The organism is Streptomyces sp. NBC_00289, assembly GCF_041435115.1.
GTDB lineage: Bacteria > Actinomycetota > Actinomycetes > Streptomycetales > Streptomycetaceae > Streptomyces.
This window is the reverse complement of the sequence record NZ_CP108046.1, coordinates 1,091,741-2,014,486: the sequence shown is the minus strand read 5'-3', so window position 1 is coordinate 2,014,486 and position 922,746 is coordinate 1,091,741. Positions and strand designations below refer to the sequence as shown.

The 922,746-nt window shown below is 71.4% G+C and carries 772 protein-coding genes, 1 tRNA gene, 19 pseudogenes and 2 riboswitches (2 of these 794 only partly in view); of the genes and pseudogenes, 401 read left to right on the top strand and 391 right to left on the bottom strand.

The features are described from left to right. The 3 genes from OG985_RS09590 to OG985_RS09580 form a co-directional block, all read left to right on the top strand. A protein-coding gene (locus tag OG985_RS09590; protein WP_371667838.1) for a succinate dehydrogenase/fumarate reductase iron-sulfur subunit crosses the window boundary here: on the top strand, positions 1–59 show its final stretch. Its footprint begins 691 nt before the window's first position; the window shows 59 of its 750 coding nt (coding positions 692–750); its start codon lies beyond the left edge, outside the window; its stop codon occupies positions 57–59. Between the two features lie 220 nt (positions 60–279). After that, positions 280–1,050 (top strand): GNAT family N-acetyltransferase, encoded by a 771-nt coding sequence (locus OG985_RS09585; RefSeq protein ID WP_371667837.1) that lies wholly within the window; start codon positions 280–282, stop codon positions 1,048–1,050. After that, a complete protein-coding gene (locus OG985_RS09580; RefSeq protein WP_371667836.1) occupies positions 1,050–1,859 on the top strand; it encodes a lysophospholipid acyltransferase family protein in 810 nt (269 codons plus the stop codon). Before OG985_RS09585 ends, OG985_RS09580 begins: the two co-directional genes overlap by 1 nt. 84 nt (positions 1,860–1,943) lie before the next feature. Here the strand turns inward: OG985_RS09580 and OG985_RS09575 are convergent, their stop codons facing one another. Further along, positions 1,944–2,942 carry an LLM class flavin-dependent oxidoreductase gene (locus tag OG985_RS09575; protein WP_371667835.1) on the bottom strand — a complete coding sequence of 333 codons (999 nt, stop codon included), beginning with the start codon at positions 2,940–2,942 and terminating at the stop codon, positions 1,944–1,946. A gap of 167 nt (positions 2,943–3,109) precedes the next feature. On the opposite strand from OG985_RS09575, the gene OG985_RS09570 reads away from it, so the two are divergent. Beyond that, on the top strand, positions 3,110–3,796 hold the full coding sequence (locus tag OG985_RS09570; protein WP_371667834.1) for a DNA polymerase beta superfamily protein: 687 nt from the start codon (positions 3,110–3,112) through the stop codon (positions 3,794–3,796). A 97-nt stretch (positions 3,797–3,893) separates the two neighbouring features. Here the strand turns inward: OG985_RS09570 and OG985_RS09565 are convergent, their stop codons facing one another. After that, positions 3,894–5,099, bottom strand: coding sequence for a right-handed parallel beta-helix repeat-containing protein (locus OG985_RS09565; RefSeq protein WP_371667833.1), 1,206 nt, complete (start codon positions 5,097–5,099; stop codon positions 3,894–3,896). A 174-nt stretch (positions 5,100–5,273) separates the two neighbouring features. Between OG985_RS09565 and OG985_RS09560 the strand changes: the two genes are divergently transcribed. Then, on the top strand, positions 5,274–5,768 hold the full coding sequence (locus OG985_RS09560) for a hypothetical protein (protein ID WP_371667832.1): 495 nt from the start codon (positions 5,274–5,276) through the stop codon (positions 5,766–5,768). 252 nt (positions 5,769–6,020) lie between these two features. Here the strand turns inward: OG985_RS09560 and OG985_RS09555 are convergent, their stop codons facing one another. From OG985_RS09555 to egtA, 5 genes are all read right to left on the bottom strand, one after another. Beyond that, complete coding sequence (locus tag OG985_RS09555) at positions 6,021–6,236, bottom strand: dodecin (protein WP_371674317.1); 216 nt, start codon at positions 6,234–6,236, stop codon at positions 6,021–6,023. Positions 6,237–6,396: 160 nt separating this feature from the next. After that, positions 6,397–7,359 carry an L-histidine N(alpha)-methyltransferase gene (gene egtD, locus OG985_RS09550; protein ID WP_371667831.1) on the bottom strand — a complete coding sequence of 321 codons (963 nt, stop codon included), beginning with the start codon at positions 7,357–7,359 and terminating at the stop codon, positions 6,397–6,399. Next, entirely contained in the window at positions 7,356–8,156 is an 801-nt protein-coding gene (gene egtC / locus OG985_RS09545; protein ID WP_371667830.1) for an ergothioneine biosynthesis protein EgtC, read from the bottom strand. Before egtC ends, egtD begins: the two co-directional genes overlap by 4 nt. Then, entirely contained in the window at positions 8,156–9,472 is a 1,317-nt protein-coding gene (gene egtB / locus OG985_RS09540; RefSeq protein ID WP_371667829.1) for an ergothioneine biosynthesis protein EgtB, read from the bottom strand. Before egtB ends, egtC begins: the two co-directional genes overlap by 1 nt. Further along, positions 9,469–10,785: an ergothioneine biosynthesis glutamate--cysteine ligase EgtA gene (egtA, locus tag OG985_RS09535; protein ID WP_371667828.1), complete on the bottom strand. Its 1,317-nt coding sequence runs from the start codon at positions 10,783–10,785 to the stop codon at positions 9,469–9,471. The genes egtB and egtA overlap by 4 nt, the downstream gene beginning before the upstream one ends. A gap of 335 nt (positions 10,786–11,120) precedes the next feature. On the opposite strand from egtA, the gene OG985_RS09530 reads away from it, so the two are divergent. Beyond that, on the top strand, positions 11,121–11,951 hold the full coding sequence (locus tag OG985_RS09530; RefSeq protein ID WP_371667827.1) for a TIGR02452 family protein: 831 nt from the start codon (positions 11,121–11,123) through the stop codon (positions 11,949–11,951). A 201-nt stretch (positions 11,952–12,152) separates the two neighbouring features. Here OG985_RS09530 and OG985_RS09525 read toward each other — a convergent pair whose 3' ends face one another. The 4 genes from OG985_RS09525 to OG985_RS09510 form a co-directional block, all read right to left on the bottom strand. Next, positions 12,153–12,599 carry a type II toxin-antitoxin system PemK/MazF family toxin gene (locus tag OG985_RS09525; protein WP_371667826.1) on the bottom strand — a complete coding sequence of 149 codons (447 nt, stop codon included), beginning with the start codon at positions 12,597–12,599 and terminating at the stop codon, positions 12,153–12,155. Positions 12,600–12,637: 38 nt separating this feature from the next. Continuing rightward, entirely contained in the window at positions 12,638–14,125 is a 1,488-nt protein-coding gene (locus tag OG985_RS09520; protein WP_371667825.1) for a flotillin family protein, read from the bottom strand. Between the two features lie 132 nt (positions 14,126–14,257). After that, the gene (locus OG985_RS09515) at positions 14,258–14,476 is read right to left on the bottom strand and encodes a hypothetical protein (RefSeq protein ID WP_371667824.1); all 219 of its coding nucleotides are present in this window, start codon (positions 14,474–14,476) and stop codon (positions 14,258–14,260) included. A 26-nt stretch (positions 14,477–14,502) separates the two neighbouring features. Next, positions 14,503–15,927, bottom strand: a complete 1,425-nt coding sequence (locus tag OG985_RS09510) for an amidase (RefSeq protein ID WP_371667823.1) — start codon at positions 15,925–15,927, stop codon at positions 14,503–14,505. Positions 15,928–16,171: 244 nt separating this feature from the next. Here OG985_RS09510 and OG985_RS09505 point away from each other — a divergent pair, with 244 nt between their 5' ends. Then, positions 16,172–17,560 (top strand): AbfB domain-containing protein, encoded by a 1,389-nt coding sequence (locus tag OG985_RS09505; protein WP_371667822.1) that lies wholly within the window; start codon positions 16,172–16,174, stop codon positions 17,558–17,560. Positions 17,561–17,608: 48 nt separating this feature from the next. Here OG985_RS09505 and OG985_RS09500 read toward each other — a convergent pair. Then, a pseudogene (locus tag OG985_RS09500) lies at positions 17,609–17,752 on the bottom strand (DNA-binding response regulator); the annotation flags it as partial. A 474-nt stretch (positions 17,753–18,226) separates the two neighbouring features. Here OG985_RS09500 and OG985_RS09495 point away from each other — a divergent pair. The 4 genes and pseudogenes from OG985_RS09495 (at position 18,227) to OG985_RS09480 (ending at position 23,604) form a co-directional block, all read left to right on the top strand. After that, positions 18,227–20,014, top strand: coding sequence for an alpha-L-fucosidase (locus OG985_RS09495; protein WP_371667821.1), 1,788 nt, complete (start codon positions 18,227–18,229; stop codon positions 20,012–20,014). A 288-nt stretch (positions 20,015–20,302) separates the two neighbouring features. Beyond that, positions 20,303–21,963 (top strand): annotated as a pseudogene (locus OG985_RS09490) (cellulase family glycosylhydrolase). Positions 21,964–21,991: 28 nt separating this feature from the next. Then, entirely contained in the window at positions 21,992–22,840 is an 849-nt protein-coding gene (locus tag OG985_RS09485) for a hypothetical protein (RefSeq protein ID WP_371667820.1), read from the top strand. A 41-nt stretch (positions 22,841–22,881) separates the two neighbouring features. Further along, positions 22,882–23,604: a formylglycine-generating enzyme family protein gene (locus OG985_RS09480; protein ID WP_371667819.1), complete on the top strand. Its 723-nt coding sequence runs from the start codon at positions 22,882–22,884 to the stop codon at positions 23,602–23,604. Here the strand turns inward: OG985_RS09480 and OG985_RS09475 are convergent. Further along, positions 23,591–23,803, bottom strand: coding sequence for a hypothetical protein (locus tag OG985_RS09475; RefSeq protein WP_371667818.1), 213 nt, complete (start codon positions 23,801–23,803; stop codon positions 23,591–23,593). The two genes, OG985_RS09480 and OG985_RS09475, sit on opposite strands and share 14 nt — an antisense overlap. Positions 23,804–24,054: 251 nt before the next feature. On the opposite strand from OG985_RS09475, the pseudogene OG985_RS09470 reads away from it, so the two are divergent. Further along, positions 24,055–24,212, top strand: a pseudogene (locus OG985_RS09470) (short-chain dehydrogenase); the annotation flags it as partial. An 87-nt stretch (positions 24,213–24,299) separates the two neighbouring features. On the opposite strand, the gene OG985_RS09465 reads toward OG985_RS09470, so the two are convergent. The 3 genes from OG985_RS09465 to OG985_RS09455 all read right to left on the bottom strand — a co-directional run bounded on the left by OG985_RS09465 (position 24,300) and on the right by OG985_RS09455 (position 27,017). After that, the gene (locus OG985_RS09465; RefSeq protein WP_371667817.1) at positions 24,300–25,490 is read right to left on the bottom strand and encodes a CaiB/BaiF CoA transferase family protein; all 1,191 of its coding nucleotides are present in this window, start codon (positions 25,488–25,490) and stop codon (positions 24,300–24,302) included. A gap of 34 nt (positions 25,491–25,524) precedes the next feature. Continuing rightward, positions 25,525–25,845 (bottom strand): hypothetical protein, encoded by a 321-nt coding sequence (locus tag OG985_RS09460; protein ID WP_371667816.1) that lies wholly within the window; start codon positions 25,843–25,845, stop codon positions 25,525–25,527. Between the two features lie 608 nt (positions 25,846–26,453). Beyond that, the gene (locus tag OG985_RS09455) at positions 26,454–27,017 is read right to left on the bottom strand and encodes an NAD(P)H-dependent oxidoreductase (RefSeq protein ID WP_371667815.1); all 564 of its coding nucleotides are present in this window, start codon (positions 27,015–27,017) and stop codon (positions 26,454–26,456) included. Positions 27,018–27,134: 117 nt separating this feature from the next. Here OG985_RS09455 and OG985_RS09450 point away from each other — a divergent pair, with 117 nt between their 5' ends. The 3 genes from OG985_RS09450 (at position 27,135) to OG985_RS09440 (ending at position 30,770) form a co-directional block, all read left to right on the top strand. Then, positions 27,135–27,782 carry a TetR/AcrR family transcriptional regulator gene (locus OG985_RS09450; protein WP_371667814.1) on the top strand — a complete coding sequence of 216 codons (648 nt, stop codon included), beginning with the start codon at positions 27,135–27,137 and terminating at the stop codon, positions 27,780–27,782. Positions 27,783–27,880: 98 nt separating this feature from the next. Further along, positions 27,881–28,915: a LacI family DNA-binding transcriptional regulator gene (locus OG985_RS09445; RefSeq protein WP_371667813.1), complete on the top strand. Its 1,035-nt coding sequence runs from the start codon at positions 27,881–27,883 to the stop codon at positions 28,913–28,915. Positions 28,916–29,333: 418 nt separating this feature from the next. Further along, positions 29,334–30,770 (top strand): aldehyde dehydrogenase family protein, encoded by a 1,437-nt coding sequence (locus OG985_RS09440; RefSeq protein WP_371667812.1) that lies wholly within the window; start codon positions 29,334–29,336, stop codon positions 30,768–30,770. A gap of 68 nt (positions 30,771–30,838) precedes the next feature. On the opposite strand, the gene trxA is transcribed toward OG985_RS09440, so the two are convergent. After that, positions 30,839–31,225, bottom strand: a complete 387-nt coding sequence (gene trxA / locus OG985_RS09435) for a thioredoxin (RefSeq protein WP_371667811.1) — start codon at positions 31,223–31,225, stop codon at positions 30,839–30,841. Between the two features lie 131 nt (positions 31,226–31,356). Here trxA and OG985_RS09430 point away from each other — a divergent pair, with 131 nt between their 5' ends. Next, positions 31,357–32,790 carry an NAD(P)/FAD-dependent oxidoreductase gene (locus tag OG985_RS09430; RefSeq protein ID WP_371667810.1) on the top strand — a complete coding sequence of 478 codons (1,434 nt, stop codon included), beginning with the start codon at positions 31,357–31,359 and terminating at the stop codon, positions 32,788–32,790. 31 nt (positions 32,791–32,821) lie between these two features. Here OG985_RS09430 and OG985_RS09425 read toward each other — a convergent pair whose 3' ends face one another. Continuing rightward, the gene (locus OG985_RS09425) at positions 32,822–33,469 is read right to left on the bottom strand and encodes a peptide deformylase (protein ID WP_371667809.1); all 648 of its coding nucleotides are present in this window, start codon (positions 33,467–33,469) and stop codon (positions 32,822–32,824) included. 209 nt (positions 33,470–33,678) lie between these two features. On the opposite strand from OG985_RS09425, the gene OG985_RS09420 reads away from it, so the two are divergent. Further along, positions 33,679–35,076 carry a PepSY-associated TM helix domain-containing protein gene (locus OG985_RS09420; protein ID WP_371667808.1) on the top strand — a complete coding sequence of 466 codons (1,398 nt, stop codon included), beginning with the start codon at positions 33,679–33,681 and terminating at the stop codon, positions 35,074–35,076. A gap of 244 nt (positions 35,077–35,320) precedes the next feature. Here OG985_RS09420 and OG985_RS09415 read toward each other — a convergent pair whose 3' ends face one another. Then, the gene (locus tag OG985_RS09415; protein ID WP_371667807.1) at positions 35,321–35,668 is read right to left on the bottom strand and encodes a tetratricopeptide repeat protein; all 348 of its coding nucleotides are present in this window, start codon (positions 35,666–35,668) and stop codon (positions 35,321–35,323) included. 137 nt (positions 35,669–35,805) lie between these two features. On the opposite strand from OG985_RS09415, the gene OG985_RS09410 reads away from it, so the two are divergent. Beyond that, entirely contained in the window at positions 35,806–36,771 is a 966-nt protein-coding gene (locus tag OG985_RS09410; RefSeq protein ID WP_371667806.1) for a pirin family protein, read from the top strand. Positions 36,772–36,801: 30 nt separating this feature from the next. On the opposite strand, the gene OG985_RS09405 is transcribed toward OG985_RS09410, so the two are convergent. Continuing rightward, on the bottom strand, positions 36,802–38,064 hold the full coding sequence (locus OG985_RS09405) for a YhgE/Pip domain-containing protein (protein WP_371667805.1): 1,263 nt from the start codon (positions 38,062–38,064) through the stop codon (positions 36,802–36,804). 208 nt (positions 38,065–38,272) lie between these two features. Between OG985_RS09405 and OG985_RS09400 the strand changes: the two genes are divergently transcribed. Both OG985_RS09400 and OG985_RS09395 read left to right on the top strand, forming a co-directional pair. Continuing rightward, the gene (locus tag OG985_RS09400; RefSeq protein ID WP_371674316.1) at positions 38,273–40,357 is read left to right on the top strand and encodes a molybdopterin cofactor-binding domain-containing protein; all 2,085 of its coding nucleotides are present in this window, start codon (positions 38,273–38,275) and stop codon (positions 40,355–40,357) included. A gap of 21 nt (positions 40,358–40,378) precedes the next feature. Then, complete coding sequence (locus OG985_RS09395) at positions 40,379–40,834, top strand: (2Fe-2S)-binding protein (RefSeq protein ID WP_371667804.1); 456 nt, start codon at positions 40,379–40,381, stop codon at positions 40,832–40,834. Positions 40,835–40,983: 149 nt separating this feature from the next. Here the strand turns inward: OG985_RS09395 and OG985_RS09390 are convergent, their stop codons facing one another. From OG985_RS09390 to OG985_RS09370, 5 genes are all read right to left on the bottom strand, one after another. Then, entirely contained in the window at positions 40,984–42,054 is a 1,071-nt protein-coding gene (locus OG985_RS09390) for a LacI family DNA-binding transcriptional regulator (RefSeq protein WP_371667803.1), read from the bottom strand. 201 nt (positions 42,055–42,255) lie between these two features. Further along, positions 42,256–43,350, bottom strand: a complete 1,095-nt coding sequence (locus OG985_RS09385; RefSeq protein WP_371667802.1) for a LacI family DNA-binding transcriptional regulator — start codon at positions 43,348–43,350, stop codon at positions 42,256–42,258. Between the two features lie 133 nt (positions 43,351–43,483). Further along, entirely contained in the window at positions 43,484–45,877 is a 2,394-nt protein-coding gene (locus OG985_RS09380; protein ID WP_371667801.1) for a beta-galactosidase, read from the bottom strand. After that, positions 45,877–47,640 carry a beta-galactosidase gene (locus OG985_RS09375; RefSeq protein WP_371667800.1) on the bottom strand — a complete coding sequence of 588 codons (1,764 nt, stop codon included), beginning with the start codon at positions 47,638–47,640 and terminating at the stop codon, positions 45,877–45,879. The genes OG985_RS09380 and OG985_RS09375 overlap by 1 nt, the downstream gene beginning before the upstream one ends. Positions 47,641–47,979: 339 nt before the next feature. Then, positions 47,980–49,146 (bottom strand): sugar MFS transporter, encoded by a 1,167-nt coding sequence (locus tag OG985_RS09370; RefSeq protein ID WP_371674315.1) that lies wholly within the window; start codon positions 49,144–49,146, stop codon positions 47,980–47,982. A 335-nt stretch (positions 49,147–49,481) separates the two neighbouring features. Here OG985_RS09370 and OG985_RS09365 point away from each other — a divergent pair, with 335 nt between their 5' ends. From OG985_RS09365 to OG985_RS09355, 3 genes are all read left to right on the top strand, one after another. Further along, the gene (locus OG985_RS09365; protein ID WP_371667799.1) at positions 49,482–50,195 is read left to right on the top strand and encodes a transcriptional regulator; all 714 of its coding nucleotides are present in this window, start codon (positions 49,482–49,484) and stop codon (positions 50,193–50,195) included. Next, on the top strand, positions 50,192–51,220 hold the full coding sequence (locus OG985_RS09360; RefSeq protein WP_371667798.1) for a pyridoxal-phosphate dependent enzyme: 1,029 nt from the start codon (positions 50,192–50,194) through the stop codon (positions 51,218–51,220). The genes OG985_RS09365 and OG985_RS09360 overlap by 4 nt, the downstream gene beginning before the upstream one ends. A 222-nt stretch (positions 51,221–51,442) precedes the next feature. Further along, positions 51,443–51,808 (top strand): cupin domain-containing protein, encoded by a 366-nt coding sequence (locus tag OG985_RS09355; protein WP_371667797.1) that lies wholly within the window; start codon positions 51,443–51,445, stop codon positions 51,806–51,808. An 84-nt stretch (positions 51,809–51,892) separates the two neighbouring features. On the opposite strand, the gene OG985_RS09350 is transcribed toward OG985_RS09355, so the two are convergent. Next, complete coding sequence (locus OG985_RS09350) at positions 51,893–53,263, bottom strand: VWA domain-containing protein (RefSeq protein ID WP_371667796.1); 1,371 nt, start codon at positions 53,261–53,263, stop codon at positions 51,893–51,895. After that, positions 53,260–54,117 carry an AAA family ATPase gene (locus OG985_RS09345; protein WP_371674314.1) on the bottom strand — a complete coding sequence of 286 codons (858 nt, stop codon included), beginning with the start codon at positions 54,115–54,117 and terminating at the stop codon, positions 53,260–53,262. Before OG985_RS09345 ends, OG985_RS09350 begins: the two co-directional genes overlap by 4 nt. Before the next feature lie 253 nt (positions 54,118–54,370). Between OG985_RS09345 and OG985_RS09340 the strand changes: the two genes are divergently transcribed. From OG985_RS09340 to OG985_RS09330, 3 genes are read left to right on the top strand one after another with little or no spacing between them, the layout of a single operon-like run. Then, positions 54,371–54,652 carry a hypothetical protein gene (locus OG985_RS09340; RefSeq protein WP_371667795.1) on the top strand — a complete coding sequence of 94 codons (282 nt, stop codon included), beginning with the start codon at positions 54,371–54,373 and terminating at the stop codon, positions 54,650–54,652. Beyond that, a complete protein-coding gene (locus OG985_RS09335) occupies positions 54,652–55,266 on the top strand; it encodes a DUF4232 domain-containing protein (protein ID WP_371667794.1) in 615 nt (204 codons plus the stop codon). Before OG985_RS09340 ends, OG985_RS09335 begins: the two co-directional genes overlap by 1 nt. Before the next feature lie 8 nt (positions 55,267–55,274). Further along, on the top strand, positions 55,275–55,658 hold the full coding sequence (locus OG985_RS09330) for a hypothetical protein (protein WP_371667793.1): 384 nt from the start codon (positions 55,275–55,277) through the stop codon (positions 55,656–55,658). A gap of 268 nt (positions 55,659–55,926) precedes the next feature. On the opposite strand, the gene OG985_RS09325 is transcribed toward OG985_RS09330, so the two are convergent. The 6 genes from OG985_RS09325 to rhaI all read right to left on the bottom strand — a co-directional run bounded on the left by OG985_RS09325 (position 55,927) and on the right by rhaI (position 63,697). Continuing rightward, complete coding sequence (locus OG985_RS09325; RefSeq protein ID WP_371667792.1) at positions 55,927–56,595, bottom strand: lactate utilization protein C; 669 nt, start codon at positions 56,593–56,595, stop codon at positions 55,927–55,929. Then, positions 56,592–58,070, bottom strand: coding sequence for a LutB/LldF family L-lactate oxidation iron-sulfur protein (locus OG985_RS09320; protein ID WP_371667791.1), 1,479 nt, complete (start codon positions 58,068–58,070; stop codon positions 56,592–56,594). The genes OG985_RS09325 and OG985_RS09320 overlap by 4 nt, the downstream gene beginning before the upstream one ends. Then, entirely contained in the window at positions 58,067–58,822 is a 756-nt protein-coding gene (locus OG985_RS09315; protein WP_371667790.1) for a (Fe-S)-binding protein, read from the bottom strand. Before OG985_RS09315 ends, OG985_RS09320 begins: the two co-directional genes overlap by 4 nt. Positions 58,823–58,905: 83 nt before the next feature. Next, positions 58,906–60,381 carry a rhamnulokinase family protein gene (locus OG985_RS09310; RefSeq protein ID WP_371667789.1) on the bottom strand — a complete coding sequence of 492 codons (1,476 nt, stop codon included), beginning with the start codon at positions 60,379–60,381 and terminating at the stop codon, positions 58,906–58,908. Then, on the bottom strand, positions 60,378–62,417 hold the full coding sequence (locus OG985_RS09305) for a bifunctional aldolase/short-chain dehydrogenase (RefSeq protein WP_371667788.1): 2,040 nt from the start codon (positions 62,415–62,417) through the stop codon (positions 60,378–60,380). Before OG985_RS09305 ends, OG985_RS09310 begins: the two co-directional genes overlap by 4 nt. 119 nt (positions 62,418–62,536) lie before the next feature. Next, positions 62,537–63,697 carry an L-rhamnose isomerase gene (gene rhaI, locus OG985_RS09300; RefSeq protein ID WP_371667787.1) on the bottom strand — a complete coding sequence of 387 codons (1,161 nt, stop codon included), beginning with the start codon at positions 63,695–63,697 and terminating at the stop codon, positions 62,537–62,539. A gap of 273 nt (positions 63,698–63,970) precedes the next feature. Between rhaI and OG985_RS09295 the strand changes: the two genes are divergently transcribed. From OG985_RS09295 to OG985_RS09250, 10 genes are all read left to right on the top strand, one after another. Continuing rightward, positions 63,971–65,488 carry a sugar ABC transporter ATP-binding protein gene (locus OG985_RS09295; protein WP_371667786.1) on the top strand — a complete coding sequence of 506 codons (1,518 nt, stop codon included), beginning with the start codon at positions 63,971–63,973 and terminating at the stop codon, positions 65,486–65,488. Then, the gene (locus OG985_RS09290; RefSeq protein WP_371667785.1) at positions 65,485–66,525 is read left to right on the top strand and encodes an ABC transporter permease; all 1,041 of its coding nucleotides are present in this window, start codon (positions 65,485–65,487) and stop codon (positions 66,523–66,525) included. Before OG985_RS09295 ends, OG985_RS09290 begins: the two co-directional genes overlap by 4 nt. After that, positions 66,518–67,549, top strand: coding sequence for an ABC transporter permease (locus OG985_RS09285; protein WP_371667784.1), 1,032 nt, complete (start codon positions 66,518–66,520; stop codon positions 67,547–67,549). The genes OG985_RS09290 and OG985_RS09285 overlap by 8 nt, the downstream gene beginning before the upstream one ends. Positions 67,550–67,583: 34 nt before the next feature. Then, a complete protein-coding gene (gene rhaS / locus OG985_RS09280; protein WP_371667783.1) occupies positions 67,584–68,666 on the top strand; it encodes a rhamnose ABC transporter substrate-binding protein in 1,083 nt (360 codons plus the stop codon). A 196-nt stretch (positions 68,667–68,862) separates the two neighbouring features. Next, positions 68,863–69,183 (top strand): L-rhamnose mutarotase, encoded by a 321-nt coding sequence (locus OG985_RS09275; protein ID WP_371667782.1) that lies wholly within the window; start codon positions 68,863–68,865, stop codon positions 69,181–69,183. An 83-nt stretch (positions 69,184–69,266) separates the two neighbouring features. Beyond that, a complete protein-coding gene (locus tag OG985_RS09270) occupies positions 69,267–70,691 on the top strand; it encodes a BNR repeat-containing protein (RefSeq protein WP_371667781.1) in 1,425 nt (474 codons plus the stop codon). 79 nt (positions 70,692–70,770) lie between these two features. Continuing rightward, on the top strand, positions 70,771–71,802 hold the full coding sequence (locus OG985_RS09265; RefSeq protein ID WP_371667780.1) for a LacI family DNA-binding transcriptional regulator: 1,032 nt from the start codon (positions 70,771–70,773) through the stop codon (positions 71,800–71,802). Between the two features lie 101 nt (positions 71,803–71,903). Next, positions 71,904–73,217, top strand: coding sequence for an alpha/beta fold hydrolase (locus OG985_RS09260; protein WP_371667779.1), 1,314 nt, complete (start codon positions 71,904–71,906; stop codon positions 73,215–73,217). Positions 73,218–73,326: 109 nt separating this feature from the next. Continuing rightward, on the top strand, positions 73,327–73,965 hold the full coding sequence (locus tag OG985_RS09255) for an FxLYD domain-containing protein (protein ID WP_371667778.1): 639 nt from the start codon (positions 73,327–73,329) through the stop codon (positions 73,963–73,965). A 96-nt stretch (positions 73,966–74,061) separates the two neighbouring features. Then, positions 74,062–74,886 (top strand): pentapeptide repeat-containing protein, encoded by an 825-nt coding sequence (locus tag OG985_RS09250; RefSeq protein ID WP_371667777.1) that lies wholly within the window; start codon positions 74,062–74,064, stop codon positions 74,884–74,886. Here the strand turns inward: OG985_RS09250 and OG985_RS09245 are convergent. Further along, positions 74,854–76,368 carry a cytochrome P450 gene (locus OG985_RS09245; RefSeq protein WP_371667776.1) on the bottom strand — a complete coding sequence of 505 codons (1,515 nt, stop codon included), beginning with the start codon at positions 76,366–76,368 and terminating at the stop codon, positions 74,854–74,856. The two genes, OG985_RS09250 and OG985_RS09245, sit on opposite strands and share 33 nt — an antisense overlap. A 150-nt stretch (positions 76,369–76,518) precedes the next feature. Between OG985_RS09245 and OG985_RS09240 the strand changes: the two genes are divergently transcribed. Next, positions 76,519–77,127, top strand: a complete 609-nt coding sequence (locus OG985_RS09240) for a TetR/AcrR family transcriptional regulator (RefSeq protein ID WP_371667775.1) — start codon at positions 76,519–76,521, stop codon at positions 77,125–77,127. A gap of 87 nt (positions 77,128–77,214) precedes the next feature. Beyond that, entirely contained in the window at positions 77,215–77,940 is a 726-nt protein-coding gene (locus tag OG985_RS09235; RefSeq protein ID WP_371667774.1) for a DUF2470 domain-containing protein, read from the top strand. On the opposite strand, the gene OG985_RS09230 is transcribed toward OG985_RS09235, so the two are convergent. The 4 genes from OG985_RS09230 to OG985_RS09215 form a co-directional block, all read right to left on the bottom strand. Then, positions 77,908–79,155: a lactonase family protein gene (locus OG985_RS09230; protein WP_371674313.1), complete on the bottom strand. Its 1,248-nt coding sequence runs from the start codon at positions 79,153–79,155 to the stop codon at positions 77,908–77,910. The two genes, OG985_RS09235 and OG985_RS09230, sit on opposite strands and share 33 nt — an antisense overlap. A gap of 820 nt (positions 79,156–79,975) precedes the next feature. After that, positions 79,976–81,037 (bottom strand): hypothetical protein, encoded by a 1,062-nt coding sequence (locus OG985_RS09225; RefSeq protein WP_371667773.1) that lies wholly within the window; start codon positions 81,035–81,037, stop codon positions 79,976–79,978. Positions 81,038–81,069: 32 nt separating this feature from the next. Further along, positions 81,070–82,323, bottom strand: coding sequence for an aromatic acid exporter family protein (locus OG985_RS09220; protein WP_371667772.1), 1,254 nt, complete (start codon positions 82,321–82,323; stop codon positions 81,070–81,072). Between the two features lie 409 nt (positions 82,324–82,732). Then, positions 82,733–83,227 carry an FBP domain-containing protein gene (locus tag OG985_RS09215; protein WP_371667771.1) on the bottom strand — a complete coding sequence of 165 codons (495 nt, stop codon included), beginning with the start codon at positions 83,225–83,227 and terminating at the stop codon, positions 82,733–82,735. 112 nt (positions 83,228–83,339) lie between these two features. On the opposite strand from OG985_RS09215, the gene OG985_RS09210 reads away from it, so the two are divergent. From OG985_RS09210 to nrfD, 7 genes are all read left to right on the top strand, one after another. Next, positions 83,340–83,588 (top strand): hypothetical protein, encoded by a 249-nt coding sequence (locus tag OG985_RS09210; protein ID WP_371667770.1) that lies wholly within the window; start codon positions 83,340–83,342, stop codon positions 83,586–83,588. Positions 83,589–83,666: 78 nt separating this feature from the next. Beyond that, complete coding sequence (locus OG985_RS09205) at positions 83,667–84,635, top strand: phosphotransferase family protein (RefSeq protein WP_371667769.1); 969 nt, start codon at positions 83,667–83,669, stop codon at positions 84,633–84,635. Between the two features lie 140 nt (positions 84,636–84,775). Then, complete coding sequence (locus OG985_RS09200) at positions 84,776–86,065, top strand: ROK family protein (protein ID WP_371667768.1); 1,290 nt, start codon at positions 84,776–84,778, stop codon at positions 86,063–86,065. A gap of 61 nt (positions 86,066–86,126) precedes the next feature. Continuing rightward, on the top strand, positions 86,127–86,450 hold the full coding sequence (locus tag OG985_RS09195) for a hypothetical protein (protein ID WP_371667767.1): 324 nt from the start codon (positions 86,127–86,129) through the stop codon (positions 86,448–86,450). 29 nt (positions 86,451–86,479) lie between these two features. Beyond that, entirely contained in the window at positions 86,480–89,725 is a 3,246-nt protein-coding gene (fdh, locus tag OG985_RS09190; protein WP_371667766.1) for a formate dehydrogenase, read from the top strand. Further along, on the top strand, positions 89,722–90,594 hold the full coding sequence (locus OG985_RS09185) for a 4Fe-4S dicluster domain-containing protein (RefSeq protein WP_371667765.1): 873 nt from the start codon (positions 89,722–89,724) through the stop codon (positions 90,592–90,594). Before fdh ends, OG985_RS09185 begins: the two co-directional genes overlap by 4 nt. Beyond that, a complete protein-coding gene (gene nrfD, locus OG985_RS09180) occupies positions 90,591–91,562 on the top strand; it encodes an NrfD/PsrC family molybdoenzyme membrane anchor subunit (protein ID WP_371667764.1) in 972 nt (323 codons plus the stop codon). Before OG985_RS09185 ends, nrfD begins: the two co-directional genes overlap by 4 nt. 111 nt (positions 91,563–91,673) lie before the next feature. On the opposite strand, the gene OG985_RS09175 is transcribed toward nrfD, so the two are convergent. From OG985_RS09175 to OG985_RS09155, 5 genes are all read right to left on the bottom strand, one after another. Next, a complete protein-coding gene (locus OG985_RS09175; protein WP_371667763.1) occupies positions 91,674–92,702 on the bottom strand; it encodes an SDR family oxidoreductase in 1,029 nt (342 codons plus the stop codon). 153 nt (positions 92,703–92,855) lie between these two features. Beyond that, on the bottom strand, positions 92,856–93,824 hold the full coding sequence (locus OG985_RS09170) for an SDR family NAD(P)-dependent oxidoreductase (RefSeq protein ID WP_371667762.1): 969 nt from the start codon (positions 93,822–93,824) through the stop codon (positions 92,856–92,858). 291 nt (positions 93,825–94,115) lie between these two features. Next, complete coding sequence (locus tag OG985_RS09165; RefSeq protein ID WP_371667761.1) at positions 94,116–95,309, bottom strand: aromatic acid exporter family protein; 1,194 nt, start codon at positions 95,307–95,309, stop codon at positions 94,116–94,118. Between the two features lie 31 nt (positions 95,310–95,340). Then, the gene (locus OG985_RS09160) at positions 95,341–95,997 is read right to left on the bottom strand and encodes an HAD family hydrolase (RefSeq protein ID WP_371667760.1); all 657 of its coding nucleotides are present in this window, start codon (positions 95,995–95,997) and stop codon (positions 95,341–95,343) included. A 41-nt stretch (positions 95,998–96,038) separates the two neighbouring features. Further along, complete coding sequence (locus tag OG985_RS09155; protein ID WP_371667759.1) at positions 96,039–97,076, bottom strand: PHP domain-containing protein; 1,038 nt, start codon at positions 97,074–97,076, stop codon at positions 96,039–96,041. A 125-nt stretch (positions 97,077–97,201) separates the two neighbouring features. Between OG985_RS09155 and OG985_RS09150 the strand changes: the two genes are divergently transcribed. From OG985_RS09150 to OG985_RS09140, 3 genes are read left to right on the top strand one after another with little or no spacing between them, the layout of a single operon-like run. Continuing rightward, positions 97,202–98,011: an SDR family oxidoreductase gene (locus OG985_RS09150; RefSeq protein WP_371667758.1), complete on the top strand. Its 810-nt coding sequence runs from the start codon at positions 97,202–97,204 to the stop codon at positions 98,009–98,011. Positions 98,012–98,021: 10 nt separating this feature from the next. Next, positions 98,022–99,038 carry a DNA topoisomerase IB gene (locus OG985_RS09145; RefSeq protein WP_371667757.1) on the top strand — a complete coding sequence of 339 codons (1,017 nt, stop codon included), beginning with the start codon at positions 98,022–98,024 and terminating at the stop codon, positions 99,036–99,038. A gap of 42 nt (positions 99,039–99,080) precedes the next feature. Further along, the gene (locus OG985_RS09140; RefSeq protein ID WP_371667756.1) at positions 99,081–99,317 is read left to right on the top strand and encodes a hypothetical protein; all 237 of its coding nucleotides are present in this window, start codon (positions 99,081–99,083) and stop codon (positions 99,315–99,317) included. Between the two features lie 63 nt (positions 99,318–99,380). On the opposite strand, the gene OG985_RS09135 is transcribed toward OG985_RS09140, so the two are convergent. Together OG985_RS09135 and OG985_RS09130 are read right to left on the bottom strand one after the other, a co-directional pair. Further along, positions 99,381–100,619 (bottom strand): RICIN domain-containing protein, encoded by a 1,239-nt coding sequence (locus OG985_RS09135; protein ID WP_371667755.1) that lies wholly within the window; start codon positions 100,617–100,619, stop codon positions 99,381–99,383. Positions 100,620–100,751: 132 nt separating this feature from the next. Further along, positions 100,752–101,300, bottom strand: a complete 549-nt coding sequence (locus OG985_RS09130; protein ID WP_371667754.1) for a VanZ family protein — start codon at positions 101,298–101,300, stop codon at positions 100,752–100,754. A 247-nt stretch (positions 101,301–101,547) separates the two neighbouring features. On the opposite strand from OG985_RS09130, the gene OG985_RS09125 reads away from it, so the two are divergent. The 6 genes and pseudogenes from OG985_RS09125 to OG985_RS09100 all read left to right on the top strand — a co-directional run bounded on the left by OG985_RS09125 (position 101,548) and on the right by OG985_RS09100 (position 105,358). Beyond that, the gene (locus tag OG985_RS09125; RefSeq protein ID WP_371667753.1) at positions 101,548–101,730 is read left to right on the top strand and encodes a hypothetical protein; all 183 of its coding nucleotides are present in this window, start codon (positions 101,548–101,550) and stop codon (positions 101,728–101,730) included. After that, a pseudogene (locus tag OG985_RS09120) lies at positions 101,727–102,158 on the top strand (monovalent cation/H+ antiporter complex subunit F); the annotation flags it as partial. The gene OG985_RS09125 and the pseudogene OG985_RS09120, both read left to right, overlap by 4 nt. A 12-nt stretch (positions 102,159–102,170) precedes the next feature. Beyond that, positions 102,171–102,452, top strand: coding sequence for a Na(+)/H(+) antiporter subunit B (locus tag OG985_RS09115; RefSeq protein WP_371674311.1), 282 nt, complete (start codon positions 102,171–102,173; stop codon positions 102,450–102,452). Continuing rightward, positions 102,449–103,231, top strand: coding sequence for a hydrogen gas-evolving membrane-bound hydrogenase subunit E (mbhE, locus tag OG985_RS09110; RefSeq protein WP_371667752.1), 783 nt, complete (start codon positions 102,449–102,451; stop codon positions 103,229–103,231). The genes OG985_RS09115 and mbhE overlap by 4 nt, the downstream gene beginning before the upstream one ends. A gap of 16 nt (positions 103,232–103,247) precedes the next feature. After that, positions 103,248–103,598: a sodium:proton antiporter gene (locus OG985_RS09105; protein ID WP_371674310.1), complete on the top strand. Its 351-nt coding sequence runs from the start codon at positions 103,248–103,250 to the stop codon at positions 103,596–103,598. Continuing rightward, complete coding sequence (locus OG985_RS09100) at positions 103,598–105,358, top strand: complex I subunit 5 family protein (protein ID WP_371667751.1); 1,761 nt, start codon at positions 103,598–103,600, stop codon at positions 105,356–105,358. The genes OG985_RS09105 and OG985_RS09100 overlap by 1 nt, the downstream gene beginning before the upstream one ends. Positions 105,359–105,612: 254 nt before the next feature. Here OG985_RS09100 and OG985_RS09095 read toward each other — a convergent pair whose 3' ends face one another. Continuing rightward, the gene (locus tag OG985_RS09095) at positions 105,613–106,275 is read right to left on the bottom strand and encodes a DUF4230 domain-containing protein (RefSeq protein ID WP_371667750.1); all 663 of its coding nucleotides are present in this window, start codon (positions 106,273–106,275) and stop codon (positions 105,613–105,615) included. Between the two features lie 198 nt (positions 106,276–106,473). Here OG985_RS09095 and OG985_RS09090 point away from each other — a divergent pair, with 198 nt between their 5' ends. Continuing rightward, complete coding sequence (locus OG985_RS09090) at positions 106,474–107,424, top strand: ribose-phosphate diphosphokinase (RefSeq protein ID WP_371667749.1); 951 nt, start codon at positions 106,474–106,476, stop codon at positions 107,422–107,424. A gap of 61 nt (positions 107,425–107,485) precedes the next feature. On the opposite strand, the gene OG985_RS09085 is transcribed toward OG985_RS09090, so the two are convergent. Both OG985_RS09085 and OG985_RS09080 read right to left on the bottom strand, forming a co-directional pair. Further along, positions 107,486–107,866: an anti-sigma factor antagonist gene (locus OG985_RS09085; RefSeq protein ID WP_371667748.1), complete on the bottom strand. Its 381-nt coding sequence runs from the start codon at positions 107,864–107,866 to the stop codon at positions 107,486–107,488. Positions 107,867–108,075: 209 nt separating this feature from the next. Continuing rightward, positions 108,076–108,513: a MarR family winged helix-turn-helix transcriptional regulator gene (locus OG985_RS09080; protein ID WP_371667747.1), complete on the bottom strand. Its 438-nt coding sequence runs from the start codon at positions 108,511–108,513 to the stop codon at positions 108,076–108,078. 115 nt (positions 108,514–108,628) lie between these two features. Here OG985_RS09080 and OG985_RS09075 point away from each other — a divergent pair, with 115 nt between their 5' ends. Together OG985_RS09075 and OG985_RS09070 are read left to right on the top strand one after the other, a co-directional pair. Beyond that, the gene (locus OG985_RS09075) at positions 108,629–110,083 is read left to right on the top strand and encodes an aldehyde dehydrogenase (RefSeq protein ID WP_371667746.1); all 1,455 of its coding nucleotides are present in this window, start codon (positions 108,629–108,631) and stop codon (positions 110,081–110,083) included. Positions 110,084–110,115: 32 nt separating this feature from the next. Next, complete coding sequence (locus tag OG985_RS09070) at positions 110,116–111,222, top strand: NAD(P)-dependent alcohol dehydrogenase (RefSeq protein WP_371667745.1); 1,107 nt, start codon at positions 110,116–110,118, stop codon at positions 111,220–111,222. Positions 111,223–111,231: 9 nt separating this feature from the next. On the opposite strand, the gene OG985_RS09065 is transcribed toward OG985_RS09070, so the two are convergent. Next, positions 111,232–112,182, bottom strand: coding sequence for an NADP-dependent oxidoreductase (locus OG985_RS09065; protein ID WP_371667744.1), 951 nt, complete (start codon positions 112,180–112,182; stop codon positions 111,232–111,234). A 71-nt stretch (positions 112,183–112,253) separates the two neighbouring features. On the opposite strand from OG985_RS09065, the gene OG985_RS09060 reads away from it, so the two are divergent. Beyond that, on the top strand, positions 112,254–113,204 hold the full coding sequence (locus OG985_RS09060) for a GlxA family transcriptional regulator (RefSeq protein WP_371667743.1): 951 nt from the start codon (positions 112,254–112,256) through the stop codon (positions 113,202–113,204). Positions 113,205–113,271: 67 nt separating this feature from the next. Beyond that, the gene (locus tag OG985_RS09055; RefSeq protein ID WP_371667742.1) at positions 113,272–114,126 is read left to right on the top strand and encodes a hypothetical protein; all 855 of its coding nucleotides are present in this window, start codon (positions 113,272–113,274) and stop codon (positions 114,124–114,126) included. Between the two features lie 24 nt (positions 114,127–114,150). Here the strand turns inward: OG985_RS09055 and OG985_RS09050 are convergent, their stop codons facing one another. Together OG985_RS09050 and OG985_RS09045 are read right to left on the bottom strand one after the other, a co-directional pair. Then, entirely contained in the window at positions 114,151–114,714 is a 564-nt protein-coding gene (locus OG985_RS09050) for a TetR/AcrR family transcriptional regulator (RefSeq protein WP_371667741.1), read from the bottom strand. Beyond that, positions 114,711–115,073, bottom strand: a complete 363-nt coding sequence (locus tag OG985_RS09045) for a DUF1304 domain-containing protein (protein WP_371667740.1) — start codon at positions 115,071–115,073, stop codon at positions 114,711–114,713. The genes OG985_RS09050 and OG985_RS09045 overlap by 4 nt, the downstream gene beginning before the upstream one ends. A 184-nt stretch (positions 115,074–115,257) precedes the next feature. Between OG985_RS09045 and OG985_RS09040 the strand changes: the two genes are divergently transcribed. Further along, positions 115,258–115,650: a VOC family protein gene (locus tag OG985_RS09040; RefSeq protein ID WP_371667739.1), complete on the top strand. Its 393-nt coding sequence runs from the start codon at positions 115,258–115,260 to the stop codon at positions 115,648–115,650. 1 nt (position 115,651) lies between these two features. Here OG985_RS09040 and OG985_RS09035 read toward each other — a convergent pair whose 3' ends face one another. Further along, the gene (locus OG985_RS09035; protein ID WP_371667738.1) at positions 115,652–115,954 is read right to left on the bottom strand and encodes a DUF4235 domain-containing protein; all 303 of its coding nucleotides are present in this window, start codon (positions 115,952–115,954) and stop codon (positions 115,652–115,654) included. Positions 115,955–116,007: 53 nt separating this feature from the next. Continuing rightward, the gene (locus OG985_RS09030) at positions 116,008–117,027 is read right to left on the bottom strand and encodes a glutathione S-transferase family protein (protein ID WP_371667737.1); all 1,020 of its coding nucleotides are present in this window, start codon (positions 117,025–117,027) and stop codon (positions 116,008–116,010) included. A gap of 116 nt (positions 117,028–117,143) precedes the next feature. Between OG985_RS09030 and OG985_RS09025 the strand changes: the two genes are divergently transcribed. Next, the gene (locus OG985_RS09025) at positions 117,144–118,112 is read left to right on the top strand and encodes a cation diffusion facilitator family transporter (protein WP_371667736.1); all 969 of its coding nucleotides are present in this window, start codon (positions 117,144–117,146) and stop codon (positions 118,110–118,112) included. A gap of 91 nt (positions 118,113–118,203) precedes the next feature. On the opposite strand, the gene OG985_RS09020 is transcribed toward OG985_RS09025, so the two are convergent. Both OG985_RS09020 and OG985_RS09015 read right to left on the bottom strand, forming a co-directional pair. After that, positions 118,204–118,653 (bottom strand): nitroreductase family deazaflavin-dependent oxidoreductase, encoded by a 450-nt coding sequence (locus OG985_RS09020; RefSeq protein ID WP_371667735.1) that lies wholly within the window; start codon positions 118,651–118,653, stop codon positions 118,204–118,206. Between the two features lie 377 nt (positions 118,654–119,030). Beyond that, positions 119,031–119,666, bottom strand: coding sequence for a LysE/ArgO family amino acid transporter (locus tag OG985_RS09015; protein ID WP_371674309.1), 636 nt, complete (start codon positions 119,664–119,666; stop codon positions 119,031–119,033). 277 nt (positions 119,667–119,943) lie between these two features. On the opposite strand from OG985_RS09015, the gene OG985_RS09010 reads away from it, so the two are divergent. Both OG985_RS09010 and OG985_RS09005 read left to right on the top strand, forming a co-directional pair. After that, on the top strand, positions 119,944–121,143 hold the full coding sequence (locus OG985_RS09010; RefSeq protein WP_371667734.1) for a cytochrome P450: 1,200 nt from the start codon (positions 119,944–119,946) through the stop codon (positions 121,141–121,143). 11 nt (positions 121,144–121,154) lie between these two features. After that, positions 121,155–121,346: a ferredoxin gene (locus OG985_RS09005; RefSeq protein ID WP_371667733.1), complete on the top strand. Its 192-nt coding sequence runs from the start codon at positions 121,155–121,157 to the stop codon at positions 121,344–121,346. A 116-nt stretch (positions 121,347–121,462) separates the two neighbouring features. Here OG985_RS09005 and OG985_RS09000 read toward each other — a convergent pair whose 3' ends face one another. After that, complete coding sequence (locus OG985_RS09000) at positions 121,463–122,014, bottom strand: TetR/AcrR family transcriptional regulator (RefSeq protein ID WP_371667732.1); 552 nt, start codon at positions 122,012–122,014, stop codon at positions 121,463–121,465. A 96-nt stretch (positions 122,015–122,110) separates the two neighbouring features. On the opposite strand from OG985_RS09000, the gene OG985_RS08995 reads away from it, so the two are divergent. The 4 genes from OG985_RS08995 (at position 122,111) to OG985_RS08980 (ending at position 126,515) form a co-directional block, all read left to right on the top strand. After that, positions 122,111–122,569, top strand: a complete 459-nt coding sequence (locus tag OG985_RS08995; protein ID WP_371667731.1) for a nuclear transport factor 2 family protein — start codon at positions 122,111–122,113, stop codon at positions 122,567–122,569. Positions 122,570–122,578: 9 nt separating this feature from the next. Then, complete coding sequence (locus OG985_RS08990) at positions 122,579–123,109, top strand: flavoprotein (RefSeq protein ID WP_371667730.1); 531 nt, start codon at positions 122,579–122,581, stop codon at positions 123,107–123,109. Between the two features lie 62 nt (positions 123,110–123,171). Then, the gene (locus OG985_RS08985; protein WP_371667729.1) at positions 123,172–124,140 is read left to right on the top strand and encodes an aldo/keto reductase; all 969 of its coding nucleotides are present in this window, start codon (positions 123,172–123,174) and stop codon (positions 124,138–124,140) included. A 554-nt stretch (positions 124,141–124,694) separates the two neighbouring features. Further along, the gene (locus OG985_RS08980) at positions 124,695–126,515 is read left to right on the top strand and encodes a ricin-type beta-trefoil lectin domain protein (RefSeq protein WP_371667728.1); all 1,821 of its coding nucleotides are present in this window, start codon (positions 124,695–124,697) and stop codon (positions 126,513–126,515) included. A gap of 14 nt (positions 126,516–126,529) precedes the next feature. Here OG985_RS08980 and OG985_RS08975 read toward each other — a convergent pair whose 3' ends face one another. Together OG985_RS08975 and OG985_RS08970 are read right to left on the bottom strand one after the other, a co-directional pair. Further along, positions 126,530–127,786: an SLC13 family permease gene (locus OG985_RS08975; protein ID WP_371674308.1), complete on the bottom strand. Its 1,257-nt coding sequence runs from the start codon at positions 127,784–127,786 to the stop codon at positions 126,530–126,532. A gap of 166 nt (positions 127,787–127,952) precedes the next feature. After that, positions 127,953–130,343 (bottom strand): SpoIIE family protein phosphatase, encoded by a 2,391-nt coding sequence (locus OG985_RS08970; RefSeq protein WP_371667727.1) that lies wholly within the window; start codon positions 130,341–130,343, stop codon positions 127,953–127,955. Between the two features lie 265 nt (positions 130,344–130,608). Between OG985_RS08970 and OG985_RS08965 the strand changes: the two genes are divergently transcribed. From OG985_RS08965 to OG985_RS08945, 5 genes are all read left to right on the top strand, one after another. Then, positions 130,609–133,707: a glycoside hydrolase family 2 TIM barrel-domain containing protein gene (locus OG985_RS08965; RefSeq protein ID WP_371667726.1), complete on the top strand. Its 3,099-nt coding sequence runs from the start codon at positions 130,609–130,611 to the stop codon at positions 133,705–133,707. 145 nt (positions 133,708–133,852) lie between these two features. Then, the gene (locus tag OG985_RS08960) at positions 133,853–136,096 is read left to right on the top strand and encodes a glycoside hydrolase family 9 protein (RefSeq protein ID WP_371667725.1); all 2,244 of its coding nucleotides are present in this window, start codon (positions 133,853–133,855) and stop codon (positions 136,094–136,096) included. A gap of 138 nt (positions 136,097–136,234) precedes the next feature. Further along, on the top strand, positions 136,235–136,480 hold the full coding sequence (locus OG985_RS08955) for a hypothetical protein (protein WP_371667724.1): 246 nt from the start codon (positions 136,235–136,237) through the stop codon (positions 136,478–136,480). Positions 136,481–136,483: 3 nt separating this feature from the next. Continuing rightward, the gene (locus tag OG985_RS08950; protein WP_371667723.1) at positions 136,484–136,861 is read left to right on the top strand and encodes a toxin Doc; all 378 of its coding nucleotides are present in this window, start codon (positions 136,484–136,486) and stop codon (positions 136,859–136,861) included. Between the two features lie 469 nt (positions 136,862–137,330). Then, positions 137,331–138,941 carry an RICIN domain-containing protein gene (locus OG985_RS08945; protein WP_371667722.1) on the top strand — a complete coding sequence of 537 codons (1,611 nt, stop codon included), beginning with the start codon at positions 137,331–137,333 and terminating at the stop codon, positions 138,939–138,941. A gap of 30 nt (positions 138,942–138,971) precedes the next feature. On the opposite strand, the gene OG985_RS08940 is transcribed toward OG985_RS08945, so the two are convergent. The 3 genes from OG985_RS08940 to OG985_RS08930 form a co-directional block, all read right to left on the bottom strand. Then, positions 138,972–140,141 (bottom strand): lactate 2-monooxygenase, encoded by a 1,170-nt coding sequence (locus OG985_RS08940; protein WP_371667721.1) that lies wholly within the window; start codon positions 140,139–140,141, stop codon positions 138,972–138,974. A gap of 70 nt (positions 140,142–140,211) precedes the next feature. After that, positions 140,212–140,910, bottom strand: a complete 699-nt coding sequence (locus tag OG985_RS08935) for an alpha/beta fold hydrolase (RefSeq protein ID WP_371667720.1) — start codon at positions 140,908–140,910, stop codon at positions 140,212–140,214. Between the two features lie 134 nt (positions 140,911–141,044). Continuing rightward, on the bottom strand, positions 141,045–141,617 hold the full coding sequence (locus tag OG985_RS08930; protein ID WP_371667719.1) for a hypothetical protein: 573 nt from the start codon (positions 141,615–141,617) through the stop codon (positions 141,045–141,047). A 323-nt stretch (positions 141,618–141,940) separates the two neighbouring features. Here OG985_RS08930 and OG985_RS08925 point away from each other — a divergent pair, with 323 nt between their 5' ends. After that, complete coding sequence (locus tag OG985_RS08925) at positions 141,941–142,375, top strand: protease inhibitor (protein WP_371667718.1); 435 nt, start codon at positions 141,941–141,943, stop codon at positions 142,373–142,375. Between the two features lie 145 nt (positions 142,376–142,520). Here the strand turns inward: OG985_RS08925 and OG985_RS08920 are convergent, their stop codons facing one another. The 3 genes from OG985_RS08920 to OG985_RS08910 are packed head-to-tail and all read right to left on the bottom strand — an operon-like array spanning position 142,521 to position 144,432. Continuing rightward, the gene (locus tag OG985_RS08920; RefSeq protein ID WP_371667717.1) at positions 142,521–142,736 is read right to left on the bottom strand and encodes a CDGSH iron-sulfur domain-containing protein; all 216 of its coding nucleotides are present in this window, start codon (positions 142,734–142,736) and stop codon (positions 142,521–142,523) included. Next, positions 142,717–143,406: a HemK2/MTQ2 family protein methyltransferase gene (locus OG985_RS08915; RefSeq protein ID WP_371667716.1), complete on the bottom strand. Its 690-nt coding sequence runs from the start codon at positions 143,404–143,406 to the stop codon at positions 142,717–142,719. The genes OG985_RS08920 and OG985_RS08915 overlap by 20 nt, the downstream gene beginning before the upstream one ends. After that, the gene (locus OG985_RS08910; protein ID WP_371667715.1) at positions 143,407–144,432 is read right to left on the bottom strand and encodes an iron-containing redox enzyme family protein; all 1,026 of its coding nucleotides are present in this window, start codon (positions 144,430–144,432) and stop codon (positions 143,407–143,409) included. Positions 144,433–144,518: 86 nt separating this feature from the next. Between OG985_RS08910 and OG985_RS08905 the strand changes: the two genes are divergently transcribed. Continuing rightward, positions 144,519–144,746, top strand: a complete 228-nt coding sequence (locus OG985_RS08905; protein ID WP_371667714.1) for a hypothetical protein — start codon at positions 144,519–144,521, stop codon at positions 144,744–144,746. Between the two features lie 226 nt (positions 144,747–144,972). Here the strand turns inward: OG985_RS08905 and OG985_RS08900 are convergent, their stop codons facing one another. From OG985_RS08900 to OG985_RS08875, 6 genes are all read right to left on the bottom strand, one after another. Then, positions 144,973–145,155, bottom strand: coding sequence for a hypothetical protein (locus OG985_RS08900; protein ID WP_371667713.1), 183 nt, complete (start codon positions 145,153–145,155; stop codon positions 144,973–144,975). A gap of 52 nt (positions 145,156–145,207) precedes the next feature. Continuing rightward, positions 145,208–146,215, bottom strand: a complete 1,008-nt coding sequence (locus tag OG985_RS08895) for a Ppx/GppA family phosphatase (RefSeq protein ID WP_371667712.1) — start codon at positions 146,213–146,215, stop codon at positions 145,208–145,210. A gap of 108 nt (positions 146,216–146,323) precedes the next feature. Next, positions 146,324–149,140, bottom strand: coding sequence for an NHLP bacteriocin export ABC transporter permease/ATPase subunit (locus OG985_RS08890; RefSeq protein ID WP_371667711.1), 2,817 nt, complete (start codon positions 149,138–149,140; stop codon positions 146,324–146,326). A 1-nt stretch (position 149,141) separates the two neighbouring features. Then, positions 149,142–151,367 (bottom strand): NHLP family bacteriocin export ABC transporter peptidase/permease/ATPase subunit, encoded by a 2,226-nt coding sequence (locus OG985_RS08885; protein ID WP_371667710.1) that lies wholly within the window; start codon positions 151,365–151,367, stop codon positions 149,142–149,144. Next, a complete protein-coding gene (locus tag OG985_RS08880; protein ID WP_371667709.1) occupies positions 151,364–152,170 on the bottom strand; it encodes an HlyD family efflux transporter periplasmic adaptor subunit in 807 nt (268 codons plus the stop codon). The genes OG985_RS08885 and OG985_RS08880 overlap by 4 nt, the downstream gene beginning before the upstream one ends. Before the next feature lie 93 nt (positions 152,171–152,263). Continuing rightward, a complete protein-coding gene (locus OG985_RS08875) occupies positions 152,264–152,479 on the bottom strand; it encodes a type A2 lantipeptide (protein ID WP_356043133.1) in 216 nt (71 codons plus the stop codon). A gap of 1,109 nt (positions 152,480–153,588) precedes the next feature. Between OG985_RS08875 and OG985_RS08870 the strand changes: the two genes are divergently transcribed. Continuing rightward, complete coding sequence (locus OG985_RS08870) at positions 153,589–154,983, top strand: S1 family peptidase (RefSeq protein WP_371667708.1); 1,395 nt, start codon at positions 153,589–153,591, stop codon at positions 154,981–154,983. A 153-nt stretch (positions 154,984–155,136) separates the two neighbouring features. Here the strand turns inward: OG985_RS08870 and OG985_RS08865 are convergent, their stop codons facing one another. Further along, positions 155,137–157,290, bottom strand: a complete 2,154-nt coding sequence (locus OG985_RS08865) for a SpoIIE family protein phosphatase (RefSeq protein ID WP_371667707.1) — start codon at positions 157,288–157,290, stop codon at positions 155,137–155,139. 200 nt (positions 157,291–157,490) lie between these two features. Here OG985_RS08865 and OG985_RS08860 point away from each other — a divergent pair. Further along, positions 157,491–158,159: pseudogene (locus OG985_RS08860) on the top strand (LuxR C-terminal-related transcriptional regulator); the annotation flags it as partial. On the opposite strand, the gene OG985_RS08855 reads toward OG985_RS08860, so the two are convergent. The 4 genes from OG985_RS08855 to lanKC form a co-directional block, all read right to left on the bottom strand. Further along, complete coding sequence (locus OG985_RS08855) at positions 158,082–160,424, bottom strand: ATP-binding cassette domain-containing protein (protein WP_371667706.1); 2,343 nt, start codon at positions 160,422–160,424, stop codon at positions 158,082–158,084. The pseudogene OG985_RS08860 and the gene OG985_RS08855 sit on opposite strands and share 78 nt — an antisense overlap. Next, positions 160,421–162,229, bottom strand: coding sequence for an ATP-binding cassette domain-containing protein (locus OG985_RS08850; protein WP_371667705.1), 1,809 nt, complete (start codon positions 162,227–162,229; stop codon positions 160,421–160,423). Before OG985_RS08850 ends, OG985_RS08855 begins: the two co-directional genes overlap by 4 nt. Before the next feature lie 115 nt (positions 162,230–162,344). Beyond that, positions 162,345–162,458, bottom strand: coding sequence for a SapB/AmfS family lanthipeptide (locus tag OG985_RS08845; RefSeq protein ID WP_101402521.1), 114 nt, complete (start codon positions 162,456–162,458; stop codon positions 162,345–162,347). A 60-nt stretch (positions 162,459–162,518) separates the two neighbouring features. After that, on the bottom strand, positions 162,519–165,140 hold the full coding sequence (gene lanKC, locus OG985_RS08840; RefSeq protein ID WP_371667704.1) for a class III lanthionine synthetase LanKC: 2,622 nt from the start codon (positions 165,138–165,140) through the stop codon (positions 162,519–162,521). Positions 165,141–165,328: 188 nt separating this feature from the next. Here lanKC and OG985_RS08835 point away from each other — a divergent pair, with 188 nt between their 5' ends. The 7 genes from OG985_RS08835 to OG985_RS08805 all read left to right on the top strand — a co-directional run bounded on the left by OG985_RS08835 (position 165,329) and on the right by OG985_RS08805 (position 172,457). Beyond that, positions 165,329–167,785 carry a SpoIIE family protein phosphatase gene (locus OG985_RS08835; RefSeq protein WP_371667703.1) on the top strand — a complete coding sequence of 819 codons (2,457 nt, stop codon included), beginning with the start codon at positions 165,329–165,331 and terminating at the stop codon, positions 167,783–167,785. Between the two features lie 77 nt (positions 167,786–167,862). Continuing rightward, a complete protein-coding gene (locus OG985_RS08830) occupies positions 167,863–168,282 on the top strand; it encodes a CBS domain-containing protein (RefSeq protein WP_371667702.1) in 420 nt (139 codons plus the stop codon). A 157-nt stretch (positions 168,283–168,439) separates the two neighbouring features. Further along, positions 168,440–168,619, top strand: a complete 180-nt coding sequence (locus tag OG985_RS08825; RefSeq protein ID WP_371667701.1) for a hypothetical protein — start codon at positions 168,440–168,442, stop codon at positions 168,617–168,619. 115 nt (positions 168,620–168,734) lie between these two features. Beyond that, positions 168,735–169,802 carry a glucose-1-phosphate thymidylyltransferase gene (locus OG985_RS08820; RefSeq protein ID WP_371667700.1) on the top strand — a complete coding sequence of 356 codons (1,068 nt, stop codon included), beginning with the start codon at positions 168,735–168,737 and terminating at the stop codon, positions 169,800–169,802. After that, entirely contained in the window at positions 169,799–170,779 is a 981-nt protein-coding gene (gene rfbB, locus OG985_RS08815; protein ID WP_371667699.1) for a dTDP-glucose 4,6-dehydratase, read from the top strand. The genes OG985_RS08820 and rfbB overlap by 4 nt, the downstream gene beginning before the upstream one ends. Beyond that, positions 170,776–171,657 carry a dTDP-4-dehydrorhamnose reductase gene (gene rfbD, locus OG985_RS08810; protein WP_371667698.1) on the top strand — a complete coding sequence of 294 codons (882 nt, stop codon included), beginning with the start codon at positions 170,776–170,778 and terminating at the stop codon, positions 171,655–171,657. The genes rfbB and rfbD overlap by 4 nt, the downstream gene beginning before the upstream one ends. Continuing rightward, a complete protein-coding gene (locus OG985_RS08805; RefSeq protein ID WP_371667697.1) occupies positions 171,654–172,457 on the top strand; it encodes a class I SAM-dependent methyltransferase in 804 nt (267 codons plus the stop codon). The genes rfbD and OG985_RS08805 overlap by 4 nt, the downstream gene beginning before the upstream one ends. Here the strand turns inward: OG985_RS08805 and rfbC are convergent. Together rfbC and OG985_RS08795 are read right to left on the bottom strand one after the other, a co-directional pair. Beyond that, positions 172,447–173,055: a dTDP-4-dehydrorhamnose 3,5-epimerase gene (rfbC, locus tag OG985_RS08800; protein ID WP_371667696.1), complete on the bottom strand. Its 609-nt coding sequence runs from the start codon at positions 173,053–173,055 to the stop codon at positions 172,447–172,449. The genes OG985_RS08805 and rfbC overlap by 11 nt on opposite strands. Positions 173,056–173,059: 4 nt before the next feature. Further along, on the bottom strand, positions 173,060–175,018 hold the full coding sequence (locus OG985_RS08795) for a glycosyltransferase family 2 protein (protein ID WP_371667695.1): 1,959 nt from the start codon (positions 175,016–175,018) through the stop codon (positions 173,060–173,062). 170 nt (positions 175,019–175,188) lie between these two features. Here OG985_RS08795 and OG985_RS08790 point away from each other — a divergent pair, with 170 nt between their 5' ends. Next, positions 175,189–175,689 (top strand): metallophosphoesterase, encoded by a 501-nt coding sequence (locus OG985_RS08790; RefSeq protein ID WP_371667694.1) that lies wholly within the window; start codon positions 175,189–175,191, stop codon positions 175,687–175,689. Between the two features lie 9 nt (positions 175,690–175,698). Here the strand turns inward: OG985_RS08790 and OG985_RS08785 are convergent, their stop codons facing one another. After that, the gene (locus OG985_RS08785; RefSeq protein ID WP_371667693.1) at positions 175,699–176,814 is read right to left on the bottom strand and encodes an XdhC family protein; all 1,116 of its coding nucleotides are present in this window, start codon (positions 176,812–176,814) and stop codon (positions 175,699–175,701) included. Between the two features lie 297 nt (positions 176,815–177,111). Between OG985_RS08785 and OG985_RS08780 the strand changes: the two genes are divergently transcribed. Together OG985_RS08780 and OG985_RS08775 are read left to right on the top strand one after the other, a co-directional pair. Continuing rightward, complete coding sequence (locus OG985_RS08780) at positions 177,112–179,313, top strand: GTP-binding protein (protein ID WP_371667692.1); 2,202 nt, start codon at positions 177,112–177,114, stop codon at positions 179,311–179,313. Between the two features lie 74 nt (positions 179,314–179,387). Continuing rightward, positions 179,388–181,253, top strand: a complete 1,866-nt coding sequence (locus tag OG985_RS08775; RefSeq protein WP_371667691.1) for a cellulase family glycosylhydrolase — start codon at positions 179,388–179,390, stop codon at positions 181,251–181,253. Positions 181,254–181,333: 80 nt separating this feature from the next. Here OG985_RS08775 and OG985_RS08770 read toward each other — a convergent pair whose 3' ends face one another. Beyond that, the gene (locus tag OG985_RS08770; protein ID WP_371667690.1) at positions 181,334–182,596 is read right to left on the bottom strand and encodes a YncE family protein; all 1,263 of its coding nucleotides are present in this window, start codon (positions 182,594–182,596) and stop codon (positions 181,334–181,336) included. Between the two features lie 184 nt (positions 182,597–182,780). Here OG985_RS08770 and OG985_RS08765 point away from each other — a divergent pair, with 184 nt between their 5' ends. Beyond that, on the top strand, positions 182,781–183,443 hold the full coding sequence (locus OG985_RS08765; protein WP_371667689.1) for a TetR/AcrR family transcriptional regulator: 663 nt from the start codon (positions 182,781–182,783) through the stop codon (positions 183,441–183,443). An 88-nt stretch (positions 183,444–183,531) separates the two neighbouring features. Here OG985_RS08765 and OG985_RS08760 read toward each other — a convergent pair whose 3' ends face one another. Then, a complete protein-coding gene (locus tag OG985_RS08760) occupies positions 183,532–184,779 on the bottom strand; it encodes a glycosyltransferase (protein ID WP_371674307.1) in 1,248 nt (415 codons plus the stop codon). Positions 184,780–184,995: 216 nt separating this feature from the next. Between OG985_RS08760 and OG985_RS08755 the strand changes: the two genes are divergently transcribed. Beyond that, positions 184,996–186,975 carry an RICIN domain-containing protein gene (locus tag OG985_RS08755; RefSeq protein ID WP_371667688.1) on the top strand — a complete coding sequence of 660 codons (1,980 nt, stop codon included), beginning with the start codon at positions 184,996–184,998 and terminating at the stop codon, positions 186,973–186,975. Between the two features lie 18 nt (positions 186,976–186,993). Here the strand turns inward: OG985_RS08755 and OG985_RS08750 are convergent, their stop codons facing one another. Beyond that, complete coding sequence (locus OG985_RS08750; protein WP_371667687.1) at positions 186,994–187,323, bottom strand: hypothetical protein; 330 nt, start codon at positions 187,321–187,323, stop codon at positions 186,994–186,996. Next, positions 187,320–188,942 carry a cytochrome c oxidase subunit I gene (ctaD, locus tag OG985_RS08745; RefSeq protein ID WP_371667686.1) on the bottom strand — a complete coding sequence of 541 codons (1,623 nt, stop codon included), beginning with the start codon at positions 188,940–188,942 and terminating at the stop codon, positions 187,320–187,322. The genes OG985_RS08750 and ctaD overlap by 4 nt, the downstream gene beginning before the upstream one ends. A gap of 106 nt (positions 188,943–189,048) precedes the next feature. Between ctaD and OG985_RS08740 the strand changes: the two genes are divergently transcribed. Continuing rightward, positions 189,049–189,597, top strand: coding sequence for an RNA polymerase sigma factor (locus OG985_RS08740; protein ID WP_371667685.1), 549 nt, complete (start codon positions 189,049–189,051; stop codon positions 189,595–189,597). Further along, the gene (locus OG985_RS08735) at positions 189,590–190,621 is read left to right on the top strand and encodes a CU044_5270 family protein (protein WP_371667684.1); all 1,032 of its coding nucleotides are present in this window, start codon (positions 189,590–189,592) and stop codon (positions 190,619–190,621) included. The genes OG985_RS08740 and OG985_RS08735 overlap by 8 nt, the downstream gene beginning before the upstream one ends. A gap of 84 nt (positions 190,622–190,705) precedes the next feature. On the opposite strand, the gene OG985_RS08730 is transcribed toward OG985_RS08735, so the two are convergent. Both OG985_RS08730 and OG985_RS08725 read right to left on the bottom strand, forming a co-directional pair. Beyond that, positions 190,706–191,572 carry a bifunctional 5,10-methylenetetrahydrofolate dehydrogenase/5,10-methenyltetrahydrofolate cyclohydrolase gene (locus OG985_RS08730; protein WP_371667683.1) on the bottom strand — a complete coding sequence of 289 codons (867 nt, stop codon included), beginning with the start codon at positions 191,570–191,572 and terminating at the stop codon, positions 190,706–190,708. 20 nt (positions 191,573–191,592) lie between these two features. Then, positions 191,593–191,677: riboswitch (ZMP/ZTP riboswitch) on the bottom strand. Between the two features lie 860 nt (positions 191,678–192,537). Beyond that, positions 192,538–192,903, bottom strand: a complete 366-nt coding sequence (locus OG985_RS08725; protein ID WP_371667682.1) for a nuclear transport factor 2 family protein — start codon at positions 192,901–192,903, stop codon at positions 192,538–192,540. 173 nt (positions 192,904–193,076) lie between these two features. Between OG985_RS08725 and OG985_RS08720 the strand changes: the two genes are divergently transcribed. Next, positions 193,077–193,373 carry a hypothetical protein gene (locus tag OG985_RS08720; protein WP_371667681.1) on the top strand — a complete coding sequence of 99 codons (297 nt, stop codon included), beginning with the start codon at positions 193,077–193,079 and terminating at the stop codon, positions 193,371–193,373. A gap of 79 nt (positions 193,374–193,452) precedes the next feature. On the opposite strand, the gene OG985_RS08715 is transcribed toward OG985_RS08720, so the two are convergent. Then, on the bottom strand, positions 193,453–195,207 hold the full coding sequence (locus OG985_RS08715) for an ABC transporter ATP-binding protein (protein WP_371667680.1): 1,755 nt from the start codon (positions 195,205–195,207) through the stop codon (positions 193,453–193,455). A gap of 229 nt (positions 195,208–195,436) precedes the next feature. Here OG985_RS08715 and OG985_RS08710 point away from each other — a divergent pair, with 229 nt between their 5' ends. The 4 genes from OG985_RS08710 to OG985_RS08695 all read left to right on the top strand — a co-directional run bounded on the left by OG985_RS08710 (position 195,437) and on the right by OG985_RS08695 (position 199,180). Then, entirely contained in the window at positions 195,437–196,522 is a 1,086-nt protein-coding gene (locus OG985_RS08710; protein WP_371667679.1) for an S-(hydroxymethyl)mycothiol dehydrogenase, read from the top strand. Then, positions 196,522–197,151, top strand: coding sequence for an MBL fold metallo-hydrolase (locus tag OG985_RS08705; protein WP_371667678.1), 630 nt, complete (start codon positions 196,522–196,524; stop codon positions 197,149–197,151). Before OG985_RS08710 ends, OG985_RS08705 begins: the two co-directional genes overlap by 1 nt. 173 nt (positions 197,152–197,324) lie before the next feature. Continuing rightward, complete coding sequence (locus OG985_RS08700; RefSeq protein WP_371667677.1) at positions 197,325–198,239, top strand: SDR family oxidoreductase; 915 nt, start codon at positions 197,325–197,327, stop codon at positions 198,237–198,239. 245 nt (positions 198,240–198,484) lie between these two features. Further along, positions 198,485–199,180, top strand: a complete 696-nt coding sequence (locus OG985_RS08695; protein WP_371667676.1) for a L,D-transpeptidase family protein — start codon at positions 198,485–198,487, stop codon at positions 199,178–199,180. Positions 199,181–199,209: 29 nt separating this feature from the next. Here the strand turns inward: OG985_RS08695 and OG985_RS08690 are convergent, their stop codons facing one another. Continuing rightward, on the bottom strand, positions 199,210–200,412 hold the full coding sequence (locus OG985_RS08690; RefSeq protein WP_371667675.1) for a Gfo/Idh/MocA family protein: 1,203 nt from the start codon (positions 200,410–200,412) through the stop codon (positions 199,210–199,212). Positions 200,413–200,657: 245 nt separating this feature from the next. On the opposite strand from OG985_RS08690, the gene OG985_RS08685 reads away from it, so the two are divergent. From OG985_RS08685 to OG985_RS08675, 3 genes are all read left to right on the top strand, one after another. Next, positions 200,658–201,821 carry an ROK family protein gene (locus OG985_RS08685; RefSeq protein ID WP_371667674.1) on the top strand — a complete coding sequence of 388 codons (1,164 nt, stop codon included), beginning with the start codon at positions 200,658–200,660 and terminating at the stop codon, positions 201,819–201,821. Between the two features lie 99 nt (positions 201,822–201,920). Next, on the top strand, positions 201,921–202,106 hold the full coding sequence (locus OG985_RS08680) for a hypothetical protein (protein WP_371674306.1): 186 nt from the start codon (positions 201,921–201,923) through the stop codon (positions 202,104–202,106). Continuing rightward, the gene (locus tag OG985_RS08675) at positions 202,039–202,476 is read left to right on the top strand and encodes a hypothetical protein (protein WP_371667673.1); all 438 of its coding nucleotides are present in this window, start codon (positions 202,039–202,041) and stop codon (positions 202,474–202,476) included. The genes OG985_RS08680 and OG985_RS08675 overlap by 68 nt, the downstream gene beginning before the upstream one ends. A 94-nt stretch (positions 202,477–202,570) precedes the next feature. Here OG985_RS08675 and OG985_RS08670 read toward each other — a convergent pair whose 3' ends face one another. Further along, entirely contained in the window at positions 202,571–203,947 is a 1,377-nt protein-coding gene (locus tag OG985_RS08670; protein ID WP_371667672.1) for a S1 family peptidase, read from the bottom strand. A gap of 218 nt (positions 203,948–204,165) precedes the next feature. On the opposite strand from OG985_RS08670, the gene OG985_RS08665 reads away from it, so the two are divergent. Continuing rightward, entirely contained in the window at positions 204,166–204,552 is a 387-nt protein-coding gene (locus OG985_RS08665) for a PPOX class F420-dependent oxidoreductase (protein ID WP_371667671.1), read from the top strand. A gap of 39 nt (positions 204,553–204,591) precedes the next feature. On the opposite strand, the gene OG985_RS08660 is transcribed toward OG985_RS08665, so the two are convergent. Further along, positions 204,592–205,005: a Zn-ribbon domain-containing OB-fold protein gene (locus OG985_RS08660; RefSeq protein WP_371674305.1), complete on the bottom strand. Its 414-nt coding sequence runs from the start codon at positions 205,003–205,005 to the stop codon at positions 204,592–204,594. Between the two features lie 167 nt (positions 205,006–205,172). Continuing rightward, positions 205,173–205,907, bottom strand: coding sequence for a TetR family transcriptional regulator (locus OG985_RS08655; protein WP_371667670.1), 735 nt, complete (start codon positions 205,905–205,907; stop codon positions 205,173–205,175). 157 nt (positions 205,908–206,064) lie between these two features. On the opposite strand from OG985_RS08655, the gene OG985_RS08650 reads away from it, so the two are divergent. Together OG985_RS08650 and OG985_RS08645 are read left to right on the top strand one after the other, a co-directional pair. Further along, complete coding sequence (locus tag OG985_RS08650; protein ID WP_371667669.1) at positions 206,065–206,904, top strand: hypothetical protein; 840 nt, start codon at positions 206,065–206,067, stop codon at positions 206,902–206,904. 77 nt (positions 206,905–206,981) lie between these two features. After that, entirely contained in the window at positions 206,982–207,713 is a 732-nt protein-coding gene (locus OG985_RS08645) for a peptidoglycan-binding protein (RefSeq protein ID WP_371667668.1), read from the top strand. A gap of 344 nt (positions 207,714–208,057) precedes the next feature. Here the strand turns inward: OG985_RS08645 and OG985_RS08640 are convergent, their stop codons facing one another. The 4 genes from OG985_RS08640 to OG985_RS08625 all read right to left on the bottom strand — a co-directional run bounded on the left by OG985_RS08640 (position 208,058) and on the right by OG985_RS08625 (position 213,017). Continuing rightward, a complete protein-coding gene (locus tag OG985_RS08640; protein WP_371674304.1) occupies positions 208,058–210,415 on the bottom strand; it encodes a SpoIIE family protein phosphatase in 2,358 nt (785 codons plus the stop codon). A 272-nt stretch (positions 210,416–210,687) separates the two neighbouring features. Beyond that, positions 210,688–211,254 carry an antibiotic biosynthesis monooxygenase gene (locus OG985_RS08635; protein ID WP_371667667.1) on the bottom strand — a complete coding sequence of 189 codons (567 nt, stop codon included), beginning with the start codon at positions 211,252–211,254 and terminating at the stop codon, positions 210,688–210,690. Between the two features lie 52 nt (positions 211,255–211,306). Further along, positions 211,307–211,681, bottom strand: coding sequence for a hypothetical protein (locus OG985_RS08630; RefSeq protein ID WP_371667666.1), 375 nt, complete (start codon positions 211,679–211,681; stop codon positions 211,307–211,309). 412 nt (positions 211,682–212,093) lie between these two features. Then, entirely contained in the window at positions 212,094–213,017 is a 924-nt protein-coding gene (locus tag OG985_RS08625) for a MurR/RpiR family transcriptional regulator (RefSeq protein ID WP_371667665.1), read from the bottom strand. Between the two features lie 200 nt (positions 213,018–213,217). Between OG985_RS08625 and OG985_RS08620 the strand changes: the two genes are divergently transcribed. Then, a complete protein-coding gene (locus OG985_RS08620) occupies positions 213,218–213,619 on the top strand; it encodes a DUF3662 domain-containing protein (protein WP_371667664.1) in 402 nt (133 codons plus the stop codon). Between the two features lie 29 nt (positions 213,620–213,648). Here the strand turns inward: OG985_RS08620 and OG985_RS08615 are convergent, their stop codons facing one another. The 3 genes from OG985_RS08615 to OG985_RS08605 all read right to left on the bottom strand — a co-directional run bounded on the left by OG985_RS08615 (position 213,649) and on the right by OG985_RS08605 (position 218,793). Further along, on the bottom strand, positions 213,649–215,343 hold the full coding sequence (locus OG985_RS08615) for a phospholipid carrier-dependent glycosyltransferase (protein WP_371674303.1): 1,695 nt from the start codon (positions 215,341–215,343) through the stop codon (positions 213,649–213,651). 92 nt (positions 215,344–215,435) lie between these two features. Further along, positions 215,436–217,370, bottom strand: coding sequence for a phosphatase PAP2 family protein (locus OG985_RS08610; protein WP_371667663.1), 1,935 nt, complete (start codon positions 217,368–217,370; stop codon positions 215,436–215,438). 514 nt (positions 217,371–217,884) lie between these two features. Further along, positions 217,885–218,793, bottom strand: coding sequence for a BadF/BadG/BcrA/BcrD ATPase family protein (locus OG985_RS08605; protein ID WP_371667662.1), 909 nt, complete (start codon positions 218,791–218,793; stop codon positions 217,885–217,887). Between the two features lie 318 nt (positions 218,794–219,111). Between OG985_RS08605 and OG985_RS08600 the strand changes: the two genes are divergently transcribed. The 5 genes from OG985_RS08600 to OG985_RS08580 all read left to right on the top strand — a co-directional run bounded on the left by OG985_RS08600 (position 219,112) and on the right by OG985_RS08580 (position 225,495). Next, a complete protein-coding gene (locus OG985_RS08600) occupies positions 219,112–220,242 on the top strand; it encodes an ROK family transcriptional regulator (RefSeq protein WP_371667661.1) in 1,131 nt (376 codons plus the stop codon). Between the two features lie 273 nt (positions 220,243–220,515). Further along, the gene (locus OG985_RS08595) at positions 220,516–221,838 is read left to right on the top strand and encodes an ABC transporter substrate-binding protein (RefSeq protein ID WP_371667660.1); all 1,323 of its coding nucleotides are present in this window, start codon (positions 220,516–220,518) and stop codon (positions 221,836–221,838) included. 125 nt (positions 221,839–221,963) lie between these two features. Beyond that, complete coding sequence (locus OG985_RS08590) at positions 221,964–222,875, top strand: carbohydrate ABC transporter permease (RefSeq protein WP_371667659.1); 912 nt, start codon at positions 221,964–221,966, stop codon at positions 222,873–222,875. Then, a complete protein-coding gene (locus tag OG985_RS08585; RefSeq protein ID WP_371667658.1) occupies positions 222,872–223,774 on the top strand; it encodes a carbohydrate ABC transporter permease in 903 nt (300 codons plus the stop codon). The genes OG985_RS08590 and OG985_RS08585 overlap by 4 nt, the downstream gene beginning before the upstream one ends. Before the next feature lie 2 nt (positions 223,775–223,776). Then, complete coding sequence (locus tag OG985_RS08580; RefSeq protein WP_371667657.1) at positions 223,777–225,495, top strand: hypothetical protein; 1,719 nt, start codon at positions 223,777–223,779, stop codon at positions 225,493–225,495. A 210-nt stretch (positions 225,496–225,705) separates the two neighbouring features. On the opposite strand, the gene OG985_RS08575 is transcribed toward OG985_RS08580, so the two are convergent. Continuing rightward, positions 225,706–226,374, bottom strand: a complete 669-nt coding sequence (locus tag OG985_RS08575) for a nucleoside/nucleotide kinase family protein (protein ID WP_371667656.1) — start codon at positions 226,372–226,374, stop codon at positions 225,706–225,708. Positions 226,375–226,501: 127 nt separating this feature from the next. On the opposite strand from OG985_RS08575, the gene OG985_RS08570 reads away from it, so the two are divergent. After that, positions 226,502–227,239: an HAD family hydrolase gene (locus OG985_RS08570; protein ID WP_371667655.1), complete on the top strand. Its 738-nt coding sequence runs from the start codon at positions 226,502–226,504 to the stop codon at positions 227,237–227,239. Next, complete coding sequence (locus OG985_RS08565) at positions 227,236–229,590, top strand: glycoside hydrolase family 65 protein (RefSeq protein WP_371667654.1); 2,355 nt, start codon at positions 227,236–227,238, stop codon at positions 229,588–229,590. The genes OG985_RS08570 and OG985_RS08565 overlap by 4 nt, the downstream gene beginning before the upstream one ends. Before the next feature lie 267 nt (positions 229,591–229,857). Here OG985_RS08565 and OG985_RS08560 read toward each other — a convergent pair whose 3' ends face one another. Further along, on the bottom strand, positions 229,858–230,817 hold the full coding sequence (locus OG985_RS08560) for a hypothetical protein (RefSeq protein WP_371667653.1): 960 nt from the start codon (positions 230,815–230,817) through the stop codon (positions 229,858–229,860). 11 nt (positions 230,818–230,828) lie between these two features. Beyond that, entirely contained in the window at positions 230,829–232,301 is a 1,473-nt protein-coding gene (locus OG985_RS08555; RefSeq protein ID WP_371667652.1) for an APC family permease, read from the bottom strand. Positions 232,302–232,682: 381 nt separating this feature from the next. Between OG985_RS08555 and OG985_RS08550 the strand changes: the two genes are divergently transcribed. Next, positions 232,683–233,171 carry a DUF5709 domain-containing protein gene (locus OG985_RS08550; protein ID WP_371667651.1) on the top strand — a complete coding sequence of 163 codons (489 nt, stop codon included), beginning with the start codon at positions 232,683–232,685 and terminating at the stop codon, positions 233,169–233,171. 52 nt (positions 233,172–233,223) lie between these two features. Here OG985_RS08550 and sthA read toward each other — a convergent pair whose 3' ends face one another. Beyond that, positions 233,224–234,627 (bottom strand): Si-specific NAD(P)(+) transhydrogenase, encoded by a 1,404-nt coding sequence (gene sthA / locus OG985_RS08545; RefSeq protein ID WP_371667650.1) that lies wholly within the window; start codon positions 234,625–234,627, stop codon positions 233,224–233,226. Between the two features lie 190 nt (positions 234,628–234,817). Between sthA and OG985_RS08540 the strand changes: the two genes are divergently transcribed. Then, positions 234,818–235,945: a sulfite oxidase gene (locus OG985_RS08540; RefSeq protein ID WP_371667649.1), complete on the top strand. Its 1,128-nt coding sequence runs from the start codon at positions 234,818–234,820 to the stop codon at positions 235,943–235,945. Between the two features lie 91 nt (positions 235,946–236,036). Here OG985_RS08540 and OG985_RS08535 read toward each other — a convergent pair whose 3' ends face one another. Next, a complete protein-coding gene (locus OG985_RS08535) occupies positions 236,037–236,243 on the bottom strand; it encodes a hypothetical protein (protein WP_371667648.1) in 207 nt (68 codons plus the stop codon). Positions 236,244–236,503: 260 nt separating this feature from the next. Here OG985_RS08535 and OG985_RS08530 point away from each other — a divergent pair, with 260 nt between their 5' ends. Then, positions 236,504–238,795: an MMPL family transporter gene (locus OG985_RS08530; protein ID WP_371667647.1), complete on the top strand. Its 2,292-nt coding sequence runs from the start codon at positions 236,504–236,506 to the stop codon at positions 238,793–238,795. Here OG985_RS08530 and OG985_RS08525 read toward each other — a convergent pair. After that, a complete protein-coding gene (locus OG985_RS08525; RefSeq protein ID WP_371667646.1) occupies positions 238,752–239,861 on the bottom strand; it encodes a PP2C family protein-serine/threonine phosphatase in 1,110 nt (369 codons plus the stop codon). The two genes, OG985_RS08530 and OG985_RS08525, sit on opposite strands and share 44 nt — an antisense overlap. A gap of 162 nt (positions 239,862–240,023) precedes the next feature. Here OG985_RS08525 and OG985_RS08520 point away from each other — a divergent pair, with 162 nt between their 5' ends. Both OG985_RS08520 and OG985_RS08515 read left to right on the top strand, forming a co-directional pair. Beyond that, the gene (locus tag OG985_RS08520; protein ID WP_371667645.1) at positions 240,024–240,596 is read left to right on the top strand and encodes a TetR/AcrR family transcriptional regulator; all 573 of its coding nucleotides are present in this window, start codon (positions 240,024–240,026) and stop codon (positions 240,594–240,596) included. Positions 240,597–240,695: 99 nt separating this feature from the next. After that, on the top strand, positions 240,696–241,877 hold the full coding sequence (locus OG985_RS08515) for a GDSL-type esterase/lipase family protein (protein WP_371667644.1): 1,182 nt from the start codon (positions 240,696–240,698) through the stop codon (positions 241,875–241,877). A gap of 34 nt (positions 241,878–241,911) precedes the next feature. Here the strand turns inward: OG985_RS08515 and OG985_RS08510 are convergent, their stop codons facing one another. Beyond that, positions 241,912–243,117 (bottom strand): glycoside hydrolase family 64 protein, encoded by a 1,206-nt coding sequence (locus OG985_RS08510; protein ID WP_371667643.1) that lies wholly within the window; start codon positions 243,115–243,117, stop codon positions 241,912–241,914. 402 nt (positions 243,118–243,519) lie between these two features. On the opposite strand from OG985_RS08510, the gene OG985_RS08505 reads away from it, so the two are divergent. Together OG985_RS08505 and OG985_RS08500 are read left to right on the top strand one after the other, a co-directional pair. Then, positions 243,520–244,431 carry a GNAT family N-acetyltransferase gene (locus OG985_RS08505; RefSeq protein WP_371667642.1) on the top strand — a complete coding sequence of 304 codons (912 nt, stop codon included), beginning with the start codon at positions 243,520–243,522 and terminating at the stop codon, positions 244,429–244,431. A 152-nt stretch (positions 244,432–244,583) separates the two neighbouring features. Next, on the top strand, positions 244,584–244,862 hold the full coding sequence (locus tag OG985_RS08500; protein WP_371674302.1) for a GlsB/YeaQ/YmgE family stress response membrane protein: 279 nt from the start codon (positions 244,584–244,586) through the stop codon (positions 244,860–244,862). A 10-nt stretch (positions 244,863–244,872) separates the two neighbouring features. Here the strand turns inward: OG985_RS08500 and OG985_RS08495 are convergent, their stop codons facing one another. Together OG985_RS08495 and OG985_RS08490 are read right to left on the bottom strand one after the other, a co-directional pair. Further along, positions 244,873–245,763, bottom strand: coding sequence for a Gfo/Idh/MocA family protein (locus tag OG985_RS08495; RefSeq protein WP_371667641.1), 891 nt, complete (start codon positions 245,761–245,763; stop codon positions 244,873–244,875). 322 nt (positions 245,764–246,085) lie between these two features. Beyond that, entirely contained in the window at positions 246,086–246,370 is a 285-nt protein-coding gene (locus tag OG985_RS08490) for a hypothetical protein (protein ID WP_371667640.1), read from the bottom strand. 383 nt (positions 246,371–246,753) lie between these two features. Between OG985_RS08490 and OG985_RS08485 the strand changes: the two genes are divergently transcribed. The 10 genes from OG985_RS08485 to OG985_RS08440 all read left to right on the top strand — a co-directional run bounded on the left by OG985_RS08485 (position 246,754) and on the right by OG985_RS08440 (position 260,144). Next, positions 246,754–247,704 carry an alpha/beta hydrolase gene (locus OG985_RS08485; RefSeq protein WP_371667639.1) on the top strand — a complete coding sequence of 317 codons (951 nt, stop codon included), beginning with the start codon at positions 246,754–246,756 and terminating at the stop codon, positions 247,702–247,704. Positions 247,705–247,919: 215 nt separating this feature from the next. After that, positions 247,920–250,904 carry a LuxR C-terminal-related transcriptional regulator gene (locus OG985_RS08480; RefSeq protein ID WP_371667638.1) on the top strand — a complete coding sequence of 995 codons (2,985 nt, stop codon included), beginning with the start codon at positions 247,920–247,922 and terminating at the stop codon, positions 250,902–250,904. A gap of 142 nt (positions 250,905–251,046) precedes the next feature. Then, entirely contained in the window at positions 251,047–252,318 is a 1,272-nt protein-coding gene (locus OG985_RS08475) for a helix-turn-helix domain-containing protein (protein ID WP_371667637.1), read from the top strand. 879 nt (positions 252,319–253,197) lie between these two features. Continuing rightward, on the top strand, positions 253,198–254,001 hold the full coding sequence (locus OG985_RS08470; RefSeq protein ID WP_371667636.1) for an ABC transporter ATP-binding protein: 804 nt from the start codon (positions 253,198–253,200) through the stop codon (positions 253,999–254,001). Continuing rightward, complete coding sequence (locus OG985_RS08465; RefSeq protein ID WP_371667635.1) at positions 253,998–254,822, top strand: ABC transporter ATP-binding protein; 825 nt, start codon at positions 253,998–254,000, stop codon at positions 254,820–254,822. Before OG985_RS08470 ends, OG985_RS08465 begins: the two co-directional genes overlap by 4 nt. Next, positions 254,819–255,715 carry a branched-chain amino acid ABC transporter permease gene (locus tag OG985_RS08460; RefSeq protein ID WP_371667634.1) on the top strand — a complete coding sequence of 299 codons (897 nt, stop codon included), beginning with the start codon at positions 254,819–254,821 and terminating at the stop codon, positions 255,713–255,715. Before OG985_RS08465 ends, OG985_RS08460 begins: the two co-directional genes overlap by 4 nt. A 4-nt stretch (positions 255,716–255,719) precedes the next feature. After that, on the top strand, positions 255,720–256,850 hold the full coding sequence (locus OG985_RS08455; protein WP_371674301.1) for a branched-chain amino acid ABC transporter permease: 1,131 nt from the start codon (positions 255,720–255,722) through the stop codon (positions 256,848–256,850). Then, positions 256,847–258,124, top strand: a complete 1,278-nt coding sequence (locus OG985_RS08450) for an ABC transporter substrate-binding protein (RefSeq protein ID WP_371667633.1) — start codon at positions 256,847–256,849, stop codon at positions 258,122–258,124. The genes OG985_RS08455 and OG985_RS08450 overlap by 4 nt, the downstream gene beginning before the upstream one ends. Positions 258,125–258,302: 178 nt before the next feature. Next, positions 258,303–259,160, top strand: a complete 858-nt coding sequence (locus tag OG985_RS08445) for an aldo/keto reductase (RefSeq protein ID WP_371667632.1) — start codon at positions 258,303–258,305, stop codon at positions 259,158–259,160. 165 nt (positions 259,161–259,325) lie between these two features. Continuing rightward, positions 259,326–260,144 (top strand): SAM-dependent methyltransferase, encoded by an 819-nt coding sequence (locus tag OG985_RS08440; RefSeq protein WP_371667631.1) that lies wholly within the window; start codon positions 259,326–259,328, stop codon positions 260,142–260,144. A gap of 67 nt (positions 260,145–260,211) precedes the next feature. Here the strand turns inward: OG985_RS08440 and OG985_RS08435 are convergent, their stop codons facing one another. Both OG985_RS08435 and OG985_RS08430 read right to left on the bottom strand, forming a co-directional pair. Further along, the gene (locus OG985_RS08435) at positions 260,212–261,132 is read right to left on the bottom strand and encodes a helix-turn-helix domain-containing protein (RefSeq protein WP_371667630.1); all 921 of its coding nucleotides are present in this window, start codon (positions 261,130–261,132) and stop codon (positions 260,212–260,214) included. Between the two features lie 123 nt (positions 261,133–261,255). Next, the gene (locus OG985_RS08430) at positions 261,256–261,486 is read right to left on the bottom strand and encodes a DUF397 domain-containing protein (protein WP_371667629.1); all 231 of its coding nucleotides are present in this window, start codon (positions 261,484–261,486) and stop codon (positions 261,256–261,258) included. Between the two features lie 208 nt (positions 261,487–261,694). Here OG985_RS08430 and OG985_RS08425 point away from each other — a divergent pair, with 208 nt between their 5' ends. The 5 genes and pseudogenes from OG985_RS08425 (at position 261,695) to OG985_RS08405 (ending at position 264,616) form a co-directional block, all read left to right on the top strand. Further along, positions 261,695–262,258 carry an ATP-binding protein gene (locus OG985_RS08425; RefSeq protein WP_371667628.1) on the top strand — a complete coding sequence of 188 codons (564 nt, stop codon included), beginning with the start codon at positions 261,695–261,697 and terminating at the stop codon, positions 262,256–262,258. A 28-nt stretch (positions 262,259–262,286) separates the two neighbouring features. Beyond that, positions 262,287–262,832: a hypothetical protein gene (locus OG985_RS08420; protein WP_371667627.1), complete on the top strand. Its 546-nt coding sequence runs from the start codon at positions 262,287–262,289 to the stop codon at positions 262,830–262,832. A gap of 38 nt (positions 262,833–262,870) precedes the next feature. Then, positions 262,871–263,803, top strand: a pseudogene (locus OG985_RS08415) (ABC transporter ATP-binding protein); the annotation flags it as partial. A gap of 149 nt (positions 263,804–263,952) precedes the next feature. Then, positions 263,953–264,243, top strand: a complete 291-nt coding sequence (locus tag OG985_RS08410; protein ID WP_371667626.1) for a DUF5133 domain-containing protein — start codon at positions 263,953–263,955, stop codon at positions 264,241–264,243. Positions 264,244–264,394: 151 nt separating this feature from the next. After that, a complete protein-coding gene (locus OG985_RS08405; RefSeq protein ID WP_371667625.1) occupies positions 264,395–264,616 on the top strand; it encodes a hypothetical protein in 222 nt (73 codons plus the stop codon). A 7-nt stretch (positions 264,617–264,623) separates the two neighbouring features. On the opposite strand, the gene tgmB is transcribed toward OG985_RS08405, so the two are convergent. The 3 genes from tgmB to OG985_RS08390 all read right to left on the bottom strand — a co-directional run bounded on the left by tgmB (position 264,624) and on the right by OG985_RS08390 (position 266,242). Beyond that, positions 264,624–265,607 carry an ATP-grasp ribosomal peptide maturase gene (tgmB, locus tag OG985_RS08400; protein ID WP_371667624.1) on the bottom strand — a complete coding sequence of 328 codons (984 nt, stop codon included), beginning with the start codon at positions 265,605–265,607 and terminating at the stop codon, positions 264,624–264,626. A gap of 17 nt (positions 265,608–265,624) precedes the next feature. Further along, positions 265,625–265,816 (bottom strand): putative ATP-grasp-modified RiPP, encoded by a 192-nt coding sequence (gene tgmA, locus OG985_RS08395; protein ID WP_371667623.1) that lies wholly within the window; start codon positions 265,814–265,816, stop codon positions 265,625–265,627. Positions 265,817–265,948: 132 nt separating this feature from the next. After that, on the bottom strand, positions 265,949–266,242 hold the full coding sequence (locus OG985_RS08390) for a DUF1232 domain-containing protein (RefSeq protein WP_371667622.1): 294 nt from the start codon (positions 266,240–266,242) through the stop codon (positions 265,949–265,951). 199 nt (positions 266,243–266,441) lie between these two features. Here OG985_RS08390 and OG985_RS08385 point away from each other — a divergent pair, with 199 nt between their 5' ends. Then, entirely contained in the window at positions 266,442–268,355 is a 1,914-nt protein-coding gene (locus OG985_RS08385) for a hypothetical protein (RefSeq protein WP_371667621.1), read from the top strand. 27 nt (positions 268,356–268,382) lie between these two features. On the opposite strand, the gene OG985_RS08380 is transcribed toward OG985_RS08385, so the two are convergent. The 4 genes from OG985_RS08380 to OG985_RS08365 all read right to left on the bottom strand — a co-directional run bounded on the left by OG985_RS08380 (position 268,383) and on the right by OG985_RS08365 (position 273,917). Further along, entirely contained in the window at positions 268,383–270,503 is a 2,121-nt protein-coding gene (locus tag OG985_RS08380) for a xanthine dehydrogenase family protein molybdopterin-binding subunit (protein WP_371667620.1), read from the bottom strand. 23 nt (positions 270,504–270,526) lie between these two features. After that, positions 270,527–271,519: a xanthine dehydrogenase family protein subunit M gene (locus OG985_RS08375; RefSeq protein ID WP_371667619.1), complete on the bottom strand. Its 993-nt coding sequence runs from the start codon at positions 271,517–271,519 to the stop codon at positions 270,527–270,529. Beyond that, positions 271,516–272,079, bottom strand: a complete 564-nt coding sequence (locus OG985_RS08370) for a (2Fe-2S)-binding protein (protein WP_371667618.1) — start codon at positions 272,077–272,079, stop codon at positions 271,516–271,518. The genes OG985_RS08375 and OG985_RS08370 overlap by 4 nt, the downstream gene beginning before the upstream one ends. Before the next feature lie 680 nt (positions 272,080–272,759). Then, positions 272,760–273,917 (bottom strand): hypothetical protein, encoded by a 1,158-nt coding sequence (locus OG985_RS08365; RefSeq protein WP_371667617.1) that lies wholly within the window; start codon positions 273,915–273,917, stop codon positions 272,760–272,762. A 163-nt stretch (positions 273,918–274,080) separates the two neighbouring features. Here OG985_RS08365 and OG985_RS08360 point away from each other — a divergent pair, with 163 nt between their 5' ends. The 3 genes from OG985_RS08360 to OG985_RS08350 all read left to right on the top strand — a co-directional run bounded on the left by OG985_RS08360 (position 274,081) and on the right by OG985_RS08350 (position 277,741). After that, positions 274,081–274,875 carry an SDR family NAD(P)-dependent oxidoreductase gene (locus OG985_RS08360; protein WP_371667616.1) on the top strand — a complete coding sequence of 265 codons (795 nt, stop codon included), beginning with the start codon at positions 274,081–274,083 and terminating at the stop codon, positions 274,873–274,875. 373 nt (positions 274,876–275,248) lie between these two features. After that, positions 275,249–276,022, top strand: a complete 774-nt coding sequence (locus tag OG985_RS08355) for a hypothetical protein (protein WP_371667615.1) — start codon at positions 275,249–275,251, stop codon at positions 276,020–276,022. Between the two features lie 138 nt (positions 276,023–276,160). Next, positions 276,161–277,741: an IS1182 family transposase gene (locus OG985_RS08350; RefSeq protein ID WP_371666829.1), complete on the top strand. Its 1,581-nt coding sequence runs from the start codon at positions 276,161–276,163 to the stop codon at positions 277,739–277,741. 60 nt (positions 277,742–277,801) lie between these two features. On the opposite strand, the gene OG985_RS08345 is transcribed toward OG985_RS08350, so the two are convergent. From OG985_RS08345 to OG985_RS08335, 3 genes are all read right to left on the bottom strand, one after another. Continuing rightward, positions 277,802–279,166, bottom strand: a complete 1,365-nt coding sequence (locus OG985_RS08345; protein WP_371667614.1) for an FAD-dependent oxidoreductase — start codon at positions 279,164–279,166, stop codon at positions 277,802–277,804. 105 nt (positions 279,167–279,271) lie between these two features. Further along, entirely contained in the window at positions 279,272–282,100 is a 2,829-nt protein-coding gene (locus tag OG985_RS08340) for a SpoIIE family protein phosphatase (RefSeq protein ID WP_371667613.1), read from the bottom strand. Positions 282,101–282,272: 172 nt separating this feature from the next. Continuing rightward, the gene (locus tag OG985_RS08335; RefSeq protein WP_371667612.1) at positions 282,273–284,834 is read right to left on the bottom strand and encodes a SpoIIE family protein phosphatase; all 2,562 of its coding nucleotides are present in this window, start codon (positions 284,832–284,834) and stop codon (positions 282,273–282,275) included. 415 nt (positions 284,835–285,249) lie between these two features. Between OG985_RS08335 and OG985_RS08330 the strand changes: the two genes are divergently transcribed. Then, positions 285,250–285,777, top strand: a complete 528-nt coding sequence (locus OG985_RS08330; protein WP_371667611.1) for a hypothetical protein — start codon at positions 285,250–285,252, stop codon at positions 285,775–285,777. 108 nt (positions 285,778–285,885) lie between these two features. On the opposite strand, the gene OG985_RS08325 is transcribed toward OG985_RS08330, so the two are convergent. The 4 genes from OG985_RS08325 to OG985_RS08310 form a co-directional block, all read right to left on the bottom strand. After that, a complete protein-coding gene (locus OG985_RS08325; RefSeq protein WP_371667610.1) occupies positions 285,886–286,449 on the bottom strand; it encodes a hemerythrin domain-containing protein in 564 nt (187 codons plus the stop codon). Positions 286,450–286,611: 162 nt separating this feature from the next. Beyond that, entirely contained in the window at positions 286,612–287,337 is a 726-nt protein-coding gene (locus OG985_RS08320) for a metallophosphoesterase (RefSeq protein WP_371667609.1), read from the bottom strand. After that, positions 287,334–287,621, bottom strand: a complete 288-nt coding sequence (locus tag OG985_RS08315; protein ID WP_371667608.1) for a BON domain-containing protein — start codon at positions 287,619–287,621, stop codon at positions 287,334–287,336. Before OG985_RS08315 ends, OG985_RS08320 begins: the two co-directional genes overlap by 4 nt. Further along, entirely contained in the window at positions 287,618–288,304 is a 687-nt protein-coding gene (locus OG985_RS08310) for a nucleotidyltransferase family protein (protein ID WP_371667607.1), read from the bottom strand. Before OG985_RS08310 ends, OG985_RS08315 begins: the two co-directional genes overlap by 4 nt. A gap of 178 nt (positions 288,305–288,482) precedes the next feature. On the opposite strand from OG985_RS08310, the gene OG985_RS08305 reads away from it, so the two are divergent. After that, a complete protein-coding gene (locus OG985_RS08305) occupies positions 288,483–289,028 on the top strand; it encodes a cysteine hydrolase family protein (RefSeq protein ID WP_371667606.1) in 546 nt (181 codons plus the stop codon). 97 nt (positions 289,029–289,125) lie between these two features. Here OG985_RS08305 and OG985_RS08300 read toward each other — a convergent pair whose 3' ends face one another. Further along, a complete protein-coding gene (locus OG985_RS08300; RefSeq protein WP_371667605.1) occupies positions 289,126–289,617 on the bottom strand; it encodes a DUF1360 domain-containing protein in 492 nt (163 codons plus the stop codon). 345 nt (positions 289,618–289,962) lie between these two features. On the opposite strand from OG985_RS08300, the gene OG985_RS08295 reads away from it, so the two are divergent. Next, positions 289,963–291,621 (top strand): catalase, encoded by a 1,659-nt coding sequence (locus tag OG985_RS08295; RefSeq protein ID WP_371667604.1) that lies wholly within the window; start codon positions 289,963–289,965, stop codon positions 291,619–291,621. Between the two features lie 101 nt (positions 291,622–291,722). On the opposite strand, the gene OG985_RS08290 is transcribed toward OG985_RS08295, so the two are convergent. After that, on the bottom strand, positions 291,723–292,085 hold the full coding sequence (locus OG985_RS08290; protein WP_371667603.1) for a hypothetical protein: 363 nt from the start codon (positions 292,083–292,085) through the stop codon (positions 291,723–291,725). A 164-nt stretch (positions 292,086–292,249) separates the two neighbouring features. On the opposite strand from OG985_RS08290, the gene OG985_RS08285 reads away from it, so the two are divergent. Next, on the top strand, positions 292,250–292,555 hold the full coding sequence (locus tag OG985_RS08285; RefSeq protein ID WP_371667602.1) for a hypothetical protein: 306 nt from the start codon (positions 292,250–292,252) through the stop codon (positions 292,553–292,555). Between the two features lie 169 nt (positions 292,556–292,724). Continuing rightward, positions 292,725–293,363: a class I SAM-dependent methyltransferase gene (locus tag OG985_RS08280; RefSeq protein WP_371667601.1), complete on the top strand. Its 639-nt coding sequence runs from the start codon at positions 292,725–292,727 to the stop codon at positions 293,361–293,363. Between the two features lie 28 nt (positions 293,364–293,391). On the opposite strand, the gene OG985_RS08275 is transcribed toward OG985_RS08280, so the two are convergent. Continuing rightward, positions 293,392–294,990, bottom strand: a complete 1,599-nt coding sequence (locus OG985_RS08275) for a glycerol-3-phosphate dehydrogenase/oxidase (RefSeq protein WP_371667600.1) — start codon at positions 294,988–294,990, stop codon at positions 293,392–293,394. Continuing rightward, complete coding sequence (locus OG985_RS08270; RefSeq protein WP_371667599.1) at positions 294,987–295,586, bottom strand: TetR/AcrR family transcriptional regulator; 600 nt, start codon at positions 295,584–295,586, stop codon at positions 294,987–294,989. The genes OG985_RS08275 and OG985_RS08270 overlap by 4 nt, the downstream gene beginning before the upstream one ends. A gap of 72 nt (positions 295,587–295,658) precedes the next feature. On the opposite strand from OG985_RS08270, the gene OG985_RS08265 reads away from it, so the two are divergent. After that, a complete protein-coding gene (locus OG985_RS08265) occupies positions 295,659–297,257 on the top strand; it encodes an FAD-binding oxidoreductase (RefSeq protein WP_371674300.1) in 1,599 nt (532 codons plus the stop codon). 401 nt (positions 297,258–297,658) lie between these two features. Next, positions 297,659–298,540 carry a YegS/Rv2252/BmrU family lipid kinase gene (locus tag OG985_RS08260; RefSeq protein WP_371667598.1) on the top strand — a complete coding sequence of 294 codons (882 nt, stop codon included), beginning with the start codon at positions 297,659–297,661 and terminating at the stop codon, positions 298,538–298,540. 22 nt (positions 298,541–298,562) lie between these two features. On the opposite strand, the gene OG985_RS08255 is transcribed toward OG985_RS08260, so the two are convergent. From OG985_RS08255 to OG985_RS08230, 6 genes are all read right to left on the bottom strand, one after another. Continuing rightward, positions 298,563–299,036, bottom strand: coding sequence for an MSMEG_6728 family protein (locus OG985_RS08255; RefSeq protein WP_371667597.1), 474 nt, complete (start codon positions 299,034–299,036; stop codon positions 298,563–298,565). Between the two features lie 163 nt (positions 299,037–299,199). Further along, the gene (locus tag OG985_RS08250; protein ID WP_371667596.1) at positions 299,200–301,473 is read right to left on the bottom strand and encodes a catalase; all 2,274 of its coding nucleotides are present in this window, start codon (positions 301,471–301,473) and stop codon (positions 299,200–299,202) included. A gap of 227 nt (positions 301,474–301,700) precedes the next feature. After that, positions 301,701–302,561, bottom strand: coding sequence for an alpha/beta fold hydrolase (locus OG985_RS08245; RefSeq protein ID WP_371667595.1), 861 nt, complete (start codon positions 302,559–302,561; stop codon positions 301,701–301,703). A gap of 293 nt (positions 302,562–302,854) precedes the next feature. After that, complete coding sequence (locus tag OG985_RS08240; protein ID WP_371667594.1) at positions 302,855–303,700, bottom strand: RNA polymerase sigma factor SigF; 846 nt, start codon at positions 303,698–303,700, stop codon at positions 302,855–302,857. Positions 303,701–303,839: 139 nt separating this feature from the next. Next, the gene (locus OG985_RS08235; RefSeq protein ID WP_371667593.1) at positions 303,840–306,290 is read right to left on the bottom strand and encodes a SpoIIE family protein phosphatase; all 2,451 of its coding nucleotides are present in this window, start codon (positions 306,288–306,290) and stop codon (positions 303,840–303,842) included. A gap of 168 nt (positions 306,291–306,458) precedes the next feature. Further along, positions 306,459–306,962 carry an STAS domain-containing protein gene (locus OG985_RS08230; RefSeq protein WP_371667592.1) on the bottom strand — a complete coding sequence of 168 codons (504 nt, stop codon included), beginning with the start codon at positions 306,960–306,962 and terminating at the stop codon, positions 306,459–306,461. 115 nt (positions 306,963–307,077) lie between these two features. Here OG985_RS08230 and OG985_RS08225 point away from each other — a divergent pair, with 115 nt between their 5' ends. From OG985_RS08225 to OG985_RS08215, 3 genes are all read left to right on the top strand, one after another. Further along, positions 307,078–307,506, top strand: a complete 429-nt coding sequence (locus OG985_RS08225; RefSeq protein WP_371667591.1) for an ATP-binding protein — start codon at positions 307,078–307,080, stop codon at positions 307,504–307,506. 92 nt (positions 307,507–307,598) lie between these two features. After that, positions 307,599–307,772, top strand: coding sequence for a CsbD family protein (locus OG985_RS08220; protein ID WP_371667590.1), 174 nt, complete (start codon positions 307,599–307,601; stop codon positions 307,770–307,772). A gap of 143 nt (positions 307,773–307,915) precedes the next feature. Continuing rightward, positions 307,916–309,637, top strand: coding sequence for a hypothetical protein (locus OG985_RS08215; RefSeq protein ID WP_371667589.1), 1,722 nt, complete (start codon positions 307,916–307,918; stop codon positions 309,635–309,637). 91 nt (positions 309,638–309,728) lie between these two features. On the opposite strand, the gene OG985_RS08210 is transcribed toward OG985_RS08215, so the two are convergent. The 7 genes from OG985_RS08210 to OG985_RS08180 form a co-directional block, all read right to left on the bottom strand. Beyond that, entirely contained in the window at positions 309,729–310,370 is a 642-nt protein-coding gene (locus OG985_RS08210) for a cutinase family protein (RefSeq protein WP_371667588.1), read from the bottom strand. Positions 310,371–310,524: 154 nt separating this feature from the next. Next, the gene (locus tag OG985_RS08205) at positions 310,525–311,526 is read right to left on the bottom strand and encodes a helix-turn-helix domain-containing protein (protein ID WP_371667587.1); all 1,002 of its coding nucleotides are present in this window, start codon (positions 311,524–311,526) and stop codon (positions 310,525–310,527) included. Between the two features lie 122 nt (positions 311,527–311,648). Then, positions 311,649–312,593 (bottom strand): alpha/beta hydrolase, encoded by a 945-nt coding sequence (locus tag OG985_RS08200; protein WP_371667586.1) that lies wholly within the window; start codon positions 312,591–312,593, stop codon positions 311,649–311,651. 20 nt (positions 312,594–312,613) lie between these two features. Continuing rightward, a complete protein-coding gene (locus tag OG985_RS08195; protein WP_371667585.1) occupies positions 312,614–316,648 on the bottom strand; it encodes an acyltransferase domain-containing protein in 4,035 nt (1,344 codons plus the stop codon). Continuing rightward, positions 316,645–318,414 carry a fatty acyl-AMP ligase gene (locus tag OG985_RS08190; protein WP_371667584.1) on the bottom strand — a complete coding sequence of 590 codons (1,770 nt, stop codon included), beginning with the start codon at positions 318,412–318,414 and terminating at the stop codon, positions 316,645–316,647. Before OG985_RS08190 ends, OG985_RS08195 begins: the two co-directional genes overlap by 4 nt. 19 nt (positions 318,415–318,433) lie before the next feature. After that, complete coding sequence (locus OG985_RS08185; RefSeq protein WP_371667583.1) at positions 318,434–320,032, bottom strand: acyl-CoA carboxylase subunit beta; 1,599 nt, start codon at positions 320,030–320,032, stop codon at positions 318,434–318,436. 164 nt (positions 320,033–320,196) lie between these two features. Continuing rightward, a complete protein-coding gene (locus OG985_RS08180; protein ID WP_371667582.1) occupies positions 320,197–321,051 on the bottom strand; it encodes an ANTAR domain-containing protein in 855 nt (284 codons plus the stop codon). Positions 321,052–321,163: 112 nt separating this feature from the next. Between OG985_RS08180 and OG985_RS08175 the strand changes: the two genes are divergently transcribed. Further along, positions 321,164–321,478 carry a helix-turn-helix transcriptional regulator gene (locus OG985_RS08175; protein WP_371667581.1) on the top strand — a complete coding sequence of 105 codons (315 nt, stop codon included), beginning with the start codon at positions 321,164–321,166 and terminating at the stop codon, positions 321,476–321,478. Between the two features lie 419 nt (positions 321,479–321,897). Then, complete coding sequence (locus OG985_RS08170; protein WP_371667580.1) at positions 321,898–323,280, top strand: endo-1,4-beta-xylanase; 1,383 nt, start codon at positions 321,898–321,900, stop codon at positions 323,278–323,280. A gap of 94 nt (positions 323,281–323,374) precedes the next feature. On the opposite strand, the gene OG985_RS08165 is transcribed toward OG985_RS08170, so the two are convergent. After that, on the bottom strand, positions 323,375–324,913 hold the full coding sequence (locus OG985_RS08165; protein ID WP_371667579.1) for a CHAD domain-containing protein: 1,539 nt from the start codon (positions 324,911–324,913) through the stop codon (positions 323,375–323,377). 152 nt (positions 324,914–325,065) lie between these two features. Between OG985_RS08165 and OG985_RS08160 the strand changes: the two genes are divergently transcribed. The 4 genes from OG985_RS08160 to OG985_RS08145 all read left to right on the top strand — a co-directional run bounded on the left by OG985_RS08160 (position 325,066) and on the right by OG985_RS08145 (position 328,514). Further along, positions 325,066–325,869, top strand: a complete 804-nt coding sequence (locus tag OG985_RS08160) for an alpha/beta fold hydrolase (protein ID WP_371667578.1) — start codon at positions 325,066–325,068, stop codon at positions 325,867–325,869. Continuing rightward, complete coding sequence (locus tag OG985_RS08155) at positions 325,869–327,167, top strand: PP2C family protein-serine/threonine phosphatase (protein ID WP_371667577.1); 1,299 nt, start codon at positions 325,869–325,871, stop codon at positions 327,165–327,167. The genes OG985_RS08160 and OG985_RS08155 overlap by 1 nt, the downstream gene beginning before the upstream one ends. After that, positions 327,164–327,505 (top strand): STAS domain-containing protein, encoded by a 342-nt coding sequence (locus OG985_RS08150; RefSeq protein ID WP_371667576.1) that lies wholly within the window; start codon positions 327,164–327,166, stop codon positions 327,503–327,505. Before OG985_RS08155 ends, OG985_RS08150 begins: the two co-directional genes overlap by 4 nt. A gap of 181 nt (positions 327,506–327,686) precedes the next feature. Next, the gene (locus OG985_RS08145; protein WP_371674299.1) at positions 327,687–328,514 is read left to right on the top strand and encodes a restriction endonuclease; all 828 of its coding nucleotides are present in this window, start codon (positions 327,687–327,689) and stop codon (positions 328,512–328,514) included. A 28-nt stretch (positions 328,515–328,542) separates the two neighbouring features. On the opposite strand, the gene OG985_RS08140 is transcribed toward OG985_RS08145, so the two are convergent. Then, a complete protein-coding gene (locus tag OG985_RS08140) occupies positions 328,543–329,508 on the bottom strand; it encodes a YihY/virulence factor BrkB family protein (protein WP_371667575.1) in 966 nt (321 codons plus the stop codon). A gap of 170 nt (positions 329,509–329,678) precedes the next feature. Between OG985_RS08140 and OG985_RS08135 the strand changes: the two genes are divergently transcribed. Continuing rightward, positions 329,679–330,182, top strand: a complete 504-nt coding sequence (locus OG985_RS08135; protein ID WP_371667574.1) for a universal stress protein — start codon at positions 329,679–329,681, stop codon at positions 330,180–330,182. A gap of 157 nt (positions 330,183–330,339) precedes the next feature. Then, complete coding sequence (locus OG985_RS08130; protein ID WP_371667573.1) at positions 330,340–331,587, top strand: PP2C family protein-serine/threonine phosphatase; 1,248 nt, start codon at positions 330,340–330,342, stop codon at positions 331,585–331,587. On the opposite strand, the gene OG985_RS08125 is transcribed toward OG985_RS08130, so the two are convergent. After that, positions 331,580–332,278: a class F sortase gene (locus tag OG985_RS08125; protein ID WP_371667572.1), complete on the bottom strand. Its 699-nt coding sequence runs from the start codon at positions 332,276–332,278 to the stop codon at positions 331,580–331,582. The two genes, OG985_RS08130 and OG985_RS08125, sit on opposite strands and share 8 nt — an antisense overlap. 116 nt (positions 332,279–332,394) lie before the next feature. Further along, positions 332,395–332,901 (bottom strand): hypothetical protein, encoded by a 507-nt coding sequence (locus OG985_RS08120; protein ID WP_371667571.1) that lies wholly within the window; start codon positions 332,899–332,901, stop codon positions 332,395–332,397. 309 nt (positions 332,902–333,210) lie between these two features. Here OG985_RS08120 and OG985_RS08115 point away from each other — a divergent pair, with 309 nt between their 5' ends. From OG985_RS08115 to OG985_RS08105, 3 genes are all read left to right on the top strand, one after another. Continuing rightward, positions 333,211–333,870, top strand: coding sequence for a beta-glucanase (locus OG985_RS08115; RefSeq protein WP_371667570.1), 660 nt, complete (start codon positions 333,211–333,213; stop codon positions 333,868–333,870). 112 nt (positions 333,871–333,982) lie between these two features. Further along, a complete protein-coding gene (locus tag OG985_RS08110; RefSeq protein WP_371667569.1) occupies positions 333,983–334,495 on the top strand; it encodes an SRPBCC family protein in 513 nt (170 codons plus the stop codon). Further along, the gene (locus OG985_RS08105) at positions 334,488–336,122 is read left to right on the top strand and encodes a phytoene desaturase family protein (RefSeq protein WP_371667568.1); all 1,635 of its coding nucleotides are present in this window, start codon (positions 334,488–334,490) and stop codon (positions 336,120–336,122) included. Before OG985_RS08110 ends, OG985_RS08105 begins: the two co-directional genes overlap by 8 nt. A 35-nt stretch (positions 336,123–336,157) precedes the next feature. On the opposite strand, the gene OG985_RS08100 is transcribed toward OG985_RS08105, so the two are convergent. Further along, complete coding sequence (locus OG985_RS08100) at positions 336,158–336,622, bottom strand: hypothetical protein (protein WP_371667567.1); 465 nt, start codon at positions 336,620–336,622, stop codon at positions 336,158–336,160. A gap of 343 nt (positions 336,623–336,965) precedes the next feature. Between OG985_RS08100 and OG985_RS08095 the strand changes: the two genes are divergently transcribed. After that, positions 336,966–338,351 (top strand): diacylglycerol kinase family protein, encoded by a 1,386-nt coding sequence (locus OG985_RS08095; protein ID WP_371667566.1) that lies wholly within the window; start codon positions 336,966–336,968, stop codon positions 338,349–338,351. Then, positions 338,344–338,922, top strand: a complete 579-nt coding sequence (locus OG985_RS08090; protein WP_371667565.1) for a phosphatase PAP2 family protein — start codon at positions 338,344–338,346, stop codon at positions 338,920–338,922. The genes OG985_RS08095 and OG985_RS08090 overlap by 8 nt, the downstream gene beginning before the upstream one ends. Positions 338,923–338,970: 48 nt before the next feature. On the opposite strand, the gene OG985_RS08085 is transcribed toward OG985_RS08090, so the two are convergent. Further along, on the bottom strand, positions 338,971–339,891 hold the full coding sequence (locus OG985_RS08085; RefSeq protein ID WP_371667564.1) for a YihY/virulence factor BrkB family protein: 921 nt from the start codon (positions 339,889–339,891) through the stop codon (positions 338,971–338,973). Between the two features lie 190 nt (positions 339,892–340,081). On the opposite strand from OG985_RS08085, the gene OG985_RS08080 reads away from it, so the two are divergent. Both OG985_RS08080 and OG985_RS08075 read left to right on the top strand, forming a co-directional pair. Then, positions 340,082–340,912: a PP2C family protein-serine/threonine phosphatase gene (locus tag OG985_RS08080; RefSeq protein WP_371667563.1), complete on the top strand. Its 831-nt coding sequence runs from the start codon at positions 340,082–340,084 to the stop codon at positions 340,910–340,912. 106 nt (positions 340,913–341,018) lie between these two features. Then, positions 341,019–342,041 (top strand): MASE1 domain-containing protein, encoded by a 1,023-nt coding sequence (locus OG985_RS08075; RefSeq protein ID WP_371667562.1) that lies wholly within the window; start codon positions 341,019–341,021, stop codon positions 342,039–342,041. A gap of 99 nt (positions 342,042–342,140) precedes the next feature. Here OG985_RS08075 and OG985_RS08070 read toward each other — a convergent pair whose 3' ends face one another. Then, on the bottom strand, positions 342,141–342,986 hold the full coding sequence (locus OG985_RS08070) for a chitosanase (protein WP_371667561.1): 846 nt from the start codon (positions 342,984–342,986) through the stop codon (positions 342,141–342,143). Between the two features lie 321 nt (positions 342,987–343,307). Between OG985_RS08070 and OG985_RS08065 the strand changes: the two genes are divergently transcribed. Then, on the top strand, positions 343,308–345,179 hold the full coding sequence (locus OG985_RS08065) for a protein kinase (RefSeq protein ID WP_371667560.1): 1,872 nt from the start codon (positions 343,308–343,310) through the stop codon (positions 345,177–345,179). A gap of 128 nt (positions 345,180–345,307) precedes the next feature. On the opposite strand, the gene OG985_RS08060 is transcribed toward OG985_RS08065, so the two are convergent. Continuing rightward, positions 345,308–345,934, bottom strand: a complete 627-nt coding sequence (locus tag OG985_RS08060) for a hypothetical protein (protein WP_371667559.1) — start codon at positions 345,932–345,934, stop codon at positions 345,308–345,310. A gap of 301 nt (positions 345,935–346,235) precedes the next feature. On the opposite strand from OG985_RS08060, the gene OG985_RS08055 reads away from it, so the two are divergent. Both OG985_RS08055 and OG985_RS08050 read left to right on the top strand, forming a co-directional pair. Then, positions 346,236–346,382, top strand: coding sequence for a hypothetical protein (locus OG985_RS08055; RefSeq protein ID WP_371667558.1), 147 nt, complete (start codon positions 346,236–346,238; stop codon positions 346,380–346,382). Positions 346,383–346,694: 312 nt separating this feature from the next. After that, entirely contained in the window at positions 346,695–348,386 is a 1,692-nt protein-coding gene (locus OG985_RS08050; RefSeq protein WP_371667557.1) for an MFS transporter, read from the top strand. 235 nt (positions 348,387–348,621) lie between these two features. On the opposite strand, the gene OG985_RS08045 is transcribed toward OG985_RS08050, so the two are convergent. Together OG985_RS08045 and OG985_RS08040 are read right to left on the bottom strand one after the other, a co-directional pair. Further along, positions 348,622–349,803: a phosphatidylserine/phosphatidylglycerophosphate/cardiolipin synthase family protein gene (locus OG985_RS08045; protein ID WP_371674298.1), complete on the bottom strand. Its 1,182-nt coding sequence runs from the start codon at positions 349,801–349,803 to the stop codon at positions 348,622–348,624. Positions 349,804–350,011: 208 nt separating this feature from the next. Next, entirely contained in the window at positions 350,012–351,049 is a 1,038-nt protein-coding gene (locus tag OG985_RS08040; protein WP_371667556.1) for a YihY/virulence factor BrkB family protein, read from the bottom strand. An 88-nt stretch (positions 351,050–351,137) separates the two neighbouring features. Here OG985_RS08040 and OG985_RS08035 point away from each other — a divergent pair, with 88 nt between their 5' ends. Next, complete coding sequence (locus tag OG985_RS08035) at positions 351,138–351,605, top strand: SRPBCC domain-containing protein (RefSeq protein ID WP_371667555.1); 468 nt, start codon at positions 351,138–351,140, stop codon at positions 351,603–351,605. Between the two features lie 21 nt (positions 351,606–351,626). On the opposite strand, the gene OG985_RS08030 is transcribed toward OG985_RS08035, so the two are convergent. From OG985_RS08030 to ligA, 9 genes are all read right to left on the bottom strand, one after another. Beyond that, positions 351,627–352,223 (bottom strand): exonuclease domain-containing protein, encoded by a 597-nt coding sequence (locus tag OG985_RS08030; protein ID WP_371667554.1) that lies wholly within the window; start codon positions 352,221–352,223, stop codon positions 351,627–351,629. A 50-nt stretch (positions 352,224–352,273) separates the two neighbouring features. After that, positions 352,274–352,984: a lipoprotein gene (locus tag OG985_RS08025; RefSeq protein WP_371667553.1), complete on the bottom strand. Its 711-nt coding sequence runs from the start codon at positions 352,982–352,984 to the stop codon at positions 352,274–352,276. A 192-nt stretch (positions 352,985–353,176) separates the two neighbouring features. Next, positions 353,177–353,572, bottom strand: coding sequence for a peptidase M23 (locus OG985_RS08020; protein ID WP_371667552.1), 396 nt, complete (start codon positions 353,570–353,572; stop codon positions 353,177–353,179). A 53-nt stretch (positions 353,573–353,625) separates the two neighbouring features. Continuing rightward, the gene (locus OG985_RS08015; RefSeq protein ID WP_371667551.1) at positions 353,626–354,012 is read right to left on the bottom strand and encodes a hypothetical protein; all 387 of its coding nucleotides are present in this window, start codon (positions 354,010–354,012) and stop codon (positions 353,626–353,628) included. Between the two features lie 29 nt (positions 354,013–354,041). Beyond that, positions 354,042–354,443, bottom strand: coding sequence for an SH3 domain-containing protein (locus OG985_RS08010; RefSeq protein WP_371667550.1), 402 nt, complete (start codon positions 354,441–354,443; stop codon positions 354,042–354,044). Between the two features lie 113 nt (positions 354,444–354,556). Further along, positions 354,557–355,357: a serine/threonine protein kinase gene (locus tag OG985_RS08005; RefSeq protein ID WP_371667549.1), complete on the bottom strand. Its 801-nt coding sequence runs from the start codon at positions 355,355–355,357 to the stop codon at positions 354,557–354,559. A gap of 148 nt (positions 355,358–355,505) precedes the next feature. Then, a complete protein-coding gene (locus OG985_RS08000) occupies positions 355,506–356,513 on the bottom strand; it encodes a cytochrome d ubiquinol oxidase subunit II (protein WP_371667548.1) in 1,008 nt (335 codons plus the stop codon). A 66-nt stretch (positions 356,514–356,579) separates the two neighbouring features. Next, on the bottom strand, positions 356,580–357,977 hold the full coding sequence (locus OG985_RS07995) for a cytochrome ubiquinol oxidase subunit I (protein WP_371667547.1): 1,398 nt from the start codon (positions 357,975–357,977) through the stop codon (positions 356,580–356,582). 398 nt (positions 357,978–358,375) lie between these two features. Then, positions 358,376–360,493: an NAD-dependent DNA ligase LigA gene (ligA, locus tag OG985_RS07990; RefSeq protein ID WP_371667546.1), complete on the bottom strand. Its 2,118-nt coding sequence runs from the start codon at positions 360,491–360,493 to the stop codon at positions 358,376–358,378. 166 nt (positions 360,494–360,659) lie between these two features. Here ligA and OG985_RS07985 point away from each other — a divergent pair, with 166 nt between their 5' ends. Continuing rightward, positions 360,660–360,926, top strand: a complete 267-nt coding sequence (locus OG985_RS07985; RefSeq protein WP_371674297.1) for a hypothetical protein — start codon at positions 360,660–360,662, stop codon at positions 360,924–360,926. Between the two features lie 143 nt (positions 360,927–361,069). Here the strand turns inward: OG985_RS07985 and OG985_RS07980 are convergent, their stop codons facing one another. Continuing rightward, a complete protein-coding gene (locus OG985_RS07980; RefSeq protein ID WP_371667545.1) occupies positions 361,070–361,828 on the bottom strand; it encodes a hypothetical protein in 759 nt (252 codons plus the stop codon). Positions 361,829–362,201: 373 nt separating this feature from the next. On the opposite strand from OG985_RS07980, the gene OG985_RS07975 reads away from it, so the two are divergent. The 7 genes and pseudogenes from OG985_RS07975 to proP all read left to right on the top strand — a co-directional run bounded on the left by OG985_RS07975 (position 362,202) and on the right by proP (position 369,172). After that, complete coding sequence (locus tag OG985_RS07975) at positions 362,202–362,621, top strand: ATP-binding protein (protein ID WP_371667544.1); 420 nt, start codon at positions 362,202–362,204, stop codon at positions 362,619–362,621. A gap of 56 nt (positions 362,622–362,677) precedes the next feature. Beyond that, on the top strand, positions 362,678–362,869 hold the full coding sequence (locus OG985_RS07970) for a hypothetical protein (protein WP_371667543.1): 192 nt from the start codon (positions 362,678–362,680) through the stop codon (positions 362,867–362,869). A gap of 51 nt (positions 362,870–362,920) precedes the next feature. Then, entirely contained in the window at positions 362,921–363,679 is a 759-nt protein-coding gene (locus tag OG985_RS07965) for an IclR family transcriptional regulator (RefSeq protein ID WP_371667542.1), read from the top strand. 92 nt (positions 363,680–363,771) lie between these two features. Continuing rightward, positions 363,772–364,911: pseudogene (locus OG985_RS07960) on the top strand (PP2C family protein-serine/threonine phosphatase); the annotation flags it as partial. A gap of 422 nt (positions 364,912–365,333) precedes the next feature. Continuing rightward, the gene (locus OG985_RS07955) at positions 365,334–366,536 is read left to right on the top strand and encodes a cysteine desulfurase-like protein (RefSeq protein WP_371667541.1); all 1,203 of its coding nucleotides are present in this window, start codon (positions 365,334–365,336) and stop codon (positions 366,534–366,536) included. 173 nt (positions 366,537–366,709) lie between these two features. Next, positions 366,710–367,438: an FAD binding domain-containing protein gene (locus OG985_RS07950; protein WP_371667540.1), complete on the top strand. Its 729-nt coding sequence runs from the start codon at positions 366,710–366,712 to the stop codon at positions 367,436–367,438. A gap of 225 nt (positions 367,439–367,663) precedes the next feature. Continuing rightward, entirely contained in the window at positions 367,664–369,172 is a 1,509-nt protein-coding gene (proP, locus tag OG985_RS07945; protein ID WP_371667539.1) for a glycine betaine/L-proline transporter ProP, read from the top strand. A gap of 64 nt (positions 369,173–369,236) precedes the next feature. On the opposite strand, the gene OG985_RS07940 is transcribed toward proP, so the two are convergent. The 4 genes from OG985_RS07940 to OG985_RS07925 all read right to left on the bottom strand — a co-directional run bounded on the left by OG985_RS07940 (position 369,237) and on the right by OG985_RS07925 (position 371,463). After that, the gene (locus tag OG985_RS07940) at positions 369,237–369,611 is read right to left on the bottom strand and encodes a hypothetical protein (protein WP_371667538.1); all 375 of its coding nucleotides are present in this window, start codon (positions 369,609–369,611) and stop codon (positions 369,237–369,239) included. 126 nt (positions 369,612–369,737) lie between these two features. Next, on the bottom strand, positions 369,738–370,256 hold the full coding sequence (locus tag OG985_RS07935; protein ID WP_371667537.1) for a roadblock/LC7 domain-containing protein: 519 nt from the start codon (positions 370,254–370,256) through the stop codon (positions 369,738–369,740). Positions 370,257–370,291: 35 nt separating this feature from the next. Then, positions 370,292–371,065 carry a hypothetical protein gene (locus OG985_RS07930; protein ID WP_371667536.1) on the bottom strand — a complete coding sequence of 258 codons (774 nt, stop codon included), beginning with the start codon at positions 371,063–371,065 and terminating at the stop codon, positions 370,292–370,294. Beyond that, a complete protein-coding gene (locus OG985_RS07925; RefSeq protein ID WP_371667535.1) occupies positions 371,062–371,463 on the bottom strand; it encodes a hypothetical protein in 402 nt (133 codons plus the stop codon). Before OG985_RS07925 ends, OG985_RS07930 begins: the two co-directional genes overlap by 4 nt. A gap of 219 nt (positions 371,464–371,682) precedes the next feature. On the opposite strand from OG985_RS07925, the gene OG985_RS07920 reads away from it, so the two are divergent. After that, positions 371,683–371,913 (top strand): hypothetical protein, encoded by a 231-nt coding sequence (locus tag OG985_RS07920; protein WP_371667534.1) that lies wholly within the window; start codon positions 371,683–371,685, stop codon positions 371,911–371,913. Between the two features lie 101 nt (positions 371,914–372,014). Here OG985_RS07920 and katG read toward each other — a convergent pair whose 3' ends face one another. Together katG and OG985_RS07910 are read right to left on the bottom strand one after the other, a co-directional pair. After that, a complete protein-coding gene (gene katG, locus OG985_RS07915) occupies positions 372,015–374,237 on the bottom strand; it encodes a catalase/peroxidase HPI (RefSeq protein WP_371667533.1) in 2,223 nt (740 codons plus the stop codon). Positions 374,238–374,261: 24 nt separating this feature from the next. Continuing rightward, positions 374,262–374,705, bottom strand: coding sequence for a Fur family transcriptional regulator (locus OG985_RS07910; RefSeq protein WP_371667532.1), 444 nt, complete (start codon positions 374,703–374,705; stop codon positions 374,262–374,264). 483 nt (positions 374,706–375,188) lie between these two features. Between OG985_RS07910 and OG985_RS07905 the strand changes: the two genes are divergently transcribed. Further along, the gene (locus tag OG985_RS07905) at positions 375,189–376,034 is read left to right on the top strand and encodes an MIP/aquaporin family protein (RefSeq protein WP_371667531.1); all 846 of its coding nucleotides are present in this window, start codon (positions 375,189–375,191) and stop codon (positions 376,032–376,034) included. Positions 376,035–376,064: 30 nt separating this feature from the next. After that, complete coding sequence (gene glpK / locus OG985_RS07900; RefSeq protein WP_371667530.1) at positions 376,065–377,582, top strand: glycerol kinase GlpK; 1,518 nt, start codon at positions 376,065–376,067, stop codon at positions 377,580–377,582. A gap of 234 nt (positions 377,583–377,816) precedes the next feature. Here glpK and OG985_RS07895 read toward each other — a convergent pair whose 3' ends face one another. Beyond that, positions 377,817–378,188: a hypothetical protein gene (locus tag OG985_RS07895; protein ID WP_371667529.1), complete on the bottom strand. Its 372-nt coding sequence runs from the start codon at positions 378,186–378,188 to the stop codon at positions 377,817–377,819. Between the two features lie 368 nt (positions 378,189–378,556). On the opposite strand from OG985_RS07895, the gene sigK reads away from it, so the two are divergent. The 3 genes from sigK (at position 378,557) to OG985_RS07880 (ending at position 380,411) form a co-directional block, all read left to right on the top strand. Beyond that, the gene (gene sigK / locus OG985_RS07890) at positions 378,557–379,153 is read left to right on the top strand and encodes an ECF RNA polymerase sigma factor SigK (protein WP_371667527.1); all 597 of its coding nucleotides are present in this window, start codon (positions 378,557–378,559) and stop codon (positions 379,151–379,153) included. Next, positions 379,150–379,884, top strand: coding sequence for an anti-sigma factor domain-containing protein (locus tag OG985_RS07885; protein WP_371667525.1), 735 nt, complete (start codon positions 379,150–379,152; stop codon positions 379,882–379,884). The genes sigK and OG985_RS07885 overlap by 4 nt, the downstream gene beginning before the upstream one ends. Before the next feature lie 107 nt (positions 379,885–379,991). Continuing rightward, complete coding sequence (locus OG985_RS07880; protein ID WP_371667523.1) at positions 379,992–380,411, top strand: ATP-binding protein; 420 nt, start codon at positions 379,992–379,994, stop codon at positions 380,409–380,411. 61 nt (positions 380,412–380,472) lie between these two features. Here OG985_RS07880 and OG985_RS07875 read toward each other — a convergent pair whose 3' ends face one another. Further along, a complete protein-coding gene (locus tag OG985_RS07875; RefSeq protein ID WP_371667522.1) occupies positions 380,473–381,264 on the bottom strand; it encodes a trypsin-like serine protease in 792 nt (263 codons plus the stop codon). Between the two features lie 166 nt (positions 381,265–381,430). Between OG985_RS07875 and OG985_RS07870 the strand changes: the two genes are divergently transcribed. Together OG985_RS07870 and OG985_RS07865 are read left to right on the top strand one after the other, a co-directional pair. Further along, positions 381,431–382,696, top strand: coding sequence for a glycosyltransferase family 4 protein (locus OG985_RS07870; protein ID WP_371667520.1), 1,266 nt, complete (start codon positions 381,431–381,433; stop codon positions 382,694–382,696). Then, positions 382,693–383,505, top strand: a complete 813-nt coding sequence (locus OG985_RS07865) for a transferase (RefSeq protein WP_371667519.1) — start codon at positions 382,693–382,695, stop codon at positions 383,503–383,505. The genes OG985_RS07870 and OG985_RS07865 overlap by 4 nt, the downstream gene beginning before the upstream one ends. Before the next feature lie 121 nt (positions 383,506–383,626). Here the strand turns inward: OG985_RS07865 and OG985_RS07860 are convergent, their stop codons facing one another. From OG985_RS07860 to OG985_RS07850, 3 genes are all read right to left on the bottom strand, one after another. Further along, the gene (locus OG985_RS07860; protein WP_371667518.1) at positions 383,627–384,847 is read right to left on the bottom strand and encodes a VWA-like domain-containing protein; all 1,221 of its coding nucleotides are present in this window, start codon (positions 384,845–384,847) and stop codon (positions 383,627–383,629) included. After that, positions 384,844–386,106, bottom strand: a complete 1,263-nt coding sequence (locus tag OG985_RS07855; RefSeq protein ID WP_371667516.1) for an AAA family ATPase — start codon at positions 386,104–386,106, stop codon at positions 384,844–384,846. The genes OG985_RS07860 and OG985_RS07855 overlap by 4 nt, the downstream gene beginning before the upstream one ends. Positions 386,107–386,217: 111 nt before the next feature. Beyond that, entirely contained in the window at positions 386,218–387,615 is a 1,398-nt protein-coding gene (locus OG985_RS07850; RefSeq protein WP_371667515.1) for a hypothetical protein, read from the bottom strand. A gap of 236 nt (positions 387,616–387,851) precedes the next feature. Between OG985_RS07850 and OG985_RS07845 the strand changes: the two genes are divergently transcribed. From OG985_RS07845 to OG985_RS07815, 7 genes are all read left to right on the top strand, one after another. Continuing rightward, positions 387,852–388,304, top strand: a complete 453-nt coding sequence (locus OG985_RS07845) for a hypothetical protein (RefSeq protein ID WP_371667514.1) — start codon at positions 387,852–387,854, stop codon at positions 388,302–388,304. Positions 388,305–388,503: 199 nt separating this feature from the next. Then, positions 388,504–390,090 (top strand): ATP-binding protein, encoded by a 1,587-nt coding sequence (locus OG985_RS07840; RefSeq protein ID WP_371667512.1) that lies wholly within the window; start codon positions 388,504–388,506, stop codon positions 390,088–390,090. Continuing rightward, entirely contained in the window at positions 390,087–390,494 is a 408-nt protein-coding gene (locus OG985_RS07835; protein ID WP_371667511.1) for a roadblock/LC7 domain-containing protein, read from the top strand. Before OG985_RS07840 ends, OG985_RS07835 begins: the two co-directional genes overlap by 4 nt. Further along, entirely contained in the window at positions 390,491–390,838 is a 348-nt protein-coding gene (locus tag OG985_RS07830; RefSeq protein ID WP_371667510.1) for a DUF742 domain-containing protein, read from the top strand. Before OG985_RS07835 ends, OG985_RS07830 begins: the two co-directional genes overlap by 4 nt. Next, a complete protein-coding gene (locus tag OG985_RS07825; RefSeq protein WP_371667508.1) occupies positions 390,819–391,445 on the top strand; it encodes an ATP/GTP-binding protein in 627 nt (208 codons plus the stop codon). The genes OG985_RS07830 and OG985_RS07825 overlap by 20 nt, the downstream gene beginning before the upstream one ends. Continuing rightward, the gene (locus OG985_RS07820) at positions 391,442–392,665 is read left to right on the top strand and encodes a cytochrome P450 (RefSeq protein WP_371667507.1); all 1,224 of its coding nucleotides are present in this window, start codon (positions 391,442–391,444) and stop codon (positions 392,663–392,665) included. Before OG985_RS07825 ends, OG985_RS07820 begins: the two co-directional genes overlap by 4 nt. After that, positions 392,662–393,885 (top strand): cytochrome P450, encoded by a 1,224-nt coding sequence (locus OG985_RS07815; RefSeq protein WP_371667506.1) that lies wholly within the window; start codon positions 392,662–392,664, stop codon positions 393,883–393,885. The genes OG985_RS07820 and OG985_RS07815 overlap by 4 nt, the downstream gene beginning before the upstream one ends. Before the next feature lie 88 nt (positions 393,886–393,973). On the opposite strand, the gene OG985_RS07810 is transcribed toward OG985_RS07815, so the two are convergent. The 4 genes from OG985_RS07810 to OG985_RS07795 form a co-directional block, all read right to left on the bottom strand. Next, positions 393,974–396,115, bottom strand: coding sequence for a hypothetical protein (locus OG985_RS07810; protein WP_371674296.1), 2,142 nt, complete (start codon positions 396,113–396,115; stop codon positions 393,974–393,976). A gap of 215 nt (positions 396,116–396,330) precedes the next feature. Further along, positions 396,331–397,944: a cation acetate symporter gene (locus tag OG985_RS07805; RefSeq protein ID WP_371667505.1), complete on the bottom strand. Its 1,614-nt coding sequence runs from the start codon at positions 397,942–397,944 to the stop codon at positions 396,331–396,333. Then, positions 397,941–398,411, bottom strand: a complete 471-nt coding sequence (locus OG985_RS07800; RefSeq protein WP_371667503.1) for a DUF485 domain-containing protein — start codon at positions 398,409–398,411, stop codon at positions 397,941–397,943. The genes OG985_RS07805 and OG985_RS07800 overlap by 4 nt, the downstream gene beginning before the upstream one ends. Before the next feature lie 253 nt (positions 398,412–398,664). Continuing rightward, positions 398,665–399,300 carry a DUF6629 family protein gene (locus OG985_RS07795; protein WP_371667502.1) on the bottom strand — a complete coding sequence of 212 codons (636 nt, stop codon included), beginning with the start codon at positions 399,298–399,300 and terminating at the stop codon, positions 398,665–398,667. Between the two features lie 234 nt (positions 399,301–399,534). Between OG985_RS07795 and OG985_RS07790 the strand changes: the two genes are divergently transcribed. Further along, positions 399,535–399,750, top strand: a complete 216-nt coding sequence (locus OG985_RS07790; RefSeq protein WP_371667500.1) for a DUF4177 domain-containing protein — start codon at positions 399,535–399,537, stop codon at positions 399,748–399,750. Between the two features lie 104 nt (positions 399,751–399,854). On the opposite strand, the gene OG985_RS07785 is transcribed toward OG985_RS07790, so the two are convergent. After that, a complete protein-coding gene (locus tag OG985_RS07785; protein ID WP_371667499.1) occupies positions 399,855–400,670 on the bottom strand; it encodes an SAM-dependent methyltransferase in 816 nt (271 codons plus the stop codon). Positions 400,671–400,930: 260 nt separating this feature from the next. Between OG985_RS07785 and OG985_RS07780 the strand changes: the two genes are divergently transcribed. Together OG985_RS07780 and argG are read left to right on the top strand one after the other, a co-directional pair. Continuing rightward, positions 400,931–401,845 (top strand): SGNH/GDSL hydrolase family protein, encoded by a 915-nt coding sequence (locus OG985_RS07780; RefSeq protein WP_371667498.1) that lies wholly within the window; start codon positions 400,931–400,933, stop codon positions 401,843–401,845. A gap of 113 nt (positions 401,846–401,958) precedes the next feature. Further along, positions 401,959–403,407 (top strand): argininosuccinate synthase, encoded by a 1,449-nt coding sequence (gene argG / locus OG985_RS07775; protein WP_371667497.1) that lies wholly within the window; start codon positions 401,959–401,961, stop codon positions 403,405–403,407. Between the two features lie 126 nt (positions 403,408–403,533). Here argG and OG985_RS07770 read toward each other — a convergent pair whose 3' ends face one another. The 4 genes from OG985_RS07770 to OG985_RS07755 form a co-directional block, all read right to left on the bottom strand. Continuing rightward, positions 403,534–405,831 (bottom strand): Tat pathway signal sequence domain protein, encoded by a 2,298-nt coding sequence (locus OG985_RS07770; protein WP_371667495.1) that lies wholly within the window; start codon positions 405,829–405,831, stop codon positions 403,534–403,536. Positions 405,832–405,898: 67 nt separating this feature from the next. After that, positions 405,899–406,648 (bottom strand): heparin lyase I family protein, encoded by a 750-nt coding sequence (locus OG985_RS07765; protein ID WP_371667494.1) that lies wholly within the window; start codon positions 406,646–406,648, stop codon positions 405,899–405,901. 3 nt (positions 406,649–406,651) lie between these two features. Further along, a complete protein-coding gene (locus tag OG985_RS07760; protein ID WP_371667492.1) occupies positions 406,652–407,323 on the bottom strand; it encodes a polysaccharide lyase family 7 protein in 672 nt (223 codons plus the stop codon). A gap of 248 nt (positions 407,324–407,571) precedes the next feature. Next, a complete protein-coding gene (locus OG985_RS07755; protein WP_371667491.1) occupies positions 407,572–408,729 on the bottom strand; it encodes a ferritin-like protein in 1,158 nt (385 codons plus the stop codon). A gap of 316 nt (positions 408,730–409,045) precedes the next feature. Between OG985_RS07755 and OG985_RS07750 the strand changes: the two genes are divergently transcribed. Then, the gene (locus tag OG985_RS07750; protein ID WP_371667489.1) at positions 409,046–411,967 is read left to right on the top strand and encodes a BTAD domain-containing putative transcriptional regulator; all 2,922 of its coding nucleotides are present in this window, start codon (positions 409,046–409,048) and stop codon (positions 411,965–411,967) included. A gap of 63 nt (positions 411,968–412,030) precedes the next feature. Here OG985_RS07750 and OG985_RS07745 read toward each other — a convergent pair whose 3' ends face one another. The 3 genes from OG985_RS07745 to OG985_RS07735 all read right to left on the bottom strand — a co-directional run bounded on the left by OG985_RS07745 (position 412,031) and on the right by OG985_RS07735 (position 414,237). After that, positions 412,031–412,765, bottom strand: a complete 735-nt coding sequence (locus tag OG985_RS07745) for a GAF and ANTAR domain-containing protein (RefSeq protein ID WP_371667487.1) — start codon at positions 412,763–412,765, stop codon at positions 412,031–412,033. A gap of 42 nt (positions 412,766–412,807) precedes the next feature. After that, positions 412,808–413,605: a GAF and ANTAR domain-containing protein gene (locus OG985_RS07740; protein WP_371667486.1), complete on the bottom strand. Its 798-nt coding sequence runs from the start codon at positions 413,603–413,605 to the stop codon at positions 412,808–412,810. 209 nt (positions 413,606–413,814) lie between these two features. Beyond that, entirely contained in the window at positions 413,815–414,237 is a 423-nt protein-coding gene (locus OG985_RS07735; protein WP_371667485.1) for a DUF3500 domain-containing protein, read from the bottom strand. A 253-nt stretch (positions 414,238–414,490) separates the two neighbouring features. Between OG985_RS07735 and OG985_RS07730 the strand changes: the two genes are divergently transcribed. After that, a complete protein-coding gene (locus tag OG985_RS07730; RefSeq protein WP_371667484.1) occupies positions 414,491–415,504 on the top strand; it encodes a hydroxyacid dehydrogenase in 1,014 nt (337 codons plus the stop codon). Between the two features lie 156 nt (positions 415,505–415,660). Here OG985_RS07730 and OG985_RS07725 read toward each other — a convergent pair whose 3' ends face one another. Next, a complete protein-coding gene (locus OG985_RS07725) occupies positions 415,661–416,659 on the bottom strand; it encodes a helix-turn-helix transcriptional regulator (protein WP_371667483.1) in 999 nt (332 codons plus the stop codon). 101 nt (positions 416,660–416,760) lie between these two features. Between OG985_RS07725 and OG985_RS07720 the strand changes: the two genes are divergently transcribed. Further along, on the top strand, positions 416,761–417,339 hold the full coding sequence (locus tag OG985_RS07720) for a DinB family protein (RefSeq protein ID WP_371674295.1): 579 nt from the start codon (positions 416,761–416,763) through the stop codon (positions 417,337–417,339). A gap of 85 nt (positions 417,340–417,424) precedes the next feature. Here the strand turns inward: OG985_RS07720 and OG985_RS07715 are convergent, their stop codons facing one another. The 12 genes from OG985_RS07715 to eccD all read right to left on the bottom strand — a co-directional run bounded on the left by OG985_RS07715 (position 417,425) and on the right by eccD (position 444,315). Continuing rightward, positions 417,425–418,741 (bottom strand): alpha-amylase family protein, encoded by a 1,317-nt coding sequence (locus OG985_RS07715; RefSeq protein WP_371667482.1) that lies wholly within the window; start codon positions 418,739–418,741, stop codon positions 417,425–417,427. Positions 418,742–418,935: 194 nt separating this feature from the next. Then, a complete protein-coding gene (locus tag OG985_RS07710; protein ID WP_371667480.1) occupies positions 418,936–419,484 on the bottom strand; it encodes a DUF1062 domain-containing protein in 549 nt (182 codons plus the stop codon). A 276-nt stretch (positions 419,485–419,760) separates the two neighbouring features. Continuing rightward, on the bottom strand, positions 419,761–421,131 hold the full coding sequence (locus tag OG985_RS07705) for a ricin-type beta-trefoil lectin domain protein (protein ID WP_371667479.1): 1,371 nt from the start codon (positions 421,129–421,131) through the stop codon (positions 419,761–419,763). Positions 421,132–421,211: 80 nt separating this feature from the next. Beyond that, positions 421,212–436,271 (bottom strand): hypothetical protein, encoded by a 15,060-nt coding sequence (locus OG985_RS07700; RefSeq protein WP_371667477.1) that lies wholly within the window; start codon positions 436,269–436,271, stop codon positions 421,212–421,214. A 7-nt stretch (positions 436,272–436,278) separates the two neighbouring features. Continuing rightward, a complete protein-coding gene (locus OG985_RS07695; protein WP_371667476.1) occupies positions 436,279–436,620 on the bottom strand; it encodes a hypothetical protein in 342 nt (113 codons plus the stop codon). A gap of 6 nt (positions 436,621–436,626) precedes the next feature. Next, complete coding sequence (locus OG985_RS07690) at positions 436,627–437,085, bottom strand: YbaB/EbfC family nucleoid-associated protein (protein ID WP_371667475.1); 459 nt, start codon at positions 437,083–437,085, stop codon at positions 436,627–436,629. 34 nt (positions 437,086–437,119) lie between these two features. Continuing rightward, positions 437,120–439,756, bottom strand: coding sequence for an AAWKG family protein (locus OG985_RS07685; protein ID WP_371667474.1), 2,637 nt, complete (start codon positions 439,754–439,756; stop codon positions 437,120–437,122). 60 nt (positions 439,757–439,816) lie between these two features. Continuing rightward, on the bottom strand, positions 439,817–440,260 hold the full coding sequence (locus OG985_RS07680; RefSeq protein WP_371667473.1) for a type VII secretion system-associated protein: 444 nt from the start codon (positions 440,258–440,260) through the stop codon (positions 439,817–439,819). Between the two features lie 109 nt (positions 440,261–440,369). Further along, positions 440,370–440,693: a WXG100 family type VII secretion target gene (locus OG985_RS07675; RefSeq protein WP_371667472.1), complete on the bottom strand. Its 324-nt coding sequence runs from the start codon at positions 440,691–440,693 to the stop codon at positions 440,370–440,372. A 70-nt stretch (positions 440,694–440,763) separates the two neighbouring features. Next, positions 440,764–441,102, bottom strand: a complete 339-nt coding sequence (locus OG985_RS07670; RefSeq protein WP_371667471.1) for a hypothetical protein — start codon at positions 441,100–441,102, stop codon at positions 440,764–440,766. Between the two features lie 112 nt (positions 441,103–441,214). Next, positions 441,215–442,852, bottom strand: a complete 1,638-nt coding sequence (eccB, locus tag OG985_RS07665) for a type VII secretion protein EccB (RefSeq protein ID WP_371667470.1) — start codon at positions 442,850–442,852, stop codon at positions 441,215–441,217. A gap of 62 nt (positions 442,853–442,914) precedes the next feature. Beyond that, complete coding sequence (eccD, locus tag OG985_RS07660; protein ID WP_371674294.1) at positions 442,915–444,315, bottom strand: type VII secretion integral membrane protein EccD; 1,401 nt, start codon at positions 444,313–444,315, stop codon at positions 442,915–442,917. A 303-nt stretch (positions 444,316–444,618) separates the two neighbouring features. Between eccD and eccCa the strand changes: the two genes are divergently transcribed. Next, positions 444,619–448,560 (top strand): type VII secretion protein EccCa, encoded by a 3,942-nt coding sequence (eccCa, locus tag OG985_RS07655; protein ID WP_371674293.1) that lies wholly within the window; start codon positions 444,619–444,621, stop codon positions 448,558–448,560. Positions 448,561–448,618: 58 nt separating this feature from the next. On the opposite strand, the gene OG985_RS07650 is transcribed toward eccCa, so the two are convergent. Both OG985_RS07650 and OG985_RS07645 read right to left on the bottom strand, forming a co-directional pair. Then, complete coding sequence (locus OG985_RS07650) at positions 448,619–449,794, bottom strand: S8 family serine peptidase (RefSeq protein ID WP_371667469.1); 1,176 nt, start codon at positions 449,792–449,794, stop codon at positions 448,619–448,621. 200 nt (positions 449,795–449,994) lie between these two features. Beyond that, positions 449,995–453,321 (bottom strand): right-handed parallel beta-helix repeat-containing protein, encoded by a 3,327-nt coding sequence (locus tag OG985_RS07645; RefSeq protein WP_371667468.1) that lies wholly within the window; start codon positions 453,319–453,321, stop codon positions 449,995–449,997. Positions 453,322–453,597: 276 nt separating this feature from the next. On the opposite strand from OG985_RS07645, the gene OG985_RS07640 reads away from it, so the two are divergent. Beyond that, the gene (locus OG985_RS07640; protein WP_371674292.1) at positions 453,598–455,139 is read left to right on the top strand and encodes a sulfite oxidase; all 1,542 of its coding nucleotides are present in this window, start codon (positions 453,598–453,600) and stop codon (positions 455,137–455,139) included. A 61-nt stretch (positions 455,140–455,200) separates the two neighbouring features. Here OG985_RS07640 and OG985_RS07635 read toward each other — a convergent pair whose 3' ends face one another. The 8 genes from OG985_RS07635 to OG985_RS07600 all read right to left on the bottom strand — a co-directional run bounded on the left by OG985_RS07635 (position 455,201) and on the right by OG985_RS07600 (position 464,117). After that, entirely contained in the window at positions 455,201–456,163 is a 963-nt protein-coding gene (locus tag OG985_RS07635; protein WP_371667467.1) for a sugar phosphate isomerase/epimerase family protein, read from the bottom strand. Then, positions 456,160–456,768 carry a nucleoside deaminase gene (locus OG985_RS07630; RefSeq protein ID WP_371667466.1) on the bottom strand — a complete coding sequence of 203 codons (609 nt, stop codon included), beginning with the start codon at positions 456,766–456,768 and terminating at the stop codon, positions 456,160–456,162. The genes OG985_RS07635 and OG985_RS07630 overlap by 4 nt, the downstream gene beginning before the upstream one ends. A gap of 29 nt (positions 456,769–456,797) precedes the next feature. Further along, positions 456,798–458,324 carry a GMC oxidoreductase gene (locus OG985_RS07625; RefSeq protein WP_371667465.1) on the bottom strand — a complete coding sequence of 509 codons (1,527 nt, stop codon included), beginning with the start codon at positions 458,322–458,324 and terminating at the stop codon, positions 456,798–456,800. Positions 458,325–458,428: 104 nt separating this feature from the next. Beyond that, positions 458,429–459,559 (bottom strand): ROK family protein, encoded by a 1,131-nt coding sequence (locus tag OG985_RS07620; protein ID WP_371667464.1) that lies wholly within the window; start codon positions 459,557–459,559, stop codon positions 458,429–458,431. An 8-nt stretch (positions 459,560–459,567) separates the two neighbouring features. Beyond that, on the bottom strand, positions 459,568–461,007 hold the full coding sequence (locus OG985_RS07615; protein WP_371667463.1) for a carboxylesterase family protein: 1,440 nt from the start codon (positions 461,005–461,007) through the stop codon (positions 459,568–459,570). A gap of 5 nt (positions 461,008–461,012) precedes the next feature. Then, the gene (locus OG985_RS07610; RefSeq protein WP_371667462.1) at positions 461,013–461,897 is read right to left on the bottom strand and encodes a carbohydrate ABC transporter permease; all 885 of its coding nucleotides are present in this window, start codon (positions 461,895–461,897) and stop codon (positions 461,013–461,015) included. Further along, entirely contained in the window at positions 461,894–462,811 is a 918-nt protein-coding gene (locus OG985_RS07605) for a carbohydrate ABC transporter permease (RefSeq protein ID WP_371667461.1), read from the bottom strand. The genes OG985_RS07610 and OG985_RS07605 overlap by 4 nt, the downstream gene beginning before the upstream one ends. 7 nt (positions 462,812–462,818) lie before the next feature. After that, positions 462,819–464,117: an extracellular solute-binding protein gene (locus tag OG985_RS07600; RefSeq protein ID WP_371667460.1), complete on the bottom strand. Its 1,299-nt coding sequence runs from the start codon at positions 464,115–464,117 to the stop codon at positions 462,819–462,821. Positions 464,118–464,446: 329 nt separating this feature from the next. Here OG985_RS07600 and OG985_RS07595 point away from each other — a divergent pair, with 329 nt between their 5' ends. Next, positions 464,447–465,565: a substrate-binding domain-containing protein gene (locus tag OG985_RS07595; protein ID WP_371667459.1), complete on the top strand. Its 1,119-nt coding sequence runs from the start codon at positions 464,447–464,449 to the stop codon at positions 465,563–465,565. Here the strand turns inward: OG985_RS07595 and OG985_RS07590 are convergent. Next, the gene (locus tag OG985_RS07590; RefSeq protein ID WP_371667458.1) at positions 465,522–466,013 is read right to left on the bottom strand and encodes a MarR family winged helix-turn-helix transcriptional regulator; all 492 of its coding nucleotides are present in this window, start codon (positions 466,011–466,013) and stop codon (positions 465,522–465,524) included. The genes OG985_RS07595 and OG985_RS07590 overlap by 44 nt on opposite strands. A 406-nt stretch (positions 466,014–466,419) precedes the next feature. Between OG985_RS07590 and urtA the strand changes: the two genes are divergently transcribed. The 7 genes from urtA to OG985_RS07555 all read left to right on the top strand — a co-directional run bounded on the left by urtA (position 466,420) and on the right by OG985_RS07555 (position 473,113). After that, positions 466,420–467,673: an urea ABC transporter substrate-binding protein gene (gene urtA / locus OG985_RS07585; protein WP_371667457.1), complete on the top strand. Its 1,254-nt coding sequence runs from the start codon at positions 466,420–466,422 to the stop codon at positions 467,671–467,673. A 92-nt stretch (positions 467,674–467,765) separates the two neighbouring features. Beyond that, on the top strand, positions 467,766–468,653 hold the full coding sequence (gene urtB / locus OG985_RS07580; RefSeq protein WP_371667456.1) for an urea ABC transporter permease subunit UrtB: 888 nt from the start codon (positions 467,766–467,768) through the stop codon (positions 468,651–468,653). Further along, complete coding sequence (gene urtC / locus OG985_RS07575) at positions 468,650–469,894, top strand: urea ABC transporter permease subunit UrtC (protein WP_371667455.1); 1,245 nt, start codon at positions 468,650–468,652, stop codon at positions 469,892–469,894. Before urtB ends, urtC begins: the two co-directional genes overlap by 4 nt. Before the next feature lie 11 nt (positions 469,895–469,905). After that, a complete protein-coding gene (gene urtD, locus OG985_RS07570; RefSeq protein WP_371674291.1) occupies positions 469,906–470,727 on the top strand; it encodes an urea ABC transporter ATP-binding protein UrtD in 822 nt (273 codons plus the stop codon). A 5-nt stretch (positions 470,728–470,732) separates the two neighbouring features. Further along, positions 470,733–471,425, top strand: coding sequence for an urea ABC transporter ATP-binding subunit UrtE (gene urtE, locus OG985_RS07565; protein ID WP_371667454.1), 693 nt, complete (start codon positions 470,733–470,735; stop codon positions 471,423–471,425). A 183-nt stretch (positions 471,426–471,608) separates the two neighbouring features. After that, positions 471,609–472,064, top strand: coding sequence for a GNAT family N-acetyltransferase (locus OG985_RS07560; RefSeq protein WP_371667453.1), 456 nt, complete (start codon positions 471,609–471,611; stop codon positions 472,062–472,064). 185 nt (positions 472,065–472,249) lie between these two features. Then, positions 472,250–473,113: an MBL fold metallo-hydrolase gene (locus tag OG985_RS07555; protein WP_371667452.1), complete on the top strand. Its 864-nt coding sequence runs from the start codon at positions 472,250–472,252 to the stop codon at positions 473,111–473,113. A gap of 240 nt (positions 473,114–473,353) precedes the next feature. Here OG985_RS07555 and OG985_RS07550 read toward each other — a convergent pair whose 3' ends face one another. The 4 genes from OG985_RS07550 to OG985_RS07535 form a co-directional block, all read right to left on the bottom strand. Further along, positions 473,354–474,343: a hypothetical protein gene (locus OG985_RS07550; protein WP_371667451.1), complete on the bottom strand. Its 990-nt coding sequence runs from the start codon at positions 474,341–474,343 to the stop codon at positions 473,354–473,356. Next, positions 474,340–474,966 (bottom strand): helix-turn-helix transcriptional regulator, encoded by a 627-nt coding sequence (locus OG985_RS07545; RefSeq protein ID WP_371667450.1) that lies wholly within the window; start codon positions 474,964–474,966, stop codon positions 474,340–474,342. The genes OG985_RS07550 and OG985_RS07545 overlap by 4 nt, the downstream gene beginning before the upstream one ends. A gap of 272 nt (positions 474,967–475,238) precedes the next feature. Beyond that, positions 475,239–476,807, bottom strand: a complete 1,569-nt coding sequence (locus OG985_RS07540; RefSeq protein WP_371667449.1) for a hypothetical protein — start codon at positions 476,805–476,807, stop codon at positions 475,239–475,241. Positions 476,808–477,015: 208 nt separating this feature from the next. Then, positions 477,016–478,347, bottom strand: a complete 1,332-nt coding sequence (locus tag OG985_RS07535; protein WP_371667448.1) for a PP2C family protein-serine/threonine phosphatase — start codon at positions 478,345–478,347, stop codon at positions 477,016–477,018. Between the two features lie 166 nt (positions 478,348–478,513). Here OG985_RS07535 and OG985_RS07530 point away from each other — a divergent pair, with 166 nt between their 5' ends. Next, positions 478,514–479,326, top strand: a complete 813-nt coding sequence (locus tag OG985_RS07530; RefSeq protein WP_371667447.1) for an SAM-dependent methyltransferase — start codon at positions 478,514–478,516, stop codon at positions 479,324–479,326. 180 nt (positions 479,327–479,506) lie between these two features. On the opposite strand, the gene OG985_RS07525 is transcribed toward OG985_RS07530, so the two are convergent. After that, on the bottom strand, positions 479,507–479,953 hold the full coding sequence (locus OG985_RS07525) for an SRPBCC family protein (RefSeq protein ID WP_371667446.1): 447 nt from the start codon (positions 479,951–479,953) through the stop codon (positions 479,507–479,509). 431 nt (positions 479,954–480,384) lie between these two features. On the opposite strand from OG985_RS07525, the gene OG985_RS07520 reads away from it, so the two are divergent. Beyond that, positions 480,385–481,566, top strand: a complete 1,182-nt coding sequence (locus OG985_RS07520) for a PP2C family protein-serine/threonine phosphatase (RefSeq protein ID WP_371667445.1) — start codon at positions 480,385–480,387, stop codon at positions 481,564–481,566. 69 nt (positions 481,567–481,635) lie between these two features. After that, positions 481,636–481,709: transfer RNA gene (locus OG985_RS07515), tRNA-Met, on the top strand. 102 nt (positions 481,710–481,811) lie between these two features. Here the strand turns inward: OG985_RS07515 and OG985_RS07510 are convergent. Then, the gene (locus OG985_RS07510; protein WP_371667444.1) at positions 481,812–483,095 is read right to left on the bottom strand and encodes an alginate lyase family protein; all 1,284 of its coding nucleotides are present in this window, start codon (positions 483,093–483,095) and stop codon (positions 481,812–481,814) included. Between the two features lie 98 nt (positions 483,096–483,193). Beyond that, the gene (locus tag OG985_RS07505) at positions 483,194–484,909 is read right to left on the bottom strand and encodes a glycosyl hydrolase family 28-related protein (RefSeq protein WP_371667443.1); all 1,716 of its coding nucleotides are present in this window, start codon (positions 484,907–484,909) and stop codon (positions 483,194–483,196) included. 910 nt (positions 484,910–485,819) lie between these two features. Here OG985_RS07505 and OG985_RS07500 point away from each other — a divergent pair. Next, complete coding sequence (locus OG985_RS07500) at positions 485,820–487,256, top strand: aminotransferase class I/II-fold pyridoxal phosphate-dependent enzyme (protein WP_371674289.1); 1,437 nt, start codon at positions 485,820–485,822, stop codon at positions 487,254–487,256. Between the two features lie 208 nt (positions 487,257–487,464). On the opposite strand, the gene OG985_RS07495 is transcribed toward OG985_RS07500, so the two are convergent. From OG985_RS07495 to OG985_RS07465, 7 genes are all read right to left on the bottom strand, one after another. Next, the gene (locus OG985_RS07495; protein ID WP_371667442.1) at positions 487,465–488,661 is read right to left on the bottom strand and encodes an amidohydrolase; all 1,197 of its coding nucleotides are present in this window, start codon (positions 488,659–488,661) and stop codon (positions 487,465–487,467) included. Between the two features lie 415 nt (positions 488,662–489,076). Beyond that, on the bottom strand, positions 489,077–489,355 hold the full coding sequence (locus OG985_RS07490; RefSeq protein ID WP_371667441.1) for a DUF6355 family natural product biosynthesis protein: 279 nt from the start codon (positions 489,353–489,355) through the stop codon (positions 489,077–489,079). A gap of 73 nt (positions 489,356–489,428) precedes the next feature. After that, positions 489,429–490,427, bottom strand: a complete 999-nt coding sequence (gap, locus tag OG985_RS07485) for a type I glyceraldehyde-3-phosphate dehydrogenase (protein WP_371667440.1) — start codon at positions 490,425–490,427, stop codon at positions 489,429–489,431. A 138-nt stretch (positions 490,428–490,565) separates the two neighbouring features. Next, positions 490,566–491,522, bottom strand: coding sequence for a GlxA family transcriptional regulator (locus OG985_RS07480; RefSeq protein ID WP_371667439.1), 957 nt, complete (start codon positions 491,520–491,522; stop codon positions 490,566–490,568). Between the two features lie 126 nt (positions 491,523–491,648). Continuing rightward, positions 491,649–492,839 carry an MFS transporter gene (locus tag OG985_RS07475; protein WP_371667438.1) on the bottom strand — a complete coding sequence of 397 codons (1,191 nt, stop codon included), beginning with the start codon at positions 492,837–492,839 and terminating at the stop codon, positions 491,649–491,651. A gap of 93 nt (positions 492,840–492,932) precedes the next feature. Next, positions 492,933–493,190, bottom strand: coding sequence for a hypothetical protein (locus OG985_RS07470; RefSeq protein ID WP_371667437.1), 258 nt, complete (start codon positions 493,188–493,190; stop codon positions 492,933–492,935). Continuing rightward, positions 493,177–493,488: a DUF6400 family protein gene (locus OG985_RS07465; RefSeq protein ID WP_371667436.1), complete on the bottom strand. Its 312-nt coding sequence runs from the start codon at positions 493,486–493,488 to the stop codon at positions 493,177–493,179. Before OG985_RS07465 ends, OG985_RS07470 begins: the two co-directional genes overlap by 14 nt. 397 nt (positions 493,489–493,885) lie before the next feature. Between OG985_RS07465 and OG985_RS07460 the strand changes: the two genes are divergently transcribed. The 4 genes from OG985_RS07460 to OG985_RS07445 all read left to right on the top strand — a co-directional run bounded on the left by OG985_RS07460 (position 493,886) and on the right by OG985_RS07445 (position 497,579). Further along, complete coding sequence (locus OG985_RS07460; protein WP_371667435.1) at positions 493,886–494,323, top strand: VOC family protein; 438 nt, start codon at positions 493,886–493,888, stop codon at positions 494,321–494,323. Positions 494,324–494,428: 105 nt separating this feature from the next. Next, entirely contained in the window at positions 494,429–494,623 is a 195-nt protein-coding gene (locus OG985_RS07455) for a hypothetical protein (RefSeq protein WP_371667434.1), read from the top strand. Beyond that, positions 494,620–495,072 carry a pyridoxamine 5'-phosphate oxidase family protein gene (locus OG985_RS07450; RefSeq protein WP_371667433.1) on the top strand — a complete coding sequence of 151 codons (453 nt, stop codon included), beginning with the start codon at positions 494,620–494,622 and terminating at the stop codon, positions 495,070–495,072. The genes OG985_RS07455 and OG985_RS07450 overlap by 4 nt, the downstream gene beginning before the upstream one ends. 119 nt (positions 495,073–495,191) lie before the next feature. Beyond that, entirely contained in the window at positions 495,192–497,579 is a 2,388-nt protein-coding gene (locus OG985_RS07445) for an ATP-binding cassette domain-containing protein (protein ID WP_371667432.1), read from the top strand. Positions 497,580–497,836: 257 nt separating this feature from the next. Here OG985_RS07445 and OG985_RS07440 read toward each other — a convergent pair whose 3' ends face one another. From OG985_RS07440 to OG985_RS07430, 3 genes are all read right to left on the bottom strand, one after another. After that, complete coding sequence (locus OG985_RS07440; protein ID WP_371667431.1) at positions 497,837–499,180, bottom strand: acyltransferase family protein; 1,344 nt, start codon at positions 499,178–499,180, stop codon at positions 497,837–497,839. A gap of 207 nt (positions 499,181–499,387) precedes the next feature. After that, positions 499,388–500,626 (bottom strand): PP2C family protein-serine/threonine phosphatase, encoded by a 1,239-nt coding sequence (locus OG985_RS07435; protein WP_371667430.1) that lies wholly within the window; start codon positions 500,624–500,626, stop codon positions 499,388–499,390. 267 nt (positions 500,627–500,893) lie between these two features. Beyond that, positions 500,894–501,361, bottom strand: coding sequence for a winged helix-turn-helix transcriptional regulator (locus tag OG985_RS07430; RefSeq protein WP_371667429.1), 468 nt, complete (start codon positions 501,359–501,361; stop codon positions 500,894–500,896). A 93-nt stretch (positions 501,362–501,454) separates the two neighbouring features. Here OG985_RS07430 and OG985_RS07425 point away from each other — a divergent pair, with 93 nt between their 5' ends. From OG985_RS07425 to OG985_RS07415, 3 genes are all read left to right on the top strand, one after another. Continuing rightward, positions 501,455–501,949 (top strand): PaaI family thioesterase, encoded by a 495-nt coding sequence (locus OG985_RS07425; protein WP_371667427.1) that lies wholly within the window; start codon positions 501,455–501,457, stop codon positions 501,947–501,949. A 178-nt stretch (positions 501,950–502,127) separates the two neighbouring features. Further along, the gene (nhaA, locus tag OG985_RS07420; RefSeq protein ID WP_371667426.1) at positions 502,128–504,011 is read left to right on the top strand and encodes a Na+/H+ antiporter NhaA; all 1,884 of its coding nucleotides are present in this window, start codon (positions 502,128–502,130) and stop codon (positions 504,009–504,011) included. Between the two features lie 114 nt (positions 504,012–504,125). After that, on the top strand, positions 504,126–504,869 hold the full coding sequence (locus tag OG985_RS07415) for a class I SAM-dependent methyltransferase (RefSeq protein ID WP_371667425.1): 744 nt from the start codon (positions 504,126–504,128) through the stop codon (positions 504,867–504,869). Between the two features lie 74 nt (positions 504,870–504,943). Here the strand turns inward: OG985_RS07415 and OG985_RS07410 are convergent, their stop codons facing one another. From OG985_RS07410 to OG985_RS07400, 3 genes are all read right to left on the bottom strand, one after another. Beyond that, on the bottom strand, positions 504,944–506,131 hold the full coding sequence (locus OG985_RS07410) for a pyridoxal phosphate-dependent aminotransferase (RefSeq protein WP_371667424.1): 1,188 nt from the start codon (positions 506,129–506,131) through the stop codon (positions 504,944–504,946). 152 nt (positions 506,132–506,283) lie between these two features. Next, positions 506,284–506,703 (bottom strand): VOC family protein, encoded by a 420-nt coding sequence (locus tag OG985_RS07405; RefSeq protein ID WP_371667423.1) that lies wholly within the window; start codon positions 506,701–506,703, stop codon positions 506,284–506,286. Between the two features lie 110 nt (positions 506,704–506,813). After that, a complete protein-coding gene (locus OG985_RS07400) occupies positions 506,814–507,809 on the bottom strand; it encodes a LuxR C-terminal-related transcriptional regulator (RefSeq protein WP_371667422.1) in 996 nt (331 codons plus the stop codon). A 167-nt stretch (positions 507,810–507,976) separates the two neighbouring features. Here OG985_RS07400 and OG985_RS07395 point away from each other — a divergent pair, with 167 nt between their 5' ends. The 3 genes from OG985_RS07395 (at position 507,977) to OG985_RS07385 (ending at position 509,992) form a co-directional block, all read left to right on the top strand. Further along, positions 507,977–508,285, top strand: coding sequence for a hypothetical protein (locus OG985_RS07395; protein ID WP_371667421.1), 309 nt, complete (start codon positions 507,977–507,979; stop codon positions 508,283–508,285). Between the two features lie 189 nt (positions 508,286–508,474). Next, a complete protein-coding gene (locus tag OG985_RS07390) occupies positions 508,475–508,672 on the top strand; it encodes a hypothetical protein (protein ID WP_371667419.1) in 198 nt (65 codons plus the stop codon). A 132-nt stretch (positions 508,673–508,804) separates the two neighbouring features. Then, positions 508,805–509,992 carry a tachylectin-related carbohydrate-binding protein gene (locus tag OG985_RS07385; RefSeq protein ID WP_371667418.1) on the top strand — a complete coding sequence of 396 codons (1,188 nt, stop codon included), beginning with the start codon at positions 508,805–508,807 and terminating at the stop codon, positions 509,990–509,992. Between the two features lie 76 nt (positions 509,993–510,068). Here OG985_RS07385 and OG985_RS07380 read toward each other — a convergent pair whose 3' ends face one another. Both OG985_RS07380 and OG985_RS07375 read right to left on the bottom strand, forming a co-directional pair. After that, positions 510,069–510,554: a hypothetical protein gene (locus tag OG985_RS07380; RefSeq protein ID WP_371667417.1), complete on the bottom strand. Its 486-nt coding sequence runs from the start codon at positions 510,552–510,554 to the stop codon at positions 510,069–510,071. A 177-nt stretch (positions 510,555–510,731) separates the two neighbouring features. After that, a complete protein-coding gene (locus OG985_RS07375) occupies positions 510,732–512,021 on the bottom strand; it encodes a hypothetical protein (protein WP_371667416.1) in 1,290 nt (429 codons plus the stop codon). A 265-nt stretch (positions 512,022–512,286) separates the two neighbouring features. On the opposite strand from OG985_RS07375, the gene OG985_RS07370 reads away from it, so the two are divergent. Further along, on the top strand, positions 512,287–513,021 hold the full coding sequence (locus OG985_RS07370; protein WP_371667415.1) for a phosphoribosylanthranilate isomerase: 735 nt from the start codon (positions 512,287–512,289) through the stop codon (positions 513,019–513,021). A gap of 225 nt (positions 513,022–513,246) precedes the next feature. Next, positions 513,247–514,092, top strand: a complete 846-nt coding sequence (locus OG985_RS07365; RefSeq protein ID WP_371667414.1) for an LLM class flavin-dependent oxidoreductase — start codon at positions 513,247–513,249, stop codon at positions 514,090–514,092. A gap of 51 nt (positions 514,093–514,143) precedes the next feature. On the opposite strand, the gene OG985_RS07360 is transcribed toward OG985_RS07365, so the two are convergent. Next, a complete protein-coding gene (locus tag OG985_RS07360) occupies positions 514,144–514,746 on the bottom strand; it encodes a TetR/AcrR family transcriptional regulator (protein WP_371667413.1) in 603 nt (200 codons plus the stop codon). A 155-nt stretch (positions 514,747–514,901) separates the two neighbouring features. On the opposite strand from OG985_RS07360, the gene OG985_RS07355 reads away from it, so the two are divergent. The 4 genes from OG985_RS07355 (at position 514,902) to OG985_RS07340 (ending at position 520,150) form a co-directional block, all read left to right on the top strand. After that, positions 514,902–515,921 carry an aldo/keto reductase gene (locus OG985_RS07355; protein ID WP_371667412.1) on the top strand — a complete coding sequence of 340 codons (1,020 nt, stop codon included), beginning with the start codon at positions 514,902–514,904 and terminating at the stop codon, positions 515,919–515,921. Positions 515,922–516,196: 275 nt separating this feature from the next. After that, positions 516,197–516,736: a GNAT family N-acetyltransferase gene (locus OG985_RS07350; protein ID WP_371667411.1), complete on the top strand. Its 540-nt coding sequence runs from the start codon at positions 516,197–516,199 to the stop codon at positions 516,734–516,736. Positions 516,737–517,033: 297 nt separating this feature from the next. Continuing rightward, positions 517,034–519,214, top strand: a complete 2,181-nt coding sequence (locus OG985_RS07345; protein WP_371667410.1) for an MMPL family transporter — start codon at positions 517,034–517,036, stop codon at positions 519,212–519,214. 390 nt (positions 519,215–519,604) lie between these two features. Next, positions 519,605–520,150, top strand: coding sequence for an EF-Tu/IF-2/RF-3 family GTPase (locus OG985_RS07340; protein ID WP_371667409.1), 546 nt, complete (start codon positions 519,605–519,607; stop codon positions 520,148–520,150). A gap of 154 nt (positions 520,151–520,304) precedes the next feature. Here the strand turns inward: OG985_RS07340 and OG985_RS07335 are convergent, their stop codons facing one another. The 3 genes and pseudogenes from OG985_RS07335 to OG985_RS07325 all read right to left on the bottom strand — a co-directional run bounded on the left by OG985_RS07335 (position 520,305) and on the right by OG985_RS07325 (position 521,974). Continuing rightward, positions 520,305–520,646, bottom strand: a complete 342-nt coding sequence (locus OG985_RS07335; protein ID WP_371667408.1) for a DUF3140 domain-containing protein — start codon at positions 520,644–520,646, stop codon at positions 520,305–520,307. Positions 520,647–520,651: 5 nt separating this feature from the next. After that, positions 520,652–520,882, bottom strand: coding sequence for a DUF2945 domain-containing protein (locus tag OG985_RS07330; protein ID WP_371667407.1), 231 nt, complete (start codon positions 520,880–520,882; stop codon positions 520,652–520,654). Positions 520,883–521,051: 169 nt separating this feature from the next. After that, a pseudogene (locus OG985_RS07325) lies at positions 521,052–521,974 on the bottom strand (SDR family oxidoreductase). 85 nt (positions 521,975–522,059) lie between these two features. Between OG985_RS07325 and OG985_RS07320 the strand changes: the two are divergent. Then, positions 522,060–522,632, top strand: a complete 573-nt coding sequence (locus tag OG985_RS07320) for a TetR family transcriptional regulator (RefSeq protein WP_371667406.1) — start codon at positions 522,060–522,062, stop codon at positions 522,630–522,632. On the opposite strand, the gene OG985_RS07315 is transcribed toward OG985_RS07320, so the two are convergent. The 4 genes from OG985_RS07315 to OG985_RS07300 form a co-directional block, all read right to left on the bottom strand. Further along, entirely contained in the window at positions 522,607–522,840 is a 234-nt protein-coding gene (locus OG985_RS07315) for a hypothetical protein (protein ID WP_371667405.1), read from the bottom strand. The genes OG985_RS07320 and OG985_RS07315 overlap by 26 nt on opposite strands. 106 nt (positions 522,841–522,946) lie before the next feature. Continuing rightward, the gene (locus OG985_RS07310) at positions 522,947–523,552 is read right to left on the bottom strand and encodes a DinB family protein (protein ID WP_371667404.1); all 606 of its coding nucleotides are present in this window, start codon (positions 523,550–523,552) and stop codon (positions 522,947–522,949) included. A 216-nt stretch (positions 523,553–523,768) separates the two neighbouring features. Then, on the bottom strand, positions 523,769–524,758 hold the full coding sequence (locus OG985_RS07305) for an ornithine cyclodeaminase family protein (protein WP_371667403.1): 990 nt from the start codon (positions 524,756–524,758) through the stop codon (positions 523,769–523,771). 133 nt (positions 524,759–524,891) lie between these two features. After that, complete coding sequence (locus OG985_RS07300; RefSeq protein ID WP_371667402.1) at positions 524,892–525,722, bottom strand: M55 family metallopeptidase; 831 nt, start codon at positions 525,720–525,722, stop codon at positions 524,892–524,894. Positions 525,723–526,181: 459 nt separating this feature from the next. Between OG985_RS07300 and OG985_RS07295 the strand changes: the two genes are divergently transcribed. From OG985_RS07295 to OG985_RS07280, 4 genes are all read left to right on the top strand, one after another. Next, a complete protein-coding gene (locus OG985_RS07295; protein ID WP_371674288.1) occupies positions 526,182–528,806 on the top strand; it encodes a YfhO family protein in 2,625 nt (874 codons plus the stop codon). A 209-nt stretch (positions 528,807–529,015) separates the two neighbouring features. Further along, the gene (gene galE / locus OG985_RS07290) at positions 529,016–530,071 is read left to right on the top strand and encodes a UDP-glucose 4-epimerase GalE (protein WP_371667401.1); all 1,056 of its coding nucleotides are present in this window, start codon (positions 529,016–529,018) and stop codon (positions 530,069–530,071) included. Between the two features lie 142 nt (positions 530,072–530,213). Then, on the top strand, positions 530,214–534,623 hold the full coding sequence (locus tag OG985_RS07285; protein ID WP_371674287.1) for an aminotransferase class I/II-fold pyridoxal phosphate-dependent enzyme: 4,410 nt from the start codon (positions 530,214–530,216) through the stop codon (positions 534,621–534,623). Continuing rightward, the gene (locus tag OG985_RS07280; RefSeq protein WP_371667400.1) at positions 534,620–535,396 is read left to right on the top strand and encodes a class I SAM-dependent methyltransferase; all 777 of its coding nucleotides are present in this window, start codon (positions 534,620–534,622) and stop codon (positions 535,394–535,396) included. The genes OG985_RS07285 and OG985_RS07280 overlap by 4 nt, the downstream gene beginning before the upstream one ends. Here the strand turns inward: OG985_RS07280 and OG985_RS07275 are convergent. From OG985_RS07275 to OG985_RS07260, 4 genes are all read right to left on the bottom strand, one after another. Then, the gene (locus OG985_RS07275; protein ID WP_371667399.1) at positions 535,305–537,143 is read right to left on the bottom strand and encodes a glycoside hydrolase family 15 protein; all 1,839 of its coding nucleotides are present in this window, start codon (positions 537,141–537,143) and stop codon (positions 535,305–535,307) included. The genes OG985_RS07280 and OG985_RS07275 overlap by 92 nt on opposite strands. A 91-nt stretch (positions 537,144–537,234) precedes the next feature. Further along, positions 537,235–538,203, bottom strand: a complete 969-nt coding sequence (locus tag OG985_RS07270) for a UDP-glucuronic acid decarboxylase family protein (protein ID WP_371667398.1) — start codon at positions 538,201–538,203, stop codon at positions 537,235–537,237. Between the two features lie 15 nt (positions 538,204–538,218). Beyond that, positions 538,219–539,544 carry a UDP-glucose/GDP-mannose dehydrogenase family protein gene (locus OG985_RS07265; RefSeq protein WP_371667397.1) on the bottom strand — a complete coding sequence of 442 codons (1,326 nt, stop codon included), beginning with the start codon at positions 539,542–539,544 and terminating at the stop codon, positions 538,219–538,221. Between the two features lie 56 nt (positions 539,545–539,600). Next, entirely contained in the window at positions 539,601–540,881 is a 1,281-nt protein-coding gene (locus OG985_RS07260) for a glycosyltransferase (RefSeq protein ID WP_371667396.1), read from the bottom strand. A 131-nt stretch (positions 540,882–541,012) separates the two neighbouring features. Between OG985_RS07260 and OG985_RS07255 the strand changes: the two genes are divergently transcribed. After that, positions 541,013–541,963, top strand: a complete 951-nt coding sequence (locus tag OG985_RS07255) for a class I SAM-dependent methyltransferase (protein ID WP_371667395.1) — start codon at positions 541,013–541,015, stop codon at positions 541,961–541,963. Positions 541,964–542,016: 53 nt separating this feature from the next. Here OG985_RS07255 and OG985_RS07250 read toward each other — a convergent pair whose 3' ends face one another. Genes OG985_RS07250 through OG985_RS07235 form a run of 4 tightly spaced genes read right to left on the bottom strand, consistent with a single transcriptional unit; the run spans position 542,017 to position 545,798 of the window. Further along, entirely contained in the window at positions 542,017–543,012 is a 996-nt protein-coding gene (locus tag OG985_RS07250; protein WP_371667394.1) for an NAD-dependent epimerase/dehydratase family protein, read from the bottom strand. Further along, on the bottom strand, positions 543,012–543,644 hold the full coding sequence (locus OG985_RS07245; RefSeq protein WP_371667393.1) for a sugar transferase: 633 nt from the start codon (positions 543,642–543,644) through the stop codon (positions 543,012–543,014). Before OG985_RS07245 ends, OG985_RS07250 begins: the two co-directional genes overlap by 1 nt. Positions 543,645–543,672: 28 nt before the next feature. Further along, a complete protein-coding gene (locus OG985_RS07240) occupies positions 543,673–544,737 on the bottom strand; it encodes a glycosyltransferase family 2 protein (protein WP_371667392.1) in 1,065 nt (354 codons plus the stop codon). After that, on the bottom strand, positions 544,737–545,798 hold the full coding sequence (locus OG985_RS07235; protein WP_371667391.1) for a glycosyltransferase: 1,062 nt from the start codon (positions 545,796–545,798) through the stop codon (positions 544,737–544,739). Before OG985_RS07235 ends, OG985_RS07240 begins: the two co-directional genes overlap by 1 nt. Positions 545,799–545,916: 118 nt before the next feature. On the opposite strand from OG985_RS07235, the gene OG985_RS07230 reads away from it, so the two are divergent. Both OG985_RS07230 and OG985_RS07225 read left to right on the top strand, forming a co-directional pair. Next, the gene (locus OG985_RS07230; RefSeq protein ID WP_371667390.1) at positions 545,917–547,335 is read left to right on the top strand and encodes a polysaccharide biosynthesis tyrosine autokinase; all 1,419 of its coding nucleotides are present in this window, start codon (positions 545,917–545,919) and stop codon (positions 547,333–547,335) included. A gap of 17 nt (positions 547,336–547,352) precedes the next feature. Further along, positions 547,353–548,750 carry an O-antigen ligase family protein gene (locus OG985_RS07225; protein ID WP_371667389.1) on the top strand — a complete coding sequence of 466 codons (1,398 nt, stop codon included), beginning with the start codon at positions 547,353–547,355 and terminating at the stop codon, positions 548,748–548,750. 1,032 nt (positions 548,751–549,782) lie between these two features. Here the strand turns inward: OG985_RS07225 and OG985_RS07220 are convergent. From OG985_RS07220 to OG985_RS07210, 3 genes are read right to left on the bottom strand one after another with little or no spacing between them, the layout of a single operon-like run. Continuing rightward, positions 549,783–551,384 (bottom strand): lipopolysaccharide biosynthesis protein, encoded by a 1,602-nt coding sequence (locus OG985_RS07220; RefSeq protein ID WP_371667388.1) that lies wholly within the window; start codon positions 551,382–551,384, stop codon positions 549,783–549,785. Positions 551,385–551,392: 8 nt separating this feature from the next. Further along, entirely contained in the window at positions 551,393–552,442 is a 1,050-nt protein-coding gene (locus OG985_RS07215) for an LCP family protein (protein ID WP_371667387.1), read from the bottom strand. Then, a complete protein-coding gene (locus tag OG985_RS07210) occupies positions 552,442–555,255 on the bottom strand; it encodes a DegT/DnrJ/EryC1/StrS family aminotransferase (protein ID WP_371667386.1) in 2,814 nt (937 codons plus the stop codon). Before OG985_RS07210 ends, OG985_RS07215 begins: the two co-directional genes overlap by 1 nt. 158 nt (positions 555,256–555,413) lie before the next feature. On the opposite strand from OG985_RS07210, the gene OG985_RS07205 reads away from it, so the two are divergent. The 4 genes from OG985_RS07205 to OG985_RS07190 all read left to right on the top strand — a co-directional run bounded on the left by OG985_RS07205 (position 555,414) and on the right by OG985_RS07190 (position 558,965). Next, the gene (locus OG985_RS07205) at positions 555,414–556,157 is read left to right on the top strand and encodes a TetR/AcrR family transcriptional regulator (protein ID WP_371667385.1); all 744 of its coding nucleotides are present in this window, start codon (positions 555,414–555,416) and stop codon (positions 556,155–556,157) included. Positions 556,158–556,292: 135 nt separating this feature from the next. Next, on the top strand, positions 556,293–557,414 hold the full coding sequence (locus OG985_RS07200; RefSeq protein ID WP_371667384.1) for a hypothetical protein: 1,122 nt from the start codon (positions 556,293–556,295) through the stop codon (positions 557,412–557,414). A 100-nt stretch (positions 557,415–557,514) separates the two neighbouring features. Continuing rightward, the gene (locus OG985_RS07195; protein ID WP_371667383.1) at positions 557,515–558,198 is read left to right on the top strand and encodes a LysE family translocator; all 684 of its coding nucleotides are present in this window, start codon (positions 557,515–557,517) and stop codon (positions 558,196–558,198) included. A 113-nt stretch (positions 558,199–558,311) separates the two neighbouring features. After that, positions 558,312–558,965 (top strand): hypothetical protein, encoded by a 654-nt coding sequence (locus tag OG985_RS07190; protein WP_371667382.1) that lies wholly within the window; start codon positions 558,312–558,314, stop codon positions 558,963–558,965. A 57-nt stretch (positions 558,966–559,022) separates the two neighbouring features. On the opposite strand, the gene OG985_RS07185 is transcribed toward OG985_RS07190, so the two are convergent. The 5 genes from OG985_RS07185 to OG985_RS07165 are packed head-to-tail and all read right to left on the bottom strand — an operon-like array spanning position 559,023 to position 566,572. Beyond that, a complete protein-coding gene (locus OG985_RS07185) occupies positions 559,023–561,680 on the bottom strand; it encodes a discoidin domain-containing protein (protein ID WP_371667381.1) in 2,658 nt (885 codons plus the stop codon). Further along, entirely contained in the window at positions 561,677–563,437 is a 1,761-nt protein-coding gene (locus OG985_RS07180) for a DUF2264 domain-containing protein (RefSeq protein WP_371667380.1), read from the bottom strand. The genes OG985_RS07185 and OG985_RS07180 overlap by 4 nt, the downstream gene beginning before the upstream one ends. A 17-nt stretch (positions 563,438–563,454) precedes the next feature. Beyond that, complete coding sequence (locus OG985_RS07175; protein WP_371667379.1) at positions 563,455–564,321, bottom strand: carbohydrate ABC transporter permease; 867 nt, start codon at positions 564,319–564,321, stop codon at positions 563,455–563,457. 8 nt (positions 564,322–564,329) lie between these two features. Further along, positions 564,330–565,274 (bottom strand): carbohydrate ABC transporter permease, encoded by a 945-nt coding sequence (locus OG985_RS07170; RefSeq protein WP_371667378.1) that lies wholly within the window; start codon positions 565,272–565,274, stop codon positions 564,330–564,332. After that, positions 565,271–566,572 (bottom strand): extracellular solute-binding protein, encoded by a 1,302-nt coding sequence (locus OG985_RS07165; RefSeq protein WP_371667377.1) that lies wholly within the window; start codon positions 566,570–566,572, stop codon positions 565,271–565,273. Before OG985_RS07165 ends, OG985_RS07170 begins: the two co-directional genes overlap by 4 nt. Positions 566,573–566,669: 97 nt before the next feature. On the opposite strand from OG985_RS07165, the gene OG985_RS07160 reads away from it, so the two are divergent. Next, positions 566,670–567,719, top strand: a complete 1,050-nt coding sequence (locus OG985_RS07160) for a LacI family DNA-binding transcriptional regulator (RefSeq protein ID WP_371667376.1) — start codon at positions 566,670–566,672, stop codon at positions 567,717–567,719. 91 nt (positions 567,720–567,810) lie between these two features. On the opposite strand, the gene OG985_RS07155 is transcribed toward OG985_RS07160, so the two are convergent. Further along, complete coding sequence (locus tag OG985_RS07155) at positions 567,811–569,358, bottom strand: hypothetical protein (protein ID WP_371667375.1); 1,548 nt, start codon at positions 569,356–569,358, stop codon at positions 567,811–567,813. Positions 569,359–569,601: 243 nt separating this feature from the next. Between OG985_RS07155 and OG985_RS07150 the strand changes: the two genes are divergently transcribed. Both OG985_RS07150 and helR read left to right on the top strand, forming a co-directional pair. Then, positions 569,602–570,843: a glycosyltransferase gene (locus OG985_RS07150; RefSeq protein WP_371667374.1), complete on the top strand. Its 1,242-nt coding sequence runs from the start codon at positions 569,602–569,604 to the stop codon at positions 570,841–570,843. A gap of 215 nt (positions 570,844–571,058) precedes the next feature. Beyond that, positions 571,059–573,212 (top strand): RNA polymerase recycling motor ATPase HelR, encoded by a 2,154-nt coding sequence (gene helR, locus OG985_RS07145; RefSeq protein ID WP_371667373.1) that lies wholly within the window; start codon positions 571,059–571,061, stop codon positions 573,210–573,212. Between the two features lie 201 nt (positions 573,213–573,413). Here the strand turns inward: helR and OG985_RS07140 are convergent, their stop codons facing one another. The 4 genes from OG985_RS07140 to OG985_RS07125 all read right to left on the bottom strand — a co-directional run bounded on the left by OG985_RS07140 (position 573,414) and on the right by OG985_RS07125 (position 576,685). Then, positions 573,414–573,779, bottom strand: a complete 366-nt coding sequence (locus tag OG985_RS07140; RefSeq protein WP_371667372.1) for an amphi-Trp domain-containing protein — start codon at positions 573,777–573,779, stop codon at positions 573,414–573,416. A gap of 460 nt (positions 573,780–574,239) precedes the next feature. After that, positions 574,240–574,542 (bottom strand): hypothetical protein, encoded by a 303-nt coding sequence (locus OG985_RS07135; RefSeq protein ID WP_371667371.1) that lies wholly within the window; start codon positions 574,540–574,542, stop codon positions 574,240–574,242. After that, entirely contained in the window at positions 574,539–575,126 is a 588-nt protein-coding gene (locus OG985_RS07130) for a SigE family RNA polymerase sigma factor (RefSeq protein WP_371667370.1), read from the bottom strand. The genes OG985_RS07135 and OG985_RS07130 overlap by 4 nt, the downstream gene beginning before the upstream one ends. Continuing rightward, a complete protein-coding gene (locus OG985_RS07125; protein ID WP_371667369.1) occupies positions 575,123–576,685 on the bottom strand; it encodes a sodium:solute symporter in 1,563 nt (520 codons plus the stop codon). The genes OG985_RS07130 and OG985_RS07125 overlap by 4 nt, the downstream gene beginning before the upstream one ends. Positions 576,686–576,853: 168 nt before the next feature. Here OG985_RS07125 and OG985_RS07120 point away from each other — a divergent pair, with 168 nt between their 5' ends. The 5 genes from OG985_RS07120 to OG985_RS07100 all read left to right on the top strand — a co-directional run bounded on the left by OG985_RS07120 (position 576,854) and on the right by OG985_RS07100 (position 581,731). Beyond that, positions 576,854–577,075 (top strand): DUF3311 domain-containing protein, encoded by a 222-nt coding sequence (locus tag OG985_RS07120; protein WP_371667368.1) that lies wholly within the window; start codon positions 576,854–576,856, stop codon positions 577,073–577,075. Between the two features lie 60 nt (positions 577,076–577,135). After that, positions 577,136–579,304, top strand: a complete 2,169-nt coding sequence (locus OG985_RS07115; RefSeq protein ID WP_371667367.1) for a carbon starvation CstA family protein — start codon at positions 577,136–577,138, stop codon at positions 579,302–579,304. Then, complete coding sequence (locus tag OG985_RS07110) at positions 579,301–579,489, top strand: YbdD/YjiX family protein (RefSeq protein ID WP_371667366.1); 189 nt, start codon at positions 579,301–579,303, stop codon at positions 579,487–579,489. The genes OG985_RS07115 and OG985_RS07110 overlap by 4 nt, the downstream gene beginning before the upstream one ends. 256 nt (positions 579,490–579,745) lie before the next feature. Then, the gene (locus OG985_RS07105; protein ID WP_371667365.1) at positions 579,746–580,696 is read left to right on the top strand and encodes a hypothetical protein; all 951 of its coding nucleotides are present in this window, start codon (positions 579,746–579,748) and stop codon (positions 580,694–580,696) included. 192 nt (positions 580,697–580,888) lie between these two features. Further along, a complete protein-coding gene (locus OG985_RS07100; protein ID WP_371667364.1) occupies positions 580,889–581,731 on the top strand; it encodes a hypothetical protein in 843 nt (280 codons plus the stop codon). A gap of 67 nt (positions 581,732–581,798) precedes the next feature. Here the strand turns inward: OG985_RS07100 and OG985_RS07095 are convergent, their stop codons facing one another. The 4 genes from OG985_RS07095 to OG985_RS07080 all read right to left on the bottom strand — a co-directional run bounded on the left by OG985_RS07095 (position 581,799) and on the right by OG985_RS07080 (position 585,328). Next, complete coding sequence (locus OG985_RS07095) at positions 581,799–582,524, bottom strand: hypothetical protein (protein ID WP_371667363.1); 726 nt, start codon at positions 582,522–582,524, stop codon at positions 581,799–581,801. 181 nt (positions 582,525–582,705) lie between these two features. Next, a complete protein-coding gene (locus tag OG985_RS07090) occupies positions 582,706–583,182 on the bottom strand; it encodes a hypothetical protein (RefSeq protein WP_371667362.1) in 477 nt (158 codons plus the stop codon). A gap of 231 nt (positions 583,183–583,413) precedes the next feature. Then, complete coding sequence (locus tag OG985_RS07085) at positions 583,414–584,562, bottom strand: FAD-dependent oxidoreductase (RefSeq protein ID WP_371667361.1); 1,149 nt, start codon at positions 584,560–584,562, stop codon at positions 583,414–583,416. 61 nt (positions 584,563–584,623) lie between these two features. Then, the gene (locus tag OG985_RS07080; protein WP_371667360.1) at positions 584,624–585,328 is read right to left on the bottom strand and encodes a TetR/AcrR family transcriptional regulator; all 705 of its coding nucleotides are present in this window, start codon (positions 585,326–585,328) and stop codon (positions 584,624–584,626) included. A gap of 313 nt (positions 585,329–585,641) precedes the next feature. Between OG985_RS07080 and OG985_RS07075 the strand changes: the two genes are divergently transcribed. The 3 genes from OG985_RS07075 (at position 585,642) to OG985_RS07065 (ending at position 588,849) form a co-directional block, all read left to right on the top strand. Continuing rightward, positions 585,642–586,529: a helix-turn-helix domain-containing protein gene (locus tag OG985_RS07075; RefSeq protein ID WP_371667359.1), complete on the top strand. Its 888-nt coding sequence runs from the start codon at positions 585,642–585,644 to the stop codon at positions 586,527–586,529. A 383-nt stretch (positions 586,530–586,912) separates the two neighbouring features. After that, on the top strand, positions 586,913–587,878 hold the full coding sequence (locus tag OG985_RS07070) for a hypothetical protein (RefSeq protein ID WP_371674286.1): 966 nt from the start codon (positions 586,913–586,915) through the stop codon (positions 587,876–587,878). Between the two features lie 233 nt (positions 587,879–588,111). Then, the gene (locus tag OG985_RS07065) at positions 588,112–588,849 is read left to right on the top strand and encodes a flavodoxin family protein (protein ID WP_371667358.1); all 738 of its coding nucleotides are present in this window, start codon (positions 588,112–588,114) and stop codon (positions 588,847–588,849) included. A 60-nt stretch (positions 588,850–588,909) separates the two neighbouring features. Here the strand turns inward: OG985_RS07065 and OG985_RS07060 are convergent, their stop codons facing one another. Further along, the gene (locus OG985_RS07060) at positions 588,910–589,191 is read right to left on the bottom strand and encodes an SHOCT domain-containing protein (protein ID WP_371667357.1); all 282 of its coding nucleotides are present in this window, start codon (positions 589,189–589,191) and stop codon (positions 588,910–588,912) included. Between the two features lie 50 nt (positions 589,192–589,241). Next, a complete protein-coding gene (locus OG985_RS07055) occupies positions 589,242–589,685 on the bottom strand; it encodes a DUF6325 family protein (RefSeq protein ID WP_371667356.1) in 444 nt (147 codons plus the stop codon). A 189-nt stretch (positions 589,686–589,874) separates the two neighbouring features. Here OG985_RS07055 and OG985_RS07050 point away from each other — a divergent pair, with 189 nt between their 5' ends. Beyond that, the gene (locus tag OG985_RS07050) at positions 589,875–590,810 is read left to right on the top strand and encodes a Ku protein (protein WP_371667355.1); all 936 of its coding nucleotides are present in this window, start codon (positions 589,875–589,877) and stop codon (positions 590,808–590,810) included. Positions 590,811–590,848: 38 nt separating this feature from the next. Here OG985_RS07050 and OG985_RS07045 read toward each other — a convergent pair whose 3' ends face one another. Further along, positions 590,849–591,310, bottom strand: a complete 462-nt coding sequence (locus OG985_RS07045; protein ID WP_371667354.1) for a DUF6233 domain-containing protein — start codon at positions 591,308–591,310, stop codon at positions 590,849–590,851. A gap of 647 nt (positions 591,311–591,957) precedes the next feature. Here OG985_RS07045 and OG985_RS07040 point away from each other — a divergent pair. The 8 genes and pseudogenes from OG985_RS07040 to OG985_RS07005 all read left to right on the top strand — a co-directional run bounded on the left by OG985_RS07040 (position 591,958) and on the right by OG985_RS07005 (position 602,223). Beyond that, positions 591,958–593,184, top strand: a complete 1,227-nt coding sequence (locus OG985_RS07040) for an IS110 family transposase (RefSeq protein WP_371667353.1) — start codon at positions 591,958–591,960, stop codon at positions 593,182–593,184. Positions 593,185–593,533: 349 nt separating this feature from the next. Next, positions 593,534–593,734 (top strand): annotated as a pseudogene (locus OG985_RS07035) (DUF4287 domain-containing protein); the annotation flags it as partial. Between the two features lie 370 nt (positions 593,735–594,104). Continuing rightward, positions 594,105–595,019 (top strand): cyclase family protein, encoded by a 915-nt coding sequence (locus OG985_RS07030; protein WP_371667352.1) that lies wholly within the window; start codon positions 594,105–594,107, stop codon positions 595,017–595,019. Between the two features lie 118 nt (positions 595,020–595,137). Further along, on the top strand, positions 595,138–596,715 hold the full coding sequence (locus tag OG985_RS07025) for a GMC oxidoreductase (RefSeq protein WP_371667351.1): 1,578 nt from the start codon (positions 595,138–595,140) through the stop codon (positions 596,713–596,715). 310 nt (positions 596,716–597,025) lie between these two features. After that, a complete protein-coding gene (locus OG985_RS07020) occupies positions 597,026–597,865 on the top strand; it encodes an SDR family oxidoreductase (protein ID WP_371667350.1) in 840 nt (279 codons plus the stop codon). A 36-nt stretch (positions 597,866–597,901) separates the two neighbouring features. Further along, positions 597,902–599,380, top strand: coding sequence for a cytochrome ubiquinol oxidase subunit I (locus OG985_RS07015; protein WP_371667349.1), 1,479 nt, complete (start codon positions 597,902–597,904; stop codon positions 599,378–599,380). Beyond that, entirely contained in the window at positions 599,380–600,417 is a 1,038-nt protein-coding gene (locus tag OG985_RS07010; protein ID WP_371667348.1) for a cytochrome d ubiquinol oxidase subunit II, read from the top strand. Before OG985_RS07015 ends, OG985_RS07010 begins: the two co-directional genes overlap by 1 nt. Before the next feature lie 24 nt (positions 600,418–600,441). After that, positions 600,442–602,223: a cation:proton antiporter gene (locus OG985_RS07005; protein WP_371667347.1), complete on the top strand. Its 1,782-nt coding sequence runs from the start codon at positions 600,442–600,444 to the stop codon at positions 602,221–602,223. Positions 602,224–602,470: 247 nt separating this feature from the next. Here the strand turns inward: OG985_RS07005 and OG985_RS07000 are convergent, their stop codons facing one another. Continuing rightward, positions 602,471–603,049, bottom strand: a complete 579-nt coding sequence (locus OG985_RS07000) for a histidine phosphatase family protein (protein ID WP_371667346.1) — start codon at positions 603,047–603,049, stop codon at positions 602,471–602,473. 110 nt (positions 603,050–603,159) lie between these two features. Then, positions 603,160–603,307: riboswitch (cobalamin riboswitch) on the top strand. A gap of 38 nt (positions 603,308–603,345) precedes the next feature. Between OG985_RS07000 and OG985_RS06995 the strand changes: the two genes are divergently transcribed. From OG985_RS06995 to OG985_RS06985, 3 genes are all read left to right on the top strand, one after another. Next, positions 603,346–603,567, top strand: coding sequence for a CbtB-domain containing protein (locus tag OG985_RS06995; protein WP_371667345.1), 222 nt, complete (start codon positions 603,346–603,348; stop codon positions 603,565–603,567). Positions 603,568–603,592: 25 nt separating this feature from the next. Next, the gene (locus tag OG985_RS06990) at positions 603,593–604,357 is read left to right on the top strand and encodes a CbtA family protein (protein WP_371667344.1); all 765 of its coding nucleotides are present in this window, start codon (positions 603,593–603,595) and stop codon (positions 604,355–604,357) included. A gap of 510 nt (positions 604,358–604,867) precedes the next feature. Next, a complete protein-coding gene (locus OG985_RS06985) occupies positions 604,868–606,031 on the top strand; it encodes an acyltransferase family protein (RefSeq protein WP_371667343.1) in 1,164 nt (387 codons plus the stop codon). 236 nt (positions 606,032–606,267) lie between these two features. Here the strand turns inward: OG985_RS06985 and OG985_RS06980 are convergent, their stop codons facing one another. Both OG985_RS06980 and OG985_RS06975 read right to left on the bottom strand, forming a co-directional pair. Beyond that, entirely contained in the window at positions 606,268–606,981 is a 714-nt protein-coding gene (locus OG985_RS06980) for a DUF1775 domain-containing protein (protein ID WP_371667342.1), read from the bottom strand. A 55-nt stretch (positions 606,982–607,036) separates the two neighbouring features. After that, positions 607,037–607,705, bottom strand: coding sequence for a hypothetical protein (locus OG985_RS06975; protein WP_371667341.1), 669 nt, complete (start codon positions 607,703–607,705; stop codon positions 607,037–607,039). A gap of 130 nt (positions 607,706–607,835) precedes the next feature. Between OG985_RS06975 and OG985_RS06970 the strand changes: the two are divergent. Both OG985_RS06970 and OG985_RS06965 read left to right on the top strand, forming a co-directional pair. Continuing rightward, positions 607,836–608,015 (top strand): annotated as a pseudogene (locus OG985_RS06970) (deferrochelatase/peroxidase EfeB); the annotation flags it as partial. A 134-nt stretch (positions 608,016–608,149) separates the two neighbouring features. After that, positions 608,150–609,196, top strand: coding sequence for a LacI family DNA-binding transcriptional regulator (locus OG985_RS06965; RefSeq protein WP_371667340.1), 1,047 nt, complete (start codon positions 608,150–608,152; stop codon positions 609,194–609,196). Positions 609,197–609,323: 127 nt separating this feature from the next. On the opposite strand, the gene OG985_RS06960 is transcribed toward OG985_RS06965, so the two are convergent. The 6 genes from OG985_RS06960 to OG985_RS06935 all read right to left on the bottom strand — a co-directional run bounded on the left by OG985_RS06960 (position 609,324) and on the right by OG985_RS06935 (position 614,746). Beyond that, positions 609,324–609,746: a nuclear transport factor 2 family protein gene (locus OG985_RS06960; RefSeq protein ID WP_371667339.1), complete on the bottom strand. Its 423-nt coding sequence runs from the start codon at positions 609,744–609,746 to the stop codon at positions 609,324–609,326. Between the two features lie 5 nt (positions 609,747–609,751). Further along, complete coding sequence (locus OG985_RS06955) at positions 609,752–610,558, bottom strand: MBL fold metallo-hydrolase (protein WP_371667338.1); 807 nt, start codon at positions 610,556–610,558, stop codon at positions 609,752–609,754. A gap of 283 nt (positions 610,559–610,841) precedes the next feature. Further along, positions 610,842–611,336: a MarR family winged helix-turn-helix transcriptional regulator gene (locus tag OG985_RS06950; protein ID WP_371667337.1), complete on the bottom strand. Its 495-nt coding sequence runs from the start codon at positions 611,334–611,336 to the stop codon at positions 610,842–610,844. 229 nt (positions 611,337–611,565) lie between these two features. Beyond that, on the bottom strand, positions 611,566–612,216 hold the full coding sequence (locus OG985_RS06945) for a response regulator (RefSeq protein WP_371667336.1): 651 nt from the start codon (positions 612,214–612,216) through the stop codon (positions 611,566–611,568). Then, positions 612,213–613,469, bottom strand: a complete 1,257-nt coding sequence (locus tag OG985_RS06940) for a sensor histidine kinase (RefSeq protein ID WP_371667335.1) — start codon at positions 613,467–613,469, stop codon at positions 612,213–612,215. The genes OG985_RS06945 and OG985_RS06940 overlap by 4 nt, the downstream gene beginning before the upstream one ends. Before the next feature lie 131 nt (positions 613,470–613,600). Beyond that, complete coding sequence (locus tag OG985_RS06935; protein ID WP_371667334.1) at positions 613,601–614,746, bottom strand: ABC transporter substrate-binding protein; 1,146 nt, start codon at positions 614,744–614,746, stop codon at positions 613,601–613,603. Positions 614,747–614,992: 246 nt separating this feature from the next. Between OG985_RS06935 and OG985_RS06930 the strand changes: the two are divergent. Continuing rightward, positions 614,993–615,253, top strand: a pseudogene (locus OG985_RS06930) (alpha-L-rhamnosidase C-terminal domain-containing protein); the annotation flags it as partial. A 96-nt stretch (positions 615,254–615,349) separates the two neighbouring features. Here OG985_RS06930 and OG985_RS06925 read toward each other — a convergent pair. Further along, a complete protein-coding gene (locus OG985_RS06925; RefSeq protein WP_371667333.1) occupies positions 615,350–616,636 on the bottom strand; it encodes a cellulase-like family protein in 1,287 nt (428 codons plus the stop codon). A gap of 167 nt (positions 616,637–616,803) precedes the next feature. Between OG985_RS06925 and OG985_RS06920 the strand changes: the two genes are divergently transcribed. Beyond that, positions 616,804–618,852 (top strand): glycoside hydrolase family 2 protein, encoded by a 2,049-nt coding sequence (locus tag OG985_RS06920; RefSeq protein WP_371667332.1) that lies wholly within the window; start codon positions 616,804–616,806, stop codon positions 618,850–618,852. A 98-nt stretch (positions 618,853–618,950) separates the two neighbouring features. Next, complete coding sequence (locus OG985_RS06915) at positions 618,951–619,451, top strand: GNAT family N-acetyltransferase (protein ID WP_371667331.1); 501 nt, start codon at positions 618,951–618,953, stop codon at positions 619,449–619,451. A 111-nt stretch (positions 619,452–619,562) separates the two neighbouring features. Here the strand turns inward: OG985_RS06915 and OG985_RS06910 are convergent, their stop codons facing one another. The 4 genes from OG985_RS06910 to OG985_RS06895 form a co-directional block, all read right to left on the bottom strand. Then, complete coding sequence (locus tag OG985_RS06910) at positions 619,563–620,396, bottom strand: carbohydrate ABC transporter permease (RefSeq protein ID WP_371674285.1); 834 nt, start codon at positions 620,394–620,396, stop codon at positions 619,563–619,565. A 95-nt stretch (positions 620,397–620,491) separates the two neighbouring features. Next, positions 620,492–621,421: a carbohydrate ABC transporter permease gene (locus OG985_RS06905; RefSeq protein ID WP_371667330.1), complete on the bottom strand. Its 930-nt coding sequence runs from the start codon at positions 621,419–621,421 to the stop codon at positions 620,492–620,494. Continuing rightward, positions 621,418–622,770 carry an ABC transporter substrate-binding protein gene (locus tag OG985_RS06900; RefSeq protein ID WP_371667329.1) on the bottom strand — a complete coding sequence of 451 codons (1,353 nt, stop codon included), beginning with the start codon at positions 622,768–622,770 and terminating at the stop codon, positions 621,418–621,420. The genes OG985_RS06905 and OG985_RS06900 overlap by 4 nt, the downstream gene beginning before the upstream one ends. Beyond that, a complete protein-coding gene (locus tag OG985_RS06895; RefSeq protein ID WP_371667328.1) occupies positions 622,767–624,833 on the bottom strand; it encodes a beta-galactosidase in 2,067 nt (688 codons plus the stop codon). Before OG985_RS06895 ends, OG985_RS06900 begins: the two co-directional genes overlap by 4 nt. Before the next feature lie 99 nt (positions 624,834–624,932). Here OG985_RS06895 and OG985_RS06890 point away from each other — a divergent pair, with 99 nt between their 5' ends. The 6 genes from OG985_RS06890 (at position 624,933) to OG985_RS06865 (ending at position 630,364) form a co-directional block, all read left to right on the top strand. After that, positions 624,933–625,694 (top strand): SDR family NAD(P)-dependent oxidoreductase, encoded by a 762-nt coding sequence (locus OG985_RS06890; protein WP_371667326.1) that lies wholly within the window; start codon positions 624,933–624,935, stop codon positions 625,692–625,694. Positions 625,695–625,764: 70 nt separating this feature from the next. Beyond that, positions 625,765–626,508, top strand: coding sequence for a FadR/GntR family transcriptional regulator (locus tag OG985_RS06885; RefSeq protein WP_371667325.1), 744 nt, complete (start codon positions 625,765–625,767; stop codon positions 626,506–626,508). Beyond that, positions 626,505–627,650: a galactonate dehydratase gene (gene dgoD / locus OG985_RS06880; protein ID WP_371667324.1), complete on the top strand. Its 1,146-nt coding sequence runs from the start codon at positions 626,505–626,507 to the stop codon at positions 627,648–627,650. The genes OG985_RS06885 and dgoD overlap by 4 nt, the downstream gene beginning before the upstream one ends. A gap of 65 nt (positions 627,651–627,715) precedes the next feature. Further along, on the top strand, positions 627,716–628,348 hold the full coding sequence (locus OG985_RS06875; protein ID WP_371667323.1) for a bifunctional 4-hydroxy-2-oxoglutarate aldolase/2-dehydro-3-deoxy-phosphogluconate aldolase: 633 nt from the start codon (positions 627,716–627,718) through the stop codon (positions 628,346–628,348). A 50-nt stretch (positions 628,349–628,398) separates the two neighbouring features. Continuing rightward, the gene (locus OG985_RS06870) at positions 628,399–629,319 is read left to right on the top strand and encodes a sugar kinase (RefSeq protein WP_371674284.1); all 921 of its coding nucleotides are present in this window, start codon (positions 628,399–628,401) and stop codon (positions 629,317–629,319) included. A 160-nt stretch (positions 629,320–629,479) separates the two neighbouring features. Continuing rightward, on the top strand, positions 629,480–630,364 hold the full coding sequence (locus OG985_RS06865; protein WP_371667322.1) for an SMP-30/gluconolactonase/LRE family protein: 885 nt from the start codon (positions 629,480–629,482) through the stop codon (positions 630,362–630,364). 51 nt (positions 630,365–630,415) lie between these two features. Here OG985_RS06865 and OG985_RS06860 read toward each other — a convergent pair whose 3' ends face one another. Next, positions 630,416–630,817, bottom strand: coding sequence for a cupin domain-containing protein (locus OG985_RS06860; RefSeq protein ID WP_371667321.1), 402 nt, complete (start codon positions 630,815–630,817; stop codon positions 630,416–630,418). A 109-nt stretch (positions 630,818–630,926) separates the two neighbouring features. Beyond that, a complete protein-coding gene (locus tag OG985_RS06855; protein WP_371667320.1) occupies positions 630,927–631,256 on the bottom strand; it encodes a carboxymuconolactone decarboxylase family protein in 330 nt (109 codons plus the stop codon). 296 nt (positions 631,257–631,552) lie between these two features. On the opposite strand from OG985_RS06855, the gene OG985_RS06850 reads away from it, so the two are divergent. The 4 genes from OG985_RS06850 (at position 631,553) to OG985_RS06835 (ending at position 635,127) form a co-directional block, all read left to right on the top strand. Next, positions 631,553–632,452 carry a helix-turn-helix transcriptional regulator gene (locus OG985_RS06850; protein WP_371667318.1) on the top strand — a complete coding sequence of 300 codons (900 nt, stop codon included), beginning with the start codon at positions 631,553–631,555 and terminating at the stop codon, positions 632,450–632,452. A gap of 227 nt (positions 632,453–632,679) precedes the next feature. Then, positions 632,680–633,717, top strand: a complete 1,038-nt coding sequence (locus OG985_RS06845) for a zinc-dependent alcohol dehydrogenase family protein (RefSeq protein WP_371667317.1) — start codon at positions 632,680–632,682, stop codon at positions 633,715–633,717. 406 nt (positions 633,718–634,123) lie between these two features. Further along, positions 634,124–634,276 carry a hypothetical protein gene (locus tag OG985_RS06840; RefSeq protein WP_371667316.1) on the top strand — a complete coding sequence of 51 codons (153 nt, stop codon included), beginning with the start codon at positions 634,124–634,126 and terminating at the stop codon, positions 634,274–634,276. 242 nt (positions 634,277–634,518) lie between these two features. Next, positions 634,519–635,127 (top strand): DJ-1/PfpI family protein, encoded by a 609-nt coding sequence (locus OG985_RS06835; protein ID WP_371667315.1) that lies wholly within the window; start codon positions 634,519–634,521, stop codon positions 635,125–635,127. Between the two features lie 79 nt (positions 635,128–635,206). On the opposite strand, the gene OG985_RS06830 is transcribed toward OG985_RS06835, so the two are convergent. Further along, a complete protein-coding gene (locus OG985_RS06830) occupies positions 635,207–636,544 on the bottom strand; it encodes a jacalin-like lectin (protein WP_371667314.1) in 1,338 nt (445 codons plus the stop codon). An 817-nt stretch (positions 636,545–637,361) separates the two neighbouring features. Between OG985_RS06830 and OG985_RS06825 the strand changes: the two genes are divergently transcribed. Genes OG985_RS06825 through OG985_RS06795 form a run of 7 tightly spaced genes read left to right on the top strand, consistent with a single transcriptional unit; the run spans position 637,362 to position 643,831 of the window. After that, a complete protein-coding gene (locus OG985_RS06825; protein ID WP_371667313.1) occupies positions 637,362–638,546 on the top strand; it encodes an ATP-binding protein in 1,185 nt (394 codons plus the stop codon). Next, the gene (locus OG985_RS06820) at positions 638,543–639,391 is read left to right on the top strand and encodes a roadblock/LC7 domain-containing protein (RefSeq protein ID WP_371667312.1); all 849 of its coding nucleotides are present in this window, start codon (positions 638,543–638,545) and stop codon (positions 639,389–639,391) included. The genes OG985_RS06825 and OG985_RS06820 overlap by 4 nt, the downstream gene beginning before the upstream one ends. Further along, a complete protein-coding gene (locus OG985_RS06815) occupies positions 639,384–639,767 on the top strand; it encodes a DUF742 domain-containing protein (protein ID WP_371667311.1) in 384 nt (127 codons plus the stop codon). The genes OG985_RS06820 and OG985_RS06815 overlap by 8 nt, the downstream gene beginning before the upstream one ends. A gap of 3 nt (positions 639,768–639,770) precedes the next feature. After that, a complete protein-coding gene (locus tag OG985_RS06810; protein ID WP_371667310.1) occupies positions 639,771–640,331 on the top strand; it encodes an ATP/GTP-binding protein in 561 nt (186 codons plus the stop codon). 10 nt (positions 640,332–640,341) lie between these two features. Next, entirely contained in the window at positions 640,342–641,712 is a 1,371-nt protein-coding gene (locus tag OG985_RS06805; RefSeq protein ID WP_371667309.1) for a cytochrome P450, read from the top strand. Positions 641,713–641,771: 59 nt separating this feature from the next. Further along, entirely contained in the window at positions 641,772–643,052 is a 1,281-nt protein-coding gene (locus tag OG985_RS06800; protein ID WP_371667308.1) for a cytochrome P450, read from the top strand. After that, positions 643,049–643,831 (top strand): enoyl-CoA hydratase/isomerase family protein, encoded by a 783-nt coding sequence (locus tag OG985_RS06795; RefSeq protein WP_371667307.1) that lies wholly within the window; start codon positions 643,049–643,051, stop codon positions 643,829–643,831. The genes OG985_RS06800 and OG985_RS06795 overlap by 4 nt, the downstream gene beginning before the upstream one ends. 74 nt (positions 643,832–643,905) lie before the next feature. On the opposite strand, the gene rox is transcribed toward OG985_RS06795, so the two are convergent. Continuing rightward, complete coding sequence (gene rox / locus OG985_RS06790) at positions 643,906–645,333, bottom strand: rifampin monooxygenase (RefSeq protein ID WP_371667306.1); 1,428 nt, start codon at positions 645,331–645,333, stop codon at positions 643,906–643,908. A gap of 367 nt (positions 645,334–645,700) precedes the next feature. On the opposite strand from rox, the gene OG985_RS06785 reads away from it, so the two are divergent. Continuing rightward, positions 645,701–646,558 (top strand): DMT family transporter, encoded by an 858-nt coding sequence (locus tag OG985_RS06785; protein WP_371667305.1) that lies wholly within the window; start codon positions 645,701–645,703, stop codon positions 646,556–646,558. A gap of 261 nt (positions 646,559–646,819) precedes the next feature. On the opposite strand, the gene OG985_RS06780 is transcribed toward OG985_RS06785, so the two are convergent. Together OG985_RS06780 and OG985_RS06775 are read right to left on the bottom strand one after the other, a co-directional pair. Further along, positions 646,820–647,305, bottom strand: a complete 486-nt coding sequence (locus OG985_RS06780; RefSeq protein WP_371667304.1) for a DUF3618 domain-containing protein — start codon at positions 647,303–647,305, stop codon at positions 646,820–646,822. Next, positions 647,302–647,730, bottom strand: a complete 429-nt coding sequence (locus OG985_RS06775) for a phage holin family protein (protein ID WP_371674283.1) — start codon at positions 647,728–647,730, stop codon at positions 647,302–647,304. The genes OG985_RS06780 and OG985_RS06775 overlap by 4 nt, the downstream gene beginning before the upstream one ends. Before the next feature lie 176 nt (positions 647,731–647,906). Here OG985_RS06775 and OG985_RS06770 point away from each other — a divergent pair, with 176 nt between their 5' ends. The 5 genes from OG985_RS06770 (at position 647,907) to OG985_RS06750 (ending at position 652,092) form a co-directional block, all read left to right on the top strand. After that, positions 647,907–649,004, top strand: a complete 1,098-nt coding sequence (locus OG985_RS06770; protein WP_371667303.1) for a YihY/virulence factor BrkB family protein — start codon at positions 647,907–647,909, stop codon at positions 649,002–649,004. Positions 649,005–649,172: 168 nt separating this feature from the next. After that, positions 649,173–649,772: a TlpA family protein disulfide reductase gene (locus OG985_RS06765; RefSeq protein WP_371667302.1), complete on the top strand. Its 600-nt coding sequence runs from the start codon at positions 649,173–649,175 to the stop codon at positions 649,770–649,772. A gap of 10 nt (positions 649,773–649,782) precedes the next feature. Then, positions 649,783–650,448, top strand: coding sequence for an HAD family hydrolase (locus tag OG985_RS06760; protein WP_371667301.1), 666 nt, complete (start codon positions 649,783–649,785; stop codon positions 650,446–650,448). Positions 650,449–650,528: 80 nt separating this feature from the next. After that, on the top strand, positions 650,529–651,386 hold the full coding sequence (locus OG985_RS06755; RefSeq protein ID WP_371667300.1) for an alpha/beta fold hydrolase: 858 nt from the start codon (positions 650,529–650,531) through the stop codon (positions 651,384–651,386). Between the two features lie 235 nt (positions 651,387–651,621). Then, on the top strand, positions 651,622–652,092 hold the full coding sequence (locus OG985_RS06750) for a hypothetical protein (protein WP_371667299.1): 471 nt from the start codon (positions 651,622–651,624) through the stop codon (positions 652,090–652,092). A 60-nt stretch (positions 652,093–652,152) separates the two neighbouring features. Here OG985_RS06750 and OG985_RS06745 read toward each other — a convergent pair whose 3' ends face one another. After that, positions 652,153–653,733, bottom strand: coding sequence for an IS1182 family transposase (locus OG985_RS06745; protein ID WP_371666829.1), 1,581 nt, complete (start codon positions 653,731–653,733; stop codon positions 652,153–652,155). Positions 653,734–654,255: 522 nt separating this feature from the next. Here OG985_RS06745 and OG985_RS06740 point away from each other — a divergent pair. Both OG985_RS06740 and OG985_RS06735 read left to right on the top strand, forming a co-directional pair. Continuing rightward, a complete protein-coding gene (locus OG985_RS06740) occupies positions 654,256–654,825 on the top strand; it encodes an SLATT domain-containing protein (RefSeq protein WP_371667298.1) in 570 nt (189 codons plus the stop codon). 595 nt (positions 654,826–655,420) lie between these two features. Then, positions 655,421–655,927, top strand: coding sequence for a hypothetical protein (locus tag OG985_RS06735; RefSeq protein WP_371667297.1), 507 nt, complete (start codon positions 655,421–655,423; stop codon positions 655,925–655,927). 49 nt (positions 655,928–655,976) lie between these two features. Here the strand turns inward: OG985_RS06735 and OG985_RS06730 are convergent. The 3 genes and pseudogenes from OG985_RS06730 to OG985_RS06720 all read right to left on the bottom strand — a co-directional run. After that, positions 655,977–656,243: pseudogene (locus OG985_RS06730) on the bottom strand (hypothetical protein); the annotation flags it as partial. A gap of 226 nt (positions 656,244–656,469) precedes the next feature. Continuing rightward, entirely contained in the window at positions 656,470–658,137 is a 1,668-nt protein-coding gene (locus OG985_RS06725) for an amidohydrolase (protein WP_371667296.1), read from the bottom strand. Positions 658,138–658,194: 57 nt separating this feature from the next. Beyond that, on the bottom strand, positions 658,195–659,718 hold the full coding sequence (locus tag OG985_RS06720; protein ID WP_371667295.1) for an APC family permease: 1,524 nt from the start codon (positions 659,716–659,718) through the stop codon (positions 658,195–658,197). Positions 659,719–659,878: 160 nt separating this feature from the next. On the opposite strand from OG985_RS06720, the gene OG985_RS06715 reads away from it, so the two are divergent. Further along, positions 659,879–660,586: a TetR/AcrR family transcriptional regulator gene (locus OG985_RS06715; protein ID WP_371667294.1), complete on the top strand. Its 708-nt coding sequence runs from the start codon at positions 659,879–659,881 to the stop codon at positions 660,584–660,586. Positions 660,587–661,061: 475 nt separating this feature from the next. Here OG985_RS06715 and OG985_RS06710 read toward each other — a convergent pair whose 3' ends face one another. The 4 genes from OG985_RS06710 to OG985_RS06695 are packed head-to-tail and all read right to left on the bottom strand — an operon-like array spanning position 661,062 to position 666,047. After that, positions 661,062–662,084 carry a DUF5914 domain-containing protein gene (locus OG985_RS06710; protein ID WP_371667293.1) on the bottom strand — a complete coding sequence of 341 codons (1,023 nt, stop codon included), beginning with the start codon at positions 662,082–662,084 and terminating at the stop codon, positions 661,062–661,064. Beyond that, entirely contained in the window at positions 662,081–663,109 is a 1,029-nt protein-coding gene (locus OG985_RS06705) for a phytoene/squalene synthase family protein (protein ID WP_371667292.1), read from the bottom strand. Before OG985_RS06705 ends, OG985_RS06710 begins: the two co-directional genes overlap by 4 nt. After that, positions 663,106–664,647 (bottom strand): phytoene desaturase, encoded by a 1,542-nt coding sequence (locus tag OG985_RS06700; RefSeq protein WP_371667291.1) that lies wholly within the window; start codon positions 664,645–664,647, stop codon positions 663,106–663,108. The genes OG985_RS06705 and OG985_RS06700 overlap by 4 nt, the downstream gene beginning before the upstream one ends. Next, positions 664,644–666,047: a polyprenyl synthetase family protein gene (locus OG985_RS06695; RefSeq protein WP_371667290.1), complete on the bottom strand. Its 1,404-nt coding sequence runs from the start codon at positions 666,045–666,047 to the stop codon at positions 664,644–664,646. Before OG985_RS06695 ends, OG985_RS06700 begins: the two co-directional genes overlap by 4 nt. A 359-nt stretch (positions 666,048–666,406) precedes the next feature. On the opposite strand from OG985_RS06695, the gene OG985_RS06690 reads away from it, so the two are divergent. From OG985_RS06690 to OG985_RS06670, 5 genes are all read left to right on the top strand, one after another. Further along, positions 666,407–667,033 carry a sigma-70 family RNA polymerase sigma factor gene (locus OG985_RS06690; RefSeq protein ID WP_371667289.1) on the top strand — a complete coding sequence of 209 codons (627 nt, stop codon included), beginning with the start codon at positions 666,407–666,409 and terminating at the stop codon, positions 667,031–667,033. 256 nt (positions 667,034–667,289) lie between these two features. Next, a complete protein-coding gene (locus OG985_RS06685; RefSeq protein WP_371667288.1) occupies positions 667,290–667,742 on the top strand; it encodes a hypothetical protein in 453 nt (150 codons plus the stop codon). Between the two features lie 440 nt (positions 667,743–668,182). After that, a complete protein-coding gene (locus tag OG985_RS06680) occupies positions 668,183–669,376 on the top strand; it encodes a lycopene cyclase family protein (RefSeq protein ID WP_371667287.1) in 1,194 nt (397 codons plus the stop codon). A 43-nt stretch (positions 669,377–669,419) separates the two neighbouring features. Continuing rightward, positions 669,420–670,151 (top strand): methyltransferase domain-containing protein, encoded by a 732-nt coding sequence (locus tag OG985_RS06675; protein ID WP_371667286.1) that lies wholly within the window; start codon positions 669,420–669,422, stop codon positions 670,149–670,151. Positions 670,152–670,204: 53 nt separating this feature from the next. Beyond that, entirely contained in the window at positions 670,205–671,707 is a 1,503-nt protein-coding gene (locus OG985_RS06670; protein WP_371674282.1) for an FAD-dependent oxidoreductase, read from the top strand. Between the two features lie 78 nt (positions 671,708–671,785). Here OG985_RS06670 and OG985_RS06665 read toward each other — a convergent pair whose 3' ends face one another. The 4 genes from OG985_RS06665 to OG985_RS06650 all read right to left on the bottom strand — a co-directional run bounded on the left by OG985_RS06665 (position 671,786) and on the right by OG985_RS06650 (position 675,515). Further along, entirely contained in the window at positions 671,786–672,079 is a 294-nt protein-coding gene (locus OG985_RS06665; RefSeq protein ID WP_371667285.1) for a DUF1905 domain-containing protein, read from the bottom strand. A 60-nt stretch (positions 672,080–672,139) separates the two neighbouring features. After that, positions 672,140–672,859, bottom strand: coding sequence for a DinB family protein (locus OG985_RS06660; RefSeq protein WP_371667284.1), 720 nt, complete (start codon positions 672,857–672,859; stop codon positions 672,140–672,142). 350 nt (positions 672,860–673,209) lie between these two features. Beyond that, on the bottom strand, positions 673,210–674,007 hold the full coding sequence (locus OG985_RS06655; protein WP_371667283.1) for a VOC family protein: 798 nt from the start codon (positions 674,005–674,007) through the stop codon (positions 673,210–673,212). A gap of 332 nt (positions 674,008–674,339) precedes the next feature. Continuing rightward, entirely contained in the window at positions 674,340–675,515 is a 1,176-nt protein-coding gene (locus OG985_RS06650; RefSeq protein WP_371667282.1) for a cytochrome P450, read from the bottom strand. 302 nt (positions 675,516–675,817) lie between these two features. On the opposite strand from OG985_RS06650, the gene OG985_RS06645 reads away from it, so the two are divergent. From OG985_RS06645 to OG985_RS06620, 6 genes are all read left to right on the top strand, one after another. Beyond that, positions 675,818–676,954, top strand: coding sequence for a LacI family DNA-binding transcriptional regulator (locus OG985_RS06645; protein WP_371667281.1), 1,137 nt, complete (start codon positions 675,818–675,820; stop codon positions 676,952–676,954). A 372-nt stretch (positions 676,955–677,326) separates the two neighbouring features. Then, positions 677,327–678,712 carry an ABC transporter substrate-binding protein gene (locus OG985_RS06640; protein ID WP_371667280.1) on the top strand — a complete coding sequence of 462 codons (1,386 nt, stop codon included), beginning with the start codon at positions 677,327–677,329 and terminating at the stop codon, positions 678,710–678,712. Between the two features lie 78 nt (positions 678,713–678,790). Next, positions 678,791–679,732 (top strand): carbohydrate ABC transporter permease, encoded by a 942-nt coding sequence (locus tag OG985_RS06635; protein WP_371674280.1) that lies wholly within the window; start codon positions 678,791–678,793, stop codon positions 679,730–679,732. Between the two features lie 92 nt (positions 679,733–679,824). Further along, positions 679,825–680,700: a carbohydrate ABC transporter permease gene (locus tag OG985_RS06630; protein WP_371674279.1), complete on the top strand. Its 876-nt coding sequence runs from the start codon at positions 679,825–679,827 to the stop codon at positions 680,698–680,700. Between the two features lie 47 nt (positions 680,701–680,747). Further along, positions 680,748–682,931 carry a beta-galactosidase gene (locus OG985_RS06625; RefSeq protein ID WP_371667279.1) on the top strand — a complete coding sequence of 728 codons (2,184 nt, stop codon included), beginning with the start codon at positions 680,748–680,750 and terminating at the stop codon, positions 682,929–682,931. A 21-nt stretch (positions 682,932–682,952) separates the two neighbouring features. Further along, positions 682,953–684,758: an RICIN domain-containing protein gene (locus OG985_RS06620; protein WP_371667278.1), complete on the top strand. Its 1,806-nt coding sequence runs from the start codon at positions 682,953–682,955 to the stop codon at positions 684,756–684,758. 70 nt (positions 684,759–684,828) lie between these two features. Here OG985_RS06620 and OG985_RS06615 read toward each other — a convergent pair whose 3' ends face one another. From OG985_RS06615 to OG985_RS06605, 3 genes are all read right to left on the bottom strand, one after another. Further along, on the bottom strand, positions 684,829–685,530 hold the full coding sequence (locus tag OG985_RS06615; RefSeq protein WP_371667276.1) for a response regulator: 702 nt from the start codon (positions 685,528–685,530) through the stop codon (positions 684,829–684,831). 159 nt (positions 685,531–685,689) lie between these two features. Further along, on the bottom strand, positions 685,690–686,394 hold the full coding sequence (locus tag OG985_RS06610; protein WP_371667275.1) for a CBS domain-containing protein: 705 nt from the start codon (positions 686,392–686,394) through the stop codon (positions 685,690–685,692). 32 nt (positions 686,395–686,426) lie between these two features. Next, complete coding sequence (locus OG985_RS06605; protein ID WP_371667274.1) at positions 686,427–686,897, bottom strand: cyclic nucleotide-binding domain-containing protein; 471 nt, start codon at positions 686,895–686,897, stop codon at positions 686,427–686,429. Positions 686,898–687,276: 379 nt separating this feature from the next. On the opposite strand from OG985_RS06605, the gene pflB reads away from it, so the two are divergent. Continuing rightward, positions 687,277–689,535 (top strand): formate C-acetyltransferase, encoded by a 2,259-nt coding sequence (gene pflB / locus OG985_RS06600; RefSeq protein WP_371667273.1) that lies wholly within the window; start codon positions 687,277–687,279, stop codon positions 689,533–689,535. Between the two features lie 5 nt (positions 689,536–689,540). Next, entirely contained in the window at positions 689,541–690,269 is a 729-nt protein-coding gene (gene pflA, locus OG985_RS06595) for a pyruvate formate-lyase-activating protein (RefSeq protein ID WP_371667272.1), read from the top strand. Here pflA and OG985_RS06590 read toward each other — a convergent pair. Further along, positions 690,263–691,972: a SulP family inorganic anion transporter gene (locus OG985_RS06590; protein ID WP_371674278.1), complete on the bottom strand. Its 1,710-nt coding sequence runs from the start codon at positions 691,970–691,972 to the stop codon at positions 690,263–690,265. The two genes, pflA and OG985_RS06590, sit on opposite strands and share 7 nt — an antisense overlap. Before the next feature lie 229 nt (positions 691,973–692,201). On the opposite strand from OG985_RS06590, the gene OG985_RS06585 reads away from it, so the two are divergent. The 4 genes from OG985_RS06585 (at position 692,202) to OG985_RS06570 (ending at position 695,814) form a co-directional block, all read left to right on the top strand. After that, positions 692,202–692,831 (top strand): hypothetical protein, encoded by a 630-nt coding sequence (locus OG985_RS06585; protein WP_371667271.1) that lies wholly within the window; start codon positions 692,202–692,204, stop codon positions 692,829–692,831. 152 nt (positions 692,832–692,983) lie between these two features. Then, a complete protein-coding gene (locus OG985_RS06580) occupies positions 692,984–693,889 on the top strand; it encodes a universal stress protein (protein WP_371667270.1) in 906 nt (301 codons plus the stop codon). A 24-nt stretch (positions 693,890–693,913) separates the two neighbouring features. Next, positions 693,914–694,936, top strand: a complete 1,023-nt coding sequence (locus OG985_RS06575; RefSeq protein ID WP_371667269.1) for a zinc-dependent alcohol dehydrogenase — start codon at positions 693,914–693,916, stop codon at positions 694,934–694,936. A 5-nt stretch (positions 694,937–694,941) separates the two neighbouring features. Further along, positions 694,942–695,814, top strand: coding sequence for a universal stress protein (locus OG985_RS06570; RefSeq protein ID WP_371667268.1), 873 nt, complete (start codon positions 694,942–694,944; stop codon positions 695,812–695,814). A gap of 17 nt (positions 695,815–695,831) precedes the next feature. Here OG985_RS06570 and ppk2 read toward each other — a convergent pair whose 3' ends face one another. Further along, positions 695,832–696,635 carry a polyphosphate kinase 2 gene (gene ppk2 / locus OG985_RS06565; protein WP_371667267.1) on the bottom strand — a complete coding sequence of 268 codons (804 nt, stop codon included), beginning with the start codon at positions 696,633–696,635 and terminating at the stop codon, positions 695,832–695,834. Positions 696,636–696,688: 53 nt separating this feature from the next. Between ppk2 and OG985_RS06560 the strand changes: the two genes are divergently transcribed. The 5 genes from OG985_RS06560 (at position 696,689) to OG985_RS06540 (ending at position 704,217) form a co-directional block, all read left to right on the top strand. Further along, on the top strand, positions 696,689–699,070 hold the full coding sequence (locus OG985_RS06560) for a phosphoketolase (protein ID WP_371667266.1): 2,382 nt from the start codon (positions 696,689–696,691) through the stop codon (positions 699,068–699,070). A 32-nt stretch (positions 699,071–699,102) separates the two neighbouring features. Beyond that, positions 699,103–700,116, top strand: coding sequence for a type I glyceraldehyde-3-phosphate dehydrogenase (gene gap / locus OG985_RS06555; RefSeq protein WP_371667265.1), 1,014 nt, complete (start codon positions 699,103–699,105; stop codon positions 700,114–700,116). Between the two features lie 142 nt (positions 700,117–700,258). Next, the gene (locus OG985_RS06550; protein WP_371667264.1) at positions 700,259–702,952 is read left to right on the top strand and encodes a GNAT family N-acetyltransferase; all 2,694 of its coding nucleotides are present in this window, start codon (positions 700,259–700,261) and stop codon (positions 702,950–702,952) included. A 13-nt stretch (positions 702,953–702,965) separates the two neighbouring features. Continuing rightward, positions 702,966–703,703 carry a CBS domain-containing protein gene (locus tag OG985_RS06545; RefSeq protein ID WP_371667263.1) on the top strand — a complete coding sequence of 246 codons (738 nt, stop codon included), beginning with the start codon at positions 702,966–702,968 and terminating at the stop codon, positions 703,701–703,703. Positions 703,704–703,719: 16 nt separating this feature from the next. Beyond that, entirely contained in the window at positions 703,720–704,217 is a 498-nt protein-coding gene (locus OG985_RS06540) for a flavodoxin domain-containing protein (RefSeq protein ID WP_371667262.1), read from the top strand. Positions 704,218–704,317: 100 nt separating this feature from the next. Here the strand turns inward: OG985_RS06540 and OG985_RS06535 are convergent, their stop codons facing one another. Continuing rightward, a complete protein-coding gene (locus OG985_RS06535) occupies positions 704,318–705,004 on the bottom strand; it encodes a universal stress protein (protein ID WP_371667261.1) in 687 nt (228 codons plus the stop codon). A gap of 361 nt (positions 705,005–705,365) precedes the next feature. Here OG985_RS06535 and OG985_RS06530 point away from each other — a divergent pair, with 361 nt between their 5' ends. Both OG985_RS06530 and OG985_RS06525 read left to right on the top strand, forming a co-directional pair. Continuing rightward, positions 705,366–706,436, top strand: a complete 1,071-nt coding sequence (locus OG985_RS06530; RefSeq protein ID WP_371667260.1) for a zinc-dependent alcohol dehydrogenase family protein — start codon at positions 705,366–705,368, stop codon at positions 706,434–706,436. A 69-nt stretch (positions 706,437–706,505) separates the two neighbouring features. After that, positions 706,506–706,946 (top strand): pyridoxamine 5'-phosphate oxidase family protein, encoded by a 441-nt coding sequence (locus OG985_RS06525; protein ID WP_371667259.1) that lies wholly within the window; start codon positions 706,506–706,508, stop codon positions 706,944–706,946. 31 nt (positions 706,947–706,977) lie between these two features. On the opposite strand, the gene OG985_RS06520 is transcribed toward OG985_RS06525, so the two are convergent. From OG985_RS06520 to ppdK, 6 genes and pseudogenes are all read right to left on the bottom strand, one after another. Next, a complete protein-coding gene (locus OG985_RS06520) occupies positions 706,978–707,439 on the bottom strand; it encodes a pyridoxamine 5'-phosphate oxidase family protein (protein WP_371667258.1) in 462 nt (153 codons plus the stop codon). A gap of 287 nt (positions 707,440–707,726) precedes the next feature. Next, positions 707,727–709,297: pseudogene (locus OG985_RS06515) on the bottom strand (oleate hydratase). 198 nt (positions 709,298–709,495) lie between these two features. Continuing rightward, positions 709,496–709,924 carry a hypothetical protein gene (locus OG985_RS06510; RefSeq protein ID WP_371667257.1) on the bottom strand — a complete coding sequence of 143 codons (429 nt, stop codon included), beginning with the start codon at positions 709,922–709,924 and terminating at the stop codon, positions 709,496–709,498. A 119-nt stretch (positions 709,925–710,043) separates the two neighbouring features. Beyond that, positions 710,044–712,730, bottom strand: a pseudogene (adhE, locus tag OG985_RS06505) (bifunctional acetaldehyde-CoA/alcohol dehydrogenase). A gap of 202 nt (positions 712,731–712,932) precedes the next feature. Then, positions 712,933–713,640 carry a CBS domain-containing protein gene (locus OG985_RS06500; RefSeq protein WP_371667256.1) on the bottom strand — a complete coding sequence of 236 codons (708 nt, stop codon included), beginning with the start codon at positions 713,638–713,640 and terminating at the stop codon, positions 712,933–712,935. 157 nt (positions 713,641–713,797) lie between these two features. Continuing rightward, complete coding sequence (ppdK, locus tag OG985_RS06495) at positions 713,798–716,482, bottom strand: pyruvate, phosphate dikinase (protein WP_371667255.1); 2,685 nt, start codon at positions 716,480–716,482, stop codon at positions 713,798–713,800. Positions 716,483–716,843: 361 nt separating this feature from the next. Here ppdK and OG985_RS06490 point away from each other — a divergent pair, with 361 nt between their 5' ends. The 7 genes from OG985_RS06490 (at position 716,844) to OG985_RS06460 (ending at position 725,375) form a co-directional block, all read left to right on the top strand. Then, entirely contained in the window at positions 716,844–718,562 is a 1,719-nt protein-coding gene (locus OG985_RS06490; RefSeq protein WP_371667254.1) for a GAF domain-containing protein, read from the top strand. A 221-nt stretch (positions 718,563–718,783) separates the two neighbouring features. Beyond that, positions 718,784–719,698: a universal stress protein gene (locus OG985_RS06485; RefSeq protein ID WP_371667253.1), complete on the top strand. Its 915-nt coding sequence runs from the start codon at positions 718,784–718,786 to the stop codon at positions 719,696–719,698. Between the two features lie 3 nt (positions 719,699–719,701). Continuing rightward, a complete protein-coding gene (locus OG985_RS06480) occupies positions 719,702–719,941 on the top strand; it encodes an Hsp20/alpha crystallin family protein (RefSeq protein ID WP_371667252.1) in 240 nt (79 codons plus the stop codon). 303 nt (positions 719,942–720,244) lie between these two features. Continuing rightward, on the top strand, positions 720,245–721,117 hold the full coding sequence (locus tag OG985_RS06475; protein WP_371667251.1) for a universal stress protein: 873 nt from the start codon (positions 720,245–720,247) through the stop codon (positions 721,115–721,117). A 32-nt stretch (positions 721,118–721,149) separates the two neighbouring features. Continuing rightward, on the top strand, positions 721,150–721,911 hold the full coding sequence (locus OG985_RS06470) for an HAD family hydrolase (protein WP_371667250.1): 762 nt from the start codon (positions 721,150–721,152) through the stop codon (positions 721,909–721,911). Further along, entirely contained in the window at positions 721,908–724,277 is a 2,370-nt protein-coding gene (locus tag OG985_RS06465; RefSeq protein ID WP_371667249.1) for a glycoside hydrolase family 65 protein, read from the top strand. Before OG985_RS06470 ends, OG985_RS06465 begins: the two co-directional genes overlap by 4 nt. 261 nt (positions 724,278–724,538) lie before the next feature. Further along, on the top strand, positions 724,539–725,375 hold the full coding sequence (locus OG985_RS06460) for a universal stress protein (protein ID WP_371667248.1): 837 nt from the start codon (positions 724,539–724,541) through the stop codon (positions 725,373–725,375). Between the two features lie 9 nt (positions 725,376–725,384). Here OG985_RS06460 and OG985_RS06455 read toward each other — a convergent pair whose 3' ends face one another. Further along, a complete protein-coding gene (locus OG985_RS06455) occupies positions 725,385–725,669 on the bottom strand; it encodes an SHOCT domain-containing protein (RefSeq protein ID WP_371667247.1) in 285 nt (94 codons plus the stop codon). Between the two features lie 290 nt (positions 725,670–725,959). On the opposite strand from OG985_RS06455, the gene OG985_RS06450 reads away from it, so the two are divergent. The 4 genes from OG985_RS06450 (at position 725,960) to OG985_RS06435 (ending at position 729,385) form a co-directional block, all read left to right on the top strand. Continuing rightward, on the top strand, positions 725,960–726,370 hold the full coding sequence (locus tag OG985_RS06450) for a hypothetical protein (RefSeq protein WP_371667246.1): 411 nt from the start codon (positions 725,960–725,962) through the stop codon (positions 726,368–726,370). Between the two features lie 155 nt (positions 726,371–726,525). Then, positions 726,526–728,142, top strand: coding sequence for an MFS transporter (locus OG985_RS06445; protein WP_371667245.1), 1,617 nt, complete (start codon positions 726,526–726,528; stop codon positions 728,140–728,142). A 357-nt stretch (positions 728,143–728,499) separates the two neighbouring features. Next, positions 728,500–728,874 (top strand): hypothetical protein, encoded by a 375-nt coding sequence (locus tag OG985_RS06440; protein WP_371667244.1) that lies wholly within the window; start codon positions 728,500–728,502, stop codon positions 728,872–728,874. A 154-nt stretch (positions 728,875–729,028) separates the two neighbouring features. Beyond that, on the top strand, positions 729,029–729,385 hold the full coding sequence (locus OG985_RS06435) for an ArsR/SmtB family transcription factor (protein ID WP_371667243.1): 357 nt from the start codon (positions 729,029–729,031) through the stop codon (positions 729,383–729,385). Positions 729,386–729,509: 124 nt separating this feature from the next. Here the strand turns inward: OG985_RS06435 and OG985_RS06430 are convergent, their stop codons facing one another. Next, a complete protein-coding gene (locus tag OG985_RS06430) occupies positions 729,510–731,480 on the bottom strand; it encodes a SpoIIE family protein phosphatase (protein ID WP_371667242.1) in 1,971 nt (656 codons plus the stop codon). Between the two features lie 226 nt (positions 731,481–731,706). After that, the gene (locus OG985_RS06425; protein WP_371667241.1) at positions 731,707–732,891 is read right to left on the bottom strand and encodes an ANTAR domain-containing protein; all 1,185 of its coding nucleotides are present in this window, start codon (positions 732,889–732,891) and stop codon (positions 731,707–731,709) included. An 868-nt stretch (positions 732,892–733,759) separates the two neighbouring features. Here OG985_RS06425 and OG985_RS06420 point away from each other — a divergent pair. Then, a complete protein-coding gene (locus OG985_RS06420) occupies positions 733,760–735,568 on the top strand; it encodes an N-acetylmuramoyl-L-alanine amidase (RefSeq protein ID WP_371674277.1) in 1,809 nt (602 codons plus the stop codon). Positions 735,569–735,782: 214 nt separating this feature from the next. On the opposite strand, the gene OG985_RS06415 is transcribed toward OG985_RS06420, so the two are convergent. Next, positions 735,783–736,700: an NAD-dependent protein deacetylase gene (locus OG985_RS06415; protein WP_371667240.1), complete on the bottom strand. Its 918-nt coding sequence runs from the start codon at positions 736,698–736,700 to the stop codon at positions 735,783–735,785. A gap of 284 nt (positions 736,701–736,984) precedes the next feature. Here OG985_RS06415 and OG985_RS06410 point away from each other — a divergent pair, with 284 nt between their 5' ends. Further along, entirely contained in the window at positions 736,985–737,455 is a 471-nt protein-coding gene (locus OG985_RS06410) for a cytidine deaminase (RefSeq protein WP_371667239.1), read from the top strand. A 144-nt stretch (positions 737,456–737,599) separates the two neighbouring features. On the opposite strand, the gene OG985_RS06405 is transcribed toward OG985_RS06410, so the two are convergent. Continuing rightward, positions 737,600–738,199 (bottom strand): DUF4328 domain-containing protein, encoded by a 600-nt coding sequence (locus tag OG985_RS06405; RefSeq protein WP_371667238.1) that lies wholly within the window; start codon positions 738,197–738,199, stop codon positions 737,600–737,602. Positions 738,200–738,471: 272 nt separating this feature from the next. Between OG985_RS06405 and OG985_RS06400 the strand changes: the two genes are divergently transcribed. Further along, positions 738,472–738,942, top strand: a complete 471-nt coding sequence (locus OG985_RS06400; RefSeq protein WP_371667237.1) for a DUF6215 domain-containing protein — start codon at positions 738,472–738,474, stop codon at positions 738,940–738,942. Here OG985_RS06400 and tnpA (OG985_RS06395) read toward each other — a convergent pair. Then, positions 738,912–739,340 carry an IS200/IS605 family transposase gene (gene tnpA, locus OG985_RS06395; protein ID WP_371667236.1) on the bottom strand — a complete coding sequence of 143 codons (429 nt, stop codon included), beginning with the start codon at positions 739,338–739,340 and terminating at the stop codon, positions 738,912–738,914. The two genes, OG985_RS06400 and tnpA (OG985_RS06395), sit on opposite strands and share 31 nt — an antisense overlap. Before the next feature lie 50 nt (positions 739,341–739,390). Between tnpA (OG985_RS06395) and OG985_RS06390 the strand changes: the two genes are divergently transcribed. The 4 genes and pseudogenes from OG985_RS06390 to OG985_RS06375 form a co-directional block, all read left to right on the top strand. After that, entirely contained in the window at positions 739,391–740,401 is a 1,011-nt protein-coding gene (locus tag OG985_RS06390; RefSeq protein WP_371667235.1) for an RNA-guided endonuclease InsQ/TnpB family protein, read from the top strand. Then, entirely contained in the window at positions 740,304–741,461 is a 1,158-nt protein-coding gene (locus tag OG985_RS06385; protein ID WP_371674276.1) for an IS4 family transposase, read from the top strand. The genes OG985_RS06390 and OG985_RS06385 overlap by 98 nt, the downstream gene beginning before the upstream one ends. Before the next feature lie 85 nt (positions 741,462–741,546). Further along, the gene (locus OG985_RS06380) at positions 741,547–741,699 is read left to right on the top strand and encodes a hypothetical protein (protein WP_371667234.1); all 153 of its coding nucleotides are present in this window, start codon (positions 741,547–741,549) and stop codon (positions 741,697–741,699) included. A gap of 21 nt (positions 741,700–741,720) precedes the next feature. After that, positions 741,721–742,131, top strand: a pseudogene (locus OG985_RS06375) (RNA-guided endonuclease InsQ/TnpB family protein); the annotation flags it as partial. Between the two features lie 44 nt (positions 742,132–742,175). Here the strand turns inward: OG985_RS06375 and OG985_RS06370 are convergent. Next, complete coding sequence (locus OG985_RS06370; protein WP_371667058.1) at positions 742,176–743,831, bottom strand: IS1182 family transposase; 1,656 nt, start codon at positions 743,829–743,831, stop codon at positions 742,176–742,178. On the opposite strand from OG985_RS06370, the gene OG985_RS06365 reads away from it, so the two are divergent. Beyond that, complete coding sequence (locus tag OG985_RS06365; protein WP_371667233.1) at positions 743,743–744,324, top strand: DUF6215 domain-containing protein; 582 nt, start codon at positions 743,743–743,745, stop codon at positions 744,322–744,324. The genes OG985_RS06370 and OG985_RS06365 overlap by 89 nt on opposite strands. A 388-nt stretch (positions 744,325–744,712) precedes the next feature. Here the strand turns inward: OG985_RS06365 and OG985_RS06360 are convergent, their stop codons facing one another. Further along, complete coding sequence (locus OG985_RS06360) at positions 744,713–746,122, bottom strand: glycoside hydrolase family 125 protein (protein ID WP_371667232.1); 1,410 nt, start codon at positions 746,120–746,122, stop codon at positions 744,713–744,715. A 182-nt stretch (positions 746,123–746,304) separates the two neighbouring features. Between OG985_RS06360 and OG985_RS06355 the strand changes: the two genes are divergently transcribed. The 4 genes from OG985_RS06355 to OG985_RS06340 all read left to right on the top strand — a co-directional run bounded on the left by OG985_RS06355 (position 746,305) and on the right by OG985_RS06340 (position 750,712). Further along, positions 746,305–747,291, top strand: a complete 987-nt coding sequence (locus OG985_RS06355) for a carbohydrate ABC transporter permease (protein WP_371667231.1) — start codon at positions 746,305–746,307, stop codon at positions 747,289–747,291. Continuing rightward, a complete protein-coding gene (locus tag OG985_RS06350; RefSeq protein ID WP_371667230.1) occupies positions 747,281–748,201 on the top strand; it encodes a carbohydrate ABC transporter permease in 921 nt (306 codons plus the stop codon). The genes OG985_RS06355 and OG985_RS06350 overlap by 11 nt, the downstream gene beginning before the upstream one ends. Before the next feature lie 46 nt (positions 748,202–748,247). After that, positions 748,248–749,543, top strand: a complete 1,296-nt coding sequence (locus OG985_RS06345; protein ID WP_371667229.1) for an ABC transporter substrate-binding protein — start codon at positions 748,248–748,250, stop codon at positions 749,541–749,543. Positions 749,544–749,710: 167 nt separating this feature from the next. Continuing rightward, positions 749,711–750,712 carry a LacI family DNA-binding transcriptional regulator gene (locus OG985_RS06340; protein WP_371667228.1) on the top strand — a complete coding sequence of 334 codons (1,002 nt, stop codon included), beginning with the start codon at positions 749,711–749,713 and terminating at the stop codon, positions 750,710–750,712. Here OG985_RS06340 and OG985_RS06335 read toward each other — a convergent pair. From OG985_RS06335 to OG985_RS06325, 3 genes are all read right to left on the bottom strand, one after another. Beyond that, positions 750,706–751,911 (bottom strand): glycoside hydrolase family 76 protein, encoded by a 1,206-nt coding sequence (locus tag OG985_RS06335; RefSeq protein ID WP_371667227.1) that lies wholly within the window; start codon positions 751,909–751,911, stop codon positions 750,706–750,708. The two genes, OG985_RS06340 and OG985_RS06335, sit on opposite strands and share 7 nt — an antisense overlap. Positions 751,912–752,082: 171 nt before the next feature. Beyond that, positions 752,083–753,165: a sugar ABC transporter substrate-binding protein gene (locus tag OG985_RS06330; protein ID WP_371667226.1), complete on the bottom strand. Its 1,083-nt coding sequence runs from the start codon at positions 753,163–753,165 to the stop codon at positions 752,083–752,085. Further along, entirely contained in the window at positions 753,162–755,696 is a 2,535-nt protein-coding gene (locus tag OG985_RS06325) for a SpoIIE family protein phosphatase (protein WP_371667225.1), read from the bottom strand. The genes OG985_RS06330 and OG985_RS06325 overlap by 4 nt, the downstream gene beginning before the upstream one ends. A gap of 515 nt (positions 755,697–756,211) precedes the next feature. On the opposite strand from OG985_RS06325, the gene OG985_RS06320 reads away from it, so the two are divergent. The 4 genes from OG985_RS06320 to OG985_RS06305 all read left to right on the top strand — a co-directional run bounded on the left by OG985_RS06320 (position 756,212) and on the right by OG985_RS06305 (position 761,086). Continuing rightward, complete coding sequence (locus OG985_RS06320) at positions 756,212–757,300, top strand: substrate-binding domain-containing protein (RefSeq protein ID WP_371667224.1); 1,089 nt, start codon at positions 756,212–756,214, stop codon at positions 757,298–757,300. Between the two features lie 38 nt (positions 757,301–757,338). Continuing rightward, the gene (locus OG985_RS06315) at positions 757,339–758,121 is read left to right on the top strand and encodes an ATP-binding cassette domain-containing protein (protein WP_371667223.1); all 783 of its coding nucleotides are present in this window, start codon (positions 757,339–757,341) and stop codon (positions 758,119–758,121) included. Between the two features lie 5 nt (positions 758,122–758,126). Further along, positions 758,127–759,398, top strand: a complete 1,272-nt coding sequence (locus OG985_RS06310) for a sugar ABC transporter permease (RefSeq protein ID WP_371667222.1) — start codon at positions 758,127–758,129, stop codon at positions 759,396–759,398. A 257-nt stretch (positions 759,399–759,655) separates the two neighbouring features. Next, complete coding sequence (locus OG985_RS06305; protein ID WP_371667221.1) at positions 759,656–761,086, top strand: hypothetical protein; 1,431 nt, start codon at positions 759,656–759,658, stop codon at positions 761,084–761,086. Between the two features lie 13 nt (positions 761,087–761,099). Here OG985_RS06305 and OG985_RS06300 read toward each other — a convergent pair whose 3' ends face one another. Further along, complete coding sequence (locus OG985_RS06300) at positions 761,100–761,318, bottom strand: hypothetical protein (RefSeq protein WP_371667220.1); 219 nt, start codon at positions 761,316–761,318, stop codon at positions 761,100–761,102. 110 nt (positions 761,319–761,428) lie between these two features. Then, a complete protein-coding gene (locus OG985_RS06295; RefSeq protein ID WP_371667219.1) occupies positions 761,429–762,088 on the bottom strand; it encodes an HAD family hydrolase in 660 nt (219 codons plus the stop codon). 277 nt (positions 762,089–762,365) lie between these two features. Between OG985_RS06295 and OG985_RS06290 the strand changes: the two genes are divergently transcribed. The 5 genes from OG985_RS06290 to OG985_RS06270 all read left to right on the top strand — a co-directional run bounded on the left by OG985_RS06290 (position 762,366) and on the right by OG985_RS06270 (position 767,672). Continuing rightward, positions 762,366–762,704, top strand: a complete 339-nt coding sequence (locus OG985_RS06290; protein WP_371667218.1) for a hypothetical protein — start codon at positions 762,366–762,368, stop codon at positions 762,702–762,704. Further along, positions 762,701–764,527 (top strand): caspase domain-containing protein, encoded by a 1,827-nt coding sequence (locus tag OG985_RS06285; RefSeq protein WP_371667217.1) that lies wholly within the window; start codon positions 762,701–762,703, stop codon positions 764,525–764,527. The genes OG985_RS06290 and OG985_RS06285 overlap by 4 nt, the downstream gene beginning before the upstream one ends. Before the next feature lie 132 nt (positions 764,528–764,659). Further along, positions 764,660–766,213: a S8 family serine peptidase gene (locus OG985_RS06280; RefSeq protein WP_371667216.1), complete on the top strand. Its 1,554-nt coding sequence runs from the start codon at positions 764,660–764,662 to the stop codon at positions 766,211–766,213. Beyond that, positions 766,210–766,530, top strand: coding sequence for a hypothetical protein (locus OG985_RS06275; RefSeq protein ID WP_371667215.1), 321 nt, complete (start codon positions 766,210–766,212; stop codon positions 766,528–766,530). Before OG985_RS06280 ends, OG985_RS06275 begins: the two co-directional genes overlap by 4 nt. Positions 766,531–766,532: 2 nt before the next feature. Beyond that, positions 766,533–767,672 carry a M14 family metallopeptidase gene (locus OG985_RS06270; RefSeq protein ID WP_371667214.1) on the top strand — a complete coding sequence of 380 codons (1,140 nt, stop codon included), beginning with the start codon at positions 766,533–766,535 and terminating at the stop codon, positions 767,670–767,672. On the opposite strand, the gene OG985_RS06265 is transcribed toward OG985_RS06270, so the two are convergent. Together OG985_RS06265 and OG985_RS06260 are read right to left on the bottom strand one after the other, a co-directional pair. After that, a complete protein-coding gene (locus tag OG985_RS06265; protein WP_371667213.1) occupies positions 767,673–768,221 on the bottom strand; it encodes a carboxymuconolactone decarboxylase family protein in 549 nt (182 codons plus the stop codon). It lies immediately after the preceding gene. A gap of 324 nt (positions 768,222–768,545) precedes the next feature. Beyond that, positions 768,546–769,451: a MerR family transcriptional regulator gene (locus OG985_RS06260; RefSeq protein WP_371667212.1), complete on the bottom strand. Its 906-nt coding sequence runs from the start codon at positions 769,449–769,451 to the stop codon at positions 768,546–768,548. Between the two features lie 66 nt (positions 769,452–769,517). Between OG985_RS06260 and OG985_RS06255 the strand changes: the two genes are divergently transcribed. Next, positions 769,518–771,011, top strand: coding sequence for an alpha/beta hydrolase (locus OG985_RS06255; protein ID WP_371667211.1), 1,494 nt, complete (start codon positions 769,518–769,520; stop codon positions 771,009–771,011). 206 nt (positions 771,012–771,217) lie between these two features. Here OG985_RS06255 and OG985_RS06250 read toward each other — a convergent pair whose 3' ends face one another. Together OG985_RS06250 and OG985_RS06245 are read right to left on the bottom strand one after the other, a co-directional pair. Continuing rightward, on the bottom strand, positions 771,218–771,655 hold the full coding sequence (locus tag OG985_RS06250) for a glutaredoxin domain-containing protein (protein WP_371667210.1): 438 nt from the start codon (positions 771,653–771,655) through the stop codon (positions 771,218–771,220). A gap of 301 nt (positions 771,656–771,956) precedes the next feature. Then, positions 771,957–772,679 carry a TetR/AcrR family transcriptional regulator gene (locus OG985_RS06245; protein ID WP_371667209.1) on the bottom strand — a complete coding sequence of 241 codons (723 nt, stop codon included), beginning with the start codon at positions 772,677–772,679 and terminating at the stop codon, positions 771,957–771,959. A 56-nt stretch (positions 772,680–772,735) separates the two neighbouring features. Between OG985_RS06245 and OG985_RS06240 the strand changes: the two genes are divergently transcribed. Further along, a complete protein-coding gene (locus OG985_RS06240; RefSeq protein WP_371674275.1) occupies positions 772,736–774,346 on the top strand; it encodes an FAD-dependent oxidoreductase in 1,611 nt (536 codons plus the stop codon). Between the two features lie 209 nt (positions 774,347–774,555). Here OG985_RS06240 and OG985_RS06235 read toward each other — a convergent pair whose 3' ends face one another. Further along, positions 774,556–775,842: an MFS transporter gene (locus tag OG985_RS06235; RefSeq protein ID WP_371667208.1), complete on the bottom strand. Its 1,287-nt coding sequence runs from the start codon at positions 775,840–775,842 to the stop codon at positions 774,556–774,558. Between the two features lie 134 nt (positions 775,843–775,976). On the opposite strand from OG985_RS06235, the gene OG985_RS06230 reads away from it, so the two are divergent. After that, positions 775,977–776,912, top strand: a complete 936-nt coding sequence (locus OG985_RS06230; RefSeq protein ID WP_371667207.1) for a LysR family transcriptional regulator — start codon at positions 775,977–775,979, stop codon at positions 776,910–776,912. 172 nt (positions 776,913–777,084) lie between these two features. Continuing rightward, a pseudogene (locus OG985_RS06225) lies at positions 777,085–777,351 on the top strand (dihydrofolate reductase family protein); the annotation flags it as partial. 205 nt (positions 777,352–777,556) lie between these two features. Here the strand turns inward: OG985_RS06225 and OG985_RS06220 are convergent. Then, positions 777,557–779,068 carry an MFS transporter gene (locus OG985_RS06220; protein WP_371667206.1) on the bottom strand — a complete coding sequence of 504 codons (1,512 nt, stop codon included), beginning with the start codon at positions 779,066–779,068 and terminating at the stop codon, positions 777,557–777,559. Positions 779,069–779,545: 477 nt separating this feature from the next. Between OG985_RS06220 and OG985_RS06215 the strand changes: the two genes are divergently transcribed. Both OG985_RS06215 and OG985_RS06210 read left to right on the top strand, forming a co-directional pair. Then, positions 779,546–783,280, top strand: a complete 3,735-nt coding sequence (locus tag OG985_RS06215) for a S8 family serine peptidase (protein ID WP_371667205.1) — start codon at positions 779,546–779,548, stop codon at positions 783,278–783,280. A gap of 137 nt (positions 783,281–783,417) precedes the next feature. Further along, positions 783,418–784,425: a TrmB family transcriptional regulator gene (locus OG985_RS06210; protein WP_371667204.1), complete on the top strand. Its 1,008-nt coding sequence runs from the start codon at positions 783,418–783,420 to the stop codon at positions 784,423–784,425. A gap of 231 nt (positions 784,426–784,656) precedes the next feature. On the opposite strand, the gene OG985_RS06205 is transcribed toward OG985_RS06210, so the two are convergent. After that, complete coding sequence (locus tag OG985_RS06205) at positions 784,657–786,087, bottom strand: DUF2252 domain-containing protein (protein WP_371667203.1); 1,431 nt, start codon at positions 786,085–786,087, stop codon at positions 784,657–784,659. A 328-nt stretch (positions 786,088–786,415) separates the two neighbouring features. Between OG985_RS06205 and OG985_RS06200 the strand changes: the two genes are divergently transcribed. Together OG985_RS06200 and OG985_RS06195 are read left to right on the top strand one after the other, a co-directional pair. Further along, on the top strand, positions 786,416–788,173 hold the full coding sequence (locus OG985_RS06200) for a cation:proton antiporter (protein WP_371667202.1): 1,758 nt from the start codon (positions 786,416–786,418) through the stop codon (positions 788,171–788,173). Beyond that, positions 788,170–789,483, top strand: a complete 1,314-nt coding sequence (locus OG985_RS06195) for a DUF2254 domain-containing protein (protein ID WP_371667201.1) — start codon at positions 788,170–788,172, stop codon at positions 789,481–789,483. Before OG985_RS06200 ends, OG985_RS06195 begins: the two co-directional genes overlap by 4 nt. 77 nt (positions 789,484–789,560) lie before the next feature. Here OG985_RS06195 and OG985_RS06190 read toward each other — a convergent pair whose 3' ends face one another. Continuing rightward, positions 789,561–791,429, bottom strand: a complete 1,869-nt coding sequence (locus OG985_RS06190) for a glycoside hydrolase family 15 protein (protein ID WP_371674274.1) — start codon at positions 791,427–791,429, stop codon at positions 789,561–789,563. Positions 791,430–791,794: 365 nt separating this feature from the next. On the opposite strand from OG985_RS06190, the gene OG985_RS06185 reads away from it, so the two are divergent. The 3 genes from OG985_RS06185 (at position 791,795) to OG985_RS06175 (ending at position 795,301) form a co-directional block, all read left to right on the top strand. Then, positions 791,795–792,133 carry a MerR family transcriptional regulator gene (locus OG985_RS06185; RefSeq protein WP_371667200.1) on the top strand — a complete coding sequence of 113 codons (339 nt, stop codon included), beginning with the start codon at positions 791,795–791,797 and terminating at the stop codon, positions 792,131–792,133. 271 nt (positions 792,134–792,404) lie between these two features. Then, complete coding sequence (locus tag OG985_RS06180; RefSeq protein WP_371667199.1) at positions 792,405–793,232, top strand: class I SAM-dependent methyltransferase; 828 nt, start codon at positions 792,405–792,407, stop codon at positions 793,230–793,232. Between the two features lie 296 nt (positions 793,233–793,528). Beyond that, entirely contained in the window at positions 793,529–795,301 is a 1,773-nt protein-coding gene (locus OG985_RS06175) for an MOSC domain-containing protein (protein WP_371667198.1), read from the top strand. A 92-nt stretch (positions 795,302–795,393) separates the two neighbouring features. Here OG985_RS06175 and OG985_RS06170 read toward each other — a convergent pair whose 3' ends face one another. The 7 genes from OG985_RS06170 to OG985_RS06140 form a co-directional block, all read right to left on the bottom strand. After that, positions 795,394–797,538, bottom strand: a complete 2,145-nt coding sequence (locus OG985_RS06170) for a glycoside hydrolase family 95-like protein (RefSeq protein ID WP_371667197.1) — start codon at positions 797,536–797,538, stop codon at positions 795,394–795,396. A 548-nt stretch (positions 797,539–798,086) separates the two neighbouring features. Beyond that, positions 798,087–801,278, bottom strand: a complete 3,192-nt coding sequence (locus OG985_RS06165) for an RICIN domain-containing protein (protein WP_371667195.1) — start codon at positions 801,276–801,278, stop codon at positions 798,087–798,089. 82 nt (positions 801,279–801,360) lie between these two features. Further along, positions 801,361–803,118 carry an amylo-alpha-1,6-glucosidase gene (locus OG985_RS06160; protein WP_371667194.1) on the bottom strand — a complete coding sequence of 586 codons (1,758 nt, stop codon included), beginning with the start codon at positions 803,116–803,118 and terminating at the stop codon, positions 801,361–801,363. A 106-nt stretch (positions 803,119–803,224) separates the two neighbouring features. Then, entirely contained in the window at positions 803,225–804,067 is an 843-nt protein-coding gene (locus tag OG985_RS06155; RefSeq protein ID WP_371667193.1) for a carbohydrate ABC transporter permease, read from the bottom strand. Next, positions 804,064–805,047 (bottom strand): carbohydrate ABC transporter permease, encoded by a 984-nt coding sequence (locus tag OG985_RS06150; RefSeq protein WP_371667192.1) that lies wholly within the window; start codon positions 805,045–805,047, stop codon positions 804,064–804,066. Before OG985_RS06150 ends, OG985_RS06155 begins: the two co-directional genes overlap by 4 nt. Positions 805,048–805,066: 19 nt before the next feature. After that, positions 805,067–806,308 (bottom strand): extracellular solute-binding protein, encoded by a 1,242-nt coding sequence (locus tag OG985_RS06145; RefSeq protein ID WP_371667191.1) that lies wholly within the window; start codon positions 806,306–806,308, stop codon positions 805,067–805,069. 286 nt (positions 806,309–806,594) lie between these two features. Next, a complete protein-coding gene (locus OG985_RS06140) occupies positions 806,595–807,665 on the bottom strand; it encodes a LacI family DNA-binding transcriptional regulator (protein WP_371667190.1) in 1,071 nt (356 codons plus the stop codon). A 608-nt stretch (positions 807,666–808,273) separates the two neighbouring features. On the opposite strand from OG985_RS06140, the gene OG985_RS06135 reads away from it, so the two are divergent. Then, entirely contained in the window at positions 808,274–809,704 is a 1,431-nt protein-coding gene (locus OG985_RS06135; protein WP_371667189.1) for a vanadium-dependent haloperoxidase, read from the top strand. A 144-nt stretch (positions 809,705–809,848) separates the two neighbouring features. Here OG985_RS06135 and OG985_RS06130 read toward each other — a convergent pair whose 3' ends face one another. From OG985_RS06130 to OG985_RS06120, 3 genes are all read right to left on the bottom strand, one after another. Then, positions 809,849–810,289 (bottom strand): SRPBCC family protein, encoded by a 441-nt coding sequence (locus OG985_RS06130; protein WP_371667188.1) that lies wholly within the window; start codon positions 810,287–810,289, stop codon positions 809,849–809,851. An 85-nt stretch (positions 810,290–810,374) separates the two neighbouring features. Continuing rightward, positions 810,375–811,718 (bottom strand): carotenoid oxygenase family protein, encoded by a 1,344-nt coding sequence (locus tag OG985_RS06125; protein WP_371667187.1) that lies wholly within the window; start codon positions 811,716–811,718, stop codon positions 810,375–810,377. Beyond that, positions 811,715–812,995, bottom strand: a complete 1,281-nt coding sequence (locus OG985_RS06120; RefSeq protein WP_371667186.1) for an MFS transporter — start codon at positions 812,993–812,995, stop codon at positions 811,715–811,717. Before OG985_RS06120 ends, OG985_RS06125 begins: the two co-directional genes overlap by 4 nt. Positions 812,996–813,369: 374 nt before the next feature. On the opposite strand from OG985_RS06120, the gene OG985_RS06115 reads away from it, so the two are divergent. The 5 genes from OG985_RS06115 to OG985_RS06095 all read left to right on the top strand — a co-directional run bounded on the left by OG985_RS06115 (position 813,370) and on the right by OG985_RS06095 (position 819,506). Continuing rightward, positions 813,370–814,827, top strand: a complete 1,458-nt coding sequence (locus OG985_RS06115) for an FG-GAP-like repeat-containing protein (protein WP_371667185.1) — start codon at positions 813,370–813,372, stop codon at positions 814,825–814,827. A 176-nt stretch (positions 814,828–815,003) separates the two neighbouring features. After that, positions 815,004–817,667, top strand: a complete 2,664-nt coding sequence (locus OG985_RS06110; RefSeq protein ID WP_371667184.1) for an AAA family ATPase — start codon at positions 815,004–815,006, stop codon at positions 817,665–817,667. A gap of 298 nt (positions 817,668–817,965) precedes the next feature. Beyond that, entirely contained in the window at positions 817,966–818,901 is a 936-nt protein-coding gene (locus OG985_RS06105; protein ID WP_371674273.1) for an Ig-like domain-containing protein, read from the top strand. 111 nt (positions 818,902–819,012) lie between these two features. Continuing rightward, a complete protein-coding gene (locus OG985_RS06100; RefSeq protein WP_371667183.1) occupies positions 819,013–819,198 on the top strand; it encodes a hypothetical protein in 186 nt (61 codons plus the stop codon). Then, entirely contained in the window at positions 819,195–819,506 is a 312-nt protein-coding gene (locus OG985_RS06095) for a hypothetical protein (protein WP_371667182.1), read from the top strand. Before OG985_RS06100 ends, OG985_RS06095 begins: the two co-directional genes overlap by 4 nt. A 73-nt stretch (positions 819,507–819,579) precedes the next feature. On the opposite strand, the gene OG985_RS06090 is transcribed toward OG985_RS06095, so the two are convergent. The 6 genes from OG985_RS06090 to OG985_RS06065 all read right to left on the bottom strand — a co-directional run bounded on the left by OG985_RS06090 (position 819,580) and on the right by OG985_RS06065 (position 829,372). Next, complete coding sequence (locus OG985_RS06090; RefSeq protein ID WP_371667181.1) at positions 819,580–820,107, bottom strand: TerD family protein; 528 nt, start codon at positions 820,105–820,107, stop codon at positions 819,580–819,582. A gap of 190 nt (positions 820,108–820,297) precedes the next feature. Continuing rightward, entirely contained in the window at positions 820,298–822,331 is a 2,034-nt protein-coding gene (locus OG985_RS06085) for a serine protease (protein WP_371667180.1), read from the bottom strand. Between the two features lies 1 nt (position 822,332). Then, entirely contained in the window at positions 822,333–824,186 is a 1,854-nt protein-coding gene (locus OG985_RS06080) for a peroxidase family protein (RefSeq protein ID WP_371667179.1), read from the bottom strand. 103 nt (positions 824,187–824,289) lie between these two features. After that, positions 824,290–828,009 (bottom strand): AAA family ATPase, encoded by a 3,720-nt coding sequence (locus OG985_RS06075; RefSeq protein ID WP_371667178.1) that lies wholly within the window; start codon positions 828,007–828,009, stop codon positions 824,290–824,292. After that, positions 828,006–828,308 carry a trypco2 family protein gene (locus tag OG985_RS06070; protein ID WP_371667177.1) on the bottom strand — a complete coding sequence of 101 codons (303 nt, stop codon included), beginning with the start codon at positions 828,306–828,308 and terminating at the stop codon, positions 828,006–828,008. Before OG985_RS06070 ends, OG985_RS06075 begins: the two co-directional genes overlap by 4 nt. Before the next feature lie 113 nt (positions 828,309–828,421). Next, positions 828,422–829,372, bottom strand: coding sequence for a hypothetical protein (locus tag OG985_RS06065; protein ID WP_371667176.1), 951 nt, complete (start codon positions 829,370–829,372; stop codon positions 828,422–828,424). A gap of 674 nt (positions 829,373–830,046) precedes the next feature. Between OG985_RS06065 and OG985_RS06060 the strand changes: the two genes are divergently transcribed. After that, on the top strand, positions 830,047–830,694 hold the full coding sequence (locus OG985_RS06060; RefSeq protein WP_371674272.1) for a class I SAM-dependent methyltransferase: 648 nt from the start codon (positions 830,047–830,049) through the stop codon (positions 830,692–830,694). A gap of 168 nt (positions 830,695–830,862) precedes the next feature. Here the strand turns inward: OG985_RS06060 and OG985_RS06055 are convergent, their stop codons facing one another. After that, positions 830,863–832,596 carry a cellulase family glycosylhydrolase gene (locus OG985_RS06055; protein ID WP_371667175.1) on the bottom strand — a complete coding sequence of 578 codons (1,734 nt, stop codon included), beginning with the start codon at positions 832,594–832,596 and terminating at the stop codon, positions 830,863–830,865. A gap of 611 nt (positions 832,597–833,207) precedes the next feature. On the opposite strand from OG985_RS06055, the gene OG985_RS06050 reads away from it, so the two are divergent. The 3 genes from OG985_RS06050 to OG985_RS06040 all read left to right on the top strand — a co-directional run bounded on the left by OG985_RS06050 (position 833,208) and on the right by OG985_RS06040 (position 838,897). Then, entirely contained in the window at positions 833,208–834,710 is a 1,503-nt protein-coding gene (locus OG985_RS06050; protein WP_371667173.1) for a glycoside hydrolase family 43 protein, read from the top strand. 412 nt (positions 834,711–835,122) lie between these two features. Further along, a complete protein-coding gene (locus tag OG985_RS06045; RefSeq protein WP_371667172.1) occupies positions 835,123–835,920 on the top strand; it encodes a hypothetical protein in 798 nt (265 codons plus the stop codon). Between the two features lie 76 nt (positions 835,921–835,996). Further along, entirely contained in the window at positions 835,997–838,897 is a 2,901-nt protein-coding gene (locus tag OG985_RS06040) for an AAA family ATPase (RefSeq protein WP_371667171.1), read from the top strand. 11 nt (positions 838,898–838,908) lie between these two features. On the opposite strand, the gene OG985_RS06035 is transcribed toward OG985_RS06040, so the two are convergent. The 3 genes from OG985_RS06035 to OG985_RS06025 are packed head-to-tail and all read right to left on the bottom strand — an operon-like array spanning position 838,909 to position 844,023. Continuing rightward, positions 838,909–841,077 carry a bifunctional serine/threonine-protein kinase/ABC transporter substrate-binding protein gene (locus OG985_RS06035; protein ID WP_371667170.1) on the bottom strand — a complete coding sequence of 723 codons (2,169 nt, stop codon included), beginning with the start codon at positions 841,075–841,077 and terminating at the stop codon, positions 838,909–838,911. Between the two features lie 40 nt (positions 841,078–841,117). Next, positions 841,118–843,388, bottom strand: a complete 2,271-nt coding sequence (locus OG985_RS06030; protein WP_371667169.1) for a bifunctional serine/threonine-protein kinase/ABC transporter substrate-binding protein — start codon at positions 843,386–843,388, stop codon at positions 841,118–841,120. Beyond that, positions 843,388–844,023, bottom strand: a complete 636-nt coding sequence (locus OG985_RS06025) for a hypothetical protein (RefSeq protein WP_371667168.1) — start codon at positions 844,021–844,023, stop codon at positions 843,388–843,390. Before OG985_RS06025 ends, OG985_RS06030 begins: the two co-directional genes overlap by 1 nt. 572 nt (positions 844,024–844,595) lie before the next feature. On the opposite strand from OG985_RS06025, the gene OG985_RS06020 reads away from it, so the two are divergent. Then, positions 844,596–845,543, top strand: coding sequence for an NADP-dependent oxidoreductase (locus OG985_RS06020; protein WP_371667167.1), 948 nt, complete (start codon positions 844,596–844,598; stop codon positions 845,541–845,543). Positions 845,544–845,618: 75 nt separating this feature from the next. Here OG985_RS06020 and OG985_RS06015 read toward each other — a convergent pair whose 3' ends face one another. Next, complete coding sequence (locus OG985_RS06015; protein WP_371667166.1) at positions 845,619–846,296, bottom strand: SDR family NAD(P)-dependent oxidoreductase; 678 nt, start codon at positions 846,294–846,296, stop codon at positions 845,619–845,621. Positions 846,297–846,446: 150 nt separating this feature from the next. On the opposite strand from OG985_RS06015, the gene OG985_RS06010 reads away from it, so the two are divergent. After that, positions 846,447–847,145 carry a TetR/AcrR family transcriptional regulator gene (locus OG985_RS06010; protein ID WP_371667165.1) on the top strand — a complete coding sequence of 233 codons (699 nt, stop codon included), beginning with the start codon at positions 846,447–846,449 and terminating at the stop codon, positions 847,143–847,145. A gap of 119 nt (positions 847,146–847,264) precedes the next feature. On the opposite strand, the gene OG985_RS06005 is transcribed toward OG985_RS06010, so the two are convergent. The 5 genes from OG985_RS06005 to OG985_RS05985 form a co-directional block, all read right to left on the bottom strand. Continuing rightward, entirely contained in the window at positions 847,265–848,131 is an 867-nt protein-coding gene (locus OG985_RS06005) for an alpha/beta fold hydrolase (protein WP_371667164.1), read from the bottom strand. 410 nt (positions 848,132–848,541) lie between these two features. Then, on the bottom strand, positions 848,542–850,431 hold the full coding sequence (locus OG985_RS06000; RefSeq protein WP_371667163.1) for a propionyl-CoA synthetase: 1,890 nt from the start codon (positions 850,429–850,431) through the stop codon (positions 848,542–848,544). A gap of 139 nt (positions 850,432–850,570) precedes the next feature. Continuing rightward, positions 850,571–851,161 (bottom strand): TetR family transcriptional regulator, encoded by a 591-nt coding sequence (locus tag OG985_RS05995; RefSeq protein ID WP_371667162.1) that lies wholly within the window; start codon positions 851,159–851,161, stop codon positions 850,571–850,573. Between the two features lie 47 nt (positions 851,162–851,208). Further along, on the bottom strand, positions 851,209–852,684 hold the full coding sequence (locus tag OG985_RS05990; protein ID WP_371667161.1) for an MFS transporter: 1,476 nt from the start codon (positions 852,682–852,684) through the stop codon (positions 851,209–851,211). 99 nt (positions 852,685–852,783) lie between these two features. After that, entirely contained in the window at positions 852,784–853,482 is a 699-nt protein-coding gene (locus tag OG985_RS05985; RefSeq protein ID WP_371667160.1) for an SDR family oxidoreductase, read from the bottom strand. Positions 853,483–854,037: 555 nt separating this feature from the next. Here OG985_RS05985 and OG985_RS05980 point away from each other — a divergent pair. The 4 genes from OG985_RS05980 to lpdA all read left to right on the top strand — a co-directional run bounded on the left by OG985_RS05980 (position 854,038) and on the right by lpdA (position 858,103). After that, the gene (locus OG985_RS05980; protein WP_371667159.1) at positions 854,038–854,535 is read left to right on the top strand and encodes a winged helix-turn-helix transcriptional regulator; all 498 of its coding nucleotides are present in this window, start codon (positions 854,038–854,040) and stop codon (positions 854,533–854,535) included. Positions 854,536–854,661: 126 nt separating this feature from the next. Then, entirely contained in the window at positions 854,662–855,195 is a 534-nt protein-coding gene (locus OG985_RS05975; RefSeq protein WP_371667158.1) for an SRPBCC family protein, read from the top strand. After that, positions 855,195–856,256 carry an LLM class flavin-dependent oxidoreductase gene (locus OG985_RS05970; RefSeq protein ID WP_371667157.1) on the top strand — a complete coding sequence of 354 codons (1,062 nt, stop codon included), beginning with the start codon at positions 855,195–855,197 and terminating at the stop codon, positions 856,254–856,256. Before OG985_RS05975 ends, OG985_RS05970 begins: the two co-directional genes overlap by 1 nt. A gap of 434 nt (positions 856,257–856,690) precedes the next feature. Next, the gene (gene lpdA, locus OG985_RS05965; protein ID WP_371667156.1) at positions 856,691–858,103 is read left to right on the top strand and encodes a dihydrolipoyl dehydrogenase; all 1,413 of its coding nucleotides are present in this window, start codon (positions 856,691–856,693) and stop codon (positions 858,101–858,103) included. A gap of 374 nt (positions 858,104–858,477) precedes the next feature. Here lpdA and OG985_RS05960 read toward each other — a convergent pair whose 3' ends face one another. Next, complete coding sequence (locus tag OG985_RS05960) at positions 858,478–859,494, bottom strand: NADP-dependent oxidoreductase (RefSeq protein WP_371667155.1); 1,017 nt, start codon at positions 859,492–859,494, stop codon at positions 858,478–858,480. A gap of 88 nt (positions 859,495–859,582) precedes the next feature. Next, positions 859,583–860,269, bottom strand: coding sequence for an SDR family oxidoreductase (locus OG985_RS05955; protein ID WP_371667154.1), 687 nt, complete (start codon positions 860,267–860,269; stop codon positions 859,583–859,585). A gap of 112 nt (positions 860,270–860,381) precedes the next feature. Between OG985_RS05955 and OG985_RS05950 the strand changes: the two genes are divergently transcribed. Continuing rightward, a complete protein-coding gene (locus OG985_RS05950) occupies positions 860,382–860,942 on the top strand; it encodes a TetR/AcrR family transcriptional regulator (protein ID WP_371667153.1) in 561 nt (186 codons plus the stop codon). A 283-nt stretch (positions 860,943–861,225) separates the two neighbouring features. Here OG985_RS05950 and OG985_RS05945 read toward each other — a convergent pair whose 3' ends face one another. The 8 genes from OG985_RS05945 to OG985_RS05910 all read right to left on the bottom strand — a co-directional run bounded on the left by OG985_RS05945 (position 861,226) and on the right by OG985_RS05910 (position 867,668). Then, a complete protein-coding gene (locus tag OG985_RS05945; protein WP_371674271.1) occupies positions 861,226–861,552 on the bottom strand; it encodes a winged helix-turn-helix transcriptional regulator in 327 nt (108 codons plus the stop codon). Between the two features lie 165 nt (positions 861,553–861,717). Further along, positions 861,718–862,395: an SDR family NAD(P)-dependent oxidoreductase gene (locus OG985_RS05940; RefSeq protein ID WP_371667152.1), complete on the bottom strand. Its 678-nt coding sequence runs from the start codon at positions 862,393–862,395 to the stop codon at positions 861,718–861,720. A gap of 197 nt (positions 862,396–862,592) precedes the next feature. After that, positions 862,593–863,333 carry a VOC family protein gene (locus OG985_RS05935; RefSeq protein WP_371667151.1) on the bottom strand — a complete coding sequence of 247 codons (741 nt, stop codon included), beginning with the start codon at positions 863,331–863,333 and terminating at the stop codon, positions 862,593–862,595. 148 nt (positions 863,334–863,481) lie between these two features. Continuing rightward, positions 863,482–864,081, bottom strand: coding sequence for a hypothetical protein (locus tag OG985_RS05930; RefSeq protein ID WP_371667150.1), 600 nt, complete (start codon positions 864,079–864,081; stop codon positions 863,482–863,484). Continuing rightward, complete coding sequence (locus tag OG985_RS05925; protein WP_371667149.1) at positions 864,078–865,472, bottom strand: hypothetical protein; 1,395 nt, start codon at positions 865,470–865,472, stop codon at positions 864,078–864,080. The genes OG985_RS05930 and OG985_RS05925 overlap by 4 nt, the downstream gene beginning before the upstream one ends. After that, complete coding sequence (locus tag OG985_RS05920) at positions 865,469–866,305, bottom strand: ABC transporter ATP-binding protein (RefSeq protein ID WP_371667148.1); 837 nt, start codon at positions 866,303–866,305, stop codon at positions 865,469–865,471. Before OG985_RS05920 ends, OG985_RS05925 begins: the two co-directional genes overlap by 4 nt. Then, positions 866,302–867,120 (bottom strand): zf-HC2 domain-containing protein, encoded by an 819-nt coding sequence (locus tag OG985_RS05915; RefSeq protein ID WP_371667147.1) that lies wholly within the window; start codon positions 867,118–867,120, stop codon positions 866,302–866,304. The genes OG985_RS05920 and OG985_RS05915 overlap by 4 nt, the downstream gene beginning before the upstream one ends. Then, positions 867,117–867,668, bottom strand: a complete 552-nt coding sequence (locus tag OG985_RS05910; protein WP_371674270.1) for an RNA polymerase sigma factor — start codon at positions 867,666–867,668, stop codon at positions 867,117–867,119. Before OG985_RS05910 ends, OG985_RS05915 begins: the two co-directional genes overlap by 4 nt. A gap of 313 nt (positions 867,669–867,981) precedes the next feature. Between OG985_RS05910 and OG985_RS05905 the strand changes: the two genes are divergently transcribed. Together OG985_RS05905 and OG985_RS05900 are read left to right on the top strand one after the other, a co-directional pair. Further along, entirely contained in the window at positions 867,982–868,503 is a 522-nt protein-coding gene (locus tag OG985_RS05905) for an ATP-binding protein (protein WP_371667146.1), read from the top strand. 288 nt (positions 868,504–868,791) lie between these two features. Continuing rightward, positions 868,792–869,367 (top strand): dihydrofolate reductase family protein, encoded by a 576-nt coding sequence (locus OG985_RS05900; RefSeq protein WP_371667144.1) that lies wholly within the window; start codon positions 868,792–868,794, stop codon positions 869,365–869,367. A gap of 188 nt (positions 869,368–869,555) precedes the next feature. On the opposite strand, the gene OG985_RS05895 is transcribed toward OG985_RS05900, so the two are convergent. Next, positions 869,556–869,936, bottom strand: a complete 381-nt coding sequence (locus OG985_RS05895; protein WP_371667143.1) for a VOC family protein — start codon at positions 869,934–869,936, stop codon at positions 869,556–869,558. A gap of 406 nt (positions 869,937–870,342) precedes the next feature. Between OG985_RS05895 and OG985_RS05890 the strand changes: the two genes are divergently transcribed. The 3 genes from OG985_RS05890 to OG985_RS05880 all read left to right on the top strand — a co-directional run bounded on the left by OG985_RS05890 (position 870,343) and on the right by OG985_RS05880 (position 875,759). After that, positions 870,343–871,434: an NlpC/P60 family protein gene (locus OG985_RS05890; RefSeq protein WP_371667142.1), complete on the top strand. Its 1,092-nt coding sequence runs from the start codon at positions 870,343–870,345 to the stop codon at positions 871,432–871,434. 4 nt (positions 871,435–871,438) lie between these two features. Then, a complete protein-coding gene (locus OG985_RS05885) occupies positions 871,439–872,353 on the top strand; it encodes a hypothetical protein (protein ID WP_371667140.1) in 915 nt (304 codons plus the stop codon). Between the two features lie 244 nt (positions 872,354–872,597). After that, a complete protein-coding gene (locus OG985_RS05880) occupies positions 872,598–875,759 on the top strand; it encodes a BTAD domain-containing putative transcriptional regulator (RefSeq protein WP_371667139.1) in 3,162 nt (1,053 codons plus the stop codon). A gap of 339 nt (positions 875,760–876,098) precedes the next feature. Here the strand turns inward: OG985_RS05880 and OG985_RS05875 are convergent, their stop codons facing one another. From OG985_RS05875 to map, 6 genes are all read right to left on the bottom strand, one after another. Continuing rightward, complete coding sequence (locus OG985_RS05875) at positions 876,099–876,914, bottom strand: ABC transporter permease (RefSeq protein WP_371667138.1); 816 nt, start codon at positions 876,912–876,914, stop codon at positions 876,099–876,101. A 46-nt stretch (positions 876,915–876,960) separates the two neighbouring features. Continuing rightward, positions 876,961–877,920: an ATP-binding cassette domain-containing protein gene (locus OG985_RS05870; protein WP_371667137.1), complete on the bottom strand. Its 960-nt coding sequence runs from the start codon at positions 877,918–877,920 to the stop codon at positions 876,961–876,963. Between the two features lie 323 nt (positions 877,921–878,243). Next, positions 878,244–878,381 carry a hypothetical protein gene (locus tag OG985_RS05865; RefSeq protein WP_371667136.1) on the bottom strand — a complete coding sequence of 46 codons (138 nt, stop codon included), beginning with the start codon at positions 878,379–878,381 and terminating at the stop codon, positions 878,244–878,246. Positions 878,382–878,557: 176 nt separating this feature from the next. Beyond that, a complete protein-coding gene (locus OG985_RS05860; RefSeq protein ID WP_371667135.1) occupies positions 878,558–880,522 on the bottom strand; it encodes a PAS domain S-box protein in 1,965 nt (654 codons plus the stop codon). Between the two features lie 514 nt (positions 880,523–881,036). Further along, positions 881,037–881,420, bottom strand: coding sequence for a VOC family protein (locus tag OG985_RS05855; protein WP_371667134.1), 384 nt, complete (start codon positions 881,418–881,420; stop codon positions 881,037–881,039). A 214-nt stretch (positions 881,421–881,634) separates the two neighbouring features. Further along, complete coding sequence (gene map / locus OG985_RS05850; RefSeq protein ID WP_371667133.1) at positions 881,635–882,417, bottom strand: type I methionyl aminopeptidase; 783 nt, start codon at positions 882,415–882,417, stop codon at positions 881,635–881,637. Between the two features lie 66 nt (positions 882,418–882,483). Between map and OG985_RS05845 the strand changes: the two genes are divergently transcribed. The 3 genes from OG985_RS05845 (at position 882,484) to OG985_RS05835 (ending at position 885,161) form a co-directional block, all read left to right on the top strand. Further along, on the top strand, positions 882,484–882,786 hold the full coding sequence (locus tag OG985_RS05845) for a helix-turn-helix domain-containing protein (RefSeq protein WP_371667132.1): 303 nt from the start codon (positions 882,484–882,486) through the stop codon (positions 882,784–882,786). 373 nt (positions 882,787–883,159) lie between these two features. After that, the gene (locus OG985_RS05840) at positions 883,160–883,897 is read left to right on the top strand and encodes a VWA domain-containing protein (RefSeq protein WP_371667131.1); all 738 of its coding nucleotides are present in this window, start codon (positions 883,160–883,162) and stop codon (positions 883,895–883,897) included. Between the two features lie 277 nt (positions 883,898–884,174). Then, on the top strand, positions 884,175–885,161 hold the full coding sequence (locus tag OG985_RS05835; protein WP_371667130.1) for a helix-turn-helix domain-containing protein: 987 nt from the start codon (positions 884,175–884,177) through the stop codon (positions 885,159–885,161). 121 nt (positions 885,162–885,282) lie between these two features. Here the strand turns inward: OG985_RS05835 and OG985_RS05830 are convergent, their stop codons facing one another. From OG985_RS05830 to OG985_RS05820, 3 genes are all read right to left on the bottom strand, one after another. Continuing rightward, complete coding sequence (locus tag OG985_RS05830; RefSeq protein ID WP_371674269.1) at positions 885,283–885,963, bottom strand: 2-phosphosulfolactate phosphatase; 681 nt, start codon at positions 885,961–885,963, stop codon at positions 885,283–885,285. 82 nt (positions 885,964–886,045) lie between these two features. Further along, the gene (locus OG985_RS05825; protein ID WP_371667129.1) at positions 886,046–887,368 is read right to left on the bottom strand and encodes an MFS transporter; all 1,323 of its coding nucleotides are present in this window, start codon (positions 887,366–887,368) and stop codon (positions 886,046–886,048) included. A 658-nt stretch (positions 887,369–888,026) separates the two neighbouring features. Further along, positions 888,027–888,659 (bottom strand): TetR/AcrR family transcriptional regulator, encoded by a 633-nt coding sequence (locus OG985_RS05820; protein WP_371667128.1) that lies wholly within the window; start codon positions 888,657–888,659, stop codon positions 888,027–888,029. A gap of 95 nt (positions 888,660–888,754) precedes the next feature. Between OG985_RS05820 and OG985_RS05815 the strand changes: the two genes are divergently transcribed. The 3 genes from OG985_RS05815 (at position 888,755) to OG985_RS05805 (ending at position 890,979) form a co-directional block, all read left to right on the top strand. After that, positions 888,755–889,450 (top strand): alpha/beta fold hydrolase, encoded by a 696-nt coding sequence (locus OG985_RS05815; protein ID WP_371667127.1) that lies wholly within the window; start codon positions 888,755–888,757, stop codon positions 889,448–889,450. Positions 889,451–889,555: 105 nt separating this feature from the next. Beyond that, positions 889,556–889,930: a hypothetical protein gene (locus OG985_RS05810; protein ID WP_371667126.1), complete on the top strand. Its 375-nt coding sequence runs from the start codon at positions 889,556–889,558 to the stop codon at positions 889,928–889,930. A gap of 344 nt (positions 889,931–890,274) precedes the next feature. Further along, positions 890,275–890,979, top strand: coding sequence for a VanZ family protein (locus OG985_RS05805; protein WP_371667125.1), 705 nt, complete (start codon positions 890,275–890,277; stop codon positions 890,977–890,979). 90 nt (positions 890,980–891,069) lie between these two features. Here OG985_RS05805 and OG985_RS05800 read toward each other — a convergent pair whose 3' ends face one another. Then, a complete protein-coding gene (locus OG985_RS05800; RefSeq protein ID WP_371666640.1) occupies positions 891,070–892,245 on the bottom strand; it encodes an IS630 family transposase in 1,176 nt (391 codons plus the stop codon). A gap of 78 nt (positions 892,246–892,323) precedes the next feature. On the opposite strand from OG985_RS05800, the gene OG985_RS05795 reads away from it, so the two are divergent. From OG985_RS05795 to OG985_RS05780, 4 genes are all read left to right on the top strand, one after another. Beyond that, entirely contained in the window at positions 892,324–892,650 is a 327-nt protein-coding gene (locus OG985_RS05795; RefSeq protein ID WP_371666639.1) for a hypothetical protein, read from the top strand. Positions 892,651–892,723: 73 nt separating this feature from the next. Then, on the top strand, positions 892,724–893,440 hold the full coding sequence (locus tag OG985_RS05790) for a response regulator transcription factor (RefSeq protein WP_371667124.1): 717 nt from the start codon (positions 892,724–892,726) through the stop codon (positions 893,438–893,440). Continuing rightward, the gene (locus OG985_RS05785) at positions 893,433–894,512 is read left to right on the top strand and encodes a sensor histidine kinase (protein ID WP_371667123.1); all 1,080 of its coding nucleotides are present in this window, start codon (positions 893,433–893,435) and stop codon (positions 894,510–894,512) included. Before OG985_RS05790 ends, OG985_RS05785 begins: the two co-directional genes overlap by 8 nt. Before the next feature lie 705 nt (positions 894,513–895,217). Then, positions 895,218–895,646, top strand: a complete 429-nt coding sequence (locus tag OG985_RS05780; RefSeq protein WP_371667122.1) for a VOC family protein — start codon at positions 895,218–895,220, stop codon at positions 895,644–895,646. A 282-nt stretch (positions 895,647–895,928) separates the two neighbouring features. Here the strand turns inward: OG985_RS05780 and OG985_RS05775 are convergent, their stop codons facing one another. Next, positions 895,929–897,131, bottom strand: a complete 1,203-nt coding sequence (locus OG985_RS05775) for a cytochrome P450 (RefSeq protein WP_371667121.1) — start codon at positions 897,129–897,131, stop codon at positions 895,929–895,931. A gap of 418 nt (positions 897,132–897,549) precedes the next feature. On the opposite strand from OG985_RS05775, the gene OG985_RS05770 reads away from it, so the two are divergent. Continuing rightward, the gene (locus OG985_RS05770; protein WP_371667120.1) at positions 897,550–897,993 is read left to right on the top strand and encodes an RICIN domain-containing protein; all 444 of its coding nucleotides are present in this window, start codon (positions 897,550–897,552) and stop codon (positions 897,991–897,993) included. A gap of 217 nt (positions 897,994–898,210) precedes the next feature. Beyond that, entirely contained in the window at positions 898,211–898,405 is a 195-nt protein-coding gene (locus OG985_RS05765; RefSeq protein ID WP_371667119.1) for a hypothetical protein, read from the top strand. A gap of 216 nt (positions 898,406–898,621) precedes the next feature. Here OG985_RS05765 and OG985_RS05760 read toward each other — a convergent pair whose 3' ends face one another. Together OG985_RS05760 and OG985_RS05755 are read right to left on the bottom strand one after the other, a co-directional pair. Further along, positions 898,622–899,359 (bottom strand): spermidine synthase, encoded by a 738-nt coding sequence (locus tag OG985_RS05760; protein ID WP_371667118.1) that lies wholly within the window; start codon positions 899,357–899,359, stop codon positions 898,622–898,624. A 105-nt stretch (positions 899,360–899,464) separates the two neighbouring features. After that, positions 899,465–901,150 carry a ribonuclease J gene (locus OG985_RS05755; RefSeq protein ID WP_371667117.1) on the bottom strand — a complete coding sequence of 562 codons (1,686 nt, stop codon included), beginning with the start codon at positions 901,148–901,150 and terminating at the stop codon, positions 899,465–899,467. A 370-nt stretch (positions 901,151–901,520) separates the two neighbouring features. Here OG985_RS05755 and OG985_RS05750 point away from each other — a divergent pair, with 370 nt between their 5' ends. The 3 genes from OG985_RS05750 to OG985_RS05740 all read left to right on the top strand — a co-directional run bounded on the left by OG985_RS05750 (position 901,521) and on the right by OG985_RS05740 (position 904,183). After that, positions 901,521–901,742, top strand: coding sequence for a hypothetical protein (locus OG985_RS05750; RefSeq protein ID WP_371667116.1), 222 nt, complete (start codon positions 901,521–901,523; stop codon positions 901,740–901,742). A 204-nt stretch (positions 901,743–901,946) separates the two neighbouring features. Beyond that, entirely contained in the window at positions 901,947–902,612 is a 666-nt protein-coding gene (locus tag OG985_RS05745; protein ID WP_371667115.1) for a hypothetical protein, read from the top strand. A gap of 386 nt (positions 902,613–902,998) precedes the next feature. After that, positions 902,999–904,183: a type III polyketide synthase gene (locus OG985_RS05740; protein ID WP_371667114.1), complete on the top strand. Its 1,185-nt coding sequence runs from the start codon at positions 902,999–903,001 to the stop codon at positions 904,181–904,183. A gap of 176 nt (positions 904,184–904,359) precedes the next feature. Here OG985_RS05740 and OG985_RS05735 read toward each other — a convergent pair whose 3' ends face one another. Together OG985_RS05735 and OG985_RS05730 are read right to left on the bottom strand one after the other, a co-directional pair. Next, complete coding sequence (locus OG985_RS05735) at positions 904,360–906,522, bottom strand: SpoIIE family protein phosphatase (protein WP_371667113.1); 2,163 nt, start codon at positions 906,520–906,522, stop codon at positions 904,360–904,362. A 361-nt stretch (positions 906,523–906,883) separates the two neighbouring features. Next, positions 906,884–907,426: a GNAT family N-acetyltransferase gene (locus tag OG985_RS05730; RefSeq protein WP_371667112.1), complete on the bottom strand. Its 543-nt coding sequence runs from the start codon at positions 907,424–907,426 to the stop codon at positions 906,884–906,886. Between the two features lie 420 nt (positions 907,427–907,846). On the opposite strand from OG985_RS05730, the gene OG985_RS05725 reads away from it, so the two are divergent. After that, on the top strand, positions 907,847–908,239 hold the full coding sequence (locus tag OG985_RS05725) for a hypothetical protein (RefSeq protein WP_371667111.1): 393 nt from the start codon (positions 907,847–907,849) through the stop codon (positions 908,237–908,239). Positions 908,240–908,659: 420 nt separating this feature from the next. On the opposite strand, the gene OG985_RS05720 is transcribed toward OG985_RS05725, so the two are convergent. Beyond that, complete coding sequence (locus OG985_RS05720; RefSeq protein ID WP_371667110.1) at positions 908,660–909,304, bottom strand: GAP family protein; 645 nt, start codon at positions 909,302–909,304, stop codon at positions 908,660–908,662. 298 nt (positions 909,305–909,602) lie between these two features. On the opposite strand from OG985_RS05720, the gene OG985_RS05715 reads away from it, so the two are divergent. After that, positions 909,603–910,166, top strand: coding sequence for a dihydrofolate reductase family protein (locus OG985_RS05715; RefSeq protein ID WP_371667109.1), 564 nt, complete (start codon positions 909,603–909,605; stop codon positions 910,164–910,166). Positions 910,167–910,390: 224 nt separating this feature from the next. On the opposite strand, the gene OG985_RS05710 is transcribed toward OG985_RS05715, so the two are convergent. Together OG985_RS05710 and OG985_RS05705 are read right to left on the bottom strand one after the other, a co-directional pair. Next, a complete protein-coding gene (locus OG985_RS05710; RefSeq protein WP_371667108.1) occupies positions 910,391–911,077 on the bottom strand; it encodes an SDR family NAD(P)-dependent oxidoreductase in 687 nt (228 codons plus the stop codon). A gap of 80 nt (positions 911,078–911,157) precedes the next feature. Then, positions 911,158–911,550, bottom strand: coding sequence for an ester cyclase (locus OG985_RS05705; RefSeq protein WP_371667107.1), 393 nt, complete (start codon positions 911,548–911,550; stop codon positions 911,158–911,160). A gap of 239 nt (positions 911,551–911,789) precedes the next feature. On the opposite strand from OG985_RS05705, the gene OG985_RS05700 reads away from it, so the two are divergent. After that, a complete protein-coding gene (locus OG985_RS05700; RefSeq protein WP_371667106.1) occupies positions 911,790–912,374 on the top strand; it encodes a TetR/AcrR family transcriptional regulator in 585 nt (194 codons plus the stop codon). Here the strand turns inward: OG985_RS05700 and OG985_RS05695 are convergent. Beyond that, positions 912,268–912,666: a transposase gene (locus OG985_RS05695; RefSeq protein ID WP_371667105.1), complete on the bottom strand. Its 399-nt coding sequence runs from the start codon at positions 912,664–912,666 to the stop codon at positions 912,268–912,270. The two genes, OG985_RS05700 and OG985_RS05695, sit on opposite strands and share 107 nt — an antisense overlap. Here OG985_RS05695 and OG985_RS05690 point away from each other — a divergent pair. After that, positions 912,629–912,775 (top strand): hypothetical protein, encoded by a 147-nt coding sequence (locus OG985_RS05690; protein ID WP_371667104.1) that lies wholly within the window; start codon positions 912,629–912,631, stop codon positions 912,773–912,775. The genes OG985_RS05695 and OG985_RS05690 overlap by 38 nt on opposite strands. Positions 912,776–912,809: 34 nt before the next feature. Here the strand turns inward: OG985_RS05690 and OG985_RS05685 are convergent, their stop codons facing one another. Continuing rightward, on the bottom strand, positions 912,810–913,226 hold the full coding sequence (locus tag OG985_RS05685) for a hypothetical protein (RefSeq protein ID WP_371667103.1): 417 nt from the start codon (positions 913,224–913,226) through the stop codon (positions 912,810–912,812). Between the two features lie 617 nt (positions 913,227–913,843). Between OG985_RS05685 and OG985_RS05680 the strand changes: the two genes are divergently transcribed. After that, the gene (locus OG985_RS05680) at positions 913,844–914,752 is read left to right on the top strand and encodes a S8 family peptidase (protein ID WP_371667102.1); all 909 of its coding nucleotides are present in this window, start codon (positions 913,844–913,846) and stop codon (positions 914,750–914,752) included. 570 nt (positions 914,753–915,322) lie between these two features. Further along, positions 915,323–915,748, top strand: a complete 426-nt coding sequence (locus OG985_RS05675) for a hypothetical protein (protein ID WP_371667101.1) — start codon at positions 915,323–915,325, stop codon at positions 915,746–915,748. Positions 915,749–915,901: 153 nt separating this feature from the next. On the opposite strand, the pseudogene OG985_RS05670 reads toward OG985_RS05675, so the two are convergent. Continuing rightward, positions 915,902–917,053, bottom strand: a pseudogene (locus OG985_RS05670) (SMI1/KNR4 family protein); the annotation flags it as partial. A gap of 112 nt (positions 917,054–917,165) precedes the next feature. Here OG985_RS05670 and tnpA (OG985_RS05665) point away from each other — a divergent pair. Further along, positions 917,166–917,643 (top strand): annotated as a pseudogene (gene tnpA, locus OG985_RS05665) (IS200/IS605 family transposase). After that, positions 917,627–918,838: an RNA-guided endonuclease InsQ/TnpB family protein gene (locus tag OG985_RS05660; RefSeq protein WP_371667100.1), complete on the top strand. Its 1,212-nt coding sequence runs from the start codon at positions 917,627–917,629 to the stop codon at positions 918,836–918,838. Before tnpA (OG985_RS05665) ends, OG985_RS05660 begins: the two are co-directional and overlap by 17 nt. Before the next feature lie 43 nt (positions 918,839–918,881). Here the strand turns inward: OG985_RS05660 and OG985_RS05655 are convergent. The 5 genes and pseudogenes from OG985_RS05655 to OG985_RS05635 form a co-directional block, all read right to left on the bottom strand. After that, positions 918,882–919,214: pseudogene (locus tag OG985_RS05655) on the bottom strand (SMI1/KNR4 family protein); the annotation flags it as partial. 126 nt (positions 919,215–919,340) lie between these two features. Further along, entirely contained in the window at positions 919,341–920,165 is an 825-nt protein-coding gene (locus OG985_RS05650) for a polysaccharide deacetylase family protein (RefSeq protein ID WP_371667099.1), read from the bottom strand. Further along, positions 920,162–921,157, bottom strand: coding sequence for a glycosyltransferase family 2 protein (locus tag OG985_RS05645; RefSeq protein ID WP_371667098.1), 996 nt, complete (start codon positions 921,155–921,157; stop codon positions 920,162–920,164). The genes OG985_RS05650 and OG985_RS05645 overlap by 4 nt, the downstream gene beginning before the upstream one ends. A gap of 92 nt (positions 921,158–921,249) precedes the next feature. Continuing rightward, on the bottom strand, positions 921,250–922,542 hold the full coding sequence (locus OG985_RS05640) for a glycosyltransferase family 2 protein (RefSeq protein WP_371667097.1): 1,293 nt from the start codon (positions 922,540–922,542) through the stop codon (positions 921,250–921,252). Continuing rightward, positions 922,539–922,746: the 3' end of a glycosyltransferase family 2 protein gene (locus OG985_RS05635; RefSeq protein ID WP_371667096.1), read on the bottom strand. The gene runs 575 nt beyond the window's last position; the window shows 208 of its 783 coding nt (coding positions 576–783); its start codon lies off the right edge, out of view; the stop codon is at positions 922,539–922,541. The genes OG985_RS05640 and OG985_RS05635 overlap by 4 nt, the downstream gene beginning before the upstream one ends.

Here is a 922,746-nt window from a genome sequence, read left to right as displayed (position 1 = left end):
CCATCACCGGCATGAACAAGGAATGGCTGCGGGCCACGCGGAAGGTGGCCAAGCGGTAGGTCCGTCCAGGACACGAGAGAACGTTCGCCGAGCAGGCGGACGGGCGGGACCGGGAGTGGTGCTCATCCCCGGTCCCGTCTGGCTTTCCGGGGCGCCCCAGGCATTCAGCGTTCCCACATCCGCTCTCCCGGCGCACGTCACGTACACGCCAACCGGTTTCGGAAGAAACAGGGGGTACGGCCGTCGTCCCCGAACCCGGCCCGTGACCAGGAGAGTGCTATGACCGGCGTTACGACCCTCGACCGCCCCTCGCAGCCCGAGGCACCCGTCCGCTACACCGTCGCCCTCGCCCGCGACGAGGCCGACGTACGCGCCGCGCAGCGGCTGCGGCACGACGTGTTCGCCGGAGAGATGGGTGCCCTGCTGCCCACCCCGCAGCCCGGCCTGGACGCCGACGCCTTCGACGCGTACTGCGACCACCTGCTCGTCCGGGACACCGGCACCGGGCAGGTGGTCGGCACCTACCGGCTGCTGCCGCCGGAACGGGCCGCGATCGCCGGACGCCTCTACTCGGAGAGCGAGTTCGACCTCACCCCGCTCGACCCGATCCGTCCCGGACTCGTCGAGGTCGGCCGCTCCTGCGTGCACCCCGACCACCGCGACGGCGCGGTCATCGGGCTCATCTGGGCCGGTATCGCCCGCTACATGACCGGCCGCGGCCACGAGTGGCTCGCCGGCTGCTGTTCCATCCCGCTCGCCGACGGGGGCGCCCTGGCCGCCGCCAGCTGGGACCGGGTCCGCGCCAAGCACCTCGCCCCGCCGGAGTTCCGGGTCAGGCCGCTGCTGCCCTGGAACGCCGAGGGCCTGTCCCGTCCCGCCCGCACCGAACTGCCCCCGCTGCTGCGCGGCTACCTGCGCCTGGGTGCATGGGTCTGCGCCGAACCCGCCCACGACACGGCCTTCGGCGTCGCCGACCTGTACGTGCTGCTGTCGATGCGCCGGGTGGACCCGCGCTATCTGCGGCACTTCCTCTCGCTCGTCCCGGCCTGATGAGCGGCTGGCTGCCCACCGCGCCCTGCACCCCGCGGGCGTGCCTGGAACCGAGGGGGCCGGTCACGGCCGTACCGCGTGCCGTGCTGCGGCTGGCGGCGGTCACGGCCCTGGTGGCCGTCGGGGCCGCGCTGTCGCCGTTCGGCGGGTGGATGCCCGCCGGGCCGGTGAGGTGGTGGGCCCGGACGATCGTCCGGGCCGCCGGGGTGCGGGTCCGCGTCACCGGCGCCGCGGCGTCCGACGGCGGTCTGCTCCTGGTCGCCAACCACATCTCCTGGCTGGACATCCCGCTGCTGGCCGCCGTACGCCCGGCCCGGATGGTGGCGAAGGCCGAGATCCGGCGGTGGCCCGTGGCGGGGCCGATCGCCGCCCGCGCCACCCTGTTCATCGACCGCGACCGGCTGCGCGCGCTCCCGGACACGGTCGGCCGGATCGCGGCGGTACTGCGCGGCGGCGGCGCGGTCGTGGCCTTCCCCGAGGGAAGCACCTGGTGCGGCCGCGCCCACGGCAGCTTCCGCCGGGCCGTGTTCCAGGCCGCCCTCGACGCGGGCGTCCCGGTGCAGCCGGTGCGTCTGGGCTACCGCGTCGCCGGGGGAGGGGCCAGCACGGCGCCCGCCTTCGTCGGCGAGGACACCCTGCTCGCCTCGGTGTGGCGGGTGGTGTCGGCCCGCGGCCTGGTGGCCGACGTGGAGATACGCCCCGCCATCCCCCCGAACACCCACCCGAACCGCCGGACACTGGCCCTGGCGGCCCAACAACCCACGACCACCCCCGAACTCGACCGGATCCACGCGTCGTTGGTCGCCTGAGAAACGGGGCACCGCCGGCGTGGGCCGGGCCCGCTCGACGGCATGACCAGGCCGGCAGACGTGCCCCCGCCGGGCGCCGGGTGGCTAGTCGGTGATGACGTGGGCGAGGCGGCGGTAGGAGTTCAGCAGGGCCTCGCGGTCGTATGTGCTGGTGGTGACGAGGAGTTCCTGGGCGCCCGTCTCCTTGAGCAGCGTCTCCAGTTCGTGGGCGACCTGTTCCTCGGTGCCGGCGATGTGTCCGGCGAGGCCGGAGTCGTAGAAGCCGCGTTCCCTGGCGCTCATGGTGAGCGCCTCGACGCGCTCGGCGGGCGGCAGCGGCGGGAAGGTGCCGTGGGTGCGCGAGTACGCCATCGACCAGGCCTCCGGGATCAGCAGCCGTCGCGCCTCGGCGGGCGTGGCGGCCACCGCGATCGTGCCGGAGATCACGACGTACGGCTCCCGCGCCCACGGCGAGGGCCGGAACGCCGCTCGATAGCGATCGATGCCGCGCCGCATCCTCTCGCGGTCGCGCAGATCGCCGATCACCATCGGCAGGCCCGCCCGGGCCGCGACGGCGGCACCCTCGCCCATGGCCAGGACGAACGGCGGCACGGTCAGCCCCTCGGCGGGCCGTGCGTGCACTCCGGTCGCGGACGTGCCCCGGAACCAGCCGAGCAGTTCGTCGAGCTGTCCGGCGAAGTCCTCGGCGTCACCCTTGTCGCGCCCCAGGGCTTTGCGGACCCCGTCCGTGAAGCCGACGGACCGTCCCAGCCCCATGTCGATCCGTCCGGGGAAGAGGGACTCCAGCACCCCGAACTGCTCGGCCACGACGAGCGGTTGGTGGTTGGGCAGCATCACGCCGCCGGTGCCGACCCGGATCGTCCGGGTCGCGGCGGCCACGGCGGCGGCCAGCACGGTCGGCGCGGAACCGGCGACCCCGGGCACGCCATGGTGCTCGGACACCCAGAACCGGTGATAGCCGAGCCCCTCCAGCTCCCGTGCCAGCCGTACGGTGTCGCGCAGCGCCTCGGCGTTCGTGTGCCCCTCGCGGGTGCGGGAGCGGTCGAGGACGGAGAAACGGGCGGCGGCGATCACGGAACTCACACCGGGTTCAACGCGTGGCGGGCCGGGGCATTCCCAGCGCGTCCCCGGCGAAAACCAGGTGACCGCGATTCCCGCAGGTCATCACAATGGGGCACGCCCGCGGGCCGGCCACGCGCGGCCCGTCACCCACGTCACCCTCGTCACCCAGTTCAGGAAGGCGGCCCACCGTGACCGTCCCCAACGTCCTGCTGTCCGGCATCGTCGGTTCGACCGCGTACGGGCTCGCCCACGAGGGTTCCGACATCGACCGGCTCGGTGTGTTCGCCGCGCCCACCGAGGCCCTGCACGGCCTGCACACGCCGAAGGAGTCCCACGTCGGCACGGCGCCCGACACCACCCTGCACGAGGCCGCCAAGTGGTGCCGGCTCGCGCTGGGGGGCAACCCGACCGCCATGGAACTGGTGTGGCTGCCGGACGAGCTGTACGAGGTGCGCACGCCGCTCGGCGACGAGCTGATCGGCATCCGCACCTCGCTGCTCGGCGCCCAGCGGGTCCGGGCCGCCTATCTCGGTTACGCCACCCAGCAGTTCCGCCGGCTGGAGGCCCGCGGTGACGGCTCCCGCCCGGCCGGACGGACCGCGAAGCACGCCCGGCACCTGAAGCGGCTGTGCCACCAGGGCCTGGAGCTGTACACCACGGGGCGGCTCACGATCCGCGTGGAGGACCCCGAGGAGTACCACGCGTTCGGAGAGCGTGTCGCCGCCGACGCCTCCGCCGCGCGGCCCCTGCTCAGCCACTACGAGGCCGCCTTCGGCGAGCGGCGCAGCGCGCTGCCGGAGCGGCCCGAGGAAGCGGCGGCCGAAGCGTGGCTGCGCCGGGTCCGCGAGCACTTCTACCGGCCCGAAGGCCGCTGAACGGCCCGGCCGGGGTCGGCGCGCCGACCCCGGCCGGGCAAGGCCTGCACGAGCACACTCAGGAGAGCGCGAGGTCAACACCCCCGCCGGAGCGCCGTCAGAACCGTGCGCCGACGTTCGCGCCGTTGCGCGGGACCAGGAACACCGCTGCCGCCGGCAGGGAGCCGTCCGCCGCGCGCGGCCCGGTGAGCGGAGCCGGGTCCGTGCTCAGCACCGAGGCGGCGTTCCATGTCCCGCCCAGGTTCCAGGAGTTGCCGCTGGACGTGGTGGCCGAGCCCAGCGCCACGGCCCTGAAGTCGGCGACCGAGAGGTTGCCGGTGAGGACGGCTTTCCCGCCCGAGGTGTCGACGTCGAAGCCCGTGCCCCCGTTCGCGTACGTGCTGTCCCGGGTCAGCGCGAGCGCGCCCGGATTGCCGTTGTCGGTGAATCCGTGCGCCGCGTTCCCGAAGGCGAGGCTGTTGCGCAGGGTGTGCGCGACGGCGGGTGCCGGGCTGCCCCCGCCCAGCTTGAAGCCGTTGCCGTCACCGGCGAAGTCCGGGAAGTTCCACCGGTTGACACCGTTGCCGTACGCGACCGTGTTCTCGACGAGGACCGGCGAGGCGAACTTCCAGGCGTCGAAGCCGTCGTCGACGTTGTTCCACAGCCGCGCGCCCCGCACCACGTTGCCGTTGCCGCTGCCCTCCTTGACGGCCAGACCGTCGGCGCTCTCGCCGTTCTTGCGCGGGTCGCGGTTGGCGTAACTGTCCAGGTTCAGGATCTGGTTGCCGCTGGAGGAACCCTGGAGCTGGAAACCGGACTCGTAGTTGTCGTGCGTGGACAGGCGCGTGAACACGTTGCCGTTGCAGCCGTCGCAGTACACGCCGTACGGGCCGTTGACGATCTCCAGGTCGGAGATCCGCCAGTACGACGCCTCCTGGTGGACCGCCCCGCGCTCCGCGCGCGGGATGCTGCCGCCGACCGGCGTGTGGCTCGCGGCCAGCCGCTCGCCGTCGACGACCACGCGCTCGCCCTGGTAGGCGCCGAGGGTGATGGGCTGGGACGCCGTGCCCGAGGTGGTGATGGTGATGTTTTCGGTGAGGGCGTACGTGCCGCCGCGTACGGCGATGACGTCACCGGCCCTCGCCAGGTCCACCGCCCGCTGAATGGTCCGCAGGGGCTGGGCGAGGGTGCCGGCGGCGGAGTCGTTCCCGCCCACCGCCACCACCAGGGTCGTGGGCGCCGCGGCTGCCCCGTTCGCCGGGCCCAGCACCGACATCAGTGCCGCTCCCGTGACCGCCGCCGTCCAGATCGCCGTGTTGCGCATGGGGCCTCCCGCCTCCGACTGACTGCCATGTCGCATCACAGTGGCCGCCCGCGGCGCGGAGGTTGCCGGGGTGCGAGGTCTGCCGGGAAGCTCCCGGGTCCTGTCGTCACCTTCCCGTCCGCCTCGCCCTCCGGGCGACGACGGGAAGGTGACGACAGGCCTAGGCTGAGTCGTGTGACCGACAGCAGCAGTGCGCTCCCGCTCGCCGTGTTCGACCTCGACAACACCCTCGCCGACACGGCGCACCGGCAGCCGTTCCTGGAGCGCTCGCCAAGGGACTGGGACGCCTTCTTCGCCGCCGCGCCGCAGGACCCGCCGATCCCGGAGGGTGTCCAGCTGGTGCGGGAGAGCGCGCGGGAGTGCGAGATCGTCTACCTCACCGGGCGGCCGGAGCGCTGCCGGCGCGACACGCTGGACTGGCTCGCCGCGCACGGGCTCCCCGAGGGCCGCGTCCACATGCGCCGCAACGACGACCGCAGGCCCGCCCGGCGCACCAAGCTGGAGATCCTCGGCCGGCTCGCCCGCACCCGGGAGATCCGCGTGCTCGTCGACGACGACGAACTGGTGTGCGCGGACGCGGAACGTGCGGGCCATCGCGTCGTACGGGCCCGCTGGACCGCCCCGTCCGGCGCCCTCAAGGCGGCGCAGGAGCGGGAGGGCCGCACCTGACGGCCGCGGTGTCCGACCCGTCCCGCCGGGCGGGCGTCGGCCGGCACGGCGCCTCGGCCCGCCACCGGATCACTCGGGTACGCCCAGCGCGCTTGTGCGTCCCGTGCGCGGGAGATCCCGCGCCTTGCGGCGCACCGCACCCCACCGGGTGCCGCCCGCTGATCCGACGCGCGGGCTCGGACACGGCCCGGCAGGGACCCTACGGCGGGGTCCCTGCCGGGCCGGGGCGGCCGGCTTCGGTCACCGAGGGCGTCAGTCCGAGTCCTCGATGCGGAATCCGACCTTGAGGCCGACCTGGTAGTGCTCGATCTGCCCGTTCTCGATCTGGCCCCTGACCTGGGTCACCTCGAACCAGTCCAGGTTGCGCAGGGTCTGTGAGGCACGGGCGACCGCGTTGCGGATGGCCTGGTCGATGCCCTCGTGCGAGGTGCCGACGATCTCCGTGACCCGGTAGGTGTGGTCCGACATGCGGGTGCTCCTCTCCGCCGTGACGGGGAACGTCAGGCGTTCGGCGGCGGCCCGGTGCCGGACCGCGACGGCGGTCGTCACCGACTCGACGACTCATTCCACCGTGCCCCACGCCACGGCGGAGCGCGAGACGGCCCGGGGCACCCGCTGCCGGACCCCGTTACCGCGCCACGCTCAGCGACAGCGCGAACCGGCCCTCCCGGTCCGTCCACCAGTGACTCAACTCGAGCCCCGCCACCGACAGTTCGGAGCGGACGCCCTCCCTGCGGAACTTCGCCGAGATCTCGGTGCGCAGTTCCTCGCCCGCCCCGAAGTCGACGGCGAGGTCGAGTGCCGGGATCTTCACGGTCTGCTCCGTACGGGAGCGCAGCCGCATCTCGATCCACTCGTTCGCGGTGTCCCACAGTGCCACGTGGTCGAACGCGTCCGGTGCGAAGTCGGCGCCCAGTTCCCGGTTGACGACGCTCAGCACGTTCTTGTTGAACGCGGCCGTCACCCCGGCCGCGTCGTCGTAGGCCCTGACCAGAACCTCTTCGTCCTTGACCAGGTCCGTGCCCAGCAGCACCGTGTCGCCCGGTGAGAGCAGCCCGCGGACCAGGGCCAGGAACGTGGCCCGTTCGGCCGGCAGCAGGTTGCCGATCGTGCCGCCGAGGAACGCCACCAGCCGGGGACCCGGTGTGTCCGGCAGCGTCAGCGCGGCGGTGAAGTCGGCGATCAGCGCGTGCACGTTCAGGTCCGGGCGCTCCGCGACGAGCGCCTGCCCCGCCTGGGTGAGCGCGCTCTCGCTGACGTCGACCGGAACGTAGGTGTGCAGGCCGGTGAGCGCGTCGATCAGGTACCGCGTCTTCTCCGAGGAGCCGGAGCCCAGCTCGACGAGGGTGCGGGCGCCCGTCGCGGCGGCGGCCTCGCCGGCCCGGGCGATCAGGATCTCCCGTTCGGCGCGCGTCGGGTAGTACTCGGGCAGTGCGGTGATCTGCTCGAACAGCTCGCTGCCGTGTGCGTCGTAGAACCACTTCGGCGGCAGCGTCTTGGGGGTGCGGGTCAGGCCCTGGTGGACGTCGGCGCGCAGCGCGGCCTCCGTGGCGTCCTCGGGCAGGGTGCGGGTGAGAAGGAACGGGCTCACGTACGGGGCTCCTTCGCGGATGCGGGCGGTGCGGGCGTCAGGATGTCGTCGGGCTCCTTGAGCGGGGTGAGCAGCACGTCCGTGCGGCTCGCCGCGAGCAGGGTGCGGTCGGGGACCTCCTGCCAGTGCGGGTCGTCGTCGTAGGGCTCGGAGGCCACGACGGTGCCGCCGCCGGGCCGGGACAGGTACCAGAGGGTGTCGCCCCAGGCGGTCGCGGCGATCGCCTCGCCGTTGGTGAGCAGCAGGTTGAGCCGGGAGGCGGGGGCCGCCGCGGCGACCTCCAGGACCGTGTCCGCCAGCGCCTGGCCCTCCTGGTCACCGCCGCGCAACCGCGCGAGGACCAGTGCCCACACCAGGGCCGAGTCGTTGCGGGCCTCCAGCGACAGCATGTCCACCGCGGGCAGACCCTGGACGAGGGGCGCGAGTGAGTCCGGCCAGCCCCTGACGGCCCCGTTGTGGCTGAACAGCCAGGGACCGGCGGCGAACGGCGCCGCCGCGGCCTCGGCGTCCGCGCCCGACAGGGTGGCGTCCCGCACGGCGGCGAGCACGGCCCCCGAGCGCACGACACGCGCCAGGTCGGTGAGGGACTGGTCGGCCCAGATGGGGCCGGCCCGCCGGTACCGGGCCGGCACCGGATCTCCCTCCGCGTACCAGCCGACGCCGAAACCGTCGGCGTTGACCGTCCCGTGGCGCTGCCGCCGGGGCGCCCACGACTGCTGGTACAGGCTGTGCGGTGGCTGGAGGAGGAGTCGCCCGAGCGGCTCCTCGGGCCCCAGATACGCCAGGTGACGGCACATCAGGCAGCCGCCGAACGGGCCGTGCGGAACCCGGAGAAGATCTGCCGCCGGATCGGCAGGTCCCAGTTGCGGAAGGTGCCGCGGCAGGCGACCGCGTCCACCGCGAACGAACCGCCGCGCAGCACCTTGTGCTCCGGCCCGAAGAACACCTCCGAGTACTCCTTGTACGGGAACGCGTTGAATCCCGGGTAGGGCGTGAGGTCGCTCGCGGTCCACTCCCACACGTCACCGATCAACTGCCGTACGCCGAGCGGCGACTCGCCCGCCGGGTAGCTGCCGGCCGGAGCGGGACGAAGGTGCCGCTGGCCGAGGTTGGCGTGCTCGGGGCCCGGGTCGGCGTCGCCCCACGGGTAGCGCAGGGAACGGTCGCCCGCCGGGTCGTACCGGGCCGCCTTCTCCCACTCGGGCTCGGTGGGCAGCCGGCGCCCGGCCCAGCGGGCGTAGGCGTCGGCCTCGTACCAGCACACGTGCAGCACGGGCTCGTCGGGCGGCACCACCTCGGTCACGCCGAACCTGCGGCGCAGCCACTGCCGTCCGTCGCGGCGCCAGAACAGTGGGGCGCCGATGGAGTTGCGGCGGATGTGGGACCAGCCGTCCGCCGTCCACCACCGCTCGTCGGCATAGCCGCCGTCCTCGATGAACGCCTGGTACGCGGCGTTGGTCACCGGCGTCGTGTCGATGTGGAACGCGGCCACCTCACGCCGGTGCGCGGGACGTTCGTTGTCCAGGGACCACGGCTCCGTCGACGTGCCCATGGTGAACGGGCCGCCCGGTACGAGGACTTCGGCCGGGCCGGTGAACAGGGGGACGGGTTCCGGGTCCGGTGCGGTCAGGGCCTGGGGGCCCTTTCGGAGCTGATGGGTGATCAGCATCGTCTCGTCGTGCTGCTGTTCGTGCTGCGCGATCATCCCGAAGGCGAAACCCGCCTCGGTCAGCCGCGTCCCGTGGAACGCGGTGCGCTCCAGCACGTCCATCACCCGTCCGCGTACGTCCGCCGCGTACCGGCGGGCCTCGGCCGGCGGCAGCAGGGGCAGGGAGGGGCGTTCGGACCGGGGGTGCTCGAAGGCGTCGTAGAGGCCGTCGATCTCCGGGCGTATCGCCTCCTGGCCGGCGACGGCCCGCAGCAGCCACTGCTCCTCCTGGTTGCCGATGTGCGCCAGGTCCCACACGAGTGGCGACATCAGCGGCGAGTGCTGCGCGGTGAGGTCGGGCTCCTCCACGCAACTGGTCAGCAGCGTCGTACGGTCCCGGGCCGTGACGAGCGTGGTCAGCGCCCGTTCCCGGAACGTCTCCGCGTCGAGGGCGGGGTCGGTCATGTGCGGATGTCCTTCCCGTGCGGACGACGGCTCGCGCCGTGCATCCGGTCCAGAAGATCGTCGGCGGGGCAGCGGCCGCGGCTGACATAGCGGTCGAGGTAGGCCCGTACGGCGTCGATGACCTCGGCGGTGGCTCCGAGCCGCGGCAGGGCGTCGAGGGCCGCTGTGAAGCAGGTGACGGCCACCTCCTGGAGCTCGGGGTCGCCCAGGCCGTGCCGCGCCGCGTCGATCCACAGCGGGTTGTGCGGCGCGGGCAGCGACAGCGCCCGCTCGACCAGCGGCTTCACCGTCCGGTAGGCGGTCTCGGCGGCCTGCGGATCGTCGAACAGCGCCATGGTGACGGCGAGCGGCACGATCCACCCGTCGTCGCCGGGCTGTGCGTCGATCATCCGGAACTCGAGGTGGCCGCGCGGCCGGACCGGCGGGAACAGGGTCGTGAGGTGGTAGTCGAGATCCGCCCGGGTCGGCGGCCTCGGCGACTTCGACCTGGTCCACTCCCGGAAGGTCAGCCCATCCGGGACGTCCCAGGGCCCGCCGTCCTGCCGTATGCACATCACTGGTGCGTCCAGCACGTGCCGGGCCCAGCTCTCACGCGGGTCCGCGTCCAGCGCGGGCCCGCCCGCGCGGCCGGGGCCGATCTCCGTCCACACCAGCTGGCGGGTGGAGAGCCAGCCGGTGGGCTCGTGGGCGGCGACGGGGGAGTTGGCGAAGGCGGCCACCAGGACCGCGCCCAGCTGGTGCGCCAGCCACCAGCGCCGCCCGTGCCCGAGGGGCCCCGGTTCCTCGTACCCGGCGTCCAGGCACACCTGGACCGAGGCCGAGGTGCACATCATGGCGCGGCCGGCCGGACCGGTGCGGTCCAGGCAGGCCTCCATGGCGTCGTAGCGGGGTTCCCGCAGGAACCGGCTGGGTGAGTGCCAGGGATCCTGGCCCATACCGACCAGACGGAGATCGTCCTCGGCCAGGACCGCGCGGACGGCGGCGAGGTCGGCGGAGACGGTACCGATGCACTCCATCAGGGAAGCGGCGGGCGGCGAGCTCAGTTCCAGCTGGCCGCCGGGCTCAACAGTGAGCGCCGACTTCAGGGGCACGGTCCGCAGTGCGGCGTAGGCCGCTTCGAGTCGTTCGCGGGACACGGGGAGCTGTGGTGTGCGCAGCTCGTGAACGAGCCATTCCACTTCCACCCCGACCGTGCGGGGTGGACCGGTCTTGAAACAGATGCCCCGGACCAGTGCCTCCACCTCTGCTGCGGTGAGGGCGGTACGGGGCTCCGTACAGTCGCGCGCCTGACAGGCGCTTGGTATGTCGGACATGTCGGAATCCTCCTGAGAATCCACCATGCCACCGGCCCGAGGCCGGATGGGCCGGGTCGACGGCACTCGTCCCACCCAAGCCTCTCGCGCCGCTCGGCACAAGGGGGCAAATCACCGTAATCAGGGCCGACGATCTCTCTTTCCGAGGTGTTTCCGGACCTGTCCCGGACCGAATCCCGCGACGGCGCGGGCTGGACTCGGGACGGGGCCGGGGGCTGGGCTCGGCACCGGGAAACTCTGTTGCACCGCATGACCAGCATCGCTCACGATGCGTTCATGAGCACGACGGGGGAGGGCGCGCGGCGCGTGCTCATGGCGCCCACGGGGGTGGCGCCATGAGCACGCGGCTGCGCGCGACAGCGCGGGAAACGGAACAGATCGTGGCCGAGGGTGCCTACGACGCCCCCGGCGGGCGCCGGGTGTCCGTCGCGGCGGCGGTGAAGGCGGCCCGGCACGGCACCCGCATGCACGGGCCCGGGCCCGTGCCGACGCCGGCGGTCGTGCCGGTGGACACGGCGTTCGAGGTCACCGGCGAGAGCAGCCTGGAGGCGGCACGCCGGCTCGCGGCCGCGGGTCCGGTGGCCGTCCTGAACTTCTCCTCGGCCCGCAACCCCGGTGGCGGCTACCTCAACGGCGCCCAGGCCCAGGAGGAGGCCCTGTGCCGGGCCTCCGCGCTGTACACGTGCCTGGTCGGGGTCCGGGAGTTCTACGACCATCACCGCGCCCACCGCGACCCGTTCTACACCGACCGTGTCATCCACTCACCCGGCGTACCCGTCTTCCGGGACGACCGCGGCAGACTGCTGGACGAGCCGTACGAGGCCTCGTTCCTGACGGCGGCCGCACCGAACGCGGGAGTCGTCCTGCGTGCCGCGCCGGAGCGCCGGGCGGAACTGCCGCGGGCCCTCGCCGAACGGGCCGAGCGGGTCCTCGAGACAGCCGCGGCCCACGGCCACCGGCGCATGGTCCTCGGCGCCTGGGGTTGCGGGGTCTTCCAGAACGACCCAGCCCAGGTCGCGGGCGCGTTCAGGACGCTGCTCGGCCCCGGCGGACGCTTCGCCGGGACCTTCGACCACGTGGTGTTCGGCATCCTGGACCGCACCCGGGGCAGCACGGTCCGCGAGGCGTTCGTACAGACGTTCCCGGAGGGCCGGGCGCAGCGGTGAACCGGTGGTGGTGCGGTCGGGCGGGTGCGTGAGCCGGTGATCGTGCGGCTGGGGGTGTCCGTGACCCGGTGGCGTGCGGCTCGGGCCGGCTGTGCCGGCCTCACCTCCGGCGGCCGGGTCTCGGTTCCGGTCGTGCCGGCCTCGGTTCCGGCCGCCCGGCCTCGGCACCGGTCACGCCGGCTCACCTCCGGCCGTCCTCTCTCACCTCCAGCCGTAGCGTTCCGCCAGGCGGTGTCGGACCAGGTTGAACCTCATCCGGTCGAGAGCACAGGCCTCCCTGCGCATGCCCTCTTCGTGGAGTCGCAGCACGCGGTCCACGTCCACCCATGAGTCGCGCCCCGTCCGGTCCCACGGGCCGCTGCCGATCGGCACCCATTCCCGGTCGCCGTCGTGCCGCTTGCTCGACAGCTGAACCGCGAGCAGGGTGCCGCCGGCCTCGCGGGCGACGACGAGAACGGGGCGGTCCTTGCCGCGGCCGTCGTTCTCCTCGAAGGGCACCCAGGTCCAGACGATCTCACCGGGATCCGGGTCCCCGTCGTGCGCGGGCGAGTACTCCGTGCGCACCCGGCCCACCTCGCGAGGGTCGGCCTGGACGGTCGCGGTGGGACCCGAGCGGCCCGGAACGTTCTCATCGATAGACGCAGTCACGGGGGTCACGTTAGAGCGTGACCCCCGTGACCGCTCGATCACCCCTCGTCCTTCTCCACCGGCACCCGCTGCGCCGGCGGCGTCCTGGACCCGTTCAGCGACGAAGTCCCGGGCGGTGTCTGCCCGTTCTGGTTCATCGAGGCCAGGAGCTGCCGGGCCACGCCGAGTCCGGTGCCGCCCATGGTGAGGGCCTTGGCGAACATGTCGGCCATGCCGTCGGCCCCGTTGAGGAGGACCATGTTGTCGACGTTGCCGAAGGCGGACGCGCCGGCCCGCACGATCTCGGGCCAGTTCTCGGCGAGTTGTTGGGCGACGACGGCCTCCTGGTTCTCCGCCAGGGCGGCGGCGCGCGCCTTGATGGCCGAGGCCTCCGCGAGCCCCTGTGCCTTGGTCGCCTCGGCCGCTGCCAGCCCCCTGGCCTGCGCGGCGGCCGCCTCGGCCTCACCGGTGGCCCGGGTCGCCGTGGCGGCCGCGGCGCCCCGCGCCCTGGTCGCCTCGGCCTCGGCGCCCGCGGCCGTCTTCACCCGGGTCGCCTCCGAGGCGGCCGCGAGTTCCGTCTCCTTGGCCTTGGCCTGCGCCGCCGAGATCCGCACGTCCCGCTCCGCCTCGGCCAGCGTGCGCTTCTCGTAGGCCTTGGCGTCCGCCGGCTTGCGGACGTCGGCCTGGAGCTGCTGCTCCCGCCGGTTGGCCTCGAGTTCGGCGACCCGCGTCTCCTGGACGACGACCTCCTGCCGGGCGGCGGCATCGGCGAGCGGACCCGCCTGCCGGGCCTTCGCGCCGGCCTTGTCGCGTTCGGCCTGGTAGCCGGCCTGGAGGATCTCGCTGTCCCGGGTGGCCTGCGCCATCCGGGCGAAGGACTGCTGCTCGGCCTCGGTGGCCAGCCGGTTTGCCTCGGCCTGCGCGATCCGCGCGTCCCGCTGCACGGCCGCCGCGTGCGGCATGGCGAGGTTCTGGATGTACCCGGTCGGGTCCTCGATCTCGTGGATCTGCAGCGAGTCGACGATGAGCCCGAGCTTCTCCATCTCCGTGCCGCAGGCCGCCCGGGTCTGCCCGGTGAGCTTCTCCCGGTCGCGGATCATGTCCTCGACCGTCAGCCCGCCGACGATGGACCGCAGATGGCCGGCGAAGACGTTGTGCACCCGCTCCGACATCAGCTTCTGCTGGTCGAGGAAACGCCGCCCCGCGTTGGCGATCGACACGAAGTCGTCGCCCACCTTGAAGATGACCACGCCCCGCACCTTGAGCGGAATGCCCTGGTGGGTCACGCAGTCCACGTGCAACTCGGTCTCGTTCAGGTCGAGCGAGAGTTTGCGCACCGCCTGCACGCCGGGCAGCACCAGCGTGCCGCGCCCCGTGACGATGCGGAACCCCATGCCCTCCCCGAGGCCCTCCGTCTTGTGTGTGGAGCCGGAGATGATGAGCGCCTCGTTGGGTTCCGCGACCCGCCACATCATTTTGAACAGACCGATGAGTACGAGGACGGCGACAAGCGCCACCCCCGCAACGACGCCGACAACCATCGGCATACGCCCCCTTTGGATGGTGCCCTTTCGGCACCGAACGAAGGGAGTGTGCTCCTGCGCGTCACCGGGGTACAGCCACCGGCCCATCCTTGTCGAAACCTTGATACATACGCCTTCACCTGCGCCCCGGCGCGCTCAACTGTCGTATGCGGCGGTGACGTAGACCGTCCTCGGCGGAAGGTACTCCACCACCATCACCACCGTGCCGGACTCGATGCGGCCGGTGCCGGGAGCGGCGTAGGCGAGGAAGTGCTCCGCGCCGCCGCGCACGCGGACGATCACCTCACCGACGAGTCCGGGCCCGATCGTTCCGGTGACCCGCCCCACGAGTCCGACCATCGACGCATCGCCCATGGTCACAGCGTACGGGCCGAACGCGACTACACCGCCGGGGAATCCGCGGCGAACTGTCGCGGTGGCCACGCCTCGTGCCAGCGCAGCTCCGCCTCCAGCTGCGCGGCGAGCGAGACCAGCAGCGGCTCGCTGTTCGCCGGGCCGAGCAGCTGGGCGCCGACGGGCAGACCGCCCGCGACGAAACCGGCGGGGACGTTGACCCCGGGCCAGCCGAGCACGTTCCACGGCCACGCGTACGGGCAGGCGGCGATCATGGCGCGGTCGGTGGCCGGACCGCTGAGTTCCAGCATCGCGCCGATGCGCGGCGGGGGAGCGGCCGTCGTCGGCGCGAGGATCACGTCGTACGACGTGAAGAACCCGCCGATCCGGCGGTGCAGGACCGCCTCCGCGCGCCGGGCCGCGCGCAGCGGGATGCCGCCCAGCACCCGGCCCAGCCTGGCGGCGCCATGGGTGCGGCGGTCCAGGAGCGCGGGGAAGGGTGCCTCGCGGACGTGTTCGGCGAGGCCGACGGTGGCGCGGGGCAGGAAGGTGAGGCCGATCTGGCCGTACGGCGGGTCGGCCTCCTCGACCACGTGCCCCAGCGCGGCCAACTTCTCGGCGAGTTCGACGACTTGGGCACGTACTTCCGGGAGAAGCCGGGCGGGCAGGGCGGTGAACGGCGGTTTCAGGGAGAGCGCGACGCGCAGCCGGCCGGGGTCGCGGCCCACGGAGTCGGACACCGTGAGGGCCGGCGGCCGGTGCGGGTCCCGCTCGTGGTTGCCGCTCGCCGCGTCCAGCAGGAGGGCCGCGTCGGCGACCGTACGGGCGAGTGTGCCGTTGACGGTGATGCCCTGGAAGGACTCGCCGCGCGGCCAGGTGGAGATGCGGCCGCGCTGCGGCTTGATGCCGATCAGGTGCGTCCAGGAGGCCGGGATGCGTACCGAACCGGCGCCGTCCGAACCGAGCGCGGCGGGCACCAGGCCGGCGGCGACGGCGGCGGCCGAGCCGCCGGAGGAGCCGCCCGGCGTGTGGTCGGGGCTCCAGGGATTGCGGGTCGCGCCGAAGGCGGGCCCTTCGGTGAACGGCCACTGCCCCAGTTCGCAGGTGTTGGTCTTGCCGACGATCACCGCCCCGGCCGCGCGCAGCCGCCGCACCGCCTCGCCGTCCTCGGCGACGGGCGGGTACTCACCACGGCAGCCGAACGCGGTCGGTTCGCCGGCCACGTCCATGTCGTCCTTCACGGCCACGGGCACCCCGAGCAGCGGCCGGCGTGCCCCGGCGGCCAGTTCCGCGTCCGCCGCGTCCGCCTCGGCGAGCGCGGCCTCGGCGCGCACGATCCGGAAGGCGTTGAGGGACCCCTGGCTGGCGTCGATCCTGGCGAGCGCCTCGGCCACGAGCGTCCGGGAGGTCGTCTCCCCGGCGGAGAGTGCGCGGGCGGTCTCCAGCAGGCCGGCGGAACGGTCGAGCGTCATGCGGGACACCTCCGGGAGCGTGGTCTACCGAACAGTAACGTCCGGTGGAGGTGCAGGGTACGGAATGTCGAACATCCCCGTGCGCGCCGGAGTGGGACCGCTCGGCACAGTGTTCACGCAGCCGTCGCCGCGTCGCGCGCAAAGCATTGACGCGCCTGGGCCTCACCTCTACCTTCTGACCGACTTTCCGAACCGTGTTCGGTATTCCGGACGTCGGTCTTTCGGTTGGACCAAGGAGCCGCACGTGAGCACACGTCCCCCCACGCCGTCCCGCCGCGCTCTGCTGCGCGCCCTCGCCGCCCTCCCCGCCTCGGCCCTGCTGCTGGGCGAGATGCCCGGACTGCTCGGCACGGCCCTGGCCGCCGCCCCGCCGAGCGGCTCGGCCACGCGGTACACGATCGTGCCGTTCCTCAACAGCAACGACGGCACGGTCAACGTCTACCAGTCCGACGACGCCACCGACTTCCGGCTGACCAAGGCCTCCGCGTACACGCCGCCGAGCAACAGGATCCGCGACGCCGGCGTCCTCAAGCACACCAACGGCTACTACTACCTGACGTACACCACCCACACCTGGCAGGACGTCAGCACCACCATCGGGTTCGCCCGCAGCTCCGACCGCGTCAACTGGACCTTCCTGTACGACTACACGGTGCCGCTCGCCAACCTGTCCCGGGCATGGGCGCCGGAGTGGTTCGTCGACAGCGACGGCAGCGTGTACGTCATCGTGTCCTGCTCCCTCACCAGCGACGAGTGGATCTTCACGCCCTACCTGCTGAAGGCCGCCAACTCGGCCCTGACCGCGTGGGGTTCGCCCGTCGCGCTGTCGGGTATCGGCAGCAACCACATCGACACCTTCCTCGTGCGCAACGGCTCGACGTACCACGCGTTCACGAAGAACGAGACGACCAAGTACATCGAGTACGCGACGGCCTCGAACCTCACCGGCCCCTACACGATCAGCAGGACCGGCGACTGGGCCGGCTGGGGCAGCTACCGCGAGGGCCCGGCGCTGGTGCAGCTCGACAACGGCGGCTGGCGGATCTTCTTCGACGGTTACGGCGACGGCACCTACTACTCCAGCGACAGCTACGACACCTTCGCGACCTGGTCGGCCCCGGCCGCGCTGCCCGTCGTCTCCGGTACGGCACGGCACTTCACGGTGGTGAAGGAGACGGTGTCCGGCGGCCCGAGCCTGGCGAAGGGCGTCACGCGTTCCTTCCGGTCGGCCAACTTCTCCACCCGGTACTGGCAGTCGCAGTCCGCCCTGCTCAACCTCCCCGTGGTGAGCGCCTCCAGCACCGCCGCCGAGAAGCAGGCGTCCACCTTCACGGTCGTGGCCGGTCTGGCCGACGCGAACGGCTACTCCTTCCGCGACACGTCCGGCAACTACCTGCGCCACTGGGACTTCCGCGGCCGCTTCGACGCGAACGACGGCACCTCGACCTTCGCCAAGGACGCCACCTTCATCGCCCGCACGGGCACGAGCAGCGGTTCGCTCCGCTTCGAGTCGTACAACTACCCCGGCTACTACCTGCGGCACTACAACTACCAGCTCCGCGTGGACCGAACGGACGGCACGGACCTGTTCCGGCAGGACAGTTCGTACGTGCCGGTGACCGCCTGGGCCTGAGCTCCGGCAACGACGGCCCGCCGCCCGCACGGCCGCGACCGGCCAACCGCGCGGGCGGACGAGTCCGGCGTCGTACGCGCGGATGACGGCCTGGATCCGGTCGCGGGCGCCGATCCCGGCCAGGGCGCGGCCGACGTGCTTCTCGACGGTGGACTCGGTCGGTACGAGGCGCTCGGCGATCTCGGTGTCGGTGTCGGTGCAGCCTCAGCCGATGACCTCCTCGGGGCGGGCGTCCTCGAGGAGGAACCCGCTGGCGCCCGCCCGGGGTCGAGCACCGCCATCGCGACGGACGACTGATCGGGCACCACGAATCCGAGCACAGCGTCTTGACAGCTCCGATGTATCGAAGCATTTTGTTCGAGCACACGGACTGAGAAAGCGCTGCCTCGTCGCCGGTCCCCACCCCGGCCGAACGCCCGCAGGAGCCATCGTGCCCCGCACTCGGCGCTGTTCAGGCCTTCGCCGACCAGGCCATGCCCCGGCTCGCCTGTCCGGTCCCGCGACGCGTTGCCGCTGCCGCCACCTCGGCGGGACCAGGCATCGAGTCATCCGATGACAATCGGTTCTCGCCGGGGCTCCCGCCGAGCCCGAGCCGAACGCCAACCAGTCCGCACCGGACCTCGTGCTGAGGAAAGTCGTCGTCAACGGAACAGAGGTCACGCATCCATGAGACCCGCACGGCACACCGCCCACCTGCTGTGGGTGGCCGTACTCGCCCTCCTCTGCGGCCTGTTCACCGCGCCCGCGTCCCAGGCCGCCGCAGCCCACCAGCCGGCGTACCCACCCCGTCAGGCCACGCTCCGCAACGCCACCGCCGGCCTGTTCCTGCACTGGGGCATGTTCACCGCCCCCAAGCACCTCGACTGCGCCTCCTGGGAGAAGGACGTCACCGACGGCGGCTGGAGCCCCGAGTACTGGGTCGACCAGGCCCGCAAGATCCGCGCGGGCTACATCGTGCTCGCCACCTTCCACTCCCGCCTCGGCTACGCCCGCCCCTGGCCGTCGAAGATCCCCGGCTCGTGCTCGACGCGGCGCGACCTTCTGGGTGAACTCGTCGACGCGGCCGCCAAGAAGGGCCTCAAGGTCATCCTCTACATGACGGACGACCCCCAGTGGCACAACGAGCAGGGTGTCGAGACCCTCGACTCGGCGGCCTACTCGGCCTCCAAGGGCCACGACGTCGATCTCACCACCCGCCAGGGCTTCGGGGAGTTCTCCTACGACAACTTCTTCGAGGTCATGAGGAACTACCCGAAGCTCGCGGGGTTCTGGATCGACAACGACAACGAGTACTGGGAACAACATCAACTCTACGAGCAGGTGCGGCAGTTGCGCCCGGACATGACCCTGAGCAACAACAACGAGGACACGCCGGTCATGGACATGGTGTCCCATGAGCAGAAGGTCGGCATGACCCCGCCGTACGACCAGCCGTCGGCGACCTGGACCCCCATGCCCCGCCTCACCGAGTCCTGCTACAAGGTCCCCGACACGGGCAGTTGGTGGTACGACGGTCAGGACCGCCCGGTGTCGACCGGCCTGAACGTCGACCGTTACGTCGCCAATGCCGGCAACTCCATCAAGTCCCTCATGGACTTCACCGCCATGGTCGACGGCCGCTTCCCGCCGCAGCAGGAGAAGTTCCTCGACCTGATGGAGGACTACCTCCCGCCCATCTGGCAGTCCCTGCACGGCGTCGACGCCGGCGGCTTCATGTACGGCGGCATGCAGCCCGGCGCCTGGAACGACGGGTCCTATGGCTACATCACACTCCGCCGCGGTGACCGCACGACGCAGTACGTCCACGTGACCACGAAGCCGGCCTCCGGCGACCGGGTCCGCATCCGCGACAACGGCTACCGGATCGAGCGGATCACCGACCTGCGCACCGGGAAGCGCTTCCGCTTCGACCAGCGCGACGGCACCCTCACCGTCAAAGGGATCACCGACTGGGACCCGTACGACACCGTCCTCGAGGTCCGCACGGCACCGCACCGGGAAGGCGTCCACCCGGCCGGCCTGGTCAAGGCGAGCGAACCCGCCCTCACGGACGGCGACTTCTCCACGTACTCCGACAACAGGGGTGTCCTGCCCCTGAGTCACGTCCTCGACCTCGGCCGGATCCGCAAGGCGTCCTTCCTCGGGATCAACCAGCGCGAGTGGTCGCCGACGTACAACAGGGAGACCTTCGGGCGGAAGGAGGACTCCGCGCGGATCAAGGACTACACGGTCTCCGTGAGTGACGACGGGGCCTCGTGGAGCCAGGTGAGGGCCGGGGTGCTGGAGAGCGCCCGCGGTGTCCGCTTCATCGATCTGGGCGATCGCCTCCGCACCCGCTACATCCGGCTCGACGTGCCCACCACCTGGGCCGCCGCCACCGTCCCGAACGTCTACCGGCAGCTGAGGATCGACGAGATACAGGTCGGCTACGGCCATCCCCGCGGCCACGGCTGACGCGTTCACCGTGGCTCTCCGGCCTGCCCGTCATGCCGGAGCCCGACCGTCCGAGGCCGGCCCCCGCGTGCTCCGTCGACGCGGGGGCCGCGCCGCGCCCCGGAGTGCCGTGGGCCGCGCGACGGCAGCCCCGGAAGGTCGTCCGTCTCGCAACGGAGCGTGCGCGGTCTCTTGACGTGTACTTGGCAGAGTGGGTTCATGGGAGCGCTCCCACAGCCCCATACCCCTCCCGGGCTCCCTGGCCCGCCCGATGCCTGAGTTTCCTGGCGCTCACTTTCTGGAGTCGCAGTGAGAACAACGAGAAGCACGACGCGAAAGAGCTCCCCGGCCGGCTTACTGACCGCACTCACCGCCTTCGTCGCGCTCGCCGTCCTCGGCCTCATGTGCCCGGCCGTCGCCCTGGCGCAGTCGGCCGGCGCCCTCGCCACCGGCCTGCACATCAGCGACGGCCGCCTGACCGAGGGCAACGGCAACGACTTCGTCATGCGGGGCGTCAACCACGCCCACACCTGGTATCCGGGCGAGACGCAGTCGCTGGCCGACATCAAGGCGCTGGGCGCCAACACCGTGCGGGTCGTCCTGTCCAACGGCCACCGCTGGACCGCGAACAGCCCCGCCGACGTCGCCGCCGTCGTCGCCCAGTGCAAGGCCAACCGGCTCATCTGCGTCCTGGAGGTGCACGACACCACCGGATACGGCGAGGAGGCCGCCGCCGCGACCCTCGACCAGGCGGCCGACTACTGGATCGGCCTGAAGGACGTGCTCGCCGGCGAAGAGAGCCACATCGTCATCAACATCGGCAACGAGCCCTGGGGCAACACCGACCCCGCCGGCTGGACCGCGCCCACGACCTCGGCCGTCAAGAAGCTGCGCGCCGCCGGCCTCGCCCACACGATCATGGTGGACGCGCCCAACTGGGGCCAGGACTGGCAGGGCGTGATGCGCGCCAACGCCCAGGCCGTGTACGACGCCGACCCCACCGGCGATTTGATCTTCTCGATCCACATGTACAGCGTCTACGACACCGCCGCCGAGATCACCGACTACCTGAACGCCTTCGTCAACGCCGGACTGCCCATCCTCATCGGTGAGTTCGGGGGCCCCGCCGACCAGTACGGCGATCCGGACGAGGACACCATGATGGCCGCCGCCGTACAACTGCGGCTCGGCTACCTCGCCTGGTCCTGGAGCGGCAACACCGACCCGGTCCTCGACCTCGCGACCGACTTCGACCCCAGCCGGCTCAGCGCCTGGGGTCAGCGTGTCTTCAACGGTGTCAACGGCATCGCCCAGACCGCGAAGGAAGCCACGGTCTACGGTGGCGGCACACCGGGCGACACCCAGTCCCCGACCATCCCCGGCACCCCGGCCGCCTCCGCGACGACAGCCACCTCCACCGCCCTCACCTGGGCCGCCGCCACCGCAACGTCGGCGTCACCGGCTACGACGTGGTCCGGGTCGGCGGCGGCTCCGAGACGAAGGTCGCCGCCTCCACCACCAACTCCGTGACGGTGACCGGCCTCACGCCCGACACGGCGTACACCTTCGCCGTCTACGCCCACGACGCGGCCGGCAACCGCTCGGCCCGCTCCGCCACGGTGAACGTCACCACCGGCAGCGCACCGGCCGTGAGCTGCTCGGTCGGCTACCGGGTCGTGGGTGAGTGGCCGGGCGGCTTCCAGGGCGAGATCGCCCTGCGCAACACCGGCACGACCGCCATCAGCGGCTGGACGCTGGGCTTCAGCTTCGCGGGTGGCCAGACCGTCACCAACATGTGGGGCGGCACCCCCACCCAGACCGGCGGCAAGGTGAGCGTCGCGCCCGCCTCCTACACCTCCACCATCGCCGCCGGAGGCTCGGTCACGGTCGGCTTCATCGGTGCCAAGGGCACCACGAACCCGGCCCCGACCGCCTTCACCCTCAACGGCAGCACCTGCGCGACCACGTGAACCGGCGGCGAGAAGAAGGGAGTTCGGCATGAGCACGCACCTCTCGCGGCTGGTCGCCGTCCTCGCCACCCTGGTCGCCCTGATCGCCGCGCCCGCGCTGACGGCCCCGGCGCAGGCGGCCGACGAGTGGAGGCCGCCGGCGAATCTGGTCCAGCCGCTGGGCGAGGTCTGGAACCACGTCGAGTCGACGTACCCGGACCTGTACGGCTTCCGCAACTACGGCTGGGACCAGGTCATGGCCAACCGGGGAAGCATCAACTACTGCGTCCGCTGGGAGTCGGACACGCCGGTCAGCGTGAGCCTGCGGGACCGGATCCACACCGCGCTGAAGAAGCAGTTCGCCAAGTGGGCGGCGGCCATGGTCGACAACGGCAAGGGAACCAACGCCTGGCCGTACACCACCGTGCCGGTCAACATCGTCGGTTGGGCGGTGAAGAACCGCTCGACCCTCCAGTGGACCGACAACTCGGTCGACGTCCACGCCGGCAACCTCGACGGCGGCGGCGCCCCGCAGTGCGCTCCCGACTGTGGCCGCTTCTTCCACCAGGACGGCACCTACCCGAAGTGCCCGGGCGGCGCCGCCCACCACTACGACCAGTCCCTCTGGCTCACCAAGGGGTTCCAGGGCGGCGCCGGCGGCGACTGGGGCCAGCGCGTCGGCCAGGAGTACTTCACCGGCGCCCTCGACCAGGAGGACATCCACATCTACCTGCACGAAGTCGGCCACACCTTCGGCCTCGACGACTTCTACGACTGGACCCCCGCCGGCCAGTGCTGCTTCCTCATGAACGCGGGCACAGCCACCCGGATCACCGAGTTCGACACGTGGATGCTCCGGGACTTCTGGCGCCATCTGAAGAGCCGCTACGGCCACTGACGACCCGTCGGGACGGCGGTCCGGGGTGAGATCATGCGCGCATGGATGCGAGTGCCCTGCTCACGATGATCGCCGTCCCACCGGGCCGGGTCACGCTGTCGGACCGGCGGACCCGGCGCAGCTGGGAGGTCGAGCTCGCACCCTGTGACATCGCTGCGCACCCGGTCACCCAGGAGCTCTACGCACGGGTGACCGGTCTGCGGCCGAGCACCGCCGAGGGGGACCGCCTGCCCGTCGAGGGAGTCTCCTGGTGGGACGCCGTCCGGTTCTGCAACGCCCTGTCCGCGCAGGAGGGCCGCACGCCCGCCTACCGCTTCGCGGACGACGGCGAGGAGGTCGAGTGGGTCGCGGCCGCCGACGGGTACCGGCTGCCCGGCGAGGCGGAGTGGGAACACGCCTGCCGCGCCGGTACCTCCGGACCGCGCTACGGGCCGCTCGACGAGATCGCCTGGTACCGGGGCAACTCCGGGGAGCGGATCCACGAGGTGGGCGGCCGCCGGCCCAACGCCTGGGGCTTCGGCGACACCCTGGGCAACGTCTGGGAGTGGTGCTGGGACGTCTACGACGCGGAGGTCTACGGCTCCTACCGGGTGCTGCGCGGCGGCGGCTGGTTCGACGAGCACTGGAGCTGCCGGGCCTCCGTACGGCGCCGTAGCCATCCCACCTTCCGGGTGGACGACGTGGGCTTCCGGGTCGCGCGCTCCCGGTCGGCCGGGGCCACGGTGCCCGGCGGGCACGATGACCCACGGCTCAAGGCCCGGTGAGCGTCCGGGTGCCCAGGACACCCAGCAGGGCCGGCCGTTCGCTGTCCGCCGTGGCGGGCTCGGCCGTGCGGACCAGGACGCGCAGGTCGCTGCCCGCCACGCCGAGCACGTCGCAGTCCAGCGTCAGCGGACCGACCTGTGGGTGTTCGACGGTCTTGCGCGAGCCCTCTCCTGCCGGCCGACGACTCCCGCGTCCCACGGCTCCGCGAAGCGTGCGCTGTTCGTGCGCAGTTCCGGCACCGGCCGCCGCGGCTGCCGGTCGACGGGATACCGGGCGGCCGTCGCGCGCAGATCGGCGGCCATGACGACTTCGAACGCGCGCGGCGCTACTCGGGCGTGTGCCGTACCCGGCTGCCCGAGCCGAGGAGGTTGCGCCACACGCCGTCGCGCTCGAAGTCGCGCAGGCCGGAGATGTCGCCCATCGGCGCCGCGTACAGCGGGTTGACCCTCAACGGGGTCGAACCCGGCTTCACCGCGACCGACCTGAACGGCCGCACGGGGACCAGACCGTCGAGCAGGGCGCCGAGATCATCGTCCGCCTGGCGCAGGCCGGCCCCGACGGGCCGACCGGCGGCTACGTCGACGCGGAGGGGCCGCTGCCCTGGTGAACCGGGGTGCTGGAGACCGCGACGGCCAGGGCGCACGGGCCGTGGGGGCCGAGCCTCGCGCGCGTTCGGCGGGCCCGGGCCGATGGCTCAGACGACGGCGTCGGCGCGCAGCGCGTCGATGTCGGCGCGGCTGCGGCCGAGTTCCCCGAGGATGGCCTCGGTGTGCTCGCCCACGGACGGCACGGGGTCCATGCGCGCCGACAGGCCCGCGAGGTCGGCCGGGGGGAGCAGGGCCTGGACCGTCGCCCCGGGTACGGCCACCTCGCGCCAGCGGTCGCGGGCGGCCAGCACCGGATGGTCGAGGAAGGCGGCGACGTCGTTGACTCCCGCGCAGGCGATGCCGATGTCCTCCAGCTCCTTGAGGACCTCCTCGGCGTCGGAGCGGGCGATGCGCTCGGCCACGAGGGCGTTGAGTTCCTCGCGGTGGGCGACCCGGTCGGAGCCGGTGGCGAAGCGCGGATCGGAGGTCAGCTCCGGCCGGCCGAGGAAGCGCTCGCACAGCGCGGCCCACTCCCGCTCGTTCTGGATGGAGAACAGGACGTCCTTGCCGTCGGCCGTGGAGAAGGCCCCGTACGGCGCGATCGTGGCGTGCTGGGTACCCAGGCGCGGGGGCTGGCTGCCGCCGTAGCGGGTGTAGTTGGCGGGCTGCCCCATCCACTCCGCCAGCGCCTCGAACAGGGACACCTCCACCGGGTGGGCCCGGCCGGTGGTGGCGCGGGTGTACAGCGCGGTGAGGACGCCGCTGTAGGCGTACATCCCGGCGGCGATGTCGGCGACCGAGATCCCGACCCGGGCCGTTTCCTCGGCGGTGCCGGTCAGGGACACCAGGCCGGTCTGGCACTGCACCAGCAGGTCGTACGACTTGCGGTCGGCCCACGGGCCCGAGGTGCCGTAGCCGGAGATGGTGCACGGGACGAGCCGGGGGTAGCGGCGGGTGAGGGTTTCGGTGCCGAGGCCCAGGCGGTTGGTGGCCCCCGGGGCGAGGTTCTGCACGAACACGTCGGCTCCGTCGAGGAGTTGGTGGAGGATCTCGAGCCCCCGCGGGTCCTTGAGGTCCAGCGTCAGCGACTCCTTGGACCGGTTGAGCCAGACGAAATAGCTGGAGTGGCCGTGCACGGTCGTGTCGTAGCGGCGGGCGAAGTCGCCGTCGCCCGGCCGCTCCACCTTGATCACACGCGCGCCGAGATCGGCCAGCTGCCGGGTGGCATAGGGCGCGGCCACGGCCTGTTCCAGGCTGACCACCGTGATGCCGGACAGGGGGCGCTGCGGCAGGCTCATGCGGCCCATTAGTACGGCGGCGGCCGAAGGCCTGTCAACGCCGGGCCCGCCCGCCACCTGCGTCTTCCCGGTCCGCGGACCGGTGGTCGGGGTGGCACAGCACCATCACCGCGCGGGCGACGAGTTCACCGGCGCCGCCGAGTTCCTCGCGGTAGCGGTCCGTGATCCCCCGGACGGATTCCACGAAGTCGGGGTCGACGGCGCGGGCGAGGGCCGGGGGAGGCAGCTCCCGCGCCATCGCACGGCGCCGGGCCAGGAGTGCGATGATCACGTCGTCGAGCCGCTCTATCTGCTCGGGCGACGTCCGTGCCGTGGGGGCGGCCTGCGCCGTGGGGGCCACGTGGTTCGTCGTCACGAAGGGTCTCCGTTCTCCGGCGGGCAGCGTGACACGCCTGTCGTGACGCGTCCCCCAGGACATTGCCCCTCCCGGCCCGCGGCGACGCATCCCGGAACTCCACGATCGGGACGCCCCGGGAACGGCCGCTTCGGGCATCGTCGCAAAGGTGCGGAAAGGTGCGGAAAGATCCGGCAGGAGTCCCACATCGGCAGGAGATCCGGGTGGCGCGCGCGTCGCGGCGACAGCCTTACGTGCGGGCCAGACGCCATGATCGGCGCGCCGGTGGCCGGCCCGGGCGCCGCCGTCCGGCGGAACCTGCCCGCCGTCCGGCGGGTGACACCGGCCGGCCGGGCCGGCCGTGGCGCGGAGAGCCACCCGGGCCGGCCGCCGGGACGTGGCGGTGGGCGGGCGGGCTCACCCGGGCACGGCGAAGGGGGCCGGAGCCCATCGGCGCCCCGGCCCCCTTACGGGACCTCGGATGAGACGGTGGCTCCGGCCCCCCTACGGGACCTCGGTGAGACGGTGGCTCCGGCCCCCTTACCGGGGAGCGACGGTGGCTCCGCCCCCTCACGGGACCCGGGTGAGACCGCGGCTCCAGCCCCGTTACGGGACCTCGGGCGTGACGGTCAGGCGGCGACGGTCTCGCCGGCGTGGCCGTGCAGGCGGGCGACCACCTCGGTCAGCTGCGCGGCGACCTCGGAGTCGTCGGCCGGGTGCGTCTCGGCGAAGCGGGTCACGGAACCGGGGATGGAGAGCTTGATGTCCTCGATCACCTTGCCGCCCGCGATGCCCACGGCCTTGCGGGCCTCGTCCTGCGCCCAGACGCCGCCGAACTGGCCGAAGGCCGTGCCGACCACGGCGACGGGCTTGCCGCCGAAGCCGCTGGCGCCGTACGGGCGGGACAGCCAGTCGATGGCGTTCTTCAGGACGGCCGGGATGGTGCCGTTGTACTCGGGCGAGAAGAAGAGGAACGCGTCGGCCTCGCCGGCTGCCTGGCGCAGCTTGGCCGCGGCGGCCGGCACGCTGCCCTCGACGTCGATGTCCTCGTTGTAGAAGGGGATGTCGGCCAGGCCCTCGAAGAGCACCACGTCGGCACCCTCGGGAGCGTGCTTGACGGCCGCCTCGGCGAGCTGGCGGTTGTGCGAACCGGCGCGAAGGCTGCCGACGAGCGCGAGGATGCGAACAGACATGGGAACTCCAATGGGCTGAAACACTGCCGTAACGAACCGGACCGAGGTCCGTTTAATGTTCTAGCACCCTAACCGGACCGCGGTCCAGTTTTGTTCCCGATGCTTTACGCTGTCTTCATGTCCGCCGCCCTGCCCCCTTTCCCGGCACCTCAGGAGCCCTTCGAACGGTCAGAGTTGCTGCAGCTGGGCTCCGGCGACGACGATCCGTGCCTGCGCGCCGACGCGGCGCGCAACCGGGCCCGGCTCCTGGAGGCCGCCGGTCGGCTGGTGGCGGAACACGGGGCGGCCGGCCTGACCATGGAAGCGGTGGCAGCGGCGGCCTCGGTGGGCAAGGGCACGGTGTTCCGCCGCTTCGGCGACCGCAACGGGCTGCTGATGGCGCTGCTCGACCACTCCGAGAAGAAGTTCCAGGCCGCGTTCGTCAGCGGCCCCCCGCCGCTGGGCCCGGGGGCGTCTCCCGTGGAGCGCCTGGACGCCTTCGGCCGGGCGCTGCTGCGCAGGATGGTGGACGAGCTGGAGCTGCAACTGGCCGCCGAGCCGAGCGGGGGCCGCCGCTTCTCCAACGCTCCCCGGCGACTGCTCCGCGGCCATGTCGCCCTGCTGCTGCGGCAGGCGGTACCGGACGCGGACTGCGAACTCCTCGCCATGACGCTGATGGCCTATGTCGATCCGGCCGCCATCCACTACCTGACCACTCAGTGCGGGATGCCGATGGAGCGGCTGGAGGCGGGCTGGACGGACCTGGTCAGGCGGGTGACGCGCTGAGGCGCTGACGCGGGCGGCCGTGACGGCGCTCCGGTACGGGCTTGTCATGTCCCCCGGCCGATTCCCGGGCCACGGCTTCTGCCAAGATGCCGTACGTCATGGTGCAGATACCCAGAACGCCCGCGCCCGCGTCGCCCGCGGCGCGCTCCGTGCCCACGAGCGCCGATGTGGCCCGCCTGGCCGGCGTCTCGCGCGCGACCGTCTCCTACGTCCTCAACAACACCAGCGCCGTCCGGATCAGCGAGCCCACCCGCCACCGGGTGCACGCGGCCGCGAAGGAACTCGGATACGTTCCGCACGCCGCCGCCCGCAGCCTGCGGGCCGGACACAGCCGTATGGTCCTGATGCCGGCGCCGTCGATCCCGGTCGGCCCGCTGTACGGCCAGTTCATCAACGAACTCCAGTGGGCGCTGGGCCGCCTCGACTACACCGTCGTGCAGTACGGCACCGTCGGTCTGCACGGTGACGAGGCCGCCCGTGCCTGGGCCGAACTCCGGCCGGTGGCCGTGCTGGTGCCCGGCTCGGGACTGGGTCCGCAGGGCGTGGCGGTACTCAAGCGCTCCGGGGCTCGCGCCGTGGTCACCCTCGGCCCCGAGTCGGTCGAGGGCGCCCACGCCCTGCTCATGAACCACGAGGGCGTCGGCCACTGCGCGGGCAGTCACCTCTACGCCCGCGGCCGCCGCCGGATCGGCGTCCTCGTGCCCGCGGAAGCCGGCCTGGAGGCGTTCTCGCTGCCCCGGCTCCAAGGGGTGCGCAACGCGCTGCGCGGAACGGACGCCGTCCTCACCGAACTGCCCCTCGCGCACGACGAGGAGGCCGCCGCGCGGCTCGCCGCCCGCTGGCGGTCCCTCGGCCTGGACGCGGTGTTCGCGTACAACGACGAGTACGCGATGCTCCTGATGCGAGCCCTGCAGGACGAGGGCATCTCCGTCCCGCGGGACACGGCCGTCATCGGCGCCGACGACCTGATGCTCGGCCGACTGCTGCGGCCCCGGCTCAGCACCGTCCACATCGAACTGCCGTCCGGCCGCGACCTCGCCGAGCTGGTGGACCGGGCGGTACGCAACCCGGACGCCGCGCCGGAGACGCACAAGGTGCTGGACGCGTCGGTGGTCCACCGCGACTCCACCTGACCGGGTCACGGGTCCGGCCGTCACGGGTCCGGCCGTCACTGGTCCGGCCGTTACCGGTCCGACCGTCACCGGTCCGACCGTCATCGCCCGGAGCCGGCCGATCCGGGCCACCGGTCGCCCTCGCGTCGCGCCACACACCCGCTCTGCTCGACCGACCCGACCCGACCCGACCCGACCCGACCCGACCCGACCCGACGGGACCCGACCCGACCCAACCCCGTGCCGACCGGCGCCTTCCGCGTGGCTCGTGATTAGGATGTTGCACGCTCAACCAAACCGGGATGCGGTGGAGAGCCCGAGGCAGCTCGGACGGCTGCGCCGGATCGCCGTATCCCGCTCGCGGTCGCCGAACAGGCCGCGAGAGTACGGGACTTCCGTACCCCGTGGAGTCCCGCCGGTGACCGAACGGAGAGCCCCCATGCCGTTGCTCGACCCGAAGACCTGGCAGTCCCGCCCCTTGTCCGGACCCCGGTACGCCGTCACCGAGCCCGCCACCGGCGACACGCTCGGCACCGTCACCGTGGCCACCGCCAGGGACGTCGAAGCGGCCGCCGAAGCCGCCTCGGGCGCCCAGGCCGAATGGGCCCGCCTGCCGCACTTCGTCCGCGCCGGCGTACTGCGCAAGGCCGGTGACCTGTTCGCCGCGCACGCCGGTGAACTGCGCGAATGGCTCGTGCGCGAGTCCGGCTCCATCCCGGGCAAGGCCGACTTCGAGCTGCACGTCGCCGCGCAGGAGTGCTACGAGGCCGCCGCGCTCGCCTCCCGCCCGGCCGGACAGGTCCTGCCCAGCGAGGCGCCCCGGCTGTCCTACACACGGCGCGTCCCGGTCGGCGTCGTCGGCGTGATCTCCCCCTTCAACGCCCCGCTGATCCTCTCCATCCGCTCCGTCGCCCCGGCCCTCGCCCTCGGCAACGGGGTCGTCCTGAAGCCGGACCCGCGTACGGCGGTCTGCGGCGGCCTCGCCCTCGCCGCCGTCCTCGCGGAGGCGGGTCTGCCCGAGGGTCTGCTGCACATCCTGCCCGGCGGTCCGGAGGCTGGTCAGGCACTGGTCGCCGATCCCCGCGTGCCCGTCATCTCCTTCACCGGGTCGACCGCGGCGGGCCGTGCCGTCGGTGAGGCGGCCGGGCGTCACCTCAAGCGCGCGCATCTGGAGCTCGGCGGCAACTCCGCCCTGATCGTGCTGGAGGACGCCGATCTCGACGCGGTGATCTCCACGGCGGCCTGGGGTTCCTTCTTCCACCAGGGCCAGATCTGCATGACGACCGGCCGCCACCTCGTCCACGAGTCCCTGTACGCGGAGTACGTCGAGCGCCTCGCCGCGAAGGCCGACGCCCTCGCCGTCGGAGACCCGCACCGCGAGCAGGTCCACCTCGGCCCGATCATCGACTCCGCCCAACTGGCCAAGATCCACGGCCTGGTGGAGGCGAGCACCGCCCAGGGCGCCAAGCTGGCGGCGGGCGGCACGCACGAGGACCTCTTCTACCGGCCGACGGTGCTCGCCGGCGTCGACGACCACACCCCCGCCTACGCGGAGGAGGTCTTCGGTCCGGTCGCGCCCGTCCGCGCCTTCAGCACGCCCGAGGAGGCGGCGGCGCTGGCGGCGGGCGGCCCGTACGGGCTCTCCCTGGGCATCGTCACCCGCGACGCCGCGCGCGGCCTCGACCTGGCCGAACGCATCCCCACGGGGATCGTCCACATCAACGACCAGACGGTGAACGACGAGGCCGTGGCGCCGTTCGGCGGCATCGCCGCGTCCGGCACCGGGGCCCGCTTCGGCGGCGAGGCCAACCTGGAGGCCTTCACCGACGTGCGCTGGACCACCGTGCGCTCGGACGTGGCGCCGTACCCGTTCTAGAACGTCCGGGACCGTCCCAGGGCGCTGTCCCGGAACCACGCCGTCCCGCCCGGCCGAGCGGTGCCGGGTCAGGCGCCGTTCTGCTCGGCCTGTCCCTGCTGCTCCTCGACCGACTTGCGGACCTCGTCCATGTCGAGCTTCCGGGCCTGTCCGATGACGTCCGTCAGGGCGGCCTCGGGCAGGGCGCCCGGCTGCGCGAACACGGCGACGCGGTCACGGACGATCATCAGCGTGGGGATGGACTGGATACCGAAGGCCGCCGCCAGCTCGGGCTGCGCCTCGGTGTCCACCTTGCCGAACACGAGGTCCGGGTTGTCCTCCGCCGCCTTCTCGTAGACGGGGGCGAACTGACGGCACGGCCCGCACCAGGACGCCCAGAAGTCGATCAGGACGAAGTCGTTGTCCGTGACCGTCTCGTCGAAGTTCTCCTTGGTCAGCTCCACGGTGCTGCTCATGGGTGATTCCCTCTTCCTGGTGTGGGGGCGAAGCCGTCGGCACAACACGACGACCGGGCCCGGTATTCCGCTCGGTATCCGGCGCACGTACCCATGTGGCCTCCGCGCACACCACCCAGCAGACTGGGCCCATGACGGAAACGGAAACCATCCAGTACGACGTCGTGGTGCTCGGTGCCGGGCCCGTGGGGGAGAACGTGGCCGACCGCACCCGTGCGGCCGGTCTCTCCACCGCGGTCGTGGAGAGCGAGCTCGTCGGCGGCGAATGCTCGTACTGGGCCTGCATGCCCAGCAAGGCTCTGCTGCGCCCGGTCATCGCCCGCGCCGACGCCCGCCGCGTACCCGGCCTGCGCCGGTCGGTGCAGGGCCCCCTCGACGCGGCCGAGGTCCTCGCCCACCGGGACGAATACACCTCCCACTGGAAGGACGACGGCCAGATCCAGTGGCTCGATGGCATCGGGGCCGACCTGTATCGCGGACACGGCCGCCTCACCGGGGAGCGCACGGTCACCGTGACCGGCCCCGGCGGCGAACGGCACGTCCTGACCGCCCGGCACGCCGTCGCCGTGTGCACCGGCACCAGTGCCGTCCTGCCCGACCTGCCCGGACTCGCCGACGTCCGTCCGTGGACCAGCAGGGAGGCCACCAGCGCGCAGGCGGTGCCGGGCCGGCTGGTCGTGGTCGGCGGCGGAGTCGTCGCCACCGAGATGGCCACGGCCTGGGGGGCCCTCGGCTCCGAGGTCACGCTGCTCGTCCGCGGCAAGGGCCTGCTGAACCGGATGGAGCCCTTCGCCGGCGAACTGGTCGCCGAGGCTCTCGGGGAGGCGGGCATCGACGTGCGCACCGGCACCTCGGTCGAGTCCGTGACCCGCGAGGCCGGCACGGTCGTCGTCGTCACCGACGCGGGCGACCGGATCGAGGCCGACGAGATCCTCTTCGCCACCGGCCGCGCCCCGCGGACCGACGACATCGGTCTGGACACGGTCGGACTGGAACCGGGCTCCTGGCTGACGGTCGACGACAGCCTGCGCGTGACCGGAAACGAATGGCTGTACGCGGTCGGCGACGTCAACCACCGTGCCCTGCTCACCCACCAGGGCAAGTATCAGGCCCGTATCGCCGGCGCGGCCATCGCCGCCCGCGCCTCCGGCGCCTCGCACCTGGAGTCCGACCCCTGGGGCGCCCACGCGGCCACCGCCGACCACGCCGCCGTCCCCCAGGTCGTCTTCACCGACCCGGAGGCCGCCGCCGTGGGGCTCTCCCTGGCGGAGGCGGAACAGGCCGGACACCGCGTCCGGGCCGTCGACCAGGACATCTCCGCGGTCGCCGGTGCCGGTCTGTACGGCGACGGCTACCGGGGCCGTGCCCGCATGGTCGTCGACCTGGAGCGGGAGATCCTGCTCGGCGTCACCTTCGTCGGTCCCGGTGTCGGCGAGCTGATCCACTCGGCGACCGTCGCCGTCGCCGGACAGGTGCCGATCAGCAGGCTGTGGCACGCGGTGCCGGCCTATCCGACGATCAGCGAGGTGTGGCTGCGGTTGCTGGAGGCCTACCGGGACAACTGAGCCGGCACCGGCGGGCGGTGGCGCCGGACGGTCAGCGGGGCAGCTCGAAGCCGAGCGATTCCGCGGCCTGTTCCGGCGTCGCCTGCGTCCACCGCTCCGCCATCGCCCGGTTCGAGGAGAGCGAGCGCAACTCCGCGCGGTCGAGGTACAGCGTGCCGTCGAGGTGGTCCGTCTCGTGCTGCACGATGCGCGCGGGCCAGCCGGTGAACACCTCGTCGACCGCGCGGCCGTTCTCGTCCAGGCCCGTCAGCCGCACCTCGGCCGGCCGGGCCACCACCGCCTGCCAGCCCGGCACGCTCAGACAGCCCTCGAAGAACGCGGCACGTCCGCCGCCGACGGGCTCGTACGACGGATTGACCAGCACCCGGAACGGCTGCGGCACCCGCCCGCGCGCCAGCCGTACCTCCTCCGGCACCGGCGCCGGATCCTCGACGACCGCGATCCGCAGCGCCACGCCCACCTGCGGTGCGGCGAGGCCCACGCCCGGCGCCGCGTGCATCGTGACGCGCAGGGCCTCGACGAAGCGGGCCAGCAGCGCGTCGTCCAGCTGGCCGTCGAAGGGTTCGGCCCGGCGCCGCAGGACCGGCTCACCGGCCGCGACGATGGGCAACGGGCCGTCGACGGCGAGGAGTTCCTCCACCTGCTCGGTCAGGGACGCGTGATCACGTGCGGATGCCATCGCGCCAGGATGCCACGGCCCCCACGGCGCCCGGGATCGGCGCCCGGGACCGTGCCGTGTGACGCACGCCACTCATGCCTCCGGGAACTCGGCGCCCCCTTCGTCCGACTACTGGACCACTACCGCCCCACGTCGTTCGGTCCCGTGTCGAGCCCACAGCCCGACCGCGGTCCCGGCGCCCCCGTTCCCGTCCCCCGGAGAAGCCGCCGATGTCCACCGCTCCCCCGACCACCACGGACGAGGCCCCGCCGGCCGCCGGCCCGGCGCCGTCCCCCGGCCGCTGGGCGCCACTGCGCCCGCTCGTGCTGCGTCTGCACTTCTACGCCGGTGTGTTCGTCGCGCCGTTCCTGTTGATCGCGGCCGTCACCGGCTTCCTGTACGCGGGCGCCTTCCAGGCCGAGAAGCTCGTGTACGCGCACGAGATGACGGTGCCCGTCGGCGACACCGAACTGCGCCTGTCCGAGCAGGTCGCCGCCGCCCGCAAGGCCCACCCCGAGGGCGCCGTGTCGGCCGTTCGGCCCTCCCCGGAGGCCGACGCGACCACCAGGGTGATGCTCTCCGGGGTCGAGGGCGTCGACCCCGGCCACACCCTCGCGGTCTTCGTCGACCCGTACACCGGCACGGTGCGCGGGGATCTCGAACAGTACGGCTCCACCGGGGCGTTGCCGCTGCGCACCTGGATCGACGAGTTCCACCGCGACCTGCACCTCGGTGACACCGGCCGCCTCTACAGCGAGCTCGCCGCGAGCTGGTTGTGGGTGATCGCGGGCGGCGGCCTGGTGCTGTGGTTCTCGCGCCGCCGTGCGCTGCGCAAGGTCCGGGGCACCAGCGGCCGCCGCCGCACCCTCGGTCTGCACGGCAGTGTCGGCGTCTGGGCCGCGGCCGGCTTCGTCTTCCTGTCGGCGACCGGTCTGACCTGGTCGACGTACGCCGGGGCCAACATCGACGAGCTGCGGACCTCGCTCGGCCAGGCCACCCCGTCGGTGACGGCGACGACCGGCGGCGATCACGCGGGTCACGGCGCGTCCGCCTCCGCCGGGGACGCCGAACACGGCGTCGGCCTCGACAAGGTCCTGGCCGCCGCCCGCGCCGAGGGACTCGGCGACCCGGTCGAGATCGTCCCGCCCGCCGACGAGTCGTCCGCGTACGTCGTGCGGCAGGTGCAGCGCGGCTGGCCCGAGAAGCAGGACTCCGTCGCGGTCGACCCGACCACCGGCGAGGTCACCGACGTGCTGCGGTTCGCGGACTACCCGCTGCTCGCCAAGCTGACCCGCTGGGGCATCGACCTGCACACCGGAGTGCTGTTCGGTCTGGTCAACCAGCTCGCCCTGATGCTCCTCGCGCTGTCGCTGATCCTGCTCATCGTGTGGGGCTACCGCATGTGGTGGCAGCGCGGGCGCGGCTCCTCCTTCGGCCGGCCCGTCCCGCGCGGAGCGTGGCGGCAGGTGCCCCCGTACATCGTCCTGCCGGGTGTGGTGGTCGTCGTCGTCCTCGGCTACTTCGTGCCGCTGCTCGGCATCCCGCTGGCCGCCTTCTTCGTCGCCGACGTGGCCCTCGGGGAGGTCGCCCACCGGCGGGCCCGGGGGAGCGGTGCCGGGGCGAAGTGACCCGGCGGAAGCGGTGACCTCGTGAAGTAGCGTGGTCCGACACCGCTCGCCCGGCTCGCGCCTGGCCGCCCGGACGGTCGCCCCGCTCGCCGAACCGTGTCTGCGTCCGCGCGCGGCGGCCCCGCCGGAGCGGGCGGCCGCCCGCCGAAACGGGCCCGTGGCCTTGGCGGACAGGCGTTCGCCCCGTCACGCATCGGGCGCGTGACGGGGCGAGGACGGGTGTACGGGCTCCGGAGCCGCGGCTCTAGAGCCGCTCGAAGTCACCCGCGAGTGCGGAGGCGATGCGCAGGTGCGATTCGGCCTCCTCGGGCCGGCCCTGCCGCTCGAGGGTGCGGCCGAGCATCAGCCGGGCGTAGTGCTCCACCGGGTCGCGCTCGACGAGGATGCGCAACTCGGCTTCCGCGCGGCGCAGTTGGGCCGAGTGGTAGTAGGAGCGCGCCAGCAGCAGCCGTGGTCCGGTCTGCTCCGGCACCTCCTCGACCAGCCCGTCCAGCACGCGCGCGGCGGCGGCGTAGTCCTTGGCCTCGAAGAACATCCGCCCGCGCTCCCAGCGCTCGGCCGGCGTTCCGTGGTCGTAGTACGTCATGTCCACTGCTGACCTCCTTCGACGGCCTACAACCCCACGAGGTCGTTTAACATTCCACTACGTGGGCGTGCGGCCCGCACCGGAGGACGGACGACGTGGGGTTGGACTGACGCGAAGCCCCTGGCGGGGCTAGGTTGGGCCGCATGAGCAATCTTGATCGCGAGGCGGTTCCCGCCCTGTGCGGCGGACGCGGCTTCGTGGTGGCGGAACCCGTACGTGAACTCCTCAGCCCGCGCCGCGTCAAACTGGGCGAGTCCAGCGAGGTCCGCCGCCTGCTGCCCAACCTGGGCCGCCGCATGGTGGGCGCCTGGTGCTTCGTCGACCACTACGGCCCCGACGACATCGCCGACGAGCCCGGGATGCAGGTGCCCCCGCACCCCCACATGGGGCTGCAGACGGTGAGCTGGCTGCACGAGGGCGAGGTGCTGCACCGCGACTCCACCGGCAGCCTCCAGACCATCCGCCCGCGCGAACTGGGCCTGATGACCTCCGGCCGGGCGATCAGCCACTCCGAGGAGAGCCCCGCGCCGCACGCCCGCTTCCTGCACGGCGCCCAGCTGTGGGTCGCCCTCCCGGACGGCCACCGGCACACCGACCCGCGCTTCGAACACCACGCGGACCTGCCGTCGGTCACGGCACCGGGCCTGACGGCCACGGTGATCCTCGGCGACCTCGACGGAGCGACCTCGCCCGGCACGGCGTACACCCCGATCGTCGGCGCCGACCTGACCCTCGCCCACGGCACGGACGTACGCCTGCCGCTGGAACCGGACTTCGAGTACGCCGTGCTGTCCATGTCCGGTGAGGCCCACGTCGACGGTGTGCCGCTGCTGCCCGGCTCGATGCTCTATCTCGGCTGCGGCCGCACCGAACTCCCGCTGCGCGCCGAGTCGGACGCGGGTCTGATGCTGCTGGGCGGTGAGCCGTTCGACGAGGAACTGATCATGTTCTGGAACTGGATCGGCCGCACCCGGCAGGAGATCGAACAGGCCCGTGAGGACTGGATGACGGGATCACGCTTCGGCGAGGTGAAGGGGTACGACGGTGCTCCGCTGCCCGCCCCGCGGCTTCCCGAGGGGGCGTTGAAACCGCGGGGACGGGTGCGCTGACCGCCGTCGTACCGGGGGACGGGGAGCCGCTCAGGCGGGCTGCGGGGTCAGGCGTCTGTGGCCCCTGCGGTCGTAGTACGCGGCCATCCCGAAGCCGAAGAGGAGGGCGAGGGCGGCGCCGACCCCGATCATGGTCCAGGCGCGGGTGAGACCGGCGTCGCCGCGCGCGTCGAAGTAGAGGATGGCGCGCACGCCGTCACTGAGCTGGCGCATCGGCTCGAAGTGGGACAGGAAGCGGTAGAAGCCGGGGACCGCCTGGAGCGGGACGGTGGCTCCCGAGGACGGCAGTCCCAGCACGATGAACACGAACATGGACACCAGTTGGCCGATGCCGCCGAAGGCCGCGTTGATGGCCTGCACGCCGAGGCCCACCGCGAGGGACGCGCAGTAGGAGTAGATCCACAGCAGGGGCAGACGGGTCGCGTCCATCCCGAGCAGGGTGACGCAGGCGAACATGATCAGGGAGGCGCTGAGCAGGGTGATGCCCGCGGTCATCGCCATCTTCAGCAGCAGCGTCTGCCTCCGGTCGATCGGCACGGTGGGCAGGCGGGTGTGCCAGGGACCGATCTCGTTGTCGGCGTAACCGAGGGACGTGTCCACGGCGTTGCTGATGACGTTGCCGCCGAGGAAGCCGGCCAGCACGAGCAGCAGGGTGTAGTAGAAGGCGGTAAGACCCAGGCCGCTGTGGTCGCCGAGCGGGTGGCCGGGCCGGGTGGTGAGGGCCACCGGGTCGGCGAGCAGCAGCTTCGTGGTGGAGTCTGCCTCGGTGGCCGCCGCGGTGAGCTGTCGGCCGATGTCCTGGGAGGACTGGCGTGCCACCTGCGTGACGATCTGACTGGCGAGGGACGAACCGAGGCTGCCCTTGCCGGGGTTGGTGAGCAGGGTGAGGGTCGGGCGTTCGGTCGCCCCGGTCGTGGTGAGCGCGGTGACGGACGCGGTGAAGTCCGGGGGGATGACCAGGGCGCCGTAGACCTTGCCGGAGTCCAGTTCGTCCTGCGCCCGCGCCAGGGTGAGGGTGCGCCATTCGGCCTTGCCGCCGGAGGTGTCGGCGGTGACGGCCCGCGTGATCTGGGTACCGAGGTTCTGTTTCTGGCCCGCCGGCGGGCTGCCCGTGTCGCCGTTGACGAGCGCGATCGGCAGATCGTGCAGATCCTGTTGCGGGTTGACGATGCCGCCCATGTAGAGCACGGACAGCAGCAGGGCGAGCAGCCCGGTCAGGATCGTGGGCAGCAGCCACAGCTTGGGGCGCCGCAGCAGTACGACGGCTCTGGCCTGGGGCGTGGCGTCGGCCATGGTTCTCCGTAGGTCGGGTGGGGGTTCGGCGGGCGGTTGTCGGCCGATCATCCGCGTGCCGTACGGCGGCGCAGGGGAACGACACGACCATGGACGCGCGAGCACGCGAAGGCAACCCCGAGCGGTGTCGGCCCCTCCTAACAGTCGAATCGACCGCGTGTTCGCGAAGGAGTGTCCGTTGGCACCTCAGCTGTCCCGCCGGAAGTTCGTGGTCTACTCGCTCGCCGCGACCACCCTCACCGTCGCGGCGCCGCTCGGCTGCGACACGTCGTCGGCGGCGGGCGCCGAGGCGACGCCGGACCGGGCCGCGAGAGCGTCCGACGTCCTGGTGACCGGCACCGACGAGGAGATGCTGGTCCTCGAGGTCACCGCCGCCAACAGGATCGTCGTACGGCTGCCGCGCGTCGAGGTCGGCCAGGGAGTCACCACCGCCGTCGCCATGATGATCGCCGAGGAGCTCGACGCCCGGCTCGCCGACGTGGACATGCCGCTCGCCGAGGCCCGCACCAAGGGCAACCAGTTCACCGGCGGTTCCAGCTCGGTGAGCTCGCTCTACGGCCCGGCCCGTCAACTGGCCGCCACCGCCCGCGCCCGGCTGGTCACCGCGGCCGCCCGGCGGTGGCACCTGCCCGCGCGGACCCTGCGCACCTGGAACACCCGGGTCGTCGCACCGGACGGACGTACGGCCACCTTCGGGTCCCTGACCGCGAGCGCCGCCGGAATCCGCCGGACGGCCGTGTCGAGCAAACCCAAGCCGGCCTCCCGGCACCGCGTGATCGGGCGGCCGACGACCCGGATCGACGCCCGGGACATCGTCACCGGCACGGCGCGCTACACCGGAGACCTGACGGTCGCCGGTGCCAGGCCCACGGTGGTGGCCAGGCCGCCGACGCTCGGCGGGAAGGTCGTCTCGGTCGACGACCGGGCTGCCCGTGCGATGCCGGGCGTCCACGCCGTCGTCAGGATCCCCGGCGGGGTCGCCGTGGTCGCGGAGACCTTCCACCACGCCTTTCAGGCGAGGGACGCGCTGCGCGTCACCTGGGCCCCGGGCCCGCTGGCCGGGCTGTCCGACGCGGCCATCCGGTACCGGCTGATCGCCGCCGTCCCCCGGCTCGGCCCGCCGCCGAGCGGATCGGCCCAGGTCGGGGGCGAGTTCGCGTTCGCGTTCGTCAGCCACGCCCCGATGGAGGTGCTGACCGCGGTGGCGGACGTACGCCCGCACAGCGCCGAGATCTGGTTCTCCTCGCAGTCACCGATGGGCGCCCGCGACAGCATCGCCTCGGCCATCGGACTGCCGGAGTCGAAGGTGCGGGTCCATGTCGTGCGGGGCGGCGGGTCGTTCGGGCGGCGCCTCGACCACGACGCCGCGCTCGAGGCGGCGCTGATCTCCAAGGCGGCGCGGCAACCGGTCAAGCTGATGTGGAGCCGCGCCGACGACATCCGGCACGGCCGGATGCGGCCCGCCTCCCACCACCGCGTCCGGGCCAGTCACGCCCGCGGCAGAGTGGTGGCCTTCGCCCACGCCACGGCCTCGGTGAGCGAGTCGTACGAGGAGCAGGGCGCCTCCGCCCAGGGCGGTGTACGCGCCGCCGCGCGACCGCTGCCCAGCGACAGCGGTCTGTACAACTTCGGCCGCCTCTCCGGCGATTCGGGCTCGGTCGAACTGGCGATGCCCCTCGGCGCGTGGCGGTCGGTGGACTCCGGCACGACGCGCACCGCCGAGGAGATCGTCGTGGACGAGGTCGCCGCGAGCCTGGGCAAGGACCCCGTCGCCTTCCGGCGCGCCACGCTCCGGAGCAAAACCGTCAAGGCCGTGCTCGACAAGGTCGCCGCCGCCGGACACTGGGGCCGGACCATGCCGGACGGCCACGCACAGGGCGTCGCCGTCCACGAGGAGTACGACTCCTGCGTGGCCTGTCTGGTCGAGATCGACGCCGGGGACCCCAAGAATCCCCGGGTCACGCGGGTGGTGATGGCGGCCGACGTCGGCACGGCCGTCAACCCGCGCGGACTCGAGGCCCAGCTCATGGGCACCGCCGTCGACGGCATCTCCACCGTGCTGCGGGCCGGCCTGCACATCGACCGGGGCGCGGTGCGCGAGGGCAGCTTCGCCGACTTCCGCTACGCCCGCCAACGGCACGCCCCGCTGCACTTCGAGGCGCACATCATGCCCTCGCGGCGGGACCCGGGCGGGGCCGGCGAACTCGGTGTCCCGGCCGCGGCCGGCGCCGTCGCCAACGCCTACGCCCGTGCCACCGGCACCACCCCCCGCCGCTTCCCGATCGACTACTGATCACCGTCCGAGAAGGTACCGATGCCCTCCTACTCCTTCGTCCTCAACGGGAAGTCCGTGACCGTCGAGGCGCCGGCCGACATGCCGCTGCTGTGGGTGCTGCGCGACCTGCTGCACGTCACCGGCCCCAAGTACGGCTGCGGGGTGGGCGTGTGCCGCGCCTGCACCAGCCATCTCGACGGCGCGGAGATCCAGCCGTGCGTCGTGCCGGTCGCCGACTGCGCCGACCGGGCGGTGACCACCATCGAGGGCCTGGCCGACGGCGACACCCTCCACCCCGTGCAACAGGCCTGGCTCGACTGCGACGTCTCCCAATGCGGCTTCTGCCAGCCGGGCCAGATCATGGCCGCGGCGGCCCTGCTCGACAGGACGTCCAGCCCCACGGACGACGACATCGACCGCATCGAGAACGTCTGCCGCTGCGGCACCTACTCCCGCATCCGCGAGGCCATCAAGAAGGCGGCGGCGCCGGACTGACCGCCGCCCAAGGACGGCCCGCGCGAACGCGCAGCCCGGTTCGCCCCGCGATCGCCGGCCGGCCGCGGGCCAGGTCAGCGACGCCGGCCGGTCGTGGTGGGCGGAACCCGGTCCGGGGCCGTCGGGTCGCGACGAGCGGTGCGGGCGGATCAGCCGGCGCCGCGCCCACCGCCGGGGCCGGTCCGGGGCGGCGGCGCGGTCGAGGCGCGGACGACGAGATCGACCGTCGGATCGGTCGGCGGCAGGGGGTCCGCCCGCGGGTTCTCGATGGAGTGCAGGAGACGCCTGAGTCCGTCCCGCGCCACGACGTCGAACAGTTGCCGCACCGTGGTCAGGGGAGGGGTGACATAGGCGGCGACCGGGATGTCGTCGAAACCGACGACGCTCACGTCCTGCGGCACCCGCCGGCCGGCTTCCGTCAGGGCCCGCATCAGACCGATGGCCATGTCGTCGTTGGCGGAGAACACCGCGGTCACCCCGGGGTCGGCGGCGAGCGCGCGCCCCGCCGCGTACCCGGACGCGGCCGACCAGTCGCCCTCGACGACGGGCGGCTCGTGTCTGCCGTGCGCGCTGAGCGCCGCCCGCCATCCCTCGAGCCGGTCCCGGGCCGCGTACCAGCGCTGCGGCCCTGCGAGGTGATGGACGGTGGCGTGCCCGAGGTCCAGCAGGTGTTCGGTGGCCGCCCGTGCCATCAGGTCGACGCCGCCGCCCGCGGCCAGCACCGTGGGGGCGGCGAAGGGCGGTGGCGCGCTGAGGACCAGGACCGGTACGGCGACGGACCGTTCGCCCTGGTCTCCCGCCTCGTCGATCGGCTCGGAGATGACGATGCCGTCGACGCCCTGCTCCAGCAGCGCGTCCACGGCGCCGGAGACACCGCCGGGGTCCCCCTCCACCGTGTTGACCACGCGCAGCGCGTACCCCGTGTCGCGGACGGCCCGCTCGACCCCCATGAGCAGCGAGGCGGGCCCGTACAGGGCCGTTCCCAGGGTGACCACGCCGATGGAGCGAGTGCGTCCCGAGGCCAGCGCCCGGGCCGCGTTGTTGCGGCGGTAACCGAGCTGTTCGGCGGCGTCGAGCACCCGGCGGCGCACGTCGGCGGACACGTACGGCTCGTCGTTGAAGACCCTGGAGACGGTCTTCTGCGAGACCTCGGCCAGCTGGGCGACGTCCACGCTGCGCGGTGCGGCGGAGCCTCCGCGCCGTCCTGTCCCTCGCGTCACGGTGCCTCCCCGGGCCGGTCGTGTGTCCGAGCCCGATGATGTCAGACGCCGTCCTGCCGGGGCTCCCGGGCTGCGCCGCCATGTCTGCGGAGTCAGGTCGGTGGAGCACGCGTGCTCGCATGCGGGCGGACGAGCCCCGTCGAGAGTCCGGACCGTGCCCCGGCACGAGCACGGGCACGCACGGTCGCGGTTCCTGCCGGGTCAGGGCACGGCGGGCGGCGTGCAGCCGGGGGCCGGTCCGCTGCTGCCCCGCACGACGAGCTCCACGGGAATCAGCGACTCGGCCCGCGGTGCCTCGGCCGGACCGTCGATCCGGTCGAGCAGGAGGCGCAGCGAGCGGGTGCCGATCTCGGCGAAGTCGGTGCGCACGGTGGTCAGCGGGGGCAGCAGATGGGCGGCTTCCGGGATGTCGTCGTAGCCGACCACGCTGACGTCACCGGGGACCGAACGGCCCGCCTCGTGCAGGGCGTGCAGGACGCCGAGGGCCATCTGGTCGTTGGACGCGAACACCGCGGTGACCTCCGGGTTCCGGGCCAGCCGACGACCGAGTTCGTAGCCCGAGTCGGCGCTCCAGTCGCCGACGAGCGGCTCGTGCACCTGCGCCCCGGCCGCCTCCAGCGTCGAGCGCCAGCTGGTCAGCCGCTGGTCGGCCGAGGTCCAGCCGGTCGGTCCGGCGAGGTGCCGTACGGTCCGGTGGCCGAGGGCCAGGAGGTGCTCGGTGGCCTTGCGGGCGCCGATCCGGGAGTCGCCGGTGACCAGCGCGGCCAGCGCCGCGCTGTCGTCGAGTCCGTTCTCCAGCACCACCAGCGGGGTGTCGAGCCGGGTGTCCGCCAGGGCCCTGCCCACCCAGAGCTGCGGGGCGATGGCGATCACCCCGTCCGCGCCCTCGGCCGACAGCCGGTCGACGGCCGCCACGACCGTGTCGTGGTCGGCCGTGTCGAGGGCGATGGAGCTGACCAGGTAACCGGCCTCCTGCGCCGCGGTGTTGATCGCGGTGAGGATGGCGGCCGGCCCGTAGCGGGCGGCGTCGAAGGAGATGACGCCGAGCATCCGGGTCCGGCCGCTGGCCAGCGACCGGGCGCTGCGGCTGGGGCGGTAGCCGAGCGAGCTCATCGCCTCCAGGACCGCCGCGCGTGTCTCGGCGCGGACGGAAGGGTGGTCGTTGAGCACGCGCGAGACGGTCTGCTTGGAGACACCGGCCAGCCGGGCCACGTCGTCCATCACCGGACGCGAGCCCGCGAAGTTCCGTCTGCTGCGCCCCTTCGGGACGGCTCCGCCGGCGGCGCTTGCGGTCATGGTGGCTGATCCCTCGGGGTTCCTCGACGTCGATACGGTCCGTGACGGCCGGCCTGTGGTCCGGCACGGCAGGACCACAGCATAGGCGGGCGGGCCCGGGATTCCGGGGCCGCCGGTCAGCCCGCCCGCCCGGTCAGCCCGCCCGCACCGACCAGGTGCGCGCGGTGATCCATTCGGCGTGCGTGACGGCGGCCGTCCGCGCTCCGCCGGCCGCGTCCGACGGCAGGTGGACGGGGGCCTCGGCGGGCAGTGGCAGCACGCTGAGCCGCAGTCCGTCGGTGCGCGGCAGGTCGGCGGGGAGGCGGTCGACGCCGATGTCCCACGCGCGGCCCGCGAAGAACTGGTCGGCGACCAGGGTGTCCCCCAGGTGGGCCCGGCCCACGTCTCCCGTCCAGTGGACGCGCAGCAGGGTGCCCGCCGGCAGGTCGTCCGGCAGGTCGACGCGGTACTCGGCGGCCACGGTGTCGAAGTGCTTGTCCGCCGGCGTGCTCGCCCGGCCCAGCACGCCCGTCACGGTGTCGGGCGCGGGACCGGCGGGCCTGACGGGGGTGATCCGCGCGGCCGTTGGACCGCCCACGTCGTCGGTGGCTGCCGTGTACCGGGTGAACACCCCGTCCGCCGCCGCGCTCACCGTCGTACCGTCCACCAGCGGTGCCCGTCCGGGAGCGGGCAGCACCGCGAAGGACGGGCGTGCGCCTCCGCCGTGCAGCCGCACCTCGTCCGCCCGTTCGTCGAAGACGACGCCGTCCCGGCTCAGGATCAGCCGCTCGGCACCCCAGGCGACACCCCGGTAGGCGGTCCGTGCCGTGGCCGCGTCCAGGACCAGCAGGCCGACCCGTCCGCCGTCCACCGTCTCCACCTCGACCAGGGCGTCGGTCCCGGGGCGCAGCCCGGTCACCAGGACGCGGCCGTCGACGGGGGTGAGGTCACCGGTCGGCGCGCTGACCGACGTCACCGTCGCGGCGTCCAGGGCGAGTTCGGGGACGATGCCGTCGGCGGCGGCCAGCACCAGGACCGTACGTCCGTCGGCGTCGACCGTGCACACGGGCTGGGCGGTGGCCCACTCCAGCCGCAGCCCGGCGACGTCCAGCCGCAGCGGCCAGCAGAAGGAGGCGCCGGTGGGGACCGTGACGGGACTGCTCGGCAGCGTCAACGAACCGCCTGCGGCGGGCAGTTCGACCGTGAAGACCGTCTCCGGGTGGTCCGGCAGCGGCTCGTGCGGCTGGTGGTTGTTGACGAACAGGAAGCCCGAGGCGCCGTCACCGCGCACGGCCCATCGCAGGGTGTCCCGGTCGTCCTGCGCCGTCGGCCGCCGTTCGGGCAGCACGGACGCCATCGGCGCGATGAGATGGCCGAAGTCCGCCAGCAGCAGGTGCTGCAGGCGCAGTTCGTGGTACGAGGGCCGGTACTGGCCGTACTCGCCGAGCGGGGCCTGGAAGTCGTACGTCAGCAGCGGCAGGTCGTTGGGATAGCCCGTGGCGTGGGACTCCTGGAGCGTGGTCAGCTCGCCGGGCGGGTTCGTGCCGCCGTGGAACATGTAGTAGCCCTGCCAGACCGAGCCGCAGCCGATCTTCGTGAGCCCCAGCGCGCCGATGTCGTCGGCGTCGACACGCGGCCGCCGGTGGTAGGCCACCGCCATGCCGCCGCCCAGCTCGCAGGTGGCCCAGGGGAACCGGTCCGCGAACGCGTCCGGTGCGCCGCCGCGCACGGTGGCCGGCCGCAGGTCGGCGCCGATCCCCTCGTCGTCACGCTGGTGGGTGAAGAAGAAGTGCTTGCGGCAGGTGTCGGGCCAGCCGCCGTCCGCCTCGGTCCAGAACGCCTCCGGATAGCCGCCGTACAGCGGCAGCAGTTCGTCCGGCGGCAGTTGCACCCCGCCCCAGGCCGTCGACGTCCACAGGGGTGCGTCGAGTCCGGCCTCCTGCGCCATCCGCTTCAGGGTGAGCAGGTGGCCGGGCTGGTCGTAGAGCTCGTTCTCGATCTGGATCGCCACGATCGGGCCGCCGTGCGCCCGGTCGAGGCCGGCCAACTGCCCGGCGACCGTCGCGAACCAGTCGCGTACGGGTTCCAGGTAGGCGGGGTCGTCGGTGCGCGGTGTGCAGTCACGGGCCAGCAGCCAGTCGGGCAGGCCCCCGTTGCGCACCTCCGCGTGGGACCAGGGGCCGATGCGGGGGATGAAGTCCAGGCCGTGCCGGGCGCACAGCTCGGCGAAACGCCGCAGGTCACGGTCGCCGTCGAAGCGGACGCGGCCCTCGATCTCCTCGTGGTGGATCCAGATGAGGTAGCTGGCGACCGCGGTCACCCCGCCCGCCTTCATCTTCAGCAGTTCCTCCGACCACTGTGCCGCGGGGTGGCGGGAGTAGTGGAACTCGCCGGAGACCGGGAACCAGGGGCGGCCGCCGCGTACCAGCCACCGGCTGGTGACCTCGATGGGATCGGAGACCCCGGGAGCGTCGGTGAAGGGCAGGTGTCCGGTCAGCGGGGGTGCCGCGGCGGCGGGGACGCGCAGGTGGTGCGGGGGCGTCGGCATCAGACGTTCTCCGGTCCGAGGTCGGGGGTGTCGGTGAACAGCGCACGCGTGCCGGTCGTGGCGTGCAGCTCCAGCAGGACGAGGTCGTTGGCGCCGGGGCGCAGGACCGGGCCGGGCACGTAGAGCGTGTGCTGCGGCCCGCGATTCCAGTAGCGGCCGAGGTGGAAGCCGTTGACCCACGCCTGGCCCTTGGTCCAGCCGGGCAGCGACAGGAACGTGTCGGCGGGGGACTCGACCTCGAACGTCCCGCGATGGAAGGCGGGTTCGGCGTCCGTGGCGGCGGAGGAAGGAGCGAACGGTACGGCCGCCAGGTCGTCCAGGGGCACCGGACGGCACTCCCAGTCGCGCAGCGCGGCGCCCTGGAAGGACACCGGGCCGAGCAGCCCCTTGGGCGCCCCGGTGCGCGGTCCGTAGTTGACCCCGCCCAGGTTCTCCACGAGCACCTCCAGCACGGCACCCGCGCGCGGCACCCGGACGGGGAGGGTCTCGTCGTGGCGTTCCCGTTCCAGCACGCCGGCCGGGGCACCGTCCACGAACACCTGGGCGCGGTCGCCCACCCCGCCCGCGAAGTGCAGCAGGCCGTCCCCGGCGGCCGGCACGGTGGTCCGGTAGAGCAGGTGGCCGCTGTGCACGCCGAGTTCGGCCATCGTCGCCGGACCGTCGCCGCGCACGGCCCCCGGCAGGCCGCGGACATACGGCAGCAGTGGCGCCCGCCGGTCCAACTCCACTGTCGTGAGCGGGAGTTTGGTGCCCGGCATGGGGGCGGGCTCCTCGGGCACGGGCGCGTGGCGGGCGATGACCTCGCGGAAGGCGTGGTACTTGGGGCCGGGGTCGCCGCACTCGGTGAGTGCCGCGTCGTAGTCGTACGACGTGACCGTGGGGGAGTAGGCGTGGTGGTGGTTGGCGCCGTTGGTGAGGCCGAAGTTGGTGCCGCCGTGGAACATGTAGATGTTGACGGACGCGCCGGCCGACAGCAGCCGGTCGAGGTCCGCCGCCGCGTCACCCGCCTCCCGCGTGTGGTGGGGTCCGCCCCAGTGGTCGAACCAGCCGATCCAGAACTCGGAGCACATCAGCGGCCCCTCGGGCCGGTGCGCCCGCAGCGCGCCGAGATGCTCCTCGACCCGGCTGCCGAAGGTCGCGGTGGCGAGGACGCCGGGCAGGCTGCCGGCGGACAGATCCCGGGAGTTGGCCTGGTCGCAGGTGAACAGCAGCTCCTCGACGCCCCGCCCGCGCAGGGCCTGCTCGACGTGTTTGAGGTACGCGGTGTCGTCGCCGTACGCCCCGTACTCGTTCTCCAGCTGTACGGCGATCACCGGGCCGCCGGACGCGGCCCACTGCGGCCGCAGCGCGGGCAGCAGCAGATCGAGGTAGCCGTCGAAGGCCTCGGCGAAGCGGGGATCGCTGCTGCGCAACCGGATGCCGGGGACGGAGAGGAGCCAGGCGGGCAGCCCGCCGTCGTTCCACTCGGCGCAGATGAACGGCCCGGGGCGCAGCAGGACGTGCAGATCCTCCGCCTGTGCCAGCCGCAGGAAGCGGGGCAGGTCGAGGAAGCCGTCGAGCATGAGCGGGCCGTCGGGCGCCGGCTGGTGGAGGTTCCAGGGCACGTACGTCTCCACCGTGTTGAGCCCCATCAGCCGGGCCTTGCGCAGCCGGTCCGCCCATTGGTCGGGGTGGACGCGGAAGTAGTGCATGGCCCCGGAGATGATCCGGAACGGTTCGCCGTGCAGGAGGAATCCGTCGGACGTCGTCGTCAGAGCGGGCATGCGGGGCTTCCCTTCGGATGGCGGGAGGTGCTCGGCGGGTGGTGCGGGTGGTGCGGGTGGTGCGGGTGGTGAGGGGGTGCGGGTGATGCCGCAATGCCGCAATGCCGCAATGCCGCGGTGCGGGTGGTGCAGGTGGTGCGAGTGATGCCACGGTGCCGCGATGCCGCGGTGCGGGTGGCGTCAGCGGTGTCGTGGTGCCGTTGGTGCGGGTGATGTCAGAGGTGCGAGTGGTGCCGGCGGTGCGGGCGTCGAGTGGCTTGTGGGGCTTCACGGGTCTGATGGGCCGGGTTTCTCGGCTGGCATCGGGTGTCGCGCGCGGTCAGTGGTGGGGACCCCATGTCACAGCGGCCGGTGCGGCCGGGTGTTGCGGATCAGCCAGAGCGTGGCGGCCAGACACAGCGCGGAGACGCCGCACAGCAGCAGCGGGACCGCGCGGACCCCGGCGCCCTCGATCGCCCTGCCGAGCAGCGGTCCCGCGGCCACACCCCCGACCATGGACGCGGCGATCACCAGGGCTCCGGCCCGCCGGGCCCGCGGGGCGGCCCTGTTGAGCCACGGCAGGCCGGTGGGGAAGATCGGCGCGATGAACAGACCGACGCCCGCGTAGGCGTAGGGGGCCAGCTCGCGCACCGATGCCAGCAACAGGCAGACCGTCATGCCGGCGCAGGACACGGTGATGATGGCCTGCGCGGAGAAGCGCAGCGCGATCGGAGCGACCAGGAAGCGGCCCGCGGTCATCATCAGCCAGTAGACGGAGGTGGCCGTCGCGGCGACCCCGGAGCCGTATCCCACGGTCTCCAGATGGGTCGGCTCCCAGCCGCCGACGCCCGCCTCGATGCCCACGTGCAGGACGTAGAGGGCGACGAACACGGCGAGCACCGAGCCCAGACTGCGGCCGAGCACCTGCCCGCCCCCGGCAGCGGGCGCCGGGAGTTCCCCGGCCTGCGTGGGCGGCCGGTCGCGCACGCCTCGCAGACACAGCAGCAGGGGCAGGTTGGCGACCGCGAAGGCGAGGAACACCGCCGGGTAGTGCTCGGCACCGACCACGCCGATCAGCACCGGGCCGAGGATCGCGCCCACGCCGAAGTGCGCGTTCAGGATGTTCAGCATCGCCGCCGAACGGTCGCCGAAGCCGGTCGCGAACAGCTGGTTGAGGCCGTAGTCGATGCCGCCGAAGCCGAGCCCGGCCAGCAGCGCCGTCGCCAGCGCCGTGGGCCAGTTCGGCGCCAGCGCGAAGCCCGCCGCGCCGACGGCCATGAGCAGGTACGAGGCGCCGAGGATCCGCCGGTTGCCGATCCGGCCGTAGAGCCGGTCGAAGAGCAGCACTCCGGCCACCCCGCCGACGAAGTGGGCGCTCAGACCCAGCCCCGCGGCCGAGGGGGTCAGCCCGAACTCCTCGCGGAGGGCGGGGATCGCCGGACCGTACAGGGCCTGGAGCGCGCCGATGAGGACGAAGCCCACGCAGGACGCGAGTACGGCGGCCGGACTGAAGACGGAGACGGGGATGTGCGGGTCGGGCGGTGGAGCGGTTCGCCCGGAAGGCGCGACCGCTGCGGACGATGCGGATGACACAGGTCGGCCGCTGTCGACAGCCCGTCTTTCCGTTGCCACGCGGACACCCCTTCGCTCACTCCGACGCCAGCGATGTTACCGGTAACATCACGCCCGTCAAGAGGTCCGTGGCGATGCGGGGGCGGGGCCGGAGCGCGCCAGGATCCGCGGTGCGCGGCCGCCGCGACGGGCCGACGCGCGCGCAAGGGCCGGCATGCGGATTGGACTGTCAGTCCAATCATTGGATGTGTAGTCTGGAACTCCTGGTGGAGACCGGAGGGAGCCGTCCCGTGGTGGTCGAAGTGAACGCGGGCACGAGCGCGGAGGCGTGTGCGGACGCGGAGCGGGATGCGATCCTCGCCGCGCTGGCCCCCGCCGTCGCGGGTATCGCGGCGACGTTCGGCCCGGTGTGCGAGGTGGTCCTCCACGACTACCGGCGGCCGGAGAGTTCGGTGGTCGCCGTCGCCGGCACGGTGACCGGGCGGGCGGTGGGCGGGGCGATGAGCGAGATCGGCCTGCGCGTCCTCGCCCGCGGCGACGACGCGGCCGACGAGCTCAACTACCTGACCCGCACCGACTCGGGCAAGCTGGTCAAGTCGTCCACGATGGTGCTGCGGGACTCGACGGGCACCGTCTTCGGTGCGCTCTGCGTGAACCTCGACGTCACCGCGGTCACCGAGGCCCACACCCTGCTCGGCGCGCTGGCCGGCCTCACCCCCGGCCCCGCCGAGCCGCCGGTCACCACCTTCGGAAACGACATCGACTCCGTAGTCGACGCCATCCTCGACGCCCACCGGCTCCGGCAGAACCTCACCTGGGCGGCACTCGACCGCACACGGCGCCTCGACCTCTTCCGCAGCCTGGACGAGCACGGCGTGTTCGCCGTCCGCCGCGCGGTCGAACAGGTCGCCGCCCGGCTCGGCATCTCCCGCGCCTCCGCCTACAGCTACCTCGCACAGTCCCGCGCCACCGACCACCCGACACCCGACGGAGGACACGCGTGACGACCACGACCCCACCGGTCACCCTCGACGACGTCCGTGCGGCCGCGGCCCGCATCGAAGGCGTCGCACACCGCACTCCGGTGCTGCGCTCACGGACCCTCGACGCCCTCGTCGGCGCGGAGGTCCATCTCAAGTGCGAGAACTTCCAGCGCGTGGGAGCCTTCAAGTTCCGCGGCGCCTACCACGCGGCGGCGCGCCTGACGCCGGAGCAGCTCGCCCGGGGCATCGCCGCCTACTCCTCGGGGAACCACGCCCAGGCCGTCGCCCTCGCCGCCCGGGAACTCGGCACCACCGCGGTGATCGTCATGCCGGAGGACGCCCCGCGCTCCAAGCGGGAGGCCACCGCCGGTTACGGGGCCGAGATCGTGACGTACGACCGCTACACCGAGGACCGCGTCGCCGTCGCCGAGGCCCTGGCCGCCGAGCGGGGCCTCGCCCTCATCCCGCCCTACGAGCATCCGCACGTCATCGCGGGACAGGGCACCGCCGCGCTCGAACTCCTCGAAGAATCAGGGGAGTTGGATGCTCTGGTCGTACCGGTCGGCGGCGGTGGGCTGATCGCCGGCAGTGCCACGGCGGCCAAGGGACTGCACCCCGGGATCCGGGTGATCGGGGTCGAGCCGGAGGCCGGGGACGACACCAAGCGGTCCCTCGCGGCCGGGCGGCGCGTCAGCGTCCCGGTACCGCGCACCATCGCCGACGGACAGGCCCTCGACACGCCGGGGGAGCTGACCTTCTCCGTGAACCGGCGGCTCGTCGACGACATCGCGCTGGTGTCCGACGACGAGATCCGGGACGCGATGCGGTTCGCCTTCGAACGGCTGAAGATCGTCGTGGAGCCCAGTGGTGCCACCCCGCTCGCGGCCCTGCTGACCGGCCGGACGGGCCCCCTCCCGCGACGGATCGGCGCGATCCTCTCCGGTGGCAACATCGACGCCGAGCGCTTCGCCCTCCTCTGCGGAGGCGGAGGCGTAGGCGGAAGCACGGGGGACGGGGAGGGCGGAGGCGGAGGCAACGCCGGCTGACCCAGCCGCCCCTGCCACCGGCCACCGGCTCCCGCCCCACCCCTCCTTCCCCTCAACGCCACCCCTCTCCCGCCTCCCCTCTCCCTCACCCGAATGGCCGTCCCGGATGGACAGGCGGACGATGGAGGGGTGGGGCCCGGCCCCCGCCGGTGCCGCGTGGGGCGGCCGGGTGACGGAGACCGGCCCCGGCCGTGTCGGACACGGCCGGAAGGGAGAGCGGTCATGTTTGAGGTGAAGACGCTCGACAAGCCGGACGAGCGACGAGATTTCCCCCGGGGCCACCTCGAAGCGGTCCACATGAGCGGACTGGACTTCGCCGTGGCCACCTTCGAGCCCGGCTGGCGCTGGACGGAGTCCGTGGGCCCCATCGCGGGCACCGAGACCTGCGAGGTCCACCACAACGGCTATGTGGTCCAAGGGCGCATGCACATCCGCATGAACGACGGCGGAGAGGGCGAACTCGGCCCCGGCGACGTCTTCGTGGTCGCGCCCGGACACGACGCCTGGGTCGTCGGCGACGAGCAGTGCGTGGTGTACGACTTCGCGGGAGGCATGGCGCAGGAGTACGCGAAGGCGGGCAACGACTAGGCCCGACCAACCATCGGCTGCCGTATCCGACGATTCCGTCGGTTGCGGCAGTTCGCGCCCCCGCGCCCGGTGTTGGAGGCCGGGTCACACCGGCAGCAGGCGCGTGACGAGTTCGCCCAGCTGGCGTGCGTTGCGGCACTCGTGCATCTCGACCAGCTCGGCGTACTCGGGAGCGGCGGAGTCGCCGGTGCCCCACTGGGAGCGCTGCTCGGGGTTCAACCAGTAGACGCGGCGGGCCCGTTCCCCGATGTGGCGCAGGGCCGGAAGGTTCGGGTCGCTCATGTTCGTACGGGCGTCACCGAGCACGAACACGGTGGTGCGCGGGCCCACCGCCTCGTCGTAGCGCTCCGCGAACTCGCCCAGCGCGAGCCCGTAGTCGCTGCTGCCGTGCCAGCCCGTGAGCGTCGCCTCCGCCCGGATGCGCGCTCCCAGCCCCTCGGGGTCCGCCGCACCGTGTACGAGCAGCCGGGTCACCTCGTCGATCCGGTTGACGAAGGCGAACACGCGCACCTTGCTGAACTGGTCGTGCAGCGCCTGCACCAGCAGCATCGTGAAGTCGGAGAAACCCGACACGGAGCCCGAGACATCGCACAGCAGCACCAGTTCGGGGCGGACGGGGCGCCGCCTGCGCAGCACGGGCCGCATCGGCACGCCTCCCGTCGACAGGGAACCCCGGAGCGTCCGCCGCAGGTCGATGCTGCCGCGGGCGGCCCGGCGACGGCGGGCCGCGAGCCGGGTGGCGAGCTTGCGCGCCAGCGGCTGCACGGTCCGGCGCAACTCGGCCAGCTGGGCCTTGCCCGCGAACAGGAAGTCGACCCGGTCGGCGGTCGGTGCCACCGCCCGCCGGGCGATCTCCTCCCGGCCACGCCGTTCCGCGACCCGGCGCCGGGCCTCCGCGGCGACCATCGCGCGGAACGCCTCGATGCGCCGCCGGATCTCGTCGTCGAGCAGCCGGTCGGCGAACGCCCCTCCGCCGCTCCCCGCCCGGACGCCGTCACGCACGCGCGCCAGCAGTGTCTGTGGCCGCAGCCGGTCGAGTGTCTGGTACGACGACCAGCCGTCCGACCCCGGCGAGGAGCCGTATCCGCCGAAGCCGTCGACCGCCTCGACGGCCAGCCGGCCCAGCAGGGCGGGGTCGTTGGCCGCGAGCGCAGCCGCGAGCCGGTCCCGCAGGTCGTCGCGGTCTTGGGGCTCCCCTTCGCGTTCCGCCGCGGGGGCGCCGACGCGTTGCGGGAAGTAGAGGTCGAAGACCGGGTCGAAGACCTGCCGCTGGCCCGTTCCGTGCAGGAGCGTCGCCGCCAGCCCCTCGCGCAGCCGCTCGCGGTCGGCGAACCCGAGGGCCGCCACCGCCCGCGCCGCGTCCACGGTCTCGCCGGTGCCGATGCGGATGCCGTGCGAGCGGAGCGCGGCGGCGAAGCCGGTCAGCCGGGTGGTGATCTCGGAGGGCGCGGTCACAGGGCGTCCAGGTCGAGCTTCGCGGCCGCCTTGAGGATGTCCTCCTGGTGCTTGAGCAGGACGCCGAGACTGTCGCGTACGACGGTCTCGCCGAGCGTGTCGGCGCCGAGCGCGATCAGGGTCCGCGCCCAGTCGACGGTCTCGGCGACCGACGGCACCTTCCGCAGGTCCAGGGCGCGCAGCGCGCCGACCACCCGGACCACCGACTCGGCCAGCGCCGCGTCGAGGCCCGGCACCTTCAGCCGTACGATCCGGCGCTCCAGCTCCTCGTCGGGGAAGCCGATGTGGAGGAAGAGGCAGCGGCGGCGCAGGGCCTCGGACAGCTCGCGGCTCGCGTTGGAGGTTAGGACGACGAAGGGGCGGCGGGTCGCGGTGATCGTGCCCAGTTCGGGGACCGTGACCTGGAAGTCGCTGAGTACTTCCAGGAGCAGGCCCTCGACCTCGACGTCCGCCTTGTCGGTCTCGTCGATGAGCAGCACCTTGGGCTCGTCCCCGCGAATGGCGGTGAGCAGTGGGCGGGGAAGCAGGAACTCCTCGCTGAAGATGTCGGTGCGTGCCTCGTCCCAGGTCTCGTCGCGGCCCGCGCTGATGCGCAGGAGCTGCTTGGCGTGGTTCCACTCGTACAGCGCCCGCGACTCGTCGACGCCCTCGTAGCACTGGAGGCGGACCAGTCGGGCTCCCGCGACCTCGGCGACGGCCTTGGCCAGCTCCGTCTTGCCGACCCCGGCGGGGCCCTCCACCAGGAGCGGCTTGCCGAGGCGGTCGGCGAGGAAGACGGTGGTGGCGACGGCGGGCGAGGCGAGGTAGCCGGTCTCGGCGAGCCGGGCGGAGACGTCGTCGACGGATGTGAACAGCAACGGGGGCCTCCAGCTCGGCGCGGACGGGGTCCGACCCATGGCGACGTCACCTGCTGCGACGTCACGCACTTCGATGTCACGTGCTTTGTTGTCGCCTACCGCGACGTCACTATCTAAGCGCTTGTTCAGCGCCCCTGTCACGGGTTCCCTTGCCGGGAGTGTGGTGCTCGGGAGGAGCTGTGACAGGGCTGTGACCGGAGGTGTGGCCTCCGTCACAGCCGTGCGGGGACGGGCTTGATCGACTCGGGGGATGCGCAGAACCACTGTTCGTCGGGCGCCCGCGCCCGCTCTCGCCCTCGTGGGCGTTCTCGGCCTGGCCGGCTGCGGCAGGGTGGACACCGCGCTCGCCCGGCTCGGCTACGGCGACAGGGAGGTCGAGCGGCTCGCCCCCCACGGCGAGGGCGTCCGGTTCACGCTCGGCCTCGGCGGTGTGTGCGTCGAGGGCACGCTGCTGCCCGGCCACGACAGCGCGATCGAGGCCCACGGCCCCTACCTCGAGGGCGGCTGCGTCGAGCCCGCCTACGGTCACTGATGGCGACCCGGCTGCGGGACGCGGCCCTGTGCGTCGTGGCGGGCATCGCCGCCACCTCCCTCATCTGGACCGTGGGAGACCTGACGTACGACGACCCGTCCGCCCGGAACACCGGCGAGGGCGCGTCACGGGAGTCGCCGGGGCCGGGGCCGGGGCCGGAGCCGTCCGAGGCCTGCTCGACCGGCATCCGCGTCACCGCCGGCCCGGTGGACGCCGCGATGGGCCTGCGCGCCATGGACGTCACGCTGCTGAACTGCGGCACGGACACCTACCGCGTCAAGGGCTACCCCGGGCTCCGCCTGCTCGACGACGACCAACAGACCGTCACCGGGGTGTCGATGATCCACGGAAGCGGTGGCATCACCGGACTGCCGGGATTCGACGACCCCCCGCGGGCCGTGTCGCTGCGCCCCGGCGAGACCGCGACAGCCGGGCTGGTGTGGCGCAACACCGTCACCGATGTGGGGGGCCCGGTCGACGTGCCGTATCTGACTGTGGAGGCGAGGCCCGGCGCTCTTCCGCTCCTCGTGACACCGGACGGCGGCCTCGATCTCGGCACCACGGGCAGGCTCGGTGTCAGCGCATGGCGGGCCACCGCTCCCGACGCCTCATGAGGAGTTCCGTGAAGACCGAGGACACGTCCGTCGCGGGCGGCCCGCCGCCGGGACTGCTCCGGCGCCTCCTGCGCAGGTCCTGGCGCCATCGGCAGGCGGACGGCGCGCTCACCGCGGTGTTCGTCATCGCCGACCTCCTCCTCGTCGGGGCGATCCTGCTCCTGGGCACCGAGGGCGTCTTCACCGAGGACTGGCTGGGTTACCCCGGGATGATGGACCCGAACGGCGCCACCTACCAGCCGGGTTGCGTGCGGTTCCTCTGGAGGGTCGAGGCCGTCACCGTCGGAATGGCGGTGGCCTGGCGTCTCTGGACCGCCGCCGCCACCCAGCTCGTCCTGCTCACCGCCGGGGCGGCCTTCATCGGATCCCTCTCCACCTACTGGAATCCCTGAGTGACAACCGTGGCGACGAGGTGGGCGCGCAAGGGCTGCCGATCGTGGCAGCATCGGCACCGACGCGCCCCGCGGAAGCGGCCCACCCCTCGTGTGCGGCACGCCGGGAACGCGTGCCGGGCCCGGGCGGTGGTCGGTTCCGCCGCGCAGCGGTACGCCCCTGCGGCCGCCCGCCGCCGCTCCGGAATGCGTTCACGAGGGCGGCCGCAGGGCGTCGGGCCCCGGACTTCGCGGACGGCGTCGCCTCCTGCCGGCTCCCGTCCGGCCGCTACGAGGTGCCCTCCGTGCCCGCCGGACTCTCGACCAGCACCACTTCCAGGGTGCGCGGGCCGTGCACTCCCTCGACGCGGTCCAGTTCGATGTCGCTGGTCGCCGACGGACCGGAGATCCAGGTCAACGGGCGGGCGGGGTCGAGGCGTTCGAGGGCCTGCGGGACGGAGGAGACGACCTGGTCCGGGACCCGCACGACACAGATGTGGTGGTCCGGGATCAGGGTGATGCGGCGGCGTCCCTGGTCGGGGCCGCCGTCCAGCACGATCGTGCCGGTCTCGGCGATCGCCACCGCGCAGGCGGTGACCACGCTGTCGAGGCGGTCCAGTTCGTGCGGGGTGCTCTCGGCGCGGTCGGGGACCTGCTCGGCGTCGGCCGACGTGAGCCAGCCGGGATCGAGGCCCGGCGGGACGATCACCGTCCGCGCGCCGCGCGCGGCCAGCATGCCGGCGAGCGTGGCCGGCAGGTCGGCGGCCGTGCAGCGGTGCACGATCGCGCGGTAGTCGGCGAGGTTCTCGGCGAGCAGGTCCACGGTCTGCCCGACGCTCCGGTCGCCGTGCTCGCGCGCGTAGCCGCGCTCGACGGCCTGCTCGTACGGTGTGTCGTCGGCCGGTACGTCCGCGAGTGCACGCCGCACCCGGCCCAGAATCCGTTCCCTGCTGCTCACTTCGCGCCGTCCTTTCCGCCGTTGGTGCGTTGCCACCAGTCGCGGAACGGCTCGGCGGGCACCGGCGGCAGGTCCCGGGTGGCGCTCCAGGCCCGGCCGGGCCCGGGCAGCGAGCGGGGGTGCAGCCGGCGGGTGCGGGAGGCGAGCCGCTGGCCGGTGCGCAGGGCGCCGGGGTGACTGAACGCCCAGCGCGCCGCCCGCATGGCCGCCCGCTCGGCGGCGTGTCCCTTCGCCGGCCGCAACACCACCTTGTTGCCCTCCCGGGTGACCTGGCCGCCCTCGACGACCCGCTCCCGCAGATGCACCAGCACCTCGGGGATGTCGATGGCGACCGGGCACACCTCGTAGCAGGCCCCGCACAGCGAGGAGGCGTACGGGAGTGAGGCGTCGATCTCGCTCTGGGTGCCCCGGAGTTGGGGACTCAGGATGGCGCCGATCGGCCCCGGGTAGACGGAGCCGTAGGCGTGGCCGCCCGCCCGCTCGTACACCGGGCAGACGTTGAGGCACGCCGAGCATCGGATGCAGCGCAGGGCCTGGCGGCCGACCTCGTCGGCGAGGGTGTCGGTGCGGCCGTTGTCGAGGAGGACCAGGTGGAAGGCCCGGGGACCGTCCTCGTCGGTGGTGCCGGTCCAGGTGGAGGTGTACGGGTTCATGCGCTCGGCGGTCGAGGAGCGGGGGAGGGTCTGCAGGAAGACCTCCAGGTCCTGCCAGGTCGGCAGGATCTTCTCGATGCCGACGACCGAGATCAGCGTCTCGGGCAGGGTCAGGCACATCCGACCGTTGCCCTCGGACTCGACGACGACCAGCGTGCCGGTCTCGGCGATCACGAAGTTGGCGCCGGAGACGCCGACCTTGGCGCGCAGGAACTTCTCCCGCAGGTGCAGGCGGGCGGCCTCGGCGAGTTCGGCGGGCGTGTCGGTGAGGCCCTCCGGTGCCGGGCGGCCCCACTCGCTCATCTCGCGCGCGAAGATGTCACGGATCTCGCCGCGGTTGCGGTGGATGGCCGGGACCAGGATGTGCGAGGGCCGGTCCTTGCCCAACTGGACGATCAGCTCGGCGAGATCGGTCTCGTAGGCGCGGATGCCCTCCGCCTCGAGGGCTTCGTTGAGCCCGATCTCCTGCGTGGCCATGGACTTGACCTTCACGACCTCGGTCTCACCGGTGGCCTTGACCAGGTCGGTCACGATCCGGTTGGCCTCGTCGGCGTCGGCGGCCCAGTGGACGGTGCCGCCCGCCGCGGTGACCGCCTCCTCCACCTGCACGAGATACCGGTCGAGATGCCGGAGCGTGTGGTCCTTGATCTGTTTCCCGGCCTCCCGCAGGGCGGCCCAGTCGGACACCTCCGCCACGGCCTTGGCCCGCTTGCCGCGGATCGTGTGGGTGGCGTGGCGCAGATTGCCGCGCAGGGTCTGGTTGTTGACGGCTTCGTGCGCGGCCTTGGGGAAGGCCGGCATGCCGACGAAGGTTCCGCTCATGCCGTCGGCTCCTCCTCCGTGCTCGCCAGGATCTCCGCGATGTGCACCGGCCGCATCCCCGTGCGGAGCCGTGTCATGGTGCCGCCGATGTGCATGAGGCACGAGTTGTCGGCCGCGCACAGCACCTCGGCGCCCGTCGACTCGGCGTTGCGCACCTTGTCCGCGCCCATCGCCGCCGAGACGTCGGCGTTCTTCAGCGCGAACGTGCCGCCGAAGCCGCAGCACTCGTCGGCGCCGGGCAGCTCGGCCAGCTCCAGTCCCTTCACGGCCCGGAGCAGCCGCAGCGGACGCTCGCCGAGGCCGAGGCCGCGCAGCCCGTGGCAGGTCGGGTGGTAGGTCACCTTGTGCGGGTAGTAGGCGCCGACGTCCGTCACCCCGAGCACGTCCACCAGGAACTCCGTCAGCTCGTACGTCTTGGGGACCACGGGTGCCAGGGTGGCCGCGAGGGTGTCCCCGCGCCCCTCCGCCCGGGCCCGCTCACCCATCCGCGGATACAGCTCGCGGACCATCGCCCCGCACGAGCCGGACGGCGTCACGATCGCCTCGTACTCCCCGAAGACATCGGAGAAATGCCGGGCGAGCGGCTCCGCCTCGTGCCGGTAGCCGGTGTTGTAGTGCGCCTGCCCGCAGCAGGTCTGGGCCATCGGAAAATCGACCTCGACGCCCAGCCTGGTCAGCAGTTTCACCACGGCGCGCCCGGTATCCGGATACAGCGTGTCGTTGACGCAGGTCAGGAACAGGGCGACACGCATCGCGGCTCCTTGTGGTCGGTCATCGGATGAGTGACAGCGTAGTCGGGGGAGGGGGCCTGGAGTGAGGTCCGGGGCAGACCTCGTCACGCCGGGTCTAGCCGGGCCTGCGCGGCGCGCCACCGTGCCGTGTCACCGCGGGGCTCGTACCGGGTCAACGGCTGGGTCCGGACGAGCAGTTCGCGCATGTCCGCACGGTCGCCGACCAGCCCGTGGGCGCGGGACTGTACGAGGACGTTGCCCAGGGCCGCCGCCTCCGTCGGGCCCGCCACCACCGGCAGCCCGCAGGCGTCGGCGGTCAGCTGGCACAGCAGCGCGTTGCGGGTACCCCCGCCGACCACGTGCACGACGTCGACCGGATGGCCGGCGAGCCGCTGCGCGTCCTCGACCGCCCTGCGGTGGGCGAGGGCCAGGGAGTCGAGGATGCAGCGCGTGACCTCGGCGGGGGACCGTGGCACCGGCTGCCCCGAGGCCCGGCATGCCCCGGCGATCCGCTCCGGCATCCGGCCCGGCGCGAGGAACGCCGCGTCGCCCGCGTCCACCACCGACCGCAGCGCCGGCACCTTGGCCGCGTCGAGCAGCAGCCCGCCGAGGTCGGGGTCACCCCAGGTACGCAGGCACTCCTGGAGCAGCCACAGGCCCATGATGTTGCGCAGATACCGGACGGTGCCGTCCAGCCCCAGTTCGTTGGTGAAGTTCGCGGCCCGGCTCTCCTCGGTGAGCACGGGCGCGTCCAGCTCCAGACCGGCCAGGGACCAGGTGCCGGTGCAGATGTACGCGAACCGCTCGCCCGTCGCCGGGACGGCCGCCACCGCGGACGCCGTGTCGTGCGAGCCGACCGCCGTCACCGGCACCGGCCCGTCGAGCCCGGTCTCCTCCAGCACCTCGGGCCGCAGCGCGCCCGCCCGGTCGCCGGGCCGGCGCAGCGGCGCGAACAGGCCGAGGTCGATGCCGAGCCGGGCCGCGGTGTCGTAGGACCAGTCGCGGGTGCGGGGGTCGATGAGCTGGGTGGTGGAGGCGTTGGTCAGCTCGGTGCCCTGCTCGCCGGTGAGCCAGTAGGCCAGCAGGTCCGGGATGAGCAACAGGCGTTCGGCGTGCTCCAGTTGGGCGGAGCCGCGGGCCGAGGTCAGCTGGTACAGCGTGTTGAAGGGGGCGTACTGGAGTCCGGTCGCCGCGTAGAGCTCGTCGGCCGGCACGGTCGCCCAGACCTTCTCCGCGACGCCGTCCGTGCGGGCGTCGCGGTAGTGCACGGGGTTGCCGAGCAGACTCCCGTCGGCGTCGAGCAGGCCGTAGTCGACCGCCCAGCTGTCGATGCCGACGGAGTCCAGTCGTCCACCGCGGAGGGCACCCGCCGCCCGCAGTCCGTCCAGGACGCCCGCGTACAGCGCGAGGACGTCCCAGCGCAGCCCTTCGGGCACCCGGACCGGCCGGTTGGGGAAGCGGTGCGCCTCGGTCAGCTCCAGCGCGTCGGCGCCGACCCGGCCGACCATGACGCGTCCGCTGGACGCGCCGAGGTCGACCGCGGCGTACGACCGCACACCCGGGTTCGGGGCAGTGCTCATCGCAGGAAGGCGGCCGCGACGCCGGCGTCGACCGGGACGTGCAGCCCGGTGGTGTGCGTCAGCTCTCCGCCGGTCAGCGCGAAGACGGCGTTCGCGACGTGCTCGGGCAGCACCTCCCGCTTGAGGATGGTGCGCTGGGCGTAGAACTCGCCGAGCTTGTCCTCCGCCACGCCGTACACCGCGGCCCGCTGCGCGCCCCAGCCGCCCGCGAAGATGCCGGAGCCGCGTACGACACCGTCCGGGTTGACCCCGTTGACGCGGATGCTGTGCTCGCCGAGTTCGGCGGCCAGCAACCGCACCTGGTGGGCCTGGTCGGCCTTGGTGGCGGAGTAGGCGATGTTGTTGGGGCCGGCGAACACGGCGTTCTTCGACGCGATGTAGACGATGTCGCCGCCCAGCTTCTGGGCGACCATCACCCGGGCCGCCTCGCGCGAGACGAGGAAGGAGCCGCGGGCCATGATGTCGTGCTGGAGGTCCCAGTCCCTCGCGGAGGTCTCCAGCAGCGGCTTGGAGATGGAGATGCCGGCGTTGTTGACCACCAGGTCCACCCCGCCGAAGGCGAGCGCCGCCGTCCTGAACGCCTCGGCGATCTGTTCCTCGGACGTCACGTCGACGATCGCGGCGACGGCCTTGTCGGGCCCGCCCAGCTCCTCGGCGACCTGCTCAGCGTTCCCGGCGTCGAGGTCGGCGACGACGACGCACGCGCCCTCGGCGACCAGCCGGTGCGCGATCGCCTTGCCGATCCCGCTGCCGGCGCCCGTCACCAGCGCCACCCGGGTGGCCAGCGCCTTGGGCTTCGGCATCCGCTGGAGCTTGGCCTCCTCCAGGGCCCAGTACTCGATGCGGAACTTCTCCGACTCCTCGATCGGCGCGTACGCGGAGACCGCCTCGGCCCCGCGCATCACGTTGATCGCGTTGACGTAGAACTCGCCGGCCACCCGCGCGGTCTGCTTGTCCTTGCCGAAGCTGAACATGCCCACACCCGGGACGAGGACGATCGCCGGGTCGGCGCCGCGCATCGCGGGGGAGTCGGGCGTGGCGTGTCGCCGGTAGTAGGCGGCGTACTCCTCGCGGTACGCGGCGTGCAGCTCCTCCAGCCGGCCGACGGCCTCCTCCAGGGGAGCGGTCGGCGGCACGTCGAGAACCAGCGGCCGTACCTTCGTCCGGAGGAAGTGGTCGGGGCAGGAGGTGCCGAGCGCGGCGAGCCGGGGGTGCCCCTCGCGGGCCAGGAAGTCGAGGACCACGTCGGAGTCGGTGAAGTGCCCGACCTGGGCCCGGTCGAGGGAGGCGATGCCGCGGACGTACGGCGCGAGGGCGGCCGCCCGCCCCCGCCGCTCGGCCTCGGGCAGCGCCTCGTAGCCCTCGATCACCGGCCCGAAGGGCTCCGGCCTGCCCCTGTCGGCGAGGAAGGCCTCAGCCGTGCGGATGATGTGCAGCGAGTTGCGCTCGCACTCCTCGGACGTGTCACCCCACGCCGTGATGCCGTGCCCGCCGAGGACACAGCCGACGGCCTGCGGGTTGGCCTCCTTGACGGCGGCGATGTCCAGCCCGAGCTGGAAGCCGGGCCGACGCCACGGCACCCACACCACGGTGTCGCCGAAACACTCGGCGGTCAGCTTCTCCCCGTCGGCCGCGCAGGCGAGCGCGATCCCGGAGTCGGGGTGCAGATGGTCGACGTGGGCGGCGTCCACGAGCCCGTGCATGGCCGTGTCGATGGACGGGGCCGCGCCGCCCTTGCCGTGCAGGCAGTAGTCGAAGGCGGCGACCATCTCGTCCTCGCGGTCGAGGCCCGGATAGACGCCGGCGAGCGCCCGCAGCCGGTCCAGCCGCAGGGCGGCGAGTCCCGCCTCGGTCAGCGTGCCCAGGTCGCCACCGGAGCCCTTGACCCACATCAGCTCGACGTCACCACCGGTGACGGGGTCGGTGTCGGTGCCCTTCGCGGAGGTGTTGCCGCCGGCGTAGTTGGTGTTGCGGGGGTCGGAGCCCAGCCGATGGGAGCGGGCCAGCAGAGCGGCGGCTTCGGGGTGCGGTGCCATGACGTGTCTTTCCTAACTTCTCGAACACGGGTGAGGGGGCCCCGGGAAAGGGGCGCGGGGAACTGCGCGACCAGTCACAACCGGCCCGCAGCCCGCGTACGACGCGAAGGGGCGGACGCTTACGCCCCCCACCCCGCCTGCTCCCCGCCGACGCGCTCGGCGACGATCTTCTCCGCCCACCCGGACGCCCGGTACGCGGCTGTGGGGTCGGAGTCCAGCCCCATCTCCTCGCGCACCTCGCGCAGCAGCGGACGTACGTCCGTGTTGTAGGCGTCCATGATCACCGCATTGGCCGCCAGCACGTCCCCGTCCCGCTGCGCGGCGCTCAGCGCGTCCTTGTCGACGAGCAGCGCCTTCGCCGTCGCCTCCTGCACGTTCATCACCGAGCGGATGATCGCCGGGATCTTGGCCTCGATGTTGTGGCACTGGTCGAGCATGAACGCGACCTCGGGCGTGAACCCCCCGCCCCGGATGACCTCGTACATGATCCGGAACAGCTGGAAGGGGTCCGCCGCGCCCACCATCAGGTCGTCGTCGGCGTAGAACCGCGAGTTGAAGTCGAACGCGCCGAGCTTCCCCTCGCGCAGCAGCGTGGCCACGATGAACTCGATGTTGGTGCCGGGCGCGTGGTGCCCCGTGTCGACCACGACCTGCGCCTTCGGGCCCAGCTTGAGGCAGTGCGCGTAGGCCGTTCCCCAGTCCGGCACGTCGGTCGCGTAGAAGGCCGGCTCGAAGAACTTGTACTCAAGGAGCATCCGCTGGTCCTCGCCGAGCCGTTCGTACACCGCGGCCAGGGCCTCGGCCAGCCGGTCCTGCCGGTCGCGGAGGTCGTCCTGCCCGGGATAGTTCGTTCCGTCCGCGAACCACAGCTTCAGGTCCCGCGAGCCCGTCGCGTCCATGATGTCGACGCACTCCAGCAGGTGGCCGACCGCCTTGCGCCGCACCGCCGCGTCCGGGTGGCAGACGCTGCCCAGCTTGTAGTCGTCGTCCTGGAAGGTGTTGGAGTTGATCGCGCCCAGCTTCACGCCGCGTTCCTCGGCGTGCTTGGCCAGGGCGGCGTAGTCCTCCACCTTGTCCCAGGGGATGTGCAGCGCCACGGTCGGCGCGACGCCGGTGAACGCGTGCACCTGGGCGGCGTCGTCCAGCTTCTCCTGCGGTGTGCGCGGAACACCGGGCTGCGCGAACACCTTGAAGCGGGTCCCCGAGTTCCCGTACGCCCATGACGGCGTCTCGACTGCCTGGGTCTTGAGTGCGGTCTTCACCGCGGCGAGCTCGGTCACTTCGGGGCTCCTGTGACGTCGGGTCGTAAGACGGGGCGAACACGTTCTGTGTGAAACGATTCAAGACGGGAAGCTATGAGCCTCCCGAAGGGGTGTCAAGCCCTGGGGCCCAAGCTGTTGCTCGTGACCCCGCTGTGACCTTAGTGCTTCGAAAGTTTTTCGATACGAACCCATTGACGTGACATGGGGCGCATGTCTAACGTCCCGGCAACCAAGTTGAAACCTTTCACGACGCCGTGAGGCCCGCCTGACGGGCGTCGTCGAGGAGCCCCCATGACCCACCCGTCCGACACGGGTCCGGCCCCCGTGCTGTCGCTCGAGGACGTTTCCAAGTCCTTCGGCGCGGTCCGCGCTCTGCGGGACGTCTCCCTGGAGCTGTTCCCCGGCGAGGTGCACGCCCTCGCCGGTGAGAACGGCGCGGGCAAGTCGACCCTCATCAAGACTCTCGCGGGAGTGCACCGACCTGATGCCGGTCGGGTGCTGCTCGACGGTGAGCCCGTCGTCTTCCACGGTCCCGGCGACGCCCGGGACGCCGGCATCGCCGTGATCTACCAGGAGCCCACGCTCTTCCCCGACCTGTCGATCGCCGAGAACATCTTCATGGGCCGGCAGCCCAGGCGCGCGGCGGGCCGGATCGACCACAGGGCCACCCACGCGGCCACCGCCGCCCTGATGCTGCGCCTCGGTGTCGAACTCGACCCCGACCGCCCGGCCCGCGGCCTGTCGATCGCCGACCAGCAGATCGTCGAGATCGCCAAGGCCCTCTCCTTCGACGCCCGCGTCCTGATCATGGACGAGCCCACCGCCGCCCTCACCGGCAGCGAGGTGGCCCGCCTCTTCGGCGTCGTCCGCACCCTGCGCGACCAGGGCGCCGCCGTCCTGTTCATCTCCCACCGGCTCGAGGAGATCTTCCAGATCTGCCGGCGCGTAACGACCCTGCGCGACGGTGCCTGGATCGCCAGCGAGGAACTGGACGGCATGACCGAGGACGACCTCGTCCGCCGCATGGTGGGCCGCGACCTCGACGACCTCTACCCCAAGCAGGACGTCGAGCCCGGCGCGGTCGCGCTGAGCGTCCGGCGGCTGACCCGCGAGGGCGTCTTCACCGACGTGTCCTTCGACGTGCGGCACGGCGAGATCGTCGGACTCGCCGGACTCGTCGGCGCCGGCCGCACCGAGGTGGCCCGGGCCGTCTTCGGCATCGACCGCTGGGACGCTGGCGAGGTGGAGGTCGAGGGCCGCGGCCTGACCAACGGCGCCCCGTCCACCGCGATGGCCGCCGGGCTCGCCCTCGTCCCCGAGGACCGCCGCGCCCAGGGCCTGGTGATGGACATGTCCATCGAGCGCAACATCGGGCTGACCGGCCTGCGGACGACCGTGCGGGCCGGCCTCGTCGACCGCGGCGCGGAACGCAGCCGCGCCCTCGACTGGGCGATGAAGCTCCAGGTCAAGTACGCCCGCATCGCCGACACCGTCAACACGCTGTCCGGCGGCAACCAGCAGAAGGTCGTCCTCGCCAAGTGGCTGGCGACCGGCCCGAAGGTGCTGATCGTGGACGAGCCCACCCGTGGCATCGACGTCGGCACCAAGGCCGAAGTGCACCGCCTTCTCAGCGAGTTGGCCGCCGAAGGTGTCGCCGTACTGATGATCTCCTCCGACCTGCCCGAAATTCTCGGCATGGCCGACCGGGTGCTCGTGATGCACGAGGGGCGCCTGACCGCCGAACTCCCGCGCTCCGTGGCCACCGAGGAGACCGTGATGGCCGCAGCCACGGGGAGGGCCGCCGCATGACGGTGACCGCACCCAACCCCGCCCCCGCCGCCGAGGTGCCCAAGTCCAGTGGCACCCGGCTGGTGGACCGCGTCTTCAAGATGCGCGAACTCGCCATCCTGGTCGTCTTCCTGGTGATGATCGGCATCACCCAGGCGGGCAACAGCGAGTTCCTGTCCGAACAGGGCATCAAGGACCTGCTGCTCAACGCGACCATCCTGGTGCTGGTCGCCACCGGCCAGTCGCTGGTCGTCATCACCCGCAACGTCGACCTGTCGGTCGGCTCCATCCTCGGCATCACCGCCTTCGCGGCCGGCGACTACCTCCAGAGCGGCGGCAACCCCGTCGTGGCGATCCTGCTGGCGATCCTGCTCGGCATCGGCTGCGGACTGGTCAACGGACTGCTCGTCAGCCTCGGCCAGGTGCCCGCGCTCGTCGTCACCCTCGGCACCCTCTACATCATCCGGGGCATCGACTCCATCTGGGTCGGCTCCCGCCAGATCACCGCGGCGGGCCTCCCCGACGGCTTCATCGACTTCGGCTCCGGCGGCCTCTCGGCGGTGCCGTGGCTGGCGATGATCGCGCTGGTGGTGCTGGTCGCCACCGCGTACTACCTCAAGCACTACGGCAGCGGGCGCGAACTGTACGCGCTCGGCTCCAACCCGGAGGCCGCCCGCCTCGCGGGAATCCCGGTCCGCAAGCGGATCCTGGCCGCGTACACCTTCTGCGGCGCCCTCGCCGGTCTCGCGGGCGCCCTCTACCTGGCCCGGTTCGGCAACGTCGACTCGGGCACCGGCAACGGCTACGAACTCACCGTCGTCAGCGCGGTCGTGGTCGGCGGCGTCGTCTTCACCGGCGGCTCCGGCAGCGTCTACGGCGCCGCCCTCGGCGCCCTGCTCCTGACCTCCATCAACAGCGTGCTGCCCGCCCTCGGCGTCAGCTCCGTCTGGGTGCTCGCCATCAACGGCATCCTGCTCATCCTCGCCATCGCGGTCGACCGGATCGTCGCGCTGCGCGTGGCCTCCGCCCTGAAGAAGAGGAACGCCCGCCATGGCTGACTCCGCTCTCGCGCGCGCCGTCCGCTGGTCCGGCTTGAAAAGGTGGGATTCCGCCGTCGGCGCCCTCCTCCTCGTCGTCCTGCTGCTGTCCTTCGGGTTCGTGGACGGCTTCGGCAACGCCCTCAACCTGTCCTTCCTCATCGGCAACACCCTGCCGATCGCCATGATCGCCCTGCCGATGACCCTGCTCGTGGTGGCCGGCGAGATCGACCTGTCGGTCGCCTCCACGGCCGGCCTTTCGGGGGCGGTCATGGGCGCCCTGTGGAACCAGGGCATGACGATCGAGACGATCATCCCGATCTGCCTGCTCCTCGGGGTGGTGTGCGGGCTGGTCAACGGCCTGCTGGTGACCCGGCTCGGACTGCCGTCCCTCGCCGTCACCATCGGCACGCTCGCCGCCTACCGGGGCATCGCCCAGATCATCCTCGGCTCGGACGCGGTCACCGACTTCCCCACCCAGTACCTGGACTTCGCGGCCGGCCGCGTCGGGGACACCTTCGTCCCCCAGGCGTTCCTGCCCTTCCTCGTCCTGCTCACGATCGCCGTGGTCGTCCTGCACCTCACCCCGTTCGGGCGCTCGGCGTTCGCGATCGGCGCCAGTGAGGAGGCCGCGCGGTTCGCCGGGATCCGGGTCAAGCGGCAGAAGCTGATCCTGTTCGTCGCCACCGGCTTCATGGCCTCCCTGACCGGCGTCTTCTGGGCGCTGCACTACGCCAGCGCCCGCTACGACAACGCCACCGGACTCGAACTCTCCGTCGTCGCGGCCGTCCTGCTCGGCGGCATCGACTTCGACGGCGGCAAGGGCACGCTGGGCGGCGCGATCGCGGGAGTCTTCCTCCTCGGCGCGCTGCAGAACGTGATGAGCCTCCAGGATGTCTCCGCCCAGTCGCAGATCGTCGTCACCGGCGTTCTGCTCGTCCTCTCCGTGCTCGGCCCCCGGGTGGCACGGCAGGTCGCCATCGCGAGGGCGGGGCGCAGAGCCGCCTCGGCGCCGGTCTCGAAAGCGCCCGCCCCGACCTCGTAACCGCTCCGCTCATCTTCGTAAAGGAATCCTCGCCATGCGCAAGTCATCCGTTCGCCGTGCCTGTGCGGCCCTCGTGGCCGTCACCTCCTTCGCCCTGGCCGCCACGGCCTGCGGCGGCACCACCAAGAACGACGTCAAGGACGACAGCGGCTCGGCCGCCACGGCCGGCAAGGCGGACCCGAACGCGGCCCTCAAGAAGGGCCTGACCGTCGGCTTCCTGCCCAAGGCGGTCAACAACCCGTACTTCACCTCCGCCGACAAGGGCGGCGAGAAGGCCCTGACGGAGCTGGGTTCGACGTACAAGGAGGTCGGCACCAGCAACGCCACGGACACCTCGGGCCAGGTGAGCTACGTCAACACGCTCACCCAGCAGCAGGTCGACGCGATGGCCGTCTCCGCGCAGGACCCGGGCGCCCTGTGCACCGCGCTCAAGCAGGCCATGACGAACAAGATCAAGGTCGTCACCTACGACTCCGACACCAAGCCCGAGTGCCGCAACGCCTTCGTCTCGCAGGCCAGCGCGGAGGACCTGGGCCGTACCGAGGTGCAGCTGCTCGCCGAACAGATCGGCTACAAGGGCGAGATCGCGATCCTGTCCGCCGCGCAGACCGCGACGAACCAGAACACCTGGATCGACTTCATGAAGGACGAGCTGACCGACCCCAAGTACAAGGACATGAAGCTGGTCAAGGTCGCCTACGGCAACGACGACGCCCAGCAGTCCTTCCAGCAGACCCAGGGCCTGCTCCAGGAGCACCCGAACCTGAAGGGGATCATCTCCCCGACCACCGTCGGCATCAAGGCCGCCGCCCAGTACCTGTCGGGCTCCAAGTACAAGGGCAAGGTCAAGTTGACCGGCCTCGGCACCCCCAACGACATGCGCAAGTACGTCAAGAACGGCACCGTCGAGGGCTTCGAGCTGTGGGACCCGGCGAAGCTCGGCGAGCTGGCCGCGCGTACGGCCGTGGCGATGGCCTCCGGGCAGATCACCGGCAAGGAGGGCGAGACCTTCAAGGCCGGTGCCATGGGTTCGTACACCATCGGCAAGGACGGTGTGATCAGCCTCGGCAAGCCGACCGTCTTCAACGCCAAGAACATCGACCAGTTCAACTTCTAGTGCCGCGGCAGGCAACGTTTGCCCGTCAAGGAGCGGCGTCCGGTGCGTGCTCTCGGTGTGCCGGCCGGAAGTCCTCGTACTGGATGTACTGGGGCTTTCGGCCGGTGCGGCGAGAGTGCGTGCTGGGCGTCGCGACGGGGCGAACGTTGCCTGTTGGGGCACTAGTCACCACGTCATTCCGGAGGAGCGGTACTTCATGCAGCGCGTCTGTTTCCTGCTCAAGGTCCGCCAGAGCCGGCTCGCCGAGTACCGCGAACGCCATGCCGCCGTGTGGCCCGAGATGCTCGCAGCGCTCTCGGCCACCGGCTGGCACAACTACTCCCTCTTCCTGCGCGACGACGGCCTGCTCGTCGGCTATCTGGAGACCGAGGACTTCCAGGCCGCCCTGGCCGGCATGGAGGCCACCGAGGTCAACGCCCGCTGGCAGGCCGACATGGCCCCCTTCTTCGAGTCCCTCGACGGCACCCGCCCCGACGAGGCGATGAAACCGCTCACCGAGGTCTTCCACCTCGCCTGACGTACGGCCCCTCCCCGGGGCCGGCCCCCCTCGGCCCGAACCACCTCGCCCGATCCGCCTCGCCCGACAATGGAGTCCCCGAGATGAGACGACGCACGCTGCTGGCCGCCACCCTCGTCGGTGCCGTGGGCGCCCCCGCCCTCGCCGCCGGCACCGCACGGGCGGCCGACCCCGGCCCGTCCGTCACCCAGACCGGCAGCACGCGACTCGACGCCCAGGCCGTCTTCTTCGTCTCCTACGACGGCCTGGTCAACAACAACGCGTTCCAGAAGAACGGGCTGCTGACCTACAAGGGCTACCAGTACGCCGTCTGGTACACCGCCGACAAGAACGCCGTCGTCGGCCGCCGGGCGCTCGGTGGAAGCAGCTGGTCCACCGTCCAGGTGGGCCACACCCTGAAGTCGAGCGACTCCCACAACGTCATCTCCATGGGTGTGTCGAAGACCGACGGCCGGCTGCACCTCAACATGGACTCCCACAGCGACGGCTTCACCTACGTCAAGTCGGTCGCCGGCCTCCTCGACAACCCCGCCGGACTGAGCTGGACCGCGAGCCGTTTCGGCGCCCCGCAGTCCACCCTGGACGGCCTGGCGCTCACCTCGCAGTTCACCTACCCCCAGTTCGTCTCCACGCCCGAGGGGAAGCTCCAGCTCAGCTACCGCGTCGGCATCTCCGGGAACGGACGCAACGCCCTCGCCGAGTACGACGGCACCTCGTGGACGAACCTCGGCGAGTGGAGCAGCTCCACCGGCACCTACGCCGGCTCGCACGGCTCCAGCACGGCCCGCAACATGTACCTGCACGGCATCGACTACGACAGGAACGGCCGGCTGCACTCCTTCTTCACCTGGCGCGAGCAGAACGGCGCCGTGATGTGCAACAGCGGCGGCATCACCAACCACGACACCGGCTACGTCTACTCCGACGACCGCGGCCGCACCTGGCGCAACAACGCCGGCACCGCGGTCGGCACCACCGGCGGGTCGGACAGGGTCGCGGTCACCGACGGCGGACTCGTGGTGGACGCGCTCAACCCCGACCACTCGCTGATGAACCAGGAGAGCCAGTTCACCGACTCCGCCGGCCTCCCGCACGCGATCATCAGTTACGTGCCCGGCCGGTTCGGCCAGTGCACCACGAACTACGTCACCGACCGCACCGCGAACGGCCGCGCCTTCCACCTGCGCAAGACCTCCGCGGGCAGCTGGCAGAAGACCGAGATACCGATCGCGCTCGGTTCCAGCCAGCGCACCAAGCTGGTCCTGGACAGGTACGACAACGCCTACGCGGTTCTGCCGTTCGGCCGTATCGCGGGCGCCTCGAAGTCCTCGGGACACACGGACTGGAAGCTGCTGTACGACGGCAGTGGCCTGAACGCCTTCGGTGAGGTCGTGATCGACGAGACGCGGATCGCCCAGGACGGCGTGCTGTCCGTGATGTACCAGGAGAAGTCCAGCGGGACGACTCCCTCCGCCCTGCACGTCGTCGACTTCAGGCTGCCCGCGTGAGGGGGGCCGGAGCGGGACGGCATGCCGGTAGTGTGAACGCCTGCCTGCCCCCCTCACCAGCCTCGGAGGTTTCTGCCTGATGGCTCAGTCGGTGGGTATCAAGGACGTCGCCCGCGTCGCCGGAGTCTCCGTCGGCACGGTCTCGAACGTGATCAACCGTCCGGACGCGGTCGCCACCGAGACCCGGGCGCGGGTGCTGTCCGCGATAGACCGCCTCGGCTACGTCCGCAGCGAGTCCGCGCGCCAACTGCGCGCGGGCCGCAGCCGGATCATGGGGCTGCTCGTCCTCGACATGGGCAACCCCTTCTTCGTGGACGTGGCGCGCGGTGCCGAGCGGGCCGCGCGCGACGCGGGCCTCGGTGTGATGGTCTGCAACAGCGCGCAGAGCCCGGGCGAGGAGGCCGAGTACCTGTCGCTCTTCGCCGAGCAGCGGGTCCGCGGTGTGCTGCTCACCCCCGCCGACGCCACCGGCCGCAACATCGAGTCGTTCCGGCGCCACAACATCCCCTTCGTCCTCGTCGACCGGGTCGCCGAGGGCACCACCGAGTGCTCGGTGTCCGTCGACGACGTGGCGGGCGGCGCCCTCGCCGTACGGCATCTGATCGATGCCGGGCACCGCTCGATCGCGTACGTCAGCGGACCGCCCGGCTTCAACCAGGTGCGCGACCGGCGTACCGGCGCCCTGAACGCGCTCGCCGAGGCCGGCCTCGGCCCCGACGCCCTGCGCGAACTGCCCACCGAGCGGCTCGACGTGGCCGCCGGCCGGGACGCCGGAGCCCGGCTGCTGGGCCTCGCCGCCCGTCCGACCGCCGTGTTCTGCGCCAACGACCTGCTCGCCCTCGGCGTCCTGCAGGCCATGTACGCGGCCGGGATCAAGGTTCCCGACGACCTCGCGATCGTGGGCTACGACGACATCGAGTTCGCGGCCGCCGCGGCCGTCCCCCTCACCTCGGTCCGGCAGCCCGCCGTCACCATGGGCGCCCTGGCCGCGGAACTCCTGCTGGAGGAGACGGAGACGGAGGCGGAGAGCGGGCCGCGCGCGCACGAGCACCGCCGGGTGGTGCTCCAGCCCGAACTCGTGGTGCGCCGTTCCAGCCTGTCGGCGCGCTGACCGCAGGTTCAGTAAGATTTCATGATCCCGGGGGTCGGCCACCGGACGAACATGTGCTGAACTGGGCTGCGGCCAGCAATCCGTCCGTCCCAGGAGCCCTGTTGAGTCTCACCTATCGCCAGCCCGGCGTCGTCCTCACCGACCGCCGCTTCACCGTCCCCCTCGACCACGACGACCCGGCGGGCGAGACGATCGAGCTCTACGGCCGTGAGGTCGTCGCGAGCGACAAGGCACGCCAGGGCCGCGGCCCGGACCTCCCGTGGCTGGTGTACCTCCAGGGCGGCCCCGGCTTCGGCGCCAACCGCTTCGTCGGCAGGCAGTCCTGGCTCGACCGCGCCCTCGACGAGTACCGCGTCCTGCTCCTGGACCAGCGCGGCACCGGTCACTCCACGCCCGCCAACCGGCAGACCCTCCCGCTGCGCGGCGGCCCCGCCGAACAGGCCGACTACCTGGCCCACTTCCGCGCCGACGCGATCGTCCGGGACTGCGAGACGATCCGCGCCCAGGTCACCGGCGGTGCGCCCTGGACCGTCCTCGGCCAGAGCTTCGGCGGCTTCTGCACGGTGCACTACCTGTCCGCCGCCCCGGAGGGCCTCGCCGCCGCCGTCGTCACCGGCGGCCTGCCCTCGCTCGACGCGCATGCCGACGACGTCTACCGGGCCGCCTTCCCGCGCATCGAACGCAAGGTCGCCGCGCACTACGCGCGGTACCCGCAGGACGTCGAACGCGCGCGGCGGATCGCCGAGCACCTGCTGCACCACGAGCCGGTGCTGCCGAACGGCTACCGCCTCACCGCCGAGGCCTTCCAGTCCCTGGGCATCCTCCTGGGCGGCGGCGAGGGCAGCCACCGCCTGCACCACCTGCTGGAACACGCCTTCGTCCGCACCCCGGGGGGATCCGCGCTGTCCGACGCGTTCCAGGAAGAGGTCCAGGGCCTCCTGTCGTACGCGGGCCACCCGCTGTACGCCCTCGTGCACGAGGCGGTCTACGGCCAGGACGAGCGTCCCACCGCCTGGTCGGCCGAACGCGTCCGCGCCGAGTTCCCGCAGTTCGACGCGGCCAAGGCCCTCGCGGGCGACGGACCGCTGCTGTTCACCGGCGAGTCGGTCCACCCGTGGATGTTCGACTGCGATCCGGCCCTGCGCCCGCTGCGGGAGACCGCGGAGCTGCTCGCCGCCCGCACCGACTGGCGGCCCCTCTACGACCGCGAGCGCCTGGCCGCCAACGAGGTGCCGGTCGCGGCGGCCGTCTACCACGACGACATGTACGTCGACGCCGGGCACTCCCTGGAGACCGCCCGAGCGGTCCGCGGTCTGCGCACCTGGGTGACGGACGAGTTCGAACACGACGGCGTACGGGCCGGCGGCCCCCGTGTCCTCGACCGGCTGCTGGCCCTGACCCGCGACGAGGCCTGAGACCGCCCCCCGGCCGGCCCCGCGACCCGGGCCGACATGCCCTGCCCCCTTTCCCGGCATATGGTTCATTTCGTCTATATGCCGGTGCAGGAGACAGGGGACGTCACCGATGAACCAGCCGTCACCCCACCCGACGGGACGCGCGGGCCGGCCCCGGGTCGTCGCCGCGGCACTGGCCATGGCCGCCGTGGCGGGCTCGCTGGCGCTGGTGTCGTGCAGCACGGACGACGGCGGCGGCGGCACGCCGACCACCACGCGGCCGTCCGCTCCCGACACGGCCTCCTTCTCCGGTTCGCCGCCCACGCCCCTGAAGTCGCTGGCGTCCTCGGCCGTCGCGTCGGCGCGTGCCTCGGCCTCGGCGGCCGCCTCCTCCGCCTCGGCCGCCGCGTCCTCCTTCGAGGCATCGGTGTCGGCCGAGGCGGCCCGCGCCAACAAGGCGGCCGAGACCGAGCTCAAGAAGGTCGACGGGCAGGGCAACGCGATGTCCGAGGTCGCCATGACCGGCAAACCGCGGTCCGGGACCGGCGGACTGCTCGCGGTTCTCGTCACCATCACCAACAAGACCGACAAGACGGCGTCGTACGCCGTGCAGGTCGACTTCCTCGACTCGTCCGGCAAGGTGGTGGAGACCCGGTACGTCGGCGCCGAGGACCTCGCGCCCGGCGACCAGGCCCAGCCGCTCGCCATCAGCCGCAAGCCCGCCGAGCCGGTGCTGACCCCGAAACTGGCCAAGGCACAGCGGTACTGACCTCCGGGACCGGGCCGCCCCACCCCGGTCCCGGAGGCGAACGCGCGCACGCGGCGGCGGGATCTCCGCCGCGTGCAGGTCAGTAGGCTGAGCGTCATGCGAGACGACACGACCGACCGGACCGCTCTGCGCGGCGACTGCGAGCAGTGCTTCGGCCTGTGCTGTGTCGCCCTGCCCTTCGCCGCCTCGGCCGACTTCGCGATCGGCAAACCGGCCGGCACGCCCTGCCGGAACCTCCAGGGCGACCACCGGTGCGGCATCCACACGAAGCTGCGGCAGAAGGGCTTCGGCGGTTGCACGGTCTACGACTGCTTCGGTGCCGGACAGAAGGTCTCGCAGGTCACCTTCGGCGGGCAGGACTGGCGCACGGGCCCGCCCGGACAGGTCCGCCGCATGTCCGAGGTGTTCCCGGCCGTCCGCCATCTGCACGAGCTGCTCTGGTACCTCACCGAGGCGCTCACCCTGTCCGCGGCCCGCCCGGTCCACGCCGATCTGCGGCGGGCCCTGGAGAAGACGGAGCGGCTCACCCGCGGAACCCCGGAGGAACTGGTCGCGCTGGACATCGGCGCACACCGGCAGGAGGTCAACGAGCTGCTGCTGAGGACCAGCGAGCTGGCCCGGGCCGGAACGCGCGGCCGCCGCAAGGACCGCCGGGGCGCCGATCTGATGGGAGCCCGGCTCGAAGGCGCCGACCTGCGCGGTGCGAGCCTGCGCGGCGCCTACCTCATCGCCGCCGATCTGCGGGGCGCGGACCTGCGGGGAGCGGACCTGATCGGCGCCGACCTGCGCGACGCCGACCTCACGGACGCCGACCTGACCGGCGCCCTCTTCCTGACCCAGCCTCAGGTGAACGCGGCCCGGGGCGGCGCCGGCACCCGGCTGCCCGAGTCAGTCACCCGCCCCGCGCACTGGACACCGTAGCTCCGGGGCGGGCAGCTCGGCCCCGGGCACCGGGACCGTGGCCGCGGGCCTGCGCTCCAGGTGCAGCCGCAGTCCCTCGGGCATCAGCGTGAGCCGCTCGGCCACGCGCAGCCGGTAGCCGGGGTCGGGACGCAGCTCATAGCGGCGCAGCAGCAGACCGAGGACCAGCGTGGCCTCGTGCAGCGCGAACTGGCGCCCGATGCACGCCCGCGCCCCGGTGCCGAACGGCTTGAAGGTGTGCGGGGGCCGGGACCGTACGGCCGCCGGGTCGAACCGGTCCGGGTCGAAACGTTCGGCGTCGGCGCCCCAGACGGCGGGGTCGCGGTGCAGCATCGGCGTGAGGACCAGTGCCCACGCGCCCCGGCGCATCGGGTGGTCCCCGGCCAGTACGGTGTCGTGCCGGGCCTCCCGGGCGAAGGCCGGTGCCGTCGGCCACAGCCGCAGCGACTCGTCGAGGATCCGGCGCAGGTAGCGCAGCCGGGCCACCTGGTCGTAGCCGGGCGCGGGCGTGTCGCCCCAGACCCGATCCACCTCGGCACGGGCGCGGGCCGCGACGTCGGGGTGCCGGGAGAGGTGGTGCAGAGCGAAGGACAGCGCACCCGAGGTGGTCTCGTGGCCGGCCACCAGGAAGGTGATGACCTGACGGCGTACGTTCTCCGGCGACAGCCGCTCCCCGGTCTCCGGGTGGGCCGTCTCCAGCATCCGGTCCAGCAGGTCACCGCCCCGGCCCGCCCCGCCGGCCGCACGGCGGGCTCGCACCAGGTCGTCGACCGTGCGGTCGAGGTGGGCGATGTCGGCCTCGTTGCGGCGGGCGGCCCCGCGCAACAGCAGCGGCGAGGGCACGGTGTTCAGCCGCTGGGCGTAGCCGAGCGTGCCCACCATCGCGGTCACGAAGGGATGCGGCCGGTCGCGTTCGAAGGAGCCGAAGTCGTGCCCGAAGCCGGTCCGCGCGATCGTCTCCAGGGTCAGTTTGGTCATGTCGCCGGGCACGTCCACCGGGCGGCCCGCCGTCAGCGCGCGGTCCCAGTGGCCGGTGAGCCGCTCCGCCACGGCGAGCATCATCGGGTGGTAGCCCTCCATCGCCTCGCGGCTGAAGCCCGGCGCCAGGACGTCGTGCGCCAGTTGCCAGTTGGGCTCGTGGTTGTACGCCGTGAACAGGCCGTCCCCGGCGACCGGCCGGAGGTTGGCGACCCCGAGCCCGACGTGCTTGGCGAAGCGCGCCTCGTCCGCCAGGTCCGCCACGAGATCCGCGCCCCACACGAACACGAACTCCCGGCCGAAGGCCCGGCGCCGGAATATCGGCCCCAGCCTGCGGGCGAACCGGAGGGAGTCCTGCAGGGGAGTGCGCCGGCTCGCGCCCAGCACGTCGCCGAGCAGCGGCACCCGGTACGGCGGACGCGGGATGCGGTGCAGTTCGGGCCAGCCCTGTTCCGCGCCGCGGAACCCGCTCGGCAGTCCGGCTCCGGTCGTCGTCTCCGCCATGACGCGATCTCCCTTGATCCGGCGACTGACCAGGCGACTCGTCCGGCGACCGATCCGGCGGTACGTCGCGCGCAGCGCGTGTTGTACGTGGGTTCAATAGCGTGTCCAGTCTCGTCCCCTTGTTGAACCGGCGTCAAGTAAGGTGCGGGGATGGCCGCGAACGAGGGCGGGCGCACGCGCCGCCGGCTCAGCACCGAGGAGCGCAGGGAGCAGCTTCTGACGGTCGGGGCGCGGCTGTTCTCGGAGAGCCCCTACGACGAGGTCCGGATCGAACGGGTCGCCGAGATCGCCGGAGTCTCGCGGGGGCTGCTCTACCACTACTTCCCGACCAAGCGGGACTTCTTCGCGGCCGTGGTCGAGCGCGAGAGCGAGCGGATGCTGCGCATGACGGCGGCGGTGCCCGGCGTCCCGGTGCGCGAACAGCTCGCCGCGGGGCTCGACACGTATCTGGAGTACGTCCAGGAGCACGCCCACGGGTACCGCGCCTTCCATCGTGCGGACGCGGCGGGGGACCAGGCCGTGCGCAGGGTCTATCAGCGGGCGCTGGCCGCGCAGGAGCGGCAGATCCTGGCGGCCCTCGGCGCCGACCCCGAGTTCGGCCCGGCCTTCGAGGGACGGGCCGACGTACGGCTGGCCGTGCGGGGCTGGCTGGCCTTCACCACCGCGGTCTGCCTGGAGTGGCTCCGGGGCGGAGGCCCGGACCGGGAGCAGGTGCGCGACCTGTGCGCGCGGGCGCTGCTGGGTGTCATCGCGGGCTGAGCACCACCACACCGGTTCGCCTCTGCCGGTTGGCGTGGACGCCGATCTTCGATAGGTTAGGCAAGCCTTACCTAATGGAGGACCGGAATGGGTGACAGTCAAGTCTGGACGGCCGCGCCTGCCGCGGCGGAACAGGTCCGCTCCGTGCTCGGCGCCGCGTGGTCCTGCGCGGTGACGGCGGACGGCGGGCGTGAGGAGTTCGTCGGCGCGCACAGTGTCGACGAGGACGGCCGGGTGTCCCTGCACGTGCCCGAGGACAGCGCCCTGCTCGCGGCCGCGATCTGCGCACCCCGCGGCGAGCCGTCCGCCGTCCTGGAGTTCGCCGACGTCGCGCCCGTCCCCGTACGCGACCGGGTCCGCGCCCGCGTCTGGCTCGCCGGCTGGTTCACCGCCGAGGACGGCCACCTGACGTTCCGGGCCACCCGCGTCGTGCTGCGCCGGCCGTCCGGCGCCGTGGTCGTCGGCGTCGAGGAGTACACCGCCGCGCGGCCCGACCCGCTGGCCCTGGCCGAGGCCCACCTGCTGACCCATCTCGCCGACTGCCACGGCGACGCCGTCGAACGCCTCACGCGTCTCGTCGACTCCGACAGCCTGCACGGCGCGGTGCGCGTCCAGCCCCTCGCCGTCGACCGCCACGGACTGACCCTGCGGATCGAGCGGGCCCGCACGCACGGCGACGTACGGCTGCCGTTCCACACGCCCGCCGACGACGTCTCGCAGCTCACCGAACGGATGCACGTCCTGCTCGCCCAGGCCGGTACGGCCTCCTGCCCGCGCCCCCTACAGCGGCAGCGCACAGACCGCGACCGGTGACGCGAACGGCTCGCCCGCGAGCCGCAGTCCGCCACTCGACCCGTCCACGTGGAACACGCTCACGGTGCCGGACTTCTGGTTCGCCGCGAACAGCAGCCGACCGTCCGGCGAGAAGGCGATCTGCCGCGGGAAGTCACCGGCCACCGGAACCGTGTCCAGCAGCCTGAGCCGGGCGCCGTCGGCCTCCACCGCGTACCGCGTCAGCGTGTTGTCGCCCCGGTTGGCGAGGTAGGCGTACGAGCCGTCCGAGGTCACCAGGAACTGCGCCGGGTAACTGGTGCCCGGCCCCGTTCCCGTGGACCGCGGCGCGCCGATGGACAGACGGCCGGTGGCCGGGTCGTAGGCGCAGACCGCGACCGTGTCGTCGACCTCGTTGGCCAGATAGGCGTACCGGCCGCCGGGATGGAAGGTGAGGTGGCGCGGACCGGCGCCCGGCCGGGTGTGCGCCCGGGAGGTCTCGGTCAGCGTGCCCTCGCGTTCGTCGAGGCGGTAGGTGTACACGGTGTCGGTGCCCAGATCGACGGCCAGCAGATGACCGCCGTCGGGACTCGTGACGAACTGGTGGGCGTGCGGGCCCTGTTGGCCCGGCCCGGGCGGCGGGCTGGAATGCGTGACCAGGTCGGTCCGCTCGCCGAGCGCGCCCGAGGCGTCGATGGGATGCACGGCCACGCTGCCGGAGCCGTAGTCGGCGCTGAGCAGCCAGCGCCCGCCCGGATGCACGGACACGTGACAGGGGCCCGAGCCGCCGGTGCCGCGGGTGCCGAGGATCGCGCGGTCGGCCAGCCGGACGGCGGTCACGGCGCCGGCCTCGCGCTCGTTCACCGCGTACAGCGTCCGGCCGCTGGGATGCCGTGCCAGAAACGACGGGTTCTCGATACCCGGGAGCGTTCCGTTCCCGGTGATCCGACCCGTCTCGGAGTCGTAGCCGGCGAAGCCGACGCCCTTGCCGCCGCCCTCGACCGAGGTGTAGGTCCCGAGGAGGAGCGGGCGCGTGCGGGCCGGCTTCCCCGTCGGTGGCGGCGGTGCGGCGGAGGTCTCGGCGCCCGCGGGGGTACGGCCGGATGCGGAACCGGGCGTGCCGGCGTCGGTACGGCCGGGCGCGGAACCGGGCGGCGCGGGCGCCGGCAGTGCCGTCACGGCGGCGGCTCCCGCGACGGCGCCGAGGAAACGGCGCCTGCTCCATACGCCGCGCGACGCCCGTGCCTCACTGCCCATGTCCCGCACGCGAATGCCCACCTGCCCCGTCCGTCGCCTGCTCGCGAACAGCCACCTTGACGCGGACGACCCGCGTCATGCAAGAAAGCCCCTCCCTGTTGCGCGGCACGCAACGATTGCCGGCGCCGGCAACCGTTGCGCGCCGCGAGGTCCGCCGACCGCGTCGGCGACGGTCCGCCGACCGCGCCGACACCGTCTGCAGCGTGCACCGTCGACGCCGACGGGCCCTGCCGCCGACGCCTGCCGCGCCGACGTCGCTGGTCTGCGGCTGCGCCGACGCCGACGGGCCGCGCGGCCGACGCCGGCCGCGCCGCCGCTGGTCTGCGGCTGCGCCGGCGCCGTATGGCGGGCGTGCCGCCGGGGTCTGCCGGTCGCGCTGCTGCCGCTGGCGCCCGGGCGTGCCGACGACGTCAGTGTGCGCCGAGGTGTGTCGGGTGGCCGCGTTGGCGACGTGTGACGAACGAGTCGAGACGTGTGCCGCCGCCAACAGGCGCCGCCGCTGGTTTCCAGCCGCGTCGGCGCCGTGCTGCGGGCGTGCCGCCGGTGTGTCGGGTGGCCGCGTTGGCGACGTGTGACGAACGAGTCGAGACGTGTGCCGCCGCCAACAGGCGCCGCCGCTGGTTTCCAGCCGCGTCGGCGCCGTGCTGCGGGCGTGCCGCCGGGGTCTGCCGGTCGCGCTGCTGCCGCTGGCGCCCGGGCGTGCTGCCGACAGCTGTCGTGCGCGCCGTCCGGCGGGCCGCCCGCGTCGCCGACCCCTGCCGACCGCGTCGGCGGCTGTCGGCCGCGTCTGCTGGCCCCCGTCGGGCGTCGTGTTCCGGGGCTACCAGTCGCCGTCCTCGATCGGCTTGCCCGGGGTGTCCTTCAGGGGTTTCACCTGGTGCGGTGTGGGCTCCTGCCAGGGATCGTGGTCGTCGCCGAGCCAGTCGCCCACCGGCTGTACGGCCCCGAGTGCGTCGGTGGGGGCGAGGTCCTCGGAGTCCTGGTCGTAGTAGTCGTACCAGGGCAGTCCGGCGCGCGTGTAGGCCGCGCGGTCCACCGGGGACGGCGGGGGAGCCTCCCCGGTGATGCGGCGCCACTCCGGGGGCGTCACCAGATGCACGAAGACCCGCCCGGCCGGTTTCCGGGCCCAGTCCCGCACGGACCGGTCGTCCCGGTACACCTCCTGGCGCATCGAACCGCCGACGCCGAGCCCCATCGCCGCGGCGGCCCGCGGCCGGGCGGCGCCGGCAGCCGCGGCGGGAGCCGGTGCCGCGCCGGGGGCGGGCGGTGCCGCCATGGGCATCGCGGCGCCGTAGGCCCCGGCCGTCTTCACCGAGCGGACGACCTGCTCCGCCCGGCGCCGCTCCTCCTCCCGCCAGCGGGCGAGCTCCGCGTCCTTCAGCGGGAACGACTGCAGCTGTACGCCGCCCCACACCTCCTCGCCCGTGACCTGTCCCTCGACGGTCGCGCCCAGTCCCAGAGGCACCGCCACGAACTGGCGGACGGTGCCCTTCCCCGAGTTGATGCCGTCCAGCCACGGCTGGCGCGGCAGTACGACGTAGTTCTGCGGCTCGCGGGACAGCCGGTCGCTCCACGGCCGCCCCGAGACCGCGCACACCTTGCCCACCCCGACCTGCAGCGCGGCCGGCTCCGTGGTGCCGGCGAAGCTCAGCCACATCGCCTCGCGCAGGTACACCGGCAGCATCACGCCGCCGCGCGCCCGCCAGGCCTCCGGCACGGTGTCGGGGTAGTCCGCGACACGGCGGACGGGGAACTCGCCGAGGCCGGGCGGCAACGCGTGCGTGCCCGTCTCGGGCAGGCGCAGTGTGCGCACGAACCGGACGGCCACACCGCCCGGCAGCCGCAGTGTGTTCCCGTCGATCCGCACGGTGGTGTCGGCCATCCGCCCGCCCCTCGTCGCTCCCGATGACTTCGTCACCTAGAACGACCGGCGGCCGTCCCCCGGTTCCGGCGCAACCGCTCCGGAACCCGCACGCTCTCGCGCAGCCGGGTGAGCCGGGGCCTCCGCCGGCGCTGCTCCTGGCTGACCCGGTCCAGTTCCTCGAAGAGCCGACGGGAGCGGTGCTCGGTGTCGAGCTCGTCGATGATGCGGTTGACCTCCGTCAGCAGAGCGCCGTGCAGTTGCCAGTGCCGGGTGTCGCGCTGTACCTCGTCGAGGAGGAGCTGGGCCAGTTTGTCGCGGGAGGTCGCGGCCTGCCGCAACTCGGCGCTGAGCCGTTCCTCCGCCGACTCCGCACTGTGGCTGACGTCCGTGGTGACCAGCACCGAGAAGCTCACCACCGCGTCGGCGATCTCGGACAGCAGCCGTTCCACGGCCGTACCCGTCCCCGGCGGGAACAGCGGCTGGGAATGACGCTCCTTCGCGAGGTCGGTGAAGGTGCGGGCGAGGACCCGCAGAACGACCGTGCAGATCTCCAGCGTGTCCAGACCGGTGCGCAGCACCACCCGGTGGAGCAGTCCCTCGCGGACCCGGGGATTGAGCCGCAGGCTGTCCTCCGCCTGCCGCAGGTCGGCGTCCACCTGCACGATGTCGTGGTCCAGCCGGCGTGCCTCATGCAGCTGGGCCGCCGCCTGCTCGACGGGCGTACGGCCCGCGGCCTGCTCGCCCAGGCGCAGCATCAGCTGCCGCACGCGCCGGGCCAGCTCCTCGATCGACTCGCCCGCCTCGTCCACCCACACCGGTGGGGCGAGCAGCAGGTTGCAGCCCATTCCGACGACCGCGCCGATCAGCGTCTCCAGGATGCGCGCCCACGCGGTGTCCCCGACGGTGGTGACCCCGAGCACCAGCATCGCGCTGATCGCCACTTCGGGCACGTACTCGTCGACCCGCACCAGATGCCCGACGCCCAGCGACGCCACGATCAGCAGCGCGAGGCTCCACCAGGTCAGTCCCACCAGCATGCTGAAGGCGATGGCGACCAGGACCCCGGCCACCACGGCGTTCACCCGGCGGATGCCGTTGGTGAGGGTGGCGTACAGGGTGACCTGGACGACCAGCAGCGCGGTCAGCGGCGCGGTGAGCGGCGCCGCCTCGGGACTCAGTCGCAGGGCGACGACGTACGCGAGTGACGCCGCGACCGCCGACCGCAGCGTCTGCACGACCACGGGGTCCCGGTGCCGCTTCACCAGCCGCACAGGCGACGCCGTCAACTCACGTACATCTCGCATCCTTGCGCTGACCCCTTCCACAGATGTACCGACGCTACTCATCGCGGACCGAAACTGTCCGCGACGCACCAGGACCCGTACCCGTCCGACCGCGAACATCCCGGACCGGCAGGTGAGGGAAACGCGACCAGGTCAGGGCCGACGCTCACGTACCCCCGGCCCAGGCTGTCGCGCGGGAAGGCACCCTGCATCTCGTCGATCTCCGCTCGGTCGGATCACCGGCCCGCTCGTGGCTGGAAAGGGGCCGGCCGACCGCAGCACCGGCACCGACTGTCCGGACGGTCCCTACGACATCGCCCTCGGTCCACCTTCACCGGGTGGAGGCGGCAGGGCTGCGAGACCGTTGACGGGTGACCGGCGACCTTCGTGAGGTTGCCGCAGGGGAGGCACGGCGCCGGCGGCTCGGACGTCAGACATAGAGCCTGTCGAGGAAGGCGGCCAGGTTGCCCGTGGTGCGGGCGATCTGTTCCTCCAGCGTGAGGCTCTCCTCGAAGCGGCTCCCGCTCTCCGGGACCTTCCTGCCCCGGACGTAGAGGGAGCAGGCCAGGTCGGTACACATGTACAGGCCGACCGAGTTGCCTTCGCGGCCCGCGGTTCCCGCCTTGCGGGCCGTCATCAGGGAGACGCCCCCGCCCGGATGCGTCGTCAGGCACAGCGAGCACATGCTTCGGTGCAGAAAGCCACGTGTGGCGGGCGGGAAGCGCAGTGTGACGCCGACGGGCCGGCCCTCCCGCTCGGTGACCAGATAGCTCCGGTCGGGCGCCCCCGGGTCGCGCCAGCCGAGGAAGTCGAGGTCGTCCCAGGGGCGTTCGTCGAGATTCCGGGGCACGGCGAGACGCTTGGCCTCTCCCTTCGAGCAGTTGACGAAGGAGTCACGGATGCGCTGCTCGGTGAGTGCTTTCATGGGGGAGGTCTCCTGGGTCGGTGGTCTCTGGAGCCCTGACTACTGCGGGCCCAACACAACCTAGGGTTACTAGGTTTACACCTAGGCTAGGCAGCCATATGCGGGGGAGCCAGTGAATTTCCGGGATGCCGTTTCGGCGCGGGCGCGTGCGGCGCTGCGCCATGTCGCCGCCTTCTCCGCGGGGCCGGCGGTCGACCAGGACCTGCGCATCACCATGAACCTGCACCCGGACCGACCGGCCGGTGACATGCCCCTCCTGGAGGGCGCGTTCCGTACGCTGTCGTCCCGAGCGTCGGCCCGACACCGGCCGACCGGCGGCCGGCATCGCCCACGCGGCGGCGTCATGGCGTCGCGGTGGTGACTCGCCGGCTCGGGACGGGCCGGGCGTCACGTCGAGGGCGTGCCGGGACCGGCCGGTCGAGGGAGGGGTGGGGGAGCTGTGGTGGATTCCTGGGAGCGGGCGCGGGGGGCTCTGGTCGCGGCGGGACTTCCGCCCGGCCGTCTCGTGGGCCTGCGCGCGATGACCGGCGGCACCTACAACACCGTCGAGGAACTCCTCCTCACCGACGGCGGTCGCTATGTGCTGAAGGTGCCGCCCGCGGAGACCGTCCCGGGCCTGCGGCACGAGCGGCGCCTTCTCGTCTCCGAAGCGGAGTTCTATCGGGCCGCCGAGCGGGCCGGCGTCACGGCGCCGAAGGTCGTGGGCAGCGGTGAACGCCACCTGTTGATGACCGCCTGCCCCGGTGATCCCTGGGACGACTCGCTCACGCCCGCCGAACGGGCTTCTCTGCGCGAGGAGTTGGGTCGTCAGGTGGCCCGCCTGCACCGCGTGACCGGGACGGGCTTCGGTTACCCGTCCGGGGCCCTCGGCCCGCCGGCCGCCGACTGGCGCACCGCGTTCACCGCCATGACCGACGCGGTCCTCGACGACGCCCGCCGCTACCGGGCCCGGCTGCCCCGCCCCGCCGACGAGGTGGCCCGCACACTGGGCACCGCCCACCACGTCCTCGACGAGATCACGGTCCCGCGCCTGGTCCACTTCGACCTGTGGCGGGGCAACATCCTGGTCGACCACTCGGCAGGGGTGCCGCGCGTCGGCGGGCTCATCGACGGGGAGCGCATGTTCTGGGGCGATCCGGTGGCCGACTTCGTGTCCCTCGCCCTGCTCGGCGACATCGAGAAGGACGAGGCGTTTCTGGCCGGCTACCGGGAAGCGGGCGGCCGGGCCGCGTTCGACGCCTCCGGCAGGCTCCGCCTCGCCCTCTACCGCAGCTACCTCTACCTGATCATGCTCACGGAGTCGGTGCCGCGGGAGATCGGCGCGGAGCAGAACCGGTGGCTCCAGGACACCGTGGCCCCGGAACTCGACGCCGCGCTGCGCGAGATCGAGGAGTCCGCCACCGTATGAGAGGTGTCTCCGGGGCGCATGTGGCCCGCGGTGCCGCGCACGGCTTCGTTCAGATCGTGAATTAAGGGGTGGACGAAACTCGCGCCCGGCGCCCCCGCAGGGGTATCTTGCAGGTCGGCGCGGTTCGGAGAAGGAGCCACATGGCGGGGCGGAACGGGCGCACGGTACGCGACCTCAGGCGGGCCAACCGCACGGCCGTACTACAACGGCTCTACTTCGACGGACCCCTCAGCCGCTTCGAGCTCGGCCCGGTGACCGGGCTCAGCTCCGGTTCCGTGAGCAACGTCGTCGCCGATCTCGTCGCCGACGGCCTGGTCGAGGAGGCCGGCAGTGTCGACTCCGACGGCGGCCGCCCCCGCACCCTGCTGCGCGCGGCACCCGACAGCGGTTACATGATCGGCGTCGACGTCGGCGAGACCCGGGTGCGGATCGAGCTGTTCGACCTGGCCCTGACCGAACTCGCCCGGGTGCAGCACCCGTTGGCGCGACAGCGGTACGAGGTCGAGGGCATCGTCGGTCACATCCGCGACGGCATCGCCGAGGTGCTCGCCGCCGCCCGCATCGCCCCCGAGCGGCTCCTCGGTGTCGGCATCGGCGTGCCCGGCATCGTCGAACGCACCCCGGACCGGGGCGCCGTCGTGCACGGGCAGACGATCGGCTGGGACGCGGTCCCGCTGGAAGAGCTGCTCCGCGCCGGATCCCAACTCCCGGACGCCGTCCCCTACTTCATCGACAACGGGGCCAAGACCCTCGGCCAGGCCGAGATGTGGTTCGGCGGTGGCCGCGGCGCCCGCAACGCGGTCGTCGTCCTCTTCGGTTCCGGTGTCGGTGCCTGCCTGGTGACGCCCGAGGTGGAGCACGGCCGGGCCGTCGAGTGGGGTCATCTGACGGTACGGGTCAGGGGGCGCCGCTGCCGCTGCGGAGCCCTCGGCTGCCTCGAGGCGTACGCGGGCGCCGAGTCGCTGCTCGAACGCTGGCGTGAGGAGGGCGGGCACCCGGTGGAGGGCGTCGACGAGGAGACCGCGCTGACCGCCATGCTGGCCGCCGCCTACCCGCCCGAGGGCACCGCGGCCGACCCGGTGGCGCTCGCCGTCCTGGAGGAGACCGCCGAGTACCTGGGGGCCGGCCTGTCCGACCTGATCAACCTCTTCCAGCCGGAGCGCATCCTCATCGGCGGCTGGGCCGGCCTCCAGCTGGGCGCGCGGTTCCTGCCCGCCGTACGCCGGCACGCGGTGTCGTACGCCCTGCGCCACCCGGCCGAGAAGGTCACCGTCGAGATGGGCCTGCTCGGCCCCGACGCGGTCACCGTCGGCGCCGCGATCCTGCCGCTGGCCGACTTCTTCGCCCGCGGCGGCAGGCGCGCCGAGCCCGAGCCGCAGGGGCCCCTCCCGGCCTGGCGCGCGGCCCTGGAGGAGCGGGCACCGCACTGAGGTTTCGCTGGTCGTCGCGGGGTACTCGCCTGTCGCCCAGCCGCGGTGAAGGGAGTACGTCGTGGCCGAACACCGCCACGAAGGACCAGGTGAGAACGGCAGCCCCATTCCGCGGGACCTGCCGGACCAGCAGGCGCACGCGGGGGAGGACCCCTGGGAGGTGGTGCCCTCGCGCGAACGCGGCGACACCGACGACGTGAACGAACCGGAAGGATCGGGCGAGCCGGGCCGGTCGGACGACGCGCGGGCTTCCGAGGTGCCGGACACCGACGTGCCGGACACCGACGTACCGGACACCGACGAGGCGGGCACGGGCCGACAGGGCGCCCCGAAGTCGGCGTCCGTACACCCGGAGCACCCCGTGCCCGACGAGTCCTCCGCCTGACCGCGAACCGATCGCGACTGGGAGCCAGCATGGGCATCTCCGACCGGGTCCGCTCCTGGCCCGTCTACCGCCAGCTCACCGGCACCGACCGCACGGGCCGGGGCAGCGCCGCGAAGTCCGCGCACACCGAACGGCTGCGCCCGCGCACCGACACCGCCGACCGGGTCGTGAAGTCCATCTGCCCGTACTGCGCCGTCGGGTGCGGCCAACAGGTCTACGTCAAGGACGAGCAGGTCGTCCAGATCGAGGGCGATCCCGACTCCCCGGTGAGCCGTGGCCGGCTGTGTCCCAAGGGCTCGGCCACCCTCCAGCTCACCACCGGGCCCGCGCGCCGCCACCAGGTCCTCCACCGTCGCCCGCACGCCACCGACTGGGAACCCCTCGACCTGGACACCGCGATGGACATGGTCGCCGAGCGGGTGATCCGCACCCGGCGCGAGACCTGGCAGTGGGAGCAGGACGGCAAACGCACCGCCCGCACCATGGGCATCGCCAGTCTCGGCGGCGCGACGCTCGACAACGAGGAGAACTACCTGATCAAGAAGCTGCTGACCGGTCTCGGCGTGGTGCAGGTGGAGAACCAGGCCCGGGTCTGTCACAGCGCCACCGTGGCCGGTCTCGGCACCTCCTTCGGGCGCGGCGGCGCCACCACCTTCATGCAGGACCTCCAGCACTCCGACTGCATCGTCATCCAGGGCTCCAACTACGCCGAGGCCCACCCGGTCGGCTTCCAGTGGGTCATGGAGGCCAAGAAGCGCGGCGCCCGGATCATCCACGTCGACCCGCGCTTCTCCCGCACCAGCGCCCTGGCCGACCTGCACGTCCCCATCCGCGCGGGCACCGACATCGCCTTCCTCGGCGGCATCATCAACCACGTGCTCACCGAGGAGAAGGACTTCCGCGAGTACGTCCTCAACTACACCAACGCCGCCACACTGGTCCGCGAGGACTTCCGCGACACCGAGGACCTCGACGGTGTCTTCTCCGGCCTCGACGAGGAGAAGCGGCACTACGACCCGCACAGCTGGCAGTACGAGGGCGTCGACGTCCAGCAGCCCACCGGCGAGGTCGACGAACAGTACGAGGAGCGGACCAAGTCGTTCGGCGGCGCGGAGACCCACGGCTCGGGCGGCGCCCGCACCAGCCCGAAGGCCCCCGCCGACCCGACGCTCCAGCACCCGCGCTGCGTCTACCAGGTCCTCAAGCGCCACTACGCCCGCTACACCCCCGAGGTGGTCGAGGAGATCTGCGGTGTGCCGCGCGCGACCTTTCTGCGCGTCTGCGCGGACCTGACCGCCAACTCCGGCCCGGATCGGACCAGTTCCTTCTGCTATGCCGTCGGCTGGACCCAGCACACGGTGGGCTCCCAGTACATCCGCGCGGCCGGCATCCTGCAGTTGCTGCTCGGCAACATCGGCCGCCCCGGCGGCGGCATCCAGGCCCTGCGCGGCCACGCCTCCATCCAGGGGTCGAGCGACATCCCGACCCTGTACAACCTGCTGCCCGGCTACCTGCCGATGCCGCACGCCCACACCCACATCGACCTCGACACCTTCGTGGAGGCCAGCCGCACGGAGAAGGGCTTCTGGGGCGACATGCGGGCGTACTTCGTGAGCCTGCTGAAGTCGTACTACGGCGACGCGGCCACGCCCGACAACGACTTCTGCTTCGACCACCTGCCACGGCTCACCGGCGACCACTCCACCTACCAGACGGTCGCCGCGCAGCTCGACGGCACCTGCAAGGGCTACTTCCTGATGGGGGAGAACCCGGCCGTCGGCTCCGCCAACACCCGCCTGCAACGTCTCGGCATGGCGAACCTCGAGTGGCTGGTCGTGCGCGACTTCTCCCTCATCGAGTCGGCGACCTGGTGGCAGGACGGCCCCGAGATCGAGACCGGGGAACTGCGCACCGAGGACATCGGCACCGAGGTGTTCTTCTTCCCGGCCGCCTCCCACACCGAGAAGTCCGGCTCCTTCACCAACACCAACCGCTGGGTGCAGTGGCACCACACGGCCGTGGAACCCGAGGGCGACGCGCGCAGCGACCTGTGGTTCACGTACCACCTCGGCCGGCGCATCCGGGAGAAGCTGGCCGGCTCCACCGACCCCATGGACCGCGCCATCCTCGACCTGGCCTGGGACTACCCCGTGAACGGCCCGCTCGAGGAACCCGTCGCCGACGCCGTACTCGCCGAGATCAACGGCCACGGCCCGGACGGCGCCCCGCTCAGCGCGTACACGCAGCTCAAGGACGACGGTTCCACCCGGTGCGGCTGCTGGATCTACTGCGGTGTGTACGCCGACGGCGTCAACCAGGCCGCCCGCCGCAAACCCGGCAGCGAACAGGACTGGGTGGCCGCCGAATGGGCCTGGGCGTGGCCCGCCAACCGGCGGATCCTCTACAACCGTGCCTCGGCGGCCCCCGACGGCAGCCCGTGGAGCGAACGCAAGAAGTACGTGTGGTGGGACGCGGACGCGGGCCGGTGGACCGGGCGGGACGTCCCCGACTTCATCCCCGACCGGGCGCCCGACCACGTACCCGACGACGACGCCAAGGGGCCCGACGCGCTGCGCGGCGACGACCCGTTCATCATGCAGGCCGACGGCAAGGGCTGGCTGTTCACCCCGGCCGGCCTGGAGGATGGACCGCTGCCCACCCACTACGAGCCCCAGGACTCGCCCTTCACCAACGCCCTGTACCCGTCGACCCCGCGCTCGCCGGTACGGCAGCTGCTGGCACGGGAGGGCAACCGCTACCACCCGAGCGGCGACGAGAAGGGCGCCGGCGTCTTCCCGTACATCGTCACCACGCACCGGCTGACCGAACACTTCACTGCGGGCGGAATGAGCCGTTGGTCGGGGTATCTCTCCGAGCTGCAACCGGAGTTCTTCTGCGAGATCTCGCCCGCGCTGGCACGGGAACGCGGCCTGGAACACGGCGGCTGGGCCACCATCGTCACCGCGCGCAACGCCGTCGAGGCGCGCGTGATGGTCACCGAACGGATCCGTCCGCTGAGGGTGCAGGGCCGCACGGTCCACCAGATCGGACTGCCTTTCCACTGGGGGCCCAACGGCGTCGCCACCGGGGACGCGGCCAACGAACTCGTCGCCATCGCCCTCGATCCCAACGCCCACATCCAGGAGGACAAGGCCCTGACCGCTGACATCCGTCCCGGCCGCCGCCCCCGCGGACCGGACCTGCCGAAGCTGGTCGCCGAATACCGCAGGCGGGCCCACATCAGCGACAAGACCGGGACGGAGCCCAGGAAATGAGCGAAGTACCCACGGACGGCGCGGAGCGGGTCGGCTTCTTCACCGACACCTCCGTCTGCATCGGCTGCAAGGCGTGCGAGGTGGCCTGCAAGGAGTGGAACGCGATCCCCGAGGACGGGCTGTCGCTGACCGGCATGTCGTACGACAACACGGAGGCGCTCGGCGCGTCCACATGGCGGCACGTCGCCTTCATCGAACAGCCCCGGCCCGACGGCCGCACCGAACTGCCCCTGGCCGCGCAGCAGTCGACACCGTCGCCGTCGCCGTCGTCGTCCCCGGAGGACGAGGGCGGCGAGATGCGCTGGCTGATGTCCTCCGACGTGTGCAAGCACTGCACCCACGCGGCGTGCCTGGACGTCTGCCCCACCGGCTCCCTGTTCCGCACCGAGTTCGGCACGGTCGTCGTGCAGGAGGACATCTGCAACGGCTGCGGCTACTGCGTACCCGCCTGCCCGTACGGCGTCATCGAGCAACGGCCCGCCGACGGACGGGCGTTCAAGTGCACGATGTGCTACGACCGCCTCGGTGCCGGTCAGGAACCCGCCTGCGCCAAGGCCTGTCCGACGGAGTCCATCCAGTTCGGCCCGCTGGACGAACTGCGGGAGCGGGCCGCGCTGCGCGTGGACGAACTCCACGAGGCGGGCGTCCCGGAGGCCCGGCTGTACGGCCACGACCCCGAGGACGGGGTCGGCGGCGACGGCGCGTTCTTCCTGCTGCTCGACGAACCGGAGGTGTACGGCCTGCCGCCGCACCCCGTCGTCACCACCCGCGATCTGCCGGCGATGTGGAAGCACGCCGGAGCGGCGGCCGTGTCGCTGCTGGGCGGCGTCGCGCTGTCCTTCGCGCTGTCCGGAAGGGGACGCCGATGACCAGCGCCCCGGGCACCCGTCGCCGGCGCGGGGGCGAGCGCTCCGTCGTACCGCGGGCCGAGTTCCAGTCGTACTACGGGCGGCCGGTCATCAAGGCGCCCTCCTGGGCGGCACCCGACATCGCCGGGTACTTCTTCCTCGGCGGGCTCGCGGGAGCCGGGTCGGTGCTGGCCGCGGGCGCCCAGCTCACCGGGCGTACCACCACCGCGACGGCGCTCAAGATCTCCTCGCTCACCGCGATCTCGCTGTCCACCGTCGCCCTCGTCCACGACCTGGGACGGCCCGGCCGTTTCGCGAACATGCTCCGCGTGTTCAAGCCGACCTCGCCGATGAACGTGGGCTCCTGGCTGCTGTCCGCCTACGCACCCGCGGCGGGGGTCGCCGCCGCGAGCGCGGTGAGCGGCCGGCTGCCCAGGACCGGAGCGGCGGCCACCACGGCGGCCGCCCTGCTGGGGCCCGCGGTCGCGACCTACACCGGAGTGCTGGCGGCGGACACGGCCGTGCCCGCCTGGCACGGCGTCCACCGTGAACTGCCCTACCTGTTCGCCGCCTCCGCGACGGCCGCCGCGGCCGGCATGGCGCTCGTCGCCGGGACGACGGCGGAGAACGCGCCCGCGCGCTGCGCCGCCGGGCTGGCCGCGGTCGCCGACACGGTGGTGTCGAAGGCGGCCGAGCAGCGGCTCGGCATCGTCGCCGAGACCTGGCAGGAGGGCCGGGCGGGCACCCTGCTGCGCACGGCGCGCCTGCTGACCGTCGCGGGCGCGGCGGGAGCCGTCCTGCTCGGCGACCGTCGCGGACCCGCCGTCGCCTCGGGTCTGGCCCTGCTCGCCGGGTCGGCGTGCACCCGGTTCGGGGTGTTCGCGGCGGGCGTCGCGTCGGCCCGCGACCCGAAGTACACGGTGGGCCCCCAGCGCGAACAGCTCGACCGGGAGCGGGCAGCGGGGGAAGCGCCCCGGCCCGAGGGGTGACCGGCGGGCATCATCCGGCCGGCGGGCCGTGCCCCCTCGCATGCCCGGCGCCGGGGGTCCTCCGTAGGGAGGCCACCCGGTCGCTCGTCCCGCCGCACGGGCGGCAACCGGTCAGCCGATCTTGCGGCCCCGCATCGGCTCGGTGTCCGCGCCCTCGCCGCGCTGGAGTCCCTGGAGGAACTCCGCCAGGACCTCCGTCGCCGTGTACCGCGGCTCCCAGCCCAGTTCGGCGCGTGCGCGCGTGGAGTCCATCAGGGGCAGCCTGAGGACCGCGTCGAACAGGTGGGGGGAGGCGGGCAGCAGATGCAGCCCCCACGCGGCGGCGATCGCCGAGCGGGCCGCGGTGCGTGGCAGCCGTACCGGACGGACGCCGAGCATCTCGCCCAGCAGTTCCGCGTCGACCGGCGGATCGGCCGCCAGGTTGAAGGCGCCGCGGACCTCGGAACGCACCGCCAGCCGGTACGCCTCGGCCGCGTCGTCGGTGTGCAGTGCCTGTACCCGCAGTCCCGGGATGTCGGGGAGGAAGGGGAGCAGCTCGGGTCGCGCCAGCGGGCCCGGCAGGAAGCGGCCGCCGAAGATGCGGCGCTGCTCGCTCGCCGACGCCCGCTTGAAGAGGAACGCGGGCCGCATCCGTACCACCCGGACGCGGGGGTGCTCGTGTTCGAAGGTGTCCAGGGCCCGCTCCAGGTAGGCCTTCTCCCGGCAGTACGCGGCGTCCGGCCAGCCGTGGGTCGGCCACGACTCGTCCACCGTGTGGTCCTTCGGCCCCGGCGAGTACGCGCCGACCGACGACGCGTGCACCAGCGTCGGCACCCCGGCCGCCGCCACCGCCTCGAACACCCGGATGGAGCCCAGCACGTTGGTGCGCCAGGTCGCCGCCGGATCGTGCGTCGGCTGGAACGCCCAGGCCAGGTGGATCACGGCGTCGGCGCCGGTGAACTCCTTGACGAGGTCGGCCTGTTCGGACGCCAGGTCGACCGCGGACCAGTCCGTCTTCCGGGGCGACCAGTCCGGCAGCCGGCGGGCGAGACCCCGCACGGACCCCACCTCCGGGTCCTCGGAGAGGAGGCGCACCACGCTGGTGCCGACATTGCCGGTGGCGCCCGTGACGACGATCCTGCTGCCCGTTGCGCTGTTCACCTTCGGCTCCTCTCGGCCACGTGGTCCCGGGGCGGCCGAGTACCCGGGCGCACCGCATGCACGCGCCGGGGCGGACCCGGCGCGTGGGCGACGGCCGTAGAGGTGTCGGCCCGGCGGCGAGGTGCCGGCCCGGCGGCAGGGCCGTCCCCGGCGTCAGGTTCCGGCGGTGAAGGCGTTCACGCCCGTCCGCTCGGCCGACAGGTCCCACAGGCGGGCCGCCTGCTCGGGGTCGGTCGCCCAGTCCTTGACGCCGGTCCGCTCGCCGTCGGCGGGGGCGGGCTCGGCGATGTCGCAGTCCTCCAGGTACACGCCGCCCAGTCCGGCCAGCTGCGGCGAGGTCGCGGCCCAGACCTGGGTGGCGGCGCCCTGCTGCGGGGTCTTCAGGCCCTCCTGCGGGATCGGGTTGCCTTCCTCGTCGATCCAGCCGTTCGCCACCATCTCCTCCTTGGGCAGGTGGCGTTGCAGCGGGGTGAGGATCCCGCCGGGGTGCAGCGCGAAGGCCCGGACGCCGTGATCGCGGCCGAGTCGGTCGAGGTGGACGGCGAACAGGACGTTCGCCGTCTTCGCCTGCCCGTACGCGGCCCACTTGTCGTAGCCCTCGCGCCAGTCGACGTCGTCCCAGCGGATACCGGAGAAGTGGTGGCCGCGCGAGGAGACGGACACCACCCGGGCGCCGCCGGGCTCGATCGCCGGCCACAGCCGGTTGACGAGCGCGAAGTGGCCGAGGTGGTTCGTCGCGAACTGCGCCTCCCAGCCGGGCCCGACGCGGGTTTCCGGGCAGGCCATGATGCCGGCGTTGTCGATCACGAGGTCGACCGGGCGGCCCGAGGCGAGGAACCGGTCGGCGAAGCCGCGGACGCTGTCCAGGTCACCGAGGTCCAGTTCGTCCACCTCGACCTCGTCGAGCCCGGCCAGGGCCTCCCGGGCCACGGCGGGACGGCGGGCCGGGACGACGACCCGGGCGCCCGCCGAGGTGAGCGCGCGCGTGGTCTCCAGGCCGATGCCCGAGTAGCCGCCGGTCACGATCGCGAGTTGCCCGCTCAGGTCGACGCCGGCGAGGACGTCGTCGGCGGTGCTGCGGGCGCCGAAGCCCGATCCGATCTTGTGCTGTGCAGTGCTCATACCGGGCACGCTACGGATTGGAGTGCTCTCGAAGTCAAGGACGCCGTGGCGGCGGGGCCGGGAAAGGGAAAGCCCCGACCGGACGGGGGAATCACGGTCGGGGCGGTACTGAGGTGGGCGCGGATGGCGGTCGCCTCTCGGCGAGACGCTCCACAGGGCTTCAGCCGAACGATCGTCCCTGTGGGCAGAAGGTGAGGCCCGGGGACACTGTCCCATCCGCACCCACGACTTGTTTAACTGACAACCACCCTTGGGTGTTCCGCGCTCTGTCGCGATATGGGGTGATCCGGGTCACTCCCTGTCGGAGAGGCGCGCCTTCTCCCGCGTCTCCCGCATGTGCCTCTTCCGGGTCTCGGGGACCACCTCGGCCCAGAGGCTCTCCGCCTGGAGGAGAAGGGTGCCGAGCGCCACCGCCTGCGAGGCGTCCTGTCCGGCGTGCTCGCGCAGTCCCTCCCGCAACCGCCGGTGCGTCTCCCGCGCGGTGTCCTCGCTCCGGCCGTCCGGTCCGGTCCCGTCGGCGCATCCGTCCAGGCGGCGGCCCTCCGCGTGACAGGCGTCGCCGATCAGCTCCAGCAGCCGCGCGTACGAGCGCTGCAGCGGCCCGTCGGGCGGGGCGGGGTTGCGCCCCTCGTCGGCTGTCACGGCCAGTGCTCTGGTCAGCGCCCTGATGTGGCCGGTGATCCGGCTCCAGCGCTCGTCCTCCTCCTCCGGCGGGGCCGACAGAGGCGCCCGTGCGAGGGCGCGGAGCGGCCCCGAGGTGAGGCGCAGGCCCTCCCTGCTCCAGCCGCGAGCCGAGCGCAGTGCGTCGAGGCGGTCCTCAAGGCGTCCCGAGGCGTGCGACCAGTCGGCGGCGGTCTGCGCGTCCCACTCGTCGTCCCGCAGGCCGGCGGCGACGGTGTGCAGGACGTCCCCCGCCTCCCGGGCGAGCGCCGCGAGGTTCTCCCGTACGTCCCGCAGATGGACCGGAGGCAGCACGAGCGCGTTGACGGCGATCCCGATCGCCGCGCCCAGCGCCGCCTGCCCCACCCGGTGCTCCACCGCGGAGGCGCTGACCGTGCCGGTGGCGAGGGTGAACACGGCGGTGGTGGCCGCGTAGATGCCCTGGTCCCCGAAATGGCGCCAGTTGGCGAGCAGCATCAGCACGGGCACGGACAGTGCCAGCGCGCCCAGCGTCTCGCCGGTGATCGCCTGGGCCGCCGACGCCAGCAGGGTCCCGGCGCAGATGGCCGTGACCTGCTGCGCGGCCTGCCGCAGCGAGCTGTAGACAGTGGCCTGGACCAGAACCAGGGCCGCCCAGGGTGCCATCAGGGCCATCGGGTCGCCGAGCCAGTCGCTCGCCACGAACCAGGCGAGCAGCGCGGCGGCCGCCGCCTTCAGCGACTGCACGACCAGGTCGCGCTCCCGGCCCGGGCCACGCAGTACGGCCAGCGCGGCCCGGCCGACGGCATGTGTCTCCCGGCGTACCGCATCCGTCACACGAGTCATCCGCTGTGGGTATCCCGCAGGACCCGCTGTCTCACCCGAACGGGCTACTCGCGAGGGAGGACAGCAGGTGCGCCGGGTCGTCGTAGATCGCCTGGGCGCCCGCTTCGGTCAGGTCGGCGCGGGGGATGCCCCCGCACAACAGGCCCACGCACCGCACTCCGGCCCGGGTGCCGGCCTCCATGTCCCACACGGTGTCGCCGACGAACACCGCCCGCTCGGCGGGCACCCCAGCGAGTTCCAGGGCGTGTTCGACCGGCTCGGGCGCGGGCTTGCCCGCGTCGACGTCGTCGGCGCTCGCGGTGCCGCGGATCGCGTCGTCCGCGTCGATCGCCCGGAGCAGCGCGGACAGTTCGGCGCCGCCGGCGGAGGTGGCGAGCACCACCGCCCAGCCCCTGCCGTCGAGCTGTCGCAGCAGCCGCCCTGCGTCCCGCAGGGCGGGCAGCCGGTCGAAGTACTGCCCGTAGAGGGTCTTGTGCGCGGCGCTGAGTTCCGCGTCCTGATCCTTGTCCCGGTCGTCGCCGAGCAGATGGGCGACGAGGTCGGTGGAGCCGAGCCCCACGGCCCGGTGGATGGCGTGTGTGGGAACCCGGTGGCCCGCCTGCCGAAAGGCCTCCCACCAGGTCACCACGTGGAGGTGGTTGGTGTCGACAAGGGTTCCGTCGACGTCGAACACGGCCGCCCGTTCCATACGCTGGTCCTTCCTTCCTGTTGCGCCGCGCGGGTACCACGTCAGGGGCCGGTCACGCCGGCCGGCGTGCGGCCCTCCCGGGTCCAGGCCAGCAGTTCGTCCCGCGACCACGTGGTGACCACCCGTTCGGCGGGCACCCCGCACTCCTCGGCCCGGGCGCAGCCGTAGATCTGCCAGTCCAACTGGCCGGGGGCGTGCGCGTCGGTGTCGACGGAGAACAGCACGCCCGCCTCGACGGCCCGGCGCAGCAGACGGCGCGGCGGGTCGAGCCGCTCGGGCCGGCTGTTGATCTCCACGGCCGTGCCCGACTCCGCGCAGGCCGCGAACACCTCGTCGGCGTCGAACTCCGACTCCGGCCGCCCCCGCCCGGTCACCAGCCGCCCGGTGCAGTGTCCGAGCACGTCTGCGTGCGGATCGCGTACGGCGGTCACCATGCGCCGCGTCATGGCGCGGGCTTCCATGCGCAGCTTGGAGTGCACGGACACCACCACCACGTCGAGCCGTTCGAGCAGTTCCGGTTCCTGGTCGAGCGAGCCGTCTTCGAGGATGTCGCACTCGATGCCGGTGAGCAGGCGGAAGGGCGCCCAGGTCCGGTTGAGCTCCGCCACGAGGTCCAGTTGCTCGCGCAGCCGCTCGGGCGAGAGTCCGCGCGCGACGGTCAGCCGCGGCGAGTGGTCGGTCAGCGCCGCCCACTCGTGGCCGAGGTCCGCCGCCGCCCGGCCCATCTCCTCGATCGGGCTGCCGCCGTCCGACCAGTCGGAGTGCAGATGGCAGTCGCCGCGCAGCAGCGCCCGCAGCCGCTCGCCACCCTGCGCGAGCGGCGCGTCGGACTCGCCCTCCAGCTTCTCCAGATAGCCGGGAATCCCGCCGTCCAGCGCCTCGCGCACCACCTGAGCGGTCTTCGGCCCGATGCCCTTGAGCGACTCCAGCGTTCCCTCGCGGGCTCGTTCGCGTACCTGGTCCGCGGGCAGCGCGGCCAGCGTCCGGGCCGCCGTACGGAAGGCGCGGACGCGGTAGGTCGGCGCCAGGGACCGCTCGAGCAGAAAGGCGATCCGGTCCAGGGCCTCGACAGGGTCCATCGCCACCTCCTCCTCCAGGGTTCCCCAGCTCTCCGGACGCCGCACGCCATGCGGCCGGTTTGTCCGCGAGCCGGGCCGGGTACTGCGATGCCCCGTCACCGGCGCCGGTCCACGAGGAGGCCCGCATGTCCGATCCCGCCGTACCAGGAAGCAAGGTGGCCGTGATCACCGGCGCCGACTCCGGCATCGGCCGGGCCACCGCCGTCCGGCTGGCCCGGGCGGGCATGGACGTCGGTGTCACCTGGCACAGCGACCTCGAGGGCGCCGAGGAGACCGCCGAGGAGGTCCGCGCACACGGGCGGCGCGCCGTCGTGGCGCAGATGGACCTCACGCGCCTGCCCGAGGCCGCCGACACCGTGGACGAACTCCACGAGCGGCTCGGCCGCCTCGACGTCCTGGTCAACAACGCCGGTACGGGCACCATGACGCCGTTTCTCGACCTGGAACCCGCCGATGTCCGCGCGGTCCTCGACGTCGACCTGCTCGGGCCCTTCCTGTGCGGGCAGCGGGCGGCTCGGCACATGATCGCGCGGGGCGAGGGCGGGCGGATCGTCAACGTGACTTCGGTCCACGAACACCAGCCGCGGGTGGGAGCGGCGCCGTACTGCGCGGCCAAGGGAGGCCTCGGCCTGCTCACCCAGGTGATGGCCCTGGAGCTCGCCGAGCACGGCATCACCGTCAACGCGGTGGCGCCCGGTGAGATCGCCACGCCGATGACCGGCCAGGAGGACACGGACGTGCACACCGAGAGCCGGCCCGGCATCCCGCTCGGGCGGCCCGGGGACGCCCGCGAGGTCGCCGCCGTCATCGCCTTCCTGGCCGGCCCGGACGCCTCGTACGTCACCGGTGCCTCCTGGACCGTGGACGGCGGCATGCTGCGGATGGGGCCGCAGGCCGGCTCGCACCTGACCAGTGACGACTGGCGGAGGCCGTGAGGCGACGCCCGTGAGACTGCGCACCAGTTCCTGCGACGGGCCCGGCTTCAGCCGGGTCCGCAGTGGCCGTGGCTTCCGCTACCGGGACGAGCGGGGCCAGCCGCTCACCGACCCGGGGCAGCTCGCCCGGATCCGGGACCTGACCATCCCGCCCGCCTGGCGCGACGTGTGGATCTGCCCGTGGCCCAACGGCCATCTCCAGGCCGTCGGCACCGACGCCGCCGGGCGCCGCCAGTACCTGTACCACGAGCGGTTCCGCGTCCAGCAGGAGCAGGCCAAGCACGAGCACGTCCGCGAGGTCGCGCGGGTCCCGCCGGAGCTGCGCGCCCAGGTCGCCCGCGACCTCGACGGGCGCGGACTGAGCCGGACACGGGTCACGGCCTGTGCCGTGCGCCTGCTCGACCTGGGCTTCTTCCGCATCGGCAGCGACCGGCACACCCGCGCGAACGAGACGTACGGTCTGACCACGATGCAGCGCGAGCACGTCACCTGCGGCCGGGGCGAGATCACCTTCAGCTACCCGGCCAAGGGCGGCGTCGAGGTCGTACGGGCGCTCGCGGACGAGCAGGCACTCGCCGTGGTCCGCGCCCTGCGCCGGCGGCCCCGCGGCGGGGAGCGGCTGTTCTCCCACTGGGACCGGGGTGCCTGGCACGACCTGCACGGCGGTGACCTCAACGAGGCGCTGCGCCGGCTGTCCGGCACCGAGATCACGGCGAAGGACTTCCGGACCTGGCACGCCACCGTCCTGGCCGCCGTCGCGCTCGCGGTCACCACCGAGGAGGCCCGCGCCACCGCGGCCGCCCGGCGCCGCCAGGCGAGCCGGGCCGTGCGCGAGGTCAGCCACTACCTCGGCAACACTCCCGCGGTGTGCCGCGCCTCCTACATCGCCCCGCGTGTCTTCGAGCTGTTCGAGCAGGGGCAGACCATCGCGCCCGTGCTCACCCGGCTGGGTGAGCACGGGCACTTCGGGCGCCCGGCCACGCAAGGAGCCGTCGAGGCGGCGGTTCTGGACCTGCTGGGCGGCTGACGAGCCCGCCCGTCTTCGCTCCTCCAGCTCTACGCTCTAGGCATGACCGAAGTCACGAGCCCGCACATCGCCCATCCGCGGATCACGGTGCTCGGGGTGCAGCCGAGCACGCCGCCGTTCCGGATCGTGGAAATCGACGGCCAGGTGGTCGGTGAGGCGAGGGACGTCACCGACGTGCTGGAGGCCGCCGCCGCGTTCGGCATCACGGTCCACGACCTGGACGACCCGGAGGTGGTCCGCTGGGTGGGCGGGGACAAGTTCACCTGGCGGCGGCACTAGCTGTTGCCTGTCGGGATACCAGGTTCGACGGACCTGGTACCGCGTCGGCGAGCAGGGCCCGGGCTAGCCGACCGTCCACTTCTGGTTGGCGCCGCCCCCGCAGGTCCACAGCTGCAACCGGGTGCCGTTGGCCGGGTTGTTGCCGGTCACGTCGAGGCACTTGTCGGCCTGCGGGTTGACGATGTCGTGCGCGGCGCTGACGGCCCATTTCTGGTTCGGGCCGCCGGTGCAGTCCCACAGCTGGACGGTCGTGCCGTCCGCGGTGCCGCCGCCGGTGACGTCCAGACACTTGCCGAGCGCGCGGAGCGTGCCGTCCGAGGCGGCGGTCCACTGCTGTGCGGGGGTGCCGTTGCAGTCGTAGAGCTGGACCGGGGTGCCGTTGGCGGGGTTCGCGCCGGCGATGTCCACGCACTTGCCGGACAGCCCCTTGATCGCCGTGCCGGTGGCCGTGTCACCGGTGGTGACCGACACCGAGTCGACGACGAGCTGTTGCGGGAAGGCGGTGGAGCCGTCCGGGTCGCCGGGCCAGTAGCCGCCCACCGCGAGGTTCATGATCAGGAAGAACGGCTTGTCGAACACCCAGGTCCGGCCGCCCAGGTCGGCCGGTGTGCGCCGCTGGTAGACGGTGCCGTCCACCGTCCAGGTGATCGAGCCGGGCGCCCAGTCGACGGCGAAGGTGTGGAAGGCGTCGGCGAAGGCCTGGCCGCCGGGCAGGGAGTAGGCCGCGCCGATGCCGCCGGAGCCCGAGTAGCCGGGGCCGTGGAGGGTGCCGTGGACCGTCCCGGGCTCGAAGCCGACGTTCTCCATGACGTCGATCTCGCCCGAGTTGGGCCAGCCGACCTGGCCGATGTCGTCGCCCAGCATCCAGAACGCGGGCCACATGCCCTGTCCGCGCGGGATCTTCATCCGCGCCTCGACGTGGCCGTACCGCGCCGAGAACTTCCCGGATGTGTTCAGCCGGGCCGAGGTGTACTGACACGTTCCGTACCAGCACTGGTAGTTGGCCGGGTTCTCGCGCCGGGCGGTGATCACCAGATGGCCCTGGCCGTCCAGGGCGGCGTTGCGGTTGTCGGCCGTGTAGTACTGCCGTTCGTGGTTGTTGACGTTGTCGCCGGTCTCGATCTGCCACTTCGAGGCGTCCGCGGCGGCGCCGGCGGGTCCGTCGAAGGTGTCGGAGAAGGCCACCGCGGCGGCGACGGTGGGGGGCGGGTCCGCGTGGGCCGGCCCGGTGGTGACCGAACCGACCAGCGCGGCGGACAGAGCGGCGAAGAGGCAACTGCGGAGCAGGCGTGGGCGGGCCACGGCTCTCCCTTCCGGACGGCGCGGCGTTGCGTCGCCCGAGGTGGGGGGTGGGTGTGCCTCTTGATTTAAGGAGTGAGATAAGGGGGAGTCAATACCTTGGTACGGACCAGTGATTCACGTCGGCCGAGGCGGTCACACCTTCCGTTCGCGCGCGTGCACCGCCCGGCTCAGCCGACGGCCCAGCAGGAGGTAGCCGATCAGCGCGCCGCTGGTGTTGAGGATGACGTCGTCGACGTCGAAGGCACGCCCGGTGATCAGCGCTCCCTGCGCGAACTCCACCAGGAGCATCACCGTCGCGGTCAGCAGCAGCACCTTCAGGATTCCGCGGGTCCGCGGGGCCACGATCGGCACCAGGACGCCGAACGGAACGCCCAGCAGCAGGTTCCCGCCGATCTGCTTCACCGCGTCACGCAACGCCGGCTGGTCCAGATAGGCCCGCAGGGAGCGGCCCGGATGCATGTTGGTGTGCGTCAGCGCCTCCGACGCGGGGGAGGGCTCCAGCGTCAGCCGGGCCAGCACCACGGCGAACGCCACCATCACGGCGAACGCGCAGAGCATCGCCAGCAGACGCAGCGGCCAGGGCAGCGGGCGCCGCTCCCGTTCCGGCTTCCGGGGCGGAGGCTCGGTCTTGACGGCGCGTCTGCGCAACGCCGTTCGGGTGCGTGAGGCTGCCCAGGCCATGTGTCCTCCAGTCGCCAACTTCCCTGCGTCTCACGCCGCTTACCCCCGAACAGGCCGACGATGCCGCCGTCCTGCCCCCCGCGTGGCGGGCGCGGACGGTTTCCCTTCGTACCGCCGGGGCACTCCGGGCTGAGACCCGCGCGCGCCGCCCCGTCCCGCACCGGGAGCGGTGTGTGGATGGCGCGGAACACCGAAACGGACATCTCGCCGCACCGGCGAACCGGCAGTGCCCGAGGAGGTACGGCGCATGACCCCCCGTACGACACTCCTCGCCCTGGCCGAGATCCTGGTCTGGTGGGCCGTTCTCGCCGCGCTCTGGCTGGTCCTCGTCAGCACGGTGGACACCCTGGAACTCGCGGTGGGGGCGGGCGCCGCCGGGGTGGCGGCGGTCGCGGCGCGGGCCGCCCGACGGGCGGTTGCGAGCCGGTGAACGGCTGGACGCTCGCCGCGACCGTCACCCTCGGCGCGGGCATGGGAGCGGCTCTGTGGGGCGTCGCCACTGGGCCGCTGCGACGGCGGGTCGTGGCACAGAACCTCTCGACCGCGCTCGCCTGCCCCGTCCTGCTCCTGCTCTCCGAGGGCTACGACCGCCCGTCCTACGTCGATCTCGCCCTGGTCCTGGCCCTGCTGGGCCCGGTCGGCACCCTCGTCTTCGCCCGGCTGCTCGCCGACGAACTGGCCGCCGACCCACCCCGCGCCCGCGGTCTGACCGGCGCGGCCGCGGGCCTCGGCGCGACGGTCGTCGTGGCGCTGTGCGGCAGCACCGGACCGAGCCGTGCCATGGCCAAACTCCTGTTCGTCGGCGCACTGCTGATCGGCGGAAACCTCGTCGCCTCACGTGCGCTGTCCGGCGCGTTCCGGGAGGCCCCCGTGACTGACGCGTTGATCATCGTCGCGCTGCTGTTGGTCGCCGGTGCGGCGACCGCGGCGGTGGCCGTCCGCGACCCCGCGCGCCAGGCCCTCGTGCTGGCCGTGCTCGGCGTCGTGCTCGCCCTCCTGTTCACCGTCCTGCAGGCACCCGACGTCGCGCTGTCGCAGCTGGCCGTGGGCTCCGCGCTCACCCCGCTGTTGCTGCTGCTCGCCGTCCGCAAGGTCGGACGGCGGGGCGTGAAGAAGGACGAAGGCGACCGCGGGAAGGGAGGCGGACGGTGAGCCGGCGCACCAGGCTCCGCCTCCTCGCGGTCGGCGGCGCGGGCCTGGCCGCCCTCCTCGTCGCGGCCTGCCTGAAGCTGCCGGCCTTCGGCGGCGACCGGCACCCCTACGGCGACCGGGCGGTCCGCGAGACCCTCGCCCGGCACACCGCCAACACCGTGGCCTCCGTCAACTTCGACCAGCGCGCCTACGACACCCTCGGCGAGATGACCATCCTGTTCGCCGCCGTCCTGGGCTGCGTGGTCCTGTTGCGGCAGACCCGCGGCGAACACCGGGCGCGGCCCGAACCCGAGGAGGTGGCCCGCCCCGTACGCCGCTACGCCCTCCTCGCCCTGCCGGTCGCCCTGCTCACCGGGCTGTACGTCGTCGCACACGGCCAACTCAGCCCGGGCGGCGGCTTCCAGGGCGGCATCGTCGCCGCCACCGCCCTGCACCTGCTGTACCTGGGTGTCGACTACCGCGCCCTGGAACGCGTCCGGCCGCTGGGCCCGTACGAGGTGGGGGACGCGGTCGCGGTCTGCGCCTTCCTCGTCACCGGACTCGCCGGCCTCATCGGCGGCACCGCCTTCCTGGCCAACACGCTGCTGCCGTACGGCACGTTCAACACGCTGTCCTCCGGCGGCTCGGTGCCCCTGCTGAACGCGGCCGTCGGCATGGAGGTCGCCTGCGCGGTCGTCGTCCTGCTCGCCCACTTCCTGGACCAGGCCGTCGAGATCGAGGACGCGGACGCGAAGGCCGGGAAGGGCAGCGGAGAGAAAAAGGAAGAGGGCGGAAGGTGAGAGCGCTGTGAGTGCCGTGACGCACGTCCTGCCGTACCTGGTGGCCGTGTGGGTCTTCCTGGCGGGCTGCTACGGCCTGGCCACCAGCCGCAACCTGATCCACGCCGTCGGCTGTCTGTCCGTGTGCCAGGCCGCCACCTACGTCCTGCTGCTCGCCGTCGGCTACCGCGACGACGCCACCGCGCCCGTCTTCTCCGACCTCGAACCCGGCGCCCGGCCGGTCGTCGACCCGGTCGTGCAGGCGCTGACCCTGACCGACGTCGTCGTCGGCGCCACCGTCACCGCGCTGCTGCTCGCGCTCGTCGTGCAGATCTCCAAGCGGCACGGCACGGTCGACCCCGACGAACTGTCGGAGCTGCGCGGCTGATGAGCCAGCTGCTGCCGCTCCTGGTCGCCGTACCCCTGCTCGGGGCCGCCCTGCTGGTCGCCGGCGGCCGCCTCCTGCCCAGGGTCGCCGCCGAGTCGGTGGGCTGCGCCGTCTGCGCCGGGACGGCCGGGCTCGCGCTGGTGCTGTTGCTGGACTCCTCGCCACCCGGGGTGGTGTGGGCCGGCGGTCACGTTCCGGTGAACGGCGAGAGCGTGGGAATCGTCCTCGTCGGGGACGGCCCCGGGCTCGGCATGGCCGCGCTCGCCTCGCTGCTGACCCTGGCGGCCCTGGCGTACTCCTGGCGCTACTTCGACGCGCCGCCGCGCCGGCACGCCGGTTCCTTCCCCGCGCTCATGCTGCTCTTCCAGGCGGGTATGTGCGGCTTCGCGATCGCGGGCGACCTCTTCAACGCGTTCGTGTGGTTCGAGCTGATGAGCGTCGTCGCGTACGCCCTGACCGGTTACCGCGTCGAGGACGCCAAGGCCGTGCAGGGCGCGCTGACCTTCGGCGTCGTCAACTCCCTGGGCGCGTACGCCATGCTGATGGGCATCGCCCTGCTCTACGCCCGCACCGGCGAACTCGCCATGACCCAGATCGGCCGCGGCCTCGACGCGCACGGCCGCCCCGACGCCCTCGTGCTCGCCGCCTTCGTCCTGGTCGTGACCGGCCTGCTGGTCAAGTCCGCCGCCGTGCCGTTCCACTTCTGGCTTCCGGACGCGCACGCCGTCGCGCCCACCCCGGTGTGCATGCTGCTGTCCGGCGTCATGGTCGAACTCGGTGTCTACGGCGTCTGGCGCGTGTACGGGACCGTGTTCTCCGGGCCCGGCGGCGTCCCGGCCGACGACTTCGAACGGGCCATGGTGGTGCTCGGCGTCCTGACGGCGGCCGTCGGCGCGGTGATGTGCTGGTACCAGCGGCACATCAAACGCCTGCTGGCGTACTCGACGGTCGCCCACACCGGGCTCTTCCTGATCGGCATCGGCGTCCTCAAGCCGGAGGCCGACGACGGGGTCGCGCTGTACATCCTCGGCCACGCCGGGGTGAAGGCGGCCCTGTTCGCCTGCGCCGGCATCCTCCTGGACCGGTACGGCAACGTCGACGAGCACGCGCTGCACGGCAGGGCCCGGGCCTCGCGCGGGGTCGCCGTGCTGTTCGGTGCCGGCGCGCTCGGTCTCGCCGGCCTGCCGCCGTTCGGCACCGCGCTCGGCAAGGCCGTCACGGAGGAGGCCGTGGGCGGCCCGCTGACCGTGCTGTACGTCGTGACATCAGCGGTGACCGCCGGTGCGGTCCTGCGGGTGGGCGCCCGGGTGTTCCTCGGGCTCGGCCCCGCACCGAAGGACGGCGCCGCCTACGAGACCACCGGCGTCGGCGAACGGCCCGAGACCCGGCAGCGGCTCGGCCGGGTCCCCGACACCATGACGGCGGTCCCCGCGGTCCTGCTCGCCGGGGCCCTCGCCGTCGGAGTGGCCCCCGGCCTCGCCGAGGTGGTGGCGCGGTCGGTGAACGAGGCCGGGTCCGGCGGCGTGTTCGTCTCCGTGCACTGGACCACGGCCGGCGTCCTGCTGGGTCTCGCCTCGACCCTGCTGGCCGTGGGCCTCGCGGCGGTCGCCGTCACCCGCCCGAGACTGCTCGCCGCGCCGGACCGGGCGCTGCCACTCAGGCGCCTGCAGTCCGGGCACGTGGGCGACTACGTGGCCTGGATGCTGGTGGGCACGACCGTGCTCGGCGCGCTGGCCGCGCCGGGCCTGCTCGGCACGTGAACAGGAACAGGCACCGAGCGGACCCGGCGTCCGGTCAGGTGTTGAGCGGACCCGGCGTCCAGTCAGGCACCGAGCAGGCCCGGCGTGCGGTCTGGCGCCGAGCGCTTCCGGCGTCGGATCAGGTGCCGAGTCGGCCCGGCGTCGGCCCGGGCATCGGGGGGACCGGCGGTTGCCGGCACCGAGCGGACCGGCCTCCGGTCAGGCACCGAGCTTGCCCGGCGTCCGGTCAGGCGCCGAGCGGACCCGGCATCCGGTCACGTGCCGAAGGCGACATGTACCTCCTTGAAGCCGAGGGAGCGCAGCAAGCCCTCGAGCATGCCCGTGGTGTTCTTCTCGGCGCGCGTGGTCAGCCCGCTCTCCTTGGCCGCGTCGCCGATGTGCCGCACCGCGAGCTTCTGCACGGCCTGTTCGCCGTTCGGGTTGTCCGAGAAGAGGTCGCCGAGCCGGTCCAGCAGGCCGCGCTGCTTGGAGACCGCGTAGGAGCGGTCGGGGTCGAGCGCCGGCTTGCCGAGTGCCGCGTGCGGCAGCCGCAGCGTGGCCGAGGTGCGGTCGTCGTTGACCGTCACGTCGTTCTTGCCGACCTTTCCGAGGTCGACGTAGGCGTCGACGGTGCCCGCCCCGACGTACAGGGTGCGGGAGCCGCGGATCGCGTCGGGCAGGTACTTGGTGTCCTTCTCCAGGTCCACCACGACCTGGAAGTTGCCGGAGGCGGCGTCGTAACGGCTGATGTCCTGGATGGACTGGAGCAGTGCCGGACCCGAACGGTCGTGGGTCTCGGTGCCGAACAGGTCCTTGAGACCAGGGAGCACGCTCAGCCGGATACCGGCGAAGAACACGACGAGCACCAGTACGACGGCACTCACCGCCTTCGCCCAGCCGGGCATGCGCCTGGACACGCGCCTGATGGGAGCAGTCATGGCGACGGCCCTCCTTCCTACAGTCCAGATGCCCCTCAAATCCCCCCTCAGACCGTGGCGTTGGCCGAACGCCGCTCCCGCCGGACGCGTAAGGGCGCACGAGGGGAGGTTCGGGGCGCTCACCCGGGGCGGGCCGCGGCGGATGCCGGGCCGTAGCATGAGCCAGGCAGCCGGAAATGATCACGCGAGGAGCGGATCGTGCGAGACATCGCCGTGTTCAGCGGAAGCGCCCACCCCGAACTCGCCCGGGAGGTCTGCGCGCATCTCGGAGTGCCGCTCAGCCCCACCCGGGTCAGCCGGTTCGCCAACGACTGCCTGGAGGTACAGCTCCAGGCCAACTGCCGCGAACGGGATGTCTTCCTCGTCCAGCCGCTGGTCAGGCCCGTCCAGGAGCATCTCGTCGAGCTGCTGCTGATGTGCGACGCGGCGCGCGGGGCGTCGGCGGGCCGGATCTCCGTGGTGATGCCGCACTACTCGTACGCCCGCTCCGACAAGAAGGACGAGCCCCGCATCTCCCTCGGCGGCCGGCTCGTCGCCGACCTGCTGGTGGCGGCCGGCGCGAGCCGTGTCCTCGCCATGACCCTGCACTCTCCGCAGGTGCACGGCTTCTTCTCGGTACCGGTAGACCACCTGCACGCGCTGCGCGAGCTGGCCGCGCACTTCCGCCGCTACGACCTGTCCCGCACGACCGTCGTCTCGCCGGACCTCGGCAACGCCAAGGAGGCCGCCGCGTTCGCCCGGATGATCGGCGCCCAGGTGGCCGCCGGCGCCAAGCAGCGGTTCGCGGACGACCGGGTGAGCATCAACGCGGTCATCGGCGAGGTCACGGGCCGGGACGTGATCGTGCTGGACGACGAGATCGCCAAGGGCAGTACCGTCCTGGAGTTGCTGGACCGGCTCCGGGAGCTCGGGCCGCGTTCGATCCGGGTGGCGTGCACGCACGGGCTGTTCGCGGCCGGCGCCCTCAAGCGGATCGGCGAGCAGCCCGACGTGCTGGAGATCGTGTGCACCAACACCGTGCCGGTTGCCGAGGAGGAGCGGACCGACAAGCTCCGCGTCCTCTCCATCGCCCCGGCCCTGGCCGAGGCGGTCCGGCGCATCCACAACGGTGAGTCGGTCAGCGCCCTGTTCGACGCGCGCAGCGACTAGGTTCCGCAGGTTGGTTCACACGGAGTTCGACGCGCGCAGCGACAAGATCCCGCAGGTTGGTTCACACGGAGCCGGACGCCGCCTCGGGCCGGCCAAGGGCCGCGTCCATCGTCGGGTGCGGTGGCAACAGCCGGGCCAGGCCGGTGGCGCGCATGACCCGCAGGGTGAGCGGGTGGGTGCAGACCACGTACAGCTGCCCGTCGCGGTCGAGCACCCGACTGCGGGCGCGGTAGAGCAGACGAAGGCCGGAGCAGTCGAAGAACTCGACCTGCCGGAGGTCGATCACGATCCGGGATTCCGGGCGGGCGGTCACCCGGTCCAGGTGGGGGATGATCTCCACCGCCGCGGCGATGTCGATCTCGCCGCGTAACTCCAGGACGGTGTGCCCACGGTCCTGGCGCACGCGCAGATGCCGACCGAGTGCCGCGGGTTCCTGCTGCACGACGACATCCCCCTCCAACCGGCTCATCCAGCGGTGGGGCCGCGGCTCACCGGGGCCCGGGTGACAGCGAGCGGCGAGCGTGAGAACGCAGACGTGTCACGGGGCCCCCGCGCGAGCGCAAAACCGTTCCCCGCCCAGCAAGTTACCCTCGATAGACCGAATTTGAGCATGTTCGATTGACATATGTCTGTGAATTGCGGCTGACGGATCTACGACAGGGCGTGCCACGCCTTGGAGAGCGCCTGGCGCAGCTGCTCGGTCTGGTGTGCGGTGAGCTCGCGGACCATCCGTTCCTCCAGTTCCCGGACCGGCCCGGCGTGGCGGGCCAGCAGCTCGCGGCCCGTCTCGGTCAGCAGGATCAGCAGTTCGCGCCGGTTGCGGGGGTTGCGTTCCCGGCGGATCAGCCCGCGACCCTCCAGGGAGCGGACGAGATCGGCGATGGACTGGGCGGTGACGAACGAGTCGCGGGCCAGCTGGGCGGCCGACAGCCCGTCGTGCCGTTCCAGGACGGTGAGCGCGGTGTACTGCAGGGCGGTGATGCCCGAGGGCTTGACCAGCTCGTCCAGGTGGGACCGCACGACCAGCTCCACCTGCTTCACCATGTAGAGAAGCGACGGGTGCGTCTTCGTTGCCTGGGTGCCGACCATGAGTTCATCCTAGGGCATTGACAGGAAACCTGTCCTTAATGAGACTGCGAGCGAGACGAGAGACCAGCAGGAATCCTGTTGGTTGAAAACTTGGCAATGACGCTGAGGAGTGGTGATGACCGCCTTCGAGATCCAACCCGGACGGCTGTTCGTCGGGGGGCAGTGGCGCGAGGCCGCCGACGGAGCCCGCACCGAGGTGGTCGACCCGTCCCGGGGCACGGTCCTCACCACGGTCGCGGAGGCCGGGGCCGCCGACGTGGACGCGGCCGTACGTGCCGCCCGCGAGGCCTTCGACGGGGGCGCGTGGTCCGGCCTCAGCGGCCGCGAGCGCGGCCGGGTGCTGCACCGCGTCGCCGAGCTGATCCGCGAGAACGCCGACGAACTCGCCGAGTTGGAGAGCCTGGACGTCGGCAAGCCGATCTCGCTGTGCCGTGCCGTCGACATCACCAACGCCGCCAACGACTACGAGCACTTCGCCGCGCTCGCCCACTCCCTGCACGGAGCGAACCGCGACACCCCCCTCAACGCCCTCGCCTACACCCGGCGTGAGCCCCTCGGTGTGGTGGCCGCGATCACCCCGTTCAACTTCCCGCTGATCCTGGCCGGCTCCAAGCTCGCCCCGGCGCTCGCCGCGGGCAACACGGTCGTCCACAAGCCCGCCGACGAGACCCCCCTCAGCGCGCTCTACATGGCGAGCCTGCTCCAGCGGGCCGGCGTCCCCGACGGTGTCGTCAACGTCGTCACCGGCGCCGGTCCGGTGGCCGGCGAGGCCCTGCTGCGGCACCCCGGCGTGGACAAGATCGCTTTCACCGGTTCCACCGCGGTCGGCCGGCACGCCGCGAGCGTCGCCGGGGAGGCCCTCAAGCCCGTCACCATGGAGCTCGGAGGCAACGCGGCCCACCTCGTCTTCGAGGACGCCGACCTGGAGAAGGCGGTCGGCGCGGTCATCAAGGGCTTCGTGTTCAACACCGGCCAGTTCTGCATGGGCGGCCCGCGACTGCTGGTGGCCCGCCCGGTCTACAGCACCCTGCTCGGCATCCTCGCCGACGCCGTCCCCGGCGTGCCGGTCGGCGATCCCCGGCTGCCCGAGACCGTCGTAGGACCGATGGCGGGGGAGCGGCACCTGCGGAAGGTCGAGGAGTACGTCGAGCTGGCCCGTAAGGAGGGCGGCCGGATCGTCTGCGGCGGTGAGCGGCTCGACCTCGACGGCGGCTACTACTACCGGCCCACCGTGATCGCCGACCTGCCCAACGACTCCCGGGTCATCCAGGAGGAGGTCTTCGGGCCCGTCCTCACCGTGCAGCCCTTCGACTCCGAGGACGAGGCCGTCGCGCTCGCCAACTCCACGCCGTACGGCCTTGCTTCGGGTGTCCAGACGACCAACCTCGCCCGCGCCCACCGCATCGCCGACCGGCTCCGGGCGGGCATCGTCTGGATCAACGACTGGGCGATGCTCGACCCCGCCGTCCCCTTCGGCGGAGTCAAGGACTCCGGCTTCGGGAGGGAGTACGGGCCCGAGGCGCTCGCCGGCTACACCAAGGTCAAGTCCGTCGTCGTCTCGCTCGACTGAGCGCGCCCGTCCCCGTCCAAGGGAGTTCTGCGATGTCCCTCACCACCCGCGCCGCCGTCGTCGAGTCAGGCGGAGCGCCCTTCACCCTCTCCGACGTGCAACTGGAGGCGCCCGGACCGCACGAGGCGCTGGTCCGCATGGTCGCGACCGGCCTGTGTCACACCGACCTGGGCGTGGCGAGCGGCGGGCTGCCCTTCCCGCTGCCCGGAGTCCTGGGCCACGAGGGGGCGGGCGTCGTCGAGGCGGTCGGGCCCGCCGTCACCGGCGTGGCACCCGGCGACCACGTCGTGCTGTCCTTCACCTCGTGCGGGGAGTGCCGCAACTGCCGCGGCGGTCACCCCGCCTACTGCGCGACCTGGCTGCCCCTGAACCTCATCGGCGGCCGCCGTGCGGACGGCAGCAGCACGATCAGCCGGGACGGCGAGCCGCTCGGCGGCCACTTCTTCGGCCAGTCCTCGTTCGCCGAACGGGCCCTGGTGGACGAGCGCAGCCTCGTCAAGGTCGACCGGGACGTGCCGCTGGAGTCGATCGCCCCGCTGGGCTGCGGCGTACAGACCGGGGTCGGCGCCGTGTGGAACGTGCTGGAGCCCACCACCGGCAGCACCGTCGTCGTCCTCGGCGCCGGAGCGGTCGGCCTCTCCGCGGTGATGGCCGCCGCCCTCACCCCGGCCACGCGGATCATCGCCGTGGACCGGGTGGCGGAGCGGCTCACGCTGGCCAGGGAACTGGGCGCCACCCACACGGTCGACGCCGGTGAGGCCGACCTCGGCGAGGCGATCGCCCTGCTGACGGACGGGCAGGGCGCGGACGGCGTCGTGGAGACCACGGGCAGCGTCGCCGTGCTGCGCCAGGGCGTCGACGCGCTCGCCGCCCGCGGCACCCTGGTCGTCGTGGGCGCCCCGCCCTTCGGCACCGAGGTCGCCCTGGACGTCAACGGGCTGCTCGGCGGCAAGCGGATCGTCGGCCTCACCCTCGGCGACAGCGAGACGCAGACCGTGATCCCCGCCCTGGTCCGGATGGTCAAGGAGGGGCGGCTGCCGCTGCACCGCCTGATCAGCCACTATCCGTTCGCGGACATCGACCGGGCGGTGCGGGACATGAGCGCGGGCAAGACCATCAAGCCCGTGCTCACCTTCTGATCACCCCGGTCAGTCGACCACGAGCACCAGCTTGCCCGTGGTCCGGCCGGTGTCGCCCAGCGCGTGCGCCTCGGCGGCATCGGCCAGCGGGAACGTGCCGGCGATCGTGGCGCGCAGCTTCCCCGCCTCGACGAGCTCCGCGATCGCCCGCAGCCCGGTGCGGGAGGCGTCGACCAGCATCCGCACCGCCCGTACGCCCAGCCGCTCCGCCTCCCGCGGGAAGTCGTCCGAGCCGACCGGCAGGATCGAGACGACGATCCCGCCGGGGCGCAGCACCCGCAGCGAGCGCGTGGAGTACTCGCCGCCGAGCGTGTCCAGAACGACGTCCACGTCCTTCACGGCCTCGGTGAAGTCGGTCTCCCGGTAGTCGATCGTCTCGTCCACGCCGAGCTCCCGCAGGAAGTCGTGCTTGCCGGCGCTCGCGGTGCCGATCACGTACGCGCCCCGCGCCTTGGCGATCTGCACGGCCACGTGCCCGACCCCGCCGGCCGCCGCGTGGACCAGCACCCGCTGTCCCGGTTGCACGTCGGCCGTCTCGACCAGGGCCTGCCACGCGGTCAGCGAGACCAGCGGCAGTGCGCCCGCCTGCGTGTGGTCGATCACGGCCGGCTTCGGCGCGAGGGCGCGGGCGGGCGCGATGACGTACTCGGCGTGCGAGCCGTGCCCGAACGGGTACGGCAGCAGGCCGAAGACCTCGTCGCCGGGCGCGAACCGGGCGACCCCGATGCCCACGGCCTCGACCACGCCGGAGACGTCCCAGCCGAGGACGAAGGGCGGCTCTCCGAGGAAGCCGCCGTTGGCCCGGTGCTTCCAGTCGGTGGGGTTGAGGCCGGCCGCGCGGACCCGGACCAGCACCTCGTTCGGCCGCGGCGACGGGCGCTCCACTTCTTTGACGCCGAGGACCTCGGGGCCGCCGAGGGTGTCCTGGCTGATGACTCGCATGGTGTTCACAGTGCTCATGGTGGATCAGCCTGCCGGTGGCGGCCCCACATGAAAATGGCAGAATTGCCAACCTTCGATAAGATCGTGCCATGCAGCATGTGGAACGCATCGTGGTCCTGGCGCTGGACGGCGTCTATCCCTTCGAACTGGGCATCCCCAGCCGGATCTTCGGCGCCGCCGACGGCCGGTACGAGGTGCTCACGTGCAGCGTCGACGGACTTCCGGTGCGCAGCAACGCGGACTTCGGCATCACCGTCGAGCACGGGCCCGAGGCGCTCGCCACGGCCGACACGGTGGTGATCGCGCCGGTCTCGCCCTCGAAGGTGATGGCCGAGCTGCCGGACGAGGTCGGCTCCGCCCTCGCGCACATCCGCCCCGACGCGCGCATCGTCTCCATCTGCACCGGCGCCTTCGTGCTGGCCGCCGCGGGGCTGCTCGACGGCCACCGGGCCACCACCCACTGGCAGGTCGCCGACCTCTTCCGCGACAGGTACCCGCACATCGCGCTCGACCCCGACGTCCTCTTCGTCGACGACGACCGGATCCTGACCTCGGCCGGGGCCGCCTCCGGCGTCGACGTCTGCCTGCACCTGGTGCGCAAGGACCACGGCAGCGAACTGGCCAACAAGGTCGCCCGCCGCTGTGTCGTCCCGCCGTTCCGGGACGGCGGCCAGGCGCAGTACATCGAACAGCCGGTGCCCGAGCAGGGCGCCGCCGGCACCGCCGCGACCCGCGCCTGGGCCCTCGCCCGCCTCGGAGAACCCCTGACGCTGACCGACCTGGCCGCCCACGCCCGGATGAGCCTGCGTACCTTCGCCCGCCGCTTCCACGACGAGGTCGGCCTCAGTCCGGGCCGCTGGCTGATCCAGCAGCGGGTCGCCCGGGCCCGCCATCTGCTGGAGTCCAGCGACCTGTCCGTGGACCAGATCGCCGGCCGGGTCGGCTTCGCGACGGGTGCCTCCCTGCGCCAGCACCTGCACGCGGCGATCGGGGTGTCGCCGCAGGCGTACCGGCGTACGTTCCAGGCGGCGGCCCACTGACCGGCGAACGTATCCCCGCCCCGCCGCGTCGGAGTACCGGGAGTCAGACGGGCGAACAGGGGTGGGTATGCGCAGAGGACTGGTGGCGGCAGCGGCGGCGATGACGGCGATGACGGCGGCGGGGTGTGCCGCCGGGGAGAGCGACCCCGTCGTGGAGGGGACGCCCCCCGCCACGCCGTACAGCGGTCCGCTGTACGTGGCCGCCCGGAACCTCGACGAGGACAGCGCGCGTGCCGTCCGGCTGTCGGCGGGTGCCGCGGGCCGGGCCCTGGAGTGCGACGGGGAGATCACCTCCGGTGAGGCGGGCGGCGAATGGGGCTCGGGCGACGGCGGTGCGACGCCGGAGGAGGGGCTGACGGCGTACTTCGACATGGATGGGCCGAACGTTCCGCGCCACGGCTATCGCGTGGAGCGCAGGGAGGCGGAGCGGGTCCTGTTCTCCTACGACGTCGACGGCAGCACCAAGGTCGCCGTCGTCGTGGCCAAGGACCGGAAGAACGCGCCCGGTTGGGGACCGGAGAGCAGCGCCTCCTGCGATCCGGCGGAGCTGCCGGCACGCTTCACCGACGGCCTGGACCTGGAGATCTGGACCGACGCGGACGGGCACCGGGTTGCCAGCACGACACTGAGCAGCTACGCGGGCGCGGAGCACTGCGGCTGGCGGAGCGCCCACTTCCTGGGCACGGGGCGGGGCAAGGACGTCAGACAGTACGTCCGTGATCCCGAGGGAGTGCTCGAGAGCGACAGCCTGACCGCCGCGTACGACGGGAAGGCACAGCTTCCCGACGACGCCCGCGACACCGGATACCGCCTCGGCGACCGGGAGTTGTGGCTCACGGACGACCGGTCCACGGCGTACGTCCGCACGTCCGACGGTGTGGAGGCCTGGCCGCGGGCGAGGCAGTTCATCGCCTGCAGATAGAGACCCCCGGTGGGGGAGTGACCGTCACCGGCTCGCGTGCAGGGCGACCAGCAACTGCCAGACCTGGTCGGCGATCTCCCCGGCGGTCGCCTCCAGCAGCCCGTGCAGCCAGTCGGCCAGCACTCCGGCGAAGGTGGCGGCGACCGCCGAGGCGACCAGCGGGGCGTCCGCCGCTCCCGCCAGCTCCCGTTCGCGCAGGCTGTAGGCCCGCAGGTCCCGGTGCAGCACCCGGCCGAGCGGGCCGCCGCCCCCCGGGCTCAGCAGCGCGCGGTACAGCCCGGCGTGCGGAGTGAGCGAGGCGAAGAACTCCGGTAGGGCGGGCGGCGCGTGCACCGGGTCGGGCCGCCCGCGCCAGGCGTGCAGGGCGTCCACCGCCTCACGTACGACGTCCGCGCAGGCGTCCACGGCGAGCGCCTCCAGGTCGGGGTAGTGCACGTAGAACGTGGCCCGGCCGACCCCGGCGCGCCGCACCAGCGCGGCGACACCGACCTCGTCCAGGGGCCGCTCGGCGCACTCGTCCAGGAGGGCCTGGCGGAGCCTGTCCCGGGTGCGCGCGGCCCGCGGGTCCTGCGGCGCGCCGCGGTTCACCGGGCGGCGAGGACCGCGGCCAGGGCGAGCGCGCCGGGCAGTGCCTGGGCGAACAGGATGCGCCGGTTCGCCGTGACGGCGCCGAAGACGCCCGCGACCACGACGCAGCACAGGAAGAACACCTGGACACGGAAGCCCGTCGGGTCGGCGGCGATCAGGCCCCACACCAGTCCGGCCGCGAGAAAGCCGTTGTAGAGCCCCTGGTTCGCGGCCATCGGGGCGGTGGCTCGCGCCATCTCCGGGTCGAAGCCGTGCAGCCCCCTGCCGGGCTTCTTCTGCCACAGGAACATCTCCATCACCAGGATGTAGGCGTGCAGGAGGGCCACCAGGCCGACCAGGACGTTCGCGACGGTTTCCATATCGGGCCGGCTCCTCAGCAATCACATGGACAGGTGTCCAGCATACATGGACACCTGTCTATGAAGTAGCCGTGTGTCGGAGCGGGCCGCGCCCGCCGCCCGCCGACTGAATCGGCGCAGCCGGGATATCCGAAGGGACAGGGCCCGGGGCACGAACGCCCCGGGCCGAACCTTCGGAGGAGACATGGCACTGGTGAAAGCGGGGGTGGTCGTGCTCGACTGTTCCGAGCCCGAGAAGCTCGCCGTGTTCTACAGGCAGCTGCTGGACGCCGAGCAGACGCACGAGAGTGCCAACCGCGTGGAGATCAGGGGAGCGGACGGGACCCGGCTGGCGTTCCGCCGCGACGTGAACGCGACGCCGCCGAGCTGGCCCCGCCCGGAGAACTCCCTGCAGGCTCATCTGGACTTCGTGGTCGAGGACCTGGACGAGGCGGAACGCCGGGTGATCGGGCTCGGCGGCCGCCCGCTGGACACGAAGGACGCGTCGGGGCCCTTCGAGGAGCGCGGTTACGCCGACCCGGCGGGCCACTCCTTCACCCTGCGCCTCGTCCCGTCGACCGCCCCGAAACAGGGCTGAGTCAGTCCCGGCCGCCCTTCTCGGCGGTCGGCCAGACACCGGTGGACCGCTCGATGGCCTTCGCGCCCGTGCGGTCCACCGCACTGCGCACCATGGCGAACAGGGCGCCCTGGACGGCGGCGGCCAGCAGGATCTCCCCCCAGCCGCGGTCCCGGTCCAGCGCGTCGGGCGCGTTGTCCTCGTGGCGGATCGCCTTCCACGTCTTCTGGAACGCCAGGCCCGCGAGCGTGCCGCTGGTCCAGCCCAGCAGGAATCCGACGGGCTTGTACGCGAGGGGAAGCTTCTTCTTCTTGTTCTTGGCCACGTGAGTCTCCTTGTCTCGGTGTGTGCTGTGTGCTGTGTGCGGCGGGCCGCGTGTCAGGGCCTGCCCTCCGAGGAGACCTTCTCCCCGGCGCGGACCGGCCCGGGCGGCGTCCCGTCGCCGAAGGGACGACCGCCGAGCTCCGCACGGTGATGCGGGGTCAGCCAGCCGGCGAGATCCGGCCCGAGGGGCACGATGCCGGTCGGGTTGATGCCGGTGTGCACCTCGTAGTAGTGCCGTTTGATGTGGTCGAAGTCGACCGTGTCGCCGAAGCCCGGCGTCTGGTAGAGGTCGCGGACATAAGCCCACAGCACCGGGTTCTCCGTCAGTTTCCAGCGGTTGCACTTGAAGTGACCGTGATAGACGGCGTCGAAACGGACCAGGGTGGTGAACAGCCTGATGTCGGCCTCGGTGATCGTGTCGCCGACGAGGTAGCGCTGCCGGGCCAGCCGGGGCGTCAGCAGCTCCAGCCGCCGGAAGACGCCCGCGCACGCGCTCTCGTACTCCTTCTGGTCCGCGGCGAAGCCCGCCCGGTACACGCCGTTGTTGACGTCCTCGTAGACGTCCGCCATCACCTCGTCGATCTCGTCCCGCAGCGCCCGCGGATACAGGTCCGGTGCTCCTTCCCGGTGCAGGTCCGTCCACTCGGTGGCGAGGTCCAGGGTGATCCGCTGGTAGTCGTTGGTGACCAGCTGCCCGCTGGGCACGTCCACGATCGCGGGCACGCTCACGCCGCCGGGGTAGTGGCTCTCCCTCCGGTCGTACGCCTCGCTGAGGTACCGGATGCCGAGGACGGGGTCGCGGCCGTCCGGATCGAGGGTGAAGCGCCAGCTGCGGTCGTCCTGGATGGGGTCGGCGACGGCCACCGGCAGGGCGTCCTCCAGGCCCAGAAGCCGCCGGGACACCAGGCTCCGGCTCGCCCAGGGGCAGGCACGGCTGACCACCAGGCGGTAGCGCCCCGCCGCCACCGGCCAGCCGTCCCGGCCGTCCTCGGTGATCCGGTCCGCGAAGTGGCTGCCGGACCGCTTGAAGGGCTTCCTGCCGTAGGCGTCGTTGCCGCCCTCGCCGCCGCTCATGATTCCTCCCTGTCCTCCGTCTGTCCCTGGTGGGCGCGTCCGTCCTTGGTGGACGCGTTCCCCGAAATCCGCCGACGGCACGGTGTGACTCACGACGGCGGGGGCATTCGGCGGGAGTGACTGGGACAGCGACGGATCATCAGGCAGACCGCAGGACACGCGTCACCGTGCTGGTGGCGCTCGTGGCCAATCTCGTGATCGCTCTCGCCAAGGCGGTCGGCGGTCTCTTCGCGGGCTCACCCGCGCTGTTGTCGGAGGCGGCGCACTCCGTGGCCGACAGCCTCAACGAGGTCTTCCTCCTGGCCGCGCTGCGCCGCAGCCGCCGCCCCGCCGACGAGAAGCACCCGTTCGGCTACGGCAAGGAGCGCTTCTTCTGGTCGCTCATCGCGGCCGTCGGGATCTTCGTCATGGGCGGCTGCTTCTCCTTCTTCCAGGGCGTCGAGGCCCTGCGCAACGGCGCCGAGGAGAAGCTCAGCGGATACGTGGCCGGTCTGATCGTGCTCGGGGTCGCCTTCGTGGCGGAAGGGATCTCGTTGCTGCGGGCCCTGCACCAGGTGCGCCGGCAGGGCGGTTCGGCCGGCCTGCGCGACCCGGCCCTGCGCACGGTCGTCGCCGAGGACGGCACGGCGGTCCTGGGCGTGACCCTCGCCATGATCGGCATGGCCCTGCACATGGTCACCGGGCAGGTCGTGTGGGAGGCCTCCGCCTCCCTCGCCATCGGCGTGCTCCTCGTGTACGTGGCCTACCGGCTGGGCCGCGACGCCCGCGACCAGCTGATCGGCGAGGCCATGGACCCGGAGACCACCGGCCGGATCCGCGCCCTGCTCCAGGCACAGCCCGAGATCGACAGCGTGGAGGCGCTGCTGACGATGAAGGTGGGACTCGACTCGACTCTGGTGGCCGCACGGGTGGACCTGGTGCCCGGACTGGACAGCGAGCAGGTCGAGGAGGTCGCCGTCCGCATCAAGCGGTCCATCGCCAGCCTGGTGCCCGAGGCGGGCGAGATCTTTCTCGACGTGACCGACCGGGCGGCGGCCCGGGAACGGGAAAGCCCCGCCGCGACGGGGGAGCGCGGCGGGGCCTGAGACACGCGTGCCCGGCGTTCACCGGTTCATGCACAGCGAGCCGGACTTCTTTCGGCCGGGTCGGTACGGGGCCGTTCGGGGGTCAGTTAGGTCAGTTCTCGTCGGCCGGCTCGAGCACGAAGACCGGGATCTCGCGGTCCGTCTTCGTCTGGTACTCGGCGTAGTCCGGGTACGCCGCGACGGCACGCTCCCACCACTCGTCCTTCTCCGCCCCGGTGACCTCACGGGCCCTCATGTCCCGCTTGACCGGGCCGTCCTGCAGTTCCACCCGGGGATCCGACAGCACGTTGAAGTACCAGACGGGGTGCTTGGGTGCCCCGCCCAGCGAGGCGACGGCGGCGTAACGCCCGTCGTGCTCCACGCGCATCAGCGGCGTCTTGCGGATCTTGCCGCTCTTGGCGCCCAGGGTCGTCAGCAGGATCACGGGCAGTCCCGTGTCCATGAGGGTCGTTCCCTTGGTGCCGCCTGAGCTCTCGTACAGCTCCACCTGCTCACGCACCCACGGCGTCGGACTGGGTTCGTACTCGCCCTCGAGAGGCATGGCATCCGTCCCATCGTCATCTGTCTCGGTCGGCTTGCACCGGTGCCAACACCGGTGCTTCCAGGATTCATCCGTACCGCCCCGCGGCCCGGTCACACACGACGACCCGGCGGATGCTCGCACCGACCACACTTCCGGCGCGGTCCGGTCACCCTCCCTTCACCTTCCGTGTCATCACCGGCGGAGGCGGCCACCGGGAGCGGACACTTCAGGCCGGTGAGGCCGGCGGCGTGGTGTCCGCCGGCCGGCGCCACCAGCCGGACGGCGGCCGGAACCGGGCGGCCGTATTCCGCCAGCCCCGTCGGCGGCCGTGGTGGACCGCAACAGCCTCCAGTCGCCGGACTCGCGGGCAGCGGGCCGGTTCGGCGCCGTCGCGGTCAGGACGAGGGTGCCACCACCATCCGTACGGCCAGTGCCGCGATCACCCCGCTCGACACCAGCGCCGTCACCAGCCGGCCCCGGCGGCCCGTGAGCACCCGGCCCAGCAGGGCGCCGCCCCCGGCGAGCGACACCTGCCAGCTCGCCGACGCGGTGAAGGCCGCCAGGACGAACACCCCCTGTTCCAGCGGCCGTACGGCCTCCTCGGCGCGGGTGCCGAGGACCAGGGCCGCGAAGTAGATCACGGTCGTGGGGTTGAGCAGGGTGACGCCGAGCAGCGCCCCGTACGCTCGCGCGGGGCTCGGGGGAGGCGGATCGGTCCGGGTGGCGAGCCGGTGGTCGTGGTACCGGCGCAGGGCTGTCACGGCGCCCAGGACCGCCAGCGCGAGCAGCACGACGGCGGAGGTCCAGCGCAATGGCGCCAGGAACGGCCGGAGCACGGCGGCCAGGGCGGAGCCCCCGACGGTGGCCCCCAGGGCGTACAGCCCGTCGGCGGTCGCCACACCGAGGGCGGCGCAGGTGCCGATGCGCAGAGACGTACGGGCCGTGAGGGACACGAGGTAGGTCCCGACCGCGCCGACGGGCATGGCGATGCCGTAGCCCGCGAGCAGTCCCGCGACCAGCGCGGCGGTCATGACCGCGGCGGCGTCGGCCTCCGGGGACGGCCGGTCTGCTGTCGGCCGCACACCGGACCAACGGCGGTGGCGGTCGACGGCAGCGGGGCGCATTTCGTGGGCATGGCCAGATCCTGCGGCCGGAGGGGGTACGGCGACAACCGGATTTCGACGGTGCCGGTGTCCCCCGGCCAGATCGGCCGCGCAACCGATCTGGCCGAACATCGCGTGGCCCTATAGATGCCCTGGGCATCTAATGGTGATCGGCACGACGCACCCTTCGTCTGCGAGGTCTTCCATGACGGAAACGGAACCCGTCGCCTACCCCCAGGACCGGACCTGCCCCTACCACCCGCCCGCCGCCTACGACCCGTTGCGCGACGCCCGCCCGCTGACCCGGATCAGGCTCTACGACGGCCGTCCGGCATGGCTGGTCAGCGGACACGCCGTAGCCCGCGCCCTGCTGGCCGACCAGCGCCTGTCCACCGACCGGACCCGTCCCGGCTTCCCGGTGCCCACCGAGCGACTGGCCGCGGTCCGTAACCGGAGCATCGCGCTGCTCGGCGTCGACGACCCCGTGCACCGCACCCAGCGCCGGATGATGATCCCGAGCTTCACCCTCAAGAGCGCCACCGCGCTGCGCCCGGAGATCCAGCGGATCGTGGACGAGCGGCTCGACGCGATGATCGGACAGGGACCGCCGGCGGAGCTGGTGACGGCCTTCGCGCTGCCCGTGCCCTCGATGGTGATCTGCGCCCTGCTCGGCGTCCCCTACGCCGATCACGACTTCTTCGAAGGACAGTCCCGACGGCTGCTGCGCGGCCCGACGGCCGCCGACATCCAGGACGCGCGCGACCGACTGGACGCCTACTTCGAGGAGTTGATCGACCGCAAGCTGAAGCAGTCGGAGCCGGGCGACGGCATCCTGGACGAACTGGTCCACCAGCGGCTGCGGGACGGCACGCTGGAGCGCGGCGAGCTCGTCTCGCTGGCGACCATCCTGCTGGTCGCCGGACACGAGACGACCGCCAACATGATCTCCCTCGGCACCTACGCCCTGCTGCAACACCCCGAGCGGCTCGGCGAGTTGCGTGCGGACCCCACGCTGCTGCCCGACGCCGTCGAGGAGCTGATGCGGATGCTGTCGATCGCGGACGGGCTCCTGCGGACGGCCACCGAGGACATCGAGGTGGGCGGGGCGACGATCCGGGCCGGCGACGGAGTGGTCTTCGCCACCTCGGTGATCAACCGCGACGAGGACGCCTACCCCGACCCGGACTCCCTGGACTGGCACCGGCCGGCCCGTCATCACGTGGCCTTCGGCTTCGGCATCCACCAGTGCCTCGGCCAGAACCTGGCCCGCGCCGAACTGGAGATCGCCCTGCGCTCCCTCTTCGGCCGACTGCCCACCCTCCGCCTCGCCGTCCCGGCGGACGAGATCCCCTTCAAGCCCGGCGACACGATCCAGGGGATGCTGGAACTCCCCGTGACCTGGTAAGAGGCTCGGTCATGCGCATCGACATCGACAGGGACGCCTGCATCGGCGCGGGCCAGTGCGCGCTGGCCGCCCCGGGCGTCTTCACACAGGACGACGACGGCTTCAGCACCGTCCTGCCCGGCGGTCAGGACAGGCTCCGCGACCCGATGCTGCGGGAGGCCGCCAGGGCCTGCCCGGTCAGTGCCATCGCCGTGACCGAGTAGGTCCGGCGTACTCGGCGAGGCCGGTCCGGTGCAGCCGGACCGGCCGGGCGCCGCCGCCCCGGCAGGAGCGGGCAGTCGGGCTGTCCCCCGGCGGCACCTCATGGTCCGGTGGCGGGTCAGCCCGCTTCCACCAGCAGTCGGGCCGCCTCGCGCGCCTCGGCGGCCGGCCGGGCGCGGCCCGTGACGCCCGCGGTGACCATCGCCCCCTCGGCCAGCAGGAACAGGGGTCCGGTCAGCGCGTCGGGCAGCCCGGCGTCGGCCACGAGGGAGGCGAGGTAGGCGCGGAACGCCTCTTTGTGCGCCCGTACCTGGCCGGCCACGCGTTCGGAGGTCGCTCCCAGTTCGCCGTACGCGTTGATCCAGGCGCAGCCGCGGAAACCGTCCTCGGTGAACCACTCCTCCAGCCAGTCGAACACGGCCGGGATACGCCGCAGGGGATCCTCGTGGCGTTCCACGGACGCGGCGAGCCGCTCGCGCCAGCGCACGTCGCGCCGTTCGAGGTACGCCTCGACCAGGTGCTCCTTCGCGGGGAAGAGCTGATAGAGCCGCTTGAGCGAGACGCCGGACGTGCCGCGGATGTCGTCCATGCCGACGGACCGGATGCCCCGCCCGTAGAACAGCGCCTCCGCTGCGTCCAGTGCCTGGTCCCGGGCGACAGCGCTGTCCAAAACCACCACTCCTTGACCGAGAACGTGCGTTCTCCTACGGTAGCAGCGAAACCGGAGAACGCTCGTTCTCAGCCGCTGTCGCAGCAGGAGAAGACCATGAACGACCGCCCGCCCCTGCCCCCCTTCACCCGCGAGACCGCCGCCCGGAAGGTGCAGGCCGCCGAGGACGCCTGGAACACCCGCGATCCGCACAAGGTGTCGCTCGCGTACTCGCCGGACTCGGTCTGGCGCAACCGGGACACCTTCGTCACCGGGCGCGCGGAGATCGTCGCCTTCCTCACCGCGAAGTGGGAGCGCGAGCGGGAGTACGCCCTGCGCAAGGACCTGTGGGCCTTCGACGGCAACCGCATCGCGGTCCGCTTCCAGTACGAGTGCCGTGACGCCGACGGGCAGTGCTGGCGGTCGTACGGCAACGAACTCTGGGAGTTCGACGAGCACGGGCTGATGACCCGGCGGGAGGCGAGCATCAACGACGTGGCCATCCAGGACGCACAGCGGCGCATCCGCGGACCGCGACCCGAGACGGAACGAGGGCTGTCCTTCCCGGTCGCATAGGGTTCGCGCGTGACCGAACCGGACGGGAAGCCCTTCCTCTACGTCGTCGTCTGCGCCGCCGGAATCGCCGCGGACGTCGGCCACCTGATCACCGCGGCGCGGGAGCGGGGCTGGGAGGTCGGCGCCTTCGCTACGCCGGTCGCCGTGGCCGGCGGCTTCCTCGACGCCGCCGCCGTCCAGGAGCTCACGGGCCGGCCCGTCCGCTCCGCGTGGCGCGCGCCCGGCGATCCGCGCCCCTTCCCGCCGCCGGACGCCGTCGTGGTCGCACCGGCCACCTTCAACACGGTCAACAAGTGGGCGGCCGGGCTGGCCGACACCCTCGCCGTGGCCACCCTGTGCGAGGCGTACGGCCTCGGCGTGCCCGTCGCCGTCCTGCCGTGCGTGTCCGAGGCGCTGGCCGCCCATCCCGCCTACCGGGACAGCCTGACACGGCTGCGCGGGATGGGCGTGCGGTTCGGCGACCCGTACTCGGGTGAGGCCCAAGCGGACGGCGGGCGGCCGGAGTTCGGCTGGGAACGGGCACTGGATCTGCTCGGGTGACCCGGCCCGCCCCGCGTCGTACGCTCCTTCCACACCCCATCCCGAAGGCAGGAGCAGCAACGATGCAGTACGTGAAGCTCGGTTCGACGGGCCTGGACGTGTCGCGGATCTGTCTGGGCTGCATGTCCTACGGCCTGCCCGACCGCGGTACGCACGAGTGGACCCTCGACGAGGAGGCCTCGCGTCCGCTGATCCGGCAGGCGCTGGAGGCCGGTGTCACCTTCTTCGACACGGCGAACGTCTACTCCGACGGCACCAGCGAGGAGATCGTCGGCAAGGCGCTCGCCGACTTCGCCGACCGGGACGAGATCGTGCTCGCGACCAAGGTGCACGGCCGGACGCGCCCCGGGCCCAACGGCGGCGGCCTGTCCCGCAAGGCGATCATGTCCGAGATCGACCACAGCCTCCGCCGGCTCGGCACCGACTACGTCGACCTCTACCAGATCCACCGCTACGACCCGCACACGCCGGTCGAGGAGACGATGGAGGCGCTGCACGACCTCGTCAAGGCGGGCAAGGTGCGCTACATCGGGGCCAGTTCGATGTACGCCTGGCAGTTCTCCAAGGCCCAGTACACCGCGGAGCGGCACGGCTGGACCAGGTTCGTCTCCATGCAGAACCACTACAACCTCCTCTACCGCGAGGAGGAGCGGGAGATGCTGCCCCTGTGCGCGGACCAGGGCGTCGGCGTGCTGCCCTGGAGCCCGCTCGCCCGCGGTCGCCTCACCCGGGACTGGAACACCGTCACCGAGCGCAGCGCGAGCGACGGCTTCGGCAGCCGTCTCTACCAGGAGGGCGACCGGACCGTCGTCGAGGCCGTCACCCGCATCGCGGACGACAGGGGCGTCCCGCGCGCCCAGGTCGCCCTCGCCTGGTTGCTGCACCAGGACACGGTGGCGGCACCGATCGTCGGCGCCGGCAGGCCGGGGCACATCGAGGACGCGGTGGCCGCCGTCGAACTCGAACTCAGCGACAAGGAGATCGAGGAGCTGGAGCGGCCCTACTCCCCGCACCCCGTCGTCGGTCACTGATCAGGTGGGGCGGTGATCGTGGTCACCGCTGTCGACGCCGTCCGTGCGGCGCGCACCGCGCGCCGCACGGACGGCGTCCGCGTTTCCCGGTGGCGTGGCGCGGAGGCCGGACCTGGACCCCAATGGTTGGGGCGAGGCCCGGTGAACCGGCCGGACATGAGGTGGGGTGCCCGTTCAATGGTTGGGGTGGAGCGGGCGCGGGCCCAGGTGAATGTCGTTCCCGATTACCGGTCCGATACGGAGGCAATCGCTTAACGGTCCGTATTGACGTTTCGTCAAACATCTTTGGCCCGCGGGCATTGCGTAAAACCGGGAGATCGCTTGTTCCATCCCGCTGACCTGTGCAAAGGTGTGCGTTGTCGGCGCACGGGTCATCGCTTTTCCGCTGTGCGCGCGAGGCTCCTCCCGTTCGCCCCCCACGCTTCAAAAGAGCCGCCCCAGGCGGGCGTTCGAGATGCCGAATCCTGTACGCAAGGACTCCGTCGCATCATCGACGGGTCCGCATACCTATTGGTATGGACTTTATGCCGCATGCCCTCGGGAGGAATGCCGCCGTGAATGACGCAGGCCTGTCGAATTCCCCGACTCCCGCTCGTCCGTCCGACGCCACGGACGAAGAACTGAGCGCGGAGCTCAAGAAGTGGACGGGGACGACGCCCGCGCTGCAACCGGTCGGCGAACTCCTCGACCGGCACTGGGAAGCGGCCTTCGCCTACGCCCGGCTGTGCACCGACGGCGCCCGTCCCGCCGGAATGCTCACCACCGCGGCATTCACGAGGCTTTTCGGTGAATCACTGCGCCAGAACGGGCCGACGGCCGCATGGCGGCCCCAACTGCTCGTCACCGTGCGCCGTATCGCCGCGGAATGGGACGGCGACCACAGACGCGAAGGACTTCACCCGACGCTGCGCGCGGCAGGCGGCGGCGACGACCGCCTCGCGGCCCGGCTGCTGCCGCCGGCCGGCCGGCGACTGCTGTCCGGGGCGTTCCAGCGGCTGCCCCAGTCGGCGCGCTGCCTGCTGTGGCACACCGAGGTGGAGGCCGAACCGCTCTCCGTGCCGGCCGCCCTGCTCGGCCTCGGCGAGGAGGACGCGGGCGTCGAACTGCGCCGGGCCCGCGAGCGGCTTCGCGAGGAGTGCCTCCAGGTCCACCGCGAACTCGCCCCCGAGCAGGAGTGCCGGCACTATCTGCGGCTGCTGGACGTGACCTACCGGCGCGGCGGCATCGACCTCGACCCCGACCTGCGCGCCCACCTCGACCGGTGCAGACACTGCCGGCACACGGCCGACCAGCTGAACCAGTTCAACGGCGACCTCGGCGGCGCACTGGCCGAAGCGGTGCTCGGCTGGGGCGCGCGGGCCTATGTCGAGGCCAGGGCCGGCAGTCCGGAGGACAACGCGGCCGAGGCGGGCCCCATGCCGCGCGCCTTCGCGGGCGAGGCGTTCTCCACCACGTCCGCCCCGCGCCACGGCTCCCGCCGCACGGCCCACAAGGCCGCCCGCCGTGCCGCCGCCCGCCGCCGCAACGTCGCCGCGGCCGCCCTGACCGTCAGCGCGCTGATCGTCCTGCCCCTGGTCCTGTGGTCCGCCCTCGCCCCCTCGGACGGCACCTCGCCGGCCGGTGGCACGAACCCCTCGGACGCCCCCGGCTCCGAGGCGGCCACCTCCAGCGGCAAACCGTCCTGGGCCGGCGCCGCCGAAGCCGCGCAGGGGGACCTCCAGGGCCGGCTGCACAACGTCGCGTCCGGGCTCTGTGTCGGCATCGTCGGCAAGAAGGCCGTCAAGGGAGCGGAGACCGAACTCGCCGACTGTTCCTCGGCGGCCGGCCAGCAGTGGTCGTACGAGACCGACGGACTGCTGCGCAGCGTCGCGGACCCCGGCCTCTGCCTGGACTCGCACCTCGGCTACTCGGTGCGCCTCGCCCCGTGCACGGGAGGCAAGGCGGCCACCAAGAGCATCCGCTACGACTTCACCCTGCAGGGCACGCTGGTGCCGCGCTGGGACCAGGACCTGGCCCTGACCCCCGCCGCCACCGACGGGGGCGGCGCGCTGGTCCTGAAGAACCGCGACGACAACACCGAACAGCACTGGGTGTTCGACACCTCGAAGACCGACCTCCAGATGAAGGTGGTCAACTGGGACGCGAACAGCGCCACCTCGTCGACACCGGTGCCCTCGCCCACTCCCAGGTCCGCGAAGACGTCCGCACCGGAGCCCTCCGCGACCCCGACGACCGAGCAGCCCGCACCGACCGCGACGCCCTCCTACCCCACCGGCGCCCCCTGCTACGGGTTCGCCTGCTCGCCCAACGGCCGGCCCGGCTACGGGTACGGCGGCGGCTACGGCTATGGGGGCGGGTACGGCGGAGGCCGCTGACCGAGGACGGCCGCTCAGGTCCCGAGGACCTGGAGCGACGCCCACAGCGCGACCACGGCGGCGACGAGCGAGGCCGGTACGGCGAGCAGGCCCAGCCCGGTGAACTCCTTCAGGTCGACGCCGTGTCCGTGGCCGTGCACGATGCGCCGCCACAGCAGCGTGGCCAGCGATCCGGCGTAGGTCAGGTTCGGGCCGAGGTTCACCCCGAGCAGCACCGCGAGGACCGCGCCGGGGCCGGCCGCGGCGGTCAGCGGAAGCAGGACCAGCACCGCGGGCAGGTTGTTGATCAGGTTCGCCAGTACGGCGGCCAGCGCGGCGATGCCGAGCAGCGCGGCCAGTCCCGTCCCCTCCGGCAGCACGTGCCGCAGCGCGTCGGCGAGCCCGTTGTCGACCACCGCCCGCACCACGATGCCGAGCGCGAGCACGAACGCCAGGAACGAGGGTGACGCCGCTCGCGCCACGGTGAGCGGGGTGGCCTGCCGCCGCACCAGGGCGCGGCCGGCCAGCACCAGCGCCCCCGCCGCAGCGGCCCAGGCCGGATCGACGCCCACCGCCGAGGCCACCACGAACCCGGCGAGCGTGCAGCCCACCGTGACCAGCGCGAACAGGGGCAGTTCGGGTGTGTCGACGGGTCCGGGCGCGTGGGTGGACGCCGTCAGGTCTCGCTGGAAGAAACGCCGGAAGACGGCGTACTCGGCCCCGATCGCGACCAGCCAGGGCAGCACCATCAGCGCCGCGAACCGGGTGAAGCTCAGCCCGCTCGCCGCGAACGCCAGCAGGTTGGTGAGGTTCGAGACGGGCAGCAGCAGCGAGGCCGTGTTCGACAGGTGCGCGCACGCGTAGACGTGCGGCCTGGCCCGCACGCCCATCCGGGTGGCGGTGGCGAACACCACCGGTGTCAGCAGCACCACCGTGGCGTCCAGGCTCAGCACCGCGGTGATCGCCGAGGCCAGTACGAACACCGAGGTCAGCAGCCGGGTCGGCGAACCGGCAGCCCGGCGGGCCATCCACGCGCCGCACGCCTGGAAGAGCCCCTCGACATCGCAGAAGTGGGCCAGTACCAGGACGGCGGCGAGGAAACCGATGACCGGCCCGAGCTGCTCGGCCTCCGCGCGGGCGTGCTCCAGGGAGATCACCCCGGAAGCCACCGCCACCCCCGCCGCCGGGACCGCCACCACCGCCTCGGGCCAGCCGAAGGGCCGCAGCACGGCCCAGGCGAGTACGGCGACGAGCAGTGCCACGGACAGGGATTCGGCGAGCGGGGTGTTCAGGGCGGGGTCCTTCGTCCGTGGATCAGGTCGTGCCCGGCCATCAAAGCAGGCGGCGGTAAGAAGTCCGTGGGGCGTCCGTGACGTGTTCGCGTGGGATCAGGCGCCGGTCCACGACGACTGGTGCCCCGCGGGGCGTGTGTGATGCCGGCGCTTCCCGCGCCGCCGCTCACTCCTCGTCGGAGGGGAGGGCGATCTCGGCCCATATCGTCTTGCCGTCGGGCGTGTGCCGGCTGCCCCAGCGCTCGGTGAGCTGGGCGACCAGCAGCAGACCGCGGCCGCCCTCGTCCCAGGTCTTGGCCCGGCGCAGGTGCGGAGCCGTGTGGCTGGTGTCGGACACCTCGCAGATCAGCGTGTCCGCGTCGTGGATGAGGCGCAGCCGGATCGGGTGGGAGCCGTAGCGGATGGCGTTGGTGACCAGCTCGCTGACCACCAGCTCGGCCGTGAAGGACGCCGCGCTCAGTGACCATCTGCCGAGCTGCTCGACGACCTGCCTGCGGATGGGGGAGACCAGCGCCGGGTCGGCCGGGATGTCCCAGGTCGCCACCTGGGACGGCGGCAGCCCCCGGGTGCGGGCGAGCAGCAGGGCCACGTCGTCGGCGGACCCGCCGGGCGGCAGCAGGGCGTGCAGCACCCGGTCGCAGGTCTCGTCCAGGGAGTCGGAGGGGGGTGCCAGAGCGGCGCGCAGCAGATCGTGGCCGGCGTCGACGTCCCGCTCCCGGCTCTCGACCAGCCCGTCGGTGAACAGGGCCAGCACGGTGCCCTCGGGCAGCTCGAACTCGGTCGACTCGAACGGCAGCCCGCCCAGGCCCAGCGCCGGTCCGGCGGGCAGCTCGATCTGTTCCGGCCGGCTTCCGGGTCTGGTCATCAGGGGCGCGGGATGCCCGGCCCCGGCCAGCGTGCAGCGCCGCGAGATGGGGTCGTACACCGCGTACAGACAGGTGGCGCCGACCTCGCCGGGGCTGCCCTCGTTGCCGGCCTCCTCGGACAGCCGTACGACCAGGTCGTCGAGGTGGGTGAGCAGCTCGTCCGGGGCCAGGTCGATGTCGGCGAGGGTGCGTACGGCGGTGCGCAGCCGTCCCATGGTCGCCGAGGCCTGGATGCCCTGCCCGATGACGTCCCCGACGACCATGGCGACCCGCATCCCCGACAGCGGGATCACGTCGAACCAGTCGCCGCCCACTCCGGCCCGCGCGGCCGGGAGATAGCGTGAGGCCGCCTCCACGGCGGCCGTGCGCGGCAGTGAACGGGGTAGCAGGCTGCGTTGCAGGGCCAGGGCGGTCTCCCGCTCGCGGGAGTAGCGGCGGGCGTTGTCGATACAGACGGCCGCGCGGGCGGTGACCTCCTCCGCGAGCAGCACGTCGTCGGGTGTGAACGTGTCGAGTCGCCGGAAGCGGGTGAGGACGGCGACCCCGAGGGTGAGACCGCGGGCCCGGATCGGCACGGACATCGTCGAGTGGATGCCGTACTCCTTGATCCGCTGGGCGCGGGCCTTGTCCCAGGAAAGCCACTCCGAGAGGTCGTCGGTGTCCGTGGACGCCACGATGGTGTGCCCCACCAGCAGCGAGTCGGCCTGGGGCGAGGAGGCGGGATAGAGGTCCACCTGTCCGGGCTTGGCCACGGCCTCGGGGCTGCCCGGGTTGATCGACCGGTGGGCGGCCCGCCGCAGGTGGACCGGGAGGGTGGGCGGACCGTTGAAGGGGTCGCCGCCGGGCTCCGCGGGGTCCAGCAGGTCGACGCTGACGAAGTCGGCGAGCGCGGGCACGCAGACGTCCGCCAGCTCCTGGGCCGTCCGGGTGACCTCGAGGGTGGTGCCGATGCGGACGCTCGCCTCGTTCACGAGCTGGAGCCGCTCGCGCGCCAGGTGCTGCTCGGTGAAGTCGTGGACGGTGACGCTCACGCCCAGTACCCGTCCCGTCTCGTCGCGGACCGGCGCCATGCGGGCCAGCCAGGCGGCGACCCCGCCGTCGCCGCCCACCTCGAGATATGTCCGCACGTCATGTCCCCGGCCGGTGGTGAGGACGCGGTGCAGGTGCCGTTCGCTGTCCGCGGTCTGGGGTCTGCCGCTCATCTCGGGCAGGCGCAGCCCCCGCACCCGCTCCTCCGGCAGACCGATGATCTCCTCCATGGCCGCGTTGATCCGGCGCAGCCGCAGCCGGTCGTCGTAGATCGCGAGGGCGCAGGGGGACTGGACGAGCGCGGCCGTGTCCAGCGGGTCGTCGGGCGAGCGCGGGGCGTCGCCCTCCAGGGGGGTGAGCAGGATCCAGCTGCCGGGGGTGCCGTTCTCGGGCGGTCTGCGGTGGGCGAGCAGCCATACGGACACGGTGCCGCCGTTGTGGTGACGCAAGGTGAGGACGCCGTCCCAGCGGAGCCCCTCGGGGGCGTCGTGCCCGCCGTGGTCCCCGCCGGCCAGGAGTTCCGCGGCGGGGCGGCCCACGACCTCGGCGGCGGGCCAGCCGAGCAGGCGCCGGGCACCCGCGTTCCACTCGACGAGTACGCCGTCGTCGTCGACGACGGCACGAGCCGTCGCGCCTTCATCGAATGGATACTCCGGGCTCATCCTCGCCACTCCATCGCGCACTCACAGTGAACAGGCGCGTCACCTGGGTTCCAGCCTAGTGGCTCGCGCACCTGCGCGGACGGTGAACCCTGTGTGTGCGGTGTGCGGCGGGCCATACACGGTCAAGGGGGAATTTCGGCCGTTGTGGCGTCCGGAACAGAAGCAGCTCACCGCACCCTTGACGGTTGCGCGTGGCGCACCGTCAGAATCTGTTTGTTCACGATCAGTTGTGAGTACTTCTGGTCCCTGATGAGGGAGAGTCGCCATGACGGTCACTCGCAGATCGGTTTTGATCGCCTCCACGGCCGCGCCGGCGACCGGGGTGCTCCTGAACGCCCCGGCTGCCTCGGCCACGGACGCGGCGGCCACGGGCGCGGCCGGCCGCAGTACGGTCGCCCTGCGCGACGGCTGGCGTTTCGCGCTGGTCGACCCGGCCGGGATCACCGACCCGACCGGTGCGTACGCCGACGCCGCGAGCCCCGGCCACGACGACTCGGGATGGCGCGAGGTCGCCGTACCGCACGACTGGAGCATCGAGCAGACCCCGACCACCGAGCACGGCACCACCAGCGGCACCGGGTTCTTCCCCGGCGGCCTCGGCTGGTACCGCATCGCCTTCACCCTGCCGCCCGCCCTCGCCGGCCGGCGGATCTCGGTGGAGTTCGACGGCGTCTACATGGACTCCACCGTCTACTGCAACGGCACCGAGGTGGGCCGTCATCCCTACGGCTACACCGGCTTCGCCTTCGACCTCACCGGCCTGCTGCACGCCGACGGCACCGCCCGGAACGTGATCGCGGTCAGGGTGCAGAACCGTCTGCCCAGCAGCCGCTGGTACTCGGGCAGCGGCATCTACCGCGAGGCCCGCCTGGTCGTGACCGACCCGGTGCACGTGGAGCGCTGGGGCACCCGGGTCAGCACGCCGGAGGTCACCGGGGAGCGGGCCGTCGTCCGGGTGCGGACCTCCGTGGCGAACGAGTCCGGCGCGCCGGGCCCGGTCGAGATCAGGTCGCGGATCAAGGGCCCGCACGGTCGCACCGTGGCCCGCGCCGCCACCACGGTGACCGTCGGCGACAGGGCGAGCGAGACACACGAACTCGTCGTCGGGCGGCCCCGGTTGTGGGACTTCGCCGACCCGTTCCGCTACACCCTGGAAACCGAACTGCGCGTCGGCGGCCGCACCGTGGACACCTACCGCACCCCCTTCGGCATACGAACCTTCCGCTTCGACCCGGACGAGGGCTTCCACCTCAACGGCGCCCACACCAAGATCCGGGGTGTCGACCTGCACCACGACCTGGGCGCGCTCGGCGCGGCGGTCAGCGCCGACGCCGTCCGCAGACAGATGACCCTCATGAAGTCCATGGGGGTCAACGCCTTCCGCACCTCGCACAACCCGCCCTCGCCGGAGATGATCCAGGTCTGCGAGGAGCTCGGCATCGTGATGATGGTGGAGGCGTTCGACTGCTGGCGCACCGCCAAGACGCGGTACGACTACGGCCGGTTCTTCGACGAGTGGTGCGAGCGGGACGCGACCGAGATGGTGCTCGCGGCCCGCAACTCGCCCGCCGTCGTCCTGTGGTCCATCGGCAACGAGATCCCGGACTCCACCTCCACCGCCGGGCTCGCCATGGCCGACCGGATCATCGCCGCCGTGCGGGCCGCCGACGACACCCGCCCGCTCGTCATCGGCTCCGACAAGTACCGCAGGCTGCCCGCGAAGGGCTCGGCCGCAGACCTCATGCTGGCCAAGCTGGACGGCCTCGGCCTCAACTACAACACCGCCAAGTCCGTGGACGCCCTGCACGAGGCCTACCCCCACCTCTTCCTCTTCGAGTCGGAGTCGTCGTCGGAGACCTCGACGCGGGGCGCCTACCAGGAGCCGGAACACCTGAACACCGGCGAGAACCACACCCCCGGCCGGCGCGCCACGTCGTCCTACGACAACAACCTCGCCTCCTGGACCATGAGCGGCGAGTACGGGCACAAGAAGGACCGGGACCGGAAGTGGTTCGCCGGGCAGTTCCTGTGGTCGGGCATCGACTACATCGGCGAGCCCACGCCGTACGACGTGTTCCCGGTGAAGGCGTCCTTCTTCGGCGCGGTGGACACGGCCGGGTTCCCCAAGGACATGTACCACCTGTTCCGGAGCCAGTGGACCGGCGAGCCCATGGTCCATCTGGTGCCCATGACCTGGAACCACGCGGCGGGCGACACGGTCGAGGTGTGGGCGTACAGCAACGTCGACACCGTCGAACTGTTCCTCGACGGCACCTCCCTCGGCACCCGCACCTTCGACACGAAGAAGACCGTCGACGGCCGTACGTACCTGGAGACCACCGAGGCCACGGGCGACGACAAGACCTTCACCGACGGCCCCCACCCCGGCAGCTACACCAGCCCGAACGGCAGCGCGGGCAAGCTCCACCTCACCTGGCAAGTGCCCTACAAAAAGGGAGAGTTGAAGGCCGTGGCGCGCCGGGGTGGCAAGGTGGTGGCCACCGACGTGCTGCGTACCGCCGGGGCGCCGCACGCCGTACGGCTCACCGCGGATCGCACGTCCCTCGCCGCGGACGGGCGTTCGCTGCTCTTCGTGACGGCGGAGGTCGTCGACGCCCACGGCGTGCTGGTGCCCGACGCCGAGGACCTGATCTCCTTCGCGGTGACGGGCGGCTCCCTCGCCGGACTCGACAACGGCCGCCAGGAGAGCGCCGAGCGGTACCAGGCGAGCACGCGCACCGCCTTCCACGGCAAGGCGCTCGCCATCGTCCGGTCCGGCAGCGCGCCGGGTCGCCTGAGGGTGACGGCCCGCGCGGCGGGACTGAGGGCCGGCACCGCGACCGTACGCACCACGCCCGTCCGGTCGGCCGCCACCACCCCGGCCGTCGCGTTCGAGCCGGACCACCCCGCGCCGAGGGACCACCCCTCCGCGGACGCCGGTTACTCCGGCCGCCCCGACACCCTGCCCGCCGCGATGCTGGACGGCGACCCGGCCACCGGCTGGTCCAACGCCTTCGCCAAGTCGGCGACCGCTCTGCTGCCCGCCTTCGCCGGGGCGCGGCCCGAGGACTGGGTGTCCGTCGACTGGGGGCGGTCCAGGACCTTCGACCGGGCGGAGATCTCCTTCACCGTCGACAGCACGCACAGCCTGCCCGCCTCGGTCGAGGCCGCGGTGTGGGACGGCCGCCGGTACGTCCCGGTCACCGGCGCGGCCGTCGACTGGGCCACCGTCTCGGACGCCCCGACGGTACTGACCTTCGACGGCGTGCGCGGCTCACGGTTGCGGCTGACACTCACCAGCGCCCATCCGGGCGGGGTCCGAGGGGCGGTGCGCATCAGCCGGCTGGAGATCCCGGCGGGCTGAGCGGGCCTCGATCCGGTCCGGACGGGAAAAGAGTCTCGTCCGGACCGTTGACGGGGTGTCATGCCTGCAACAAACATGGCCTGCGTCCGCCTCTGGGAGCGCTCCCACGGGAGCGTCACCCGCACCTCCCCCGAGGAGCCCAGACGTGAAACGACGCAGAACCACCGCGCTGACCCTGGCGGCCCTGCTGGGAGCGGCCCTCACCGCGCTGCCGGCCGGACCGGCCGCCGCCGACGAGGTCGAGCAGATCAGGAACGGAACCTTCGACACCACCACCGCCCCCTGGTGGACGACCGCCAACGTCACCGCGGGCCTGTCCGGCGGGCAGCTCTGCGCGGAAGTGCCCGGCGGCACCGCCAACCGCTGGGACGCCGCCGTCGGCCAGAACGACATCACCCTGGTCAAGGGGGAGTCCTACCGGTTCACGTTCACCGCGAACGGTTCGCCCGCGGGTCACGTGGTGCGGGCGATCGTGGGCCTGTCGGTGTCGCCGTACGACACCTACTTCGAGGTGAGCCCGCAGCTGAGCGTGTCCGGCGACGCGTACACCTACACCTTCACCTCGCCCGTCGACACCACCGAGGGCCAGGTCGCCCTCCAGGCCGGCGGCAGCGCGGACGCCTGGCGCCTGTGCATGGACGACGTGTCCCTGCTCGGCGGCGTACCGCCCGAGGTGTACGAGCCCGACACCGGACCGCGGGTGCGCGTCAACCAGGTGGCCTACCTGCCCTCCGGTCCGAAGAACGCCACCCTGGTCACCGGCGCGACCGGGAAGCTGCCCTGGCAGCTGAAGAACGCCCGCGGCGGGGTGGTCGCCCACGGCCGGACCGTGCCGCGCGGCGTCGACGCCTCCTCCGGGCAGAACGTCCACTCGATCGACTTCGGCGGCTACCGCGGGCGCGGCGACGGCTTCACCCTGGTCGCGGACGGGGAGGCGAGCCGCCCGTTCGACATCGGCACGAGCGCGTACGAGCGGCTGCGCCTGGACGCCCTGAAGTACTACTACACACAGCGCAGCGGCATCGCGATCCGCGACGACCTGCGCCCCGGCTACGCCCGCCCCGCCGGCCACCTCGGCGTGGCGCCCAACCGGGGCGACCTGGACGTGCCGTGCCAGGCGGGCGGCTGCGACTACCGCCTCGACGTCTCCGGCGGCTGGTACGACGCCGGCGACCACGGCAAGTACGTGGTCAACGGCGGCATCGCCACCTGGGAACTGCTCAGCACCTACGAACGCTCACAGCTGGCCCGCACCGGCCGCCCGGCGAAGCTCGGCGACGGCACCCTCGCCGTCCCCGAGAGCGGCAACAAGGTGCCGGACATCCTCGACGAGGCCCGCTGGGAGCTGGAGTTCCTGCTGAGCATGCAGGTGCCCGCCGGCCGGCTGCTGGCCGGCATGGCCCACCACAAGGTCCACGACGAGCAGTGGACCGGCCTTCCGCTGCTGCCGAGCGACGACCCGCAGCAGCGCGAGCTGCACCCGCCGTCCACCGCGGCCACCCTGAACCTCGCGGCGACGGCCGCGCAGGCCGCCCGCCTGTACCGGCCCTACGACCGGCGGTTCGCCGCGAAGGCGCTGACGGCGGCCCGCACGGCCTGGTCGGCGGCGCTCGCCCACCCCGAGGTGTACGCCTCGGAGAGCGACGCGACCGGAGGCGGCGCCTACGCGGACGCCGACGCGACCGACGAGTTCTACTGGGCGGCCGCGGAGCTGTACCTCACCACGGGTGAGAAGCAGTTCGCGGACCACGTCACCGGCTCCCCGGTCCACACCGCCGACATCTTCGGCCCCCTCGGCCTCGACTGGAGCCGGACGGCCGCGGCGGGACGACTGGACCTCGCCACGGTGCCGAGCAAGCTGCCCGGCCGGGACAGGGTGCGCCGGTCGGTCGTCCAGGCCGCGGGCCGCTACCTGGACACCCTCGAGGCACAGCCGTACGGCATGCCCTACGCCCCCGAGGGCAACCGCTACGACTGGGGCTCCAGTCACCAGGTCCTCAACAACGCGGTCGTCCTCGCCACCGCCTACGACCTCACCGGTGCCGCGAAGTACCGTGACGGCGCGCTCCAGAGCATGGACTACGTCCTGGGCCGCAACGCGCTGAACATCTCCTACGTGACCGGCTACGGGGAGGTCAACTCACACCGCCAGCACAGCCGTTGGTACGCCCGTGAACTCGACCCCGAGCTGCCCGATCCGCCGCCCGGCACCCTCGCCGGCGGCCCCAACTCCGCCATTCAGGACCCCTACGCGCAGAGCAAACTCCAGGGCTGCGTCGGCCAGTTCTGCTACATCGACGACATCCAGTCCTGGTCGACGAACGAGACGGCGATCAACTGGAACGCGGCGCTGGCCAGGATGGCGTCCTTCGTGGCGGACCAGGGATAGCCCGACAGGCGGGGAGCGGCCCCGGCGCCTCGCCGGGACCGCTCCCCACCTGTCCCGGCGGGTTCCGTCGGTACCGTCTGGAGGCGTGTCCGACCTGGTCTTATTTACGGGCGAGTACCCGCGCTGTACCGTGCGGACATGCCAGCTCTCAACGTGGAGTTCAGCGAACGCGAGCTTGAGGATCTGCGGCAGATCGCCAAGGAGCGGGGTACCTCGATGAAGGCCCTGGTGCGCGCGGCGGCCGCGGCCGACATCGCCCGGCACCGGGCGCTCCAGGAAGGCGCGGAGGCTTTCCGCCGCTTCTTCGCGTCCCACGCCGAGGAGTTCGCGGCCGCCTTCCCCGACGACGAACCGCCCGCCAAGGGCGAGGGACGGGCCGCCTGAGCGATGGCCCCCGTCATCCACATCGACGTGCCCTGGCTGCTCCAGCGCCATGAGGAAGTGCTGCCGGGCCGGCCCACGGTCAACGACTTGTCGGCGCTGGTGGCCGCCGTCGCCCGCCACCGCGTCGACCCGCCCCGGCCGGGCACCGACTCCGACCCCGCCTGGCGTGCCGCGGCGCTGCTGCACACGCTCGCGGTGCTCAAGCCCCTGCCGTCGGCCAACGCCCGCTTCGCCTGCTCCGTGGCGGTGGCGTACATGGTCGTCAGCGGCGCCGGCGTCGACCCGCCGTACGGCGCTCTCGTGGATCTCGCCCGTGACCTGATCTCCGGCAAGGCCGACGTCCACGCGGCCGCGGACCGGCTGCGCTCCTGGCAGCTCTGAGGTCCGCCGGCGGGCAGCGGTCCTGCCTTCTCGGGGCCGCCGACCGAGGGCGGGAGGAACGGGGTCGGCGGCCCGTTTCGCGCGGGAGAGCCGCCGTCCCGCGCGGGGCCTTCGAGAAGGGCCGCCTCCAGTGGACTACGCCGTCCCGAGCGCCGGGAGCGTGCGCGGCGCCCCTGCGTGTGCGCGCGATTCACACGGGGCTCGGCCTGTGCGCGCCTTTCACACCGGACTCATGGAATGTCGAAAGTCCTTACGAAAAAAGCCAGTTGCCCCCTCGCCTGACTTTCCTTCAATGGGGTGGAAGTTGCCCGGGTGCCTTGTTGGCCGTGAGTGACGTGTGCGAGGGTGAACCACCCGTGCGGGGGGTAAGGCCCGGGTCGCATTCGTCTCGTGGGGAACCGGGTCGGACGGACGTTCGTGAATTCATGCTCCCTGCGTATCCCGTGCGTGTGGGAAAGGAATCCGTTCAGTGCCCACCCCCCACCCCTCTCGCCCGCCTTACCCTCCGCCCGGCGGTGTTCCCGGAGAATCCGACGAGAACCTGGCCGCCCGGCTGAGAGGCCGCTCCGAGGGAGAGGCGGCCCATTCCGTCGCGCTGCTGATGGCCCGCCACTGGCAACCCGCACACTCCTACGCCGTCGGCTGTCTCGCCGCCCCGGCGGACACCGCCGCCCTGGTCACCGCGGCCGCCTTCCACCAGGTCCTCGACCGTCTCACGCTCGGCGAGCCGGCCCTCGCGCTGCGACCTCGCCTCCTGGTGGCGGTACGCGACACGGTCCTCCAGTGGTCGGCCGAGGAGCGCATATCAGGGGTTCTGCCGGGTCTGGGAAGAAATTCCGGGGGCGGCGGTAAGCGTTCGAGCATGTCCGTGACGCTCGAACACCGCAAGCTGGCGGAGCGCTCATTCCAGTCCCTTCCCGGACTCGCCCGGTGTCTGCTGTGGCACACCGAGGTCGAGGCGGAGCCGGTAAGTGTCCCGGCCGCTCTTCTGGGCATGGACACCGACATCGCGTCGGCCGCACTCGAACAGGCGCGGGAGAAATTCCGCGAAGGTTGTGTACACGCCCATCGGGAACTCGCGCCGACGAAGGACTGCCGCTTCTACAACCGTCTCCTCGACGTCCCGATTCGCCGGGGCGGAGCGCTGCTGCCGGATGTGCGGCAGCATCTGGACGGGTGTTCCCACTGCCGTCATGCCGCCGAACAACTGAGCCATTTCGACAGCGGGCTGGGCCTGCTCATCGCCGAGGCCGTACTCGGCCGGGGCGCCGGCCGCTATGTCGACTCCCGCCGGGAACGGCCGCGGGAGGAACCGCGGGCGCGCAGCGCCGCCCGGCACGGCCGCGGCCGCCGGCGCGTCCCGCCGAGGATCCCCGTGCCGGGCCGGCGCGTCCAGCCCGCCCTGCGGTCCTCGCGGGCGCTGCTCACCGGGGTCGCCCTGGTCTCCGTCGCGCTGCTCGCGAGCGTGCTCATGGCCGGACTGTGGTCGCCGGACGACGGCGCCGGCCCGGTCGCGTCCACCAGCGCGACCGGCGGCCGCGGCTCCCAGCTCCCGCCCGCGGCCTCCTCCGCCTCCCCGGGCACCGCCCAGCACCCCACCGGGTCCGGCCGCACCAGGCTCCGCAACGTCGGCGCCGACCTGTGCCTCGACATCCGCGGCGAGGTGAAGGCCGGGGCCGGGGCCCAGCTCGCAACCTGCTCCGCCGCCGGGACCCAGCAGTGGTCGTACGGGACCGACGGGCTGCTGCGCAGCGCTGCCGACCCCGACCTGTGCCTGGACTCGCACGTCGACGCCGGTGTGGTCGTCCTCGGCACCTGCGCCGGCCAGAAGTCGAAGCGCGCCGACGACGTCCGCTACGACCTCACCGTGCGGGGCGAGTTGCTGCCGCGCCGGCAGGAACAGCTCGCCCTCGCCGCCACCACCAGTGGCCCGGGCGCCGACATCGTCGTCAAGGTCCGCGACGGCTCCGACGACCAGCGCTGGCTGACCGAATCCGTTACGGCGAGCCCGAGTTCACTGTCGATCGAGGGGACGGACACCCCGTCCGCACGAGCGGTCGAGCTCGCCAGGCGGACCTGAGGGCGACGGCGGGGACGCCTGACGGAGGGCTCAGCCGGACTGTTCGACGAGGTCGGCGGGGCCGACGGTGGCCGGGGTGGCGTGTCCGGACAGCGCGAGCGTGAGGTCGAGCTCGGCGAGGAGGCAGCGGATCACGTGCTCGACGCCGGACCGGCCGTCGAGGCCGAGGCCGTACACGTAGGGCCGGCCGAGGAGGACCGCCCGTGCCCCCAGCGCGAGCGCCTTGAAAACGTCGTCCCCCGTGCGTACGCCGCTGTCGAACAGGACGGTCAGCCGGTCGCCCACCGCCTCGGCGACCCGGGGGAGCGCGTCCGCCGCCGCCACCGAACCGGCCACCTGGCGGCCGCCGTGGTTGGAGACCACCACGCCGTCCATCCCGGCGTCGGCGGCGAGCCGGGCGTCGTCCGGGTGCAGGACGCCCTTCAGCACGATCGGGCCGTCCCAGTTCTCCCGCAGGAGCGCCAGGTCCGGCCAGGTCTTGGCGGGGTCGGCGAACATGCCGACGAAGTGCATGACGGCCGCGTTCGGGTCCTCGTGCACCGGCTTCGCCAGGCCCGCCAGGAAGGCCGGGTCGGAGAAGTAGTTGGCGGTGCCCACGCCGTGCAGGAACGGCAGGTACGCCTGGTCGAGATCGCGCGGACGCCAGGACAGCAGCGGCGTGTCCAGCGTGACGAACAGAGCGGTGAACCCGGCCGCCTTCGCCCGGCGCAGGAAGCTCCGGGCGACTTCCGGGTCCTTCGGCCAGTACAGCTGGAACCAGCGCTCAGCGTCCCCCATCGCCTCGGCCACCTGCTCCATCGGCGTGCTGGACGCGGACGACAGGATGTAGGGCACGCCCTGCGCGGCCGCGGCCCGGGCGGCGGCCGGCTCGGCGTCCGGATGCATGATCGACAGGACGCCCACCGGTGCCAGCGCCAGCGGGGCGGGCAGGGCGCGGCCCAGCACCTCGACCGACAGATCGCGTTCGTGCACGTCCCTCAGCATCCGCGGGACGATCCGACGGCGTTCCAGGGCCGCCCGGTTGGCGCGCGCCGTGCTCCCGTCACCGGCGCTGCCCGCCACATAGCCGACCGGGCCGGGGCCGAGCCGCTGCTCGGTGAGCTCTTCCAGCCGGGTCAGGTCGGTGGGCAGCCGGGGGACCGCGCCCGTCATCCCGTTCAGGTAGATCTCGTACTGGAAGTCCGCCCAGTGCTTGGCCATGCGTACGTTCCGCCTCTCGTCGTCGAGCACGCGCTGCCCGCACGATACCGGGCGGTATGCCGGCCCTGGATCAGTCCGTGGCCGCCGACTCGCGCAGTACACGGGCCAGTTCGCGCGGCTGGGAGAACATCGGCCAGTGGCCGGTGGCCAGCCGCACCAACTGCCAGCCCTGGTCCCGCACGAGAGCGGACACGAGCGGATCGGGCTCCCCGCCGCCGTCGAGCGAGCACAGGACGTACGTGGCCGGGAGCTCACCGAGAGGCCGCTTCAGGACGGCCGGCTCGGTGAGGGTGGCGCCGGGATGGGGAGTGCCGCCGCCCACGAGCCGGGCGATCTGCTCGTCCGTCAGCCCCTCGCCGGCGTAGTCGTCCGTGCCGAACGGCGGCCAGAAGCCGGCGTTGTCCGCGATCGACTGCCGCACATGGTCGCTCGGCCAGCCCGAGAGGAACGACTCGCCGTCCACCGGCACGTTCGAGTCGACGAACACCACGCGCCGCAGCCGGTCGCCGATCCGCTCGGCCGCCTGGCCGACCGGCACGCCGGCGTAGCTGTGCCCGACCAGGACCACCTCCCGCAGGTCGAGCCGCTCGATCTCGTCGACGATGTCCTGGACGTGGGTCTGCTGTCCGGCGGGAACACCCTGCCGCTCGGCGAGGCCCGACAGCGTCAGGGGATGCGCGTCGTGCCCGGCCGCTCTCAGCTCGGCCGCCACCTCGTCCCACGCCCACGCCCCGAGCCACGACCCCGCCACCAATACGTAGTTGGTCATGCGGGCAACCTAGCCGAGGGGTCTGACAGTGCGGGCCGACGCGGAACCGCCCGGGGACTCGTTCCCGGTCGCTGTCGCCGCTGTCGCCGCTGTCGCCGCTGTCGTCCGTTCTCCGTCGTCCCGGGCGTTCGTGCTCAGTCGTTCCGGTCGTCGTCCGCGCGAGGCTCGGCCGGGGTGTCCTCCGCCTCGGCGTCGGGCCCCTGGGCGCGCACCCGCTGCACGTGTTCCAGGGAATCGCGCAGTTCCGTGAGCCAGTCGTCGGTGTGGCGCTGGACCAGGCGGACGCACCAGGCGAGGGCGTCGCTGCGGCTGCGGGCGACCCCGCCGGCGATCAGGGTGTCGAGGACCTGACGCTCGGGCTGGCGCAGCCGGGTCATGACGGGGGCCGCCACGTGGGTGAACAGGGCACGCCGGTCCCCGCACTCCACGCCCCAGGAGACCTTCCGGCCGAACCGGTGCTCGGCCTCGCGGGCCACCGCGATCCGGTCCTCCCGGCTGCGCTCCCGGAACTCCTGGATACGGGCCTGCAGGGCCGCGTCCCGCTCGGCGGCCGGGGCGTCCTCGGCCAGCCGGGGTTCGGGGATGCGGCCGACCACGGTGATCTCCTCCCGGTCCACCGTCACCTCGGCGGGGGACTCGAAGAGGTCGTCGGGCAGCCGGCCGGCGAACCAGCCGCGCAGCTTCTCTTGTTGCTCTGTCGTAATCATGTAATCACGATTACTCCGATCGAACGTGAACGCAAGGGATCGCGGCGGAGTGCGCTCAGGGCTGAAGCGGAATGTTTCAGGACTATTAACGAGCAGGGGGAATCCGGCCAACCGGCGGCATGAAGTGATCAAGAACCGCTTGGTTTCGGCGTTGAAACGTTCGACTTCCGTGACTTCACGCCACTGATTCAATACGCAAGGTTACTGAAACCCATGGGGTCGATGTGAGATTCGGCGGCGGACTCGGCAGACTCGCGCTCGCCGCTCCGGGCACAACCCGGCCGGAGACGGCACACCTCGAATCAAGCGGAAGGATGCACACAATGCGGAACACCGCGCGTTGGGCAGCGACCCTCGGCCTGACGGCCACCGCCGTCTGCGGGCCTCTCACCGGCGCCGCCCTCGCCGCCCCGCCCGCCGCCCCGGCCGGGCTCTACGCCCCGTCGGCCCTGGTGCTCACCATGGGACACGGCGAGGACGCGGCCACCGTGACCCCCGAACGGGCGGTCACCCTCAACTGCGCTCCGACGGCCTCCGGCACCCACCCGGCCCCGGCCCTCGCCTGCGCCGAACTTCGTGCCGCCGACGGGGACTTCGACGTCCTGACGGCCAGGGACGACGTGACGTGCACCAAGCAGTACGCCCCCGTGGTCGTCACGGTGGACGGCGTCTGGCGCGGCAAGCGCGTCTCCTACGAGCGCACCTTCGCCAACGAGTGCGTGAAGAGCTCCCTCGGGGTGAGCGTCTTCGCGTTCTGAGAGACCGGGATCGCGCGGTCCTCGTGAACGCCGAAGGGGTCCGCCTATGGGGAGTGCGGGCCCCTGTCGCGGGGACGTGCGATCTCGCACCGGGGGCCGGCGGGCGGAGTGGGGCCACCCGCCGGCACCTCGGCTCATGACCGTGTCAGCGACGGTTCCGGTCCTGTTCGCGGTCCCTGTGGCTGGTGTCGCACCACGGATAGCGGCGGCTGCGGCGACAGGTGCACAGGGCCACCCGGAAGCGGTCGGAGGACACCGTGGTCCCGTCCTCCAGTTCCACTTCCACCGGGCCCTCCACCAGCAACGGGCCCCGGCGCTGCACCTTGATCCGGCGGGGCGGGTCAGACGGGGAGTTCGGCACGGACGACCACCAGCTCTTCCTTCATCTCGGCGGGCGACAACAGCCCGCGTTCCCGCAGCCAGCCCGTTCTCGCGCGCAGCACCGGACCGAAGTCGATGCGGCTGCGCCGTGTCACGGCGGCCTTCAGACCCGCCGAGCGCAGGTCTCCCACCGTCAGTTCCGGGTCGCTGAGTGCCGAGTGCACCATCAACAGCACTCCTCCGGGGCACAGCAGCCCGGGTGCCTCCCCGCAGATCCGGTCCAGGACGAGCCGCCCGTCGTGGCCCGCGTCCCAGGCCCGGGCCCGGCCGCGCGGCGGCCGCACCGCCGTCGTGGGCGCCGGCACGTACGGCGGATTGCTGAGGATGAGGTCGTAGGACCGATCCCGTACGACGTCGAAGAGGTTCCCGTGGCGGACGCGCACCGGCACGCCGGCCAGCCAGGCGTTCAGTCGTGCCGTGCACACCGCGCGCCAGGAGACGTCCACCGCCGTCACCCGTGCCCCGCGGCGTGCGGCCGCCAGCGCCAGCGCGCCGGAACCGGTTCCCACGTCGAGGACGTCGGCACCCGGCGCGAGCGGTTCTTCGGACAGAGCTCCGGCCAGCAGGGCCGTGTCCTCCTGGGGTGCGTAGACGCCCGGGAGTGACAGGTGGGGTCGCAGTGAGTTCACCTCGGCCAAGTACCCCGACATTCAGGAAATATGGGAGGTTTGCGAAGTCCCGCCCGACGGCAGGGGCGTACGCAGCGAGGACCGGCCCGCATGCCAGTCGGAGAGCAGGCGCGCGGCGAGACGGTCCTCGACATGTCCGGTGGCGTCGAGGCCGAAGGCGACGTCGGCGGCGAGGTGCGGCTCCTCGGCCAGCAGGCCGCCGATGACCTCGTGCCGTACGACCTGCTCGTGGACCGCGTCGGCCTCGACGTGCTCGTCGTAGAAGTGCTCGGCGGCCGGGCCGGCCTGCGTCCGGCGCATCGCCTCCGCCAGCCGCCGCGAACCGGGCGAGGAGGTGATCTCGACCGCCGCGAAGTGGCCCACGAGTGCGCCCCTGAGGGACCGGTGCAGGCCGAAGAGGGACATGAGGTTCACCGTGGCGAGGACCTCCGCGCAGGCCGCGTCGAGGTAGTGCCCGTAAGTGGTGTCCAGGTCCAGGTCCGTCATCAGGTCGGCGAACAGCCGGGCGTGCACCCGGTCGGGGCGGCCGCCGCCGTACTCGTCGAACTCGATCGCCGCCATCCCGGCCTTGGCCCTGCCCCACAGCCTCGGCAGCACCCAGGCGTGCGGGTCGGCCTCCTTCAGGTGGTAGAGGGAACGCTGGGCCGCGTACTCGCGCACCTGCCACAGCTCGCCCTTGTCGCGCAGGAAGTGGGAGACACCCGTGCCGTCGACCGGTTCGACGAGCAGGTCCGCGAGGGCGTCCTCGACACTGTCGTGCGCCGGGGTGTCCGCGCGCAGGGCGGACAGGAAGCGGTGCTCGAGGGCCGCGCGGGTGCGCAGCAGCTCCGGATCCCACTCGCGGTCCGGGGACACGCCCGCGAAACCGCGGTAGTGCAGCTCATAGCAGAGGTACAGGGCCAGCTGGAGATCGTCGCCGTACACGTCCGCGCCCGCGGCGTCCTCGTGGCGCGGCAGCGGGCCGTTGTCCAGCAGGTACGCCATCACCGCGGCGGAGACGGGACCCCGCGCGGACGGCAGCCGTGGTTCAGGACCTTCGTGCGTCATGCGCCCCGGGTACCCGGGTGCGGGCGGGGCATCCGTGGGCGTGGAGCGGGGCAGTACGGGTACTTCGAGCCGGTATGAAGGCATTGGTGATCAGCTGCAGGCCGTCCTCCGTCGCCCAGCGGGTCCTGGAACGGATGGACGCGATGCTGTCCGAGACCGACGACGACGGCAGGCCCGTCGCCTTCAACCGGGTCGCGGGCGTGGTCGTCACCGGCAACGAGGACGGTGCGCACCACGTGTGGGTCGGCGGGGCCGGTGCGTCGGCTGCGGGTGCGTCGTGGCTGGTTGCGCAGTTCCCCGCGCTCCTTTTTTAGGCCGGTGCGTCGGCTGCGGGTGCGTCGTGGCCGGTCGCGCAGTTCCCCGCGCCCCTTCTTTAGGCCGGTGCGTCGGCTGCGGGTGCGTCGTGGCTGGTTGCGCAGTTCCCCGCGCCCCTTTTTTAGGCCCGTGCGTTGTCTGCGGGTGCGTCGTGGCCGGTCGCGCAGTTCCCCGCGCCCCTTTGGGGCGCGGGACTGTGGTGGTGTTCGCTTGCCTCGCGTTTCGTCACTCGCCTCGGGAATTCTCCTGGGCGGTCGGGTTCGGGGTGATGGTCTCTCCGGCCTCGCCGGTGTGGTGGCGTTGCTCTGTGGAGTCGCGGGTGCGGTTCTCCTGGTCCTCGACCTCCTTGAGGACTTCCTGGAGAGCTGTCTCGGGTCGCTCTCCGGAGCGGTTCTCGTCGGCTGACATGGGGATGGTCCTTTCCGTGTTCGACGGTGCTCGGCGGTGCGTTCCGCGCTGGTCAGCTGGTCGTGGTGGCGATGCGCAGGGGGACCGGTTCGCGGGTGGCGGCCTCCTCCTCGCGGCGGGAGATCTCCGCCCACCAGGAGGCGCCGTCCTCGATGTGGCGCAGCAGGATGCCCTCGCGTATCGCCCAGGGGCAGATGGTCACCGTCTCGATGCCGGTCAGCTTCATCGCGGTGTGGCCCACCACGGCGCCGGCCAGACTCTGCCCGGCGCGCGGTGCGGAGATGCCGGGCAGCAGGGCGCGCTCGGCGGTGGGCAGGGCGGCCAGCCGGTCGATCGCCAGGCCGAGGTCCGTGCGGTGCAACTGTCGTTCCACGAACGGACCGTGACGCCCGGGCTGGGCCCCGCAGAGCCGACCCAGTTGCTGGAAGGTGCGGGAGGTGGCGACCGCGATGCGCGGGCCCTCCCACCGGATGCGCGCCGCCGCGTCCCGCAGCTGGTGCCGGACCTTGCGGCGCAGCGCCCGCACCAGGTCGGGCGTCGGCGGGTCCTGGTCCGCGAAGAACTCGTGGGTGAGCCGGTTCGCGCCGAGTGGCAGCGACGCCGCGAAGTCCGGCAACCGGCCGCGCCCGAAGGCCACTTCCAACGAACCGCCGCCGATGTCCAGCAGGGCGAGAGGTCCCGACCGCCAGCCCATCCAGCGGCGGGCCGCCAGGAAGGTGAGCTCGGCCTCGACCTCGCCCGGCAGCGTGCACAGACCGACTCCGGTCCGGTCCCGTACGGCGTGCAGCACCTCCAGCCGGTTCGGCGCGCTGCGCACCACGGCGGTGGCGAAGGCCAGGGGGCCGGCAGCACCCCACCGGGTCGCGGTCCTGCTCGCCTCCGTGACCGCGGCGACGAGCCGCTCGACGGCGTGCTCGGGGACCGGCTGCCCGGGCTTGACGTCCTCGGACAGCCGCAGACGCCACTTGGCGGTGTGCACCGGCAGGGGCACCCCGTCCGCCGTGTCCGCCACCACGAGTCTGACCGTGTTCGACCCGACATCCACCACGCTGATTCGCATGAACCCGTGAGTACCCGATTACGGGACGACCCAACAGTGTGACCGGGGGAGTCGTGACTCACACTCCGGCGACGGGCGGCGCATTCCGTCCGGCCGCCGGACGGCGCCTCAGGCGAGCTGGCGCCGTACCAACTCGTGCAGTCGGCCGCCGGTGTCCGCGAGCAGCAGCGCGGGCGGCCCCTCCTGGGCGACCTTGCCGTCCTCCATCACAATGACGCGGTCGGCGTCCAGCACCGTCGACAGGCGGTGCGCGATGACGATCCGGGTGGCGTTGAGAGCCTTGGTGCTTTCGATCACAATGCGCTGCGTCTCGTTGTCGAGGGCGCTGGTCGCCTCGTCGAAGAAGAGGATGCGCGGGCGCCGGATCAACGCCTGGGCGATCATGAGGCGCTGGCGCTGGCCGCCGGAGATCGCGGCGCTGCCGGACACGATCGTGTGGAGGCCCATCGGCATCCGCCTGATGTCCTCGGCGAGCCCCGCCATCTCGGCGGCCGCCATCGCCTCCTCCGGCGTGTAGGGCTCGGTACCGCAGATGACGTCCAGCAGGGAACCGGTGAAGGGCTGCGCGTGCTGGAGCACCACCCCGCACTGCCGGCGTACGGCCGACTGGTCCAGTGCCGCCAGGTCCTGACCGTCGTAGAGCACAGTGCCCGAGACCGGTTTGTCGAAGCCGATCAGCAGCCTCAGCAGGGTCGACTTGCCGCAGCCGCTGGGGCCGACGACGGCCACGAACTCGCCCGGCCGGATGCGGAACGACACGTCGTCCAGGACCAGCGGACCGTCGTCCGCGTACCGGAACGACAGTCTGCGTGTCTCGATCGCCCCGGACAGCGGTCCGGGCCGGGTGCTCGCCGTGCGCACCTCGGGCGTCGCGTCGAGGACCGGCCGGATCTCCTCGAACAGCGGCAGCGCGGCCACCGCCGAGACGAAGGCGCCGGTCAGCTGGGTGACCGAGGTCAGCAGCATCGTCACCGAGGTGTTGAAGGTGAGGAACGCGGCAGCCGACATCGCCCCCCGCGCCGGGCCGGCCAGCAGCATGAACATCAGCAGGGTGCACAGGGGCAGGTACACCGCGCCCATCACCGTCGTGAGGTTCTTGATGCGCCCCACCTTCTGCTGGAGTTCGCGGCTGCGCGCGAACTGGGAGGCCCAGGCCGCGTACGCGTAGTTCTCGGCGGCCGCAACCCGCAGCTTCGGCAGACCGCGCAGCGTCTGGAACGCCTGGTTGTTCAGCTTGTTGCCGAGCACGACCAGCCGCCGCTGCCAGCGCACCTGCCACAGCCCGAGGCCGAGGAACCCGGCGGCGATGACGACGAGCATCCCGATCGCGGCCAGCGCCATGGGCGCGCTGAACCAGAACAGCAGCCCGAGGTTCATCGCGCCCACGGTCACCGACTGGGCGACCACCGGCCCGACTCCCGCCAGCAGCCTGCGGATCGCGCTGATGCCCATGGCGGCGCTCGCCAGCTCGCCCGTCGAGCGCTGTGTGAAGAACTTCGTCGGAAGCCGGAGCAGCCGGTCCCACACGGCCGGCTGGAGGGTGGCCTCGATGCGGCCCTCGAGCCGCAGCATCGTCAGGTTCTCCAGCAGCATGAACGCCGCCGCCACCACACTGCTGATCATCACCGCCAGACAGACCTGGACGATCAGTCCCTGCTGCGCCTTCGGCACGTACTCGCCGAGCACCTTGCCGGTGGCGATCGGCACCAGCGCCCCGATCGCCACCGTGACCAGGCCGGCGAACAGGAGGTTCGTCAGGTCGCCGCGCACGCCCCGCATGCTGAACCGCAGCAGGCCGAGCGGACCGAGCCGCCGCTCGGGCAGCGGACGGTAGAACATCACCGCGCGCGGCTCGAACTCCTCCGCGTTGGCCTTCTCGACCGGTGTCTCCCGGCCGGACGCCGGATGCACGGCCACGTATCCGCCGCGCCGCCACAGCAGTGCGACCGGCGCACCGGACAGGGCCCGGTGGCCCACCAGCGGGCCGACGTCGTCCCGCCACCAGCGGCCGTCCAGACGTACGGATCTGACGCGGACCCGGGAGGCGAGGGCGATCCGCTCCACCGGGTCGAGGCGGTCGCTCTCGGTCCCGCTGTGCGCGGGCTCGGCGAGCGTGATCCCGGCCGCTCGGGCGACCAGCCGGCAGGCCGCGTAGGAGGCGTCCGCGTCCGCGGCCGTGGTGCGGTTCGCGGACTGCCGGCCGATGGACGCGAGCAGCGTCCGGTCGGCCTGGGCGCGGACCGCCTCACCGGCCCTGATGCCCGCGGCCGTCCGTGTCTCGTGGGTGCGCTCCAGTTGTTCGATCCACCGGTCGAGCGTGGTCAGCAGCCGGTACTGCTGATCGACCATGCTCTGCCAGACCGCCGGGTCCATCAGCAGGTCGCCCGCCGCCTCCGCGCCGTACAGCGATCCGTACTGCACACTCCCCGGCGGCACCTGCATCCAGAACACGTCGTCGTCCGTGGGCGCGGTGGCCGGTTCGGTGGCCATCGGGGCCTGGAAGAGGATCGACAGGCCGCGGCCGACGCCCAGCGCGAGCGCGTACTCCAGCGGGCTCGACGTCGGCGGTACGTACTGGGGGTTGCCGTACTCGTCGTACGACCAGGTCTGGGTGTGCGGGGGCTGGTACAGCTCGCGCAGGCCGACGCGGTGCACGACGCAGTCCCGCAGCGGGCGCGCCACCAGCGTGTGCTGCGGCCCCGCGACCGGACCGAGCAGCAGCGAGCCCGCCTCCAGACGGCCGAGGTGGTGCCAGTGCCCCTGCTCCTCCGCGTCGACCGCGAACAGGTCCACGGCACCGGCCGCGACCAGCCACAGCACCTGCGGCCCCTCCAGGTCGAGCCGGTTGAGGCCCGAGCAGTCGACGGGAGTGCCCATCGAGCCCAACGCACCGAGAACCAGATCGCCTTCACCGACGGTCGTCATCTCACCGCTCCCTGACCAGCGCGGCGTACGCGCCACCGTGTGCCACCAGCTCGCCGTGCCGCCCGCGCTCGACGACCGTGCCGTGCTCCAGTACGACGATCTCGTCGCTGTCGCGCACGGTGCTGAGCCGGTGCGCGATCACCACGCACGCGCAGCCGCGCCTGCGCAGGTTGTCCATCACGACCTGCTCGGTCTCCGCGTCCAGCGCGCTCGTCACCTCGTCCAGCACCAGGATGCTGGGCCTGCGCACCAACGCCCGGGCGATCTCCAGGCGTTGCCGCTGCCCGCCGGAGAAGTTGCGGCCGTCCTGCTCGACCCGGCTGTGGATGCCGCCGGGGCGGCGCATGACCATGTCGTACAGGGCCGCGTCCCGCAGCGCCTCCACGACCGCGTCGTCCGGGATCGACGGATCCCACAGCGCCACGTTGTCGCGGACCGAGCCCTCGAAGAGGAACACGTCCTGGTCGACGAAGGAGACGGAGGCCGCCAGCGCGCCGCGCGGGATGTCCTCCAGCCGCCGGCCGTCGATCCGGATCACGCCCTCCCACGGTGTGTACAGGCCCGAGATCAGCCGGGAGACGGTCGACTTGCCGCTGCCCGAGCCGCCGACCAGCGCGACCTGCCGCCCCGGGCCGACCGTCAGGTCGAAGCCCGTCAACAGGGGCTTGTCCAGCGGGTTGTAGCCGAAGCTGATGTTCTCCAGCTCGACGTGCCCGTGCAGGCGACGGGTGGAGTCGCCGGCGCCCGGACGGCCGTAGAGCGGGTCGGTCCGGAAGTTCTCGACGTCCTTCAGCCGGGCCACGTCGGCCGCGAAGTCCTGGATGCGGCCCGCGACGCCGTTCAGCCGGGTGATCGGCGCGGTGAAGCGGGTGACGAGCGCCTGGAAGGCGACCAGCAGGCCGACCGAGATGCCGCCCTCCACCGCCCGCATCCCGCCGATCCACAGGATCAGCCCGCTGTTGAGGGACGCCAGTGTCGGCGCGACCACGCCCAGCCAGGCGCTCGGCACACCGAGCCGCTGCTGCTCCTCCAGGGTGGTGGCGTGCTGCCCGGCCCACTTGCGGAAGTAGCCGTCCTCGCCGCCGGTCGCCTTCATCGTCTCGATCAACTGCAGGCCGGTGTACGAGGTGTTGGTGAGCCGGGCGCTGTCGGCGCGCAGCTTCGCCGTCCGGGTGGCGCGCAGCCGGATGACGATCCGCATGGCCGCCACGTTCAGCAGCGCCACGGCGACGCCGACGAAGGTCAGCTGCGGGTCGTAGGTGTACAGCAGCACCGCGTAGAGGACGACGACGACGGCGTCCACGCCCGCCGCCGCGAGGTCGCGGGCCAGCGTCTCGGCCACGGCGTCGTTCGACTGGAGGCGCTGCACCAGGTCGGCCGGGCTGCGCTGGGAGAAGAAGGTGACGGGCAGCCGCAGCAGATGACGCAGGAAGCGGGCGCTGGAGAGCGTCGAGGAGATGATGCGGCCGTGCAGCAGGTTCGCCTGCTGGAGCCAGGTCAGCACGAGCGTGAGCAGCACGCACGCCCCCATCGACGCGAACAGCACGCCGAGCAGGGAGGTCTGGCCCCCGATCAGGAACATGTCGATATAGGTACGGCTGAGCGCGGGCACCGCCGCGCCGACCGCCACCAGCAGCAGGCTGGCCAGCACCGCGGCGGGCATCGTGCCCGCGGTGCCGCGCAGCCGGGCCGGCATCGCGCCGAGCACTCCCGGCTTGCGCCCGCCCCGCTCGAAGTCCTCACCCGGCTCCAGGACCAGCACGACACCGGTGAAGCTGCCGTCGAAGTCCTCCATCGGCACGAAACGCCGGCCCTTGCCCGGGTCGTTGACGTACACCCCGCGACGGCCGAAGCGCCGGCCCATCCCGTCGTAGACGACGTAGTGGTTGAACTCCCAGAAGAGGATGGCGGGCGTGCGCACCTCGGCGAGGGCCGCCGTGTCCATCTGCATGCCCTTGGCCGTCAGGCCGTAACTGCGGGCCGCCTTCAGGAGGTTGCTGGCACGCGAGCCGTCCCGGGAGACGCCGCAGGCGATGCGCAGTTCCTCCAGCGGGACATGCCGGCCGTAGTGGCCGAGCACCATCGCGAGGGAGGCGGCCCCGCACTCCACGGCCTCCATCTGGAGCACGGTGGGAGTGCGGACGGTCCTCACACGGCCCGTGGGGACCGGGCGCTTGGGCGGCGGGGCGGCGCGGCGCCTGCCCCGGGTGTCCGGCGCGGCACTCACGGCAGCAGCCAGTCGACGGGGCGCTGATCGGCCAGCCTGATCGAACCGGTGGCCATGGTCATGGAGGTGAGGGCGAACGGCGGGCCGTCCGCGGACGACCACCGGTAGCCGCTCTTCGTGCCGGCCGACCTCTCCAGCCGGACCAGTACCGCCACGGGCCTGCCGTCCTTGGTGAACTGCTCGCCGAGCTGGCTGTCGCCGAGGAACGCGGAGATCTGCTGCGCGGACTGGACGGCACGGTCCACCGACTTCACCCGGCCGCGCAGCACGCCGTACTCCTCGGTGGGCACCGACTGGACGGTCAGGTCCACGGCCGCGTTCGCCGGAATGGAGGCCGCGTTCTCGGCGGGCACGTACACCGTGGCGTACAGCGGGTCGGAGGCGCGGGTGATTTTCTCCACCGCGGCGACGTTCGCGCCGGTCTGGATGATCTGTCCGATGGTCGCGGCGAGCGCGGTGACGCGCCCCGCGGCGACGGTGCGTACGACGGTGTCGCCCTTCGCCGTCCGGACCTTGAGGACGGGTGCGCCGGCGGGCAGGCGCGCGCCCTGCTCGGCGAGGACCGCGGTGACCTGGCCGGCCGCGGGACTCTGCAGGATGTAGCTGCCCTCCCCGTGGGTGAGGACGGCGGGCGCGCCGACGGTGGAGGCGACGGAACCGGTGACCGCCCAGACGGACGCGGCCGCGACGACGACCACCGTCACCGTGAGGGCCAGCCAGCCCTGGGGGCGGGCGAAGCGCACCGGAAGGTCGAGCTCTTCGGGCGACTGGAGCTTGGCGAGGGCCTGTTGGCGGAACTGCAAGGGACTTCCCTCACCTGTGGGAGAGATCTTTTACGGCATCCAAGAGTCCCGGAGCCGGGTGACGGCTCCGGGACTCGAAGGAACGAGGTGCGGTCAGAGACCGGCGACCAGGCCCGTGACCGGGGCGGTGTTAAGGCCGGTGACACCCTCGACGGTGCCGACGACCGTGTTGACCAGGCCGGAGACCGGGGCAACGCCGTCCACCAGGCCGGTGACGGTGCCGACGGCGTTCAGGGACAGACCGCCGGAGACGTTGTCGAGCTCCGCGTCGGAGATCTCGACGGTCTCAACCTGGGGGGTGGAGTTCATGGGGGAACTTCCCTTCATATGGATATTCACAAGGGGGGAGCGGCCCCCTCTGGGGACAGATGACGGCCGCGACCGCAGGCGCCGGGCGTCCATTGTCCTGAAGCCCTTGGCGGCCCCCGCGGTGCGATGGATCAAAGCACGCGGCGGGTCGGCGCTTCCAATCAACCAAACGTCTCACCAGCGCACTTGTGCCTCGGGAGCACCGAACGGTGCAGGCGTGCGCACGGCTCGGCGGCGAGTTCTTCACACGCGGCACGTCATTCCCGCGTACGAACGCTTGCCGGGGCGGAGGGGAATCCGACACACCTCGCCAATGACGTGCGGGGCACCGGCTGCTTGTGCAGATCCTTCGTCCGCGGTGACTTGGTTGCGTATGAGGTGTGCAGATTCACTGAAGCCGGGATTCCGGTCCCTGTTCGCGACGGAGCGTCGCCTCCCGGTCGCCCACCGTGCCCGACCGTAGGGTCCCGCCCGGCCGGGAAGCGCGCACCCGGCACGGAGGCCTCCTCTCGGCCCGGAAGCGCGGGCACCGTGGCGGCCCGCGCCGCGAGTGAACCCGACACTTCGGCGGTTGCTTGCGGGGTCCGCGAGCGCCGTACGGCGGCACGGCTCGGTGATCACCGCTCGGATCCGGACATCCGAACCGGCCACCGTGCGGGGCCAAGGACGGTGACCGCCGCACCGTCGTCGTCGCCCGTGGCCGCCGCGGGCGGCCGACGCGGCGCTCGAGGTCGCCGCGTCCGCGGCGGCTGTCAGCGCCTGCCCCGACAGTGCAACGTCCTCCCGGGCCGGCCCTGTTGACCAGGGTGGTCGCGGGGTCGCGCGATCGTCTCCCAAGGACTCGACCGCCAGGCCCGGTTCGCCCACCCACGGGGCGAAGTCGACGGAGAGGATCTTGTCGGCTTCGGCGGTGGTCATCGTCATATGAGGGGTTGTTCCAGGCCTCCACCTGCCGGACGCGGTCCGTGGCCGATTCGCATCTGCACAAAGGTCGTTGGCGAACGGCGTTGAACGCGCCACGGGTCCCGTGCGTACCAACAGCCATCCAGGCGCCCCACACAGCTGCCGAACGGCGGCACAGACTCCGGTCCCTCAGGAGGTCGAGAAGTTTGAGTCACAAGCGAATTCCGAAGCGCAAGGCCATCATCGCGGTGGGCGGCGTGGCCGCACTCGGAGCGGCCGCGCTCCTGCTGCCGAACGCCAACGCGTCCCAGGACGGCGCCTCGAACGACGCCGCCGCCAAGACCCTGAAGGCGGACGACGCCTCGGATCTCGCCTCGCAGCTGCAGAACCTGCTCGGTGACGCCTTCGCGGGCTCCTACTACGACACCGACAGCAAGCAGCTCGTCGTCAACGTCGTATCCGGCGACGACAACAACGTGATCGTGCAGGCCAAGAAGGCCGGCGCGGCCGTCCGTGAGGTCGACAACAGCCTCGCCGAACTCGCCGCCGGCGCCAAGACGCTGAAGACCGAGGCGACCATCCCGGGCACCGCCTGGGCCCTCGACCCCAAGACGAACAAGATCCTCGTCACCGCGGACAGCACGGTGACCGGCGCCAAGTGGGACACGCTGGAGTCGACCGTCCAGAGCCTCGGCTCGAACATGGCGACCATCAAGAAGTCCGCCGGCACCTTCAAGACGTTCGTCTCGGGCGGTGACGCCATCTTCGGCGGCGGCGCGCGCTGCTCGCTCGGCTTCAACGTCACCGCGGGCGACGGCAGTCCCGCGTTCCTCACCGCGGGCCACTGCGGTGTCGCCGCCGAGCAGTGGTCGGACGCGCAGGACGGTCAGCCGATCGCCACCGTCGACCAGGCCACCTTCCCCGGCGACGGCGACTTCGCGCTCGTGAAGTACGACGACCCGGCGACCGTGGCCCCCAGCGAGGTCAACGTCGGCGACGGACAGACCGTCCAGATCGCCCAGGCCGAAGAGGCCACGGTCGGCACGCAGGTCTTCCGGATGGGCAGCACCACCGGTCTCAACGACGGAACCGTCCTCGGACTCGACGCCACGGTGAACTACCCGGAGGGCACGGTCACCGGTCTCATCCAGACCGACGTCTGCGCCGAACCCGGCGACAGTGGCGGCTCGTTGTTCACACAGGCGGGCGGCGCGGTCGGTCTGACCTCGGGCGGCAGCGGCGACTGCACGGCCGGTGGCGAGACCTTCTTCCAGCCGGTCACCACCGCCCTCACGGCGGTCGGCGCCACGCTCGGCGCGGGTGACGCGGCCGGCGGCGCCGGTGACGCGGCCGGCGGTGCGGACGAGCAGGCCGGCGGTGACGCGGTCGGCGGCGCGGACGAGCAGGCCGGCGGTGACGCGGCCGGTGGTGCGGACGAGCAGGCCGGCGGTGACGCGGTCGGCGGCGCGGATGAGCAGGCCGGTGGCGACGCGGTCGGCGGCGATGACACCGGCACCGGCACCGGCACCGGCGACGACACGGGTACCGGCGACGAGACGGGCACCGGCACCGGAGACGACTCCGGGGTGACGCAGCACTGACGCCGCACTGACCCACTCAGCTCCACCGTTCCGGACCGCCCGCGGTTCCGGTCGGCGGTGGATCGGTCCGGCCCTCCGGCGGGAGGGCCGGACCGCTGCGTGTGCGGGGTGCGGCGCACAGGGCGCGGGACGCTTGCCCCCAGGAGGTGCTGGTCAGTCCTCCGTCCGGGCTCTGAGCAGCAGCAGCGCGACATCGTCGATCCGTTCCTGGGTGGCCACGCTGTTCCGGACGAGGTGGTCGGCCAGCTCGTCCAGCGGCCGCTCCCCGGCCTCGGCGAGCCGCTGCCCGAGATCGGCGAGCGCGTCCTCCAGGTCCACTCCCGGCGCCTCGATCAGCCCGTCGGTGTAGAGGACGAGCACCGAGCCGGGGGCCAGCTCGACCTCCGTCGTCGGGTACGTGGCCGAGTCGTCGATGCCGAGCAGCGGACCACCGGCGAGGTCGAGCACCCGTACCCGGCCGTCCGGCCGTCTCAGCAGCGGTGGCGGATGACCCGCCCGCGCCATCACGGCCCGCCCCCTGGCCGGATCGAGCCGCAGGTACAGGCAGCTGGCGAACAGGTCGGAACCGAGGTCGAGCAGCAGCCGGTTGGTGCTGCGCATGACGTCCTGGGGGGCCTGGCCGACGGTCGTGTAGGCACGTACGGCGGTACGGATCTGGCCCATCAGCCCGGCCGCGGTCACGTTGTGGCCCTGCACGTCCCCGATCACCGCGGCCGCCACCCCCTGCGTAGGCACCAGGTCGTAGAAGTCGCCGCCGATGTCCATCCCCTGTGTCGCCGGAAGATAGCGGGCGGCCGCCTCGATGCCGGGCAGCGGCGGCAGCGAGTGGGGCAGCAGGGCCTCCTGAAGACCGTGCGCGAGCTGGTGCTTGGCGTCGTAGAGCTGGGCGCGTTCCAGAGCCTGCGCGATCAGCCCGCCCAGACTGGTGAGCACCGCCCGCTCGTCGGCGGGGAAGGGGTGCGGGTCGGCGTAGGCGAGCACACAGGTGCCCACCGGGCGCCCGGAGGCGATCAGCGGCAGGTAGGCCCAGGCGGCGAAGTCGTCCGGGGCCGCGTACCGGGCCGGGTAGAGGCGCTCCAGCTGCTGCCGGGACTCGAAGAACGCGGGCACTCCTGTCTTCAGGACCTGTGTGCCGGGCGTCTGCTCGGCCAGCGGCAGCCCGTCGAACCGCTGCACGACGCGCGCGTCCGGATAGCCCCGGTGGCCCAGCACGTGCATCCTGCCGGTCCGGGAGCCGAGGATCACCAGCGCCTGACCGCCCACAGCCGGGGCGATCTCGTCCGCGACCAGTTGCACCACGTCCTGGACGCCGACCGCCTCGGTCAGCGCACCGGCCAGCGACAGCACCTGGGAGATGGTGACCAGCCGGGACGGCGCGTCGCCGGGCTGCGGTCCGCGCCGGTTCATCTCCGCCACGGCCCGGGCCCGGCTGATGCGTACGCTCAGCCCGGTCGTACTCGGATAGAGACGGAACGACAGCCACTCGCCGGGCGGCCGCAGCGCGACGAACGACGTGGTGTCCTGGCTGAGCAGCGCGGCCCGGTAACGGTCCTCGTACACCGGGTCGTTGAGCCAGGGGACCGACGCCCACAGCTGGGCGCCGAGCAGTCGGCTCACCGGCACGCCCATCAGCTCGGCCGCAGCCCCGTTGGCGAAGCTCACCCGGCCGTGCAGGTCGAGCGAGCACAACCCGTACGGAAGCCGCGCCACCATCCGGGCCGCCTCGATCGTGCCGAGCGTTCCGGCCGGGCCCGCGAGCGGCGACCCGGCGAGCAGGTCCGGCTCGGGGTGCAGCGGGTTGTTCTGCGCGATGGCGCGCTCCAGCCGGACCGCGAGCCGGTCGCAGGCCGCCGTCAGATGCCCGCGCTCCCGCTCGGACAGCTCGGGGGGATGCGAGCCGGGCCAGGTCACGAAGATCGCGCCGTACGCGGTGGACTCGGTCGCCACCGGCAGGGCGGCCAGTGCGAAGGGGTAGGGCAGCACCACGGCGATCCGCGGGTAGCGGCTCGCCATGTCCTCCTCGCCGCCGACCCACACCAGGCGCCGTTCGCGCACCGCCTGGGCCACCGGGATCGGCGCGCTGAGGCCCACCCGCTCCCAGGGCGCGGCGAATGCCCGGGGCATCCCGGCCATCACCGCCATCTCCAGCACCGGCTCGTCGGCCGCCAGCAGGTACACCGCGCCCGAGTGCGCGTCGACCTCGTCCATCATCGACGCCAGCGCGAGGGACAGCAGCGGCCGGCCGACCCGCGTCCTGGCGGTCGTCGGTGCCTGCGCGGACGACTGTCCGTCGGACACGCCGACCACCTCCTCGGCACAGGGTCCGGCGCCCCGGATGCCACCGACACCGCTGTCGCGCGACGGGTCCCGGGAACAAATCTGCCTCCTGGCGGCCCGTCGCGCGCGGTGGGAGGCGCCGACGCCCGGGTGGCGGGACATGGGAATGCCCGGGACCCGATGTGCCGGCCCGTGTACCCCGACGGGCCCGGCTCATTCCCCCTTCGTCGATGCGCGCGGTGGAGGGCGGGCGCCGCGTGTGCGCCCCCGCGCCCCCTGTTGGCCGGATCCTCGCGCCCCTGAACGGTCACGGACGCGAACAATGGGGCACGCGTTCAGGACCGAGAACCGGCGGGCAAACTGAAGGGGCGGCAGTGATCCGGGTGCTTCTGGTGCAAGACGCGTGTCTGGTGAGATCGGCTCTGGCGGAGTGGTTACGCCGCGAACCCGACCTGGGGGTCTACGACACGCCATGGCGCGGTGCCTCCGTCGGTGTGCGGTCCGTGCGGCCGGACGTCTGCGCGGCCGACCTGGAGTGCGCGGAGACGTACGGCGTCCCGCCCCTGGGCGAGCTGTGCGCGCGGAGCCCGGAACCGGTCCCGCCGAGGCTGCTGGTGCTCGCCGACGCGAACCGGCCGGGCCTGCTGAAACGGGCCGCGGAGGCGGGCGCTCTCGGGTTCGTGGACAAGGGCGGCTCGCCGCAACACCTGGTCGACGGGATCCGCCTCGTCGCGAAGGGGAAACGTTTCGTTGACGACTCGCTGGGCTTCGGCTTCCTCAAGGCGGCAGAGATGCCGCTGACCCGGCGTGAGCTGAGCGTGTTATCCCTTGCCGCCGCGGGCGCCTCCATCGCCGAGATCGCCGGGAACCTGCACCTGTCCCACGGGACCGTGCGCAACTACATGGCGGCCATCACCCGCAAGACCGGGGCCCGCAACCGCATCGACGCGATCCGGATCTCGCAGGGCGAGGGCTGGCTGTGACAGCCCGGCGGTCACGGGGGCCCAGCCGCCGACCAGGTCGCGGTAGAGCGGCGAGCACCGTACGAGCTCGTCATGGGTCCCGTACGCCGTCTCCCGGCCGTCCATCACCAGCGTCCGGTCCGCCCGGCGGGCCGAGCTGATCCGGTGCGCGACCACGACCAGGGTGCCGCCGGGCCGGTTCGCGAACGCGGACTCCGCGCGCTCCTCCGCCCGCGGGTCCAGGTGGCAGGTCGCCTCGTCGAGCAGCACCAGGGGGGCATACGACAGGTAGGCCCGGGTCAGCGCGATCAGCTGCCGCTCACCTGCGGACAGGGCGCCCGGCTCCACCCGGGCTTCGGGACCGCCGAGCGCCTCGAGCAGCGGGGTGAGCCCGACCGCCTCGGCCGCGGCGAGCAGTTCCCTCTCCGGCACCGGGTCCGGCCGGAGATGGCCGAGGTTCTCGGCGAGGGCGCCCGTGAAGACGTACGCCTCCTGCGGGATGAGCACCCGGCGGGCGGCCGCCTCCCGGCCCGGCACCGGCCACCCGCACACCCGGACAGCCCCGCACCGCGGCCGCAGCACCCCCGCCACCAGCGCCGCCAGCGTCGACTTGCCGACACCGCTCGGACCGACGACAGCCAGATGGGCCCCGGCCGGGAGGACCAGGTCCAGATCCTCGATGACCGGGGCCGCGCCGGGACCGTAGGCGAAGGTGACGGAGGAGAAGGAGAGGGCGGGGGAGTCGGCGGGCGGCGTGGCCGGGGGGCAGCTGTGGGCGACGTGCGCGGAGGCGTGAGCGGTGTTTCGCTCGGGCGCGGGGCGCTTGCCGTCCTGTTGCGGGGCGGTGTGAGAGGCGTTTCGCCCGGGCGCGGTGTGCCTGCCGGACCGGTCGGGAGTGACGTGCTTGCCCAACAGCTCGGGTGCCGTGAGGTCGCCGTGTCGCCCGGGCACGGTGTGTGCGTCGCTCCGTGCCGGCACGGCGTGCTCATCGCCCGGCTCGGGTGGGATGTGCGCACCGCGCTGCACCGGCGGCGCGGCGTGGTCACCGTTTCGATCCAGTGGCACCAGGCGCGGGGTCGCATGCGTGCCGCCAGGTGGGGATCCTCCGGAGTCACGCGGTGGCGGGACCGCCGGAGCGCCGCCACCCCTCCGCCGCGGGTCCCCGGGCCCGGCCTGGGCGTCGCCCGGTGACCGGTGGGGGACGAGCCGCCGTAGCCCCACCGAGAAGCCCGGCGTCGACCGACGCCGTCCGGATCCGTCCTCGGTGTCGCCCCGCGACGGCTCCGGCACGAGTCGTCGTACCACCACCGCGAGGCGTGAGCCGCTTGTGCCCAGGCCGTGGACCAGGTTGTGCAGGGCGGGCAGCAGGGACTGGGTGACGTAGGCGAGGGCGCCGACCAGGGCGCCCGCGGTGACGCCCTGGGCGAGGAGCCAGGGCGCGGTGGCGAGCAGCAGCACGATCGGCAGTTGTCCGCCGAGCGCGAGGGCGATCACACGCAGCACGCCCTGGCGGGCGAGGGAGCGGGCGGCCCGCAGCTCCGCGTCCACCAGGCCCCCCGTGTCCGCGGCGATCTGCCGCTCCGCGCCGGCCGCCGTGACGTCCCGCAGCCCCGGACCGACGGCGCCCAGCCGGTCCGCCAGGGCCTCGTCGGCCCGGAGGAACGCCTCCTGTCTCCGGGCCAGTGGCCGCAGCGTCGCCGCGAACAGGCCCACCCCGGCGACGAGCGGCGGACCGACGACGAGCAGCAGCAGCGGGGCGAGCGAGAGCAGCCCGGCCAGGGCGCCGGCCGCGGTGAACACGAACGACCGGGAGACCATCACCAGCCCGGCGAAGGTGTCCCGGGCGATCTCCACCTGCTGGGTGAGCCCGGACAGCGCGCCCCGGTCCGCCTCTCGCACCCCGCGCTCGACCACCCGCGTCACGAGCCGGTCCCGCAGTGGCTCGACGAGCGCGGCGACGGCCGTGTAGACGCGCGCGGTGCCGTACGCACCGACCACGACCCCGAGGGCCGCCACTCCGAGCCAGCCGAGTCCGACCTCGCTCCGGCCCCGCAGGAAGCCGTCGTCCAGGGCGCGGGCCGGCGCGTAGCCGAGGAGGAATGTCTGCCCGGTTTCGAGCACGGACCAGGCGGCGAGCCGAAGCACAACCGGCCACCGCGCCCGCAGGAAGCCCAGCCCGCGCCGGTAGATCGCGGCACTCATGGCCTGTCTCCGGACGCCCTGTGCGCGAACGCGGTGTCTCCGCACGCCGTGTGGCCGGACGCCCTGTCTCCGGGCGCGCTCGGGAACTCCCCGCTCCCGAACTCCCCGCCCCCCAACCCCCCGTCCCCGAACGCCGACCGGTACTCCGGGTTCTGCCACAGCTGCTCGTGGGGGCCCACCGCCCGCACCCGGCCCCCGTCCAGCCATGCCACCGCGTCGGCCCGGGCCGCTGTCGCCGCCCGGTGGGCGACCAGGAGGCGGGTGGTGTCCGCGCCGCCGCTCAGCAGGGACTCGGTGATGTGCGCCTCCGTCACCGTGTCGAGGCTGGAGAGGGCGTCGTCGAGGATCAGCAGGCGGCCGCCGTGGGCGAACGCCCGGGCCAGGCCGAGGCGTTGGGCCTCTCCGCCGGAGCAGGGGGCGGCGCCGCAGGCGGTGGCGTAACCCTCGGGCAGGCGGCGGACGAAGTCGTCCGCGCGGGCGGTGCGGGCCGCTTCCCGGATACGGGCGGGGGAGGGGGACGCCAGGCCGAGACCGATCGTGTCCGCGACGGTGGCGCCCAGCAGGGCGGGGCGTTCGAAGGCGTAGCCGACCGCCCGGCGCAGCTCGCCGTGGGCCAGTGCGCGCAGCGGGACCCCGTCCAGCAGCACCTCCCCGGCGTCCGGGTCGGTCAGGCGGCCGGCGAGTGCGGCCAGCAGCGACTTGCCGGTGCCCGACCGGCCGACCACGGCGAGCGCCGTCCCGCCCGGTACGACGAGGTCGACCCCGTCGAGGACGGTCCGCCCGCCGCGCCGGACGCGCACGCCGCGCAGTTCCAGCCGGCCGGGACCGGCAGGCAGCACGCGTTCGCCGTACGCGGGGGCCGGCTCGGCCATGACCTCGTCGAGGCGTGCGGCCCCCGCCCGGGCGCGGGCCAGCGCGGCGAGCCGGCCGACCAGCATGCCGACGCCGCTCGCGAGGACCGCGTACCGGGAGGCCGCCAGCACCTCGCCCAGCGACAGCCGGTGCCGGGTGAGCAGGACACCGGCCACGGCGAGGACTCCGAGCTGGAGCAGCGGTGCCACGGTGACGGCCTGGCCCGCGGCCCGGCCCTGCACCCGCCACATGCGGTGGCCCGCGCGGGACAGGTCGGGCAACGGCCGCAGGATCCGCGCCGTCTCCCGGTCCGCCGTACCGGCGGCCGCGATGGTGCGGTGCCCGTCGACGGCCTCGGCCAGCGCGCTCGCGATCAGCCCCTGCGCCTGCTGGTAGTGCGCCGCGCAGCGCGAGGTGTCGCGGGCGAAGGCGCGCAGCAGCAGCGTCAGCACCGGTGCGCCGGCGAGGAAGACGGCCGCCAGCCACGGATCGAGCAGACCGAGCGCCACCGTCGCCCCGAGCGGCCCGGCGAGGGCGGCGAGCAGCGCGGCGCGGGCGGCCGGCGCCGTTCCGGCCTGGGCGGCGTTCCCGACCAGCCGTGCCACCAGGTCCCCCGCCCCGAAGCGGGCGGTCGCCCGCGGACCCACGGCCAGTACGTGTCCGGTCAGCCGGCGGCGCAGCCAGGCGGTGGTGCGGGCGTCGAGGGTGGCGCCGAGCACGGTCTCGCACGCGTCGAACAGGGCGAGCAGCAGCACGAGTCCCGCGCAGTACAACACCCACCGGGTCGCCGGGGCCTGCGCCAGCAGGAGGTCCAGGGTGCGGCCCAGCGCGGCCGGCAACAGCAGGGCGGCCCCGGTCCCCGCGACGCTCAGCAGGCACAGCGCCAGGCAGCGGGTGCCGCTGTGGCGGGTGGCGGGGCCGAGCAGGGTGGGGGTGGGCGCACGGGTCGTCATACGGCTGCGGCCCTCGCATCCTGGATCGAGGTGTCGGTGTAGCTGGGTGAAGGACCCCGGGCGGCCCGTCCCTCGCGGGAGCGGGCCGCCTGGAGCCCTGGATGCGCGGCGTCCGTCAGAGACAGAGCAGAACGCTCGCCGCGCTGATGCAGGAGAGCAGGCTGACGGTGCTGTTGCCGCCTCCCGTGTGCTCGTCGGACTCCATCGTCTGCAGGTCGAGAAGTGCCATTTCTTTTCCTTCCTTCGTGTGTGTTGTCCACCCGTGGGGACGGGTCGCGTCACGACTCCGTCAGATCGCGGAGCCGCGTGGTGTGGGCCGCCCGAGCGGCGGCAGGAACGGCAGGTGGGCGGTGGTCCCCGGGTCGAGGGCCGCGCCGAGCGCGAGCAGGCACCCTGCCGTTCCGGTGCCCAGGTCCATCGACAGACGCATCATCTGGTGACCGGGGAAGGCCAGTTGGCCCTGGTAGGACATGGCGAACCAGCCGAGGCCGGAGACCTGGCGCGCGAGCCGCTCCGCGGTGGCGCCGGGCGTGCTGGTGCGGGCGAGGTGCAGGATCATTCCCGCGCGGCCCTGGAAGAGGCCGGGCTGCGCGTAGAACCGGGAGCCGGCCGCGGTCAGGACGCCGGAGCGGGCCCGCTCGAACTCCCCGTCCCCGTCCGCGTCGTCGGCCTCGGCGTGGGTGAGGCAGTCGTCGAGAACCATGCCCAGCCCCACGCTGCCGTCGCCGAGATAGGGGAGGGTCCGCCAGCCCTCGTCGACCTCCAGCGCGCCGTCCTCGCGGAACGCGCAGCACTCCAGGTCGCGGCGTAGCGCCAGCCGGGCCGCCGACAGCAGTTCCGGCTCGCCGGTCGCCTCGTACTGGCGCAGCAGGAACAGGGCGGGCCCGCTCGCTCCCCGCATCAGCCCGGCCCGCGGCCTCGGCTTCGCGGGGCGCGGCTCGGCCAGCCGGCGGACCAGGATGTGCGCGGCCTCGGCGGCCCGCTCGCGCAGTTCCGCCTCGCCGGTCGTGCGCGCCAGTCCGCCCAGGACGAGGCCGAGGCCGGCGAGCCCGCCGTGCAGGTCGGAGGAGAGGTTCTGCCAGCGCTCCCGGAGGATCCCCTCGACCAGGTCCAGGGCCCGCTGCCGGTGTCCGAGCCGGTCGAGGACGTGGGCGACGCCCGCGAGACCGTCGTACAGACCGAGCGGGGTGCCCACGGGCGGCGGGGCGGTTCGGGCGAGGAGCCAGCGCTCGCCCTCCTCGTACCGTTCGGCGCCGGTCTCGGCCAGCGCGTGCAGCACCCCGGCCGCGCCGTGCGCGAGGCCGAGGCCGCCGCCGTCGGAGAACTGGGCGATGTCCCCGGGGAAGAGCCGGTCGTCGCGTTCGGGGGTGGCCGAGGCGAGGATCGCCTTGACCATGGAGTCGCGGCTGTAGGGCCAGTCGCCGGGCTCCACGAAGGAGGGCGGTGCGGGCGGGCGGGTACCCGCGGCGACGTCCCGCGTGATCTCCGCGACGGCCTCGTCCAGGAACTCCCTCGGTACGTCCGGGAACTGCTCCTTGACGACCTCGGCCAGATGGCCGGCCTTGCCCCGGTCGACCACGAAGAGCGTGGTGACGGGCAGGAACAGGGCGAGCCTGAGGCAGGCCAGCGCATAGCGGTCGACGTCGATGCCCCGGCGGTCGGGCGGGGCGAAGAACCCCGGGTGGGCGACCACCTGGCGGCCCTGTTCGGACACGGGGGCCGCCGCCTCGAAGTCGACCAGGTACACCGACTCCTCGTCCGGCGCCACCATGATGTTGAAGACGTGCAGGTCGTTGAAGACGATCCCGCGCGCGTGCACCGCCTCCACCGCCCGCTCCACCGCCCGGTGGATGCGCACCGCCCAGGCGGAGTAGGCGGCGACGGCGCCCGGATCGGGATCGGTCGCCAGCAGCGGGTGCCGCTCGGCGAAGAACGCGTTGAGCGGACGCCCCTCCAGGAAGTCCATCACCAGGAAACGGTGGTCGCCGAGCGTGAACCAGTCCCGCACCTCGGGCACCACACCGGTGCCCGCCACCCGCTCCAGGGCCTGCTTCTCGCGTTCCAGACGGGAGATCGCGTCCGCGCCGTCCGAGGCCAGCCCCGCGTGCGGCCGGCCCTCCTTGAGCACGACCCGGCGCCCGTCCCGGGTGTCGGTGCCGGCGTAGACCCCGCCGCCGTTGGAGAAGTGCAGCGCCTTCTCGATGCGGTACGGCAACTCGCCGACCGTCGTGGTGTTGCGGGCCGCCAGCTGCGGCCGGAGGAAGGCCGGCAGCGTTACCCACTCCGGCACCTGGAAGGACGGCGCCCGCCGGTCCGGCACCAGCCGCCCGTCGCCGTCCCGCACCGCCGGCACCAGCGAACCCCGCTCGTCGACCACGAACATGCGCGCGAAAGCGCCGTGGCGGACGTAGAGCGGACCGTCGTTCCAGCGCAGGTCGGTAAGGATGTACGGCCCCTCGAAGCCCTCCAGCAGGCCGCCCAGCTCGCGCAGCACGAGGTGCAGCCGCTCCTCGTCGGCCGGGTAGACGGTGACGAACTTGCCGCTGCCGTCGCGGGCCGCGTACTTGGTGTTGCGCAGATGCAGCAGATGCGGGCCCGGCACGAACTTGAACGGGATGCTACGCGGCACGCAGTAGTCCCACACGATCGCGGCGATCTCCTCGGCGTTGCGCCGGGTGGCCGAGGCGTGGATCTTCCAGCCCTGGGCCGGGCCGGGCGCCGGCGTGCCGTCCGGGCCGAGCGGTGTCAGCGTCAGCCAGTCCCCGACCCGGGCCGCGGACCACCCCTCGGGGACCTCGCGCCGAGCCGTCTCGTACAGCGGCGCGGCGTCCGGTCCGCCCGCCGACAGCCGGTCCGGCGTCTCGTAGAAGTGTCTGTCGGCGAGCGCGTACACCTCGTAGCGCTTGTCCATGCGTCCCCCTCTCGGGCCCGACACCGAGACTCCCAGGCGTGCGGCGGCCACGGACAGTCACGTCTGTCACGAGCTCACCGTGCGGAACGCATGCGTCAAGACATGTTCGGGCGGTTTCGAACGCGGTCGCGCCGGGGGCCTCCACGGAACGGTCACAGGGGCTGCGCGGGTGCCCGATACGCGCTGTAATGGCGGACGTGGTCAGAGAGGGCGCTACGGGACGCAGAAAGGGAACTCTGCGAGCCGAAGTTGCCCTCACATCGCTGTCGGACGGTCCGGACTCACCCCAACGGCTGCGCCGGGTGCTGGAACTGGCGCTCGTCTTCGCCGGGGCGACGTTCGCCGCCGTGTACGCACCCGGCGAGGACGGCGGCCAACTGGGCTTGGTCGAGTCGGCCGGGGTGCCGAGGACGCTGTACGGGCTGCGCGACAGCTATCCCGCGGCCGGCCGCTCCCCGGTGGCCGAGGCCCAGCGCACCGGACGGCCGGTGTGGCGGGACCCCGAGGAACTGGCCGCCTGCGCGGACGCCCGGCGCGCGCCCGCGAGGGACTTCTTCCTGGCGGCACTGCCCGCGCTCGGGGACGGCGACCGGGCCTGTCTGGCCGCCGTGAGCGAGGACCCCGGCGGCTTCGACGACGACGAGCGCGACTGCCTCGCACTGATCGCCGACGCGGTCGTCTGCCCCCCGACGGCCGCCGCGGCCGAGGGCGAGGAGCTGCGCTCCAACGCCTTCAGCCTGGCCATGGACACAGGCCGCGTCGAGGTCGGCGACGACATCCTGGAACTGTTCGGCCTCGGCCGGCCCGAGTTCGACGGCAAGGTCGAGACCCTGCTCGGCCGGACCGTGCCGGAGGACCTGCCCTCGCTGATGTCCGTGGTGGAGGCCGACCACATGTCCATCGGCGACCGCGAGCTGGAGTTCCGCATCCTCCAGCCCTCCGGCCCGCCGAAGTGGCTCCGGCTGCGCGGACGCCTGGTGCCGGGCGGCGAGGGACACCCGGCCCGGCTGGTGGGCACCGTCGCCGACGCCTCCACACTGCGTTCCGAGGTCACCGACGTGGCCCGCGTACAGCGGCTGGCCGCGGCCCTCGCCACCGCCGGCACGGTCCGCGACGTCAGCCAGGCCGTTGTCTCCGCCCTGCGCAGGCCGCTCCAGGCGGACCGGATCGCCCTCGCCGAGCTGGAGAACGACCGGCTCGTCGTCACCGTCCTCGACCCGCCGGAGCCCGAGGCGTGGCCGGAGCTGTGGCGCCTGGAGTGGCGCAGCGAGTGGCCCGACGCGCCGGTCCGTGCCATGCCCACCCTGGGCGCCGCCCTGCGCGAGGGCCGCGCCCAGATCTGGCCCGCCGGCACCGCCCTGGAACCCGCCCTCGCCGAGGTCGGGCCCGGCGGACTCGCCGTGCTGCCGCTGGCCGCCGCGGGCCACATGGCCGGCGCCTGTCTGATCGGCTGGGACACCCCGCACGACTTCGGCCCCGACGAACGCGCCCTGCTCACCGCCTCCGCCGGTCTCGCCGGACAGGCCCTGATGCGCGCCCACGCCTTCGACGCCGAACACGAGCTGGTCGGCATGCTCCAGCGCCAGCTGCTGCCCCGCCGGCTGCCCAAGCTGCCCGGCGCGGTGGCCGTCGCCCGCTATCTGCCGAGCACGGCCGGGCTCGAGCTCGGCGGCGACTGGTACGACGTCATCCCGCTGCCCGACAACCACGTCGCCCTCGTCATCGGCGACGTCCAGGGCCACAGCGCGGGCGCCGCCACCCTCATGGGCCAGATGCGCACCGCGCTGCGCGCGTACGCCATCGAGGGACACCCGCCGGACGTCGTGGTCTCGCGCGCGAACCGCCTCCTCGTGGACCTGGAGACCGACCTCTTCGCCACCTGCTGCTACGTCGACGTCGACCTGGAGCAGGGTTCCGCCTGGTACGTGCGGGCCGGACACCTGCCACCGGTGCTGCGTCACCCGGACGGCGTAACGGAGATCGCCGAGGCGGACGGCGGGCCGCCGCTGGGTGTGGTGCTGCGCGCCGACTTCCCGATGAGCCCGCTCCGGCTCCAGCCCGGCACCGTCATCGCGCTGACCACGGACGGCCTGGTCGAGACCCACGAGGCCGACATCGACGAGGGCATGGACCGCTTCGCCCACGGTTTGGCCGGCGCCGACCCCGGCCACCTCGGCCTCGTCGCCGACGTCCTGCTCGGCAACGCCCGCCGCAGCGACGACGTCGCCCTGCTCCTGATGCGCTACGACGGCATGGCCACCCGCCCGCAGCGCGAGGGCTGGACGGTGTGGCGGGTTCCCGAGGCGGTCCGGCACGCGCGCCGCTTCACCCGCCGCACCCTGCGCGCCTGGGGCGTGCCCGACGAGTCCATGGACGGCGGGCTGCTCGTGGTGTCCGAACTCGTCACCAACGCCCTCGTGCACACCGACGGCAGGGTCCGTCTCGACCTCACCCTCGTCAACCACCGGCTGCGCGTCGCCGTCACCGACGCCTCGCCCCGCACCCCCGTCAAGCCCACCAGCATCGGCTGGGAGGCCACGGGCGGCCGGGGCATCCTCCTCGTCGAGGCCATGTCGGCGACATGGGGGACCATGCCCGTCAGCGGGGGCAAGCAGGTGTGGAGCGAGATTGCGCTGGACGGATGACACACACCCGTTCGCGGGTACCCGGCGGCCGAGCGGCGGGGACCGTCGCCGCCGGACCCGAAGGCGAGGTATCCGCCATGACCCAGCACGTCAGCGACATCATGACCGGCGCACCCGTGACCGTGGAGCCGCAGGCCTCCGTCGGCGCGGTCGCCCGGATCATGCGGGACCAGGACCTGGGTGCCGTCCTGGTGACGGACGACGGCCGGCTACGCGGCCTGGTCACCGACCGCGACCTCGTGGTGCGGTCGCTCGCGGAGGGCAGCGACCCCGAGCGGACCACCGTGGCCGACGCGATCAGCGGCGACCTGGTCACCGTCAGCCCCGAGGACGACCTCGACCTCGCCATCGGGCTGATGCGCGAACACGCCGTACGCCGGATCCCGGTCGTCGAGGACGGTCGCGCCGTGGGCATCGTCGCCATCGGGGACCTGGCCATGGAACGCGACCCGGAGTCGGCCCTCGGCGACATCAGTGCGGCCAGGCCCAACACCTGAGCAGCGGGGGCCGGTCCGGAGACGGGCCGGGCGGGCGAGGCGGCCGGGGCGTTTGCCGGACATGTCTCCGGGGACCCGGCGGAGATCGAACAAAGATCCTGCTTCCGGCCTCGATCGAGTCGGAAGCCGACCGGACGCAGAAAGAAGATGAGGAGTCGTGACCTCGCAGACCACCGAGAAGCCAGTCGCCCGTCGTGCCGAGACGGGCTGGTCCCGAGCCCGCCGCCTGCGCGGCCACGCCGCGATGCGGACCTGTCAGCCGGCCGTCGAGGACGAGAGCGCACCGCCCACGGCGCACACGAACCCCGAATGGAACATCGTGCGGGGCGAGGACTGACCGCCCGCACGCCGCCTTTCCCCCGGCCGCGAGCCCTGCGTCCCACCGACTGCCTGTCGGGTAAGCCGTTCATGTGAACCCCCGGTTCCGGCGGATACGGGCTAAGGTGACGCAGATGAAGGCTCTCGTGCTGTCCGGAGGCGCCGGTACACGACTGCGGCCGATCACTCACACCTCGGCCAAACAGCTCGTGCCCGTGGCGAACAAAGCCGTACTTTTCTACGGCCTGGAGTCCATCGCCGCGGCCGGCATCACCGAGGTCGGGGTGGTCGTCGGAGACACCGCCGCCGAGATCGAGGAGGCGGTGGGCGACGGGTCGAAGTTCGGTCTGCGCATCACCTACATCCCCCAGGAGAAGCCCCTGGGCCTCGCCCACGCGGTGCTCATCGCCCGCGACTGGCTGGGCGACGACGACTTCGTGATGTACCTCGGCGACAACTTCATCGTCGGCGGCATCGCGGGCCTCGTCCAGGAGTTCCGCACCAACCGGCCCGACGCCCAGATCCTGCTGACCCGCGTGCCCGACCCCCGCTCGTTCGGCGTCGCCGAACTCGACGAGAGCGGGCAGGTCGTCTCCCTGGAGGAGAAACCCGAACACCCCAAGAGCGACCTCGCCCTGGTCGGGGTGTACCTGTTCACCCCCGCCATCCACGACGCGGTGCGCGCCATCGAGCCGTCCTGGCGGGGCGAGCTGGAGATCACCCACGCCATCCAGCACCTGATCGACGTCGACGCGGACGTCCGTTCGACGGTCATCAAGGGCTACTGGAAGGACACCGGGAACGTCGTCGACATGCTCGAGGTCAACCGGACCGTCCTGGAGACCCTCGAACCGCGCGTCGACGGCGAGGTGGACGAGGCCTCCGAGACCATCGGCCGGGTCGTGGTGGAGGAGGGCGCCCGCATCGTGCGCTCCCGCATCGTCGGCCCCGTCGTCATCGGCGCCGGAACCCTCGTCAGCGACTCCTACGTCGGCCCCTTCACCTCCGTCGCGGAGAACTGCCGTATCACCGACAGCGAGGTGGAGTTCTCCATCGTGCTGCGCGACTCCTCGATCCACGGGGTGGGCCGGATCGAGTCCTCACTGATCGGCCGGCACGTCGAGGTGACCCCGGCGCCCAGCGTGCCCAGTGCCCACCGCCTCGTACTCGGAGACCACAGCAAGGTGCAGATCCATACATGAACCTCCTCGTCACCGGCGCCGCCGGGTTCATCGGCTCGGCCTACGTCCGTGCGCTGCTCGCCACCGATCCGCCGGACGCGCCGCGGATCACCGTGCTCGACAAGCTCACCTACGCGGGCACCCTGGACAACCTCGAACTCGACCATCCCCGGCTGGAGTTCGTGCAGGGTGACATCTGCGACGCCGAGCTGGTCGACAAGCTGACGGCCGAGGCGGACCAGGTCGTGCACTTCGCGGCGGAGTCCCACGTGGACCGCTCGATCACCGGCGCGGCGGACTTCGTGCGCACCAACGTCCTCGGTACGCAGACCCTGTTGGACGCGGCCCTGCGCTACGGCGTCGGCACGTTCGTGCACGTCTCCACCGACGAGGTCTACGGCTCCATCGAGACGGGGTCGTGGCCGGAGACGCACCCGCTGCAGCCCAACTCCCCGTACTCCGCCTCCAAGGCGTCGTCCGACCTGCTCGCCCTGGCCTACCACCGCACCCACGGCCTGGACGTCCGGGTGACCCGCTGCTCCAACAACTACGGCCCGCACCAGTTCCCCGAGAAGGTCGTGCCGCTGTTCGTCACCAACCTCCTCGACGGCAAGAAGGTCCCGCTCTACGGGGAGGGCCTCAACGTCCGCGACTGGCTGCACGTCGAGGACCACTGCCACGGCATCGACCTCGTACGGACCAAGGGCCGTGCCGGCGAGGTGTACAACATCGGCGGCGGCACGGAGCTGAGCAACCGCGAACTCACCGGCCTGCTCCTGGAGGCCTGCGGAGCGGACTGGGACCGGGTGGAGCACGTCGAGGACCGCAAGGGCCACGACCTGCGCTACTCCGTCGACTGGTCCAAGGCCCGTGACGAGCTGGGCTACCAGCCGCGCCACGACTTCCGGACCGGCCTCGCGGACACCGTCGCCTGGTACCGGGACAACCGCGACTGGTGGGAGCCCCTCAAGCGACGTGTCAGCGGGGAGCGTGCATGAAGTGGCTGGTCACCGGCGCGGGCGGGATGCTCGGCCGGGACGTGGTCGAGGAACTGCTCCGGCGCGGTGAACAGGTGGCGGGAGCCGATCGCGCCGCCCTCGACATCACCCTGCCGGACAGCGTCGCCGCCGCCTTCGCCGAGCACCGTCCGGACGTGGTGGTCAACTGCGCCGCGTACACCGCCGTCGACGACGCCGAGCAGGACGAGAAGCGGGCGCTGCTGATCAACGGCGAGGGCCCGCGGCTGCTCGCCCGCGCGTGCGCCGCCCACGGCGCGCGGCTGGTGCACGTCTCCACCGACTACGTCTTCTCCGGCGAGGCCCGCGCCACCCCCTACCCGGAGGACCACCCCACAGCGCCGCGCACCGCGTACGGCCGCACCAAGCTGGCGGGGGAGCGGGCCGTCGCCGAGGAACTGCCCGGGGCGAGCGCCGTCGTGCGCACCGCCTGGCTCTACGGCGTCCACGGCGGGAACTTCGTCCGGACGATGCTCGACCTGGAGACCCGCCGGGACACCCTCGACGTCGTCGACGACCAGCGCGGCCAACCGACCTGGAGCGCCGACGTCGCCGAACGGATCGCCGAGCTCGGCACGCGGCTCGGCCGCGACGAGGGCGGGCTCGGCGTCTTCCACGCCACCGCCGCCGGCGAGGCCACCTGGCGTGACCTCGCCCAGGAGGTGTTCCGGCTCGTCGGCGCCGACCCCGAGCGGGTGCGCCCCACCGACAGCGCGGCCTTCGCCCGGCCGGCACCCCGTCCCGCGTACAGCGTCCTCGGACACGACCGCTGGCGTGAGATCGACCTGGCACCGCCGCGGGACTGGCGGGCCGCCCTGCAGGAAGCACTGCCTCTCATCCGCAAGGAGATTTCCCAGTGAAACGTCATGAGTTCCTTCGGGGGCTCCACAAGGCCAGCGCGAACCGCAACTACCTGGAGATCGGCGTCAACGACGGCCGAAGCCTGACGCTGTCCCGGGTTCCCAGTGTCGCCGTCGACCCCGCGTTCAAGGTGGTCACGGAGATCCGTTGCGACGTCCACCTGGCCAAGGCCACCAGCGACGACTTCTTCGCCCGCGAGAACCCGCTGGCGCACCTCAGGGGCGGCCGTCACCCGCTGCGCAACCTGGCCCGCAACCGCAGCCCGCTCGCCTACTGGCGGCGCACGACCCTGGACCTGTCGTTCATCGACGGCATGCACCTGTTCGAGTACGCGCTGCGCGACTTCATCAACATCGAGAAGCACTCGGACTGGGCCAGCGTGATCGTCTTCGACGACATGCTGCCGCGCAGTGTGGACGAGGCGGCCCGCGACCGGCACACCAACGCCTGGACCGGTGACGTCTACAAGGTCATCGAGATCCTGAACCGGTACCGCCCCGACCTGGTGACGGTCCTGGTCGACACCGCGCCCACCGGCCAGCTGGTGATCTTCGGTGCCGATCCCGGCAACACCGTGCTGACGGACAAGTACGACGAGATCATCGCGGAGTACGAGGTTCCCGACCCGCAGAAGGTGCCCGAGACGATTCTGGAGCGGGCGTCGGCCGTGAAGCCGGAGCAGCTGCTCGAGGCCGGGTTCTGGGCGCCGCTGGTGCGGGCCCGCAACCGCGGGACCAAGCGGTCCCGCGGCTGGGAGCCGCTGCGTCGTTCGCTGGAGCAGCTGAGCGTCAGCCGCTGAGCCGCTGGGCGCGCAGTCGCTCGTAGTGGGCGGAGCAGGTCTCGTACGACGGAAGTAGTCCGGACCGCTCCGCCTCGGCCAGTGAGGGCGCCTCGGCGTCCTTCGGCGACAACAGGGGCTCGATGCCCTCGGGCCAGGGCAGCGCGAGCTGCGGGTCCAGGGGGTTCACCCCGTGCTCGCGGCCCGGCGCGTATCCGGTGGAGCACAGGTACACCACCGTCGCGTCGTCGGTCAGCGCCATGAAGGCGTGCCCGAGCCCCTCCGCGATGAACACCGCGTGCCGGCTGTCGTCGTCGAGCCGTACGGCCTCCCACTGACCGAACGTGGGCGACCCCACCCGCAGGTCGACCACCACGTCGAGGACCGCGCCGCGCACGCAGGTGACGTACTTGGCCTGGCCGGGCGGCACGTCCGCGAAGTGCACGCCGCGCAGGACGCCCCGGCGGGACACCGAGCAGTTGGCCTGCGCGAGGTCGAGGTCGTACCCGGTGGCCTCGCGGAACTCCTCCCCGCGAAACCACTCGTGGAAGTTGCCCCGCTCGTCCGGGAAGACCTTGGGCTCCAGTACCCAGGCCCCCGTGATCCCCAGTGATCGCACTCCGTCACGCCTTCCGTGCGGTGAATCCGGATGTCCACTTGCCCAGCATCGTGCCGAGCGTGCGCCGCGTTCTGCGCGCCAGTCGCCGTGCGAGGCTCGCTCCGGCGGCCCGCCGCGCCAGGATGCGGCCGGCCCGGACGCGCAGGACGAGCGGCAGCGTCAGGAAGCGCGGCTCGTCGGCGCCGGGCGCCACGCTGAGCTGGACCCGCCATGCGGAGCCCCGCACGTCGGCGGCCGGCAGCTCGGCCTCCAGCACCGCTCCGGAACCGTCGGGAGCGGGGGAGAGGAGGCCGGGCACGTCGATGACCGAGCCGGCGGTGAGACGCACCAGCACCTTGGTCTCGGCCGGGACGTGCAGCGGCAGCGGGGCGCGCAGCAGCCCGCCGGACACGGTGACGTCGGCGGCGGTGAGGCGGGTCAGGCCGAGCCGCTTGGTCGCGCGGTCGACGTCCAGGGCGAGGTTGCCGGGCGGTTTCGTCCAGTACGGCAGGACCACGCGACCGCCGGCGACCGCGGGCGACGTGGCCGTCTGCCCTGCCCGGGGGACCGGGCCCAGCCGGCACTCCTTGGTCCAGCCGCCCAGCTTGACGCGGATGAAGACGTCCCACAGGCCACCGCCCAGCGGGGCGCCGCCGGCCGCGGTGGCCGGGTCGACGGTGGCGGTCGCGTGCAGCACCAGGCGGACCCGTCCGTCGGCGCCGGCCGCGACACTCTCCCGGGTGAACTTCACGGGCTGGAAGTACTGCGCGGCGCTGGACCGCTCCCGCAGCAGCAGGTCCACCGTGGCCTTCTCGAACGCGGCCACGGTGTCGGCCACCACCCAGGCGGCGGCGGCTGCGGCGTCCCTGGGCGGGTTCTCCAGCGGGGTGGCGCGACCGTCGGCGGGGAACGTCATCGGCTCGCCGCCGGAGGCGTACTCGGCCGACAGGGCGATCCGCAGCGCGTCGCCGTGCCACTGCACGTCCAGCGGCGCCGCGGTGGGCGCGATGCCTGCCTCCCAGGTGGCGAAGGCCACCAGGTCGTCGAAGCGGTCCGCGGCGATCAGCGCGGCGATCACCTGCTGGGTCGGCGGAAGGCCGCCCGCGACGCCGGGCCCGAAGCGCTCCACGACGACCCCACGGATCTCCTCGAACAGCTGCCGGCGGTAGCCGTCGTCGGGCAGGGCGAGAAGGCGCCGGCCGCGCATCCGCTCGACCATCTCGTTGCGCAGCCAGCGTCGGAACAGCCGGTCGCGCAGCGGCCCCGGCTCGGTGTACTGCTCGACGACGTCCAGGGCCTCGCGGAGGTTCTTGAAGTAGCCGACCGGGTCGAAGCGCTGGAACCCGGCGTTGCCGGCGTCGTCCCGCTTGACGTGGTAGTAGCAGACGTAGTCGCTGAGCACGGAGACGCCGTCGGCGCGCAGATACGCCTCGGTGACGAAGACGTGGTCCTCCAGCCGCCGCCTGCCCTCGGGGAAGCGCAGCTCGATCTTGTCGAGGAACTCCCGGCGGAACATCTTGTGCGGGGTGAGGCTGTCGATGAGCGGCGCGTTCTCGACGGTGGCGTGCGGGTGGTTCTGGCGGAACAGCTCCACGGGCACGGGGCGGCCCCGGCCGGCCATCTTGCCCACGACCACGTCTGCACCGTTGGCCACCGCGTAGTCGTACATCCGCTCGAGGGCTTCGTCCCCCAGGTAGTCGTCGTTGTCGACGAACATGACGTACTCCCCCACGGCGGCGGCGATGCCGACGTTGCGGGGCTTGCCCGACCAGCCCGAGTTCTCCTGATGCACCACCGTCACCCGGGAGTTCTCGGCGGCGAGGGCGTCCAGCCGGGCCGGCGATCCGTCGGTGGAACCGTCGTCGACGAAGATCACTTCGTACTCGTCGGGAGGCAGCGACTGCCTCAGCAGCGAGGAGACGCAGTCCTCGATGTATGTCCCCGGGTTGTAGACGGGAACGATGACGCTGACCTTGACCGGCATTGGGCTCCGGGCTTCCGTGGGTTACGTGCTGTGGGTGGTGCGACTACTGCGGGTGGCCAGATATTATCCCCATCGGGCGGGTTGTCCCCTGCGCCCCCACCGACGGAGACGTCCGCGGTGACGTGAAGGTTGTGCACACCAGGGTAAGAGCTTGCTCCTACGCTGGTGGCGTGCGCCTCCTCCTCATCTCCGACACACATCTCCCCAAGCGTGCCAAAGTGCTGCCGCCGGGGCTGCTCGACGAACTCCCGCGGGCCGATGTGGTGTTCCACGCCGGGGACTGGGTCGACACCGACACCCTCGATCTGCTGGAGAGCCGCAGCCGCCGGCTCGTCGCCGTGTACGGCAACAACGACGGGCCGGGGCTGCGCGCCCGGCTTCCCGAAGTGGCGTACGCGGAACTCGGCGGGCTGCGCTTCGGCGTCGTGCACGAGACGGGTCCGGCCCAGGGCCGGGAGGCACGCTGCGCGGCCCGCTTCCCCGACCTGGACGTCCTGGTCTTCGGGCACAGCCACATTCCCTGGGACACCACCGCCGCCACCGGTCTGCGCCTGCTCAATCCGGGATCCCCGACCGACCGCCGCCGCCAGCCCCACTGCACCTACCTCACGGCGACCGTGGCGGAGGGCCGGCTGACGGACCTGCGGCTGCACCGGCTGCCTCCGCGGTGACCGCCCCCGTCACGCTCCCGGCGAGGGGCCGGCCGGGTGGATCGTTCCCGCGGTGACCGTCAGCGGGGCGCCGCTGCCTCCCCAGCGCAGGGCGACGATCTCGGCGGCGACCGAAACGGCGACCTCCTCGGGCGTACGAGCCCCGAGGTCGAGCCCGACCGGAGAGCGCAGCCGGGACAGTTCGGCCTCCGGCACCCCGGCCTCCAGCAGCCGACCCATCCGGTCGTCGTGCGTACGGCGGCTGCCCATCGCCCCGATGTACGCGGCCGGCCGGCGCAGCGCCACCTCCAGCAGCGGGACGTCGAACTTCGGGTCGTGGGTGAGCACGCAGATCACGGTGCGTTCGTCGGTGTCGGTGCCCCGCAGGTAGCGGTGCGGCCAGTCCACGACCACCTCCACGCCCTCCGGGAAGCGCTTGGGTGTCGCGAAGACCGGGCGGGCGTCGCACACCGTGACCCGGTAGCCGAGGAAGGCGCCGATCCGGGCGACCGCGGCCGCGTAGTCGATCGCGCCGAACACCAGCAGGCGGGGCGGCGGCGCGTAGGAGTGCAGGAACACGGTGACCGCGTCCTCGCGCCGCTCGCCGTGCGGCCCGTAGTGCCTGAGTCCCGTGGCACCGAGGGCGAGTTCACCGCGGGCGTCGGCGGTCACCGCCACGTCCAGGCCGGGCGTGCCCAGGGTGCCGGAGGCCGTCTCCGGCCAGACGGCGAGCGTGGCCCCGCGCGGTGCGGGCCCGTCGGTCACGGTGGCCACGGTCACCGGACGGCCCGCGCCGACGGACTCGGCGACCGCGCCGAAGGACGGATCGGCCGACGCCGTGACGGGGCGTACCAGCAGGGTGATCTCCCCGCCACAGGTCAGCCCCACCGCGAACGCGTCCGTGTCGCTGTACCCGAAGGTCTCCAGGCGGGGCTCCCCGCTCGCCACCACCTCCCGGGCGAGTTCGAAGACCGCCGCCTCGACGCAGCCGCCGGACACGCTGCCCACGACCTCGTCGCCGGGGCCCACGGCCATGGCCGCGCCGGGGTCGCGCGGGGCGGAGCGGCTCACGGCGACGACCGTGGCCAGGCCGAAGGGTTCACCGGCCGCGTACCAGCCGCTCAGCACCGGAAGGATGTCCCGCACGATCCGCTCCTTTCACCGGCCGCCAGGGCCTGTCACCAGGATGCGCCGGGCGCGCTCCGGCCGGTGCAAGCCTCGCACCGGCGCCGCGAGCCGCCGCGGAGCGCCACGCGCCCGGCATCGACGTGTGCCGGTGCGACGGCGGAGCGGTCGTGGCCGAGCGTTAATCCGTTGCGGCGGCGCTCGGGGGACTGCTGCACTGAAGGGGATCCGTCGCCGCAGAACCAGGAGCAGCAATGCGCACACCGTTCATGTCCCGCCCGGAAGGAACACCCCACTCTTCAAAGGACATGACACTTCGTGCACTTGCTCAACCTCGGCATTCTCGCGCACGTCGACGCAGGTAAGACCAGCCTGACCGAGCGGCTGCTGCACGCGGTCGGAGTGATCGACGAGATCGGTCGCGTCGACGACGGCAACACCGTGACCGACACCCTCGCGCTGGAGCGCCGGCGCGGCATCACCATCAAGTCCGCCGTCGTGTCCTTCGCGGTCGACGACGTGACGGTCAACCTCATCGACACCCCAGGACACCCGGACTTCATCGCCGAGGTGGAGCGGGTGCTGGGCGTCCTCGACGGCGCCGTCCTGGTCGTCTCCGCCGTCGAGGGCGTACAGGCGCAGACCCGCGTCCTGATGCGGACCCTGCGACGACTGCGCATCCCCACGCTCGTCTTCGTCAACAAGATCGACCGGCGCGGGGCGCGGTACGAGGGCGTCCTGCGGGCGATCAGCGAGCGGCTCACTGCCGCGGTCGTGCCGATGGGGACGACCGCGGGACTCGGCACGCCCGGCGCCCGCTTCGTCCCCGGGCTCGGCCCGGCCGCGCTCGACGTCCTCGCCGACCGGGACGAGGACCTGCTGGCCGCGTACGTCGAGGGTGTCCTGTCCGGCGACCGGATCGGCGCGGCCCTCGCCGCCCAGACCGGGCAGGCACTGGTGCACCCCGTGTACTTCGGCTCCGCCGCTACCGGAGCGGGCGTGGACGACCTGGTCACGGGCGTCAGGAAGCTGCTCCCGGCCGCCGACGGCGACCCCGCCGGGCCCCTGTCGGGGACCGTGTTCAAGGTCGAGCGGGGTCCGGCGGGGGAGAAGGTGGCGTACGCCCGGGTCTTCTCCGGGACACTGCGCGTCCGCGACCGGATCCCCTTCGGTGAGGAGGCCGGGCGGGAACGGGGCGGCGCACGGGCGGAGGGCGTGGGCGCGGCCGCGTCCGAGCGGCCTCAGGACAGGGCCGCGGCGGGGAGAGCGGAGCCGAAGGGCGTGGGTTCGGCGGGCTCCGTACGGGCGGAGGGCGACGCGGCGGGATCCCCGGGCACTCGGGACCCTCGGGACCGGGGCGCGGCCGGGGGGAGTGCGAAGCCGGCGGGCGCGCTCGCGGCAGGCTCCGCACGGCCGGAAGGCCGGGTCACCGGGATCACCGTCTTCGACCAGGGAGAGGACGTCCGGGCCGAGGCGGTGGCCGCCGGCCGGATCGCCAGGCTGTGGGGCCTGACCGGCATCAGGATCGGCGACGCCATCGGCGAACCCCGCAAGCGGGAGGCGCGCTTCTTCGCCCCGCCGACCCTGGAGACGGTCGTCGTCACAGGCCCCGGCACGGACCGGCGGGCTCTGCACCTCGCGCTCACCCGGCTCGCCGAGCAGGACCCGCTGATCGACCTGCGGCACGACGAGGTGCGCCGGGAGATCTCCGTGTCCCTCTACGGCGAGGTGCAGAAGGAGGTCATCCAGGCCACCCTCGCCGAGGAGTTCGGACTCGAGGTCGCCTTCCGCGAGACCACGCCCCTGTGCATCGAGCGGCCGGCCGGGACAGGAGCCGCGGTCGAGTTCAACAAGAAGGACCCGAATCCGTTCCTGGCGACGGTCGGTCTGCGGGTCGACCCGGCGCCGGCCGGCTCCGGGGTGGACTTCCGGCTGGAGGTGGAGCTCGGCTCCATGCCGTACGCCTTCTTCAAGGCCGTCGAGGACACCGTGCGGGAGACCCTCGGACAGGGTCTGCACGGCTGGCGGGTGACCGACTGCACGGTCACCATGACCCACTGCGGCTACTCGCCCCGGCAGAGCCACGCCCACCAGGGTTTCGACAAGAGCATGTCCAGCACGGGCGCGGACTTCCGCGGCGTGACCCCGCTGGTCCTGGTCGAGGCGCTGCGGCGGGCGGGCACCCGGGTGTACGAGCCGATGCACCACTTCCGCGTCGAGGCCCCGGCGGACACGCTGGGCGCCCTGCTGCCGGTGCTGGCCGCGTCGCGGGCCGTACCGCGGGCGACGGACACGCGGGACGGCCTCGGCCTGCTGGAGGGAGCGGTTCCGGCAGCTCTGGTGCACGGTCTCGAGCAGCGGCTGCCGGGACTGACCCGCGGGGAGGGCGAGTGGGAGAGCGCCTTCGACCACTACGCGCCCGTCGTCCGGGGGACCGTCCCCGAGCGGCCGCGCACCGACCAGAATCCGCTCAACCGCAAGGAGTACTTGCTGAACGTGACGGGCAGGACGGGCAACTGAGCTGGTGGGTAGTCAACTTACTTGTGAGTCAGAAGGTATTGACGGTGTCGTGAAATCACCGGACTGTAGTGGACATGCCGAATATCCGGGCACGTCTGCTCGTTGTTCTGGTTGTCCTCTGCGGACTCTGCGGTTTCCTCACGGTGGCGGGCTCCCCGTCCGCCACGGCCGCCACCCTCCCCGACTCCCTCCCGTTCGACGGCACGGCGCTCACCGTGTCGAACGGCCGCTTCGTCGACGGCAACGGCCGCGAGGTCGTCCTGCGCGGCTACAACGTCTCCGGTGAGACCAAACTCGCGGAGAACAACGGCCTGCCCTTCGCGTCCGTCGCCGACGCCAGGAAGTCGGCGACGGCCCTGCGCACCCTCGGCGGCGGCAACTCCGTCCGGTTCCTGCTCTCCTGGGCCTACGCCGAACCGGTCCGCGGCCAGGTCGACACCGCCTACCTGGCCGCCGCGACGGACCAGATGCGCGTCTTCCTCGACGCCGGTATCCGCGTCTACCCCGACTTCCACCAGGACCTCTACTCCCGCTGGCTGTTCGACGACGACAGCTGGTACACCGGCGACGGCGCCCCCAAATGGGCGGTGGACGCCGCGAGTTACCCGGACGAGTCCTGCGGGATCTGCCTCTTCTGGGGGCAGAACATCACCCAGAACGGCGCGGTGAAGGCGGCCCAGTACGACTTCTGGCACAACGCCTACGGCCTCCAGGACGCCTTCCTGGCCACCGCCCAGCAGACCATGGCGTACGTCAGACAGCACCTGAGCGCCGAGGAGTTCGCGGGGGTCGTCGGTTTCGACCCGTACAACGAGCCGTACGCGGGCACCTACACCTCGGGGCAGACCAGCCGTACCTGGGAGCGCGACCTGCTCTGGCCCTTCTACGTGAAGTTCCGGGCCCGGATGGACGCGGCGGGCTGGCAGGACAAGCCGGCCATGGTCGAGGCGAACCTGTTCTGGAACGCCAACATCGACTCCCAGAAGCAGGAGGGCGGACTGCTCGACGCGGGCACGCTCGGCTCCCGCTACGTCTTCAACACCCACTTCTACGACCAGAAGGCCATCTCGGGCATCCTGATGTGGGGCAAGGCGGCCGACGGACAGTACGTCACCGACTTCGGGGCGATCCGCGACCGGGCCGCGGCGGCCGGCACGGCGGCCGTGGTCAGCGAGTTCGGCCACCCGCTGGCGGGCACCGTCGCCGACAAGGCCCCGACGGTCCTCAAGGCGATGTACCAGTCCCTCGACTCCCGACTGAAGGGTGCGAGTTGGTGGTCGTCCCCGGCCACCTCCGGTCCGGTCCTGTCCGGCAGCCAGTGGCAGTGGGACATCTACAACGGACGTCACCACGAGCTGATGAACGGCAACGCCGGCAAGGTGCTGACCTCCGGCGACGCCTGGAACGACGAGGACCTCTCGGCCGTGCGTCTCGACGACTCCGGCACGGCGGTACTGCGGCAGGACGCCCGGCTCCTCGATCGCGTCTACCCGAGCGCCACCTCCGGCTCGACCGTGGCCTTCAGCTACGAGGACCGCTCCCGGGACGGCTCCACGACCCTGACCTGGAATCCGGTGCCCGGTTCACTGCCGAACGTGGCGAACCTCGTCGGCTCCGGACAGTACGGGCTCCTGCTGTGGCGCTCCGGGGGCGGCTCCGCGCCCACCGAGCTGCACCTCCCGGCGAGCTTCCCGACCTCGTCGACGACGGTGGTCTCCGACCTGGGCACAGCCCATGCCCCGCCGGCGTACACGAGTACGACACCGATCGCGGCGGCCCCCGAGCCCGGTGGCACGGGCAGCCGTCGCCTCCTGCTCACCGACCAGGACTCCGGAGTCCTGCACTACGCGCTGGTGACCAACGGGGCGACGTCGCCGTCCTCGGCCGTGCTGAGCGCGGCGCGCTCCGAACTCGCCGCGTGGGCGGCCTCGCACACCTGACGCAGAACGGCTCCGGCACCGGTCCAGGACATGGACCGGTGCCGGAGCCGGTGTCGGCGTGGGTGCCGGTGGCGGGGCTGTCAACGAGCCGACGCACCGGTCCAGTTGGACAGCACGTGACCCAGTCGTACGCGCTGCGGGTGGTCGCCGACCGGGACCGACAGCGTCTTCTTGCCGGTGGCGAAGTCGATCGCCGTGACCTGGTCGGCGCCGCTCTCGGACACCACGCAGTCCTTGCCGTCCCCGCTGACGGTGGCCCAGTACGGCTTGGAGACGGTGTTCAGCGGGCCTTCCTGGAGGGTGGCCCGGTCGACGACCGTCGCGTAGTCGTCCATCGTGCCGGCGACGCACAGCTTGCTGCCGTCGGGGCTCATCGAAAGGCCGTGGTGACGCGAGTCGTTGACCCAGGTCGTACGGTCCTCACTGGTCGCCGGGTTCTTCGGCAGCGTCTTCACCCGGGTGATCTTGTCGGTGGCGACGTCGTACTCCATGAAGCCGTTGAAGAACGACACCTGGAAGTAGAGCTTCGACTCGTCCGGCGAGAACACGGCGGGCCGCACCGCGTCGGAGAAGTCCTTCAGGCCGATCGCGTCCAGGCGCGCGCGCATGTCGATGACCTTGACCTGCTTGTACGTCGTCGCGTCCACGACCGTGATGTAGCGGTTGCCCTTGGTCCAGTCCCAACCCGGGTCGTCCAGGTCGGTGTTGACGTCACCGATGGCCATGTTCCAGATGTACTTGCCGTCCTTGGTGAAGATGTTCTCGTGCGGCTTGTCCCCGGTGGCGAACGAACCCACCTGCTTGCCGCTGGTGATGTCGAGGACGTGCACGGTGTTCGCGGTCGAGGCCGACACCGCGACCCGGGTGCCGTCGGGGGAGACGGCCATGTGGTCCGAGCGGTAACCCGACACGGCGAAGCGCCAGTTGATGGCGCCGGTGCCAAGGTCGATCGAGACGACGTCGGCGAAACTCGGCCGGGAGACGACCACCGACTTGCCGTCGGGCGTGGAGTACATGTCGTCGACGAACTGGTCGTGTCCCTCCCCGACGCCGTTGCGGATCGCCATGAAGTAGATCCACTTGATCGGGTCGGCGTTGATCGCCGCCATCCGCGCGTCCTTGTCGGGGATCACGTTGATGCGGCCGACCTTCGCGAAGTCGCCGGACGACTTGATCACGTCGGCCGTGCCGTCCCAGTTGTTGCCGACGAACAGCACCTCGCGCAGGGCGGCGGCGGAGACCTCCGCGGGGGTGGCGGCGGTCGCGGCGCTCGCGGAGGCGGTGAGGGTCAGGACGAGGGCGGCGGCTACGGAGCAAAGGTGCCTGGGTCTGATAGCAGGCATGAGTGCTCTCTCCTCTGGAGTGGGGCGTCATGAGTGGAACATGCCAAGACGGCCTACGAGTCTGAACACGAACGCATTCAGAGTTAACTTACTGCAAAGTAAGGAAGGGGGTGCCTTCTCCACAAGACTGCGGACACGACAAAATCGACTGCGTGGCGATCGACGACGAGAGAGGGAGGCGCGGGTGACGGGCAGGCTCAAGGCGGCGACCGGCCGCTACGGCGGCAAGTCCGCCGAGGAGCGCCAGGCGGAGCGGCGCCGGCGGTTCCTGGACGCCGCCCTCCAGCTGTTCGGAGACGTCCCCGGCTACCGCTCCACCACCGTCGCCGCGCTCAGCGAGGCCGCCGGACTGTCCACCCGCCAGTTCTACGAGGAGTTCCGCACCCTCGAGGACGTCCTTGCCGCGCTGCACCTCCAGGTAAACGGCTGGGCCGAGGAGGCCGTCCTGGCCGCGATCACCGGCATCGGGCCCGTTCCGCTGGCCGAACGCGCCGCCGCGATCTTCCGGGCGTACGCCGCGAACGTCACCTCGGACCCGCGCCGGGTCCGCATCACCTTCGTCGAGATCATCGGCGTCAGCCCCCGGCTGGAGGAACAGCGGCTGGCCCGCCGTTCCCGTTGGGTGAACCTGGTGTGCGCCGAGGCGGCGGCGGCCGTCGCCCGGGGGGAGGCGGCGCCCCGGGACTTCCGGCTGGCGGCCACCGGATTCATCGGCAGCGTCAACGGCCTGCTGCACGACTGGAACGCGGGCTGGGTGGACGCGACACTCGACGAGGTCGTCGACGAACTGGTCCGGCAGCTGCTGTCCATCCTGCGGCCCCCGGGATGGCAACCCCCCGAGTCCTGACCAGCGGAAGCTGGACGTGGCGCGAGGTCGGCGCGTCCGCCGTCAGGCGGCGCAGTGGTACGGCGCGTGCCGGTGACCCGGGCCGCGTTCAGTCGGCCAGCCGGTTCACCGCGGCCACGACGGCGCCCACGCCGTCCTCGCTCCGGATGCGGGCACCGAGGGCTCGGGCGCGCTCGGCGTACGCGGGGTCGCGGACGGCCCGGACGAGCGCCGGGGCCAGCGCTTCGGCGGTCAGGCGGCGCAGTGGTACGGCGCGTGGGGCCACGCCGAGGCCGACCAGCCGGGCGGCCCAGAAACCCTCGTCGAACTGGACCGGGACGGGTACGGCGGGAACTCCGGCGCGCAGGCCGGCCGCGGTGGTGCCGGCGCCCGCGTGGTGGACCACCGCGGCCACGCGGGGGAAGAGCGCGGAGTGCGGGACCTCGTCGATGGTTAGCATGTCCTCGCCCTCGCCCGAGCCGTCGGCCGTGAGCCCGCCCCAGCCGCGCTGGATCACCCCGCGCAGCCCGGCCAGGCGCAGGGCACGTACGACCTCGGCGCTCAGGCGCCGGGCGTCGGGCACGGTCGCACTGCCCAGCCCCACGAAGACGGGCGCGGGGCCCGCGTCCAGGAAGTCCCGCAGCCGGGACGGGAGCGGGGCGGTTCCGTCGTACGGCCACCAGTAGCCGGTCACGTCGAGTCCGGCCCGCCAGTCGCGCGGCCGGGGTACCACCAGCGGGCTGAAGCCGTGCAGCACCGGCATGGCGCGGCGTTCCCGGTCCCGGCCGCGCAGCGCGGCCGTGGCCCGGGCGCGGGGCAGTCCGAGCCGGGCCCGCACGGCCGGCACGGCTTCGGCGAAGACCCGCTCCACGGCCAGGTTCACCCCGTGTCCGGCGATTCGGTTGGGGACGGCTCCCCATGAGCGGACGCCCAGTATCGGAGGCGCGAACTCCCGTGTGGGTGCGAGTGGTTGGAGGTGGACGCCGATGCTCGGCAGGGACAGCCCCTCGGCGATGGCGTGGCCCAGGGGGCCGAGGGAGGCGGCCGGCAGGAGCACGTCGCTCGTCCGGGCGGCCGCCACGAGATCGTCGGTCATCCGTCCGGCCAGCGCCCGCGCCATCGTGACGACCCGCACCAGTTTTCCCACGCCGGTCGTGCTGCGGTGCAGCCCGCGCCCCCGCGACGACTCCAGCTCCGCCCGGGGGTCCACCGGCAGGGGACGGAACCCGACTCCGGACCCCGCCACGAGCCGCTCGAAGCAGCCGTGGGTGACCAGGGTGACCTCGTGCCCGGCACGGACCAGGCCGTACGCCAGACCGGTGTACGGGGCGACGTCGCCCCTGGATCCCGCTGTCATGATCGCTACGCGCACGCCGGAAGTATGACGGTGCCAACCGCCGGACGGGGACAACGACCCGCTGACGACAGCGAGTTCACGCCGGACATCACCCCTGTCGCAGCCGTTGACTTTGCCCTCTCGCGGTTCTACGTTCGCCCCGCGATGCGTTCGGTTCATCGATCTGTGTCCGAAATACCGCACAACATGGGTTCTCCCCCCATCTGAAGGAGCCGCATGTCCCCCCGCACGTCCGCCCCGCCGCGCCCGCCCGTCAGAGGTCTCCTCCGCCGTTCCAGAGCCTCCACCGTACGCGTCCTGGTCCTCGTCCTGACCGTGGCCACCGCACTGCTCTTCGCCGGCCCCGGGCCGGCCCAGGCGGCCACGACCCGCCAGATACCGGTGTCCGCCGCCCCCATGGGCTGGGCCTCCTGGAACAGTTTCGCCGCCAAGATCGACTACAACGTCATCAAGAAGCAGGTCGACGCGTTCGTCGCGGCGGGCCTGCCGGCGGCCGGGTACACGTACATCAACATCGACGAGGGCTGGTGGCAGGGCACCCGCGACAGCGCCGGGAACATCACCGTCGACACCGCCGAGTGGCCCGGTGGCATGAGTGCCATCGCCGACTACATCCACAGCAAGGGCCTCAAGGCCGGCATCTACACCGACGCCGGCAAGGACGGCTGCGGCTACTACTTCCCGACCGGCCGCCCCGCCGCGCCCGGTTCGGGCAGCGAGGGCCACTACGACCAGGACATGCTGCAGTTCTCCACCTGGGGCTTCGACTTCGTCAAGGTCGACTGGTGCGGCGGCGACGCCGAGAAACTCGACGCGAAGACCACCTACCGGGCCATCAGCGACTCCGTCACCAGGGCCACGGCGGCCACCGGCCGTCCGCTGACGCTCTCGATCTGCAACTGGGGCTACCAGAACCCCTGGAACTGGGCACCGGGCCAGGCCCCCATGTGGCGGACCAGCACCGACATCATCTACTACGGCAACAAGCCGTCGATGAGCAGCCTGCTGTCCAACTTCGACCAGACGCTGCACCCCACGGCCCAGCACACCGGCTACTACAACGACCCGGACATGCTGATGGTCGGCATGGACGGCTTCACCGCCGCCCAGAACCGCACCCACATGAACCTGTGGGCGATCTCCGGCGCCCCGCTGCTGGCCGGCAACGACCTGACGACGATCACGTCGGAGACCGCGGCCGTCCTCAAGAACCCCGAGGTCATCGCCGTCGACCAGGACGCGCGCGGACTCCAGGGCGTCAAGGTCGCCGAGGACACCACCGGGGCACAGGTCTACGGCAGGGTGCTGTCGGGTACCGGCAAGCGCGCGGTCGTGCTGCTCAACCGGACGTCCGCCGCCAGGAACATCACCGTACGCTGGTCCGACCTCGGCCTGACCAACGCCTCCGCGACCGTCCGGGACCTGTGGACCCGTTCCGACGTGGGCAGTTACGGCACCGGCTACACCACTAGCGTCCCGGCCGGCGGCTCCGTCCTGCTCACGGTGACCGGCGGCACCGAGGCGGCCAGCAGCACGTACACCGGCGGCTCGGCCTTCACCGGCGTGGTCGCGGGCAGCACCGGGGTGAAGACCGTCGACGTCTCCTACACCAACACCGCCGCCACCGCCCGTACGGCCACCCTCCAGGTCAACGGCCAGAACGCCACCACGGTCTCCTTCCCGCCGACCGGGTCGAGCGCGGGCACGGTCTCCGTGGCCGTCGCCCTGTCCAAGGGTTCCGCCAACAGGCTCACCTTCTCGGGCGCCCCGACGCTCGACTCCATCACGGTCAGACCGCTGCCCGGAGCCAACGGCACCCTCGCCGTCGGCAAGCAGTCCGGCCGCTGCCTCGACATCTACGACAACACCATCGGCAACGGCACCCAGGCCGAGCTGTGGGACTGCAACGGCGGCCAGAACCAGTCCTGGACGTACACCTCCCGCAAGGAACTCGTGCTGTACGGCAACAAGTGCCTGGACGCCTACAACCTCGGCACGAGCAACGGGACCAAGGCCGTCATCTGGGACTGCAACGGCCAGGCCAACCAGCAGTGGAACGTGAACAGTGACGGCACGATCGTCAATGTCAACGCCGGTCTCTGCCTGGACGTGTACAACAACGCCACCGCCAACGGGAGCCCGCTGGACCTGTGGACCTGCGACGGCGGCGACAACCAGAAGTGGACCCTGACGTAGGGCGGAGCGGAACAGGTCCTACCCGAGGGTCAGCACCACGGCGGCGGCGGCCACGGCGCACACCAGCAGCCAGCCGGCCAGCAGGCGGCGCCGCAGGCCGCGGTACGTCTCCTCGTACTCGCCCCGCACCTCGCGGGCACGCTCCGCCGTGCGCTGCCAGGAGGTGCGGGCGAGGACGAGGTACTCCGCCTCGAACCGGCGCTCCACCTCCTCCCGCTGACCGTCCGTCAGCCAGAGGAGCGGGGCGCTGAAGTGCGCGGCCGCCCTGCGGCCCTCCTCGTGGGCGGCGGCGATCAGCAGATGGCCCTCGATCTCGTTGAGCAGCGCCCGGCTGTCCAAGGTGCTCACGCGCGGGTCAACTCCTTCTCCTGCGGCAGGATTTCGGGGTGGTGCAGGTCGAACGCCGGGGACTCGCTGCGGATCTGCGGCAGCCTGAGGAAGTTGTGCCGCGGCGGCGGGCAGGAGGTCGCCCACTCGAGTGAGCGGCCGTAGCCCCACGGGTCGTCCACCTCGACCGGCTTGCCGTACTTGGCCGTCTTCCACACGTTGTAGAGGAACGGCAGGAAGGAGAGGCCGAGCAGGAACGAGAAGATCGTCGACACCGTGTTGAGCGTGGTCAGGCCCTCCACGGCCAGATAGTCCGGAACCCGGCGCAGCATGCCGTTCACGCCCAGCCAGTGCTGGACCAGGAAGGTGCCGTGGAAGCCGATGAACAGCGTCCAGAAGGTGATCTTGCCGAGGCGCTCGTCGAGCATCTTGCCGGTGAACTTCGGCCACCAGAAATGGAAGCCGGAGAACATCGCGAAGACGACGGTGCCGAAGACGACGTAGTGGAAGTGCGCCACCACGAAGTAGGTGTCGGAGGTCGCGAAGTCTAGGGGTGGTGATGCCAGGATCACGCCCGTCAGGCCGCCGAAGACGAAGGTGAGCAGGAAACCCGTGGCCCACAGCATGGGCGTCTCGAAGGACAGGCTGCCCCTCCACATCGTGCCGATCCAGTTGAAGAACTTCACGCCCGTCGGTACGGCGATGAGGAACGTCATGAAGGAGAAGAACGGCAGCAGCACTCCGCCGGTGACGTACATGTGGTGGGCCCACACGGTCACGGACAGGCCGGCGATGGAGATGGTCGCGGCGATCAGGCCCATGTAGCCGAACATCGGCTTGCGGGAGAACACCGGGATCACTTCGGAGATGATGCCGAAGAACGGCAGCGCGATGATGTACACCTCTGGATGGCCGAAGAACCAGAAGAGGTGTTGCCACAGCAGCGCTCCGCCGTTGGCCGAGTCGAAGACGTGAGCGCCGAACTTCCGATCCGCCTCAAGGGCGAACAGCGCAGCCGCGAGTACCGGGAAGGCGAGCAGGACCAGGACCGCCGTCAGCAGCACGTTCCACACGAAGATCGGCATGCGGAACATCGTCATGCCGGGAGCGCGCATGCAGATGATCGTGGTGATGAAGTTGACCGCGCCGAGGATGGTGCCGAAGCCGGAGAAGGCCAGACCCATGATCCACAGGTCGGCGCCGATGCCCGGCGAGCGGACCGCGTCCGACAGCGGGGAGTAGGCGAACCAGCCGAAGTCGGCCGCGCCCTGCGGGGTCAGGAAGCCGCCCACCGCGATCGTCGAGCCGAACAGGTACAGCCAGTAGGCGAACATGTTCAGCCGCGGGAACGCCACGTCGGGCGCACCGATCTGCAGCGGCATGATCCAGTTCGTGAAGCCGGCGAACAGCGGCGTCGCGAACATCAGCAGCATGATCGTGCCGTGCATCGTGAACGCCTGGTTGAACTGCTCGCTCGACATGATCTGCAGACCCGGCCGGGCCAGCTCGGCGCGCATGAACAGCGCCATCACGCCGCCTATGCAGAAGAACGCGAACGACGTGATCAGGTACAGCGTTCCGATCGTCTTGTGGTCGGTGGTCGTCAGCCACTTGATGCTCTTGACGTTGAGATCTCTCACGCCCCGCCTGTGTCCGCGCCCGGCGGGGACGTCACACTTCGGGGATGCGAGGTGAATCACGGCGGACGGCTGTGACGATCGGACGGGTGCCGGACACGAACGGAACATGAGCAACGACGAGATCTTCGCCGCTGCCTATCGCGAGCACTACTGGGCGGTCAGCCGCTACGTCGCGCGACGGCTGGGCGGACGGACGAGCGAGGTCGAGGAGGTGGTGGCGGAGGTGTTCACGGTCGCCTGGCGCCGCCGGGCCGACCTGCCGCCGTCCCCGCTGCCCTGGCTGTACGGCGTGGCACGCAACTGCCTGTCCAACGCCGTACGCGGCCACGGTCGCCTGCGCCGGCTCGTCGACCGGCTGGGCAACGACGACACCGCGCACGGCCGGCACATCGCGGCGGGCCCGGACGCCGACACACCGGGCGGCTGGGTGCACGACGCTCTCGCCCGGCTCTCCCCGGCCGACCAGGAGGTGCTGCGCCTGACGGCCTGGGAGGAACTCGGGATCGAGGAGATCGCCGTCGCCCTCGGCTGCGGACAGCGGGCGGCGTCGATGCGGCTGCACCGGGCCAGGGGCCGGCTGAGAGCCGAGATAGACCGTATGCGCCCCGCAGCCGCCACCAGTGGGACAGCCACGAAGGAGCACGACCATGGCTGACGAACTCGAACTCGAACTCCTGCGCCGCGCCGACCCGGTGCCGGCCGACGGCCCCCACTTCGGTGACGGACCGCTGAATCACCGGGCCGAGCGGCACCTCGACGAACTGTTGCACAGGCGCCCCTCGCCCCGCACGGCGTGGCGGAGCGTCCCGCGTGTCCGGCCCCCGCACCTCGCCGCCCGTGGTCACAGGGCACGGCTGGCCTGGGGACTCGTGGCCGCGGCGGTCGTCTCCACCGTCACGCTGACCCTCGTCGTCAGCGGCCCCGGCACCCCGCCCGCCGTCGCCGCACCCCGCCCCCTGGTCGTCCAGGCCGATTCCACCTCCGTGCCCCTGAAGCTGCTGGCCGACCGGGCGGAGGCGGCCGCGGCCGACGGCTCGCCGAGCCTGAGCAAGGGCACGCACGTGCAGTCCTGGAGCATGGGCATGAGCGAGGACAAGCCCCCGATCACCCTCCCCGAGGAGCGCGTCGTGCGCTGGCACGCCGACGACAGCCACACGGAGGTCGTCGTCGCGACCGACCCCCGGCACCCCGGCCGCCCCGTCCTCAGCGACGCGGACGACTCCCCGCACCTGGTAGAGGACGGCCACGTCATCAGCCGGCAGACCTACCCCCCGAGCTGGAGCGACGCACCCCCCGAGTCACCGCCGCCGCACGACGTCGCCCAGCTGCGCGCCTATCTTCAGGAGGCCGCGTACCGCCACACCAGGCCGTCCACCAACGAACTCCTCGACGCCGTCGGCCTCCTGCTCGACAACTGGACCCTCGGCGCCCGCGAGTCCGCGACGCTCGCGCGGCTGCTCGCGGACACCGAGGGGCTGCGCCCGGTCGGCCGGGTGACCGACCGGCTCGGGCGCGGCGGGCAGGCGTACGTGTACAAGGGCGCCGGTTTCCGACGCATGCTGATCATGGACCCGGCCACCGGTGCCGTCCTCGGCCTGGAATCCACCGCGACAGTGGCCGAGCCCGAGTTCGGCCTCGAAGCCGGTGACGTGATGGAGTACAGCGCCTGGATGCGCTGATCACACCCGTCTGATCACACCCGTCTGATCATGCCGGTACGACCATGCCGGTACGACCACGCCTGTCTGATCACCCCCCGGTGATCAGACCCCGCCCGTCACTGTCACCCCGAGCTGCCGGCCCGCGGCCTCGACCGTCTGCTCCAGGAGCGTCGCGATCGTCATCGGACCGACACCGCCCGGCACCGGGGTGATCAGGGAAGCCCGCTCCACGGCCGAGTCGAAGTCGACGTCGCCGACGTTCCCGGGGTTGTAGCCCGCGTCCACCACGACCGCGCCGGGCTTCACGTCCTGGCCACGGATCAGCCGCGGCCGACCCACCGCGGCGACCACGATGTCCGCCTCGCGCACCACCGCGGAGAGGTCACGGGTTCGGGAGTGGCAGTACGTCACGGTCGCGTCGCGGGCCAGCAGCAGCATCCCGGCCGGCTTGCCGAGAATCGCGCTGCGGCCCACCACCACGGCCCGCTTACCGGCCGGGTCGACCTCGTACGCGTCGAGCAGCCGCATGATGCCGCCGGGTGTGCAGGAGACGAAGCCCGGCAGACCGAAGCTCATCGTCGCGAACGAGGCGAACGTGACGCCGTCGACGTCCTTCTCGGGCGCGATCGCCTCGAACGCGGCCCGCTCGTCGATGTGCGGGCCCATCGGGTGCTGCAGCAGGATGCCGTGCACCTCGGGGTCCTGCGACAGGGACCGCAAGGTGCCGACCAGTTCCGCGGTGGTCGTTGCGGCGGGCAGTTTCACGTGCCGCGACTCGATGCCCGCCTTGCGGGAACGGTTCTGCTTCATGCGGACGTACGTGACCGACGCGGGGTCCTCGCCGACCAGCACCGTGGCGAGGCAGGGCGCCGTGCCCGTCCGCCGGGTGAGGCCGGCCGCCCGCTCGGCGGTGTCCGCCACGATGCGGCGGGCGAGCGCGGTGCCGTCCATGAGCCGGGCCTGGGACATGATCCACTCCTGAGCTGGTTACGGATCGCCCAGGCGCACGGCATCGACTCTGCGTGGGCCGCTCCCCGGTGGTGCTCCACCTCAGCGCCAGTCACGGCCTCAGTCCAGCCTAAGCGCTACGGCACCTGCGGGTGGCTGCCGCGGCTGGTCGCGGCCTTCGCGGGCCGTACCGGCCCCGTCCTGCTCATCGGCAGGCACCCCGCAGGGCGTACGACCGGGGCGGGCGGTCTCGAACGGCCGAGGACCCCGCGCATAGTCCGGAGCCGTCGGACCGCTCCGGACCCCGTGAGCTCGCTCGGAGTGTGCCGACCGTGAGGCGACGACGGTCGCCGTGGCGATGTCAGGCCGCCAGGCGACCGGTTCCTGTGCGGCGGGACTGCTGTACGGGGCGGTGAGACCGGTCGGCCGCGCGGCCGACCGGTACGTGTGGTGCTTCGCCTGCTCCGTCGTCGCGATGCGCGTGCCCGCAGTGCTCGCCGGGGCCGAAACAGCCCCGGTTCAGGGCGACTTCGGCCGCGGCCAGGGCCGGACGGGTGCGCGTGCGGGTGTCCGGGGCTTGGCGTCGGGGCGCTCTCCGCTCGGACGGCGCCGCTGCGCCTGCTCGGCCGTGCCGGGCGGGCCGGCGGCGAGTGCGCGGAGCTCCTGTCGGCGGGGCTCGACCCCAGGACGGAGCCGGACTGGTTCGGCGTGTGCGCGAGCGGGCCGGTCGGCGGTGGGTGACCGTCAGGCTCGGCGGTGACGGTGACGGCGGGGGTGCCGGGGGCGGACCGGACGTGGTGGTGGAGGGAGGGGGCGGGAGCGTGCTCCCCGGACCAGCGAGCGCAACAGGAAGACGGACACCGGCAGACCCGCGCGAAGCGGTCGTGGCCGCGGGAAGGGGGTCGGACGAGCCCTCCCCAGCTGGGCCCGCGCCGAGAAGGTCCAGGTCAACCGGGACGTGATCTGGACCCTCGGCAGTATCCTCCCTACTCGTCCCATGCCTGGATCATGGTCTGCTGGACGATCTTGCCGTCGCGCAGCGACATCATCGACTCGGCGAGGACACGGACCCCGTCCGGGTACAGACAGGACTCGGTGAAGGCGACGCTGTCGCCCTGCACGACGCAGTTCTCCATCTTGTGCGTCATGTCGCGCTTGTAGACGTCCTCGAGCATCTTGCCGATCTCGTCACGGCCCTGCAGGACCATGGGTTTGCTCGGCTGGGTGTTGCGGTCCACGACCCGGATCTCCGCGTCGTCCGCGTAGAGCGACAGAAGAGTCGCCGCAGTGTGTCCTTCGATGCCCCGGCGCAGGGCTTCGGTGTCGAAGCCGGGGCCTGCCGCGGTGCCCATGATGACCTCCTTCGAGGGGCCGCGCCCCGCTGGGGAGCGGGCCGCGAAAGACCCCTCCTCCGAGACTCCTCCGCCCCGGCGGGCTCGGCAAGCGCAGCCGGTCCGCTCCGCCTGACGGGTGAGCGGTACGGGGTGCCCGTGTCCGCGGCGGACCCGCCGGCGTTGCGCAGTGCATGATCTCAACTCGACGTATCGTCGCAGCCGTCGGTCTCGCCGTCGGTGTCACCGGCCTCGCCGCGCCGCTCGCGAACGCCGCCGCTCCGGCCCCCGCCACGGGACAGCTGAACCCGATCGCCACCCTCGACTCGCTTGCCGCGAGCGGCATGCCGGCCGAGCACCAGGCCGCGACCCCGCGGGTCTCCCAGCAGCTGGCCCAGCTGAACAAGGTCGACGACCTCCGCGAGTTCGGCCACCTGCGCCAGCTCACGGACCTGGTCGCACCGGTCAGCGGGCTCCTCACCCTCGGGTGACGACGGCCGGTTCGCAGCACATCGAGGGCCGCCCCGAAACGGGCGGCCCTCGAACGCGTCCGGGGTGCGCTGGGGCCGGTCAGCCGGCCGTGGCCAGGAACTGGGTCGCCGCGAGCTCGGCGTACAGCGGGTCGGCGGCCACCAGTTCGCGATGGGTGCCGACCGCGCGTACCCGCCCCGCGTCCATCACCACGATCCGGTCGGCCATGGTCACCGTGGACAGCCGGTGGGCGACGACGAGGACGGTCGTCGTCCGGGCCACGTCGGCGACCGTGTCGCGCAGCGCCGCCTCGTTCACCGCGTCCAGCTGCGAGGTGGCCTCGTCGAGCAGCAGCAGCCGCGGGCGGCGCAGCAGGGCGCGGGCGATGGCGACCCGCTGGCGCTCACCGCCCGACAGCTTGGTGCCGCGGTGCCCGACCAGGGTGCCCAGGCCGCCCGGCAGCCGGGCCACCAGGCCGTCGAGACGGGTCGTCCTCAGTACCCCGGCGACCGCGTCCTCGTCCGCGTCCGGGTTGCCCAGCAGCAGGTTGTCGCGCAGCGAGCCCGACAGGACCGGCGCGTCCTGCTCCACGTATCCGATCGCGGAACGCAGCCCGGGCAGGTCCCAGTCCACGACGTCGCGCCCGTCGAGTGTGATCGCCCCGGATTCCGGGTCGTAGAACCGCTCGATGAGGGAGAAGACCGTCGTCTTGCCCGCGCCGGACGGTCCGACGAAGGCCGTCATGCCCCGCGCGGGCACGTCGAAGGTCACCCCGTGATGGACGTACGGCAGGTCGTCGGCGTACCGGAAGCGGACGTCGGTGAAGGCCACGGCGGCGGGCTCCGCGCCGGTGCCGGGCAACGGCGCGGACTCGCCCGCCGGTTCGGCGGGCAGGTGCAGCGCCTCCTGGATGCGGGAGAGGGCCGCGGCGCCCGTCTGGTACTGCGTGATCGCGCCGACGACCTGCTGGATCGGCGACATGAGATAGAAGACGTACAGCAGGAAGGCGACCAGCGTGCCCACCTCGATCGCGCCGGTCGCGACCCGCGCCCCGCCCACCGCGAGCACCGTGATGAACGCGATCTGCATCGCCAGTCCCGCGGTGTTGCCCGCCGCCGCCGACCACTTGGCGGCGCTCACGCTCTGCCGCCACGACTCCTCGGCGGCCGCGTGCAGCGTGCGCTCCTCCCGGTGCTCGGCGCCGGAGGCCTTCACGGTGCGCAACGCGCCGAGGATCCGCTCCAGCGAGGCGCCCATCACACCGACCGCGTCCTGCGCCCGCCGGCTCGCCCGGTTGATGCGCGGCACGATCACGCCGAGTACCGTCCCCGCGCCCAGGATCACCGCCAGCGTGACCCCCAGCAGCACCGGGTCCACCAGCCCCATCATGACCACCGTCGCCACGAGCGTGAGGCCGCCGGTGCCGAGGCCGACGAGCGAGTCGGTGGTGACCTCGCGCAGCAGGGTGGTGTCCGAGGTGATGCGCGCCATGAGGTCGCCCGGTTCGCTGCGGTCCACGGCCGGGATGCGCAGCCGCAGCAGGTACGACGACAGCGCGCGCCGTGCGCCGAGCACCACCGACTCGGCGGTGCGCCGCAGCACGTACGAACCGACCCCGCCCAGCGCCGCGTTGGTCACCACCAGACACGACATGACGACCAACGCGCCGGTGATGGCCCGGTCGTGCGACAGGTCGTCGATCAACTCCCGTGCCACCAGCGGCAGCAGCAGCCCGGTGGCTCCCGTGACGAGCGAGAGCAGGGCGCCGGTCAGCAGGGCCCACCGGTGCGGACGTACGTAGCCGAGGAGCAGCCGCCAGGCGGGTGGTCCGGTCTCCGTCTGTGCGATGCTCACGACGCTCCTTCGGACCGTGGGTCGGGCGAAGCCCTCAGGCTACGTCGGCGCGCTCCCGCCGGGTCCGCCGGTACGGTGTCCCGCCCCGGGGCGAGTGCCGGCCCGTCGTGCTCCGCGTGAACCGGGTGGCAGGTCGGGGGCGGGCCGCCGCGTGCGTTCCGTGCCCTTACCGATCAGTCACGCGTAGGGTCGCCAAGGGGGACTTCGGCCGACGAAAGGGTTCAGCACGATGGCGCAGGAAGTACGCGGCGTGATCGCACCGGGTAAGGACGAACCGGTGCGGATCGAGACGATCGTCGTGCCCGATCCGGGGCCCGGTGAGGCCGTGGTGAAGGTGCAGGCCTGCGGGGTCTGTCATACCGACCTGCACTACAAGCAGGGCGGCATCAACGACGAGTTCCCCTTCCTGCTGGGCCATGAGGCGGCGGGTGTGGTGGAGTCGGTCGGCGAGGGCGTCACCGACGTGGCGCCCGGTGACTTCGTGGTCCTCAACTGGCGTGCGGTGTGCGGACAGTGCCGGGCCTGTCTGCGCGGACGCCCCTGGTACTGCTTCGACACCCACAACGCCACGCAGCGGATGACCCTCACCGACGGCACCGAGCTCTCCCCGGCCCTCGGCATCGGGGCGTTCGCGGAGAAGACGCTGGTCGCGGTCGGGCAGTGCACGAAGGTCGACCCGTCCGTGGCCCCGCAGGTGGCGGGCCTGCTGGGGTGCGGCGTGATGGCGGGTATCGGGGCGGCCATCAACACCGGCAACGTCGGCCGGGGCGACTCGGTCGCGGTGATCGGCTGCGGCGGCGTGGGGGACGCGGCGATCGCCGGGTCGCGCCTGGCCGGCGCCGCGAGGATCATCGCCGTCGACATCGACGACCGTAAACTCGCCACCGCCCGCACCATGGGCGCCACCCACACCGTCAACTCGCGGGAGACCGACGCGGTGGCGGCGATCCAGGAACTGACCGGCGGGTTCGGCGCGGACGTGGTGATCGAGGCGGTCGGACGCCCGGAGACGTACCGGCAGGCGTTCTACGCCCGTGACCTGGCCGGCACGGTCGTCCTGGTCGGTGTGCCCACGCCGGAGATGAAGCTGGAGCTTCCGCTGCTGGACGTGTTCGGGCGCGGCGGGGCGCTGAAGTCCTCCTGGTACGGCGACTGTCTGCCCAGCCGGGACTTCCCGATGCTGATCGACCTGCACCTCCAGGGCCGGCTGGACCTCGGGGCGTTCGTCACCGAGACGATCCGGCTCGACGAGGTGGAGAAGGCGTTCGAGCGGATGCACCACGGTGACGTGCTGCGCTCGGTGGTGGTGCTGTGATGGCCGCCCGCATCGAACGCCTCGTCACCTCCGGGCAGTTCACGCTCGACGGCGGCAGCTGGGACGTCGACAACAACGTCTGGCTCGTCGGCGACGACCACGAGGTGGTGGTCATCGACGCCGCCCACGACGCCGACGCCATCGCCGCGGCCGTGGGGGACCGCCGGCTGACGGCCATCGTGTGCACCCACGCCCACAACGACCACATCGACGCGGCACCCGCCCTCGCCGAGCGCACCGGAGCCACCATCTGGCTGCACCACGACGATCTGCCGCTGTGGAAGCAGACCCACCCGGACCGTGAACCCGACGCCTGGCTGGTCGACGGCCAGGTCATCGAGGCCGCCGGCGCCGACCTGAGGGTGCTGCACACTCCCGGACACGCGCCCGGCGCGGTCTGCCTGTACGACCCGGGCCTGGCGACGGTCTTCACCGGGGACACCCTCTTCCAGGGCGGCCCGGGCGCCACCGGCCGCTCCTACTCCCACTTCCCTACGATCGTCGAGTCGATCCGTGCGCGGCTGCTGGGTCTGCCGGCCGAGACGAAGGTGCTCACCGGCCACGGCGAGTCGACCACCATCGGGGCCGAGGCGCCGCACCTGGAGGAGTGGATCGCCCGCGGCCACTGACACCCGGGCGCGCGCGACCGCCCCTACCCCCGCCCCGGACGGGCCGCCGCGTCCCGCGTACTGCGCCCGGCCGGGTGGTCCTTCGCGAGCGGCGCGGTAAAAGGCGACAGGAGATGTCCGGCTTCCCCGTCACCCTCGTAGGGACAGCGCAGTCGAGGGCCGGGAGGTCGGACATGTCACATCCGTTGGACGGCAGGGTCGCACTGGTGGCGGGGGCCACCCGGGGAGCCGGCCGGGGCATCGCCGTGGAGTTGGGCGCGGCCGGAGCCACCGTCTACGTCACCGGACGCAGCACCCGCGCCCGGCGCTCGGAGTACGACCGTCCCGAGACCATCGAGGACACCGCCGACCTGGTCACCGAAGCGGGCGGTCACGGCATCGCCGTACCCACCGACCACCTCGACCCGGCGCAGGTCCGCACCCTCGTGGACCGCATCGCCGAGGAGCGCGGCCGCCTGGACGTCCTCGTCAACGACGTCTGGGGCGGGGAGACCCTCTTCGAGTGGGACAGCACGGTGTGGGAGCACGACCTCGACAAGGGGCTCCGGCTGTTGCGGCTCGCGGTCGAGACGCACGCGATCACCAGCCACCACGCCCTGCCTCTGCTGCTGCGCCGGCCCGGCGGCCTGGTCGTCGAGATGACCGACGGCACCGCCGAGTACAACCGCGACACCTACCGCGTCTCCTTCTTCTACGACATCGCCAAGGCGTCCGTGCTGCGCATGGCCTTCGCCCTGGGCCACGAGCTGGGACCGCGCGGCGCCACCGCGGTGGCGCTGACCCCGGGCTGGCTGCGCTCGGAGATGATGCTCGACGCCTTCGAGGTGCGCGAGGACAACTGGCGCGACGCGCTGGAACGTTTCCCCCACTTCGCGATCTCCGAGACACCGCGCTACGTCGGCCGGGCCGTCGCCGCGCTCGCCGCGGACCCGGACCGGGCCCGCTGGAACGGCGGGTCCCTCTCCAGCGGTTCACTGGCCCAGGTGTACGGCTTCACCGATGTCGACGGCAGCCGTCCGGACGCCTGGCGCTACATGGTCGAGGTCCAGGACGCGGACAAGCCGGCGGACACGACCGGGTACCGGTGAGGCGGAGGGGCGCGGCGGGGGCCGGAGGACCCCGTCGGGGTGATGGCGTGGATCACACCTGCCCTCCCGGGGCCGAGGTCATGGTGCGGCAGTGCGTACTGTGGCTGGCGGTGCCCGTGGGGCAACGAATGTCACCGTTTGGTCGCAGCGCGAACGGTGCTACAACCGCGTGGGCCGGTGACCGGTCTAGGTGACTGAGGTCGCAGACCGGACGAGCAGCATCGTATGAAGGGGAATGGCCCACCATGGGGGACATACGCAGGCGGGGAGCCGTCGTACTGGGGATCACCGGACTGGTGGCACCGCTCACTCTCGCGCTCGGCGCCGCTCCGGCGCAGGCCGCGAGCTGTACCACGGCGGCGGGGCCGTACCAGAAGAAGGTGGAGAAGTTCCTCGGCCGTCCGGTCGACGGAAGGCAGTCCTCCGCCGACTGCAAGGCCATCCAGTCGTTCCAGAACAAGCACGGCATCACACCGAACATCGGCTACGCGGGTCCCGTCACCTGGGGCGTGATGGACCTGATGAACAAGCAGAAGGCCGTCGGGAACAACCCGAACAGGGACGGCAGGTGCCCGGTCAACAAGGGCCGGATCGCCTGCGTGAACCTGACGCTCCAGCTCAGCTGGATCCAGGACGGCAGCCGGCTCGTCTACGGCCCGGTGCCGGTCCGCACCGGCCGCGACGGCTACGAGACCCGCACCGGCCTGAAGAAGATCTACTGGCGCGACATCGACCACGTCTCGAGCATCTACGACGTGCCCATGCCCTACAGCCAGTTCTTCGACGGCGGCCAGGCCTTCCACTCGGTCGGCCTCAGCATGTGGAACCCGCCGGGCTCGCACGGCTGCGTCAACATGACCACGACCACCGCCAAGAAGTACTGGTCGCTTCTGAAGAAGGGCGACGACGTCTTCGTGTACGGCCGCAAGCCGGGCACCTGAGACGGCACGGGCGCCCGGTCCGCCGGGTGTCACAGCTCGGGGGCGTCCCCGAAGTCCGGGATCTCCAGCCTCGCCCCGCCCTGGCGTGCCGAGTCGTGCGCGACGATGCCCGGCAGGGTGTAGCGGGCGGCGACCCACGCGTTCACGGACGGCAGCGTCCGTGTGTTGACGGCGGTCACGAAGTCGTCCACCAGGAAGTGGTGGCTGCCCTCGTGGCCGTTGTGCAGCTCGTCGAACTCCCGCGGCAGCCGCGCCCGGTCGTGCACCGGTGCCGAGCCGGATGTGAAGGCCGCCCGCAGTTCCGGCGCGATGTGCTGGAGGGAGGGGTCGGACGGCGACATGGTCGGCTTGGGCTCGAGGAGTTCGCTGATGTCCTTGACCCCCTTCTTGTCCTGCCACAGCGCCACGGTGGCGAGCTGCTCCATGCTGGCCTCCGTGCCGAAGAAGCGGAAGCGTGACTCCCGTATGTGGGAGGGGTAGCCGACCCGCCGGAACTCGTTCGTACGGAACGAACCGCCGCCGGCGACCTCGAACAGCGCGCTCGCGTTGGAGAAGTCGTTGCCGAACTGGCTGACGTCCTTGTCGAAGACGCCGTCCCCCCGCTCGTCGACCACCCCGATCGCCGACACACTCACCGCGTGGGTCTGCCAGGCGCCGAGCACCCCGCCCACCGAGTGCGTCGGGTAGAGCAGCGGGGGATAGCTGGCGGTCGCCTTCCAGTTCTCGCCGCCGCTGTACTGGTAGGCGTCGTAGAACCCCAGGTCCATGTCGTGGACGTAGTCGCCCTCGGCGTAGAAGAGCCGCCCGAAGGCGCCCTCGGCGATCTGGTTGCGGGCGTGCACGGTCGCCGGGTTGTACTGGCTGGTCTCGCCCATCATGTACGTCAGTCCGGTCGCCCGGACCGTGTTGATGATCGCCGCGATTTCCTCCGTGGTGATCGCCATGGGGACCGCCGAGTACACGTGCTTGCCGGCGTTGAGGCCCTGCAGCACCAACGGCCCGTGCGTCCAGCGCTGGGTGAAGATCGCGACCGCGTCGACCGCCTCCGACTCCAGCATGGCCTGGTACGAGGAAAACGTTCCTGCCAGCCCCTGGTTGGCGGCGAGTCGCTCGGCCCGCTCCGGCAGCAGGTCGGTGACGTAGACATCGCCCACGCCGGGATGGGCCTGGAACAGGGTGGCGAACTGGCCGGAGAACTGGCCGGCGCCGACGATGCCGAGCGTGAATGTCATGGAACGCGCGTCCTTCGCTGATCGGGGAATCGGGTTGGTCTGGCTGTCAGATCGGGCTGTCAGATCGGGCTGTCAGATCGGGCGTCGGTCTCGTCGAGGCTGCTCGACCTCGGCCTACTTACTTTCGTCGCGAAATAATCCAACCGTCAAGAGGTGAGTACGCATCGTTTGTCCGAGCCATCCGGGGCCTTAGAGTGGCCTGGTTGCTTTTACGGTGAAAGAAATCCTGTGGGAGTCCGACCTCCATGACCGCAGCCGCCACCAGCTGGCCTCCGCTGAGCCGCCAGGAGCGCTCCGTGGCGATCGAGGTGCTCGTCCACGGGCCGCTGTCGCGCACCGACCTCGCCCGCCGGCTGCTCCTCTCGCCGGGCAGCCTCACCCGGCTGACCAAACCACTGATCGAGTCCGGCCTGCTGGTCGAGGTACCGGAAACGGACGCCGCCCCGGCGGAGTCGCGCCAGGGACGCCCCTCGCAGCCGCTGGACGTCGTCGCCGAATCCCGACTTTTCGTCGGCTTCAAGATCACCGGCGACATGGTCTACGGCGTCGTCACCACCCTCAGAAGCGACATCGTCGCCCGCCACGACCGCCCGCTCGCCGACCACGACCCGGTCCGGGTCGCCGACCTGCTCGCGGAGATGACCGAGGAGTTCGCCGGCGCCCACCCGCGCCTGGCCGGCATCGGCATCGGGGTCGGCGGCCTGGTCGAGGACCGTGCCGTGGTCGGGGAGTCGCCGTTCCTGCTGTGGCGTGACGTGCCGCTGGCCGAACTCGTCCAGCAGCGCACCGGCCTGCCCGTGGTCGTCGAGAACGATGTCGCGGCCCTCGTCGAGGCCGAGACCTGGTTCGGTGCCGGCCGCGGACTCGACCGCTTCGTCGTCCTCACCATCGGCGCCGGCCTCGGCTACGGACTGGTACTGGGCGGCCGGCGGGTGCCCTGCGCCGAGGAGGACCGCGGGTTCGGCCGCCACTGGATCCTCGACCCCAACGGCCCGCTCACCCCGGACGGTGAACGCGGCAGCGCCGTCTCGCTGCTGACCATCCCCAGCATCCGCTACCAGCTCCGGGCCGCCACCGGCCGCGACCTGACGTACGAGGAGATCCTCGCCGGTGCCGCCGCCGGTGAACCCATGGCCTCCCGCGTCGTCGACGAGGCGGCCCGCGCCCTGGGCACCCTGGTCGCCCACATCGCCAACTTCGCCATGCCGCAGAAGATCCTGCTCGCCGGAGAAGGCGTCGGTCTGATGGACGTCGCCGGCGGGACGGTGGCCGAGACCCTGCGTTCCCACCGGCACCCGATGGCGGCCCCGGTCGACCTGGAGACCAAGGTCTCCGACTTCCACGACTGGGCGCGCGGCGCCGCCGTGCCGGCCATCCGGGAACTGGTGCTGGGTAGTGCGGAGGTGTGAACTGCGTTACAGGTCTTGACAGATGACGTGATCAGCAACACGGTCTCAAATGTCCGGATCGCTCATACTTACTCACATCGCCTTCACCTGCCGCGCCGTATGCTTCACAGCATGTCCACCACCGTTGAACCCGCCTCCGATCGCTCGGCTGACGAGGTCAACGAGGAGATCAGGGCCCTGTGGCGCCGGTCGGGCGGGACACTGAGCGGCGAGCAGCGTGAGGAATACCGGCGCCTCGTCCTCGAGTGGGCCGCCGCCGTTCCCCAGCCGGTTCACGCGGCCTGAGGCACGTCCCCGAAGCCCACCGGGCATCGGAACGCCGTCCCGGGGCACTCCCCACCGGACGGGCCCCCTCCTCGCACTGGCCTCGGCCGTCTGCTACGGCATCGTCGTCCCCCACCTCTCGGCTTCGCTCGAGCCGAGGGATGCCCCCATCGCCGGCGGCCTGCTGTCCCGGCGCATCCACCACACCACCGTCACCTTCCTCGGCCAACTCGGCGGGCTGCTGCTCGCCGTCGCCGTGGTCCTCGCGTCCCTCAACCCGGCGCTCCCGGTCGTCCTCGGTCTGGCGCTCCTGCACGCGCGGGTGACCCGGCGCCAGGCGGCGGGGCTGCTCGGTGCGGCGGCGGCCACGGTGCTGCTGACCCTGGGCTGACGGGCCGGGGCCGCTCGTCGGGATCACGCCGGGCTCCCCGACCGGGACTGATCGCCACCGCGGACCCCGGTCGCGGCGAGCGCGTCCCGACGGCTCATCCCCACGTGGCCGAGTAGTGCCGGCGGAACGCCTTGCGGTCCTGCTCCGCGCGGATGAACCGGGTCGCCACCAGGGCGACCATACTGCCCGCCAGGACCAGCAGGCCGGGGCCGATGTTCCGCGGATCCGTGATCCGGGACAGCAGCGTCGACGCCTCGGCGCCGCCGGTGACCGTCGCCGAGGATCCGGGCGAGGCGGCGCCGGGGGCGATGGCGCTGTGCGTCGCGGACGCGGACGGCGCCGGTGCGGGGCTCTGGCCTGCCCCGGACCCGGCCTGCGTCGACACGATCATGCGGACGTTGAGCGCGGACAGCGCCTTCGTCACCGGCTGGAAGAACGTCGTACCGCCCGTGGTGCAGTCGCCGCTGCCGCCGGAGGTGACGCCGAGGGCGATGCCCTCGGAGAACATGGGGCCGCCGCTGTCGCCGGGTTCGGCGCACACGTTCGTCTCGATCAGCCCGGTGACGGTGCCCTCGGGGTAGTTCACCGTCGCGTTCAGACCCGTCACCTGGCCGTCGCGCAGACCGCTCGTGCTGCCGCTGCGGAACACCCGCTGCCCGACCGCCGGATCGGCCACGCCCGTGATCTGTACGCCCTTGCCGCCGCCGACCGCGACCACGTCGGCGCCGTCGCCCGCCTTGCCGCTCGCGTACTGCACCAGGGACCAGTCGTCGCCGGGGAAGCTCTGGTCGACCGTCCTGCCGATCTGCTGGGTGCCCTGGTTGTCCGCGAACCAGATCGAACCGGAGGGCCCGCAGTGTCCGGCCGTGAGGATGAAGTCGGTCTGCCCGTTGGTCACGTTGAACCCCGCCGAGCAGCGCCCGCCGGTCGACAGGATCGGCTGCGCGCCGTTCACCCGGGTGGTGAAGGAGCCCTGGACGCGCTCCATGCGGACGAAGCCGCCGATGCCGTCCGCGACCCGGGTCATGCCGGACCAGTCGGAGGCGGAGACGGAGCTGTCCGCCTGGACCACCACCTGGTTGGTCTTGTAGTCCATGACCCACGCCGTGCCGGCCACCCGGGGTGCGGAACGCAGCGTGGTGGTCGCCGACTTGAGTTCGTTCATGCTGTGGGAGACGACCTTCGCCTCGGCGCCGGCCCGCCGGACCTCGGCGGCCGCGGCAGCGTCGGTGACCGCCACGACCGGTCGCCCGTCCGCGCCGAGCCAGGTGCCCGCCGTACGGGAGGTGCCGAGCCGTGAGACGAGACCGGTGCCCATGTCCGCGGACGACTGGGCGTAGGTCCGGGGAACGGCGGCGCCGGACGGTTCGGCGGCCACGGCCCGTGTGACCATCGCCCCTCCCAGAAGGAGTCCGCCGACTGCCGCCAGCCGTGTCACTCGCCGGACGACCCGTCGTCGTGCGTGCCTCATGCATGGCTCCCGAACCCGAACGCGCGGTGTCAACACCGCGGGGCCCTCCGGTCGTTGAGCGCCCTCCTCCCATACGCGGTCCAGGACGCCCGCGTTCAGCGTGGAGGCGATCTGCTCACTTCCGGCCGGGTGCTCCGCCGTACCGGACGGCCGGACCGCACGGTCGCCGCTGTGGCGCACAGGGCCGGGAACCGTTGCGAAAGCCTAGACTTGCGGACATGGACGACACCCTGCTGGAGCGGCTCGGCGCCGGGAAATACCTGCTGGTCACCAGCTACCGGAAGAACGGCACCCCGGTCTCCACCCCGGTGTGGGTGGTGCGCGACGGTGACAGGCTCGGCGTGTGGACCGTCGCGGACTCGGGCAAGGTCAAGCGGATCCGAGCACGCGGCGAGATTCTCGTCGGCCCCTGCGACCTGCGCGGGAACCCGACCGGCGACCAGGTGCCGGCCACCGCCGAGATCGGCGACGCGGCCACCGCCGACCGCTACCGCCGGCTCCTCGCCGACAAGTACGGCATCGTCGGCCGTCTGACGCTGTTCGGCAGTCGGCTGCGCCGGGGAGCGAAGGGGACCGTGGCCATCCGGGTGGCGCTCACGCCGTGAAAGGCGGGCACCCGGGCCGACGGCACCTCCGGGGGTCGGTCAGGTCCAGGCCCGGTACGGCTCGTCGAGGAGCTGGAAGACCGGCTCGCCGCGGACCGGGTCCTTGGCGGTGGACAGGCGGACCCGGTCCCCGCTGTGGATGCCGATGGGCGGACCGATGACCCGGCCGCGCACGACGAAGCCCTCGGCCATCTCGATCAGCGACACGTTGCGGGCCGCGGGGGTGTTGCGGTGCACCACGGTCGAGTGCCGGACCGTACCCGTGCCCTCGCTGTGCTCGGTGCGCAGCTCACTGCCCTGACAGACCGGGCACAACAGCCGCTGGTACATCGCGGTGCCGCACCAGGCGCAGCGCTGGAAGAGCATCGCGTCCGATTCCGTGATCTTCGGATCCAGCAGGCTCGTGGCGAAGCCGACCGTCTCCCGGACAACGCTTCCTGAGTGGTGGTACACGCTGGTCAACTCCCTGCGCTCGGCCGGAATCCCGTGTGCGCGGTCACCCGTGCACGCACGTGCCCGGCTCACCGTGCCACCGTGCACGCCCACAGGGTATGGCACTCAGTGTCACGCGTAAAGGCACTCCGTACCCCCAAAATATCCGGCAGTCGCCTCGGCGTGGATCAGTCGCGGCCGAGCGTGGACTCGATCTCCTGGACGACCCTCCACAGCGGAGCTCCGCGCCGGGAGACGACGACCACGACGTCCTCGGGCCGTTCGGGGAGGGGCGGCGCGGACGGGGCGCCGAAGGCGGACTGCACGTACCCCAGTGCGTGGTCCACCGTGAGGCTCGCGTCGTCCTGTCCGTCCGAGCGCAGCCAGGACCGCAGCGCGTTGTTGTGCGCAGCGACCACGGCCGCGGCGATCACGTCGGCCTGCAGGGTGCCGTCGCGCCGGCCGGCGAAGCGGCCTCGCAGATAGTGGGCGAGGGCACGCTCGTAGCGCCACACCACGGACAGCTCGTACGCCCGCAGGCCCGGCACCTTCTTGGTCAGGCGGTAGCGCTGCACGGAGAAGGTCGGGTTCTCGGCGTACATGCCGAGGACCAGCCGGGCCGCGTCGCAGACCCGCCGCACCGGTTCGTGGGTGTCGTCGCCGGTGGCGAGGAAGGCCGTCATGTCGGCCAGACAGCGTTCGTGGTCGGGGAAGACCACGTCCTCCTTCGAGGGGAAGTAGCGGAAGAACGACCGCCGTCCCACCCCGGCGAGCGCCACGATGTCGTCGACCGTGGTCTCCTCGTAGCCGCGCTCCAGGAACAACCGGAAGGCCGCCGCCACCAGGGCGTCCCGCATGGGCGGCTTGGTGACCGCCGCCCGTGCCTTCTGGCCGCGCCGGGGGGTCGCACTGCTGGAGCTCATGCCCGGGAACGTAGCACTCGGCCGGGGTCGATGGCACTCAGTGCGCACCCAGGGGGGAACTGAGTGCGCTCGTCCCCTGCCGCAGGGCGCCCCACCAGGCGTTTGTTCGAGGCGGGCCCGCCGCATACGATCGGCTGCCGCCGCAAAGGGAGCCCACATGCCGTCCGTACGACCCCGCGTCCTCTACGTCACCGACCTCGCCTACCCGGCACGCGGACGCCGCTATTGCGACGAGGACATCTTCCTGTCCGCCCGGCTCCGGGAGGACTTCGACCTCGCCCTGTGTCATCCGCGGGACGCGGCTGCGCTCATGGACGGCTTCGACGGCGTCGTGGTCCGCAACAGCGGCCCCGTCCTCGGATACCAGGCCGCCCACGACGCGTTCCGTGCGCGCGCCGTCGAGCACGGGACACGCGTCTACAACCCGCTGACCGGCCGGGCCGACATGGCCGGCAAGCAGTACCTGGTGGAGCTCGGCGCCGCGGGACATCCGGTCATCCCGACCGTGGACCGCCCGGAGGATCTGCGCTTTCTGCCCGAGGCGGACGAGTACGTCGTCAAGCCGAAGACCGGTGCCGACTCGGTGGGCCTGCGGATCGTGTCCGCCGACCGGGCGCGCGAGCTGGCCGACGGAACCGTCCTGGTGCAGCCCCGCGTCGACTTCGCCTACGAGGTCTCCTTCTACTACGTCGACGACGACTTCCAGTACGCCCTGTACGCCCCGCGGCCCGACCGGCGCTGGCAGCTCGAGCCGTACGAACCGACCGGCTCCGACCTGGAGTTCGCCCGGCGGTTCATCGACTGGAACGGCCTCGGCCACGGCATCCAGCGCGTCGACGCCTGCCGGGCCCCGGGCGGAGAGCTCCTGCTGGTCGAACTCGAGGACCTCAATCCGTACCTGTCGCTGGACGCGGTGGACGCTCAGCGTCGGGACGCCTTCGTCGACGCGATGAAGGCGTCACTGCGCCGGTTCCTGACGGGCCCCGCCGTGGGCTGAACCCCGGTGGCGTCGGCCACGTATCACTCCCCGGGGGATCACGCAGACCCTGCGCACGGGGTCGGAAGGAGTCCAGCGTGCCGACACGTCCCGACCGGGAGCAGCCACAGGACGGCCCCGTGCTCGAACCGATCCATGTGCTGCGCCCGCGCCGCACCGACGCCCTCGCGGAGCTGTTCCGGGAGTTCGAGCAGGACGGCCTCGCCGCCTACGAGTCGGTGCAGCTGGACCGGCCGTCGCCGGGGGCGGAGGACGCCACCCAGGAACTGCCGCCGGTCACCGCCGAGCTCCGGTACCGCGGGCAGGCGGGCCGCACCGCCGGCCGGGTCCGTGGACGGCGTCGCACCGTCGCCGTGACCGTGGTGGCCGCGGCGGCCCTGATCGGCTTCGGCTGCGCGCTCCTGCTGCCCGGCCGCGACGACGCCTCCGCCGCACGGTCTCCGGCGGCGACCGCCTCCGCGGAACCCACCCCGACCACCCCGGCCGGCTCGGCCGCGGCCGACCCCGACGGGGCCGGCACCCTCCGGGAAGGGGACAGCGGTCCCGAGGTGACCGACCTCCAGGAACGTCTGCTGCGCATCCCCGACGTCTACCCGAACGGCCCCACCGGCGGCAGTTACGACACCGTCCTGACCGAGGCGGTGGCCCGGTTCCAGCTCTGGTACGGCATCCGGGGCGACGAGGACGGCGTGTACGGCGACGACACCCGGCTCGCGCTGGAATCCCGCACGGCACAGGGCAACACGGCACAGGGCAACACGGCACAGGGCAACACGGCACAGGGCAACGCGGCACAGGGCAACGGCTGATCCGCTGACGGGCGGGACGGCGACTCGAACGCCGGGCAACGGAGCGGGAAAGAACGGCCGGCGACGATCAATGGCGCGTCGGCGTGGGCAGTCATGCCGGGAGGCGGTCTCCGCGCCGCCCCCGGGTTTTCCGGCTCTCCCCGACGCCGTCCCCACCGCCGTCCCGAACCCAAAGGCCACGCCGATGAGCGGCTCCCGTGTCCCGGGCCTGGTGCTGCCCGCCGTCTTCCTGCTGGCCCTCGTCGTGTGCGCGTACTGGTTCTGGAGGCACCGCGGGGACGACTGACGCGATCTCCTCGCCCGTTCACCCGCGCCGTGGGCCCGGCACCGCACGGGTCGCGCCGTCACTCGGGGTTGACGGGCACCCGGATGTCGACGACACAGACGTCGTCGCGCCGCTCGCCCTCCAGGACCGCGGAGAGCAGGGGGTCCAGGGAGCCCGGCGAGTCCGTGTGGAGGGTCATGGCGGCCTCGGCGAAGCGATCCAGGCCTCGGTCGATGCCCTCCAGGGGGCGCTCGACCAGCCCGTCCGTGTACATGATCAACCGGTCTCCCGGCTCGAGGTGGCACTCCGCCTCCTCGTAGACCGGTGAGGTGTTCGCCCCGAGGAGCATCCCGCGCGGGCGGTCGAGATAGATCACCTTCCCGCCCCGCAGCAGCAGTGGCGGCGGATGGCCCGCCTGTGCCCAGATCAGCCGGCGCTCCGCGGCGTCGTAGCGGGCCAGGACCATGGTCGCGGTGCCGTAGGAGTCACGGGAGTGCAGCAGCAGTGCGTTGAGCCGGTGCAGGGCGCCGGTCAGCGACGAGCCCGTGATGACCATGCCCTTGGCGGTGAAGCGGAGCTGGGCCATCGTGGCGACGGCGCCGATGCCGTGACCGGCGACGTCACCGACGACGAACAGGGCGTCCCCGTCGGGGAGTTCCATGACGCTGAACCAGTCGCCGCCGACATGCAGCCCCGACTGGGCGGGCAGATAGGCGACCTCGACGCGCAGCCCGGCCACGAGCACGGGCCGGGTCGGCAGCGGAAGCAGCGCGTGCTGCAGCCGGGCGGCCATGCTCCGCTCGGCGGTCAGCACACCGTGCTGGGTGAGAATCGCCTGCTCGCTCCTGCGCAGGGCGAGTTCGGCGCTGCGCTGCGCGGTGAGGTCCTGCACGAAGCCGTGCACCTCGGCCGGTGTGCCGTGGACGTCCGTGACCGACTCGGCGACCACCCGCAGATGCCGTATGCCGCCGCTCGCCGCGACCCGGAACGGCACGTCGAACGGCCGCCCCCGGAGCATGAGTTCCCCTACCGCCCGGGACAGCGCGGGCATGTCCTCCGCCACGGCGAGACGGGGCAGGTCGGCGAGGGCGACCGGTCCGCTCTCCGGGGAACGGGCGAGGATGGTGAAGACCTGGGACGACCAGCTGACCTCCTCGCTGAGGAGATTCCAGTTCGCCCAGCCGAGGTTGCCCAGCCGCTGCACGTCGGCCAGCCGCTGCTCCTGCCGGTCCGAGGAGTCGTGCCGGATCCAGGTGATCACCAGGCCGTCGGCCAGCCGGGCCACCCGCACCGAGTAGGTGAGCAGTTGCGCGGTCCCGGCCACCACTTCCTGGGAGGCGAACGGCTCGCCCTCGTACGGTTCCCCGGTGGCCAGCGTGTGCAGGCTGCCCTGCCACAGGGCCTCGCCCGCCATGCTGGGGAAGCACTCCAGGATCCGCCGCCCGACCAGCTCCCGCCCGGTACGGCCGACGACGTCGACCGCCTCCGTGGTCGCCGCGTCGATACGGTAGTCCTCGATGTCTCCCGTGGGGGAGCGCAGCGGGGTGAGGAGCATCGCCGCGCTCGGCAGCGAGTCGAACACGGTCTGGACGGCACCGGCGGTGTCGTCCTCGGCCTGGTCCTGGCGGGCGGTGAGCGCGCGCAGCCGGCCTGCGCACAGCCGGGTGACGCCCCGCAGGAGTTGCCGGGCGTGCGGCCCGAACGACCCGCCGCGACCGCGCATGACGCCGATGCAGACGTCGGCCGCGTCGCCCGTGAGTACGGGCAGCCAGGCCCGGGACAGCCAGCGGTCGGGTGGATCCCCGATGAGCAGGTACTGTCTCCGGTCCGCGTCGATGTCCTCCAGCCAGCACGGCTCGCCCGTACGCAGCGCGTCGAGTGCGGGGATTCCGCTCAGCGGCGGCACCCGTTGCCACTGCTCGGCCAGTGTCTCGTCGATGCCGGCGTGACCGATCAGCGCCAGTCCTCCGACCGGCAGCCGTGAGTAGATCATGACCGCGTCCGCCCCCGTCTCGGGCGCGAGATGCTCCAGCAGGCACACGGCGAGCTCCTGCGGTGTGCCGACGTGGACCAGCGCCCTGCCGAGCCCGCCGAGCGCGGCGGAGCCGGTGGCCTGGTCCGCGTCGGCCGTCTCCCCGTCGGCCGTCTCCCCGTCGGCCGTCTCCGCGTCGGCCGTGTCGCCGTGCGGCGAGGGGTCGGACGGGACGGCGTCCGAGGCGGCGACGGGCCGCGGCTCCTTGCCCGGTCTGCGCAGCGGGGGGATCAGGCCGCCGAGCGTGATCCAGCACTCCTCCAGCAGCGTGCGGTTCGCGGCCCTGGCGCGTCGCAGCAGTTCCTCGCCGGCCGCGTCCGGGGCACACCCGGTCAGCGCCATCACCACGCCCTTGGCCCGCTCCAGGACGGCCGAGGTCGCCACCAGTTCCCGTAGTCGGTCCATTTCGGCGCGCTGACGGGCGACGACTCGGGCCAGCGCGGTCACGTCCGGTGCCGTACCGGACTCCGCCGGGATGGTTGGATCGCTCGTCACATCACCGAGCATTGCACACGGTGCGCCCGCGATCGCGGGTCCGTGCGCGGTCGATCCGGGGGCGGGCCGCTCTCGGTCGGCGGTCCGCGGCGGACCGTCGGTGGCTCGTGGTCGGTGGTCGGTGGTTCGGTGGCCGGTACCGACCCCGGCCGCCCCGGGCGGACCTGGTCCCCGTTCGGTGGTCAGTGGTTCGGTGGCCGGTACAGCCACAGCCGGAGCAGACGGCTGAGCCGCGGCATGACCAGGTAGGTCAGGGTCGGCAGCAGCAGCACCGGGAACACCGCGGCGCGCAGGAGCAGGGGCCAGGCGGCGGTGCGGGGCGTGAGCTGCCACTGGATGAGCAGGGTGAAGGGGTAGGCCGCGAGGAAGGTGGTCAGCACCATCTTCCAGCGGGGCGGCGCCTGCACGGTGGTGCCAGGCAGACCGAACCAGGTCTCCATTCCGGTCGTCGACTGCCGCTCACTGCCGATCTCGGTGGCGATGCCCTCGATCCGTGCGTGCCAGTCGGCCCGCTCCGGCGACTCCAGCCAGGCGGTGAGGCGGTGCGGATCGGAGAAGCGCAGCACCGCGTGGAAGCGGTGGCCGTCCTCGGGGCGCAGCCAGGAGACGCCCTCACTGCCGGGGAACCGTCTGACGCAGCGGGTGATCCCGTGCGTCCACTCCTCGAACTCCTGCTCCCGGCCGGGGCGCACCCGCCAGGTCAGCACCGTGGTGACGGGCTCGCCCCGCCGCAACTGAGTGGTACTCATGCTCATCACGTGTGCCACGGGCGGCGCGGGTCATGCCTTCCGTGGCGCGGGCTCAGCGCCCCAGGTTGTGATAGGCCAGCGCCTGGTTGACCGCGCGCACGCTCCGGGCGATGTGCTGCAACTGCAGCACCTCCGCCGCGTACAGCTTGATGGTGTGCTCGATCACCGACTCGGGCAGACCGAGCCCGGGCAGATCGGCGCGCGCCGTCTGCAGGGCGGTGCGCGCGATCCGGATCTCCTGCTGCACCTGGATCTGCGCATGGCGGGCGAGCAGAACGGGGTGGCGGATCAGGGCCGGGTAACTGGCGTAGCGGGCCGGCACCAGCTCGCGCAGCCACTTGGCCGCCGAGCGCTCCCAGTCGTAGCTGCCGGGGATCTTGACCTGGCACGGCCAGTCCGGGCTGATGCGCGTGGTCGTCAGAGTCATGGTCGTCGCTTCCGGGTCTACGGCGTCGAGAGGGGTGGTCCGACGGGCTTGGGCGGCCCCGGTCTAGGGGATGACCGGGGCCGCCGTGGGCGCTCGCGCAGGCGAGGCCCGACCGAACACCCTGGACGCCGACGCGGGTAGGAGACGGCGGTTTCGGGTGCTCGTGCAGGAGCCCGGGTGAGCGGACGGGGCCCGCGCGGCGGATGGAGCTGCGTGCGCATGGGCGGACCGTCGGCTTTCTGCGGGCGGATGCGGGGTGTGAGGACGGGGGTGCGGAACGTGTCCCGGAGCGGCCGGGGCGTGATCCGTGAGCAGTATTTATATATGCCGTGCCGTTTGCAAGACGTATGAAAACATTCATGCGTGATTTATGGTGGCTGGCCCGGTAGTAGCCGCATATGACCGGAGTCGGTCAGTCGCGCAGGAAGAACTGGTGCTGCTCGGAGATCTGCTCGTAGTCCTCGAGCCGCGCCTGGGTCCGCTCCGGGTCGGCGTCGGTCATGGCCTGGAGCAGCGCGGCTGCCATGACTCCGGGCGCGGCATAGGAGTCGAAGACCAGCCGGGAGCCGGTGCCGGTGGCGAAGACGACGTCGGCCTCGTCGGCGACCGCACCCAGCGCGAGGTCGGTGATCAGGACGACGCGCAGCCCGGCGCCGCGCGCGACGCGCAGCGCGGTGAGGGTCTCCTGCGCGTGCCGGGGCATGGAGAACGCCAGCACCCAGGTGCCGCCGGCCTCACGCGACTGGAGCAGCGCGTCGTAGGCGACACTGCCGCCCCGGGTCACCAGCCGTACGTCCGGGTGGATACGGCGGGCCGCGTAGGCGAAGTACTCGGCGAGGGAGACGGAGATGCGCAGCCCGAGGACGGTCAGCGGGGTCGACAGGGACAGCCGGCGGCCGATGTCGATCACCTGGTCGGGATTGGCGAAGTCCCGCCGGAGGTTCTCCAGGTTCTCCATCTCGGCGTCCACCGCCGCCTGGAGCTCGTTGCTCCCGTTCTCTTCCGTCGCTCCGGGGCCGCCCGCGAGGGTGCCGAGCGCGATGGACTGGAGCTTCTCCCGCAGCGCGGGGTAACCGCTGAAGCCGACGGCCGCGGCGAACCGGGTCACCGAGGGCTGGCTCACGCCGACCCGCTCCGCGAGATCGGTGATCGACAGGAACGCCGCTTCGGTGATGTGCTCGATCAGGTACTGCGCGATGCGGCGCTGGCCCGGGGACAGCCGCGGCCTGTCGAAGAGCGTCCTGAGCTGGGAGGCAGGGGCGGCCTCCGCCTCAGGGGCGGTCTTTCCCGAGGTGATCGATGATGCCTGTGCGCGTGCCTGTTGCGACGATGGCACCGGCGCGCTCCCTTTGTCTCCCACGGAGAGTCAACATAGCCCACACGACAGCCGTGACCAGGGCTTGTAGAGGATCATCCGACGACCCGCCCGAGGTGCGGATATCCGCCCGCCGATCGGGAACCCGCCCTGCGGCGACGACGTCGTCGCCCGAAGGCGTCCCGGCACACGAAACCAGATCTTTCGGCAGGTGAGACGGAATGAGCGCACTGAGCGCGCTGGAACAGGCCCTGGAACAGCGGTGGGAGTCGCTGTGGGCGAGGATCTTCGACAAGGAACCCGTCGAACTCCTCGACGCCCTGCGACGCGAGTGCGACAGCCACGCCGTCGTGTGCAGCGAGAATCTGGTCGTGGTCCCCAACGCCTACGACGTCGAGCTCGCCGACTCCGTGCACGACGAACTCACGCGCCGCGACAGCAGGGTGGGCCAGGCCCTCACCGACAGCCTGGCCAGGCACGCCGAACACCACGGCTACGCGTGGGCCGGCCCGCTCACGGTGCACATCACCAGGTCCGCACACGTGCCCAACGGCCGCTACCGCGTGGCCAGCAGCGTGATGGCGCACGTCAGCGCCGAGGGGTTCCAGCAGGCGGCGCGGTAGCGGTCGCAGTCCGCTCACCGGGGACCGGGTCACCGGCGGTAGATCGTGATCGAGTGACCGACCTCGTCGACCGGCCGGCTGCCGGCGATCAGCGCCTTCAGCCGCCCCTGCGCCTTGGCCACCGCCGAGTCGGACACGACCAGCAGTCCGCGCACGTCGGCGGCGGGCACCTCGCGCGGATCGGACGCCTCGATGCCGTAGGAGGACGCCACACCGCTGCCCTTGTACACGAGCCACACCCGTTCGCCCGGATACCGCTCGCGCAGCCGGTCGGCGAGCCGGCCCAGATCCTGGCCCCAGTCGACGTTGGAGTCGTGCAACCGCAGGTGCGTCTGCTCCGGGCCGCCGAACGCCTCGTTGGAGTACGGCAGATAGTAGGGATACGCCAGTAGGGAGCTGACCGCGACGAACAGGGCCAGTGCCCCCGTCACGACCGGCGCCCACCGCCGTCGTACCGTCACCACGCAGCCCGCCGCCACCGCGAGGAACATCGGCAGGAAGACGACGTAGCGGGTGCCGAAGTCGCGTGAGCCGTCCATGGCCGCGGCCAGCAGGACACCGGACGGGACCAGCAGATACGGCGCCGCGGGCCGCAGCCGCCGCAGCGCCACCACGACGACGGCACCGGCCGTCCACAGCGCGAGCAGACCGAGGGGGGTCTTCACCAGCAGCGCCGCCGGCAGGTAGTACCACAGCGACCCGGTGTAGAGCCGGCCGAAGAGGAAGCCCTGCCACGGGTAGTTCTCCAGTCCGAACTGGATGCGCATCCCGTCCCGGTACGCCTCGGGGAACGGCATGAGGTCCACCAGCAGCCCGCGCAGCCCGTGGACCGTGGGCACCTGCTGTTGCGGCGCCCACCGCAGCCGCGGATCCACCACCAGATACGTCATCCATACGACGGTGACGGCGGCCAGCGCCACCAGGCCCGCGCCCGCTGCCGCCCGCAGCAGCCGTCCGCGCCGGTCCCGTGAACCCGCGCGACCCGAGCACCACACGGACACCACGGCCAGCGCCATCAGGACCGGCAGCGCGGGCAGCGCGCTCATCTTCGTGGCCAGCGCCGCCCCCAGGGCCGCTCCGGCGAGCGGTACGTACAGTCGGGGCCGTCGCCGCGCCCGCCACAACAGCCACACCGACGTCAGCAGGAACCCGGCGGCCGGCACGTCGAGCGTGGCGAGGGATCCGTGGGCGATCAGGTCGGGGGAGAAGGCGTACAGCGCGAGGGCGGCCACCGCGCCGACCGGTCCGGCCAGATCACGGGCGAAGGCGAAGACGACAAGACCGAACAGCAGCGTCAGCGCGATCACCGGCAGGCGGGCCCACAGCATCAGCCGCCACGGATCGTTGCCCGACTCGTACAGCAGATGCCGGCCCAGTGCTCCCTGGTCGCCGGTGAACGACGGGTCCACGCGCGGATCGGCCAGGGCCACCCCGGCGGCGATCACCAGTTTGCCCAGCGGCGGATGTTCGGGGTTGTACCGCACCTCGTGCTCGTGCAGGTAGTCCGCGGCCGTGCCCACGTAGACGGGCTCGTCGATGGTCGGCGTCTGCCGTACGGCCGTGCTCACCATCGCGAAGGCCATCTGTGCGAGCAGCAGGAACACCAGCACCGGCACCGACCACCGCGCGGCGAGGCGACGCCTCGGCCCGGGGGCAGCCCTCTGCGGCGGGGCACCGTCTCGCGCCGCGGGGTCGAGGACCGATTGCTGTTCGCGCGTCATCATCCGCACCACGATGACACCGGCCGCGTCGCGGCGGGAGTGGCGCGGGGACACCCCGGGGGGTTCCTCCGCGCCGCTTCCCGCCGCTCGGGGCGTCACCGCTTCAGGAGTCGTACCGACAGACCTTCCGCCGTATAGACGGGTACGGCCCGCAGCCGGTCGGAGTTCAGCTCGACGCGGTCGAACTGGCCGCGCAGCACCAGCGCGCCCACCACGCGTACCGTGTGGCCCGCCGCCGGGGGCCTGTCGGCGTCCAGCCGCAGCGACAGCACACTGCCCTGCCCGAGGACCGCCCGCCGCGTGACCTCGAGCGCCGGCTCGTGGCCCGAACGCAGCGTCAGCTCCAGACCGGCGGACTGCTGGGTGTACGTACCGTGCACCTGGACCGGCCCGTCCAGCCGCAGTGTGCCGCCCGTCACCCGCACGTCGCCGTGCCCCAGGGCGTGGGCCGAACCGGCGACGAGCACGCCCTCCGCCAGCACGGTGCCGCCCGTGTACCGGTTGTGGCCGGTGAGGGTCAGGGTGCCGGTGCCTCGCTTGGTCAGGCCGCCGTCGCCGTCGATGTCGTTGCGCCAGCTGTCGGCGGCACCGAAGCCGCCGGCCGCCGCGTCGAGGGTGACCGTCACTCCGGAGTCGAAGGCGCCGTACCCGTCCGCCGCGGCGAACAGGTTCAGCCGTCCCCACTGCTCGAAGCCGTCCAGCAGGACGTATCCGGAGGGCAGCGCCGTCGTCCGCAGTACCTCGCGCCGCTGCGCCGCGTCCAGGTACGGCAGCCGCGTCTCCAGCAACACCTCCGCGCCCTTCGGCACGGTCAGGGGCTCGCTGCGGCCGTGCCGGGTCAGCACGTACGTCAGCCGGGGCCGCACCGCACGGGCGTTGGCCGCACGGTCGGCGTACGGGTCGGCGCCGGCGCCGGCCGCGTGGGCGTAGGCGTACAGCGTGTCGGCCGTCGTGCCGGTCCGCTGCTGGAAGTAGGCGAGGGCCTGGGCGCGCGCGGCGGCCTTGAGGGCGGCGTTCGCGGGGTCGGCCAGGGTGGCGGCGGCCAGTGCGGTGGCCATGATCCGTCCTCCGAGGACGTCGACCGTGGAGTGCATGCCGGCCATGATCCGGGTGTGGCTCAGCTCGAGGGCACGCGTCACCAGTTCCTGGAAGCGCTCGGGCACCGCGTACGCGTAGGCCAGGGACGCGAGATGGAAGGCGTTCGTGTGACCGCTGGGGAAGCCTCCGTCGTCCACCGGCGCCGTGCTGCGCTGGCGCAGCAGCTGAGGCGCGACGACCACCCGCGAGTCGTACACCGGGTAGCCGAGCGCGTCGGTCTTCCCGGTGTCGACGACCTCGCTGTCCTCGTTCATCCGCCACGGGCGCGGGTACTGGAAGGCGTACTTGCCGGGATTGCCTGAGGCGTACGGGCCGCGCACGGTGTCGACCAGCCTGGCGACCTGGCCGAGCTCCGAGTCGTAGGAGCCCGCGCCGAGTGCGGAGCCGGCGGGCGCGTCGGCCGGGACGGCGTCGCTGATCGTGGTGGCCGGGGTCCCCTCGGGCGCGGTGGTGATCGACGTGACCGCCTTGGCACCCGACCGGTACAGGTCGGCCAGCGGGCCCAGGCCGGCGATCATCGCGTAGCTCTGGTGCTGGCGGTCGTAGACGAACGCCTCCTTGGCCTGCGCGTCCGTCCGCGCGGACGTGATGCGGGCGCAGTAGCGCATGTTGGCGCGCAGCACGTCGGGGCGCAGGGGCGTACCGGTGTTCCAGGCGTCGCCGGTCCGCCACACCTGGGCCATGCCGCCGAGGGCGCGGACCACGGCGTTGGTCTCGGGCGTCAGGTTCGCCAGGACGTTGGACTTGTAGTCGTCGACGAACGCGGCGAGGCCGGTGGCGGCCTTCGCGTCCGCGGCGGCCAGCCATGTCACGAAGGTGGGCGCGGCCAGCACACCGGCCGAGGCGGCCAGGGACGTCTTGAGGAACCCCCTTCTGTCGACGGCGCGTTCACGGACTGACGCGGGGGAGTGGTGCCCGGCTGGTGACGGCATGCGTCTGCCTTCCTTGAGTGCTGCGGCTGAGTTCCCCGGCCCTGTGGCCGCGGGAGATCGTGCGATCGACGATGCGGTAGGCCGCACGTCGCATACGTGCCAGGTGGGGACCGTGGTCCGTGGTGCGTACGGGTGAAGATCTACGGCCGGTTCGTGTCCCGTCGACGCAGGTCCGGCGACCCGGACGTGTCCCGCGGGTGAACGGGGCCCGCCCGGCTCACAGGAATCCTCGGGCCGGCGTGACTCACGGGATCCCACCGCTCGGAGGGGTCCGCGGAAGCCCGCGGTCCGGCGCGGTTCGCGGAAGCCCGCTCTGCGACCGGCTGACGGATGCCGACCGCCGGGGTGGGCCACAGGAGCCCCCGCCTTACCGGCTCACGGGAACCAACCGCCCGACCGGCGCGGGAGCCGCCGGTGCACCGGCGCACGGCAACCCTTGACCGCCGTCGTTCACGGGTGCGGTCGAGGGTGACCGCGAGCGGTACGAAGGGCGCGGGAGTGATCGGACGAGGCTTCACAGGAGCGACCGGGCCAGTGCCGCCGCGCCCTCGACCGGTGCTACGCGCAACGGTCTCGGTCGGGCGCCGGGCACCGCTTCGGCGAGCGAGGACACGAAGGCGTCGTAGAGCGCGGGCTGGGCGAGGACGGTGCTGCCCGCGACCACCACGTCGTCCACCGCCACGCCGCGTGCGGCGAGCCGTTCGACGAGCGCGGACAGGGCGCGGCCGGCCTCGGCGATCACCGTGCGGGCGAGCGCCGAGCCTGCCTCGGCTGCCGCGAACACGGCCGGCGCGTGCCGGCCCCACTCCGCCGAGATGTCGGTGGCGCCCTCCAGCGCCGCGCCGAGCGCCGGAACCTCGCTGACGTGGAACGCGGCGAGGAGCCCTTCGGCGAGTGGGTCGGGGTCCGCTCCGCGGTCGTGGGCCGCCCACACGGCGCGGGCGGCCTCGCGGACGAGACCGGCCGAGCCGCCTTCGTCGCCGAGGACCGCGCCCCAGCCGCCGACCTGGACGGGGTTGCCGTCCGCGAGCCGGCCGACCGCCACCGAGCCGGTGCCGGCCACCAGGCCGACTCCCTTGTCCAGTCCCGCGGCGGGGACGAGCAGTTCGGCGTCGCCCACGACCAGCGCGGGCGCGTCGAAGTGCGGTCGGAGCGCGGAGCGGATGCCGGAGCACTGGCGAGGGGTCTCGCAGGCGTGTCCGCCCACGGCCACGGCCGCGGGGCGGGCGCCCGTCGGCAGGGCGTCGGCGGCCAGGGCGGCCAGCCAGGCCGCGGCGGCCACGGGGTCGTGCGGCCGCCAGCCGCTGCTCGTGCGGACGTGGTCGGCGACGACGTCGTCGCCCGCGAAGGCGCGCAGATGTGTCTTGGTGCCGCCCACGTCGATGCCCACCACAAGAGGGCACGAGGGGGAAGGGTCCTGCACGGATCCTCTTTCGTCGTTGCGCGGGGCTGCGACGGTGGGCGAACCGTGTATGGGGGAAAGGGAGTTGAAGAACTAGGGAAGCCCCGGGACGGGCCTCTTACCGAGCACGGCAGACGAGTACCGTGACCTTCGTTAGGAAGTTAACTAACGAAGTAGAGTGCGTGTCAAGAGGCATCGCGCACTCGACCACCGCGGGCGGCCCAGCCGGACCGCCGGGCGGGAACCGCGACGCCAGGGCATCCCATCGCCGCCTCCCCCGGAGCCGACCGACTCGGGAGCGCGGCCCTCGACCTGTGTGGGAGAACTGTGGAACACGACGTGGCGAACGCCCCCCGCCTGACCGAGAGCGCGAGCGCGGTGTTCGCCGTGCTGGCCCGGGCGGGCACGGCGACTCGGCCGCAGCTCGCGAGTCTGGCGGGCCTGTCGAAACCGACGGTGTCCTCCGCCGTGGCGGAGCTGGAGAGCGCCCGCCTGGCCGCCTGCTCCGGCACCGCCTCCAGCGGCACCGGCCGTTCCGCCGCCGTATACGGTCTCGGACAGGCGGCCGGGGCGGTACTCGCCGTCGACCTGGGCCCCGCCCTCACCCGGGTCCGTGGCTGTGCCCTGGACGGCACCCTGCTCGCCCAGGCCACCGGCCCCCGGGGCGACGCCGCCGACGTGGTGCGCGAGGCGCTGGTCGCGCTGCCCGCCGACGCCCCGCTGCGCACCATCGTGGTCGCCGTCGGTGACGTCACCGCGCGGGCGGAGGGTTCCGCCGTGCGCCCCGCGACGGCCAAGGCCGGCCCCGTCTTCGACGCCATGGCCGTCGCGCTGCCGCCGGGTGTTCCCGTGCACCTCGAGAACAACGTGAACTGTGCCGCGCTCGCCGAACTGCACGAGGGCGCGGCCCGCGGCCGGCACACCTTCGGCTATCTGCGGATCGGCGTGGGCATCGGCCTCGGCATCGTGGTCGGCGGGCAGGTGCTGCGGGGAGCCAACGGCGCCGCCGGTGAGCTGGCCCGGCTGCCCTACCCCTGGGACGACGACAGCGAGCCGCGCCACGAGGCGCTGGAGGAGTACATCGGCGCCCGCTCGCTGCTGCGGCGCGCGGCGGAGGCCTGGCCGGACGCCGAAGGGCCGCGTCCCGACACCGCCGAGCGGCTCTTCGCGCTCGCCCGCGAGGGCCGGTCCACGGCCCGCGCGCTGGTGGGCCGCCATGCCACGGACATCGGCCGCCTCGCCGCCGCCGTGACCGCCGTGCTGGACCCCGGACTGCTCGTGCTGGGCGGCAGTACCGGCGCGGACCCGCAGGTCCTGCCCGGTGTGCGGGCCGAACTGGCACGGCTCAGCTGGCCCACCGAAGTGGTCAGCAGCACGGTCGGAGATCTCGGCACGGCGGTGGGTGCCGCCCGGCTGGCGGTCGCCCGGGGAGTCCAAACCGTGACCGAGGCCGCGCGGACGAAGGATTGACGGCCTCCGACTCGGTCTGCCAATGTCCGGACAAGCGCTTTCTAAGTCGGTCGGGACACCGGCTTGGGGTGAGCGTCCCGCCCGTACTCGACGTACGGCAACCGCACCAGGGCGTGCTTGTGCGGTGACGGCCAGGAGGCCGGGGATCCTCGCCCGTCAGGATGACGCGGCCGGGCGAGGCCGCGCCCTCGGAAAGCAAAACTCTTCTGCACAATGCACCCGTGCCGCTCGGTCGGCGCCGTGCTCCGTCCCCGCGAGGAAAAGGGATCGAAGATGACCACTGTAGGTGTGCGGCGCTCCCGCCGACTCGGCCGCGGCGGCATGCGCCGCCTGGTTCCCCTCGCTGCCGTAGCCACGGCAGGTGTCATGCTGCTCTCCGCCTGCGGGTCGGGGTCCGACTCGGGCGGGACCGCCAAGTCGCTGACGTTCTGGATCTCCACGGTTCCGGGGCAGGACGCGGGCTGGAAGAAGATGGTGGCGCAGTACAAGAAGGAAACCGGCGTCAACGTCAAGCTCGTCAACATCCCCTACGACGGCTACACGACGAAGCTCCACAACGCCGCGCAGGCGAACTCCCTGCCCGACGTGGCGGCCGTGCCGGCGCTGGACCCGATCTGGTCGAGCAAGCTGATCGACCTCAGCTCCATCGCCAACAACAAGAGCAACAAGATCAACGCCAACTTCCTCGCCAAGGACTCGTCCGGGAAGGTGCTGTCCATCCCCTCGGACGTCACCGCGTCCGGCCTGTTCATCAACGAGACGCTGTTCAAGAAGGCCGGCGTCGCCTTCCCGGCCTCGCCCCAGAAGACCTGGACCTGGACCGACTTCATCGCCGCCGCGAACAAGGTCCGCGAGAAGACCGGCGCCAAGTACTCCCTGACGTTCGACCAGTCGCCGTCCCGGCTCCGCGCCATGGTGTACGAGATGGGCGGGAAGTACGTCCACGCGGACTCCTCCGGCAAGTTCTCGGTGGACGCGGCGACCAAGAAGGCCGTGAACTACTTCGTCGGACTGAACGACGACAAGACCATGCCGAAGTCGGTGTGGACCAGCGGCGCCGACCCGTCGGCCATGTTCCAGAGCGGTGACGTCGTCGCCTACTGGTCCGGCGTATGGCAGGTTCCCGCCTTCGCGGACAGCATCAAGAAGTTCGACTGGGCGAGCGTCCCGACTCCCGCCCAGCCGGTGCAGGCCAGTGACGTCAACAGCGGCGGCATGACGGTGGGCTTCAACAACAACGGCGACGCGGCGGGCGCAGCGACGAAGTTCCTGTCCTGGCTGTACGAGCCGGCCCACTACCAGGCGCTGTGCGAGGCGTCCGGGTTCCTGCCGGTCGAGAGCGGTCTGAGCCCGAAGTACCCCTTCAAGTCCGAGGCGGCGCAGGCGGCGTTCAAGCTGTACAACGAGGAGATCCCGCTCTACGACCCGATCTCCGGCTACTTCAACGGCGCGCAGACGAACTGGGTGCTGAAGGGCAAGAGCCTCACCGAGGACCCGACCAAGACGGAGCTCGGCAAGGCGATCAACGGCCAGCAGACGGCCGACAAGGCCCTGGAGAACATCGTGTCCGGCTACAACCAGCAGGTCGGCGGCTGATCGTGGGCCACAGGACCGGGCGGCGGGGCCGACACACCGCCGCCCGGCCTGGAAAACGCCCACGTGATGCCGGGCTCACGGCGTGAGCCCACAGCAATCCCATCCACCAGCACGGAGTCAGGAAGATGACAAAACGCGCCTCGGACGTGTCCGTGAGCCCGCCCAGGAGGCGCAGCAGCTACACCATTGCGCCGCTCGTCCTCATCACGGCCAATGTTGTGCTCTTCTCGCTGTTCTTCGTCTGGCCGGCGGTGATCGGGCTCGTCTACTCCTTCACGAACTACACGGGCGTAGGGGCGTTCCAGTTCGTCGGACTGGACAACTATCAGAACCTGTTCGGCGACTCCATCTTCTACGACGCGCTGGCCCGGACGCTGCTGTACGCCGTGCTCGTCGTTCCGCTGAACTTCGCGCTCTCGCTGCTCATCGCCAACCTGGTGGTGAGCAGGCAGGCCAAGGGCGCGTCGCTCGCCCGTGTCGTCTTCTTCATCCCGTGGCTCATCTCGCCCATCGTCGTGGGTGTCCTGTGGCGCTGGCTGTTCGGCGAGAACTTCGGACTGATCAACTACGTCATCGAGAAGCTCGGCGGGGACGCGATCCCCTGGCAGTCGAACGCGGACCTGTCCCTGGGCGTGGTGGTGATGGCGGGCGCCTGGTGGGGGACGGCGTTCTCGATGCTGTTGTTCATCGCGGCGATCAAGAACGTGCCCACCTCGTACTACGAGGCGGCCTCGCTCGACGGCGCGGGCCCCTGGCGCCAGTTCATCAGCATCACACTGCCGAGCATCGCGCCCACCTCCTTCATCGTCATCCTGCTCAACACGATCAACGCGATGAAGGAATACCCGCTGTTCCTCGCCCTCAACAACGGCGGACCGGGAACGTCGAACAACCTGCTTGTCCAGTACATCTACCAGACCGGCTTCAAAACGGGCCAGATCGGCTACGCGAGCGCCGCGTCGTTCGTGCTCATGCTCATCCTGATGGCCGTCGCGATCATCCAGCTGATCGTCAACCGGCGGATGGAGAACCGATGACAACCACAGACACGCCGCGTCCGGTCAAGGCCGATTCCGTACGGGCCCTTGCCAAGAGGCGGCCCCGCGGCGGGGGCGGCGGTGGGCTTCGGCGCGCGGTACCCGCGACGACACTGCTGTGGATCCTGGCGTGCCTCTACGGGCTGCCGGTGCTGTGGTTCGTCCTCAGCTCCTTCAAACCGGCCGGAGACCTGTTCTCCCTTCCGCTGACGGTGCTTCCGCACAACCCCACCCTGTCGGGCTACAAGGCAGCCTGGGACAGCGCCAACTTCTCCCAGTACTTCATCAACACGGCCATCGTGTGCGTGATCACGACGATCCTCACGGTGGGAGCCAGCTGCTGCACCGGGTACGCGCTGGCCAAGTACGACAACAAGTGGCTCAAGGTCTTCTTCCTCTGCATCCTGGCCACCACGATGCTGCCGTCCGAGGTCATGCTCGCCCCGGAGTTCCTGGTGGTCCGCGACCTCGGCCTCTACAACTCGTTCGGCGGCATCATCCTCCCGGCGGTGCTCACCGCGACCGGATGCTTCATGTTCCGCCAGTTCTTCCTGACGGTCCCCGACGAGCTCGTCGAGGCCGCCCGCATCGACGGGGCGCGTGAGCTGTCGATCTTCCTGAGGATCATGGTGCCGATCTCCCGGCCCATCATGCTGACGCTCGCCATCCTGTCGTTCCAGTGGCGGTGGAACGACTACATCTGGCCGCTTCTGATGCTCAACGACCCCGACAAGTTCACCGTGCAGATCGGCATCCAGAGCCTGGTCGGGGCGCAGAACATCAACTGGTCCGTGCTGCTCGGGGGATCGGTCATCTCCATGATCCCGCTGGTCCTCGTCTTCCTGGTCTTCCAGCGCTACGTCATGAGCGCCGACATCAATGCCGGACTGAAGGACTGACCGTGCCCACTGTGCTCGACCACGAGTTCGTCCGCGCGGTGGCCGGCGCCGCCGACCGGTCGGCCGTCCCGCTGGCGGCCTGCCCCGACCAGGAACCCGCCGGTGTGCCGCACCGTGGTCTGGCGCGCCGGGTGAAGACCCTGGTCGCGGCGTACCGTTCCCCGGACTCGGCACTGCACGGCAGCAGGCAGGCCGTCGCCGCCGCGATGACCCACCTCCGCGCCTTGCGGGCCGTGCAGACCACCACCGGCCTCTTCGCCGGCGGCGACAACGTGCAGTCACCGCCGGACTCCGCTTTCACCGTCAACGACGTGTGCGACGCGCACGTCCTCGCCGCGGGCGCGGGGCCGGAACTGCACGACGTCACGGCCGCGCTCGCCGAGATCGCCGGCGCCGCCTCCGGCAGTCTCCTGACCGGTGGGGTGCACACCCCGAACCACCGCTGGGAGCTGTGCGCGGCGCTGGCCCGGCTGCACCGGTCGTTCCCGGACGACCGGCTGCTCGACCGCGTGGCGGAATGGCTCGCCGAGGGCGTCGACATCGACGCGGAGGGCCTGTACTCGGAACGGAGCGCCAACTACGCGGCCCACGTGTCCAACCCGTCGCTGCTGCTGCTTGCCGACGTCCTCGGACGTGCCGACCTGCTCGACGCCGTCGAACGCAATCTCGCCACGACCCTGGACCTCATCAGGCCGGACGGCACGGTGGAGACCGTCCACTCGCGACGGCAGGACCAGAACCACCCGTTCCCGCTGGCGCCCTACCTGCCGCACTACCGGCTGCTCGCGATCCGCACGGGCCGGGGCGACTTCGGCCGGGCGGCGCGGCTGGCGGCCGCCGGCGGCATCGACGACCCCGACCTGCTCGCCCAGACCCTCCTCGCCCCGGACCTGTGCCGCGCCCTGCCGGACCCGGCCGCGGAGACACTTCCGCGCGACCGGTACATCACCACCGCACGCCTCGCCGCACGCGCCTCGGCCACCGCGCACACGGTGGTGTACGGCGGCTCCGACGTGCCCGAGCACCGGCGCATCCGCTCGGGCCTCGCCTGCAATCCCACCTTCCTGCGTCTGTTCGCCGGCGACGCCGTCCTCGACGCGGTCCGTCTCACGCGGGGGTTCTTCGACCTGGGCCCGTTCCGCGCCGCCGGCATGCAACGGCCCGCCGACAACCGGTACCGGCTCACCGAAACCCTCACGGCCGCCTACTACCAGCCGCTCCCGCCGGGTGGGCGACGGGACGACGGCGTCTACCGGCTGGCGGACGAGGGTCGCTTCGCGGCCGCGATGGCCTTCCCGGACCGGCCTCGGGACGAGGTCTCGCACACGACCCGCGTCGAGGTGGACCTGAGGGACGACGGTGCCGACCTGCGGATCGACATCAGCGGACCACGGGTGCCCTGGGCGCTCGAACTGACCTTCCGGCCGGGCGGCGTGCTGGAGGGTGCCGTACCGATCGGCGACGGACGCTGGTGCCTGACGACCGGGCCGATGACCTACCGGGTCGGCGACGACGAGATCCGGGTCGAGGCCGGCGTCGAGGCAGGCGAACTGCTCGCCGGGCCGGACCGGAGCGACGTACTACGGTACGACCCGGGTCAGGACTACACCGTGGCGGGCGGCACCGATGCGACGACCGGGAACCGCGTCTACATCGGTGGATCCGGCCCGCACACACTGACCGTGGCACTGCACGCCCGCCGGCCCGCACCTGTCGTGTGAGGAACCGGAACTCACCCGGCGCGACTGAGGACCGGAGGCCGGCGGCCCCGGTGGTGAACGTGACGGTGCCGCCCGGTTGTTGAGAGGAGTTGCCGGCCGCGTGGCGGGCGACGACGTCCGGCGTGTACGGGCTGTCGCGACCCCGCCCGCCACCGGAGTGACCGGCCGGGGAGGACCGGGTTCGCGGACGGCCCGGCCCCCCCGGAGTCCTCACGTCGCCGGGTCCACCCGCGGCATCGCCGTCACCGGTACGACGAGGTCGGCCCGGTCCCGCGTCGCCGCGACCAGCTCCGCGTTGGGCCGGTCGCTGCGGTGGACCCACGTCACCGCCTCCTCGTGTCCCTTGCCGAACTCCTCGTGCCGGGCCACCAGTCGGCGGACGCGTTCCTCCTCGTCCAGCTCGCAGAACCACACCTCGTCCAGCTGCGCCCGGACCCGCGCCCACGCGCCCGTGCCCAGCAGCAGGTAGTTGCCCTCCGTGACGATCAGCCGGGCGTCCGGCGGCACGGGCACCGCTCCGGCGAGGGGTTGTTCCAGCGTCCGTTCGAAGCCGGGGGCGTACACGATGCCCTGCTCACCGCCCTCCTCCTCGCGCAGGCGCCGTAGCAGTGCCGCGTACCCCGCCGCGTCGAAGGTGTCCGGCGCGCCCTTGCGGTCGCGGCGGCCGAGGCGGTCCAGTTCGACGTCGGCGAGGTGGAAGCCGTCCATGGGGACGTGCGCGACCCGGGGTGCTCCCGCCTCGTCGAGCGCGCGCACCAGGTGCTCGGCGAGGGTCGTCTTGCCCGAGCCGGGGCTGCCGGCGATGCCCAGGACGGCTCGCCGCCCGTCGCGGGTGAGCGCCCGGGCACGGATCAGCAGGTCGTCGAAGGTCAGCGGCACAGAGCAGAGTGTGTCACCCGGCGACTCGGACGCTTCGGCTGCCCTCGGCCGACCCGGAAAAGTCACGGAATCCCCGTTGTGGCGTGCGCCACTCACTGGACTCGCCTTCTCGGGGAACCGTCTCCTTATGACGCAGCTCGGTCTCCCCGAAGAAATTGTCGCCTGCCTCTTCGACCTCGACGGGGTCGTCACCAGGACGGCCGTGGTGCACGCGGCCGCCTGGAAGGAGACGTTCGACGCGTTCCTGCGCGAGCGGGAGGGCGACCGGTTCCGGCCGTTCGAACAGGCCGACTACGACGAGTACGTCGACGGACTCCCGCGCGCCGACGGCGTCCGCAGCTTCCTGGCCTCCCGCGGCGTCGAACTGCCCGAGGGCGATCCGGGCGACCCACCCGACGCGCCAACGGTCAACGGACTCGGCAACCGCAAGAACGACCTGGTCCTGGCGAAGATCCGGGCCGGCGGCGTCGAGGCCTACGACGGCACCCTGCGCTACATCGAGGCGGTCCGCGAGCAGGGACTGCGCACCGCGATCGTCTCCTCCAGCGCCAACTGCCGGGACGTGCTGCGCGCGATCGGCGCCGAAGACCTCTTCGACGTACGCATCGACGGCGTGGTGGCCGCCGAACGGCACCTGCCGGGCAAGCCGCACCCCGACACGTTCCTGGCCGCCGCCCAGGACCTCGGCACCGACGCGGCGCACTCCGCCGTCTTCGAGGACGCGCTGGCCGGCATGGACGCGGGACGCGCCGGGCGCTTCGGGTACGTCGTCGGCGTCGACCGGGTGGGGCAGGCCGAGGCGCTGTCCGCACACGGCGCGGACCGGGTCGTCAAGGACCTCGCCGACCTGGGAGGCAGGGCGTGATCACCCAGAGGTCGTACAGCGTCGAACCGTGGGCCGTGCGCGAGACCGAGCTGAACCTCGACGTCCTGGCGCAGAGCGAGTCCGTGTTCGCGCTCTCCAACGGCCATGTCGGCTGGCGCGGCAACCTCGACGAGGGCGAACCGCACGGACTGCCCGGTTCCTACCTGAACGGGGTGTACGAGCTGCATCCGCTGCCCTACGCCGAGGCCGGCTACGGCTACCCGGAGTCGGGCCAGACCGTCATCAACGTCACCAACGGCAAGGTGCTGCGGCTGCTGGTGGACGACGAGCCCTTCGACCTGCGCTACGGCCGCCTCGTCGCGCACGAGCGGACACTCGACCTGCGCCGCGGGACACTGGAGCGGGTCTGCGAGTGGGTCTCCCCGGCCGGCACGCGCATCCGGGTGCGCTCCACCCGGCTCGTCTCCCTCACCCAGCGGGCGATCGCCGCCGTGGCCTACGAGGTGGAGGCCGTCGACAGCGACATCCGCGTGGTGATCCAGTCGGAGCTCGTCGCCAACGAGACCCTTCCGGGAGCGAACGGCGACCCGCGGGCGGCCGTGGCGCTCAAGTCGCCGCTGGAACCCGAGGACGACTTCGCCGTCGGTCGCCGGCTGCGCCTGGTGCACCGCACCCGGCGCAGCGGCCTGCGGGTGGCCGTGGCCGCGGACCACGTGGTCGAGGGGCCGGAGGGGACCACCACCGGCGCCGAGAGCAACGTGGACGTCGCCCGGCTGACCGTCACCTCGGTCCTGGCGCCCGGTCAGCGGCTGAAGGTGGAGAAGCTGGTCGCCCACGGCTGGTCCGGCGCGCGGTCCCTGCCCGCGATGTGCGACCAGGTCGACGCGGCGCTGGCGGCGGCCGCGATGGGCGGCTGGCAGGGTCTCGTGGACGAACAGCGCACCGAACTCGACGACTTCTGGGCGCGCGCGGACGTCGAGATCGACGGCGACGAGGAAATCCAGCAGGCCGTCCGCTTCGCCCTCTTCCATGTGCTGCAGGCCGGCGCCCGGGCGGAACAGCGCGCGATCCCCGCGAAGGGACTGACCGGCTCCGGCTACGACGGCCACGCCTTCTGGGACACCGAGACCTTCGTGCTGCCGCTGCTGACCTACACCGCGCCCGACGCCGTGGCCGAAGCCCTGCGCTGGCGCCAGCGCACCCTGCCCGAGGCCAAGGAGCGCGCGGCCCAACTGGGCCTGAACGGAGCCGCGTTCCCGTGGCGGACCATCGCGGGCTCCGAGGGGTCCGCGTACTGGCCCGCCGGCACGGCCGCCTTCCACGTGAACGCCGCCGTCGCGGACGCGGTGGTGCGCTACACGGCGGCCACCGGCGACGAACGCTTCGCCCGCGACACCGGGATCGAACTGCTGGTGGAGACGGCCCGTCTGTGGCGCTCGCTGGGCCACCACGACCACCACGGCGTCTTCCACATCGACGGCGTCACCGGGCCCGACGAGTACAGCGCGGTCGCCGACGACAACGTGTACACCAACCTGATGGCCCGGGCGAACCTGCTGGCCGCCGCCGACGCCTGCGAACGCCACCCGGACCGGGCCGCCGGGCTCGGCGTCGACGAGGAGGAGAGTGCCGCCTGGCGGGACGCGGCCACCGCCGTGCACGTCCCCTACAACCACGAACTCGGCGTGCACGAACAGCACGCGGGCTTCACCCGCTACCAGCGCTGGGACTTCACCGACACTCGCGCCGACCAGTACCCGTTGCTGCTGCACTTCCCGTACTTCGACCTGTATCGCAAACAGGTCGTCAAGCAGGCTGACCTGGTGCTGGCGATGTACATGTGCAGCGGCTGGTTCGACGAGTTCTGCGACGAGGAGCAGATCGCCCGCAACTTCGCCTACTACGAGCCGCTGACCGTGCGGGACTCCTCCCTCTCGGCGTGCTGCCAGGCCGTCGTCGCCGCCCAGTCGGGCCATCTGGACCTCGCCTACGACTACGCGGCCGAGGCCGCGCTGATGGATCTGGCGGACCTGGAGCACAACACCCGCGACGGACTGCACATCGCCTCCCTCGCCGGTACCTGGACGGCGCTGGTGGCCGGCTTCGGCGGACTGCGCCGTGACGGCGACACCCTCCGGTTCGCTCCCCGCCTGCCCGAGCGGTTCAGCCGCCTGGCCTTCACGCTCCAGATCCTCGGCCGCCGCCTGCGCGTGGAGATCGGCCCGGACAAGGCGACGTACACGCTGCAGACCGGAGGGCCCCTGACGATCCGCCACCACGGCGCCCCGCTGACCCTCCGCGACGACGGCCCCGTCGTCCGCACGGTTCCCTGGCCGGCCGCACGCCCCGCGCCGGACCAGCCGCCGCACCGCAGGCCCAACGCCCACTGACCGGGCGGGCGGCCACGGCGGAAGCCCGGGGCCGCCCGGGGCCCGCACCGTCCGCCGGCGTTTCCCGCCCGTCCGACCAAGGTGGCGGGCTCGACCCGAACGCCGTCGGCTTCCTGATCGTCGGCCTCTTCCTCGCCACCCGGATCGTCGCCCTGCCGGTGTGGAAGTTCGGCCGGATCGAGGCGAAGCGGACGGCCGGGCTCGCCGCGGCCGACGAACTCCCGTGACGAGAAACCCGCCGCCGCGCCGGGGCCGGCGTCTTCGCCGTCACACCCGCAGCCGCAGTTCCCTGCGCCACTTGACCAGCTGCTGCTCCGGATCTCCCGTGTACGACCAGGGAGCCCGCGTGCCCCGGGGGCCGAGCAGCCGCAGCATCGAGACGGCGACGTCCGAGATGCCCGCCTGACAGGCCGCGTGGGCCAGGTAGTTGAGGTCACGCAGCTCGCCGGGCCGGATGTCGTCCCGCTCCCGGCTCATGATCCAGCGCTGCCAGGTACGGCGTGCGTCGCTGACGGCGCCGTCGTGCCGGAAGTGCTGGCCCAGTCCCACCGTCGCCCGACCGCCTTCGGTGGAGTCCACGGCGTACCGGTACTCCTCGACGCGGGCGTACTGCACCAGCACCGGCAGCGCGCAGCCAGGCGGCGCGACTCCGGCCGCGTCGCGCGCGAAGTCGTACATGAGACCGTGCGAGCCGTGCCAGCGGGAGGAGTAGTAGTGGAGCACCTGCAGGTGGCCCTCGACGTTGTAGGCGTCGCGCCCCTGCAACTCGTCCCACCAGCGCGCCAGTTCCTGCCGGCGCACCCCCGTCGGATACAGCCGGGCCACGGAGATCAGGGAGGTCCACGGCGTCGGGTCGTCCGGATACGACTCGGCGGCCTGCAGGCACGACATCACCGCGGTGTCGATGCGGTGCCGGTCGATGGGCGCGCCCCGGCCGGCGGCGATGGCCAGGTTGAAGGCCCGGGCCGTCTCCGTCGCCGCGCGCAGCACCAGCGCGTCGCCGCTGTTCGGTTCGGCGGCCAGCCAGGACTCCGCCGTGGAACTGCCCGCGCAGGCCTGTGCCAGAAGTCTGACCCGGTGGCCGCGCGAGACCCAGTCGGGCCCGGTGGAGCGCAGCAGTGCGCGCAGTCCCTGCCAGCGGCCGATGACGATGTCCTGGCGGGCGGAACTGAGCGGTGAGTCCCCGCAGTCGGGGTCGAAGTCGGGAGCGAAGCGGTCTCGCGCCATCGGGTGCCCCCTCAGAAGTCGGTGGAGAGACCCTCGTGGACGGGGGAGTCGGGGAGTGTCGCCCCGGTGGGGACGTAGTCCGCCGCCACGGTACGTGTCGCGTCCAGTCTGGCGGGCCGGTAGTAGTCGCTGCCCTGGCGCCAGTACCAGAGCATGGGGATCAGGCCGACGGCGAGCCCGCCGATGCCGATGACGATCGCCGTGGTGCTCAGCTGGCCCAGCGACTCGAAGAAGATCCAGAACATGAACAGGGCGCCGAACAGCGGCCACAGTCCGCCGAGGATGAAGTTGGACGCCGACTTCAGCAGCATCTTGCGGTAGGCGACGACCACCGCGAGACCGGCCAGGCCGTAGTAGACGGCGATCTGCAGACCGATCGCCGAGATGGCGTCGGCCAGGATGTCGCCCACCGAGCCCAGGGCGTTGGAGGCGATGAACATCCCCAGGGCCACGACGCCGACCACCACGATCGCCACCCACGGGGTGTTCCACCGGCGGTGCACCCGGCCCAGGGCGGACGGCATCGTACGGTCGCGTCCCATCGCGAACAGGGAGCGGGTGACCTGGATGAGCGTGGTCTCCAGGGTGGCGATGGTGGACAGCATCACGGACACGATGAGCAGCTTGCCGCCCCAGCCCGGCCAGATCTCCTCGCCCAGCACCGACAGCACGTTGGCGTTGTTGTCCTCGATCTGCTGCGCGGACAGGATGACGTTCGCGGTGATGGTGAACACCTCGAACAGCAGGAAGACGATGCCCACCCCGATGAGCCCCGCGAGCCCTGTCGTACGACGGCTGTCGCGGGTCTCCTCGCTCAGGTTGCTGGTGACGTCCCAGCCCCAGTAGTAGAACGCGGCGATGAGCGCGCCGGACGCGAAGCCGGCCGTCCCGTCGAAGTGGGAGAAGCCGAGCCAGGACCATTCGAAGGTGCGGGCGTTGCCCGTGTGGAAGAGGGCGAGGACCGCGAAGAGCGCCAGGACGGTGAGCTCGATGCCCGACATGACGAGCTGCGCGCGCACCGTCAGCCGGGCGCCGCCGAGCACCACCAGCAGCATGAGCACGAACCAGGCCGCTCCGACGACGGTGGACAGGGCGGTGTTGTCGGCGAGGTTCTCGTCGAAGAGGGCGAGCGTCATCGACCCGGCCGGCAGCGAACCCGCCACCATGAAGATGGTCGCCGAGATCACCAGGGCCCAGCCGCTCATGAAGCCGAGGAAGGGGTGGAGGGTCCGCCCCACCCAGGAGTAGCTGGCGCCCGCGTTCACGTCGATGCGGCTGAGATAGCTGAACGCGAGGGCGATGCCCAGCATGGGTATCGCGCAGTACAGCAGTGCCGCCGGGCTCGCCAGGCCCACCGCTCCGACGAGGACCGCGGTGGTCGCGGCCAGCGAGTAGGCCGGAGCGCTGCCGGCGACGGCCATCACCACGGTGTCGAAGGTACTGAGGGCATTGGCCTGGAGCCCTCTGCCCCTGCTGTTGCTCATGGTTGCGCTGCTTTCGTCGTGCACGACGCGGGGGCGACCGGCCCGGGCGGCGTAGGAGGGGCGGGGGGTGAACCGCCAGGGGTGGGTGAACCGGCGGGGGTGAACCCGTCCACAGCCGGAGAGGGATCGCCTCGGGCAGGGGGCGGTGCGAGACAGCAGGTGGTGGATACCGTTGTGCCTCGCCGTTGGCATACGGTCACACCGTGTGTGCGAGTGATGATAGCCGTACTCATTGAGCTTTCAAGATTGACCGGAGAGTAATCTTCCGGACAGCGCTATGCCCTTCGCCACCCGTCTCGTGAGGTTGGAGGGCGCGGATGGGGAAACGCGGATCAGGACACCGGAGACAAACGATCCGACGCACCGCGAGGGAGGCAGCCCATGGGCACCGAGCCGATGGCCGACGACGCGTACCAGCCCACCGGCGGCAACGAGGAGCAGGAGGACGCGGCGCCGCTCGACCTGCAGGACGCCGTCGACGAGCGGAACTACGACGACATCCTCGACGAGGGCTACTCGCCGCCGGAGAAACCCCTGGGCGCCACGAAGTACGGCACCACGGCCGCCGAGCAGCACGACGGCGAGAGCCTTGACCAACGGCTCGCCCAGGAGGTGCCCGACGCTCAGGCGCCGGCCGGGGACGGCATCGGTGACCTGCCCCAGGGGGAGGGCGAAGCCGTCGATCCGGAGGCGGGCACGGACCGGGCGGGCCGCCTGGTCGCCCCGGACGAGGGCGCGCACCCCGACACCACGAAGGAGGTCGTCGCCTCCGACGTGGGCATCGACGGGGGCGCCGCGGGGGCCGAGGAGGCCGCCGTGCACGTCGTCGAGGACGACACGGAGCTGCCCGAGGACGACCGGAGCGCCTGACCACTCCGCCCGGCCGGCCGGGTCGGAGTGACAGGAGGCCCGGTCGGTCCGCTCAGTCCGCGATCCGGTCGATCTGGCGGAGCTTGTTCGTGGCGTCCAGGGCCGCGATCTTGTAGGACTCCGCGAGCGTCGGGTAGTTGAACACGGCGTCGACCAGGTAGTCGACCGTGCCGCCGCAGCCCATCACGGACTGCCCGATGTGGATGAGTTCGGTGGCCCCGGTGCCGAAGCAGTGCACGCCGAGCAGCGTGCGGTCCACGGGCGAGACCAACAGCTTCAGCATGCCGTGCGAGTCGCCGATGATCTGCCCGCGGGCCAGCTCCCGGTAGCGCGAGATGCCCACCTCGAACGGCACCCGGTCGTCGGTGAGCTGGTCCTCGGTCCGGCCCACGAAGGAGATCTCCGGGATGGTGTAGATGCCGATGGGCTGGAGGTTGTGCATCCGGCCGACGGGTTCCCCGCAGGCGTGGTACGCCGCCGAACGCCCCTGCTCCATCGACGTCGCCGCCAGTGCCGGGAAGCCGATGACGTCGCCGACGGCGTAGATGTGCGGCACCTGCGTGCGGTAGTGCTCGTCGACCGTGATGCGGCCGCGCCGGTCCGCGGACAGCCCGGCCTTGTCGAGGTCGAGGTCGTCGGTCAGGCCCTGCCGGCCGGCGGAGTACATCACCGCGTCGGCCGGTATCTTCTTGCCGCTCTCCAGAACGGTGAGCGTGCCGCGGGCATGCCGCTCGACCGCGGCGACCGTCTCGCCGAAACGGAACGTCACGGCGAGGTCCCGCAGGTGGTACTTGAGCGACTCGATGACCTCGACGTCGCACATGTCGAGCATCCCGGCACGCTTCTCGACCACGGTGACCTTGCTGCCGAGGGCGGCGAACATGGACGCGTACTCCATGCCGATCACGCCGGCACCGACGATGACCATGGAACGCGGCACCCGTTCGAGAGCCAGGACGTTGTCCGAGTCCATGATCGTGCGGTCGTCGAACTCGACGCTGTCGGGCCGCGCCGGCCGGGTACCGGTCGCGATGACGATGTGCTCGGCGCTCAGCACCCGTTCCTGGCCGGTGATCTCGCGCAGGGCCACGGTGTGGTCGTCGACGAACCGTCCCGTACCGCCGTACAGCGACACGTGGTTGCGGGACAACTGGCTGCGGATGACGTCCACCTCGCGGCCGACCACGTGCTGGGTGCGGGCGGTCAGGTCGGCGACGGTGATGTCCTCCTTGAGCCGGTAACTCTGGCCGTAGAGGTCGCGTTGGGTGAGGCCGGTGAGGTAGAGCACCGCCTCCCGCAGGGTCTTGGAGGGGATGGTGCCGGTGTGGATGGAGACCCCGCCGACCATGTCGGGGCGGTCGATGACGGCCACCCGGCGGCCCAGTTTGGCCGCGGCGATGGCGGCCTTCTGGCCACCCGGACCGGATCCGAGGACGAGCATGTCGAAGTCGGGCACTTCAGGAGTCTGTCAGTCGTGGGGCCTTCACCGGAAGAGTGAACGAGCGACCACCGGCCCCGGTGTGCCGCCCGGCCGGACCGAAGACGCTCGGGTGAACATCGCAGGAAGCGGCGAAAGTTGGCTCCGGGGGCGCCGTGGTGGCGCCCGCCGACTGACGTGACAGGGGCCGCGGCGCGATACTGAGGGCATGGGCCATCACCTCGGCGACACCAGCACACCCGCCCGACTGGCCGCCCCCGGCGAGGGCATCGGCCGGGACGAACTGGCACTCGCCACCCGCAACCACGGCCTGCCGCTGGAAGCGCTGCGCCACGACCTCACTCCGCCGGGCCTGCACTACGTCCTGACGCACTACGACATCCCGTACGTCCCCGAGGGCTCGCCCTGGCCGCTGACCGTCACCGGCCGGGTGCGCCGCCCGCTGCGCCTGGAGGCGGCCGACCTGCGGGCGTTTCCCCGGGTCACCACGCGGGTGACGATGGAGTGCGCGGGCAACGGGCGGGCGCTGCTGAGCCCCCGCCCGGTGAGCCAGCCCTGGCTGGTGGAGGCCGTCGGCACCGCCGAGTGGACCGGTGTTCCGCTGCGGCTGCTGCTCGCCGAGGCCGGGATGGAGCCGGACGCCGTCGACGTGGTGTTCACCGGCGCCGACCACGGCGTGGAGCGCGGCGTCGAGCAGGACTACCAGCGCTCACTGCCCGTACGGGTGGCCACGGGCGGTGAACCCGAGGTACTGGTGGCGGACGAGATGAACGGCGCCCCGCTGCCCCCGCAGCACGGCAGCCCGCTGCGCCTGGTCGTCCCCGGCTGGTACGGGATGGCGCACGTGAAGTGGCTGCGCACGGTCACCGTCACGGACGAGCCCTTCACCGGCTTCCAGCAGACCGTCGCCTACCGGCTGCGGCAGCACCCCGGCGACGAGGGCGAGCCGGTCACCCGGATCGCGCCGCGCGCCCTGCTGGTCCCGCCCGGATTCCCGGACTTCATGTCCCGGACCCGGATCGTGCGGCCGGGCCCGCTGACCCTGGAGGGACGCGCCTGGTCGGGCACGGCACCGGTGCTGCGGGCCGAGGTCAGCACCGACGGCGGCCGCACCTGGCACGAGGCCGAGGTGGAGCCGGACGCCGGCCACCGCTGGGCGTGGCGGCGCTGGCGGTTCGCGTGGACGGCGACACCCGGCGAGCACGTGCTCTGCGCGCGGGCCACCGACGCCGACGGGCACCGCCAGCCGCTGGAACAGCCCTGGAACCGGGGCGGTTTCGCCAACAACCTCGTCCAACAGGTCCCGGTCGTCTGCCTGGAGGCCGAGGACTCCTAGGACCCCGAGGACCTCAGGACGCATGAGCGGCCGCGCGGCACCGGCCCGTGCAGAGGGCGTCGGCGGCCGCGCGGACGGGCTGGCGGGCGGGTCAGGGCAGCAGCTTCTCCATGGCGGCGGGCCCCTCCTCCGCCAGCTTGCGCCTGGCCCATTCCAGGCTCTTCGGGGTGAGGTCCTTGCCCGAGGCGAGCACCAGGTCCTCCGGTGACACATCGGTGCCGGTACGGGTGTGGAGCAGGGCGTCCGGGGTGGCACGGTCCTCGGACGGCCCGGACGCGTCGGGCTGTGACGTCGGCATGATCTGCTCCTCGGATCCGGATCAGTCTTCGGTCCCGGTGCTGTCATCGGGTCCGCTATCACCATTCAACGCGCGAGCGCACCGTGCATCCCGAGGCACCGGTCGCTTCCGGCTCGGCGGCTCCCGCACAGGACCGGAGTACCGCCCAGGACGGTACCCAACCCTCCACGGGGCGCGGCCTCGCGCCGGGATGCCCGGACCTGCGGGCGGGCGTCTAATGGTGATATCGAACGACTCGGCCGACAGGGAAAACGAGGGCCATGTCACCCACCCAAAGCAGCAGCGCAGGGGGCGGGAAGACCGAGACTCGAGGGGGTCTGCGACGGCTGGGGGAGTGGTGCGCCCGGCACTTCGTGATCGTCATCGTGGCCTGGCTCGTCGCGCTGGTCGCCCTCCAGGTCGTCAACCGCACCTTCAGCGGCACGTATTCAGACAACTTCTCGCTGCCCGGATCGCAGTCCCAGCAGGGCCTCGACATCCTGCAGAAGCACGACCCGGCCGCCGGTGGCTACAGCAGCCAGATCGTCCTGCACGACGGCCAGAAGCAGCTGTCCTCGCTGAGCTCGCAGATGTCCACCACGGTCGGGGACCTGCAGAAACTCCCGCACGTCCTGTCCGCGCAGAACCCGCTGACGGCGTCCTCGTCGCAGTCGCAGTCCTCGCCGAACGTCGGCCCCCTGTCCACCGACGGCAAGACGGCCTACATCACGGTCCGTTTCGACGTACAGCCCTCGACCCTGGGCGACGGCTATCTGCACGGCGTGGACGACTCCGTCCAGCCACTGAGGGCGGCCGGCGCCGACGTCGAGTACGGCGGACCGCTCGGTGAACTGGCGCGGCCGGCCGCCGACGACCGGGTCAGCGAACTGATCGGCTTCGCGGTGGCGATCGTCGTCCTGCTGATCGGCTTCGGCAGTGTCATCGCCGCCGGCCTGCCCCTGGTGACCGCCCTGATCAGCGTCATCTGCGGACTGGCCGGGCTCGGGCTGCTCGCCGCCGCGTTCACCTTCGCGACCGTGTCGCCGACCCTGGCCACGATGATCGGACTCGGCGTCGGCATCGACTACGCGCTGTTCCTGGTCACCCGTCACCGACAGAACCTCATCAACGGCGTCGGTCCGGTGCGCTCGGCAGGCCAGGCCACCGCCACCAGCGGCCGCGCGGTGCTCGTCTCCGGCTGCACGGTGATCATCGCCCTGGCCGGCCTGTACGCCTCCGGTGTGTCCTTCATCGGCAAACTCGGTCTCGCCGCCGCCGTGACGGTCGTCTCCGCCGTCCTGGGGGCGCTGACCCTGGTGCCCGCCCTGCTGGGCCTGATCGGCCGCCGCATCGACCGCCTCCGGGTGCGCCGCCCGGTCGCCGAGACGGACGCGGGGGAGGGCGAGACGCCTCACGGGACCTGGCACCGCTACGCGCAGCGGGTCGAGCGGCGGCCGTGGCAGTACCTGGCCGCGGGCGTGACGACGGTCGTGATCCTCGCCATTCCGCTCTTCTCCATCCAGCTCGGTCACATCGGTGACGGCGCCGATCCCACCTCCTTCACCGACCGGCGGGCCTACGACCTGATGACGAACGCCTTCGGCCCCGGCTCCAACGGTCCGCTCACCGTCGTCATCGACCAGACGTCGGTGTCGTCCTCGCAGCGCTCCGACCTCTCCTCGCAGGCCCAGAAGACGCTGAACGCGGTGGCGGGCGCCGCCAAGGTCACCCCGCTGACAGCCACCCAGGACGGGGACGTCCTGATCTCCACGGTCTACTCGAAGCAGTCCCCGCAGGACGCCGGCACCACGGACCTGACAAACCGTCTGGTCGACGACACGCTGCCCGCCGCGGTCTCCGGCACGGACGCCAAGGGGTACGTCACCGGGACCACGGCCGCACAGGTCGACTTCCGTGACATCGTCGCGAGCCGGCTGCCCCTGATCATCGGCGTGGTGGTCGCCCTGGCCTTCCTGATCATCCTCGCCGTCTTCCGCGGCCTGCTCGTCGCGCTCAAGGCCGCCGTCCTCAACGTGCTGTCGATCGCGGCCTCGTACGGCGTCGTCGTCGCCGTCTTCCAGTGGGGCTGGGGCGGCCCCGCGCTCGGCGTCAACGGCAAGGTGCCCATCGAGAGCTACGTCCCGATGATGATGTTCGCGATCATCTTCGGGCTGAGCATGGACTACGAGATCTTCCTGCTCACCCGTGTGCACGAGGCCTGGCTGCGCACCGGGGACGCCAAGGCGTCGGTCGCCCACGCGCTGGAGATCACGGCGCGGGTCATCACCTGCGCGGCACTGATCATGGTCAGTGTCTTCGCGGCCTTCATCGTGAGCGACAACATCGTGATCAAGATGATGGGACTGGGGCTGGCCGTGAGCGTGCTCATCGACGCCACCGTCGTACGCCTGCTGATGGTCCCCGCGGTGATGACCCTGCTCGGGCCGCGTGCCTGGTGGACACCCCGCTGGCTCGACAAGGTTTTGCCGCACATCGACGCGGAGGGCGGGGGCGAGGAGCCGGCCGGCGTCAGTGACTCTCCGGCGGCCCGGGCTTCAGGACGAGCATCGTGACGTCGTCGTCGATGCTCGTGCTGTAGCGGAGCAGGTCCGCCCACACCCGCTCGGCGAGCCCGTCCGGTCCGCCGTCGGCGAGGCTCACGAGCCGCTCGGTGAGGGGATAGAACGCGCCACTGTCGTCGCGGGCCTCCCAGACGCCGTCCGACGCGAGGAAGAGCCGGTCCCCGGGCAGCAGCCGCACCGTGAGCCCGGCGGGCGGCCGGACGTCGGCCAGCCCGAGACCCAGCGGGGCGCCCGGCGGGACCTCGAGCGCGACGGCCTTGCCGTGGCGCAGCAGAACCGGCGCCGGGTGGCCGCAGGCGACGATCCGTACCGCGTCCGCGGCGGGGGAGAAGTCGAGCAGTACGGCCGTGGCGAACAGTTCGGAGTGCCGTACGCCCGACGAGTCGACCACCAGCCTGCGGTCGAGCCGCTCGGCCACCGACTCCGGGTCCGGCTGGTCGAGGGCCGCCTCGCGGAACGCACCCAGCAGCGCGGCGACCGTCGAGACAGCGGCCAGACCGTGTCCCTGCACGTCGCCCATGACCGCCCGTGTGCCGAGCGGCCCCTCGCGTACGTCGAAGAAGTCCCCGCCCACCAGCGTGCCGCGCTGCGCCGCCCGGTACAGGCCCGCGCATCGCACCGGGCCGACCCGCTCCGGCAGTGGCGGTACGACCGCCCGCTGCGCGGCCTCCGCGACGGCGCGTTCGGTGACCAGTTGTGCGTCGCGACGGCTGCGGACGAAGGACACCACCACGCTCAGCGCCGCGACGAAGCAGACGGTGAGCAGGTCGGCGCTGCCGGGATCGTCGAGGTGGAAGACGGGAACGCTCAGCACGACGACCACCAGGCCGCCGAGGACGGCGGTTCCCGCGGGCCCGTACGACAGGACGGCCAGCGGCGGGATGGCGCCCAGCAGGAAACCGATGTCGAGCCGGTGTCCGTAGGCCAGTGTCGCGGCGCACACGCCCAGCAGGAGGGCGACGGGCAGGGCCCGGATCCAGCCCGGCGGCGGCGCGCCGCGCAGCCAGCTCCGCCGGTCCCGCTCGCCCGCCGCCGCCCCACCGCGCTCTCTGCTCACCCCTCCACGCTGCTACGCCGGAGTGGGCGCCGCACGCGGGGGCAGACCGTCTTCGCGTGCTCCACGGCGGAAACGGCAGCATGGATGACCTAAAGAGAAGGGCCATTTGCCTAAAGGCTTTAGGTAGCCGCATACTCGAATTCGCCGCACGAGGGGACGACGATGGCACGCGCAGGACTGACCACACAGCGCCTGGTCCAGGCGGGGGCGGAGCTGTCCGACGAGGTCGGCTTCGAGCAGGTGACCGTCTCGGCGCTGGCCCGGCGGTTCGACGTCAAGGTCGCGAGCCTGTACTCGCACGTGAGGAACTCCCAGGACCTCAAGACCGGGATCGCCCTGCTCGCCCTGGAGGAGCTCGCCGACCGGGGCGCCGCCGCGCTGGCCGGACGGGCGGGCAAGGACGCCCTGGCCGCCCTGGGCAACGTCTACCGGGACTACGCGCGCGAGCACCCCGGCCGTTATGCCGCGACCCGGCTGAGGCTGGACCCGGCGGCGGCCGCCGCCAGTGCCGGCGGCAGGCACGCCCAGATGACACGGGCGATCCTGCGCGGCTACGACCTGACCGAGCCGGACCAGACCCACGCGGTCCGGCTGCTGGGCAGCGTCTTCCACGGCTACGTCAGCCTCGAACTGGCCGGCGGGTTCAGCCACAGCGTCCCCGACTCGCAGGAGAGCTGGTCGAGGATCCTCGACGCCGTCGACGCCCTGCTGCGCAACTGGCCGCCCGCGGCCTGACGGGGCCGCCCGGCCGCCGTACGGCCGCGTTCCCGCCGGCCCGCGCGGCGGCGGACCCGAAGCCAAGCCCCCGAACACTTCGATCAACAGGTTGAGGCCATGCACAACGACGACTGGATCCACACGCCCGTCACCGCCGGCCTGCTGCGCGGCGCACTCGACGTGGAGCACACCGAGCACGGCATACTGCCGCACCGGCTGCCCGCCCGGGCCCGCGCCCAGTGCGCCGACGGACAGCTGGCCATGGCGGAGTCCCAGCCCTCCGGCGTACGGCTGGTCTTCCGCACCCGGGCCACCGCCGTCGAACTGGACACGATCCCCACCAAACGGGTCTACGTCGGCGCCCCGCCCCGCCCGGACGGCGTGTACGACCTGCTCGTCGACGGCCGCCTGACCGGTCGGGCCGGCGTGCCGGGCGGCAACACCCTGACCATCGACATGACCACCGGGACCACGGAGCGCCGGCCGGGCCCGCCCGGGACCCTCCGCTTCACCGACCTGCCGGAGGGCGTCAAGGACGTCGAGATCTGGCTCCCGCACAACGAGACCACCGAACTCCTCGCCCTGCGCACCGACGCCCCCGTCGAACCCGCCCGGGACCCGGGCCGCAGGGTGTGGCTGCACCACGGCAGTTCGATCAGCCACGGCTCCGACGCCGCCGGCCCCACCGCCACCTGGCCCGCGCTCGCCGCGGCCCTCGGCGGAGTGGAACTGATCAACCTGGGCCTGGGCGGTAGCGCCCTGCTGGACCCGTTCACCGCCCGCGCCCTCCGGGACACCTCCGCGGACCTGATCAGTGTCAAGATCGGCATCAACCTGGTCAACGCCGACCTGATGCGTCTGCGCGCCTTCGGCCCCGCGGTCCATGGATTCCTCGACACCATTCGCGAAGGCCACCCCGACACGCCCCTGTTGGTCGTCTCGCCGATCCTGTGCCCCATCCACGAGGACACGCCCGGCCCGAGCGCCCCGGACCTCGGGAACCTCAGCGACGGGCGACTGCGGTTCGTGGCCATGGGCGACCCCGCGGAGCGGGCGGGCGGGAAACTGACCCTGCGCGTCATCCGGGACGAGCTGGCCCGGATCGTGGCACAGCGGGCGGCCGAGGACCCGAACCTGCACCACCTCGACGGGCGCGACCTGTACGGCGAGGAGGATTTCGCCGAACTGCCGTTGCCCGACCAGCTCCACCCGGACGCCGCCGCCCACCGCCGCATCGGCGAACGCTTCGCCGCGCTCGCCTTCGACGGCCAGGGCGCCTTCACGGACCGCGACGTCTGAAACCGGACCGGCCGCCCCCCTCGGCGCGACCCCCCTAGAACGGCGTGAGCGTCAGCCGGATCCCGGTGGGTGCCGTGTCCTGGACGTAGGAGGCGAGGTCGGCCACGTCGTCGAAGGCGAAGCCGTACGCCCTGCCGTCCTCGGTGGCCGCGTGCATCGCCTTGGCGTAGTGGTTGGTGAGCGCCGTCCGGTAGAAGGCCGAGGCGTCGGTCGTCGGCTGCGCGGACGCGCCGAGCAGCGTCGAGCGGTTGAACCCGGCGCCGAGGACGGCGGCGACGGGGCCGGTCGTGCCGTCGTTGGGCGCGGCGAGACCGCCGTCGCAGAACAGCACGTCCCGGGTGGAGGGCTTGGCGAAGGAGACCTGGGCGGGCCCGTCGAAGGTGAGCCGCCCGCCGCGCACCCGCCCGGTGAAGGTACCGGCGTCGGTGGCGACGGTGAGGTCCCGGCCGGTGTACGTGCTCCACACCTCGTCGATGTACGGGGCGAAGTAGTCGGCCGGGAACAGACCGGCGTCCAGACCGTGGCCGGGGGCGAGGACGCGTGTGTCGTCCACCACCAGCGGCGCGAACTCCTCGACCTGCCGTACGGCGGTGAAGGCGGCCGCCCGTCCGCCGTCGCGCAGGGTTCCCGTCGTCTGGTCCTTGGCGCCGGTGAGCCGGATGCCGAGCGGCACACTGAACATGTCCACCATGGTCGTGTTGCAGAACATCCCGGCGGAGTTGTACGTGAACTCGCAACAGTCGTGCAGCACCGCGTAGTTGGGGTCCGAGGCCACCCAGCCGGCGGGGTACTGCAGGGCGGCGTCGCCGTTGCCGTCCGTCACGGCCCTGAACTTGAGCTTCCGGCCCAGCGCGACATAGACGCGGCCCGACATGTACGGCAGGGACAGCCGCGTCTCGCCGCTGCCGGAGAGGCTGATCGCGTAGTCGGTGAAGCCGTCGGCGCCGTTGTCCGCCAGGGCGACGGGCGCGAGGGTGCCGTCCGGAGTGACCCGCACCTGCCTGCCGTCCTGGTTCCCCACGATGTAGAGGTGGACGCTCGCATTGTCGAACGACCCGCTCGCGTTGACGATCGTCAGCGGAAGGCCGCCGGCGGCGGGCTCGGCCGCGTCGTCGCCCGCTGCCGGGCCCGCGAGAGCGTGCGGGGCCAGCGCGGCGACCGCGGGAACGGCCACCGCGGCACCGCCGAGGGCGGCGAGGAGCTTACGTCGGCTGAGGCCGCGTTGGTGACGTGCTGTCATGTGGGGGCTCTCCCGGTGTACTTGTGCGGGTGCGGGGCCCGGCAGGGCGAACAGGTGGTGAGAGCGCTCTCTCGATGTGCGTGGGCGCCCTTGCCGGGCCCCGATGCTACGGACGGACGCCGGTCCGGCCAAGCCGTCCGGATTGGCCTCAAATCCCGTTGACCTGCGGTTACTTGAGAAGGATGTAGAGCACCACGATCGCTTAACCCCGTTTTAAGGATCAGTTAAGCGGTGGACGCGGCCCATGTGGGCCCTCTAGCGTGTGAACCCGCGCCCCGAGACCGACGGAAGGAGGCGAGTGCCGTGCCGTTCACATCGTTCCAGCGCTCCCTTCCCGTCGACCCGGCGTGCACTGTCACCTGACCGGGAGCGCCACAGGCAGTACGCATCCCGGAGGAACCCATGACCGATCTGGTCATCCGTGCGCTCGACGCGAGCGACGCACAGCTTTTCGACACCATGCAGGACCCGCTCGACGTCGGTGCGGCGCACCGCACCACCCGCCACCGCCCCGACTGGAAGCGGGTGGCGCTGCGAGACGGCCGGGTCGTCGCACGCGGCGCCTGGTGGGGCGGCCCCGACGACACCGAGCCGGTCGTCCTCAACTGGTTCGACGTGGCCGAGGGGGAGCAGGAGGCGGGGGTCGAACTCCTGCGCACCGCGCCCTGGCAGGTGGAAGCCGAACTGAACCTGCCCGGCGGCTGGCGCGAGGACCCGTCGCTGCGCGCCGCCGCCGACACACGCTTCACCGCTCTGCGCGCCGCCGGCTACGAACTCCTCGTGGAGCGCTTCCTGTACCGGTGGACCCCCGAGTGCGGCCTGCCCGAGCGACCCGGACGCCTGGTGTTCGCCCCCGAGCCGGACGACGCCGTGTTCCTCGAGGCGCTGCGCCGCATCCACTCCGCCACACTGGACGCCCACGCGCTCATCGCCATCGAGCAGGGCGGTGTCGACCAGGCCGCCCGGGAGGAACTCGACTTCTTCAACTGGTGCCCCTCGCCCCGGGAGTGGTGGCAGGTCGCCCACACCCCGGCCGGAGAGCCGGTCGGGATCCACATCCCCGCGCACAATCCTTCGGGCCCCTGCGTCGGGTTCATCGGTGTGCTGCCGCAGCAGCGCGGCCACGGCTACGCCTTCGACCTCCTCGCGGAGTGCACCCACTTCCTCGTGGAACACGGGGCGGAGTTCGTCGCCGCCGCCACCGACCAGGGCAACCACCCGATGGCCGCCCAGTTCGCCCGGGCCGGGTACCCGGTGGTGCGGGAACGCGTCAACTTCCAGTTCCGCAAGGCCGCCGGCGAGGACAGGTCCTAGGCGCACACGCGGGTCCGGCCCGTGGCCGGGCGCCCGCCGCGCGTGGGTGCACCCCGTCTCTGACCCGCGGTTTTCCTTATTCCATGTTTACCTTCGCCATCTGCGTGCATTCGGCAGAGGAACGCAGTTTCGGATTGTTCGAGGAGGATGACGTGGGCATCATTGCCTGGATTCTGATCGGCCTGCTGGCCGGTGCCATCGCCAAGCTGCTGCTGCCCGGCAAGGACCCGGGCGGAATCATCATCACCATGCTGATCGGTATCGTGGGCGGCCTGCTCGGAGGCTGGCTGGGCAAGGTGATTTTCGGAGTCGACTCGATCGACGGTTTCTTCGACCTGTCGACCTGGGTGGCCGCGATCGTCGGTTCGCTGATCCTGCTCGTGCTCTACCGGGCGGTCACCGGGAACCGGCGTTCACACCGCCACGCCTGAGGCACCCGCCTCAGCCGGCGTCGCCGTTCAGCGCGAGGTCGGCCGAGGCGAGTATCTCCGTGACGCGTAGACCGAACGCGGCGTCACACGAGTGCGGCCGTCCACTGCGGGCGGCCGCACTCAGTGCGTCCGCGGCCCGCATCAGGGCCGGGACGACCCCCTGCGCGCTGTCCGGAAGCAGCGCCACTCCCGCCTCGCCCCGCAGTTCGACGGCGGTCCCCGCCGCCGCCGGCGGCGCCGTCAGGCTGAGCGTGAGGGTGCTGGAGGCACCACCGGTGTGATCGAGGACGAGATGGACGGTGTCCCGCGGCCCACGAGCGGCGGCCGCCACCCGTCGTACGTCGCCCAGCACCGGCAGGAGCACGGACAGGGCGTGCGGGCCCACGTCCCACAGCGCGCCGCTCTCCTGCCGCCAGGGTGAGGCGGCGAAGGGGCTGTCGCCGCCGGAGAAAACGGAACCCAGCCACTGTGCCCGGGCGGTGAACCAGCCCGCCCGGCCCGCCTGTTCGGCGATCCACGCCTCGGCCTCCGGCTGGAAGCGCGTCGTGAAGAACACCACGGAGGCCACCCCGGCCTCCCGTACCGCCTCGACCACCGCCCGGCCCTGCTGAACGGTCGGCGCGAGGGGCTTGTCCAGCAGCAGATGGCAGCCCGCCCGTGCGGCGCGCGGGGCGAGTTCGGCCTGGATCGCCGGAGGCAGCGCGACGGCGACGGCGTCGACGTCGGCGAACAGCGCGTCGACGTCGTCGTAGGACCGTGTGCCGTGACGCTCGGCCAGTTCCTTGGCGGCCTCCGGGCGGCGGCCCCACACACCGGCGAAGTCCAGCGCCGGGTGCTCGCTGAGAGCGGGCGCGTGAGCCATCTGGGCCCAGGGCCCGGTGCCGAGCAGTCCGATGCGCATACCGCCGCCTTCCACGCTGCCGAGTCCGGTGGACGGCCGACACCGTCCGGCCGCACGTGGGGCAGCGTTTCACAGGCACCGGGCCCGATGTCACCCCGGGCGGGGAGAACGGGCGGAGGCCGGACGCCGGGGTTGCTCGGCGGTGGTCGAGAGCCGGCGGCGGAATGGTGGTGGTCGGGCACCGGTGGCCGGGGGGCGGCAGAGGGAAGCCGGTGGTCGGGCGTTGGTGCCGGGAAGCCTGTGGTGGGGGCCGGAACTCGGATGCCGGTGCCGGGAAGGCGGTGGTGGCGGGGCCGGTGGTCGGATGCCGCCGGTCGGTGGCTCAGGCCGCGCGGTGCCGCGGGGCGTCGTGTTCCGCAGGGGCGTCCGGGACCGCGTGGACCCCTGCGCCCGCCTCCCTCGGCTCCGGAGCCGTCCCCGGCTCCGACCCGGGTTCCGCCGCTGAGTCCGCGTTCGCGCGGCCGCCTCGGATCAGGCGCAGATGCCTTCTCTGCGAGGCATGCCTGCGCCGCTGCGGCACGGGAGCGAGGAGACGGTCCTCCAGGCGGTCCGTGACCATCAGCAGGGTGGCCAGCAGGGGAAGCAGCAGAACGGCTACGAGGACCACGACGTACCTCTCGACCGGGTCATGGGGTGTGTCGGGTACTCCGCTCGCGGGGATTCATGGGTGCCCGGCAGGTGAAGAACCGGTGACGATCCATGGACTTGGCGTGGAGCGGCCTGGCGCGGCACCGCGCTGTGCCGGCGCACAGCGTCACGGCACGGCGTGAGTGACGGCCTCGCAGCCGTCGCCGCGGGCCGGGTCCGCCCGGGCCCGCCGTGCTCCCGGAGACCGGTGAGATTGCCGGTCCCAAGGGGCCGCACGGGCGCCGACAGTGGCATCGCCAGCCCAACGGCGACGGCGATCGGCCGAGTTCACGAACGCGTACCGCGTCCCCGTGCCCCGACTCCGGCCAGGCCGCTCCGCCACGACAGAGAGGACGACTCGTCGTGCAGCAACCCCCACACCCCATCGTTGCCGCCAGCCCCTCCAGCCCCACAGGTTCCGCACCCGCGTCCGTCCGCCGTCGGACGGGCCGGTTCGCGGCCCTCGTGACGGCGCTGGCCGCGGTCGCCGGACTCGGCACACTGGCGAGCCCGGGAGCCCACGCGGCGGACAACCCGTACGAGCGTGGCCCGGCGCCGACCAATGCGAGCATCGAGGCACAGCGCGGCCCGTACGCCGTGTCCCAGACCACCGTCTCCTCCCTCGCCGTCACCGGGTTCGGCGGCGGGACCGTCTACTACCCGACCAGCACGAGCGACGGAACCTTCGGCGCGATCGCCGTTTCGCCCGGCTACACCGGGACCCAGTCCTCCATCTCCTGGCTGGGACCGCGCCTGGCGTCCCAGGGCTTCGTCGTCTTCACCATCGACACGCTCACCACGCTGGACCAGCCGGACTCGCGCGGCCGCCAACTCCTGGCGGCCCTGGACTACCTCACCCAGCGCAGTGCGGTGCGCGGCCGGATCGACAGCGCCCGGCTCGGCGTCATGGGCCACTCCATGGGCGGCGGCGGCAGCCTCGAGGCCGCGAAGTCCCGTCCGTCCCTCCAGGCCGCGATTCCCCTCACTCCGTGGAACACGGACAAGACCTGGCCCGAGGTCACCACACCCACCCTGGTCGTCGGGGCGGACGGCGACACGATCGCCCCTGTCGCCACCCACGCCGAGCCCTTCTACGGCAGCCTTCCCAGCTCTCTCGACCGCGCCTACCTGGAGCTGAACGGCGCCACCCACTTCACCCCCAACTCGTCGAACACGACGATCGCGAAGTACAGCGTGTCCTGGCTCAAGCGGTTCATCGACAACGACACCCGCTACGAGCAGTTCCTGTGCCCGTTGCCGCAGCCGAGTCTGACGATCGAGGAGTACCGGGGCAACTGCCCGCACACGTCCTGACTCCGCCGGCGAAGGCGGTGGTGCGGCGGTCGCGCGCGGTGCGCGACCGCCGTCGTCGGTGTGCCGGTGCCCGCTTCCGCTCCGCGGTCACTGGGCGGTGGCACAAGCCGCGCCCTCACCCCGCCCGGGAAGGCGCTGGTGACACGGCTGATGGGCGTTCGGGCCTCGTGGACGTACCGCTTCCGGCTCGCGTTACGCGCGCGTAACTTCGCGGGATGACCGCACACACCGAGGCGACGGCGGCACCGCGGCTCCAGGGCGGTGAAACGGCACGACGAGCGGTGACCGCCGTGCTGGACCGGCTGAGGACCACAAGCGCGGTGCTCGTGATCGCCGGGGAGCCGGGCCTCGGCCGTACGACACTGCTGGACGAGGCCGTGCGTCGCTTCACGGCCGGACCCGTGCTTCATGTCCGGTGCGAGGAGCCGGAGTCACGCCTGCCGTACGGCGGGATGCGCGCGCTGATCCGAGCGGTGGCCGCCCTCACCGCCGCCCCGTCCGCCGCCGCCCCGTCCGCCGCCGCCCCGTCCGCCGCCGCCCCGGAGTCAGGGGTGGGGGCGGAGGAACTGCTCGCGGCCCTGGGGGCGGTGGCCGTCGATGTCCCGCTGCTGGTCTGCGTCGACGACGTGCACCGGTGGGGGGCGTCCTCGCGTGCCGTGCTGAGGCATGCGGCCGGCCGCCTCCACCCGGACGGACGGGTGGGCCTGATCGTCTCGGTCGCCCAACACCGCGGGACGGACCAGGAGTTCATCGGTCTGCCCATGGTGGAACTGGAGCCGCTCGACCCGTCCCGGGCCGCTGCCCTGCTCGACGAGGTGACGGACGCGACCATCGACCCCTGTGTGCGGGACGCGCTGGTGGAGGAGGCCGAGGGCAATCCGGCGCTGCTCCTGGCCCTGACCCGCCGGATGTCGTCGGCGCAGCTGCGCGGACGCCGGGCGTTACCGTCCCCGCCGGCCGACGCCGAGATGCTGGCGAGAGTGCTGGGGGAGCCCCCGAACGCGTTCGTGTCCGGCCGGGACGACCTGCTGCTGACCGCGGCGGCCGCCCTGCGCGAGGCGGAGGACGCCGACGTCGAACTTCTGGCGACGGCGGCGGGTCGCCCGGCCTCCGCCGCGATGATCACGACGGTCCCGGTGACGGCGGGATCCGGGACACTGCCCGACGGACTGGTCCTGGCAGACGGCCGCTTCCGATTCACGAGCCGGCTCCTGCGCAAGGCCGTCTACGCGGGGGCGTCCGCCGACCGACGCCATCGCGCGCACCTCGCGCTCGCCGGCCGGCTGGAGGCCCGGGGAGAACTCCTGCCCGCACTCCTGCACCGGTCCTGGTCCCTGTCTGACCGCGCGCCACAGATGGCGGCCGAACTGGCGGCCGCCGGTGCCGACATGACGGCCCCGGTCTCCCACCGGCTGCGCTCGGTGGCGTACGCCCGTGCCGCGGAACTGACCGTGAACGGCGCGGACCGGGCCGAGCGCTACACGGCCGCGGCCGAGCAGGCCCTGCTCGCTGGGCGGCCGCACCGGGCACTGCGGCTGCTCTCGGCGAGCCGCGCCTGTGCCGCCCCGGCCGCGGTGCACGGCCGCGCCGAACTGGTGCGGGGCAGAACGGAACTGCGCGACGGACCCGTCGCCGACGCGCACGCCTCCCTCCTGCTCGCCGCGACCCTGCTCGACACCGACGCCCCCGACCAGGCCGCCCTGGCCAGACTCGCGGCCGGAGACGCGGCCTGGTCGGCGGGTGACCGTGAGGCATGCCTCGCCGCGCTGGCGGACGGATGGACCGTGGGGGAGGAGACCGGCGTGACCCCGGGAGCCGGCGCCGACCTGTCGGCCCTCTCGGCCGGGACGAGCACGCCCACGGACGCGCCGTGTCCCGCCTCCGCGCCGCTCCCGACTGGGGCTGGTTCCCGCCCCGGGGTCGGTGCCGGCCCCGGTTCGGCCCGGTTCGAACCGGGACCCGCTCGTCCCCGTCCGGGGCGGAGCGAACCCGATGCCGTGCGTGACTACCGCCTCGGTATGCGGGCGGTACTGGAAGGGCGGCTGGACCGGGCGGCCCGGCCGCTCGGGCGGGTCGTGGGGTCGGCCGAAAGCGAGGACGACCCCGAGCGGCTCCTTCGGTCGGCGTCCGCGGCGCTGCTGCTCGGGCGGATCGGCGCCGCCCGCCGGGCCGGGGCGCGGGCACTGGCGGCGGCCCGTGCCAGGGGATCGGCCGTCCTCGTACCGCAGGCTCTGGAGTACCTGGCGTACGCGGAGTTGCGTGCCGGCCGGCACGCGCAGGCCCGCACACACGCGGAGGAGGGGCTGCGTGCCGCGTACGGTGCCGGCCAGCGGAACACCGCCGCCCATCACCACGCCGTGCTGGCTCTGGCCGCGTCCATCGAGGGGCACCCGGCCGTCGTCGGCGGACAGGTGACGGCCGCCCTGGCGACGGCCCGACGGCACGGACTGGCCCAGGTCGCCACCCTCGCCGAGTGGGCGGCGGCCCGTGCCGACCTGGGCCGCGGCCGCCCCGTCGACGCCGCCGACCGGCTCGGGCCCGTCGTGCGCCCGGGCTCCGGTCGCGGCCACTTCGCGGTGTGGATGCTCGCGGCGCCCTGCTTCGTGGAGGCCGCGGTGCTCGCCGGCCGGCCCGCGGACGCCCTGACGGTCGTGGCGGACTTCGCGGTGTGGGCGGACTTCGGCGCCGACCCGCAGGCTCCCGCCCAGCTGGTTCGCTGCCGGGCCCTGCTGGCCGAGCCGGACCGGGCCGACGCCCTGTACGGGCGGGCCCTGGCGCTGCACGAGGTGGCGGGCGGCGACTTCGAGCGGGCCCGGACCGCGCTGCTCTACGGCAGGTGGCTGCGGCGCCGCCGCCGGCTGCGCGAGGCCCGCGGCCACCTCGGGGCGGCGCTCGTGGGCTTCGAACGGTGCGGGGCGGCCGTATGGGCGGAGCAGGCCCGCGGAGAGCTCCGGGCGAACGGAACCGCTCCGCTCCCGGCGGGCGCGGGCACGCTGCGCCGGCTGACGCCGCAGCAACTGCGGATCGCGGGGTACGTCGCCCAGGGCGCCACCAACCGAGAGGTGGCCCTGAGCCTGGCCGTGAGCACCCGCACGGTCGACTACCACCTCCGGAACATCTTCGCCGTCCTCGGTGTGAGGTCCCGCATGGAACTGGCTCGCATGGTCGAGCAGGCGGAAAAGACCGCTGCACAACCCTAGGGACCGACCGGACGGTATGCCATCCTTCGGGGCAGGACGAGTCAGGTGGCAGGCACCGCACGGGCAGACGCGGCCGACCGGGCGCCGCGCGCGGCCCGCGCCGGCGGCACACCACCGCGAAGCCGACCTTGGGAGGACCGCGATGCACCCCGCCGTACGGTCACGAACAGCGATCCGCCTGGAAGCGGCGCCCGCACCACAGCCGCGGACACGGCGCGTGCGGTCGCTGATCGACGCGGACGCCCTACGGGTACTGCACCGGGCCGCCCGCGTCCTGCTGGACGACCTGCCCGAGCTGACCGACCGGCTGCTGGCCGTCCTCCAGGAACAGGAACCCGCCTACCGCACCGCGGTGGAGAACGACACCGTCGGCACCTGGCAGGAGGTGCACCGGTCGCTGCGGCACAGCGTGACCTCGCTGCTCGACCCTCGCGGCGCCCGGGACGCGGCCCGCCGCTGCTCGTGGAAGATCGGCGCCACGCGAGCCGAACAGGGCCTGCCGCTGGACGCCCTGCTGCACGCGTTCCGGCTGGGCGGGTCCCTGGTGTGGCAGGGACTGGTCGAGGAGATCTCCCGGACGGCACCCGAGGACGTACGCCTCCTCGTCCACGTGGCCGCCGACGTGTGGAACTTCGTCGACGAGCACTGCACCCTCGTCGCGGACGCCTACCGGCAGGTCGAACGGCAGCTGGCCTGGCGACGCGAGAACCGGGTGCGGCTGCTGACCGCCGCGCTGCTCGACGGCACCAGCCGCATCGTCGACCTGACCGAGGCGGCCGAGGTGCTGGACCTGCCCGAACAGGGGCGGTACGTCGTCGTCGCGATCGCCGGCGGACATCCCACGGGCGGCGCCGGCGCCCGGGCCGCGGCCGTGCCGGACGGCGGCCGCGTCCACTGGCACACCGGGGGCGAGGTGGACTACGGGATCGTCCTGGTCGGCGACGGTGACCTGCCGCGGCCGGAGTCCGGCCCGGCCGGCCCCGCCGCGGGCACGCGAATCGGCGTCGGCACCGTCGTGGAGGGGCTGGCCGCGGTGGGCGACGCGCGCCGGCTCGCGGACACGGCGCTGAGCATCTGCCCCGAGGACGGCGGCACCGTCGTGCTCACGGAGCACCTGCCCGCGGCCCTGGTGGTCTCACGCCCGGAACTCGGCAATGCCCTCGCCGTCCGGGTGCTCGGCCCGCTGCTGGCCCTGGAGCCCGCCGACCGGGAGGTGTTGCTCGACACCCTGGCCATGTGGCTGACCTGCGACGGTTCGGCGCAGCGGGCCGGAGAGCGGCTCTACTGCCACCGCAACACGGTCCTGAACCGGCTGCGCCGCTGCGAGCAGCTGACCGGACGCTCGCTGGCCCGCCCCACGGACGTCGTCGAGATCAGCCTCGCCCTGACGGCCCGCAGACTGCTCCCCGGCTGACCCACCCACCTCCCCCCTCTACCCTCGCCGCGCCGTCGCCGGACGACCCACCGCCGCCGCGCCCGCCGGCCCGCCGCGGGCACCGCCCGGCTGTCCGGTCGGCCGGGCCTGTCGCCCGTCGGCCGCGCTCCGCCCGCGCGATCGCGCGCTGGTTCGCCGCCCGCGCCGCCCTGGCGTCCGGTCGGCCCTGACTGCCGCGCGCCGACCGCTCTCCCTCTGCGTCGTCGCGGACGGCCCTGACTGCCGCGCGCCGGCCGTTCTCCACCCCCGCCTTTGCCGCTGGTTCGCCCCCAGCCGCCCGGCGGTGCGGTCGGCCTCGCCTGCCGCCCGCCGCCCGCACCCCCTTCGCCCGCTGGTTCGCCTCCGGGCTCACTCCACCCGCGCCGTCCCGCCGTGTGGTCGGCCTCGCCTGTCGCCCGCCGGACGGCCCGCCGCCCGCACCGCTTTCGCCCGCCGGTTCGCCTCCGGGCCCCTCTCCACCCGCACCGTCCCGCCGTCCGGTAGGCCCCGTCTGTCGCCCGCCGGACGGCCCGCTGTCTGGTCGGCCCCGCCGGCCCGCCGCCCGCACCGCCCCGTCGTCCGGTAGGCCCCATCTGCCGCCCGTCGGCCGCTCTCTACCCGCGCCGTCGCCAGACGGCGCGGGTACCGCGTCGTCCGAGCGTCCGCCGGGCTCGTCGTCCCGCGCCCTGCCCGCACCGCTCGCCCAGGCCGCCCGCTCCCACCAGGCGCTTGGGCATCCGCACAGACCCCTCGGGTTCGGACTGGGACGGCGCAGCGAGGCCGTTCGAAGCGCTGTACCGGTGGCCGATGTCCGTGTTGTCGTGAGCTCCCCTTCCACCCGAAGTGCCGTGCCCGCCGGTACGGCCCCGAGGAGCCGCGATGCCCGTAAGACCACCGGACGAGGAGTCCGCCCTGCACGTCGAGGGCCTCGACGTGACCTATGGCCGCGCCCTGTCCGCGCTCCGGTCCGTGTCGCTGACCGTCCCGCACGGCGGGGTCGTCACCCTGCTCGGCGCCAACGGCGCCGGCAAGACGACCCTTCTGCGGGCGGTCTCCGGCACACTGCGTCTGCACCGCGGCAGCGTCACGGCCGGTCACGTCCGGTACGGCGACACGGTGCTCGACGGCCGCGACCCGGTCGCCGCCGTACGCGCCGGAGTGGTCCAGGTCCCCGAGGGCAGGCGCGTGTTCGCCGGGCTCACGGTCGACGAGAACCTGCGCAGCGGCGGGCTCGGACTCGGGCGGCGCAGTCCCGCCCTGGTCCGTGAGTCCCGGGACCGGGTGTTCGCGCTGTTCCCCAGGCTCGCCGAACGCACCCGCCAGGCGGCCGGCCTGCTGTCGGGCGGGGAACAGCAGATGCTGGCCATCGGCCGGGCCCTGATGGCGGCCCCGCGCCTGCTCCTGCTGGACGAACCCTCGCTGGGCCTCGCCCCGCAGATGGTGTACCGGATCGCCGAGGTGATCCGCGAGATCAACACCCAGGGCACCGCCGTCCTGCTCGTCGAACAGAACGCCGGCATGGCGCTCTCCCTCGCCGACCACGCCTATGTCCTGGAGGTCGGCGAGGTCCGTCTGTCCGGCCCCGCGGACGAACTCGCCCGGACCGACGCGGTACGGCGCCTCTACCTCGGCGAGGAAACCGGCACCGACCACCCGTCCGTTCCCGGACAGGGGGTCGCGTGAACAGCGCGCGTCCCCGCGACGGTGGCCCCCGGACCGGCCCTCCTCCCGAGCTGCGGGTCGAGGACGTCACCGTGCGCTTCGCCGGCCTCACCGCGCTCGACGAGGTGTCGTTCACCGTCGCCCCGGGCTCGGTGCACGCCCTCATCGGACCCAACGGAGCCGGCAAGTCGACCTGCTTCAACGTCCTGTCGGGCCTGTGCCGGCCCGACGGCGGCACGGTACGGCTCGGCGACGAGGAGCTGACCCGGCTCGCCCCGCACCGGATCGCCGCCCTCGGCGTGGCCCGGACGTTCCAGAACATCGTCACCACCGGCGGCACGGTCGCCGACAACCTCATGCTGGGCAGGCACGCCCTGTCCCGGGCCGGCTTCGCCGCCAGCGCGCTGCGTCTGCCGAGGGCCGTCCGGGAACAGCGGGAGCACCTCGACCGGGCCCGCGAGATCGCCGAACTCACCGGTCTGGAGCGGCACTTCGAAAGGCCGGTGGCCCTCCTGTCGTACGGCGACCGCAAGCGCGTGGAACTCGCCCGCGCCCTGTGTCTGGAGCCCAGCGTGCTGCTCCTGGACGAACCGGTGGCGGGCATGAACGCGGCCGAACGCGCCCGCACCGTCGAGGTCGTCCAGGACGTCCGCGCCCGGCTCGGCCTGTCCGTGCTCCTGGTGGAACACGACATGGGCCTCGTCATGCGGCTCGCCGACGAGGTCACCGTGCTCGACTTCGGCCGGTCCATCGCCCACGGCACCCCCGACGAGGTCCGCCAGGACCCGGAGGTGCTCCGCGCCTACCTCGGCACCGAGACCCCACGAAAGGACGTGGCATGACCGGCGTCCTCGACAATCTCCTCAACGGCCTGGCCCTCGGCTCCGTCTACGCACTGGTCGCCCTCGGCTTCGTCGTCATCTTCAAGGCCTCGGGTGTACTGAACTTTGCCCACGGCTCGCTGCTCCTGCTCGGCGGCTACCTCACCGCAGTCCTCCACGACGACCTGGGCTTCGCCGCGGCGCTCGCCGTGGCCGTCCTGGCGACCGCGGTCGTGGCCGGCGCCCTGGACCGGCTGCTGCTCCAGCGCGGCGAACAGGACGCGCACGCCGCCCACGTGCAGACCATCGTGACCATCGGCGTCGACATCGTCCTGCTCACCGACCTGTCCCGGCGCATCGGCGGCGACCTGCTCTCCCTCGGCGACCCGTGGGGGGACTCGGTGAGCCGTGTCGGCCCGCTGACCGTCGCCGACAGCCGGCTCGCCGCCATCGTGGTGTCGGCCGTGGTCATCGGCGCGGTCTTCGCCCTCTTCCGGTTCACCGGCTGGGGCCTGTCCCTGAGGGCGTCGGCGGAGGACCCGGAGGCGGCCGCCCTCATGGGCATACGGCAGGCCCGCGTGCGGACCCTCGCCTGGTGCCTGGCCGGCGCGCTCGCCGCGCTGGCAGCGGTCTTCCTCGCCGCGTTCCCGGCTCCCGGCCTGGAGCGGGCCACCGGACAGATCGCCCTGAAGGCGTTCCCGGCGGCGATCCTCGGCGGGATGGCCTCACCGGCCGGCGCCCTCGCGGGCAGTCTGCTGATCGGCCTGACCGAGGCACTCGTCGCCGGGTACCAGACCGAACTGCACGTCCTGGGCGAGGGGTTCGGCGACGTCGCGCCGTACGCCGTGATGGTGCTCGTGCTCCTGGTGCGGCCCGCCGGGCTGTTCGGCGGCAAGGGAGCGGTCCGTGTCTGACCTCATGACCGGCGGGCCGGCGGTGCGCCGGGCCACGGTGATCCTGACCGTCCTCGTCCTGGGCGCCCTGCCCTTCTACCTCGACGCGTTCTGGCTGCGGATCGGCCTGTTCTCCCTGGCGGCGGCCATCGGCGCCGTCGGTCTGGGCCTGCTGACCGGTAGCGCCGGCCAGCTCTCCCTCGGCCACGCCTTCTTCCTCGCGGTCGGCGCGTACGGCTACGTATGGCTGGCGGGCGAGCCGGGACCGGCGCTGCCGCCCGCGCTCGCCGCCGTCCTCGCGGTGCTCCTCGCCGGCGCGGCGGGCGGCCTGTTCAGCCCGGTCGCGGGCCGGGTGCGCGGCGTCTACCTGGGCGTCGCGACCCTCGCACTGGTCTTCCTCGGCCACCACGTCCTGCTGACCGCGGACTCCGTCACCGGCGGATTCAACGGCCGTTCGGTCCCGCCCCTCACCCTCGGCGGCTTCGGCTTCACGGCCGACGACCCCGAACTCGTCCTGCTCGGCGTGCCGTTCGGCGCCGAGGAGCGGCTCTGGTACCTCGGCCTCGCCCTCTTCGCCCTCACCTGGTTCACCGCCCGCGGTCTGCTGCGCGGACGTCCGGGCCGGGCCCTGACGGCACTGCGCGACAGCGAGACCGCGGCGGCCGTGATGGGCGTGCACGTGGCCCGCTACCGCTCGGCCGCCTTCGTCACGTCCTCGATGTACGCCGGTCTCGCCGGCGTGCTCCTCGCGCTGGCCTTCCGCCGTGTCGTGCCCGACTACTTCGGGCTGGCCCTGTCGGTCGACTACCTCGCCATGATCGTGCTCGGTGGCCTCGGGTCCGTGGCCGGAGCCGCCGCGGGTGCCGTCTTCGTGACCGCGCTGCCCCTGCTGATGACCCGCTACGCCGACCAGTTGCCGCTGGTGACGGCACCCGGCTCCGCGGACGGCTCGGTCGGCCCGACCGAGGCGGCCCGCTACCTCTACGGCGCGGCGATCGTCCTGGTCCTGCTGTTCGCGCCCGACGGCCTGCACGGACTCACCCGGCGCGCCCGCGACCGCGTACGGCGCCGAAGCCCTCGTACCACCTCCCCCGACACCCCGACCTCAGCTCTGCCACCCGCCGAAGCCGTACGACCCAGGGAGCACACCCCGTGAACACCACGCACCACAGACACCGCACCTCCGGGATCGTCGCAGCCACGGCTCTGGCGCTGCTCCTCGCGGGCACCGGCTGCAGTTCCAAGGCCGACGGAAAGAACACCGGAAGCGGCGCCGACGGCGTCAAGACCGGCCCCGGCGTCACCGACAAGACCATCAGGCTCGGCGCGCTCACCGACCTCACCGGCCCCTACGCCACCCTCGGCAAGAGCATCGTGCAGGCCCAGAAGATGTGGGCCGACGAGACCAACGCCAAGGGCGGCGTCTGCGGCCGCCAGATCGAGATCGTCGTCAAGGACCACGGCTACGACGTACAGAAGGCGGTGACGACGTACGCCGACATCGCCCCCGACGTGGTGGCGCTGCCCCAGGTCATCGGATCGCCGGTGGTCGCGGCGCTGCTCGACGACATCGAGCGCGACCACATGCTCACCTTCCCGCAGGCCTGGGCCGCCTCCCTCCTCGGCAAGGACTCCGTCCAGGTCCTGGGCACCACGTACGACGTCGACATGCTCGCCGCGGTCGACTTCCTCACCCGCACCAAGGGCCTGGCCAAGGGCGACACGATCGGACACGTGTACTTCGAGGGCGACTACGGCGCCAACGCCCTGGAGGGATCGACCTGGGCGGCCGACAAGGCCGGTATGAAGGTGGTCGCCCAGAAGATCAAGGCGACGGACACCGACCTGTCCGCCCAGGTGTCCGCGCTGCGCAAGGCGAAGGTCAAGGCGATCCTGATCAGCGCCGGCCCCGCCCAGACCGCCTCGCTGGCCGGCGTCGCGGCCTCCCGGGGACTGCGTGTGCCGATCGTCAGCAACGCCCCGGGCTTCGCACCCCAGCTCATGAAGACGCCCGCGGCGGCCGCCCTCGAGGGCATGCTCAGCGTGGTGAGCGCGGCGCCGGCCGTCAGCTCCGACCTGCCGGGCGTACGGCGCATGGTCTCCGCCTACGAGAAGAAGTTCCCGGGCTCGCCGGTGGACTCCGGTGTCCTGTCCGGGTACAACGCGGCCCAGCTGATCGGCGCGGACCTGAAGAAGGCCTGCGCGGCGGGCAGCCTCGCCCGGGAGGACGTGGTCGCCGCCCACCGCGCGCAGAAGAACGCCGACACCGGGCTGGGCAGCCCGCTGGACTTCTCCGACGTCTCCCGGCCGGCCAGCCTGGAGACCTATGTGCTGAAGCCGGACCCGAAGGCGGCCGGCGCTCTGGTGAAGGTGGAGGACGCGCACAGCGCCCCCGGCGTGGAGGAGTACCTGAACTCGCGTACCTCGTGAGGCCCCGGCCCGGCCGGCCGGCCTGATTCAGTCGCACCGGTGCTGAATGCGTTCTCGTTCTCCTGTTGGACCTCGGGCGACCGGTCGGCCAGGCTGGAGTGCGTCCGGCGCGCCGCCCGCGCGGGGGTGCGCCGGACGCCATCGCTTCCGCGCGACAGCCGAAAGAGGTCACGAGCACATGCACACTCGCCGCATCGGTGACGTCGACGTCAGTGCCATCGGCCTGGGCGCCATGCCCATGTCCATCGAGGGGCGGCCGGACGAGGCGCGCTCCCTCGCCACCGTCCACGCCGCACTGGAGGCCGGCGTGACGCTCATCGACACCGCCGACGCCTACCACCTCGGCGCCGACGACCTGGGTCACAACGAGACCCTGATCGCCAAGGCGCTCGCCTCCCACGACCTGGGCCGGGACGTCCTGGTCGCCACCAAGGGCGGCCATCTGCGTCCCGGGGGCGGGAGTTGGACGCTCGACGGCAGCCCCGAGCACCTCAAGCGGGCCTGCGAGGACTCCCTGCGCCGGCTCGGCGTGGAGGCCATCGGCCTCTACCAGTTCCACCGCCCCGACCCGAGGGTGCCGTACGCCGAGTCCGTCGGCGCGCTGCGGGACCTCCTGGACGAGGGGAAGATCCGCATGGCGGGCATCTCCAACGCCGACCCGGACCAGATCAGGCAGGCCGGCGAGATCCTCGGCGGCAGGCTGGTCTCGGTGCAGAACCAGTTCTCCCCGGCCTTCCGCTCCAGCGAGCCGGAACTGCGCCTGTGCGACGAACTCGGCATCGCCTTCCTGCCCTGGAGCCCGCTCGGCGGCATCTCCCGGGCGAGCGAACTGGGCTCCTCGTACGCCCCGTTCGCACGGATCGCCGAGGCCCACGGGGTGAGTCCGCAGCGGGTGTGCCTGGCCTGGATGCTCGCCAGGTCGCCGGTGGTCGTGCCCATCCCGGGCGCGAGCCGGCCGGAGACCATCCGTGACTCGGTCGCGGCCGCCGAACTCGTGCTCGACGCCGGCGAACTCGCCGAACTGGACGCCGTCTGACGGACGGCGGCGGACACCGTCCGGCGCGCGGGGGCCGTCCCGCGCGTCGGATTCGTTCGGTCGTGGCCGGGATCGTCCATGGACTGGCACCGGCCGAGGGCGGTTCCCTAGGATGGACTCCCTGTCATGCCAGTCCAGTTGGCGCGGCGCGTATCTGGGGGAACGATGCACACCGGCAAGCAGCTGTCCACGTCGATCGACGCCACCGTGCCAACGGCCGCGCGGATGTACGACCACTACCTGGGCGGCAAGGACAACTACGCCGCGGACCGGGCAGCGTGCGAGGAACTCGACAAGGTCGTGCCCAGCACGCGTCGTCTGGCGGTCAACAACAGGCGCTTCCTCCAGCGGGCGGTGCGGACGCTGGCGGCGGAGTACGGAATCCGCCAGTTCCTCGACCACGGATCCGGCCTGCCCACGCAGGACAACGTGCACCAGGTCGCCCAGGGCATCAATCCCGACACCCACGTCGTCTACGTCGACAACGACCCGATGGTGCTCGTCCACGGCCGGGCACTGCTCGAACAGGACCAGCGCACCGCCGTCATCCACGCGGACATGCGGGAGACGGACGCGATCTTCTCGCACCCCGAGACGCAGCGCCTGATCGACTTCTCCCAGCCCGTCGCCGTGCTCTTCAACTCGGTGATGCACTGCATCCCCGACAGCGAGACGGACGGCCCCCTCGCCCTGGCCCGCCGGGTCGCCGACCGGCTGGCCCCGGGCAGCTTCATGCTGATGTGCCAGCTGGTCAGCGAGGACCCCGAGGTCCGCAGGTTCGTCACCGACTTCATGGGCCAGGTCACGCAGGGGCACTGGGGCCGGGTCCGCCAGGAGAAGGACGTCGCCGAGCTGTTCGAGGGACTGGAGATCCTCGACCCGGGCCTGGTGGAGGTGTCGACCTGGCGACCCGACTCCGAGGTGGCTCCCCGTCAGCTCACCCAGGAATGGATCGAGTTCGGCGGAGTGGGCCGCATTCGCTGACCGGCCGTCCGACCTGTCCCGGCGTATCCGCCGGGACAGGTTCCGGGCGGTCGCCGTCTGCCGGTGATCACGGGCCCGGGTAGCGCCGCTCCATCGTCTCGCGCAGCAGGTCCAGGGACTCGCGCGGGGTGAGGGCCTCGTCGGCGAGCCGGTCCAGTGCCACCCGGTACTCCTCGGTCTCGTCCTGGTCCTCGAGGAAGTTGGCGCTTCTGATGTGCTCCAGGTAGACGACGTCGGGCAGGTCGAGGCCCCCGAAACGCAGATAGGTCACCGGGATGGCCGGTGCCGACGCGTTCGTCACGTCCAACGGCACGATCTGCACGGTCACATGCGAGCGTTCGGCCATCATGACGAGGTGCTCGAGCTGCTCCCGCATGACCTCGCGGCTGCCCAGGACGCGCAACAGCACCGATTCGTCGATGACCGCCCACAGCTGCGGGGCGTCCGCCCGGTGCAGCAACTGCGCTCTGCGGGTGCGCAGTTCGACCCGGCGCCGGACCTCGCTCGCCGGTGCGGACGGCAGACCGCGCTGTACCACCGCCTCGGTGTAGGCGGGGGTCTGCAACAGGCCGGGCACGTACTGGATCTCGAAGGTACGGATCGCGGCGGCCGCTTCCTGGAGGCCGACCAGCCGGTCGAACCACTCCGGCATCAGCCGCTTGTCGTAGCGCTGCCACCAGCCCGGCTCGCCGGCGCGCTGCAACAGCTTGAGGAGCACCGACGCCTCGTAGTCCTCGGTGCCGTAGAGCTCCAGCAGCGCCCGGACGTCGGTTTCCGCCGGGGGCCTGCGCCCCTTGCCCGACTCGATGCGGGACAATTTCGCCGCACTGAATCCGAGGGTTCGAGCCGCCTGGTCCTGGGCGAACCCGGCATCCTCGCGGAAGCCCGCCAGCTGCACGCCGACCAGCATCTTCAGCAGGGTCGGCGCCGGCTCGGGGCGCTCCAGATAGGGTTCCAGGCGGGAGACGCGGGGCGATTCGGCGGACATCCTGACTCCCAGCGGACCGACACAGAGACCATTCACCCTAGCGCACCCCGCCGGACCGGCCCCATCCCCTGTGAGAAACAGGGGAGTTGGCCTCCGCTTCAGCCGGAGCGGCCGCAGCCGGCGTCACAGCAGATGATCGAACTCGCCGTCCTTCGCGCCCGCGAGGAACGCCGCGACCTCGGCCGGTGTGTAGACCAGTGCCGGCCCGTCGGGATCGCGGGAGTTGCGCAGGGCGACACCTCCGTTCGCCAGAGTGGCCACTTCGACACAGTTCCCCTCGGCGTTGCTGCGCCGGCTCTTGATCCATCGGGCGTCCAACGAGCTTGCCCGCACTCCGTTCCGCACTTGCGGCACTCCTGTCTCCTTGCTGTTCACGTTCCTCGCCGGACACCGGGCCCGGCTCCCCGAGGGGAGTCAGGCGGCTTCGCGGGTCCCTCCCGCATCACCCGTCCGACGCGCAATTTCTCGTGCAATTGCACACGAGCGCTCTCAGCGTGGATAATAGCTGTGGCGTCAACCCCCGTGGTGGCGCTTCGTCTTGACGTCGCATCAGGGAGATGCCGTGTCAGCACCTGTGGACCACACACACCGGCCGCTGGGCCGGACCGTGTCCGGGGCAGGTGGAGCGGCCTGGACCGATGGGTCCGCGCGACCGCCCCGCCCGGCCGCGCCGGGCGAGCAGCCGTTCGCGAAGCCACCGTGGGCAAGCGGTACCGTCCAGCCCGTCGCCCTGCGGATCGCCTGCAGCGGCGAGGGGTTCGCCCGGGCCCGTGCCTTCACCCATGAAACGCTGCACCGCTGGTCGCTCGGCCACCGCAGCGACGACGCCGCCCTCGTGATCACCGAACTCGCGGCCAACGCCGTGGAGCACGGGGTACCGCGCGCACCCAGGGCCGACCCGGAGGTGTGGCTGCGGCTCGTGCTCGACCCCGCCCATGTGCTGCTCGCCGTCTCCGATCCGGGCGACAATCCGCTCCCGTGCCACCCCGTCGACGACCTGCAACTGCGGGAGAACGGCCGGGGTCTGTGCATCGTCGACGCGCTGGCCGAGGAATGGGGCTGGACCCCCGATCCCCCGGCCGGCAAGACCGTGTGGGCCAGGTTGTCGACCCTCCCTCCCCCCTGACATGACCGCCGCGGAAAGGCCTCTCGCCATGCGCACCGCTCCGACGCACGCACCGAGCACCGAGCGCACCGACCACGCCACGCCCCAGAAGGGAGTGGCGAGGCCCACGCCCCTGATGGATCTCGCCCAGGTGCCCTGGTGCGAGATCCGGGACTCCACCGGTTGCGCGGCCGCCATCCCGCTGCTGCTGAACGGCGTCGCCTGGGGTGACGCCGCCACCGCCCGGGCCGCCGTCGGCGATCTGCGCAAACGCATCTGCCAGTACGGCTTCGTCGTGGAGCAGGCCACGGCCGCCACGGTGCCCTTCCTGTGGGAGCTCGCCCAGCTTCCCCACGTGACCTGCCGGGCGGAGATCATCCAGTTGCTGAAGAGCATCGCCGACGCCCGGCAGTGGGAGAGCACGGCCGCCGTCTACCCCAAACTCCTCAACCACCGTGAGAACCCCGTGGTGTGGGAGCGGGCCGCCAGGAAGGCGGTCCACGCCCGGCGCGGTGTCCTGCGCGGGCTGATGGACGACGAGGACACCGCGATCGCGCAGGCCACCACGGAACTCGCCCGCACGCTGGGGGAGTAGGGCGCCGCCGGCGTGTGTAGCCCGCGCCGCGGCAGGGGTCGTACTACGGCGTCTGGGGTGTCACGCCCGGCGACGTGGTGATGCTCAGCGCCTTTCTGACCACGCTCACCAACTCGACGACCACCCTCGCGGGGCTCGCCCCCGTCATCACCAAGGGGCTGGAGTCCGTCCGTTCGGTCGGCGAGGTGCTGCAGGCGCCCGAACTGGAGGACAACGAGGGCAAGGCGGAACTCACCTCGCTGCGTGGCGCGGTCACCTTCGAAGGGGTCGGCCACGCGTACGAGGACGGCGGCCGGTCCGCCGTACGCGACTTCACGCTCTCCGTCGCACCGGGAGAGACCGTCGCCCTGGTGGGGGCCTCCGGCGCGGGGAAGTCCACCGTGCTCAACCTCGTCATCGGGTTCATCCGCCCGACGGCGGGCCGGCTGCTGCTCGACGGCACCGACATGAACACCCTCGACCTGCGCACCTACCGCCGGTTCGTGTCCGTGGTGCCGCAGGAGTCGATCCTCTTCGACGGCACGATCCGCGAGAACGTCGCCTACGGCATGGACGACGCCGACGAGGAGACGGTGCGCGCGGCACTGCGCGACGCCAACGCGCTGGAGTTCGTCGAACAGCTCCCGCAGGGCCTCGACACCCTGGTCGGCGATCGCGGAGCCAGACTCTCCGGCGGACAGCGTCAACGGCTCGCCATCGCCCGCGCGCTGATACGCGACCCCCGGGTGCTGGTCCTGGACGAGGCGACCTCGGCGCTGGACACCCGCTCGGAGGCCCTCGTCCAGCAGGCGCTGGCCCGGCTGGTGCGCGGCCGGACCACGTTCGTGGTGGCCCACCGGCTGTCCACCGTGCGCGGCGCGGACCGGATCGTGGTGATGGACGAGGGACGGATCGATGAGATCGGGACGCACGACGAACTCCTGCGCCGGAACGGGGCGTACACCGCCCTGCACGGCGGACAGGTCGCGTGAGGAGCGGCGGACGGGCGGACGGCCGGCGCCCGGGGGAGCCGGTGGAGGCCGACGACTGAATTGCGCCATTCATGTACCGGTGTGCGGTGATGGCGAATGATTCGGCCCCATCCGGGCACACGAAGCGAAACACGAGAGAGGGGCGCTTCGTGCTCGTTCCGGACCCGAAGGTCGTCAGGGAACTACTGACGCGTTACGCATCGCTGCGGATCGCTCAGGCGCAGACGGAGAACGCGGCTGCGGCACGTGAACTGGAAGACGTCAGTTACACACTGTGTGTGACGATGGGCACCACGAGTCTCCACGAGGCGGTGGCCCGGGCGGACGCCGTACTCGTCGCCTCGGGGCGGACACCCGTCACCGCGACGGACCCCGCCGGCCGGACGGACTCCGTCACCACGGCGGACGCGGACGGGGAGAACGACCTGCTGGCGGTGTGACGCACGCGTGGGCGGCCGCGGTGCCGGCCGCCCACGGACCCGCTGTCCTCGTCAAGTCCCCCAGGGAATTCGCACCCCGGTGTACGGGGGCCCCTACACTTGACAGTCGTGCCCATGCGCGTGGGCCACGACTCGAAAGGCGCGTGCACGGGTGTTCCAGGATTCCCCCATCTACGACCGGCTCGTCGCGGAGCGCGGCGACATCCCCACTCAGACCCGCAGGGAGGCCGAGCGCGTGACCAGGGAACTGGAGTACGTGATGCGCCCCCTGCAGTCATTCGGCGCCCCCGCGCCCGCTCCCGAACGCCAGGCGTCCCCGGGCGCCGGATGGCAGCGGGCGGCGCTGCCGCCGCCGGGCCACCGGCCGTACTGATCCCGCGTCACGAGACCGCCGAGTTCGCGCCGTTGACACGGGCACCCCGCCCCGGCCCGGGATCGGCCAGCCACTCGGCGATGGCGCGTGCGATCGGCTGCCCCGTCTCCACCTCGACGAAGCCGAACTGACCCGACTGGTTGCACTCCAGGAACCACCAGGTTCCGTCGGCGTCCTCCGCGAAGTCGAAAGCGCCGTAGGCCAGTTCCGCCTCGCTCAGATATGCCCGCACGGCCGAGGCGATGCGCGGCGGCACGTCCGTGGCGCGCCAGGGTGAGGCGTTCGCGGCGAAACGGACGTCGACCTCGTCGGGATCCGCGTCCGGGGGGACCGCCTTGCGGGCGGCCAGCAACCGCTCGCCCACCGCGGTGAGCCGGATGTCGGCCCGTTTGGCGACCCGGCGCTGCAGCAGGGTGGGGCCGAACGCGACGGCCGAGAAGTCCGCGTCGGGGTTGACGCGGCTGGTCGGGACGGCCCTCGGCGGATCCTGCGGGTGGGCGCCGGAGACCGGCTTGACCACCAGGTCCGGGTAGCGCGCCGCGAACTCCCGGGCGGCCTGCGGGAACGTCGTGATGAGCGTGGCCGGCACGGGCAGGCCGCAGCGCTGGGCGAGCCGGAGCTGCCAGGGCTTGTGGCGGGCCCGGCGGGACGCGTCGGGATGGTTCATCCAACGGGCCTGCGATCCGCGGAGCATGCCGTAGAGCGCCTGGCCGGACTCCTCGGTCAGCCACTCGGAGCGCTCGGCCGCCCGTGAGGCGGCGGGGCCCGGCCTGCGCACCCAGATGGAACGCAGGCCGCTGATGCTCACCAGGCGCCCCGAGGCGGAGAGATGGCCTCGGAACGCGCCGTGGACGAACTCGCCGGACAGGGCGACACCGCCGGTCAGGTCGGCGGGATCGAGACGGACCACCGGGACGGCGGACGCGTTCAGGTGCACGATCACCATGTCCGCGGTCACGTCCTCTTCGCAGGTCAGAATCAACACGGTCATTTCGGCTGGTTCCGTGTTCAGTCGTCGAAGTGCGTCTTGGAGCCCGCCGTGGAGGTTGTCGTCCCCAGTTCTCTCAGCAGGGCTTTGTCGCAGGCGGCCACCCGCCCGTCGAAGAGCACGTTCAACTGCAGCCCGGAGTCGTAGACATAGGGCACAACGGCTTCGAACTCCGCTGCCGGACGTGCGTAGTTGAGCGTGAACGGTTGCATCGTTTTCCCCTCGCCGGTGCTGCTTCGGTCAGGCGGCCGTCACCCTTCGACCCCGCCCGGTCCGCCGACTTCCCTCGGCTTCCTGAGACTTATACGAATCGAACGGGTGATTGGTTTCCTTACTCTCCGTAGTCAGGGTCGGTCGAGCTCCTCGCGAGCCCGTTCTCCGGCCGGGCCGCGCACGGAGCGCAGGGCGAGGAGCAGGACGCCGATGTCGTCCAGATACACGGGGTCGGGCAGCAGATCGGTCGGCAGCACGAAGTAGAGAAGAGCGCCCCAGAAAACCCAGCGCGGACCGGTCGGAAGACCCGCCCGCCGCAACCCGCGCCGGGCCCGCACCAGCCGTACCAGCAGGCCGATCGCCACGGCCAGCACGAGTGCCGCGACGATCGCGACGCCGACGATCAGCGCTGTGGTCGAATCCATGGCGGCCCTCCCTCTGCTCGGTGCGCCGCGCGGCGGGCGCTGTTACTCGGATTCCCGCTGGGGGCGCCGGCAGGCACTCATCCGCCCGGATCACCCGAGTGGCGCGCGGGAACAGGGGGCCCTAGTAATGGTGATCGTGACGTCGCGGTCGCGCGTCGGGGGGCTAGAGAGCATCCGCACCCTTCCCCTGGAGCAGAGCATGACCACCGGGTCCTCACCAGCCCAGTCCCACCAAGCCGACACGTCCCCCACACAATCGATCGCCGCCGACGGGCCGATCGGCCCCGAGGGCCCGTCCGCCCCCGGCCGTCCTGTCGCCGCCGCCTCCACCGACTCGGACGCCGCCACCGGTGCGGTTGCCGGCTCCACGGACTCGGGCGTCGCCAACGGTCCGGTTGCCGGCTCCTCGGACTCGGGCGTCGCCAACGGTCCGGTCGACGCCCCCACCGATGGCCCGGCCGTCCACGCCGGCCCCGTCGCCGCCTCGACCGGCCACGTCACCGCCTCCACCGGTCAAGTCGCCGCCCACGCCGGTCAGGTCGCGGCCGACGAAGCCCGGTACGCAGCGAGCGGCCCGGCCGCGGCAGACCACTCATTCGCCCCTACGGCTCCGGTCGCCGCCGACGATTCCCTGTTCGCCCCCGGCGGGCAGGCACCCTCGGACCGTCCGTTCGCCGCTACGGGGCCGGTCGGCAGGGAGGATTCCGGGTTCGCGGCCGGCGGGGCGGCTTCCGTGGACCGTCCGATTGCGGCTACGGGTCCGGTCTCCGCCGACGATTCCGGGTTCGTGCCCGGCGGGCAGGCTCTCGGGGACCGTCCGTTCGCCGCTACGGGGCCGGTCGGCAGGGAGGATTCCGGGTTCGCGGCCGGCGAGTCGGTTCCCGCGGGCCGTCCGATTGCCGCTGCGGGTCCGGTCGCCGCCGACGAGCCTGCGTTCGCGGCCGGCGGGGCGGCTTCCGTGGACCGTCCGTTCGCCCCCACCGGTTCGGCCCGCGGGGAGGGTTGGATCGGACCCGGTGGGGTGATCGGTGCCATCCCTGCCGTCGGGCAGGCCCGCCCCACCGGTCCGGTCCGCGCCGACGGTCCCGCCGTATCGCCGTCCGTATCGCCGTCCGTATCGCCGTCCGTAGCGTCGTCCCCGGGGTCGTCCGTAGCGCCGTCCGGGGACGCGTTCGGTGATCCGGTCGGCGAGCTGGTGCGTGCTGTCGTGGTGGACCGGCCGCTGGAGGACGTCGTCCGGCTCGTCACGCTGTTGGAGCAGTCGCCCGCGTACGCGCGGGCCACGGTCGCCGCACTGCGGGCGGCCGGTGTGGATCGGTCCGTGGAGGACGTCGCCCGGCTGGTCGACCTGCTGACCCGGCCCCCGCGTGACGGGGGCAGTGCCGACGAGGCGATACGCGCCGCGGCCGAACACCGGCCGGTGGCGGACGTGACACGGCTGCTGGAGCTGCTGCACCGCACGCCGCTGGACGCGCGCTGCGGGCAGGAAGCGGTGCGGGCGGCCGCCGCGGGCCGGCCCGTCGAGGACCTCGTCGAGCTGATCGGCCGGCTGGCCGAGGAACGGCGAGAACAGGCGGACCCGCCGGAGCCGGAGCCGGCGACACCGCCGGAATCCGCCCGAGGAGCGGAATCGGACCCCGTGTCGGAGACGACCGGTGCGCCACCGCGCTCGGCCCGCGCGGCACCCGCCACCAGGCCCGCGCCCTGGCCGTCCCGTCTCGCCGCGCTGGCGCTGATCGGCTGCGCGCTGCTCTGCTTCCCGCACCGGGACGGCGCGTCCCTGCGCGTCTACGGCTTCGCCCTCGGCGTGTCGGCGCTGTGCGTGCTCCTGGCGGTGCTGCTGGCCGTACGTCCCGTACTGCCCGTGCTCATGCCGGCGATCTGGGTGCCGGCCGGCCTGGCCGTCGCCCAACTGTCGCGGAGCAGATTCCACTCGTCGGGCTTCTCCCGGGCCCTGGAGCTCACCCTCGCGCCGGGCTGGATCATCGGTACGGCCGCCGCGTTCGCCTCCCTGGCCGCGCTGACGGCTCTGTTCGCCCGCCTGGCGGCGCAGCCGGCGAGCCGCGCCACCTCGGCACGGCCCCTGGCGGAGGGCGACCGCGGCGCGGACTGATCCGTATCGGTACCGCCTGCCCTTCGCCTACCGTTCGCGCCGTTGGCCGGCGTGGCTCGCCAGGCCGGCCAGGACGCGGTCGGGCGTGAGGGGCAGTTCGCGGAAGCGGACGCCGGTGGCGTGGTGCACGGCGTTGCCGATCGCGGCGGCGGAGCCCACGATGCCGATCTCGCCGATTCCCTTGCTGCCCATGGGGTTGAGGTGGGGGTCGTCCTCGTCGATCCAGTGCGCTTCGATGTCGGGCACGTCGGCGTGCGCCGGCACGTGGTAGGACGCCAGGTCGGATTCCGCGAAGTCGCCGAAGGCCGCGTCCATCGTGCTGCCCTCGGTCAGTGCCATGCCCAGGCCCATGATCATGCCGCCGACGAACTGGGAGCGTCCGGTACGGGCGTTGAGGATGTGCCCGGCCGCGAAGACCCCCAGCAGGCGGCGGACCCGGGTCTCGCCGGTCACCGTGTCGACGGTGACCTCGGCGAAGTGCGCTCCGAAGGCGTGACGCGCCCAGGGACTGTCGGCGTCGGCCCGACCGGCCGTGTCGGCCCGCGCGGTGACGCCCTCCTCGGGCAGCGGCCCGGGGCGCTCGGCCAGCCGGGCCGCGAGTTCGGCGCACGCGTCGTGCACGGCCCAGCCCCAGGAGGCGGTGCCGGAGGAGCCGCCGGCCAGCGAAGCCCGCGGCAGGTCGGTGCTGCCGACCTCGGTCCTGACCCGTTCCAGGGCCACACCGAGGGCGTCGGCGGCGATCTGGGCGAGCACGGTGCGGGAGCCCGTCCCGATGTCGGCGGCGTTGACGCGGATCACGAACGAGCCGTCGGGCAGCGCCTGCGCCGCCGCGGCGGAGTCATGCACCAACACGGGATAGGTCGCGGCGGCCACCCCGGAGCCGACGAGCAGGGGCCCGGCCTCGCGGGAGCGCGGTCGGGGGTCGCGTCCGGACCATTCGAAGCGACGGGCACCCTCGCGCAGGCACTCCACGAGATGCCTGCTGCTGAAGGGCTTGCCGCTGTCGGGTTCGGCGTCGGGCTCGTTGACGATCCGCAACTCGACCGGATCCATGCCGAGTTCGTCGGCCAGCTCGTCCATGGCCGACTCCAGGGCGTACATGCCGGGCGCCTCGCCGGGGGCGCGCATCCAGGACGGTGTGGGCACGTCCAGTGGCGCGACGCGGTGCAGGGTACGGAGGTGGGGCGCGGCGTACATGACCCGGGCGGGTACCGCCGCCTGCTCCACGAACTCCTTGACGCGGGAGGTGTGGGTGACCACCTCGTGGACGACGCTGGTGAGACGGCCGTCGGCGGCCGCTCCGAGCCGCAGCCGGTGCAGGGTCGGCGCCCGGTGTCCGACGGTGGCGGGCAGGAAACGGCGGGGCAGGGCGACGGTGACCGGCCGCCCGGTCAGCCGTGCCGCCAGCGCGGCGAGTACGACGTCGGGGCGGGGCGTGCCCTTGGACCCGAAACCGCCGCCGACGTGCTCGGCCCGCACCCTGATCCGGTCGGCCGGCAGTTCGAACAGCCCGGCGAGCACGGCCTGTACCGCGGAGGAGCCCTGGCTGGAGGTGTCCACGGTGAGCCGGTCGCCGTCCCAGCGGGCGGTGGAGGTGTGCGGCTCCATGGGGTGGTTGTGCAGCGGCGGCACCCGGTAGCCGACGTCGATCCGGGCGGCCGAGGAGCCGAACGCCCCCTCGGGGTCACCGTGTTCGCTACGGGCCGGATAGCCGTCGTTGGCCTTGTCGGGGACGTACGCCGCCGGGTGGGTGTCGGTGAGCGTCACGTCGTGTGCCTCCACGTCGTACGCGACGTGCACCGCGGCGGCGCCGGCCCGGGCGGCCTCCAGGCTCTCGCCCACCACCAGCGCCACGAACCAACCGCGGTGCGGCACCGACGGGTTCTGCAGTACGGCGAGGGTGGGATCGTCCGCCTCGGCCAGTCGCGGCGCGTTCTCGTGGGTCAGCACGGCCAGGACGCCGGGCAACGCGAGGGCGTCCGCGGAGTCGACCCGGGTGACACGGCCCCGGGCGATCGTCGCCGGGACCGGCCAGGCGTGGACCCGACCCGCCGGCGCGTGCTCGGCGGCGTAGCGGGCGGTGCCGGTGACCTTGGCCCGTCCTTCCCTGCGCTCGACGGGAGCGCCGACGGCGGTTGTGCCGGCCATGAAGTCCTCCTCGGTGTGGCGGTTCAGGTCCTGGCGGCCGCGGTGAGCCGGGTCAGGACGTCCAGGGCCAGACCGCGGGCCAGCGGCACCTTGTAGGCGTTGTCCCGCAGGGGCCGGGCCTCGGCGAGTTCGAGGTCGACGGCGTGGGCGAAGGCGGCCGCGGTGGGAGCGGCGCCCACCAGTGCCTCTTCCGCCCGCCGGGCCCGCCAGGGCCGGTGCGCCAGCGCGCCGAACGCGATCCCGGCCTGTGCCACGACACCGTCCCGCACCTGCACCACGGCCGCCACGGACGCGAGGGCGAAGGCGTACGAGGCCCGGTCGCGGGCCTTGCGGTACAGCGACGGCAGCCCGCCGGTCGTCGCGGGGAGCAGCACCCCGGTGACGAGTTCGCCGGGCCGGATCTCGGTGTCCTGCTCCGGCCGGTCCCCGGGCAGCCGGTGGAAGTCGGCCGCGGCGACGCTCCGGGCGCCCTCGTCGCCGTACAGCTCGATCCGCGCGTCGAGGGCGGCCAGGGCGACGGCCATGTCGGAGGGGTGGGTGGCGATGCAGTGCGCGGAGTGTCCGAGGACCGCGTGGTCGCGGTGCACGCCGTCCAGGGCGCCGCAGCCGCTGCCCGGCTCGCGTTTGTTGCAGGGCTTGGAGACGTCCTGGAAGTAGGGGCAACGGGTGCGCTGCAGAAGGTTGCCGCCCGTGGTCGCCGCGTTGCGCAGTTGCCCGGAGGCGCCCGCCAGGAGGGACTGGGACAGCGCGGGGTAGCGGTCGCGGACGCGTGGCTGGGCCGCGAGGTCGCTGTTGCGGACCATGGAGCCGACGCGCAGCGAGCCGTCGGGCAGTTCCTCCACCTGGTCCAGCGGGAGTCGGCTGACGTCGATGAGGGCGGCCGGCCGCTCGACCCCGAGCTTCATCAGGTCGACGAGATTGGTGCCGCCGCCGAGATAGCGGGCGCCGGGGCGGGCGGAGAAGGCGTCGGCGGCCTCGGCCACGGTCCCGGCCCGTACGTAGTCGAAGGCCTTCACGGGATCACGTCCTCGACGGCATCGGCGATGCGCGGGTAGGCGCCGCACCGGCAGATGTTCCCGCTGAGCCGCTCGCGGATCTCCTCCCGGCCCAGCGGCACCGGCCGGCCGGAGGGCGCGGCCGGGTCGGTGACGTGCGAGGGGTGACCGGCGGCGGCCTCGGCGAGCGCGCCGATCGCGGAGCAGATCTGCCCCGGGGTGCAGTACCCGCACTGGAAGGCGTCGCGGTCCAGGAATGCCTGCTGGAGCGGATGCAGCGACTCCCCGTCGGCGGCGAGCCCCTCCACGGTCGTGATGTCGCAGCCGTCAAGGGCGACCGCGAGCAGCAGACAGCTGTTGACCCGCCGGCCGTCCACCAGGACGGTGCAGGCGCCGCACTGACCGTGGTCGCAGCCCTTCTTGGCGCCGCTGAGGCCGAGGTCCTCGCGCAGGAGGTCCAGCAGGACCCGCCGGTTGTCGACGGTCAGCATGTGCGGTTTGCCGTTGACCCGCAGCGCCGTCTCGGACTGCTGACGGGCGACGGCGCCCCCCGGGCCGTCGTCGTGGTGATCGGTGCCCATGTCGTGGATAGCCTTCCGGGACGCGGGGCGGCCGTGATGCCGTGCACACCGCGTATCCACACAGCGGCGGCTGACACGTCCGGACCGGTGCGGCGCGGAGTCCGGACCGCGTGGGGCGGACCGGTGCGGCGCGCGGAGTCCGGCCCTCGTGGGCATGCCACAGGCCCGGTGCGCCGCGCCGGGACTGCGGGCGCGACCACCGGTCCTCCGGGCCGGGTGCCGGATACGCCGGCCGGGGCCGACTCCGGGGTCGTACCGTCCCGCTCGACCGGAGCGGGAGCGGTACGGCGGTATCGCCACCGGCTGGAACCAGCCCACCCGCCTACCCCGCGAAACCCGCCGGCCGGGCCGGAACGGGTGCACTTGTGGCGGCGCGGGCCGGACCCGGTTCGCCCGGCCGGAACGCGTCCGCCCCTCCAGTCACCGGCTGGAACCAGCCCACCCGCCTACTCCGCGAAACCCGCCGGCCCGTCCGGGAACGCGTCCGCTTGTGGCGACGCGGGCCGGACCAGGCTCGCCCGGCCGGAACGCGTCCACTTTTGGCAACGTCGGCCGGACCCCGCTCGCCCGGCCGGAACGCCTCCGACCGTCCAGTCACCGGCCGGAACCCGCTGACCCGTCCGGGGCGCCTTCGCCGGGCATCGGACGGGGATGTTTCTTGCCGTCCGGATGGTCGAGGGTCAGGGGCCGGGGGTTTCGCGGGTGGCGTCGGAGCCGTTCTCCTCCGGCGTGGGACGGAACGTTCTGGCGGTGCTCCTGAGGCGTTCGAAGGTCCGGGTCAGCTGCTGGAGGGGAGATCCGGCCTGCGGACCGGGCGGGCTCGGCTTCTCCTCGGCGGGGGCGGGCGCGAGGGCAGGGGCCGATTCGCGGTAGACGGCCAGTGCCTCGCCGGCGCGCTCGGCGGCCTCCCGGTACAGGTCGCGGGACTTGGTCATCGCCTCGAGAGCCTCGGCGTACATCGCCACGAGTGCGCGCTGACGGGCGAGTTCCTCCTCGAGGCTCAGCAGGTGCCAGTTGTTCCGCAACGCGGTGAGGGCCTTGGCGGCACCGTCGGGCAGCGGTGTGGGCAAGGCCGCGAAGCGGGTCACCGCGTCGATGAGTTCGACGGGTTGCGAGCCGTCCAGGAAGACGCTGCGCACGGAGAAGCCGTGCTCGTCGGAGCCGGAGGGACGCGCCTTCGTCGGCAGGACCACCGCACCACCGCGCGGCACCTGCACGCCCACGTCCCGCAGGGCCCAGTTCACCACCCGGAACTGGTGCGGTGCCGCGCGGTGCTCCACCACCCGGTGGCGCAGACTCGGCGGCAGCAGCCGGGCCAGCGGCCGACGGCCCGCCTGGTCGGGGGTCATGGCCTCGTGCACCACGACATGGATGCTCCAGCTGTCCCGCACGGCGCTCTTGAGCAGACGCCGTACCTCTTTGTCGTCCTCGGGCAGGAGATTGAGGTCCCGCAGGCGCATCCCGGTCACCGGCTCGTGGTCCCAGGGGACGTCGGCCGCATCGGGCCAGAACATCGTGGCGGGGGAGGGCCAGCGCTGGTCCCACGGCTGCTCCGCCTCCGCCGCCAGCACCCACTCCCGCCCCTCGCCCGAGTCGGGCCCCGTCGCAAGCCGGGCCCGCACGGTCACCCCCTCGGGAGCGAGCCAACGGGCTTCGACGACCCGTTCGCCGGCCGTCTCCTCCTCGGGCAGTTCGAGGAAGTCGAGGACGACCCCGCTGTCCTTGAGCTCCTGGAGCCGGAGCCGGGAGACCTCTTCGGCGGCGGGCCCGGTGTGACGGCCGCGGGCGGTCCAGACGGTGGGGGGAACGGTGGCGGGGGTGCTGGAGGAACTTGGCATGAGTCCATCTGTGAGCAGGGGCGCGGGCGAGTGCCAGTATCGTCGCCGCGCCGCGGATCCGCCGCACCGGGGTTCGGCCTGCGGCGACGTTGCGTGTCGGCGATGGTGGGCAGGTGACCGGGAGGACACCCGTGGACCGTACGCCGAGACAAGGAGTGACCCCATGCATCTCGACCTCGCCGGGCGAACCGCCCTGGTGACAGGCTCTTCCCAAGGTATCGGTGCCGAGATCGCCGCGGGCCTGGCCCGTGCCGGAGCCCGCGTGGGTGTCAACGGACGCCATGCCGACCGGCTGGCGAAGAGCGTCGACGCGCTGCGCGCCGAGGTGCCCGACGGGCGATTCGTACCCGTCGCGGCGGACCTGGGCACGGAGGAGGGCGCCGCCCGGGCCGTCGAGGAGCTGCCCGACGTCGACATCCTGGTCAACAACCTGGGCATCTTCGGGTCCCGGCCCGCTCTGGAGATCAGCGACGAGGAGTGGCGCCGCTACTTCGAGATCAACGTTCTGGCGGGCGTGCGGCTGACCCGTGCGTACCTTCCCCGGATGACGGCGCGGGGCTGGGGACGGGTGCTGTACATCGCGAGCGACTCGGCCGTGGTGATCCCGGCCGAGATGATCCACTACGGAATGTCCAAGACGGCGTTGCTGGCGGTCAGCCGCGGCTTCGCCAAGGAGGCGGCCGGCAGCGGTGTCACGGTGAACTCCGTGATCGCCGGTCCCACCCACACGGAAGGCGTCGAGGACTTCGTGTACCAGCTCGTGGACCGCGACCTGCCCTGGGACGAGGCGCAACGGGCCTTCATGCGCGATCACCGGCCGCAGTCCCTGCTGGGCCGACTCATCGAGCCCGAGGAGATCGCGAACCTCGTGGTGTACCTGAGCTCCTCGCAGGCCTCCGCCACCACCGGCGCGGCCGTGCGTGTTGACGGGGGTTACGTCGACTCGATCCTGCCCTGACCTGCGCCACGTCGGCCGGCCGGACGCGGAGCGGTCAGGCTGCCGTACGCCCGCCGCCCGGGCCGTCCACACGGGAGGCGCGGCCCACGCGCGGGGTGTGCGGGGCGCGCTCCTGCCGGCTGCCGCGCACGCGTACCGCGGGCGAAGTGGGCCCGCCACAATGGCCGCTCGAACAGGGCCCGCCCACCATCCGCACAGGGGCGGGTCCTGTTCGCCGTCCGGGGCCGGTGCCGTGACAGGCGGCATCCGCCCCGCCGCGACGCCCGGCACGCCCGAACCGGACACCGTTCCGGCGGACGGTGGACGTCGCCTGCCGTGGCGCGGTCGCCGCAACGGCCGTGTCACGACGGCGGGCGGGGGAAACCGCCCTCTTATGGAGACGGTGGCGAAGACGACAACGTACGTACGGCGCCTGGCCGTTGTGCTGGTGATCCTCCCGCTGGTGGGCGCCTGCGGTGGAGGGAACCACACGGGGACGGGCGGTGACCGGCCGGTCGGCCGGCCGGGAACGCGGCTGGTGATCACCACCGACAACGGACTGCGGCTGCGGCCCGCGGACGGCGACCGGGTCGACGTCGACGGGAACGTCGGGCACCACTGGACGCACGACGGTGACACCTGGGTGATGGATCTGTCCTGCGCGCGGGAGAAGGACGCTGACGACCGGTGCCCGCGGATGCCCGAGGTCGACGTCCCGTCGGGGGTGGGTGTCACGGTCACCGCCCGCAACGCGGGCATCGACGCGGCGGGGGTGTCGGGGGCGCTGGACCTGACGACGGTCAACGGCGACGTGACCGTGACCCGGGCCGGGGACGGCGACGCCACGGTACGGCTGTCGACCCGCAACGGATCGGTGCGCGCGGTGGCCGTGCGGGCGGGTGCGCTGCACGCCGGCACGGTCAACGGTGACGTGGTGCTGACCTGCGCCACCTCGCCGACCGGTGTCAGCGCCGTCACCACCAACGGCTCGGTCGGTGTCCTCGTGCCGCACGACGCGCCCGCCTACCGGGTCACGGCGAGGACCGACAACGGCCGTCCGTCCGTCACCGTGCCCACGGACGCGGCCCGGGACGACCGCACGATGACGCTCACCACCGTGAACGGTGACGTCGGCGCCGGCCTGATGAGCGCCGAGGCGTCCTCCTGACAGCGACGCGGGCGGGCCCGGGACGGATCCCGTGGCCCGCCCGCGTCGGTGCGGTCGGCCGGCGCCCTAGAAGGCTCATGAAGATCTTGGGTTCTGGCCCTGCCGCGTCAGCGGCAGGGCCAGACTCGCCATGTGGCGATGGGTGAGTGGGTCGGCGAGATGGTCGGGCCGGACGTGTGGGAGACCTGCCGGGAGTTGATCCCGGCAGGGAGTGTGTTCGCGTTCCTGGCCGAGCACCGCGGCGAGCTGTTCCCGGCTGAGATGTTCGTGGACATGTACCCGTCGGCGAACGGACGGCCGAGCATGCCGCCGCAGATTCTGGCCGCCGCGATCACCTTGCAGGCCCTTAACGGGCTGTCGGACTTCGAGACGGTCCAGGAGCTGCGGTGCGACCTGCGGTGGAAGGCCGCCTGCGGGCTGGGCCTGCACGACATGGCCTTCGACCCGTCGCTGCTGGCCTACTTCCGCCGCCGGCTGGCCCGTTCCGCCCGCCCCAACCGCATCTTCGAGGCCGTGCGCGAGGTCGTGAAGGCCACCGGAGTCCTCAAGGGCAAGCACCGCCGGGCGCTGGACTCCACCGTGCTGGACGACGCGGTCGCCACCCAGGACACCGTCACCCAGCTCATCGCCGCCGTCCGCGCGGTGATCCGCGAGGTCCCCGGCGCCGACGCGGTCGTCGCTGCGCAGTGCACCGCCCACGACTACACCGACCCGGGCAAGCCCCGCATCGCCTGGAACGACGAGCAGGCCCGCGCCGAGCTGGTCGACGCGCTGGTCACCGATGCCCTGCGACTGCTGGGCCACCTGCCAGACCAGCAACTCGGCGACAAAGCCGCGAACGTGGTGGGCATCCTGGCCCTGGTCGCCGGCCAGGACGTCGAGCCCGCCGAGGACTCCGACGGCCGCGACGGACGCTGGCGCATCACCCAAGGCACCGCTCCCAGCCGGATGCTCTCCACCGTCGATCCCGAAGCCCGGCACATCCACAAGACCCGCAGCCACCAGCAGGACGGCTTCAAGGCCCACCTGGCCATCGAGCCCGAGACCGGCTTATACACCGCCGTCGCCCTGCGGCCCGGCGCCGGAGCCGAACACCACGAGGCCGCCGTCGGCCTGGACCTGCTCGCCGACGAGGACGACCCGCTGGACGTCTTCGGCGACACCGCCTACTCCGCCGCCGACGCCCGCCAGACCCTCCACGAGGCCGGCCACCGGCTGTTCCTCAAACCCGCCCCACTGCGACCCGCCATCCCCGGCGGTTTCATCCTCGACGACTTCGCCATCGACACCACAGCCGCCATCGTGACCTGCCCGGCCGGACACGCCGTGGCCCTGTCCGACCCCGGCGGGCAGCACCACCAACGCAAAGCCTCTTTCGGGGACTTATGCACCGCATGCCACCTGCGCGAGCGGTGCACCAAAGCCAAGGCCGGACGCATCCTGACCATCCGACCGCACCACGACCTCCAGACAGCCGCCCGCCACCAGGCCGCCACCGACCCTGGCTGGCAGGCCGACTACCGCCGCTGGAGACCACCGGTCGAACGCGCCGTCGCCTGGCTCGTCCACCACGGCAACCGGCGCCTGCGCTACCGCGGCACCATCAAGAACAACACCTGGCTCCACACCCGGGCCGCCGCCCTCAACCTCCGCCGACTGATCAACCTCGGACTCACCCACACCAGTGGCACCTGGCACCTCGCACCAGCCACTACATGACCGGAGGGGCTGTCCGGCCTGACGGCCGGACAGCCCCTCACCAAGATCTTCATCAGCCTTCTAGGCGCCGCTTCCCCTGAGCATGTCCTCACGCTCGACGATCTTCACGCGCTCGCGTCCCTGCGGCTCACCCAGCGCCTTCTCGGCGGCGTCCAGGCGGTACCAGCCGTCCCAGGTGGTGAACCGGACGTTCCGCTCGGCGAGGAACGCGTCCACGGCCTCGGGTGCGGGGGACGCGGGGGTCTGCAGCCGTCCGTTGGCGTGGTCGTCCAGCAGGTTGGCGACCGTCTCGTTGGCGTCGCCCTTGGTGTGGCCGATCAGGCCGACGGGTCCGCGCCGGATCCAGCCGGTGACGTACGTGGACTGCAGGTGCTCGCCGCTCTCCTGGATGACCCGGCCGCCCTCGTCCGGGACGGTGCCCGAGTCGAGGTCCCAGGGCAGCTTGGGCAGCTTGTCGGACAGGTAGCCGACGGCGCGGTAGACCGCGCTGACGTCCCAGTCCTTGAACTCGCCGGTGCCCTTCACGTTGCCGGTGCCGTCGAGGGCGGTGCGCTCGGTGCGCAGGCCGACCACCCTGCCGTCCTCGCCGAGGATCTCGTCCGGCGACTCGAAGAAGTGGAGGAACAGTTTGTGCGGCCGGTCGCCGACGTCGCGGATGGCCCACTTCTCCAGGGTCTTGGCGACCATGTCGGCCTGCTTGTTGCCGCGCCGGGTCTCGATCGAGCCCTCGTCGTAGTCGATGTCCTCGGGGTCGACGACGACCTCGATGGTGGGGGAGTGGTCGAGTTCCCGCAGCTCCATCGGGCTGAACTTCGCCTGGGCCGGGCCACGGCGGCCGAACACGTGGACCTCCAGGGCCTTGTTGGCCTTGAGACCCTCGTGGACGTTCGGCGGGATCTCCGTCGGCAGCAGTTCGTCCGCGGTCTTCGCCAGGATGCGGGCCACGTCCAGGGCGACGTTGCCGACGCCGAGGACGGCGACCTTCTCGGCTTCCAGCGGCCAGCTGCGGGGCACGTCCGGGTGGCCGTCGTACCAGGAGACGAAGTCGGCCGCGCCGTAGGAGCCGTCGAGCTCGATGCCGGGTATGGACAGTGCCCGGTCGGCCGTCGCGCCCGTGGAGAAGATCACGGCGTCGTAGAACGCGCGCAGGTCGTCGAGGCTGATGTCGCTCGGGTAGTCGACGTTGCCGAAGAGGCGGATCTGCGGCTTGTCGAGCACCTGGTGGAGGGCGTTGACGATGCCCTTGATCCGCGGGTGGTCGGGGGCGACGCCGTAGCGGATGAGCCCGAACGGGGCTGGCATGCGCTCGAAGAGGTCGATGGACACACCGGGTTCGGCGGCCACGTCGGACTTGAGCAGGGCGTCGGCGGCGTAGATCCCGGCGGGGCCGGCTCCGACGATGGCTACCCGCAGGGGGCGGGGCATGATCAGGTTCCCTTCGAGCGGTGACAACACGTCTCGTCGGGAAGCCTAAACTAAGGCAATCCTAAGTTGGTACGCGGGTCCGGTCTATGGGCTCATAAGTCCAGTTTATGAGTGACTCGTGGGGGATGCTCCGGGCAGCGGCTGTTCCGCCCAGATGACCTTGCCCGCGGGCGTGTACCGGGTGCCCCAGCGTTCGGAGAGCTGCGCCACGAGGAACAGTCCCCGGCCGCCCTCGTCCGTCATCGCGGCGTAGCGCAGGTGCGGTGAGGTGCTGCTGCTGTCGAACACCTCGCAGACCAGGCTGCGGTCGAAGAGCACGCGCACCTCGACGGAGTCACCGCCGTAGCGGATCGCGTTGGTGACGAGCTCGCTGAGGATCAGCTCCGTCGTGAACGTCAGCTCGTCCAGCCCCCACCCGGCCAGCTGCCGGCTGACCAGGGCCCGGACCTCGCCGACGGCCGCCGGGTCGGACGGTACCCGCCACTCGGCGACACGGTCGGCGGGAAGCGCCCGGGTGCGCGCCACGATCAGCGCGACGTCGTCACTGGGCCGGGCCGGCAGCCGGGAGTCGAGTACGGCCCGGCAGGTGTCCTCGGGTGACTGCCCCGCCCGCTCCAGGGCGCCGCGCAGCAGGTCGAGCCCCACGTCGATGTCCCGTTCCCGGTCCTCGACGAGGCCGTCCGTGTACAGGACGAGCCTGCTGCCCTCGGCGAGTTCGAGGTCGACCGTCTCGAAGGGCAGGCCCCCGAGACCCAGCGGCGGGCCGACCGGCACCTCGGGGAAGCCGACGCTGCCGTCCGGCTGGATCACCGCGGGGGGCGGGTGGCCGGCGCGGGCGACCGTGCACAGCCGCGAGACCGGATCGTAGATCGCGTACAGGCAGGTCGCGCCGGTGACCGGGGCGTTGCCGCCGTCCACCGTCTCGTCCTGGTCGATGCGCGCGACCAACTCGTCGAGCAGGGCGAGCAGTTCGTCGGGCGGGAGGTCCAGGGCCGAGAAGTTGTGCACCGCCGTACGCAGCCGTCCCATCGTCGCCGCGGCGTGCAGACCGTGCCCGACCACGTCACCCACCACCAGCGCGACCCGCGCCCCGGACAGCGGCAGCACGTCGAACCAGTCGCCGCCCACACCCTCCTGGGCCGGCAGATAGCGGTAGGCGATCTCCAGGGCGTCCTGGTCGGGCAGCCTGCGCGGCAGCAGGCTGCGCTGGAGCGTCACCGCCATGGTGTGCTCGCGGGTGTAGCGGCGCGCGTTGTCGATGGAGACCGCGGCCCGGGTGACCAGTTCCTCGGCGAGAGCCCGCTCCTCCGCGTCGAACGGCTCCGGCTTCTCGGAGCGCCAGAAGCTGACCACGCCCAGCATCTGGCTGCCCGCCCGCAGCGGCACCGCGATCAGCGAGTGGATGCCGTACGCCACGACCTGCGCGGACCGGTCCAGGTCCTGGGCACGCCAGCCGGGCGCCCTGCCCAGCCGCGGCTCCACGACGGGCCGGCCCGTCTCCAGGCTGCGGGCCTGCGGGGACGAGTCGACGAGCGTGATGTGCTGGCCCACCGGGTACAGCGGGGCGTCCTTGCGGATCCCGCTCACCGCCGTACGCAGCACAGCGGACGTCACCTCCGGCTGCCCGCCGTTGAGCACGGCGTCGAACAGGTCCACGGTGGCGAAGTCCGCGAACCGGGGGACCGCCAGTTCGGCCAGTTCCTCGGCGGTGCGGGTCACGTCCAGACTGGTGCCGATGGCCACCCCGGCGTCGTACAGCATGTTGAGGCGCTCCCGTGCCGCCTCGGCCCGGCCGGACAGGGCCCGCAGCTCCGTGGAGTCGCGCAGGGTGGCGACGCTTCCGGGCGGGCCGCCCTGGCTGTCGGTGGTGCGCTGGTTGACCGCCAGCAGCCGGTCCTTGACCAGGTGCACCTCGTCCGTGGCGACCCGGCCGGAGGTGAGCAGGGCGGTCATGTCGGGCGTGAGGCCGAGCTCCAGGACGTGGCGCCCCTCGGCGTCGTCGGGCAGGTCGAGCAGACGGTGCGCCTCGTCGTTGGCGAGCAGCAGCCGTCCCTCGTCGCCGACGATGAGCACTCCCTCGCGGACGGCGTGCAGCACCGCGTCGTGGTGCTCGTACATGCGCGTCATCTCGTGCGGGCCCAGACCGTGCGTCTGGCGCAGCAGCCGCCTGCTCACCAGGAAGGTGCCGGCGAGGGCCAGGGCGAGCGCCGCCGCGGCGGCGCCGAGGAGCAGCGGCAGCTGCCGGTTGGCGGCACCGCCCACGTTCTCCAGCGTCACCCCGGCCGACACCAGACCGACCACCGAACCGTCGGGCGCCTTGACGGGGACCACCGCCTGCACCAGCGGGCCGATGGTCCCCGTGATCTGCTCGGTCACGACGCCCCCGGCCAGCGCCGGTGCGATGTTCCCGACGAACTTCTTGCCGATCCGGTCCGGCTTGGGGTGGCTGTAGCGGATCCCGTCGGTGTTCATGACGACGATGAAGTCCACGTTCGTCGCCTTGCGGGCCGCCTCGGCACGCGGTTGCAGCACCGCGCTCGGGTCCGGCGATGCCAGCGCCGCGCGGGTGCCCGGAGCGTTGGCGAACGCCTCGGCCACGGCGACCGAGCGGTTGCGGGCCTCCTGGGTGCTGTCGTGGCGACTCTGCAGCACCAGTGCCACCACCGCCGCGACGACCAGCAGCAGCACGATCACCAACTGGAGCAGGAACACCTGTCCGGCGAGGCTGCGCCCGCCCAGCGCGGACCGTACGCTCGCAGCCGGTCCTCCGGGTGCCTCCGACGTGGTCTCCTGCGACCGGACGGACAGACCGCGCGGTATGTGCCCGGCCTGCCGTGCACGCGCTCCCCGGGCGTGCTCGGGCGCGCCGTCGGGGCGCGAAGCGCTGGGACGACGGGTCGACCGGGCCCCGGATCGACCGCCTAGTCGGACCATGTGCCCATGTCTACACTGCCCGGCCCCGCGAGGCGAGGGGTGTCACCGGGTGTGACGGGGGGAGCCCCCGCGGACCGCGGCGTCGGGTCCGGACGGGGACGGCGGCCGGGGGCGCGGCGGACGACGCCGCTCCGGGTGGGGCGCGGGCGCCGGAATCCGGTTCTGCTCCGGTTCATCGCCGGCGCGGCCGCGTCTCGGTACGGCGGGCGGCGAGCAGGAGAGCGATGTCGTCGGGGCGGTCGGCGGTGTGCCGGGCGGTCCCGGTGAGCCGGTCGGCCACCCCGCCCAGCGAACGCCCGACGGGCCGGGCGCCGGGACCGCCGGCCCGGGCGAGGGCGACCCGCAGTGAGGTGATGCCGTCGTCGATGTCCTCACCGGGGCGCTCGACCAGCCCGTCCGTGTAGAGCGCCAGGATGGCGCCGGGCTCCATCGTGAACTCCGTCACCGGGTAGTGGGCGTGCGCGTCGACGCCCAGCACGACCCCGCCGGGCAGGTCCAGGACGTGGGTGCGGCCTTCCGGGAAACGCAGCAGCGGCGGTGGGTGTCCGGCGCGGGCCGCGCGGGCGAGACCGGTGGCCGGGTCCAGCCGGATGTAGCAGCAGCTCGCGAACAGTCCCGGGTCGAGGTCGATGAGCAGGTGGTTGGTGCTGCTCATCACCTCGTCGGGCGGCCGGTCCCCCAGCGCGAACGCCCTCACCGCGCTGCGGAGCTGCCCCATGGTGGCGGCGGCCTGCACGCCGTGGCCCTGGACGTCGCCGATGACCAGGGCCAGGCCGTCCCCGGCCTCGATGACGTCGTACCAGTCCCCTCCCACGTCCATGCCCTGGGTGCCGGGCAGATAGCGGCCGGCGGTCTCCACCCGCGGGTGCGCCGACAGCCGCTGGGGCAGGAGGGCCTGCTGCAGCCCCCGGGCCAGCGCGGTCTCGGTCTCGTAGCGCTGGGCCTTCTCCATGGCGTGGGCGATCAGCCCGGCGAGGGCGGTGAGCACCGTGCGTTCCTGGGAGCTGAAGCTGCGGGGGCGGTCGAAGCCCAGGATGCAGGAGCCGACCGGGCGGCCGGAGGCGATCAGTGGCAGGAAGGCACGGGAACCGTCGGTCGCGTCCAGGGCGATGCCCGGGTAGGCGGCCGTGAGCTGGTCCATCGAATCGAAGAACAGCGGACGGCCACCGGTCAGCGTCTCCACCCCCGGCAGGTGCTGGTCCAGGCTCACTCCCTCGAACCTGGTGAGGAATCCCGGGGGGAAGCCGGTCTCCCACGCCAGGTACAGATGCTGGTCCTGCAACAGGTAGATGGCGAGCTGACGGCCGCCGAAGGCCGGCAGCAGTTCCCGCATGACCACGGCCGACACCTGGCGCGCGGTGACCGCCTCCGTCAGCGCGATGGCGAGCACGATCGGGCGGTACAGAGGAGCCAGCGAACCGGCACCGTCACCGTCACCGTCACCGAACAGCGCCGCCTCGCCGGGGACGCCGGAGAGTTCCGCGGCGGCGTCCACGATGTGGCTGGTCGGGCGGACCGTGCAGGTCAGGATGTCCGGCCCGGGGTGCACCGAGAAGGTCAGCCAGTCACCTTCCGACGGCTGCGGCGCGGGCTCGCGCCCTTCCTCCGGGGGCCGCCGGGCATCGAAGTGCACCGGATCGGGTGCCAGCAGGGCCCCGCGCAGGTGGTCGTCGTTGTCGGGCCGCTTCAGCCACGGCACCGCCTCCCACAGCGGCAGGCCGAGCAGAGCGGTCCGTGACCGGTTCAGCAACTGGGCGGCGCGCGGATTCGCGTAGGTGATCAGCCCCAGCCGGTCGAGGCACAGGACCCCCTCCGGCAGCAGGTCCGCCGCGGCGTCGCCCGCCGGGCCGGAGCCCGGCGCGAGGACGATGCCCCGCACCGGAAGGTTGCCGGAGGGTCCGACCGGATCTGCGGAGGTCTCGTCGTACGGGGTCCAGAGGTCCATCAGCCGCAGTCCGCCGTCGGCGGCACGCAGATACAGGGGCAGGAGCGGCGGTCTTCCCGCGGAGGTCTCCCGCAGCGCGGCCAGAACGCGCGGCGCGTCGCCCGGAGCGACCGCGTCCGCGAACCCGTCCGCGATCCCGGTGAGGGCCTCGGGCGCCACGCCGAGCAGGGCCGGGAGGCGGTCGTCCACGGTCACCACCGCTGTCACCGGATCCCAGGAGAAGCGCCCGAGGTGCCCCGAGTCCCGCTGCGTGGCAGGGGGCCGGACGGACAGGGGCTCGTCGTCCCACGTGACGGAGGACCCGGGGGAGTCCGCCAGCTTCCGCAGCGAGGAACCCAGGTCCTCGGCCACTCGCGTCAGCCGGTCCCGCTCGGTCAGCAACTCGGTGGTGTCCGACACGGCGGGACGCAGGACGGTCAGAACGCCGTAGGCCGTCGACCCGCCCACGACCGGCACGTACAGGGACCCGAACTGGAACGGCAGGCCGGCCGCGAACTGCGGGTAGCGGCGCATCGTCTCCGTGGCGTTCGGCAGGATCACCTGGACGCCGAGCCGGTGGGCGTCGGCGACGGGGAACGGACGGTCGGCGTGCAGCCGCCACCAGGGCCGGAACAGCGGTCCGGGCAGGCCCGCCAGCACGGCCAGGCGCAGCAGTCCGGGCGTGCGGGAGCGCAGATAGACCCCTCCCGCGAGGCCACCGGCCGAGCTGATCGCCTCCGACGAGGCATCGATCAGCAGCGCCGCCAGCCGCCCGGTCGTGGCGTGTCCGTCCTCGGCGCTCCCAGTCATCGGCCCTACCTCGTCCGTGCGCCGTCCTGCGGACGACACAGCAAGAATGCGCCACAACAGCCCCAGCACGCACCTGGGCGGCACGGATCCGAGGCTTTTCGGGTGGGATCGGCGCCCCGGTGCGGCACCGGCGACCGTGCGTCCGGCCCCTGCGGACCGGGTGTCGGGTCCACCCGCTCATGTACGTCCGATTTCGGCCAGGGCGGCTGTCGACGGCCGCCGGTGGCCGCCGGCGCGCACCCCGGCCGGCCTCCGCGATGTGGCCGAAGCCACGCCCGCGCCCGGTCTCGGGGCATGTCGCGCGGGACGACCGGAGGCTACGGTTCTGTGCAGTCTCCCCGAGCCCCGCTCTCCTGTTGCCCCTCTGTGTGTTGTTCTCGCCAGCCCCTCACCCCTGGATTCGGACGGCCCGGCAGTGCTCTCAGATCTCTCCCCGCTCATCGCGGCCACCGCCCAGTGGCTGACGCGCGCCTACCCGTCGGGCGGCGGCGCGCTGGCTTCCGCCCTGTGCGAGGTGCAGGCGCGGCAGGCCGTCACCGTCGCCGCCCGGCTGCGGTACCCGACGCCGACGGATGCCGCCCTGGTCGCCATCGCGGGCTCCGGAGGGTCGGCCCGGCTCGACTGGATCACGGGCGCCGACGGGGCCGGAGCCGACGACGCCGACGAGTACGCCTGGCGCACCTGGGTGGACGAGGTCGTGGCGAGTTGGGCCGCCTGTCTGCTCGCCGATCCCGATCTGGCCCGCCTCGCGGTGACCGCGGTCGCCGACGGCGGCCACCCGGCCGACGTGCCGACCGCGTTCCGGCGCCTGGTCGCGCCCGACGAGACCGACCGGCGGGCGTCGGCGCTGCTGCGCCACCCCGACCTCGTCGGCCCCGTGGCCGACCTGCACCACGCGCGGCTCCTCGACCGGCTGGGACCGGACCAGGCACTCATCGCCTGAACCCGCGCCACGAGGCGACCCCCGGAGACCGCGCGCGCCCGCCCGCCGCGCGGGGGCGCTGCGGGCGGGCGGGACGCAGAGGAACGGAGCGGCAGGGGCCGGGGCCGGTCAGCCGTGCTTGCCGCGGCCCGTCAGCGCGTCGCGCAGCCGGTCGACCAGCCCGGCGCCCGGAGCCAGCAGCTTGTTCGCCGGGGGCGTGTCCGGTGCCGAGGGGTGCGGCCGGGTCGGCGCCAACTTCTTGGCCGTACGCACCTTGTCCCCGAGCTTGTCGAGGGCCTCGGGCGAGCACGCCACACGCAGCTGCGGGAAGAGGTTCTGCTCCTCGTCGGCGATGTGTGAGCGGATCTCGCTCATCAGCGTGGTGATGAGCTGGTCGAACTCGGGGTCGGACGCGTCGCGGCTCTCCAGATCCTTCATGAGCTGCTCGGCCTTGGCGTGGTCCTCGATCTCCCGGTCCGCCATGGCGTTGCCGTTCACCAGGTGTTCGCGCACCGCCGGATACAGGTACTCCTCCTCCGCCACCGAGTGCCGCACCAGCTCCTGCGTGGCCTGGTCGGCGTACACCTTGCGGTCCTTGTCACCGGACGGCAGTGCCTCGATCCTGCCGAAGATCTCCTCGACCTCCCGGTGATCGGTCATGAGCTCGTCGATGACGTTTCCACCATGTCCCATGTTCTGCACCTCCAGCCAGGGTGGCGGCTCCGGGCCGGGGCCGCCACGACCACCGAGTGCCCCGGCCTCCGGCGGAGTAACTCGCTCGGGCCGCAGGCCCGGGACGCGTCGGTGTTCGTGCGGGCCGAGTGCCGGCCGGCGGCCCGCACCGCGCTCGGTGCGTCAGTCCGTGCCGAGCTGGTAGACGTTGAACGCCCGCCGGATGACCGGCTGGGCCACGTTGCGCACCCGGACACCGCCGGCCGTCATGCCGTGCTCCGTGCCCATGTGGGCGTGGCCGTGCACGGCGAGTTCGGCGCCGGCCGTGTCGATCGCCTCGGCCAGCAGGTAGCTGCCGAGGAACGGGTGGATCTCCGGCGGTTCGCCGGCGAGGGTGTCGGCCACCGGGGAGAAGTGGGTGAGGGCCACCCGCACCGCGCAGCCCTGCCCGTCCAGCTCCTCCAGCGCGCCCCGCAGGCTGTCCGCGCAGCGCCGGCTGTAGCGGACGAACTCCTTCATCAGCGGCTCGCCGAACTCCCCGGCGCTGCGCCCCACGAACCCACCGCCGAACCCCTTGGTACCGGCGATGCCGACGCGCGTTCCGCCGCACTCCACGATCGTGCTCTCGCCCTCGAGTACGGTCACCTCGGCGTCCTGGAGGATCGCGGTGACCTTCTCGGGCTGCTCGTCGTGGTGGTCGTGGTTGCCGAGGACCGCCACGACCGGCACCGGCAGGGCCCGCACCTCCTGGGCCACGACCCGGGCCTCCTCGGGTGTGCCGTGGCGGGTGAGGTCCCCGGCCAGGAGCAGCAGGTCGGCGCATTCGCCCAGGGTGTCGAAGGCGGGCCGCAGCAGGCCCTGGCTGTCGGCCCCCATGTGGATGTCCCCCACGGCGGCGACCCGGATCATGACAGGTCCTCGGCGTGGTCGGGACGGGCGGTCTCGGCCACCACGATGTCGTCGTGCAGCGGGATGCCTTCCAGGTTCTGCCGGGCCGTGCGCAGCAGGGTGTCGCGGCAGTGGGCGGAGGGGACGGTGCCGGTGATCACGACCGATCCGGCCCTGACCTCGACCTGCACTCCCAGTTCGGCGAGTTCCCCGGCTGCCAGGTGTTCGCGCAGGTGGGCGATGCGGTACTCGACGTTTCCGGCGGCGTCCCCGGCGCCGCCGACATTCGCGACGGGATCGTTCACGAGGGGTCCTCCTTGGGTGCGATGACCTCCAGCCGTTCCAGGAGGTACAGGAAGGCGTCGGGCATCGGGGCGTCCTGGCAGGTGCGGCGCACCCGGTCCCAGTCGACCTTCTCGCGCAGGGTGCGGGCGATGGGGAGTACCGCCCCGAAGTCGCAGTGGTGCTCGGAGAAGGCGGCCAGCAGGCTGCTCAGCAGGTCGGTCGGCGACAGGACGGGCATGAACACCGAGTCGACCGACAGTTCCTCGGCCCGCGACAGCAGCTCGGACGAGACGGGTTCGTGCGCCAGCACGAAGATGATGTCGACCTGTTGTCCGAGACAGCCGGCCTTCAGCAGCCAGTCCTCGGGAGGCGTGTGGACCGAAAGACCGGCCTCGCGCAGGGACGCGGCCACGGCGTCCGCGTCCTCGGGCCTGATGCAGAAGTCGACGTCGTGCTGGAGGTTCTGGGTGCCCCCGTGGGCGTACACGGCGACACTGCCCGCGAGGGCGAACGGGTGCCCCTGCCGTTTGAGGATCGAGCCGACCTGTTTGGCGGCCTGGAGGATCGCCTGGTTGCGGTCGAGCGGAAGGCTGTCGGTGAGTACGGCGTTCTGGGGTACGAGTGCGGGGTCCCCCGTGGCCAGACGCAGTTCGGCAACGCCGGCGTGCTGGTCGAGAGCATCGTCGTCGGCATGCTGCGTCATTGCTGCCCCTTTCTTTGCCGGAGCCTCCTCCGGCCGCTGCGAGTCGCCGTGGTCGACGTGGCGTGACGGTGGGTGTCCCAAGTACCCGGCGGGCGGCCTTCGACACGAGGCCCGGGCGCGGACGGGGGGCCCGGAGTTCCCAGGAGCGTGTTCTCGACCCAGCGGGCACTCTGAGGGGGTGAGCAAGACCGCGCTGATCGTCATCGACATGATCAACACCTACGATCACGACGATGCCGAGCTGCTGCTGCCGTCGGTGGAGAGTGTGGTGCCCGTGGTCGCCGAGCTGCTGGAGCGGGCGAGGCGCAGCGACGTACCCGTGGTCTACGTCAACGACAACTTCGGCGAGTGGCGGTCCCATCACGGCGAGCTCGTCGGCAAGGCGCTGGCCGGACCGCACGCCCGTCTGGTCGAACCGGTGCGGCCCGACGACGAGTCGCTCTTCGTCCTCAAGGCCCGTCACTCGATCTTCTTCGAGACGCCCCTGAACTACCTGCTCGGCCGGCTGGACGTCGACCGTCTCGTGCTGTGCGGGCAGGTCACCGAGCAGTGCGTGCTGTACTCGGCGCTCGACGCCCACATCCGCCACCTCCAGGTGAGCGTCCCCCGTGACGCCGTGGCCCACATCCATGCCGACCTCGCGGACGCGGCCCTGCGGATGATGGAGCGCAACATGGGGGCGCACCTGTGCGACAGCGCCGACCTCTGGCCCCGCGCACGCTGAGCGGGGCCGGGGGCGGGAGGGCGCGCGGAACCGGGTGACCGGCCAGACCCACTCGGGGCCGGCCGGCGTACCGGGGTTCCCGCGGAGCGCGCGGCCCTCAGCCCTCGACCTTCTGATCGGTCCAGGTCCAGGCGTACTGGAGCCAGTCCGCGAGGGTGACGGCGCTCAGGCCCGCACAGAGCAGACGGGCGCCCCGAGGCGCGCAGACGTAACAGGCGACCAGGCCGCCGGCCACCCAGGCGGCGGTGCAGAACGGACAGGACAGCAGCTCGCCGACGGCTCGGCGGGCACCGCCGCCACGCGGCGCGTCGTTCACCTCACCGGCCGCCCCCTCCTCCTCGCGCCGGGTGAACGGCGCCCGCAGGAAGCTGGTGATCTTGTCCTTGGTCAGCAGCCGGGACGCTTTGAAGGTCGCGGTGCCGAGCAGCGCCACGTCCCAGGGCGGGACCTGCTGGGGCAGCCGTACGCCCCGCATGCGGGACAGGACGGCGACCACGGTGCCGCCGGCGGCGAACGTCGAGGCGAGCGCCGCGTAGCCGGCGAGAGGTATCTCGCCCTGATCGTCGTAACGGAGTTCGTCGGTGGTCATGGCATCCTCCCTCGGCACCGGCTCCCGGATGATCGGGAGCGGCACGGGTGCCCGGTCCGCCGCGCCGCACACGCGGAGGACGGCGGGCGGCGTCGGCGGGCAGCGTGACCACGGCGGCCCGGGAGCAGTCCGGAAGGACGGCCGAAGCACAGCCAGGAGCACGGCTGGCACATATCGATACGTCGACTGTGCCGCCCCGGGGTGACGAGATCGCCGCCGGGTGACTGACCCGGTGCGGCCGGGTACCCGGCACGTTCGTGTGCGACCGCTCGGAAGCGTACGCGCGGTCCGCACCACGTTTCCGCAGCCGACAGCCACCGCCCCAGCCCGAAGGAGCTCACGACGATGACGGACGTATCCAGCAGCGGACCCGCTCCGGACGACGACCGGGAGGTACTGACCAACCGGCAGGGCCATCCCGTCTACGACAACCAGAACCAGCGCACGGTCGGCGCCCGCGGCCCGGCGACCCTGGAGAACTACCAGTTCCTGGAGAAGATCAGCCACTTCGACCGGGAACGGATCCCCGAGCGGGTCGTGCACGCCCGAGGCGTGACCGCCTACGGCTACTTCGAGGCCTACGGCGCCTGGGGCGACGAGCCCATCGACCGCTACACCCGCGCCAAGCTGTTCCAGGAGCGCGGCAAGCGCACCGACCTGGCCGTCCGGTTCTCCACCGTGATCGGCGGCCGCGACTCCTCCGAGGCCGCCCGCGACCCCCGGGGCTTCGCGGTGAAGTTCTACACGGAGGACGGCAACTGGGACCTCGTGGGCAACAACCTCGGCGTGTTCTTCATCCGGGACGCGATCAAGTTCCCGGACGTCATCCACGCCCTCAAGCCGGACCCCGTCACCTTCGAGCAGCAGCCCCGGCGGATCTTCGACTTCATGTCGCAGACGCCCGAGTCCATGCACATGCTGGTCAACCTGTTCAGCCCGCGCGGCATCCCGGCGGACTACCGCCACATGCAGGGTTTCGGCGTCAACACCTACAAGTGGGTCAACGCCGAGGGCAGGACCGTCCTGGTCAAGTACCACTGGATGCCCAAGCAGGGCGTGCGCAGCATGACCGAGGAGGACGCGGCGAACGTCCAGGCCGAGGGCCTCGGGCACGCCACCAAGGACCTGTACGAGGCGGTGGCGCGGGGCGACTTCCCGGAGTGGGAGCTCCTGGTGCAGGTGATGGACGACCACGACCACCCGGAGCTCGACTTCGACCCGCTGGACGACACCAAGACGTGGCCGGAGCAGGACTTCCCGCCGAAGCCGGTCGGCCGGATGGTGCTCGACCGGATGCCGGACAACTACTTCGCCGAGAACGAGCAGATCTCCTTCGGCACCGGCGTCCTCGTCGACGGGCTCGACTTCTCCGACGACAAGATGCTCGTCGGCCGCACCTTCTCCTACAGCGACACCCAGCGCTACCGGGTCGGCCCCAACTACCTCCAGCTGCCGGTGAACCAGGCGAAGCACGCGGAGGTGCGCACCAACCAGCGGGACGGCCTGATGACGTACCACGTCGACGGCGACGGCGAGAACCCGCAGGTCAACTACGAACCCTCGATCACAGGAGGGCTGCGGGAGGCCCAGTACCCGACCCACGACGAGCAGGGCCCGGAGATCCGGGGGCGGCTGACCCGCAAGCGGATTCCCCGCACCAACGACTACCAGCAGGCGGGGCAGCGGTACCTGCTGATGGAACAGTGGGAGCGCGACGACCTCGTGAAGAACTTCGCCGGCCTGCTGGCCCAGTGCGACCGGCCGGTGCAGGAGCGCATGGTCTGGCACTTCCTGCTGGTCGAGAACGAACTCGGCCTGAAGGTCGGCGAGCAGCTGGGCATCGGCCCCGAGGACGTCGTCGGCCTCGAGCCGCTCGCCTCGCAGGACCTCACCGAACAGGACCGTGAGCGGCTGGCTCACCTCGGCAAGAACCAGCCGCGCGATGTCGAGGGCCTCACCATGACGCACTGTGTTCCCGACGAGCGGCACGTCGTGAACCGGTGACCGGACAGAACCGGTGACCGGACAGCCGACCGGGCGCGGCCTCCAAGGCCGCGCCCGGCGGGTGTCGTCGCTTAAGCCGGCCCCGGCGGGGGCCGCCGGGGTCAGCCCAGCAGCTCTCCGGCCGCGGACTCATGGGCGGGGGAGTAGGCGTCGGTGTCCAGATCCCGGTGTCCGCCCCGCAGTTCGTAGCGCGTCCGCAGGGCCGACGCGGCCCGCTCGCGCGGGACCGCCGTGAGACCGAAGTGCTGCCGCGCGTACTCGAGTACGTCGTCGACGTCCACGCGGCCGCGCAGCACCCGTTCCCCGCCGGTCCCCGGATCGGACCGCAGCCGGTCGGCCAGTGCCCGGCGCCGTGCCGTGACGGCGATGTCGGCCGCGACTCCCAGCTGCGCGCGGAGGTGGCGTGCCTGACGTGCGGACAACTCCCGCGCCGAGCGGCCGCGCCGTCGGACCATGCGCTTCATTCCCAACCCCTTTGATGGCTCGGCGCCGCCCGGGCTCGGCGGACGGCGCGTGCGAAAACGTGTCCCGTCCGGTTACCCGAAGTGGCGGGGTTCAGACGGACCGGTTCGGGGTTCACGGCCGCTCGGCGCGCGCGACGGTGGCTTGGTCCCTACGATCGGTTGACGTGGGACACGTATTCGAAGAGCTCGTGGAGAAGCGGCGCGCGGCCGACCAGGCGCACAGCCGGGTCGACGAGCTGCGCCAGTCGTTCGGACCGCCTACCGAGCACAAGTGGACCAGGCAGCAGACCGCCACCTACGAGACCGCGTGGCGGGCCTGGCGCGACCTCGACCGTGATCTCCGCTCCGCGATGGCCGAGTACGCCAAGGAGCAGGGGCGACCGCGGCAGGAGGTCGAGAAGGAGGTGCAGACGACCGTACGGCGTACGGACGCGCGCGGACGGGCGGAGCCGAAACGGGAGCGGGAGTAGGGCCAGGACAGCCGTCGCGGCGGCGGGTTTGCCGTTACGGCAATTCCGTTTGCCCGTCGGCCTGGTGGAGGCGGAAGCTGCCTCGCGAGGGTGTTCGGGAGCGCGAGGGCTCGCAGGAGTTCGCGCCCGGCGAGCCCCGACGACCAGCCCGTCCCGTCCAGGAGGCGCCATGACCCACACCCCCGTCACGCAGGCCGCGGAGTTCTGGGAGGGCCGCTACCGGGACAGCGACCGCATCTGGAGCGGCCGCCCCAACCAGCTGCTCGTGCGGGAGGTGAGCGGCCTCGAGCCGGGCCGGGCGCTCGACCTGGGCTGCGGCGAGGGCGCGGACGCGGTGTGGCTGGCCTCGCGCGGATGGCAGGTCACCGGCGTCGACATCTCGCAGACGGCCCTGCGCCGCGCCGCCGCGCACGCCGCCGACGCCGGGACGGCCGACCGCGTCGGATGGGAGCGGCACGAACTGGGTGTGACATTCCCCGACGGCTCCTTCGACCTGGTGAACGCCCAGTACCTCCAGTCGCCGGTGCACATGGACCAGGACGCCGTGCTCCGGCAGGCCGCGCACGCCGTCGCGGAGGGCGGCACACTCCTGCTCGTCATGCACGCGGGATGGCCGTCCTGGCAGGAGCGGCCGCCCTTCGAGGCCGAGTTCCCCACGCTGGAGGGGACGCTCGCCGCGCTCGCGCTGCCCGAGGACGTCTGGAGCGTCGAGACGCTGGAGACGGTGCGCAGGCAGAACGTCTCCCCCGAGGGCGTCGAGGGCTTCCGCGAGGACAACGTGTGGCGTCTGCGCCGTACCGGGGCCTGACGGCCGACGCCGGCCGGCCCGGGACCCGTCAGTCCCGCCCGGCCGGCGACTCGCTGAGCGCCTCGTGCGCCGCCCCCAGCGCCGCGACCCGGTCCTCGGGCACCAGTCCGATGCGGGTACGGCGGTCCAGCAGATCCGCCTCGTCGAGCGCGCCCTCGTGGCGGACCGCCCACAGCAGTTCCGCGCGGGTGACGGGATGGCCCGGCAGCACGGGTTCACTCAGGCGGGGGTCCCGGGTGCCGAGCGCGTGCACGGCCGGGGCCTCGGTGCCGTAGCGACGGACCAGGCGGCGCGGTGCCCGAAGCGCGGCGAGGGCCCGTGGCGGGGCGGCGCCCACGAGGGGGAGCGAGGCGGTGGGAGAGCGGCCGGCGGGGAGGCGACAGGCCTCGACGGCGGCGTCCACGGCGTCCTCCGCCATGCGCCGGTAGGTGGTGAGCTTCCCCCCGACCACGGTGATCACGCCGTCCCGCGACGGGAGCACCGCGTGCCGGCGGGAGATGTCGGCGGTCCTGGCCGCGGTGCCGGTGTGCGCCGACGAGGTGTCCAGGAGCGGTCGCAGTCCGGCGAAGGCTCCTACGACGTCGTCGCGGTGGAGGGGGACGTCGAGGACGGAGCCGAGGACGTCGAGCAGGAAGCCGACGTCCGTCTCGGGCACCTCGGGCACGTCCGGGATGCCGCCTTCGACGGGTTCGTCGGTGAGTCCGACGTAGACGCGGCCGTCGCCCTGGGGCAGGACGAGGACGAAGCGGTTGGTCTCCCCGGGGACCGGCACGTGCAGACCCGCGGGCAGCGGCCCGAGCCGGTCCGAGCGCAGGACGAGGTGGGTGCCGCGGGAGGGGCGGATCCGGACGCCGTCCACCAGGTCGCCCGCCCACACGCCGGCCGCGTTCACCACCGCGCGGGCACGGATCAGTCCCTCCTCGCCGGTGAGTTCGTCGCGGACGCGGGCGCCGGAACCGGTGAGTTCCAGAGCCCGGACCCGGGTCAGGACACGGGCGCCGTGCGCGGCGGCGGTCCGGGCCAGCGCAGTCACCAGGCGGGCGTCGTCGGTGAGCCGGCCGTCCCAGGACAGCAGGCCGCCGCGCAGACCGTCGGGGCGCAGCGCCGGGGCCAGGTGCCGGGTCTCGACCACGGACAGGCGGCGCGGTGCGGGCAGGGTCGCCCGGGCCGTGCGAGCCGCCAGCCGTAGGGCGTCACCGGCCCGGAAACCGGCTTGGGCCAGCGCGGCCTGGCCGCCGGAGACCAGGGGAGTGAGGGGCAGTACGAACGGCTGGGCGTGCACCAGGTGGGGTGCGGTGCGCTCCATCAGCACGCCGCGCTCGACCGCGCTCTCGTGGGCCACGTCGAACTGGGCGGAGGCGAGATAGCGCAGCCCGCCGTGGATGAGTTTGGAGCTCCAGCGGGAGGTGCCGAACGCCAGATCGTGGGCGTCGACGGCGACGACGCTCAGGCCCCGGGCGGCGGCGTCGAGGGCGGCCCCGGCCCCGGTGGCGCCGAGTCCGACGACCAGGACGTCCACGACGGGTCCGTCGACGCTCTCGGTGAGTTCCCGCCCGCGCCGGGCGGCGGACAGGGACGCCCCGGGGGCGAGCGGGGCGGCGGGGGTGCGGCCGGCGGTGGGGCTCATGGCGTGAGAGTCCTCTCCAGGACGGTCCGCAGCTCCGCGAGGAAGGCCGCGGAGCTCAACTCGGTGTCGTCCTCGTCGGTCATGGTCCGCAGGGACAGGGTGAAGGACTGCACGACCAACAGCAGGGAACGGGCCTGCCGTTCGGTGTGGCCCGGCCGTACCGATCCGTCGGCGTGGCCCTCCCGCAGAGCGTCGGCCAGCAGCCCCAGCAGGGCTTCCTGGCTCGCCCCCCGCCGGTCCAGGACGTAGGGGAGGAGGAGCTCGGGGTCGACGTCGACGATCTTGCGGAAGAGGGGATGGGCGCGGAAGGCGTCCACCCCGGCCACGAGCCCTTCGACGATCAGGGTGCGCGCGTCCGTGCCGGGACGGGCCTCGGGCATGGCCCCGGTGGCCACCGCGACCCACTCCCGGGTCATGAGGTCGCCGACCAGGGACCGGACGTCGGGCCAGCGCCGGTAGAGCGTCATCCGGGAGACGCCCGCGCGGCGGGCCACGTCGGTGAGGGTGGTGCGGCGGACCCCGACGGCGAGGACGCAGTCGCGGACCGCGTCGAGCACCGCGTCGCCGTCCGAGTCATTGTGACGAATAGGCGTCATGTGTCACAGTGTAACTTCCCTGGGCCGCCCAGGGAACGGCAGCTCTCGAATCGACCGGTGAGGACGACAGTCATGGACATGCTGTGGAGCGGCTGGGGCGACCCGGCCCGAGCGACGCCGCTGCCCGACACGGTGACCGGGCTGCTGCACGAGCTGCTAGGAGTCGAGCCGCGCGGGACGGGGCCGGTCGCGCTGGAGAAGATCGACGTCCCCGAGCCGCCGCTGTCCCCGGCCGCGCGTCTCGGCCTGCTCACCGCCGTGGGCGGCGACGAGGACCACGTACGCACCGACGCGCAGAGCCGGATCCGGCACACCCGCGGCAAGTCCACTCCCGACCTGATGCGGATGCGCGCCGGCGACGTCGACGACCTGCCGGCGGCCGTCGTCCTGCCCGCGAGCCACGACGAGGTGAGCGCCGTCCTGCGGGTGTGCGCCGAACACGGCCTGACCGTCGTGCCGTTCGGCGGCGGCACCTCCGTGGTCGGCGGACTCGTCCCCGGCCGACGGCTCGCCTTCGTCGCCCTGGACCTGCGCCGCATGGACCGCATGGTCGCCCTCGACCCGGTGTCCCGGACCGCCACCCTGCAAGCCGGGCTGCGCGCCCCGCGGGCCGAGGCGCTGCTGGCCGAGCACGGCTTCACCCTCGGCCACTTCCCCCAGTCCTTCGAGTGGGCCACCATCGGCGGCTTCGCCGCCACCCGCTCCAGCGGGCAGGCCTCCGCGGGCTACGGCCGCTTCGACGACATGGTCCTCGGCCTCACCCTCGCCACCCCCGAAGGCACCCTCGACACGGGCCGCGCCCCGCGCTCGGCGGCCGGACCCGACCTGCGCCAGCTCGTCCTCGGCTCCGAGGGGGCGTTCGGAGTCATCACGTCCGTGACGGTGCGCGTCCGCCCCGTCCCGCGGGTCCGCCGCTACGAGGGCTGGCGCTTCGCCTCCTTCGACGAGGGGGCCGCCGCACTGCGCACACTCGCCCAGGACGGGCCGCTGCCGACGGTCCTGCGGCTGTCCGACGAGACCGAGACACTCGTCGGCCTCGCCCAGCCCGACGCCATCGGATCCGCCGGAGCGCGGGAAGCCGCCGGATGCACGGCGATCGCCGGCTTCGAGGGGACCGAGGAGGACACCGCGCATCGCCGGGAGCGGGCCGCGGCCGTCCTGCGCGCGTGCGGCGGAACCCTCCTCGGCGAGGAGCCGGGACAGCGCTGGGCCGACGGCCGCTACTCGGCCCCCTACCTGCGCGACTCCCTCCTCGACGCCGGGGCCTTCGCGGAAACACTGGAGACTGCGGCCTTCTGGTCCCGCGTCCCGGGGCTGTACGCCGCCGTCCGCGAGGCGCTGACCGCCACGCTCACCGAGGCCGGCACCCCGCCCCTGGTCATGTGCCACATCTCCCACGTCTACGAGAACGGGGCCTCGCTGTACTTCACCGTCGTCTCGGCCCAGGGCGAGGACCCGCTCGCCCACTGGACGCGCGCCAAGCACGCCGCCAACGAGGCGATCCTCGCCGCCGGCGGCACCATCACCCACCACCACGGGGTCGGCACCGACCACCGCGACTGGTACGTCCGTGAGGCCGGGCCCCTCGGGGTCGAGGCCCTGCGAGCCGTCAAACAGCGGCTGGACCCGTCCGGGCTGCTCAACCCGGGCGTGCTCCTTCCCGCAGACTGAACCGCCGGCCGGCGGCCGCACCCGCCGGCCCTACCCGCGGCGCGCAGACCGCATTTCGCACTCGGACCGCTCGTCCCGCGGCCCGCACCTCTCACTCAGCAGACCGCACTTCGCACCCGGACCATTCATTGCGCCCCGCACCTCCGACTCCGCAGGCCGCACCCCGCACCCGCACCGCTCATCCCGCGCCCCGCACTCCCACCCCGCAGACCGCACCCCGCACCCGCACCGCTCATCCCGCGCCCCGCACTCCCACCCCGCAGACCGCACCCCGCACCTCCCCGCCAGGCCCGCCGAGCTCCGTCAGAGCCCGTCCGGCACGGGGCTGTCCGCCCCCGTCCGTCCGCCCCCGTCCGTCCGTCCCGTCCCCTCCCGACCCCGTCAGCCCCGGAGGCACACCGATGCGACAGTTCACCGCCGTCGTCAACCCCACCGCGGGCGGATCCGCCGGAGCCGCCGCGCTGCTCGCGGTGGCCCGTCCGCTCCGGGAGGCGGGGGCCGAGCTGGAGACGGAGTACAGCCGCAGCCTCGCCCACGCCCAGGAGCTCGCACGGCAGGCCGGGGAGCGGGGCCGAGTGGTGCTCGCCGTCGGCGGGGACGGCATCGCCGGAGGGATCGGCGGGGCCCTCAGCGGAACCGGTGCGCTCCTCGGCCTCGTTCCGGCCGGCCGGGGCAACGACTTCGCCCGCGCCCTGGGACTGCCCTCCGACCCCGACGCCCTGGCCCGCGTCCTGCTGCGTGGCGAGCCCCGGCTCGTCGACACGATCGAGGTGCGCTCGGCCTTCCACGACCGCACCGTCGTCCTCGGCAGCGTGTACGCGGGCGTCGACGCGGTCGCCAACCGCCATGCCAACCACGCGCGACTGCTGCGCGGCACCGCCTCCTACTACGCGGGTGGGCTGCGGGCCGTCACCACCTGGCGCGCGGCGCACTACCGGGTCACGGTCGACGGCGAGGAGCACACGCACTCCGGCTACACGGTGGTGGCCGCCAACTCCGGCTACTACGGCTCGGGCCGCATCATCGCCCCCGACGCCCGCGTCGACGACGGTGTGCTGGACGTCGTGCTGATCAGCGCGGCGCCACGGCGGCTGTTCTTCGCCCTCATGAACGAACTCAAGTCCGGTGCCCACGTCCACCGCCCCCAGGTGCGGATCCTGCGGGGGCGGGAGATCCGCATCGAGGCCGACCGCGAGGTGCCCTACGGCGCCGACGGCGAGGTCGAGGCCGTACTCCCCGTGACCGCCAGAGTGCTGCCGGGAGCGCTGAGCGTCCTGTGCTGAACGCGCCGGACCGGCCGGGTCCTCACACCGCGTGCCGGGAGGTCCGGTCCGAGGCCGGCCAGACGTAGGGCAGGTCGTCGGGGACGTCCGGGAAGCGGGGCAGGTAGAACTCCGGGTCCTTGCGGACGAGCGCGGACCGGTGACTGAGATGGAACGCGGCATCGCCGAGCCACGGCGGGAGTTCGCCCGCCTCGGCGAGCCGCTCCTGGGTACGGATGCCGTCGCCCTGTCCGGCGAAGTCGGTCATCAGCGAGGCGGCGCAGGTGTCGGCGCGCCCGCCCGCCGTCCACACGCCGCACATCTCCAGGCCGTAGCGCACCAGGGCCTCCTCGTATCCGGCCCACATACGCACCGCCGGGTGGTGCCGCCAGCCGTAGCCGGCGACCGTCAGGCCACGCAGCACCTGGAGGGTCTCGACCCGCTGTTTGCCCAGCCGGCGCGGGTCCAGGGCATCGGCGGAGGCGCCGAAGTCGGGGTAGGGCAGGAAGGTCTGCATCGTCCGTCCCCTGTCATGGGCCCTGTCATGTCGCGTGTCGTGTCGCGATGGAGCGGCACGCTGTGCACAGCGTGCCGCCCCCGGCCGACGTCCCGACTGCCGTTCCGGCCGCCCCTGACCGTGACGGGGCTCGAAGGCGACGGCACGGGTCAGCGTGGTCCGGTCAGGCGCCGGTGAAGCGCTCCCAGGCCCGGTGCTTGCCCAGGAGACCGGTGAGCTGTTCCAGGGCGGCGCTCCCGGACTCCGCGACGACCACGCCCGGCGCGTCGACGGGCACCCCGGCCGCTTCGAGGGCGGCCTCGCCGCCCGCCCAGGCCCCGATGGCCTTGCCGTGCCGGAAGGCCTCGGACAGCAGCAGTGCGACCCGGGGATCGGCCGTCGCCGTGGGCGCGGCGGCGGGGAGCGCCTTGGCGTCGCGGGCGCCGTACGCGTCGCCGCCCACACCGGGGACGCCGGCCAGCAGCACCGCGTCGAACTCGACGGACCGTGCGGTGGCGTACGTGCGCTGCACGGTCACGGCACCCTCGCCCGAGCCGAGGACGCCGCCGACCGGGGCGACGACCAGGGGAACCATGCCCGCCTCCAGGACCGCCTCACGTACGGCCCGTACGCCGTCCAGGTCGCCGTCCTTGCCCACGAGGACGCCGATGAGGCGGCCGGCCGTCGGCCAGGTGTGCCCGACCTGGGACAGGGCGGGGCTGGGCTCGACGTCGGCCAGCGGCACGGTGGGCCCGGGTGCCGGCAGGCCGAGCCCCTCGGCGACCTCGGCGCACAGCTCCGGGTCGATGTTGGCGAGCACCTGCAGGGCCCGCTCCTTGATCGCCTGTTCGTAGCACTTGCCGAGCTCGAAGGTGTAGGCCCCGATGATGTGCTCACGCTCCACCGGGGACATGCTCAGCCAGAACCGCCGGGGCTGGCTGAAGTGGTCCGCGAACGACTCGGGAGCGTCGCGGACCTTGGCCGCCTCCGGTACCCGTACGGGCGTCTCGATGTACGCCCCGGTGTCCGCGCCGGCGGTGAAGGGGCAACCGCCGTCCAGTGAGTTGGGCCGGTAGGGGGCCACTCCCCGGTGTACCGCCGTCTGGTGCATGCCGTCGCGCAGCATGTCGTTGACCGGTGCGTGCGGGCGGTTGATCGGCAGCTGGGCGAAGTTCGGGCCGCCCAGGCGGGTGATCTGCGTGTCCAGGTAGGAGAACAGGCGCCCCGCGAGAAGCGGGTCGTCGGTGATGTCGACGCCGGGGACGAGGTGGCCGACGTGGAAGGCGACCTGCTCGGTCTCCGCGAAGTAGTTCGACGGGTTGCGGTCGAGGGTCAGCAGCCCGACCGGCTGCACCGGGGCGAGCTCCTCCGGGACGAGGTTCGTCGGGTCCAGCAGGTCGATGCCCTCGAAGGTCTGCTCGGGCGTGTCCGGGAAGGTCTGGATGCCCAGCTCCCACTGCGGGTACGCGCCCGCCTCGATGGCGTCCGCGAGGTCGCGCCGGTGGAAGTCCGGGTCGACACCGTTCGCGATCTGCGCCTCCTCCCACACCAGGGAGTGCACGCCCAGCTTCGGCTTCCAGTGGAACTTCACCAGCGTCGTGGCGCCCTCGGCGTTGACCAGGCGGAAGGTGTGGACGCCGAAGCCCTCCATCGTCCGGTACGAACGCGGGATGCCCCGGTCGGACATGTTCCACAGGGTGTGGTGGGTGGCCTCGGTGTGCAGGGTGACGAAGTCCCAGAAGGTGTCGTGCGCGCTCTGCGCCTGCGGGATCTCCCGGTCCGGATGTGGCTTGCCGGCGTGGATGACGTCCGGGAACTTGATCGCGTCCTGGATGAAGAAGACCGGGATGTTGTTGCCGACCAGGTCGAAGACACCTTCGCTGGTGTAGAACTTGGTCGCGAAGCCCCGGGTGTCCCGGACGGTGTCGGACGAGCCCCGGGAGCCCAGCACCGTGGAGAAGCGGACGAACACCGGGGTTTCCTCGTCCTCGGAGAGGAACGCGGCCTTGGTGACGGGCGCCGCCGTGCCGTAGCTCCGGAACGTTCCGTGCGCCGCCGCGCCCCGGGCGTGGACCACGCGCTCCGGGATGCGCTCGTGGTCGAAGTGCATGACCTTCTCGCGCAGATGGTGGTCCTGCAGCAGCACGGGTCCGCGGGGCCCTGCCTTGAGCGAGTGGTCGGTGTCGTACAGCCGCGTGCCCTGCGCCGTCGTGAGGTGGCTCCCGGACTGGGCCGCCCGCGCCTGGTCGGCTCCCGTCGGCTGGCCCGTCGGCGACACGGTGTCGGGACCGCTCTGGTCGGGCTTCGGCGGCAGCGGCTCCCTGGGCTCGGTCGGCTCCGCGACGGACGGGGACTGGACGTTGGGCTTGCCCGGGATCCCCTCCTCCGGCACGCCGTCGCCCTGCAGGCTGTCGGTGATCTTCCGGGCTGCCCGCTTGAGGGGATTGGCCTCGCTCATCAGGGATGTCCCTCCACTAGGACCGGCCACGGGCCGCGTGACCTGGTGTTCACTTGCCGATTGGGGGCGACCGGCGGGCAGTTCGCCCTGAATGGGCACTCGCTTCGTCAACGTCTCATGACGGCCAGAGCCGTGCACCGGGTGCGGGTCGAGGGGGTGAACCGGCCGCCTCCGCGGTCGCCACGACGGTGTACCCCCGTCCCGGGAGTCAAGGCATGCGATCCCGCTCAGCCTGCGAAGAAGGCGGCCAGCGAGGCCGCCAGCGGTTCCGGTGCCTCCTCGGCCATGTGGTGTCCGGAGTCGATCCCGTGACCGTGTACGTCGGCGGCCCAGTTCCGCCAGATGGCGACCGGATCGCCGTAGAGGTCCTCCAGGTCGTCCCGCAGGGACCACAGGATCAGCGCGGGGCAGCGGATCCTGACGCCCGAGGCACGGTCGGCGTCCTCGTGCCGGGCGTCGATCGTGAGGCCGGCCCGGTAGTCCTCCAGCATGGCGCGGACCACGTCGGGGTTCCGGGTGGCCTGGCGCATCTCGTCGTGGTTCTCCTGCCCCATCCTCACCGGGTCGCCCCGGTACCAGCTGTCGGGGTCGGCGGTGATGACCCGCTCCGGGATGTCCGGCTGGGCGAAGAAGAACCAGTGCCACCATTGGGTCGCGAACCGCGCGTCGACGCGTGCCAGGTGCTCGGTGAGCGGCAGGCCGTCCAGCAGGGCCACGCGGGACACCGCCTCGGGGTGGTCCAGGGTGAGGCGGAAGGCGACGGGGGCGCCGCGGTCGTGGCCGGCCACACCGAAACGGTCGTGGCCCAGCGACCGCATCACCTGCACCATGTCCTTCGCGACGGCGCGCTTGGCGTGGGCGGAGTGGTCCGCGGTGGGCGCCGGCCCCCGGGAGCGGCCGTAACCGCGCAGGTCGGGACAGACGACGGTGAAGCCGCGGGCGACCAGCAGGGGTGCCACGCGGTGCCAGGTCGCCGAGGTGCGGGGGTGGCCGTGCAGCAGGAGGAGGGGCGGGCCCTCGCCGCCGTGTCGGACGAAGACGGACGCCTCGTCCACCTCGATCGTCTCGGCATGGAAGTCGTCGAACATCGCCCCGTCGCCTCTCCCCGGTCGCTGGAACTGGGCGGGTCGCCTTCCGTGCCGGTCGGGAACAGGAAGAGCGGCCCGCGGGCAGCAGGTGCCCCGCGAGGCCGGGCGCACACCCGACGGCACCGATCCCGGTGTGCGGCCCCCGCGGCGGCGGGCCGCCCGGCGGTGGGCCGGAACACGAACGGGCCGGGCGCCGCGTACCTCCCCAGGACTACGGCGTCCGGCCCATCCATGTCATGCGCGCTCCGTGTACCCGCAGGTGGCCGGAGCAATCCTCCGGTGCGGAGTCCGGATCACCGGGTGGTCTGCAGCCCCTGCCGCAGCCGGGTCAGGACACGGTTGAGCAGGCGGGAGACGTGCATCTGGGAGATGCCGAGCCGCTCCCCGATCTGTGCCTGGGTGAGCTCTTCCACGAAGCGCAGGTGGATGATCTCCCGGTCGCGCGGGTCGAGCTCGGCGAGCAGCGGGGCGAGGCAGTGGAGGTCCTCCACCAGCTCCAGTCCGGCGTCCTCGGCACCGATGAAGTCGGCGAGGACGCTCTCGCCGTCCTCGCTGCTGCTGACGGCCGCGTCGAGGGAGGCCGACCGGTAGCCGTTCGACGCCACCTTCGCGTCGCGGACCTCCTGCTCCGGGAGGTTCATCAGCTCCGACAGTTCCCTGGTCGTGGGTGTGCGCCCCAGCCGGCTGGACAGTTCCTCCGTCGCCTTGGCCAGCTCCACGCGGGCCTCCTGCAGGCGCCGGGGCACGTGCACGGCCCAGGAGGTGTCCCGGAAGAACCGCTTGATCTCGCCGACGATGTAGGGCACGGCGAAGGAGGTGAACTCCACCTCGCGGGAGATGTCGAAGCGGTCGATCGCCTTGATGAGACCGATCATGCCGACCTGGACGATGTCCTCGAGCTCCTGCGGACCCCGGCTGCGGAAGCGGCCCGCGGCGTACCGCACCAGGGTCATGTTCATCTCGATCAGCGTGTTGCGCGCGTACTGGTATTCGGGTGTGCCCTCCTCCAGCGTCGCCAGCCGGTCGAAGAACAGCTTCGACAGCCCTCGTGCGTCGTTCGGCGGGACCTTCGAGGGGTCGGTCACCCTGGGCAGCTCGGTCGGAGCGTGAGGTGCCCTAACCTCCGTGGTCACGGCCATCGCGGGGGCCTCCGTCTCTGAGGATGTCTCTCGTGGGAACAATGCCCGCTCCTTGATCCGGAGCGGATGCCGCAGCGTCTACCCCCCTTCTCACCCTTCACACCCACCATTCGGCCGGCGCGCGCGGATGTGGCCGTCGTCACGCCGGGGGAGTGCCGCCGCCCGGCGGAAGGTGGATGTGGACGGCGCAGACGTCGTCCTGGCGCTCCTGCTCGACCAGCGCCGCGTGCAGGGCGGACAGGCTGTCCGGTCGGCCGGTCGCGAGCAGGGGCGAGGCCGCGGTGACGAGTCGGTCCAGACCGGTGAGCAGGTCCTGACCGGGGCGCTCGATCAGGCCGTCCGTGAACAGCAGGACGTGGTCGGCCTCCTGGAGCTGGAGGGTCGCCTCCTCGAAGACGGGTGTGCCGGTGGCGCCGAGGATGATTCCCGCCGGGCGCGCGAGGGGCTCGGCCCTGCCGTCGCGGACGAGCACCGGCGGCAGATGACCGGCCTGCGCCCAGGTGAGCGTGCGGTCGGACGGCCGGTAGCGCGCCACGATCATGGTCGCGGTGGTGTGCCCGCCGGTCGACGAGGTCAGGTGCATGAGCAGGGTGTTGAGCCGGGTGAGCGCGTCCGTCAGGCTCGAACCCGTGATGATCATGCCCTTGGCGGTGAAGCGCAGCTGGGCCATCGTGGCGACCGCGCTGATGCCGTGCCCCATGACGTCACCGATGACGAACAGGGCCTCCCCGTTGGGCAGTTCGATGGCGCTGTACCAGTCCCCGCCCACGCTGATGCCGCGCTCCGCGGGCAGGTAGAGGGCGTGGGTCCACAGACCGGCCAGGGTGACGGGGCCGGCGGGCAGCGGGAGCAGTGCCTGTTGCAGACGGGCGGCCACCCTGCGCTCGGCCTGGAGCAGGCCGCGCTGGGTGGAGACCGCCCGCTCGCTGTCGAGCAGGGCGAGTTCCGCGTCCCGCTGTCCCGAGAGGTCCTGGAAGAAGCCGTGCACGTCCAGCGGGGTGCCGGCCGCGTCGGTGGTGGCTTCGGCGACGATGCGCAGGTGCCGTACGCCGTCACGGGTCCTGACCCGGAAGGGCTGGTCGATCGGGGCGCCCTCGCTCAGCAGCTCCTGGGCGGCGGCGGTCAGCCCCGGCAGGTCCTCGGGCAGCACGTGGTCCGGCAGTTCCTCCAGGCGCATCGGACCGCGCCCCGGGTCGCGGTCGAAGATCGTGAAGACGTGGGGCGACCAGGTGACGGTGTCGGTGACCAGGTCCCAGTCGGCCCAGCCGAGGTTGCCGAGCCGCTGGAGCGCGGAGAGCCGTTCCTCCTGCCGGGTCGTGACGTCGTGCCGCACCCACGAGACGACGAGGTGCCCGCCCAGCCGGGAGGCGCGCAGCGAGTAGCTGGAGTGCTGCGGAACCCCGGCGACCACCTCCTCGTACGCGAACGGTTCGCCGGTGAAGGGCCGGCCGGTGGTCAGCGCCTCCAGGTAGCCGTCCCACAGCTCCGTGCCGACGATCGTGGGGTAGCACTCCAGCACCCTGAGGCCGATGAGCTGCCTGCCCCTGCGGTTCGCGATGTCGACGGAGTCCGGTGCGGCGGCCTCGATTCGGTAGTCCTCGACGGTGCCGTCGGCCGAGCGCAGCGGGGCGACGAGGATCACCGAGCCGGGCAGGGTGTCCAGGATCTGCTGCACGCTGTCGACGGACGGCTTCCGGGGCGGTGCGGTCGCGTCGAGACTGGCCATCCGGCCCGCGGACAGCTGGACGGCCGCCTCCAGCAGCTCCCGTTCGCCCGATGTGAAGACCCGCTCGGCCGTCCGCAGCACGAGGACGATCTCGTGCGCCTCTCCGCCGGCGACGACCGGCAGCCAGGCCTGTGACGCCCAGCGGTGTCCGTCGCGGTCCGGCACGGTGTACGGCTCGTCGGACTCGGGCTTCTCCGACCAGTACGGCTCCCGCGTCCTGAGCGGATCCCGCGCGCCGCCGCCGATCACTCGCGGCAGGTGCCTCCACCGGGCGGTGTCCACGTCGTCCAGTCCGGCCTGGCCGGACAGGCGCAGTGCCTCTCCCTCCCGGTCGTAGACCAGGACGGCGTCGGCCCCGGCCTCGGCCGAGAGATGGTCGAGCAGGCAGCGGGCGAGCTCCCGCGGATCGCGTACGGCGGCCAGGGCCATGCCCAGTCTGCCGAGCAGCAGGGCCGTACCGCTGCCCGTCGTACCGGTGCCGGGCCGGCTCGCTCTCGGGTGGTCGGGCCGGGTGGGGACCAGATACTGCTCGGAGGTGAACACCGATCCCGTGTCCCCTGCCTCGACGGCAGTCGCCGCGTGGCCGCGGTCCCGTACCGGACGGATACCGCCGAGCGTCAGCCAGCACTCCTCGACGAGGGTGCGTTCGCCGGCCCGGGACCGCTCGAGCAGGATCTCGTAGGCCTCCTGGGCGGAGCATCCCTCCTGGACCATGACGGCGCCCTTGGCGCGTTCGAGGACCGGCAACAGGGCGGCGACGCGCTGCAGTTCGGTGATCTCGTCACGCTGACGCACCACGACCCTCGCCAGGGCCAGGTAGTCGGAAGCCGCACCCGTTCGGGGCAGCTGTTCCTCTGCTGTCACGTCCCGAGCATGGCACAGTCGCAGGCCGCCGGTCAGCTCGCAACCGTGCCGTGACCAGCGGACGTCGGGGCGTGGCCACAAGGGGGCCCGGCGGCTTCGTTCAGGACGCGCGGACGTCCGGAAGTGGCCGCCGCCCGGCCGCCGGCGCACGACTCCCCCTCCCCGCGCTCAGGCGCTGTGGGCGAGGGCCTCGTCGAGACTCGGATGGTGCGGAATGAGCTCGTCGACCCCGACGATCCGCAGAGGTCTCAGGACGGCGGGGCCGGCGGCGGCCAGCCTGACGAACCCCCCGCCTTCGGCGGCGGTGAGGTGGGCGTGGATGAGGACGTCGATGCCGCTGGAGTCCAGGAAGGTGACCGCCGTCAGATCCAGCACCTGGCGCGGAACGGCCACCCGCGGGTCCTGAAGGGCCTCGCCGAGGTGCGGAGCGGTGGTGTGGTCGATCTCGCCGACCAGGATCAGTACGGCGGTGCTGTCGGTGGACTGCCGCCGTGAGATGGTCAGCGCGGAATGCCGCATCCGGTGGATCCCCTCGAAGGTCGTCGGGTGGGAGGTCCGGGACGAGCCGGTCCGGCTCCCAAGCAACCGTAGGAGCGCCAGGAACGTCAACCGGAGCACGGAGCGGTTGACCGGAACCCGGCCGGGCCGCACGCGACGGCTACGCGCGTACACGTGCCTCGTCCCTCTCGGCAAAAGTGAGGGCGGGGAGGGGTTCGATGCGTATCGTGGGGGACCGGACGCCCTTCGGCACCCTGGACCGGGCCCGGAACGGACAGTGAGGCGGTTGATGACTTCGGCTTACAGGCCCGACTCCGCCACCTCGTCCGCCGCCTCCGTGATGCGGGACTTCACCGGTGGGTCGGAGATGATCCCCGCGTCGAGGGACGTCGTCCAGGACTTCGTGGACCTCCTGCTCGAAGCACGGGTCGACATGGCCGACACCTTCGGGGACTCGGCGCGGCTGGTGGTCAGCGAACTGGTGACGAACGTCGTCCGGCACGCGCCGGGCCCGTCCCGGCTGCGGCTGACCCTGACGGACGACAGCGTGGAGATCGCGGTCACGGACACGGGCGAGGGCTGGCCCACGTTCCTGCCGCGCGACCCGCTGCGGATCGGGCAGCACGGTCTGGAGATCGTCACCCGGTTGTGCGGCGAAGTGATCACCAAGCCGGGCGAGACGGGCAAGACGGTCTCCGTGCGCCTGCCCCTGTGCTGAGCGACGGCGAGGCGGGCCGGGTTTGGCCGCCTCGACGCGGGTTACCCGGTGTGGTGACATCAAAGGTCAAGTGCGACTTGGAGTGATTCAAGGTGGCCGGAGAGCAGAAGGCCAAGGCGAAGACGGAACAGGCCAAGGGCAAGGCCAAGGAGACGGTCGGCCGGGCGCTGGGCAACGAGCGCATGACGGCCGAAGGCCGGGCCGAGCAGTCGAAGGGCGACGCGCGTCAGTCCAAGGAGAAGGCGAAGGACGCGTTCCGGCACTGACGAGCACCACCCCGAGCGGGGTCCCCGTCCGAACGGACGGGGACCCCGCTCGGTCCTGTCTGAGGTGACAAAGGCGCGGCCCCGGGCTGCGTTCTTGTGAGCACGGCCTGAGGACGCCGTGGGCACCGCCCTACGGTCCGGCCATGGACATGAGCCGCAGCAGAGGAAGAACCTGGTCCGGCGCCGCGCTGGCGGCGCTGTTGACGGCAGGCGCGCTCACCGCCGCCGCCCCGGACGCCCGAGGCCAGAACGCGCGCAGCGAGACGCCCGTCGTCTCGGCGTCCCCGGTCACCGGGGTGAGCGAGTCCGTGGTCCGGGTGCGGGTGCCCCTGCCGGCCTCGGCCGGAGCCCGGCCGGCGGCCTGCGACTGGCTGTCGTATCTGCGCTACCGCTCCACCGACGGGCCGGCCTCCTCGGCCGACGCCGACCGCGTCCTGGTCGCCCAGCCGGGCATCCTGGAGGGCGCCGGCGCGTTCGACAGCGTCGCCCGCAACACGGTCGCGCTCGCCGCCGGTCAGGGCCGCCACATCGAGTTCTGGGCCCTGGACCGGCGGTCCAACTGCCTGGAGGACCGCACCGGGATCGCCTCCGGCGACCAGCACACGGCCGTCGACTACTACTACCGGGGCAAGCAGGCGGGCGGCCGGACCTTCGGCGGCTTCCTCGGCAACGAACGGCTGGGATGGCTGGCGAAGCTCGGCATCGGGCAGACCGTGCGCGACCAGTACGACCTGCTGACCGCCGAGTTGCCCGACCAGGGTCTGCGCAAGCGCAAGGTGCTCTGCGGCGGGCACTCGCTCGGCGGGGTCATCACCGGATACTTCGCGGCCGCCGACTTCGACGGCGACCCCGGCACCACGGCCGACGCCGGCTACCAGCAGTGCGCCGGCTACTTCGCCCTCGACACCACCGTCTCCACCTCGCTCGCCGACCTGAGCGGCAGCATCCCGGACGACACCAACCTGCCCGACGTCGGTCTCGGCCACGCCGCCGTGCAGGCGGGCCTCGACTCCGGGGTACTGCCGCGCTCCCTGTCGGCGCCGGTGCTGCTGAACCCCGAGACCATGACACTGCTGGCCATCGCCGGTCTGGGCGCCACGCGGGATCCCCACGGCGAGGCCGACCTGCCCCGCTACCTGCCCGCCGGCCTCAACATCGAGGCCACGAACCGGTTCCTGTTCTCCAGGGACACCGCCACGTTCCTCTCCGGCTCACCCGCCGTGAAGGACTTCCGGCTCACCAACGAGGCGGTACTCGGCGCGCTGATGGACGACCACTCGGTTCCGTTGGCCTTCCTGCAGAGCAGCGTGGGCTTCTTCGACGGCGGCCCGGTCGTCGACAAGAACTTCCCCGCCGCCAACGGCAGTTCACAGCCGACCGGGCTGTACGGCACCGAGTACAAGGCCATCCCGGAGCAGCCGCACGGGCCGTTGTACACCTGGCGCGACTACGACCGGGTGGGCGACGCCGACGACCCCGGGCACCGGTCCGCCGACGGTACGCCGTTCACGAACGCGGGCAAGGAGGTCACCGGCATCCAGGAGCTGGCCCGCAGCCTGGCCGAGCAGCCGCTGGACTTCACCGAGCAGTATTTCCCCACCAGGCTGGTCACGGACCTCGAACTGGCCACCTCACCGCAGGTGAAGAAGCTGCTCGTGCACCCCGAGGGGCTGACGGCCAACCCGACGCTCACGGTGCTCGCGGGAGACGGCCTGCTGGCCGGACGCATCCCCGCCGACCTGCACCCCGTGGTCGCCGACGGCTACCAGCACCTCGACGTGCTGACCGCGGCGGCGGCGCAGAACGACGGCCGGCCGGAGCCCGTCTCCACCCACCTGGCCCTCTTCGCCCGCTCTCCGCGGTAGGGGCGCCGGGTTCCGCGCACGGGTCCGGGGCCCGGGAGGACGTCCTCCCGGGCCCCGGACCCGTGCGGTTGTGCGGCTGTGCAGGTCCGGCTCAGACCCGGCCCGCGGCGAAGGCGGCCGCCGCGTCGGCGTCGGCCGTGTAGCCGAGGTGCGCCAGCACGTCACCGCCACCGTTCTCACAGATGGGGTCGCCCTTCGCGCAGAAGTCGAGGGTGCGGCCCTGGTAGGTGCCGGTGACGCTCTTGCCGAGAGCCCGGATCGGGTTGCCGAACAGCAGCACCGCGGCGACCCTCGGTTCGAGGGCGGCGGGCAGGGTGGCCACGATGGGGCTGCCGACCACCGCGCCGGCGCTGCTGATGCCGATGGAGTTGTCGACGACGTTCGCGCCCTGCGAATAGCCCACGAGAACGAAACGCTGATTCGGGCACGATGCCGCCTGCCCGCGCACGTGATTCACCAGGTCCGTGTTTCCCTGGGCGGCCGAGGTGAGGGACAGGTCCGCGGGATAGTTCACCTTGTAGCTGGACAGGCTTTTGCCCGGCAGTTTCTTCTGTAGCGCGGAGAACACCGGATCGCCGACGATGGCGCCGAGCGTGCCCGGCTCGAAGGTGCCGCGGGCCGCCACCACGTCGATGTCCGTGCAGGCGACGGCGGTTGCGGTGGGCGTGGAGAGGGCGGCCAGTCCGGCTCCGCCGGCCAGGGAGAGCGCGGCGAGGCATAAACGGATACGCATGGGGGATCCTTTGCGGGTGGGGCGCTTTCTGCGCCTGCGAAAAAGGACGGTCCCGAACGTATTCGTGTTTCCCGGCCGAGCGTTATGGACGGAAATTCAGAATTCCAGTGTGTTTTTGTTCCGTGGTGAGTGGGGGGTGACTTCGGAGATTTTCCTACGGTGTGATCCCGCCCTGCTCCCGTAATGCCGCGGCGCGCAGGGAGAGGATGAGGTCCAGACGGGTGCCGGGGTCGTGCAGGGCGTCGCCGAAGAGCTTCTCGAGCTGGCGCAGGCGGTAACGGACCGTCTGTGGATGGACATGCAGCCGGGCGGCGACGTCGGGGACGTTGCTGCCGCTGAGCAGCCAGGCCAGCAGCGTCTCGGCCAGCCGCGGACGCTGCCCTTCGGAGGCCGCGTCGAGCGGCGCGAGGGCACGCGCCTCCAGCTGGGCGAGCAGCGGCTCGTCACTGTGCAGCACCAGGACCGACAGATGGTCGGCACACCGCACCACACCCTGGCGGGGCAGGATCCCGCGGCCCATCAGCCCGAGGGCCCGCGTCGCCCAGCGCAGCGACCGCGCGGCCTCGGTGTGGGCGAGGTCCTGCACGGCCTCGGGGGAGACCGGGCCGTCGCCGAGCAGCAGGTCCAGCAGGCGCCTGCGCCGTCGCTCCAGCTCGTCCGAGTCACGCAGCCGGGCCTCCGCGTACCCGGCCGCGGCCGCCTCCGCGACCTCGTGCACGGTCTGGAAGGCGAGCTCACCGAGCGCGGACACCACCGCGGAGTCCAGCCCGAGATCCTCCGCCGTGCGGCCCAGCAGCCGCCAGGCGTGCAGCCCGCCGACGCGCAGCGCCGACTGCAGCGCGTCCAGGCTGCGGCCCTCCAGGGCCTCACCGCGCCCGAGTTCGTGATACGTCGCGGCGATCGCCTCACCCCGCCCGCGCGGATCGGCGATGTGGTCGACGAAGAGGGTCAGCGCCTGCACCACTCCGGACCTGAGGTGCCGGCCGTAGGCGTCGTCGCCCAGCCTGCCGTACTCGGGCACCTGTCTGCGGACCTCCTCCTCCACCTCGTCGGCGACGGCCTCGAGCCGGGTGCGCAGCGGGCCGGCCAGCTCGGGCGGGACCACCGGTGCGGGTCCGGTACCGTCCGGCCGGCCCTGCGGGGTGGGGACAGCCATCGCGGACACTCCTTTCACCCGGAGGCGGCTCACCCGCGGAGTGTTTCCCGTGGGGCGAGGGACATGTCCTGGGTTGGACGCACGCCCCTTGCGCTCCGTTCCGTGCCCCGGCGGCACCGCCGTCACTCCGGCAGGCCCAGCGCACCGGCGAGCATCGGCCACGACGCGGTGAACTCCCGCTTCCAGTAGGCCCAGCTGTGTCCTCCTCCGGGGTAGAAGTGCGTGGTGACCGGGACGCGCAGCAGCGCGAGCGTGTCGGCGAAGCTGTGGGCGGAGAGCCACAGGGCGCTCTCCAGGGCCTCGGGGAGCCAGTCGCCGCTGCCGCCAACGACACCGCTGCCGCCGGAGACGTACAGGGGCGTGCCGCGCAGACCCCCGGCGCGGGCGCGCGGGTTGAAGTCGCGCCAGGTGAGGAGGTCGAGCAGCGGACTGCCCCAGAGGGAACGGGGCGAGAGGTTCTCGCGGGCCACGATGGCGTCCATGAGCGGGGGCACGCCGGGTGCGGTGGTGTCGAGGATGCCGCTGTAGGAGGCGGCGGCGGTGAACAGGCCGGGGTGGCGGGCGGCGTGTGCCATCGCTCCGTAGCCGCCGGTGGACACCCCGGCGACGGCCCGCACGCCGGAGGCCCGGAAGTCGCGGGCGAGCAGCGCCGGGACCTCGGTCAGCTGGAAGGTCTCGTAGTCGGGGCCGCCGCGCCAGGCGGTGGGAATGCCGGTGGGCCCGGCGTCCGGCATCGCCACGATCAGTTCGCGGCCCTCGGTGAAGGACTCGATGTCCGTCTCCCGGGTCCAGGAGGTGTAGTCGTCGTGGGCGCCGTGCAGCAGGTACAGGACGGGGTAGGTCCGCGTCGGCCGGGCGTCGAAGTCCGACGGCAGGATCAGCCGCAGTGGCGCGCCGCGGCCCAGCGCCGCGGAGGGCACGGACACGTCCAGGGTGCGTGGACCGATCCGGGTCGCGGCCCGCGCGCGGCCGGCCGCGGCCGGGACGCCGAAGGCGGAGGCCAGGCCCGCGGCGGCGGCCGCCCTGGTGACGGTACGTCGTGACACTCCGGCGGTTCGGTGGGACATGGCGGCTCCTCGGGTCCGGTTCAGCGGGTCTGCTCGGCGAGCACCCGCCGCAGATGGGCGGCGATCTCGTCGACGTGCGGCGGGTCGAGCAGCGACAGATGGTGGCCCGCCACCGGTACGACCTCCAGACGCGGGCACACCTCGTCCCAGCCGAGCGTCTCGTCGTCGCGCTCGTACGCCGGGTCGCGCACGGTGTGCGGAGCGGCCTCGGTGGCCCGGTACAGGACCACCGGGCCGTCGTGGCGCCCCGGCCGGTGGTCCTCGCCGGTCATCAGGTCCAGGTAGGAGGCGCGCTGGTGCGCGAGTGCGGCGGGCGGCACGTCAGCGGCCTCGCGCAGGGCCCGCAGCACGGCGTCGACGCGCTCCCGGTCGTCGTCCAGCGCGAGGAGGTCGGCGTAGGGCAGCTCCAGCCGTACTCCGTAGCTTTCGGCGACGTGGCGGGCGAAGCCCGTGAGGTGGGAGCGGATCCGGTCGGCGCGCGTCCGGCCGGCCAGGGGGAGGGGCCGTACGGAGTCGATGAGCACCACCAGCTCCACGGCCCGTCCGGCGGCGGTGAGCTGCCGCGCGGTCTCCTGGGCGACGAAGCCGCCGAAGGACCAACCGCCCAGCAGACAGGGGCCGTCGGGGTGGGCAGCGGCCACCGCGTCGGCGTATCGGCGTGCCTTGTCCGGCACCGTCCGGGCCTCTTCCAGCCGGTCCAGTCCGTAGACCGGCCGGTCGTCCCCGAGCCGTTCGGCGAGCCCTCGGTAGACGTCGGTCGTGCCGCCCGCCGCGTGGATGAGGAACAGCGGGGCGCCGGAGCCGGTGGCCCGCAGCGTCCGCAGGGCCGTCGGGGTCCCTCCGGCGAAGTTCTCGACCGCCGGGCCGTTCGCAACGGCCTGTTCGATACGGGTGGCCGCGGCCCCGACGCTGTCGGCGCCGAGCAGCTCGCGCAGGGGCAGCCCGATGCCGAACTCGCGCTCCACGGCCGTACGGACACGGACGGCCATCAGGGAGTCGAGGCCGAGGTCGGCCAGTGCGGTGGCGGAGGTGACCCGGGCCGGCGGGTGCCCGGTGACGGCCGAGATGTGGTGGCTCAGGCGGCCGAGGACCGAGGCGGGGCCGCCGGTGGCCGGCTCCGGCTCACGCTCCCGCTCGACGCCGCGGGGAGTCGGGGCCGCCGGATGGGCCGCGGCGGTGGTCCGGCCGTCCGTCCACCAGTGCCGTACGTGCCGCCAGCGCGGCGCGGGCAGGTCGATGACCCGGCCTGGCGGCAGCGGCAGCCGTCCGCCGGCGGCGTACAGGGCGCCCAGTCGGGTGCCGAACTCGGCGACGCCGTCCGAGTCGCGGCGCAGCGTGCCGACGAGGAGCGCGTCGGGCACGGTGTCGGTGACGGCCCGCGACAGGACCGGATGGGGCGAGATCTCGACGAACACGGTGTGGCCGTCGGCCGCGGCCGACGCGAGGGCCCGGTCCAGGCGCACGGGCCGGCGCAGGTTGGCGGCCCAGTGGGCGGCGTCGAACGCGCAGTCGCCGCGCGGGTCGTCGAGGACGGTGGAGTAGACGGGCACGCGAGGGCGTCCGCCCCGGACGTCGGACAGCGCGCCGGTCAGTTCCGGCAACAGCGCGTCGACCTGGGGGGAGTGCCCGGCGCCGACCACGCGCATGGCCCGGGCCGCCCGCCCCCGCTCCGTCAGCCGGGCGACCAACCGGGTCACCGCCGATTCCTCACCGGTGACGACCTTCTGCCGGGGCGAGGAGTGCACGGCGACGTGCACGTCGGGGAACTCCCGTCGCAGGGCGTCCAGTTCGTCGTCGTCCAGGTCGACGACCGCCATCGAGCCGCCGCGCAGCCCACTCAGCAGCCGGGCGCGTACGGTGATGACCCGGGCCGCGTCCGACACGTCGAGGGCGCCCGCGCACACGGCGGCGGCCACCTCACCCATGGAGTGGCCGATCACGGCGGCCGGTTCGACGCCGTGGGAGCGCCACAGTTCGGCGAGGGCGACCTGGAGGCCGAACAGGACGGGCTGGGCCACCTCCAGACGGTCGAGGGCGCCACCCGACGCCAGGTGGTCGTACAGGGACAGGCCGCACTCCGGGGCGAGTTGCGCGTCGAGCTTCTCCACGGCGGCGGCGAACACGGGCTCCTCGGCAAGCAGCCGGCGCCCCATGCCGCGCCACTGGCTGCCGTACCCGGAGAAGATCCACACCGGCGCCCGGCCGACGCGGTCACGATCGCCGGTCACGACCCGCGGGTGGGACCGCCCGGCCGCGAACGCGCCCAGGGCGTCGGAGAGTTCCTCCCGGTCGCGGGCGGTGACGGCGACGCGCACGGGTCCGCGGCCGGCGCGCCCGGCGAGGGTGCGCGCCACGTCGGCGCAGGACGCGGCACGCCCCTCGGGGGTGCGCAGCCAGTCGGCGAGCCGGGCCGCGGTGTCGCGGACGCGTTCGGTGTCGGCGTCGGACAGGAGGTGGAGGTGGGCGGCGGAACCGCCCTGCGGGGCGGGAAGGAGCGCGTCGGGACGCCATTCCTCCAGCACCGCATGGGCGTTGGTGCCGCCGAAGCCGAAACCGGAGACCCCCGCGGTGGCGGTCCCCCCGTAGCGGGGCCAGGGTTCGGGCTCGGTCGCCACCCGCAGCGGCGCGTCGCCGAGGACGCTGCCGTCGGTGCAGTGCAGGGAGGGCGGGATGCGGTCGTGGTGCAGCGCGAGCACCGTCTTGACCAGGCCCGCGATGCCCGCGGCGGCCTCCAGATGGCCGAGGTTGCCCTTCGCGGAGCCGAGCAGCAGCGGCTGGTCCGGGTCGCGCCCCTGGCCGAGGACCGCGCCGAGCGCGCCCGCCTCGATCGGGTCGCCGAGCGGGGTGCCGGTGCCGTGCGCCTCCACGTAGTCGATGTGTGCCGGGGTGAGTCCGGCGCGCGCGTACACGGTGTCCAGGAGCGCCCGTTGCGCGGCGGGGTTGGGCGCCAGGAGGCCGCCCGAACGGCCGTCGGAGTTGACGGCGGTGGCGCGGACGACCGCGAGGACGCGGTCGCCGTCCCGTTCGGCGTCGGAGAGCCGTTTCAGGATGACGGCCGCGCACCCCTCGCCGCGGCCGATGCCGTCGGCCGCGGCCGAGAACGGCTTGCACCGCCCGTCCGGGGCGAGGGCGCCGGCCCGGCGGAACGCGACCGAGACGACCGGCGACAGCAGCAGGTTGACGCCGGCGGCGATCGCCGTGTCGCTCTCGCCCGTGCGCAGGCTGACACAGGCGTGGTGCACGGCGACCAGCGAGGAGGAGCAGGCGGTGTCGACGGCCATGCTCGGGCCGCGGGTGTCCAGGACGTACGACAGCCGGCCCGCGGCGACGCTCAGGGCCGCTCCGGCCGGCGCCCACGGGTCGACCGCGGCCGGGTCGGCGCCGGTGAGCTGCCCGTACTCGGCGGCGGAGATGCCGACGAAGACGCCGGTGGCCGTGCCGGCGAGGGAATCGGCCGGGACGGCGGCGTGCGCGAGGGCCTCGTGGACGACCTCGAGGAGGATCCGCTGCTGGGGGTCCAGCACCGCGGCCTCACGCGGCGGGACGCGGAAGAAGTCCGCGTCGAATCCGGCGATGTCGTCGAGGTAGCCGCCGTGGGAGGGGGCGTCGGCGGGCGGGAAGGCGGTGAAGTCGCGCCAGCGGTCCTCGGGGACGCGCCGGATCGCGTCGACGCCCTCGCTCAGCAACCGCCAGTAGGCGTCCGGACCGTGCACACCGCCGGGCAGCCGGCAGCCGGTCCCGACGACCGCGACGGGCTCACCGGACGGTCCCGGTGCCGCCGGAGGTGCCGCCACCGGGGGAGCGCCCGCCTCCGGTCTGCGGCACAGGCGGATCACCAGGGCCTCGCAGGTGGGCGACTCCCACAGCAGTGTCGAGGGCAGCTCGCGGCCGGTCACCTCGGAGAGCTCCCCGGCCAGGGCGACCGCGTCCCGCGACGACATGCCGAGGTCCGCCAGCGGACGGTCCATCGGGATGTCCTCGGCCGCGGTGCCGCTCCAGACGGCCACCCGCTCGGCGATCAGTCGGCGCAGCGCGCCCTCGTCGGCGGGCCTCACCCGACGCTCCCCGGCGCGCTGTCGGCCGTGGGCGTGTAGGCGCCCTCCAGGTACCTCGTCCGTGTCAGGGCCCGTGACACCTTGCCGCTGGACGTGCGGGGCACGGTGCCCGGCGGGACGAGGACGACGTCCGCCAGCCGCAGCCCGTGCCGCACGGAGACGGCCGCGCGCACGGCCCGTACGAGAGCGGGGACGTCGATCCCGTCGAGGCGCGCGGTCCGCGCGTGTTCCGCCACGAGGACCACCCGTTCGCCCGCCTCGCCGGCCACCGCGAAGGCGGCCAGCCGGTCGCGGCGCACCGCCGGGTGCGCGTCCTGGGCCGTGCCCTCGACGTCCTGCGGATAGTGGTTGCGGCCGTCGACGACGATCAGGTCCTTGAGCCGGCCGGTGACGACCAGCTGTCCGTCCAGGACGGTGCCCAGGTCGCCGGTGCGCAGCCAGCGGTCCCGGACGGCCGTGCCGTCGGCCGGTCCGGCGCCGAAGACCTCCCGGGTGGTGCGCTCCTGGTTCCAATAACCCCGGCCGACGTTGGGGCCCTGCACCCGGATCTCGCCCACCTCGCCCTCGGGCAGTTCGGCGCCGGTCGCCGGGTCGGCGACACGGACCCGCTGGCCGGCCGGGGAGCCGCAGCCCGCCAGCAGGACGGCCCGGGGATCGTCCGGCCTGGCGGGCAGGGCCTTCCCGGCGGCGAGGGCGTCGCGGTCCAGTGCGAAGCGGCGTAATGGCTCGCCGGGCCGGGCGGCGCTGACGAAGACGGTCGCCTCGGCGAGCCCGTACGACGGGCAGTGGGTGTCCGGGGCGAGCCCCTGGGCGGCGAACGCCGTGTGGAAGCGGTCGGCCGTGCCGGGGCGGACCGGCTCGCTGCCGTTGATCAGCGCGGCGACGCCGTCCAGTCGCAGTTCGGCCCGCTGGGCGTCGGTGACGGCCGAGGCGCAGTAGTCGTAGGCGAAGTTGGGCGCGGCACTCAGCGCGTGCGGATGCGCGGCGAGCAGCCGGAGCCAGCGCGCGGGTTCGTGCAGGAACGCGGCGGGGTCCATGAGCACCGACAGCAGGCCGCGTACGACGGGGGCCGCCACGCTCAGGACGAGACCCATGTCGTGGTACAGGGGCAGCCAGCCCACGAAGGTCACGGGGCGGGTGTCGGCACCGTAGGCGGCGAGCGCCTGGCGGGCGTTGGCGACGACGTTGGCGTGGGTGATCTCCACGCCCGCCGGGGTGCGGGTCGAGCCGGAGGTGTACTGGAGGTAGGCGGTGCCGCCGGCGTCCGCCGCGGCCGGCGGCCGCCGGTCCCGGGCGGCGGCGTCCGGCACCAGGTCGGCGGCGACGACCCGCACCGGCTCCCGCGCGCACAGGGCCCGCACCCCGTCCAGGTCACGGCTCGTGGTCACGACGGCCGCCGGACGCGCGTCGGCGAGGACCGTGCCGAGCCGGTCGCCGTGCCCGGGCAGTCCCGGCGGATACAGCGGTACCGCGACCAGGCCGGCGGTGAGCGCCGCCAGGAAGGCGGTGACGTACTCCGTTCCCTGGGGACACAGCAGCGCGACGCGCGCCCCGGGCTCGGCCTCCTTCGCCAGTTCGGCGGCGAGCGCCCGCACCCGCAGGTCCAGGCGCCGCCAGGTCAGGGTGCGGTGGACGCCCCGCGAGTGCGGGGCGGGATGGTCGACGAACGTGAACGCCCGTCGGTCGGGGGCGGTTTCGGCCCAGTGCCGCACGTACTCCGGCAGGGTCCGGCACGCGGGCGCGAGCGGTGGGCGGCGGCTGTCCATCGGGCGTGGCTCCTTCGGGTCAGAGCGGGATGTTGCCGTGCCGGCGCTGCGGCATGGGCGCGCGCTTGCCGCGCAGCGCGCGCAGCGCACGGCAGACACGGGCGCGGGTCTCACGCGGGGCGATCACGTCGTCGACGTACCCGCGCTCGGCGGCGAGATAGGGAGTGCCGTGGGTGCTCTCGTACGCGGCGACGAGGCGGGCGCGCAGCGCCTCGGGGTCGTCGGCGGCGGCCAGTTCACGCCGGTGCAGCACGCCGACGGCACCCTCGGCGCCCATGACGGCGATGCGGGCGCTGGGCCAGGCGAGGTTGATGTCGGCGCCGAGGTGCTTGGAGCCCATCACCGCGTACCCGCCGCCGTACGCCTTGCGCACCACCACGGTGACCTTGGGGACGGTCGCCTCGGCGTAGGCGTACAGCAGTTTGGCGCCGCGCCGGATGATGCCGGCCTGCTCCTGGCGGATCCCGGAGAGATAGCCCGGCACGTCGGCGAAGGTCAGCAGCGGGATGCCGAAGGCGTCGCAGAACCGTACGAAGCGCGCGGCCTTCTCGGAGGCGTCGATGTCGAGAACACCGGCGGCGTGCAGCGGCTGGTTGGCCACGACACCCACCGAGCAGCCCTCGACCCGGGCCAGGGCGCAGATGATGTTCGGCGCGAACAGCTCCTGCACGTACAGCAGTTCACCGTCGTCGACGACCGCGCGCAGGATGTGGCGCATGTCGTAGCCCTCACCGGGCCGGTCCGGCACGATCCGGTCGAGCGGGTCCCCGGCGGGCACACCCGCGGGGGCGTACTCGGGCGGCCGCTCGAGGTTGTTGGCGGGCAGGTACGACAGCAGTTCGCGTACGGCGTCCAGGGCGTCCTCCTCGTCGGCGGCGAGGAAGTGGGCGTTGCCGTTGACCGTGTTGCTGACGCGGGCACCGCCCAGTTCCTCGGCGGTCGTCCGCTCGCCGGTGACCGCCTCGATGACGTCGGGGCCGGTGACGAACATGTGCGAGGCGCCGTCCACCATCACCGTGAAGTCGGTGATGGCCGGCGAGTAGGCGGCCCCGCCGGCGCACGGTCCGAGGACGACCGAGATCTGCGGGATCACCCCGGACGCCTGCACGTTGCGGCGCACCAGTTCGGCGTAGAGCGCGAGTGAGGCGACGCCCTCCTGGATGCGGGCACCGCCGGAGTCGTTGAGTCCGACGACGGGACAGCCGGTCTTCAGCGCCAGGTCCATGAGGGCGATCGTCTTCTCGCCGAAGGCCTCGCCCATGCTGCCGCCGAAGATGGTGGAGTCCTGGGCGAACACGCAGACGGGGCGGCCGTCGACGGTGCCGTGCCCGGTCACCACTCCGTCGCCGTAGGGTCGGTGGGCGCCGTCCGCGCCGGGCCGGGCCCGCACGAACATCCCGGTCTCGGTGAACGAGCCCTCGTCCAGCAGCCGTTCGATCCGCTCCCGGGCCCCGAACATCCCGCGTCTCGCGGGCCGGCCCGGTGTCACCGCCTGTGCCCGGCGGAGTTCGAGGTCGGCGATGCGGTCCTCGGTGCGATCGGCCGGGCGGTTCGTGATGCGGTCGGGCCCGTGTGCGGTCGGCCGCCTTGCCCCGGATGTTGTCGCCTCTGTCGTCACAGCCACCTCCGAAGGGGCCTTCGAATATGGCAGTGGCGGAGGGGCGCGAGGGTGGATCGCCGTTCTGTGTGCGTGAGATGAGTCCCGTGGGGCGGGCGTTCGTCCTGGCGTGACAAGGGATGCGGAGGCGGCGGCGCGCCGCGGGGCCGCGCCGCCTCCCCGCGTCACTCCTCGCGGGTGCGTTGTCCCTGGTCGGGCTCGGGTTCCGCCGTGACGTCCGCCGTGACGGCGTCCTTGGCGGCCTGGTGCTCGGCCGCGTGGAGGCCGCTCACCCTGGCGACCGCGGCGGAGAGCTGCCGCTGTACCGACTGCGGCAGTGGTGGGCCCTTCACCGTGTCCACCAGGTCCTGGGCGAGGTGGTGCAGCTTGGTGTTGGTGTTCTGGGAGGCCATGACGAGCGCGGTGAGGGCTTCGTCGGGGCTGAGCCCGAAGCCGGCCATGAGGAGGCCACGGGCCAGGTCGATCGTGGGCCGGGTCTGCATCGCCCGCCGGAGCTGAACCACCTCGATGCGCAGGTCCTCCTCCGTCGCGTCCGGTTCCGCCGGAGCGTGGTCGGTGGACGGCGCGTCGGGCTCCCGGTCCGGCCCGTCCTCGTCGTGGGAGGTGAACAGGGGTAGGACGTCGGTGAGTTCGAGTACCCGCGCGACGGCCGGGCCGACGGCTCGGATGGTCACCGTCTTGGACTCGGCCAGGGCCTGCCGGCGGACGGTCAGCAGGACGTTGAGGGCGGAGCAGTCGCAGAATCCGACGTCGTACAGGTCCAGGTCGATGCCCCGGACCGAACGGGCGAGGGCGGAGCGCAGGCACTGGCGCAGCCTCTGGTCGACCCCGAGGTCCAGTTCGCCCCGGATGGTGACGACCACGCGGTCCCCCTCGGCATGCGTGTCGATGACCGGCTCCTGGAGCGCCGAGGGGTCGGGGCCGACCATCGCATCGGTTGTCACCGCGCACGTGATCGCGTCCCCGGCCTCGGGCTGTTCTGAGTACGCCGACTCGGGCATGGCGGTCTCTCCCGGCATTGTTCGTCCTCTCCCTCCCAGACTCACTCCGGGGCACCGAACACGTCAACAGATACATGAAATAAATTTCGTGTTTTTGTCAACGTGAACGCTGGAGCGTATGATTCGGGCTATGGATGGAGTGCTCGAGCCGCACAACGGATGGACGTTCGTCACCAACCACGCCCGCGTGCTGGCTGCCATCGCGGACGACCAGTCCGCGCGTATCCGTGACATCGCCGCACGCTGCCGGCTGACGGAACGCGCGGTCCAGAAGATCATCTCCGACCTGGAGCAGGGCGGTTACCTCTCGCACACCCGGGAAGGGCGCGGCAACACCTACCGGATCGAAGCGGGCAAGGTGCTGCGCCATCCCGCCGAGGCCGGACTCAGCGTGGCCGCCCTGCTCTCCCTGCTCGTCCATGACGAGGCCCATCGCGCCGAGTGACCCGAGCGGCGGAGCCGAGCTGCCCGCCGCCGGTCCACCGCGCCGGACCGGCGGCAAGCTGTCCGTCGCCGGTCCGCCGCGCCGCCTGGCTCGCGCACCGTCGCTGAGACCTGTGCCTCGCTGGCGCGTGCCTCGCTGAGACGTGTCCCGCCCTCGCCGAAAGTTTCGGTCGCTGTGGCGACAGTTGGGGGAAAAGTAGGGGCGTCTCCTCGGCAAGGCAAGAGGCGGGGTGCCAACACCGTGTCCGTGCGGCCTTCTTGAGCCATCTGTGGCAGACCGTTGTCCACACCGTTGACGCTGACGGGGGCCGGTCGTAGGGTCTGCCGCGCAATTCCGGAATCTCATCGAAAGTTTCGGAGCATCCGTCCTGTCCGGATGCCCGTACCGCCCTGCTCCACTCACCGGAAGAAGGGGACGAGATGGTCACCCGCACGTCCATCGGACCGGCCTCGGCGAGCCCACGCCGCCACTCCCGCACCCACCCGGCCCTGGTGTTCGGCCTCACCGCCCTGCTCGCCGGGGCCGGCGTCACCGCCCTGTCGGGGACGGCCGACGCCGCGAGCACCCTGGGGTCGGCCGCGGCCGGCAAGGGCCGCTACTTCGGCACCGCGGTCGCCGCGAACCATCTGGGCGAAACCCCGTATGTCTCGACGCTCGACACCGAGTTCGGCTCGGTGACGCCCGAGAACGAGATGAAGTGGGACGCCGTCGAAAGCACCCGCAACTCGTTCACCTTCGGTGCCGCCGACCAGATCGTCGGCCACGCCCAGGGCAAGGGCATGAAGATCCGCGGGCACACGCTCGTGTGGCACTCCCAACTGCCCGGCTGGGTCTCGGGCCTGGCCGCCGGCGACCTCAGAACGGCGATGAACAACCACATCACCCAGGTCATGCAGCACTACAAGGGCCAGATCCACTCCTGGGACGTCGTCAACGAGGCGTTCCAGGACGGCAGCAGCGGCGCCCGGCGCAGCTCGCCCTTCCAGGACAAGCTCGGCAACGGCTTCATCGAGGAGGCGTTCCGCACCGCACGCGCGGCGGACCCCGCCGCCAAGCTCTGCTACAACGACTACAACACCGACGGCGTCAACGCGAAGAGCAATGCCGTCTACGCCATGGTCAAGGACTTCAAGGCACGCGGCGTACCCATCGACTGCGTGGGCTTCCAGTCCCACTTCAACTCCGCCTCACCCGTGCCCGGCGACTACCAGACGAACCTGCAGCGTTTCGCCGACCTCGGCGTCGACGTGCAGATCACCGAGCTGGACATCGAGGGCTCCGGCACCTCCCAGGCCACCAGCTACGGCAACGTGGTGAAGGCCTGTCTGGCCGTCTCGCGGTGTACCGGCATCACCGTGTGGGGCGTCACCGACAAGTACTCCTGGCGCAGCAGCGGAACACCGCTGCTGTTCGACGGCAACTACACCAAGAAGCCCGCCTACGACGCCGTCCTCACCGCCCTGGGCGGTTCGGGCTCCGGGTCCGGCGGCGGAACGGCCGCCTGCTCCGTCTCCTACAGCAAGGCGACGGAGTGGAGCGACCGCTTCAACGGCACGGTGACCGTCACCGCCGGCGGGTCCGCGATCAGCGGCTGGTCGACGACGGTCACCGTGACCCCGCCCCAGAAGATCAGCGCGACCTGGAACGGAACGCCCACCTGGGACAGCGGCGGCAACGTGATGACCATGAAGCCGAACGGCAACGGCACCCTCGCCGCGGGAGCGTCGACGAGCTTCGGCTTCACCGTCATGAAGAACGGCAGCGGCGCGGCCCCCACCCTCGGCGCCTGCACGGCCTCCTGACCGCACCCGCGCCGGCCGCGGTCATCGCGCCGGTCCGGTGGCCGCCGCACGAGCGGCCACCGGACCGGCGCACATCGCGGAAGAGGCGGCCGCGTCAGGGCTTGAGCGCCTTGCGCGGGCCGGGCTCGGAGGCGGCGGCCCACACCATCGGCAGTTCCCGTTCGCGTTCCCGGGCCACGGCCTGTTCCCGGCCGTACAGCAGACCCCAGGTGAAGCCCGGCTCGCCCGCCGCCTGGGCCGCCAGCGCGAGACCGCGCAGGGTGTCCCGTGCCACGACGCTGTCCTGGTGGTCGCCGAGCACCTGCTGTACGGCCTTGATCCGCTTGCCGAACCGCTTGGCGGGTTTGCCGAGCGAGGCCCGCGCCGGTTCGGTGGCGTAGCGCGTCTTCTTGGCCGCCTTGCGCGCCTGGTGCAGGGCCGCGTCGGCGTCCTTGCCCGGACGGAGCGCCAGCGCGCGGGCCATCCGGCCGGCCAGGCGGTCGTACTCCTTGGTGATCGCCTTCGTCATCACCTTCCGGGGTTTGCGGGCAGCCTTGCGACGCAGCGGGGGCTGCGCCGTGAGCGCGGCCAGAGAGTCCAGAAGGGTCAGGTAGCGCGGTGAGTTGAGAGCGTCGAGGCTCCGTTGGCGCGCGGCGGAGCTCTCCGTGACGTGCCACACCCGCAGCCGGGCCCTGACGGGTCCGAGGACGAGTTCGCGCGGCAGGGCCCCGATGCCCGAGTCGAGCCGCTCCAGCAGGACCTCGTGGTCGCGTTCCGCGCCCAGCTCGCCGCCCAGCCACTGCAGCTCCGCACGGACCGGATCCGTGACCTCGCGATCCAGCACCGACCGGTAGGACCGCAGCACACTGCGCAGCCGGCGGCAGGCCACGCGCATCCTGTGCACCGAGTCGGGCACACCGCGCCGTACGGCGGGATCGAGGTCCACGAGGGCGTGCACCTGCTTGTCCACATACGCGAGGACCTGCTCGCCGGCCGAACCGGGCTTGACCCGCTCCACGCGCGCGTCCGGCAGACGGGGCGCACCCGCGGCCGTCTCCTCCAGCGCCCGGGCCAGCTTGGACGGGTGGCGTGCCCGGTCGATGCCCTGCTTGCGCAGCGCCTTGTCCACGGCGTCCAGGACCGAGGGGTCGGCGCCTTCGGCGAGCTCCACCTCCATCTCCGTCCAGGCGGCCCGCGCGGTGCCGGCGAGCGGGGAGTCGGCCCGGACGGCGTCGACGGTGAGCTCGGCGAGGGGGGTGCCCTCGGCGTCGAGGAGCAGTCGGGTGTCGCGCCTGGACCGGATGCGGACGACCGGCCTCAGTTCCGCGCCCCGGGTGCGGGAGAGGGTCAAGTCGCGCAGCTCGTCCGGAAGTTCGTCGCTCGGCGGGGCCTGCACCTCCTCCCGGGTGTCGCCGGACCCGGGCAGCTTGAGGTGCCAGCCGGCGTCGCTCCCGCCACTCCTGCGCCGCAGCGTGGCCGAGCCGGCGGCGAGGCGCAGGTCGTCCGTGTCGAAGTAGACGGCGTCCAGGTCCTGGACGCCCTGCTTCACTACGGACCTGATGCCGTCCACGCCCGTGAGGTCGGGCAACCACGAGGTGTCGTCGGCCGAAGGTGCTTCGTACTTCCGCTCTGTCTCTCGCGTCGACTTGGCCATACCCTCCGCGTACTCCTCCCGGCGCGACTCAAACCCCGACGCGTCCTCGACCTGGCACCGCCGGCCGGTGCCTATGGGGCGCCCCGGGTGTCATGACAGTCGGGCGCCGGGGGAGGCCCCGGACCCGGCGGGGCGGTGAGAGGATCGTTGCCATGGACATCCATCGGAGGAACAACGTCACCGTCACGGGCAACCCCGCCGGACCGGCGGTGGTGCTCGCCCACGGGTTCGGCTGCGACCAGAACATGTGGCGCCTGACCGTGCCGGCCCTCGCCGACACCCACCGAGTGGTGTTGTTCGACTACGTCGGCGCCGGGCGCTCCGACCTCTCCGCCTTCCGGGAGGAGCGGTACTCCTCCCTGGACGGGTACGCCCAGGACGTCGTGGAGGTGTGCGAGGCGCTCGACCTCAGGGACGCGGTGTTCGTGGGGCACTCGGTCAGCGCCATGATCGGGGTGCTGGCCGCCCGGCGGGCGCCGGAGCGCATCGGTGCCCTGGTCATGGTCGCGCCCTCACCCCGGTACATCGACGACGTCGGCTACCACGGCGGCTTCGGCCGCGAGGACATCGAGGAGCTCCTGGCCTCCCTGGAGGCCAACTACCTGGGCTGGTCGGCCGCCATGGCTCCGATGATCATGGGCAACCCGGAGCGGCCGGAGCTCGGCGAGGAGCTGACCGCGAGCTTCTGCGCCACCGATCCGGCCATGGCGCTCGTCTTCGCGCGCACCACGTTCCTGTCCGACTCCCGGGACGACCTCAAGACGGTCGGCGTGCCGAGGCTGGTGCTGGAATGCACGCAGGACCTCATCGCGCCCCGGGCGGTCGGTGCCTTCGTGCACGCTGCCGTCCCGGGCTCGAAGCTGGTTACCCTGGAGGCCACGGGCCACTGTCCGCACATGTCCGCACCCGAGGCCACCAACGAGGCGATCGCCGGATTCCTGGCGGACCTGCGCTGATGGCCCGCCTCGGCCACACACCCGGGCCCCACGACGCCGACGACGGCGCCACGGAGACGGTGTTCGCCTCACTCCTGGAGGACAGCGCGGAAGAGCTCTACGAGACCGCACCCTGCGGCTATCTGTCGACGCTGATGGACGGAACCGTCGCGAAGATCAACGCGACGCTCCTCGGCTGGCTCGGCCTGCCCAGGGAGGCGGTGGTGGGGCGCATGCGCTTCCCCGACCTGCTCACCGTGGGCGGCAAGATCTACTACGAGACGCACTACGCCCCGCTGCTGCGCATGAAGGGCGAGGCGAGCGGGATCGCACTGGAACTCAGGGCGTCCGACGGCAGCAGGAGGCCGGTACTGGTGTCCTCGGCCGTGAAACACGGCAGCGGGGGTGAGCCGCAGCTGATCCGCACCTCCCTCTTCGACGCACGGGACCGGCGCGCCTACGAGCAGGAGCTCCTCAGCGGCAGGAAGGAGGCCGAGGCGGCACGCCGGCAGGCCGAGGCCGACCGGGCCCGGCTGCAGGAGGCGCTCGCCGTCCTCCAGCGGAGCCTGCTGCCCGACGCCCTGCCCGTCATACCCGGGCTCGAGGCCGCCGCGCACTACCACACGGCCTCACCCGACCGGCTCGGCGGCGACTTCTACGACGTCTTCGCCGTCGACGGCAGACGCTGGGCGTTCTTCCTGGGCGACGTGTGCGGCAAGGGCCCCGAAGCGGCGGCCGTCACCTCCCTGACCCGCTACACCCTCAGAGCCGCGGCCCTGCACGACCCCGATCCGGTCGCCGCCCTCTCCACGCTGAACACCGTGCTGCGCGAGCGGTACACCGGCAGCGACCCGCGCTACTGCACCGCCATATTCGGCACGCTCGAACCGGAACAGGACAGCGGCCGGGTCACCGTCCGCCTGGCCTCCGGCGGCCACCCCCCGGCCCTCGTCCTGCGTGCCGACGGCGGCTGCGACTTCCTGCCCACCCCCGGCGGCCTGCTGGTCGGCGTCCTGCCCGACGCGCACTTCACTCCCGTCACCACCACGCTGTCGCCCGGGGACAGCCTGCTGCTGTACACCGACGGCCTCACCGAGGCCCGCACCGGACCGGACCGCACCGAGTTGTACGGGGACCGGGCACTGCGGGACTTCGCCGCCCACCATGCCGGCGGCCCGCCGAAGGCGGTGATCAGCGCGCTGACCGAACTGCTGCGCACCTTCGGGGAGGGCCTGGACGACGACACGGCCCTGCTCGCTCTCGGCGTCCCCGCCGACACCCGGTCCCAGCCCGACACCACGACGAAGAACACATCATGAGCAGCCCGCTGAACATAGCCTCCCGCGACGCCGCCGCCGGTCCCGTACTGGAGATCGCCGGCCCTCTCGACTACGCCCACGCCACGGCACTGCGCGAGCACGTCTCCCGGTGCGCCCTCGATCCCGGCCAGTGCCTGACCCTCGACCTCGCCGGGATGGACTTCTGCGACTCCACCGGGATCACGGCGCTCATCGCCGCACGCAACCACGCCCTGGCCGCCGGCGCCGACATCGCGCTCACGGCCGTACCGCCGAACACCCTGCGGGTGTTGCGCATCGTGGGCCTGGACCAGATCTTCACGATCCGTCCGGGAACCGACGTGGCCGGCCCTTCGTGACCGCGCGCTGACCTCGGCGCCCACCGCGGACCCGGGGCAGGGTGAAGTCGTGGATCTTGGGAACACGCGTAAACGATCTTCGTGTCGGTCCCAAGAGGGGGGAATCACCACCGTGGCCACACCCGCGCGCCGCATACGCCGAGTGAACCGTCGGCGTGTGTTCGATCTCCGCGCCACAGCGATGTTCTTCACGTTTCTCGCCGTCCTGTTGAGTGTCGTGGGATTCGCCGCGCGCACCGCTGCGGGCGTTCTCGAGCGACGCCCCGGCTGGGCGCTGGTCCTGCTCGTCGTCGCAGCGGCCGGCTGCCTGATCCTGCGACACCGCCGGCGCCGGTTCTCGCCGGCCCGAGCGGCGCGCCGGGCCGCGGCCGCGCTCGATGAGGCGTCCAGAGCGGCCGCCGACCTCCTCGAACCGTCCCCGACCACGACTCCGACGCACGCCTGGACCGGCGTCGCCGGGGCGGAAACCGAAGCCCGGCCCGTCACGATCGAGGACGCGCGACCGGGCGTACCGGAGGAAGAGGGCGCCGTGGCGGACGCGACGCGCGTTCTCGTCCCCGAGACGCCCGTCGACGAAGCCGGCACCGCCCTCGCGGACGACGATCTCGACCCCTACGCGTTCGAGGAGACGGTCGCCGCCCTCTGCGAGCGGGACGGTTGCACCGAGGTCGAGGTGGTCGGCGGAGCCGGGGACCTCGGCGCCGACGTTGTCGCCGTGGCCCCCGACGGGCGGCGTCTCGTCATCCAGTGCAAGCGCTACGGCGACGGCAACAGAGTGGGCTCCCAGGACCTCCAGCGCTTCGGCGGCACCTGCTTCACCGTCCACGAGGCGGACGTGGCCGTCCTGGTCACCACGAGCGAGTTCACCGCGCCGGCGGTCGAGTACGCCGAGCAGTGCGGGATCGTGTGCTGGGACGGGCCCGCCGTGCGGGCGTGGAGCGACGGCACCGGGCCACGGCCCTGGGAGCAGCCCGAGGAGAGCGGCTGTACCGACGGGACGCCGTACTGACACGGCCGCCCGCGCCTGATCCGCCCGCTCAGGCTCCCGACCCCGGATCAGGCCGTACGGCCGCATGGATGCCGGCCCTGGCCGCCTCGAGCTGGGCGGCGAACGCGATGCCCAGAAACAGTGCGACGCCGGTGAGGTTGGCCCACAGCAGGAGCGCGACGAAGGCGGTGAGAGGCCCGTAGACGGCGCCGAACGTCCCGCTCTTCTCGACGTAGAGCGCCAGCAGCCAGGTGGCAGACACCCATACGAGGAGGTGGACGGCGGAGCCGAAGGCCAGCCAGGTGTAGCCGGGCTGGACGCGGCGCGGCGACCACCGGAAGATCACGGCCGAGGCCACCCAGGCGAGGAGCAGACCCACCACGAGTTCGAGCGGCTTCCACCACGAGGCGTCCTCGCCGGGGCGGCCGACGGACTCCACGACCGCGCTGCCGACGGCCTCACCTGCGACGAGCACCACGAACCCGAGCACCATCGGCATTCCGGCCGCGAGCGCGAGCAGCAGCGCCCGCCCGTATTTCCGCGGGAACGGCCGGTCGCGTTCGATGCCGTAGATGCGGTTGGCGCCCCGCTCGATCTGTCCCATCGCCGAAGCGAGGTTGAGCAGGGCGAACACCAGCCCCGTCCACAGGGCGAGGGTGCTCCACACGTCGCCGTCCGCACTGCGCCGCGTCCCGTTCAGCGCGTCCTCGACGACGTCGGCGCTGGCGCCGGGCACGATCCGGCCGAGCGTGTGCTCGATGATCCGGCCCACCCCCTCGGTGTGCACCGAAGTGGCCAGCCCCACCAAGGCGACGGTGAAGGGCACCAGACCCAGCACCACCTGGAACCCGAGGGCCCGCGCGTTCGTGAACCCGTCCGCGTAACGGAACCGGGCGAAGGAGTCGACCAGCAGGCGCACACCTCCGTAGTGGCGCAGCGCGGTCAGCGCCTCGTCGCCGGAGAGCTCGTCTCCGATCATGTCCCGGGTCTGCGGGACGTGGACGGCGGTACCCATTGGCTCGGTGTCTCCTCGGCTCGCGCGACCGGTCTGTTCCCCGGATGCCCCGTGACAGCACCTTTCAGCGGATCGGACGCGGAGGCGTACAGCGGTGCCGGATCGCGCGACGCGTCGGCCGTGGACGTGGGACGGTGGACATGGCTCCGGGTACAGGGAGGCTGACGCCCGTGCGTGTGATCGTGTGGATCGCCGAAGGTACATGGCCCGCCTGCGTGGACGCCGCTCGCGCGCACACCTCCGACGACAGCGGCGTCGTCCTCCTGCACGTCAGCAGTCCCGACGTCCCCGGCATCGCGCACGGCGCCTACGCCGGCCTCCTGGGCCGCGGCCACAACGAACGCGACCCGGGCACCCGGCTGGAGGAACTGGGCGTCACCTCGGCCGCGCTGCTCCTGGACGCCGCGGCGGAGCGTCTGCGCCGCCCGTGCGTACGGATGGAACGGACGGGACGCCCCGAACAGGAAGTGATCGCCGCCGTCGAAGGCGCCGACCTGCTGGTCCTGGCCCGCGACGGGGACCGCAGCCGTCTGGGACCCCGCAGTCTCGGGCACGCCTCCCGCTTCGTGCTCGACCACGCCCCCTGCCCGGTCCTGCTCGTCTGGCCGGAACCCGCTCCGGACACCCGCACCCTGCCGCCGCCACCACCGCCCCCTCCGCCGCATCACCGGTAGCGCCCGGCCCCAGGCGGGCAGCGCGCCGTCCGGACGACGGAGACCCGACGGTGTGGGTGTGGTGCGCACGGCGCCCACGGCTCGCGACGCGACACGGGTCGCTACCGGCTGTCCGGGCCTTCCGGTGTTGGGATGGGTGCGGCGGAAAGGGGCGGTGATGAAAAGCGACCGGGTGCTGGAGCCGGCGGTTCCGGCTGATCCCTTCGTCCTGGCCCAGCGGGCCGTCGCCGCGATCGGCTCGACACCCGACGACCGCAGGACCGCGGTGGAGTGCGCGCGTTTCCTGGTCGGGGAGTTGTGCGAGGCGGCCGCTGTCGACCTGTTCGCCCAGGACGAGGTGCGGCGCGCGCACCGCGGCCCGCTGCGCCCGGCGGCGGCCGAGGGCCGGCGTGAACTGCTGGCGGGCCTGCACGGCGTTCCCCGGACCGAGATCCTGGTCCGGGCCCTGGACGCGGGCCGTCCGATCACGGCGTCCCTGGCCGCCCACAGCAGCGGAACCGTGGCCGCGCTGTCCGTGCCGCTCCTGGCCCGGGGAAGGGTCTACGGAGCGGTGCTCGCCGTACGCGCCGATCGCCCCTTCGGCGACGAGGAAGCCGCGGCGGTGCACTACGTGGCCCGGCTCACCGCCGCGCATCTGCACGACAGCGCGCGGTACCCGCAACGGGTCCCGCTCGCCGAAGCGGGCCGCCCCCACCCCACCGTGGAGACGGCCACGCGCTACCTCCCGGCCGGCCGCGGCGCGCCGGTGGGCGGGGACTGGTTCGAGGCCGTACGCCTGCACCACGGCCGTACGCTCCTGGTCGTCGGCGACGTCATGGGGCACGGCCTGGACGCGGCCGTCGACATGAACGCCTACCGCTCGATGCTGCGATACGCCGCCGCCACGGATGCTGCTCCGCACCGGATCCTGAGCCGGACGGACACGGTCATGTCCGAGGAGAGCAACCGCCGGCCCGCGACCTGCCTGCTGGCCCTGCTGGATCCCGCCCGCGGCACGGTCGCCCTCAGCGGCGCGGGCCACCTTCCTCCGGCGCTCTTCCACCGCGACGGCACCGGGGAACTTGTCGTCGTGCCCGTCGGCCCTCCGCTCGGCACGGGTCTGGCCGCGTACGACATGACCACACTGAGCGTCCGCCCCGACGACACCCTGGTGATGTTCACCGACGGACTGGTCGAACGGCGGGGCGAGGACATCGACACCTCGCTCGCCCGCCTGGCCCACCTGCACCTGTCACCCGGCGGGAGCGTCACCGGCGTCCTCGACGAGATCCTGCTGCGTCTCGACGCCGGGGCGGCGGACGACGACGTCGCCGTCGTCACCGCCCGGCTGCGCCGCCGGCCCGGACGAGTGCGGCCCGGCGGCCCGGATGAGTGCGGCCCGGCACCCGCGGGGCCGGTCACATGAGGTGGGCGAAGACCACCAGGTTGTCCGTGTAGTCCCTGACCGAGCGGTCGTAGTCACCCGCGCAGGTGATGAGCCGGACCTGCGCCTCGGGGGTGTCGGCGTAGACCCGCCGGCTGGGGAAGCGGTCCTTCTCGAACGTCTCCACGCTGTCGACCACGAAGGACGCCCTGCGCCGGTCGGCTCGTACGACGGAGAAGACGTCGCCCTTCTCCAGCTCGCTGAGACCGGCGAACACCGCCGCTGACGTCGCCGTGTCGACATGCCCGGCGATGATCGACGTACCGGTCTCGCCGGGGGAGGCGCCCTTGGCGTGCCAGCCGACGAGGTTGACGTCGTCGGCGGGCGGGGGTTCGAGCTGCCCGTTGGGGGCGATGGCGAGGTCCGTGAACGGGGCGTCGACCGAGATCTTCGGGATCAGCAGGCGCAGCGGCTTCGAACGCGGCAGATGCCTTCCGACCGGTCGGACGGACGGCGAGACGTTCGTGGCGGACCCGGGGCGCGGCGGCGGAGCGCCGGTGGCGGTGCCGGAGGAAGCACCGACGGCGGTGTCGGACGACGTGTCCCGGCCGCCGAACAGGCTCGCGGCCAAGAGCAGGAGGACGACGGCGCCGAGCACCATCCAGCTGGTGCGCGGTCCTTGTTCGGGCGGCTCCGGATCGGTGCCTGTGGGGGGAGCGGGACGGGCTGCCATCGGACATCACCTCTATCTGGGCACGGCAGCAGAGACGGGCGGAGCGGGCGCACAGCAGGCCGGGCCGCCACAATGCGCACGGGTGGCGGCCCGACTGCTATCGCGTCCGGCATGGGTCAGGCCACGTTTCCGGCCGTCTTGTTGCGGCGCATCGCGACCACGCCGGCACCGGCGACCGCCAGGACGGCCAGGCCACCCGCGGTCACGCCCGGAGCGGCGAGCCCGCCCCCACCGGTGTGCATTCCGCCGCGCGGCTCCTCGTGGTCGCCGCCGCTCCACGAGTCCTTGTCGTGGCCGCCGGCCGAGGAGTCCTTGCCGTGCTCACTGCTGCCGGAGTCCTTGTGGGGCGCCTCGGTCCGGTACGTCTCCGGGTCGTGCTTGGGGTCCCGTGCGGTGGCCCAGTCGTCGCCCGTGGTGGCGGCGGTCAGCGCGCCCCCACCGGTGTGCACGCCGCCGTGCGGCGATTCGTGGCTGCTGTCCTTGTCGTGCTCCTTGCTGTAAGAGGAGGTGGAGGAGGAGTCCTCGTGGTCCCAGCCGTCGCCTGCCGCGTAGGCGCCGGGTGCGGTGAACGCGAGGACGGCAGAAGCCGCCGCAGTCGCCATGAACATGCGGGTAGAGCGCATCTGAAAGTCCTTCCGTCACAGCCGGGCAGCTGGTGCTTCGTCAGCTGTCGTGACCCGGCTCCGACGTGATCCACCGTCAGTCACGGCTGACGGTCCCACCAGTCGGGGCGCTCACTCGGGTTACGGACTAGGCCGTCCGGTTCCGGTACGGCGGCCCGGCCCCGCTCCCACGGGGGAGGGGGCCGAGCGTGTGCCGTGTTCACTCCGTCGGGTGACAGGGCGGCCTGACACCCCGTCGGCCGGCATGACGCGGGACGGCACGGGCAGAACCGGAGCGCCCCACCGACCCGGACAGACGGGAGCCCGACTGTGACAGAGGCCCTTTTCACGGCCGACTTCGGCTCCGAACGACAATGGGTCGCGGGCCGCTCGTGGGCGTATCCGGACGGCGGTCCCGTCAACCCGGACGACAACAAGCTGGACCACCTGGTCGTGGACCCCGGGTACAGCCGCTCCGGCACCTTCCGCGCCACGCGTCGCCCCGACGGCCTGTGGGACACCGGGCTGTTGACCACCGAGGGCAGCGAGGAGGACTTCGTCGTCCGGACCGGCGACCTGCTGCGCACGCGGGTCCGGCTGCCCACCGTGACGGGTGCGTGGCCGGCCGTCTGGACCTGGCGTGACGGCGGTCAGGAGATCGACGTCTTCGAGTACCACCCGGACAACCCCGACCTGCTGGAGTTCTCCAACCACGTGCGGGGCGGCCACCGTTACCACCGTGACGAGGCCGTCGGCCCCGGCGCCTGGATCGACCTGGCCGTGAGGTTCGGCAGCGACTCCGTCGTGTGGACGCTCAACGGCACCCGGGTCTTCGCCGACCGCCGAGGTGTGGGGCACGACTGGTACGCCCACCTCATCGTCAACCTCTCCGTGTGCGCCGGCCGGTACCACCCCGCACCCTCCGAGGCCGACACGGAGATGTCGTTCGAGGTCGAGAGCCTGAGCGTGCACCGCCCGCCGCACCACTGACCGGACGCCCGCAAGACGCGCCGTCTCGTGCAGCGGTGCCCGATTCGCCGGTTGACCGACCCGAGTGTGGGCACTTGGCGGTGAAACAGGGGGAACCGGTGTGGAGGTGGCTGTGGCGGTTCGGCATCGTCTGATCAAGGTCAGCCCGAGGACGGTATGGACCGTCCTCGCGGACGGCAGCCGGTACGCGGAGTGGGTGGTGGGCACGTCGGCGTCGAAGCCGGTACGGGGTCAGTGGCCCCAGGTCGACGCGGCGATCGCCTACGAGATCCGCCTCGGGCCGCTGAGCCTCACGAACGAGACCGTCGTACGGCGCTGCGACGAGGGAACCGCGCTGGAGCTCGAAGCACGCGCGGGCGCGCTGGGTACGGCGCGAATCGCCCTGGAACTGCGACCGTGGGGCAGCGACTGCCTGGTGATCGTGGACGAGCATCCGCTGCAGGGCGCGGGCGGGCTGCTGCACAACGCGGGCGTGGAAGCGCTGATCCAGGTCCGGCACCGCGCGATGCTCTCCCGCCTCGACAAGGTGTGCCGGGCCGAGAGCCGTGCCGACCCCGCCCGCGGCGACGACGAGCGGGCGCGGGAACCGGCGGCGCGGCACGCGACGGGAGGCGGCGATGCCTGACGCGGTGGTGATCGGGGCCGGACCCAACGGGATGGTCGCGGCGAACCTGCTGGCCGACGCCGGCTGGAGCGTGGCGGTCGTCGAGGAGCAGCCCGAACCCGGCGGCGGGGTGCGCCACGACAGGGGTGTCGACCCGGACTTCGTCAACGATCTCTTCAGCTCCTTCTACCCGCTGGCCGCCGCCTCCCCGGTCGTCGCCGGCCTGCGGCTGGAGGACCACGGGCTGCGCTGGAGTCACGCGCCGCACGTCCTGGCCCACCCCCTGAGCGACGGCCGGTGCGCGGTCCTCGACCGCAGGGTCGACGTCACCGCCGACTCCCTCGAGGCATTCCACCCGGGGGACGGCGCCGCCTGGCGCGGCCTCCACGAGGTGTGGGAACGCCTGCGCCCGGACCTCCTGGACGCCCTGTTCACGCCCTTCCCCCCGCTGAAGGCGACTGCCCGGCTGGCGGTCCGACTGCGGGGAGCGGGCGGGCTGCGCATGGCCCGCACGATGATCCTGCCGGTACGGCGGATGGGGGAGGAGGAGTTCCGGGGCGAGGGCGGCCGGCTCCTGCTGGCCGGCAACGCGCTGCACGCCGATCTGGCCCCCGAGGCCGCGGGCAGCGGCGGTTTCGGCTGGCTGATGTCCATGCTCGGACAGACCTACGGCTTCCCCGTGCCCGTCGGCGGCTCCGGCGCCCTCATCGAGGCCCTGACGCGCCGGCTGCGGTCGCGTGGCGGCACCGTGCGCTGCGGGCAGCGCGTCAACCGCGTCCTGGTCCGCGAGGGGCGCGCCGTGGGCGTGCGGACGGCCGACGGCGACACCGTCGCAGCGCGCCGTGCAGTGCTGGCCGACGTGTCCGTGCCCGCGCTGTACGGCGAACTCGTCGACTCCGAGCACCTCCCGTCCCAGCTGCTGTCCGACCTCGAACGCTTCCAGTGGGACTTCGCGACCTTCAAAGTGGACTGGGCACTCGACGGACCGGTGCCCTGGCAGGCCGAGCGGGCGGCGGGGGCAGGCACGGTCCACCTGGCCGACGGCGTCGACGAGCTCACCCGGTTCGCGGCCCAGGTGGCCATGCACCAGGTGCCCGACCGGCCCTTCGCGTTGTTCGGCCAGATGACCACGGCCGACCCCTCCCGCTCACCCCGCGGCACCGAGTCCGCGTGGGCCTACACCCACGTCCCGCAGCTCATCAAGTCCGACGCCGGGGACGAGGGTCTGACGGGAACCTGGGACACCAAGGAGCAGGAGCTGATGGCGGACCGGGTCGAGCGGCAGGTCGAGCGGTTCGCACCGGGATTCCGCTCCCTGATCCGCGCCCGCCGCATCCTGGCTCCACCCACCCTGCAGGCCCTCGACGGCAACCTGCACGGGGGCGCCATCAACGGCGGCACCGCGGCCATGCACCAGCAACTCGTCTTCCGCCCGGTCCCCGGCGCCGGGCGCCCGGAGACCCCGGTGCGCGGCCTGTTCCTCGCGTCCGCGTCCGCCCACCCCGGCGGTGGCGTACACGGTGCGCCGGGCGCCAACGCGGCCCGGGCCGCGCTGCGCCGCAACCAGCCGCCGGGACTCACCCGCCTGCAACGCGCCCTGGCGCACCGCGACCGGCGCGGTGAGGTCCGGCCGTCGTCACCGCGCTGACCGTCACCTCACCGACCGGGGCGGCCGACGGCGAGTCAGTTCCACAGCGGATAGGTCACGACGGGCGGGAACCCCTCCGGACGGGCCTCGGGGTACGTCAGGATCATCCGCGTGTAGTGCCGCAGCCGCGGATGCTTCTTCCAGGTCTCCGGACGGTCCAGGCTCACGACGACCGGGTAGTCGTGGAACGCCCCGGCCGCGCAGTACGGCTTGCAGTCGTTGACCGCGTTGACGCCCGTGGCCACGGCCGCGTCTCCCTTCCACTGCGACCAGTGCAGGGAGGACAGGCGGCTATTGCCGTCACCGCAGGCGAGGATGAACTCGGTGGGACGCACCTTGGGATGCCACAGGCAGTCGACGAGCACGGTCCGCGTCACCTGCTTCACGACCGGCGCGGCCGACGACGAGGCCGGCGCGACGGCGGAGGCCGGTTGCACGGCGGCCGCCAACAGCGCCGCCGCACCGAGAGCGAGAGCTGATCTTGCTGTGTGTCCGCGCATGTTCGCTCCCAGCCGCGTGTCTGCGGGCGCCCGGCCCCATGTCATGCCACCAACGATGTGGCCTGCTTCCGACGCTAAGGCCGCGTCGGGCACCGCACCACTCGAACGGCGTAACCGCAGGGCGTCCGCGGGCATGTCGGCCGCGTACCGGCAGGGCCGCCGGAGGAGGGGGACGCGTCTCGGGGCGCGCTCCCGGCCGCGGGCCTCCTCATGAGACGGTTGGCTCTCCACACGGCAGTCATCACCATGGAGGGGGAGGCGGGCAGGGACCCGAAGAGCACAGGGAGACCGATGACGCCGTGCACACGGATCACGGGCAACCCCGGGGACCACCCGGCGCATCATGAACGCGACGCGGACGAAGACCGAGGCGGAGCCGGACCGCTCCGACCGTGGCGTTGGGTGGGCGCGAGCGCTCGCCCGGCTGGCCCTGCTGTGCGTTGCCGGTGCCGTCGCGGCGGTGATCGCCGGTGCCGGCTCCGGCGAGTGGCTGATCCTGCTGGTCGGTCTGGCCGGCCTCGCCCTGGCCGGCGCGGGCCTGTGGTGGGCGTTGGCGCACCGGGGTGTGGCCCGCCTGTGCGGCGCCCTGCTGGCCCTGGCCGCTCCCGTGGGTGTCCTGGTGCTGTACGCCGTGTCCGGCCTGTGGCTGGTGGCGGTGACCGCCCTCGCCCTGTGGGTCGCGGCGCTGGCCTGCGCCCGCAGCGCCCTGCGCCGACTGCGTAAACCGCACGGCATGCGGCACCGTTCGAGCCGGCCGCCCCGCAGACCCGTACTGATCATGAATCCGCGGTCCGGGGGCGGGAAGGTCGGCGAGTACGGGCTCGTGGAGCGGGCCGAGGCGCTGGGCGCCCGCGTGCTGCTGCTCGACCTCGACGGCGATCCGGACCCGGTGGCGCTGGCCCGGCGGGCGGTGGCCGAGGGCGCGGACCTGCTCGGCGTCGCCGGCGGTGACGGCACCCAGGCCCTGGTGGCGGGTGTGGCCGCCGAACACGGGCTGCCGTTCCTCGTGCTGTCCGCCGGTACCCGCAACCACTTCGCCATGGACCTGGGCCTGGACCGCGACGATCCGGCGAGCGGTCTCGACGCCCTCTCGGACGGCGTGGAGCTCCGCATCGACCTGGGCGACGTGGCCGGGCGGCCCTTCGTCAACACGGTCTCCTTCGGGGCGTACGCGGAGATCGTGCAGAGTCCCGACTACCGGGAGGCCAAGACGGCGACCGTGCTCGACCAGTTGCCGGATCTGCTGGTCGGCGACGCCGTCACCCCGCTGGAGGTGCAGACGGACGACACCCGGATCGACGCCCCGCAGACCCTGCTGGTGAGCAACAACCCCTACGCGCGCGCCGACCCCCTCGGCGGCGGGCGCAGACCCCGGCTGGACGGAGGCGTGCTCGGAGTGATCGCGGTCCGGGTGGAGGGCGCGGCACAGGCCGCCGAGCTGGCCCTGCGCGGTGAACGGGCGAGCAGCGTCACGACGCTGACATCGCGGCGCGTGGTCGTCGACGCCGACGTGGAGCTCATCCCGGTGGCCGTCGACGGCGAGGCGCTCTCCCTGCCCACGCCGGTCGTCTGCCGGGTGCGCCACGGCGTGCTGCGGGTACGGGTACCGAGGCATCGCCCCGGCGCACCCTACGTGGCACCGTCCGTCGACTGGCGGCGCGTGGTCCGTCTCGCGCTGGGCAGGTCCCCCATCCGTCCCAGGACGAAGCAGGAGAAGAGCCATGCTTGACCGCCCCGCGCAGGAACACCGCGAGCAGCGAGGCCTGATGCGCGATCTCGCCACCCTCGACCAGGCGCTCTACGAGGCCGTGACGGTCACCAGCACTCCCACGCTGGACTCCGCGCTGCGCCGGCTGTCCGCGGCGGCGGACCACTCCAAGATCTCCTTCGCCGCGGCCGGGCTCCTGGCCCTGTTCCCCGGCCGGCCGCGCCGCGCGGCCGTGCTGGGTGTGGCCGCCATCGGCGTCGCCTCGACGACCGCCAACCTGCTCGGCAAGCGTCTCGTACGCCGCGCACGTCCGCACCGCGACGCGGACTCGCCGTTCCCGGGGCGGCACGTACCCATGCCGGAGTCCGCCTCCTTCCCCTCGGGCCACACGGCCTCGGCCGTGGCCTTCGCCGCGGCGGTCGGGCCCACCTTCCCGGCCGCCACGGTTCCGCTCGGCCTGCTGGCCTGCGCCGTGGGCTACTCGCGGATCCACACCGGTGTGCACTACCCGGGTGACGTCCTCGCGGGTGCCGTGCTGGGCACCGGTGCGGCGGCGGTGGCCCTCGCGGCTGCCGCCCGCTGGGAGAGGTGAACGGGGCCGGCCGCCGTCCGGTGCTTCCCGGGCCCGGCCGTACCGGCCTCATGCGCGGTCGGCCGGAGCGCCGCTGAGTTCGGCGGCGAACTGCGCGCCGGCCAGCAGGGCGAGGTTGGACAGCCACAGCCAGATGAGAAAGACGACCAGGCCGGCGAGGGAGCCGTACAGCCTGCTGTAGGCGCTCAGCGCCGACGCGTACAGCGCGAAGGCGGCGGAGACGGCCAGCCACAGTGTGGCGGCGAGGACGCCGCCCGGCAGGCTGTGCGCCCGGCGGCGGGCGGAGGCCGGGCCGGTGTGGAAGACGATGACGACCAGGACCGCCACCAGACACAGCAGGAGCGGCCAGCGCAGCAGGCTCCAGGCCATCGCGGCCGTGGCGTCGACCCCGAAGAAGCGTCCGGCGCTCTCGGCGACCGGGCCGCTCAGCAGCAGGACGAGGGCGCTGACGACGAGGAGCCCGAGCAGGGCGAGCGCGGTCAATACGATCCGGTGGGCCTTGCGCCAGGGGGACCGGTGGTCCTCCACGCGGTGCATCCGGTGCAGGGCGCGCCGGAACACGGCCAGGTAGCTGGAGGCGGACCACAGGGCGCTCACGGTGCCGGTGACCAGCAGGGTCCAGGCCGCGGAGCCGCCGCGCAGCATGCGGGACAGCGCGTCGTGCAGCGGACCCGCGGACTCCGCGGGGGCGTAGGCGGTGACGTGCGCGATGAAGCTCTCGGCCGTCTCGGGACTGATGAGGGCGAACCCGACGACGGTGGCAAGGAGCGCGGGCAGCACGGCAAGGACCGTGTAGTAGGTGAGAGCCGCCGCGTGGTCGGAGATGTCGTCGCGCCACATCGACACGGGAGTACGGCGCAGCGCGGGCCACCAGGTGGCGGGCACCCGGAAGCCGGGGTGCGGCAGGGCGAGGACGCGTGCCGGGTGCCCGGCCTTCGTCGTGCGGCCGGCCTGTGGTTCAGCGGACATGGGGCGCGCTCCCTCAGGGCGGGCCGTGCTCCCGGCCTCGGTCGTGAACTGATTCCCCCTGGACGCGGGATCAGTCGTGTGTGCGGCCTGCTCGCCGGTGCGGCCCTGATCCCGTCGCCGAGCCGTCGTCACCCCAAAGGATCACAATGGGTTCTGGACTCGGAGAGGTACTCATCTTCCGGAGTGTTCCATGTTCCGCAGGCGGCCTACGGACGACGGTGACGAACTGCTGGCCAGACTCGGGGCCCTGACCGCCCAGGCGCGCGAACGGGCGGAGCTGCAGCGCTCCCTGGTCGAGCTGGCCGTCGCCCTGCAACGCGGCATGCTGCCCGGGGACATGCCGGTCGCCCCCGGCTTCCACCTCGCCGTCCGGTACGCACCCGCCTTTCACGGCCTCAACGTGGGGGGTGACTGGTACGACGCCTTCACGCTGCCCGACGGCCGTATCGGGCTGTCCATCGGCGACGTCCAGGGCCACAACATCGAGGCGGCCGCGTTCATGGGCCAGGTGCGGGTGGGGCTGCGGGCGCTCGCCTCGGTCACCAGCGAGCCGGGCGAGCTCCTCTCCCGGACGAACGACCTCCTCCTGTCCCTCGGCAACGACCTCTTCGCGACCTGCACCTTCATGCGGCTCGACCCCTCGACGGGAGACCTGGAGAGCGCTCGGGCCGGGCACATCCCGTGCGTCTGGGCCACCGCGGACGGTAAGTCCGGTGTCGCCGAGGACGAGGGCGGGCCCCCGCTGGGCATCCAGACGGGGCAGGACTACCCGGTGACCCGGTACCGGCTCAACACCGGCGGAGTGTTCGTGCTGCTCACGGACGGCGTGGTGGAGGGGCCCTCGCTGAGCGTCGACGAGGGGCTCGAGCAGGTGGTCCGGCTGGCCGGCATCGCGGCCGTCGCGGGCATGGAAGCGGGGTCGCTCGCCGCCGCCGTGATCAAGGGTGCCGAGCGGGTGGGACACGAGGACGACGCGGCCGTGCTGGTGGTCGGCCACGACGCGTCCGCCGTACGGCCGTAGGACCGGCCGCCCCGACCCGGGCGCCCCGACCCGGCCGGCCCGTGCCGGGCGGCCCGAGGGCCGCACCGGGTCGTTCGCCTCGCCGACCGGGCGGTGTCGGTATCTGATGGCTGCTGTGGTGGCTATCCAGGATCTGCGTCGACCGGGGGACTACGTCCTCCAGACGCTCGCGGTCGCCACCTGCTACTACGCGGCCGGACGGCTGGGTCTGCTGCGCCGGCTCGTGGTGGAGGGGGCGGTCTTCACACCCATCTGGCCCCCCACCGGCGTCGCGGTGGCCTGCCTGCTGGTCTTCGGGCTGCGCTGCTGGCCGGGTATCACCCTCGGGGCCCTGCTCGTGGTCCTGTCCCTCACCACGCTGCGGCCCGCCGTGATCGGCAACCTGGCGGGCAACACCGCGGCTCCCGTCTGCGCGTACCTGATGCTGCGCAAGGTGGGGTTCCGCACCGACCTCAGTCGCCTGCGGGACGGTCTCGCGCTGGTGTTCCTGGGGGCGCTGACCGGCATGCTGATCAGTGCGACCGTCGGCGTCGGGCTTCTCGTCCTCACGGACAGACTCGCCGCGCAGGGCTTCTGGCCGGTGTGGCTGGCGTGGTGGGTGGGTGACGCGATGGGCGTCCTGCTCGTCACCCCGCTCCTGCTGCTGCTCCGCGCGGCACGGTGGCCACCGCTCTGGTCCCGGTGGAAGGAGGCCGCGGGCATGACGGTCGTCGCCTGCGCCCTCGTACCACTGGCCTCGTTCAGCACCGTCAGCCTCTTGTTTCTGGTCTACCCGCTCCTGATCTGGGTCGCGCTGCGTTTCCAGTTGCCGGGCAGCATCCTGTGCGCCCTGTTCGCCTCCACCATGGCCACCGTCGCGGCGACGGACGGGAGCGGCCCGTTCGAGCGGCTGACCGATGTCGAGGTCATGGCCAAACTGCAGGCCTTCAACGGGTCCATGGCCCTGACGGCGCTGCTGCTGTCCGCCCTCATCACGGAGCAGCGCAACACCCGGCGCTCGGTGGAACAGGCCTGCCTGGACCTGGCCGAAGTCCTGGAACACCTCACCGCCGGCGACGCCCCGCGCGGCCGCCCGCCCCGACCGCCGAAAGCCACCGACAGTCCGCCGGGGCGGCCGGGAGGGCAGTGAGGGGTTCCCTGCGGGCCCCGCCCCTGCCGCGTGCGACGGTCCTTGCCGCCGTGACCGTCGCACGCGTTCCCGGGCGGGCCGACCGGGGCGGTCGTGGGGTCAGCCGATGTGGAAGCTGTCCCCGTACACCTTCCAGTCGAGCGGCGGGTTCAGGTCGAGGTTCCCCTTGCGGACGAAGACCCGCTGCGCGGTGTCCACCCGGCTGGTGTCGCTGTGCGCCTCCTCCTGCTTCATCGCCCACACCCGCGCGTCGAGGAACGCGTTGAGGTACGTCACCTCGTCACCGCCCTGGGCCGGCGGCTTGGCCTTCGCGAGGGCGCGCTTGCGTATGTTGCGGAAGGAGGTCGGGTCGCTGCCGTCGCCGTGCATGACGATGGCGTCGTAGTACGTGAACTGGCCCAGGGCACGCAGTCCGTCGGTCTTGCCCTGCTTGACGGCGGGATTGAAGTACACCCGGTCGCGTTCGTCGTTCTGGGCCTGCTGGAACGCGGTGTCCTGCGCCGCCTTGCGCCAGTCCCCGGGGAACGACGGGTCGAGGCCGTCGTGCGAGTCGGAGTTGTTCACCCGCCGCAGGGCCGGGAGGTACTTGGCGAGGACGTTGCCGGGTTTGCGGGTGGCGTAGAGCTCCACGAGGTCGAGCATGTCGCCGGTGCCGGAGCAGAACCCGATGATGCCGGCGGTGTAGCCGCGGCCGTCACCTATGTCCTCGATGTACTTGTACTGGGCCTTCCAGTCGAGTGAGGAGTTCTCCGCGCTCGAGACCAGCTTCATGGCGATCTCCTTCTTCGCCGGGTCGTCGAGCCCCGCCGCCGCCCGTGCGACGGGGGAGGCCGAGGCGTGCTCGGGGCGCAGCAGCGGGACCGCCGCGAGGGATGCGCCGATCAGGAGGAGGGTGCGGCGGGAGGGGCTCGCGGCGGAGTTTGTTTCGCTGTTGGCGTGTTCCATGGTGGCTCCAATTGGCTTGTGGGGGGTGGCAGTTGTTGGTGTCCCTGCACTGATAGGAAGGTTTACTATCAGAACTTGGACCGGCTGGACACCTGTGCGAGCCAGGTTCGTAGATACGAACAAGAGGTGCGGGTGGGGCCGGCGCGCCCGCCGGTGGTCGCTGCGGGCCACGCCACGGCCGTCCCCAAGGCCGGGCGGGAACGACGGCGGGCTCGGCGCCGGGCCGGGCGGGGACGACGGCGGGCTCGGCGCCGGGCCGGGCGGGGACGACGGTCGGCCTCGGCTCCCGACCGGCCGGCACCGTCCCCTAAGCTCCCTGCCATGAACGACGGGGACAGCGGCAGACGGGTCGTCGACGGCCGCTTCGAGCTGGTCGCCCGGCTCGGCGGCGGTGGCATGGGCACGGTGTGGCGGGCCCACGATCTGGCGCTGCGGCGCGATGTGGCCGTCAAGGAGGTGAGGCCGCCCGACGCGGACCACTTCGACCGCGACCCGGACGCGGCGCGGATGCTGCGGGAGCGGGTCCTTCGCGAAGCCCGGGCGCTCGCCAGGATCGAACACCCCAACGTCGTGACGATCCATCACATCGTCGACGGCGGTGACGGCACCTACCCGTGGATCGTCATGGAACTGGTCGACGGCGGTTCGCTCGCCGACCGGCTCGCCCGGGGACCGATGACGCCCGAGGCGGCGGCCCGTCTCGGTGCCGAGGTGCTGGAGGCGCTGCGCGCGGCGCACCGCGCGGGTGTCCAGCACCGCGACGTGAAGCCCGCCAACGTCCTGCTGCGCGCCGACGGCCGGCCCGTGCTCACCGACTTCGGTATCGCCGCGATCCGCGAGTCCACGGCCCTCACCGCGACCGGATCGATCATCGGAACCCCCGACTACATGGCCCCCGAGCGCATCTCCGGTGACGGCGGCCCCGCCGGTGACGGGGCCGCGGCGGACCTGTGGTCGCTGGCGATGATGCTGTACGTGGCCGTCGAGAACCACCATCCCCTGCGCCGGGCGACCACCCTGGCCACGCTGGCCGCCGTACTCCACGACGACGTGCCGCCTCCCTCCCGGGCCGGGGCCCTGACCCCGGTGCTCAACCGGGTCCTGGTGCGCGACCCCGCGGAGCGGCCGGACGCCGAGGCGCTGGCGCGAATGCTGGAGAGGGCCGCGCGGGAAGGCGTGGACCCCCGGCCCACCTCCTACTCCCTGCCCCCACCCGCAGGGGCTCCCGCAACCGGCCCGTCGCTGCCGACAACCCGGCCCGCCGCGACGCCGTCGCCCGCACCGAACGACGCCGCGCCCTCGGGGTCGTACCCGTACGCGGCTGGATCGTCCGAGTCACGTGACGGCGTGCCGTCCGGGCCGTACTCGTACGCGACGCCGTCGCCCGCACCGAACGACGCCGCGCCCTCCGGGCCGTACCCGTACGCCGCCCCGTCGCCCGGACCGAGCGACGCCGTGCCCTTCGTACCGCACCCCTATGCGGCGCCGTCGCCCGGTTCGGGGCGGCCCACGCGGCCTGTGTCCGCCCCTCCCCGTCGGCCCGGGCCGCGGCGCGTGGCGGTCCTCGCCGCCGTCCTCGGTGCGGTGCTGGCGGGTGGTGGGATCTGGAAGGCGCTGCCCGGAAGCGGCCAGGACGACGCGGCCGGGTCCCCCGGAACCTCACTGGAGACGCACCGGGCCGCGACCACGCCGGCGGCGGACAACGACACACCGTCGGCGGCTGGGGAGGCCTCGACCGCCGGTGACCTGCTGACGCCCGCCGGGGTCCGGGAAGCCCTCCGGGCCATCGAGAAGGAGACCGGGAGGAGCAGTTTCGGCGCCTTCCTGGTCTATCCCGACTACGTCTCGGCCTCGGTGATGGTCAAGGGCAGTCAGACCCGGTACGACTCCTACACGTACCGGGTCGGCCAGGGCGTCGAGAAGGGCATCATCAAGGGCTCGTTGGCGGGCGGCCAGAGGCCCGTGCGCCTGGACGACTTCCGGTGGGACGCCCTGCCCGGGCTGCTGAAGCGGGCCGAGAAGGAACTGAAAGTCGACAAACCGACCACCCGCTACCTACTGGTGCGGCAGCCGAACGACATCTTCGACACGGCCGCGGGCATGGCGGTCTACATCAGTGACGAGTACGGCGAGGGCGGGTACATGGAGGCCGACCGGCAAGGCAGGGTGACCAGAACCGTGTCCTCCGGCTGAGCGCCGTCCCGCCGTGGTCGTCCGGGTGCGTCGAGGCGCTCTCGGTGTGCCCCCGTGCCGGACACTCCGGCGTGGCGTGCGGTCCGGGCTTCGGCTGCCGGGCACCCGGGTGTGACCCGCAACTACCCTCAGGACGTGGGCGGTTGGTGGGTCGGCGGACCGCTGAGTTGCTGGAGGGGTGTGCCGTCGCCCCAGCGCCGAAGACGCGGCGCGTCGATGAGGTGAACGTGGCCCTGGCGTCGGGCCCACTGGACATCCCGCCGAGTGAAGCTGCCCCGGTGCACGACAAGCCGTAATCGGCGGCCGGCCTGCGCGACCACGGGGCCATGGTTCGCCTCCTCGTCGGGCAGCGGCTCGGCCACGGGACGGAACGCCACGTCGAGCAGCCGGCCGCGGGCGTCCCGGGCGGTGAGCCGGGGGCGGTCGCGCTCGGGAACCGGCAGCACGTACCAGCCGTCGCGGCGCAGCATCCGGGCCACGGCGACCATCAGGCCGGACGTGTCCAACTCGGCCAGTTCCTCCGGGGTGTAGTAGCCGCGGCGCCGTCGGCCCAGCGGTCTGCGGTGCCGGCGTACGGCGGTGGCGGCGAACGTCAGGAGCGTGACGCCCAGCAGCGGAGCGCCGACGCCGAAGACGCGGTAGGCCGCCGCGAGCGCCGCGACCACGGCGCAGACGATGCTCACGCATCCGGCGAGGGCGGGCAGTACGTCCCGCAGGCGGGGGCCGTAGCGCCCCGTGGCCCTCAGTTCGCGCACGACGCGACGGCGCCGGGCACGACGTGATCCCTCCATGACCGCCCGTCGCCCCCTCCGAGCCATCAGGGTCGGCTTCCCCGCCCCGCACACGTCGGTGTGCAACGAGGTGATACCCGGTCACGGACCCGCTGATGGCCCGGCTCCGGCGGTGGCCCGCGGAGGGGACGGTATCCGGCCACCGGCCGACGGCCCCGTGCCCACCTCCGGTGCGGTCGTTGTGCGGCGGGGTGCCTGAACGGTCCGTCACCGGGTAGCAGGGGCGGAGAGGAAGCGACGACTGCCGAACGGTGGAGGGAGATCCATGCCGACTGTGATGCAGCGCATCAAGGAGTTCACCCGGAGCCCCCAGGGGCGACGGACGATGGAACAGGCGCGGCGGGCCGCTGCCGACCCGCGCCGCCGTGCCCAGGCGCAGCGCCTGCTGAGCAGGTTCCGCACGCGCCGGTGACGGACCACGCGCCCGGCCCGCACGCCGGTACGCGTTCGTCCGAGGAGCGAAGACCCCGAGTCCGGTTTCGGGGTCTTCGGTATGTCCGAAAGCTGTGCCAACGATGTCCGAGGCGCGTTCGAAGCCTGTTCGAGGACTTCGTGGGTGGTCGGTGCCCGTTCGCTCGGAGGCCGGCGCAGGCGTAGGTCGGTGGAGCGGGATACCCGTAGGGGGACGGTGGTGACCCCGGTGCCGAGGTGGGGCCCGCGCTGATCGGGTGATCGGCCCACGCGGGGCTTTTCCGGGCGCCGGGCGGTGGCGGAGAGGAGCCCGATGGGCGTGCGGACACAGGCGGGCGAACGCGGAGGAAGCCCGGCCGACGCGGCCGAAGGAGCCGACCCCAGGCGCTGGAAAGCGCTGTGGGTGACGCTGGTGGCCGGCTTCATGAGCCTGCTCGACGTGACGATCGTCGCGGTGGCGCTGCCCTCCATGCAACAGGACCTGCACGCCTCGGCGCCCGCCATCCAGTGGGTCGTCTCCGGGTACGCGCTGGCGTTCGCCCTCGTCCTCGTGACCGCGGGACGGGTGGGCGACGCGATCGGCAGACGCCGCATCTTCCTGCTGGCGCTCACGGCCTTCGTGCTGTGCAGCGCGGCGGCGGGTGCGGCACCCACGATCACGCTGCTGGTCGTGGCCCGACTGGCGCAGGGGGCCGCGGCGGGTTGTCTCGCCCCGCAGAACTCCGCCCTGATCCAGCAGATGTTCCGGGGAGCCGAGCGCGGCCGGGCGTTCGGCCTGTTCGGGGCCACCGTCGGCATCTCCAGCGCGGTCGGCCCCGTCGTCGGCGGACTCGTGCTCGCGCTGGCGGGCGGGCCGCAGGGATGGCGCTGGATCTTCTACGTCAACGTACCGGTCGGCGTGATCGCGCTCGTGCTCGGTCGGCGCCTGCTGCCCCACATCGCGCCCGGCCGCAGGGAACGGCTCGACGTGCCCGGTGTCGTCCTGCTCGGCTTCGGAGTCCTGGCCCTGATGCTGCCCCTGGTCCTGGCGGAGTCCGACGGTGTCCGGCGACTGTGGTGGCTGTTCCTCGTGGGAGCGGCGCTTCTGACGGCCTTCGCATGGTGGGAACGGCGGGTCGCCGCGCGGGACGGGCAACCCCTGCTCGACCCCCGACTCGTCACCGCCACCCGGGGATACGCCGCCGGGGCCGTCATCGCGACCCTGTACTTCATCGGCTTCAGCGGTGTGTGGCTGGTGTTCGCCCTCTTCTTCCAGAACGGTGAGGGGTATTCACCGCTGAGGTCGGGGCTCGCGGTGACACCCTTCGCCGTGGGGTCGGCCGTCGCCGCGGTGGTGGCGGGGCGCCTGGTCGAGCGGCTGGGCCGGCTGCTCACCGTGTGCGGCCTCGCCGCCGTGGCTCTCGGCCTGGGCGGCGCGGTGCTGATCCTCGGCCACGTCTCGGGCGACAACGCGGTGTGGCTCGCGGCGCCCGCTCTCTTCGCCGGCGGCCTGGGCAGCGGCTGCGTCATCTCGCCCAACGTCACCATGACCCTGCGGGACGTCCCGGTGCGGATGGCGGGGGCGGCCGGCGGAGCCCTGCAGACGGGACAGAGGCTGGGCGGGGCCATCGGTACGGCCGCCCTGCCCGGCCTGTTCTACCTGGTGCTCGGCCACGGCGGTCACGACTACCGTGCCGCGGTGACGATCGCGGTGGGCGCGGGCCTCGTGCCCGTGCTGTGTTCGCTCGCGGTGGCGGTGTACGACTGGCAGCGGGACCGCAGGGCGCGGCGGCGGCCCACCGGTCCCGAGGTGTCGCACAGCCACACGCACGCGAGCCGGAGCGCGGGCCCTCGGGCCTGGCGTTGGGCGCCCGAGATGGAGGAGATCGCCGAGGCCTCGCGGGGGAGCGGCCTGTCGGGAGCCCTCGCGGACGCGGCGGCGCACACCTTCGAGCGGTGGCAGGCCCACAAGGACGACGGGACCATGACCAGCGACCGGCTGATCGCCGACCTCAGGGGCGAGTGACCCGCCGACCTCGGGGGCGAGTGACCCGCCGACCTCGGGGGCGAGTGACCCGCCGACCTCGGGGGCGAGTGACCCGCCGACCTCGGGGGCGAGTGACCCGCCGACCTCGGGGGCGAGTGTCCGCCGGCCTCGGGGGCGAGTGATCCGGCGGGCAGAGCACGTTCGTCCGAGCGGGCCGGCGACGCGGGCCGCCCGAGGTTCGGAACAGTCCCTCCGGCGGTCGTCGCAAGGGCGGTCAGAGGAAACGCCGGATCGGTGTGACCGCCGCCTCGCGCAGACGCTGGGGCAGAGGGCGGCGCCGCCAGCGCACGGGGTCGATGGACTCGCCCGCCTTCCAGTCGTCCTCGAAGTCACCGTCGAGGGTGGCGGTGAAGTGCTCGTCGAGCACGGCGAGCATGACCTCCTCGTCGTGCTCCATCGACCGCCGGTTGAAGTTGGTCGAGCCGATCAGTGAGGCCACGCCGTCCACCGTCATGATCTTCGTGTGCAGCATCGTCGGCTGGTACTCGCGTATCTCGACGCCCGCGTCGAGCAGCGTCTGGTAGTGCTGCTGCCCGGCCAGACGGCAGGCCCGCTGGTCGGTGTGCGGGCCGGGCAGCAGGATCTCCACCCGTACCCCGCGCCGGGCGGTCTCCGCGAGCAGGCCGACGAAGTACGGGTCCGGGGCGAAGTAGGCGGTGGACAACCGGAATCGTTCCTCCACGGAGGACAGCACGACCCGGACGAGTGTCTGCATGTCCTGCCAGCCGAAGCTGGCCGACCCCCGCACGACCTGAACGGTGGCCCGCCCCGGCTGCTCGTGCTCCGTGAACCGGTCGCGCTCGTCGTAGAGCGTGTCGTGGCACTCGGCCCAGTTCTGCGCGAAGGCGGCGGCGATGCCGTCGACGGCGGGGCCGCGTACCTGTACGTGGGTGTCGCGCCACTCGTCCGGGTTGCGGGCGTCGCCGCACCACTCCTCGGCGATGCCGACCCCGCCCGTGAACGCCGTCGTCTCGTCGACGACGAGAGCCTTGCGATGGCAGCGGTGGTTCTGCTTCAGCGGCGACAGACGCGCGGGCTTGCGGAACCAGGCGACCTGGACTCCGGCGCTGTCCATCGCGTCGAGCAGGTCCTGCTCGATCTCCATGGCGCCGAAACCGTCGAGCAGCAGACGCACCCGCACGCCCGCCCGGGCGCGTTCGGCCAGCGCGTCCGCGAACTCGCGGGCGACCTCGCCCCGCCAGTAGACGAAGGTCATCAGGTCCACGGTGTGCCGGGCGGACCGGATGGCCGCGAGCATGGCCGGGAAGATCGCGTCGCCGTTGCGCAGCGGTATGAGCTCGTTGCCCTCCGTGGCGGCGATGCCGATGAGTCGCTCCAGGCGTCTTCGCAGACGCTGCTTGCGAAGGTCGGCGGTGCCCGACTCGCTCCCGCCCATGCCCACTTCGGCCACTTCCGTCGTTCGCTGCAGCACGCTCGCCTCCATGTCTCCGGCCTGTCCACCCCACCAGTGCCGGCCCGGCACTGCCCGGCTCGGCGGCGTACGTATACCCAGCCCATGCCATCTGTCCCACGGCAGGGCGGACGAAGGCGCGGAGCCGGAGGGCGGCCCGGGGAAGCCCACCACCGAAGCGGGATCCGGGGCCTCACGTCATGCGGCGCCGGTCCTCCTCGCTCCAGGCACGGGTGTCGCGCGGCGGGACGTACGGCTCCTCGTCCGCGGGGTGCCCGCCGGCGACCGCGCGCTGCCGGGCCATCTCCGCGTCGAACTCCAGGCCCAGCAGGATCGCGATGTTGCTGATCCAGAGCCACACGAGGAACACGATCACGCCGGCGAGTGTGCCGTAGGTCTTGTTGTACGAGGCGAAGTTCGCCACGTAGAAGGCGAACCCGGCGGACGCGAGCAGCCAGATCAGCAGGGCCAGCACGCTGCCCGGGGTGATCCACTTGAGGCCGCGGCCCTTCACGTTGGGGGACGCCCAGTACAGCAGCGCGATCATGATGGTGACCAGGACGACCAGCACCGGCCACTTCGCGATCGACCACGCGGTCAGCGCGGTGTCGCCGATCCCCAGCGCCGCGCCGGCCTGCCGGGCGATGCCACCGGTGAACACGACGATCAGGGCGCTGATCACGGCCAGCACCAGCAGCACCACCGTGACGCCGACCCGGATGGGCAGCACCTTCCACACCGGGCGGCCCTCGGGCATGTCGTAGATGGCGTTCGCGGTGCGGATGAACCCCGCGACGTAGCCGGACGCCGACCACACGGCCAGAACGATGCCGACGACCGCCATGAGCGATCCGATGCCGCCCCGGCCCTGGAGCTGCCGCACCGCGTCACTGATGATGTCGCGGGCGGAGCCGGGGGCGAGTTTGTTGACGTTGTCCAGGACCTGCTGGGTTGCCGACTGCCCGGAGATGCCCAGCAGCGAGACCAGGACCAGCAGGGCCGGGAAGAGGGAGAGCACCCCGTAGTACGTCAGGGCCGCCGCCCGGTCGGCGAGTTCGTCGTTCTGGAACTCTTTCGCAGTGCCCTTGAGGACGGCCAACCAGGACCGTCTCGACAACTGGGTGGGTCCGTCCGGCGCCTGTCGCTCCGCCTGTTCCTCCGGCCCTGGTGCCTGAGCCTCGGACGCTGACGCCGCACCACTGCCCTGATCGGATTTCGAAGTCCTTGCCATGAGGACCGGAGTAACCCCACGCGCCCGGCCCATGCCCCACGGGACAGAGTCGGAGCCGGGAGGACAGGCCCGGGCCTATGTTGGACCCATGTACTCGACGCGGGTCTCGTGGCATGTGAACGCCCCACGCGCGGCTGTGTACCGGGCGCTGGTGGACGCCGAGGCGATCGCGAAGTGGCGGGTGCCGGACGGCATGAGCAGCCACATCCATGTGTTCGACGCCCGCGAAGGCGGCGAGTTCCGTGTGTCGCTGACCTACGGGACGGCGGTCGGTGCCGGGAAGTCGGACTCCCGCACGGACACCTACGGCGGGCGTTTCGCCGAGCTCGTCCCGGACGAGAAGGTGGTCGAGGTGTTCGCGTTCGAGAGCGACGACCCGGCACTGCGGGGCACGATGACGATGACCACCACGCTCACCGACGCGAACGGTGGCACCGATGTGCTCGTCGTCCACGAGGGCATCCCCGAAGCGGTACCCGCCGCGGACAACGAGACGGGTACGCGCATGGCCTTGTCCAAGCTCGCGGGCCTCGTCGAGGCCGGGCGCCGCGGGTGAGTCGTCGCCGCCCGGGCGCGGTCAGGGGTGTTCGGTCTCGCGCCGCTCCGACGGGTGCGGCCATGTGCCGTCCGCGGCCAGTCGCAGGACCAGGGCCGCGATGTTCCAGGCGTCGTCCTCACCCCGGTGATGGCGCCCTTCGAGCGGCAGTCCGGCCAACCGCAGGGCCTGGGCCATCCCGGGCCGCTTGCGCAGCCCGTGCGCCTCGGTGAAGGCGGCCTTGGCGTTGGTGTGGAACCGGCCGAAGGGATAGGGCGTCCCGGTCGCCCGGCACTGGCGGGTGAACTGGTGGCGGTCGTAGTCGCCCCAACTGGTCCACGGCCGGATCCCGGCGTCGTGCCCGGCCGCGAGCAGCCGGCACGCCTCGGTGAAGGACAGACCCTGCTCGACCTCGTGCTGAGTGAGGCCGGTCAGCTCGGTGCAGAACGCGCTGACCCGGGAGCGCGCGGGCCGTACCAGGATCCGGTGGCGGGCGACTCGCTCACGGGCGGCCAGGTCGACGACGGTCATACCGATCTCGATGATCTCGCTGGTCTGGCCCGGCGGTGGAGAACCGGGCCAGCAGGTCGCCTCGACGTCCACGACGTTCAGCAGACGTTCGGTCCCTGTGCTGTCCATGACGGGAAGCGTAGGGACGACACCGGCGCACGGCACCTCGTTTTCGGTGCTCAGCTCACCCGCAGGGTCCGCTTCGCCAGTTCGAGGGCCGGGAGCATCGCCTCGTGCTCCTCGGTGTCCATGCCGCCCAGGTGCAGTACGACAGGACCATCGGGCGTCGTGACGGCGAGGGCGCGCTCCTTCTTCGTCTCCTCGAGGATCGCGCTGGTGTAGAGGTACTCCACCTCGGCGCCGACCACGTCACCGGCCTTGAACGAGTGGTACTTGGCCTTGCTCGCCTGCTCCTCGGCGCCGACGAAGGCCTCCAGGACGCTGCGCGCGCTGGCGCTGCCGGCCTTGCCGGTCCAGACCCGGAGGTAGCCGATGTTGCCCGCCGGCTTGGCGTCGACCTCGCAGGCCGCGGTGACCGGGCCCTGGCGCAGGAGCGAGTCGGCGACCTCCTCGGCGAGCTCGTCCTCGAGGTCACCGGAGCCGCTCGTGGCGCTGTCGGAGGCCGTACCGGACTCGACGGCTTCCGCCGTCCACCCCTTGGCGATGTCGAAGGTGACGGGCAGTTCGCAGGCCGATCCCTCGGCGCCGATCGTGCCGCCGCTCCGGGCAACCGTCCCGTCGTCACCGGACACGGCCGCCGAAGCGCCCGCGGACGTCTTCGCCGGCGCCTTCCCGTCCTCGTCCGTGGCCTCCGCGCAGCCCGCCAACACCCCCGCCAGCAAAGCCACATGGGCCATCCGACGCCATCGCTTCCCCACCCCGACCAGCATGCCCGTCTCCCCTCATGATCCAGACGGGACACAGTAGCCGAGGGCTCTGACAGGACGTCGATGCGGTCCGTCCGCGACGGTGGGTGCGGGCCCTGTGCCCGGCGGTCGGCCGACGGCCGGTGGGGCGCCCCCGTCCCCCGGGTGCGCCCCACCGCCTCACTCCGTCCCGGTGTGCCCGGGGTCCGCCGGGCTTCAGCAGTCCGGAACTCCGGCGATCTTCTCGCCGCCGCGGAGATACAGGTTGCTGACGTAGGCGACGTCGCTGCCGGAGAACTCCATCACCGCGGTCCACCAGTTGTTGGTGCCGACGGCGGGATCGCTGACGGTCTGGCCCTGCGTCTGGCACACGGCGTCCAGCCAGTACTGCGAACGGACCGCGAGGCGGTTCGACGCGCTGGTCGGCTGCTGGCGGAGGTTCACGTCGGTCGCCCAGATGTAGACGTCGGTGAGGGCCGGGTCACCGCTGTTCGCGGCGGCCGCGGCGGAGGTGTGCACCGTCGGCGCGGCCTCCGCCGTGGTGGCGAGGGCCCCGGCGGTGAGTGCGGCCACGGCCAGTGCGGTGGCCGAGCGGCGGATCAGTGTCTTCATGTCTTCCCCCATGGTTCGGTCGTGCGGATGTCGGTGTCGAGCGGTGGCGGTGGTCAGCCGCCGGACCACACGCAGTTGGTGGGTACGCCGTCGATCCAGTTGCTCTGGTTGTCGATGTAGTAGCTGGCCATCACGCCGTAGTGGGTCCACCCGGGAACCTCGACGACCACCCAGTACGGGTTTCCGCCGACCGGCTGGCCGGGGAACTGGCAGCGCACGAAGACCTGGGTCGGTGCGCTGACCTGCCCGAGCACCTCGGGGCAGTTGCCCGGGGACGGGTAGTCCCAGCAGGCGTCGGGATAGACCTCGCGGATGTTGACGTTGCTCGCCCACACCCCGTAGTAGCCCTGGCCGTGTCCGTCGGCGGCGGCCGTGGGCGCGGTGGCGCCCACCAGGGCGAGGGCCCCGGCGGCCGCGAGCAGTCCGGTCCTTTTACGCATGACTCCTGGCTCCTTCCGAGTGGTCCGGATCAGCAGGTCGCGGAGGCGGGCAGGTCGCCGTACTCGTTGCCCTTGAGGTAGACGGCGCTGACATAGCCCTCGACGAGCTGCACCCAGACGTCGTTGGTGTAGCCGTGGTCGCTGATGGTCTCGCCGTGGGTCCAGCAGTAGGCGCCACGCGGTTGGTTCGCCACCACGCTGCCGACCTTGTCGTACGAACGGGCGGGTCCCTTGCGGATGTTGACGGTCTCGTACGGCTCGACCGCGTACGGTGCCGCCAGGACGTGCGCGGAGCCCTGGCCGGCTGTCGACGCCACGACGGCCGTACCCGCGGTCGGGGAACCGGCGGTCGCGGTGGCGGTGAGCGAGCCGAGCAGGGTGAGGGCGCCGGCGCCGACGAGTGCGGCCCTGGCGAGAGTGCGAGTGGGCATGACGTGTTTCCCCCTGTACCGATGTGTGACTGCGCGGCACTTGGCCGGCACTCAGCACTCTAGGGAGAGGCGGGGTGAGAGGGTCCCTGACAGCTGTCAGGGACCCGGTGGCCTCAGCGGGGGCAGGGCAGCGGGCTGCGCTGCGGCAGCAGGGTGAGGTGTTCCTCGCGCACCAGGTCGAACCGCAGGGCGAGCGTGACCAGGTCCTCGCGCTTGGCACCCACCCGCGCCCCGTCCTTGGAGGCGCGCGGGGACGGGTCCTCCGTCCGGTCCGTCCGCAACCGCAGCTTCGTGGCCGTCAGGTAGTCGATGTGGTAGTTCACCGCCGAGCGGGTCAGGTCCCGGCACGACTCGAGGGGACTCAGGCGCTCGACGATCTCCCCGGCGCCGGGCAGCGCCGCACCGGTGGAGCTGCGGAGTCTGGGTTCGCACAGAGCGACGAGCACGAGGAAGTACTTGGACGTCGGGTCGAGGGAGAAAGGACTGACGGTTTGTTCCCCGTGGTCGGGCCCGGTGCCGTCCTGCGCGTAGGCGTGCTGTGGTGCGAAGACCTTGAAGGTCGCGGTGCCGTTCAGGGCGGGCAGCACCACTCTGGAGAATTCGAACGGTACGGGCGCGCCGAGCCGACCCGGCGCGACTTTGATGTGCTCGCCCGCACCTTCGAGGTTCTCCACGACATAGGTGGACGAGGTGCTGAAGTTCGACAACCGCCAGAAGTCCCCGGCGGCCTCGATGCGCCCGGCGCGACGCGAAACCCCCGGATCGGTTAACACGATGGGCAGCGCGGTGTCCGGACTTCCCCTGCCGAAGTCACGGGTTTCACCGGGGCCCATGTGTAAAAGCCGTGGTTTGCGGCGAATCGCTTCGGAGTGAGAATCTGTTTCCTCGGGCAACTGCACGATAACTGTGTCCATAACCCACTTCCCCCGTGTGTCGGGAGAATTCTAAAAGGCCCGCGCTCCTTTCTGAACACCGAAACAGGTCGCATACGGCCGACGCCGAACCGCCGTGGGAACGCGCCCGGAAGCGGGGCACCCCGAAGGCCACGCCGTGCGGGCCGGCTCAGCGGTGCGGCTGCTCCGGTGTCGCCCGCTGGAAGGTGGTGTACAGCAGCCACAGGGACGGGATCAGGACGACCGCGCCGAAGCCCAGCGAGACGAGGATCGCCGAGAGGACGGCCGGCGTCGCCGCCGCCTCGCTGACGGTGGTGCCGCCGACCAGCATGGCTGGGTACTGGGCGGCGCCCCAGGCCCACAGGATCGCGGCGACGGCGAGCGCGGCGGCCGCGCGGGCCACCACGAACCGGTGTTTCGCGAGGAGACCGAGGACCGCCAGACCGGCGACCGCGCTCAGGATCACGAGCGGCAGGGCCCGGTGGGTGAGGCCGTGGAACAGTTCCGGGGCATCGGCGTGCAGTACCGCGACACCGGCGCAGGCGACGGCACCCGCCGCCAGGCCGCTCAGCACGGCGTTGCGGGCGAAGCCCCGGGCCAGTTCGGGGCGGCCCTCGCGGTCGGCGTCCGCACACAGATAGACCGCGGCCAGATGGGCGCAGGTCAGCACCGCCAGGACGCCGCCCAGCGCTGACGTCGGGTTCAGCCAACTGGTGACGACGTCGCCCTCGGCGAGGCCCGGCGGAACACGGCCGGAAGCGACACCGCCGGCCACCGCACCGAGGAAGAACGGGGTGACCAGTGAGGACAGGGCGAAGCACGCGCCGAACAGTCGCTGCTGCCACAACTCGGTGCTGGCCTTGCGGAAGGCGAAGGCGGCACCGCGCGCGATGATGCCCAGGGCCGCGAGCGTCAACGGGATGTACAGGGTCGACATGACCGCGGCGAACACGGTGGAGAACGCCGACCACAGGGTCACCACCACGAAGATCAGCCACACGTGGTTGGCCTCCCACACGGGGCCGATGCTGTGTTCGATGAGTCCGCGCCGCGCCCGCCCGCGCTCCGCACCGCCGGACAGCAGGTCCCACACGCCCGCGCCGAAGTCGGCGCCGCCGAACAGGGCGTAGCAGGTCAGGCCCACCCACATCACAGCGAGCGCGGTGTTGGCGAGCACGGTCACCTCCAGGCGTTTCGAGGACGGGCGGACGGGCTGGGTGACAACACGTGCGTCCGGACGGTCTCAGACGACGGGATACCGGCTGACGTCCTCCTCCTGCGGGGCCTGCGGCACCGGCGTCCCACGGGTCATCCGGCGCAGTACGTACACGGTGGCGACCGTCATGGCCGCGTACACGACGAGCACCAGCCACAGGCCGGCCATCAGCCCCGGCGCGGGGTTGACGGCGTCGCGCACACTCATCACGCCCCACACGATCCACGGCTGCCGGCCCAGCTCGGTCACGCACCAGCCGCTCTCCAGCGCCACCACCGCGGCCGGGCCGCTCACCGCGGCCAGCATCAGGAAGAGACGGTTGAAGGGCAGTTCACCGCCCATGCGACGGCGGCGCCACCACGCCCACAGCAGCCACAGGCCCATCGCCAGCAGGAAGAACCCGATCGAGACCATCAGGTCGAAGGCCCAGTGCACGCCGGTGACCGCGGGCCACTGGCCGCGTGGGACACGGTCGAGGCCCTTGACGACGGTGTCGGGGCTGTAGCCGACCAGCAGGGACAGTCCGTTGGGGACCTCCAGGCCGTACTTCAGGCCGTCGTCGCCCGCGATGCCGCCGATGGTCAGCGGGACGTGCGAACCGGTGGTGTAGACCCCCTCGATCGCGGCCAGTTTCGCCGGCTGGTAGTCGGCGAGGAAGCGGGCCGCCCAGTCGCCCACCAGAATCTGGAAGGGGGTCACCGCGGCACCGAGCGTGAAGGGGATGACGAATCCCGCCCGATGGTAGGTGTCGCGGCGCCCGCGCAGGAGCGCCACCGCGTAGACGGACGCCGTCAGGAAGGACGCCACCATGAACGCGGCGAGGATCATGTGCACGGTCTGCGGCCAGCTCGCGGGGTTCAGCATCGCGGCCCACGGGTCGACGTCCACGACCTTGCCGTCGCGCAGGGTGAAGCCGCGCGGCTGGTTCATCCAGGCGTTGGCGCAGACGACGAAGAACGCGGAGGCGGTGCCCGCGATGACGATCGGGATGCCGGTCAGCAGGTGCCGTCGGGGCGGCAGGCGGTCCCAGGCGTAGAGATAGATGCCCAGGAAGATCGCCTCGATGAAGAAGGCGATGCCTTCCAGCGCGAAGGGCAGTCCGATGACCTGCCCGAACCGGCCCATCAGACCGGGCCACAGCAGTCCCATCTCGAAGCTCAGGATGGTGCCGGAGACGGCTCCGACCGCGAACAGGACGCCCATGGCGCGCGCCCACCGCCGGGCCAGCAGTTGGTGGGAGGGACTGCCGGTACGGATGCCCCACCACTCGGCGAGCAGGGTGAGCGCCGGCAGTCCCACTCCCAGACAGGCGATCACGATGTGCCAGGCCAGCGAGAACCCCATCTGGGCCCGCGCTGCCGACAGGTCGCCCGCCGACACCCGGTTCGCCGCGAGGGCGATGCCGGGCACCGAAGCGGAGAGCACACCGCGCATCATGAGTCCGGCCAGTACCCCTGAGGCAGGTGGTCAATCCGCTCCGCACGGGCGATCTGAGGTCCTTGTGCGGCGCCCGGGGTGTCGCGAGTGCCTGGCGGGCAGCGCGTCGCCGTGCGTGCGGCGGAGGGGGTCCGGACACCACGAAGCCCCGACTGGACGGGGGGACCAGCCGGGGCCGTACGTGGTGGTGTGCGGAGGGCGGTCGCCTCTCGGCGAAAGGCTCCACAGGGCTTCAGCCGAACGATCGTCCCTGTGGGCTATAGGTGAGGCCCGGGGACACTGTCCCCTCCGCAGCCACACACAGTCGAACGGTCGACTGACGGCGGTTGTTCCCCGCTCCGCCGTGGCAGCCGCTGTGAGGTGGCCCACCCGGCCGCCTGCGGGAGTCAGCCGAGGAAGTCGGCGACGAGGGCCGCGAACTCCTCGGGAGCGGCGAGGCGCACTCCCAGGGTCTCGGCCTTGGCGCGTTTGGATCCGGCGCCTTCTCCGGCGACGACCAGGGTGGTCTTCTTGGAGACGCTGGAGGAGGAGCGGCCACCGGCGCGCTCGATGAGTTCGTTCATCTGGTTGCGGCTGAGGGCCTCCAGCGCCCCGGTCATCGCGCCGGTGACGACCACGGTCATTCCGGCCAGTGGCCCGCCTGCCGCCGCCTCCGGCCCGGCCGCCGAGCCCGCGTCGACCGCCTGCTCCTCGGCGTCGCTGCCTGCCGGGGGAGGAGGAGTGGCGCCGGGTTCGGTCATGTTCACCCCGGCCGCCACGAGTCTGTCGATCAGCGGGGCGAGTTCGGCGAGTTCCGCGACGATCGACGGGGCCTTCTCCGTGCCGATGCCGTCGACCCGCTGCATCGCCTCGGCGTCGGCCGCGCGGATGGTGTCCATGGTCGCGAAGTGCCGGGCGATACGGCGGGACATGGAGCGGCCGGTGCCCCGCACGCCGAGCGCGCACAGCACCCGCGACAGGGGCCGGCCCTTGGCCGAGGCGATCGCCGCGAGGAGGTTGTCGGTGCTGGTCTCGCCCATCCGTTCCAGTCCCAGGAGCTGGTCGCGGGTGAGGGAGAACAGGTCCGCGAGGTCGGCGACCAGACCTGCCTCGACCAACTGCACGACACGGCTGTGGCCGAGGCCCTCGACGTCGAGCTGGTCGCGGCCGGCGGCGTAGGAGAGGGCGGCCACGAGATGGCAGTTGCGGCCGTTCTCACAGCGCCAGCGCTGCTCACTGGTGTCGATGCCGGAGCCGCAGTGCGGACACACCTCGGGGAAGGCGATCGGCCGTTCGTCACCGGTGCGCAGATGTGCCACCGGTGCCTCGATGCGGGGGATGACGTCTCCGGCGCGATATACCATGACGTGGTCGCCCAGGCGCAGGTCGCGGCGGGTGATGTCGGCCGGGTTGTGCAGGGTGGCGTAGGTGATCGTGGAGCCGTCGATCTCGACCGGTGCCAACACGGCACGCGGGGCGATGATGCCGGTACGGCCCACGTTCCACTCCACCTCGAGCAGCCGGGTGATCTTCTCCACGGCGGGCAGCTTGTAGGCGATCGCCCAGCGCGGGGCACGTGTCCCGGATCCGGCGGCCTGCTGGTCGGCCGCCAGGTCGGCCTTGACGACGATCCCGTCGATCCCGAACGGCAACTCCGCCCTCAGCGCGGCGATCTCCGCCACCCGGGCCAGCACCTGCTCTGCCGTGTCCGCGGTGCTGCCCGGAACGGCGGTGCCCGCGGTGGTGTTCACCCCGAGCGCGGCCGCCTCACGCATGAGGTCACTGTGCGCGAGGCCGCCCAGGCGTGCGGCGAGGTCCGCCTCGGTGTCGGGCAGCGGCAGCAGGCCGTAGCCGAAGAAGGTCATCGGCACGGTGTAGGCACGATCCTTGGCACGCAGGGTCCCCGCCGCGGCGTTGCGCGGGTTGGCGAACGGCTGTCCGCCGTGCCCGGTGCGCACCTCGTTGGCGTGCTCGAACTGGGCGGTGGTCATCAGGACTTCACCACGCACCTCCACCGTGACCGGCTCACCCAGTTCGTCCGGCAGGCCCTCGACGGTGCCGATGGCGTGTGAGACGTCCTCCCCGGCCGTCCCGTCGCCGCGGGTGATCAGCCGCGTCAGGCGGCCTCGGTCGTAGCGCGCGGCGATCGCCAGACCGTCGAGCTTGGGCTCGACGCTGAACCTCTCCGCCTCATGACCGATCCGCCGGGCCAACGAGGCGGCCCAGGCCGTGAACTCCTCGGCCGAGAAGACGTTGTCCAGGCTCAGCATCGCCACCGTGTGCGGGACGTCGCCCTCCACGGCACCGCCGGCGACCTTGCCGGTGGGTGAGCCGGGCAGTACCTGTTCGGGATGCTCGGCCTCCCACGCGGCGATGCCGCGCACCAGCAGGTCGTAGGTCTCGTCGTCCAACCCCGAGGTGCCGCCCGTGTAGTAGGCGGCCGAAGCCTTCACGGCGTCCTCGACGGCCTGTGCGTAGGCGGCGCCATCCACGATCACTGCTGCAGCTGTTGTCATGACTGCCATCCTGCCTGCCACCACTGACAACGTCGCCGCACCGCCGTGGGGCGCGGTGGACCGGCACACGGCCCTGCACGACGCCGGTGAGGGGACGCTGGACGCGGTCGGGTTCCGGGCTGCGGTCGCGCACCGCGGCGGCCGGTTGTCAGTGCCGGGTGCGAGGCTTCATGGCATGGATGAGCTCGAGTTCATGCGTGGGCGGGTCTACGGGGCCGACCACGACGACGCCGGCCCACAGCCCGGACGCGCGTACGTGGAGCTGGTCGGGGGGCCACTGGACGGCCTGCTGCTGGATGTCACCGGTCTGTCCGACCATGAGGTGCGCGCGGGTGTGGCACTGCCGACGGAGATAGGCAGCCACGGGCCAGGCGGCCGCGCCCTGTACGCCCCCCGAGCCACGGACAGCCGCCGCTTCGAATGGCGCGGAGACACACCCTGACCACATCCCGGCCCGGTGCTTCGGTGGCGCGCGCGGCGGGAGCGCGGGTTCGGTTGGATGCGCTGCCCGGGCGCGGCCCGCGATCGCCTGATGCTGACCCACGACAGCACCTGGCAATCCGGGCCGCGGCACGTCCCGGTGGGTCAGGCGTTCGCCGGCGCGGGCTGCTCGTCGGCCTGCTGCGGTGCGGTCTCCTGCGTCGCGTCGGGCGAGGTGTAGAAGACGGAGGAACCCTGCTTGGAGCGCTGCGCCAGGCTCTTGGCCACCAGTCCTTCGAGGGTGGTGCGCACGACGGTCACCTTGACGTTGCGCTCGGGGTGGGTCTGGCCGAGGGTCGTGGCGACCTCAGCCGCCGAGCGCGGTTCGCTCTGCTCGGTGAGGTGCTGACGCACCAGGTCGACCAGGGTCGGCTGCGGGGACTTCGTGGCCGACGCCTTGGTGGCAGGCTTGGCCGAAGCCTTGGGCGAAGCCTTGGGCGAGGACTTGACCGACGACTTGGCGGAGGGCTTGGCGGCAGGCTTGGCCGTGGACTTGCTCGCGCGCTTGGTGGCGGCCGGCTTCTCGGCCGCGGCGGGCGCGGGGGCGGGCGCGGCGGTGGCCTTCTTGGTCCGGGTGCGCTTGCCCGTGGTGGGCGTGGCGGCCTGCTTCTTGCGGGGGGCGGGCACCACGCTGCCCGCCGCGGGGGCCTGAGGTTCGGCGGCAGCCGGCGCAGGCGCCGTTCCGATGGCCCGCTGAATGTTGACCAGGATCGTGGCGTCACGCTGGAGGGCTGACAACTGCTCCTGCAGTGCGGCGATTTCGTCGCCGATGCGCTCCTGCTCCTTGGTGTTGCGGTCGAGGTCGCCGGTGACCTGGGCGGTGTAGTGCGAAGTCAGTTCGGTGGCGGAGGCGGTTTCAGACATGGGGTGCAACCTTTCCTCGGTTCGAGGCCGGAGTTGATGGGCCTGGAGCACATGTGTGGTGTCCGGGACTGATGTCTGTGGGGGCGGCAGCAGTCACCGATGCACAGGACCTTGCGTAGATAGTACGGACAACAGGAACACATGGTTCGCCTCGTGCATGCCGGGAAAACGACGGTGAGGCGCTGGGGGTACTGGCGGACTCGGTATTCGCGCTTCCGTCGGAGACACATCACCGCGCCGAAAGCCCATGCGCGGTGCAGGAGTTGATGTGTGAGGGGCGGGTCGCCGCGCAGGCCGGGGAGTGCGCTCGTCGGGATCGGGTACCCGCCTCACCTGGAGCGGATCTGGTCGACAACGCTGGAAATGAGGGACGATGGCGGTCAAGGCGATGGGCTGGGCCCACTCGTTTCCCGTGTCGGGAGGTGTGCGCGCGGGGCGGGAGTGGGTGCGCGGACATGTGGAATCACTGCCGTGGACGGCCGAGGAACCGGAGACGGTGGAGTCGATCGTGCTGGCCGTTTCGGAGCTGTTGACCAACGCCCATGTCCACGCCAACAGTGACGCGCACCTGATCCTGACCTGGGACGGCGACTGTCTGCACGTGAGTGTCCACGACGAGGACCCCACACTGCCCCGCCGTCGCGAGCCGGGCGAGGGTGAGGTGTCGGGACGTGGGGTGTCGATCGTCAGTGCCCTCGCCGACACCTGGGGCATGAAGTGCGGACGACACGGCAAGACAGTCACGGCCTGCTTCCGCCCCGCCCACCCCGCTCACACCGACGAGGCCGACTGACAGTCGCTCCTGAACGACCACCTCTCCGGTCGGCGTTCGCGCACTACCGTTGGAACGTGCGGGTCCGCCGGACGACCTCCTGGGCACTCACCCGACGTGAACTGACGGAGTTCGTGGCACAGGCCGGCTTCACCGACATCGCCTGGCACCCGCCGGCCACCAGCGGGTTCCACCAGCCCGTACTCACCGCACGGCGCCCCCGGTCCTGTTCCGCGCCCAGTCGTGCCGAGGGGACGCACGAGCCGTGAATCACCCCGTCTGCCTTGCCGGGACCGGGCGCCCGGCGCACGCTGGTCCTTATGGGTGCTCGCGACGGCCCGACGCTCATCGGCTCGGTGCAGCGGGCCTTCCGCCTGCTGGAGGCGGTGAGCGCACACGAGAACGGCGCGCCGGCGAAACAGCTGGCGCGTGAGACCGGCCTGTCCCTGCCCACCGCCTACCACCTGCTGCGGACCCTGGTGCACGACGGTTACCTGCGCAAACTCGCCGACGGCGGGTTCATCCTGGGTGACAAGGTGCAGACGCTGCACACCTCGGGCCGCGGCCAGGCGCTGCTCAGCCGGGTCCGTCCCACCCTCGTGGCGCTGCGCGACCAGTTCACGACCCCCGCCTACCTGACCTTCTACGAGGACGGCGAGATCCGGGTCGCCGAGATCGTCGACGGGCCCCGGGCGCCCCGTGTCGACCTGTGGGTGGGATTCGAGGACGCCGGACACGCCACCGCGCTGGGCAAGTCGGTGCTGCGCGAGCTGGACGACGACTCCCGCAAGGAGTACCTGTCCCGGCACACCCTCGCCGACCTCACACCACGCACCATCACCAGCTCTCCGGAACTGCTGCGGCGGCTCGACTCCTCACCCGTCGCCCCGGCCGTCACCGACCTGGAGGAGTACGCCCTCGGGACGGTCTGCGTGGCCGTGCCCGTCTACAGCGGGGACACGGTCGGCTCGCTCGGCGTCTCGATGCCGGTGAACCGGCTCTCCCGCATCGAGGAGATCAGGGCCCGGCTGCTCCCGACCGCGAGTCGGGTGACCAGGAGCCTGTCGCTCACTATCTGAAAACCGTGCGCTTGTGGTGCTTGAGCCGACTGCGTTTCCTGGATGAGGCAGACATTGCGATTGTTCACCCAGGTGAGGACTGCGGACAACACATGAGTCAGGCCCGAGACCATGGCGGCGACCACTGGCCGATACGGCCCCTCAAGAATCGCGCGGCCCGGGCCGGCTCGGCCCGGATACGCGCCGCCGCACGGCTGGGCGCCGCCACGCCCGTACTGCCCGTACTGATCGTCTCCGCCGTCGTCAGCGCCGATCTCGCCGGCGGGGCCGGCATGATCTGGCTGCCGCTGCTCGCGGCCGGGCCCGCGCTCGCCGCCACCACCAGCGGCCCCCGGGGAGTCCTGTGTGTCGGTCTCCTCGCCGCGGTACTGGGCGCCACGCTCGGCGCGCGGGACGGTGTACCGGGCCGTGAACTGGCAGCCGTCCTGTCCGCCCTGGTGGCCGTCACCCTGGCGAGTGGCCTGGCCAGTGCGCTGCGCGCGCGTCGGGAACGGGTGCTCGAGGACGTCCGCTCGGTCGCGGAGGCGGCCCAGCACGCGCTGCTCAAGCCCGTACCGGCGACTGTCGGCCCGTTCGAGGTCGCCGTCCGCTACAGCGCCGCGGCGGCGGAGGCCCGTATCGGCGGGGACCTCTACGCTCTGGTGCCCACCCCGTACGGCGTCAGGGTGATCGTCGGTGATGTGCGGGGCAAGGGGCTGCCGGCCGTGGGGACCGCCGCACTCGTCCTCGGTGTCTTCCGCGAGGCCGCCTACGACGAGCCGGACCTGCTCGCCGTCGTCGAGCGGATCGAGCGAAGCCTGGCGCGCAACCTGGGTCGCGACGACTTCGTCACCGCGGTGGTCGCCGGATACCCGAGGTCGGGGCAGCTGGAGCTGGTCAACTGCGGACACGCGCCGCCGCTGCAGGTACGTGAATCCGGTGGCGTCATGGCGATAGATCCCACGGATCCGGCGCCGCCGCTCGGGTTGCGCGCCCTCACGGGCGAGACCCCCTCGCTCCAGGTGGTGCCCTTCACGGACGGAGACCAGCTGCTCTTCTACACCGACGGGGTCACCGAGGCCCGCGACCACCGTCGTGAGTTCTATCCGCTCGCCGAGGGCTTCGCCCGGCACGTGTCGGACGAGCCGGCGGGCACCCTCACCGCGCTCCACGACGAACTGCTGACGCACGTGGGCGGCCGCCTGGACGACGACGCGGCGCTGCTCCTGCTCCGCAAGCCGCCGGGCTCGTCGGAAACGGCCACCCCGGCTCCGGAAGCTCCAGCCTCCATGGCCGGGGAAGCTGCTCCTTCCGTGGTCACGGACGAACCCGGCGCCACGGGTACCGAAGCCGGCAGCCGTGTGACCACCACCGAAGCGGCCGGGTCCGTGAGCCCCGAAGTCGGCAGGCCCGTGACCACCACGGAAGCACCCGGCCCCGCGACTACCGAGGCGCCCGGCTTCGTGGGCCCGCGAAGCCCGGCTGGGCCAAGCGAGACACGCCCCGAGCCGGCCTTCGGCGAGCGGCTCGAGACGCTCGCTCCGTGCGGGGAGCGGGACATGTGATGCTGGTGTCGTGATCGCGACGGGGTTCGGAGCGGAGGGGAACGCCGTTGCCGACGGGTGGAGCGGACCCGGCTCCACGGCCGCGCCCCTCCCCAGTGACTGGAGTACGCATGGCCCTCGACGTCGACGCCGTCCGCGCGCAGATCCCCGCCCTGAAGTCGGGCACCGCCCGCTTCGACGCGCCCGGCGGCACCCAGACCCCGCAACCGGTCATCGACGCCATCACCGACGCACTCGCCAACCCGCTGGCCAACCGGGGGCGGACCACGGAGGGTGAGCGCAACGCGGAGGCCATCGTCACCGCCGCCCGGGAGGCGCTGGCCGACCTGCTGGGCGCGCGACCGCGCGGCATCGTGTTCGGCCGCAGCGCCACCCAACTCGTGTACGACCTGTCCCGTACGCTCGCCAGGACCTGGGACACGGGTGACGAGGTGGTCGTCAGCCGGCTGGACCACGACGCCAACATCCGCCCCTGGATCCAGGCGGCGGACGCGGTCGGCGCCACCGTCCGATGGGCGGACTTCGACCCGGCCACCGGCGAGCTGCACCCCGAGGACATCGAAGCCGTGCTGTCGGCGCGGACCCGGCTGGTGGCCGTCACCGCCGCCTCCAACCTCATCGGCACCCGTCCCGACGTACCCGCGATAGCCGCCCTCGCCCACCGTGCCGGGGCCCTGCTGCACGTCGACGCGGTGCACTACGCCTCCCATGCCGCGGTCGACCTGACCGCGCTGGGCGCGGACACCCTGGTCTGCTCGCCGTACAAGTTCCTCGGCCCCCACCTCGGCGTCCTCGCGAGCAGCCCGGAACTCCTCGAGACCCTGCGCCCCGACAAGTTGGCGCCCTCCACCGACGTCGTCCCCGAACGCTTCGAACTGGGCACACTTCCCTACGAGTTGCTCGCGGGCGCCCGTGCGGCCGTGGACTTCCTCGCCGGCCTGGCACCGGAGGCGTCCGGCAGCCGCCGGGAACGTCTGGAGGCTGCTTTCACGGCGATCGAAGGCCATGAGGACATCCTGCGAGCCCGTATCGAGCGCGGGCTGGCCGACATCCGCGGACTCACCGTGTACTCGCGGGCCGAACGGCGTACGCCCACCCTGCTGTTCCGTGTGGACGGCCGTGAGTCGGCGGCCGTCTCGGCACACCTGGCAGAGCACGGCGTCGACGCCCCGGCCGGTACGTTCTACGCGGCGGAGGCCGCGCGTCGGCTGGGGCTCGCGGACGTGGGCGGAGTACGGGTCGGGCTCGCGCCGTACACCAGCATCGAGGACGTGGACCGGCTGCTCGAGGCGTTGGGGAACATCCGCCCCTGACTCACATACTCGGCAGAGTGCGTTCGCGGCTGAGGGGCGCATGGAGGGCGGGCGTGAGCCCTGTACGCGCCCCCGCGTGGCTGGGGACAATGCGCCATGTCAGCGTTCAAGTGGCCGAAGCGCGGTGCCCGTTCCGCTCCACGCCACGTCTCCGGGAAAGCAGGTCGGCCGCCGTGTTGTTGCGTCTGCCCACATCCGTGTCCGAAGCGCAGGAGTGCCTGACCGAGGGAGCGGTCCCGGTGGGCGGGGCGACGCTCGTGTGGGCCACCTGGCAGCGGGACGGCTTCCCCGAGCAGGCAATGTCGCTGCGTGAGGTGCCGGAGGCCAGGGTCGTCGACCGGGAGGCGCTGGGCGCGGCCGTACTGCTGAACCAGATCGACGAACGGCTGCCGGAGGTACTGCGACGGGCGGCCGCCACCATAGGCACCGGCGCCGTGCGCCGCGCTGCCACGGTCGGCGGCAACCTCGTCGGCAGCACGCTGCGTTGTCTGCTGCCCGCGGCGTACGTGCTGGACGCCCGGGCAGTGGTGCTGGCGGTGGACGGGACCTACGAGACGGACCTTGCGGAGGTCGTGGCCAAACGTCCTCTGCTGCTCGGCCTGCGCTGGCGCGAACCGGTCGTCAGCGGGTACCGCAAGCTGGCGGGCGAAGCGGGCGGACCGCCGCCCCTCGTCGTCGCCTGCGCGGTGCATGCCGAGGAGGGCGGCCGGCACCGTCTTCGTGTCGCCGTCCGCGACGGCTACGAGGTGCTCAGCGACGACACGACCTGTGCTGTGGGCGCCGACGTCGACCAGGTGCTCCGGGCCCTGCGTGGCACGACACTCGGTGCGCTGCCCGCCACCGCCTGGGACGTGGTCCACGAGCAGGTGACCGACCTGCTGGCCAGGGCCACCGACCGCTGAGGCGGGCGCCGGTCCGGACCACCGACCGCTGACGCGGGGTCAGCCGCGGTGTCCGGGTATGCGCGGTAGCCGCAGTCGTCGCGGTGTCCGCTGTCTTCGCGTGCGCGCGCCGAGGGGTGTTGAGGGGTGACGAACATCCCTCTCGGAGCATCCGCTGTTTGCAGATGCCATGAGCGAGCAGACGGCCTCCTGAGTCCCGCGCACGAAGGCAGAAAGGTACGTCTCATGGTGGCCACTGAGCCCGATCCCGTCGAGGCCGCCGCCCCTCCCGGAGCCGTCAGACGTCACCGCACCCTCTTCAGGGCGGTACGACGCCGCAGGAACCCGCCCCTTCGGCGGACCGACATCACGGTCACCGACGAGGCCGCCGTCAAGCGCGCCGTGCAGGCGGCCTCGCTCGGCAACGCCATGGAATGGTTCGACTTCGGCATCTACAGCTACCTCGCCGTCACCATCGGGCACGTGTTCTTCCCGTCCGGGAACGACACCGTCCAGCTCCTGTCGTCCTTCGCGACATTCGCGGTGTCCTTCCTGGTACGGCCGCTCGGCGGCATGGTCTTCGGGCCGTTGGGGGACAAGATCGGCCGCAAGAAGGTCCTCGCGACAACCATGATCATGATGGCTGTCGGCACCTTCGCCATCGGGCTGATCCCGTCGTACACCACGATCGGCTTCTGGGCCCCGGTGCTGTTGATCCTCTTCCGCCTCGTCCAGGGGTTCTCCACGGGCGGTGAGTACGGCGGTGCGTCCACCTTCATCGCCGAGTACGCGCCCGACCGGCGGCGCGGCTACTTCGGCAGCTTCCTCGAACTGGGCACGCTGGCCGGGTATGTGGGCGCGGCCGGTCTGGTGACGGCCCTCACCACGCTGCTGGGCGACGGCGGAATGCAGTCATGGGGCTGGCGCGTGCCGTTCCTGGTGGCCGGGCCGATCGGGCTGGTCGGCCTGTACCTGCGGCTGCGGCTGGACGAGACACCGGCGTTCCAGAAGCTGGCCGGCAACTCCGCCGGCAAGGCCTCCGACGCCGCGTCCACCGTCGAGACCACGGCCAAGGGCGACGTGGCCAGGATCTTCCGGGACCACTGGCCGACGCTGATCCTGTGCGTCTGTCTGGTCGGTGCCTACAACATCACGGACTACATGATCCTTTCGTACATGCCCACGTACCTGTCCGACGAGATGGGGTACTCCGAGGCGCACGGCCTGCTGATCCTGATCGCCACCATGGTGGTGCTGATGCTCGTGATCAGTCAGGTCGGCAGGCTCTCGGACCGGTGGGGACGCAAGCCCCTGCTCATGACGGGGATGCTCGGCTTCCTCCTCCTGTCCATACCGGCGTTTCTGCTGGTCGGGCAGGGGAGCCTGGTGGCTGTCTCGGCAGGCATGCTGATGCTGGGTCTGTCTCTGGTGTGCATGCTCGGCACCATGTCCGCCGCGCTGCCCGCGCTCTTCCCGACGCACGTGCGCTACGGTTCCCTGTCCATCGGCTACAACCTCGCCGCCTCCCTGTTCGGCGGGACGACACCCCTGGTGATCACGGCGCTGATCTCCGTGACCGGGACCGACATGATGCCCGCGTACTACGCGATGGCCGCGGCCCTGGTGGGTGTCGTCGCGGTGGCCTGTATGAAGGAGACGGCACGGCAGCCGCTGGAGGGTTCGCCGCCCTCGGTGGAGACGGCCCGGGAGGCCGCGGAACTCGTGGCGAGCAGGGCACCGGCACCGAGGTTCTGACAGCGGGGCCCGGCGGTTCGCGGCGTGGACCACCAAGTCCGCGCCGCGAACCGGCCTTTGTCTCTCAGATCTCCAACTCGTTCTCGATCCTGCGCAGTTGGTGGCGGGCCATGGCCAGGTTGGCCCTGCCGGAGTCCAGTACGAGGTAGAAGAACAAGCCCTGGCCCGTACGCCCCTTGATCAGGCGGATCAGGTGGTACTGCGTGTCCAGGGTGATCAGGATGTCCTCGATCTCCTCCTTCAGACCCAGGTGTTCGATGGTGCGCAGCTTGGCGCGGACGACGTCCGTGTTGCCGGCCGCGGCGACCTCGAGGTCGAACTCCTTGCTGCCGCCGAGCGTGCCGAGGGCCATGCCGCTCGTGTGGTCCACGAGGGCTGCCGCGGTCGCGCCGTCGATCGAACTCAGGCATTCCTTGAGCGAGGTCTCGAGGTTGGGCATGAGCTTGTCCTTTCCTGCGGTGGCGGAGGTCGGGCGGTGCGGTGGTGCGGCCGGTGGGGGCGTGTCGTCGACGCCCGTCGGACGGCCCGCGGCGCGGAGGCGCCCGGGCCTGGTGCCGTGGTGTGTCTACTCGCCGGTGTCCGGCCGCAGTCGCGGCCGCGACTGTCTGGGCAGGCGCACGGGCAACGTGCCGAGGGTGCGGCCCTGCGCCGGCGGGGCGATGTCGTCCAGGGCCGATGCCGGGCGGCGGTCGCGGCCCTGGGCCTGGGCGTCGAGGTGGGCCGCCACGAGCTCCGCGATCCGGGCCCCGCTGCGCCGGCCCTCCAGATGCAGCCGGCCGACGTTGGCCCGGCCGTCGGCCAGCAGTGTCAGTACGGCGGAGGGGCCGGCCGCGTAGGTGGCGACGTAGCCCTGCTTTCCCCGCATCAGCAGCTCGCAGAACTCCCCGCGCCGGGCCGTGTCCGCCAGGCGGTGGGCGATGCCGAGGGCGGCGGCCGTGAGGGCGGCGAGACCCTCGGGCTCCACGCCGGACATGTCCTGCGCGAGGACGAGACCGTCGGCGCTGGCCGCCAGGGACCCCGTCAGCTGCGGCATCCGGGTACGCAGCCCGCGTAACTCGTTGAGGACTTCGGCTTCGACGGCCATGACCAGTCTCCTTTCGGCACGCCGGCGCGCGCGGATCACAGGGCCTCCAGGGCGTCGCGTAAGCGCCGGAGCAATGCGGTGTCGGGCTCTTGCTGAGGCGCGGCCTGCGGCGGCAGACCGGCGGGGGCCGGCCCGGTCGCCCGGGACGTGGCGGTCACGAGTCCGTCGGCCGCCAGCCGGCGCAGTTCGACGAGGGTCGGGTAGGTGCGGCAGGCCAGGGTCGCCGCTATCTCCGCCGCCGTACGCACTCCGTCGACCTGCGCCAGTATCCGGCGCCTGCGCACGGGCAGCGCCCCGGTGGCGGCGTCCGGCACCCGGACGAGCGGGGCGCTGTCGAGGTCGGGTTCCGGCCAGATGAGCTGGAGCCGGTCACGCCGCCGCCGGGACTCCCGGACGACGGTGTCGACCGCCACGGACCGCACGGCACCCAGCCAGTGCGCCGCACCGGGGCGGAACCGCGGCGGACGACCGACGGCCCCCAGCGCGAAGTACGCGGCGTCGAACAGTGCCCCCAGATGGCACAGTTCCAGCGCTCCAGCGGCCAGCCGTCCGCTGTCCACCAGTTGACGGCCCACCCGCCGGTCGGCCCCCGCCTCCTCGAGTGCCTCGTGCCAGCCGAGCGCGTCCACGACACCGCTCCCGGTGAGGAGGACTCCGAGGTCGGGGGAGAGCGGGGAGTCGACGTGGGTGACGCCTCCCGCGCTGAGGAAGAACGTGCCCCGTTCGCTGGACAGGGCTCCGGTGGCGCGGTCGGCGGCGAGGAGGGCGAGCGAGTCGAGAACCGTGGCCGCGAGATGTGTGGACGTCATCCGAGAACCAGACGGTCGGCCGTCTCGGCCAGGCGGATGCGGGCCAGCGCGAGGTTCCCGGCGGCACGGTCGAGCCACAGGTGCAGGAAGACGCTGCTGTCGAACGGCGTGGCGATGAACCTGATCACGTGGTACGAGTCCGGGGTCGTCACGACCAGGTCCTCCACTGGAGGCGGACCGCCGGGCGTCGCCGGATCACCGCCGTTGCGGGTGAAGGCGCCGCCTTCCAGCGCGGAGCGGGCGAACTCCGCGGTCTCGGTGGCCGTCACCTCGTGGTCCCCGCTCGACGCCTCGCCCACCGCTCCCAGGGAGAGCCCGCTGATCCAGTCGACCACCGAAGCGCCCCGTGCGCCGGTCACGCGCATGGCGTCGAGCAGACTCTCGTCGATTCCGGGCACGCCGAATCCCTCCCCGCGCGGCTACCTCGACTGTGACGTCGACACTACGGAAAGTGGTGGCGCGAGGTGAGAGCTTTGGCATTTTCCACTGGAACATGCGCGATTTCGACCATGCCCGACCCCATACCCCGCGGTATCCGGCGGAGTCGACACTCGACGCGTGGGTATACGACAGACGCCTCGACCACCGGCCGAGGCGGACCATGGAAGGGAAGACACGTGAAGGTTGCGCCCGACGCCCGGGTCATCGCCGCGGGGGATCTGAACGACACCCACGTGGGCGAGCGCTTTTCGTACGAGAACGCGGAGGGGGTCGCCTTCCACGCGCGCATCGCCTTCGTCGAAGTCCGGCACGACCTCGTCAACGTCACCCTCGACGGCGTGGTGCACGAGGGGAACTCGGTCGTTCTCGGCCTTCGCCCCGAGGAGGAGCTGCACTTCACGCCCTGACGAGCGCCCTGGGACCACCAGGAAAAAGCCGAGGCCGGCCGTCACCGGCCGGCCTCGGCGTCATGTCGGACGGGGTCGGGACCTCACCCGGCGTCCGGACCTCAGACGAGGTCGAACCGGTCCAGGTTCATGACCTTGTCCCACGCCTTGACGAAGTCCTTCACGAACTTCTCCTTGGCGTCGTCGCTCGCGTAGACCTCGGCGAGCGCGCGCAGCTCGGAGTTGGAGCCGAAGACCAGGTCGGCACGGCTGCCGGCCCACTTGACCTCGCCGGAGTCGGCGTCGCGGCCCTCGAACGTGTTCTGGTCCTCGGACGTCGCCTTCCACGTCGTCCCCAGGTCGAGCAGGTTGACGAAGAAGTCGTTCGTCAGCGAGCCCGGGGTCGTGGTGAGGGCGCCGAGCTGCGACTGCTGGTAGTTCGCGCCCAGGACACGCAGGCCGCCGACGAGGACGGTCAGCTCGGGGGCGCTCAGGGTCAGCAGGTTCGCCCGGTCGAGCAGCAGGTACTCGGCCGGCAGCCGGTTGCCCTTGCCGAGGTAGTTGCGGAACCCGTCGGAGGTCGGCTCGAGCGCGACGAACGACTCCACGTCGGTCTGCTCCTGCGACGCGTCCACCCGGCCCGCGGTGAAGGGGACCTGGACCTCGAAGCCGGCCTCCTTGGCGGCCCGCTCGACCGCCGCGGCACCGCCCAGCACGATCAGGTCGGCCAGCGAGACCTTCTTGCCGCCGGAGTTGAACTCGTCCTGGATTCCCTCCAGGGTGCGCAGCACCTGCGCCAGCTGGTCGGGCTCGTTGACCTCCCAGCCGCGCTGCGGCTCGAGACGGATGCGGGCACCGTTGGCGCCGCCGCGCTTGTCGCTGCCGCGGAAGGTCGAGGCGGACGCCCAGGCGGTGGAGACCAGCTGCGAGACGGTCAGGCCCGAGTCGAGGAGCTTGGCCTTCAGGGCCGCGATGTCCTCGGCGCCGATGACCTCGCCCTCGGCCTCCGGCAGCGGGTCCTGCCACACCAGGGTCTCCTGGGGGACCTCCGGGCCCAGGTACAGCGACTTCGGGCCCATGTCACGGTGGGTCAGCTTGAACCAGGCGCGGGCGAAGGCGTCCGCGAACTGGTCGGGGTTCTCGTAGAAGCGCCGCGAGATCTGCTCGTAGACCGGGTCGAAGCGGAGCGAGAGGTCGGTCGTGAGCATCGTCGGGGCGTGGCTCTTCGACGGGTCGTGGGCGTCGGGGATGGTGCCCGCGCCCGCCCCGTCCTTGGCCACCCACTGGTGGGCGCCGGCGGGGCTGGTGGTCAGCTCCCACTCGTAGCCGAACAGGTTCTGGAAGAAGCCGTTGCTCCACTGGGTCGGCGAGCTGGTCCAGGTGACCTCCAGGCCACTGGTGATCGCGTCGCCGCCCTTGCCGGTGTTGTAGGTGCTCGCCCAGCCGAGGCCCTGCGCCTCGATCGGGGCGGCCTCGGGGTCGGCGCCGACGTTGTCCGCCGGGCCGGCGCCGTGGGTCTTGCCGAAGGTGTGGCCGCCCGCGATCAGGGCGACGGTCTCCTCGTCGTTCATCGCCATCCGGCGGAACGTCTCACGGATGTCGCGGGCCGCCGCGAGCGGGTCCGGGTTGCCGTTGGGGCCCTCCGGGTTGACGTAGATGAGGCCCATCTGGACCGCGCCGAGCGGGTTCTCCAGCTCGCGGTCGCCGGTGTAGCGCTGGTCGTCGAGCCAGGTGGTCTCGGGACCCCAGTAGACGTCCTCCTCGGCCTCCCAGACGTCGGCGCGGCCGCCGCCGAAGCCGAAGGTCTCGAAGCCCATCTGCTCCAGGGCGACGTTGCCGGTGAGGATCATGAGGTCGGCCCAGGAGATGCTCTGGCCGTACTTCTTCTTGACCGGCCACAGCAGACGGCGGGCCTTGTCCAGGTTGCCGTTGTCCGGCCAGCTGTTGAGGGGGGCGAAGCGCTGCTGACCGGCTCCGGCGCCGCCGCGGCCGTCGCTGATGCGGTAGGTGCCCGCGCTGTGCCAGGCCATACGGATCATCAGCGGGCCGTAGTTGCCGAAGTCGGCGGGCCACCAGTCCTGCGAGGTGGTGAGAACCTCGGCGATGTCCTGTTTCACGGCCGCGAGGTCGAGGGCCTGGAAGGCCGCCGCGTAGTCGAACTCCTCACCGAGCGGGTTCGCCACGGCGGGGTTCTTGGCGAGGATCTTCAGGTTGAGCCGCTCCGGCCACCACTGACGGTTTCCGCCGCCCTGGGTGGGGTGCGCGGCGCGCCCGTGCGCGACCGGGCAGCCACCGGCCTCCTCCGTCTTCGCGTCCGTGACGATCGCGTCGTGGTTCTCGGTCATGGGAATCCTTCCGAACGGGGTGGATCAGGGTGCTGAACCGGGGGCGGTGGAACAGTCGGGGCACAGGCCCCAGTAGATGACCTCGGCCTCGTCGATCGCGAAACCGCGGTCGTCGGACGCGGCGAGGCAGGGCGCATGGCCGACCGCGCAGTCGACGTCGGCGACGACGCCGCACGAGCGGCACACGAGATGGTGGTGGTTGTCCCCGACGCGTCCTTCGAACCGGGCGGCGCTGCCGGGCGGCTCGAGCCGGCGGACGAGGCCCGCCGTGGTGAGGGCGTGCAGCGCGTCGTAGACGGCTTGCAGGGATATGTGGCCCACGCGGTCACGTACCCCGGAGGCGATCGCCTCGACATCGAGGTGGTCACCGCTCCGGACGGTCTCGAGCAGCGCGACGCGGGCGGCCGTCACCCGCAGGCCGGCACCGCGCAGCTCCTCGGCGGTGGTCGGGGTCCGGGATGCGGTCATGGCGTCGAACCTATCGGCATTAAGACGAATGATTCAAGAGAACGAAGCGTTCAAGTTTGGTGTCGCGCCGGAGAACGGCCGCCCGGTCGGCCGGCGGTGCCGAGCGGTCGTACACGTGCGCTATGCTGGATCTTGAGCGGTCACCGGAAATCCGGCGCCCGGTCTCGCGTTGGTGGTCCAAGGAAAGACGCCCCGCTTCCCGCGGGGAAATGCAGGTGCAAGGCCTGCCCGGCGCTCCGCACACGAACCCCATCCCCCTGATTCACGGGATGGGGTTCGTCGTATGTGCGCTCCGTCGGATCGTGGCGCGCGCCTACGCCGGCAGCCTGGACGTCGACCTGTACGCGGTGAGACAGCCGTCTTTGTCCCGTCAGGGATGGTATTTCGCCCTTCTGTGCGGTTCGTTCTTGATCGCCTTATGCTGATACGGGGAGGGCTCTGGCAGTCGACAGCCGGTCCTGTGCCGGCGGGAAGCAGGCTTCCATGGCTGAGCGATTCAAAAGGACAGGGTTGATAGGCGAGGTGTCGGCCGAGTTCGCGGGCACGATGATCCTCATCCTCTTCGGCTGCGGCGTGGTCGCCCAGGTCGTCGCCGGTGGAGCGCTCACGACGCCGCCGGGAGGCCTCGGGAACCACGACAGCATCGCCTGGGCGTGGGGACTCGGCGTCACCCTCGGTGTCTACGTCGCGGCACGGCTGAGCGGCGCGCACCTCAACCCCGCGGTCACGGTCGCGCTCGCCACGTTCAAGGGGTTCCCCTGGAGCAAGGTGGCGCCCTACGCGCTGGCCCAGACGGCCGGCGCCTTCGCGGCGGCCCTCATCGTGCGCTGGAACTACACCGAGGCGCTGGCGAAGGCCGACCCCGGACACACCATCAAGACGCAGGGAGTTTTCTCCACCCTCCCCGCCAACGGCAACCCGAATCTGCCGGTCCACGAGTGGGGAGCGTTCCGCGACCAGGTCATCGGCACCGCGATCCTGCTGCTGCTGATCCTCGCCGTCACGGACCTGCTCAACACACCCCCCGGCGCCAACCTGGCTCCGTTCATCGTCGGTCTGATCGTCGTGGCGATCGGCATGGCCTGGGGCACCAACGCCGGCTACGCCATCAATCCGGCGCGTGACTTCGGACCGCGACTGGCAAGCTACTTCACGGGTTACGGAACAGCATGGCGAGATCAGTACGGCAACTTCTACTTCTGGGTGCCGATCATCGGTCCCCTCGTCGGCGGCCTGCTCGGCGCCGGCCTGTACAAGACCTTCATCGGCCGGTTCCTGCCCACGGCGGAGCCGGAGCCTCCCGGGCGCGTCCCGGCACCCGAGGAATGACACTGACACCCAGAGCAGAGGCGGCAACCCATGGCTGACTTCGTGGGCGCGGTGGACCAGGGGACCACCAGCACCCGTTTCATGATCTTCGACCACTCGGGCAACGAGGTGGCGAAGCACCAGTTGGAGCACGCCCAGATCCTTCCGCGTTCCGGCTGGGTCGAGCACGACCCGGTGGAGATCTGGGAGCGCACCAACTCCGTGATGCAGAACGCCCTGCGGCACGGAAACCTCTCCCCGGAGGATCTGGCGGCGATCGGCATCACCAACCAGCGGGAGACCACCGTCGTGTGGGATCCACGCAACGGACGCCCCTACTACAACGCCATCGTCTGGCAGGACACCCGCACCGACTCCATCGCCGCGGCCCTGGAGCGCTCGGGTCAGGGCGAGGTCATCCGGCGCAAGGCCGGGTTGCCGCCGGCGACGTACTTCTCCGGCGGCAAGATCCAGTGGATCCTGGAGAACGTCGACGGTGTCCGTGCGGCGGCCGAGGAAGGGCACGCCCTCTTCGGCAACACGGACGCGTGGGTCCTGTGGAACCTGACGGGCGGCCCCGACGGTGGCATCCATGCCACCGACGTGACCAATGCCAGCCGCACCATGTTGATGGACCTCGAAACCCTCGACTGGGACGACGAGTTGCTCGGCTTCTTCGACATCCCCCGGGCGATGCTGCCGACCATCAACGCCTCGTCCCACCGGGAGGCGTTCGGTGTGACGCGCACGTCCCGGCCGCTGCGCGCGCCGATCCCCATCTGTGGGGTGCTCGGCGACCAGCAGGCGGCCACGGTCGGACAGGTCTGCTACGCGCCGGGCGAGGCCAAGAACACCTACGGCACCGGCAACTTCCTGGTGCTCAACACCGGTACGGAGCTGGTCCGTTCACAGCACGGCCTGCTCACCACCGTGGCCTACCAGTTCGGGGACAGCCCCGCGATCTACGCCCTGGAGGGTTCCATCGCGGTCACCGGATCCGCGGTGCAGTGGCTGCGCGACCAGATGAAGATCATCTCGAGCGCGGCCGAGAGCGAGACGCTGGCCCGTACGGTCGAGGACAACGGGGGCATCTACTTCGTCCCCGCGTTCTCCGGCCTGTTTGCTCCGTACTGGCGCTCCGACGCCCGCGGCGCGATCGTCGGCCTGGCCCGCTACAACGACAACGGGCATCTCGCCCGGGCGACTCTGGAGTCCATCTGCTACCAGAGCCGTGATGTCGTCGAGGCCATGGAGCAGGACTCCGGTGTCCACCTCGACGTGCTCAAGGTCGACGGCGGTGTCACGGCGAACGACCTGTGCATGCAGATCCAGGCCGACGTTCTCGGCGTACCGGTCAGCCGCCCCGTCGTCGCCGAGACCACCGCGCTCGGCGCCGCGTACGCGGCGGGACTGGCCACCGGGTTCTGGCGTGACACCGACGAACTGCGCACCCACTGGCAGGAGTCCAAGCGCTGGGAGCCCCAGTGGTCCGACGACCAGCGCGCGGAGGGTTACGCGGGCTGGAAGAAGGCGGTGGAGCGCACGCTCGACTGGGCCAAGGTCGAATAGGTCCGCGGGAAGCGACCAGGCCCGCGGGAGGCACCAGGACCGCGGGAGGCACGGGAACCGGACGGGGTGTGTCGGACGGGCGGCTGAGGTCGTCGTCCGACACACCCCGTCGCCCTGCTCACGATGCGGAAGTCGGCACGTGGGCGTGAGTTGAGCAAGTCGGCATGAGTGAGGGTCCGGGGCGACGAACACCCCGGACCCTCACTCACCTTGCCGTTCCGCGGCCGGGAGGCGTCAGCGGTGGTGGCAGTCCCAGTGGGCCTTCACCCACACCTTCTCCCAGTGGGCGGGCACGTAGACCCACTTGAAGTGGTGGTGGCTCCAGTGACCCGGGTGCCAGTTGCCGTTCTGGTCGTGGTGACCCTTGTGCCAGGTGTCGTGGTGGAACCACTTCTTCTCCCAGTGGCCCTTCACCCACTTCTTCTCCCAGTGGCCCTTCTTCCACTCGCACTTGTCGTGGTGGTCGCTGGTCACCACGGATGTGGCGGACGTCGGCGTCGGAGCCGCGACGGCCGTGCCGGACATGCCGAGTGCGGCGCCGCCGGCAAGCAGACCTGAAGCGGCGGCACCGGCCAGCAGGCGCCGGACCTGGATGGATGTGGTCATCGGACTCACCTCCCTCAGAAAGTCGGCAGTTCGGGTACAGCGGGAGCCGTACGAGCATCTTCGAGCCGGACAGGGTTGCCGACTCCTGCGTGGCTCTCGCCGTGGTGGACACAAGGCATTCGGAGCGACGAGAGTGACGTATGAAGATCTTTCATCATAATTCGGTAGATAAGGGATTTCTTGTTGACGGGCGGCCATACGCGGCGCCGCGCGGCTACGAATACCTGACAGCGGCGGGAACCGCCCGCCGCGCCGGCCCCGGGAAGCCGGCCGGTCGGACGGACCCGCCGCGCTGCGGAGGCGGCTGACAGGCCGCACAGTCGATCCAGTGGGACCGGAGCGAACGTACGAGACGGATTGTGGGACGGATGTCCAACACCGGACAGGGCGGACACGGCCCGGCGCGTAGGCCTTCCGGGGACGCACGCCTGGACGGCCTGCTCACCCGGGTGGCCACGGGCGACCAAGCGGCGTTCGCGGACGTCTACGACGCTCTCGTGCGGCCGGTCAAGGGCCTGGTCTGCCGAGTGCTGCGGGACGAGTCGCAGGCGGAGGAGGTGACGCAGGACGTGATGGTCGAAGTCTGGCGCACCGCCGGCCGTTACCGCCCCGAGCTGGGCGCCGCGCGTGCCTGGGTGTTCACCCTCGCGCACCGACGAGCCGTCGACCGGGTACGGCATGCCCAGGCGGGCGCGTCACGCGAGCGGCGCAGCGCGCTGCTGCAGGAGGACCCGCCCTTCGACCAGGTGTCCGAAGCGGTCGAGCGGCGCGACGAGTGGCGGCGCGTCCGGCGCTGCCTGGCCGCCCTGGAGCGCCACCGGCGCGTACCACTGGTCCTGGCCTACTACCAGGGCATGACCTACCTGGAGGTGGCCGACTGCCTGGCCACCCCGGCCGGCACCGTGAAGTCCAGGATGCGCTCCGGACTGCGGCAGCTGCGCGAGTGTCTGGAGGCCGGGCCATGACCGCCACCGGAGACCCGCACCAGCCCGTCGGAGCGTATGTGCTGCACGCCCTTCCGCCGGACGAGGAAGCCGCCTTCGACAACCATCTGGCCGGTTGTGCCGCCTGCCGTCACGAGGTGGCGGAACTGTCGGCCGTCACGCTGCAACTCGCCGCGGCCGAGGACGCCGTCCCGTCCTCCGGGCTGCGGGAGCGCGTCCTCGACCAGATCGGCCGTACCCGGCAGGAACACACTCCGAGCCACACCCCCCGCCGGTGGCGAGCCCTTCGGGTGGCTCTGGCCGCCTGCCTCGCCGTCACTGTCGGGCTGGGCGGTGTCGCCGTGTGGCAGTACACGCGCGCCGATGACGCCCGCGCCGAACTCGCCCGCGAGGAGGCGGGCAGCTCCGCCCTCACCGACATCCTCGCCGCACCGGACGCGACGGTCAGCACCCGCACACTGGCCGACGGCGGCCGGGTGAGCGTGGTGGCCTCCCGTACGCAGGGCCGGGCCGCCGCCATCGCCACCGGGCTCCCACGCCTCGGCGGAGCCAAGGTCTACGAACTCTGGTACGCCGCGAAGGCCGGCGACATCCGCCCGGCCGGGCTCCTGCCCGGCTCCGGGGGACAGTACGCGCAGGTACTGGACGGCGATCTCGGCGACGCCAGTGCCGTCGGCATCACCGTCGAACCGGCGAACGGATCGAAGCAGCCCACCAGCGCACCACTCGGCATCATCACCATTCCGGCCTGACGGGCCTTCCAGCCCCCCGGCTCCGGTGTGAGACGGGGTGCGACCCGGACCATCCGCGGACCCCGCTGCCACGAATCACCTGTGAGAGCGAAAAGGGGTGATGGCCCATGGAAGGCGCATACACGTTCCTTCACGTCGGGCCGGCATGCTGCCCGAGCGCCGTACGCAAGGGCATCCGCGAGCAGCTGGCACGGTGGGGAACCAGCGAACTCGCCGACGACGCCACGCTCATCGCCAGCGAGCTGCTGGGCAACGCCATCCGCTACGGCACGCCGCCCGTCGGTCTCACGCTCGACCTCCATGGCGCGCCCGGCGACCGGAGACGGCTGTGGATCGGGGTCACCGACGCGGGACAGGCCTTCGACATCGACCTCGTCCAGGCGCGGTGGAGAAACCCTTCCGCGCGCCTGGGCACGGGAGGCCGGGGCCTTCGTCTGGTCGACGCCCTCTCCCGCGACTGGGGCGACCGGCCCCGTCGTAGCGGCCACACGGTCTGGGCCGAACTCGACTGCGGCACGCGGAGTTGACGGCGTGCCACCGGGGGCCACGCGGCCCCGGTGGTATGCCGGGTGGACGGGGTGCGCGGCGTCAGTGGGTGCGGATGCCCAGGTCGGCGGCGACCGAGTCGGCGCGGACGAAGACCGAGACCGGGAACTGCTCGTCGCAGTACTTGTTCCCGGCCGACACGATGCCCACCACCTTGCCCCCGCTGACCAGTGGCCCGCCCGAGTCGCCCGGGCAGATGCTGTCGGTGGTGCCCGGCCGCGGCATCCCGCACAGCATCGCCGCGGGATCGGTGTCCGCCTCGGTGTACGGCTGACAGTCGGCGACGGGCGAGAGCACCAGTCTGGCCTGCTTCAACCGGGTGCCCGAGACGCCGGGTCCGGTACGCCCCCAGCCGAGCGCGGTCGCCTTCCGACCGTCGGCGACCAGCGCGGCATCGCGCGGGCCGGCGACCGGGATCGTGCGGTACGGCATCGGACGGTCCAGGGTGAGGACCGCGGCGTCGTAGGCGTAGCCGGGTGAGGTGTACCGCGAGTCCAGCCGGTACGACGCCACCCGCCGTACGGTGCCGCCGGTGCCGGCCACCCGCGTACGGCCGCCGATCACGCGCAGCGCGGAGACGTCCCCGGCGTTGTCCACGCAGTGGGCGGCGGTGAGCACCTTGGTGGGCGCGACGAGCGTGCCGCCGCAGAACTGGCTGCCGTCGAGTTCGATCAGCATGGCGTACGGGCGGGCGGCGGTGGTGGCCGGGCCGCCGCCCTTCACCGCGGCGGCGGGGCCGGCGGTGGCCAGCAGCGCTCCCGCGGACAGAACGGCGGTGACGGCGGCCGCGGTGCGCAGCCCGGCGCGCCTGCGCCCGGTGGAACGGAACGGCATGTGGTTTCCCCCTGAACAGCTTCGTGCGTGGCCCCGACGGCACACGCACCCTTGTGGTCGGTGGGGAGGACGCGGCGCGGGCGCGAGCCGGTTTCACGGCGGGTCAGGACTAACGAAGTGGTAACGGGCCGCAACCGTAAGGGGAACTGTCGTGGTCTAGTCCGCCATGAAGATCTCTTTTCTGCTCCACAACGCCTATGGAATCGGAGGCACGATCACCACGACGTTCAACCTGGCCCAGGCCCTGGCCGAGCGGCACGAGGTGGAGATCGTCTCCGTGCTCCGGCACCGGGAGCGCCCCAACTTCAGGCTCGACCCGAAGGTGACGCTGCGGCCGCTGGTGGACCTCAGACAGGAGAAGGAACATCCGTTACACCTGAGACCGGCGAGGGTGTTCCCCCGGGCCGAGTACCGCTACGAGCAGTACAGCGAGCTGACCGACCAGCGCATCGGTGAGTGCCTCGCCACCATCGACGCCGACGTGGTGATCGGCACCCGGCCCGGGCTCAACGTGCACCTCGCGCTCCAGGCCCCGCGACACGTCGTACGCGTCGGGCAGGAACACCTCACCCTCGACAACCATCCGCCACGGCTGCGCAACGCGCTGCGCGGCGCCTACCGCGGGCTCGACGCGCTCACCACGGTGACCGAGGCGGACGCGGCCTCCTACCGGCGCAAGATGGCGCTGCCCGGAGTACTGGTCGAGGCGCTCCCGAACAGCGTGCCGGACCCCCTGCTCCCTCTCGCGGACGGCACGGCCAAGGTGGTCGTCGCGGCCGGTCGTCTGGTCCCGGTGAAACGGTACGACCTGCTCATAGAGGCCTTCGCCGCGGTCGCCGCCGAACGCCCCGACTGGCAGCTGCGCATCTACGGCAAGGGCGAGGAACGTGACCGGCTGAGGCAGCTCATCGAGGACCTGGGACTGTGGAACAACGTGTTCCTGATGGGCCCGGCGGCCCCCATGGAGGCGGAGTGGGTCAAGGGCTCGATCGGTGCGGCGGCCTCCAACTTCGAGCCGTTCGGCATGACGATCGTCGAGGCGATGCGCTGCGGCCTGCCCGTGGTGAGCACCGACTGCCCCTACGGACCCGGTGAGATCATCGCGGACGGGGCCGACGGCCGGCTCGTACCGGTCGGGGACCGCGACGCGCTGGCGGCGGCACTGCTGGAACTCGTCCGCGACGACGACAGGCGCCGCCGTATGGGCCGTGCCGCCGTGGAGAACGCGCGGCGGTTCGCGCCCGTCCCCGTCGTCGAGAAGGCCGAACGCCTCTTCGCTGAGGCGACAGCGGCGAGGAGTGCGGGACGACCGGCGACGCGGGAACGCGCCCGGATGCGACACTCCCTGGTCAGCCGGGGCTTCGCCGCGCGCGACGCGGCGTTCACCGTGACCGGCAATGCGCTGCGCGTGGTGCGGAAGGAACAGCGATGACCAGCGAACAGGACGCGCAGCCACGCGTCGGCTGTACGGCCGACGCGGACGGCCGGATCTCCTTCGACCTGCCGCTCTCCCCGGCTCCGGGCGGGCAGTTGCTGCTTCGGCTGCGTCCGAAGAAGGGACAGCCCGAGACGTTCCTCCACCACCTCGACCTGCGACCCGCCGACAAGGGGGGCCTACGCGCCGTCCTGGACCCGCGGACCGTACTGGAGGAGGGCCGCTGGGACGTGTACCTGCTCAGCGAGCCGGGATCGGCGCGACATCGCCTGCGCCCGGGCCTGCGCGACCTGCGGGCCCTCGTCGACGGACAGCTCCGTGACCGGCTCTCGCCGCTGGCCGTCCGGATTCCCTACGTCACCAGGGGCGGCCATCTCGCCGTACGGGCCTGGCTGCGGTCCGCACACGCCGAGGTCGACCGCGTCGACGTCACGGACCGCTCGATGACGGTCGGGGCACGTCTGCACGGTGCCTCGCTCCGGGAGACGGCGGTCGTGCGCCGGCGTGGCGGCGGAGGCATCGAACGCGCCCTGGAGCCAGTGGCCCGCAACGGCGGCCGGAGCTTCTCCTTCACCGTCGACCACCAGGAGTTGGCCGCGGAGGCGAGCACGGGCAAGGACGTCTGGGACGTCTTCGTCCAGCCCGCGGCGGACGCACCTCTCGTCCGGGTCGCCCGCCTCCTCGACGACCTGGCGGACCGCAAGGATGTGTTCGTCTACCCGACCGTCACCGCCGGCGGCGCAGCCCTGCGCCCCTACTACACGACCGACAACGACCTCTCCGTGGAGGTGACGAAGGCCGGTTGAGTCCGCGGGCGGGCCGGCGCGCCGACGGGGTGCGGCGTGAACCAGCTGGTCGCCGGCACCGGCCACGACCGGCGGCGACCCGGCACAAGCCCGGGCCGCGTACGGCGGCGGCCACCCGGCGTCATGCCGGCCGGGCACGGTTGTGGTGACCCGCGGGGTCGTCCTCGTCCCACGAGGAGGCCGCCCCTGGGCGCGGGAAGAGGCCCACCACCGTCCGGCACGGTGGTTGCGCGGTCGGCCAGGGTGTCTGTCCGTCCGTCAGGGCCACGATGACGTCGGGCCGGGCGCCCGCTCGGAGCGCCCTGGCGAAACCCGTACGCAGGTCCGTACCGCCTCCGCCCACCAGCGGAATCCCCTCACCGCGGCAGAGCGGGTGCACGATCCGTGCCGACGCGTCGCACGGCAGTACGGTGACCAGGTCCCGACGGCCGCCGACGGCCCGGGAGATCGCGGCGACCTCGAGGAGCGCGCTGCCGAGTTCGGCGTCGCTGACCGAGCCCGAGGTGTCGATGATCACGCAGACCCGGGGCGGCCTGCGCCGCAGACCGGGCAGCACGGCTCGGGGCACGCCCGCCGAGCGCCGTGACGGCCGGCCGTAGGTGTAGTCCTGGCCCGCGCCGGCACCGGAGGCCGCCGAGCGGACCGCCGCGCCCAGCAACTCCCGCCACGCCTGCGGTGGATGGAAGGCCTCCTCCGCCCACCGCTGCCATCCCTGCGGGGAGCTTCCCGGACGGCCCTTGATGCCCTGCGCCACCCGGAACCGGACGGCGTCGCGCTCCTGCTCGCTCAGGCCGTGCGCCCCGTCCGCTCCCAGGTCCCAGTCCCGCTCATGTCCGTCGGCGCCGCTGCCGCAGTCCAGCCAGGCCAGGCTCTGTGTGCGCGGCCCGAGCCGGAACCGACGCAGGTAGTCCTCCATGAGCTGCCCGTCCGGCAGCGTGAGGAAGGACGGGTCGACGGCGCCCTCCGGGCGGACCAGCCCGTCACCGAACGCGTCGTCGTTGATCTCGCAGTCCGCCGCGATGTTCATCCGCAGCCGTTCCGCGGGACCGCTCAGCCCGTGCTGTCGTGCGAACCGGTCGCTGCGCGTGTGGTGTTCGCGCAGCAGGTGCGACACCTCGTGGACCCATACGGCGGCCAGTTCCTCCGTCGGCGTGCGGTCGACGAAGGCCGGCGAGACATAGCACCGCCAGTGCCGGTCGACGGCCATGGTGGGTACCCGGCGGGACTCGACGGTGTGCAGGGCGAACAGCGCCGTGGCCAGATAGGGGCGGGCTCGGGCGGCGTGCAGCCGGGCGGCGAAGAGCTTGTCGAGGTCCAGTGTCCCCGGTGCGTCCGCGCTCACCGGCCGGCCTTCGTGGCGAGGTTGGCGCGGGCGGCGGCGTGGTCTGCCCGCCGGGACAGGGACACCACTCCGGTGAGCTTCTCGATCGAGGCGGGAACGTCCCAGTCCTCGCGGCGCAGCGCGGCCAGGGTGGTGGCGGGGACGACCACCAGGTCCGGGGCCCCGGTCTCCACCGCGCGGACCAGGAGTGCCCAGGCGGCGTCCCAGCGGGACTTCTCCGGGCGGTGGCGGACCGCGGCCACCACGCCGTCCAGCGTCGCCTGGCGCAGATCCCCCCGCCGGGGGAGGTCGGCACCCGCGGGGTCGGCGAGCAGCACCTCGGGGTCCGGAAGGTCCATCCGGTCCATGCTCGCCAGCAGTTCCAGGCCTGGACCGTCGCCCACGGTGCCCCGGACCAGCAGGGAGAGCACGTCTCGGGAGGAGCCGGCCGCGGTGGCGAAGGCGACGAGGCGCAGCGTCATCTCCCAGCTGCGGGGTGACGGCCAGGCGCCGCCCCGGCGGGTCTCGCTGCTGGGCAGCCGGTGCACGAGTGCGGGGCGCGCGGCCAGGAGCCCGCACACCGCACGGCGGGCGAAGTCCACCGCCTCCGCCAGCTTTTCCGGCTTCAGTCGCGGAAGTGTCGCCCGGGGCCAGGTCCCACCGAGCCCGCGCACCACGACCTCGTGGTCGTGGGTCCACTGGAGATGTACGAACCGGTTGGCCAGCGGCGGGCTCAGCTCCCAGCCGTCCGCTGCCGAGGACCGGGGATTGGCGGCGGCCACGATCCGCACTCCGGGCGGCAGTTGGAGGGAGCCGATCCGCCGCTCCAGCACCAGCCGGAGCAGGGCGGCCTGAACGGCCGGTGGCGCGGTGGACAGTTCGTCCAGGAACAGCAGCCCCCGCCCGGCCCTCACCAGGCGCACCGCCCAGTCCGGCGGTGCCATCGGCACACCCTGTTCCGCGGGGTCGTCTCCGACGATGGGCAGGCCCGAGAAGTCGGACGGTTCGTGCACGCTGGCGATCACGGTCGTCAGCGGAAGGCCGAGGGTCGCGGCCAGCTGGGTCAGGGCCGCGGTCTTGCCGATCCCCGGCTCACCCCACAGGAGGACGGGCAGATCGGCGGCCACGGCCAGCGTCAGGGCCTCGAGTTGGGGGTCGGGGCGCGGTTCGGTGCTCGCGTCTCGCAGCAGGGTCAGCAACTCGTCGGCGACGTCCAGTTGCGGGGTGTCGGCTGTGTCGAAGGGGGTGACGGGCGCAGTGAACGGGGCATGGTTCGGCATGTTTTTGATCACCTGTGGGTTCGTGGTGAGCGAGTGAAGGCAGGGGACGAGGCCCCTGGTCGGCGAGAGGGGGCTGGGCCGTGCTGGACGCCGGCCGCCCGGCGGGAACGGTCAGCGCCGGGCCAGGCGCGGGGGTGCGCTGCGGTGGCGGGAATCGCGGGGTGCCGGGGGAAAGCGGTCGCGCCCGGATCCGACCAGGCCTGCCCGGAACAGTCCGTGGGCGACCCGCCCCCGGGCGGCCCTCTCGAGCGCGTCCCGCAGCGCGCCGTCGCGCAGCAGTGCCTCGGGCCCGAGCAGGCCCTCGACGACGGCCAGCGCACCGGTGATGTCGCCGTGGTCGAGGCGTTCGCGGACGCCGGTGAGGCAGTCGGGGTGCCGGTGCGCCTCGTCGATGACCCGCAGGCAGGGAAGCGGGGTTCCGGTCAGCGCGACCAGCAGTTCCTCGCGCCGGATCTCCGCCGGATCATGGTCCAGGGGGGCCAGTACGCCCTTGACCAGGGCGATGCGGTGCCGCGCTCCCCGGCACTCCACGAGACGCGGTCGTCCCGCCCGGTCCCGGAGCGCGGGCGGACCGGTCGGTGAGCAGTCCGGTACGAGTGCGGAGGCGACCAGCGGGTGCAGCCGTTCCACTGGAACCGCGCCGGCGCGGAGCAGCCGCAGGTCGGGCAGCACCCAGGTCGCCGCGTCGGGCAGCACCGGCAGCGCGGAGGTGGCGCCACCCGTGAACGCCGGGGCGCTCCGCAGCGCGGGCGGCCCGTCGCCGTCGCCGGGGATCAGGTCCAGTACCAGTCGTCCGGCCCCGGGCCGCACCAGGACCGTACCGGTACGCCGCCGCCCCTCGGCGCGCAGCAGAATCGCCGCCTCGTCGGCCCACCGGTCAAGCGCGACATCGCACCCGTCGGGCAGCATCGCCGTCAACTCCTGTGCCGGTACGGCGGGTTCGGCGTCGTCTGCCCGATCGGCCCCGGAGCGGCCGGGCAGCTCACCGGTTCTGCGGGTGTCCCACAGGTGGCGGTGCAGGTCGAGACGGAACCGCCGGTCGGGATGGGGATGCGGGTGGCGGCGGGCGGTGTCCCCGGGGTGCGTTCCGTCCCACAGTGCCAGGCTGATCCGCTGACCGGCGGCGGCCCAGGCCGGGGGAGTCCGGACCACGAGGTGCACCGGGCCCAGGCCGTCCCGGCCCGGGGTGTCGTACCGGGCCAGGGCGATGGTCAGTCCTGGGCGCAGCAGTCCGTCGGGAGCGATCCTCGGCATGTGCCAGCGCAACAGGTCAGGAGCCAGGTGACGCAGGTCGGCCCGGAGACGGGCCGTGAGTTCACCGCCGTAGGCGCGCGCCACGGCGCGCAGGTGGATATCGACGTCGAAGCGTGCGGCGGCACACGCTCCAGCCCAGTCCCCGGCACGACGGCGGGCGGTCGCGGTCTCGATCATGGATGCCGGCACGGCGAACTCGCGCACGCGCGGCCAGAAGTCGAAGCGGGAATCCTCGTTCGCGGTCCGAGTGAGCATCAGCACTCACCTTGCGCGGACGGGACCCCCAATCTGCCAACACATTGAGTCGTCATCGTGATGACCGTAGCGGCCGGGAGTGTGATCCGCCAGGTATTTCGGTGCGGGCGCCGCCGCCCGTGCGCGGGAGCAGGGGCGGGACCCGCCCACGGCTCGTGGTCAAGGAGGCGTTGTCCTAGGGGAGTTGTACGGGTGGCCTCTGGTGGGAACCAGCCCCGGTGAAGCAAGGTATGGGCGTGGAATGGACTGGTCTCGTCAACACGACGATGGGTGCGCTCATCGCTCTCGCGGCGTCCGCGTTCGCCGAGCGCCGCCGCTGGGCGCGGGAGAGCGAACAGCGCACGAAGGACGATCGCCGTGCCGCGTACATCGCCTTTCTCAACGCCACGGCGGAGGCGAGCGAGATCCTCATCAACATCGCCCGCGGGCACGACCGTGACGAGACGGCGCTCGCCCGGGCCGGGACGGTGCTGCGGGACAGCAGTGTGCTGTCCCGGCGGCTGGAGCTGGCCCTGTTCGCCGAGGACGACGTGCGCGAGGAGGTCAACCGCACCGTCGGTGCGCTGCGGACGTACCGGGACCTCGTGTCGCAGGGGCTGGCGTACGAGGCCGACGAGTTCCAGCGTGCTCGTACCACCTTCAACGAACAGCGCGACCGGCTCACGCAGTTGATGCGCAGGACGCTGTGACACCGGGGGAAGCCGGTGCGCGGTCTGCCGTCGCCCGGCCTTCGGGGGCTGCGGAACGGGGCCGACGCAACCCTCTCGACCTGATCGCAAACTCTCGTATAGTGACGCCCAGTTGATCGCTGCACACAAATTTCTGCGCAAATTTTCCCAAGGACGACACGAGGCCGCGTCCCTGAGTGGCCGCCCGAGGACCTGATTGATGACCGCGCCCGCCCGTTCCTGCGACCGATCCACCGTCCGCTCCCTCCTCCCCGTTGCCCTGCTCACCGCAGCCGTGTCGGCCCTCGCCGTCGGCTGGGCCGTCTCCCTGGCGCCGTCCTCCGTACGTGGACCCCTGGGCTGGGGCGCGGGCGTCGCCGCCGTCCTCCTGTGCGTGGCCGTCACCGCTGCCGTACACGGCCTGCGGACGGCGCGAGCCGCCCGGGCCGAACTGCGCAGGCTCACCGGCGACGCCGTACGCGCCGCCCACGAGCGGGAGCGTCTCGCCGAGCAGTGGCGACAGGAGCAGCAACGGATCATCGACGCCGAGGCGCTCGAACACGCCCGCCTCGTCGAGGACTTCGCCCGGGAACGGGCGCACCTGACGCAGGCCGGTGAGGCTGAGCGCGCCCGCCTCGCACAGGACGCGCAGCGGTTGTCGGCGCAGCTCGACCGCGCCGTCGGTGAGCGCTCCGCGGCGATCTCGGCGACCGCGAACGCGGCGGCGCGCATGCAGGCGCTGGCCACCGGCACGCTCGCCGACCTGCGCGCCATGGAGGAGCGGCACGGCGACGAGGACGTGCTCGCCGACCTCCTGCACCTGGACCACCGGACCGCGCAGGCGGGACGGCTCGCCGACTCCATCGCCGTACTCACGGGCGCCCGCTCCGGACGTCGTTGGGCGCGGCCCATCGGCATGGAGTCCATCCTGCGCGGCGCGATGGGCCGGATCAGCGGCTATCAGCGCATCCGCCTCCACTCCGTCAGTGACATCGCGGTCGCCGGACACGCGGCGGAGGGCGTCATGCACGCCCTCGCCGAACTGCTCGACAACGCCGCCAACTTCTCGCCGCCGAACGCCGAGGTCCACGTCTACGTCGAAGAGGTCCCGGCGGGTGTCATCGTCTCCGTCGAGGACAGTGGCCTGGTCATGGGCGAGGTACAACTGCGCCGGGCGGAGAAGGCCGTCAGCGGCGAAGCGGTCGAACTCGGCGGCCTCACCGGCACCCGCCTGGGCCTCGCCGTGGTCGGCCGGCTCGCCCGCAAGTACGGCCTGAAGGTGTCCTTCCGGCCCTCGGCGCGCGGCGGCACCGGCGTGCTCATGCTCATTCCGCAGTCCATCCTCACCAGCGCCGTCGTCGATCCGCGGCCCGCCGCGGGAGAACGTCCCCGCCCCGAGTCCCCGCCCGCCACGCGGGAGGCCACGGTTTCCCCCGCCCGTGACACCCCGCGCACCGACGCCCCGGCTCCGCCGGCCGACGACACGCACGCGGCGACGCCGGAGGCACCCGGTGGGCTGCCCAAGCGCAGTCGCGGGCGAACCCTCGCCGCCGCCGAACGCGCACGTTCCGCGGCCGGCGGCGCCGAACGACGCCCGGCCGCAGCCGAGGACATCCGCGCCAAGGCCGCCCGCTTCAGCAGCTTCCGCGAGGCCGTACGCGCGGCCGGCTCCGAGGAGACCACCGGCCGGCACCCGCTGCCGCCGGACCCCGACACCCAGCAGGCCGCCCCGTCCGCTCCCGCCGACACCGCGTCCGACACCCCGTCCCACTCGCACACGCACCCGGAAGGCGACACCACCTCATGACCGGCACGAGTACCGCCGACGAGAAGCTCACCTGGCTCATCGAAGGGCTCCTGGAGCGCACCCCGGGCGCCCGGCACGCGCTCGTGCTGTCCCGTGACGGGCTGAAGCTGTGCCGCACCCCGGAGCTGACGGTCGACCAGGCGGACCAGCTCGCCGCCATCGCGGCCGGCATCCAGTCGCTCTCGCACGGCGCGTCGGTGGAGTTCGGCGACGGCAGCGGTGGTGTGCGCTCGTCGATGACCGAGTTCTACGGCGGAACCCTCTTCATCGTGGAGGCCGGCGAAGGCGCGCACCTCGCGGTGATCACCACCGAGGAGGCCGACGCCGGACTGGTCGGGCACAACATGAGCGAGTTGGTGGAACAACTCGGCGAGCACCTGACGGCCCATCCCCGTACCGCATGAGCCGCCCCGGCAGGGACGACGCGCCCGACCGTCTGTACACGCTCACCGGCGGACGCAGCGGTGCCGGGCCGGACAGTCCCTTCGACCTGGTCACCCTGGTGGTGGCCGAATGCGAACCGTCCCCCGGCATGCAGTCGGAGCACGCGGCGATCCTGCGCCTGGCGCAGACCCCCGCCGCCGTGGTGGAGGTCGCCGCGGACCTCGGACTCCCGGTGAGTATCACCAAGATCCTCCTCTCCGACCTGCTCGCCGCGGGCCGCGTCAGCGCCCGCCATCCACGCAGCTCGGCCCTTCCCGACCCCGACATCCTGGAGCAGGTGCTCGTTGGACTCCGCAGCCTCTGACGCCCGCAGCCCGCTGGGTGCCTCCGCCGACAACGGTCTGAAGATCGTGATCGTGGGCGGGTTCGGCGTCGGGAAAACCACCATGGTCCGGTCGGTCAGCGAGATCCGTCCCCTCAACACCGAGGAGACGATGACGCTGGCCGGCGAGGCGGTGGACGACATCAGCGCGGTGCGCGCCAAGACCGCGACCACCGTGGCCTTCGACTTCGGTCGCATCACCCTCGACGCGCGCAACGTGCTGTACCTGTTCGGCGCGCCCGGACAGGAGCGCTTCTGGTTCCTGTGGGACCGGCTGTTCTCCGGCACGCTCGGCGCGGTCGTTCTCGTCGACACCCGACGCATCGACGACTCCTGGTACGCGATCGACCGCCTGGAACGGCAGGGCACGCCGTTCATCGTGGCCCGCAACGACTTCGGCGGCCCCGGTCACACCCACGCGGACCTCCGTGCGGCCCTCGACCTCGACCCGCAGGTGCCGCTGGTCGACTGCGACGCCCGCTCCCGCGAGTCCGGCAAGCACACCCTCATCACCCTCGTCCAGCACATCAAGAACCAGTACGGCGGGCCGACGGCCCAGGCCGTGACGTCACCACGGGAGTTCGCGTGAGCACCGAAGCCGTTCCGCTGAGCGGCCCCCGCTTCCAGGCCGAACCCGCCCGGCTGTACCGGGAGATGCGCCGCGACCACGGTGCCGTCACCCCCGTGGTGCTGGACGGCGGCGTACCCGCGTGGCTCGTGCTCGGCTACCGCGAGCTGCACCAGGTCACCGGCGATCCGGTCCTCTTCAGCCGCGACTCGGACCTGTGGAACCAGTGGGACACCATCGCCGACGACTGGCCGCTGCTGCCGATGATCGGCCGCAAGCAGCCGTCCATCCTGTACACGGTGGGCGAGCGGCACCGTGAACGCGCCGGCATGATCAGCGACGCCCTGGAGGCGGTCCCCCCGTCCGAACTGCGCCACCTGGCGGAGCGGTTCGCCGACGAACTGATCGACTCCGTGTGTGCCCACGGTCAGGCGGACCTGATCGGCCAGTACGCCATGCTGCTGCCGGTACGGGTGCTGGCGCGACTGTACGGCTTCTCCGACGAGGAGGGGCCCGGGCTGGTCACCGCCCTCAACGACATGATCGACGGACGGGAGCGGGCCCTGGCGGGCCAGAGCCATCTGGCCACGTCCATGGTGGAGTTGCTGGCCGAGCGCAGGGCCACGGCCGCCCACGACGTCGTCTCCCGCATGGTGGCCGACCGCAGCGGTTTCACCGACGAGGAGATCGCACAGGACCTCATGGTGATGATGGCGGCCGGACACCAGCCGACCGCCGACTGGATCGGCAACTCGCTGCGCCTGATGCTCACCGACGACCGTTTCGCCGCCTCCCTGTTCGGCGGCCGCAACAGCGTCGCCGAGGCGATGAACGAGGTGCTCTGGGAGGACACGCCCACCCAGAACGTGGCCGGCCGCTGGGCCTCGCGCGACACCCAGCTCGGCGGCCACCACGTCCGGGCCGGCGATCTCCTGCTGCTCGGTCTGCAGGCCGCCAACTCCGACCCGCAGGTGCGGACCGACGGCTCCGCGCTCACCGGCGGGAACAGCGCGCACTTCTCGTTCGGCCACGGTGAGCACCGCTGCCCCTTCCCCGCCCAGGAGATCGCCGAGGTGATCGCCCGGACGGGCATCGAGGTCGTACTCGACCGTCTGCCCGACATCGACCTGGCCGTCCCCGCCGAGTCCCTCACCCGTCGTCCCTCGCCGTGGCTGCGCGGGCTGACGGAGCTGCCCGTGCGGTTCACACCCACACCTGCCCTGGGAGGCAACCGACCATGACGTCCGGCACCGAAGCACCGCGGATCGCGCTGGATCCGTTCGTCACCGACCTGGACGGCGAGAGCGCGAAGCTGCGTACGGCGGGACCGCTCGCGGCGGTCGAGCTGCCCGGCGGTGTCCCCGTGTGGGCCGTCACCCACCACGCCGAGGCCAAGGCGCTGCTCACCGACCCGCGGCTGGTCAAGGACATCAACGTGTGGGGTGCCTGGCAGCGCGGGGAGATACCGCCGGACTGGCCGCTGATCGGCCTGGCCAACCCGGGCCGTTCGATGCTCACCGTGGACGGCGCCGACCACCGCCGGATGCGCACCCTGGTGGCCCAGGCCCTCACCCCGCGCCGGGTGGAGGCGATGCGCGCCCGCATCAGCGACCTCACCGAGCAACTGCTGGACGGGCTGCCCACGGACGGCCAGGTCGTCGACCTCAAGGCGGCCTTCGCCTACCCGCTGCCCATGTTCGTGGTGGCGGACCTCATGGGCATCGACGAAGCCCGGCTGCCCCGGCTCAAGGTGCTGTTCGAGAGGTTCTTCTCGACCCAGACCCCGCCGCAGGAGGTGATCGCCACTCTCGTGGAGCTGGCCGGCATCATGGGTGAGACCGTCGCGGCGAAGCGGGCGGAGCCCGGTGACGACCTGACGAGCGCGCTCATCCTCGCCTCCGAGGACGGCGACCGCCTCACCGACGAGGAGATCGTCTCCACGCTGCAGCTGATGGTCGCGGCCGGCCACGAGACCACCATCTCCCTGATCGTCAACGCCGTCGTGAACCTCTCCACCCACCCCGGCCAGCGGGACCGGGTCCTGTCCGGCGCGGTGGACTGGTCGGCGGTGGTCGAGGAGACGCTGCGCTGGTCGACGCCGACCTCGCACGTCCTGATCCGGTTCGCGACCGAGGACGTACCCGTCGGCGACAAGGTGATTCCGGCGGGGGACGCGCTCATCGTGTCGTACGGCGCGATAGGCCGCGACGAGCAGGCGCACGGCCCTACGGCCGGTGACTTCGACATCACCCGTGAGACCCGGACCCGTCACATCTCCTTCGGCCACGGCCCGCACGTGTGCCCGGGAGCGGCGCTGTCCCGCCTGGAGGCGGGCGTGGCACTGCCCGCGCTGTACGCCCGCTTCCCGGAACTGGACCTCGCGGTCCCGGCGTCGGGCCTGAGCAACAAGCCGGTGGTGACCCAGAACGACCTCTTCGAACTGCCGGTCAAGCTGACCTGACCGGTGCCGTCACCATGACGAGCGGGCCCGGAGGTTTCCGGGCCCGCTCGTCCGTGCGGGGGCGGCCTTCGCGGGCCGGGTTGACCGGTCAGGCGTTGGCCGCCGGGACCGGTCGGTCGGACCGGGCGGAGCCGGGCCCGGGAGCCGGGTCGTCCGCATGCTCCGCCGGGCCGGACGAGTCGGTCCGCTGCTGCGGGAACACCAGGTCCCGGGGTCGGGCGCCGTCGGTCGCGGCCGTCTCGTTCTCTGCCCTCTCGGCCTCGGCCTTGGCGGCCAGGGCCTCGACGGCGGCGTTGAACCGGGTCATGGAGGTGGGGCTGTCCGGGCCCAGGACGTACTCCTTGAGGGTGCGGCGCCGCGCGGCCATCGGGTCGTGGCGCGGCTCGCGGACCGACCGCAGGATCTCGGGCAGCCGGGTGCAGTCACGGTCCAGCAGATAGGCGCCGCCGGCGGTGGTGTAGGCGGCGCGGAAGTCCTCGTCGGGCAGATCCTGGGCGTTGGTCAGGACGTACGGCTTGAGGCCGGCCACGAAGTCGGCGACCACCGAGGACACGTCGCTGATGAGGACGTCCGCCTGGTTGAAGCACTCGTACAGCGTGGGCAGTTGCTTGAGGATGACGCTGTGCCGGACCGGCCCCCGGCTCTCCCGGAAGAGCTCGTGCCATTCGGCGTGCAGTTCCCGCCACTCGGCGGCGTTCCCGGGGTCGGGGACCCGCGCGTCACCGGTCTGCTGGACGAGGTCGCCCCCGTGCCGCCCGGCCAGTTCGTCGAGCCGGGCCTGGATCTCCTTCAGCCGCGGCCTGGCGGCTTCGACGGCGGCTTCCGCCCGCTCGGCGTCGCGCTGTTCGTTGTCGGCGCTCAGCAGCGCCCGGATGGCCCGGTCGGCGGCGGCCGCCTCCTTGGAGCGTTTGCCGGTGAGCGGATGCGGCTTGTAGACGACCCGTACGTTCTCCGCGAGGAGCTTCTCCACCAGGGTCACGCCCATCGGGATCAGGGAGGTGTGGCAGTCGTCGTCGCTCCAGCCCTCCCAGGTGGGGGCGTACAGGACGACGGGCAGCGGGCCCGGCGTGTGGTCCTCGTGCAGGCGGATCGGGGACAGTTGGGGGCGGCCCACCTCGACGATCGCCTCGTCGCTGATGGCGTGCCGCACGCGCTGGTAGCGGTCCCGGCCGGCCCGGCCGGCCACCCATATCTCGTCGTACACCTTGCTGACACGGTTGCTGCTGGCGAGCTTGTCGCTGTCGCCGTGGCCGATGAAGACGTGCTTGGCCTCGGCGACGCGCAGCATGTGCACGTTCTTGCCGGCGTTGCCGGGATAGAGGACGACCCGGACGTCGGGCAGTTCCAGCTCGGCCAGGTCGTCTGCCTTGGGCACGCAGAGGACGGGGACCGAGGTGCGGCTCAGGTTCTGGAACGAGGGGTGCTCCCGGAGGATGATCAGCGGTCGCCGGTCGAGCTGCTCCAGCGTCTCGATCCACATGTTGACCTGGTACATGAAGTCCCGTGAGACCGCGGCGAAGCTGAAGTACAGCGCCACCTCGGGCCGGTGTCCGGCCAGCTGCCGGTTGACCTCGGAGATCACTTCCTCCCGCCGCGGCATCCGGCGGGCCCTGCCCAACTGCAGCAGCAGCGCCAGCACCGCCCCCACGGCCAGTCCGCCGGTCAGCGCGTAGCCGAGGTACGCCGGGTACCACGCTCCGCTCGCCAGCGCGGCGAGCAGCCCGGCGTGCGCCGGCAGGTCGAGATGGAGCATCTTGCGCAGATGACGCCGGTAGAGAAGCGTGGGCGGGCGCTGCGGGATGCCCGCCTCGCTCATGTCGAGATTGCGTACGAGCACGGGCAGTGTCCGCCGCCGGCGGATGGCGTGATGCACGGCCGAGTACAGCATCACCATGGCGAAGTGGGCGCAGAAGAGGGCCAGTCCGACGGCCAGCACCGCACGCGGCGCGTCCATCCGCTGGGCGAGGGCGAGCAGCATCAGTGTCCTGACGGCGAACCGCATCGTGCGGTCGACCTGCAGCATCGACAGTCGGCGGACGAACGTGGGGGCCCGGTGGTGCAACGCCTCGTCCGCGGCGTAGCTCACCGCCGAGGCCGCGGCGAACCCCCACAGGGACGGTGTCAGCGCGAACACCGGCAGCGCCGCGAAGCCGGCGCCGAACAGGAACACCAGCAGCAGGTCGAACTTTCCCCGCACCCGCAGCGCGTCGCACAACCAGCGGATCATCATCGGCAAGCCCCCCGGAGTTGCATACGGCGGACGCCGTCGTTGTTCAGTTCGACGTAACCGGGACGCGAATGGTTGTGCATCTGGCAGACGGAAGTAATTCACCTCGGATTAGTGGAAGGTTCTCATTCCGCTTACTTGCCTCACCCGCCTGACCTGCCTCACCTGTCGGCGGCGGGCCCACGACCGTCGGGATCGGCCGGCGGTGTGCGCCCGGCTCATCCGGCCCTGCGCCGCGGCGGACCGGCGAGAAGCAGGTGCTCGATCGTCTCGTAGCGCCCCCGTTCCCGCTCGGTCGCCCGCCGTCCGCACAGCAGGGTGCCGAACCAGCCGAAGAAGAAGCCGAGCGGCACCGAGACCAGTGCGGTCGTGGTGAACGGGAACCAGTTGAAGTCGGCGTCGGGGAACGCGGCGAGGGGCGACCCGGACACCAGGTTGGTGCCGGTCATCAGGACGAGGACGCTGAGGGAACCGCCGATGAGCGTGCACAGCAGCCCGGCGCGCGTGAAGCGCCGCCAGAAGAGGCCGTAGACGAGCGCGGGGGCGATGGCGGAGGCGCCCAGACAGAACGACAGGGTGGCGAGCGGCTGCAGGCTGCGGTGCTGGGCCAGCACGGCCAGCAGGATCACCGGCGCCCCCACGGCCAGGGCGGACGCGCGGGCCAGCGCCATCTCGCGCAGCGGCGGCATGTGCGTGCGCCGGGAGGCGGCGACATCGTGCGCCAGCGAGTTGGCGCAGGCCAGCGTCATACTGGCCACCGATGCCAGCAGGGTGAGGAAGATCGCCGTCGTGACCGTGGTGAACAGCAGGCCCTCCGGGCGGGACAGGTGCGGACCGAACGCCGCCCGGGAACCCAGCAGGTAGGCGGTGTTGCCGCGCGGGTCGGCGGCGGCGATGCCGGCTTTGCCGATGAGCGCCATCGCGCCGACGCCGACGACGGTGATCACGAGGACGAACAACGCGACGGAGGAGACCGCCCAGGACATCGCGCGGCGCACCTGGCGCGCGCTGCCCGCGGTGTACATCCGCATGGTGACGTGCGGCAGGCAGGCGCCGCCCAGCACGATCGCGCACTGCGTGCTGACCATGTCGAGCGCGGGATGGGGTCCGCCGGCGAACTGCAGGCCGTAGCGCAGGTAGCCCTGGCCGGACCCGCTGCGGTCCGCGGCGGCGTGGAACATCGTCCGGGGGCTCCAGCCGAAGGTGTGCAGGATGAGTACGGCGATGACGAGCCCCGAGCCCAGCAGCATCACCGTCTTGAGGATCTGGATCAGGGCGGTGCCTCGCATGCCCCCGAGGGCCGCGTAACTGATCATCAGTGTGCCCGCGCCGACGACGCAGCCGGTCTTCATGGCGCTGTCGGAGAAGCCCAGAATGTAGGCCAACAGCTGACCCACGCCCGCGAGTTGGACGACCATCATCGGTACAAGCGACAGAATGGTGACCACACAGGCGGTGATGCGGACCGCGCGCCCGGGCAGGCGCCGGCCGAGTGCGTCGCCCATGGTGAAGCGGCCCGTGTTGTGCAGGGGTTCGGCCAGCAGGAACATGAGCAGCAGCAGGGACAGCAGGGTGCTCAGGGCGAGGACGACGCCGTCGTAGCCGCACAGCGCGATGACCCCGCCGATGGTCAGCACGGTGGCGGCGGAGATGTAGTCGCCGGCGACGGCCAGGCCGTTGCGCAGGGGCGACAGTGACCGGTACCCGGTGTAGAACTCGTCGATGTCGTCGCGGTCGGGGCCGGTCAGCACGCACAGCAGGAGCGTGACCGTCACGACACTGCAGAAGGCCACGAGGGACCAGGACTGCGCGGTGCCGCCGAAGTCCGTCACGACCGCGGCTCGCTGTTCCGGTCGGCCGGATACTGCCGGCTCACCCGGCGGGCGAGGGGGTCGACGTACCGTCGTGCCGCGTACTCGTAGACGACGACGGCCAGCCAGGTGACGGGGAGTTGCAGCAGGGCGAGCACCAGTCCGGTGGGAAGGCCGCCCGGTGCGGGGCGGGTCATGACGGACGGGACTTCGACGGTGAGTGTCAGGAAGACGGCGAAGTAGCCGAGGGCCGCGAGGGTGGCGACGCGCCGCTGCCAGCGGCAGGCGCGGCGCAGGAGACGCAGATGGCGGTGCTGTCCGGTCCACGAGCGGGGCCGGTGCCCGCCCGGCCACGGGTGACCGGCTGCCGAGCCCGGCGTTCGGAGAACCGGGGCGGGTGCCGGTGCCGGTGCCGGTGCGGGTGCGGGGGAGGAGTGCCGTCCGTGCCGGCGTCGAGCCGGGTATAACTCGGAGCTGTCGTAGGACATCCCAGAATCTCCTAGCGAGGCAGGGGCCCGAGGAACGGGGACCGCGAGAACGTGGGGGAGCGGTTCGGGTCACCGCACGCTATGCGGGTGTCGGACAGTCCGCAGGGTCTTCCGCCGAACTTCCTGGTGGCGGCCCTGCGCCGCCCCTGACCTCGGGCGTTGGCCGAGTTGCCGCTGTTGCGAAAGGGCACCCGAGTGTTCTGTGGGCTCCGCCCGTCGAAGCGTTTCGCGTTGTCGTTGCGGCCGGGAGACGTTACCCGGGCGAGGGCGCCGAAGGAGCGGCCGGGCGCGCCCGCGCCCACCCGAGCAGCACCACGGAGCACATCGCCGCGAACGCACACCAGGTGGAGACGAACTCCAGCCGCCACAGCGCCCAGCAGCCCACCGCGCCCGCTCCGGCCAGCACCCCCAGCACCAGCAGCCACCGGTCGGCGGACAGCAGCAACGAGCCGACGGTGGCCAGGAGATAGCCGGCGACGAGCAGGGGCGCGTGGGGAAGGTCGAGTACGTAGCCCACCGTGCGGCCACGGATCTCGGCCGTCGCCGGCCCGGTGGCAAGGGCGTGGGCGAGCACCGCGGCCGTCACGGCTCCGGGGGCGAGGGGCAGCAGCAGACGGCGCCGGGCGTACCGGGGAGCGGCACACATCACCCCGGCCGGGACCCACACCGCGAGCAGCGGCAGCGCGATGACGGCCCACACGACGGTGGCGGGTCCGCTGCCGCCGCCCGAGTCCCAGAGCACCGACTCGATGATCTGATGCGCCCCCAGCAGCAACGGCAGCGCCGCCAGGGGGAGGTCCCGGACCCTGCGCACCCGCGCCACACAGGCCACCCCGAGGGCCGCGACACCTGTGCCCGCCACGAGGTCGGCCGTCGCACTCCAACACATCACGCCACCATGGGTCCGCCGTCGTGCGCATGCCCCTACGCCCGACCCACCGTACGACGATCACGCGCGGCGGCCCGGATGACACGGCAGCCGGCCGCCGGGGAGGTGCCACGGCAGCCGCCGACGCGGCGCGGCGCCAGGGTCGCCGGGCCCCGGCGGACCCATGGGTGATTGGCTGTGACCAGCCGGTACCACACCACCCTGGCCCCAGCGGCCGAAGGAAGGCTTCGCATCATGAGCAACCCGTACACGTACGAGTACAAGGTCGTCAGCTTCAGGGAGTCCCTGATCGGCGACGCACTGGACAGCGACAAGCTGGAGAAGGTCCTGAACAAGCACGCGGAGGACGGCTGGGCCCTGAAGGCGATCACCTCCGCCGACGTCAAGGGCCGCGTCGGCCCCGGAGCCGTCGAGGGTCTCCTGCTGACCTTCGAGCGTCCGCGCGGCTGATCATGGCGTGGCCGGGTGATCGCACGCGAGCCCGGCCGGAGGTTTCCGCGCCGTTGTGCGAGGCGGTCGTCGTGACGGGACGGCCGCCTCGCGCACGGGGAGGGTCAGGGCTTGCGGGCGAGGCCGCCGTGCTCGCCTATCTGGTCCGCGGGCGGGGCGGCGGGGTCCGGACGCCAGAGGGGAACGGAGACGACTCCCGGCTCCAGAAGCTCCAGACCGTCGAAGAACGCGGTGATCTGGTCGACGGTGCGCAGGTTGTAGGGGACCGCGCCGCTCTCGTTGTAGGCGTCCTGGGCCTGTTCGAAGACCGGGTCGACGCCCCGTGAGCCGTCGTTGATGGAGAGGTAGCTGCCGGACGGCAGGGCTTCCATCAGGTGGGTGACGATCGAGCGTGCCTGGTCGTAGTCGCCGATGTGCCCCAGGATGTTGCTGAGGATCAGGGCGGTGGGGCGGCCGAAGTCCAGCGTCTGCGCGGCGGACGCCAGAATACGGTCCGGGTCCAGCACGTCGGCGTCGACGTAGGCGGTCGCTCCCTCCGGGGTGGAGTAGAGCAGGGCGCGGGCGTGTGCCAGGACCATGGGGTCGTTGTCGACGTAGACGATCCGCGCCTCGGGGGCGATCCGCTGGGCGACCTCGTGGGTGTTGTCGGCTGTCGGCAGGCCCGTGCCGATGTCCAGGAACTGCCTGATGCCCGCCTCGGTGACCAGGTGGGTGATGTTGCGCCGCAGGAAGGCCCGGCTGCTGCGGGCGATGGTGACGATGCCGGGGAAGACGGCGGTGTACGCGTCGCCGGCCGCCTCGTCGACGGGGTAGTTGTCCTTGCCGCCGAGCCAGTAGTTCCAGATCCGGGCCGAGTGCGGCACCGACGTGTCGATCTTCGGGTGCGCCTCTGGTGCGGGCGTCGTTGCGGGGTCGGTCATGGCAGGCGTCCGTCTTTCAGCCGAGTCGTGAAGTGTTCACCGCACAACGTACGTCCCAACGGCACGCGCGCGTACACCAGTTCAGGTATCCGGTGGGTCGAGTCGCGGTGTTTCACCGCAGACGCTCCGGTCGTCCGTATTCGTTGCCTCCCGCCTCTGGCCCACGGGCCGTACCCGCCGGTATACAAGCCAGGTTGAAGGGGGAAGGACCGCGTGCGGTCTTCGCCCCGTCGTGCGGTCCGACCAGGGGGAGGCCCTACATGAACCGTGACACGCATCCTGTCGCACCGGCGCGGAATCGCCGTCGCGCCAGGGCGGCCGCGGCAGCGGTCGGTGGCTGCGCCCTCGTGGTGAGCCTGGCGGCACCGGCCGCGGCCCACGGCTCGGGCGGCGGCCGCGACACGGACTACGTGGCGCTCGGGGACTCCTACACCTCGGGCCCCCTCATCCCGCGTCAGGTGGACGCCAACTGCGCCCGCTCCGACCACAACTACCCCGCACTCCTGGCGGCGACCCGAAGAGCGGTCGTCCTCAGGGACGTGAGCTGCGCCGGAGCGACGACCGAGCAGATGTGGACGGCGCAGGGCACCAACGGACCCCAACTCGACGCGGTGGACCGCGACACGGACCTGGTGACGCTCCAGATCGGGGGCAACGACATCGGGTTCGGCTCCATCATCGCCACCTGCGCCCAGCTCAGTTCCCAGGACCTGGCGGGCAACCCGTGCCAGCGCTCCTACGCCTCCTCCGGCGTCGACCGGCTGACGCTGGCCGTCCTGGAGACGGCACCGAAGGTGACGCGCGTGCTGAGGGCCGTGCACGCCAGGGCGCCGCACGCCCGGGTGCTGGTCGTCGGATACCCCGACCTCCTGCCCGACGACGGCAGCGGCTGCTATCCGTCGGTGCCGTTCGCCGCGAAGGACTTCCCCTATCTGCGCGACACCACCAAGCGGCTGAACCTGATGCTCCGGCTGGTGGCAGCGCTGAACCGCGCCGAGTACGTCGACACCTACGGCCCCACCCGCGGCCACGACATGTGCAAGCCGCCGGCCGACCGCTGGATCGAGCCACTGCGGCCGGCCTCCCCGGCGGCCCCGGCACACCCCAACGCCAAGGGTGAGGAAGCCATGGCGGGGGCGGTGCAGCAGAAGCTGGGCAGGGAGGGCAGGCACTGAGACGCCGGCACCCGGGGCAGGCGCCTTCCGGCAGAACACCTCACAGACAGGCCGGAAGGTGCCCTTCACCTCGCCGTGTTGCATGATCATGCGGGAAGTTGCATAATCTTGCCATGTCCAAGGTCCTCACCTCCCTTCCCGCCGGCGAACGCGTCGGCATTGCCTTCTCCGGCGGGCTCGACACCTCGGTCGCCGTCGCCTGGATGCGCGACAAGGGCGCCGTGCCGTGCACGTACACCGCCGACATCGGTCAGTACGACGAGCCCGACATCGGCTCGGTGCCCGGCCGTGCCTCCGCGTACGGCGCCGAGATCACCCGGCTCGTCGACTGCCGTGCCGCGCTGGTCGAGGAGGGGCTGGCCGCGCTCGCGTGCGGTGCGTTCCACATCAGGTCGGGCGGGCGCCCGTACTTCAACACCACACCCTTGGGGCGCGCCGTGACCGGCACGCTGCTGGTGCGCGCCATGCTCGAGGACGGGGTGCAGATCTGGGGCGACGGCTCCACCTTCAAGGGCAACGACATCGAGCGGTTCTACCGCTACGGGCTGCTCGCCAACCCGCACCTGCGGATCTACAAGCCCTGGCTGGACGCGGACTTCGTCACGGAGCTCGGCGGCCGCAAGGAGATGTCGGAGTGGCTGCTCGCGCACGGGCTGCCGTACCGCGACTCGACGGAGAAGGCCTACTCCACGGACGCCAACATCTGGGGCGCCACCCACGAGGCCAAGACGCTGGAGCACCTCGACACCGGCATCGAAACCGTCGACCCGATCATGGGCGTGCGGTTCTGGGACCCGTCGGTGGAGATCGCCACGGAGGACGTGACGATCGGCTTCGACCAGGGCCGCCCCGTCACCGTCAACGGCAAGGAGTTCGCCTCCCCGGTCGACCTCGTCATGGAGGCGAACGCGATCGGCGGCCGGCACGGTCTGGGCATGTCCGACCAGATCGAGAACCGGATCATCGAGGCGAAGAGCCGCGGCATCTACGAGGCGCCCGGCATGGCCCTGCTGCACATCGCCTACGAGCGCCTGGTCAACGCGATCCACAACGAGGACACCCTGGCCGCGTACCACAACGAGGGCCGGCGGCTCGGCCGGCTGATGTACGAGGGCCGCTGGCTGGACCCGCAGGCGCTGATGATCCGCGAGTCGCTGCAGCGCTGGGTCGGCGCGGCGGTCACCGGTGAGGTGACACTGCGGCTGCGGCGCGGCGAGGACTACTCGATCCTCGACACCACGGGCCCGGCGTTCAGCTACCACCCGGACAAGCTCTCCATGGAGCGGACCGAGGACTCGGCGTTCGGTCCGGTGGACCGGATCGGCCAGCTGACCATGCGGAACCTGGACATCGCCGACTCCCGCGCGCGGCTGGAGCAGTACGCCGGCCTGGGCATGGTCGGCACCGCCCACCCGACGCTGATCGGCGCCGCGCAGGCGGCCTCGACCGGTCTGATCGGCGCCATGGACGAGGGCGGCGCGGAGGTGATCGCCTCGCGCGGCGAGGCCACGGACGAGGAGACCATGCTGGACCGGGCCGCGATGGAGTCCGGCACGGACTGAGACCGTCACCGGTCGGCAGGAACCTGGGCGGCGGGCCCCGGCGGACTTCGGTCCGCCGGGGCCCGCTCCCGTCGTACGGCGGGCGGACCCCGGCGGCGCCCGCCGCGGTTACGGCAGTACTCAGGGCTACGGCAGCCCCCACGGCTCGCCCGGCTCGCTCGGGCTGACCGGAGCGATGTCGAGGTCGGGCCGCGCACCCGTGTACAGCAGCACCTCGCGGTTCTTGGCTAGCTCGACGGCGAGAGTGCCGTCGCCCTTCGCCCGGGTACGGGCCGGGGTCCCGTCGTCGAGGACCGCGGTCACCGGGCCGCCGGACAGGGAGTGGCGGATCACGAGCGGCTCGCCGGCCAGGCTCCGTACCCGCACGAAGCGGGTCGCTCCGTCGGCGCGGACCGCGCTGACGAGGAAGGCGCCCTGGGTGCGGAAGTCGTGGAGGGTGACATCGGCCCAGGCGCCCGGCACGGCGGGAAAGACCCGGACGACGCCGCCCCAGCTCTGGCAGAGCATGTCGTGCAGGGACTGCGACGCCGAGAGCGGGGTCTCGATGACCGGACCGGCCTCGGTGTAGTGCGTGTTGGCGCGGCACGGGTAGCGCGTGGTGGGGTCGAAGAACTTCTTCAGGTAGGTGAGCGCGGTGTCGCCGCGGCCCATCATCGCGTACAGGGACGCGGCACCCGTGTAGCTGTATCCGCGGTGGGCGCCGGTCAGCGCGTGCCAGCGGACCACCGACTTCTCGATCAGCTCGCGCTGCTCCGGCTGGTCCCAGTTCACCAGGTAGAGGGGGTACACCATGAGCATGTGGGAGTAGTGGCGGTGGGACTGGGCGTACGGGGTGTCCCCGCCGATCATGAAGCCGTTGTCGTCCACCGGGTACGGCGTGAGCTTGGCCAGCACCTCCTGCCAGCGCTGCTTCAGCGGATCGTCGATCTTCAGCCGGGCGCTCGCCTCCAGCAGAGTGGTGCAGCCCCAACGGATCAGCGACAGGTCGTAGTTGGTGTCCCTCGGGGGCACCACGGGGTACTCCGGGGAAAGCGTGGACGGCAGGTGCAGTTTCCCGTCGTCTCCGGGCTGAAGGAAGTGCAGGTAGTAGTTGATCGCGCGGCGCAGCAGGGGGAACACCGTGTCGCGCAGCAGCGACTCGTCCATGCTGTGCCGGTAGCTGAGCCAGGCGTTGTGCAGGGCCCACGTCAGATCGCCCACCTCGGCGCCGCTGCCCGGCGTGCCGACGCCGCGGGTGGCGAACATGTCGGAGCTACGGCCGACTCCGGCGCTGTCCGCCCGGTAGGCGGCGGGCACGTTGGCGGTCAGCTGCTCCTGGTTCTGCCGCAGGGTGGTGGCGAGCGCGTCGAGTTCCAGGTGGTTCGAGCCGTGGATGAGCCAGTACTCGAGCTGGAGGTTCAGGTTCCACCACACGGCGGGCCACGGGGTGGGCTCGAGCCAGGGCCCGCAGGTCGCCATCACGGGGCCGCCCGCACGGCTGGCCGAGGCGACCTTGTAGAGCTGGATCCAGTGGAAGCTCTGCAGTCGCTCGTCGGGGACGGAGACGAAACTCCTGCGGTAGAACGCCTGCCACCAACCGGTGTGCTGCTTGCGGAGCGCGTTGTACGTGCCGGCTCGCTGGATCTTCCTGAGTGAGTCCGTCGCGGCCCGGGTGTCGGAAGGGAAGCTGTGGCTCACGTTGAGCAGGAGGGTGTCTCCCGTGCGGCGGTGGGCCGTCGCGGTCTGTCCGCCGCCGACCAGCGGCTGGAGGACCTGCTGGACGTCGCCGGTGGATCGGGTGGTCCAGGCGGGGTTGGGGACGTAGCCGGCCGGCGGCGCCTCGCTGATTTTGCGGGGGCTGAGGGCCTCCTCGGGGTGGAACGTCCAGTGCACCTCCTCGTCGCCGGAGGCCGTCACCCGGGCCGCGAATATCCCGTCGTGGATGAGGGCGGAGAGCTTCAGGACGCCCTTGTCGGTGGTGACCGTGCCGGTGAGCTCGGCGTTCCACAGGCTCAGCCGCCAGTCGACGGCGGTGATGGTGCCGACCGGGTCGAGCGTCAGATGGCCCACGGGCAGCCGGCAGGTGCCCCAGCCGCTGCCGAACTCGGGCCGGTGGTCCTGTACTTCACCGTGCTGGACGGTGAAGCGGACGCTGTTGGCACCGGGCTCCTGGTACACCATGCTGCCCAGCCGTCCGTCCCCGAGGAACGGTCCCTCGTGCCACAGCTTGGGCAGTCGGTGCCACACCAGGTCCTGTCCGCGCAGGAACGCGGACCACGCGCCGTCCGAGGCCACGCGGTTGCGGAGTTTCCAGGGAGCGCGGACGCCGGGCGCGGCGGCACCGCCATCGGCGTCGACTGTGCCGGCCGCGTGGGCGACCGAGGGGAGCGCGGCAAGCGCCGTACCGCCCAGCGCCGAGCCGAGCACGGTTCTGCGAGAGGTCATGCGGGTGCCTCCAACGAGTGGGGAAGTCAGGGGGAAGGCGGGTGAGAGGGGCCGGCGGGAGGAAGCGTCACGCCCATCCGGCCGGTTCGGCGAGGGCGTACGTCGAGGCGATCCGGTGGTTGTCGTGCAGGATCGTCAGCTCGCGCGGCCCGCTGGGCGCTCCGTCGCGCCAGGCGGTGCAGTAGATCCCGTTGGACCAGCGGATGGTCCGCGAGGTCGACGGCAGGACGGTCAGACCCGTCCGGCTCACCCTCCTGGTTCCGTTCAGCCACACCTCGAAGGCGCCCTGGCCGCTGCCGGCCAGCCTGAGCCGGGTGACGACGCTGATCCAGGTGTCCTGGAGCCCGCTGATCGATCCGGCCGTGCCCGAGATGCCGCCGGAACCGCCGAAACGGATCTGGGACCCCATGACGAACATCAACAGCCAGGGCCCTTCCGGGTCTTCGGGCGACCACTGCTGGAAGGTGACGTTCTGGTCGTGGAACGTCCAGCCGGGCCCGAGACGGATCACCTGGCCGTAGTACCGGTCCTCGCCGACGCTCTGCGCGCCGCGCTTGATCACCTCGGAGTGGTAGCCCCCGGTCTCCCCGATGTACGTCTGGGTCGCGGCGAGGGCGTGCGCGCCCTTGTACGTCGGCGAGTCGACGGTCTCGATCACGCCGTCCTTCTGGGCGTAGGCGTAGTCCCAGCCCTCGACGCTGCCCCGGTTCTGGAAGAAGACCTCGTCGGCGGCCTGGGCCCGGGCGGGCAGGAGGGCGGTGGCGGCGCCGGCGAGGCCGAGTCCGGCGAGGGTGGTGAGCGCCTGTCGTCTGCGCACGGCTCACCGCGTCCAGTACGTGATGTTGCGGAAGCGTGCCTCGGCACGGCCGCTGCCGTGGTGGTAGACGCCGTTCTTGAAGTGCCGGGTGGCCGGGCCGCGATCCTGCCTCGTCAGTACGAGCTCGTCGTCGAAGTAGACCTTGACGGTGCCGCTGGAGGCGTTGTGCTCGAGCTTGACGTTGAACCACGTGTCGAAGGCGTTCGTCTTCAGGACGGTGGTGTCGAACGCCCGCACCGTGCCGCCGCTCGCGCTGTAGACGTTGAGCATGAAGTCCGTGGCGGGGGTGCCCTCGGGGTGGATCACCCGCAGGATCTGCACGAAGGTCGCGCCGTTCGTGCCGGACGGCAGGTACACGTCGGCGTCCCACATGTGCGGCCCGGAGGTGTACTGCTGCTGCCAGCGCATCTCGGTGCGCGGGTCGGTGGAACTGCCCTGCGACAAGGGCTCGTCGGTGCTGTAGACCCACATGCGGTGGACGCCGCCGCTGTAGCTGTACCGGTCGCTCAGGGCGAGGTTCCACGGCTTCTGCAGGGCATACGTGAAGGCTGTTCTGCTCCAGCCGTCCGTCGGTGAAGCGGCCGCGGCGGAGGACACCGAGGGGGTCATCGCCCAGACGGCACCTCCGGCGAGTAAGCCGCCCGCCGCGAGCACGTTGCGCCTTGATGGGTCCATGTCACTTCCTTGTGGGTCGGGGTCACTCGAAGGGGGCCCGGCCGCGCCCCGAAGGCGCCGACCGAGCTGAGGTGATCCGACGATTCATCGGATCTATATCGAGGTTCAAGGTATGAGCGGGGGCTGAGCGCGTCAATATTTCTGTCACGCAGAGAAGAGATCCGATGTGCGCGAGGGAAGTGGCGCTGGATCGGCTGGATCGGACGGTCGGTGCACCGGTTCGCGCGGCGCCGCGGCGCCGCGCCCGATCAGGAGCCGTGGGCGGAGGGCGGCCGGAACTGGGGGCCGTAGTTTCCGGGTGCGTCGGGAAGGGTGATGTCCATCAGTTCCACCGCCGGACCCTCCAGCCCGCGCATGGCGTGGACGGACGCACGCAGGGCCCTCCCGTCGCCGTCGGCCCAGGCCCCCTCCAACGCGTCCAGCACGGTTGCGTAGGCGTCGTCGAAATGGTCCAGGGCCTCCTGGACCCGCCGCGGCGGGTGGGGCCAGCCGCCGGCCGGGACCCGCGCCATGGGACGCGTGTCGGGGAAGGGCACGGGCGCGCCCGTGAACGTCCAGCCGTCGCCCTCCTTGCGCAGCCGCCGCCCGTGGTAGATCTCCCCGAAGGCGTAGTAGTGCGCCGGGTGGTCGTCGCCGAAGGCATCGGACGGGGAACTGGTGGTGCCCTCGCCCTGCTCCTTGATGATCTGGAGGGAACGCTCGACAGCGTCGAGGCTGTCGACCGGTCGCAGGACGTCGGCACCGATGTGTTCGGACACCTGCCCCCGCGTCGACAGTTCCGGCGCCGTCCTCCGGAACGCCTGCAGCAGGCCGTCGTAGAAGGTGCCGATGGTGGGCGAGGTGTGCGCGTCGCGGGCGAGCGGAGTCTCGGGTTCCTCGAGCGCCATCATCACGTCGTGCACGTAGGGCTTGGTGAGGCCCGACAGGTAGACGTAAACGCCGCTGCGCACACCACCGGGCAGCGGTCCGGGGTAGGCCGGTGCCACGTCCTTGAGTCGCGGCCGCCCGCCCACGGCCACCAGCAGGTTGCAGACGACGCCCAGGTGGTACATCTCGTCCCCGACGATGCGCCGGATCAGTCGCGCGGCCTCGCTGCCCCGGTCCTTGACGGACCACCAGCCGCACAAGTAGGGCGGAATAGTGGCGAGTTCGAGTTCCACGGCGACCTGGAGGGCCTGCCTGAGCCAGTCGACATCGCGACCGTGATCGGGCACGGCGAGCAGGCGCGCCACGGACCCCGGGCCGGGTGCGGCGGGCGGCGGCTGGCTCGGCGGCGGTCCGGCGGCGTGCGCGGGAACGGCGGCGGAGACCGGGGCGGCGGCCGTCAGGGCGGCCGACGCGATGAAGGTCCGGCGCTTGAGCGGGACAACGGCCTGCCGGTCAGAACTCTCGCTTGTATCAGTCACCGTGGTCTCCTCATGAGCTTGGCCCCGCCCCGGCTCCGGCTGTGCCGGGACCTCCGACGGCTCGCGAAGCTAGCAACGATCATGACCGATCCCAAGGCGCGCGGCTGCGGGCGGCCCACGCACCACCCTGTCGGCCCACGGGCGGTCCTCAGGGAGCGCTTCGCTTCCGCGGCACACCTCGGCGCGCTCGGCGGGACCTGCCGCCTGCTCCGGGCTGGATGTGGACCGATTCTGTTACTCAGGGTCACAGGGCGCGGGGCGTAGGGTCAGGGGGCGGGGCGGGAGAGCTGAGGGGTGTGGGGTGTCGCCGGAGCCGGTGCGGTTTGCGGTCCTTGGACCGGTGCGGGTCTGGCGGGCGGGGGTGGAACTGGAGCCGGGGCGTCCCCAGGAGCGAGCGCTGCTGGCGTTGTTGCTGGCCCGGGCGGGGCAGCCGGTCGCTGTCGGTGAGATCGTCGAGGTGCTGTGGGGTGGGCGTCCGCCGGACAGCGCGGTGAACGTGGTACGCCGCCATGTGGGGGCGCTGCGCCGCCTGTTGGAGCCGGGCCTTCCCGCCCGGGCGGCGGGCCGCTGGCTGGTGCGAGGGGCAGGCGGCTATCAGCTGGTGGCCGACCGCGACTCGCTGGACCTGTTGCGTTTTCGCGCGTTGCGGGCCGAGGCGCGGCGGACGGTCGCGGAGGGGGCGCCGGGGCGGGCGGTGGAGGTGTTCATGGCGGCGCTGTCGCTGTGGAAGCAGCCCGCAGCCTCGGGGATCCCGGCCCGGGCACGGGCCCATGCGGTGTTCGACGCGCTGGACGGCGAGTATCTCGAGGCGGTGAAGGAGGCCGCCGATCTCGCGTTGCGGGCCGGGGTTCCCGAGGTGGTGCTGTCCCGGCTGCGGGAGGCGGCCGTCGGCAGTGGACTGGACGAGCCGCTGCTGGCCCGGCTGATCCTGGTCCTCAAGGCCACCGGCCGGCAGTCGGAGGCGCTGAGCACCTATCGGGCGGTGGCGGCGCGGCTCGCCGAGACTCTGGGCATCGACCCGGGCCCGGAGCTGCGCGAGGCGCACCGGACGGCCGCCCGCCGGCCGGCATCCCCTTTCCCGGGAACCGGAACCGGAACCGGAACCGGAGTCGGACCGGTCACCGGCGAAGAGGAGACATCCTCCGAGCATGATCCGGCGGACTCCCACGTCACCGGTCCACAGGTGGCCGCGCTGCCGGTGCCCGCTCAACTGCCGCACGATCTGGCGGCGTTCACCGGTCGGCGGGCGGAGATGGACGAGGTCCTCGCGCTGCTGTCGGGCGGGGCGCGGTCGGCGGAGACAGTGGTGATCAGCGCGGTCGGCGGGATGGCCGGGGTGGGCAAGACGACGCTCGCGGTGCACTGGGCGCACCGGGTCGCGGAGCGCTATCCCGACGGGCAGCTGTACGTGAACCTGCGGGGTTTCGACCCGTCGGGGGCGGTACTCAATCCGGCCGAGGCGGTGCGGGGTTTCCTGGCCGCGCTGGGCGTGGCGCCGGACAGGATTCCGCAGGGTCTGGACGCGCAGGCCGCGCTGTACCGCAGCCTGCTGGCCGGGCGCCGCTTCCTGGTGCTGCTGGACAACGCGCGAGACAGCGATCATGTACGGCCGCTGCTGCCCGGCACACCGGGCTGTCTCGCTATCGTCACCAGCCGCAACCAGCTCACCGCCCTGGTGGCCGCCCACGGCGCGCACTCCCTCACCCTGCACTCGCTGGCGGCCGACGAGGCGCGGGAGTTCCTGATCCGCCGGCTGGGAGCGGAACGGGTGGCCGCGGAACCGGAGGCGGTTACGGAGATCATCGCGCTGTGTGCCGGGCTGCCGCTGGCGCTCGCGTGTGTCGCGGCCCGGGCGGCCGCCCACCCGCATTTCGCGCTGGCGGACATCGCCGTCGAACTGCGCCAGACCCACGGCAGCCTGGACGCCTTCACCCGCGCCGACACGTCCGCCGATGTCGGCGCCGTCTTCTCCTGGTCCTCACGCGCCCTGTCACCTGCCGCCGGCCGCCTCTTGCGGCTGCTGGGCCTGCACCCGGGGCCGGATGTCACCGCACCGGCGGCCGCCGCCCTCGCCGGAGTGGAGACACGTCAGGCACGGCTGCTGCTGAGCGAACTGGCCCGGGTGCATCTCATCAACGAGCACGTTCCCGGCCGCTACGCCTTCCACGACCTGCTGCGGGCCTACGCCGCCGAACTCGCCCACACCGAGCTGGGCGAGGCCGAACGCCACGAGGCGGTGCGGCGGCTGTTCGAGCACTACCTGTACACGGCGCATGCGGCGGGCCTGCTGATCGCCCCGTACGCGGACGCGATCCCCCTCCCGCCGGCCCCGGCCGGACTCCTCACCGAGCCACTCGCGGACGACGGGCAGGCCCTGTCCTGGCTCACGGCCGAGCATCAGGTGCTCCTGGCCGTGATCGACGCGGCCGCGACCGTCGGCCCGGGCTCGGGCGGGGAGCGTCTTGCCTGCATGCTCGTCTCCTGCCTGGAGCGGTTCTTCGACCGGCGTGGTCACTGGCACGGCTGGGCGGCCGCTCAGCGGACCGCGCTCGACGTCGCCCTCCGGCTGGCCGATCCCGTCCTGCAAGCCCACGCCCTGCGCGGACTGGGCCGGGTGGAGGGCCGGCTGGGGCTGCGCGACGAAGCGGGTGCCCATCTCGAACAAGCCCTGGAACTCTTCACGAAGATCGGGGACGACGTCGGCCGGGCCTACGTCCACCTGAGTCTCGGCTGGGAGGCGGAACAGCGCGGTGACCTCCCCGACGGACTCAGGCACGACCAGCGTGCGCTGGACCTGTTCCGGACCACCGGCCAGAAGGCCCCGCTGGCATCGGCGCTCAACGCGGTCGGCTGGGATCACGCCGTGCTCGGGCAGTACGCGCAAGCCCTCAGCCACTGCCTGGAGGCCGTGGCCATCCAGCGGGAACTCGGCGACCACGTCGGCGAGGCCGCCACCTGGGACAGCATCGCCTACGCCCACCACCGGCTCGGCGACCACGCGCAGGCCCTCATCGGCTACCGCAACGCCCTCGCCCTCTACCGGCAGGCGGGTGTGCCGGCAGAGGAGGCCGGGTCCCTGGCCCGTATCGGCGACACGCACCACGCCACCGGGGATCACGAGGCCGCCCGCACCGCCTGGCAGAGCGCCCTCACCCTCCTCACCGACCTCGCTCACCCCGACGCGGAACGCATCCGCGCCCGCCTCCGGCGACTGGACGAACCCGGCGACCACGCGTGACCGGGACGGCGACGGGAAGGGCGGGTCCAGGGCGGGTCCAGGGCCTGATCCCAACGGCGGGCCCTAGCCGTCCGTGGGCCTCGTGACGGCCGCCAGGGCCAGTCGACGGCCGGTGAGGTCCTGCGCGGTGGCGGCCAGGCCGACCTGGTGGCGCTCGGCGTAGGCGCGGAGCATGCGGGTCGCTTCGGCGATGGAGACGCCCGCGTACTGCGCGACCATGCCCTTGGCGGTCTCCAGGACCGCCTTGGCGGCCAGGGCGCTCTGCACCTTGATGACGATTTCCGTCTCTTCGGCCGGTTCCGCCGACCAGTGCATGAGGGCGAGGGCGGCCACGTCGGCCATGGCCTGTGCCACCTGCTCGTCGTCACCCGAGAGGTCGCCGGTCTCACGGCGGAAGATGTTGAGGGCGCCCAGTACCCGGTCGTGCAGGCGCAGCGGCACCGTGTGCACCGACCGGTAACCGATCTCCAGGGCGGGCGGCACGAACCCGGGCCAGCGCGCCTCCTCCAGTGAGATGTCGGCGGTTCCGGAGGATGCACCGCTGCGGTAGCAGTCCATGCACGGACCCTCACCGCTCTGCAACTGCAGCAGTTCCAGGAACGCCGCCTCCTCGCTGGAGGCGGCCATCGTGCGCAGGGTGCCGTGGGCGTTGGCCATCATGACCGCCGCGGCGTCCGCGTCCAGCAGGGCGACGCAGTCGCCGACCAGGCGCTGGAACAGGGTCAGGGGGTCGAACGCGGTGGAGAGCGTGTCCGACAAGCCCACGAACGCTCTCGCCAGTTGCTGTTCGCGGCTCATGGTCTCTCCTCCGTGACGGCGCTGTCGGTACCCGCCGGCGCTTCAGTCATGATCGCCGATGTCCGACGTCCGGTTGACGATGTCCCGGGCCAGCTCGCTCGCGGTCCTGCCCTGGGCGAAGGCACGCGCACGCAGCCGGGCCAGGGCCTCCTCGGGCGAGACGGCCAACTGCACCATGATCATTCCAGTGGCCTGGTGGACCTCCTCCCGGTCCGTCTCCGCCCCCTTGAGCCACGCTACGACTTCCTCGGGGTTCCGCGCGCTGCCGTGGACGGCCGTGATGCCCGCGTTGACGGCGTCGGCGGCCAGGAGGGCGACGTGGATGTCGCTGTCGGAGAGGGGCCCGGGCTCGCGGCGGTACATGTCCATCGTGCCGAGGGTCCTGACGGGGCTGCTGAGCGGAACGGAGAACACGGCCTTCGCGCCCGCCCGTACGGCCTGCGCGGCGAACATGGGCCACCGGCGCACCTGGCGGGCGTCCAGCAGGTCGGGAGCGAAGACGGGGGCCTGCACCATACGCGCCTGGAGGCAGGGTCCCTCGCCGAGCGTGTACTGGATCTCGGCGAGCTGGGCGGAGACGGCGTCACTCGCGCACAGCAGCGTGTCCGTACCCGTCCCCGCCCCCTGCAGCGAGACGGATACGCCGGTGACCGGAAGCAGCCGTAGGCACAGCCGGCACAGCGTGACGGGGGCGTCCTCGGGTGGGACATCGCGCAGAGCCTCCGCCAGGATGTCGGCCACCCGGCACTGCTCCTCGGCCGACCCGTCCACGTCGCTGTCGGACGGGTCCTCGTCCTCCGTCACGATGGTCTCCAGTGCGAGGCAGGTGTTGCCGTGCATGCTATCCCCGGCCGCGCCCCGGGCCGCCGCGCCCGATCCGACGCCCGATCCGACGCAGCGGGCCGCCGTCGGGGCCACGGCACCCGCGGGCCGGCGGGCTCCCGACGAGCCGCACGCGAGGTGGTCGTGGCGGGCCCGCGCGGCCCACGCCGAAGGCCGCGCTCGGTCGGACGCGGCCTCCGCGCTGACGGAAACCGGAAGACCTGAGCTCACCTGTGGTGCGGCGAGGTCAGGTAGTGCTGTCGGAGGAGCTCCTTCCCGTAGTCGTTGCCGTTGGGGGTGCGGACGACGGAGTGGACGTGCTTCTGGGTCGGGCCGTCGCCCTGTCTCGCGCCGTACGCGCCGGCCGGCGGGCCCGGGCCCTGGCAGTCGACCTCGACCCGGACGACGGGGCTGTGCCCGCGGACGTGGAAGGCGGCGTCGTCACCGGTGCCGCCGGCCCAGGTGACGTAGGTGTCGTCGAGCTGGGCCCGGACCTCGGCCATCCGCACCTTCGCCGCGTCGGCCCTGGCGTGGCCGACGAACGCCTCGACGATGCCGAGGAGCTTCTTCTTCTGGGCGGCGGTGAGCTTGTCGCCGCGCAGACCGACGTGCTCCTGCACCGCGTTGTCGGAGAAGGCGCCCGCCTTCATCGGCTCCCTGTCCGCCGACCCTGTCCGACGGCTGAGGGCGGTCCGGGGGCCGGTTGGGGATCGTGACGCGATGCGGTGAAGGTGATCCGGCGGACGTGAACGTGCGGACGCGAACCGGCGCACGCGCGCGGGGCATTGACCGCCGTGGTGTCTGCTCCCTAGCGTAGAATACGTTTACTGTCGCCCCCGGTCGCCCCACTCCCGGAGGACTTCCCGGAGCTCGCCTTTCACGCCCCCTCCCTTCAGGAGCAGCATGTCGACGGCCGCCCGCCCCCGTGCCCTCTTCGCGTTGGACCCGGTCCATCTGCCCGGGCTCTTCCCCGCCCCTCTCATGGAGCGCCTGCGGCGGCTCGTCCGCATCGATCCCGCGCTGGTGGTGCGGGACTTCACCGACCCCGGGGCCGCTCGGGCGCTGGCCGAGGCGGAGGTGCTGATCACGGGCTGGGGCTGTCCCCGGATCGACGCCGAGGTGCTCGACGCGGCCCCCCGGCTCCGTACCGTCCTGCACGCGGCGGGCAGTGTGCGCGGCATCCTGTCGGACACCTTCTGGGAGCGCGGGCTCGTCGTCTCCAGCGCCGTGCGGGCCAACGCCCTGCCCGTCGCGGAGTACACGCTCGCCGCCATCCTGTTCGCCGGCAAGGACGCCTTCCGCCTCCGCGAGCGCTCCCGGACCGAACACCTCCCGCCGGCGCCGGCCGACTGCGCGGCGGTCGGCAACCTCGGCCGGCGGATCGGCGTGATCGGCGCCTCCCAGGTGGGCCGCCGGGTACTCGAACTGCTGCGCCCCTTCGACCTCTGCGTCAGCCTCTACGACCCGTACGTGGACGACGCGGGGGCGGCGGCGCTGGGTGCCGTTCCGCTTCCGCTGGACGAACTGCTGCGCACCAGCGACGTCGTGAGCGTGCACGCCCCCGACACTCCGGAGACCCACCGGATGCTCAGCCGCGAACGGCTGGCCCTGATCCCGGACGGCGCGACCCTGATCAACACCTCACGCGGTGCCCTCATCGATCCCGAGGCACTCACCGAAGAGCTGGTCGGCGGCCGGATCAACGCGGTCCTGGATGTCACCGAGCCGGAACCGCTGCCCGCCGACTCCCCGCTCCGGCAGCTCCCCAACGTCTTCCTCACCCCCCACATCGCCGGCTCCCTCGGCAACGAACTGGCCCGCCTCGGGGGCACCGTCGTGGCGGAGCTGGAACGCCTCGCGGAAGGGCTCACGCCCGCGCACGCCGTCCAGCGTGCCCAACTGGCCAACAGCGCCTGACCGTTCGGCGTGTGCCGGCTCCGCCCTGCCGTCGGACGGTCGTCCCGCCGGACGGTCGCTCTTCGCGGCCGAAGGTCGACTCGCGACCGGGTCAACGGTTACCGCCGGGAGGGGTGCGCTCGCCGTCGACCCCACGACCGTACGGGTGCGGTCAGGTCAGGACCCGGCCGCCGCGTTGGCGTAGCGGTGGGCCAACCGGGCGAAGGCGTGCCGGAGTTCGGCCGGACCGACGACCTCGATGTCGGCGTCGAACCGGCCGACGGCCGCGGCGAGGCCGGCCCACGACCACGAGCCGAGGACGAGGCGGCAGCGGTCCGGGCCGAGTTCCTCGACGACCCCGTCGTGGGTGTGCCGGGACACGGCGGCGGCCGGCAGGCCGAGGATGACCTCGCCGCGGCACGGCCAGTCGCCCGAGCCCTGGGAGCCCCGGAACCTGGCGGCCATGAAGGCGGCCACGGTTCCTCCGGGCAGTTCACGCGGGGTGAATCGGGGCCCCGTCGGGGTGCGTGGGGTGACCCGGTCGGCGCGGAAGGTGCGCCAGTCGTCGCGGTCGAGGTCGAAGGCCACGAGGTACCAGCACCCGCCCCACGCGACGAGGTGATGGGGCTGAACCCGGCGGGGCGGAAGCGCGCCGGGGCCGTCGTCGTCACCGGCTCCCGGGGTGGCCGCGGGGGCGTGGTCGAAGCGGAGCACCTCGCGGGCGTGGACGGCGGCGGCGAGGACCACGAGCACGTTGCTGTCGGCCTGTGGTCCCGGCCGGGCCGCGGGCCCCTCGACCGCGGCGACCTGAAGGGTGTCGATGCGGCGACGCAGCCGTGCGGGCATGACCTGCCGGACGGTGACCAGCGCGCGCGCCGCCGCCTCCTCGATGCCCGCACCGGTGGTGGTGGCGATCCGGAGCGCGAGCGCGAGCGCGACGGCCTGCTCCTCGTCGAACAGCATCGGGGGCGGTTCCGCACCCGGGTCGAGCCGGTATCCGCCGTCGGGACCCTTGAAGGCCGCGATGGGATAGCCGAGTTCGCGCAGGCGGTCGACATCACGGCGCACGGTGCGCGGACTGATGTCCAGCCGCTCGGCAAGAAGCGCCCCCGGCCAGTCCCGGCGCGCCTGGAGCAGCGAGAGCAGTGCCAGCAGTCGTGCTGATGTCTTCGGCATGACGCGCATCCTCCCCGCAGAAGCGGCCACATCCTGACCTCTTCCCTTGCGACTGTTGTCCCGTGCCGAACAACGAGAACGACCGGAAGGACACCGTCACCGTGACCGCCACGACCCCGCCCTCCTCCACCGCCGACGCCGAGCGGGCCGACCTGCTCGCCGCACTCGCGACCGCCCGGACGGCGCTCGTCACCACCACGCGCGGGCTCAGCGACGAGCAGGCCGGCGAACGCCCCACCGTCAGCGCGCTGTGCCTGGGCGGCCTGATCAAGCATGTCGCGTCCGTCGAGGAGGGGTGGATGCGGTTCGTCGTCGAGGGCCCGTCGGCGATGCGCTACGACCTGCCCGACGGTGTCACCTGGGCCGACCTCACGGCCGGTACCGCACGCGAGTTCCCGCAGTGGGCGATCGAGCACCAGAACGACTTCCGGATGCTGCCCGGCGAGACACTGGCCGGAGTGGTCGAGCGCTATGAGCAGGTAGCCGCCCGGAGCGAGAAGGTCATCGCCTCCGTCGCGGACCTGTCGGCGACACACCCGCTGCCGGAGGCACCGTGGAACGAGCCGGGCGCCGTGCGCAGTGTGCGCAGGGTGCTCACGCACCTCATCGCCGAGACCGCCCAGCACGCCGGGCACGCGGACATTCTGCGCGAGGCGCTCGACGGGCAGAAGTCGACCTGACCGGTGAGGGGACCGGCCGCGTCGAGCACATCACCCGCCTTCCCGTAGCGCCGCGACGAGGAAGTGCCGGTTGCGGGGCGGGCCGTCAGGGCGTGGGGCCGGAAGCCGTGGCGACGCACCAGCCGAGCGGCGGCAGGGACACCGAGCCCCCGCCGGGGGCGGGCGTCGCGTCGCCCGCAGCCGGTACCCACGCGGCGGCCGGCACGGCGGCCGTGGCCGGCTCACTCCCGTAGTTCAGCGCGACGGCGATCCCGGCACCGGTGCCGGGATCGCCGAGGCTGTAGGAGAGGACGGTGTCGTCGACGGTGTGCAGACGGGGCTGGGCGCGTACGAGCCAGGGGTGGCGTCGGCGGATGCCGATCAGGGTCTGGTGCAGGCGCTGGACGTCCAGGCCGTCGGGGCCGAGGCCGGAGGGGGAGTGAGGGAAGGCCGGACGGACGGCGTCGTCACCGCCCACCCGCTCCTCCTTGACGCCCCGCCAGGCCCGTTCGTCGCCGGCGTAGACGGACGGTACGCCGCCGACGGTGAAGAGCACGGCGAGCGCGTGCGCCAGGTGGCGGGGCTCGCGGAGTCGACTGGCGATGCGGGTCACGTCGTGGTTGCCGACGAACGTCTGCGGGACGAAGACGTCGAGCAAGGCGCTGTGCCGCTTGAGCGACCAGGCCAGTTCGTGGGGGTTGACGTCGTTGAGCGAGCTCCAGATCGCCTTCCACAGTTCGTACTGTGTGACGGAGTCCAGACCGCCCTCGGTGACCTGGGCGGCGTAGTCGCCGTGGATCACCTCACCGCACCACCACGCCTGCGGATGGCGGGCGCGGACCCGACCGGTGACGGTGTGCCAGAACGGGCGGGGAACGGCGTAGGCGGCATCCAGTCGCCAGCCCGAGACGCCCCGCTCCAGCCAGTGGTCCATGACCTCGGTGACGTAGTCGGCGACGGCCGGCGAGGCGTGGTTGAGGGTGACCAGGTGGCCGTGGCCCTCGAAGGTGCGGAAGTCGTCCCTCTCGGGGACGAACCAGTCGGCGAACGAGGAGGCGGCGCCGTGGCGTGCCAGGTCGGCGAAGGGGCCGAAGGAGCGGCCCACATGGTTGAAGACGCCGTCCAGCAGTACGCGCACCCCGCGGGCGGTGGCCTGCTCGATCAGCGCGCTCAGGTCGTCCTCGGTGCCCAGGCGGGGATCGACCCGGAAGTGGTCGACCGTGTCGTAGCCGTGGGTCTCGGAGGCGAAGACGGGCCCCAGTGCGAGGCCGTTGCAGCCGAGCCCGATCAGGTGGTCGAGCCAGTCGGCCAGGTTCGTGAGCCGGTGGTGGGGGAGGGCGTCCGGTGGAAGGGCGTCGGGCTCCGCGCCGAGGAAGCTCAGCGGGTGGACGTGCCACCAGATGGCGTGGTCGGACCAGGACACGGCAGCCTCCATCAGCGAGTACGGGACGTACGGTCGGTCCCTTCTGCACGACCTCTGCGAGACCCGGTCCGGGCCTGGGACATTCGGGTGGTGATGACGCGGCGGTGATAGGTGCTGCCCAGTTTATGACCGCCGTTGCGCCAGGGGCCTGTCCGGCCGGTCCTGCCGGACAGGCCCCTGGCCTTGGAAAGGGCTCAGCGCTTGAGCGTGAAGCTGAAGTCGCCGGAGAGCTTGCCGCTCAGCCGGACTGCCGACACGAGATTCCCCTCCACTATCAGCCTCTCGACCTCGGCCCGCGAAAGACCGCATCCTTCAGCGATCAGTCGCACCGGCCGGACGGGAATCCGCGCCGCGAAGCGGACCGAGACGTCGATGACCTCATGGTCCAGGTGATCCGATCCGTCGGCGTCGAGGCGCCAGGCGTTGTCCCAGTCGAGGGCGATGCGATTACGGCGCCGCACGACCGGATCCTGGAGCAGCTCGGCTGCCAGGCCGAGGTCGTTGTCATGGAGCCGGTCCAGCAGTTCGGGTCGTACGGAGCGCACGTTCATCCGCTCCAGGACCGTGAGCTTCGCGGTCTCCCCGCAGGCGGTACAGAGGACCAGGAGCCAGGCGTCGATGAGCTTGTGGTTCGCGTTGACGCGAAACTTGCCGTTCGCCCGGAAGCGCTCGGACGCGCACGCATGGCAACGACGGACGACGAGGGGCAGGCAGGTGGGCGCGACCACCCAGGTTTTGAGCACAGAAGTACACCGGTTTCAGTGAGAAGTCCGCAGCAAAAAGGAGCGCGGCGCAAAGGCGCGACGCGCGACGATTCAGCACTCGGGAGGTCTCACAGGGTGTACAACGGGACGTCCTTGCCTAGACGACGTGGTTCGGCAGCACGCTAGTGGCGCGGGGCGGCGCTGTTCCACTGGTTTTCGATCGCCCTACCGGCAGGGCGGGTTGCTGCCTCGATGAGGCGTCCGCCCTCGTCCATCCCGCGGAGCTCGGCGTCCCCGCTGTCCGGCGCGGCCGGGTCAGCGGGTGCTCCACTTCTGGTTGTCCTTGCCGTTGCAGGACCACAGTTGAAGGCGGGTGCCGTTGCCGGTCTGGCGGTCCTTCACGTCGACGCACTTGTCGGCCTGCGAGTTGACCAGGTCGTGAGAGGAGTTGAGACGGAACTGCTGTGCCGGGTTGCCGCTGCAGACGGCCAACTGGATCACGGCGCCGTCGGTCTTGGAACCCCAGGCGACGTCCATGCACCGGCCCATGGACCGCACGGTGCCGTCCGACTTGAACTCCCACTTCTGCCAGTTGTCGCCGCCGCAGTCCCATATCTCCAGCGGGGAGCCGTCCTTGCCCTTGTTGCCGACGATGTCGATGCAACGGCCGCCGGCGTGACTGTAGATCAGTACGCCGGGCGCGCTGCTCGTCGTATCGGCGCTGCCGGTGCCGGTGCCGCTGCCCGTGCTCGTACTGGTCCCGCCCTTGGTGCCGCTGCTGCCGCTCGTTCCGCTCTTCGACGTGGACGTGCCACTGCCGCTCTTCGACCCGGAGCCGCCCTTGGAGGAGGACGAGCCGGAGCCCGCGTGCGACGTGTCCGTGTCGGACACCGGCTTGTGCCTGGAGCCCGAGGCCGTCGTGGACTTCCCGTCGTGCGAGTTCTTCGACGGCGATGACGAGTTCGGGGCTCCCGGCACCGGGGCCGCGGAGCCGAAGCTGCCCGGGGAGTCGCCGTTGAGCGAGTCGCCCAGCACGGTGCCCGAGGTACTGCCGGCGCCGGCTGACCGTACCGCGCTGTCGTCGTCCTTGCGCGTGTTGATCAGGAAGGGCACCGACACGAGGAGCGCGCCGGCGATCGCCGCGGCCGCCAGCATGGCTCTGGGTGGGCGCCCGGGGCGGCTCTCCTGCCCGGCGTCGGCCTCGGAGCCGCTGTCCGCCGCATCCGTCGCCGCAGCCGCCGTCGTCGCCGAACCGGGTTCGGTGACGGCTTCGCCCGCGCCCTCACCTTCCCCCGCGCCCTCGGCTTCACCCTCGCCCGCGGCTTCGCTCTCGCCATCGGCTTCCCCGATGCCTTCGGCTTGCCCGGCGCTCTCGGCTTCCCCGGTGCCTTCGGCCTCCGCGGGGTCGTCCTCGCCGTCGGCCCGTGTCGGCCGGGTGGCCTGGCGGCCCGCGACGGCGGAGGTTGGCGCCGCGCCGGAGGAGGTCGCGGTCTGTGCCTCCGTCTCCGGTTCGGGACCGGGGTCGGGCTCCGGGGCTGCTGTCAGAACGGCGGACGGCGACAGCAAGGGTCTCCTCGCGGATCCCGAGCCCGAGGCAGCCGCCCGCGCGGTCGGCTCGCTCTCGGGATCAGGTCCGGCGGTCGCGCGCTCGGGTCCGGACTCGGCGGGGTTCTGGGCGGTGGTCAAGACGTCCTCCTGGCGGAGTTGCTGTGGGGGTGGGGACCCACCGGGCCCCGGGGCTGCTGTCGGGTCTCACCGGCCATGCCTCAGGCCTCCCGCGGACGAGGAGGGCGCACGGAATACACCACGCCGTCGAACTCGATCCGCATCGGAACGCCCGAGCCGGGGCCGTACCGGTGTTCGGTGGTGCCCGGACCGGTGATCACGATATCCCGGCCGGCGGCATGCGCGGCAAGCATCGCCACGGTTGCGGGATAGTCCGTCAACCGAGCCCGGTCGAGCAGGAGTTGCACTCTGTGCGCGCGGTTCAGTGGTACGGCGGCCACCGTCAGCCGGTCGCCGAGGAGCGCGGCCTCGGCCTGCTTGTTCTGCGGGAGGTCGATACCCAGTGCGCGTATCTCCTCCAGCGAGACGGTGTCACCGTCGGCCGCGAGCCCGATGAGGGGCACGCCCGACGGTTCCCCGATCGACCCCTCGGTGCCCGAGCCCGCGTCGGGCGCGTCCGCCCCCCGCTGGCTCGCGAGCCGGTCGATCAGCCAGCGGTGGAGGGCGTCCTTGCCGCCTCGGGTCGGTGCCGCGGCGCCGCGGTCAGGGGAGTTCTCGTCCCGGTGCGAGTCGTCACCCGGGTGGGAGCCGTCCTCCCGGCTCGTCCGCAGTGCCTCGTGCAGCGCGGCGACCAAGGACTCCTGCGGGGACTGGTGGACGCGCGGCGGCGTCGAGCGAGGGGTGGGCAGGGGCCAACGAGCCGAGCTGGAGGCCAGCGACCCCGTCGGCACGTCGACGCGCGGGCTCGCGGGCACGGCGGCCGCCAACGTGAGGAGCTGTTGTTCGGCGCGGGTCTGGGCGTCGGTCGCGGTCGCCTGCCGGTCGCGGGTGGCCTGGATCAAGTCGGGCAGTTCCCGCAGGCGTTGACGAGCCGTCTGTGCCGCCCGCTCCGCGGTCCGGCGCCGTTCGAGGGCGTGCGTGAGGTCGGTGGCGCGCTGCTCGGCCGTCCGGTGGGCCTGCTCCGCCTCGCTCAGCAGGCCCGGCAGAGTACGCTCGGTGGCGTCGGCGCTCCTGCGCTCCTCGCCCATGGCGGCCCGGATCCTGTCCAGCTCCGTCCGGCCCTCTTCCCGGCTACCGCGCAGCCTCTCCAGTGCCTCCGCCGCCTCGCGTGCCCGGACCTGGTCGGGGCGCTCTTCCTCCTGCTCGGCCGGATGGTTGCGTTCGATGCTGGTCACGACCGCCTCCGCTTCCCGGAGTGCGACTTCGGCGGCACGCAGCTCGCCGTCGAGGGTGCCGACGCGCGTCGTGAGCCGGGTGGCGAGCGTGGTGAGACGCGTGATCTCCGCGGACGACCGAAGCCGGTTCCGCTCGGCCAGCTCAACGGCTTCCCGCGCCGCGCGGCCACGTCCTTCCGCGGCCTGTGACACCTCGCGGATCCCGTCCACGCTTTCGGCCGCGCGACGGACCGCCTCGTCGGCGTCGGCCACTCGCGCGGGTTGCGCCTCGGCCTCGCTGCCGAGTACGAACTCCGTCCGGCGAGCCTCGTGTTCGGTCTCCGCGGCGGTGGTCAGCGCGGTGGCCTGTCCGTCGAAGAGCTGCCAGGCCCGCTGGGCCTCGGCGGGCAGACCCTGGACGGCGCCGGCGGCGTCGAAGTTCCACAGGCGCAGGCTGTTGTCGTCCCCCCGGACGACGAGTTCGATGGGCTTCCCGGCGAGCGCGGCGGCGCGGGAGGCGGCGAACAGGGCACGCCCCAGGTGCTGTTGCACGGAGGGGGCGTCACTCCCGAACGTCGTGGCGGGGTCGGTGTCCAGGGCGAGCCAGAGTTGCGCCGCCTGGTCGGTGTCCGCGATCTGCGAGGCGAGGAGGCCGGGCAGCCCACGGAGCGGATGCCGTCGCCAGTCCCGCAGGTCGCTGTCGGCGACGATGCCCGGCCGGGTTTCGCGGACGGTGTCCGGTACGGCGTCGGGGGTTGTCCCGTCGGCGGGCCGGGCGTTGGTCAGGGCCTCCGCGTCGGCGGCCGCGCGCACCATCGAGGGCAGGTCGTACACCTGCGGATGCGTGCGAGGCGGGGTGATTCCGTGCCCCAGCGCGTCCCGCTCGCCGATGCGCACGGTGGCGGTGCCCGTGACGTGACGTACGCCCCGCGGGCCGCGAGCCGTGATGTGGGTGTCGACCAGTGCCTCGTACGTCCGGGTGCCGTGGGAGTCGTCCGTGGGAGCGGTCGTCGTCCCGGTCTTGAGCCATTCGCGGCGGCCTCCGCCCGCGCCTTCCGTGGTGCCCGCCGTCCGCGGCTGCCGGGTCAGGACGGGGACGGTCGCGCCGCCGAGCGTCTGGTTGGTGTCGTCGTGACTGTAGGCGCCCTGGAAGCCGAGGCCCCCGGTGGTGCCACCGCTCCGGGACGATCCGCCACTGACAGCGCTGACCCGCAGTCGGTCGAGGGTCACGTCGGCGGCCTGCGTGACGCGGCGCGGGTGGTGCAGGCTCACGGCGAGTGTGGGCGGGTGCGCGGGATCGGACTCGAAGGGGTAGGCGCCGGGCATGGTGTCGGTCAGACCGGCGGCGGTGCGCGGGTGGTCGAGGGCGATGTCGCCCGCCTGGATGAGCTCACCGATGCGGACGGTCGTGCTCTCCGCCGACGTCGACGCTTTCAGGGACCGCCACGTGCGGGCCTGCCCGGGCGCCACCTCGCCGAGGGCGGTGCTGAGTTCGTCCCCCGCGTTGAACTCGAAGACGGGAGCCGGCCCGGTCGGCACGAACCGTCCGCCCGAGAGGTCGGGCGGGGCCGCGCCGACGGTCGGCGGGCGCGGTCCCGCCACGTCCTCGGCGGTGGTGGCCTCGCTGCCCGTGAAGCGCAGGGTGACGGTGGCAGGCACGGATGCCCTGCGATACGGCCCGTTGCCGAGCACACGGTTGATCCAACTCGCCGTCCCGTCACCGGAATCCGTGTCCTGGTCGCCGTAGGCGAGGATGCCGCCCTGGAGGAGCCCGCCGATGACGTTGGGCGGCCAGTCCGCGACGAGTTCCGAGCGGACGGCCACCTCGTAGTCGTAGTCGAGTTCGAAGTCGGCGGCGTTGTCGGTCCGCAGCCAGAACCGGTCCTCCGCCGTGGAGACGGCTTTCGTGCCGTGGCTGCGCGTGCTGCTCGCGGTCACGACGGGGCCGGTCCGGTCCGTACGGGTGTCGTGTTCCGGGCGCGGGTAGCGCGTGGTCGGGTTGAGGGTGAGACCGTGCTGCGTGGTGCGGGTCGTGCCGGTGGTGTCACCGGTCGCGGTGTGCGCGTGGTACTGCTCGAGTCCCGTGCCGGGACCGGCGTGCCGGCCGCGCACGGTGCGCAGGGCGTTGGCGTCGCCCCGTGGCCTGGCGGTGAGCGTGACCTCGACCAGGCGGGCCCCGCCGAGAGCGAGATGCCGGAAGTGGAAGCGCTGTACCCCTCGCGGGCCGCGCCCGGGCAGAGCGCGCAGACCGGCGGTGGAGGTGTAGTCGGCGATCCGGGAGGCCACGCCGGGGAGATAGGCGGAGTGCCCGGGCCGGGTCACGCCCGGAGCCTCCGCCTCGACGAGGGCGGTCAGTTCCGTGCGGAGACGGTCCCGCCGTTCGACGGGACCGGTGGCCGGGGCGGTGTGCGGTTGGTCGGGTGCGTGGGTGTTCGTCAGGTCGGCGAGTGTGTCGTTCGGCCCGGTTGCCCGGCCGCTGGGCGGTTCTACGGCTCCGGCGTCGGCCGGCCGCGCCGCCGGTTCGCCGAGCTGGGTGACGGACAGGACGCTTGCCAGGCCCGGTTCCCCGGTGCGGGTGAAGCGCTGCGGCAGCGGGAGGGTCTCGGCGGCCGCCGGCGAGGGAGTGAGCCCGTCGACCCCGGCGAACCACTCCTGATGGCGGGTGAGTTGGCCCTCCGTCATGAGGAACTGCACGGCCTGCGGTATGTCCACGGCCACTGTCACCGGGGTGTCGCTGCCGTAGCCGAGGGTGTTGCCGACGGCGTTGCGGGTTCCGCGCCTCAGGGTGACCAGAAGGGTCGCGTCGGCGGCGATGCGGTGTTCGTCGCCGCTCTCGGTGGCGGTGCGGTTGACGGAGGTGCCGGCGGAGAGGGTGGCCGAGTTCTCCGTCCTGGTCGTGCGGGTGTACTTCGCGGACGGTCCGAAGGCCGACGGGCGGTGCGTAGCGGCGACGGACGCGTTGTTCGCCGTGGCCTGCTCCGGCACCGCTGTGGCTGTCGGTGCCGCACTCGGGTTCGTGCTCGGTGGCGGAGGCGTGGAGGCGGTCGTCGTGGCCGGAGTCCTGGTGCCGGTGACGGCGACACCTTGTTGGCGGCTCGTACCGACGGACTTCTGCTGGGCGCCGGAGTCGACGGAGACCACGCCCGTCTCCAGGTACTGCTTGGCGCTGTGGAGATGACGTGCGTTGCGCAGTACGCCGCGGATCTCCAGTGCGTAGTCCTGGTCGGCGCCCAGGCCCGGCAGCGTGATGCCCTCCACGATGTAGGCGCCCTTGAAGATCTGGTGCCCGCGCGCCAGGAGGCCGGCGGGTGACAGGGCCGCCTGTGCCACCTCGGCGGCGAGTGTGGTCGGATCGGTGGCGCTCTGCCCCGCCAGGCTGGACGACAGCAGGCGGGCCGTGTCCTTGAGCACCTGAGGGCTCAGGGCGCTCGCCGCCCCGCTGACGGCGGCCAGCAGACCCGGTTCCGGGCGGCCCGGGTGTGTGCCCTCCGTGATCTGTCGTATCGCCTCCTGAAGGGCGGCAGCGCCGCGGAACACGTCCACGATCGCGTCGTCCGGGAGCTTGACGACCCCGGCCACCGGACTGCCGTCCGGACCGGTCATCGCCAGTCGCTCCAGGTCGGCGTCGTCGGGACGGCGAACGGCGGGTGGCGGTGCGGGCGCCGCGAGGGTGCCGGGGGCCGCCGGGAGGGTGCGGTGGTGGGGGACGGCCAGGGTGATGGTGCCGGCGACGGTCCTGGGCGGCGGACCCGCCGGAGGCGGAACCTCGCCGGGCGGCACGTAGGGGTGGGAGGCGGTGTGCTCGGCGAACCGTACGGCGGGTTCGGCGCCGGAACCGTCGTACAGATCGAGGGCGAAGAGGGCGGGGACCTCGAATTCCTCGCTGCCCTGGTGGGAGCCGATGAACAGCTGGTCGTGGCCGAGACCGGAACCGGCGGTGGCCGTGTGCGTCGTCTGGTGGGCGAAGGTGTGGTCGGCGGCCCCGCCGAGAGTGCCCGAGCCTTTGGTGAAGGGGCCTACGGGACCGCTGACGGAGCCGCCGAAGCCGGCCGACCAGCCGTAGCCGGACGACTGCTGCTCGGTGCCACCCATGCCGAAGGAGGTGAGCGAGACGTGCTGGATGGACGAGCGGGTACGGGTGTGCCGGCTGGGCGGCGCGGAGCCCGACCCGGCGCCCGGGGCTCGGGTGGCGGTGAGGTTGAGCTTGACGCGGTGGGTGCCCGTGGCCGTGGGGCGTTCGAGCCACAGCGCGTGGCCGCCGTCCACCATGGCGTCGGTGGCGGCGCGCAGCCCGATGTCCGAGCGGGTCTGTTCGAACCGGCGCAGGTTGTTCAACTGCGCCTGTACGAGCGCCTCGTCGGGCAGGACACGGTTGCGCACCGGTGCGTCCGCCCGGGGAGGCAGGTATCCGTTGGCGCGCAGCCAGTCCTCGGCGTGCCCGAAGAGCTGCTGCGGCCCTTCGACGGTCAGCGGCGTCGTGGTGATGCCGATGCTCTGAAGGTTCTCCAACTCGGCGGGCAGAGCACGCCGTTCGTCTTCGGCCGGCGGGTGCCCCTCGGCGTCCGGCTTGGCCGGCAGTCGCAGATGCATGCCGTTGGGCCAGGAGTCGAACGTGTGGGTGGTGGCGCCGCCGCCCGGACGGATGAGAGTGACCGTGTGCCGGATGTCGGCGGGTGTGAGCAGGTGACCGCGGTTGGTGCGCAGCGCGTGCATGATGCCGGCGCTGCCGCCGCTGCCGAGCGTGTCGCTGGTCTGCCAGCGGACCCCGCCCTTGCCCAGGACACCGCCGGAAACCATGCCGGAGGCGTCGGGATGGCCGGCCGCGAGGCTGCCGGTGAACGCCGGACCGACACCGACGTCCACCCCGACCGCATTGGTGATCTTGGCCTGGCCGTCCACCTTGACCGTGTGGACGAGATGACTCTCCAGGTTGATCTTTCCGTCCAGACTCCTGTGGGTGGGCTGCCCCGGTACGACTTCGGTGGTGACCTTCAGCATCCCGATGGCCCGGCCCCGCGCGTCCAGCAGCAGCGGAGAGAAGATGCCGCCCGAGCGCTGCATGGGCAGGGTGCCGCGGAGCACGGGTTCGGAGAGGAACGCCTCCAGCTCCTGTGCGGACGACTCTCCGAGAGCGGACAGGTCGGTGTGGAAGGTGCCGTGTACGGCCTCCAGCAGGCGGTGCGGTTCCGCGACGGTGTCCACACCCCACAACGGGAGGGCGTCCAGCTCGGCCGGCTCCGGCAGCGCGGTGTCCGCGTCGGCGTCGACGGCCAGGTGCTCGGGGAACCAGACCGTGACCGGCCCATGTCCTTCCGCCACGCCCCAGTTGTCCGTCGGTGCCATGCGCGGCACGTCGACCCGCACCTCCCAGTCGGTGTCGAACCGGTAGGCGTGGGACAGCTCGTTGCTGCGCTGGGCCGTCGTGGTCTGCACGGCCTGTGTGACCGAGGTCGACATGGACAGCTGATTGTGTGTCAACGACAGCGAGGGGCCGAAGTCCCAGGCCCGCACAGGACCGGCCTTGGGAATCGGCAACGAAGCCGACCAAGGCACCACCACCGCCCGGTAGTTGCCCGACGACTCGGAGTCGCCCCATTCCTGAGTCCCCAGACCCCGGCGCTCGACCCGTACGTCCGGATCCGACGGGTCCTGGCTGCCCTGCCGGGCCGAGGGCACGGGATCGCGCAGGGCGAGGCGCACGTCCACCGTACGCCGCCGTCCGCCGACCTCGACGGTGACCCGGTGTCCCATGCTGCTGCGCAGATAGGGCAGGTTCAGCACCAACTGCTCGCCGCTGAGCAGGCGCCGCAACTCGGCCCGCACCGGGTGGTCCTGCGCCACGGGGGCGGTGAGACGCAGGGCCCGCAGAACCTGCTCGTGCAGACCCTCCACGACGTGCGCCGGCAACGGCTCGACCTGCACGAGCCCGACATTGCCGTCCCGTTGGGCGCCGTACTTCTGGACGTACGACGAGGGTGTCACCGGTGCGAGGGGGGAGGCGCCGGTGGTGGTTCGGGTGGTTCTGGCGTGGGGTGGGGGTGTGGTGTCGTCGGGGTTGCCGATGAGGGTGTGGAGGAGGGCGAGGTGGCGGGGTCGGAGGCCGCCTTGTGTGTAGTTGGCCGCCTGTTCGTGGGTGGTGGTCGTGTGGATGTGGTGGGGGACGGGGCGTTGGTAGGTGCCCATGAGGCTGCCGTCGATCTGGGGGCGTTGTGGTGCGGTGTTGTCGCGGTTTTCGTCGCGGAGGCCGAGTTGGTGGCCTATTTCGTGGGTGAAGTCGGTGGCGGTGCCGTTGGTGCGCCAGACGTGGTGGGAGGTGCGGCGTCCGGAGGCGGGGTCGGCGAGTTCGACGGTGAGGTGTGCTGTGGTGCCGGGTGGGGTGGGGGCGATGGTGACGTGGAGGCGTTCGCCGGTGGGGAGGCGGTGGCCGGGGGCGTTGAAGGTGTGCTGCACGCCTTGCGTCATGCGGTCCCAGACGGCCTGGCGTTGGGTGTCGGAGATGGTGTCGGCGTGGGTGAGGGTGAGGTGGATGGTGAGGTCGACTATGGGTTCGCCGTCGTGGGTGAAGCGGCGGACGTCGAAGCCGGAGTGGACCATGTACTGGGTGGGTGTGCCGTTGGCGGTCTTCGGTCGGGAGACCGGGTCCAGCCATGAGTGGGATCGCGGGTCGGGGGTGGCGGCCGAACGCGCCTCCTCCCAACCAACTGGTAGGGCGGCCACATCGATCGGCGCCGGTGTCGGTGACACGTCGATCGAGTCGGTCGGCGGGGCCAGCGGGGCCGGTGGGTCGGCCGGGTCAGACGATGCCGCTGCGGCCACCGCGTTGCGCAGTCGGCCGACACGCACGCGTGCGTCCGCGACCGCCGACCTGGTCTGCTCAAGCTCTTCGGTGACCTCCCGGAGAGCTGTCCGCTGCTGGGCGAGTTCCGTGTTCAGCCCCGTCAGATGGTCACTCGCCGTACGGGCGTCTCTCTGGTCCGGGCGTTCGGTCTGCGGTGTCGGCGTCGGTGTCGTGGTGCCGTAGCGCCGGCGGTTGACGTCGTCGACGATCGCGGCGAGTTGTCGCAGACGAAGCCTGGCCGCCTGGATCTCGGTGGTGAGCTGACGGATGCGTCGCTGGTGTTCGCTTCTGCGCGCCGTGAGTTGGGCCATCTCGCTTTCGAGGTGGTCGATCTCGCCCTCGATCACCGTGATGGCCTCACGCGTCTGACGGATCTGTGCCTGTTCCGGCGTCTCCCGGTGTCCTACGAGGTACGTCGAGATGGCGGCCAGGTCGACTGTCGTGAAGCCCTTGTGCCGGGTGTTCGGATCACCTTTGAGATCCGGCTTGTCCTCCTTGCGCTGGTTCTCGCGCCCCCGCACCCAGACGGGGTGGTTCACGGCGGCCGTGGTGCGCAGGATCGTCGCCTTGAGTGTTTCGTTCTTCTTGTCGGTCCTGAGTTGCTCCTTGTATCCGTCCAGCAGGTTCCGGATCTGGACGATGTACTTTCCGGAGCGGGTGGGCGGGGTGACCTGGAGGCGTTCGTAGCCGGGTGCCAGACCGCCGCTGCTGGTCTTCCCGTCCTCGGTGGCCGCATGCCATTTGGCCATGCGTTCGCCGCCGTGGCTGCCTTCCTCCTCCATGTAGCGCACGGTGTGGCCCGCCAACGCGAGCGCTTCGAGGTTTCCGCTGCGGAAGCCAAGATGCCGGAGCCCGGCGGAATTGCCGCCGTCGCCCCTGCTCTGCCGGTCGAGGTATTCGTACAGCCGCATCTGTCCGATGCGGCTGTCACCGCCCCAGGTCCGAACGCCTTCCCTGTCCGTCCAGAAGTCGGTCAGGTCGTGGACGTCCAGTCCCGCAGCCCGCTGCTTGTCGACGATCGCCGGGTATTTGTCGCGCATTTCGTGATGTGTCTTCGCGTCCCCCGCGATGATCACGAGTGGGCCCTTGTCGCTTCCCGGGCGCGGACGCTCGTTGATGCTCGTGAGGATCTGGTCGATGCCGGTGTAGCTGGTGTCGTGTTCGACGTGGACGTCGCCGCGCTTGCCGCTGAATCGCGACCACAGGACGATCGTGTCCCGTCCCGGCTCGACGGTGATTCCCCGGCCCGCCAGCCACGATGCCACCGCCTCCCGCTGATCCGGCGGAAAACCAGTGTCGTCAAGACGCCAGTTGGCGCGGATACGGTCGCGCAGATCCTGATTGAAGTGTTTCGCGACGAGGGTCGTGCCCGATCCGACCGGGACCAGGTAGTCCTTCCGCTTGGTCTTGCTGAGGCGCATCAGGTAGCCGGAGGAGACACTTTCGGTCTCCTTCTCGGCGGCGGCCTTGATGCCCTCCGAGTCGAAGGTCGCGGCTTCGGCGAAGTGCACCTGCCGGGCCGGGACACCGCCGGCCAGATAGAAGTCCCGGATGTCCCTGCCCTTGTCACGGGGGTCGGCTCCGGCACCCCGCGGACCGCCGACCACCACGACATGGAGGTGGGGATCGCGGAGCAGGGCGGCGGCGATGCCGAACTGGTCGCCTGTCGCATAACCCGGCTGGTGGATGACCATGCTCGGCCGCACGGCCGGGTCCGGTGCGCCGACGAACGCGTTGAGGCGGGCGAGGTCGTCGAAGGCGCCGTCGCCCGGGTCCCCCTGCGAATCCGAGGCGTCACCGAGGCCGAGTGAACGGACGAATGCGTGGGTGAGGTCGGCGGCGGTGCCGTCGGTGCGCCAGACCTGGCGGGAGGTGGGACGTCCGGAGGACGGGTCGGCCAACTCCACCGTGAGATGGGCTTCGGCACCGGGCGGAACCCGCTCGACGGTGACGTGGACGCGTTCGCCGGTGGGGAGTCGGTGGCCTGGGGCGTTGAAGGTCTGCTCCACGCCTTCGGCCAGCCGGTCCCAGACGGTCTCCAGGTCGGCAGCGGGGACGCTGTCGGCGTTGGGGAAGGCCACCCTGACGGTGAGATCCGCGATCGGGATGTCGCTGTGGCTGAAGCGGCGGACGGTGAAGCCGGACGAGGCCTCGGCCGGGGTGGTCCGGCCGTCGGTGGCCCGTGGCGCGGAGTCCTCGTCCACCCACGTGTACGACCGCTCCACCGCGAGAGCCGCCGCACGTGCTGTCTGCCAGTTCTCGGGCAGGGCCGGCACCACAGCCGGCGTGGCGGACCCGTCGGGCGTGTCGACGACGGGTGCCAACGGGTCGGCGCCGGCCGGCGGGACGGACCGCGACGCATGGATCGCCGTCCGCAGGTCGGTGAGACGGGCGCTGGTGCCGGCGAGCTGGACGCGCGTCCGGGCCAGCTCGTCGTTGACCTGTCGTAGGGCGGACCGCTGCTCAGTCAGCTCCGTGTTCAGTCTGGCGAGGTCTTCGCTCGCCACCCGAGCCCGTTGCTGATCCGATCGCTCGGAGCCGGGCGACGGCGGTGCGGCGTTCTTCGGGACCTTGAGGTTGCGGTTGATGGAGCGGACGATCGCTTCGAGCTCCCGAAGGCGCCGACCGGCGTTTTCTATCTCCCCGTTGAGTTCGGCGATGCGCCTGCGGTGTTCGACCCTGCTCGCCTCGAGCAGGGTGAGCTGGCCGCTCAGGTGCGCGATGTCGGCCTCGACCGCCGCGATGGCCTCGTGCGCCAGACGGATCTGGGCCTCCTCCGGCGTCTCCGGATCCGGTCGCAGGTAGGCCGCTATCGCGTCGAGATCCTGGTCCGTGAAGCCCTTGGGGTACGCGTTGACGTCCTCGTAGATGACGGCAGGCTTGTCCCCCTTACGGAGATCGGTCTTGCCGCGTACCCACAGAGGGTGATGGACGTCGTTCGCGGGATCCGCGATCCTGTTCTGCAGTTCCCGGTTGTTCCTGTCGGCCTTGAGCGCCGTCTTGTACGTCTCCACATCCTTGCGGATCTTGACGATGTACTTTCCGGAGCGCGTGGGAGGGGCCACGTGGATGCGTTCGTATCCGGGTGCCAGACCGCCGCTGCCGGTCTTCCCGTCCTCGGTGGCCGCATGCCACTTGGCCATGCGATCGCCGCCCTGGCTGCCTTCCTCCTCCATGTAGCGCACGGTGTGGCCCGCCAGGGCGAGCGCTTCGAGATTGCCGCTGCGGAAACCCAGGTGCTTCAGCCTGGACCTGCCGCCACTCGAGCCCTTGCTCCGGCGGTCGAGGTACTCGTACAACCGCATCTGCCCGATGCGGCTGTCACCGCCCCATGTCGCCACGCCCTCCTCGTCCGTCCAGAAATCCGTGAGGTCGTGCACGTCCAGGTTCGGCCCCCGGTGCTTGGCGACGAGGTCCGGATACTTGTCCGGCCGCTGGGCGTTCGTCTTCGCGTCCCCCGCGATGATGACGAGCGGGGGCCGGGAGCCGTCCGGGCGCGGCTGCTCGGCGATGCGCTCAAGGATCTGGTCGATGCCGGTGTAACTGGTGTCGTGTTCGACGTGGACGTCGCCGCGTTTGCCGCTGAAACGGGACCACAGGACGATCGTTTCCCGGCCGGGCTCCACGGTGATCCCCCGGCCGGCCAGCCAGGAAGCCACCGCGCTGTGGTCCTCAGGCGGGAACGCGGTGTCGTCGAGGCCCCACGCCGAACGGACGCGGCCGCGGAGTTGCTCGCTGAAGTGTTTCGCCACCCAGGTCGTGCCCGACCCCACGGGGATCAGGAACTTCTTCTTGTTGTTGCCGCTCAGCCTGCCGTACGCGCCCGCGGTCACCGCCCCGGCCGCCCTCTCGGCCGCGGTCTTGATCCCGCCCGCATCGAAGGTGGCCGCTTCCTCGAAATGCACCTGGTGCGCCGGAACACCGCTGGCCAGGTAGAAGGCCGCGATGTCCCTGCCCTTGTCGCGGGAATCCGCACCGTCGCCCGAAGGACCGCCCACGACCACCACGTGCAGGGCGGGATCGCCGAGCAGCGCGGCGGCGATCCCGAACTGGTCACCCGTCGCGTAACCCGGATGCATCAGCAACTCCCGGACGGGCGGAGGGGGTTGTGTCGCCGCAAGGGACGTGGTCGGTCCGGTCGACGTACCGGCATCGTCGCTGTTGCTGACCGGTGCGAGGGGGGAGGCGCCGGTGGTGGTTCGGGTGGTTCTGGCGTGGGGTGGGGGTGTGGTGTCGTTGGGGTTGCCGATGAGGGTGTGGAGGAGGGCGAGGTGGCGGGGTCGGAGGCCGCCTTGTGTGTAGTTGGCCGCCTGTTCGTGGGTGGTGGTCGTGTGGATGTGGTGGGGGACGGGGCGTTGGTAGGTGCCCATGAGGCTGCCGTCGATCTGGGGGCGTTGTGGTGCGGTGTTGTCGCGGTTTTCGTCGCGGAGGCCGAGTTGGTGGCCTATTTCGTGGGTGAAGTCGGTGGCGGTGCCGTTGGTGCGCCAGACGTGGTGGGAGGTGCGGCGTCCGGAGGCGGGGTCGGCGAGTTCGACGGTGAGGTGTGCTGTGGTGCCGGGTGGGGTGGGGGCGATGGTGACGTGGAGGCGTTCGCCGGTGGGGAGGCGGTGGCCGGGGGCGTTGAAGGTGTGCTGCACGCCTTGCGTCATGCGGTCCCAGACGGCCTGGCGTTGGGTGTCGGAGATGGTGTCGGCGTGGGTGAGGGTGAGGTGGATGGTGAGGTCGACTATGGGTTCGCCGTCGTGGGTGAAGCGGCGGACGTCGAAGCCGGAGTGGACCATGTACTGGGTGGGTGTGCCGTTGGCGGTCTTCGGTCGGGAGACCGGGTCCAGCCATGAGTGGGATCGCGGGTCGGGGGTGGCGGCCGAACGCGCCTCCTCCCAACCAGGGCGCAGGGCGGGGACCGCGTGCGGAGTGACGGCCGTGTGCGCCGCGTCGGCCCCCTGGGCCACGGGAACGGCCGTGTCCGGGGCCGGGGTTGAGATGTCCGTGGCGAGGACTGTGGGCGCCGCTGTCGTCGCCACGGGAGTCGGTGGGGCGGCGAGGTTGTCCCCGCTCGGGGTCGAGTCGGGCGCGGTGTTCTCCTCCACCGTCCCGGTGAGAGGCGCGAACGAGTCTGCGCCGCCGGTGGATTCGGTCCTGACGCGGGGCGGGGGAGTGGTGTCGTCGGCGGTCTTCGGCGTCGACACCGGATCGACCCAGGTGTGCGACCGCCCCACGGGAGGGGCAGCCGCCCGCGCGGCATTCCACCCTGCCGGCGCCGAGGAGGACGAGGCGGGCGAGGAGAACGGTGACGGCGAGAGGGACGAGACCGGGGCGGCGGACGGGACGGGAGTGGTCGACGTGGTCTCGGTCTGGATCGGCGCCGAGGCTGACGCCGAAGGCGAGGGAGAGGGAGAGGGAGAGGTCGAGGTCGAGGTCGAGGTCGAGGTCGAGGTCGAGGTCGAGGTCGAGGTCGAGGTCGAGGTCGAGGTCGAGGTCGAGGTCGACGATGGTGATTCCGGCGAGCTTGAACCGGCGGAGTCGTCGGCGGCATCCGTCGACGTGGCGCTGTCGGCCTCGGGCTGCTCCGAGGCGTCCCGCGTGTTCGTCGTCTCCGTCGTCTCCGTCGTCTCCGTCGTCTCCGTCGAGTCCGACGACTCCGACGAGTCGGACGAGTTCGGGGAACTCCGGTGGTTCGAGTTGGACCCCGAGGGCTGGTTGCCCCGCCCCCCACTGCCCGGAGTGGGAGTGCCACCCCCGCTGTTCGCACCCGGCGGCACGCTGGACGACGACGTGGGCACCGGCCCCGGGGCACCGACGCCTCCGACGTCCTCCAGTCCACCCCGGTCCCCCGACCCACCGACGCCCACCGTGGGCAGGTCGGGGTCCACGGAACCCGAGCTCGAGCCCCCATCCGAACCAGTGCCCGACCCCGCCCCGTCGTCCAGCCCAGCCGTCCCCGCCGTCCCCGGCGTGTCCGCGTCGGACGTGGTGCGGGTCCCCTTCCCCCGCGTCCCACCCCCGTTGCCCTTCCCCCGGCTGTCGGAGCCCTGGGTTCCGTCGGCCCCGCCGACCGGCAGCACGTTGACGCCGCCGAAGTCGAAGCCGGAGCGGAAGGCGCCGCCGAACTTGGAGGCGCTGTCGAAGAGCGCCGAGGTGACCACGGAGCTGAGACCCGCACCGAGGAAGGTGTCCCAGCTGCCCTCCCACTTGCCATTGAAGATGCCGTTGACGAAGACCTCGGCGAGCGCCTCCGAGCCGCCCGCCACCAGGAACTCGTTGGCGCCGCTCCCGGTACCGCGCGCGAAGCGGTCGCCGAAGGAGTTCGACCTCGGCGGGTTGTCGAACTTCGAGGTGATGTCGTCGGTGATGTTCTTGGTGTTGTTCTTGCCGAACCGGGTTCCGCCAGGGCCGTCCAGGAGGTTGCGGAATCCCTTGCCGATGTTCTTCGTGAGGGAGTCGAAGGCCCCGTGGAACAGCCCGGTGAAGGCGCCGAACACGCCGTCCTGGAAGATCTGGCCCCAGTCGAAGTTGTCCGGTCTGCGTCCGGGTGGGGCGAGGGTCATCATCGCCAGCCGGACGGCGAAGGTCTGGAACGCCTCGTCGAAGGCCTCCGACAGGCTCGGCAGTACGTGGGTGCGCTTGAGCAGGTGGTCCAGGGTGGCCAGAATCGCCACCCGGCTGCGGGCCTTGGCGGTGGCGGCCTGGCTGGCGGCCGAGCCGCCGGTGAAGAAGGACAGTGCCGTGATGATGGCCAACTCGATGAGCAGCCTGATGAGTTCGGCGATGATCTGCCATTTCGCCTCCATGATGTCCATGGAGATCTTGACCCGGCCGTCGCCGACGTCGTCCAGCTGCTTCGAGAACTCCCGCAGGTAGTTGGTGCCACCGTTGTCCACGAACAGCCGCATGGCCCGTACGTACTGCTGGCCGACCTGCGGCGGCAGCGACTGGCCGACGCCGAGGACGGACTGCTCGATCAGGTCGGACAGGTCCCGGACGTTCTTGCCGAGCCGCTTGTAGGGCTTGTGGCTCGCGTACGCCAGGTCCTCGTCCGCTTGCAGCATCTTCTCGCCGATGAGCACGAAGAGCAGGTTGTTGAGCTGGGGCGAGACGACGATGCTCATCGGACGGTCAGTGCCTTCCGCCGCGACGGCCCGCCGAGTTGATCGAGTCGATGACGCCGCTCTGGGTGTTACGGATGTTGTCGAGGTTGGCCAGGGTTCCGTCGGCGACGCTGACCACGGCGTCCACCAGGGAGGTACCGGTGTCGACGGCCGTCTTGCGCTCGCGCTTGTCCTGCGGGACGACCTCCTGCGCGAAGCTGTCGTCGCGGCCGGTCCAGCCGACGGTCGCGTTGAGGCCGATGGTGAAGTCACGGAGCATCTCGTGGGCGAGAGCGCTGATCTGGTCGATCTGCCGCACGCCGGAGGCCAGCCGCTCGGGCTCGGCGTAGTACGCGTTTCCTTCGCTCATCCGGGATCAGTCCTCCGTGTCCTCGTGGATCTCGTCGCGCAGTCTGCGGGACGAGGGTCGGTCGTCCCCGGCCCGAGGGCCGTCGAGGACGCCTGGGCCGAAGATCTTGTTCCAGTCGACGTTCACACCGGGCAGTTCGGGCACCGCGTCGTGGGGGCGGGTGAACGGCTCGAAGGCGTGCATCACCTGACGGGCCATCACCGACCGGGCCTCCTGAGCGGCCTCCAGCACACTGGCGGCCAGTTGGGCGGCCGGCATGGTGCGGTACTTGCCGTCCAGGAAGCGGAGCGCGGTCAGGTCGCCCTGCGCGCTGACGGTGACCTCCACCGCGCGGTCCTGGGAGCGCACCGTGGAGCTGGCGGTGCTCAGTTCGCGCTCCGCCTCGGTCACCGCCGCCCGGGTCGCCTCCAGATCGGCCATGGCCTGGGCGAGGCGCTGCTCGATCGTTTCCTTCATGTCGCTCATGTCCGTGTCGCCTCCGTGGGTCCGCGCATCACGATCAGCGCCCGATGACGGCGGGAGCGCCGCCCTCGTCGGTGCCCCACACGTCCTCGTCCTCCTGGACCCAGCTGCTGCGGCCGCGGTCACCGCTCTGGGTGGACTGGCCGCCCTGGGTGTTGCCGCCCACGGGGTAGTACGGGCTGCCCGAGCCGGTCGTCGCGGTTCGGCCCCGGGTGACGACCACGTCCTCGTCGTCCTCGGCGGCGCGCCGCGCCCGCGACCGGCCGCGAGTGGCGCCGCCCGCGTCGGTGAGGACGGTGCGGACACGTTCACCGCTGCCGCTGTTGTTCCCGGCCCCGCCCATGCCGCCCATGCCGCCCATGCCCGGGAACAGCGGGGTCCCGCCGGAACCGTCCGCCGATCCCGTGCCGGCCGTGCCCGAGGTTCCGTCCGCGAGGCCGGCGGACGCCGGGGCACCGAGGGCGCCCCCGGACAGCAGGTCGCCGGTGGTGCCGTCGTCGTAGTCGGAGTACCCGGAGTAGTCGGCGTACTGGTTGCCGGCGCCCGCGCCGAGACCGTCCAGCAGACTCGAACCGAGTGCGGAGGACCCACTGCCGTCGAGCGCGCCGAGGCCGTCCCCGAGGTTGCCGGATGAGGACAGGTCGTCCAGGTCGAGGCTGCTGCTCGTGGTGGGTGTGACGGTGTGGTCCGCGAGGTCGAGGTCGTCCAGGCCGTCCCCGAGGCCGCTGATGTTGCCCGTGGTGACCGTGCCGTCGGGGGCGGTGGTGGTCAGGTCGCCGGTCTCCGGGTCGATGGTCGTCTTGGTGCCGTCGGGGAAGGTGGTGGTGAGCGTGCCGTCCGGGTTGAGCGTGGTCGTGCTGCCGTCCGGGTTGACGTGGCCGCCGGGGATCGTCAGGTCACCGGTGGTCTTGGTGCCGTCGGGGGCGGTGGTGGTGACGATGCCCGTCTCCGGGTCCAGAAGCTGGGTCGTGCCGTCCGGGTAGCGGGTGGTCAGGGTGCCGTCCGGGTTGAGGGTCGTGGTGCTGCCGTCGGGGTTGGTGAGCGTGGAGCCCTTGGTGGCGGAGTTGCCGTCGTCCGTCGTACCGCCGAGGCCGAGGCCCAGGCCCCCGCCGAGGTTGGTGGAGGTGCCGTCACCCAGGCCGTCCCCGAGTCCGTCACCCAGGCCGTCCCCGAGACCGTCCCCGAGGTTGGACAGGTCGCCGAGGCCGTCGGTGAGACTGTTGGTGTCGCCCAGCCCGTCGCCCAGGTCGCCGAGGCCGTCACCCAGGTTGTCCAGCCCGTCGCCGAGGCCGTCGCCCAGATTGTCCAGACTGTCTCCCAGTCCGTCCCCGAGGTTGTTGAAGCTGTCGCCGAGGTTGTTCAGGCCGTCGCCGAGGTTCTGGCCGAGGTTGTTCAGCGAGTTGTTGAGGTCCTCCCGGTGCTGGTCGGCCTCGTCCTCGGCGATCTGCCGCTGGTCGTCGGCGTAGCTCTCCGAGAGGGTGGAGGTGTCCTTGGTGCGGATTTCGGAGAAGGCGTCCTCCAGGTCGCTCCACGCCGTCTTGAGGTTCGTGAGCGAGGTCTGGGCCTTCGCCACCAGGTCCGTCTGCACGTTGTCGTTCCACTGCTTGACGGCGTCCTCGCCCATCTTCTTCCACGAGGCCATGTCGTGGAGGTCGCCGTATTCGGGGTGGACCTGTTTGAAGCCGGAGTCGGTGTCGTAGCTCTTGGCCGCGCCGAGCGAGGTCACCGTGGTGTGCTTGATGTTGTTCTGGAGCACCCATACGGACACCTTGTCGAGGATCTCCATCAGGATGCGGTGCGGGTCGTGACGGCCGTCGGCGGCCCACGCGTCCCAGGCGTCGCTGAGCGCCTTCGCCTCCGTCATCAGCGCCTTCTCCGCGGCCGCGAGCGCCTGGCTGAACCGGGACTTCGGGACGTGACCGCCGGGCATCGCCTCCGCGGTGGCGGCCGCCTCGGGGGCGAGCTGGTCCACGTAGCCGTCGTAGTTCCTGTGCAGCTGGTGGATCAGCTGCCAGAACAGTCCGGCCGCCTGGCCGCGCCAGGCCGCGTTCTCCTCACCGAGCGAGGTCTCCCACTGTTCGAGCGTCGCCGCGTGGTCCTCGAAGAACTTCATCGCCCGGTCGAAGGCCTGGGCGGTGCGTTCGAAGGAGTCGGCGTCCACGGCCTCGCTGTTGACCACCGTCAGTCCGTTGTACGAGAACCCGCGCGTGGTGCGGGCGGAGCGCAGTTGGTCGATCGCCGCCTTGGATCCGCTCTGGTACTGCGAGAGCAGACTCAGGTCCCATTCGTTGCCGAGTACGCCGGTGAACTTGCCCGCGCTCCAGAGTTCCCCGGCGTCCAGCAGCCGGGCTCGGCCGTTGCCGTCCACCGGCACGCCGATGAAGACGATGTTCGCCTGGTACAGGGTGCCGTCATCGTGCCTGCCGTCGCCGCCGGCGTGGACGAACGCCAGGTCGTAGTCCTCGCCCTGCTGGGTGTGCCAGCCGACCAGGACGGAGAAGTTGCTCGACGTCAGCTCGGTCGACGACATGATCGAGATGTCCATGCGGAAGAGCGGGAAGCCCTCGCTGCTCATGAGCGTGTCGAACAGCTTCTTCCTGCTGGGGAGCGGGTAGCCGGTGTAGAGGGTGACCGCCTTTCCCCAGTAGTCGTCGGTGTCGGAAACTATCGGCATGGCGGGGCTCCGCTGCGTGGGGGTGGAGGAGGTGGGCGGCGATGCGGCGGTGGCCGCGGGTCAGTCGTCGGACGACCCCGCGTCCTCCAGGTCCTCGTCGACTCCGGACCAGACGTCGAGCAGCTTCTCGCCGCTGATGCTCTCCAGCGTGCTGCCCTGGGTGTGGAGGAGGGTGGTGATGGTCTCCTCCAGGCTGTCGTCGATGTCGTCGAAGAGGATCTTCTGATCGCCGAGGATGTCGTCGATGGACTTCGCGGACCCCAGGGCCGACGCCACCAGTGTCTTGCCGTAGACCGTGTCGTCGCCCGTCATGAGGCCGATGCCGAGGACGGGGTTCTCGTCCATGTACGCGGCGGGGATGGTTCCCTTCACGATGCTGTGCAGGGCCAGGATCCCGTTGGGGTCGTCCTTCACGATGTTCTTGAGGGCCGTGATGAACGTGGCCAGGTCGTTCTCCCTGAACGTCTTGAGCTTCTGGGCGTCGAGATGGGTCAGGTCCGCCATGGCGTGGTCCTCTGGGGTGCTCGTGGGGCGACGGGAAACCGGACGGGTCGTCCCGGCGGGGCCGGCCGTCCGCCCGGTTCGTCGGGCTGGTGCCTCCGGCTGGGCCGGGTCAGCGGCCGATGCGGACTTCGGACCACATCTGGGAGAGCGAGTTCTCGCTGTACCGGTAGCTGTCGGAGATGTCCGTGAGCAGCGAGGAGTGCGAGGTGAGCAGGTTCTCCATGTTCTTGACCGCCGCGTCCCATGCCGCCTGCTTCTGCGTGTACATCGCGGCGTCCTCGCCGTACCAGGACTTCTTCAGCTCGCCGAGCTCGGCCTCCAGGGACGCCAGCGTGTTGGCTATCGCCCTGGTCTGCTGGACCATGTCGTCGGCGGCGTTGTTCATGTGGTTGTAGTCGACGTAGATGTAGCCGTCGGTCAGGTTGTCGGCCATGAGGGGTCTCCTGCTCGGTGGGGGAGGGGCGAGGGCCGGGGCCCGGCGGCCCCGTGGTGGTCGATTCGGGTCAGCCGACGAGCTGGTCGAAGGCGGCCTGCGACTGGCTGTACGCCTGGTTGATCGACTCGTTGGAGGAGCCCTGCGTCCTGCCGTGCTGCGTGAGGCTCTGGTTGAGCTTGTCGACCATGTCCTCGAGGCTGCGCAGGATGCTGTCGCACTGGTCGTCCCACTGCTTGAGCAGTCCGCCGAACTGGCCGCCGTCGCTGCCCTGGTAGCCGCTGGACAGCGTGGCGCGGGTGTTGTCGACGTCCTGGCGGGACTTCAGGATGCCGCTGAACGCGCTCTCCAGTGCCTGGATGCCGTTGCGGGTCGCCTGTTCGTTCGACTGCTGGCCATTGCCTGCCATGGTTCTGCCTTTCGGTCCGGTCCTGCCGCGACTGCGACTTCGGGAGATTAGGGTTGCTGGTGAGAAGGGTGCAACACGGCGCGGCCGAACACCTGTCGCATCGGCCAAAACGTCAACTACGTTTACCTGCCCGCAACTTGTCGTCGTCGGCCGGTCCGGCGTCCTTCGGCGCGGCCTTGTCCGCGGTGGCCGTCGGGCAGGTGGAGGTCGTCGACGCGGGTACGGCTCCGGCCGCCGCCTCGGGGCTCAGGTCGGGGCCGGTCGGCAGCATCGCCAGCAGCGGCGAGGGCAGTCGCCGGGCCTCGGCCTCGCCGTAGCCCAGCGCCTTGAGCGCCTTCTCGGACGTCACCCGGTACTTGACCCCGTCGTCGCCCACGAAGTAGGTCGTACCGCCGATCGTGCCGCCGCCCGCGCCCAGCACTCGGGCCAGCAGTCCGTGCCCGGGCCGGACGACGACCGCGTCCACCGGCAGACAGGCCCGGGACACCCGGTCCCCGCCGCTCTGAGCGACCGGGGACAGCGAGCTCTCCCGCACCAGGACGGAGCTGACCCGCACGCCGTCCGAACCCGGCAGCACCTGCGCGCACGCCGACCAGCCGTCGGGGACCCGGGCCGCACGCGGCGGCGTGTCGGGCAGACCGGCGGTGGACGGGTCGCGGCCCGTGCTGCCGGGCGCCTGGTGGTCCTTGAGGACGTCCGCGCCGACCGGGAGGGCGGTCGGGGAGCTGCCGCCGTACGCCTTCTTCCGGGTGGCGGGGTCGCCGAGGACCAGGGCCGCGGTGGTCGCGGTGACCGGGGTGAGGCCCTCGTCGCGGAGCAGGAAGTACTGGCTGTTCGGGTCCTCCTGGCCGCCGGGTGAGGCGTTCGTGCCGGAGTCGGCGGCTCCGCCCGGCACCGTGATCTGGAATACCTGGCCGATTCTGGTCGCCGTACCGCCGAGGGAGGGCCCGGCCGAACCCAGGCCCGGCACCGACGGCGGGGCCAGCTCAGGGCCCGCCACGAGGGCGTCCAGGAAGGCGGCGGACACCGGACGGGGGGTCACCGAGCTGTAGCCCAGCGACAGCAGGGCCCCGGACCTGGTGTCCAGCGGCAGCCGACTGCCCTGCCACACCAGGTACGTCCTCGCGTCCGGGCCGCCGACCAGCACCGCTTCGTCGGCCTCGAGCGGGTCGCCGTCCAGCGGGACCCCGGCCGCGAGTGCCGTCACCGCGCGCGTGCCGTCCGTCCGGTCGGCGCCGACCGTGCCGCTCGCGTCGCCCGAGGAGGTTCCCGCCGCCTTCGCGGGGGCCAGCGCCGAGCACACCGTCCAGGCGCCGCTCTCCAGGTCGCCCGGGGCGGGTACGGCGTCCGGTGCCCCCGTGATGCCCACCGCGGCGCCCACCGGGGTGCCGCGCAGTGAGGAGGTGCCCACGTCCGTGGTCGCCAGGTCCGCGCCGCCGATGAGCAGGGCCGACGCGTAGTTGCGCACCGGGCGCAGCCGTTCGCCGAGGTAGAGGTAGCGGGCGCCGGTGTCCTTGTTGACGATCAGGGCCTCGCCGCTGCGCCAGGAGTCGTTGCCGCCGGGGGAGATCAGGCCGAACACCACCGCCCCCGCGGCGATCAGGACCGCGATCACCACCCCGATGCCCGCGCCCCGCGTCGTGCGGCCCAGGGGGCTTTCGGGGGCGTCGGGTTCGGCGAGCAGCATGCCCGAGGTGAGCCGGCCCATGACGAAGGCGTGCGCCTGCACCTGGTCGCGCTTGGATTGCATGAACCGCGGTCCTTCCAGTCGGCCGATCCGCGTCGGCCGGGTCAGCTGTGCGTCGGCAGGAGTCAGCCGTTGAGGGCGCGCAGTGCGGCGAAGACGCCGAGCACCCACAGCGTCAGCGGCAGCAGGGCGATCGCCAGCAGCGACTGCAGGAGTTCCGCCGCCCGGCCCCAGTACGGCAGCATCCGCCGCCCCGGCACCGTCCACGACGCCACCGCGAGGACCGTGGCCAGCGCCAGCAGGCCCGCCACCACCAGCGGCCGGTCCGCGGGCGCGGTGTCCGCGGCCAGCGCGGCCACCAGCAGCACGACGCCCCAGGCGCCCGGCAGCACCAGCGCCAGCCGCTGCCACACGTTGACCATGCCCCGGCCGTGCACCAGCAGGAGCAGCGCCAGGGCCACGGCGGTCAGGATCTCGGCGAGGCCGGGGTGGCGGGACAGCGGGACCAGGCAGCCGGCGCACAGGATGCCGGAGGCGGCGTAGAGGCCGGTCATCCAGCCGCTCGCGAGCTCGGTACGGGTGGCCACGTCCCCGCTGTCGTAGGGCTCGATGCCCTCCTGGAGCTGCTGCGGGTTGGTCGGCAGGGCCGGCATCCGCAGGCCGGCCAGCCGGAACGACAGCGACGGCACGAAGCCGCCGAGCAGCACGGCCAGCGAGGCCACCGTGGCGGCCGCCCCGTCGGCGGCCAGGTCGAAGACGCTCATCAGGCCGCCCGCCACCGCGCCCGCGACGGCCACCAGCGCGGAGGCCGCGAACAGCGGGGTGCGTACGGCCGTCAGCGCCAGGGCGAGCACCGCGCCGCCCGCTCCGGCGGCCGAGGCCGCGAGCAGCCGGGCGCCGAGCACCTGGTAGGCGTGTGGGCCGGCGATCTCGCCGCCGGGCAGCAGCCAGCCCGCCAGCGCCAGGAAGGGCGCGGCCATGAAGCCGAGGGTGGCGCCCGCCGCAGCGTCGCCGACGGCGCGGCTCGCGGAGGCCGCCCCGGCGAGCAGCAGCAGCCCGGCGACGCCGGCCGTGACGACGCGCGGACCGGCAGGGCCGCCGGGCCAGGCCAGCACCAGCAACCCCAGTGTGAGGACGGTCACCACCAGGCCGAGCAGCAGACGGCGGCCCGCGGCCGGGGTCCAGCCGTGCAGCCGGTCCCGGGTGACGGTGGCGATGCCGTCCACCAGGTCGTCGAGCCGTACCTGCGGCAACGCCTCGGTGTGCGGGCGGAGATAGAGGACCTCGCCGTCCTTGAGGTCCACCGCCGCCAGCGTGGCCTCCTCGTCCAGCGGGGTGCCGCCGAGCCGTTGCAGGACCCAGCCGTCGTGCTCCAGACCGTTCTCCTCGATGTCCTCTCCGGCGTAGCGCAGCAGGGTGGGCAGCAGATCGGCCACGGGTACGTCCGCGGGCACCGCCAGGTCGATGGTCCTGGCCGGGGCACGTACCGTCAGGCGGCACAGTCCCGCAACGGAGCTGTCGGTCATCGGGAGTCTCACGTCTCCAGGGAAATCGGGGCCGCGAGGGGGCCGCGGGGCGAAGGGCCGGACGTGACACGCGGATCGAGGTGTCGGCCCGGGGCTGCTTGGACGTAGGAGTCGTCGGCATGCAGACTACTGACCGACAACCGAACGGAATTATGAGCCCCGGAACAGTGGCGTGTCACAACGCCGCCCGGCGAGCGGCCCGTTGGGTGCGGCAGACCGGGCGTTAAGGCCCATTTCCGCTAAGGAGCATGTGCGTTGAGCGTGGTTCTCTTCCGTCGGCCTGCGCGCCGCAGGGGCCCCGACATGCCCGAGGGCGAACTGAGCCTGCAGGAACCGCCGACGCTCCCGGAGACCGTCCCGGACAGCTCCGCGGTGTGGACGTACCTGCCGATGGCGATGATGTCGGTGTCGATGATGCTGATCTTCATCAAACCCGGTGGCGGCAGCGGCGCCTTCAGCTACATCGCGCTCGGCATGATGGTGATGGCCTCCGCCGCCATGATGGTCGGCCAGGTCATGCGCAAGGCGGGCGAGCGCAAGCAGCGGCTGCGCGGCGAGCGGCGCGACTACCTGCGCTACCTCACCCAGACGCGGCGCCAGGTCCATCGGGCCGTCGTCGAGCAGCAACTCGCGCTCGCCTGGCGCCACCCCGACCCCAGGGTCCTTCCGGCCATGGTCCGCACCACCCGGCTGTGGGAACGCCGGGTCAAGGACGAGGACTTCGGCGAGGTCCGCATAGCCGTCGGCGACCAGCAGCTGTCGATGCGGCTCAACCCGCTGGCCACCAAGCCCGTGGAGGACCTCGAACCCCTCAGCGCGCACGCGCTGCGCCGCTTCATCCGCGCCTACAGCACCGTCCCCGACCAGCCGATCGCCCTGTATCTGCGGTCGTGGTCACGGGTGCTGACACGCGGCGACGAGGCCGCCGCCCGGGCCATGGTCCGCGCCGCGCTCAGCCAACTGGCACTCTTCCACCCGCCGGAGGAGCTGTGGATCGCGCTGTGCGTCTCGGACGAGCGGCGTGCCGAGTGGGAGTGGGTCAAGTGGCTCCCGCACAACCTGCATCCGCAGGAGCAGGACGGCGCCGGCCCGGCCCGGATGGTCGCGGGCGCCTTCAACGACCTGGAGGACCTGCTCGGCGCCGAGTTCGCCGAACGGCCGGTGTTCGACCCGGACGCGGTGCCCGGACGCGACGAGCCGCTCACCGTGATCGTGGTGGACGGCGTCCCCGTCCCCGCAGGTCACCGCCTCGACGGGCAGGGCTTCCGCAACACCATCGTGCTGGACCTGTCCGGCGCCCTCACCTGGCGCCCGGGACGCAGCACCCTGCGCCTGGACGTCACCCCGGCGGCGGTACGGCTGGTGCGCACCGACCGCACCCGCAAGGAACAGGCCACCCTGCTGGGCCGCCCCGACCGGATGGGTCCGGCCGCGGCGGAGGCACTGGCCCGGCTCATCTCCCCGTACCGGATGAGCCTGACCGCCGATGCCGCCGAACCACTCACCAGCGACGTGCAGTTGACCGCTCTGCTCGGCATCCCCGACCTGTACCGACACGATCCGGCCACGCTGTGGAGGCGCAACACCGGCGCCGCGCGGCTACGGGTGCCGATCGCGGTCGGCGCCGACGGCGCACCCGTGGACCTCGACATCAAGGAGTCCGCGCAGGGCGGCATGGGCCCGCACGGCATGCTGATCGGCGCCACCGGTTCCGGCAAGAGCGAACTGCTGCGCACACTCGTCCTGGGCCTGGCCCTCACCAACTCCTCCGAGACCCTCAACTTCATCCTCGTCGACTTCAAGGGCGGTGCGACCTTCCTCGGCCTGGACGAACTCCCGCACACCTCGGCCGTCATCACCAACCTCGCCGACGAGGTCGCCCTGGTGGAACGGATGCAGGACGCCCTGCACGGTGAACTGATCCGACGTCAGGAGCTGTTGCGCGCGGCCGGCAACTACACCTCCGCCCTGGAGTACGAGAAGGCGCGCGCGTCCGGCACCCCGCTCGCCCCGCTGCCCAGCCTCTTCGTCGTCGTCGACGAGTTCAGCGAACTGCTCGCCGCGCACCGGGAGTTCATGGACCTGTTCGTGATGATCGGCCGCCTCGGCCGGTCCCTGGGCGTGCACCTGCTGCTCGCCTCGCAGCGCCTGGACGAGGGCCGCATGCACCAACTGGAGAGCCACCTCTCCTACCGGCTGGGCCTGCGCACCTTCTCCGCGATGGAGAGCCGCGGCGTGCTCGGCGTGCCCGACGCCTACCAGCTTCCCTCACAGCCCGGCGCGGGTTTCCTCAAGAGCGGCGTGGAGGCGCTGACCCGCTTCCGCGCCGCCTACGTCTCCGGCCCCTACCGGCACCGGCGCGGGGCCGCCGTCCAGGCCCGGGTCGCCAGCCAGGTCGTGCCCTGGACGGCGGGCTGGGTGGTGCCCCGTACCTCCGCCCCCGCACCCGAGCCGCGGCCGGAGGAGGAGACCGAGTCCGCCGAGAGCCTGCTGTCGGTGGCCGTGGACCGGCTGCGCGACTCCGGTCCCGCCGCACACCAGGTGTGGCTGCCGCCGCTCGGCGCGCCCCCCACCCTCGACGCGGTACTGCCCGGCCTGGAGGTCACCGCCGACCGCGGCCTGAGCGCCACCCGCTGGCCCGGCACCGGACGCCTGCGGGTACCCGTCGGACTGGTCGACAAACCCTTCGACCAGCGCCGCGACCCGCTCGTCCTCGACCTGTCGGCCGGCGGCGGGCATGTCGCCGTCGCGGGCGGTTCGCAGAGCGGCAAGTCGACCGTGCTGCGCACCCTGATCGCCTCCCTGGCCCTCACCCACACGCCGGCCGAGGTGCAGTTCTACTGCCTGGACTTCGGCGGCGGCACGCTCTCCTCCCTGGCCGGGCTGCCGCACGTCGGAGGGGTCGCGGCCCGACTGGACAGCGAGCGCATCAGCCGTACGGTCGCCGAGGTCACCGCCGTGTTCAACCACCGCGAGCAGTTCTTCCTCGACCACGGCATCGACTCCATGGCCAGCTACCGGCGGCGCCGGGCGGCCGGCGAGTTCGCCGACGAGTCCCACGGCGACGTGTTCCTCGTGGTCGACGGCTGGGCGCAGGTCAAGCAGAACTTCGACCATCTGCTGCCGACCCTCAACCAGATCGCCACCGGCGGCCTGAACTACGGCATCCACCTCGTCGTCAGCACGACACGCTGGGTGGAGCTGAGCGCCCAGGTCCGCGACCAGAGCGCGACCCGCCTGGAACTGCGGCTCGGCGATCCCATGGACTCCGTGGTGGACGTCCGCAAGGCCGCCACCGTGCCCCGGCAGCCGGGACGCGGCCTGACCGTCGACGGGAAGCTGCACTTCCTGACCGCCCTGCCCCGCACCGACGGCAGCGACGCTGCCGAGGACCTCTCCGACGGAGTCGCCGCCCTCGCGGAGAGCATCGCCGCGGGCTGGTCCGGCCCGCCCGCTCCCGCCGTACGGATGCTTCCGCACCGCCTGTCGTCCTCGGCGCTGCCCGCGCCCGAACTCGGCGACGGACTGCGGCTGCCGCTGGGCCAGGACGAGGAGGCCCTCTCCACCCTGTGGCACGACTTCGGCCGGACCCCGCACCTGGTGGCGGTCGGCGACACCGAGAGCGGCAAGACCAACCTGCTGCGGCTGGTCGCGAACGCCGTCACCGCCCGCTACAGCCCGGCCGAGGCCCGGGTCCTGGTGGTCGACTACCGGCGCGAGCTGGTGGACGCCGTCCCGGCCGACTACCAGCTCGGCCACGCGGTCTCCCTGGACGCCCTCAAGGAACTGGTGGGCGGCTCGGCCCGGGCCATCAAGACCCGCCTGCCCGGCCAGGACATCACCCCGGCCCGGATGCGGCTGGCCGACTGGTGGAACGGGCCGCGACTGTTCATCCTGGTCGACGACTACGACATGGTCGTGGGCAGCAACAACTTCGACCATCCCTTCGCCCCGCTCTTCGACCACATCGCCCTCGGCCACGAACTCGGGCTGCACATCGTCGCGGTGCGCTCCGCGACGGGCGCCGGCCGCGGGCTGAACGACCAGCTCCTGCGCCGCCTCGACGAGGCCAACACGCCCGGCGTCCTGCTGTCCTGCCCGCCGTCGGAGGGCTACGTCTTCGGCAACATCAAGCCGCGCAACCTGCCGCCCGGGCGGGCCCAGTACATCGCGCGGCGCAAGGCGACCCTGATCCAGACGGCGCTGCTCGACGAGGAGGGCGGGGAGGACCGGGGGACCACCTGAGAGGCGGTGGTGGCCGTCCCTCGTCTGCCACCACGACCCGTCCGGTGGCGGCGGGGTCTCAGACCTCGCCGCCCGGCTCCGGCGAGATGTCGGAGCCCGCGGGCCGCCAGCGACGTGCCCGGCCGCGCGGGACGACCACCGCGGCCCAGGCCACCAGCAGCATCACCGCACCTCCGCCCGCCGCGAGCAGCACGGCACGCCGGGTGGGCCGGGACCCGGCGTCGGCGGGCAGAGCGACCGGCACCTGCCGGTCCGGGGTCCCCGGCCGTGCGGCCCGGTCCGACCGTGGGGCGCTCACGGCGGTCACGGCCGCGTACGGGTCGAGGCGGGGAACGGTGTCGGGGTAGGCGGTCGAGACGAGCCGCTCGGCCGACTGCTGCCCGGTCAACTCCGGGTGCGCCGAGCGCACTTGCGCGGCCGCACCCGCCACGAACGCCGCCGCGAAGGAGGCGCCCGAGCCGATGAAGTGTCCCGAGCCCCGGGGGCCGATGCCGATCACACCGTCGCCCGGAGCCGTCAGGTCCGCGCCGCGGGGCAGCAGCGCGTCGTCCGGGCGGCCGCCGTCCGCGCCGACGTCCAGCACCGACAGGACCCCGGACTGGGCGGCGGGCCAGTAGTCACGAGGCGCCGGCGTCTCCTGGTCCGCGCCGCTCTTGGCGGGCGGATCGGGCACGGCCGCGGCCACTATCACCGCGTCGTGCGCGACGGCGCTCCTGACGGCCGCGGTGAGCTGCGCCGACCCGGTCTCCAGGGCGGGCGACACGACGATCACCTCGGCCTCGGCCTGCACCGCGGCGCTGATGCCGGCCGCGACACTCGCGGCCGTCGCCGCTCCCCGGGCGTCCGTTCCCCGTACGGCCACGATCCGGGCCCGCTGCGCGACACCGGCGAACCGGACGCCGTCGGAGGCGGCCGCGGCGACCAGCCCCGCGACGAAACTGCCGTGGCCCACGCAGTCCTCACCGGCCTGGCCCACCGCCGTCACCCGGCCCTTCAGCGCGGGCGCCGCCGTGGACACGCCGGTGTCCACCACGGCCACGGTCACCCAGGAACCGGAGGAGAACTCCCAGGCGCGTGTCAGCTGGAGCCTCTGCTGCTCCCACGGCACGGTGGTGGCACGCTGGGCCGAACTCCCGGTGCAGTCGGCGTCGGCGTCGAGCCGGGCGGGCATCACCGGCAACCGCAGCGGCTTCGGGTCCGCCGCCACGGCCGCGGGCGCGCCGACGAACGGCATGAGTGCTCCGAGGCCGAGGCCGAGGGCCAACGCCCGTGCGTGGGGCGGAAGATGAGGCCGGAGCGGGGGGCGACGCATGAAACGCATCCTACGGTCCGCTCCGAGCCGCCCGCCGCCGCACCCTCCCCGGACGGAAGCCGCGCACCCCCAGTCTCCGGGACGAGCGGCGACGGTCCGCGCCGGTCCGTTCCGGGCTCGGGTCAGGCGCCCTGGGGCGTCACCCGGACCGCCGGTACGTCGTCCGGCAGCAGCAACCGCAGGTCGTCCAGGCCCGGCGCGGCCATCGCGCTCACCCGGCCGGCCTGGCGCGTCATCATGGACTCCAGTACCTGCCGGGCGAGCCGGGCGTTGCCGAACGAGCGGTCCCTGGAGAGCGAGTCGAAGTGCTTGCGCAGCAGCGTGCCGACACCCGGCCCGCACTCGTATCCCGAGCTGTCCGCGTGCATCCGTACGATCGTGACCAACTCGTCCGACGTGTAGTCGGCGAACTCCACGCGCCGCGAGAACCGCGAGGACAGACCGGGGTTGGAGGCCATGAAGCCCTCCATCTCCCGGGTGTAGCCGGCGGCGATCACGACCACCTCGTCCCGGTGGTCCTCCATCAGCTTGAGCAGCGTGTCCACCGCCTCCTGGCCGAAGTCCGAGCCGGAGGAGCCGCCGGCCGGGGTCAGCGTGTACGCCTCGTCGATGAACAGCACGCCGCCGCGGGCCCGTTCGAAGACCTCGCGGGTGAGCTGCGCGGTGTGGCCGACGTACCGGCCGACGAGGTCGGCGCGGCTCACCTCGACCAGCTGGCCGCGCGGCAGCACGCCGAGCGAGACCAGGAGTTCGCCGTAGAGGCGGGCGACGGTGGTCTTGCCGGTGCCGGGAGGGCCGGTGAAGACGAGGTGATGGCTGATACGCGGGGCGGGCAGCCCGGCCGCCTCCCGGCGGCGCGCGGTCGAGAGCAGGTTGACCAGGTCCGTGACGTCCCGCTTGACCGCGTCCAGGCCCACCATGTCGCCGAGGCGTGACAGCGCGTCGCCCCGCGCGGGGCCGCCCGCGCCCTCGGCGGCCCCGGTCTGCTCGCCGACGTCCTGGGGGAGCAGCAGCGACAGGTCGCGCTCACCGACCTCGGTCAACGTGGCCAGCCGTACGGCCTGCCGGTCGACCATCTCCTCGAACACCTGCCGGGCGGCACGGCCGTTGCCGAACGTGGCGTCCTTGGGCATGCGCTCGAAGTGGGCGGCGAGCGCGGCACCGGTGCCCTCGCCGAGCTCGTACTGGTGGCGGGTACACATGCTCTCCATGATCGCCACCAGCTCGTGCACCGCGTAGTTCTCGAACTCCACGGTCCGGGAGAAACGCGAGGCGAGACCCGGGTTGGAGCCGAGAAAGGACTGCATCTCACCGGAGTAGCCGGCGGCGACGACCACCACGTCCTCGCGGTGGTCCTCCATCAGCTTCAGCAGCGTGTCCACGGCCTCCCGCCCGAAGTCGGCCCCGGAGTGACCGCTGTCGCTGGTCAGGGTGTACGCCTCGTCGATGAACAGCACACCGCCCAGCGCCCGGTTGAAGGTCTCGGTCGTCTTGATGGCGGTACCGCCGATGACCTGGGCCACCAGGTCGGCGCGTGACACCTCGACCAGGTGCCCGGAGCGCAGCGCGCCGAGCTGCGCCAGAACGGTCCCGTAGAGGCGGGCCACGGTGGTCTTGCCGGTGCCGGGAGGGCCGGCGAACACCAGGTGGCGGCTCATCGGCGGCGCGGACATGCCGAGTTGGGCACGGCGCTGGGCGAGCTGGGTGAGGTTGACGAGGGTACGGACCTGCTGTTTGACGTTGGACAGGCCGATCAGGGACTCCAGTTCGGCCAGCGGACCCGTCTCGGGGGCGGCGCCGCCCCCGCCCGGCAGGGTGCCGGCGGGGTCGGTGCCCTCGCGGTCGCCGTAACCCCAGGCGTCGCGCCGTCCGTTGCCGGTGCTGGTGAGTCCCTCGACGGCCAGTCGGTCGCCGGCCTTGGACTGGACGAGGCCGCTGCCCGTGTTGTCGCGCACGGTGCAGTTGACGACGGAGACCGGCGTGGTCGTCTCCACCCGGAGGCCGTCCTTGGCGCTGCCGGCGAGCGTGCAGCCGTTGAGCGAGGCACGTCCGCCCTCGTGGATCACGGCTCCGTTCCCGGCCGCGGTGGTGACCTGGACGCGGGTGGCGGTGAGTTCGCCCTCCGCCTCGACCGTCACACCGTCGGCGCCGGGCTCGCGGATCTCGCAGTCGCGGGCGGTCGCGCTGCCCTCCGCGGCCACCGACAGGCCGGGGCCGGCGGGAGCGAGCACGGTGGTGCCGCCGACGTAGAGGTTGCCGAGGCCCTCGACGTGGATGCCCGCGCCGCCCGCGCGGTCGATCTCGCTGTCCTCCAGCCGTCCCCGCCCGTCCTTGACGACCTCGACGCCGTTGCCGCCCGTTCCGCCGATCCGGACCCGCCGGAGCATCGGGTTGGCGCCCGTGCGGATACGGACCGCGGTGCCGGTGGTGTCGAGCACCTCCAGCCGGTCGATCTCGGCGGTGGACTCCTCCTCCAGGAGCACGGCGCTGTCCGCCGCGCAGTCCCGGACGGTCAGCGAGGTGAGCGTGGGCGAGGCGGAGCCCGCCACCCGCAGCGCGGGCGCCTGGGAGGAGTCCAGCCAGCAGTCCTCGAACGTGCCCCGGGCCCGGTCGGTGACCAGCAGACCGTTGCCCTCGGTGCGGGCGGTACGGCAGCGGCGCAGCAGCGGGTCGCTGCCGTGCGAGACGACGAACGCCGGCCCCGTCGTCGCGGTGACGCGGATGTCCTCCAGGACCGTGCGGGAGGCGCTGGTCAGGTGGACGCCGACCGCCGTGTCGTGCACGACCGTGCGCAGTACGCGCGTGGTGCAGTGCTCCTCCAGCGTGATGGACGGCTTGTCGGTGGAGGAGATGTCACAGTCCTCGACGGAGCCCTGGGCCTCACCGTTGGCGAGGACTCCGTGGCCCCGCGCGTCCCGGACGGTGCAGCCGCGCACCGTGACCCGGCCGCGTTCGCCGATGACGACACCCGAGGTACCCAGGTGCTCGACGGTGCACGAGTCCAGGGAACTCTCGACGGCCGAGGTGACGACCACGCCGGCGCCGCCCGGATTGCTGACCCGGCAGTCCCGCATGGCGAGCGAGCCGTTGCCCCGTGCGAGAACGGCGGTCCACGCCGCGCCGGTCACCTCGCAACCGTCCATCGCGGCCTGCCCCCGGACGGCGTCCACGGCGGGCATGTCCTCGTCCCGTCCCCGCAGCACCAGGTCGGTGAGCATCACGGCGTCCGCCCGCAGGCTCAGGACGCTGCCGTGCCGGGGCCGTATCTCCACCGTGCCCCGGGCCTGCTCGGCCACCAGCGTCACCCGGGTGCCGATGACGAGACTCTCCTCGTAGATCCCGGGCCGCACACTGATCACGGCACCGCTGCGCGCCCGCGCCAGGGCCTCGCCGATCGTTCGGAAACCCTCGGTTCCCTCCGGACAGACCGTCAGTAGCTGGCGTGACACGCGCTCTCCATCTCTCACAGCCGCAGCGGGCACGTGCTGCCCGGCGGCGGGGGAAGCCCCCATCATGCCGGTGCGCAGGGGCGGTTGACACGTCGGCCCGTGCGCGGAGGACCGTGTCCGGGCACCTCGTGCCGGGCGGGCGTGGTTCATTTCGATCGGGGATGCACCAATCCGGCCGCCTCTGGGGCCCGGATTCCCCGTGTGACGGAGAAGCAGGAGAAACGACGCACGGCCGGTTGCCGGTCGAGGCTGGTCGCGGGCGTTCTGAGCGGGGTCATGGCGGGGTTCGCCGCGCTGTGTGCGGCCGAGTCGGTGGCGGCGCGAGTGCGTCCCCAGGCGGGGCCCGTCGTGGCCGTGGGCGGGGCGGCCGTCGACCGTACGCCGGCCGGCGTGAAGGACTGGGCGATCCAGAACTTCGGCACCGACGACAAGCTGGTCCTCCAGGCCGGCATTCTCGCGGTCCTCGCGTTGTTCGCGTCGACTCTGGGCTTCCTCGCGCTGCGTCACCGGCGGACCGGTGCCTGCGGTGTCCTGGTCTTCGGCGTGGTGGGAGCGGTGGCGGCCACCGGTCGGCCCGACTCCGCGGGCCTCACCGACGCCCTCCCCTCCGTCGTGGGAGCGGTCGCCGGTGCCGTACTGCTGTATGTCCTGGCGGGCCGCCTGCGATGGGCGGGTCAGGCATCCGAGGAGCCCGGTCGGTCGGCCGGCGGGTCCGGTGCCGCCGAGGGGTGGGACCGGCGCGGTTTCGTGCGCGTGGCGACCGCCGCCGCGGCCGCCTCGGCCGGGGCGGGCGTGCTGGGCCGCACCCTCGCCGGCACGAGGAGCCGGGACGCGGTCGCCTCCCGCGAGGACGTCGTTCTGCCGTCGCCCGGGTCACGCGCCGCCGCGACGCCCGCGGGCGCCCAGGTCAGGGTCGACGGCGTCAGCCCTTTCGTCACGCCCAACAAGGACTTCTACCGGGTGGACACCGCGCTCGTGGTGCCGAAGGTGGATGCCACCACCTGGCGTCTGCGCATCCACGGCAAGGGGGTGCGCCGGCCGCTCACGGTGTCCTTCGACGACCTGTTGCGGCGGGAGCTGATCGAACGCGACATCACACTCACCTGTGTGTCGAACGAGGTCGGAGGCGCCTACGTCGGCACCGCGCGCTGGACCGGCGTACGGCTCGCCGATCTGCTCGCCGAGTGTGGGGTGCGGCTGCCGTCGCACGGTGGGCCGGCGGATCAGCTGGTGGCCCGCTCGGTGGACGGGATGACGATCGGCAGCCCGGTCGAGGACGTCATGGACGGGCGGGACGCCATGCTCGCGCTCGGCATGAACGGTGAGCCGCTGCCGTTCGCACACGGCTTCCCGGTGCGGATGGTGGTGCCCGGCCTGTACGGCTACGTCTCCGCTTGCAAGTGGGTCGAGGACCTCGAACTGACCACGTTCGACACCTACGACCCCTACTGGATCCGGCGCGGCTGGGCTCGGCGGGCACCCGTGAAGACCCAGTCGCGGATCGACACCCCGAAGCCGTTCGCCCGGCCGAAGGCCGGAGCGGTCATGGTCGCCGGAGTCGCCTGGGCGCAGCACCGGGGTATCGACAAGGTCGAGGTGCGTGTCGACGACGGCCCCTGGCGGGAGGCCACCCTGGCGGCCGAGGACTCCCGCGACACCTGGCGTCAGTGGTCCTACGCGTGGCAGGCCACCAAGGGCGGCCACACGCTCACCGTGCGGGCCACCGACCGCACGGGGACGGTGCAGACGCAGAAGCGCGCCCGCACCGTCCCCGACGGCGCCTCCGGACGTCACTCCGTGGTGGTGACCGTCGAATGAACCGCCCCCCGTTGTGCGCGGCCGGCTCACGGCGACTCGCCGTGAGGACCGGGAAGGCCGGTCACTCCCTCGCCGCCTGTGCCACGGCCACGCCCGCCCGGAGCGCGGCGAGGGGATCGGCCGCCTCGTCGAGTTCGATGAGCACGACACCGGCGCCGGGAGTCCGTGACATCGCCTCCGCCCATCCCGGCCAGTCCACGATGCCCGTGCCCAGTTCGGTCATGTAGGGCTGCTGCTGGGCGAACACCGTGTCGTCGATGGTGAGTTCCACGTCGATGGGCTTGACCGCGTCCTTCCAGTGCGCCAGTGCGACGCGCCGGGAGTGGCGACGCGCGACGGCGACGGGGTCGCCTCCGCCGAGTGCGATGTGGCAGGAGTCGGGACACAGCCACACGTAGCGCGGATCGGTCAGGGCCATGAACAGGTCGATGTCCCGCTCGTACCAGAGCGTGCTGTTGGACTCCGTGTGGAGGACGAGTTTCACCCCGTGCGCCGCGACGGCCTCGCCGACCACGTGGGCGATGTCGGCCATCCGGGACATGTACGCGGCATCGACGAAGAAGGGCGGCCGGGTCCCGAACGTCGTCCGCATCGGCAGCCCGGTGACGAGGAACTCCGCGCCCACCTCGGCGAGGAAGGCCGCCCGTCGCTCGGCGTCGGCGACGATCGCGGGCAGATTGCCGCCGTGCCGCCAGTCGGGAGCGTCGCCGCCCGCGACGAACGCGCTCACGACACGCAGGCCGCGGGACCGCAGCGCGCGGCGGAACGACGGCGCGTCGCCGAAGGCGCGCAGGGCCGAGTCGATGTCGCCGGGGGCGAAGGTCAGCTCCAGACCGGTCACGCCGGCCTCGGCCAGCGTGTCCATCACCCGCTCCCAGAACCGCCCGGGGTTCCTCACCGCCCAGTCACGCAGCGCGTCGGCGGACTCCAGCCCCCAGAAACCCGGGTGGTAGAAGGTGACGATGTCGGTGGCGAAACGTGGTGGTGCAACGCCCGGTGCCTCCGGACGGGCCCGGGGCGTCATGCGGCACCCGCACGAGCGTTGTAGACGACGAGGCTGCCCGTGTCGACGGCGTCCCGGTAGCTGCGGAACACGCCGAGTGCCTCGTCGCGGAGGACGTCGCGGACGATGTCGATGCCGCGTGCCTCGAACTGCTCGGCCCAGTCCGCGCCGAGCGGGCCCTCGTCGAACGTGGTGATGTCCTCGAGTTCGGGGCCGTCGCCGGCGATCACGAGAGAACGGACCCCGGACCACATGGTCGCGCCGTAACACTGCACGCACGGACGCCAGTTGACGACAAGTTCGTGTGCCGGGAGCCCGTCGCCGCCGAGGTCCCAGCCGCCGGTCGCGGTCTGGGCCAGCCCGAGTGCGAGGACCTCGGCGTGGGCGCTCGACACTCCCGAGGCGAGGACGACGTTCACGCCCACCGAGACGATCCGGCCGGTGTCCCGTTCGGCGACGAGTGCCGCGAACGGACCGCCGTCGCCCTCGCGCCAGTTGCGGTCGGCGAGCCGGTGCACGAGGCGCATCCGGTCCTCGCGGTCGGGGACCGTGGCGGGTACCCCGGTCAGCTCGTCGTCGATCCACGACGGCAGCGCCACGCGGTATTCCTTCGCGATGTCGATCACGGTCGGGCTTCCCTTCTCACTGTGCGGTCTCACCGGGCGGCGAGTGCGCTGGTGCGTCCGGTGACGGCCCGGGCGGTTCGTACGGCGGTCACCGCGCCGGTCAGGGTGACGTTGGCGGCCATCGAGGTGGGGATCACGCCGTTGCCGGCGAGGTACAGGTTCTCGAAGTCCCACACCCTGCCGTCCGGGTCGCACACGCTGGTGCCGTCGTCGGCGGCGCCGGCCCGGACGGTGCCGGTCTGGTGCAGTGACGAGCCGGGCGGAAGCAGCGCGCACTCGGTCGCCGGGTCGAGCGTGCCGAACTCACCGGCGATCGACCGAACCACGTCGAGCGCCCGCCCCAGGAGCGCGCGGTCGGCGTCGGAGTAGGCGAACTCGACGCTGATCCGCGGCATCCCGGCGAGGTCGGTCTCGGTGTCGGAGAACACGAGCCGGTTCTCGGGCCGTGATTCGACGGGGGCGTACAGGGAGAGGCCCACCGAGTGCGCGAGGGGGCGGCCGGCCTCGTCCAGGTAGGTGCGGTTCATGATCTGGCCGTGGAAGGGCTGCGCCGCTCCGTTGTGCGGCAGCCAGAGCGAGTCCGTGCTGAACTCACCGGTGCGCGGCCGGGGCAGGGCGTCGAGATCGATGCCGAACCGCTCGAGGTCGAGCAGCACCCGGGCGGTGATGAACGCGTGCTCGTTGAGATGGCGGCCCAGCGCCGGGGGGCGGATGCCGGAGGCGAACAGCAGTTGCGGGGTGCGCAGCGCGTCGGCACACACCACCACCGTGTCCGCGAGCACCTGTGACTCGGCGCCGTCGGTGACGCGGCGCAGCCGGGCGCCGCGGGCCCGGCCGTCCGAGACGAGGAGCCGTGTGACGAGTGTTCCGGTCACGAGGGTGAAGGCGGGGTCCGTGCCGGTCGCGATCGCGGGGAAGATCGTGCCCGGAGCGGTGCGCGGCAGGCGACCCGAGGCGTGTGAGGTGACGGCCATGGGCATCGGCTGCGGTCGCCGGTCGTCCGGTCCGATGCCGTCGAAGCGCCGTCGCAGCACGTCGAGGACCATCCGGCCGGTGCGGGTCGGGCCGATCGCGCGGGGGGTGACGGCGAGCAGCCGGCGTGCGGTGTCCAGGTCCGCCGTCCAGCGGACCGGGTCGCCGAAGTCGAACACCTCGTGTCCGGCGGGCCACGGCGTCGCGGCGGTCCAGTGCACGCCCATGCCGCCGGCGTTCCAGGCGAGCGCGGCCTGGGGCATCGCCTCGGCGTCCTCACCGAAGGCGAGCGCGTGGAACATCCCGGGTGTCAGGTCGCTGAGGCTGTCCGCCACCTCACGGACCACCTCGGCGCCGGTGTACATGCCCTGGATGCCGGTGCCGGTCCGTTCGTTGTAGCGCGACCAGAGCACCGGATCGTCGATGTCGTGCAGGTGCCGGCCGGGGGAGGCGCCGATCGCGCTGCCGCCCTCGACCATGGTGATGTGCAGCGCCGGGTCGCTCTCGCGCAGCAGCCGGGCCACGACGGATCCCATGATGCCGCTGCCCACGACGAGGACGTCGGTGCGGTCGGTTTCGGTCACGGTGAGACTCCTGATCTTCGTGCCACGGGTACCGCTGCGGAGCTCCGTGACACGGGTGCGGGTGTGGGGGGTTCGCCGCGCGGGCGAGGGTGCTGAGCTCCCGGTCATGCGCCGGGCACGAGGGGGCCGAACAGTTCGGTGTCCATGCGGTCGAGTGCCAGCTTCACGGCGCCGACGAGCGCCGCGTCGCGGCCCAGACTCGTGGCGCGCAGTTCGACCGCGGGGGTGCGGGCGGCGCGCATCGCCCGGCGCACCCGCGGCAGCAGCACGTCGGCCGCGTCCTCCAGACCGCCGCCGAGCACGATGAGCGACGGGGCGACCGTCCACGACAGGGTGGTGAGGATCGACGCGATGTTGTCGACGAACTCGTCGACCTCCGCGAGCGCGCCCGCGTCGCCGGCCCGGGCGGCGTCGAAGCGGCCGAGCGCCACTCGGCGCCGCTCCGGTTCGGGCGAGGTGAGCCCGGCCACGGGGTGGTTCTCGACCGAACCGGCCGGCATCGACGCGGCCTCGACGATCTCGCCGGCGGCCCCGTCGAGGCCGCGGTGCACGGCACCCCGGATGAGGATGCCGAGGCCCGTGCGGTTGCCGAGCACCGCCCAGACGACGTTGTCGTGATCGCCGGCCGCGCCCCGCCAACGCTCCGCCAGGGCACCCAGGTTGGAGTCGTTGTCCGCGAACCAGGGCATCCGGACGCGCCGTTCGAGTTCCTCGGGCAGGCGCACGCCCTCCCATCGTGTGGTGTGCACCAGGCGCCGTACGACTCCGTCGTCGTCGATGGCGCCACCGGCGGCGACCGCGCCGGCGCGAAGCCGGTCGGGTGAGCCGCCCGCGTCGTCGAGCGCCTCCAGCACCAGCGCCGCCGCGTCGTCCAGGGCGGCCCTCGGATCCTGGTAGGCGCGCAGCGGCCGGTGCGCCCGGCCGACGATCCGGCCGCGCACGTCGGCGACGACCGCGGACACGTCCAGGGTGGTGATGCGTACGGCTGCCAGCAGCGCGTGGTCGGCCCGCAGGTCGTAGCGGCGGGCGGGTCGCCCGGCGCTGCCGCTGGTCGGCACCCGTTCCAGCTCGGTGACCCAGCCCGACTCGACGAGGGAGTCCAGGATGAGTTCGATGGTGCGGCGGGAGAGGCCGGTCCGGTCGGCGAGCCCGGTGAGCGTGGTCGGCGCGGCCGACACCGCCAGCGCGCGGAGGATGACCGAGGTGTTGACCCGTCGGACAGCGCTCTGGTTCATTCCCGGCATCAGCACTCCTTCGCCGCCTCGGACACCGCGTGGACGAGGGGACCGTGGACGACGGGATCGAACACGCCCGTGGTGTCGGCGGCGAACGCCGCGCCCGGCCGCCCGTACTCGCGGACCGGATCGCCGTGTCCCCCGGTCGCTCTCGCCCAGGCCGGCTCCCGGCCGTGGACGAACGCCACCAGGTCGGCGTGCATACGGGTCGCCAGTTCCGCGGGCGGATTCGGCCCGAGGGCCCGGGCGGCGCCCGGTGCGTCGAGCAGGTCGAAGAAGAACGGGATGTCGACGCAGTGCGTGGCGCCGCCGAGGGCGGGGGAGGGCCATTCGAAGGAGTACAGCCAGGTGCCGGCGGTGGCCGCGCGGCGGGAGGCCGCGACGCGCGGGCAGACGGCGCGGAACAGGGTGTCCGTCAGGCGGGTGCCCGCCGCGCGTGCGGTGGCGCGTCCGGCCGCTGCGTCCGGGCTCGGGTGAGGGTTCTCCGGTGCGGTCGCGCCGTCGAACTCGTCGCCCGTCGCACCGAGCAGCAACGGCACGTCCCTCCCGTGCACGGCGAGTCCGTCGACGACGGACACCGGCAGGATGTCGTCGCCGACGTACGGACCGAGCACGATCGGACCGTCGTTCCGCTCGTTTCGCAGGCCGATGACCTCGCGTTGGATGTCCGCCACGCCGCGGCCGGCGAATCCCGCTCGCGTGGGTGGCACACCGAGCCGGTCCCCCAGCGCCGCGAGGAATGCACGCGCCGCTGCCTCGTCCACATCGAGGGTGACGCCGGACAGGCTGACCGCGCGGTGGAAGCGGCCGGTGCCGGCGGGCGACGAGAGCAGCGCGAGCACCGCACCGCCCCCGGCCGACTGGCCGGCCACGGTGACCCGGCCCGGATCACCTCCGAAGGCGCTGATGTTCTCGCGCACCCAGTCGAGGGCGAGCAGCAGGTCACGCAGGCCGAGGTTGGCCGGGACGTCGTCCAGTACGGCGAATCCGTCGACGCCCAGCCGATAGCCGACGGTGACGGTGACGACCCCGTCGCGGGCGAAGGCACGGCCGTCGTACCAGGGACTGACGGGGCTGCCCGCGAGGAAGCCACCTCCGTGGACCCACACCAGGACCGGGAAGGGCGCGCGGTCGTCGGCCGTGTCCGGGGCGACGACGCCGAGGTTCAGCACGTCGTCGCCCGGGACCGAAGGCTCCGGCACGGTGGTCGTGGTGAACAGGGGAACCGCCTGTGCGGTGGCACCTGGCCGGGACGCGTCGAACGGCTCCGTGAACCGGGCGCGCGCGACCGGCGCGGCGAACCGCCGTACGCCGGTGGGTGCTTCGGCGAACGGGATGCCGGGGAAGCGCCGTACCCGGCCGGTACGGCGGCCGACGACGGTGCCCGCGGGGGCGTGTACGGCGACCTTCTCCACGGGCGCGTCGAACGAGCCCTGCCGGTCGGTCATGGCGGTCACCGCATTCCCGTGCCGGCGATGCCCTGCACGAAGTAGCGCTGGAGGAACAGGAAGAGGACGAGCACCGGCAGCATCACGACGATCGCACCGGCGAGCATCAGGCCGTAGTCGGTGACGTGCGCCGCGGCCTGACTGGTGGCGGCGAGCCCGACCGGCAGCGTGTAACTGGACGTGCTCTGCGCGACGATGAGCGGCCAGATGAAGTTGTTCCAGGACACCAGGAACGACATGATCGTGATCGTCGCGACCGCGGGGCCGGCCAGCGGAAGGAAGATCCGGAAGAAGATCCGGAACTCGCCCGCCCCGTCGATGCGGGCCGCCTCCAGCAGTTCGTCGGGGACCGACAGGGCGTACTGGCGCATGATGAACACCGACAGCGGCAGGGCCATGCCGGGCAGTGCGATGCCGGTGAGCGTGTCTGCCAGACCCAGGTCGACGGTGATCACGAACTGCGTGACGAACACCGTCGTGGACGGCACCATCATCGCCGCCATGACCGCGGCGAACGCGATCCGCCGGCCGGCGAAGTCCAGCTTCGCCAGCGCGTAGCCGGCCGCCGACGCCGCGACGACGTTGCCGGCCACCACCAGCGCCGCGACCACGACGCTGTTGGTGAGGAAGCGGGCGAAGCCCTCGGTGCGGAACAGCCGTACGAAGTTGTCGAGGGTGACGTGGAGGGGGAGCCAGGCACCGGGGTCGGCGCGGATCTCGTCGAGACCGCGCAGGGAGCCGCTGATCACCCAGAGGAACGGCAGCATCGTGAGGAGCGCGCACAGCACCAGTGCCGCGTACAGCAGCGGTCGGGACACGGACCCGCGGCGCACGGCGGTCCGGTCGGCGGACGTCACTTCGGCGCTCCGCGGCGCGGTGAGGGCCGTCATGCGCGGGGCCTGAGCAGTCGGAACTGGACGAGACTCACCAGCGTCACCAGCGCGAGCGTCACGAAGGACGCGGCCGAGGACAGCCCGAACTGGCCGGCGCCGAACTGGTGGTAGGTGTACAACGCGACCGACTCGGTGGAGCCCAGCGGGCCGCCGTCGGTCAGCAGATAGGGCTCGTCGAAAACCTGGAGGTAGAAGACGCTCAGGAGCACCGACACCAGCAGCGTGGTGGGCATCAGCAGCGGCAGAGTGATGTGCCGCAGCTGCCGCCACCGGCCGGCGCCGTCGAGGGCGGCGGCCTCGTACACGTCCTGCGGAATGGCCTGCAGACCGGCGAGGAACAGCACCATCGCGGTGCCGAAGTTGCGCCAGACGCCGAGCAGGATGACCACGGGCATGGCCAGGTGCTGGTCGTCCAGCCAGTTCGGTCCGGCCAGGCCGACCCCGCCGAGCACCTTGTTGACGGTGCCGTTGGCGTTGAAGGCGTACTGCCAGATCAGCGCCACCGCCACGATGTTGGTGACGACCGGGGCGAAGAAGACGGACCGGAACAGGCCGCCGAGGCGCCGGATGCCGGAGTTCAGCGCGAGGGCCAGCGCGAAACCGATGCCCATGGTCAGCGGCACACCGAAGGCCACGAACACGGAGGTGTTCAGGATGTCCCGCACGAAGGTGTCGTCCTGGAACAGGCGGAGGTAGTTCTCCAGGCCGGTGAAGTCCACCGCGAGCGGATGCCGCAGATCCGTACCCCGCAGGTCGGTGAGGCTGAACCCGAGCGCGGCGACGGTCGGAATGGCCGTGAAGAGCAGGAACAGCAGGGCGAACGGCGCGAGGAACAGCCAGGCGACGACGCTTCGGCGAGAGCCCGGGGAGCGCCGCGCGCCGCGTGACACCCCCGGGAGGGTGGTGGTCATCGGCTGATCACCCCGTACCCGTGCCGAGGCTTTCGGCGTACGACTGGACGTTCGAGGCCGCTCTCTCGGCGGTCCGGGTGCCCTTGGCGACGGCTTCCGTCTCCTTGCCCAGCCGGGTCGCGACCTGCTGCCAGGTGCTCACCCGCGGGAACGCCCGGGAGTTCTTCAGCTGGGTGCGGAAGGCGTCAAGGAGCGGCTGGCCCGCGATGGCGGTGTCGTCCCACGCGGAGGCGACCGCCGGCAGCGAGCCGTACGCCTTGTACTGGGCGACCTGGGTGCTGGGCCGCACGATGTGCCGGATGAGCTTCCACGAGGCATCGGCGTTGCCGCTGCCGGCGAGCACACCCCAGGTGCCGCCGCCGGAGAAGGAGGCGTTGCCCGACGCTCCGGCCGGCAGGGGCGCGGTGGCGACGTGCGACGCGGTCCAGCCGTTCTTCTTCGCGGCGGTGTCGAGCTGAGCGATGACCCAGGGGCCGGTGATCATCGCGGCGGTCTTGCCGGCGACGAAGTACGGCTGAGCGTCGAGGAACGTGGGACCGGACGTGTCGGCGGCACCCGAGGTGAAGAAGGAGGCGTTGTACTTGAGCGCGTCGACCATGGCCGGCGTGTCGAGCGTCCACCTGCCTCCGGCGGAGAGCAGCGAGCCGCCGGCCTGCCAGGCGTACATCGCCACGTCCTGGCCGTTGAAGATGTCCCAGCCGTTGTCGGCGCCGAGGCCGCGGCGCGCGCCGGCGTCCTGGAGCGACCTGAAGAAGGGCACCATCTCCTGCCAGGTGGTGGGCGCCTTGACACCCGCCTTCTCCGCCAGGTCGGCGCGGTAGACGAGCGCGTAGGTGTACGCGTACCAGGGCACCGTGTACGCGACGTCGCCGGCCACTCCCGCGTCCCAGAGACTCGTGAAGAAGCTGCCCGGCTCCACGAGGCCGTCCGGGACGGCCCGAAGGATCGACGGATCGAGGAACTGCGCCTGCGACTCGGGGAAGAACTGGGCGACGTCCGGGCCCTTCCCCGCCGCGATCGCCGCCTGGAGCTTGGTGTAGTAGTCGGCGTTCGGTATGAGCGTGAACTTCGCGGTGACATCCGGGTTCGCGGCCTCGAAGGGCTTGATGACGTTGTCGAGCACGTCGGCGTCACCCTGGGCGGCCCAGACATTGACGGTGCCGGTGGCCGGGGAGCTGTCGACGGGCCGGACGGTGGCTTTCGCGACGGGGTCTTCGCCGCGGCCGCAGCCCGCGAGGGCGAGGGTGCCGAGGAGGGCTGTGCCGCCGGTCAGCTTGAGGATGCCGCGTCGGGAGGGGTGGGACACGCTGGGCTCCTGTCTCATGGAGGTGCCGGGGACCGTGAGGGGGTTTTCGGGAAAAGCAGCAATTTCACGCCGGAGGACCTGACAGGACGGATGGGGGGGTCTGTGCGGCTGATGGTGACGCTATGGACGCTCTGTTTCGGCGGCATGCCCCGCACCGTCACGAATAATTTCGGAACGTGTAGCGAAATCCGTTCGCCCGACTATGGGCCCTTTCGCCCTGTTTCCTGAGAGTGGCGGTCCACGGCTGTTGACGGGTGTCGATCCCTACGAAACGGTCTCGATCCCGGACAGTCCTTGGGCGTCGTTGGCCGGCGGGCAATCATGTGGCCATGCAGTGGCCGCTCAGCCTTGACACCCCCGAGTGGTTCACGGCGGACGATTCGACCCTGAACGTCGCGCTCGTGTACCCGATGCAGGGGCCTGCCGGGATCTTCGGACCCGCCTGTGAGGCGTGCGCCCGGCTCGCGGCCGAGGAGGTCAACAAGGGCGGCGGAGTACTCGGCAGGGAGGTCCGGCTGCTGGAGGTCGACGGCGGCGCCGATCCGCGGCAGGTCGCCGACGAGGTCGAGGCACTGGTGGCGACGGGCGTGGTGCACGGCGTCACCGGCTGGCACATCTCCTCGGTCCGGCAGGCGGTGGCGCCCCGCATCGCGCACCGGGTGCCGTACGTCTACACCGCCCTGTACGAGGGCGGCGAGCACACCGACGGTGTCTTCCTGACCAGCGAGACGCCCGACCGGCAACTCCTGCCCGCCATGCGGCTCCTGGCCGAGACGCGGCAGGTGCGGCGGTGGTTCGTCGTCGGCAACAACTACGTCTGGCCCCGGCACACCGCCCGGGCCGCCCGCCGATACGCCCGCGCGTGCGGCGGCGGGCGGGTCTGCGGCGAGGCCTATCTCCCGCTGGGCGCCGAGGACTTCCATGACGTGCTGCGGCGCATCGAGCACGCGGACGCGGACGGCGTGCTGATGCTGCTGGTCGGCAGCGACGCGGTCCGCTTCAACCGGGCCTTCGCCGCCTCCGGCCTCGACCGGCGCTGCCTGCGGCTGAGCACACTGATGGACGAGAACATGCTGATGGCCAGCGGTCCGGAGGCGACCGCCGACCTGTTCAGTACGGCCGGATTCTTCGCCTCGCTGGCGAACCAGGACACCCTGGACTTCCACGGCCAGTACGCCGGCCGCTTCGGCCTCGACGCTCCGGCCCCCGGCAGCCTGGGCGAATCCTGCTACGAGGGGGTGCTGCTGCTCGCGTCACTCATCGAGCGGGCCCGCACCCTGGACGTCTCCGCGATCTCGGCCGCCGCCGAAACCGTCTCCTACGAAGGGCCGCGCGGCCTGCTGCGTCTCCACGACCGGCATGTGCGCCAGCGCATCTACCTGGCCGAGGCGGACGGGCTCGACTTCAACGTGCTCGCCCAACTCCGCGCTCCTGACCACCTGTTGTGACGCGCCGCGGACCGCGCGTGCCCGGGTCCTCCAGCGTCCCCGCCAGCCGGTCCAGCAGCTCGTCCAGCCGCCGCGTCTCCTCGTCCGTGAGCGGAGTCTCCAACTCGCCCCAGTCGGCCCGCACCTCGCGGGCCAGCAGCTGCCAGCGCCGCTTACCGCGCGGGGTGAGATGCGCCAGCACACGACGCCGGTCGGCGGGATCGACGCGCCGGAAGAGCAGGTTCTGGTCGACGAGCTGGTCGACCAGCTTGGTGAGGCTGGGCGCCGGCAGGAACGCGTGGTCGGCGAGGGCCGTCATGTTGTGGCCCTGTCCGTCGGACAGCAGATCCAGCACCCGCCACGCCTCGACGGTGCAGTCGAACTCGTCCAGCACGGACCGCACTCGGCGCACGGCGAGACGTTCGGTCCGGGTGAGCAGGTAGAGCAGTTCCTGGGGCCGTCTCGGCATCGCGCTCCTCCGCTCGTGTCGTCGGCCGGTACCCGAGCCTACCGTCGATCACCCGGCCCGCGACAAGGGAAAGCGGAAAACTGATCCTTTCGGCAGGAAGCATTAATTGCCAATACCGCACTGCTGTCAACCCTGTATCTCCCGTGACGACATCACAGTTTTGGGCCACTTGATTACTTCCTCTGGAAACTGTTCTTCAATTGCGCGGAAACGCAGTGGAAACAGTTTCCTCGCAGGCTGTGGTCGCACTTCAGCAACCAGCCCGGACGTCACCCCGGAACGGCTGGGGAACCCGTGCGTCAACGCCGCCGCTTCTGAAGCGCGTTCACCTCCATTCCCTCCCCGGGCTCCGCCACGGAGCCCTTCCGCTCTTATCGCATCGCCCTTCGGGGCAAGGAGGTTGTGCATGTCCGGGATCAGCATCAGCAGACGCGGTCTTCTCGCAGGTATATCGGCCGCCGGCGCGTCCGCCGCTCTCAGCGCCTGTGGCGCCAAGACGGGCAGTGAGACGGCGTCGGACTCCGGCGCCAAGGCGGACACGTCCGGCGACACCGTCAAGGTCGGTCTGCTGAACTCGCTGTCGGGCACGATGGCCATCAGTGAGGTCACGGTCCACAACGCGCTCCTGCTCGCCGTCAAGGAGATCAACGCCGCCGGTGGCGTCCTGGGCAAGAAGCTCAAGCCCATCAGCCAGGACGGCGCCTCCGACTGGCCGACCTTCGCGGAGAAGGCCGAGGCGCTCATCACGGACGACAAGGTCGCCGCCACCTTCGGCTGCTGGACCTCGGCCAGCCGCAAGGCCGTCAAGCCGGTGTTCGAGCGGTACAAGTCACCGCTGTTCTATCCCGTGCAGTACGAGGGCCTGGAGCAGTCGCCGTACATCTTCTACATCGGCGCCACCACCAACCAGCAGATCGTGCCGGCCCTGGACTACCTGAAGAAGCAGGGCCTGACCAAGCTCTACCTGGTCGGCAGCGACTACGTCTTCCCGCGCACCGCCAACAAGATCATCAAGGCGTACGCGAAGGCCAACGGCATGCAGGTGATGGGCGAGGACTACGCGCCGCTGGGCTCCACGGAGTTCAGCACCATCGTCAACAAGGTCAAGGGCTCCGGTGCCGACGCGGTGTTCAACACCCTCAACGGCGACAGCAACGTGGCCTTCTTCAAGGAGTACAAGTCCTCCGGAATGACCGCGAAGAGCATGCCGGTCCTCTCCGTCTCCATCGCCGAGGAGGAGGTCAAGAGCATCGGCACCCAGTACCTGGCCGACCAGCTGACGGCCTGGAACTACTACGAGACCACACCGGGCGCGGCCAACACGAAGTTCGTCGCGGCCTACCAGGCGGCCTACGGCAAGGACAAGCCGACCTCCGACCCCATGGAGGCGGCCTACATCTCCGTCTACCTGTGGAAGGAGATGGTCGAGAAGGCCGGCTCGTTCGACGTCGCCAAGATCAAGGCGGCAGCCGGCGGCATCACCCTGGACGCACCCGAGGGCAAGGTCACCGTCGACGGCACCACCCAGCACGTCTACAAGACGGCCCGGATCGGCAAGGTCGGCTCCGACGGCCTCATCACCGAGGTGTGGAACTCGGGCAAGCCGATCAAGCCGGACCCGTACCTCAAGGGCTACTCCTGGGCCTCCGGCCTCTCCTGAGCCCCGGCCCGACGGATGGACCCGGCCCCCTCACCGGGCCGGGTCGCCCCCACGGCAAGCCCGCACTCCCGTCCCCGAACCGGAGCCGACCCATGACGGTCATCCTCAACCAGTCATTCACCGGCATCAGCATCGGTGCCGTCCTCCTGCTCATCGCGCTCGGCCTGACCCTGACCTTCGGTCAGATGGGCGTGATCAACATGGCGCACGGCGAGTTCATCATGGCCGGCGCCTACACGACGTACGTCCTCCAGAAGTCCATCAGCGACGCCGGCCTCTCCCTGCTCGTCGCGCTTCCGGTGGCGTTCGTGGTCGCGGGCACCATGGGCGCGCTGCTGGAGTGGCTGCTCATCCGCCGGCTCTACACACGGCCGCTGGACACCCTGCTGGTCACCTGGGGCGTCTCGCTCATGCTCCAGCAACTCGCACGGGACGTCTTCGGCGCACCCAACGTGCAGACCCACGCCCCCGACCTGCTCACCGGCAACATCTCGCTGGGCGGCGGCGTCACCTTCGCCAACAGCAGGCTGTTCATCCTCGGTCTCGCCCTGCTGAGCGTCCTCGCCCTCACCCTCATCCTGCGGCTCACCCCGCTCGGCCGGCGTATCCGGGCCGTCGTACAGAACCGGGACCTCGCCGAGGTGTCCGGCATCGCCACCGGACAGGTCGACCGCGTGACCTTCTTCATCGGCTCGGGCCTCGCGGGCGTGGCCGGCGTAGCGCTCACCCTGGTCGGCCCGATCGGCCCGACGATGGGCACCAACTACATCGTCGACGCCTTCCTCGTCGTCGTCGTGGGCGGCATCGGCCAGCTCAAGGGCAGCGTCATCACCGCCTTCGCGCTCGGCGTGCTCCAGTCGGTCCTGGAGTACTCGACGACGGTCAGCGTCGCGAAGGTCGTCGTACTGGTGGCGATCGTCGCCTTCCTCCAGTGGCGTCCCCAGGGCCTGTACACACTGCGCACCCGGAGCCTCGCATGACGACAACGACCCCGTCCGCGGCGACCCCGGCGGCCATGCCCCTCGCGGCACGCCTACGGGTACCCGGCGCCTTCGCCCTCGGCGCCGTCCTCCTGCTCGGCGTCGCCCCCCTCGCCCTCTCCGACTTCCGCCTCTCCCTCCTCGCGAAGTACCTCTGCTACGCCATCGTGGCCGTCGGTGTCAGCCTCGCCTGGGGCCGCGGCGGACTCATGGTGCTCGGCCAGGGAGTCTTCTTCGGCCTCGGCGGCTACGCCATGGCCATGCACCTCAAGCTCGCCGACGCCGCCGCCACCGGCGAGACGCTGCCCGACTTCATGCAGCTCTACGGCACCGGCGACGCCCTGCCCTGGTGGTGGCGGCCCTTCGCCAACCCGGCCTTCGCCCTGCTCATGACCGTACTGCTGCCGATGGCGGTCGCCGCACTGCTCGGCTTCTTCGTCTTCCAACGCCGGGTCAAGGGCGCCTACTTCGCGATCCTGAGCCAGGCACTCGCCGCCGCCCTGTCCATCTGGCTGGTCGGCCAGCAGGCCACCACCGGAGGCACCAACGGCCTGACCGACATCCAGGGCTTCTTCGGCTACTCGCTGGACGACCCCGTCAACCAGCGCCTGGTGTACCTCGTCATCGCCGTCGTCCTGCTCCTGCTGATGATCGCCGCCCGTCAACTGTTCGTCAGCCGCTACGGCGAACTCCTGGTCGCCGTACGGGACTCCGAGGAACGGGTCCGCTTCCTCGGCTACAACCCGGCCACCGTCAAACTCGTCGCCTACGTCGTCGCGGCCGGCATGGCGGGCCTCGCGGGCGCACTGTTCGTGCCGGCCGTCGGCATCATCTCCCCGGCGCTGATCGGGATCGTGCCGTCCATCGGCTTCGTCATCGGTGCCGCCGTCGGCGGCCGGGCCTCGCTGGTCGGCGCGGTCCTCGGCGCGATCGCCGTCGCCTGGGCACAGAGCACCCTGTCGGACGCCTTCCCCGCAGCGTGGACCTACCTCCAGGGCCTGCTGTTCGTCCTCGCGGTCGGCTTCCTGCCGGGCGGACTGGCCTCCCTGCTGACCGTCGTGCGCAGGCGTCGCCGTACCACCACTCCCACCCCTGGTGAGACCGGTATCCGCACGAAGTCGGGCGGGACCGGCATCCGTACGACCGCGGGTGACACCGGAACCGTCGCGGCGATCGGCGAGGCCGGGACCCTGACGACGACCGGCGAGACCGGGTCTCGCACGACCGGAGGGACGACATGAGCGGCGACAGCGTGCGAGGGGAGGGGCTGACCGTCCGCGACCTGCGGGTGACGTTCGACGGGTTCACCGCCGTCGACGGCGTCGACCTGGACATCCGACCGGGCGACCTGCGTTTCCTCATCGGCCCGAACGGCGCCGGCAAGACCACCCTGGTCGACGCCGTGACCGGTCTGGTGAAGGCCACCGGGTCCGTCCGCTTCGGCGATCAGGACCTGCTCGGCAAGCCCGTGCAGAAGATCGCCCGCATGGGCATCGGCCGCACCTTCCAGACGGCCACGGTCTTCGAGGAACTGACCGTCCTGCAGAACCTCGACATCGCCGCCGGCGCCGGGCGCGGCGTGTGGACGATGCTGCGCCGCCGCCGGAGCATTCCCGAGCCGGTCGCGAAGGCCCTGGAGACCACCGGTCTGACCGCGCTGTGCGACCGCCCGGCGGGCGCCCTCGCCCACGGGCAGAAGCAGTGGCTGGAGATCGGCATGCTGCTCGTGCAGGACGTACGACTGCTGCTGCTCGACGAGCCGGTGGCCGGCATGAGCCACGAGGAGCGCGAGGCGACCGGTGAGCTGTTGCAGCGCGTCGGCGCGGACCACACAGTCGTCGTCATCGAACACGACATGGACTTCATGCGCTCCTTCGCCCGTAGCGTCACCGTCCTGCACGCCGGCAAGGTCCTCAGCGAGGGCACGGTCGCCGAGGTCCAGGCCGACGCCAAGGTCCAGGAGGTCTACCTGGGCCGAGCCTCGGAAGCCGAACCCGAACCCGAACCCGAACCCGAACCCGTACCGGAGCCGGCTTCGCCCGTCGCTCCCGTCGCCGTCGCCGAGGAGGCATGAGACCCATGCTGGACATCAGTTCCGTCCAGGCCGGCTACGACCGCACCACGGTCCTCCACGGTGTGACGGTCTCGGTCCCGAAGAACGGTGTCGCCGCCGTCCTCGGCCACAACGGCGCCGGCAAGAGCACCCTGCTGCGCGTCGCCATGGGCCTGATCAAGCCGAAGAACGGCGCCGTCCTGCTGGACGGCGAGGACATCACCCGCCTCGCCCCCCACCAGCGGGTCGCCCGCGGCATGGCCTACGTCCCCCAGGGCCAGCAGTCCTTCCCTCACCTGACCACCGCCGAGAACCTCCAACTCGTCGCCGACGGACGCCCCGAGGGCAAAGGGGCGGTGGCCGAGGCCCTCGACCTCTTCCCCGTGCTGCGCGAGCTCTCCGGCCGCCGCGCCGGCCTGCTGTCCGGCGGACAGCGTCAGCAACTCGCCATCGCCCGCGCCCTGATCACCCGGCCGAAGCTCCTCCTGCTCGACGAACCCACCGAAGGCATCCAGCCGTCCGTCGTCGCCGAGATCGAGGAGACGATCCTCGCCCTGACCCGGCGCGGCGGACTGTCCGTCCTCCTGGTCGAGCAGCATGTCGGCTTCGCCATGCGCGCCGCCCGGCAGTACTACGTGCTCGAGGCGGGCCGCGTCACGTCCTCGGGCGCGGGCGGAACAGCCGCCGAGCAGACGGTACGCGCCGCGCTCAGCGTCTGAGAACCAGCGAAGCATCCGGACCTCGACCGCGGCCCACCGCATCCGGTCGAGGTCCGGATGCGTCGGCTGCCGGACCGCTCACCAGCGGCTCCGCCACGACATCGGCCGGTGCGTTCCGCGCGAGGCGGGCGGCCTGACCGAATAGGAAGCCCGCCCGACGCCGTACCGCGTAGCTTCGACGTCATGAGTCATGCCTTCGTCCCCGACGACTTCGTCGTCCCCCTGGAGCTGATCACCCCCCGATTCCGCCTGGAACCGCTCGGGCCGCAGCACAACGCCGACGACCTGGCCGCCTGGACCGGCAGCATCGAGCACATCCGCGCGACCCCGGGCTTCCATGACCGGGACTGGCCCCCCGCGAACGGCATGACCTCCGAGGAGAACCTCGCTGACCTGCGACGTCACGCGGACGACTTCGCCCGGCGCAGCGGATTCACCTACACCGTCATCGAGACCACCGGCGACGAGGTGATCGGATGCGTCTACATCTACCCGTCCCGCTCCGACAACCATGACACCGACGTCCGCACCTGGGTACGGGCCGACCGCGCCCATCTGGACGCCCCACTGCACGAGGCGGTGACCACCTGGCTGACCAAGGACTGGCCTCTCGGCACGCTCAACTGTCATCCCCGCTGACAAGCATGAGACCCATGGCCGGCCGCGGCGGAATCCGTGCACTGGGTGGGGAAGCAGACGAAGCCGCGGGCGTCCGGCTCCGCGGCGTCGCCGATCTCGGACTGACCGCAGTTCCGGCCGGGACCGTGACGCGACTGCCTTGTTCCGCAGGCACTGACCGTCCGACCCGGTGATAGACATGGGGGATGGAACGCCAGATCGCCTTCGGCCACCGCGTGCCCGCAGCGCGGCCCCTGGATGTGCGGTGGATCCACGGCTCGCCCTCGGCGAAGCACAACACGGATCCCGACATCCAGGTCCACGCCTACGACGAGCACACCTTCGTGCTTCGGCAGAACAAGGCGGTGCACTACGAAGCGCCGTTCCTCTTCCTGCTGTTCGGGAACGAGCGTGCGGTCCTCATCGACACCGGTGCCACCGAGAACCCCGAGCACTTCCCGCTGCGTCATGTCGTCGACGGCCTGGTCGACGCCTGGCTCTCGGCCCACCCGCGTGACCGCTACCGGCTGCTGGTGCTGCACACGCACGGACACGCGGACCACGTCGCGGGCGACGGTCAGTTCACCGACCGCCCCGACACCGAGGTCGTCGGGGCCGACGTCGACGAGGCGTGGGCGTTCCTCGGCCTGACAGCGGATCCGGATCGGGCGGTACGGCTCGACCTGGGTGGACGCGAGCTGGAATGTCTGGCCACCCCCGGCCACCACGAGGCCGCCGTGACCTACTACGACCCCCACACCGGCATTCTCCTCACGGGGGACACCGTCTACCGGGGACGTCTGTACGTCGACCGGTGGGACGACTTCCGGCGCAGCGTCCACCGCCTCGCGGACTTCGCCGGAACACGCACCGTCACCCATGTCCTGGGATGCCACATCGAGATGACCACCACCCCCGGCAAGGACTATCCGGTGCGCACCACCTACCAGCCCGACGAGCCACCGCTGGAGATGAACGGCGAGCACCTGCGCCGCCTGCGCGCGGCCGTCGACGACATCGCGGGCCGCGAGGGCGTACATGTCTACGACGACTTCGTCATCCACAACTGACGGGCCGGCCGTCGCGTGATGCGCGGACCGGTCGGTCGTAGTTCTTAAGAGAGTGTGACGAGGCGGAAGGATCTCTGCCGCTTCACCGTCGGGTGGGCGAGCATGGTGGCTTCATCACCGATGAAGTGCCCGAACGTGCCCATTACGACACGGCGGGTTCACCGCGGTTCGGGAAGCGGCAACCGCGGCGCGGCGTCCTGGAACGGTTCCAGGACGCCGTATCCGTGCTCCGGGTGAATCTCAGACGCTGAACCGTTCGACCAGTCGCCTCATCGTCTCGAAGGCGGGCTTGGGCGCGTAGTCGTCGCTGGTCAGACCGAACTGGTGGAACAGCCCCGGATGCGCGCTGTCGGCGTCACGGAGCGCGAAGTGGGTGTAGCCGCTCAGCCCGAGACGTGTCGCCTGGGCCGCGATCACGCAGACCACTGTGTCGACGACCTCCGCCTGGCGGTGCGCGGGCCGCTCGGGTCCGGTGGGCCAGCCGTGTTCCGTGATGTGCAGCGGCAGGTGCCCGAGGCCGGCGGGGGTCAGCACCGACTCACGGTGATGGCGCAGCACTCCCTCCACGGCGTCGGCGAGGTCGGATGCGGAAACCGGTCGGAAGACGTCGGGGAAGAAGTCCAGTCCGACGTAGTCGAGGTCGGCGACGAAACCGTCCCCGCCGAGGTCGGTCAGTTCGGTGACGAAGGAGGCGGCCGGCCCGAACAGCGGCGTGGTGTTGAATCCGATCCGCAGGTGCGAGTGACCCAGTTCGCGGGCCTGCGCCTTGGCGGCGGACACTCCCTGAACGATCGCTTCGCGCACCGACGGGTAGTAACCGTCCAGGACGGGGTTCGAGGTGACGTTCGGTTCTTCCGTCACCTGCAGTGTGCTGGTGATCGAGCCGTACTGGTGGACCAACTCCCGCAGGAAGGCGCAGTAGCCGGCGACGTCCCCGCCGGCGGATCGGTACTGCGCCACCAGGTCCAAGCGGCGTCCGTGGACGGCGAATTGGACCGCGGCGGTGGGCGTCGCGATCGGGTGCGGCCCGCCGAGCCGGGTGGCGGTGTCGAACGCCGTGTAGGCGCGTACGAGGAAGGGGCGGTCTGCCCGGCCCTGGAGACGGTCGAGCGATTGCGATATGAGTGCCGGGTCGTCGGGTTTGCCGCTGGTCAGGCCCCCGGCGTCATCTCCGGTGACTCCGCCCGGATAGATCCCGAAGAGCAGGACGGTAGGTGCTTTCGGCGTCACGCGGGTGCTCCCTCTCCGTTCGGGGGGTCGGCAGGCGCGGGAGTCGCCGCCGGGGCGACCGGCCACGTGAGTGAGCCGGTGCGGATGTCGTCGATGACGGAGTCGATCCAGGCCATCTCCGCGCGGGCGAGCCCCAGCGCGTATTCGGCCTCGATGACGTGCAGGCGAGGCACACCGGTCGCCAGGGCGTCGGCGAGGCGCCGTTCGTCCTCGGCCGTGCGCTGTCGGAGGCGCCGGCCGCGCTCGCTCAGCGCCTGTTCCGCACCGCTCGGCCCGAGGGCACCGAGGTAGCTGACGGCTCCCAGGAACTGTGAGAACTCCCGCTGCGGGTTGCGGATCTGCGAGTCGAGCCGTCGTACGAGTTCGGCATGTCCCGCTTCGGTGAGGGCGTAGACGGTCCGCTCCGGGCGGTTCCCAGACCGCTGTTGTCCTTGCGAGGCCACCCACCCGGCCTCGGCCAGGGCCGCAACGGTGTTGTAGAGGGTGCCCCGGGTGATCACGGCCGCGTGGTTGTCGCTGCGTTTTTGCAGTTCGGAGAGCATGTGGTGGGGGTGTGAGCTCTGTTCGAGCAGAAGGCCCAGCACCGCGAGTACGAGGGGGTTGTCAAGAGCGCGACGTGGCATAGTCGAACTGTACCAGTCGAAATAGACTAAGTCAGTCCGAGCAGAGTGCCCTCTCCGAATCCGCACCCATCCGCGCGGGCGGCGGCTCCGGATTACCGGCGAGGGATGCTGAGCGGCCTCCCCGTGCTCGTCGCCCGCCGTGGCAGGGACGCTCCGTCCGGGCGACGAGCCCGCTCGCGCCGAAGCCTCGCGGCGACCGGCACGCGCGGCGACCGGCACGCGACGACCGTCCCCCGCCCGGTGGGCGGCGGACGGTCGTCGCGGAGGTTCGCTCAGAAGCTCGATCCCAGGCGTTCCGTCGTGTAGGCGCACTCGGTGTAGATGTAGCCGGGCGAGATCTTCGCCGTGTCCGAGGCGGGCGAGGAAAGGCTGTCGCCCTTCGGCTTGTGCAGGAAGTACGTGGTGCCGGCGGGCAGGTTGATGGTGCGCTGCGGGTAGTTCCTGCCGCTGTCGCTGCACGGTTCGAAGCCCGGGGTGATGGTGCTGCTCCAGGGGTACGTCTTGCAGCCGCCGCAGCCCTGGAGGGTGAAGCTGCCGGTGACCGGGCCCGTGTAGAGCACGGTGACCTCGTCCGGGCTGTCGTTCTGGACGGTGACCGAGATGCTGCCGCCGGTGCTTGTCGTGGGCAGGTGCCTGCCCGCGGCGGGCACCGTCTGGGCGATCTCCGCGGCGATCGCGATCTTCTTCGCCCGGGCCGCGTTGCCGGCGTTCTTGTGGGCCGACGCGTACTCGGTCATGGTCGTCTGCGCGGTCTTGAAGTCGCCGTCCTGGTACTGGTCGACCCCGCACGTGTACGTGCCCGCGTCGGCACTGTCCACCGCCCGCTGGGTGTCCTTGGCGAGGGCGGCGACGATGTCCGCCTTGTCGCCCGGCAGGCTCTCTATCTGGGAGCCGAGACCGCGCAGCTGCTCGACCGCGGCGCAGGGGTCGTCGCCGCGAAGGTCCTTCTCCCCCCGGCTGACGGCGGAGCCCACGGCCGGTTCCACCTTCGCGGCCGGCCCCGACTCCGGGAACGTGGTGAGCAGTTCACCGAACTGTGTCGTCCAGGTGGCCTCACCGCCCGTGAGCGCCTTCGACCCGCACGCGTACAGGGAGGTGGCCAGGCGATCGTCGGGCCAGGTTCTCAGTTCCCCGAGGTCCGTCCCGCGCAGGGTTGCCGGAACCGTGCGCAGGAAAGTCAGCGGCGGGATCGCCTCGCAGTACTCGCCCCGCGCGTAGGCGGCGCCGACCGTCGCGTAGTAGGTCTTCATCCGGGCGGGCACCCGCTCGGCCGCACGGGAGTCCGGGTGGTCGGCACGCAGGTCCCTGTAGCCCGCGAGTGCCTTGCGGAAGCCGTCTTCGCCGGTGCTGAACGGCTGCTTCCCGGCCGCCGTCACCAGCCGGTCGGCCCGGTCCAGCCGGTCCAGGAGCATCTGCTGCACCGCCTCGTCCCGCGCGTCGTCGTACAGCACGGCACCTCCGGCCGGTACGAGGAGCAGGACCAGCCCCAGCGCGAGGGCGAGCGGCGCCCGTCCGGGCCACACCAGAGGGGTGCGCAGGCCCACGCTCGCGCCGTGCGCCACCACGAGGACGAGGAACACGGCGTACAGGACGACCGCGAACACCGGGACACCGTCCGGGTCGGCCGGCAGCGCCGCGAGCAGCAGAGCGGCGGTGGCCACCCAGCAGAGCACCATCAGGAGCCAGCGGCGCACGAGCGCGTAGCCCAGTCCGATGCCGCTGAGGTTGAGTACCGCGACAGCGACGGCGCGCGCACCGTCGGCGGGTGCCGGCGGCGGTGCCGACGGCATGGGTGGGACGACGAAATCCTGCTCGTGCATGCCGAACTGATCACCGGTCATGGCGGCCTCCCCCGCTCAAAAGCGCCCGCACACCTGCGAGTTGACAGTGTACGGCTGAGCAGGCGATACAGACAGGGCCGATGGGAGCCGGGCGGCGGAGCGACCGGATCCCTTTGCGGGCGGGTGTGTCTGCCGTTGCGCACGCGGACCGGTGAGGGAGTTGTGGCGACGCCGGACCCGGACGAGGCCGGTGCCCCGTCGGCGGCGCTCAGTCCTTCAGCGGTGTCAACTCGGCCAGCAGGAGCGTGCGGTCGTCGGTGACACCGGTGTCACCGGTGGCGTACGGGGCGAGCAGCCGCCGGGAGAGGGATCGCAGCCCGTCCTGCTCGGTGCCGTCCACGGGGTCGGCGCTGCCCGCGTCGAGGGCCTGCGCGAGGCGGGCGATGCCCTGGTCGATGTCGGCGTGGCGGGACTCGACCAGACCGTCGCTGTAGAGCAGGAGCAGCGTCGGCTCGGTCACGTCCAGCACGGTGGGCTCGTAGGTGCCCGTGCCGATGCCGAGAGGCAGGCCTGCACTGGTGAGCGTGACCGGGGTGCTGCGTCCGTCCGAGCCACGGATCAGCGGGGGAGGGTGACCGGCTCCGACGAGGGTGCAGGTGCGTTGGTCCGGGTCCCACTCGGCGTACATGCAGGTGGCGAAGGAGGCGCCCGGTGTGTCACAGGCGAGGGCGTCGAGCCGGTGCATGAGCTCGGCCGGCGGGATGTCGAGCCGGGCCAGCGTACGGACGGCCGTACGCAGTTGGATCATGGCCACGGCCGAGGCGGGGCCGTGGCCCATGGCGTCCCCGACGATCAGGCTGACCTGGCCGCCCGGCCTCCGCAGGACGTCGAACCAGTCGCCGCCGACGATGTTGTCCTGCCCGGCGGGAAGGTAGCCGTGGGCGATGTGGCAGCCGGGGAACGTCCGTGCCGTGTCGGGGAAGAGGCTCTTGCGGATGGCGAGGGCCATGCGCCGTTCACGTTCGTAGCGGCGGGCGTTGTCCAGGGCCACGCAGGCCCGCGCGGCCAGTGACTCCACCGCCACGGCCTCCCCGATCAGGAAGGGGGCCTTGTCCGGGCCGCGGGTGCAGGCGATGAACCCGACGGCCGTTCCCCGCAGTTGCAGAGGCACGACGAGGAAGGAGGCGCTCTCGAGGAGGTCGTGTATGCGGGCGTCGCCCGGCCCGGACGCGCTGAGCCGCTCGGAGGTGTGGGTGTCGACCGCGTCGAGCAGTTGCGTCTGCCCGGTGGCGAGGGCACGCGCGTAGGGCGTTTCGCGGGGAAAGACGATGACCTGGCCGACCGGCAGCACCGGTTCCCAGTCCTCCGCCGCGTCGGCTCCCACACGCAGCGCCAGGCGCCGGGCCTCTATCTGTGGCGGGTCCGCGGTGGCGTAGGAGTTCTCCTCCAGGAGCCAGCGCTCCAGCAGGTACACGGATGCCGCGTCGCAGAATCCGGGCGTCAGCGCGTGCACGACATGCCTGCCGGTCAGGTGCAGGTCGAGTTCCGAGCCGATCACGTCGGCCGCGGGGGAGAAGACGAGCCGTCGGCGTGTGGGCACCGGCGACGGCACGTCTTCGCCGGGGCCGGGCTTTTCGTACCGCAGGGTGGTGCCTTTCCGGGGTGGGGACCGGGTCCGGCCGCGGGTCAGGAGATGGCCTCGCCGCGCGTCCCGGGCAACTATATGATGTTGCGTCAAGGCGGTTCTGGAACAGGGGAGTTGCGCGTTGCCTGACAGTGAAGGTCTTCCGCCGGGGGCTGATCCGGACAAGGCGAGCGTTGCCCGGATGTACGACGCGATGCTGGGCGGACAGCACAATTTCGCCATAGACCGTGAAGCTGTCGCTGCGTTCACGGGCATCGACCCCCAGGTGCGTCCGCTGGCGCGGGCCAACCGCGCGTTCCTCGGGCGGGCCGTGCGTTTCCTCGTCGACTCCGGTGTGCGGCAGTTCATCGACCTGGGCTCGGGCATCCCCACGCAGGGCAACGTGCACGAGGTGGCACAGGCGGCCAGCCCGGGAGCCCGGGTGGTCTACGTGGACAACGACCCGGTGGCCGTGGCGCACAGCGCCTCGCTGCTCGGGGACAACCCGGACGCGGACATCGTCGACGCCGACATCCGCAGGCCCGCCGATGTCCTGTCCTCGCCGCAGGTGCGCAAACTCATCGACTTCGACCAGCCCGTCGCCGTACTGATGATCACGATCCTGCACTTCATCACGCCGGAGGAGAACCCCGCCGGCCTGGTGGCCGCCTTCCGGGACGCGCTCCCCGACGGCAGCTGGCTGGCGCTCACGCACGCGACGGACCAGGACCGTCCGGACACCGCCGCCGCCGTGGGACAGCTGTACCGCTCCCGGGCCACGTCCCCGGTCACCGCCCGCTCGCACGACGAGATCCTCGGCCTCTTCGACGGCTTCGACCTGGTGGACCCGGGGCTGGTGTACGTCCCGCTGTGGCGTCCGGGCCCGGACGACGTGGTCCCCGAGGATCCGTCGCAGTACTGGGTCTACGCGGGCGTGGGCCGCAAACAGCGGTAACCCGCCGTACGGGCCGGTGAGCCCGCGGCGCCTGGCCGAGAACGTCGAGGCACCACGGGTCGGCCCCACGCGAAACCTCACCGGCATCCGGGCGATCCGCGGGGCTCGCCGCCAGGACCGGTCCGCGACCACCACGCCGGACGGATCGCCCGCCGGCTCACAAGCTGGGGGCCGCAGCCGTCAGGACGCCTCCACCGCGGTCTTGATCCGCTGCCCGAACGCGTTCGCGTCCTTGCGTGCCGCACCCAGCGCGAAGCCCACCAGCAGCTTGCCGATGCCGTGGCCTTCGAGGATGTTGAAGATCCGCACGTTGGTGGTGCCCGAAGCGGTGGCTTCCAGGTCGTAGCCGCCCTCGTCCGCCGTCACGACGTTCTTCGAGATCTCCGTCCACCGGATGCGGTGGGGAGCCTCGAACTCGGTGATCCGGAACTTCCGGCCCGTCTTCATGCCGGCGTCCTTGACCGTGCTCGTGAAGACCGTGCCCACTGCGGTCGGGCCCTCCGGAGTCTTCGTGATCTCCTGGACCCTGGGGCTGAACTTGGGGTCGTTGGTGCCCGCGGCGAGGAAGGCGAAGACCTCCTCGACGGGGCGGTTGATCTCGGCTCTCGCCTCGAACTGACCGGCCACGGTTCCTCCTGTGCTGCGGTCGACGGGGCTCCGTCCGGGAGGGAGCTCCGGGTGCGGGCATGCGAGTCCGCCAAGCACCCTCAGCCTATCGGCCCGGCCCCGCCCGTGCCGCTCAAGTCGGCAGCCCGGAGGAGCCGCGGCGGAGAGCGCGGCGGGGTGTGGCGGGCCGCACCCTGATGCGCGCTCGTCCACCGCGAGGCCGCGCGCGTACGACGGGTAACGCCCTTTCGTGGCCGTCGCGGAGCCGCCGTGTCCCGGCGCCCGGCACCCGGCCGGATCTCCACCGGCGCCGTGTCGCCCGCCGCCTCGACGGTCCCGCACCGTGTCGCGGTTGCCCGGAGCGCAACCTGTCCTGACCGGCCGCGTTGAATTCGTTGGGTGATGTCAAGGAATCACGGGGAAGTAGTGGCGACAACGGATAGGAGGTTGCCGTGGAGGGTGGAGATCTGGAACTGGGTGAGCTTCTGGCCGCCGCGGAGGCGGCTCCGCCCGGGGAGTCCGTCTACGTGGTCGCGCGCGATCTGCGCAAGCGGCTCGGGGCGGAGCGGGTGTCGTTTCTGTTCGTCGACCTCATCGGTGAGCGGCTGGTGCGCCTGACCGCGGAGGCCGAGGGTGACACACCGGCCCGGGCCCAGCGGATCGAGCTGCAAGGGAGCGTCTACGACAAGGTTCTGCGGAGCCAGCGCCAGTACGCGGAACCGGACGGGCAGGGCGGGCGGCGCGTCATCACGCCGGTCACCAACCGCGGCGACTGCATCGGCGTCCTGGAGGTGACACTGCAGTACGCCGACGACACCGTGCTCGGACAGGTCGCCGAGGCGGCACACGCGCTGGCCTACATCATCGTCACGGACCGCCGCTTCACCGACCTGTACCACCTGGGCCGGCGCACCACCAAGACGAGCCTGGCCGCCGAGATCCAGCACCAGTTGCTGCCCTCGGCCCCCTGCTGCGAGGCCCCCCAGTTCACCCTGGCGGCGGGGCTGGTCCCGGCCGACGACATCGGTGGCGACACGTACGACTACACGCTCGACCGCGACATGCTGCACCTGTCCATCACCGACGCCATGGGCCACGACACCAACTCCGCCCTGCTGGCGACGCTGCTGGTCGGTGCGCTGCGCGGGGCCCGCCGCAGCGGCTGTGACGCCCTCGCGCAGGCTCACAGCGCCCACGAGGCCCTGTTGACCCACAGCCGTGGCCTGGCCACCGGGCAACTGCTGTGCGTCGAGCTCGAGACGGGCATCTGCGAACTGGTCAACGCCGGACATCCCTGGCCGCTGCTGCTGCGCGACGGCACCGTCGAGGAGGTCCGACTCGCCGTGAACCTGCCGTTCGGCGTGGCGGCGCCCACCTCTTTCCGCGTGCAGGAACTGCGGCTGCGCCCCGGGGACCGGCTGATCCTGCTCACGGACGGCATGCAGGAGCGCGGTGCGGGAGCGGTCGATCTGGCGGCGCTGATCCGCGACACCCGCGCCGCGCATCCGAGGGACGCCGTCCGCGCCCTGACGACCGCCGTGCTGGACGCCTGCCACGGCAATCTCAAGGACGACGCCACCGTCATGGTCCTGGACTGGCACGGCCCCCAGCAAAAGGACCAACCGGAACCGTGAGGGCCGGCGGGGGCCGGCGGGGTGGTGGTCCGGGAAGCGCCCGGAGTGACGTAGGGTGGGTATCACCGACGCGGGGTGGAGCAGCTCGGTAGCTCGCTGGGCTCATAACCCAGAGGTCGCAGGTTCAAATCCTGTCCCCGCTACTGCCGACCAGGGCCCGGATCTCACGATCCGGGCCCTGTGTCGTTCCCCACCACCGCCAACGGAGGCGGGTGGCCGGACCGCGCTCGGAGCGAGGACGCCGGTCAACCCGCGATGGAGTCCAGTTGCTCCGCTGCCGGACGCAGGGCCCACAGATCGCCGCCCGGTGGTTCCTCCAGCAGGCGTACGGCCTTCCGCGCCCGGGGGTCTCCCGCGTCGGCGGCCGCGTGCACGATGTCGGCAGCCGCGTAACGGTGGAACTCGAGCTCCGGGTGCGGCCAGGGGGCGGCCGCGGTCGCGGCGGGCAGCAGGTAGTCCACCGCTCCGAACAGGCTCTGTCCGTCCGGGCCCCGGTACGTCCACAGGTTCACGCCGACGTGCCGGCCGATGTCCGCGAGCCGGGTGTAGGCGACCAGGTCGAAGGTCGAGTAGTGCCAGCTGCGGGTACGGGCCAGTTCCTGTGGCTGGCTGCCGTCGGCGGCGATCTGCGGAGCGATGCGCTTGTCGCGGGCGTCCAGGACCGTTCGGCGAGCCAGCTCCTTGTCGCCGGTCGCGTAGGCGAGGGCGGCGAGCTGCATGTCGTAGAAGGTGCCGTGGTTGTTGGCTGCGGCACCCTCCTGCTTGCCGAAGTCGCTGTCGCGGAGCCAGCCGAGGAAGTCGCTGTTCCACTTCGCCATGGCGGTGCGGTCCGTCCTGGTCCAGCCGGCCGCGCCGGTGTCGAGGATGGCGAGTGCGTCGAGGACGCTGGTGTACGACTGCGAGAAGTCGATGATGCCGATGGCGCGGCCGTCGTACTTGCACGGGATGAACTGCGCGTGGTCCAGGTTCGGGTTCATCCGGGTGGCCGGAGTGAGGAACCAGGCGCGCAGGATCTGCCCGGCCTTCACGGCGTACCGCTTCTCGCCGGTGTAGTACCAGGCGAGGGAGAGGTCGTAGGCGGAGTCGAAGACCTTCTCGACGTCCTGGCGGTCGGTGCCGGTGTCGACCTCGGGGTTGCGCTGACCGTCGCGCTGGACGTACGGACAGCCCCACGGGTTGTCGGCGGTCGGCGGCTGGGAGGGCCACCAGTACGGGGCCTGGCTGAGGTAGTCGTGGACGTCGCCGCCGGGTGCGGGCCTGGGTTTGTCGACCACGGTCCAGGGGCCCTGGTTCAGCCACCCGTCGGCCCTGGCCGTCAACGCCCTTGCAGCGCGCCGCAGTTGTGGGTCGCCGCGATCCAGACGGATCTTCGCCTGTTGCAGGCGGCTGCCGTCGAGGACGGCGGTGCGCGGAACCTTCGGTGCGGTGTGCGCGGGGTGTGCGGCCTGCGCCGAGGCGGCGGGTACGGCGCCCGCGATGAGAGCGACCAGGGCCGCCAGGAGGACGCCGAGGCGGGGACGAGCACGCATCGATCAACTCCGATCAGGTAGGTGCTGAACACGGCCCGCGGGCGAGGGGCGGTCCGGCCGCTCGCCCAGGCGGGCCGCATGCGGTGGGCGGCCGTCCGCTAGGGCCGCAGCTCGCGCTGGGCGTCGTACAGGTTCCGCGGTCGTACGGCGTCGGGGCGGCCGTACATTTCCAGGCGCGTGTGCAGGTCGCCCGCGAAGTCGGGGACGTCGATCTGGTCGAACTCCGTGACCTCGCCGATGCCGACGGTGGCGGAGTACGGTGCCAGGGCGTCGATCTTCATCAGGCCCGCTCGGCCGTTGGTCACGCGGATGTTCCAGTGGGCGAAGCGGGCGCCGAACAGCGGACCCGCGCTCGCGTCACCACCGTGGCGGCCGGTGTTGTTCACGGTGATGTCGGTGCGGACGTTGGCGAACGGCAGGCCGCGGTGACTGTCGAAGGTGCCCATCCGCATGTCGCCCCGCGACCAGACGTTGTACGAGGACAGCCCCTCGACGTTGATGCCGTGCAGCTGGGTGTTCGACGGCGCCGGGGTGGTGCGTTCCTCGATCGTGAAGTCCTCGATGAGGTTGTCGTGCGAGCCCTCGCGGCAGAAATAGGGGTGATGGGAGCCGCGGCCCGCGACCCGGGTCCCGCGCAGGGTGCAGGCGGACGCGGCCACCAGGCCGAAGCCGTTGTCGACATGGCGCACGGTCACGTCGTCCACCCAGCAGTCGTACGCGCACTGCAGGACGACGCCGTTGTGCCCCTTGTCGAGCAGGTGCTGCTGCTGCGGCGTCTCCACCGCCTCCAGGGTCAGGCCCTCGACACCTGAGCCCGTCAGCTCCGGTACGTGGGTGGTGAACTGTGGGTCCCATTCCGGGCGTACGTCGAGGGGGAGCGGGCGTTCCAGCGTGACCGTCCGGCCGTGGACGCGGGTGATGCGGACCGGCCACTCGTAGGGGACGTAGGAGGTCAGCTTCGTCTTGTCGTCCCAGTAGTACGCCTCGGGGCCCGGGCCGCCGCCGGCCATGTGCTCCAGCAGCGTGTGCCCCGGGTCGTCGGCGAGCCGGAGGAGGACGAGACTGCCGGGGCGCAGCTCGGCGGGTCGGGCGACCGTCACCGTCCGGGAGCCCTGGCGGGCGGGGGCGACGCTCGTCAGCGGCCGCCATTCGTCGCGCCGGTTGCCGGTCCAGCCCTCGAACGGCCATGCCCTCGCCCGGATCGCGGCGACGAGGGAATCCCAACGGGCCTCGGGTGCCAGCCAGATGAGCCCGCCCGCCCAGGACCAGGAGGACTTGTCCCCGCCGTAGCGAGAGCCGTAGACGCCGATCAGCTCGGTGAGATTGCGCGTCGCGTACAGCCGTGTGCGGCCGCTGCCGGCGCCGCGCAGGACGACGTTCGAGTGACCGACGCGGATGACGTCGTCGATCCGGAAGGTGCCGGGCGGAATGGAGACCGTGCCACCGCCGGCCCTTCCGGCAGCGGCGATGGCACGGTTGATCGCGGGGGCGGAGTCGGTCGTGCCGCCCGCCGAGGCGCCGAAGGCGCGGACGTCGAACACGAGGGGGCGGCGGGCGAAACGCGTCGCCCCGCCGCGGTAGCCGGCTCGGCCGACGTAGGGGATCTGGGGGTGGGTGTAGGGGGTGTGGGCGAACTCCCTCCAGAGACGGGGAATTTCACCGTGCGGTGCGGGTGCGGGTGCGGATGCGGCGGCGGTAGCCGCGGCGCCACTGCCGACCACGCCGGCCGCTACGACCGCGGCGCCGCCCAGCAGTTTTCGTCTCGTGATGCCGGGGAACCCGCCCCCGCTTTCGTTGACGTTCCCTTCGCTCATGTCCGCCCGCCCTTCGTCGGAATTCATGTACATGAACAACGTCCATAATTGTGTCGGCCGTGAGCATGCCATGACTTCTCTCAGGCGGAAAGAGGTCTGCACGGCGCAACTCAGGAGGCGAAGTCGTTGGCGGGGTTGTTCACGTAGCTGACCTCAGATCTCGATTCGGCCCGGGTCGCCCTCGGGTCGACCGTGGGCCGCCGACGGGACGGGAGCCCTTGGCTGTGGCACAGATTGCGCCTACTGTCCTGTTATGGCTGGTGTGCGCGTCGGGCCGGTGAGCGCGTGACCGGTCCGACTTGTTCGCCGTGGCGACGGAGGAGGCATGTGGCCCGATGAAGCGCAGGGGGGCGACGGGTCACTGGACGCGGCCCTGGCGGTCGCCTTGGCCGGCACCGTGCGCCGTACCGGGGCCTCCATCGGAGGCCTCTATCTCATCGAGGACGCGGCACCGATGCTGCGCCTGGTGGCGCTGTGCGGCCTGCCGATCGAATTCTCCGCGCCGTGGCACAGGCTGCCGCTGAGCGCTCCGGTGCCGGTCGCCGACGCCATCCGGGACGACCGGCTCGTCTGGATCGGGGGCCAGGAGGAGATGGCCCGCCGCTATCCTCGCGCGGCCGCCGTCCTGCCGTACCAGTTCGCACTCGCCGCGACCGCGGTGACGGGGACGCACCGCTGCTGGGGCGGCGTCGTGCTGATGTGGCCCGCCGACCATCCGCGCGAGACCACGCCACGCGAACGAGGCCACATCGCCTCCAGCGCCCGCCTCCTGGGGCGTCTCCTGGAGGATTCGCCCCGGCCCTCACCGCTGCCCGAGCAGCCCCACGTCGTCTCCGTCGACCTGGTGCGGCACCCCGCGCAGACGGGGCTGGCCGCCGTCGACTACCTGGAGCGCCTGCCCGAGGGCGCCATGGCCCTCGACTTCGAGGGCCGCGTCACGTTCCTCAACACGACAGCGGCCCGTCTCCTCGGACGCGGCGCCGACCCCCGCGTCCGTGCCGTCCTCGGGGACGCCGTCTTCCGCTCGGACGTGCTCGCCACCAGCGGTCTGGACGACCGGACCTCCTCGCACGGCGTCATCCAGCGGGCCCAGGAGCTGATGGCGGACGCGGTCGGAGCCGAGCACACCTTCTTCTCCACCTGCGGCAGTTCCCTGTCCGTGAAGGCGGCCATGCTGTCCGTCGCGGGCCCGCACGAGAAGCTGATCGTCGGACGGGACGCCCACAAGGCCGTGGTCTCCGGCCTCGTCCTCGCCGGTATCCGGCCCATCTGGGTGGAACCCCAGTGGGATCCCGAACGGCATCTGGCCCATCCGCCCTCGGCGGAGGCGTTCCGCGCGGCACTCGCCGAGCATCCGGACGCACGGGGTGTCCTGGTGACGACGCCCACGCCCTACGGCACCTGCTCGGACCTGGCCGGCATCGCCGGCGTGTGCCACGAGCGGGGCGTCCCCCTCGTCGTCGACGAGGCGTGGGGCGCGCACCTGCCGTTCCATCCTGATCTGCCGACCTGGGCGATGGACGCGGGCGCGGACGTCTGCGTCACCTCGGTGCACAAGATGGGCTCCGGTCTGGAGCAGAGCTCCGTCTTCCACCTCCAGGGCGACCTCATCCAGCCGGAGGTGCTGAAGAGCCGAGAGGACCTCCTCGGGACGACCAGCCCCTCGGTACTGCTGTATGCGGCGCTCGACGGGTGGCGCCGCCAGATGGTGCAGCACGGCCGGGGGCTGTACGACGACGCGCTGGGCCTGGCCGGAAGGACCCGCGGACTGATCGCGGAGATCGACGGACTGCACGTGCACGGCCGTGACGACTTCTGCGGCCCCACGGCGGCCTTCGACCTGGATCCCCTCCAGATCGTCATCGACATCACGAGTCTGGGCACGACCGGGTACCGGCTGTCCGACTGGTTGCGCGAGCATCACGCCATCAACCTGCATCTGGCCGACCATCGCCGCATCAGCGCCCAGCTGACCCACGCCGACGGCGAGCGGAGCGCCGCCGCCCTGCTGAGGGCGTTCTCCGACATGGTGGAGCACGCGCCGCAGCTGCGGCCCGCTCCCGGGGTGGAGGTGCCCGATCCGGCACAACTGCGCCTGGAACAGGTACTCCTGCCGCGCGACGCCTACTTCGGGCGCGTGGAGCAGGTGCCCTGGGACAAGGCCGTCGGCAGGATCACCGCCGAGATGCTGACCCCGTACCCGCCGGGCATCCCGGCCGCACTGCCCGGTGAGCGGCTGAACGCCGACGTCGTGCGCTATCTGCGTACCGGGGTGGAGGCCGGGATGGTCGTCCCGGACGCCGCGGACCCGGAGGTCATGTCCCTGCGGGTAGCCGTGGAGGACTGACCGCGCCCGGTCGCTCCGGGCCACCGGAACGCCTCCCGTACGGTCACGGGCGAGACGTCTTCCGTACGGTCACGCGCGAGACGTCTTCCGTACGGCCGGGCGAGACGCCTTCCGTACGATCATGCGGTCACGCCGTCTCCGTACGATCATGCGGTCACGCCGTCTCCGTACGATCATGCGGTCACGCCGTCTCCGTACGATCGTGCGGTCACGCCGTCTCCGCCTTCTCCCGCTCCCGCAGCCGTGACCACGCCTCCTCGCGTATCGCGGAGTCCATGAGGACGTCTGCCGCCGTGCAGGCCAGCGCCTCCGCCGAGGCGAGCATCACCCGCCGGGCGCGTTCCCCGGCCGCTGCCCGAGCGAAATCGGGGGTGTGGTCGGAGCCGTCGGCCCCCATGATCGCGACGAACGGGTGCAGGGCGGGCACGCGGGTGCTGACGTTGCCGATGTCTGACGAGCCCAGGTACACCCCGGCGGTGGGCTGGGTCAGCTCGATCCCGGACCGGGCGATGTGGTCGGTGAACCGTCCCGCCAGGACGTCGTTGGGGCGGAAGTGTTCATAGACCTCGCCCACCTGTGTCACCTCCGCCCGGCTGCCGGTCGCCAGCGCCACGCCCTCGGCACACGAACGCAGTTCGGCCACCAGTCGGTGCAGGGCGCCGGTGGTGCCGCCTCGCAGTCCGAACAGCCCTTCGGCGTAGTCGGGCACGATGTTGGTGGCCTTGCCGCCCTGCGACACGATGCCCTGGACATGGGAGCCGGACGGCAGGCGCCTGCTCAGTACGGCGATCGTGTTGAAGAACTGGATGAGCGCGGCGAGGGCGTCGATGCCCTCGGTGGGGTTGCCGGTGGGATGTGCGGCGCGGCCGTGGAAGCCCACCCGCAGCTGTGCCGACGCCGTCAGCGGCGCCCACGACCAGTCGTAGACCCCGGGGTGGAACATCAGGGCGGCGTCCACGCCGTCGAACACGCCGGCCGCCACCTCGTTCACCTTCCCGCCGCCGCCCTCCTCCGCCGGGGTGCCCACCGCCAGCAGGGTCCCCGGGACCTCCCCGAAGGTGTCGCGCAGCGCGAGGGCCGCGCCCAGACCGGCTCCGGCGATGAGATTGTGGCCGCAGGCGTGACCCAGGCCGGGCAGAGCGTCGTACTCCATCAGAAGCGCCACGCGCGGCCCGTCGCCGTCGCCCGTTCGCGCGACGAACGCGGTCGGCAGCCCGGCCACTCCGTGGTCCACCCGGAACCCGGCGCGCTCCAGTTCCCCGCTCAGCAGGGCCGCCGCCCGGTGTTCCGCCCAGGACGTCTCGGGATCCCTGTGCAGGGCCGTACTCACGTCCCACAGCCGGTCGGCCCGAGCGGCGACGTTCCCCGCGACGGTGGCGTACACGGCTTCGACGGTGTCCTGCACGACGCCTCCTGATAGCTCGCCCACCTGGCTGCCCACTCGTCCGAGCGGGTTCCACGCATGGCGCCACCGATGCCCGGTCCGCCCCGCCGGGTTCGCCTGCCGGGGGCCGACTGTGGGGCCGTACCGTGACGCGGCCGGCGAACGAGACCCGAGACACGGGCGACCGACCGGTGGGGCCCAGCGGCCTGTGGTCGCCCGCCGCCGCCCACCGCCGGGGGCGGGGCCGGGCACGGCGGACGGCGGCAGCAGGGCATGACCGGGCGGACGGCGACAGCAGGGCGTAGGCGCTTCCGCGAGGCGGGATGCGGGAAGCGGCGGCGATACGGCGCCCCGAGTGTGCCGGAGGCGAGCGTGCCGAGGGCCGGCCCGGATGATTACCGGGCCGGCCCTCGTGCGGTCGGTGGTCTACGGGTGGTCAGCAGGTGCGTCCGACGTAGTGGGCGCCGTCGATCTTTCCGGAGGAGCCGAGCCAGGTGCGCCCCGGAGCGACGCAACGCTCGTAGTTGGGACCCCATACCTCCACCTCGATCACGACGCGCGACCCGTCGCCGGTGCAGTGGTTGTAGAAGGCATCGCTTCCGGTCGCGTAGAACCCGCAGGGGTCGGCCGTCGCCGGGGCGGCCGAGACGAATGACCCGGTCACCGCGGCGGTGGCGACGGCGAGGGCGGCAAGGACACGCTTGGTGTTGATCATGGCCTGCTAACGATCTTCACTTCCCGCGGTTACGTCGTTCCCCGGCCTCGGCCGAAACAGGTCCCGTGCCCGGTCAGCGAGCGGCGAGGAGTTCGAGCGTGTCGATCACACGGTTCGAGAAGCCCCACTCGTTGTCGTACCAGGCGACCACCTTGATGTGGCGGCCGTCGACGCGGGTGAGCGCCGAGTCGAAGATCGACGAGGCCGGATTGCCGGTGATGTCGGACGACACGAGCTCGTCGTCCGAGTACTCGAGGACGCCGGCGAGCGGTCCCTGCGCCGCCGCGCGGTAGGCCGCCAGCACGTCCTCGCGCGTCACGTCGCGGGCGACGGTCGTGTTGAGTTCGACGATCGAGCCCACCGGAACCGGCACGCGGATCGAGTCGCCCGACAGCTTGCCTTCGAGGTTCGGCAGCACGAGGCCGATCGCCTTGGCGGCGCCCGTCGTGGTCGGCACGATGTTGACGGCGGCGGCACGGGCACGGCGGGCGTCGCGGTGCGGACCGTCCTGCAGGTTCTGCTCCTGCGTGTAGGCGTGCACCGTCGTCATGAAGCCGTGTTCGATGCCGGCGAGTTCGTCGAGGACCGCGGCGAGGGGGGCCAGCGCGTTGGTCGTGCAGGAGGCGTTCGAGACGATCGTGTGCAGGTCCGGGTTGTACGCGTCGGTGTTGACCCCGAACGCGAGCGTGACGTCGGCGCCGTCCGAGGGTGCGCTGACGAGCACCTTCCTCGCGCCCGCGTCGAGGTGGGCGCGGGCGTCCTTGGCCGAGGTGAAGCGACCGGTCGCCTCCAGGACGATGTCGACACCGAGCTCGCGCCAGGGCAGCTGTGCCGGTTCACGCTCGGCGAGCACCCGAACGCGACGGCCGTCGACGACGAGCGCGTCCTCGTCGGCGGTGACCGGGCGGCCGAGCCGGCCCGCCGTCGAGTCGTAGGCCAGCAGGCGTGCGAGGGTGGCGGGCTTCGTGAGGTCGTTGACGGCGACGAGTTCGAGGTCGCTGTCGCGTTCGAGGAGTGCGCGCAGCACGTTGCGTCCGATGCGGCCGAATCCGTTGATGGCGATGCGAGTCATGAGAGTGTCCCTTCGGTTCGCCACCAGGCTCGCGCGCGGCGTCCGCTCGTGACAGCGGCGGGATCGCCATGGTTCGAAAGGATCGCGCCAGGCGGTGGGGGTGCCGCGCGGCGGCGGACGACCGCTCGGTGGCGGGGACTACTCGCCCCGCGCGAAAGTGCGCCGGTACTCGCTCGGGGTCGTGCCGAGGATGCGCTGGAAGTGCATCCGCAGATTCGCGCCGGTGCCCAGACCCACGTCGGCGGCGATCTGCTCGACGCTCCGCTCCGAACGCTCCAGCAGTTCACGGGCCATGTCGATGCGGGCACGCATCACCCACTGCATCGGCGTGTACCCCGTGTCCTCGACGAAGCGTCGCGAGAACGTGCGCGGGGCCACCGCCGCATGCCGGGCCAGGACGTCGAGGGTGAGGGGTTCACCGAGCCGGTGCAGCGCCCACTCACGGGTGGCGGCGAACCGCTCCCCGAGCGGTTCGGGCACACTGCGCGGTACGTACTGTGCCTGGCCGCCGCTGCGGTAGGGGGCCGCGACCAGACGCCGGGCGGCGTGGTTGGACGCGGCCACCCCGAGTTCCCCGCGCAGGATGTGCAGGCAGAGGTCGATGCCCGAGGCGGCGCCGGCCGACGTCAGCACACTGCCCTCGTCGACGAACAGGACGTTCTCGTCGACCCGGACGAGCGGATGCTTCGCCGCGAGTGCCCGTGTGTAGTGCCAGTGTGTCGTGGCACGCCTGCCGTCGAGCAGGCCCGTGGCGGCGAGCGCGAAGGCGCCCGTCGAGATGGCGGCGAGCCGTGCGCCCCGGTCGTGGGCGGTGACCAGCGCGTCGACGACGGCTCGCGGTGGGTCGTCCCGGTCCGGGAACCGGTAGCCGGGGATGAACACGACGTCGGCCCAGGTGAGCGTGTCCAGGCCGTGGGCGACGTGGTACGACAGGCCGTCGCCGCCCGTCACCAGACCGGGTTCGGCCCCGCACACCCGCACCTCGTACGGCATGCTCGCTCGGGTCGTGAACACCTGGGCGGGGATGCCCACATCGAGCGGCTTCGCACCTTCGAGCACGAGGACGGCGACACGATGCAGGCGGGAGGCTGACACGGGGACAGGGTATGCGGGGTGTGGGTGCCCGCCATGTCCGCTGCGCCGATCGCGATCGCGATCACGAGCGCGGCCGGACTCCGGACCGACGGGCCGTCCCGCGCGGCTCGGCAGGTGCGGCCGTTGTCACGTCCTCACCGGAACCGGTCGCCGGAGCAGGTAGACGCCCGCGGCCGAGACCAGGACGCCCATGCAGACGATGAAGATCAGACCGGCGCCCTCCAGGCCGACCGGGCCGACCAGCACTCCGACCCCGATCACCGGTACCGAGATGCCCGTGTAGGCCACCACGAACAGGGTCGAGATGACCGCCGCGCGCCGGCCCGCGGGAGACGCCTCGGCCACGGCGGACAGGGCCCCGCGGAAGGCCAGCCCCTGCCCGGCGCCGCCCACGACCGCGCTCAGCACGACCAGGGACAGCAGGTCCCACCGGAGCGCGCCGGCGAGCAGCGCCAGCCCCGCGAAGAGGGTCGCGCAGCCCAGGGGCAGCGACCGCCCCACACCGATCCGGCCGACGGCCAGTTGCCCGGCGGTGGAGGCGAAGAAGGCGAGGGCGACGACCAGCCCGCTCACGGCATGGTTGGTCACGTTCAGGGACTGTGCGAGGAAGGCGGGGCTGACCGACGTGAACACGCCGAACAGGGCGAACCCCACGAACGCGGCGATCGCAGCCGGCCCGAACACCGCCCGCACCTGGGTGGGGAGTTGGGGGCGCTGTGGGCGTACGGAGCGCAGCGGCCGCCTCTCTCCCACCGTTTCCGGAAGCCGCAGCAGGACGGCGGCCGAGCAGGCCACCAGGGCGAGGTGCACGGCGAACGGCAGGTACAGCGGCCAGGGGGCGTACTGCGCGAGCACTCCGGCGAGCAGCGGACCACAGCCCAGCCCGCCCATGTTGGCGGCCGTCGCCACGAACGTGGCCCGGGCAGCGCCGCCCGAAGGCGCCAGATCCATCACGTAGGCCGTGGCGGCTCCGGTGAACAGGCCGGCGGACACTCCCGACAGGAGCCGTCCCACGTACAGCCAGCCCAGCCCGGTGGCGCACAGGAAGCAGACGGCGCTCGCCGCCGCGAATCCCAGGCCCCAGAGCAGGGCGGGGCGCCTTCCCACGGTGTCGGAGGCGTTGCCCGTCAGCAGCAGTACACCGATGACGCCGAAGGCGTACACGGCGTACACGACGGTGACCGTCAGCTCGGAGAAGCCGAACTTCTCCTGGTAGAGACCGTAGAGGGGGGTCGGGAGGGTGGTCCCGGCCATGCACACGGCGAACACCGCCCCACTGAGCGAACACAGGCGCCATCCTCGGCGATCACCGTCCATGCCGCAGACGGTATCCCCGCGGACCGTGCCGCTCCGGCCGTTGGCGCCCGGCGAGCCGCCGTGCGCGGGCGGTGTCCTACCGGGCGTTGCCGGTCAGGGCCGCCGGAAGCTGTCGGTGATGCGTTCCCAACGGGAGCGGGTGGCCCCGAAACCGGTTTCGTGTGTCCAGATGTGGGTGCACGACGGGCACTGCAGGTGGAGGAGGCTGCCGGTGTGGGACAGCAGGTAGCGCCAGTGCTCGGAGCACGTGCGCCGCTGTCCGCAGACGGTGCAGCCACGGACGTCGTCGCAGCTGGGGCAGGCCACCCAGGCGCGGCGTCCTATCTCGGCCTGCGGGTCAAGTGGCAGCACGGCCGCTCCCGGTGCCGGGGAGTACGCCGGCCGCGACCAGGTCGTCGTACACGCGCTGCTGCTCCTCGCTCAGGCCCGAGTACAGGAGGCCGTACGCGGCGCTCTCGTCGCGCAGTGCGCCGAGGGGGTCCCAGTCGGGGCCGAGGGCGTCCAGGACGTGGGCGCGGCGGAGCAGCTCGTGCGAGGTGAGGTCGACGGCGAAGTCGGTCAGCGCGGGGGAGACCGGCCGACCCGCCGCCGGACGGCTCCGCGCGTCGGGTTCGTCCGGGTCGCCGGGGGTGGGGGCGTCAGGGTGCATGGGGCCGAACTTAGGTAGGCCTTCCTGACTGAAGCAAGGGAACGTTAGGCACGTCACAGGAGGTGGGCGGCGCCTCGGCCTCGTGGCGCCGATCAGTGCGGGGACCGCCGCGGTGTCGGCGCAAGCCTCGCGTCCACCCGTCACGGCCGCCGGCCCACGCATGAGGGAACGTGTGGAGCGGGTCGACGAGCAGGACGAGGTGCTGGCTGTCGTGGACAGGAGCGAGGCGATCCGTCAAAGGTGGTTGCACCGCATAGCGACGATCGTGTGCCGCGGCAGCGCTGGGCGGATCCTCGTCCGTCGCCGAGGCGTTCGACCGCTGGCAGGCCCTGCGGTAGCGGAGGCAAGCGGGAGGTGGGCCCGCGACAGTCGACACCGTTCACGGCACAGTGGACACATGAACACAGAAGACGGCAACCAGGACAGGCACCTGCTGGCTCAGGGTCGTGTGGCGAGCAGGCTTCCGGCCCAGGACCTGGAACGGGCGCGGCGCTTCTACGCCGAGCGGCTCGGCCTGGAGCCCGTCGACGAACGGCCCGGTGGGCTGCTGTACCGGTGCGGGGGCACGGACTTCGCGCTGTTCCAGTCGACGGGAGCCTCGCCCGGCACCTTCACCCAGATGGGATGGGAGGTCGCCGACCTGGAGGCCGTCGTGGCCGAACTCGAGCGGCGTGGCGTGGTCTTCGAGAAGGTCGAGGTGCCCGGCTTCCGGACACGGGACGGGATCGCGGAGATCGACGGGAACTACCCGAGCAAGGGCGCACGGGGTGAACGCGCCGCCTGGTTCCGTGACAGCGAGGGAAACCTGCTGGGCATCGGCCAGCCGATCGTGTGAGGACGCCGTCGTGCGGGGTGACGCACCTGACCGGGTGACGCATCTGACCGGACCGGTCAGGAATGGAGAAGCGCCCGTCGCCGAGCCGCGGCTAACGTCACTGCCATGCGCATCACGATGCACTCACGCTTCCCCACGCGCGGCGAGCCGGACCGGCCCCGCTCCGAACTCCGTACCGACGTCGTGTACGGCGAGACGGACGACCCGGTGACGAACTCCCGGCGCGACGCCGGCGGCCGCCGGATGGGCGCTGCCGCCGGCTCCGGTCGCGGTGTCCCCGAGCTGTCTCTCGACCGATGAGCGCCGCCCCCCGCTCCCGCGCTCAGCGCCGTCGGGACACGGAGCATCGGCTCAGCCACGACGTCGACGTCTGGGTGGCCAGTGCCTCGGCCGAGGGTGCGCCCCACCTGGTGCCGCTGTCCTTCGACTGGGACGGCGAAGCGCTGCTGATGGCCACGCCGGCGGACAGCCCGACCGGCAGGAACCTGGCCGCGAGCCGGGCCGTTCGGCTGGGACTGGGCGACACCCGCGACGTGTCCATGATCGAGGGTGAGGTCGAGATCCTCGAGATCGACGCGTTGCCGCGGGAGCGAGGTGACCGGTTCGCGGCGCGGACCGGCTTCGACCCGCGCGCACTGGCCACGCCGTACCGGTGGTTCCGTGTCTCCCCGCGCCGCGTCCAGGCCTGGCGCGAGGTGGACGAGCTGCCCGACCGCGAGCTGATGCGCGACGGCCGCTGGCTGGTCTGACGCCCCGAAAGGCGAAGCAGGCCTAGGAGAAGCAGACGTACGCTCGGAGCCGATCGGATCGAGTCAGGCGGTACCGACGGGGACCGCGACGGCGGCCCCGCCCGACAGATGGAGACACGATGAGCATGGCCACGAGGGCGGACCAGCAGTCGTCTGCGCCGCACGCCGCCGACAGCCACGATCTGATCCGTGTGCACGGGGCGCGCGAGAACAACCTCAAGGACGTCAGCGTCGAGATCCCCAAGCGCCGGCTGACCGTGTTCACCGGCGTCTCCGGCTCCGGCAAGAGCTCGCTGGTCTTCGACACGATCGCCGCGGAGTCGCAGCGACTGATCAACGAGACCTACAGCGCCTTCGTGCAGGGCTTCATGCCGACGCTGGCCCGGCCCGAGGTCGACATCCTCGACGGACTGACGACCGTGATCAGCGTCGACCAGCAGCGGATGGGCGGTGACCCCCGCTCCACCGTCGGCACCGCCACCGACGCCAACGCGATGCTGCGCATCCTGTTCAGCCGGCTCGGCACGCCGCACATCGGCCCGCCCAGCGCGTACTCCTTCAACACCGCCTCGGTCCGGGCGAGCGGCGCCATCACGGTCGAGCGCGGCGCCAAGAAGGCGGTGAAGGCGACCTACGAGCGCACCGGCGGCATGTGTCCGCGCTGCGAGGGCCGGGGCACCGTCTCCGACATCGACCTGACGCAGCTCTACGACGACTCCAAGTCCCTCAACGGGGGTGCGCTCACGATCCCCGGCTACAGCATGGACGGCTGGTACGGCCGCATCTTCGCCGGCTGCGGCTTCTTCGACCCGGACAAGCCGATCCGCGAGTACACCAAGAGGCAGCTGCACGACCTCCTCCACAAGGAGCCGACCAAGATCAAGGTCGAGGGCATCAACCTGACGTACGAGGGTCTGATCCCGAAGATCCAGAAGTCGATGCTGTCCAAGGACGTCGAGGCGCTGCAACCGCACGTCCGCGCGTTCGTGGAGCGGGCGACGACGTTCGCCACCTGCCCCGAGTGCGACGGCACCCGGCTCAGCGAGGGGGCCCGGAACTCGAGGATCGGGAAGATCAGCATCGCGGACGCCTGTGCGATGGAGATCAGAGACCTGGCCGCATGGATCCGGGGCCTCGACGAGCCGTCGGTGGCGCCACTGCTCACCGCGCTGCGGGACACCCTCGACTCGTTCGTGGAGATCGGCCTCGGCTACCTCTCGCTCGACCGTCCCTCGGGCACGCTGTCGGGCGGCGAGGCGCAGCGCGTCAAGATGATCCGCCACCTCGGGTCCTCGCTCACCGACGTCACGTACGTCTTCGACGAGCCCACCATCGGGCTGCACCCCCATGACATCCAGCGGATGAACGACCTGCTGCTGCGGCTGCGGGACAAGGGCAACACGGTGCTCGTCGTGGAGCACAAGCCGGAGACGATCGCCATCGCCGACCACGTCGTCGACCTCGGCCCCGGAGCCGGCACGGGGGGCGGCACCGTCTGCTTCGAGGGCACCGTCGAGGAGCTGCGGGTCGCCGGTACCATCACCGGCCGCCACTTCGACGACCGGGCCACTCTCAAGGAAACGGTGCGTAAGCCCACCGGAGCGCTGGAGATCCGCGGCGCGAGCACGCACAACCTGCGGGGCGTCGACGTCGACATCCCGCTCGGCGTGCTGTGCGTGGTCACCGGCGTGGCGGGCTCCGGCAAGAGCTCCCTCGTGCACGGCTCGATCCCGGGCGGCGCGGGCGTGGTCTCGGTCGACCAGGGCGCGATCCGTGGCTCCAGGCGCAGCAACCCGGCGACGTACACCGGACTGCTCGAGCCGATCCGCAAGGCGTTCGCCAAGGCCAACGGCGTGAAGCCGGCGCTGTTCAGTGCCAACTCCGAGGGCGCCTGCCCCACCTGCAACGGCGCGGGCGTCATCTACACCGACCTGGCGATGATGGCCGGCGTCGCCACCACCTGCGAGGACTGCGAGGGCAAGCGGTTCGACGCCTCGGTGCTGGAGTACCACCTCGGTGGCCGCGACATCAGTGAGGTGCTCGCGATGCCGGTGATGGAGGCGGAGAAGTTCTTCGGCGCCGGCGAGGCCCGCACCCCGGCCGCGCACAGGATCCTCGAGCGGCTCGCCGACGTCGGGCTCGGCTACCTGACCCTCGGCCAGCCGCTCACCACGCTGTCCGGCGGCGAGCGGCAGCGGCTCAAGCTGGCCACCCACATGGGAGAGAAGGGCGGCGTCTACGTCCTCGACGAGCCGACCGCCGGCCTGCACCTCGCCGACGTGGAGCAGTTGCTCGGCCTGCTCGACCGGCTTGTCGACTCCGGCAAGTCGGTGATCGTGGTCGAGCACCATCAGGCGGTCATGGCGCATGCCGACTGGATCATCGACCTCGGTCCCGGCGCCGGTCACGACGGCGGCCGTCTCGTCTTCGAGGGCACACCGGCCGACCTCGTCGCCACCGGCTCCACCCTCACCGGCGAACACCTCGCCTCCTACGTCGGCACCTGACCCGGCCCACCGAGATCCCTGCGGCGGGCCGGCTCGACAGCCCGCCGCAGGGATCTCGGTGGGCCACCGCGGGCCACCGCGGGCCACCGCGGGCCACCGCGGGCCACCGCGGGCCACCGCGGGCCACCGCGGGCCACCGCGGGCCACCGCGGGCCACCGCGGGCCACCGCGGGCCACCGCGGGCAGCCGCTAGCCGCCAGCCAGCAGGCAGCAGGCAGTCGGCAGGCTGTGAGACGCGGGTGGCACAACTGCTTCCGTCATGGCGGCTGCCCGCGGCACACCGGCTTCCGGCCTCCCGCCCCCTCCGATGCCGGGCCCGATGCCGGGCCCGATGCCCGGCCCGATGACCGATCCGGCGTCCGGCCCCACGCCCGATCCAGTGTCCGGCTCACCGACCGGCCCAAGGACCGGCCGGGGGCTTCGACACAGCGCTGGGTCAGCACGCACAGGGGCAACAGCACGGCGAAGAACGCGACTTCGAGTACGACGTTGTTCTGACGCCACCGGCCGATCGTGCCGTCGATCACCGCCAGCAGCACCGGATGCACCAGGTAGACCGAGTAGCTGATCGTGCCCAGTCCGGTCAGCCAGTACGGCATCCGGCGGCGACGCAGCGCCCGCCCGGCACCGAAGGTGAGCACGGCCAGCAGAAACGCGGAGATCCAGCCGAGCCGGGTGGAGGAGGCGCCGGCGCCGTACCGGTACGCGCTTCCTACGGCGCAGGCGACCACCACGGCGACCGTGACCGCCGCCGCCCGCCGACTGCTCTGACCGGAGTCGGCCCGGTACACAGCGGTGCCGAGGAACATCACGGCGAGGATCATCAGGCTCTCCCAGACGCGCACCGTGCTGTTGAGAGGGACCAGGACGAGCGCCAGCGACCCGCCCAGAAGGCCCCCGAACACGCGCAGTGCGGGTGACCCGGTGCTCGCACAGCAGACGGCCACCACCATGGCGACCGAGCCGAGCGCGACCAACGGGCCGGTACCGACGGATGTGGAGAGGGCGGACTCCGGCAGCACGCATCCGGCCGTCGCGCTCACGGCGGCGAGCGCGGCCAGAGTGACGGCGACCGCTGCCGAACGCCGATGCAGGCGGACCGTGAAGAGCGCCACGGCCAGCAGGTAGAAGGCCATCTCGTAGGAGAGCGTCCACAGGACACGCAGGAGGCTGGGCGTCCCCAACAGCTCCTGGAGCAAGGTCACATGGGCGACGGCTGCCGTGGCGGCGTCCTGCCCGCCGAACTCCGCGCGCGTCTCCGCGACGCCGACCAGGTCGAGGACGACGACCGAGGTGACGGCGACCGCCCACATCGGGTAGACGCGGAAGGCCCGGCTGATCCAGAAGTCCCGCACGCAGCCCCTGCGCTCGAGCGACGCGGGGATGATGTAGCCGCTCACGAGGAAGAACACCATGACGCCGTACCGGCCGGCATTGAAGTGCGGCGCCAGCGACTGCCGGAACTCCGCCAGGAAGGCGTACGACGAGTGGTCGAACACCACGACGAGTGCCGCGATGCCGCGCAACGCGTCCAGCCAGCCCAACCGGTACGCACCGGCCGACGCGCGGGAGGCGGGTGGTCGTGGCGTCGTGGAGGACAACCGCTCCGACGGAGGGGGAGGGTGAGGGTGAGGGGGGAGTGCGGGTTCCATACGGAGACCGGGTTCTGTGGGGGTGCGGGGTCCGCGGGCGGGTGTGGGGCCTCGCGAACGTCGGTGTGCCGGTCGAACGCGGGGCTCGACCCCGGCCAGGTAGCGGCAGGGCGGAGGGCGTGGCGTCCTGTGCGTCACCCGGTCCGTGTCACCGGGTCAGAGCCGGAGGGCCACCAGCGCGATGTCGTCGGTGTTGCCGGCGGGCGGGAGGAGGTCGGTCAGGAGGTGGTCCGACAGCGCCTCGGGGTCGGCGTGCCGGTGGCGGGTGAGTGAGTCGGCGAGGCGGGCCAGGCCGACGTCGATGTCCTCGGTGCGGCGTTCGACCAGACCGTCGGTGTACAGGACGAGGGTGGCGCCCTCGACGAAGGGCGTACTCGCCTGGGGGCGGGGGATGTGTTCGGGGCGGGCGCCGAGCGGCGGGTCGGTCGCCTGGTCGAGGAAGAGCACGGTGCCGTCGGGGTGCAGCAGCGCGGGGGGCAGATGGCCGGCGCTGCTGTAGGTGAGGGTGTGGCTGCCCCAGTCGATGAAGGTGTTCACCGCGGTGGTCGACTCGGCGCCGTCGACGTAGCGGGCGTAGAGACCGAGGACGTCCAGGGCCTGGGCGGGGCCGTCGGCGACGCGCGCGGCGGCGCTCAGGGCGCTGCGCAGCTGCCCCATGACGCAGGCCGCTCTCAGACCGTGGCCCACGACATCGCCGACCGCGATCGCGATCCGGTCACCTTCGCCGGGCAGGTCGACGAGGTCGTACCAGTCGCCGCAGACGTTGAGCGCGTCGGTGGCGGGCCGGTAGCGGACGGCCACCCGGTGGTGCCCCACGGGGCTGGGGGCGGGGAGCAGCGCTTCTTGCAGGGCCAGGGCGACCTCGCGTTCGCGGGCGTGGGCCAGGCGCAGGCGCTCGTTGACCTCCTGCAGCTCTCGGGAACGGGTGTACAGCTCGGCTTCGAGCACGCGGGCCCGGTTGGTGTCGTTGTCGTGGCCGCCGCGGGCGCGGATGAGTCCGGTGACCTCCTCGACCCGGTGCACGATCGGTGCCACCTGCCCGTCGGGACCGAGGACGGGAGCGTTGACCGGGCTCCAGAAGTGCTCCTGCCAGTGGCCGGGCTGTGCGACGTCCTCGATGTCGTAGCGGAGCAGCGCCATCGTGTCGCGCTCGCCGGTGGCCACCACGCGGAGCATCGACGCCTCGGTCTCCCGCATGCCGGCTGCGGCCTGGTCGTTCGGGTTCTCGGGGAAGGCATCGAAGATGTAGCGGCCCAGCAGCTGCTCGCGGGTGCGCCCGGCCAGCCGCAGGAAGTCGTCGTTGGCGTCGGCGTAGACGAGTTCGGGAGTCAGCAGCGCCACCATGCCGGGCAAGGCCTGGAAGACCGCCGCGTAGTCGATCTGTGGTTCCTTCATGCACTGTCCGCCTCGGCAAGAGCCATCATGGTGTGATTTTCCATGATAGAAGCGCACGTGCCCCGGGACGGACCACTCTGCGTATCGGGGCCCGTCGGACCGGTTGCACCCCTCCGCCGGGATGGCCGGGCTGACCGGGACCGCCGACGTGGACCGCCGTTCAGACCGGGCGGAGAGGCCGACTGTACGGCTCGGAAGAAGCCGCCGAGGCGCCTTCGGCGGGTTCGCGGGGTGCCGGAGCCGCTCGGCCGGGCGATCGTTCGGAGGTCACGGCAGTGGCCGTGCCGCAGGGCCCGGCCGGGCGGTGACGTCGGAGGGGGTCAGGGCGGAATGGTCCTCGGCGCACTCGACGACGACCCGTACCGGGGCCCCGCACTCGCTGTGCCGGATCTCCAGGACCGACCCCTCCGGTTCGCCGTCGTACGTCTCGCCCCACTGCCGCAGCGCCACGAGGACGGGCCACAGGTCCCAGCCCTTGCGGGTCAGGCGGTACTCGTGGCGCACGCGACTGCCCGGCTCCTGATACGGCACGGCCTTCAGAATGCCGGCCGCCGTCAACGTCCGGAGCCGGTTGCTGAGCACGGCCTCCGACAGGCCGATGTGGCGCCGGAACTCGTCGAAGCGGCGCACCCCGTTGCTGGCGTCCCGAAGGATCAACAGCGTCCACTTCTCGCCGACCACGTCGAGCGTGCGCTGAACCGGGCAGTTCTCCGTGCTCACCTCAAGCCACGTCATGCCGTCATCGTAGGCGCCTGGCTTCACCATTGACAGTCAGGTGACGCCACGACTAGCTTCGTTTCACGAAGCCAGACCGGGAGGTACAGGAACGTGGGACGAACGCGTACGTACGAGTGGGAGGATCCCGCGATCTCGGCAGCCGTCGCCGGCCGCACCTCTGGCCTGGACATGATGCGCGACCTGCTCGCGCGACGCCTGCCCGGACCGCCCGTCGCGGCCACCCTGGACTTCGCCCTCGAAGAAGTGGAGGAGGGCCGCGCGGTCTTCTCGCTGCTGCCCGGGGAGGAGCACTACAACCCGATCGGCAGCGTGCACGGCGGGGTCTACGCCACCCTGCTCGACTCCGCCGCTGGCTGCGCCGTCCACTCCACGCTGCCGCCGGGCATGGGCTACACCTCACTCGATCTGACCGTGAAGTTCCTCCGGCGGATCACGGTGGACACCGGCAAGGTCCGCGCCATCGGCACCGTCATCAGCCGGGGACGTCAAACCGCCCTCGCCCAGGCCCAACTGCTCGACGGCGCCGACCGCCTGCTCGCCCACGCCACCAGCAGCTGCATGCTCATTCCGGTACCCTCGCCCTGATCCGCGAGGCGTTCCCACGGCTCACAGCAGAGCCGGCAGGAGTCACGGGCATGGCGGACCGCGCGCCGCGGCAGCGCGTCGCACCACGTGGTCCCGGTCCGGCCGTCCCGGCACGACATCTCCCGCGAAGCGTCACGGCTTTCCGGCACTCGGCCCCCACGGGCGGGAGAATCAAGGAATGAGCATGCCGCCAGCGTCCCCCAACCTGTCCGGCCGGACCGAGTGCGGCAACGACATGCGCACCCCCCTGCGCGACTTCCTCAGAACCGAGACGGGCAGCGCCCTCATCCTTCTCCTCGCCGCGATCACCGCCCTGGCCTGGGCGAACCTCGGCCCGCACGCGTACGAGGAGTTCTGGCACACCCACCTGTCGGTGAGCCTGGGCTCCGCGGGGGTCTCCCTGGACCTGCGTGAATGGGTCAACAGCGGCCTCATGACACTGTTCTTCTTCGTCGTCGGCCTCGAGGCCCGGCGCGAGTTCGACATGGGCGAACTGCGCGAACGCAGCCGTGTCACCCTCCCGCTGCTGGCCGGCATCAGTGGAATGGTCGTTCCGGTCGCCGTCTACCTCGCCGTCAACGCCGGGCACTCCTCCCTGCACGGCTGGGGGGTGGCGATGTCGACGGACACCGCCTTCGCCCTGGGCATGCTGGCACTGCTCGGCAACCGTCTTCCCGGCGGGCTGCGCATCTTCATCCTCACCGTGGCCGTGGTCGACGACTTCGTGGCCCTGGTCGTCATCGCCGTCGCCTACAGCGGCCACATCCAGTGGCCGGCCCTCCTGGCGGCGCTCGGGCTGTTCGGCCTGATCCTCCTGGTGCGCGCGACGGGAGTCCGGCGAGGCGCGGTCTACGGGCTGCTGGCCACGGCAACCTGGGTGGCCTTGCTGGAGTCCGGCGTGGACCCGGTGGTCGTCGGCCTGGCCATGGGCCTGCTCACCTACGCCTACCCGGCCAGCCGCAGCGACCTCGAGCGCGCGAGCGGCCTGTTCCGTCTCTTCCGGGAACAGCCGACGCCCGAACTCGAACGCGAGGTGCGGCTCGGACTCGCCTCCGCGCTGTCCCCGAACGAGCGGCTGCAACGCCTGTACCACCCCTGGACCAGCTTCGTCATCGTGCCGCTGTTCGCCCTCGCCAACGCCGGCATCACGGTCAGCGCCGGCCAGCTCGCCGACGCCTTCGCCTCGCCCATCACCCTCGGCATTCTCCTCGGCTACGTGCTCGGCAAACCGGTGGGCATCTTCGGCGTCTCCTGGCTGGTCTCACGGCTCAGCCGCGGCCGTCTGCACCCACCGGTCGGGTGGGGAGCGACACTCGCCGGCGGATCCATCGCCGGAGTCGGGTTCACCGTGTCCCTCCTCATCGGAACGCTCGCCTTCTCCGGGGAACAACTCGCCCAGGCCAAGGTGGGCATCCTGAGCGCCGTGGTGTGCTCGTTCGCCATGACCTGGGCCGTCACCTGGGTCATCGGGCTCCTTCCCGGACGCTCGCGCAGCCGCGCCCTGCTCGGCACCGGGGAGTGGATCATCGACCTGGCCGTGCCGGTCGACAACGAGCGGGACCACATCCGCGGACCGCTCGACGCCCCCGTGACGGTCGTCGAGTACGGCGACTTCGAATGCCCCTACTGCGGGCTCGCGGAACCCGTCGTCCGCGAACTGCTCGCCGACTTCGGAGACGTCCGCTACGTCTGGAGGCACCTACCCCTCGAAGACGTCCACCCCCACGCCCAACTCGCCGCCGAGGCCGCCGAAGCGGCAGCCGACCAGGGCAGGTACTGGGACATGCACGACCTGCTGATGACCCACCAGGGCGACCTCACGGCCATCGACCTCATCCGCTATGCCGGGCAACTGGGACTCGACACCGACCGGTTCCGCAAAGCCCTGCGCGAGCACACCGGCGCCTCGCGCGTCGCCGAGGACGTGGAGTCCGCCGACCTCAGCGGTGTCTCCGGAACACCGACGTTCTTCGTCAACGGACGCCGGCATCACGGGGCGTACGACATCGAAAGCCTCTCCGCGGCCGTACGAGCCGCGAAGGAACGGGCCGCGCTCACCTGACGCGAGCCCGCCTCCCGCGCTGCGGGCGGGCGAGCTGGGGGCCGACGGATGGAGTTGGCCGAGCCACGAATATCCATTGGACATGCCCCCGGCGCGGCGGCGACCGTTGGCGGAATGGAACAGGACGAGATCTGGGACACCGAGGCCGCGCAGCGCTACGACACGCCCGGGTCCGGCATGTTCGAACCCGCGGTCCTGGAACCGGCAGTGGACCGCCTCGCCCAACTCGCTGGCGACGGAGCGGCGTTGGAGTTCGCCATCGGTACCGGCCGGGTGGCGGTTCCGCTCGCCGCGCGAGGAGTCCCGGTCACCGGTGTCGAGTTGTCACTGCCGATGGTGGAGCAACTGCGCACCAAGGCCGACGAGGCGACGATCCCGGTGGTCATCGGTGACATGGCGACGACGGTCGCACCCGGCCGGTTCAGCCTCGTCTACCTCGTGTACAACACGATCTCGAACCTGCTCACCCAGGCCGAGCAGGTCGAGTGCTTCCGCAACGCCGCCCGTCATCTCGCGCCCGGTGGCCGGTTCGTGATCGAGCTCTGGGTGCCTGAGCTGCGCAAGCTGCCACCGGGCCAGACCGCCACCGTCTGGCAGTCCGACCCCGGCTACATCGGCCTGGACACCTATGACGTCCTGCGCCAGCAGGTCGTGTCGCACCACATCCGTTTCGGCGAGACCAGACAGGCACGGCTGACGCGCAGCCCGCACCGCTACATCTGGCCCGCCGAACTCGATCTCATGGCGCAGCTGGCCGGACTCGACCTGGAAACCCGGCATGCGGACTGGACCGGTGCCGAGTTCACCGCCGAGTCGCGGTCCCACGTCTCCGTGTACCGATCCGAACCCGCACGCTGATCCCCGGCGCTCGAAGGCACTTGTCGGCCTCGTGGCGACGGCCCGCCGCCTCCTCAGCCGGTTGATCCCGGACTTCACCGCGTGGCGCCGTCCAGCGTCGACACGAACGTCCCCAGACGTGCGATGCCCTCTCGCAGGTCCTCCGCCGACGCCGCGTACGACAGGCGGACGTGGGTCTCCGCCGTGGCCGCCCCGAAGTCCCTGCCCGGGGTGAGAGCGACGTGCGCCTCCCGCAGGGCCCGGCCGCAGAACTCCCACGAGGTGAGGCCGGTGCCGCTGACGTCGAAGTAGACGTAGAACGCGCCGTCGGGCGGGACGGGGACCGGCAGGCCGATCCGCTCCAGGCCGGCCAGGACGAGCGCGCGGCGCTCGGCGAACTCGGCGCGGCGGGCCTCGCAGACGGCGAGGGAGTCGGGGGTGAAGCAGGCCAGGGCGGCCTGCTGGGCGGGCGCGGAGGCACAGAGGAAATAGTTCTGGGCCAGCCGTTCCAGGGCCGGTACGAGGGCTTCGGGGACGACGCACCAGCCGAGCCGCCAGCCGGTCATGCCGAAGTACTTCGAGAAGCTGTTGACGACGACGGCGTCGGGGTCGTGCGAGAGGGCGCTGCGCGGGGGCCGGCCGGCGGCGTCGGGGTCGCTGAGATCGAGATAGATCTCGTCCACCAGACGCCAGGCCTCGCGCTCGCGGGCGAGAGCGCACAGGGCGGCCAGCTCGGCCGCCGGCACCGAGGTACCCGTCGGATTGGAGGGAGTGGCGATCATGAGGCCGCGTGTGCGGTCCGTCCAGGACGTGCGTACGGCGGCCGTGTCCAGCTGGTATCGGGACGCGGCGGTGGTGGGGACCAGGGTGACGCGGGCGCCGAAGCTCTCGACGATCTGCCGGTTGCACGGGTACGACGGGTCCGCGATGAGCACCTCGTCACCGGGGTCGACCAGCGCGGCGGTGGCCAGCACGAGCGCGGCGGAGGCGCCTGCGGTCACGACCACCCGGGCCGGATCGACCTCGACGCGGTGCCGGTCCGCGTAGAAGCCCGCGATCGCCTGTCGCAGGGCGGGCAGGCCGAGCGCCGCCGTGTAGGTGAGGGGCCTGCCGTCCATGGCTTCGCGCATCGCCGTGAGGACGGCCGGGGGTGCCCCGAAGTCGGGTTCGCCCAGGCTGAGTTTGGCGACGTGCTGCCCCTGGGTCTCCAGGGCGGCGGCCTGCTTGCCGAACTCCATGGCGTAGAAGGGCGCGATGGACTGGGCGCGCTGCGAGATCCTCATGCCACGACATTGTCCGGTAGGGACCGTGGAGGCCGAGGGCCCGGGGCCGGACCGTCGCATTCCGCGTCAGCGAGTGCCTGCGGGTCGGGCACCCGCTGTACGGCGCCCTGCCGGCCGGACCGGCGGTGCGGGCCGGGCGGTGCCGGCCGGGCTCAGTCCTGGCCCTGTGCCCGGCCGATGTTCACCATCCACGGGATGCCGAACCGGTCCGTGCACATGCCGAACACGTCGCCCCACATCTGCTTCTCCAACGGGACGGACACCGAGCCGCCGGCGGACAGCTTCTCCCAGTAGCCGCGCAGCTCGGCGTCGTCGTCGCCGCTCAGGCTCACGGCGAAGCTGTTGCCGGGGTTGTGCTCCATGTCCGGCGGGACGTCGGCGCCCATCAGGGTGAAGCCGTTCGGCGCCTCCAGCATGCCGTGCATGATCCGGTCGGCGACCGGTGAGTCCGGCTGGCCGAACTCCCCGTAGGTGTTGAGTCTCAGCGTGCCGCCGAAGATCTCCCGGTAGAGCTCCATCGCCGCCCGGGCGTCGCCGTCGAAGCTGAGGTACGGGTTGAGTCGCGAGGCCATCGAGGTTCCCTTCGCGGTGTTCGGGTCAGTGCTGCGGAGACTATCCGGGGGCACTGACAACGGCATGCCGAGAAGGGAGGGGCGGCTCGTGGCGTTCGCGACGGGGCAGGTCAGGGACGGGGCGGGAGCCAGCCCTGCTGGACGGCGCGGACACCGGCCTCGAAGCGGCTGCGGGCGCCGAGGCGTTCCATCAGCTCGGAGGCGATCCGCCGGGCCGTGCGGTGCGACACCCCGAGCCGCTTGGCGATCGTCTCGTCCGTGTGCCCCTCCGCCAGCAGGCGCAGGGCGGTCGCCTGCTGGCCGGTGAGCCCGTTCGGGTCGGTGGGGACGCCCTCGCCCAGCGGCTGCGCGGTCTCCCACGTGGTCTCGAAGAGCGCGTACAGCGCGGTGAGCGTTCCCTGCCCGGTCAGCAGGACCGCTCCGGCGGCCGTGTCGTCGCTGCTCACCGAGATCATGGCGGTCCGCCGGTCCATGAGGATCATCCTCGTCGGCAGGGACGGCACCGTACGGACGAGGCCACCCAGCCGGGCCAGCCAGTCGGCGTGCTCGACGGTGGGCCGGTTGCTGCGGACACTGTCGAGGTAGATCGTCCGCATGCGCACCCCGCGGCTCAGCAGATCCTGGTTGAGAGGCCGGGACGCGGCCATGTTCTCCCTGGTCTGCGGTCCGCCCGGGGCGAAGGTCAGGAACTCCTCGGTCACCTCCCGGGTCAGCACGGCCAGCCGGTCGCGTACCTGGTCGAGGCCGACCAGCTGTTCCACGCCCGGATGGCTGGTGGCCGGACGGAGCTCGGCGTACTCGGAGATGAGCTGGGCCGCGGCCGCCCGCGAGGCTTCGAGGCGCTGTCGTTGGGCCGCCAGCTGGGCCTGCTGCCGGGCCATGAGGATCTCCATCCCGATGTCGGGGGAGACCGCGCGCAGCCTGCCCGCGTCCCCCGCGGCGGGGCGTACCAGGGCCAGCTCGCTCAGCGTGTCGAGGGCGTCGCGCACCTCCTCCCCGGACAGCCCCACGGAGTCTGCGAGGGCGGCGACTCCGGCCGCCGGCTGTCTGAGCATGGCGCGGTACACGGTCTCCGCGACAGAGTCGAGTCCGAGAGCGGTCAGCATGTGTCTCCCCGTTGTCCCCGTTGTTCTTCACACGATGTCTGCCGTGCTCCGATGATCTTCGCAGAGGGTGAGGGATCGTCACAGGGCAGGGACTCAATGGGCCGTGGCCGCAACCGTCCATGTGTGGACCGGGGTTGCTGACAGCATCCGTTGAGACGCTGGAGCGCATGTACCTCGTCCACGCGCATCTGGAACTGCCCACGGGTGAACAACTGCCCGCGAACATCAGGGCCGTGGTGCGATCCGCCATCGTGCCCGGCGACCGTGTCGAGCATGTCGCCGTACATCCCCGCTCCGCGTCCGGGCTCACCCTCGGCTTCTATCTGCTGGCCGGTGTGCTGGAGGAGGCGGAGGAGCGGGCCGTCCAGGTCTGCGGCCGACTGCTGCGCGAGGTACCGCAGTTGGGTGCGGCGAGCATGACCTCGGCGGGCGTGCCGCTGCTGCCGCCGGCCTTCCTGCCCCAACCGGTGGACTGACGCGGCGTCGGGTGGACCGACGCGGCCCGCGTGGACGCATCAGTCCAAGGCCCTTTCCGTCCAGCCGTGAACCCTTCTCACGGGCCTGAGCTGCGACGAAGCTACTGAGCACCGGCCACACCGAGCGTCACCGCGGAACGCGAGGAAAACCGGACACCGCACTTCAGCCCGGAAGGAACGGAAACAGCCATGCTGCGCACTCGTCTCGCCAAGGCCGCCGCGGTCGCCTCTCTTCTCGTCACCTCCCTCGCCGCCCCGGCCCTCGTGTCCCCTTCCGAGACGGACGGGCCGGCGGTCTCTTCCTCCGTTCTGGCCGACGCCGGCTGGCAGGTCGCCCCGGCCGACGCCGGCTGGCAGGTCGCCCCGGCGGACGCCGGCTGGCAGTAGCCCGCCCGCCGCCACGCACGGGTCACCGACGACGTTTTCCGGAGCCTGTCCGCGCTGCCCGTCTGCCCTTCCCCATGCCTGTCTGCTTTCCCACCGCCTGTCCGATCGCCACTGTCCCGGGGGGACCAAGAAGTGAAGAACATCCGTAAGAACGGCCGCAGAGCAGCAGGCCTGCTGACCGCCGGCGTGCTGACCACCGGACTCCTCGCGGTGACGGCCCCCACCGCCGAAGCGGCCACCACCTGCTCGGGCGGCGTCAACATCTACGGCGTCCTCGACGACGGCAGGCTGACCTTCAGCAGCATCAACCCCGCCACCGGAAACCTCGCCAAGGTGCTCGTCGGCCCGGACCTCGGCTTCGAGCCGAAGGCCATGGCGACGCTCAACTTCAACACCGTGCTGGTCACGTCGACCTCCGGTGCCCTCTACCGCGTCGACGTCAAGACCAACAGCAGCAACCTCGCCCTGCTGAACGCACCGGTGAAGATAGCCGACAGCGGCTGGACCCACGACAAGCTGACCTACGACGGTCACGGCCACCTCTACGGCACCACTGCCGCTGGCCTGCTGCTGCGCTACAACGTGACCGAGGACAAGCCCGCCGGCTCCCAGCACATCGGCGTGCGCACCGAGATCGACACCGGGTTCGTCCTCAAGACCCTCACAGCCACCGGCGACGACCGGCTCGGGGCCACCACGGAGGACGGGCGGCTGCTCGACTACACGATCTCCGGCGCGGGCTCCTGGAAGGCCAACTCCCTGAAGTCCTCCGGCTGGTCGGGCTTCAACCAGATGGTCTCGCCCGGCGGCGGCCTCTACTACGGGCGCCTCGCGACCGGTGCCATGTACTGGTACAAGGACGCCAACCCGACCGACGGCTCCGGCTCCGACATCTCGTACCACCTGGACGATCCGGTCAACACGAGCGGCTGGACGCAGAAGCTGCTGTCCGCCCAGCCGGGCACCTACACGTGCACCACCACCACGGACACGGTCGACCGCGACAACATCACCGAGGTCAAGGCCGCAGGCCGGCAGATGATGAACAACAAGGACGCGTCCTGGGCCACCTCCGCGCAGTGGGCCTGCCTGGAGACTCTCTGGGACCACGAGAGCAACTGGCGCTGGAACGCGACCAACCCGTCCTCCGGCGCCTACGGAATCCCGCAGTCGCTGCCCGCCTCCAAGATGGACGTCGCGGGCGACGACTGGAAGGAGAATCCCCTCACCCAGATCAAGTGGGGGCTGAGCTACATCGACGGCCGCTACGGCTCCCCGTGCGACGCGTGGAACTTCTGGCAGGCGAACAACTGGTACTGACGCCGCGGCGAAGGTGCGACGGGCGGTGCCCCCTCGGTTCGAGGGGGCACCGCCCGTTTCGGCGTGTTCGGGGTTCTCAGATGGGGAGGCATTCGGTCTTCGGGGAGTTCATGGAGTTCGCCACGCCGTTGACGGTGAGGCGCACGGCACCGCCGTAGACCTGCTCCTCGGGGTCGGGGATCCCGGCCCCGTACTGACAGTCCGGCACGTGTGCGGTCGTACCGAAGCAGCCCCGCCGCTGGCCGGCCGGCAGGGTGTACGTCGAACAGCTCGCGTCGGCGGCGAAGTCGGAGGTGACGGTGCCCGAGATCGTCACGTCGGAGCCCGAGTTGTTGACGACCACCAGGACCGTCTGCGCGTCGTCGCCCGCGTTGCGCACCAGGCAGGCCTGGAAGCCGACACCGGCCTTGGCCGAGTGGACGACGGTGGGGGCGCAGCTCCAGTTGGAGTTGGTGGAGACCGTCTGCCAGGTGGGAGCGGCCCCGGCCGGCGCGGCGGCCAGGAGCACGCTGCCGACGACGCCGGCAGTGGTGGTGAGGATTCTGGTAGTGGTCTTCCGCACGGTGGGGCGCTCCCTTGGTCATGGGGGTCTGGTGTCACGGGGGTCCGGTGACTGAACGGACGTTAAGTGATCTTGGTAGGGGGACGACAGGATTCCGCGGTGGCCGTTTTGGGACAGCCGTCGGAACGCCGGAGGGCCCCGCCGTACGGCGGGGCCCTGAGGGTGTGGGGCGGTGGGTCAGGCGATCTTGTCGTAGCGCAGGGCGACGTACGACGAGGCCGGGTGGCTGTCGATGGTGCCGCTGTAGACGTTGGCGACCGAGTAGTTCATGTCGGAGCTCGGGCTGCCCTCGGAGTAGTAGTAGAAGGTGCCCGCGTCCTGGTCCTTCCAGCCCGCGAAGAGGACCACGTGCCCCTCGCCGCTGGAGTTGAGCGCGTCACCGGGCCGGAGGTCGGCCTTGGAGATCTGCGTTCCCGCGCTGGGCAGGCTCGACGTCGTGAGCGAGGTGGTGAGGTGCCAGGCCATGGAGACGAAGCCGGAGCAGTCGGTGCGGTAGGAGTGGTCGCCGTCGACGTCGCCGGCGTAGGCGCTCTGGCTGTACTGGACGTTGCGGTTGTACCAGTCCTTGGCCCGGGCCATGACCTCGTTGCGGTAGATCGTGCCGCCCTGCACGGACTTCGGCGGGGCCGGGGCCACGTAGGCGCAGTTGTCCGCGTAGGCCGACAGCAGGCTCTGGGTCCAGCCGGACGCGTCCACCGGGTCGCTGGGGTGGTACGCGATGTCGCTGCCGTCACCGTCGGTCGGGTCCGAGTCGTGGTACCAGTACATGCCGCCGTTGGTACGGCCGTAGTAGAGGCCGCCGCCGGGGGAGGAGAGCGAGTCCACCGACGACCAGCCGCTCGACTTCAGGACCGATCGGTCCCAGTCGTTCACGCCGTTGATCTTGTAGCTGAGCAGGCGGCCGTCGGAGGTCGAGGCGACGATGCGGTCGTCTCCCGCGGCGGCCAGCGTCTTGAGCACGAACCCGGTGTCGATGACCACGTGCTGGCCGATGTGCGCCGAACCCGAGGGCTTCGCCTGCGACACGAGGTACTGGTGCAACTGGCCCTCGACCGTGCCGTAGAGGTGACCGGCACCGTCGTAGACCATCTTGTCGAAGGTCCAGCCGCCGTCCCAGATCTTGGTGACACCCGCGAGCGTCAGCGAGGTGTTGTTCGTCTGGACATCCACCCGGTAGAGGTCGCCGGCGGTTGAGGTGACCAGCACCGTGTTGAAGTTGAGGGTCGCCATGGCCTTCGGGGTGAACCCGAGGCCTGGGCCGACGAGCGTCTTGGCGCGATCGCCGGTGTTCGGCTCGATCTGGGTGTACGTCAGCCGGCCGTCCGACAGCGTGCCGTAGATCGACACGTCACCGGTGCACGAGGCGACGGCCTGCGCGGCCCCGCCGGTGACGGTCACCAGTCCGAGGGACATCGCGCCGACGGCCAGGGCGGCGGAGGTACGGCGGATGACGTTGCTCAGCTTCATGAAGGTGCTCCTGCGGTTGAGAAGTCGAGCGGGCGAAGCCACGTTCCGGCCTGGACAGCTGCCCTGCAGGTACAGCTGTGAAGGTTGTCGAAGGTGTGGCGCCCGGTGGCAGGAACTACTTTCGTCGCAGGTCACAGGGGTGGGAAGAGAGATCGTCTGGACGCAACCGTCCCTGGCCGGTTGCGTCCTGACGGGGAGTAGGTCGGGCCCGGCGCGGCAGCCGGACCTCCTGACGCGTGCCCCGCCTTCGCCGCGCCCCGCGGACATGCGGCAGGCTGGGACGGTGAGCAACCTCAACGACTCCCCGGGCTCCTACGGCTCCCTCTTCGTCAAGATCTGCGGTCTGAAGACGGAGCGGGACGTCGACACCGCCGTGGCCGCCGGCGCCGACGCCGTCGGGTTCGTCTTCTCGGCCAGCCCGCGCCGTATCGACGCCACCACGGCCGCACGGCTGTGCCGCCGTGTGCCGGAGCACGTCCTGACGGTCGGCGTCTTCCGCGACGAGCCCCTGCGGGACGTACGGTCCCTGGCCACCGCCGTGGGCATCCGCGCCGTCCAGCTGCACGGGCCGGAGGACCGTGGCTACTACGACGACCTGGCGGCGGGCGGATGGACACTGATCCGCGCCACGGCGTTCGGTGAATCCGTGCCGCGCTGCGGGGAGTTGGGCGAGGACATGCTGCTGCTCGACGCGCCCGTCCCTGGCTCCGGCGTCGCCTGGGACTGGTCGAGGAAGCCCAGGTCCCATCTGATGTCGCATACGAAGTCGTCTGCCGGTGCTGATTCTGACGCCGGTTCCGGTTCCGGTTCCGGTTCCGCTTCGGGCTCCGGTGAGAAGTGGCTGCTGGCCGGCGGGCTCACCCCGGACAACGTCCGGGAAGCCGTCGCCGCCACCCGCCCCTGGGGAGTCGACGTGTCCAGCGGTGTGGAGCGGAGCCGGGGCGTCAAGGACCCCGCTCTGATCACCGCGTTCGTCGAGGCCAGCCGTAAGACGTCCTGAAGGGGCCGGGTGCGCCGGTGATGGGCCGTCCTCACGTGACGGGACTCCGGGCATCACGGCAGAGGCCATATTCGGTTGTTCCGACGAACCGATCCGCTCTACGGTGGGACCACTTCGACGAGACGTTCCCCAGAAGCACGCCGCAGGGCGGGAGCGTCCCACCTCGCTGAGGTGCCGGAGGGGCGGCAGCTGTATTCGTCGACCCTTCCTTCGGAGGTCTCTGTCATGAACGTCGGAATCGGCCTGCCCATCGGCGACCCGGCCCGCCTGCTCACCTGGGCCCAGCGCGCCGACGCCGGGCCCTTCAGTACGCTCGGACTGCTCGACCGGCTCGTCTACGACAACCCGGAGCCCCTCGTCGCGCTCGCCGTCCTCGCCGGCGCGACCTCCCGCATTCGCGTCCAGACCGAGGTGCTTCTCGCCCCGCTGCGCGACACCGCCCTCCTCGCCAAACAGGCCGCCACCCTGGACCGGATGACCGGTGGCCGTCTGGTGCTCGGCCTGGGCATCGGCGGCCGCGACGACGACCACCAGGTCACGGGCGTCGACCTGCGCACGCGAGGCCGACGCCTCGACGAGCAGATGGCGGTGATGCGCCGCCTGTGGTCCGGTGAGCCGTACAGCGACGACGTCGGCACGATCGGCCCCGCGCCCTCCCGGCCCGGCGGCCCCGAAGTCCTCTTCGGGGGCTTCAAGCCCGCCGCACTCGAGCGCGTCGCACGCTGGGGGGACGGCTACCTCGCCGCGGCGGCGCCCTCCTGGGCGGGCGGCCTGTTCGACACCGTCCGCGCCTACTGGAAGGAGTACGGCCGGGACGGCGAACCGCGCATCGTCGCCCAGGTCAACATCGCGCTCGGCCCTCAGCACGTGATCGACGACGCCCGGGCCGCCATGCACGCGTACTACAGCTTCACCGGCATGGCCGACCGGATGGTCGCCGGAATGCTCACCACCCCCACCGGGATCCGCGAGGCGATCTCCGGCTTCGCGGACCTCGGCGCGGACGAGGTCATGTTCTACTGCTACGGCCTCGACCCGAACCAGGTGGACCGCCTCGCCGACGTTGTGTGAGCGGCCGTAGGAGGTGGGGGCCGGAGTGCCGGCCCCCACCGGGGGCGGACTTCAGCGGCTGTCCTCGTGCGGGCGGCGCAGTCCCGCGACGAGGAGCTCGACCAGTCGACGCGCGTCGTAGCGGGGGTCGCTGTCCGCGCCGACGCAGAGGTTCCCGACGCCGCGCATGAGCTCGTAGGCCTTCAGGTCGGAGCGGATCTCGCCGGAGGCGACCGCGGCGTCGAGGAGTTGGGCGCAGACGGGCACGAGGCGGTCGAGAAAGTAGGCGTGCAGCGTGTCGAAGCCGGTGTTGTCGGACTGCAGCACCCCGGCGAGTCCGTGCTTGGTGACCAGGAAATCGACGAAGAGGTCGATCCACTGCGCGAGTGCGGTGTGCGGTGTCGCGCCGGTCGCCAGCAGGGCCGGACCGGCCTCGGCGCAGGCTTCGACCTGGTGCCGGTAGACGGCGATGATGAGATCCGCCCGCGTGGGGAAGTGGCGGTAGATCGTGCCCGTTCCGACGCCTGCCTTGGCCGCGATATCGCGTACCGGCGCTTCCACGCCGGCCGTGACGAACACCGAGGCGGCCGCGTCGAGCAGGGTCTCCTTGTTGCGCTGGGCGTCCTTCCGCTTGGAACGGGCGGTGCTTCCCGTGCCCTCGTCGCCGTCGTTCATTGCGCCGCTCCTTCCGTCACCGGGCTTGATAAACGGAACATGGTTCCGTATCTTTAACGGAACGAGGTTCCGTTTGCTCATGATGTCAGAGCGGGACCCCGACAACCAAGCCATGCGTCGCCACCATGATTCACCCGCAACGGAGGAACACAGTCATGCAGTACCGCACCCTGGGCCGCACCGGTGTACAGGTCAGCTCTCTCGCGCTCGGCGCGATGAACTTCGGCAGGATCGGACGCACCACCCAGGCCGAGGCCACCGCCATCGTCGACGCCGCTCTCGAAGGCGGGATCAACGTCATCGACACCGCCGACAGGTACAGCGACGGTGAGTCGGAGGAGATGGTCGGCAAGGCCATCGCCGGCCGCCGTGACGACATCGTGCTGGCCACGAAGGCGAGCATGCCGATGGGCGACGAGCGCAACCACCAGGGGAGTTCGCGCCGCTGGCTGGTCACCGAGCTGGACAACAGTCTGCGTCGCCTCGGCGTCGACCACGTGGATCTCTACCAGATCCACCGGTGGGACCCGCGCACCAGCGACGAGGAGACACTGTCGGCCCTGACCGACCTGCAACGCGCGGGAAAGATCCGCTACTTCGGCTCCTCGACCTTCCCCGCCCACCGCATCGTGCAGGCGCAGTGGGCCGCCCGCGAGCACCACCTGAGCCGTTACGTCACCGAACAGCCCAGCTACTCGATCCTGCAGCGCGGGATCGAGACCCATGTCCTGCCCGTGACCGAGGAGTACGGGCTCGGTGTGCTGGTGTGGAGCCCACTGGCCTCGGGCTGGCTGTCGGGCGTGGTCCGCGCGGGCCGGGACATCACCACCAGCCGCTCGGCGTTCATGCCCGAGCGCTTCGACACCGCCCTCCCCGCCAACCGTGCCAGGCTCGACGCCGTCGAGAAGCTGGCGGGAGTCGCCGACCAGGCGGGCCTGACGATGATCCAGCTGGCACTCGGTTTCGTTACCGCGCACCCCGCCGTCACCAGCGCGCTGATCGGCCCCCGTACGACGGACCACCTGCACTCGCAGCTCGCCGCCGCCGACACCGTGCTCTCCGCCGACGTACTCGACGCGATCGACGCGATCGTCGCCCCCGGCACCGACCTCGCCCCAGACGAGAAGTTCGACACTCCGCCCGCGCTGCTCGACCCCTCGCTGCGCCGGCGCTGACGGTCCGAGGCGCGACGCACAGGCGAAGGCGTTCATCCTCCAGCCGGCCGGCGCTCCGGCCGGACTGGCCTGCTCCTCCTCGGACTGCCGGCGCCGTATCCCGACGGCGTCGCACAGTGGGTCGCCGACGAGCTCATCATTACGTCGGCCTGAACATCGCGGCGCCAGGTCCTCAACTCCCTTGCGGCGAGGGCGTTCAGGGAATCCTGGTGGCCTTGTCCGGGAGCGGGGCACCGGCCCGACCTCCCCGGAAGCGGACTGGGATACTTCCGTTCATGGACGCAGGGGGCACAGGAGCCGGGACGCGATCGCAGGTGGCGGTGTCCGCACGGGCCGCGCCGGCGCGCGGTGCGGGCTGGGTGCTCCGTGCTGCCGCGGCAGAAGACCTCGAGGAGCTCGTGGACTTGCGGGCCACGGTCATGCGCCCGGATCTGGAACGCCTCGGGCGCTACGACGAGCACCGGGTGCGGCAGCGGTTGCGGGACGCCTTCTCACCGCGGCACACGTCGATCGTCATGGTCGAAGGCGAACTCGTAGGCTGCGTCGCGGTTCGGCCCGCTGAGAGCCGGCACTGGCTGGAGCACTTCTACCTCGCTCCCCGGCAACAGGGCCGGGGGCTCGGATCCGCCGTCCTGCGCACGGTGCTGGAACGGACCGACGCGCAGGGCCTGACCGTGGGCCTGAACGTCCTGCAGGGCAGTTCCGCCCGCCGACTCTACGAGCGCCACGGATTCGTCGTGGAAGCCCAGGACCCGATCGACGTCTTCATGGTGCGGCCGCCGACGGCCAAGGCGAGCACCGCCGCGAAGGCCTGACCGACGGCGGCGAGAACGGCCTCGATCCGGTCCGCCCGGCGCCCGGCCCGCCGTGCCGAGGTCCGTCCCGAGCCGGTCAGCCCGAACCACCCACTCCGCAGGGCTGTTCGCCACAACCGGAACCATGGCTTCTCACACCAGTGGGGGCCCAATGGAGCGGGAGTGGCGTTCGGTCACTACGATCGGAGCCCAAGACAACCATTCGACCGGCTCGGCAATGAGGGCCGACCGAGGTCGCCGATGCCGGGGTCCGCTCCCCGGGCTGCGGTGATCTTCCTGTCCAGGAGGACCCCCCGCATGTTTCGACGTATTGGGAACACTGTCGTCCGACATCCGGTCTGGACGATCGTGGCATGGCTGATCGCGGCGGTGGCGATCGTCGCCACCGCTCCGGGCCTGCCCTCGAACAGCGACGAGAGCAGTTTCCTGCCCAAGAGTTACGAGTCCATCAAGGCGGCGAGTCTCCAGGAGAAGGCGTTCCCCAGCGCCTTCACCCCGTCCGCCATCGCGCTGTACCAGCGCACCGACGGCGGCAGGCTGACCGCCGCCGACAAGAAGGATGTCGCCCGGATCACCTCCGAGCTGGGCAAGAAGCACATCGACCAGGTGCAGAAGGTCGTCCCCGGCCAGCCGTCCAAGGACGGCAGGTATGCCCTCACCCTGGTCCAGATGGACAGCAAGAACGCCGGCCAGCCCAAACAGGCGGACGCGGCCAAGGTGTTGCGGGAGGACGCCAAGGAGCTGGCCAAGGGCACGCATCTCGACGTCAAACTCGGCGGCTCCGCCGCGCAGGCACTCGACCAGCAGGATTCCTCCAAACGAGGCCAGGCGCTGATCGGCATCGGCACCTTCGTGATCATCCTGCTGACCATGCTGATCATCTTCCGGGCGCCGATCCTGGCCGTACTGCCCCTGGTTCTGATCGGTGTGGTGGCCGCCATCGCCAACGGGCTGATCGCCTACGCCACCAAGCTGTTCGACCTGCAGGCCAACAGTTCGGTCTCGTCGATCCTGATCGTCGTGCTCTTCGGCGTGGGCACGGACTACTTCCTCTTCCTGATGTTCCGCTACCGCGAACGCCTGCGCGCCGGGGACGAGTCCAAGCAGGCGATGATCAACGCGGTCGACCGGGTCGGTGAGGCCATCGCCTCGGCCGCGGGGGCCGTCATCATCGCCTTCCTCGCGCTGGTGCTGTCCACGCTGGGCTTCCTCAAGCAGATGGGTCCGGCACTCGCCATCGCGGTCGGCGTCACCCTGGTGGCGGGTCTGACCCTGGTCCCGGCCGTGGTCTCGCTCATCGGGCCGAAGGTCTTCTGGCCCTCGAAGTCCTGGCAGCGTGAGCCGGAGAACGCCCGGTTCGCCGCCCTCGGCCGTGGCGTGCAGCGCCGCCCGGCGCTGACCGCCGCGGTCTCCGGCCTCGTCCTGATCGCGCTGTCCCTCGGGATCTTCGGCTACAAGGCCACGTTCGACCTGGCGTCGGGCTCCATGCCCAAGACCAAGGAGTCCATGGTCGTCCAGGACGAGATGCAGAAGGCGTACTCGGCGGGCGCCGCCGCACCCACCGACGTCTATCTGTCCAGCACCGACGGCAGCCCGCTGGACAAGGCGGCCTTCGACGCGTACGCGAAGAAACTCGGAGCGGTGGACGGGGTCGCGAGCGCGCGCATGACCCAGCTGAACAAGGACGGCACCACCGCGGACTTCACCGTCACACTCAAGTACGAGGCGTCGACGGACCAGGCGATCGACACCGTGGGCGAGGTGCGCGACGTCGCGCACTCCGACGCACCCGAGGGCACCAAGGCCCTCGTGGGTGGCATGTCCTCGATCTACAAGGACATCGACACCGCGGTCAACCACGACTACCGGACGGTCTTCCCCGTCGCCGCCATCCTGATCATGGTCATCCTGGGGTTGCTGCTGCGCAGTATCGTCGCCCCCTGGTATCTGATGGCCTCGGTGGGCCTCGGCTTCGGCGCGACCCTGGGCGCCACCGTATGGATCTTCCAGGAAGGGCAGGGACACTCGGGTCTGATGTTCATGCTGCCGGTGATCATGTATCTCTTCGTGGTCGCCATCGGCACCGACTACAACATCCTCATGATCGCCCGGCTCCGCGAGGAGGCCCGCGAGGGTCGCGACCCCCGGGAAGCGGCCGGCATGGCGGTGAGGCACGCCGGGCCGACCGTGGCCGCGGCGGGCTTCATCCTCGCGGCGACCTTCGCCACGATGATGCTCGCGGGCAACGCGCTGCTCACGGAGATGGGTTTCGCGGTCTCCTTCGGCATCGCGGTGGCCGCCTTCGTGATGGCCATGTTCTTCACGCCGAGCCTCACCGCGCTGATCGGCCACGCGGCATGGTGGCCGGGGCATGCGGACCGGGCCCGGGAGACGGCATCCGGCGCAGGCGCCGAATCCCTGACCTCCGGGCCGGTCCCCGATGAGGACCGGGACACGGTCGCTCAGGACCGTTCCTAGGGACTGAGCGGGAGTGAGTCCTGTTGCCAGGTCTCATGCTCGGCCGAACGCCCCGGACGGTGTCGGGCACTCCAGCGGCAGCAGCTCCAAACCCCTCGGCCGACGCGGCTAGCGCCCGGTGCGACGGGCGGGTCCGGCGGGCACTCGACCCGCCGGACCCGCCCACCGCTTCGGGGGGCGTCCGCACGAGCGGGCGCCGGCCGCTCCGCCGCCGCCGGGCGCGGAGCCGCGAACCATCGGGAGAGCGTTTCTGAGGTCTGCGGGCAGTGGTCGTAGTCAGTCTCAACCGCCCGTTCGTGGCTGTCGCGGGCGGGACATGGGGAGCGCGGGGAACCGGTGGATGGGGCAACAGGTCAGTTCGTTGTCGGTGCGGCGGAGAAGCCGTTCCTGATGTCTGTCGAAGACGTCTTCTCCCTGCGGCAGGGCAGGGCGGTCATGCTTGCGGGCAGGATCGAGCGCGGCCGGGTGCGCTGCGGAGACGAGGTGGAGATCGTCGGCCCTGGCGGCGGCGCGACCGCCCACGTCGCGGGCGTCGAAGAAGGCCGCGCGCCTGTCGACGAGGCGAGTGCGGGCATGAACGTCGGGGTGCTGCTTCGTGACATCGCCGCAGACGCCGTCGCGCGGGGACAGGTGCTCGCGGCGCCGGGCTCGATCGCCGCCCACACCGCCTTCACCGCCGACCTCACCCTGTGGTCCGAGGAGCAGGGTGGCGCGGACGTGGTCTCGGGAGATCGCCTCCGCTTCCACACCCGCGCCGCCGCGGTGTGGGGCACCGTCGTGCTGCCCCAGGGCATCGAGGTGGTACGGCCGCTCCACGGTGGTGAGGTGACGGTCACCCTCGAGGAGCCTGTCGCTCTGGAGCACGGCCAGCGATTCGCTTTCCGCCACCACACTCGTGCAGCCGGCTGCGGCACGGTGACGCGACTCCCGCGCTGAGCGTTCCGCGCAGAGCCGGAGCCGGAGCCGGGTCGCCCCGCCGGGACGGTGGGGGGCCGGAAGCGGGCCGGCGCGGTGTCCCGGATCTGCCGCTGGGGCCGTCGTCGCCCACATGGGCGGCGACGGCCCCGGGTCCGTCCTGGTCGTGGCGGTGCTACTTGCCGGTGTCGAGCGGGTCGTGGCCCCAGTTCATGAGTGAGTGACGCCAGGTGGTGTCACGTACGTCGCCGGACGGGCGCTGCGCGAGGTGGCGGCGAACGTAGCCCACGACCTTCCGCATGTGCTGGTGGTCCGGGTCCGACAGGTCGCCCTTCTTCTTGCGCAGGATGTCGACGATCTGTCGGCCCGATGCGTGCCCGGTGGACTCGCCGCCCCCGTCGTGCTGCCCCGCGTCGCGGGACTCCGCCGTGCCGAGCCAGTCGTCGAGGCGGGACGGCGTCATGTTGACCACCTCACGGAACTCGTCCCACGTCTGGCGCTCGGCGTCCGCTTCCACGTCGCTTACTTCTTCTTCTTGAGCGCCGAGGGCTTGTGCACGGCTGAGCGGCCGGACTTGTCGCTGCGCACCTCGTACTGCGGGTCGTCGGGTGAGGCGTCCACCGTTCGCCCGGAGGACTTCGTCCTCTCGGTGATCTTCTTCTCCACGGTGCCCTCCGTCTGGCTGCCGTGGCTGCTCCAGGTCACCTTGTCGCCCTTGCCGAGGTTCTTCTTGCGGCCGCTGCTCTTGGCCATGCCGGTGCTCCTTTCGGTGAGGCCCCCCTGTCCACCCTGCTGAGTGCCCGTGCATCACGCATCCCGAGCCGGTCCCGTCGCGACCCGCGCCACGTTCAGGTCGGCGTACCCGTTCGGACGCCGTCCACGCGGGACGGGAAGTCTCCCGCGGACGTCGCGGTACGGCTGGTCAGACGGCACTGCCAGGCGTGTCGAAGTAGTGGCCCTTGTCGAGGTCCGTGAGGAGGTCGGGGTGGGTCGGCTCCCAGTCCAGCAGTGTGCGGGTGAGGCTGCTCGACGCCGAGGAGTCGAGGCCGAGGAAGGCGCTCAGCCAGGCGAAGTGCTCCTCCGCGTCCTCGGGAGCCACGGAGACCACCGGCACGTCGAGGTGACGGCCGATCACCTCGGCGATGTCGCGGATCGAGATGCCTTCCTCCGCGGCACCGTGCAGCACTGATCCGGCCGGGGCCTTCTCCACCGCCAGGTGGAACAGCCGTGCGGCGTCGAGGCGGTGGACGGCGGGCCAGCGGCCGGTGTCGTCGCCGAGGTAGCCGGAGACACCCCTCGCGCGAGCCAGGGAGACCAGGGTGGCCATGAAACCGTTGTCTCCTTCGCCGTGGCAGGTCGGAGAGAGCCGTACGACGGATGAGCGCACACCGCGGGAGGCGAGGGCGAGCGCCGCCAGGGCGGTCGCCGACCGGATCGAGATCGGCGAGCCGTCGATCTTGGGCATGTCCCGCTCGGTCGCCACCCGTCCGGGTGCGAGGCCGACCAGTCCGGCGGCGAGGACGAAGGGGCGGTCGGTGCCGGCGAGGGCGTCGCCGAAGGTGTCGACGCGCGGCGGTCGGCCTCGGCGGCGCCCTTGAAGTCGCCGGTGAAGGCGATGTCGTGCTTGAAGGCGAGGTGGATCACCCCGTCCGACGCGGCGGCCGCGTCCCGCAGGAGATCGAGATCGTCGAGGGTGCCGCGGACGACCTCCGCTCCGGCCGCGGTGAGCGAGGCGGCGGAGGCGTCGGAGCGGGCGAGGCCGATGACCTGGTGCCCCGCGTCGAGGAGCTCGGGAACGACGGCGGAGCCGAGCCAGCCGGACGCGCCGGTCACGAAGATGCGCATGGAGGATGCCCAAACTGTTGATGTCAGTTACTGTCATCGACGCTAGCACCTGATGTCAGTCGCTGTCATCACGTAGGATCTGCGCATGGGCAGATGGGAGCCGAACGCGCGCGGGCGCCTGGCGGAAGCGGCGTTGGGGCTTTACAGCGAGCGCGGGTTCGAGCAGACCACCGTGGCGGAGATCGCCAAACGGGCGGGTCTCACGGAGCGGACCTTCTTCCGGCACTACGCCGACAAGCGCGAAGTGCTGTTCGGCGCCAGCGAGTTGCAGGAGCGGTTCGTGCGAGCGGTCGCCGACGCTCCGGAGTCCGCGGCGCCGATCGACGCGCTGGCGTCGGGGCTCGACGCGGCCTCCGAGATGTTCGTCGACCGCCGCGAGTACGCGAGGAAGCGACAGGCCGTGATCATCGCGAACCCGGAGCTCCAGGAGCGCGAGCTGATCAAGCTCGCCTCCCTGTCGGCCGCGCTCGCCGACACACTGCGCCGACGCGGAGTCGCGGAGCCGGCCGCGAGCCTGACCGCGGAGGCGGGGGTCGCCGTCTTCAAGGTCGGCTTCGAACGCTGGATCGCGGTGATCGAGGAGCGCACGCTCTCGCAGTTGCTGCGGGAGTCACTCGCCGAGCTCAAGACCGTCACCGCGGGCGGTTACCGAGGTTGACCCGTGCCGTCGTGTGGCCTGACGGCCGGCCGGTGGCTGCGATCTCCTCCTCGGCGACGGCAGCGAGCGTGAAGCGGCGGCCGGCCGAGGGAGCGGGCAGCACTGCCTCGTCGACATCGTCGGAGTCGACGAGGCCGAGCGCCTCGTCGATCGCCGTGGATTCGCGCAGCGTGATCGCGACTTGAGCGAAGGCGGGGTCTGGTGTCACCCGCGGCCGGACCGGCCGGGCCGGCCAGGACACCGGCACGGTCGGCAGAGGCGCCGCGCCCTGGCGAGGGTGGGGCCGGCGTCAGGGCGACGAGCGGTCTCGTGACTCAGACGCCGGTCGGCGGAGCCGCGTCGGCTTCCCGAGCCGCACGCTCCAGCCGGCTTCGGTAGTCCTCCCACCATGCCGGGTCGCCGGGCGGCAAGCTGTTCTTGCCCTCGTTCTCTCCCACCGCACCGTCGATGAGTTCCCGGACGATGTCGGCATGCCCGGCGTGCCGCTGCGTGTCAGCGAGCACGCGCACCACGGCATGATGCAACGTCATCTCGTCTCTTCCGCTCGGCCACCACGGCACCGTGCCGATCGTGTCCAGCGCCAGCGCGTCGATCGTCGCGTCCGCGTGCGTCCATGCCCGGCGGTACAGGCCCACGATCTGCTCGCGTGCCTCGTCGGCCGTGGCCCACATGTCCGCGTTGAGTTCAGAACTCTCCCCGAGCCAGGGCAGCGGCTCGCCCGACGGCCGTCCGAAAGTATCGCCGAGGTAGCCCAACTCCACACCGGCCACGTGTTTCACCAGGCCCAGGAGGTTGGTGCCGGTCGGCGTCAGCGGGCGCCGGATGTCGTACTCCGAGAGCCCTTCGAGCTTCCACAGCAGGGCATCGCGGGCGGCCTGCAGGTAGCGGTGGAGATCAGCCTTGGCATCAGATGCGGTCATGGGGCCAGTCTGGTGTTCCCGCGATCTTTGTCCACCGCCTTTCCATCGCCGGCAGCCGCCTGCCTCCAACGCCTTCGTCCGTCGCCGGCGCCGCGTGCCTCCAACGCCCCTGTCCGTCGCCGGTGTCCACCGCCTCCACCCCCTTCGCCGACCGCCCTTGTCGCCGATCGCGGCGCACCAGACCATCAGGCATGACGTGGTGGGGCACCGGCGCTGTCACCCAAGGCCGATCTCCTCTCCGACGGCCTGTCGGCGTGCGGCGTTGACCACGAGGGCGGCGGCCGCGGCGTCCTGGACGGCGACGCCCACGGACTTGTAGAGGGTGATCTGGTCCGGGGAGGTGCGTCCCGGTCTGCTGCCCGCGATGATTTCGCCGAGCTCGGCGTGCACGTGGTCGGCGGTGATGACGCCGTCGCGAATCGGCGCCAGCAGGTCGTTGCTGCCCGCCGGGAAGGGCGCCAGCGCGGCACGGCGCGACTCGACACACACCAGTGCCTCGGCGATCGTCGCGTCGTCGACTTCGCGTCCGGCCGGATTGAACCCCACCGAGGTGACGTGCACCCCGGGCGTCAGCCAGGCGCGGCGGATGACGGGTTCCGCGGCGTGGGTGGTCGCGGCGGCGATGTCGGCGCCGTCGAGTGCATCGGCGTACGTGGGCACCGCCCGGATGTCCGCGTCGAGGACGTGTGACAGCTCTTCGGCCAGGGCGGATGCCTTCGCCGGATTCCGGCCCGCCACCCGGACGCTCCGGATGGGGCGCACCCGGCAGATGGCGAGCGCGTGGGAGCGGGCCTGGACCCCTGTGCCCAGGACGGCCAGCGCCGTGGACTCCTCGCGGGCCAGCAACCTCGCCGACAACGCCGAACACGCCGCGGTCCGGGCCGCGGTGATGGCCGTACCGTCCAGCAGTGCCACGGGCTCACCGGTGGCCGGGTCGAAGACGAGGATCAGGGCCTGGTGAGTCGGCAGCGATGTTCCCGCATTGCCCGGGAACAGCGAGACCAGCTTGCTCACCAGGACCCGCGCCGACGGCAGGAAGCCCGGCATCGCCGCCAGGAAGCCCTGCTGTTCGGGCACCAAGGCGGCCACGCGGTCGGGCACCGAGGCGCGGCCCGAGCTGAGATCCGCCATCGCCGGGGCCAGGGCGTCGATCAACTCGTCGGTGTCCAGCAGCGATTCGACCTGCGACTGCCCGAGCACAAGCATGTGGCTCGTCCTTCCGACGACGGCCGTCCTGATCGGCCGGCACAGGTGAAGCCTCGGCCACGGCCCGCATCGACCCGGTGCTGACACGCCGTCCGCGACGTGCTCGATCCACGTGACACCGGGCGCGCGACCGTCAGCAGTACGGCGCCTGGTTGGTCAGGGAGGCGGCCACCCGCATCCATACGCCGAAGAGCCGGTACAGGGTGGGCAGAGGGCCCTGCGTCTGGACGGTCCGCGTGTCCGTGGCGTTGACGCCCGGTATTCCCAGGAGGGTGGAGGCCACTGAGGCCGACTGCCACCGGACGGCGAGGGTGGACGGACCCGAAGGTACTGCCGCACCCGACGGTCGTGCGGAGAGGGCGGCGGCGACGGCCTCCTCGATGGCCGCGCGTGCTTCCTCGGCCGGGCGCAGCTCCGCCGCGAAACGGTCCCGCGCATGCTTCACGGCGACGGTCGAGACCGATACGTCCCAGTCCGCCATCTCCGCGCAGGCGCAGTCGTCACCGGTGAGGGCCACCACCGGAACGCCGATGGCCGCCGCGGTGGCGTGGGCCAGGCCGATCTCGCCCACCGGCCGGCCGTCCAGCCACATGTCCTCGATCTCGTGGCCCATGAAGCTGTGGCTCAGCACGCCGAGCGCGCCGGCCCGGGAGTGGTAGCCGACGCAGACCACGGCGTCGTGCTCGGGCGTGAGGCCTTCGAGCATGCCCATCTGCTTGGGTTTGCCGCGGATGAGGCGGGCTGCCGGGTGCAGGGCCTCCGGAAGGAGGTTGCGCATGGGGCCGTGAGCGTCGTTGACGGTGACGTCGGTCGCGCCGGCCGCGACGGCCCCACGGATGGCGGCGTTGACGTCCTCCGCCATCATCAGCCGTCCGCGCTCGTAGTCCCGGCCGCCGGGCTGGACGTCGTCGGCGTCGACGAGCCCCGTGATGCCCTCCATGTCGGCACTGATGTAAATCCGCACTGGCCGTACTCCTCAGACGTGATCGTTGAGGAGAGCCTCCCACGCACGCCGCGGGTCCCGAAAAGGGGCGACCGCCCGCGGAGCCGACGACCTGCTCCACTCACTGTTCATGTGTGGGACAACATTCCTTCATTGCGTGAATGATTTCCCTTTCCTCGCGGGCTGCGACTCGTTCCGCAATAGCTGTCGGTGAACGCGGAATTCGCTTTTCGTCGTCCGTCGCGGCACAACCATGCGGAGGTTTTCCCCGTCTAATTCGGCGAATTGCCGCCGTGCGGGGGAGGGGAACCCCCGGACGAGACGCCATGCGGCGGATACACGTGGGGGACTGCTGTGACCGGTTTGTTCGATCCTGCCCGGAGCGCTGCGGTGACCAGCGGCGAGCGGGCTTCCGGGGCCCGCTCCGAGCTGTCCGCCGGGCAGCCTTCCGGTCGGGAAAGCGGGCGTACGCGGCGGCTGTTGCGGCTGCTGCGGCCTGCCGGCCCCCGGCAGGCCGCGGCCCTTCTCGCGGCGGCGATCACTGTCACGGCGTTGTGTGCGGCCAGTGCCGTTGCCCGCAGTTATCCCTTCGGACCGCGTACCCGCAGCATCAACGACCTGGGCAACCAGTACCTGCCCTTTCACGCCCACTTGTGGGACCTGCTGCACGGAAAGGCCGACGGCGGTCTCCTCGTCAACTGGCAGTCAGGGTTCGGCGCCAGTTTCGTGCCCGACTTCGGTACCTATCTCAGCAGTCCGTTCGCTCTGCTCGTGGTGGTGTTCCCGCGGGACGAGATCGACCTCGCCGTGTATGTGATCACGCTGCTCAAGACGGCGTGTGCGGGCGCGGTCATGGCCTCGCTGCTGCTCACCCTGCGTCCGGGCCGCTGGTGGGCGGCAGGCCTGCTGGGTGCCTCGTACGCCTTGTGCGGCTGGAGTGTGGCGGATGCGGCGTACAACCCGATGTGGCTCGACGGGCTGATCGCGCTGCCGTTGTTGTGCCTGGTGGGCGAGTGGACGCTCCATGGCCGGCGCCGAATCCTGGGTGTGCTGGTCGTGGCCCTGGCCTGGATCGCGAACTTCTACACCGCGTACATGGCCACTCTCGCCGCCTGCCTGGTGCTGCTGCTGCGGCTGGTGCTGACCGATCTGCCGCCGCGCCGGAGGTTCGCGGTCGCCGGCCGGGCGGGTGTGAGTTTCGGGCTGGGGGTGGGCCTGGCGGCACCGCTGGTGACGGTGGTGTATTTCGGAACCAGGCACGCCTCTCCCGGCCGGTTCACCCACTTCACCCCGGTGTCGGGGGAGGACCTGACGGCCCGGCTGCTGCCGGCGACGTACAGCTTCGGCTCGCCGGCTCTGTTCGTGGGCACCACGGCGTTGTTGCTCGCTCTCGCCCTGCCCTTCCACCGGGCGGTGCCTCGGCGGGTGCGCGCCGGCTGGACGCTGCTGGTGGTCGCCGTGACGGTGTCGATGCAGTGGGAGCCGACCCATCTGGCCTGGCACGCCTTCACCACCCCGCAGGGCAGTTCGTACCGCGAGGCCTTCGTGGTGTGTGCGCTGCTGGTGATCGCCGCTTGGCAGGCGCTGTCCTACGGCCCACCCGACCGGCGCGCGCTGTCCGCGGCGGCCGCGCTGCTCGTGCTGCTCGCCGCCGTCGGGAGCCGCGGCGGTCTGGTGCGGCCCTTCGTCTGGCCGGTCCTGGCGGTCGCCGCGTCGGCGGCGGCGACCGGGCTGTTCCTGCTCAGCCGCACGGCCGGCCCGCGGCCGGCGGGCGGCGGGCGTCGTACCGCTCTGGTGGGGTGCGCGGCGGCGCTGCTCATCACCGTCCAGTTCGGCGAGGCGACCGCCACTACGGCCGTGGCCGCCCGGCTGCGGCTGGTGAGCATGGACGACTACGCGCCCTGGGGAGCACGGCAGCAGCAGCAGTCGGAGGCGGTCTCGGAGGCCGACGGATGGCCCCGTCACCGCACCGACCCGGGCCGGGAGCAGACCGTCGGCAACGACCCGCTGATGGTGGGTGGACAGGGCGCCCAGTACTACAGCAGTCACACCTCCGACGTCCTCAGCGGCACCCTCACCGCGCTCGGCGGCGGCTGGACCTCGGGCGGGCGTAGCCTGCAAAGCCTTGACAACGCGGTCACCGACGTCATCTTCTCGGTCGGAGCGCGGGTGCGTTCCCCGCCGGATCCGCACCAGAACTGGTTCGCCCAGGACGGCAGCGGGGTGACGGTCTCCCGGCAGGACGTGCCGCCTCTGGTCACGGTGCGGCCGCACGACCTCGCCGGTGCGGCCGTACGCGCGGGCGGTTACGGGTCGTCGCCCTACCGCAATCAGGAACTGCTGCTGGGCGATCGGGTCTACACCGTGCCCCGCCTGACGGTGCGCACCGGCGAGGGAAGGACGGCGGCCCGCGAGGAGGGGAAGCGGCCGGGGCGGCGCCTGGACGCCCTGTCCACGCGGAGCGCCGGGGCCCCGGCGCCGAAGCCCACGATCACCGCGCGCTGCCCGGCCGGCAGCGAGGTCTACCTGTGGGCTCCGCACTTCGCGGGCACCGCACGGCTCAGCGGTGCCTCTGCGCGCAGCCTGACCGGCCGCTTCAGGTCCGACCCGGTCACCAAGATCGCCGCCATGCAGCGACTCGGCACGGTCGCGGCCTCCGGCGGACTCGTGGTCGAGCTGTCCCCGAACCGGCCCAGCCACGTCCCCGACGGTGCGGTCGGCTGCCTCGACACCGCTCGGCTGCGCACCGTCGCCGCACGGCTGAGAACCACCGGCGCCACCGACGTGAGTGTCTCGGACAACACCGTCCGGGCCCGCCTCCCGGTCGGCAGCGCGGGGACCGCGGTCCTCGCGGCTCCCCGGATCGCCGGCTGGCGCTGCGCCACCGGTGACGCCTCCGCCGTACCCGCCGGGAACTTCCACGGGCTGGTCGCCGTGCCCCTCGACGGCTCCTCGACCAGCCTCACCTGCACCTTCCGCCCGCCCGGGCTGCGCCTGGGTGCGGTCGTCGGAGCCGCCTCGCTGTTCGGTCTGTGCCTGTTGGCCGGTTTCCCCGCCGTTCGTCGACGGCTTGGCCGCCACCGGGGATCGCAGGGCCGACCGTGAGGGGAAGCCACGCGTTTCCTCATGGCGGTCGCCGAGCGCGGGGACGGGAGACCGGCCGTGGGCAGGCCGGCTCCGACCGGTCGGTCAGGAGCCTTGACTCCAGGGGACAAGAGGGGCAAAGTCGGATATATACGCCGTAAACGTACGGCGTCCCGGGTCCGTGTCACAGCGGACTCCCCGAGCGCGGCCGCCACATACGGGAGCGGGCCATGAGCGGACCGTCAACCGTCCTCGTCACCGGCGGGGCCGGCTTCATCGGCAGCCATGCCTGCGCAGAACTGCTGGACCACGGATACGAGTTGATCGTGGTCGACGACTACTCGAACAGTACGCCGCAGGCTCTCGCCCGCGTGGAACGGATCGCGGGCCGCTTCGCGGGCGCCGTCTACGAACTGGACATCCGCGACCGGCGCTCCCTCTCCGCGGTCTTCGACCGGCACTCGGTGGACGCCGTCGTGCACTTCGCCGCGTTCAAGAGCGTGAGCGCGTCGGTCCAGCGGCCCGTGGAGTACTACGACGCCAACGTCGGCGGCACGACCGCCCTGCTGCGGACCATGCACGAGCACGGAGTGCACCAGCTCGTGTACTCCTCGTCCTGTTCCGTCTACGGCGACGCCGGCACGGGGCCGCTCGACGAGTCCACCCCCGCCAGGCCCACCAACCCCTACGCGGCCTCCAAGTGGACCTGCGAGCAGATCCTCTCCGACGTCTGCCGCCGCCGCCCCGAGTACACCGTGGTGTGCCTGCGCTACTTCAACCCGGTCGGCGCCCACCCGAGCGGACTGCTCGGCGAGGACCCGTGCGGCGTTCCCGACAACCTCCTGCCGTACGTGGCCCAGGTGGCCGTCGGCCGACACGACAGGCTGCGGGTCTTCGGCACCGACTATCCCACCCGTGACGGGACCGCGATCCGCGACTACATCCACGTCATGGACCTCGTCGAGGCCCACCGGGTCGCGCTCGACCACCTCGCCGACGCGCCGGGTATGCACGTGTACAACCTCGGGGTCGGCGAGGGCAGTTCCGTGCTCGACGTCGTCACCGCGTTCTCCGCCGCCTGCGGCAGGCGGATTCCCTACGAGGCCGCGCCGCGCCGGCCGGGCGACGTGGCGGAACTCGTCGCCGACGCGCGTGCCGTGACCCGTGCCTGGGGGTGGCACCCCACCCGTGACCTCGACGCCATGTGCCGGGACGCCTGGCGGTTCCAGCGGCTCAATCCGCAGGGCTATGCCGGGTCCGCGCGGCGGACGGAGAGTGAGAGATGAGGTTCCGGCCTCCCGCGCCGAGATGCAGCCGGGCCTGTCACGTGCCTACGATCGTGGAAGAAAGCCCTGGTTGACGCGGGCTCCGGACCCGGTGTCGTCCAACTCGGGGAGGCGCTTGCCCTTGTTGCCGGCCCGCCGTCTGATGGCCGCCTACCTTGCCCTGGTCGGGACTGTCACCTGTCTCTACATGACCTTTCCCGTCCTGCGCGCGCCGCTGTGGGCGGTCATCGGGCTGGCGGGTGCCGCGGCCGTCGTCACCGGGGTCCTCGTCCACCGGCCCGTCCACCGCTGGCCGTGGCTGGTGCTGGCCGCCGGGCTGCTGGCCTTCGCCGCGGGAGACACGTACTACAACGTGCAGGAGCAGTACTTCCAGGCGTCCAACCCGTTTCCCTCCCCGTCGGACGCCTGCTACCTCCTCGTCTACCCGCTGTTCGCCGTCGGCCTGTCCGGCCTCGTCCGCTACCGCTGGACCGACCGTGACGTGCCCAGCCTGCTCGACGCGCTGATCATCACGGCGGGTCTGGCACTGCCGGTCTGGGTCTACCTGGTACAGCCGCTGACCACGCTGGAAGGCCTGACCTGGCAGCAGCGCGCGATCAGCATCGCCTATCCGCTCGGGGACGTCCTGGTGCTGGCCCTGCTGATCCGCCTGCTCGCCCCGAGCCCCCTCTCCGGCCGCAACCGCGCCGTACAACTGCTCGTCGTGGGCACGCTCACCCTGCTCCTGTTCGACATCGCCTACGGGATCCTGCAACTCAACGGATCATGGCAGGCCGGCACCCTGCTGGACTCCGGCTGGATCGTCTTCTACACGGCCTGGGGACTGGCCGCGCTGCACCCGTCCATGGCGGATCTGACCTCGGCGCAACCCCAGCCGCAGACCCTGCTCCTGCCCTGGCGCCGACTCGCGCTGCTCACCGCGGCCACACTGATCGCGCCGGCGGTCCAGCTCTTCGAGGAGCGGGTCGGCACGGTCCGCGACGCGACCGTGCTGGCCGTCTTCTCCAGCGTTCTGCTGCTGCTGGTCATCCTGCGTCTGGCGGGCATGCTCGTGGCACACCGCAAGGCGGTGGCGCGCGAGCTGGCCCTGCGCGGGGCGACCGCCTCGCTCGTCGCCGCCGGAGGGACGCGGGAGATCGCCCGCTCCTGCGACCGGGCGGTGCACGCGCTGTTCGGGCCGAAGACCCACCACGCGGTCGTGCTCCTGACCGACCGGAAGGCACAGGACCTCTACGCGAGCCTGTCGCGGGCGCACGTGGACCGGCTGGTCGCCGCGCCGGTCAGTGCGACCCCCTCGGCCGACATCGTCCGCCACCGCACCCTGATGGTGCCCGTCGCCGAGCTTCCGCCCGATGTCGCCGCACGGCTCGGCGACCTGCCGAGCGCACTGGTGTGCCCCATGGTCGCGCCCGACCGCCCGGCCGGCGGCGAGCTCCCGGGCGTGCTGTTGGCCGCGGGCCCCGAGCGCCGGCTCGCCGAGATGCGCGGCTCGCTGGAGATCCTGGCCTCGCACGCGGGGCTGGCGGCCGACCGCGTCGGGCTGCGGCAGGAGATCAGCCGCAAGGAGAGCGAGGCGTACTTCCGCACCCTGGTGCGCAACGCCTCGGACGTCATCCTCATCGTCAACGACGACACGACCGTGCGGTACGCCAGCCCGTCCGCCGAAGCCGTGTTCGGCACCTCCGCGCTGACCGGTGCGGCCCTGCGGGAGCTGGTCGATCCCCAGGATCGCGACCGGGTGCACCGCACACTGACCGCCCTGCTCAACGGGCACGAGGAGGCCCACGACCACTGGTGGGTGGTCCGGGACACCGGCCGCATCGAGGTGGAGGTGCGCTGTCGTGACCTGCGCCAGGACCGGACCGTGGGCGGGCTGGTCGTGACCCTGCGGGACGTGACCGAGCAGCGGCAGCTGGAGCACGAGCTGACCCAGCGCGCCTTCCACGACCCGCTGACCGGGCTGCCCAACAGGACGCTGCTTCTGGAGCGGACCGAGCGCGCCCTGCTGCGCGGCCGCCGCGAGTCGACGCTCACCTGTCTGCTCTTCATCGACCTGGACGACTTCAAGGTCGTCAACGACACCCTGGGGCACTCGGTGGGTGACCGGCTCCTCGTTGCGGTGTCGGAGCGGCTGGCGGGGGCGCTCCGGCGCACCGACACCGCGGCCCGGCTCGGCGGCGACGAGTTCGCGGTGCTGATGGAGGACGCCAGACAGCCCCTCGACGCCGAGCTGTTGGCCGCCCAGGTGATCCAGACCCTCAGCCATCCCTTCCAGTTGTCCGACGGCTCCGTGAGCGTCTGCGCCAGCGTGGGAGTCGCCACCGCGAGGGACAGCACGGACGCCGAGGAACTGCTCGCCCTCTCCGATCTCGCCCTGTACGCGGCCAAGGCCGCCGGAAAACGCCAATGGCGACGTTTCCGGCCGCAGTTGCGCGTCCGGATGACAGAGCGGCAGGACCTCCAGGCGCGCCTGGACCGGGCGGTCACACGGCAGGAGTTCGCGCTGCGCTACCAGCCGGTCGTGGACATCACCGACGGCGAGGTCGTCGGCTTCGAGGCGCTGGCCCGGTGGCCGGGTGGCCGGCACGGCCCGGTCCCGCCCGAGCAGTTCATCCCGCTCGCCGAGGAGACCGGGCACATAGCGCCGCTCGGCGCCTGGGTGCTGCACAACGCCGCGGCCGACATGGCCCGGCTGCAACAGCGGGCGCGCCGGCCGACAACGCCGTACATCAGTGTCAACGTGTCCGGGCGGCAGTGGCAGGACGGCACGTTCCTCGACGAGGTGCGCCAGGCCCTGCAGACACCGGGCCTCGCGTCGGGCTCGCTGCTGCTGGAGCTGACCGAGTCGGTGCTCATGCAGCGCGACACCCATATCGACACGATGGTCCGATCCCTGAAGAACCTCGGTGTGCGGATCGCCGTCGACGATTTCGGCACCGGCTTCTCCTCGCTGGGTTATCTACGGGACTTTCCCATCGACGTACTGAAGATCGACAAGTCGTTCATCGACGACATCCCCAAGGATCCCCGGCAGTTCGCGCTCGTCGAGGGCATCGTCCGTATGGCCGACACACTCGGTCTGCAGGTGATCGCGGAGGGCGTCGAGCAGCAGGTGCAGCGAGAGATGCTGGCCGACATGGGCTGCCGGTTCGGGCAGGGTTTCCTGTTCGCCCCACCGATGACCGTGGAGCAGGGCGAGGTCGTCCTGCGCCGCGGCAACGGCGACCGGCCACCGGCCCGGAACGTCGGCGCGTCCTCTCCCACACCAGCGGCAGACAGGGAGCACATCACCATGCGCCACACCACCACCGATCCGCCGGAGATCCGGCACGATCCCCGCTGGGCCGATCTCGACCACCTGCGGCGCACCAGCCCCATGAGCGACGCGGTCCTGGACGAGGTGCGCGGCCGGCACATCCGCTGCGGGGACCACTGGTTGATCGACTTCGCCTCCTGCAACTACCTGGGCTTCGACTGCGACCCGGAGATCATCGACGCCATCGAGCCCGCGGTGCGAAAGTGGGGCACCCACCCCAGCTGGTCCCGTCTGCTCGGCAGCCCACGCCTCTACCCGGAGATCGAGGAGCGGCTGACCGAGCTGCTCGGCGCGCCGGACACGCTGCTGCTGCCGACCGCCACCCTGATCCACGCCTCGGTGATCCCCATCCTCGCGGGCCAGGGACACGTCTTCGTCGAGGCCACCGCGCACCGGACCGTCTACGACGGCTGCGTCGCGGCCCGCGGCCAGGGCGCGACGCTGTACCGCTTCCGCGCCGACGCTCCCGACGAACTCGACGCCCTGCTGCGCGCCGTACCCTCCCGTGAACCCAGGCTCGTCTGCCTCGACGGCGTCGACAGCATGAGCGGAAACATTCCCGACCTGCCCCGGCTGGCCGGGATCTGCCGGGAGCGGGGAGCGCTCCTGTACATCGACGACACGCACGGCTTCGGCGTCATCGGTGAGCGGACACCCGGCGAGACGTGTCCGTACGGGTCCCGCGGCAACGGCGTGGTACGGCACACCGGCGAGCAGTACGACGGCATCGTGCTCGTCGGCGGCTTCTCCAAGGCGTACTCGTCGTTGCTGGCCTTCATCGCGTTGCCTCCCTCGCTCAAGGACCATCTCAAGATCGCCGCCGGCCCGTACCTCTACTCGGGGCCCTCGCCGACGGCCTCGCTCGCCACCACGCTGGCCGGGCTGGAGGTCAACGACCGCCGGGGCGACGCGATCCGGGCCGATCTGCACCGCAAGACGGTGCGGGTGCTCGAGCACGTCCGCGGCCTCGGGCTCGCCACGCCGGGGGTGTGCGAACTGCCGATCGTGGAGATCCCCCTCGCGAACGCGTCGGACCTGGACGCGGTCGCCGCGTTCCTGTGGGAGCAGGGCATCTACGTGACCCTGGCGGCCTACCCCCTCGTCCCCCGCGACCGGGTCGGCTTCCGGGTGCAGCTCACGGCCCTCAACTCCGACGAGGACGTCGAGCGGCTCAACGACGCGCTGAGCCGGCTCTCCACACGCTTCGCCCTGCGGCCGGGAGCTGACCCGGGATGACCGAACCCGAGGCCACCGCTCCCGCGCCGACCCGCAACGACGATGTGGACTGGGACGGCTGGCCCGTCGAGGACTACCTCGCTGAGAACTACCGTGAGTTGCACCAGGCCGACGCGGCGGTCATCGCCCACCACGCGGCCTTCTACCGGAACCTGCCGCCGGGCGGTATCGAGCGGTCTCTGGAGTTCGGGGCCGGGCCCAACCTGTATCCGCTGATGCTCGCGGCCGCCGCGAGCCTCAGCATCGAGGCGGTGGAGGGGGGTGCCGCCAACATCGCCTATCTGAGGAGGCAGTTGACGCACGGCCCGGACGCGAGCTGGCAGCCGTTCTACGCGCTGTGCCGACAACTCGACCCGAATCTGCCGCCCACCCTGCCGGACGCGCTGGCGCGGGTCCGGATCGTCCACGGCGACGTCCGGACCGTGCCGTTGAGCGGCTACGGGCTCGCGTCGATGCACTTCGTGGCCGAGGGCGCGACCGAGGATTTCGAGGAGTTCACGGAGTTCTGCGGCCGGTTCGCCCAGTCCGTCGTGCCGGGCGGCTACCTGGTGGCGGCGTTCATGGAGAACATGCCCACCTACCGGATCGGAGCCGCTTCGATCTGGCCGGGCTGCCCGGTGAACCCCGACGTCGTCACCGAGGTGTTCGCGCCGCTGACCGAGGAGCTCGCGGTGACCCGCATCAACGCTGATCCGACGCTGCCGGACTACGGGGACTCGGGGATGGTTCTGCTGCGAGGGCGAACGCGGTCTCTACCAGGGCGACATGACTGAACGCCTGCGGCGCGTTTCCCAGTTGGCGGCCGGTGCGCGGATCCCACTGCTCCGAGAGCAGCCCCACGTCGTTACGGGTGCCGAGCACCCGCTCGAACGCCTCCCGTCCCTCTTCGGCGTGGCCGGTCATGGCGAGAGCGTGCGCGTACCAGAGGGAACACGCGACGAACGTGCCCTCCCGGCCGCGCATGCCGTCCACGTCGTGCACCCCGCGGCCGCCCTGGGCGTACCGCCGTACGAACCCGCCGTCGTCCAGCCCGCGCATCGCCCGGACCGTGCCGCGCACCCTGGGGTCGCCGGCGGGCAGGAAGCCGAGCCGGGGGATGAGCAGCGCGGAGGCGTCCAGCTCCGCCGAGCCGTAGGACTGCGTGAAGGTCCCTTGTTCCGCGTCCCAGCCTTGGCTGCAGACCTGCAGGTGCACCTGGTCCCGCATGGCGCGCCACCGGGCCGAGGAGCCGTTGCGGCCGAGCAACTCGCCCATCCGCAGGGCCCGGTCGGCGGCGACCCACGCCATCACCTTGGAGTGCACGAACTGGCGGCGCGGTCCCCGCACCTGCCACGGTCCCTGGTCCGGTTCCCGCCAGTGCCGGTGCAGGAAGCCCATGAGGGCCTCGACCAGACTCCACACGTGGGAGGGCAGCGGGATGCCCGCCTGAGCCGCCCCGTAGAGGGCGTCCAACACCTCGCCGTACACGTCCAGTTGGAACTGGCCGACGGCGGAGTTGCCGAAGCGGACCGGACGCGAGTCCCGGTAGCCGGGCAGCCAGGGCGCCTCGGACTCGGCCAGCAATCGCTGTCCGCCGACCCCGTACACGGTCTGCAGGTCGGCAGGGTCGCCCGCGATGGCCCGCACCAGCCAGTCCAGCCACGCCGTCGCCTCCTCGCGGTAGCCGCTGCGCAGCAGGCAGGACAGGGCGCGGGTGGAGTCGCGCAGCCAGCAGTAGCGGTAGTCCCAGTTCCGTTCGCCGCCGACGCACCCCGGCAGCGAGGTGGTCGGTGCGGCGACCATGCCGCCCGTGGGCGCGTAGGTGAGGGCCTTGAGGGTGATGAGGGACCGCACCACGGCGTCCCGCCATGGGCCCCGGTAGGGGCACCGGCCGGTCCAGCGCCGCCAGTAGTCGCCGGTCTCCTTCAGGACCGTCTCCGCCGGAACGCTCAGGGCGGCGGGCGGGACCGGCCGGTGCGAGGGCGCCCACACCAGCGTCAGGGCGAGCCGGTGGCCGGCCGAGACGGTGAAGTCGACCGTGGAGTCCTCCTCGCCCGGTGACCCCACGGTGCCGTCGGCGCTCAGCCACACGGCGTCCGGCCCGGCGACCGCGACCGTGAACTGGTCGGCGACCCGGATCCATGGCACGACCCGGCCCTGGTGGAAGCGCAGGCGCAGTTCGCTGCGCATCGGCACGGAACCCGACAGGCACTCGATCACCCGTACCAGGCAGGGGAGTTGGGTGCGCGGCGGCATGAAGTCGGTGACCCGGACCGTCCCTGTCGCGGTCTCCCACACGGAGTCCAGGATGAGGGTGTCGGGCCGGTAGGCCCGGTGCGTGCAGGGACCGCGGGCGAGGGGGGCCACCTGCCAGAACCCGTTCTCCCGGGTGCCGAGCAGCGCGGCCAGACAGGCGGGTGAGTCGAAGCGGGGAAGGCACAGCCAGTCGACGGAGCCATCCCGGCCGACCATGGCGGCGGTTTCCAGGTCGCTGAGGAGGGCGTAGTCCTCGATGGCGTTGTCGATTACCGGAGTACTCATGATCGGTGCCTCTGTCGTGCGGGGTGTACGGGTCCCCCGAAATCCGCCCTCTGCCGCGGTCGTCGGCCGCGGGAGAGCGCGGGGTCGCCGGTCACCCCACCGCGGGACGCTCCGGTGGTCGTCCGGAGGTGACCGGCTGCGTCGAGAACCAGGTGACGGTGCGGCGCAGACCTTCCTCCAGCGGCACCCTCGGGTGCCAGCCGAGTTCTTCGCGGGCCCGGGTGATGGCGGGGCGCCGGCGGGCCGGATCGTCGACGGGCAGGGGCAGGAAGCGCAGTTCGCTGTCCGAGCCGGTGAGGCGCAGGACGAGCTCGGCGAGTTCCCGCACGGTGCGTTCCAGGGAGTTGCCGAGGTTGAAGGGGCCCGGCAGACGTCTGTCGATCATGGCGAGCAGACCGCGGATCAGGTCGTCGACGTAACAGAGGCTGCGGGTCTGGCTGCCGTCTCCGAAGACGGTCAGCGGCTCTCCGTCCAGGGCCTGCCGGACGAAGGTGGAGACCACCCGGCCGTCGTGCGCGCGCATCCTCGGCCCGTAGGTGTTGAAGATCCTCGCGATGCCGGTGTTGACGTCCCTGCTGCGGCGGTAGGCCATGGTGAGGGCCTCGGCGAAGCGCTTGGACTCGTCGTAGACGCTGCGGGGTCCGATCGGGTTGACGTGCCCCCAGTAGTCCTCGTCCTGCGGATGTTCCCTGGGGTCGCCGTAGACCTCGCTGGTGGACGCCAGGACGAAGCGCGCGCGGTGGCCGGCCGCCAGTCTCAGCAGGTTCTCCGTGCCCCGGCTGCCGGCGGCCAGCGTCTCCAGGGGGCGGCGCGCGTAGTCGAAGGGTGAGGCGGGGCTGGCGAGATGGACGACGGCGTCGACGTCCCCGATGACCCGGAAGCGTTCGGTGACGTCGCACGTGGTGGATTCGAAGCCGGGCTCGTGGAGGAGGTGGGCGATGTTCGAGACACGGCCCGAGGAGAAGTCGTCCAGGCAGCGGACACTGTCGCCCCGGCGCAACAGCGCTTCGCACAGGTGCGATCCGAGGAAGCCGCTTCCGCCGGACACCACGACACGCATGATTCCTCCCGCCGTTCAGCCGAGCCGCGGGCGGCCGGGGGCACGGAGTGTCCAGCCCGCCGACCGCCAGGCGACCGGATCGAGGGTGTTGCGCGCGTCGACGATGGCCGGCGACCGGACCACCGTGGCGAGCGCGGCGGGGTCGAGGTCACGGTACTGGGGCCATTCGGTGAGGTGCAGGACGACGTCGGCGCGCTCGCAGGCCTTCGACACCTCCAGAGCGAACTGGAGCGCGGGAAAGGCCGCCCGGGCGTTGTCGACCGCCTCGGGGTCGTGGACGCGGACCTGGGCTCCCTGCCGTCGGATCGTGTCCGCGACCGCCAGCGCCGGCGAGTCCCGTACGTCGTCGCTGCACGGCTTGAAGGCGGCCCCGAGGACGGCGACGCTGCGCTCCGCGAAGCTCCCGCCGGCGAGTTGGCGCGCGAGGTCGACGGTGCGGGTGCGCTGGCGTGTGTTGATCTCGTCGACCTGCCGGAGGAAGGCCACGGACTCGCCCTGGCCGAGTTCCTCGGCACGGGCGGCGAAGGCCCGGATGTCCTTGGGCAGGCAGCTGCCGCCGAAGCCGAGGCCGGGGGACAGGAAGCGGGGGCCGATGCGGGAGTCGGCACCCATGGCCTCGGCCAGGGCGAGGACGTCGGCCCCCGTGACATCGCAGATCTCGGCCATGGCGTTGACGAACGAGATCTTGGTGGCGAGGAAGGAGTTGGAGGCCACCTTGACCAGTTCGGCGGTGGCCGGGTCCGTGGCGATGAACCGGGTTCCGGTCGCGAGCAGGGGAGCGTAGAGCTCCCGCATCCGGGCCTCGGCCCGCGCCGATCCGGCACCCACCACGATCCGTTCCGGACTCAGGGTGTCCCGGACCGCGCAGCCCTCGCGCAGGAACTCCGGGTTCCAGGCCACCTCCGCGTCCGGTGCGCTCGTCCGCAGTCGCGTGGAGAGCCGGCTGGCCGTACCGACGGGCACCGTGGACTTGCCGACCACCAGCACCCTCTCGTACCCGCTGCGCGGCAGATGCGGCGCGAGGCCGTCCACCGCCGCCTCCACATGCCTCAGGTCGGCGGCGCCCGAGCCGGGCCGCTGCGGGGTGCCGACGCAGACGAAGTGGGTGTCGGCGAACCACGCGGCCTCGGCCAGGGAGGTCGTGAAGCGCAGCCGTCCCGCGTCCACCGCCGCCTTGAGCATGCCGGACAGGCCGGGCTCGAAGAAGGGCGGCCGGCCCGCGGCGAGGGCGGTGATCCGGTCGGTGTCGATGTCGACGCCCAGGACATCGTGGCCGATGTCCGCCATGCAGGCGGCGTGAACGGCTCCGACGTATCCGGTGCCAATGACTGTGAGGCGCATGGCGATCTCCGTGGTCGAGGTGCCGGCGGGGCTCTGCTCCGGCGGCGCGCTCCGGTTCAGGGGCCCGGGGACGCTCCCGGGGTCCGGCTCTGTGGCGGGAGGCCCAGCAGGCCTCGGTAACAGGCGTCGACGGCCGCGCACATGGCCTGCGGTGCGAAGCCGGCCCGTACGCGCTGCCGGCCCTGTCGGCCCATCTCGGCCGCCTCCCGGGGATGGTCGAGCAGCCAGCAGACCGCCCGTGCCGCGCCTTCCGGATCGGCCGGTGCCACCAGCAGTCCCGTGGCGCCGTGCTCCACCAGGTCCGGCACGCCGTTCACGGCCGTGGCGACCACCGGACGCGCGGTGGCCAGCGCCTCGGTGAGGGCCCTCCCCAGACCTTCGTACAGGGACGGCATCACGAACACGTCCAGGCCGGCCACCAGCCAGGAGGCGTCCGGCCGGTCGCCGGTGAGGGTCAGCTCGATGTCGAGGTGCGCGGCGAGTCGCCGGACCTCGTCCTCCAGTGGACCGTCGCCGATCATGGTGAACGCGGTGTCGGGGCGTTCGGCACGGATCGCGGCCGCCATGCGGACGAAGTCCAGCGGAGCCTTCTGCGTGTCGATCCGGCCGACGGTGCCGATCAGGGCGGTGGAGCGGGGTGGGCCGAGCACCCGCCGGGCGAGGGGATCGAACCTCTGGGGTATGTGGCCCAGGTCGACGGCGGAGGGGATCACCCGCACCAGGCCGGGCAGGGCCAGGTGTTCCTCGACGGCCTGCCGGGCCACGCGGGGGGCGACGGCCAGGAACCCGTGGGTGAAGCGGCGGGTCGCGCGTTCCAGGCAGCGGTACACCGTGCGCCGGGAGCGTGACTGGTACGGATGGAAGCTGAGGCCGTGGAAGGTGTGCACCACGACGGGGGTGCGGCACAGCCGGGCGGCGAGTCGGCCGAGGAAACCACCCTTGGCCGAGTGGGTGTGCACGACGGTGAACCGCTCCCGCCGCATCAGGCGCACCAGCCGTGCCAGCACGAGCAGGTCGGCGGGCGTGAGGGTGTGCCGGAAACCGCATAGCTCGACCGTGTGCACTCCGGCCGCGCGAGCCCGCTCCCAGAGGCCGCCGCCGGGAACTCCGGCGATCCAGACCTCGTACCGCTCGGGGTCCAGGCCGACGGCCGACAGCAGCGTGTTGCCACCGGCTCCCGCCTGGAACCTGGTGATCACGTGCAGGACCTTGATGCGGGCCGGCGCGGGGGGCGACGGCAGCGAGGCGGTCGGCACCACCCGCGGGGGTGCCGCGGGCCAGGTGAAGGCCGGGGTGTCGGACCGTCCGGAGCCGGGGACGAGCGTCCCGTTCCGCATGGTGGACCACCGCCGTCCCGGTTCCGTTTGATCGCCGTATGTTTACGTCGTATACGTACATCTTCACTCTTCAGGCGGTATCGGTCAAATCGTAGGAAAATGGTCGAGGGGAATACCTCGGAGGAACGCGCATGCCGCTTGCCGAGCTGAGTGCCATCAGGAAGCTGCTGGTGTGCCCGCGCTGCCGGTCCGACCTGGCGGACCGGCCCGGCGGGCTCGGCTGCACCGCGTCCTCCTGTCCGTACGGGACGGCCGCGGCCGTCTTTCCCACGGTCGGCCGGTGGCCCGTGCTCGTCGACTTCGAGCGCAGTGTCGTGGCCGCGGACAGGGCACCCGTGGCGCCGGCCGCCGGTGCCGGCGCCGAGGGCCTCCCCGCCCCGCTGCGACGCGTCCTCAAGCCGCCCAACCGGATCGCGGCACACAACGTCGACCTGATGCTGCGGGCCCTGCCCCACCCCGCGCCGAGACTGCTCGTCGTCGGTGGCGCCACGGTCGGCAACGGAGTGGAGGCCGTCTACCGGGACCCTCGCGTCCAGGTGATCGGGTTCGACATCGTCGGCAGTCCCGTGACCCAGTTCGTCGCCGACGCCCACCGCATTCCGCTGTCCGCGGGAAGCGTCGACGCGGTGCTGGTGCAGGCCGTCCTGGAGCATGTCCTGGACCCGTCCCTGGTCGTCGCGGAGATCCACCGGGTCCTCACGGACGGCGGGCTCGTCTACGCGGAGACCCCCTTCCTGCAGCAAGTGCACGCCGGCGCCCACGACTTCACCCGCTTCACGGCGAGCGGCCACCGCTACCTCTTCCGCCGTTTCGAGGAACTCGCCGCCGGCCCGGTGGCCGGCCCCGGCACCCAGCTCCTGTGGAGCCTCGACCACGTGGTCCGGGGCCTCACCCGCTCCGCCTCCGCGGGCCGCGCGACCCGCGGCCTCCTGTTCTGGCTGCGCGGCCTCGACCACCTCGTCCCTCCGGACTTCGCCCAGGACGACGCGTCGGCGGTGTTCTTCCTGGGGCGCAGGAGGGAACGGGAGATGACGGCGGCGGAGATCGTCGACTACTACCGGGGAGCGCAGCGGCGGGAGTGAGCGCGGCCCGCCGCGCTCCCGGTGTCCCGGCCGATGCTGCATCGGACCGCTCGTCAGGCCTTGCTCCGGTGCAGGGGGCGGTGTCCGTCAACGGCGGCGGAGTCGTCCGGCCCGGACCGCTGCAGGACCCGTTCGGCCCGCACCATCGCGGCGAGCCCCGTGCGGATGTCGGTGTCCGGCCGGTAGCCGAAGGCGTCGCGGGCCAGGGTGATGTCGGCCGCGGTACGGCGGGCGTCGCCCGGGAGGTCCGGACCCGATACGACGTCCACCGGGGTCGCCAACTCATCCAGCAGGGCAATGGCCTGATTCATTGTCACCTCACTGCCGCCGCCGAGGTTGGCGACGCCGGTCCACGAGGAGAGGGCGGCCGAACGCATCGCGGTCACCACGTCGCCGACGTAGGTGAAGTCGCGGCTCTGGCCGCCGTCGCCGTACAGCGGGAAGGAGCGGCGGGTGCAGGCGGCGTCGACGAGCCGTGCGAACGCCATGTCGGGGCGCTGCCGGGGGCCGTAGACGCTGAACAGCCGCAAGGAGGCCGCCGGAACGCCGAAGACGGTCCGGTAGGTCTCGCACAGCTGCTCCGCGGCGAGCTTGGTGACGCCGTACGGGGAGACGGGTCGGGGGCGCACCGACTCCGGGGTGGGATACGACTCCGCGTCGCCGTACACCGACGAGCTGGAGGCGAAGACCAGCCGGGGCAGTCCCGAATCCCGGGCCGCCTCCAGTACGTGCTGGGTGACCAGGACGTTGCGTTCGAGGTAGACGGCGAACTCCGCGCCCCAGGAGTCGCGCACGCCGGGCTGGCCGGCGAGGTGGTAGACGGCGTCGGCGTCGGCGAACAGCGACTGGAGGGGCAGGTCGAGCAGGTCACCGCGGCGGAAGGTGAACCGGTCCCGGTCCAGCAGGCGGGCGAGGTTGCGCCGCTTGCGCGCGGGTGCGTAGAAATCGGTCAGCGCGTCGATGCCGACGACCTCGTCGCCGCGGGACAGCAGGTGCTCGCACAGGTGCGAGCCGATGAATCCGGCGACGCCGGTCACGACGGCACGCATCACGACCCTCCTTCCCGGTCCCACACCGCGGACAGCACGTACACGGCGGTCCGGGCGGTGAACCCCACGACGTGCCACGCGGTGGCACGCTTCAGGAACTCGGCGTCCAGCGCGGTGCGTTGGGGAACGAGGACCGACAGGTAGTACTCCTCGGGATCGGGCCGGCCGTCCAGCCGGGCGGCGTAGCCGCGCGACCGCAGCGCGCAGGGTCCGGTCAGTCCGGGGCGGTGCCGGAACACCCAGCGGTGCTGCGGTGGATAGCGGCGGGCGAGGCGCGGTATCTCGGGGCGGGGGCCGACCAGGGTCATGTCGCCGCGCAGCACGTTCCACAGTTGCGGGAGTTCGTCCAGGCTGAGCCGGCGCAGGACGCGCCCGGTGCGGGTCACCCTCGGGTCCACGCCGCAGGTCACCCCGGGGCCCGTGCAACCCGTCCGCATGCTGCGGAACTTGAGCAGCGTGAACGTGCCGCCGCCCGCGCCGATCCGCGGCTGGCGGAACAGCACCGGTGGCCCGCTCGTGCCCGCGACCAGCAGGGCCACCAGCAGGAGGAGCGGGGCGAACACCAGCAGCAGAGTGAGGGACACGGCGACGTCCAGAGTGCGGCGCGCCGGTGAGAGCCGCACGGCGCTCATGGCCGGCAGTGTCTTCGGGGAAGCTCGGTCAGCGGTGTGCATGGAGAACGTCCTCAGCCGGTTCCGTCGTCAGGGGTGGTGGTGTGGGCGCGGTCGGGCCCGGGGCGGGTGCCGTCGCCTGGAGGAGACCGCGTTCGAGCAGGCGTCCGGTGGTGGTGCAGAGCCACCGCAGGTATCCGCCGTAGCCGGCGAGTGTCGCTCGGCATTCGGACGGGCTCGCGTGCAGCGCGGACCGCGCGAGCCTGGCGGCGAGTTCGACCGTCAGCGTGAGGGCCACCAGCAGCCAGGCGTGTGATCGGGGCCAGTGCCGGAAGGCGTACCGGGTACGGCTGCACAGCGAGTGGCGCAGTCGCCGGCCACCGAGTTGGGCGGAGCTGACCTGACCGATGTGGTGGACCCGGGCTTCGTGGACGTAGTAGCTGCCGCGGCCGAGTTGACGGGCACGACGGGCGAGGTCGGCTTCCTCGAAGTAGAGGAAGTAGCGCTCGTCGAAGCCGCCGAGCCGGTCGAAGAGTGGGCGGCGCAGCAGGAAGAAGGCGCCGATGACCTGGTCGACCGGTCGCGAGGCGGTGGTCTCCGCGGGCCGCAGGTGGTGCGGCGGGAAGAGCGCGGGAGCCAGCCGGTCGAGGCCGGTCGCCTTGCCGAGGAAGGTGCGCAGGGTGGGGGCGCGCGAACAGGAGACCGCGGGCCGTCCCCGCGCGTCGACCATCCGGCCGCCGCAGATGCCGGGGCCCCGGGCGGCCGGGGACCGGAGGAAGTCGCCCACGGCACGCAGGGTGTCGGGATACAGCTCCGTGTCCGGGTTGAGGAAGAGCAGGAAGTCGCTGTCGCCCAGAGCGGCGCCCTGGTTGCAGGCGACGGCGAAGCCGTGGTTACGGCTGTTGCGGACGACGGTGAGCGGGATGCCGGGCGTGGTCAGGTGCTCGTGGGAACGGTCGGTGGAGGCGTTGTCGACGACGACGACCCGGGCCACCCGCAGGAGCGACCGGTCGGTCCGGACGATCGAGCGCAGGCAGTCCGCGAGATGACGGCCCGTGTTCCAGTTGACGATCACGATGTCGGCGGCCGGCGCGGACCGCTCGCCCGGCCTCATCACGTCACCGGTCCGAGTTCGAGCGCGGCGGCCCAGCGGGGCAGCCACGCGTTGTAGGAGTACCGCCGCGCGGTGACTCCCCGTGCGGTCCGGCCCAGCCGCTCCCGGGCGTCCTGGGGGGAGTCGATCAGTTCGAGGAGCGCCGCGGTCCAGTCGTCCTGGGTGTGTGGCGCCGGCAGCTCGAACTGGCGCAGCAGGTCCGCGTTGACGCCCAGTGGGCTGGCCACGGCGGGCAGGCCGGCGGCGGCGTACTGGAGCAGTTTGTAACCGCACTTGCCGAGGTTGTAGGTGGTCGCCGGAAGCGGCATGAGACCGATGTCCATGTCGGCCAGCGCCGTCCGCTGGCTCGCCGGACTCCAGGCGATCCGGTCGATGAAGGACTCCAGGGCGCCGAGGGATCGTGTGGTCGTGCCGACGAGCGTCAGCCGCGCACCGGTCCTGCGGTGGACCTCGGTGAGCGCGTCGGCGATGAGCAGCAGGGACGCCTCGTTGTGGCGCGAGCCGATCCAGCCGAGCCGTGGCGGGTCGCGCAGTACGTAGGCGGGTTTGCGCGTGTAGTCCTCCAGGGACACACAGCTCGGGATGATCACCACGTCCCGCTGGAAGCGGGAGGCCCAGTCCGCCAGTACGGCGTTGCCCGCGATCACCCGGTCGGCGTGGCGTACGGCCAGCTCGGCCTTGCCTGCCTTGGGGGCCAGTCTGCGGGCGAGTCCGCCCTCGCCCCGGTCCCACTGCAGGGCGTCGTCGAAGTCGTACACGGCGAACTCCGCGCTCGTCAGCAGCCGGCGTTCCCACCAGCCCCGGCTGAGCGGGGACGCCTCCCGGTGCAGCAGCAGCCGCCGGGGCCGGGCCCTGACGAAGGCTCCCAGCCGCAGTTCCGCACCGGCCACGGACACCGGGTGGCGCAGCAGCCGCGAGGCGGAGGCGTCGGGCAGCGACAGATAGCTGCCGACGGTGAAGTTCGTGCCCACGCGGTCCAGCCACTCGAAGACGCGGACCCGGGAGCTTCCGGCTTCGCGGCCGTAGGGGGTGATCGCGCAGCGATCCAGGTGACGTTTCATAGTTCCGGGTCCAGCCGTAAGCTGATATCGTACGTTTACGCCGTAAATCCACATATTGCGCCTCAGGTCGGATGACGTCAAGAGCACGTGCAGCGGCCCGGGCGGAGGGGAGCCCTCCATGGATTTCCGCGACTATCTCGACGCGCTGCGCCGCCGCTGGCGGTTCGTCACCGTGTGCGTCCTGCTCGGACTGGCGACGGCCGCCCTCATGACCGCGCTGATTCCGCGCACCTACACGGCGACCGCCCAGCTCTTCATCGCCACCAGTGACAAGACCGGCGGCGACGCCTACCAGGGCGGTCTGTTCACGCAGCAGCGGGTCAAGTCCTACACCCGCATCGTCACCAGCCCCGCGGTCCTGACCGGCGTCATCTCCGATCTCAACCTGCGGACGACGCCCGGCGACCTCGCCGGCAGGATCAGCGCCCAGGCCCCGCTCGACACGACCCTGGTCGACATCAGGGTCACCGACGGATCGGCCACCCGGGCGCAGGCGATCGCCGACGAGACCGCGCGTCAGTTCTCGAAGTACATCGACACCGTCGAAGGCACCTCGACGGACAGCCCGCCGCTGGTCAAGGCGAGCGTGGTCGGAGGATCCCAGCCCCCGTCGAGCCCGACGAGTCCGCGCCCGGAGCTGAACATGGCCATCGGGCTGCTCGCCGGCATCGCCGTCGGCGTCGGGGGAGCCGTGCTCCGGCACGCCCTCGACACAAGCCTCCGCACCCCCGAGGACATACGGACCCACCTGGGCCTGACCACTCTCGGCGCCGTTCCCTCACCCGACCGGCGCCGCCGGCGCCCGTCGCGGCCGACGGACGACGGCCGGCGGACCGAGGCACTGAACCAGCTGCGCACCCAGCTGCGGTTCAGTACCGAGGGCGGCATCCCGGACTCGCTGCTGATCACCAGCGCGCTGCCCGGGGAAGGCCGGACCCGCACCGCGCTCGACCTGGCGGTGAGCGTCGCCCGCACCGGCAGACGTGTCGTGCTCCTCGAGGCGGATCTGCGCCGACCGCGCCTCACCGCCGAACTCGGCCTGCGCGCCGGCCCGGGACTCGCCGATGTCATCGAGGGCCGAGCGGCGCTGCACGACGCCCTGCAGACCCTGCCCGGCGGCCGCGTGCTCGTGCTGCCGAGCGGCCCCGTCCCGGCGGACCCGAGCAGGCTCGTGTCCGGGCCGGTCATGACCCAGCTGGTGCGCGCCCTGGAGGCGGACGCCGACCTCGTGGTGGTGGACAGCCCGCCACTGCTGTCGTTCGCCGACGGTGCCGCCCTCGCCTCCGTGACGGACGGCGTGCTGTTCGTCGTACGCGCCGGAAAGACCCGCCGCGACGACGCCCGCCGTGCCCTGGACACCCTTGAGGCGGTCCGGGCGCGGGTGCTCGGCGCGGTCCTGACGGGCACGCACGACGAAGGCCTCGCGGACTGGCAGCCGCCGGCCGAACCGCAGCGACCGATGGACCTCCGGTCGCCCGGTGACGACCACGCGAACGACGCGGAGCCGACCGCGGCCGCGGTCCGGCACCACGAATAGACGGGGTGAAGCAGCGCATGACGAGCGACCAGGCCGCCAAAGCACTGATCATCGGCATTCTGGCCCTGGTGTCGCTGTTCCCGGTGACGAAGGCCCTCAGACGCGCCCGCGCCTTCGGGGACTGGGATCTGACCTCCACGGCGGTCTTCCTGACGGGCCTGCTGGCCAACGTGCCGAGCGTCGCGTATGTCTTCCGGTCGGGCCGCACGCAACGCCTGGACCCGGTCGGCGAGGTGGAGATCGGGTTCCCGACGTGGGTGAACCGGCTCGGGACGGTCACGAACGGCATCCTGCTCGTCATCTGCGTCGCGTTCGTCGTCCACCGGCTGCTGTTCGCCCGCGCCCGGATCAACACCGCGCCGCTGGTCGCCCTCTTCCTCGCCGTGCTGTTCGCCCTCTCCGACGGGCTGCACGGCCAGCAGTTCCTCGTGCCCCGCCAACTCGTCCTGCTCGCCGCCCTGCTGCTGGCGACGGTCGCCAGGCCGGGCCGCTCCGCGTTCCTGGGCGCGGCGGCCGTCGTGCTGCTGTTCTCGGTGCTGGGCGGAGTCGAAGCGCTCGTCGAACCGGCCACCGTCCTGCGCGAGTGCCGGGCCGACAACCCGTGCGGCCTGCTCGGAGTCCACTACGCGGGCGTGTTCTCCAACGAGAACATCTTCGCCATGATGCTGGTCCTCGGGATCCCGTTCCTCTGGCTGGGGTTGCGCGGACGCGTGCGCACCGTCCTGGTGGGCTACGTCGCCGTCCTGGCCGTCGCCACCGGAAGCACGATGGCCACCGTCGCCGCGGTCGCGACCGTCGCCCTGCTGGTGCTGCTGCGCCCCAGGCTCCCCGACGAGCCGGACGTGAGAACCCGGCCCGGCCGGATCCTGATCACGGTGCCGATCCTGGCCACGGTGGCGGCGGTCGGCCTCGCGCTCCCGTTCAGTCATCCGAGCGCCGAGCGGCTCGGGGACCGCGCCACCATCTGGGACATCGCCGGTCAGGAGCTGCGCGCGTCACCCTTCATCGGCTTCGGCGGCAAGACCTGGTCGGCGAAGTATCCGGCCGGTGAGATTCCGGCCGCCGTCTCGCCGTCCCTGCACAACCAGTGGATCGACGTCCTGTACGCGGGCGGCATCATCGGCCTCGCGCTGTTCGTGATCCTGCTGGTTCACCTGCTGGCCAGGGGCGGTGTTCCCGGCTTCCCGGCCGCCGCCGTCGTCCTGCTGCCGGTGCTGCTCACCTCGGTGATCGAGCGCCCCTGGTCGTTCGGCATCAGCAACGCGCTGACCTTCGCCCTCATCGCCGCCGTGCTCATGCCCGCGGCGGTGCGGCGAGCAGTGCCTCCAGCGGCTCCAGAGTGCGGTTCCAGTCCAGCCGACGTGCCTGCTCATAGGCCTGGTCGGCGGCCTGCCCCCACCGGACCGGGTCGCTGAGGCCGCCCACCACCGAGCCGAACGACTCCTCGGTGTACGGCACGGACCCACGCAGCAGGTCGAGGTGGCGCCGCCAGCCGGGCACCAGCACCGGCAGCCCGTAGGCCAGGTAGTGCAGGTGCTTGGCCGAGAAGCCCTCGCGGCGCAACAGGTCACGGGTGCAGGTGATCAGCCCGAACTGGTACGTCCGCAGGACGTCGGGCGAGGCGTAGCCGCGGTAGTTGATCCCGAGGGCAGGATCGGGCGACGGCCCTCCGTAGACGTCGATGTTCGGATACCGCCGGCACAGGCGGGCCAGCAGCGCGAGGTCGATGAACCGTGAGCTGAGCGATCCGAGATAGGCCACGCGCGGCGGATCGGCGAACCGGGCCCGCTCCTCCGTCGGCGTACAACCCCAGTTGAGCTGAAGGAAGTTACGGCCACTGATCCCGTAGTGCTCGCGCGCGTAGCGGCCGTAGGACTCCCAGGAGAAGGACAGGTGCTCCATGTCCTCCAGGAAGCCGGTCTCCCAGCGGCGGAACCTCCGGTGCTGCTTCTTCGAGAGCCGGTTCTCGAAGAACACCTCGTCGGCCCAGGGGTTGGGGCAGTCGTAGAGGGTCTGGGCCGAGGTCTCGGTGGCCAGCACCCCGGCGTCGTACGGCGTCTCGCAGATGACGAGGTCGTAGTCGTCGAGTTCGAGTTGACGGGTGAGGATGCGGCGCCGCAGCCGGTGGTCGGTCAGCAGCACGTGGTACGACAGGTGACGGCGCCCGAAGGCCCAGCGGCGGGTGAGCGCCTTGGACGCGACGTCGTTGGCGTACAGCAGGAGACGCGACGGCCGCAAAGAACCCGGCAGCATCCGTCCCAGGGATCCCGGGGCGTCGGAGGCCCGGGCCAGGCAGTTGGTGTCCGCCAGGTGCACCTCGTGCCCGCGGTCCCGCAGGAACCGCTGGATGGCCAGTGGTTTGACGCTGTTGGCGTAGCCGTCCAGCTGGGCCACGATGAGAACGCGCCTGGCGCGGGACGCACGGGGACCTCGTGAGGCGGCGGGGTTCATGGCGCTTCCTCCTTCTGGGGACTTCTCTCGGGTGTCGTCTCGGCGGCCGGGTGAGCCGTGAGTTCGGGCAGCAGTAGGGCGGTCGCGGCGGCGAGACCGGCCAGCACCGGCAGGCCCGCCAGAAGCAGCGGCAGGACTCCGTGCAGGCCCAGCCGCAGGACCAGCAGGTTGCCGAGGACGGCCACAAGCGCGGCCGGCAGGGTCGCGAGCAGCCAGCGCCTGGGAAGGCGCCGCTCCCGCAGGCCGGCGAGCCGCCGGCACAGGACGACGAAGTACACGGAGCCGGCCATGATGCCCACGGACGTGGCCAGCACCACGCCGACGACGCCGAACATCAGGGTCAGCGGCACGGTGAGGGCGAGGTTGATCACCGTCGAGCACCACGAGTAACGCGTCTCGTACCCGGGCCGGCCGATCGCCCGCACGAAACAGGTCCGGATGCCGGTCAGCGCCACCTGGACCGAGTAGCCGGACAGCAGCACCGCGGCGACCGCCCCGCTCAGCGCGAGCGCGGGCCCGAGCCACACCTGGACGGCGAGGCCCACCGCGGCGGTCGTCACCACTCCGTAGGTGAGTACGGCGGGCAACCAGCGGGGCTGCAGGACATGGAACTCCCTTACCGCGCCCGCGAGTCCGCGCACGGTGAAGACATGCGTCATGCGGGTGAGGATCGGCGGGAAGGCGTACAGCGGCAGGCTGCGCAGGGCGTTGGCGACCTGGTATCCGGCGGCGTAGATGCCGACGTAGCGAACGGGCAGCAGCGCGGCGACGACCAGGGCGTCGATCTCCCCGTTGAGGAAGACCGTGAACCCGGACAGTTGCATGCGCACCGCGTAGTGCCAGAACTCGCGGAGCTCGACGCGCGGCGGCAGCAGCGGACGCCGGATGCGGACATGCCGCGCGCCGGCGACGAGTCCGCCGACCGTCACGAGCAGATACCGGCCGGCCGCGAGGACGGCGAGCAGGGGCAGATCCGCTCCCTGGTCGATCAGCACGACGACGGCGACGGCGTACGCCAGACACGAACCGCCGCTGACGCCCGCCAGGGTCCGGAAGCGGGCGTTGGCCTGGAGCAGCGCGGTGGCCGAGTTGGACGCCAGCGCCAGGGTCAGCAGTGGCCCGAGGGCCAGCAGCAACAGCCCCGCTTCCTCGCGCAGTTGGGGCGGCACATCCACCGCGGAGGTGAGCATGGGCGCGAGTAGCAGACACAGGCCGGTGACCACCACGCCCAGCGCGACGAAGAGGACGAGCGCCCCGGTCACCAGACGCCCCGCGCCCTCCCGGTCCCCGCGTGCGGCGTGGTAGGCGTGGAACCGCGCCAGGGAGGCGCCGACGCCGCCGTCCAGCACGGTGAGCGTGGCGAGGAAGACCAGGACGAGCGACCACACGCCGAACCGGTCCAGGCCCAGGTGGCGGATGAGATACGGCGTGAGCACCAGGTTGGTCAGCAGCGGCGCCGCCTGGGCCACCGCGCTGAAACCCACCGACGGCAGCAGTCCCCGCGCCGTCCGGTCGCGGTCGGACCGTCCTGCCGTCCCGGGAGCCGCTTGCTCCGCCTTCCCGGCCGACTCGTTGCCGACGGGGTGCCGGGGGCGCATGGCGTGCCTCACCTCCCGGCGCCGGGCCGGTCTCCCGTCTCGGCCGCCCGCCACTGTGCCCGCAGCTTCTGCTTGTCCAGGATCAGCGTGTACTGGCCGTGGATGAACTCGGAGCGGACGATCGGCGCGGTGCTGAAGACGGCGCCCGCGGTGTCGAACCCGCGCAGGCCGAAGGCCAGGTCGCGGAGGTCTCCGTTGGACATCCCGTCGTCGATGCTCACGGCGCTGGTGATGGCGTCGAGCGTCTTGTCGGTGCCGAGCGGATCGGTGAGTTTCACACCGCCGCGCACCTCTTTGACCAGGCTGCGCAGAAACTGCTGTTGGTGCTTGATCCGGTCCAGCTCACCACCGGGCAGCCCGTGCCGCTGCCGGACGTAGGCCAGGGCCTCCTCGCCGTTCATCACCTGGGTGCCGGCGGTGAAGTGGCGGTGCTGCTGCGGGTCGTAGGAATTCTGCGCGACGGTGACGGGGACGCCGCCGATGGCATCGGTGAGGGCGCGGAAACCGTGCCAGTCGATGACGCCGAAGTGGTCGACGCGGGCCCCGGTGAGCTGCTCCACCGTGCGGATGAGGAGAGGTGGGCCGCCCCAGGAGAACGCTGCGTTGATCTTGGCCGAGCCGTGCCCGGCGATGGGCACCCAGCTGTCGCGCGGGATGGACATCGTGTACGCGGTGTCCTCACCGGCGCTGAGGTGCACCAGCATCAGCGTGTCGCTGCGCTGCGCCCCGTACCGCCACAGCTGGGCCGTGGCGCCGGTTCCGGTGGTCGGCCGCTTGGAGCGGCTGTCGACTCCGGCCAGCAGGAAGGTGGTACCGCCGTCGTGCCCGGTGGGCCTGGGAGGGCGGGGTCCGGTCGGGAACGAGTCGGGGATGCGGGTGACCTGGTCCCCGTAGTGGTTGGTGCCCCACCAGACGCCACCGGCGGCGAGGCCGACGAGTGCGAGGACGGCGGCGAGGCCGACCACCAGGACGGCACGCAGGACCCGGTGGCGCGGCCGGGGCCGCGCTCCCGGAGCCGGCCTCGGTGGCCACTGGGGCGGGTGCCGTCGCGCGGACATCAGAAGTCGTCCGGGTACGGGTCGGTCATCCCGGTGTGCGCGTGCTCCTGCTCGGCCGCGGGGAAGCCGGGGAGGAGGTCGGCCAGTACGTGGCGGACCTCGGGCGTGTCGTTGCGTTCCGCCGCGGCGTAGAGCGCGGGCAGGGCCTGGCGCAGCGCGGCCGGGCCTTCGGGCCGGGCGGCGGAGGTCGCGGCGAGGATGCGCGGGTGGGAGGTGGAGGTGTGCCCCTCCTGCGCGGCGAACAGCGTCTCGTTGAGCTTCTCGCCCGGCCGCAGACCGGTGAAGCGGATGTCGATGTCCGGCACGTGCACGGACCGGGCGAACTTGCGGACCAGGTCGACGATCCGCACCGGGACGCTCATGTCGAGGACGAACACCTCCCCGCCGCGGGCCATGCGCGCCGCCTCCAGCACGAGGCCGACGGCCTCCTCGACGGTCATGAAGAAGCGGGTCGCGTCGGGGTGGGTGACCGTCACCTGGGCGCCCTCGCCCAGTTGCTGCGCCACGACCGACAGCAGCGAACCGCGGCTGCCCAGCACGTTGCCGAAGCGGACGGCGGAGAACACCGTTCCGGGCGGCGAGTCCTGCTGGCCGTCGCGCACGATCAGCTCGGCCAGCCGCTTCGTCGCGCCGAGCACCGAGACCGGGTCGGCCGCCTTGTCCGTGGAGATCAGGACGAACCGTGAGGTGCCGGCGGCGATCGCGGCGCGGACGAGGTTGTCGGTGCCGCGCACGTTCGACTTGACGCCTTCGCACGGATGCCGTTCGAGCAGGGGGAGGTGCTTGTGCGCGGCGGCGTGGAAGACCACGTCGGGGCGCAGTTGCCGGAAGACCTGGTCGATACGGGGGCGGTCGCGGATGTCCGAGATCACGATGTCGTCGTTGCGCAGGGCGTCGCCGTAGAGCTCCAGTTGCAGCCGGTGCAGGTTGGACTCGTCGTGGTCGAGCAGGAAGAGGCGGCTCGGGCCGAAGGCGCGCACCTGGTGGCACAGCTCGCTGCCGATCGAGCCGCCGGCGCCGGTCACCAGGACCCGCTTCCCGGCGATGGTCGCGCGCACCTCGGGGCTCACGATGTGCATCTCGGCCCGGCCGATCAGCGCGGGCACGTCCAGCGCCCGCATGTCACTGCCCACCACGTCACGGCGCAGGGCCGCGATGAACGACGGCAGGTACCGCACACTCGCCCCCGAGGCCTCGGCGGCCCCCGCCACCTGGCGGAAGCGCTCCGAGCCCAGTCCCGGGATCGCGACGACGACCGCCTCGGCCCGGTGGGTGAGGACGGCCTCGCGGCTGTCGTCCAGCTCTCCGAGCACCGGCAGCCCCCCGATGACGGCGGCGCGGAGCTTGACCGGGTCGTCGTCGAGGAATCCGACCGGGGCGAGCCCGAACTGCGGGGTCCGCGCGAGGTCCCGCGCGAGCGCCTGGCCGGCCTCCCCGGCGCCGATCACCAGGGTGCGCAGTCCGGCGGGGAGCGGGTGCACCGGAGCGAGGGCGGGGAGTGCGTCGGCGGGCACGGCGGATCGTGCGGCCCTTGCCGTGCCGTGCCGGTCGCCGAGCCGGGCCAGTTCGGCGCACACCCGGTCGACCTCCCTGTCCGTGAGGTGCGGATACAGCGGGAGCGACAGCAGCCGGGGGAACAGCGCGTCGGCTCCCGGCAGGCCGCCGGGCGGAGTGATCGCGGTGTCGCGGAAGTACGGCATGTGGTGCAGCGGCTCGAAATGGACGGAGGTGCCGATGCCGTGCTCGGCGAGACGGTCGATCAGTTCGTCGCGGCCGGTCCCGTACTCCTCCTCCACCCGCACCACGTACAGGTGACGGGCGTGCCGTCCCGAAGCGGGGACGTCCAGCGGCTCGATCCCGGCCAGGGGCGCGAGTGCCGCGTCGTACTGTGCGGCCAGGGCGTGCCGCCGTATCTGCCAGTCGTCGAGATGGCGCAACTGGGCCCGCCCGACAGCGGCCTGTACGTCGGTCATGTTCGCCTTGAGCCCGGCCTCCTCCACGGAGTACCGCCAGTTGCCGCCGGTCGTGTTCCGGCGCCATGCGTCGGCGCTCATGCCGTGGAGCCTGGCTCGCCGGATCCACCGGGCGAACTCCGAGTCGTCCGTGGTCACCATGCCGCCCTCACCGATGGGCAGGTTCTTGGTGGCGTAGAAGCTGAAGCAGGCCGCCCGGGAAAGGCTCCCCACCGGCTGGTCGTCCACCCAGGTGCCGAGGGCGTGGGCGGCGTCCTCGACGATGTGCGTGAGGGGCAGCCGCGCGGCCTCGGCGAGCTCGGCGACCGGCGCCGGGGCTCCCGCGTAGTGCAGGACCATCATGGCCCGGGGGCAGCCGCACACCCTGGCGGCCCGGGCGACGGTCGCCGCGTTCACCTGCCCGGTGCGCGGGTCGACGTCGACCAGCACGGGGCGCAGCCGGGCGTGCAGCACCGCCTGGACCGCCCCGCAGAACGTCACGGCGGGAACGAGCACCGGCGCGCCGACCGGCAGCCTGAGCGCGCGCAGCGCCAGTTCGAGCGCCGCCGTGCAGGAACTCACCGCGATCGCGTGCCGCGCCCCCAGGTGCGCCGCGAACTCGTCCTCGAAGAGCTCCGTCTGCGGGCCGGTGGTCACCCAGCCGGACGCGAGTACGCGCCGAGCGGCACGCCGGGCCTCCGGACTGATCCAGGTCGCGGCGAAGGGGATGTCCGACTCAGGCGAGGGTTCCAGGGTGCGGGTGCGGGGGCCGGATCCGGCGTCGGCGGGGGACACGGTGTCCGGGGCGGGGCGGATCCGCTCGACCTGTTCCCGCTGGGGCAGCAACCGATGGACTGTCATGGAGAGCTCCCCGGTCTGTGGCGTTCTTGGAGAAGACGACGCCGACCGTGCGTCCAGAAGGCGTATATTTACGTCGTATACGTACACATTGCCCCCAAGAGTGCATAGAGTCAACACAAGAGGGGCACTGTGACGGGGCGGCCGTATGGAGGCGGGGCATGGTCAAGGAGCAGGCGAAGACCGGGGGCAAGGACGCGGGCGGTGCTCCGGCGCGCCGCGCCGCCGACCGCGGGCGCTACGGACGGCTGAGCCGGGAACGCGTGCTGGCCAGCGCACTCGACCTGGTGGACCGGGAAGGCCTCTCGGCGCTGAGCATGCGGCGGCTGGGCGCCGAGCTGGGTGTGGAGGCCATGGCGCTCTACCGGTACGCGGAGGGCAAGGACGCTCTCCTGGACGGCCTGGTGGAGGCCCTGTACCTCAAGCTGGAGGAACGCCTGGCGGCCGAGGCGGACGTGAGCGCCGAGGAACCCGACTGGCGCGGCATGCTCCACCGCATCGCGTCGGCGACCTACGACGTCTGCCTCGCTCACCCCCAGGTGGTCCCGCTGCTGACCACGCGCATGCTGGCGGTCCCGCTGGCCCGACGCCCCCTCGCCGTCCTGAAGGACCACGAGAGGGTGCTCGTCCTGCTCCGTGAGGCCGGCCTGGACGAGCGCCGTACCGCCGACGCCTTCCGCGCCTTCACCGCGTGGCTCCTCGGTTACGTGTCCGCGGAACTCCGGCCCATGGTGGACAACGCCGAGGAGTCGGACCCCGCCTTCCGTCTCGGGCTCCATCGCATGCCGTCCCACGAACTGCCACGGCTCCGCGAAATGGCCCCCGCGCTCGCCGGGCGGGGCGGGCCGGAGGGCCTGGCGGCCGGGCTGGACGCCCTGCTCGACCGCTTCACGGAAGCGCGGTAGCAAGGCTGATCCCCTGGCACCCGAGTGAGGAGCGGCACATCGGCGTATCGATGTCGACTTAGCGGCTTGCCGATAAAATGCTCGTGCGAGCGGCACCGACCGCCGAGCTGTCCCCCACACACGGAGTTCCTGGTCTTGTTCCGAGCGCAGAAGTCACCGGCGAAGATGTTGTCCGGTGCCCGTCCCGTCTCCCGCAGGTCGATGCTGGCCCTGGTTTCCCTCCCTCTTCTGGCCGCCGGGCCACGCCTTCCCCGCGGCGGCAACGACGATGTGCTCGTGAAGGACCACCCCACGCCGCAGTCGGCGGCCGACGCCGCCGCCGGCAAGCGTCTGGTCTTCCCGGAGGGGCGGACGTACACGGTCACCTCGCTGTCGATACCCGCCGGCTGCCACGTCGTGGGCAACGGTTCGACCCTGCGGTTCCCGGACGACTCCACGAAGTCCACCACACACAGTGACGAGATCCTGGCCGTGCGCGGATCGGGTGTCACGATCGAGAACCTCAGGTTCGACGGGCGCGCGTCGAAGCAGGGGGCCACCTGGTCCCAGTACCGGCACTGCGTGAGAATCCAGGGCAACCTCAGCGACGTCGTCGTCAAGAACTGCGAGTTCGGCGACATCATCGGCGACGGCGTCTACGTCAACATCGGAAGTACCGCCAAGAACTGCACGATCGGGCCGGACAACACGTTCACGTCCGACCACTTCAACCGGAACGGTGTTTCCATCGTCACCGGCACCCGCATCGAGGTGCACCACAACAGGTTCGTCAAGTGTTCGCGCTCCGGGATGCCCGGACCCATCGACCTCGAACCCAACTCGTCCGCCGAGACCCTGTCCGACGTGTCCATCCACCACAACACGATCGTCGGCGGTTCCGAGAGCGGTACGGGAACCCTGCCGGGCATCGTGTACAGCGGCTTCCAGAACGCGGCGGCCAAGAACATCAACATCCACGACAACGACATCAGTGGGACCCGGTTCACGGACGGCATCCTGATCATCGGCATCAGTGGCGGTCCGTTCAACGCCGTGACGAATCTGAACGTCTACAACAACCGCATCCACGACATCGGAGGTGCGGGCAGGTTCGGCGTGGGAATCAACCACTACATCGGCGCGAACGTGTACGACAACACCTTCAGCGGCATGCAGTGGGCTATCTACAACTACAAGGGCGCGCTGGGTACTTCGGCCGGCAACACGTTCATCGGAGTGGCGACCGACATCACCAACGACGACCCCCACCTCGCGTAGGCCAGAAGACGGCGACTCCGGCCGCATCACCTGCCGCTCCGGTGGCACCCGAAAGGTCTTGGGTGCGCCCGTCCTACCGGGCCACAGGACGGAGCAGGGTATGTCGGTCGATCTCGCGGGGTTCCTCGGTGTGGTGCTGCTCGCCTACCTCGTCCCAGGACCCGACTTCCTGGTGATCGTGCGGGCGGCCGCGCGGCGACGCGCGCTGGGCAGGGCCGCCGCGCTGGGCGCACAGGCCGGCCTGTGCGTGCACATGTGTGCCGCCGCCCTCGGCCTGTCGGTCATCGCCACCCGGTCCGCCTACGCCTTCACCGCGATCAAACTGGCCGGGGCCGCCTATCTGGTGTATCTGGGCGTACGGGCGCTGCGCGACGCCCGGCACGGCGCTGGGGCGGGCCGGCGCGACCCGCACGCCGCCCCGCAAAGGCGCCCGGAAGCAGACCGGACCCAGGGAACCGCCAACGCCCCGGACGGGGCTGTGCGTTGCGGCCGCCGCGGCAGTTTCGTCGAGGGGTTCCTGACCAACGTCCTCAATCCCAAGGCGGCCCTGTTCTTCCTCAGCATCGTGCCGCAGTTCGCGGACCGCGGTGGGTCGCTCACCGAGCAGGTCTTCCTTCTGGGCCTGATCGACGTCGTCGTCGGCATCCTCTACTGGCTGCTCCTGGTCGGTGTCGCCGTCCGTCTGCGGTCGGTGCTGGGTCGCCCCTCCTGGCGGCGCCGTTGGGAACGCGTCACCGGCTGCCTGTTCATCGGCATCGGAATCGGCGTCGCGGCGATCGAGTGACATGCGCCCGCACTTGCGGTCCCCTCGCGGCTCGGCACGTGCACGCGCCAAGTCGCGGGCGGCCACTGGGTCGCCTACGCTGCCGACGTCAGCCGTCGTGTCCGGGGGAGCCGATGAAACTGCCCGTCACCATCCACCAGGCACGCTTCGGCGCGGCGGAGTTCAAGGTCATCCGGCCCGCCAGGCCGCTGTCGCGTGCGCTGCTGCTCGACCACGACCGGCATCTGGACGCCTACCTCGACCAGGACGCGGCGCGGCGGATCGGCGGCCTGTGGAAGCTCGCCGCCTCGTCACCGCGTTCACTGATCCACCTGCCGATGCGAGGTAACCGGCCTCCCTCCGGCGCACTGGCCGAAGGCGGCACACGCCAACTCGATCTCGTTCTGCTGCACCACTCGCTGCAGTTCGCGCCCGCACGCTGGAAGGAGGTCCGCGGACGACTCGGCGTGGGCCGTCCGCAGACCGTGACGCTGCCCGGCCCGAAGGACACGGGCGAGGCCGTGATCGACTACGAGGCGAGGCGCTACCGGGAGAACCGGGACCTGTTCCAGCAGCATCTCCACGCCGAGACGCTGTTCATGACCGGCAGCGCGAAGGTGTTCCGGGAAACCGCCCGGCACTTCTTCGACATCGCCCGAAACGGCCCCGGTTACGTCCCCGTCCATCCGAACTACCCGCACTACTGCACCGAGTTCCATTCCAACGAAGGCGTTCTCGGCGACGCGCGCGAGATCCACATCGAGTACCGCGACCGGTGGGAGGCGTGATCCGACGGCCATGACCTGGCCGGGCAGACCGCGGGTGACCGGACGCTGAGGCGTCGGTCAGGGGCGGATCGTCAGCCAGTCGAGCGCGGCGACCCGGGGCCCGCCCTTCGCCACGGCGTACAGGTCGTGGGTGCCGGTGACCTCGCGTCGCAGAGCCACGGACTGCTCCCGCCATTCCCCGTCGGTACCCGCGAGGGGTACCGTCGCGGCCACCGGGCCGGCAGGTGAGTCCAGGCGCAACTGGAGCGAGCAGCCCTGTGCGCAGGTGGAGGCGAGACGTACGGTGAGGTGCCCGCCACGGACATTCACCGTGCCGAAGCCCAGCCTGTCGCCTGAGCCGAGGACGCCGGTGGCCGCCGTCCCGCGCTCCACGCCCCGCACGGTCGTGGCCTGTTCGGCCTGGAGCGCCGAGGTGGCGTCGGGCCCCTCCCCGTACAGCCTGATGTCGTTGACGACCCAGGGCGCCGGCCCGCTCACGGTCAGCGTGATGCGCACCTGGCGGGCGGTGGTCTGCCGGGGGAACACCGCGTCCTGGGTGAAGGAGCGTCCGGAGACCCGGGCGAGCGGTTCACTCCAGTGCGTGCCGTCGCGGCTGACGGAGACCGTGAAGCCGTACGGCTGGCCGCTGGTGTCGCGGCCGGCGTCGAGGGAGAGCCGGCCGAAGGTCTTGCTCTCGCCGAGGTCGACGGTCAGGGACTGGCCGGCGGTCTGCGGGGTGGCGCTGGTCCAGCGGGTGTTGATGTCGCCGTCGACGGTGGCGGAGGCGCTGGTGCCGTCGCTCGCGGTGGCGGTCCAGTCGCCGTGGCGTACCCGCTGTCGGCAGCCGGGCAGATCGCAGCCGGTCGACCAGACGGGTGCGCCGTACTCGTAGGCGCCCTGGTCGGGAGCCGTGCCCAGGACGTCGGTGGTGACGCCGTCGACCGCCTCGCCCGCGTCGATGGCGGGTGAACCGGGCGTCAGCCACAGTTCGCCGTTGACGGCGTCGGTGTAGCCGGGCTTGTCGCTGATCAGGTTGGAGCGGACGACCGGCAGCGGATCTCCGGCCTTCGTCGCGGTGACCGGCTTGGGTCCGACGATGTTGCTGAAGTACGAGCCCGACGCGTCCGTCGCGCCGCCGAGGGCGACCGAGGCGACGTTGATGCCCACGCCGTAGCTGGAGTTGTGGTCCTCGTTGGCGACGCTGGGGCCGGTGTGGCCGTTGAAGTAGACGCCCCGGCTTCCGGTGTTCCAGGCGACGTTGTGATGCAGCCGGAAGTGGTGGGAGTAGTTGTCGACGTAGTAGCCGTTCTGGCCGTCGGCGTCGTGCGCGGTGTTGTGGTCGATGGACGTGCCGGAACCGTTCAGGCTGCAGCAGACATAGAAGGGTGAGCCGTCGCGGGAGGTGCGCATCGCCTCGGAGATGTCGTTGTAGGCGATGCGGTTGCCGTGGAACTCGGTGCCGTTGAGCTGCCAGGCGGTGTCGATGGCCGCCCGTCCGGTGCGCCGGACGGTGTTGTGGGTGACCGTGTGGCCGTTGCCGTTGATCTCGATGCCCGGGGTGTAGCTGCCCATCCAGCCGACGTCGTGGATGTAGTTGTTGGTGACGGTGTTGCCGGTGCCGCGGACCAGGACGCCGTCGCCGGCCGACTGCGCGATCTCACTGTTCCTCAGCGTGTTGCCGGTGCCGAGGATCTGCACGCCCGAGTCGAGGATCCGGGAGGCGACGATGTTGCCTTCGAACGGCTCGACCGCGAGATCGCTGTCCGGCGGCATGGGCAGGGTGGAGAACTCGGAGACGTACGTGGCGTGCAGTCGGTCGACCACGACTCCCGTACTGGACTTGCCCGTTCGCAGGGAGGTGCCCCACAGGTTCAGGTCGCGGACGGTGACGTACGAGCTGTCGCTCAGGTCGACGGCCCACAGCCGGTGCTTGGCGGTCACCGTGTGTCCGGCGATGCCGCCCTTCGGGGGGACGAGGTACAGGCGGTGGGCGGTCCTGTCGTAGTACCACTCGCCCGGCTGGTCGAGGGCGGCCTTCGACCCGACGAGGTAGTAGTTGCGGTAGGTCTGGTTGCCCATGCACAGCGGCGGGCAGCGGTAGTTGCCGCCCTTGAAGTCCAGCTTGCCCGGTGCCGTGGCGGTGACCGTTCCGGTCTGCTGGGCCCACGGGTTGGAGCCCGCCCACACGTGCACGGTGGCGCCGGTCCAGTCGGCGTCGGGCAGGTCGGTGTCGTCGATGTGCTGGTCGGTGGAGGTGGTGTCGGCCTCGGCCCAGGTGGTGTTCAGCGGATCGGAGCCGGAGTTGGGCCAACGGCCCTCGGCGGCACGGGCGTCGTCCACGAACACGGCGTTGAAGTCCGGGTCCGGGGGCAGGTCGGTGTCGGCGGCGACCAGTCCGTCGCCGGCGTCCTTCCAGCCGGTCACCCGTTCCGTCCCGTCGACGGTCACCGGACCGTCGCCGTACGCGGCGATCGTGATCGGAGCGCCCTCGGTGCCGGAGGGAGGGGTGAGCTGTTCGCGGTAGGTGCCCCGGTGGACGAGGCAGGTGTCGCCGGGGCGGACTCGTTCGAGGCAGGCGCCGATGGTGCGCAGCGGGCTTGCCTGCGTGCCGTGTGCGTGGTCACTGCCCCGGGGGGCGACGTGGTAGGTGTGGCCGGACTGCGCCGCGTGCGCCTGGACCGGGAAGGTCAGCAGTGCGGTCACGGCGGCCAGTACGGACAGATGTCTGAGTCTCAAGTCCTGTCTCCAGTCGTCGGATGTGCGGTGGTCGGTGGGTGTGCCGTGGTCGGGGGTCTCCGCCAGGCCGCCCCGGCCTCGGGTCCGTCCGGGGCGCCGAGCACGGCACACCTCAACCAGTGCTCGCCGGGCGGCAGCCGGCCCACGAGTACGGGCAGTGCGGTGCGTCGTGCGAGGACGTTCGTGCCCGGCAGGCAGTCGAGGACCTCGCCCTCGCGCCGGCCGTCGAGGTCGCGCAGCCCGGTGAGTCCCGCGGGCGCCGACACCCGCGCGCGTCCCGGTCCGCTCTCGCGGTCCGTGCCCGCGTCCCGGTCGACGGCGAAACCGCCCTCGGCGGTGTGCAGGGCGCGCGCGGTGCGGACGCGGTGGGTGCGCACGTGCCAGGGTGCGGCGGCCGTCAGCCAGGTCGTGATCTCCACGTCGGGCCACGGGTGCCAGGTACTGAGGACCGTGTCCGCGGTGACGTAGGACGCGGCCGGCTCCTCGCGCACCCGGTAGTGCGCCCCGCCGTCGTCGCTCAGCGCCAGCATCGAGTCGTGGGCGCCCTGTTCGAGGCCGAGTGTGCCGTTCGGCAGGCTGAAGCCGAAGCGGGTCGAGTAGGCGAACTTGGCGTACTTCTCCGCTCCGTGGCGCACCCAAGGGTGGTGCTGGCGCCCGGCGAGCAGGGTGACGTCGCCGGACGCGCGCATCAGGACCGCCCCGGCGTGCGGCTGGGAGCTGACGGCGGGCAGGACGGGAGGAGGCTCCTCCTTCGCGGTCCAGAACGCGTGCCGGGCCGGCAGGGCGAGCGGCAGATACGCCTTGAGTGACCAGTAGGGCGAGCCCGGCGCGTTGTACTGCTCGGCGATCGCGGGCTGCGGATAGCCGTACCCGATGGACAGCAGTCCGTCGGGACCGGTCACCGGCCGCCCGCGCCACCAGCGCAGATGCCGAAGCAGATAGCCCTTGACCTCGCCCCAGGGCAGTACGTCGACGCCCGCGAACGGCAGCGCGCCCCAGAACGCGGCCTGCGCCCAGCGGTAGGTGAGGCTGCGGCCGTACGGGACGGCGGCGCCGTCGTCGGCGAACCAGTGGCGGAAGTCCCCGGCGAACCGGGCGGCCCGCTCCTTGAAGCGGTCGCCGCCGGCGAGTGTGTCGTACAGGAGCCCGTAGAAGTGCATCGCCCACGGGACGTAGTAGTCGCGCCGTTCGGTGGGGCCGTCCGCGTACCAGCCGTCGCCGAGCCAGAAGGTCTCCAGCCGGTCGAGGCGGGCGGTGCTCAGCGAGCGGTCGTAGGGCACTCCCACCCGGTCGAGGCCGAGGCCGACCAGCACCGGGAAGAAGAGCCAGTTGTTGTCGGTGGTCTCCCGGTGCAGCGCACTGAGCAGCCAGCGGGCGAGCCGGTCGCGCTCGGGGCCGGTCAGCGGGTCCCACCACTGCTGGGGGGCGAGGGCGAGCGCGAAGCCGATGGCGGCCATCTCGACGATGCGCTGGTCGTGGTCGACGGGTTCGCCCCAGTACTCGGGGTGCGCGGGGTCGCTGCCGTTCGCGAGTCCCCGGACCCACGACTCGGCGTGGGGCACGGCCTGTCCGCCCGCCGCCAGGGGCGCGAGTCCCCACAACGGGCGGGCGAACGCCTCCAGTTCGGCGGTCGTGTCGTCGTGGATCGCGGTGTTCACGCCGAGCCGTACGCGGGCCCGGCCCGCGCTGAAACGGGATGCGAGGGGCTCGACCAGTTCCCGTACTTCGGAGGCGAGTTCGGTACGCGTGTCGTCCATCAGCCCTTCTCCGTCCATCAGCCCTTCTCCGCCCCGGCCAGCAGCCCGGTGCGCAGGAAGCGCTGGGCGAGGACGAAACCGATCAGCAGTGGTGCGCAGGCCACGAGTCCGGCCAGGGCCGCCTCCGGCTGGTGGATGTCGAGGTCGGCGAAGCCGCTGGAGTTGTTGACCGCGCCGGTGGACTGCAGCAGGGACATCAGGCCGAGCTGGAGGGTGAAGGTGCGGTCGTCGGAGAGCATCACGAAGGGCAGGAAGAAGTCGGTCCAGCAGCGGGCGAAGCCGAAGAAGGCGATCAGCGCGATGGCGGGGCGGGCCAGTGGCACCGCGACCGACCAGAACAGCCGCAGTTCGCTCGCCCCGTCGACGCGTCCGGCGTCCAGCAGACTGTCGGGCAGGTTGGCCTGGAAGTGGAGGAAGGCCAGGTAGACGCCGAAGGGGTAGAAGGACAACGGCAGGATCACCGACCAGACGGTGCCGGTGAGGTCGAGCGCCGACATCTCCAGGTACAGCGGGAGCACCAGCGCGGCCGGGGGCAGGATCATCGTCACCACCGACAGGGTGAGCAGCGCCCGGCGGCCGGCGAAGTCGTGCTTGGCGAGCGCGTAGCCGGCCGGCACGCACAACAGCAGGGCGAGGGCCACGCTGGCCGCCGCGTAGACGATCGAGTTGCCGATCCACAGGGTGATCTCGCCGTCGTTGTACGACGTCAGGTGCGACCAGGCGTCGCCCACGTTGCCCAGCGAACCGAAGCCGAGCGGTGAGCCGGTGGTCAGGTCGTCGGCCGTGCGGGTGGGTGCCAACAGCAGCCAGAGCAGGGGCAGTCCGAAGAAGACGGCCGCGCCGAGCAGGAACAGGACGCGGGCGCCGCGTGACAGAGCGGTCATCGCCTCACTCACCGGGAGTCGGAGGAGTCGGTGGCGTACATGCGCGTACGGGTGATCACGATCCAGGCGGCCAGTACGCCGACCGCGAGCATGGCCAGCGACAGCGCGGCGGCCTTGCCGAAGTCGCCGTCCTGGGTGGCGTACACGTAGGCGAGCTGGTTGACGGACCAGGTGGGGCTGATCTGGCCGGGGGCGCCGGTGGACAGCACGGTGGGCTCGACGAACACCTGGCTGCCGGAGGCGAAACTGGAGATCAGCACGAAGGCGACGTAGGTGCGGACCATCGGCAGCTTGACGTGCCACATGGTCCGCCAGGCCGAGGCGCCGTCGACCTGCGCCGCCTCCAGTACGTCCTTCGGGAGGGCGTTGAGCGCTCCGTACAGGACCACGATCCAGCCGCCGGCGTGCACCGCGACGCCCATCACGGTGAGGACGGCGATGAGGCTGCCGCCGGACAGCGCGTCCGTGGCGCTCTTGACGTCCATCAGCCTGAGCAGGGGGGAGAACGGGCTGCTGTCCGGGCTGACCATGAACAGCCACAGCAGCGCCGCGGCCGAGCCGGTGACCGCGCCGGGCAGGTAGTAGACGAGCTGGAGCGCGCTCGTCGTGCGGCCGGGGCGGGCGTGCAGGGTGAAGGCGAGGGACAGGACGGCCAGCAGCAGGATCGGCAGCCACAGCAGCAGATACGTCGCCACGTGGGCGGCCGCGTCGCCGAGCCGGTAGTCGTGGAAGACGGCCGCCCAGTCGCGCCCGCCGGAGAAGGAGCCGTCGTCGACGAACGAGGTCCACAGGGCGTATCCGGCGGGCGCGAGCCCGAAGACAGCGAGGAACAGCGTGTAGGGGCCGACGAGGATCCAGACGGCGGCGGTACGGGCGGGGCGGCGCCGGCGGCGGGGCATCGCCGGTGCGGCCGCCGCGACCGTAGGCGAGCGGGGTGTCGTGAGCGTCCTCATCCGACCGTGTACCCGCTGGTCCCGGCCGCCGCTTCCAGCTTGTCCTGCCAACTGTCCAAGGAGTCACGGAGGTTGCCGTCGGAGTCGACCGCCTTGACGAACGTGTCGTTGAAGCTGCTCTGCCAGTCGGCCTCGAAGCGGACCGCGCCGAAGCCGGGGCGCAGCGCGTTCGCCGCCGCGGTGAGAGCGGGCATCGGGTCGGAGGCGTAGTACGGGTCCTTCGACTTGGCCTCGCCCCACTTCTTCGCCGCTGCCGTGAAGGCGGGGTAAGTGGGCTGCCTCGCCTGGAGGTTCACGTCGGTGGTCATCCAGCGCACCAGGTCCGCGGCCTGCTCGGTGCGCGCGCCGGCGTGTGCGGAGACGAGGAAGGCGCCGCCGCCGACCTGTCCCGCGTACGGCTTGCTCTCGCCGGGCCAGGTGGGCATGGGGGCGGCGGCGACCCGGCCCCCCGGCACCTTGAAGGCGGGGCCGAACATGAAGTCGCCGAACCAGGCCGGGGCCGGCAGCATGAGGATCTTGTCGCCCTTGCCGAACTTGGCGAAGCCGGGGTCGATGGGCAGGACGGTGGTGACGGCCTTCTCGCGGGCGAGCGGCTGGAGCAGATCGGCCACCCGGGTGCAGTTCGGTCCGCCGAGGTCGATGTGGACCTCGGTGAGGCTGCGGGTGTCGCGGGTGGGGCAGCCGCTGCTGCCGAAGTAGATGCCGGCGCCGTACTTGCCGTTGACGGCCCCGACGATGGTGCCGGGGTGCTCCTCGGCGGCCTTCAGTCCGGTCCGCTGGTACTCCGCCCAGGTCTTGGGGACCTGGTAGCCGTATCGCTTCATCAGCTTGGCGTCGTACCAAAGGACCGTGGGGGCGATGTCGTTGCGCAGGCAGTACACCTTGCCGCCGAAGGTGCAGGTCTCGAGGGAGCCGGGGGTGAAACCGTCCCGGACGGTCTTCGGGACGAGGTCGTCGAGCGGGGCCGCGTAGCCGAACTTCTCGCTCGCGAGCGTCGCCGCCTCGGCCGGGTTGGCCAGGAAGACGACGTCGGGCCAGCCGCTCTTGGTGCGGTTGGCGAGCGAGACCTTGGTGGGCACGTAGCCGGCGTCGGGCGGGATGGTGACGATGCGCATCCTCAGGTCGGGGTGGGCCTTCTCGTACTGCTGGGCCGCGGGCATGCGGGTGTTGTCCACCCAGACCAGTAACTCGCCCTTCCCGTCGCCCGAACCGCCGCCACCACCGGTTCCTCCGCATCCGGAGAGCACCAGAGCCGCGGCCGCGGCCGCGGCCAGCGAAGCCGCGCGCCATCTCTTCATGGGGACCACCTTTGCGCCGAGGAGCCTTACGTCCGGAACGAGGATTGCGATAGTTTTCGCAAAACTCGATCGCCCGGCAACGTAGGAGATTCATCCGATGACGTCAACGGTTCGGGCAGGATCCGGTCAGGAAAGACGGCGCACTCTGGCCGCAATTGCCGACCAGGCAGGCGTTTCGGTGTCCACGGTCTCCAAGGTGCTGCACAACAGGTCCGATGTATCGGCGGAGACGCGGGCCAAGGTGCAGCGGTTGCTGGAGCAGCACGGCTATCTGGCGAAACACCACCCGGCGGCCACCACGGCGCCGGCCGGCGGGCTGATCGACTTCGTCATCAACGAACTGGACAGCCCCTGGGCGGTCGAGCTGATCCGGGGCGCGGAGGACGTGCTGCACGACGCGGGCATGGGGCTGGTCGTCTCCTCCACCCACGGCCGGACCCGACGCGCCCGCCAGTGGCTGGACTCGCTGGCCACCCGTTCCACGCGCGGCGCGATTCTCGTGGTGCCCGAGCTGACCCCCGAGCAGCACGAGGAGCTGAGCCGGCTCGGCATCCCCTACGCGCTGGTGATGCCGATCGACGAACCCGCGCCGGGCACGCCGTGGGTGGGCGCGACCAACTGGCCCGGCGGACTGGCCGCGACCCGCCACCTCGTCGAGCTGGGCCACCGGCGCATCGCGATCATCAGCGGCCCGGAGCGCCGGCTCACCTCCCGGGCACGCGTCGACGGCTACCGCTCAGCCCTGGCGGAAGCCGGTCTGCCCTTCGACCCCGAGCTGGTGCGCTACGGCGACTTCACCCACGGCCTCGCGCACCAACACGCCCTGGAAATCCTGTCGTTGGCCGACCGTCCGACGGCGATCTTCGCCGGCAGCGACCACCAGGCACTGGGCACCTACCGGGCCGCCGCCGAACTGGGCCTGCGCATCCCGGCCGACGTCAGCGTGGTCGGCTTCGACGACCTGCCCTTCGCCGACTGGGTCACCCCACGCCTGACGACGGTCCGCACACCGCTGGCCGACATGACCGCGCTCGCCGCCCGGATGGTGCTGCGGCTGCTGTCCGGGGAGCAGCCGGAGACGACACGAGTGGAGGTGGCGACGGAACTGGTGGTACGGGAGAGCAGCGGACCTCCTCCGGCACCGTGAGCAGCCTGACCCGCCACAGCGTTGTGACAGGACGAGCAGCTTCTCGGCCCCCGCTGCCCGCCTCGCCGACGACAGAACCGGGAGCCTGGCGTCACAGCCGGGATGTCGCCCGGGAACGACGCCTGCGGCGGTGGACGACGAGGGCGACGGCGCCCAGGACGGCCGTCCCGGCTGTAGCGGTGGCGACAACCGCCGCGCGGCCGGCGCCCGTCGTGGGGAGCGTGCCGTCGGACCGTGCGGCCGGCTCGCCGAAGGTGAAGGAGACGCTGTCGTTGGAGGTGTCCGGATCGTGCAGGGGGAAGCCGGCCGGACCCGGACGCACGGTGGCCGTGCCCTCGGAGCCGTCGTACCCCTCCGTCGTCCTCACCGACAGTCTGAACAGCTGGCTCCTGCCCACGGCGACCCCGAACGGCACGGTGCAGACGTAGTGCCGGTGACCCGCTTCGAAGGGTGCCGGCCGACTGCCGCCGGTCCACGGGAAGCAGGGGCCGTAGCGGTCGTCCTCCTGCTCCATGTCGGCGGTACCGGTCACGACCGAGCCCTTGGGCAGGACGATGTCCATCAGGGCGACGGCCTTGCGGTCGATGGCGTACACGGAGGCCGGGCCGTGGTTCACGGCGCTGACGTCGAGGGTCCATTCGGCTGCCCCGCGGCCCGGTTGCGCCCTGGCGACGGCCGCGAGATCCGCGGAGCTGTCGGACGTCACGGTGACCCGGCCCTCGGCGCTGGTTGCGAATCCGCCGCCCGTCCTCGCCGCCGTCACCAGGGTGAGCGCCGGACCGGTGCCCTTCCGGTTCTGTGTGGTGGGTTGTTCGCTCGCGTTCAGCAGCCTGGCCGAGTAGTCGACCACGGCGGTCAGGACGCGCTGGCCGACCGTGGCTGTGAGGGGGCTGCTCAGCTCCACGGTGGCCCCGGCGGACACGGAGGCCGGGAAGACACAGGTGACGGATGCCTGGCTGCCGGGCTCGCCGGGTTCATCGCCTTCGCCGTAGACGCAGTTGGAGAACTTCCTGTCGAAGACCAGACCGCCCACCGCTTCCCAGCGCAGCATGACGCGCCGGTCGGTGGCCAGGTCGCCGGTGTTGCGGAGGCGGAGCGGCAGTTCGATCCGGGACCCGGGTTCGGCGTGCGTCACGTCCGGCAGTTGACCGACCACGAGTTTCGGAGCGCCGACGACCACCTTCGTCCGCGCGGTGGCGCCGGTGGCATGGTCGGCGGTGAGGGTGTACGTGATCCTTCCGCTGTCGCCGGTGGCGGCACCCGCGTCGGCACGCAGGGAGAACTCCACGTGGGGGCTCCGCGAGCCGTTCTTGCCGTTGACGCAGGTGAAGACCTGCCCGCGACTCTCGCATCTCGGGTCGTCGACCGTGACCTTCGCGACGCCCGCCAGGTCACGGGCGTCGATGACGACCGATTCGTTCGTGGGCACGGGAACCTGTGCCCCGCCGTCCCAGAACATCCAGCTCACCTCCGCGGACCGCGCCGCCGACGTCACGTTGACCTGCTCCTCGGCGCCGACGGTGGCGTACGCCTGGGTCGGCAGGGGCGACGGATCGGCGGCCACGGCGGCGGCGCCGGGCGCCAGGGCGAGCAGCACGGCAGCCGGCACCGCCACGAACGCCGTGCACGTCGGATTCATACCTGTTCGATGCACGGCGTGCCCCGAAGGTTGCCCGTCGTCCGGTCACCGGGCGGGGCCGGGAAAGGTCTTCGGAGATCAGACGAGAAGTGGCCCATCCACAGTGGGCGATGAAGGGAAAGGGGGAGTACCCGCTCCTTTCCACTCTCAACGTATAGCGCACCGGGGGCCTTGCGGCAAGGCCCCCGTCGTACCGCAGAATCACCGACCGAAGCCGGAACCTACGGAAACGAGAGTCACGAAATGCGTGTGGTGTTGTCGGGGTACGACTCGCGCGGGGGCATCGAACCGCTGGTGGGACTCTCGGTGCGGCTACGGGAACTCGGCGCGGAGGTACGCGTGTGCGCGTCGCCGGACGAGGAGTTCGCGAAGCGGCTGGCCGGGATCGGCGTGGAGATGGTGCCGACCGGCCAGTCCGTGCGCCGGTTGGTGACCGGCAGGACACCGCCGACGGCGGCAGGCGTGCCCCGGCGCGCGGCCGAGCTGGTCGCCGCGTTCTACGACACCGTCCGCGCGGCCGCGGAGGGGTGTGACGTGCTGGTGGCGACGGGCCTCCTGCCGGCCGCGGCCGGCGTGAAGGCGGTCGCCGAGAAACTCGGTATCCGCTATGTGTACGGGAGTTACCAGCCGGTCAGCCTGCCGTCGCCGCACCACCCGCCGATCCCGCGGCCGGGCCGGCCGCTCCCGTCGGACGTGACCGACAACCGGGTGCTGTGGGACCAGGACGCCCAGGACGCGCAGGCGGTGTTCGGCGAGGCGGTCAACACCCACCGGGCGTCGATCGGCCTGCGGCTGTTGGACAACGTCCGCGACCACGTCTTCACCGACCGCCCGTGGCTGGCCGCGGACCCGGTCCTGGCCCCGTGGCGGCAGCCCGCGGACCTCGACGTGGTGCAGACCGGGGCGTGGGTGCTGCCCGACGAACGCCCGCTCTCCGCGGAGTTGTCGGCGTTCCTGGACGCCGGTACACCGCCGGTGTACGTGGGTTTCGGCAGCATTCCCCTGCGCGATCCGGAGGACGTCACCCGGGTGGCCGTCGAAGCGATCCGCGCCCAGGGCCGCCGCGCGGTCATCTCCCGCGGCTGGGCCGACCTGGCCCTGATCGACGACCAGGACGACTGCTTCGCCGTCGGCGAGGTCAACCATCAGGCACTGTTCCGCCGGGTGGCCGCCGCCGTGCACCACGGCGGCGCGGGCACCACGACGACGGCCACCTGGGCCGGCGCGCCCCAGGTGCTGGTACCTCAGGGAGGGGACCAGCCGTACTTCGCCGGCCGGGTGGCCGACCTGGGGATCGGCGCGGCGCACGACGGTCCCGCCTTCACCTTCGAGTCGCTGTCGGCCGCGCTCAGGACGGCCCTGACCCCGGAGACCCTCGTACGAGCGAGGGCCGTGGCCGACACGTTCCGCACCGACGGGGCGACGGTGGCCGCGAAGCTCCTGCTCGACACCGCCGACCAGGAGAGGCCGCCGCTGTCCGCGTGAACCGCATGTCACCGTCGGGCCAGGACCCGGAGCACGAGCACCCGCACGTCCTGGCGGCCTGAGCCGACGACGGCCACGGAACGTCACGCCCCTGCCGGACGGAGCATCGCTCGTCACGGCCGTCCGGCCACACCGCCACCAGAGTTGTCACGCCGGTCCGGACGTTTCGCCGCCGCGTGCAACGGCCGCCATCGACCCCTGTCGGAGCCATCGAAGTGAATTCCCTGACCACCAGTGCGTTCGACCTCCCCGACCGTCTCTCCGCCAAGGCCGACCCGACGCTGATCGCGGGCGACGAGCAACACTTCGCGGCTGTCGCGCGGTGCCTCAAGGAGTCGATCGCCGAACTGTCCGACCGCCTCGACGCCGCGCGCAAGGCGCCCGGCGGCATCGGCCGCCAGGCGATGGAACGGGACATGGAAGTCCACCGGCTGACCGCCCGCCTGCGCACACTGCGGCGCTTCGGCCTCGACCTGTGCCTCGGACGCATGGTCGGCGTGGACGACTCCGAGCCCGTGTACGTCGGACGGCTCGGCCTCACCGACCGCGAGGGGCGTCGGCTGCTGCTCGACTGGCGTTCCCCCGCGGCCGAGCCGTTCTTCGGAGCCACCCACGCCGACCCGATGGGTCTGGCGAGCCGCCGCAGGTACCGCTGGACCCGTGGCCGGATCGGCGACTACTGGGACGAGGTGTTCACCGTGGACGGGTTCGCCGGGCACGCCGCGCTCGACGACCAGTCCGCCTTCATCGCCAGTCTGGGCAGCGACCGGTCGCCGCGGATGCGAGACGTGCTCGGCACCATCCAGGCCGACCAGGACGCCGTCATCCGCGCGGGGTCCCGCGGCGCGCTCGTCGTCGACGGCGGGCCGGGTACGGGCAAGACCGTCGTCGCGCTGCACCGCTCCGCCTACCTCCTCCACTCCGACCCCCGCCTCGGTCACCGCCGGGGCGGCGTGCTGTTCGTCGGCCCGCACCGGCCCTACCTGGCCTACGTCGCGGACGTCCTGCCCAGCCTCGGAGAGGAGGGGGTGCAGACCTGCGTCCTGCGAGACCTCGTCCCCGAGGGAGCGGCGGCAGCCGTCGAGGGCGACCCGGAGGTTGCCCTGCTGAAGTCGTCCGCGGACCTGGTGAGGGCGGTCGAGACGGCTGTCCGGTTCTACGAGGAGCCGCCCACCGAGGGGATGACGGTCACGACCCCCTGGTCCGACATCCGGCTCAGTGCCGAGGACTGGGCCGTGGCGTTCGAGACGGCGGCATCCAATGTTCCGCACAACGAGGCGCGTGAGCAGATCTGGGAGGAGCTGCTGAGCGTCCTGGTGGACAGGTACGACGGCGACGCCCCGGTCGACCAGCTCCGCGAGTCACTGCGGCACAACAGGGAGCTGCGCACCGCCCTCGACCGCGCCTGGCCGCTGCTCGAAGCGGCCGACCTCGTCGGAGACCTCTGGACGGTACCCGCCTACCTGCGGATGTGCGCTCCCTGGCTCGGCCGCGAGGACGTTCGGCGACTGCTGCGCGAGGACGCCCAGGCCTGGACGGTGTCCGATCTGCCGCTCCTGGACGCGGCCCGGCAGCGGCTCGGCGACCCGGAGGCGTCACGACGCGACCGCCGGCAGCGGGCAACCGTCGCCGCCGAACGCGAGCGCATGACCAGGGTCGTCGACGACCTGATCGAGGTCGCCGACGACGAGTACGGGACGGGCCTGGTGACGATGCTTCGCGGCGAGGACTTCCAGGACGCCCTGGTCGACAAGAGCGCGTCGCCCGGCACCGAACCGGATCTGCTCGCCGGTCCGTTCGCACACATCGTCGTGGACGAGGCCCAGGAACTGACCGACGCGGAGTGGCAGATGCTGCTGCTCCGGTGCCCGTCCAGGAGCTTCACCATCGTCGGGGACCGCGCGCAGGCCCGGCACGGGTTCACGGAGTCGTGGCAGGAACGGCTCGAGCGGGTCGGGCTCGACCGGATCAGGCTGGCCTCGCTGACCGTCAACTACCGGACGCCGGAGGAGATCATGGCGGAGGCCGAGCCGGTCATCCGGGCCGTGCTGCCGGACGCCAACGTGCCGACCTCCATCCGCCGCGGCGGCGTCCCCGTCGTATACGGATCTGCCACCGATCTGAGCTCGATCCTCGACACCTGGCTCGCCGCACATGCCGACGGGATCGCCTGCGTCATCGGCGATCCGGCCTTCCGGGCGACCTCCCGCGTCCGGTCGCTGACGCCGGAGCTGGCGAAGGGGCTCGAGTTCGACCTGGTCGTCCTCGTCGACCCGGTGGCGCTCGGCGAGGGCATCGAAGGAGCGGTCGACCGCTATGTCGCGATGACCCGGGCGACCCAGCGGCTCGTGGTCCTCACGAGCCCCTGACGCCGGACGACTTCCCTGCTCGGGCCGGTCCGGCGCAGGGCGGAAGTCGAACGGGCCTGCTGCAGAAGGTCATTCACGTGATCGAGGAGTACGCGCGGCACAACGGTCACGCCGGCCTCCTCCTCGAGCGCATCAACACCGGCGATCAGCCGCCCGCGTTCCTCGTCCACACGGACCGCTCGAACGGTGACGAGGCGCGGGTCAGGGCGTTTTCGTGGCGGACGGCTTCGCGGCCCTGTTCTTGCCCGTGCTGGTCCGCCCGGGCTTGGCGGGCGCGCTCTTCCGCCCCCTCGGGGCCTCGTCCGTGTCTGCCGTCGCTTGCGAGGACGCGGTCCGGGAGGATGCGGTCGGCCACTTGAGTTCGATCTCGAGCTCGATCTCGCCGTTGCCTGCCTCGATCTCCACCTCGCTGCGCAGGTTGTCGGGAATCCGCAGACTCACCTTTCCGGAGCCGAGGTCGAGTTCGGCGTCTCCACCTTCCCTGAGCGCGGCCGCGAGCGCCGTCAGCTGATCGGCGGCTTCACGGCGTGACAGCGAGCGCTTCTGCTCGAACTTCAGGTCCCTCATGTGCTGTCTCCGATCCGACGGAACGTTCCACCCGAGGTGTCCGCTTCTGTCACCGACGTCGACCCGCCGCGTCAGGTCACCCCTCGCCCGGACCGGGACGCGGCACGTTCGAGCGTGTTTCCCGACCCCTGCTCCGGTGCCGCACGGCCGCGATCGCCCGGGTCCGCGGTGGCCGGGCCGCCCCGTGCCTCCTCGCTCAAGCGTGCACCGCGACTGTGCTCACCGCACCCCGGACAATGCTCCCCGACTCGTGCGCCCCGCGACAGGCGCACACCCGTCGACCGGGGCGACCCGGCGGGGCTCCTCCGTGCCGGGCGCCGCCCGCGAGACCGACCGCTGACCGCGCGCGGCAGGCCGGGAGGCGGCACCCCGCCGGGGTCCGGGGTGCCCGCCGGGGCAGGGGCGCGGGCACGGCACCTCGCAGCCGGTCCGGTCCGTCACGGCGCAGTCGAAGGGCCGGCTACGGAGCTCCCGGCCCCGGGGCGGCCGCCGTCGCGTCCCGGGCACCGGAGAAGATGACACCGGGGTGGGTCGGGGTCTGGTTCAGCACCCACAGGCCGATCAGGGTGGCCAGGGTGAAGACGACGGCGACCAGGACGGCGAGGACGAGCCGGCGTCGGCGCTCCCGGCGCCGCCACTCGCCGCGCGCCGTGCGATAGGCGTCGGGCGCCGCCCGCACACCGCCGGCCAGCGCCTCCAGTGCCGCGCGCAGTTCCTTCTCGGTCTGTTCCGGGCCGGTCCGGTCCGGGCTGGTGTCGTTCATCGCCGGGCCTCCATCGCCTGGGTCAGGGCGGCGAGGCCGCGCGAGGTGTGTGTCTTGACGGACCCGCAGGAGATCCCCATCGCCGCCGCGATCTCGCTCTCCTTCAGCCCGAGCCAGTGCCGCAGCACGAGCGCCTCGCGCTGCCGGGCGGGCAACTGCTGGAGGGCGTCGATCAGCACGCGCTGGTCGTCGTGGAGGAGGGCGGTGCTCTCGGCGGAGGCGACGACCTCGTCCGGTGGGTTCACCACGTGCCGGCGGGCGACCTGGAGGTGACGTATGCGCATCCGGGTCAGATTGCAGACGGTGGAGCGCAGATACGCCTCCGCGGCCTCGATGTCCCGCAGCCGCCGCCACTTGCGGTAGATCTGGTAGTAGGCCTCGGCCACCACGTTCTCCGGGTCATCGGCGCCGAGCAGGACGGCGAGGCGCAGCATGGAGGCGTAGTGCAGCTCGAAGAGGCCGGCCAGGGCGGCCTCCCGCTCCAGGTCGTCAGGGTCGCCGGGAGCGGGGGAGAGGGTCTCGGCCGGACCTGCGGGCCGTGGCACCTGCGGCAGCGTGACGGGTGGGGTGTCTCTGCGTCTCACGGGTTGTTCGCTCCCGTCTCGGGGCTCCGCCTGACGGTCAGGCGGGACGGTAGGTCGGTCGAGTCGGCGCCACGCGGGACACCGAGACGTTCCAGGGCCGCGGTGCCGGCCGCGGCGACGGTCAGGTTGAGCAGCAGGGCCGCGAGACCGGCGTAGATCTCCAGCGGCTGTTCGCCGCTCCCGAGGGACACGACGGACGAGAACCCCTCACGGACCACCATGAAGGTCCCGGCAGCCATGCCCACGGCCCAGCCGGCCAGCAGCGCCCGCGGGTGCAGCCGGCCGGTGAACAGTCCGACGGCCACGGCGGGGAAGATCTGCAGGATCCACACCCCGCCGAGCAGTTGGAGATTGACCGCGTCCTGGTCGCGCAGCCCGAACACGAACGCGACCGCGCCCACCTTCGCGGTCAGCGACACCGCCTTGGCGATGCGTACCTGCCGCTTGGGCGTGGCGGTGGGGTGGACGTACTCGACGTACACGTTCCGCACGAAACTGGTGGCGGCGGCGATCGACATCACGGCGGCCGGGACCAGCGCGCCCACGGTGATCGCGGCGAACACGAGCCCGGCGAGCGGTGCCGGCATGAGCCGGTCGACCAGCATCGGTACCGCGGCCTCGGCACCGCCCTCCGGCGCCCGCACCCCCGCCGCCAGGGCCGCGATGCCGAGGAAGCCGAAGAGCGCGAGCAGTCCGGTCCAGGCGGGCAGTGCCACGGTGACCTTGCGCAGGGTGCGCGGGCCGTCGGCGGCGAAACCGGCGGTGAGCACGTGCGGGTACATCAGCAGGGCCAGCGCGGAGCCGAGGGCGAGCGTGGCGTAGGCGGGCTGCTGTGCGGGGGACAGCAGCAGGGCGGAGTGGGCCGCGTCCGCTCCGCCGAGCCGCCGTGCCGCGCCGTCGAAGACCGCGCCGGGGCCGCCGAGCCGGCCCAGGACCAGCCAGCAGACGGCGGTGAGGGAGACGAAGACGGCCACCGCCTTCAGCGCCGAGATGACCGCGGGCGCGCGCAGCCCGTGCCGGTACGTCGCCACCGCGAGCCCGGCGAACAACGCCACCATGACCAGATCGCCCGCCGCACCCCGCGGATACACGCCCCCGGCGGTCAGCACCGCCCGTATGCCGAGCAGTTGCAGCGCCAGGTACGGCATCGTCGCGAGGATCCCGGTCAGCGCGACCACCAGTGCCAGCGGCGGCGAACCGTATCGTCCGCGCACGAAGTCGGCGACGGTGACGTACCCGTGGCGGCGGGCCACGCTCCACAGGCGGCTGAGCAGGACGAAGGCGAGCGGGCAGACGATCACCGTGTACGGCACCGCGAAGAAGGCGGCCGCACCGTTGCCGTACGCCAGTCCCGGTACGGCGGTGAAGGTGTACGCCGTGAAGATCGTGCCGCCGAGCAGCAGCCAGGTCCACACCGGGCCGAGGCTCCGGTCGGCCAGGGCCCAGCCCTCCAGGGACGGCAGCCGGTCGTTCGGGCGCAGCCGGCGCGCGGTGACGGCGAGCAGCGACGCTCCGCCGATCACGGCGAGGAACGTCGCGGTCATGGCTCCGTCGGCCATGGGTCACCGTCCTTGGTGTGCCTGAGCTCTCGCGGGAGAGTTGCGCGAGCGGCCGGTTCCGATGACAGAAAACCGGCGGGAAATCTTCTGGAAATTCGCTGTCAACCACTTCCGGCGGGTGGGCAACTCTTGCACAGACCGACAGCCACGGGGAGAGGAGCGCAGGCCATGGCACGGACCGGTCACCACCGGCTGCGACGCGTCGCCGTCGCCGTACTGCTCCTCGCTCCCGCGGCGGGGCTGCTGTGGGTCCCCTGGTACGCCGGTGCGGACCCACGGCTCGCGGGGACGCCGTTCTTCTACTGGTACCAGCTCGCCTGGGTGCCGGGCTGCGGCCTCTGCCTGCTCGCCGCGTACGCGCTGACCAGGCACGAACGCCGCGATCCCTGATCCCCGCGCGCCTCCGCGCATCCGTACCGCCACACACCACCGTCGAGGTGAGGAGCCGCCATGTCCACGTCCGTCCTGCCCGAATCCGGTCTCCCGGCACCGGAAGGTCCGCCGCCCCCGCGTTTCCGTACGAGCCCGAGATCGGTTCTCCTGTGGAGCGCCGTCGCGCTCCTCGGGGCGCTCGCCTGGGGCGTCGTCGCGCTCGCCCGGGGCGAGCGGATCTCCGCGGTCTGGCTGGTGGTGGCGGCCCTCGGCTCGTACGCCATCGCCTACCGCTTCTACGCCCGTTTCATCGCCCGCCGGGTCCTCGAACCCGACGACCGCCGGGCAACCCCGGCCGAACGCCTCGAGGACGGTGTCGACTTCCAGCCGACCGACCGGCGGGTCCTGCTGGGCCACCACTTCGCCGCGATCGCCGGTGCCGGGCCACTGGTGGGGCCGGTGCTCGCGGCCCAGATGGGCTACCTGCCCGGCACCCTGTGGATCGTCGCCGGGGTGATCTTCGCCGGGGCGGTGCAGGACATGGTGGTGCTCTTCCTCTCCATGCGACGGGACGGCACGTCCCTCGGGCAGATGGCCCGCAACGAGATCGGCCGGGCGGGCGGGGCGGCCGCCCTCATCGCCGTCTTCGCCATCATGATCATCCTGCTGGGCGTGCTGGCGCTGGTCGTGGTCAACGCGCTCGCCCACTCCCCGTGGGGCACCTTCTCCGTCGCGATGACCATTCCGATCGGCCTCTTCATGGGCCTGTGGATGCACCGGATCCGGCCGGGCCGGGTCCTGGAGACCAGCCTGATGGGCGTGGCACTGCTGCTGCTCGCCATCGCCGGCGGCAGCTGGATCCAGGACTCCTCGCTGGCCGGCGCCTTCACCCTCAGCCCGACGACCCTCGTCTTCTGCCTGATCGGCTATGGCTTCGTCGCCTCCGTCCTGCCGGTGTGGATGCTGCTCGCGCCCCGCGACTACCTCTCCACCTTCATGAAGATCGGCACCATCGCCCTGCTCGCCGTCGGGGTCGTCGTGGCCGCACCCGTGCTGCGCGCCGACGCGGTCAGTGACTTCGCCACCTCGGGCGCCGGTCCCGTCTTCGCCGGTTCACTGTTCCCCTTCCTGTTCATCACCATCGCCTGCGGCGCGCTGTCCGGCTTCCACGCGCTGGTGTCCTCCGGGACCACCCCGAAGCTGATCCAGAAGGAGTCCCAGGTCCGGCTGATCGGCTACGGCGCCATGCTGATGGAGTCGTTCGTGGCGATCATGGCGTTGATCGCCGCGGCCACCCTCGAGCCCGGCCTGTACTACGCGATGAACGCCCCGGCCGGTCTCCTCGGCGCCACCGCCGAGTCCGCCTCCCACGCGGTGGCAGGCCTCGGCTTCACCATCACCCCCGACCAGCTGACGCAGGCCGCGAAGTCGGTGGAGGAACAGACGCTGATCGCCCGGTCCGGTGGCGCGCCGACCCTCGCCGTCGGCATGTCCGAGATCTTCTCCGGGGTCTTCGGCGGCACCGCGATGAAGGCCTTCTGGTACCACTTCGCGATCATGTTCGAGGCGTTGTTCATCCTGACGACGGTCGACGCGGGCACCCGGGTCGGACGCTTCATGCTCCAGGACATGCTCGGCAACGTCTGGAAGCCCGTCGGCCGGGTCAACTGGAAGCCGGGCATCTGGCTGTGCAGCGGCATCGTCGTGGCCGCCTGGGGCTACTTCCTCTACACCGGCGCCACGGACCCGCTGGGCGGGATCAACCAGTTGTTCCCGCTGTTCGGCATCGCCAACCAACTGCTCGCCGCCGTCGCGCTCACCGTCTGCACCACCGTCCTGATCAAGTCCGGCCGACTGCGCTGGGCGTGGGTCACCGGCATCCCGCTGGGCTGGGTGGTCGCGGTCACCTTCACCGCCGGCTGGCAGAAGATCTTCTCCGACGACCCCCGCGTCGGCTTCTTCGCCCAACGCGCGCGCTACGCCGACGGCATCGACGCCGGGCAGGTCCTGCCGCCCGCCAAGACGCTCGACGACATGCACACCGTGGTCGCCAACTCCACTGTCGACGGCGTCCTCATCGCACTGTTCCTGCTGCTGGTCGCCGTGGTGATCGTCAACGCGGCGGTGGTGTGCGCACGCGCCGTACGGTCCCGGGTACCGCTGCCGACGACCGAGGCACCGTACGTCGAGTCCCGTATCGACGTGCCCGAGCGGGACGCCGAGCCGTTGGTGGGGTCCCGATCGTGAACGCCCGCCGATGGGCGACGGCCGTGCGCTGGTATCTGCGTGAACTCACCGGCGAGGCGGAGTACGACCGCTACTGCGAGCGGCACCGCCGCCACCACCCGCTCGCCCCGCCGCCCACCCGCCGGGAGTACCAGGTACTCCGCACCCTGCACCGGGAGACCCACCCGCAGAGCCGCTGCTGCTGAGGCGCCGGCACCGACCGCGGGGCGGGCGGCGCGTGCCCGTCGTGACGCCGCCGCCCGCTGCGTGTCCCTGACGCCGCCGCCCGCCCCCGCGTTCCTGATGTCGGCGCCAGTCGCCGCGTCCCGTCAACCTCCGGCACCCGCCGCGGCTGCACGGCGGTCCCGCACTCCGCGGCCCGCTCGCGAACCCGGCCCGCGGCCAGGTGCCACACCCCCGCCCGCGTTCCCTCCTTCGGTGAGGCCCTTCGGTGAGACCGAGATGCTGAGACGTCGACCCTCCCTGCTCATCCGCCCCGAACTCGACGACCACGCCCTGCACACGACCCTGGCCGAACTCCGCCCCGCCCAGCAGCTCCACGGGCTCGGCGCCGGGCGCAGCCGCCCCGTGTGGGAACCGGCCGCCCGGTTGCTGCGCGCCACCGGGCGGGACTGGGACCGCCGGACGCACCGCGTCCGCGTATTGGCGCGGGCCGCGCCGGCGGCGGTCTTCGAGGGGTGGGCCGCCGCCCGGCCCGACGACGGTGACGCCCTGGTGCTGCGCGCCTTCGTGCTCTCGGCGCGGGCTGCGGCCGACGGACGGTCTGCCGCCCGGACGGCGGAGCAGGCGTGTCTGCGCGCCGCCACGGCCTGCCCCGAGGATCCCGCCCCGTGGCTGGCGTTGCTGGATCTGATGCACGCGTACGCCGTGCCGGTCCGGGACGCCGTGCCCGTGTGGACCGAGGCCGTCGGCAGGGCCCCTTGGCATCGCGCCGCCTACCACCGGCTGCTGAGGTACCTGTCTCCGCGCGGACACGGCGCGGTGGCCGACATGATGGACTTCGCCGGGCAGAGCGCCACCCGGGCACCGCTCGGCTCACCCCTCGCCCTGTTGCCCGTCGCGGCCCGCGTGGAACTCGTCGCCCACCGCCGGAGCCAGAACTCCCTCACGGCGCTCGGCGCCGACGGCCACTGGAACGAACCGCGGGCGGCTGAGGAGATCGACGCGGCCCTGAACGGCTGGTTCCGGACCGCCGCGGCACCGCACGCCGAGGCGGTCACCGATCTCAACATGCTGGCCTTCGCCCTGGCCCGGACCCACCGCCCGGCCGACGCCGCACCCGTCTTCCGCCGCATCGGCCGCCACATGACCCGCCATCCCTGGGACCTGCTGCCCGAACCGCAACGCACCTTCCTGTACTGGCGCGACCGTCCGGACCGACGAGCTCCGTGACGGGACACCGCTCAAAAGCCCATGGAGGAAGGACGATCCGGCCGGTCCCGGGCCAAGAGGCGTCCCACCGTGGTCGTTTACGTAGTTCCACGGATGCCGCCGGGTGCCGTGCGGTGAAACGCTGCGAGACGTCAAGTCGGTCCGGCCGAAGGGGAACTCGGCCGGTCCTCTCGCTCTACGTGGGGATCTCCTATGCGCGTACGCGCCGTATCCGCCCTTGCCTCCGGTGCCGCCGTCCTTGCCGTTCTCTCCCTGCCCACGGCCGCCCAGGCGCAGCCGCTTCCGAACGCCGCGGGCCGGCTGCAGGGCCTCGCCGTGCAGCCGAACGTCAGGCTCGGCAACGCCGAGTTCAGCAACGGCGTCGTCAACGGCGGCAAGGACATCGTCATCGGGACGACCGCCAGGAAGACCTTCAAGGTCACGTACGACGTCTACGACGCGAACGGTGTCGTCCTCTCCCAGGCCTTCCTGTGGCAGGGCACCGACAGCTCCGACGTCGACACCATCACCGGCGCCCTGGAGGCGAACGACACCGCGGACTGCACGGCGTCGACCACCAGCACCGGCCACTACAGCTGCGAGGCCACCTTCACCGTGGACCCGAAGCGCGACCTGGCCGGGAACGGTGTCGCCGGTACCTGGAAGCTGATCCTCGGCGTGTACGACTTCTACGCGAACGTCAGCACCGACGACGACGTCACGCGGACGCTGATCAAGCGCGCGTCCAAGCTGACCGCCGACGCCTCGCCGGAACCGGTGAAGAAGGGCAGAACCATCACGGTCAAGGGCAAGCTGACCCGGGCCAACTGGGACACCGGCACCTACCAGGGCTACAAGGGGCAGTCCGCGAAACTGCAGTTCCGCAAGAAGGGCAGCAGCGTGTACACCACCGTCAAGACCGTCACGAGTTCTACCGGCGGCGCCCTGACGGCCACCACCGTGGCCAAGGACGACGGGTACTACCGCTTCGTCTACGCGGGAACCAAGGCCACCCAAGCCGCCAAGACCGCCGGGGACTTCGTCGACGTCAGGTGACCGACCGAGGAGGCACAGGGGGCGTGGAGGTGGTGGGCTCGCCGACGGTGAAGCCCGGACCGACCTCTCAGGCCTGTTCCAGCTTCTCGATCTGAGCGGAGACGAGCGCCTCGGGCACCTCGGCCGCGGAGTCGGTGCCGGACACGGTGGAGAAGAGGACGACCGTGGCGCCGCTGCGCACGACGACGAAGGCGTCCGAGGTGTCCCCGTCGGTCTTCAGGTGGAAGGCGACGGCGTCGTCGCCCGCGTCAGGGGCCTTGGCGGTGTCGGCGGTGGTTCGGGCGGGCACGCCGCCCGTGTAGGCGGTGCACGTCTTCAGGGCGGTTCGGAGACCGTCGAGGACGCCTTGCGCGTCGGACTGCTCGTAGGCCATGAGGCCGACAGTGGTGGCGGAACCGGCCGCGGAGCCGGAGGTGGCGTAGGCGAGGAGTCCTTCGAACGCCTTGGGGGCCGGGTCCGGGGAAGCGGTACGCATGTTCTCCAGTGGCTGACAGGCCGCGGGCGCGGCGGTGCCACCACCGGCGGGCTTGGCCGGGAAGGCGGCGACCTGGAAGCCGTCCGCGTCACTGCCCGACAGCGCGGCGGACTTCAACTGAGCGGCGCTGAGCGGGTCGCCGGGTCTCTCGGACGACGCCTCGGCGGATGCGGGCGCGGATCCCGGCGCCGACGGGGACGTCGACCCCGACACTGAGGGGGAGACCTTCGCGTCGGAACCGTCGCCGTTGCCGCCGCTCCGGCATCCGGCTGCCAGGAGCGCTGTGAAGAGGACCGTCGCCGTCATTCCGAACCGCACTCGCTGACTCCCCGCCCTCGGTATCAACCGATTCGACCACAACTTCTCAGCCTCGTACCGTGAATGGGGCAAAGACAACCGGCTGCACGCCGTGTCGCCGTGTGCCCGAGGGTCCGTCCGACCGCATCCTCGCGACCTCACCACGTGGACCGGGTTGGCAGGTGTCCGTTGGTCCGCACCCTCACAGCTGACGCCAGACGCGGGCGATGCGGCCCAACCGGGTGGGTTGATAGGGGTCGTAGCCGGGTGTGGTGGCGAGGCGGCGGAGCAGCTCGAACTGGCTGGGTGCCCGCTGGCCGTCGCGGATCGGATTCCACTCGTCGGCGACCGGCCACTGCTGCAACTGCAGCTCGATACCCGGGCGCCACTGATCCCAGGTCCGGCCGCCGACCCAGCCGAGCTGGCGCAGCTCGAGTTCGTCCTCACACAGGCGCAGGTAGAGACGCACGGCTCGTTGGGCGTCTTCCGGCAGGGGGGTCGGGCCCTGTATGCCGACGAGCGCCTCTGTGGGAAAGCTGTCCAGGATCTGCCAGTACCGGGCGATGTAGGCGTCCTCGATGGTTTTCACGCGGGCCCGGGCGGCGCTGGCCGAGCTGGTGATCAGTGTCAGCAGGGCGATGCCGGCGGCGCCGAGAGTGATCCAGTCTGCCGGGTCCACGTCGTGTTCCGTTCCTCGAATCCGGGGTGGGGCTGCCAGACAGTACCTGCGACGAACCGAAGGCTGCCGACGGGGGTGTGCGGAGTCCGGGGAGCCGGGCCCGGCGGGGTTCAGAGGTGGATTCCGTACTCGGACAACCACGCGGCGGCCGAGTCAACGGACGTACCCGGCGCACGGGTTGTACCGCCTGTTCGGCACGTGAGCGGTCTGTCCGTGGCCGGCGAGGCCGTCTCAGTGCCGGTCCGCGTCGAACTGGGCGAACATGTCGAGAAGGGGGCGGGGAGCGCTCGGGTCGAAGATGATCTCCAGGCCCCGGGCAGAATCGTTGGCGGTCTCCTCGGAGCGCGGGAACAGGATCTTCTCGTACTCGGCCAAGGCGGCCTCGGTGTCGCCGGGGTGCTCGGCCAGGGATCGGCCGAGGTCCGCGCCGTCGATCAGGGCGAGGTTGGCGCCCTCTCCGGCGAAGGGTGACATGAGGTGGGCCGCGTCGCCGAGGAGGGTGACACCCGGCGTCCTGGCCCAGCGGTGGCCGACGGGCAGGGCGTGGATGGAGCGCGGCACGAGCGGGCCGTCCGCCTCGGCGATGAGGTCGCGGAGGCCGGGGGCCCAGTCGTCGAAGTACGTGAGCAGGGCGGACTTGGCGGCGTCGGCATCGGTGAAGTCGATCGTGCCCAGCCATGATTCGTCCGCGCGCAGGGCCACGTAGACATGCAGACTGCCGTCCGTCTCGCGGTGAGCGAGGAAGCCCTTCTCGTCGCCGAGCGCGAAGAACATGCCGCCGCCGATCAGTCGCGCACCCTCGGGGTGGCGGGCGTCCGCGTCGAGCAGGTCGAGTTCGACGAACGAGACACCCGTGTAGGCCGGGGTCGCCGCGGACACCAGGGGTCGCACACGGGACCAGGCGCCGTCGGCGCCGACGAGCAGGTCCGTGGTGAACACCGTGCCGTCGGCCAGCGTGACCTCGTGCCGGCCGTCACCCAGTGCGCGGCAGGAGAGTGCCCTGGCGTTCCAGCGGACGGTGCCCTCGGGCAGGGAGTGCAGCAGGAGGTCGCGCAGGTCGCCGCGGTCGATCTCGGGGCGGTCCCCGGCGCCGTCGTCCGCTTCCTCACGCAGGACGTGCGCATGCTTGTCCAGTACGCGCAGCTGCTCGCCGCCGGGGTGGACCTTGGCCAGGAAGTCCTCGTACAGGCGGGCTTCGCGCAGCGCGGCCTGACCCGTTTCCTCGTGGATGTCGAGCATGCCGCCCTGGGACCGTGCCTCGGGTGAGGCGTCCAGGTCGAAGACGGCGGCCCGCAGGCCGTTCACGTGCAGGACGCGGGCGAGGGTGAGGCCGCCGAGGCCGCCGCCGATGACGGCGATGGGGTGGTGGAGGGCAGTCATGACACATCTCCTGGTGACGGTGACGGTGACGGTGACGGTGACGGTGACGGTGGGGGTGGGGTCAGGGACCGGTGGGCGCGGCTGGGCCGGGCCCGGGGGTGGGGGTGTGGATGACGCCGTTGATCAGGACGTGGAAGCCCCAGGACAGGCGCGCGCGCGGCGGGCCGGACAGCAGCTGGGCGCCCAGGGCGGCGATCCGCGGGTGGGTGCGCTCGTCAGCGGTCATGACGGCGTGGGTGAGCGCGTCCCGGTCGTCCTGGGCGTCGGACGACTGGCCGCGGGTGGCGTGCTCTGCGGCGGTCGCGGTGGCGTACTGCATCAGCACGTCGACTCCCCAGGCCGCCTGGTCTCCGGGGACACCCCCCTCGTCCAGAAGGGCCAGAAGCGCCTCGATCAGGCGCAGGTAGTGCGGTCCGCCGGGGCGGGCCACCAGCGCCGAACGTGCCAGACCGGGATGGGTGAAGAGCATCAGCGTGTAGGCGGTGAGCAGTTCTTCCAGGCGCTCGCGCCATGACCCGCCCACCGGATCGGGCAGGCCGCCCAGCAGTTCGTCGAGGACGGCCGCGTGCAGTTCAGCGGTGTTGCTGACGTAGACGTAGAGGGAGGCCGGGCCCGTGTCCAGCTCCTGCGCCAGTCGGCGCATGGTGACCTTCTCCAGGCCTTCGGCCCGCATGATCTCCACGGCGACCGCCACGATCCCGTCCCGGGTCAGTGCGGGCTTGGCGGGCCGCTCGCGACGACTGCGAGGTTCGGGGCGAGGTTTCATGCCTCCCACGATAACGAACATGTTCGTTGAGAACAAGTTCTGGACGAACATGTTCGTTGGTGGTGAACGCCTCCGGCTGCTTCGCGTGTCGGGCGCCGGTTCCTGGACGGCCGACGACGGCTACCGCCCCGTCGCCGCAGGCTCGTACAAGCTGAGCCGAGTGGGAGCCGGCCGGTCGACTGCGCCTGAAATGGCGGCTGGTGACGGTCTGTCATCAAGTGGCCGTGCTGTCGGGCCGTAGGACCCATGGTCGCTGGTCCCTATCCCCGGCAGGGAGAGGCGGCGGGGTTCGGGTCGGCCCATACTCGAACCCATGAACGGAACAGTGCGGCTCGGGGACTTCCTGCAGGCGCGACGCTCGCAGCTGCGTCCCGAGGATGTCGGGATGCCCACCTACGGGGAGGCGCGGCGCGTGCCGGGTCTTCGGCGTGAGGAACTGGCGGTGCTCGCGGGCGTGAGCGCGTCCTACTACGCCAGGCTGGAGCAGGGGCATTCGACGAACGCGTCGGCGGAGGTGCTGGACGCGATAGCCCGGGCCCTGCGACTTGACGAGTTCGAGCGTCTGCACCTGCACGCCCTGGCCCGGTCGGCCAAGCATCGCGGTCGGCGCCGGCGGCCCACGCCCGAGCGCGTGACGGCGGCGACCGGTCAGCTGCTGGACTCGATGACGGACATCCCCGCGATCGTGACCGGCCGCCGCAGTGACGTCCTGGCGTGGAACCGCCTGGGACACGCGCTGTTCGCCGGACACCTGGACCCCGGTGCCGCGGACCGGCCGGACGAGCGCCCCAACATGGCCCGACTGGTGTTCCTCGACGCCCACACACGCGACCTGTACACGGACTGGCCGAGCAAGGCCAGGGCGGTGGTGGGGAACCTGCGTCTGGTGGCGGGCCAGTACCCGGACGACTCCGCGCTGCACGAGCTGATCGGTGAACTGAGCGCGAGGAACGAGGACTTCGCCTCCATGTGGGCCGACCACCGCGTCAGGTCCTGTGACGTCGCCGTCTACGAGATGCGACATCCGCTGGTCGGCACGCTGACCGTCACCCAGCAGACCCTGGGCCACGGAGGGGGCCCCAACATCGTGGTCGCCACCGCGGAAGCGGGTTCGCCCTCACGGGCCGCGCTGACCCTGCTCGCCCAGGCCGTCACCCCGGCCGCCCCGGCGCGCCCGCGGACCCGCATCGACGCCGGCTGACCGCACCACGCCACCCGGGCGCTCGACCGCGGACCCGCATCGACGCCGGCTGACCACACCACGCCACCGGGCGCTCGACCGCGGACCCGCGTCGACGCCGGCTGACCACACGACGCCACCGGGCGCTCGACCGTACCGGCGAGGACCCGTCCTACGACCTCTCCACGCCATGAGGCGCTCGGCCGGTACCCGCGAGGACCTGTCGGCGACCCCACATCGCCACCCGGCGCTCGGCCGGCATCCGCGAGCGCCCGTCTCACCGGGCATGGCCGCCGACCGGCCGCTGCCCGAACCAGCAATGGCGCACCGTGCCCCGGGCGCCAGTCATCCGTCCCTGTGCGTCGGCCCACCGCTGCCGCATGTCCGAAAACAGTGAAGGAATCATGATCAAGAAGCTGTCCAAGACCGCCGTATCGGCCGCTGTCCTGACCGCGGCCGCCGTCGTGACGATCAGCCCGATGCCGGCTTCGGCCACCTCGGCCCCACTGAACGCGCGGATCGCCGCGCACTTCGACCTGGCCGCGGGCCAGACGCCGGAGAACATCGCACTGGCCCCCGACGGCACCGCGTACGTCACCTTTGCCGCCGCCCGCCAGGTCGCTCGGATCACCCCCGGAGGCAGCGCCCGCGTCCTGGCCACACTGCCCGAGCCCGCTGACGGAGGCGTCCACACCCCGGTCCTGGGCTTCGCCCTGACCACCGGCATCGTCCGCGCCCACGACGGCACCCTGTACTTCCTCTACGCCACGGGCACCGCCGACCTCACCGGCCTGTGGCGGCTGCGCCCCGGTGGTGAACCGCAGCGCATCGCCGCGCTGTCGGCCGCCGGCCTGCCCAACGGTCTGGCCCTGGACCGGCGGACCCACACCCTCTACATCACCGATTCCGTACTCGGCACCATCCAGAGCGTGCCCACCACCGGCGGCACCCCCACCACCTGGTCCGCCGCCCCCGAACTGGCCCCCGCGGGGTTCCTCGGCGCCAACGGCCTGAAGATCCACAACGGGGCGGTGTGGGCCACCAACCTCGACAAGGGAACCGTCCTGCGTATCCCCGTCCGCCACGACGGCCGCGCCGACCGGGTCCAGACGCGTGCCACCGGCCTGACCGGAATCGACGACTTCGCCTTCAGCGGCCACGGCAACCGGATCCTGGCCACCCTCAACGGCCCCAGCGAGGTCGCGCTCGTCCGTCCCGACGGCACCAGCTCCACCGTCCTGTCCGCCGCCGACGGCCTGCAGAACCCCACCTCCGTCGCGCTGCGCGGCGACACCGTCTACGTACTGAGTGCCGCCTACGTCACCGCAAAGGACCCCAACCTCATCCTCGCCCGCAAGAACGGCCGGTAGGGCTCGGCCGGTTCACGGCGCCGGAGCAGCAGCCCGGCGGCCCCCCGACGACAGGTCCGCGGGGACCGGGTTCGGAGGGCCGTCGGGCCGCCCCGGCCGACTCGACGGTGAGGGCGGGGCGTCGAACACGGACAAACGGGGCTCCGTGCGAGATGCTGCCCCAGTCCAGGCCCGGGGTCTCGGCACACGGCCGGCCCCCAGGGCGCCCCATCGCCTGTGCGAAGGATCCCGTCATGGCCGCCTCGCCCGAACCTTCCCTCGACGACACCCATCGCTTCGACGAACTGCGCGCGCTGTTCGTCAACTGCACGCTGAAGCGATCGCCGGAGCTCAGCCACACGCAGGGCCTGATCGACAAAAGCCGGGCGATCATGGAGTCGCGGGGGGTGGCCACGGAGGTGGTGCGCGCCGTCGACCACGACATCGCGCCCGGCGTCTACCCGGACATGACCGAGCACGGCTTCGCCACCGACGCCTGGCCGGCGCTGTACGAGCAGGTGATGGCCGCGGACATCCTGGTGCTCGCCGGCCCCATCTGGCTGGGGGACAACAGCTCCGTCACCAAGAAGGTCGTCGAGCGCCTCTACAGTTGCTCGAGCCTGCTCAACGCCGCCGGCCAGTACGCCTATTACGGCCGCGTCGGTGGCTGTCTGATCACCGGCAACGAGGACGGCGTGAAGCACTGTGCCATGAACGTCCTCTACAGCCTTCAGCATCTGGGCTACACGATCCCGCCACAGGCGGACGCGGGCTGGATCGGCGCCGCGGGACCGGGCCCGTCGTACCTGGATCCAGGATCGGGCGGCCCGGACAACGACTTCACCAACCGCAACACGTCCTTCATGAGCTGGAACCTGATGCACCTGGCCGCGATGCTCAAGCGGGCCGACGGCATCCCGGCCTACGGCAACCAGCGCTCGGAATGGGACGCCGGCTGCCGGCCGGGGGCGGACAACCCCGAACACCGCTGAGTCGGGGACCGCCGCCGGCTCACGCGGGCCGGGGCGGTCCGCCCATGCGGAGCGCCTGGGTCACGAGTCGAGGATCCTGCGCTTCTGCTCCTCGAACTCGGCCTCGGTGAGCACGCCCTGTGCCTTGAGTTCGCCGAGCTGCTGCAACTGGTCGATCTTGCTGCTCATGTCGGGGGGAGGGGGCGCGGCGGCGGGTGCCGGCTGCTGAGGTGCGTTCGCCTCGGATCCACCCTGCTGGGTCGCCCACCGTCCCTGTTGGCGGCGAGAGACACGATTCGACACGGCGGTCGCCGTTCCGGCGACGACGGCGGTACGCGCGACGCCGCGGAGTAGACCTGGCATGGCTGTTTCCCTTCTGCGCGGCGGTGCTCGGAAGCCGGCCGGAACGCCGCTCAGTGAGCGGCTTCGGCCGCGTTGAGCGCGTCGAGGACGGCGGGCACGGGAATTCGCCCGGAGGCGACCATTCTGGCGCCGCCCCGGCGCAGGGCGGTGGCGAACGGAGCGGCCCACAGGTTCTCGTAGACCAGGATGCCCGCGGAGCTGCCGGGCTGTAGCGCGGCGCCCGCCTCGACGATGTCGTCCTGCCCGAGGAGACCGGAGGACGCGCCCTCGAAGACCGCCAGGTCGAGTTCGCCGTCGCCGGTGAAGTCGGCGATCTCCATGCCGGACATGGAACCGTCTTCCTCTTTCCTGACGAACATCAGGTCGAGGATCCTGATCACGCCTCGGTCCACCAGATCGACCAGCAGGGGGAAGCCCTCGCCGGTCATTCGGTTACCGGGGAACTCGACGACGACATAGTCGATCGGGCCCACTTCTTCGAATTCGTCGCTCACTGCGTCACCTCTGGTGCTCGCGGCTCCCCTGTGCACCCCCTGTAGGCCAATTGCACCATCGGACCCGGGCCTCCGCACCTCGGTGGGCCGTGGTGGCACCGGAGGGACACCGCCCGTCGGGAGATCGCGTGCGGGATGGCTGTGCCGCTCATAGTCTGGTGGTGCTCGGGGCAACTGCGGAGGTCTGCCATGCCCCGAACCATCTGGTCCGGAGCCATCAGCTTCGGTCTGGTCACGGTACCGATCCACGTGCAGTCGGCGAGGGAGGACCACTCGATCCGCTTCCACCAGTACCACCTGGCCGACATGGGCCGGATCCGTACCCGCAAGGTGTGCGAGGTGGAGGACCGTGAGCTGTCGAACGCGGAGATCGGCAAGGGGTACGAGTACTCCAAGGACAAGGTCGTGCCGATCAGCGACGAGGACCTGAGCAACCTGCCGCTGCCGACGGCGAAGGCGATCGAGATCGAGGCGTTCGTGCCGCTGGAGTCCATCGACCCGATCCGGATCGGGGAGGGCTACTACCTGGCCCCGGACGGCCAGGTCGCGGCGAAGCCGTACAAGCTGCTGCGTGAGGCGCTGGCGCGTTCGTCGAAGGTGGCCATCGCGAAGTACGCGTGGTCGGGTCGTGAGCGGCTGGGCCTGTTGCGGGTACGTGAGGACGCGATCGTGCTGCACGCGATGCGCTGGCCGGACGAGATCCGAGACCCCTCGGAGCTGCTGCCGCCCCCGGTGGAGCTGAGTGAGCAGGAAGTCGAGGGCGCGCTCGCCCTGATGGACAGCATGAGCCGCGAGGACCTCGAAGGGCCGGAGTTCCAGGATGCGTACACCGAGGCCATCGCGAAGATCATCGAAGCGAAGCGGGAGGACCGCGAGCTGCCCGAGGTGCCGGAGCCGGAGAAGCCGGGCCAGGTCCTGGACCTCATGGCCGCGCTGACGCAGTCCGTGCAGAAGGCCAGGTCCGCCCGTGGTGAGAGCGCGGACGCCGAGGTGCACGAGCTGCCGAAGCCGAAGAAGAAGGCAGCCGCGAAGAAGACGGCGGCGAAGAAGCAGCCGGCCAGGAAGGCCGCGGCGAAGAAGACCGCGGCGAAGAAGTCGACGGGACGCCGGCCGCGCAGCGCATGAGGGAAGGGTCCGGTTCCGTGGCGAGGGAAGGGCAGCGCTCAGAAACTGGTCTCGTGCTGGGAGGCACGCCCCGCGGTCGCTCGGTGAGTCCCGGGCTGACGCGCGTGGACGAGCGACGTCGGTCGCGGACCCCGACGCGGGAAAGCAAGCGGGCGGCCGCATAAGTCCAGGATGTGGAGTTGGGTGTCGGGCTGGCAGTGGATGCAGGCGCCGACGCCTGTGGCGAGGAGGCGGCGGGCCTCGTCGCGGCCGACGGGGCGCCGGCGTGTGCCGGCCATGTGGCAGTCGCCGGCGTGGACCTGCACGGGTGGGCGTCCGGTGCTGATGCCCAGTTCGACGATCCATTCCGGCTTCGCGGGCCGGCTTTCGCGGCCGTGCTCCGTTTCGGCCTGCCGCTGCTCCAGGGTCGCGATCTTGGCGTTGATACGGCTCAACCAGAGGGTGTGCCAGATCCGCAGGGTGTGCAGACGGTCGAGGTCGGGCGGCAGGTCATCGAACATACATTTGATTCTATGCCCATGATCCAGAGCCGCGCTCTCGTGTGGCCGGTGTCCTGTACCGCGGTCCCTCCCGCATGTCTCGCCCGCAGTCCTCGGTTGAGCTGCTCGGCCAGTCCGACGACGATGCCCTCGGGGCCGCGGACGTAGCTGGGGGCGAGTGACACCGGCGCACCGGGTGTAGACGCAGCGTCAAGAGACTGTAGATCGACTGCCAACGACAGCCTGACAGTGATCGGGCATTCTCGATCTTGCGAACACGGGGGCGGCTTCGGTCGCGCAACTGCTCCCCTCCGCGACTGCGGAGGGGAGTGTGGGGGAGGGGCACACGTCCCCCCGGGCCAGAGATCCGAGGGCACGGTGGGGACGCTGCCTGCCGTCTACTCCCGCTCCCGCTCGGCCGACGCCTAATGGGAGCTGCCGGGTCGGAGAGACTCGGTGCCGTAGCCGCCAGCAGGTGAGCACTACCGACGCCGGAACCGTTCGAGTTCTGGGTTCAGACCGTGCCCCTGCTGGTCGGCCGGGAGGCCAGACCGCTGATGGGGTGGCGTGCCTGCCCCGCGGGGCGTGAGCACTGAATCCATTAGGCCGCGCGCCGTGCCTTCCGCAGGCTGCACCGCCCTGTGCCGTACGTGATTGGGGAGAGTCTGTTGCTGCTGATCGGTGATGACTGGGCCGAGGACCACCACGATGTCGAGCTCCAGGACGAGACGGGCCGCAAGCTCGCCGCGGCGAAACTACCCGAAGGCGTGGAGGGCATCGCCAGGCTGCACGAACTCGTGGGCCGACACGGTGGTGAGGGCCTGGACCCGGCCGGGGTGGTGGTGGGGATCGAGACCGACCGCGGTTCGTGGGTGCAGGCCCTGGCCGCCTCGGGTTACCAGGTCTATGCGATCAACCCGCGGCAGGTGGCCCGTTTCAAGGAGCGCTACGGCACTTCCGGGGCCAAGAGCGACAAGGGCGACGCGCACGCGTTGGCTGACATGGTCCGCATCGACCGGGACCAGCTGCGGCCGGTGGCCGGCGACAGCGAACAGGCCCAGGCCGTCAAGGTCGTCGCCCGCGCCCATCAGACCCTGATCTGGGAACGCACCCGCACCTTCCAGCGGTTGCGCACCACGCTGCGCGAGTACTTCCCTGCCGCCCTGAACGCCTACGCCGACCTGACGCTGAACAGCACGGACGCGATGGAACTGCTGATCAAGGCCCCTACCCCGACGGCAGCGGCGAAGCTGACCCGCACCCAGATCATTGCGGTCCTGGCCCGCGCCCGCCGCCGCAACCGGGACGCGAAAGCGGTCACCATCCAGACCGCCTTACGCGAACAGCAGCTCGGCCTGCCCGAGCCGGTCACCGCCGCCTACGCGGCCACCACCACCGCACACGCACGGCTGATCATCGCGCTGAACGAACAGATAGCCGCGATGGAAGAGCAGGTGAAGGCACATTTTCTCGCGCACCCGGACGCTGAGATCTACCTCTCGATGCCCGGCATTGCGGAGATCACCGGCGCCCGGGTGCTCGCCGAGTTCGGGGACGACCCCGCCCGATACGCCAGCGCGAAGGCCAGAAAGAACTACGCCGGCACCAGCCCCATCACCCGGGCCTCCGGTAAGAGCCACACCGTCCAGTCCCGCTACGTCCGCAACAACCGTCTCGCCGACGCCCTCCAGCACCAGGCATTCGCCGCCCTGCGCGTCTCACCCGGCGCCCGCCGCTACTACGACAAACAACGCGCCCGCGAAGCGGGCTACAACCCCGCCCTACGCCAGGTAGGCAACCGCCTCGTCGGCATCCTCCACGGCTGCCTCAAAACCCGCACCACCTACAGCGAAGCAACCGCCTGGTCACACCACGCCCAGACACACGCCCCTTGACGTCAAACGACATGGGGTGTCTGAACCGATTCCCGCGCCGGTGCTGCTGTCGGCATCCTTCCACGTGGAGATCATGCCGATGCCGTTGCGTGCATCACGCGGGATCCGTAGGGGCGTTGGGGTGCTGGGGTGCTGGGGTGCTGGGGTGCTGGGGTGCTTGGGCGAAGGGGCTGGCCCGGGGCCGTGCGTCTTCCCGCCCGAGCGGCTCAAGTGCCGTACTGGTAGGCCGGGTAGGTCAGACAGCCGGTATCGCCGCCCTCATAGCCGGCCGCTGACTTCAGCCGCGCCCATCGGTCATGCCGGCGACAGCGGAGCATCGAACAACACCGACGGACGGGACACCGCCGACATGACTGACAGCGTCAAGGGCCCTGCCGGCTACTTCCCTTCGATCGAGAAGAAGCACGGTCGCCCGATAGCGGAGTGGAAGGACCTCATCCGCTCATCGCCCCTGACCAAGCACATGGAACTCGTGAACTGGCTCAAGGCCGAACACGGACTGGGCCACGGCCACGCCAACGCCCTCGTCGCCCACACCCTCGCGGAAGGACGCGACAATAGGTCCCGAGCGAGCTCATGTGCGAGATGCCGGATCGACAGCCGACAGGTAACGTCGACAGGAACTCGCGAGACAGGCGCAGCTCGTCGGATGTCGCCGCCGGCCCGGTCGTCGCGGCCCCCTTTCGCAGCCCCCGCGCAGGCGCCCGTCAGGTGACCGATCCGGTCCGGCGCGGGCGCCCGCGCCGGACGAGGAGTTCTGTCGATGAACCACCTGAGACGCGTCGGACGCAGCGGACGTGAGGTCGTACGGGCCCGCGAGCCCGCGCGTCACGTCGCACCGGCCCGGCCGGTCCGATGAGGCCCGTCGCACCTGGCCGGCGGGCCCGATGAGCTCGCGCCCGCCGCCGACCCCGCACCGCATGTCCGAGGCGGACTTCCGCGCCCTGTACCGATCCCTGCGCGAGCACGCGCACAGGCCCGGGGCCGCCCGGCACGGTGCCCTGGGTGAGCTGACGCCGGAGCGTGTCCTGGCCGCCGTCTCCGGGGTTCGGTACGGCCGTACGGTGTCGATGGCCGCCCCGATCGAGACCGGCTCGGGCCCCGACAACCCACAGCCCGCTTCCCATGAGATGACCGCCGCGGTGGACCCGGACGACGCGGGCGAGGGCGTGCGGTTCCTTCGGGACCGGTTCGCCATGAACGTGCACGGGGACGCCGACAGTCACCTCGACGCGCTCTGCCACGTGGTGTTCGACGGGAAGCTCTTCGGAGGTGTCCCGGCGAGCGGCGCGACGCCGGACGGGGCGGCCGACCTGACGCTGGATCCGGTGCGGAACGGCATCGTGGGCCGAGGTGTGCTGCTGGACATCCCCCGCCTGCGGGGCACGCCCTGGCTCGCCCCGGGCGAGCACGTGACCGCCGGCGACCTGACGGCCGCCGAGACCGCACAGGACGTCACGGTGGGCCAGGGTGACCTGCTGTTCGTACGCGTCGGACACCGTCACAGGCGGCGGGTCCAGGGTCCCTGGAACGCGGCACAGGAACGCGTGGGCCTGCACCCGTCAGCGATGCGCTTCCTGGCCGAGCGGCGGGTGGCCGTCCTCGGATCGGACGGCAACAACGACTCGGCGCCCAGCGCGGTGGCGGAGGTGCCGTTTCCCGTGCACGTACTGGCGGTCAACGCGCTCGGTATGCACCTCATGGACTATCTCGACTTCGAGGCGCTGGCGTCGGCGTGCGGCGAGCAGGCCCGCTGGCACTTCCTGTGCGTCGTCGCCCCGTTGCGGCTGCCGGACGCCACCGGCTCTCCTGTGAATCCGATAGCGGTCCTCTGACCTCGTCGGGGCGCGGACAGCCCCGGATGCCGTATCGGCGCTCGGGAGATACGTTCGAAAGAGGGACCTCCGGCTCCGCAAGCGGCCGGTGACCACAGCAGCGAGGACGGTGGTCGTCATGGGCGACTCGACCGGGTACGACGTCATCATCATTGGCACCGGCGCCGGCGGTGGAACGCTCGCCCACCGACTCGCCCCGTCGGGCAAACGGGTCCTCGTCCTCGAGCGCGGTGACTACCTGCGACGCGAACTCGACAACTGGAGTTCGACGGCCGTGTTCGTCAGGGGCAAGTACCGGGCTGCGGAGTTCTGGCTCGACCGGCACGGGAACGAGTTCCCTCCGGAGGTCAACTACTACGTCGGCGGCAACACCAAGTTCTACGGCGCGGCGCTGTTCCGGCTGCGGCCCGAGGACTTCGGGGAACTGCGCCACCACGGCGGTCTCTCTCCCGCGTGGCCGCTGCGCTACGAGGACATGGAGTCGTACTACACCGAGGCCGAGCACCTGTACCTGGTGCACGGCCGACACGGTGAGGACCCCTGGGAGGGCCCGAGCAGCGGCCAGTACGCCTACCCGCCGGTCGAACACGAGCCGCGCATCCAGCAGTTGAGTGACGACCTGGAGAAGCAGGGGCTGCATCCCTTCCACCTGCCCATCGGCGTCGACCTCACCCAGGACGAGAACGGCGAGGCCACCCACTCGAGCGTCTGCATCCGCTGCAACCGGGTCGACGGATTCCCGTGCCTGGTCCGCGGCAAGTCCGACGCCCAGGTGATCTGTGTGGAACCGGCCTTGCGCCACCCAAACGTCGAGATGGTCACCAACGCCCGGGTGACGCGGCTCGAGACCGACCCGACGGGCCGTAGTGTCACCGCCGTCGTCGCTCGACTCGCCGACGAGGAGGTCCGCTTCTCGGCGGACGTCGTGGTCGTGGCCTGCGGGGCGGTCAACTCCGCCGCACTGCTGCTCGCTTCGGCGAACGACCGGCATCCGGGCGGCCTGGCCAACTCCTCCGACATGGTCGGCCGCAACTACATGCGGCACAACAACCTTGCCCTGATGGCCGTTTCGAAGGAGCCGAACGACACCCGGTTCCAGAAGACCCTCGCCCTGAACGACTGGTATCTCGGCGCGGACGACTGGGAGTACCCCCTCGGCGGCATCCAGATGCTCGGCAAGTCGGACGCCGAGCAGATACACGGCGAGGCCCCCCGCTGGGCCGGAGCGGCGGTCCCGGACATGCCCTTCGAGGTACTGGCCCATCACGCCGTCGACTTCTGGCTGTGTGGAGAGGATCTGCCCCAGCCCGACAACCGGGTCACCCTGGACGACGACGGCCGCATCCGCCTCACGCTCGACGAGACCAACAACACGGCCGGCCTCGAGCGGCTGCGGCACAAGCTCCAGCACATGCTCGGGCACCTCGGGATGCACGAGCACCACCTGCTGTCCCACAGCATCTACCTGCACAAGGGCATGCCCATCGGGGCCACCGCCCATCAGGCGGGCACCGTGCGGTTCGGCGCCGATCCGCAGTCGTCCGTCCTGGACGTCAACTGCAAGGCGCACGACGTGGACAACCTGTACGTCGTCGACACGAGCTTCTTCCCGAGCATCGGCGCGGTGAACCCGTCGCTCACCGCCATCGCGAACGCCCTGCGCGTGGGTGACCACCTCGTGGAGCGACTCGGCTGACCTGACGGCACAAGCGACGGCACCGGCCGTACGGCACCGGTACGTCACCGGCGAACGGCACCGGAATCGGCGTACGGCACCGGAATCGGCGTACGGCACCGGAATCGGTGTACGGCACCGGAATCGGCGTACGGCACCAGCACCGGCGTAGGACATCGGCGACCCGCCGACCGGGCGAATCACCCAGCCGCTCGGCCCAACCCGAGCCCCGCACGGCTGGCCGCTCCCGGCCACGGTGGTTGTGTGGCCCTGGAAACCCCCGGCCGTGGCCGGGGGCGATGAGGGTCGGACGGCGGAGGAGAAGAGCATCGTGAGTTCCACCGAGGGCGCGCCCGAAGGTGTGGTCCCCGCGCATCTGCTCAAGGGCCAGAAGGCGCTGGTCACCGGCGCGAACTCCGGGATCGGCCGTGCCACGGCCGTCGCCCTGGGACGGGCCGGGGCCGACGTGGTGGTGAACTACGTGGCCGGCCGTGAGGAAGCCGACAAGGTCGTCGAGGAGATCGCGTCCTACGGTGTGCGGGCTGCCGCCTACGAGGCGGACGTCTCGAACGAGGACCAGGTCGTCGCGATGACGCAACGGATGGTCGAGGAGTTCGGCACGATCGACATCCTGGTCGCCAACGCCGGCATGCAGCGGGACGCCGCGTTCACCGAGATGACGCTCGCGCAGTGGCAGAAGGTCCTGGACGTCAACCTGACCGGGCAGTTCCTGTGCGCCCGTGAGGCGGCCAAGGAGTTCGTGCGGCGCGGGGTCGTCCCGGAGGTCTCGCGGGCCGCCGGCAAGATCATCTGCATGAGTTCGGTGCACCAGATCATCCCGTGGGCGGGCCACGTCAACTACGCGGCCTCCAAGGGCGGTGTGCAGATGATGATGGAGACGCTGGCGCAGGAACTCGCCCCGAAGAAGATCCGCGTGAACGCCATCGCGCCGGGAGCCATCAAGACCCCCATCAACCGCAGCGCCTGGCAGACGCCGGAAGCCGAGAACGACCTGCTGCGGCTGATCCCCTACCACCGTGTCGGCGACCCCGAGGACATCGCGCACGCGGCCGTCGGCCTGGCCTCCGACCTCATGGACTACGTGGTCGGGACGACTCTCTACGTGGACGGCGGGATGACTCTGTTCCCCGGGTTCGCCACCGGCGGCTGACTCGTCCCGTCCGCGCCGGCCCTCGGAGAGTTCTCCATGCACACGACTGTCGAGTTGCTGGCCGACGCGCCGGCGCAGATGCTCCCGGCCAGATCCCTGATGGCCTTCACCCTCGCCTCGCACATCATCCTCGTCCCCCTCGGCGTGGCGCTGCCGCTGATCACCCTCATCCTGCACGGCTACGGTCTGCGCCGCGGGGACCGAACGGCGCTGCTGCTGGCGCGGCGGTGGTCGGCGGTGATGGCGGTCCAGTTCGCCATCGGCGTGGTCACCGGCACCGTGCTGTCCTTCGAGTTCGGGCTGCTGTGGCCGGGTCTCATGGGGCGGTGGGGAGATGTCTTCGGTATCGGGTTCGGCGTCGAGGCGTGGGCCTTCTTCCTCGAATCCGTTCTCATCGCGATCTACCTGTACGGCTGGCGGAGGCTTCCCGCCCGGACACACTTCCTGCTCGGGCTGCCCCTGCCCCTCGCGGCCCTGCTCGGCGCCTTCGGCATCCTGGCGGCGAACTCCTGGATGAACACCCCGCGGGGCTTCAGCCTGGACTCCGCCGGCAATCCCGTCGACGTGGACATCTGGAAAGCGATCTTCACGCCCATGTTCGGCCCCGAGTACTGGCACTTCGTCGTGGCGATGCTTGTGACGGCGGGGTACGTCGTGGCCGGCGTCTACGCCGTCGGCTGGCTGCGCGGCCGCAGGGACCGCTACCACCGGCTCGGTTTCGCCGTCCCCTTCACCGTCGCGGCCGTCTGCACCCCCGTGCAGTTCATGCTGGGCGACTCCATCGCCCGGCAGGTGTTCCACAAGCAGCCGGTGAAGTTCGCCGCCATGGAGATCGTCTGGAAGACCGACACCCATGTGCCGGAGTACCTGTTCGGCCGCCTGCACGCGGACGGGAGCATCTCCGGAGGCATCCGGATCCCGCAGCTCGACTCCATCCTCGCGGGCTTCCGTCCGGACACCAAGGTGACCGGACTGACCTCCGTCGCCGCGAGTGACCGGCCCACGCCCGCCCAGGCGACCATCGCCCACTGGGCGTTCGACATCATGGTCGGCATCGGCTCCGTACTGCTGCTGCTCGCCCTCTGGTACGCGTGGGTGTGGCTGCGCCACCGCAGACTGCCGGCCTCGCCGTGGTTCTTCCGGTGCGCGGCGATCGCGGGCGTGGCCTCCGTCGTCGCCGTCGAGTGCGGCTGGATCACCACCGAGGTGGGCCGCCAGCCCTGGATCGTGTACGAGAACATGCGGGTCGCCGAAGCGGTGACGTCGACGCGTTCCAGCAGCCTGTGGATTCTGTTCACCCTGGTCGTGGTGATGTACGTCCTCGTGTTCGGGTCCTTCCTCGCGGTGCTGCTGAAGATGCGCGGACGTTGGCGCCTCGCCGACGCGGCGCGTGCGGTAGGCGGGCCGGCGGAGGCCCCGGAGACGGACACCCCGTACGGGCCGCGCTCCGCGGTGCCCGCGGCGGCAGCCCGGCCCGCCGACGGCAGTACCCCGCCCGAGGGGGAGAGAGAGTGATGGCCGATGTCATGGCCGTCGTGCTGCTGCTCGCCGTCGCCGCGTACGCCTGCGCCGGCGGCACCGACTACGGCGCCGGATTCTGGGACCTGACGGCGGGCGGGACCAGGCGCGGCAGCTGCCCCCGTCGGCTGATCGATCACGCGATGGCTCCGGTGTGGGAGGTCAACAACGTGTGGCTGATCTTCGTGCTGGTCATCATGTGGACGGGTTTCCCCGCCTTCTTCCAGCAGGTCTTCACGGCGCTGTGGCTGCCGCTGGCGCTGGCAGGCCTGGGCATCGTGCTGCGCGGGGCGGGGTTCGCCCTGCGCAAGGCGGCCCGGCGGCTGGCGGGCCGCCGTCTGTACGGCGCCGTGTTCGCCGTCTCCTCGCTCCTGACGCCGTTCTTCCTCGGCGCCGCGGTCGGCGGAGTGGCGTCCGGCCGGGTGAAGCAGGGGACGAAGGCGTCCGCGGACGCCTGGGCCAACCCCACCTCGCTGCTGTTCGGGCTGCTCGCCGTGGCGGCGACGGCGCTGCTCGGCGCGGTTTTCCTCGCCGCCGACGCCCGTCGGTTCTCCGCACCGGATCTGGAGGGCTACTTCCGGCGCCGGGCCCTGGGCGCCCTGCCCGTCCTCGGCGTTCTCGCCGTGATCACGTTCGTGGTGACGCACTCGGACGCGCCCCATGTGTGGCACGGACTGACGCACGGGGTGGGACTGGTCTTCGTCGTCCTTTCGGTGCTGGGCGCGCTCGCCACCGCCTGGCTGCTGATCCGGTCCTCCGCCGGCTGGTCCCGCGTGGCCGCGGTCGGCACCGTCGCCTGCGCCGTCATCGCCTGGGGCATGGCGCAGCGCCCCTACCTCATCCCGACCTCGCTGACGGTCGCCGAAGGCGCGGGCGCGAGCACGACGCTTCGCTGGCTGGGGATCGTCACCCTCGTGGCGGTCGTCCTGATCTTCCCCGCGGTGGCCCTGCTCTACTGGATGGACACCCACGGTGAACTCGAGGCCCTGACGGACGCGGACCTGCGGCGCGGAGCCGCCGGTGACGAGGGCTGACCCCATGGCCCTGGCAGGCGCGCGGTGAGCGAGAACGACGTTCTGCTGGGCATGGCCCTGACCGTGGGCCTCGCCGTGGCCTCGCAGATCCTGGCGAGCCGGCTGCGGATCCCGGCTCTGGTGGTGCTGCTGCCGGCCGGGTTCGCCGCCGGCGCCCTCACCGACGTCGTCCATCCCGACAAGCTCGTGGGCCCGGACTTCTCGGTCCTGGTCTCGCTGTCGGTGGCCATCATCCTGTACGACGCCGGACTGGCCCTGAACCTGCGGCACCTCAAGGGCGCCACGCGCAGCGTCGTGGTACGCCTCCTGGTGCTCGGCGTCGTGTTCACCTGGGCCGCGGTCATGTGCCTGGGGCTGACCCTGTTCGGGGTGCCCGCGGCCGTGGCCAGCATGCTCGGTGTGATCCTGGTGGTGTCCGGGCCCACCGTCGTGGGACCCCTGCTGGAGCACGTGAGACCCTCGGAGCAGGTGCGACGGGTCCTGGTGTGGGAAGGATCCCTGGTCGACCCCGTCGGCGGCATCCTCGGGGCCGTCGTCTTTCACTCCCTTCTGTCCGGCGGACTGCAGACCGGCAACTTCCGCTTCGGTTCCTTCATCGCCGGGATCGCCGTCGGGCTGGCCGGCGGGGCGGTCGGCACCGTGCTGTTGTGGTGCACGCTGAGGTTGCTGCGCCTCGGGGAGACGCTCGGCACGCTGGCCCAGCTGGCCACGGTCGTCGTGATCTCCGCGGGCTGCGACATGGCGTACGACGACTCGGGGCTCATCGCCGCGATCGTCGCCGGACTGGCGGTCGCGAACCTGCCCGGCTTCGACATCCCGGCCCGTCGGCCGTTCTTCGAGACGCTGGTGCAGCTCATCATCGGCCTGCTGTTCATCTCCATCTCGGCCACGGTGACCCCGGAGTCCCTCGTGCCGGTGCTGCTCCCCACCGTCGTCCTGATCATCGTGCTGGTGGTGGTCGTCCGGCCGCTCGTCGCGCTGCTCGCCGGTATCGGGTCGGATCTCAGCGGGAGCGAGCGTGCCTTCGTCGGCTGGATGGCTCCCCGTGGCATCGTCGCCGCGTCGACCGCGACGACGTTCTCCGCCGGGCTCGCCTCGGCGGGACTGGACGACGCCGACAAGATCCTTCCCATCACGTTCCTGGTGATCGTCGGAACGGTCGTCGTCTACGCGCTGACCGCGAAGCCGGTGGCCGTCAGGCTGGGCGTCGTGCGGACCGTGCGGGACCGGCCCCTGCTGGTGGGTGGCGATCGCTGGGTCGTCGACCTCGCCCGTGCGCTGCGCGACGCCGGGATCGACGTGCTGATGTGGGCGGGGTCCGCGCGGGAGAGGGCCCTCGTCGAGGAGGCCGGACTCGAACTGGCCGCCGGGGAGCTGATGGCCGCGGCCACCGATCCCCAGGCGCGGTGGGAAGGAGTCACCTCGGTCTATCTCCTCACGGACGACGACGACTTCAACGCGCTGGCCTCCGTCGCCCTGCGGGACAGCGTCGACGGCCCGGTCCGCCGCATCAGCCCGCCCCGGGACAGCCGTGGGGTCGTCGCCCTCTACACCGCCGAGGACACCGTCCTCCGTCCCGAGCTCGCCCCGCACGCCCTCGCGGCCCGGCACGAACAGGGCGCCCGCTTCCGCGCACAGCCCGCCTCCGACCCGCGCCCGTCCGACGCACACGAGGTCGTCTTCGTCGTCCGGGGTGACGGCAGGCTGGTACCGGTCACCGAGGAGGGGCCGACCGCCACCGAGGAGGGCGACATACTGGTCCTCCTGACGCCCGCTCAGGTTCCGGGCGCGGGCCGGGCGCGCTGAACGCGGTGTGCGTGTCGGTGGGACAGCGCGCGGTCCGCGCGTGAAAGGGGGCTTCGGCCCCACGCCGGGACAGCTCGCACCGCGGGCCCTCGTGCGGTGCGCGCCGCAGACGATCGCCCGGACAGGTGCGCGGGTCGGCGCCGTAGGCCAGAGCGGCCGAACGGCGCCACGAGCGCACCGGCCACGGCCTAGGTGGCCGAGCGAGTGATCAGGTCGGGGGTGGCGGCTCTTCGGGCGGGCCGACGAGTCACGGCTCCAGTCTCCCGAGCGGCTGTCCGACCGTCAGGTTCCAGCGTCCGGAGCGCCCGCTGACCGTGGTCGCGGTCAGCGGTGGTACGTCGATGCGCCAGAACGCGGACTCGGGCGCCCCAAGGACGCGTACTCCCACAGCTCGTACGATCTCCGGCTCCACCACGGCGACGGTGCGGCCCGCGGCGTGTGCGGCTGTCTCCAGCCAGGCCGTCACGCGGTCGCAGAGCTCGCGTACCGATTCACCGCCGTGCGGCGCGGAGGCCGGGTCGGTCATCCAGACGGCGATCGCATCGGGTTCGTCCGCGCTGACCTCCTCGAGGGTGCGTCCCTGCCATCGGCCCACGCGGAGCCCTGCCAGTTCCGGCACCGGGGCGGCGTCAAGACCCAGTGCCGACGCGGTCTCCTCGCAGCGCACGGTGGGTGAGAACAGGGCGCGGTCAGGCGGTCGGAGGGTGTCTCCGGCCGACCGGGCACGCGCCGCTCCCGTCTCGTCGAGGGGGCAGCCGTCGTCGAAACGGGCCTCGCGCAGTGACCGGCTGACGGCGGGTGAGATCAACGTCACTCTGCTTGTCATGTGCCTGCTCTCATGGTCAACAACGCGGTCGCCGCACGGAATTCTCGCCATGGCGATACCGCCGACGCGCCCCCGGAGGTTCTACGCGCCCTTGGCCGCACCCTCGTGACGCGGTACGTTCTCGAGGATATCGACGACGGTACTGCGGAAGCCGGTGGGAGTCCGGCACGGTCGCGCCACTGTAAGTCCGGTACTGCCGCCCCGACACGGGACGGCGGGAGCGGGCGAGTCAGACCCGTGGCCGTCGTCTTGTGCACCACCGACATGGGACGCGAGTTCCCCCAGGAGGTCCTGCCATGGCGCAGTCCACCGTGCAGCCCAGCGCTGCCCCCACCGCCCTTCCCGCCAAGCTGCCGATCGGCGCGATCGCTCCGTGGGCGGTCTTCTTCGGCATCCTGATGCTGGTGCTGCTCTACTTCGTCGGCGCCGAGCAGGGCGCCACCTCCGTGGTGAGCGGTGAGAACGTGCACGAGTGGGTGCACGACGCCCGCCACCTCCTCGGCTTCCCCTGCCACTGACGGCCGAGCCGGAGCCTACGAGCCCATGAACTCCGTAACCGTCAGAAACCTCCTGGTCCGCGGCATGCTGGCGGGCCTCGCCGCCGGCCTGCTCGCCCTCGTCGTCGCCTACTTCCTGGGCGAGCCTCGCGTGGACTCGGCCATCGCCTACGAGGAGGCGCACTCCCACGAGCACGGCATGGAGGCCGTCAGCCGCACCATGCAGTCCACCGGTGGTCTGAGCACCGGTGTGCTGCTCTACGGCGTCGCGTTCGGCGGCATCGCCGCCCTCGCGTACTGCTTCGCGCTCGGCCGGATCGGCCGCTTCGGGCCGCGGGCGAGCGCGCTGCTCCTGGCCGCCGCCGGCCTGATCGCGGTCTACGTCGTGCCGTTCCTGAAGTACCCGGCCAACCCCCCGTCCGTCGGCGACCCGGACACCATCGGCAAGCGCACCACCCTGTACTTCCTGATGATGCTCCTCAGCGTCCTGCTGGCCGTCGCCACCGTGATCCTGGGCAAACGGCTCGCACCGCGGCTGGGCAACTGGAACGCGAGCCTTTCCGCCGGGGCGTTCTTCGTCCTCGCCGTCGGTCTCGCGTACGCCTTTCTCCCGGCCGTCAACGAAGTCCCCAACGACTTCTCGGCGAGCCTGCTCTGGCAGTTCCGTCTCGCGGCCCTCGCCATCCAACTGACCCTGTGGGCCTCCTTCGGGCTGGTCTTCGGGGTGCTCGCGGAACGCGTGCTGACACCCAAGCCCGCGGTCGCCGCGGCGGAGGGCGCCGGTACGCGAACCACCCCCGTACCGCACTGAGGCATCGCCCCGCCAGGGCGAACCCGACACCGCGATCCGGCCCCCGCACTTCCTGTGCGGGGCCGGATCGCTGTTTTCCGGACGGCCGTACGGAACGGTGCCGTCGCCGCCCGGCATTCACGGCGAGCGCACCGAGAGCCGGAAGCGCCGCACCAGGGGCGGGGTTTCGGGCCGTAACCCGCCGTCTCCCGGGTGGACGCGCGGCGGTTCGTGGCCGGGTGCTCCGGCCTCGGCGGATGCCGTGTCGGGCGGCACCGCAGGTGAACGGCGCGCGAACCGAGCCCGTGTGACGTGCGGATCGCTGGGTAGCAGGACGCTTTCGAGCGGCGCAGTCGGCGGTGGAAAGCGATCCTCTTCATGAGCAGGGCAGTGAACGTGCCAGTGACGGTCGGCGGCCGGGATGCGGAGGTGGACAAGAAAAGCCCAGGGCCTGCCCCCGAGTCGAAGGAGTCGTCGAGACGTGTGACACCCGGCGGGGGTTTCCCGTCGGCGGCCACACGCGGCGGCCGCGTGAGCGGGCTCGACGGTCTGAGGACCCTCGCGGTGGCGATGGTCCTCCTCTACCACGTGGAACCGGACCTGTTGCCGGGCGGATCGGTCGCGGTGGACGTCTTCTTCACCATCAGCGGATTCGTCATCACCCGGCTGCTCGTCGCCGAACACGCCCGGACCGGCGGCATCGACCTGCGCAGCTTCTACCGGCGGCGATGGCTGCGACTCGTCCCCGCCCTGCTGGCGGTGTGCGCGGCCTGCGTGGCGCTGTCGCTGACCACCTCGCTGTGGGCGTTCGACGGCGCCTCGGCGGCCGCCGGACTCGCGGCGCTGTTCGTGGTGAACATCGTGCGTGCCGGGGATGCCGGGGTCTACTCCGACGTGACCGGACCGCTGGCGCACACCTGGTCGCTGAGCGTGGAGGAGCAGTTCTACCTGCTGTGGCCGCTGGCCCTGTTGTTCCTGTTGCGGTGGTTCCGGGCCCGCGCGGTGCTGGTGTGCACGGCGGTCCTGTGCGCCCTGCCGGTGCTGTGGCGGTACGCACTGTGGAACCCCGACGCGGCGCACCGCATATACAACGGCACGGACGCCCGCGCCGACCAGTTGCTCGCCGGTGCCCTGGTGGCTTTGGTCCTGGCCCGGCTGCGTGCCGACGACCCCCGGCTGGAAAGCCTGCGCACGTGGACCGGCCGGCTGGCCCTGCCGGCACTCGCGCTGTTGTGCCTCACCGCCTGGAAGGTTCCGGTCACCGCCGACGAGGGCCGATGGACCGCCGCCTGGTACACCGCCGGATTCCTGGCGGTCGCGGCGGTGTCCGCCACGCTCGTCGCGGGACTCGAACTGTGCCCGGGCGGATGGCTGTCACGGATGCTGTCGATGGCGCCGCTGGCCTGGGCGGGCCGTAACCTCAGTTACGGCATGTACTTGTGGCACTACCCGGTCGTGCGCCTGCTCGCCTCGCTGGGTGTGCGGGAGGGGCGGCTGTCGGTCACGGTGGTGCTGACCACCGTCATGGCCCTGCTGTCGTACGTCGTCGTCGAGGCGCCGCTCCAGCGCCGGGGCCGACGCGTCCGCCGCCCGACGGCCGCACGAGCCGCCACGACGATCACCTCGACGCCGTCACCGCCACCCGCGCCCAGTGCCAACGCGGTGGCCGCGGAGGCGTGCGCCAAGAGCGCGTAGCGGGCGATGTGTTGCCTTCCGGGCCCGGGGGGCCGAGGTCCGGGGGCGGGGCAGGGGGGTCGGCCGCCGGTGGCTGGTGGCCGGCAGAGGGCGGCCCTCCCGGAGCGGTCGTCGCCGAGGACGTCGACTGCGGCGGCTGGTGAGGGAGGCCCTCGGCCGTGCCGCGCCGATCACCCGGCGGGCGAAGAGCACCGCACGAACGAGGGGCGACGACCGGCCGAGGGCCTCGGTGCCTGCTACTGCTGGGCGCCGGCCCTGCGCCGTACGAGATAGAGGGCGCCGCCTGCCACGACCACCACCGCGGCACCGATGCCGATCCAGGCACCGGCCGACATGCCGTCGTCGTCCTTCTCCTCGGCCCGGGCCGCGGGGGAGGCCGAGGGCTCGGTCTCCTCGGGCGTGGGCGCCGCGGACGCCGACTCGCTCGCACCGGGAGAGGGGCTGACCGGCTTCGCCCCGGGGGCGGCGGCCTTCAACTTGAGGACGGGCGCCGGGTTCTCGCCGTCCTCGTCCAGACCGATCCAGCGGTCGACGCGGTCGTCGCTGTAGGTCTGCAGAGTCTTGAACGTGAGCTCCTTCGCGTCGGGAAGCTGCTTGACGACGATCGAGTACTCGGCGTTCACGCCGGCCTTGAGCTCCGGACCCCCGACGGTGTAGCCGTCGTCGCCGGCCGTGAACTTCCAACCCTTCGGCCCCTCGCCGTACGTCACGTCGGCGGGAGCGATGCCCTCGGGCAGGACCACACGGACCTTGACGACTCCGGCAGTGTCGGACTCCGACTCGGCGTCGAAGCTGATCTCGACGTTCTCGGCGAGGGCCTGGGCCTTGCCGGCCTCGACCTCCACGTGGGCGGAGGCCGGTCCTGCGGTCAGTAGGACGGCGATCGCGCTCGCCGCGGTCACGAGGGTCAGACGGCGGGCGGTACGGTGCGATGTACGGGCGTACGACATGGGTTTCTCCAGGCATGGGGGCGCCGAGGACGGCTCAACAGCCTTCCTGGCGAGGTCAGATGGCGTGAGAGAACCGCGCCCGGGGAGGACCCCGCCGAACCACTACGTCTGTGAGGACCGCCTCCTTGAAGGGCGGTCGGTCAAGCCGGGCGCGGACGAGCGCCGGCAGCTCCGGTTCCGCCGGTGCGGCGCGCCGGGCGAGCAGCGCCCAGGCCGTGGCGATCCGCGCGCGCACGGCGTCGACGGCGGTCGTCAGGCCGCGCGCCAGTGACCAGCACACGGTGTCCGCGCGGTGCAGCAGCACGGCGACGAGCACAGCCGCGGCCACGTGGACGGCCGTCATCGTCAGTGAGTCGTGCAGTCGTCCGTGCCATGCCGGACGGGTGTCCATGGCGTGTACGTGCGCGGGCATGGCCTCGGCCGTGTCCGCGGGTGCTGAGCCGTGTGCGTGCGTGGTCGCCAGCCACAGGTGCAAGGCCAACTGCGCGGCACCGCACGCCGCTACGACCGCCGCGAGTGAACGCCGGCGCCTCGTGCCCACCAACCCCACGGCGAACAGCACCGAAGCTGCCGCGGCGCTGTGCCGCCACGGCATCGGCGCCTCGGTGACGACATGGTGAGCGCTTACCCCCAGCACCGTCCCGACGAGCGCGAACACGGCCGCCCGCAGAACGGGCAGCGGGGCGTGGCGCGTCGGCGTACCTGAGGTGCTGAGCGTGGTCATGGCCTGCCCATCATCGGGCATGCCTCGGCCGGGCCGGAGGCGGGATCCCCAAAGAGGCGGCTCGTCCGGAAATCCGCCCTTTGTGTCCCGGTGCGCCGAAACCTTCGGGTGCCGCGTCCGTGTGTGTCCGGGCCTGGTCTTCTGCTGCTACCAGCAGGACGTACGGCGCCAGTTCGAGGCCACCCGGACCCGCCTGATCGACGAGCCGCTCGTCGACTACGTCTCCCCGACCGGTGGCGGCTACTTCTTCGCCCTGCCCGGCGCCCGCGACTCCGCCGACCGGCTCGGCCGGGGCCTGCTCGCGGCCTGAAGCCCGACCGCGCGAAGTCACAGGTCTGTCGGCAAGTGATGCGAGAATGGCCGGGCACATCGACGCGACGCCGTACAACCAGCTTTCACCCCCGATGCCGGTGGGCGGCCGGTTCGAAGATCGGGAAGGCAATCGTGGCGGACCACGCAGCTGACGGACCGGCGGCCCACACGAACGGGCAGGGTGACACCTCGAGGCCGGTCACCATCGCGTACATCGCCGAGTCGGCGGGCGTGTCGGTCCCGACCGTGTCCAAGGTGATCAACGGTAAGGCGGGGGTGTCCGCGGACACGCGCGCCCGGGTCGAGGAACTGGTCAACAGGTACCGCTACCGCAAGCCCGCCGGAGCAGGCCGGAGCAATGTCGTGGAGCTCGTGTTCCGTGAGCTCAAGGACATGTGGGCGGTGGAGATCATCCGCGGCGTGGAGCAGGTGGCCCGCCGACACCGCGCCGGCCTCATGGTGTCCCGGTTCGGTCTGCACGACGCCACCCCGACCTGGGAGGACACCGTCTCCCGGCGCCCCAACTGCGTGCTGTCGGTGGCCCAGCTGTCCGAGACGGAGCGGGAGCAGCTGACGGCGAAGGGGATTCCGTTCGTCGTCGTCGACCCCATCACGGAGCTGCCGGACGACGTCCCGTTCGTGGGCGCCACGAACTGGTCCGGCGGCCGGGCGGCGACCCGCCACCTCACCCAGCTCGGGCACCGCCGCATCGCCATGATCAGCGGACCCGAGGACCAGCTCTGCTGCTGCGCCCGGCTGGACGGCTACCGCTCCGCGATGCAGGCCGCCCGCCTGCCGGTCGACCCGGAGCTGGTCGTACACGCGCAACTCACCCGTGAGGACGGCTGCGTGGCGGGGCGCTCCCTGCTGGCCCTGCCCGAACCCCCGACAGCGATCTTCGCCGCCAACGACCTGCAGGCGCTCGGCGTCTACCAGGCGGCGCGCGAGGCGGGCCTGCGCGTTCCCGACGACCTGAGCGTGGTCGGTTTCGACGACCTGCCGGTGGTGGCCTGGGTGGACCCACCCCTGACCACTGTTCACCAGCCCCTGACCGAGATGGCGGCGGCGGCCACCGAGCTGGCGCTCACCCTCGGCCGTGGTGAGGCGGCACCCCAGGTCGGGCTGGAGATCGCGACCACCCTGACGGTCCGCGCCAGTACCGCTCCTCCCAAGCGCTGAGGGCCGAAGGACGGAGCGGCCTCCACCACAGGAGCGATCGGTCACTCCGCCCCTGTGCCGCCGGGCTGTTCTCGTCTCGGCGGCACCCGACTCCCGCGAGGTGTCCGCGGGTTCCGGCAGGGCATGGTCAGCCGGTCATGGCGTCGCGCACGAGTGCGGTGTCGACGAACTGCTCGAAGCGGACGATGAGTCCGCCGCGTACGACGAAGTGGTGGGCGACGCGGACATCGATCGGTTTGCCGGTGGCGGTGTTGACGGCGGTGTAGCGGGCGAGGACGACGACGTTCTCGCCGTCGACGACGTAGGTGTCGTCGTGGGCGGTCCAGCCCTCCCAGTCCTGGCCGAGCTTCTCCATCACGTTGGCGGTGACCCCGTCGGGTGTGCGGTAGGTGCCGGCGAGCGGGAAGCCGGCCATCTCCGTCCACTCCACGTCGGGGGCGAGGGTGGCGCGCAGGGCCTCCAGATCACCGGCCGCGGAGGCGAGGTACTGGCGGCGTACGACGTCGGCGGGGGCCGTGGACGTGGCGAACTCGGTGCTGTCGTGTGACATGGCGGTCAGCCCCACTTCATTTCGCCCTTGGCGACCTTGGCGCCGATCTGGGCGGCGATCAGCATGCCGTTGTCGGGGTAGCGCTTGACGAGCGCGTCGGTGAGCGCGGCACCGTCCGCGGCCTTGGCCAGCTCCTCCTCGAAGGCGACCAGGTACGCGCGGGTGTTGCCGATGGCGGTGGCGTCGGCCGGCGCGCCGGGCAGGCGGTGGCCGGGCACGACCAGCAGGGGGTCGAGAGCGGCCATCTCGTCCAGCAGGTCGATCCAGGCCGCGCGGTCGCCCGGGGTGGCGGTGTCGGCCACCCAGACGTGCTCCTGCTGGAACAGCAGCACGCCGCCGAGGATCGCCCGCTGGTCCGCCAGCCACAGGTAGTGACGGTCGGGCAGGCCGGCCGGGCCGCCCCTGAGCTCGAAGCGGTGGCCCTCCAGGGTGAGGTCCCCGGCCAGCGGCTCGATGTCGACGAGGCGGGTGGGCAGGTTCGGACCCAGGGATGCCCACGCCTTGAGCTTGCCCTCGTAGGAGTGCTTGATGTGGTCGATGACGATCGGCGTGGCGACGAAGCGGGCATCGGGGAACGCGTCGGCAATGACTTCGGCGCCGAAGTAGAAGTCGGGGTCGGCATGGCTGACGAAGACGGTGGTGAGCCGCTTGCCGGAGTCGAGGATCTCGGCGGTCAGGCGGTGGCCGTCGGCGCGGGTGAAGGCGGCGTCGACCAACAGGGCTTCACTCTCGCCGGTGACGAGCGTGGCGGTCTTGTTCCTGGTGCCTGCGGGGAAGTCGAGGTCGAGGACCTTGAAGGAGAGGGTGCTCATTGCGTGCTCCTTGAGGGGGGTGGGCACAGTCGGCGGAGGTTCGCGGTGGGTGGCCGACGGGAAGGCCGTCCGCCTCGTCGACCACGGCGGGACCGGGAGCCGGGCCGGTGACGCGTCCGCCGTCGGTGGCAGCGAAGGCGGCGAGGGCGACGGCGGCGATGGGCGACCGACGACCAGCTGTCCCCCCAGACTATCTGACTAGTCAGGTATATCTCCAGTCCTGCACCGTGCACCACGCCCGTGTCGTCCTCCGTGCTGCCCCGCACACGGCGTACGGACGTGGTCACGGCAGACGTGGCAGGAGGTCCCGCGCCGACTGACTGAGGATGCGCAGGTCTTCCGCGAACCGCTCCCGGTCCCCGGCGGGCAGCGGGTCCAGGAAGTAGCGCTTGATGTTCTCCACGTGGACGCCGGAGGCGCGAACCGTGGTCTCCGTCCCGAGCGGAGTGAGCCGTACCAGCCGCCCACGCCGGTCGTCTGGTGCCTCGGTGCGCTCGACCAGGCCGGCCGCCTCCATCCGGTCCACCAGGCGCGTCGCACCGCCGGTCGTCAGGACCTGTTCCTGGGCGATGGCACGCATCGGCAGTCCCGGATCGCCGGCCCGCCCGAGGATCAGCAGGACCTCGAACGTGAGGTGGTTGATCCCGCACTCCCGCTCGAGAGCTCGCCCGAGGATGTACTCCAGCCGGTTGGCGGCCCCCTGCAACCGGCCGAAGGTCAGAATCAGCTGGTGATCCGCGGCCTCCTTGGCCGTCGTGATGTCCGCTCCTTCGCTCACGGCCTCGCCGCCTTTCCGATCGCCTCTGGCACCAACGTATCGATCATGGCCTGCGGGCGAGGCGGCGGGCGGTGATTCCGGCGGTCTCGGCCGGGTTCGGCGGACCTGGTGAGCCGTGCGAGGCCGTGCCCCCCGGGCCGCGGACGCCGGGGCGGGGCGGCACGCGGACCGGCTGTGCGGCGGAACAGCCGTGGTCGGGGGCCCGGCGAGGTCCGCCCGGAGCGCTTCGTCAGGTGAGATCCAGCAGGCCGTGACGGACCGCCTCGGACACCGCCGCTGCCCGGTTGTCCACGCCGAGCTTGCGGTAGATGCGCACCAGGTGGGTCTTGACCGTCGCCTCGCTCAGGTGCAGGGACTGCGCGATGGAGCGGTTGCTGTGACCGTCGGCAGTCAACCGGACGACCTGTGCTTCACGGAGGGTCAACTCCGGTGTCGGGCTGACGACTTGCCCGATCAGGTGGCCGACCAGCTCCGGGGCGAGCCCGATGCCGCCCTCGGCCGCGCTGAGCACGGCTCGGAAGAGCTCCTCGGGAGGCCCCGCCTTGAGCACGTAACCGCGGGCGCCGGCCTCCAGCGCCCGCACGACGTCGGCGCGTCCCGAATAGCTGGTCAGCATCACCACCGGCACCTGAGGGGCTTGGGAAACCAGCCTGCGTACGGCTTCCACCCCGTCGATGCCACGGTCGCCGCCCGCGAACCGCAGATCCATCAGCACGACGTCGGGTGTCAGCTCGACGGCGAGGCGCACGGCCTCCTCGCCGCTGTTCGCCTCCGCGATCACGTCGAGGTTCGCGGCGCTCTCCAGCAGCGCCCGCAGCCCGGCCCGGACGACCGCGTGGTCGTCGGCGACCAGCAGGCGCAGGGGAGAGGACGTCGTCATCGGGGCACCGCCGACGCCACGGGCACGACCGCGCCGGATCGGCGGCCGGCGGGAAGGGTGGCCCGGACTCGCGTGCCCCGGCCGGGCAGACTGTCGACATCAAGATCGCCGCCACCCTCGCGCATCCGCGCCCGGGCGGCGGGGAGACCGAACCCCCGGTCGGGCCGGGACGCCCCGCCGACGCGCGCGAGGTCGAAGCCGACGCCGTCGTCGCACACGTCCAGCTCGACGTGGCCCGGGTGATGATGCAGCGTCACCAGCAGGCTGGTGGCCTGCGCGTGTTCGCGGACGTTCGCCAACATGCCCTGCGCGACGCGGAACAGGCTGGTCTCGGCTGCCTTGTCGACGTCGGGGCGAGGCGTTCCGATGGAGCGGAACCGCACCTGAGCCGCGGCTCCCTCCAGTTGCGCACGGGCGCACAGCAGCCGCAGTGAATCCTCCAGCCCGGCTTCGGCGACCGTGACCGGGGTGAGGTCCCGGATGATCCGACGGGTTTCGGCGAGCCCCGCCTCGAGGCCCTCGGTCACCGCGCGCACCCGGGAACGCGCCCTGTCGGGCCGCTCGGCCCAGTCGTGCTCGGCCGCCTGCAACAGCATCAGACTTCCGGACAGTTCCTGGGCGAGCGTGTCATGCAGGTCCCTGGCGATACGCGCGCGTTCCTCCAGCACACCGGTCCGGTGTCGCTCCTCCGCCAGCACGTCGCGGGTGCCGCGCAACTCCTCGACCAGCCGCCCGCGTTCCACGAGGCTTTGTTGCTGGGTCCGGTACAAAGCGACGGTGCCCCAGACGGCCGCCACGGGGATGAGCACCATCTCCGGGTCGAATCCCCCAGCGCTTCTGGTCAGTTGGCCGACCAGAAGGAGGGTGATGACGAGCACGGCGACACCGGCGGCCCTGGGGGCGAGCGCACGCAGAGCCGCACAGGCCAGCGGCACGGCACACCAGACGTAGGAGCCGGTCAGTGACGGCGGGGTGAGGAGGACGAGGATCGCCCACTGCAGGAGGAGAACCGTGACCCACGCATGCCGGGCGAGCCGGCCCAGTCTGCTCCACAGGGCGAGACCTGCCGCATACGTCACGGCGAGCAGCCCACTGGCCATGACGATGTCCCAGCACAGCGGGATGTTCAGGCGGGCGAGGCGAACCAGCGCGGCACCGACCACGAGGAAGAACACGAGGTGGGGCAGGTGGTGCGTGATGAGCCGGAGGCGATGGCTCGACGGGGGAGCGTCAGCGGGCCTGTGGTGGGACAAGGCGAACCCCCTGGACGAATGATCCATTGGGACAGGGGGGCCGAGTCTATCCATCGCCTGTAGGCGCGCAGTGAGGAGCGGGGCCGCCGGTCGGCCCGGTGGGGCGGGGCGGCCGGCGGCCGGGGCGGGAGTCAGGCGCCCGGATGCAGTCCGGGCCAGCCGGGTGTGGGGTCGCCCTTGACCTCGCCGAAGTAGAGGGCGAAGGTCTGCTTCCAGCGCTCCACCTCGGCGCGGTCGGCCATGAAGCGGGGGAAGCCGTCCACGTGGGCGTCGGGGTACTCCCAGAGCTGCTTCAGGCCGGCCGGGGGAGTGACGTCGGTGCGCACCGACCAGCCGTTGAAGGAGTTCTTCTGCCGCTCGGTGGACAGCTGCCAATTGAGGAACAGCTTGGCGGCCGTGGAGTTTCTGGCCTGCTTGAGGATGGCCGTGCGCTGGCCCCAGCCCATGAACGGGTGCCCGTCGGCGATGACGAACTTCGCGGGGGAGGACGAGGAGGGAATCGCCGAGCCCGCGGTGCCGATGCCGATCGCCTTCTGCCCGGCGAAGACGGCGTCGCCCGGGGAGTTGCTGCCTCGGGCGAACCGCACGTCCTGGGCGGCGAGTCTGGCCACCCACTCCCAGCCGTACTTCCGGGCGTACAGCGTGTAGAGGTAGAGGACCGCGTCGTCGTCGTGCGGGTAGGACGAGGCGATCCTGCCCTTCCACTTCGGGTCGACGAGGTCGCGCGGGTCGTGGGGTGCGTCCGAGCCAACGGCCGCCGTGCCGTACAGGAAGCTGAAGGCGATCGCTCCGGTGGCCACCCACGCGCCCCGCGGGTCCTTGAACGCGTCGTAGACGTGGGAGAACCCGGCCGGCTTGTAGTGCAGCAGCCTGCCCTGCTGGTTCCAGCGGACGAAGTCCTGCAGGGTCTGCAGTTGTACGACGTCGGGGACGAGGGTGTCGGTGGCGAACTGGTTGTCGACGCGGACGTCGTGGTACTTGCTGTAGTCGACGATCAGCGTCAGGTCGATGTCGGGAAAGCGGGCCTTGAAGCCCGCCTTGGTGCCGTCCTGCTGGGTCGGCGTGTCGCCGCCCGCGTAGACGACGAGCTTTCCGCCCTCCGCGAGGGCGGCCCGGTACAGCTCGTCGAGCGACCGGGTCTCCTCGGACCCGGCCGAGGACCGCGACGCGGTGGGAGAGGCCGAGGCGGGGACCGCTGAGGCACCGAGGGCACCGACGCCGAGGGCCGCACCGGCGCCGGCGGTCAGGACGCGTCGCCTGCTGGGGAAGGTGGACATGCCGAGGAGACCTCTTTCATGGGGGGTGGCGTACAGGGCCCGGCACGATGGGGGGCGCTGGTCATTGTGCTGCGCCGGGTGTCGCCTTCGCGTCGTCCGTACGGACAGACCAGGTCTGCGGGAGATGGAAGCCGCGTTCAACCGTTCGGTTGAACGACCCGGCCGGTCCGGTTCACAGCGGCCGGCCGGCAGGGGGAGCGGAGGCCCGGCGGGGCACCAGGGTGGGGGCCAGCCACACGGGTCCCGGGCTCGCACGAGTCGCCCTGCGGCGAGATCGGGAGCGAGTGGAGGCTCCAGGACGGAGCGAGGACGCCGGCCTACGACGCGGCCGTGCCCGCGAACAGTCGGGCGACCCCGCATCTTCCGGCCGCCTCGGTGGACTCGGTCCGTGAGGGTCGGGCACCGCCGGCCCGGACGGACGGTGTGCGGTACCTCGGTCATGCGGACGGCGTCGCCTCGTATCGCCTGCCGGCCGGGCGGTGTCGACTGACCAGCGCGCCGCGTTGACGCCCACGCGCGTGCTGCGGTGTGGTGGCCGGATGACGCCGGCACCCGGTGGACGGCCCACGGACGGGCCGTCCACCGGGTGCGGCACAGCGTCGTTCAGCCCGCGGTGACGCGTGCGTTGACCCGGCGCATCCATACCGCGTCGGTGTGCCACATCGGGTGATGCGGGGCCGCGTTGGAGGTCAGGACGACTCCCTGGTAGCCCGCGTCGAGGCACCGGTCGACGACGAACTCCGCGATGTCCTTGCCGACGGCGTCCTCCTCGAAGCGGGTGAGGAGCGGCGTGTAACCCACCACGGATTCGCCGAGCACGGCGGGGACTTGGCGGCGGCGGGCGAAGTCCGCGACGGAGTCGACCCACTCGGCCAGGGTCTCGCGCATGGCCTCGCGGTGCGACTGGTAGTTCTCGTACAGCCACAGGTCCCAGCGGTCGGGATCGACCCAGTCGTGCGCGTAGAACAGTTCGCGCGGGATCCCGGTGGCTTGCAGTCGCCAGGGCTCGTCGGGCTGGTAGTCGGAGAACGGGGGCGCGTCGGTGCGCAGCATGCGGGCCAGTTCGGGCGTGGGCCACGCGGCTGTCGCGGGCGCCGGTTCGGTGCCGTGCCCCAGGCCCACCGCCTCGTACAGCGCGCCGAGCACGCCGTAGACGTAGAAATGGAAGTGGGCGATCTGTGCCTGCTCCGGCAGGTCGTCCAACTCCCGTGGCCAGGGCTCGCCCAGCGAGTACGTGACGGGGACGCGCGGGTGGCGTGACCGCAGCAGGTCGACGGCGCGGCCGAGGGGGGCGCGCAGCCTGCCGTAGTGGCTGCCTCCGTCGCTGGGCACCAGGGAGCAGTTGTCGACCTCGTTGTGCACCTCGACGTAGGCGACGCGGTCGGCCAGCCCGCGCTCGGTGAGGAAGTCCAGCAGCCCGGCGAGCGCTTCGGCCATCGCCTCGGCCCGGTCCGGTGCGGGGACCGCGGCCAGGGCGCGGTGCCAGGCGTCGGTGTCGGCGAAGCTGGGGGACTGCTGGTACTCCCAGGAGGACACGATGACGCGGCAGTCGTACCGGGCGGCGGCCTCGAACAGCTCGACAAGCCGTCGGCTGCCGTCCAGCTTGTAGCCGCCGCGCACGTTGTACCAGCGGGTGCGCTGCCCGAAGTCCTCGCCCAGGCCGCGGACGTGGAGCGAGTCCGGGTCCTGGACCAGACCGGAGAACAGCAGGAAGGGCATCGCGCAGATCCGCACGGTGTTGAAGCCGCGTTCCACCGTCTCGGCGAAGGCGCGGTCGAGGTCGGCGAAGGGTTCCCCGGGGCCCGCCTGGGTGTACCAGCTGAAGTCCCACAGCGTGATGGCGAGCCGACCGGTGGTCTCGCCCCTAGTGGCCTGTTCCTGAGCGGTCATGAAGTCACCCGTCGTTCGTGTGCGGTGGGTTGTGGCGGCCGGCCGGACAGCACGCTACATCAATTCATTATTTATGAATAATCCTTGACGGTGGCCGTGGAGCTGTAACAGGCTCACGGGCGAACCCAGCCCGCCGCGCGGGCGGCGACCCGAGGGAGTGTCCTGTCATGACCGATCGCACCCGACCGTCCCGACGCGCCATCGTCGCCGCGCTCGGCACCGCCGCCGTCGTCACCCTGCCGGCCTGGCCGGACCGGGCATGGGCCGCGGACGCCACGGAAACGGCCCCGCCGGACGGGCCGGTGCTCGACACGCACGCGGCCACCGAGCCGTCCGGGACGCATGTCCGTGAGGTGGGCGGCACCGACGTCGTCTTCCAGTACGGTGCGGTGCTCCCCGCCTTCGACGGTTGGCGCACCCATGAGCCCACCCGCTCCTACCTCTCGCTCGACAAGCGGTGGCGCTTCCGCTTCGACCCCGGCAACCGCGGCATCGGCGAAGGCTGGCAGTCCCCCCGCCACGACGACGCGGCATGGGGCCACATCGACGTCCCGGCGGCCTGGGATCTGCTGGACACTCCCGGATTCGCCTCACAGACCGCCGCCTTCGGCAAGGGCACGGCGTTCGCCGACGGCTATGCCTGGTACCGCACGACCGTCGACACACCCGAGTCCTGGCGTGGCCGCCACGTCCGGATGGCCTTCCTGGCCGCCGGTTACAGCGCGGAGGTCTGGCTCGACGGCGCGTATCTCGGCAAGCACGAGGGTGCCAACAGCCCCTTCGCGCTTCCCGTGGCAGGGGCGCTCCGGCCGGGGGAGCGGCAGACGATCGCCGTGCGGGTCTTCCGCAGGGCGAGCTACACCGACTACGCGGCGACGACTCCGCAGCCGGTCACCGACGACCACGAGATCCCGTACAAGCCGGTCGACTACTGGCCCTACGCGGGTCTGACCCGGTCCGCCTGGATCGAGGCCGTTCCGCGGGTCACCATCGCTAAACTGCTCGTCGCCGGAGCGAACGGGCGGGCGGAGGTCCGGGCCGTGGTCGAGAACCACGGCTCCTCCGACTTCGACGGCTGCCTGACACTGGACACCGGCCGCGGGAGCGGCGGCCGGCCCGCCGTCGTCGCGGTGCGCATCGCGGCCCGGTCGGTCGGCGTCGTACGCGCCTCGGTGCCGGTGCCCGGTGCACCCCGCTGGAGCCCGGCTTCCCCGCACACGCTCACCGCCCGCGCCACACTCACCGCCTCCACCCAGCACGGCCCACGGGTGGACACGCTGTCCACCGTCTACGGCGTGCGCGAACTGTCCGTCGAGCGGGCGCGGTTGCGGTTGAACGGCAGGCCCCTGTTCCTCAAGGGGATGAGCTGGCACGAGGAGACCGCGGCGCACGGCAGGGCGATGACCCCCACCGAGTACGACCGGGAACTCGGCCACATACCGGCACTGGGCGCGAACTTCATCCGCAACTGCGTTTACAACCGGCACCCGTACGTCTACGACTGGGCGGACGCGCACGGCGTGATGGTGATGGACGACATCGACACCATGTGGCTCAACACGGCCCAGGAAAAGCTGCAGACCGAGCGTTACGGCCTCGCCCGGGCCCTGGCGCTGACCATGGCGTGGAACCAGCACAACCACCCCTCGGTGATCCTCTGGGGCCTGCAGAACGAGTCGGAGATCGACGCCGCCGGCGCCCCGGCCTACCGCGCCTGGCTCGCCGATCTCAAGGCGGCCGTGAAGGCGGTCGACCTCACCGCCCGCCCCGTGACCTGGGCCTCCTCCACCAGCAACGACCCCGCCTTCGACCTCGCCGACGTGATCGGGTTCAACGAGTACTTCGGCTACTTCTACGGCAAGGACGCCGATCTCGGCCCGACCCTGGACGCGGTGCACGCGAAGTACCCCGACAAGCCGATCCTGATCACCGAGAACGGCACCTGGTCGGAGGCCGGCAACCACGGCCCGAGTACCACCCAGGGCACCGAGGAGTGGCAGGCGGCCTCGTTCACCGCCCACTGGGCGCAGGTGGCCGAACGAAGCGACTTCGTCGCCGGATACACCTACTGGGTGCTGAAGGACTACAAGCAACGGGCCGGGTACAACCAGGCCTACAACGGCATCTCGGTCATGGGCATGCTGACCTTCGCGGACAAGCGGCCCAAGCTCGTCCACGAGGCGTTCCGCGAGGCGGTCAACCCGAGGCCGGTGTAGTCGGCTTGTCCCGCGCTGCCGCCCCGTCGCCCGTCGGGGGCGGCAGCGCTGTACGCCTCGCGTTCGGGTTCCGGCAGGCGTCGTGTGATGCTGACGCCATGACTGATCACCGCGAGGTCGCCGTCGTCCGCTGGCCGGGGCAGACTCGGTCGGCTCAGGACGGGCCGGCCGAGCTGCTGGCCGCCTACCATCTGCGGACGCAGGCCGAGAAGGGCGAGGCCGTCGCCGGAGTGGACGAGTTGCCGGACCGCTACCGGGCGGAGATCTCGGATCCGCGGGCCGCGTTCGCCGACGACGTCGTGCTGCTCGCGTTGAGCGGGAACACCGCGGTGGGGTGCCTCGTGGTGACCACCGCCGCCGACGGACGGTGCGAGCTGAAGCGACTCTGGACGGATCCGGCCTTCCGCGGCCGAGGCGTCGCGTCCGGCCTCGTCGGCTGCGCGCTCTCGCACGCTGCCGAGAGCGGAGCCGGGTCGGTGCGGTTGTCGGTGTGGAAGTGGCGGTCAGCCGCGACAGCGCTGTACGAGCGGCTCGGATTCACGGTCACCGACTCATGGGACGACCGGGATCAGCTGGTCTGCATGGAACGAGCCGTGTGAGCGGCCACACCCACTCGTCGTGGCCGGCGCGAAGCAGGGGGCTACGACGGCCTCCTCCCACGAAGTCCGGAGGTCCGGGGACGTTCGCCGGACCTCCGGGAGGCGAGCGGCTCAGCCCTTGACGCTGCCCTGGGTCAGGCCGGAACGCCAGTAGCGCTGGAGAACGAGCATCGCGGCGGCCAGCGGGAGGATCGACAGGAACGCGCCGCCCACCGTGAGCTGGTAGAGCTCGGGGTGCCGTTCCGCCTGCGACTGCCACGTGGTGAGACCCAGCGTCAGGGGGTACTTGTGGTCGTCGGAGAGCATGACCAGCGGCAGGAAGTAGTTGTTCCAGATGCCCACGAACTGGAACAGGAACACGGTCACCAGCGCGGGTGCCATCGTGCGCAGGACGAGGGTGTGGAAGATCCGCCACTCGCCGGCGCCGTCGACCCGGGCCGCCTCCAGCATCTCCACGGGTACCGCCGCCTCGGCGTAGATGCGGCACAGGTACACCCCGAACGGGCTCACCATGCCGGGGATCAGCACGGCCCCGTACGTGTTGGCCAGGCCCACCTTGCTGAACAGCAGGTAGAGGGGGAGTGCGAGGGCGGTGCTGGGCAGCAGCACCCCGGCGAGCACGACCTTGAAGACCGACTCCCGCCCCCGGAAGCCGTACACGGCGAGGGCGTACCCGGCCGCACACGCGAGCAGGGTCGCCAGCGCGCCGCCGACCCCGGCGTACAGGAAGCTGTTCCAGGTCCAGTTCCAGAAGACGCCGTCGCCGTAGGAGAAGACCTGCGACAGGTTGTGCAGCCACTGCGGGTCGGAGAACCACAGCCCGAAACTGCCGAAGAGATCCGCGCTGTTCTTGGTGGAGGCCACCACCAGCCAGTAGACGGGCAGCAGGAAGTAGAGGGCCGCGACCGTGAGCAGGGCGACCATCAGGATCCGCGATGGCTTCATCCCTCGGCGCGGCCGGTGCTCCCGGCCCGCCGCGGTGGCCCGTGAGGCGTCGGTGGAGATGTCCACCGACTTCGTCGTCTGCGGTGTGGACACGCTCACCGTGCACCCCTTTCCCTGCGGTTCACCAGGCTGAGGAAGCCGAAGGACAGCACGCTCGCGACGAGGGCGAGGATCACCGACTCGGCTGCGGCGAGGTAGATGTTGTTGTTGGCGAACGCCTCGTTGTAGGCGGCCAGGTTGGGTGTGTACGAACTGGTCACCGTCGAGGTCAGCGGCTTGATGACCAGCGGTTCGGCGAACAGTTGCAGGGTGCCGATGATGGAGAAGACGCCGGTGAGCACCAGGGCGGGCCGGGCCAGCGGCAGCTTGATCCTGACCGCCGTCTGCCAGGCGCTCGCGCCGTCGATGCGCGCGGCCTCGTAGAGCTCCTGCGGGATCGACTTCAGCTGGGCGACGATCACCAGCATGTTGTAGCCGGTGAACTCCCAGATCACGATGTTGGCGATGGACCACAGCACGTTGTGGTAGCCGAGGAAGTCGGGTGCGAGACCCACCCTGCCGAGCAGGTCGACCAGCGGGCTGACGCCCGGGACGTAGAGGAAGCCCCACAGGATCGAGGCGATGACGCCGGGGACGCCGTACGGCAGGAAGTAGGCGGCTCGCAGGATGCCGGCCCAGCGCTGGGAGAGGGTGTCGAGAACCAGCGCCAGCGCGGTGGCAAGCAGCAGCATCACGGGGACCTGCACGATGCCGAAGAGCAGTACCCGCCCGAAGCCGTCGAGGAAGTCCGACTGCTGGAGCGCGAGGGTGTAGTTGTCGAGCCCGGCGAAGCCGACGGTGGCCGGGCCGAGGCCCAGCGGCCCGGAGCGGATCGGCTTCAGCAGGCTCTCGTAGAGCGCGTAGCCGAGCGGAAGGACGAAGACGAACAGGAAGAGGGCCACGAAGGGGAGGAGGAATCCCCAGGCGGCGCGGTCCGGGCGCGGGGTCCGTCGCTGACCGCTCCTGGGAGAGGGCGTGCCGTTCATGACTGGCTCCTCGCCTTCAGTCCCTTGGCCAGCAGATCGTCCACGGCGCGTTTCTGCGCGTCTGCAAGAGCCGAGGCGAGGGTGCCCTGCCCGGCTATGGAGGCGCCGAAGGCGTCACCGAGGTGGGCGAAGTCGGCGTCCGTGGTGGGCGACCACTTCCACGAGGTGTCGATGGCCCGGTCGGAGGCGGTGAAGACGTCGTTGTAGCGCTGTCCGCCGAAGAACGGGTCGGGCTTGTCGAGGGCCGATCCGCGGAAGACGCCGGTGGCGGCGGGCCATCCGTAGCCGACGGCGATGTTGAGGTCGACGGCCCGCGGGTCGCTGTTGATCCAGTGCGCGAACCGCAGCGCCTCACGCGGGTGGCGGCTGCCCTGGAGGACGGCGGTGGATGCTCCACCCCAGTTGGCGGAGGCGTTCTGTCCCGCCTTCCACTGGGGGAGCGGTGCGACGCGCCACCTTCCCTTGGTGCCGGGCGCGTTGCCGCGCAGCAGGGCGTCGCCCCACTGCGGTCCGATCCAGGTGGCGACCTGCCCGGTCTGAACCTGCCGGTACCAGGCGCTGGACATGTCGGGTTCGACGAAGACGAGGTCGTCGCGGACCATCCTCTGCCAGTATTCGGCGACCTCGCGGGAAAGGTCGTCGTTCATGCCGACGACCCAGGTGTCGCCCTCGGTGCGTACCCAGTGAGACCCGCGCTGCCAGCACATCGCGGCGAACCAGGCGGGCGAGTTGGGGTTGAACGCGGAGAGCCTGGCGCCGTTGCCGCGGGCCTTGACCACCCGGGCGGCACGCTCGAAGTCGGCCCAGGTGGCGGGTGTTTCGATGTCCCACTTCGCGAGGAGGTCCCGGCGGTGGAAGAGTCCCATCGGGCCGGACGCCTGGGGGATGGTGTGGACCCGCCCGCCGAAGACGCCCTGGTTCCACTGCCACGGCACATAACTGTCGCGCAGCTTGTCGGCCCCGTAACGGCTCAGATCGGTGAGGCCGTTGACGAGCATGAAGGCGGGAAGCTCCTGGTACTCGACCTGTGCCAGGTCCGGCGGGTTGCCGGCCGTCAGGGCGGAGTACATCTTCTGGTAGCCGCCCTGGGTGCTCGCGGGGATGGTCTGCATCTCGACGTGGATGTCGGGGTGCGTCCGGTTCCACAGGTCGACGGTCTTCTGCATCGGCACCCAGGTCCAGAAGGTCAACGACACCTTCCGGCCGGGGCGGGTGGGGTCCTGCCTGGTCGTGCGGGCGGCTCCGACGCTCTGGCCGCATGCGGTGAGGGCGGAGCCGGCGGCGAGCGCCGTGGCCGCCCCCGTCCCCCACCGCAGGACGGCCCTGCGCGATGGTGTTGAGGTGTTCATCGTTGTCCCTTTGTGTGCCTTGTCCACGGCGTGCTCAGCACGGCTACTCCGGCGCCCGGCAGCCTGATGCGGTCCGAGGGCGCCGTTCCCTGGGTGAGGAGGTCGCTCATGGGCTCGGGCAGGCCGACCTCGACCTGTTCCCGGCCGTGGTTCAGAAGGAAGACGAACCGCCCGCCGTCGCCCTCGCGGACGGTCGCCTGGACCTGTTCGGGAAGCCCGGTCACCACGGGTCCGACGCCTGCCGTGTCGCGGACCTCGTCCATCAGGTTCCGCATGGCCCGTGGCGCGAGGCGGGTCGCGACGTACCAGGCGCTGCCCTCGCCGAAGGCGTGGCGGGTGACGGCCGGCTGTCCGGTCAGTGCCCCCGAGTCGAACACGGCGACCGTCTCCGCGCTTTCGGGCACGACGACCTCCGACCACAGGTCGGCGCCGCTGACCGTGCCGTCGCGGTGTCGCACGTTCACCGTCTCCCGCTCGGCCGGCGGCCAGAACTCCTCCACGTGCAGGCCCAGGACCTCGCGCAGCGGCGCGGGGTATCCGCCCGGATGGACGCGGTCGCATTCGTCGACGACGCCGGAGAAGAACGACACCAGCAGATGGCCGCCACCCCGTACGAAGTCGGTGAGGCGTTCGGCGTCCCGTTCCCGGATCAGGTAGAGGTTGGGCACGACCACGAGGCGGTAGCCGGACAGGTCACGGTCGGGGGGTACGACGTCGCAGGTGATGCCGGCCTCGAACAGGGGCCGGTAGTGGGCGAGCGCGATGTTCATCTGGTCCAGGGCGGTGGACGGGTGCGAGTCCAGCTCCAGTGCCCACCAGCTGTTCCAGTCCAGCACGAGGGCGACCTCGGCGGTGGACCGGGCTCCGGCGATCTGTGGCACCGAGGCGAGTTCACGGCCCAGCTCCCGCACCTCGCGGAAGGTGCGGGTCTCGGTGCCGCCGTGCGGGAGCATCGCCGAGTGGTACTTCTCGGCGCCGCCCCTGGACTGACGCCACTGGAAGTACAGCACCGCGTCCGCGCCCTGGGCGATGGCCTGCCAGCTCCACAGCCGCATCCGTCCCGGCGGCTTGGGCCCGTTGCGGTCACGCCAGTTGACGGCACTGGGGGCCTGTTCCATCAGCATCCACGGCCGGCCGCCCCGGGCGGAGCGGGTGACGTCGAAGATGAAGCCCGCCGCGATGTGGGTGTCGTGGTCGTGCGGGTCCTGGTAGACGTCGACCGACACGACGTCCTGCTCGGCGGCCCAGCGGAAGGCGTCGACGGGCTTGTGCACGCCGATGAAGTTCGTCGTCACGGGAACGTCCGGGGTGATCCGGCGCAGCACCTCCTTCTCCGCCAGGTAGCACTGAAGGAGCGCGTCGTCGGAGAACCGGGCGAAGTCGAGTTGCTGTCCGGGGTTGGGAAAGGTCGGCGCGAGGCGCGGGGGGAGGACTTCGTCGAAGCTGTCGTACCCCTGTGACCAGAACGCGGTCGACCAGGCGTCGTTGAGTGCCCCGATGTCGCCGTACCGGTCGGACAGCCAGCGTCGGAAGTCGGCCGCCGACCCGTCGCACCAGCACATCGGGGTGTGGCAGCCGTACTCGTTGCCGATGTGCCACATCTCCAGAGCGGGGTGGTCCGCGTACCGGGTGGCCAGCTGCTCGACGAGACGTGTGGCGTAGCGGCGGTAGACGCCGCTGGAGGGGCAGTAGTGCTGCCGTCCGCCCGGCCACATGCGGCGGCCGTCGGCGGTCTCCGGCAGGATCTCGGGGTGCAGCCGGGACAGCCAGGGCGGCGGGGACGCCGTCATGGTCGCCAGGCACACGGCCACACCCGCTCCGGCGAGGTTGTCCATGACCCGGTCGGACCAGGCGAAGTCGAACTCGCCGGGGCGCGGTTCGACCTTGGCCCAGGAGAAGATGCCGGCCGTCACGAGGGAGACTCCCGCCTCCTTCATCAGAGCGACGTCCTCGGCCCACACCTCCTCGGGCCACTGTTCGGGGTTGTAGTCGCCGCCGAAGGCGATCCCGGCCGGGCGCAGGCGCTGCCGGGCGTCGGTTGCTACCTCATCAGGCTGTTGCATGCCGGTCAGTCTTGAAGCGCGATCACAGGTCCGTCAAGATATATGCATTATTAATTGAAAGAGTTATCGTGGGTCGGACTTCGAAGGGGAGAGCGTGCGATGACGGATTGCCGCAGGATGGCGGGGCGCGTGGTGGTGATCACCGGCGCCGCGCACGGGATCGGTGCGGCCACGGCCCGCAGGCTCGCGGAGGAGGGCGCCGCGGTCGTGGTCACGGACGTGGACGACGAGGCGGGGGAAGCCGTCGCCGCGGGCATCGAGGAAGCCGGAGGGCAGGCGGAGTACCTACGCTGCGACGTGACCTCCGCCTCCGACTGGGAGCGTCTGCGACGTCACGTCGACGAACGTCACGGTCGGCTGGACGTCCTGCACAGCAACGCCTTCGCCCAGGTGAACAAGCCCGCCCACGAACTGAGCGAGGCCGAGTGGGACGGCCAGATGGCCGTACTGCTGAAGCCCGCCTGGCGGGCGGTGAAGACGTTCGCGGCGCCGCTGCGCGAGGCGTCCGGATCCGTCGTCCTCACCTCCTCGGTGCACGCGATCATGGGCCTGCCCGGCCATGCCGCATACGCCGCGGCGAAGGGAGCGCTGTGCGCGCTGGGGCGGCAGCTGGCGGTCGAGTACGGTCCGTACATCAGGGTCAACACCGTGCTCCCCGGTCCGATCATCACCGCCGCCTGGGACGGCATCCCGGAGGCCGACCGGGCGCGCAGCGTGGCGGCCACGGCGGCCAAGAGGTTCGGGCAGCCGGAGGAGGTGGCGGCGGCCGTCGCCTTCCTGGCATCGGCGGACGCCTCCTACGTCACCGGCGCCAGCCTCGTGGTCGACGGAGGATGGAGCGTCATGAAGGAATCATCGTGAACAGCACGCACGACGCGGTGAGATGTGCGCGACACCCGCGGTCAGGATCCGAGCGGAAACGGAGAACGTGGTGACCCAACCAGGCAGGGGACTGCACGGCCAGGCCGTCGAGGAGATAGGCCGACGCATCATCCGCGGTGACTACCCGCCCGGCTCCGTGCTGTACCCCGAGAAACTCGAAGCCGAACTGGGCGTCAGCAAGACCGTCGTACGGGAGGCGCTCCGTGTGCTGGCCTCCAAGGGACTGATCGAGTCACGGCAGAAGCGCGGCACGACGATCCGCCTCCGAGTCCACTGGAACCTGCTCGACAGCGACCTGCTGCGTTGGCAGGGCAGCAGTGCTCCGACCGAGGGATTCCTCGAGGACCTCGCCGAGGTCCGTGCCATCGTCGAGCCCGCCGGCGCCCGGCTCGCCGCGACCCGCCGCACCGAGTCCGACCTGACCGCGATGCGGCAGGCACTCGACGCGATGGCGGCGGCCGGGGCGGACACGGAGGCGATGGTGGACGCCGACCTGGCCTTCCACCGCGCCCTCCTGGACGCCGCGCACAACGAGCTGCTGAGCCGGATGGAGGTCGTCATCGAGGCAGGCCTCGGCATCCGCGACCGCATCGTGCACGGCGCCCAGCACTTCTCCGACTCCGTGCCCGTGCACCAGGACCTGCTGAGAGCCGTCGAGGCGGGCGATCCGGACGCCGCCGTGGCCGCCGTCGAGTCACTGCTCGCCCAGGCCTCCCAGGATCTGGTGGCCGTGCAGTCGCAGGACGAGGCCGGTGACGACGCAGCCGACTCCGCGCCGGAGGAAACCCAGTGAAAATCACCGGACTTGAGACGTTCCTGGTGGCTCCGCGCTGGCTGTTCCTGCGCGTCGAAACCGACGAGGGGATCACCGGCTGGGGAGAACCGGTGATCGAGGGCCGCGCCGAGACCGTACGCGCGGCCGTCCACGAACTGTCCGACTACCTGCTGGGCCAGGACCCGCTGCGTATCGAGGACCACTGGCAGGTGCTGACCAAGGGCGGCTTCTACCGGGGCGGCCCGATCCTGTCCAGCGCCGTCGCCGGCATCGACCAGGCGCTGTGGGACATCGCCGGCAAGACCTACGGCGTCCCGGTGCACCAACTCCTCGGCGGCCCGGTGCGCGACCGGGTACGGATGTACGCCTGGATCGGCGGAGACCGCCCGTCCGACGTGGCGGAGCAGGCCGGCCAGCAGGTGGAGGCCGGCTTCACCGCGGTGAAGATGAACGGCGCCGCCGAACTCGGCCCGCTCGACACCCCGGCACGCACGAAGGAGGTCGTCGACCGCGTCGCCGCCGTCCGCGAGGTCCTCGGGGACGAGCGGGACGTGGCCGTGGACTTCCACGGCCGGGTCTCCACCGCCATGTCGCGCCGCCTGCTGCCCCTGCTCGAACCGCTGCACCCGTTGTTCGTGGAAGAACCCGTCCTGCCGGAACACTCGGGCCATCTGCGCAGCCTGGTGGAGTCCACCAGCGTGCCGCTCGCGGTCGGCGAACGCCTCTACTCCCGCTGGGACTTCCGCGACGTACTGAGCAGTGGCATCGCCGTCGCCCAGCCCGACCTGTCGCACGCGGGCGGCATCTCCGAGGTCCGCCGCATCGCGGCCATGGCCGAGACGTACGACGTCGCCCTGGCACCACACTGCCCCCTCGGCCCGATCGCCCTCGCCGCCAGCCTGCAGATCGCCTTCGCCGTACCGAACTTCCTCATCCAGGAGCAGAGCCTGGGCATCCACTACAACCAGCAGCGCGACCTGCTGGACTACGTGATGGACCCCACGCCCTTCCAGTTCGAGAACGGTCACGCCGTCGCCGCCTCCCGTCCGGGACTGGGCGTGGAGATCGACGAGAAGGCCGTACGCCACGCCGCCGAGACCGGCCACCGCTGGCGCAACCCCGTCTGGCGGCGCGCCGACGGCTCGTTCACCGAATGGTGATCCCGCACCGGGACGACCGGTCGTCAAGGCTGCCCGAAACCCCGCCCCAGGAGAGTCCCCGTCCCATGAACCTCGTGGAATCGCTCCGTGCGCACCGGCTGCTCGCGATCATCCGGGGTACCGACCCCACCGCTGCCCTGCGCACCGTACTGGCCCTCGCCGAGGAGGGCATCGAGGCCGTAGAGGTCTCGCTGACGACCAAGGACGCCACGTCGGTGATCGCGCAGGCACGCGCCGAGCTCGGTCCGAAGGCGCTGGTGGGTGCCGGAACCGTGCGTACGGCAGCCGACGCCGCCCGCGCCGTGGACGCCGGCGCGTCGTTTCTCGTCACCCCGGCTCTCGTCGACGGACTCCAGTCCGGTGACGGTCCCGACGTACCGGTACTCATGGGCGCCCTGACACCCAGTGAGATCGAAGGTGCCCTGGCCCGCGGTGCCTGTGCGGTGAAACTCTTCCCCGGCTCCCTCGGCGGCCCCGGCTACCTGCGAGCACTGCGCGACCCGTTCCCCGAGGTGCCATTCGTGCCGGTCGGCGGCGTGGACGCGGCGGCGGCCCGCGCGTATCTGGCACTGGGCGCGACAGCCGTCGGCGTGGGCTCACCACTCGTCGGGGACGCGGCCGACGGCGGCGACCTCGGCGAACTCCGCGCCCGCGTCGCTGTGTTCCGCGCGGCGACAGCAGCGGAGGAGGCACCGTGACGACATCGGCGCCACCGGCGGCCCCCGACGTCGTCACCTTCGGCGAGACCATGGCGGCGATGCGCGCCGACAGTGCTCTGCGGCTCGGCGGAAACCTCCGCCTCTCCGTAGCGGGCGCCGAATCGAACGTCGCCATCGGCCTGGCCCGGCTCGGACACCGGGTGCGCTGGGTCGGCCGGGTCGGTGCGGACGAACTCGGCGCGCTGGTGCTGCGCACGCTCCGCGCCGAGAACATCGACACCGGTCACGCCGTCACCGACGACACGGGACGGCCCACGGGACTGTTGCTGACCGAGCCCCGCGTGGGCACGCTCACCCGCGTCAGTTACTACCGCTCGGGCAGCGCGGGCTCGGCCGTGTCACCGTCCGACGTGCTGCCCGCACTGACTCCCGGAACGCGCGTGCTGCATCTGACCGGCATCACACCGGCGCTCGGCCCGTCGGCGGCCGAAGCCGCACTGGCCGCCGTCACGGCAGCTCACGAATCCGGGATCACCGTATGCCTCGACGTCAACCACCGATCTCGGCTGTGGACCGCGGAGTGCGCTCGCACGGCGCTGCGGCCGTTGCTGGCCCACACCGACCTGCTGGTCGCCTCCGAGGACGAGTTGCCGCTGGCGCAGGAGCGGCCGGACGCGACCGAGTCCGAGATCGTGCGCGGTCTCCTGGCCGAAGGCGTCACCGAGGTGGTCATCAAGCGCGGTGCGCGCGGAGCGACCAGCCTCACCGCCGACGGGACGGCCGACCGCGCGGCACGGCAGGTCCACGCCGTGGATCTCGTCGGCGCGGGCGACGCCTTCGTGGCCGGATACCTGTCGGCACTCCTCGAAGGCGCGGACCTCGAGGCCCGCCTGCACCGAGCCGTCACCACCGCGGCCTTCGCCGTGGCCACCCGGGGTGACTGGGAAGGCCTGCCGACGAAGGACGAACTCGGCCTGTTCGACCGACCCGACGGCACGACCATTCGCTGACCGCGGTCGCCGACCGCACTGGGCGTCCTGGGGTCGCTGACCGCATTGGGCGTCTGCGGTCGCCGACCGCACTGGGCGCCCACGGTCGCCGACCGCATTGGCGTACGCGTTCGCCTGACCGCGTTCGCCTGACCGCGTTCGCCGACCGAGGAGATCGACCATGGCATCCGCCACCACCCGACAGCCGACGACGATCTCCGTCCACGGCGGTTACGAACTGGCCGAAGGAGGCCGCTGGGTCGGCGACAGGTACATCTACGTCGACATCCTGACCGGACGGCTCTTCGAACTGCGCGACGGCGCCGACCAGGGCCCGCGCCAACTGGCCCGGCTCGACGTGCCGCTCGGCGCCGTGGCGCCCGTACGCAACCGGCCGGGCCACTGGATCGCCGCCGCGGGCACCGGGATCGCGCTGATCGGCGCCGACGGCGAAGTGGAATGGCTGGACCGTCCCGAGGACCACAACAGCGTCCCCAGCCGGATGAACGACGGCGTCACGGACCCAGCCGGCCGCTTCTGGGCCGGCAGCATGGCCTACGACGGCACCCGCGGCGCCGGCTCGTTGTACCGCACGGACCACGACGGCACCGTGGTCCGCGTGCTCGACGGTCTCACCGTCGTCAACGGGCCGGCGTTCACGGCCGACGGCACGACGCTGTACCTCGCGGACAGCGCCGCCGGCACCGTCCACCGCTTCGGGGTCGACCCGGACACGGGCGACCTCACCGGCCCCGAGACCTTCCTCCAGTTCGGCGGCGACGAGGGCAGCCCCGACGGAATGACCGTCGACGACGAGGGCTGCCTGTGGGTCGCGGTGTGGGGCGGCGGAGAGGTCCGCCGCTACCACCCCGACGGGCGGCTGCTGCACACCCTGGCGGTGCCCGCTCCGCAGCCCACCTCCGTGTGCCTGCACCCCACGGACTTCCGCATCCTGATCACCACGGCCCGGCACGGGTTGACCCACCCGACGGCGAGGTCGGGCGCGGTGCTGACCGCCCCCGTAGCGGCCCGCGCCCCGGAAACCCGTCCGTGGCGCCAGGGGTAGGGGGTCGGGCGGCCGAAGCCGCCGGCGGCGTCCGCTCGGACGTCCGGTCGGTCAGGCGCCGGCGTTGTGGTGCGGCCCGCCGTACTCGTCGTCGGTGACGTGGTGCAGCCAGTCGACCTCGTCCGTCTCCCACAGGGCGATGTGGGTCATGAAGTGGTCGGGGGCGGCGCCGTGCCAGTGTTCCTCGCCGGGCGGGGTCCAGATGACGTCGCCGGGGTGGGCCTCCAGGATGGTCCCGCCGCGGGACTGGATCAGGGCTATGCCCTCGATGATGTACAGAGTCTGGCCCAGGCCGTGGGAGTGCCACGCCGTGCGGGCGCCGGGGGCGAAGTGGACCGCGTTGGCCCGGGTGCGGGAGGGTTCCTCACCGCGGTAGAGGACGTCGGCCCAGGCGTCCCCGGTGAACCACTTCTCGGGCAGCTTGGCGGTCGGCTGCTTCTTCAACAGTTCCATCGTGCTTGTGCTCCTTGCTGTCGCGGGTCGGGTGGTCCGGCTGCCAGGCGGTCCAGGAGAAGCGCGGGGTGGCGCGGTGTGGCGGACCGGATGGGGCGGGTCGGCCGGTTCAGGTGGCGGAGCTCTCGGCTTCCTCGGCGATGCTCTTCAGCTGGGTCACCGCGGTCATGGCGGTCGGCCAGCCGGCGTAGAAGGCCAGGTGCGTCAGCGCCTCACCGAGCTCTTCCTTCGTCAGGCCGTTGTCCAGGGCGAGCTTGAGGTGGAAGCCGAGCTGCTCGGTGCGGTAGAGCGCGGCGAGCGCGGTGACGGTGACCAGGCTGCGATCTCGCGGCGACAGCTCAGTGCGCTCCCACACGTCCCCGAAGAGAACCTCATCGGTCAGCTCGACCAGCTTGGGGGCCACAGCGGCGAGGGCCTGCGGTGCGGTCTGCTTGGCCATGGTGTGAAACTCCTTGCAGTGGTGGTTCAGGCGGTTCGCGACCGCCGGTCGTTCACTCACGGTGAGCGGAAGGACAGGGAGCGGAGGCCGGGGGAGCCGCGGCCCACTGCCGACGGCGGTTCGGCGCCGCAGCTCCGTGTTGAGGGCCACCAGCGATGCGCGTCGGCTCCGTCCCCGCATGCCACCATCGATGGTCCCGCCCGTCGGGCGGGCGGGGAAGGTAAGGCTGTTCCAGGTAATGGCAGTACTCCCCTGCCACAGCGCACCGGCCCCGCCCTCGCCCTAGCCTGGGATGCGTGGACAGCAGGAACGAGATCAAGGACTTCCTGGCCTCACGCCGGGCCAGGATCACGCCCCGGCAAGCGGGCCTGCCCGCCTACGGCGGCAATCGCCGCGTACCCGGACTGCGCCGCGAGGAAGTCGCGATGCTCGCCGGAATGAGCGTCGACTACTACGTCCGCCTGGAGCGCGGCAACCTCGCCGGGGTGTCCGAGGCGGTCCTCGACTCCCTCGCCCGCGCCCTCCAGCTGGACGAAGCCGAACGCGACCACCTCAATGACCTGGCCCGCGCCGCCAACAGCACCTCGCAAAGACGCCGCCGCCCCACCCAGCAGCAGACCCAGGTCCCGCCGAGCGTCCAACGCATCCTGGACTCCATGACGGACGCGCCCGCGTTCGTCCGCAACGGCCGCCTCGACTTCCTCGCCGCCAACCGGCTCGGCTACGCCCTGTACGCCCCGCTGTTCGCCGACGGTCGGAAGCCACCGGCGAACATCGCACGGTTCCAGTTCCTCGACCCCGGCGGCCGCGAGTTCTTCGGCCTGAACTGGGAGGAGTCGATGAACAACACCGTCGCCCTGCTGCGCACGGAGGCGGGCCGCAATCCGCACGACAAGGGGCTGACCGACCTCATCGGGGAACTGGTCACCCGTAGCGAGGAGTTCCGTACCGCCTGGGCTCGGCACAACGTGCGCCTGCACTACAGCGGCTTCAAGCATGTGCACCATCCCGTCGTCGGCGACCTCACCCTCGCCTTCGACTCCCTGCAACTGCCCGCACAACCTTCCCTGAGCCTGGCCGCCATGAGCGCGGAACCCGGCTCCCCCGCCGAGGACGCCCTCAAGCTGCTGGCCAGCTGGGCCGCCACCTCCGGCGAGGCACTGCCCGACAACGTTCTAGGCCCGCGCGGCGCGTGAGGTCCGCGACCCGAGCCGCCGCACCCGTCGGCAGGATCCGGGGCCGGTTCGCGCTGCTGCGCGATCAGCGGCACCCCCCGTCCAGCGCATCGAGGATGCCGGCCCCGGGAGAACCGAAGAGGGTGGCCCCACGAGTGCGACCACGGCCTGGGGTACTCGCCCGCAGCGAGGAAGACCAGACCGGAACCATCCGGAACACGTACGACCAAGCAATCGGAGAACATCTCATGCGTGCAACCCTCCTCTACGGCGCCGGTGACGTCCGAGTCGAGAACGTCCCCGACTCCGTCATCAAGCAGCCCACCGACGCGCTGGTCCGTGTCACCGCCTCCTGCGTCTGCGGCAGCGACCTGTGGCCGTACGGCTCGATGAAGCCGGAGGACGGTCCGGCACGGATGGGCCACGAGTTCATCGGCGTCGTCGAGGAGACCGGCTCGCAGGTGACCACCGTCAAGCGGGGCGACCTCGTGGTCGCGCCCTTCGCCATCTCCGACAACACCTGCCAGTTCTGCCGCGAGGGCCTGCACACGTCGTGCGAGCACGGCACCTTCTGGGACATGGAGCCCGAGGAGGGCGGTCAGGCCGAAGCGGTCCGCGTTCCGCTCGCCGACGGCACCCTCGTCAAGCTCCCCGTCGCGGCGGACTCCGCCCTGGTCCCGTCCCTGCTGACGCTCTCGGACGTCTTCGGCACCGGATATCACGCCGCGGTGGCGGGCGGTGTCGACGAGCGCACCCGCGTCACCGTGATCGGTGACGGCGCGGTCGGCCTGCTGGCGGTCCTGTCGGCCAAGCGCCTGGGCGCCGAACAAATTATTCTCATGGGGCGCCATCAGGCGCGCACCGACCTCGGCCGGGAGTTCGGCGCCACCGACGTCGTCTCCGCCCGCGGCGAGGAAGGCATCGAGGCGGCCCGTGAGCTGACCGGCGGGCACGGCACGCACGTGGTCCTGGAGGCCGTCGGCGGCATGCCCGCCTACGAGCAGGCGCTCGGCATCGTGCGCCCCGGCGGTGTCATCAGCCGCGTCGGCGTTCCGCAGTACGAGGAGGCGCCGATCGGCTTCGGCAGCCTCTTCCGCCACAACATCCGCCTGGCCGGCGGACCCGCACCGGTCCGCGCCTACATCGAGGAACTGATGCCCGACATCCTCGACGGCACCATCGAGCCCGGGAAGGTCTTCGACGCCACCACCGACCTCGACGGCGTCCCGGCCGGCTACCAGGACATGGCCGACCGCAAGAGCCTCAAGGTCCTCATCAAGCCCTGACCCAGCCAGGAGGACACCACGAGGGGTGCGGCCCGGCCCGCACCTCCGCACCCCTCGTCCCGGCCCTGTCACCACCGCTTCGAGCCGGTCCGGGACGGTGTGGCCCCCAGACGCTGCTGACTTTCGTCCAGCCGGTCGCCGCGGTGGCGTCGCACGTTGCGCGGACCCCGCGATCACCTTCAACGGCGGCTACTCCTAGCTCTTCCTGGTACGCGAGCGCCGCTGAGGGCACAGCCGTGAACTCGGGCGACTGCAACTCCGGAACCGTGGGTGCTGAGCAAGGCGGGGTCGAGCTCGGCTGTGCGCCCGGTCGGCCGCAGCGCCGGGGGATCAGGGGCGTGGGGTGACAACCTCGCTGAGGAAGGCTCGAATTGACGTGGTGTCATGCCCGAGGATCTTTTCGAGCGTGGGCCCGGTGGTGGTGAACTCGCCGCGTCGGGACGCGTGGAACATCGCGGCAGCCGTCGCGTTCCGGACCGTCGTACCCCGGCTTCCGACGCTCACCGATGCCGAGCGAACCCTGCTGTCCGAGTGGCTGGACCGAGCCATCGAAGGATGACGAGGGTGAGCACGATTGCGCCCTGACCGCGTTGTCGCCGCTGTGCCGCTGTGGCCTCGCCGTCCCGAACCCGGTGAGCTTCGGGACGGGGGACTTCTGCCTGTCGGCGAAATGGCGCACCCCAGCCGGGAGTTCGGGACGCGAAGCGGCGGTCGACAGGCCACCCGGCGCTGATTGGCCCTCGACCCGGCAGGGGATGCCCGCGAGACTGCGGATCCGATGCCGTACGTGAGGGAGTTGCGATGCAGGTAGCCGTGGTCACTTTCGACGGGTTCAACGAGCTCGACAGCTTCATCGCCTCCGCGCTGATCAACCGATGCCGCAAGGACGGTCTGGAAGCCCTCATCACGACGCCGACACCGGTGGTCACGTCGATGAACGGCGTCGAGGTGACCGGGCAGCGCCCGATGGAGTTCGTGACCGAGGCCGACGTCGTGCTGATCGGCAGCGGGGTGAAGACGCGCGACGTGGTCGCGGACGACCGGCTGATCTCCCGGCTGCCGCTTGATCCCTCGCGACAGCTGATCGGTGCGCAGTGCTCCGGCGCGCTGGTGCTCGCCCGGCTCGGGTTGCTGGACGGCATGCCGGCTTGCACGGACAGGACGAGCCGGCCCTTCGTCGAAGCCTGGGACGTCACCGTGCTGGACGCGCCGTTCCACGCCGAGGGCAACATCGCCACGGCGGGCGGCTGTCTGGCGTCCCAGTACCTCGCCACGTGGGTGATCACCAGAACGCTCGGGGAGGACGCCGCGCGCGAGGTCATCGACTACGTGGCTCCGGTCGGCGAGAACCAGGAGACCGTCGAGCGCGCCCTGCGCACCGTCCACGCGGGCGAGGTCGCGGTGCGCTGACGGGCGCGGCCCGACCACGCTCGCCACGACCGGGGCAGGCGTGGGGAGCGTGGCCGTGGCCGTGGCCGGTGTCGGGGCGTCAGCGCTTGGTGTAGATGAAGCCGAGCTTGTCCAGTTCGTCGGCGGAGCGTCCGTGGAAGCCGGCGATCTGCCAGCCGGAGGGCGCGGTGCGGGTCACGCAGTCCGACGTGGTGGAGCCGCCCGACAGGGTGTTGCCGAGGTTGGTGGTGAACCTGGCGTAGAAGATCCGGGTGTGGCCGTCCTTGTCGGCCCGGCACAGGTGGGCGGTGGTGACGTACTCGCCGCTGCCCAGTGTCAGCGAGGAGGCGGTGCCGCCGGTGCCGCCGTGGGCGAGAGTGGTGCCGCTGGCGAGGGTGATGCCGACCTGGTCGACGCGGGAGCCGGCCCGCAGTGAGATCTTGGTGGCGCGGGCGGCCGCCGGGACCCTGTCGATGTCCTGGTAGTAGGTGCCGTGCGGGCCGCCGAACTGGTCGCTGAGCTGGAAGTCGGGGTTCTGTGACCAGGTGAAGCCGGCGGTGATCGGGTCGTGGTCGGAGAGCATCAGCCCGTCGGAGTTGAGGAACTTGGCGTGTTCGTTGTTGTACGAGGTCGCGTTGAGCGTGACGAGCCTGCTGCCGCGGTAGAGGATCTTGTCGACGACTTCGCAGGTGTTGGGCACGGTGGTCCCGGTCTGGTCGCAGACCAGCGGGTCGCTGCCCTTGGTGGGTGCCACACCGCCGCGGATCACCTTGACCCACGCGTCGGTGAGCCCGTTGGCGGCGGTGAATTCGGCGATGGTGTCGGCGGCGCGGGTGTAGCGGGTGTTGGTGTCGCCCATGACCACGACCGCGTTGCCGGCCGAGTGGGTGGCGATGAACGACGTGAGCTGGTTGAGGTTGTCGGCGCGGGAGGCTTCGTCGCCGTCGTTGGTGCCCGCGTTGGTGTGCAGGTTGTAGAAGTCGACGTACACGCCCTCGGCGAGGCGCTCCCGCATGAAGGTGAAGCCCTTGGGGGTGAGGCAGTCGCCCGAGTCGATCTGGCAGGAGTTCCAGCCGGCGCGCTCGAAGTCGTCACCGTCCCAGGCGTAGTGGGAGACGGTGTTCAGCCCGCTGCCGATGCCCGCGCTGCCGCTGGTCGCGGTGCGGTAGGGATGCGTGTCGGTGGAGTAGAGGTACGCGTGGTAGTTGAAATCCTCCTCGACGTTGACGATGTCGTAGGGCGCGATGCGCCGGCCGATCTCGGTGGTGCTCGTGTCGCGCGGCGTCGAGGCGCTGGACAGCCACTCGGGCAGACCGGCGACGTTGTAGGTGAGAACACTGAAGGTGCCCGAGTCGGCGGCCGCGGCGGTGGGTGCTGTCGTGATGAGCCCGCCGAGGGCGGCGGCTACTGCCGCCAGGGAGGCGAAGAATCTGCGCATGGGGGAGTGGCTCCTGGAGGGATCCTGAGGAGGGGTGGTGAGGGCATGTCAAAATGTAGCGACAAGCGCTTTCCCTGCCCACACCCCGGAAGCGCTTTTCTTACCCTCCGGTAACGTCTCCCGGGCATCATGCGCCGGCGTCCGTTCCGCGCGGCCGGCTCACCGTACTGTCCCGGGCGGGCGAGGCGACGATCAGGTGAACTCTTCGTGGCGAAGCGGAGTGTTGTCGGCACCGAGGGCGACGGCATGCCGGGCGGGACGGGTGACGCGGCAGCGTGAGGGTGGCCGCGCCGTCAAAGCTGCGTAAAGGTCGCCAAGTCGCCGTTCGGATAGGCCTGTTGGGGACGTGATGACTGATAAGATCTTTTTACCCCCCAGTAAGTTGACTATGCGTCAGCCGTGTGTGCGGGGACCTTCTCTGATTCCCCCTCGCGAAGGAGCGGCTGTTGGTGCGCAGGTCACGTCCGCGGCCCAGAGGGTCAGGGGGCTCGGGAGGAATGTGAACTGCCGGGCCCCTGTGGAAATCGACTCGCAGAGAGTCTCATCAACCGCTTCCAGCGCCCGCCGGTGAGCTCCAACATGCCTGCTCAGCAGCCAAGTTGGTGTTGGCTGCTGAACTGGGGGCGCGCTCTCCGGGGCTCGTTCCGCAGTGATAGCATCCCCGCATCTGCGACCTTGATCCACTCATTCGGGCGCTGATTTGAGGTCGGTCTGCTCTCCACGCAACAGCGGTCGAGCGGTCACCGGCCTGTGTCGCGGGTCCTCGCGGGGGGTGTATCCGTCTACGTCTGCATTTCATGCGTCGGGAAAGGTTTCCATGAATCGAGACACCCTTGCGTGGTGCCTGGCTGCGGTTGCGGCGATAGCCGTCGCCGCGGTGGTAGTGCTCGTCGTCCGCAACAGAGCCCTGAGTGAGAGGAAGCGGCAGGCCGAAGACGCGCTGACGCAGCGCCTGAAGGTGACCGAAAGTCAACTGATCGCGTCACGAATCGAGTTGCAGAAGTACACGCAGGAGCTTGACGGGACGATCCGGGAGGCCGAGGAGGCGGCGGAGGAGAGCACCAAGGCGGTCCTCAAGGGTGCTGCCCGCTTCCTGCAGAGTCTCGCCGCCGAACAGATGGCGCTCCTCGAAGGGGTCCAGCGGAAGTACGGCGGTCATGCCGTGCTCGGCGATCTGCTGGAAGTGAACCACGCCAACGCGCAGATGGCGCGCAAGGCGCAGGGCATCGCGGTGCTGTGCGGTGCGCCGGTCGGCCGCCGCAGCCGACCCGCGAGCGTCTACGACGTGGTGCGCAGCGCTCAGGGGCAGATCCGCAACTTCCGACGTGTCGAGATCATGCAGCAGACCGGCTTCGCGCTGAAGGCGTCCGCCGTCTCTCCCGTCGCGCTCGCCGTGGCCGAACTGCTCGACAACGCCGCCAGCTTCTCCCAGCAGGACGCGCCGATCGAGGTGACGTTCCAGCGGGTCCAGAGCAACCTCTGCATCATCATCGACGACGCGGGCGTCAGCATGAGCGACGAGGACCGGCAGACGGCGAGCGCGCTGTTGTCCGGAGACTTCGTCCCCCGCCTGTCGCAGCTGGGCAACCAGCCGAAGTTCGGTTTCCCCGTGATCGGCCTGCTCGCCCGCCACTACGGGTTCCGGGTCGACGTCACCGGCGTCTCCCGCTACGGCGGTGTCCGCGCGGTCGTCCTGCTGCCCGAGGAGCTGTGGACCGAGGAGCAGGCGCCACCACCGGTGGAAGAGGCTCCGGTGAGCAGGATCCGCAGCGCCGGGGGGCGGACGCAGGATGTGACGCGCACGGCGCACGGCCTGCCCAAGCGCGGGGCCCGGCAGGTACCGGTCGCCAGCGTTCCCGACAGTGACGACGTCCGGTCGTCCTCGCGGACGCCCGAGGAGGCCGGCCGCGCGTCGGGCCGCAGCCTGGGTGCCTTCCAGCGAGGCACTCTTTCGGGCCGCAACCTCGATCCCGCGCCCACCGAAGGGTCCGAAGACGCATGAGCGCAGACCTGTCGTGGATGCTCGAGGACATCGTCACCAACGTGCCCAAGGCGCGGCATGCCGTCCTGCTGTCCGCGGACGGCCTTCCCCGGGGAGCCACCGAGGGCCTTGTCGAGAAGGATGTGCGCACCATCTCCGCCGCCATGGCGGGGATGCAGTCGCTCAGCCGGGCCACGTCCCACTTCGCCGGGCTGTCGGAGGACCGGGAGTGGCACCAGACGATCATCGAGTTCTCCCACGGGTGGATCTTCCTGATCGGAGCGGGGCAGGGTGCCTACCTGGCCGCCGCCGCGGCGCCCGACGTCGACATGCAGCAGATCTCCTTCCGTATGCACCGGCTTGTCGCCAGGTTGGGCAACAACCTCACCTCACCGCCGCGGGTGAACACGGAGGAGTCGGCCCGGGAAGCTCACGGTGCGCGGGCCCGGCGCGAGGAGACGGGCGGTGCGGACAGCGTGCTCGCCGATCTCGACGAGGTGATCGCCGACGTCAAGGGCGCCCGGCACGCCGTACTGCTGGGATCCGACGGTCTGCCCCGCGGAACGACCTCCGGGATGCACCGGGACCTGGCGGACACGATCTCCGCGGCCATGACGGGCATCCACGCCTACAGCCGTGTCACGTCGCAGTTCGCGGGAGTGCGTGACGACGCCGAGTGGCGGCAGACCGTCATCGAGTTCCAGCACGGCTGGATCTTCCTGATCGCGGCCAGCCACGGCACCTTCCTGGCAGCTGCCGCCGAACACGACTCCAACATCGAGGAGTTCACCACCCGCCTGCACGAGGTGGTGCCCCGCCTGAGCAAGCAGGGGACACCGCGGGGGGAGGCAGGCAGCGATGTCTGACGAGCATGGCCCGGACCTGGAACTGACATCCGCATTAGTGCCTCTCTTCGTGATCACGAACGGGCGTGGCCTGCCTCCGGACCAGGAGTACGAGCGCACCGCCCTCGTGACCGCGCACAAGGGTGCCTCGGCCGCGGCCCGCGCGCTGGCGCCCGAGGCGCGGACGATCATGGACCTGGTCGAGGACGGCTTCCTGTCCGTGGCCGAGGTGGCCGGTCACACGCACCTGCCGCTGGGCATCGTGCGCATCCTCCTGGCGCAGATGGAGGAGAGCGGTCTGATCCTCGTGAGGAAGTCCGTGCCGCGCGCCGAACGGGTCGACAGAGAACTGCTCGGCGCCGTGCTGGACGGCCTCAAATCCCGATTCGGAGCGTGACCTGTGTACCTGGATCCAGACGTCTCCCGCTCGGTGAAGATCCTTGTCGTGGGTCACTTCGGGGTCGGGAAGACCACCTGCATCGGCAGCATCTCCGAGATCGAGCCGCTGCAGACCGAGGAAGAGATCACCGAGGCCAGCGAGGGCTTCGACGACCTGTCGGGCACACCGGACAAGACGACCACCACCGTCGCCATGGACTTCGGCCGGCTGACCCTCAGCGAAACGCTGGTCCTCTACATCTTCGGAACGCCCGGGCAGGAGCGCTTCAAGGAGATGTGGGAGGAGCTGTCCCGGGGCGCGCTGGGCGCGCTGGTCCTCGTCGACCCGCAGCGGTTGCACGAGTCCTTCCCGGTGCTGGACCTGGTCGAGAGCTTCGGCCTGACGTACGCCATCGGCGTCAACCACTTCGAGGGCGCCACCACCTACCCGATCGAGGAAGTCCGTGAGGCGCTGAACCTCCCCGCGGACACCCCCATCGTGGGCTGCGACGTGCGCGACCAGCACTCCGCGGCCCAGGCACTCATCACCCTCGTGAAGCACCTCATGTCCCTACTCGGCTAGGAGCTCCGGTATGCAACAGCATTACGACACGCAGGGGATACCGCCCGGTTGCCCGGCGCACGGGAACCTTCCCCTGTACGGCCCCGAGTTCGGCTCCGACCCCGAGGGCAGCTACGCCTACCTGCGCTCGCTCGGCCCGAGCGCACCCGTCGACATCGCTCCCGACGTCCAGGTGGAGCTGATCACCAGCTACGACGCCGCCCTGTACATCCTCCAGAACCCCGCGTCCTTCGTCCGTGACTCCCGCCGCTGGAACGCCCTGAACGAAGGCCGCGTCCCCATGGACAGCCCGGCCGTGCCCATGATGGGCTACCGCCCCAACGCGCTGTTCAGCGACGGAGCGGCGCACGCCCGCCTCCGTCAGGCGGTCACCGACAGCCTGGCCACCGTCAACGAACACCGGCTCCTGCGGCAGACCCAGCAGTCCGCCGACTACCTGATCAGCCGCTTCAGTGCCGAAGCCCGCGGCCAGGCCGAGCTGATGGCCTCCTACGCCCAGCCCCTGCCGCTGTTGGTCTTCAGCGACCTGTTCGGCTGCCCGCCCGAGATCGGCGACCGTGTGATCGTCGGGATCAGCGGCATCTTCGACGGCACCGCCGGCGCCGACCAGGTGCTGGGCGGGGCACTCGCCGAGCTGATCGCACTCAAGCGGCGCGCCCCCGGAGCGGACCTGACGACGCGTCTGATGGAGCACTCCGCTCAGTTGACCGACGAGGAGGTGCTGCACCAGCTCGTCACCCTGCTCTCCGGCGGAACGGCGCCGCTGGCGGCCGCCATCGGCACCAGCACCGCGCTGTACCTCAGTGAGGAATGGCAGGCCGGCCTGCCGGTCGAGGACGCGGTGTCACAGACCCTGTGGAACTACGCGCCGATCGCCAACTACGCGGCGCACTACCCGACCCACGATGCCGAACTCGGCGGCAGGATCCTCAGGGCCAACGACCCGGTCCTGATCTCGTTCGCGGCGGCCAACACCGACCCCAAGCTGACCGAGCACCGCGAACAGCTCAGTGCGAAGGCGCACTTGGCGTTCGGTGCGGGCCCCCACGCGTGCCCCGCCAAGGACCCCGCGTTCATGATCGCGGTCACGGCTGTCGAGTCGCTCCTCCACCGGCTGCCCGATCTCGAGGTGCGCGTCCCGTTCACGTCGCTCTCCTGGGCGCCGTCGCCGTGGAGCCGCACGCTGGTGACCCTTCCGGTCCGGTTTACGCCCCGTACGGTGACGTCGGCCGCCTCGGAGCCCGCGAGCCCTCAGCATCCGCAGCCTTCGGCGCAGGCCGCGCAGCGTTCCGCTCCTCCGGTGTCGCGGGGGGCGTCCACGGCGGCTCCGCATGCCAAGGGCCTGTTCAGCCGCTTCCTTGCCTGGACCAGGGGGGAGTGACGTAGGTAACCCTCACCCTTCCGCTTTTGGTGGATGGTTCAAGAACCTTGTGGGTACGTATGGCGGCTGATGCTCAGGAAGGAGCCGTCATCGTGGTGGTTGCCGCAAACGCGTCGCACGACCGCCGTTCAGCCGTCACCCTCTTCTCCCGTCTCCGTACGGCGAAGGGGCAGGCCGATCCCTTCCCCATCTATACGGCGTTGCGGTCCATGGGCGGAGTCAGCCCTGCTCCCTGGGGCGGCTCCCTCGTGACCAGCTTCGACCTCTGCGACCAGGTGCTCCGCAGTCGGCACTGGCTCGAGCCCGACAAGCGCTGGCGCGACCAGCAGGGCCCGGGCACCCGCTGGAACGCACCCTCCTCACGGGAGATGAGCAACACCCTGCCCGCGCTCAACCCCCCGGACCACACCCGAATACGGAGGGCGGCCGGCACGTTCGGCCGCCCCGCCCTGCAACGGATCGGCCGGACGATAAGCCGGACGACCGACCAGCTCCTCTCCGGCCTGGCCGAGCAACTCCACGCCGGCGAGGCCGACTTCGCCGCCCTGGTGAGCGAGGAACTGCCCGTCGCCGCCATCGGCGACTGGCTAGCCCTGCCGACCGCCGACCGTTCGCGCCTGCGCCGGCTGACCCACGACCAGGTGTTCACCCAGGAACTGCTGCCCTCCGCCAGCCAGTTGGCGCGCTCGGACGCCGCCACAGCCGAGCTACGCGCCTACTTCATGGACCTGGTGCGTCACCGGCGTACCCACCCGGGCGAGGATCCCGTGTCGGGCTGGATACGGACATGGGACGCCATCGAACCGGACCGCGACAAAGCCGATGAAGCGGTCTACTTTCTGGCCCTGTTCGTCCTGCTCGCGGCACTGGAGACCACCTCCAGCCTGCTGTCGATCATGACACTGCGCCTCGTCGAGCACCCGGAGCGGTGGGACACGGTCGCCACCCGCCCCGACCTGGTGCCCGCGTTCGTCGAGGAGACGCTGCGCTACGACCCGCCCACGCACGTGATCAGCCGTATCGCCGCGAAGGACTGCGTCCTCGGGGGAATCGAGATCCGCAAGGACGACATGGCCCACCTCATGGTGGGCGCGGCACACTGGGATCCGGCCCGGCACACGGATCCCGAACGTTTCGACCTCCAACGCAAACCCGACCATCTCGCCTTCAGCGGAGGCATCCACTACTGCCTCGGCGCGCCGCTCGCACGGCTGGAAGCCCAGACCCTCCTCCATCAACTGGTCAGACGCCTGCCCCGCCTCACCCTCGTACGCCGCCCGGCGTGGGCTCCAAGGGTGGCGTTCCGGCGTCTGCTGAACCTGGACGTCGCCCTCGCATGACCGAAACCGGCAGTATCCTTTCCGCGCACAGACGTGAAGCCGTGGCCGTCGAGCAGGACGGCCCCGTGCTTCGCGTCCGGCTCAACCCCTCGGGGAAGGACGACACGCTCGGCGTCGCCGTCCTCGACGACCTCATCGCCCTCCTCGACGACCTCCACGAACGACCCGACGTCCGCATCCTGCACCTGTCGTCCCTGGGTGAGGACTTCTGCCTGGGAGCCGACCGCGGCGAGTACCAGGAGGCGCTGGCCGCGGATCCGACCGGGGCCGCCCTGCGCCGTATCGCGGACAAGGCGCACCGGCTGTGCCAGGCCCTGGAGATCACCCACGCGGTCACGATCGCCCAGCTCCACGGCAAAGTCATCGGCGCCGGTCTCGCGCTCGCCTCCTTCTGCGACCTGCGCGCAGGCGCGGACACCTGCCGCTTCCGGATGCCGGAGGTGGGCCTGGGTCTCCCGCCGGCCTGGGGAGGTGCCATGGGCCGCCTCGTAGCGGAGGCCGGTGCCGCACGAATCCGCGAACTCATGCTCACCTGCGACACGTTCGACGCACCCACCGCGCACCGGCTCGGCCTCCTGCACAAGGTCGTCCCCCTCGACCAGCTGGACCAGGCCGTCAACGCCTGGACGAGACCACTGGTCCGGCGCGCGCCGGAAGCCCTCATCCTGACCAAACGCATGCTGGCCGGCTACGCACGCGCCGATCGCACCGCCGACATCACTCTCCTCGACTCCCACCTCCTGACCGCCCAGCTCAACCACCCCCCGGTCCGCGGCTGACTCCCGGCGGGAGAGGGCCATGGGGCAGCCGTACGGCGCGGGGCGCGGTCCCCGTCCCCGAAGCGACTCCGCGCTCAGCCGACCGCGGCGCCGAACCACTTGGGCAGCTGGTCGTGCAGATCCCGCTCGTCTTCACCGGCCCACGCCACGTGGCCGTCGGGCCGCAACAGAACGGCGGGCACGTCCAGTTCCCCGCTGACGTCGACGACGTGGTCGACCCGATCCGCCCAGCCCGTCACCGAGAGCCGACCGGTCCGGTCGAGCAGCAGTCCGCGGCCGCCGTGCATCAACTCGTAGAGGCGGCCACGCTTCAGCCCGACGTCCCGCAACCGTCGGCCGAGCAGTTCGTGCCCCTCGCCGAGGTCGTAACGGATGCCGATCGCCGAGATCTTCTCGATGAGGTAGCGGTTCACGTCTTCGAACTCGACCAGTTCCGACATCAGCCGCCGTACCGAGCGGGGCCCGGGCTCGGTGGACATCAGCTGGATCTGCGCGCGGGTGTTGTCCAGCACGTCGGCGGCCACCGGGTGCCGTTCGGCGTGATAGGTGTCCAACAGCCCTTCCGGCGCCCAGCCGTTCACCTCGGCGGCCAGTTTCCAGCCGAGGTTGAACGCGTCCTGGACGCCGAGATTGAGGCCCTGCCCGCCGGTCGGGGGGTGGACGTGCGCCGCGTCGCCGGCCAGCAGCACCCGGCCGACCCGGTAGCGGTCGGCGAGCCGGGTGGCGTCGCCGAAGCGGGAGATCCACCGCGGTGAGTGCACGCCGAAGTCGGTTCCGGCGAACGTCCGCAGCTGGTCGGCGAGTTCACCAAGGGTCGGCGCCGTCGCACGGTCCTCGGCCACCCCCTCGGCGGGCACGACGACGCGGTACACCCCGTCCTTCAGGGGCATGAAGCCGAACCGCAGCTGGGTCTTGCGGACTTCTGCCGACGCGGCGGCCAGCGTCTCCGCCGGCACGGTCACCTTCACCTCGCCCAGGAGTGTCTCGACCCGGGAGGGCTCACCGGGGAAGCCGACGCCGAGCAGCTTGCGCACCGTGCTGCGGCCGCCGTCGCAGCCGGCCAGATGGCGCGAGCGCAGCCGCGTGCCGTCCGCCAGCTCGACGGTCACCCCCTGTTCGTCCTGACTCAGCCCGACCAGTTCACAGCCTCGGCGGATCTCGGTGCCCAGTTCGGTGGCTCGTTCGGTCAGCAATCGTTCGGTGACCTCCTGCGGGATGTGAAGGACGTAGGAGTGTGCGGTGTCCAGCCGGTCGGGCCACGATGTGCCGAGGCCGGCGAAGAAGCCGCCGACCGTGACCTGCTTGCCGAGCGCGAGGAACCGCTCCAGCAGACCGCGCTGGTCCATCACCTCGACACTGCGGGCGTGCAGGCCCTGCGCGCGGGACTGTACGGTCGGTTCGGCCTCCTTCTCCAGCACGAGCACGTGCACGCCGTGCAGCCGCAACTCGCCGGCCAGCATCAGGCCGGTCGGTCCGCCGCCGGCAATGATCACGTCGATCATCAAGATCCCCCATGGTGCAGGACTGCGTTTCGGTTCGGCCGGCTGCGCTGCGAGGTCAGCGGCGCGCACGCCCGCATCCGCGCGCACAGCGCCCGCGGCCACGTCGCGATTCCCGCCGACGGTCCCACGCCCCGCGAGACCACGCGTCGACGAAAACGCATGTGTTTCGCGAGTCGCCGATTTCCGCAGGTTCCGGCTTTCGGTCGGAGATTCTGCAGCACGACCCGGGTCTTGTGGCAAGGCCCCCACTGCGCTATATCTTGACAGTGGCAAGGAGTGGGAACTCCTTGCCTTTTGTTTTGCCGTCACAGGTGCTCACGGAGTACCCGAGGAGGCTGCCACTCCCGTTACGGGGCATGGTGGAAGGGTGACCATACTGGCCGCGCTGTTCGCCGTCCTGGGTGCCGCAAGCAACGCGCTGGGTACCGTCTTCCAACGCAAGGCAGCCTCCACCGTCCCGAGTGGTGGTGGTCTACGGCTCATCCTCACCCTGGCCCGGAAGCCGGCCTGGCTGATCGGCATCGGCGGCGTCGTCGGCGCGGCCCTGTTCCAGGCGCTGGCGCTGCTGAACGGGCCCATCGCCCTGGTGCAGCCGCTGTTCATCATGGAACTGCCGTTCGCCCTGCTGTTCGCCATCCCGCTGCTGCACCGGCGCTTGCCCGGGGCGGGCTGGTGGGCCGTGGCGGGTGTCGTCGGGGGTCTGAGCCTGCTGCTCGCGGCAGCCGCGCCGACGGGTGCGCGGGACCAGGCGTCGATGGCTCGGTGGATCCCGGCGCTGGTGCTGTGCCTGGGGGCGGTGGGCGTGCTGGTCGTGCTGGCCCGGCAGAAGCGTTCGTCCCTGTTCCGGGCGGCCGTGCTCGGCAGCGCGTCGGCCATCAGCAACGCCCTGACCGCAGCCCTGCTGAAGTCGGCGACGAGTACCTTCGCCGACGACGGCCTGGGCGCGTTCCTCTCGACGTGGCAGACCTACGGGTTCGCCGTCACCGGGGTGGGCGCCGTCCTGCTCCTGGAGAACGCGCTCCAGGCGGGCTCGCTGGCGGCCTCGCAACCCGCCCTGACCATCGGCGACGCCACGGTCAGCCTGCTGCTGGGCGTCAGCCTGTTCGGGGAGAGCATCCGCACGGGGTGGTGGCTGGTGCCCGAGGCGATCGGAGCCGGTCTCATCGTGTGGGGCGTGCTGCGGCTGACCCGGGTGGTACCGCACGTGCGCGACCTGGCGGGGTGACCCGACGCCGTCGCGCGTCGCACGTGGTGGAGAGGCGCTCGTCGCCCGTGAACGGCGTGGCTTTCGTGCCGGCTCGCTCGGGCGTCACGACGAGCGGGTGGCACCGCCGGGAGGTGTCGCGGGGTCCGGTGGTCACCTCCCGTACGGCGCCGGCCCCGGCACCGGCTCACGCACCGGCGCCGTCAGCCTGGCGGGGGAGGTGGCAGGAGCATGCCGTTTCATGACGGTCCTGGTCGCCCTGAAACCTCCCCCTCATCCGCTTCAGCCCTTGCCGCCGCGGCGGCAGGCCAGCCACAGCACGACGGCCGCGCCCCCCACCGCCAGGAGCAGGTTGCGGTTGTCGCGGGCCAACTGCGCTCCCTGTGCCGTCTTGTGCCGTACCGGCTCCGGAGCCTTGTCCTCCCACAGCCGGCCGGCCTGTGCGGCCTTGGCCCTGGCCTGCTCGGCGGCCTGGGTGGCGGTCTCCTTGACCGGGTCGGGGAGCTTGTCCTGCACTTGGTGGGCGACGTCGGCGGCCTTGGCCTTCAGCTCCTCCGCCTTGGCCAGCGTCTGTCCCTTCAGCTCGCCTGTCCTGGCGGCGGCCTGGTCCTTGACCTCGGCGGCCTTGGCCTGGGCGCGGGCCTTCACATCCGTCCTGGCCGAGAGTGCGTCGACCGTCTCGCCGAGTTCGTGGCGGGTCTGCTCGACCTGCTCACGCAGTTCCTCGGGGCTGGAGGCGGTGGAGTCGTCGTGGGGTGGCTGGGTCATCGCTGCGCGCTCTCCTTGATCTCGGCCACGTCGGCCTTCACGTTCTCGATCGTCTTCTCGGGCGTGGGCGGTGCGGCCTCACTGACCTGCTTCTTCCCGGTCGCGGCCATCACCGCGGCGATCACGCCGAGCACCGCCGTCACGATGAGGGCCGCGGCCCATACCGACAGCGGTTCCGCCAAGGCGGCGATCGCGGTGGCCACGAGGGCCTCAAGCATCAGGAACCCGACGAGGCCGGCGCCGCCGAACAGCCCGCCGCCCTTGCCGTAGCGCTTGCCCTTCTCTTTCATCTCCGCCTGAGCCAGGCGCAGTTCGCCGCGTACCAGCTCGGTCAGCTGCTGTGACGCGCGCGCCACCAGCTCGCCCACCGGCTCCGCGCCCTGCGTCTGCCGGCCCGATCCCTGATGGGGCTGTGTACTCGACATGGCGATCACCTCCCGTCACTCGCTTCTTCCGCCGAGCGCGCTGCGGCGCCCGGTCGTGAGCGCGCGAGTACCCCGATACGGCCAGTTCACCGGGGTGACCTGACGGACGGCTGCCGACAGCACGGTTTGCCGCAATGCGGGGGAATGGGCCGGTACGCAGTGGTTACACGGTCAATATGACTCGAATACCAAAAATCGGACAAAATCAGTCGGGAGTCGCCGAGCGCCGCGCGGCTCCGGAACGCGGCCGGGATTCCGGCCCACCCGCTTCGGCCGATGACTCCAGGGAGCGGTTTGGGCCCGGTCCCGAGGCGGAGCGGAAGGCGCCGGACACGCCGGGCAAGCTGCCGAAGCAATCATGGCGTGCGGTGCTCAAGGGCAGTCTGCGAGAGTTCAAGGACGACGAGCTGACCGACCGGGCCGCGGCTCTGACCTACTACGGAATCCTCGCGCTGTTCCCGGCTCTGCTGGCGTTGGTGTCGTTGCTGGGCCTCACCGGCAGGTCGACGACGGACAAGTTGCTGAACAACCTCCAGCAGTTCGCTCCCGGCTCGGCCCGAGACATCATCACGAGTGCGGTGCAGCAGATGCAGGGGCGCGGCGGCCTCGGCTCGATCATGGCGATCGTCGGGCTGGCGCTGGCCATCTGGTCGGCGTCCGGGTACGTGGCGGCGTTCACCCGGGCCGCCAACGCCGTGTACGACATGCCCGAGGGCCGGCCGGCGTGGAAGATCCTTCCCGTGCGCGTCGGCGTGACGGTGGCGCTGCTGATACTCGCCGTGGTCAGCGCGCTGATCGTGGTCTTCACCGGCGCTCTCGCACGTCAGGCCGGCACGGCTCTGGGTATCGGCGACACCGCTCTGACGGTGTGGTCGATCGCCAAGTGGCCGGTCCTGGTCGTTCTCGTCACCACCATGATCGCGATTCTGTACTGGGCGACCCCCAACGCCAAGGTGAAGGGGTTCCGGTGGATCACCCCGGGCAGCGTCCTGGCCCTGGTGATCTGGCTGATCGCCTCCGCCGGGTTCGCCCTCTACGTCGCCAACTTCGCCTCGTACAACAAGACCTACGGCACCATGGCCGGCGTGATCGTCTTCCTGGTCTGGCTGTGGATCAGCAACCTGGCGATCCTGCTGGGCCTGGAGTTCGACGCCGAGACCCTGCGGCAGCGGGCCATCGCCGGCGGCCACCCGGCGGAGAAGGAGCCGTACACGCAGCCGCGCGACACACGCAAGTGGGACGAGCAGGACCGACGCCGCATGGACAGCCGCTGATACCTGTGGCGTGTCCGCGTGGGTCCGGGGTGAGCAGAACCCAGTCCATGAACCGATGGGCATGTGCCCCAACTCCGCGGCATGCCACAGGAGTCCTCGCGAAACGGTGCTGACAGGCACTCAGGGGGTCGGCGTCTCGGAGCGGTTCGGCCGTGCGAAACTTTTCACATGGGTCGCAGCCGTACAGTCAGCGCCGTCGGATTCGCCGCGATGGTGGTCGTGAGTGCGGCGGCCTTGTCAGCCTGCGATGGTGGCGGGTCCGCCGGCAAAGGCAGCCGGACCGAATTCGTCGCAGGCGCGGACGGTGTCTCCACCGTGCCCAAGGGTGAACGGCGGCTCCCGAACGAGTTGAGAGGCGACACTCTCCAGGGGAAGCATCTCGACGTCGCCGACCTCAAAGGGAAGATCGTCGTGATCAACGTCTGGGGATCCACGTGTCCGCCCTGCCGCGCCGAAGCACCCCTCTTCTCGAAGGTCGCCCGGGAAACCAGGGCCAAGGGTGTGGCGTTCGTCGGGATCGACACCCGCGACGCCAGTCGGACGGCCGGCCTGGCCTTCGAAGCGAACCACGGCGTCACCTATCCCAGTCTGTACGACCCGGTGGGGAAGCTGGTCCTCTACGGCTTCCCCAGGGGCAGCCTGAACCCGCAGGCCATTCCGTCCACGATCGTTCTCGACCGGGAAGGAAAGATCGCGGCCCGCGCGTTGCAGCCGCTCTCCGGTGAACGGCTGCACAAAATGATCGACCCGCTGATCGGGGAGAAGTGATGCGGGCGTGATGAGCGAACCTGCCCGGGCCGCTTCCCGGAAGTGTGTCCTGTTCGACGTCGACGGCACGCTGATCGACGCCCTGGACAACCAGCGACGGGTATGGACGACGTGGGCGAGTCGATACGGACTGGATCCTGACACGGTCTACCGGACGGCGCTGCGGACGAGGCCCTCGGAGACCTTCGCGGTGGTCGCTCCGGATCGGGACCCGCGGCAGTGCCTGGCCGCGTTGCACGAACTGGAGGACGAAGACGTCCGGTCAGGTGTCTATACCGCCTTCGAAGGTGCCTCCCAGCTGCTGACCGACCTGCCCTTGGGATGCTGGGGACTGGTGACCTCGAACTACGAGCACCGGGTGCGAGGGCGGTTCGCCCGGACCGGACTGCCGGTTCCCGTCGTGGTCGTGGACGCTGCCGCCGTGGAGGAAGGGAAGCCGTCCCCGGTTCCCTACCTGCTGGCCGCCGAGCGGCTCGGGGCCGCACCGGAGGACTGCCTGGTCATCGAGGACGCGCCGTCCGGAGTCGCCTCCGGACTGCGGGCGGGCATGACGGTGTGGGGAGTCAACGTTCCCGTCGCTGTTGACGGGGTCCACCGGCACTTCGAGAGCCTGCGCGAGGCGGTCCCCGACATCCTCGCCTTCGCGACCGGAGGACACCGGCCGTCCGTCGGGTGATCGTCGTACCGTTGTCACCAGCGGTGGCCACGTGCCAGCCCCGCGCGGATGCACAACGGGCGCGGTGAGGAGACGTCGCGATGGCCGAGCGCATGATCGACGCGGACGGTGTGGAGCTGTGCACCGAGGCCTTCGGTGACCGGTCGGACCCGCCGGTTCTGCTCATCATGGGCACGGGGGCGTCGATGCTCTGGTGGGAGGAGGGTTTCTGCCGGATGCTCGCTGAGGGCGGACGGTTCGTGATCCGTTACGACCATCGCGACACCGGCCGATCGGTCACCTATCAGGCGGGCCATCCCGGCTACACCGGCGCCGACCTGGTCGGCGACGCCGTCAGTGTGCTCGACGCCCACGGCATTCCGGCCGCCCACGTGGTGGGCGTCTCGGCCGGAGGGGCGTTGGCGCAGCGGGTCGCGCTCGACCATGCGGATCGAGTCCTCTCGCTCGTGCTGATCAGCACCTCGCGTGCGGTGTCCGGCGGCGGCCGCGAACTGCCCCCGCCGACCGAGGAGTTCGTTCGGTTCGTGTCGTCCGCGGAGGTCGACTGGTCGCGGACCGCCTCGGTGATCGACTACCTCGTCGCCTACTCGCGTGTACTCGCGGGAGGCATGCGCCCCTTCGACGAGACCGCCGTCCGCGACCTGGTCCGTCGCGATGTCGAGCGTGCGCACGACTTCGCCGCTGTACGCAACCACGACTCACTTCCAGACGGTGAGCGTGCGCGAGAGACCCTGGCGGCCGTCTCCGTGCCCACGCTGGTGATCCACGGGACCGCGGACCCGATGTTCCCGTTCGGGCACGGCGAGTCGCTCGCGGAAGAGATCCCCGCCGCGCGGCTGCTGGCTCTGCCCGGTGCCGGCCATGGGGTCGACCGAGCGGACTGGGAGACCGTCGTCCGCGCGCTCATCACGCACACCGCCACGGAGGCAGGGCCTTAGCCTGGGCTTACGGTCTGTGGCCGTCGAAGAGGCCACCGTGCCGGTAGACGACCACGCCGGGACAAGGGGTGTCACGCCCACGGCGCACCGCTGGTGCTGTCGCCATGAGGCGTGAACCGGCCATTACAGCAAGGCTGTTCGAGTCAATCGTCGTACGTGTGGACGCCGCGGCGGCTATTTTGCTTCCGGTCCCGAGCAGCGGGACCGTTCGCCCCCGCCGCAGAGAGCCGAGTCGATGACCGTGCCCGCCTCCGTCCCGCCGCCACCCGTCACCCCGCCGGTTCCCGCCGCCCAAGGCCGACCCTCCGCCCGGTGGCGGGCACCCCTCATCGCGGCGCTCGTGGCCGCCGGCGCGGGAGTGTGCCTCGGCTGGCTGATCTGGGCCGGCGGCGACAGCGCGGCGGCCGGCGCCGGTCTCGGCGACGCGCGGGCCGACGCGGTGGGCGCGTGTCAGGCGTTCGGCCGAGTCCCGGAACTGAGCGCCGTCTACGTCGACTCCGACCGTGCGTCCCAGGCCCGCTACAACCGGGCGGGTGCCGCCGCCGCGCTGGCCCATTCCGCGGCCCAGTTGGACGGCGACTACAAACGCCTGGACACCGCGATGCAGGACGTCATGCGCCGTCTGCAGACGTACGACGTGAAGGACGCCGGCGCGGTGGCCGCCCACAAGAAGGTACGCACCCTCTGCTCGGCGTACGACGGCTAGAAGGCTGATGAAGATCTTGGTGAGGGGCTGTCCGGCCGTCAGGCCGGACAGCCCCTCCGGTCATGTAGTGGCTGGTGCGAGGTGCCAGGTGCCACTGGTGTGGGTGAGTCCGAGGTTGATCAGTCGGCGGAGGTTGAGGGCGGCGGCCCGGGTGTGGAGCCAGGTGTTGTTCTTGATGGTGCCGCGGTAGCGCAGGCGCCGGTTGCCGTGGTGGACGAGCCAGGCGACGGCGCGTTCGACCGGTGGTCTCCAGCGGCGGTAGTCGGCCTGCCAGCCAGGGTCGGTGGCGGCCTGGTGGCGGGCGGCTGTCTGGAGGTCGTGGTGCGGTCGGATGGTCAGGATGCGTCCGGCCTTGGCTTTGGTGCACCGCTCGCGCAGGTGGCATGCGGTGCATAAGTCCCCGAAAGAGGCTTTGCGTTGGTGGTGCTGCCCGCCGGGGTCGGACAGGGCCACGGCGTGTCCGGCCGGGCAGGTCACGATGGCGGCTGTGGTGTCGATGGCGAAGTCGTCGAGGATGAAACCGCCGGGGATGGCGGGTCGCAGTGGGGCGGGTTTGAGGAACAGCCGGTGGCCGGCCTCGTGGAGGGTCTGGCGGGCGTCGGCGGCGGAGTAGGCGGTGTCGCCGAAGACGTCCAGCGGGTCGTCCTCGTCGGCGAGCAGGTCCAGGCCGACGGCGGCCTCGTGGTGTTCGGCTCCGGCGCCGGGCCGCAGGGCGACGGCGGTGTATAAGCCGGTCTCGGGCTCGATGGCCAGGTGGGCCTTGAAGCCGTCCTGCTGGTGGCTGCGGGTCTTGTGGATGTGCCGGGCTTCGGGATCGACGGTGGAGAGCATCCGGCTGGGAGCGGTGCCTTGGGTGATGCGCCAGCGTCCGTCGCGGCCGTCGGAGTCCTCGGCGGGCTCGACGTCCTGGCCGGCGACCAGGGCCAGGATGCCCACCACGTTCGCGGCTTTGTCGCCGAGTTGCTGGTCTGGCAGGTGGCCCAGCAGTCGCAGGGCATCGGTGACCAGCGCGTCGACCAGCTCGGCGCGGGCCTGCTCGTCGTTCCAGGCGATGCGGGGCTTGCCCGGGTCGGTGTAGTCGTGGGCGGTGCACTGCGCAGCGACGACCGCGTCGGCGCCGGGGACCTCGCGGATCACCGCGCGGACGGCGGCGATGAGCTGGGTGACGGTGTCCTGGGTGGCGACCGCGTCGTCCAGCACGGTGGAGTCCAGCGCCCGGCGGTGCTTGCCCTTGAGGACTCCGGTGGCCTTCACGACCTCGCGCACGGCCTCGAAGATGCGGTTGGGGCGGGCGGAACGGGCCAGCCGGCGGCGGAAGTAGGCCAGCAGCGACGGGTCGAAGGCCATGTCGTGCAGGCCCAGCCCGCAGGCGGCCTTCCACCGCAGGTCGCACCGCAGCTCCTGGACCGTCTCGAAGTCCGACAGCCCGTTAAGGGCCTGCAAGGTGATCGCGGCGGCCAGAATCTGCGGCGGCATGCTCGGCCGTCCGTTCGCCGACGGGTACATGTCCACGAACATCTCAGCCGGGAACAGCTCGCCGCGGTGCTCGGCCAGGAACGCGAACACACTCCCTGCCGGGATCAACTCCCGGCAGGTCTCCCACACGTCCGGCCCGACCATCTCGCCGACCCACTCACCCATCGCCACATGGCGAGTCTGGCCCTGCCGCTGACGCGGCAGGGCCAGAACCCAAGATCTTCATGAGCCTTCTAGGGTCCGTTGTTCGGATCACCGCCCCCCGGCCGCGAGGCCGTTCCGCGCGCAGGGCGCGAATCGGGCGCTGCCGACAGCCGACGGACAGGCGGATGGCACAACAGGCCCGCGCCTCCGGCCCCTTGGGTCCATGGGCCTGGTCAGGTGGGGTGCAGTCGCTCATTGCCCGTTCAGTGATGGGGTGTTGGTACAGGCGCGCTTGGCCGGACGGGCGCGCTTGCCCGGACCGGCTCAGCTGCCCGATCGAGGGCGCTTCCGGCCCGCTCGGCTGTCCGTCAGCTGATCGAGCGAGGGATTCGACCAAATCCGTTGCGCGGTGTTGCTCTGCCCATATTCTGGGTCCTTGCCCTGACAGGCCTTCAGCAAGCGGGCCGCAGGAACGAGAGAAACGGTGCATCGTGGACAAGATCCACGTTTTGCATCGTGAGTCAACCATAACCGGGGGCGGGCATGCGGTGGACGTCAGGAAGAAGCGCACTCTACGAGTGGCATGCCGATATCGGGGCCCAGTTCCCAGAGTGTGACCAAATAGTACGAAGGCTGCTGGTCAGGCATCAGAAGCGCTCGCACTTCTTCGCGCGGGCATCCGTTTTCTGGTTCCGTCTTTTTGGTGGGCTCGAAGTGGTGATGGGAGTGATTCTCCCGCTTCTCTTCATCTACCCCCAGACGCAGAACAACGTGGGCCTTCTGGCCACAGTCAGCGTGCTCGTTGCGGTATTCGCGGCGCTGAGTGCATTTTGGGGCTGGCGAGAGAACTGGGGGACTTACAGAGCCCAGAACATTCTTCTCGCCGAAGCTCTTGCGACGTGGGAGCTGACCTTGATAGAGATCATCAGCAGCAACACTCCCGATCAGAAGAAGCAGGCTCTGAGTAAAACAAAGGAAGTGGTGGTCAACCTTTTCGCGATCCTGAACCAGGAGCATGAGACCTATTTCTCCGCTGTTCAGTCGCCCGAGGACATTGTGGCGACGATCAACAGGAGAAGCGCTCAGCGTAGCGCCCGGAGCGAGGTCCCGTAGGGCGTCCAGGGTGCCACCCGGGGAGTGTGCGGTCCGTACTGCCGCGTGAACCTGGCCGACATCCCCTCGTCTCGGGCCGCCCGCATGCCATCGCGGCGCCACGTACCGTCTTGCGCGAACTGCCCCCTGCGACTGGTGTGTTGGGGGTAGGCTCGAACGGTTCACGGATGTCGGCTTTGGCCGGAGACTTCATGCGCAGGTGCGCCTGGGGTGCCCAGTTCGCGTCGCCATCCAGCACGGTTCCCCTTGTCCGGGACAAGTCGTGGAGGTTGACGCATGCCCGTGTGGCCGGCGCGCCCGTTTTTCGTTGCCCTGTTCCTGCTGCCCCTCACGGCAGTCGTGTTGCTGTCGGCACCCGCATGGCTGACGTGGCCTTTCCTTCCGTCCCGGCGCCAGGATGTCGTGTTGGCCGTCCTTGACCGGCTTGTTCAGTGGACCCGTGCGGTGATGCCCTGTGCAGACCGTGGCGGGTCCGGGGCGCAATGACGAGATCACCCGAAGTCCGAAGGTGAACGCTCGTCAGCGTTCGCCCGTACCTCTCGTCGTAAGGTGTCCGCCGTGCGGGCAGGAACAGCCTGGATACGGAGCGAGCGACGTGCCCCAGCCACAACTGCGAACGCGCACCGGCCGCGCCCCCTCCGCCACCCGTCTGGTGCGTGGCGCCGCGGTCGGCGCCAGCCTGGCCCTTCTGCCCCTGGCGACGGCGTGCGGCGGTGCCGAAGACGACTCGGCCGTCGGGAAGAAGGCTTCGAAGACCCCGGCGATCTCGGCCGTCAAGGCCGAGGTCGTGGCGCCCGCGAAGGTCGAGGTCATCGCGAGCCTGACGAACTGCAAGGCCAAGATCCGCGTCGAGGCGGACGAGTTGCGCCAGGGTGTCTGCCACACCAAGAAGGCCGACTACCTCATCACGACGTTCCCCGAGGAGCGGTTCCAGCAGACCTGGCTGGACACCGCCGGCATGTACCAGGGCGATTTCCTGGTGGGATTCCGCTGGGTGATCAGCGCCGAGCTACAGTCGCTCGAGCAGTTCCGCCCCAAGGTGGGCGGCACCATCGTCCACATGTCCGGCATGGGCCCCAGCGCCGCCCCGAGCCCCTCCTGACGCCTCGGTCCGGCGCACCACACGCAGACGCTTGTCGGCCCGGGGCGGCTCACGCCTCCGGCATCGACGGCCATCGCGCCGGGTGCCCGGGTGGTAGCCGCAGGTCCTCGCGTACGGCCGCGTAGTAGCCCTCGCGGCCGGCACGCTGGCGCTCCAGCAGCACCTGCCAGGCCTGCGGGTCGCGCGTGCCCTCGCGCAGGAACCGCTCCATCTCCATCACCACGGTCACCCAGACCCGGGCTCGCTCCACAACCTCCCGGCTGCCCAGCATGATCAGAGCCTCGTCGGACGGATCGCGGTCGTCGTTCGCCTGGGCCAGCTCGCATGCTTCGGTCGCACGATTGCCAATTCCGCGCCGGTGAAGGCGGACAGCTGGGTCTTCCTGAATACCGACTACGGTGACTTCACCGACACCGCTGTCTACAACTGACCCGCGACAGCCGGCGACTGTCCCCCTGCCCGAGCATTCCGGGTAGGGGGTTTCGTATGCCGGGGAAGCGTCCGAGCCGACCGCGCGGGTTCGGTGCGTGCTGGGCCGGACGTCAGGCGTCCGGGGTCGCGTGGACGCGTTCGCCTTCCACGAAGGTCTCCAGGACGCGGGTGGTGGCGATCTCCTCGGGTGGGCCGGAGAAGGGGTCGCGGTCGAGGAGGACGAGGTCGGCCGACTTGCCGACGGTGATGCTGCCGGTGCTGTCGTCGAGGTGGTTCACGTAGGCGCTGCCGGCCGTGTACGCGGCGATGGCGGCTCCCAGGTCGAGGCGCTGCTGGGGAAGGAAGGCGGGGGTGCCTTCGGGCGCCCCCTGGGCGATGCGGTTGACGGCGACGTGGATGGCCTGGAGCGGGTCGGGGCTGCTGACCGGCCAGTCGCTGCCCGCGGCCAGGGTCGCTCCGGCGCGCAGGAGATCGCCGAAGGGATACTGCCGGGTGCCGCGTTCCGCGCCGAGGAAGGGCAGGGTCAGTTCGTCCATCTGCGGTTCGTGGGCGGCCCACAGCATTTGCAGGTTGGCGCTCGCGCCCAGAGTGCGGAAGCGCGGCACGTCGTGGGGATGGACGACCTGGAGGTGTGCGAGGTGGTGCCGTGTGTCGCGCCAGCCGTTGGCCGTCCGGGCGGCCTCCACGGCATCGAGCGCCTCACGTACCGCGCGGTCGCCCAGCGCGTGGAAGTGGACCTGGAAGCCGGACGCGTCGAGTTCGGTGACGTGTTTCCGCAGCTCGCCCGGGTCGACGAAGCTGATGCCGCTGTTGTCCGAGGTGCAGCCGCAGCCGGTCAGATAGGGGTCGAGCATGGCGGCGGTGTGGTTCTCGGCGATGCCGTCCTGCATGATCTTCACGGTGGTGGCGTGGAACCGGTCCCGGCTCAACTCCTCCCTGCGGGAGAGGAGTTCGGCGATCTGCTCGGTGCCGCGCTCGCGGTCCCACCACAGGGCGCCGACGACGCGGGCGGTGAGCAGGCCCCGGTCGTGGGCGGTCAGGTAGGCGGGCGACGGATCGGTCATGTTGGCGTAGGTGCCGATGATGGCGTCCTGCCAGGCGGTGACGCCGTGGGAGTGCAGCACGGCCTGGGCGCGGAGCAGGCCGGCGAGCTGCTGTTCCGGCGTGGGATCCGGCACCAGTCTTCCCACGAGGTGGACCGCGCCCTCCTGGAGCGTCCCGGTCGGGTTGCCGTCGGCGTCGCGCTCGATGCGGCCGTCGGCGGGGTCGGGGGTGCGGGAGTCGATGCCGGCACGCTCCAGTGCCCGGCTGTTGACCCAGGCGCCGTGATGGTCGCGGTTGGGCAGGAAGACGGGGCGGTCGGGGACGATCGCGTCGAGGGCGCCGGCGGTGGGAGTGCCGCCCGGGAACGCCTCCAGGGACCAGCCGCCGCCGGTGATCCACTCGATGTCCGGGTGCTCATCGGCGTACGCCTTGATCCTGCGCAGGTACTCGGCGGGGTCGACGGTGTCGGCGAGGTGGCACAGGCCGAGCTCGATACCCGCGCCCTGCGGGTGGACGTGAGCGTCCTGGAAGCCGGGCAACAGCAGCTTTCCGGCGAGGTCGACCACCTCGGTGCGCGGCCCGATCAGCTCGTGCACCTCGTGGTGGCCGACGGCGGCGATCCGTCCGTGGCGCACGGCCACGGCGGTGGCGCGGCTGCGGGCGGGATCGACGGTGTGCACGGGGCCGCCGGTGAGAACGAGGTCGGCCGGCCCCGTGGCCGAGTGGTGTGACATGGGGTGAACTCCGTGGGAAGGCGGGGAACGCGGTGATGGTGGGGAGGGGGTGAGGGCTCAGACCGCCGTGTGGTCCATCGGGAGGGTGAGGGATTCGGCGTCGGTGCCGCGCCCGGTCGTGAAGTACCGGGAGCGGCGCACGTACTTGGCGTAGGCGGCCATACCGAGCCCGGTCAGCACGATCGCGGCGGGCAGCGAGAACATGAACCAGCCGTTGTCCGGGCTCAGTTCGAAGTGGTCACTCATGGTCAGGTAGGAGTATCCGAGGTAGCCGCCGAGGCTGAGCAGGACCAGCGCGGACACCGTGGGCACGCCGACGGCGAGCAGTGCCTCGCGGGCTCCCTCGCGAAGGGCGGAGCGGAAGCGTACGGCGCAGGCGAGCGCGGTGAGGCCGTAGTAGAGGGCGACGACGAGGCCGATGGCGTTGACAGCGGCCAGCAGCATGTCGCTCAGCTTGGGTATCGCGACGGCGAGCAGGGCGATCACAGCGGCGATGGTCGTGACGACGAGCGTGCCGAGGGCGGGAGTTCCGTAGCGCGAGTGGACGCGGGTCCACAGCGGCCCCATGGTGCGGTCGCGGCCCATGGCGAGCAGTCCGCGCGCTGTGGGAATCAGGGTGGCCTGCACGGAGGCGACCGCGGAGAACATCAGCGCGATCAGAGGCAGGGTCGCCCACGGCTCGGCGGCCAGTTTCTCCCCGAGGTAGGGAAGCGCCTGGGGGCCGTTGCGGACGAGTTCGGCCAGGCTCATCTCCCGCTGGAAGGCGACCGAGGCGAAGAGGAAGAGGCCGAGCATGGCGAAGAGGGCGATGAGGCCTCCGCGGGCCGCGTCGCCCGGGCTTCTGGTCTCCTCGTTGACGCTGAAGGCCGCGTCCCAGCCCCAGAAGAAGAAGACCGCGAGGACCATGCCCTGGGCGAAGGCGGTGCCGTCGGTGATCTCGAAGGGGTTGAACCACGAGAGCGACACGGCGTGGTCGCCGGTGACCAGGGCCCAGCCGCAGAAGCCCAGCAGCACCGTGTACTCGAAGATGAGCAGGGCGAACTGGAACCGGGTGGCGGCCCGCATTCCGGTGACGGTGAGTGCTGCCAGGGCGAGGAGGATCACCAGTCCGACCGCCGTGCTGACACCGGTGGACGTCGGATCGAGTGCGATGCCGGCGAGTGTGTGCAGACCTGCCTTGTTGGCCAGGATCAGAACGACCGAGCCCATGATCGCGCTGGTGTAGGCGCAGAAGATGAGCGAGCCGACCACGGTGACCCAGCCGGTCAGGAAGCCGGGCCAGGGGCCGAGGGACTTGCCGACCCACACGTAGCCGTTGCCGCAGTTCGGTTCCGAGCGGTTGAGACGGGCGTACGCGGTGGCGATGCCGAGCACCGGAAGGAATGCCAGGAGCAGGAGGGCGGGGGCCTGGAGGCCGACGATGGACGCGATCGTGCCCATGCCGATGGCGATGCTGGTGGTGGCCGCGGTGCTGGACGCGGCGATGGCGACGCCGTCGACGACACCGAGGGAACGGCGCAGGGCGGGTTGGGCCTCGGCCGACGGGCTCGGCTGTGAGGACGGGGGGAGTGCGGATGACATGGAGGGCTCCTCGGGGACGAGGGAGTGGGAAGAGCCGCGCGGAATGCGATGGAACAGCGTGCGTCCACATTGCGTCAATCCTGTTGACGTAAGGGGGGTGCGGGTCGTTCACTGCCGATACGCAGTACGCGGTCGGCGCGCGACGAGAGGAATCCCGGTCATGTCCACCCGTGTCCCGCAGGAACGCAGACGCCGACGGCCCACCCGCTCCGGGGTTCTGCTGTCCCAGGACCTGATCGTGGAGACCGCCCTGCGGCTGATCGGCGAACACGGTCCCGACGCGCTGAGCGTGCGCCGGCTCGGGGCGGCACTGGGCTGCGACCCGACCGCTCTCTACCGCTACTTCCACGGCACCGACGACCTGGTGCTCGCCATCGCCGACCGGATCATCGGCGACGCGATGGCGGGGTTCGTCCCCGGGGACGACTGGGTGGCCTCGCTGCGGGAGATGGCCCGGCGCGTACGCGCCGGATACCTCGCCCATCCCCGGGCGGCGGCCATGGCATCGCACCGGGTCACGCGCCGCGAGAACGAGATGCGGGCCGTGGAGGCGGGCGTCGGCCTGCTGCTGTCCGCGGGCTTCGAGCCGGCCAAGGCCGTACGGCTCTACCTGGCCTTCATCGACACCGTCCTCAGCCACGCGGCCACGGAGGCGGCGTTCAAGGCGCTCCCGCGGCAACAACGCGAGGCCGACCAGCGGGCGTGGAGAGACGTCTACCAGGGCTTGGACCCTGCCCTGTACCCGGCGCTCAACGCGGTGCGACGGGAGCTGTCCGGGCTGACGGACAGCACCTTCGAGGAAGCGGTGGACCTCGTGCTGGAGGCCCTGGCGGCTCGCGCTCCGGCGGGGCGGGGCACGGACGGTTGAACGATGCCGGGAAGCTGCCCCGCCGTTGCGAGGCGGGTGGAGCCAGGCGCCCGGCCCATGGGCCTGATCGCGGCCCGCGCCCGGTTCGGCACGACGGCCGGCTCCGGGTCGTGCAGGTCAGGAACGCCGGATCGTGCCAGGTCAGGAGCGCGTCGCGGACCACAACGTGTTCCCGGCTGCCGAGGTACGGGAGGGGACGGACCGCGGCGTGAGGTGGCCGGGCATCGGGAGGGGGCAGTTCAGCACGGGCGCTCGCCTCACTTCGAAAGCCGTGCGGCACCGGGCGGTCCGCGTCGCTCAGCGGATCATTCCGTTCGAGGCGATCGAACGGATGCATGGGGCGGACGCCTGCGTGAAGCGTTTCGGAACGGCTGACCTGTGGCGTTCCGCGGCCGGAGTGGGCACCGGTCGCCGAAAGCGCGGCCGCCGCGCAGGACCCGCACGCCCGAGTTCGAGCACGTCACGGGAATCCGCCTCAGCCGGGGAAGCGGCCGGTGGAGCGCAGCTGCCAGCGCCGCTCGGCGTATGCCAGGTCGTCGCGCCACAGGCGTCCGGCGGCGGCCCGCATGAGCGGCCGTAGCACCGGGGCCACCGTGCGCGCGGCGGCGAACCCGCGACGGTCGGAGGCCGAAACGATCGCCTCGATGACGGCTGTCCGCGGCCTGCCCCGGTCGTCGGGGCCGAGGGGGGTGGCATGCGTCTCGACGACGGAGCCCTGCCCCTCGCCCTCCGTGATGTGCATGACGACCGTACGCGGCTCAGGGGCCGTGAACACGGCCCGCACCGGCACGACGAGCCGCCCGGCCAGCTTGAACGAGACGTCGACGGCGAAACCGTCCGCGCCGCCCGCGCCTGTCGCTCCGGCCTCGGGTACGTCGACGACCGTGAGGTCGACGAACGAGTACGGGTGGAACCAGGCGCCGTGCCACGGGTCCAGCCGGTTGGCGACCACGTCCTCCGGTTGGCAGGTGCCGACGCCCACGTACACGGCCGCCAGCGCGTCCGGCAGCGCGGGCCGGACCGGTACCACCGGCGCGTCCAGCGGTGGCTCGCCGCCGACGCCGTCCAGCCGCACCCACACCAGCAGGCCGTCGTCGTGCACGGGCAGCGGTTCCCAGCCCGCGAACGGCGTGCCCTTCAGGGCGAGTCCGTGCCAGTGGCACACGAGCGTGCCGCACCGCACAGGGCTGTCCCGGAGCGGCGCTCCCAGGTGCGGGCAGACACCGGGGCCGGCCACGAGCCCGCCCTCGGCGTCGCGCCAGACGACGACCTCCTGTCCCGCGACGGTCCGCGCGAGGGGCCGGTCGGCGCCGACGTCACGGGTGGCGCCCACGACGTACCAGTTGCCCGAGGGGCGCGCCTGCGCCCGCTTCAGCGCCTGGGCGATCACGGCCGGCCGGGCCTCCCGCCAGGTCGGACGCTGGCGCTCCCAGGGCACCGGGCGCCTGCGCAGCGACAACGGGAAGCGTCCGCGCGGGGCGGAACGGTCGGGGCTCACGCGACCTCCTCATGGACCTGCTCGGGTGAGGGTCCGCACGTCCCGGTTCGCAGCCGCCTCGGGTCCGGGAGCGGGGCTTTCCGGGCGCCGGCACGGGCTCCGGCCCGGGCCGCCGCGACGCGCGCCAGGCCGTCGAGGGCGACCGCGGCGCGGCGCCGGCGGGGGACCACGGCACGCCGGTGCACCACCGCGTACCCGTCGTCGGCGACGGCATCCAGGATTCCGCCGTACAGCACGAAGGCCGTACGGATGCACGGGCGGGACACCGGATCGAGCATCGGGAGTCCCGGCGCCGCCTCGCGGTAGACACCGCGGGTGAGGGCTTCGGCGGCCTTCAAGGCCTCGGTGATGCGCCGGTCGCGGCGGCCGGTGCTCCGGCTCCAGTACAGCAGCTCCCGGTCGACGTCGTGCGCCTTCAGCAGGTCGGCGGGCAGGTAGACACGGCCGCGGTCCAGGTCCTCGCCCACGTCCCGCAGGAAGTTGGTCAGCTGGAAGGCGACGCCGAGGGCAGCCGCGTGCGGCGCGGCCTCCTCGCGCGGTGCGACCGTGCCGAGGACGGGCAGCATCTGCAGTCCGATGACAGCGGCGGAGCCGTGCATGTACGTCCGCAGGTCGTCGTAGGTCGGATAGTCGGTGACCTCCAGATCGCTGCGCATGGACGCCATGAAGTCGATGAAGTGCCGGTGGTCGATGCCGTACCGCCGGGCGGTGTCGGCGAGCGCGAGAACCACCGGCTCGGTGCTGGTCCGGTCCAGGAGCCCTCGTTCCAGGTCCGTGTGCAGGCGGGCGAGGTCCGCCGAACGTGCGGCGGTGGCGACGCCGCTGTCCAGGGAGTCGACGATGTCGTCCGCCCAGCGGGCGAAGCCGTAGAGCGCGTGGACGGCCGGCCGGCGTTCGACCGGCAGCAGCCGGGTGGCGAGGAAGTACGTCTTGCCGTGCCGGGCGTTGAGCCGCCGGCAGCGCGTGTACGCGTCGCGCAGCGCCGGGTCGGTGATGCCCGCCGCGTCGAGTTCGCGGACGGTCATGAGGGCGTCCCTTCCGATGTGGCCCGCGCCCTGCTCGTGCGGGCGGGCGGGCGGGTCGTGCGCCCGGTGACGCGGGCCGCGGCGAGCTTGCCGGACAGCAGGACGGTCGGCACGCCCACGCCGGGCGTGGTGCCGCAGCCGGCGAGCACCGCGTTCTCGGTGCCGCGGACCAGGTTGCGGGGGCGGAACGGGCCGGTCTGCGCGAAGGTGTGGGCCGCCGAGAAGGGGGTGCCGGCCGCGTGGCCCTGGGCCTGCCATTCGGCCGGCGTGACGAGGCACTGCTCCTCGATGGCGGAGCCGATGCCGTCCAGGCCGCGCTGTTCGAGTTCCTTGAGGATGCTGTCGCGGTAGCGCGGCGCCAGGTCGCCCCACTCGGCGGCGTCCGGACCGATGTCCGTGTTGGGGCAGGGGGCGAGGATGTAGTGCAGGTGGCGGCCGGGCGGGGCGAGGCTGGGATCCGTGGCCGTCGGGCGGGTGATGAGCAGTGACGGGTCGCTCATCAGCTCGCCGGTGCGCGTCAGTTCGTCGAAGGTGCGGCTCCACGCGGCGCCGAACGACAGCGTGTGGTGGGCGAGTCCGGGCCAGGTCCGGTCCGTGCCGGCGTGCAGGACGACGGCCGACGGCGAGTGCCTGATGCGCAGGGGACGGCGGGGTGCGTGGCCGAGGAGACGGTAGGCGACGGGCAGGTCCGGGGTCAGGACGACGGCGTCGCACGGAATGCGGTCCTTCGTGGTCACGACGGCGGTGACACGGTCCCCGGAGCGTTCCAGGCGGGTCACGTCCTGCCCGAAGCGCAGGTCGGCGCCCGCGTCCGCGGCGGCGTCCGCCATGGCCTGGGGCACGGCGTGCATGCCGCCGCGCGGGAAGTACACGCCGGCGACGGTGTCCATGTAGGCGATGACCGCGTAGGCGGCCAGCGCCCGCGCCGGCGGGACACCCGCGTACAGGGCCTGGAAGGAGAACACGCGGCGCAGACGCTCGTCACTCAGGTAGCGGCCGATGCGCGCGTCCAGCCTGCCGAAGCCGCCGAGGGCCGCGAGCCGGGCCAGGTCGGGGGTCAGCAACTGAAAGGGGGAGTCGAAGTTGGCGTCGATGAAGTGGCGCATCTGGGCCCGGTACAGCCGTTCCAGCCAGTCGCGCAGCCGCCGGTAGCCCGCGGCCTCACCGGCGTCGGCGAAGCGCTCGATCTCCGCCTCCATGGCTTCCGCGCCGGTGTGCACGTCGATACCGCTGCCGTCGGCGAAACGGGCGCGGTAGGCCGGGTGGAGGGGGATGAGCTCGACGCGTTCGCGCAGGCTGTCGCCGACGGCGGCGAAGGCCTCGTCGGCGAGGTCGGGCATGGTCAGCACGGTGGGGCCGGTGTCGAAGCGGTAGCCGCCGCGCACCAGGCGTCCGGCGCGGCCGCCGGGCAGCGGGTCGCGCTCCACGACGGTGACCCTGCGTCCGGCACCGAGCAGATGCAGCGCGGCCGAGAGCCCGGCGAGTCCGGCGCCGACGACCACGACGTGGTCCGTGCGCCCGGGCAGGGCCTTGGTCATCGGGTGGCCCCCTCGGCGCCGGCGGCCAGCAGCAGCGACAAGGGCATGCCGTCCTCGGAGCCGGACGGGCCGGGCGGGCCGCATGCGCCGGGCGAGCCGGGCGTGCCGGGCGTGCCGGGCGAGCCGGAGGGCCGTCGCTGGGCCGGAGGTGCCCCGGCGGTGGCGTGCAGCAGTTCGCGCAGGCGTCGGCGGCCGTCCGGCTCGAGCACCGCGGTGTCCAGATGGCGCATGCCCTGCGCGACCAGCCGGTCGATCTTCCCCTCGACCGTCTCCCGCGCGCCGGTGGTCACGAGTACGTCCCGGACCTCGGCGAGACCGGCCTCGGACAGGTCGGCGCGGCCGAGTGAGCGCCGTAGCACCGCGAGCGCGTGGTGGTCGTCGGCCGCCTCGGCCCGGGCCCGCGCCACGGCGACGAGGTAGGTGGGTTTGCCGGAGCGGATGTCGCCGCCCGAGGGCTTACCGGTGCGCCCTGGACTGCCGTAGACGTCGTGGAGGTCGTCGCGCAGCTGGAAGGCGATGCCGACGCACCGGCCGGCCGAGCACAGGGCCGTGGTCGTGGCGGCGTCCGCGCCCGCGAGGGCGGCGCCGAGTGCCAGCGGCCGTTCCACGGAGTACCGGGCGCTCTTCAGGCAGGCGGCGCGGATCGCGCGGGCCAGGGAGCGCGACGACGTGGCCTGGCCCTGGATGTCCAGGTACTGCCCGGCGACCATCTCCATGCGCATGGCGCTCCACAGCTCGCGCACCTGCCGCGCGGTGTCCGCGGCCGGCTCGGTGTCGGCCAGTACGTCGTCGGCCCAGGCCAGCGCCAGGTCCCCGGCGAGGATCGCCGCCGCCTCGCCGAAGCGCGTGCCCTGCGGGGACGCGGCGGCGTCGGCGTACTGGGCTTCGACGTCCGTGTGCAGGGTGAGCCGTCCGCGGCGCAGCCGGGAACCGTCCATCACGTCGTCGTGGACGAGGGCGCACGTCTGGATGAGTTCGAGGGCGGCGCCGACGCGCAGGGCGGCCTCCGCGTCGCGGGTGTCGCCGCCGCAGGCGCGCAGCGCCCACCACACGAACTGGGACCGGGTGCGCTTGCCGCCGTCGAGGGTGAAGCGGGCGACGCGCTCGGCGAGGTCGTGGGCGAACACCGGGTCGAGGGCGGTGGCCTGCGCCGTGCGCTCGGCCAGGAGACGGCCGAGGAGGCGGCCCACGGCAGCGGGGACGTCGGCGTCGATGGCGCGGAGGTCGGTCACGTCCAAGGCGGATGGGTCGGGCATGTCGCCTTCGGGTCGGCTGTCGGGGGAGGGGGCGGGGCCCTCGAGGCGCGGGTGCTCCGCGGGGGCCGAGGTCCGCCGGGACGCGCGGGGCGGGCCGGGCGGCGGCCCGGCCGCGTGGTGGTCCTTCGCCTTGCTGGGGCGCATCCCGGTTCCTCTCGTCGTGATCGGAGCTGGCCTCGTCCATACGCATTCCGCGCCGACGGCGGAGTCGGATGCGCCACGCGGTGGAAAGTGGAGCGGCCCGCTTCCGGGCAGCGACCACCGACCACCGCATGACGCCTTAGACGTGTGCCACGCGAGCCGGCATCGCTCACCTGACGACTCGGTTCACATCCGATGCAGAGTCGATGCAAGTTGCCGCATCGATTCATCGCTTCGCATGGTGAGGGGGCCGCAGTCGCTCCGAGCGACCGGCAACCCGGAATCCGCGGGGCGGCTCGGCTCCAGACAGGCGGCCCGCCCCGGAGACGGAACGGACACCGCCCGCACGAGGAGCAGTCACCATGACCGCACGGCAGACCACCGAGCAGACCCTCGAGGACCTTCCGCTGTGGGCTCCGGCCGAGGAGTCGCTGGCCGACGAGGAACTCGCGGCGGGCTTCGTCGCGGGCGACGACGCCTGCCTGGCCGCCGCCTACCACCGGTGGGGCGCGCTGGTGTACACCCTGGCGCGGCGCTCCCTCGGGGACGCCCGGGAGGCGGAGGACGTCACGCAGCTCGTGTTCCTGGCGGCGTGGCGGGGTCGCGGCGGCTTCGTACCGGAGCGCGGCACGCTGTCCGCCTGGCTCGTCGGGATCACCCGCCGCAAGATCGCCGACGCGTTGTCCGCCAGAACCCGTAGGGCCGAACTCGTCGCCGCGGCCGGATCCCTGATGTCCGTTCACGTACAGGAGAACGACTCCCAGCCGGACGCCGTGCTCGACCGCGTGCTCGTCGGCCACGAACTCGCGAAACTTCCCGCCCCGCAGCGCCGCGTCCTGAGTCTGGCGTTCTACGACGACTTGACGCAGACCCAGATCGCGGATCTGACCGGCTGGCCGCTGGGTACGGTCAAGAGCCACGCCCGGCGCGGTCTGCACCGGCTCAGCTGCTGCCTCCGCGAGGACGGCGTCCTTCGTCACCAGAGGTAACCCGATGCGAAAACGATGCGGTCGCACTGCTGCCCGATCGCGTCGGTCGCATCGGACGACGGGGCCGTTCGGGGTGCTCGTCACCCGGTCGTGCATCCGAACGGGCGGCTCGCCCGTGAAGGAGTGATGGCAAGGCTCACACCCGGACAGCGAGACCCGCACCCCGGAACACTGCCCGGCATCCGTCACGGCGGGAGGCGACGCGAGGTGTCGACACCGCACGTGACGGGGCCGAGTGGACGTAGAGAGGCGACGCATGACCGAACCCGGGGCGGCCGCTCACATCCCTCCCGACGAACTGGCGGCCCACGCCCTCGACGGCTCGCGGACGCCCTGGTCCCCGGAGGAGGCCGGGCACCTGCGCCTCTGCGGACCCTGCCGCGACCGGCTCGCCGCGCTCGAACGCGCTGCCGAGACGGGCAGGCACACCTACCCGCACGAGACGCTCGCCGGGCCGCCGGCGCACGTGTGGGACGCGATCCGCACCCAGATGCGCGCCGAGCGGGCGCGGTGGCAGGGGGCCGCCGCGTCCCGCCCGGCGGTCCGACCGTGTCGGCGGCAACGCGCCGCGCGAGGCCCGCGCGGTACGGGGAGCCCGGACGACGAGGGGAAACCGCGGGGGACGTGGCTCGTCCTGGTCCGGATTCTGGAACGGCTGGGGTCCGTCGCGGTCCGCTTCGCGCGCCGACACGGCGGACCAGAGGCGTAGCGCCGCCACGCCTGAGGCTCTGCTTCTGCCTTTGCCCTTGCCTCTGCCTGTCTCTGCCTGCCCCTGCCCGTCTCTGCCTGCCCCTGCCTGCCCCTGCCTCTGACCGTCTGTCGGACGTCCCATGTCGACACCCCCCCCGGGCGGGTCACGGTGACGGCTTGTCACGTGGCTCGATCTCCGCGGGTCCTGCCCCCCCCGCGGGACCTGACCCCCGCGAGTCCCGAACCCGCGGGTTCCAGCTGCGCGCGTCCCGGCTCCACCGGCCCCCGGCCCGCGGGTCCCGACCCCACCGGCCCCGGCAGGCGCGCGCCCGGCCGTGCGCGAGTGCGACGAAGTCCATCGCGCGGCCGACTGCCCAGCGTGGCCTGCATCCGGAAGGGCACACGAGCAGGAATGCTTCCGACAGCGCGCGTGGGGACGCGCGGAAGGAGGAGACGCTCGTGCTCGAGGCGGACGTGGCCATCGTGGGCGCGGGAGCCGCGGGACTGTCCCTGGCCCACCGTCTGGCCTGCCCCGCGCCCGGGACACGCCGGCTGTCGGTGCTTCTGGTGGACGCCCCGCCGGGCCCCCTGCGGCCGCCCCGACGTACGTGGTGCTTCTGGGAGCGTGGCCGCGGAAGATACGACGCGGCCCTGACCGCCGCGTGGCGACACCTGCGGGTGCACACCCCGGACGGCCGGATGATCGAGGACGACATCGCGCCGCTGCGGTACAAGATGATCCGCTCCGACGACTTCGAGGACCTGATCGGCCACGACCTCGCGCGGAGCGAGGAGGTCCAGCGCCTCCAGGCGACCGTGGAGACGGTAGAGGGCATCACCGAGGGCGCCCACGTCCACACTCGCGCCGTCGACGGACGTCCGCTGACCGTACGCGCCCGCTGGGTCTTCGACTCGCGGCCGCTCGGCAGTCTCCCGGCTGCCCGCACCACGCTGCTGCAGCATTTCCACGGCTGGTTCGTCCACTGCGACCGGCCGGTCTTCGACCCCGGCACGGTCGAGCTCATGGACTTCCGGACGCCGCAGCCGCCGCGCGGCCTCTCCTTCGGCTACGTCCTGCCCACCGGCGGCCGGCAGGCGCTCGTCGAGTACACGGAGTTCTCCCCCGAGGTCCTGTCCCGGCAGGGCTACGAAGCCGCGCTGCGTCACTACACCGAGGACGTTCTCGGCCTCACCGGCCTCGAGGTCGTCGGGACCGAGACGGGCGTGATCCCCATGACCGACGCGCCGTTCGCCCGGCAGACCGCGCCGTCGGTCTTCCGTATCGGCGCGGCCGGCGGCGCGACCCGCCCGTCGACGGGCTACACCTTCGCCGCCGTGCAGCGTCAGACGCGGGCCGTCGCGAGCGCCCTGGCGGCGGGGCGCCGTCCGCTGCCGCCGCCCGCTCACTCGGCACGCTCCCGCGCCATGGACGCCGTGATGCTGCGTGCCCTGGACAGCGGCCGCGTCGACGGCGCCGACTTCTTCGCGCGCCTGTTCACCCAGGTGCCGATGGAGCGGCTGCTGCGCTTCCTCGACGGCCGCACCCGGCTCCACGAGGACCTCTCGGTGGGGATACGCACCCCTGTGCTGCCGATGCTCCGCTCCGCCGCGGAACTCCCGTACCTGCCCCGCCGCCCCTTTCCCGGACCGTGACCGCCGCGCGGAGGTGGACCGTGCCCCCGTTCAAGGAGACCGAATGACCCTGCTGCGCGACGCGGACCTGGCCGCCGCGTTCGACCACGCCTCTCGCACCTACGACACGCTGGTGGCCGCCAACCCCGGCTACCACGCCCATCTGCGCCGCTCGGCGCGCCGTCTCGGTCTGCCGGACGGTGGGAGCGGCATGCGGGTGCTGGACCTCGGCTGCGGTACCGGCGCCTCGACCGCCGCCCTCGCCGCCGTACTGCCCGGGGCGGAGATCACCGCGGTGGACGCCTCCGCCGGCATGCTGGAGAAAGCGGCCGCGAAGTCCTGGCCGGACAACGTCACCTTCGTGCACGCCCCGGCGGAACGGCTGGCGGAGAGGGGCGTCGGGGGCCCGTTCGACGCGGTGTTCGCCGCCTATCTCTTCCGTAACGCGGCCGACCCCGAGGGCGTCCTCGCGACCGTACGCGACCTGCTGGCGCCGCACGGGCGGCTCGCGGTGCACGAGTACACCCTCAGCGGCCGGCCCGCCCACCGCGCGGTGTGGACGGCGGTGTGCGGCGGCATCGTCCTGCCCGTGGCCACCGCCCTCGGGGACGGAAGGCTGTACCGCCATCTGTGGCGCAGCGTCGTCGAGTTCGACACCGCCGACGAGTTCGCCGCACGTGTCGGGTCGGCCGGGTTCGACCGCGTACGGCTGTTGCCGCTGCCGGGCTGGCAGACCGGCATCACCCACACCGTCGTCGCCAGGCGCGCGGTCCTCGGCGCGGCCGGTGACCGGTGAGGGCCTCCGAGCGGCAGAACGCGGCCCGGCGCGGCCGGGACCGGCGCGCCCGGATGCTGCCCGCACGGCCCGGGGCGCCGCGGGTCGGCGGTGACCGCCCGCCGACGACCGCTGTCGTGGGCGGCGGCATCGCCGGCCTTGCGGCCGCGACCGCCCTGGCCGAGCGCGAGGTGCGGGTCACGCTCTACGAGCGCGAACCGGCCCTCGGCGGGCGTCTGGCCGGCTGGCCGGTGAACCTCAACGACGGCAGCGCGGTGACGATGAGCCGTGGCTTCCACGCCGTCTTCCGCCAGTACTACAACCTGCGCGGACTGCTGCGTCGGACCGACCCGGGGCTGGAGCGTCTGACGGGCCTCGCCGACTACCCACTGCGTCACAGCGGGGGACTGAACGACAGCTTCCGCCGCGTCCCGCGGACCCCGCCGTGGAGTGCGCTCGGATTCGTCGCCCTCAGCCCCACCTTCGGTGTCCGCGACCTGGCCCGCATGAACCCGGTGGCCGCGCTGCCTCTGCTCGACGTCCGCGTGCCCGAGGTCTACGAGCGTTTCGACGCCGTCAGTGCCCATGACTTCCTCGAGTCGATCCGGTTCCCGAAGGCCGCGCACCATCTCGCCTTCGAGGTGTTCTCCCGCAGCTTCTTCGCGGATCCCCGCGAGTTGTCGGCCGCGGAGATGGTGCTGATGTTCCACATCTACTTCCTCGGCTCCGCCGAGGGACTGCTCTTCGACGTGCCCGACGAGCCCTTCCCCGACGCTCTGTGGGAACCCCTCGGCGGATATCTGCGAGGCCACGGCGTCGACGTACGCACCTCGACGGCCGTCGAGCACATCGCGCCCACGGATGACGGCGGCTTCGTCGTGGCCACCGGGGACGGGGAGCGGCGGTACGACACGGCGGTGCTGGCTCTGGACACGGCCGGTCTGCGGTCGGTGGTCGGCCGCTCCCCGGAGCTGGCCGAAGCGCCGTGGCGCGAGCGGGTGGGCCGGCTGCGCAACGCGCCCCCGTTCCTGGTCACGCGCCTCTGGCTGGACCGGCCCGTCGCCCGCGACCGCCCCGGCTTCCTGGGCACCAGCGGCTACGGCACCCTCGACAACGTCAGCGTGCTGGAGCGCTGGGAGGGCGAGGCGGCCCGCTGGTCGGCGCGCACCGGCGGCTCCGTGGTCGAACTGCACGCCTACGCCCTGCCGGAGGGCGCGGCCCGTGACGTGGAGGAGAAGCGTCTCGTCGAGCAGTTGTACGCCGTGTACCCGGAGACCCGGGAGGCGACGGTCGTCGACGAGCGGCACGAGTGGCGGGCCGACTGCCCCCTGTTCCCGGTCGGCGGATACACCGACCGGCCGACGGTCCGCACCGGTGACCCGGGCCTGGTGGTGGCCGGCGACCTGGTCCGTACGGACCTGCCCGTGGCGCTGATGGAACGCGCGGCGACCAGCGGCTTCATGGCGGCCAACGCACTGCTGGAACGCTGGGGGGTCCGGGGCCAGACACTGTGGACCGTGCCCGACCGGGGCTACAACGCCGCGCTGCGGGGCTTGGCGCGATGGGGGAGGAGCTGACCGGTCAGGCGGTAGGTGGTGCGGGTGCGCGGTGCCGCATGAGCAGCCGAACGTGCCGCCGTACGACGGAACTCGAGCTCAGGGCTGGAGACGGACCGTCATCCGCACCGACACGTCGTCGCCCGCGGAGACGCTGTGCGTCTTGCGCACAGCGGCCTTGAGTGGCAGCAGGTAGCCGCCGTCCTTGGGGAAGAGCGAGGTCCGGAAGGCGACCTCACCGATCCGAGCCTCCACCGGGATCACCCCCCAGCCGTAGGTGGCCATCGCGGCCACCTCGCGGATGTCGGCGGACTCCTCGTCCGGAACGGGAACGAAGAAGTACGGCGACGGCCCGCGCCACTCGATCACCCGGCCGGAAAAGGCGAACTCCACGAAGTCAGTCTCCTTTCCGGACGCGGGTCTGATCGCTCTCGACGAACATCTGGTCCTGGCCTACGCGGGAGTGGCGAAGCGGGCCCGCCACAGGTCGCGGAGCAACGCGATCTCCGCCATGTGGTGGATGAACTCGAGGTTGGTTCCCGACAGCACGTCGAGGAACGAGTCCTCGGCGTGGGAGCCGTACGGGTACTGCGAGAAGCCGACCGTGTCGAGCTGCTTCTCGGTGACGGTGGCGACGCTGTCGCGCCAGCGGTCGATCACCGCCCAGAACCGCTCCAGCGTGACCGAGGCGGAGGGGGAGAAGTCGACCATCAGCTTCGGGTCCTGCCGCCGTTCGCCGAAGGCCCACTCCCACCCGCCCGCGAATTCGAAGTGCAGGTGCCCCAGCCGCCACGCGATGGTCGTGACCGGCGGTGCGTCGGGCTCCGCCACAGCGGTGCCGGCGAGGATCTCCTCGACCCGCTCGACACCCACGCTCCAGTCATCGGCGATCTTGGCTACGGTCATGCCGTCGGCGGCCTGCCGGGCGACCTCGGCGTACTCGTTGGCAGGGATGTCAGGGTTGCCCAGGTCGAGCACCCACTCGCCCGGTCCGAACGCCCTGGGCGTCGCCGCCTCGCTCCGCCGCCGGATCGACCAGCAGTCGGGTACCGGCTCCCACAGGTACTCCTCGTCGCCGAGTCCGGTCAGCCTGACCTGGGCCATCTCCCTGGCGCGGTCGAACTGGTCGAGCAGTAAGCCCAAACGGTCGGCCCCTGTGCCCTCGCTGCTCATGCCCGGCTCCCCTCGCGATCGCGCCCCGTACCTCACTGCGCTCAGCGGAAGATAACGGCGCGGTTCACGGAGCGCCACCGATTTTCCTGGGGGTCGGAACCGGGTCAGCAGGCCCAGGAGGGCGGGCAGGACGTTCACCTGCCGAGTCCGCAAGGCGACCGCAGCGTCGAGCGGCAGTCGGCAGTCGCAGTGGGCAGTGGGCAGTCGGTAGTCGGTAGTCGGTAGTCGGTAGTCGGGCTGACGGTCGAGTTCGGAGTCGCATCCGCCGGGTGCCGCCGTCAGGCCCTGGAGGAGCCGGCGGCGCCGGCCCGATCGACAGTGGACCGCACGTCGGCCCGCCCCGCCGAAGCTCAGCCGCGCACCGGGGTGAGCACCACGAAGTCCGCGTTCGACGGGTCGAGACAGACGGCCAGCCGGCCGACACCCTCCGCGTCGTCCGGCCCCATCTGCACACTGCCGCCGTTCTCGGTGACCTTCGCGACCGCGGCGTCGCAGTCGGTGACATTGAAGACTGGGTGCCAGTACGGCCGTCCGTTCGTCAGGGCGAGGTGCTCCGTGGGAAGTTCCATGAGGCCGCCCTGCATGCGTTCCTCGGGAAGCCCGGCGGGGGTGATGAGGGTGTACGTGCCCCCGCCGCCGGGCAGTTGCATGTCGCTGAACTGCCAGCCGAAGACGGCACCGTAGAACTCCTTCGCCACGGTGGCGTCGCTCGTGTACAACTCCGTCCAGGACAGCGAGCCCGGCTGGTCCACGAGTTCGACGCCCTTGTTCGTCCCCGGCTGCCAGACGGCGAACTGGCCGCCCAGCGGGTCGCTGTACTGCGCCATACGGCCCCAGTCGTCGAGGTCCATCGGTGCCAGCCGCACGGTGCCGCCCGCGCGCTCCACGGCCTGGGTCGTGGCGTCCGCGTCGGTGACGTTGTAGTAGATCATCCAGGCCGAGCGCGCACCCGCCTCGGTGAGCTTGCCGAGACCGGCGACGATCTTGCCGTCCTTACGGAACATGCCGCCTTCCATGTCCTCCGCCTGGCCCATGGACTCGTACTCCCACCCGAACACCGCACTGTAGAAGGCGGAGGCGGCGCGGACATCGGGAGCACCGAGGTCGAGCCAACACGGGGAACCGGGGGCGAACTCCGAGGTGATCATGACCATGACTTCCTTCCGCGGGCCGAGTCTGTGCCCAGCCTGACACCGGGCACGTGCCCTCGCCCGTCGGTCGCTTCCGAGCGGGTGACGCGGAACAGCCGGATGAGCCGGCCGAGGTGGGCAGGCCACCGTCCTCGGCGTGACTCCGCCGCGGGGCCGTCCGCCGACCCGAGACGGTACGTCACGGTGGTGCTGCGGGCTCTCGGTGACGGCCCGGACCTCGCCGCCGCCCCGTGCCCGTCAGGTGACCGACGGGCACGGGGCGGGTGGACTCGGCGTCAGAAGATCGAGGCGGGCCAGGTGCCGACCACGGCGAGGATGACGTTCGGCAGTCAGGAAGGTCTGTCCCACAGCACCTGCAGGGTGGGGGGCTTGCGGAAGACCAGACCCCGCGGGGTGGTGGGGTGGTTCGCGTCCAGGCGTAGGCGGGGGAGGCGTTCGAGCAGACCCTTGAGGGCGATGCGTGTTTCCAGGCGTGCCAGATGTGCGGCGAGGCAGTAGTGCGGGCCGTGGGCGAAGGCCAGTTGGAGACGGGCGTTCTCGCGGCGGACGTCGAACCGGTCGGGATCCGGGAAGACGGCAGGGTCACGGTTGGCGCCCGTCAGGGAGACGGTGACCAGGTGGCCCTGGCGGACCGTGGCCGGTCCGAGGACTGTGTCGCGGGTGGCGTAGCGGTCCACGACCGCCGCACCGGGCTCGAGGCGCAGCGATTCCTCGATCGCACCGTCCAGCAGACCGAAGTCGGCTCGCACAAGGGCGAGTTGGTCTGGATGAAGCAGTAGGTGCAGCAGCGCGTTCGTGATCATCGCCTCGGTGGTCTCTATGCCGCCGAACATCAGGACCGCGGCGTTGGACGCCACCTCGGGTGCCGTCAACTGCCCAGCAGCGGAGACGAGGAGCGAGGCGGCGTCACGGTCGGCGACGGTGGCTTCCACAGCGGCCCGTAGCCGCGCGTACGCCGCGGCGCCGGCACGACCCGCCGTATGTCCCGCGGTGATGTCCGAGACCGACTGCACGATGGCGTCGTACCAGGAGAGGACCGTGTCCGCGGTGGTGCCGACCAGTCCGAGGGCCTTGGTGACGACGGCGACGGCGAGCGGTCCGGCGAAGGTACGTCTCAGTTCGACGGCCCCCGTCGGCTCCAGCGCGGTGATGAGCCGGTCGGTCTCCCGCTCGATGAACGAGGCGAAGCCGTCGTGCACCTCCCGGGGGCGGAAGGGGGCGGTGAAGGGCTCGCGGTGTCGGGTGTGTTGGGCACCGTCCAGGGACAGCATGCTCGGTCCGACGACCTGTGCGGTGGAGAAACGGGGGTCGTCGACGGTGAAGGTCGTGGCGTCCCGCATCACGCTCAGCGCGAGGTCGCGACGGGTGACCAGCCAGCCGCCCAGCTCGGGCAACCAGGACACCGGCTCCTGAGCACGCAGCAGGGCCAGTCGCGGATGCGGATCCCGGGCGAGTTCGGCGAGCGTCGTCGCGGAACCGAGCGGGAAGGCGCCGACGGTGCTCACGGCGCACTCCTGCCGGGCATGGGGAAGCCGATCACAGGACCGAGGCTATCAATGGGTGCGAGGGCGCCCCTCCTCGGAGGTGGGCATCGCCCCACCCCCACCCCGCCACGCCGTATGTACTGATCGTCACTGCCGGGCACCGGCCACTCATGCGGCCGTTGTTCACGCGTCTGTTTCCAGAGATGTTGCGCAACCCCTTGACGCGCAACCTTCCGCTGCGTAGATATGTCTGCGCAGTCATGGCAGCGCAGTCATACGAGGACTGGTCACGTTGCGGACTGCCGGAGATCAGGAGACCCCGCATGGCACGACTGGCCGGCCGCAGCGCAGGTGCCCCACCGCGCAGCACCGATGTGGCGCGTCTGGCGGGCGTCTCGCAGAAGACGGTGTCCCGGGTCATGAACAGCGAGCAGTACGTCTCCGCCGACGTGCGGCGACGTGTCATGGAAGCCGCCGAAGAACTCGGTTACCGGCTGAACCACGCGGCACGGGCGCTGGCCTCCGGGCGGACCCGGTCCATCGGGGTGGTGACACTCGGAACAGCCCTGTACGGACCTGCCTCGCTGCTGATGGGCGTCGAGCGGGCCGTCCGGGACACCGGCTACGCGCTCCGCGTGGTCAACACGTTCGAAGGCGACACGATGGGCATCGCCGGTGCCGTCAACTCACTGCTCGACCAGGGCGTGGACGGCATCGTCATCTCCGAGCCGATCGACGAGGAGGACGGCGACAACCTCTCCGTCCGCGTCGACGTGCCGTTCCTCGTCCTCGGCGCGCCGCCGCCCTTCGTCGCACCCCGGGTGGTGACCGCGGGGCTCGTCGCCCGTCAGCTGGCCCGCGCCGTCACCGAGCACCTGCTCGAACTGGGACACACGACCGTCCACCACCTCGCCGGTCCCCAACGCTGGTACGCCGCAAGGGACCGCCTCGAGGGATGGCGGGCGACGCTGGCCGCGCACGGCAGACGCGAACCGTCTGTCATCGCGGGCGACTGGTCGGCGGCCTCCGGCTACACGGCCGGTCGTCGACTGGCCGCCGACGACAGCGTGACCGCCGTCTTCGCAGCCAACGACGACATGGCCATCGGCCTGATCCGCGCGCTGCTGGAAGCCGGCCGACGCGTACCGGAGGACGTCAGTGTCGTCGGTCTCGACGACATCCCCGTCGCCGCCTACGTGTCTCCTCCCCTGACGACCGTGCGACAGCCGTTCGACGCGACGGCACAGGACGGCCTCAAGCGCCTCGTGCACGCCATCGAGAACCCGGACGCGGACCCGATCCCGGTGCACGACCCGCCGGTCAACCTGGTCGTCCGCTCATCTACCGCATCCCCGCCGAACCGGACGACCCCGTCCGGCAGATCACGGTCTGACGCGCCGGATCACGGCCTGACGCGCTCGATCACGGCCCGACTCGCCAGAACCCCGCCCCGAACATGAGGGAAGACCCACCCGCACCTCGTCAACTGCTCTGACCTCCTTCAACACCTGCACCTGAGTGCGCGAGCCGACCCACCCGCACCTGGTCGGCGCACCTCCCACTCACCACCAGCGCCGTGACCCGGGCGGCCCCCTCGAGCCGCTCACCGCCCAGGCCCGTGCCCCGCCTCACGCCTTCGCCGGCGCGAGCCCCCCCCCCGCAGCCCCAGCCCCAGCCGACGAGCGTGACGTGCTCGGCCCCGAAATACGCGGCACACATGCGCACCCCGCCGTCCTCGCGCAGCTCGTCACGCCCGAATCCCTCTCCGGGCATTCCACCCTGCACGCCGTCACCCCATGCGCCGATCCCTACGCCCCTCCGCGGAGTTCACCATGTCCAGATTTCTCGCCACCCCCTCCTCAGCCGCGTTGAGCCGTCGTGGCTTCCTCGCCGCGACCGGAGCCCTGACGCTCGCGACCACCCTGTCCGCCTGCGGCGGAGACGACACGGGCGGCGGCGCGCCCGCCAAGCGGGTCAGTCAGGCCGACATCGACAAGGCGATGAAGACGCCCACCGAGCTGACGTTCTGGACCTGGGTCCCGAACATCGACAAGGAGGTCGCGCTCTTCCGGCAGAAGTACCCGGCCATCAAGATCAAGGTCGTCAACGCCGGCCAGGGCGTGGCCCACTACACGAAGCTGCGCACCGCGCTCAAGGCGGGCAGTGGTGCCCCGGACGCCGTGCAGATCGAGTACCAGGCGATCCCGACGTTCACGATCACGGGCAGCCTGCTGGACCTGAGCCCGTACGGCGCCACGGCGCTGAAGAACAAGTTCGTCGACTGGACGTGGGGGCAGGTCAGCGGCCCGAAGGGCGAGGTCTGGGCGATCCCCCAGGACACCGGCCCGATGGGCATGCTCTACCGCAAGGACATCTTCGACCAGCACAAGATCGACGTGCCCGAGACCTGGGACGAGTTCGCGGCTGCGGCCCGCAAGCTCCACAAGGCCGACCCGGACGTGTATCTGACCAACCTCGCGGCGAACGAGGCGGCCGCGTGGCACGGTCTGCTCTGGCAGGCGGGCGCCAGGCCCTACGTGACATCCGGCAAGAGCAACATCGCCATCGACGTCGACGCCCCCGCCTCCCGGATGCTCGGCCAGTTCTGGGGCGACCTCGCGAAGGAGGGAGTCATCGGCACCGAGCCCGACTTCGCCGACTCCTGGTACGCGGCGCTCAACAAGGGCAAGTACGCCACCTGGATCACCGCCGCGTGGGGTCCGGCGTTCCTCTCCGGTTCGGCCAAGGCGACCTCCGGTCACTGGCGGGCCGCGCCGTTGCCGCAGTGGGACTCCGCCAACCCGAGCTCGGGCAACTGGGGCGGCTCGACGACCGCCGTCACCAAGGACAGCAAGAACCCGATCGCGGCGGCGCTGTTCGCCCAGTTCCTCAACAGTGACCCCGCGAGCGCGAAGATGTTCGCCACCGAGCAGTTCTTCTTCCCCGCGACCAAGGCGCTCCTCACGGACGCCGAGTTCGTGGGGAGCGCGCCGTCCTTCTACGGGGGCCAGAAGGTCAACCAGGTGTTCGCCGACGTCAGTTCCACGCTCAACTCCCGCTTCCAGTGGCCGCCGTTCCTCGACCAGGCGGCGACCGACTGGACCGAGACCGTCGGCAAGTCCCTGGCCGACCGTACCGACACCGTCCGCGCGCTCGGCGCCTGGCAGTCGCGTCTCACCGCCTACGCCAAGACCCAGGGTTTCACGGTCACGACCTGACGGTTGGCCGGGTCCCGCGCCGCGGCGCGGGACCCGCCCGTCCCACCAGCACACTCCACTCCTCAGAAAGGCCCGATGATGACTGCCACAACCGCGGCCTCCGCCAAGGGCCGGCGCCGAGACGGGCCGGCGCGCCCCCGGCGCGGCGGCACGCGCCGCCGCCGGTCGGCAGGGCCGTTGTTCGTCGCACCCTTCATGGTGCTGTTCCTCCTGCTCTTCCTGGCTCCCCTCGGTTACGCGGCCTACCTCAGCCTCTTCCAGGAACGCCTGATCGGCGGGACGGCCTTCGTCGGGTTCGACAACTACGTCCGGGCCCTGAAGGACCCGCAACTCCTCCACGGTGTCGGACGCGTCGCGCTGTTCTTCGCGATCCAGGTGCCCGTGATGCTGGTGCTGGCCCTGTTGTTCGCACTCGCTCTCGACAGTGGTCTGCTGCGGCTCGCCCGCGTGATCCGCCTGGGCATCTTCATTCCCTACGCCGTCCCCAGCGTGGTCGCCGCGCTCATGTGGGGCTACCTGTACGGCCGGGACTTCGGACCGTTCGCCCAGATGAGCCGGAATCTCGACCTGCCGGTCCCCGACTTCCTCAGCGACGGCTGGATGCTGGGCAGCCTGGCGAACATCGTGACCTGGGAGTTCGTCGGCTACAACATGATCATCTTGTACGCCGCCCTGCGCACCGTTCCGCAGGAGCTGTACGAGGCGGCCGGGATGGACGGCGCCGGTGCCTGGCGGATCGCCTGGTCGATCAAGCTGCCGGCACTGCGATCGGCGCTCCAGCTGACCCTGCTGTTCTCCGTGATCGGCAGCTTCCAGTTGTTCAACGAGCCGAACCTGCTGATGAAGATCGCCCCGGACGTGATCAGCAGCTCCTACACCGCCAACCTCTACGCCTACTCCCTCGCCTTCACCGGCAACCAGGTCAACTACGCGGCCACCGTGTCCTTCCTCCTCGGCCTCGTCATCGTGATCGCCTCCTACGCCGTCCTGCTCACCGCGAACCGCAGGAGGACCGCGTGACGACCTCCCCCAAGTACTCGGCCCCACTCGCCCAGGGGGCGCCCCCGGCCCCCACGGCCAGGAGTACCCCGACCGCGGAGCACGCTCACTCCGTGCCGCCGAAGAGGCGCCGGCGCCGCGTCCGGCGCAGCACCCCGCTGACGATCGCGATGCTGGCCGCCCTGGCCTACTTCCTCCTGCCGCTGCTGTGGCTGCTGATCGCCTCGACCAAGAACACCCAGGACCTGTTCAACACCTTCGGTCTGTGGTTCTCGCACACCCCGCAGCTGGTGACGAACGTCAGGGAGACCTTCACCCAGGACGACGGCGTCTTCGTGCACTGGCTGCTCAACACGGCCCTGTACGCGGGCGTCAGCGCCTTCGGGGCCGCGCTGCTCGCGGCGGCCGGCGGATACGGGTTCGCCAAGTTCCGGTTCCGCGGCGACGGGGCCGCCTTCAACCTCGTCGTGGGCGCCGTCATGGTTCCGGCCACCGCCCTGGCGATCCCGACCTACCTACTCTTCGCGAAGGCGGGCCTGGTCAACACCCCCTGGGCCGTCATCCTGCCCTCCCTGGTCAATCCGTTCGGCCTCTACCTCATGCGCGTCTACGCCGAGGACGCCGTCCCCGACAGCCTCCTGGAGGCCGCCCGCATCGACGGGGCCGGCGAGGTGCGGATCTTCTTCCGGATCGTTCTCAGGCTGCTCGGTCCCGGCCTGGTGACCGTCCTGCTGTTCACGCTGGTGGCGACCTGGAACAACTACTTCCTGCCGCTGATCATGCTCAACGACCCGAAGCTGTACCCGATCACGGTCGGTCTCTCCTCCTGGGCCGCGCGGGCCCAGAACGGCGGCGGGGGCGCCAGCAGCGACATGCTCGCCCTGGTCGTGACCGGCTCCCTGATCTCGATCGTCCCGCTCGTGGTGGCCTTCCTGCTGCTCCAGCGGTACTGGCAGAGCGGGCTGGCCGCCGGCGGCGTCAAGCAGTAGCGGACCCATCCCTCACCTCACTCCCTTTCCCTCGGAGGTTCTTCTTCATGGCGGCCCTGCCTGCCCGTGTCCTCTTCGGCGCCGCGTACTACCACGAGTACACGCCTGCCTACGACCCCCAACTGCGCCCCGACGAACGGCTGAAGACCGACCTCGACCTGATGGCCGAAGCCCACTTCACCGTGATCCGGGTCGGCGAGTCGGTCTGGTCGACCTGGGAGCCGGAGAACGGCCGGTTCGACCTCAACTGGCTCCAGCCCGTGCTGGACGGCGCCCACGAGCGAGGCATCTCCGTCGTCATCGGCACGCCGACGTACGCCGCGCCGCTGTGGCTGGCCCGGCAGTATCCGGAGATCACCGCCGAGTCCTCCACCGGGCAGCGCCTCGGCTGGGGCGCCAGGCAGGAGATCGACTTCACCCACCCCGCCTTCCGGTTCCACGCCGAGCGGATGATCCGCAAGATGGTGGCCCGCTACGCCGACCACCCGGCGGTCATCGGGTGGCAGGTCGACAACGAGCCGGGCCTGCACCTCTTCCACAACCACGGTGTCTTCCAGCGCTTCGTGGACCACCTGCGCGACAAGTACGGCGACGTCGAGACCCTGAACGGCGAATGGGGCCTGGTCTACTGGTCGCACCGCCTGTCGACCTGGGCCGACCTGTGGACGCCGGACGCCAACGAACAGCCCCAGTACGACGTCGCCTGGCGCGAGTTCCAGGCCCGCCAGGTGACCGAGTTCATCGGCTGGCAGGCCGACATCGTGCGCGAGTACACGCTGCCCGGACAGTTCGTCACCACCTGCATCTCCTACACCCGGCAGGGCGTGGAGGACGACGAGATGTCGGACCGCCTCGACATCGCCTCGGGCAACCCGTACTACGACATGCAGGACGGCCTGCTGCTGCCCGACCCCACTCCCGACACCCACGAGCAGAAGTGGAAGACCACCGGCGTGTGGTCGATGTACCAGACGGCGGACTGGATGTTCTCCTCGCGTCAGGAGCCGTTCCTGGTCACCGAGACCAACGCCCAGAGCATCGGCTTCGCGTGGGACAACCGGCCCGGCTACGACGGCCAGTGGCGGCAGACCGCGTGGGCGCTCGTCGCGCGCGGGGCCCGGATGATCGAGTACTGGCAGTGGCAGACCCTGCGCTTCGGCGCGGAGACCTACTGGGGCGGCGTCCTTCCGCACAGCGGACAGCCCGGTCGTACCTACGCCGAGATCGCCCGGCTCGGCGCGGAGTTCGACACCGTCGGCCCGCTCGTCGCCGGGCTGGAGCCGGACGCCGACATCACGATGGTCTACTCGATGCCGAGTAAGTGGCTGATGCAGAAGTACCCGCCGCTCGCGACCGCCGACGGCCAACCGGACCCCGCCGCCTACCACCGCGTCTTCGACCCCTTCTACCGCGGCGCTTTCGACGCGGGCCGCCAGGTGCGGGTCGTCCATGCCCGGCAGCTGCACGACCCGAGCGGGCAGCGGGAGGGGATGACCCCAGAGGAGGCCGTACGGCGCCACCCCGTCCTCGTCGCCCCGGCCCTGTACGTCGTCGACGACGCCACGCTCGACTGGCTGGAGGCCTACGCCCGAGCGGGCGGCCACCTGGTGCTCGGCCCGCGCACCGCCTACGCCGACCACGAGGCCCGGGCCCGCCACGAGCCGACACCCGGACGTCTGGTCCCCGCCGCGGGAGTCCGGTACGACGAGTTCAGCAACCTTCACGGCGAGGTCCCGGTCCGAGCCGTGTCCGGCGGCCCGCTCGAGGTGCCCGCGAACGCCACGGCGACGCAGTGGATCGAGGGCCTCACGGTCGTCGACGCCGACGTCCTCGCCGGCTACGAGCACCCGCACTTCGGCCGTTGGCCGGCGATCACCACCCGCCGCCACGGCGAGGGACGCGTCACCTGCGTCGGCACGGTGCCGGGCCGCGACCTCGCCCGGACGCTGGCCGAGTGGCTGGCCCCGGCCGCGACCAGCGGGTGGAGCGACCTCCCCGCGTCCGTCACCGCGACCACCGGCACCTCACCCGACGGACGTCGCGTCCACATCGTCCACAACTGGAACTGGGAGCCCGCGAGCGCCCCCGCACCGGTGGACCTCACCGACGCCCTGACGGGCGCCTCCATCTTCGCGGGCTCGGCGCTGGACCTCGGCCCCTGGGACGTACGCGTTCTCGTCTCCACCGGCGCCGCCCCGGCGCCGGCCCCCGAAGCCTCCGACCGATCCTGATCCATCCCCTGAGGAGGGGCCATGCAGAGAAGAAGGCTTGGACGAGCTTTCGGAACCTTCGCGGCGACATCCGCGATCCTCGCGATACCCATGGTCAGCGCCCAGGCGTACGACCCGACCGGCGGGACCATGTACCAGCTCGGCAGCGACCCGTGCCTGAAGGGGCGGGGCAACTGCGCGGTCTACCCGAAGTCGGCGGAGCTGCCGAGCGGACGTCTGGTGGCGTCGTTCGAGAAGTCCACCGTCGTGACGGCGACCGGGAGCGCCGACAGGCAGACCCTCCCGGTCTACAAGAGCGACGACCACGGAACCACCTGGCAGGCGCTGTCGGAGGTCAAGGCTCCGGCGTACCTGTCCAGCGACCCCCAGTACGCCAAGTACACGAGCAACTGGACCAACCCCTACCTCTACACGCTTCCGCAGGACGTCGGGAACCTGAAGCAGGGCACGCTCCTCCTCGCCGGCGTCGTGTCGGGCGACGACTACTACTACAAGGAGCACAAGGCGGCCGACCCCAACTGGACGCCGACCAACGACGGCGACCGCAAGGACCTGGCGATCGCCCTGTACTCCAGCACCGACGAAGGTGCGACGTGGAAGGTCGTCAACGTGATCGCGACGGGCGGCTGGCAGGGTGGCAGCGCGGGCGCGGTCGGCCAGAACATCGCGGCCGCGAACACCAACAGCCAGGTGGACCCCATCTGGGAGCCGTACCTGATGGTCTACAAGGGCCAACTCGTCTGCTACTACTCCGACGAGAACGACTACACCGGCTTCAACGCGACCACCGGTGTCCCGACCCTGGACCCCGCCAACGACACCGCCACGGACTCGCACGGCCAGATCCTCGCCCACAAGACCTGGGACGGCGCCGCCGCCGCGTGGAGCGCACCCGTCGTCGACGTCGCCGGACTCACCCAGAACATGGGCGGCGGCAAGACGGAGATCGGCGGCGGCCGGCCGGGCATGGCCAACGTCGTCCGGACGACCGACGGCAAGTGGCTGCTGACCTTCGAGTACTGGGGCGGCGGAGTCAACACCAAGTACGTCCTCGCCGACAACCCGCTGAAGTTCTACACCGGCTCTCCCACCGGCACGGGCGTCACCACCCTGCCGCTCGACTCCGGTTCCCACCCCCTCGCGACGAACGGCAGTCCGGTCCTCATCAGGCTGCCCGGCGGGCGCCTGGTCTACAACGCGGCCGGCAGCGGCAACGTCTGGGTCAACGACAGCGGGCGCAGCGACGGCGCGTGGAAGGAGTACCAGACCACCTCGCAGGCCGGCTACAGCCGCAACCTGCAGTACGTCGAGGCCACCGGCCGCATCGCGATCCTCAACAACCAGGGCACCTCCACGATCGCCTACGCCGAGGTCGACCTCGGCCACTCGAACGGCGCCTACCACCAGCTGGTCAACCGCAAGACCGACCAGGTGATCGGCACCGGGAACAAGACCAACGACGCGAACATCGGCAACGGGGACGTTCCCGACGTCCGGCTCGAGGCACCGGGCTCGGCGGCCAACGCGGACACCCAGTACTGGCACCTGACGACCGAGCCGAACGGCGGCGTGAGCCTGCTGAACAAGTCGGGCGGCCGCGCGGCGGCCATCTGGACCGGGACCGCCACGGTGGGCCAGAAGATCGGCCAGTGGGTCGACAACAGCGACACCGGCAGCTGGAACCTCGTCAAGACCAGCGACGGGTTCTACAAGCTGCAGTCGGTCAAGAACACGAGCCTGTACGTGACCGGTGCCTCCGCCGGGGCACAACTGACCCTGCAGAACGTACTCACGGATGGTTCGCAGGACTGGGAACTCGTCCAGTAGCACCTGAGGCCGCTACCGCGACAGGCCCCGCGCGGCGGCCCACCGCGCCATCCCGGTGGGCCGTCCGTCGTCACCTGGTCCGGTGTTCACCCGTCTCCGGATGCTCCAGGTGGGAGGCGAGGACCGCGGCCTGGACCCGGCGCTGCACACCCAGCTTGGCCAGAAGCCGGGAGATGTGGTTCTTGACGGTCTTCTCCGACAGGTAGAGCTTCTTGCCGATCTCGCGGTTGGTCAGACCGTCGCCGATCAGGGCCAGGATGTCCCTCTCCCGTGGTGACAGGCTCGCCAGCTCGGACGGCACGGCCGGGTTGTCCGCGGGGTCGGCCCGCAGGGAGCGCATGAGGCGGGCCGTGGTGGCGGGATCCAGCATGGACTGGCCCGAGGCCACCGTGCGTACCGCTGATACCAGATCCGATCCCTTGATCTGCTTGAGGACGTAGCCGGCGGCGCCGGCCATGATCGCGTCGAGCAGGGCGTCCTCGTCGTCGAACGAGGTCAGCATCAGACAGGCCAGCTCCGGCATCTGGCTGCGCAGCTCACGGCAGACGGAGATGCCGTCGCCGTCGGGCAGCCGTACGTCGAGGACGGCGACGTCGGGACGCAGTGCGGGGCCCCGGGCGAGCGCCTGGCCGACGGTGCCGGCGTCACCGATCACCGAGATGTCCGGCTCGCCGTCGAGCAGGTCGGCCAGACCGCGGCGGACGACCTCGTGATCGTCCAGCAGGAACACCCGGATCGGGTTCTGCTCGGTGAAGCTGCGCGCCTCTGGCATGGTGACCTCGTTCCCCGGTGGAGGACAGGCCGCGGGCTGTCCATGACATCGATCATCACGTGTCCGGGCCGAATGTACTAGGGCCGACCGGCCCACCCACTCGGAGAAACCGGCCCGACAGGCTCGACGTGCGGGGACGGCCACCCGGTCTCGGCGGGTTCACGCGGAGTCGGCCCTGTCGGTGTCGCCCGCGGGCACGTCCTTCGGCAGGGCCGGCTCGCTGTGGCGCGTGAGGTCGAAGTCCACGTCCACGACCCCCTCGACCGCGCGGACCAGGCGTGCCGCCACCGGGATCAGGGAGGTGTCCCGGACCTGGCCCACGAGCTTCACCACCCCGTCCCGCACGTCCACGCGCACGTTGGAGTTCGGGGTGGGGAAGAGGTACGACACGACTTCGCGCCGTGCTTCCTCGGCGATCTCCTCATCGGTGCGGAGGAAGACCTTGAGCAGGTCGGCACGGCTGACGATGCCTTCGAGCAGGCCCACGGCGTCGACCACGGGAAGTCGCTTGACCCTCGCCCGGGCCATGGTCCGGGCGGCTTGGGCCAGCGTGGTGTCCGGGCGGACGGTGAGGGCGGGGGAGCTCATGAGCTCCTCCGCGGTGACCGCGCCGGCCTTCGCCAGGTCGGACAGGCGGCGCAGTTGCGTGTACCGGTCCGGGTCGCTGTCGCGGAACTCCTCCTTGGGCAGGAGATCCGCCTCGGAGACGACACCGACCACACGGCCCTCGCCCTCGATGACGGGCAGAGCGCTGATCTTCCCGTCGTGCATCAGCTGCACGATCTCCTTGAAGGTCGCCCGGCGACCGACGGCGGCGACCGTATGGGTCATGACATCGCTGACGATGTGCGGGGTGCCGTGCATGATCACTCCTCTGTCACTTGTCGCGACCGGGGTCAGACGACGCTGTCGGCGCCGTACGGGGCGTACAGGTCCAGCAGGCGGGTCCTGGCCGAGCGGAGACGGTGGGCGAGTACCTCACCGACCCACCGGGCGATGTCGTTGCCGAGGGCCGCGTCGTCCTGGCACATGGACCGGACGGCCGTGGCGTCGAACTCGTAGGCCCTCACCGGCGTGGCCGCCTCGGCGCCCAGGTGCCAGACGTGCGGGGTGAAAAGCCAGGACCAGCCGACCAGTTCGTTGTGCCCGAGGTTCTCGATGACAGCCGCCCGACGGCCCGGCACACGCATGTCGAGCTCGACCCTGCCGGTGCGGATGATCCAGAAGCGGTCTGCGCGTCCACCTTCGTCGAACAGACGTGTGCCCTGAGGGATGGATACCTCCCGGGCGACGTGCAGCAGCCGCCGGCGGTGTTCGGCGGACAGCGCGCGCAGCATGCCGGGGCTGGGAGTGAGGGCAGCGTTCATGGCGTACCTCCGGGGCGAGGTGAGGACTTCCACGTCCAGCGTGTGCCGGGCCTCGCAGGACGGGCCATGGGCCATCCGGTGCATCGCTCGGGCCGGTCGGTCCCGAAGCAGAAGGTGGGCCTGCGCCCTGCACGACACCCTGCCCGGTCTACGAGGACTACAGGACACCCGCTCAGCGGCCCCTTCTCGACGCGCCCCCGCCGAGCTGCGTCGCAGGGGCTCCCGGCCGGCTGACGGGCCGGTCCGGGAGCGGCTGGGCCGTCCGGCCCCGAGGGCCGGGGCCGGACGGCCCGCCCGTGGGCGCTGTCCGGCACTCCCCGTGACGATCACGGGCGACGAGCATCGAGGTGCAGGACACGAACCGAGGAGAGGAACGGCGATGACCGCAACCGTGACAGTGGGTGACCGTGTCACCGTGGCCTGGCGAGGCTTCGCCGGGACGCGCTGGCGCGAGCTGATCGACGTCCGCGACTTCATCCAGGCCAACTACACCCCCTATCAGGGTGACGCGTCCTTCCTGACCGGTCCCACGGACCGCACCCGTGCCGTCTGGGAGAAGGTCAGCTCACTGTTCCCCGAGGAGCGGGCGCGCGGCATCCTCGACGTGGACGCCGCGACGCCGTCGACGATCACCTCGCACGCCCCCGGCTGGATCGACCGCGACCGCGAACTGATCGTCGGGCTGCAGACCGACGCCCCGCTGAAGCGCGCGATCATGCCCAACGGCGGTCTGCGCATGGTGGAGAGCGGCCTGAAGGCGTACGGCTATGAGCCCGACCAGTTCGTGACCAAGGTTTTCGGGACCTACCGCAAGACCCACAACGACGGCGTCTTCGACGCGTACACGGCCGCTATGCGGACCGCACGCAAGGTCGGCATCATCACCGGTCTGCCCGACGCCTACGGCCGTGGCCGGATCATCGGTGACTACCGACGCGTCGCCCTGTACGGCACCGACCGGCTGACCGAGGCCAAGCGCGTCGAAAAAGCCCTGCTGGACGGCCGGCCGTCCACCGAGCACGTCATCCGTGACCGTGAGGAGCTCGCCGAGCAGATCAGGGCACTGGGCGAGCTGACCCGCATGGCGGCGACCTACGGCTGCGACGTCTCGCGTCCCGCGGTCACCGCGCACGAGGCGGTGCAGTGGCTCTACCTCGGCTACCTCGCCGCGGTGAAGGAGCAGAACGGCGCCGCGATGTCGCTGGGCCGCACCTCGACCTTCCTCGACGTCTACCTCCAGCGGGACCTGGACGAGGGGTTCGTCGACGAGACGCGCGCCCAGGAACTGATCGACGACTTCGTGATCAAGTTGCGGATCGTCCGGTTCCTGCGCACCCCCGAGTACGACGTCCTCTTCTCCGGCGATCCCACCTGGGTCACCGAATCGATCGGAGGCGTCGGCGACGACGGCCGCCCGCTGGTCACCCGTACCTCCTTCCGCTTCCTGCAGACCCTCTACAACCTCGGCCCCGCCCCCGAGCCGAACCTGACCGTGCTGTGGTCGCCCCGGCTGTCGGCCGGTTTCAAGGAGTTCTGTGCCCAGGTGTCGATCGACACCAGCGCCGTCCAGTACGAGTCCGACGACTTGATCCGGCCCCGCAACGGCGACGACACCGCGATCGCCTGCTGTGTCTCCGCCATGGCGGTGGGCAAGGAAATGCAGTTCTTCGGGGCCCGGGTGAACCTCGCGAAGGCGCTGCTCTACGCCGTCAACGGCGGCCGGGACGAGATGACCGGCGACCAGGTCACTCCCGCGAGGTCCCCTCTGACGGGCGAGTACCTGGACTACGAGGAGCTGTCGGCGGCCTATGACGGTGTCCTGGACTGGCTGGCGGGGACGTACGTCAACACGCTGAACGTCATCCACTACATGCACGACAAGTACGCCTACGAGCGCGTCGAGATGGCGTTGCACGACCACCCGGTACACCGTTTCATGGCCTGTGGCATCGCGGGGCTGTCCGTCGCGGCGGACAGTCTGTCCGCGGTGAAGTACGCCCGGGTGAAGGTCATCAGGGACGCCACCGGGCTGGCCGTCGACTTCCGGACCGAGGGCGAGTTCCCGGCGTACGGCAACAACGACGACCGAGCGGACGCTCTCGCCGTCGGCCTCGTGGAGTCCTTCATGGCGAAGGTCCGCAGGTACCCCACCTACCGGGGTGCCGAGCACACGCAGTCCGTGCTGACGATCACCTCGAACGTCGTCTACGGCAAGCACACCGGCAACACCCCCGACGGGCGCCGGTCCGGACAGCCCTTCGCCCCGGGCGCCAACCCGATGAACGGCCGTGACCGGCACGGCGTGGCCGCCTCCGCGCTGTCGGTGGCGAAGCTGCCGTACGAGCAGGCTCGCGACGGCATCTCGCTGACCACGACGATCACCCCGGAGGGACTGGGGCACGCCGCTCATGAGCGGGCGGGCCACCTGGTGGGCATTCTCGACGCCTACATGGCGGCCGGCGGCTTCCACATGAACGTCAACGTGCTCGACCGGGGCACCCTGGAGGACGCGATGGAGCACCCGGAGAAGTACCCGGACCTGACCATCCGCGTCTCGGGGTACGCCGTCAACTTCGTCCGGCTGACCCGCGAGCAGCAGCTCGACGTGATCAGCCGCACCTTCCACGGAACGCTGTGAAGGCCATGACGACCGGCCGGATCCACTCCTGGGACCTGTCCACCGGCGTGGACGGTCCCGGGACCCGGTTCGTCCTCTTCGTCAGCGGCTGCCCCCTGCGCTGCCTGTACTGCGCCAACCCCGACACCTGGCACATGCGCGACGGCCGGGAGATGACGGTGGACGAGGTGATGGCGGAGATCGAGAAGTACCGCTCCTTCATCACCACCGCCGGCGGCGGGGTGACGATCACCGGGGGAGAGCCGCTGCTCCAGCCCGCGTTCACCGGCGAGGTGCTGCGCCGCTGCAAGGAGGCCGGACTGCACACCGCCCTGGACACCTCCGGCTTCCTCGGCGCCCGTGCCACCGACGAACTCCTCGCCGACACCGACCTGGTCCTGCTGGACATCAAGTCCTTCAACCTCGGCACCTACCGGAAACTGACCGGCGGCCGCCTCGCCCCCACCCTGAACTTCGCCACCCGCCTCGACCGCCTCGGCGTTTCGATGTGGATCCGATACGTGCTGGTCCCCGGCTGGACCGACGATCCGCGCTCCGTGGACGCCCTGGCCGGTTTCGTCGCGGGACTCGGCGCGGTCGAGCGCGTCGACGTACTGCCCTTCCACAAGCTCGGCGCCCCGAAGTACGAGGCTCTCGGCATCCCCTTCCCGCTGCGCGACACCCCGGTTCCCGACCCGGTCCTGACCGACAGCGTCCGCGAACGCTTCAGGGAGCAGGGCGTGCCCGCCTACTGACGTCCCAGCCACGCGCGGTACGCGGCCACGGCCGTCGGCAGCGTCGGAAAGATTCGCTCCCTGCCGACCGAGTCCACCAGCCCGTACGCCTCCAGGTCCGCCAGCAGTTCCTGCTTCACGCGGGCGAGGCAGAACACGACGTCCCGGCCGACCAGTTCGCGGCGCAGTTCCTCGACCGCGTCGAGGGCGGTGATGTCGACCTCGACATTGGCCTCGGTGTTGAGGACGAACCAGCGGACGGGCTCGGTCTGCTCGCCGACGGCGGCCAGGGCGCGGCGCCTGAAGTTCTCCGCGTTGGCGAAGAACAGCGGGGAGTCGTAGCGGTACACGAGCAGACCGGGGATCGTGCGGGCCCGCGGGTAGTCGTCGATGTCGTGCATGCCGGCCACGCCCGGGACCAGGCCCTCGACCGCGTCGTGCGGGCGGGCCACCCGGGTCAGCAGCTCGGCCACCGACAGCCCGACGGCCACGATCACCCCGTACAGGATGTCCAGTGCGAGCACTCCGGCGAGGCAGCCGAGGGCCAGGAGCAGTTCCCGGCGGCGGAAGGACGCCAGCCGGCGGAAGCCCGCGAGGTCGATCATGCGGACCGCCGCGTAGACGACGAGCGCACCGAGCACGGCGGAGGGGGTGCGCGTCAGCAGGGGGCTGAGGAAGAGCAGTACGGCGAGCACCACCGCCCCCGCGACCAGGGAGTACGCCTGGCTGCGGGCGCCTGCCGAGGAGGCAAGCGCGGTGCGGCTGGCGCTGCTGCTCACCGGGAAGCCGTGCAGCACCCCGGCACCGAGGTTCGCCGCCCCCAGAGCGAGGAACTCCTGGTTGGCGTCGAGCCCGGGACCGTCGTCGTGGCCGGTGAACGCCCGCGCGGTGAGGATGAAGTCGGTGTACGCGACGAGCAGCACGCCGAGCGCGGGGAGCACGAGACGCGGCAGCTCGCTCAGGTCCGGGACGGCGAGGCTCGGCAGTCCGGACGGCACCTCGCCGATCACCTTGAGCCCGTACCGGCCGTCGAGGTCGAAGGCCACGACGGCGGCGGTGCCCAGGACGACGGCGACCAGGGGGCCGGGTACGGCCCGGACGTAGCGGGCCATCAGGAGGAGGAACACCAGGGTGATGGCAGAGAAGACCACGGTGGCCGGGTGCGCGTCTGTCAGGTGGCTGACGAAGAACCACAGTTGAGGGAAGAAGTCCGTACCGGTCGTCGGGACCCCGGTGAGTTTTGGCAGCTGATCCACCATCATGATGCAGGCCACGCCCGCCAGGTAGCCGATCAGGACGGGCCGGGAGAGCAGGTCGGCGAGGAAGCCCAGCCGTACCGCCCGGGCGACCAGGCAGAGCAGTCCGACCGTGACCGCGAGGGCCGCCGCCAGTGCCGCGTAGCGCCCGGCGTCTCCGGCGGCGAGCGGGGCGACCACGGTGGCCGTCATGAGGGCGGTGGTGGACTCGGGGCCGACCGACAGCAGTCGCGAGGAGCCGAACAGGGCGTACGTCGCGAGGGCCGGGAGGATCGCCCACAGGCCTGCGACCGGTGGCAGCCCCGCCACTCCCGCGTACGCCATGACCTGCGGCACGAGGTACGCGGCCACGGTCACACCGGCGAGCAGGTCACCCGTGAGCCACGAGCGCCGGTAGCCGAGGAGCGAGACGAGACCGGGCACCACACGGTGCCACCCTTCGACGCCTCTGCCCGAGCCCTGGGACATCTGCCGCCTTCCGTCGTCCGACCTCATGATCCACCGGTGTGCGACCCGGCGCGAGAGGCACGGCGGGGGCCCGCGCGTCCGATGTGTCACACCGAGCCCAACGGCCCGCGAACACAGGGCCGTTCGGCCCAGCGGTCACGGACCTTCGGCATCCGGCACCGCCCGGCGCGTGGGGCCAGAGTGAGTGACGTCAGGCAACGACCCGACCCCCTCGAAGGGAATCACGACCATGGCCGTGCACGAGCACCCTCGCCGGAGCTCCGGCTTCCCCCTGCCGTCGCTGCGCAGGAGCCGGACCGCCTCCACTCCCGAGTCCGCCGTGTCGGAACACGCCGGCCTGAGCACCTGGCGGGCTTATGCCTTCGCGTCCCTGCGCCTGACCACCGGGTTCGTCTTCCTGTGGGCCTTCCTCGACAAGACCTTCGGCTTCGGCTACGCCACCCCCTCCGGCAACGGCTGGATCGACGGTGGCTCGCCGACGAAGGGCTTCCTCGGCTCGGTCGCCGTCGGGCCGATGGAGTCCACCTTCCACTCCTGGGCCGGCGACCCGTGGGCGAACTGGCTGTTCATGCTCGGCCTGCTCGGCATCGGCCTCGCCCTGGTCGCCGGGGTCGCGCTGCGCTTCGCCGCCGTCGCGGGCACCGCGATGATGGCGCTGATGTGGATCGCCGAGTGGCCGCCCGCCAAGCACCTCTCGGACGGCTCGGCGAGCATGTCGACGAACCCGTTCGTCGACTACCACCTGATCTACGCCGTCGCCCTGATCGCCCTGGCCGCGGCCGCCGCCGGCGACACCCTGGGCGCTGGTCGGATGTGGGCCAAGCTGCCGTTCGTCCGTGACCACAGCTGGCTGCGCTGAGTACCCGCGGCGCGGTGGGCCTCGCACCCGGCCCGCCGCGCCGAGCCGTGCGGGGGGTCGGTCGGCCCCGGTTCGGGACCAGTGGCCCCTGCACGAGGAACGTCCCGAAGACGACGCTGGAATCAGATCCCTCGCCCCAGGAGGTGGAGATCATGCTCCGCACCATCATCGTAGGTCTCGACGGCTCGCGTGAGAGCCGGGCCGCCGCGGAGTGGGCGGCCCGCGAGGCCGAGCTGCGCGGCCTGCCACTGAAGATCGTCCATGTCTGGGAGCCGGTTCCGGAGCCGATGGCTCAGGCGCCTCTTCTGGGAGCCGAGACCCAGCAGCACTGGATCGATCGCGTTCCTCGGGAAGCCGCCGAGGGCATCGGTCTCCGTCACCCGGGCGTCGAGGTGATCAGCGAGCAGCTCTCCGGACACCCGGGTGACGTCCTTGCCGAGGCGGCGAAGAGCGCCGAACTGCTCGTCCTGGGCTCGCGCGGCCTCGGCGGGATCGGCGGGTTCATGGTCGGCTCCGTGGGCCTGTCCGCCGTCGCGCACGCGGACCGCCCCGTGGTGCTGGTCCGCGCGCTGGAGGCGGCCGCCGACGAGCACGAGATGGACCCGGCGGGGATTCCGTCCGCGGCGACGCCGTTCCGGCCCGTGGCGCTCGGACTGGACATCGAGCACCCGGACGACACGCTGATCGAGTTCGCCTTCGACGCCGCCGAGCGCCGCGCGACATCCCTGCGGGTCGTCCACGGCTGGAACCCACCGCCCTACTACGCGTACGGCACGCCCGCCAACCCCGCCCTGCACGAGGCACTGGCCCTCGCCGACGCCGAAGCCCTGGCCGAGGTGCTGCGGCCGTGGCGGACGAAGTACCCGGACGTCGACGTCGTCGAGGAGTCCCGCTACGGCAGCGCGGCCGTCCACGTGGTGGACGCCTCGCGTGGGGCCTCCCTCGTCGTCGTGGGCCGGCGCATCCGCCGCAGCCCGTTCGGCGCCCACATCGGGCACGTCACGCACGCGGTCCTGCACCACTCCGCCGCCCCCGTCGCCGTCGTCCCCCACAGCTGACCCGTCCCTGAGGAGAAGAAACCCATGAAGGCAGCGGTCGTACGAGCGTTCGGCGAACCCCTCGTCATCGAGGAGCGTCCCGACCCGGAGCCCGGCCCCGGCCAGGTCCGCGTCCGGGTGGAGGCGTCCGGACTGTGCCACACCGACATCCACGCGGCGCACGGCGACTGGCCGGTCAAGCCGAACCCGCCGTTCGTCCCCGGGCACGAGGGCGTCGGCCTGGTGGAGGCGCTCGGCGAGGGCGTCACCCACCTGTCCGTCGGGCAGCGCGTCGCCGTGCCCTGGCTCGGCAGGGCCTGCGGGCGGTGCGAGCACTGTTTGTCCGGCTGGGAGACCCTGTGCGAGCAGCAGGTCAACACCGGCTACGGCTGCGACGGCGGATACGCCGAGAAGATGCTGGCCTGGGCCGACTTCGCGCAGCGCGTGCCCGACGGGATCACCGCCCTGGACGCCGCCCCGCTGACCTGCGCGGGCGTGACGACGTACAAGGCGCTGAAGGTCGCCGACGTCAAGCCCACCCAACTGGTCGCGGTCTCCGGCATCGGCGGCCTCGGCCACCTCGCCGTGCAGTACGCGAAGATCGCCGGTGCCACCGTCGCCGCGATCGACGTCACCGACGAGAAGCTCGAACTCGCCGCCGAACTCGGCGCGGACCTCCTCATCGACGCTCGCAAGGACAACGTCGGCGAGGTGCTCAAGCAGCACGGCGGAGCCCACGCCGCCATCGCGCTCGCGGTGAACGACGCGGCCTTCGAGGCCGTCAACTCCGGGCTGCGACGCGGCGGCAAGCTGGTCATGGTGGCCCTGCCGGCACACGGCACGGTCCGCGTGCCCATCTTCGACACCGTGCTCAACGGCACCTCCGTGATCGGCTCGATCGTCGGCACCCGGCAGGACCTCGCCGAGGTCTTCCAGCTGCACGCGGCCGGCCGCACCAAAGTCATCTACGAGGCCCGCCCCCTCGTCTCCGTCAACGACTCCATCGACGAGGTGCTGCGCGGTGAGGTCAAGGCCCGGATCGTCTTCGACATGGGCGCGGGGCGGTGAGGACGATGGACCTTCCGATCGTGGTCGGCGTGGACGGCTCCGAGCCGAGCCTGCGGGCCGCCGACTGGGCGGCCGACGAGGCCGCCCTGCGCGGCGCCCCGCTGCGCCTGGTGTACGCCTCGCTCTGGGAACGGTACGAGGGCGAGTCCCTCGCGGCCGACTTCGGCAAGCCGGCCGAGCAGGTCACGGCCGAGGACATCGTGCGGACCGCCGCACAGCGGCTCCGCCTGCGTCGGCCCGACGTCGACGTCTCCACCGACGTGCTGCCCGAGGAACCCGAGTACGCCCTCGTCCGGGAGGGACGCAACGCCTCCGCGCTGGTGCTCGGCACCCGCGGTCGCAGCGGCCTCCTGGAGGTGCTGCTCGGGTCGGTCGGCCTGACCGTCGCCGCTCACGCGGACTGCCCGGTGATCGTGCTGCGCGGCGGCGACGACAACCAGGGCCGGGCCACAGCCCACGGCCGCGTCGTCGTGGGTGTCGGCGAGACCGGGCCGGGCTCCGCCGCACTTCGCTTCGCCGTCCAGGAGGCGAGGCTGCGCCGGGCGACCCTGGACGCCGTACGCGCCTGGCGATGCCCCGCGCACGAGACCACCGACCACCCCCTGCTCGTCGGGGAACCCGCCAGACTGCACGAACAGCAGGCCGTCGAGGCCCTGGAGCAGGCGCTGAAGGACGCGCCCGCGGATGTGGAACTACGCGGTCGCACAGAGGAGGGCCCCGCCCGCAGGGTGCTCCTGGCCGCCTCCCACGAGGCCGACCTCCTGGTGGTCGGCGCCCGGCGCGACCAGGGGCACCTCGGGCTTCAGCTGGGGCGCGTCGCCCACGCGGTGCTGCACCACGCCGCCTGCGCCGTCGCCGTCGTACCCGAGCGGGTGTGACAGTGGTGGCCGGCTCCTCAGAGATTCGCCGCGTGGTCGGGGACGTAGGTCTGCAGATCGCGCGAGGTGCGCACGTAGCCGGTCGACTCCGGTCGCTTCGGAAGCTCGAGGACGGCCGGGGGCACATCACGGTAGGGCACGGAGTCCAGCAGATGGGCGATCATGTTCAGCCGTGCCCGGCGCTTGTCGTCGCTCTCGACCACGTACCAGGGCGCCTCGGAGATGTCGGTGTGCACCATCATCTCGTCCTTGGCCCGGGAGTACGCCTCCCAGCGGGTGATCGACTCGAGGTCCATCGGGGACAGCTTCCAGCGCCGCAGTGGATCATCGAGGCGGCGCCGGAAGCGCTCCTGCTGCTCGGTGTCGCTCACCGAGAACCAGTACTTGCGCAGCAGGATGCCGTCCTCGACCAGCATGCGCTCGAAGATCGGGCACTGGCGCAGGAAGAGCTGGTGCTCCTCCTTCGTGCAGAAGTCCATCACGTGCTCGACCCCGGCCCGGTTGTACCAGGACCGGTCGAACAGCACGATCTCCCCGGCCGCCGGCAGGTTCTCGACGTACCGCTGGAAGTACCACTGCGTACGCTCGCGCTCGGTCGGCTTGGGGAGCGCCGTGATCGTGGCCACCCGCGGGTTGAGGTGTTCGGCGACCCGTTTGATCGTGCCGCCCTTGCCCGCCGCGTCCCGTCCCTCGAAGACGACCACCAGCCGGGTGCCCGACGCCCGCACCCATTCCTGCAGCTTCACCAACTCGGTCTGCAGGCGCAGCAGTTCCTTCTCGTACGCCTTGCGCGGCAGTGTCGCCGCCTTCTTGCCGGCCATGCCGCCTCCACCGCCCGATGACCTCTACGCCGACGACTTCCGGAGTCTCACTCATGTCCAAGGTCGAACACCAGGACGCCACCGTACTTTCCGACGAGGAACTGCGCACCCTGGACGCGCACTGGCGCGCCGCCAACTATCTCACCGCCGGCCAGATCTACCTGATGTCCAATCCGTTGCTCACCGAGCCCCTGCGCCCCGAGCACATCAAGCCCAGGCTGCTCGGCCACTGGGGCACCTCGCCCGGCCTCAACCTGGTCCACACCCACCTCAACCGGGTGATCAAGGCCAGGGGGCTGGACGCGCTGTGCGTGTGGGGGCCTGGGCACGGGGGTCCGGCGATCCTGGCCAACTCGTGGCTGGAGGGCAGCTACAGCCAGACCTATCCGGACGTGTCGCGGGACGGGGAGGGCATGGCGCGGCTGTTCCGGCAGTTCTCCTTCCCGGGCGGTGTGCCCAGTCACGTCGCCCCGGAGACGCCCGGCTCGATCCACGAGGGCGGCGAGCTCGGCTACTCGCTGGCCCACGCCTACGGAGCCGCGTTCGACCACCCCGACCTGCTGGTCGCCTGCGTGATCGGCGACGGTGAGGCGGAGACCGGCCCGCTGGCCGCCGCCTGGCACTCCAACAAGTTCCTCGATCCGGTCCACGACGGCGCGGTGCTGCCGATCCTGCACCTCAACGGCTACAAGATCGCCAACCCGACGGTGCTCTCCCGCCTTCCGGAGGCCGAACTCGACCAGCTGCTGCGCGGCTACGGGCACGAGCCGATCCACGTCACCGGAGACGACCCCGCCCGGGTGCACCGGGCGATGGCGGCGGCGATGGACACGGCGCTGGACCGCATCGCCGTGATGCAGCGGACCGCCCGCGAGAACGGCGTCACCGAGCGCGTGCACTGGCCCGTGATCGTGCTGCGTACGCCCAAGGGCTGGACCGGGCCCGCCGAGGTGGACGGCGAGCCCGTCGAGGGCACCTGGCGCGCCCACCAGGTGCCGCTCGCGGGCGTTCGCGAAAACCCCGACCACCTCCGCCAGTTGGAGGCGTGGCTGCGCTCGTACCGGCCCCGGGAGCTCTTCGGCTCCGACGGCCGGCCCGTCGCGGACGTCCTCGCCTGCGTCCCCGACGGCACCAAGCGGCTGGGCGCGAGCCCCTACGCCAACGGCGGACTGCTCGTCCGGGACCTCCCTCTCGCCCCGCTCGACGACTTCGCGGTGCCCGTCGACAAGCCCGGCACGACCCTGCACGAGCCCACCCGTGTGCTCGGCGACCTCCTCGCCCAGGTGATGAAGGACACCGGCGGACGCCGGGACTTCCGCCTCGTCGGACCGGACGAGACGGCCTCCAACCGGCTCCAGGCCGTCTTCGACGTCAGCGGAAAGGCCTGGCAGGCCGAACACCTGCCGGTCGACGAACACCTCGAACACCACGGCCGGGTGATGGAGATCCTCTCGGAGCACACCTGCCAGGGCTGGCTGGAGGGCTACCTGCTGACCGGCCGGCACGGGCTGTTCTCCTGCTACGAGGCGTTCGTCCACATCGTCGACTCGATGGTCAACCAGCACATCAAGTGGCTCAAGACATCCCGGGAGCTGCCGTGGCGCGCCCCCATCGCCTCCCTCAACTACCTGCTCACCTCACACGTGTGGCGTCAGGACCACAACGGCTTCTCCCACCAGGACCCCGGCTTCGTCGACCACGTCCTCAACAAGAGCCCGGACGTCGTGCGCGTCTACCTGCCGCCGGACGCCAACACCCTGCTGTCGGTGGCCGACCACGCCCTGCGCAGCCGCGACTACGTCAACGTGATCGTGGCCGGCAAGCAGCCGTCCTTCGACTGGCTGTCCATGGACGCCGCCCGCGCGCACTGCGCCCGCGGCGCCGGGATCTGGGAGTGGGCCGGCACGGAGAACGGCGGCGAGCCCGACGTCGTCCTCGCCTGCGCCGGAGACGTGCCCACCCTGGAGGTGCTGGCCGCCGCGCAGTTGCTGCGCCGACACCTGCCGGACCTCGCCGTCCGCGTGGTCAACGTGGTCGACATGACCCGGCTCCTGCCTCGGGAGGAACACCCGCACGGCATGAGCGACTTCGAGTACGACGGACTGTTCACCCAGGACAAGCCGGTGATCTTCGCCTACCACGGCTACCCCTGGCTGATCCACCGCCTCGCCTACCGCCGTACCGGGCACCGCAACCTGCACGTGCGCGGCTACAAGGAGTCGGGCACCACGACCACGCCGTTCGACATGGTCGTCCGCAACGACCTCGACCGCTACCGGCTCGTCATGGACGTCGTCGACCGGGTCCCCGGCCTCGCGGTGCGCGCCGCCGCCGTACGCCAGGAGATGGCCGACGCCCGTACCCGCCACCAGTCCTGGATCCGCGAGCACGGCACCGACCTGCCCGAAGTCGCCGACTGGACCTGGAACTCCTGAACCTCCCCACGCCCGGGAAGGAACCCACCGCCATGCCCGTACGCGTCGGCATCAACGGCTTCGGCCGCATCGGCCGCACCTATCTGCGCGCGGCCCTCGACCGGGCCGAGGAAGGGACCCAGGTCGCCCAGGTGGTCGCCGTCAACGACATCACCTCACCCGCCACCCTGGCCCACCTGCTCGAGTACGACTCGACGTTCGGGCGCATCGGACGCGACGTCCAGCACGACGACAGCTCCATCACGGTCGACGGGCGACGCATCGAGGTCACCGCCGAGCGCGACCCGGCCGCCCTGCACTGGTCCGACTACGGCGCCGGCATCGTCGTCGAGTCCACCGGCCGCTTCCGCGACCGCGACTCCGCGGCCCTGCACCTGAAGGGCGGAGCCCACACCGTGCTGTTGTCGGCCCCCGGCAGGGGTGTGGACGCCACCATCGTGATGGGCGTCAACGACAACGTCTACGACCGGCACCGCGACCGGATCGTCTCCGCCGCCTCCTGCACCACCAACTGCGTCGCCCCGATGGTCAAGGTGCTCCACGACGCCTTCGGCATCGAACGCGGCATGATGACCACCATCCACGGCTACACCAACGACCAGTCCCTGCTCGACGGCCCGCACAAGGACCTCCGCCGGGCCCGCTCGGCAGCCCTGAGCATCATCCCCACCAGCACCGGAGCCGCCCGTGCCGTGGGCCTGGTGCTGCCGGAGCTGGCCGGGGCCCTGGAGGGGATCGCGGTCCGGGTGCCCGTGGAGGACGGCTCGCTCACCGACCTGGCCGTCGTCCTTGGCCGGGAGACCACCGCGGACGAGATCAACGCCGTGTTCGAGGAGGCCGCGGAGGGCCCGCTGAACGGCATCCTGCGCGTGTCGAAGGCCCCGATCGTGTCCCGCGACGTCATCGGCGATCCCGTGTCCTGCGTCTTCGACCCGGCGCTGACCCAGGCCAACGGCACGCTGGCCAAGGTGTTCGGCTGGTACGACAACGAATGGGGATACACCAACCGCCTCCTGGACCTGACGGCGCTGGTGGCGGACGAATGACGCGCTGATCGTTCGGTGTGCCGGGGCCGGCCGGCCGCGGCGAAAGGGCCGACCGGCCCCGGGGTGGCCCCGCACAGCCCATGGGCTCCGCCGCCGCCCCGCCGGACGATCGAAGTACGGGAAGCCATGGAGGAGACCAGCGATGACGGACGACCTGCTCGACCGATCCTCGGTCCACGCCCTGCTCGCGGACGGCACCACCGTGTGCATACGACGGGTGCTGCCGAGTGACCACGACCAGCTGCGGGGGCTCTACGGGGAGATGTCGCAGGACAACCTCCGCCTGCGGTTCTTCGCGGCGAGCCGGCGCTCCGCGGCCATGGCGGCCGACCGGGCCTGCGCCTCCGCGCGCCCGGGCTACCGGGCCCTGCTGGCCGAGGCGAACGGCGCGGTGATCGGGCTGGCCGAATACGACACCGGCGGGGAGAAGGACGGCGCGGAGATCTCCATCGCCGTCGCCGACGGCCTGCACCACCGGGGCGTGGGCACCCTGCTCGTCGAGCACCTGGTCTCGGCGGCGCGGGCGGAGGGCATCACCACCTTCACCGCCGACGCGCTCAGCGAGAACCACGAGGTGCTCCGCCTGTTCGCCGACCTCGGTCTGCGCACCTCCCGCCGCTTCGAGGGGCCGGAGGTGCGCTGCACCGTCCACCTCGACCAGGACGACGCATACCTGTCGGCCGTCGAGGCCCGGGGCCGGTCCGCCGACATCGCCAGCCTGCTGCCCCTGCTGCGACCGTCCGTGGTCGCCGTGGTCGGCGCGGGACGCACGCCCGGATCAGTGGGCCGGGCCGTCCTGCACCACCTGCAGACCGGCGGCTTCACCCATCGCCTGTTCGCCGTGAACCCCTGCGTCACCTCGGTGCTCGGCGTGCCGGCCCATCCGTCCGTCGCGGAGCTGCCGAAGACGCCCGACCTGGTGATCGTGGCCGTCCCGGCCGCCGCCGTCCCGGTCGTCGCCGACGAGTGCGGAAGGGCCGGGGTACGCGCGCTCGTCGTCGTCACCGCCGGACTCGACCACGTTCAGGCGAGGACCCTGCTGACCGCATGCCGTACCTACGGCATGCGGCTGGTCGGACCCAACTGCCTCGGCGTCTCCAACACGGAAGCCGGACTGAGCCTCGACGCCACCTTCGCCGCCGAACATCCCCGCCCCGGGACGGCCGGTGTCGCCGTGCAGTCCGGCGGAGTCGGCATCGCGCTGCTCGACGGACTGTCCCGGCTGGGCATCGGCGTCTCGTCCTTCGCCTCCCTCGGCGACAAGTACGACGTCAGCGGCAATGACATGCTCCAGTGGTGGGAGAGCGACGGCCGCACCGACCTCGCCCTGCTGCACCTGGAGTCCTTCGGCAACCCGCGCGCCTTCTCCCGTACCGCCCGGCGCGTGACCCGCCGCATCCCGGTACTGACCGTCGACGCCGGCCGTACCGAGGCGGGTCGCAAGGCGGCTGCCTCGCACACAGCGGCCGCCGCCACCCGCACCATGACCCGCGGCGCACTGTTCACCCAGGCCGGCATCACCGCGACCCGCTCGGTCGGCGAACTCCTGGAAACGGCCGCCCTGTTCCACTCACAGCCGTTGCCGGAAGGCAGCCGCGTCGCGATCGTCACCAACGCGGGCGGCGCAGGAGTGCTCACCGCCGACGCCTGCGCGGAGGCGGGACTGGCGCTGCCCCCCTTCACTCCAGCGATGATCGACGAACTGCTCGGTGTGCTGCCGGACGGCGCCGCCATCGGCAATCCCGTCGACGCCACCGCCACCGTGTCCGAGGAGCAGCTCACCGAGTGCGTCGACCGCCTCACCCGGTGCCCCGGCATCGACGCTGTCGTGGTGGCTCTCGTGCCCACGGCGCTCGCCGCCGCCACCGGCGACGACCTGGCGCGGGCCCTCACCGCGGCTCCCGGACGGCGGGCGCGGCCCGTGCTCGCCGTACGTCTGGAGCAGGACCGGTCCGTACGGCTGCTCCCCGCCGCCGACGGCGCCACGATCCCCTCGTACGCCGAACCGCAGGCGGCCGCCCGCGCACTGGCCCACGCCGCCGAGCGTGCCGAATGGCTCGCCCGGCCCGCCGGCGTCGTCCCGGATCTCGACGACACCGAGACCGGGCGGGCCCGCACCGTCGTCGCGGAGTACCTGGCGGCGCATTCCGACGGCGGCTGGCTCGACCCGCGCACCTGCGCCGACCTGCTGGCCTGCTACGGCATCCCACAGACCCCCTGGGCCTGGGCGGAGACCGAGGACGACGCCGTGCTCGCCGCCTCCCGGCTGCGCGGCTTCGACGGCCGGGTGGTCATGAAGGCCCACTGGCCCGGACTCCTGCACAAGACCCAGCAGCACGCCGTCCACCTCGACCTGCGCGGTGACTCCCAGGTGCGGGCCGCGTTCCGGGACCTGGAGACCCGCTTCGCCGGACTCATGACCGGCGTGGTCGTGCAACCCCTCGCCGCCCGCGGCACCGAGCTGTTCGCGGGCGTGGCCCAGGACGAGGTCTTCGGACCGCTGGTCCTGTTCGGGCTGGGCGGCACGGCCACCGAGGTGCTCGCCGACCACGCGGCCCGCCTCGCCCCGCTCACCGACCGCGACGTGCACGAGCTGATCATCTCGCCGCGGTGGGCCCCGCTGCTGGTGGGCGCGAACGGAAACTCCCCCGTCGACCTCGAGGAACTGGAACAGCTACTGCTGCGGCTGTCCCGGATGGCGGCGGACCTGCCGCAACTGGCCGAGGCCGACCTCAACCCCGTCCTGGCGACACCGGGCGGCGTCACCGTGCTCGACGCACGGGTACGCCTGCTGCCGCGTCGCCCCCAGGACCCGTATCTGCGCCGACTGCGCTGAGGAGGGAACGACCATGAGGCACCACAAGGTCGGCTCCATGATGACTACGGACGTCGTCCGCGCCGAGCACGGCACACCGTTCAAGGAGGTGGCCCGGTTGCTGGCGACCCACCGGATCAGCGGACTGCCGGTGGTCGACGAGGACGAGAGGGTCGTCGGTGTGCTGTCCGAAACGGACCTGATGATGCACCAGGCGACCGCAGCCGACCCGTACGAGCCGAAGCGTCATGCGGGGCTCACCGCGCTGACACCAGGCGCCAGGCGTCAGGCCGCCAAAGGCACGGCCCGCACCGCCGGTGAGCTGATGACGCGGCCGCCCGTCACGGTGCACGCCGACGACACCATCGTCCAGGCCGCCCGCACCATGGCGCAGCGGCGCGTGGAACGGCTGCCCGTCCTCGACGAGGAGGACCGGCTCGTCGGGATCGTGACCCGCCGCGAGCTGCTCCAGGTCTTCCTGCGGCCCGACAAGGAGATCCGCGACGTGGTGATCGAGGAAGTCCTGGTGCGCGCTCTGTGGTTGCCGCCGGGCAGCGTCGAGGTCTCCGTGGCGGAGGGCGTCGTCACCCTCACCGGCCACATGGAACGCAAGAGCGAGACGGAGATCGCCCTCGCCATGACCCGTCGGATCGACGGGGTGGTCGAGGTGATCGGCAAGCTCACCTACCGGCTGGACGACGCTCACCTGCGCACCGAGCAACAGGGGCAGGCGATGCACGGCGTGGCCGACGACTGGCTGCGCCGAATGTGAGAGGAGGCGGACCGCCATGACCGACACCGTGTTGGTCGCCTACGGAACGACGAACGGATCCACCGCGGAGATCGCCGAAGCCGTCGCTGACGTCCTGCGCAAGGACGGGCTGACGGTCGAGTCGCGCCCGGCCCAATCCGTGACGAATGTGGCCCGGTACGACGCCGTCGTGGTCGGCGGCGGGCTCTACGGGGGGCGCTGGCACAAGGACGCGCGGCGGTTCGTCCGCCGGCACCGCGCCGTGCTCGCGGAGCGTCCGGTGTGGTTGTTCAGCAGCGGACCGCTCGACGCCTCGGCCTCCGAGCGGGACATCCCGCCCGTGCGCGGCGTGCGGCGGGCCGTGATCCGACTGGATGCCCGGGAGCACGTCACCTTCGGAGGATGCCTGGAGGAAGGCGCCAGGGGGCGAGTGGCCGGGATGATCCTCCGCTCCGGGAAGGGCGGCGACTTCCGGGACTTCGGTGTGATCCAGGCATGGGCGCACGGCATCGCCGACGAGTTGACGCACGCGTAGGAGGCCGACGCACGCGGAGGAGAGCGAGAGGAGTCGTTCGGCTCATGCAGGTCGGCCCCGATGCCCGGCGCGAACCCGGCATCGGGGCCGACTCGTGGAGTCATCGGGCCGGCACCACGGCAACCGGGCAGGTCGCGGCGCGCAGGAGGGCCCGGGCGACGCTGCCGCACTCCGCACCGGGCTGCCGGCCCACCACGACCAGTTCGGCGCTCTCGCAGCGGTGCAGGAGCGCTTGATCCGGCGTGAGGAGGACGACGTCCTCGAGCACCGGCACCTCCCGGTACTTCTCGCGCCACGGACGCAGCACGTCGGCCAGGCACTGCACCTCGTGGTCCTCCCAGGTCGCACGCTCCGTCTCGGGCAGGGCGAAGGGCCACTCGGCGGCACAGGAAGAGAGCGACCAGGAGTGCACGACGTGCAGGAGCGCACCTCGTACCCGGGCGCTGGCGAAGGCGAAGTCGATCGCGGCGCCAGAGGGGGCTCGGGCGTCCACTCCGAGGACGACCCTGCCGGAACGGTGAGTGGATGCGGGTCCGTCCGGAACGAGCACCAGCGGACAGTCCCAAGCCCGGACGGCCACCGGCGAACGGGAGCCGAGAGGGGGGCCTGTGGCGTCCGCCTCGTCAGGGATGTTGCCCACGACCATGGCCACCCGGCTCGGGTCCGGCGCCGAGCCGGGGACCGCACACAGCGGCAGACCGTGCAGTCGGGCCTCCCGCTCGGCCCAGTCGACCGCGGAACGGCCGTGCGACGACGGGTCGGTACAGACAAGGATCACTCGTTCCATCGCGGTAGGCCTCTCCGGCGCAGCGGGACACGCACCTTCGCGGCTTCAGCCTGTCGTGCACCCTCCCTCAGGGGGAGGGGCCGAACGGCCCGCGGAGCCGGGCATCGGAAGCGAGCCGCGCGCACCACAGCACGCCCGGCCCGGCGGCCAGTGGGTCCATGCGCGCCGCGAGCGTGGGCACCGCCAGGAGACGATCTCGCCCTGCGGGCCGATGACGGTCGCGCCACCGACAGTGTGTGGGGCCCGTTGCGGCCCGTCCGGCAGCCGATGGGGCCGGACGGCCCAAGCGGGTCGGGTGGTTACGGAACAAGCTGGAGGTGCGGGGCGATCGGCAATCCGACACACATTGGTGAGGAGCGTCATGAAAGGCTTCGTCTTCCACGGCCCCGGGCAGTCCGCCTGGGAGGAGGTCCCGGACCCTGCCGTCAAGGAGTCCACCGACGCCATCGTGCGGGTCGGCGCCGTCACCATCTGCGGCACGGACCTGCACATACTCAAAGGCGACGTGCCCGAGGTGAGTCCGGGCACGGTCCTGGGCCACGAGGCCGTCGGCGAGATCGTGGAGGTCGGCAGCGACGTCCGGACCGTACGTCCGGGCGACCGCGTGCTGGTCTCCTGCATCAGCGCCTGCGGCCGCTGCCGCTACTGCCGCGAGAGCAGCTACGGCCAGTGCCGGGGCGGCGGAGGCTGGATCCTGGGGCACCTGATCGACGGGACCCAGGCCGAGTACGTCCGCGTCCCCTATGCCGACCTGTCCGTGCACGCCCTGCCCAGCGCGGTGGAGAGCAAGGACGCCGTCCTGCTCGCGGACATCTTCCCGACCGCCTACGAGGTGGGCGTGCTCAACGGGCACGTGCGCCCGGGCGACACCGTCGCCATCGTGGGGGCCGGCCCCATCGGCCTCGCGGCGATCGCGACGGCGCGCCTGTTCGCGCCCGAGCGCATCGTCGCCGTCGACCTGGCCGCGTCCCGTCTGGAGGCCGCCAAACGGTTCGGAGCCGACGCCGTGGCACACGCAGGCGAGGACCCCGAGCAGCTGATCGCCGATCTCACCGACGGACTCGGCGCGGACGTGGTCATCGAGGCGGTCGGCGTGCCGGAGAGCTTCGAACTGTGCACCCGCGTGGTGCGGCCCGGCGGGCATGTGGCCAACGTCGGCGTGCACGGCAAGCCCGCGACCCTGCACCTCGAAGACCTGTGGATCAAGAACGTGACCATCACGACCGGTCTGGTGGACACCCACTCCACGCCCACCCTGCTCCGCATGGCCGCCGCGGGCCGACTGCCCACCGGGCAACTGGTCACCCACACCTTCCCGCTGGAGAAGATGGAGGAGGCGTACGACGTCTTCGCCCGGGCCGCGGACACCGGAGCCCTCAAGGTGGTGCTCGGCGGCCGGCCGCACGAGGAGGTCGCCGTCCGGGCGGCCTGAGGAGAGGGGCACTCCCAGGCGGCCGGGGACCGGCCACACCGCTTTGTCAGGTGAGAGACGGGAAGGCAGATGTACGCCAACGACGGATTCCGTGAACTCGACCGGCAGGAGTGTCTGCGCCTGCTCGCCAAGGTGCCTGTGGGGCGCGTCGTGTACACCCGGCGGGCACTGCCCGCCGTCCTGCCGGTCAACTTCTGTCTCGACCACGACGCCGCGGTGCTGGTGCGCACCTCGGCCTCCTCCGAACTGGTGCACGCGATCGACGGAGCGGTGGTCGCCTTCGAGGCCGACGAGGTCGACGTCACCACCCACTCCGGCTGGAGTGTCGTGGTCACGGGAGCGGCCACCGCGGTGACCGACCCGGCCGAGCACGCACGGCTGCTGCGGAACGGACCGCGTCCCTGGGTGCCGGCGCCTCAAGAGGTGTTCGTGCGCATCGCCCCGGAACTGATCACCGGACGCGCACTCGTCGGCGGACACACCCTGTACGGCGTGCGCCTGCCTCACTGAACTCCGGCGGGTGCCGCACGAACGACGCCGTTCAGGCCGACGAGGCCGGATCGTGGGGCGTGAGGCGAACCCCGGTGATCAGGTCGGGGCTGATGCGGACGGCCTGATCCATCCTCTCCGACACCCAGGGACGCAACAGAGCCCGATAGCGGGCCAGTTCGTCCGGGTCGGTCACCAGCCGCGCATAGCCCGTGACGACGACGCTCCACCCGAGATGGGTGTCGGGGTCGATGTCGTCGGCCTCGTAGGCGACCACGGCCCCCTCGCCCCCGGTCTGGCGGGTGTACCGGGTCAGCGCGGCGTCACCGTGGGTGCGGATGACGATGTCACCGTCGACCAGGACGTGGTTGACGGGCCGGACGGTCGGCAGGGCGTGCCGGGTGAAGACGATTCGCCCCAGGGAGACGCTGCCCAGGAGCCGTAGCGCCTCGACGCCGTCCAACTCGGCACTCCGGTGTGTTTCCGGGACGTTCGATCGGTCGTCGTCGACCATGGCTGCTGTCCGTATCGTTTCGTCACTCACGGTTCTCTGTCTTCCGCCGTGGCCGTGGTCCTGACCGCGCCATTCGAACCGCGTGGAAGTCTCTCGCACCAGGGCCGTTCGGCCGGGCCGGCGTCCGGTGGTCCCTGCCTGCGCGGCTGACGGCGCGGCGATGCGAACGGAGCGACACCGCGGGGGATCGGTGCCGCTCCTGTCTTCACTGTCTCTCGGACCGCTGTGTGCCCACAGGTGCGACGGTCCCCGATCGTGGGCCGGACGTCCCCCGGTCGTCCGGTGACCTACCGGCGGTGCATGGTTTCTAGAGCGGCGGCCAGCACGTGGGGATCATGGTGGCCCTTGTGGACGTCCGGCGGCTGGCTGTCCAGCCTCAGGAGCTGCGCCACCGCCGGCCAGGCGGTTCGTACGGAGTACTCGACGGTGAAGACGACGTCGTCGGGCACCTCGGCGAACTGCCCGATGAAGGCGAGGTTGACGACCCCCTCCGGGACCACCCGGGGCCGGTCGCCGCGGCGACGGACCAGGAACTGGCTGGTGATGTACGGCATCACGCAGGGCACGACGGTGGACGTCTCCAGGACCCCGGCCGCGGTCCGTTCGCCGAACGGAAGGTGGTGCAGGATTTCTTCGAGGATCTCGCGGCCGGTGCACATCGTCATCGGCTTGGGTGTGTGGTTGCCGGCGCGGCCGGGGAACAGGCCGTAGCCCCACCAGACGGAGACGTCCTCGGGCTGGTCGCGGTAGACGGGCTGGCGGTTGGCGACGATGGTGAGCTGCCAGTTGGAGTCGGTGAAGGTCATCAGGCCGCCCTTGCTGGCGGGACGGCCGCTGAACTCCTCGAGTGCCTTCAGGAAGGAGGGGTCCCTCGCGGTGACTGTGAACGACTCCCAGCGGGACTCCTTGACGTGCTTGTCGAAGGCGGCCGGGTCGCCGAAGTTCCCGCGTCCGCGGGCCAGCCGGTGCCACAGCAGCCAGGCGTCGGAGCGGTGCGGGGCGGGTAGGGGCGCGGAGGTGTGCGAGCCGAGGCTGGAGGCGTCGGTCATGGAGCCGTTGGTGACCAGGACCAGGTCCTCGGGCGCGATGGTGATCTTCTCGTCGTGGCCCTTCCGGCTCAGGTAGAGGGTTTTGACCGTCCCGCTGCGGATGCCCGGTGTGAACCCGAGGTCGGTGACACCGCAGCCGGTGTGTACGGTGACTCCCCGCTCGCGCAGCCAGGAGGTCAGCGGTCGCACGATGGAGTCGTACTGGTTGTAGCGGGTCCGGTGGATGCCCGACATGGTGGCGAACTCGGAGAACAGGTGGATGAAGAGCCTGAGGTAGCGGCGGAACTCGATCGCGCTGTGCCAGGGCTGGAAGGCGAAGGTGGTGCACCACATGAACCAGAAGTTGGTGGTGAAGAAGTGTTCGCCGAAGCAGTCGGTGATTCGCTTGCCGTCCAGGTGCCCTTCGGGGGTGGCGAGACAGCGCACCAGTTCCAGTCGATCACGCTCGGAGAAACCCATGGAGGCCGTGTCGACGATCTTGCCGTTCCCGTCGACGAGACGGGCGATGTCGTCCCAGGCGAAGTCCTCGTGTCCGGCCAGGATCTCCTCGGTCACGGAGACGGCGGGGTCGTCGAGAGTGGGGATGCCGGACAACAGGTCGTACGTGCAGCGGAACTCGGCCTCGAGCATCCGCCCGCCGCGCATGGTGTAGCCGGTGTCCGGTGTGCCGCCCGCGTCCAGACTGCCGCCGACGGTCCGCTGTTCCTCGAAGAGGTGGATGTCGGATCCTCGAAGCCGCCTTCGCGGATCAGGAACGTCGCCGCGGCGAGTGCCGCGATGCCGCTGCCCACCAGATATGCCTTCGCCATCACACAACTCCTCGTGCTCGCCCGTAGGTCGGGAACCGCGCATCCCACGATTTACTGCCGCGTAGGGCCCCGTCAGTGGGCCGTTGGTCACCTCACCGGTCCGGACGGCCCTGGCGGTCGTGTCCCGGCGGTGTCCGCCCGCGGGTGGCGGGCAGGCCGGCGGCCCGGTCGGTGGACCGTGACCGACCGGGCCCGATGTCACTGCGGACTCACGCCGTGCGGGAGTCCTCCGCCGCGCTGCCGGATCCCGCGGCGGGACCTGACGTCCGCTCCCACCGCGCCAGGGCGGGGCAGCCGTCCGGTGTCCGTCGGCCCAGGCCTGGGCCGCCTTGTCCGTCTGCCGGCGAAGTCGCCCTGGAGCCGGTCGACGACCTCCGTGCCCGTCGCCTCCTCGGCGACCGCGACCACCTGACGACCGCCGACGCGCAGGTCGGCCGTGGCCGACCACGGGTGGCCTGAGTGGTGGGCTGCCGCTCGCGCGATGTGCACCTCGCCGGTGACGACGGGCAGACCCGGCCTGCCGAGGAAGCCGACCTTCGCCCGGGCGTATGCCAGGGTCTTCTCGTCCACGGCGCCGTCGCAGCGCGGCCGGACCGGGGGTGACTGCTGGGTGTGGTCGATGGTCATTCGGTGTCCCTCCTTCGTTACGGCGGACAGGTTCGGCGTCGCCTCGGGGCGGTCTTCCGCGCGGGACGCGGCCGGCTGCCGTGGTGGCGCACATCGCGGGTGAACCACGTCGGGCTCGGTCAGTTCGTCGGAGCGGCGGCGTCGGTGCGCTCGCCCGGGCCGTAGTAGGCCGCCCGCATGAGCCCCCGCATGTCGTCGAGCATGGGCATCCGCGGGTTGGCGGGCGCGCACTGGTCCTCGTAGGCGTTCAGGGCCTGCTGGGGCAGGGCGCCCAGAAAGGACACCTCGTCGACACCGAGAGCTTGGAACGTGGGCTCGATGCCCACGGCGTCACGGAGCCGTTCCACCGCCGAGGCCAGCGACTCGACGCCGTCCGCCGGGGTGGCGGCGGGCAGACCCAGCGTGAGGGCGATGTCCTGGAAGCGTTCGGGGGCGCGGTAACTCTCGTACTTGGGCCACCCGGTGAGCTTGGTGGGGACCGTGCCGTTGTCGCGGATGACGTGCGGCAGCAGGACGGCGTTGGTACGGCCGTGCGCGATGTGGAAGGTGGCGCCGAGGGTGTGAGACATGGCGTGGACGATGCCGAGGAAGGCGTTGCCGAACGCCATGCCGGCGAGGGTGCCGGCGTTGTGCATCTTCTCCTGTGCCCGGGGCCGGGCCGCGCGGTCGTTGACCGCCGCCTCGATGTTGTCGAAGACCAGCCGGATCGCGTGCAGGGCGAGGCCGTCGGTGAAGTCGTTCGCGTACACGGACACGTACGCCTCGATGGCGTGGGTGAGGGCGTCGAAGCCGCTGTCGGCGGCCAGCGCGCGGGGCAGTCCGGTGGTGAGCAGCGGGTCGACGATGGCCACGCTCGGCGTGAGCGCGTAGTCGGCCAGCGGGTACTTCTTGCCGGTCGCGGGGTCGGAGATGACGGCGAACGGGGTCACCTCGGCGCCGGTGCCGGACGTGGTGGGGATACACACCAGACGGGCCAGCTTGCCCAGGACGGGGAAGCGGAAGGCGCGCTTGCGGATGTCGGAGAACTTGTGCCGCATGTCGGCGAAGTCGACGTCCTTGCCCTCGGCCTGCTGCTCGTACAGCAGCCACATCACCTTGGCCGCGTCCTGGGGGAGCCGCCACCGAGGGCGATGATGGTGTCGGGGCGGAAGTCGCCCATGAGGCGGGCGCCGCGCCGGACGGAGTCGATGCTGGGCTCGGGCTCGACGTTGTCGATGACCTGGATGGTGACGGGCTCCCGGCGTCGCCGCAGTACACGCTCGACCCGGTCGACGAAGCCGAGGCGGGTCATGGTCGCGTCGGTGACGACGGTGACGCGGTGGACGTCCGGCATGGAGGCGAGGTAGCGGATGGCCTGCGGCTCGAAGTAGATCTTCGGGGGGACCTTGAACCACTGCAGGTTGTTGCGACGCATGGACACGCGCTTGACGTTCAGCAGCTGGGCGGCGGAGACGTTGTTGGACACCGACGTGCTGCCCCAGGAGCCACAGCCCAGCGTCAGCGACGGCAGCAGGCTGTTGTATATGCCGCCGATCGCGCCCTGTGAGGAGGGGGCGTTGACGATGATCCGTACGGTCTTCATGCGCCTTCCGTAGGACTCGGCCAGTCCGAGGTCCCCGGTGTGGATGACGGCGCTGTGGCCCTGCCCGTGGAAGGCGACCATGTCGGCGGCCAGGTCGAAGCCCTGCTGCACGGAGCCGGCGCGAAGGACGGCGAGGACGGGGCAGAGCTTCTCCCGGGTGAGGGGCTCCTGCGGGCCGACCCGGTCGGCCTCGACCAGGATGAGCGAGGTGTTCTCCGGAACGGAGAATCCGGCCTGCTCGGCGATCCAGGACGGGCTCTGCCCGACGGCCGCGGAGTTGACCTTGGGCTCACATCCCGAACCGGCGGCGCCTATGGGGAATAGGTACGTCTCCAGCTTCGCCTTCTCCTCGGCGGTGGCCACGTGGGCGTGCAGGGTGCGGAATTCGGCGAGGACCGCGTCGTGGATCTCCTCGTCCAGGATGACGGCCTGCTCGGAGGCGCAGATCATGCCGTTGTCGAACGACTTGGACAGCACCAGGTCGTTGACGGCCCGGCGCACATCCGCGCTCCGGTGGACATAGGCGGGCACGTTGCCGGCCCCCACGCCGAGGGCCGGCTTTCCGGCCGAGTAGGCGGCCCTCACCATGGCGTTGCCGCCGGTGGCGAGGATCAGGGAGACGCCGGGGTGCCGCATCAGGGTGCCGGTCGCTTCGACGGACGGGGTCTCGATCCACTGCACGCAGTGCTCGGGCGCGCCTGCGGCGACCGCCGCGTCGCGCACGACGCGGGCCGCCTGCGCGCTGCAGCGCTGGGCGGAGGGATGGAAGGCGAACACCACCGGATTGCGGGTCTTCAGCGCCATCAGCGCCTTGAAGATCGTGGTGGAGGTCGGGTTGGTGACGGGCGTGACCGCGCAGACCACACCGACGGGCTCGGCCACCTCGATCATGTCGTCGATGTCGTCGCGGGCGATGACGCCGACGGTCTTCATCGGGCCCATGCTGTGCGTGACGTACTCGCACGCGAACATGTTCTTGGCGGCCTTGTCCTCGAAGACGCCGCGCCCGGTCTCCTCCACCGCGAGCAGCGCGAGCGCGGTGTGCTGGTCCAGGGCAGCGACCGAGGCCTTCTTCACGATGTGGTCGACCTGCTCCTGATCGAGCGCCTCGTAGTCGGTCAGCGCCTTGAGACCGTTCGTCACCAGCCGGTCCACCGCGATGACGGTGTCGGAGGGCGTGGCGGCGGGGCCGGTGGTCGCGCTGCGGTCGTCGTGGCGGGTCATCTGGGCGAGCCTCCGTCGTCGGAAGGGCCGCGCCGCACGGGTGGCGGTGCGGGAAGGGGGAGCGGAACCGTGGGGATGTGACGGGGACCGTTCCCACCAGCAGCGTCTCTCGTCGCCCTCTTCCCACCCAGGTCCCGTTGGTCCCCGCGAAGGGCTGACCGGCCCCAGGCCGGCCGGGCCGGATGTCCCGCTTGTCGCGGCTCTAGTCGTGCCGGGGACCGGGGGCGGGAGGCTTCTCGGACGGGCGGGTGTCGTCGACGCGGAAGGTCAGGCCGTTGACGACACCGACCACCCCGTCCACTCGGTACGTCAGCCGGATCGCGAGCGGAATGTCGCTGCGGTGTTGCACAGCCCCTTCCAGCGTCACCATGCCGTCCCGGACCGAGACGGCCACGCCGTGGGCCGGCAGCCCGAGGGCGCGGGGCATCACCTCGGCGTGGACCTCCTGACGGATCTCGTCGTCCGTGCGGAGGAACACCCGCAGCAGGTCGCGCCGGGTGGCGATGCCGATCAGCCGGTCCTCCTCGTCCACGACCGGCAGGCGCTCGACGCCGCGACGCTCCATCACGCGCGCGGCGTCCGCGATCCGCTGTTCCGGATGCACGGTGATCGCGGGCGTCGACATCAGCTCCGCCGCCGTACCCGCGCGGGCGAGGGCATCGGCGCGACGGGCGGCGCGTCCCAGCGGGAGCATCCGAAACCGCCGTGCCCCTGTACCCGTCGGCTGGGCGGTCTGGCGGTGGATCAGATCGGTCTCGGAGATCACCCCCACGACCTTGTCGTCGTCATCCACGACGGGCAGCCCGCTGATCCGGTGCCGGTCCAGCAGCCGCACGACGTCTTTGAACGACGTCTCCGGGTGCGCCTCGACGACGTCGACGGTCATCACCTCACCAACGATGCGGGCCATGTCACCCACTTCCTTTCTCGTCGCCCCTCGGTGGGAACAGGGGCCGGGAGTTCCGTGCCGGGAGAGCGGCCCGTCCACCGGCTCGGCGGGCGGCAACCTGGGGCACATGGTGCTGCCGACGCCCGCGACGGCCTCCCCTGAGGGAGACCGCCCCGTGTCACGTGCTGTCGCTCGCCCCCGTCTCGGGGAGCGCGGCCCGTCCGGCCTCCAGGCGTGCGACCGGGACGCGGAACGGCGAGCAGGAGACGTAGTCCAGTCCCGCGGTGTGGAAGAAGTGGACGGAGTCGGGATCCCCGCCGTGCTCGCCGCAGACGCCGATCTTCAGACCGGGGCGCGCGGCGCGGCCTTCGGCGACCGCCATCCGGACGAGGCGTCCCACTCCGTCGCGGTCGAGGGTCTCGAACGGTGAGGTGGCGAAGATGCCCTTGTCGAGGTAGGCGGAGAAGAAGGCGGCCTCGACGTCGTCGCGGGAGAAGCCCCAGGTGGTCTGGGTGAGGTCGTTGGTGCCGAAGGAGAAGAACTCCGCCTCCTCGGCGATCCGGCCGGCCGTCAGCGCGGCCCGGGGCAGTTCGATCATGGTGCCGACCGGGCAGTGCACGGGGACACCGGACTCCTTGGAGACCTCGGCCAGGACTCGTTCCACTTCCTCGCGCTCGATGCGCAGTTCTTCGACGGCGCCGACCAGCGGCACCATGATCTCCGCCTCCGGGGAGCCCCCGGCCCTTGTGCGTTCCACGACCGCCTCGGCGATGGCCCGCACCTGCATGGCGACCAGTCCTGGCACGACCAGGCCCAGACGGACACCACGCAGACCGAGCATCGGGTTCTCCTCGTGCATCCGGTCGACGGCGTCGAGGAGTTCCGCGTCGTGCGGGCCGGGCACGCTGCCCTGGGCCTCGGCGGTGGCGATGCGCACGGCGAGCTCGGTGCGGTCGGGCAGGAACTCGTGCAAGGGCGGGTCGATGAGCCGGATGGTGACCGGCAGACCGTCCATCGCCTCCAGGATGCCGATGAAGTCCTGCCGCTGGAGCGGCAGCAGCGCACTCAGTGCCGCCTCGCGCTCCGTCTCGTCGCGGGCCAGGATCATCGCCTCGACCAGCTTGCGGCGCTCGCCTAGGAACATGTGCTCCGTGCGGCACAGTCCGACGCCCTGCGCGCCGAACCGCCGGGCCCGGGCGGCGTCCTCGGGGGTGTCGGCGTTCGCCCGCACTTCCAGCCGCCGGACGCAGTCGGCCCGTTCCATGGCGCCGGCCACGGCCTCGACCAGCCCGTCCTGCCGTTCACCCGTCTCGAAGTACCGCATCACCACGGAGTCGACCAGCGGAGCGGCACCCAGGTACACGGCGCCCTCGGAGCCGTCGACGGAGACGACCGTGCCCTCTTCGACGACGGTGCCGCCCACGGTGAAGCGGCGCGCCCCGAGCTCCACGCTCAGTTCCTCGGCACCGCACACGCACACCGTGCCCATGCCACGGGCGACCACGGCCGCGTGGCTGGTCTTGCCGCCGCGGCTGGTCAGCACCGCCTGTGCGGCGATCATCCCGGGCAGGTCGTCGGGAGTGGTCTCCTGGCGTACCAGGACGACCTTCTCGCCGGTGGTGGCCCGGCGGACGGCTTCGGCGGAGTCGAACACCGCGGCCCCCACGGCCGCGCCCGGCGAGGCCGGGAGGCCGTGTGCGAGCGCCTCGCCGACGGCCGAGGTGTCGAACCGGGGGAACATCAGCCGGGCGAGGCCGTCCCCGCTGACGCGTGCCAGGCTCTCGTCGGCGGTGATCAGGTGCTCGTCGGCCAGTTCGGCGGCGATGGCGAACGCCGCCTCGGCGGTGCGCTTGCCCACCCGGGTCTGCAGCATCCACAGCCGGCCGCGCTCGATGGTGAACTCGATGTCGCACAGGTCCCGGTAGAGGGTCTCCAACGTCCCCAGGTAGCTGCACAGTTGCTCGTACGAGACCGGATCCAGATCTGCCAGCGCGGTCAGCGGGACGGTGTTGCGGATGCCGGCGACGACGTCCTCGCCCTGCGCGTTCGCCAGGTAGTCGCCGTACAGCCCGGGCCGCCCCGTAGCCGGGTCGCGGGTGAAGGCGACGCCGCTGCCGGAGTCGGCCCCGAGGTTGCCGAAGACCATGGTCTGCACGTTGACCGCGGTACCCAGGTCCTCGGAGATGTGCTCGCGCCGACGGTAGAGCCGGGCGCGCTCGCCGTTCCAGGACTCGAAGACGGCGAGGACGGCCCGGCGCAGCTGCTCGTCCGGGGACTGCGGGAAGTCCTCGCCGGTCTCCCGACGGATCAGGTCCTTGTACGCCCCGACGAGCCAGGTCAGGTCCACGGCGTTCAGGCCCGGGTCGTTCTTCGCGCCCCGACGCCGCTTGAGGTCGGCCATGGCGTTCTCGAACAGGGAGCCGTCGACGCCCATGACGGTGGTGCCGAACATCTGGACAAGGCGACGGTAGGAGTCCCAGGCGAAGCGTTCGTTCCCCGAAACCTTCGCCAGGCCGATGACGGAGTCGTCGCCGAGGCCGATGTCGAGGATCGTCTCCATCATGCCGGGCATGGAGAACCGTGCCCCGGAGCGGACGGACAGCAGCAGCGGGTCGTCGGGCTGCCCCAGCCGCCGTCCCGCGACCTGCTCCAGTGCCACCAGGCGCCCGGAGATCTCACCGGCCAGACCGTCCGGCTCGGTGCCGGTGGCGAGGAAGACACGGCATGCCTCGGTGGTCACGGTGAAACCCGGCGGGACCGGCAGCCCCAGCCGGGTCATCTCGGCCAGGTTCGCGCCCTTGCCGCCGAGCAGGTCGGCGAGGTCACGGCCGCCCTCTGCGAAGTCGTACACGTAACGGACCATGACGCCGGTCTCCTCTGTCAGGCTTCGGACTCGATACACCTCCAGCGTCCGACCGCCGGAACCGGAAGGGGCAGGTGCTGTCGGTCCCCCTCACTGGGCCGGTCGGCCCAGGCGGGTACGCCCCTCACCCGGAGGCGCGCTCGAAGCGTCTGGGCGTGAGGTGCGACGGACGGCGGGCAGCGGTGCAGGCCAGGAGCGGTGTCGGCCGAGGCGGCGGCGGGGCGGGCGCCGAAGCGGAGGCGCTGCGGCGGAGCCCCCCGCACGAGTCTTGATTCACTATCGCGCCCTGCGGCCGACCACTAACGTGAGAGCAGACCGGGCCGGTGGGTGTCCGTGCGTCGACAGACCTGGAGGATTTCGGGTGCCAAACCCCGAGGAGGCTCGCGTAGGGCTGCCTCAGCTTCGGCTCGACGAGCTGCTGGAGGAGCTGCAGGCACGGCTGGACGCGGCGCGCGGCACCCGTGACCGGGTGCACAGCCTGCTCGAGGCGGTACTGTCCGTCGGCCGGGAACTGGACCTGGAGCAGGCCCTGTTCAGCATTGTGGAGGCCGCCGCGGCGCTGGTCGACGCGGAGTACGCGGCGCTGGGCGTGATCGGGCCGGACGGCAAGCGACTCTCGGCCTTCCACACCGTCGGGGTCACCGAGGAGCAGATCGCCGACATCGGACCGTTTCCCGAGGGGCACGGCATCCTGGGGGAGCTGATCCGCCACCCCGAGCCGCTGCGCCTGGCGAAGATCTCCGAACACCCGGCCTCGTACGGTTTCCCGGTCCACCACCCGCCGATGAACAGCTTCCTCGGCGTCCCGATCCGCGTGCGCGACCAGGTCTTCGGCAACCTCTACTTGACCGAGAAACGGGGCGGCGGCCAGTTCGACGAGGAGGACGTCTCGGTCACGCAGACGCTGGCCGTGGCGGCCGGCGTCGCGATCGACAACGCGCGTCTGTACGAGGAGTCCCGTCTGCGGGAACGCTGGCTGCGGGCCAACGCGGAGATCACTTACAGCCTGATGTCCGGCGGTGAACGCGCCGAGGTCCTCACCCTGATCGCGGAGCGGGCCGGTGAGATCACCGGATCCGCCCTGGCGGCGGTCGCGCTGCCCATGGCGGACACCGGGTCGCTCGCCGTGGAGATCGCCGTCGGGATGGACGCCGAGGCGCACCGAGGCCTCATACTGCGGATGGACAGCACCTTGATGGGGCTGGCCTTCGCCGACGACGCCCCGGTGACCAGCGCGGACGTCACCCACGATGAACGGATCTCCCTGGAGCCACCGCGTTTTGGGGGACTCGGCCCCGCCGTGGCCGTGCCCATCGGCGCGGGCGAGGCGGGTCCACGGGGCGTGGTCCTCCTGGCCCGAAAGGCCGGCCAACCGGTGTTCTCGGCCACGGAGACGGAGCCCCTGAAGGCGTTCGCCGCGCAGGCCGCCATCGCGATGGAGCTGGCGGAACGCCGCCAGGACGCTGAGGAGGTCGCGGTGCTCAAGGACCGCGACCGCATCGCGCGAGACCTGCACGACCTGGCGATCCAGCGGCTGTTCGCCACCGGCATGACCCTGCAGAGCGCCGGACGTTTCATCGAGCACGATGAGGCCGCCGAGCGCGTGGCGCGCGCGGTCGACGACCTGGACGAGACCATCAAGATCATCAGGTCGACGATCTTCGGCCTGCGCACGCGCGACGCCACCGTTGAGTCGGGGTTGCGGGCGCGCGCCGTACGGGTGGTGGGCGAAGCGGCGCCGATCCTGGGCTTCGCCCCCAGCGTGCGCATGGAGGGCCTGCTGGACACCGATGTGCCGAAGGAGATCGCCGACCACGTGGTGGCGGTGCTCTCCGAGGCCCTGACCAACATCGCCCGCCACGCTCGTGCAGACCGGGCCGATGTGGTCCTGGCCACGGACGGGAGGGCGGTGCGGCTGTCCGTCACCGACAACGGTGTGGGGATCCCGGAGGGCGGCCGCCGCAGCGGGCTGCGCAACATAGCGGAGCGTGCCGAGCAATTGGGCGGCCGACTGGAACTGGGCAGACCCGCGTGCGGCGGCAGCACGCTGCTGTGGTGTGTGCCGTCGCGGAAGTCGTAGACGCCGGGGGCACGGCACCACGGCACCACGGAAACAGGGCCATAGGGCCCATGCCCTCACAGACTTGACGGCGGAGTCTGGAGGTGACAGGGGACGGCATCCCACACGGCGTCAGCGGCGCCGCCCCGAGGGCCGATCGGCTCCTGACGGGGACCTCTGGCCCCTCCTGTCCTGACGCGTGCGGCTCCGAAACTGGCGGTGCACCCCTGAAGGAGGTCCGCATGCCCGCCATCACCGTCGGTCTCGACGGCTCGCCCGAAAGCCTCGCCGCCGCAGACTGGGCCGCTCGCGAGGCAGCACAACGAGAGGTGCCCCTGCGTCTCCTGCACGCCGGGGACTCGCTGAGCCCTCTGTACGCGCCCTTCATGGGTGTTTCGGCGCCAGGTGTGATCGACGCACAGCGCGAGTGGGCGGCCCATCTCCTGCACGAGTCCGCGTCCCGGCTCGCAGAACGCCACCCCGGTCTGCGGATCACCACCCAGCAGTCCGGGGAACAGGCCGTCCCGGCCCTGCTGACCGTCGCGGACGACACCGAACTACTGGTCCTGGGTTCCCGGCGCCTCGGTACCGTGGTGGGATTCCTGGTCGGCTCCGTCGCACTCGCCGTTGTGGCACGCACGGAACGGCCCGTCGTCCTCGTGCGGGCCGGTGGGCGCGCAGAGGACGAGCATCTGGCGGACGCCACGGGCGCCGACGCGATGACCACGCCGTACCGCGAGGTCGTGCTGGGGTTGGACCTGGAGAGCCCGGGCGACGCCGCCGTCGAGTTCGCGTTCGAGGCCGCCCGGCGTCGCGCGGCCGGTCTGCGGGTTGTGCATGGCTGGGACCCGCCTGCCGTCTACGGCTACGGCGCCGTCATGGACTCGGGTCTCGACGCGGAACTCGCGGAGGAGACACGGCGCGGGCTGCGTGACGTCCTGCGCCCGTGGAAGGACAAGTTCCCCGGGGTGGCAGTGCGGGAGCAGGCCGTCGTCGGAAGCGCCGGCCGTCATCTCGTGCAGGCCTCACGGGACGCGTCACTGGTCGTCGTCGGGCGGAGGAGGCGCCAAGCGGTGGTCGGCGGCCGCATCGGCCCCGTGACGCACGCGGTGCTGCAGCACGCCGTCGCGCCGGTTGCGATGGTGCCGCACGAGTGACACGTGGGAGCGGGCCGTCCCGCGCCGGCGCCACCGCGCGCCGAAATACCCGGTCTCGACCCCGACAAGGATGTCGAGATCACTGCGGAGGACCACGTTCTGACCCTGCGGGCCGAGCTTGGTCGGGAGACGACGGAAAAGCGCCGTACGGAGTTCCGCCCCGGCACCTTCGCCCGTTCCGTTCGACTGCGGGCCGGAGCGCAGGGTGACAGGCGACCGCCGAGTACAAGGACGGTGTTGTGACCATCACGGTCCCGGTCCGGCGGGAGACCGGGACCATCCAGGTGCGGCGCGGCTGAGGCCGGGGGGCGTCGACCGCACCCGGTTTGCGTGGCCGGTGGACTGCCGGCCACGCACACTGCCGTGCTCGGCGGCATCGAAGGACGGGATGGCGGCCACCGGGCCGAGTGGCTCTCGGTATCTCGCCGCCGACCCGGGACAAGGGCCGGATGCCCCCGTCAAGGGCCCATGCGGCACTCGTACGGCCCGCCGACCGGTGCGACCGTTCAATCGGAACTCCGTGCTACCCGGAAGGCGGTGGGGACAATGACACCTCCCCTGGTCGTGGGCGTCGACGGATCCGATGCGAGCCTGCTGGCGGTCGACTGGGTAGTGGACGAGGCCGCGCGGCACGGCCTCCCTCTGCGGCTGGTGCACGCCTCGCGCTGGGAGCGGTACGAACGAGCCCTTCCCTCCACCGGTCTCGGCCGCCCGTCGGAGCGTGTGCTTGGCGAGCACCTCGTCGCCTCCGCCGCCGAGCGCGCCGGGCGGCGCGATCCGGAGGTGAAGGTCACCACCGGTACCGTCCCCGACGAGGCGGCCGAGGCCCTGCTGCGCAAGGGGAACAACGCCTTCGCCCTGGTGACGGGTTCGCGCGGCTGCGGTGAGCTGACCGGCATGCTCCTCGGCTCGGTCGGCCTGGCAGTGGCGGCCCGCGCGCACCGTCCGGTGATCGTGGTCCGGGGCGACAGGGCGGCCCTGTCCGGATCCCAACGGATCCTGCTGGGCGCGGGCGAACCAGAGACCGGCGCGGACGCCGTGCGTTTCGCCTTCCGAGAGGCCGAGGCGCGCGGGTGCGCTCTCGACGTCGTACGCGCATGGCGTTGCCCCGCGCACGAAAGCGCCGACGATCCCGCGCTCGCCGACGAACCGGCGCGTCGGCACGAGGAGCGGGCCTCGGCCCAGCTCGACGCGGTACTGAAGGACTCGATGGTCGACCATCCGGATGTGCGGGTGCGTCGGGTCACGATCGAGGGGCCGGCCCACAGCGTCCTGGTACGCCGCTCCGCCGCTGCCGACCTGGTGGTCGTCGGGGCCCGGCGCCGGCACGGCCACCTCGGGCTCCAACTGGGCCGGGTGAGCCACACCCTGCTCCACCACGCGGACCGCCCGGTGGCGGTCGTGCCGCAGACGGTGTGACTTGTTGTACGTGCCTGCCTGTAGGGGGAACCATGAAGGCTGCCCGGTCCCGTGACGTGCTCGCACCCGCGCTGCGGGAGGTCGACGCGGTCGTGTTCGACACCGACGGGGTGATCACCGACTCGGCGAAGGTGCACGCGGCCGCCTGGAAGACCGCCTTCGACACCTTCCTGACCGAGCACCCGCCGAAGGACCCCGCGCAGCGGCGCCCGTTCGACCCCGGCGACGACTACCTGCGCCATGTGGACGGCAAGTCCCGGCTCGACGGCGCGGCCGCCTTTCTGGCGTCACGTGGCCTCGACCCGACGGCGGCGGCCGTGCGCGCCGTGGCGGCGGACAAGGAGTCGCTGTTCGTCGAGCGGCTCCGCGAGCACGCCGTCGACGCGTATCCGGGAACCGTGCGGCTGGTGCACGCCCTGCGCTCCGCCGGCGTGTCCGTCGCCGCGGCCTCCGCGTCCAGACACGCCCGCGAGCTGCTTACCGGGGCGGGTGTGTCGAACCTCTTCGAGGTCCTGGTCGACGGCGGCGAGGCGACCCGCCTGGGGCTCGCCGGCAAGCCGCGGCCCGACCTGTTCCTGGAAGCCGCCCGCAGGCTCGGCGTGCCCCCGGCCCGCGCCGCTGTGGTGGAGGACGCCCTGGCGGGTGTCGAAGCGGGCCGCCGCGGCGGTTTCGCCCTCGTTGTCGGCGTGGACCGGGCCGCCGGTCCGGACACCCGCCCCAGACTGCTGCGGCACGGCGCCGACATCGTCGTACCCGACCTCGGCGAGCTGCTCGACGAGGGAGTACGGCGGTGACGGGCTGGACATGGGAGTACGACGGCTACGACCCGGCGGACGAACGCCTACGGGAGTCGCTGTGCACACTGGGCAACGGCTACTTCGCCACTCGGGGAGCCCTTCCGGAGTGCACCGCGGACGACGTGCACTACCCCGGTACCTACGTGGCCGGCTGCTACGACCAGCTCACCACGGACATGGCAGGTCGACGGGTGCGGAACGAGGACATGGTCAACGTCCCGAACTGGCTGCCGCTCCGCTTCCGCCTCGCCGGGCAGCGATGGCTCAGCCCCGACACCGCGAAGGTGCTGGAGCACGTTCAGGTGCTGCACCTGGCCTCGGGACTGCTGGAGCGCCGCACGCGCTACGCGCTCGGCGAGGGCCGGGTGCTGGCGGTGCGGCAGCAGCGTCTCGTGCACATGGCAGACCCCCATCTGGCGGCGCTGCGCACCGAGTTCACGGCCGAGGGCTTCGCCGGAGACCTCGACGTCGAGGCGGCGCTGGACGGCGGGGTCACCAACGCCGGGGTCACGCGCTACCGGGACCTGGACGGCCGTCACCTGACCCGGGTGCGCACGGGATCCGTCGAACCGGACACGGTGTGGCTGCACTGCACGACCCGCACCTCCGCCATCCGCATCGGCATGGCGGCCCGACTGAGCGCCGACACAGCGGTCACCGACTGGCACGAGGCACCACGTGTGGGCCAGCGCGTGCGCCTCGGCCTGCTTCCCGGCCGCAGCGTCACCGTCGACAAGACCGTCGCCCTGCACACCTCCCGCGACCCGGCGATCAGCGACCCGCTGGACGCCGCGATCGACCGGGTGGCCGCGGCGCCCGCCTTCGACGAACTGCTCGAAGCCCATCTGACGGCCTGGGACCAGCTGTGGCGGCGGGCCGAGCTGGAGGTGGCCGGGGAGGCGGGACGCATCCTGCGCCTGCACCTCTTCCACGTCCTGCAGACCCTATCCCCGCACACGGCGGACCTCGACGTCGGCGTACCGGCCAGAGGACTGCACGGCGAGGCGTACCGCGGTCATGTCTTCTGGGACGAGCTGTTCGTGCTGCCGTACCTCAACCTGCACTTCCCCGAGGTCTCCCGTGCCCTGCTGCGCTACCGTCACCGGCGCCTCGACCAGGCCCGCGCTGCCGCTCGGGCGCTCGGCCGGCGCGGCGCGCTGTACCCGTGGCAGAGCGGAAGCGACGGGCGCGAGGAGACACAAGAGCTCCACCTCAACCCCCGCTCGGGGCGATGGCTGGCCGATCACTCACGGCTTCAGCGGCACGTCGGCTCGGCGGTGGCATACAACGTGTGGCAGTACTGCGAGACCAGCCAGGACGCCGAGTTCCTGCACACCAAGGGTGCCGAGATGCTGTTGGAGATCGCCCGCTTCTGGGCGGACTCGGCAACCTGGGACGAGGGGCTGGGCCGGCACCGCATCCGGGGCGTCATGGGACCCGACGAATACCACGACGCCTACCCCGGGGCACGGCAGCCGGGTCTCGACGACAACGCCTACACCAACGTCACCGCCGCCTGGGTGCTCACCCGCGCGCTGGAGGTCATGCGGACCCTGCCGGAACCCCGGCGGCGTGAACTCGCCGAGCGCACCGGTCTGGACGACGGTGAGCTGGAACAGTGGGAGGACGTCTCGCGCACCCTCCATGTGCCGTACCACGACGGCGTCATCAGCCAGTTCGAGGGCTACGGCGACCTCGCCGAACTCGACTGGAAGGACTACCGCGCGCGGTACGGCGACATCCGGCGCCTGGACCGGATCCTCGAGGCGGAGGGCGACACCGTCAACCGCTACAAGGCGTCCAAGCAGGCCGACGTGCTCATGCTCGGCTACCTCTTCTCACCGCTCGAACTCCGGGGCGTGTTCAAGCGGTTGGGCCACCGGCTGGACGACGACATCTGGCGCCGGACAGTCGACCACTACCTCCTGCGCACCAGCCACGGCTCCACCCTCAGCGGCCTGGTCCACGGCTGGGTCCTGGCACGGGCCCGGCGCACCGAGGCATGGACGTACTGCCAGGAGGCGCTGCGCGGCGACATCGCCGACCTGCAGGGCGGCACCACCGGCGAGGGCATCCACCTGGGTGCCATGGCCGGCACGCTCGACCTCGTCCAGCGGGGGCTGACCGGGCTGGAGACCCGCGCCGGCGCGCTGTGGCTCGATCCCGTGCCGCTGCCGGAGCTGTCAACCTACGGGTTCTCCCTCCGATATCAGGGGCACTGGGGCGTTCGGCTGCGCCTGGAGCGCGGTGGGCTGGAGGTGACGGTGCCGCCGTCCGATCGCTCACCGATCGACATCCGGTTGCCGGACCGAGCCGTCCGCGTGCGGCCGGGGGAGAGCTGCCACCTCCTCCTGCCGGACTGACGGCTGGTGTCACGCGGAGGATAACTGTGCGCTCCACCTCGTCGGTTCACGGGGTTTCCGGCGGCTGAGGGAGGGCCGGACGGCGCACTCAGGGGCCCGACCGGCTCCTGCCGGAGAGCCTTGCGCCACGAGAGCGTGGGGTCCGCAAGCAGGGGAGGGTCGCCGGACTCCCGGCGTCGGCAGTAGAAGCCGTCCGAAGTCGCACCGAGGAGCGCGCTGCCCGGATCCTGAGGGAGCGCCAGAGAAAAGGGGGGAGTCGCCATGAGCGGCCCCGTACTGGTGGGAGTGGACGGCTCGGTGACGAGCGTGGCCGCGGTGGAGACCGCCGCGCGGCTGGCCGATCGTCTGGGGGTGGGCATCCGGTTGACGCAGGCCTGCGAATGGCCCGCGGCCCATGTACCGCCCGGCGCGCCGCCGTGGAACGCGGGCGGGAGCGGGACACACGGTTTGGTGAAGGGGGCGCTGACGGAGGCCGAACGGCTGGCACGTTGCACCGCGCCCTGGCTGCGTGTCACGCACCAGGTCCTGGTGGGCGATCCCGTGACCGTGCTCGAGTCCGAGTCCCGCGGGGCCTCTCTCACTGTCGTCGGGAGTCGGCCGACGAGCCGATCCGGCGGCGAGCGACGCGGCTCGGTCGCCGTGCGGCTGGCGGCCCGCGGACGTTGTTCGGTGCTGGTGGTGCGAGGAGGGCCGGACCGGACCGGTCCCGTCGTGCTCACCGGCGAGCACGGACATGCGGGCCGGGAAGCGGCCGAGTTCGCCTTCGCCGAAGCGTCCGCCCGCGGAACGGATCTGGTGGTGCTGGACGGGCTCGGGATGCACGACCGCCGGCGCCGGAACACGTTCGACGACAGGCTGTCCGTGCTGCGGGAGAAGTACCCGGACGTCGACGTCCGCCGTCCGCGGGTCCCGGGCAGGACCCGCCGAGCGGTCATCGAGGCGAGCACGCACGCTCAGCTCGTCGTGGTCGGCACACCAGGTCGGCGCGGAGCCGCGGCCTCCTTGCCGACCCGGGTCGGCCGAACGGCTCTGCGGCACGCCGACTGCTCTGTCGCGGTCATCCGCGCGGAGGAGGAGAACCGGCGGCGAGACCGCTGACGACCGCGGTCAGTGCAGGATCTTCTCCTTGGCCCGCTGGAACTCCTCGTCGGTGATGTCTCCCCCGGAGCGGATGTCGGAGAGTTTCGCGAGCCGCTCCGTTTCGTTGCCGGACTCCGCACCCTGGCCGGCGGTGGTGCGGATGCAGTCGTCGAGCGCCTGCTGCTCTGCCTGGGTGTGCCGGGTCTCGCACCTGCCTACGTTCTTGCCACGTGAATCGGCATCGCCCGCAGCGGGTGATTCGGGTCCGCTGCCGTCCGGCGACGGCTTGAGCCGACATGCCGCACCGCACACCGCCGCTGCGCCGACGAGAACGGTGCGGACCGGTGCGAGGCGCCCCGGGCGCTCAGCCCAGCGACAGGGAGCCAAGGCGGCAGCCGACCCGCTCCGACGCTCAGCGACAGACAGACGCGGCAAGCCGACCCTGACGCAACGCCCCCTCGCCGGCTTGTCCGCCTCCGGCGGCCTGCGATCCGCGGCACGGAATTCACCCGCCTGGGGTGATCTCCCTTCGCCGGCCACCGCACAGGCTGGGAGACGCAGCCCTGGACGCTGCGTCTCACCGACGAAGTGAGGAATCCGCCATGACCACAGGCACGATGCACCACCACTCGGCCAGGTCCGAGGGAGCAGCCGGCGGGCTGGTGACGTTCGCCGGCGTCATGCTGTTCATCGCAGGCATCCTCGACCTGTTCCGGGGAATCATGGCCATCGCCAACGACGACGTCTATGTGTCCACACCCAACTACGTCTTCAAGTTCGACCTGACCAGCTGGGGCTGGATCCAGCTGGTCCTCGGAGTGATCGCCATGGGCGTGAGCGCCGGGCTCTTCTCGCGCGCCACGTGGGCCCGGGTCGTCGCGGTCGGCATCGCCGGACTGCTGATCATCACCAACTTCCTGTCCATCCCGTACTACCCCGTGTGGTCGCTGACGCTGATCGCGCTGTACGCCTTCGTCATCTGGGCCCTGTGCACGGTCCCGCGGGATGGCTGACGCCGACGAGGCGAAGCCGCCGTCTGTGGCGGAGCTGCCGGAGCCGATCGGTGAACCGGTCGGCCGGCGAATTGCCGGAGTGACGACCTGCCAATCGGATGATCTCCATGGCGGGTCGCTCACCGGTTCTCCACGGCCGTTGCGACGATACGGTCATGAGCCCCAAGGCGGAGACACGCGGGAGTTCCTCGACGGCCCGGATCGTCCTGCTCACGCTCGCGGCGGGCCAGTTCCTGATGGCGCTCGACAGCTCCGTCATGAACGTGTCGATCGCCACGGTGGCCGAGGACGTGGGCTCGACCGTGACCGGGATCCAGGGCGCGATCACGGCGTACACGCTCGTGATGGCGATGTTCATGATCCCCGGCGGCAAGGTCGGCGCGCTGATCGGCCGCAAGCGGGCCTTCATGATCGGCTGCGTCATCTACGGCTGCGGGTCCCTGACGACGGCGCTCGCCCCGAACCTGCCGGTGCTGCTGATCGGCTGGGCGTTCCTGGAGGGCGTCGGCGCGGCACTGATCCTGCCCGCGATCGTGGCCCTCGTCGCCGGGAACTTCGCCGTGGAACGCCGTCCCGCCGCCTACGGGCTGGTCGCCGCCGCGGGGGCCGTGGCGATCGCGGTGGGGCCGCTCATCGGAGGCGTGGCGACGACGTACTTCTCCTGGCGCTGGGTGTTCGCCGGTGAGGTGCTGCTGGTGCTCGGCATCCTGGTGCTCGCCCGCAGGGTCGCCGACGCGGCGCCCGACCGGCGGCCCCGCATCGATCTCCTCGGCGCCGTGCTCTCCGCTCTGGGGCTCGGGATCTTCGTGTTCGGCGTACTGCGTTCGGACGAGTGGGGCTGGTTCCGGCCGAAGCCCGACGCGCCCTCGTGGCTCGGGGTTTCGCTGGTCGTGTGGCTGATGCTGGCCGGCCTGTTCCTGATCTGGGGCTTCCTGCGCTGGGAGGCCCGGCTCGTCGGACAGGGCAGGGAGCCGCTCGTGGATCCGGCGTTGCTGGAGAACAAGCAGCTCACCGGCGGCCTGACGATGTTCTTCTTCCAGTACCTCGTGCAGATGGGCGTGTTCTTCGTCGTACCGCTCTATCTGTCGGTGGCCCTTGGCCTCTCCGCACTGAAGACCGGCGCATGCATTCTGCCGCTCTCGCTGACGCTGCTGGCCGCCGCGATCCTTGTCCCCCGACTCCTCCCTGACGTCTCACCGCGACGGGTGGTACGGCTGGGGATCCTCTCCATGTTCGCGGGGGCGCTGGTGCTCATGGCCGCGCTCGACGCGGACGCGGGCGCGGAGATCGTCACGATTCCGCTGCTGCTGATCGGGCTGGGTATGGGCGCGCTGGCCTCCCAGCTCGGCTCGGTCACCGTGTCCGCGGTGCCCGACCGGCAGAGCGCGGAGGTCGGCGGCATCCAGAACTCCGTCACCAACCTCGGGGCCTCGATCGGTACGGCACTCGCCGGGTCGATCCTGATCGCGACGCTCACCACGTCGTTCCTGACCAGCATCGAACAGAATCCCGCGGTCCCGGCCAAGGTCAAGGACCAGGCGAACGTCCAGCTCCAGAGCGGCGCGCCCTTCCTGTCGGACGCCCAGCTCAAGACGGCCCTCGCCGATGCCGACGCGAGCACGGAGGTGACCGACGCCGCGCTCGACGCGAACGCCGAGGCGAGACTGGACGGCCTGCGCGCCGCACTCGCCATCCTCGCGCTCAGCGCGCTCCTCGCGCTGTTCTTCACCCACCGGATCCCGACGACCCAGCCCGGCTCGACCAAGCCGTAGCGGCAGGCGGCGATGTCGCCGGCGCGCGTACGCCGTTGGTGTACGGGTAACTGGTTCCCACCAAAGCGGTTGATCAACTTGTGGGCCGAGAGGTGACCAGCCGCTCGGTCGCCCGGTTGGAAGGTCAGGCCACCAGCGCCTCAACTCCTGTTTCTTCAAAGGCACTTGCTCCGAGATACGGTCAATTTCCGTTACTCGCGTGATCAAAGTGCGGCACTCGTCCGCACGTAGCCAAGCTCCTTGCGCCAGGTTCGGAGGGCGTCACTCCTACGAGCGACCCCTCCGTACGGTTGGGGACACGAACGGGCCGGAGGAGTCCGGTCCCGTGCAATCGGCAGAAGCCGCAGGAGGACCGCCATGACGAATGTGGAAATCTCCCTCAAGGAGACGATGACCGTGGTGGAGGGGGCACTGGGCGCGGCCGTCGTCGACTACACCAGCGGCATGGCGCTCGGCACGTTGGGCGGAGGCAAGGACCTCGACCTGGTCGTCGCCGCAGCGGGTAACACCGATGTGGTCCGTGCCAAGGTCCGCACGATGGAGCACCTGGGGCTGAAGGGCGAGATCGAGGACATCGTGATCACCCTGGGGACCCAGTACCACCTCATCCGGCTGGTGAAGGGACGGCAGGGCAGCGGTTTGTTCGTCTATCTCGTCCTGGACCGGGGCCGCTCCAACCTCGCGATGGCCCGCCACCAGCTCAGGCGGATCGAAACGGACCTCGAGGTGTAACCGATTCCGTGACGTAGGGCTTCGCATGCCCGTGACTTGAAGATTTCTTCATCTCGGCACATCCACATCGGTGCATCACCAGAGCGTGCGGAGCCCGCAGTCGCCAGAATCGTGACGGACACATGACTACGAGAGCGGCAGGGAGCGGTTGAGCGTGCAGGTCCCCCTCTATCAGGCCAAGGCCGAGTTCTTCCGCATGCTGGGGCACCCGGTGCGCATCAGGGTCCTCGAGCTGCTTCAGAGCGGGCCCGTCGCGGTGCGGGACCTGCTCGCCGAGATAGAGATCGAACCGTCCAGCCTGTCCCAGCAGCTGGCCGTGCTGCGCCGTTCCGGGATCGTGGTGTCGATCCGGGAGGGATCTACGGTCAGCTACGCGCTGGCCGGCGGTGACGTCGCCGAACTGCTCCGTGCGGCCCGGCGAATCCTGACGGAACTCATCGCCGGACAGAACGAGTTGCTGGCCGAGCTGCAACACCTCGAACCGCCGGTGCCGGCACCCCCGCTGCCCTGACCACTCCCACCCAGGCGCCCAGGCCCGGTCACCGCGACCTCCGTTGAACAGCGTCCGGACTGACGGGAACCGCGTGGGTCAGCCGTCGCCCAGGCGGGCGCGCAGGAGATCCCTCGCGTGTTTGTCACTCCCCGGGTTCGGGCGAAGGCCCGGTGCGGTAGCGAAGGGCGGCGAGGTCGAGGACGGTTGCGGCGACGGAGCCGGGCGAGGCGTGGAGGATGAGAGCCTGGCCGTGGTCGTCGAGGACCGTGGCGGCGTGGTGCAGCACTTGCACGCCGGCGCTGGCGAGATGGGTGACACCGTCGAGGTTCACCGTCAGGGAGACGGTTCCGCCGCGGGACGCGGTCATGAGCCGGTCGATCAGGCGCTGAGCGGTGGTGGTGTCGACCGTGCCGCGTACGTTCAGCAGGCCGGGGACGTCAGGGTCGGCGCGGAGGGTGAGTTCGTGCTGTTGGGGGACGCCCGTGCGGGTGCCTTCCGTGACGGTGACGGCTTTGCGCAGTCCGCGGCTGATCCGGACGGTGGTGCCCTCGCTGCCGGCGCCGCCGCGGTCGACGGTGAAGGTGTCGGTGAACATCTCGACCATGGCCAGACCGCGGCCCCGGAAACGGTCGGACCGGTCCGCCTGTGACCAGCGGCCGTGATCGGCGACCTCGATCTCGCACGTGCCGTCGGCGACGATTCGGGCGTGGACGGTGACCTCGCGCGGCACACCTTCCGCGTCCGGATGTCCGTAGGCGTGATCGACGGCATTGGTGACCAGTTCGACCACGGAGTGCTGAAGAGCGGACTCGTCCTCACCCCGGCAGCCCAGGGCGACCAGCCACCGCCCCAGCTCGAACTGGATCGTCCGCGTGCTTTCGACGGTGGCCGGCAGGACCACGTGCAGGTCGTGCGGCGCGGGGCCGCGGTGTGCGGCCAGGAGGGTCACATCGTCGCTGTGGCCGGTGTCGCGCAGCAGGATCTCCAGCGTCTGGTTGACGATCCGTTCGGCGCTCGCGCAAGGGCTGTTACGGGGCATCAACCGGTCCAGAGCCGCGTCGCGGGCGGTGCTCGCCAGTTTCCGGCGGCCTGCCTCGGGTGTCAGGCCCGGGCGCTCGATGATGCCGTCGGTGTACAGCAGCACGGTGGCGTCATCGGGAAGCTGCCCGTCGTGTTCGCTGTAGGTCGCGCCGGTGGCCAGTGGGCCCTGCCCCGACCCCGGCAGGAACGCGGTGGAGCCGTCCGGTGCGATGAGCAACGGCGACGGGTGCCCGGCGCTGGCGTAGCACAGGCGGCCGGAGGGATCCACGACGGTGACGCAACAGGTGGCGGCCTGCGCGCCGGGCACATGGCGAGCGTGCGCGTCGACTGCCTGCAGGGCCTGGGCGGGGCTGCAGCCGGCGCGCAGCCGCTCCTGGACGACGGTGCGGAGCTGGCCCATGACGGCCGATGCCTGGACTCCGTGGCCGACGACGTCCCCCACGACCAGTGCGACCCGGCCATCGGACAGGCCCACGGTGTCGTACCAGTCCCCGCCGGCCGCGGTGTCCCTCTCGGCCAGCACGTAGCGTGCGGCAAGGTTGAGTTGGGGCAGCAGCGGCAGATCGGGTGGCAGAAGTGCCTGCTGCAACGTGGTGAGGGTGGAACGCGCCTGCTTGTAGCGGGCCTCCGCCTCGGCCGCCCGGCTCTCCGCGGCCTGGCGCCGGCGGACCTGCTCCGTCGCGTCGGCGAGGAACACGGTGACGCCGGCGATCACACCGTCCCTGTCGTACCAGGGCGTCACAGTGAAGTCGAAGGAGAACTCCTGCAACCCCTGGTCCGACATCAGTTGCATCCGCCACGCCTTCTTGGACTCCGCGACGCCGGTCGCGTAGACCCGGTCGAAGACCGGGGCGATCCCCTGCCGCACGGATTCCGGATACAGGTCCGCCACCGTCGAGCCGACCAGTTCCCGCCGCCCGGTCATCGCACGGTAAGCACCGTTGATCGCCACGATCAGATGGTCCGGTCCGGCCAGTCCGCAAACCGCCACCGGTGCCTGCTCGAACACCTCCCGCGCCAGCAAGGGCTCACCGGTGAGACGGTCGCGGTCTTCCGGCACGGGACGCGGCATCAGGATGCTCCTTGGACTTGCGGAGGACACGGTGTGCGGGCGGGCCACTCTGTACCGGCTATGGCGGCAAGGAAGGCGACAGTCGGATGAGGGAGGAGACCCGTCCTGGCGCGTCCTTGCCCATCCACCTCGGTGCGCCTGTCAACTGTGGCCCGTCGAGCCGGGATTGTGCGCTGCGGGGCGGTGGCCCTGTCGGCTACTTGCCGGTGCGGCCGACCACAGACACTCAGTGCCCCGCCTGCTCCTGCTTGCGGGCACCGGTGTGCACATCCTCCAGAGCGTCCAGGATGATCGTACGGCGATGCCAGTGCAGCCAGGCGCCGGCCCGGTCGACGACGTCGTGGAGGATGTGTGACCGTTCCGCGCCCAGCACGTGGTTGACCGCGTTCCGGTGCGGGTAGTGCGCGGACACCACCCCGATGAGGTCACCGTTGGGGGTGGTCATCGGAACGCTGTGACAGGCCGCCGAGCCCGACTCCAGCATGGCGGCCCGCCCAGGCGCGTCGTAGACGGGATCGGTGGCTACGTCCAGCACCGTCACCGGCACACCCCACGAGGAAGCCAGACCGCATGCCGAATCCTCGGATCCCGGGGACGCGGCGGGACCGGGGGCGCTCACACAGTCGAAGAAGTCCAAGAAGACATCGCTGTGGTTGCGTTGCGCCTCGATCCACAGATCCCCGGTCGAGGTGTCGGCCAACTGCACGTTGCCCATCCGCGATCCGGCGGCTTCCAGCGCAACCGGCAGGAGCGCCTCCACCACCTCGGCGGTGTTGGCTTTGCCCGGAGGGCGGCCCCTGAGGAACGGCAGCGTCGGCGCCGGACGGCGCGCGCGCCCCGCAAACCACCGGGAGGCTCCCGGGGCCGGTGGCGACGCGGCGACCAATCCGGCCGACAGCGAACGCAACTTGACGTTGTGCCGTGTCGAGACGTGCTGCAGCAGCGACAAAGCGGCGCGGCCGTCCAGCCCGTAGCGGCCCTGCAGCACGCCTTGCGCCTGTGCCACGATCGGCCACCCGCGGGCACGCCTCCGCACATCGCGGAACGCACGGCTGGACGGCCAGCCGGCAGCGGCTGTGGCTGTGGCCGTCCCGTCCACGTGCACCGGACGGTCCATCGACACCGCCGTGGAGCGACCCGGCCCGACAGCTCCCACCGCAGCACCCGCCGACGCCCCGCCCCAGCCGGCGTACACCGTCTCCGCCTGCTCCGCCCGCTCCGCTTCCGCTGCTCGGGAGGTGTCCCACGCGATCACAGCCGCCGCAGAGACCGCGGCCTCCACCGACGGCAGGAATTCCAGCCGCCGTGTCGGGTGCGGTCCAGCGGCCTGTACGCGATGCAACACGCGCTCCACCGTCGAGGTGGCCCCCACCAGGGACACGGGGATTCCTGCCGCGGCCAGCGCCGCCACCTGGTTCAGAATGTGACCGGCGCTCTCCGCCGAGACCAGGACCGTCGAGGAAAGGTCCACCACCGCCGCCCGGCAACCGCTGTGCGGCCGCAGCAGGCAATCCGCCTCCAGGCCGGGCGAGCGACGGTCCGGAACCTCCCCCGGTCGCATCAGCCACAGCCACCCTGCCGCGCCCGGCAACCGCACGACCTGCCCGCACATAGACACTCCTCCCCTGGTAAAAGGAGGGCAGCGCTTCCGTACCCGACCGGTCCAACCTAACCTGCCCCGCAGCGTGCGGTGCACACGGGCACCCACCGCGCGCTGTCCGACGCTCAGCCCAGGATTCGCCGTCCCGCACGGTCACACGCAACGACATCCATGCCGAGGTGACCTCCGCCGGAGCCGGTCTCACCTCCGTGTTCCGGCACCCACCCAGAAGGGGCGCCCTGCTCGGGATCGACGCACGCCGCGCACCGCGCCCCATTCGTTGTCATCGGTGAGGTTTGTGTGACTCGTGAACTCCCGTTGATAGCAGGAACGTTCGGACGCTCCGTGCTGGGTGAGCGCATCGAGCTGCGGGTCGGGTCCGCTCGGCCATCCGATGTGTGCCAGGGTGGCCGATGGTGACGTTGGGACCAGTGTCAGCAATGGTGCAAATGTCAACTCGTTCGACTGTTGGGGAAGTTGTGAATTCCGGTGGGTGGGACCGGTGACTTCCGCACAGTGGGATCGGGCAGGCGTCACTTCGCATGTCTTGACCAGGGCAACACGTACAAGGGGAAATTCCTTGCAAAGATCCGCACACAAAAGATCTTCCCGGAAGCTGCTGGCCGGGATTCTGGCAGGCGGCGCCGTGGCCGCCGGCTGCTTCGCCGTTCTGCCGTCGATGGCAGAGGCCGCCCAGAGCCCCGATGCCGGTCGGCAGTCCTCCTTCGCCGACGCGGCGCGGGAGTTCGGTGTGCCGCTGCCCGTACTGCTGGCCGTGTCGTACCAGGAGTCGCGGTGGGACGACCACGAGGGACAGCACAACACCTCGGGCGGGTACGGTCCGATGAACCTGACGGACGTCACCGCCAAGATGGTGTCCGGAGGCGCGGCGGGTGCGGTCGGCCGCGGCGACCTCGCCGAGCTGACCTCGGACCCCGCCTTGCACACCCTGGACGCCGCGGCCGGACTGACCGGCACCTCGGCGGCGAAGCTGCGCACCGACGACCGGCAGAACATCCGAGCCGGCGCCGCGCTTCTCGCGTCGTACCAGGAGAAACTGACGGGGGAGACCTCCTCGGACCCTGCCGCCTGGTACGGAGCGGTGGCCAGGTACAGCCAGTCGTCGGACCGGAAGGCAGCACAGCTCTTCGCCGACCGGGTCTTCAAGACCGTCTCGTCGGGCGCCTCGCGCACGACCGTCGACGGAGAGCACGTCAAGCTCGCGGCGCAGGGTTCGGTCCGCCCCGAGACCGAGCAACTGTCCGCGCTGAAGCTGAAGGCCGCCGCGGACGCCGGGGACACGGAGTGTCCGCCCACGGTGGACTGCACCTTCCTTGCCGCGGCCGCTTCCAACGGGCAGGTAGCCGGCCGCCCGGGCGACGGGGTGCAGATCAAGTACCTCGTCCTGCACGACACCGAGTCGTCCTACAGCTCCGCGATCAAGACCTTCCAGACGGCCGGTTCCGGTGACTCGGCGCACTACGTCGTGCAGGCTTCCGACGGCGCCGTCACCCAGATGACGCGGACCAAGGACATCGCGTTCCACGCCGGCAACTACTGGTTCAACATGCACGCGATCGGCATCGAGCACGAGGGATACGCCGCGCAGGGTGCCACCTGGTACTCGCAGACGCAGTACCAGGCGACGGCCGATCTGGTGAAGTACCTCGCCAGGAAGTTCGACATCCCGCTCGACCGTCAGCACGTCATCGGCCACGACAACGTGCCCGGTCCACGGGACAGTTACCTCGCCGGCATGCACTGGGACCCGGGCCCGTACTGGGACTGGACGGCGTTCATGGGCATGCTCAGCCCCTCGACCGTGCGCGGCGCCCAGGGCCACCACGTACCGCGGGTGGGTTCGGCGGTGACCATCGCCCCCGAATTCTCGACCAACCAGCAGACCGTCCAGGTCTGTCCGGCCGACGACCCCACGGGCGCCACCCCCGAGTGCACCGACCGTACGGCGCCGGCGAACTTCCTGCCCGTGCGCACCGCGCCCAGCGCCGACGCGCCCCTGTTCGCCGACCCGGCCGTCCACCCCGGCGCCGGCGCGGGCAGCGACAGCATCCACGACTGGGGCAGCACCGTGCAGGCGGGCCAGCAGTTCGTGGTCGCCGACGTCGACGGTGACTGGACCGCCATCTGGTTCAGCGGCTCGAAGGTGTGGTTCCACAACCCGGAGGGTGCCAACACCTGCGGCGCACCGGGCGTCACCGTCGTCCACTCCGGAGACCGGGCCGCGACCCTCTACGGCTCCGGCTACCCGCAGGCCTCGGAGTACCCGTCCGGCCTGTCCCCGTCCACGCAGAAGCCGCTGACCCTCTACACGTTCCCGGCCGGCCAGGCCTACGTGGCCACCCAGCCGCCGATGAGCGCGGACGACTTCTTCGTCTCGGGCGACACCTACGTCACAGGCGCCGCCAAGTACTACACCATCCAGTACAACCACCGGGTCGTCCTGGTCGACGCCGCCGGAGTTTCCTGAACCGGCCGGTATGGGCGGGACGGCCAGATGTCCCGCCCATACCGGAGACGGTCGCCGAGCTCGCAAGGAGGGCGCTGGGACTGGGCACTTCGGGCTCGAAAGATCCACCGTTGACCGTGGTCACAGAGCGATGGGGCCGAGGTCGGCGGCGGTTTGGGCTCAGGCCGGAGGACCTGGGGCCGAGCGCACCGGCACAGCAGCGGCCCCGCTGCTGTCACCATCCACCACTGCCTCCTCCCGCCGCCTGGCCGTCAGCGGCGCCGCTGAGCCTGCCGATCACGGAGGTGAGCGCCGTCCCCAGGGGGAGCGCCACCCGTGTGACGGCATGCTGGTCGCCCCGGGTCGGGTCCCGGTTGACGATCAGCACCGGCTTGCCTGCCTGGGCCGCTTGGCGGACGAACCGGAGCCCGGACATCACCGTCAGCGAGGATCCGAGAACCAGCAGTGAGGTCGCCTCACGCACCAGCTCGCGGCAGTGTTCGACCCGCGGCGGTGGAACGGTTTCGCCGAAGAACACCACGTCCGGCTTGAGGACGCCGCCGCAGACCGTGCAGGGCACCACGTGGAAGTCCCCGACCTGTTCGTCGCTGAGGTCGGCGTCGCCGTCCGGGTTGATTCCGGCGGCCATCGGCTCGAAGGCGGCATTGGCCTCCTCCAGCCGCCGGGCGAGCGCGCGACGCGAACTGAAGGCACCGCAGGAAAGGCATACGACCCGCTCCAGGCTTCCGTGCAGTTCCACGACGCCCTCGCTGCCGGCCGCCTGATGCAGGCCGTCGACGTTCTGGGTGATCACACCCGAGAGCAGGCCGAGCTGCCCGAACGCGGCCACGGCCCGGTGTCCGGCGTTGGGGCGGGCGCGGCCGAAGGTACGCCAGCCGAGGTGGCTCCGCGCCCAGTACCGGCGCCGGGCCTGGGGGCTTGCGGTGAAGTCCTGGTAGGTCATCGGGGTGTGCCGGGCAAGGCTCCCGCCCTCGCCCCGGTAGTCGGGGATGCCCGACTCCGTGGAGATGCCCGCCCCACTGAGCACCAGCACACCGCCGGCGCTCAGTGCGTCGGCGATCGGCGTCAGATCCGTGGTACCCGGCGGCAGGTCCTCGGTGGGGGTCCAGCTGAGGGTGGGGCGCATGCGCATGCCGCCAGGGTACGGAACGGGCCGCCCCCTCGTTTCCGCCCGCGGCGGCGTCCTCGGCCGGGCAACGTCGAGGTGCCAGGGGCCGACGACGGTTTCCCCGAAGACGATGCCCAGGCCGAGGCGGACGGGCCGACCTCTCTCGACGCGCCTGTGCACCCTCGACGGCACAGGGAAGCATGACCCTCCGCCACAGCAGTTGGGGGAGACCAGCACACCGCCGATAATCGCTTGCGCACCATCGCCTCCCGGGCCAACGTCGCCTGACACCTGAGGAAGGCGGAGAAGTGACCACGCAGACCCACCACGTCGATCACGAACTCATCCAGACCGCGGCCCACGTCGCGCGTACTCGCTGCATGGGCGACAACCACACCATGGCGGCCGCGGCCCGCGCCAAGGACGGCCTGATCGTCACCGCGGTGAACGCCTACCACTTCACCGGCGGCCCTTGCGCGGAGCTGGTCCTCATCGGCACGGCAGCCGCCCAAGGCACCTACGACCTGGACACCATCGTCGCCGTGGGCGACCGCGACCGAGGGGTTGTACCCCCGTGCGGACGCTGCCGCCAGGTCCTTCTCGACTACTTCCCAGCCCTCAAGGTCATCGTCGGCACAAGCGATGGCCTCCGCACCGTCTCCATCAGCGACCTGCTGCCCCATGGCTACATCTGGGCGGACCACCAGCTCGACGCCGAAATGAGCGAACCCTCAGCACGAGCTCACACCGAAGAGGGAAACCAGGCAGCCATTGCCTGACGAGGCGCCAGGGCGTGGCCCTGGGCTGCGGTCGGACTCCGAGGTCCACCGTGCCGCAGGTACGAACTCGCTGCTGAGCCAAGGGAGTTCGAGGTCGTCTCGAACGCCGGCCACGTGCATCTGTACGACGGCGTCCTCGCTGCCTCACGCCTGGGCGAGGGGTGCGGCCGGAACGGTGGCGCCGAGCGCGGCGCTCTGCAACGCCGTGATGCGTTCGATGACAAGCCCCAGCAGCACGGCCGCCGCGATCATGAGCGCCTCCGCCACCACGAGGAAGGCCATCGACCCCGGGGCCACCCGGCCCGCCATCACGAGTAGCGCGTGCGTGATCCCGGCGCCCCACCACAGGTTCACCAGTGTCGTGTCTCGCTTCGGCTCCCATGACGCGGAGCTCGCGCGCCCGATGTCGAGGACGAACCGGCGCGGGACGAAGAAGTTGACCACCGGTATGAACCACGCGCCGATCGTCCAGCCCCGACTCGGGAGCGAGGCCTGGGGCGAAAGCTCCTGGGCGTTGCGCCGGGACCGGGCGAGCCAGACGAGGAACAGCACGATCGCGAGGCTCGTCAGATAGACGAAGACCATGGAGATGAAGCCCGACCTGTGCAGGGACACGTCCGTGCGGTGCAGGTAGTGATCCCGGACTGCCGCCGCGCGGAACGCGTCCGCGACGGCGGCCGCCGCTATGGCCGCCTGGGCGGAGCGGGCAAGGACCCAGGAAGCCTTGCGGGCGGTGATCGTCATCGTCTTCGGCCTGTCTCGGAGGCGTGTGCGGCCCGCAGCGGACACTGGGGCGGAGTGATCATAGAGTCTGCTCGCCGCACACGCGTACGACTTCGGGTCCTCGGTCCCGGGATCACGGCCCCTACGACTCACGCCGGTGTCGACCGACACATCCGGCCGATGCCGCTGGACGTGACTATTGGGAAATCTCGCTTCCCCGTGTGTGGATCACCCGTTACGCTCCCCCAGCGCGCACCGGGCGCGATCAGGGGGTACCGCGGGTAATGGGGGACATGGCAGGGGAAGTTGTCGCGCCCGAGAAGGGTCCGAACCCATGGGGCCAAGCCATCGCGGCGCTGGTGGTGGTCGGAGTGCTCGGGGGCGGGCTGTACGTGATCCAGAAGAACGACGCCGAGGCCGCCGACAAGCCAGCGGTCTGCTCGGCCGACGAGCAGGACAAGAAGGCCGCCAACGACGCCAAGGCGGCGCACCGCGTCTCCGGGACGGAGCTGTGCACGGCGTTGAACCGCGCGGACCTGCCGACGCTGCTCGGCACCCCGCGGGAGCACGCGCGGACGGCCTACGGCAGTGACGGCTCCGTCGAGATGGCGGGCGGTACCAAGATCCATCCTTTGATCTTCGCAGGGAATCCCGGCCTTCAGGCCGGGCGGGAGTGTGGTCCTCGGTGTGGAGGTGCGAAGCGCCGGAGGTCGCTGCGTTTGCGTGGTGGCGGTCAGGCGGGGCGTTTTTGGTTGTCGATGTAGTCCTTGACGATGCTCAGTGGTGGGCCGCCGCAGGATGCTGCGAAGTAGGACGGGGACCAGAACACCGAGCCCGTCCCGATCCGGTTGATCCGGCCGGTGTACTCCGCGCGCAGGTAGCGGGAACTGACGCCCTTGAGGGAGTTGACGAGCTTGGAGAGGGCGATTTTCGGCGGGTAGTGCACGAGGAGGTGGACGTGATCGCCTTCGCCGTTGAACTCCCGCAGCTGGGCGCCGAAGCTCTCGCACACGTCCCGCATGATCGTCTCGCAGCGCGTCAGCATCTCGTCGTTGAAGATCTCACGCCGGTACTTCGTGACAAACACCAAGTGTGCGTGGAGGTTGAAAACGACATGATTTCCTCGTCGGACATCCGGATCTGCTTCCCAGCGTGGTGACATACGCCAAGGGTAGTAGGATCAAGTGAACTCGACCGGAGGGGGTGGGCTGGATGATCCGTGCGTACAAGTTCCTCCTGCGGCCCACCGTCCGCCAGCAGCAGGCGCTCGCCGAGATGCTGCGCGACCACTGCTCCCTCTACAACGGGGCCTTGCAGGAACGCCGCGACGCCTGGCGGCACCCGTCGAAGACCACCGTCGCGTACGGGATGCAGTCGGCGCAGCTCAAAGAGATCCGGGCGTTCGACCCGGAGCGGCAGGGCCGCTGGTCGTTCTCCTCGCAGCAGGCCACCCTGCGCCGCCTTGACAAGGCGTTCGCCGCGTTCTTCCGCCGGGTCAGGTCCGGGCAGACGCCCGGCTATCCGCGCTTTCGCGGCGTGAACTGGTTCGACACGGTGGACTTCCCCAAGGACGGCGACGGCTGCCGGTGGAATGCCACCCCGCACGACCCCGTCACCCGTGTCCGCTTCCAGGGCGTCGGGCATGTGAAGGTCAACCAGCACCGGCCGGTGGCCGGCCGGGTCAAGACCGTCTCCGTCAAGCGTGAGGGACGTCGGTGGTTCGTCGTACTGACCGCCGAGCAGGAGCAGCCCGAGCCGCTGCCCGCGACCGGCAGCATGGTCGGCATCGACCTGGGCATCGCCAACTTCCTCGCCGACTCCAACGGCGAGTTCGTACCCAACCCGCGCCACGGGCGTACGGCCGCCGCGAAACTGCAAGCAGCGCAGCAGGCGCTGTCCCGGTTCCCGCGCCGCAAGGCCACAGACCGCACCGCAGGCCACCAGCGCGCCGTGGACAAGGTTGCCCAACTCCACGGCAAGGTACGGCGCCAGCGGCTCGACCACGCACACAAGACCGCCCTTAGCCTCAATACCAGTGACTTAGGGTGGTGGCTGGTAGGGTGCGTGGCGGGGAGGTGCCGGGATGCCACGGCCGGGTCAGGTGAAGCCGGAGACGGACGAGCGGTTGTCGGATCGCATCGCGGTCGGGCTGTTGACGCGGTCGTTCCCGCCGGAGCTGGTGGATCGGGTGGTGGCCCAGTGCGGGAGGTCCGGGCAGCGTAACCGGCTGCTGCCGCCGCGCGTGGTGGTCTACTTCGTGCTGGCGATGTGCTTGTTCTCCGGCCAGGGCTACGAAGAGGTCGCTCGGCTGCTGACGCATGGGCTGACCTGGGCGAAGCGCTGGTCGGGGTCGTGGCAGGTGCCGACCACGGGGGCGATCTCGAGGGCACGCGCGAGACTCGGTCCAGAACCGCTGAAGGCCCTGTTCGCCTCGGTGGCCCGGCCGTTGGCCACGGAAGCGACACCGGGTGCCTTCTACGGCCGGTGGCGGCTGATGGCCATCGACGGCACAGTCTTCGACGTTCCGGACAGCCAGGAGAACGTGGCGCACTTCGGGCGCCCGAAGACCCACCGCACCCAGCGGTGTGCGTATCCGCAGGTGCGGGTGGTCGCGCTGGCCGAGTGCGGCACCCATGCCATCACCACGGCGGCTCTCGGCCCATGCACCACGTCCGAACCCGTGCTGGCCCGCGAGCTGTTCGGCCACCTGGGCGAGGACGATCTGCTGCTGGCCGACCGCGGCTTCACCGGCCTGGAGCTGTGGCGGGCGGCCTCGGCCGGCGGTGCGGACCTGCTGTGGCGCATTCGTTCCCACCAGGTGCTGCCGGTCCGCGAAGAGCTGCCCGACGGCTCGTACCTGTCAGAGATCGTCGCGGCCAGAGACCACCGCAAGCGTGCCGACCCGGAAATGGTGCGGGTGATCGAGTACACCCTGGACGATCCCGGGCAGGACGCCCCTTACCGGCTGATCACCACGGTCCTCGATCCCGATGCCGCCCCGGCCACCGAGCTGGCCGCCCTCTACCACCAGCGGTGGGAGTTCGAGAACACGCTGGACGAGCTGAAGACCCATCAACGCGGACCTGCCCAGGTCCTGCGCTCCCGCTCGCCTGAAGGCGTCGAGCAGGAGGTCTGGGCACACCTGCTGGTCCACCACGCCATCCGCACCCTGATGCACGACGCCGCCGAGCAGGCCGGCCTCGACCCCGACCGGCTCTCCTTCACCCGGAGCATCCGCCTCGCACGCCGCCAGGTCACCGCGCAGGCGGCCTTTTCCCCCTGACCGTCTGACCGCCGCCCTCACCGACGGACTCCGCGAGATCACTGCGCGCCTGTTATCCACCCGCCGCAGACGCTCCAACCCGCGCGTGGTCAAACGCAAGATGTCCAACTTCGGCGTCAAACGCGACGAGCACTACACCTGGCCTCAGCCCACCCGGGACCCAGCAGACGCCGTGACCATCGCCCCGCACTGGCGCACCGCCCCGATCAACCCGCCAACCAAAGCCCGACGAAGCTAGGTCCACTAAGTCACTGGTATTGCCCTTAGCCTGGTCCGCGCACACGACGTCATCGCGCACGAAGACCTCAAAATCCGCAACATGAGCAGGGCCCCCGCACCGAAGCCCGACCCCGACCGGCCGGGCACCTTCCTGCCCAACGGGGCCGCCGCCAAGGCCGGGCTCAACACGTCGATCAACGATGCCGGTTGGGGGGTGTTTTTGACGATCCTGCTTGCCAAGGCTGAAAGCGCCGGACGGGAAGTGATCGCCGTCAACCCCCGCAACACCTCCCGCACCTGCCCCGAATGCGGGCACACGGCCAAGGAGAACCGGCCCACACAGGAAACATTCCACTGCCTTGCCTGCGGCCACACCGCGCACGCCGACACAGTCGGAGCCACCAACGTTCTACGGGCCGGGCTGGTCCGCCGCAACGCCAACCCGGCATAGCGAGAAGCCCCCGACTTCAGGACTTTGTTGGCGGATTCGCTTGCTCAGGCGATCAGTTCGAGGCCGAGGCGGGCGAATCGACTGATGTGGGTGGTGCGGATGGGGGTGCCGGTCCACCAGGCGTCGAGGCGGTGGAGGTTGAGTCCGGCGGCGATCAGGGCGTGACCGAGGTGGGTCTTGCGCAGCCCGCGGTAGGGGGTGGTGCGTGTCCGTGTCACCCGGACGGCCTGGGAGATGGTGCCCTCGACTCCGGCGCGGGTGCCGTAGGCGGCCTGCCACTCGTCGGTCTTCTGCTCGCGTCGGCGTTGGTCGAGAGCTTGCTGCTGGGGCTGGGTGAGCAAGGTCAGGCTGCGGCCCCACTTGCTCTTGGCACTGGTGCACGCCGCGCGCACCGGGCAGGCGTCGCAGTCGGTCTTGGCGAAGTGGACCCGGATGATCTCGGTGCCGGTGGGCTTGCGCTGAGCGGACCAGCTGATACTGCGCTGCCCGCGGGGACAGGTGACGGTGCGGGCCGGCCAGTCGACGGTGAAGGCGTCCTGCCCCAGGCCGCCCCCGGCCCGGCCCTGGGCCGCGGTATCGCCGCGGACCGGCCCCATCAGCTCGATGTTCTGCCCAGCGGCGGCCACCAGCAGCGCGGCGGAGGTATAGCCGGAGTCGACCAGATGGACAGCGGGCAGCAGGCGGCGTGCGGCCAGCGCGTCGTGGACGGGCGCCGTGATCTCCACGTCGGGAACGGTGGCGTCGGTGGTGACCACGTTCGTGATCAGATGCGGGGCGTCCGGCTCGCACGTCTCGGTGAAGTGAACCTTGTAGCCGTCCCAGCCCGCGCCGCGCTTGACGCTGTAGCGGGTGTCGATGTCGTAGGGGCTGGACAGCCTCAGCCTGCCCGGCGGGAGGTCCTTGCCCTCCCGCCAGCGCACCCCCTTCTCGTCGCGGTGATACTGCTGCACCCACGCGGTCCGCAGGACCTGCACCGCCTCGACGTGCCGCAGCCAGGCTGGTGTGTCAGGCGCGTAGAGGGCCTGAAGCAGCGTAAATCCGTCCTCTCCCACGGTCAGCGCCCACCGCTGGCGGGCGTCGGCTCCCTTGGGGAAGCGGAAGGAGTCGATGCGCTTGCCGTAGCGTTCGAACCACTCCGGCGCGACGGTCTGTCGCAGCCAGGCAGGCGCTGCGACGGCCAGCGTCTCCAAGGCGGCGCGCAGGGTCTCGCCCACGAACTCCATCCGGTTCAGCGTCCGCACCTGGGCCAGCACATGCGTGGAGTCGGTGCGTTGGCGGCCTCCCGCCCGCAGCAGACCTAACTCATCGACCCGTTCCAGCACCCGGTTAAGGACCAGCTTCTCCAGGCCGTGCGCGATCAGCCGGTCCCGGAACTCGCTGAGCACCGAGAAGTCGAACCCGGGGTCATCCAGCTCCAGCCCCAGCGCGTACTTGACGTCGATCCGCCCGCGCACCGCGTCCGCGGCCTGCCGGTCCGTCAGCCCCTCTGCGAACTGCAGCACGCTGACCATCGCCAGCTGCCCCGGCGACCACGCCGGCCCACCCCTGCGCGGAAACGCCCGGGCGAACTGCTCGTCCTCGAACAACGGACCGAGCTCATCCCGGATCCGCATGGCCAGACAGCCCTTGCGGAACGCTGCCCGCGCCACCCGCGCGGTGGCCTCCGGGACGGACGGAGCAGGCACAGGGCGCAGCGACATCGCAGCCCCTCCTTGCCTCCCCGCGCGATGGAACCGAACCCCACCAGACTGCCCGACCAAACAAGATCACCAAGCGCAGTCACCGGATCCGCCAACAAAGTCCTTCAGCCGGGGGAGGAGTCACACCCCCGAGGGGACCGTGCAACTGGACACCTACACCGTGAAGCTCTCGCGGTCCTACGACGATCTTCCGGTCGCCGGGATGGCGGACCTGCTCGACGACGCGGAGACGAAGAAGATCCAGGACCACCCCGCGGTGCTCTGCTCGAGCCCGACGATCGCCATCCGCTTCAACCTCGGCGGCGGCAAGTCCGACACCGGCCCCGGCGGCATCGCCCGCACGCTGCTCGTCGCCCCCGACACCAAGGACGGCGGCGGTTCGTACGAACTCGCCATCTGGCGCCAGGACGACGTGCGGCCGGACGACACGGCACTGCTGCGCATCGCCCACGAGGTCCTGCCCACGATCCCGGGCTGGACGACGGCCCGCTGACGGCCGGCCCGGCAGCGTCACGCCACTGACCACGCCGAAAGCCGGCACGGTGTCACCCTCCAGGCGAACCGCCCACCGATCGAGCGGGCGAGGGCCGTACGCATCGTCCGGAGGTTCCGCACGGCACCTGACACTCGTGTCACCAACGGCGACTGACAGCGCGCCGACGCACAGGCCGCAGGGGCGGGCTGCGGGACTGCGGCCGTGGTCGAGCAGCCGTGGCCAGTGGCGTGACGGGCACGGCTCCCGTCGCGACGAGGCCGGCACCCTCTGACGCTAACCGTGGCCGAACGGCGTCCTCCCGGAGACGCCGCCGCCTAAACGGTCGCGTCGGCCCGACAGCGCCGTACCGCCGACGCCGGCGGCCGACCACGACGACCGCCACAGATCAAGCGGGCTTGCTGCCCGCGCTGCCCGCGCTGCCCGCGCTGCCCGCGCTGCCTGCGCTGCCTGCGCTGCCCGCGCTGCCCGCGCTGCCCGCGCTCGGCGCGGCCGGCTGAGCCCGCGGGTGAACGGGAAACAGATGCCGCACGCCCCCGCCGCACAGGTCGAGGGCGAGTTCGCAGAACAGGGCGTTGGCCCAGCCGAACCAGTCCCGGGTGAACCTGCCGGGGTCGTCGACATGGAAGCTCTCGTGCATCAGGCCGGTGCCCGCGGTCGTGGCCGCCAGTGTTTCCAGGGCCTGTGCCGCGGCGTTCTCGTCGCCGGTCAGACCGGCGGTGGCGATCGCCAGCGGCCAGACGTGATCGTCCGGCGTATGTGTACTGCCGACACCGGACGCGTACCGGCCGGCGAAGAACGAGGGGTTCGCCTCGGAGAGCACGAGATGCCGGGTGGCCTGGTAGAGCGGGTCCTGCGGTGTGCACCAGCCGCTCAGGGGGAGGCTCAGCAGGCTCGGGAGGTTGGCGTCGTCGCCGAGCAGCACCGCTCCGAGGCCGTCCACCTCGTAGGCGAGTACGGACGCGCCGTCGGCCCCGACGACCGCGTGCGCCAGGATTCCGGCGTCGATCTCGTCGGCCAACGTCAGTGATTCGCGGGCGAGTTCAGCGTCGTGGAGGACGGACGAGGCCAGTTCGGCCAGCCCGTGCAGGGTCGCCGAGGCCAGCGCGTTGGCCGGGACGAGGTAGCCGTGGCCGCAGGGATCATCGCTCGGCCGGAAGCCCGACCAGGTCATACCGGTCGGTCCGACCAGGGCTCCGCGGCCGTCGTGCGGGAGGCTGTCACCGGCGAAGGGGCCGGACGGGCGGACGAACCGGTAGGGCGAGTGCGCGTGGGCCTGTTCCGCCCGCCACAGCCGTACGATCGTCCAGGCGGCGCGGTGGAAGGCGTCGTCGAGGTGGTCCTCGCGACCGGTGGCCCGTCGGATCGCGTACGCGAGCTGCAACGGCGCGCACAGGGAGTCGAGTTCGTACTTGCGCTCCCACACCCACTCCTCCGGCGGGGGCCGGTCGGCGGGCTCGCCGTGCAGGCTGGTGGGTCCGTCGTTGAAGGCGTTGGCGTACGGGTCCAGCAGGACGCAGCGGATCTGGCGGCGGGATACGCCGGCCAGGACGTCGCCGACTGCCGGATCGGTGGCCACGGCGAGGTAGGGGCGGACCTGGGCCGTGCTGTCACGCAGCCACATGGCTGGGATGTCTCCGGTTTTGACGAAGACCTCCGACGGCTCGGCGCCCCAACTCATCGATGTGGTCCATGTGTTGGTCAGGCAGTGCTCGACGATGTCCGCCGCCGGGCCGCCCCGCAGTTCGGTGGCCAGACGTCGGCCGAGCGACGTCAGTGACTCCGGAACCGCCCACACTGTTCCGGATGTTGATCCGGGAAACGTTACCATCGCGCCTCTTGACTCCCTCTGTGACGTGCGCCACCGTGTGATCAACAGGGAATGGAAACGTTACCTTGAAGGAGCTGGAGAGCGCCAGACGGTCGGGCCCGCCCCGATCGGCGGCATCGCCAACTCCTGGAAGGAGAAGGTGAGCGCGCGTGACAGCCACTCCGGACCAGCAGTTGCACCGACCCCCGCACCCACCGCCACATCCGCCACCGCGCCGCCCCTGGCGCCGGCGAGGGAAGCTCGGGTCGGACACCCGGGCCGCGTACGTGTTCATGGCGCCGGCTCTCATCGGCTTCACGGTCTTCGTCGTGTACCCGCTGATCCGGTCGGCCTACTTCGCGCTGACGCGGTACAACGGCCTGACCGCCCCGACCTTCGTCGGCCTCGACAACTTCCGCAGGATGTTCACCACCGACCCGTCGTTCTGGCCCTCGGTGCGCGCCACCCTGCTGCTGGTCGTCCTGTACGTGCCGCTGTCGCTGGCCATCGGACTGGCGTTGGCGGTGTTCTGCAACCGGCGCATCCGTGGCGTCCGCGTCCTGCGCACCCTGGTCTACCTTCCGGTGGTGCTGCCGGTGGTCGCCACGATCACCCTGTGGAAGTTCGTCTTCAACCCGCAGGTCGGCCTGGCCAACCAGGTGCTGACGTGGCTTCACCTCCCGACCAGCGAGTGGCTGTCGGGTTCGAACTCGGCGATGCCGTCGATCGTGATCGTCATGCTGTGGAGCGTCGGCTCCACGATGATCATCTTTCTCGCCGCGCTCCAGGCGGTGCCCACCGAGCTCTACGAGGCGGCCCGCATCGACGGCGCCGGTCCCCGGACCATGTTCTTCCGGATCACCCTGCCGCTGATCAGTCCCATCATGGTGCTGCAGGTCGTGCTGCAGCTGGTCACCGCCCTGCAGACCTTCAACCAGCCGAAGATCCTCTCGCCAGACGGGCAGGGCGGACCCGGCTTCAGCACCAGGGTCCTGATGCTGTCGATCTACAACAACGGCTTCCCCACGCTCGGCCGGGTCGCCGACTTCGGCTACGCGTCCGCCCAGGTGTGGGTGCTCTTCCTGGTCATCGTGGTCGTGATCGCCGCCACCGCCCGCTTCTCCTCGGTCTGGACCTACAGTGACCATGTCTCCTGACGTCACGACGGCGGCGAAGCCGGTGCCGTCCTCTCCTCCGATCGCCGCCACGAGTGCGCCCCGGCCGCCGCGGAAGGTCGTACGAACCGCGTCCTGGTACGCCGTCGCGCTGCTGATCTCCTCGGTGATGGTCCTGCCCATCCTGTGGATGCTCACCATCGCGCTGAAGGGCCACACGGCCGTCTTCCAGGTCCCGCCCCGGCTGCTGCCCGACGAGTTCCACTTCGAGAACTTCATCGACGGACCGAAGGCGATCCACTTCCCCCGCCTGTTGCTCAACTCCTTCGTCATCACCGGCCTGTCGGTGCTCGGCGGCGTCATGACCTCGATGATGGCCGGATACGCTCTGGCCCGGCTCCGCTTCCCGGGCCGGAAGATCTGGTTCTACGTCTTCGTCGGCAGCATGATGCTGCCCCCGGTGGTCGGCATCATCCCGCTGTTCCAGCTCTTCAAGGACATCGGCTGGTACGACACCTGGCTGCCGCTGATCGTGCCGGCCTGGCTGGGCGGCAATCCGCTCTTCATCTTCCTCGCCCGCCAGTACTTCCTCTCGGTGCCCTACTCGATCGACGAGGCCGCCAAGGTGGACGGCGCCGGACACGTCCGGATCTTCTTCAGCGTCATGCTCCCCATCACCCGGCCGGCCTGGATCACCATGGCCATCCTGGCCTTCCAGTTGTCGTGGAACGACTATCTCAACCCGCTCATCTACCTGTACTCGTCCGAGAAGTGGCCGCTGAGTGTCGGCATGGCCTCCTTCGTCTCCCAGTTCGCCGGCCAGACCCCGGACTGGAACCTCTACATGGCCGCGAACCTGCTCTACATGCTCCCCCCACTGGCCGTGTTCTTCGTGGCCCAGCGCTACTTCATCCAGGGCCTGAGCGCGCTGGGCACCGTCAACCAGCGCTGACCCACACCGCGGTCAGCCGATCCACATCTCGTACCAGGAGGCCACGTTGAAGAGAACAGTGCACGCCGCCGGAGCGCTACTGGCGGCAGGCGGGCTGCTGGCCGTATCCGCCTGCGGCGGCTCCTCGGGGAAGGAGTCCGGCGGGAAGACCACGGTCACCGTGATGACCTGGGAGTCGAGCGCGACCAACAAGCTGATAGACAAGGCTCTGGCCGCCTTCCACGACCCCGACATCACGGTCAAGCGCATCGACACCCCCAACGGCAACTACGGGGACAAGCTCGCCTCCCTCACCCAGGCCAAGAAGCTGCCCGATCTCTTCTGGTGCGGCAACGACACCGAACTGCAGTACACCGGCCAGGGCCTGCTCACCGACTGGTCGTCCAAGCTGTCCGGCTCCGGTGACTTCACCTCCGGCAGCTTCGAGCCCACCGCCATGAAGAACTGGAAGACCGCCGACGGAAAGATCGGCGGAGTCCCCTCCCTGATGAACACCTACGGCATCTGGTACGACATCGACGCCTTCAAGGCCGCCGGAGTACCTCTGCCGGCCGCGGGCTGGACGTGGGACGAGATGTACGCGGCCGCCGACAAGCTGCACAAGAAGGGCGCCAAGTACGGCCTGGTCGCCGACGCCATGACCGGTGTGGACGCCCCCTTCAGCCTCAGTCTCTACTCCCTGTCCGCCGGCGGCGCCCCCTTCGCCGACAGTGTCAACCAGCCCACCAAGGCGACCGTCGACGCGAAGTACACCGAAGGCGTCGGCAAACTCGTGGCGGGCATCAAGAGCGGTGCCGTGGCGCCTCCCGGCTACGACGTCTCCAACCAGCAGTCGCTGTTCGCGGCGGGACAGATCCCGATGCTGTGGAGCGGTCAGTGGCTGGCCGCGGGCTTCCTCACGGACAAGCCGAAGATCAAGTACGGCTTCGCGCCCCTGCCCCAGGTCGACAAGCCGGCCACCCTGTACGACGCGGTGGGCATCTGCACCCCGTCGTACACCCAGAACGCGGACGCCACCTTCAAGGTGCTCTCGTACCTCGACTCCACCGTGTGGACCAAGGTGCTCCCGGACTCGCCGGTGGCCGTGCCGGCCTACTCCGCCGCCCAGAACGCGTACTACGACGCCCTGAGCAAGGCCGGACTGCCGACCGTGGCGTCCACGGTCAAGGCGGACCTGAACGCCCCGCTGACCATGGGCGTCCGCTTCACCACACAGTGGGCCAGCCAGTCCAACGACCTGATCACGGCGTACTGGCCGGACATCCTCCAGGGCAAGAAGCCGCTGTCCGATCTGCAGACCATGACGGACAAGATCAACGATGTGATCAAGAGCAACGGTTAGTGCCCGAGTCCCACGGACACAGAGCCCCGGTCACCCCAGGTGACCGGGGCATGCGCCCAGAACCGGAAACGTATCCTGAGGGCCGTCACCCGGCCGCCCGGCGAGAAAGTTGGTCTCCACCCCACGTGAGCAGTCGTCCCCCACAACACCAGAGCACCAGGCCGACGATGCGCGATGTCGCAGAGCGGGCCGGAGTCGCCATCGTCACCGTCTCACGCGTCGTCAACGGAATCGGCACGGTCCGCGAGGAGACGGCCGAGCGGGTCATGGCCGCCATCAACGCCATCGGGTACCAGCGCAACGAGATCGCGCGATCGCTCCGCCCCGGGCAGAACTCCATGACCATCGGGCTGTTGCTCGGTGACCTGACCAATCCCTTCTACGCGTCCCTGGCGAAGGCGGCCGTCGACGTGGCGAACCGGGCCGGGTACGCGGTGCTGCTCAGCACCGCCGACGAGGATCCGGAGGTCGAGCGGCGCGCGGTGGGCGAACTCATCGGGCGGCGGGTCGCGGGACTCATCATCGTGCCCGACCAGGGTGACCACGCCTTTCTCGACGAGGTCAACGCCCACGACCACGTGCCCATCGTCTTCGTCGACCGACCGGCCACCGGCGCCGAGTCCGACGTCGTCCTGGTCGACAACGAGGGCGGGGGAGCGGCGGCGACACAGCACCTCATCGACCACGGTCACCGCCGGATCGCGATCCTGGTCGCGCCCTCGTACTACACCACCGGCCGCAGGCTGCGCGGCTACCGCAAGGCGTTGCGGCGCAGCGGCATCCCTGTCGACGAGGATCTGGTCGTCACCCTGCGGCGCGGCACCACGGACGACGCCTCCGCAGCCGCCCACGACCTGCTGACGTCGGAGCGACCGCCGACAGCGATCTTCTCGACCACGGGCTTCCTGACCGAGGGCGTCCTGCGGGCGAGCCAGCAACTTCGGCTGCCCGTCGCGGTGGTGGGGTTCGACGACTTCAAGCTGGCCGACATGCTCCCCACCCCGGTGACAGTGGTGACGTCGGACACCGAGGAGCTGGGCCGACACGCAGCCCACCTCCTCATCGACCGCATCAACGGCGAGGGTGCCCCGTTCCGCAGGACCGTGCTGCCGGTGCGGCTCATCGCCCGGGGAACGGGGGAGCTGCGCCCTCAGGTTCCGGCTCAGTAGAGCGTGGGCCAGAGGGCACGGGGCCACGCGAGCACGGCGTAGAGCTGTGCCAAGGCCGCCTGCTGGATCGCCTGTGTGCCACCGGACGAGTCGAAGTGCACGAGCCCGGTCGAGGGATCGCGCATGGTGGACCACACCTGGTCGGCGTAGTCGGCCATCGCGCGGTGGTATGTGTCGTCTCCGGTCACCGACTCGAGGAGCAGCAGGTTCTTGAAGAAGATCGAGTTGAAGAACACGGGCTGGCTGAACAGTCGCCCCTGTGTGACGTAGTAGGCGTACGCGGCCTCCGCGATCCGCTCGGCCCGGCGCAGGTAGACGCGTTCCCGGGTCGCCCGGTGCAGCAGGACGTTCACGCCGACCGGGACGCCCTGGTTGTACGACCAGATGGTCTTCTCGATCGTGCCCTCGAGGTCGAGATGGTCCCAGTACAGTCCGCCGGGGCTCTGCAGATGGGTGTTCGTCCAGTCGTAGAACCGTTTCGCCCAGTCCAGGTAGCCGCTCTCGCCGGTGATCAGGTGAAGGCGCAGGCCGAGCTGGGCGCCCGGCATGTTGGAGACGGTGTTGCGGTCGTGGCTCCAGGTCGCCTGGGTCCAGAAGACGCCGCCGGGCGCGGCATGCGAGGTGTCGGTGTCCCAGCCCGACCTGACGAGCGCGAAGATCTCCTTGGCGCGTGCCAGCGCGGCGGTGTCCCCGGTCTGCAGGTGGCGCTGGACCTTCGCCAGCCCGACCCACTCGTTGTCGTCGTAGAACATGTCGCCGCCCGAGCCGTACGGGGCGTCGGGGTAGGAGTCGTATCCGGGCAGCCCGGTCGTGCCTCCGCCGGCGTGCCAGTAGTGCTCCTGGGCCTTCGCGCGGGCGGTCAGCTCCGACTCGTACGCCTTGTCCGCCGCCGCGAGGTCCAGAGCGGCGATGTGCACCTGGGAGAAGGGCCACTCGTAGGAGTACGGGTTGTCGCCCGAGGCCGCCGGATACTGCTCACGGACCAGACCGGACCCGTCCGTCGCGCCGAGGTGTTTGTCCAGGGCGGCGTAGGCGGCTCTGGCGCGGGACAGCGCGCGAGACCGGTGTTCTGCGTCTTCCGCGTTGCCGCCGTCCGCGACCGAGGCGTTCGCGGTGGACGGTGCCGCCATCGTGGCCATGGCGGCCATGGCCGTCAGACCGGATCCGACCAGCGCTCGGCGGGAGGGGTGTCTGCGCATGGAAACGTCTCCATTCGGATGGGGGCGGGTGGGGGCGGGTGAGGGTCCGGGGTGATGGAAACGTTGTCATGACGCTGGGGGAGTCGTCAACGATCCGGACGACATCAGTAGTTGGCAGCGGTGACGGTACACACGCGAGCGCGGCGAGGGACATGAGCCCGGGAGGGGAAGTCAACGAGTGAGCCCGGCCTCCTCGCAGGCGGACCGGAGCAGCCGGGGGCAGAGCTGGGCGATGGTGTAGACGCCGTCCTCGACCAGGGTCCGCTCGATGGTGTCGACCGTCACGGCTGTCGGTGTGAGCAGGACGGACGGGATGTTCTCGGTGGTGGGGCTGTCGGTGGTCGTGGTGGCGACGTCTCGGGCGTCCCCGCCCCGTCCCAGGGCGACGGCCATGGCGGCGGCCGCGGCGGCCTCCTTTTCGAACGGCTTGTAGACCGTCATGTACTGCTCGCCCTTGATGATGCGCTGAACCGCTTCGAGTTCGGCGTCCTGGCCGGTGACCGGAGGAAGCTTCGTGACGCGGGCGCTCTTGAGGGCGGAGATGACGCCCGCGGCGATCGCGTCGTTGGCCGCCAGAACCCCGCCGATCCGGTCCGGGCCCAGAGCCGCCATGGCGGCGGACATGTTGGCGTGCGCGTTGGCCGAGTCCCAGTCCAGGGTGTCGTACGACTTGGCGATCCTCGTCTTGCCCGCGATGACGGACAGGGCGCCCTTGCGGTACGCCGCCGCGTTGGGGCTGGTCGGATCGCCGTTCATCATGACGACGTTCTCGCCGCCCGCCCCCGCGCCCATGGCCTTCAGGAGCGCCTCGCCCTGGAGCCTGCCGACCTGGACGCCGTCGAAACTGACATAGCCCGAGATCGGCCCCTCGGCGAGCCGGTCGTAGGCGACGACCGGGACGCCCTCCCGCCGCGCCTCCCGGGTCGAGGAACGCAGTGCCCTGGTGTCGGCGGCGTCGAGGATCAGGACCTTGGCGCCGTTGGTGATCATCGAGGTCATTTGCTGCCGCTGTCTCGCCGCGTCGTTCTCGGCGTTGGCGTACTCCATCGTGCAGTGCGGACAGAGTTTCCTCAGGTGCCGCTCGATGAGCGGCTTGTCGGAGTGCTCCCAGCGCGGGAGAGCCCGGCTGGGGAGCATCAGGCCGACGGTGAAGTTGTCCGTCTTCGCTTCGCCGTCTCCGGCGCAGGCGGCCAGGGAGATCGTCATGATCCCCGCGACGAGCGCCGCGACGGTGCGGCGGGTACGCCTGCTCACGGCAGGGCCCGTGGGGATGCCGCGGGCTCGGGGCCGGTCGGCGCCGACGCGTGCCGCGGTACGGCGATCTCGCTCCACACCTGTTTGCCTCCGGCCACGGGCATCGAGCCGAAGGACTCCGACATCGCCTCGACCAGAAGCAGGCCGCGGCCGCCGGTCGCCTCCCAGTCCACGATCACCGGCTTGGCGGGCGTCCGCGGCGAGGAGTCGCTCACGCTGACCCGCACCCGGTCACCGCGGAGTGTCAGGTCGACACGGACCGGGCCCTGGGTGTGCACCAGCGCGTTGGTGACCAGCTCGGACACGACCAGGAGCACCTCGTCGGCTGCTTCCCCTGCCTTCCACCGACGCAGCGTGCGCGCGGTGAAACGGCGGGCGTGCATGACGGCGTCGGGCAGCCGCCACACCACCCAGTCGGCCCGTGTCGGCCGCGTCTTCATGCCGTCGTAGCGCAGCAACAACAGCGCCACGTCGTCCTCGCGGCGGCCGACGTCGCCGAGGAGTTCGTCGGCCATGTGCCCGGGGTCCGCCGGATCGGCCGCGGCGAGCGAGGTGAGCGTTCGGCGCATCCCCTCGTCCAGGGGCAGGTCGGAGGCTTCGACCAGACCGTCGGTGATCAACGCGAGGACCGTGCCCGGGGACAGCGTGAGCGCGGTCATCGGAAAGTCCGCCTCTGCGAGGACGCCCAGCGGGAGTCCGCCCTCGACCTGCACCTCCTCGGTTCGACCGTCGGCATGGCGTACGAGAGGTGAGAGGTGGCCGGCCCGGACGAACAGGGTGTTGCCCTCCTCCAGGTCCAGTTCGACGTAGCAGCAGGTGGCGAACAGATCGGTCTCCATACCGACGAGGAGGCGGTTGGCGTGGGAGACGACCACGTCGGGTGGGTGGCCCTCCACCGCGTAGGCCCTGACCGCGGTACGCATCTGCCCCATGATCGTCGCGGCTCCGGCACTGTGTCCCTGCACGTCGCCGATGACCAGCGCGACCTTTTCCTCGGAGAGGGCGATGACGTCGTACCAGTCGCCGCCCACCTGCAACCCCCGCCTGGCGGGCAGGTACCGTGCGACGGCCGTGCAGCCGGGCAGCTCGGGCAGGCGTCGGGGCAGCAGACTGCGCTGGAGCATCGTCGCGAGTTCCTGCTCCGCGTCGTAGGCGTGCGCACGCTTGAGGGCTTGTCCGATCAGCGCGGCGGTGGCGGTCAGCAGGGTCCGTTCCTCGGGGACGAACTCGTGCGGCCGGTCCCAGCCGACGAGGCACACGCCGGCGACCCGGCCCTCGGCGGGAAGGGGCAGCACGGCCAGCCCTCCGCTCCCGATGCCCGCGAGCCCGGGTTCGAGAGGCGAACCGGCGGGCCACAGATCCATCCGTCCGTCCTGCAGGGCCGTCCGCAGCGAGGGCAGGGCGGTGACCGGTGCGTCGGGCCACTCCGAACGCCACTGCGAACGCCAGACCTGCGGCCAGACGACGGGCTGCGGCGGATCGAGCACGGTGACCATGAGCCGGTTGTCCTGCAGCTCGGCCAGCGCCACCCGGTCGGCGCCCAGCGGCTCGCGCAGCGCGGTGACCGCCACCTGCCCGACGTCACGGACCGTCTCGGCGGCATCGAGCGCGGCGGTCAGCCACTGGATCCTGGAGACGTCATCGGCGCTACGGCTCAGGACCGACGTCGCCGTCACCACGCCCAGTACCTGCTCAGGCCGTTCGGCGGTGCACGGAGTCACCCGGCAGCTCAGGCTCAGCCAGCGCATTTCGCCCGTCGGGCGCCGGATGCGGAACTCCAGTTCCCGCCGGCCGTAGTCCTGGCCGGTCGACTCCACGATCGACATCAGCGCGTGCATGTCCTCCGGGAAGGCGTGCGCGAGCAGGGTGTCGGCCTTGCCGTCGAAGTCGTCCGGTGTGATGCCGACCAGCTCGAGCAGTTTCTCGTCCGCTTCGATGACGCCGGTGTCGCGCTCCAGGACGAAGGAACCCACGCGCAGACTCCGCAGGGCGGGACTCAGCAGGGGCGCGGGCACGGGGCGACCGGCCCCGGCCTTCAGCATGCCGGCGACCGCGTCGGCGTACCGCTCGAGAAAGCGCCGTTGCCCGGTTTCGAAGCCGTCCGTGGACGCGCCCATGACGATCAGGCAGCCCAGTCGCCTGCCGTCCGAGGTCAGCGGCAGAGCACCGAGAGACGTCTCCGCTCGCACGGGAGTCAGTCCTCCTTCGGAGGAGGAGGAGGAGGGGGCGGGAGTGAGCCACAGGGGTCGGTCGGCGCGGAAGGCCCGCGCGGCGGACGAGCCACCGGACACGGGCAGGCGTTCCGGCACACAGTCGGGGGCGGTGGTGCGTCCGGCCGTTTCCACCAGGCGCAGCTCTTCGTCTCCGGCATCGGACACGTAGACGGCGAGCAGCTCGGCTCCGGCGAACATCAGGGCCCGATCGCGCAGGGCGGCTCGCGGCATCGGAGGCGGAGCGTCGGCGCCCGCGGTGTCGGCCTCGATTGCCCGCAGTTCGGTGTCCCCGGCTCGGGCACGGCCGTCATGAGGCATGTGCGCGAGGTACCTCCTGTCCGGTGCGGCCACGCTGAGATGGCCGAGCACCACTTACCAGAATCTCACAAGGGAACTGAACGGACAGATCGGACTCTTCGCTCGCGACAGGGCGAGCCGCTCACCGCCGACAGCCCGACGTGCTGCATTCGCAGATCACCACCGCCGGTGCCACACTGACGACGTGGTCGTCCTGCTGCTTCCACGTGGTGCGTTCCCGGTCGGCGTCCGGCCTCGGCACCACGGCCGCCCACCGAATTCCGATGCCGGAACGGTCGGGCGCAGGGCCCCCCACGCCCGGACGCGCGGCTTCGTGACATCAGGACCTCACCCGTCGTCACGTCGCGACTCCCGCGCCCCGTACGGCCCGCGGATTCCCGCACCGACTCCTGTGCGCACCCGCCGATCCTCCGAGAGCCGGACCCCGACCCATCGACGTACGCCGTAGAGGCGGAGCGCCACAAGCTCATACCGCGAACGCCGGTCGCGGGTAGCCGGCAAGGGAGGTCCTTCCCATGAAGGCCTGCACACGCGAGGCGGCCATCGCCATGACCGCCGTCTCCACGGCCGTCGCCCTCGCGGCCTGCGGGGCCGACGCGGGGAACGACGCCGACGGGAAGAAGGCGCCGAGTATCGGACTCCTGTTGCCGGACGCCACCACGGCGCGATGGGAGACGCAGGACAGGCCCCTGCTCGAGAAGAAGATCGCCGAGTTGTGCGCCGCCTGCACGGTCGAGCACGCCAACGCCAAGAACGACGTGGCCATCCAGCAGGAACAGATGGACTCGATGATCACCAAGGGCGTCGACGCCATCGTGCTCGTGGCCGTGGACGCCCGATCGCTCGGCACCACGGTCGGCAGGGCCGCCGAAGCGGACATCCCGGTCATCGCCTACGACCGTCTGGCCGAGGGCCCGATCGCGGGCTATGTCTCCTTCGACGGTGAGGAGGTCGGCAGGCTCCAGGGCCGGGCGCTCCTCGCCGCCATGGAGGCCCAGGTCCGCGGCGACCAGATCGTCATGATGAACGGCGATCCCAGCGACCCCAACGCGGTGTCGTTCAAGAAGGGCGCGCTGTCCGTGCTGCAGGGGAAGGTCAAGATCGGCAAGGAGTACGACACTCTGCAATGGAGGACGGAGACCGCGAACATGAACATGTCCGGCGCCATCGCGGCTCTCGGCATCGGCGACATCGACGGGGTCTACGCCGCCAACGACGGCCTCGCCGCCGGCAGCATCACCGCCCTCAAGGCCAACAAGGTCGACCCGCTGCCCCCCGTCACCGGGCAGGACGCCGAACTCGGAGCGGTACGGCGCATCGTCGGCGGCGATCAGTACATGACCGTCTACAAGCCCTTCAGGCCCGAGGCGTCGGCCGGCGCCGCCCTGGCGGTGGCCGCGGCCCGTGGTGAAAGCCTCGCCGAGCTCGCCCCGGACAAGGTGCGGACCCGCGATGGCGAGGACGCACCGGCCGTCATGCTCAGGCCCGTGTCCGTGACCCTCGACAACATCGACGACACCCTGGTGAAGGACGGCGTGTACACGGTCCAACAGATCTGCACCCCCCGGCTCGGGGCCGCCTGCAACGAGGCCGGGCTGACCTGACAGGCCGGCTCCCGCCAGGTCGGGGCCCCGGGAAGGAGATGTTCTCCGTGCCGAATCTCCCCTTGCTGGTGCTGCACGGCGTGTGCAAGCGCTACGGCGTCGTCGACGTCCTCACGGACATCGAGCTGGAGATTCGCACCGGCCAGGTTGTCGCTCTGCTGGGCGACAACGGCGCCGGCAAGTCCACCCTCGTCAAGGCGATCTCCGGAGTCGCCCCCGCGGACAAGGGCGTCATCGAGTGGGAGGGCCGGACGGTCCAGATCAGGCGCCCCCACGACGCCCGGGACCTCGGCATCGCCACGGTCTACCAGGACCTCGCACTGTGCGGGAACATCGACGTCGTCGGCAATCTGTTCCTCGGACGCGAGATCCGCAGGTTCGGGTTCCTCGACGAGGTCGAGATGGAGCGCCGCAGCAGACACCTGCTCGAACGCCTGACCAGGGGTATTCCGGATCTGCGTGCTCCCGTCGTCTCCCTGTCCAGCGGTCAGCGGCAGACGGTCGCCATCGCTCGCTCACTGCTGGGGAACCCGCGAGTCCTCCTCCTGGACGAACCGACCGCGGCCCTGGGGTTCGAGCAGACCACCGAGGTGCTGGACCTCGTCGACGAACTGCGTGACCGCGGTATGGGGGTCCTGCTCATCAGCCACAACATGGGCGACGTCAAGGCCCTCGCGGATCAGGCCGCCGTACTGCGACTCGGCCGCAACAACGGCTTCTTCGACGTGAACACCGCGTCGCAGGAACAGATCATCTCCTCCATCACCGGCGCCACCGAGAACGTGCCCCGCCGGACGGTCCACCGAGAGGCGGGATGGTGAAAGAGATGCGCAACGCGGCGGACAGCACCCAGTCCCGACCCGCCGCGCCCACCGACCGGACGGGACGGCCGCACCCCGGCAAGGCCGTCATCAGTGCGATGGAGGGCTGGGCCGCCGTCTTCCGGCGCAAGCTGAGCGCCGGTGAACTGGGCTCACTGCCGGTCGTCCTCGTTCTCGCCGTCGTCTGGATCATCTTCCAGGCCCTCAACGACAACTTCCTCTCCCCACGGAACCTGTCCAACCTCAGCGTGGACATCGTGGGCACCGGGCTGATCGCGGTCGGCATCGTCTTCGTCCTCCTCCTCGGTGAACTCGACCTGTCGGTCGGCTCCATCAGCGGTCTCGCGGCAGCGGTCTTCGCCGTGCTGAACGTGAACAACGGTGTGCCGGAATGGCTGGCCCTCATCGTGGCGGTGCTCACGGGCACCGCCGCGGGCACCCTCCAGGGCTTCTCCTTCGCCAAGACCCGCGTGCCGGCGTTCGTCGTCACCCTCGCGGGACTGCTGACCTGGAACGGCATCATGCTGTCCATCCTCGGGACCAGCGGCACGATCAACCTCGACGAGGACGGCCTCGTGGCCAGACTGACCAGCTACTACTTCACCAACGACGCCGCCGCCTACGCGCTGGCGGGAGTCGCCGCGGGCCTCGTCTTCCTGGTGTCCTACCAGGACAGACGACGCCGCAGGGCCGTCGGCATGCCACACCGCACACTGCGCGGAATCGGCGTCCGCACCGGAGTCCTCGCGGTGATCGCGTTCGCCGCCGCGCACATGCTCAACCGGTTCCAGGGCCTGCCGCTCGCCCTCCTCATCTTCCTCGTGATCGTGGCCGCCCTCGACATCGTCCTGCGCCGCACCCACTACGGACGGCAGGTGTACGCGCTGGGCGGTGGCGTCGAGGCGGCCCGCCGTGCCAGCCTCAGCGTCACCCGGGTGCAGACCGCCGTGCTCGCGGTCTCGGCCACCATGGCCGCGCTCGGCGGGCTGTTCCTGGCCTCGCGCATCACCTCGGTGAGCCAGAACTCCGGCTCCGGCGTCCTGCTGCTCAACGCCATCGCCGCGGCCGTCATCGGTGGCGCCAGTCTCTTCGGCGGACGCGGGACGACCTGGAACGCGGTGCTCGGCATCCTGGTCATCCAGTCGATCGCCTCCGGCATGTCGATCACGGACACCCCCGCCGCCCTCCAGTTCGTCATCACGGGCGGAGTGCTCTTCGCCGCCGTGGTCATCGACTCGCTTTCGCGACGCTCACAGGAGGCACACGGGCGGGCCTGACCGGCCCGTCGCAGCACTACGGGACGACCGAACACCTCCGTCGTTCGTCAACTCCTCGCGCGGTGACCGCTGACGAGGCGATTCGCGACGGGTCCACCATCGACCCCGAGCACGAGGCGCCGCCTGCCGGAGTCGGTCCCGGCGGTTTCCGTTCGGATTGACACCGGGCAGTCGGGGGCTCGTACTGAACATGAGGGACTCGTGTCCCTGTGGTGTGTTCCACCATCCGCAATCTCCCCCCTTTTCAGGGAGGCGCCATGACGGTGCAACAACAAGCGACGATCCCGACGGTTCTGGTGTACGAGGACGACCCCGGATTTCCTCTCCAGGTCAACATGCCTGTCCCGCATCCCGTTCCACAGCTCGACACCCTCCCCCTGCCCATGGCGATCGCGGAAGCCGCGCCGCAGCCGGACGGTGCCGGCCCGGGCACCGAGGCCTTCCGCTACTGGGTGGCGGCCGACGCGCTGAGCAGAACGAGCAAGGCCTGGGGGCCACTGGTTCCGGAAGGAACCCAGTGGCATCCGACGGTCGGCCGGGCCCTCACCTCGCACCTCGACGCGGGAAACGACCTCAACGCCTTCTACGACCGTGAAGGACTGTGGTTCTTCCGCCGCACGGTCGCGGGTGTCACGGTTGCCGCCTGCGAGAGCTCCGAGGTCGTCGAGCACGAGGCGGGGCACGCGATCCTCGACGCACTGCGCCCTCAGCTGTTCAACGCGGCGAGCGCGGAGACGGCCGCCCTGCACGAGGCGTTCGGTGACATCAGCGCGCTGACAACCTCACTCGGGCTGGAATCCCTGCGGATCGCCGTGCTGGCCGAGACGCAGGGTGACCTGGAGTTGACCTCGCGGGTGTCGAGGATGGCCGAGCAACTGGGGTGGGCGATCCGCCAGGGCCACCCGAACGCGGTCGACCGGGACTGCCTGCGCAACCTGTCGAACAGCTTCTTCTACCGCGATCCGGTGCAGCTGCCGCCGAACGCGCCCGCGAACACGCTCTCCAGCGAGTCGCACTCGTTCTCCCGGGTGTTCAGCGGAGCGTTCCTCAAGATCGTCGCCGGGATCTTCCGGCAGCAGGATCTGCAGGACCAGGCAGGCCTGGCGAGGGCGGCCGAGATCGCGGGACAGCTGCTGGTGGACGCCACCGTGGCCGCGCCCGTCGTATCCGCCTACTACGCACAGGTCGCGGGTCACATGATCGCCGCGGACCAGCGCCGCAACGGAGGCGAGTACGGTCAGTCGCTGCGCTCGGCGTTCATCCGCCACGGCATCCTCTCCCTGGAGGCCGCGGCGTCCCTGACCGAGCCGGAGATGGCACGCCGGGGAGCCGGAATGGCCGAGGCGATGCCGGGCGGTGGCGCTGACGAGGGGCTCATGGCCGTCACGGTCCACGGGGCGCCGTACGGCGTCACCCAGCCCGTCACCCTCTCCGCGCCCGCGGCGGAACGACGGTTCGGCATCGCGGGCTCCGACCCCGCCGGCGGCTCCGTGCGGCCGGCCGACCCCGAGCGGGTCGCGACCTCGTACCTCGAGGACCTCCTCCGCCGCGACCGCGTCCACGTACCCGAGGAGCACCGCTCCGACGCGGCGTTCGTCGACGACAACTCCTCCCGGCTCAAGACGCACGAGATCGCACGGAGCGAGACCGGCGAGGGTCTCACCCTGGTCCGGCGGTGCTTCGACTGATCAGACCGCGGGCTCAGCCACCGAAGAAACGCAGACGGCGGACGGTGAGCCGCCCGCCGTCCCCGCGCTTGACGACGTGCGTCGTCCTCGGAGTGGGCTCCTCACCCTCGAACACCGCCTCACCCCGCGCCAGCAGGTCGCTGATGAACTTGTCGGTCGCCCGGCGCTCGGCGTCGTCGCTCTGTCCGCCTTCGCCGGTGTCCTGCCGGCCGTCATCGCTGTTCGCACTCATACAGTGCACGCTAATTTCGTCGGGGGCCGGATGCCCACCGGGGACTGACGGCGCGCCCGCGGGATGCGGACGTCGTCCCGCCTCCCACGGGACTTCGTGGGGGCGTCCGCCTACGATTCGGCCGCCGAAGCCGACTGATCGTCCCGCACGGTGAAGGCCACCGTGTCATCCGCCGGCCCCCGCAGGTCCACGGTGAAACCGGCACGTTCGAGCGCCTCGGCGCCCTGCTCGGTCACCGTGGCATGCGCGAGCCGGCCGGAGACGACCTGCACGACAAGGGCCTCGGTCTCGTTCACGGCCGCGGCCAACTCCGGCAGACTCAGGTCGTCGTGGAGGTCGATCCGCGCCCGGAGCAAGGGACGGTTCTCCATCGCGGCGAGAGCGAAGACGGGGTGGGCGGCCGTACGCATCCCCGCTTCCCGGGCGAACGCGCGCTCCTGGGCGTCCTCACCCACGAAGACACAGTCGTCCGCGACCGCGTTTCCCGTGCTCGCGACCGCCTGGTCGAAGATCCCGCGACCGTCCTTCACGCCCCAGTGCACGAGCACCTCGTCCGTGAAACGGCCGGGGAACGCCTCGCGCAGGGCGGCCGCTGCCCGTGCGGCGGCACCGTCGCCCTGCCCGGGGTTGGAGATGATGCCGGTGCGTACGTCACGCAGGGCGTCGAGCACGGCCATGACACGTGGTCGGGGTTGAAGCGTCAGGGAACCGTCGGGTTCCACGTGGGCGTCCGCCAGGGTCGCCCCGATATCGAAGAAGATCACAGACATGTGAGGTGCCTTCCCGCGGCGAACGCCTCCGAGTCGGGACCGCACAGGTGAAGAAACCTGGCTCGTTCCGAAGAGGGGCTACCCGCCGGCCGGGCCGCAGACGCGGTCACCCCCCATGTGATTTGCCGCGGTGGGGTGAACGGCACAGACTGGAGTGAAGGACGTGGAGCCACCGTTGGCCGACTCTGCGCCGCCCCTCGTCGTACGAGAAGGGGCTGAACCGGTGGACACAGAACTGCGAATCCTCCTTTCCGAAGAGGGAGCGGAAGCCGAGCGCGTGGCCGATCTGACCCGGTATCTGCGCGAGGAACTGCTCCAACTCGATGTTGAAGACGTAACAACCGTGCCGGGCGAAGCGGTGCCGGCCGGTGCGCGGGCAGTGGACGTGACGCAGATCGGCTCCCTCCTGGTGGCCCTCGGTGGTTCCGCCACCGCGCTGAACCAGGTGGTGACCGTGCTCCGTGAGTGGCTCGGTCGACGCCATCACACCCGCCCATCGCTGCGCCTGACGCTGGACGAGGACGTCCTGGACATCTCGGAGGCGTCGGACGAGCAGGTCGCGCAAGCCTTCGACCTCTTCGTGCAACGCCATTCGACGGTGAGGACCCAGCCATGACCGGACCCCGGCAGGCGCTGATCATCGCCAACGACCGTTACGACGACCAGGGACTCAAGAAACTCAGGGCACCGGCGCAGGACGCCGCCGCTCTCGCCGAGGTCCTGCGCAATCCGGAGATCGGTGACTTCGACGTCGACGTCGTGCACAACGCACCGGCCGACCTGATGCGCCGGCGCATCCAGGGCTTCTTCAACGACCGCCGACGCGACGACACCATGGTGCTGCACTTCTCCTGCCACGGCATCAAAAGCGAGTCCGGCGAACTCTACTTCGCCGCCAGCGACACCGATCCCCGGCTGCTGGACGCCACGGCCGTCCCCGCCCAGTTCGTCCGCCAGTGCATGTCCCGCACCCGGGCCCGCAGCACGGTCCTGTTCCTCGACTGCTGCTACGGCGGGGCCTTCTCCCGCGGGTCGTCCTCCGTGCGTGCCTCCGGGGAGGTGAACGTCCTCGAGTCGTTCGCCGCTGCCAAGTCGCCCGCCGGGCGGGGCTGGGCGGTCATCACCGCGTCCAATTCCATGGAGTACGCCTTCGAGGGCCCCGACCTCGCCGAGAACTCGGCTCCCCGGCCTTCGGTGTTCACCCATGCGGTGGTCGAGGGCCTGGAGACCGGCGAAGCCGATCTCGACGCGGACGGTGAGGTCTCCCTCGACGAGCTGTACGACTACGTCTTCGAGCACGTTCGGGACCAGAACCCGAACCAGACGCCCAGCAAGACCATGGAGATGCAGGGAGACCTGCACCTGGCGCACAGCCGGCGCGGCCGCATCAAGATCGCGGCGGTTCCCTCGCCGCCTTCCCTGCGGGCGGCCATCAACAGCGAGAACGCCTTCACCCGGCAGGGCGCCGTCCACGAACTGGGCGCCCGACTGCAGGACGACCGCCTCCCCATCGCCGAAGGCGCACGCCAGGATCTGGAGCAGATCACGAGCAACGACATCCGGCAGATAGCCGAACAGGCGGCCGGCGCGCTGCGCGGAATCCGCCTGGCACCCTCCCCGGACCGCCTGGACTTCGGCACGGTGGAGGCGGGTTCGTCCTCGCAGCAGAAGTCCGTGACGTTGAGCGGCCCACCCCTCGCCCGCCACTGCGTGGCCCAGTCCACGCAGTCATGGCTGCGGGTCGAGCCGTCCATCACCGGCCTGGACGTCCGTGTGGAGACGTACCTCGAGGGCCACCTCACGGGAGAGGTCGTACTGAAGGGCGTCGCCGACGAGACGGTGGTTCACGTAGAGGTGGTGGTGACTCCGGCACCCGAGCTCGAGACAACGCACGAACCGCCACCGCGTGACAGCACGGAGGAGGGGGAAACGGTCGTCGTGCACGACCCGCCTCCCGAGCGGCCACCGAGGACGGACGGGGGCCAGGAGGAGAATCAGGGGCGCGAAGGGGACGAGACCGGCGAGCATGGCCGGAGGGAAAGCGGACCTCCGTCCAGGTCCCGCCGAGCCGTTGCCGTCGCGTCCGCCGCCCTCGCCACCGCCACCGCCGCAGTCGTCACGGCCGTCCTGACCATTCTGGCGACGGTGGCAGCGGTGGGGGACCGAACCACAGACGGTGGGGGAGGCAACATCGAGGACAACGTGAGCGACCACGAGGTGCTCACGACGCTCAACGTTTCCCTGATCACCGCCGCGGTCGCGCTCCTTCTCGGCGCCATCGCGCGACACGACCTGGACGGTCACCGGGACCTCTACACGAGGTCGGCGTCGAGCCTCACGCGGACCATGACCGCGATCTCGAAAGGCATGGCGCTCGCGGCCCTGATCGTGGTCGTCCTCATGCTCATCGTCTACCTCGTGGGCAGTCGTTGGTGGTGACCCGCGACAACCGGGGGCGGGAGACGGGCTGTACCCAGGCGGCTGTCCGCCCAACGCACCTGACCTTCCGTCAATTGCCCCTCCCGTCATCCGGATACCGGTGTTTCGCACCAACATGAAGAGGCGAGTTCGATGTCACGTCAGTACTACCAACGTGGCCATCTCGTCGAGGCTGAAGAACTCGACGATGTCGTCGCGGTCAAGATAAGCGCGGATACCCCTGGCAGAGTCGCCGCCGAGATGGAGGCGGATCTGGGGAGCAGTGCCCGCGGGGAGATACGCGAAAGCGGCGTCGACGACGAGACTGCCGACGCCTTCGCCCGCGCGAGCTGGATGTTCGTCAGACCAAACCCGCGGACTCGTGAAGCCTTCACCACAGGTGCCGAGATCCCACGGGCCGAGGCGACCGGCAAGGTCATCAGGCGGCCCAACGGCAGGATCGGTATTGCGACGGACGCGTTGACCGTCCGACTGGAGCCGGCGCTCTCGGAGGAGGAGGTCGAACGCGAGCTCGAGGCGGCCGGTCTGACCGTTGTCAACCAACTCCTTTTCGCGACCCACTTGTACGAGGTGCGCGCTCCGGCGCCACAGGATGCTCTCGCGGCCTCCGTCGAGCTCCATGACAACGACCGTTTCATCTTCGCCGAACCGTCGTTCATCGAGCACGTCCCCGCCCGGTTCAGGCCCACCGGTGCCAGGTACCCCCAGCAGTGGCAATGGAGGAACGCTGGGTCCAACGGCGGCACCGTGGACGCCGACGTCCACATCGAGCCGGCCTGGGACCGCACCTTCGGGGCAGGGATACGAGTCGCCGTCATCGACAACGGATTCGACGCGCAACACCCAGACCTCGCCGCCGCGGTGGATCCGTTGTCGGGATCGTATGCCGACGGCGTGGGGAGCGCGGTCTTCGGCCAAGGCACATCAGGGATTCCCGACAGCGGTCACGGCACGTTCTGCGCCGGCATGGTCGGGGCCCGGCACAACAACGGGGCGGGCGGGACGGGCGCGGCCCCCGAGTGCACGCTGATTCTGCTGGCGTGCCTGCCAGATCAGGTCGGCACACAGACGACGCTGGCCCGCGCCGTGGCCTACGCGACCGACCCCGCGACGGAGGTTCCCGACATCGGCCCCGGGAACGGGGCGGACATCCTGGTCAGCAGCCTGGGTCCGAACGGGGCGGACTGGGATCTGACCAGCACGCTGGATCTCGCCCTCGACTTCGCCGCCACGAACGGCCGCCGGGGAAAGGGATTGCCGATCTTCTGGGCGGCCAGTAACGGCAGGAACGTCGACATCGGCAAGGACGAGGTGGTCTCCCATCCGGATGTGATCGCCGTGGTGAGGTCGACCAACCAGGACCGGGAGGACAACGCGGCACGCGGCCCGGACGTCGAACTGATCGCTCCTGGGGTCAACGTTCTCAGCACCACGTCCGGGGGCGGGTACAGCACCAACACCGGCACCAGCTTCGCCGCTCCCTGCGCGGCCGGCTGCGCAGCACTGGCGCTGTCGGTCAACCCCCACCTCACGCGGGACCAGCTGCGCCAGGTGATGCACCAGTCGGCCGACAAGGTCGGGGGACCGGGAGTCCAGTACGACACGGTCGGTCACAACGACGACTACGGCTTCGGCCGGGTCAACGCCTCCCAAGCCGTCACACTTGCCGACGGGATGCGGCCATGAGCGAGGAACCCGCGGTCTTCCGCTGCCACGTCATCGCCGAGAACACCGAAGCGCTCAGGGAGTTCGTCCGCGAGACGCAGCCTGATGTCGGCTGCCGTCCCGTCGTGCGCGACAGCCGGGCGGGGGTCGGACTGGACCTCTACTTCCGCCAGGATCAGCTCGACCGGGTACGAGCGGCCAGATCGGCACCGTCGGTGGACATCACCGCCGTCGAGAACGTCACGGAGAACTGGCGCGCCCGTAAGGAAGAAGTGGGCGGCGGCGACCGGTTCGCCGACCGCGACGCCGTCCCGCACGGCGTCGGTCGGAAGGAGTGACCGTGTATCTCAACGTGGCCGAGATCGAATCGGCGATCACCAGTCTGCACGGCATGTATCCCGAGGCGACCGAGATCATCACTCCGCCCCACACCACCCACGAGGGGCGAACAACGCGGCTGTTGCGGGTCGGGGCGCGACAGGCCGACGAGGTACCCGGAATCCTGCTGCTGGGCGGGATGCATGCCCGGGAGTGGGTGCCGCCCGACGCACTGATCTCGCTGGCGGCAGACCTGCTGGAGGCACACGGCTCTGCCACCGGACTCGGCTACGGGTCGTCGTCGTTCACGGCGGCCCAGGTCTCGCACGTCGTGGAGAACCTGAATCTGTTCGTCCTGCCCTGCGTCAACCCCGACGGCCGGGCCTGGAGCCAGACCACCTCCGCGATGTGGCGCAAGAACCGCCGGCCGGCGCCCGCCGGGTCAACCGGTCCGTCGTGCGTGGGCGTTGACCTCAACCGAAACTTCGACTTCCTGTGGGACCACACCACGAAGTTCGCCCCGGACGCGGATGTCCACACGTCGGACCATCCGTGCGATCCGCAGGTCTACCGGGGGCCGGCCGCCGCATCGGAGCCCGAGACCCGGAACGTGGTCTGGACGCTCGACAGCCACCCGCGGATTCGGTGGATGGTCGACGTCCACAGCGCGGTTCCGGTGATCCTGCACAACTGGGGCTCCGACCAGAATCAGTCCACCACGCCGACCGACAACTTCCGCAACCCCGATCTCGACGCGGTGCGAGGCCGGCCGAATGACGGCATAGGCGAGTTCATGCCCGAAACAGACCTGAAGATCGCGGTCGAACTGGCGGAGCGGATGAACAACGCGGTACGCGCGGTGCGCCAGGTCGACTACGGTGTCGAGGCGGCGTACGGGCTGTACGCCACCTCGGGGACGAGTGACGACTACGCGTACAGCCGACACGTCACGAACCCGGCAACCACGAAGGTGTTCGGTTACACGATCGAATGTGGTGAGGCCTTCCAGCCGGTGTTCAGTGAGGCCGAGGAGGTCATGCGAGAAGTCTCGGCGGCGTTGCTGGCGCTCGCGCTCAGCGCCCCAGAGGTCACTGATGGCTTGGAGGAGCGAGCGGACGCCGGTGGGGCCCGGCCCGCCGGGCCCGACAGAGTCGCCAGGTAGTCAACCCTCCTCGTTGCCGGCCGCAGGGGGCACGTCGCCGTAGGGCGGGGTCTCGCCGGAGGTCGTCACCCCGAAGGTGTTGAGGAAGTCGCACACGAGTTGGTAGAAGCCGACGGTGATGACGAGATCGGCGAGCTGGTTGACCGTCAGGAAGGCCAGCAGCTGGTCACGTTCCGCTGCGTTGAGGCTGTGCCGGTCGAGCAGCCGGTCCGTGGCGGTGAGGACGGCGGCTTCGGGGGCGGACAGGCCTTGGGCGGACCCGGTCGCGGCGGCGGCGACCGCTTGCTCGGAGAGTCCGACGAGACGGCCGATGTTCTCGTGGTGGTGGACCTCGTACTCAGCCTTGTAGACGTGGCCGACCCGGACGATGGCGAGTTCGCGCAGGGTGTCCGGCAGCGAGTTCCGTCGCAGAACCGCGTCCCCCAGCGCCAGCATGCCCTTCGCCAGGTTCGGTGAGTGCATCAACATCCGGAAGACGTTGAGCGAGCCATGACTCGTCACGGCCTCCTGCAGTTCCGCGGGCAGCGCGGAAAGATCCGGGTACTTCATGTCGGCTCCGTTCGAGGGGGCGATGGACTCCACCCGACGGAGATCCCCCCTCGGTGCTCGCACCGAACATCCTGTGAGCACAGTGACAGCGGGCAGTGCGGCGATGGCAGAAGGCGGACCATCAGGCGGCGTACGACGACAACGACCGTACGGCGAGGCATCGGCTGCGGACGCTTGGTGGAGGCCATGTCCGCGCTGCGCGCCGAGCCTCGTCAGGATTTCTGCCCTACGGCCGGAACCGGCGCGAGTTCCTGAGACACACACGCGTCCGGTCCAGCCCGATCCCGCCCGGACTCGAGCCCCACGCCCGGGGAGACGAGGGACTCAGCCCGCTGCCACGCTCGCGGTCAGGGCTTCGCGGAGGTGGAGGTCCGCCCCGCCGAGAGTCAGGTCGGGCGTCAACTGCCCTGCCAGTTGCCAGTAGCGGGACATCACCGGGTGATCCGCCATGGCGAGGCGGACGACGAGGGAGCGGCGGAAGGCTGGGCTGTCGCGGGTGTCGGAGGCTCGGGCGTGGGCGGCGACGTAGCAGTCCAGCGCCTCGCCCAGGCTGGGGGAGTGGTCGGTTCGCAGGGCGGCGTCCGCCAGTTGGTACGCCTCGTGCAGACCGTCGTAGAGGAGGTCCGGGTGTGCGGCGGTGTCCGTGGCGGGCCGGTGGGAGGCGAGGCAGTGATCGGTGGCGGCCGCTGCCAGGGCGTGGAGGCGAGCGAAGGCCAGGACCTGCTCCGGCGTCGGGTCGGCCGGGGGCTGCGGGACGGCCGCATCGGTGACGGCGGCGCGGAGGCGAGCGGAGAGGCGGACCGGAAGCAGGCGGCGCCAGTACTGCGCGAGGGCGGACGTGCTCGGCGGGACGCTGACCGCCCCGATCAGCTCCAGGCGCTCCGCGAGCTGCTCCGGGGAGCCGTCCTGGACCGCCCGCAGCGCGGCCTCGCGCCAGCGCAGGGCGGCGAGTTCGGTGCCGAGGTCGTCCAGCCGGCGGGCCACGACCGCCTCCAGGGTGTCCCCGCGGTCGAGGACCCTTCCGATCTCGGGGACGGGCACGCCGAGTGAGCGCAGTGCGCGGATCGTGCGCAGCCGGGCCGGTGCCTCGGGGCCGTAGCGGCGGTGGCCGCCGCCGCTGCGTGAGGCTTCGGGCAGCAGGCCCTGGTCGGAGTAGAAGCGGACGGTCTTGACCGTGGTCTTCGCCTGCGCGGCGAGTTCGCCGATGCTCAGGGTGCCGTCTTCTGGCAAGGGTTGAACCTCCCTCAGGGGGAGTTCCTAGGTTACCCGGGACAGGCCCACCCCTTGGAGGTACTGATGTCTGTGTTGATCCTGGTCTCCGGCCCGTTCACCGACGGACAGGTCTGGAGCGAGGTGATCGTCCGGCTGCGGGAGTCGGGGGCCGAGGCGCACCCGGTGACGCTGAGCGGGCGGCCCGAGGCCGATCTGGAGACACATGTCGAGGATGTGGTCCGCCTGATCGATTCCATCGACTCGCCCGCGGAGTTGGTGCTGGTCGGTCACGACTATGCCGTCCACCCCGTGCTGGGCGCGGCGGACCGCCGCCCGGAGCGGGTCGCGCGGATCGTGTACCTGGATGCGGGGTTGCCGCAGGACGGCGACGCGGCGCTGGCCCTGGTACCGGACCCGTCGGTGCATGAACTGCTGCGGGCGGAAGGCAGCCCCGGGCCGGTCCCGGCGCCGGAACCGGCGGAGTGGCAGCGGTGGGGCAGCACGGAAGGGCTCTCGGCTCAGCAGCTGGAGCTGCTCAGCCGGCTGGCCACCCCGCAGCCGGCGCGCACACTGACGCAGCCGCTGCGGCTGACCGGCGCCGCCGCGGCCGTGCCGACCAGCGGAATCCTGTGCACGGCGGGAGGGATGACCCTGGAGCTGGTCGAGGCGCTGGTGCGCACCGGTCCGCCGCAGTTCCGGAAGCTGGCAGATCCACAGGTGGGCTTCTTCGAACTGGCCACCGGCCACTGGCCGATGCTCTCCTGCCCTGACGAACTGGCCGGGGTGCTGCTCCGCGCGGCCGTGGGCGAGGGGCGGCGGCTGACCGCGTCCGAGGGCGAGTCGCCGTCCCTGCGGCCCTTCCTGCTCGACACCCCGGAGCGGCCGCGGATGCGCAACGGACGTGTGGACCTGCACTTGCCGGAACCGGGAGAAGCCCAACCGCCTTACCCCGCAGTGCTGTTCGTGCACGGCGGCCCGCTGCCGCCCGACTTGGTCCCGGCGCCCCGCGATTGGCCGTTCTACCTCGGCTACGCCCGCTACGCGGCGAGCCTGGGCGTGGTGGGTGCCGTCGTGGAGCACCGCCTGCACGGCATCGGCCAGTACGCGGAGGCCGCCGACGACGTGGCCGAGGCTCTTGAACTGCTGCGGGCCGACCCCCGCGTGGACGCGCAGCGCATCGCCCTGTGGATCTTCTCCGGCGCGGGACTGCTCGCCGCGGACTGGATCACCGGCCCGCCCCCATGGCTGCGTTGCCTCGCTCTCACCTACCCGATCCTGGCCCCCCTCCCGAGCTGGGGTGCGGTCGGGGCCCGCTTCAGTCCGGTCGGCGCGCTCCACTCCGCCGACGGGACGCCGCCGCCACTCGTGCTCACCCGGGCAGGCCTGGAAACGCCGCAGATCGCCGCCACGGTGGAGGAGTTCGTCACCGCGGCGGAGGAGACGAAGACCCCGGTCGAGATCATCGACGTCCCGCACGGCCGCCACGGCTTCGAGATCCACGAACCGACAGACGAGTCCCGCGAGGCCGTGTCCAGGGCGGTGCGCATGGTGCTCGCGCATCTGGGGCGGGCATCGTGATGTCTTTCTCCGGACCGGCTTGCCTGCTCTGCCTGTTGCCCTGACCGACCGGTCGCCATGACGGCCGCCGTGCGCGAGGGCCGAAGAAGGTGGTCGACCTCCGTCTGCGTTGCGTGGAGCAGACGGAGGTCACAGACGGCGTCGAACCGGCTGACGATCTTTCCGGGCCTGTGGACCCTCCTCCGCCACGGCGCCACCACTCCCGTTCACGCGGAGGGGGAAAGCTGTTCGCGCACCCACTCTGGATCGGGGTTGACGTGCGGTCGGCCCTCCACGAGGACGGTCGGCACGGTCTCATCGCCGTCATTGGCAGCCCTCACGACCGCCGCTCCGGCCGGATCACGCCAGATGTCGACCCAATGCAACCGGCGGCCGGTACGGCCCAACCGCATGCGGAGCCTGAGGCAGTACATGCAGCCCGGCCGCCAGAAGACGACCGGCCGGCCGTCGACCGCGCTGCGCCGTTGTGCCTCCAGCGCACCGATCGACCTCGGGAAGACAAGAGACGAGTTCACGCCCGCGAGCAGCACGAACACCAACATGAGTGCTGCGGCCGCGCCGTGGGCTCCCCTGGGGAACGGCCCGGTCGCAACGGCTGAACCGCAGAGGACAAGCAGCATCGGTAGCAGCCAGGCGCGCATCATGAAGACGAAGACTATCGACGAGTCGAAACGCTCTCCGAACCAGTCCGCTCACCGAGTGACCGATGCTCCAGCGGTATCACTCGGCGCCTCGGGATCCGGGGCGCTTCGCGTGGTGCCCCCGCTGCGTGCTGGTGGGCCCGGCACCGGGCGGGGTCCACACCCGCCATGCTCCAGTCGATCTCCCCGCCGGCATCGGCATCCGCCAGGACCGCCCGGAGAATCCGCTCCCGGATGCCGTCCGCCGACCGGCCGCGGTGGCGTTCGTGCAGGGCCTGGCAATCGCATGATCCGCCGACGGGGTCTAGCGCTGTGCGAGGCCGTCGGTCATGAGGACGAGGGTGAAGTCGAACCGGTCGTGACCCTCGCCGGCGGTGAGTTCGGCCGCGTGGCGGGTGGTGTGGGGGAAGGTGTCGGCGGGCAGGGCCGTGAGCCGGCGTCGTAGTTCGTCGCGGTCGAGGACCCAGGCGGTGTCGTCGTGTGCTGATCGCCGGCGTGCGATCGACGTCTCGAGGCAGTAGGCGGCCACGTACAGCAGGAGGGCGTCGATGGCCCAGGCGGCGGCCTGCGGGGCGACGCCGCCGGCGAGCAGGATCGCCAGCATTCCTTCGCTGACGCGCATGGCCTCGAGGTCGGTGGGTGCCATGGCGAGCGCCGCACGGGAGATCCCGGGGTACCTCAGGTACTGGTCGCGCAGTTGGACGCACACGCCGCGGATCTGCTCCCGCCAGGCCCCCCGGTCGGGTTCGGGCAGTACGAGCTGGGCGCACAGCCGCCCGATGAGCAGCTCGTCGAGGTCGGCCTTGTTGACCACGTGGGCGTAGAGCGAGGCGGGTCCGGTGTCGAGCGCGCCTGCGAGTCGGCGCATGGTCAGTGCCTCGTAGCCCTCTGTGGCGATGATGCCGAGGGCGGTGTCGACGACCTGCTCCACGGTGATCGGGGCCGTGCGGCGCCGCGGTCTGACTGCGGCCTCGGCCTCGGGGTTGGGCGGCTGGTGGCGCGCCGCCCGTCGCTCTCTCGGGTTCACCGGACCATCATAGCTTGACGCGAACAGTGTTCGTCGATAGAACAGTGTTCGTGAACATGGATATGAACCCAGGTGTGGACGTGACCGTGGTCGGAGCCGGGCCGGTGGGCCTCGTGCTCGCCGCGGAGCTGGCGCTCGCGGGAGCGTCGGTACAGGTACTGGAGCGACGGGCCGAACCGGACGAGGCGATGAAGGCGCAGGGGATCAACCTGCCGACGGCCGAGGCACTCGACCGCCGCGGCCTGCTGCCCGCCGCCGAACAGGTGCAGCGAGAGATCCTCGAGCGGATGGGGTCGTTCTCCCGCATGGCCGACGACCCGCCGCCCGGTGAGGTCAGACGAACGCCCGACTCACGATTCACCGGGCACTTCGCCGGGATGATCCTCGACCCCGACCTCGTGGACTGGTCCGATCCCGACCTCGCCGCACACACGGCGGCCGCCGGAGCGAGGATGGTGCCGCAGCGTGAGCTGGTGGCGCTGCTCACCGAGTACCTCACGCGCTGGGGCGTACCGGTGCGTCGCGGCGTTGAGGTCACCGCGCTCGAAGACACCGGCGACGGCGTGCTCGTCGGCACCACCGCCGGCACGGTGCGTACCGGGTGGCTGGTCGGCTGCGACGGCGGGCACAGCACCGTACGCCGTCTCGCGGGCATCGACTTCCCCGGAACCGACCCCGAACTCACCGGCTACCAGGCGATCGTCGACATCGCCGACCCGCAGAAGCTCACGAACGGATGGGTGTGGTCACCCGAGGGCGCCTACCGATACGGCCCGCAGCCCGGGCGGGTGGCCACCGTCGAGTTCGACAACCCTCCCGCCGACCTCCCCCACGCTCGGCTTCGCTCGCGCGAGAGGACCCCCATGGCGCCGGTCACCCTCGACGAGGTGCAGAACAGTCTGCGCCGGGTCTCGGGCACCGACGTCACGCTCACCGCACTGCGCGCCACCCCGACCCGCTGGACCGACAACACTCGCCAGGCCGCGTCCTACCGGTCGGGGCGGATCCTTCTGGCCGGCGACGCCGCACACGTGCACCCGCCGTTCGGTGGCCAGGGGCTCAACCTCGGGGTCGGCGACGCGACGAACCTCGGCTGGAAGCTCGGTGCCGTGGTCGCCGGATGGGCGCCCGAAGGGCTGCTCGACACCTACGACGCCGAACGTCGTCCCCTCGGTGCCTGGGTGATGGACTGGACGCGGGCCCAGATCGCGGTGCTGCGCGGGGACCCCAAGTCGGGCGCGCTCCGAGGGATCATGGCCGACTTGCTGAGCACCCGAGACGGCACGACCTACGCGGTCAGGAAGATCTCCGGAGTCGACCAGCGCATCGATCTGCCCGGCGATCACCCGCTGGTCGGCCGGTACGTCCCCGACCTGTGGCTGAAGGACGGCAGCCGGCTGGCCGACCACGCTCACAACGGCGGATTCCTGCTGCTCGACCGCACTCCGGACGGCGCGTTCGCCCGCCTCTCCGCCGACTGGCGCGGGCGAGTGAGCAGCGTGACCGACGACCCGGCGTCGCCGACTGCGGTGTTGGTACGCCCGGACGGGGTGGTTGCCTGGGCCGCTGACACCACCGACGTCGCCGCCCGCACCGGCCTCGAAGCCGCTCTGCGCCGATGGACCGGCGCGCCGTCGTCCTCACCCGAACGCGAGCCGGTGGGCTGACCTGCCGACCTGCCGACCTGCCGACCTGCCGACCTGCTGACCTGCTGACCACATCGATGTCAGTTGATCGGGCCGCGCGGCCGACGAGTGGGAAGGGGGACCGCTCCGAAGAAGGGCGGGAACGGCCCGATCGCGGTGACGGCCGTGACAGCCGTGACGGCCGTGACAGCCGTGACGGCCGTGACAGCCGTGCAGACCGTGGCGGCCCGTCACGCGCCACTCGGTGCCGGCTTCGACTCCGGCTCGGGCTTCGGCTCGGAGAGATGTGCTGCCGGGCGGCGGGGGAGTAGCAGTGGGGTGGCCAGCAGGAGTACGCCGGCCAGGCCGATGGCCGTACGCGGGCCGAGGAGGCCGCCCAGCACGCCCCAGACGGCCGTCAGGATCGCGGTCGAGGCCTTGGTCGTCACCGCCCAGGCGGACAGGGTGCGGGTGACCCGGTCGGTCGCGGTGCGCTGGAGGCGGTAGGTGGCGTGGACGGGGTTGAAGACCCCGCAGCAGAAGATGAGCCCGAGTTCGACGCCCATCACCAGCAGCAGCCCTCCGGTGCCCGACCCCGGGAGGGCCAGGCCGACCGGCCAGATCGCGCGCAGTACCCCGGTCACGACCAGGACCTGGTGCTGTCCGAACCGGGTGACGAGCGGTCGGGCCAGCCGTGAACCGAGCAGCCCGCCGATCGAGGGCACGGCGAAGGCGAGGCCGTACTGCCACGGTGCGAACCCGAGTCGGCCGAGCATCAGGACGGCCAGCAGCGGTTGGGCGGCCATCACCAGGCCGTTGAACAAGGCGGTGTTGAAGAACAGCGGACGCAGCGTCGCGTCGGCGAGGATGTAGCGCCAGCCGTCGATCAGGTCCCGGGGGCGCATGCGCGCGGCCTCCCGGTGCTCGGGCCGCGGCTCATGCCCGCCCGTCGCGCGGATGCCCAGGGCCGAGAGCAGGTAGCTGATCGCGTCGGCCACCACCGTCGCCACCGGACCGAGGAGTCCGATCGCGGCGCCGCCCAGTGGCGGTCCGACGATCGTGGTCATCCAGGCCGTGGACTCGAACCGGGCGTTGGCGACGAGCAGGTCCTCGGCCGGCAGCAGCGACTTCAGATACGCGCCCGAGGCGGCGCGGAAGGTGATGTCCGCCGCCGCGACGACGACCGAGACCAGCAGCAGCTGAAGGAAGGAGAGCACGCCGAACGCGAACGCGGCGGGGATCGTCAGCAGCGCCACGAACCGCACCAGGTCCATCGAGATCAGCACCGGCCGCTTGCGGCGGAACTCCACCCACGGGCCGAGCGGCACCGCTACGGCCGCGCCGACCGCAGCACCCACGGAGGCGAGCGCGGCGACCTGGGCCGGTCCGGCGTGCAGGACCCGGATGGCGAGTACGGGGAAGGCGCCGAAGGCGAGCCACGTGCCGAGCGCGCTGGTCCCGTACGCTCCCCAGAGCCACCCGAACTGCCGGCCCAGCCGAGGCCCGAGCAGATGTCCCAGCCGGTGCCCACTGCCCATGCCCGACACCCTCTCCGACCCACCCGCACAACCGATCCGCGATCGGAAGTATCAAAGCGAGTGGCATGACCGCAGATCAAACAACCACGAGGTGGCCTGGCAACAACCAGCGGTTGTACCCGTAGGGTGTCGCAGTGGACCTGGACACCGTACGGACCTTCGTCGTCGCCGCCGACGCGGGGCAGTTCCAAGAGGCCGCCGCCGAGCTGGCCGTCACCCAGCAGGCTGTCTCCAAGCGCATCGCCGCGCTGGAGCGCAACCTCGGCGTGAGGCTGTTCACCCGCACGCCCCGCGGCGCCGAGCTCACCATCGACGGCCAGGCGTTCCTGCCCCATGCGCGCGAGTTGCTGCGCGTCGCCGAGCGTGCGGCCGGCTCCGTGCGCCCCGGCCGCCGTCCGCTGCGCGTCGACGTGATCGCCTCCCGAGGCGCGGGATCGGGTCTGATGCGCGGATTCCACCGCACACACCCGGAGGTCGAACTCGACGTGGTGTGGCTGTTCGACATCGATACGGCCGTCGCCGCCATCCTGTCGGGTTCGATCGACGCGTCATTCCGCGCGGTCAGCGTGCCAGGCAGGCCCCTTCCCGAGGACATCGAGTCCGTCCGGGTGCTCGACGAGCCGCTCCAGCTTCTCACCGGCCCCGCCCACGCGCTGGCAGGTGCCCGGTCGGTGACCATCGCTGAGCTGGCCGGGCACCGGATCTGGATGCCGGGCATCGTCCCCGGCACCGAGTGGGCCGCCTACTACGACGACCTCATCGGCGAGTTCGGCCTCACCATCGAGGCGACCGGCCCCAACTTCGGCTCCGACGCGCTCCTTGACACCGTCGCCGACACCCCGGCCCTGGCCACCTTCATGGGCGAACACACCCGCCTCGTCTGGCCCACGGACCACGGTTTGCGCCGTATCCCGGTGACCGACCCGACGCCCGTCTACCCGCACTCCCTCCTGTGGCACCGCGACAACCCCCACCCGGCACTGGCCACCCTCCGCGCCCACCTCGCCGCCACAGCGGCCGGCCACGACGCCGCCGGGACCTGGGCGCCGGGCTGGGTGACTCCGCGTTGAACCCCGCCGCGTCCGCGACCGGCACGAGCAGCGTCTCCCCACCCCGGGGCCCATCGTCCGGTCGAGACAGCAGAACAGGACGGTCGGCGCCCCGAACGCCTCCGAGTGCGGCGATCTTCCGCTGGGCGAGCGGGACCGGTCCGGCGGGCTGGATATCGGCCTGAACGATTCGCCCGACGCCGTCGCTGCCGCGCGCGAGCGCGCCGAGGTGGCGTCGTCGGACAGAGGCAAGGACCTCGACGTCGTTCTCATGGGCGGTGGCGCCACGATCGGCTCGGCGCTCGACGCCGGACTGGTCGATGCGCTGACACTGCATCTCGCACCCGTCGTGCTGGGCGCCGGGACCCCGCTGTTCACCGGAGGAGCGCCGCGCAACCTGGTGCAGAGGAGTGTGGTCTCGACATCGACAGCAACGCATCTGACTTACGACGTCCTGTGACGAGCTCTGCCCGACGAGCTCTGCCCGACGGACTCTGCCCGACGAAGTCCGCCTCACGCATGACGGATCGGCAGGCCTCCCCATGCCCCTCGCTGGGCCACGCCAAGCGCTGGGCAATGTTTTCGGGCCCGGTGCTTGGAAGCACCGGGCCCGTTGCCCGTTCCCGCCCCGTCCCCACAGGTGGGCGCGGGCTACCACATGCCGCTTACATGTGGACTGTGGGGGCGGCGTCCGCGTCGACCGTCGGGGCACCGCGTCGGTAGAGGAGCACGGTGATCAGTGCGCCGGCCGCGAAGAAGCCGGCCGACCACCAGTAGGCGGTGGAGTAGGACTCCAGGGCGGCGTGGGCCTGGTTGAGCTTGTTGGTGGGGTCCTTGCCGACCAGGTAGGAGGTCGCGGCGCTGGCGGCGAGGGTGTTGAGCAGTGCCGTACCGATGGAACCGCCGACCTGCTGCATGGTGTTGACGGAAGCCGAGGCGACTCCGGCGTCGTCCGTGGACACACCGCTGGTGGCGAGGCTCATGGCCGGGGCCATGATCAGGCCGATGCCGAGGCCGGTGACCAGCAGCGGCGGCAGGACGTGGGCCGCGTACGTGCTGTCCAGGCCGAGGCCGGTCAGCCAGACCATGCCGACGGCTCCGAGAACCATGCCGAGCGGAACCACGACCTTCGGCCCGATGCGGGGGATCAGGAAGCTGGTGGACATGGTGGCACTCACCATGAGGGCACCGACCATCGGGAGGAAGGCCAGGCCCGTCTGGACCGCGGAGAACCCGAGGCTGAGCTGCAGGTAGTAGGTGAGGAACAGGAACACGCCGAACATTCCGGCACTGGAGACCAGCATGGCGACGAAGGACGCGCCGCGGTCACGGTCCAGGAGCACGCGCAGCGGCAGCAGCGGGTGCGAGGCCTTGGTCTGCCACCAGGTGAAGACCGTCAGCAGCACGGAACCGGCGGCGAGGAATCCCCAGGACAGCGGCGAACTCCAGTCGTGGGACTCGGCGTTGGAGAAGCCGTAGACGATGCTGAAGAGACCGGTGGTGACCAGCGCCGTGCCGGGGATGTCGAGCTTGGAGTTGCGGTCACGAGAGGTGCGCTGGAGCAGCATCAGGCCGCCGACGATGGCGAAGGCCGCGATGAACAGGTTGACGAAGAGGGTCCAGCGCCAGTCCAGGTACTCGGTGAGAACGCCGCCGAGCAGCAGGCCGACGGCCGCGCCGGAGCCGGCGATGGCGCCGAAGATGCCGAACGCCTTGGCGCGTTCCTTGGGGTCGGTGAAGGTGGTCGTCAGCAGGGAGAGCGCGGCGGGGGCGAGCAGTGCGCCGAACAGACCCTGGAGGGCGCGGCCCGCGACGAGCATCTCGAAGTTGACGGCGGCGCCGGCCACGGCGGAGGCGGCCGCGAAGCCGCTCACGCCGATCAGGAAGGCGGGCTTGCGGCCGAAGAGGTCGGCTATCCGGCCGCCGAGCAGCAGCATGCTGCCGAAGGCGAGTGAGTAGGCGGTGACGATCCAGGTCCGGTTGCCGTCGGAGAAGCCGAGGTCGGCCTGGGCGGACGGCAGGGCGATGTTCACGATGGTCGCGTCCAGCACGACCATCAGTTGGGCGAGCCCGATGATGGCGAGAATCCACCACCGATGGCGAGGACCCGCCTTGTCGGCCTGGGCGCCGCTCTTGCCGAGCGACACCGTGTCTGGTGCAGCGGCTGTCTGAGCCATGGGGACGTACTCCACTCGTGATCCAGGTGACGAACTGGTAAAACGAAACGGTTTCGTACGCCTACCTTAGGCAGTACCCGAGCGAAACGCAAGCGTTTCGTTCGGGCGCCCGCAGCACCCTCTGACTGCGACGGCCATCGGTGGGGTGGCGCGGCCGGAACTCGGACCTGCCCCGAGTGACAGGTCAGACGGGGGCGGCGGACGGTGTGGCCCCGGATGACGTCGACGGTGCGCGCGAAGCACTTCTCGGTTTCCGCTCCGGGCATGGTGCGCGAGGGGGTGATCGGCTCCGGCGGCGCGGCAGCCGGCCGGCCGCTTCGTCGGCGAAGGTGGCGTCCCGTCCCATGCCGACGGCGGTGCGGAAAGTGCGATTAGGCGTGTATGCGTGTGGTTGGGGATGGCAAGTCCCTGCCATGGCGAGGACTTGTCGTCACCATGGCTTCTCGGCGGCGCGAGTGGGCCGATAGACCCAGGGACATGTTCTCTCCCTCCCAGTCTTCCGCCTTGCGGCGCAGACGCCGGCAGCTGCTCTCGGCTCTCACCGCGGTGCCACTGCTGGCCTCGGGGCTCACCCTCCTTCAAGAGCCCGCACAAGCCGCTCCGAGCAGACCCACCGTTCCCGCCGAACCGACCGCGACCCACAAGGTCACCCTGGTCACCGGCGATGTCGTCACGGTCACCACGATGGCCGACGGCCGGCAGACCGCCGATGTCGACCGGCCGGACAGCGCGCTCGGCGGCGTGAAGGTGCAGCAGATCCAGGGCGATCTCTTCGTCGTCCCGGACGAGGCGGCGCCGCTGCTGGGCACGGACAAGCTCGACCGGCGGCTGTTCAACGTCACCGACCTGATCGAGATGGGGTACGACGACGCGAAGACGTCCTCGACACCGCTGATCGCGACATACGCCCGGTCCACGTCCCGTGCGGCCGCCGAGCCGACGGCCCCGCGTGGCAGCAAGCTGACCCGCTCGCTCAAGAAGATCCGCGGCGCGGTGCTCTCCGCCCAGAAGCGGCGGGCCCGCACCTTCTGGACAGCCGTCGCGCCGCAGGGCGGCGCGGCGATGGGCGCGGGCCTGGAGAAGCTCTGGCTCGACGGCCGTGTGAAGGCCAACCTGAAGGAAAGTGTGCCGCTGATCGGTGCGCCCGAGGCCTGGGCGGCCGGATACACCGGCAAGGGCGTCAAGGTCGCGGTGCTCGACACCGGCATCGACGTCAACCACCCCGACTTCGCCGGCCTGATCGACGGCACGGCCAGCTTCGTGCCCGGTGAGGGCGTCACCGACGTCAACGGGCACGGCACCCATGTGGCCGGCACCATCGTCGGTTCGGGCGTCGCCTCCGGAGGCGACTACAAGGGTGTCGCGCCGGACGCCGACCTGTACGTGGGCAAGGTGCTCGGCGGCGCGGAGGGGTACGGCCAGGACTCCTGGGTCATGGCCGGCATGCAGTGGGCCGCGGAGTCCGGCGCCGACGTCGTGAACATGAGCCTCGGCGACTCCTACCCGACGGACGGCAGCGACCCGATGTCGCAGACCGTGGACGCGCTGTCCGCGCAGTACGGCACGCTGTTCGTGATCGCGGCCGGCAACGCGGGCCCGGAGAGCATCTCCGCCCCGGGCGCCGCCGCCTCGGCGTTGACCGTGGCCGCAACGGACAAGCAGGACCGGCTGGCGTCCTTCTCGAGCACCGGCCCCCTGGCCTCCTCCGGTGGAATGAAGCCGGACATCGCGGCTCCCGGGGTGGACATCACCGCGGCACGCTCGCAGGACATGACCGACGGCGGTGAGGGTCTGTACCGCACCCTCAGCGGCACTTCGATGGCCACCCCGCACGTGGTCGGCGCGGCGGCGATCCTCGCCCAGCAGCACCCGGACTGGACCGGCCAGCAGCTCAAGGAACAGTTGACGAGCACGGCGAAGGGCCTGGACGACGCGTACTCGCCGTACGAGGTGGGCACCGGCCGCGTCGACGTGGCCGCAGCGGTGCGCGCCACGGTCCGCGGTACGGGGTCGCTCTTCTTCGGCAACCACACGTGGCCGCACGAGCCGAGCGATATCGCCGTCACGAAGGACCTGACCTTCACGAACACCGGTTCCTCCGATGTCACGCTGAACCTGGCGCTGAGCAACGGCGACGGGCCGTTCACGCTCGGTGCCACCGAGGTGACCGTCCCGGCGGGCGGAACCGCCGCCGTCCCGGTGACCGGCGACCCGCGATCCGCCTCGGCAGGCCGGCACGTCGGCTACGTGACGGCCACCGACGCGGCCACCGGAAAGCCGGTGGCCCGCACGTCACTGGGGCTGATCAAGGAGGAGGAGCGCTACGACCTGAACATCAGGCTGGTCGGCCGGGACGGCAAGGCCGCCTCCGGATGGGTCGCGGTCAACCTGGCCGGTGACGTATGGCCATGGTCCGTGTACGTCGAAGGCTCGACCACCATGCGCATGGCACCGGGTCTCTACACCGTCGCCGGGTACCTCGACGTGGCCGGCGAGCGGGCTGACCGCTCGGGCCTGGCCGTCCTGGTCGACCCGGAAACCGTGCTCAAGGACGGCTCCGCGGATGTGGTGCTGGATGCGAGCAAGGCCCGACTGCTGCAGACCGAGGCGCCGCAGCGCACCGAGGACCGCCAGCGCAAGGTCGACTTCAACGTCCACTACACGGGTCAGGACGCGTACACCGACTACCGCAGCGCGTACGTACTCCCGCCGACCTACGACGACGTCTACGTCGCGCCGACGAAGCCGATGAAGCGGGGCGAGTTCATCCTGACGACCCGTTGGCGCAAGGGCGAGCCGCGGCTCGCCCTCAGCGCACTGGGCGGACGCCTCCGCTTCGACACCCTGGTGCAGGCGGGCAGCGCACTGGGCACCGCGACGGACAGGCTGCACGCCGTCTATGCGGGCAACGGCACGGCGGCCGCGTACGAGAACGTCAGGGCCAAGAACAAGATCGTTGTTGTCAGGCGCAGCGACGAGGTGTCGCCACAGGAGCGCGCCGAGGCCGCGACCGCGGCCGGCGCCAAGGCCCTGATCGTGGTCGACGACGGTGTCGGATCCCTGATGGAGTACGTCGGCGCGTCACCGATCCCGGTGGCCACCGTGCACCGAGACGCCGGCAAGACCCTTGTCGCGATGGCCAAGTCCGGCATCCTGAAGCTGACGGTCAAGCAGACCGCATACACGCCGTTCGTCTACGACCTGACCCGGAACTACCCCGGTCAGGTGCCGAACCGAGCCCTGGTCTACAAGCCGTCACAGCGCGACCTCGCCCGGATCGACGCCCGCTACTACTCGGCCACACAGGGCAGGACGGCCGAAGGGTACCGGTCCGACTTCACGCTCAGCCCGTCGTTCAACCTTCCCGAGACCGAGTGGCATCCGGGCACGCGAACCGAATGGGTCACTCCGGGGCAGGTCTGGAGGGAGTTCCACACACAGGGCGTCGACGAAGCCCTGCCGTGGTCGATGGTGTCGGGCGACAACACCTACGCCAGGAACAGCACCACCCGACTGGACTGGTTCGCCCCGGCCACACGGCCCGGACAGGGCGAGGCCTTCGGTGTCTACAACTCCCGTTGGCAGAACCACATGACCTGGAACGTCCAGGCGTGGGCCTCCGCCAGCGACACCATGCGGCTCGGAGGCTACCTGCCCTGGGGGGAGACGCCGTCCCACCTCCAGGTGTTCCAGGGCAAGAAGCGGATCTACGACAACCCGCACAGCGGAGACATGCAGTGGCAGGAGGTACCGGCGGGCAACCTGCCCTACCGCGCCGTCCTCGACGCGGAGCGGCCCGGTGACGTCTTCCGGCTGTCGACGCGCACCCACACGGAGTGGACCTTCATGTCCGACACCGTGGACTCCGACTTCTTCGAACCGTTCTCGGTGCTGAACCTGAACTACCGGCTGGAGTCGGACCTCCACGGCGACATCAAAGCCGGCACGGCCCAGAAGCTCGCGATCAAGCCGGTGTCGATGGACGGCGGCACCGTGCCGGGCACAGTCAAGCCGGTGAAGCTGGAGGTTTCGTACGACGACGGCGCCACCTGGCAGAAAGTGACCCTGACCAAGGGCGCCGACGGCTACCGGACCGGTTCGTTCAGGACGGCCAAGAAGCCCGGCGGGTTCCTCTCGGTCCGCGCGAGCGCCGAGACGAGCAGGGGCTTCGAGGTCAGAAACGAGATCATCCGGGCGTACGGCCTGCGATGAACCGCACTGGACGGTCCCGGGGAGGCGACTCCCCGGGACCCCTCCCTTCACACCCGCTCCCACCAGGGGCTATTCAAGATCTCGCACCATGGCGCATACTCTCACCGCTGCGACAAACGGAAGAGAGTCGGTCGCCGATGCTGGATGTCCTGGGCCTCGAACCAGACGATGAGCGGGTCTACCGGGCACTCCTCGGACAACCGAACTCCACCGCGGTCACACTCTCGGACCAGCTCGCCCTGACGCCTCCTCAGGTCGACAGCACCTTGTCCCGCCTGGTCGCGTGGGGACTGGTGATCAGGTCGGCCGACGAGCAGTTCACCGCCGCGCCACCCGCCATGGCCCTCGGCGCTCTCATCAGCCAGCGCCGGGACGGGCTGCGCGCGGCCGAGCACGCACTGGTGACCTTCGCGGAGGAACACCGGGCGGCGATGACCCCGAGCAGCATCGTCGATCTGATCGAGGTCGTCACGGGCGTCGACGCCATCCGCCACCGCTACCTCCAGGTACAGCAGGCGGCCCGCACGCAGGTCCGCACCTTCATCACCGCACCGTTCATCGCCCTGCCCCCGGAGGAGAACACGGCCGAACCCATGGCCCTCGGCCGCGGCGTGCGGTTCCGGGCGGTGCTGGACCGCGCCGTCCTGGCGGAGCCCGGGATCATCGGCGACGCGATCGATTCCCTGCGCAACGGAGTACAGCTGCGCGTCGCCGACGAACTGCCCATGAAGCTCATGCTGGCCGACGCCGAACTCGGTCTCGTCCCGCTCGCGACCACGCCGGCCGGCGAACCCGGAGCGGTGCTGCTCCACCGCAGCGGCCTGCTGGACGCGATGGACACGCTGTTCGAGACGGTATGGCGCACCGCCCACCCGCTGGAACTCTCGGCCACCGTCGAAGAGGCCGAGACCACCGTCGAGCTCGGTGCGGAGGGACCCACCAACCTCGACCGCAGGCTGCTCGCTCTCCTGCTGGCGGGCGTGACGGACTTGACGGCGGCGACACAGCTCGGCCTGTCACCGCGCACACTCCACCGGCGCCTTCGCCGCCTCATGGACATCGCCGGAGTACGGACCCGGATGCAGCTCGGCGGTCACGCCGTCCGACACGGCTGGACAGAGGCACAGGCGCCGAAGTGGACGTGACAGTGCGCCTCGTGAGCCGTGACGACCAGCGGTGCCGCCTCAGCCGGACGCGGGTGCAGGCGGCTGAAGAAGGACTGCCTGTCGCGGACCGTCGGACACGGCGCACTCGGCCACCGTCCTCGCCGTCGGCAGGCGCGTGTCCGACAGCCGTGGGGAAGGCGGCCCCGGACGCCCGGTCGGGCAGCGGGTCAGGAAGCGGCGCGGGTCACCGGAAGCACCGGATGGGGTCCGTCAGTCGGCCGGGAGTTCCTTTGCGGGCAGCCGGCCGGCGTGCACCGCGTCGACCAGTGCCTGATGGTCGCGCTCGTTCTGGTCGGCGTACGACTCCGCGAAGGTCACCAGGGCCCGGTCGAAGGACTCGCCGCTGCCGAGATAGGAGGCGATCGCGATCCGGTCGCCGGATCGGGCATGCGCGCGGGCCAGGGTGAGGCCGCAGATGCCGCCGAACGCCTCCAGCTGCCGGGGTGACATCGTCTCCGGCATCGCGATGCCCTTCCAGTCGCGCAGTTGGCGGACGTAGAAGTCGCGGCGTCTGCCGTCGATCCCGTCCACCCGTTCCCAGCCGAGGAAGATGTCGCTGGCCGCCTGCATCAGCCGCTGTCCCGAGACGACCCGCTCGCCCTGGTTGCGGTACTGGCTGGCTCCGACGTGCTCGGCGAGCACGGACGTGTCGGCCTCCTTGGCCTGAAGAAACAGCGGATCCTGACCGTCTCGTCCCAGGAGGAGGAAGATCCAGCACCGAGTGCCGACGCTGCCGACTCCGACCACTTTGCGGGCGACGTCCGCCAGACGGTAGTCGGCGAGGAGGAAGCGCCGGTCGGACGGAAGGGTGGCACCGTACCGCTCGACGAGACCCTGGAACTGGCGCTGGAGGGTGGCGCGCTCGGTGTCCGGCAACAGGTCGGCGATGGGTGTCAGCAAGGGGGGATCCGCCGCGATCATCGGCCGGCCGTCGACGAGATGCGTGAGCTTGCCGAAGACCTGCAGGGCGTCGCGGGAGCGGGCCTTGGTCATGGCGCGGGACAGCTTTTTCTGGCCTCGCTTGTGGAGCTGGGCCATGGCGAGGGTCTCGAGACGGGCAGCGTCGATCTTCGCGTACCAGACGTCGAGGTTGCTCATGCCGGCGAAGCGCGTCATCGCCTCGCGGTACGAGCGCACGGTGCCGCTCACGATGCGGGCACGCTCGGCGTCGTCGAAGCCGTTGGCCCGGGCGGCGATGACGAAACTCGCCGACAGTCGCTTGACGTCCCACTCCCAGGGGCCCGGCAAGGTCTCGTCGAAGTCGTTGATGTCGAACATCAGATCCCGCTCCGGCGAGGCCAGCAGCCGGAAGTTCAGCAGGTGCGCATCCCCGCAGAGCTGGGCGGTGATCCCCGAGCGGGGCGTGTCGGCCAGGTCGGACGCCATGATCGCCGCCGCGCCCCGGTAGAAGCGGAAAGGCGACTCGCTCATCCGGGCGTACCGGATCGGCACCAGCTCCGGCACTCGCGTCGCGGACTGCGCCTCCAGGATCGCCAGCGGGTCCGGTCGGTGAGGTGAGGGTTTGTACTCGGCGTGTCCGGAGCGCGGCGAGCGGCGCCGGGCTTCCTTGCCGAGAGCCGCACGATCCTCGGGTGTGGCGTGCGGCATCATCCGCATCGCCGTAGTCGCATGCTCGGGCATCGATGGCCCTCCTGCCTGGCCCGGAGGCCGTCGGATAGCCCGGGTGGCCATGCCAGACGCCTTTCCCGTGTGCTTCCTACGCCGAGGCGGGACAGATGGCGGAGCACCGGGTGTCCGCAGGCGTAGCGCTCCCCACCACCGTAGATCCGGACCGGGCCTCCCGCATGGCAGCGCATATCCAGCCTGGGCTGTGGTCTGTGGGTCCACCGAGGACTCGACGGGGCTGATGGGGTGGCGGGAACCGTGTCCGGGTTCGATAGGCAGGTGCGGGATCTGTGCGCGGGGTTCAATCTCACGGTCCCCGTGCGTGAAGAGGAGGAGGACCGCTTTGACCGGTGAGGACATCCTCTGGGGCATCGCCCTGACCGTTGCTCTGGCCACGGGCTCGCAGATCCTCGCCAACAAGCTGGGTGTTCCCGCACTGATCGTCCTTCTGCCGGTCGGCTTCACGGCGGGCGCTCTCACCGACGTCATCCACCCCGGACGGCTCGTCGGCCCGGACTTTCCCGCGCTGGTATCGCTGTCCGTCGCCTTGATCCTCTACGACGCCGGTCTCGGGCTGAACCTGCGCAACCTCACCGGCCCGACCCGCTCGGTCGTCGTACGGCTGCTGATCATCGGCATCGTGGTCACCTTCTTCGCCGTCTCGGGCCTCGGGCCCGCCCTGTTCGGCATCCCGTTGCGGGTGGCGGCGATGATCGGCGTGATCCTCGTCGTGTCCGGTCCCACGGTCGTCGGCCCGCTGCTCGAATTCGTCCGGCCCACGGAGAAGGTGCGACGCATCCTGATCTGGGAAGGAACACTGACCGACCCGATCGGCGGCATCCTCGGAGCCGTCGTGTTCCATGCCGTCGCCACCTCTCACCAGATCGACATCGGCCGGGGCTACCAGATCGGCCAGTTCCTCCTCAGCATGAGCGTCGGTCTCGCGGGCGGTGCGGTGGGCACCGTCATCCTGTGGCTGGCGCTGCACAAGCTGCGACTCGGCGAGACGCTCGGGACCCTCGCCCAGTTGGCGACGGTCATCCTCGTCTCCGCGGTCTGCGACATCGTCCGCGACGACACCGGCCTCATCGCCGCCATCGTGACCGGACTCGCGATCACCAACCTCCCCGGCCTGGACATGCCGGCTCGCAGGCCCTTCCTCGAGACACTGGTCCAGATGATCATCGGCCTGCTGTTCATCTCCATCTCCTCCGCCGTCACCCCCGCGTCGGTGGTGCCCGTGCTCGTGCCCTCCCTGATCCTGATCGGCGTTCTCGTCCTCCTGGTCCGGCCCCTCGTCGCGTACGCCGCCGCCCGGGGTTCCGATCTGACCGTGGGCGAATGGGGGTTCATCGGGTGGATGGCGCCCCGCGGCATCGTCGCCGCCTCCACCGCGTCCGCGTTCGCTGCCACGCTGGTGGAAAAGGGGTTGCCCGGCGCGTCCAAGATCCTGCCGATCACGTTCCTCGTGATCGTGGGGACGGTCCTGGTCTACGCCCTGACCGCCGCGCCCGTGGCACGGAAACTGGGCGTCGTCCGCTCGGCGCGGACACGACCGCTCCTGGTGGGCGGGGCTCCGTGGGTCATCGACCTCGGAAAGGCGTTGGAAGCCACGGGGCTCGATGTGCTGATGTGGGCCGGGGCCGACGAGGAACGCGAGCGGATCACCGCGGCGGGAATCGAGCTCGCCCACGGAGAGATGCTGGCGACCGCGACCAACCCCCGAGCGCGTCTGGAGGGTGTCACGGCGGTGTTCCTGCTCACCGACGACGACGACTTCAACGCTCTGGCGTCCGTCGTCATCAAGGACAACGTGCGGGGGCCGGTCTACCGGGTGGGGCCGCCGCACGACAGCCACGGCGTGGTCGCCCCCTACACCGGCGGCGACATCCTCTTCGGCCAGGCACTGGTCCGGCACCGTCTGGCGGCTCGCTACGGGCAGGGCGCCCGCTTCCGCGTGCAGCCAGGATCCCGGCCGATCCCCGCGGACTGCGACATCCTGTTCGTCGTCCGCGCCGACGGCCAGCTGGCCCCGGTCACCGGGACGCACAAGATCGCACCGCGGCCGGACGACACCGCCGTCCTCCTGGGCTCCGCATGACCTCGTGGGCCACCCGCTTCCGGCTACGGCAGTACGCCAAGGCGAGTCTGTGGATCGTCCCGCTGTTCGGGCTCGTCCTCGGCGTCGCCCTGGCCCAGGCGGCGTCCGCCGTCGACGGGGCGTCCTGGCTGCCGGAGACCTGGGACTATTCCGCGTCGACCGCGAGCAGCGTCCTCAGCTCCGTGGTCGGCTCGATGATCGCTCTGCTCGGGTTCGTCGTCACCATCGGCGTCCTCGTCATCCAGCAGGCCACCGGTACCCTCTCACCGCGTTACATGCGGCTGTGGTACCGCGACCGGCTGCAGAAGGCCGTACTGGCCACCTTCACCGGCACCTTCGCGTTCGCCTACACGCTGCTGCGGAGCATCGAGGCCGACTCCGTGCCCAACCTCGGCGTGACCCTGGCCGGTATCGCCGTCTCCGTGAGCCTCCTGCTCCTGCTGATCTACCTCAACCGCTTCACCCACAACCTGCGGCCGGTGGCCATCGCCGACATCGTGGGACGTCTGGGCGAGCGGGTCCTCGGCCACGCGGCAGCGCGGGTACGGAGCACGAACGTGCCCGACGGGGCACTGCCGACGGCCCGCTCGGTGAACCGGATCCGGTCGGAACGCGGCGGCGTCATCCAGGCGTTCGACGCTGCCGGCCTGGTCGCGCTCGCGGCCAGGCACGACTGCGTGCTCGTACTGGGCGCCTCGGTCGGCGACTTCGTGCCACCCGGCGGCACTGTCGTCGAGATCCACGGCGGTGCGTCCGCGCCCGACCCACGCCGGGTGACCGGCCTCCTCGCCCTCGGCACGGAGCGAACGATCGAGCAGGACCCGGCCTTCGCTCTGCGCATCCTGGTCGACATCGCCATCCGCGCCCTCTCCCCGGCCGTCAACGACCCCACCACAGCCGTCCAGGTGTTGAACCACATCGAGGCGTTCCTGCACGAGGTCGGACGCGCCGGATCCCGCAGCCACTACGTGCTCGCCGACGACCGTGGCCGGCCGCGCCTCGTGGTGCCCGGCCGGCCCTGGGAGAGCTACCTGGACCTCGCCGTCACAGAGATCCGTGACTACGGCGCGACCTCCGTCCAGGTCTGCCGACGGCTCCGGGCCCTTCTCGAAGGACTCCTGGCGACGCTGCCGGACGCGTGCGGGCCCGCTCTCCGGACCGAGCTCGGCCTCCTCGACGACGCGGTCGACAGGGAGTTCACCGACGCACCCCGCCGCGCGAGGGCGCGGACGGCCGACTCCCAGGGCATCGGCGGACGTCCCGCCCGGGACGCGCTGCCCGGTGCGCCGCCCGGCGAGACAGGCCGCTAGGACACCGCAGGCGGCCCGGCAGGTCATCGAAAGCGGGTGGCCCTCGCACTGCGGTGCGCCCGCACCAGCTGCCAGGCTCAGCCGTTCAGTCGCTCCCGGTCAATGGCCTCGTCCAGGGTCGATGCCGCCATGATGAGTGACAGGTGGGTGAAGGCCTGCGGGAAGTTGCCGAGTTGCTCGCCGCTCGGGCCGATCTCCTCGGCGAAGAGGCCGACGTGGTTGGCGTAGGTGTGCATCTTCTCGAAGGTGTAGCGGGCCGGTCGGACACGCCCGGCGCGGGCGAGGGCGTCGACGTAGAGGTAGGTGCAGAGGCTGAAGGTGCCCTCCGAGCCGCGCAGGCCGTCCGGGGACGCGGCAGGGTCGTAGCGGTACACGAGGCTGTCCGAGACGAGCTTGCGCTCCATGGCGTCCAGGGTGGACAGCCAGCCGGGACTCTTCGCGGCGAGAAACCCCACGCGCGGGATCAGCAGGAGGGAGGCGTCCAGGACGTCCCCGCCGTAGTGCTGCACCAGCGCCTGCTCGGACTGACTCCAGCCCTTCTCCATCACCTGTTCCAGGATGCTGTCACGGGCGTTGCGCCAGCGTGGAATGTCGGCGGGCCGGCTGAGCTCGGTCGCCAGCCGCAGGCCCCGGTCGAAGGCGACCCAGCACATCACCCGGCTGAACGTGAAGTCCTTGCGTCCCCCGCGCGTCTCCCAGACACCCTCGTCCGGGCGATCCCAGTTGTCGGACAGCCAGTCCAGCGTCCGGGCGAGCCCCTTCCAGCCGTGGTAACCCAGTTCCACGCCGACATCCATGCCCTCGGCCATCGCGTAGAGGGCCTCGCCGTAGATGTCCAGTTGCAGCTGGTCGGCAGCGGCGTTGCCGGCGCGGACGGGACTCGATCCCCGGTAGCCCTCCCAATGGTCGAGGATCTCCTCGGTCAGGTAGGGGTCCCCGTCGACCCGGTACATGATCTGCAGGCGCTCGCCCGGCAGCTCCGCCCGGTCGTGCATCCGATCGCCCAGCCACTTGGTGAACGCCGACGCCTCCTCGGCGAACCCGAGGTCGAGCAGGGCCCGCACCGAGAGCGCCCCGTCCCTCACCCACGAATACCGGTAGTCCCAGTTCCGCTCACCGCCGACCTGCTCCGGCAGACCCATGGTGGCGGCGGCGACCGGCGCACCGGTGGGGTGGTAGGTCATGATCTTGATCGTGATGGCAGAGCGGTTCACCATCTCGCCCCAGCGCCCCCGGTAGTGGGAGGTGTGCAACCACTTCTGCCAGAAGTCCACCTCGCGCCACAATCCCGCTGTCACGCTGTCGGCCGTGATCGGAGGCGGGGCATCACCGTCGGCGGCGCACGTGGTGAAGACGGCGACTGCCGACTCGCCGACTCCGAGAGTGACCGCCGCCTGCACGTCCTGCCCGTCCCGCGTCAGAGGAAAGGTCGTCTGCAGGTGACCCGCGATCCCGTTGCTCCGGAACACGGCGTCCTGGGACCGCAGATCGAGTTTGTGGTCGGCCCGGCCGTAGTCGAACCGTGGCCTGCACTCCATGACGAACCGCACGGTTCCGCGCACCACACGAATCACTCGCATCAGGCTGTGGCGGTCGGTGGGGGTGCGGCTGGTGTTCGCCGGCATCCAGTCGATGACCTCGCCGACGCCCTCCGGCGACATGAACCTGGTGACGAGCACGCCGGTGTCCGGGTAGTAGAGCTGCTTGCACGACACGTCCGAGTGCTCCGGTGCCAGCTGGAAGTACCCGCCACGCTCGTGATCGAGCAGTGAGGCGAAGACGCTGGGGGAGTCGAACCGCGGCGAGCAGAACCAGTCCACCACGCCTTGCGAGGAGACCAGGGCCGCGGTCTGCAGATCACCCACCAGACCGTGGTTGGCTATGGGGGGATAGCGGTCCATGAGCGTCCAATCCCTGAGGGTTCCGACGCATCCACTATCCGGCAGCCCATCTCAGGGCGCCTGTCCTAGCCACGGCCAGGGCCATCGCACGCCCACCCTCGTCGCCGTCCGCGGTCGACTACCTCACTTTTGAACTCGCGGAAATCTACGTCGGCCGGAGTAGACATTGGCCGGTGGGCCGGTTATGGTTTCTCTCGTAGCCAGAGAGAACGCAGGACCTGGCAGAGACGAACGGCCGGGCAGCAGTGACCGCAGTCGCAGTACGCAGGACGTGCGGTGGTGGAGTTTCGAAGCCCGGGTTGGTGCAGGACGGGCGACGAGGCTGACCGCCGAAGCGCGACACTCAGTTTCGGGGCCCTGGTGCCGTACAGCACCAGGGCCCCTCCACGCGTTCCACACAGAGAGGTGCGATGACAGCAGACGACATGTACGGCCGTCTCGATGACGACGACTACCCCGCTTACACCATGGGCCGGGCCGCCGAGATGCTCGGTACCACCCAGGGCTTCTTGCGTGCCATCGGCGAAGCCCGCCTCATCACCCCGCTGCGCTCCGCAGGCGGACACCGCCGCTACTCCCGCTACCAGCTGCGCATCGCCGCTCGCGCCCGGGAACTCGTCGACCAGGGGACTCCGATAGAGGCCGCCTGCCGCATCGTCATCCTCGAAGACCAACTCGAAGACGCTCAGCGACTCAACGCCGAGTACCTCCGCGACGCCGAATCGACGAACCGGGCAACCGCGACCTGAGACAGCTGAACACTCGCCGACTCGGCTGCCGCGCACGCCGTACCCCCGAGGGCCGTTCGGCTCAGGGGCGGCGCGCCTCGGCCGTGCGTGCGGGCGGGCGCCGATGGAGGATCGGTGGTGCAGCGGCCTTGGGATGGGCCGCCCCGCACCGCTCCATCGCTTGAAGAGGTCCGCCCATGAGACGGTTCGACGACCCGCTGTCCCAGTCCCTCACCGGCCGGGCGCCGGAACTCGTCGAGGGCGTCGCGCCCGGCGTCACACCGAGGGCGACGTGACCGGCGCTGCGCGCGGAGACGTGCCGGGCCGCGGCCGTTACGGCGATGCCGTGTTCCCTCCCGAACAGGCGGGTGAGGGTGAGCGCATCGACTTCGGCGCACTGGCCTACGACGACATCACCATGGCGCGGCTGCTGTCACTCGGAGCCGGCCCGGGGTGGCGCTGCCTCGACGTGGGTGCCGGCACCGGCACGGTCTCCCGCCGACTGCTGGACGAGGCCGGGGTGGCGAGCGTGCTCGCCGTGGACCGCGACGTACGTTTCCTCTCCGAGCGGCCCACGCCCGGGCTCGACGTGCTGGAGGCGGACATCACTGCCCCGGACTCCGTCCCCGGCCGGTTCCGACTCGTCCACGCACGCTTCGTGCTGATGCACCTGCCCGAACGCGAGCGCCTGATCACGGCACTGACCGAGCTCGTCGCGCCCGGCGGTGTGCTGGTGCTCAGCGACGCGGTCGACCTGACGACCGACCGGACGCCCGGCACGCCGTACAGCGTGGTGATGCGGGCGATGTGGCAGGGGCTGCGAGCGACGATCGGCACCGATGTCTCCTGGGTGCCGTCGTACCCACATCTGCTGCGCGGGGCAGGGCTCGTGCCCGTCGCCGCCGAGGTCCATGTGCCTCCGCTGCTGCCCGGCAGTCCCATCAGTCGCTTCTGGGCGGACACATGGGAGCGGAGCAGAGCGACGATGCTTGCCACCGGCCTGGTCGACGACTCGGCCGTCGACGCGGCGGTCCGCTACCTGGACTCAGAGGGGTGCGCCTCGCTGTCGGCCGGCATGCTCACCGTCTGGGGATGGAAGCCGGAGGAGGCCCCCCGCTGACCGCCCCCGACTGACGTTGTCTCTCTGCACGGCCCGCGGCGGACGGTGCCCGTCGACGCCGGAGAGCTGATCTCCGGCGACGTGATCGCGGCACTGTCTGCATTGCCCCGTCCAGAGCGGGGGTCTAGCGTGGCCTGCGTGTGGGCACGCGCCATCTGAAGCACCACAGCGCGATCGGGAGAAGGATCGTAGGTTCCCGTCCGGCGAGCTCCGCCACTTGAAGCCGCGTCCAAGTCGGTTGCGTCGAGGGCGAGTTGACGCGGGGGCCCGGAGCCGGCCGCAGGAAGGGTGGCGTGATGGCTACGTTGACCGCCGTGAACGTCGGTATGCCCAAGGACGTTCCGTGGCGCGGCAGGACCGTGCACACCGGTGTCTACAAGCAAACGGTGCAGGGGCCGCGGACGGTGCGGCGGCTGAACGTCGACGGGGACGGGCAGGGGGATCTGGGCGGCCACGGCGGGGAACAGCGCGCGGTACTGGTGTATCAGAAGGAGTCCTACCAGTTCTGGGCCGGGCGGTTGGGCCGCGACGACCTGAGGCCCGGGCAGTTCGGGGAGAACTTCACCGTCGAGGGCCTGCCCGACGACGAGGTGTGCATCGGTGACCGCTACCGCATCGGGGGCGCCACCTTCGAGGTCACCCAACCACGCGTGACCTGCTATCGGGTCGGCCTGCGCATGGGTGAGCCGCGGATGGCGGCACTGTTGGTGGCTCATCACCGGCCCGGCTTCTATCTGCGGGTGATCGAAGAGGGAGAGGTCGAGGCCGGGCAGGAGATCGTCAAGGTGTCGTCCGGCCCGGAGGCGATGACCGTCGAGGAGATCGACCGGGTGCTCTACCTGCCCGGGCACACCCGTGAGCAGGTCGAACGGGCGTTGCGGATCCCCGCTCTCAGCCCGGGCTGGCAGACCTCCATGCGGGCCCTGCTGGCTCAGGCCGACGCTGGTACGGCCGCGGGATCGGGCAGCGCGGGACTGACCGCGGCGGCCACCGCCCCGCCGCCCGCCTGGCAGGGCTTCCGGCCGCTGACCGTCACGCGCGTCCAGCCCGAGAGCCACAGTGTGTTCTCCCTGTCACTGGCCGCTGTGGACGGCTCCCCCCTGCCGGCCGGACGGCCCGGGCAGTTCCTCACCGTCAAGGTCGTCACCGAAGAAGGTGCGCTTCCGCTGATCCGCAGCTACTCGCTGTCCGGAGAACCGGACACCGGCACCTACCGCATCAGCGTGAAAGTCGAACCGCGCGGCGCGGTCGGCAACCATCTGCGCGCCCACCTGCGCACCGGCGACACGCTGGAATGCGCGGCGCCGCGCGGCACGTTCCGTCTGTCCGACGGCGACAACCCGGTGGTGCTGCTGTCGGCCGGTGTCGGCGTCACGCCCGTCCTGGCCATGCTCCACGCGCTCGCACGCGCGGAATCCACCCGCCAGGTGTGGTGGCTGCACGGCGCCCGCGACGGGACGGAGCACCCGTTCGCCCAGGAGTGCCGCGAACTGCTCGGACATCTGCCGAACGCCAGGTCGATCGTCTTCTACAGCAAGCCGGCCCCGGGCGACCGCCAGGGTGTCGACTATGAGGAGGTCGGCCGTCTGTCGGCCGAACGCGTTCTCGGCCTCGGGCTGCCCACCGACGCCGACGCCTATCTGTGCGGGCCCGACGCGTTCATGGGCAGCGTCACCGCTGCCCTGATCGAGGCGGGGCTGACGGCGCCGCGGGTGCACAGCGAGACGTTCGGCTCGGGCGCCTCCCTGACTCCGGGGGTGGAGGGCCGGGCGGACGCGCCCGCGCCCCACCGGCCCGCCGGACCCGCCGGCACCGGACCTGAGGTGTCCTTCGCCCGTAGCGGCCTGACCGTCTTCTGGGACGACGCCCAGGAGTCCCTGCTCGAACTCGCCGAGGCCTGCGACGTGCCCGTCCAGTGGTCGTGCCGTACGGGCGTCTGTCACACCTGCGAACTCGCCCTCCTGTCCGGCTCCGTCGCCTACGCCCCTGACCCCGTCGAACCCCCCGCCGACGGCAACGTCCTCATCTGCTGCTCCAAGCCCACGGCCGGCGTCGTCCTGGACCTGTGAGGAGACACCACGAAGCGCCGCTCACGAGACCGCGGACCCGGCTCTGTACGGACAACGTGTACGTGGCCGCGGTGCTCGACGAGCGCACCGGCTCAGTCCGGCAGTCCCCACGGCTTCGTGTCTCCGACGGCCGGCACGTCACGCGGGCTCAGGTCCGGACGGGTGCCGCGTGGAACGACGACGGCCGTTTCCTGCCGGCCGAGCGGGATCTGGATACGGTCGGGTCCTGTCTGCCGGTACCGCAGGCGCCGTCCGTGCTCGTCCCGGACGTCGACGGCGCCGTCGATGCCGTGGTGCAGCACGAGCGGGGCGCCGGCCTCGCTGCGGACGCGCACCCATCGGGTCCGGCCGCCGGCTCGGTCCGCGTCGACGAGGAACGCGCCCTGAGTACGCAGCCCTTGGACCGAGAGGTCCGGCCAGCGCTGTGATACGGAGGGGAAGACCCTCACGGCCCCGCCGTGGCTCTGCACGGTCATGTCGAGGACCGACTGAGCCGCCGTGAGCGGGCTCTCGACGGCCAGGTTCCCGCCCTCCACGTACATGGTGTTCGCGGTCATCCACGCGTTCTTGATGACGTTGCCGTCGGTGAAGAAGGTCAGGAAGTCGAGTGCCTCCTCCGGCCGTTCCATCAGGGAGGCCATGGAGGACGCGGCGGCGTAGCTGTAACCGGCCCACAGGCCGCGGTCCTTGACCCAGTGGTCGAAGGTCGTCCGCATGATGTCGCGGTCGGACGGCCGGTCCCAGGTCAGTTCGTGCAGCGGGAAGAGCCAGAGCATGTGCGAGAAGTGCCGGTGCGACTCGGTGAGCGGCTTCGCGGCGCCGATGTTGACGCCGGTCGCGTCACGCGGATAGTCCACCAGGCGTTGGAGGATCTCGCTCCAGCGCCCGGCACGCGGATGGGTCGTACGCAGAACGCGCAGGCAGTCCAGGAGGGTGGCGCAGCCCCAGCGGATCAAGGAGAGGTCGTAGGTGCAGTCGGTGGCGTCCGCCCACTCCGGCGACCGCGTGAGGGGCAGGTGCAGCTTTCCGTCGCTGCCTTCGTACAGGAAGTGGTCGTAGAAGTTCACCGCCTTGACGAGGATTGGGTAGAGGACGTCGCGCACGATCCGCACGTCCATGGTGTGGCGGTAGCTGAGCCAGACGTTGTGCATGGCCCAGATGAGGTTGCCGTTGTTGTCGGTCTTGGTGGAGGTGCCGGGGATGCCGACCGTCTTGGCGCCTGGGCGCAGCATCCAGTCCGAGGGGTGGGCCAGGGCGTAGGTGTCGCCGTCCTGGTACTCCGGCGGGACGGAGAGCGGCAGGTACTGCTCGAAGTTCTTGAAGGTGGAGGTGACGGAGTCGAGTTCGGGGTGATCGGAGCCCTGGATCAGCCATGTGGCGATCTGGACGTTGAGGTTCCACCAGACGGCGCTCCAGCTGCCGCCGGTCTCCGGGTACCACGGCCCCCACTCGGACATCGAGGGCCCGCCGGCCCGGGTGGCGCAGGCGGCCTTGTAGAGCTGGATCCAGTAGAAGTTCTGGATGCGCTTGTCCGGTACCGACACCAGGCTGCGCCGGTAGAAGCGGTGCCACCAGGCGCGGTGTTCGCGTACCAGCTCGTCCGGGTCCGCGGAGAGCGTGCGGGCGACGTCGGCCACGGCCAACTCGGTGGTGCGCGAGAGGTCTTCGGGGAAGCGGTAGACGATCTTCGCGGCCAGAAGCCTGCCGGTGCCGACGCGCCGTTCGCGCCAGGCGGTGGTCCACCCGCCGCCGGCGATCAGCGGCTGCTCGACGTAGTGGGTGGCGCCGGCGGAGCCGGTGCGGGGGTCGGGGTTGCCCGTGTAGTCCGCGGGCTTGTCCTTCTCACGCGGCGAAATGGCGGGCAGCCAGGTGAACGACCAGCCCGCGGTCTCCTCACCGGCACTGGGCCGGGTGGAGATCAGCAGCGCGGTACGGGCGTTGTGCACCAGCATCGAGAAGCGGACGCTGCCCCGGGTGGTGGTGACGGTGCCGCGCAGCTCGGCGTCCCAGAGGTCCAGGGTCCAGTCGACATCGGTCACTTCGCCGGCGAGGGTGAGGTCGAAGTGCCCTATGGGCAGCCGGGAGAATCCGTACGGTGCGCGCCACTGGGGTCGCTGGTCCTGCACCTGGCTGTGGCTGACCATGACCTTCACGGAGTTGGCCGTCGCACCTCGGTAGACCTGAACTCCGAGCAGACCGTTGCCCAGGAAGGGGCCGTCCTTCCAGTCGCCGGGCATCCGCCGCCACCGTAACGCGGCGCCCCTGGCCATCCGTTCGTACAGGTCCTCCGTCCCTGCGGGCGGCCGGGATGTCGCCCAGGCGGTGCCGGATCCGGTCGTCCAGCCCCCGGCGGCGACTGCGGCTGCCGTGCCGATCACACCTCTTCGAGAGATCCCGTTCCCTGACGTGCGGGTCACGTATGTGCCTCCCAGTTCTGCTTGTGAACCTCCAGGCATAGTGCAGGTCTGGTGAGCGGGAGGGAAGACCTCCGACGTATCGGAAATGCGGCAGGGCTGAATGCCCAGGTGAGTCGAGTCCGCTCGGTCGACCTGTCGACGGCAGTGGGGCAAGCGGACCGATGTCTGCGAGGCGGGGTCCAGGCGGCGCTACGTTGTCAAACGCTTCTAGAGAGCCGGGATCGCCACGCATGGCGCCCCTCGTTCACAGATCAAGGCGAGCTGAGCAGGTCTCACCCTCGCGGGCGCTGCGGACACCGCGGGTGCCGACGAACACGGTCCGCTTTTCCGCCGGTACGGCCGGAAGACTCAGCGAGATCCGCCGCTGGTCAACTCTTGCCGGGCAGGCGCCAGATCTGGTTCCTCTTGGTGCTCAGAGCACTTGCGGAGTCGCAGGTCCACTGGTGGATCCTCGCGCCGGTGCTGGTCGACACGTTGCTGACGTCGACGCACTTGCCGCTGTTGACGGCGACCAGCTGGTAGTCCTGGCTGTTGCCGAGTGCGGTGACGGGCTTGAGGGTGAACCGCTGGTTGGTGTCGCCGTGGCAGGTCCACTGCTGGACGGCGGCCCCGTTGGCCGTGGAGTAGGCGGAGATGTCGAGGCACTTGCCGCTGGAGTGGTTGACGACGGTGTAGGTGTCGGTCGCGCCGCTCACGGGGTGGAAGTCGAAGCGCTGTTCCTGGCCGGCGCCGCAGGTGTTCTGCTGGTACTGGGTGCCGTCGGCGGTGGACTGGGCGGGGTCCTCGAGGCAGAGCGCGCTGTGCTGGGCGACGGCCGTGGAGGAGAAGCCGGTCGAGGCGCCGATGTGTAGGCTCGCCGGCGCGAAGGAGACCTGGTCGAGGTGGGGCGCGGAACTGGAGCGCATGGGCTGTCCGATGTCGCTGCCGCCGCCGGAGTAGACCAGGCCGATGGTGGTGCCGTCGTGGTTGTAGAGCTGTGAGGCGGTGAACCTGACGGTGTTGGCGCCCTTGGCGAGGGTCACGGGGACGGTGTAGTCGTTGAACTGGTTCCAGTGCAGGGTGCTGGCGAAGTTGACGCGGATGGCGTCGCCGCCGTTGACGCTGACGTCGGCGTGCTCTGCGTACAGGTCGGGGTTGTAGTGGTTGGAGGGCAGTTCCTCGGCGTTGGCGTAGCGCGTGGTCATGGCGTAGGTGCCGGCCGTGGGGGCGGTGACGTTGAGGGTGAGGGAGTTGGCCGTTCCGTCGCCGATGCCGGTGACGACGCCGCCGTTGGCCTGGCTGTAGGTGGTGTCGGCCGCCGCGGTGCCGGTGAGGGTGCCGTTCTCGGCCTGGTAGGTGACGACGTTTCCGGTGGTGACGGCGTCGGTGGCGCCGAACGGGGTGACGGCCAGGTCGTCCAGGGCGAGTGTGCCGCCGCTGCCGGTCACCCTGACCTTGTTGATGCCGGTGTTGAGATGGACCCGGTTGGTGGAGGTGGACCAGGCGTTGGGGGTCGCGCCGGCGAGGGTCTGGTCGTCGGCGGTCTTGCCGTTGACGGTGAGGCCGGCCTGGCCGGTGTTGCGGTAGCGGGCCCTCAGGTCCGCGTATCCGTCCCGCGCGGAGTACACCCAGAACGTCGCGGACTTGCCGGAGGTGAGGTTCACCGCGCCGGCGCCGGACTGGCCCTGGGAGGTGTAGGTGGCGGTGCCGCTGTCGGACAGGGCCGCCTGCTCGGCCTCGTACAGCGTGGTGCCCTGGACGCCGGCGTCCTTGTACTGGAGATCCATCTTGTCGATGATCGCGTCGCCGACAGTCCCCGCGCTGTTGTCGCCGGTGGTGGCCAGGGTGATGGTGTGGCTGCCCGGGGTGAGGTGCACGGTGGTGTCGCTGTGCCCCCACACGACCCACTGGAAGCCCACGGGTATGTCCATCCGGGTCGAGGCGCCGCCGTCGACCCGCATGTACACGTTCGTCGGCCCCTTGACGTCGGCATCCTTGGCGTAGCTGTTGCCGAACACCGAGAGGTTGTAGTCGCCTGCCGTGGGGACGGAGACGGGGAAGGAGATCACCGTGGTCGAGCCGGTGCGCAGGCCCCCGACGTCCTTGGTGCCCGAGGTGGCGAACGTGCCGACGTTGCCGGTGGTGCCCTCGGTGTTGATGTTGTAGCCGCTGCCGCTGAGCGTGGCGTTCTCGGCCTCGTACGTGGCCGACCACGTGCTGTCGGAGGCGGTCGTGCTGCCCGCGCCGCCGGGGGAGACGATCACCTGGTACGCGGACATCGCGTCGAGGGTGACGGGGACGGTGATCGAGCCGTCGGAGCCCACGGCGACATCGGCGTCGGAGAGCCGGGTCGGGGTGGCCGCCGCGCCGATGTAGCCGCTGTAGCGGTCCTGGAACACGCTGACGTGGACGGTGCTGCCGAAGACCGCGGGGTCGATGTTCTTGACGACCGTGTTCGAGTCACCGCTGGTGCCGCCGCCGGCGAGGATGACGCGGGCCTGCTTCTTGGCCGTGTCGAGGCTCGCCAGACCCTGGAGGGTGTACGCGGCGTTGCCGGCGGCGCCGGTGACCTTGACGGTGTTGCCGCTCATGGAGCTGTACCAGTTGTACAGCCACCACTGGGCGTTGGGCGTGTTCTGGGCGGCGGCGGAGTCCCCGAGGTTGCCGTTGATGTTCCAGTAGGGCAGGTTGCCGTCGATCTTCTCGTCCTCGATCGCCGCGATCCACTGGACCATCTGGCCGGGGTTGGTGAGGTGGTAGCGGTGGGCGTACTCGTTGAGGTTGACGGTGATCGGGGAGGTGATCCCCGCGGCGGTCTCCACCGCCCGGTACGAGTCGACGGTGCCGCGTACGTCCGCCGGGCTGCCCAGGGTGTGCCAGGTCACCACGTCGGGCAGACAGTGGTTGGCCTTGCAGTAGGTGAGGAAGCCGCTGAGGGAGGAGGAGGTGTAGCTCGAGGTGTTGGGGCCCGCCAGCCGTGCCTGGGGCCAGATGCCCTTGATGAACTCGTAGGTCTGGCGCCATTCGGCGTTGAAGTTGGCCAGCGCGGTCGAGTTGGTGCGCATGCCGCTGAACCAGTTGAGGTCGGGCTCGTTGTAGGGGATGAAGACGATGTGGCTCGCGTAGGGACTGGCCTTCGCCTGCTCGACCTGGGTCCTCATGGTCGTCTGGTAGGCCGAGTAGCTCGTGCGTTCATAGCCGGCGCGGTACACGTCCGTCATGTAGATGAAGACGTCCCCGCCGCCGCTGTCCACGAAGGGCCTGGCGATCTCCAGGGCGTCCGAGCCGGGATGCTGCTGTCCGTCCTGGTACTTCGTGTTGGTGGTCTTCAGCCCCATCCCCTCGATGAGGTTGTTCGTCGGCACGTCCGGGCCGTACAGGCCGTACAGCGCTCCGGAGGCGCCGCCGCGGAAGGCTCCGGTGCTGGTGCCCAGGTCGACGGTGAGGGTGGGGGTGGCGGCGGATGCAGGCGTCGCCATGACGGTGGTGGCGCCGGCGATGACGGCGAGCGAGAGCAGCGTCTTGGTGAAGCCGTGGAGAAGGCGTCTCGTGGTCGAGCGCCTTTGCCCGATTCTCGGCATGTGCTTACGTCCCTTCAGGGTACGGCTGGTCGTTGCTGCGCCGGCCCCCGTGCCGGACGTGTGGGTGGGGTGGTGCTCGCGGTCAGGCGGCGGCGGTGTCGGTCCCGGCGTCCAGGCGGTGGTGGTGGTCACGGGCGAGCAGCAGGTAGCTGCCGGCGGTCCAGGTGTAGGCGCGGTCGCGTAGCCCGTGGCCGGTCAGCGCGTCGAAGTTCTCGGCGAAGCCGGAGGTTTCGCACAGGGCGCGGAAGCGGACGTTGATCTCGTCCGCGAGGCGTTCGTGCCCGGCGCGGCGCAGGCCGTCCTCGATGAGGACGGTGGCGGGGGCCCAGATCGGTCCGCGCCAGTAGCCGTCGGGCTCGTAGTGAGGGGAGCGCGGATGTTCGGTCGCCAGGCCGAACGCGGTGAGGTGGGCTTCGATTCGTTCGGCCAGCCGGTCACGCATCTTGGGGGGAAGGCGGTCGCCGAGCACGATCGGCATCAGATCCAGCAGGCTGGCGCTCGCGGAGGTGGCGCCGCCGTGAGCCGGGCGGCTCAGGAACCGTTCGCCGTCCCACAACTCGTCCAGCAGGGCGACCTGGAGTGCGTCGGCCGTCTCGGTGCGGCACCGGGCGTCGTCCGGAAAGCCCAGCTCGTCGGCCAGCCGGGCCAGTTCGTCGAGCTGGAGGATCAGTACGGCGGCGAGGTCGGCGGTGACGGCCACGCGTTCGGGGTCGAAGGTGGTGGCGTTGTCCCAGCCGCTGTCGTTTCCGTGCTGGTAGTGGGGAAGGACGGCGCCCGGTGCGCGGCGCGCGGTGAGCCAGAAGTCCGTCCAGCGGGTCAGTCCGCCGTACGCCTCGGTCAGTTGCGCCGGGGTGAGCGGCTGGGGGAGCCGTCGGCGCAGGTGGCCGAAGGCCCAGCCGTGAATGGGCGGTTTGACGAAGTTGTAGAGGACCTCGGAGTGGGTGACGGAGTCGGGCAGAGCGCCGCTGTCGTCCTGGTGGTCGAAGGGCAGCGCGAACTGGTCCCAGGCCAGACCGGGCGACCCGGGGGCCAGGGCGAGGGCGTTGAAGCAGTGGTCCCAGCTCCAGACCTTGTCCATCCAGTGTTTGGACATCAGCACCGCGGGCCGGGTGATCAGGCCCGCCGGGAGTACCGTCGCGGACCACAGCACATAGGTGGCGAGTTCGGCTGCCGGGGTGCCGGCCGAGCGCCACGGGGCGACCGTGTCGGCGAACTCGGCGAACGATTGCCGAGCGGCCTCCACGACCTCGCCGAACGCCGACGCCGAGCGGTAGGGCTGTCGCGCACTGTCGAGTTCCTCGACCGCGACCTCCCACGATCCGCCGGCCTGGGCGGTGACCGAGAGACCGCGGTCGCCGGCGCCCACGGCCTGGGAACCGTGGACGTCGCCGACCGTGCCGGACAGCACGGTGATCCGGTAGCGGCGCCCGGTCTCGTAGGAGGTGAACGTGTGCGCGCCGTCGACCGGATCGCGGTAGAGGTAGGTTCCGCTGAAGGGGGTCAGGGAGTGTGCCGCCGCGCTGATACCGAACCCGAGACCGGTGCCGCGCACGCGGACGGTGTCGGGTGACTCGTAGGCGAGGTCGACGCGCCCGTCCGCACCCGCCCAGCTGAGCAGACTCGGTGTCGCCCGGATGTCCGTCGCTGCCCGCCCGCCCGTCGCCGCGTCGAGGGGGACGAGGCGCAGGACGGCGTGCATGCCGTTCTGGTGCGAGACGAGGTGCAGGTCCTCGGCGCGCGTCTGCTCCGCCAGCACGGGGGAGATGCCGAACCAGGACCCGTGCGTGCTGAAGGGTATGTCGAGGACGGAGAAGGCCGGACCGGGTGGGGCGGCGGTCATGAAGGGGCACTCATTTCTTGAGCGGGGGTGATCTGCGGTCCGCCTGGCGGGCGACGGGGCCGGCGCGGCGGCTCACGGAGAGCGCGGCTGCGCGTGGGCAGCGGGGTCAGTCCTTGACGGCGCCGGCACTGACTCCGGCGGCGACGTAGCGCTGGGCGAGGACGAGGATGACCGCGGCCGGCAGTGAGGCCACGACGGCGGTGGCCATGATGGCGTTCCACTGCTGGTTGTTGTTGCCGATGTAGTGGTAGATGCCGAGGGTGATGGGCTCGTGGGCGCCGCCGTTGACGAGGGTGCCGGCGAAGACGAAGTCGGACCAGGACCACAGGAACGCGAACAGGGACACCGTGACGACGGAGTTGCGGCTCATGGGCAGGACGATCGCCCAGAAGGTGCGCAGGGGCCCGGCGCCGTCCGTCTTGGCGGCCTGGAGCAGTTCGCCGGGGATGCCGGACATGAACGCGGTGAAGATGAGGACCGCGAAGGGGACGGCCAGCGTGGAGTCGGCGATGATCAGGCCGGGTACGGACTGGAGCAGGCCGAGGCTGAGGTAGATGGCGTAGAAACCCATCGCCATGATGATTCCGGGGATCATCTGGGCGGCCAGGAGGACGAAGTTGAGGATGCCGCCGCCGCGCGGGCGCAGTTTGGCCAGCGCGTAGCCGGCGGGTGCGGAAAGCGCCACGGTCAGCGCCACGGTGCCGAGACCGATGACGAGGCTGGTGCCCAGGTAGGGCAACTGCTGGTCGACGACGGCCCGGTAGCCCTCCAGGGTGGCGTGGGCGGGGAAGAGGTCCGGCGGGCTCTTGCGCATGTCCTGGTCGCGGGTGAAGGACACGTTGAGCATCCAGTAGACCGGGAAGAGCATGACCGCGGTCAGCAGGAGCCCGATGACCGTCTTGCCCCGGGTACGGCGGCGCCGGTTGAGGACGGTCCGTGCACGTGTCATGACAGCGCCTGCTTTCGCTGGAGTCGGACGTGGACCAGGCCGAAGACCAGGGCCGCGACGACGAGCAGGTTGCCGACGGCCGCGCCGGGGCCGAAGGACGGGAGCAGGTTGCCGAAGCCGAGTTGGTAGGACCAGGTGGCGAACGTGGTGGACGAGCCGGCCGGGCCGCCCTTGGTCATGATCCAGATGATGTCGAAGACCTTGAGCGTGTAGACCAGCCCCAGCAGCAGGGTGATCGCGGACACCGGACGCAGCAGCGGGAGGGTGATGCGCCAGAACCGGTGCCACGCGTTCGCGCCGTCGAGGGCTGCCGCCTCGTACAGGCTGGCGGGGATCGACTGCAGGCCGCTGTAGAGCACGACCAGGTTGAAGGGAACGCCGATCCAGACGTTCGCGATGATCACCGAGGCCAGCGACCAGGACGGCGACGTCAGCCAGTTCACCGGGCCGATGCCGACGGCGTGCAGGGCGGCGTTGACGATGCCGGATTCGCTGTTGAGCATCCACGACCAGGTGGAGGCGGACACGATCAGCGGCAGCAGCCACGGCACCAGGAACAGTGCGCGCAGGGTGGCGGAGAGCCGGAAGTGCTGGTTGAAGAAGACGGCGAGGGCCAGGCCGATGGCGTACTGGAAGAGCAGGCACACGGCGGTGAACACCACGGTGTGCAGCAGCGCCGGAGCGAACGTCGGATCGTCGAAGACGGTCCGGTAGTTCGTCAGGCCCGTGAACGGAGCGTCGCCCCGGACGAAGGAGCGGACGGTGTAGTCGCGCAGGCTCAGGTCGAGGTTGCGGTAGAGCGGATAGGCGTAGAAGAGGGCGAGATAGAGGGTCACCGGGGCGAGGAACGCCCAGGCGGCCCACTGCTGGGAGGCGGGACGGCGGCGGGTCGCGATGCGGGCCGGGGGCGGGGCGGCGGTCGCCGCCCCGTTCCGGTCGAGCGCCCGTCGGCGGTCCGGCAACTGTGTCGTGGGCTTCATCGGCGGGCGGGAGTCCTGGTCACTTGACGGCGGACTGGGCCGAGCCGAGCGCGTCCCTGGGCGACGCCGACCCGCTCAGAGCGGACTGGACCGCCTTCCACAACTGCTCGGAGATCTTGGGGTACTTGGTGCCGAGGTCGTCACTGGTGCGCCCCTTGGCGGCCTTGACCGCGTCGACCCAGGGCTTCAGCTCGGCGTCGGCCGCCACCTGCTTGTCCTGGACCTCGGTCGTGGGTGCCACGTAGGACAGAGTGGTGTCGGTTTCGAGCAGGTTCTGGCTGTTGCCCAGGCAGGACACGAGCTTCTGCGAGGTGGCGTAGCGGTCCGTCTCTCCCTGCACCGGCATGGTGACGAACTCGCCGCCGGTCGGGGCCGCGGCACTGCCTCCGGAGGCGGCGGGGACGGGGACGACCCCGTACTCGAAGCCGGCCTTCCGCGCGTTGGCCAGCTGCCAGGTGCCGTTCTCCGCGAACGCGTAGTCACCGCCGGCGAACTCCTGCCAGCTGGTCGTCTGGGTGTTGTTGATCACCGAGTTGGGGGCGTAGCCCTTGTCCAGCCAGTTCTTCCACAGCGACAGCGCGGAGACCGCCTGTCCGGAGTCGAGTGCGGTCAGTTCGGCTCCCGAGCCCCAGAACCAGGGCAGGAACTGGAAGCTGCCCTCCTCCGTGCCGATCGCGGAGAACGTGATGCCCTTCTTGCCCGCGCCCTTGACCTTCGCCAGCGCCGCCGTCAGCGACTTCCAGTCCTTGACCGAGGCGATGTCCACCCCGGCCTTCTTCAGCACCGCCTTGTTGTAGTACAGCGCGAGGGTGTTCGCGCCGATCGGCGTGCCGTACGTCTTCCCGCCCGACTGACCGGCCGCGAGGAGGTTGGGATCGACCTTCGAGACGTCCAGCTTGTTGTCGTCGGTCGAGGTCAGCATCCCCGCCTCGGCCAGGGTCGACACCACCGGGTTGTCGACGATGAGGACGTCCGCGGAGTTGTCCTGCTGCGCCGCCAGCAGCGCCTTGTTCGTCAGGTCACTGGTGTCGAAGGCGGTCCGCTTGATCTTCACCCCGGCCTCGGTGCCACAGCCGTCCACCAGCTTCGCCCACGCCGAGCTCTTGTCGAACTGCGGGTACGGGTCCCAGATCGTGTACGTGTCGCCGTCCGCCTTCGCGGAGCTGCCGCCTGTGCCGGAGGAGCACGCGGTGGCGCCGGCGGTGACGGCGACGGCGGTCAGGACTGCGGCGGTGAGACGCCGTCTGGCAGATCGGTTCATTGCGGTTCCTCATGGCTTTTGGCACAGGTGTGCCCTGGGATCGGCACAGGTGTGCCGTGGGAGGGGTGAGGGGGGCTTCTGGGGTCGCCGAACCGTGGTGGTGGGGTGCGCAGCCGGCAGAGGTGGAGGTGCGGAGGCGAGGGGGAGACAGACGGGGTGACGGTCAGGGGTGCGGAGGCGAGGGGGAGACAGACGGGGTGACGGTCAGGGGTGCGGAGGCGAGGGGGAGACAGACGGGGTGACGGTCAGGGGTGCGGAGGCGAGAGGGAGACAGACGGGGTGACGGTCAGGGGTGCGTGGAGGCGCCCGGGTCCGGAGCGGGTTCGGCGGGCGTGACGCCGACGCGCGAGGTGCCGACGGGGGCGGTGCTCGCTCGCAACGAGATCGGCGGCGCGAGCAGGTGGTGTCGGGCCGGTGTGTCGGGGTGGTCGAGCCGCTCGACGAGCAGGTCGACGGCGAGGCGGCCCATCTGTTCCGCCGGGACGTCCGCCGCGGTGAGCTGTGGGGTGACCGTCTCCGCCCACCTGCCGGCCACGACACCGGTGACGGAGAAGTCGCGTGGCACATGGCGGCCCGACTGGGTGAGCCCTCGGTAGAGGCCCCCGAGCGCGGCTTCGTTCAGGGTGACCAGGGCCGTGGTGGCCGGGTCGTCGTGCAGGATCCGTTCCAGACAGGCCAGGCCGGAGGCCGCGTCGTCCCCGCAGCAGTACGTCCGGACGGTGAGCCCGCGTTCCGCCGCGGCCTTGGTGAACCCGTCCAGGCCCCGATGGGCGGACTCGTATCCCGCCCGCAGCAGCTGTTCGGGTCGGTTGACGAAGGCGACACGGCGGTGGCCCAGGTCGGCGAGGTGGTGGACGCAGGCAGCCGCCAGCGCCGTGTGGTCCAGGCCCACCCACCAGCTGCCCCGCGGGTCGGCGGTGCGGCCGATGGCGACGGAGGGGAAGTCCAGCGCGGTGAGGTGGTCCAGTCGGTCGTCCTGCAGCCGGATCTCCATCAGGATCGCTCCGTCGACCCGGCGCTCGCCCAGCAGCCGCTGGAACGAGCGATCGCTGTCCGCACCACTCGGGGAGAGCAGCACGTCGTAGTCGTAGGCAGCGGCGGCCTCGGTGACGCTGCCGATGAAGTCCAGCTGCATGCCGGTGTAGTGGTTGCCGGCCGGCGGGAAGACCAGACCGATGGTGTTGGTCCGGCCGTTGGCCAGGGCACGCGCACTCGCGTTGGGCTGGTAGCCCAGTTCGTCGATGACGCGCTGGATCTTCTGGCGGGTGTCCTCGGACACCGGGCGCTTCCCGCTCAGGGCGTACGACACGGTGCTCCGCGAGACACCGGCCCGCTTGGCGATCTCACCGATGTTCACGGGACTCCTTGCTGAGAGGGGTCGAACCGGTTCTTTGACTTCGCGAAGAGGATAGGACCGGGACGGTCGTCGAACCGGTTCGCGTGAAGTGAAGGTAGGAGCAACCCGGACGGGTGTCAACGCCTCGGGTCGGAATTCTCGTAACGGCCCGGAAACGCGAGTGGGTGGAGGTGTGGTGCCGGGCTTGTCCGGGTGTGCACCGGCTGACCAGGGGAGCAGGGCTCGAATGCGACGGCCCGGGATCGCCCGCCCCGGTCGGAACGGTCGGCGGTGAGTGGTCGAAGGGCTCTGCGCAGAGGGTGTTGTCGGCCGGTTTCCTCGGTGCTAGGTTCCGTCGAACCGGTTCGACGGAGCGGCGAGCGCGATGTCGCACCCGGTACGGCCGGCACTCGCCCGGGACCGGCGGCTGGAGCCAGGAGAATCGATGCGTCCGACCACTCCCGGACATGGCGGCGAGGACGACCGATTTTGCGCCGCCGTGAGGGACGGGATCGGCCATTCCGCGGATCGCATCGGATTTGTACAAACCACGGAGGTGGCGCGCACGCCAGGATCACGCCGCCACCTCCCGGTGGTGACGAGACCTGCATGCAACGGGGAGTTGAGGCATGTCCACTGGTACCCGATCTGTCCGGCCGCGCACGGGGATGTGGCGCAGGGCGCTGGCCACGGCGGCGGTGCTGGCCGCCACAGGCAGCGCGCTCACGGTCGCTCCGCAGCCCGCCCAGGCGGCACTCCCGAGACAGCAGATCGCCGATCCCGTCCACTACTGGAACGACGTCCTGCTCCAGGTCATCCGGCGTGAGGGCGGCGGACCGGGGCCGATGGCCCGTTCCGCGGCGATGCTGAACGCGGCGATCTACGACGCGGAGAGTTCGTACCAGCTGAAATGGAAGGGCAAGATCACCTCGGAGCCGTACATCTACGCCCACAAGTACGACGGCTGGGTCGAGGGCCCCGACGAAGAGGAGCGGGTGATCGGTCGTACGGCGTACAACATCCTGCTGGGGCTGTACGGCAGGAACCAGACGCAGTTCCTCGACGCGAAGTTCCGCGAGCGGTTCGGCACCGAGCCCACCGGGTTCGACCTGCTCGACGCCACGGTCGTCGGCCGCATGGTCACGCAGATGAGGGACGCCCGAAACGGCGACGGCTCCGACAACGATCAGGTGTACGTCGGCGACGACAAGCCGGGCGCGTGGCGAGCCACCAGCTACCCCGACATGCCCGATCCCTCGTGCGAGCGCGACAGTCAGGCAGTCACACCGTTCTGGGGCCAGATGAAGCCCTTCGCCCTCACCTCCGGCTCGCAGTTCCGCCCGGCCAACCCGGGTCTGTACGGGACGTACGAGAAGCTGCTGGCCAGCGACGCCTACAAGGCTCAGGTCGAGGCGGTGCGGTCGCTCGGCGCCGACAAACCGACCGCACGTACGCCCGCCGTCACTCGGACTCAGGAGCAGGAGGCGGCGGCCTGGTTCTGGGCCAACGATCTGGACGGTACCTACAAGCCGCCCGGGCAGCTGCTTCAGGCGACCCGAGACGTCTCCCAGGCCCGCGGCCTGAACACGTACGAGAACGCTCGGCTGTTCGCGCTTGTCTCCCTCGCCATGGCGGACGCCGGGATCGCGGTACGGGACGTGAAGTTCCTGACACCGATCGACCTGTGGCGGCCGGTGTCCGCGATCCGGGAAGGCGGGCTCGACCCGGAGTGGAAGCCGCTGCTGAAAACCCGGGCGGGCGTGAACGTCAGCCCGTGCTTCCCGGCCTGGGCCTCGGGGCACGCGACGTTCGGCGCGGCCTGGGCAGGGGTGATGAAGCGCTACTTCGGCAGCGACAACATCGCCTTCGACATGACCACCGACGAGCCTCAGTCACCGGTGAAGACCCGCCACTTCACCAGCTTCAGCGCTGCGGCCACCGAGGACGCCTACAGCAGGGTCTGGCTCGGAGTCCACTTCCCGTGGGACGCGGAGGACGGTCTCACCCTGGGTGACAAGGTCGCAGCCCAGGTCTTCACCACGAAGTTGCGCAAGCTCTAGCCCGCGCGTCTCGCTCCCGGTCGTCCTGCCCCGGCACCATGACACCGGTCCGTCCGCCGGTCATCCTGCCCCGGAGCGCGCACACCGCCGGCATCGGTCGAAGCCGTCCCTGCCTGCCCCGCGAGGGGAAGTGAGTCTCGGCCACTACTCCGCGGTCTTCTTCAGGGCGTCGAGCCAGGTGTTGAGCGAGTCGTCCAGCGCGGCGGCGAGGTTGGCCCGGTCGGCGTCCACCGGCGCGCCCGCCCAGGACTCCCGGGTGCGGACCACGACACCGTCGCCGTCCTCGGTGAAGGTCCACTCGTGCACACCGGTGATGCCGTGTGCGGGACCGCCCCACACTATGCGGTGCGGGGCGTCGACCACGTAGATGGTGGAGTCGATGGACAGACCCGCGGTCACCCAGTGGAAGGTGATGGCCGGGGCGATGGGGCCGTCGAGCCGGGCCTCGGTGATGGCGAGCTGCCAGTCGGGCCAGGAGCCGATCCCGGTGTGCAGCTGCCAGACCCGCTCGAGAGGAGCGGCGATCCGGATGGTGTGGTCGGCGACGACGGGGGCGTTCTCGTCGATGGTCGTGGGGTAGGTCATCGTGGTTCGGTTTCCTCTGCGTCGGGGGCCCGGGAGGTCGTCGGGGAGTCGACGCCAACCGGGCGGCTGGGGCGGCCGGGGCGGGTCAGGCGGGCAGTTCGGGGTCGGGGATCCAGTGGCCGTGGATGCCTGCGGGCACCCTGCGGGGGAGTTCGACGGCGGCCACGGTGCTCAGGTCGCTCGCGTCCAGGACGAGCAGTTCCGAGGCGTCTGCCTCGATGTCGCTGACGATGGTGAGCAGATAGCCGTCGTCCTCGGCGATCCCGCCCTCGGCCGGCGCGAAGACGGCCTCGCCGGGCATCCGGCCCTCGCCGTGCGCGAGCAGCTTCTCCTGGCCGGTCCGTGTGTCGAACTTGACGGTGTGGTAGCCCGACAGACCCGCTCCGGGAAAGGCGATGGCGTAGCTGTAGCGGTACGCCGAACCGGTGTGGGCGTCGTTGATCGACGGGAACTCGGTGGCCAGGTCGTTGAGGGACTCAGTGGTGACCTTGCCCGTGGCCGGGTCCATGATCCACCGGTGGAAGGTCGAACCGGCGTCGGGGCTGGTGCCGTAGCCGGGAGCGCCGACCCACCACTTCCACGAGTTCTCCCAGGCGGAGCGGTCGAAGCATGGTGCTTCCAGGACGATCCGGCCCTGCGCGTCGGTGTAGGCGTTGGCGACGTGCAACAGCGCCGCCTGGTCCGCCACCTCGAACCACGTGGTCCTGCCCCCGGCGCGCGGCAGCACGCCGATGCGCAGCGGGACGTCGTCGTGCCAGCGGTAGGGGATGCCGGAGTGCTCGGCGTGGTCGAAGACCACCGGCGCGTTGATGAAGACGACGTGCTCGCGGGTGATGGCGAAGTCGTGCATGAGCGAGGGGCCGGAGCCGTCGATGACCTCCGACGTGACGATGTCCCCGGAGGCGTTGGCGACGTAGTAGGTCAGGTACGGCGGGAAGGGGCTGTAGCTGAAGAAGTGGAGCTCGCCCGTCTCCGGGTCCTCTTTGGGGTGGGCGGTCATAGCGCTGGTGAGCTTGCCGCCGAAGTCGTGGACGCCGATCGTGTCGAGGTCGGCGCTCACCTCCCACGGCAGGTTGGCCTCCTGCAGGGCCAGGTAACGGCCCCCGTGGAAGATGATGTTGGTGGCGGCGGCGCTGACCTCGAGCTCGGTTCCGGTGAACGGCACGCCGTCCAGGAACGGGGTGCGGACCCAGCGGTTGCGGTACCACTCGGCCCGGCCGCCCGTGAGACGGACGCCGTGGATCATGCCTTCGCCGCGGAACCAGTGGGTGGGGGTGATGCCCGGTCTGGGGTTGTGGCCGTTGCGGAAGTAGCGGCCGTTCAGCTCGGGCGGGAGGGTGCCGCGCACGGTCAGCTCGCGGCCGGTGATCTCGTCGGTGACGGGGGTGAAGTGGCCGCTGACGTACGGCTTGTCCAAGGGCATGATCATGCCTTTCGCGTCGAGAGGACCGAGATGAGCAGGGCGAGGGCGGCGCAGGCCAGGAAGGCCGCGCCGAAGGAGGGGAGCAGGGTCAGGAAGGACAGGCCGATGGCTCCGCCGATCTGCCGGGTGGCGTTGACCAGCCCGCCCGCCAGGCCACTGTCGGCGGCCGGGACGCCCGTGGCGGACATCGCGGTGAGCCGGACGAAGGCCACGCCCAGCCCGATGCCGATGAGGAGGGTCGGGCCGAGCAGGTCGACAGGGAAGGTGCCGTCGGCCGGAGTTCGGGAGAGCCAGGCCAGTCCGGCCGCGAGAACCAGCAGGCCCACGGGGAGCACAGCGCGGCCGGAGACTCTGCCGGTGATCCACGACGAGAGGGTGATCAGGAGGGCGAGGGGAAGCTGGGTCAGCCCGGCTTCCAGGGGCGAGTAGCCGAGGGTGCGCTGCTGGTAGAGGGGCAGGAAGTAGAACAGGCCGAGCCAGACCGCGCCCAGCAGGGCCATCAGCACATTGGGCCCCGCCACCACGCGCATGCGCGCCGGCAGCAGCGGGTCGACGGCACGGCGCTGAAGCACCACGAACAGGCCGAGCAGCGCCAGACCGATCACGGCGAGCGGCCAAGGGCCGGAGAGGCCGTAGGTGAGCGCGACCAGTCCCGCCGCCACCGTCACCGCGCCCGGCGCGTCCAGGCTTCCGCCGCGTGGCCGGTCGGCCCCGACCAGCAGCCAGGTGGCCACCAGGACGGCCAGGGCGAGGGGCACCATCACGACGAACACCGCACGCCAACCGAACAGGCTGGTGAGCAGCCCGCTCAGCAGCACGCCCGCCGCCCCGCCGGCACCGGAGACCGCGCCCCACACGCCGAGCGTGGTGCCACGCCGCTCACTCTCCGGATAGAGCGTCAGCACGAGGGCCAGCGCCGTGGGCGCCAGCAGCGCGGCGCCGATTCCCTGCACCGCCCTGCACGCGATCAGCACGCTCGCTGTGGGCGCCCCTGCCGCGCCCAGGCAGGAGAGGGCGAACAGGCTGATGCCGAGCAGAAACACGCGGCGAAGGCCGTAGACGTCGCCCGCGCGCCCGCCCGGCAGCAGCAGCGCGCCGAAGACCAGTACGTAGGCGTTGACCGTCCATGCCTGCCCCGTGTCCGACAGATCGAGTCCGGCCCGGATCTGAGGCAGGGCGACGTTCACGATCGACGTGCTCAGCACGACCAGGAACTGGGCCGTGGCCAGAACCGCCAGCGGTATCCAGCCGGTGGTGGTCTGTCGCGGTGTGGTGCGGGTCATGGCTCGACACTGGCAGCGGGCGTGTGCCGTTCGCGTCGGTGGTCATCGCCTATACGACGCTGTCACGCACCAACTCGTCAGGGCTCGCGGCCGCCGGCACCAACACCGGCCGGGGCTGCACGGCTCAGCCGCATGCGGTTCGGCCCGGCGCCCGGGAGCGAGTCCGGTGAAGATGCGCTTGGGCAAGGCTGTCCGGCAGAGATGGGGCGCCACCACAATACCCGCGCCGCACGGCCTACTTCATGCCCCGGCAGTCCCTCGATCGCTACCATGCGCCGCGTCGTCGCCACCACGAACCTCCCCTGTCCCGTACAACCCTTCAGGCTCACCAGAGGTCCTTCTTGAGTCCACGCGTATGTCCTGGAGAGGAACCCATGTCCCGGCCCCATCACAAGCGCTCCCGGCGTCCCGTCGTCCTGGGCGCCACCGTCGTCGCGGCCGCCCTGGCCGGTGGCCTGCTCATCACCCTGCCCGGCGGCGCGAGTGCCGCCGCGTCGGGCCTCGCCGACGACTTCAACGGTGACGGCTACCGCGATCTGGCGTCCGGCGCCCCGGGTGCTGTCGTGGGCGGGAAGGCGAAGGCGGGTGCCGTGGTCGTCAACTACGGTTCGTCGAGCGGTATCAGCGCCGCACGCCACAAGACCACGTCGCAGAGTTCCGCCGGTGTGCCGAGCACCTCGGAGACCTCCGACCGTTTCGGCACCGAACTCGCGCACGGCGACCTCAACAAGGACGGCTACGGCGATCTCGTCGTGGGTACCCCGCTGGAGGACGTCAGCGGCGATGTCGACGGCGGTTCGGTCACGATCCTGTGGGGCGGCTCGTCCGGCCTGTCGGGCGGCACGACGATCAGTGACCCGAACGCCTCGGGCCACGACCGGTTCGGCCAGTCCCTCGCGGTCGGCGACTTCACCGGTGACGGGAAGGCCGATCTGGCGGTCGGTTCCACCGGCAAGGACGTGTGGATCTTCAAGGGCGGCTTCACCAAGTCCGGTGGCCCGGCCGGGAAGCTGCGCCTCGACACGCAGATCGACTCCGGCGCGTACCCCGACGGCGCCGTCCAACTGGCCGCCGGGGACTTCGACAACGACGGGGCGGACGACGTGGTGGTGGGGTCCGCCGCGGGCAACTTCGTCTACCTGGGCGCCTCGACCGGACCCACGCTGCAGACCGAGGTGGGCAACGGGTACGCGGGCGCGCTCACCGCGGCCGACTTCGACCGCGACGGGCACGACGACCTGGTCGTCGGCACCGACTTCGTCGACGTCATGGACCAGACGGCGAAGGGCGGCTACGTCACCGTGTTCTACGGCGGTGCGGCGGGCGTCGACACCACGCGCAGCGCCGTGTTCAGCCAGGACACCGCCGGTGTGCCCGGAGCAGACGAATACCACGACTCGTTCGGTGGCACCCTCGCCGCGGGCGACGTCAACGGTGACCGCTACCCGGACCTCGCCGTCGGTGCGGACTTCGAGACCATCGGCTCCGCGGACCAGGCAGGCAACGTGTGGGTGCTGCGCGGCGGCGCCTCCGGTCTGACGGGGACCGGCGCCCAGTCCTTCAACCAGGGCACCTCGGGTGTTCCGGGGGCCAACGAGTCGTCGGACATGTTCGGGCACGCCATCCACCTCGCCGACCACAACAAGGACGGCCGCGCCGATCTGTCGGTGGGCGCGGGCGGCGAGAACAGCGACGACGGCACGGTGTCGGTCCTGCGCGGTTCCACCGGCGGTGTCACGACCACCGGTGCGGTGAGCTTCGGCGCCGCGTCCGTGGGCATCGGGAACTCGGGGGACGACCCCGTGTTCGGGAACGTCATGTCAGGCTCCTGAGCACGTGGACAGCCGGAAGGGGCGGCGCCGGAGGACCCCGGCGCCGCCCCTTCCGTTGTGCTGACTCGGCGAGGTGCGCGACGGTCGGCGACGTCGCCCGGCGCGCACCACGTCGTCAGGCGACGGGGGTCGTACCCGGATTTCCGTGCGGCGCACCACCGCATAGGTTGTCGGGCATGCCCGGGACACACGCGGATGCGCTGATCGGTCGCCAGGACGAGTCACGCCGGCTCGATGCCCTGCTCCAAGCGGCACGGGAGGGTAGGGGCGGCGCCCTGGTCCTGCGCGGTGAGCCGGGCATCGGCAAGAGCGCGCTGCTGCGGCGTCTGGACGAGGCCGCGACCGGGTTCCTCGTCATGCGGGCGTCCGGCGCGGAGTTCGAGATGGAGCTGCCGTTCGCCGCGCTGCACCAGTTGTTCGCGCCCGTCACCGGGCGGCTGGCGGCGTTGCCCACGCCGCACCGCAAGGCACTGGAGATCGCTTTCGGCCTCGACACCGGCACACCCGATCCGTTCCTGGTGGGCGCCGCGTCGCTGGGACTCCTGGTGGAGACCGCGCAGGAACGGCCGCTCCTGTGCGTCGTCGACGACGCACAGTGGCTGGACCGGGCGTCGGCCAAGGCGCTGGCCTTCCTGGCCCGCCGGGTCTCGGCCGAGTCCGTCGCCCTCGTGTTCGCTGCGCGCGAGCCGAGCCGCCTGCCCGAGCTGGACGAGCTGCCCGGCCATTCGCTTCAGCGTCTTGACGCATCGGATGCCCGCGCGCTGCTGGCCGCGGCGATCCGCGCCCCGTTGGACGAGCGGGTGCGCGACCGCATCCTGGCCGAGGCGCGCGGCAACCCCCTCGCGCTGGTGGAGCTTCCCAGGACGGCCGGACTCGCCGGGATGGCGGGCGGATTCGCCCAGCCCGACTCGGTACCCGGCGTGATCGAGCAGAGCTTCCGGTTCCGGCTGGAGCTTCTGCCGCCGGCGGCCCGGCTGTTGGTGACCGTCGCCGCCGCCGACCCGCTCGGCGACCCCGGCCTGCTGTGGCGGGCGGCCGCACTCCTGGGCATCGACGCGGCTGCCGCCGCGGAGTCCGTACCGCTGGTCGAGTTCGGCACCCGGATCCGATTCAGCCACCCCCTCGCCCGCTCGGCCGCTTACCGCGCGGCGGCGCCGGAGGAGCGGCGCAGAGCGCACGAGGCGCTGGCCGCGGTGACCGACCCGGTCGCCGACCCCGACCGGCGGGCCTGGCATCGTGCCCAGGCCAGTGCCGGCCCTGACGAACAGGTCGCCGCCGAGCTCGAAACCTCCGCCACCCGCGCCCGGGAACGCGGCGGTGTCGCGGCGGCGGCCGCCTTCCTCGAACGCTCGGCCGCGCTCACGATCAGCCCGGTCCAACGCACCGAGCGGGCCCTCGCCGCGGTGGAGGCCAAGCTCTCCATGGGCGACTTCGACACGGCGGCCGACCTGCTCACCACCGTCCGGACCGGCGATCCGAGCCAGGCCGCCCGGGCCGACCTGGTCCGCGGCAGGCTGTCGTTCGCCCGCCGTCGGGGGGACGAAGACCCGACGGCGTACCTCCTGCGTGCCGCCGCCCGGCTGGCGGCCACCGACCCGGCCCGGTCACGGGAGTGCTGTCTGGACGCCGTCGAGATGGGCCTGCTGCTCGGCAGTCTCGACCACGTGGTGGAGGCCGTCAGGAAGGCACCGCCGTCGGGTGAGCCGGTATCCGGCGCGGCGGCGGTCCTGACCGGCCTGATCAGTCTGGTCGGCGACGGGCATACGGCGGCGGGGGAGATCCTCGGGCCGGTCGTCGCCGACGCCGACGACGAGGTGTGGGCCAGGCGGCCGTCACTGGGCTTCATGCTGGCCACCGAGCTGTGGAACTTCGACGCCCTGCGCGGCATCGCCACCCGTGCCGTCGCGGCCGGCCGCGAGTCTGGCTCCTTCCACGCGCTGCCCGTCGGACTGGCCATGCAGGCCACCGCGGCCGTACACATGGGCGACTTCGGTGCCGCGATGGAGCTGATCTCCGAGGAGGAGGCGATCGCCGACGCCACCGGCGCGGCACCGCTGGTCTACCCACGCCTCCACCTGGCCGCGATGCGCGGGCGGCGCGGGAGTGCCGTCGAACTGTTCGCGTCGGTGGATCACCGGATGAGCCTCAGCGCGCGGTGGGCGACGGCCGTGCTCAGCAACGGCGTGGCCGACTACCCGGCCGCGCTGAAGGCGGCGAGGCAGGCGGTCGAGTACGGCGCCGTCGGCACGGCGGGCCTGGCCCTGCCCGAGCTGGTCGAGTCGGCCATGCGGTGCGGCGAGACCGAGGTCGCCGCCGCGGCCCTCGCATCCCTCCAGGAGCGCACGCGGGCCGGCCGGCAGGCGTGGGGTCTTGGCGTCGAAGCGTATGCGCGGGCCCTGGTGAACGAGGACGAGTCCGCCTACCAGGAGGCGATCGGCATGCTCGACGACAGCGCACTGGTCGTCTACCGCGCCCGGGCGCAACTGCTGTACGGGGAATGGCTGCGCCGCCAGGGCCGACGGCGTGACGCCCGGGTCGTACTGCGGTCGGCGCACGAGTCGCTGTCCGACCTCGGTGTGGAGGCGTTCGCCGAGCGCGCCGCCGGCGAGTTGCGCGCCACGGGCGAGCAGGCCCGCAGCCGCACGTCGAAGGCATCGGACCAGCTGACGATGCAGGAGGTGCACATCGCACGCCTGGTCGCCGACGGCGCCACCTCCAAGGAGGTGGCGGCAAAGCTGTTCCTCAGCCCGCGGACGGTCGACGCGCACCTGCGCAACATCTTCCGCAAGCTCGGGCTCACTTCACGCCGGCAACTGCGAGACCTGCCCGACATCCGTTAGCCGCATGGCGGTTCATACGCCTCCGCCCCGATTCCGGCCGAGCCATGGCCGCAGGTCCCGGTCGCCGTCCTGGTCCTGGCGATCTTTCCTCGGGACCGACCTGGGCGCCGCCGGGAGGCGAACCTCCTCGCCGCGCGCGGCGAGTCTTGAGACACGTTTTACGCGGCGCGTGCAACTGCCACCCACCTGGCCACTGTCTGACAGGGAGTCGGGCCCGTCAGGGCCGAAGGGCGAGAGAACGGGGCAGGTCGTGGGACGGCGCAAGGGCGGCATAGGGATCGCACTCCTCACGGGCGTGATGCTGGTGGGCGCAAGCGCCTGCGGCGGGGGCAGCGGTGACACGGCGGGCGGGGACGCGAAGGCGTCGGGAAAGCCGAGCGCGACCGCCTCTCCGTCACCGACGAAGCCCGCGGGTCCGCCGATGTTGCTGGAGACGATCACCCCGCAGACGGGAACCACGGTCGGCGTGGCCATGCCGATCTCGGTGATCTTCACGAACCCGGTGGCGGCGAAGGCCCGGGCCACGGTCGAGAAGCACATGAAGGTGAGCGCCTCGCAGCCGGTGGCCGGCGCCTGGCACTGGTTCGGCGACAAGCGCGCCGACTGGCGACCGAAGACGTACTGGCCCTCCAACACCACGGTGAAGATCGACGCCGACATGGAGGGCGTCAGCAACGGCAACGGACGCTACGGCGTACACGGCTACACGCACACGTTCAAGATCGGTGACGACGTGCGCGCGGATGTCTCGGTCACCGGCCACACCATGAAGGTGACCCGGAACGGGCAGGAGGTGCGCACGCTGTCGATCAACGCCGGCAGCGCCGAGTACCCGACGTGGAACGGCACGATGGCCGTCATCGACAAGCAGGAGAAGGTCCACATGACCTCCTGCAGCGTCGGTATCAGCTGCGACAAGGGCAGCCCCGACTACTACGACCTGACGCTGCCCTGGGACGTCCACCTCACCCAGTCGGGCACGTACGTGCACTACTCGACCGGCGACCCGAACCCGGGCAGCGGCAGCGCCCGCGGCTCACACGGCTGCGTCCACCTGTCCATGTCCGACGCCAAGTGGTTCTACGGCCAGGTCAAGCAGGGCGACCCCGTCACCGTCACCGGCTCACCCCGCGCCAAGGCCTCGGCCGACAACGGCTACGCCGGCTTCAATCTGGAATGGGACCAGTGGCTCGCGGGCAGCGCCTCGGGGGAGGGCACGACCGCGGCGCTGTGACGGCACGAAGTCCGCTCCCGTACCGCAAGCGGAGCCGCCGATGGCGCACGGCAGCGGGTCTGTCGTGCGCACGGCTACCGTGACGGCGACCTTGCCACTAGATTTGACGTCATGACTGCCATCACCCTGCGGATCCCCGACGCCATGGACAAGCCGCTGCGCGACGCCGCAGCCGGTGCCCCGTCACTGAACGACTACATCCTGCGTGCCGTACGCCGACAGATGACCCTCGACGCCGCCCGCAAGCTCGTCGCCCTCGCCCCTCTCGACCTCGCGGGCGAGGGCGACGCCCTGTGACCGTCCGCAAGGGCGACGTCTGGGACGTCGACACCGGCAAGGGCACCCGTACCGTTCTCGTCGTGAGCCTCGACGGGCTCGCAGAGGCCTACGGTGCGGTCGTCGCCCTGGTTCTCCACGCTCCGGCACAGCACCCCGACACGGCGATGAGCGTGCATCTGACCGCTCCGGTCGACGCCTCCCTCGTCGCCGTCAACCTCCTTCAGCTCTCCGCCATCCGCTTCGAAACCGGCACGCTGCACGGCAACATCGGCCCCGAACAGCAAGAGCTCGTCGACAACGCCCTGCGCGCAGTCCTCGACCTGTAGACGGCACGCCGTCGCGTGCGGCGGGCGAGGCGCGAACTGCGTTGTTCGTGCCGGTCGCCCCCTGCGGACCCGGTCATGGGGTGCTGCCCATCTCCGCCGTGAAGACCGTGGGCTCGCTGTCGAAGCCTCGGCCCATCGTGTGGAACTCCCACGCCGCGGAGGGGCCCCGGGCGAATTCCGCGACGGTGGCGGCGGTGGACCCGGCGACCCGCGCGAAGTCGTCCTTCAGCAGCTCCTCGTACCCGGCGACCACCAGAACTCCGGCGTTCGACATGTCGCCGAAGGTCTTGGGACCGCTGTTCTGGTGGATCGCCACGCCCACGACCACACGGGTGAAGGAGGACGCGAGGCGATCGAGCTCGAGAGTCATCACTTCGACATAGCCGAAACCCTGACCGGTCTGGCTGTGCCGGCTCATGTTGATGGTGCCGTCCGGTGAGCGGCTGTCGAAGTGGACGACGTACACAGGCCGCCCGTAGGGGGCCTCCGCCGAGTAGGTCGCGGCGATGATGTCGAGGTGATGAGGTGGCTGATCCCAGGGACTCGGGTCCCACTTGAGCCGCACCTCGACCCGCTCCAGTCCCCTGTTGTCGCTGCTCACCGGATCGCTGCCTCCCCCGTACCGAGCCACCACGGGATGGACCCCGCATGGTCAAGTATGGCTCGAACCGGTCGGGTTGAAGCCTCGTGGGTCCGGTCCTCACAGCCGTCACCCGCTGTCGGCGACTCCGGTCCGTCGATCGCGGACGGCGTCGTCCGGCCTCGGTGGGGGTTTGCGCGGTATGCCGGGTTCAGTCGCCGAGGTGACTGCCGATCGACCGGGCGACTTCGGCGTGGGAGAGGTACTCGACGATGCTGTGCGCACGGTCGCGGGCGTTGACGACGGCAAGGTCGGACAGTCCGTCCGCCCAGTCGTCGCCCAGGGGGCATCCGATGGCCACCGCGTCGTTCGGGCACCAGACGTTGAGCCAGTCCGCCACGATGTTCGGACGCTTCGGCCCCCCGACGAGCAGCCTGTTGTACACGCTGTCCAAGCCGAGAGGACTGCCCGCCGTGGTCAGGTGGACGAGGTCCACTCCGGGGGACAGCCGTGTGGCGAGATCCATGCCGACGACCGTCCCGAGACTGTGACTGACGAGCACCACTTCTCCCTCGTCGGGCATCGTCTCGAGTACGCAGTCCAGGACCTCGTCCCGGATGCGCCGGTCGTCGAGGTACGCGGCCACGTCACGGACGACCAGGGCGATGGCCCAGGCGTCGAGGTCGCTCCTGGCGGCCAGCCAGCTCAGCCGCTTCTGCAGGGCTCCGACCACGTCGTCCAGGCCGATTCGTTCGGTGGCCGGTTGGCTGTCGTGCGGCATGTCCCACTTGGCGGCCGCCTCGCCGATGATCTCCTCGTACACCGCGCGGGCGGTGGGGCTGGCGGGTGCGACCGCCTCCGCAGCCCCGGCGGCCGGCGACGCGGTGATGTGGGGGACAGCCTCGTGCGCGGCCAGGGCGTCCACCAGCCGGTCGCCGTAGTAGGGGAACCAGACGTCCGCCGGGTCGACGGGAGGGAGCCCGGCGCGGACGAGACCCTGGTTGAGTCCGGCCGTCCAGTCACGGCGCAGGTTTTCGGGCACCAAGTGTTCCTGGGAGCGACCGTGCAGGAAGACCAGATGCCGCCCGCCGCCGAACGCGCCGTCCCGGCCGCGCAGCCCCACATGTGCGGTGACCTTCTCGACGGCCGAGCGCGACGCTGCGGCGGCGGGCGCCGGAGCCGCCACCGGACCGACGGCGGCCTCTGCCGGGCGCATCCCCGACTCCGGGCCCATCTCGGCCAGCAGCGCCTGCTGCCCGGAGGTGAGGGGCAGGGCGGTGAGGTGCTTGAGGATGGAGCTGATCCGTACGCCCTCGTTGGACACCCAGTCGATGGCGTCGTCGCCGTCACCGGGCTGCCAGACCTGTCCGTCACGCCGCAGTACACGGCCTTGTTCGTCGGTCCTGGGCACACCGCTGTGGTGGAGCGCGACGACCTCCCACTGGTCGTTGAAGACGGGAGAGCCCGAGTTTCCCGGCTCGGTGTCCGTCAGGTACTGGAGGAAGTCGTCCAGGCGTACCTGGAGCATGTTGTCGCGTACGGCGATCTCCTTCAGGCGTCCCATCGGATGACCGATGACGTTGACCGGCTCGCCGATCACCAGCTTTCCCGTCTGGGCGCTGAGCCGGTTCCAGCCGAACGTGTCCCCCGGAGGCCGCCGGTCCGGACCGGGGGCGAGCAACACCAGGGCGAAGTCCAGACGTTGGTCCGCCAGGAAGAACCCGTCGGGGGCGAGCTCCAGCCGTGTCGGCGACTGTGGGGTGTTGTCGACGGTGACCTGGGCGTCGAACTCCACGAAGCACTGCCGGGCGGCCTCCGCGTCGGTGAGCACGTGATGGTTGGTCATCAGCAGGCTCGGCGACACCAGGAAGCCGGTGCCGAGGGGCAGCTCGCGCCCGTTCTCCCGGACCGAGATCCGGGCGACGGTGCGTGCGGCCCGGGCGCCGCGCGGCAGGAAGCTCGATGCCTGCAGATCCCTGGACACCCCGAGGATGCGTTCGTACGCGGCGGTCGCGGCCAGCGGTTCCGCCCGGACGGCCTCCACCACCAAGGCGGCGGGCACCGCGTGGCGGTCGAGCAGTCGTGCCGCGCGCGCCGCGAGCGCTTCCTCGGAATCCGGGAACGTGACCCCGGCGTCCTGGCTCCGCTCGACCGCCCGCCGCGCGTCGCCGGTCTCTCCGTAGCGCGCGGCGGCCGCCGCGACCTGGCGCTCGCGTTCCTCGCGGGACCTCTCCGTCGCTGCCATCTCAGGTCACCGTCCTTCCGGCGGTCTGCCACGGCGCGAAGGCGTTCGTCAGCCCCGTGAGAGCCGTACGCAGCTCCGGGTGGTGACGCAGCAGCACCGTGATCAGGGAGTTGTCGTCGATCCAGGCCATGCCGGCCTTGGAGTACACCTCGGGGGTGTAGTGCTCGGTGAAGAAGCGGTCGCTGTTCAGCCGGCGTGAGGCCATCAGGATGAAGATGCGGAACGCCGTGTCGCTGAAAGCGAATCCGGCCGGGAGCTTCTCCGCGTACAGCCCGACCATGAGGTCGACCTTCTCGATGTCGCCGTCGTAGAGCGACTGGATCTGCTCGGCCCACGCCCGGTTCCCTGTCAGATCCTGGAAGTCCGCCGCCGGCTTCAGCCGCAGCAGCCGCCGGAACTCGTTGTAGCGGGGCACGCCCAACTCCCGTGAACGCAGGATGTCGGTGGCGGCGAGGTCCTGCAGTTGCCCGTCTGGACGCTCGAACTCCTGGAGGAACCTGGGGAAGTTGTGCAGGGTGACCAGTCCGGGGTGGAGGGTGCCGAAGCTGTAGAGCAGATCGGCCATCTCGGTGGTCTCCAGAACCTTCAGCGCTCCGGGGCCCGAGATGTCGCGGAGGGTGCAGTGGCGCAGGCTCGTGTCGTCGGCGGCGGTGCGCAGGTGCCACTCGTCGCGGATGAGCGGGTGCATGCGGTAGACGGCCACGAACTCCTCGGTGAGGGAGTACGGGACGCCGTAGTGGTCCGTCTCGCCGCCGGGGATGCCGCTGACGACCTCGCTGTCGCTGATCCGGCCGAAGAGGTCGTGGACGCGTTCGCCCGCGAGGCCCCACCAGTTGGCGCGCAGTGCCATGACGGTGGTGGGGTGGCTGATCACGGCCGGTGTCCACTCCACGGTGTGGATCTTGGCGAGGAGTGCGGCGTTGACGAGCCGGGCGCGCTGGAAGAGTTCCTCGTCGTTCCAGGACGGGTAGGCGCCGTGCAGGTGGTCGCAGATCGCGTTGTGCTCACGGGCGAACAGGTCGTGCATCATGGCGAGGCCCAGCCAGAAGCCGGGGGTGTGCGAGGGGTCCCGGGAGGGGTCCGAGGGGAACGGAGGCCGCTCGTCGTCCCACAGACGCAACTTGCCCAACTCCCCGGAGCGCATCAGGCGCTGCTCGGTCTGGTTGGCGCCGTAGATCTGCGAGGCGTCCCACCAGTGGGAGGACACGTTGACGCGGGTGTCGGGCGTCCCGGCCGGTGCCCGCGGGTCGCGGGTCGGGTCGTCCGGTGTCCGCATGATCCGCATGGGGTGTTCCGGCCAGGGGTCGTCGTCCATGAGGGGGACTTCCCAGGGCCGTTCCGTGGGGCTGGTCCCATGGCTGAACCAGTCGCGGACCATGAACTGAAGCCAGGCGGCGACCAGGGAGTTGACCGATTCGGCAGGGGTGAGCTCGTCGCGGGTGAGCAGGGCGCGGCTGACCTCGCGCGGGTTCGGCGCGGACAGTACGTCCTCGGGTGCGGCCGGTGCGATCCGGTCCAGCGGGATGTTCCGGCCGAAACGGGTGCCCGCCATGCCCATCCGGGGATCGTGGAGGTCGTTGTGGCTGCCGTCGGCGGTCCGGTTGACCTGGTGGGTCGCTGAAGGGGGTGCGGGATCGGGCAGATCGACCGACGGCAGCAGCCCGGTGTCGTGGAGGTTCTTCTGCCGGAGCTTGACGCGCAGTCCGAGGAGCGTCAGCAGGCCCGGGATGACGGGCAGTCTGTCCCAGCCGATGCGCCGGTCCACGTACTGGGCGCCGGTGGTGACGATCCGCCAGGGCAGTGACGTACGGTAGCCGGCTGCGGTACGTCGTGCGGCGCGTGGTTGCTTGTCCATCGGGGTACTCCTTGGGTCACTCCCGGGCGTGGCGTCGGTGACGGCGAGGGGCCGTCCCGACATCTGTCAACCGCTGGTCCCTTTGAACTGCGAGCCTGGGGCTTCACCGGTGTCTGCGACGCGCGTGTGTGCCCTTACGGCTCCGCAGACGGGGCTTCGGCTGATGACGGCTGCGCCGTTTGCCCGACCGGTTCACCGCGGCCTCCGCTCGGGGCTGGACGGGCGGTCCCGTCTGTCTGAGGCCTTCGATCGCAGCCTGGATCTTCCGCACTTCGTCCTCGGCCCGCCCCGGCTCCTCGGCGTCGAGCCGGACGAACGCGTCCTTGGCCTGCTCGTGCGCGCGCAGGACCTTGCCCCGAGGGCGGCCTCGACCTCCGTACGACCTGGCCAGCACCCATTGCGCGTGTGCTCTGTCGAATCTGAGCTTCCAGGCGCGTACGTCCATCTCGTCGTACAGGGACAGCGCCTTGCGGGCCGCGGCCTCGGCCCGGCGATCCGTGGCGCCGAGCGCCAGCAGTACTTCCGCCTGCAGGCGGCTCGTCCAGGCCTCATGGACGCGGTTCGCCCATCTGTCCTCCTTGCGCATCCTGTCGTACTGGTCCAACGCCTGCGCGACGTGGTCCAAAGCCCTCTGGAGGTCTTCCTGTCGGCTCTCGGCCGGAAGGGACCGCGCTCTGCCCAGATACGCGTCCGCCAACCGGACCAGCGCGAGGGCGTGTTGCGGACGTACGGCCTCGCGGTACTCCCGCTCCAGGGCGTTGTAGTGACCCTCCACGGCTTCGCTGTGCCGGGCGACGCAGGCACCCCACTCCTCCCTGGCGGCATGCTGGACGCCGAGGACGGACAGGGCCTCGGCGATGTCCCTCTTCCACAGCCCGGGACATCTCTCGCGCAGCGTTTCGTACGTTTCGACGCTCTCGGTGGCCCTGGCCACTGCCTGGTCGGTGCGTCCGCTCGCGCCGAGCTGCCAGGCCAGGCCGCGCAACGCGAACGCCTTCATGCCCTGGATCTCGTCCGGCTGGTGCTCGGCGTCGCCGTCGCGCGCCGGTGGCAACTGCTCGATCAGGTCACATGCCTCGTTCGCCGCCTGCAATGCCTCGCGCTGGCGCCCAGTGCCGTGAGCGGCGGTGGCCAGGGTGCACAAGGCCTTCACCAGACCGAAGGCGTGGCTGTGGGTGGGGTTGCGCTGGTACAGCGGCTCCAGGCGCCGGATGGCGTCACGGGCGCAGTTGTCGGCGTCCTCGAACCGCCCGACGTCGACCAGCCGGTCCGCCAGGTCCTTGAGAGCCTGGGCCAGGTCGAACTCGTTGCCCTCGGACGGACTGAGCTGTTGCAGCGCGTGATAGGTGTCGACGGCTTGCCCGGCGACACTGTGCGCCCGGATGCGCAGGCCCGAACTGGCCAGGTACAGCGACCAGCGTTGCAGGGCCTGAGCCAGTCCTCTGCGGCTTTCCCGCGTGGGCGTCCCGGCGACGCGCCGGTGGTACTGCACCGCGTGCTCGGCGACGGACGTGGCCAGCTCCAGCAGGGCATCGGGGCAGGACACGTCGAACTCCCGCAGTACCCGGGCGGCGACGGCCTGCGCCGACTTCTTGGGGAGCGTGCAGTTCAGTGCGGAGGCCAGCGAGGTGCCGATGGCATGCGCGGAGTCGTCCTGATCGGCGACCGCGACGCGTTTGACCAGCCGGACCAGAGCGGCTGCGTGGTGATGGAGTGCCTCTGTCAAAGCCTCGCGTGCCTTGCGCTGCGCCGCGTCAGGCTGCGCTGCCGGACATGTCTCGTCCCTCTCCGTGCCGGGCCGGTCCGCCGCGCCGCCGGCGTCGGCCATGGTGAACTGAAGCAGTTGCAGCACGTTGAGCACCTGGCGTGACTGTGCGGCCGGATCCCGTGGCGTGCCGTCGCCGGTTCCCTCGACGTCGAGCAGTTGCATGGCCAGGTCCGGGAACGCCGCGATCACCTTGCATCCCAGACGGTCGGCGAGTCGCAGAGGTTGGAGCGTACGCAGATAGCCCTCACCGCTGAGCTGCGCGTTCTGCCAGCGGGCGAACGCGCGCCTGCGCCACTCCGGTTCGTCGGCGAGATCAGGAACCAGCCGCAGCCGACGCGCGGCTTCCGTCTCACCGGCGCCCTCTTCGGAGCCATCGGCTGCTGCCAGGCTGGAGATGGCGACAACCCGTTCGAGAAGCACCGGATCGTCATGTAGTCCTGCTTGGCCGGCGGTCTTTCGCCATGCTTCCCGCTCCACGTCGATGGCGTAGTCCAGCAGTGCCGCACGCAGGGAGGCCGGTCGGGGCCCGCCTACGACCGCCGTGCTCTCCTCGATGCCGATGCGTGCGCGCGCGTCCACCAGAGCCTGTATGAGGACGAGCAGGTAGCTGGCGAAGTCGGGTTCCTCGAGATCCGGCCCGTCCTCCGCTCCGTCCAACTGTTCCTGCGGCGGCGGGACATCGTCGCTCTCCTGATCGGCAGCCGTCTTCTTCTGTGATTCCTTCTGTCGGTACCAGGAGGCGAACGATTCCAGGGCGGCGTCGTAGACGACTCTGCGTTCTTCGGGAGCCGGTGCGGTAAGGAGGAGTGGGGGGTCGCGTTCCTCCAGGAGCGCTTCGTATCGTCGCCTGAGCGCCTGCCACCACTGGCCGTCGCTGTGGGCAATACTCAGTATCCGCAGGGGCAGACCACTCCGGTCCTTCGTGGCCTCGTCGAGGAGAGTGTTCAACTGGCCGGCGTATGAGTCCGCGTCATCGACGACCACCAGCCTGCTTTCCGCCAGGTCGAGGAGTTGGGAGAAGCCGACGCGCAAGAGATCGACGGGGTCGATGATTCCCGCGATCCATCCCCTGTCGCCCATCCGGCGGCACAACTCCCGGGCCAGACGGGTCTTGCCCACGGCACCGTCCCCGTACAAAAGCCGCACATGTACGCGCCGCTCGGAGTTTCTCTCGCACCATTCGGTGAGCTCCTCGAGCTGCTCTCTTCGGCCCCGGAAGGGTACGACGTCGTGGCGGGCCCGCAGGAGGTCCGCCTCCGACCACTGGTAGCGGATCGGCATGGGTTCGTAAGCCGGCCGCAGAACGTCACCGCCCGCCCACACGGGATTGAGCTTCACCCGTGTCGCCGGTTCGAGCCCGAGTGCCCGGTCGAGGCACTGGTTCGCGTCCCGCCGTCCCTGCCCGCCGAAGATTCTGCCGGCGGGAACGGCATGCAATCGACCGTTGATGGACGCGCGGTCTTCCACGATGACACCCACGAGGTGGTCGCCGCTGAACAGGGCCGAGCCGGACATGCCACTCCACAGGGACGGCCCCGGACGGCTCGTCGGCACCCCGGTCTCGACCTGGAAGTTCAACCTCTCCACCAACGCGCCGGCATCGTTCGCCGAGCGGGAGCCGGTCAGCGGACGCACCGTGCCGCGGGCGTCCTCGACGTTCATGCGGCCCGAGCCGATCTGTGCCCGGGGGAAGCCGAGGGCCTGCGCGGGAACGGCGTCCGTGCCGACGAGACGGCCCAGCCGCACTTCTTCGGGCCAGGTGCCCGCACGTGCGGCGAAGGGATCCTCGTCGGTGCTGGCCAATAGAGCGAAATCGGCTTCTTGTTCGCCTGCTGGTGCGTTCTCGCCGCTCACCACGACCTTGAAGACGTGCGGGTCCGTCAGACCGTACCGACCGTCTGCGTGCCGCTTGAACCTCTTCACCTCGACCAGGGTGCCCTCCGACTCGACGCAATGCCCTGCCGTCAGGACGAGGTTCGGTGCCAGCAAGTAACCGGAGCCACGCTTATCGGTTGTCTCGACGCACACCAGACACTCGGCGTTCATGCGCGTCATTGCACGTTCCCCTTGGGGTCGGTGATGCGCATCTCCTCGGGTACGGTCAGAGCCAGCTTGATGTGCTGGCTTGTGGAATTGCCGCGCGTTCGGCTGCCACCCGCCTCGATGACCCAGAACTTCACACCGCCCCTGCCTTCCCATTCTTTGGAGACCTGGACGTCGGCTTCGACCTCGACGCCGGAAATGCCGAATCGCAGATGTGCTTCCTGCGCGTTCAGCTGGGCCTGTTCGAGCTCGTCGCGGAGTGCCGAGATCATCTGGGAGAGCTGCAGACCGCTCTCTTGCGGATCTTTCATCACCGTCACCCCTTGAAAGGCGCTGCACGCCGTGGTGCAGAGGTTGCTCGGGTGAAGCGGGGCCCTCGACCTGCCGGTCGCTTCCGTTGACAGGGCTTGCGTGCCCCGCGCGATCAGATGTCGTCGTACACGGCGAAGCGGGCGGGTTCGCCGACGCCCGCTCGCTTCAGGTGCTCGACCGTGGTCTCCATCGTGCTCAGGCGCGACTGCGCGGCGTCGGCCTCGGTGGTGCCCGGCCGAGCCCGCAGCGCGAGTTCGGCCACGGGGTGGTGGTGGGGGTGGCCGCCCGCGGGTCCGCTCCAGGGAGGGGCGAAGCTCCACGGAACCGGCCCTGTCAGCTCGTTGGCCGCCATCCAGTCGTCGATCCGGGCGTCCACCCAGCCATGGAGCTTCCAGAAGATCGGGTTCACGTGGGCGGAGTAGGTGTCGGCGAGCCAGTCGTAGTCGGAGTTGTCCCATAGGGGGGCGACACTGAAAGCGTCCCCACCCGGCCGGTAGTCGGGCATCCGGGCTGCCCAGCGCAGATGCATCCTGTTGTGGATGCCGAACTCGATCCTGGCGCCGAGGCGGCCGAGAGTCATCTGCCGCAGATTCGCCGGTTCGGTGAACTCCGCCTCCCACGCGCGAATCCGGTCGAACGACTCCGGTGTCTTGGCGCTCCGGATGGCCTCGGCGGTCTCGATGTCATCCGAGATGTCGAACGGGGGTGGGACCGGGTACGTGGTGTCCTCCGGAGGGGGAACCGTCGGCCATCCCTCCACACGAGCATGCTGGGGATCACCCACCTCCACGAGGATCTCGTCGACCGCGGCGATCATCTGCCGGTGCATGAACAGGAAGTCCTCGCCCGAGCCGTTGCCGAGTTCGACGGAACGCCTCCCCGTAAGAGGGTCCGGAGCCGTCAGGGACGGGCGGGGCGGCTCCCAGCCATGGTGGTGGAACACCTCCCGCTGCTCAGGTGTCAGAGCCGCCCAGGAGTCGCGTGCGGTGTGCCACAACATGTGGTGCAGGCGCATGGCCCGATCGGCCATCGCGTCGATCACGGGCTTCGGAAAGGCGTTCACTTCACTCAACCTTCCTGGAGTCAGCCAGGAGTGCGTCCGCGGCGCGGGTTTGACGGCGCCGCCGTGGCAGCCCTCGGCGTGACAGACCGTCGGATGAAGCAGGTGGGCCAGGTCCCTACGAAGGCCGCGCTGGGGTGATGTGGCGTCCGCCGTCGTGCCCGCGCCCGAAGGGTCCCGTACGTGAGCACCGCCGCGGGACAGGTGCGTCGACGACTTGGAGTGTGGCGGGGTGAGCCCTTCCGCTCGCTATTCCACTGTGCGCCAGAACATCTGCTGACGCATCCCGGCACCCGAGCGCGGCCGCTGCCCCACGACCTCGAGCCACGGTTGCGTCCAGGGAAGTGGTGTACGGGGCCGACATGATCGGCCGGGCGGGCGGCCCGTCCGCCCCCGACCCTCGCCGTACACCGAGTGCCAACCCGTTCGTACGGCGAGGCCGCCGGCTGCCCCGTCACCGGTGCCTGGTGCGCCGTGCTCGTGTGTGTGGGCGGCATTCAGAAGGGCACGCGCGGACCCGCGCCCCTTCGGAGCGGCATCCGAAGGCTCCCCACCGGGGTGGCTGGTCCGGCAGGTTCGATGCGCCCCAGGCCGCGTGACGAGCCACTGGCGAAAGGCGGGGGAGAGGACGACGATTTTCTCGGCTCGCCTCAGCGTCAGGAACTACTGTCGTGACCATGGTCGAACACGATGCCCTCACTGCCACCCGTGAGGCCTACGACGCCGCTGCCCCCACGTATGCGGAGCTGTTCCGTGACACGCTGCGTGACAGACCCCTGGACCGTGCGATCTTGGGTGCCTTCGCCGAGGTCGTACGTGCGAGTGGGGACGGCCAGGTCGCGGATCTGGGGTGTGGGCCTGGCCATGTCACCGCTCATCTGAACGAGTTGGGGCTGGCGGCGTGTGGTGTCGATGCCTCTCCTACGATGATCGAGTTGGCTCGACAGGCCTATCCGGGCCTGCGGTTCGACGTGGGCTCGATGGCGGCGTTGGACATCGCTGACGGCCTCCTGGGCGGCGTACTCTCGCGGTGGTCCATCATCCACACACCTCCGCAGGAACTCCCCGTCATCTTGGCGGAGTTCCACCGTGTGCTGGCTCCCGGCGGGCACCTTCTGCTCGGCTTCTCGGCAAGCGAGGACGCGTCTCATCCGACGCAGGCCTTCGATCACGCCGTCGCGCTTGCCTATCGGTGGTCCCCTGATCATCTTGTCGCGATGCTGCGTGAGTTCGGGTTGGCCGAGGTGGCCCGGCTGGTGCGCGAGCCTCAGCCCACAGACCGACGGCAGTTCCAGGAGATCCAGCTACTCGCCCGCAAGGCATGAGCGGGGACTGCCCGACCGACCTCGCGCCGGACGGCACCGACCACCGCCGCCGGTGACGCGTCAAGTCCCGGTGTATCCGGTGCAGATCGCAGGTGCTCGGAGCCGACGACCGTGGCACGCCGGTGATCGTCACCGTCGCAGAGACCGAGAGCCCGAGTACGGCAGAGGTCAGGTGGTCGTGCCCGTCACTGTGCTCCCCGTCCTGGTGACGTGGTACGTGACCGAGGTGCCGCTCCAGAAGTGGAAGGTGAGCGTCACCCTGGAGTCTTCCCTGAGCGAGTTGACGAAGTCGGGGGTGAGCTTGATCGAGTCGCCGGTGTAGGCCGAGAACGCGCTGTCCCACTGCTGGTAGGAGGTCCAGTCGGCTGGTCCCGCGTTTCCTCCGTCGTCGTAGTTGGCCTCCATCGTCGCCAGCATGTCGCCCCGGAACCGGGTGGGGACGGTCAGGCCGCCGGTGTCCCCGGAGGCGTCCGACAGGATGGGTGTGTCGTACGTGACCACGTCGATCCGCCACGGGACGCCGCGGGAAAACCTGCCTTCCAGCGTCGCGTCGACTCCGTAGTCCCTGTCACCCGCCAGCTCGGTGAGCGCGGCGGACGTCAGCGTGAGCTGGTTGCCGGAAACGGTGTAGTCCCTGCCCTTCAGCAGGTTGCGGGAGCCGTGCCGCAGGCCCTGGAAGTCGGTGCCGTTCGGGTTGAGCGTGAGGGTCTGGTCCGTGATGGGCGCCGACTTCGCGAGGAACACCAGGTCGCTGGAGGCGGTTCCCGAACGCGTGGCCCAGCTCGATCTGATCTGGGCGAACAGCTCCGGGTCCCGCCACTGGAGGGTGTCGCGGTTCAGGAACTGGCCGGCGTCCCAGAGCATGGTGGTGAGACCGCGACGGCGGGCGTAGTCGCCCAGGAACTCGAAGTACTTGCGTTGCTCGCCGCGCTCGATGATGCCGGGACGGTTGTGGTCGTAGGCGAGCAACGCGTACTCGCCGATGATCACCGGGATGCCGTGTGCGACGAAGGTGTTGTACACACGGTCGAACTGCTCGGTGAGGTCCTGCTGTGAGGTGGAGTCGAACCGTGTGTACCCGGCGATGTTGACGCTGAACGGCCACCACCCGTAGAAGTGGATGGTCGTCGCCACCATGGGATCGCGCAGGTCGGCGAGTTCGGTGGCCAACGCGTCGAGCCGGCCCTGTTCGGAGTTCGTGTACAGGGTGGGCAGGACGAGCAGCCGGTCGGCGTTGCGGCCGCCTGACTCGCGGACGATCCGGTGGAAGACGGTGTTGAGTTCGGCCAACAGCCGATAGTTCTCGTCGTCACCCGAAGTGCCGCTGAAGGTGGGCTCGTTGATGCTCTCGAACACCAGCCGGGAAGGCTTGTCGCGGAACTCCGCCGCTATCTGGGTCCAGGTGGCGGTGTACCGGCCGAGGACGGCGCCGTGATCCGTGGAGAGGTTGTTGACCCACATCCACGAGTCGTGGTGCATGTTGAGCAGCACGTAGAGGTTTTCGTCCAGCGCCAGGTCGACGACCTGCCGCACCTTGGCCATCCAGGCCGGGTCGATGGTGTAGTCGGGGGCGGCGCCCTGGTGGACGCCCCAAGTGACGGGCAGCCGGATGCTTCTGAAACCCTGCGACTTGACCTTTTTGAGGAGCGCCCTGGTGACCGGCGGGTTGCCCCAGGAGGTCTCGTCGGGGATGGCGTCGTAGGTGTTGCCCAGGTTCCAGCCCGGTTGCATCGCCGCCACCGCGCTGCGGGCGGAGGGGGCGCTGGGTGGGGGCGGGTCTGCAGCCTGCGCGGTGGCGGGCACCAGCGGGAGCAGGGCGATCGCCAGCAGGAGTGCCGCGAGTCTCGGTAAGGACCGCGACCGCCGGGGCCGTGGGCGAAGGAAGTCGAGTCTCCTCGTCATCAGGTGACCTTCCGGTCGTGGGGGAGGCGGGCTGCCAAGAAACTGCTGTCCCGGAACTGTGGAAACTTTCGCTGTTCGCGGCGGAGAAATTAACACGAAGCTGTGTCGCAGGCCACAGGTTCGTCGGTAGCCGGTCTGTGCATCCCCGACGATCCGAGCGTCGTCGGCTTCGACGTCCTGCCGGTCGTGGCCTGGGTGGACCCGCCCCTGACGACCGTCCATCAGCCCCTGACCGATGGCCGTGGCCGCGACCGAGCCCTTCCCGTTCCGTTGTCGACCAGCCCGGACGTCCGGAAGTGCACGCGGCATGGCCCGCTCGGCATCGACCACCGGGACAGCCATCGTTGCTCTCCCGCTCGGCTGAAACTATCCAGTGAAGTTCTGCGAAAGTTTCGAGTTCTGGGCCAGGTACTTGCCAAGTGAGCGTCGACCCGTGGACCGTGGTGCGCGCCCCGAGTCCACCCAGACCGTCCCGGCCTACTCGATCACGGTCGTACAACTCCATCCCGCCCGCTGAACCGGCGGCCCCCGAACCCTTTGCCCACGCCGGCTCGGCGTGGGCGGAGCCGTGAGAACACGAACCACTGAAAGGACCGATCAGGGTGTCGAGCATGCCCGAGACGGGCACCACCGTCAGCAACCCCGTGATCCCCGGCTTCCACCCCGATCCGAGCGTCTGCCGGGTGGGCGAGGACTACTACGTCGCGTGTTCCAGCTTTGAGTACTTCCCCGGTGTGCCCCTCTTCCACAGCCGGGACCTCGTGCACTGGACGCAGATCGGCAACGCGCTGGACCGGCCGAGCCAGTTGCGCCTGCCGCTGGACGCGCCCTCCTCGGGAGGGATCTACGCGCCCACCCTGCGGCACCACGACGGCCGGTTCTGGCTGATCGTCACAAACGTCAGCGGCGACGGCAACATGCTGTTCACGGCCACCGACCCGGCAGGCCCCTGGTCCGATCCGATCCGGCTGCCGGGCGTGCCCGGCATCGACCCGGATCTCGCCTGGGACGACGACGGCACCTGCTGGTGCACCGTCGCCGGTGTGGGGCAGGTCCGTCTCGACCCCCACACCGGGGAGACGCTGGGCGCGCCCACGCGGCTCTGGTCCGGCACGCCCGGCGCCAAGGCCCCGGAAGCCCCGCACCTGTACCGGATCGGCGACTACTGGTACCTGCTCATCGCCGAGGGTGGTACCGAGCGGTGTCACGGCGTCTCGATCGCCCGTTCCCGCACGCCCAACGGCCCGTTCGAGCCGTGCCCGGACAACCCGATCCTCACCCACCGCGGCACCGAACACCCCATCCAGAACACCGGCCACGCGGACCTGGTCCAGGCGCCCGACGGTTCGTGGTGGATGGTGCTGCTCGGCGTACGGCCGGGCGGTGGCAGTCCGGGCTGGCACGTCATCGGCCGCGAGACGTTTCTCGTGGCGGTCGACTGGGTCGACGGCTGGCCCGTGGTCGGCGAACTGTCGTCCCTCCTGCCCGCGCCCCCCTGGCCGCTCCAGCCCCAGCCGGCCGTGCCGAACCGGGACGACTTCGACCTGAGCGAGCTGGCCCCGCACTGGGTGTCACTGCGTCACCGTCCCGCGGAGGACTGCACCACCAAGGAACGGGCCGGCTGGCTGACCCTCCGCGCCCGCGGCGCATCGCTCGACGACACCGACGTGACGTTCGTCGGCCGCCGGCAACAGCATCTCTCCTGCCGCGCGCGAACCCTGGTCGACGTGGGAGAGGGACGCGGCGGCTTGGCCGTCCGCCTCGACGAGCAGCACCACTACGACATCGAGGCCGTGTCCGGCGAGGTCCACGTGCGCGCCCGTATCGGCCCGTTGAGCACCGTCGTGGCGTCCCGTCCGGTACCGCCCGGGCCCGTGGTGCTCCGCGTCGAGGTGACCGCCGTAGCCACCATGCACGACCCGCGCACCGGCCCCGACACCGTCTCGATCGGCATCGAGGAACCCGACGGCACGTTCGTCGAACTGACCTCGCTCGACGGCCGCTACCTGTCCACGGAGGTCGCGGGCGGTTTCACCGGCCGGGTCCTCGGCATGTTCGCGGCGTCCGGCTCCGTTCACTTCGACTGGTTCGACTACCGGTCGCTCGACCACTGAGCATTGCCCCGGCCGTGCATGTGCGGTGACTCGGGGAGCGAGCTGTCCGGGCACGAGCTCCTGACGCGGTGCCGGTTTCGAACCGGCACCGCGTCGTCGCGCTTCGGCCCGGTTCCAGGATCTGACGGTCGGCCATGTCGGTGCGATGGGTTCCCGGCGTGACCATGACGAACGCCCCTGTCCGGGCTGTCCGGTGCGATCGGCTCAGGCGGGCCGGCACGGCGATGCAGGTCGTCACCGGGCCCGGACCGGGGGACGCCGAGCCCTTCACCCACCGCGTCGACGGGCCGGGAACATGTGCCGTCCATGACGCGGTCACGGCGGCTGGTCGGCCGCAACCATGGTCTCGTGTGCGGCGTGTGATCAGGTGGGACGGCTTTCGCCCGTCCTCGAACACGAGCGAGGGCGGCCGATGACGCAGGAACGGACCGGGGACACGACGTCGCGGACGACACCGGGCGGGAGTCCGACCAGGACGGTACGAGCCCGTGTGGTGCGCTGGGTCTTCCGCCTGGTCATGGCTGCCCTGATCCTGCTGCTCGCCGTGCGCACCTACGAGGAGACGGCCATAGCGCACGCTCGGTCGAACGGCTCGCTGCGCACGGCCGAGGCCACCGTCACCAAGCTGACGACCCACACGTCGAGCGGGACGGACGGCGGAGGACAGGACGGCGGTGACGGCCACTGGTTCGTCACCACCACGCACACCATCGAACTGCGCGTCGGCGCCGACACGAAGACCGTGAACGACGTCCCGGACCGGTCCGCGGACGACCTCCGGGAGGGACAGCGGGTCGCGGCGAGCCTCTGGCACGGGCGGGTCGTGGAGATCGACGGGCGGGACGTGTGGCACGGCTGGCACCCCGGGGGTTGGGACATCACGCTGTTCGTCACGTATCCGTTGATCACGGGGTACGTGATCGCCCTCGCCCTGGCCGCCGCCGGCTACCTGGCCGGGCTCGGCGGCCGGGTGCGGTTCGAGCAGGAGCACCGGATCGGGCCCTTGGGACTGGGGCTCGTCGTCGGGGCGGCGGCGGCCTTCGTGCTCATCGCGCGCGCGGCTTCGGGACACGTCGTCCCGTTCTGGCCGCTCATTCCCATCGGCGCCGGAACCGCGGCCGCGCTGGCCGGGCTGCGCGGGAAGCGCCGGTGGGCCCGGGTGCCCACCGTCACGGACACACCGGACGGGAGTGCGCCGGCCCAGGGGTGAGAGCCGGGTCTCCGGCCATCCTGTGGGACCACTCTGTAATGATCAGGCGAACTCGGTGGGGAAGGGAGACGCGCTGGTGCCGGCACGGGACGAGACGGCGACGACACTGGTCGGCAGAGCCGAGGAAATGACCCGGCTCGACTCGGTGATCGGCCGACTCGGCCAGGACGGCGTTCCCGCTGTCGTCGACCTCGCGGCGGACGCCGGCATGGGCAAGAGCCGGTTGCTGAGCGAACTCTGCGCACGGGCGCGGCGGAGCGGGCTGACCGTGCTGCGCGGCAGGGCCACGGAGTACGAGCGGCACACTCCGTTCCAGACCTTCACGGACGCGTTCGCCGACGTCGATCGCGCCGTCCTCGACTCGGATGCCGTGTCCGAAGCGGCGGCACCGGTGCTGCGCGGCGCCGACAGTGTGCGGGGCGCCGCGTCGGGCACCGGAAACCGCGATCGCTTCGGGCTCTATCGCGCCGTGGCGGAGGTGCTGACCAGGCTCGGGGAACGGAGCGGGCTGGTGATGGCCCTGGACGACCTGCACTGGGCCGATCCCGCGTCCCTTGAGCTGCTGGACCACTTGATCCGGCACCCCCCGCGGGGCCGGGTGCTGCTGGTCGTGGCGCGGCGGGAACGGCAGACGCCGCACTCGCTCGTCGCCGCTCTGACACGCGGCGTCGACAGCGGAGCCGTACTGCCCATGGCGCTGCGGCCGCTGCCCGAACGGGACGCCATCGAGGCGCTGGCCTGCGACCTGGCACCACGTGACGCCCAGGAGATCTACGCATCCAGCGAGGGCAACCCGCTGTATCTCCTCGCCCTTCTGCACGCCCACCGGCACGGCACGTCATCCGCGCGGGACACGATCGCCCGGGCCGACGACGGCACCGCGTCGGAAGTGCCGAGCGGACTGGGCTCGCTGCTCCTGGACGAACTGACCGCGCTGACCGAGGCCCAGCGCCGCACCGTGGAAGCGGTGGCGGTCCTCGGCGATCACGCGACGCTCGCCATGCTGAGCCGGACGACCGGCCCCGTCACGGCCGAGGAACTCGACGACCGCATCGGCGCGTTGGTACGGCGCGATCTGCTGCGCAGGAGGTCCGACGGCCGCTGGACGCTGCGTCACCCGCTGCTGCGGACACTGGTCTACGAGAACACCCCCGCGTCGCGCCGTGCCGGGATCCATCGCGCCGCGGCGGACGAACAGGCGCGGGCAGGCATCCCCGCGACCGAGCGGGCTCACCACGTGGAGAGGTCGTTGGTCGGCTGGGATCCGGTGGCGGCGGCCGTGTTGAGCGAGGCGGCCGCCCAGTTCGCCCACACGGCGCCCGCGACCGCCGCCCATCTGCTGGACGTCGTCCTCCGGCTCATGCCGGACACCCCCGCATTCGCCAACCGGCGTGGGGAGTTGACGCTGGCGCGCGCCAGAGCCCTCGGTACGGGCGGCAGTCTGCGGGAGAGCCGCGATCTGCTCCACACACTGATCAGCAGGTCCGGGCAGGACGACGCGTTGCTGCGGGGGGACGCCATCGCGCTGTGCGCCATGATGGAACGGCACCTCGGACACTCCCCGGAAGCCATCGCCCTGTTGCAGCGGGAACTGGTCCGCAGCCCCGGCCCCGGGCCGCGCCAGGCGGTCTCCCTGGGGCTCGCGCTGGGCATGGCCGCCCTCAACACCGTCTCCTACCCCGACGTACGCGACGACGTCGAACGGACGCTCGCCGTGGCCCGCTCCCACGGCGATCTCACGGGAGAGCTGGGGGCCTTGGCGCTGGCGTCGTTGGGCGAGGCCTACGAAGGGGAGACCGCGGCGGCCCGGCGGTTCGCCGATGCCGCCGCCGGGCTCGCCGACGGTCTGACCGACCCCAGCCTCACCGAACTGTGCGAGTCGCTGGTGTGGTTGGCCTGGGCGGAAGCCCTGCTGGAGCGCTACGCCGACGCGGAACGCCACGCCGACCGGGGACTGGACATCGCCCGCCGCGGCGGCCAGGTCCACGTCCTGCCCCACCTGCTGAGCAGCAAGGCCTTCGTGCACCTCAACACCTGTCGGCTGCCGTCCGCCCTGGAGCAGGCCGAGGAGGCGGAATCCGTCGCACGAGCCATCGGCAGCAGCGATCTCCTGGCTTTCACCCTGACCTTCAAGGCACTGATCCTTCTCCTGCACCGCCCCCTGGGCGACACCGGCGCCCTGGCGACCGCCGAGGAGGCCGTGGCCACGGCCGGCCGAAGCAGCCACTGGTGGGCGTCGCTGGCCAGGTGCGTGCTCGGTCACACCGCGCTCGTGAGCGGCGACCCGCGCCGCGCGCAGGACTCCATCCTGAAGGCCGGCGGTCCCGAACTTCTGGGACTGCAGCCCTCCACCCGGCCCGGCCAGCTGGACACGCTCGTGGGTACCGCCCTCGCTACCGGCGACGTGGCGCAGGCCGCGCGCTGGGCGGCACGAGCCGCCGAGGAAGCCGACCGGATGGGTCTGCACGGCCAGCGCGGGGCGGCTCTGCGCGCCGAGGCGGCGCTCGCCCAGCACCGCGGCGACGCCCGCGCGGCCGCGGACCTCTTCGAGCGCGCCGCGCAGGCGTACGCACCGTCCGGAGCGGTGACCTGGGAGGCGTACTCCCTGTTGCTGGCGAGTGTCCAGGCGCGTGCCGCGGGTGAGGGTCCGAGCGCGGTCGCGATGTGGGAGCGGGCCTGCCGCATCGCCGACGCCGGGGGCGCGCGCCTGCTGTCCGACCTGGCCGCGCTCGTACGCCCGCAGGCCCCGGAAGTCCCGCGCGCACCCACAGAGCTCGACCAACTGACCGCACGGGAAGGGGAGATCGCCGAACTCGTCGCCGAAGGGCTGAGCAACCAGGCCATCGCGACGAAGCTGTACCTCAGCCGCCGTACGGTCGAGACGCACCTGTCGGCCATCTACCGCAAGACCTCCGTGTCGTCCCGCTCGGCACTGGCGGCACTCATGACGCGTGCCGCCCTCGACCGGAGCACGTGAACGGTGAACGCTCAGGTCGTGGCGTCCCGGTAGTCGCCGAGACAGCGGAAGACGCCCCCGGTCGCCCGGAACAGGTACATCGCGTCCGCGTAGCGGTAGGTGGACGAGTCGTAGTGCAGCCGTTTGGCGATCCCCCGGTAGTCGGTCTCGCGCAAGCGGCCCGTGATCGCGGCCCGTTGCGGACGGGACGTGCCCAGGGCCGTCATGGCGCGGGCGACGAAGAGCGTCGCGTCATAGGCCTCGACGGAGTACCAGGGCGGTGCGGCGGCGAAGCGTGCGCGGTAGGCGGTGACGAACGACTTCGCGGCCGGCACCCGGGTCGGATCGAGGAAAGAGGCGGCGAACACCCAGCCCTCGGCGGCAGCGCCCGCCGAGGTGAGGAAGCGGGGGTCGAGGGCGCGCTGCGTGGCCAGCCGCGCACCGGAGTAGCCGGCGGAGCGCAGCGCGCGGGCCAGCCGCGCGGTCCGCGCGTACCCGCCGCCGAAGACCACCGCGTCCGCTCCCGCATGCGTCACCGACTCCGCGAGGGCGCGGAAGTCGCCGTCCGCGTCGTCCCCGGCGGCGAGGGTGCGCCGCATCGTGGTGCGCTGCCCGGATCGCACGGCCTCGTCGACGCTTGCGCACAGACGCCAGCTGAAGTCGCCCTCGGCGGCGTCGTCGATCAGCACCGTCCTGCGGGCTGCGACCGTGCGCACGAGGTACCTCACGACCGGCGTGGCCAGGGTCGAGTCATTGGGGCGGGTGGCCGCGTACACCCGGTACTTGGTGGGGGACACCTCGTCGAGTCCGACCGACACGGTGACCATCGGGAGCCGTGCCTGCTGGTAGAGGCCGAGGGTCGCCTCGGCACAGGTGTCGGTGGTCGGCCCGATCACGGCTCGGACCCGGTCGTCGGCCGCCAGCCGCCGGGCGATCTCCCGCGCCCGGGCCGGGCTGCCTTCGTCGTCGTGCACCTGGACAGCCAGGTCGAAGCGGCGGCCGGTGCGCGAGTTGAGGTGGTCGACGGCGAGGCGGAGGCCGTTCTCCTGGGCGCGGCCCGTCGTACGACCGCTGTCGCTCAGGTCGGCGTGCAGGGCGACGACCAGGCGTGGCCGCCGGGTTCCGGTGCTCTGGGCGGACGTGCGGCCGGGACCTCGTGCCGTCCACCACGCCGCCGTTCCGCCGGCTGCCACGACACCCGTGACCGAACCCAGGACCAGGAAGCGGCGGCGGGAAGCGCCGGCCGGGGGGACGGCCGTCGTGTCACCGGACGACGCGTCGGTGACCGTTGGCGCGGTCACCTCGGTCGCCTCGACGGCGGGCAGGGCGAGCACCACGGCCGAGCGGCGCGCGATCAGCCGGATCAGGGACTCCGGCAACCAGGCCCCGCCCTCGCCCACGCCGTCCAGAGCCTGCCGTACGTCGGCCACCGTCGGCCGGGAGCCGGGCTCCTTCGCCATGCACCCCCGCAGCAGCGGCAGCAACTCCCTTGGTACGTCGTCCAGTTGGGGCTCGTCGTGGACCGTGCGCACCAGCGTCTCGGCCGCGGAGCCGTGCCCGAAGGGGCGCTCGCCCGTCACCGCGTACACCAGCAGACAGCCGAGGGAGAAGACGTCACTGGCCGGGCCGATCTCCCGGCCCCTGCCCTGGGCCTGTTCGGGGGAGAGGAACCCGGGGGAGCCGACCACCATTCCGCTGGCGGTGAGCGCCGTGTCCTCCGGCATCCGGGCGATCCCGAAGTCGATCATCCGGGGCCCGTCGACCGCGAGAAGCACATTGCCAGGCTTCACGTCCCGGTGCACAAGACCCGCCCCGTGCACCGCGTCGAGCGCCTCGGCCAGCCGCGCGCCCAGGACGCGGACGGTCCCGTACGGCAGCGGCCCGCGTTCCTCCACCGCCTCCGCCAGCGAGGGTCCCGGCACGAACGCCGTGGCGAGCCACGGCGACTCGGCGTCCGGGTCGGCGTCGAGCAGCGGCACCACCCAGGGGTTGGCAACCCGGCCCGCCGTCTCCACCTCACGGCGGAAACGGGCCCGGAACCCCGCGTCGTCCGAGTGCGCCGGGCGGATCACCTTGACCGCGGCGAGCGCACCTCCGGGGGAGCGGGCCAGGTACACCACACCCATGCCGCCCGCGCCCAGTCGTCGCAGCAGCCGGTAGCCGGCGATCCTGGCCGGGTCGGCGCCGCGCAACGGCTCCATCAGCGTCCCGTCGGATGGACGGCCGGGACGAACCGCCCCATCAGGTCGACACCTGGAAAGGCGCCACGCCCTGGTAGGCGAACCTGCCGTCGTCGACCTTCCACAGGTACACACCGCTGCCGTCGATGACCAGAGCGCCGGTCGTCTTGTCGAACGCGAGGTTCCTGGAGATGCCCTTGTAGGTGGCCGAGCGCAGCGCCCTCGTCAGATTCGGCCGGGTACGACGCCCGACGGTCAGCGAGCGCAGACCGCGCACGGCGAGCTGCGCCACGTCGTACGTCTCGACGGCGTACCGCTCAGGCTCCGCCTGGAAACGCTTGCGGTAAGCGGCCCTGAACGTCTTGGCCTCGGGCGCCACAGTGGCGTCCATGACCGGCGCGACGAGCACCCACCCGTCGGCCGCGTCCCCCGCGGCGGCCAGGAACCGCGCGTCGAGCACCCCTTGGGCCGCGGCCCTGGCTCCCGGGAAGTCACGGCTGGTCAGTTCCCGCGCCAGCAGCGCTGCCCGGACGTGATAGCCGGCGAACACCACGGAGTCCGCGCCCCCGTCGAGCAGGGCGTCGAGGGTCGGCCCGAAGTCGGTGCGCAGGGCACTGACCACCTTCGGCACGGCCGGCTGCCGTGCCTTCCGCAGGATGGTGGCGAGGGTGCTGCTGAGCTCCCAGCCGTAGGAGTCCGCCGCTCGGTCGTCGACGATCCCGACCGTGCGCGACTTCGCGGTGCCGCGCAGATACGCGTCGAGGTGGAACGGCAGGATCGTGTCCGTCACGCGGGCGTGCAGGAAGGACCGGCTTCCCATCACCGTCAACACGGTGGCGCCGGGCGACACGGCGATCAGGGGCAGCGAGGCGGCGTCGTACGTCGCCAGGGAGGCCAGGGCGGTGGCGTCCGTGGTGGGACCGATCACGGCCAGCACGGAAGGGTCGGCGACGAGCTTCTTGGCCGCGCCGACCGACGCGGCCGGCTCACCGCCGTCGTCCACCGTCTTCACTTCGAGAGCGAAGGGGCTGCCCGGACGGGCGTTGAACTCGTCGACGGCGAGCCGCAGTCCCCGCTCCTGAGCCCGGCCGACCGCCTTCTGGTCGCCGCTCAGGTCGGCATGCAGCCCGAGCGTGTACACGGGACTGCCGGCCTTCGGGGTGGCGGCGTCGTTCTCGTCGTCACGGGAGAGGGTGGCCCACGCGGCCACTCCACCACCGGCCGCGACGACCGCCGCGCCGCCGGTCAGGAGGAGGAAACGGCGTCTGCCGCCGGCACGGGGCGCGGGCTGCGCGGCAGTGGTGTCCGCCGAAGCGGTACCGGCGGACGCGGGGTCGACCTCGGTGTCGTCGATGGAGGGCAGCGCGAGTCCTGCGGCCGACCGTTCCGCGATCAGCCGGACCAGCGGCTCGGGCAGCCAGGCCTCTTCGGTGGCGTCCGGCTGCTTCTCGCCGCCGGTTTTGTCCTCATCGGGGGCTGGAACAGGTACGACTCTCAGGGCCTCCCGGGGGTCGGGCGGCGAGGACGGCGCGGCGGCCGTGAGGGCCTCGGACAGCGTCTCGGCCGTGGGCCGCAGCTCCGGGTCCTTCTCCAGACAGCTGCCCACCAGCTCGGCGAGTTCGGCCGGAACACCCTCCAGGTCCGGCGCGTCGTGCACCGTCCGGTACAGCAGTGCGTCGATCGACCCGGTGCCGAACGGAAGGCGGCCGGTCGCCGCGAAGGCCAGCACACAGCCCAACGAGAAGACGTCTCCGGCCGGTCCCGGATCCCCCGCGCCCTGGGCCTGTTCCGGCGGCAGGAACCCCGGCGTGCCGACCACGACACCGGTCGAGGTGAGAGCGGTGTCCTCGGGATCGCGGGCCACACCGAAGTCGATCAGCCGCGGTCCGTCGAGCGCCAGCAGTACGTTGCCGGGCTTGACGTCCCGGTGCACGAGACCGGCAGCGTGGAGCTCACCCAGCGCCTCGGCGAGCCGCGCCCCCAGCACCCGCAGGCTCGACACCGGAAGCGGACCGTGCTCGGCAAGGGCCTCGGCGAGCGAGGGACCGGGGACGAACGTGGTCGCGAGCCAGGGCTGCGCCGCCTCGGGGTCCGCGTCCACCAGCGACGCCACCCAGGGGCTGGTCATCCGGCGAGCCGTGTCCGCCTCACGTCGGAACCGCTCCCGGAAATCGGTGTCTTCGGCGTACTCGGCCTGAATCACCTTGAGCGCGACCAGTGTTCCGCCGGCCGAGCGGGCCAGGTACACCACGCCCATGCCGCCGGCGCCGAGCCGTCCGAGCAGCCGGTAGTCCGCCAGCCTGGCGGGGTCGGAGTTACGCAGCGGCTCCATCACTTCCCCTTCAGCCGCTGCTCGATGCGCGTCAGCATCTGAGCCAGGGCCTTGCTGCCGATTTCATTGACTTCCTGCCCGGTGTAGCCGGTGCCGGACGTCACGGAGACGGCCACGACGACCGTGCCCAGCCGGGCGAGCATCCACCGGTACGGCTGCGCGGCACCGCCGCCCTCGACGAACTGTCCCGCCTCCAGCACGGAGTCGTCGGCGTACTCCTGCTCGCGGGCGCCGAAGGGGGTGCCCAGCGACGCCAGACCCGTGATGTGCTCGTCCGACCTCGGCTGTTGGTCCGGGCAGCGCAGCACCTCTTCGAGAGTGGTGCTCAGCTGTTCGTCGGCGCCGAGGACGGAGGCGTGCACGGTGGCCACCGCCGTCACCTTGACCGCGCCCTTGCCCTCGCCGGCGGGCAGGCGGCCGTAGCGGGACGTGCTCGCCAGCACCCCGCGCGGAAGCCTCTCCCGCTGCCACCGACAACTCTCCATCAGCACGGCCCAGGTGCCGGGAGTGCTCTCGGCCGGGGTCCGGGCGACGTAACCCCGCCCCCAGTCGTCAGGTTCGAGCACGACGGACTCGGCCAGTCGGCGCCCGTCCTTCGAGGTCCGGGGAACGAGGGAGGCGTCGGCCGTGAACACGGAAGAGGCGCCGGACGAGCTGCTCGACGGGCTCGCTTCGACACTCGGCGAAGGACTGCCGGAAGCGTTCGGCGAAGCGCCGGCCGCGGGCGAACCGCTCCGCTGGGGTGCCGCGTCACCCGCCCCCTGGGCCGAACACCCGGCCAGCAGACTGCCCGTCACCAACAGAGCCAACCAACCGACCCGCCCTCCAAGGGAGTTGTCTGTCACTCCGTCCCCTCAACACCGTTCGCACCGTCCGAGGCTTCGAACATAGACGGCCATGAGGGAAGGGACCTCAGTGGAATTACGTATCGGGCTACGTAGTTTGCGGCACCGGCACAACGACCTCGCGGCCGGCGCCCATGCGCCCGCGTACACGCACAGCATCCGTATGAAGAAGCGCGGCGGTGTCACCAAGGACGCTGACGGGGTTGAGGATGTGACGTGCCCGTCGCCGGACCGACACTCGCCCCGTGGGCCGAGCGGGTGTCGAGCACCGATGACGCAGCGCACACCGTGCATGGTGCCGCGCGGATGGAAATGACCACGAGGGGCGGGAATGAGCCCCTCCGGAACGGCGTTGCCCTGACATGAGCGTAGTGGTGGTAGCGAGCGCATACGGCGGGCCCGAGGTGCTGTCGGTGATCGACGAACCGGTCCAGGAGCCCGGGCCGGGCCAGGTGCGCATCGCGGTCCGTGCCGCCGGCGTCAACCCCTTCGATCACAAGGTGTACAGCGGCGCTCTCGGGACCGATCCGGCGAACCTGCCGCTGCGGCTCGGCTCCGAGGCGGCGGGTGTGGTGACCGCGGTGGGCGCCGGCGCGGCCGGCCCAGCGGGTCCGGTCGAGGTCGGCGACGAGGTGATCGCCTATCGTGCGTCCGGCGCGTATGCCGCCGATCTGGTGGTGCCGGCATCGTCGGTGGTGCCGAAGCCCGCGGGGTTGTCCTGGGAACAGGCCGGCGGCCTGCTCGCCGTCGGCGCCACGGCCGTACACGTTCTCGAAGCGATCGGCCTGCGTAAGGGCGAGTCGGTGCTGGTCCACGGCGCCGCCGGAGGAGTCGGCCTGACGGCTGTGCAGCTGGCGGTGGCGCGCGGCGCCACCGTTTTGGCAACGGCGAGCCCGGCCAAGCATGACCTGCTGCGCGACCTGGGGGCGATCCCGATCGCGTACGGGCCCGGCCTGGCCGACCGGGTACGCGCGGCAGCGCCGGGAGGCGTCCACGCGGCGGCCGACCTGGTGGGCACCGACGAGGCGGTGGACGTCTCCGTGGAACTCGTGGCGGACCGTTCCCGCATCGCCACCATCGCGGGCTTCGGACGCGGGGCCCAGGCCGGCATCAAGCTCCTCGGCGGCGGTCCCGGCGCGGATCCGGGTACGGACGTCCGCGCCGCCGCCCGCCTGCAGCTCACCGAGGCTGCGGCGGCCGGGCGACTGCGCGTCCTGGTCGCCGGCAGCTACCCGCTCAGCGAAGCCGCTGCCGCCCATCGCCAGATCATGACCGGTCACACCAGCGGAAAAATCGTCCTGGTGCCGTGACTCCTTGATCAGGCTGTGGCGCGGCAGCGCTGCACCACAGCCTGATCAAGGGCCGGCGTGGGAGCGGACGCCGCCTCAGCCCCTGTAGACGATCTCGGCCCGGTCGCGCTGGGTGGTGTGCAGGTCCCAGTACACGGAGGAGACGGCCTCGGGCGTGGCCGCCTTGAGCGCGGGGTCGATCGAGGCGCCGCCGAGCGCCACGTCGATGGCGATGTGGGCGGCCTGGACGCCGGTGCCGTCCAGTTCCTTGTGCAGGTTGACGACCCAGTTGCGCAGTGCCGCGGCGGCGGCGTTGACGTTTCCGACCATCGGCAGCGGGTCGAGAGAGCCGGCGCCGGTGGTGTAGAGCAGGGTGCCCGTGCCGGCCTCGCGCATCGCGGGCAGTACGGCCTTGGTGGCGGCCATGGCCCCGTACAGCTGGACCTCGATCTCGTGCTGGATGTGGGAGGGGTCGCTCTCGGCCGGAGTGGCCAGCACGGTGGATTCCATGGCGAGCGGGGAGTACTCCAGGACGTCGATGCCACCGAACCTGGCGGCGGCGTCCTTGAGCGCCTGGGCGAGCGCGGCATGGTCGAGTACGTCCGCGGGGAAGGCGGCGGCGGTGATGCCCTCGGCGGTGAGTGTGGCGACGAGGCCGTCGAGCTTCTCGCGGTTGCGGGAGATGAGGGCGACGTCGAGGCCCTGGGAGCCAAAAGTGCGGGCGATGGCCATGCCCATCTGGGGGCCGGCTCCGATGATGGCGATGCTGGTCACAGCGATCCTTTCGCGAACACCCGGTCGGGTGCGCAGGGGCAAATTCGGATAGACCTATCCGATTAGGGAACCGGATAGGTCTATCCGGCTCGTCGCCAACACGCTAGCACCAAAAATGGATAGGTCAATCCGATTGCTAGACTGGTCGGCATGACCCCTGGCTCCCAGTACCCCGACGACACCGCCGCCCAGCCGCTGCGCAGCGATGCCGAGCGCAACCGGGGGCGGATCATCGCCGCCGCGCGCAGGGTCTTCGCCCGTGACGGCCTGAGCGCCTCCATGGCGTCCGTGGCCCGCGAGGCGGGCGTGGGCATCGCCACCATGTTCCGCCGCTTCCCCACCAAGGAAGAGCTGGTCGCCGCCGTCTTCGCCGACCGTATGGACGCCTACGCCGACGCGGTCGCCACCGCGCTCGAGGACCCCGACCCCTGGAACGGGTTCGTCGGCTACATCGAGACCGCCTGCGCGATGCAGGCCGCCGACTACGGCTTCGCCGACGTGCTGACCACGTCCTTTCCCACCGCCAAGGCCATGGAGGAGCGCCGCAACGAGGCGTACGAGGGCATGGTGCGGCTCATCGGCCGTGCCAAGGCCGCGGGCAGGCTGCGCGAGGACTTCGACTCCTCGGACATCGTGCTGCTCCACATGGCCAACGCCGGTGTCGTCAACGCCACCGCCGGTGCCGCCCCCGACGCCTGGCGGCGCGTCGTCGCCCTGTTCGTCCAGTCCTTCGAGGCCCCTGCCCGCGGCGCCCTGCCCCCGTCGCCCCCGCACGACGACCTCCACAAGGCCATGCTCCGTGACAGCCCGTCCGCTCTCACCCCGCCGGAACCGGACACGACCAGCTGATCGAAGGTCGGTGCCGCCGTACCTGGGTCAGGTGCGGCGGCAGCATGTCGCGAGCCTACGATCACTCGCGCTCCTGGTTGGACGTTCGCGCGTCACGCGCCGACTGTGTTGAGCACTTACTACCGCTCGAGGAACTCCAGCGCTGCGGCAACGAACTGGTCGTGGAACTGGAAGATGCCGCCGTGTCCGGCGTCGGGGTAGATCACCAGCTCGCTGTTCGGCAGCCGCCGGGCCAGGTCGGCCGAGTTCTTCGTCGGCACCATCCTGTCGTGGTCACCGTTTGCGACGAGCACGGGCTGGCGGATGACAGAGAGGTCGTGGGGCTGCTCCAGGCCCCAGCGGTGGATGGCCTTGAGCTGGTTGCTGTACGAGATCGGGGAGATCGCCCTGTCACGGTCGACGGTGCGCTCCTTCAGGCGGGCCAGGAACTCCTTGCCGGCTCGACGCCCGCCCGCGGTGCGGGTGAAGAAGAGGAACCGCTTCGGGTCCTGGAGGGTGAACAGGGCTCGGACGGTGTCGAGATGGGACAGCACCGTCACGTTCCTGATGCCCTCGCCTCCCGCGGGACCGGTGCCGCTGAGGATGAGCTTGCGGACGAGGTGCGGGTCGGTCTGCGCGATCACCTGGGCGATCATGCCGCCCATCGAGAAGCCGTGGATGTCGACGTGCTCCAGTCCGAGTGCCCGGATGAACGTGACGGCATCCTTGGCCATCGCCTGGATGGTGCGCGGCGTTGAACCGGTGGCGGCGCCGACGCCCCTGTTGTCGAACGTGATGACCCGGTGCTTGGCGGCGATGCCGTCGACGACCCTGGGGTCCCAGTTGTCGAGGACCGCGGCGAGGTGGGTGATGAAGACCACCGGGGTGCCGGTCCGGGGGCCGAGCTCGCGGTACGCGAAGGTCACTCCACCGGCGGTGATGGTGCGGGTCGGCGCGTCCTTGTAGGACCTCACCACGTCGTTTCGTGCTTCCTGCTTCTCACTCATGGCCGTGTCCTTCGGGTGGGGTGTCAGCGAGGGCCGCTCGTCAGGCCGGGTATCGCGCTTCGATGATTGAAGTATGACCGTAATTCTATGAAGACGCAAGAGTGCACGGGCGGACGGAACGAGAGGAACGTCAAGGCAGTAGTGGCGGCACCGGATGTCATGGGCGCACGTGCCGCGCCAGGGTCGGTGCCACCGTCTCGCCGAAAGGCGACGCACCGGGCACCCCGCCGGCCGGGCCACTGCCTGCCGCGACGAGCTCGCGCCAATAGTCAGGACGGCAAGAAGGTGGCCGCCGCTAGACAGGTGCAGTGGCGGACCGAGGGGGAGGACCCCCGTGCCGGGCCGGATTCACCTCGTCCGGAAGGTGAACCTTCCGGACCGATCCGCCGCGGCGGCCCGACAGCTGAGGCTCACGGCGTGCGGCCGTTGCGGCGGAGAACCGGTCGCAGCGTCTCGATGACACCCGGGTCGTCCACCGTGGACGGGATGGGCTCGTCGTGGCCGTCGGCGATGCCGCGCATGGTCTTGCGCAGGATCTTCCCCGAGCGGGTCTTGGGCAGGGCGGCGACGACCGTGACGTCCTTGAGTGAGGCGACGGCGCCGATGCGTTCGCGCACGAGCTGGACGAGTTCGGCCTCGATCTCGCCTGCTTCGCGGGAGGTGCCGGCCTTCAGGACGACGAAGCCGCGCGGGATCTGTCCCTTGAGTTCGTCGGCGACCCCGATGACGGCGCATTCGGCGACGTCGGGGTGGGCGGCGAGGGCTTCCTCCATGCTGCCGGTGGACAGCCGGTGACCGGCGACGTTGATGACGTCGTCGGTGCGGCCCATGACGAACACATACCCGTCGTCGTCGATGTGTCCGCTGTCACCCGTCAGGTAGTAGCCGTCGAAGGCGGAGAGATAGGAGGCGACGAAGCGGTCGTCGTCGTTCCAGAGAGTGGGCAGCGCACCGGGTGGCAGGGGGAGCTTCACGACGATCGCCCCGTCCGTGCCCGCGGGCACCGGCTCTCCCGCGGCGTCGAACACGCGGACGTCCCAACCTGGCAGCGGGCGGGTCGGGGAGCCGGGCTTGAGGGGAGCGGCTTCGATGCCGACCGGGTTGGCGACGATGGGCCAGCCGGTCTCGGTCTGCCACCAGTGGTCGATCACCGGGACGCCCAGGAGGGCGCTCGCCCAGTGGTAGGTCTCCGGGTCGAGCCGCTCTCCGGCCAGGAAGAGATAGCGCAGGTGGGAGAGGTCGTAGCCGGTGGTGAGCGTTCCCTTCGGGTCCTCCTTCCTGATCGCCCGGAAGGCGGTGGGCGCCGTGAACATGGTCTTGACCCGGTACTCGGCGGCGACCCGCCAGAACTGGCCCGCGTCCGGTGTGCCGACCGGCTTGCCCTCGTACAGGACGGTTGTCGCACCGACCAGCAGGGGTGCGTAGACGATGTAGGAGTGCCCGACGACCCAGCCGACGTCGGAACCGGTGAACATCGTCTCGCCCGGGCCCACGTCGTACACAGCGCCCATCGACCAGTGCAGCGCCACCGCGCAGCCGCCGCAGTCGCGAACAACTCCCTTGGGCTTCCCGGTTGTTCCCGACGTGTAGAGGATGTACAGGGGATCGGTGGCGGCGACGGGAACGCAGTCGGCCGGGGGTGCGGCGGCGATCACGTCGGCCCAGTCGAGATCGTCGGGCCCCAACTCGGCCACCGCCTGCGGGCGTTGCAGGATGACCCGCTTCTGCGGCTTGTGGCCCGCGAGTTCGATCGCCCGGTCCAGCAGCGGCTTGTACGCGATGACACGCTTGCCTTCGATGCCGCAGGAGGCGGAGACGACCACCTTGGGGGTCGCGTCGTCGATGCGGACGGCGAGTTCGTGCGGGGCGAACCCGCCGAAGACAACCGAGTGGACCGCGCCGATGCGTGCGCAGGCCAGCATCGCGATCGCGGCCTCGGGGACCATCGGCATGTAGATCACGACCCGGTCGCCGTGCCCCACACCGAGCTGCACGAGCACTCCGGCGAAGGCGGCCACCTCGTCCTTCAGTTGCGCGTACGTGTAGGTGCGTCGGCTGTCGGTCACGGGGGAGTCGTGGATGAGCGCGGGCTGTTCGCCCCGGCCCGCTTCCACGTGCCGGTCCACCGCGTTGAAACAGACGTTGAGCCGCCCGTCGGGAAACCAGCGGTAGAAGGGTGCGCCCGAGCGGTCCAGGGCCCGGCGCGGAGCGACATCCCAGTCGATGGCCTCCGCCGCCCTCAGCCAGAAGCTCTCCGGGTCTTCGGTACTGGCGCGATAGACATCCTCGTAGGTTCCCACTGCGCACTCCTTTGTCGCATCGAGGGACCGGGCAGCGATGGCGGCGCACCGGAGTACCGGCGTAGCCGCGTAACCGCGTAGGACGAGCGTATGCGCCAGGCATCCGGTCTCGGTTCGTCGCCCGGTCGTGCGGCGCGCGTCAGCCCGACTGCTTGATGCCCAGTGCGGTGAGGGCGTTGTGGATGCCCTCTTCGAGGAGTGCGTCGGAGAGTTCCCGGTCGGCCAGAGCGCGGGAGAGCTGCAGTGTCCCGATCATCATGGCGTAGACGCTGAGGGTCTTCGAGCGTTCCGAGCCGGGATCGGCTGGTGCCAGGCGGGCGGCGATACCGTCGATCACTTCCAGTACGCCGTCGGTGTACGCCTGCTTGGTCGCGTCCGTGCAGCGCCCGATCTCGTCGAGGAGCGCGGCGGACGGGCAGCCGTCGTCGGGACTGTCGCGGTGCTGGGGCGACAGATACCACCGCACGATCTGCTCCAGCCCGGCGATGCCAGGCGCCGCCTGCTCGACGACGTTCGCGTTCAGCACGCGCAGTTGGTCGGCGACCGCGGTCGCGACCAGGTCGTCCTTGGACTCGAAGTGGGCGTAGAACGCGCCGTTGGTCAGCCCGGCGTCGGCCATGAGCGTCGCGATTCCCGAGCCGTCGATGCCGTCCCGCTTGAACCGGCGGCCGGCCGTCTCGATGATGTGCTTCCTCGTCGCCTGCTTGTGCTCTTTGCTGTACCGCACCACACGCTCCTCCAGGCGTCGGAAGGGTCCCGTGCCCTCCGCCGACTCCCTCATTGTATGGTATTGCGAGTGTAATCCAATGAGGCGTAGGCGCCGGCGGGGGATTCGCCCGAGGCCGGGTTCACGGCCGTATGGGCATCGGCCTTGCGCTGCCCGGGAATCAGGAACAGCAGTACCGCCGCGAGGGTGACCGCGCCGGCGCCGGCCCAGAGTGCGGGCGTGAGCCCGTCCACGAACATCGCGGCGGAGCCGTAGCCGCCCTGGGCGGAGAAGACGGCCGCCAGTGACGCCACGCCGAGGGCGCCGCCGACTTCGCGGATGGCGTTGTTGGCGCCGGAGGCGATGCCCTCCTCCTCCGGGCGGACGGTGCTCATGACGAGGTTCGCGGACGGGGCGAAGAACATTCCCATGCCGATCCCGCACACGATGAGGGCTGGCAGCAAGGAGGTGTACGACACCTGCGGCTCGACGGCCAGCGCCCAGAGGCCCAGGCCCACCGCGTTCAGGGCCATTCCCACCCCGACGACCGGGCGGCCGCCGATGCGGTCGGAAAGCGCTCCGGCGAGCGGTCCGGCGATCATGGGCATGGCGGTCCAGGGCAGCATCCGTACTCCGGCCTGCATCGGGGAGTAGCCGCCGACGGTCTGCAGGTACTGGCTGAGCAGGAAGATCGAGCCGAACATCCCCAGGAACATCAGCAGGCTCGTCGCGTTGATGGCGCTGAAGGAGGAATTGCGGAACAGCCGCATGGGAAGCATCGGGTGCTTGGCGCGCAGTTCCCACGCGACGAAGGCGGCGAGCAGGACCGTACCGCCGATCAGGCCGCCCAGCACCGGGGTGCTGGTCCAGCCGTCGGCGTCACCGCGGACGAGGGCGTAGACGATGCCGAACAGGCCGCCGCTGGCCAGCACCGTGCCGGGCAGGTCCAGGGTCGGGTTCGGACCGTGGCTCTCGGTCAGCCTGAGCCGGGCGAGGGGAATGAGCGCCAGTCCGATCGGGACGTTCACCCAGAAGATCCACTGCCAGGAGAGGTGCTCGGTGAGCGTGCCGCCGATCAGCGGTCCGGTGGCGACGGCGATGCCACTGGCCGCGCCCCAGATGCCGAAGGCCACGCCTCGCCGCTCGGGCGGGACGGCGGCCGACAGCAGAGTGAGCGTCAGAGGGGTGACGATCGCGGCACCGACGCCCTGTGCCGCGCGGGCGGCGATCAGTTCGCTCATTCCCGGAGCGAGCGCGGCACCGGCGGAGGCGGCGGTGAAGATGCCGAGCCCGAGGACGAAGAGCCGTCGGCGGCCGAAACGGTCACCGAGGGAGGCGCCGAACATGAGCAGCACCGCGAAGGTGAGCGTGTAGGCGCTCACCGTCCATTCGAGGTCTTGAAGTCCCCCGCCGAGGTCCTCGCGGATGGAGGGGAGGGCGGTGGTGACGATCAGGTTGTCGAGCGCGGTGATGAATCCCGCAACGCTGGTGATGATGATCGCCCATACGGTGGCGTTGCGCCCCGCCGACTGCTGTTGCTGGTGCATGGAGCTGCTCCTCGCGGACACAATGGTGGTTGATCAATAAGTGCTTGGGCGCAGAACTTCTCCTGCGCGGTCACCGTGCGGTTCTCGGTCGGCAGGCCTTCAGGGCAGCTGGGGATAGAGCGCCGACACGCCTACGGCCAGCGCCGCCTGGGCCTGGCGGGCGGCGTCGTCCGCGAGGATCTCGTAGGCGCCGGCGGCGAGGCCGTCGACGGCGATCCGGGCGATGTCGGCGGGGTTCGACTTCGCCGCGTCGACTTCCCTGACCATGTCGGTGTCCATGTAGCCGACGTGCAGCCCGGCGACCCGGATGCCCTGGTCGGCGAGTTGCACACGCAGGGCGTTGGTGAGCGACCACTCGGCGGACTTGGCGGCGCAGTAGGCGCCGAGTTCGGGGAAGCTGACCCAGGACAGACCGGAGAGAACGTTCAGGATCGCCCCGCCGCCGTTGGCCGCGATCTGGGGCGCGAAGGCGCGGACCACCGACAGGGTGCCGAAGTAGTGGGTGTCCATCTCCAGGCGGATGTCGGCGAGGTCGGCCGCGAGCAGGTCCGCACCGGTGGACGACCCCGCGTTGTTGACCAGGAGGGTCACGTCGCCGGTGGCCTTGACGGCGGCCGCGACGGAGTCGGGGTCGGTGATGTCGAGCGCGATCGGCTTGGCGCCGGGCAGGTCGATTTGGTCGGGGTTGCGGGCGCCGGCGTGGACGGTGGCGCCGCGGCTGAGCAGTTCGGCGGCGAGTGCTCGGCCGAAGCCCCGGTTGGCGCCGGTGACGAGGACCGTGCTGGTGGAGATGTCCATGAAGAAGCTCCTGACGAGGTGAAAGGCAGGTTGGTGGGATCGGGCCTTGAAGGCCGCACCGATGTCCGTGGAGGGCGCACCGCCGTGAGCCTGTGCCCAAGCCGTCGGTGGTGAGGACTTGGCAGCTTTGAAGTATGACCGTAATTCTATGAGAGGAGGAGCGGTGATCACAAGTGCTGGTCGCGATGAGTGTGGGGAGCGTGCTGTCCGACCGGTGAGGGCGCGAGCATGAGCCGAGGTGGCGGCCCGACCCCAGGGCCGACCGCCTTGGCGCTAGGGGTCCACGGCGGGCCCCTGGCTCAACCTGCTGCTACCGGAGCGGCGGACCGCCCGCCCGCCGGCGAGCGGTTCCCGGCGGGCGCCCGCCTCGCGCGTGTCCCACGGTCGGCGCGCGCGGGACCTTGGGGAAGACGTACCCCCACGCGTACGCGCTGTTCATTCCCGGCGGACCCGGCGGACCCGGCGGCCCTCGATGAGCGGAAATCCCACCGTGCCTCGAATGGGTAGGCAATGACCTGCTGGGTCTTACGACTGGACGAACCTATGCTGGCTGCCATGAGACGGACATCCTTTGCGCAGTGGCCCTGCTCGATCGCCCGGACCATGGACCTGCTCGGGGACTGGTGGACGCCGCTCGTGCTGCGCGAGGCGTTCTACGGGATCCAGCGGTTCGACGCCTTCCAGGAGGCGTTGGGGATCGCCCGCAACACCCTGACGGACCGGCTGCGCCGCCTGGTCGACGAGGGACTGCTGGAGAAGCGGCCGTATCAGTGCGAGCCGGTCCGCTACGACTACGTGCTCACCGAGATGGGGCGAGACTTCTACGGCGTACTGCTGGTGATGAACCGGTGGGGGGACCGCTGGCTGGCCGGTGAGGCGGGCCCGCCGGTGGCCATGCACCACGACGTGTGCGGGCAGGAGAGCCACGCCGCGGTGGTGTGCGCGGCCTGCGGCGAGCCGATGACCGCCGACAACACCCACGCCCGGATGGGTCCCGGCTATCCGCCGCACCTGGCCGAACGGCCCGACGTGCGCGAGCGCTTCGCCGGCTGACCTGGCCGGCCGCAGCGGCTGTGTCCGCCCCGGTCTACCCTTGACAAGTAAGTCTATCTACGCAACTTTACTGGTCAGAGCCTCAAAGGTGAGGGACTCGGGAAGAGCAGGGAGGGCCGCGAAACCATGGAGTGGACGGGCGCGCGCTATGCGGACAAGCCGACGGTCGAGGTGCGGACCTGGATCGACGCCCCGGCGGGACGGGTGTGGACGCTGGTCTCCGACATCGGGCTGATGCCGCGCATGAGCCCCGAGTTGCAGTCGGTGGAATGGCTTGACGGCCGGAGCGGTGCTGCCCTGGGCGCCCGGTTCGTCGGCCGGAGCAAGCACGATGCGCTGGGGGAGTGGGCCACCACGTCCCATGTCGTCGAGTACGAGCCGCCGCGAACACTCGCCTGGGCGGTCGAGGATCCACAAGAACCCACGGCCATCTGGCGATTCACCCTGGAGCCGGAGAACGGCGGCACGCTGCTGCGGCAGTGGATGCAGATGGGGCCGGGCCGCTCGGGCCTGTCCTTCGCCATCGACCGTATGCCGGACAAGGAGCAGAAGATCGTCTTCGTACGGATGCGGGAGTTCGAGACCAACATGACCGGCACCCTCGAAGCGATCAAGAAAATGGCCGAGAGCGCCCGGACCACGGGAGAGGGGGGTCGGTGATGCGTACGTCCACCACGATCGAAGCCTCCGGCGCCGACTGGCGGGAGATCGTCGACTACGTCACCGAGGCGGAGAAGCTCGGCCTGGACATCTGCTGGGTCGCGGAGGCCTGGGGCTCCGAGGCGCCGTCACCGCTGGGCTACCTCGCCGCCAGGACCGAGCGCATGCTGCTCGGCTCCGGCATCATCCAGCTCGGCACCCGCACTCCGATGGCCATCGCCCGCGCCGCGATCACGCTGTCCCAGATCTCCGGGGGACGATTCCTCCTCGGCCTCGGCCCCTCCGGTCCGCAGGTGATCGAGGGGCTGCACGGGGTGCCCTTCGCCCGGCCGCTGGCACGGATGCGGGAGACCGTCGAGATCGTGCGCCAGGCCGCCTCGGGGGAGAAGGTCTCCTATTCCGGGCGGGAGTTCCACATCCCGTTGCCGGGCGGGGAGGCCAGGCCCATGCGCCTGTCGATGCGCGCCGAGCACGACATCCCCGTCTACCTGGCGACCCTCTCGCCGAAGATGCTGCGTCTGACCGGCGAGATCGCCGACGGCTGGCTGGGCACCAGCTTCGTGCCCGAGGGCGCCAAGGAGGCGTACTTCGACCACCTGGACCAGGGCCTGGCAGCATCCGGCCGTACGCGTGCCGACCTCGACATCTGCCAGGGCGCCGAGGTCGCCTTCGCCGACGACGAGGACGCGCTGCGCGCGATGGTGGCCGGACGCAAGAAGGAACTCGCCTTCAGCCTGGGCGGCATGGGCTCCTCGACCACCAACTTCTACAACAGCGCCTACAGCCGGCAGGGTTGGGCGGAGGTGGCGGAAGAGATCCGGACCCGCTGGCAGGCCGGGGACCGCGACGGTGCGGCCGGACTGGTCACCGACGAGATGGTGCTGGCGACCACCCTGATCGGAACCGAGGCCATGGTGCGTGAGCGGCTGCGGGTGTGGCGCGAGGCCGGCGTGGACACCGTACGTCTCTATCCTGCCGGCGAGACCCTCGACGCCCGGCTCACCACCCTGGGCCGCGCCCTCGACCTGGTCCGTGACACCGAGGACGCGGGCACGGCGTAGCGACCCCACCTGGCGCCCCGGCGTGGCCACGGCGACCAGGGTCGGGGCGGAGGCGGCCCGCCGTGCGTCTGCCGCCTCCGGTCGCTGTACGGCGCCGTCCGCGAGCCCCGTTCAGGTCTCCGGCCGCCGTGCGTCGGCGTCCGCCGCCAGTCCTACATCAGAGCCTCGCATCGGCCCACCGGTCGGGCCCGATGCGGACGGGACGACGGGGCCCCTCCTGGTCCGGGCCGCCGTCCACGCGGCGGCATCGGCCGCCGGGACCCCGGACTGCACGAGGACGACAAGGCGTGAGACAACCGTCCATGGGCGACTGTTGGAGCATGCTTGCGGAATGGCTTTCCCGTGGCCGCTGCTGAACTGATGGACGAGCTGTTGGACCGGGAGTGCGTCGGCCCCCGTACGAGGCCGGCCACCCCATCAGAAAGGAACCTTTCATGGATGAGCAGGGCGAGCACTTCGACGTCGTCGTCCTCGGAGCGGGCCCCGGCGGATATGTCGCCGCCGTTCGCGCCGCACAGCTCGGCAAGAGCGTCGCGGTCGTCGAGGAGAAGTACTGGGGCGGCGTCTGTCTGAACGTCGGCTGCATCCCGACCAAGGCCCTGCTGCGCAACGCCGAGCTGGCGGATGTCTTCACGCGCGAGGCGAAGACCTTCGGCATCAAGGTCGAGGGAAAGGTGTCCTTCGACTACGGCGAGGCCTACCGCCGCAGCCGCAAGGTGGCCGACGGCCGGGTCAAGGGCGTCCACTACCTCATGAAGAAGAACAAGATCACGGAGATCAGCGGGCGCGGCACCTTCCGTGACCCGCACACGCTCGACGTGGCCCTCTTCGACGGCTCGACACAGACGGTCGGGTTCGACCACTGCATCATCGCCACCGGCGCCACGCCGAAGCTGCTGCCCGGCACCCGCCGCACCTCCCGCGTGGTGACGTACGAGGAGCAGATCCTCGCCGAGGACCTCCCGGAGTCGATCGTGATCGCGGGCGCCGGCGCGATCGGCATCGAGTTCGCCTACGTCCTGCACAACTACGGTGTGAAGGTCACGATCGTCGAGTTCCTGGACCGGGTGGCACCCCTGGAGGACGCCGAGGTCTCCGCCGAGCTCGCCCGCCAGTACCGCAAGCTGGGCATCGACGTGCTCACCTCCACCCGGGTGGAGTCCATCGACGAGTCCGGCCCGCAGGTCCGCGTCACGGTCACCGGCAAGGACGGCAACCAGCAGGTTCTGGAAGCCGACAAGGTGCTCCAGGCGATCGGCTTCGCCCCCAACGTGACCGGTTACGGCCTGGAGAACACGGGTGTGGCGGTCACCGAGCGCGGCGCCATCGACGTCGACGGGCGCTGCCGTACCTCCGTCCCGCACATCTACGCCATCGGCGACGTCACCGCGAAGCTGATGCTCGCGCACGCCGCCGAGGCGATGGGCGTCATCGCCGCCGAGACCCTCGCGGACGCGGAGACCATGGAGCTCGACTACGCGATGATCCCGCGCGCCACCTTCTGCCAGCCCCAGATCGCCAGCTTCGGCTACACCGAGGCCCAGGCCCGGGAGAAGGGCTACGACGTCAAGGTCGCGAAGTTCCCCTTCACCGCGAACGCCAAGGCACACGGACTGGGCGACGCGAGCGGCTTCGTGAAGCTCATCAGCGACGCCAAGTACGGGGAGCTGATCGGCGGCCATCTGATCGGCCCGGACGTCACCGAACTGCTGCCCGAACTGACCCTGGCCCAGCAGTGGGATCTCACCGTGCACGAGGTGGCCCGCAACGTCCACGCGCACCCGACCCTGGGCGAGGCGGTCAAGGAAGCCGTCCATGGCCTCGCCGGACACATGATCAACATGTGAGACAGGGAGGCCTGACCTGAGAGGGCGCGGCCTCGGCTCCTAAACGGGAGCAGTGCCGCGCCCTCGGATGTCAGGCCGGAGATACGGCCGCAGCGTCAGGCCACCGGTATGACGACAGCAGGCACGCGACCGGCGTCGCCTCCCCTGACGGCGTCCCGGGCGCGGGCGACGGCCTCGGGGGGACCCCGAGGGGCACCGCGCTGACGTCGGACAGACGGGTGAACTGCTCCGGGGTCAGCCGGACGTCCAGGGCGCCCAGGTAGTCGTCGAGCCGGGTGAGGTTGCGCGGGCCGATGATCGGCGCGAACGAGGTCGACGTCTGGGCGGCGCGCCCATGGCCGACGATGAACCGGGGTCCGAGTTCCGAGAGGCGCTCATGCGCGCGGGCCCTGCATCCTCACGACGACCTTGCCGGCCTTCGCCCGCCCTTCCTCGGCGTAGTCCAGTGCCTCCGGGGTCGACTCGAACGGGAACACGCGGTCGACGACGGGTCGGATCCTGCCCGCGTCGACGAGCGCGGCGAGCTCGCGCAGCTGGTCCCCGCTGGAGCTCATGAAGAGGAACGAATACGTCACATGACGGCGTCGGGCACGTCGCCGGGTGCGAAAGCTGAGCGCGCTGATCGCCAGTTTGATGACCGGGTTCGCCCCCAGCTCCCTGGCGAAATCGGGATCCGGAGGGCCCGCGATGCTGATGACCTTGCCGCCGGGCCTGAGCACCTGGAGCGACTTCTCGAGAGTCTTGCCGCCGAGGGGGTCCAGCACGACGTCGTAGTCGCGCAGGACCGTCTCGAAATCCTGCTTCCTGTAGTCGACGACGACGTCCGCGCCCAGGCTCTTCACCAGGTCGACGTTGGCCGTGCTCGTGGTCGTGGCCACGGTCGCACCCAGCTGCTTCGCCAACTGGATGGCGATGGTGCCGACGCCGCCGGAACCCGCGTGGATGAGGACCTTCTGGCCCGGCTGGACATCCGCCCGTTCGACCAGTGCCTGCCACGAGGTCAGGGCTACGAGGGGAAGGGACGCGGCCTCCTCCATGGTCAGCGAGGCCGGCTTGACCGCCACGTCGTCCTGGTGCAGCGCGATGAACTCCGCGAACGTGCCGATACGGTCCTTGGCCGGACGTGCGTAGACCTCGTCGCCCACGGCGAATCGCGTGACGGCCTCGCCGACCTTGATCACGACACCGGACAGGTCGTTGCCCAGGATGAACGGCACCCGGTAGGGGAGGATCGCCTTGAACTCCCCGTCCCGCGTCTTGTAGTCGAGCGGGTTGACGCTCGCCGCGTGGACGCGGACCAGGACATCGTCGGCGCCGACCTGCGGATCCGGCATCTCACCCGCACGGAGGCCGGACTTGTCGCCGTAGCGCTCGACCACGAAGGCCTTCATTGTTCTCTCCGTCGCTGCTGGGGAATTCTCTGCGACCAGTAGGTCAAAGGCATAGATTGTGCAAATTTATGCCTTTTCGGAACACGGATCACTCCGCGTTCGGCGCGGCGGAGAGGCTCTGCTTGACGTACCGGGTGGTGTCGTCCGCGAGGATCTCCAGCAGTCCCTGCTCGAGGCCGGTCAGTGCCTGGGTGGCGACGTCCGCGGGGTCGACCTTCTGGTCGGCGGGGATTGCGGCGGCCATGTCGGTGTCCATGTATCCGACGTGCAGTGCGGAAACCGTGATGCCGCGGGGTGCCAGCTCTTCCCGTGCCGCGTTGGTCAGCGCCCAGGCGGCCGCCTTCGCCGCCGCGTAGGCCCCGAGGCCGGCGGGGTGGAGCCAGGAGAGCACGGACAGGACGTTGAGTACGGCGCCGCCGCCGTTGCCCTCGATGACCGGGGCGAAGGCCCGTGTCACCGCGAGCGGGCCGAAGAAGTTCGTCTCCATCTCCAGCCGTACCGCGTCCGTGCCGCCGGCGATCAGAGGGGTGGCGGTGGAGATGCCGGCGTTGTTCACCAGCAGCGTGGCGTCCGACGCGATGCGGGCCGCGGCGCGGATCGACTCCTCGTCCGTCACGTCCAGGCGCAGCGGCGTCACGCCGGCCAGGTCGACGGTCTCGGGGCGGCGGGCCGCCGCGTAGACCTTGGCGCCGCGCTCCAGGAGCTGGGTGGCCAGTTGGCGGCCGAGGCCCCGGTTGGCGCCGGTGACGACTGCGACGGTGTTCTTGAGTTCCATGTCTGCTCCCGGTGCTGCGGGGCCATGGTGTTCGGGCCCCAATTGGATTACGGTCACAATCTAAACCAGAGTCTAGGATAGATTGCAAGTGACATCCAAATGGAGGTGGCCGATGGGTCGCGTATCACAGGCGCAGGCGCGGGAGAACCGTGAGCGGGTCGTGCGTACCGCCTCCCGGCTGTTCCGGGAGCAGGGCACGCACGTCGGCGTCGCCGAGCTGATGAAGGCTGCCGGTCTGACACACGGCGGCTTCTACAAGCAGTTCGCCTCAAAGGAGGCGCTCATCGACGAGGCCACCGCCCAGGCCTTCGAGGAACTCGCCGAGCGCCGGACGGCCGCACTGGAACAGGGCGCCGGCGGGCGTACCGCCGCCCAGCGTGCGCTGATCGACGCCTATCTCTCCGTCGAGCACCGCGACAACGCGGCGGAGGGCTGCCCCGCCGCCGCGCTCGCCCACGACATGGCACGTGAGAGCGGCGGTCGTGAGGCCCACCGCGTCTACGCCGAGGGTGTGGGCGACTTCGCCGAGTTCCTCGCCACCGAGGACCAGGACGGCATCACCCGGCTGTGCACGATGCTCGGCGCGCTCGTCCTGGCCCGCGCCACCAAGGACGTCCCGATCTCGGAGGAGATCCTCAGGGCCGCGCACGCGGCTCTGACGGAAACCCGCTGATCACCCGCGCGCCGACGGCCCGGGATCTCAGAACCGACGACCCGACGGCTGACGGCCACCTCAACTAGGCAGCGCGCTATGCGTCGATGCGCGCTGGAAGGTCACAGGGCACCGGTGAGCCCGTCCAACCGGAGATGCGCCGTGGGGCGAGTAGGCGAAGAAGGGGATGATCGGCCTACCGCGCAGGTGCAGCACATCGGCCGGCTCGGCGTCGGCGACGCCATGACGATTCTCTACGGCGTCGATCGCGGTGATGCGACGGGCTTCGTGAAGCCGCGACGTCTCAACAGCCGGCCGGACGTACCGTCTCCGGCAGATGGGTCTGCGCCCACCGCTCGAGCTCCTCGAACGCGGGCTTCAGCGCGGTGCCCGCCCGCGTCAGCCGGTAGGACACCCGCAAGGGCGGCCCCCCGTCCACCCCACGCACGATCAGCTCTGCGGCGGCGAGCTCGGCGAGGCGGTTGGAGAGCATGCGCTCGCTGATCCCGGGGATCGCGCGGCGCAGGTCGGCGAAGTACGCCGGTCCCGCGGTGAGTACGGACACGATCTGGCCGGTCCAGCGCTTTCCGAGCAGATGGAAGACGCGGGTGATGCCGGCGTCGACCTGCATGCGGGTCTCCGGGTCGTGACGGCCCGCACCGACGTCGGTGAGCGGCCCGCTCGGGAGCACCGAAGGCCGCGGCGTGATCTCGGAGTCGTACGCGTAGGTCATGGCGCCTCCTTGGCGGGCGCGTGCGGGGACGACTTGGACGAGTGCTGGTCGGCCGGTGCGGCGTCAGCCCCTGAAGATGTGCTCGGCCTGGTCTCGGTGGGTGGCGTGGAGGTCCCAGTGGACGCGCGCGATCTGGTCGGCCGTGACCCGTGCCTGTCCGTAGAAGGTGGGTGTGCCGATCGTCGCGTCGATGCCGACGTGCGCGGCCTGCGTGCCGGTGCCGGCCAGCTCCTTGTGCAGGTTGATCGCCCAGTTGCGCAGAGCCGCGGCGGCGGCGTTGATGTTGGCGGTCGGCGGCTGGGGGTCGACGGAGCGAGCGCTGGTGGTGAACAGCAGAGTGCCGGTGCCGGCCTCGCGCATCGCCGGCAGTACCGCTCGGGTCGCGGTGACGGCTCCGTAGAGCTGGAACTCGAGCTCCTGCTGCACGTGGGAGGGGTCCGTGTCGGCCGGAGTGGTCAGGGTGGTGGAGTCCGGCTCGCCCAGCGGGGAGTACTCCAGGACGTCGATCCCGCCGAAATGTGTGGCGGCGCGCTTGAGCGCCTGGGTGAGTGCCTCGCGGTCGAGTACGTCCGCGGGAAAGGCGGCAGCGGTGATGTCCTCGGCGGCGAGCGTGCCGACGAGATCGTGGAGCCTGGTGCGGTTGCGGGAGATCAGGGCGACGTCGAAGCCGTGGGAGCCGAACGTGCGGGCGATGGCCAGGCCCAGGTGGGGGCCGGCTCCGACAATGGCGATGCTGGTCACGGCGGTCCCTTCGGATAGGGCTATCCACTTCGGGATCCGGATAGGGTGATCCGGTTCGCTTGGTAGCGTAGCAGAAAATTGGATAGGTCTATCCGATTGGTGGGCTTGCCTGCCGCCACGGCCCCACCGCCCAGGCCCTTCGCGATGTGCCGGAGGGTGCGCAAACCTGACACGGCGGTGTGTCGTCAGGGCCCGCGTCAGGACGGGGCGAGGACGCAGAACTCGTGGCCCTCCGGGTCCGTCAGGCACGTCCACGGGACGTCGCCCTGGCCGACGTCGAGGTCGGTGGCGCCGAGGGCTCGCAGCCGAGCCACCTCCGCTGCTTTGTCGTCACCGGGGTACGGCAGCAGGTCAAGATGGACGCGGTCCGGCACGGTCCTCACGCCCGGCGTGCGGAGGAACTCGAGATACGGCCCCGTGCCGTTGGCGGAGCGCAACCCCGCATGATCGTCGGTCACCTCGTGCAGGGTCCAGTCCACCGCCTCGCCCCAGAACCGGGCCATGGCCCGCGGATCCGCACAGTCGACCACGACCGCGGCGATCGGCCCGGTGTCCCGGTACATCTCCCGAGGCTCCAGCACGCAGAACTCGTTGCCTTCCGGGTCGGCGAGGACCGTCCACGGCACGTCGCCCTGGCCCACGTGGGCGGGCGTCGCACCGAGAGCCTGGAGGCGCGCGACCAACTCCGCCTGATGGGCCGCGGAGGTGGTGGCGAGATCGAGGTGCACACGGTTCTTCGCCGTCGTCTTGGGTTCCGGGACGGGAACGACGTCGATGCCGACGGCGACCGGGTCCGGCCAGACGAGGCCGCCTGCGGGTCCGACGTAGGTGGTCACACCCGGGCTGTAAGCACTCCAGCCGAGCGCTTCCGCCCAGAACCGGCCGACCGCCGAGGCATCGAGAGCCTTGATGTTCACCTGGACAGGTCGCAGTGTCATGCCGGCGATCCTATGCACCCGCTCGGCAACGACAGCCGCAGGTGCCGTCGCCGAACGGGGATCAACCCGCTCACCGACCGAAGGGCCGGCCGGCCGACCGGTTTGCTCGGCCCCGCCAGGTCAACTGCCCAGCCGTCAGGGCGATTTGCTACGTCACGCGACCGAAAGTCGGCGATATGGACGCTCCCGCGACGGCGTAGGCAGCGGTGCCGGCGACCGCGAGGACCAGCGCCGTCCAGGTGCCCGCTGCCGTGCCGGGTGGCAGCAGCATCCAGGTCGCCACCCGCATGGGCGTACTCGTCGGGGGCGGGGCGAAGAACGCGAACGACAGCCAGGCGAACGGCGGCGTCCATGCGTACTGGCCGCCCGAGAACGTCGCGCCCAGGGCGACCAGTCCCATCAGCCCCGCGCTGTCCCGGACGACGAACGCGGTGGTGGCCATGTCCTCGCCCATGCTCTGCACGGTCAGCAGCACCGCGGCGACGACCGCCGCGGCAAGCAGCACGTGAGCCGCTCTGCGGGGCACCCAGTGGATCGCGGCCGTCCGGTCCAGCGCGACGTCCTGCCCGCTGAGACCGATCGAGGCGGCCATCGCCCCCGTAGCGAGGACGAGCACGGCCGGCCGCGGGTCACCGGGCCCCTCGCCCCCGTCCCCGGCGAGTGCCCACACCGCCACCGCGCTGATCACCACCGCGACGAGCGAGGCGGGCACTTGCCGCGAGCGCGCGTACAGCGTCAGCCATCTCACCGGGACGCACCGCCTTTCAGCGCGTCGTACACGTCGCCCTCGCAGGAGAGCGCCGCGGCGCGCATGGCGTTGATCCGTGAGAGCTGTTCGGCCCGCGGCAGCGTCCTGAGTTTCGCCCATATCGGGCGGGCCTCGGCGTCGACCTCGCGGCCCAGACCTGCCGACTGTGTGCCGGGCAGGGATTTGAGGTCCCCGAGGACCCAGCCCGCCGCGACGGTCTGCGCGACGCCGTCTCCCGAGCCGCTCCAGCCGACGGGAGTGCACCCCGGCACCATGCCCTTGGCGATCAGGGCCCACGTCAGCTCCCGGCCCTTCGCGGCGGCGATGATGTCGTCGTCGAAGTCGAAGAGCACGGTCGTGCGGGACCACCGCGGCATCGCGCCGTCCGGCAGTACGGCGGTGTTCTCCCGCACGGAGACCGGCGCCTGTCCGCCCAGGGCGCCGTGCAGCAGGCGCAGCGCCTCCTGACCGGGACCCGCCAGGTCGGCGAGCCGTGACTGGTGCGTCCTGGCCACGCACACCGGCCCCTCGCACACCAACTCCGCGGCGGTCTTGTCGAGGACATACATCCGGCGAGGGTCGGAGGGGAGGACGAGCAGGGCGATCACCGCGCCCGCCAGGACGGGCGTGAGGGCGGTCAGCCGGGCGCGCGGCGTCGCGGCGACCAGCAGCGCGAAGCCGGTGGCGGCCATGCCGAGCAGCCAGATCGTCTGCCCGACGTGCACGCGGGCGGAGAGCGTGACGAGCACATCGCGCACCTCCTCCACCGCTGGTGACAGCAAGGAGATGCGGTTCGGCTCCGTGCTCGGGATCCCCATCGCCGTGGTCGTCTCCGTCCGGCCCAACGACATGTGCATGAGCGCCGTGAACACGAAGGCGCACATGGCCAGCGCGGGCGGGGTGAGCGCGGACGGCAGGGCCCGTCCGGCCCCCATGCCCAGCACGGCCCCCGCGACGAGGAACAGTGCCCCCACCAGCGAGATCGGCAGCCAACCGAGGTGCGTGTACTCGGTGTTGCCGAGCACCTGGACCGCGCCCACGAGGACCAGGAGCCCAAAGGCCGAGGCCAGCGTGATCGCCGTCGTGCCGGCCAGCGCGCCCGCGCGGTGCCAGGCGGGCCTGGGCGTGCTCGTCAGTAGCTCGGACATCCTCGACCGGTGGTCGCGCAGGCCCTGCAGCGCTCCGAGCCCCACGGCCGGCGGCCACAGGTAGAACAGTAGGGCGCGGGTCCACATCGCCATGGACGTCCACTGCGCCGTCCACGCCGTGGTGCCCCTCCACCACGCGGCGTCCACCAGGTACAGGAACGCCAGGGCGCTCGTCAGAACCACGGCCCCGGCCCACGGGGCGACGGAGCGCCTCAGCTCGATGCGCAGGACGCGGACGTTCACCAAGTCCCCCCTTCCTGGCGGGGCTTGAGGAGCAGCGCCGAGTAGCCGCGCTCCAGCGGGCTGTCGCCCTCGTGCTCGGGGCCGCCCGCCGCGGCCAGCTCGTCCGGAGTGCCCTGGAAGACCAGCCGCCCCTCGGCGAAGAGCACCACGTCGGTGCACGCGGCGGCGACGTCCTCCACCAGATGGGTCGAGACGAGCACGCAGGTGTCCGTACCCAGCTCCTGCAGCAGCTCGCGGAAGCGCAGCCGCTGCGCCGGGTCCAGGCCTACCGTCGGCTCGTCCAGCAACAGGATCGACGGGTCGTTGACGATGGCCTGGGCGATACCGACCCTGCGCACCATGCCGCCCGACAGCGCCTTCATCTTCTCGTCGGCGCGGTCCGCCAGACCCACCCGCTCCACGGCGCGCTGCACCGCCGCGGGGATGTGCGCCTTCGGCACCTCCTTCAGCCAGGCCATGTACTCGACGAACTCGCGCACCGTGAAGCGCTTGTAGTAGCCGAACTCCTGCGGCAGATAGCCGATCCGGCGGCGCAGCGCACGATGCTCGCCCATACCGCCCACGGACTCGCCGAGCATCTCCAGGGTGCCCTCGGTGGGGCGCAGTACGGTGGCCAGCGCCCGGATGAGGGTGGTCTTCCCCGCCCCGTTGGGGCCGAGGAGACCATGTACGCCGGTGCCCAGCGACAGATCCAGGCCGTCGACGGCCATCCGTTTCCTGCCGACCCGTACCTTCAGCCCGCTGGCCCGGATCTCCCAGGCGTAGGCCGTCGGTGCGATGTCGGCCGCGCTCACCGCGGACGTCATGTGGTGTTCCACCTTTCTGTTCGTCATCGATGGGCTCCCAGCACGGAGTACGCGCCTCTGCGGGCGATCACGACACCGATGCCGAGTGCGAGGACCAGCCCCCACGCGGGCAGACCGGCCGTCCGCAGGGCGAACGTCGTACGGCTGGTGGCCAGGGTCGGCGCCACGACCACCCCGGCCCACACCGCGGCCAGCACGACGGCGGCGCGCGTCACACCGACAACCCCGCCGAGCGCCAGCGTCGCCGCCGTGAAGGCCAGACAGGGCAGCAGCCACTGAGCCACCATCACCCCCGTCATCCAGCCACCCACCAGCAGCCCGGGGACGACCACGCCGAGCACGGACGCTGTCCGCCGCAGCACCAGATAGAGCCCGGCCCGGGGTACCGAGGCCGTCAGTTCGTACGCCGGGTCCAGACCACGCGACCACGACGCCGCGACGCCGAGCACGGGCAGGACCGGTGCGAACAGCAGCACCAGCGACACCTCACCGGAGCCGGTGTCGACCAGGTCGAACAACAGGGCCAGCAACGTCACTCCCACGACCATGGCCAGCCACGGCACCATCGAGGGCGTCATCCACCTCGACAGCCGCGCCGACCAGCGCCGTCCGCGCGGCATCATGGCGGTGACCGTCAACCGCGGTTCGAGGGCTGACCAGACGGTGTCCACCAGCGACGCCACCACGGGCACCTCGGCACCGACAGCGGCAGACAGCCGGTCACGGCACACCCGGCACGTCTCCAGGTGAGCCTCCACGGCCCACACCTCGTCGGCGGCGAGATCCGCGCCACCGCGCGCGTAACCCTCGATGGTCCGCATCGACGCATGTTCCCCACTCACGCCAGCGCCCTCCGCATCGCGATCCGGGCCCGCCGAGCACGGGTCTTGACCGTGCCCTCGGGCAGCCCGAGCAGGACCGCGGTCTCCCGGACGGACAGCCCGTCGAGCACCATGGCCTGCAGTACCTGTCTCAACTCCGGCGCGAGGCACCGCAGCGCGTCACCGACATCACCGCCGACGGTCGCCGCGAGCGCCTCCTCCTCTGCGGCGGGCGCCAGGTCGGGCACAGCGGCGGCCGGCGGCGGCTCCGCGTGGTGAGCCCTGCGCCGGAACGCGTCGACGAGGCGGCGCGCCGCGATCGTCCACAGCCAACCAGTGGCCGAACCTCCGACCGCGGCCTCGGCGAACGCACCCGCCGCCCGCCACACCGCCAAGTAGGTCTCCTGCATGACCTCCGCGACGATCTGGTCGTCGACACAACGGCGGCGCAGTCGCACCGCCATCCACGGCGACGTACGCCGGTACAACTCTTCGAACGCGGCACGGTCGCCCTTCGCCACCAGTCGGACGAGACGTTCCTCGTCCAGCTCGTGCAGCGGTGCCCTGATTGATCTCACACCGGCTAGACGCCCGAGCCGGGCCGCAGGTTTTCTCCCTCACGTGATCCCCGCCACATGTGTGCTCGTGGGCCCTACCTGATCAAGCAACAGTTTCGGGAACGTCCGGGCCGGGGCTGTCGACCATGCTCCCGGATCGTCTGCCGCCGGCTTGTGCGGGCTGCGGACATCCTCCCCTGATCGGCGAGGGTGGGGACCGGCTTCGCGCCCACGCCGGGTGGGCATCATCCGGGGAATCGCCGAAGCCGTACCGGATTTCCGGCCTGCCGCTCCCGCGGCGCGCACGGCGTTAGCATCGCGTCCCATGATCGTATGGCTCAACGGCACCCACGGCGCAGGCAAGACGACGACCAGTGCGCTCGTGCAGCAACTGATCCCGGATTCACGGGTGTTCGATGCCGAGAAGGTCGGCGAGACGCTCATGGACATCACGCCGGGGTTGCCCGGGACGGACAACTTCCAGCACTGGCCGCCGTGGCGGCCGCTCGTCGTCGAGACCGCCCGCCACGTACTCGACTACACCGGCGGCACTCTGGTGATGCCCATGACCGTCCTGGTCGAGCGGTACTGGCGCGAGATCAGCACGGGCCTCGCCCAACACGCCATCCCGGTACGGCACTTCGTCCTCCACGCGGACCAGGAGACCCTCCGCGGACGTATCGAGGGGGACACTGTTCTTGGCCCGTCCCAGTTCCGTCTCGCATACCTCGAGCCGTACGCCGAGGCGGCCCGCGCGTGGCTGCACGACGAGGCCGAGGTCGTCGACACCACGCACCTCACGCCCGCCCAGGCCGCCCTGCGGATCGCGGAAGCCGTGAGGAGCTGAGGTCCGTCCGCCACCTACTGGGCCTTCTTGATCAGGAGGTCGGGCCCTGAGCAGCGCTGTCCGGATGCCCCTGTGGACCGTGCGCGAGAGCTCGCCGCCGTCGCTGTCTCGCGCCGTCGATCATTGAGCACATGCCATTCGGGTGGTCGGGGCCCCTTGTGGTCGGCATGGCGATGAGTTTCGAGAGCGCGCTGGGTCTACTGGGTGCGACGGCTGCCGAAGCCCACCACCCGTACAAGGTCGCCGGTTCTGTACCCACACCCATCAATCCCACTCGAGGAGAACGACATGACCGCTACCTACACCTTCGACGTCTTCTCCAGCCTCGACGGCTTCGGCGCCGCCAGCGCCAACTGGACCGGATACTGGGGTAAACAAGGCCCCGAACTGCTCGACCACCGCCTGTCCCTGTACAGCCCGGAACAGCGGATGGTGATGGGGGCCAACACGTATCGGGCGTTCGCGCGAATGCTGGCCTCGAGCACCGAGGAGTCCGATGTGCGGGACGCATGGGTGACTCGGATGAGGAGCCTGCCGGCAACGGTGGTGTCGACGACGCTGAAGGGCCCCCTCGACTGGCCGGACGCGACCGTCGTGAGCGGTGACGCCGTCGACGTGGTCGCCCGGCTCAAGGAGGAGTCCGAGGTGCCGTTGCGTTCGCACGGCAGTCTGTCGTTGAACCGGGCGCTGATGGCCGCGGGCCTGGTCGACCGCTTGCAGGTGACGCTCTTCCCTGTCATCACCGGTCAGACCGGGCTGGACGCGATCTTCCAGGGCGCGGCCGACTTCGACCTGGAGCTGGTCGAGAACCGGACGCTCGACGGCCACATCCAGGAGCTCATCTACCGACCCACCCTCCACTGACCTGTACGGATCCGCGGCGGATCGTCGGCAACTCGAACCAGCCGAAGATCACCGACAGGTCGTGCGCAGTGGCTCGTTGCCTCATCGAGTGGGGCGGAAGGGGCAACGCCCGTAGCAGTTCCGGCCGCGTGCCCGCTGGCTTCTCGGCAGACCCTACGGGCCCGGTGCGGAGGCGTGACCGGTGAGCGTCAGAGTGGGGCGAGGCGGGCCTTGAGCAGGCAGAACTCGTTGCCTTCGGGGTCGGCCAGGACATGCCACTGCTCGTCCCCGGTCTGACCGATGTCCGCCGGGCGAGCACCAAGCTGCAGAAGGCGTTCGAGCTCGGCGTCCTGATCGCGGTCGGTGGCATTGACGTCGATGTGCAGCCGGGATTTCCCCTTCTCCGGCTCGTCCCTGCGACTGAGGAAGATCGTCGGCTGTGGACCGCCGAACCCTTCGCGCGGCCCGATCTCCATCGAGCCGTCGTCCTCGCGATCGAGCACGACGAAGTCCAGGACCTCGCACCAGAACCGCGCCAGCACCTCAGGGTCGCGGCAACCGAGCACGAGCTCACCGATACGACATGCCATGGACGAAACCCACTTTCAGCCTGGGAACCGCGGGGGGACCACGCGCGTACCTCGTGGGCTCCCCGGCAGAAAACAATCACGCGACCGTACCTGACGAGGCGAGCACGAACGAATCGATTTTCAGCCGTCGAGGGCGGAGTCGCCGCCGGAGTTGAGGACGTCTGCGGGTGGCCAAGAACAGGCCACCCGCAGGCCGGCACCGGCACCAACGCCCGCTCCTCGTCGCGGCGGTGAAGAAGTTGCCTGCGCGCAGGTTGACACGCGCGGGCCTAGTGGGGTCAGCCGTTCGTGTGACGGTAGTGTGTTCGAGACTTGAACGGTCCTCCGTACACATCGCGGTGGCGACGGCGATGGGCAGGTCGTCCATCCGAGCCGCATGCACGCGACCTCTGAAAGTGGAGCGCTCATGAACGTGTCGACCGGCGGCCGACGGCTGCGGAGTCGGGTCACCACGGCAACCCTCCTCTTAGCGATCGCCCTGATACCTGGGCCGAGTTACGCGACGCCGAGCGAACCCGACCCGCAGGGCGACAAGTCGATCGAGGACATCCGCGCCGAACTGGACGGCCTCTACCGCGAGGCGGAGGTGGCCACCGAGGCGTACAACGCCGCGGACGAGAAGGCGGCCAAGCAGGAGAAGCGGCTGACGTCGCTCAAGAAGGGCCTGGCCCGCGCCGAGAGCCGGGTGGACGATCTGCACGACCTCGCGGGGGCGGCCGCCCGGACGCAGTACCGCGGGGGCGATCTCGCCGCCACGGGCATTCAGTTGCTGCTCGGCGACCACCCCGACCAGGCCCTGGACGAGGCATCCCAGGCCCGACAGGCCCTGCGGAGCCTGGTCAACGTCTCAGAAACCCAGCAAACCGCCCGCGCGCAGCTGAGCCGGCAGACCGACACCGCCGCGAAGGAGCTGCGGGAGCTGAACAGCAGCCGCGCGGACAAAGCCGAGGCGAAGCAGAAGATCGAGGTGAAGATCGCCGAGGCCGAGCAGATCGAGTCGGGGCTTGAGAAGGAACAGACCCGTAAGCTGGCCCAGTTGGAGAAGGAAAAGGCGAAGGAGGCCAGGTCCAAGTGGACAGGCACCGGCGCGGGCGGCGGCGGTACCTCGACCGGGACCGGCGCGGGCGGCAGCGGGACGAAGGCGAGCGGAGCGGCCGGGAAGGCCGTCGACTTCGCGATGGCGCAGATCGGCAAACCGTACGTGTGGGGCGCCGTGGGCCCCTCCTCGTACGACTGCTCGGGACTCACCTCCGCGGCGTGGGCGGCGGCCGGTCACCCCATACCCCGTACGTCGCAGGCGCAGTGGCAGGGACTGACCCGGGTCGGCCTGGCGTCCGCGCAGCCCGGAGACCTGATCATCTACTACAGCGACGCCACGCACGTGGGCATGTACATCGGGGGTGGGCAGATCGTCCACGCCCCACGGCCCGGACGCACGGTCACGACCGCGCCGGCCGCCTCCATGTCCATTCTCGGTGTCGTCCGACCTGGAGTCTGACCGGATGTCCCACTCGCTGACACCCCGTGACGAGGGGCGCCTGCCCGCGCTCAGCGCACCGCCGCTGATCCGTCTCGACGCCTACGTGGCCGAGGACGGGTCGACGGTGGTCAACGGCCATCTGCTGGAGATGGGCGGCAGACGGCAGCCCAACGAGGCGATTCTCGACGCCGTCGCCATGTTCGCCCGCACCCTGGGGGCCCCGGTGGCGGCCACGGTCATCGACCGCACCGCGCAGCAGGTGGCACGCCTGCGCGTGTATCCCGACGGGTCGAGCCGGACCATCGCCGACGAGGACGACCTGCCGCCAGGGCTCGAGCGCACCGCCGCGGAAGAGGAGGCGTTCCCTCCGCTCGCCCGCGTCGAGCGCATCATCCAGCACGCGCAGCACGAGGAGCTCCACGCCGCGTTCGTCCTCGCCAGCGCGCTGCGGGAACACCTCACGCTGCGCAGGGGCGCGGAGGACGAACTCTCGCTGGAGGCACGGGCGATCGAGGCGTACCTCGCCTATCTGCGCAGCGACTACACGCTCTCCATCACCCTCGCGCTGACCGTCGCGCGCATCCGCTCCCGCACCGACCTGAACCGGGCGGCGCCCGATGTGGCGCGCGCCACCGCGGCGTGGCAGCGGCTGATGGACGAGAGGCAGGTGGCCACCCGGGGACAGGAGCTGCTGCACATGTGGGAGCGGCTGTCCGCGGAGGGTCTGCTGCTGGAACCGTCCCACCAGGCCATGGCCCAGGCCGTCCGGAGCCGGCTCGAACAGGGCGGGCGGTCGATGCCGCCCTCGGCCGCGGCACCGGCCCTGACCGCAGGCCAGGGGCCGCTCGCCCCCGAGGACAAGCCCCTCAAGCCCACACGGCGGGGACTGCGCCGTTTCACCCGATGGCCCGGCCGGTCCGCCGAATCATCGGCCTAGGACCCGCAGGTGTCCGCCGGGTCCGGTGGATCGGGCGGGGGCTGCCCGTGGCTGGTTCTCGCCGCATGCGGTGGGGATTCGGTTCGGCCATCTGTCACGTACCAGCCAGGTCCGGTGGAGCTGCCTCGACAGGGGCGTCCTGGTGCCGAAGGGCCTTTACCAGCGGCGTCAGTTGGGTGATGCTGACCCGGCGTTGGAGGGATGATCGACACGGGAGGGGCCGGTCGGTCCGGAGGGGGAGGCCGTGGTGGTGCGCGTAGTGCTGCTTGGACCGATACAGGTGTACGCCGACGATGCGACGCCGATCGTGGTGGGTGGCGTCCGGCTGCGGATGCTCGTCGCCAGGCTCGCGCTCGAATACGGTCGGGCGGTGTCCGTCGATTCGCTCGTCGACGGCCTGTGGGGAGAGGAGCCGCCCGCCGACGCGGCCAACGCGCTGCAGGCGCTGGTGTCCCGGCTGCGCAGGGCGCTGCGCGGGTCCGCGGCGGTGGAGTCCGCGCCCGGCGGCTACCGGCTCTCGGTACAGGCGGAGGACGTGGACGTTCACCGTTTCGAGGATCTGACCGCGCAGGGCAGGCGGGCACTCGCGGCCGGTCGGGTCGATGAGGCGGCCTCGCTGTTCACAACGGGGCTCGGGCTGTGGCAGGGCGCGGCGCTCGCCGATGTCCTCGACGCCCCGTTCGCCGGGCCCGTCGCGACCCGGCTGGATGATCTGCGGACCGCGGCGGCCGAGGACCGCTGCGATGCCGAGCTGCGGCTCGGGCGGCACAGGGAGGTGCTGGCCGACCTCGAAACGGCTGGTGCTGAACGGCCGTTGAGCGAGAGGGTTGCCGGACTGCGGATGCGGGCGCTGTCCGCGGCCGGACGGCAGTCCGACGCGCTCGCGGTGTACGAGGCGATACGCAAGCGGCTCGGCGAGGAACTCGGCGTCGATCCGTCGGCCGAACTGCGGGAGGTCCACCTGGTCCTGCTGCGGGGTGAGTTGGTGACGCCCGCCGAGCGGACCGAGGCCGCCCCGAGCCGCCTCCCGGCCCGGCTGACCAGCTTCGTCGGCCGGACCAGTGAACTGGACCTGCTTGCGAAGCAGTTGGACCGCAGTCGGCTGGTCACGATCGTCGGCCCCGGCGGTGCGGGCAAGACCCGGCTTGCCCTCGAAGCGGCCACCCGTGACGGCGCCCACGCACGCGGCCGGGTCTGGTTCGTGCCGCTCGCCGGTGTGAGCGCACCGGACCAGCTGGCCGACGCGGTACTCGGCGCCCTCAGCTCCACCGACGGCCGCCTCTACGACGCCGGCCAGGGGCAGCGGGACATCCCGGTCGAGCGCATGGCCGGACTCCTCGGCAGCGGCGACGCCCTGCTGTTGCTCGACAACTGCGAGCATCTCGTCGAGGCGGCGGCCGAACTCACCACCGAACTCCTCGACGCATCACCAGAGTTGCGCATTCTCGCCACCAGCCGTGAGGCCCTCGCGATCACCGGCGAGTCTCTGTGCCACCTCGGCCCCCTCGCCATGCCGACCGGGTCACCGGAGCCCGCCGAGGCCGCGCAGTCGCCCGCCGTCCGCCTCTTCGTCGACCGGGCCGCCGGAGTCCGGCCGGACTTCACGCTCGACGACTCCGTCCTCGACGCCGTGGTCGAAATCTGCCGACGGCTCGACGGGATGCCGCTCGCCCTCGAACTGGCCGCGGCGAAGCTCCGATCGATGAGCGTCGAGCAGGTCGCGAGCCGCCTCGACGACCGCTTCCGCCTCCTCGCCTCGGGCAGCCGCACCGCTCTGCCCCGCCAGCGCACCCTGCTCGCGCTGGTCGAGTGGAGCTGGGACCTGCTCGACGAACCCGAGCGGATTCTCGCCCGCAGACTGTCGGTTTTCCCGGGCGGAGCGACCGTCCCCGCGCTCGAAGCGGTCTGCGGGGACCCGTCGCTTCCGGCCGCCGACATCCCCTACGTCCTCGACGCCCTGGTCGAGAAATCGCTGGTCCACACCGTCGGCGAAGGGGTGGGCGAGCCGCGCTACCGGATGCTTGAGACGGTACGCGCGTACGCGGCGAGGCAGCTCGCCGACGCCGAGTCGGCAGATGCCGTCACCAAGCGCTATGCCGCGTACTTCCTGGCCCTCGCGGAAGAGCACGAACCCCGCCTCCGTACCGGGGAGCAACTGCGTGCGATCGAGGTCTTCGACACCGAACACGACAACCTGGTGCTCGCGCTGCGCTCGGTCGCCGACGCCCGGGACAAGAACCTGGCCGCACGCTTCGCCGGGGCGATGTACTGGTACTGGGGGATCAGGGGGATGAGCACTCAGCTCGCCACATATCCGGCTGCGGCCACGGAGCCGGATTCCCCACAGACACGGGATTCGACACGCGCAGGCGGCAGCGAACGTCCGGCCGCCGAGGGCGAGTCGGCGACGGCACGCGAGTTCCACCCGGCCGTACTGCTCCTGCGGATGTCCCAGGTCTCCTTCCCCGCAAGCGCGTCAGGACCGGGCGAGACCGTGGGCCGGGATCCCCTCGACTCGCCCGACCCGTGGGTGCGGGCCAGCGCCCACCTGGCACGCGACTTCGCCCTCACCGAACAGGGCGACCTGGTCACCGGCGCCGGATCCCGGATCGAGGCCTTGCGCGGCTTCGAGGAGGTGGGCGACCGCTGGGGGATCGTGATGAGCCTGTTCCCGATCGGCCGCGACCACTCCCTGCGCGGCGAGTACCCCCAGGCCATCGCCACCTTCGAACGGACCGTGGCACTCAGCTCCGAACTCGGCACCGAGGACTACCTCTACCTCAGCAAGGCCCGACTCGCCCGCGAACGCCGGCGCAGCGGCGATCTGGCAGGCGCCTTCCGCGATCTGCACGCCGCCCACCGGCTGGCCCGCGAGCGTGGACAGCTGCGCCTGGAGGCCAACATCCTCGTGGGCCTGGCCAATGTGCACCGCAGGGCCGGTGACCTGGCACAGTCCGACGCGACCCTCGACCGGCTCGAGGCGCTGAGCGCCCGGCGCCCCTCCCTCAGGGGACTGGCCCGCGACCTGATCGTCAGCACCCGCATCGAGAACCGTCTCGCCGAGGGGGACGCCGTGCGGGCCAGGGCCCTGCTGCCCGAGGCGGCCGGCGCGCTGTTCGGCCAGGGAGCGGGCGCCGCGCTGGCCTGGGTGGCGGAACTGCTCGGCGCACTGCGGACTTTGGAGGGCGCTCCCGAGGAGGGAGCCAGGTCGCTCGGCATGAGCCAGGTGATGCGCGGCGCCTTCGACTGGGGCGAGCCGGAGTGGTGCGAGCTGGTCGACCGCATCGTGGCCACTCTGGGCGAGGAGGGCTTCAAGAAGGCGTACGAGCCGGGGGCCGAGTACTCCCGCGAGGACGCGCTGCGATGGCTGGAGGCGGAGACCTTGCGCGCGGAACCGCGGATGTGACGATCCGCGTGCGGTCATACGGACGAGGCGCGTGCGGTCATGCGGCCGAGGCGTGCGGTTACACGGACGAGGCGCGTGCGGTCATGCGGCCGAGGCGTGCGGTTACACGGACGAGGCGCGTGCGGTCATGCGGCCGAGGCGTGCGGTTACACGGACGAGGCGCGTGCGGTCATGCGGCCGAGGCGTGCGGTTACACGGTCGAGGCGCGTGCGGTCATACGGCCGAGGCGTGCGGTCGTACGGCCGAGGCGCGAGCGGTCATGCGGACAGGCCGGGTGGGGTCCGCACTCTGGGTGCGGACCCCACCCGGCCGGGCCGTGTCACCGGAGGATCATGAGGATCAGCCGGCGTTCTTGCGGTAGGCGCGCATGGCCAGCGGGAAGAAGACCACGACCACTCCGGCCATCCAGGCGAAGGTGCCGGCCAGGGAGGAGGCGACCGGGCCACCGTTGAGCAGGCCGCGGACCGCGTCGGCCACCAGGGAGACGGGGTTGACGTCGGACCAGGCCTGGAGCCAGCCGGCCATGTCGTCCCTGGGGACGAAGACGTTGCTGGCGAAGGTGAGCGGCAGGATCAGGATGGTCATCAGCCCCTGGACGGAGGCGGGGTTCTTGATCAGCATGCCGAGGTACACCGAGATCCAGGAGAAGCTGAGGGCGAAGCCGACGAGCAGGGCGAGCGCGGCGAGCGAGGCGACCGGCCCGGTCTCGACGCGGTAGCCCATGACCAGGGCCAGGACGACCAGGGTGCCCAGACAGACGACGTAGCGGACGATGTCGGCGAGAACGGCGCCGATCAGAGGGCTGGAGCGGGCGATCGGCAGGCTGCGGAACCGGTCGAAGATTCCGGTACTGGCGTCCGCGCAGAGCGAGGCGCCGATGCCGACACTGGCCTGGAAGACGGCCATGACCATGACGCCGGGGGTGACGAGTTGCAGGTAGCGGTCGGTGTCGCCGCCGGACATGGCGTCCCCGAAGAGGTAGACGAACATCAGCAGGCTGATGATCGGAGTGAGGATCACATCGACCAGCTGGATCGGCGACTTCGCGAACTTGGTGACGCCCCGGCCGGCGAGGGCGAAGCTGTGCTGGGCGGTCTGCGCGAGGCCGATACGGCTGGAGAGCTCTGCGTGGGCGGTGAGGGGCTGGGTGCTCATGACGGGGTCCTCTCGGGAGTCTGCGCGGAACGGGGGAGCCGGTGGCTCATACGGCGACGGGCTGGTCGTCGGTGACGGCGGGCGCGTGTCCGGTCAGGGCGAGGAAGACCTCGTCCAGGCTGGGCAGCCGCAGGCCGAGTTCGTCGGCGGTGATGCCGGCGCCATCCAGACGGCGAGCGACCGCGGCGACGACCAGCGGGTCGTCGGCCGGCACGGTGAGTACGCCGGAGTCCTGGGCGGGGGCGTGTCCGGTCAGCTCGGCGAGGATCCCCGCGACCTGCGGTACATCGGCGGCCACGGTGGGCCGGACCTGGAGGATCTGGCCGCCGACGCGGCGCTTGAGCTCACCGGGCCGGCCTTCGGCGACCGTGCGGCCCTTGTCGAAGACGGTGATGGAGTCGGCGAGCTGGTCGGCCTCCTCCAGGTACTGGGTGGTGAGCAGCACCGTGGAGCCGTCGGCGACCAACTGCCTGACGACATCCCAGACTTCCTGCCGGGCGTGCGGGTCCAGGCCGGTGGTGGGCTCGTCCAGGAAAAGCACGTGAGGCCGGCCGACCAGGGAGGCGGCCAGGTCCAGACGCCGTCGCATACCACCGGAGAAGGTGGTGATCGGCTTGCGGGCCGCCTCGGCGAGGGAGAAGTTCTCCAGGAGCTCGGCGGCCCGCGCCCTCGCGTCGCGCCGGGACAGGCCGAGCAGCCGCCCGATGAGCACGAGGTTCTCGGTGCCTGACAGGGTCTCGTCCACGGAGGCGTACTGACCGGTCAGCCCGATCAGCTGCCGGACCCTGACCGGGTCCTTGACGATGTCGTGGCCGCCGATGGTGGCATGTCCGCCATCGGGGCGCATCAGCGTGGCCAGGATCCGCACGGTGGTGGTCTTGCCGGCGCCGTTGGGGCCCAGGACGCCGACGACCTTGCCGGCCGGGACCTCCAGGTCGACGCCGTCCAGCGCGGTGAAGTCGCCGTACTTCTTGACCAGTCCCTCGGCCCGGATCGCGTACGCCATGTTCAACAACTCCTCGTCAGGTCCTCGTCGTTCTCGATGACCATGACGATGCCGGGCCCCGCTGACAGCCGGCGGACAGCACGCTGACAGCGGTCGTCGACAGCTGTCAGGACCTGACAGGCGGTATCAGAGGACCCGCCGACAAGCCCTGCACGCGCGCTCCCTCGGCGGATCCCGGCGGTCCTGGCCGCGTGCGCGCGCCTCGATCCTGCCCAACTCCGTGACGTTGTCGCAGGCCTTCGTTGCCCGCGGGCGACGGTCGCGCCGCCGCGACACCCATGCGCCTGGCTGCTCGACGGTGCGGCGGGGGCCTCCGGTACCACTCAGGCGGTCGGGCTGCCGGGCAACCACAGGTCCGGGCAGAAGACTTCGTAGCGGATACGCCGGGCCGCGACTCCGGCGCGCAACAGCTGCCCGCGCACGTACCTCACGCCCCACTCCGGCTGGAGCGTCGTGGTCACCGGCACGGCCAGCCTGATCGATTCCGTACCACCCCGCCTGGTCGCTGATCCTGATCGCGATCTACGGCTTCGTCATCTGGGCCCTGCGTGTCGCGCAGCGGACCCCTGACGGGGGAAGGGCCGAAGCAGCCGCCCCCTGGGAGTCGCTGTCGGCAAGATGGAACCCTCCCCTCCCTTCAAGGCGGAGAGGATGCACTCGACAAGTGGTCCGCGGCGCCCGGTCTGTTCTCTTCCGGGTGGCGGGCGGAGGTGGGCAGGGGGAGTGAGAACCACACGGCTTTGCCTTCCTGGGTGGGCAGCGTGCCCCAGGCCGAGGCCAGCTGGTCGAGCAGGACCAGTCCACGGCCTGACTCCTCATCAGCACTCGCGGTCCTGGCCTGGGGCAGGACCGGGCTGCCGTCGCAGACCTCGATGTGCAGTTCGTCCCTGGTGCGGCGCATGCGCAGGCGCAGTGGGTCGCATGCGTGGCGCACCGAGTTGGCCATGAGTTCGGAGGCCAGCAGGCAGGCCGTGTCGGTGAGATCGTCGCAGTGCCAGTCGTGCAGTGTGCGGCGCAGGAAGCGGCGTCCTTCCCTCACGCTGACCGGTTGGGCGGGCAGGAGCGCGGACAGCGCGGTCACCGGAGCGGGGGGAATACGGGTCAGGAGGAGGGTGACGTCGTCGGCGTAGTCCTGGGGGTCGGGCAGCAGTGCGGTGAGTACGGAGTCGGCGGCCCGCTCCAGGCAGGAAGTGTCGGCGACGGCTTTCTCCAGGGCGATGGCGAGGGCGTCGATCTGCAACTCGATGTCGCTGGTGGGGGTTTCGACCAGACCGTCGGTGTACAGCGCCAGTACTGAGGCCGGCGGGACGGTCAGCCGGGTCTCCTGGTGGGGCACTTCACCGACGCCCAGGGGCACGCTGACGGGAACCGGGAGTCTGCGGACCTGCCCGGTGGGGTCTACGAGTAGTACTGGCAGGTGTCCGGCGGAGCACACGGTCAGGGTGCTCTCGTCGGGGTCCAGTACCAGGTAGCAGCAGGTGACGAGCTGGTCGGGCAGTTCGCTGACGACCGCGTCCAGGGCTCGCATCAGCTGCCAGGGGGGCATGCCTGTCTTGGCCAACGCGTGCGAGGCCGAGCGGAGTTGGCCCATTACGGCGGCGGCCTCCAGGCCGCGCCCCATGACGTCACCTATCAGTACCCCCATGCGACCGCCACCCAGTGCGATCAGGTCGAACCAGTCCCCGCCCACGCCGAGCCCCTGGCGTGCGGGGAAATAGCGGCTGGAGGTGTCCATGCCGGGCAGCGGGGCGGGTGAGCCCATCAGGCTGCGTTGCAGAGTCAGGGCGACGTGGCGCTGCTGCTCGTACAGTTCGGCGAGTTGGGCTTCGGCCTTCTTGCGCTCGCTGACGTCGCGGATGGCGGCGGAGACCAGGGTGCCGTCCGGAGTTTCCAGGGGGCTGAGGCTGATCTCGACCGGGAACTCGACTCCGTCCTTGCGCAGCCCGTACAGGTCCAGGCCGGCGCCCATGGGGCGCACGCGGCGGTTGTCGACGTAGCCGTGGCGGTGGGCGGGATGATGGTGGTGGAACCTCTGGGGGACCAGTACTTCGACCGGGCGTCCCAGGAGTTCTTCGCGCCGATAGCCGAACAGGGCTTCGGTCTGAGCGTTGACGAGCTGGATGGTGCCGGTGTCATCCACGATGACGATGGCATCGGGAGCCGCCTCCAGCAGGGCGCGGAAGCGCGCTTCGGCGGCCTTGCGCTCGCTGACGTCACGCACCGCGGCGGAGATCAGTAGTCCGTCGGGGGTCTGCAGCGGGCTGAGGCTGATCTCGACCGGGAACTCGGCCCCGTCGCGGCGCAGCCCGTACAGTTCGAGGCTGGCTCCCATCGGACGGACCTGCTGGTTGCCGGAGTAGCCGGCACGGTGTCCCGGATGCTGGGCCCGGAAGCGCTGCGGAACCAGAATCTCGATCGGGCGGCCGAGCAGTTCGTGGCGAGGATGACCGAACAAGGCCTCGGTCTGGGCATTGACCAGGCGGATCACCCCGGAGTCGTCCACGATCACCATCGCGTCGGGAGCCGCCTCCAGCAGCGCCCGAAACGGTTCCTCAGCCACGGGGGCCGTGCGGGGCTGCGCCTTGCGCTTGCCTGGGTCCATGCGACATCTCAGCATCAATGAGGCCTGGTGCGGACCCCTTGTCGCAAAGTGTCCAACCACGACATTTCCCTGCCGAAATGGAAGCGGTTCCCGGGCATCGAGGGCCAGTTCGAAGGCGGACACCCCCTGCCACGGGGCGCCGAGCCCGCGTCATCCGGCGGACCAGTCACCAGCCTCACGGGCCGGGTTCGTGGTCCTGATGGGATTGGACCGTGCGGGGGAGGAAGGCAGCTACGGGCGCCGCGCCAGTGGCTGCACGCGACGTTGCCAACCTTTGGCCCCATGCCTGGCTCGGTGCGCGACGCCAGTCCGGCGCCGAAGGTGAGTACAGCCAGCAGGAAAGCGACGATCCAGCCGCGCCGTGAGAAGTGGTCACCGTCGCCGTACCAGTACGCACACCTCACGGCACAGGCGATCACCTCGCGGTGCTCGGCGCAGCGGCCGGAACTCCGCCCACAAAGTGGCAGGCCAGGGGTGCCCCTGGCCTGCCACTGTCTGGCGATGCCGTCGGCTCCTAGTGGCTGCTGTAGGGCCGTGTGATGATCTCCATGCCATGCCCGGACGGATCCTTGAAGTACAGTCCGCGCCCACCGTGGTGGTGGTTGATCTCTCCGGGCTGCTTCAGATGCGGATCGGCGTAGTACGTGATTCCGGCCTGCTGGATACGCGCGAAAGCCGCGTCGAACTCTTCGTCGGACACGAGGAACGCATAGTGCTGCATGACGATCGACTCCGCGGGGATGGCGGCGAAGTCCAGGGTGACCCCGTTGCTGGTGGCCACGGGAATGAACGGACCCCACTCGGTCCCGACCTCGAGCCCCAGGATGTGCGCCAGGAACTCGGCCGACTCCCGGTTGTCCCGGGCATGGATGATGGTGTGGTTCAACTCGACTGGCATGTGTGGAATGCCTCCGCAAGGCAGTCTCACGGGCACCTCCATGCCTCACCCAGCCGGTGACCGACACGCGATGCCGTGCCTTGATCCTAAGCAGCACCGCTCACGGAGTCGAGAGCCGCCCCCGTCCGGTCCACGAGGACGACCACCCAGCGTCATGAACGCGCCGGCCCAGGGCAGTTCGGTGCTTGGACGAGATCAACACATGGCTCCGACGTCACGGCTGTGCGCGCTTCGGCAAGGTGAGGATTTCGGCTCCGTCGTCCGTGATGGCGATCGTGTGCTCGCTGTGGGCTGTCCGGCAGCCTGTCGCGCTTCGGAGCGTCCACCCGTCGGTGTCAGTGACGAGTTCGGCGGTGTCCGCCATCACCCACGGCTCCAGTGCCAGCAGCAGCCCAGGACGCAGTTTGTATCCACGGCCAGGTCGTCCGGTGTTCGAGACGTGCGGGTCCTGGTGCATGGTTGATCCGATGCCATGGCCTCCGAACTCGGTGTTGATCGGGTACCCCGCCTCGCTCAGAACCGTGCCGATGGCATGGGAGATGTCGCCGATGCGAGCCCCGGGCCCGGCGGCGGCGATGCCTGCGGCCAGTGCGCGTTCGGTCGCACTGATCATCGCGACGCTCTCCGGGGGCTTTGTGTCGCCCACGATGAAACTGATGGCAGCGTCCGCAGCCACTCCGCCTTGGGCGACGGCGAGGTCGAGCGTCAGCAGATCGCCGTCGGCCAGCGTGTAGTCGTACGGCCGCCCGTGGAGCACCGCGTCGTTGACGGCCGTGCAGATGTAATGGCCGAACGGGCCGCGTCCGAAGGACGGCTCGTAGTCGACGTAACAGGACACTGCTCCCGCCTCGACAATCATGGCCTTGGCCCACCGGTCGATGTCCAGAAGGTTCGTGCCGATCGCGCTACGGCTCTTCAGCGTCTGCAGGATGTCAGCGACCAGGGTGCCTGTGTCTTTTGCTCGGGCCAACAGGGTGGGGTTCAGGATCTCGATCATGCGGCGCCCTTCTCATGCAACCAATAACTATACCGGTAATACTGTACCGGTACTAGAATCGGAGTCATGGTCAGGTTGCCGCTCACTCCCGCAGAGGTCGAACGCGGACAGCGCCTCGGCGCCCTCTTGCGTCGGGCCAGGGGAGAGCGCTCGATGATCGATACCGCGCTCGACGCACGTATCTCGCCGGAGACCCTCCGGAAGATCGAGTCGGGCCGCGTGGCCACCCCCGCCTTCCCGACCATCGCGGCGATCGCCGATGTCCTCGGCCTCTCCCTCGACGCGGTGTGGGCCGAGATCAGCCGGCCCGAAGGCGGCGTCAGACCGGCCAACTCTGTTCACAACGTACGTGAGCAGCTGACCGCGTAAGCCCCAATCTCGCCACTGCGTCGCGAGGACCTTCGCCCGTTCGGCCTGCTGTCCGCAGGCGCTCAGGACTGACTGCGTGCTCTGGGGTCGCTCGCGTCCGGCAGTCGGATGCTGCGAGGGACGGGGCGCTGTCCCGCGGCCGGCACCAGTCAGACGGCGCCCGCGTGTTCGACTCGCCCCGCCATGGTGCCAATTTCGATGACGACGTCGAGGGTGTCCTCAACGGCGACGGCGACGAGAGGGGCGTGGTGTCGAGGGACCCGGGGCCCAGGGCACACGCCCGACGAGCGTGGGGGCTCGTTGGAGAAGTTCGACTCGCGGGATCACCTCGACCGCGAGGATGAGGGCGTCACGCGACACAGGAGTGGAGACCATGGGCAGGGTTCAGAACGAGGCGCCGGCGATCAGTCTGTCCAAGATGCAGGCGCAGGCCCCGGACTTGGTGAGTCTTTACAAGTCGGCCGGATCCAGTGTGCGCGCGCACGGTCTCGAGGGAGTGCGTGCTGCTGTGTATCTCGTGCTGGATCGCTCGGGTTCGATGCGGCCCTACTACAAGGACGGCACCATGCAGCATCTTGGTGAGCAGGTCCTTTCCCTGTCCGCTCATCTCGATGACGACGGCACGGTGCCGGTGGTGTTCTTCTCCACCGACGTCGACGGATCCACTGATCTCAGGCTCGGAAGACATCGTGGCCGTATCAACAAGCTGCACGAGAACCTTGGTCACATGGGTCGGACGAACTACCACTGGGCCATGGACGATGTCATCGACCACTATCTGGCTTCCGGCAGTGAGGCGCCGGCCCTGGTGATCTTCCAGACCGACGGCGGGCCGACCAGCAAGTTCGCCGCCGAACGTTACCTGTGCAAGGCTGCCCGTCTCCCACTGTTCTGGCAGTTCGTCGGGTTCGGTGATCCCGACGACAACGAGTTCGCCTTTCTCCGCCGTCTCGACGACCTGGCCGTGCCCGGACATCGCATCGTCGACAACGCGGGCTTCTTCCACGCCGGCCGTGATCCCCGCACCGTAGGCGACGATCTCCTCTACGACCGGCTGCTGCACGAGTTCCCCAGCTGGCTCTCGTCGGCTCGCACAGCTCAGGTCCTGTAGGAGCGCGGCACCGGTTTACGTAAGCCGGATCGGGAGTGCGGGGACGCCCTCGTGGTTCAGCTCGCCCCAGCCGGTCGCAGGGCACCTACCTGAAGCACCCCCGACGGGCGGCTGCGAACCCTGGCCGATCTGGCAGTGCAGCTACCGGGCGGGTGATGACGGCCACCCAGCTTTTCGGAGAGCTGTCCTGGCCGCCCTGTCGCCGGAACTGACATGATCTTCATAGGGACGGATGCGGGTGGGAGCGTCTGATAGGGCATGGGGGAGTGGGACGCAAATGATCGGGACCGTGTTCCAAAGCGAGGACGTGCCGACGGCAGACCGGTTCGACTACTGGCGGGAACTGATCAGCCGGACTCGCTCGACCGACTTCATCAGCCCCTACTCGGCCCAGTTCTGGGGGGAGCTACAGCTGCTGGAGCTGGGGCCGGCGACGGTGATGCAGGCGTCGTTCCTGCCGACGCGTTTCCGGCGGAGCCCGAAAATGGTGCGGCAGTCTGACCCCGGGCTGTATCACCTGACGCTGCTGCTCGACGGAGAGATGGCTCTCGAACACGCCAGCCGGACCAACACGTTCCGCACGTATGACCTACATCTGGCCGACAGCTCACAACCGTGGGACCTGCGGTCCCTGGACAACCAGGAGTCCCGCGTCTTCAAGGGCGTGGGCGTGGACTTCCCCAAGGCGCTGCTGCCTCTGCCACCACACCGGGTCCGCGAGGTACTGGGCCGGGGACTGTCGGGACGAGAGGGCGTCGGGGCGCTGCTGACGGAGTTCCTCGTCGGCCTGGTCCGACAGGCGGAAACCCTCCAACCCTGCGATGCACCACGCCTGGGCACGGTCGCACTCGACCTGATCTCGGCCTGGCTCGCCCAGACACTGGACGCGGAAGCCGCCCTGCCGCAGGAGACCCGTCAGCGAGCCACGGCGCGGCGCATCCATGCGTTCATCCGTCAGAACCTGCATGACCCTGAGCTGACCCCACCTGCGATCGCCGCCGCGCTTCACATATCCCTCAGCTATCTGCACCGTATTTTTCAGCAGCAGTCGCCAGGCGAAACGGTCGCCGCAGGGATCCGCAACCTGCGGCTGGAGGGTGCCCACCGCGACTTGACGGACCCCTCGATGCGCACCACACCCATCCATGTCATCGCTGGTCGCTGGGGATTCGCTCGAGCCTCCGACTTCACCCGCGCCTTCCGCGTCGCCTACGGCCATTCCCCCAGAGAACACCGCCTCCAGGCAGCGTCTGAGCGGGAGTAGAGGCTCAGCCCAGCTGCGGGAAGGGCCGAGGGTGTCCGGGAGTTGCCGCCTCGCGTCCTCAGCAGTCAGCCGGCGGGCGAAGGCGCCCTCTGTCTCACTTCTCCCCGGTCACATGCAAACGCTACGAGCCGAGCCGCTGCGGACGGACGACCATGAGCGAACCTTCCAAGGTCGCCAGCATGGCAAAGGGGAACCGGTCGACCTCAAGGCAGAGGGCAACGTCATCAGAGTGGACTCCTTCACGCACACCCTCCGCCAACTCGGCGGCGGCATGTGACTCGGCAGCCCGGCGGACGAACTCAGCAGCATTCGTCCCGGCCTCCGTGGCCCTTCTAGCGATGTACTGAGCACACGCCAGATCTTCATCGGCCTGCCCGTCTTCGCCGGTGACCACGAACGTGACACTGTCACTCCTGCGCGTCCGCAAGAGCCGAGCCGTTGCCTCCGCCACCACGAAGCTGGCGCACAGCACCAGCGAGGCCTCCTTGACCGCGAGGGCGCCGACCGTCCCTGCGGTGGTCTTCTGTACGACGGTCTGTCCGCCAAGGTCCACAGACCGCAGCAGTCCAGGCGAGTTGACCAGTTCGAACCCGGGCGCGGGGGGACCGTCTTTGAGTGCCACCCAGTCCGGGTTGCGAGCCTTGAGCGCCAGGGCTTCGTCCAGCGACTCAGCGAGAACGATCTTTTCCGCCCCCTGGGCAAAGGCCCAGGCAGCCACGGTGAAAGCACGCATAACGTCGACCACGACCGCCACGGACGGCGCTTCGACCAGATCACCGATGCCAAGGAAACAAGCGTCCATTCCGATCATGATCGCGTACGCCCGACCCTAGGTAGCCGCAGAGTGATCCACATCACCGTCTCATGAATTGGTTGCCGTGTACTCACGCGCGGGGGAGGCGCGGACTGGCCTTCGGCGGTGTGTCCTGCGTGGCCGGAAGCGTCTTTCCAAGCCCCGCCAGCGGAGACAGAGCCATCACCATGGGGGACAGCATCATGCCTGCGGCCGTGGCCAAGAGGCTGGTGCGCGGCCCCCATTCCTGCGCGAGCAATCCGCCGAGCAGGGAGCCGAGTGGGGACATTCCCATGCCGACAAACGTGATCGTCGCGGCCACGCGGCCTTGCATCCCGTCTGGGGTGACGGTCTGCCGGACGGCCATGATCATGACGTTCACCAACTGGCCGCCGACCCCGAACACTAAGTTGACCGCAAGGAGCGCGAGAACGGTCACCGCAGAGGAGCCGTGCAATGCGGGTACACACAGAAACGCCCCATCGCCCACTGCCGCCGCGGCCACGAGCACCGGGCCGTACCCGAACCGGTTCGGCAGGCGGGCGGCCAGCATGGAACCCAGGAGCGCGCCCGGTCCCGTCGCCGCGAGTGCCAGCCCGACGGCGGTGGCGGACAGGTGCAGTTCCCGCGGCAGGAAGAGCAGGTAGCCGGTCATCACGGCGGCGAAGGAGAACTGGAAGGCGGCCGAGGCCAGGCACACGGTCCGCAGCGAGGTATCGCTGACGACGAAGCGGAGACCCTCGTGGATCCGCTGCCAGACCCGAGGGCGAGGTTCCAGACGTTCCGGAGTCGATTCGACCCGACGGATGCCTCGGATGGACAGGAACGACAGCGCGAAGAACAGCGCGCCGGAGGCAGCAGCGATCGGGGCCGACAGCAGGGACACCAACGCTCCGCCGAGGGCGGGACCGCCGATCTGAGCCGCGGAACGGCTGCTCTCGAGGGCGCTGTTGCCCCGTACCAGCTGATCCCGTCGCACCAGCCGTACGAGTGACGCCTGGTAGGCCACGTCGAAGAACACGGACAGGGCCCCGACGGCGAAGGCGGCCACGAGAAGCGCGGGCAGGTCGAGCCAGCCGAAGAGCCCGGCCACGGCGGCGGCACCCAGGACCAGGGTCCGGCCGGCGTCCGTCAGCACCATGACTGTGCGGGTCCGCCAGCCGTCCACCCACGCGCCGACGAAGAGCGAGAGCAACAGGACCGGGGCCTGGCCTACGGCGCGCAGTAGGCCCAGGTCGTCGGCACTGGAGTCGAGTGTCAGGACGGCGAAGAGCGGAAGAACCACCAGGCTTGCGTGTTCCCCGAGTTGGGAGACGCTCTGCCCCACCCAGAGTCTGCGGAAGTCGCCGTCCCGCCACAGGCTTGACGGAACAGGGCGACCGGAATCGGATACGGGGCAGGAGGCGGACGGCATCAGGGTTCCTTGGGTTGCCGACAACGAGGCCGGCTACCGGGCACACGACATGTGCGCCGACGGTTCAGGCAGGAGAAGGCTCGCTGTGCCGCAACATCAAGGGCAGCACGCGATGACAGGCCGATCACGGCCTACAACGTCAACGCGCGCTCGGACGACCGACCATGTCTTCGCTCCTCGTGGATCACTCGCTGCCCCCGAACGTTAGCCGCCGGTGGCTCAACCCGAAAGGCAATTCGGGCCCGGGCTTCAGCAGCACAGAACGCCGCCGGCTGATCTTCCCCGGCTGGTGGGAGGCGATGCCGCCTCGTCCCGCACGCGGGAGTCGAAACGTCGCCACCCGCTATTGCGGTGCGATGACCTTGAGCCAGGCTCGGTGAGAGGCCTCGCCCGTCGTCGGTGACGAAGCCGCCCGGTGTCCCCGCGGATCGCGGCGCGCGCCGGCCCGCGTGTCACGGTCACCGCGGGATTGGTGCTGATCGCGGTTGGCTCGGCCGCCCTTGTCCCGTGAGGTTGGCGGCTTGCCCCGTGACGAGGCCGGGCACCAGATACCGATTGGCGCCACCTCGGCCGCCGGGGGCGGTGTGAGAACGCTTGGCCCCCGCATGCCAGCCGCGCGTCGAGCCTGCGACCTGGGCGATCGGTAGACGACGCAGCACTACGTGTCCGACGCCGTGTCGGTGCTGGTAGTGCCGCTGCCTGCGCGCTCCTCGGAGCGGTGGGCGGTTGAGCTGTCGCCGCTGGACAGTTGCTCGACTGTGGTGACGAAGTCACGGAAGGCCCGGTCGGTGCGGGTGGTGTCGCCGGTGGCGTCGAGGTCCATGATGAGGCCGCGGATGACAGCGAGGACGAGCGTCGCGAGCTCCGGTCGGCCGATGCTGCGCAGGCCGTCCTCGAGCGGCCCGAGCCAGTCGGTCGTCGCCGTGCGCCGGAAGTCGGGCCACAGCTGCTGCACTGCGCTCTCGCGCAGTTGACCGAACATCCGCAGGTACGGCTGCCCGTCCGGGCCGGTGATGGAGGTCCAGGCGCGGTTGAGGGTCGCGGTGTAGGGCTCGTCGGGTCGCGCCCGCAGGAGGTCCCCGAATGCGTCGAGTTGACGTTGTCGCGCGTGCCCGAGAACGGCCCGCAGCAGGGCGTCACGGGTGCCGAAGTGATAGATCAGCATGCGGGCCGAGGTGCCGGTGGCGGTGGCCAGCGGCTCGAGCCGGTCGGGGAGACCGTGCGCGAGGGCGTGATCGGCGCAGGCGTCCAGCAGCCTGTCCTTGATGTGCGGTTGCGGTCGTCTGCCCACGCCCCGAATTTTTCACGTAACGACTACTACGTCTACCGTTGATCGAAAGGTGCTCACAGCAGACGTGGTTGCTCACAGCAGACGTGGAGGCAGCGATGAGGGTCGTGTTCGTGCATGGGGCGTGCGTACGGGACGGGTCGTGGTGGTGGCACCGCACCGCCGAGCTGCTGCGGGAGCGAGGTGTGCCGAGCGTGGCTCCGGCGCTGCCGAGCTGCGGCGAGGCGGGCCTGCCCGCAGGCGCAGACGGTCCGGGGTTGTCCGAGGACGTTGCCGCGGTGCGGCAGGTCCTGGAGGACGGGGATGAGCCGACCGTTGTGGTCGCCCACAGCTACGGCGGCATCATCACCGCGGAAGCCGCCGCGGGAATCGGGTCGGTACGCCACCTGCTGCTGATCTCAAGCTACCTGCCCGAGGTCGGGCAGAGCCTGTCGGAGTTCGGGGACGGCAGCCCCGCCCCCTTCCTCGACGTCGACCCAGACACCGGCACCTTCGAGGTCCGCGCAGAGCTCCTCGTCGACACGTTCCTGCAGGACTGCGACCCCACGGTCCAGGTGCGGGCGGCGGACCACCTCGCCCGGCAGAGCGTGCAGGTGACCGGGCAGGTGGTCGGGGCGGCCGCATGGCAGCAGGTGCCCTCGACGTACCTCGTCTGCGCCCAGGACCGCGGCACCCCGCCGCGCCTGCAGCACGAGTTCGCCCGCCGGGCCGGCAGCGTCGTCGAACTCGACACCGGCCATCACCCGTTCCTGTCCCGGCCCGCCGCGGTCAGGGACCTGCTGCTGAGCTTGTGACGGCAGGGTGCGGACGAGCCGAGCCGGGCTGCCGACCCGAGGAGCAGGAGGCCGTAGCGGAGAGGGTGCGTCTACGCCGACCACTTCCCCGACCACACCATCGCCGTGTGCTGCTTCGACAACGCCGACGCGCAACGCGCCAAGCCCTTGCTGATGTGGTACTCGCCCCTCGACCCCGACCGACTGACAGTGCCGGCCCTGGACAGCCACACCGGAACTGCGCCGGACCTCGACGCCGCCGTGCCCGTCGACCACTGGGTCCTGCTCGCCACCGACCGGGCCCCCTCAGACTGGGGCGCACCCGTCACGTATCCCGGGGACATGCGCCATAGCCTGCGCGCTTTCCTCCCCGCCGCCGTCGCGGGCCGGCACTACGGACCCGAGCAGAAGCTGCCCAACGGAGACTTCACCATCAGCCACCGCGACCTGCTCACCGGCGACCTCGACCGCATCGAGCGCCTGCGGCCAACCCGCCGCTGAAGGAGCGGGACGGGCGAGAGGTCGCACGTGAGCCGAACCCGACAGCAGCCCCCATCAGGTCCACTAGTGCGGTCAACGCGCCATGCGGACCCTCCCGTTCGCGCATTTTCCAGGTACGGAGCCGGCTCACGTTCTCCAGAAGTGAGCGACGTGCCGTAAATGATCTACGGGTGTTGTCGGCACGCTCATGTGCCGGGTAGGTCGGCGATGCCGCGGTCTGTTAAGCGGTGGGACCATCTCGCCGTCGGCTTGCGCCAGTTCCTTGATGGCAGGGACTTCGGGTATGGCGGGCGTATTGAAAATCGCATACGCCGCCGCAACGGCCCTCCGTCTCCAATGAGGGCATGAGCCACGACGCATCCATGTCAGCACCGCCCCGCCGCACGCGCGGGATCCTGCTTCTCAGCCTGGTGATCCTCGGCATGGCGAGCGCCGTGCTCGTCGTACGGCGGCCGTTCATGATGTCCGCTCCGATGTGCATGGCCGGGCGGTGGCACGGCTGCTACGACACGTTCAACGGAGTGGTGCTCATGACATTGGTCGCGCTGCCGGTGGCGGTGCTGGTGGCGTGGGTTCTGGCGCGCTGTCGGCGTGCCGCCGGCGACACATCGGCGTGGCGGATGTCGCTGGCCGAGGTGGGGATGGTCCACGGAACGGTGCCGTTCGTGTGGATGACCATGATGCCGGGTGCCGGGGCCGGCACCGTGCCCGCCCGGGTGAGCCTGGTACCGCTGCGGGACCTGGTCACGATGGGGCCGCCCGGAATCGTCGGTAACCTGCTGGTCTTCGCGGCCCTGGGATTCTTCGCACCGATGCGGTTCTCGGCGCTGGCGTCCGTGCCGCGGATCCTGGCCCTTGGGGCGGGCTGCTCGGTCCTGGTCGAAACCGCACAGTACGTCCTGCGGCTGGACCGGGTGTCCTCCGTGGACGACGTACTGGTCAACGCCGCCGGCGCCGTGCTGGCCGCGCTGGCGTCGCGCCCCTGGCGGCGTACGACGGCCGAAGTGCCGTCGGACCAGCCTCGCCCGGCGCCGGCGCGGGCAGGGTGAGTCGCGTGTCCGGTGTGCACACGTCTTTGCATACGTCGGCGATATGGTGCCCTGCTTAGTGGTCTGAGTCGTAAGTCCTTCGGGGGTTGATCATGTTTCCGGCGTCGCGGAGGATTCTTCTGGGTGATCGGCGGTGTGCCGGTCGAGCCTGGCCAGCAGATCGTCCAGGTCGGAGGTGGTGCACCTCCATTGGAACGGCTGTGCCGTGGCGTTGTAGCGGTCTTCGAAGGCTCGGAGCCGGTTCTCGACCTCGTTGAGGTCGGTGAAGTCGTTGGGCGAGACGACCTTGCGCTGCACGACGGAGAAGTAGATCTCCACCTGGTTTAACCAGGAGGCGTGGACCGGGGTGTGGACGAGGACCGCGTTCGGGTGGGCGGCGGTGAGCCGGCCGGCGGCCTTCTTGCCGCGGTGGGAGGAGCCGTTGTCCACGACCCAGAACACGCGTTTCGCGCTGGCGTAGGGCTCTTGGGTCATGACCTGGTCGACCAGGGCCATGAACGGGGCGATGCCGGTTCTCGGCTCGCAGCGGCCGAAGATCTTCGCGTGGTGGACGTCGTAGGCGGCCAGGTAGGCCAGCGCTCCACCGCGTCCGTAGGTGTGGTTCACCCGCATCGCCCTGGCCTGCCCAGGGGCCAGGGTGGGGTGGCAGCGGCAGCGGGCCTGGACGGAGGTCTTCTCATCCGCACTGATCACGTACTCGTCCGCGCCGAGCGCTTCGCCGTTCCAGATGCGGGCATAGAGGTCGAGCACGCGCTCGGCCCTGGAGCGGAAGGCGGGGTCGGTGATGAAGATCCAGGACTGGTACTGCCAGGGCTTGAGCGCGTCCTGCTTGAGCCAACGCCGCACGGTGGAGGCGGAGATCGCGCCGGCGATGGCGCGGGCGACGACCTCGCGGGCCAGCTCCGGGGCCGACCAGCGCGACAGCGGCATCCCGCTCTCGGCGGGCAGCTGACAGGCCAGGGCCTTGACCTGGGCGGCCTGCAGCGGCGTGAAGGAGGCCGGACGGCCGGAGCGCTTGCGGTCGGACAGGGCGGGCAGCCGGTGCCCGGCAAATCGGCCGCGCCAGGTGCGGACGGTGTCCAGGTGCAGCCTGGTCTCCCGGGCGATGCGGGCGTTGGAGCGGTTCCGGGCCGCGTGCAGGACGACCTGGGCGCGCTGGCGGTGCCGGTGCTCGGTTTTGTGACCGTAGGCCATGGTCTTGAGCCGCTTGCGCTCGGAGGCGGTCAGAGTGATCGGGCAGGCGGAGGCAACGGGCAAGGCAGACATGCCGATCACGAGAAGTGGATCAGGACAGGCCGCATCCTGCCGCATCCCGGTCCCCGGCCCTGCGGCAGGATGTCCGCTGTGCCAACGCCCTCGGAACATACCCGGCTCCAGCTTGAGCTGTACCTGAATATGCGCGCCCAGGCCGCCTGGCCGCAGCTGGCCGGCCTCCACGTCCGCCACCGGGGCCAGTTCGCCTACGTGGAAGGCGAACTGGCCGACGGCGAGTGCATCAAGCTGATGCGCCTGCGCTACCACGGCACCGCGAGCCGCTGGGGCTTCGCCCCGCACGACCCGGCCAGCGACCGCTACCAGGACGCCCTCCTGCCCACCGGCAGCGCAAGCGGCACCCCCGAGGACGCCCTCGACACCGCCTGCCACCTCCACCTCACCGCCCTCGACACCTGACCGCGCACACCCACAACCAGCTCCGAAGTCAACCCCCGAAGGACTTACGACTCAGACCACTTAGGCTGGGGACATGCGCGTACTGATCGTGGAGGACGAGCCCTACCTGGCCGAGGCCGTCCGTGACGGTCTGCGGCTGGAGGCGATCGCCGCCGACATCGCCGGCGACGGCGACTCTGCCCTGGAACTGCTCGGCGTCAACTCCTACGACCTCGCGGTCCTCGACCGCGACATCCCCGGCCCCTCCGGCGACGAGGTCGCCCGGCACATCGTCGCCTCCGGCAGCGGCATCCCGATCCTCATGCTCACCGCAGCCGACCGGATCGACGACAAGGCTTCCGGGTTCGGGCTCGGCGCCGACGACTACCTCACCAAACCGTTCGAGCTGCGGGAGCTGGTCCTGCGGCTGAGGGCGCTCGACCGCAGACGCGCGTATGCGCGGCCTCCGGTCCGCGAGATCGCGGGCCTGAGGCTCGACCCCTTCCGCCGCGAGGTCTTCCGAGACGGACGCTACGTCGCCCTCACCCGCAAACAGTTCGCCGTGCTGGAGGTTCTCGTCGCCTCCGAGGGCGGGGTCGTCAGCGCCGAAGAACTGCTGGAGCGGGCCTGGGACGAGAACGCCGACCCCCTCACCAACGCCGTGCGCATCACCGTCTCCGCGCTGCGCAAACGGCTCGGCGAACCATGGGTCATCGCCACGGTGTCCGGCGTCGGCTACCGGATCGACACCGGTATGGGCGCCATCGCCCACGGCAAGGACACCACCGATCCCGGCAGTACGCATGCGTAGGCGCCCAGGCTTCAGCGCCCGACTGAAACTCACCCTCAGCTATGTCGGATTCCTCGCCCTCGCCGGCGCGCTCCTGCTGAGCGTGGTCTGGGTGTTCCTGCTGCGCTACGTACCCGACAACTCCCAAGGTCTTCTCGGGGTCTCACCCAACCGCTACCTCCTTCTCCACACCTTCGTCCCCGCCGCGGCCGTGGCGATGCTCTTCCTGCTCCTGTTCGGCCTCCTGGGGGGATGGATCCTCGCCGGCCGGATGCTCGCGCCCCTCACACAGATCGCGGATGCGGCACGGACGGCGGGGAACGGGTCGCTGTCCCACCGGATCCACATGAAGGGGCGGCAGGACGAATTCCGTGAACTCTCCGATGCGTTCGACTCGATGCTCGACCAACTCGAGTCCCACGTCGCCGAGCAGCAGAGGTTCGCCGCGAACGCCTCGCACGAACTGCGCACCCCGCTGGCGATCTCGCGGACGCTCCTCGATGTCGCCCGTAAGGATCCCACGCGGGACCGGGGCGAACTCATCGAACGCCTGCACGCCGTCAATACGCGGGCGATCGGCCTCACCGAGGCACTCCTGCTGCTCAGCCGTGGTGACCGCGGAAACTTCACCCGGGAGAGCGTCGACCTCTCCCTCATTGCCGAAGAGGCCGCCGAAACGCTGCTTCCCCTCGCCGAACAACGCCGGATCACGCTCGACGTCACCGGCGGGGCAGCCCGGGCCGGCGGCTCCGCGGAGCTCCTGCTGCGGATGGTGACGAACCTCGTCCAGAACGCCATCGTCCACAATCTCCCCACCGGCGGCACCGTGACGGTCCACACCGAGACGTACGGCGACACGAGCGTGCTGCGGGTCGAGAACACGGGCCGTCGACTCGCACCGGAACTGGTACCAACCCTCACCGAACCCTTCCAGCGCGCAACGGAACGCGTACGGACCGACGAACACGCCGGAGTCGGCCTCGGCCTGGCCATCGTGCACAGCATCGTCCGCGCCCACGACGGGATCCTCGACCTCGTCCCCCGCCCCGCAGGCGGTCTCCTCGTCACCGTCCGGCTCCCCGGCACGCCGTAGGCGTCGTCCCTGACCGGGGTCCCACCAGATCGTTGCTGCCGGGAAGTTCGGCGCAGGCCAAGGTGACCCGTGGCAGCGATTGGTCAGCGGAGCTTCGAGGGGAACACTCTCCGGTGAAAGGCCACGCCGGCCCCCGCCCGGAGTCGGCAGACGCAGCCCTCCCCGCTGCCGATCTCACCAGGTACGTCAGGCGCGTTCACTGGAAGGCAACCGTTCAGGCGCGGCAAGCAGCGAGCGGCGCGCGATCCCTTCGGCACCGAACTCGCACAGGAGAGTGGCCCGCCTGCTCGGTCGCGGCAGGGAGGGCAGACACGGTATCCGTCTCCTCCGGTGACATGGTGGTCGGCACCCGTACAGCGCCTTCGTGTGGTCCGGATCCGCGCGAAAGCACTGGACGGGTTGCCGCCTGGGCCCTGCAATGATCTTCCAAGGCCGTAGGCGACAGCCGGCACAGCGAATCCCGCCAGGACCGTAGCGGTGTACGCATGGTTGGGCAGCGCCTGCCCTCGTCGGGAAGCGCGGCGAGGGCCGTGGCCTTGGCCGTGGTTCGGCCCGAAACGGCAGGCAACACTTTGGAGGCGTCGACATCGGTTCACACTCCTGCGACCGCACGACACGGCAACGGCCAGCAGGGGGCCGTCCAGTCGACAACAAGCAGATCCACCTGGGGAATTGAGCGACGAAGCCCCCTGGTATGGTGCGCCGATGTCATCGGTCAAGCAGTTCCAAGTCACCTTCGACTGTGCAGATCCTGAGCGGGTCGCTCGCTTCTGGTGTGAGGTGTTGGGGTACGTCGTACCCTCGCCGCCGAAGGGGTTCGCCACTTGGGACGATTTCAACCGCTCCCAGTCTCCGGAGGATCAGGGTTCATGGTTCGCCTGCAGTGATCCCTCAGGTGTGGGCCCGCGTCTGTACTTTCAGCGCGTCCCCGAAGGCAAGGTCGCCAAGAATCGGCTGCATCTCGATGTGCGGGTCGGCACCGGACTCGTGGGGGAAGAGCGCCTCGCCACACTCGAAGCCGAATGCGTACGACTGGTCGCGCTCGGCGCGGTACGCGTCCAACTCCTTTATGACGGCACCGATTCGTGCATCGTGATGCGGGACATCGAGGGCAACGAGTTCTGTCTCGACTGAGCAGCTATGGGCGGCCTGGCCACCCTTCCCTCGGGAGCGACCCGAGCCACAGGCCTCGTTGCGTGACAACGCACCTCACGACGCCTGTTTCGGCGTGGTCGGGTGGACCGCAGCCTGTCCTTCAAGACGGGGAGGAGTCACGTACCCGATGGCACGCTCGAACTCCTCGAACCGCTTGGCCGCAGTAGGGCGGAACACCTCCGCCGCACGGCCGCAAGGCAGACATGTACGTCGGAGGTGCATCAGACATTCGGGCAAGCGCACGATTCAGTTCTGCGGTGATCAGTAACGTACGGGAAGACTGAGCAGACCGTGGGCGCGCATGGACGGCCGCCACCGCGGTCCGTCCGGTGGGAGGTCGAGCGCCAGCCCAGGGAAGCGGTCCAGGAGCGCGGCGAGGGCGATCTCGGTCTCCATACGGGCCAGGGGTGCGCCGAGGCAGTAGTGGATGCCGTGGCCGAGGGCGAGGTGGGCGGTGGCGTCGCGGCCGATGTCGAGACGGTCGGGTTCGGAGAAGCGGCGGGGGTCGCGGTGGGCGGCGGCCAAGGACAGCAGGACGGTTTCTCCAGCCGGAATGCTGACACCGCCGATGGTGACGTCTTCGGTGGGGAAGCGGCGGATGGCCAGGGGTGCGGGACCGTCGTAGCGGGCCAGCTCTTCGACGGCGGGGCCCAGTCGGCCCGGGTCGGTGCGGAGTTCGGCCAGCTGGTCGGGATGGCTGAGCAGGGCCAGGGCGGCGTTGCCGATGAGGTGGACGGTGTTTTCGTACCCGGCGAACAGAATCAGGAAGGCCAGGGACATGAGTTCGTCCTCGGTCAGCCGGTCTGCGTCGTCGCGTACGGCGATCAGGGCAGACAGCAGATCATCGGTGGGGGCGGCCCGCTTGGCGGCGAGGAGCTCGGTGAAGAAGGCGAGCATGGCCCGGACGGCTTCCTTCGCCTTCTCGGGCCGGGCCGCGTCGGGGGCCACCAGGGCGTCGGTCCAGGACCGGAAGTCCTGCTGCCCGTCCATCGGCACGCCCAGCAGATCGCAGATCACGGTGATCGGTAGCGGCGCGGCGTACGAGGAGATGAGGTCGCAGCGGCCGAGCGGCGCGAAGGCGTCGAGCAGCGCGTCGGCGGTCTTCCTGATGGGTTCCCGCAGGAGTTCGACACGACGCGGTGTGAACGCCTTGGAGACCAGGCGCCGGATGCGGGTGTGGTCAGGCGGGTCCATGTTGAGGAGGTTCGCGTCCAGTGCCGGCGGCAGCGCGAGTCCTCGGTAGCCACCGGGTGCCGCGTTGCGTTTGTCCAGGGAGAGTCGGGGATCGGCGAATGCCTGGCGTACGTCGTCGTAGCGGGTGACCAGCCAGGCCGGAAGTCCGTCCGTCCCGGTGATCCGGTGGACAGGCCCAGCCTCGCGAAGTCGCGCGTACACGGAATAGGGGTCGGCGATCAGCTCGGCGGGATCAACCAGCGGCGAGTGTCCGGGCGTTGTGGTTGGCATGGTCTCCACCCTAGACAAACGAGTCGTCTCCTCCGTTCCGGCCCTGCCGTCGAACTCGCCTCGGCGTACGACGCGAAATCTGATGGTGAGGCGGTTTCCGGAGGGCCGGAGTCGTGTCGGCTGCTCGCGATCCCCTGACAGATGTCAGGACCGTTGGACGCGCTCACTCCCTCATCCTTACGAGGCTGCTTCGGAATTGCCGGCTGACGGCGCGTCCGAACCCGAGTCCGCTTCGCCTCGGACGCACTGATCAAGACGGCATGTCAAACTTGCCTTCGGTTAGGGGAATTTCATGCGCGTCTTCATCCGTCCGCTGGCGGTGTTGGCCGTCGCCGCAGCGTTGGTCACCGGATCGCTCACCTCAGCGACGGCGGCGCCGGCTCGCTCCAGCTCGACGGATTCGGCTTTGCTGGCTGATGTGTTCCGACTCGTCAATCGCGGTACCGGGCGCTGCCTCGACGCCTTCTGGTCCGGCGGTGGTGGCAACGGCAACTCCGTCGGACTGTGGAACTGCAACGACGGCATCACCGAGCAGTGGCGGCTCGTCGCCTCGGGCAACCCCAGCTATCCCTACGCACTCGTGAACCAGCGTCAGACGCCAGAGGGTAATCGCTGCCTCGACTACCCGGCCGAGTCCCAGGGCGTCATCGGCTGGCAGTTCAAGCTGTGGGACTGCAACCGCTCGGAGTCGCAGGATCTTGCCCTGGTCCCTCACGGTGACGCCTACAAGATCTACGTGCAGCGCGGCGGGAGCGCGCCGATGGACGCCTACGCCAGCAGTGGTGGCCTCAACGGCAACCCGGTCGGCATCTGGAACGAGACGGGCAGCCCCCTGCAGCACTGGACGTTGCAGCCGTACTGAGATGTCAGCCACCTGCCGGGTTGGCATGGGGTACCTGTCCGGAAACGTCTGATGTCCTCCTGGACCTTGGCCCACGAGGCCTTCCCCGAGAGTGGCGGTCGGCCCCACTTCGCTTGGGAGCTGTCCGGGCGGTCGCGTCACCGGTGTCCACGGGACCAGTGCCGTCGGCGTCTGGAGTGAGACGGCCGAGCTGTAGAGTCCAACCGGGGGTGATCGTGTGGCTGATCGCAGCTGGGACGACGACAGTGAGTATCGCGAGGCGGTCCAACAGGCCGACCGGGCAACGCGGTTCGGGTGGACGGCGATTGCCGGCACGACAGGGGTGCTCGGCTGCGTACTGATCGCCATGGCCGTTATGTGTGTGGTCGCAGTCGTCGCGTGCCTGTACGTCGTGGCGACGATGAATTCCTAGAACCTGTGAGGCCACTCCTGAGCCGTAGGCCCGTAGGCCGCGGGGGGGATCAGACTCGTGGTGATCAGCGGCACCCTCCGATGGCCGTGCCGACGAGGACAGCGGCCAAGTCGGCCGGCCTACCCCTGACTACGCCATGGGCACGCCGGGCCACCATCTGGAGCGGCTGGTCCGCCCTACTTGAGTGGCCGCGCCGCGTCCGGCCCAGCCGTCGTCCTACGGTGTGCCGGGTGTCTTGCTGGCCACGTAGATGGTGTTGGTCGAGGTACCGCCTTGCAGGGGGTTGTCGAAGTCGACGACTTGGGACGCTGCCTGTGCGAAGACCTCCCTGAGCGCGGAGGTGAACTGGTCGTCGGGCGGGTCGTTCGACCACAGGGCGAACACCCCGCCGGGGTGGAGGTGTTCGGCGAGGGCACGGAGCCCGGCGGGCTGGTAGAGGGCCGCGTGGCGTGGGTGGAGCACATGGCGTGGTGAGTGGTCGACGTCCAGCAGGACGGCGTGGAAGCGACGGCCCGGGGCCTCGGGATCCAGGCCTCCAGGGTCGGCCGCCAGCGCGAAGAAGTCGCCGTGCACCAGGCGACAGCGGGCGTCCGAGGTCAGCTGGGCTCCGAGGGGCACCAGGTGCCGCTGGTGCCAGTCGATGACTTCGGCGAGCGCATCGATCACGGTCAGCGAGCGCACCCGGGGGTCGTCCAGAGCCGCCTGGGCGGTGTAGCCGAGTCCGAGTCCGCCGACGACGACGTCCAGTTCGGGCTGTCCGGTGTTCGGCAGCTCGGCCAGTCCGAGTTCCGTGAGCGCGATCTCGCCGGTGGTGAAGTGACTGGACATCAGGAACTCGTCGCCGAGCTTCACCTCGTACACGGTGTCTCCCGAGACCGGGTGGCGGCGGCGCCGCAGACTGATCTCGCCGATTGGCGTCTGCTGCCAGTCGATCTCCTCGAAGCGCAGGCCCATCCGCTCACCTTTCTGACGTTCGTGGATCCATGGACGCCGTTTCCGGCGTGGCGACGGATACCTGCCGCCCCGGCGTGGAGTGAGGAGCCGGGGCGGCGGGCCTGATCAGGCGTCGATGATGACGGGGATGATCAGCGGCCTGCGGCGGTGGGTGCGGAAGGCCCAGTTGGCCACGGCGCGGGCGATGAGCTGTTCGAGCTGGTGGGCGTCGCCGACGCCCTCCTGCGCGGCGTTGGCCAGCGTTTTCTCGATGACGGGGATGACCGGCTCGAAGGTGGTCTCGTCGTGGACGAAGCCGCGGGCCAGGAAGTCGGGGGCCTCGGCGAGGGCACCGGTGTTGGCGTCGACGATGGCCACGACCGTGATGACGCCCTCCTGCGCGAGGGTGACCCGGTCCTTGAGGGACGCCTCGGTCGCGCCGCCGACTTCCATGCCGTCCACGTAGACGTTCCCGGCGGGCACCTTGCCGGTGATGGAGGCGCGGCCGTCGACGAGGTCGACGACGACACCGTCCTCCGCGATGACGACCCGGTCGGGGTCGACGCCGGTGCGGATGGCGAGGTCTGCGTTGGCCCGCAGGTGGCGGAACTCGCCGTGAACGGGCATGACGTTGCGAGGGCGGACGATGTTGTAGCAGTAGACGAGTTCCCCGGCGCTGGCGTGGCCGGAGACGTGCACCTTGGCGTTGCCCTTGTGGACGACGTTGGCACCCCACCGGGTCAGGCCGTTGATCACCCGGTAGATGGCGTTCTCGTTGCCGGGGATGAGGGAGCTGGCGAGCAGGACGGTGTCGCCCTTGCCGATGCGGATCGCGTGGTCGCGGTTGGCCATCCGGGACAGCGCGGCCATCGGCTCACCCTGCGAGCCCGTGCACACCAGGGTGATCCGGTGGTCCGGCAACTTCTCCAGTTCCTTGGCGTTCACGACCAGGCCGGAGGGGACCTTGAGGTAGCCGAGGTCGCGGGCGATGCCCATGTTGCGGACCATCGAGCGGCCCACGAAGGCCACCTTGCGGCCGTGCTGGTGGGCGGCGTCCAGGACCTGCTGGATGCGGTGTACATGGCTGGCGAAGCTGGAGACGATGACCCGGCGTGGCGCGGTGCGCAGGACCTGTTCGATCGCGGGGTTCAGTTCGCGCTCGGAGGTGGTGAAGCCGGGGACCTCGGCGTTGGTGGAGTCGGTGAGGAACAGGTCCACGCCCTCCTCACCGAGGCGGGCGAAGGCGCGCAGGTCGGTGATCCGGTCGTCCAGGGGGAACTGGTCCATCTTGAAGTCGCCGGTGTGCAGCACCAGGCCGGCCGCGGTCCGCAAAGCCACCGCGAGCCCATCCGGGATGGAGTGGTTGACGGCCACGAACTCGCAGTCGAACGGGCCGAAGCCGCGCCGGTCGCCCTCGCGCACGCGCACCGTGCGGGGCCTGATTCCGTGCTCCTTGAGCTTGGCCTCCAGGAACGCAAGGGTGAGCTTCGAGCCGACGACCGGAATGTCCGCCCGCTCCCGCAGCAAATAGGGCACGCCCCCGATGTGGTCCTCGTGGCCGTGGGTGAGCACGACGGCCACGATGTCGTCCAGGCGGTCCCGGATGGAGGTGAAGTCGGGCAGAATCACGTCCACCCCGGGCTGGTTCTCCTCGGGGAACAGCACACCGCAGTCCACGATCAACAGCTTGCCGGCATGCTCGAAGACGGTCATGTTGCGGCCGATTTCGCCCAAGCCGCCCAAGGCGGTCACCCTCAGCCCCCCTTCGGGAAGCGGAGGGGCGGCTTTGAGTTCTGGGTGCGGATGGCTCATAACCCCACGTTACCGAAGAGTCTGCCGGTGTGATCCACCACCTCCACCCTCGACACGAGGCGCGGCGCGGATCCCGGGCGCCACAGCCGCCGCACGGGGAGAGACAGGGGGCGGAAAAGGCAAACGCCGCGCCCGTAACCCCCTCGGCATCACCGGTGCCGTCGGCACCGTCCACCTCGGCACCGCCCACATCATCACCATCGTCGTCGGCGTCCGTCTTCGGCTCGCTCACGTGTTCCCCGGCCACGACCTGACCGCCGCACTCCACCCGGCGGCCATCCTCATCCGGGCACGACGCTGACCAAGGAGGTGGAACCTTGCCATGCCAAGCTTCGAGGTCACACCGAGAGGTACAGTCCGGAACGACCGGATGGACGTCCAGCACACGGACAACTGGGGTCCCGTCCGCAGCACGATCACGACGGTGGTGGGTCCTCTCGACGGGGTCTCGGGCAGCCCGGTCATGGACCTGAAGCCGACGATGGCGGAGTTCCGTGCGGTGAAGGTCAAGCAGTCGGAACGGGGCAGCCGCCTGATGTGGGGGCGGGCTCACCGTCCTGGGCCGGGAGCGCCAGGACGCTGGTGCGGGTAGTGCGCGAATGCTCCGACTGCCGCTCTCGCTGAGGGAGTTGCGTGGTTCGCGCTCGATCTCGGTCGCACCTGCTGGTGGTGTTAGGGACACCCCTCATTCGGGTGTTCAGCCCCAGCGACGACGACGGTCGCGAAGGGCAGGATTCACAGGGTCGGCGACCGGGTCGACGAGGCATCCATCCCACACACCAATCAGGGGACACTCATGACCGAAACCTTTGCGCGGCGCCTGACCGGTGTCGCGGCCATCGTTGCTGCAGTCGCGTTCATCGTCGAAGTGCCCCTGTACTTCGTCTACTCGGGCCCGCCGCCGGACGTGAACGTGCTGAGCAGGCTGCTGATCGGAATCGTCGCCCTCGCCTGCCTGGTCGTGTTCGTGACCGCCTTGCGGGAGTTGGTCAAGCAGGTGAGCCCGGCGTACGAGTGGGCCGGCTCGATCGCCGGCGCGGCGGGGCTGGTCTACGCGACGATCACGCTGGTCTCCAGCGGGCTGGAAGCCGGTGCGGTCATCGCCACCGACCACCCGATCGATCCGACCATCGCGGTCAGCGGCACCTACATTCTCTACGGGTCGATCTCCCGCCTGATGCTGGCGCTGTTCCTGACCGCCGTGGGTCTCATCGTCTCGCGCACGAAGCTGTTGCCGCGCTGGGCCGGTCGGTCGGCCTTCGTCCTGGCGGGGGTCAATCTGGCCTTCGTGCCGTCCCTGTTCTTCGGCAACGCTCCCGCGCACTTCTACGCAGCCAATGGTTGGGGGACCACTGCCCTGATGGGGGCGTTCCTCAGCTACTGGCTGCTGGCGCTGGGCATCTCCGCCTATCGCAGCGGTACACGGCTCTCTCCGGCCCGAGCGGCGGCGAACCTCCACTGACCGTCCTCGCCGCATGCGGTAGTGGTGGCGGCCCGCCCCGGGCCGGCACCACCTGCGTACCCCCGACCACCCTTGCCTGCTGCCTGCTGGGAGGGCGACGTCGGCGATCGGCGTTCTGGACCAGAGGGCCTCTATGGCTGACGGAGCGTCAGGTAAGGCCTCGCGGCGCCGTTCTGGGGCCCCTGTTGTAGCGGTGTGTGCCGTATCACCCTCTCCAAGGCCGCCCAAGTTGTCTGCATCACAGCGCAAATGTCCATTTGGCGTCCATGCTCGACAGAGACAGCGACTCCCGCAGTGGAGCCCGTCGTGTGGGCGCGAAGTTCCGAAGTGGCCCATGACGCAACTCCCGTGACGTTCCTCATTGATCCCTCGGAAAGGTGCCCACCATGGCCGCATACCTCTGTCCTCCTGCCGTGATACACGGCGAGCACGCCATAGAGACCAGCCAGATCGCGGCAGAGGTGCGCGACCGGCACCCGCACGCGGCGTGGGCCCCGCGGATCGACGGCATCGCGGCCAGTACGGGCATAGAGACCCGCGGGTGGATGCTGCCGCTGGAGACAGCCGTCGCGCCCGGCAACGGCGGCGGCCTGGAGGCTGTCGGCGTCGGGCCCGCCCAAGAAGCCCTGGCACGCGATGGGTTCACCCAGCGGGAAGTGGACCGTGCGATCGCCGCCCTCCAGGCGATACCCGCGCCGCAGACCGTCCAGGAGCGCACCGCGCCGGCCTGGGAGGCCGTGCAGTCCTACGGGGAGCACGCGGCGCGCGGGGCCCTGCAGATCGCGGGGCTGGACGCCGCAGACGTCGACTGCGTGATCACCAGCAACTCCACCACCCCGGCGCTGCCGGGTCTGGACGTCGCCCTGGCCAACAGGCTTTCGCTCCGTGACGACGCGATGCTGCTGCCGGCCACGCAGTGGGCCTGTATCGCGGGGACCCGTTCCCTTGCCCTGGCGGCGGATCTCGTGGCCGCGGACCCCGAGCGGGTGGTCCTGGTCGTGATCGCGGAGGCGTTGAGCACGACCTACCAGCCCGCGGACGACACCCTCGAGTCCCTGATCGTCCGGTTGCTGTTCGCGGACACCGCGGTCGCCGCGGTGGTCACGGGCCGCCCGAGGCGCGAGTCGGTACTGCGGCTGGACGCCGCCTGGAACCACACCCTGCCCGGTACCCAGGACCTGCACCGCTTGGAAACGCGGGCGGACGGCACCCACTTCGTGATGGATCGGCGCGGGCCGCGCGCCGTACAGGAGACGGTCACCGCGATGTGGGAGTGGCTGCGCGTCCGTTACCAGGACGACCCTGCCTCCTGGCACCCCGACGTGCTGCTCGCGCACCCCGGCGGCACCCGGGTGCTGGAGTACATGGAGCAGACTATGCCCGACGGATGGCCGTCGGGGCTGCTGGACTACAGCCGGGACAGCTACACCAGCGGCAACCGCGGAGGCGCCGCCGTGTTCGACATCCTGAGGCGGGCATGCGACGCCGGGCAGAAGCCGGGCAGTCGCGCGGTCCTCTACGCGGCGGCACCGGGCCTCACCGCCACCGCCCTGGAAGGGGAGTGGCTGTAGCGGGAGCCCGCGCCGGCCGTACCGGCAAACGGGCCGCCCGCATCACCGGTCACACCACCGGTACCGCTGAGGCGCCGTACGTACCGTCATGGCGGCGGCTGACGCGGACAACGCCCCGACACTCCCGCGCAGCCCTCGCGTACGCCGGCCGCGCCCCACCCCGCCCCGCGGTCACGTCACCTGGCGACGTCCGCCCAGACCACCTTGCCGGTGTCCGTCCACCGGACCCCCCACCGGGTGGTGAGCCTGTGCAGGATGTGCAGGCCACGTCCGCCGTCGTCGAGAAGGTCGCCCCGGCTCAGACGGGGCCTGCCGTTTCCGGTGTCGCCCACCTCGCACAGCAGGCCGTGACTGGTCCTGATCAGTCGTATCGTGATGGGACCGGTGGCAAAGCGGACCGCGTTCGTGACCAGCTCGCTGACCAGCAACGGCACGTCGTCCCGGGTGTGGCCCGTGGTGTGCCACCGCCGCAGCAGCGCGGAGACGAGCGCGCGGGCACGGGCGGGCGCGTCGTCGCGGGCGGGCAGTCGCCAGGTCGCGGTGTCCCCCTTGCGGTAGCCGATCATGCGCGCGAGCAGCAGGGTCACGTCGTCGCGCTGGCGCACGGGCGCGAGCGCGGAGACGACGTGCCGTGCGGCCTGCTGCAGGGCGTCCCAGGGGTGCACCGTGGACACGGCCTCCGCCAGCCTGCTGATGCCCTCGTCGATCGACAGGGTCCGGTCCTCCACCAGGCCATCGGTGTAGAGGGCGAGCAGGGAGCCCGGTGGCGCGGCGAACGTGTGCACGTCGAAGGGCTCCCGCAGCGCGAACTCGGCACCCAGGCCGGGGTGGGGGCGGACCGCCAGCGTGCCCGCGTGCCCGTTCGGGAGCACCAGGACAGGGGGGAGGTGCCCGGCGCTGGAGAGCGTCACCTGGTGGCTGACCGGGTCGTAGAGGGCGATGCAGCAGGTGGAGCCGAGGGCGCTGTAGCCGGCCGCCAGCCCGGCTTCCGCGTCGTCCAGCAGCGTCACGGTCTCGTCCAGGTGCTCCAGCACTTCGTCGGGGGCCAGCCCCGCGGACAGCAGCGCGCGGGCCTCCATGCTCAGCTGGCCCATGGCCGCCGCCGCTCCCAGGCCGTGCCCGACGACGTCACCGACCACCAGCGCGGTACGGCCGTCCGGCAACGGGAAGCTGTTCACCCAGTCGCCGCCGACGCCCGCGCTGTCGGGGGTGGCGGGCTGATAGACGCTGGCGATCTCCAGGGTGTCGCCGCCGCTCCGGGGCAGCAGCCGGCGCTGCAACGCCAGTACCTGCGTGTGCTCGCGCTGGTGCTGACGGGCCAGGTCGACGTGATGAGCGGTCCTGGCCACCAGTTCCTGCAGGTCGAACAACTCGCTGTCGCGGAAGGGGGAGTCCGCCCGCCTCCAGACCTCCGCCACGCCCAGCACGACGGGCGGCGTGCCGTCCAGGACCAGCGGGATGCACGCCACACTCGCCGACCGGTCACCGGGCACCAGGGCACGGATGACCCGCGGACTGCCGAGCAGTCGCTCGACCGCCTCACGGTCGGGTACGACGATGGCCTGCGGGGCATCGTCCCGCCGTACCGCCTGCGCCAGCAGGCGACTCGCGTCGCTCGGAAGATCCCCGCCCGGAGTCACGTAACCCTCCGGCCACACCCGGTCCGGCACCAGGGCTGCCCGCCGCAGCCGGATGCGGCCCTGGGCCTGCTCGGTGAATCCCTCGCCCGTCCACACGGCGAAGTCGAGGTCGACGGCGGCCACGTCTCCCCAGGCCAGCAGGGAGTCCGCCAGTGACTGCGCAGTCTCGCCGATGTCCAGCGAGGTGCCGATCGCGGTCTCGGCGGCGTACAGGTGCAGCCTCGTGGCCATGGCGATCAAGGAGACGGTCAGGCCCTCCTGAGGCGGCGCGGCGGGCAGGATGCTCATCGACACCACCAGCTCCGACCCGTCGCCGCGCCGCAGACGCTGGATCCGGGCGACGTGCGCCTCACCGACCTCCAGGACCTGCCGCAACCGCCGGGTGACCGTCGGTACGTCCCGGGGAGGCAGGAAATCAGCGAAAGCGCTCCCGGCCACGGCGCCCAGACCGGCGAACACCGGGGCATCCAGATTGCAGCGGGTGATTCTCAGATCCCTGTCGAGATTGACCACGCCGAGAATCTGGTCCTGACGGTCGGGTTCCGGGTTGTCGGGTCCGTGTCCGCTGGTGGTGCGGTCGCCCTCGGCGTCGGCAGGACCGGCAGCCGTCTCCGCTCCGCCGCGCGGGATATAGCGCCCCAAGGCGCTGCTGACCAGGTCAAAAGGCGATGAAGGCGAGGGGGAGGGCGTGGAGTCCATGCGGCTCTCTCAGCAATCCCCGGGGTATTTCCGGGGCCGTACTCGGACCCGTGCGACGGGGCCCCGAGATCCCTGACCGCACACCTCATTGAATAACACCGGGGCTCGCTTCGCCCACAGCAGCGGATCGCGCGGTGAACGCTGACAGTGAGGAAACGCCGTTGCCGGTGGGGCCGCGCTCACCTTGCCGGGAGCGCCAGTGTCCAGACCCCCACCGGCTCGCCATGACTCCGCCGACGGTGACCATCAGGGCGAGGCCGGTCAGGCTGACCAGGAGCGACCCGACCCGACCCGACCCGGCCTGCGGCGGTCGCCATCCTCACGCGGACGCAAGGCTGAGCGGTACGGCCCCGGCGGCGGCCTACGACTTCGGGTCCGGCTTCCACTCCTCGACAAGGAGCCCGAGCAGCACCTCGTCCAGGAACTCGCCCATCACCCAGGCCGAAGAGCGCAGCACGCCCTCACGGACGAAGCCGTTGCGCTCGGCGGAGCCCAGCATCGCGGCGTTGTCCGCCAGCGTCTCGATCTGCAGCCGCCGCAGGCCGCGCACGACGAAGCCGTAATGGCACAGCACCGCGACGACGTCGGTGCCATAGCCCTTGCCGCGGGCGGACGGCAGCAGGCCGAGGCCGATGTGCGCGTTCCGGTGGTGGTTGTCGATGCCCCACAGCGTCGCGGTGCCGACCAGCGTGCCGCCGTCCAGCTCCACCACGGAGAAGGGGACGTGCCCGTGCTCCGTGTCGTCCACCACGAGCCGCGAGTCCTTCGAACCGGGCGTGATCGGCCGCCACGGCCGGCCTTCCGCCCGCGAGGCGTTGACCACGTCGTCGTAAAGCTCGGCCCGCAGGACCGGGATGTCGTCCTCGTGCCGGGCCCTGAGCCCGATCTTGCTGCCGCTCAACATGCGAGCTTCCTATCCGACCGGGATGGGCCGCGGCAAACCAATATCAACGGCGATGCACCGAGTCAGGTCCCAGAGCGGCGCCACAGCCGGCACGGCTGACGCCGGAGCGGGGGCCTTCAGATCGGCGCCACCATGACTTGGGTGGCGAGGTGGGGACAGAGGTGGGGATAGGGGGCTGTGAGCGTTCCATGTCGAGGACGTCGCGACGCCGCTGCCATCCGCTATCAGGCAGGCCATACGGTCTCCTCTCGGAGCCGGGGCAGGCTATGTGCCCGCGGTATCCACGAGCCGCGCGCCCGAGAGCACGGGCTCTGCCGTGCCACACCCACGGGCCCCTACTGATTGCGAACTGCGGTCGCGCTGCGTCTCATGGATCCCATGCAGCAACGGACTCCTCCACCAGACAGTGCCGTGCCTCCGATGGAGCGATCGCACTGGGTGGCCTTCGCCGGCATCCTGCTCCTGGTCAGCGCCCTCTTCAACCTGCTCAACGGATTCGTGGCGATCTTCAATCACGGCTACTACTCGGCTGTCTATGCCCAGGGCAACCGGTTGCTGATCTTCAACTACACGGCCTGGGGCTGGATCTGGGTCGCCACCGGCATCGTGATGGCCCTGGCGGGTCTCGGCGTGCTCGTGGGCTCCAGAGCGGCGCGGCTGACGGGCATCTGTCTGGCAGTACTCTGTCTCGTCGGTCAGATGATCTTCCTTCCGGTCTACCCCTTCTGGTCACTGTTCACGATGTTGGTGTCCGTGCTGGTCATCTACGGTCTGCTGGCCGAACCGCGGCACGTGCACGGCGCACGCGTGTAAGGCATCGCAGGCCCGGGTCCGACGCTCGCCCGGTCACCTTCCGCTTCGTCCCCACTCCCGCTCGAGAAAGCTCCCCACCACCGGCCCGCCCCGTCACGCCCGGGTTCGCCTCGCCCGTAGATGCCTGCCCCGCTGGCGGCACTGACTTACACCTACACCTGGGTGAGGTGCTCTTGGGGCTGGCCAGAGCAGCAGGTACGCCGGCCCGCTGCGTGGTGCGTGCGGGAAGCGGGCCGGCGTACGGCTGAGGACCCAGATCGGTAGCAGGGGGCCGGGTTCTCACCCTCGCTGGCGTCGGCACTTGCACGGCGACCGCTGGTGCAACGAAGCCTGTCGCCTGCGTACACGGCACTCCGGCCCGGTGACGTCAGTGGGAGGGCCCCGGCCTGGAACCATCGGGTTTCACCGGCACCGTTCGTGTCAGGCGACCAGTTCGTAGATGCTCCGGGCCGCCAGCCACAGGCCCAGGAGCAGGGAGAGCGTCACGATCAGCTGTTCCTGGTGCTGCGCGAGCCAGCTCCGCAGGGCGTTCAACCGGGCGTTCGCCACCGCGGGCGCCCAGACCACGTACATCTCCATGACGACGAGGCTGAGTGTGGCCAGCAGACAGTAACCGGTCAGTGCGAGCCAGCCGGCGAGGGTGGAGAGGTTCGCCTCGACGGCGGTCGCGGCGCCCGCGCCCACCAGCGCCCAGGGCTGCAGCAGCCATGCCAGGCTGGCTGCCGTGACCAGTGAGGCGTTGTCGATCCGGGCGGTCCAGCGTGGCGGGCCGTGCGGGCGGGGCGGTCGACGGTGCCGGTGTGCGCCGTACAGCACCAGGGCCAGGCCGAGGGCGAGTTTCGCACCGATCGCGGCAGTCGAGGGCACGCTGTGACGGGCCGGAGGGTGACCGCCGGTCAGCAGCACCACACAGGCGATCACCACAACCATGTTGGCCAGCCATGACAGCACGAACGCCAGACCCTGGCGAACGCCGCGCCGCGAGGAGAGCAGCAGGATGAAGGCGCTGTTGTGCAAGGGCCCCAGGGTGATGGCCGTACCGATCACAACCAGGTCGAGGACCATCGGATCAGCCGCTCCCGGGTGTCAGGGCCGTCTGCCATCCGTGGACGGGCGGACCGGTCGGCAAGGTGCGGCGGTGCTGCTGTGGTGCCGCATTTCGACTCTGCGGGCGGCGGCCTGGCTGGTCAAGCAGGCCACGCCCGCATGGCGGCACCGGCTGCCCGGCGGGCTCCCGACCGAGCTATGGCCTGGGAACGCCGGTGGCCGTCGAGGGCGTCCGGTGGGTGGTCCCGCGAGTCGCGATGAGTCCCGTGGCGTCCGGCGGTCGTACTGTCGACCCCGATAGCGAGGAGGACCGCCGATGCGCAGCGTGACCTATTCGATGAACGTCTCACTTGATGGCTACATCGTCGGACCGGAAGGCGACTTCGACTGGACGGGACCCGACGAGGAGGTCTTTCGCTTCTGGATCGACGACATTCGAGAGGTCGGCGTCCACCTGTTGGGACGACGGCTGTACGAGACGATGCTGTACTGGGAGACCGCCGACCAGGATGCCTCGCTTGACGACTCACAGCTCGAGTGGGCCGCGCTCTGGAACCCGCTCCCGAAGGTGGTGTTCTCGACCACCCTGTCGGCGGTGCAGGGCAATGCCCGCCTCGCCTCCGGCGGCCTGGCGGAGGAGGTCGAGCGGTTGCGAGCCGAGCGAGGGGAGAGCGACATCGCGATCGGCGGGGCGACTCTCGCCGCAGAGGCGGCCGCGCTGGGTGTGATCGACGAGTACCGGGTCGTGGTCCACCCGGTGCTGGTCGGTGGTGGCATTCCGTTCTTTCCCCAGCGCGAGCGCCGGGTGGATCTCGAACTCGTCGAGACCCGCACCTTCCGCGCGGGAGTCGTCTACCTCCGCTACCGCGTGGCGCGCTGAGGAGGTCTCCTCATTGGTCTGATCGGGCAAGCCGCCGGCCCGCAGCGGGATCGTTGGGCGGCTGGTGCCGGATGATTTGTGGGCGTTGTCGGGGCGGGGGCGGTCCGTGAAGACCGCCCCCTGACGCGTCATCAGTCACCTACAGGTGAGACGACGTCGCTGACCAGGCCAGATAGCGAGGCGTTGCTGGAGTACGAGTGGGGAGACGGTGCTTACCTGGTCCCCTACCAGGGCACTTCTCCGTTTTCGTCCTGGAAGGTTCCCGTCGGGCCGTCCGCGTCGAGAGTTGCCAAGCGCACGACGACCCTGGCGCTCTCCTCCGGCTCCCTTCCGATTCCGAATGCCGCGGTCAGGTCGGTCGCGGTGGTGCCGGGCTCGACCGCGTTGAACTTGATGCCCGGCTGGGACTTGGCGTACTGGACCGTGAGCATGGTGGCCGCGGCCTTGGAGGCGGAGTAGAGCGCCAAGGGCAAGTTGAACTCCGGCCGGTCCGGATTGGTCACTGCCCAGAACGACCCGGCGCTGCTCGAAACGGTGACCACGGTCGGATTCGATGATCTGCGCAGCAGGGGCAGCGCCGCCTCCGTGACGCGCACGATTCCCACCGCGTTGGTGTCGAAGGCCCGGGAGGCCGTGGGACCGTCGGTGACTCCGTCCCCCAGGATGCCCGCGTTGTTCACCAGGACGTCGAGTCGGCCCTCGGCAGAGCCGATCGTCGCCAGCGCGCGGCTCACCGAGGCGTCGTCGGTCACGTCGAGCTGCACGAATCGTGCGCCGAGCGCTGCCGCGGCCTTCTCGCCTCGCTCGACATCACGCGCGCCGACGTAGACGACGTGGCCCAACGCCAGAAGCTGTCTGGCCGTCTCGAAGCCGATTCCCTTGTTGGCCCCAGTGATCAGTGTGACGGTCACGCGTATCCCTTCGAAGGTGGCCCGAGTGGGCCGTTAGCGGTGCGGATTTGTCTTTGGGTCGCCGGCACTGATCCCGGAGGTCAGCCGGTCAGCTGCCGGTGTAGTTCGCCGGCGTCGTGCAGGGCGGTCATGTGCACGAACCGCCCGTTGCGGACCTGATAGATGGCGTACTCGACGATCTCGAAAGAGGCGCCGGTAGGAGCCACGCCGAGCCATTCCTTCACCGGCGTACCCGTGTTGACCAGACGCGCGGCCAGACGGTCACCGTCGAAAAGTAGTTCCTTGAGCTCCCAGTGGAGGTCCGGAACCGCGTCCACGTCAGTCTTCTGAACAGTGATGAGGTCGTTTCGGGTGGCCGGCTCACCGTTCAGGGTGGTCTGGTCGTTGATGAACTCGGCCATGCCATCGAACTTGTGGGCGTTGAGCGCCTCGATGTAGCGCAGGTAGAACGCGCGCAGGTCGCTGTCGGACATCAAGGGGCCTTTCTATGGGGTGAGTTGGCGATGGCGACGCCGCAACCGTCGTATCCCTGGTATCCGACCGATGCCGGTGCTGCCTCCGGTGACGAGAGCGGTCTTTCCCTCAAGAGGTCGCACGTGAGTCGCTCCTCCAACTTGTGCAGCGATCGCTGCGGAAGTCGAATGTAGCACTTCCGCAGCGATCGCTGCGGAAGAGGTAGGCTGGGGGAGTGGAGACGAAACAGAGCGGCCCTATGGGTCGACCGCGAGGATTCGACACCGACGAAGCTCTCGAGCGCGCCATGCTGGTCTTCTGGAAGCATGGCTACGAGGGAGCCAGCACGGCCAACCTGACGAACGCGATGGGCATCTCCACCACCAGCATGTACGCAGCTTTCGGCAACAAGGAGAAGCTGTTCCGCAAAGCCCTGGAGCGCTACACCGAAGGCCCGAGCGCATACCTCGCCCGAGCCATGGAGGAGCCGACCGCCCTCGGCGTCGCCACCGCGATCATGGCCGGCGTCGTTCGAACCACCACCCGCCCGGCCAACCCCCACGGCTGCCTGGGCGTCCAGAGCGCCCTGACCGTCAGCGACTCCGGGCAGGACGTCCGTGATCTCCTCGTCGCCTGGCGCAACGACGGCTGCTCCCGCATCCGAGAGCGGTTCCAGCGAGCCGTCGACGACGGCGATCTGCCGGCCGACACCGATCCGGGGCTACTGGCCCGCTACCTCACCACCTTCGCCTACGGCATCGCCGTACAAGCCGCGAGCGGTCTTGGCCGCGATGAACTCCAGGAGATGGCCGACGCCGCTCTGCGCAACTGGCCACCCTCCTGAGTGACCGCACTTTGATTCCGCGGTTGCGCAGGTGCGCGCGGATCGCGCGGGAGGAGTACGCATCGTCGGCCAGGACCACATCGGGCCGGGTGCGGGGCCGTCCCCGCGGGCGGGCAACACGCAGGCGGGCCATCACGTGGGTGATGGCCCGGGCGTCGCCGGCCTGCCCGGCGGTCAGGACGGAGGCCAGGGGCCTGCACCGGTCGTCGGGCGCGAGGTGGACCTTCGTCGTCAGCCCGCCGCGGTACCGGCCAGTGGCAGGCCTGGTTGCCGACGAGAAGGCCCTCGCCATACCCCGGATCCTGGAAGGGGCAGGCGTCCCCTCCGCCACCGTCCAGGCGAACCCGTCCCCAGGGAGACCGCTGGCGAGGTTCGACGCGAAGCTGGACAGCGGAACGTGACTCCTCCCGAGGCAGACCTGCAGCGAGGAGAGCGCTAGATGGTCCAAATGTCCTTGACGCCGTTGACCGTGAGCGTCCCCTGGATCCACCAGGCATCGCTGGAGTATCGAACGGTCTGCCCGAAACATCCGCGAGTGAAGTCGGGGTTGAGAGTGGACGTGTAGCACGTTCCAGAGCTGCCATAACTGCTGTTGACGGAGCCCCCGATGGTGATCGCCACGCTTGCCGCGTTCTGCACGATCACGACGACCTGGGCGTCGTTGTTCGCATTGACGACTTCGCACACCTTCCAGTTGACGTTGTTGGACACCGAGTGATGCTTGTACGCGGTGCAGAACTTGAAGTTCACGCCCGTGGTCGTCTGCCAGTACGGCGCGGCGCTGGCCGGCGCCACGCCGAAGGTGAGGGCACCGGCGGCTACGGCAGCCACGGTCAGGGCCTTGAAACGCATGGATTGTCCTTCCCTCTTCCACATCCCGCCCCGCGATGACGGACCGGGTCGACCGCGCAACCGAGATCTCCGGATGGCGCTTGATCGAGAATGCCCCGGGGGCCGTCCTGCTGTCGTTGGCACTCGGTCCACACTTCGTTGCCATTGCGTCCACAGGCCCGTCGTCATCTTCCGGACGATTCCGGTTGCCTCGCACCGGGGCGCATCGGCTGCAAGAGCTGTCCCGCAAGGGCTGGCTGCGCGCCGTCGGGATCGTGTCCGGCGGCGCTCCTCACTGGTGCGCGGTCGAACAGGGTTTCGTCGCGCCTGTGAACCGAGCATCCCGCCCCCGCCGGAACCGGCCGCCTCCTGCGGTCGTCTTGTGCGCTGACTGTGTACGAACCAGGGCTGTGGGGGACGTTGTGACTCGGAACGTAACAAAGGCCGGTATCACGGTGATGGCCATGGCGACGGTGTTCGGGGCCTCGGCCTGCGCCGGGGAAGCCGGCGCGCAGGCCGGAGACAGCGGCAGGACCCTCCCCGCGCACGGGAAGAGGGAGTCCGTGGCACCTTTGGGGGAGGCCGCGTCGTCCGGCTCGGCGCCAGCGTCCCCCGGCGCTGTGGGGAAGTTGTCCGCAGTGGCGCAGACCGCGGCGTTGCCCATCACCCGGCACGTGCCGTGGAATCTCGACATTCTGGACCAGCGGTCGCGGCCGCTGAACGGAAAGTTCACCACCACCGCCACGGGCAAGGGCGTTCACGTCTATGTGATCGACACCGGGCTGGACATCGCCCACAAGGAATTCGGCGGCCGCGCCGGCCTCGGCGCCGACTTCGTGGGCCCCAAGGACTCCGGTGACTGCTTCAGCGAGGAGGGGATCGGCCACGGCACGTTCGTCGCGGGCATTATCGGCGGGGCGAAGTACGGGGTGGCGCCCAAGGCGAAGCTCGTACGGGTCCAGGGCATCCTGTGCGAGAGCGAGGGCGGCAGCTCCCCGGCGGCGGCCGAGGCGGCCGCGGTGAAGTCGGTCAAGTGGGTCACCGCACACGCGCAGAAGCCCGCGGTGGTGAACATGTCGCTCAACTTCGACCACCGGTCGGCCGCTCTGGAATCCGCCGTGAAGAAGATGGTCGACGCGGGAATCCCGACGGTGGTGTCGGCCGGCAACTTCCACGACGACGCCTGCAAACACTCCCCGGCCGGTGTCCCCGGCACGATCGTCGTGGCGGCTTCCACTTCCAACGACCGCGCGTGGAGCGACGGCAGCTCCTACGGATCGGGCTACGGACGCTGCGTGGACCTGTACGCCCCCGGCCAGAAGGTGACTGCCGCCCTCGCCGGCGGCGGTACGACCACGGAGAACTACGGCGCGACATCCTGGGCCGCGCCGCATGCGACCGGCGTGATCGCGCTGTACCTGTCGGCGCACCCCCACGCCACGGCCCACCAGGTCCACGTCTGGCTCGACCACACGGCCACCCCCGGTGTCGTGCGCGGCGTCCGCTCCGACACCCCCAACCGGCTGCTCAACACCGGCGGCCTCTGACCTGCCCCGGGCGACGGTCACCCGCTGTCCGTGCCGCACGGATCCAGGCTGCGCCCGCATGACCCACATGTACCCGGCCAGACCAACCGATCCGCGCACCATGGTGTCAGCCCACGCTGCCCAACGTATGTAGGTGTAGGTCATGGTAGCCAGGCGATTTCCCCGTCCTCGCACGGTCCAGCGCGTCCGTAGGCTGCCGACTGCATCTGCCGGGGTGGCGGGTGGAGTTGGCGTCATGGGTTGGTTCCGGTCGCAGCGGGCGGTTCGCATCGGCTCCGCGGGGCCGCGGATGACCCGGCTGGTCGGCGAGGCCGACGATAGGCACAGCGCGGTCACGTGCGAGTGGCTGATGAGGTACGGGCGGGCCGCCCCTGGACGCCGACTACGGCTCGGACCCTGCTCGACCAGCGCGGTCTGCACGCGGCAACTTCGCGGTCGGCGAACATGCGTAGCCGATTGCGTAGTTCTACTGATTTCTTCCGCGTCCGCTTAGGGAAGGGTCTTCATCGAGAGGGGGCTGCTATGGGTAAGCGGGAATTGGGGCCGTATCCAGGTCTGAGATATGCGCACATGGTGTCCAAGGACGTCCACAGCAGCCATGTCGTCCGCCAGTTTGCTCTCCATCCGATCGACATCGAGCGGCCGGAGAAGGGCCGGCGGGTGGGGGCGCTGGAATGCGGGAGCTGCCAGAAGCCGTTGAAGTTCAAGGTGCTCAGTGTCGCGGCGACCAGGAGCCGCCGGTGGGCGTGGCTGGTGCTGGGCCTGGCCGGGGTGGCGGCGGCGCTCGGGTTCGGGGTGGCGATCTTCGAGGTCGGCGGGCAAGTGGTCGAGGAGGGGGCCCCCAACCCGGTGGGCCCGCTGGCTCTGGGCTTTCTTGCCGGGTTCCTTTCCGGGACCGTCGGCCTGAGCTACTGGCGGTACGAGGACGGGGTGCGCGGGCCCGGCTCGCCGCTGATGTCGTTCGGTGGGCACGCTCTGCGGTGGCCGCCCAGCTAGCGCGACCCCCTGGCGAGATGCCTGATCTGCGCACCAGACACCATCCGCAGGACCAAGCGCTCGTTGAGCCTAGGTCCTACAGTTATGAACCCTTCAAAGCCAAGCTGGCCTGCAGCGATGCCCTCGAAGATGAACGTATCTAGGAAACTCGGGCTAGGGTTCCCAGTGCATGCGGATCACCGCGTAGCTCTCTCCGTCCGCGGGCGGCCGTGTCCAGGAGCGGGTGGCAAACGTGTGTAGCCGCCCGTTCACGATCGCATGACGCGGCAGATGGGTACCGAACTCCCCAGTCACCGCTTCCAGTAGCGACCGTTCCGTCTCGGCGCCGTCCTCCAGGTCACCGAAGAACCGGCGCGGATTGAGCGCCTGCGGGATCGCCCCGCTTGACTGGACCTCTCCGTCCGCGTAGGTGAACGCGTACTGCTCGACACCGTCTCGCGCCACCGAAAGATGGAAGAACCGTTCACCGTGCCATGTCCGCAGGCCGCTCCACACCACCACCGCGCGGGTGCCCGTGCTGGCGGCTGCGGCCGGGGACACGAACCGCCGCCGGTCGAATGGGGCGGGGTCACCGTCGAAGGCGAAACTCCAACCTGCGCCGGCCCGGCCGACCGCCACGAGAGTTCTGTCGTCATAGGACGAGAACTCCCTTTGGTTGCCCAGCAATCTGTGGCGCGCCTCCCGTAGCGTCATGGGGTCGTTCAGCACCGGGCCGTCCCCGTCCCCATCCCCATCCCCGTCCCCGTCCCCGTCCGCCAGACGTCCGGGCAGCTCCTCCGGCTTCACACCCTCCACCAGGACGAACCGGTAGGACGTGCGGTTGCCCGTGTCCGGCTCCGCGAGCCACGCCAGGTTGCCTGGGTCGAGCGCGGCCGTCGGACTCGGTGCCTCACCCGTATGCCCTCCTCTGGGAGTTGACAGCAGCTCGCGGCCCCGCTCCTCGGTCAGGAGCGGGCCGAGTACGGGGTCGGCCACCCACCCCAGCGGCGCCAGGTGGTCCGGTCCCAGCGGCTCCCACAGAGGCACAGCGTTGATGAGCGTCCGCCAGGCGCCGTCGGTGTCTCCCCACCGCGCCCGTTCGACCGCCTCACCGAACGGTCCGGACGCCGTGTACCGGTACGTGCCGTTGCGCACCTGATCCAACGTCGCGTAGGCGAGCGCCACCAGGTCGTCGTCAGCGCCCCGCAGATTGAACGTCAGCGTGGAGTCGTCCCGGTACGAGTGCGCCGCGTGCTCGGCGACCAGTGACGGCAGCAGCTCGGGCGCGTACCGCGGGTCCGTCACCAGGCCGTCGAAGTACATCATCACCTATCTAGCGAGGAGACTCGCGCCTTTAGGCGTGGGGGGAATCGCTTCTCTGGGCTGCTTGGACCTCAACTGTGCTCACAGGTCCGTACTGTTGACCCGAGCCGACGAGATGTGCTGCGCGTGTATCGTGATCGGTGTGACGGTGGCGCGGAAGGTTCGCCGGTATTCCGGTGGCGTGCACGACTTGGGGCTGCATGTGGTGTGGTGCCCCAAGTACCGCCGCCGGGTTCTTGGTGGCCGGGTCGCGGTCCGGCTGCGCGAGCTGATCGAGACGAAGGCGGCGGAGAAGGGCTGGGAGATCATCGCGCTTGAGGTGACCCGACCATGTGCATCTGTTCGTCAAGCACGAGCCCAAGGCGTCCGCGTCCTACGTCGCGAACCAGTTCAAGGGCTTCACCTCCCGCGTGCTGCGCTCGGAGTTCCCGCACCTGAAGTCGCAGATGCCCACCCTGTGGTCGTCGTCGTTCTTCGTCGCCTCGGCCGGCGCCCTCAGCGCGGACACGGTTCAGAAGTACATCGACACGCAGTGGGAACGCCCCTGGACGACACAGCAGAAGGAGGACGCCGGGCGTGCACCGCGCGTATAAGTTCCTCCTGCGCCCCACCGTCCGTCAGACGCAAGCCCTGTCCGAGATGCTGCGGGATCACTGCTCGCTCTACAACGGGGCCTTACAGGAACGCCGCGACGCCTACCGGCACAGCTCGAAGACGGGCATCAAGTACGGCGCGCAGTCCGCACAGCTCAAGGAGATCCGAACGTTCGATCCGGAGCGTCAGGGCCGCTGGTCGTTCTCCTCGCAGCAGGCCACCCTGCGCCGCCTGGACAAAGCGATGCAGGCCTTCTTCCGGCGGGTCAAGGCCGGACAGAAGCCCGGCTATCCCAGATCCCGGGGCGTGAACTGGTTCGACACGGTGGACTTCCCTAAGGACGGGGACGGCTGCCGGTGGGACTCCACCCCGCATGACCCGCTCACCCGCGTCCGGCTCCAAGGCGTCGGACACATCCGTGTGCATCAGCACCGCCCCGTGAAGGGCCGGGTCAAGACCGTCAGCATCAAGCGCGAGGGACGGCAGTGGTATGTCATCCTCGCCTGCGACAACGTGCCTGCCGAACCGCTACCGGCGACCGGCGCCGCGTGCGGCATCGACATGGGCGTGGCCCACTTTCTCACCACCTCCCAGGGCGAGCACCAGCCCAGCCCGAGGCACGGACGGCGCAATGCCGAAGCCCTCGCCGACGCTCAGCGAGCACTCACGGCGTTCGGCCGCCGCACGCGGGCAAACCGCACCGCCAAGCACCGCCGGGCGGTCGAGAAAGTTGCCGCTGTGCACCGCAAGGTGCGACGTCAGCGCACCGACCACGCACACAAGACCGCGCTGGCGATGGTCCGCGACTACGACGTGATAGCGCACGAGCGCCTGAGCATCGCGAACATGGTCCGCGCGCCCAAACCCCAACCCGACACCGCCAATCCCGGCGCGTTCCTCCCGAATGGAGCCGCCGCGAAGGCCGGGCTGAACAAGAGCATCCACGACGCGGGTTGGGGGGTGTTCCTGGGCATCCTCGCGCACAAGGCTGAAAGCGCCGGTCGTGTATTGATCCCGGTGGACCCCCGCAACACCTCCCGCACGTGCCCCGCCTGCGGGCACGTGTCCGGTGAGAACCGCCCCACACAAGAGAAGTTCGAGTGCACCCAGTGCGGCCACACCGCCCACGCCGATCAGGTCGGCGCACTCAACGTCGCTATCAGGGCCGGGCTGGTCCTTCCCAACGTGGCCTAGCCACGACAGGAGAAGCCCCCCGGATTCATCCAGGGGGAGGAGTCACGTACTCCTCGAACGTGTCCCCGAGTCCTGACTCGTTGTTGTGCCAGTGCGTGTCCTCGGTCCCTGCCAGCAGCCACACGAACCCGCCCGCGTGTCGCCAGCCGTCGCTGACTTTGAGGAACTCCCGGTACGACGGGGGCATCTTTCGGCCGAGGCGCTCCTCGAGGGCTGCGATCCCCTCCTCGGACGCGGGTGGGAAGCCCAGCCACCGCGCCTGCCGTGCGGCTTCGTCGTCCTCGCCCCGCGTCTCGGCGTCCGGCAGGGAATCCGCCCACTCCCCACTCCACTTGAGCAGGAAGGATCGCCAGTCGAATGCTGTGGTGTCCGTCATACGCCCGATGCTGCCCCCCACCACTGACAGCGCTCCGTCGCTTGGCGCGGCCAACGGGATCTCTCGTGTGCGACACCCGGTCGGAGCGGAGCCGAATGCGACGCGGCCCCCGGCGGTGGGGCCGCGTCACCCCTCGTCGGTCGGTAGCGCGCGGTAGGGGTGTCCCGTCACGGCCCTGGCCCTGCGGTACGCCCGCCAGCCCCTGGTCCTGAGTCCCTCGGCGAACGGGGCGACAGGAGCGCCCTCACCCTGTGCCCAGAGTTCGAAGCGTTTCCGGTCGGTGTCGGCCCGCACCATGAGGCGGGCGAACCTCAGCGGGTCGTCGCGGTTCGAACTGAGCGCCGACGGACCTCGGACGGCGGCGGCGGAGGTCCAGCCCGTCTCCCACACCAGCGTGCGGACGGTGCGGCTGGAATAGCCGTGCGGGTAGGCGAACGAGTCGACGGGGTGCCCCAAGGCGTCCTCGATCTCTCGTTTGCAGCCGCCGACCTCCTCCCGCACCGAGGTCCGGGGCAGCGTGTCCAGTTGCGGGTGGGTTTTGGTGTGTCCGCCGATCTCGAATCCGGCCGCGTCCAGTTCCCTGAGCTGGCCCCAGCTCAGGGTGGCGGCGGAGGGGAACGGTCCACGGCCTGAGGGTGTGCCCGAGGCGTGCAGTGCCCCCGTGGTGACGTACAAGGTGGCCGGGAGTCCACGCCCGGCGAGCAGCGGGGCCACCGTGGAGGCGAAGTCCGCGTATCCGTCGTCGAAGGTCAGCACCGCGGACCGGGGTGGCAGCGGGGGGCCGCCGAGCAGTGTCGTGACCAACTGCCGCAGTGGGACGACGCGTAGGCCACTGTCGGCGATCATGTTGAGGTGCTCCACGAACGTGCGGGGGCTCACCGTGAACGGGGCGAGCCATCGCGGCGGGTTGTCGGACACCGCGTGGTAGAGAAAGACGGGTACGGCAGTCATGAGCCGGCCCTCGCCCGAGGCCGTGCCGATGTCTGCGGATGCCAGAACAAGCGCGGGGAATCCAGCGGCCGGACCCATCCCACGAGGTAGCCGGTGGCGGTCGCGCACACTCCCGCGGCCAGTGCCCCGATCGTGCGCAGCGCGCCGGGGCTGCCGATGCGGCTGAGGTTCCGGGCGAGGGCCCGGGGGATGGTCGAGCGCAGGTACGCGCGTTCGCTGGCGAGCGCCGGCCCGGTCCCGCAGCGCCGGGCCACCAGTGCCTTGGACAGCCCCTCCACGTAGCAGCGGTACCGGAAGTAGGCCCAGCGGGCACGGGACTCGGGGACTCGGTGGTGTATCTCGGCGGCGGGCTCGTACAGCAGCACGGCCTTCGGGTCGCGGGCCGCGATGCGTAGACACAGGTCTGTCTCGTCGCAACTGGCCACCGGGCGGGTGCCTACTCGTCCCAGGGCGTCGAGGAACCCGCCGACGGCGAGCAACTGTGTTCTGCGGAAGGACATGTTGGCGCCGATGAAGTTGCGCACCGGGGATGCTTGATCGGGCTGTCCTTGGTAGGAGCAACCCACCACCCAGTCGAACTCCGGCGGGAACCATACCGGCCGCCCGGTCGTCCACGACGGGCGGACAAGCCCGCCGACGCCCATGACCCGGGGATCGGCGTAGGACGCGAGCAGACGGCCCGTCCATCCCGGTTGCGCGGTGGCGTCGTCGTCGAGAAAGGCCACCACGTCGCCGTGTGAGACCGCCACTCCGGTGTTGCGCCCCCCGGACAGGCCGCGCCGCTCCTGGTTGGGCACCACCCGGACACCGTTCAGGTTCCGCTCGGCCCGCTCCTGGAGTGCCTGGTTGTGGTCGATGACCAGCACGATCTCGTCCGCGGGCGGATCCTGGGCGAGCACCGACCCGATCGCGGCCCGCAGGTCCTCCCATCGATCGAGGGTGTAGGCGCAGATGACGACCGACAGTGTGGGGACGGGCGGTGCGTTGTTCATGAGGGCCTCTCGAGAACCGGAACGAGCCGGTGAGGCGGGTGACCGGTACGGCGGGACGTGGTGAACGTGCCCGCCTCACCTCGCCGGGTTGGTCATCGCCGTGCGCGGGTCAGACGTCCGCGCAGATAGCCGTAGGGTCCGTAGGCCGTCCCGCGCGCTTCCACGAGGGCCAGGCGCGCGGACCAGCCGGCCTCGGGGTCGGCGCTCCTGTCGCGGGAGCGGGTCGCCATGTGGCGGACGCCGCCCGGGAGGCGGCGCAGCAGGGCGGGCAGGATGCGGGGATGGGTCACTACGGCTGCGGTGAGATAGGCGCCGAGTCCGGCGCCGTAGCCGAACGCCTGCGCGGCCACAGCGTTCTGCGTACGGCGGTGACGGTGCCAGACGACGGCGCTCGGCTGGTAGGCGAGCGTGTGGCCGGCGGCGAGGACCTCGAAGAAGGCGAGCAGGTCGTCGCCGCCCCGAGCCGGGGTGCCGGTGCCGGTAGCGGTGTCGAAGCCGCCAAGGGAGCGCAGTAGGCCGGTGCGGAAGGCCATGTTGGCGCCGGAACCGAAGCGCCCGGCGGTGAAGGGGAACAGCGGGTCATCCGGCGGTTCGGACAGCGACCAGGCACGCGGCGTGTATCCCTTGGCGAAGCCACCCTGGCGTTCGAGAGCTGTCTGGGCCGGTGTCTCCAGCTCCGCGGGCACGATGAGTCCGGTGACGCAGCCGATGCCCGCGTTCTGCGCGAATGTCTCGGCGAGTGCGGACAGCCACTGTGGGTCGACGAGGGTGTCGTCGTCCGTGAAGGCGACTATGGCTCCGCGTGCGTGAGCCAGTCCCCGGTTGTGGGCCCGGGCCAGGCCGGCGGCCGGCTCGCGAACGTAGCGGACCCGCTCCCGGTATGTTTCGCGCAGCAGGGCTTGGGCCGCGTCGTCGGCCGGAGCGTTGTCGACCACGATGACCTCGAAGGCGGGGTAGGGCGACCGCAGGAGTGAGGCCAGGCAGCGGCGCAGTAGTTGCGGCCGGTCGTGGGTTGCGACGATCACGCTGATGGTGGGGGCCTGGCGCAGGGTGCGCCGGCGCAGGGCCTGGCAGGGCCATTCGCCGGGGTCGCCGCTCTGGGCGCAGGCGGCGTCTTCGGCAAGGTGGCGGGTGATGGCGCCGGCCAGTTCCCGGCCGGCGCCGATTTCCACGGCCCGCCACAATCTCTCGGGGCCGGAGTCGTCCTTGGCGTTGACCATGCCCAGCGGGACGCCGTGCAGACGTACCAGGGCTCGGACCCGTCTTTGGGGGAGGACCGGCTCGGGGGCACCCGGGATCCGGAACTCACCGGGACGGGCCAGGTCCACGTCGACGACCTGGACCGGAGCCCAGGCGGGTGCGGGGGTGAGGGTCGCCGGGCTCATCCGGCACTCGGCTCTGGGCCGTGGACGGAGCGTGTGGCGGTCCGTTCGGACAGCAGAGTGCGTAGCACTCGGCGTCCGTCGGAGATGGCGTGGAGGTTCGAGTTACCGCTGCGTCGGGGCAGTTCGAGGCTGGGAACCTCGGCGATGCGCAGTCCGCAGCGCAGGGCGTGCACGACCATCTCGGTCTCGATCTCGAAGCCGACG

Excerpts from the sequence above, each read along its gene's own strand:
- OG985_RS07835 (WP_371667511.1), top strand. The coding sequence starts at position 390,087 with ATGACCGGCACGAGTACCGCCGACGAGAAGCTCACCTGGCTCATCGAA.
- OG985_RS06005 (WP_371667164.1), bottom strand. The coding sequence starts at position 848,131 with ATGAGTGAGAAGCAGGAAGCACGAAACGACGTGGTGAGGTCCTACAAG.
- OG985_RS08985 (WP_371667729.1), top strand. The coding sequence starts at position 123,172 with ATGCAGTACGTGAAGCTCGGTTCGACGGGCCTGGACGTGTCGCGGATC.
- OG985_RS08585 (WP_371667658.1), top strand. The coding sequence starts at position 222,872 with ATGACAACCACAGACACGCCGCGTCCGGTCAAGGCCGATTCCGTACGG.
- OG985_RS08940 (WP_371667721.1), bottom strand. The coding sequence starts at position 140,141 with ATGGCCAAGCACTGGGCGGACTTCCAGTACGAGATCTACCTGAACGGG.
- OG985_RS06875 (WP_371667323.1), top strand. The coding sequence starts at position 627,716 with ATGAACCTCGTGGAATCGCTCCGTGCGCACCGGCTGCTCGCGATCATC.
- OG985_RS06955 (WP_371667338.1), bottom strand. The coding sequence starts at position 610,558 with ATGAGCACCCTCTCCTTCAAGGTCCTCGACCTCGACTTCCCCGCAGGC.
- OG985_RS08925 (WP_371667718.1), top strand. The coding sequence starts at position 141,941 with ATGCGGAACACCGCGCGTTGGGCAGCGACCCTCGGCCTGACGGCCACC.
- OG985_RS07115 (WP_371667367.1), top strand. The coding sequence starts at position 577,136 with ATGTCCACGTCCGTCCTGCCCGAATCCGGTCTCCCGGCACCGGAAGGT.
- OG985_RS08850 (WP_371667705.1), bottom strand. The coding sequence starts at position 162,229 with ATGACGACCCGTGCGCCCACCCCCACCCTGCTCGGCCCCGCCACCCGC.
- argG (WP_371667497.1), top strand. The coding sequence starts at position 401,959 with ATGTCCAAGGTCCTCACCTCCCTTCCCGCCGGCGAACGCGTCGGCATT.
- OG985_RS06820 (WP_371667312.1), top strand. The coding sequence starts at position 638,543 with ATGAGCGCAGACCTGTCGTGGATGCTCGAGGACATCGTCACCAACGTG.
- OG985_RS08475 (WP_371667637.1), top strand. The coding sequence starts at position 251,047 with ATGCACCCCGCCGTACGGTCACGAACAGCGATCCGCCTGGAAGCGGCG.
- OG985_RS08445 (WP_371667632.1), top strand. The coding sequence starts at position 258,303 with ATGCACACTCGCCGCATCGGTGACGTCGACGTCAGTGCCATCGGCCTG.
- OG985_RS08480 (WP_371667638.1), top strand. The coding sequence starts at position 247,920 with ATGACCGCACACACCGAGGCGACGGCGGCACCGCGGCTCCAGGGCGGT.
- OG985_RS06925 (WP_371667333.1), bottom strand. The coding sequence starts at position 616,636 with ATGACCGCTCAGGAACAGGCCACTAGGGGCGAGACCACCGGTCGGCTC.
- OG985_RS08120 (WP_371667571.1), bottom strand. The coding sequence starts at position 332,901 with ATGCGCTCTACCCGCATGTTCATGGCGACTGCGGCGGCTTCTGCCGTC.
- OG985_RS08240 (WP_371667594.1), bottom strand. The coding sequence starts at position 303,700 with ATGGCCGTGACCACGGAGGTTAGGGCACCTCACGCTCCGACCGAGCTG.
- OG985_RS05870 (WP_371667137.1), bottom strand. The coding sequence starts at position 877,920 with ATGGCGTACGCGATCCGGGCCGAGGGACTGGTCAAGAAGTACGGCGAC.
- OG985_RS06110 (WP_371667184.1), top strand. The coding sequence starts at position 815,004 with ATGCCCGGGACACACGCGGATGCGCTGATCGGTCGCCAGGACGAGTCA.
- OG985_RS06895 (WP_371667328.1), bottom strand. The coding sequence starts at position 624,833 with ATGCAACAGCCTGATGAGGTAGCAACCGACGCCCGGCAGCGCCTGCGC.
- OG985_RS08035 (WP_371667555.1), top strand. The coding sequence starts at position 351,138 with ATGTACTCGACGCGGGTCTCGTGGCATGTGAACGCCCCACGCGCGGCT.
- OG985_RS08355 (WP_371667615.1), top strand. The coding sequence starts at position 275,249 with ATGGAGACGGTGGCGAAGACGACAACGTACGTACGGCGCCTGGCCGTT.
- OG985_RS07230 (WP_371667390.1), top strand. The coding sequence starts at position 545,917 with ATGGATTTCCGCGACTATCTCGACGCGCTGCGCCGCCGCTGGCGGTTC.
- OG985_RS08995 (WP_371667731.1), top strand. The coding sequence starts at position 122,111 with ATGAACGACCGCCCGCCCCTGCCCCCCTTCACCCGCGAGACCGCCGCC.
- OG985_RS06980 (WP_371667342.1), bottom strand. The coding sequence starts at position 606,981 with ATGTCGTACGCCCGTACATCGCACCGTACCGCCCGCCGTCTGACCCTC.
- OG985_RS06390 (WP_371667235.1), top strand. The coding sequence starts at position 739,391 with ATGATCCGTGCGTACAAGTTCCTCCTGCGGCCCACCGTCCGCCAGCAG.
- OG985_RS07250 (WP_371667394.1), bottom strand. The coding sequence starts at position 543,012 with ATGCGTGCCGTCGTGACCGGCGTCGCCGGATTCATCGGCTCGCACCTG.
- OG985_RS08875 (WP_356043133.1), bottom strand. The coding sequence starts at position 152,479 with ATGAACTCCACCCCCCAGGTTGAGACCGTCGAGATCTCCGACGCGGAG.
- OG985_RS08170 (WP_371667580.1), top strand. The coding sequence starts at position 321,898 with ATGGTCACCCGCACGTCCATCGGACCGGCCTCGGCGAGCCCACGCCGC.
- OG985_RS09455 (WP_371667815.1), bottom strand. The coding sequence starts at position 27,017 with ATGTCTGTTCGCATCCTCGCGCTCGTCGGCAGCCTTCGCGCCGGTTCG.
- OG985_RS05955 (WP_371667154.1), bottom strand. The coding sequence starts at position 860,269 with ATGGAACTCAAGAACACCGTCGCAGTCGTCACCGGCGCCAACCGGGGC.
- OG985_RS05960 (WP_371667155.1), bottom strand. The coding sequence starts at position 859,494 with ATGAAGGCCTTCGTGGTCGAGCGCTACGGCGACAAGTCCGGCCTCCGT.
- OG985_RS08440 (WP_371667631.1), top strand. The coding sequence starts at position 259,326 with ATGCACACCGGCAAGCAGCTGTCCACGTCGATCGACGCCACCGTGCCA.
- OG985_RS07080 (WP_371667360.1), bottom strand. The coding sequence starts at position 585,328 with ATGAAACCTCGCCCCGAACCTCGCAGTCGTCGCGAGCGGCCCGCCAAG.
- OG985_RS08320 (WP_371667609.1), bottom strand. The coding sequence starts at position 287,337 with ATGATCCGGGTCGCCGCCGTGGGGGACATCCACATGGGGGCCGACAGC.
- OG985_RS09140 (WP_371667756.1), top strand. The coding sequence starts at position 99,081 with ATGACCGAAGTCACGAGCCCGCACATCGCCCATCCGCGGATCACGGTG.
- OG985_RS07275 (WP_371667399.1), bottom strand. The coding sequence starts at position 537,143 with ATGAGTACTCCGGTAATCGACAACGCCATCGAGGACTACGCCCTCCTC.
- OG985_RS06175 (WP_371667198.1), top strand. The coding sequence starts at position 793,529 with ATGGCTACGTTGACCGCCGTGAACGTCGGTATGCCCAAGGACGTTCCG.
- OG985_RS08665 (WP_371667671.1), top strand. The coding sequence starts at position 204,166 with ATGGACGACACCCTGCTGGAGCGGCTCGGCGCCGGGAAATACCTGCTG.
- OG985_RS06655 (WP_371667283.1), bottom strand. The coding sequence starts at position 674,007 with ATGATCACCTCGGAGTTCGCCCCCGGTTCCCCGTGTTGGCTCGACCTC.
- OG985_RS08165 (WP_371667579.1), bottom strand. The coding sequence starts at position 324,913 with ATGGCCAAGTCGACGCGAGAGACAGAGCGGAAGTACGAAGCACCTTCG.
- OG985_RS07685 (WP_371667474.1), bottom strand. The coding sequence starts at position 439,756 with ATGCCGATAGTTTCCGACACCGACGACTACTGGGGAAAGGCGGTCACC.
- OG985_RS07435 (WP_371667430.1), bottom strand. The coding sequence starts at position 500,626 with ATGAAGGAACCACAGATCGACTACGCGGCGGTCTTCCAGGCCTTGCCC.
- OG985_RS06795 (WP_371667307.1), top strand. The coding sequence starts at position 643,049 with ATGACCGAAACCGGCAGTATCCTTTCCGCGCACAGACGTGAAGCCGTG.
- OG985_RS06145 (WP_371667191.1), bottom strand. The coding sequence starts at position 806,308 with ATGAACCGATCTGCCAGACGGCGTCTCACCGCCGCAGTCCTGACCGCC.
- OG985_RS06745 (WP_371666829.1), bottom strand. The coding sequence starts at position 653,733 with ATGGGTGAGTGGGTCGGCGAGATGGTCGGGCCGGACGTGTGGGAGACC.
- OG985_RS08595 (WP_371667660.1), top strand. The coding sequence starts at position 220,516 with ATGACCACTGTAGGTGTGCGGCGCTCCCGCCGACTCGGCCGCGGCGGC.
- OG985_RS09270 (WP_371667781.1), top strand. The coding sequence starts at position 69,267 with ATGAGACGACGCACGCTGCTGGCCGCCACCCTCGTCGGTGCCGTGGGC.
- OG985_RS09465 (WP_371667817.1), bottom strand. The coding sequence starts at position 25,490 with ATGAGCCTGCCGCAGCGCCCCCTGTCCGGCATCACGGTGGTCAGCCTG.
- OG985_RS06155 (WP_371667193.1), bottom strand. The coding sequence starts at position 804,067 with ATGACACGTGCACGGACCGTCCTCAACCGGCGCCGCCGTACCCGGGGC.
- katG (WP_371667533.1), bottom strand. The coding sequence starts at position 374,237 with ATGACCGAGAACCACGACGCGATCGTCACGGACGCGAAGACGGAGGAG.
- OG985_RS08915 (WP_371667716.1), bottom strand. The coding sequence starts at position 143,406 with ATGTCGGGGTACTTGGCCGAGGTGAACTCACTGCGACCCCACCTGTCA.
- OG985_RS07985 (WP_371674297.1), top strand. The coding sequence starts at position 360,660 with ATGGATGAGCTCGAGTTCATGCGTGGGCGGGTCTACGGGGCCGACCAC.
- OG985_RS07590 (WP_371667458.1), bottom strand. The coding sequence starts at position 466,013 with ATGCCGAGACGGCCCCAGGAACTGCTCTACCTGCTCACCCGGACCGAA.
- OG985_RS06685 (WP_371667288.1), top strand. The coding sequence starts at position 667,290 with ATGACCGAACCCGGGGCGGCCGCTCACATCCCTCCCGACGAACTGGCG.
- rfbD (WP_371667698.1), top strand. The coding sequence starts at position 170,776 with ATGAAGTGGCTGGTCACCGGCGCGGGCGGGATGCTCGGCCGGGACGTG.
- OG985_RS07560 (WP_371667453.1), top strand. The coding sequence starts at position 471,609 with ATGAGTCATGCCTTCGTCCCCGACGACTTCGTCGTCCCCCTGGAGCTG.
- OG985_RS06915 (WP_371667331.1), top strand. The coding sequence starts at position 618,951 with ATGACTGATCACCGCGAGGTCGCCGTCGTCCGCTGGCCGGGGCAGACT.
- OG985_RS08075 (WP_371667562.1), top strand. The coding sequence starts at position 341,019 with ATGGCTGCTGTGGTGGCTATCCAGGATCTGCGTCGACCGGGGGACTAC.
- OG985_RS06845 (WP_371667317.1), top strand. The coding sequence starts at position 632,680 with ATGCGTGCAACCCTCCTCTACGGCGCCGGTGACGTCCGAGTCGAGAAC.
- OG985_RS07085 (WP_371667361.1), bottom strand. The coding sequence starts at position 584,562 with ATGACTGCCCTCCACCACCCCATCGCCGTCATCGGCGGCGGCCTCGGC.
- OG985_RS09355 (WP_371667797.1), top strand. The coding sequence starts at position 51,443 with ATGTTTGAGGTGAAGACGCTCGACAAGCCGGACGAGCGACGAGATTTC.
- OG985_RS08180 (WP_371667582.1), bottom strand. The coding sequence starts at position 321,051 with ATGCCGGGAGAGACCGCCATGCCCGAGTCGGCGTACTCAGAACAGCCC.
- OG985_RS06755 (WP_371667300.1), top strand. The coding sequence starts at position 650,529 with ATGGCCGAGCGCATGATCGACGCGGACGGTGTGGAGCTGTGCACCGAG.
- OG985_RS06675 (WP_371667286.1), top strand. The coding sequence starts at position 669,420 with ATGACCCTGCTGCGCGACGCGGACCTGGCCGCCGCGTTCGACCACGCC.
- OG985_RS06295 (WP_371667219.1), bottom strand. The coding sequence starts at position 762,088 with ATGTCTGTGATCTTCTTCGATATCGGGGCGACCCTGGCGGACGCCCAC.
- OG985_RS08350 (WP_371666829.1), top strand. The coding sequence starts at position 276,161 with ATGGGTGAGTGGGTCGGCGAGATGGTCGGGCCGGACGTGTGGGAGACC.
- OG985_RS07460 (WP_371667435.1), top strand. The coding sequence starts at position 493,886 with ATGAACACAGAAGACGGCAACCAGGACAGGCACCTGCTGGCTCAGGGT.
- OG985_RS07340 (WP_371667409.1), top strand. The coding sequence starts at position 519,605 with ATGTCTGTCGAAGACGTCTTCTCCCTGCGGCAGGGCAGGGCGGTCATG.
- OG985_RS07075 (WP_371667359.1), top strand. The coding sequence starts at position 585,642 with ATGAACGGAACAGTGCGGCTCGGGGACTTCCTGCAGGCGCGACGCTCG.
- OG985_RS07235 (WP_371667391.1), bottom strand. The coding sequence starts at position 545,798 with ATGAAACGTCACCTGGATCGCTGCGCGATCACCCCCTACGGCCGCGAA.
- OG985_RS09445 (WP_371667813.1), top strand. The coding sequence starts at position 27,881 with ATGGTGCAGATACCCAGAACGCCCGCGCCCGCGTCGCCCGCGGCGCGC.
- OG985_RS08560 (WP_371667653.1), bottom strand. The coding sequence starts at position 230,817 with ATGGCGCGAGACCGCTTCGCTCCCGACTTCGACCCCGACTGCGGGGAC.
- OG985_RS06660 (WP_371667284.1), bottom strand. The coding sequence starts at position 672,859 with ATGAGCAGCGAGGGCACAGGGGCCGACCGTTTGGGCTTACTGCTCGAC.
- OG985_RS05790 (WP_371667124.1), top strand. The coding sequence starts at position 892,724 with ATGCGCGTACTGATCGTGGAGGACGAGCCCTACCTGGCCGAGGCCGTC.
- OG985_RS05650 (WP_371667099.1), bottom strand. The coding sequence starts at position 920,165 with ATGACTGCCGTACCCGTCTTTCTCTACCACGCGGTGTCCGACAACCCG.
- OG985_RS05800 (WP_371666640.1), bottom strand. The coding sequence starts at position 892,245 with ATGTCTGCCTTGCCCGTTGCCTCCGCCTGCCCGATCACTCTGACCGCC.
- OG985_RS06275 (WP_371667215.1), top strand. The coding sequence starts at position 766,210 with ATGAGCGAGGAACCCGCGGTCTTCCGCTGCCACGTCATCGCCGAGAAC.
- OG985_RS08700 (WP_371667677.1), top strand. The coding sequence starts at position 197,325 with ATGTCACATCCGTTGGACGGCAGGGTCGCACTGGTGGCGGGGGCCACC.
- OG985_RS08730 (WP_371667683.1), bottom strand. The coding sequence starts at position 191,572 with ATGTCCCAGGCCCGGCTCATGGACGGCACCGCGCTCGCCCGCCGCATC.
- OG985_RS09440 (WP_371667812.1), top strand. The coding sequence starts at position 29,334 with ATGCCGTTGCTCGACCCGAAGACCTGGCAGTCCCGCCCCTTGTCCGGA.
- OG985_RS09520 (WP_371667825.1), bottom strand. The coding sequence starts at position 14,125 with ATGCCGATGGTTGTCGGCGTCGTTGCGGGGGTGGCGCTTGTCGCCGTC.
- OG985_RS08890 (WP_371667711.1), bottom strand. The coding sequence starts at position 149,140 with ATGACGACCGTCGGTGAAGGCGATCTGGTTCTCGGTGCGTTGGGCTCG.
- OG985_RS06510 (WP_371667257.1), bottom strand. The coding sequence starts at position 709,924 with ATGACCATCGACCACACCCAGCAGTCACCCCCGGTCCGGCCGCGCTGC.
- OG985_RS07875 (WP_371667522.1), bottom strand. The coding sequence starts at position 381,264 with ATGCCGTTCCGTTCCACCGGGCGCAGGCGCGCCGGGCTGCGCACCGCG.
- OG985_RS07700 (WP_371667477.1), bottom strand. The coding sequence starts at position 436,271 with ATGAGCATCGTCGTCTCGCCCCAGCTCAACAACCTGCTCTTCGTGCTC.
- OG985_RS07255 (WP_371667395.1), top strand. The coding sequence starts at position 541,013 with ATGCCGCTTGCCGAGCTGAGTGCCATCAGGAAGCTGCTGGTGTGCCCG.
- OG985_RS08345 (WP_371667614.1), bottom strand. The coding sequence starts at position 279,166 with ATGCCCCGCCCCCTGCGGGTAGCCATCGTCGGAGCCGGCCCCGCCGGG.
- OG985_RS09265 (WP_371667780.1), top strand. The coding sequence starts at position 70,771 with ATGGCTCAGTCGGTGGGTATCAAGGACGTCGCCCGCGTCGCCGGAGTC.
- OG985_RS06340 (WP_371667228.1), top strand. The coding sequence starts at position 749,711 with ATGCGCGATGTCGCAGAGCGGGCCGGAGTCGCCATCGTCACCGTCTCA.
- OG985_RS09125 (WP_371667753.1), top strand. The coding sequence starts at position 101,548 with ATGACCCCCCGTACGACACTCCTCGCCCTGGCCGAGATCCTGGTCTGG.
- OG985_RS07175 (WP_371667379.1), bottom strand. The coding sequence starts at position 564,321 with ATGACCGCTCTGTCACGCGGCGCCCGCGTCCTGTTCCTGCTCGGCGCG.
- OG985_RS08245 (WP_371667595.1), bottom strand. The coding sequence starts at position 302,561 with ATGTTCGACGACTTCCATGCCGAGACGATCGAGGTGGACGAGGCGTCC.
- urtB (WP_371667456.1), top strand. The coding sequence starts at position 467,766 with ATGACGGTCATCCTCAACCAGTCATTCACCGGCATCAGCATCGGTGCC.
- OG985_RS09165 (WP_371667761.1), bottom strand. The coding sequence starts at position 95,309 with ATGACTCGTGTGACGGATGCGGTACGCCGGGAGACACATGCCGTCGGC.
- OG985_RS08365 (WP_371667617.1), bottom strand. The coding sequence starts at position 273,917 with ATGCCAAGTTCCTCCAGCACCCCCGCCACCGTTCCCCCCACCGTCTGG.
- OG985_RS08505 (WP_371667642.1), top strand. The coding sequence starts at position 243,520 with ATGACCGATCTGGTCATCCGTGCGCTCGACGCGAGCGACGCACAGCTT.
- OG985_RS05990 (WP_371667161.1), bottom strand. The coding sequence starts at position 852,684 with ATGCACCAGCAACAGCAGTCGGCGGGGCGCAACGCCACCGTATGGGCG.
- OG985_RS07065 (WP_371667358.1), top strand. The coding sequence starts at position 588,112 with ATGGCCGCCTCGCCCGAACCTTCCCTCGACGACACCCATCGCTTCGAC.
- OG985_RS06485 (WP_371667253.1), top strand. The coding sequence starts at position 718,784 with ATGCCCGCCATCACCGTCGGTCTCGACGGCTCGCCCGAAAGCCTCGCC.
- OG985_RS06300 (WP_371667220.1), bottom strand. The coding sequence starts at position 761,318 with ATGAGTGCGAACAGCGATGACGGCCGGCAGGACACCGGCGAAGGCGGA.
- OG985_RS08670 (WP_371667672.1), bottom strand. The coding sequence starts at position 203,947 with ATGAGGCACGCACGACGACGGGTCGTCCGGCGAGTGACACGGCTGGCG.
- OG985_RS07595 (WP_371667459.1), top strand. The coding sequence starts at position 464,447 with ATGCAGTGGCCGCTCAGCCTTGACACCCCCGAGTGGTTCACGGCGGAC.
- OG985_RS06590 (WP_371674278.1), bottom strand. The coding sequence starts at position 691,972 with ATGTCCCAGGGCTCGGGCAGAGGCGTCGAAGGGTGGCACCGTGTGGTG.
- OG985_RS08335 (WP_371667612.1), bottom strand. The coding sequence starts at position 284,834 with ATGACTGGGAGCGCCGAGGACGGACACGCCACGACCGGGCGGCTGGCG.
- OG985_RS07780 (WP_371667498.1), top strand. The coding sequence starts at position 400,931 with ATGAACCGTGACACGCATCCTGTCGCACCGGCGCGGAATCGCCGTCGC.
- OG985_RS08155 (WP_371667577.1), top strand. The coding sequence starts at position 325,869 with ATGGCCCGCCTCGGCCACACACCCGGGCCCCACGACGCCGACGACGGC.
- OG985_RS06645 (WP_371667281.1), top strand. The coding sequence starts at position 675,818 with ATGGCACGACTGGCCGGCCGCAGCGCAGGTGCCCCACCGCGCAGCACC.
- OG985_RS06870 (WP_371674284.1), top strand. The coding sequence starts at position 628,399 with ATGGCGGCGATGCGCGCCGACAGTGCTCTGCGGCTCGGCGGAAACCTC.
- OG985_RS08160 (WP_371667578.1), top strand. The coding sequence starts at position 325,066 with ATGGACATCCATCGGAGGAACAACGTCACCGTCACGGGCAACCCCGCC.
- OG985_RS06370 (WP_371667058.1), bottom strand. The coding sequence starts at position 743,831 with ATGTCGCTGCGCCCTGTGCCTGCTCCGTCCGTCCCGGAGGCCACCGCG.
- OG985_RS05725 (WP_371667111.1), top strand. The coding sequence starts at position 907,847 with ATGGAGCGATCGCACTGGGTGGCCTTCGCCGGCATCCTGCTCCTGGTC.
- OG985_RS09580 (WP_371667836.1), top strand. The coding sequence starts at position 1,050 with ATGAGCGGCTGGCTGCCCACCGCGCCCTGCACCCCGCGGGCGTGCCTG.
- OG985_RS05985 (WP_371667160.1), bottom strand. The coding sequence starts at position 853,482 with ATGGACATCTCCACCAGCACGGTCCTCGTCACCGGCGCCAACCGGGGC.
- OG985_RS05935 (WP_371667151.1), bottom strand. The coding sequence starts at position 863,333 with ATGACACTGCGACCTGTCCAGGTGAACATCAAGGCTCTCGATGCCTCG.
- OG985_RS06240 (WP_371674275.1), top strand. The coding sequence starts at position 772,736 with ATGGATATGAACCCAGGTGTGGACGTGACCGTGGTCGGAGCCGGGCCG.
- OG985_RS07540 (WP_371667449.1), bottom strand. The coding sequence starts at position 476,807 with ATGACCGGTGATCAGTTCGGCATGCACGAGCAGGATTTCGTCGTCCCA.
- OG985_RS06055 (WP_371667175.1), bottom strand. The coding sequence starts at position 832,596 with ATGACGAGGAGACTCGACTTCCTTCGCCCACGGCCCCGGCGGTCGCGG.
- OG985_RS09335 (WP_371667794.1), top strand. The coding sequence starts at position 54,652 with ATGGCGACCCGGCTGCGGGACGCGGCCCTGTGCGTCGTGGCGGGCATC.
- fdh (WP_371667766.1), top strand. The coding sequence starts at position 86,480 with ATGGGCATCTCCGACCGGGTCCGCTCCTGGCCCGTCTACCGCCAGCTC.
- OG985_RS08540 (WP_371667649.1), top strand. The coding sequence starts at position 234,818 with ATGGGCCATCACCTCGGCGACACCAGCACACCCGCCCGACTGGCCGCC.
- OG985_RS09225 (WP_371667773.1), bottom strand. The coding sequence starts at position 81,037 with ATGGCCGACACCACCGTGCGGATCGACGGGAACACACTGCGGCTGCCG.
- OG985_RS09220 (WP_371667772.1), bottom strand. The coding sequence starts at position 82,323 with ATGCGAGATGTACGTGAGTTGACGGCGTCGCCTGTGCGGCTGGTGAAG.
- OG985_RS08555 (WP_371667652.1), bottom strand. The coding sequence starts at position 232,301 with ATGAGCAACAGCAGGGGCAGAGGGCTCCAGGCCAATGCCCTCAGTACC.
- OG985_RS06500 (WP_371667256.1), bottom strand. The coding sequence starts at position 713,640 with ATGGCCCGCATCGTTGGTGAGGTGATGACCGTCGACGTCGTCGAGGCG.
- OG985_RS07150 (WP_371667374.1), top strand. The coding sequence starts at position 569,602 with ATGCGTGTGGTGTTGTCGGGGTACGACTCGCGCGGGGGCATCGAACCG.
- OG985_RS09255 (WP_371667778.1), top strand. The coding sequence starts at position 73,327 with ATGAACCAGCCGTCACCCCACCCGACGGGACGCGCGGGCCGGCCCCGG.
- OG985_RS08435 (WP_371667630.1), bottom strand. The coding sequence starts at position 261,132 with ATGTCCGCCGAATCGCCCCGCGTCTCCCGCCTGGAACCCTATCTGGAG.
- OG985_RS07795 (WP_371667502.1), bottom strand. The coding sequence starts at position 399,300 with ATGTGTTGGAGTGCGACGGCCGACCTCGTGGCGGGCACAGGTGTCGCG.
- OG985_RS07500 (WP_371674289.1), top strand. The coding sequence starts at position 485,820 with ATGGCCCTCGACTTCGAGGGCCGCGTCACGTTCCTCAACACGACAGCG.
- OG985_RS08065 (WP_371667560.1), top strand. The coding sequence starts at position 343,308 with ATGAACGACGGGGACAGCGGCAGACGGGTCGTCGACGGCCGCTTCGAG.
- OG985_RS05885 (WP_371667140.1), top strand. The coding sequence starts at position 871,439 with ATGTCCCACTCGCTGACACCCCGTGACGAGGGGCGCCTGCCCGCGCTC.
- OG985_RS06215 (WP_371667205.1), top strand. The coding sequence starts at position 779,546 with ATGTTCTCTCCCTCCCAGTCTTCCGCCTTGCGGCGCAGACGCCGGCAG.
- OG985_RS09150 (WP_371667758.1), top strand. The coding sequence starts at position 97,202 with ATGTCCGATCCCGCCGTACCAGGAAGCAAGGTGGCCGTGATCACCGGC.
- OG985_RS05785 (WP_371667123.1), top strand. The coding sequence starts at position 893,433 with ATGCGTAGGCGCCCAGGCTTCAGCGCCCGACTGAAACTCACCCTCAGC.
- OG985_RS08610 (WP_371667663.1), bottom strand. The coding sequence starts at position 217,370 with ATGCCGTCACCAGCCGGGCACCACTCCCCCGCGTCAGTCCGTGAACGC.
- OG985_RS08690 (WP_371667675.1), bottom strand. The coding sequence starts at position 200,412 with ATGACATTCACGCTCGGCATCGTCGGCGCCGGCCAGTTCTCCGGCCAG.
- OG985_RS06285 (WP_371667217.1), top strand. The coding sequence starts at position 762,701 with ATGACCGGACCCCGGCAGGCGCTGATCATCGCCAACGACCGTTACGAC.
- OG985_RS08775 (WP_371667691.1), top strand. The coding sequence starts at position 179,388 with ATGCCGAATATCCGGGCACGTCTGCTCGTTGTTCTGGTTGTCCTCTGC.
- eccCa (WP_371674293.1), top strand. The coding sequence starts at position 444,619 with ATGCCCGAGGGCGAACTGAGCCTGCAGGAACCGCCGACGCTCCCGGAG.
- OG985_RS07800 (WP_371667503.1), bottom strand. The coding sequence starts at position 398,411 with ATGTCCTACGACAGCTCCGAGTTATACCCGGCTCGACGCCGGCACGGA.
- OG985_RS09315 (WP_371667790.1), bottom strand. The coding sequence starts at position 58,822 with ATGCGTGTCGCCCTGTTCCTGACCTGCGTCAACGACACGCTGTATCCG.
- OG985_RS09480 (WP_371667819.1), top strand. The coding sequence starts at position 22,882 with ATGGATGCGAGTGCCCTGCTCACGATGATCGCCGTCCCACCGGGCCGG.
- OG985_RS07830 (WP_371667510.1), top strand. The coding sequence starts at position 390,491 with ATGAGCCGCCCCGGCAGGGACGACGCGCCCGACCGTCTGTACACGCTC.
- OG985_RS05740 (WP_371667114.1), top strand. The coding sequence starts at position 902,999 with ATGGCCGCATACCTCTGTCCTCCTGCCGTGATACACGGCGAGCACGCC.
- OG985_RS06570 (WP_371667268.1), top strand. The coding sequence starts at position 694,942 with ATGGACCTTCCGATCGTGGTCGGCGTGGACGGCTCCGAGCCGAGCCTG.
- OG985_RS09495 (WP_371667821.1), top strand. The coding sequence starts at position 18,227 with ATGAGACCCGCACGGCACACCGCCCACCTGCTGTGGGTGGCCGTACTC.
- OG985_RS09375 (WP_371667800.1), bottom strand. The coding sequence starts at position 47,640 with ATGCCCGCTCTGACGACGACGTCCGACGGATTCCTCCTGCACGGCGAA.
- OG985_RS06130 (WP_371667188.1), bottom strand. The coding sequence starts at position 810,289 with ATGACCTACCCCACGACCATCGACGAGAACGCCCCCGTCGTCGCCGAC.
- OG985_RS06890 (WP_371667326.1), top strand. The coding sequence starts at position 624,933 with ATGACGGATTGCCGCAGGATGGCGGGGCGCGTGGTGGTGATCACCGGC.
- OG985_RS06960 (WP_371667339.1), bottom strand. The coding sequence starts at position 609,746 with ATGTCACACGACAGCACCGAGTTCGCCACGTCCACGGCCCCCGCCGAC.
- OG985_RS09585 (WP_371667837.1), top strand. The coding sequence starts at position 280 with ATGACCGGCGTTACGACCCTCGACCGCCCCTCGCAGCCCGAGGCACCC.
- OG985_RS08965 (WP_371667726.1), top strand. The coding sequence starts at position 130,609 with ATGACGGTCACTCGCAGATCGGTTTTGATCGCCTCCACGGCCGCGCCG.
- OG985_RS07265 (WP_371667397.1), bottom strand. The coding sequence starts at position 539,544 with ATGCGCCTCACAGTCATTGGCACCGGATACGTCGGAGCCGTTCACGCC.
- OG985_RS08935 (WP_371667720.1), bottom strand. The coding sequence starts at position 140,910 with ATGACCAACTACGTATTGGTGGCGGGGTCGTGGCTCGGGGCGTGGGCG.
- OG985_RS05895 (WP_371667143.1), bottom strand. The coding sequence starts at position 869,936 with ATGGCATGTCGTATCGGTGAGCTCGTGCTCGGTTGCCGCGACCCTGAG.
- OG985_RS08770 (WP_371667690.1), bottom strand. The coding sequence starts at position 182,596 with ATGCCTGCTATCAGACCCAGGCACCTTTGCTCCGTAGCCGCCGCCCTC.
- OG985_RS06060 (WP_371674272.1), top strand. The coding sequence starts at position 830,047 with ATGGTCGAACACGATGCCCTCACTGCCACCCGTGAGGCCTACGACGCC.
- OG985_RS06135 (WP_371667189.1), top strand. The coding sequence starts at position 808,274 with ATGTCCACTGGTACCCGATCTGTCCGGCCGCGCACGGGGATGTGGCGC.
- OG985_RS05730 (WP_371667112.1), bottom strand. The coding sequence starts at position 907,426 with ATGTTGAGCGGCAGCAAGATCGGGCTCAGGGCCCGGCACGAGGACGAC.
- OG985_RS06165 (WP_371667195.1), bottom strand. The coding sequence starts at position 801,278 with ATGCCGAGAATCGGGCAAAGGCGCTCGACCACGAGACGCCTTCTCCAC.
- OG985_RS09005 (WP_371667733.1), top strand. The coding sequence starts at position 121,155 with ATGCGCATCGACATCGACAGGGACGCCTGCATCGGCGCGGGCCAGTGC.
- OG985_RS08225 (WP_371667591.1), top strand. The coding sequence starts at position 307,078 with ATGACTTCGGCTTACAGGCCCGACTCCGCCACCTCGTCCGCCGCCTCC.
- OG985_RS08930 (WP_371667719.1), bottom strand. The coding sequence starts at position 141,617 with ATGATTACGACAGAGCAACAAGAGAAGCTGCGCGGCTGGTTCGCCGGC.
- OG985_RS07555 (WP_371667452.1), top strand. The coding sequence starts at position 472,250 with ATGGAACGCCAGATCGCCTTCGGCCACCGCGTGCCCGCAGCGCGGCCC.
- OG985_RS05875 (WP_371667138.1), bottom strand. The coding sequence starts at position 876,914 with ATGAGCACCCAGCCCCTCACCGCCCACGCAGAGCTCTCCAGCCGTATC.
- OG985_RS08385 (WP_371667621.1), top strand. The coding sequence starts at position 266,442 with ATGACCACCGGGTCCTCACCAGCCCAGTCCCACCAAGCCGACACGTCC.
- OG985_RS07370 (WP_371667415.1), top strand. The coding sequence starts at position 512,287 with ATGCGGCAGGCTGGGACGGTGAGCAACCTCAACGACTCCCCGGGCTCC.
- OG985_RS08085 (WP_371667564.1), bottom strand. The coding sequence starts at position 339,891 with ATGTCCGCTGAACCACAGGCCGGCCGCACGACGAAGGCCGGGCACCCG.
- OG985_RS08495 (WP_371667641.1), bottom strand. The coding sequence starts at position 245,763 with ATGCGCATCGGACTGCTCGGCACCGGGCCCTGGGCCCAGATGGCTCAC.
- OG985_RS07190 (WP_371667382.1), top strand. The coding sequence starts at position 558,312 with ATGAAACTGCCCGTCACCATCCACCAGGCACGCTTCGGCGCGGCGGAG.
- OG985_RS07015 (WP_371667349.1), top strand. The coding sequence starts at position 597,902 with ATGCACACGACTGTCGAGTTGCTGGCCGACGCGCCGGCGCAGATGCTC.
- OG985_RS08835 (WP_371667703.1), top strand. The coding sequence starts at position 165,329 with ATGGCGGACGTGGTCAGAGAGGGCGCTACGGGACGCAGAAAGGGAACT.
- OG985_RS06320 (WP_371667224.1), top strand. The coding sequence starts at position 756,212 with ATGAAGGCCTGCACACGCGAGGCGGCCATCGCCATGACCGCCGTCTCC.
- OG985_RS08150 (WP_371667576.1), top strand. The coding sequence starts at position 327,164 with ATGAGCAGCCCGCTGAACATAGCCTCCCGCGACGCCGCCGCCGGTCCC.
- OG985_RS06615 (WP_371667276.1), bottom strand. The coding sequence starts at position 685,530 with ATGCCAGAGGCGCGCAGCTTCACCGAGCAGAACCCGATCCGGGTGTTC.
- OG985_RS06250 (WP_371667210.1), bottom strand. The coding sequence starts at position 771,655 with ATGATGCGCGCCTGGCTGCTACCGATGCTGCTTGTCCTCTGCGGTTCA.
- OG985_RS08720 (WP_371667681.1), top strand. The coding sequence starts at position 193,077 with ATGATCTCAACTCGACGTATCGTCGCAGCCGTCGGTCTCGCCGTCGGT.
- OG985_RS09045 (WP_371667740.1), bottom strand. The coding sequence starts at position 115,073 with ATGGAAACCGTCGCGAACGTCCTGGTCGGCCTGGTGGCCCTCCTGCAC.
- OG985_RS07195 (WP_371667383.1), top strand. The coding sequence starts at position 557,515 with ATGTCGGTCGATCTCGCGGGGTTCCTCGGTGTGGTGCTGCTCGCCTAC.
- OG985_RS07445 (WP_371667432.1), top strand. The coding sequence starts at position 495,192 with ATGAGCATGGCCACGAGGGCGGACCAGCAGTCGTCTGCGCCGCACGCC.
- OG985_RS07225 (WP_371667389.1), top strand. The coding sequence starts at position 547,353 with ATGACGAGCGACCAGGCCGCCAAAGCACTGATCATCGGCATTCTGGCC.
- OG985_RS08090 (WP_371667565.1), top strand. The coding sequence starts at position 338,344 with ATGCTTGACCGCCCCGCGCAGGAACACCGCGAGCAGCGAGGCCTGATG.
- OG985_RS06750 (WP_371667299.1), top strand. The coding sequence starts at position 651,622 with ATGACCGTGCCCGCCTCCGTCCCGCCGCCACCCGTCACCCCGCCGGTT.
- OG985_RS07400 (WP_371667422.1), bottom strand. The coding sequence starts at position 507,809 with ATGCTGACCGCTCTCGGACTCGACTCTGTCGCGGAGACCGTGTACCGC.
- OG985_RS06010 (WP_371667165.1), top strand. The coding sequence starts at position 846,447 with ATGACCCCTGGCTCCCAGTACCCCGACGACACCGCCGCCCAGCCGCTG.
- pflB (WP_371667273.1), top strand. The coding sequence starts at position 687,277 with ATGACCGCAACCGTGACAGTGGGTGACCGTGTCACCGTGGCCTGGCGA.
- OG985_RS05640 (WP_371667097.1), bottom strand. The coding sequence starts at position 922,542 with ATGAGCCCGGCGACCCTCACCCCCGCACCCGCCTGGGCTCCGGTCCAG.
- OG985_RS06670 (WP_371674282.1), top strand. The coding sequence starts at position 670,205 with ATGCTGCCCGCACGGCCCGGGGCGCCGCGGGTCGGCGGTGACCGCCCG.
- OG985_RS06255 (WP_371667211.1), top strand. The coding sequence starts at position 769,518 with ATGTCTGTGTTGATCCTGGTCTCCGGCCCGTTCACCGACGGACAGGTC.
- OG985_RS07010 (WP_371667348.1), top strand. The coding sequence starts at position 599,380 with ATGGCCGATGTCATGGCCGTCGTGCTGCTGCTCGCCGTCGCCGCGTAC.
- OG985_RS08275 (WP_371667600.1), bottom strand. The coding sequence starts at position 294,990 with ATGAGCCCCACCGCCGGCCGCACCCCCGCCGCCCCGCTCGCCCCCGGG.
- OG985_RS07285 (WP_371674287.1), top strand. The coding sequence starts at position 530,214 with ATGGCCGCCTACCTTGCCCTGGTCGGGACTGTCACCTGTCTCTACATG.
- OG985_RS08310 (WP_371667607.1), bottom strand. The coding sequence starts at position 288,304 with ATGACGCAGCATGCCGACGACGATGCTCTCGACCAGCACGCCGGCGTT.
- proP (WP_371667539.1), top strand. The coding sequence starts at position 367,664 with ATGGTGGCCACTGAGCCCGATCCCGTCGAGGCCGCCGCCCCTCCCGGA.
- nrfD (WP_371667764.1), top strand. The coding sequence starts at position 90,591 with ATGACCAGCGCCCCGGGCACCCGTCGCCGGCGCGGGGGCGAGCGCTCC.
- OG985_RS09015 (WP_371674309.1), bottom strand. The coding sequence starts at position 119,666 with ATGACCGCCGCGCTGGTCGCGGGACTGCTCGCGGGCTACGGCATCGCC.
- OG985_RS08855 (WP_371667706.1), bottom strand. The coding sequence starts at position 160,424 with ATGAGTGCCGCGATCTACCGGCGCGGGCTGGGCTTCCTGCGGGCGCGG.
- OG985_RS07070 (WP_371674286.1), top strand. The coding sequence starts at position 586,913 with ATGATCAAGAAGCTGTCCAAGACCGCCGTATCGGCCGCTGTCCTGACC.
- OG985_RS08050 (WP_371667557.1), top strand. The coding sequence starts at position 346,695 with ATGGGCGTGCGGACACAGGCGGGCGAACGCGGAGGAAGCCCGGCCGAC.
- OG985_RS07405 (WP_371667423.1), bottom strand. The coding sequence starts at position 506,703 with ATGGCCTCGCGACTCAACCCGTACCTCAGCTTCGACGGCGACGCCCGG.
- OG985_RS08370 (WP_371667618.1), bottom strand. The coding sequence starts at position 272,079 with ATGGGCACCGATCACCACGACGACGGCCCGGGGGGCGCCGTCGCCCGT.
- egtB (WP_371667829.1), bottom strand. The coding sequence starts at position 9,472 with ATGACCGACCCCGCCCTCGACGCGGAGACGTTCCGGGAACGGGCGCTG.
- OG985_RS09130 (WP_371667754.1), bottom strand. The coding sequence starts at position 101,300 with ATGGCCTGGGCAGCCTCACGCACCCGAACGGCGTTGCGCAGACGCGCC.
- OG985_RS09055 (WP_371667742.1), top strand. The coding sequence starts at position 113,272 with ATGCGCAGAGGACTGGTGGCGGCAGCGGCGGCGATGACGGCGATGACG.
- OG985_RS09010 (WP_371667734.1), top strand. The coding sequence starts at position 119,944 with ATGACGGAAACGGAACCCGTCGCCTACCCCCAGGACCGGACCTGCCCC.
- OG985_RS05705 (WP_371667107.1), bottom strand. The coding sequence starts at position 911,550 with ATGTCCGACAGCGACCTGCGCGCGTTCTACCTGCGCTACATCGAGGCG.
- OG985_RS06835 (WP_371667315.1), top strand. The coding sequence starts at position 634,519 with ATGCAGGTAGCCGTGGTCACTTTCGACGGGTTCAACGAGCTCGACAGC.
- OG985_RS08015 (WP_371667551.1), bottom strand. The coding sequence starts at position 354,012 with ATGCGTAAAAGGACCGGACTGCTCGCGGCCGCCGGGGCCCTCGCCCTG.
- tgmB (WP_371667624.1), bottom strand. The coding sequence starts at position 265,607 with ATGACCGTGTTGATTCTGACCTGCGAAGAGGACGTGACCGCGGACATG.
- OG985_RS07730 (WP_371667484.1), top strand. The coding sequence starts at position 414,491 with ATGTCGACGGCCGCCCGCCCCCGTGCCCTCTTCGCGTTGGACCCGGTC.
- OG985_RS07790 (WP_371667500.1), top strand. The coding sequence starts at position 399,535 with ATGAGCAACCCGTACACGTACGAGTACAAGGTCGTCAGCTTCAGGGAG.
- OG985_RS09170 (WP_371667762.1), bottom strand. The coding sequence starts at position 93,824 with ATGAGCACTGCACAGCACAAGATCGGATCGGGCTTCGGCGCCCGCAGC.
- OG985_RS09395 (WP_371667804.1), top strand. The coding sequence starts at position 40,379 with ATGCCCTCCTACTCCTTCGTCCTCAACGGGAAGTCCGTGACCGTCGAG.
- OG985_RS08420 (WP_371667627.1), top strand. The coding sequence starts at position 262,287 with ATGCGCACCGCTCCGACGCACGCACCGAGCACCGAGCGCACCGACCAC.
- OG985_RS08140 (WP_371667575.1), bottom strand. The coding sequence starts at position 329,508 with ATGGGTACCGCCGTCCACGTCCCGCAGACCCGGGACATGATCGGAGAC.
- OG985_RS06210 (WP_371667204.1), top strand. The coding sequence starts at position 783,418 with ATGCTGGATGTCCTGGGCCTCGAACCAGACGATGAGCGGGTCTACCGG.
- OG985_RS08270 (WP_371667599.1), bottom strand. The coding sequence starts at position 295,586 with ATGACGCCTATTCGTCACAATGACTCGGACGGCGACGCGGTGCTCGAC.
- OG985_RS07690 (WP_371667475.1), bottom strand. The coding sequence starts at position 437,085 with ATGAGCGACATGAAGGAAACGATCGAGCAGCGCCTCGCCCAGGCCATG.
- OG985_RS06125 (WP_371667187.1), bottom strand. The coding sequence starts at position 811,718 with ATGATCATGCCCTTGGACAAGCCGTACGTCAGCGGCCACTTCACCCCC.
- OG985_RS06310 (WP_371667222.1), top strand. The coding sequence starts at position 758,127 with ATGCGCAACGCGGCGGACAGCACCCAGTCCCGACCCGCCGCGCCCACC.
- OG985_RS05745 (WP_371667115.1), top strand. The coding sequence starts at position 901,947 with ATGACCGAAACCTTTGCGCGGCGCCTGACCGGTGTCGCGGCCATCGTT.
- OG985_RS06825 (WP_371667313.1), top strand. The coding sequence starts at position 637,362 with ATGAATCGAGACACCCTTGCGTGGTGCCTGGCTGCGGTTGCGGCGATA.
- OG985_RS08845 (WP_101402521.1), bottom strand. The coding sequence starts at position 162,458 with ATGGCACTTCTCGACCTGCAGACGATGGAGTCCGACGAGCACACGGGA.
- OG985_RS08740 (WP_371667685.1), top strand. The coding sequence starts at position 189,049 with ATGAGCAACGACGAGATCTTCGCCGCTGCCTATCGCGAGCACTACTGG.
- OG985_RS09030 (WP_371667737.1), bottom strand. The coding sequence starts at position 117,027 with ATGAGCGGCGGCGAGGGCGGCAACGACGCCTACGGCAGGAAGCCCTTC.
- OG985_RS07375 (WP_371667416.1), bottom strand. The coding sequence starts at position 512,021 with ATGAAGCTGAGCAACGTCATCCGCCGTACCTCCGCCGCCCTGGCCGTC.
- OG985_RS09245 (WP_371667776.1), bottom strand. The coding sequence starts at position 76,368 with ATGGCGGAGACGACGACCGGAGCCGGACTGCCGAGCGGGTTCCGCGGC.
- OG985_RS05860 (WP_371667135.1), bottom strand. The coding sequence starts at position 880,522 with ATGGACCCAGGCAAGCGCAAGGCGCAGCCCCGCACGGCCCCCGTGGCT.
- OG985_RS07395 (WP_371667421.1), top strand. The coding sequence starts at position 507,977 with ATGTACCTCGTCCACGCGCATCTGGAACTGCCCACGGGTGAACAACTG.
- OG985_RS05920 (WP_371667148.1), bottom strand. The coding sequence starts at position 866,305 with ATGACGAACAGAAAGGTGGAACACCACATGACGTCCGCGGTGAGCGCG.
- OG985_RS09565 (WP_371667833.1), bottom strand. The coding sequence starts at position 5,099 with ATGCGCAACACGGCGATCTGGACGGCGGCGGTCACGGGAGCGGCACTG.
- OG985_RS06620 (WP_371667278.1), top strand. The coding sequence starts at position 682,953 with ATGCAGAGAAGAAGGCTTGGACGAGCTTTCGGAACCTTCGCGGCGACA.
- OG985_RS08340 (WP_371667613.1), bottom strand. The coding sequence starts at position 282,100 with ATGGTCCGACTAGGCGGTCGATCCGGGGCCCGGTCGACCCGTCGTCCC.
- OG985_RS06520 (WP_371667258.1), bottom strand. The coding sequence starts at position 707,439 with ATGGTCGACGACGACCGATCGAACGTCCCGGAAACACACCGGAGTGCC.
- OG985_RS06075 (WP_371667178.1), bottom strand. The coding sequence starts at position 828,009 with ATGACGCGCATGAACGCCGAGTGTCTGGTGTGCGTCGAGACAACCGAT.
- OG985_RS06265 (WP_371667213.1), bottom strand. The coding sequence starts at position 768,221 with ATGAAGTACCCGGATCTTTCCGCGCTGCCCGCGGAACTGCAGGAGGCC.
- OG985_RS06350 (WP_371667230.1), top strand. The coding sequence starts at position 747,281 with ATGTCTCCTGACGTCACGACGGCGGCGAAGCCGGTGCCGTCCTCTCCT.
- OG985_RS09185 (WP_371667765.1), top strand. The coding sequence starts at position 89,722 with ATGAGCGAAGTACCCACGGACGGCGCGGAGCGGGTCGGCTTCTTCACC.
- OG985_RS07785 (WP_371667499.1), bottom strand. The coding sequence starts at position 400,670 with ATGACCGACCCCGCAACGACGCCCGCACCAGAGGCGCACCCGAAGATC.
- OG985_RS08725 (WP_371667682.1), bottom strand. The coding sequence starts at position 192,903 with ATGGGCACCGCGGCAGGCCCCGGCTTCGACACCGAAGCCCTGCGCCGG.
- OG985_RS06205 (WP_371667203.1), bottom strand. The coding sequence starts at position 786,087 with ATGCCCGAGCATGCGACTACGGCGATGCGGATGATGCCGCACGCCACA.
- OG985_RS06815 (WP_371667311.1), top strand. The coding sequence starts at position 639,384 with ATGTCTGACGAGCATGGCCCGGACCTGGAACTGACATCCGCATTAGTG.
- ligA (WP_371667546.1), bottom strand. The coding sequence starts at position 360,493 with ATGGCAGTCATGACAACAGCTGCAGCAGTGATCGTGGATGGCGCCGCC.
- OG985_RS09020 (WP_371667735.1), bottom strand. The coding sequence starts at position 118,653 with ATGCCTCTCGAGGGCGAGTACGAACCCAGTCCGACGCCGTGGGTGCGT.
- OG985_RS09285 (WP_371667784.1), top strand. The coding sequence starts at position 66,518 with ATGGCTGACTCCGCTCTCGCGCGCGCCGTCCGCTGGTCCGGCTTGAAA.
- OG985_RS06635 (WP_371674280.1), top strand. The coding sequence starts at position 678,791 with ATGACTGCCACAACCGCGGCCTCCGCCAAGGGCCGGCGCCGAGACGGG.
- OG985_RS06585 (WP_371667271.1), top strand. The coding sequence starts at position 692,202 with ATGGCCGTGCACGAGCACCCTCGCCGGAGCTCCGGCTTCCCCCTGCCG.
- OG985_RS09485 (WP_371667820.1), top strand. The coding sequence starts at position 21,992 with ATGAGCACGCACCTCTCGCGGCTGGTCGCCGTCCTCGCCACCCTGGTC.
- OG985_RS07205 (WP_371667385.1), top strand. The coding sequence starts at position 555,414 with ATGGTCAAGGAGCAGGCGAAGACCGGGGGCAAGGACGCGGGCGGTGCT.
- egtA (WP_371667828.1), bottom strand. The coding sequence starts at position 10,785 with ATGTCCGACATACCAAGCGCCTGTCAGGCGCGCGACTGTACGGAGCCC.
- OG985_RS06995 (WP_371667345.1), top strand. The coding sequence starts at position 603,346 with ATGGCGCAGTCCACCGTGCAGCCCAGCGCTGCCCCCACCGCCCTTCCC.
- OG985_RS07030 (WP_371667352.1), top strand. The coding sequence starts at position 594,105 with ATGTCCGAGGCGGACTTCCGCGCCCTGTACCGATCCCTGCGCGAGCAC.
- OG985_RS07450 (WP_371667433.1), top strand. The coding sequence starts at position 494,620 with ATGAGCGCCGCCCCCCGCTCCCGCGCTCAGCGCCGTCGGGACACGGAG.
- OG985_RS08570 (WP_371667655.1), top strand. The coding sequence starts at position 226,502 with ATGACGCAGCTCGGTCTCCCCGAAGAAATTGTCGCCTGCCTCTTCGAC.
- OG985_RS05750 (WP_371667116.1), top strand. The coding sequence starts at position 901,521 with ATGGACGTCCAGCACACGGACAACTGGGGTCCCGTCCGCAGCACGATC.
- OG985_RS07975 (WP_371667544.1), top strand. The coding sequence starts at position 362,202 with ATGGCGGTCAAGGCGATGGGCTGGGCCCACTCGTTTCCCGTGTCGGGA.
- OG985_RS06705 (WP_371667292.1), bottom strand. The coding sequence starts at position 663,109 with ATGACCGTCCGCGAACTCGACGCGGCGGGCATCACCGACCCGGCGCTG.
- OG985_RS07760 (WP_371667492.1), bottom strand. The coding sequence starts at position 407,323 with ATGGACCCATCAAGGCGCAACGTGCTCGCGGCGGGCGGCTTACTCGCC.
- OG985_RS09235 (WP_371667774.1), top strand. The coding sequence starts at position 77,215 with ATGGGTGACAGTCAAGTCTGGACGGCCGCGCCTGCCGCGGCGGAACAG.
- OG985_RS08030 (WP_371667554.1), bottom strand. The coding sequence starts at position 352,223 with ATGGACAGCACAGGGACCGAACGTCTGCTGAACGTCGTGGACGTCGAG.
- OG985_RS07120 (WP_371667368.1), top strand. The coding sequence starts at position 576,854 with ATGGCACGGACCGGTCACCACCGGCTGCGACGCGTCGCCGTCGCCGTA.
- OG985_RS08550 (WP_371667651.1), top strand. The coding sequence starts at position 232,683 with ATGGGCACCGAGCCGATGGCCGACGACGCGTACCAGCCCACCGGCGGC.
- OG985_RS08200 (WP_371667586.1), bottom strand. The coding sequence starts at position 312,593 with ATGTCCCACCGAACCGCCGGAGTGTCACGACGTACCGTCACCAGGGCG.
- rhaS (WP_371667783.1), top strand. The coding sequence starts at position 67,584 with ATGCGCAAGTCATCCGTTCGCCGTGCCTGTGCGGCCCTCGTGGCCGTC.
- OG985_RS07635 (WP_371667467.1), bottom strand. The coding sequence starts at position 456,163 with ATGACGCCCCGGGCCCGTCCGGAGGCACCGGGCGTTGCACCACCACGT.
- OG985_RS08210 (WP_371667588.1), bottom strand. The coding sequence starts at position 310,370 with ATGCGTATCCGTTTATGCCTCGCCGCGCTCTCCCTGGCCGGCGGAGCC.
- OG985_RS08290 (WP_371667603.1), bottom strand. The coding sequence starts at position 292,085 with ATGAAGCGCATGGTCCGACGGCGCGGCCGCTCGGCGCGGGAGTTGTCC.
- OG985_RS08215 (WP_371667589.1), top strand. The coding sequence starts at position 307,916 with ATGGACATGAGCCGCAGCAGAGGAAGAACCTGGTCCGGCGCCGCGCTG.
- OG985_RS06160 (WP_371667194.1), bottom strand. The coding sequence starts at position 803,118 with ATGACCGCCGCCCCACCCGGTCCGGCCTTCTCCGTCCTCGACATACCC.
- OG985_RS09200 (WP_371667768.1), top strand. The coding sequence starts at position 84,776 with ATGGCGGGGCGGAACGGGCGCACGGTACGCGACCTCAGGCGGGCCAAC.
- OG985_RS06610 (WP_371667275.1), bottom strand. The coding sequence starts at position 686,394 with ATGCACGGCACCCCGCACATCGTCAGCGATGTCATGACCCATACGGTC.
- OG985_RS08680 (WP_371674306.1), top strand. The coding sequence starts at position 201,921 with ATGCTTCACAGCATGTCCACCACCGTTGAACCCGCCTCCGATCGCTCG.
- urtA (WP_371667457.1), top strand. The coding sequence starts at position 466,420 with ATGTCCGGGATCAGCATCAGCAGACGCGGTCTTCTCGCAGGTATATCG.
- OG985_RS06720 (WP_371667295.1), bottom strand. The coding sequence starts at position 659,718 with ATGTCATCCGCACTCCCCCCGTCCTCACAGCCGAGCCCGTCGGCCGAG.
- OG985_RS09510 (WP_371667823.1), bottom strand. The coding sequence starts at position 15,927 with ATGACGCTCGACCGTTCCGCCGGCCTGCTGGAGACCGCCCGCGCACTC.
- OG985_RS06900 (WP_371667329.1), bottom strand. The coding sequence starts at position 622,770 with ATGAACACCTCAACACCATCGCGCAGGGCCGTCCTGCGGTGGGGGACG.
- OG985_RS08095 (WP_371667566.1), top strand. The coding sequence starts at position 336,966 with ATGAACGCGACGCGGACGAAGACCGAGGCGGAGCCGGACCGCTCCGAC.
- OG985_RS07100 (WP_371667364.1), top strand. The coding sequence starts at position 580,889 with ATGCGCGTACGCGCCGTATCCGCCCTTGCCTCCGGTGCCGCCGTCCTT.
- OG985_RS07770 (WP_371667495.1), bottom strand. The coding sequence starts at position 405,831 with ATGACCTCTCGCAGAACCGTGCTCGGCTCGGCGCTGGGCGGTACGGCG.
- OG985_RS06910 (WP_371674285.1), bottom strand. The coding sequence starts at position 620,396 with ATGAAGCCATCGCGGATCCTGATGGTCGCCCTGCTCACGGTCGCGGCC.
- OG985_RS06100 (WP_371667183.1), top strand. The coding sequence starts at position 819,013 with ATGACTGCCATCACCCTGCGGATCCCCGACGCCATGGACAAGCCGCTG.
- OG985_RS06170 (WP_371667197.1), bottom strand. The coding sequence starts at position 797,538 with ATGCCCGGCGACTGGAAGGACGGCCCCTTCCTGGGCAACGGTCTGCTC.
- OG985_RS08175 (WP_371667581.1), top strand. The coding sequence starts at position 321,164 with ATGGATGGAGTGCTCGAGCCGCACAACGGATGGACGTTCGTCACCAAC.
- OG985_RS09160 (WP_371667760.1), bottom strand. The coding sequence starts at position 95,997 with ATGGAACGGGCGGCCGTGTTCGACGTCGACGGAACCCTTGTCGACACC.
- OG985_RS09095 (WP_371667750.1), bottom strand. The coding sequence starts at position 106,275 with ATGACTGCTCCCATCAGGCGCGTGTCCAGGCGCATGCCCGGCTGGGCG.
- OG985_RS07165 (WP_371667377.1), bottom strand. The coding sequence starts at position 566,572 with ATGAAGAGATGGCGCGCGGCTTCGCTGGCCGCGGCCGCGGCCGCGGCT.
- OG985_RS09155 (WP_371667759.1), bottom strand. The coding sequence starts at position 97,076 with ATGGACCCTGTCGAGGCCCTGGACCGGATCGCCTTTCTGCTCGAGCGG.
- OG985_RS08895 (WP_371667712.1), bottom strand. The coding sequence starts at position 146,215 with ATGCGAATCAGCGTGGTGGATGTCGGGTCGAACACGGTCAGACTCGTG.
- OG985_RS07210 (WP_371667386.1), bottom strand. The coding sequence starts at position 555,255 with ATGACAGTCCATCGGTTGCTGCCCCAGCGGGAACAGGTCGAGCGGATC.
- OG985_RS08735 (WP_371667684.1), top strand. The coding sequence starts at position 189,590 with ATGGCTGACGAACTCGAACTCGAACTCCTGCGCCGCGCCGACCCGGTG.
- OG985_RS09240 (WP_371667775.1), top strand. The coding sequence starts at position 76,519 with ATGGCCGCGAACGAGGGCGGGCGCACGCGCCGCCGGCTCAGCACCGAG.
- OG985_RS06440 (WP_371667244.1), top strand. The coding sequence starts at position 728,500 with ATGACGAATGTGGAAATCTCCCTCAAGGAGACGATGACCGTGGTGGAG.
- OG985_RS06860 (WP_371667321.1), bottom strand. The coding sequence starts at position 630,817 with ATGGAACTGTTGAAGAAGCAGCCGACCGCCAAGCTGCCCGAGAAGTGG.
- OG985_RS08130 (WP_371667573.1), top strand. The coding sequence starts at position 330,340 with ATGAAAAGCGACCGGGTGCTGGAGCCGGCGGTTCCGGCTGATCCCTTC.
- OG985_RS06725 (WP_371667296.1), bottom strand. The coding sequence starts at position 658,137 with ATGTCACACCACTCGGCCACGGGGCCGGCCGACCTCGTTCTCACCGGC.
- OG985_RS09420 (WP_371667808.1), top strand. The coding sequence starts at position 33,679 with ATGTCCACCGCTCCCCCGACCACCACGGACGAGGCCCCGCCGGCCGCC.
- OG985_RS07940 (WP_371667538.1), bottom strand. The coding sequence starts at position 369,611 with ATGCCCAACCTCGAGACCTCGCTCAAGGAATGCCTGAGTTCGATCGAC.
- OG985_RS07955 (WP_371667541.1), top strand. The coding sequence starts at position 365,334 with ATGGCCCTCGACGTCGACGCCGTCCGCGCGCAGATCCCCGCCCTGAAG.
- OG985_RS09250 (WP_371667777.1), top strand. The coding sequence starts at position 74,062 with ATGCGAGACGACACGACCGACCGGACCGCTCTGCGCGGCGACTGCGAG.
- urtE (WP_371667454.1), top strand. The coding sequence starts at position 470,733 with ATGCTGGACATCAGTTCCGTCCAGGCCGGCTACGACCGCACCACGGTC.
- OG985_RS07410 (WP_371667424.1), bottom strand. The coding sequence starts at position 506,131 with ATGAGGATCTCGCAGCGCGCCCAGTCCATCGCGCCCTTCTACGCCATG.
- OG985_RS06020 (WP_371667167.1), top strand. The coding sequence starts at position 844,596 with ATGAGCGTAGTGGTGGTAGCGAGCGCATACGGCGGGCCCGAGGTGCTG.
- OG985_RS08260 (WP_371667598.1), top strand. The coding sequence starts at position 297,659 with ATGCGACAGTTCACCGCCGTCGTCAACCCCACCGCGGGCGGATCCGCC.
- OG985_RS05830 (WP_371674269.1), bottom strand. The coding sequence starts at position 885,963 with ATGGACGCTTGTTTCCTTGGCATCGGTGATCTGGTCGAAGCGCCGTCC.
- OG985_RS05835 (WP_371667130.1), top strand. The coding sequence starts at position 884,175 with ATGATCGGGACCGTGTTCCAAAGCGAGGACGTGCCGACGGCAGACCGG.
- OG985_RS06450 (WP_371667246.1), top strand. The coding sequence starts at position 725,960 with ATGACCACAGGCACGATGCACCACCACTCGGCCAGGTCCGAGGGAGCA.
- OG985_RS06305 (WP_371667221.1), top strand. The coding sequence starts at position 759,656 with ATGACGGTGCAACAACAAGCGACGATCCCGACGGTTCTGGTGTACGAG.
- OG985_RS09075 (WP_371667746.1), top strand. The coding sequence starts at position 108,629 with ATGACCGCCTTCGAGATCCAACCCGGACGGCTGTTCGTCGGGGGGCAG.
- OG985_RS09065 (WP_371667744.1), bottom strand. The coding sequence starts at position 112,182 with ATGAGCACTGTGAACACCATGCGAGTCATCAGCCAGGACACCCTCGGC.
- OG985_RS08710 (WP_371667679.1), top strand. The coding sequence starts at position 195,437 with ATGGCGCAGGAAGTACGCGGCGTGATCGCACCGGGTAAGGACGAACCG.
- OG985_RS07880 (WP_371667523.1), top strand. The coding sequence starts at position 379,992 with ATGGAAGGCGCATACACGTTCCTTCACGTCGGGCCGGCATGCTGCCCG.
- OG985_RS09385 (WP_371667802.1), bottom strand. The coding sequence starts at position 43,350 with ATGACCGCAAGCGCCGCCGGCGGAGCCGTCCCGAAGGGGCGCAGCAGA.
- OG985_RS06070 (WP_371667177.1), bottom strand. The coding sequence starts at position 828,308 with ATGAAAGATCCGCAAGAGAGCGGTCTGCAGCTCTCCCAGATGATCTCG.
- pflA (WP_371667272.1), top strand. The coding sequence starts at position 689,541 with ATGACGACCGGCCGGATCCACTCCTGGGACCTGTCCACCGGCGTGGAC.
- OG985_RS06050 (WP_371667173.1), top strand. The coding sequence starts at position 833,208 with ATGCCCGAGACGGGCACCACCGTCAGCAACCCCGTGATCCCCGGCTTC.
- OG985_RS07810 (WP_371674296.1), bottom strand. The coding sequence starts at position 396,115 with ATGATGATCCGCTGGTTGTGCGACGCGCTGCGGGTGCGGGGAAAGTTC.
- OG985_RS08080 (WP_371667563.1), top strand. The coding sequence starts at position 340,082 with ATGTTCCGCAGGCGGCCTACGGACGACGGTGACGAACTGCTGGCCAGA.
- OG985_RS07610 (WP_371667462.1), bottom strand. The coding sequence starts at position 461,897 with ATGACGGCCCTCACCGCGCCGCGGAGCGCCGAAGTGACGTCCGCCGAC.
- OG985_RS08250 (WP_371667596.1), bottom strand. The coding sequence starts at position 301,473 with ATGAGCGAGGCCAATCCCCTCAAGCGGGCAGCCCGGAAGATCACCGAC.
- OG985_RS08830 (WP_371667702.1), top strand. The coding sequence starts at position 167,863 with ATGACCCAGCACGTCAGCGACATCATGACCGGCGCACCCGTGACCGTG.
- OG985_RS06415 (WP_371667240.1), bottom strand. The coding sequence starts at position 736,700 with ATGCGCATGCGCCCCACCCTCAGCTGGACCCCCACCGAGGACCTGCCG.
- OG985_RS09070 (WP_371667745.1), top strand. The coding sequence starts at position 110,116 with ATGTCCCTCACCACCCGCGCCGCCGTCGTCGAGTCAGGCGGAGCGCCC.
- OG985_RS07135 (WP_371667371.1), bottom strand. The coding sequence starts at position 574,542 with ATGAACGACACCAGCCCGGACCGGACCGGCCCGGAACAGACCGAGAAG.
- OG985_RS06765 (WP_371667302.1), top strand. The coding sequence starts at position 649,173 with ATGGGTCGCAGCCGTACAGTCAGCGCCGTCGGATTCGCCGCGATGGTG.
- OG985_RS09410 (WP_371667806.1), top strand. The coding sequence starts at position 35,806 with ATGAGCAATCTTGATCGCGAGGCGGTTCCCGCCCTGTGCGGCGGACGC.
- OG985_RS06935 (WP_371667334.1), bottom strand. The coding sequence starts at position 614,746 with ATGTCCACCTTCCCCAGCAGGCGACGCGTCCTGACCGCCGGCGCCGGT.
- OG985_RS08025 (WP_371667553.1), bottom strand. The coding sequence starts at position 352,984 with ATGCTGGTCGGGGTGGGGAAGCGATGGCGTCGGATGGCCCATGTGGCT.
- OG985_RS07355 (WP_371667412.1), top strand. The coding sequence starts at position 514,902 with ATGCAGTACCGCACCCTGGGCCGCACCGGTGTACAGGTCAGCTCTCTC.
- OG985_RS08615 (WP_371674303.1), bottom strand. The coding sequence starts at position 215,343 with ATGATGACGCGCGAACAGCAATCGGTCCTCGACCCCGCGGCGCGAGAC.
- OG985_RS08145 (WP_371674299.1), top strand. The coding sequence starts at position 327,687 with ATGTTCTTCACGTTTCTCGCCGTCCTGTTGAGTGTCGTGGGATTCGCC.
- OG985_RS06740 (WP_371667298.1), top strand. The coding sequence starts at position 654,256 with ATGCGGTGGACGTCAGGAAGAAGCGCACTCTACGAGTGGCATGCCGAT.
- OG985_RS06605 (WP_371667274.1), bottom strand. The coding sequence starts at position 686,897 with ATGAACGCTGCCCTCACTCCCAGCCCCGGCATGCTGCGCGCGCTGTCC.
- OG985_RS09295 (WP_371667786.1), top strand. The coding sequence starts at position 63,971 with ATGACCCACCCGTCCGACACGGGTCCGGCCCCCGTGCTGTCGCTCGAG.
- OG985_RS08190 (WP_371667584.1), bottom strand. The coding sequence starts at position 318,414 with ATGGACAGCCGCCGCCCACCGCTCGCGCCCGCGTGCCGGACCCTGCCG.
- OG985_RS07220 (WP_371667388.1), bottom strand. The coding sequence starts at position 551,384 with ATGCGCCCCCGGCACCCCGTCGGCAACGAGTCGGCCGGGAAGGCGGAG.
- OG985_RS08010 (WP_371667550.1), bottom strand. The coding sequence starts at position 354,443 with ATGCCCACTCGCACTCTCGCCAGGGCCGCACTCGTCGGCGCCGGCGCC.
- OG985_RS07000 (WP_371667346.1), bottom strand. The coding sequence starts at position 603,049 with ATGACAAGCAGAGTGACGTTGATCTCACCCGCCGTCAGCCGGTCACTG.
- OG985_RS09275 (WP_371667782.1), top strand. The coding sequence starts at position 68,863 with ATGCAGCGCGTCTGTTTCCTGCTCAAGGTCCGCCAGAGCCGGCTCGCC.
- OG985_RS08295 (WP_371667604.1), top strand. The coding sequence starts at position 289,963 with ATGACGGACGTATCCAGCAGCGGACCCGCTCCGGACGACGACCGGGAG.
- OG985_RS07650 (WP_371667469.1), bottom strand. The coding sequence starts at position 449,794 with ATGCCGTTCGTCGGCGCGCCCGCGGCCGTGGCGGCGGACCCGAAGCCG.
- OG985_RS08900 (WP_371667713.1), bottom strand. The coding sequence starts at position 145,155 with ATGTCAGCCGACGAGAACCGCTCCGGAGAGCGACCCGAGACAGCTCTC.
- OG985_RS07905 (WP_371667531.1), top strand. The coding sequence starts at position 375,189 with ATGGCTGAGCGATTCAAAAGGACAGGGTTGATAGGCGAGGTGTCGGCC.
- OG985_RS08255 (WP_371667597.1), bottom strand. The coding sequence starts at position 299,036 with ATGCAGACCTTCCTGCCCTACCCCGACTTCGGCGCCTCCGCCGATGCC.
- OG985_RS07260 (WP_371667396.1), bottom strand. The coding sequence starts at position 540,881 with ATGCGGAACGGGACGCTCGTCCCCGGCTCCGGACGGTCCGACACCCCG.
- OG985_RS06990 (WP_371667344.1), top strand. The coding sequence starts at position 603,593 with ATGAACTCCGTAACCGTCAGAAACCTCCTGGTCCGCGGCATGCTGGCG.
- OG985_RS08755 (WP_371667688.1), top strand. The coding sequence starts at position 184,996 with ATGTCCCCCCGCACGTCCGCCCCGCCGCGCCCGCCCGTCAGAGGTCTC.
- OG985_RS09215 (WP_371667771.1), bottom strand. The coding sequence starts at position 83,227 with ATGAAAGCACTCACCGAGCAGCGCATCCGTGACTCCTTCGTCAACTGC.
- OG985_RS07675 (WP_371667472.1), bottom strand. The coding sequence starts at position 440,693 with ATGGCCGACAACCTGACCGACGGCTACATCTACGTCGACTACAACCAC.
- OG985_RS06695 (WP_371667290.1), bottom strand. The coding sequence starts at position 666,047 with ATGCGCCCCAGCAAGGCGAAGGACCACCACGCGGCCGGGCCGCCGCCC.
- OG985_RS07510 (WP_371667444.1), bottom strand. The coding sequence starts at position 483,095 with ATGCGTGCTCGTCCCCGCCTCGGCGTCCTCCTGGCGGCCCTGGTCGCT.
- OG985_RS06195 (WP_371667201.1), top strand. The coding sequence starts at position 788,170 with ATGACCTCGTGGGCCACCCGCTTCCGGCTACGGCAGTACGCCAAGGCG.
- OG985_RS06525 (WP_371667259.1), top strand. The coding sequence starts at position 706,506 with ATGTACGCCAACGACGGATTCCGTGAACTCGACCGGCAGGAGTGTCTG.
- OG985_RS07415 (WP_371667425.1), top strand. The coding sequence starts at position 504,126 with ATGGAACAGGACGAGATCTGGGACACCGAGGCCGCGCAGCGCTACGAC.
- OG985_RS06045 (WP_371667172.1), top strand. The coding sequence starts at position 835,123 with ATGACGCAGGAACGGACCGGGGACACGACGTCGCGGACGACACCGGGC.
- OG985_RS06420 (WP_371674277.1), top strand. The coding sequence starts at position 733,760 with ATGGCAGAGGCCGCCCAGAGCCCCGATGCCGGTCGGCAGTCCTCCTTC.
- OG985_RS06105 (WP_371674273.1), top strand. The coding sequence starts at position 817,966 with ATGCTGGTGGGCGCAAGCGCCTGCGGCGGGGGCAGCGGTGACACGGCG.
- OG985_RS09310 (WP_371667789.1), bottom strand. The coding sequence starts at position 60,381 with ATGAGCACTGCCCCGAACCCGGGTGTGCGGTCGTACGCCGCGGTCGAC.
- OG985_RS09040 (WP_371667739.1), top strand. The coding sequence starts at position 115,258 with ATGGCACTGGTGAAAGCGGGGGTGGTCGTGCTCGACTGTTCCGAGCCC.
- OG985_RS07745 (WP_371667487.1), bottom strand. The coding sequence starts at position 412,765 with ATGAGCCGCGAACAGCAACTGGCGAGAGCGTTCGTGGGCTTGTCGGAC.
- OG985_RS07465 (WP_371667436.1), bottom strand. The coding sequence starts at position 493,488 with ATGCACCCTGACGCCCCCACCCCCGGCGACCCGGACGAACCCGACGCG.
- OG985_RS08470 (WP_371667636.1), top strand. The coding sequence starts at position 253,198 with ATGCCCGTAAGACCACCGGACGAGGAGTCCGCCCTGCACGTCGAGGGC.
- OG985_RS07105 (WP_371667365.1), top strand. The coding sequence starts at position 579,746 with ATGCTGAGACGTCGACCCTCCCTGCTCATCCGCCCCGAACTCGACGAC.
- OG985_RS06625 (WP_371667279.1), top strand. The coding sequence starts at position 680,748 with ATGGCGGCCCTGCCTGCCCGTGTCCTCTTCGGCGCCGCGTACTACCAC.
- OG985_RS07605 (WP_371667461.1), bottom strand. The coding sequence starts at position 462,811 with ATGACCACCACCCTCCCGGGGGTGTCACGCGGCGCGCGGCGCTCCCCG.
- OG985_RS05720 (WP_371667110.1), bottom strand. The coding sequence starts at position 909,304 with ATGGTCCTCGACCTGGTTGTGATCGGTACGGCCATCACCCTGGGGCCC.
- OG985_RS08390 (WP_371667622.1), bottom strand. The coding sequence starts at position 266,242 with ATGGATTCGACCACAGCGCTGATCGTCGGCGTCGCGATCGTCGCGGCA.
- OG985_RS06945 (WP_371667336.1), bottom strand. The coding sequence starts at position 612,216 with ATGACGACGTCCTCTCCCCTGCGCCTGCTGGTCGCCGACGACCACGCG.
- OG985_RS08265 (WP_371674300.1), top strand. The coding sequence starts at position 295,659 with ATGGACATGCTGTGGAGCGGCTGGGGCGACCCGGCCCGAGCGACGCCG.
- glpK (WP_371667530.1), top strand. The coding sequence starts at position 376,065 with ATGGCTGACTTCGTGGGCGCGGTGGACCAGGGGACCACCAGCACCCGT.
- OG985_RS06775 (WP_371674283.1), bottom strand. The coding sequence starts at position 647,730 with ATGTCGAGTACACAGCCCCATCAGGGATCGGGCCGGCAGACGCAGGGC.
- OG985_RS08950 (WP_371667723.1), top strand. The coding sequence starts at position 136,484 with ATGGCCCCCGTCATCCACATCGACGTGCCCTGGCTGCTCCAGCGCCAT.
- OG985_RS08955 (WP_371667724.1), top strand. The coding sequence starts at position 136,235 with ATGCCAGCTCTCAACGTGGAGTTCAGCGAACGCGAGCTTGAGGATCTG.
- OG985_RS06335 (WP_371667227.1), bottom strand. The coding sequence starts at position 751,911 with ATGCGCAGACACCCCTCCCGCCGAGCGCTGGTCGGATCCGGTCTGACG.
- OG985_RS05695 (WP_371667105.1), bottom strand. The coding sequence starts at position 912,666 with ATGGCGAGGGCCTTCTCGTCGGCAACCAGGCCTGCCACTGGCCGGTAC.
- OG985_RS05805 (WP_371667125.1), top strand. The coding sequence starts at position 890,275 with ATGAGCCACGACGCATCCATGTCAGCACCGCCCCGCCGCACGCGCGGG.
- OG985_RS07160 (WP_371667376.1), top strand. The coding sequence starts at position 566,670 with ATGACGTCAACGGTTCGGGCAGGATCCGGTCAGGAAAGACGGCGCACT.
- OG985_RS05645 (WP_371667098.1), bottom strand. The coding sequence starts at position 921,157 with ATGAACAACGCACCGCCCGTCCCCACACTGTCGGTCGTCATCTGCGCC.
- OG985_RS05950 (WP_371667153.1), top strand. The coding sequence starts at position 860,382 with ATGGGTCGCGTATCACAGGCGCAGGCGCGGGAGAACCGTGAGCGGGTC.
- OG985_RS06540 (WP_371667262.1), top strand. The coding sequence starts at position 703,720 with ATGACCGACACCGTGTTGGTCGCCTACGGAACGACGAACGGATCCACC.
- OG985_RS09320 (WP_371667791.1), bottom strand. The coding sequence starts at position 58,070 with ATGAGCGGAACCTTCGTCGGCATGCCGGCCTTCCCCAAGGCCGCGCAC.
- gap (WP_371667440.1), bottom strand. The coding sequence starts at position 490,427 with ATGACTCGCATCGCCATCAACGGATTCGGCCGCATCGGACGCAACGTG.
- eccB (WP_371667470.1), bottom strand. The coding sequence starts at position 442,852 with ATGCAATCCAAGCGCGACCAGGTGCAGGCGCACGCCTTCGTCATGGGC.
- OG985_RS05945 (WP_371674271.1), bottom strand. The coding sequence starts at position 861,552 with ATGCAGGTCGACGCCGGCATCACCCGCGTCTTCCATCTGCTCGGAAAG.
- OG985_RS08970 (WP_371667727.1), bottom strand. The coding sequence starts at position 130,343 with ATGAGCCCGGAGTATCCATTCGATGAAGGCGCGACGGCTCGTGCCGTC.
- OG985_RS07430 (WP_371667429.1), bottom strand. The coding sequence starts at position 501,361 with ATGACGTGGCTTGAGGTGAGCACGGAGAACTGCCCGGTTCAGCGCACG.
- OG985_RS06560 (WP_371667266.1), top strand. The coding sequence starts at position 696,689 with ATGTCCAAGGTCGAACACCAGGACGCCACCGTACTTTCCGACGAGGAA.
- OG985_RS05905 (WP_371667146.1), top strand. The coding sequence starts at position 867,982 with ATGATCGTATGGCTCAACGGCACCCACGGCGCAGGCAAGACGACGACC.
- lanKC (WP_371667704.1), bottom strand. The coding sequence starts at position 165,140 with ATGGACAAGCGCTACGAGGTGTACGCGCTCGCCGACAGACACTTCTAC.
- rox (WP_371667306.1), bottom strand. The coding sequence starts at position 645,333 with ATGATCGACGTGATCATTGCCGGCGGCGGACCGACCGGCCTGATGCTG.
- OG985_RS08455 (WP_371674301.1), top strand. The coding sequence starts at position 255,720 with ATGACCGGCGGGCCGGCGGTGCGCCGGGCCACGGTGATCCTGACCGTC.
- trxA (WP_371667811.1), bottom strand. The coding sequence starts at position 31,225 with ATGAGCAGCACCGTGGAGCTGACCAAGGAGAACTTCGACGAGACGGTC.
- OG985_RS07060 (WP_371667357.1), bottom strand. The coding sequence starts at position 589,191 with ATGCCAGGTCTACTCCGCGGCGTCGCGCGTACCGCCGTCGTCGCCGGA.
- OG985_RS06150 (WP_371667192.1), bottom strand. The coding sequence starts at position 805,047 with ATGAAGCCCACGACACAGTTGCCGGACCGCCGACGGGCGCTCGACCGG.
- OG985_RS06535 (WP_371667261.1), bottom strand. The coding sequence starts at position 705,004 with ATGGAACGAGTGATCCTTGTCTGTACCGACCCGTCGTCGCACGGCCGT.
- OG985_RS07305 (WP_371667403.1), bottom strand. The coding sequence starts at position 524,758 with ATGCTTGTGCTCGGGCAGTCGCAGGTCGAATCGCTGCTGGACACCGAC.
- OG985_RS07815 (WP_371667506.1), top strand. The coding sequence starts at position 392,662 with ATGACGTCCGGCACCGAAGCACCGCGGATCGCGCTGGATCCGTTCGTC.
- OG985_RS09340 (WP_371667795.1), top strand. The coding sequence starts at position 54,371 with ATGCGCAGAACCACTGTTCGTCGGGCGCCCGCGCCCGCTCTCGCCCTC.
- OG985_RS08070 (WP_371667561.1), bottom strand. The coding sequence starts at position 342,986 with ATGGAACACGCCAACAGCGAAACAAACTCCGCCGCGAGCCCCTCCCGC.
- OG985_RS07840 (WP_371667512.1), top strand. The coding sequence starts at position 388,504 with ATGACCGCGCCCGCCCGTTCCTGCGACCGATCCACCGTCCGCTCCCTC.
- OG985_RS07475 (WP_371667438.1), bottom strand. The coding sequence starts at position 492,839 with ATGGACGGTGATCGCCGAGGATGGCGCCTGTGTTCGCTCAGTGGGGCG.
- tnpA (WP_371667236.1), bottom strand. The coding sequence starts at position 739,340 with ATGTCACCACGCTGGGAAGCAGATCCGGATGTCCGACGAGGAAATCAT.
- OG985_RS06640 (WP_371667280.1), top strand. The coding sequence starts at position 677,327 with ATGTCCAGATTTCTCGCCACCCCCTCCTCAGCCGCGTTGAGCCGTCGT.
- OG985_RS06460 (WP_371667248.1), top strand. The coding sequence starts at position 724,539 with ATGAGCGGCCCCGTACTGGTGGGAGTGGACGGCTCGGTGACGAGCGTG.
- OG985_RS07930 (WP_371667536.1), bottom strand. The coding sequence starts at position 371,065 with ATGACGTCCACACATCTCGCGGCCACGGTTCTCGACTCGCTCGCCCTC.
- OG985_RS06115 (WP_371667185.1), top strand. The coding sequence starts at position 813,370 with ATGTCCCGGCCCCATCACAAGCGCTCCCGGCGTCCCGTCGTCCTGGGC.
- OG985_RS06235 (WP_371667208.1), bottom strand. The coding sequence starts at position 775,842 with ATGGGCAGTGGGCACCGGCTGGGACATCTGCTCGGGCCTCGGCTGGGC.
- OG985_RS07855 (WP_371667516.1), bottom strand. The coding sequence starts at position 386,106 with ATGCCGAACCATGCCCCGTTCACTGCGCCCGTCACCCCCTTCGACACA.
- OG985_RS08820 (WP_371667700.1), top strand. The coding sequence starts at position 168,735 with ATGAAGGCTCTCGTGCTGTCCGGAGGCGCCGGTACACGACTGCGGCCG.
- OG985_RS07025 (WP_371667351.1), top strand. The coding sequence starts at position 595,138 with ATGGGCGACTCGACCGGGTACGACGTCATCATCATTGGCACCGGCGCC.
- OG985_RS08105 (WP_371667568.1), top strand. The coding sequence starts at position 334,488 with ATGCCTGACGCGGTGGTGATCGGGGCCGGACCCAACGGGATGGTCGCG.
- OG985_RS06325 (WP_371667225.1), bottom strand. The coding sequence starts at position 755,696 with ATGCCTCATGACGGCCGTGCCCGAGCCGGGGACACCGAACTGCGGGCA.
- OG985_RS06365 (WP_371667233.1), top strand. The coding sequence starts at position 743,743 with ATGGCCAGACAGCCCTTGCGGAACGCTGCCCGCGCCACCCGCGCGGTG.
- egtC (WP_371667830.1), bottom strand. The coding sequence starts at position 8,156 with ATGTGCCGTCACCTGGCGTATCTGGGGCCCGAGGAGCCGCTCGGGCGA.
- OG985_RS09380 (WP_371667801.1), bottom strand. The coding sequence starts at position 45,877 with ATGCCGACGCCCCCGCACCACCTGCGCGTCCCCGCCGCCGCGGCACCC.
- OG985_RS08205 (WP_371667587.1), bottom strand. The coding sequence starts at position 311,526 with ATGGCTGTCCCCACCCCGCAGGGCCGGCCGGACGGTACCGGACCCGCA.
- OG985_RS07910 (WP_371667532.1), bottom strand. The coding sequence starts at position 374,705 with ATGACCGCATCCCGGACCCCGACCACCGCCGAGGAGCTGCGCGGTGCC.
- OG985_RS06975 (WP_371667341.1), bottom strand. The coding sequence starts at position 607,705 with ATGACCACGCTCAGCACCTCAGGTACGCCGACGCGCCACGCCCCGCTG.
- OG985_RS07640 (WP_371674292.1), top strand. The coding sequence starts at position 453,598 with ATGGCGGGGTTCGCCGCGCTGTGTGCGGCCGAGTCGGTGGCGGCGCGA.
- rfbB (WP_371667699.1), top strand. The coding sequence starts at position 169,799 with ATGAACCTCCTCGTCACCGGCGCCGCCGGGTTCATCGGCTCGGCCTAC.
- OG985_RS08020 (WP_371667552.1), bottom strand. The coding sequence starts at position 353,572 with ATGAAGACACTGATCCGCCGCTCGGCCACCGCACTGGCCGTGGCCGCA.
- OG985_RS09405 (WP_371667805.1), bottom strand. The coding sequence starts at position 38,064 with ATGGCCGACGCCACGCCCCAGGCCAGAGCCGTCGTACTGCTGCGGCGC.
- OG985_RS07850 (WP_371667515.1), bottom strand. The coding sequence starts at position 387,615 with ATGCTCACTCGGACCGCGAACGAGGATTCCCGCTTCGACTTCTGGCCG.
- OG985_RS08695 (WP_371667676.1), top strand. The coding sequence starts at position 198,485 with ATGGGGGACATACGCAGGCGGGGAGCCGTCGTACTGGGGATCACCGGA.
- OG985_RS09230 (WP_371674313.1), bottom strand. The coding sequence starts at position 79,155 with ATGGGCAGTGAGGCACGGGCGTCGCGCGGCGTATGGAGCAGGCGCCGT.
- OG985_RS08795 (WP_371667695.1), bottom strand. The coding sequence starts at position 175,018 with ATGCCGGTCAAGGTCAGCGTCATCGTTCCCGTCTACAACCCGGGGACA.
- OG985_RS05980 (WP_371667159.1), top strand. The coding sequence starts at position 854,038 with ATGAGACGGACATCCTTTGCGCAGTGGCCCTGCTCGATCGCCCGGACC.
- OG985_RS06545 (WP_371667263.1), top strand. The coding sequence starts at position 702,966 with ATGAGGCACCACAAGGTCGGCTCCATGATGACTACGGACGTCGTCCGC.
- OG985_RS06760 (WP_371667301.1), top strand. The coding sequence starts at position 649,783 with ATGAGCGAACCTGCCCGGGCCGCTTCCCGGAAGTGTGTCCTGTTCGAC.
- OG985_RS06400 (WP_371667237.1), top strand. The coding sequence starts at position 738,472 with ATGGCAGGGGAAGTTGTCGCGCCCGAGAAGGGTCCGAACCCATGGGGC.
- OG985_RS06085 (WP_371667180.1), bottom strand. The coding sequence starts at position 822,331 with ATGGCAGCGACGGAGAGGTCCCGCGAGGAACGCGAGCGCCAGGTCGCG.
- OG985_RS08360 (WP_371667616.1), top strand. The coding sequence starts at position 274,081 with ATGCATCTCGACCTCGCCGGGCGAACCGCCCTGGTGACAGGCTCTTCC.
- urtC (WP_371667455.1), top strand. The coding sequence starts at position 468,650 with ATGACGACAACGACCCCGTCCGCGGCGACCCCGGCGGCCATGCCCCTC.
- OG985_RS05900 (WP_371667144.1), top strand. The coding sequence starts at position 868,792 with ATGACCGCTACCTACACCTTCGACGTCTTCTCCAGCCTCGACGGCTTC.
- OG985_RS08685 (WP_371667674.1), top strand. The coding sequence starts at position 200,658 with ATGACCGCAGCCGCCACCAGCTGGCCTCCGCTGAGCCGCCAGGAGCGC.
- OG985_RS05715 (WP_371667109.1), top strand. The coding sequence starts at position 909,603 with ATGCGCAGCGTGACCTATTCGATGAACGTCTCACTTGATGGCTACATC.
- sigK (WP_371667527.1), top strand. The coding sequence starts at position 378,557 with ATGTCCAACACCGGACAGGGCGGACACGGCCCGGCGCGTAGGCCTTCC.
- OG985_RS08325 (WP_371667610.1), bottom strand. The coding sequence starts at position 286,449 with ATGGGACATGGTGGAAACGTCATCGACGAGCTCATGACCGATCACCGG.
- OG985_RS06120 (WP_371667186.1), bottom strand. The coding sequence starts at position 812,995 with ATGACCCGCACCACACCGCGACAGACCACCACCGGCTGGATACCGCTG.
- OG985_RS06575 (WP_371667269.1), top strand. The coding sequence starts at position 693,914 with ATGAAGGCAGCGGTCGTACGAGCGTTCGGCGAACCCCTCGTCATCGAG.
- OG985_RS05840 (WP_371667131.1), top strand. The coding sequence starts at position 883,160 with ATGGGCAGGGTTCAGAACGAGGCGCCGGCGATCAGTCTGTCCAAGATG.
- OG985_RS07215 (WP_371667387.1), bottom strand. The coding sequence starts at position 552,442 with ATGTCCGCGCGACGGCACCCGCCCCAGTGGCCACCGAGGCCGGCTCCG.
- OG985_RS05975 (WP_371667158.1), top strand. The coding sequence starts at position 854,662 with ATGGAGTGGACGGGCGCGCGCTATGCGGACAAGCCGACGGTCGAGGTG.
- OG985_RS09060 (WP_371667743.1), top strand. The coding sequence starts at position 112,254 with ATGCAGCATGTGGAACGCATCGTGGTCCTGGCGCTGGACGGCGTCTAT.
- OG985_RS08515 (WP_371667644.1), top strand. The coding sequence starts at position 240,696 with ATGCACAACGACGACTGGATCCACACGCCCGTCACCGCCGGCCTGCTG.
- OG985_RS09080 (WP_371667747.1), bottom strand. The coding sequence starts at position 108,513 with ATGGTCGGCACCCAGGCAACGAAGACGCACCCGTCGCTTCTCTACATG.
- OG985_RS07310 (WP_371667404.1), bottom strand. The coding sequence starts at position 523,552 with ATGACCGCATCTGATGCCAAGGCTGATCTCCACCGCTACCTGCAGGCC.
- OG985_RS05675 (WP_371667101.1), top strand. The coding sequence starts at position 915,323 with ATGGTGTCCAAGGACGTCCACAGCAGCCATGTCGTCCGCCAGTTTGCT.
- OG985_RS06475 (WP_371667251.1), top strand. The coding sequence starts at position 720,245 with ATGACACCTCCCCTGGTCGTGGGCGTCGACGGATCCGATGCGAGCCTG.
- OG985_RS07280 (WP_371667400.1), top strand. The coding sequence starts at position 534,620 with ATGACCGAACCCGAGGCCACCGCTCCCGCGCCGACCCGCAACGACGAT.
- OG985_RS08640 (WP_371674304.1), bottom strand. The coding sequence starts at position 210,415 with ATGGACCGACTACGGGAACTGGTGGCGACCTCGGCCGTCCTGGAGCGG.
- OG985_RS07725 (WP_371667483.1), bottom strand. The coding sequence starts at position 416,659 with ATGCCGAAGACATCAGCACGACTGCTGGCACTGCTCTCGCTGCTCCAG.
- eccD (WP_371674294.1), bottom strand. The coding sequence starts at position 444,315 with ATGACCGACAGCTCCGTTGCGGGACTGTGCCGCCTGACGGTACGTGCC.
- OG985_RS07695 (WP_371667476.1), bottom strand. The coding sequence starts at position 436,620 with ATGAGCGAAGGAAACGCGTACTACGCCGAGCCCGAGCGGCTGGCCTCC.
- OG985_RS07050 (WP_371667355.1), top strand. The coding sequence starts at position 589,875 with ATGCCCCGAACCATCTGGTCCGGAGCCATCAGCTTCGGTCTGGTCACG.
- OG985_RS08510 (WP_371667643.1), bottom strand. The coding sequence starts at position 243,117 with ATGACAGCACGTCACCAACGCGGCCTCAGCCGACGTAAGCTCCTCGCC.
- OG985_RS07245 (WP_371667393.1), bottom strand. The coding sequence starts at position 543,644 with ATGAGCGCCGTGCGGCTCTCACCGGCGCGCCGCACTCTGGACGTCGCC.
- OG985_RS05825 (WP_371667129.1), bottom strand. The coding sequence starts at position 887,368 with ATGCCGTCCGCCTCCTGCCCCGTATCCGATTCCGGTCGCCCTGTTCCG.
- OG985_RS06865 (WP_371667322.1), top strand. The coding sequence starts at position 629,480 with ATGGCATCCGCCACCACCCGACAGCCGACGACGATCTCCGTCCACGGC.
- OG985_RS07870 (WP_371667520.1), top strand. The coding sequence starts at position 381,431 with ATGAAGATCTCTTTTCTGCTCCACAACGCCTATGGAATCGGAGGCACG.
- OG985_RS06080 (WP_371667179.1), bottom strand. The coding sequence starts at position 824,186 with ATGGACAAGCAACCACGCGCCGCACGACGTACCGCAGCCGGCTACCGT.
- OG985_RS09555 (WP_371674317.1), bottom strand. The coding sequence starts at position 6,236 with ATGTCGGACCACACCTACCGGGTCACGGAGATCGTCGGCACCTCGCAC.
- OG985_RS06690 (WP_371667289.1), top strand. The coding sequence starts at position 666,407 with ATGACCGCACGGCAGACCACCGAGCAGACCCTCGAGGACCTTCCGCTG.
- OG985_RS06580 (WP_371667270.1), top strand. The coding sequence starts at position 692,984 with ATGCTCCGCACCATCATCGTAGGTCTCGACGGCTCGCGTGAGAGCCGG.
- OG985_RS05890 (WP_371667142.1), top strand. The coding sequence starts at position 870,343 with ATGAACGTGTCGACCGGCGGCCGACGGCTGCGGAGTCGGGTCACCACG.
- OG985_RS06920 (WP_371667332.1), top strand. The coding sequence starts at position 616,804 with ATGACCGATCGCACCCGACCGTCCCGACGCGCCATCGTCGCCGCGCTC.
- OG985_RS07320 (WP_371667406.1), top strand. The coding sequence starts at position 522,060 with ATGGGCAGATGGGAGCCGAACGCGCGCGGGCGCCTGGCGGAAGCGGCG.
- OG985_RS09290 (WP_371667785.1), top strand. The coding sequence starts at position 65,485 with ATGACGGTGACCGCACCCAACCCCGCCCCCGCCGCCGAGGTGCCCAAG.
- OG985_RS07865 (WP_371667519.1), top strand. The coding sequence starts at position 382,693 with ATGACCAGCGAACAGGACGCGCAGCCACGCGTCGGCTGTACGGCCGAC.
- OG985_RS05735 (WP_371667113.1), bottom strand. The coding sequence starts at position 906,522 with ATGGACTCCACGCCCTCCCCCTCGCCTTCATCGCCTTTTGACCTGGTC.
- OG985_RS08005 (WP_371667549.1), bottom strand. The coding sequence starts at position 355,357 with ATGGACACAGTTATCGTGCAGTTGCCCGAGGAAACAGATTCTCACTCC.
- OG985_RS06035 (WP_371667170.1), bottom strand. The coding sequence starts at position 841,077 with ATGGAGCCGTTGCGCGGCGCCGACCCGGCCAGGATCGCCGGCTACCGG.
- OG985_RS07170 (WP_371667378.1), bottom strand. The coding sequence starts at position 565,274 with ATGAGGACGCTCACGACACCCCGCTCGCCTACGGTCGCGGCGGCCGCA.
- OG985_RS08535 (WP_371667648.1), bottom strand. The coding sequence starts at position 236,243 with ATGCCGACGTCACAGCCCGACGCGTCCGGGCCGTCCGAGGACCGTGCC.
- OG985_RS07505 (WP_371667443.1), bottom strand. The coding sequence starts at position 484,909 with ATGAGCGAAGGGAACGTCAACGAAAGCGGGGGCGGGTTCCCCGGCATC.
- OG985_RS06700 (WP_371667291.1), bottom strand. The coding sequence starts at position 664,647 with ATGACCAAGGCCCTGCCCGGGCGCACGGACCACGTCGTGGTCGTCGGC.
- OG985_RS09100 (WP_371667751.1), top strand. The coding sequence starts at position 103,598 with ATGAGCCAGCTGCTGCCGCTCCTGGTCGCCGTACCCCTGCTCGGGGCC.
- OG985_RS05855 (WP_371667134.1), bottom strand. The coding sequence starts at position 881,420 with ATGCCAGTCGAGTTGAACCACACCATCATCCATGCCCGGGACAACCGG.
- OG985_RS07330 (WP_371667407.1), bottom strand. The coding sequence starts at position 520,882 with ATGGCCAAGAGCAGCGGCCGCAAGAAGAACCTCGGCAAGGGCGACAAG.
- OG985_RS08055 (WP_371667558.1), top strand. The coding sequence starts at position 346,236 with ATGCCGACTGTGATGCAGCGCATCAAGGAGTTCACCCGGAGCCCCCAG.
- OG985_RS06855 (WP_371667320.1), bottom strand. The coding sequence starts at position 631,256 with ATGGCCAAGCAGACCGCACCGCAGGCCCTCGCCGCTGTGGCCCCCAAG.
- OG985_RS05815 (WP_371667127.1), top strand. The coding sequence starts at position 888,755 with ATGAGGGTCGTGTTCGTGCATGGGGCGTGCGTACGGGACGGGTCGTGG.
- OG985_RS07125 (WP_371667369.1), bottom strand. The coding sequence starts at position 576,685 with ATGGCCGACGGAGCCATGACCGCGACGTTCCTCGCCGTGATCGGCGGA.
- OG985_RS07490 (WP_371667441.1), bottom strand. The coding sequence starts at position 489,355 with ATGATCAACACCAAGCGTGTCCTTGCCGCCCTCGCCGTCGCCACCGCC.
- OG985_RS06470 (WP_371667250.1), top strand. The coding sequence starts at position 721,150 with ATGAAGGCTGCCCGGTCCCGTGACGTGCTCGCACCCGCGCTGCGGGAG.
- gap (WP_371667265.1), top strand. The coding sequence starts at position 699,103 with ATGCCCGTACGCGTCGGCATCAACGGCTTCGGCCGCATCGGCCGCACC.
- OG985_RS06430 (WP_371667242.1), bottom strand. The coding sequence starts at position 731,480 with ATGCCGCGTCCCGTGCCGGAAGACCGCGACCGTCTCACCGGTGAGCCC.
- OG985_RS07670 (WP_371667471.1), bottom strand. The coding sequence starts at position 441,102 with ATGGCAGGCAATGGCCAGCAGTCGAACGAACAGGCGACCCGCAACGGC.
- OG985_RS08040 (WP_371667556.1), bottom strand. The coding sequence starts at position 351,049 with ATGGCAAGGACTTCGAAATCCGATCAGGGCAGTGGTGCGGCGTCAGCG.
- OG985_RS07240 (WP_371667392.1), bottom strand. The coding sequence starts at position 544,737 with ATGAGGCCGGGCGAGCGGTCCGCGCCGGCCGCCGACATCGTGATCGTC.
- OG985_RS07620 (WP_371667464.1), bottom strand. The coding sequence starts at position 459,559 with ATGAACCAGAGCGCTGTCCGACGGGTCAACACCTCGGTCATCCTCCGC.
- OG985_RS06530 (WP_371667260.1), top strand. The coding sequence starts at position 705,366 with ATGAAAGGCTTCGTCTTCCACGGCCCCGGGCAGTCCGCCTGGGAGGAG.
- OG985_RS06315 (WP_371667223.1), top strand. The coding sequence starts at position 757,339 with ATGTTCTCCGTGCCGAATCTCCCCTTGCTGGTGCTGCACGGCGTGTGC.
- OG985_RS08590 (WP_371667659.1), top strand. The coding sequence starts at position 221,964 with ATGACAAAACGCGCCTCGGACGTGTCCGTGAGCCCGCCCAGGAGGCGC.
- OG985_RS08100 (WP_371667567.1), bottom strand. The coding sequence starts at position 336,622 with ATGCGCGGACACACAGCAAGATCAGCTCTCGCTCTCGGTGCGGCGGCG.
- OG985_RS07045 (WP_371667354.1), bottom strand. The coding sequence starts at position 591,310 with ATGTTCGATGACCTGCCGCCCGACCTCGACCGTCTGCACACCCTGCGG.
- OG985_RS05755 (WP_371667117.1), bottom strand. The coding sequence starts at position 901,150 with ATGAGCCATCCGCACCCAGAACTCAAAGCCGCCCCTCCGCTTCCCGAA.
- nhaA (WP_371667426.1), top strand. The coding sequence starts at position 502,128 with ATGAGCATGCCGCCAGCGTCCCCCAACCTGTCCGGCCGGACCGAGTGC.
- OG985_RS08635 (WP_371667667.1), bottom strand. The coding sequence starts at position 211,254 with ATGAGTACCACTCAGTTGCGGCGGGGCGAGCCCGTCACCACGGTGCTG.
- OG985_RS07885 (WP_371667525.1), top strand. The coding sequence starts at position 379,150 with ATGACCGCCACCGGAGACCCGCACCAGCCCGTCGGAGCGTATGTGCTG.
- OG985_RS08280 (WP_371667601.1), top strand. The coding sequence starts at position 292,725 with ATGACCCACACCCCCGTCACGCAGGCCGCGGAGTTCTGGGAGGGCCGC.
- OG985_RS06830 (WP_371667314.1), bottom strand. The coding sequence starts at position 636,544 with ATGCGCAGATTCTTCGCCTCCCTGGCGGCAGTAGCCGCCGCCCTCGGC.
- OG985_RS08910 (WP_371667715.1), bottom strand. The coding sequence starts at position 144,432 with ATGACGCACGAAGGTCCTGAACCACGGCTGCCGTCCGCGCGGGGTCCC.
- OG985_RS07545 (WP_371667450.1), bottom strand. The coding sequence starts at position 474,966 with ATGCCACGTCGCGCTCTTGACAACCCCCTCGTACTCGCGGTGCTGGGC.
- OG985_RS08380 (WP_371667620.1), bottom strand. The coding sequence starts at position 270,503 with ATGGCCGGCACAACCGCCGTCGGCGCTCCCGTCGAGCGCAGGGAAGGA.
- OG985_RS06550 (WP_371667264.1), top strand. The coding sequence starts at position 700,259 with ATGACGGACGACCTGCTCGACCGATCCTCGGTCCACGCCCTGCTCGCG.
- OG985_RS06445 (WP_371667245.1), top strand. The coding sequence starts at position 726,526 with ATGAGCCCCAAGGCGGAGACACGCGGGAGTTCCTCGACGGCCCGGATC.
- OG985_RS07980 (WP_371667545.1), bottom strand. The coding sequence starts at position 361,828 with ATGTCTGAAACCGCCTCCGCCACCGAACTGACTTCGCACTACACCGCC.
- OG985_RS07365 (WP_371667414.1), top strand. The coding sequence starts at position 513,247 with ATGAACGTCGGAATCGGCCTGCCCATCGGCGACCCGGCCCGCCTGCTC.
- OG985_RS05760 (WP_371667118.1), bottom strand. The coding sequence starts at position 899,359 with ATGGGCCTGCGCTTCGAGGAGATCGACTGGCAGCAGACGCCAATCGGC.
- OG985_RS07390 (WP_371667419.1), top strand. The coding sequence starts at position 508,475 with ATGCTGCGCACTCGTCTCGCCAAGGCCGCCGCGGTCGCCTCTCTTCTC.
- OG985_RS06185 (WP_371667200.1), top strand. The coding sequence starts at position 791,795 with ATGACAGCAGACGACATGTACGGCCGTCTCGATGACGACGACTACCCC.
- OG985_RS08045 (WP_371674298.1), bottom strand. The coding sequence starts at position 349,803 with ATGGGCGGGAGCGAGTCGGGCACCGCCGACCTTCGCAAGCAGCGTCTG.
- OG985_RS08620 (WP_371667664.1), top strand. The coding sequence starts at position 213,218 with ATGAGCGCACTGAGCGCGCTGGAACAGGCCCTGGAACAGCGGTGGGAG.
- OG985_RS09450 (WP_371667814.1), top strand. The coding sequence starts at position 27,135 with ATGTCCGCCGCCCTGCCCCCTTTCCCGGCACCTCAGGAGCCCTTCGAA.
- OG985_RS08300 (WP_371667605.1), bottom strand. The coding sequence starts at position 289,617 with ATGACCACCGACGAACTCCGTTACGACGATCAGGGCGAGATACCTCTC.
- OG985_RS08530 (WP_371667647.1), top strand. The coding sequence starts at position 236,504 with ATGTCACCCACCCAAAGCAGCAGCGCAGGGGGCGGGAAGACCGAGACT.
- map (WP_371667133.1), bottom strand. The coding sequence starts at position 882,417 with ATGATCGAGATCCTGAACCCCACCCTGTTGGCCCGAGCAAAAGACACA.
- OG985_RS05970 (WP_371667157.1), top strand. The coding sequence starts at position 855,195 with ATGCGTACGTCCACCACGATCGAAGCCTCCGGCGCCGACTGGCGGGAG.
- OG985_RS07455 (WP_371667434.1), top strand. The coding sequence starts at position 494,429 with ATGCGCATCACGATGCACTCACGCTTCCCCACGCGCGGCGAGCCGGAC.
- OG985_RS07740 (WP_371667486.1), bottom strand. The coding sequence starts at position 413,605 with ATGCACGGCAACACCTGCCTCGCACTGGAGACCATCGTGACGGAGGAC.
- OG985_RS08460 (WP_371667634.1), top strand. The coding sequence starts at position 254,819 with ATGACCGGCGTCCTCGACAATCTCCTCAACGGCCTGGCCCTCGGCTCC.
- ppdK (WP_371667255.1), bottom strand. The coding sequence starts at position 716,482 with ATGGTCCGTTACGTGTACGACTTCGCAGAGGGCGGCCGTGACCTCGCC.
- OG985_RS07270 (WP_371667398.1), bottom strand. The coding sequence starts at position 538,203 with ATGCGTGTCGTGGTGTCCGGCGGAAGCGGCTTCCTCGGATCGCACCTG.
- OG985_RS08125 (WP_371667572.1), bottom strand. The coding sequence starts at position 332,278 with ATGGCAGCCCGTCCCGCTCCCCCCACAGGCACCGATCCGGAGCCGCCC.
- lpdA (WP_371667156.1), top strand. The coding sequence starts at position 856,691 with ATGGATGAGCAGGGCGAGCACTTCGACGTCGTCGTCCTCGGAGCGGGC.
- OG985_RS09430 (WP_371667810.1), top strand. The coding sequence starts at position 31,357 with ATGACGGAAACGGAAACCATCCAGTACGACGTCGTGGTGCTCGGTGCC.
- OG985_RS07360 (WP_371667413.1), bottom strand. The coding sequence starts at position 514,746 with ATGAACGACGGCGACGAGGGCACGGGAAGCACCGCCCGTTCCAAGCGG.
- OG985_RS07350 (WP_371667411.1), top strand. The coding sequence starts at position 516,197 with ATGGACGCAGGGGGCACAGGAGCCGGGACGCGATCGCAGGTGGCGGTG.
- OG985_RS07965 (WP_371667542.1), top strand. The coding sequence starts at position 362,921 with ATGGGTGCTCGCGACGGCCCGACGCTCATCGGCTCGGTGCAGCGGGCC.
- OG985_RS06770 (WP_371667303.1), top strand. The coding sequence starts at position 647,907 with ATGACTCGAATACCAAAAATCGGACAAAATCAGTCGGGAGTCGCCGAG.
- OG985_RS06280 (WP_371667216.1), top strand. The coding sequence starts at position 764,660 with ATGTCACGTCAGTACTACCAACGTGGCCATCTCGTCGAGGCTGAAGAA.
- OG985_RS06905 (WP_371667330.1), bottom strand. The coding sequence starts at position 621,421 with ATGAACGGCACGCCCTCTCCCAGGAGCGGTCAGCGACGGACCCCGCGC.
- OG985_RS08650 (WP_371667669.1), top strand. The coding sequence starts at position 206,065 with ATGCCGTCCGTACGACCCCGCGTCCTCTACGTCACCGACCTCGCCTAC.
- OG985_RS08705 (WP_371667678.1), top strand. The coding sequence starts at position 196,522 with ATGGCCGCCCGCATCGAACGCCTCGTCACCTCCGGGCAGTTCACGCTC.
- OG985_RS06220 (WP_371667206.1), bottom strand. The coding sequence starts at position 779,068 with ATGGCTCAGACAGCCGCTGCACCAGACACGGTGTCGCTCGGCAAGAGC.
- OG985_RS07735 (WP_371667485.1), bottom strand. The coding sequence starts at position 414,237 with ATGAAGGCGGGCGCCTTCTCCGACAACGCGGTGCAGGAGCACGTCGGT.
- OG985_RS09515 (WP_371667824.1), bottom strand. The coding sequence starts at position 14,476 with ATGGGCGATGCGTCGATGGTCGGACTCGTGGGGCGGGTCACCGGAACG.
- OG985_RS07935 (WP_371667537.1), bottom strand. The coding sequence starts at position 370,256 with ATGGCCGTCGAAGCCGAAGTCCTCAACGAGTTACGCGGGCTGCGTACC.
- ppk2 (WP_371667267.1), bottom strand. The coding sequence starts at position 696,635 with ATGGCCGGCAAGAAGGCGGCGACACTGCCGCGCAAGGCGTACGAGAAG.
- tgmA (WP_371667623.1), bottom strand. The coding sequence starts at position 265,816 with ATGCAACCGTTCACGCTCAACTACGCACGTCCGGCAGCGGAGTTCGAA.
- OG985_RS07615 (WP_371667463.1), bottom strand. The coding sequence starts at position 461,007 with ATGACCGACCGGCAGGGCTCGTTCGACGCGCCCGTGGAGAAGGTCGCC.
- OG985_RS05700 (WP_371667106.1), top strand. The coding sequence starts at position 911,790 with ATGGGTCGACCGCGAGGATTCGACACCGACGAAGCTCTCGAGCGCGCC.
- OG985_RS08760 (WP_371674307.1), bottom strand. The coding sequence starts at position 184,779 with ATGACAGCGGGATCCAGGGGCGACGTCGCCCCGTACACCGGTCTGGCG.
- OG985_RS05780 (WP_371667122.1), top strand. The coding sequence starts at position 895,218 with ATGTCATCGGTCAAGCAGTTCCAAGTCACCTTCGACTGTGCAGATCCT.
- OG985_RS09305 (WP_371667788.1), bottom strand. The coding sequence starts at position 62,417 with ATGGCACCGCACCCCGAAGCCGCCGCTCTGCTGGCCCGCTCCCATCGG.
- galE (WP_371667401.1), top strand. The coding sequence starts at position 529,016 with ATGAGCGGACCGTCAACCGTCCTCGTCACCGGCGGGGCCGGCTTCATC.
- OG985_RS07345 (WP_371667410.1), top strand. The coding sequence starts at position 517,034 with ATGTTTCGACGTATTGGGAACACTGTCGTCCGACATCCGGTCTGGACG.
- OG985_RS09530 (WP_371667827.1), top strand. The coding sequence starts at position 11,121 with ATGAGCACGCGGCTGCGCGCGACAGCGCGGGAAACGGAACAGATCGTG.
- OG985_RS08520 (WP_371667645.1), top strand. The coding sequence starts at position 240,024 with ATGGCACGCGCAGGACTGACCACACAGCGCCTGGTCCAGGCGGGGGCG.
- OG985_RS06780 (WP_371667304.1), bottom strand. The coding sequence starts at position 647,305 with ATGACCCAGCCACCCCACGACGACTCCACCGCCTCCAGCCCCGAGGAA.
- OG985_RS06800 (WP_371667308.1), top strand. The coding sequence starts at position 641,772 with ATGGCGGCTGATGCTCAGGAAGGAGCCGTCATCGTGGTGGTTGCCGCA.
- OG985_RS08655 (WP_371667670.1), bottom strand. The coding sequence starts at position 205,907 with ATGAGCTCCAGCAGTGCGACCCCCCGGCGCGGCCAGAAGGCACGGGCG.
- OG985_RS06405 (WP_371667238.1), bottom strand. The coding sequence starts at position 738,199 with ATGACGATCACCGCCCGCAAGGCTTCCTGGGTCCTTGCCCGCTCCGCC.
- OG985_RS07180 (WP_371667380.1), bottom strand. The coding sequence starts at position 563,437 with ATGGACGACACGCGTACCGAACTCGCCTCCGAAGTACGGGAACTGGTC.
- OG985_RS07155 (WP_371667375.1), bottom strand. The coding sequence starts at position 569,358 with ATGAATCCGACGTGCACGGCGTTCGTGGCGGTGCCGGCTGCCGTGCTG.
- OG985_RS07140 (WP_371667372.1), bottom strand. The coding sequence starts at position 573,779 with ATGAGGGACCTGAAGTTCGAGCAGAAGCGCTCGCTGTCACGCCGTGAA.
- OG985_RS09425 (WP_371667809.1), bottom strand. The coding sequence starts at position 33,469 with ATGGCATCCGCACGTGATCACGCGTCCCTGACCGAGCAGGTGGAGGAA.
- OG985_RS06715 (WP_371667294.1), top strand. The coding sequence starts at position 659,879 with ATGTCCACCCGTGTCCCGCAGGAACGCAGACGCCGACGGCCCACCCGC.
- OG985_RS07895 (WP_371667529.1), bottom strand. The coding sequence starts at position 378,188 with ATGACCACATCCATCCAGGTCCGGCGCCTGCTGGCCGGTGCCGCCGCT.
- OG985_RS06805 (WP_371667309.1), top strand. The coding sequence starts at position 640,342 with ATGCAACAGCATTACGACACGCAGGGGATACCGCCCGGTTGCCCGGCG.
- OG985_RS08630 (WP_371667666.1), bottom strand. The coding sequence starts at position 211,681 with ATGACTCTGACGACCACGCGCATCAGCCCGGACTGGCCGTGCCAGGTC.
- OG985_RS07680 (WP_371667473.1), bottom strand. The coding sequence starts at position 440,260 with ATGGCGGACCTGACCCATCTCGACGCCCAGAAGCTCAAGACGTTCAGG.
- OG985_RS05845 (WP_371667132.1), top strand. The coding sequence starts at position 882,484 with ATGGTCAGGTTGCCGCTCACTCCCGCAGAGGTCGAACGCGGACAGCGC.
- OG985_RS05775 (WP_371667121.1), bottom strand. The coding sequence starts at position 897,131 with ATGCCAACCACAACGCCCGGACACTCGCCGCTGGTTGATCCCGCCGAG.
- OG985_RS06030 (WP_371667169.1), bottom strand. The coding sequence starts at position 843,388 with ATGGAGCCGCTGCGTAACTCCGACCCCGCCAGGCTGGCGGACTACCGG.
- OG985_RS05685 (WP_371667103.1), bottom strand. The coding sequence starts at position 913,226 with ATGCGTTTCAAGGCCCTGACCGTGGCTGCCGTAGCCGCCGGTGCCCTC.